Annotated in this window: 577 protein-coding genes, 4 tRNA genes, 1 other RNA gene and 2 pseudogenes; 278 read left to right on the top strand and 306 right to left on the bottom strand. The window is 34.8% G+C overall.

Going from position 1 to position 671,654, the window contains the following annotated elements; all coding sequences use genetic code 11:
* Both Q4500_RS02920 and Q4500_RS02915 read right to left on the bottom strand, forming a co-directional pair.
* A partial coding sequence (locus tag Q4500_RS02920; RefSeq protein ID WP_303598255.1) for a type IX secretion system membrane protein PorP/SprF occupies positions 1 to 152 on the bottom strand: 152 nt, incomplete at its 3' end.
* 25 nt (positions 153 to 177) lie between these two features.
* Positions 178 to 13,446, bottom strand: a complete 13,269-nt coding sequence (locus Q4500_RS02915; RefSeq protein ID WP_303598243.1) for a gliding motility-associated C-terminal domain-containing protein — start codon at positions 13,444 to 13,446, stop codon at positions 178 to 180.
* An 804-nt stretch (positions 13,447 to 14,250) separates the two neighbouring features.
* On the opposite strand from Q4500_RS02915, the gene Q4500_RS02910 reads away from it, so the two are divergent.
* From Q4500_RS02910 to Q4500_RS02820, 19 genes and pseudogenes are all read left to right on the top strand, one after another.
* A complete protein-coding gene (locus tag Q4500_RS02910; RefSeq protein WP_303598242.1) occupies positions 14,251 to 14,412 on the top strand; it encodes a hypothetical protein in 162 nt (53 codons plus the stop codon).
* 112 nt (positions 14,413 to 14,524) lie between these two features.
* A complete protein-coding gene (locus Q4500_RS02905) occupies positions 14,525 to 14,896 on the top strand; it encodes a hypothetical protein (RefSeq protein ID WP_303598241.1) in 372 nt (123 codons plus the stop codon).
* Between the two features lie 74 nt (positions 14,897 to 14,970).
* A complete protein-coding gene (locus Q4500_RS02900) occupies positions 14,971 to 16,215 on the top strand; it encodes a mechanosensitive ion channel family protein (protein ID WP_303598240.1) in 1,245 nt (414 codons plus the stop codon).
* A 411-nt stretch (positions 16,216 to 16,626) separates the two neighbouring features.
* A complete protein-coding gene (locus tag Q4500_RS02895; protein ID WP_303598239.1) occupies positions 16,627 to 16,962 on the top strand; it encodes a hypothetical protein in 336 nt (111 codons plus the stop codon).
* A 152-nt stretch (positions 16,963 to 17,114) separates the two neighbouring features.
* Positions 17,115 to 17,846, top strand: coding sequence for a M949_RS01915 family surface polysaccharide biosynthesis protein (locus tag Q4500_RS02890; protein ID WP_303598238.1), 732 nt, complete (start codon positions 17,115 to 17,117; stop codon positions 17,844 to 17,846).
* Positions 17,847 to 18,010: 164 nt separating this feature from the next.
* Positions 18,011 to 18,211, top strand: a complete 201-nt coding sequence (locus Q4500_RS02885) for a hypothetical protein (protein WP_303598237.1) — start codon at positions 18,011 to 18,013, stop codon at positions 18,209 to 18,211.
* Positions 18,211 to 19,068, top strand: a complete 858-nt coding sequence (locus Q4500_RS02880) for a hypothetical protein (RefSeq protein ID WP_303598236.1) — start codon at positions 18,211 to 18,213, stop codon at positions 19,066 to 19,068. Before Q4500_RS02885 ends, Q4500_RS02880 begins: the two co-directional genes overlap by 1 nt.
* Before the next feature lie 13 nt (positions 19,069 to 19,081).
* Positions 19,082 to 19,636: a DUF6620 family protein gene (locus tag Q4500_RS02875; protein WP_303598235.1), complete on the top strand. Its 555-nt coding sequence runs from the start codon at positions 19,082 to 19,084 to the stop codon at positions 19,634 to 19,636.
* Between the two features lie 131 nt (positions 19,637 to 19,767).
* Positions 19,768 to 20,598, top strand: a complete 831-nt coding sequence (locus tag Q4500_RS02870; protein ID WP_303598234.1) for a hypothetical protein — start codon at positions 19,768 to 19,770, stop codon at positions 20,596 to 20,598.
* A 42-nt stretch (positions 20,599 to 20,640) separates the two neighbouring features.
* Positions 20,641 to 21,495, top strand: coding sequence for a hypothetical protein (locus Q4500_RS02865; RefSeq protein WP_303598233.1), 855 nt, complete (start codon positions 20,641 to 20,643; stop codon positions 21,493 to 21,495).
* A 101-nt stretch (positions 21,496 to 21,596) separates the two neighbouring features.
* Positions 21,597 to 22,670: a hypothetical protein gene (locus Q4500_RS02860; protein ID WP_303598232.1), complete on the top strand. Its 1,074-nt coding sequence runs from the start codon at positions 21,597 to 21,599 to the stop codon at positions 22,668 to 22,670.
* Between the two features lie 274 nt (positions 22,671 to 22,944).
* A complete protein-coding gene (locus Q4500_RS02855) occupies positions 22,945 to 23,364 on the top strand; it encodes a DUF2147 domain-containing protein (protein WP_299319885.1) in 420 nt (139 codons plus the stop codon).
* Between the two features lie 8 nt (positions 23,365 to 23,372).
* Positions 23,373 to 24,296: pseudogene (locus Q4500_RS02850) on the top strand (NAD-dependent epimerase/dehydratase family protein).
* Between the two features lie 118 nt (positions 24,297 to 24,414).
* Positions 24,415 to 24,993, top strand: coding sequence for a Crp/Fnr family transcriptional regulator (locus Q4500_RS02845; RefSeq protein ID WP_303598231.1), 579 nt, complete (start codon positions 24,415 to 24,417; stop codon positions 24,991 to 24,993).
* 101 nt (positions 24,994 to 25,094) lie between these two features.
* Positions 25,095 to 25,538: a DUF1569 domain-containing protein gene (locus Q4500_RS02840; protein WP_303598230.1), complete on the top strand. Its 444-nt coding sequence runs from the start codon at positions 25,095 to 25,097 to the stop codon at positions 25,536 to 25,538.
* A 54-nt stretch (positions 25,539 to 25,592) separates the two neighbouring features.
* Positions 25,593 to 26,183 carry a hypothetical protein gene (locus Q4500_RS02835; RefSeq protein ID WP_303598229.1) on the top strand — a complete coding sequence of 197 codons (591 nt, stop codon included), beginning with the start codon at positions 25,593 to 25,595 and terminating at the stop codon, positions 26,181 to 26,183.
* Between the two features lie 85 nt (positions 26,184 to 26,268).
* On the top strand, positions 26,269 to 27,120 hold the full coding sequence (locus Q4500_RS02830; RefSeq protein ID WP_303598228.1) for a hypothetical protein: 852 nt from the start codon (positions 26,269 to 26,271) through the stop codon (positions 27,118 to 27,120).
* A gap of 114 nt (positions 27,121 to 27,234) precedes the next feature.
* Positions 27,235 to 27,813: a Crp/Fnr family transcriptional regulator gene (locus Q4500_RS02825; protein WP_303598227.1), complete on the top strand. Its 579-nt coding sequence runs from the start codon at positions 27,235 to 27,237 to the stop codon at positions 27,811 to 27,813.
* Between the two features lie 58 nt (positions 27,814 to 27,871).
* Positions 27,872 to 28,948, top strand: coding sequence for a dienelactone hydrolase family protein (locus Q4500_RS02820; protein ID WP_303598226.1), 1,077 nt, complete (start codon positions 27,872 to 27,874; stop codon positions 28,946 to 28,948).
* Between the two features lie 92 nt (positions 28,949 to 29,040).
* Here the strand turns inward: Q4500_RS02820 and Q4500_RS02815 are convergent, their stop codons facing one another.
* Entirely contained in the window at positions 29,041 to 31,266 is a 2,226-nt protein-coding gene (locus Q4500_RS02815) for an FUSC family membrane protein (RefSeq protein WP_303598225.1), read from the bottom strand.
* A gap of 137 nt (positions 31,267 to 31,403) precedes the next feature.
* Positions 31,404 to 32,570, bottom strand: coding sequence for a glycosyltransferase (locus Q4500_RS02810; RefSeq protein WP_303598224.1), 1,167 nt, complete (start codon positions 32,568 to 32,570; stop codon positions 31,404 to 31,406).
* A gap of 287 nt (positions 32,571 to 32,857) precedes the next feature.
* On the opposite strand from Q4500_RS02810, the gene Q4500_RS02805 reads away from it, so the two are divergent.
* The 3 genes from Q4500_RS02805 to Q4500_RS02795 are packed head-to-tail and all read left to right on the top strand — an operon-like array spanning position 32,858 to position 38,715.
* A complete protein-coding gene (locus Q4500_RS02805) occupies positions 32,858 to 35,947 on the top strand; it encodes a hypothetical protein (RefSeq protein WP_303598223.1) in 3,090 nt (1,029 codons plus the stop codon).
* Between the two features lies 1 nt (position 35,948).
* Positions 35,949 to 37,196: a hypothetical protein gene (locus Q4500_RS02800; protein WP_303598222.1), complete on the top strand. Its 1,248-nt coding sequence runs from the start codon at positions 35,949 to 35,951 to the stop codon at positions 37,194 to 37,196.
* Entirely contained in the window at positions 37,177 to 38,715 is a 1,539-nt protein-coding gene (locus tag Q4500_RS02795; protein WP_303598221.1) for a glycoside hydrolase family 2 TIM barrel-domain containing protein, read from the top strand. The genes Q4500_RS02800 and Q4500_RS02795 overlap by 20 nt, the downstream gene beginning before the upstream one ends.
* 106 nt (positions 38,716 to 38,821) lie before the next feature.
* Here Q4500_RS02795 and Q4500_RS02790 read toward each other — a convergent pair whose 3' ends face one another.
* The 5 genes from Q4500_RS02790 to Q4500_RS02770 all read right to left on the bottom strand — a co-directional run bounded on the left by Q4500_RS02790 (position 38,822) and on the right by Q4500_RS02770 (position 45,556).
* Positions 38,822 to 40,051 (bottom strand): glycosyltransferase, encoded by a 1,230-nt coding sequence (locus Q4500_RS02790; protein WP_299795912.1) that lies wholly within the window; start codon positions 40,049 to 40,051, stop codon positions 38,822 to 38,824.
* A gap of 48 nt (positions 40,052 to 40,099) precedes the next feature.
* The gene (locus Q4500_RS02785; protein WP_303598220.1) at positions 40,100 to 41,371 is read right to left on the bottom strand and encodes a sugar isomerase; all 1,272 of its coding nucleotides are present in this window, start codon (positions 41,369 to 41,371) and stop codon (positions 40,100 to 40,102) included.
* A 39-nt stretch (positions 41,372 to 41,410) separates the two neighbouring features.
* Complete coding sequence (locus Q4500_RS02780; RefSeq protein ID WP_303598219.1) at positions 41,411 to 42,550, bottom strand: response regulator; 1,140 nt, start codon at positions 42,548 to 42,550, stop codon at positions 41,411 to 41,413.
* A gap of 272 nt (positions 42,551 to 42,822) precedes the next feature.
* Positions 42,823 to 44,052: a glycosyltransferase gene (locus tag Q4500_RS02775; RefSeq protein WP_303598218.1), complete on the bottom strand. Its 1,230-nt coding sequence runs from the start codon at positions 44,050 to 44,052 to the stop codon at positions 42,823 to 42,825.
* Positions 44,053 to 44,308: 256 nt separating this feature from the next.
* Complete coding sequence (locus Q4500_RS02770; protein ID WP_303598217.1) at positions 44,309 to 45,556, bottom strand: oligosaccharide flippase family protein; 1,248 nt, start codon at positions 45,554 to 45,556, stop codon at positions 44,309 to 44,311.
* Positions 45,557 to 45,782: 226 nt separating this feature from the next.
* On the opposite strand from Q4500_RS02770, the gene Q4500_RS02765 reads away from it, so the two are divergent.
* The 3 genes from Q4500_RS02765 (at position 45,783) to Q4500_RS02755 (ending at position 50,289) form a co-directional block, all read left to right on the top strand.
* Entirely contained in the window at positions 45,783 to 47,846 is a 2,064-nt protein-coding gene (locus Q4500_RS02765; RefSeq protein WP_303598216.1) for a lipopolysaccharide assembly protein LapB, read from the top strand.
* 239 nt (positions 47,847 to 48,085) lie between these two features.
* Complete coding sequence (locus Q4500_RS02760) at positions 48,086 to 49,873, top strand: sensor histidine kinase (protein WP_303598215.1); 1,788 nt, start codon at positions 48,086 to 48,088, stop codon at positions 49,871 to 49,873.
* A gap of 2 nt (positions 49,874 to 49,875) precedes the next feature.
* Positions 49,876 to 50,289 (top strand): response regulator, encoded by a 414-nt coding sequence (locus Q4500_RS02755; RefSeq protein WP_303598214.1) that lies wholly within the window; start codon positions 49,876 to 49,878, stop codon positions 50,287 to 50,289.
* A 19-nt stretch (positions 50,290 to 50,308) separates the two neighbouring features.
* Here the strand turns inward: Q4500_RS02755 and Q4500_RS02750 are convergent, their stop codons facing one another.
* The 11 genes from Q4500_RS02750 to Q4500_RS02700 form a co-directional block, all read right to left on the bottom strand.
* Positions 50,309 to 51,019, bottom strand: coding sequence for a LytTR family DNA-binding domain-containing protein (locus Q4500_RS02750; protein WP_303598213.1), 711 nt, complete (start codon positions 51,017 to 51,019; stop codon positions 50,309 to 50,311).
* Positions 51,020 to 51,340 (bottom strand): Hpt domain-containing protein, encoded by a 321-nt coding sequence (locus Q4500_RS02745; protein WP_303598212.1) that lies wholly within the window; start codon positions 51,338 to 51,340, stop codon positions 51,020 to 51,022.
* On the bottom strand, positions 51,337 to 52,335 hold the full coding sequence (locus Q4500_RS02740) for an ATP-binding protein (protein WP_303598211.1): 999 nt from the start codon (positions 52,333 to 52,335) through the stop codon (positions 51,337 to 51,339). Before Q4500_RS02740 ends, Q4500_RS02745 begins: the two co-directional genes overlap by 4 nt.
* A 65-nt stretch (positions 52,336 to 52,400) precedes the next feature.
* On the bottom strand, positions 52,401 to 53,531 hold the full coding sequence (locus tag Q4500_RS02735) for an FIST signal transduction protein (RefSeq protein ID WP_303598210.1): 1,131 nt from the start codon (positions 53,529 to 53,531) through the stop codon (positions 52,401 to 52,403).
* An 11-nt stretch (positions 53,532 to 53,542) separates the two neighbouring features.
* A complete protein-coding gene (locus Q4500_RS02730; RefSeq protein WP_303598209.1) occupies positions 53,543 to 55,906 on the bottom strand; it encodes a PAS domain S-box protein in 2,364 nt (787 codons plus the stop codon).
* Entirely contained in the window at positions 55,899 to 56,441 is a 543-nt protein-coding gene (locus Q4500_RS02725) for a heme NO-binding domain-containing protein (RefSeq protein ID WP_303598208.1), read from the bottom strand. The genes Q4500_RS02730 and Q4500_RS02725 overlap by 8 nt, the downstream gene beginning before the upstream one ends.
* Before the next feature lie 78 nt (positions 56,442 to 56,519).
* The gene (locus Q4500_RS02720; protein WP_303598207.1) at positions 56,520 to 56,921 is read right to left on the bottom strand and encodes a response regulator; all 402 of its coding nucleotides are present in this window, start codon (positions 56,919 to 56,921) and stop codon (positions 56,520 to 56,522) included.
* A gap of 125 nt (positions 56,922 to 57,046) precedes the next feature.
* The gene (locus Q4500_RS02715) at positions 57,047 to 58,294 is read right to left on the bottom strand and encodes an FAD-binding oxidoreductase (protein WP_303598206.1); all 1,248 of its coding nucleotides are present in this window, start codon (positions 58,292 to 58,294) and stop codon (positions 57,047 to 57,049) included.
* A gap of 16 nt (positions 58,295 to 58,310) precedes the next feature.
* Complete coding sequence (locus Q4500_RS02710; protein WP_303598205.1) at positions 58,311 to 59,318, bottom strand: 4-hydroxyproline epimerase; 1,008 nt, start codon at positions 59,316 to 59,318, stop codon at positions 58,311 to 58,313.
* A 21-nt stretch (positions 59,319 to 59,339) separates the two neighbouring features.
* The gene (locus Q4500_RS02705) at positions 59,340 to 60,917 is read right to left on the bottom strand and encodes an aldehyde dehydrogenase (NADP(+)) (protein WP_303598204.1); all 1,578 of its coding nucleotides are present in this window, start codon (positions 60,915 to 60,917) and stop codon (positions 59,340 to 59,342) included.
* Between the two features lie 117 nt (positions 60,918 to 61,034).
* Positions 61,035 to 61,952 carry a dihydrodipicolinate synthase family protein gene (locus tag Q4500_RS02700; RefSeq protein ID WP_303598203.1) on the bottom strand — a complete coding sequence of 306 codons (918 nt, stop codon included), beginning with the start codon at positions 61,950 to 61,952 and terminating at the stop codon, positions 61,035 to 61,037.
* A gap of 133 nt (positions 61,953 to 62,085) precedes the next feature.
* Between Q4500_RS02700 and Q4500_RS02695 the strand changes: the two genes are divergently transcribed.
* The 6 genes from Q4500_RS02695 (at position 62,086) to Q4500_RS02670 (ending at position 66,874) form a co-directional block, all read left to right on the top strand.
* Entirely contained in the window at positions 62,086 to 62,931 is an 846-nt protein-coding gene (locus tag Q4500_RS02695; RefSeq protein WP_303598202.1) for an AraC family transcriptional regulator, read from the top strand.
* Positions 62,932 to 63,015: 84 nt separating this feature from the next.
* A tRNA-Leu gene (locus Q4500_RS02690) sits at positions 63,016 to 63,099 on the top strand.
* Positions 63,100 to 63,209: 110 nt separating this feature from the next.
* Positions 63,210 to 64,109 carry a MerR family transcriptional regulator gene (locus Q4500_RS02685; protein WP_299319982.1) on the top strand — a complete coding sequence of 300 codons (900 nt, stop codon included), beginning with the start codon at positions 63,210 to 63,212 and terminating at the stop codon, positions 64,107 to 64,109.
* Between the two features lie 14 nt (positions 64,110 to 64,123).
* Entirely contained in the window at positions 64,124 to 65,581 is a 1,458-nt protein-coding gene (locus tag Q4500_RS02680) for an NAD(P)/FAD-dependent oxidoreductase (protein WP_303598201.1), read from the top strand.
* A gap of 7 nt (positions 65,582 to 65,588) precedes the next feature.
* Complete coding sequence (locus Q4500_RS02675) at positions 65,589 to 66,428, top strand: phytoene/squalene synthase family protein (RefSeq protein ID WP_303598200.1); 840 nt, start codon at positions 65,589 to 65,591, stop codon at positions 66,426 to 66,428.
* Positions 66,428 to 66,874: a sterol desaturase family protein gene (locus Q4500_RS02670; RefSeq protein WP_303598199.1), complete on the top strand. Its 447-nt coding sequence runs from the start codon at positions 66,428 to 66,430 to the stop codon at positions 66,872 to 66,874. Before Q4500_RS02675 ends, Q4500_RS02670 begins: the two co-directional genes overlap by 1 nt.
* A gap of 23 nt (positions 66,875 to 66,897) precedes the next feature.
* On the opposite strand, the gene Q4500_RS02665 is transcribed toward Q4500_RS02670, so the two are convergent.
* From Q4500_RS02665 to Q4500_RS02655, 3 genes are all read right to left on the bottom strand, one after another.
* Positions 66,898 to 67,452, bottom strand: a complete 555-nt coding sequence (locus Q4500_RS02665; RefSeq protein ID WP_303598198.1) for a TlpA disulfide reductase family protein — start codon at positions 67,450 to 67,452, stop codon at positions 66,898 to 66,900.
* Positions 67,453 to 67,530: 78 nt separating this feature from the next.
* Complete coding sequence (locus tag Q4500_RS02660) at positions 67,531 to 69,804, bottom strand: aconitate hydratase (protein WP_303598197.1); 2,274 nt, start codon at positions 69,802 to 69,804, stop codon at positions 67,531 to 67,533.
* A gap of 203 nt (positions 69,805 to 70,007) precedes the next feature.
* Positions 70,008 to 70,154, bottom strand: a complete 147-nt coding sequence (locus Q4500_RS02655; protein WP_303598196.1) for a hypothetical protein — start codon at positions 70,152 to 70,154, stop codon at positions 70,008 to 70,010.
* Here Q4500_RS02655 and Q4500_RS02650 point away from each other — a divergent pair.
* Positions 70,153 to 71,595, top strand: coding sequence for an aminotransferase class V-fold PLP-dependent enzyme (locus Q4500_RS02650; protein ID WP_303598195.1), 1,443 nt, complete (start codon positions 70,153 to 70,155; stop codon positions 71,593 to 71,595). The two genes, Q4500_RS02655 and Q4500_RS02650, sit on opposite strands and share 2 nt — an antisense overlap.
* A gap of 123 nt (positions 71,596 to 71,718) precedes the next feature.
* Here Q4500_RS02650 and Q4500_RS02645 read toward each other — a convergent pair whose 3' ends face one another.
* The 4 genes from Q4500_RS02645 to Q4500_RS02630 all read right to left on the bottom strand — a co-directional run bounded on the left by Q4500_RS02645 (position 71,719) and on the right by Q4500_RS02630 (position 78,155).
* Positions 71,719 to 74,496, bottom strand: a complete 2,778-nt coding sequence (locus Q4500_RS02645) for a bifunctional aconitate hydratase 2/2-methylisocitrate dehydratase (RefSeq protein ID WP_303598194.1) — start codon at positions 74,494 to 74,496, stop codon at positions 71,719 to 71,721.
* Positions 74,497 to 74,865: 369 nt separating this feature from the next.
* A complete protein-coding gene (locus Q4500_RS02640) occupies positions 74,866 to 75,819 on the bottom strand; it encodes a MoxR family ATPase (RefSeq protein WP_303598193.1) in 954 nt (317 codons plus the stop codon).
* A gap of 4 nt (positions 75,820 to 75,823) precedes the next feature.
* On the bottom strand, positions 75,824 to 77,287 hold the full coding sequence (locus Q4500_RS02635) for a peptidylprolyl isomerase (protein ID WP_303598192.1): 1,464 nt from the start codon (positions 77,285 to 77,287) through the stop codon (positions 75,824 to 75,826).
* Positions 77,256 to 78,155, bottom strand: coding sequence for a peptidyl-prolyl cis-trans isomerase (locus Q4500_RS02630; protein WP_303598191.1), 900 nt, complete (start codon positions 78,153 to 78,155; stop codon positions 77,256 to 77,258). Before Q4500_RS02630 ends, Q4500_RS02635 begins: the two co-directional genes overlap by 32 nt.
* Positions 78,156 to 78,362: 207 nt before the next feature.
* Here Q4500_RS02630 and Q4500_RS02625 point away from each other — a divergent pair, with 207 nt between their 5' ends.
* The 4 genes from Q4500_RS02625 to Q4500_RS02610 all read left to right on the top strand — a co-directional run bounded on the left by Q4500_RS02625 (position 78,363) and on the right by Q4500_RS02610 (position 81,922).
* Positions 78,363 to 78,602, top strand: coding sequence for a hypothetical protein (locus Q4500_RS02625; protein WP_282049708.1), 240 nt, complete (start codon positions 78,363 to 78,365; stop codon positions 78,600 to 78,602).
* Positions 78,603 to 78,617: 15 nt separating this feature from the next.
* Positions 78,618 to 79,745 carry a serine hydrolase gene (locus tag Q4500_RS02620; RefSeq protein WP_303598190.1) on the top strand — a complete coding sequence of 376 codons (1,128 nt, stop codon included), beginning with the start codon at positions 78,618 to 78,620 and terminating at the stop codon, positions 79,743 to 79,745.
* Between the two features lie 22 nt (positions 79,746 to 79,767).
* Positions 79,768 to 80,511, top strand: coding sequence for a 23S rRNA pseudouridine(2604) synthase RluF (rluF, locus tag Q4500_RS02615; RefSeq protein ID WP_303598189.1), 744 nt, complete (start codon positions 79,768 to 79,770; stop codon positions 80,509 to 80,511).
* A 97-nt stretch (positions 80,512 to 80,608) separates the two neighbouring features.
* Positions 80,609 to 81,922: a carboxypeptidase-like regulatory domain-containing protein gene (locus Q4500_RS02610; RefSeq protein ID WP_303598188.1), complete on the top strand. Its 1,314-nt coding sequence runs from the start codon at positions 80,609 to 80,611 to the stop codon at positions 81,920 to 81,922.
* Between the two features lie 96 nt (positions 81,923 to 82,018).
* On the opposite strand, the gene recQ is transcribed toward Q4500_RS02610, so the two are convergent.
* Positions 82,019 to 84,229, bottom strand: coding sequence for a DNA helicase RecQ (recQ, locus tag Q4500_RS02605; RefSeq protein ID WP_303598187.1), 2,211 nt, complete (start codon positions 84,227 to 84,229; stop codon positions 82,019 to 82,021).
* 173 nt (positions 84,230 to 84,402) lie between these two features.
* Here recQ and Q4500_RS02600 point away from each other — a divergent pair, with 173 nt between their 5' ends.
* Genes Q4500_RS02600 through lptB form a run of 4 tightly spaced genes read left to right on the top strand, consistent with a single transcriptional unit; the run spans position 84,403 to position 87,387 of the window.
* Positions 84,403 to 85,380, top strand: coding sequence for an SIS domain-containing protein (locus tag Q4500_RS02600; protein WP_303598186.1), 978 nt, complete (start codon positions 84,403 to 84,405; stop codon positions 85,378 to 85,380).
* Positions 85,380 to 86,261, top strand: a complete 882-nt coding sequence (gene tatC / locus Q4500_RS02595) for a twin-arginine translocase subunit TatC (protein WP_073243475.1) — start codon at positions 85,380 to 85,382, stop codon at positions 86,259 to 86,261. Before Q4500_RS02600 ends, tatC begins: the two co-directional genes overlap by 1 nt.
* A complete protein-coding gene (locus Q4500_RS02590) occupies positions 86,245 to 86,595 on the top strand; it encodes a carboxymuconolactone decarboxylase family protein (protein WP_299320044.1) in 351 nt (116 codons plus the stop codon). The genes tatC and Q4500_RS02590 overlap by 17 nt, the downstream gene beginning before the upstream one ends.
* Positions 86,596 to 86,646: 51 nt before the next feature.
* A complete protein-coding gene (lptB, locus tag Q4500_RS02585; protein ID WP_027064458.1) occupies positions 86,647 to 87,387 on the top strand; it encodes an LPS export ABC transporter ATP-binding protein in 741 nt (246 codons plus the stop codon).
* A gap of 12 nt (positions 87,388 to 87,399) precedes the next feature.
* On the opposite strand, the gene Q4500_RS02580 is transcribed toward lptB, so the two are convergent.
* Genes Q4500_RS02580 through Q4500_RS02570 form a run of 3 tightly spaced genes read right to left on the bottom strand, consistent with a single transcriptional unit; the run spans position 87,400 to position 89,523 of the window.
* Positions 87,400 to 87,786: a DUF4345 domain-containing protein gene (locus tag Q4500_RS02580; RefSeq protein ID WP_303598185.1), complete on the bottom strand. Its 387-nt coding sequence runs from the start codon at positions 87,784 to 87,786 to the stop codon at positions 87,400 to 87,402.
* Entirely contained in the window at positions 87,773 to 89,047 is a 1,275-nt protein-coding gene (locus Q4500_RS02575) for a nitrate/nitrite transporter (RefSeq protein WP_303598184.1), read from the bottom strand. The genes Q4500_RS02580 and Q4500_RS02575 overlap by 14 nt, the downstream gene beginning before the upstream one ends.
* On the bottom strand, positions 89,044 to 89,523 hold the full coding sequence (locus tag Q4500_RS02570) for a GyrI-like domain-containing protein (protein WP_303598183.1): 480 nt from the start codon (positions 89,521 to 89,523) through the stop codon (positions 89,044 to 89,046). Before Q4500_RS02570 ends, Q4500_RS02575 begins: the two co-directional genes overlap by 4 nt.
* A 155-nt stretch (positions 89,524 to 89,678) precedes the next feature.
* Between Q4500_RS02570 and Q4500_RS02565 the strand changes: the two genes are divergently transcribed.
* The gene (locus Q4500_RS02565; protein ID WP_303598182.1) at positions 89,679 to 91,376 is read left to right on the top strand and encodes an alkaline phosphatase; all 1,698 of its coding nucleotides are present in this window, start codon (positions 89,679 to 89,681) and stop codon (positions 91,374 to 91,376) included.
* Between the two features lie 55 nt (positions 91,377 to 91,431).
* Here the strand turns inward: Q4500_RS02565 and Q4500_RS02560 are convergent, their stop codons facing one another.
* From Q4500_RS02560 to Q4500_RS02540, 5 genes are read right to left on the bottom strand one after another with little or no spacing between them, the layout of a single operon-like run.
* On the bottom strand, positions 91,432 to 93,612 hold the full coding sequence (locus Q4500_RS02560; RefSeq protein WP_303598181.1) for a radical SAM protein: 2,181 nt from the start codon (positions 93,610 to 93,612) through the stop codon (positions 91,432 to 91,434).
* A 40-nt stretch (positions 93,613 to 93,652) separates the two neighbouring features.
* Positions 93,653 to 94,597 carry a tRNA-dihydrouridine synthase gene (locus tag Q4500_RS02555; RefSeq protein WP_303598180.1) on the bottom strand — a complete coding sequence of 315 codons (945 nt, stop codon included), beginning with the start codon at positions 94,595 to 94,597 and terminating at the stop codon, positions 93,653 to 93,655.
* Between the two features lie 7 nt (positions 94,598 to 94,604).
* Complete coding sequence (locus tag Q4500_RS02550; protein WP_303598179.1) at positions 94,605 to 95,669, bottom strand: FAD-dependent oxidoreductase; 1,065 nt, start codon at positions 95,667 to 95,669, stop codon at positions 94,605 to 94,607.
* Positions 95,670 to 95,699: 30 nt separating this feature from the next.
* Entirely contained in the window at positions 95,700 to 96,215 is a 516-nt protein-coding gene (locus Q4500_RS02545; protein ID WP_303598178.1) for a DinB family protein, read from the bottom strand.
* A 27-nt stretch (positions 96,216 to 96,242) separates the two neighbouring features.
* Positions 96,243 to 96,980 (bottom strand): phosphatidylcholine/phosphatidylserine synthase, encoded by a 738-nt coding sequence (locus Q4500_RS02540; protein ID WP_299320085.1) that lies wholly within the window; start codon positions 96,978 to 96,980, stop codon positions 96,243 to 96,245.
* Between the two features lie 393 nt (positions 96,981 to 97,373).
* Here Q4500_RS02540 and Q4500_RS02535 point away from each other — a divergent pair, with 393 nt between their 5' ends.
* The 13 genes from Q4500_RS02535 to Q4500_RS02475 all read left to right on the top strand — a co-directional run bounded on the left by Q4500_RS02535 (position 97,374) and on the right by Q4500_RS02475 (position 116,297).
* The gene (locus tag Q4500_RS02535) at positions 97,374 to 100,826 is read left to right on the top strand and encodes a pyruvate carboxylase (protein ID WP_303598177.1); all 3,453 of its coding nucleotides are present in this window, start codon (positions 97,374 to 97,376) and stop codon (positions 100,824 to 100,826) included.
* Positions 100,827 to 100,998: 172 nt separating this feature from the next.
* Positions 100,999 to 102,180 carry a DUF4105 domain-containing protein gene (locus Q4500_RS02530; protein ID WP_303598176.1) on the top strand — a complete coding sequence of 394 codons (1,182 nt, stop codon included), beginning with the start codon at positions 100,999 to 101,001 and terminating at the stop codon, positions 102,178 to 102,180.
* Between the two features lie 16 nt (positions 102,181 to 102,196).
* Entirely contained in the window at positions 102,197 to 104,068 is a 1,872-nt protein-coding gene (locus tag Q4500_RS02525; RefSeq protein WP_303598175.1) for an ABC-F family ATP-binding cassette domain-containing protein, read from the top strand.
* A gap of 155 nt (positions 104,069 to 104,223) precedes the next feature.
* Positions 104,224 to 104,484 carry a hypothetical protein gene (locus tag Q4500_RS02520; protein WP_303598174.1) on the top strand — a complete coding sequence of 87 codons (261 nt, stop codon included), beginning with the start codon at positions 104,224 to 104,226 and terminating at the stop codon, positions 104,482 to 104,484.
* Between the two features lie 360 nt (positions 104,485 to 104,844).
* Complete coding sequence (locus tag Q4500_RS02515) at positions 104,845 to 105,105, top strand: hypothetical protein (RefSeq protein ID WP_303598173.1); 261 nt, start codon at positions 104,845 to 104,847, stop codon at positions 105,103 to 105,105.
* Between the two features lie 132 nt (positions 105,106 to 105,237).
* The gene (locus tag Q4500_RS02510) at positions 105,238 to 105,732 is read left to right on the top strand and encodes a hypothetical protein (RefSeq protein ID WP_303598172.1); all 495 of its coding nucleotides are present in this window, start codon (positions 105,238 to 105,240) and stop codon (positions 105,730 to 105,732) included.
* 31 nt (positions 105,733 to 105,763) lie between these two features.
* Positions 105,764 to 105,910, top strand: coding sequence for a hypothetical protein (locus Q4500_RS02505; protein WP_166638546.1), 147 nt, complete (start codon positions 105,764 to 105,766; stop codon positions 105,908 to 105,910).
* Positions 105,911 to 105,989: 79 nt separating this feature from the next.
* Positions 105,990 to 106,565, top strand: a complete 576-nt coding sequence (locus Q4500_RS02500) for a cob(I)yrinic acid a,c-diamide adenosyltransferase (protein ID WP_303598171.1) — start codon at positions 105,990 to 105,992, stop codon at positions 106,563 to 106,565.
* 134 nt (positions 106,566 to 106,699) lie between these two features.
* The gene (locus Q4500_RS02495; RefSeq protein WP_027064442.1) at positions 106,700 to 106,924 is read left to right on the top strand and encodes a DUF2795 domain-containing protein; all 225 of its coding nucleotides are present in this window, start codon (positions 106,700 to 106,702) and stop codon (positions 106,922 to 106,924) included.
* Between the two features lie 216 nt (positions 106,925 to 107,140).
* The gene (gene secA, locus Q4500_RS02490) at positions 107,141 to 110,500 is read left to right on the top strand and encodes a preprotein translocase subunit SecA (RefSeq protein ID WP_303598170.1); all 3,360 of its coding nucleotides are present in this window, start codon (positions 107,141 to 107,143) and stop codon (positions 110,498 to 110,500) included.
* Between the two features lie 316 nt (positions 110,501 to 110,816).
* Complete coding sequence (locus tag Q4500_RS02485; RefSeq protein WP_303598169.1) at positions 110,817 to 112,037, top strand: sensor histidine kinase; 1,221 nt, start codon at positions 110,817 to 110,819, stop codon at positions 112,035 to 112,037.
* Between the two features lie 113 nt (positions 112,038 to 112,150).
* A complete protein-coding gene (locus tag Q4500_RS02480; RefSeq protein ID WP_303598168.1) occupies positions 112,151 to 114,670 on the top strand; it encodes a M14 metallopeptidase family protein in 2,520 nt (839 codons plus the stop codon).
* Between the two features lie 79 nt (positions 114,671 to 114,749).
* The gene (locus tag Q4500_RS02475; protein WP_303598254.1) at positions 114,750 to 116,297 is read left to right on the top strand and encodes an amidohydrolase family protein; all 1,548 of its coding nucleotides are present in this window, start codon (positions 114,750 to 114,752) and stop codon (positions 116,295 to 116,297) included.
* Positions 116,298 to 116,464: 167 nt separating this feature from the next.
* Here the strand turns inward: Q4500_RS02475 and Q4500_RS02470 are convergent, their stop codons facing one another.
* From Q4500_RS02470 to Q4500_RS02450, 5 genes are all read right to left on the bottom strand, one after another.
* Entirely contained in the window at positions 116,465 to 116,719 is a 255-nt protein-coding gene (locus Q4500_RS02470) for a hypothetical protein (RefSeq protein WP_303598167.1), read from the bottom strand.
* A 274-nt stretch (positions 116,720 to 116,993) separates the two neighbouring features.
* Complete coding sequence (locus tag Q4500_RS02465) at positions 116,994 to 118,349, bottom strand: DEAD/DEAH box helicase (protein WP_303598166.1); 1,356 nt, start codon at positions 118,347 to 118,349, stop codon at positions 116,994 to 116,996.
* 110 nt (positions 118,350 to 118,459) lie between these two features.
* Positions 118,460 to 120,103 carry an amidohydrolase gene (locus Q4500_RS02460; RefSeq protein ID WP_303598165.1) on the bottom strand — a complete coding sequence of 548 codons (1,644 nt, stop codon included), beginning with the start codon at positions 120,101 to 120,103 and terminating at the stop codon, positions 118,460 to 118,462.
* A gap of 59 nt (positions 120,104 to 120,162) precedes the next feature.
* The gene (locus Q4500_RS02455) at positions 120,163 to 122,664 is read right to left on the bottom strand and encodes an ABC transporter permease (RefSeq protein ID WP_303598253.1); all 2,502 of its coding nucleotides are present in this window, start codon (positions 122,662 to 122,664) and stop codon (positions 120,163 to 120,165) included.
* Between the two features lie 47 nt (positions 122,665 to 122,711).
* Positions 122,712 to 123,401 carry an ABC transporter ATP-binding protein gene (locus tag Q4500_RS02450; protein ID WP_303598164.1) on the bottom strand — a complete coding sequence of 230 codons (690 nt, stop codon included), beginning with the start codon at positions 123,399 to 123,401 and terminating at the stop codon, positions 122,712 to 122,714.
* 62 nt (positions 123,402 to 123,463) lie between these two features.
* On the opposite strand from Q4500_RS02450, the gene Q4500_RS02445 reads away from it, so the two are divergent.
* A complete protein-coding gene (locus tag Q4500_RS02445; RefSeq protein WP_303598163.1) occupies positions 123,464 to 124,201 on the top strand; it encodes an arylesterase in 738 nt (245 codons plus the stop codon).
* Here the strand turns inward: Q4500_RS02445 and Q4500_RS02440 are convergent.
* The 3 genes from Q4500_RS02440 to Q4500_RS02430 form a co-directional block, all read right to left on the bottom strand.
* The gene (locus Q4500_RS02440; RefSeq protein ID WP_303598162.1) at positions 124,198 to 124,437 is read right to left on the bottom strand and encodes a hypothetical protein; all 240 of its coding nucleotides are present in this window, start codon (positions 124,435 to 124,437) and stop codon (positions 124,198 to 124,200) included. The genes Q4500_RS02445 and Q4500_RS02440 overlap by 4 nt on opposite strands.
* A 440-nt stretch (positions 124,438 to 124,877) precedes the next feature.
* Positions 124,878 to 125,114, bottom strand: a complete 237-nt coding sequence (locus Q4500_RS02435) for a hypothetical protein (protein WP_303598161.1) — start codon at positions 125,112 to 125,114, stop codon at positions 124,878 to 124,880.
* A 371-nt stretch (positions 125,115 to 125,485) separates the two neighbouring features.
* Positions 125,486 to 126,175, bottom strand: a complete 690-nt coding sequence (locus Q4500_RS02430; RefSeq protein WP_303598160.1) for a peptidoglycan DD-metalloendopeptidase family protein — start codon at positions 126,173 to 126,175, stop codon at positions 125,486 to 125,488.
* A gap of 101 nt (positions 126,176 to 126,276) precedes the next feature.
* Here Q4500_RS02430 and msrA point away from each other — a divergent pair, with 101 nt between their 5' ends.
* Positions 126,277 to 126,984, top strand: a complete 708-nt coding sequence (msrA, locus tag Q4500_RS02425; protein WP_133686908.1) for a peptide-methionine (S)-S-oxide reductase MsrA — start codon at positions 126,277 to 126,279, stop codon at positions 126,982 to 126,984.
* 215 nt (positions 126,985 to 127,199) lie between these two features.
* Entirely contained in the window at positions 127,200 to 127,934 is a 735-nt protein-coding gene (locus Q4500_RS02420) for a sugar-binding protein (protein WP_303598159.1), read from the top strand.
* Here the strand turns inward: Q4500_RS02420 and Q4500_RS02415 are convergent, their stop codons facing one another.
* The 3 genes from Q4500_RS02415 to Q4500_RS02405 are packed head-to-tail and all read right to left on the bottom strand — an operon-like array spanning position 127,935 to position 130,438.
* Positions 127,935 to 129,353, bottom strand: coding sequence for a hypothetical protein (locus tag Q4500_RS02415; RefSeq protein WP_303598158.1), 1,419 nt, complete (start codon positions 129,351 to 129,353; stop codon positions 127,935 to 127,937).
* A complete protein-coding gene (locus tag Q4500_RS02410) occupies positions 129,325 to 129,909 on the bottom strand; it encodes a hypothetical protein (RefSeq protein ID WP_303598157.1) in 585 nt (194 codons plus the stop codon). Before Q4500_RS02410 ends, Q4500_RS02415 begins: the two co-directional genes overlap by 29 nt.
* Positions 129,893 to 130,438 carry an RNA polymerase sigma factor gene (locus Q4500_RS02405; RefSeq protein WP_303598156.1) on the bottom strand — a complete coding sequence of 182 codons (546 nt, stop codon included), beginning with the start codon at positions 130,436 to 130,438 and terminating at the stop codon, positions 129,893 to 129,895. Before Q4500_RS02405 ends, Q4500_RS02410 begins: the two co-directional genes overlap by 17 nt.
* Positions 130,439 to 130,542: 104 nt before the next feature.
* Here Q4500_RS02405 and Q4500_RS02400 point away from each other — a divergent pair, with 104 nt between their 5' ends.
* The 4 genes from Q4500_RS02400 (at position 130,543) to Q4500_RS02385 (ending at position 134,447) form a co-directional block, all read left to right on the top strand.
* Positions 130,543 to 131,457 (top strand): aldose epimerase family protein, encoded by a 915-nt coding sequence (locus Q4500_RS02400; protein WP_303598155.1) that lies wholly within the window; start codon positions 130,543 to 130,545, stop codon positions 131,455 to 131,457.
* A gap of 80 nt (positions 131,458 to 131,537) precedes the next feature.
* Positions 131,538 to 132,527, top strand: coding sequence for a methylmalonyl Co-A mutase-associated GTPase MeaB (gene meaB / locus Q4500_RS02395; protein WP_303598154.1), 990 nt, complete (start codon positions 131,538 to 131,540; stop codon positions 132,525 to 132,527).
* 83 nt (positions 132,528 to 132,610) lie between these two features.
* The gene (locus Q4500_RS02390) at positions 132,611 to 133,570 is read left to right on the top strand and encodes a glycosyltransferase family 2 protein (protein WP_303598153.1); all 960 of its coding nucleotides are present in this window, start codon (positions 132,611 to 132,613) and stop codon (positions 133,568 to 133,570) included.
* Complete coding sequence (locus tag Q4500_RS02385; protein ID WP_303598152.1) at positions 133,554 to 134,447, top strand: lysylphosphatidylglycerol synthase transmembrane domain-containing protein; 894 nt, start codon at positions 133,554 to 133,556, stop codon at positions 134,445 to 134,447. The genes Q4500_RS02390 and Q4500_RS02385 overlap by 17 nt, the downstream gene beginning before the upstream one ends.
* Positions 134,448 to 134,450: 3 nt before the next feature.
* Here the strand turns inward: Q4500_RS02385 and Q4500_RS02380 are convergent, their stop codons facing one another.
* The 4 genes from Q4500_RS02380 to Q4500_RS02365 are packed head-to-tail and all read right to left on the bottom strand — an operon-like array spanning position 134,451 to position 138,333.
* Complete coding sequence (locus Q4500_RS02380; RefSeq protein ID WP_303598151.1) at positions 134,451 to 136,109, bottom strand: glycosyltransferase family 39 protein; 1,659 nt, start codon at positions 136,107 to 136,109, stop codon at positions 134,451 to 134,453.
* A complete protein-coding gene (locus Q4500_RS02375) occupies positions 136,106 to 136,675 on the bottom strand; it encodes a phosphatase PAP2 family protein (protein ID WP_303598150.1) in 570 nt (189 codons plus the stop codon). The genes Q4500_RS02380 and Q4500_RS02375 overlap by 4 nt, the downstream gene beginning before the upstream one ends.
* Positions 136,676 to 136,680: 5 nt before the next feature.
* Positions 136,681 to 136,908 (bottom strand): hypothetical protein, encoded by a 228-nt coding sequence (locus Q4500_RS02370; protein ID WP_073243390.1) that lies wholly within the window; start codon positions 136,906 to 136,908, stop codon positions 136,681 to 136,683.
* A 57-nt stretch (positions 136,909 to 136,965) separates the two neighbouring features.
* Positions 136,966 to 138,333 (bottom strand): MATE family efflux transporter, encoded by a 1,368-nt coding sequence (locus Q4500_RS02365; protein WP_303598149.1) that lies wholly within the window; start codon positions 138,331 to 138,333, stop codon positions 136,966 to 136,968.
* Between the two features lie 356 nt (positions 138,334 to 138,689).
* Between Q4500_RS02365 and Q4500_RS02360 the strand changes: the two genes are divergently transcribed.
* Positions 138,690 to 139,094, top strand: a complete 405-nt coding sequence (locus tag Q4500_RS02360; protein WP_303598148.1) for a response regulator — start codon at positions 138,690 to 138,692, stop codon at positions 139,092 to 139,094.
* Positions 139,095 to 139,096: 2 nt separating this feature from the next.
* On the opposite strand, the gene mazG is transcribed toward Q4500_RS02360, so the two are convergent.
* Positions 139,097 to 139,873 (bottom strand): nucleoside triphosphate pyrophosphohydrolase, encoded by a 777-nt coding sequence (mazG, locus tag Q4500_RS02355; RefSeq protein ID WP_303598147.1) that lies wholly within the window; start codon positions 139,871 to 139,873, stop codon positions 139,097 to 139,099.
* A 156-nt stretch (positions 139,874 to 140,029) separates the two neighbouring features.
* Here mazG and Q4500_RS02350 point away from each other — a divergent pair, with 156 nt between their 5' ends.
* Positions 140,030 to 140,863: a sugar phosphate isomerase/epimerase gene (locus Q4500_RS02350; protein WP_303598146.1), complete on the top strand. Its 834-nt coding sequence runs from the start codon at positions 140,030 to 140,032 to the stop codon at positions 140,861 to 140,863.
* Positions 140,864 to 140,871: 8 nt separating this feature from the next.
* Complete coding sequence (locus Q4500_RS02345) at positions 140,872 to 141,774, top strand: SMP-30/gluconolactonase/LRE family protein (protein WP_303598145.1); 903 nt, start codon at positions 140,872 to 140,874, stop codon at positions 141,772 to 141,774.
* Between the two features lie 2 nt (positions 141,775 to 141,776).
* Here the strand turns inward: Q4500_RS02345 and Q4500_RS02340 are convergent, their stop codons facing one another.
* Positions 141,777 to 142,241: a hypothetical protein gene (locus tag Q4500_RS02340; RefSeq protein ID WP_303598144.1), complete on the bottom strand. Its 465-nt coding sequence runs from the start codon at positions 142,239 to 142,241 to the stop codon at positions 141,777 to 141,779.
* Between the two features lie 230 nt (positions 142,242 to 142,471).
* On the opposite strand from Q4500_RS02340, the gene Q4500_RS02335 reads away from it, so the two are divergent.
* The 4 genes from Q4500_RS02335 to Q4500_RS02320 are packed head-to-tail and all read left to right on the top strand — an operon-like array spanning position 142,472 to position 146,438.
* Complete coding sequence (locus Q4500_RS02335) at positions 142,472 to 143,233, top strand: MIP/aquaporin family protein (RefSeq protein WP_303598252.1); 762 nt, start codon at positions 142,472 to 142,474, stop codon at positions 143,231 to 143,233.
* An 11-nt stretch (positions 143,234 to 143,244) separates the two neighbouring features.
* The gene (locus Q4500_RS02330; protein WP_303598143.1) at positions 143,245 to 144,120 is read left to right on the top strand and encodes an alpha/beta hydrolase; all 876 of its coding nucleotides are present in this window, start codon (positions 143,245 to 143,247) and stop codon (positions 144,118 to 144,120) included.
* Between the two features lie 26 nt (positions 144,121 to 144,146).
* Positions 144,147 to 144,815 (top strand): GDSL-type esterase/lipase family protein, encoded by a 669-nt coding sequence (locus Q4500_RS02325; RefSeq protein ID WP_303598142.1) that lies wholly within the window; start codon positions 144,147 to 144,149, stop codon positions 144,813 to 144,815.
* A gap of 12 nt (positions 144,816 to 144,827) precedes the next feature.
* Positions 144,828 to 146,438 (top strand): family 20 glycosylhydrolase, encoded by a 1,611-nt coding sequence (locus Q4500_RS02320; RefSeq protein WP_303598141.1) that lies wholly within the window; start codon positions 144,828 to 144,830, stop codon positions 146,436 to 146,438.
* Between the two features lie 55 nt (positions 146,439 to 146,493).
* On the opposite strand, the gene Q4500_RS02315 is transcribed toward Q4500_RS02320, so the two are convergent.
* From Q4500_RS02315 to ruvX, 5 genes are all read right to left on the bottom strand, one after another.
* Positions 146,494 to 146,880 (bottom strand): response regulator, encoded by a 387-nt coding sequence (locus Q4500_RS02315; protein WP_303598140.1) that lies wholly within the window; start codon positions 146,878 to 146,880, stop codon positions 146,494 to 146,496.
* A 36-nt stretch (positions 146,881 to 146,916) separates the two neighbouring features.
* On the bottom strand, positions 146,917 to 148,005 hold the full coding sequence (locus tag Q4500_RS02310) for an ATP-binding protein (RefSeq protein WP_303598139.1): 1,089 nt from the start codon (positions 148,003 to 148,005) through the stop codon (positions 146,917 to 146,919).
* Positions 148,006 to 148,213: 208 nt separating this feature from the next.
* Complete coding sequence (locus Q4500_RS02305) at positions 148,214 to 148,642, bottom strand: DUF5606 domain-containing protein (RefSeq protein ID WP_303598138.1); 429 nt, start codon at positions 148,640 to 148,642, stop codon at positions 148,214 to 148,216.
* A gap of 61 nt (positions 148,643 to 148,703) precedes the next feature.
* The gene (def, locus tag Q4500_RS02300) at positions 148,704 to 149,294 is read right to left on the bottom strand and encodes a peptide deformylase (protein ID WP_303598137.1); all 591 of its coding nucleotides are present in this window, start codon (positions 149,292 to 149,294) and stop codon (positions 148,704 to 148,706) included.
* Complete coding sequence (gene ruvX / locus Q4500_RS02295; RefSeq protein ID WP_303598136.1) at positions 149,295 to 149,705, bottom strand: Holliday junction resolvase RuvX; 411 nt, start codon at positions 149,703 to 149,705, stop codon at positions 149,295 to 149,297.
* Between the two features lie 99 nt (positions 149,706 to 149,804).
* Here ruvX and Q4500_RS02290 point away from each other — a divergent pair, with 99 nt between their 5' ends.
* Complete coding sequence (locus tag Q4500_RS02290; RefSeq protein WP_303598135.1) at positions 149,805 to 150,620, top strand: 2,3,4,5-tetrahydropyridine-2,6-dicarboxylate N-succinyltransferase; 816 nt, start codon at positions 149,805 to 149,807, stop codon at positions 150,618 to 150,620.
* A gap of 3 nt (positions 150,621 to 150,623) precedes the next feature.
* On the opposite strand, the gene Q4500_RS02285 is transcribed toward Q4500_RS02290, so the two are convergent.
* Positions 150,624 to 151,586: a beta-1,6-galactofuranosyltransferase gene (locus Q4500_RS02285; RefSeq protein WP_303598134.1), complete on the bottom strand. Its 963-nt coding sequence runs from the start codon at positions 151,584 to 151,586 to the stop codon at positions 150,624 to 150,626.
* Between the two features lie 214 nt (positions 151,587 to 151,800).
* Here Q4500_RS02285 and glf point away from each other — a divergent pair, with 214 nt between their 5' ends.
* Together glf and Q4500_RS02275 are read left to right on the top strand one after the other, a co-directional pair.
* Entirely contained in the window at positions 151,801 to 152,913 is a 1,113-nt protein-coding gene (gene glf, locus Q4500_RS02280) for a UDP-galactopyranose mutase (protein ID WP_303598133.1), read from the top strand.
* 159 nt (positions 152,914 to 153,072) lie between these two features.
* The gene (locus Q4500_RS02275) at positions 153,073 to 153,867 is read left to right on the top strand and encodes a glycosyltransferase family 2 protein (protein ID WP_303598132.1); all 795 of its coding nucleotides are present in this window, start codon (positions 153,073 to 153,075) and stop codon (positions 153,865 to 153,867) included.
* Here the strand turns inward: Q4500_RS02275 and Q4500_RS02270 are convergent.
* Positions 153,849 to 154,667, bottom strand: a complete 819-nt coding sequence (locus Q4500_RS02270) for a glycosyltransferase family 2 protein (RefSeq protein ID WP_303598131.1) — start codon at positions 154,665 to 154,667, stop codon at positions 153,849 to 153,851. The two genes, Q4500_RS02275 and Q4500_RS02270, sit on opposite strands and share 19 nt — an antisense overlap.
* Before the next feature lie 70 nt (positions 154,668 to 154,737).
* Here Q4500_RS02270 and Q4500_RS02265 point away from each other — a divergent pair, with 70 nt between their 5' ends.
* From Q4500_RS02265 to Q4500_RS02235, 7 genes are all read left to right on the top strand, one after another.
* The gene (locus tag Q4500_RS02265; RefSeq protein ID WP_303598130.1) at positions 154,738 to 155,643 is read left to right on the top strand and encodes an ATP-grasp fold amidoligase family protein; all 906 of its coding nucleotides are present in this window, start codon (positions 154,738 to 154,740) and stop codon (positions 155,641 to 155,643) included.
* Entirely contained in the window at positions 155,640 to 156,476 is an 837-nt protein-coding gene (locus tag Q4500_RS02260; protein ID WP_303598129.1) for a glycosyltransferase, read from the top strand. Before Q4500_RS02265 ends, Q4500_RS02260 begins: the two co-directional genes overlap by 4 nt.
* Positions 156,473 to 157,033 carry an L-threonylcarbamoyladenylate synthase gene (locus Q4500_RS02255; protein WP_303598128.1) on the top strand — a complete coding sequence of 187 codons (561 nt, stop codon included), beginning with the start codon at positions 156,473 to 156,475 and terminating at the stop codon, positions 157,031 to 157,033. Before Q4500_RS02260 ends, Q4500_RS02255 begins: the two co-directional genes overlap by 4 nt.
* 4 nt (positions 157,034 to 157,037) lie before the next feature.
* Positions 157,038 to 158,462 carry a CCA tRNA nucleotidyltransferase gene (locus Q4500_RS02250; RefSeq protein WP_303598127.1) on the top strand — a complete coding sequence of 475 codons (1,425 nt, stop codon included), beginning with the start codon at positions 157,038 to 157,040 and terminating at the stop codon, positions 158,460 to 158,462.
* 1 nt (position 158,463) lies between these two features.
* Entirely contained in the window at positions 158,464 to 159,498 is a 1,035-nt protein-coding gene (locus tag Q4500_RS02245; RefSeq protein WP_303598126.1) for a heme A synthase, read from the top strand.
* 26 nt (positions 159,499 to 159,524) lie between these two features.
* Entirely contained in the window at positions 159,525 to 160,022 is a 498-nt protein-coding gene (locus tag Q4500_RS02240; protein ID WP_303598125.1) for a hypothetical protein, read from the top strand.
* Between the two features lie 148 nt (positions 160,023 to 160,170).
* Positions 160,171 to 161,229: a nucleoid-associated protein gene (locus Q4500_RS02235; protein ID WP_303598124.1), complete on the top strand. Its 1,059-nt coding sequence runs from the start codon at positions 160,171 to 160,173 to the stop codon at positions 161,227 to 161,229.
* 97 nt (positions 161,230 to 161,326) lie between these two features.
* Here the strand turns inward: Q4500_RS02235 and Q4500_RS02230 are convergent, their stop codons facing one another.
* The gene (locus Q4500_RS02230; RefSeq protein ID WP_303598123.1) at positions 161,327 to 162,415 is read right to left on the bottom strand and encodes a hypothetical protein; all 1,089 of its coding nucleotides are present in this window, start codon (positions 162,413 to 162,415) and stop codon (positions 161,327 to 161,329) included.
* 161 nt (positions 162,416 to 162,576) lie between these two features.
* Here Q4500_RS02230 and Q4500_RS02225 point away from each other — a divergent pair, with 161 nt between their 5' ends.
* The 8 genes from Q4500_RS02225 to Q4500_RS02190 all read left to right on the top strand — a co-directional run bounded on the left by Q4500_RS02225 (position 162,577) and on the right by Q4500_RS02190 (position 186,029).
* A complete protein-coding gene (locus Q4500_RS02225; protein WP_303598122.1) occupies positions 162,577 to 174,969 on the top strand; it encodes a T9SS type B sorting domain-containing protein in 12,393 nt (4,130 codons plus the stop codon).
* A gap of 140 nt (positions 174,970 to 175,109) precedes the next feature.
* Positions 175,110 to 177,158 carry a DUF11 domain-containing protein gene (locus Q4500_RS02220; protein ID WP_303598121.1) on the top strand — a complete coding sequence of 683 codons (2,049 nt, stop codon included), beginning with the start codon at positions 175,110 to 175,112 and terminating at the stop codon, positions 177,156 to 177,158.
* A gap of 65 nt (positions 177,159 to 177,223) precedes the next feature.
* The gene (locus Q4500_RS02215; protein ID WP_303598120.1) at positions 177,224 to 178,126 is read left to right on the top strand and encodes an ABC transporter ATP-binding protein; all 903 of its coding nucleotides are present in this window, start codon (positions 177,224 to 177,226) and stop codon (positions 178,124 to 178,126) included.
* 12 nt (positions 178,127 to 178,138) lie between these two features.
* Positions 178,139 to 178,972, top strand: a complete 834-nt coding sequence (locus Q4500_RS02210) for an ABC transporter permease (RefSeq protein WP_303598119.1) — start codon at positions 178,139 to 178,141, stop codon at positions 178,970 to 178,972.
* Positions 178,973 to 179,067: 95 nt separating this feature from the next.
* On the top strand, positions 179,068 to 180,837 hold the full coding sequence (locus tag Q4500_RS02205; protein WP_303598118.1) for a T9SS type B sorting domain-containing protein: 1,770 nt from the start codon (positions 179,068 to 179,070) through the stop codon (positions 180,835 to 180,837).
* A gap of 15 nt (positions 180,838 to 180,852) precedes the next feature.
* On the top strand, positions 180,853 to 182,319 hold the full coding sequence (locus Q4500_RS02200) for a T9SS type B sorting domain-containing protein (protein ID WP_303598117.1): 1,467 nt from the start codon (positions 180,853 to 180,855) through the stop codon (positions 182,317 to 182,319).
* A gap of 59 nt (positions 182,320 to 182,378) precedes the next feature.
* On the top strand, positions 182,379 to 184,367 hold the full coding sequence (uvrB, locus tag Q4500_RS02195) for an excinuclease ABC subunit UvrB (protein ID WP_303598116.1): 1,989 nt from the start codon (positions 182,379 to 182,381) through the stop codon (positions 184,365 to 184,367).
* A gap of 231 nt (positions 184,368 to 184,598) precedes the next feature.
* Positions 184,599 to 186,029, top strand: a complete 1,431-nt coding sequence (locus tag Q4500_RS02190; protein WP_303598115.1) for a M20/M25/M40 family metallo-hydrolase — start codon at positions 184,599 to 184,601, stop codon at positions 186,027 to 186,029.
* A gap of 74 nt (positions 186,030 to 186,103) precedes the next feature.
* Here the strand turns inward: Q4500_RS02190 and Q4500_RS02185 are convergent, their stop codons facing one another.
* Positions 186,104 to 186,529: an Hsp20/alpha crystallin family protein gene (locus tag Q4500_RS02185; protein WP_303598114.1), complete on the bottom strand. Its 426-nt coding sequence runs from the start codon at positions 186,527 to 186,529 to the stop codon at positions 186,104 to 186,106.
* A 187-nt stretch (positions 186,530 to 186,716) separates the two neighbouring features.
* On the opposite strand from Q4500_RS02185, the gene Q4500_RS02180 reads away from it, so the two are divergent.
* Positions 186,717 to 188,009: a DUF2254 domain-containing protein gene (locus Q4500_RS02180; protein ID WP_303598113.1), complete on the top strand. Its 1,293-nt coding sequence runs from the start codon at positions 186,717 to 186,719 to the stop codon at positions 188,007 to 188,009.
* On the opposite strand, the gene Q4500_RS02175 is transcribed toward Q4500_RS02180, so the two are convergent.
* Positions 188,006 to 188,407 (bottom strand): TerB family tellurite resistance protein, encoded by a 402-nt coding sequence (locus Q4500_RS02175; RefSeq protein WP_303598112.1) that lies wholly within the window; start codon positions 188,405 to 188,407, stop codon positions 188,006 to 188,008. The two genes, Q4500_RS02180 and Q4500_RS02175, sit on opposite strands and share 4 nt — an antisense overlap.
* 341 nt (positions 188,408 to 188,748) lie before the next feature.
* Here Q4500_RS02175 and Q4500_RS02170 point away from each other — a divergent pair, with 341 nt between their 5' ends.
* On the top strand, positions 188,749 to 189,126 hold the full coding sequence (locus tag Q4500_RS02170; protein ID WP_303598111.1) for a DUF1456 family protein: 378 nt from the start codon (positions 188,749 to 188,751) through the stop codon (positions 189,124 to 189,126).
* Positions 189,127 to 189,168: 42 nt separating this feature from the next.
* On the opposite strand, the gene Q4500_RS02165 is transcribed toward Q4500_RS02170, so the two are convergent.
* The 4 genes from Q4500_RS02165 to Q4500_RS02150 form a co-directional block, all read right to left on the bottom strand.
* Complete coding sequence (locus Q4500_RS02165) at positions 189,169 to 189,504, bottom strand: hypothetical protein (RefSeq protein ID WP_303598110.1); 336 nt, start codon at positions 189,502 to 189,504, stop codon at positions 189,169 to 189,171.
* A gap of 364 nt (positions 189,505 to 189,868) precedes the next feature.
* On the bottom strand, positions 189,869 to 190,204 hold the full coding sequence (locus tag Q4500_RS02160) for a hypothetical protein (RefSeq protein WP_303598109.1): 336 nt from the start codon (positions 190,202 to 190,204) through the stop codon (positions 189,869 to 189,871).
* Between the two features lie 229 nt (positions 190,205 to 190,433).
* A complete protein-coding gene (gene sucC, locus Q4500_RS02155) occupies positions 190,434 to 191,627 on the bottom strand; it encodes an ADP-forming succinate--CoA ligase subunit beta (RefSeq protein WP_133686854.1) in 1,194 nt (397 codons plus the stop codon).
* Positions 191,628 to 191,778: 151 nt separating this feature from the next.
* On the bottom strand, positions 191,779 to 192,417 hold the full coding sequence (locus Q4500_RS02150; protein WP_303598108.1) for an LON peptidase substrate-binding domain-containing protein: 639 nt from the start codon (positions 192,415 to 192,417) through the stop codon (positions 191,779 to 191,781).
* Positions 192,418 to 192,568: 151 nt separating this feature from the next.
* On the opposite strand from Q4500_RS02150, the gene lysA reads away from it, so the two are divergent.
* From lysA to Q4500_RS02135, 3 genes are all read left to right on the top strand, one after another.
* The gene (lysA, locus tag Q4500_RS02145; protein WP_303598107.1) at positions 192,569 to 193,807 is read left to right on the top strand and encodes a diaminopimelate decarboxylase; all 1,239 of its coding nucleotides are present in this window, start codon (positions 192,569 to 192,571) and stop codon (positions 193,805 to 193,807) included.
* Positions 193,808 to 193,867: 60 nt separating this feature from the next.
* A complete protein-coding gene (locus Q4500_RS02140; protein ID WP_303598106.1) occupies positions 193,868 to 194,404 on the top strand; it encodes a DUF255 domain-containing protein in 537 nt (178 codons plus the stop codon).
* Between the two features lie 143 nt (positions 194,405 to 194,547).
* Positions 194,548 to 197,130, top strand: a complete 2,583-nt coding sequence (locus tag Q4500_RS02135; RefSeq protein WP_303598105.1) for a M1 family aminopeptidase — start codon at positions 194,548 to 194,550, stop codon at positions 197,128 to 197,130.
* A 59-nt stretch (positions 197,131 to 197,189) separates the two neighbouring features.
* On the opposite strand, the gene guaB is transcribed toward Q4500_RS02135, so the two are convergent.
* From guaB to Q4500_RS02100, 7 genes are all read right to left on the bottom strand, one after another.
* Entirely contained in the window at positions 197,190 to 198,662 is a 1,473-nt protein-coding gene (guaB, locus tag Q4500_RS02130; protein WP_303598104.1) for an IMP dehydrogenase, read from the bottom strand.
* A gap of 258 nt (positions 198,663 to 198,920) precedes the next feature.
* Positions 198,921 to 201,392 (bottom strand): TonB-dependent receptor, encoded by a 2,472-nt coding sequence (locus Q4500_RS02125; RefSeq protein WP_303598103.1) that lies wholly within the window; start codon positions 201,390 to 201,392, stop codon positions 198,921 to 198,923.
* On the bottom strand, positions 201,373 to 202,740 hold the full coding sequence (locus Q4500_RS02120; protein WP_303598102.1) for an HTTM domain-containing protein: 1,368 nt from the start codon (positions 202,738 to 202,740) through the stop codon (positions 201,373 to 201,375). Before Q4500_RS02120 ends, Q4500_RS02125 begins: the two co-directional genes overlap by 20 nt.
* Positions 202,740 to 203,870, bottom strand: a complete 1,131-nt coding sequence (locus Q4500_RS02115) for an imelysin family protein (RefSeq protein WP_303598101.1) — start codon at positions 203,868 to 203,870, stop codon at positions 202,740 to 202,742. Before Q4500_RS02115 ends, Q4500_RS02120 begins: the two co-directional genes overlap by 1 nt.
* Positions 203,871 to 203,956: 86 nt before the next feature.
* Positions 203,957 to 205,192 (bottom strand): DUF4856 domain-containing protein, encoded by a 1,236-nt coding sequence (locus Q4500_RS02110; RefSeq protein WP_303598100.1) that lies wholly within the window; start codon positions 205,190 to 205,192, stop codon positions 203,957 to 203,959.
* A 141-nt stretch (positions 205,193 to 205,333) separates the two neighbouring features.
* Entirely contained in the window at positions 205,334 to 206,203 is an 870-nt protein-coding gene (locus Q4500_RS02105) for a hydroxymethylglutaryl-CoA lyase (RefSeq protein WP_303598099.1), read from the bottom strand.
* A gap of 53 nt (positions 206,204 to 206,256) precedes the next feature.
* Positions 206,257 to 206,877 carry a LysE family translocator gene (locus Q4500_RS02100; RefSeq protein ID WP_303598098.1) on the bottom strand — a complete coding sequence of 207 codons (621 nt, stop codon included), beginning with the start codon at positions 206,875 to 206,877 and terminating at the stop codon, positions 206,257 to 206,259.
* 85 nt (positions 206,878 to 206,962) lie between these two features.
* Between Q4500_RS02100 and Q4500_RS02095 the strand changes: the two genes are divergently transcribed.
* Positions 206,963 to 207,373 (top strand): Dabb family protein, encoded by a 411-nt coding sequence (locus tag Q4500_RS02095; RefSeq protein ID WP_303598097.1) that lies wholly within the window; start codon positions 206,963 to 206,965, stop codon positions 207,371 to 207,373.
* Between the two features lie 69 nt (positions 207,374 to 207,442).
* On the opposite strand, the gene Q4500_RS02090 is transcribed toward Q4500_RS02095, so the two are convergent.
* Together Q4500_RS02090 and Q4500_RS02085 are read right to left on the bottom strand one after the other, a co-directional pair.
* Positions 207,443 to 208,489, bottom strand: a complete 1,047-nt coding sequence (locus Q4500_RS02090) for a quinone-dependent dihydroorotate dehydrogenase (RefSeq protein WP_303598096.1) — start codon at positions 208,487 to 208,489, stop codon at positions 207,443 to 207,445.
* A gap of 58 nt (positions 208,490 to 208,547) precedes the next feature.
* Complete coding sequence (locus Q4500_RS02085; protein WP_303598095.1) at positions 208,548 to 208,994, bottom strand: hypothetical protein; 447 nt, start codon at positions 208,992 to 208,994, stop codon at positions 208,548 to 208,550.
* Between the two features lie 75 nt (positions 208,995 to 209,069).
* Here Q4500_RS02085 and pepT point away from each other — a divergent pair, with 75 nt between their 5' ends.
* Together pepT and Q4500_RS02075 are read left to right on the top strand one after the other, a co-directional pair.
* On the top strand, positions 209,070 to 210,293 hold the full coding sequence (gene pepT / locus Q4500_RS02080) for a peptidase T (protein ID WP_303598094.1): 1,224 nt from the start codon (positions 209,070 to 209,072) through the stop codon (positions 210,291 to 210,293).
* Positions 210,294 to 210,297: 4 nt separating this feature from the next.
* Positions 210,298 to 210,897: a YdeI family protein gene (locus Q4500_RS02075; RefSeq protein WP_303598093.1), complete on the top strand. Its 600-nt coding sequence runs from the start codon at positions 210,298 to 210,300 to the stop codon at positions 210,895 to 210,897.
* Between the two features lie 75 nt (positions 210,898 to 210,972).
* Here the strand turns inward: Q4500_RS02075 and yajC are convergent, their stop codons facing one another.
* From yajC to nusB, 3 genes are read right to left on the bottom strand one after another with little or no spacing between them, the layout of a single operon-like run.
* Entirely contained in the window at positions 210,973 to 211,260 is a 288-nt protein-coding gene (gene yajC / locus Q4500_RS02070; protein ID WP_073243291.1) for a preprotein translocase subunit YajC, read from the bottom strand.
* Between the two features lie 24 nt (positions 211,261 to 211,284).
* The gene (locus Q4500_RS02065; protein WP_303598092.1) at positions 211,285 to 211,755 is read right to left on the bottom strand and encodes a DUF1573 domain-containing protein; all 471 of its coding nucleotides are present in this window, start codon (positions 211,753 to 211,755) and stop codon (positions 211,285 to 211,287) included.
* Positions 211,756 to 211,797: 42 nt separating this feature from the next.
* Positions 211,798 to 212,745 carry a transcription antitermination factor NusB gene (nusB, locus tag Q4500_RS02060; protein WP_303598091.1) on the bottom strand — a complete coding sequence of 316 codons (948 nt, stop codon included), beginning with the start codon at positions 212,743 to 212,745 and terminating at the stop codon, positions 211,798 to 211,800.
* A 169-nt stretch (positions 212,746 to 212,914) separates the two neighbouring features.
* On the opposite strand from nusB, the gene Q4500_RS02055 reads away from it, so the two are divergent.
* Together Q4500_RS02055 and Q4500_RS02050 are read left to right on the top strand one after the other, a co-directional pair.
* Positions 212,915 to 214,666, top strand: a complete 1,752-nt coding sequence (locus tag Q4500_RS02055; protein ID WP_303598090.1) for an ABC transporter ATP-binding protein — start codon at positions 212,915 to 212,917, stop codon at positions 214,664 to 214,666.
* A 65-nt stretch (positions 214,667 to 214,731) separates the two neighbouring features.
* Positions 214,732 to 215,121, top strand: coding sequence for a PUR family DNA/RNA-binding protein (locus tag Q4500_RS02050; RefSeq protein ID WP_303598089.1), 390 nt, complete (start codon positions 214,732 to 214,734; stop codon positions 215,119 to 215,121).
* Between the two features lie 73 nt (positions 215,122 to 215,194).
* Here Q4500_RS02050 and Q4500_RS02045 read toward each other — a convergent pair whose 3' ends face one another.
* The 4 genes from Q4500_RS02045 to Q4500_RS02030 are packed head-to-tail and all read right to left on the bottom strand — an operon-like array spanning position 215,195 to position 217,809.
* Positions 215,195 to 216,247 (bottom strand): lysophospholipid acyltransferase family protein, encoded by a 1,053-nt coding sequence (locus tag Q4500_RS02045; RefSeq protein WP_303598088.1) that lies wholly within the window; start codon positions 216,245 to 216,247, stop codon positions 215,195 to 215,197.
* Entirely contained in the window at positions 216,244 to 217,164 is a 921-nt protein-coding gene (locus Q4500_RS02040; protein WP_303598087.1) for a bile acid:sodium symporter family protein, read from the bottom strand. Before Q4500_RS02040 ends, Q4500_RS02045 begins: the two co-directional genes overlap by 4 nt.
* Positions 217,165 to 217,168: 4 nt before the next feature.
* Complete coding sequence (locus Q4500_RS02035) at positions 217,169 to 217,507, bottom strand: tRNA-binding protein (RefSeq protein ID WP_303598086.1); 339 nt, start codon at positions 217,505 to 217,507, stop codon at positions 217,169 to 217,171.
* Positions 217,507 to 217,809, bottom strand: a complete 303-nt coding sequence (locus Q4500_RS02030; RefSeq protein WP_303598085.1) for a phosphoribosylpyrophosphate synthetase — start codon at positions 217,807 to 217,809, stop codon at positions 217,507 to 217,509. The genes Q4500_RS02035 and Q4500_RS02030 overlap by 1 nt, the downstream gene beginning before the upstream one ends.
* A gap of 89 nt (positions 217,810 to 217,898) precedes the next feature.
* Here Q4500_RS02030 and Q4500_RS02025 point away from each other — a divergent pair, with 89 nt between their 5' ends.
* Together Q4500_RS02025 and Q4500_RS02020 are read left to right on the top strand one after the other, a co-directional pair.
* Positions 217,899 to 218,462, top strand: coding sequence for a thioredoxin family protein (locus Q4500_RS02025; protein WP_303598084.1), 564 nt, complete (start codon positions 217,899 to 217,901; stop codon positions 218,460 to 218,462).
* 24 nt (positions 218,463 to 218,486) lie between these two features.
* Positions 218,487 to 219,014: a GNAT family N-acetyltransferase gene (locus tag Q4500_RS02020; RefSeq protein ID WP_303598083.1), complete on the top strand. Its 528-nt coding sequence runs from the start codon at positions 218,487 to 218,489 to the stop codon at positions 219,012 to 219,014.
* Between the two features lie 4 nt (positions 219,015 to 219,018).
* Here Q4500_RS02020 and Q4500_RS02015 read toward each other — a convergent pair whose 3' ends face one another.
* On the bottom strand, positions 219,019 to 219,555 hold the full coding sequence (locus Q4500_RS02015) for a YfiT family bacillithiol transferase (RefSeq protein WP_303598082.1): 537 nt from the start codon (positions 219,553 to 219,555) through the stop codon (positions 219,019 to 219,021).
* 110 nt (positions 219,556 to 219,665) lie between these two features.
* Here Q4500_RS02015 and Q4500_RS02010 point away from each other — a divergent pair, with 110 nt between their 5' ends.
* Complete coding sequence (locus Q4500_RS02010) at positions 219,666 to 220,304, top strand: peroxiredoxin (RefSeq protein ID WP_303598081.1); 639 nt, start codon at positions 219,666 to 219,668, stop codon at positions 220,302 to 220,304.
* Positions 220,305 to 220,433: 129 nt separating this feature from the next.
* A complete protein-coding gene (locus Q4500_RS02005) occupies positions 220,434 to 220,628 on the top strand; it encodes a cold-shock protein (RefSeq protein ID WP_068486174.1) in 195 nt (64 codons plus the stop codon).
* Positions 220,629 to 220,949: 321 nt separating this feature from the next.
* On the opposite strand, the gene Q4500_RS02000 is transcribed toward Q4500_RS02005, so the two are convergent.
* From Q4500_RS02000 to Q4500_RS01990, 3 genes are all read right to left on the bottom strand, one after another.
* The gene (locus Q4500_RS02000; RefSeq protein WP_303598080.1) at positions 220,950 to 221,882 is read right to left on the bottom strand and encodes a peptidylprolyl isomerase; all 933 of its coding nucleotides are present in this window, start codon (positions 221,880 to 221,882) and stop codon (positions 220,950 to 220,952) included.
* Between the two features lie 111 nt (positions 221,883 to 221,993).
* A complete protein-coding gene (locus Q4500_RS01995; protein ID WP_303598079.1) occupies positions 221,994 to 223,388 on the bottom strand; it encodes a M20/M25/M40 family metallo-hydrolase in 1,395 nt (464 codons plus the stop codon).
* Positions 223,363 to 224,241, bottom strand: a complete 879-nt coding sequence (locus tag Q4500_RS01990) for a PPK2 family polyphosphate kinase (RefSeq protein WP_303598078.1) — start codon at positions 224,239 to 224,241, stop codon at positions 223,363 to 223,365. Before Q4500_RS01990 ends, Q4500_RS01995 begins: the two co-directional genes overlap by 26 nt.
* 184 nt (positions 224,242 to 224,425) lie before the next feature.
* Between Q4500_RS01990 and Q4500_RS01985 the strand changes: the two genes are divergently transcribed.
* Positions 224,426 to 225,121, top strand: a complete 696-nt coding sequence (locus Q4500_RS01985; protein WP_303598077.1) for a hypothetical protein — start codon at positions 224,426 to 224,428, stop codon at positions 225,119 to 225,121.
* 10 nt (positions 225,122 to 225,131) lie between these two features.
* Here Q4500_RS01985 and Q4500_RS01980 read toward each other — a convergent pair whose 3' ends face one another.
* From Q4500_RS01980 to Q4500_RS01935, 10 genes are all read right to left on the bottom strand, one after another.
* The gene (locus Q4500_RS01980) at positions 225,132 to 226,295 is read right to left on the bottom strand and encodes a sigma-54 dependent transcriptional regulator (RefSeq protein ID WP_303598076.1); all 1,164 of its coding nucleotides are present in this window, start codon (positions 226,293 to 226,295) and stop codon (positions 225,132 to 225,134) included.
* A gap of 11 nt (positions 226,296 to 226,306) precedes the next feature.
* Positions 226,307 to 227,188 carry a DUF6268 family outer membrane beta-barrel protein gene (locus Q4500_RS01975; protein ID WP_303598075.1) on the bottom strand — a complete coding sequence of 294 codons (882 nt, stop codon included), beginning with the start codon at positions 227,186 to 227,188 and terminating at the stop codon, positions 226,307 to 226,309.
* A complete protein-coding gene (locus tag Q4500_RS01970; protein WP_368389712.1) occupies positions 227,175 to 228,113 on the bottom strand; it encodes a mechanosensitive ion channel family protein in 939 nt (312 codons plus the stop codon). The genes Q4500_RS01975 and Q4500_RS01970 overlap by 14 nt, the downstream gene beginning before the upstream one ends.
* A complete protein-coding gene (locus tag Q4500_RS01965; protein WP_303598074.1) occupies positions 228,110 to 229,453 on the bottom strand; it encodes an ABC transporter permease in 1,344 nt (447 codons plus the stop codon). Before Q4500_RS01965 ends, Q4500_RS01970 begins: the two co-directional genes overlap by 4 nt.
* A complete protein-coding gene (locus tag Q4500_RS01960) occupies positions 229,446 to 230,384 on the bottom strand; it encodes an ABC transporter ATP-binding protein (protein ID WP_299320490.1) in 939 nt (312 codons plus the stop codon). The genes Q4500_RS01965 and Q4500_RS01960 overlap by 8 nt, the downstream gene beginning before the upstream one ends.
* A 237-nt stretch (positions 230,385 to 230,621) precedes the next feature.
* Positions 230,622 to 231,743, bottom strand: a complete 1,122-nt coding sequence (dnaJ, locus tag Q4500_RS01955) for a molecular chaperone DnaJ (protein ID WP_303598073.1) — start codon at positions 231,741 to 231,743, stop codon at positions 230,622 to 230,624.
* A gap of 9 nt (positions 231,744 to 231,752) precedes the next feature.
* Positions 231,753 to 232,310: a nucleotide exchange factor GrpE gene (locus Q4500_RS01950; RefSeq protein WP_299796395.1), complete on the bottom strand. Its 558-nt coding sequence runs from the start codon at positions 232,308 to 232,310 to the stop codon at positions 231,753 to 231,755.
* Between the two features lie 138 nt (positions 232,311 to 232,448).
* Positions 232,449 to 233,411, bottom strand: coding sequence for a TIGR01777 family oxidoreductase (locus tag Q4500_RS01945; protein ID WP_303598072.1), 963 nt, complete (start codon positions 233,409 to 233,411; stop codon positions 232,449 to 232,451).
* A gap of 113 nt (positions 233,412 to 233,524) precedes the next feature.
* Entirely contained in the window at positions 233,525 to 234,187 is a 663-nt protein-coding gene (gene mnmD, locus Q4500_RS01940) for a tRNA (5-methylaminomethyl-2-thiouridine)(34)-methyltransferase MnmD (RefSeq protein WP_303598071.1), read from the bottom strand.
* A 1-nt stretch (position 234,188) separates the two neighbouring features.
* The gene (locus Q4500_RS01935; RefSeq protein WP_303598070.1) at positions 234,189 to 234,668 is read right to left on the bottom strand and encodes a DUF4920 domain-containing protein; all 480 of its coding nucleotides are present in this window, start codon (positions 234,666 to 234,668) and stop codon (positions 234,189 to 234,191) included.
* Between the two features lie 108 nt (positions 234,669 to 234,776).
* Here Q4500_RS01935 and Q4500_RS01930 point away from each other — a divergent pair, with 108 nt between their 5' ends.
* Positions 234,777 to 235,847, top strand: a complete 1,071-nt coding sequence (locus Q4500_RS01930; RefSeq protein WP_303598069.1) for a branched-chain amino acid aminotransferase — start codon at positions 234,777 to 234,779, stop codon at positions 235,845 to 235,847.
* 27 nt (positions 235,848 to 235,874) lie between these two features.
* Here Q4500_RS01930 and Q4500_RS01925 read toward each other — a convergent pair whose 3' ends face one another.
* Complete coding sequence (locus Q4500_RS01925; RefSeq protein WP_303598068.1) at positions 235,875 to 236,261, bottom strand: nucleoside triphosphate pyrophosphohydrolase family protein; 387 nt, start codon at positions 236,259 to 236,261, stop codon at positions 235,875 to 235,877.
* Between the two features lie 549 nt (positions 236,262 to 236,810).
* Between Q4500_RS01925 and crcB the strand changes: the two genes are divergently transcribed.
* The 4 genes from crcB (at position 236,811) to Q4500_RS01900 (ending at position 240,258) form a co-directional block, all read left to right on the top strand.
* The gene (gene crcB / locus Q4500_RS01915) at positions 236,811 to 237,182 is read left to right on the top strand and encodes a fluoride efflux transporter CrcB (RefSeq protein WP_303598066.1); all 372 of its coding nucleotides are present in this window, start codon (positions 236,811 to 236,813) and stop codon (positions 237,180 to 237,182) included.
* Positions 237,183 to 237,473: 291 nt separating this feature from the next.
* Entirely contained in the window at positions 237,474 to 237,812 is a 339-nt protein-coding gene (locus Q4500_RS01910; protein WP_303598065.1) for a P-II family nitrogen regulator, read from the top strand.
* A 32-nt stretch (positions 237,813 to 237,844) separates the two neighbouring features.
* Positions 237,845 to 239,089: an ammonium transporter gene (locus Q4500_RS01905; protein ID WP_303598064.1), complete on the top strand. Its 1,245-nt coding sequence runs from the start codon at positions 237,845 to 237,847 to the stop codon at positions 239,087 to 239,089.
* Positions 239,090 to 239,184: 95 nt separating this feature from the next.
* Positions 239,185 to 240,258: a porin gene (locus Q4500_RS01900; RefSeq protein ID WP_303598063.1), complete on the top strand. Its 1,074-nt coding sequence runs from the start codon at positions 239,185 to 239,187 to the stop codon at positions 240,256 to 240,258.
* Between the two features lie 84 nt (positions 240,259 to 240,342).
* Here the strand turns inward: Q4500_RS01900 and Q4500_RS01895 are convergent, their stop codons facing one another.
* Positions 240,343 to 240,987, bottom strand: a complete 645-nt coding sequence (locus Q4500_RS01895; protein WP_303598062.1) for a DUF1684 domain-containing protein — start codon at positions 240,985 to 240,987, stop codon at positions 240,343 to 240,345.
* 89 nt (positions 240,988 to 241,076) lie between these two features.
* Between Q4500_RS01895 and Q4500_RS01890 the strand changes: the two genes are divergently transcribed.
* Positions 241,077 to 241,820: a DJ-1/PfpI family protein gene (locus Q4500_RS01890; RefSeq protein WP_303598061.1), complete on the top strand. Its 744-nt coding sequence runs from the start codon at positions 241,077 to 241,079 to the stop codon at positions 241,818 to 241,820.
* On the opposite strand, the gene Q4500_RS01885 is transcribed toward Q4500_RS01890, so the two are convergent.
* Positions 241,807 to 243,222 carry an alpha/beta hydrolase gene (locus Q4500_RS01885; protein WP_303598060.1) on the bottom strand — a complete coding sequence of 472 codons (1,416 nt, stop codon included), beginning with the start codon at positions 243,220 to 243,222 and terminating at the stop codon, positions 241,807 to 241,809. The two genes, Q4500_RS01890 and Q4500_RS01885, sit on opposite strands and share 14 nt — an antisense overlap.
* A gap of 103 nt (positions 243,223 to 243,325) precedes the next feature.
* Positions 243,326 to 243,775, bottom strand: a complete 450-nt coding sequence (locus Q4500_RS01880) for an Lrp/AsnC family transcriptional regulator (RefSeq protein WP_073243226.1) — start codon at positions 243,773 to 243,775, stop codon at positions 243,326 to 243,328.
* Positions 243,776 to 243,953: 178 nt separating this feature from the next.
* On the opposite strand from Q4500_RS01880, the gene Q4500_RS01875 reads away from it, so the two are divergent.
* From Q4500_RS01875 to Q4500_RS01865, 3 genes are all read left to right on the top strand, one after another.
* Positions 243,954 to 244,283: a hypothetical protein gene (locus Q4500_RS01875; protein ID WP_244534027.1), complete on the top strand. Its 330-nt coding sequence runs from the start codon at positions 243,954 to 243,956 to the stop codon at positions 244,281 to 244,283.
* Positions 244,284 to 244,368: 85 nt separating this feature from the next.
* Positions 244,369 to 245,220: a formyltetrahydrofolate deformylase gene (purU, locus tag Q4500_RS01870; RefSeq protein ID WP_303598059.1), complete on the top strand. Its 852-nt coding sequence runs from the start codon at positions 244,369 to 244,371 to the stop codon at positions 245,218 to 245,220.
* Positions 245,221 to 245,251: 31 nt separating this feature from the next.
* Positions 245,252 to 245,968 carry a DUF4197 domain-containing protein gene (locus tag Q4500_RS01865; protein WP_303598058.1) on the top strand — a complete coding sequence of 239 codons (717 nt, stop codon included), beginning with the start codon at positions 245,252 to 245,254 and terminating at the stop codon, positions 245,966 to 245,968.
* Positions 245,969 to 246,165: 197 nt separating this feature from the next.
* On the opposite strand, the gene Q4500_RS01860 is transcribed toward Q4500_RS01865, so the two are convergent.
* Positions 246,166 to 246,948, bottom strand: coding sequence for an alpha/beta fold hydrolase (locus Q4500_RS01860; protein WP_299320552.1), 783 nt, complete (start codon positions 246,946 to 246,948; stop codon positions 246,166 to 246,168).
* Between the two features lie 225 nt (positions 246,949 to 247,173).
* Here Q4500_RS01860 and Q4500_RS01855 point away from each other — a divergent pair, with 225 nt between their 5' ends.
* Positions 247,174 to 247,365, top strand: a complete 192-nt coding sequence (locus tag Q4500_RS01855) for a hypothetical protein (RefSeq protein ID WP_303598057.1) — start codon at positions 247,174 to 247,176, stop codon at positions 247,363 to 247,365.
* On the opposite strand, the gene pyrF is transcribed toward Q4500_RS01855, so the two are convergent.
* From pyrF to Q4500_RS01825, 6 genes are all read right to left on the bottom strand, one after another.
* On the bottom strand, positions 247,357 to 248,178 hold the full coding sequence (pyrF, locus tag Q4500_RS01850) for an orotidine-5'-phosphate decarboxylase (RefSeq protein ID WP_303598056.1): 822 nt from the start codon (positions 248,176 to 248,178) through the stop codon (positions 247,357 to 247,359). The two genes, Q4500_RS01855 and pyrF, sit on opposite strands and share 9 nt — an antisense overlap.
* A 3-nt stretch (positions 248,179 to 248,181) precedes the next feature.
* Positions 248,182 to 249,258, bottom strand: coding sequence for a peptide chain release factor 1 (prfA, locus tag Q4500_RS01845; protein ID WP_303598055.1), 1,077 nt, complete (start codon positions 249,256 to 249,258; stop codon positions 248,182 to 248,184).
* 108 nt (positions 249,259 to 249,366) lie between these two features.
* A complete protein-coding gene (locus tag Q4500_RS01840) occupies positions 249,367 to 250,320 on the bottom strand; it encodes an FAD:protein FMN transferase (RefSeq protein WP_303598054.1) in 954 nt (317 codons plus the stop codon).
* A 123-nt stretch (positions 250,321 to 250,443) separates the two neighbouring features.
* Positions 250,444 to 250,887 carry a ubiquinol-cytochrome c reductase iron-sulfur subunit gene (locus Q4500_RS01835; RefSeq protein ID WP_303598053.1) on the bottom strand — a complete coding sequence of 148 codons (444 nt, stop codon included), beginning with the start codon at positions 250,885 to 250,887 and terminating at the stop codon, positions 250,444 to 250,446.
* 52 nt (positions 250,888 to 250,939) lie between these two features.
* Positions 250,940 to 252,118, bottom strand: a complete 1,179-nt coding sequence (locus Q4500_RS01830; protein ID WP_303598052.1) for an AIR synthase related protein — start codon at positions 252,116 to 252,118, stop codon at positions 250,940 to 250,942.
* Between the two features lie 93 nt (positions 252,119 to 252,211).
* Positions 252,212 to 254,398 carry a glutamine synthetase III gene (locus Q4500_RS01825; protein WP_303598051.1) on the bottom strand — a complete coding sequence of 729 codons (2,187 nt, stop codon included), beginning with the start codon at positions 254,396 to 254,398 and terminating at the stop codon, positions 252,212 to 252,214.
* 187 nt (positions 254,399 to 254,585) lie between these two features.
* Between Q4500_RS01825 and Q4500_RS01820 the strand changes: the two genes are divergently transcribed.
* Positions 254,586 to 255,608: a glutamine synthetase beta-grasp domain-containing protein gene (locus tag Q4500_RS01820; RefSeq protein ID WP_303598050.1), complete on the top strand. Its 1,023-nt coding sequence runs from the start codon at positions 254,586 to 254,588 to the stop codon at positions 255,606 to 255,608.
* Positions 255,609 to 255,695: 87 nt separating this feature from the next.
* Here Q4500_RS01820 and Q4500_RS01815 read toward each other — a convergent pair whose 3' ends face one another.
* Positions 255,696 to 256,634, bottom strand: a complete 939-nt coding sequence (locus Q4500_RS01815) for a calcium/sodium antiporter (protein WP_299796469.1) — start codon at positions 256,632 to 256,634, stop codon at positions 255,696 to 255,698.
* A gap of 578 nt (positions 256,635 to 257,212) precedes the next feature.
* Between Q4500_RS01815 and Q4500_RS01810 the strand changes: the two genes are divergently transcribed.
* A complete protein-coding gene (locus tag Q4500_RS01810) occupies positions 257,213 to 257,365 on the top strand; it encodes an SsrA-binding protein (protein WP_299796472.1) in 153 nt (50 codons plus the stop codon).
* Here Q4500_RS01810 and Q4500_RS01805 read toward each other — a convergent pair.
* Positions 257,362 to 257,874 (bottom strand): adenine phosphoribosyltransferase, encoded by a 513-nt coding sequence (locus Q4500_RS01805; protein ID WP_303598049.1) that lies wholly within the window; start codon positions 257,872 to 257,874, stop codon positions 257,362 to 257,364. The two genes, Q4500_RS01810 and Q4500_RS01805, sit on opposite strands and share 4 nt — an antisense overlap.
* A gap of 76 nt (positions 257,875 to 257,950) precedes the next feature.
* Between Q4500_RS01805 and Q4500_RS01800 the strand changes: the two genes are divergently transcribed.
* Positions 257,951 to 258,024: transfer RNA gene (locus tag Q4500_RS01800), tRNA-Arg, on the top strand.
* Between the two features lie 54 nt (positions 258,025 to 258,078).
* Here the strand turns inward: Q4500_RS01800 and Q4500_RS01795 are convergent.
* On the bottom strand, positions 258,079 to 259,263 hold the full coding sequence (locus Q4500_RS01795; RefSeq protein WP_303598048.1) for a glycoside hydrolase family 88 protein: 1,185 nt from the start codon (positions 259,261 to 259,263) through the stop codon (positions 258,079 to 258,081).
* 349 nt (positions 259,264 to 259,612) lie between these two features.
* On the opposite strand from Q4500_RS01795, the gene Q4500_RS01790 reads away from it, so the two are divergent.
* Complete coding sequence (locus Q4500_RS01790) at positions 259,613 to 260,662, top strand: beta-agarase (RefSeq protein WP_303598047.1); 1,050 nt, start codon at positions 259,613 to 259,615, stop codon at positions 260,660 to 260,662.
* Positions 260,663 to 260,785: 123 nt separating this feature from the next.
* Here Q4500_RS01790 and Q4500_RS01785 read toward each other — a convergent pair whose 3' ends face one another.
* The 4 genes from Q4500_RS01785 to Q4500_RS01770 form a co-directional block, all read right to left on the bottom strand.
* Positions 260,786 to 261,742 carry a 2-dehydro-3-deoxygalactonokinase gene (locus Q4500_RS01785; protein WP_303598046.1) on the bottom strand — a complete coding sequence of 319 codons (957 nt, stop codon included), beginning with the start codon at positions 261,740 to 261,742 and terminating at the stop codon, positions 260,786 to 260,788.
* A gap of 8 nt (positions 261,743 to 261,750) precedes the next feature.
* Positions 261,751 to 262,914, bottom strand: coding sequence for a mandelate racemase/muconate lactonizing enzyme family protein (locus Q4500_RS01780; RefSeq protein WP_303598045.1), 1,164 nt, complete (start codon positions 262,912 to 262,914; stop codon positions 261,751 to 261,753).
* A gap of 14 nt (positions 262,915 to 262,928) precedes the next feature.
* Positions 262,929 to 264,221 carry an MFS transporter gene (locus Q4500_RS01775; protein WP_368389715.1) on the bottom strand — a complete coding sequence of 431 codons (1,293 nt, stop codon included), beginning with the start codon at positions 264,219 to 264,221 and terminating at the stop codon, positions 262,929 to 262,931.
* Positions 264,222 to 264,718: 497 nt separating this feature from the next.
* Positions 264,719 to 268,060: a VCBS repeat-containing protein gene (locus tag Q4500_RS01770; protein WP_303598043.1), complete on the bottom strand. Its 3,342-nt coding sequence runs from the start codon at positions 268,058 to 268,060 to the stop codon at positions 264,719 to 264,721.
* 472 nt (positions 268,061 to 268,532) lie between these two features.
* On the opposite strand from Q4500_RS01770, the gene Q4500_RS01765 reads away from it, so the two are divergent.
* The 7 genes from Q4500_RS01765 (at position 268,533) to Q4500_RS01735 (ending at position 282,584) form a co-directional block, all read left to right on the top strand.
* A complete protein-coding gene (locus Q4500_RS01765; protein WP_303598042.1) occupies positions 268,533 to 271,607 on the top strand; it encodes a TonB-dependent receptor in 3,075 nt (1,024 codons plus the stop codon).
* 28 nt (positions 271,608 to 271,635) lie between these two features.
* Positions 271,636 to 273,384 carry a RagB/SusD family nutrient uptake outer membrane protein gene (locus Q4500_RS01760; protein ID WP_303598041.1) on the top strand — a complete coding sequence of 583 codons (1,749 nt, stop codon included), beginning with the start codon at positions 271,636 to 271,638 and terminating at the stop codon, positions 273,382 to 273,384.
* A 316-nt stretch (positions 273,385 to 273,700) separates the two neighbouring features.
* Positions 273,701 to 277,939, top strand: a complete 4,239-nt coding sequence (locus tag Q4500_RS01755; RefSeq protein ID WP_368389711.1) for a two-component regulator propeller domain-containing protein — start codon at positions 273,701 to 273,703, stop codon at positions 277,937 to 277,939.
* Between the two features lie 37 nt (positions 277,940 to 277,976).
* Complete coding sequence (locus Q4500_RS01750; protein WP_303598039.1) at positions 277,977 to 279,506, top strand: sulfatase; 1,530 nt, start codon at positions 277,977 to 277,979, stop codon at positions 279,504 to 279,506.
* 67 nt (positions 279,507 to 279,573) lie between these two features.
* A complete protein-coding gene (locus tag Q4500_RS01745; protein WP_303598038.1) occupies positions 279,574 to 280,809 on the top strand; it encodes a DUF6786 family protein in 1,236 nt (411 codons plus the stop codon).
* A 129-nt stretch (positions 280,810 to 280,938) separates the two neighbouring features.
* Positions 280,939 to 281,955, top strand: a complete 1,017-nt coding sequence (locus Q4500_RS01740) for an SMP-30/gluconolactonase/LRE family protein (protein ID WP_303598037.1) — start codon at positions 280,939 to 280,941, stop codon at positions 281,953 to 281,955.
* A 2-nt stretch (positions 281,956 to 281,957) separates the two neighbouring features.
* The gene (locus Q4500_RS01735; protein WP_303598036.1) at positions 281,958 to 282,584 is read left to right on the top strand and encodes a bifunctional 4-hydroxy-2-oxoglutarate aldolase/2-dehydro-3-deoxy-phosphogluconate aldolase; all 627 of its coding nucleotides are present in this window, start codon (positions 281,958 to 281,960) and stop codon (positions 282,582 to 282,584) included.
* A 195-nt stretch (positions 282,585 to 282,779) separates the two neighbouring features.
* Here the strand turns inward: Q4500_RS01735 and Q4500_RS01730 are convergent, their stop codons facing one another.
* The 5 genes from Q4500_RS01730 to Q4500_RS01710 all read right to left on the bottom strand — a co-directional run bounded on the left by Q4500_RS01730 (position 282,780) and on the right by Q4500_RS01710 (position 294,214).
* A complete protein-coding gene (locus tag Q4500_RS01730; RefSeq protein WP_303598035.1) occupies positions 282,780 to 286,115 on the bottom strand; it encodes a VCBS repeat-containing protein in 3,336 nt (1,111 codons plus the stop codon).
* 155 nt (positions 286,116 to 286,270) lie between these two features.
* The gene (locus Q4500_RS01725; RefSeq protein WP_303598034.1) at positions 286,271 to 287,788 is read right to left on the bottom strand and encodes a RagB/SusD family nutrient uptake outer membrane protein; all 1,518 of its coding nucleotides are present in this window, start codon (positions 287,786 to 287,788) and stop codon (positions 286,271 to 286,273) included.
* Positions 287,789 to 287,799: 11 nt separating this feature from the next.
* Positions 287,800 to 290,808 carry a TonB-dependent receptor gene (locus tag Q4500_RS01720; protein WP_303598033.1) on the bottom strand — a complete coding sequence of 1,003 codons (3,009 nt, stop codon included), beginning with the start codon at positions 290,806 to 290,808 and terminating at the stop codon, positions 287,800 to 287,802.
* Positions 290,809 to 291,571: 763 nt separating this feature from the next.
* Positions 291,572 to 293,206, bottom strand: a complete 1,635-nt coding sequence (locus Q4500_RS01715; protein WP_303598032.1) for a hypothetical protein — start codon at positions 293,204 to 293,206, stop codon at positions 291,572 to 291,574.
* 150 nt (positions 293,207 to 293,356) lie between these two features.
* Positions 293,357 to 294,214, bottom strand: coding sequence for an AraC family transcriptional regulator (locus tag Q4500_RS01710; protein ID WP_303598031.1), 858 nt, complete (start codon positions 294,212 to 294,214; stop codon positions 293,357 to 293,359).
* A gap of 158 nt (positions 294,215 to 294,372) precedes the next feature.
* Here Q4500_RS01710 and Q4500_RS01705 point away from each other — a divergent pair, with 158 nt between their 5' ends.
* The 16 genes from Q4500_RS01705 to Q4500_RS01630 all read left to right on the top strand — a co-directional run bounded on the left by Q4500_RS01705 (position 294,373) and on the right by Q4500_RS01630 (position 311,741).
* Positions 294,373 to 295,527 carry a cytochrome P450 gene (locus Q4500_RS01705; RefSeq protein ID WP_303598030.1) on the top strand — a complete coding sequence of 385 codons (1,155 nt, stop codon included), beginning with the start codon at positions 294,373 to 294,375 and terminating at the stop codon, positions 295,525 to 295,527.
* 20 nt (positions 295,528 to 295,547) lie between these two features.
* Positions 295,548 to 295,856: a 2Fe-2S iron-sulfur cluster-binding protein gene (locus Q4500_RS01700; RefSeq protein WP_303598029.1), complete on the top strand. Its 309-nt coding sequence runs from the start codon at positions 295,548 to 295,550 to the stop codon at positions 295,854 to 295,856.
* On the top strand, positions 295,856 to 297,100 hold the full coding sequence (locus Q4500_RS01695; protein WP_303598028.1) for an NAD(P)/FAD-dependent oxidoreductase: 1,245 nt from the start codon (positions 295,856 to 295,858) through the stop codon (positions 297,098 to 297,100). Before Q4500_RS01700 ends, Q4500_RS01695 begins: the two co-directional genes overlap by 1 nt.
* 23 nt (positions 297,101 to 297,123) lie before the next feature.
* Positions 297,124 to 298,239, top strand: a complete 1,116-nt coding sequence (locus Q4500_RS01690) for a Zn-dependent alcohol dehydrogenase (protein ID WP_303598027.1) — start codon at positions 297,124 to 297,126, stop codon at positions 298,237 to 298,239.
* Between the two features lie 6 nt (positions 298,240 to 298,245).
* Positions 298,246 to 299,043 (top strand): alpha/beta hydrolase family protein, encoded by a 798-nt coding sequence (locus tag Q4500_RS01685; RefSeq protein WP_303598026.1) that lies wholly within the window; start codon positions 298,246 to 298,248, stop codon positions 299,041 to 299,043.
* Positions 299,044 to 299,215: 172 nt separating this feature from the next.
* Positions 299,216 to 300,232 (top strand): UDP-glucose--hexose-1-phosphate uridylyltransferase, encoded by a 1,017-nt coding sequence (locus Q4500_RS01680; protein WP_303598025.1) that lies wholly within the window; start codon positions 299,216 to 299,218, stop codon positions 300,230 to 300,232.
* A complete protein-coding gene (gene galK, locus Q4500_RS01675; protein ID WP_303598024.1) occupies positions 300,233 to 301,378 on the top strand; it encodes a galactokinase in 1,146 nt (381 codons plus the stop codon).
* 113 nt (positions 301,379 to 301,491) lie between these two features.
* On the top strand, positions 301,492 to 302,718 hold the full coding sequence (locus Q4500_RS01670; RefSeq protein WP_303598023.1) for a family 43 glycosylhydrolase: 1,227 nt from the start codon (positions 301,492 to 301,494) through the stop codon (positions 302,716 to 302,718).
* Between the two features lie 107 nt (positions 302,719 to 302,825).
* Positions 302,826 to 303,617 (top strand): IclR family transcriptional regulator, encoded by a 792-nt coding sequence (locus Q4500_RS01665; protein WP_303598022.1) that lies wholly within the window; start codon positions 302,826 to 302,828, stop codon positions 303,615 to 303,617.
* Between the two features lie 197 nt (positions 303,618 to 303,814).
* The gene (locus Q4500_RS01660) at positions 303,815 to 304,831 is read left to right on the top strand and encodes a zinc-binding dehydrogenase (protein WP_303598021.1); all 1,017 of its coding nucleotides are present in this window, start codon (positions 303,815 to 303,817) and stop codon (positions 304,829 to 304,831) included.
* A gap of 18 nt (positions 304,832 to 304,849) precedes the next feature.
* Positions 304,850 to 305,614 (top strand): SDR family NAD(P)-dependent oxidoreductase, encoded by a 765-nt coding sequence (locus Q4500_RS01655; protein WP_303598250.1) that lies wholly within the window; start codon positions 304,850 to 304,852, stop codon positions 305,612 to 305,614.
* 39 nt (positions 305,615 to 305,653) lie between these two features.
* Positions 305,654 to 307,042 carry a sulfatase gene (locus tag Q4500_RS01650; RefSeq protein ID WP_303598020.1) on the top strand — a complete coding sequence of 463 codons (1,389 nt, stop codon included), beginning with the start codon at positions 305,654 to 305,656 and terminating at the stop codon, positions 307,040 to 307,042.
* Positions 307,043 to 307,053: 11 nt separating this feature from the next.
* Positions 307,054 to 308,508, top strand: a complete 1,455-nt coding sequence (gene aldA, locus Q4500_RS01645; protein WP_303598019.1) for an aldehyde dehydrogenase — start codon at positions 307,054 to 307,056, stop codon at positions 308,506 to 308,508.
* A 42-nt stretch (positions 308,509 to 308,550) separates the two neighbouring features.
* Positions 308,551 to 309,642, top strand: a complete 1,092-nt coding sequence (locus tag Q4500_RS01640; RefSeq protein WP_303598018.1) for a mandelate racemase/muconate lactonizing enzyme family protein — start codon at positions 308,551 to 308,553, stop codon at positions 309,640 to 309,642.
* Positions 309,643 to 309,651: 9 nt separating this feature from the next.
* Positions 309,652 to 310,695, top strand: a complete 1,044-nt coding sequence (locus tag Q4500_RS01635) for an aldose epimerase family protein (protein ID WP_303598017.1) — start codon at positions 309,652 to 309,654, stop codon at positions 310,693 to 310,695.
* A gap of 32 nt (positions 310,696 to 310,727) precedes the next feature.
* Positions 310,728 to 311,741 carry an L-rhamnose/proton symporter RhaT gene (locus Q4500_RS01630; RefSeq protein WP_303598016.1) on the top strand — a complete coding sequence of 338 codons (1,014 nt, stop codon included), beginning with the start codon at positions 310,728 to 310,730 and terminating at the stop codon, positions 311,739 to 311,741.
* Positions 311,742 to 311,805: 64 nt separating this feature from the next.
* Here Q4500_RS01630 and Q4500_RS01625 read toward each other — a convergent pair whose 3' ends face one another.
* The 5 genes from Q4500_RS01625 to Q4500_RS01605 all read right to left on the bottom strand — a co-directional run bounded on the left by Q4500_RS01625 (position 311,806) and on the right by Q4500_RS01605 (position 321,409).
* Positions 311,806 to 312,750 carry a family 16 glycosylhydrolase gene (locus Q4500_RS01625; protein WP_303598015.1) on the bottom strand — a complete coding sequence of 315 codons (945 nt, stop codon included), beginning with the start codon at positions 312,748 to 312,750 and terminating at the stop codon, positions 311,806 to 311,808.
* 272 nt (positions 312,751 to 313,022) lie between these two features.
* Complete coding sequence (locus Q4500_RS01620; protein WP_303598014.1) at positions 313,023 to 314,585, bottom strand: hypothetical protein; 1,563 nt, start codon at positions 314,583 to 314,585, stop codon at positions 313,023 to 313,025.
* Positions 314,586 to 314,595: 10 nt separating this feature from the next.
* Positions 314,596 to 316,335: a RagB/SusD family nutrient uptake outer membrane protein gene (locus tag Q4500_RS01615; protein WP_303598013.1), complete on the bottom strand. Its 1,740-nt coding sequence runs from the start codon at positions 316,333 to 316,335 to the stop codon at positions 314,596 to 314,598.
* 18 nt (positions 316,336 to 316,353) lie between these two features.
* The gene (locus Q4500_RS01610) at positions 316,354 to 319,449 is read right to left on the bottom strand and encodes a TonB-dependent receptor (protein WP_303598012.1); all 3,096 of its coding nucleotides are present in this window, start codon (positions 319,447 to 319,449) and stop codon (positions 316,354 to 316,356) included.
* A gap of 328 nt (positions 319,450 to 319,777) precedes the next feature.
* Positions 319,778 to 321,409, bottom strand: coding sequence for a tetratricopeptide repeat protein (locus tag Q4500_RS01605; protein WP_303598011.1), 1,632 nt, complete (start codon positions 321,407 to 321,409; stop codon positions 319,778 to 319,780).
* A 419-nt stretch (positions 321,410 to 321,828) separates the two neighbouring features.
* Here Q4500_RS01605 and Q4500_RS01600 point away from each other — a divergent pair, with 419 nt between their 5' ends.
* On the top strand, positions 321,829 to 324,357 hold the full coding sequence (locus tag Q4500_RS01600; protein ID WP_303598010.1) for a glycoside hydrolase family 2 TIM barrel-domain containing protein: 2,529 nt from the start codon (positions 321,829 to 321,831) through the stop codon (positions 324,355 to 324,357).
* A 333-nt stretch (positions 324,358 to 324,690) separates the two neighbouring features.
* Here the strand turns inward: Q4500_RS01600 and Q4500_RS01595 are convergent, their stop codons facing one another.
* From Q4500_RS01595 to Q4500_RS01565, 7 genes are all read right to left on the bottom strand, one after another.
* Complete coding sequence (locus tag Q4500_RS01595) at positions 324,691 to 325,029, bottom strand: L-rhamnose mutarotase (protein WP_303598009.1); 339 nt, start codon at positions 325,027 to 325,029, stop codon at positions 324,691 to 324,693.
* An 18-nt stretch (positions 325,030 to 325,047) separates the two neighbouring features.
* Positions 325,048 to 326,367, bottom strand: a complete 1,320-nt coding sequence (gene fucP / locus Q4500_RS01590) for an L-fucose:H+ symporter permease (protein WP_303598008.1) — start codon at positions 326,365 to 326,367, stop codon at positions 325,048 to 325,050.
* Between the two features lie 87 nt (positions 326,368 to 326,454).
* Positions 326,455 to 327,246 carry an SDR family oxidoreductase gene (locus tag Q4500_RS01585; RefSeq protein WP_303598007.1) on the bottom strand — a complete coding sequence of 264 codons (792 nt, stop codon included), beginning with the start codon at positions 327,244 to 327,246 and terminating at the stop codon, positions 326,455 to 326,457.
* Positions 327,247 to 327,256: 10 nt separating this feature from the next.
* Positions 327,257 to 328,084: an amidohydrolase gene (locus Q4500_RS01580; protein WP_303598006.1), complete on the bottom strand. Its 828-nt coding sequence runs from the start codon at positions 328,082 to 328,084 to the stop codon at positions 327,257 to 327,259.
* An 8-nt stretch (positions 328,085 to 328,092) separates the two neighbouring features.
* Entirely contained in the window at positions 328,093 to 329,571 is a 1,479-nt protein-coding gene (locus Q4500_RS01575; RefSeq protein ID WP_303598005.1) for a tagaturonate reductase, read from the bottom strand.
* 30 nt (positions 329,572 to 329,601) lie between these two features.
* Positions 329,602 to 331,248: a UxaA family hydrolase gene (locus tag Q4500_RS01570; protein WP_303598004.1), complete on the bottom strand. Its 1,647-nt coding sequence runs from the start codon at positions 331,246 to 331,248 to the stop codon at positions 329,602 to 329,604.
* Between the two features lie 4 nt (positions 331,249 to 331,252).
* A complete protein-coding gene (locus tag Q4500_RS01565; RefSeq protein WP_303598003.1) occupies positions 331,253 to 332,263 on the bottom strand; it encodes a zinc-binding alcohol dehydrogenase family protein in 1,011 nt (336 codons plus the stop codon).
* 327 nt (positions 332,264 to 332,590) lie between these two features.
* On the opposite strand from Q4500_RS01565, the gene Q4500_RS01560 reads away from it, so the two are divergent.
* The 15 genes from Q4500_RS01560 (at position 332,591) to Q4500_RS01490 (ending at position 356,672) form a co-directional block, all read left to right on the top strand.
* Complete coding sequence (locus Q4500_RS01560) at positions 332,591 to 336,823, top strand: hybrid sensor histidine kinase/response regulator transcription factor (protein WP_303598002.1); 4,233 nt, start codon at positions 332,591 to 332,593, stop codon at positions 336,821 to 336,823.
* 153 nt (positions 336,824 to 336,976) lie between these two features.
* Complete coding sequence (locus Q4500_RS01555) at positions 336,977 to 338,497, top strand: sulfatase-like hydrolase/transferase (RefSeq protein ID WP_303598000.1); 1,521 nt, start codon at positions 336,977 to 336,979, stop codon at positions 338,495 to 338,497.
* Between the two features lie 17 nt (positions 338,498 to 338,514).
* Positions 338,515 to 341,013 (top strand): glycoside hydrolase family 2 TIM barrel-domain containing protein, encoded by a 2,499-nt coding sequence (locus Q4500_RS01550; protein ID WP_303597998.1) that lies wholly within the window; start codon positions 338,515 to 338,517, stop codon positions 341,011 to 341,013.
* A complete protein-coding gene (locus tag Q4500_RS01545) occupies positions 341,013 to 342,401 on the top strand; it encodes a sulfatase-like hydrolase/transferase (RefSeq protein WP_303597997.1) in 1,389 nt (462 codons plus the stop codon). The genes Q4500_RS01550 and Q4500_RS01545 overlap by 1 nt, the downstream gene beginning before the upstream one ends.
* A 12-nt stretch (positions 342,402 to 342,413) precedes the next feature.
* Positions 342,414 to 344,003, top strand: coding sequence for an arylsulfatase (locus Q4500_RS01540; RefSeq protein ID WP_303597996.1), 1,590 nt, complete (start codon positions 342,414 to 342,416; stop codon positions 344,001 to 344,003).
* A gap of 228 nt (positions 344,004 to 344,231) precedes the next feature.
* Complete coding sequence (locus tag Q4500_RS01535) at positions 344,232 to 347,105, top strand: glycoside hydrolase family 2 protein (RefSeq protein ID WP_303597995.1); 2,874 nt, start codon at positions 344,232 to 344,234, stop codon at positions 347,103 to 347,105.
* Between the two features lie 18 nt (positions 347,106 to 347,123).
* A complete protein-coding gene (locus Q4500_RS01530; protein ID WP_368389710.1) occupies positions 347,124 to 348,956 on the top strand; it encodes an arylsulfatase in 1,833 nt (610 codons plus the stop codon).
* 108 nt (positions 348,957 to 349,064) lie between these two features.
* On the top strand, positions 349,065 to 349,646 hold the full coding sequence (locus Q4500_RS01525; RefSeq protein ID WP_303597994.1) for a Crp/Fnr family transcriptional regulator: 582 nt from the start codon (positions 349,065 to 349,067) through the stop codon (positions 349,644 to 349,646).
* A 79-nt stretch (positions 349,647 to 349,725) separates the two neighbouring features.
* Positions 349,726 to 350,214 carry a heme-binding protein gene (locus Q4500_RS01520; RefSeq protein WP_303597993.1) on the top strand — a complete coding sequence of 163 codons (489 nt, stop codon included), beginning with the start codon at positions 349,726 to 349,728 and terminating at the stop codon, positions 350,212 to 350,214.
* Positions 350,215 to 350,236: 22 nt separating this feature from the next.
* Positions 350,237 to 351,760 carry a Dabb family protein gene (locus tag Q4500_RS01515; RefSeq protein WP_303597992.1) on the top strand — a complete coding sequence of 508 codons (1,524 nt, stop codon included), beginning with the start codon at positions 350,237 to 350,239 and terminating at the stop codon, positions 351,758 to 351,760.
* 1 nt (position 351,761) lies between these two features.
* Complete coding sequence (locus tag Q4500_RS01510; RefSeq protein WP_303597991.1) at positions 351,762 to 352,925, top strand: carbohydrate porin; 1,164 nt, start codon at positions 351,762 to 351,764, stop codon at positions 352,923 to 352,925.
* Between the two features lie 78 nt (positions 352,926 to 353,003).
* Entirely contained in the window at positions 353,004 to 353,723 is a 720-nt protein-coding gene (locus Q4500_RS01505) for a 3-ketoacyl-ACP reductase (protein ID WP_303597990.1), read from the top strand.
* Between the two features lie 83 nt (positions 353,724 to 353,806).
* Positions 353,807 to 354,895, top strand: coding sequence for a sulfatase-like hydrolase/transferase (locus Q4500_RS01500; RefSeq protein ID WP_303597989.1), 1,089 nt, complete (start codon positions 353,807 to 353,809; stop codon positions 354,893 to 354,895).
* Positions 354,858 to 355,433 carry a sulfatase/phosphatase domain-containing protein gene (locus tag Q4500_RS01495; protein WP_303597988.1) on the top strand — a complete coding sequence of 192 codons (576 nt, stop codon included), beginning with the start codon at positions 354,858 to 354,860 and terminating at the stop codon, positions 355,431 to 355,433. The genes Q4500_RS01500 and Q4500_RS01495 overlap by 38 nt, the downstream gene beginning before the upstream one ends.
* 183 nt (positions 355,434 to 355,616) lie before the next feature.
* Complete coding sequence (locus Q4500_RS01490; protein WP_303597987.1) at positions 355,617 to 356,672, top strand: family 16 glycosylhydrolase; 1,056 nt, start codon at positions 355,617 to 355,619, stop codon at positions 356,670 to 356,672.
* Positions 356,673 to 356,804: 132 nt separating this feature from the next.
* Here the strand turns inward: Q4500_RS01490 and Q4500_RS01485 are convergent, their stop codons facing one another.
* From Q4500_RS01485 to Q4500_RS01460, 6 genes are read right to left on the bottom strand one after another with little or no spacing between them, the layout of a single operon-like run.
* Positions 356,805 to 358,112 carry a family 43 glycosylhydrolase gene (locus Q4500_RS01485; RefSeq protein ID WP_303597986.1) on the bottom strand — a complete coding sequence of 436 codons (1,308 nt, stop codon included), beginning with the start codon at positions 358,110 to 358,112 and terminating at the stop codon, positions 356,805 to 356,807.
* Between the two features lie 39 nt (positions 358,113 to 358,151).
* On the bottom strand, positions 358,152 to 359,888 hold the full coding sequence (locus Q4500_RS01480; RefSeq protein ID WP_303597985.1) for a glycoside hydrolase family 2 protein: 1,737 nt from the start codon (positions 359,886 to 359,888) through the stop codon (positions 358,152 to 358,154).
* Between the two features lie 3 nt (positions 359,889 to 359,891).
* Entirely contained in the window at positions 359,892 to 361,004 is a 1,113-nt protein-coding gene (locus Q4500_RS01475) for a glycoside hydrolase family protein (RefSeq protein WP_303597984.1), read from the bottom strand.
* Between the two features lie 7 nt (positions 361,005 to 361,011).
* Positions 361,012 to 364,011 (bottom strand): glycoside hydrolase family 2 TIM barrel-domain containing protein, encoded by a 3,000-nt coding sequence (locus Q4500_RS01470; protein ID WP_303597983.1) that lies wholly within the window; start codon positions 364,009 to 364,011, stop codon positions 361,012 to 361,014.
* A 2-nt stretch (positions 364,012 to 364,013) separates the two neighbouring features.
* Positions 364,014 to 366,293 carry an FAD-dependent oxidoreductase gene (locus Q4500_RS01465; protein WP_303597982.1) on the bottom strand — a complete coding sequence of 760 codons (2,280 nt, stop codon included), beginning with the start codon at positions 366,291 to 366,293 and terminating at the stop codon, positions 364,014 to 364,016.
* A gap of 3 nt (positions 366,294 to 366,296) precedes the next feature.
* On the bottom strand, positions 366,297 to 367,862 hold the full coding sequence (locus tag Q4500_RS01460) for a sodium:solute symporter family protein (RefSeq protein WP_303597981.1): 1,566 nt from the start codon (positions 367,860 to 367,862) through the stop codon (positions 366,297 to 366,299).
* Positions 367,863 to 368,105: 243 nt separating this feature from the next.
* Between Q4500_RS01460 and Q4500_RS01455 the strand changes: the two genes are divergently transcribed.
* The 5 genes from Q4500_RS01455 to Q4500_RS01435 all read left to right on the top strand — a co-directional run bounded on the left by Q4500_RS01455 (position 368,106) and on the right by Q4500_RS01435 (position 374,893).
* A complete protein-coding gene (locus tag Q4500_RS01455) occupies positions 368,106 to 369,116 on the top strand; it encodes a LacI family DNA-binding transcriptional regulator (RefSeq protein ID WP_303597978.1) in 1,011 nt (336 codons plus the stop codon).
* Positions 369,117 to 369,329: 213 nt separating this feature from the next.
* Positions 369,330 to 370,637, top strand: coding sequence for a sulfatase-like hydrolase/transferase (locus Q4500_RS01450; protein WP_303597977.1), 1,308 nt, complete (start codon positions 369,330 to 369,332; stop codon positions 370,635 to 370,637).
* Between the two features lie 78 nt (positions 370,638 to 370,715).
* Entirely contained in the window at positions 370,716 to 372,554 is a 1,839-nt protein-coding gene (locus tag Q4500_RS01445; protein WP_303597976.1) for a sulfatase, read from the top strand.
* Between the two features lie 22 nt (positions 372,555 to 372,576).
* On the top strand, positions 372,577 to 373,467 hold the full coding sequence (locus Q4500_RS01440; RefSeq protein WP_303597975.1) for a family 16 glycosylhydrolase: 891 nt from the start codon (positions 372,577 to 372,579) through the stop codon (positions 373,465 to 373,467).
* Positions 373,468 to 373,648: 181 nt separating this feature from the next.
* Positions 373,649 to 374,893 (top strand): family 43 glycosylhydrolase, encoded by a 1,245-nt coding sequence (locus tag Q4500_RS01435; protein ID WP_303597974.1) that lies wholly within the window; start codon positions 373,649 to 373,651, stop codon positions 374,891 to 374,893.
* Between the two features lie 85 nt (positions 374,894 to 374,978).
* On the opposite strand, the gene Q4500_RS01430 is transcribed toward Q4500_RS01435, so the two are convergent.
* The 6 genes from Q4500_RS01430 to Q4500_RS01405 form a co-directional block, all read right to left on the bottom strand.
* Positions 374,979 to 376,547: an alpha-L-fucosidase gene (locus Q4500_RS01430; RefSeq protein ID WP_303597973.1), complete on the bottom strand. Its 1,569-nt coding sequence runs from the start codon at positions 376,545 to 376,547 to the stop codon at positions 374,979 to 374,981.
* A gap of 83 nt (positions 376,548 to 376,630) precedes the next feature.
* Positions 376,631 to 378,139 (bottom strand): arylsulfatase, encoded by a 1,509-nt coding sequence (locus Q4500_RS01425; protein WP_303597972.1) that lies wholly within the window; start codon positions 378,137 to 378,139, stop codon positions 376,631 to 376,633.
* 112 nt (positions 378,140 to 378,251) lie between these two features.
* Entirely contained in the window at positions 378,252 to 379,175 is a 924-nt protein-coding gene (locus tag Q4500_RS01420; protein ID WP_303597971.1) for a DUF1080 domain-containing protein, read from the bottom strand.
* A 78-nt stretch (positions 379,176 to 379,253) separates the two neighbouring features.
* Positions 379,254 to 380,801 carry an alpha-L-fucosidase gene (locus tag Q4500_RS01415; protein WP_303597970.1) on the bottom strand — a complete coding sequence of 516 codons (1,548 nt, stop codon included), beginning with the start codon at positions 380,799 to 380,801 and terminating at the stop codon, positions 379,254 to 379,256.
* A 117-nt stretch (positions 380,802 to 380,918) separates the two neighbouring features.
* The gene (locus Q4500_RS01410) at positions 380,919 to 382,541 is read right to left on the bottom strand and encodes a DUF5060 domain-containing protein (RefSeq protein ID WP_303597969.1); all 1,623 of its coding nucleotides are present in this window, start codon (positions 382,539 to 382,541) and stop codon (positions 380,919 to 380,921) included.
* Positions 382,542 to 382,579: 38 nt separating this feature from the next.
* Positions 382,580 to 384,241 (bottom strand): sulfatase, encoded by a 1,662-nt coding sequence (locus tag Q4500_RS01405; RefSeq protein WP_303597968.1) that lies wholly within the window; start codon positions 384,239 to 384,241, stop codon positions 382,580 to 382,582.
* 584 nt (positions 384,242 to 384,825) lie between these two features.
* Between Q4500_RS01405 and Q4500_RS01400 the strand changes: the two genes are divergently transcribed.
* The 4 genes from Q4500_RS01400 (at position 384,826) to Q4500_RS01385 (ending at position 394,604) form a co-directional block, all read left to right on the top strand.
* The gene (locus Q4500_RS01400) at positions 384,826 to 388,125 is read left to right on the top strand and encodes a TonB-dependent receptor (protein ID WP_303597967.1); all 3,300 of its coding nucleotides are present in this window, start codon (positions 384,826 to 384,828) and stop codon (positions 388,123 to 388,125) included.
* Positions 388,126 to 388,137: 12 nt separating this feature from the next.
* A complete protein-coding gene (locus tag Q4500_RS01395; RefSeq protein ID WP_303597966.1) occupies positions 388,138 to 389,685 on the top strand; it encodes a RagB/SusD family nutrient uptake outer membrane protein in 1,548 nt (515 codons plus the stop codon).
* A 17-nt stretch (positions 389,686 to 389,702) separates the two neighbouring features.
* On the top strand, positions 389,703 to 391,187 hold the full coding sequence (locus tag Q4500_RS01390) for a PKD domain-containing protein (protein WP_303597965.1): 1,485 nt from the start codon (positions 389,703 to 389,705) through the stop codon (positions 391,185 to 391,187).
* A gap of 102 nt (positions 391,188 to 391,289) precedes the next feature.
* Positions 391,290 to 394,604 carry a VCBS repeat-containing protein gene (locus Q4500_RS01385; protein WP_303597964.1) on the top strand — a complete coding sequence of 1,105 codons (3,315 nt, stop codon included), beginning with the start codon at positions 391,290 to 391,292 and terminating at the stop codon, positions 394,602 to 394,604.
* 120 nt (positions 394,605 to 394,724) lie between these two features.
* On the opposite strand, the gene Q4500_RS01380 is transcribed toward Q4500_RS01385, so the two are convergent.
* The 6 genes from Q4500_RS01380 to Q4500_RS01355 form a co-directional block, all read right to left on the bottom strand.
* Positions 394,725 to 395,915, bottom strand: coding sequence for an HYR domain-containing protein (locus Q4500_RS01380; protein ID WP_303597963.1), 1,191 nt, complete (start codon positions 395,913 to 395,915; stop codon positions 394,725 to 394,727).
* Between the two features lie 163 nt (positions 395,916 to 396,078).
* A complete protein-coding gene (locus Q4500_RS01375) occupies positions 396,079 to 397,572 on the bottom strand; it encodes an alpha-L-fucosidase (protein WP_303597962.1) in 1,494 nt (497 codons plus the stop codon).
* Positions 397,573 to 397,597: 25 nt separating this feature from the next.
* Positions 397,598 to 398,989: a DUF2231 domain-containing protein gene (locus tag Q4500_RS01370; protein WP_303597961.1), complete on the bottom strand. Its 1,392-nt coding sequence runs from the start codon at positions 398,987 to 398,989 to the stop codon at positions 397,598 to 397,600.
* A 21-nt stretch (positions 398,990 to 399,010) separates the two neighbouring features.
* Entirely contained in the window at positions 399,011 to 400,117 is a 1,107-nt protein-coding gene (locus Q4500_RS01365; RefSeq protein WP_303597960.1) for a twin-arginine translocation signal domain-containing protein, read from the bottom strand.
* Between the two features lie 18 nt (positions 400,118 to 400,135).
* On the bottom strand, positions 400,136 to 401,650 hold the full coding sequence (locus Q4500_RS01360) for a DUF1501 domain-containing protein (RefSeq protein WP_303597959.1): 1,515 nt from the start codon (positions 401,648 to 401,650) through the stop codon (positions 400,136 to 400,138).
* A 26-nt stretch (positions 401,651 to 401,676) separates the two neighbouring features.
* Positions 401,677 to 404,931 (bottom strand): DUF1553 domain-containing protein, encoded by a 3,255-nt coding sequence (locus Q4500_RS01355; RefSeq protein WP_303597958.1) that lies wholly within the window; start codon positions 404,929 to 404,931, stop codon positions 401,677 to 401,679.
* Between the two features lie 237 nt (positions 404,932 to 405,168).
* Here Q4500_RS01355 and Q4500_RS01350 point away from each other — a divergent pair, with 237 nt between their 5' ends.
* The gene (locus Q4500_RS01350; RefSeq protein WP_303597957.1) at positions 405,169 to 406,038 is read left to right on the top strand and encodes an AraC family transcriptional regulator; all 870 of its coding nucleotides are present in this window, start codon (positions 405,169 to 405,171) and stop codon (positions 406,036 to 406,038) included.
* A gap of 9 nt (positions 406,039 to 406,047) precedes the next feature.
* On the opposite strand, the gene Q4500_RS01345 is transcribed toward Q4500_RS01350, so the two are convergent.
* Positions 406,048 to 407,367, bottom strand: a complete 1,320-nt coding sequence (locus tag Q4500_RS01345) for a Gfo/Idh/MocA family protein (protein ID WP_303597956.1) — start codon at positions 407,365 to 407,367, stop codon at positions 406,048 to 406,050.
* A 379-nt stretch (positions 407,368 to 407,746) separates the two neighbouring features.
* On the opposite strand from Q4500_RS01345, the gene Q4500_RS01340 reads away from it, so the two are divergent.
* Genes Q4500_RS01340 through uxuA form a run of 3 tightly spaced genes read left to right on the top strand, consistent with a single transcriptional unit; the run spans position 407,747 to position 411,695 of the window.
* A complete protein-coding gene (locus tag Q4500_RS01340; protein WP_303597955.1) occupies positions 407,747 to 409,126 on the top strand; it encodes a DUF1080 domain-containing protein in 1,380 nt (459 codons plus the stop codon).
* Positions 409,127 to 409,131: 5 nt separating this feature from the next.
* Positions 409,132 to 410,487 (top strand): Gfo/Idh/MocA family protein, encoded by a 1,356-nt coding sequence (locus Q4500_RS01335; protein ID WP_303597954.1) that lies wholly within the window; start codon positions 409,132 to 409,134, stop codon positions 410,485 to 410,487.
* 32 nt (positions 410,488 to 410,519) lie between these two features.
* Positions 410,520 to 411,695, top strand: a complete 1,176-nt coding sequence (gene uxuA / locus Q4500_RS01330; RefSeq protein WP_303597953.1) for a mannonate dehydratase — start codon at positions 410,520 to 410,522, stop codon at positions 411,693 to 411,695.
* A gap of 9 nt (positions 411,696 to 411,704) precedes the next feature.
* Here uxuA and Q4500_RS01325 read toward each other — a convergent pair whose 3' ends face one another.
* Together Q4500_RS01325 and Q4500_RS01320 are read right to left on the bottom strand one after the other, a co-directional pair.
* Positions 411,705 to 413,945 (bottom strand): c-type cytochrome, encoded by a 2,241-nt coding sequence (locus tag Q4500_RS01325; protein ID WP_303597951.1) that lies wholly within the window; start codon positions 413,943 to 413,945, stop codon positions 411,705 to 411,707.
* Positions 413,946 to 413,990: 45 nt separating this feature from the next.
* Complete coding sequence (locus Q4500_RS01320; protein ID WP_303597950.1) at positions 413,991 to 414,809, bottom strand: SDR family oxidoreductase; 819 nt, start codon at positions 414,807 to 414,809, stop codon at positions 413,991 to 413,993.
* A gap of 392 nt (positions 414,810 to 415,201) precedes the next feature.
* Here Q4500_RS01320 and Q4500_RS01315 point away from each other — a divergent pair, with 392 nt between their 5' ends.
* On the top strand, positions 415,202 to 416,041 hold the full coding sequence (locus Q4500_RS01315) for a DMT family transporter (RefSeq protein ID WP_303597949.1): 840 nt from the start codon (positions 415,202 to 415,204) through the stop codon (positions 416,039 to 416,041).
* Positions 416,042 to 416,111: 70 nt separating this feature from the next.
* Here the strand turns inward: Q4500_RS01315 and Q4500_RS01310 are convergent, their stop codons facing one another.
* Positions 416,112 to 416,306: a hypothetical protein gene (locus Q4500_RS01310; RefSeq protein ID WP_303597948.1), complete on the bottom strand. Its 195-nt coding sequence runs from the start codon at positions 416,304 to 416,306 to the stop codon at positions 416,112 to 416,114.
* Positions 416,307 to 416,574: 268 nt separating this feature from the next.
* On the opposite strand from Q4500_RS01310, the gene Q4500_RS01305 reads away from it, so the two are divergent.
* Positions 416,575 to 417,111, top strand: coding sequence for a lipid-binding SYLF domain-containing protein (locus Q4500_RS01305; protein WP_303597947.1), 537 nt, complete (start codon positions 416,575 to 416,577; stop codon positions 417,109 to 417,111).
* A 61-nt stretch (positions 417,112 to 417,172) separates the two neighbouring features.
* On the opposite strand, the gene Q4500_RS01300 is transcribed toward Q4500_RS01305, so the two are convergent.
* Both Q4500_RS01300 and Q4500_RS01295 read right to left on the bottom strand, forming a co-directional pair.
* The gene (locus Q4500_RS01300) at positions 417,173 to 417,991 is read right to left on the bottom strand and encodes an SDR family oxidoreductase (RefSeq protein ID WP_303597946.1); all 819 of its coding nucleotides are present in this window, start codon (positions 417,989 to 417,991) and stop codon (positions 417,173 to 417,175) included.
* Between the two features lie 216 nt (positions 417,992 to 418,207).
* A complete protein-coding gene (locus tag Q4500_RS01295) occupies positions 418,208 to 419,383 on the bottom strand; it encodes an aldose epimerase family protein (protein ID WP_303597945.1) in 1,176 nt (391 codons plus the stop codon).
* A gap of 380 nt (positions 419,384 to 419,763) precedes the next feature.
* Between Q4500_RS01295 and Q4500_RS01290 the strand changes: the two genes are divergently transcribed.
* Both Q4500_RS01290 and Q4500_RS01285 read left to right on the top strand, forming a co-directional pair.
* Positions 419,764 to 420,456 (top strand): NUDIX domain-containing protein, encoded by a 693-nt coding sequence (locus Q4500_RS01290; RefSeq protein WP_303597944.1) that lies wholly within the window; start codon positions 419,764 to 419,766, stop codon positions 420,454 to 420,456.
* 72 nt (positions 420,457 to 420,528) lie between these two features.
* Positions 420,529 to 421,551: a LacI family DNA-binding transcriptional regulator gene (locus Q4500_RS01285; protein WP_303597943.1), complete on the top strand. Its 1,023-nt coding sequence runs from the start codon at positions 420,529 to 420,531 to the stop codon at positions 421,549 to 421,551.
* 57 nt (positions 421,552 to 421,608) lie between these two features.
* On the opposite strand, the gene Q4500_RS01280 is transcribed toward Q4500_RS01285, so the two are convergent.
* The 4 genes from Q4500_RS01280 to uxaC form a co-directional block, all read right to left on the bottom strand.
* Positions 421,609 to 422,904 carry a TRAP transporter large permease gene (locus Q4500_RS01280; RefSeq protein ID WP_303598248.1) on the bottom strand — a complete coding sequence of 432 codons (1,296 nt, stop codon included), beginning with the start codon at positions 422,902 to 422,904 and terminating at the stop codon, positions 421,609 to 421,611.
* Positions 422,904 to 423,362: a TRAP transporter small permease gene (locus Q4500_RS01275; RefSeq protein WP_303597942.1), complete on the bottom strand. Its 459-nt coding sequence runs from the start codon at positions 423,360 to 423,362 to the stop codon at positions 422,904 to 422,906. Before Q4500_RS01275 ends, Q4500_RS01280 begins: the two co-directional genes overlap by 1 nt.
* A gap of 5 nt (positions 423,363 to 423,367) precedes the next feature.
* Positions 423,368 to 424,345 (bottom strand): TRAP transporter substrate-binding protein, encoded by a 978-nt coding sequence (locus Q4500_RS01270; RefSeq protein ID WP_303597941.1) that lies wholly within the window; start codon positions 424,343 to 424,345, stop codon positions 423,368 to 423,370.
* Between the two features lie 71 nt (positions 424,346 to 424,416).
* A complete protein-coding gene (gene uxaC, locus Q4500_RS01265; protein WP_303597940.1) occupies positions 424,417 to 425,823 on the bottom strand; it encodes a glucuronate isomerase in 1,407 nt (468 codons plus the stop codon).
* A gap of 555 nt (positions 425,824 to 426,378) precedes the next feature.
* On the opposite strand from uxaC, the gene Q4500_RS01260 reads away from it, so the two are divergent.
* Positions 426,379 to 426,600: a hypothetical protein gene (locus Q4500_RS01260; RefSeq protein WP_036157855.1), complete on the top strand. Its 222-nt coding sequence runs from the start codon at positions 426,379 to 426,381 to the stop codon at positions 426,598 to 426,600.
* A 133-nt stretch (positions 426,601 to 426,733) separates the two neighbouring features.
* On the opposite strand, the gene Q4500_RS01255 is transcribed toward Q4500_RS01260, so the two are convergent.
* The 5 genes from Q4500_RS01255 to Q4500_RS01235 are packed head-to-tail and all read right to left on the bottom strand — an operon-like array spanning position 426,734 to position 430,322.
* On the bottom strand, positions 426,734 to 427,009 hold the full coding sequence (locus tag Q4500_RS01255; RefSeq protein ID WP_303598247.1) for an ATP-dependent Clp protease adaptor ClpS: 276 nt from the start codon (positions 427,007 to 427,009) through the stop codon (positions 426,734 to 426,736).
* A gap of 20 nt (positions 427,010 to 427,029) precedes the next feature.
* A complete protein-coding gene (gene prmA, locus Q4500_RS01250; protein WP_303597939.1) occupies positions 427,030 to 427,866 on the bottom strand; it encodes a 50S ribosomal protein L11 methyltransferase in 837 nt (278 codons plus the stop codon).
* Positions 427,867 to 427,881: 15 nt separating this feature from the next.
* Positions 427,882 to 428,631, bottom strand: a complete 750-nt coding sequence (gene tpiA, locus Q4500_RS01245; RefSeq protein WP_303597938.1) for a triose-phosphate isomerase — start codon at positions 428,629 to 428,631, stop codon at positions 427,882 to 427,884.
* Positions 428,632 to 428,670: 39 nt separating this feature from the next.
* Positions 428,671 to 429,768 carry a BT_3928 family protein gene (locus Q4500_RS01240; protein ID WP_303597937.1) on the bottom strand — a complete coding sequence of 366 codons (1,098 nt, stop codon included), beginning with the start codon at positions 429,766 to 429,768 and terminating at the stop codon, positions 428,671 to 428,673.
* An 8-nt stretch (positions 429,769 to 429,776) separates the two neighbouring features.
* Positions 429,777 to 430,322, bottom strand: a complete 546-nt coding sequence (locus Q4500_RS01235; protein ID WP_303597936.1) for a DUF1599 domain-containing protein — start codon at positions 430,320 to 430,322, stop codon at positions 429,777 to 429,779.
* A gap of 103 nt (positions 430,323 to 430,425) precedes the next feature.
* On the opposite strand from Q4500_RS01235, the gene folP reads away from it, so the two are divergent.
* The 3 genes from folP to Q4500_RS01220 are packed head-to-tail and all read left to right on the top strand — an operon-like array spanning position 430,426 to position 432,404.
* The gene (gene folP, locus Q4500_RS01230) at positions 430,426 to 431,250 is read left to right on the top strand and encodes a dihydropteroate synthase (RefSeq protein ID WP_303597935.1); all 825 of its coding nucleotides are present in this window, start codon (positions 430,426 to 430,428) and stop codon (positions 431,248 to 431,250) included.
* Positions 431,251 to 431,304: 54 nt separating this feature from the next.
* Entirely contained in the window at positions 431,305 to 432,090 is a 786-nt protein-coding gene (locus tag Q4500_RS01225) for a diadenylate cyclase (protein ID WP_133686639.1), read from the top strand.
* Positions 432,090 to 432,404 (top strand): DUF3667 domain-containing protein, encoded by a 315-nt coding sequence (locus tag Q4500_RS01220; protein ID WP_303597934.1) that lies wholly within the window; start codon positions 432,090 to 432,092, stop codon positions 432,402 to 432,404. Before Q4500_RS01225 ends, Q4500_RS01220 begins: the two co-directional genes overlap by 1 nt.
* 485 nt (positions 432,405 to 432,889) lie before the next feature.
* On the opposite strand, the gene Q4500_RS01215 is transcribed toward Q4500_RS01220, so the two are convergent.
* Positions 432,890 to 434,656 carry an ABC transporter ATP-binding protein gene (locus Q4500_RS01215; protein ID WP_303597933.1) on the bottom strand — a complete coding sequence of 589 codons (1,767 nt, stop codon included), beginning with the start codon at positions 434,654 to 434,656 and terminating at the stop codon, positions 432,890 to 432,892.
* Positions 434,649 to 435,398: a tRNA pseudouridine(38-40) synthase TruA gene (gene truA, locus Q4500_RS01210; RefSeq protein WP_303597932.1), complete on the bottom strand. Its 750-nt coding sequence runs from the start codon at positions 435,396 to 435,398 to the stop codon at positions 434,649 to 434,651. Before truA ends, Q4500_RS01215 begins: the two co-directional genes overlap by 8 nt.
* Before the next feature lie 136 nt (positions 435,399 to 435,534).
* Here truA and Q4500_RS01205 point away from each other — a divergent pair, with 136 nt between their 5' ends.
* Positions 435,535 to 436,029 (top strand): metallophosphoesterase, encoded by a 495-nt coding sequence (locus Q4500_RS01205; protein ID WP_303597931.1) that lies wholly within the window; start codon positions 435,535 to 435,537, stop codon positions 436,027 to 436,029.
* Positions 436,030 to 436,073: 44 nt separating this feature from the next.
* On the opposite strand, the gene Q4500_RS01200 is transcribed toward Q4500_RS01205, so the two are convergent.
* The 3 genes from Q4500_RS01200 to Q4500_RS01190 all read right to left on the bottom strand — a co-directional run bounded on the left by Q4500_RS01200 (position 436,074) and on the right by Q4500_RS01190 (position 438,228).
* Positions 436,074 to 436,934, bottom strand: a complete 861-nt coding sequence (locus Q4500_RS01200; protein WP_303597930.1) for a hypothetical protein — start codon at positions 436,932 to 436,934, stop codon at positions 436,074 to 436,076.
* 119 nt (positions 436,935 to 437,053) lie between these two features.
* Positions 437,054 to 437,551: a hypothetical protein gene (locus tag Q4500_RS01195; RefSeq protein WP_303597929.1), complete on the bottom strand. Its 498-nt coding sequence runs from the start codon at positions 437,549 to 437,551 to the stop codon at positions 437,054 to 437,056.
* Between the two features lie 266 nt (positions 437,552 to 437,817).
* Positions 437,818 to 438,228, bottom strand: a complete 411-nt coding sequence (locus Q4500_RS01190; RefSeq protein ID WP_303597928.1) for a DUF4293 domain-containing protein — start codon at positions 438,226 to 438,228, stop codon at positions 437,818 to 437,820.
* Between the two features lie 195 nt (positions 438,229 to 438,423).
* On the opposite strand from Q4500_RS01190, the gene rho reads away from it, so the two are divergent.
* Positions 438,424 to 440,070: a transcription termination factor Rho gene (gene rho / locus Q4500_RS01185; protein ID WP_303597927.1), complete on the top strand. Its 1,647-nt coding sequence runs from the start codon at positions 438,424 to 438,426 to the stop codon at positions 440,068 to 440,070.
* A 186-nt stretch (positions 440,071 to 440,256) separates the two neighbouring features.
* The gene (locus Q4500_RS01180; RefSeq protein ID WP_303597926.1) at positions 440,257 to 440,934 is read left to right on the top strand and encodes a hypothetical protein; all 678 of its coding nucleotides are present in this window, start codon (positions 440,257 to 440,259) and stop codon (positions 440,932 to 440,934) included.
* A 928-nt stretch (positions 440,935 to 441,862) separates the two neighbouring features.
* Here the strand turns inward: Q4500_RS01180 and rpsT are convergent.
* From rpsT to proS, 4 genes are all read right to left on the bottom strand, one after another.
* Positions 441,863 to 442,114: a 30S ribosomal protein S20 gene (gene rpsT / locus Q4500_RS01175; protein WP_073242858.1), complete on the bottom strand. Its 252-nt coding sequence runs from the start codon at positions 442,112 to 442,114 to the stop codon at positions 441,863 to 441,865.
* 48 nt (positions 442,115 to 442,162) lie between these two features.
* Positions 442,163 to 442,234 (bottom strand) — tRNA-Glu (locus Q4500_RS01170).
* Between the two features lie 41 nt (positions 442,235 to 442,275).
* A tRNA-Glu gene (locus Q4500_RS01165) sits at positions 442,276 to 442,347 on the bottom strand.
* A 78-nt stretch (positions 442,348 to 442,425) separates the two neighbouring features.
* Positions 442,426 to 443,901, bottom strand: a complete 1,476-nt coding sequence (gene proS / locus Q4500_RS01160; protein WP_303597925.1) for a proline--tRNA ligase — start codon at positions 443,899 to 443,901, stop codon at positions 442,426 to 442,428.
* A gap of 138 nt (positions 443,902 to 444,039) precedes the next feature.
* On the opposite strand from proS, the gene Q4500_RS01155 reads away from it, so the two are divergent.
* The gene (locus Q4500_RS01155) at positions 444,040 to 445,260 is read left to right on the top strand and encodes a hypothetical protein (protein WP_303597924.1); all 1,221 of its coding nucleotides are present in this window, start codon (positions 444,040 to 444,042) and stop codon (positions 445,258 to 445,260) included.
* A 31-nt stretch (positions 445,261 to 445,291) separates the two neighbouring features.
* Entirely contained in the window at positions 445,292 to 446,797 is a 1,506-nt protein-coding gene (locus Q4500_RS01150; RefSeq protein ID WP_303597923.1) for an OmpP1/FadL family transporter, read from the top strand.
* A gap of 47 nt (positions 446,798 to 446,844) precedes the next feature.
* Here Q4500_RS01150 and Q4500_RS01145 read toward each other — a convergent pair whose 3' ends face one another.
* Together Q4500_RS01145 and Q4500_RS01140 are read right to left on the bottom strand one after the other, a co-directional pair.
* Entirely contained in the window at positions 446,845 to 448,281 is a 1,437-nt protein-coding gene (locus Q4500_RS01145; RefSeq protein WP_303597922.1) for a T9SS type B sorting domain-containing protein, read from the bottom strand.
* Between the two features lie 124 nt (positions 448,282 to 448,405).
* The gene (locus tag Q4500_RS01140) at positions 448,406 to 450,208 is read right to left on the bottom strand and encodes a T9SS type B sorting domain-containing protein (protein ID WP_303597921.1); all 1,803 of its coding nucleotides are present in this window, start codon (positions 450,206 to 450,208) and stop codon (positions 448,406 to 448,408) included.
* A 134-nt stretch (positions 450,209 to 450,342) separates the two neighbouring features.
* Between Q4500_RS01140 and folE the strand changes: the two genes are divergently transcribed.
* Both folE and cysS read left to right on the top strand, forming a co-directional pair.
* On the top strand, positions 450,343 to 451,023 hold the full coding sequence (folE, locus tag Q4500_RS01135; RefSeq protein WP_299320715.1) for a GTP cyclohydrolase I FolE: 681 nt from the start codon (positions 450,343 to 450,345) through the stop codon (positions 451,021 to 451,023).
* 14 nt (positions 451,024 to 451,037) lie between these two features.
* Positions 451,038 to 452,516 (top strand): cysteine--tRNA ligase, encoded by a 1,479-nt coding sequence (cysS, locus tag Q4500_RS01130; protein WP_303597919.1) that lies wholly within the window; start codon positions 451,038 to 451,040, stop codon positions 452,514 to 452,516.
* A 2-nt stretch (positions 452,517 to 452,518) separates the two neighbouring features.
* On the opposite strand, the gene Q4500_RS01125 is transcribed toward cysS, so the two are convergent.
* On the bottom strand, positions 452,519 to 453,442 hold the full coding sequence (locus Q4500_RS01125; RefSeq protein ID WP_303597918.1) for an AraC family transcriptional regulator: 924 nt from the start codon (positions 453,440 to 453,442) through the stop codon (positions 452,519 to 452,521).
* 195 nt (positions 453,443 to 453,637) lie between these two features.
* Here Q4500_RS01125 and Q4500_RS01120 point away from each other — a divergent pair, with 195 nt between their 5' ends.
* The 7 genes from Q4500_RS01120 to Q4500_RS01090 all read left to right on the top strand — a co-directional run bounded on the left by Q4500_RS01120 (position 453,638) and on the right by Q4500_RS01090 (position 459,424).
* On the top strand, positions 453,638 to 455,161 hold the full coding sequence (locus Q4500_RS01120) for an aldehyde dehydrogenase family protein (protein ID WP_303597917.1): 1,524 nt from the start codon (positions 453,638 to 453,640) through the stop codon (positions 455,159 to 455,161).
* Positions 455,162 to 455,173: 12 nt separating this feature from the next.
* Entirely contained in the window at positions 455,174 to 455,548 is a 375-nt protein-coding gene (locus Q4500_RS01115; RefSeq protein ID WP_303597916.1) for a DUF779 domain-containing protein, read from the top strand.
* A 102-nt stretch (positions 455,549 to 455,650) separates the two neighbouring features.
* Positions 455,651 to 455,884 carry a membrane protein insertion efficiency factor YidD gene (yidD, locus tag Q4500_RS01110; protein WP_303597915.1) on the top strand — a complete coding sequence of 78 codons (234 nt, stop codon included), beginning with the start codon at positions 455,651 to 455,653 and terminating at the stop codon, positions 455,882 to 455,884.
* A gap of 302 nt (positions 455,885 to 456,186) precedes the next feature.
* Entirely contained in the window at positions 456,187 to 457,149 is a 963-nt protein-coding gene (gene lgt / locus Q4500_RS01105) for a prolipoprotein diacylglyceryl transferase (RefSeq protein ID WP_303597914.1), read from the top strand.
* A 2-nt stretch (positions 457,150 to 457,151) separates the two neighbouring features.
* Complete coding sequence (locus Q4500_RS01100; RefSeq protein WP_303597913.1) at positions 457,152 to 457,643, top strand: DUF192 domain-containing protein; 492 nt, start codon at positions 457,152 to 457,154, stop codon at positions 457,641 to 457,643.
* A gap of 33 nt (positions 457,644 to 457,676) precedes the next feature.
* Entirely contained in the window at positions 457,677 to 458,201 is a 525-nt protein-coding gene (locus tag Q4500_RS01095) for a GNAT family N-acetyltransferase (protein WP_303597912.1), read from the top strand.
* Entirely contained in the window at positions 458,198 to 459,424 is a 1,227-nt protein-coding gene (locus tag Q4500_RS01090; RefSeq protein WP_303597911.1) for an ATP-binding cassette domain-containing protein, read from the top strand. Before Q4500_RS01095 ends, Q4500_RS01090 begins: the two co-directional genes overlap by 4 nt.
* 72 nt (positions 459,425 to 459,496) lie before the next feature.
* On the opposite strand, the gene secDF is transcribed toward Q4500_RS01090, so the two are convergent.
* The 3 genes from secDF to Q4500_RS01075 all read right to left on the bottom strand — a co-directional run bounded on the left by secDF (position 459,497) and on the right by Q4500_RS01075 (position 464,273).
* Positions 459,497 to 462,481, bottom strand: coding sequence for a protein translocase subunit SecDF (secDF, locus tag Q4500_RS01085; protein ID WP_303597910.1), 2,985 nt, complete (start codon positions 462,479 to 462,481; stop codon positions 459,497 to 459,499).
* A gap of 109 nt (positions 462,482 to 462,590) precedes the next feature.
* A complete protein-coding gene (locus Q4500_RS01080; protein ID WP_303597909.1) occupies positions 462,591 to 463,208 on the bottom strand; it encodes a hypothetical protein in 618 nt (205 codons plus the stop codon).
* A 138-nt stretch (positions 463,209 to 463,346) separates the two neighbouring features.
* On the bottom strand, positions 463,347 to 464,273 hold the full coding sequence (locus tag Q4500_RS01075; RefSeq protein ID WP_303597908.1) for a malate dehydrogenase: 927 nt from the start codon (positions 464,271 to 464,273) through the stop codon (positions 463,347 to 463,349).
* A 290-nt stretch (positions 464,274 to 464,563) separates the two neighbouring features.
* Between Q4500_RS01075 and Q4500_RS01070 the strand changes: the two genes are divergently transcribed.
* A complete protein-coding gene (locus Q4500_RS01070; RefSeq protein WP_303597907.1) occupies positions 464,564 to 464,941 on the top strand; it encodes a hypothetical protein in 378 nt (125 codons plus the stop codon).
* Between the two features lie 183 nt (positions 464,942 to 465,124).
* Here the strand turns inward: Q4500_RS01070 and Q4500_RS01065 are convergent, their stop codons facing one another.
* Together Q4500_RS01065 and gyrB are read right to left on the bottom strand one after the other, a co-directional pair.
* Complete coding sequence (locus Q4500_RS01065; protein ID WP_303597906.1) at positions 465,125 to 466,141, bottom strand: DUF6588 family protein; 1,017 nt, start codon at positions 466,139 to 466,141, stop codon at positions 465,125 to 465,127.
* Positions 466,142 to 466,212: 71 nt separating this feature from the next.
* Positions 466,213 to 468,153 carry a DNA topoisomerase (ATP-hydrolyzing) subunit B gene (gene gyrB / locus Q4500_RS01060; protein WP_303597905.1) on the bottom strand — a complete coding sequence of 647 codons (1,941 nt, stop codon included), beginning with the start codon at positions 468,151 to 468,153 and terminating at the stop codon, positions 466,213 to 466,215.
* 395 nt (positions 468,154 to 468,548) lie between these two features.
* Between gyrB and Q4500_RS01055 the strand changes: the two genes are divergently transcribed.
* A complete protein-coding gene (locus tag Q4500_RS01055) occupies positions 468,549 to 468,734 on the top strand; it encodes a CsbD family protein (RefSeq protein ID WP_303597904.1) in 186 nt (61 codons plus the stop codon).
* 84 nt (positions 468,735 to 468,818) lie between these two features.
* Here the strand turns inward: Q4500_RS01055 and asnB are convergent, their stop codons facing one another.
* On the bottom strand, positions 468,819 to 470,492 hold the full coding sequence (gene asnB, locus Q4500_RS01050; RefSeq protein WP_303597903.1) for an asparagine synthase B: 1,674 nt from the start codon (positions 470,490 to 470,492) through the stop codon (positions 468,819 to 468,821).
* 246 nt (positions 470,493 to 470,738) lie between these two features.
* Between asnB and Q4500_RS01045 the strand changes: the two genes are divergently transcribed.
* Positions 470,739 to 471,278 (top strand): DUF2911 domain-containing protein, encoded by a 540-nt coding sequence (locus Q4500_RS01045; protein WP_303597902.1) that lies wholly within the window; start codon positions 470,739 to 470,741, stop codon positions 471,276 to 471,278.
* A 67-nt stretch (positions 471,279 to 471,345) separates the two neighbouring features.
* Here Q4500_RS01045 and Q4500_RS01040 read toward each other — a convergent pair whose 3' ends face one another.
* The 4 genes from Q4500_RS01040 to Q4500_RS01025 all read right to left on the bottom strand — a co-directional run bounded on the left by Q4500_RS01040 (position 471,346) and on the right by Q4500_RS01025 (position 476,231).
* Positions 471,346 to 472,920 (bottom strand): amidohydrolase, encoded by a 1,575-nt coding sequence (locus Q4500_RS01040; protein ID WP_303598246.1) that lies wholly within the window; start codon positions 472,918 to 472,920, stop codon positions 471,346 to 471,348.
* Between the two features lie 151 nt (positions 472,921 to 473,071).
* The gene (locus Q4500_RS01035; RefSeq protein WP_303597901.1) at positions 473,072 to 473,449 is read right to left on the bottom strand and encodes a hypothetical protein; all 378 of its coding nucleotides are present in this window, start codon (positions 473,447 to 473,449) and stop codon (positions 473,072 to 473,074) included.
* A 131-nt stretch (positions 473,450 to 473,580) separates the two neighbouring features.
* A complete protein-coding gene (locus Q4500_RS01030) occupies positions 473,581 to 475,401 on the bottom strand; it encodes a DUF885 family protein (protein WP_303597900.1) in 1,821 nt (606 codons plus the stop codon).
* Positions 475,402 to 475,469: 68 nt separating this feature from the next.
* Entirely contained in the window at positions 475,470 to 476,231 is a 762-nt protein-coding gene (locus Q4500_RS01025; protein WP_303597899.1) for an NYN domain-containing protein, read from the bottom strand.
* A 270-nt stretch (positions 476,232 to 476,501) separates the two neighbouring features.
* Here Q4500_RS01025 and Q4500_RS01020 point away from each other — a divergent pair, with 270 nt between their 5' ends.
* Complete coding sequence (locus tag Q4500_RS01020; RefSeq protein WP_303597898.1) at positions 476,502 to 477,284, top strand: NIPSNAP family protein; 783 nt, start codon at positions 476,502 to 476,504, stop codon at positions 477,282 to 477,284.
* Here Q4500_RS01020 and Q4500_RS01015 read toward each other — a convergent pair.
* The 3 genes from Q4500_RS01015 to Q4500_RS01005 form a co-directional block, all read right to left on the bottom strand.
* Positions 477,281 to 478,387, bottom strand: a complete 1,107-nt coding sequence (locus Q4500_RS01015; RefSeq protein ID WP_303597897.1) for an OmpA family protein — start codon at positions 478,385 to 478,387, stop codon at positions 477,281 to 477,283. The genes Q4500_RS01020 and Q4500_RS01015 overlap by 4 nt on opposite strands.
* Before the next feature lie 122 nt (positions 478,388 to 478,509).
* Positions 478,510 to 480,264: a TonB-dependent receptor gene (locus Q4500_RS01010; RefSeq protein WP_303597896.1), complete on the bottom strand. Its 1,755-nt coding sequence runs from the start codon at positions 480,262 to 480,264 to the stop codon at positions 478,510 to 478,512.
* 29 nt (positions 480,265 to 480,293) lie between these two features.
* The gene (locus Q4500_RS01005; protein ID WP_303597895.1) at positions 480,294 to 483,311 is read right to left on the bottom strand and encodes a tetratricopeptide repeat protein; all 3,018 of its coding nucleotides are present in this window, start codon (positions 483,309 to 483,311) and stop codon (positions 480,294 to 480,296) included.
* A gap of 155 nt (positions 483,312 to 483,466) precedes the next feature.
* Here Q4500_RS01005 and Q4500_RS01000 point away from each other — a divergent pair, with 155 nt between their 5' ends.
* The 4 genes from Q4500_RS01000 to Q4500_RS00985 are packed head-to-tail and all read left to right on the top strand — an operon-like array spanning position 483,467 to position 487,608.
* Positions 483,467 to 484,150: a cell division ATP-binding protein FtsE gene (locus tag Q4500_RS01000; RefSeq protein WP_303597894.1), complete on the top strand. Its 684-nt coding sequence runs from the start codon at positions 483,467 to 483,469 to the stop codon at positions 484,148 to 484,150.
* A 12-nt stretch (positions 484,151 to 484,162) separates the two neighbouring features.
* Entirely contained in the window at positions 484,163 to 484,654 is a 492-nt protein-coding gene (locus tag Q4500_RS00995) for an SRPBCC family protein (RefSeq protein ID WP_303597893.1), read from the top strand.
* Positions 484,651 to 484,953: an antibiotic biosynthesis monooxygenase gene (locus Q4500_RS00990; RefSeq protein WP_303597892.1), complete on the top strand. Its 303-nt coding sequence runs from the start codon at positions 484,651 to 484,653 to the stop codon at positions 484,951 to 484,953. The genes Q4500_RS00995 and Q4500_RS00990 overlap by 4 nt, the downstream gene beginning before the upstream one ends.
* A 21-nt stretch (positions 484,954 to 484,974) precedes the next feature.
* Positions 484,975 to 487,608, top strand: coding sequence for a glucosidase (locus tag Q4500_RS00985; RefSeq protein ID WP_303597891.1), 2,634 nt, complete (start codon positions 484,975 to 484,977; stop codon positions 487,606 to 487,608).
* 176 nt (positions 487,609 to 487,784) lie between these two features.
* Here the strand turns inward: Q4500_RS00985 and Q4500_RS00980 are convergent, their stop codons facing one another.
* The 6 genes from Q4500_RS00980 to Q4500_RS00955 all read right to left on the bottom strand — a co-directional run bounded on the left by Q4500_RS00980 (position 487,785) and on the right by Q4500_RS00955 (position 496,732).
* Entirely contained in the window at positions 487,785 to 490,412 is a 2,628-nt protein-coding gene (locus Q4500_RS00980) for a glucosidase (protein WP_303597890.1), read from the bottom strand.
* A gap of 312 nt (positions 490,413 to 490,724) precedes the next feature.
* On the bottom strand, positions 490,725 to 491,033 hold the full coding sequence (locus tag Q4500_RS00975) for a hypothetical protein (RefSeq protein WP_303597889.1): 309 nt from the start codon (positions 491,031 to 491,033) through the stop codon (positions 490,725 to 490,727).
* Positions 491,034 to 491,111: 78 nt separating this feature from the next.
* Positions 491,112 to 492,398 (bottom strand): APC family permease, encoded by a 1,287-nt coding sequence (locus Q4500_RS00970; protein WP_303597888.1) that lies wholly within the window; start codon positions 492,396 to 492,398, stop codon positions 491,112 to 491,114.
* A gap of 24 nt (positions 492,399 to 492,422) precedes the next feature.
* Positions 492,423 to 492,971 (bottom strand): GNAT family N-acetyltransferase, encoded by a 549-nt coding sequence (locus tag Q4500_RS00965; RefSeq protein WP_303597887.1) that lies wholly within the window; start codon positions 492,969 to 492,971, stop codon positions 492,423 to 492,425.
* 59 nt (positions 492,972 to 493,030) lie between these two features.
* Positions 493,031 to 495,301, bottom strand: coding sequence for an ATP-binding protein (locus tag Q4500_RS00960; protein ID WP_303597886.1), 2,271 nt, complete (start codon positions 495,299 to 495,301; stop codon positions 493,031 to 493,033).
* A gap of 288 nt (positions 495,302 to 495,589) precedes the next feature.
* Positions 495,590 to 496,732: a histidine decarboxylase gene (locus tag Q4500_RS00955; protein ID WP_303597885.1), complete on the bottom strand. Its 1,143-nt coding sequence runs from the start codon at positions 496,730 to 496,732 to the stop codon at positions 495,590 to 495,592.
* Between the two features lie 169 nt (positions 496,733 to 496,901).
* Between Q4500_RS00955 and Q4500_RS00950 the strand changes: the two genes are divergently transcribed.
* Entirely contained in the window at positions 496,902 to 497,354 is a 453-nt protein-coding gene (locus tag Q4500_RS00950; RefSeq protein WP_303597884.1) for an Lrp/AsnC family transcriptional regulator, read from the top strand.
* Between the two features lie 58 nt (positions 497,355 to 497,412).
* On the opposite strand, the gene Q4500_RS00945 is transcribed toward Q4500_RS00950, so the two are convergent.
* The 23 genes from Q4500_RS00945 to aceB all read right to left on the bottom strand — a co-directional run bounded on the left by Q4500_RS00945 (position 497,413) and on the right by aceB (position 519,628).
* On the bottom strand, positions 497,413 to 498,057 hold the full coding sequence (locus tag Q4500_RS00945; RefSeq protein WP_303597883.1) for a hypothetical protein: 645 nt from the start codon (positions 498,055 to 498,057) through the stop codon (positions 497,413 to 497,415).
* A gap of 421 nt (positions 498,058 to 498,478) precedes the next feature.
* Positions 498,479 to 499,324 carry a hypothetical protein gene (locus Q4500_RS00940; RefSeq protein WP_303597881.1) on the bottom strand — a complete coding sequence of 282 codons (846 nt, stop codon included), beginning with the start codon at positions 499,322 to 499,324 and terminating at the stop codon, positions 498,479 to 498,481.
* Between the two features lie 139 nt (positions 499,325 to 499,463).
* A complete protein-coding gene (locus Q4500_RS00935; protein WP_303597880.1) occupies positions 499,464 to 500,141 on the bottom strand; it encodes a hypothetical protein in 678 nt (225 codons plus the stop codon).
* A gap of 206 nt (positions 500,142 to 500,347) precedes the next feature.
* Positions 500,348 to 501,673: a serine hydrolase gene (locus Q4500_RS00930; protein WP_303597879.1), complete on the bottom strand. Its 1,326-nt coding sequence runs from the start codon at positions 501,671 to 501,673 to the stop codon at positions 500,348 to 500,350.
* A 119-nt stretch (positions 501,674 to 501,792) separates the two neighbouring features.
* Complete coding sequence (locus tag Q4500_RS00925; RefSeq protein ID WP_303597878.1) at positions 501,793 to 502,710, bottom strand: hypothetical protein; 918 nt, start codon at positions 502,708 to 502,710, stop codon at positions 501,793 to 501,795.
* Between the two features lie 162 nt (positions 502,711 to 502,872).
* Complete coding sequence (locus tag Q4500_RS00920; RefSeq protein ID WP_303597877.1) at positions 502,873 to 503,421, bottom strand: HdeD family acid-resistance protein; 549 nt, start codon at positions 503,419 to 503,421, stop codon at positions 502,873 to 502,875.
* A gap of 78 nt (positions 503,422 to 503,499) precedes the next feature.
* Complete coding sequence (locus Q4500_RS00915; RefSeq protein WP_303597876.1) at positions 503,500 to 504,753, bottom strand: DcaP family trimeric outer membrane transporter; 1,254 nt, start codon at positions 504,751 to 504,753, stop codon at positions 503,500 to 503,502.
* A gap of 49 nt (positions 504,754 to 504,802) precedes the next feature.
* Positions 504,803 to 506,137 carry an amidohydrolase family protein gene (locus tag Q4500_RS00910; protein WP_303597875.1) on the bottom strand — a complete coding sequence of 445 codons (1,335 nt, stop codon included), beginning with the start codon at positions 506,135 to 506,137 and terminating at the stop codon, positions 504,803 to 504,805.
* A gap of 35 nt (positions 506,138 to 506,172) precedes the next feature.
* Positions 506,173 to 506,481: a DUF5335 family protein gene (locus Q4500_RS00905; RefSeq protein ID WP_303597874.1), complete on the bottom strand. Its 309-nt coding sequence runs from the start codon at positions 506,479 to 506,481 to the stop codon at positions 506,173 to 506,175.
* A 38-nt stretch (positions 506,482 to 506,519) separates the two neighbouring features.
* Positions 506,520 to 506,921, bottom strand: coding sequence for a hypothetical protein (locus tag Q4500_RS00900; RefSeq protein WP_303597873.1), 402 nt, complete (start codon positions 506,919 to 506,921; stop codon positions 506,520 to 506,522).
* A gap of 23 nt (positions 506,922 to 506,944) precedes the next feature.
* The gene (locus tag Q4500_RS00895) at positions 506,945 to 508,297 is read right to left on the bottom strand and encodes an amidohydrolase family protein (RefSeq protein ID WP_303597872.1); all 1,353 of its coding nucleotides are present in this window, start codon (positions 508,295 to 508,297) and stop codon (positions 506,945 to 506,947) included.
* A 23-nt stretch (positions 508,298 to 508,320) separates the two neighbouring features.
* A complete protein-coding gene (locus Q4500_RS00890; protein WP_303597871.1) occupies positions 508,321 to 509,649 on the bottom strand; it encodes an amidohydrolase family protein in 1,329 nt (442 codons plus the stop codon).
* Between the two features lie 669 nt (positions 509,650 to 510,318).
* Complete coding sequence (locus Q4500_RS00885) at positions 510,319 to 510,972, bottom strand: hypothetical protein (RefSeq protein WP_303597870.1); 654 nt, start codon at positions 510,970 to 510,972, stop codon at positions 510,319 to 510,321.
* An 82-nt stretch (positions 510,973 to 511,054) separates the two neighbouring features.
* The gene (locus Q4500_RS00880) at positions 511,055 to 511,768 is read right to left on the bottom strand and encodes a haloacid dehalogenase type II (RefSeq protein ID WP_303597869.1); all 714 of its coding nucleotides are present in this window, start codon (positions 511,766 to 511,768) and stop codon (positions 511,055 to 511,057) included.
* 14 nt (positions 511,769 to 511,782) lie between these two features.
* A complete protein-coding gene (locus Q4500_RS00875) occupies positions 511,783 to 512,142 on the bottom strand; it encodes a DoxX family protein (protein WP_303597868.1) in 360 nt (119 codons plus the stop codon).
* 29 nt (positions 512,143 to 512,171) lie between these two features.
* A complete protein-coding gene (locus tag Q4500_RS00870; protein ID WP_303597867.1) occupies positions 512,172 to 512,834 on the bottom strand; it encodes a peroxiredoxin-like family protein in 663 nt (220 codons plus the stop codon).
* 22 nt (positions 512,835 to 512,856) lie between these two features.
* The gene (locus Q4500_RS00865; protein WP_303597866.1) at positions 512,857 to 513,501 is read right to left on the bottom strand and encodes a DsbA family oxidoreductase; all 645 of its coding nucleotides are present in this window, start codon (positions 513,499 to 513,501) and stop codon (positions 512,857 to 512,859) included.
* 3 nt (positions 513,502 to 513,504) lie between these two features.
* Positions 513,505 to 513,819: an EthD family reductase gene (locus tag Q4500_RS00860; protein WP_299796755.1), complete on the bottom strand. Its 315-nt coding sequence runs from the start codon at positions 513,817 to 513,819 to the stop codon at positions 513,505 to 513,507.
* A 67-nt stretch (positions 513,820 to 513,886) separates the two neighbouring features.
* Complete coding sequence (gap, locus tag Q4500_RS00855) at positions 513,887 to 514,879, bottom strand: type I glyceraldehyde-3-phosphate dehydrogenase (protein WP_303597865.1); 993 nt, start codon at positions 514,877 to 514,879, stop codon at positions 513,887 to 513,889.
* A 107-nt stretch (positions 514,880 to 514,986) separates the two neighbouring features.
* Positions 514,987 to 515,535, bottom strand: a complete 549-nt coding sequence (locus Q4500_RS00850) for a carboxymuconolactone decarboxylase family protein (RefSeq protein WP_303597864.1) — start codon at positions 515,533 to 515,535, stop codon at positions 514,987 to 514,989.
* Between the two features lie 75 nt (positions 515,536 to 515,610).
* A complete protein-coding gene (locus Q4500_RS00845) occupies positions 515,611 to 516,174 on the bottom strand; it encodes a TetR/AcrR family transcriptional regulator (protein ID WP_303597863.1) in 564 nt (187 codons plus the stop codon).
* A gap of 149 nt (positions 516,175 to 516,323) precedes the next feature.
* The gene (locus Q4500_RS00840) at positions 516,324 to 517,955 is read right to left on the bottom strand and encodes an isocitrate lyase (RefSeq protein ID WP_299796766.1); all 1,632 of its coding nucleotides are present in this window, start codon (positions 517,953 to 517,955) and stop codon (positions 516,324 to 516,326) included.
* Between the two features lie 74 nt (positions 517,956 to 518,029).
* Positions 518,030 to 519,628, bottom strand: a complete 1,599-nt coding sequence (gene aceB, locus Q4500_RS00835) for a malate synthase A (protein ID WP_303597862.1) — start codon at positions 519,626 to 519,628, stop codon at positions 518,030 to 518,032.
* Between the two features lie 127 nt (positions 519,629 to 519,755).
* On the opposite strand from aceB, the gene Q4500_RS00830 reads away from it, so the two are divergent.
* From Q4500_RS00830 to Q4500_RS00815, 4 genes are all read left to right on the top strand, one after another.
* On the top strand, positions 519,756 to 521,234 hold the full coding sequence (locus tag Q4500_RS00830; RefSeq protein ID WP_303597861.1) for a helix-turn-helix domain-containing protein: 1,479 nt from the start codon (positions 519,756 to 519,758) through the stop codon (positions 521,232 to 521,234).
* 282 nt (positions 521,235 to 521,516) lie between these two features.
* On the top strand, positions 521,517 to 521,822 hold the full coding sequence (locus Q4500_RS00825) for a hypothetical protein (RefSeq protein WP_303597860.1): 306 nt from the start codon (positions 521,517 to 521,519) through the stop codon (positions 521,820 to 521,822).
* A gap of 139 nt (positions 521,823 to 521,961) precedes the next feature.
* Positions 521,962 to 522,696 (top strand): polyphosphate--glucose phosphotransferase, encoded by a 735-nt coding sequence (gene ppgK / locus Q4500_RS00820; RefSeq protein ID WP_303597859.1) that lies wholly within the window; start codon positions 521,962 to 521,964, stop codon positions 522,694 to 522,696.
* Between the two features lie 115 nt (positions 522,697 to 522,811).
* On the top strand, positions 522,812 to 524,362 hold the full coding sequence (locus tag Q4500_RS00815) for a hypothetical protein (protein ID WP_303597858.1): 1,551 nt from the start codon (positions 522,812 to 522,814) through the stop codon (positions 524,360 to 524,362).
* Positions 524,363 to 524,460: 98 nt separating this feature from the next.
* Here the strand turns inward: Q4500_RS00815 and Q4500_RS00810 are convergent, their stop codons facing one another.
* The 6 genes from Q4500_RS00810 to Q4500_RS00785 all read right to left on the bottom strand — a co-directional run bounded on the left by Q4500_RS00810 (position 524,461) and on the right by Q4500_RS00785 (position 530,224).
* Complete coding sequence (locus tag Q4500_RS00810) at positions 524,461 to 525,360, bottom strand: DUF6503 family protein (protein WP_303597857.1); 900 nt, start codon at positions 525,358 to 525,360, stop codon at positions 524,461 to 524,463.
* 34 nt (positions 525,361 to 525,394) lie between these two features.
* Positions 525,395 to 526,183 carry an SDR family oxidoreductase gene (locus Q4500_RS00805; RefSeq protein WP_303597856.1) on the bottom strand — a complete coding sequence of 263 codons (789 nt, stop codon included), beginning with the start codon at positions 526,181 to 526,183 and terminating at the stop codon, positions 525,395 to 525,397.
* A 294-nt stretch (positions 526,184 to 526,477) separates the two neighbouring features.
* The gene (gene typA, locus Q4500_RS00800; protein ID WP_299320866.1) at positions 526,478 to 528,280 is read right to left on the bottom strand and encodes a translational GTPase TypA; all 1,803 of its coding nucleotides are present in this window, start codon (positions 528,278 to 528,280) and stop codon (positions 526,478 to 526,480) included.
* Between the two features lie 105 nt (positions 528,281 to 528,385).
* On the bottom strand, positions 528,386 to 528,931 hold the full coding sequence (locus Q4500_RS00795; protein ID WP_303597854.1) for a hypothetical protein: 546 nt from the start codon (positions 528,929 to 528,931) through the stop codon (positions 528,386 to 528,388).
* Positions 528,932 to 528,983: 52 nt separating this feature from the next.
* Positions 528,984 to 529,568 (bottom strand): hypothetical protein, encoded by a 585-nt coding sequence (locus tag Q4500_RS00790; RefSeq protein ID WP_303597853.1) that lies wholly within the window; start codon positions 529,566 to 529,568, stop codon positions 528,984 to 528,986.
* Between the two features lie 89 nt (positions 529,569 to 529,657).
* Positions 529,658 to 530,224 carry a hypothetical protein gene (locus Q4500_RS00785; RefSeq protein ID WP_303597852.1) on the bottom strand — a complete coding sequence of 189 codons (567 nt, stop codon included), beginning with the start codon at positions 530,222 to 530,224 and terminating at the stop codon, positions 529,658 to 529,660.
* An 83-nt stretch (positions 530,225 to 530,307) separates the two neighbouring features.
* Here Q4500_RS00785 and kdsA point away from each other — a divergent pair, with 83 nt between their 5' ends.
* Both kdsA and Q4500_RS00775 read left to right on the top strand, forming a co-directional pair.
* Positions 530,308 to 531,126: a 3-deoxy-8-phosphooctulonate synthase gene (gene kdsA, locus Q4500_RS00780; protein ID WP_303597851.1), complete on the top strand. Its 819-nt coding sequence runs from the start codon at positions 530,308 to 530,310 to the stop codon at positions 531,124 to 531,126.
* 28 nt (positions 531,127 to 531,154) lie between these two features.
* Positions 531,155 to 531,925 carry a hypothetical protein gene (locus Q4500_RS00775; RefSeq protein ID WP_303597850.1) on the top strand — a complete coding sequence of 257 codons (771 nt, stop codon included), beginning with the start codon at positions 531,155 to 531,157 and terminating at the stop codon, positions 531,923 to 531,925.
* A gap of 67 nt (positions 531,926 to 531,992) precedes the next feature.
* Here Q4500_RS00775 and Q4500_RS00770 read toward each other — a convergent pair whose 3' ends face one another.
* Positions 531,993 to 532,367, bottom strand: a complete 375-nt coding sequence (locus tag Q4500_RS00770; RefSeq protein ID WP_303597849.1) for a DUF1801 domain-containing protein — start codon at positions 532,365 to 532,367, stop codon at positions 531,993 to 531,995.
* A gap of 88 nt (positions 532,368 to 532,455) precedes the next feature.
* Here Q4500_RS00770 and Q4500_RS00765 point away from each other — a divergent pair, with 88 nt between their 5' ends.
* From Q4500_RS00765 to Q4500_RS00740, 6 genes are all read left to right on the top strand, one after another.
* On the top strand, positions 532,456 to 533,361 hold the full coding sequence (locus Q4500_RS00765) for a phospholipase A (protein WP_303597848.1): 906 nt from the start codon (positions 532,456 to 532,458) through the stop codon (positions 533,359 to 533,361).
* Positions 533,362 to 533,711: 350 nt separating this feature from the next.
* On the top strand, positions 533,712 to 534,347 hold the full coding sequence (locus Q4500_RS00760) for a hypothetical protein (protein ID WP_303597847.1): 636 nt from the start codon (positions 533,712 to 533,714) through the stop codon (positions 534,345 to 534,347).
* A gap of 21 nt (positions 534,348 to 534,368) precedes the next feature.
* A complete protein-coding gene (locus Q4500_RS00755; protein WP_027064736.1) occupies positions 534,369 to 534,659 on the top strand; it encodes a transcriptional regulator in 291 nt (96 codons plus the stop codon).
* A 55-nt stretch (positions 534,660 to 534,714) separates the two neighbouring features.
* A complete protein-coding gene (locus tag Q4500_RS00750; protein WP_303597846.1) occupies positions 534,715 to 535,167 on the top strand; it encodes a Coq4 family protein in 453 nt (150 codons plus the stop codon).
* A 127-nt stretch (positions 535,168 to 535,294) separates the two neighbouring features.
* Positions 535,295 to 536,695, top strand: coding sequence for a DUF4153 domain-containing protein (locus Q4500_RS00745; RefSeq protein WP_303597845.1), 1,401 nt, complete (start codon positions 535,295 to 535,297; stop codon positions 536,693 to 536,695).
* 304 nt (positions 536,696 to 536,999) lie between these two features.
* Positions 537,000 to 537,392: a DUF2809 domain-containing protein gene (locus Q4500_RS00740; protein WP_303597843.1), complete on the top strand. Its 393-nt coding sequence runs from the start codon at positions 537,000 to 537,002 to the stop codon at positions 537,390 to 537,392.
* Positions 537,393 to 537,406: 14 nt separating this feature from the next.
* Here Q4500_RS00740 and Q4500_RS00735 read toward each other — a convergent pair whose 3' ends face one another.
* On the bottom strand, positions 537,407 to 538,612 hold the full coding sequence (locus Q4500_RS00735) for an NAD(P)-dependent oxidoreductase (RefSeq protein ID WP_303597842.1): 1,206 nt from the start codon (positions 538,610 to 538,612) through the stop codon (positions 537,407 to 537,409).
* A gap of 176 nt (positions 538,613 to 538,788) precedes the next feature.
* Between Q4500_RS00735 and ssrA the strand changes: the two genes are divergently transcribed.
* The 12 genes from ssrA to Q4500_RS00675 all read left to right on the top strand — a co-directional run bounded on the left by ssrA (position 538,789) and on the right by Q4500_RS00675 (position 547,113).
* Positions 538,789 to 539,189: a transfer-messenger RNA gene (ssrA, locus tag Q4500_RS00730) on the top strand.
* Between the two features lie 416 nt (positions 539,190 to 539,605).
* The gene (locus tag Q4500_RS00725; protein WP_303597841.1) at positions 539,606 to 540,244 is read left to right on the top strand and encodes a hypothetical protein; all 639 of its coding nucleotides are present in this window, start codon (positions 539,606 to 539,608) and stop codon (positions 540,242 to 540,244) included.
* 68 nt (positions 540,245 to 540,312) lie between these two features.
* Entirely contained in the window at positions 540,313 to 540,603 is a 291-nt protein-coding gene (locus Q4500_RS00720) for a hypothetical protein (RefSeq protein WP_210706541.1), read from the top strand.
* Positions 540,604 to 540,698: 95 nt separating this feature from the next.
* A complete protein-coding gene (locus Q4500_RS00715; protein ID WP_303597840.1) occupies positions 540,699 to 541,910 on the top strand; it encodes a primase-helicase family protein in 1,212 nt (403 codons plus the stop codon).
* Positions 541,911 to 542,113: 203 nt separating this feature from the next.
* Positions 542,114 to 542,956 (top strand): toprim domain-containing protein, encoded by an 843-nt coding sequence (locus Q4500_RS00710; RefSeq protein ID WP_210706539.1) that lies wholly within the window; start codon positions 542,114 to 542,116, stop codon positions 542,954 to 542,956.
* A gap of 84 nt (positions 542,957 to 543,040) precedes the next feature.
* Entirely contained in the window at positions 543,041 to 543,346 is a 306-nt protein-coding gene (mbpA, locus tag Q4500_RS00705) for a mobilization protein MbpA (protein WP_303597839.1), read from the top strand.
* The gene (locus Q4500_RS00700; RefSeq protein ID WP_303597838.1) at positions 543,343 to 544,206 is read left to right on the top strand and encodes a relaxase/mobilization nuclease domain-containing protein; all 864 of its coding nucleotides are present in this window, start codon (positions 543,343 to 543,345) and stop codon (positions 544,204 to 544,206) included. The genes mbpA and Q4500_RS00700 overlap by 4 nt, the downstream gene beginning before the upstream one ends.
* A gap of 2 nt (positions 544,207 to 544,208) precedes the next feature.
* A complete protein-coding gene (locus Q4500_RS00695; RefSeq protein ID WP_303597837.1) occupies positions 544,209 to 544,658 on the top strand; it encodes a DUF6730 family protein in 450 nt (149 codons plus the stop codon).
* Between the two features lie 4 nt (positions 544,659 to 544,662).
* Entirely contained in the window at positions 544,663 to 545,247 is a 585-nt protein-coding gene (locus tag Q4500_RS00690) for a ParA family protein (protein WP_303597836.1), read from the top strand.
* A gap of 41 nt (positions 545,248 to 545,288) precedes the next feature.
* The gene (locus tag Q4500_RS00685; RefSeq protein ID WP_303597835.1) at positions 545,289 to 545,516 is read left to right on the top strand and encodes a hypothetical protein; all 228 of its coding nucleotides are present in this window, start codon (positions 545,289 to 545,291) and stop codon (positions 545,514 to 545,516) included.
* A 177-nt stretch (positions 545,517 to 545,693) separates the two neighbouring features.
* A complete protein-coding gene (locus Q4500_RS00680; RefSeq protein ID WP_303597834.1) occupies positions 545,694 to 545,879 on the top strand; it encodes a hypothetical protein in 186 nt (61 codons plus the stop codon).
* Positions 545,880 to 546,144: 265 nt separating this feature from the next.
* On the top strand, positions 546,145 to 547,113 hold the full coding sequence (locus tag Q4500_RS00675) for a hypothetical protein (protein ID WP_303597833.1): 969 nt from the start codon (positions 546,145 to 546,147) through the stop codon (positions 547,111 to 547,113).
* 314 nt (positions 547,114 to 547,427) lie between these two features.
* On the opposite strand, the gene Q4500_RS00670 is transcribed toward Q4500_RS00675, so the two are convergent.
* A complete protein-coding gene (locus Q4500_RS00670) occupies positions 547,428 to 547,805 on the bottom strand; it encodes a hypothetical protein (protein WP_303597832.1) in 378 nt (125 codons plus the stop codon).
* 387 nt (positions 547,806 to 548,192) lie between these two features.
* Between Q4500_RS00670 and hsdR the strand changes: the two genes are divergently transcribed.
* The 8 genes from hsdR to Q4500_RS00630 are packed head-to-tail and all read left to right on the top strand — an operon-like array spanning position 548,193 to position 558,847.
* Positions 548,193 to 551,405: a type I restriction-modification system endonuclease gene (gene hsdR / locus Q4500_RS00665; RefSeq protein ID WP_303597831.1), complete on the top strand. Its 3,213-nt coding sequence runs from the start codon at positions 548,193 to 548,195 to the stop codon at positions 551,403 to 551,405.
* Positions 551,406 to 551,425: 20 nt separating this feature from the next.
* Complete coding sequence (locus Q4500_RS00660) at positions 551,426 to 552,886, top strand: N-6 DNA methylase (RefSeq protein ID WP_303597830.1); 1,461 nt, start codon at positions 551,426 to 551,428, stop codon at positions 552,884 to 552,886.
* Entirely contained in the window at positions 552,886 to 554,172 is a 1,287-nt protein-coding gene (locus Q4500_RS00655) for a restriction endonuclease subunit S (RefSeq protein WP_303597829.1), read from the top strand. The genes Q4500_RS00660 and Q4500_RS00655 overlap by 1 nt, the downstream gene beginning before the upstream one ends.
* 11 nt (positions 554,173 to 554,183) lie before the next feature.
* Positions 554,184 to 556,124, top strand: coding sequence for an AAA family ATPase (locus Q4500_RS00650; protein WP_303597828.1), 1,941 nt, complete (start codon positions 554,184 to 554,186; stop codon positions 556,122 to 556,124).
* The gene (locus Q4500_RS00645; RefSeq protein ID WP_303597827.1) at positions 556,121 to 557,119 is read left to right on the top strand and encodes a hypothetical protein; all 999 of its coding nucleotides are present in this window, start codon (positions 556,121 to 556,123) and stop codon (positions 557,117 to 557,119) included. The genes Q4500_RS00650 and Q4500_RS00645 overlap by 4 nt, the downstream gene beginning before the upstream one ends.
* Before the next feature lie 11 nt (positions 557,120 to 557,130).
* A complete protein-coding gene (locus Q4500_RS00640) occupies positions 557,131 to 557,601 on the top strand; it encodes a hypothetical protein (protein WP_303597826.1) in 471 nt (156 codons plus the stop codon).
* Positions 557,588 to 558,217 carry a hypothetical protein gene (locus Q4500_RS00635; RefSeq protein ID WP_303597825.1) on the top strand — a complete coding sequence of 210 codons (630 nt, stop codon included), beginning with the start codon at positions 557,588 to 557,590 and terminating at the stop codon, positions 558,215 to 558,217. Before Q4500_RS00640 ends, Q4500_RS00635 begins: the two co-directional genes overlap by 14 nt.
* Positions 558,218 to 558,247: 30 nt before the next feature.
* Positions 558,248 to 558,847 (top strand): uracil-DNA glycosylase, encoded by a 600-nt coding sequence (locus Q4500_RS00630; RefSeq protein ID WP_303597824.1) that lies wholly within the window; start codon positions 558,248 to 558,250, stop codon positions 558,845 to 558,847.
* 65 nt (positions 558,848 to 558,912) lie between these two features.
* On the opposite strand, the gene Q4500_RS00625 is transcribed toward Q4500_RS00630, so the two are convergent.
* A complete protein-coding gene (locus Q4500_RS00625) occupies positions 558,913 to 559,134 on the bottom strand; it encodes a helix-turn-helix domain-containing protein (protein ID WP_303597823.1) in 222 nt (73 codons plus the stop codon).
* A gap of 61 nt (positions 559,135 to 559,195) precedes the next feature.
* A pseudogene (locus Q4500_RS18635) lies at positions 559,196 to 559,384 on the bottom strand (tyrosine-type recombinase/integrase); the annotation flags it as partial.
* A gap of 838 nt (positions 559,385 to 560,222) precedes the next feature.
* Here Q4500_RS18635 and Q4500_RS00620 point away from each other — a divergent pair.
* Both Q4500_RS00620 and Q4500_RS00615 read left to right on the top strand, forming a co-directional pair.
* Positions 560,223 to 560,645, top strand: coding sequence for a hypothetical protein (locus tag Q4500_RS00620; RefSeq protein WP_303597822.1), 423 nt, complete (start codon positions 560,223 to 560,225; stop codon positions 560,643 to 560,645).
* Between the two features lie 24 nt (positions 560,646 to 560,669).
* Positions 560,670 to 560,870 carry an MbcA/ParS/Xre antitoxin family protein gene (locus tag Q4500_RS00615; RefSeq protein ID WP_303597821.1) on the top strand — a complete coding sequence of 67 codons (201 nt, stop codon included), beginning with the start codon at positions 560,670 to 560,672 and terminating at the stop codon, positions 560,868 to 560,870.
* A gap of 24 nt (positions 560,871 to 560,894) precedes the next feature.
* Here the strand turns inward: Q4500_RS00615 and Q4500_RS00610 are convergent, their stop codons facing one another.
* The 4 genes from Q4500_RS00610 to Q4500_RS00595 are packed head-to-tail and all read right to left on the bottom strand — an operon-like array spanning position 560,895 to position 562,540.
* Entirely contained in the window at positions 560,895 to 561,029 is a 135-nt protein-coding gene (locus Q4500_RS00610; RefSeq protein ID WP_303597820.1) for a hypothetical protein, read from the bottom strand.
* Positions 561,030 to 561,074: 45 nt separating this feature from the next.
* On the bottom strand, positions 561,075 to 562,007 hold the full coding sequence (locus Q4500_RS00605; protein ID WP_303597819.1) for a HipA domain-containing protein: 933 nt from the start codon (positions 562,005 to 562,007) through the stop codon (positions 561,075 to 561,077).
* Positions 562,000 to 562,332, bottom strand: coding sequence for a HipA N-terminal domain-containing protein (locus tag Q4500_RS00600; protein ID WP_303597818.1), 333 nt, complete (start codon positions 562,330 to 562,332; stop codon positions 562,000 to 562,002). Before Q4500_RS00600 ends, Q4500_RS00605 begins: the two co-directional genes overlap by 8 nt.
* Entirely contained in the window at positions 562,319 to 562,540 is a 222-nt protein-coding gene (locus tag Q4500_RS00595; protein WP_210706529.1) for a helix-turn-helix domain-containing protein, read from the bottom strand. Before Q4500_RS00595 ends, Q4500_RS00600 begins: the two co-directional genes overlap by 14 nt.
* Positions 562,541 to 562,767: 227 nt before the next feature.
* Between Q4500_RS00595 and Q4500_RS00590 the strand changes: the two genes are divergently transcribed.
* Positions 562,768 to 564,255: a YfaP family protein gene (locus Q4500_RS00590; RefSeq protein ID WP_303597817.1), complete on the top strand. Its 1,488-nt coding sequence runs from the start codon at positions 562,768 to 562,770 to the stop codon at positions 564,253 to 564,255.
* 131 nt (positions 564,256 to 564,386) lie between these two features.
* Here the strand turns inward: Q4500_RS00590 and Q4500_RS00585 are convergent, their stop codons facing one another.
* Positions 564,387 to 565,622, bottom strand: a complete 1,236-nt coding sequence (locus tag Q4500_RS00585; protein WP_303597816.1) for a tyrosine-type recombinase/integrase — start codon at positions 565,620 to 565,622, stop codon at positions 564,387 to 564,389.
* Positions 565,623 to 566,147: 525 nt separating this feature from the next.
* Complete coding sequence (locus Q4500_RS00580; protein WP_303597815.1) at positions 566,148 to 566,552, bottom strand: two-component system response regulator; 405 nt, start codon at positions 566,550 to 566,552, stop codon at positions 566,148 to 566,150.
* Between the two features lie 721 nt (positions 566,553 to 567,273).
* On the opposite strand from Q4500_RS00580, the gene Q4500_RS00575 reads away from it, so the two are divergent.
* From Q4500_RS00575 to Q4500_RS00565, 3 genes are all read left to right on the top strand, one after another.
* Positions 567,274 to 567,504 carry a hypothetical protein gene (locus tag Q4500_RS00575; RefSeq protein WP_303597814.1) on the top strand — a complete coding sequence of 77 codons (231 nt, stop codon included), beginning with the start codon at positions 567,274 to 567,276 and terminating at the stop codon, positions 567,502 to 567,504.
* Between the two features lie 578 nt (positions 567,505 to 568,082).
* Complete coding sequence (locus tag Q4500_RS00570; RefSeq protein ID WP_303597813.1) at positions 568,083 to 568,286, top strand: hypothetical protein; 204 nt, start codon at positions 568,083 to 568,085, stop codon at positions 568,284 to 568,286.
* Between the two features lie 306 nt (positions 568,287 to 568,592).
* The gene (locus Q4500_RS00565; protein WP_303597812.1) at positions 568,593 to 569,957 is read left to right on the top strand and encodes an exonuclease domain-containing protein; all 1,365 of its coding nucleotides are present in this window, start codon (positions 568,593 to 568,595) and stop codon (positions 569,955 to 569,957) included.
* Between the two features lie 17 nt (positions 569,958 to 569,974).
* Here Q4500_RS00565 and Q4500_RS00560 read toward each other — a convergent pair whose 3' ends face one another.
* Genes Q4500_RS00560 through Q4500_RS00535 form a run of 6 tightly spaced genes read right to left on the bottom strand, consistent with a single transcriptional unit; the run spans position 569,975 to position 576,464 of the window.
* Positions 569,975 to 571,384, bottom strand: coding sequence for a rhodanese-like domain-containing protein (locus tag Q4500_RS00560; protein ID WP_303597811.1), 1,410 nt, complete (start codon positions 571,382 to 571,384; stop codon positions 569,975 to 569,977).
* A 53-nt stretch (positions 571,385 to 571,437) separates the two neighbouring features.
* Positions 571,438 to 573,186 carry a SulP family inorganic anion transporter gene (locus tag Q4500_RS00555; RefSeq protein ID WP_303597810.1) on the bottom strand — a complete coding sequence of 583 codons (1,749 nt, stop codon included), beginning with the start codon at positions 573,184 to 573,186 and terminating at the stop codon, positions 571,438 to 571,440.
* Between the two features lie 54 nt (positions 573,187 to 573,240).
* A complete protein-coding gene (locus Q4500_RS00550; protein WP_303597809.1) occupies positions 573,241 to 573,585 on the bottom strand; it encodes a TfoX/Sxy family protein in 345 nt (114 codons plus the stop codon).
* Between the two features lie 3 nt (positions 573,586 to 573,588).
* On the bottom strand, positions 573,589 to 574,362 hold the full coding sequence (locus Q4500_RS00545) for an SOS response-associated peptidase (RefSeq protein WP_303597808.1): 774 nt from the start codon (positions 574,360 to 574,362) through the stop codon (positions 573,589 to 573,591).
* A 28-nt stretch (positions 574,363 to 574,390) separates the two neighbouring features.
* A complete protein-coding gene (locus Q4500_RS00540; protein ID WP_368389709.1) occupies positions 574,391 to 575,176 on the bottom strand; it encodes an aldose 1-epimerase in 786 nt (261 codons plus the stop codon).
* Complete coding sequence (locus Q4500_RS00535; RefSeq protein WP_303597807.1) at positions 575,169 to 576,464, bottom strand: M20/M25/M40 family metallo-hydrolase; 1,296 nt, start codon at positions 576,462 to 576,464, stop codon at positions 575,169 to 575,171. Before Q4500_RS00535 ends, Q4500_RS00540 begins: the two co-directional genes overlap by 8 nt.
* Positions 576,465 to 576,596: 132 nt before the next feature.
* Here Q4500_RS00535 and Q4500_RS00530 point away from each other — a divergent pair, with 132 nt between their 5' ends.
* Positions 576,597 to 576,839, top strand: a complete 243-nt coding sequence (locus Q4500_RS00530) for a type II toxin-antitoxin system ParD family antitoxin (RefSeq protein WP_303597806.1) — start codon at positions 576,597 to 576,599, stop codon at positions 576,837 to 576,839.
* On the top strand, positions 576,826 to 577,119 hold the full coding sequence (locus Q4500_RS00525) for a type II toxin-antitoxin system RelE/ParE family toxin (protein ID WP_299320950.1): 294 nt from the start codon (positions 576,826 to 576,828) through the stop codon (positions 577,117 to 577,119). Before Q4500_RS00530 ends, Q4500_RS00525 begins: the two co-directional genes overlap by 14 nt.
* A gap of 17 nt (positions 577,120 to 577,136) precedes the next feature.
* Here the strand turns inward: Q4500_RS00525 and Q4500_RS00520 are convergent, their stop codons facing one another.
* Positions 577,137 to 578,378: an ABC transporter permease gene (locus Q4500_RS00520; protein ID WP_303597805.1), complete on the bottom strand. Its 1,242-nt coding sequence runs from the start codon at positions 578,376 to 578,378 to the stop codon at positions 577,137 to 577,139.
* A 3-nt stretch (positions 578,379 to 578,381) separates the two neighbouring features.
* Here Q4500_RS00520 and Q4500_RS00515 point away from each other — a divergent pair, with 3 nt between their 5' ends.
* Positions 578,382 to 579,617, top strand: coding sequence for a DUF1343 domain-containing protein (locus tag Q4500_RS00515; protein ID WP_303598244.1), 1,236 nt, complete (start codon positions 578,382 to 578,384; stop codon positions 579,615 to 579,617).
* Here the strand turns inward: Q4500_RS00515 and Q4500_RS00510 are convergent.
* The 4 genes from Q4500_RS00510 to Q4500_RS00495 all read right to left on the bottom strand — a co-directional run bounded on the left by Q4500_RS00510 (position 579,606) and on the right by Q4500_RS00495 (position 582,599).
* Positions 579,606 to 580,460, bottom strand: coding sequence for a sterol desaturase family protein (locus Q4500_RS00510; RefSeq protein ID WP_303597804.1), 855 nt, complete (start codon positions 580,458 to 580,460; stop codon positions 579,606 to 579,608). The genes Q4500_RS00515 and Q4500_RS00510 overlap by 12 nt on opposite strands.
* Positions 580,461 to 580,766: 306 nt before the next feature.
* Positions 580,767 to 581,318 (bottom strand): ASCH domain-containing protein, encoded by a 552-nt coding sequence (locus tag Q4500_RS00505; RefSeq protein ID WP_303597803.1) that lies wholly within the window; start codon positions 581,316 to 581,318, stop codon positions 580,767 to 580,769.
* Positions 581,319 to 581,356: 38 nt separating this feature from the next.
* On the bottom strand, positions 581,357 to 582,082 hold the full coding sequence (locus tag Q4500_RS00500) for a tRNA-uridine aminocarboxypropyltransferase (protein ID WP_303597802.1): 726 nt from the start codon (positions 582,080 to 582,082) through the stop codon (positions 581,357 to 581,359).
* A 25-nt stretch (positions 582,083 to 582,107) separates the two neighbouring features.
* Complete coding sequence (locus tag Q4500_RS00495) at positions 582,108 to 582,599, bottom strand: YkgJ family cysteine cluster protein (protein ID WP_303597801.1); 492 nt, start codon at positions 582,597 to 582,599, stop codon at positions 582,108 to 582,110.
* A 75-nt stretch (positions 582,600 to 582,674) separates the two neighbouring features.
* Here Q4500_RS00495 and Q4500_RS00490 point away from each other — a divergent pair, with 75 nt between their 5' ends.
* Positions 582,675 to 583,388: a bifunctional 2-polyprenyl-6-hydroxyphenol methylase/3-demethylubiquinol 3-O-methyltransferase UbiG gene (locus Q4500_RS00490; RefSeq protein WP_303597800.1), complete on the top strand. Its 714-nt coding sequence runs from the start codon at positions 582,675 to 582,677 to the stop codon at positions 583,386 to 583,388.
* A gap of 45 nt (positions 583,389 to 583,433) precedes the next feature.
* The gene (locus Q4500_RS00485; protein WP_303597799.1) at positions 583,434 to 584,342 is read left to right on the top strand and encodes a hypothetical protein; all 909 of its coding nucleotides are present in this window, start codon (positions 583,434 to 583,436) and stop codon (positions 584,340 to 584,342) included.
* A 16-nt stretch (positions 584,343 to 584,358) separates the two neighbouring features.
* Here Q4500_RS00485 and Q4500_RS00480 read toward each other — a convergent pair whose 3' ends face one another.
* Positions 584,359 to 584,991, bottom strand: coding sequence for a 7-carboxy-7-deazaguanine synthase QueE (locus Q4500_RS00480; RefSeq protein WP_303597798.1), 633 nt, complete (start codon positions 584,989 to 584,991; stop codon positions 584,359 to 584,361).
* Between the two features lie 171 nt (positions 584,992 to 585,162).
* Here Q4500_RS00480 and Q4500_RS00475 point away from each other — a divergent pair, with 171 nt between their 5' ends.
* From Q4500_RS00475 to Q4500_RS00450, 6 genes are all read left to right on the top strand, one after another.
* Positions 585,163 to 586,668, top strand: coding sequence for a helicase HerA-like domain-containing protein (locus tag Q4500_RS00475; protein WP_303597797.1), 1,506 nt, complete (start codon positions 585,163 to 585,165; stop codon positions 586,666 to 586,668).
* Between the two features lie 3 nt (positions 586,669 to 586,671).
* On the top strand, positions 586,672 to 587,226 hold the full coding sequence (locus Q4500_RS00470; protein ID WP_299796911.1) for a hypothetical protein: 555 nt from the start codon (positions 586,672 to 586,674) through the stop codon (positions 587,224 to 587,226).
* 65 nt (positions 587,227 to 587,291) lie between these two features.
* Positions 587,292 to 588,131, top strand: a complete 840-nt coding sequence (locus Q4500_RS00465; protein ID WP_303597796.1) for an alpha/beta fold hydrolase — start codon at positions 587,292 to 587,294, stop codon at positions 588,129 to 588,131.
* 57 nt (positions 588,132 to 588,188) lie between these two features.
* A complete protein-coding gene (locus tag Q4500_RS00460) occupies positions 588,189 to 588,440 on the top strand; it encodes a Rho termination factor N-terminal domain-containing protein (RefSeq protein ID WP_299796917.1) in 252 nt (83 codons plus the stop codon).
* Between the two features lie 2 nt (positions 588,441 to 588,442).
* The gene (locus Q4500_RS00455) at positions 588,443 to 588,868 is read left to right on the top strand and encodes a VOC family protein (RefSeq protein ID WP_299320990.1); all 426 of its coding nucleotides are present in this window, start codon (positions 588,443 to 588,445) and stop codon (positions 588,866 to 588,868) included.
* A gap of 9 nt (positions 588,869 to 588,877) precedes the next feature.
* Entirely contained in the window at positions 588,878 to 589,708 is an 831-nt protein-coding gene (locus Q4500_RS00450) for a transporter substrate-binding domain-containing protein (protein WP_303597795.1), read from the top strand.
* Between the two features lie 4 nt (positions 589,709 to 589,712).
* Here Q4500_RS00450 and Q4500_RS00445 read toward each other — a convergent pair whose 3' ends face one another.
* Both Q4500_RS00445 and Q4500_RS00440 read right to left on the bottom strand, forming a co-directional pair.
* Positions 589,713 to 590,684: an aldo/keto reductase gene (locus tag Q4500_RS00445; RefSeq protein WP_303597794.1), complete on the bottom strand. Its 972-nt coding sequence runs from the start codon at positions 590,682 to 590,684 to the stop codon at positions 589,713 to 589,715.
* 148 nt (positions 590,685 to 590,832) lie between these two features.
* Positions 590,833 to 592,566: an alpha/beta hydrolase-fold protein gene (locus tag Q4500_RS00440; protein WP_303597793.1), complete on the bottom strand. Its 1,734-nt coding sequence runs from the start codon at positions 592,564 to 592,566 to the stop codon at positions 590,833 to 590,835.
* A 115-nt stretch (positions 592,567 to 592,681) separates the two neighbouring features.
* On the opposite strand from Q4500_RS00440, the gene Q4500_RS00435 reads away from it, so the two are divergent.
* Complete coding sequence (locus Q4500_RS00435; protein WP_303597792.1) at positions 592,682 to 592,828, top strand: hypothetical protein; 147 nt, start codon at positions 592,682 to 592,684, stop codon at positions 592,826 to 592,828.
* A gap of 52 nt (positions 592,829 to 592,880) precedes the next feature.
* On the opposite strand, the gene Q4500_RS00430 is transcribed toward Q4500_RS00435, so the two are convergent.
* The 3 genes from Q4500_RS00430 to Q4500_RS00420 all read right to left on the bottom strand — a co-directional run bounded on the left by Q4500_RS00430 (position 592,881) and on the right by Q4500_RS00420 (position 597,142).
* A complete protein-coding gene (locus Q4500_RS00430; protein WP_303597791.1) occupies positions 592,881 to 593,765 on the bottom strand; it encodes a bifunctional 5,10-methylenetetrahydrofolate dehydrogenase/5,10-methenyltetrahydrofolate cyclohydrolase in 885 nt (294 codons plus the stop codon).
* A 33-nt stretch (positions 593,766 to 593,798) separates the two neighbouring features.
* Positions 593,799 to 595,136 carry a signal recognition particle protein gene (gene ffh, locus Q4500_RS00425; protein WP_303597790.1) on the bottom strand — a complete coding sequence of 446 codons (1,338 nt, stop codon included), beginning with the start codon at positions 595,134 to 595,136 and terminating at the stop codon, positions 593,799 to 593,801.
* Positions 595,137 to 595,372: 236 nt separating this feature from the next.
* The gene (locus Q4500_RS00420; protein ID WP_303597789.1) at positions 595,373 to 597,142 is read right to left on the bottom strand and encodes a hypothetical protein; all 1,770 of its coding nucleotides are present in this window, start codon (positions 597,140 to 597,142) and stop codon (positions 595,373 to 595,375) included.
* 105 nt (positions 597,143 to 597,247) lie between these two features.
* On the opposite strand from Q4500_RS00420, the gene Q4500_RS00415 reads away from it, so the two are divergent.
* The 3 genes from Q4500_RS00415 (at position 597,248) to Q4500_RS00405 (ending at position 601,320) form a co-directional block, all read left to right on the top strand.
* Complete coding sequence (locus tag Q4500_RS00415) at positions 597,248 to 597,760, top strand: RNA polymerase sigma factor (RefSeq protein WP_303597788.1); 513 nt, start codon at positions 597,248 to 597,250, stop codon at positions 597,758 to 597,760.
* A gap of 148 nt (positions 597,761 to 597,908) precedes the next feature.
* Positions 597,909 to 598,820 carry a FecR family protein gene (locus tag Q4500_RS00410; protein WP_303597787.1) on the top strand — a complete coding sequence of 304 codons (912 nt, stop codon included), beginning with the start codon at positions 597,909 to 597,911 and terminating at the stop codon, positions 598,818 to 598,820.
* A complete protein-coding gene (locus Q4500_RS00405; protein ID WP_303597786.1) occupies positions 598,801 to 601,320 on the top strand; it encodes a TonB-dependent receptor plug domain-containing protein in 2,520 nt (839 codons plus the stop codon). The genes Q4500_RS00410 and Q4500_RS00405 overlap by 20 nt, the downstream gene beginning before the upstream one ends.
* Before the next feature lie 2 nt (positions 601,321 to 601,322).
* Here the strand turns inward: Q4500_RS00405 and argS are convergent, their stop codons facing one another.
* Entirely contained in the window at positions 601,323 to 603,104 is a 1,782-nt protein-coding gene (gene argS, locus Q4500_RS00400) for an arginine--tRNA ligase (protein ID WP_303597785.1), read from the bottom strand.
* Positions 603,105 to 603,220: 116 nt separating this feature from the next.
* On the opposite strand from argS, the gene Q4500_RS00395 reads away from it, so the two are divergent.
* Both Q4500_RS00395 and Q4500_RS00390 read left to right on the top strand, forming a co-directional pair.
* The gene (locus tag Q4500_RS00395) at positions 603,221 to 603,646 is read left to right on the top strand and encodes a hypothetical protein (RefSeq protein WP_303597784.1); all 426 of its coding nucleotides are present in this window, start codon (positions 603,221 to 603,223) and stop codon (positions 603,644 to 603,646) included.
* Positions 603,643 to 605,082, top strand: coding sequence for an SDR family oxidoreductase (locus Q4500_RS00390; protein WP_303597783.1), 1,440 nt, complete (start codon positions 603,643 to 603,645; stop codon positions 605,080 to 605,082). The genes Q4500_RS00395 and Q4500_RS00390 overlap by 4 nt, the downstream gene beginning before the upstream one ends.
* A gap of 12 nt (positions 605,083 to 605,094) precedes the next feature.
* Here the strand turns inward: Q4500_RS00390 and Q4500_RS00385 are convergent, their stop codons facing one another.
* The 41 genes from Q4500_RS00385 to rpsL form a co-directional block, all read right to left on the bottom strand.
* Complete coding sequence (locus Q4500_RS00385) at positions 605,095 to 607,269, bottom strand: molybdopterin cofactor-binding domain-containing protein (RefSeq protein WP_303597782.1); 2,175 nt, start codon at positions 607,267 to 607,269, stop codon at positions 605,095 to 605,097.
* Between the two features lie 3 nt (positions 607,270 to 607,272).
* Entirely contained in the window at positions 607,273 to 607,764 is a 492-nt protein-coding gene (locus Q4500_RS00380; protein WP_299796962.1) for a (2Fe-2S)-binding protein, read from the bottom strand.
* A 9-nt stretch (positions 607,765 to 607,773) separates the two neighbouring features.
* The gene (locus Q4500_RS00375) at positions 607,774 to 608,385 is read right to left on the bottom strand and encodes a hypothetical protein (RefSeq protein ID WP_303597781.1); all 612 of its coding nucleotides are present in this window, start codon (positions 608,383 to 608,385) and stop codon (positions 607,774 to 607,776) included.
* Between the two features lie 90 nt (positions 608,386 to 608,475).
* The gene (gene ctlX / locus Q4500_RS00370; protein ID WP_303597780.1) at positions 608,476 to 609,405 is read right to left on the bottom strand and encodes a citrulline utilization hydrolase CtlX; all 930 of its coding nucleotides are present in this window, start codon (positions 609,403 to 609,405) and stop codon (positions 608,476 to 608,478) included.
* A 42-nt stretch (positions 609,406 to 609,447) separates the two neighbouring features.
* Complete coding sequence (locus Q4500_RS00365) at positions 609,448 to 610,362, bottom strand: dimethylarginine dimethylaminohydrolase family protein (RefSeq protein WP_303597779.1); 915 nt, start codon at positions 610,360 to 610,362, stop codon at positions 609,448 to 609,450.
* 94 nt (positions 610,363 to 610,456) lie between these two features.
* The gene (locus Q4500_RS00360) at positions 610,457 to 611,743 is read right to left on the bottom strand and encodes a citrate synthase (protein WP_303597778.1); all 1,287 of its coding nucleotides are present in this window, start codon (positions 611,741 to 611,743) and stop codon (positions 610,457 to 610,459) included.
* A 114-nt stretch (positions 611,744 to 611,857) separates the two neighbouring features.
* Positions 611,858 to 613,393: a glycogen synthase gene (locus Q4500_RS00355; protein ID WP_303597777.1), complete on the bottom strand. Its 1,536-nt coding sequence runs from the start codon at positions 613,391 to 613,393 to the stop codon at positions 611,858 to 611,860.
* 119 nt (positions 613,394 to 613,512) lie between these two features.
* Positions 613,513 to 614,805 carry a phosphopyruvate hydratase gene (gene eno / locus Q4500_RS00350; RefSeq protein WP_073242629.1) on the bottom strand — a complete coding sequence of 431 codons (1,293 nt, stop codon included), beginning with the start codon at positions 614,803 to 614,805 and terminating at the stop codon, positions 613,513 to 613,515.
* Positions 614,806 to 614,909: 104 nt separating this feature from the next.
* Positions 614,910 to 616,037, bottom strand: a complete 1,128-nt coding sequence (carA, locus tag Q4500_RS00345; protein ID WP_303597776.1) for a glutamine-hydrolyzing carbamoyl-phosphate synthase small subunit — start codon at positions 616,035 to 616,037, stop codon at positions 614,910 to 614,912.
* Positions 616,038 to 616,131: 94 nt separating this feature from the next.
* Positions 616,132 to 616,665 carry a 50S ribosomal protein L17 gene (gene rplQ, locus Q4500_RS00340; RefSeq protein WP_299321046.1) on the bottom strand — a complete coding sequence of 178 codons (534 nt, stop codon included), beginning with the start codon at positions 616,663 to 616,665 and terminating at the stop codon, positions 616,132 to 616,134.
* 59 nt (positions 616,666 to 616,724) lie between these two features.
* Positions 616,725 to 617,717, bottom strand: coding sequence for a DNA-directed RNA polymerase subunit alpha (locus tag Q4500_RS00335; RefSeq protein WP_073242624.1), 993 nt, complete (start codon positions 617,715 to 617,717; stop codon positions 616,725 to 616,727).
* A gap of 17 nt (positions 617,718 to 617,734) precedes the next feature.
* Positions 617,735 to 618,340, bottom strand: coding sequence for a 30S ribosomal protein S4 (gene rpsD / locus Q4500_RS00330; RefSeq protein WP_073242622.1), 606 nt, complete (start codon positions 618,338 to 618,340; stop codon positions 617,735 to 617,737).
* Between the two features lie 89 nt (positions 618,341 to 618,429).
* On the bottom strand, positions 618,430 to 618,822 hold the full coding sequence (gene rpsK / locus Q4500_RS00325; RefSeq protein WP_027064807.1) for a 30S ribosomal protein S11: 393 nt from the start codon (positions 618,820 to 618,822) through the stop codon (positions 618,430 to 618,432).
* A gap of 9 nt (positions 618,823 to 618,831) precedes the next feature.
* Positions 618,832 to 619,206 (bottom strand): 30S ribosomal protein S13, encoded by a 375-nt coding sequence (gene rpsM, locus Q4500_RS00320; RefSeq protein ID WP_073242620.1) that lies wholly within the window; start codon positions 619,204 to 619,206, stop codon positions 618,832 to 618,834.
* Between the two features lie 2 nt (positions 619,207 to 619,208).
* Complete coding sequence (gene ykgO, locus Q4500_RS00315) at positions 619,209 to 619,325, bottom strand: type B 50S ribosomal protein L36 (protein ID WP_013305171.1); 117 nt, start codon at positions 619,323 to 619,325, stop codon at positions 619,209 to 619,211.
* An 8-nt stretch (positions 619,326 to 619,333) separates the two neighbouring features.
* On the bottom strand, positions 619,334 to 619,549 hold the full coding sequence (gene infA, locus Q4500_RS00310) for a translation initiation factor IF-1 (RefSeq protein WP_013305172.1): 216 nt from the start codon (positions 619,547 to 619,549) through the stop codon (positions 619,334 to 619,336).
* A 3-nt stretch (positions 619,550 to 619,552) separates the two neighbouring features.
* Positions 619,553 to 620,896, bottom strand: coding sequence for a preprotein translocase subunit SecY (secY, locus tag Q4500_RS00305; protein WP_073242618.1), 1,344 nt, complete (start codon positions 620,894 to 620,896; stop codon positions 619,553 to 619,555).
* Positions 620,897 to 620,910: 14 nt separating this feature from the next.
* Complete coding sequence (rplO, locus tag Q4500_RS00300; RefSeq protein WP_299796990.1) at positions 620,911 to 621,363, bottom strand: 50S ribosomal protein L15; 453 nt, start codon at positions 621,361 to 621,363, stop codon at positions 620,911 to 620,913.
* 12 nt (positions 621,364 to 621,375) lie between these two features.
* Complete coding sequence (rpmD, locus tag Q4500_RS00295; protein ID WP_073242614.1) at positions 621,376 to 621,555, bottom strand: 50S ribosomal protein L30; 180 nt, start codon at positions 621,553 to 621,555, stop codon at positions 621,376 to 621,378.
* A gap of 10 nt (positions 621,556 to 621,565) precedes the next feature.
* Positions 621,566 to 622,090 carry a 30S ribosomal protein S5 gene (gene rpsE, locus Q4500_RS00290; protein WP_058103817.1) on the bottom strand — a complete coding sequence of 175 codons (525 nt, stop codon included), beginning with the start codon at positions 622,088 to 622,090 and terminating at the stop codon, positions 621,566 to 621,568.
* Positions 622,091 to 622,099: 9 nt separating this feature from the next.
* Entirely contained in the window at positions 622,100 to 622,456 is a 357-nt protein-coding gene (gene rplR, locus Q4500_RS00285; protein WP_303597775.1) for a 50S ribosomal protein L18, read from the bottom strand.
* Between the two features lie 11 nt (positions 622,457 to 622,467).
* Positions 622,468 to 623,010, bottom strand: a complete 543-nt coding sequence (gene rplF / locus Q4500_RS00280) for a 50S ribosomal protein L6 (RefSeq protein WP_073242610.1) — start codon at positions 623,008 to 623,010, stop codon at positions 622,468 to 622,470.
* A gap of 19 nt (positions 623,011 to 623,029) precedes the next feature.
* On the bottom strand, positions 623,030 to 623,428 hold the full coding sequence (gene rpsH, locus Q4500_RS00275) for a 30S ribosomal protein S8 (protein WP_073242608.1): 399 nt from the start codon (positions 623,426 to 623,428) through the stop codon (positions 623,030 to 623,032).
* 66 nt (positions 623,429 to 623,494) lie between these two features.
* Positions 623,495 to 623,764 (bottom strand): 30S ribosomal protein S14, encoded by a 270-nt coding sequence (rpsN, locus tag Q4500_RS00270; RefSeq protein ID WP_027064816.1) that lies wholly within the window; start codon positions 623,762 to 623,764, stop codon positions 623,495 to 623,497.
* Position 623,765: 1 nt separating this feature from the next.
* Positions 623,766 to 624,317, bottom strand: a complete 552-nt coding sequence (rplE, locus tag Q4500_RS00265; protein ID WP_036152150.1) for a 50S ribosomal protein L5 — start codon at positions 624,315 to 624,317, stop codon at positions 623,766 to 623,768.
* A gap of 2 nt (positions 624,318 to 624,319) precedes the next feature.
* Complete coding sequence (gene rplX, locus Q4500_RS00260) at positions 624,320 to 624,634, bottom strand: 50S ribosomal protein L24 (RefSeq protein WP_073242606.1); 315 nt, start codon at positions 624,632 to 624,634, stop codon at positions 624,320 to 624,322.
* Positions 624,635 to 624,647: 13 nt separating this feature from the next.
* Positions 624,648 to 625,016, bottom strand: a complete 369-nt coding sequence (gene rplN / locus Q4500_RS00255; protein ID WP_027064819.1) for a 50S ribosomal protein L14 — start codon at positions 625,014 to 625,016, stop codon at positions 624,648 to 624,650.
* 3 nt (positions 625,017 to 625,019) lie between these two features.
* Positions 625,020 to 625,277 (bottom strand): 30S ribosomal protein S17, encoded by a 258-nt coding sequence (rpsQ, locus tag Q4500_RS00250; protein ID WP_027064820.1) that lies wholly within the window; start codon positions 625,275 to 625,277, stop codon positions 625,020 to 625,022.
* A 12-nt stretch (positions 625,278 to 625,289) separates the two neighbouring features.
* On the bottom strand, positions 625,290 to 625,481 hold the full coding sequence (rpmC, locus tag Q4500_RS00245) for a 50S ribosomal protein L29 (protein ID WP_303597774.1): 192 nt from the start codon (positions 625,479 to 625,481) through the stop codon (positions 625,290 to 625,292).
* A 12-nt stretch (positions 625,482 to 625,493) separates the two neighbouring features.
* A complete protein-coding gene (gene rplP, locus Q4500_RS00240) occupies positions 625,494 to 625,922 on the bottom strand; it encodes a 50S ribosomal protein L16 (protein ID WP_073242604.1) in 429 nt (142 codons plus the stop codon).
* 19 nt (positions 625,923 to 625,941) lie between these two features.
* Positions 625,942 to 626,658, bottom strand: a complete 717-nt coding sequence (rpsC, locus tag Q4500_RS00235) for a 30S ribosomal protein S3 (protein WP_073242602.1) — start codon at positions 626,656 to 626,658, stop codon at positions 625,942 to 625,944.
* 1 nt (position 626,659) lies between these two features.
* Positions 626,660 to 627,067: a 50S ribosomal protein L22 gene (gene rplV / locus Q4500_RS00230; RefSeq protein WP_073242600.1), complete on the bottom strand. Its 408-nt coding sequence runs from the start codon at positions 627,065 to 627,067 to the stop codon at positions 626,660 to 626,662.
* Between the two features lie 3 nt (positions 627,068 to 627,070).
* A complete protein-coding gene (rpsS, locus tag Q4500_RS00225; RefSeq protein WP_027064825.1) occupies positions 627,071 to 627,349 on the bottom strand; it encodes a 30S ribosomal protein S19 in 279 nt (92 codons plus the stop codon).
* 13 nt (positions 627,350 to 627,362) lie between these two features.
* Positions 627,363 to 628,187 (bottom strand): 50S ribosomal protein L2, encoded by an 825-nt coding sequence (gene rplB / locus Q4500_RS00220; protein WP_073242598.1) that lies wholly within the window; start codon positions 628,185 to 628,187, stop codon positions 627,363 to 627,365.
* Positions 628,188 to 628,196: 9 nt separating this feature from the next.
* Entirely contained in the window at positions 628,197 to 628,487 is a 291-nt protein-coding gene (gene rplW / locus Q4500_RS00215; RefSeq protein ID WP_073242596.1) for a 50S ribosomal protein L23, read from the bottom strand.
* Between the two features lie 4 nt (positions 628,488 to 628,491).
* Positions 628,492 to 629,124 (bottom strand): 50S ribosomal protein L4, encoded by a 633-nt coding sequence (rplD, locus tag Q4500_RS00210; RefSeq protein WP_073242594.1) that lies wholly within the window; start codon positions 629,122 to 629,124, stop codon positions 628,492 to 628,494.
* A gap of 5 nt (positions 629,125 to 629,129) precedes the next feature.
* Positions 629,130 to 629,747: a 50S ribosomal protein L3 gene (gene rplC, locus Q4500_RS00205; RefSeq protein ID WP_073242586.1), complete on the bottom strand. Its 618-nt coding sequence runs from the start codon at positions 629,745 to 629,747 to the stop codon at positions 629,130 to 629,132.
* Positions 629,748 to 629,888: 141 nt separating this feature from the next.
* A complete protein-coding gene (gene rpsJ / locus Q4500_RS00200; protein WP_007094989.1) occupies positions 629,889 to 630,194 on the bottom strand; it encodes a 30S ribosomal protein S10 in 306 nt (101 codons plus the stop codon).
* Positions 630,195 to 630,203: 9 nt separating this feature from the next.
* The gene (gene fusA / locus Q4500_RS00195) at positions 630,204 to 632,336 is read right to left on the bottom strand and encodes an elongation factor G (RefSeq protein WP_303597773.1); all 2,133 of its coding nucleotides are present in this window, start codon (positions 632,334 to 632,336) and stop codon (positions 630,204 to 630,206) included.
* A gap of 6 nt (positions 632,337 to 632,342) precedes the next feature.
* Positions 632,343 to 632,819 carry a 30S ribosomal protein S7 gene (gene rpsG, locus Q4500_RS00190; RefSeq protein WP_282049290.1) on the bottom strand — a complete coding sequence of 159 codons (477 nt, stop codon included), beginning with the start codon at positions 632,817 to 632,819 and terminating at the stop codon, positions 632,343 to 632,345.
* Positions 632,820 to 632,842: 23 nt separating this feature from the next.
* On the bottom strand, positions 632,843 to 633,217 hold the full coding sequence (gene rpsL / locus Q4500_RS00185; RefSeq protein ID WP_027064832.1) for a 30S ribosomal protein S12: 375 nt from the start codon (positions 633,215 to 633,217) through the stop codon (positions 632,843 to 632,845).
* A gap of 400 nt (positions 633,218 to 633,617) precedes the next feature.
* On the opposite strand from rpsL, the gene Q4500_RS00180 reads away from it, so the two are divergent.
* The 7 genes from Q4500_RS00180 (at position 633,618) to rlmB (ending at position 643,955) form a co-directional block, all read left to right on the top strand.
* Positions 633,618 to 636,851: a SusC/RagA family TonB-linked outer membrane protein gene (locus Q4500_RS00180; protein ID WP_303597772.1), complete on the top strand. Its 3,234-nt coding sequence runs from the start codon at positions 633,618 to 633,620 to the stop codon at positions 636,849 to 636,851.
* A 15-nt stretch (positions 636,852 to 636,866) separates the two neighbouring features.
* Positions 636,867 to 638,510 (top strand): SusD/RagB family nutrient-binding outer membrane lipoprotein, encoded by a 1,644-nt coding sequence (locus Q4500_RS00175; RefSeq protein ID WP_303597771.1) that lies wholly within the window; start codon positions 636,867 to 636,869, stop codon positions 638,508 to 638,510.
* Positions 638,511 to 638,525: 15 nt separating this feature from the next.
* On the top strand, positions 638,526 to 639,389 hold the full coding sequence (locus tag Q4500_RS00170) for a hypothetical protein (protein ID WP_303597770.1): 864 nt from the start codon (positions 638,526 to 638,528) through the stop codon (positions 639,387 to 639,389).
* Positions 639,390 to 639,721: 332 nt separating this feature from the next.
* Complete coding sequence (locus Q4500_RS00165) at positions 639,722 to 640,471, top strand: hypothetical protein (RefSeq protein WP_303597769.1); 750 nt, start codon at positions 639,722 to 639,724, stop codon at positions 640,469 to 640,471.
* Between the two features lie 11 nt (positions 640,472 to 640,482).
* Positions 640,483 to 641,268, top strand: a complete 786-nt coding sequence (locus tag Q4500_RS00160; protein WP_303597768.1) for a hypothetical protein — start codon at positions 640,483 to 640,485, stop codon at positions 641,266 to 641,268.
* Between the two features lie 526 nt (positions 641,269 to 641,794).
* Positions 641,795 to 643,144 (top strand): aryl-sulfate sulfotransferase, encoded by a 1,350-nt coding sequence (locus Q4500_RS00155; protein WP_303597767.1) that lies wholly within the window; start codon positions 641,795 to 641,797, stop codon positions 643,142 to 643,144.
* Positions 643,145 to 643,220: 76 nt separating this feature from the next.
* Positions 643,221 to 643,955 carry a 23S rRNA (guanosine(2251)-2'-O)-methyltransferase RlmB gene (rlmB, locus tag Q4500_RS00150; RefSeq protein WP_303597766.1) on the top strand — a complete coding sequence of 245 codons (735 nt, stop codon included), beginning with the start codon at positions 643,221 to 643,223 and terminating at the stop codon, positions 643,953 to 643,955.
* A gap of 7 nt (positions 643,956 to 643,962) precedes the next feature.
* Here the strand turns inward: rlmB and Q4500_RS00145 are convergent, their stop codons facing one another.
* On the bottom strand, positions 643,963 to 644,709 hold the full coding sequence (locus Q4500_RS00145) for a rhomboid family intramembrane serine protease (protein ID WP_303597765.1): 747 nt from the start codon (positions 644,707 to 644,709) through the stop codon (positions 643,963 to 643,965).
* A gap of 138 nt (positions 644,710 to 644,847) precedes the next feature.
* Here Q4500_RS00145 and Q4500_RS00140 point away from each other — a divergent pair, with 138 nt between their 5' ends.
* Positions 644,848 to 646,125, top strand: coding sequence for a replication-associated recombination protein A (locus Q4500_RS00140; RefSeq protein WP_303597764.1), 1,278 nt, complete (start codon positions 644,848 to 644,850; stop codon positions 646,123 to 646,125).
* Here Q4500_RS00140 and Q4500_RS00135 read toward each other — a convergent pair.
* From Q4500_RS00135 to radC, 6 genes are all read right to left on the bottom strand, one after another.
* On the bottom strand, positions 646,122 to 647,024 hold the full coding sequence (locus tag Q4500_RS00135) for a hypothetical protein (protein ID WP_303597763.1): 903 nt from the start codon (positions 647,022 to 647,024) through the stop codon (positions 646,122 to 646,124). The two genes, Q4500_RS00140 and Q4500_RS00135, sit on opposite strands and share 4 nt — an antisense overlap.
* A 77-nt stretch (positions 647,025 to 647,101) precedes the next feature.
* A complete protein-coding gene (locus Q4500_RS00130; RefSeq protein WP_303597762.1) occupies positions 647,102 to 648,544 on the bottom strand; it encodes a DUF5723 family protein in 1,443 nt (480 codons plus the stop codon).
* The gene (locus Q4500_RS00125; protein ID WP_303597761.1) at positions 648,541 to 649,086 is read right to left on the bottom strand and encodes a hypothetical protein; all 546 of its coding nucleotides are present in this window, start codon (positions 649,084 to 649,086) and stop codon (positions 648,541 to 648,543) included. The genes Q4500_RS00130 and Q4500_RS00125 overlap by 4 nt, the downstream gene beginning before the upstream one ends.
* A gap of 52 nt (positions 649,087 to 649,138) precedes the next feature.
* A complete protein-coding gene (locus tag Q4500_RS00120) occupies positions 649,139 to 649,828 on the bottom strand; it encodes a YjjG family noncanonical pyrimidine nucleotidase (RefSeq protein ID WP_303597760.1) in 690 nt (229 codons plus the stop codon).
* Positions 649,821 to 651,116 (bottom strand): polysaccharide deacetylase family protein, encoded by a 1,296-nt coding sequence (locus tag Q4500_RS00115; RefSeq protein WP_303597759.1) that lies wholly within the window; start codon positions 651,114 to 651,116, stop codon positions 649,821 to 649,823. Before Q4500_RS00115 ends, Q4500_RS00120 begins: the two co-directional genes overlap by 8 nt.
* On the bottom strand, positions 651,117 to 651,815 hold the full coding sequence (radC, locus tag Q4500_RS00110; RefSeq protein WP_303597758.1) for a DNA repair protein RadC: 699 nt from the start codon (positions 651,813 to 651,815) through the stop codon (positions 651,117 to 651,119).
* 63 nt (positions 651,816 to 651,878) lie between these two features.
* On the opposite strand from radC, the gene Q4500_RS00105 reads away from it, so the two are divergent.
* Positions 651,879 to 652,322, top strand: coding sequence for a DUF1569 domain-containing protein (locus tag Q4500_RS00105; protein WP_303597757.1), 444 nt, complete (start codon positions 651,879 to 651,881; stop codon positions 652,320 to 652,322).
* Positions 652,323 to 652,414: 92 nt separating this feature from the next.
* Here the strand turns inward: Q4500_RS00105 and Q4500_RS00100 are convergent, their stop codons facing one another.
* From Q4500_RS00100 to Q4500_RS00090, 3 genes are all read right to left on the bottom strand, one after another.
* Positions 652,415 to 653,206: a hypothetical protein gene (locus Q4500_RS00100; RefSeq protein ID WP_303597756.1), complete on the bottom strand. Its 792-nt coding sequence runs from the start codon at positions 653,204 to 653,206 to the stop codon at positions 652,415 to 652,417.
* A 9-nt stretch (positions 653,207 to 653,215) separates the two neighbouring features.
* A complete protein-coding gene (locus Q4500_RS00095) occupies positions 653,216 to 653,419 on the bottom strand; it encodes a hypothetical protein (protein WP_303597755.1) in 204 nt (67 codons plus the stop codon).
* A 61-nt stretch (positions 653,420 to 653,480) separates the two neighbouring features.
* Positions 653,481 to 654,842 (bottom strand): UDP-N-acetylmuramate--L-alanine ligase, encoded by a 1,362-nt coding sequence (locus Q4500_RS00090; RefSeq protein WP_303597754.1) that lies wholly within the window; start codon positions 654,840 to 654,842, stop codon positions 653,481 to 653,483.
* 251 nt (positions 654,843 to 655,093) lie between these two features.
* Between Q4500_RS00090 and Q4500_RS00085 the strand changes: the two genes are divergently transcribed.
* The 5 genes from Q4500_RS00085 to Q4500_RS00065 all read left to right on the top strand — a co-directional run bounded on the left by Q4500_RS00085 (position 655,094) and on the right by Q4500_RS00065 (position 662,315).
* Positions 655,094 to 657,946, top strand: a complete 2,853-nt coding sequence (locus tag Q4500_RS00085) for a gliding motility-associated C-terminal domain-containing protein (protein WP_303597753.1) — start codon at positions 655,094 to 655,096, stop codon at positions 657,944 to 657,946.
* Positions 657,947 to 657,949: 3 nt separating this feature from the next.
* Positions 657,950 to 658,903, top strand: a complete 954-nt coding sequence (locus tag Q4500_RS00080) for a type IX secretion system membrane protein PorP/SprF (protein ID WP_303597752.1) — start codon at positions 657,950 to 657,952, stop codon at positions 658,901 to 658,903.
* A 1-nt stretch (position 658,904) separates the two neighbouring features.
* On the top strand, positions 658,905 to 661,076 hold the full coding sequence (locus Q4500_RS00075) for an OmpA family protein (RefSeq protein WP_303597751.1): 2,172 nt from the start codon (positions 658,905 to 658,907) through the stop codon (positions 661,074 to 661,076).
* A gap of 81 nt (positions 661,077 to 661,157) precedes the next feature.
* Positions 661,158 to 661,475 (top strand): cupin domain-containing protein, encoded by a 318-nt coding sequence (locus Q4500_RS00070; protein WP_303597750.1) that lies wholly within the window; start codon positions 661,158 to 661,160, stop codon positions 661,473 to 661,475.
* Positions 661,476 to 661,529: 54 nt separating this feature from the next.
* Complete coding sequence (locus Q4500_RS00065; protein WP_303597749.1) at positions 661,530 to 662,315, top strand: SDR family oxidoreductase; 786 nt, start codon at positions 661,530 to 661,532, stop codon at positions 662,313 to 662,315.
* A 176-nt stretch (positions 662,316 to 662,491) separates the two neighbouring features.
* Here the strand turns inward: Q4500_RS00065 and Q4500_RS00060 are convergent, their stop codons facing one another.
* The gene (locus tag Q4500_RS00060; protein ID WP_303597748.1) at positions 662,492 to 662,863 is read right to left on the bottom strand and encodes a hypothetical protein; all 372 of its coding nucleotides are present in this window, start codon (positions 662,861 to 662,863) and stop codon (positions 662,492 to 662,494) included.
* Between the two features lie 70 nt (positions 662,864 to 662,933).
* Here Q4500_RS00060 and xerA point away from each other — a divergent pair, with 70 nt between their 5' ends.
* The 11 genes from xerA to Q4500_RS00005 all read left to right on the top strand — a co-directional run bounded on the left by xerA (position 662,934) and on the right by Q4500_RS00005 (position 671,532).
* Positions 662,934 to 664,061 carry a site-specific tyrosine recombinase/integron integrase gene (gene xerA / locus Q4500_RS00055; protein ID WP_303597747.1) on the top strand — a complete coding sequence of 376 codons (1,128 nt, stop codon included), beginning with the start codon at positions 662,934 to 662,936 and terminating at the stop codon, positions 664,059 to 664,061.
* 119 nt (positions 664,062 to 664,180) lie between these two features.
* Entirely contained in the window at positions 664,181 to 664,744 is a 564-nt protein-coding gene (locus Q4500_RS00050) for a hypothetical protein (RefSeq protein ID WP_303597746.1), read from the top strand.
* A 230-nt stretch (positions 664,745 to 664,974) separates the two neighbouring features.
* Positions 664,975 to 665,733, top strand: coding sequence for a DUF3667 domain-containing protein (locus Q4500_RS00045; RefSeq protein WP_303597745.1), 759 nt, complete (start codon positions 664,975 to 664,977; stop codon positions 665,731 to 665,733).
* Positions 665,734 to 666,093: 360 nt separating this feature from the next.
* Positions 666,094 to 666,654: a hypothetical protein gene (locus Q4500_RS00040; RefSeq protein ID WP_303597744.1), complete on the top strand. Its 561-nt coding sequence runs from the start codon at positions 666,094 to 666,096 to the stop codon at positions 666,652 to 666,654.
* 329 nt (positions 666,655 to 666,983) lie between these two features.
* The gene (locus Q4500_RS00035) at positions 666,984 to 667,472 is read left to right on the top strand and encodes a GNAT family N-acetyltransferase (RefSeq protein ID WP_303597743.1); all 489 of its coding nucleotides are present in this window, start codon (positions 666,984 to 666,986) and stop codon (positions 667,470 to 667,472) included.
* Positions 667,473 to 667,629: 157 nt separating this feature from the next.
* Complete coding sequence (locus Q4500_RS00030) at positions 667,630 to 668,448, top strand: hypothetical protein (RefSeq protein ID WP_303597742.1); 819 nt, start codon at positions 667,630 to 667,632, stop codon at positions 668,446 to 668,448.
* A gap of 150 nt (positions 668,449 to 668,598) precedes the next feature.
* Positions 668,599 to 669,540: a hypothetical protein gene (locus tag Q4500_RS00025; protein WP_303597741.1), complete on the top strand. Its 942-nt coding sequence runs from the start codon at positions 668,599 to 668,601 to the stop codon at positions 669,538 to 669,540.
* A 2-nt stretch (positions 669,541 to 669,542) separates the two neighbouring features.
* Positions 669,543 to 670,070: a hypothetical protein gene (locus Q4500_RS00020; RefSeq protein WP_303597740.1), complete on the top strand. Its 528-nt coding sequence runs from the start codon at positions 669,543 to 669,545 to the stop codon at positions 670,068 to 670,070.
* Positions 670,071 to 670,299: 229 nt separating this feature from the next.
* Complete coding sequence (locus Q4500_RS00015) at positions 670,300 to 670,815, top strand: hypothetical protein (protein WP_303597739.1); 516 nt, start codon at positions 670,300 to 670,302, stop codon at positions 670,813 to 670,815.
* A gap of 29 nt (positions 670,816 to 670,844) precedes the next feature.
* Positions 670,845 to 670,997, top strand: coding sequence for a hypothetical protein (locus Q4500_RS00010; protein WP_303597738.1), 153 nt, complete (start codon positions 670,845 to 670,847; stop codon positions 670,995 to 670,997).
* A gap of 58 nt (positions 670,998 to 671,055) precedes the next feature.
* A complete protein-coding gene (locus tag Q4500_RS00005; RefSeq protein WP_303597737.1) occupies positions 671,056 to 671,532 on the top strand; it encodes a cupin domain-containing protein in 477 nt (158 codons plus the stop codon).
* Positions 671,533 to 671,654 lie beyond the last annotated feature (122 nt).

Genomic DNA, 671,654 nt, shown 5'->3' with positions numbered 1-671,654 from the left:
GCCGCTATGCTCAACACTCCCCGTGAACCTGCATACGCAGGGTTCACCGATATCGTATTGTACATGTACTGCGTGTATTGCGCGTCTTGTTGGGCATGGCCCATAAAGAGTCCCGCAACGGTAATTATAATGGTTAGAAAATATTTGTTCATCGTATCTATTTTAAGGGGAATTTTTTTATCTGTTTATGTATAGGTAACCCGACTTGTTCAGGTTGTCTCCATTGTTATCGTACTTGATGATATAGAAATAGACGCCGACCGGTAACTCCGAATCTTGGCTGATCGTAACCCTGCCGTTAGAAACTCCTTTAAAAGTGTTCGTAACATTGTCATAACCAATCATCTCGTATACTATGATACCCCAACGGTTGTAAATTTGAACCGTGTTATTAGGATAAGACTCGATATTATCGACCAAGAACTCATCATTGATACCATCGCCATCTGGAGTTATAATTTCATTGATAACAGAAATACCTGTCGCGACCAATTCTGGATCACAACCAGCTTCAAGTGTTGGAACTCCATTTAAAGAGTCACATGGATTTAAAGGGTCTGTACCATCCATTATCTCTTGACCGTCTACGATAGTATCTCCATCGGTATCTGCAACATCTGGATCCGTACCGATCGCCAATTCTTGAGAAGTGGTCAAACCATCTTCATCACAATCGGAAATCAAATAATCACCACCTTGTTCCAAGGTTATGCTACCTTCATCATAATCGCAAGGATCTTCCGGGTTGGTATCATCTTCAAGCTCTTGGCCATTGATTACTCCGTCACCATCACAATCGGCAACTAAGTAATCACCTGAGAAATCAAGCGTAATATTTTCTATTACGTAATCACAAGGGTCATTCTTATCTGTACCATCTGCTTCTTCTTGCGTATCAAGAACACCATCACCATCACTATCACCTATTTCTCTAAAGTTTACTTCTGGTGTAGTAGCGTCGTCATCATTATCAGTACCATCGGCACCCGTATCCAAATCATTGTTTACATCGTTACCAGGAGTCCTGTCAAAGCCGTCATCCAATCCATCATTATCAGAATCAACACCTGTAAAAGTACCCTCATCTGTTTCATCAATATCTAGCACACCGTCATCTTCAGAATCAAGGTCCAAATAATCTGGAGTTCCGTCTCCGTCCGTATCTTCTGGAACCAATCCACCTGGATAGTTGATATCCAACCCTACTTCATTAAAAGCATCGGCAGGAACAACATACGCCAAGGTAGGCTGTGCTTCTACGTTATCTGGAATACCGTCATCATCGGCATCGATATCCAAGAAGTTAGCTTCACCTGTACCATCGGTATTTGGTGGAGTCGTTCCTTCTGAACTATCTGCTTGACCATCAGTATTTGCATCAGCAAAACCAGAATCGTCAGCATCTATAACACCGTCATTGTTTGTATCAAGTGCACCGTTACCTGATTCCACTACATCTGTAATACCATCATTATCGGCATCAATATCAAAGTGGTTAGGAATTCCGTCACCATCAAAATCAAACGCTGGTTCTGTTGTTCCATTTACATCGCCAATTAATGGATCGTTAGGATCATCATCGGAATGGTTTGGAACACCATCATTATCATCATCTGCACTTGGATCGATTCCGTTGGTCTCCACTAAATCAGCTATACCATCGTTATCGTCATCCAAATCAATTGTATCAGGAATACCATCTTGATCGAAATCTAAGATATCTCTAAAATCTACCTGAGTTAAATCGGCATCATCCTCGTTATCCGTTGCGATTGCTCCAGTATCCAGATCATTGTTGACATCATTACCAACAGTATCATCATAGGCATCGTTTAGACCATCTCCGTCAGCATCGGCTAAAGGATCAGTTAACGTTCCTTGTCCCGCTTCAAGAGCATCAGAAACACCATCGGCATCTGAGTCGTCATCCAAATAATCAGGAATACCATCCATATCTGTATCTTCCGGCTCAATTCCACCTGGGTAATTGGTATCTAATCCGGTTGCATCAAAAGCATCTGCTGGTACGATATACGCATCAGTAGGTTGTGCTTCTACGTTATCTGGAATACCATCATCATCAGCATCGATATCCAAGAAGTTAGCTTCACCTGTACCATCGGTATTTGGTGGAGTCGTTCCTTCTGAATCATCAGCCTGACCGTTATCATCAGTATCAGCGAAACCAGTATCAAGACCATCAATAACACCATCATTATTTGTATCAAGGTCACCGTTACCAGCTTCCACAACATCTACGATACCATCATTATCAGCATCAATATCAAAGTGGTTAGGAATACCATCACCATCAAAATCGAACGCTGGTTCCGTTGTTCCGTTTACATCACCAACCAATGGATCGTTAGGATCGTCATCAGAATGGTTTGGAACACCATCATTATCATCATCTGCACTTGGGTCGATTCCGTTAGCCTCATCTAAATCTGAGATACTATCGTTATCATCATCAAGGTCAACCGTATCTGGTATACCATCTTGATCAGTATCTAGCATTGACCTAAAGTCTACCTCAACTACATCTGCATCATCTACGTTATCCGTTGCTATTGCTCCTGTATCCAAATCATTGTTTACATCATTACCCGGTGTATCATCAAAGGCATCATTTAATCCGTCATTATCAGCATCTGCCAAAGGATCTACAAGAGTTCCTTGTCCAGCTTCTAATGCATCACTAATACCATCGTTATCAGAATCATCATCCAAATAATCAGGAGTTAAATCTGTATCCGTATCCTCAGGTCTTAATCCGTTCGGGTAGTTTGTATCTACACCATTTAGACTAAAAGTATCGGCAGGAACAACATAACCTGTTGTAGGTTGTGCTTCTACGTTATCTGGAATACCATCGTCATCAGCATCGATATCCAAGAAATCTGCATTTCCGGTTGTATCGGTATTCAGTGGTGTTGTACCTTCTGAACTATCTGCCTGACCATCATTATTGTTGTCTTCAAAACCAGTATCAACACCATCAATAACTCCGTCATTGTTCGTATCTAAAGCATCATTACCCGCTTCATATACATCAAATATTCCGTCATTATCTGCATCGATATCAAAGTGATTAGGAATACCATCACCGTCAAAATCAAACGCTGGTTCCGTTGTTCCGTTTACATCACCTACTAATGGATCGTTAGGATCGTCATCAGAATGATTTGGAACACCATCATTATCATCATCTGCACTTGGATCGATTCCGTTAGCTTCATCTAAATCTGAGATACCATCGTTATCGTCATCAAGGTCTACCGTATCTGGAATACCATCTTGATCGAAATCCAATACCGATCTAAAATCAACTTCTGTCAAATCTGTATCATCTTCGTTATCCGTTGCTATTGCACCAGTATCCAAATCATTATTTACATCATTACCAGGGGTATCATCAAAAGCATCGTTCAATCCGTCACCATCAGCATCTGCTAAAGGATCTGTTAACGTACCTTGACCCGCTTCTAATACATCACTAATTCCGTCGTTTTCAGAATCCAAGTCTAAATAATCTGGAGTTAAATCTGTATCTGTATCCTCTGGTCTTAGACCATTAGGATAATTTGTATCAACACCATCTCTGTTGAATGCATCTGCAGGAACAATATAACCTGTTGTAGGTTGTGCCTCTACGTTATCTGGAATACCATCATCATCTGCATCGATATCCAAGAAATCTGCATTTCCGGTTGTATCGGTATTCAGTGGTGTTGTACCTTCTGAACTATCTGCCTGACCATCATTATTGTTGTCTTCAAAACCAGTATCAACACCATCAATAACTCCGTCATTGTTCGTATCTAAAGCATCATTACCAGCTTCATATACATCAAAGATTCCGTCATTATCTGCATCGATATCAAAATGGTTAGGAATACCGTCACCATCAAAATCGAATGCCGGCTCTACAGTTCCGTTCACATCACCAACTAATGGGTCTGCAGGATCGTCATCTAAATAATTTACGATGCCATCATTATCATCATCTGCACTTGGGTCAACCCCGTTAGACTCATCTAAGTCTGAGATACCATCATTGTCATCATCTAGATCAACAATATCCATAATACCATCTTGGTCACGATCTAATATAGATCTGAAATCCACCTCAGCGGTATCTAAATCATCTTCGTTATCCGTTGCTATTGCACCAGTATCCAAATCATTGTTTACATCATTACCAGGAGTATCATCATAAGCATCATTCAATCCGTCACCGTCGGCATCAGCCAATGGGTCTGTAATTGCACCTTGACCAGCTTCTATGACATCTGGCGTACCATCAGCATCAGAATCTGCATCTATATAATCAGGCGTTAAATCTGTATCTGTATCCTCTGGTCTTAGACCATTAGGATAATTTGTATCAACACCATCTCTGTTGAATGCATCTGCAGGAACAATATAACCTGTTGTAGGTTGTGCCTCTACGTTATCTGGAATACCATCATCATCGGCATCGATATCTAAGAAATCTGCATTCCCTGTAGTATCGGTATTCAGTGGCGTTGTACCTTCTGAACTATCTGCTTGACCATCATTATTATTGTCTTCAAAATTGTCATCAACACCATCAATAACTCCGTCATTGTTGGTATCTAATACATCATTACCAGCTTCATATACATCAAAGATTCCGTCATTATCCGCATCGATATCAAAGTGATTAGGTATACCGTCACCGTCAAAATCGAATGCCGGCTCTACAGTTCCGTTCACATCCCCAACTAGTTGATCAGCAGGATCGTCATCTAAATAATTTACGATACCATCATTATCATCATCTGCACTTGGGTCAACCCCGTTCGACTCATCTAAATCCGAGATACCATCATTGTCATCATCCAAATCAACGATATCCATAATACCATCTTGGTCGCGATCCAATATAGATCTGAAATCTACCTCGTCTGTATCCAAATCATCTTCGTTATCCGTAGTGATTGCACCTGTATCTAAATCATTGTTTACATCTGTACCCGGTGTATCATCAAAGGAATCGTTCAATCCGTCATTATCTGCATCGGCTAAAGGATCAGTCATAGTTCCTTGTCCGGCTTCAATAATATCTGGCGTACCATCATCGTCAGAATCAGGATCCAAGTAATCTGGAATTAAATCATTGTCCGTATCTTCTGGTGTTATACCACCTGCATATTGGGTATCTAAACCTTCAGCGTCAAAAGTATCATCTGGCTCAACATAAGCTGCCGTTGGTTGTGCTTCAACATTATCCGGAATACCATCATCATCTGCATCTATATCAATATAGTTTGCACCACCTGTTGTATCTGTATTTAATGGGGCTGTACCTTCTGTAGCATCAGCTTGACCATTATCATTTGCATCTAAAAATACATCATCAGTACTGTCAATAGCTCCATCATTATTGGTGTCTAAAGCACCTGTACCATTTTCAACTACATCTAGAATACCATCATTATCAGCATCTATATCTAAGTGGTTAGGATTAGCATCACCATCAAAATTATCTATTGGTAAAGCTGTACCTGGACCATCTGTAGTTGCAGGAGTTGTATTATCATCTGTATCCACGATATCTGAAAGTCCGTCACCATCTGCATCAGCAATAGTTCCTGTTCCGATAACACCATCGTTATCTGGATCTGAACCACCTGCTTCTGTTACATCTGGAATACCATCGTTATCAGAGTCTGTATCAATTCTATCATCAAATCCGTCACCATCAGTATCAGGATTCTCTAAAGGCGTACCAGGAGTTGTAGCATCTGCAGGATCTACACTATCGGCAAGTCCGTCATTATCCGTGTCGGTCATGAACGTGTCAATGATACCATCACCGTCACCATCCATACCACCAGCTTCTGTTACATCTGGAATACCATCGTTATCAGAATCTAAATCTATTCTATCCTCGATACCATCACCATCAGAATCCTCATCTGGTAAAGGAGTTGTTGCAATTTCATCTGCTAGACCATCATTATTGGTATCTGTCATAGATGTTGGGTCACCAGCTATTGGGTAGTCTATATGACCGTCACCATCATCATCAGTACCACCAGCTTCTATTGAATCTGGAATACCATCATTATCTGAATCTAAGTCAATACTATCTGGAATACCGTCTCCGTCTGTATCCTTTTCTACACAATATAAGAGTTCATATAATTGCATGGTTACGTTTCCAATATCTACAGTATTATTTTTAGCACAGGTGATTGTTAATTCAGTTATTGGACCATCTATGGTTATTGCTACGCTATTGTTTGGAGCATTTGATCCACTTGCCGAACTAATAGCAGTTTGCCCGCTAATGGTTAAATTAGTTCCTAGATTGATGTCATTAATTGTAACCGGTACATTGATTCCTTCATTCTTCGCTGAAAAATCGGCTCTATCATCGTTATCTAGGCCTCCCCATTTAAATTGTAAATTGTGTACGGGACCGTTAAGAAAAGTTATTGTATATACTGCAACATCTCCATTTGGAAAATCTGTATTGTTAGGTTGTACATTAATATATGCGCCAGAAATAGCACCATTACTTTGATTCCTTACTCCAGAATTCCAAGTTGTTGTACCTAAAAGGTCAAAGCCAAAATTAGTTGTAGCTCCACCATAACTATATACAGTATTGATTGCTCCAGGATCATCTGTACTCGCAAATGTCTGACCTAAATCTATGAATCCAGAAGCACAATTAAGTTCATCAACATCTAAGATTCCGTCATTATCATCATCAATATCAACAGTATCCATAATACCATCGTTATCAGAATCTAATATCGATCTAAAATCAACCTCTGCAGTATCTAAATCATCTACATTATCTGTTGCAATTGCACCAGTGTCTAAATCATTATTTACATCGTTACCTGGAGTATCATCAAAAGCATCGTTCAAGCCATCTGCATCAGCATCAGCTAAAGGATCTATGATTGTTCCTTGACCAGCTTCCTCTACATCACTAACACCATCATTATCAGAATCACTATCTAAATAATCTGGAATTAAATCACCATCTGTACTTACAGGAGTTAAACCAGTCGGGTAGTTGGTATCTAATCCGTTAGCAGCTTCAGCAGCTGCAGGGGCAATATACCCGGCAGTTGTCTGTGCTTCTACGTTATCTGGAATACCATCATCATCAGCATCGATATCTAAGTAGTTTACACCACCTGTACCATCTGTATTTGGTATTGGAAGTGGAGATAAAGCCGTAGCATCATCCCAACCATCTGTTGTAGCGGTATCATCGAAACCATCTACTAGACCATCACCATTAACATCAAGACCACCAGCTTCTGTAGTATCTGTAATACCATCATTATCTGAATCTATATCTAAATGATTTGGAACACTATCTCCATCAAAATTATCGATTGGTAAAGGTGTACCTGGACCATCTCCTAAGGCAGGATCTGTATTGTCATCTGGATCTACAATATCTGAAAGTCCGTCACCATCTGTATCTGTAATTGGACCTGTTCCAATTCTACCATCATTGTCTGGATCTTCACCCCCAGCTTCAATTACATCTGGAATACCATCGTTTTCTGAATCTAAATCTATCCTATCATCCAAGCCATCATTATCTGTATCTGGATTTGGAATTGGTGTACCAGGAGTCGTAGGACCAACTGGATCTACACTATCGGCAAGTCCGTCATTATCCGTATCGGTCATGAAAGTGTCAATAATACCATCACCGTCACCATCCATACCACCAGCTTCTATAGTATCTGTAATTCCGTCATTATCAGAATCTAAATCTAATCGGTCTAGAATTCCGTCATTATCAGAATCTTCATCTGGTAAAGGCGTAGCATCAACACTGTCGGCAACACCGTTACCATCTGCATCAATAAAACTATCTACAGCTCCATCGCCATCAGCATCTTCGCCGCCAGCTTCTAAAGTATCTGTAATACCATCGTTATCTGCATCTAAATCTAAGTAATCTGGATAACCGTCACCATCTGTATCAATTGGATCAATCCCATCTGTATCTGTACCAACAACAGGAATACCTGTTAATGGGTCTATAGCACCCGGGGTATTAAAGCCACTTGTAGTTTGTGCTTCTACCATATCTAAAATACCGTCATTATCACTATCTAAATCGTAAGCATTAAGTATACCGTCACCATCAAAATCTCCACTATGATCAGTAGTACCATCACCATCTGTATCAAAAACATTTGAAGTTGAATTTACTTGTACACAACCATTTTGTGGTGTACAAGGTGCACTACCTTCTGGACCATCTGTAGTATCATTATCCACTACATCTGCAAGTCCGTCATTATCTATATCCGTAATATTATCAAGAACACCATCACCGTCTGCATCTATATTACCAGAACCACTCTCAACAATATCAGTAATACCGTCATTGTCAGAATCTAGGTCTAATTGATTTGGAACACCATCGCCATCTGTATCAAAATTGATACATATACCATTTGCATTTAATCCGCCGCAAGTTGGAAAATCTGTGTCATAGTAGTTTGGAGTACCATCGCCATCTAAATCATCATCTGGATCAGGTAAGCCCATTGTTGCACAATCCCATCCGTTAACACCATCAAAAGTAGCGGCACAGAAATCTGGATCTTCATAATCTAAAGTTCCGTCACCATCAGCATCGCCATTATAAACCTCAATAACATCAGGTATACCATCATTATCATCATCTAAATCTAATGGAGCTCCTGAAGCTACAGAAACGGGAATCAAAATAGCCTCGCACTGACAATTGGTACTAGAAGGTAAAAACTCTACTATAAAGTTCGTACCTGAACAAGCGGCACCAACAGTAGTAAATATAATTTCATCTGTAATTGTAGACGAATTAGGGATAGCATCAGCTATTGTACCTGTTGAGATAGCAACACCATCAATATCTCCATTTACATCTGCACAGTATACACTATAAGCATAACCGGCATCTGCATCTACAAGCGCAGTATTTTCAATATCTAACGATAAATGATATTCGTAATTATTACTGGTATCAACAGAAAAGAAGCTATCATTTGCCGTACCAACCAAAATTGGTTTTTCTAAAGGCATTATTTCATATGAGAAACCTGTTGCTACTTGAAAATCTGCACAATTAGTTGTTGAACAAGTAATACCACCTACAGTTACATAATTTACTATCTGCACTTCTGCCGTATCATCACATATACCTTCATCGGTAGTTATAAAATCAAAGTCAAAAGCTATAGAATTTCCATCAACGACACCCGCCGGATATTCCAATATAAATTCTTGATGATCACCTACTGTAGCAATACTAACAAACGTTGCTCCATCTGCACTGGTGAAAGAACCGGCAACATATTCTATACCTGAACGTAAGGTTATCCTTCCGAAATCAGATATTCCTGTTGTGCCACCACTTATAGTAGTATTTACAGATATATTGTCTGTAACTCCACAACCTTGTATTGGCGCTCCAAAACCTGGAAGGTTTATTACACTAAAAGTTGTGTAAGGAGCGACTGCACCTAAAGCTTGTATAGAATTAGAAACTATTCTAGAACCGTTACCAGCAGCAATATCACCACATGGTTCTTCTCCATAAACTTTAAAGGTAAATTCAGAATTTGATATAAAATCGCACTCTAATTGAATTTCAAGATCAACATCTGCAGTTCTTTCATCTATAGAGTTGACTGCAGGGTTACCCGCTATACCATTCAACGCTAGTATATTGGTATGCTCTAATAAATTTACTTTAGCAATACCATTCTCTATAGTAACAGTTACCGGTTGAGTATCAAGTGGATCAGTAGAACCTTTAGGATAAGTAACATTAGTACTTACAATAGAAATACCACCATCACCACCAGGAATAGCAAACTGTAATGACGGAAAAACTAAATCTGCCAATTGCGCACTAATTACATCTACATTAATATGAAACGGCGTACACAAATCTTGTGGTGTATTTGGTTGATTTGTAATAGCTACCTGAACTTGTGAACCTTTAGGCTCTAAAGTTATAGAGGTAGAATTTTGATAACACGTTGCCCCTACCGATTGATAATCTGTTATATCTACATTGGTATCTGGATAGCCAGGATAACCTGAACAATCCCAACCATGCTCTACAAGTACTGTTAAATCCGTACAATCTTCAAAGTCTGCTTTAAATCGTAAAGATTTTGTAGCACCCGATGCAACAGTACCAGCTTCAATCCAAGTTTTATCTCCTGATTGGTAATAGTTAACTGGTGTTTCAACACCTGCAGCAACAGAAAATGCGCCTGTAATATTAATACCTACTGGTGAAGTAACCTGTAACCAATTATAGTCTACATCTTCTGGGCTAGTATTACTTATGTTAGTATCAAAATCTACCGTATACGCATCCCCGTTAACCGTTGGTGCCGGTGATTGTACAATAAAAGTTGGTTGAGTATAAGTAAAAGTATTAGTACCCGAAATGCTTGCCGCTTCTGGAGCATCGGTATACGCGAAATTTTCAAAATTTATCGTGTATTGATATTGAACTGAAGCAGGAGATTCACATGTACCCATAAACTCCACGAAAAATCTAGGTTGAATCAAAGAAGTCTGATCCAGATTAACAAAACCTGGTCCTGGGGTAATTATTATTTGTCCATTACTTTCGGTAGCTATGAACTCGCCTGTTGCTGTTGAATAAGTACTACTTTCAAACTGTACAGAAGTTATATTCCCTGTAAATCTTGCTCCTTCCGGAATATCAACTACGGTATTTGTCCAGATAGTTGTTGGTCTATATTCATCTGGGTGCATATCATCTGGTCCCATATTATGTGTCCAGTATAGCACACCGTTAGATGGGGTACAACCATTAGTTGATCTAGATTGATTACTATGGTTTATACGTGGTCTAGAATAAAATGCCCTATCTCCCCAAGTATCACAACCCACTCTATTTGCGGCTGTATTTGCAGGATGATCTGTGAATCCAAAGAACTCTCCCCTTAAATTAGTTAGTTCATAATAATCAATATCATCAAAATCTTTGCTGAACTCAAAGGTTAATACCAACTCAACTATATCTTGTTCACTTGCATCTCCTTCATAATTATATGCTCCTCCTATTAAAGTTCTATCATCTGAAAGATCAAAACTCAACATATGTTCCGTAGTACCATTAGTTGTTAAAACAGGAGCATTGGTAATAGTACCAGATTGTGATGAAGTTGGTGTATCGTTTATGGTTATCTGAGCATCTATAAGGGTAATAATGTCTGCCCCACCAGCAGCCAAACTTTGTGTATTATAGGTTAAATCAAAATATAAATTGTCTAAGGAAATATTATTAATAGAGGCTGTAGTAGTAATCTGCATTTGATCACCTGCCATATATTTGTTAAGACCGCCTGTGTTGTCATCTAAAACTACTTTTGTAGACATGGTTTCATCCGTCCATCCGGCTGTAATTCTTTTAGCATCAAAACCTTCAATTGCAGGACCAACACATGGACCTGGGCAATGGGTATATATATTAATTACGCCACAATGAATATCTTGATCCCAACATGTTCCACTAGAGCCGGTTGCTTTAAAATTTGTTGTGTAAGGTATTGCTTGTATACCGTTAGGACCACACGAAAAAGTTAATGGGAATTCTACCCAATCCTTAAATTCAACACTAACGTTATTGATGGTAGTAGTTGTATAGGTAATAGTATTACCTGTTTGTGTAAATTCTGAAGAAGCAGAAGGTTGCAATGACATACCCGTTGGCACTTCTATGGTAATACTCCATTCCGTATTACCATTATCTGCAAATATAGCATCTCCGTCGATCGTTGGTGTTCCCGTTCCATTAGCCTGCATTGATGGAGCAATTGCTATTGTAAAATCTTCATTATTTACAATATCTGTTGGCGCATCAATTTCTGTTACACTTCTATAATCCCTAATGATATTGAAGTAATTTAAGTCTATTCGTTCTGGAATTCGATCACTTTTACATTGGTCTTTAAAAAACACATCAAAATAGGTATGCTCCCATTCCAGATAATCAAACCTGCCGGTACCACAATTATCCTTAGGTGTCAATTCAAAATCAAAAGAAAGTTCTGTTGATTCACCAGGAGGTAAATCATCATAATACCCGTCATTATCTAAATCGTCAAAGCCACCGGCCCCATCAGGATCCGATGTGAAAAAGTTTGGAGGTATTACGTTCGTTGTAGTAGTTGCGTAAGAATCACTCGTGACATTATTAGGTGTGAAAGTAGGGTTTGTTCCAAATCTAAAATTTGAAAATTGTCGAGTTTCAAAGCGCTCATAGCCCCATAAAGGATTAGAATCCGCTGTTGAAACCGGACTTCCATTTGCACCTCTACCCAAATTAATACCAACATCCAAAGCCATTGAACCAGCAGTGGCATTTGTATTTTCGATTCTCACGGTATATGTAACCGCTTCGCATAAGTCAGGATTTGTAGACCCAACTTTGGTTACTTCAATATCCGGTACATTTGCACCAAAATTCAATGACCCGGTCTGTGGAGCTGCAGCCTGGCAAGTTTCGCCAGCATTACAACCCCAATAGGTATTATGGACTATAGCAGTATCTACACAATCATCTACTCTAAACTCTTCTTGAAATACAATAACCTCACCATTATCAAAGCAATTATCATTATTGCCGACAACTCCTGCAAAAGGAGCTGCGTTTAAATCAATTTCATAAGTCAATACTTGACCAACCGTTGAAACAGGAGTTAAAGGTGTTCCTCCATATGACAATTCATATATATCATCTACATCTTCACCTACATCTACATTATATGTAAATGTTTCTGTACAACCATTACCACCTTGCGCAATTGTAATATCTCTAGTATACGTTTCGCCAACATTTGCATTGACAGTAGCTATAGCTGAAATATTTAAAGAAGCAGCTAATAATGGATATGACGAAACAGTAATATCTGAATCTGAATCTGAATTTGCACCACCTTGATCTATAAAGTTAATGGTGTGGGCATCTTTAAATAAACCGCCCGAGTTTAAAAATTGAACAGCGTCGCAACTTGCGCTTCTATTGAACCTAAATACCACTTCATCACTAACCTGCCAAAAAGCATCTCCAGGCCGTAAAATTGTAAAAACAGGATCAGTGGGTGTGCCACCAACTGTAAGAACATAATCACCAGAACCTGATTGCGAAGTAATACTCGCCGAATTGGCAACGTACTCCACACCATCTGGTAAATCAAAAGTAATACTGAAATCTCTACAAGTTGGATTCTTACCGCTAACTGTCACCTCTTCAAAAGAAGCGCCATCTCCACAAGTTGGCAAATTATCTGGGGAGAGAAGTACGGTATATCGATTACTATCTATCTGCGCCTGTATATCATTAGAATATAACAGCATTAATAGCATGGACAAAAAGAAAATTTTAATGGAAAACTTCATACTCGGGGTTAGTGTTTACATTTTAAAGACTACCACCTAAGTAGGTATTAGACTACAAAACATTTGTTATAGAGACAAATGTAATTACGAATTTAGCCGTACTATATTTTTTGTTGTGAAATGAACTTTGTTGTATGAGAATCGACGAATTTTGTTGGTGAGATTATAGATTTTTATTGCTTTTTATCGATGAAGTCAACTACACCAGTCTTTTCGAGAGCACACTTTAAATAGGAAGACTCCTCTAAAAAGTGATTTTTAAGCAAAACCCAATATTTACGGGTATTACAAGCCTAAATATTCAAATTCTAATTTTACCTAAATCTTTGTTAACAAGTGTAAAAATCAGGCGCACCTTAAATTGGTTAACCAAAAAATTCCTACAAAACAAATCTTAAGAATATCTTAAAATTAAGATCAATTATAAATTCTCTTCTTACAGGTTAATAAATTATTAATACCTGTTCTATTTCCATATATGATTATTCGCTTTTAATGCTCTGTATTCGTTTTATATCAAGATGCATTTTATGAAAAAAAATGAATATTCACTATTTCCGTTCTTGCTAAATATTGTAGACCTTTATATATCGCAATTGAAATATAATAGATATGACATCAACAGAGGATAAACTAAAGGAACGTGTAAAAGAACTTACCTGTCTTTATGAGGTTACTTCTATTATAGTCAACTCTGATTATGATTAATTAGATGCCTCTCTTGAAGCTATCGTTTATTGTCTTAAAAGAGCGTGGCAGTTTGAAAATGTTACTGAAGTTTTTTTAAAAACAGGCGAATACCAAGTGCAGACAGATGATTTTATTCCTGATATGGTCACTTTAGTTTCTAAAATTAAAGTCTTTAATAAGATAGAAGGTGAAGTATTGGTCGGTTATCCTTCCGGTACTTATACCAAGCAAGATTTTTTAATTGAAGAACAGACCTTATTGAATAAATTTGTATGAGAAATACAAACTAAAAAGGAAAGTAGTACGATTGATAAACTCTTGATATTTAAAAAAATGTCCAATTCTGTTCCTTCCAACAAGGGTAGATTTTAATTACCTAAAAGAAATTGTGTTAAGTACTAATTTCAATACCAAAATTAAAGCGTCTGAAATAAAGTACCTGGTAGATATTGCCAAATTAAGTAATGCCAGCATACAAGTACTAAGTCTAACAGCTTCCCATAAATTAACCTTTAATCAAAAAAGAAATAAAGTTTTTATTCGCAATCAGCTTAAAGATGTAGCGCATAAGTTTAATTCGCTACGAAATGTAAATATGGCTATTGCCCTAAGCTGTTACGTAGAGATTAGGGAATCTAACATGATTAGTTATATAGATAAAAAACCTTCATTTTGGGAGCGACTTGGTTTTGGTAAACTATCGCTGAGCAAAATGGGTTACTATGCCCACCTACCAGTATTGGCACTAAACGCCAAATAAGCCATTTAAGTTTATATTCGTCGTTTCTAGCTGTTGTATATCGTACCTTTGTACCGCAAAAATGATCAAGGACTATGAACGACGATTTTCACAGATTATTATATAACTACCTTGTAGAAAGCGGCCTAAATGAAACCGCGGCATCGTATTTGAACCTTGCCATTTTATTAGTTATCGCCCTAGTAGTTGCTTATTTTTTAGATCTTATAATTTGGAAAATACTGCGGTCAGTATCGCTTAAACTAGCTCGAAAATCTAAAACTAATTTTGATAATTTTCTAGTAGCTAATAGAGTGCCAAGGTATGTTGCCCATATTATACCCTTAAGCATATTAGTAGAACTTGTGCCCTTTGGTTTTATTGGTTTTGATTATGCCGCACAAATGGTCTTAAAATTTTTAAATGTACTATTTGTAATTCTTGCCCTTTACCTAGTAAAAAATATATTTCGAAGTATAAATGATTTTTTAAAGACCAAATCAAGGTTTAGAGATAAACCTATGGATAGTTACATACAGGTATTCATGATTTTTGCATGGGTCGTAGGTATTTTTACCATATTCGCAATAATAACAGAAATACAGGTTTGGAAGTTTTTTACTGCTCTAGGAGCCGGATCTGCAGTGATATTGTTAATTTTTAAAGATTCTATTCTTGGTCTTGTGGCAAGTATACAAGTGAGCATCAATGATATGGTTCGTATTGGTGATTGGATCAGTTTTGACAAATTCGGTGCCGATGGTAATGTGGTCGAAATAACTCTTGCAACTGTAAAAGTCCAAAATTTTGATAATACGATTACCACAATACCAACCTATGCGTTGATATCAGATTCTTTTAAAAATTGGCGCGGAATGCAAGAATCTGGCGGAAGGCGTATAAAACGTGCCCTGATCATTAGTCAAAAGAGCATTCGATTTCTGTCGGATGCCGATATTGAAGAGTTTCAAAAGATTCAATTAATTCAGCCATATTTAAATACACGAGCAGAACAGATCAACACCTATAACACAGCAAATAACATTGACAAAGAGCTAGCTATAAACGGTAGAAATTTGACGAATATTGGCGTGTTCAGAAAATATGTAAACGACTATCTACAAAGTCATTCTGCTGTAAATAAAGGTATGACTTTAATGGTGCGTCAATTAGCACCAACACCTCAAGGTATTCCGTTAGAAGTATATGCCTTTAGCTCAGATAAACGTTGGGAGAACTACGAGTATGTAATGGCAGATATCTTTGATCATCTACTAGCTGCCCTACCCTATTTTCAATTGCAGGTTTATGAAATACCTGTACCTATTGCGACTTCATAACTAGTTGCCATTTGTTTTCTTCGATTGATTTTTAATCTACTAGCTATGTTGGCTTTAGATGAAAATTGTATCTTTCTTGGGTATATATGCTACTGTGCATGATTTTGTGCTGGGTGTTATTAAAGGACTCTAATGCTAAAAGAAACATTTATAGAACTTCTAAAAAATTATACAGACGATAAAAGTTTGATAAATGTACTATGGACAGAAATAGAGAAAAACTACTCTGGCAAAAAAAAACATTATCATACATTACAACATCTTGACAATTTATAATCTCAGCTAACTATTGTAAAGGGAGAGATAAAGAACTGGGAAACCACCTTATTTACACTCTATTACCACGACATAATTTACAATTCTACAAAGTCGGACAACGAAGAAAAAAGTGCTGAACTCGCCGAAAAACGTATGAAGGAAGTTTCTGTTTCTAGCAACCTTATTGAACAATGCAAAGAGCAAATTTTAGCTACCAAATCGCACCATAAATCAATCGACAGCGACACTAACTATTTTACAGATGCCGACCTTTCCGTATTAGGTCAAAGTTGGGAAACATACACTCTATACTACAAAAATGTTAAAAAGGAATATGCTATCTATCCCGCATTCATTTATAATCCTGGGCGTAAAAAAGTTCTCAATCATTTTTTGTCGATGGACAGAATTTTTAAAACCGACTTTTTTTACAATAAGTTTGAAACACAAGCTAAACAGAACTTACAACGAGAACTTAAATCACTTTAAAAGAATAAACAGATAAAATGGATACAATTTTTAAGTTTATCATTACCCAAAAGGATGAAAAAAGTAAAATATTTAAATTAATTTTTCCATTTAACATCCAAGTCAATTGAGCTACTCAACCAACAAAATACAATCTCCTTTTAACAGAAAAAATGAAAACCTTTACAGCCCTCTTATTCCTAATAGTAACCAGCTTCTCCTTTGCACAAAATAAAGAAAACAAAGAAAAATTTAGAACATTAGAACCAGATATTTGGTTGGGCATTTGGGATAAGGAGAACTCAAGCCAAAAAATAAAAATTGATAGCCTTAATTATAATGAAATTCCAAAATCATTAGATTTTAAAGGCACCGTTGTGGAAGCGTTAAAATGGAAAGATGCCAATGGTCAAAATATTCTAATACAAACGGTAACGGGCAATTTCACTTGGATGGACTATGAAAAGGATAGTACAGATTACATGCTTCAAGACAAAGCTGAATTATATGCTTATTTATTTGTGAAAAGCAAAACTCAACAAGAGTACAAGAGGCAATGGCGGGTATATGATTATATAGAATGTTTTGGGGTAGATTGGTTTATAGGCTTTGCACCAAAAGCAACCACCATTACAGATTTGGACCATGACGGCATTACTGAAATAGCTATGCCTTACGTATCTATGTGCCGTGGAGGAATGGATCCTGGTATCATGAAAATAATCATGTTCGAAGAAAATACAAAATATGCCTTTAGAGGCGAAACCATGCTTATGTGCGGTAATGAAAATGCCTATGGCGGCGAACTTGAAACCAGTTCAAATTTAGAACAAAAGCCAAGTTTTAATGCTTTTCTAAAACAACATTGGGATAGAAATAAATGTGAAGAAGGAAAATACTACTAGAGTTAAAGTATTATAATAACCAACTACAATACCAGTATAAATATCGGCAACACTCTTCTATTGCTCAACTTATAGCAATCAAAAGTATCGAATACAAACTAAACTACCACGTTTGTCAACTCGGTACAATCTTGGACATTACAATACGATATATTTATACAAATATGTCAAATCCTTTTAAAAAGATTGTAAAAAATGCTAACGAAACCCAAAAAGATTGGGGAACGAATGCTACTTCAGAAACCAGTTCTCGTAAATGCGAAAATTGTGGCGCTGCAAGACCTAAAGACACCAATTTAACTACTTGCGATTATTGTGACTTTAAGTTCATGGATTTAGACAACGAGATTAAAACCGATATATAATGTTTGGATTTTCTAAGAAAGATAGTAAAGAAGAAAGAAAAAACCAGCCAGAATACCTTGCCTTGGTTGAGAAGTGGGATGCATTTCTAGCAAAAATGGAAACACGTTTCAACGAGTCTTTAGTACATGCAGAAGAAGCTGTAATAGACAATTTAGAAGCAAATAACTATGACATGTCTGCAAATATGACTGCTTGGAGCGGAATTAAATCTCAGCTAGAAGGTTTAGGCGATAAAATAGAGAAAACGTTCGATGATAAAGTACAACCCCAAATTTTAGATTATGTTGAACGATGGGATATTATTGATCAAGACCAAAAAGGCTCAGAATTATCATATTCTTTTAGCAGACGAATAGAACGTTTTGAAATTGAACTAGAAGGTAAAATTGCGCAAGAATTTTACAACCATGCTATTCAATTATTAAATGAAGATTTTCATTGCTCGCAATGCAGTGGTAAGCTAGAAGTGAAGAAAGATATTTTTAGATCACATTATGTAAGCTGTGGCTATTGTAATACAGTAAACACTTTTGTACCAAGTGATAAGATTACAGAGATACGTTGGGTTGTCGATAATATAGCGAAACACAAAGTGTTGCAAGAGTGGGATGAAAAAAATACAGCCAAAGCGCATTGTCAAAGCTTTCGCGGTTTAAATAAAGGGGATGATAAAGCCCCATTGGCAAAAGCCTATGATAACTGGGAAATTAAAGAAAATGCATTCTGGACAAATTATTTTACAGAAAGAGCCACCTTTTTGCCAGAATACCAAGAAACGATTGAACACGATGTAAGCGTAAAAATGAACCTCTTTTTCTATGATAATAAAAAAAGGAGCGATTTAAATAACAATTAAAACTAACCAAATAATGGAAATTAACGGAGTAACTTTTAGAGACTATGCCTGTGCATCAGCAAATATGGCAGCAGGTATGCCTACAGAAAAAATTTGTGAAATTCTAGGTATAGAATTGCCAGTTTGGGAAGACACTAAAAACCAATGGAATGGTAAAATGGCAGAATTAAGCCATGACGATATGAAGTTTTTTGGTGAAGTCTTTATGAATCCGAAACAAGGTAAGTTTGCCAATGCTGAAGGCGGTGCCGAAGGTCCGGAAGTAGCACTTGCAAAATATCCAAAATGGAGCGACCACATTAAAATGGAAAGACATTTTGCTATTGCTCAAGATGTAGGTATCGATATTGATTTTCAAGAAGAGTACGGTATTTCTATTACAGAGTTTTCTCAACTAGGTATGCATTGGGGAGGGCGAATTCAAAAAGTCATGCAAGAAGATCTTAATTCTGGTAAAATTCAGAAACTTATGAAAAAACAAGGAAGATTAACTGAAAAGTGGGAGGCACACTTTAATGAAATGTACCAAGGTCAGAGCGCAAACTTAAGTGATGACATTGATTTTTAAGAAAATACATACTAACCATTTACTATAAGTAAGAATAAGGCTGAATAATTTTATTCAGCTTTATTTGTTATTGGTACATACCATTTTCAACACTATCAAGTTACAAACGCAAATTCAATTATTACATATACATGAATTACGTACTAGTTATATACTTCTTAAGTCTACAAATTATGGCTGGGCAACAGCTACAGGAAAAGGCTACCAATAACAACAAAACTTTAGAAGGTTTTTATGACTTATCTGAAATGGAAATGCCTACTAAACTATACCTGTTAGACAATAATCTATTTCATTACTACGCCATTTTTGGTAGCGTAGATTTAGAAGTTTATGGTACTTATAGCATTAATGGGAATGAACTAAAATTAATGCCCAGCAAAGAATTAGTGCAACCTTATGTTATATATGCAAGGCACAATGACCAATTAAAAGACACCATTTCATTTAATTACATTAGCCCAGAGCATCACAGAGAAAAAGTGTTTTTTAAGGTTGATGAAGAATGGGTTACAAACCCTCAAAGTACAGGTAGTTTTGACGAAATTTTACTTAAGTACAACATAGCAACCGTAAAAAATATAAAAGTAAATCTTACTGCCAGTCAAATACGTGAAACTCCTACTTATAATACAGTAGAACTATACTCAGGACCAGTCACAAAAGGGTATAATGAATTTTTAATGGATAATAATCGTTTTTATTATATGAGACAGCGTTTAGCTAAAGAACCATTAGTAGTCGAAGGAGATAAAATAATTAGTGAAGGAAAAGAAAGAATACGAGAACCTTTACATGAATCCGATAAAAAAGCAATAACCAGATACATTAGTACAGGTGGTTTTTTTAGGGATACGACAATTAATCGTGATAAAGAATTTTACAAAATCGATCTTATAAAAGAAAATGCTAAACCACTGCTACATATATTGAAAAATGGTAAAATAAAGGAAGAAAATTAAAAATCACTTTTTCAAAAAAGCCATTCTTAAGACCAAATAGTAATGAAATTATCCAAACTACTTTTTTTCTCGATATACTTTATCGTTCAAATATCAGTGTTTACTCAAGAGTCACCTACTCTTGAGCCTAAAATAGAAGCAGAATATAATTTTGAAGAGAAAAAAGAATTATGGTCTACATGTGAAGCATTATTCATAGATATTACCGTTTGGAACAATTATGATGAAGACGAAAGAAATAAATTGACAAGCAAATGTGAAGCCTTAGGTTACAGTGAAGCATGTGAAGACATGTGGAGTATTGTTTGCGGTGATAATTGGACGGATGAAGGTTATAACATTCACAAGCTAGATAAACAAATTCCATTCTGTAGTGTTTCTTCTGCCCTAAGTCCACAAGAAAATAACAACTACAATCATACCAGTATAAGCGACTTAAGTTATGCTACTGCTTGGGTAGAAGGTGTAAAAGGAGATGGCATTGGTGAATCTGTTGAATTTAACTTCCCTGCGCAGCATCCACGTATTACAACTATTAAGATTGCAAATGGATATATCAAAGACAAGACTACTTGGAAAAATAACTCTCGTGTAAGGCAATTAAAAGTATGTGTAAACAATACAGAGTTTGCCATTTTAAATCTTAAAGATGTGTATGCAGAGCAGGTTTTTGAAATACCAACAATAGGTTTTGAAATAACATACCGCGGCTCTAATGACGATGGAACAAGTTCGTATAAATACAAAGATGAGAATGGTAACACATTCAAATCTTATAATAAAGAAATAGAATCAGGAGATACAATAAGGTTTGAAATCATAAGTGTTTACAAAGGTGATAAATACGATGATACCGCTATAACAGAAATATATTTTTCGGGATTAGATGTGTATTAATATATGAGATTAATTAGTAGCTTATGAATAAGGAATTAGAGAACATACTAGGTAAGTTAGATAACTAAGATGCTAATCAGCAAGAACTAGGTTTTGAGGCTTTGGCAATTATAAAAGAAATATTAAAACAAAACCCTTTTGATATTGATATGCTAACGCTGCGTATGCGTTTAAATACTGATATTTTTGAAAACACATCTCAAATTTTAGAAGACGCAACTTTTATAATAGAAAACGACCAATTTAAACAAGATAAAATGGTTGGTTATGATTGGCTTTTCTGGGTATATAATGATTCACTTTCAATGCCAGATAAAGCTGCCGAAGTTATTGAGGAGCAATTGGTAGAAATCCAAACTCTTTATAAGAAACCTTATATAAAGGATGAAAAAGAAAGTGAGTTACTAGATAAATTAGCCCTTTTAAAGCATAATAATAATAATAATAATAATAAGCAAACAGTTGTTGCCTTAGACCTATGGTATAAAGCTTATAAAAAATATCCATTTTTTTATAACAATGGCTTTGTGGGCTTAAAACATTTAGAAAAAGAAAATTATAAGATTGCAGAAGAAATTCTACTAACACATTACACTTGGTCTTTTGATAGCGAAGATGGTTATCGATTGCAATACGGCATCAAACTAAAAGAAATGTATGATGCTAAAAAGCTAGATAAAAACCCACAATTACTAGGGCTGCTATTTAATATTATTAGAAATGAAAAAAATCATTTTAAAATAACGGATAAACTAGATTTTTACGAAAAGTATTACCCTGAAGTAGAAAAGTGGTTAGAAATTTATCCAAACAATGCTTTATTAGTAACGGCTATTGCCAATACACATTACTTTGATACAAAAAATTATGTAAAGGCATATGAAGCTTTTAGACTTCTTTTTAATTGCGAAAACCATACTGCTTATACCGATTTAGATAGAGTTAAAAAAGCGGCAAAAGAAAATCTATATGCTGACTTTAATTTTTCTAAGGAAGAGCTTGCAGAAATCAGAGCACAAGTAGCCGAAAAGAAAGAAGTTGATGTTATTAAAACCACGCAGCTCACCAATAAAGAGAAAACCCAAGTGTTTTGTGAGGTTAGAAAAACAATTTACATAGCTAACAAAGCGTATTTTAAAGAGAAGCGTAAGAAAAAACAAGTGGTTAGTGCTTAGTTGTTGGTTGTTGGTTGTTGGTTGTTGGTTGTTGGTTGTTGGTTAAGAAATTAAAAAAAATGAACGTACTCTTTACTTAGTATAATCAACTGAAATCGTGTTGCATAAATCTTATAAACTCTTGAAATTCTAGTTGAATTTTTAATGCAATACATATTCAAGCTCTATGAGTATTTGTAGAAATAGTATCTTTATTTTTTACTCCCTTTTATTCAGCAGTTCGATAACAAAAGTGGGTAATAAATCGATTAACAATATAAAATAGCGTACAAACATGAAAAATTTATTCTTCATATTACTAATGACAGTAAGCTTTATTAGCTACGGACAAACAATTACAGGTCAATGGGAAACCTTCGATGAGGAAACAAACGAGAAAAAAGCACTCATTGAAATCTATAAAACCAACGACACGTATTTCGCCAAAATAGTTAATAGCTATAAAAGTGATGCAGACAAAGTTTGCGATAATTGTAAAGGCTCTAAAAAAGGACAAAAGATAAGAGGTCTAGTTATCATCGAAGATATTAAGAAAGATGGTGATGAATATAACGACGGTACAATTCTAGATCCAGAAAATGGTAAAGAATATAAGTGTTATTTAGAGCTGGAAGAACCTAACAAATTGAAAGTGAGAGGTTATTTAGGTTTTTCGCTTTTAGGAAGAACCCAGTACTGGATCAGAAAGCAATAAATAGTTAGATGCAAACTATACTTGGTGCTAACGGTCAAATCGCAATTGAACTAGCGAAAGAATTAAAAAAAAATTATACTTCTAACATAAGGCTCGTTAGTCGAAATCCGAAGAAAGTAAACGATACCGACACGCTTTTTTCTGCCAATTTATTAGACAAGTAAAAAACCGAAGAAGCTGTAAAAGGAAGTGAAATTGCCTACCTAACTGTTGGTCTACCGATGAACTCTAAAATGTGGGTAGACCAATTCCCTATAATGATGCGTAATGTTATCGATGCTTGCAAAAAGCACCATACGAAATTGGTGTTCTTTGACAACACCTATATGTATGCGCAAAATGAAACTCCATTAACCGAAGAGAGCGAATTTGCACCTGTGGGACAAAAAGGAAAAGTAAGGGCTGAAATTACTACCATGCTTTTAGATGAAATGGCTGCAAATAATTTAGAAGCAGTCATTTGCAGAGCCCCAGAATTTTATGGTCCTGGAAAAACGCAGAGTATCACCAACGCCATCATTTTTGATAATATAAAGCAAGGCAAAAAATTAAAAGTATTTATTAGTGATGCGACTTTAAGAACATTAATATGGACACCAGATGCCAGCAAGGCAATGGCTCTAATAGGCAACACGCCAAATGCCTTTAATCAAACCTGGCACCTACCCTGCGATGATAACCGATTAACCTATGAGCAGCTTATAGCGTTGAGCTCTAAGATTTACGGCAAACAATTTTCATATACCGTTGTACCTAAAATTACTTTTAAAATAGGTGGTGTTTTCAAAACACAAATGAAAGAATTACAAGAATTGCTACCAAGGTATAAGAGCGATAACATTTTCGTTTCTACCAAGTTTAAAAATAGATTCCCAGATTTTTCGGTTACCACGTATCAAGAAGGTATTGAGCGAATTAAGAATGGGCAATAGCATTTTAAACTGAAAGCCAACAAAATAATATGAGGTAAGTAATTAGTCAGAAGCAAATTATAAGTAGTTTAGAAATAAATTAGTCAGCATTAATTTATTTTAAAAACCACCATTTATAATGCAAACCGAGCACTTCCTAAAAAATATATTCTCCCCTACTACTTTTTCAGAAAGCGAACTGAAAATCATTATTCCAAAATTCAAAAAGGTAAGCTTTCGTAAAAATGACTTTCTCTTAAAAGAAGGTAAAACTGAAAACCACTACTGGTTTATAGAAAGCGGTTTTGCGCGTTCCTTTGTCAATGACACCAAAGGCAACGATATTACTACAGATTTTTATGGGCAAGGCGAAATCGCAATAGACTGGTCTTCCTTTTTTCTTCGTAATCCTACGAGAGAAAATATTCAGGCCTTGACTGACGTTGTTTGCTGGCAATTAGACTTTGATACATTTCAACAACTATTTCATAGCATTGAACCTTTTAGGGAGCAAGGGCGTAAAAAATTGGTGGGTAGTTATTTTGCACTTAAAAATCAGCGGGTATCGTTCATTGCAGATGAAGCAAAAGAACGCTATTTACGATTGGTTCAAGAGAAACCTCATATAATAAAAAACGTTTCACTACAACATATTGCTACATATTTAGGCATTACCAAGTATTCATTAAGCCGCATTCGTAAAGAAATAGCATCATAAAGTCTGTTTTTGTCATAGGGCAACTTTTTAGTGGAAAGTGCCACATATATTTGTCTTTATAACCACAGCTATTCTATAGGCAAATACTATAAAACCACTTTATGAAAACAATATTTGATAAGAACACTAACAGCGAATTAATTCAGCGCGTTCAAACTTTGAAAGAATCTGACAATGCTCAATGGGGCAAAATGGACCCATATCAAATGCTAAAACATTGTACGCTGGGCGAAGAATTATTTCAAGGCAAAAAAGAGTATAAAAGGCTATTTATTGGCAGATTATTTGGTGGAATGGCATTGAAGGGAATTATGAAGAACGAACTTCCAATGAAAAAAAATCAGCCTACGCATCCGGAATTAAAAATATCTGGAACCGGAAATTTTAATAATGAGAAAGAAAAATGGATTGGTTTATTAAATGATTACAACGGTTATTCAAGCTCTAATTTTATTCATCCGTTCTTCGGAAAAATGACCAATGACGAAATTGGCATATTTGTTTACAAGCATACCGATCACCATTTAAAGCAATTTGGTAGATAATAGTATATGATGTTACGAGCAATATTCTTACTCATTACCCTTTTGACCTTATTCTTGTTTTATACCGGAACAGGAAAAAACTTAAGGGTAGTGACTATTTTTATTGCTTGGCAGATTGTAATAGGGCTTTTGTCATATTTTGAAGTCTTTAAAGAAAATCCACTATTATTCCCAGTAGCAATCATTGCCACTACCCTACTATCCATTTTGGGGTTCAAGATGGTTTCAATTAAAAATCTAAACACAAACTACTTGCTAGGAATACATATTGTAAGAATACCAGTAGAATTATGCCTGTATCAACTTTTTCTTAAAGGTCAAATTCCCGAAATAATGACTTTTACCGGTTGGAATTTTGATATTTTAATCGGGCTTTCTGCCGTTGTTATTTTAATTTATCAATCCGTAAAAAACAAGAATTTAGCAAAATCATATTTTTTATTTTGGAATGTAATTGGGCTATTGTTTCTTTCAGTCATAGTTATAATTGCCATATTATCTTCTCCGCTACCAATTCAGCAATTTGCGTTTTACCAACCAAATGTGGCACTTTTTCAATTTCCATATTGTTTTTTACCAATCTGTATTGTGCCCATCGTGTTTATTTCTCATTTCCTGCTTATTAAACACCTTAAGCAATTCTAAAATATTAATAATCAGTATTCCTGTTTTAACTTAATCTTTTCATTTTTTAAATAAAGGCGTAGTATTTTTAGCACAAACACAACCATTGCCTAAGCATTTAATATTCTTACTTGTAGCAGTACTAGCTTCCTTTTTAGGGTTTGGTCAAGACAATTCTACTCTAATAAAGGGTAAGGTTTCAAGTACTAAAAATGATGTCTCTAACGTATTAATCGTTAATCTCAATTCTAAAAGATCTACCATAACAGACTCCCTAGGTTTATTTTCTATTGAGGTGAAGTTAAAAGACACGGTACGTATTACTGCGGTGCAATACCTACCAAAAGAAATAGTAATTAGCGAATCTCACATGAATAGTAACTTAATTACCATACAACTCATTGATAATATTATTGATTTAAATGAAGTTACAGTTACCCCCTATAATTTAACCGGTGAGATTGACAGAGATATAGATAGGTTACAAATAGAACCCACGGTAACATCGTATTCCTTAGGGCTACAAAATGCAGATGTCACCAAAATGACCCAAAGTGAAAGGCTGTTACAAGAGGCTGATAGAGGAAAATATGTAAGTCTACGAACTATGGATGAGTTCGGTAAGCTAAATGAAATATTGAGTTACGTTGGTTTAAGTGTCAAGGTAAATACCCATAAAATCATGAATAAAGTTTCTGGCAGAACCAAATCATTAGAAGAAATGGTGAAGCGCGATGAAAACATGAATTTAGAAAAAGAAATCATTTATAAGTTTTCAAAACGAACAATAGCAGAAAATTTTGACATACCAGAATCGAACGTCAATGGTTTTCTTACCTATTGCCTTTCTCAATCTGATTTTAATGCATTATCTGACTCAGGAAATATGACAGAAATTTGGGTATATCTAGAAACTAAAAGTGTAGAATTTAAGAGTTCAGATGTTACTAAGGATTAGCATAGAATGCTTATCACCTTACAGACTTCTAAAATCAAATATTTAAAGGATAACATTTATTAACTTACAAATGTGATTAAAGATGGAAATCCAAATACCTACAAAATACATTTAATGACAGACTATTTAAAAAGATATTTTGAAGAAAAAACAACATTATCTAATGAACACTTATACGCTGTAGTAAATTGTTTTAGTTCTTTTGAAGCAAAAAAAAATGAAATAGTAATTCCGCAAAATAAAATTAGTAAAAATTTATTTTTTGTTAAAAAAGGATGTCTTCGTGTAGTGTGCACAAGGGATAATGGTCAAGAATGGACAAGACAAATTGCAATTGAAAATGATTTTATCACCATATTTCCAAGTTTTATAGAACAAAATATCAGTGCCTCTTATCTACAGGCGATTGAGCCTAGCTCATTATATTATATTTCACATACCGACTTTATAAAATTAAATGCTACCATACCTACTTGGAGAATGTTCTATTTAAATATTTTAGAAGCTACTTATGTGAACAGTATTAAGCGAATAGAACAACTCATAACAATGAGCGGCAAACATTTATACGACGATTTTAAAAACAACCAAACCGAACTTATAGAAAGATTGCCTAATAAAGTTTTAGCCAGTTATCTGGGGCTAACTCAAGAAACATTAAGTAGGTTAAAGGCTAAAAATCAAGAAAATTGACTTTTATCAATTTTTTCCTAATTGGTTGACATTAGTTTTGTTCTAAATAAAATTATAGATGTGCAACAAAGTAATACAGAACGTAGTTATAATCATTTTTTGTTCAATTCTTTTTTCTTGCAAAAATGACCATTACCTACAACCAACTTTCAAAACATATTTAAAAACACATACCTATGCCATAGGTCAATCAAAGTTGGTAATTACAGACGTAACCAGAAATAGACCTTTAAATACCGAATTTTGGTATCCTACTAATGATACTACCAAGGTAAATGTAACTGTAAATTATCGTTTTAAATTACCGCCTACGTCAAAAGATGCCACATTTATAGCTAAGAAATATCCACTTATACTTATTTCTCATGGTACGGGTGGTAATCGAATAAACCATTCGTGGTTAGCTAGCGAGTTGGCATCGAACGGATTTATTGTTGCGGCAGTTGATCATTACGGAAATACATTTGACAATAAAATTCCTGAAAATTTTGTAAAAGCGTGGGACAGACCTCTTGATATCAGTTTTATTTTAGATCATATTTTAAAACACTCCAAATTCAAAAATATCATCGAACCTTCAAAAATTGGTGTAGCAGGTTTTTCATTAGGTGGCTATACTACCATTGCTCTAGCTGGAGGAGAAATTGACTATATTGCATTATCTGATTTTTCAAAAACAGACGATGGCAAAAAGGAATTTAACACACCTGAATTTGGAGATGTATCTAAATATATGACCCCTAAAATTATTGATGAAGGTAATACTACATATAAACAGTTAAAAGATAATAGAATTACCGCTTTCGTAGCAATGGCACCTGCCATAGGTCAAGGCTTTGTCCATAAAAATCAGCTTGCAAAAATTAACGATTCCATTTTAATTGTTAGTGCAGAAAATGATTCCAGAGCCCCTGTCAAAACTAATGCGGTCCATTATCATAAAATGATCAAAAAGTCTCGGCAAATAATGTTAACAGGGGAAATTGACCATTATGTATTTATGAACGAAGCTAAATTGGAATTAGAAAAAGAAGCTCCTACCCTATTTAAAGATGATGCATCAATAAATCGTAGAAAAATACACAACAAGGTCTCAAAAAGCGTTCTAACATTTTTTAAAAATCAATTTGACTAATTTTAAAATTTCGATGTAAAAAGTAACGCTTTATTTTTATAACAGATGAAACTTAAGTAAAACAATAACAGTTGCTAAATATTATAATTAGGTCACAAACTTGAAGTCAACTTCATCATAGTAGAACTTAAGGAATATAACCAACGTAACTGTTCCCAAATAAGCTGTTCTTCTTGATGATTTCGTTTTAACGCACTGTTATCTTCTGCATTCAAATTCACATTTTCAGAATCGAACTTTGGCAATTGTTTTTCAAATGTAACTACCTCTTCAAAATTCGGCTCATCGCCAGTAGCAATGCTATTAGAAAGCGTTTGCATTACCAAACTAAGGTTTTCATCTATCTTAAAAACAATGCTATTAAAACGTTCTGAAGCTTCTGTGGTGGTATGATGCTGAATATAAATACTTAATGATGCCAGAGATGATAAAAAGTTGTGGTTCAACTCAACCAGCTCATATATTTTATTTAGATTTTTTTGTTTTGAATGTGGATCTTGCGTCATGCGCTGAAATGCCGAGCTTAGGTTCGAAGTTTCTAGAAAAGCACTTTTACGCGCCAATCTATAGCTGGTAGGTACGTTACCCTTGTGTCTATAAAAATCTGCAATTTCAGTTAGGTACATTCGGTTTGCCTCAACACTTTTGGTAACATCTTTTTGTATTTCTTGAAAGCTCCAGCTGGGCCATAAAAAAAGAAATCCTAAATATGATAATCCTGCACCAACAAGCGTATCTAAAATTCGGTATTGAATTACGGTCATTACATCGGGCTGTAAAATTCCGTAGATAAATACAATACTAAGGGTGACATAGATTGCCGACAATTTGTAATTTTTCTGTAGCATAGACAGCGCAACAACAAACGAAATCAATGCTAATACTGCATATACATACACATCTTGAACTAAATATACGATACCAGTAGCAATAACTCCACCGATAATAGTACCTATAGTCCGATCTTTAGATCGTGTTTTTGTAAGACCATAATTAGGTCTCATAATTAATATGATGGTTAAAAGTATCCAATACGGATTCTGGAATGCGAATACATTACCAACCACAAATCCGATCATTAAGGTAACCGCTAAACGTAAGGAGTGTCGAAATATGGTAGACCTAAAACTGAGGTTTCCTAATAATATACGCGGACTATAATCTTGAGATATCAAGAAACGTTTTAGAATTTCTTTATCAATAAATTCTTCTGATGCTACATCGTGATCACTAAGCAGCCACTTCATTCGTTTAAGTTTGTCGAATTGCTTTTCTTGATATTCCAACAAATTCTGAAACATAATAAAAGCTTCGTACGCCTTTGCGTCTTTTACCGTACCAAGCTCAGAAATCTTAATTCGTAATTCTTCAAAATGATTCGTTAGCGCATCATGCTTTGGCATTTGACTAGGCTTGTTACCAATTACAGAAATTAATTGCAATTGATTAGCCATCTCAAAAGTCAGATTTTGAAACAACTTGGTAAATTCTGGATATAATTTAAACTGCTCATCCATCTTCGTATAGTTTACCGGATTCGCACCTGCCGTTTCCAGCATTTCTATCAATTGCACCAATACCAAAACACGCTTACCATTATAGGTCGATCTACCCGAGTTTTTACGAGATAGAATAAGAATTTCACGCAGTGTATCATGTTGTTCTGTAAGTTCACTTTGCAGTAGGAACAACCGCTGCTGTAATTTCTTTCTATTAGATTGTTCATCTATTAGCTGCGCACGTTTCTTTAAAAGTTTACCGGTACGACCTATGGTATCATATAAAATTTCTTCCGTTTGCCCCTTCGGGTTTATTTTATGCCATAATAAAGACAATGCCAAATACCAGAGTCCGCCAAGCCCTACCAACAAAGCATATTCATAAATCTCCAATTTATTTGGAGTATGGGCAAAGCTTAGGATCAAAGCTAAAAGTCCTGAAAAACTAATTAGTGAAGCCCTAAATCCATAAGATGAAATCAAAGAAATTGCAAAACTTGCAACCCCTAAAATAATTAGGGCAAGCCAAGTAGCATAGTGTAAATACCCACCAATAAAGCTAACGACCATTACTAAAGCAGCCGAAAAAAGTATACCGTAAACTTTGTGTTTTTGACTACCGTTGACATCACTTGGGTTACACCAAAAAGCACCTAAACATATGGCAACGCCTATTTCTGTATGACCTGTAGAAATACCAATAGACAAGGGTGTTATAACCGCAACTACGGTAAGTACCGACTTTGAAAAATTAGTACTACCCAAATATTGTAGCAATTCTTTAAAAGAAACAGAAATAAAATTTTGAATTTTGCTCAACACCTATAGAATCAGTTACAAAGATACACTTTGGTAGTAAGACGCATTAACTACATAAAAGTAAAAGGTGCTGAGATAGTGAAATCTCAACACCTTTTACAAATCTTAAAAATTGTGAACCTAAATTTTAAATGTAATTATCTGTAGTGGACAGCAATTTTAGCTAGTTGACCTACAATTTTAACCGAGTCTTTCATAGACAGTTTAGAACCATCGGCATGTATCCATCTTTTTAAAGGTTGCTCGCAAATCATGCTTTTCACCTCACTTTTACCATAGTACTTTTTCATTCGCATGAATAGCTCTACATCGAACAGCCATTTAGTAACGAATTTCTTGTTGAACATTTTAGAGGCAATCTCACGATCCATCACTTTTGCACCACATTGGGTATCTTTAAAAGGCATACCTAAAATAGTTTGAATGATCAGATTAATTGTCATACTAATAATCTTACGAGCAGATTCTTTTGTAATGTTAGCGCCCATTCTTGCAATGCGAGAACCACTTACTATTTTAAAATCTGAGCTTTCAATTGTTTTCACCAAATCATCAAAATCTCTAAAATCTGTCGATAGATCGGCATCTAAAAATCCTATATAATCTAACTGTTGATCTTTTACAAGATGCAGAATCCCTTGCCTTACAGCTTCGGCTTTACCACCATTTTGCCTACAATTATAAATACTTATGTTATCGGGATTATCTTTTTTTAATTTCTGAAGAACAGCTAATGTATTATCTGTACTACCATCATTTACAAAGCACAAATGATACCCAAGATTTTTATGAGCAAACTCTTTAAATTGTTCACTTAAAAGTCGTTCCTCTTCATTATAACAAGGTATAACGACACCAACACAATTCTTCTGTAGAATACGTGTATCAGATTTTTTAGCAGTAACTACTCCCTTATTTTCAGGCGCACCGATTATTCTTTTTACTCTGGCAGCCATTTCATCTAGACTTACCGGTTTCTTCAAATAATCGTTCACCCCTAAAGCAAAATTTTCCATTATTAATTGCTCATCAGTGTTACCTGACATTACCAAGATAGGTGTATCTTTTTTCATAAATACACGAATATATTTTACCACTTCGGTACCCGTACACGAAACCAATTCAGCCCCAGACATTTCTGGCATATTCATATCAAGTAAAACCAGATCGGGTTTAAATGAGTTAAATAACTGAATCCCCGATTCAATTGATTTGGCAGTTTGCATTTCGTAACCTAATTCTGACAATCGTTTTTCAACAGAAAGTAAGATAAGTTTTTGGTCATCTATGGCTAGAATTTTCATGCGGTTGGTTTCCTTTAAGTATCGTTTGCATTGACAAATTTACTTACCAAGCCCTAAGATTTTAAATCAAACAAGGTGGGTAACAGTTTATTGTAGATGAGTGGTTAATAACATTCGATAATAACTCTTTTTTTAAACGTATGGTCTTTCGATTTTCACTATTTGATAATTAAAGAACAGCATATTGTAGGTATTCTATTATTAAAATTTCAACTATTCCCCTTTTATTGTATTGATCATCTCATATATTTAATACCTTTATATAGAATTTGATTCTAATCTAACCTTTGGAAAAAAAAACCAATACTCTCTTAATATTAGCTTTAATCGTAGGGCTTGCTTTTCACGGTTCTGCTATTTTCTTTACGTTAGAATCAACCTACGACGCACTAATTCATTTATTTTTCGCCGATCATTACGCCAATAGTTGGTTTGACCCGTGGGAATATCGCTGGTATACGGGCTTTACAGTACAATCCTATCCACCATTAGTACATCAACTCATTGGTATTCTCTCTTACATTGGTGGTTTAAAATTCGGCATGTACACCGTGGCATTAATTGCAATTGTCTTATTTATTACCGGTGCATATAGGTTTACACTTTTAATGACAGGCAGCCGGCGAATAGCTGGTTATGGTGCTGTAATGGCGGTTTTCTCATCCACTTTTATAGAGACTCTTCATATCTTCGGGCAATTACCAAGCATCTCGGCATTATCGATATTACTACATTCTTTGACCGAAATATACTTGTATATCAAAACAGGTAAAACACGGTATTTTATTACATCGGCGACTATGCTTGCGGTAACCGTTACTTCGCATCATGTAACTCCGCTTTTTGGTATGGTCTTTTTCATCGCACCTTTAATGGGCATGGCGGTTATGGATGCTGCTAGAGAAAAAGTAGCATCTTACAAAGCCCTTACTTTTAAGGTGTTTTGGGCTACTACTTTACAGCACTTTTGGCGTATAGCAAAGTTTGGCGGTACCGCAATATTTTTACTCATATTCTGTATTTTTCCTTATTGGTATAATTCTAAAAGAAACCCTATTACCCAGGTAGCAATACCGCATGGGTCAAGAGATAATTTCTTGGAAATAACTTCATCAGGACTCGTATTCTTTATAATTCCGTGGGGAGTATTTCTATTTATTCTACCCTATTTCTTTTACAGATATTTTAGTAAAAGGTATGTGTTCTTCGGATTGTCCTTTGCACTATTAACCATATTAGGAACCGGTGGTACTACGCCTATTCCGCGTATGATGTTGGGCGAAATGGCCTTTAATATTCTTACGTTAGACAGGTTTACGTTATGGGCAACCATTATGGCACTCCCCATATTCGCAGAGTTTGCCTACCGGATGGTCGAAGGAGATTTAAAAGTGCTAATTCAAGAAAGATTTGGCGGAGTGTATCATAGGGTCTTAGGCGGATTGATTGCTGGCGGAATGTTATTTATGGTGCTGTTTACCATGACCTTGGGCTATTTTAGACCCTCGCAACCGGCAAAAATAAAGATGCTACCCATTGTCAACTTTTTAGGGGCAGATTCACATGATTCTTGGCGCTATTTACCACTTGGTTTCGGAGATCAAATGGCTTGGCTTTCAGCACAAACGGGCGCAATGACCGTAGATGGTAATTACCACTCTGCAAGGCGATTGCCCGAATTGACCACCAGAGCGATCGAACGTATAGAAAACTCCAAATTTAGGGGTGTAGAGGGTATAGGATCACTACAGCAATTCTTGACTGTACCCGAAAAATATAATTTAAAGTACATTTTCTCGAACGATAAATTCTATGACCCTATTCTCTACTATTGTGGCTGGCAAAGGCTGCAGCAATTAGAAAACGGAATTATGGTTTGGGAGAAGCTGAATGTGGCACCCATACCGCAAATAATGCCGAAGCAAGATGTACCTACCATAATGAAAATTATGTGGGGTATCATTCCGCTATCGACAGTACTCATTGCCATTTTTGTAAATATTCAGATGATTTGGGTGCGGCTTTTAAAGTCTAAAAAAGTTCCGGTGCATTCATTTATGAAATTAGAACTTCCGTACAATAAATTCCCGTCAAAACTTTTGACCTTCTCACACTGGTGGGCATTGTTAATATTGATTTGTATGGGCTATGGCATGTATATATTCTACGTTAAAAATGTCACACAATTATCACCCAACAATGTCGTAGAATCTTATTATGACGCCTTAGATTTTAAAGAATTCTCTAGAGCACATTCATATATAGATCCAGAGCAAAATATTGACATCGCTCAGTATATGCTAGAAGTATCAGTGACCGACGGAATCTTAAGTTCATATGCAAAACTAGATTCTTTGGGTATTGAAATTTACGATGAAACCGAAAATGGCGCAAAAGCGAAGGTATCAACAAGGTGGATCACTCCATTAGAAAATGTATTCAACAACGACCACCACGAACTGGTAAAACGAAAAAATAAGTGGTACGTAAAATCATCAAAAGTAGATAATGACATTCCGCCAGATCAACTCTTTACAGCAAACGGCACCACCTATTACAACCACGGTAGACGAAAAATTACGACTCAAGAAACCTATCATGAAGATGTATTAAAACAACCCGTTCTAGAAATTTTATCGGCTAAACTGGTAAAATATAAAGGGCAATATAGCATTATAGGCGAGTTACAAAATGTCGACAATACCCCTGCAGATATTGTCATAAAAGCAACTTTGTATAATGATAATAACAAAGAGTTAGCGAATTACAATGCCAAGCATCAAATTAAACACAAGTTGATGCCGAAAGAAACGACCACGTTCAAAATTAACTTTGAAGGTATAGCATGGTCTTCTACCAAAGACACATTACCACCAACTTTTAATCCAGACGAGTTTACTCCTGTTAGTTTCGAAGAACAACCTACAAAATTCAACTTGCAATCTGCAGGTAACACAGCCAATACCGATTTGTATAAGCATGTCGCTTTACAAGATTTGGTATACACAGAGCAAGGTTTTAATGGTGTATTATTTAATTCGGGCGTGCAAGAAGTAACTATACCACAACTTATAATCTCGTATTACGATGCAGAGGGCAAGTTACTTTGGGTAGATCATAAGTTTGTAACCGAAGGGGTGCGAATACAGCGTAAACAGTTCTTTAATTACAAACCTTTAGATTTGGATAGTTTAGACGTTGTAAACAGTAGTTTAGAAAATTGCTTTGTAAACGGTTCGCCTAATAAAGCCATAGCCGATAAATTATTCCCCAATAGAAAATTGGAACATGGTATGCAGCAGGCACAACCTTTTATAGGAAAAGGATATGAGTACATAAAGTTTGAGATTAACAGTTATATCGGTAATCCTAAATAGTATGCGCATTAAAATTTTAATGATTTTAAGTATTGTACTACTTGGCTGTTCTAGCAAAAAGAAAGAACAACCAAAGGAAACGAACATCCCAAATGCAACCTTTATTACAGCAACAAATACCAGTGTAGCAGGAGAGGCTATTACCCTAGCTTTTAAAACAGATATGCCAACTTCAAACTATAAACTACATTTAAAAAATGCTTACGGTAATGTTTTATTGAATCCTGATAATTCAACTGCTGAAAACATCACTTTCAACATCCCTACAAACTTTACAAGAATTGCTGGTCCGTTTCGGTGGAAGTTATTATTAAATGGTGAAACTTTACGCATTGGCACCCATGAAATTGCAACGAATGCACCTAAAGCCACCTATGTAGAATCGTATTTTGGACCGCGTAGCATAACTGCTGGCAAAAACGATTTCTCTATGCTCACCATATCGCCTACAGATGCTTATGACAACCCCTTAGATGATGGCACTGAGGTAACGGTTAAATATCAATTTCTAGAGAATATTGACGAGCTAAAAATAACGACGGAAAGCTTTATAGCCTGGTACAATGTGGCATCTACTTTAAAATCAGGGAGAATATTAGTAACATCAGAATGTAACGGTACTACTTCAAAAGAACTGGCAACAATTGTTTATCCTTCGAATGCAGTTAACTTTAACATCAGTAGTTCTAGTGCGCATAACTTTGCAGATGGCAACCAAATTGTAACATTTAAATCTGATATTATAAAAGATGAATTTGGGAATATGGTCACCAATGGCACCTTGGTAACCTTTGTTATTAAAAATGAAAACGATTCTTACTTATACACTATTGGTACCACTATAAACGGTATTGCAGAGGCGAAAACATTACATCCAGATAAAGCCTCTTCATGGGAAATTCAGGCATTTGTAACTGGTGCCGCAGAGAGTAATACCGCAGAATTTGAGTTTAAAGCTGCCATAAAAGACTATCCCGTTCATTTCTCAAAAGGAAACAGAAATATAGACATCGGTCCTTTCGAGAGCTTCATGAAACAGCTTATTCCCGACGGGCTCCTATTACAACTAGAGATTTATGATACTGAAGGTAATTTTATAGAATCTAAAATAACAACTACTAAAAGTGGGGTTTGTAATATCTTCTTAGGCGAGTATTTTTTGCCTGATGGGGAGTATGTATTTAAAATAACGGCTGCAGGTATCACAAAAGAATTTACAAAAAGTATACATGGCGATACAGTTAAATAAAACATTATACAGAACCGTATTGATAGTCACCTTTTTGGCTATAAACGGACTTATTCTATACGGAATAGGGGCTGCATGGGCATTTATGAACACCGGTGCAGATAAAACTTCTATGCTGCATTTAGAAGTACCGATGGATGATGTGTATAAGCCAAATCTAGAATGGTCAAACTTAGATAACCCAGGGCGCCCAATGGAAGAGCAAGCTTTGGGCGAAATCACCAACGACTATATGAATGCATGGCACGTTCGTAATATCGCATTTAAGAAAAATGACCGTTACGGTATTGAAGATTTTTACACTGATAGCGCAAGAGCCAGACTTTACGATAACATTGACCTCAACAAAAAGAATAATCACTGGTACAAGCGAACAACCTTAAACCATAAATCTGCTTTAGATTTTTATACCGCAGATGGTACTATGGTCGTCTTTAAAGATTATAATGTTGAAGAGTATCAAGAAACGTACGAAGGCGAAACACTTATTCTCAAAGAAAAAGATACCACTAGCTACCAAGTCATGATGCTTTTAGAAGACGGATTTTGGCGTATTAGACACTTAAAAGAAATACCGACACCTGTAGATACTTCTGAAGTTGTAGAACGAAACATAGCGCCAAAACTTGAAAAAATAAAGAACCAGAAAGGGATTAATTACTACCCTAAAGATTCTCCTTGGGATACTTTTGGTAAAAGGTTCAATGACACTATTATCGATCAAGATTTTCAGATCATTCAAGATATGGGTTTAAATACGATTCGTGTATTTCTACAATATGAAGATTTTGGAAAAAACAGGGTCGATGCCAAAAAACTTGCACTTTTAAATACACTTTTAGATAAGGCACAAGACCATGAATTAGATGTTCTAATCACTTTATTTGATTTCTATGGGGATTATGATATTTCTAATTGGACATTAACCCACAGACATGCAGAAGCCATAGTTAATTCTGTTAAAGACCACCCTGCCCTTTTGGGTTGGGATATAAAAAATGAACCCGACTTAGATTTTGATTCTCGTGGAGAGAACACTGTCATTCAATGGTTGAATCAAATGATATTGGAAATTAGAAAATGGGATAAAAAAAATCCAATAACCATTGGTTGGTCTACACCAGAAGCGGCATTGAACTTATCAAAAGAAGTAGATTTTATTTCTTTTCATTATTATAAAAAACCTCAATATTTTATAGAATCATATAAGATTCTGCGGTACTTAACACCCAATAAACCTATTGTTTTACAGGAATATGGCGACTCTTCATATGATGGTATGTGGAGCTTATTCTCAGGCTCTGACGAAAAACAAGCAGCATATTATAAAGAAATGCAAGGCTATTTAGAAAAGGAGAACATTCCCTATTTATTTTGGACACTTTATGACTTTGAAAAAGTACCAAGTTCAGTTGCAGGTAGCTTACCCTGGAAAACTAAAAAACAACATTTCTTTGGTTGTATAGATTCTTTAGGAAATAAAAAACCATCATATTTTGAACTGGCTATAAAAAAATAAATAACCATTTTTTACTCTAGATACTTCAATAATAGGTTTCGAAAAAAATAGGCATAAAAAAAGGCTGGTAACCACACCAGCCCTCAAATACTAACCATATCGATTCTTAATGAACCAATTTCTTCTCCACAGTTGATATATCAATATTGAAACCGCTTTCTTTCGATTTCTGGATTGCCTTAAAGTAATCTATATACATTTGGGTAATAGTAGACATTGGTAATGAACATGCCGCTTTATAATTTTGTTTAGCCAATTGAACTCTATAAGCATCATCGGTAATAATTTTCTCTATAGCATTTGCAAGAGATGACGTATTGTGTGCATCAAAAAACTCGCCTACATACCCTTCTTCCTTTACCAAAACACTTAAGTCACCTAAATCTGGCAGGGCAACAGCGTTACCATAACTACCTGCTTGGTGCAATACACCAGAACTACCCGTTGTAGAAGTGTATGGAAAAACAGTTACAGCACTATCGCCGAATATTTTCGCCACATCTTCCTCTGCTACGTAACCCGTATACCTAATTTGAGGTACGTGGCTATATTTTTGTTTCATTTCTTCTAAATAACCAGGTGTATTTGGGCTATCTGTACCTGCAATAACTATTTCTATATCTTCATTGGTTCTTGCTCTAATTTCTTCTACGGCTTCAATAAGTATTTCTACTTTTTTGTACGTACCGAACTTACCGAATGCCATTACCTGTTTTGGACCAGCCGGAAGTTTAAAATCTGGCTCTGGCGGAGTTTCAAAAGCGCCATGCGGAATTAAAGCTACATTCTTAACCTTGTATTTATCTTCTAACGTAGTTACATATTTACTAATAGTAACGGCAAGTATATCTGACGCTAAAACAAACTTTGTCAATGTCGTACCTATAAAATTATAGATACTTTGTAACAGCTTGTTTTTAGTAAAACCTGCATTTTCTAAATCAACTTGTTCCAAAATATTATGCAAAAGTGATATCGTTGGTATCCCCTTAGACTTGCAAATAAATGGAAGCATTAGCCCAAGTGCAGCCGGTATTTTCTTATCTCCGAATTTCAAAAACTGAAGATTGAACAATACGGCATCTGGCTTTGTTTGAGAAATAGTCTTGCTAATACTAAAGATATTGCTGTAACTATTAAAACTCCAACATTCCTTCACCGTAATCTTACAGCCATTCTCTTCAAAGTTTAAATCTTTAGGTTCATCGGTTCGGTCGGTGATCAAAATTAATTCGGTCACTTCTTCTTGAAGTCTAAAGTGTTTTACCAAGTAATAACCGTACTCTGTTAAAGTTACTTTACTAGGCGGATAGGCGGTTACGATTGCTAATTTCATTTGAGGTAATTTTAATATACAGGGTTATTTTGTGTTGGCATAGTCGTGCTAAACCAAATTATTTTGTTTTTTTAAGGCTATTGAATCCTTTTTATTCTTGATGATGAAAAATAATAATTGTGCTATCAATAGTATGACCATGGCAATGATTTGCATGTGAACTACAGTTTCAAGATTATCATGATAAAGCATGATGAGTGCCACTTGAGAAAAGCCCAAAAGACCTGATAGAATTACAGGTGAATATTGATTTAATGACAGAAAGTAATATGCAAAAATATTAGACACTGCGAATAGTGATGTTGCCAAAGCATACTTCCAAAGTAAATGCGCAATAGATAAATATGCATCACCGAACATTAACGTAATAATCAAATTCGGAAACAGAAAGCATACAAAAACTATAAAGGTGGATAAGCCACCAATAAAGAATACATACTTAAAAAGTACCGGAGCCGTTGGCTCGCCATCTTTTTGTTTTTGAATGACTGTTGGCATTAATAACATTACGAACATCCAAGCAACAAAGTACACTACCCTACCGATCAATGCCAATGATGAATACAAGCCTGCTTGCTTATCGTCGAAATAATGCTTGACCAATAGAATATCACTATTGTTTATAATAATCTGGGTAAGTTCATAACCAGCCGTAAGACCAATAAAAATCCAGACTTGTTTTAAATCTACTGCAGCTAATTTATCTTTAGAAAAAACCTGAACACCTTTAAAATCTGAAGGAAAAAGTCCGAACACAAATGAAAGTGCAATACCTGCCGCAATTAACATTCCTGGTTCAAACGGTAACAATAATAGCAATGCAAAAGTGATCAATAACCTACTCCACATTTCTGTTTGGTAGGTACCTGCCAATTTACCAAAGTCATGCTTACCCTGAAACCTACCCCTATTAACACTCATAATAAAGTATAAAGGTATGGCAACAGCGAAAATCATGAACATGTAATGGTTTTGCGTATTAAAGAGTGCTTGTAAATTTTTAGAAAAAATGAGTACAAAAATACCGGTAAACACACCAAATACCAATGCATATCTATACATGGTATTTTTAAAAGTAATCCATGTATAATCTGAAAATAACACAGCAAATTTTGTAGTTGCCAATTGAAAAGTCATACCTACAAAAGACAACACTAAAAGTAATGTCACTAAAAGCGCGGCATCGGCAAAAGCCTCAGGACCAAGCAATCTACCTAAAAGTAAATTGTATAAATAGTTGCCACCATTTACCAGAACAGCACTACCCATAAACAAATGTTTAGGGGAAATCCGCTTTAAAGCCAATTTAATTGCTGTCATGATTTTGATAGGGTTTTTGGGGGTTCGGTAGTACTTATTTTATCTATATACAAAAGCGATTTTTGCCAACTGACCAACGATCTTGACAGAATCCTTCATTGATAGTTTAGAACCATCGGCATGTATCCATCTTTTTAATGGTTGCTCACAAATAAGTTTTTTCGCTTCAGTTTTACCAAAGTATTTTCTCATTCGTATAAACATTTCAACATCAAACAACCACTTCGTAATAAAAGGTTTACTAAAAAGTAAGGGAACTACTGAGCGATCCATCACTTTTGCTCCACATTGGGTATCATTGAACGGCATTCTTAAAATGGTTCTAATGATAAGATTAATGGTCATACTAATTATCTTACGAGCAGATTCTTTAGTAATATCTGCCCCCATTCTACTCATTCTAGAACCACTAACAATCTTAAATTCAGATTGATCTAAGGTTTCTACTAAATCGTCAAAATCTCTAAAATCGGTACTCAAATCGGCATCTAAAAATCCAATATAATCTAATTGAAGGTCTTTTGCCAAGTGTAGCATACCCAAGCGAACCGCTTCGGCCTTACCGCCATTTTTCTCACAATCGTATATACTAATATTACTTTCGTTGCCTTTCTTTAATTCTTCTAAAACTTCGAGTGTTTTATCTGTACTACCATCGTTTACAAAACAAAGATGGTACCCAAGGTTACTATGCGCAAAGTCTCTGAATTCTTTTCCTAAAAGGCGTTCTTCTTCATTATAACAGGGTATAACAACACCAACACAGTTTTTTTGAAGCATTCTTGCACTACTAGACTCTTGAGGGTTCAGTTCTATAACTGGCGCACCGATCAACCTTTTAATACGAGCCGCCATTTCAGACAAACTCACGGGTTTTTTCATATAATCGTCGATGCCTAAAGTAAAGCCATCGGTAATAATGGTTTCATCGGTATTACCCGACATTACTAATACCGGCGTAGTATTACGTTTGCCTTCTTTAATGTGTTTAACAACATCTAAACCAGACATATCTGGCATATTTATATCTACAAGAACCAAATCTGGTTCAAATGAATTATATACTTCTATTCCTTTTTTACCAGAATCAGCTGTTTTTACATCATAACCTAATTCAGTAAGTCTTTTCTCAACAGATAATAAAATAAGCTGTTGATCATCTATGGTTAGTATTTTCATGGTTTTAATAAGTAAGATTTAACTTACATATAACGCCAAATTTTGTAAAAATTGTAGTTTTAAAGTAAAAAACTATAATTTAATTTCCAAAAATAACCAAGCTAAACCCCTGACAGATACCTAATAAACAGGGCTATCGTTGAAATACACCCTTGTAATAATTTCAAAAAAAATATTAAAATGTGTTCTTTATAATAAAAATGTACAAATTGAAATAAAAAGGGAGTAGCTAACCATACTACCCCCTTTTACACAAAACCTAACCAAAAAATTTAAACCATTAATTCTTTTTCTAATATCGGAACGTCTAACGTGAAACCTTTAGATTTAGCCAATTCTAAAAATTTAAAGTACTCTATATATACTTGTGTAATATCTGACATAGGTATTGAACATGCAGCTCTATAATTTGCTTTTGCCAAATATGTTCTAAAGGAATCATGTACCAAAATATTTTCGATAGCATCTGCTAATGAGGCTGCACTTTCAGGTTCAAAAAACTCTCCTTTATAACCTTCTTCCTTTACCAATACACTAAGGTCTCCTAAATCTGGTAATGCAACCGCTTTTCCATAACTACCTGCTTGGTGAAGTACACCCGAACTACCCGTGGTAGATGTATAAGGAAAAACAACAACCGCGCTTTCACCAAATAATACCGGTACATCTTCTTCTTCAACATAACCTGTAAAAACTAATTGCTTTACATGAGTATATTTCTTTTTCATACTTTCTAAGTACCCAGGTGTATTTGGACTATCTGTACCAGCAACTACTATTTCGATATCTTCATTGGTACGTTTTCTAATTAACTCGATTGCCTCAATTAAAATTTCAACTTTTTTGTAGGTGCCGAATTTTCCAAAAGCCAATACTTTTTTTGGTCCTTCAGGTAAGTTATAATTAGGTTCTGGAGGCGTTTCAAAAGAACCATGCGGAATTAAAGCTACATTTCTAGATTGATATTTTCCTTCTAATATGGTTTGGTATTTGCTAATGGTTACCGCAACAATATCTGAAGCCAAAACAAATCTTGTTAATACATTGCCGATACCATTATAAACCTTCTGCAAGAGCTTATTAGAAGTGATACCCGCATTCTCCAAATCTACCTGCTCTAAAATATTATGCAATAATGATATAGTAGGTATTCCTTTTAACTTGCACACCATTGGTAACATTAAACCCAGTGCAGCAGGTATTTTTTTATCTCCGAATTTTAAAAACTGTAGATTGAAAAGAACGGCATCGGGTTTTGTTTCTTTAATAACACGATTAATCTTGAATATGTTTTTGTAATCATTAAAATTCCAACATTCTTTAACGGTAATCTTACACCCTTCTTCATTAAAATCAAGATCCTTAGCAGCTTCAGTCTTGTCTGTAATTAAAACAATTTCTGTTACTTCTTTTTGAAGTCTAAAATGCTTTACTAGATGATAACCGTATTCGGTCAATGTTACTTTACTTGGGGGATACGCGGTTACAATTGCAAGTCTCATAGGTTAAGGTTTAAAATACTATTGGGTTAATTCTTCTACAAATATCTAACTATGATGAAGTATTTTGAGGTGATTTTAGGTGGATGAAAGCTTACTGTAGACGAATGGAAGAAATTATTAGTTAAGCTTTATTTAATTTTCATACATCTTTAAATCAATCACTTACAAAAAAAATATGCACTTTTTACAATATGATAAATAAAAAAGCCCGAAGATGGGGGATTTCCTCGGGCTAGACTCACCTAATATTAAAGTATTACGAGGTCTTGTTCAGTATATTATTATGAGCAAAATAAAGTAGTTGCGCTACCAGCAAAGCAACCATGGCTATTATTTGAACTTGTACCACCATATATAAGGTACTATGAAAGAACATGATCATGACAATTTGCGATATACCCAACACACCAGACAGTATTACAGGTAGATATTTATCTAGTGACAAAAAGTAATAGGCAAATATATTTGAGATTGCGAATAAAGAAGTTGCCAAAGCATATTGCCATAATAACGGCGCCATCGAAACATAAGCTTCGCCAAACATTAATTGTATTATTAATTCAGGGAAAACAGCGCAGCAGAAAATTATAATGATAGCCAATACCCCCACATAACTTACATACTTTATTAATATAGGTGCAGTTGCCTCGCCATCTTTTTGTTTTTGAACAACAGTAGGTAGTAGCAACATTACAAACATCCAAGCGATAAAATATACAACTCGCCCAATCATGGCCAAAGAAGAATAGAGTCCGGCATTTAAGGTATCGAAATAGTGTTTTACTAAAAGAATATCACTATTATTTATGATAATCTGGGTTAGTTCATAACTGGCGGTCAGTGCTATAAAACTGATTACTTTTCTTTTATTTTCTTTGGATAAAGTAACTTTCTGGGTGATGCTCTTTAGATTAAAATTTGTGGGAATTAATCCGAATACGAAAGACAATCCAATACCTAATGCTACTAAAAAAGCAGGTTTAGAAGGCACCAACCAAAGTAACCAAAAGGTTATCAATAACCTACTCCACATTTCTGATTGGTACGTCAATGATAGTTTCTGATAATCTTGCTTGCCTTGATGCCTTCCCCTATTAACAGACATAAAAAAATACAAAGGCACCGATACGGCAAAGGTTTTAAATAGCAGTGAAGATTCTGTATGAAATAGTTCTTGTAAGCTACCGGCAAAAGCAAATAGCAGAATACCTATTAGCGTACCAAAACCAACAGCATACTTATATAGCAATTGTTTTAAAGCAACCCAATCATCATTGTTGAACAATATAGCAAATTTGGCTGTCGCCAATTGAAAGGTCATTCCTAAAAAAGAGAGCACGAGTAGTAATGTTATTAGTAAGGCAGCCTCACTATATGCTGCGGGACCAAGCAATCTACCCAGTATAAGATTATAAAGATAATTACCCCCATTTACTACAAGAACACTTCCCATAAATAATCTTTCTGCAGAAATTTTGTGAAGTACTAGTCTAATTGCTATCATAATCATGTTTTTTTTAAAGTCTCAACATTGACTTGGTTCTACATCAAATATCATTAAGGCTACCCTTATATTTTAAGAGGTTTAGGTCGTTAACCATTTACTGTAGATGAATGGCAATTATCGTACTTCCGTAGCGGTGAAGTCAATTTTATCTTTACAATATTGAAAAAGACAAATAAATCGCAATAATTACCGTTAGGTATTTGTAGTATTAATCTCACTTTAAATGATTCGTAAAGTAGTCTTCCTTATTCTGTTAACCTCATCCTTCTTAAAAGCTCAATCTGATATGACCAAAGGCTTTGGTTTATTGGAGAAAGGTGATTTTCAAGAAGCAGAACTTTTTTTTGGTGAATACCTTAAAACAGATCCCAATAATAAAACGGCACTACTCTGTTATGGGCGAGCGGTTGGGTTAAGTGGCCAACCACAAAAATCAACTGGTTTGTTCGCTGATCTTTTAGAAGATTACCCTGGTGATTTTGAAATTTTAATTAATTATAATGAATCGTTTCTATGGGCAAAAGAGTACGAACAAGCAAAACCTTTATATGCTGACTTAGTAGATAAGTTTCCAACAAAATTTGGTGCAGTATTAGGGTATGCCAATACCTTAAGTAATTTAAAAGAATATAAACTGGCCTTAAGTTGGGTAGAAAAAGCAATTGAGTTAGATCCGGACAATGCAAGTGCTAAGATTTCTAGAAAGTTTATGCGTTTAGGTTATGCCAACGAGTTTGTAAATAATCAGCAATACGGTAAAGGAGAGCAAACATTAAAGAAAATTTTTGAAGACTTCCCCGAAGACAAAGATGTTCTTATAAACTTGGCGAACTTATATCTCATTATCAAAGAGGCAGACAAGGCAAAGGATATTTATTTAAGATATGCAACTACCCCAAAAGATTCTATTACTGCATTAAACGGTATTGCATTAGCAGAACATATCGATGAAAATGATAAAGAAGCACTTATTATCGCCAAAGGAGCAACGGTTAAGGTTGATAAAATTGATGATGTAAAACTTACCGAAAGTACTTACGATCGGTATGTACAAGCCTTAATATGGAACAGAAAGTTCATTTCAGCTAAGAATAAGATTGATAGTTTAGAAGTTCATTACCCGAATAAGAATTGGATATTAGCCTTAAAAGCTACATTAGGTCTATATACCGGTGATGCTAAATCTAGTGTTGAAAGCTATGATAGAATTTTGGTTAATGACAGTTCCTCATTTGATGGTAATTTAGGTAAGGCAAATGCTTTATTTGCTTCTGACAAGATTATACCGGCATACAATATGGCCAACCAAACATTAAAATTCTATAAGAATCAAAAAGATGCCAAAGGTTTTATTGAGAAGCTGAACTTAATGCATACGCCTACAATTGAAGAGCATGCTGCTTATACTTTTGATAATGGTAACAATACAGCCTTTTTTACAAATACCACTGTAGACGTACCTTTCTCTACTAAATTTAGAACTACAATTTCATATTTCTTTCGATCTACAGAAAATACGGTAACCGATAATAAAGCAACTTCGCATGTAGCATTGGTTGGTTTGCAGTATAAATTATTTCCGAAAACGGTTTTAAAATCGGTATTCGGTATAAACAATTCTAGATTTTTAGACGAAGCATATACCCAGCCTGTTATTGACTTAAAACTAGATTTACAACCATTTAAATTACAGAATCTAACACTAGGTTACCAAAGAGAGGTTCAGAGTTTTAATGCCGAATTAATTGAAAGAGAAATTGTTCAAAATCATTACGGGTTAAATTATAATTTAGGTACGAATGTCAATTTTGGTTGGTATACACAATTAATGCGCACCCAACAGAGCGATGATAACGTTAGAAATTTATTGTTCACATCACTGTATTACAATGTACTACGAAAACCTGCTTTAAAAATGGGCGTCAATTACCAGTACATTACATTTAAAGACCAAGTGCCTACCATATATTTTAGTCCTGAGAAGTACCAGGCATTTGAACTGTTCGCCGATATACGTGGCAAAATTTCTGAAAAGAATACCTACATGACCAGTGCCGCAACAGGTATTCAAAAAGTCGAAGACGACCCTAATACCAATATTTTTAGAGCAGAAGCCTCAGTACAACATCATTTTTCTAAACGATTTAGTTTAAATGTGTATGGCAAGTATAGTAATATTGCCTCTGCCACTGCAGCTGGTTTTGAATTTACCGAAATTGGGTTAAAAGCAAAATGGTTGTTTTTAAAGAAACCATTATTCCACAAGGAATTGAACTTAGAGCAATAAGTTAAATCGAACATTTTAAACCTTTTTACACGCTATTATTTATCTAAAAAGTCATAGAAAGAACCTTACGGGTAATTTCTTGCAGTCCGCTGGGTTTTAGTAGGTAATAACACCATATTTCTTAGAAAAAAATATGAACATAATTTAAAAAATGTAAGAATTTTACTTATTTTATCGTAAGTAAAATATTTTCCTAATTGAGCACAAGTTTATGAAAATGAGATTCTAACTGAACTTATATGTGGAAAAGAGTTTTAAGAATGTTTATTGGCCTTTATGTACCACTTTTTGTGCTTACCCTTTTTTTATATTACTCCCAAAAGGCTAAACAAATTGAAAATATTACAGAGCGTCAGATTCGTGCAAACACGTTGAAAAAAATTTCCTTTGAAGAAAAATGCCATTCTTTTTTGCGTAATACCCATTATTGGGCAAGTTTAAAATATCCAAAGAATTTTGATCCTTTAGTAGAGCATTCCTCATTCTTAAGGTCTTATCTAGAATTTATTGAGGATGTTACTTTTTATGATCAATTTCGCTTCATAGATTTAGAAGGAAAAGAATTTTTTAGAGCCGAACGGGTTGGAACCGATTCTATTGTAATTAGCGCTTTACAAAATAAAAATTACCATCCTTATGTAAAATCAGGATTACAATTAAAAAAAAATCAAATATATCTTTCTCAAATAAGCTTAAATAAAGAAAATGGAAAAATTGAAAAACCTCATAAACCAGTAATTAGAACTGTGGCTCCTATTTTTGATGCTGAGCAAAATCAAATAGGTTTATTGGTCATCAATTTTAAAATGAAAAAAATTCTGGACCAAATAAAATCAAAAGTTGAGGACAAAAATGTTTATTTGTTAGATGAGGATTTCAGAGTTATAAGTTCAAGTACTATAAAAGAAGATTTGCCCTATGAATCTGGAAATGAAAATAGCACTATAGCCGGTATTTTACAAACAAAATTAATAAGCCATAATCGAGACAGTACTTTTGTTGAAAATGGTCATATATGGTCGCAGCAATCTATTAATTTAAATAGAGCAACATTTACGTTTGGTTCTAAATCAAACTTACCAACAGAAATAGTTACCCCATCTAATTGGCTTCTGGCCTTGGAAATACCACAAAAATTAGTAAAAGCCGAATTACAGCCTGTCTTTGAAAGCCTGTTAACCTTTAATATAATTTCAATTATTAGTCTATTAACGCTATGCTATATTTTTCAAAAAAATAGAATTGAAAAAGAACTATTCTATAAAGAACTAGAAAGTAAAAATATACTATTGACTAGAAGCAAAGACCAGCTAGAAGAGAATAATGTAATGGTCAATGAAATGAACAATAGCTTAGAAATTCGAAATAAGCAGTTAAGTGACTTCAACTATTTAATTTCTCATAACCTACGCTCACCAGTTACAAGTATGTCTGTAATTGTTGAGATGATACAGAAAGAAAAAAATCCTGAAGCATTACATCAGTTACTACCTAAACTAGATCAAGTAGCTAAAAGCATAACTAACCTAACCGAAGACATAAATGACTATGTAGCTATACTTGATACTAAAGAAATAAAAATAGTTGATATCGATTTAAAAGAATTGATACTTGAAGTTAAAAATGAATTTACAGAAACACTTTTAGATAATACTGGCTTTGAAGTTCAATTAAATTTAGAAGCTTGGGACCATATTTCATATTCTAAATTCTATTTACAAAGCATCGTTCACAATATTATTTCTAATGCGATTAAATACAAAAGAGATAATGTCTCTTCTTACATACAATTTGAGTCTGTCATAGAAAATATGCAAAGGGTGTTGTATGTACGAGATAATGGAATAGGATTAAATCTAGAAAGACACGGAGAAAATGTCTTTAAACTTTATAAAAGATTTCATAGAAATATATCAGGCAAGGGTATGGGATTATTCTTGGTAAAATCTCAACTAGAAGCACTTAACGCAACCATAACAATAGATAGTAAAATAGGAGTAGGCACAACGTTTAAATTAATATTCTAAAAATGAACACAAAACCAAACATATTGCTAGTCGATGACGATGAACTGTATTTGTATTTAATGCAAAAGACAATTCATCAAATTTCAAAAGAATTGGTAGTTTCAACATTTACCGATGGGGAACAAGCTGTTGAATATATTACAAAATGTACTGAGGAGAAAGTAGAACTACCCGAGGTTATATTTTTAGATATAAATATGCCATTTTTAGATGGCTGGGGCTTTTTAAACGAATTCAAAAAACTAAAACCTAAAATTATTAATAACATTAATATTTACATGGTCAGCTCATCTATGCGCGATAGCGATGTTAAAAGAGCTTCTAATTTTGAAGAGCTTACTGGGTACGTAGTAAAGCCGGTAAACAAAGTTCAGCTAGCAGAAATATTTAAAAAAATTTACCACGAAAATTGGTGATTATTACTTTAGAAAAAGCTTAAAGTAAATTCAAACGTCTCATTAATTCTGGGCGGTTAGAGCGGCTAATAGGCACCACATTTTTAGCAATAAGCACGCTATTATCTTCTATATCAATAATTTTGGTAAAGTTGATAATGTACGATCTGTGTATTTGCAGAAACAACTTTTCAGGTAATTTTTCTTTTATTTTTTTCAAGGTAGTATGTACCCTATGATCTTCTTTTTCTGTTTTAACGTCAATGTAATCGCCTTTGGCTTCGATAACCAAAATTTCATTGAGTTTCAACTTAATCAATCTTCGGTCAATATTGATATACAAATCTTCACCTTCAGATGAATTTTGTTGTGTTTCTACGTGTGTTTGTGGCTTTTTAGAAGAACTACTTTTAATTTTTTCAATACTTTTTTCAAAACGTTCTAGTGTAATCGGTTTCACCAAATAATCAACGATACATTCATATTCATAAGCGGCTATTGCGAAATCTGTATCAGAAGTAGTCATAACTACTTTTGGTGGATTTTTAAGTGTTTGTATAAAATCGACACCACTAAAACCAGGCATGTGAATATCTAGAAAAATAACATCAATATTCTGTTGATTTAAAAACTTGATTGCCGAAATGGCGTTGTCAAATTCTTCAATAACATCAAGCTCAGGTATCTTTGAACAAAGTTGCCTAACAACTAGTCTTGCCGTGGCTTCATCATCGATTATAATACAGTTCATTTAAATTGTTTTAATGTATTCTTCAATAGTTTCTAATACTTCAACGAATTTAGATTGACTATCGTGCTTTCCATCCAATAATTCCATTTCATAAGCTACTGCTAACTTATAAGAATTTTCCATTCCTAAGATATTAAACTTATGTTTTAGTTTATGAACAATTTCGGCAGTTTCTTTTACTCTTGTATTTTTTACATGACCAAAATATTCTTCTTTTTCTAACGGAAACTCGTTTTTAATAATATCAAGAAACTGATTTCTAAAAGAAATATCGTCACCAGCAAGCTCGTCTACGTAATTAAGATTAGGTTGTTCTATCATGAATTCTTTTTTAATGTGATATAAAACGTAGTACCAACGTTTTCTTCTGATTCTAACCGAACATCGCCTTCATAAAGTACCGCAATTTTCTTAACAATTGCAAGTCCGATGCCAGTGGCATTGTTAGCTGTCTCCAGCTTTTTAAACATTTCAAAAATTCCTTTTTGATGTTTCTCTGGTATTCCCTTGCCATTATCTGAAACACTAAATTTCCAGTAGGCGTCATCTGGCTCGTAACCAACTTTTATAATTCCTTTTTCAACATTTTCTGTTGCCGTAACCGCATTGGTAAATAAATTCATAAACAATTGCTCTAGTCGTGCTCTTTCAAAGAACAATTCTGGCAATTCTTCATCATACTCAAAAGTTATATTTTCAGGAACAAAAATAGTTTGTTCAATATCTTTTAGGCTCTCTTCTAAACTAAATGTAACCCTATGCTCTTCAGTTTCGCCCATGGTAGCATGGTTAAGAATACCTGAAATGAGCTTATCCATCTTAGTCAAGTTCTGCGACACCATTGAGAAATTGTCTTTACTGGCAGCAGAAAACTTTTCTTTCTCATCTTCCATTATCCAACTCATCAACGCATTGATGTTTCGGATGGGCGATTTTAAATCATGCGATACCATTTGCGCATAATTGTTTAAAGATTGATTTTGGCTTTCTAAACTCTTTAAAAGTCTGTCTTTTTCAACAGTCATTTCAGAAACCTTCGCTGCCAAATTACTTATGTATGCGGCTAAATCTTCTGCATTGAAGTCATCTTTGACATTCTCACCAAAAAGTTGTTCTTCATTTAAATTCTCTGTAAGACTACGGATGGTATTTTCTAGGGATACTAGAATCTTTTTTTGCTGTTTTGCTTCTTTCTGTAAACTCTTATTGGCTTCAAATAGTTCATCTGAACTTATCGTTGAAGCTCTATGAAGCATAGAAAATTTATCATCAAAATTCTCATAAGATTTTTCTACTGCTTCTAAAAAACTTTCCATTTCTGGGTTCGCCTTTAGATCTTCTGGTAAATATTTTCGGATTTGTCTTTTTAACAGGGAATGCATTATTCGCTAAATAAGGTTAATGTCATGGTCTGATTGTGCAATTTACAACTATCTTGACCGCTAAAAGGTGCCATTTCGCCATAGGAGTAAAATCCGCTTATTACCGTATTACCACCAATTACGGCTTTAACTTCTTCGATTTCTTCTTCAGTACGTTGATCCATTACCAACTTTCTACCAATACAACTAATCAATAACGCCAACTCAGGAGATTTCTTTCTGCCACCCATAGCGAGTTCTGCTGCATGAAAAGCTCCGTTTGCTATATCATCTACAGAAGACATCATTAACTGCACCCTTGCCCCTTCTGGAATGTCACCTGCAAGTGTCATTGTATTTTTTTTCTCATCTATATTAAGAATCGTTCTCACCAAAGGTTCAGCATCTTCGGTCACCTTAACACTTAACGGGTATAGCAATGCCGACTTCGGCAATTCATTTGCTTTTTCACCTAAATAGGTTTTGTAAAGATCCAATGCAGGTTTACCATCTAATTCAAAAAGTAGATTACCTTCAGATTTTGTAATAATACGTTCTGGCCCAAAAGTGGTCCAACCACCGTAATTAGAACTAGTAATTTCTAAGGTATCACCATAAAAACCTATAGCTATTATTTCACCTTCCTTGGGGTTTTCATTATAAGATGCCAATGTTCGTTCAAAACGATCATCATCACCACATAATCCACCAGAGAGTCCGAAATGTGTATTGCCTAAATGTTCTAAACCTTCTATAAGTGCACTGCCGTTTACGGTACTACCTTCAGATATTACAAATAGATGTTTTAAATTTTCTTTCGGAAACTCAGCTATTAAAACCTCTCCTAATTTTTTATCATCATTTTGAAAATCTGCAACATTGCTTCTTTTCACTAAAATTGAACTCTTTTCAAATTCTATAGCAGTTAAAACAATGCATCCGTCCAAAACATTATCATCTATAATTTCACCCGAAGTGGTGCCAAAAACGATATGCCCGTTCGGAAACAACTGTTTAACCTCATCATATATATGTTCACTTTCTAACATATATCGATTACCAAAAACCAATACTAACGGTTCTTTAAGTAGCGTAGAATCTTTAAGTACAAAAGATTCATTTGATTTTTTTATTCCTTGAACTATTTTCATTTAATGAATCTTTAGTTATGGTTTTTCTTTATTGTAAAATGAAATTGAGTTCCTTCCCCAACAACACTATCTACCCAAACGCTACCTTGGTAGCGATCAACTATTTTCTTAACTATTGAAAGCCCTATACCAGTAGACCTTTCATTATTACCTATAGATTGAAAAATGTCAAAAATCTTTTTATGATACTCTTCTGGTATACCTACTCCATTATCGCTAACGGTAAACTGCCAGAATTCGCCATCGTCTTTATAGAGAACTTCAACAAGCCCTACTTCTCTTTCAATATGTACAACCGCATTACCAATTATATTTTGAAAAACTTGATGCACTTTAATTCTATCTGCCATGATAATTGGCAACGTTTCAGGAATGACCAATTTTACATGTTCTGGAATAAAGATAGTCTCACCTATATCATTTATTACTTCATTTAGGTCTACTTTAGAATCATCTAAGGCTGAACTATTAGCTGTCGAATACTCAAGGATACCATGGATCAACTTATCCATAGAGGCTACTTTCTCTTGCATAAGCTCAAGATTCTGTCGACCACCTTCATCTAAAACATCTTTATAATCATCACTCAGCCAAGTTGCCAAAGCACTTATACTTCTAAGTGGCGATTTAAGGTCATGAGAGACAATATGGGCATACTCTTGTAACCCTTGGTTACTATTTTCTAATTCGCTAAGTAATTTTTCTTTCTGGATTTCTAATTGCTTTTGATCTGTAATATCTAAATGAATACCTATAGAACCTATAATAGCACCGGTATCATTATACCTAGGTGCACCACTAATAAGCCAGTGTTTTATATTCTTATTTTTATCGATTACTTCAACCTCGTAAGATTCAGACTTACCATTTAATCTATTCTGATTTTTCGTTTCAATAATATCTCCATCTTTGAACTTTACAACGTTAGAGGCTACTTTACCAATAAGTTCTTCTTTTTCAAAACCACTCATTGTACAAAAGCTTTGGTTGACCATTTGTATGACATCTTTATTATCGACCTCAACCAAGCCTAAATTCATATTTGCAATGATGCTACTATACTTTTCTCGTTGGTTTTCTAAGTTCTTTCTGTAATTCTTAGAGATGGTAATATCTTGATAAGCCCATAAGTGCCCCTTGTAATCACCATCATTATCTATAGGTATAAAATCTCTTGCTAAAATTCTACCGTCAATCATTTCAAGTTCATCTGCCAAAACAGTTTCTTTTTTAGCTAAAATTTCTTCTATTCTACTAACAAAGCTTTTTGGGTTTTTAAAATACTTTTTATATTCTTCTTCTGATTCTGCACAATCAACGCCAATTATTTTCTTAGGAGATTCTTTAATATGAAATAAATCACAGAATTTTTGATTGGTCAATGCAATTTTACCTTCCTCATCTTCTAAAAGAACACCAGACTGTAAATTAGAAATAAGAGCAGTCAATCTATTTTGAGATGCCTCTAGTTTTCTATCTGCCTCTAATTGGTGCGAAATATCTTCTACAATAGCCACCTGATAATCTTTTTTTCTATGATCATCATGTATCGCTGAAATTCTAGTTTTACCCATTATGGTAGAACCATCTTTTCTGGTGAACTTCCATATTTCAGTAAACTTTTCAAGTTTACCAGCACACATCTCATCAAGTTGATTTAGTGTATCTGCTGCATTTTCTGGTTCTGAGATTGATTTAAAAGAAATGTTTTTGAGTCCGCCTTCTTGATAACCAAGCATATCTACAAAAGTATTATTGGTCTTCAGAATTACACCGTCAACTGCTAAAACAATACCTAAAGGAGAATTCTCTACTATAATATCTAATTGCGCTTTTTGTTCGGCAACAAGTCTTTTTACTTCGGTTTCTTGGGTAATATCTCTGATAATACCCTGAGCAGCAATAGGTCTTTGATTTTTATCGTACACCAGACTTGCGTTAATCTGAATCCATTTTTCAGAACCGTCTTCAAGAATAATTTTTGCACGATAATTTTTTAAGCTACCTACCTCGATCATCGACCGCATCGATTCTTGGGTATATTCTAAAAAATCTGGATGTATAAATTGTGAAAGGTTTACTAGCTTATCATTATGATCAAACTGCAAAAATTCTTTGGCAGACCTATTCATATTAATAACATTGAATTGTAGATCCATTACCACGTAAGGATCGATAATATTTATAAAAATACCATCTAATTCAGATGTTTTTTCGCTTAGTAAATTTTCGAGTTTACTGTTAGATTCTCTTAAATGACTGGTGACATCATAGAGCTCCTTAGATTTTTTTTCTAAGATATTCTCTGCTTGTTTACGAGCCTTTTTCTGCCGTTCGAGCGCTTTTTTTAAGAGAAGAACTTCTTTGTTATCCATGTTGTACTACATCAAATTTCACTTCAGTACCATCTTCTTTAAGAAGTTCATAGGTAATATCCGCTTTACCGTTAAAGTGTTCAAATGCTTTTTCAATTAAACCATGAGCCAATCTATATAAACCTCTAGATGAAGAATATATCATAGAAATAGAATTATCGGTCTTGTCTAGTATTTTAAATGTAGGCAGTTCTGCTTCAGGATACAGCTTTTTTACATGAACATGTATATGATCCTCTATAGAATATAGCAACCCTATTGGGTTTCTGTAACTTTGAATAACTTCTGGATGTGCATTCTTTAAACTTGAGAACAAGTAGAGTCCGAATGCATAAATTAAATCTCCAGCCGGTAAATCTACCTCTTTACTTAGCTGGGTGATCAACGCTACCATTTCATTAAATTCGTAAGTAGCTACAGAGGTATAAATACCCTCTGATGGTAAATTTGATTTTTCAATAATATTATCAACAGTCTCTAAACCGAACTCAGATTCGACCATTTCTAAAAACTCGGTAAATACGATTCCTTTCATTTGATTTTTTTAAATACACTCAAACGTAGGAAAATTAATACGTAAATAGGAAAAAATGTTGTGAAATGAGCTTTTTTGTTAGCCTTTCACTAGTTGATTAACATTCCAGTACTCTAAAACAGCGTTTAGTTTGTACTCGTAATCTTCATATTTTAGTGGCTTAATTACATAACCTGCTATACCAGCTTGGTAACATTTCAACAAATCTGCTCTATTTTCTGAGGTTGTTAAAATAACTGTAGGTAAGTATTGAAGTAATTCATCTGCCTTTAAAATAGCTAGAAATTCAATACCGTTCATTCTTGGCATGTTCAAGTCTAGTAGAATAATATCAGGTAATTTTTCGCCAGACCTTAAATAGGTTAAAGCTTCTTCACCATTTTTTGCTTCTGTAATTGAATGCTTTAAGTTAAGTTTAGAAACTGTACGTTTCAACTTCATAACTTCTATTAAATCGTCTTCTATAAGTAATATGTCCATTGCTCATTTTTATTGATACGACAAATATTAAAGATTTATCATTCTTAAAATGACAGCTATAGGTGAATAACAGTTTACTGTCGGTGAATGGTAATTCTCTACCGACGAGTATTTTTCAACATTCGTTAAAATCTTCGATCAGGGCTAAATGCTGCGATGTTCATAGCCGTCTTAGTACCAGACAATAACTCTGAAACTAGTTTACCTGTGGCAGGTCCTAAACTCCAACCCATCATTGCATGCCCAGTGGCAATAGTCAAATTAATTATGTTAGACGATTTACCAATGTAAGGCAGCCCATCTGGTGAAACTGGTCGCAATCCGGTTTTTACATTTTTTATTTCAGTGTCATTAATTTTTATATTAGGGTAAAAGGCTTGAGCACCATTAGCTATTGCCGTTACTCTTTCTTTTCTTATAATGTCATTTAAACCAGAAAACTCCATCGTACCCGCGAATCTTGTAAATCCGTTCATTGGGGTAACCGCTATTTTAGATTCCATTAATATAGCCGGAATCGTAATACCCGTATCACGTTCTATATTTATTCTATACCCCTTACCACCTTGTAGTGGTAACTTCAACTGTAATTTTTTCGCCAGTTCACCGCTCCATGAGCCTGCAGCCAAAACAACTTCTTCTGGTTTATAAGAACCCTTATCGGTAACTACCTCTCTTATACTGTTACCAGAACTCTTAATATCTAAAACTTCTTCATTTGTTCTAATAGTAACACCTTGCCGCTTTAAATAAGCCACTAACTTGGGCATTATTTCTGTCGGAGTTGTATGCCCGTCACATTCATAATGTATAGCACCTTCTGCATCAATATTCACATTAGGTTCTAATTGCTGTAATTCTGCCTTGTTTAAATCAGATACCTCTAGCCCTTCAAAAGCTACTCTTTCAGCAACCTGTTTTTCATGTAAGTAACTTGCTTCGGTCTTATACAACATCAATAAACCTTTTCGTTCTAGTTGAAAATCTCCTAAATCGCCCGAATTTTTAATATCGGCAAATAGTTCTCTACTAATAAGGTTAATGTCCTTAATTAAAGGAATAGCCTTTTCTACCTTAGCTGATGTTGATGATTTATGAAAATACCATGACCATTTTAAAAAATCGGCGTCTAACCTAGGTTTCATATAAAACGGACTAGCAGAATTAAACATCATTTTTATTCCTTTCGCTATCATACCAGGCGATGCTAACGGAATTATATGACTTGGTGTTATATAACCTGCATTTACAAAAGATGCACCAGAGGTAATATCACCTTTATCAATAACGGTAACGGAAAAATCTTTCTTATTTAAGAAATATGCAGTGCTTAAACCTACAATACCACCGCCAATTATTAGTACATTCTTCATTTATAATTAATAGAATTTAAATTACTTGAAACCCGTATGCATACGGATCATCGTCATCTATAGTAATGGTGTTTTGACCATATACTTTTGCCCAACCTTTAATACTCGGTATTATCGCAGGTCTGTCAACTAAAACGGTTTCTTCTTCTACCCTACCCACAAATTGAGATCCTATATAGCTTTCATGAATAAAGTCTTCACCAGCATTTAACTTACCTTTTGCAAACCATTGTGCCATTCGTGCAGAAGTACCTGTACCACACGGCGAACGGTCAATGGCTTTATCACCATAAAACACGGCATTTCTTGCGGTAGCAGTATCAGAAATAGTGTTGCCTGTCCATAACATATGACTCACACTTCTAATTGTAGCATCTTCTGGATGGATAAATAAATTGGGATATTTCAGATTGATTCTCTCTCGTAGTTCTTGACTATACTGAATAAGCTGACTTGCAGAGAAATCTTGAATTCCGCTAAAATTCTTTTGGGGATCTACAATAGCATAAAAATTACCACCATAGGATACATCAAAAACAACCTCACCCAAATAAGATGATTCTATGGTTAAATCTGTCGCAGCCAAATAAGACTTTACATTGGTCAATTTTACCCAATCTACTTTATTGCCCGTTTGTTTATACGATATAAGTACTAAACCTGCCGGAGTTTCCATACGAACTTTCCCCAGTGTTTTAGGTATAATCAAACCTTTTTCAATACCAATGGTAATAGCACCAATGGTACCATGACCGCACATAGGTAGGCATCCGCTGGTTTCAATAAATAAAATTCCAAAATCATTATTAGGGTCGCTCGGTGCATAAAAAATACTACCACTCATCATATCATGACCACGAGGCTCGAACATGAGTCCTTTACGGATCCAGTCATATTCCTTTAAAAAATGCAGGCGTTTTTCACTCATGGTTGCGCCGACCAAATCAGGACCACCTTGTTTTACTACCCTCACAGGATTACCACAAGTATGCGCATCGATACAAACAAATGTGCTGCTGGCCATATTAATAGTTTGTTATTTGTTTCAGTTTTTAGTGTATTCGCCTTCAACAAGTCTTGTAATTTTCAGCGGATTATCGTTTTGCAATGCCGCTGGCAACAATTTATTAGGCCAATCTTGAAAAGAAACGGGACGTACCCATCTTTTTATAGCCGAGGTACCAACAGAAGTAAAACGAGCATCTGTAGAGGCAGGAAACGGACCACCATGAACCATAGAAGAATTTACTTCTACACCCGTTGGTACGCCATTGAACAATATACGCCCTACTCTACCTTTCAATGCATCTACTATAGCCGTATTTGAAGCCAAGTCTTCTTCAGAACCCAAAATAGTACCTGTCAACTGACCTTCTAAATAATTTAAAATAGCTTCTAATTCAGTAGTATTTTCACATTCAACTACTACAGAAAAAGGACCAAAAACCTCTTTGTGCAATTTTGTGTTCGCCAAGAAATCGGCACCGCTAACTTTTAAAATAGAAGGTTGTGCTGTATTCGGATTTGTAGCTTTTTTATAATCTGCCGTAATAGTTATTCCTTTTTGGGCAGATAGTTCTTTTTTACCTTCGTTGTATTTTGCATATATATTCGGGTGCAACATACATGTAGGCTCCAATTTTAGAATTTCTTCGGATAAGGTGTTGATGAAACTATCCAATTTAGCTCCCTTCAGCCCTAATACCAAACCCGGATTGGTACAAAATTGCCCTGCACCCATAGTTATTGAAGCAGCATATTTAGTTGCCCAAGCATCACCATCATTCTCTAAGGCAGAAGGAAGTAATACTACAGGATTAATACTGCCCATCTCTGCAAATACAGGTATAGGCTCATCTCTTTCGTTAGCTAATTTATAAAGCGCAGTACCACCATTTATACTACCTGTAAACCCAACAGCTTTTACTTTTGGATGCTTCACCAACTGCTGACCCACTTCTATACCGCTACTATTCAAATTTGAAAATACCCCATTAGGCATTCCTGTTTTTTCTACCGCTTTTATAATTGCCGATGAAACCAGTTCACCTGTCGCTGCATGCATTGGGTGACTCTTAACGATTACTGGGCAACCTGCTGCCAGTGCACTTGCCGTATCACCACCTGCTGTTGAAAATGCTAAAGGAAAGTTGCTTGCGCCAAATACTACTATAGGACCTAACGGAAATAACATTTTTCGAATATCTGACTTAGGCATTGGCTCTCTATTAGGCTGGGCTTTTTCAATTACCGCTTCTACCCAAGAACCCTCTTTCAATAAATTAGCAAAAGCTCGTAATTGGCCCATAGTACGACCACGTTCACCTCTTGCTCTACCTTCTGGCAAACCAGATTCTTTGCAATAGGTCTCAATAAGTTCATCACCAATAGCTTCAATTTCATCAGCAATCGTTTCCAGAAATACAGCCTTTTTAGCTCCTGAAAAATCTTTATAAACTTTAAAAGCATCAGTAGCTAAGGCTACAGCTTCATCAATTTCATTTGAAGATGCTTCGTAAAAAGTCCATTCTGTTTCTTTATTTTCTTTAGGATTAAAAGTCTTAAAAGTTTTATTTCCTTGCTTAGAAGATTTACTCCCGATTGCATTTGTACCGCTTATCATTTTTTATTTTTCTGATGTTACTCAAAAGTAAAGAAAGAAGCCGAAACAAATTTCGATTATTTCTTTACATTTCTGTATATACCCAGTAAACGTGTGGGGCATATAATAATGGTTCAATTAGTTAATACCTTTATAATCTGGCAATGTTGGCCTTGTAGCCATACCTTGTTTTATAACCGCTGCTACTCTTTCGCGTTCAGCACCAATTAACGGTAACCTTGGCGCACGAACATTCTCGGTACCAATACCAGTTGCAACTTCTGCCATTTTAATATTCTGTACTAATTGCGGACTAATATCAAGCTCCAATAATGGTAAAAACCATCTGTATATTTCTAATGCTTCTTTAATTCTACCGGCTCTTGCCAATTCGAAAACAGCACAAGTTTCAGCAGGGAAAGCACATACCAAACCAGCTACCCATCCATCAGCACCCATTAATGTGCTTTCTAAGCCTAAAGTATCTACACCAGTTAAAACATTTAGTCTATCTCCGAATCTTGTTTTTATACGCGTAATATTAGATATGTCTCTCGTCGATTCTTTTACCGCCTGTATATTATCGCAAACCATAAGTTCCTCTAACATATCTAGAGTCACCAAAATTCCGTAATCAATAGGGTTATTATAAATCATGATAGGCAAATCGGTACTATTCGCCGTTTCTTTAAAATACGTAACCGTTTCATGATCATTCGCTTTATAACGCATTGGTGGTAGCATCATTAACCCTGTTGCACCACATTCTTCGGCAACTTCAGCTGCATGAATAGCACCTTTCGTTGTTTGTTCAGCAATATTAATAATGACCGGCACCTTCCCTTTAACCAACTTTACGGTTTCTTTCATGAGAACCTTTTTCTCTTCATCGGTCAATGTACTCGCCTCCCCTAAGGTTCCGCCAAGTATAATTCCGCTTACTCCCGCATCTAATTGAACCCTTATATTGATAGAGAACATATCTAAATCAAGTTCGTCTTTATCTGTAAATTTTGTGGTAACCGCTGGCATAACGCCTGTCCATGAAATACTCATTATATATTGTTTTTGATGATACCCAAATCTACAGGTAGTATTAGAAATAAATTGTTTTCATATTACCTACACATGGTACTATTTTACCACCTTAATCATATAATTACAATATATACCGCTAAATTAGATGCATATGAAAGTATTTCCGTTTAAAATACCAAAACCAATAGATGAGCATTTAATTGTTCAAATAGATAAAGAACCTATCTTTTATAACAAGCTTCATCAACATGAAGAAATACAGATAAGCTACATTATAAACGGTAATGGCAAATTATTGGTGGGTGATAGTATACATCATTTTTCAACAGGAGATATTTATGTGATTGGTAGTAATTTACCTCACGTTTTTAAAAGTATTGCAAGTAATAAAGATGCCCATATGCTAACCGTTTTCTTTACCGATAGCACCTTTGGTGCGCACTTCTTTCAGCTACCCTATTTTAAAGATTTACAATCTTTCTTTACAAATGCCGCTTCTGGGTTTAAAGTAATGTCAAACAAAAAGCAACTAACACAGCAAATCCTAGCACTACAATCTCTACAAAAACTACAACGCTTTACATCGTTTTTAGAGCTATTAGAATTATTAAGCAAAGTAGCTACAGAGCCTTTAAGCAAGTTTATTTATGCTAAAATCTTAAGTTCTAATGAGGGGGAACGCTTGCAAGAAATATTTGATTTTGTTTTTAAGAACTTTCAGCAGCCTATATTATTAGATGACATTTCTAAAATGGCATACATGACCCCAAATGCCTTTTGTCGTTTTTTTAAACAACGTACCAATAAAACATTTTTTCAATTCTTAATAGAGCTTCGTGTAGAACATGCGTGCCAGCTATTAAATTCTAAAAAAGAACTAAATATTAATATGATTTCTGACCTATCTGGTTTCAACTCCATTTCTAATTTTAATAAGAAATTTAAAAAGATAAAAGGCTTAACACCAACCCAGTATCAAAAATCCCTAGTATTATAGAAAAGTTACCTTATTAATAATCATTAATATATTTTAAATTGAATGAGAGGTTTCTATATTTGCGCTTCATAATACTTCAAGTATGCCCACGTGGTGAAATTGGTAGACATGCTACCTTGAGGGGGTAGTGTTCGTAAGGACGTGCTGGTTCGAATCCAGTCGTGGGCACAAAAGGTTAGATTTAGGTCTAACCTTTTTTTATTTTGATAATTTTAACTATCAAGTACCCTAATACATTCTAATAAATTGTAGATTTGTTTAATTCTTTTTCAGAAAACATGAACAATGTAAAAAAACAGTTTAGTATTAGAGACCTTGAAAACCTCTCTGGCATTAAAGCACATACTATCAGAATTTGGGAAAAAAGATACAATCTTTTATCTCCTGAACGTACCGACACAAACATTAGAACCTATAGCCTTTCGAGCCTACAAAAGTTACTTAATGTTACATTGTTGTATAACAACGGACACAAAATATCTAAAATCGCCAAGATATCTGATAAAGACATTCCATATGTAGTTCGCGAAATAGTAGCAAAACACAGTCATAAGAGTCAAGCTATCAATGCTTTTAAATTAGCAATGGTCAATTTTGACCAAACTATGTTTTTTAATACATATAATGCGCTTTTGAGTGAAAACTCATTCCGAGAAATTTTCAAAGAAACATTTGTACCACTGTTGAACGAATTAGGCCTTTTATGGCAAACGGACACTATAAGTCCCGCTCATGAACATTTTATGAGTAGTTTGATTAAACAAAAAATTCTTCTTAACACCGAAAAGCTTCAACATTTAGAGCCTACCAAAAAAGACAAAGTTTTTGTTGCATTTTTACCTGAAAATGAAATACACGATATAGGATTATTGTATATTAATTACGAGATTATCTTAAAAGGCTATAAGTGTATTTATTTAGGTCCAACAATACCTATGGAGAACTTAGAAGATGTATTAAAATATTTCGATGACATCTATTTTGTTTCCTACTTCACTGTTTTCCCAGAAAAAGATAAGATTAACAAGTACTTAGAAGATTTCTCTAAACTTGTTGCCGAATATAACGACCCTAATTTTTGGATTTTAGGACGACAAACAAATTTTATTGAAGAGGCTACAAAACCTAAATTTTGTAGAACATTTACTTCCATCGATAACCTGGTTAACAATTTATAATCTCTTTGATACAAATGAATAAAAGTTGCATAGTAATTGGTTCTGGTTTTTCTTCACTATCAGCGGCATGTTACTTGGCAAAAGCTGGCTGGGATGTTTCTATATATGAGAAAAATGACACTGTAGGTGGTAGAGCTTCTCAATTCATAAAAGACGGCTTTACGTTTGATATGGGCCCGAGTTGGTATTGGATGCCAGATATTTTTGATAAATTTTTTGCCGATTTCAATAAACAAACATCAGACTATTACCAACTAGATAAGCTGAGTCCTGCTTATAAAATCTTCTTTAGTGACGATATTATCACCATAGGTGATAGTATGGATAAAATTTGTGAGGAGTTTGAAAGAATAGAACCTGGTAGTTCAAAAGCATTAAGAAAGTTTATCGATAAAGCTCAAGAGAATTATGATATTGCTATCAACAAAGTAGTTCTAAGACCGGGGCTTTCCCCTTTAGAATTAGTAACTAAAGAAACCATTTTAAAAGTTGACCAATTTTTTAAAACTATTAGTTCACAAGTACGTAAGTCTTTTAAAAATCCGAAATTGGTATCAACGTTAGAATTTCCTGTACTGTTTCTTGGCGCTAAGCCTAGCAATACTCCATCGTTCTATAATTTCATGAATTTTGCAGATTTTGGCTTAGGTACATGGCATCCAAAGGGTGGTATGTATGAAGTAATTAAGGCTATGGAGAGTCTAGCAAAAGAACTTGGCGTTAAAGTACATACGAATTCGCCTATAGATAAAATCCAAGTGACCAATGGTAAAGCAATAGGAGTTTCGTGCAATGGAGAAACTCATCTCGCAGATGTAGTTTTAAGTGGAGCAGATTACCACCACTCAGAAAGCTTATTAGATGAACAATACCAGCAATATTCTCAAAATTATTGGGATAAAAAGGTATTTGCCCCATCTTCATTATTATTTTACTTAGGGCTTGATACTAAACTAAAAAACGTTGAGCATCACAACCTATTTTTTGATACAGATTTTGAGCTACACGCAAAAGAAATTTACGACAGTCCGAAATGGCCAACAAACCCGCTGTTCTATGCTAATTTTCCATCTCTAACAGATGAAAGTATGGCACCCGATGGTTGCGAAACAGCATTTTTTCTAGTACCAATTGCTACTGCTCTTGAAGATACCGAAGCATTGAGAAGTCAATATTTTGATTTAATAATGGATCGTTTTGAAAAAAGAACAGGACAAGACATTAGAAAAAATATTATATTCAAAGAAACATTCTGTGTAAACGATTTTGTAGAACGATATAATTCATACAAAGGTAATGCCTACGGTATGGCAAATACTTTAACACAAACTGCATTTTTGAGACCGAATTTAAGAAGTAAAAAAGTAGTTGATTTATATTTTACAGGACAACTGACTGTACCTGGTCCCGGTGTGCCACCCGCATTGATTTCCGGTAAGTTAGTGTCAGAATTAATTATAAAAGATAATTAGTTAACCTATGAAAGATACTTTTGATCAAGTTTCATATCAATGCAGTAAGATTGTTACCAAACGATACAGTACTTCCTTCGCATTAGCCACAAAAATGTTGCACTCTTCTATACGTGGTCATATTTATAATATTTACGGTTTTGTTCGTTTTGCAGATGAAATCGTAGACACCTTTCATGATTATGACAAAGAAATTCTTTTCGATAAATTCGAAGAAGAACTTGAAGCTACTGTACGAGATAAAATAAGTCTTAATCCTATTTTAAACTCTTTTCAACATACCTATCATACCTACAATATACCTAAGCATTTGGTAGATTCATTTATGAAAAGTATGCGAATGGATTTGGTGAAGAATATTTACCGAACCGATGCAGAATATAAAGAGTACATATATGGTTCTGCAGATGTTGTTGGTTTAATGTGTCTTCAGGTTTTTGTAAAGGGTGATGTTAAAGAGTATAACCGATTAAAAGAATCGGCAATGGCATTAGGCTCCGCTTTTCAAAAAGTAAATTTCTTACGAGATGTAAAAGCTGATTTTGAGGAACTGAATAGATCATATTTTCCAAACACGAACTTGAAGGAATTAGACGAAGCCTCTAAAAAACGTATCGTTGAAGAAATAAAGGCAGATTTCAAAAAAGGATATGAAGGAATTGTAAATTTGCCTACAGATGCAAAATTCGGAGTATATACAGCTTATAAATATTATTATAAACTGTTGAAAAAATTACAAAGTACACCATCTTTAGAAATAAAGAATGCACGAATTAGAGTGCCAAATTATCAGAAATTCGGACTACTTGCGCGTTCTTATGTTAAATTTAAAATGAACTTAGTATAATGAATATAGTTATTGGAATATTGATTTTTCTAGGAACATTCTTGTTCATGGAATTCATGGCGTGGTTTACGCATAAATATGTAATGCATGGTTTTCTTTGGAGTCTACATAGCGACCATCATAAAAAGGACCACGACTCGTGGTTTGAAAGAAATGACCTGTTCTTCATCTTTTACGCAATTGTAAGTATGTCTTTATTCTACTCAGGCACCACTGGTTTTTGGTACGGCTACCCGTTAGGATTTGGAATTTTAGCTTACGGTATAGCTTATTTCTTGGTACATGATATCTTTATACACCAACGCTTTAAACTATTCAGAAATGCAAATAACTGGTATAGTAGAGGTGTTAGAAGAGCACATAAAATGCATCACAAACATATTGGCAAAGGCGATGGCGAATGCTTCGGTATGCTGTTTGTACCTTTTAAGTATTTTAAGAAATAGTAATTAGTAAAACTACAAGTAGTTTATTCTGCTATAAGTTGATTTATAAGTTTATCAACTTTTTCATTATCCCAATCAGCAATAGCATTTTGGTGAATTACTATAGAACCCTTTTTATCAATTAGATAAGACCCTGGTGGCTTTAATAATGAAATCGGACTTGGCTCACCAATTATTTGATAGGTTACAGGGAAAGTATACCCTTGCTCATCCATAAAAAGTTCTACAGGAGCTCGTTCTTCGTTCGTAATTACGTAAAACTTCATCTTGTCACCATAAGTATCATAAAGGTATTGTACGTCTTTTAACTGCGCCTGAGAAGGCATATGCCATGAAGTCCAAAAAGTAATGAATACAACCATACCCTTTGCCTCATCAAAATTAAAAAACTTCCAATTCTGATCTTTTAACTTCCAATCATAATCTGCAATCTTACCTCGATTCTCAGATTTTATAATTGTCGGGGAAGTGGCAAAAACCCTGTTAAGAAAAATCTTGCTATAATCACCCAAAGGGGTAACAAAAAAAGAAATTACAAAAGCAATAATCAATAAGGTAAAAACCGTTTGTTTGGTCATAAAAGTTAAATAGGGGTCAAAACTAAAAAACTCCTGATTAATATCAGGAGTTTTCCTTACAAATTTTGAATTGTTGAATTATGAGGCGTTTTCTCTCTTAATAACGTTTAAAGCTGAACCTTCTCTATACCACCCAATTTGTGCGGCATTATAAGTATGGTTTACTTTGATTACATCTTTACTACCGTCTGCATGAACAACCTCAACGGTTAACTGCTTATCTGGTGCAAACTCTGCTATATCTATAAAATTAAATGTATCATCTTCTTGAATAAGGTCATAATCACTTTCGTTCGCAAAAGTCAAGCCTAACATACCTTGCTTTTTAAGGTTTGTTTCGTGTATACGTGCAAATGACTTTACAATTACTGCAGCAACACCTAAATGACGTGGCTCCATTGCAGCATGCTCACGTGAAGAACCTTCACCGTAATTATGATCACCAACAACGATAGTTCTAATACCTGCTGCTTTGTAAGCTCTTGCGGTATCTGGCACACCACCAAATTCACCGTTTAATTGATTTTTAACTAAGTTGGTCTTATGACCAAATGCATTAACAGCACCAATTAAACAGTTATTAGAAATATTATCTAAATGCCCACGGAAACGTAACCATGGTCCTGCCATAGAAATATGATCCGTTGTACACTTACCAAATGCCTTAATCAACAATTTAGCATCCATTAAACTTTCGTCTTTTATAGGAGTAAATGGCTCTAGCAATTGTAAACGTTCAGAATCTGAAGCCACTTTAACTTCTACACCAGATCCATCTTCATCGGGTGCAAGAAAACCAGCATCTTTAACTGCGAAACCTTTAGGAGGCAATTCCCATCCTGTAGGCTCATCGAACTTTACTTCTTCTCCCTTTTGGTTGATTAGTGTATCCGTCATCGGGTTAAAATCTAATCTACCTGCAATAGCAATTGCTGCTGTAATTTCTGGCGAAGCTACAAATGCGTGCGTATTAGGGTTACCATCTGCACGTTTTGCAAAGTTTCTATTGAAAGAGTGAACAATACTATTCTTTGGTGCATTTTTAGGATCGCTGTAACGCGCCCATTGACCAATACATGGTCCACATGCGTTTGTAAAAATCTTAGCATCCAATTTCTCAAATATTCCAAGAATACCATCACGGGCTGCTGTATACCGTACTTGTTCAGAACCAGGATTAATTCCTAATTCAGATTTCATTTTAATTCCTTTATCAATAGCTTGTTGTGCAATTGAAGAAGCTCTAGATAAATCTTCATAAGAAGAGTTGGTACAAGAACCAATTAATCCCCATTCAACAGCTAAGGGCCATTCGTGAGCAGTAGCCTTTTCAGTCATGTCTTTACCAACTTTCGTCGATAAATCTGGCGTAAAAGGACCATTCAACAATGGTGTTAATTCAGTCAAGTTAATTTCAATAACCTCATCAAAATATTGCTCAGGGTTTGCATAAACTTCATCATCTGCAGTTAAATACTCTTTTACCTTATTTGCAGCATCAGCAATATCAGCTCTATCGGTAGCTCTTAAATAACGCTCCATAGATTCATCGTAGCCAAAAGTAGAAGTTGTTGCCCCTATCTCTGCCCCCATGTTACAAATTGTACCCTTACCTGTACATGATAAAGATTTTGCACCTGAACCAAAGTATTCAACGATTGCTCCTGTTCCACCTTTAACGGTAAGAATTTCAGCAACTTTTAATATTACATCTTTTGGTGCTGTCCATCCAGAAATAGTTCCGGTTAACTTCACACCTATTAGTTTAGGGAATTTAAGTTCCCAAGCCATACCTGCCATAACATCAACAGCATCTGCACCACCAACGCCAATAGCAACCATACCTAGACCACCTGCATTAACAGTATGCGAATCGGTACCGATCATCATTCCACCAGGAAAAGCATAATTCTCCAATACAACTTGATGAATAATACCAGCACCTGGTTTCCAAAAACCAATTCCGTATTTATTAGAAACAGATTCTAAGAAATCAAAAACTTCTGCACTTGTAGTGTTCGCTGATTTTAAATCTGCAGTAGCACCATTTTTAGCCTGAATTAAGTGATCACAGTGTACTGTAGTTGGCACAGCAACCTTAGGCTTGCCTGCTTGCATAAATTGCAATAAAGCCATTTGAGCCGTAGCATCTTGGCAAGCGATACGATCCGGAGCAAAATCAACATAATCTTTACCTCTTGTAAATGGTTTATTAGGAATGCCATCCCATAAGTGAGAATATAAAATCTTTTCTGAAAGGGTAAGAGGCTTACCTACAATCTTTCTTGCCTTGTCTACACGTTCCGACATGGAAGCGTAAACTTTTTTAATCATATCTATGTCAAAAGCCATAAAATTTGTTTATAAAAATTGTTAATCTATCTTATCTGTACAAGATACGAAATGTACGATGATTTTAAAACCACATTTGAAATAAAGAATGACTATAAAAAATTGAGCCAAAGAAGTCTGATTATGAGCACTCAAGCTATTTAAACTGTATGAATATCCCTGAATTCACCTCAATAAGTGCTACATACTATACGTATACCTAATCAAAACAATACCTCAAGTGCAACTTCATATTCTGCCATAATACATGTTCTACCGAATATTGCAAATAAATTCACCTTACATTTTAGTGCTTTTTTTAAAACCAATTGGGTTACTTCATGTATTTTACACAAAATTAAAAACTTCATGAAATCACCTTTTCACTTATCAAAAGAAGAAATGCAATCTTATGGTTATAAAATTGTAGACTTAATTGTTGAGCATTATACAGAAATTGAGAATAAAAACCCTGTTAGTATTGCTTCTAGAAAAGAAATGGACACTATTTTTTTACAAGAAGCACCAGATAAAGGAATGCCTGCAGATAAAGTGTTAGACTTTGTTATGGATAATGTAATACCCAACTCTAATATTTCTGGTCATCCAAAATCATTTTCTTTTGTACCCGGGCCAAGTAATTTTATAAGTGCAATTTCAGATTCTTTAGCAACAGGTTTTAATATTTTTTCGGGAGGATGGATTGTTGCTCCTGCAGCTGCAGAATTAGAAATCGTCACTTTAAACTGGTTGTTGAAAATGTTTGATTTCCCCATAAAAAAAGGTGGCGGAATTTTCACAAGTGGTGGTTCTATGGCAAATTTAACGGCTTTAGTAACTGCAAGAAGAGTAAAATGTGGCGACGATTTTTCTAATGCCATCATTTATTTATCAGACCAAGCACATTCTTCAAACATTAAAGCAATTAGGGTCTTAGGTTTTAAGAAAGAACAGATTAAAATAATACCTACAGATTTAGAATTTAAAATAAGCATCAATAAACTCAAGAATGAAATTGCAAAAGATAAAATAGAAGGTAGAAAACCTTTTTGCATTATAGCATCTGCCGGAACCACAAATACGGGAACTGTAGACCCATTAGACACCTTAGCAGATATTTGTGAAAAAGAAAATCTTTGGTTTCATATTGATGGAGCATATGGCGCAGCTGCTATTTTATCAGATAAGGGCAGTAAAGCCTTACGAGGTATTGAGCGTGCAGATTCTTTAACGGTAGATCCTCATAAATGGTTTTTTCAACCTTATGAAATTGGATGTCTTTTGATAAAAGATGCATCTTGGCTAAGTAATACTTTTAGCGAAAAACCAGAATATTTACGAGATATTGAAGGTAACGAATCAGAAATTAACTTTTATGATTACGGTATTCAATTAACAAGAAGGTTTAGAGCTTTAAAGTTTTACATGTCTATAAAAACGTATGGCTTAGATGCCTTTAAACAAGCTATTACTTATAATATTGACTTAGCCGATAAAACAGAGGACCTGTTAAGAGAAAGCGGTAATTGGGAAATTGTTTCGTTAGCAACTTTAGCAATTATTAATTTCAGATACAATCCGTTAGAATCAAAATTATCTGAAAAACAATTAGATAAATTAAATCAACAAATTTCAGCGAGAGTTGTGGCATCAAAAGAAGCACTTTTAGTAACTACTATTTTACAAAACCAAGTGGTAATTAGAATGTGCTTAATTAACCCAGATACTACATTAGATCATATAAAAGACACTTTAAATCAATGCGAAACATTTGCTAAACAAATTCTTTTAAACTGGCAGAAGTCTGTTTAAAATAAGCTGTTAATCTGAACATACTATTGAAATCTATTTATTAGTATTAATAAATGAATTGTAACAAAAAATGCCTAAGTTAAAACTCAGGCATTTTGAATATAAAAAAATTATTTCTTTTAATTATACAACCAATAATTTACTCGAAGGCTTGAACTTAGTAAGTACAATACCATCAACTGCAGCTTGGTATTCTTCTAAAGTAGGAGTTCTACCTAAAATAGTAGACAATACTACTACTGGAGTAGATGACAATAAAGATTCTCCCTTTTTCTCACCTGTATCTTTTACAACTCTTCCTTGGAATAAACGTGTAGAAGTAGCCATTACCGTATCTCCTGGCTCAGCTTTTTCTTGGTTACCCATACATAAGTTACAACCTGGACGCTCTAAGTATAGCATGTTCTCATACTTCAAACGAGCTGCTCCTTTAGGTGCATCGTCATTAAATTCGAAACCAGCGTATTTTTCTAAAACTGCCCAGTCACCTTCTGCCTTTAACTCATCAACAATATTATATGTAGGAGGCGCAACAACTAAAGGAGCTTTAAACTCAACTTTTCCTTGTTGTTTCTCAATGTTCTTTAACATTTGAGCTAAAATCTGCATGTCTCCTTTATGAATCATACATGATCCAATAAATCCTAAATCCACTTGTTTAGTTCCTCCGTAATAAGATAAAGGTTTAATGTTATCGTGTGTATAACGTTTAGATACATCTTCGTTATTTACATCTGGATCAGCAATCATTGGCTCAACAATCATATCCAAATCGATAACTACTTTCGCAGAATATTTAGCGTCTGCGTCTGGTCTTAATGCTGATTTAATTCCCGTTTTAATTTCTGTGATACGGTTATTTGCCTTATCTACTAATCCTTTAAGATCTTGTTTAGGATTATCCATCCCTTTATCAATCATAATTTGAATACGATCTCTTGAGATTTCTAATGATTCAATCAAAGTATCGTCTTCCGAAATACAAATAGATGCTTTTGCTTTCATTTCAGCAGTCCAGTCTGTAAACGTAAACGCTTGATCTGAAGTTAAGGTACCAATATGAACTTCAATTATTTTCCCTTGAAAAACATTCTCTCCGTCAAATTGGGTTAGCATTTGTTGCTGTGTGGCGTGAACCACATCACGGAAATCCATATAAGCTTTCATTTCACCTTTAAAGGTAACTTTTACCGATTCTGGAATAGGCATTGTAGCCTCACCTGTAGCTAATGCTAAAGCAACTGTTCCTGAATCTGCACCAAAGGCAACACCTTTAGCCATACGTGTATGTGAATCTCCACCTATGATTACATCCCAATCATCAACAGCAAGGTCATTCAATACTTTATGAATAACGTCAGTCATTGCATGGTACTTCCCTTTAGGGTCACGTGCCGTAACTAACCCGAAGTCATTCATAAACCTCATTAATCTTGGAATATTAGCCTTTGACTTATCATCCCAAACGGAAGCTGTATGACACCCTGATTGGTAACCACAATCAACAATAGGAGAAATAACCGTTGCAGCCATCATCTCTAATTCTTGAGAGGTCATTAAACCTGTAGTATCTTGAGAACCTACAATGTTTACTTCAACTCTTACGTTTGAACCTGCATGTAATGTTTTACCCGGAGTAGAACCTACTGCATTTCTGTTAAATATTTTTTCGACAGCAGTTAAACCTTGTCCGTCAATAGAAACTTCTTTTGCTTCTGCATACACTTGAGGAACATCTATTCCTAAAACTTTACAAGCAAAAGTTTGTAATTTTTTACCGAAAACAACGGCATAAGATCCTCCTGCTTTTATAAATTCTTTTTTTGGTGGAGTTAAAGCCGTTGAGATATCTTTTACTGCTTTACCGTCTTTAAATAATTCTTTTGTTTTAGTGTTTATTGTAAACACTGTTCCTGTAGCTACAGAATATTCTTCTTTTAAGATGGCATCTCCTTCTTCATCTACAATAGTATTTCCGTCTGCATCTTGTTGCTTTACCCAGTTTTTCAAATCAATTCCAATACCACCCGTTACACCAACAGTCGTTAAGAAAATTGGAGCGATACCGTTAGTACCTGCAATTACTGGAGCATAATTAATAAATGGTACATATTTACTAAAAGGAATCCCTGTCCATAGCGCAACGTTATTTACACCTGACATTCTTGAAGACCCTACTCCCATAGTTCCTTTATCGGCAATTAACATCACTCTTTTATTAGGATGTTTCTTTTTTAATGCCAATAATTCGTTTTGCTGATCCTTATTATGCTCAAACATACATTGACCATGTAATTCACGATCTGATCTTGAATGTGCATCTGCGCCTGGAGATAATAAATCTGTAGAGATATCACCGATACCTGCAACAAAAGTTACGATTTCTATTTCTTCATCAATCTCTGGTAATTTTGTAAAGAATTCTGCTTGAGCATAACTCTCTATCAATTCTTTAGCGATTACATTTCCTTCTTTATATGCTTTTTCTAATTGCTCTGTATCTGCTTCGTACAAGAAAACTTGCGTTTTCAATACTTTTAAAGCCTCAGTAGCTATAGCTGTATCATTTCCCAACGCCAAATCTAACAACACTTCTACCGAAGGTCCGCCCTTCATATGAGATAATTGTTCGAATGCGAAAGTCGGAGTAATTCCTTTAACTAACTCTTCTCCTAAAATAATTTCTTTTAAAAACTTAGCTTTAACACCGGCAGCACTAGTGGTACCAGGTAATACGTTATAGATAAAAAAGTCAAGAGAATCTTCTCCATACTCATCATCTACATCTTTAATTTGCTCAATAATTTTGCTAAGTAATTCAGCACCATCAATTGGCTTTGGGTGAAGACCTTGACTTTTACGTTCTTCAATCTCCTTAAGGTAATCTTTATAAATGCTCATTAAAAAGTAATTTGTTTGTTAATTTGGATGTAGACAAGTAGTTCAATTTCTTATTTCTTTCTGAAGATTTGTCGATGAAATGAGAATCATTATAACCACAAATTAACAGATTGAATTGATTTTAAGAATATATTCTATTGAATAAGAACATTATATATTCTTCTAAACTTACCAATGTCAAATGTCATCTGTTAATTAATATTAAGTTAACGCAATTCGGTAAAATTACGTAATATAGAACGCATTTAAAATTAAATAAGTATGATTAGCTTCTTTTTCTCAAATGAGGCAAAAAGAGCATAGATATCAAACAATAATGATAGCCATTTCGTTTAATTCTTCAGAAAAATGTAGAAAAGTGGTTGATTTTTAGAGTAACCTATCAATAATATCCTCTTCACTGATACCTTCTGCCTCTGCTTTGTAGTTTTTAATGATACGATGACGTAGTATACCTTTAACAACGGCATGTACATCTTCTATGTCTGGAGAGAACTTACCATGAATAGCAGCATTTGCCTTTGCCCCTAAAATTAGATTTTGAGATGCTCTTGGTCCTGCTCCCCAATCTAAATATTGCTTTACGAAATCTGAAGCCGAGTCTAAGTTAGGTCTTGTACTATTTACCAATTTTACCGCATACTCTACAACATTATCTGCAACTGGTATTCTACGTACCAAGTCTTGAATAGCAATAATATCTTGAGAATTGAATAACGGATTAACCACTTGCTTTCTATCTGCAGTAGTATTTTTAACCACTTGAATTTCTTCGGCTATAGATGGGTATTTCAACTCTATAGCAAACATAAAACGGTCTAATTGTGCTTCAGGCAAAGGGTAGGTTCCCTCCTGCTCAATTGGGTTTTGTGTCGCCAATACAAAATATGGTAAATCTAATTTATGCTGATGACCGGCAATGGTTACCGCACGCTCTTGCATAGCTTCTAAAAGTGCTGCTTGAGTTTTTGGCGGAGTTCTATTAATCTCATCTGCCAAAACAATATTAGAAAATATCGGACCTTTTATAAACTTAAAGTTTCTGTTCTGATCTAAAACTTCGCTACCAAGAATATCACTTGGCATTAAATCTGGTGTAAATTGTATTCTTTTAAAGTCAAGACCTATTGCCTGAGCAATGGTATTTACCATTAAAGTTTTCGCCAAGCCCGGCACACCAATCAGCAATGAGTGACCACCTGTATAAATGGAAAGTAGTATCTGTTCAATAACCTCATCTTGACCTACAATGATCTTGGCTATTTCCTTTTTAAGCTCAGCATGTTTTACTACTAGGCGTTCTATTGCTGCAACGTCTGACATATATTTATTCTTTTACCCACTTATTAGCGAACTCACAATCTTTGTTCTCATCGTTTACACTAACATAGGTATCTTCAATATGCTTATCCATCCATTTCTTAATGGCGTTGTATTTCTTTTCGGTAAGCGCCAATTCTTGAATCTTCGTGTAATCCTTTGAAAAATCAGCAACATGCTCATCATACCTATTGGTAATTTTTAAAATTTTATATTTTGGTGCACCACCTCTTGGGTCCTCTTCTAATACAGGATAAGTAATTTCATTATCCTTTAAATTCTGAACTTGGTTGTACAAAGTAGGATCCATTTTTGTCAACTCAAACTTAGAATCAAAATTTATTGGGTTACGTAGCAATCCGCCATCAAACTTAGTTTCCTTCTCATCAGAGAAATTTAAAGCAGCCTCTGCAAAAGTAAATTCACCATCAATAATTTTCTTACGAATACTATCTAACTCGGCTTTAGCTTCATCCATTACATTTTGCGATATTTCTGGTATAACCAAAATGTGTCTTAAATCTAACTCTTGACCTCTAATCTTTTCGATAAAAATAATATGGTAACCAAAAGCGGTTTCAAAAGGTTCGGAAACTTCACCTTCTCTTAAACTAAATGCTACATCTTTAAATTTCTTATCAAAACCAGTCTCTTTAGTAATACTGTAGAAACCACCTTTTGATTTTGAACCAGGATCTTGAGAATATAAAATTGCTTTTACACTAAAACTAGCATCGTTGTCATCAACATCTGCCTTAATTTGATTAAGCTTATCAATTACCTTCTGCTTTTCTTCATCAGATGGTTTTGGCTCTTTAGTAATCTGAGCAATTTCTAACTCAGCACCAAATACCGGGCGCTCATCTTCAGGAATCCTATTAAAAAACTGACGAACCTCTTCAGGTGTAATTTCAATTTCTTTGATAATATCTTGTTGCATACGCTCAGATAGCATACGTAACTTATTGATCTTATAAAGTTCTTCTCTAAAACTAGTTTCGTCGGTTTTCTTATAGTACTTCAAAACCTTGTCCATAGAACCAATTTGTTGGACCAAAGATTGTAATTGACGATCACCAGTGGCATTTACCTCATCATCTGAAACCAAGATACTATCTTGAACCGCCTGGTTAGCATACAAACGATCTTCCATCAACTTACCTAAAAGTCCGCAATGGGTAATATCTTCTGTCGATGCACCTTGACTTTTAAGATCAATAAGTGTTTTTTCAATATCAGAATCTAAGATTACGTAATCACCAACAACTGCGGCAATACCATCTAGTTTAATTCTATTAAAATTGATTGAAGAGTCTTTCTTTACCGGCTCAGCTTCTGCAATAGCTTCCATTGGTTCAGCCACATCTACCGAAACACTTGGTATAGAATCTTGTGCTGTTGCAATACCTGAGAACAGTAAAACTGCGCCTATGTAAATACTATTTTTTGTTTTCGAAAACTTCAAATTCATTATCCTTGATTGCTTCATCTAATAATTCAGTTTCTAATTTGCGTAGGTAGTCCATCTTTCTACGACTTAATAATACTTGTTCAATTGTAGGCTTAATAAAGGACAAAGGTGCAATGTCGTTAACATCTTTAGTTTCCTCTATTTTTCCCAAATATACCCCGATTGAATCCTCCAATTCAAAAAATTGTGAATTTTTTAAGTACTTATTGGCATTGTCTGCCGTTATCGGCGGTATTTCTTCGAATATTCTATTATAACGCACCCAAATAGAATCATTAAAATTCAATTTAGTAAACTGAACACCAATAGAATCTAAATATCGAATGTCATCTTTTTTAAAACTTTTTAATCGTCTACCTACCTCATCTTGATCTAAAAATCCCTTCGGCAAAGCGACAAAACGTATTCTTGCAATTTTTTCTTTCAGTTTAAAATTCTCTTTGGCATTATTATAGAACGTATTTAATTGTTCATCTGTAATAACTGAATCAGTTGCCTGTGCTACCAATGCCTCTTTATAAACTCCGGTATACAATTCTGTTCGGTAGTCATCTACAAGTGCATTATATTCAGCTAATTTTTCTTCAGATAAGTTAATCTTAGCCTTAGACAACAACAATTGCTTAGATGCCCAATTATTTATATAATTGATAGCAAAAGAAGCACTATCGCCTTTAGTCATATTTTCAGTTAATAGCGGAGCTAAATCATCTTGATACAAAAAAGACTCACCCACTCTAGCAATGACCTTTTTCTCATCATCTTTCTTAAAGAGACCGTCGCATGAAACAAAGACAATAGAAAAAAGCCCTATCGTTACAATAGGATAAAATTTGCGGAGTAAAAACATTGATTTCTTAAAAAACATCGAGCAAAAATAGTAATAACCAAATCGTGTGCAAATACTTAACGATTTACTTAACACGTTTTTAGGGCTTACAAGATATAACAAATAGCCAATAATCAATTAAAAATAGCGATTCACAAAATAGTAATGTCATTAGAAACTGGTTATAAGCTGCCATTTTTTAGGTAAATTTGCCTACTTATTTTTATAATCTAATACTACATATTCTTGAACCGACAGATAAAATTAATATGGGATTTTAGAGGTCCTGCAGCATTAAAAACGGCAGAACATCATGTTAAGCACCTAAATGAATTCATTGCTTCTGAGAAAACTGCTTTGAATATTACAGGTTTTAAAGAACTAAATGATATGTACAGCATTGCATTCATGGTTGTTGAAGAAAAAGAGATGATTACAGTCAGAGATTTATTGAAACCTCATCGTGGCGAAGTCTACACTCCATAAAACAAAAATAGTAACATGAAGCATTCTCTTCTTTACATATGTTGTGTTCTATTATTTTCTTGCACTCAAGAAAAACAGAATTTAAATTTTCTTGAGGTTGCACTATCTTCTGATGACCCAAAAATAAAAAGGGTAATGGATAGCGTTGAAAACTATCAAGTACAAATTAGATACACACAAATTGATAGAAGAAATGATAGCGTCATTTTTACCGACTATGATTTTCAGGTAAACGGCAGCATGTATTTTTATCCTGCAAGTACGGTTAAATTCCCAACTGCCGTTTTAGCTTTAGACAAGCTCAATCAAATAGACAGCTTAACTATAAACACCAAATATTACATAGAAGGTGATACTATTGAAAGTACTGTAGCAAATGACATCTCTGAAATTTTTGCGGTTAGCGATAATTTAGCAAATAATAGATTGGTGGAGTTTTTAGGATTCGAAGCCATCAACGAGAGTTTAAATAATAAAGGAATAGCACCTGTTAGACTTAGTCATCGATTAGGATATCATTCAGATGACTTAAGAACCAAACCCTTAATCATTTATTTAAACGATTCAACAACGGGCATCACTAAATCTTTACTCAACAAAACACCTAAGAAGCTAGAACTACTAGACACTAAAAAGGGCATAGGTTATTATGAAGATGAAGAATTAATTGAAGACCCCTTTGATTTTAGCCTAAAAAACTATTATCCTATTCAATCGCAACACAACTTATTAAAACGAGTACTATTTCCAGAGAACTTTAAGGCATCAGAACGTTTTGATATTAGTACCGAACAAAGAGCACATTTGTTAAAAGCGATGCATACCGTACCGCAAAAAGTCGGTTATGACCCAACAACATATTACGATGGCTATTGTAAGTTTTTCATATATGGCGACACTAGGAAAGACATACCCGAGCATATTGAAATTTATAATAAAGTAGGATTTGCCTACGGTACGCTAACCGATTGCGCATATATAAAAGATACAGAAAAGAATATCGACTTTCTTTTAACTGCAACAATATTAGTAAACAAAGATGGTATCTTTAATGACGACGCTTATGAGTATGACGAAATAGGAATTCCTTTTTTAGCGCAATTAGGACGAGAGATATACCTACAAGAAGTGAATCGAAAATAACATTAGAAACAGCAAGCTGACTATGCAAGACAATGCCAATAAAACTAGAATAAACAAATACCTCAGTGAAGCAGGTTATTGCTCACGTAGGGCTGCAGATAAACTTATTGACCAAGGTAGAGTAACTATTAATGGAGAAGTTCCAGAAATGGGTACTAAAATTTCAGCTGGCGATGTGGTTAAAGTTGATGGCGAATTAATAAAAGAATCAAAAGGAAAATCTACCTATTTGGCATTCAACAAACCAGTAGGCATTGTTTGTACTACAGACACCGGAGTTGAAAAAGATAACATTATAGATTACATTAATTACCCGAAGCGTATTTTCCCTATTGGCAGATTAGATAAGCCTAGCGAAGGACTCATTTTCTTAACCGATGATGGAGATATTGTAAACAAGATACTTCGCGCTCGCAACAACCACGAAAAAGAATATCTGGTAACTGTGGATAAACCTATTACCATAGATTTTTTAAATAGGATGCGAAGAGGAATACCTGTGCTAGACCAAGTAACCAGAGAATGTGAAGTTTTTGAGGTGAGTACGTATCAATTCCGTATCATTCTTACGCAAGGTCTTAACCGACAAATTCGTAGAATGTGCGAATATTTAGATTATAGGGTTAAGAAATTGAAACGTATTAGAATAATGAACGTTAAGCTAGATGTACCCGTTGGTAAATGGAGAGATTTAACCGAAGAAGAATTAAAAGAAATAAATAGATTAGTGAGTACGTCATCAAAAACATTTGATAGTAATAAATAATCCATCTAAATTCCTTCATTCACAGCTGTAACGATTTAACACAAATTATCGCTGTAATTCTTTATAAATCACTATCTTAAAAAGAAAAGCTAACATCATGATACAAAAGAACATTTTTTCAACAAAATATTATGCTGTCAAGTATGTATTCGTATTTCTACTTTTTATAGGAATCGGAGTCAACACTATGTTTGCACAAACTACTAATTACACCGAATATGCTGGTGAAGTATTAGACGCTGACAGTAAGAGACCATTAATTTTCGCAACACTCACCGTAGACAATACCAATGTAACCACCATCACCAACTCTGAAGGTCAATTTTCTTTGAAAGTCCCCAATGAGTATACAGACAACAAACTAACAATTGCTTTTCTAGGTTATAAAACAAAACAGATTGTTATTACCGAATTGGACCTTGAGAAGAATAGAATCTTTATGAAGGAATTTGTCATGGCATTACCAGAAGCTCGTATCGATGCTCCCAATGATGCAGAAGCCCTCGTGAAAGAAACTCTAAACAGAAAAGGTGATAACTACCTAAATGAAAGTACCGTAATGACGGCATTTTACAGGGAAACCATTAAAAAAAGAAGAACTAATGTAAGCTTGTCTGAAGCGGTAGTAAATATTTACAAAACTCCCTATTCCTCTAAAAAGACAGATGCACTAGAACTTTACAAGGCACGTAAAAGCACAGACTACACTAAATTGGACACTGTAGCTTTAAAACTTCAAGGAGGTCCGTTTAACACTTTATTTGTGGATATGGTGAAATACCCTAATTACATTTTCACTGCGGAGACTTTGGCTTATTACGACTTTTCGTTTGATACTTCTACACGGGTAAATGACCAATTGATTTATGTTATCGATTTTAAGCAAAAGCCTGAAATAATCGACCCTCTATATAATGGTAAATTATATATTGATGCTGAAAACAAGATTTTAACCAGTGCTATTTACTCTCTTAACATTACAGATAAAAGATTGGCGTCTCAAATGTTTGTGAGAAGAAAGCCTAAGAATGCAGAAGTGTGGCCAACAGAAGTATCGTATCGCGTAGATTATAGAGAAAAAGATGGCAAATGGTATTATGGGTACAGCAATGTGCTATTAGAATTCAAAATCAATTGGGATAAGCGTTTGTTCAATTCAGTTTACAGCATGAACTGTGAAATGGCAATTACCGATTGGGAAAAGAATACAGACAATACCTTTCCAAAATATAAAGATAGAATGAAGTCTTCTATTATATTAAGTGATGAAGCTATCGGTTTTGCAGATCCAGATTTCTGGGGAGAGTATAATATTATAGAACCAGAAAAATCTATAGAATCTGCTATCAAAAAAATACAAAGACAATTACGAAAAGATAAATCTGTTATTGGCGGCACAGCTGCACGTTAGAAAATTTTCAAAGCTTTAAGTAGTGTTTAGAAAAAATCCCTTTGCTATTCTAGTATTAGAATTACAAAGGGATTTTTATATTATAACAACTACTACTTAGTTCGCCACCTCACTTATGAATTTTAAGCGGTATAATCTCAATTCTTCTTCTTCATATTCACCATCAAATTCAGACATCGCTTCTTCTAAATCATCAGTATCAGATTCTAAAAAGTAATCATGAATTTCTTCTTGCTGATCTTCATCTAAGATATCATCAATCCAATAATTAAGATTCAATTTAGTACCACTGTATACAATCTGCTCCATCTCTTTGATTAAATCCGGAATTTCTAATCCTTTAGAGGATGCAATATCAGACAATGGCAATTTTCTATCTACATTTTGTATCACATACAATTTCAAGGCAGAATTAGCTCCTGTACTTTTGACCACAAGGTCATCTGGTCTAATTATTTCATTTTCCTCTACATATGCATTAATATAGGCTAGAAAAGGTTTACCGTATTTCTTTGCCTTACCCTCACCTACACCATGTACATTTAATAATTCTTCATGCGATATAGGGTATTTCAATGCCATATCTTCTAAAGAAGGATCTTGAAAGACTACGAACGGAGGTACGCCTAATTTCTTAGCCTGCGCTTTTCGTAAATCTTTTAATTGCTTTAATAATTTCTCATCGGCAATACCACCAGACTTAGCGGCACCTACAATGGCATTATCATTTTCTGCATTATACACATGATCTTTCGTCATCATAAAAGATGATGGCTTACTTAAAAATTCCTTACCATTATCAGTTACGTGTAATACACCGTATTGCTCTATCTCTTTTCTAAGAAATCCTGCAACCAATGTCTGGCGAATCAACGCCATCCAATAACTTTTATCTTTATCAGAACCAATTCCGAAAAATTCTTTTTCGTTGGTTTTATGCGAAGATATGATAGCATTTGTTTTTCCACGCAAAGCATTTACAATCTCTTTAGATTTAAATTTCTCACTAGTACCCGTTACTACTTTAAGCAGCTTTTCAACATTATCTTGAGCTTCTTCTTTCTCTTTAGGGTTTCTGGTATTATCATCCATTTCGGCACCTTCGCCGTTAATGTCATCAAATTCTTCACCAAAATAGTGAAGCATAAACTTTCGTCTAGACATAGAAGTTTCTGCATATGCTACAACTTCTTGTAACAGCGCATTCCCTATTTCTTGTTCAGCAACCGGTTTGCCCGACATAAATTTTTCTAACTTCTCAATATCTTTATAAGAGTAATATGCCAAACAATGTCCTTCGCCACCATCACGACCAGCTCTACCTGTTTCTTGATAGTAACTTTCAATACTTTTAGGAATATCGTGGTGAATTACAAAACGTACATCTGGTTTATCGATACCCATACCAAAGGCAATGGTAGCAACTACAACATCTACGTCTTCCATCAAGAACATATCTTGATATTTTGATCTTGTTTTCGCATCAAATCCTGCATGATATGGCACGGCACTTACGCCGTTTACCTGTAAAACTTGCGCTAATTCCTCTACCTTTTTACGGCTTAGGCAATATATAATCCCTGATTTACCCGAATTTTGTTTTACAAAGCGAATAATATCAGCTTCAATATTTTCTGTCTTGGTACGTACTTCGTAAAATAGGTTTGGTCTGTTGAACGAAGCTTTAAATAACTTCGCACCACCAATACCAAGATTCTTAATAATATCTTCTTGTACCTTAGGCGTAGCAGTAGCTGTAAGACCAATAATCGGAATATTATCTCCTAATCGCTCTACTATCGATTTAAGGTTTCTGTATTCAGGTCTAAAATCATGACCCCATTCAGAAATACAATGCGCTTCATCTACCGCTACAAAAGAAACCGTAACTGAGCGTAAGAATTCTACATTCTCTTCTTTTGTCAGCGATTCTGGTGCAACGTATAACAATTTGGTTATACCATCGGTTATATCTTGTTTTACCTGTTTTATCTCCCCTTTATTCAAAGAGGAATTTAGTACATGTGCAACTCCTATTTCAGCAGACACACCACGAATGGCATCTACCTGGTTCTTCATTAGAGCAATCAATGGCGAAACTATAATTGCCGTACCCTCTTGCATAAGGGCAGGTAATTGATAGCACATTGATTTACCACCACCTGTAGGCATAATAACAAAAGTATTATTCTGCCGAAGAACATTCTTGATTACTTCCTCTTGAAGTCCTTTAAACTTAGAAAAACCAAAATATTTTTTTAATGAGGAATGTAAATCGATATTGTCAAATTCTTTACTGTCAGTCACATTTTACATTTAAGGGGACACTACTTACTTTAAAAATTTATAAGCGAGCAAAATTACAATTTGCCTAGCTAGGCGTTTCTAAATTATTATGCGATAATCGGCATTTAAAATTAAGTTTGTTTAATTTTGTCATCTTAAAGATAATACATTCTTTTAGGAATACAATCCATAATTTGAATAATAGATTGATATCAACGGACACCATTATTGGCTTAGCGAAAAAAACCATTGAAACTGAGCGTGATGCTATAGCACAACTTTCCTCTCTTTTAACTGATGATTTTGCTAGTATCGTAAACTGCATTATTGAAGCAAAAGGGCGCGTTATCATTTCAGGTATTGGAAAGAGTGCTATCATTGCCACAAAAATTGTAGCTACTATGAATTCTACGGGTACTCCCGCAATTTTCATGCATGCTGGCGATGCTATACACGGAGACCTAGGAACAGTACAAGATAATGATGTAGTTATCTGCATTTCTAACAGTGGTAATACACCCGAAATTAAGATGTTGGTTCCACTAATAAAGAGAGGTACGAACAAGTTAATTGCCATGACCGGTAACACCGATTCTTTTTTGGCAAAACAAGCAGATTTTATTTTAAATACACACGTTGATAAGGAAGCTTGCCCGAACGGATTGGCACCTACAACAAGTACAACGGCACAATTAGTTATGGGTGATGCCCTTGCAATTGTGCTTTTAGAAATCAAAGGATTTAGCAGTTCAGATTTTGCAAAATACCACCCAGGTGGATCTTTAGGCAAGAGATTATATTTAAGAGTTGCAGACTTGGTCAGCAAAAATCAAGTACCTCAAGTTCAAAAAGATGAAGAGGTAAAAAAAGTAATTGTAGAAATCTCTAAAAAAATGTTAGGGGTAACTGCTGTACTTGATGGCGAAAAAGTTGTTGGTATCGTAACGGATGGCGATATTAGACGCATGCTAAACAAGCATGATAATATTAAAGGCTTAACTGCCGAAGACATTATGACCAAAAACCCTAAAACCATACCTTCAAACACTTTGGCTATTAAAGCTTTAGAGCACATGCAGAAAAAGGGAATATCACAATTGTTGGCCATGGATGAGGATAACTATGTTGGGGTTATCCATTTACATAATTTAATAAACGAAGGTATTTTATAATGAGTTCCAAAACTACCACGCCACCAAACGAGATGTCATTTCTTGATCATTTAGAAGAATTAAGATGGCACTTAATTAGATCCGTTTTAGCTGTTGTCATCATTGGAAGTGTTGCATTTTTGATGAAAGGTTTCATTTTCGACACCATTATTTTCGGACCTAAGAATATGGATTTTCCGACGTATCGCTTTTTTTGTGATATCGCTACGTGGTTAAATAAAGTTCAATCTTTTACAGTAATAGATTCCTCTTTTTGTGGTGATGAATTTCCATTCTCTATACAGAGTCGTGAAATGGGCGGACAGTTTTCAGCTCACATCTGGACCTCTATTTGGGCAGGTGTTATTCTTGGCTTTCCATACATTTTATATGAAATGTGGAAGTTTATTAGTCCTGGTCTTCATGCGAACGAACGCAAGAATTCACGAGGATTTATTCTAATTGCCTCCATCTTATTCTTTATCGGTGTATTATTCGGTTACTATATCGTAGCACCACTTTCTATTAACTTCTTAGGATCTTACGTTGTAAGTGACTCCGTTTTAAACGAGTTCGATTTAGATTCGTACATAGGTACATTAAAAATATCTGTGCTTGCTTGTGGTATTTTATTTGAACTACCAATTATCATTTTCTTTTTGACCAAAGTAGGTTTGGTTACGCCAGAATTAATGAAAAAGTATCGAAAAATTGCATTGGTGGTTGTTTTGATACTCTCTGCGGTAATTACCCCACCAGACGTTACAAGTCAAATTATAGTTGCTATACCAGTAATATTTTTATACCAAATAAGTATTTATATTTCTGGAATGGTATTGAGAAAAGAAAGAAAAAAAGCTGAAAAAGAAAAAAAGAAAAATAGAAATGTCAAACCAAATTGAAGAATTTAATGCCTACCGTTCTAAGATGAACGATAAGTTATTGGCTGATAATAATAAAGTTGTAAAACGCATATTTAACTTAGACACCAATGCCTTTGCTGCAGGTACTTTAGACGTAAAAACTAAAGAGTTATTAGGTCTTGTAGCATCTACTGTACTTCGTTGCGACGATTGTGTAAAATATCATTTAGAGAGTTCTTATAACGAAGGGGTTTCTAAAGAAGAGATTATGGAAACGTTAAGTATTGCAACTTTGGTTGGCGGTACTATTGTTATACCACATTTAAGAAGAGCTTACGAGTATTGGGAAGAATTAGAAAACCAACAAGGTTAAATAATCCCTAATTACTTTTCTAACAGACCAATAACCAATAGATTTGAAAACATGAAGTTACGTGCCGACAATATAATGAAGTCCTACAGAGGTCGTAGGGTGGTTAAAGGAATTTCTCTTGAAGTTAATCAAGGTGAAATTGTAGGATTGCTAGGACCAAACGGTGCAGGTAAAACAACTTCCTTTTACATGATTGTTGGGCTTATAAAACCAAATGGCGGTAGCATCTATTTAGATGACATGGAGATTACAAAATTTCCTATGTATAAAAGAGCTCAAAATGGTATTGGGTACTTGGCTCAAGAAGCTTCGGTCTTTAGAAAGCTAAGTATTGAAAAAAATATTTTAAGCGTACTTCAATTGACAAAATTGAGCAAAAAAGAGCAACACATGAAAATGGAGTCGCTTATTGAAGAGTTCGGTTTAGGTCATATTCGTAAGAGTCGTGGTGATTTATTATCTGGTGGTGAGCGAAGAAGAACTGAAATCGCTAGGGCTTTGGCAACCGATCCAAAGTTTATTTTACTAGATGAACCTTTCGCAGGGGTTGATCCCGTGGCTGTAGAGGATATTCAACGTATTGTAGCGCAGTTAAAAGACAAAAACATTGGTATACTTATTACCGACCACAACGTTCAAGAAACGCTTGCTATTACAGAGCGTTCTTACCTAATGTTTGAGGGTGGTATTCTAAAATCGGGAGAACCCGAAGAATTAGCTGCAGATGAAATGGTACGTAAAGTTTATCTGGGTCAGAACTTTGAACTTCGTAAGAAAAAGTTAGATTTCTAAAGAACACTACACCTACTCTATATCCTTATACTTTTTAAGATTATATATTCCCCATCCGAAGAATAACAATTCTAAAAATAAGGCGGGAGTGAATAATGGCGATACTCCATCAAAGAGCGTACTTACTATTCTACCAAAAGAAATTCCACCCATAAAGAGCACATTACATAAAGTTGCAGCGTACCAAAGTTTTGGTTTAAGAGACCCCAATACCCAAAATAGTCCAACACCTACATAAATACCCATTACCGCACGTAGCATATTTTTTAACTCCAAATCAACCACTTCAAAACCCAAGAGTTCGGGCATAATATACGTTGGGTGACCACCATAGACTATACCGGCTATAATAACAATAACTCCTGATAATAATAAGTTAAGATTTTTATGATTCGTCATTGAATGGTTTTCCATAAAGTTGAAAATATCTAAATGCTGCTATTCCACCAATAAATGAAAATACGGCTAGCATCCAGAATACATGTTGATGTCCTTCTAAGCCAGGTGATGCATCTAATAAATAGCCCATTGCCGGACCAGCAAAAATATCGGGAGTATACCCTATCAACGAAATCAACCCAACCGCAGTACCAGTAAGCACCAACGGAATTTTACCACTCTGCATTACAGCAAAATATAAAGATCGAATTGCATACACCCCTAGTGCCACGATCATGATAGAAAATAAGAACATTAAATAAGAAACATCGGCAACCATGCCAGATGCAAATACTAAAGAACCGATCAGCGCAACTACAAAACCTATTAATAAAAATAAACTAGGCCTAGAACGGTCTGCTACCACACCTATTAAAACACCTACTACCGGTCTTGCGAATAATAAAAATGTACCTACTTCTGCAGATTCCACCTCATTGTACAACATTACATCTTGCGCATAAAGCGAAAAAATATCGGTGATTTTATAACCCACGTAAGCACATAGAATTATAATCATTAGTAGTAAAACCGAAGGTAAACGTAGTACTTCTTTAATTTGAGAAACGGTGATTCTTTCTACGACAATCTCATTTTCAAGGCTCTCAGGTAATCTCATAAAAAACCAGACAAGAACACCTACAATAGATACTATTGCTGAAGAGGTCAATATTACATAGCGAAAAGCAAACCTGCTTTCTTCTAAAGTGGCAACTTCTAGATCTGCCGACATAAAGTGAGAAAAAACAAGCACTCCCAGTGTTCCAAATAGTGCACCTACCAATCCCCTACCGCCATCTAAAAATCCAAAAGCTTTGCCTTGTGAACTTTGACCTCCCCACACTCGGGTAGCTTTGATCATAGGCGACCAAAACAAGAAAATTGTGGTAAAACCCCAAAAGCCGTAAAGTACTTGCAAGGTTAAATAGTCTGGGAATGTAGCAAAAACCAATCCGCCAAGAGCGGTCATCCAAAGCGCAATGGCTATTAATTTTCTTGGCTGAAATTTATCGGCTAAAGGTCCTCCTAATAAATAAGAAATCAATGCAACAAAGCCATACACGGAAAAACACAAACCCAACGAAACATTATCTAGTTCAAATACTTTTAAAACGGTAGGTCTAAAAACACGTTGCAATACAAAAGGCAAAATAAAGACACTTTCCCCTGCTAAAATCAATAACAACAGATAATACCAAGGCGCTTTTTCGGGGTCTTTCATTTTTCTCTTATCGGAATCCAAACCTCTTCTTCTGAGTTTGGATCATTGTTTTTGTATTTAGCTCCCAGTACTTCAAAATGAGGACGGTCATTTAAGATATAATCAGATTTGGGAATCCATTCCCCATAAATCAATTGAAAAAAAGCCTGTGCATTTTGTGCAGTTCCTTTGTAATTGAACACCGCAAACAAGCCAGTTTCTAAAATTAAACTATTCATTTTCTCTGGAATGAACTCTAAATTTTCAACCTCAACGCATGCCCATTTTACAAATCTATTTGCAGGAGAAAACTCTTTAAAATAATCTACTGGATATTCTTGTAGAGAGATAAAATCATCAGACGACCTATTTAGCACTTCCTTACTTCGCCCTCTGAAATTCTTCCACAGATCAAAAGTTTTATTATCTATCAAACTCATTTCCTGAGAAAGCCCAATCAATTTTCGTTCTTTACTTTTTACAATTCTAGCTTCCATCTACCCTAGTATAATAATCAAACATAACCAATTCATTTAAATTCTCGAAAAATAGCAGACTTGTAATCGCCTATAGTTTCAATAACCTAAACATAAAGTTCAACTAACATGCTTTAGTAAGAATTAGAACAATTTTGAGGAAACTAAATTACCAGATGAAAACGAAGAAAAACACAAGAAGAAATTTTATTCAAAAAGCATTAATGGCTTCGGGCGGACTTATTCTAGCTCCGAATTTTATTAGTTGTAGCGATGATGATGATTTACAGGTGTCCTATGATGAAGCTTTACTTACCGTTCAAAATTTCAATTACGGTGTAGCCAGTTTTGACCCAAGTAGCACAAGCGTAATAATTTGGACACGATTTATTAATAATGACGTTGAAATTATCTGGGAAGTTTCTACAGACAATAACTTCAACAGCATATTACGCACAGGAAAAATAACAACTGAGAGCTCAAGAGATAACACGTTAGCCATAGAGTTGACAGAATTAGAAGCTGATCTAAAGTTGTACTATAGATTTATAAGCACAACCGATAATTCCGTTTCCGTAATTGGTGAAACTATCACATTACCAACAGATGCCACACAAGCAAAATTAGCAGTTTGTTCTTGCTCCAATTACCAAGCTGGTTTATTCAATGTTTACGATGCCATGGCAAATTCCGATGCTGATATCATTGTACATTTAGGGGATTATTTCTACGAATATGGCGCTGGCGGATACGGATCTACAGCAGAAAACGCTTTCTTGAACCGTTTTCATGAACCTGCAGGAGAAATTATTTCTTTAGATGATTATAGAACAAGATACAAGCAATATAGATCAGATGCTTCTTTACAATTAGCCCACCAAAAGAAACCGTTCATTTGTGTTTGGGACGATCATGAAATTGCCAATGACACTTATAAAGAAGGAGCAGAAAACCATGATGAAGCCACAGAAGGTAGTTTTGAAGTAAGAAAACAAAATGCATTACAGGCATATAGCGAGTTTTTACCTTTCTCAAGAATATCAGCAGATGATAATAGCATTATTTATCGTTCAGTAAATATTGGAAACTTGGTCAACCTAATCTTAATGGACACCCGTTTAATTGGCAGAGACAAACAATTAAACATTACAGATTATGTAACGGCTACAGGTTTTGATGCAGTAGCATTTCAAACAGCATTGACCGACCCTTCACGCTCTATTTTAGGAGTAACACAAAGAGACTGGGTACTATCTGAATTAAATAGTAGTGCGGCAAAATGGCAAGTATTAGGTCAACAGGTATTAATGGGTCAAATGTATATACCTATAGAATTTTTAACCTCATTTGGCTTACCTGAATTCGGTACTATATTGACAGAGTTGGTGACCATAAAACTAAGATTGCTTAATAACGACCCAACACTGACCAACGAAGAAATAGCAAGGGTAACTACCGCTATACCTTACAATCTTGATGCTTGGGACGGATACCCTATAGACCGTGAGATTATTTACGCAGGATTAAACGGTAAAAAAATAGTCACTTTCGCAGGTGATACACATAATGCTTGGCAGAACACCTTAAAGGCACAAAACGGAACAGAAGTAGGTATTGAACTAGCCACATCTTCTATTAGTTCACCAGGCTTTGAAACCTATCTTGGCGCTAACTCTTCGCCAGAATTAATCGCCGGTTTTCAAGAAGCGTTGATAGCTTTAATAGATGGATTAAATTATTTTGATGCCTCAAAAAGAGGATATATGATGACAACATTCACGACTAGTGATGTTACATCTGAATGGATATTCGTTGACACACTTTTATCGGAATCGTATACTACAGAAACAGGGTATACGCTTACATACTCTTAAACCTCACCAATCATTAATATATTAAAGTCGTATTGCATTTGCAATGCGGCTTTTTTTATAGCACTAAAAGACCATGTTCACGAAGCCCAATAATTTGCTTTGAATACCAAAACAACTCAAAATCTTCTAATTGATATTCGTAATCTTTTTTCAACTGACCATAACTTAAAGGCTTATTCTCAGGTTTCAATTGTTCTAAAGTAGCAAGCAACCATTCTCCTTTATCCTTATCTACTATTATTTCATACATATCTGTCTTTGTATGAAAACCCAATTCTAACTGCTGCCAAGTCATGCCTTTTTTCTTCTTCACACGTTCATTGGCAATAGGCATTGGTCCTATCCATGCTATTTTAGCCGTAGATTTTGTATTCAGAACAAGTTCTTGTTGCAAGCAATTATAGATATAGTCTGCGGAAATCGTTGAAGGTGGAATCTTAAAATCGAACCATTCTTGCAAACTCATGTCGAAACCGATACCATGCATAAAATTGAACAGTGATTTTTTTAATCCGAAGCTGAACTTACTGTGGTCAACTCCCGTTTTATCTTTAAAATCTATATCGTTGTTAGCAAAAGTGATGGACTTCAAATCTGGCATTACTCCGTATTCCTCAGGATGCAAACCAACGGGACTATGAGCAGTTAATGCAAACTGGTGCCAAAAACCAGATTGTATGATTCCCAATTCAAACAACTGACGCACCATTTCTAAACTATCTACCGTTTCTTGAATGGTCTGTGTTGGGTAGCCGTACATTAAATACGAATGCACCATAATATTTGATTCGGTCAAATTTCGTGTCACTTGGGCCACTTGTTCTACCGTTACGCCTTTATCAATAAGTTTCAACAAACGATCAGATGCCACTTCCAATCCGCCTGACACCGCAATACAGCCCGATGCTTTTAGTAAAAAACACAAATCTTGGGTAAAGTTCTTTTCAAAACGAATATTCGTCCACCAGGTGATGGTCAAATTTCTTTTCAATATCTCCAATGCAAAAGCTTTCATTAATGATGGCGGTGCAGCTTCATCCACAAAATGAAATCCCGATTCTCCTGTTTGGGTCATTAATGTCTCTACGCGGTCAACCAATAGACTTGCCGCAACAGGTTCATATATTTTTATATAATCTAAAGAGATATCGCAAAAAGTACATTTACCCCAATAGCAGCCATGAGCCATGGTCAATTTGTTCCAACGACCATCACTCCATAAACTATGCATGGGGTTAGCAATTTCAATGACCGAAATGTAATTGCTTAATTGTAGGTCACCATAATCTGGTGTGCCAACATCTATTTGTTTATAATCTTGTCTTAGACTATCATTCTTGTAAACAACTTTATCATCTTCTAAAATGAATGCTCTTTTTAATTCCCCTATTCCGTTTACAACATATTTATGCACTAATTCTAACGGAAGCTCCCCGTCATCTAAGGTTATAAAATCAAAAAACTCAAACACACGGACATCGGTAAGGCTACGCAGTTCTGTATTTGGGAATCCGCCACCCATAGCAATTTTTACATCAGGATAATTAGCTTTTATAAATTGAGCACAACGAAAAGCACTATATAAATTACCAGGAAAAGGAACCGAAAAACATACCAATTTAGGTTGTATAGTTTTCAATTGTTCCGCTAACAACTCAAGCGTTAATTCATCAATAAAAGTGGGTTCTTCGTTAAGATGATTATAAAGCTCATCGAATGAATTGGCACTTCGCCCCAATCTTTCTGCATACCTACTGAACCCAAAATTTGGGTCAATACATTCTACAATAAAATCTGATAAATCTTCAAGATATAAGGTTGCCAGATGTTTGGCTTTATCTTGCATACCCATATTACCAAAAGCCCATTCTAAATCATCTAACTGTTCAAAACGAGAAGCTTGCGGCAAAAAATTATCGGTACATAATTGTCTAGCCAAGGTGTCATTTTTACCTTGTAAAAAAAGAATAACGGCATCTAGCGTTTTCAAATAATCATTTCGCAGCGCATATATTCTTTGGCAATTTTCAGACACAATAGCATCCGAAGAAATAGCCATGTCAAAAAGTTGCTGAAATGTATTTTTATTGAAAAGTGATAAAATAACCTCAATCCCTAAATCGGACTGAAAAGAAGAAATATGTTTCGTATTCAAAAACCCTTTAATGTAAGCCGTTGCCGGATACGGAGTATTTAATTGGGTAAAAGGAGGAGTTATTAAAAGAAGGTCTTTCACAAAGTTATTTTAGAACAATGCTGCAAAGATAATGGTTACTCTACTCATTATTCAATATCTCACGCACCGCCTGCTGATATGCTTTGGGATTATTAGCCTTTTTTATCTTTTTGAATGCCTTATGCGGATTGGAAGTTGAAAGTGCAAAGTATTCCCAGAAACCACGCATTTTCATTTTTATAGGTGTTGGCCCTGATAATGCTTCATCATATTGCTGATAAATGGTGTCGTGAAATTCGGAAAAAATCTTCCAGCGGTCTTTTGGATATTCCGTCGTATTGTTTTTAATCATACTTGGCAGAAATGGGTCGGCAATTAAACCTCTTCCCATCATAAAGTTTTCAATTGTAGGGAAGCGCTCTTTCATTTCTTGAAACTTCGCTACTGTAGTAATATCGCCGTTATAATATAATGTATGTTTGGTACTTTCAACACACTTCTGAAAAGCATCAAGATCTACTCCGCCCTTATACAATTGTTTTCCAATACGTGCGTGAATAGCAATATTCTTTAACGGATAGGTATCCAAAACAGGAAAAACATCTAATATCTCTTCTGCATTTTCATACCCCATTCTCATTTTCATAGAAACCACCACATCGGTTTCTTCATGAGCTCGTTTTAAAATATGATCTATTTTTTCGGGGTTACAAATGAGTCCGCTACCCATACCTTGTTTTGTTACCATTGGGTAAGGGCAACCTAAATTCCAGTTCAATTCTTTATATCCTAAACTTTGAATATACTTTACAACGAAAAGAAATTCATCAGCATCGCCCGTCATTACTTGTGGAATAACTTCTAGGGTGGTATTATTTTCTGGCTGTAAATCTTTCTGATACGAGTTTTTAATCACCATTTTACCATTCAAACGAATGTATGGCGCGTAGAACGTATCGATGCCTCCAAAATATTTATGGAATGCATTACGGAATCTAAAATCGGTAAAGCCCTGTAATGGGGATGATAATAAGGTAACTGACATGTATGTATTACTGCGTTAGGTGCAAATTCTTCAATTTTACAACAACAGATTCAGCTGCAAAAATAGCGCCTTCCATGTAACCAGAGTGATGTTTTGATGTTTCTGTACCAGAAATAAATAATTTATTATCGAATAAGGGTGCTTGATATAGTGCATGACCGCCATTTTGATGTGGAAATAAGTTATCTTCTTGCCTATTCGATTTGGTAAACTCTTCATTGTACCAAGTCGTCTCGTGATACGATTCGTATTGCAAAGCCTCATCACCAAAAACCATTTTCAATTGTGCTTCAATTTTCTCAATGCGTTGCTCTTTAGTAAAACGCGCACAGCTACCAGAAGCGAAACCAACAAGGGCATATGACTCCTTCTCTACATTCGACTGATCATAAAATTCGCTAAGCGGACCAACATTGCTAAATATAGTACCCGATTTACCTTCTTCTCGCCAAAATGGTTTTTTATAAGTCAATGCAACTTTAATAGAATCTTGCATCCAAGTGTGGGTTTGTTCTGCTAAAGAAACCAATTCATTTGGTAACTGAGGCGTAAATGTTATTTGATCTATTAATGTTGCTGGTGGCAACGTAGTAATAACAATACCAGCATTTAATGTGCGAGAATTGGTTTTCACTTCAACATCATCATCAATAACATTTACCTCATTAACCTCTTCATTTAAAAAGATAGTATTTGGTTTCAGTTTAGCAGCTATTGAATTGAGCAAATCAACAGTCCCGTTTTTAAATCGGTAACTCGGACTATCATTTGGAACTGCAATTTCTTGGGGTGGTACATTTGAAAATGTTTGAAAATAAGATGTACCGGTCATAAATTGTTCGAAATAAGGAACTTTAAATTCCTCTATAACATCTAATAAATGGTAGTGACTTTCATTAAACCAAGTAGCACCCATTTCAACTTTTGCCTTCCCAGATACTAAAGTGTTAATTCTACCTCCAATTCTTTCTCGTGCTTCTAAAACCTTGACATCAAAACCTAGTTCTTGTAAACGATTTGCAGTTAACAAACCCGTTAATCCTGCGCCGATAATTACTACCGATGTATTCATGCTATAAAGTTATTCTGATTAAATGACGGACTAAGATATTTTAGATTGCAGTACACTGGCAGTTACTAATAATTGCCCAATATGCCTTTGACTATGCTCTGCAGTATGAAATAAAAGTCCGATTACGGTAGATGGCAACTTCTTTCTACCTACAGTTCTTTTTTCTGTAAGTGAAGATTCTGGTATCGTTTTGAAATATGCTAGCGCTTCAGAAACTTTAGTTGAAAATTGCTCTTGTAAGTCGCCAACTTCAGTAGTTAAATTAAAGGCACCTTCTTTTTTTAGAAATTGAAATTGCGCATCAGATAGCGATTCACCTTTGGCATAAGTCATCATTCTATCTAACACTCCCGTAATATGGTTCATATGAAAACCAATAGAAGCTCTACCTGATGTTTTAGCCCAAAGTAATTCTTTAGGAAAATCTTGAGTATACTTTTTAAGCTCTCTTTCTGACTGTAATAAGGCATGCACTGCTGGTTGCAGCAAATCTGGCACACCTTGAATAGGTCCGCTTAACCAAAACTCATATTCTTCATTTTCCATAATCATTCTTCCTAAATAATTCTAAATTTAAAGTCTCTCTTGTATGACAGAACTTACTACATAAAACAGAATAATTAAGGGAATAGCCATGAACTTCATGGTAACGATTAGCACAAGACTAATGATAAGAAAGATATAACGCATGGCATTATCCTTGAAGCTTGTATTCTTGAATTTTAAAGCAAAGAGCGGCAAATTAGCATTTAATAAATATGCACTCACCAATGTTAAGATGATCAAGAACCATTGATTAAGAATGATACTATTTAAAAAATCATTGTTCTGATATAAAAGGATAAGTGGTAATGAAAGTATTAAAAGTGCATTAGCGGGTGTTGGCAAACCAATAAACGAAGACGTCTGATTTTCATCTATATTGAATTTCGCCAATCGATAACCCGATGCCATGGTGATGATAAAGCCTAAAAAAGGTATTAAGTGTATGTATTGAAATTTACCGGCTTCCATAAAAAAGTGAGCACCATCTCCCCATCCACTGGTTTGAGACATTGCCAATAATTGAAACATTACAATACCAGGTACTAGTCCGCTAGTAATCATATCTGCCAAAGAATCTAACTGTAGGCCTAATTCGCTTTTTACATCTAAAACACGAGCCGCTAATCCGTCAAAAAAATCAAAGAAAATACCTAGTGCAACAAATATTGCGGCAAACTCTAATCTATTCATGACAGCAAACATAGTAGCCACACAGCCACAGAAAACATTTAATAGAGTAATAAAATTAGGAATGTGCTTTTTCATGATAGTCGGTGTAATGTCAATATGTTCAGCGGGGCAAAATGCCCTGCTCAATTATTGCTCTAAATTAATATAATTATATGGTGGTAGTGGTATTCCGTTATAAAAAGCTCCAAGCTCATCTATATTTTGCAAGGCATCAAAAACTATTCTAACAAATTAAAGGTGGACAACCATCAAATTCACAACCACTTAGGCTTATCGTATTAAAATATAAACTACCTTCTCTGAGATGATATCACAAATTAGTTCCTAAATGAAAAATACTATGCATGCATAGTATTGTTTAGTTGATATTTTAGAATTAAATTATAGCCTTTGTAACAATTTCAGATAAAAAATGAAGTTTTATAACAAATACAGATAAACACTAACCATTAAATACAGTACCAAAAAATGAAAATTAAAAAGGTTTTAGTAGCCAATCGAAGTGAAATTGCAATTCGTATATTGCGCGCCTGTTCTGAACTGAACATTAAAACAGTTGCCATTTACACCTATGAAGACCGCTATTCACAACACCGAAATAAAGCAGATGAATCTTATCAAATTGGTGAAGACAATCAGCCTTTAAAACCTTATTTAGACATTCCGCAGATTATAGCTTTGGCAAAGGCTAAAAACGTAGATGCCATTCACCCAGGTTATGGTTTCTTATCTGAAAATTCTGAATTCGCAAGACAGTGTGCCGCCAATGATATTATTTTCATTGGTCCTGACCCAAAAGTAATGGATGCTCTGGGCGATAAAATTACCGCTAAGAAAGTTGCCGTAAAATGTAATGTTCCAATCATTGAGAGTAATAAAAAGAAATTAACTTCTTTAAAAGTTGCATTGACCCAAGCCGCAACTATAGGTTATCCCATAATGTTGAAAGCTGCTTCTGGTGGTGGTGGGCGTGGAATGCGTATCATTAGAAAAGATGAGGATCTAGAAATGAATTTCGATTCTGCTAGAAACGAAGCATTAAACGCATTTGGCGATGACACCATGTTTCTAGAAAAGTATGTCGAAAATCCTAAACATATAGAAGTACAAATTGTTGCCGATAACCACGGAAATATCCGCCATTTACATGAGCGCGATTGTTCAGTTCAACGTCGTCACCAAAAAGTGGTAGAGATAGCACCGTCACACAATGTTAGTGAAGATGTAAAACAGAATCTTTACAAATATGCCGTTGACATTGCCCAAGAAGTCAACTATAACAATATTGGTACGGTAGAGTTTTTAGTAGACCCAGATGATAACATATATTTCATTGAGGTAAACCCAAGAATACAAGTGGAACATACGGTTACAGAAATGGTTACTGGAATCGACTTGGTAAAAACTCAAATTTTCATTGCCGGAAATTATAAACTAGATAGTCAACAGATTAAAATATATGGTCAAGAAACCATTGCTACCTATGGTTTTGCATTACAATGTCGTTTAACCACAGAAGATCCAGGAAATAATTTCACTCCAGATTACGGTACGGTAACTACATATAGAAGTGCCTCTGGTATGGGAATTCGCTTAGATGCCGGTAGTATCTACCAAGGGTATCAAGTGAGTCCGTTTTTTGATTCGATGTTGGTAAAGGTCTCATCTCACGGTAGAACTCTAGATGGCGCTACACGTAAAATGGTACGAGCTTTAAAAGAATTTAGAATTAGAGGAGTTAAAACCAATATTCATTTTCTTCAAAATGTTATACAACACCCTACTTTTAAAGATGGTAAGGTTACTGTCAATTTTATACAGAACACCCCTGCCCTATTCAAGATAAAACTACCACAAGATAGAACATCCAAAGTTGTCAACTTCCTTGCCGAAGTTATTGTCAATGGTAATTCTGATGTTAAGTATATCGACGAAAACAAGGTCTTTAGAAATGCAAAGGTTCCAAAATTCAATCCGCTAGAAGCACATCCGAAAGGAACAAAAGATATGCTAACAGAAATGGGTCCCGAGAAATTTTGTGCTTGGTTAATGGATGAAAAGAAGATTCATTATACAGATACCACAATGCGCGATGCGCACCAATCGCTATTAGCAACAAGAATGCGAACGTATGATATGTTGCGAGTTGCAGAGAGTTATGCAAAGAATCACCCAAATACCTTTAGTATGGAAGTTTGGGGTGGTGCAACCTTCGATGTAAGTATGCGCTTTTTACACGAAAGTCCGTGGACACGTTTACGCGAATTACGTAAAGCAGTACCGAATATATTATTTCAAATGCTACTTCGTGGATCTAACGGAGTTGGGTACAAAGCATATCCTGATAATTTAATTGAAAAATTCGTTGAGAAATCTTGGGAAAACGGCGTGGATATTTTTAGAATTTTCGATTCATTGAACTGGGTAAAGGCGATGGAACCAAGTATTAATTATGTTCGTAATAAAACTGGTGGTATCGCAGAAGCTGCTATAAGTTATACTGGTGATATTTTAGATATCAACGAAACCAAGTATACTTTAAAATATTACACACAGCTGGCAAAAGATCTAGAAAATGCCGGTGCACATATGATTGCTATAAAAGATATGGCAGGTCTACTGAAGCCTTATGCTGCTACTGAATTGGTTTTAGCATTAAAAGACACGGTTAAGCTGCCGATACATTTACATACGCACGATACCTCTTCTTTACAGACGACAACGTATCTAAAAGCTATTGAGGCTGGTGTTGATGTGGTCGATGTAGCATTAGGCGGATTATCTGGATTAACATCTCAGCCAAACTTTAACTCTGTAGTTGAGATGATGAAGGGTCAGCCAAGAGCGCATGAGTTTGATATGCCGAAACTAAATCAGTTCTCTAATTTCTGGGAAGATACAAGAGAGCTTTATTATCCTTTTGAGTCTGGATTAAAAGCGGGTACTGCAGAGGTGTATTCACATGAAATACCTGGCGGACAGTATTCTAATTTGCGTCCGCAAGCAACTGCTTTAGGTTTAGGTGACCGATTTGAAGAAGTAAAAACAATGTATGCCGAGGTAAATAAACTATTTGGCAACCTTATTAAGGTAACACCCAGTTCAAAAGTGGTTGGTGACATGGCAATTTTCATGGTGACTAATAATCTTACTACAGAAGATGTTATGACACGTGGTGAGGAAATATCTTTCCCAGATTCTGTAATTAGTTTCTTTATGGGAGACTTAGGTCAGCCCGTTGGCGGATTCCCTAAGAAGCTTCAGAAAATCATTCTTAAAAACAAAAAACCATATACGAACAGACCAAATGCACATTTAGCACCAACTGATTTTGACAAGGAATTTAAAGCCTTTAAAAAGAAGTTTCAAAAAGGGTTTACACGTGGTATTGAAATGGAAGATTTTCTTTCGTACACCTTATACCCAAAAGTGTTTGAAAAAGCACATGAAAACTATAAGCTGTATGGCAATTTAGCGCTGGTACAAACAAAGCATTTCTTCTACGGTATGAAACTTCGTGAAGAAACCTTAATAGAGTTAGAACCGGGTAAAACGGTAATCGTAAGGTTACTCTCTGTCGGCATACCTAACGAACTAGGCTTGCGAACTGTATTCTTTCAAGTAAACGGAGAAAACAGATTTGTTGATGTTTTAGATACTTCTTTAAATCTTAAGATCGAATCGAATGAAAAGATAGATTTAGAAAACCCGAACCAAATTGGTGCTCCTCTACAAGGTTCTTTATACAAGGTATTGGTCAAAAAAGGTCAAACCATAAAAGAGAACGATCCTTTATTTGTAATTGAAGCCATGAAAATGGAGACTACCGTAACTTCTTTTAAAGCAGGTACGGTTACATCGGTTAGTCTAAAAGAAGGTAGCATGGTAAAACAAGACGATTTAATTGTATCTATTGAATAGCCATTAAAATCTAAATAATGTATTTAAAAAAGCCACCTCTAGAGGTGGCTTTTAGATTTGTATAAAACAGCACTTTACGGAAATAGTTAATTGACATAAAATTATAAAAAACCAATATCTATGAAGTCTGTTATTATTCGCATCTTTGCACCTGCTATGAGCTAGTAAAAGTATGTTCAGAAAAATCACGTTTTTAATTCTACTTTTTACTGCATTTTGGGGACATTCTCAAAATGCACAACTATCTCCATTATCAAAAATCAGTTTATTGACCGTAGGCACAGGTGAAGACTTAGCTGCCAAATTCGGGCATAGTGCCATACGACTACAAGACCCAACTTTAGGTATAGATGAAGTTTACGGTTACGGTACGTATGATTTTGAGGACCCTAATTTCTATTTAAATTTTACTAGAGGTAAGTTATCATACACCATTTCTAGAATTCCGTTTAAGTACTTCGATTATTCTTACCAACAAGAAAAACGTTGGATAAAAGAGCAAGTTTTAGATGTCAATTTAGAACAACGCAACCAGATTGTCACTTTTCTAGAGCACAACTTACTGCCAGAAAACAAGAAATATAAGTACGACTTTTTGTTTGATAACTGTGCCACTAGAATACCTATGGTATTTGAAAAAACTTTAGGGAGCACATTTAATTTTGATTATAATTATTTAGAAGATCAACTGACATTTCGCGAGTTAATCCGTTTGAAGTTAAATCCGAACTCGTGGTCTAATTTCGGTATTGACCTTGCATTAGGTTCTGTAATTGACAGAGAAGCAACGCCATACGAACATTTGTTCTTACCAATTTATGTGTACGAGCAAATGAAACATACCACGCTAAATGGCAAGCCGATAGTTAAAAGTGAGTCTGTTATTTTAGATATTCCTGAACAAGAATACCGCTCTCTTATATTTTTAACTCCTTTATTCTGGCTAAGTATTCTGCTTTTTTTAGTATGCTATATCACCTATACCGATTTTAAAAACTTACGAAGAAACAAATGGTTAGACTTCGGGCTGCTCGCAGTTACGGGGTTAGCAGGTGTTCTAATTTTATTCCTTTGGTTTGGTACAGACCATTTGGCTACCAAGGCAAATTTTAATTCGCTGTGGGCATTTGCCCCAAATATCATAATCGCATTTATGATGATAAAAAAGCAGATTCCGTCATGGATGATCACTTACATCATATTTTTAACCATATTACTAGGCATTACTTGTATGCTGTGGCTGTTTAAAATTCAAGTGTTTTCCATATTACTAATTATCGTTTTACTAGCATTGGCTATTCGTTATTTATATCTCATCTATTACTTTAAGAGTAAACAACTAGCTAAAAAATAAAATTAAGTTACCCTACATGAATCTACTTACCGTTGAAAATATTTCGAAATCCTATGGCGAAAATGTTCTTTTTGAGAACCTATCTTTTGGGATCAACAAAGACCAAAAAATTGCTTTAATCGCTAAAAACGGTACAGGAAAAACTTCTATACTAAATATATTGTCAGGGGCTGACTCCCCCGATTCAGGTCAGGTGAACTACCGTAAATCTACACGTGTTTCCTTTTTGGCTCAAGAGCCGGTAATGGATCCAAACTTAACTGTAGAAGAAACTATTTTCGCTTCAGATAATGAGGTACTGACAGTATTGGCTAATTACGAAAAGGCATTACTAAACCCCGAAGATGCAGACGCCTACCAAAAAGCCTTTGATGCGATGGATCGTTTTGAAGCTTGGGATTTTGAAACCCAATACAAACAGATTCTTTCTAAGTTAAAACTTGACGATTTAGATGCCAAAGTAGGCAAGCTCTCTGGTGGACAAAAGAAACGTTTGGCACTTGCCAATGCTCTAATCAATAAACCAGATCTTTTAGTATTAGATGAACCTACCAACCATTTAGATTTAGAAATGATAGAATGGTTAGAAGAGTTTTTTGCGAAAGAAAACATGACCTTGTTTATGGTAACACACGACCGTTATTTTTTGGAACGTGTTTGTAATGAAATCATTGAACTAGAAAACGGAAAACTATATCCATATAAAGGGAATTATAGTTACTATTTAGAAAAGAAAGAAGCCCGTATTGAGCAAGAAGCTGTAGAGCAGCATAAAACAGAGCTTCTTTTCAAAAAGGAATTGGATTGGATGCGCAGGCAACCTAAAGCCCGTACTACCAAGTCTAAATCTAGAATAGATGATTTTGCAGTTATTAAAGATAAAGCAAGTCAACGCAGAAAAGACCATCAAGTTCAGTTAGAATTGAATATGGAACGTGTTGGTAGCAAAATTCTTGAACTTCATAAGATTTCTAAATCCTTCCCTGGTAAGCCAATTCTAGATAAGTTTGAATATGTTTTTCAAAAAGGAGAACGTATTGGTATCATTGGTAAGAATGGTACCGGTAAATCTACCTTCTTAAATATTTTAAGTGGACGCGACCAACCGGACAGCGGAAAAGTAATTGTAGGTGAAACAATCAAGTTCGGTTACTACACTCAAAAAGGTATTGAAATAAAAGAAGGTCAGAAAGTAATCGATGTTATTCGCGAATTCGGAGATTACATTCCTTTAATGAAAGGGAGACAGATTTCTGCTCAGCAGCTATTAGAACGTTTTCTTTTCGACAGAAAAAAGCAATATGATTTCGTTGATAAACTAAGTGGTGGTGAGCGAAAGCGACTATACCTATGTACTATATTAATTCAGAATCCGAACTTCTTAATATTAGATGAGCCAACAAACGATTTAGATATTGTAACGCTAAATGTTTTGGAAAGCTTCTTAATGGATTTCCAAGGGTGCTTAATGGTGGTATCTCACGATCGTTATTTTATGGATAAAATTGTAGACCACCTATTTGTGTTTAGAGGCGATGCAGTTGTAGAAGATTTCCCAGGTAACTATTCTGACTACAGAGCATACGAAGACAGTCAGGTATTAGAGAAACGCGAACAGAAAGAAGTTCAAAGCGCTCCTAAAACTAGTTGGAAAGAACCAGATACTTCACCTAAAATATCTTACGCAGACCAACAGGAGTTCAAAAAACTAGAACGCGAAATTCAAAAATTAGAAAAAAAGAAGGTTACGCTACAAGAGAAGTTTACCGATGGCTCATTAAGTGGTGATGAAATTAAAGACCTAGGTATAGAACTAAAAGAAGTAACCGATACTATTGAGAGTAAGACCGAGCGTTGGTTTGAGCTTTCAGCAATAATAGAAGGTTAGACCTCATTAACACGTTAATTTCCGAATACATTTTAAAACTACAATAACTGTAGACGAATGATTTTTACCATTCGTCTACAGTTAAATGCTGCCCAACTATGAGCGGTAAAATATGTTTGTTCATCCCTGTACTTTAGCAGTGTAAAACAAATAGTATGAAATCAATTATTCTTTTAACCGCTCTTTTCTTCTCTACTTTCTTAGTACAAGCGCAAGCTAACAACGAGAATGTTTCTTTAGAGATCGAAACTGTACAAGTAGAGATGGTTCAAACAATTGAAAGTAATGATATTACTGTTCCAACAATCGAAACTGAAAACACAATAGAAGTTGCAAGATTGTACAAGAATAAAAACAACAGGGTAATCAAGGCTTTAAAATTCTCAACAAAATTAAATAGAGCTAAACTTTCTTAATACAATTTTAAATATCCTTTTCGCCCCAAATCTAGACCTACCCCATTTCTTACCAAAACCTACTATTAAGTTCAATCTCATAAATCAAGTTCAAAATTCATTCTCAAGTCAAAATGACCATTCAACCTTATTTCATATATTTCTGTAATAGTTAGTTTCGGTATAATTTAAAAGCAGATAACATCAAAACTTACACTTATTGAGCGCACTATTAAATTCTCGGTCCGCCTCCTATTTTACCTCCTTTGAATTTAATAACCGAATCTAAATTACCATTCGTCTATAGATAAATGACGCCCAACGACGAGCGGTAAAATATGTTTGTTCATCCCTGTACTTTAGCAGTGTAAAACAAATATTATGAAATCAATTATTCTTTTAACCGCTCTTTTCTTCTCTACTTTCTTAGTACAAGCGCAAGCTAACAACGAGAATGTTTCTTTAGAAATCGAAACTTTACAAGTAGAGATGGTTCAAACAATTCAAAGTAATTATATTACTGTTCCAACAATAGAAACTGAAAACATAATGGAAGTTGCAAGATTATACAAGAATAAAAACAACAGAGTAATAAAGGCTTTAGAATTCACAACAAAAGTGAACAACGCTAAACTTTCTTAATACAATTTTAAATATCCTTTTCGCCCCAAATCTATACCTACCCCATTTCTTTCCAAAACCTACTTTTTAATTCATTACAATTCTAAGTTCAACCACTATCTTTACTTTTTAAATCCATTGAAAAAGTAAATCGTGTTCCGTTTTATATCCTTCATTAAATTTATACTTACTTCTACCAATCAACATGGGGTTCATTCACCTTTTGTTTATGATTACATTACCAAATGCCTTTACAAGAAAAAGCAACTTAAGCTTCCGACAACCCTAAAGGTGCTTGTTAAAAGTATTACCTATTTTAAATACGATTCTATATGTTTAATAGGAGATTATAAAACATCCGAAGAAAAAATAAAACAACATTTCCCAACTATTTCAATTACAGAAAATAATGCCGACATTATCGTTTACAACATATCTGACCTTAGCGACACCAATTTAGATATCAACAATTTATCTAATGATTGCATGCTATTCTTAGATGGTATACACACCAGTAAAAAAAACTTTAAAACCTGGAAACATCTTACAGAATTAAAGCACGTTCGTGTTTCTATAGATATGTTTTATTGCGGAGCCCTATTTTTTAGGAAAGAACAAGTAAAGGAACATTTTAAAATACGGATATAAACCAGTAATTTTAGACTAAAGCAAATTTTTAATGAGCAGTAATACTATTTATATTACCCTGGGTGTTGTTTTCGCTATTTACTTAGCCATTCGCATTACTAGTAAAGGTAAATCTAGCGAGCGAAAATCAAGAAAGTTCATGGGAGATTATGAACGTAAAGACAAGAAAGAGAATTAATTGTTCAAAGTTTTCACTGTAATAATTCTCACTATTTATTATTAAATAACCTACATCATTACTTTCTACAATTTATAAAATGAAAATATATACCAAAACAGGAGATGACGGCACTACCGGACTTTTTGGAGGAACACGTGTACCTAAACATCATATTCGTATTGATAGCTATGGTACGGTCGATGAATTGAATTCGTGGCTAGGTCTTATTAGAGATCAAGACATCTCCCCTATTTACAAGCAACAACTTACATCCATTCAAGAGCATTTATTTGCTGTAGGCGCTATTTTAGCTACAGATCCAGAAAAAGAAATACTCAAAAATGGTCAAGAGCGATTAAAAATAACAAAGGTAGGTACTACTGAAATTAATTTTTTAGAACAGGTTATAGATGAAATGGATAGCGAATTACCGCCTATGACCCATTTTATTCTTCCAGGTGGTCATGCAACAGTGTCATACTGTCATATTGCCCGTACTGTTTGTAGAAGAGCCGAACGAATTTCAACTTTATTATTTCAAACTGAGCCATTTGACAAAAATGTGTTATCTTTTATAAATAGGCTTTCAGATTATCTTTTTGTATTGGCACGAAAATTGTCTTATGATTTACAGGCGGATGAAATAAAATGGATTCCTAAAAAAAAGGACTAATAATTCTGTAATTTATTCGTTATCAATAAACAAATGCAAAAAAAGTACGAGATAAATATGAAATTTATTATTAATTTCTTTGCTGTCTCAATTTAAAAATTACTTTTGCAAAAAATTAAAATTAAATAATTACTATGTATTGGACATTAGAATTAGCATCTTATTTAAGTGATGCACCTTGGCCGGCAAGTAAAGATGAGTTAATAGATTACTCCATCAGAACTGGAGCCCCTCTTGAAGTCGTAGAAAATTTACAATCTATGGAAGAAGAAGGTGGCGAAATATATGAATCTATCGAAGAGATCTGGCCTGACTATCCAACGGAAGAAGACTACCTCTGGAACGAGGACGAATATTAATATTCGATATCATAATAACTACAAAAAAGTCTCTTCGGAGGCTTTTTTTTTATGTAATTTTGGCAGGTTATTAGGTTAAACTGTCCAAATATCAAGACTGGAATACCTTTTGCTCTTAAATAGCATCGATTATAATTGTCGAATATAAAATATTTTGAAAGCTATTCTTACTAGAATAATAGTCAGAAAAGCTTCAATTCTAATAGTTTAAAATATATGAGTTTCATTAATTCCATCCTAAAGGCATTCGTTGGTGACAAATCACAGAAAGATGTAAAGGAATTACAGCCTTTAGTAGACCAAATAAAGTCATTCGAATCGAAGTTAGAATCCCTTAGTCATGATAAACTTAGGCAGAAAACAATAGAGTTCAAGAAGGCTATTCAAGAATCTATCAAAGAGAAAACAGATCAAATAAGTGCTTTAGAAGAAGAGGTTAAAAACTCTACCGATATTGACAAAAACGAAGATCTTTACACAGAAATAGATAGATTAAAAGAAGAATCTTATACCATTTCTGAAGAGACCTTAAATAACATACTTCCTGAAGCTTTTGCTGTTGTGAAGGAAACTGCAAAGCGTTTTGCAAATAATGAAACTTTAGAAGTGACAGCTTCTGAATATGACAGAACCTTGTCAGGTTCTAAAGAATATGTCACTCTTGAAGGTGCCAATGCTATTTGGAAAAACTCTTGGGATGCCGCAGGTAAAGAGGTTACTTGGGATATGGTACATTATGATGTACAACTTATTGGTGGTATTGCCATGCACCAAGGTAAAATTGCAGAGATGCATACTGGTGAAGGTAAAACCCTTGTTGCTACCCTACCTTTATATTTAAATGCTTTAAGCGGTAATGGTGCACATTTAGTAACCGTTAATGATTATTTAGCAAAAAGGGATAGTGCTTGGATGGCACCTATATTTCAATTTCATGGGCTATCTGTAGATTGTATCGATTACCACAGACCAAATTCTGATGGTAGACGTGCTGCCTACAATGCCGATATCACCTACGGAACCAATAATGAATTCGGATTCGACTACCTGAGAGATAATATGGCGCATACACCAAAAGATTTGGTACAACGCCCACATAATTATGCCATGGTAGATGAGGTTGATTCAGTTTTGGTCGATGATGCTCGTACACCATTGATTATATCTGGTCCAGTACCTGAAGGTGATCGTCATGAATTTAATGAACTAAAACCAAAGGTTGACGAAATTGTAAGAAAGCAACGTCAACATTTAACTGGTGTTTTGGCAGAAGCCAAAAAATTAATCGTAGAAGGTGATACAAAAGAAGGTGGTTTCCTTTTACTTCGCGTATACCGTGGGTTACCTAAAAATAAAGCATTAATAAAATTCTTAAGTGAAGAGGGAGTAAAACAATTGCTTCAAAAAACAGAGAATTATTACATGCAAGACAACAACAGGGAAATGCCAGTTGTTGATGAAGATTTGTTGTTTGTAATCGACGAAAAGAACAACCAAATAGAATTGACCGACAAAGGAGTTAATTATATTTCTGGAGAAAACGATAAAGATTTCTTCGTGATGCCAGATATTGGTGGAGAGATTGCCAAAATTGAAAATCAAAATCTTGAAATTGAAAAAGAAGCTGAACTTAAAGAAGAGCTTTTTAAAGATTTCACTATTAAAAGTGAACGTATACATACCATGAGCCAATTATTAAAGGCTTATACCCTATTCGAAAAGGATACGGAATATGTGGTAATGGAAAACAAGGTTATGATTGTTGATGAGCAGACCGGTCGTATTATGGACGGTCGTAGATACTCTGACGGTTTACACCAAGCAATTGAAGCAAAAGAGAATGTAAAGATCGAAGCATTAACACAAACTTTTGCAACGGTTACATTACAGAACTACTTTAGAATGTACAGCAAACTTGCTGGTATGACAGGTACTGCTGTTACCGAAGCTGGCGAATTCTGGGAAATCTACAAGTTAGATGTAATGGAAATTCCGACCAACAGACCTATTGCTAGAGCAGATAAAAATGATCTTATCTACAAAACGAAAAGAGAAAAATACAATGCAATTATTGAGGAAGTAACCAAAATAAGTCAATCAGGTAGACCTGTATTGATTGGTACAACCTCGGTAGAAATATCAGAATTGCTATCTAAATTATTGAGTGTTCGTAAAGTACCTCATAATGTACTGAACGCGAAACTTCACAAGAAAGAAGCAGATGTAGTTGCTGAAGCTGGTAACGCAGGTATTGTAACTATTGCAACTAACATGGCTGGTCGTGGTACCGATATTAAGTTGTCTGATGCTGTTAAGAAAGCAGGCGGACTAGCAATTATAGGTACAGAAAGACATGATTCTCGTCGTGTAGATAGACAGTTAAGAGGTCGTTCTGGTCGTCAAGGAGATCCAGGAAGCTCTCAATTCTATGTTTCGTTAGAAGATAACCTAATGCGTTTATTCGGTTCTGATAGGGTTGCTAAGATGATGGATAAAATGGGCTTAGAAGATGGTGAAGTCATTCAGCATAGCATGATGACCAAATCTATTGAGCGTGCTCAGAAAAAAGTGGAAGAAAACAACTTCGGTGTACGTAAACGTCTTTTAGAATATGATGATGTAATGAACGCGCAACGTGAAGTTGTGTATAAAAGAAGACGTCATGCATTACAAGGCGAGCGTTTAAAGCTTGATATTGCCAATATGGTCTATGATACCTGTGAGGTCATCGTAGAAAGCAATAAAGCTGCAAGTGATTTTAAGAATTTAGAATTTGAATTGATCAAATACTTCTCAATTACATCACCTGTAGATGAAGCTGAGTTTGGTAAAATGACAGCTCAAGAAATTACCGGTAAAATTTATAAGGCTGCATACGAGTATTATAATAATAAAATGGAGCGTAATGCTGCAGCGGCTTTCCCAGTAATAAAAAAGGTACATGAAGATAATGCCAATAACTTTGAGCGTATCGTAGTTCCTTTTACTGACGGAATTAAAAGCTTAAATGTAGTAACTAACCTTCAAGAAGCATATGACAGTAACGGTAAGCAATTGGTTACCGACTTTGAAAAAAATATCTCATTGGCTATTATAGATGATTCGTGGAAAACACATCTTCGTAAAATGGATGAGTTGAAGCAATCGGTACAATTAGCTGTTCACGAACAAAAAGATCCTCTATTAATTTATAAGTTCGAAGCATTTGAACTTTTTAAGTCGATGATCGAACAAGTTAATAAAGATGTTGTCTCTTTCTTATTTAAAGGTGAATTACCTTCTGAAAACCCTAATGCTATTCAAGAGGAAAGAAACGTTCAACGTAAAGAGAATTTACAAACGTCAAAAGAGGAAATTCCTAATAGTGATGAATTAGCGGCACGAAGTAGAGCGGTTAGTCAAAATCAGGCAGAACGACCTGCGGTTACCGAAACCATTACTAGAGAACAACCAAAAATTGGTCGAAACGAACGCGTAACCATTAAAAATGTAATGAGCGGTGAGAGTAAGACGGTAAAGTTCAAACAAGCTGAGCCACTTTTACAAAATGGTTCGTGGGTGTTGACTCAAGATTAAGTTATATAGAAATTATAAGTTTTAAAAAGGCATCCAATCGGGTGCCTTTTTTGTTTTCTGATGCTAACCAGCTATAAATAAACCTTATAGAAAACTATTAATAATTGAATCCTATTTACAAGATTATTTACTGAATTACCTAATTAACAATTGATTTAATATTTTTAACCATTATTTAGGTAAAAAAAAATATGTAATTCAGAAAAATAATAATTGCTTTTATCATACTAAAGCAGAAAATACTAGTATAATGATAAAAACATAATTAGATTTACATTACGTAATTCGTATATTTTATAGTACCTAAATAATATCTATGCCCGGATTTACCATTGACAAAGAACGTCTTCAGGATAAAACCAAACTTTTCTTAAGGGTAAATTATACCACTAGCATTATCTCCATCTTTTTTGGAGCTTTATGCTATTTCATATTGAACATAACCCAAGTAATACCTTTTTTACTTGTTGGCTTTGCTGTTTTGAATATTATAAATCTTTTATATTTCAAAGTTCATAAAAACATAGTTCCAACTTTTAATTTTTCATCTATCATAGGTTTAATTACCGCTGTAATAGTAACCGTTTATAGTGGCGGAATTAATAGTCCGTTTATATTCATGATTCCGTTAATCGCCTTTGGCGGATTCATAAATAGCACTAAGTACGGCAGGGTATATTTTAATATAATAACTGTACTAATCCTTTTAGTTTTTACACAGTCCATACCTGAATTACGTATTACAGAAAATTTAGTTCCAAAAGAATCAAGTTCAGTATTTAGTCTTGTATCGATACTGTTTGCTGTATTCATATTAGGAAACATCTTAGGTAAAACACTTCTAAAAACCTATAATGCCATGTACAGTTCAAAAAAAGAATTGTCAAATCAAGTGCATGAAAAAGAAAATCTATTAAAAGAAGTACATCATAGGGTAAAAAACAATCTACAAACCGTTTCTAGCTTATTAAGCCTACAATCTAGAAATATAGAGACAGGACCAATGAAAGGGCTTTTAAAGAGTACTCAAAATAGAGTAATCGCCATGGCTATGGTACATGAAATGCTATATATGCGTAATGATATAAGCCACATTGAATACAAATCTTACGTACAAGATTTAGGCGAATATTTAATTCGTTCCATAAAAGGGAATGATAATAACGTAGATTTAATAATTGATATTCCTGATATAAAATTAGGCATAGATACCGCAATCCCATTAGGTCTCTTAATTAATGAAACTTTGACCAATGCCTTAAAATATGGCATTGAAAGTGATAAAGAAGGAGCAATCAGTATTAAGTTACAAAAAGATCTGGAGCAAGAAAATTGCTATATTTTAGAGATTGGCGATAATGGAATCGGCTTTCCAGAAACCACTAATTACAAAAACACTAAATCTTTAGGTTTAAAATTAATACATAATCTTACCAGACAATTAAGAGGAACAATACAACGTGATGATGCTAAAAAAGGAACTAACTACATTATACAGTTTCAAGAAATAAAGCAACAATTATCTCCGACAGTTTAAATTAATTAATCAATTTTTATCACTATCATAATAATAAAAGCGAAGCATAGTAATGCTAGCTAATCTTTATAGTAATACCTATATTTAAGCGACTAACATTCAAACCACGCTTAATGATCAAAAAATTACTACTATTGGTATTCCTTTATGGCAGTACCATTTCAGCACAAGATTATTTCTACCAAAAGTTTCAACCTTTCAATTCCGAAATACCAACTCCCGAGGCATTCTTAGGTTACGGTATAGGTGAACACCATACAAGACATGACCTTATTGTTGCATACCTTGAAAAAATAGCAGAAGTTTCAGACAGAGCATCTATAGCAGAGTACGGTAGAACGCATGAGGGACGCAAACTGGTTATGTTAACCCTAACTACGCCAGAAAATCTAAGCAACTTGGATCAACTACAAGAAGATCATTTAGCTTTTACAAATCCTACAAAGTCAGTGACCAATTATAATGAAGTTCCCATCTTCATTAATCTAGCATACAACGTGCATGGTAATGAACCTTCTAGTTCAGAAGCCGCATTGCTTACAGCATATACATTTGCCGCTTCAGAAAATCCTGAAATATTAAATTATTTAAAAAACGCTGTAATCTTTATTGACCCAACCATTAATCCTGATGGTCGGGACAGGCACACACAATGGGCTAACACATACCAAGGAAGTCCTGAAGTTGCGGATCCACAAGATGTTGAACATAATGAGTACTGGCCAATGGGAAGAACAAACCACTATTGGTTTGACTTAAACCGAGATTGGTTATTAGCAATAAATCCAGAGAGTAGAGGAAAATTAAACTGGTACCATAACTGGTATCCAAACGTAATTACAGATTTTCATGAAATGGGTACGCGAAGCACCTATTTTTTTGAACCTATGAAAACAAATGCCTCGTATGACCCTATAATGCCAAAAGAGAATTACGAAGATTTGAATACGCTATTTGGAAACGAATTTTCTAAAAGTTTAGATAGTATTGGATCACTATATTTTACAAAAGAAGTATTTGACGGTACCTATCCAGGGTATGGATCTTCATATCCAGACCTTCAAGGTGGTCTTGGATTGTTATTTGAACAAGCCAGTTCTAGAGGACATAAACAAACTACAGCATTTGGAGAAATTACATTTGCTTTTACCATTAGAAACCAATATGTCTCTGGTATTACAACTGTAAAAACAGCAGTGAACAATAAAGAATATATGCGCAAGTATCAGCAGAGATTCTTTAAGAGTGCCTTAACCAATGCTGCTAAAAGTAAAGTTAAGGGCTATACTTTTGGAGATGTTCATGACAAAAACAGAACAAGGGCATTCATAGATAAGTTATTGCTACATAAGATAGATGTTTATCGTTCTGGAGATGTATTTACAGTACCTACACAACAGCCGCAATACAGAATGGTACAGACTATGTTTGAAACGTATGAAAAATATAGAGATAGTGTTTATTATGATGCTTCGGCATGGTCGGTAGCCAACTTTTATAATATGAAGTACAAGTCGACAAACACACTTAACCTTGGCGATAAAATTACTGAAACAGAAAATTTGATTTCAATAAGTCCCGTTCAAAAATCTGAGTATGCCTATGTAATGGATTGGGATGATTACAATGCACCTGCCGCACTTGTCTATTTACAGAAAAAAGGTATCGTTGCATCTTCTGCTGCAAAGCTGTTTAGTATAAAAACTAAAAAGGATACCAAAAAGTTCAATTATGGTGCAGTATTAGTTCCTGTAAGCCTCCAAAAAGAAGATGCTGCTGCAGTTTATAAAAGCATTAAAGAAGCGCAAGAAAAATTTGATGTACCCATTTACGCTGTAGATTCTGGACTTAGTTTAGAAGGAGTCGATTTAGGAAGTGGCAATATTTCGCCAATCAAAAAAACAAAGGCCGTAATGCTGATTGGAGATGGTGTAAGTTCTTATGAAGCAGGAGAGGTTTGGCATTTGCTAGATACTCGTGTTCATATGCCTATCACTAAAATACCAATGCGCAATTTTAACAAGGTAAGTTTAGACAAGTACAACACCTTGGTTATGGTTTCTGGAAAATATAACCTTACTGAAAAGCAAATGTCCAAAATTAAAGATTGGACTAATAAGGGTAATACCCTTATAACCATAGGTACAGCAAGTAAATGGGCAATTGAGAAAAAGTTAGTAAAGGAAAAACTCATCAAAACTGAAAAAGATTCAACCGAACTTGCTGTAAGAAAACCATACGGAGATGCTCGCGAAAATATTGGTAAAGGAAGTCTTGGCGGGGTCATTTTAAAAGTTGATTTAGATATTACCCACCCACTAGCTTATGGATATAGAGATAGCAACATACCTGTTTATAAAAATAATTCGGTATGGCTGGCACCAAGTAAAAATTCATATGCCACAATAGCAAAATATGCCAAAAAACCGCATATAGATGGATTTATAACCGAGAAGAATATGCAAGAAAACATATTAAATTCAGCATCTCTTATCGTCAGTAAATTAGGTAGTGGAAGAGTAGTTCTTTTTGCAGACAATCCCAATTTTAGAGGATCATGGTATGGTACCAATAGATTGTTTTTAAATGCACTTTTTCTTGGAGACAAGATAAAAGTACCTTCTGAAGATTAACATCAATTCACTAATAATTAATTCATACGGCAAAATGATAAAAATAAAAACAGTATTAATATTAGGGATTGCCTTTTTAATGACAACCCCTTTATTATCTCAATCACTACAAGGCGATGGTCCACATTTACAATTAATAATTAGGGGCGTTATGCTCATTAACGGTAATGGAGCACCACCACAAGGGCCCATTGATATTGTAGTTGAGAATAATATTATTAAAGAAATTTCAGTTGTGGGTTATCCTGGGGTTGCCATTGATGACTCAAAAAGACCGCAATTAAAGGCGGGTGGTAAAGAATTAGACTGCACTGGTATGTATTTAATGCCGGGCTTTATAGATATGCACACGCATATTGGTGGAGATGCCCAAGGCGCAGATCCAGATTATGTATTTAAACTTTGGATGGCACATGGTGTTACCACTGTTCGCGAAGTTGCAGGTAGGGGTATTGATTTTACGTTAGATCTAAAGCACAAGAGTGAAAAAAACGAGATCATAGCACCACGAATTATCTCCTACACTGCATTTGGGCAAACAAGTAAATCATTCAATCCGCTAAACGATATTCCGATTTCTACTCCCGAGCAAGCAAGAGAATGGGTTCGTGCCAATGCAAAAAAGGGAGCAGATGGTATTAAGTTCTTCGGAGCCGAACCGTCGATTATGGCCGCAGCACTTAATGAAAATAAAAAATTAGGTCTAGGCTCTGCCTGCCACCATGCACAAATGAGCGTTGCCCGTTGGAATGTTCTGCATTCAGCCAGAGCAGGTCTAACCTCAATGGAACACTGGTATGGTTTACCTGAAGCTTTGTTTGATGATAGAACAGTTCAAGATTTTCCGTTGGACTACAACTACCAAAACGAACAACACCGTTTTGAGAATGCCGGTAAATTATGGGCACAAGCCGCAGAGCCCTATTCTGAACATTGGAATAATGTTATGAATGAATTATTAGCATTGGATTTTACGATGGATCCAACTTTCAATATTTATGAAGCTAGTAGAGATTTACAGCGTGCTAGACGAGCTGAATGGCATGAAGATTATACATTGCCTTCTTTATGGGAGTTCTATCAACCTAGTAAAGTTTCACACGGTTCTTACTGGCATGATTGGGGTACTGAGCAAGAAGTTGCTTGGAGAAACAATTATAAACTTTGGATGACCTTTATCAATGAATATAAAAATAGAGGTGGTAGAGTAACAACGGGATCAGATTCTGGATTCATTTTCCAACTGTACGGCTTTGCTTATATACGAGAATTAGAACTTATGCGTGAAGCAGGATTTCATCCTTTAGAAATTATACAATCAGCAACCTTAAATGGAGCTGAAGCATTAGGAATGGATGACAAATTAGGTTCGGTAACAATAGGCAAATTGGCAGACTTCGTCATTGTTGAGGAAAATCCGCTTCAAAATTTCAAAGTACTTTATGGTACGGGAGCTATAAAACTGACCGATGATAATGAGGTGGTTCGTGTTGGTGGCGTAAAATATACCGTCAAAGATGGAATCGTTTATGATTCCAAAGCATTATTGGCAGATGTTAAAAGACAAGTAGATGAAGCTAAAGCTAAAAGTAACTATACTATTAAGCAACCTGGAATAAAGAATTAAAACTTACGTTTGTTTACCGGCACTTTAATTGGACGTACTTTTTTTTCGTTTTTTGAAGTAAAAGCTATAGTTGCAATAACAATAAGTGCTGGTATTATAATAGAAAGTAACATCATAATTAAAAATTTATAAAGTGCTTAATTGCACCGTACTATATAAAGCAAAGATTATGCCAACTTACCGTATGACTTCTTGGTAGCAAATGCTAATTCTTTGTTAACCCTAGCATTTTTGTATCTGTACAAACGTGCTATTGACGTTTCATCAGTAATTGTAATCGTTTTCTCGTTGCTAATATCGTCATGGCTATCAACCAAAACAATACCCACTTCAGTAGCGTTAACTTTATCATCTGTTTGGGGTGTTTGTGCCAATGCAAATGCGCCAGCGAATATTATTAGTAAGGTTACAAGTGCTTTCATATCGTAATGTTGAACAATGTAAAAGTACTTTGAGGTATACGATTAAGCATCTTGACCTCGCTAAACTGCTATAATTTTCGGCTAGTGTAAAAATCTGAGATGAATCGACAAAAAGTGTCGACGAACGGTTTTCGGTCTAAAAACACCACACCGATTCGGTATGCATTTAATCGATGATTTAAATATGTGAAGTTTAAAATACCTCTGAAATTGGGGTCCAAGAGACTAACCTATATGTAGGAAATAGAATGAATTAAAATGAAGTAAATGAAACTTACTTTTTGTGTCTTCCGCGTTTACCGTAGTTCTTATCGCCGCGTGTTTTCGATTTTGTGTATTTCTTTTTAATGATACGCTTATACGAACCTCCTTGATTTTCCTTTTTATTCTTATCAGACTTTTCGTGAAAACTAGCTCCACGTTCATCTTCATTAATATTTAAAGGATTCTCGTGCTCTCTATGTTTAGGCTGCTCGTCGAAAGTAAGTTGCGTTGCAATTTTCACATCATTAGGTAATGGCAATAAATTGACTTTATGCGACATTAAATCTTCTATGGCATCTTTAGCCTCTTCTTCTTTCTCTGTAAATAAAAGAATAGAAGTCCCCTCTTTCTCTGCCCTACCCGTTCTACCTATTCGGTGCATGTAGTTTTCAGGGTATGTCGGAGTATCAAAATTTATAACATGAGATATCTCTTGTAAATCTAATCCACGAGCCATAACGTCGGTAGTTACCAAAATACGATTCTTACCCTCGTCAAATTGATTAATGGAACGTAGTCTATAATTCTGTGTTTTGTTGGAGTGTATAATACAGATTTCTTCACTGAAAAATTCTGCCAATTCTTTAAAGAGTAAATCGGCACTACGCTTGCTTGAAACAAATACTAGTACCTTGTGGTACGTTTCTTCGTTTTGCAATAAATTGACCAACAAATTTACTTTGGTATAAAAGTTAGGTGTAGCATACCCGTATTGGGTAATATTCTCTAGCGGAGTTCCACTAACTGCGATCGCAATTTTCTGAACACCGGTAAAAAAATCGGTAATAAACAATTCAATATCATCGGTCATCGTAGCCGAAAACATAATATTTTGTCTCTTCTGTGGTAAAAGCTCAAAAATATTTACCAGCTGAAACCGGAAGCCTAAGTCCAGCATTACATCGACCTCATCAATAACAAGTTTCTTTACTTGTTTTAACTGAACGGCTTTTGTTAAGATCAAATCATACAATCTCGCTGGCGTTGCGACTAGAACATCCGTACCTAATGCCAAAGCCTCTTTTTGACGCAACATACTTTTACCACCAAATACACCCAGCACACGAATGCCTGCATATTTAGCTAGTTTTTCTGCCTCTTCCACTACTTGCACAACTAGTTCACGCGTAGGTACTAGAATAATAACCTTTGGATGAATTTCTTTAGAAAACTTCATCGTATTTAAAATAGGAAGCAGATAAGCAAATGTTTTACCGGTGCCTGTTTGAGCAATACCAACAACATCGCTACCACTCATTACAATAGGGAAAGCTTTCTCTTGAATTGGGGTTGTATTTTCGAAACCTAAATCAGTCAAGGCTTTCTCTAAATTTCTAGAAATCTTCAAATCGGTAAACAACGCCATAACAATTACTTTTGTAATTAAAGCGCAAAGCTATGTCGATTAGTTGACAAATCACGATAAGTGAGGTATTTATCAGTAATTAAGTCAAAAATGACTTAATTACTAGCATCTTAATTAGATAAGAACATACTTTTACCTCCAACATAGGTCTCCAAGACTTTCACATCTTTTAATGTTTTTGGTTCAACTTGAAGTACATTTTCGCTCAAAATAACAAAATCAGCCAACTTGCCTGGTTCTAATGTTCCTTTTACATCTTCGTCAAAAGAACTATAAGCAGCATCTTTTGTATACGCAATTAATGCTTGTTCGACATTAATTTTCTGCTCAGGAACCCAACCATCAGGATTGTTATCATCTAAGGTTCTTCTAGTAACCGCTGCGTACATACCATATAATGCAGATGCAGGTGCCACAGGCCAATCACTACTAAACACTAAAGTCGTATTTGCATCTAATAGAGACTTAAAAGCATAGGTAGTTTTAATTCGCTGATGTCCGATAAGCTCTTCTGCCCATCTACCATCATCAATAGCATGATATGGCTGCATGCTGGTAATAACATCTAGTTTAGAAAATCTATTGATATCTTCTACATTCAAATGTTGCGCATGTTCTATTCTTAATCGTCGCTCATTTTTACCATTATTTTGAACTACACTATCATATATGTTTAGAATAGTACTGTTTGCTCGATCACCAATAGCATGAACGGTAATTTGCAATTGCTTTTTATCGGCATTAGAAATCCAGCTACCTAAACTATCTAAATCGACAATAAATAGACCCTTATCATCTTGTTTATCTGAATACTGTTCATCAAAAGCTGCCGTATGCGAACCTAGAGACCCATCTACAAAACCTTTAATGAGACCATTTTTCAACCATTTTGAATCTTTTGTATCCTTAGTAACTGCTTTCCAATACTTCAACGGATCGGCAGCATACACTCTCACCTTCAGTTGTTTATTAGAATTCATCTTATCTAAAATCTCGTAACCACCTAAACTATCTACATCATGTACGGTGGTTACGCCCTGAGAAACTAAATAATCTTGGGCTGCACTTAGGGCTTCTTCTTTTTCCGAATCAGTAAGCTTTGGTATTTCATTTAAAACTAAATACATAGCTTCACTTTTAAGAATACCGGTTGGAGTACCAACAGGATTTTTAACAATTTCTCCGTTTTCTACATCGGGACTATTTTCATCTATACCTGCAATTTTGAGTGCTGCTGAATTGGCTAAAATCATATGACCGTCCATTCTATAAATAGCCACAGGGTTATCACCCGTATATTCATCTATCCAATCTTTATTGGGTAATTCACCTCCCCACAAGGTATGATCCCAATTACCCTCAACTATCCATTGACCCGGTTCTATTTCTTTAGTAAAGGCGGAAATTCTATCAATAAATTCTTGCTTTGTACTGGCGTCTCTTAATTGCACACTTAAAAGGCTATTACCTCCCATTAACAGGTGCACATGAGTATCAATAAACCCTGGTGTAATAAATTTTCCTCCTACATCTTTAATCTCAGTACTTAATCCTTTAAACTTTTGAATATCAACTAAAGAGCCAATAGCCAAAATGGTATCTGCCTTTATTGCCATAGCCTCGGCTTTTGGAGAATTAGTATTACCTGTCCAAATATTGGCATTAGTAATTATCAAATCTGCCTTTACACTATCAGTACCACAAGAGCATACCAATAATGTAGTCACCAATAAAAAGAATAGTTGCTTTTTCATAATATTAAAGGTAGAAAAGTAAAAATGCAATTGTTCGCATTTCCGCTAAAAACACTATATTAATTACCCTCTTTCCGTAACACCTGCAATGGCGGACTATTTAATACTCCTCTACTATTCATTAATCCGATAGCTAAAACCAATAACGTAATACCTGGCAATACCACCAAAAATGGAACCCATGAAGGCACAAATGGCGTATCGAAAATAAAATATGCGAGTAGAAAGCTACTCATTAACGAAAGCATCACTCCTACTCCGCTTCCTAAAACACCAAGAAATAAATACTCTAAGGCATTAATTTTTAATATTTGTTTACTTTGAGCACCAAGTGTTCTTAGTAAAACACTTTCACGAATACGCTGGTATTTACTGTTACGAACAGATCCTATCAACACAATGATACCGGTAAGAATACTAAAGAAAGCCATAAAAGATATGACCCATGAAATCTTATCTAAAATGTCTTCAACTAAGGTTACTACCTGTCGTAAATCAATTATAGATACATTGGGGAATTTCTTAACCAACTCTCGCTGCAGATCAGCTGAAGACTTTTTATCTGGTGCATTGGTGGTTATCACATGAAACTGAGGTGCATTTTCCAATACTCCTTTAGGGAATACAACAGAGAAATTGAGTTGCATACGTGCCCAATCTACTTGGCGAATATTACCGACTACCGTAGTCATAAGTTTCCCTTGAACATTGAACACCAATGTATCACCGATAGTTACTAATGCATCATTTGCCACATTATCTGACAATGAAATAGGTATTACTTTGGCATTAGGATCAACAGAAGGTATCCATGCCCCTTCCAACAACTTTTCAGAACCAATCATTGAATCTCTATACGTTGTTCTAAACTCGTGGTTTAGAATCCATTTGTTCATCCGGGTGGTAGTATCTAATCGAATATCATTAACATCTCGATCTTTTATACGCTCTAAACGCATGGTTACAATCGGAATATTATCTATAACAGGAAGTCTCTTTGGCGTAATTGTATTTGCTACAGCATCCCGTTGATCCGTCTGAACATCGAATAAGATCAAATTCGGACTCTCAGCACTCGCTTCGAACGAGGTTTTGGCAAGTAGAAAATCTTTTGTAAAATATAATGTACTGATTAAAAATGTACCTATCCCAATAGCTAAAATCAATACTAAGGTCTGGTTATTCGGTCGGAATAAATTCAACAAACTTTGTCTGGCAGCAAAACTCCATGATTTTGGGAAGTATCTTTTTATCAATCGCATAAATAGAACTGATACTCCCGCTAAAATGGAAAATGTCACTAAAATTCCTGCTACGAAACTCAATGCGAACTCCCATCTGCCCAATAACCAAAAAGCGAATAACAATACAAAAAGAACAATGGCAACCACAACCCATATTTGATAAGGTCTAGCCTTTTTACTCGTATCTTCTTGCACGCGTAATACCTGTAAAGGAGAAACAAACCATGTATTTACTAATGGCGATAATGCAAATAAAACCGACATACAAACTCCCAGTAATAAGCCGACAAATATTGCTTGAAAAGAAGTAGATATTTCTACCTGAAAAGGTAAAAACTCTTGTAGTATAAGCGGAAATGTCTGTTGTAACAACAAGCCTATCACTGTGCCAATGAGTCCGCCCAACAAGCCCATTCCTGCAATTTGAATCAGATATATTAAAAAGGTTTGTTTACGTGTGGCACCCAAACATTTAAGAACCGCTACCGCTTTTAGTTTCTCTTTTATATAAATATGAACAGAGCTAGCAATACCAACGCACCCCAAAAGAAGTGCAATAAATGCCACCAAATTTAAAAATCGACCTACATTTTCATACCTACGACCTAACCGCTCACTAGTATCGGTATGGGTATCCATATCTGCATTTTCGGCATCTAATAATGGATCTACATTTTTACTCAGTGCTTCTAAATCTGCCTTATCATTATTGAAATAGTAATTGTACCCCAAACGGCTACCACGTTGCAATAGTCCGCTTTGTTCCATAAAACGAAATGGCACAACAATAGGTGGTGCAGCTGTCGCACCAATACCTGTACTACCCGGTGCCGTGATCAAAGATCCAATAATGACAAAGGTGGTTGTCCCCAACTTTACACTATCACCTGGTTTTAAATTATATTGAAGCATTGCGGTGGCATCAACCAATGCACCGCCTTTCTCTAAATATTCTTTTGCTGCTGAGGCAGGTTCAGTTTCCAGCTCACCATAAAAAGGAAAATTACCTTCAATAGCACGTACCTGTACCAATTTTGTAGCTAGACTTTTTGGGAATGCTGCCATTGAAGCAAAATTGACCTCTCTAGCATCATAACCACCTAAAGAATCCATTAATTCAGTTACACGTTCATTTGCAGGCTGATTGCTATCAATAAGAAAATCTGCCCCCATAAGGGCTTTTGATTGCAAACCAATATTATCTTTAAGATTATCGCTAAAAGATTGAATAGATACCACTGCTGCGATACCTAAAACAATAGATGATATGAACAATGACAGGCGTTTACCACTATCTTTGCCATCTCGCCAAGCCATTTTCAATAACCAATTAAATGATGCTTTTGATGTTCTTTGTGTTTGATTCAAGATATAGAAGTGGTTTCGTTGATTACTATTTTACCACCCTTAAGTCGTAATACATGTTTATTTAGATTAGCCAATTCTAGATCATGGGTAACAATTACCAAGGTAGTGCCCATTTCTTTATTTAGATCAAATAATAATTTGATGACTTTTTCGCCAGTTTCCTCATCTAAATTACCGGTTGGCTCATCGGCAAAAAGTATGGAAGGCTTATTAGAAAACGCTCTTGCCAAAGCAACTCGTTGCTGTTCACCGCCAGATAATTGAGATGGATAATGATCATGACGATCACCCAAACCAACTTTATTTAAAAGTTCCATAGCATCTTTAGAAGCATTGGCAGTACCCTGTAATTCTAGTGGTACACTTACATTTTCTAAAGCCGTTAAAGTGGGTAGCAATTGAAAGTCTTGAAAAATGAATCCTACCTTTTCATTTCTTAAGAGTGCACGTTGATCTTCATTTAATACACTTAAATCTTCCCCACATAGTTCTATGGTTCCTTCGTTTATTTCATCTAATCCGGCACATAGTCCTAATAGAGTGGTTTTTCCACTACCAGACGGACCAACTATTGCAAAAGTGTCACCTTCTTCAATTGAAAAAGAAATATCATCAATAACTGTCAAATTCTTAGATCCGCTGGTATACGTTTTCTTTAGATTACGTACGTTTAATATCTTTGTCATAAATCATTTTAGTACAAGACAACAAAATAAACAAATGATTTGGAATCTAATAAGTTAAGACTATGTTGAAAGTATTAAATTTTCGTTATTTTTTATTAGTGTTGTTGTTCATTGGATGTGGAGAAACACCAGAAAAAAAGCAAACTGACACCCAAACCGAAGAAGTTAGTAGCCCGGAAAAAGAAGCTATTTCTGCCGATGACAAAGTGATTTTGTTCTACGGAAACAGTCTTACCGCTGCCTATGGCTTAGATACCAAGGAAGGGTTCCCAAATAGAATTCAATTAAAGTTAGACTCTTTGGGACTAGATTATAAAGTTATCAACTCCGGATTAAGCGGAGAAACCACCTCTGGAGGATTAAACCGTTTGGATTGGGTACTAAATCAGCCCGTAGATATTTTTGTATTGGAGTTAGGCGCAAATGACGGATTGCGAGGTATACCGATTACAGAATCGATGAATAATTTACAATCGATGATCGATATGGTCAAAGAAAAAAATCCTGAAACACAAATTATATTGGCAGGTATGCAAATACCACCAAATATGGGTGCAGATTATGCATCTCAATTTAAGATGATGTATCCTGCCTTGGCAAAATCCAATGATATACTATTGATTCCGTTTTTATTGGAAGGTGTTGCTGGTATTCCGAAATTGAATTTAGAAGATGGGATTCACCCAACTGCAGAAGGACAGCGAATAGTAACCGAAAATGTTTGGGAAATTTTAAAAACTATCGTGTTACCTAAAGGGGGAACAGAGGTAACCGAAGAACTTATAGAAGAATTAAACTAGGCGAAATAAACTGTTCGTACTCTTGCTTTAAAAAGTAAGGCTTGTTTAACTCGTGCATTTTTGACTTTGTAAAACCTTGCAGCTGTTTGAAAACCCTGAGCGTTTACGTCAGACTTTATTGCTACATCAGCCATGGGCATAACAATAGTCTGTACTTTCGTATCTGGTGACTTCGATTGTGCTTGGGACTTGGTTCCCAAACAGATAACAAGGAATAAAAAAATAATTGTACGCATAATAAAGTAGGTAAATTTGGTTTATAGATAACCATTTACTTGTAAGTAAACGTATTTCGAATTCGACAAGAGGTACGGTTTTTACGATGAAAAGTTTACTTTTCGATGTATCACTTCTTTTTGTAGTCCTTTTTCCTACAAAATAATCTTCCGCTAGACCCCTAATTTGTGCAGTTCATCGAATTATTATGTTTTTTCCTACAAAATATAATTTTATGGGCTGGAGAGACTACAGTAAGGAGTTTAAAAATGAGAAGTGTGCATATAGAATTGAGAGAATAGATTAGGGCTGATGGTTGTTAGAAATAAAATCAAATTAGCTTTGCTAAATCTATTCTTGAAAAAACTTGTCATCAAGTCAATTCTCTAACCTCTGTTTTCTAATAACTGATATGGACCATTTTCTTAATACTCTATACCTAATACTTATGTCAAAAAAACTAAGCCATTTTAGGCTTATTCGCTTTAGTTAAAAAGTTTAAATCTCTTTTGATTCTAGAGTTTTTGAATTTGTATAATCTAGCTACTTCTGTAGTAGTGTTAGCTTCTACTTCATATGTTGTTTCAGTAACGATGCTCATCTCAATAGTTTCAACCCTTACTTCTTCAGTAGAGTTCTGTGCTTGAGCAGTGAAGCTTAAAAAGATGATGAAGATTGTTGCTATTATTGTTTTCATGACTTGCGTTTGTTACAATAATAGAACGCAGCAGACCTTGTTTTACTAGGTGATGAATCGCTGAAAAACCCCTAATTCTCGTTACTTGACACAACTTCAGATGAAGTGTGAAATCGCATCGACAAACGACAACACCTCTAAAAACACCTTACCGATAATTGATGTATTTAAACGATACCAGAAGAGAAAGTACAAGCTCAAATAATCAAGTTCAAGTTCAAAAAACAGAAAAGAGAGTAAAGAATATAGATTTCAATGGTTGGTTGATGTTTCCAACAATGGTACCGTTAAAAGTCTATACTCTAATTTCAATATTTCCAATTTCAGAATAATTACTTAATACTCTTTACTCAGTACTTTACCTCATCTCATCAAACTACTCCTAACTTTAATAGCACATTCGGATCAGGGCAGTTCTCTTTATAAAAGGATAGTTGCCCTTCAGCACATACACCTGGGTAATCACCTTCGTTACCTTCTAAATCGTATATAATTTGAAAATGAAGGTGTGGCGCGTAGTTTACATTAATATCGGGTGTACCTAAAGTTGCGAGAACATCTCCTACTTTAAAGATCTTACCTATATAGAGACCTGATAATGAATCTATAGCTAAGTGACCATATAAAGTATAGAAGGTAATATCATTTAAAACGTGTTCAAGAATTATGGTTGGTCCGTAATCACCAATAGTATTATTGTTTTTAAAACTATGAACCTTTCCGTCTAACGGAACAATTACTTTAGTACCGGCATCACACCAAAAGTCAATTCCTAAATGAATATTTCGAACAGGTTTACTGGTAGAGGTAAAACCTTCCTTATCATTATATAAGTTTCTTTGTTCTAAATATCCGCCGTACGCGATAACACCTTGTTTAGTTTTTAGCACACTATCGATATAAGTTTGACAAACGGCATGATCGGTAATGTCTAAATCAATCAAATCATCATTATGTTTAGAGAGATCTAAAGGCACATATGCCTCTGAAGAAATAGTGGAGTCTAATATATAGATAGGTTCTGTCGAGTAAGATTTAAGGGCTAGAGCTAGTGTATTCATTTCTCAAAAATATAGCATCCATTAATGTCCTTAACATTTTTTAACCCTTTTCCTCGTAAGGTCTTTGTAAATTACCTACAAATTGCTAAAAGAAAATTGTTATGAAATTATTACAAATCACTTTATTGGCCTGCGCGACCTTGATTGCGACCAGTTGCCAATCTAAAGTCAAGAAAAATACCATTTCTGAAAACACAGAAATGGCAGAAACGGATCACGAAGATATTGAGGAAGAAGTAAAATTGAGTCCGCAACAATTAAGTAAATACGAAACCGCCTATTTTGCCAGCGGATGCTTTTGGTGTGTAGAGGCTATTTTTGAGAGTGTAAAAGGTGTAAAAGAAGTAGTTTCTGGCTATGCAGGCGGGGAACAAAAGAACCCAACATACGAAGAAGTAGGTTACGGTAAAACCGATCATGCAGAGGCTGTTGAAGTATATTATGACCCGAATGAAATATCATTCACCCAATTGGTTCAAGTGTTCTTTGGTTCTCATGACCCGACTCAATTAAATAGACAGGGTCCGGATCGTGGTAGACAATATCGCTCCATCGCTTTTTATAAGAACGATGAGCAAAAGAATATCATTGAAAGTTATATTCAGGCACTTACAGATAAAAAAGTGTATGATAATGATCCAATTACCACAGAAGTCGTACCTTATACTATATTTTACAAGGCAGAGTCATATCATCAAGATTATGAAAAGAATAATCCTAACAACTCATATATAAGAAACGTTTCTATACCGAGATTAAATAGATTTAAAGAGAACTTTGGAGATTATCTGAAGAAGAGTGCCCATTAAAAGATCTCCCAAAAATTTTTATATAAAAGCATTCCATTCGGGATGCTTTTTTTTGTGCAACAGACTGTACAATAATTACAAAGCACATCAGTTAACCTAAGAATAAGTAGGTTCTTTTTATTTTATTATATCTTGTCGCCACTTAAATAAGTACTATTAATCTTACATACCCTAAGAAAATAGTATTTTTGAACCATAGATTCCAAAGCAGTATTATGAAATGGACTATTTACCTGTTACTTCTTTTAGGCTTATTTTCATGTGCAGAAGTTAAGAACAAGAAAAATTCTCAAGCTACCCCAGTTTCTTATATTAAAGATGCCCCTACCCTAGATGGCAGAGCTATAGAAAACTATTGGAATTTATTAGATTGGAAACCTATTGATCAAAATTGGATCGGTGGTCCTTTTGATCACGATGATTATAATGGTAGATATAAAATTGCTTGGAACGAAGACGGACTCTATCTTCTACTAGAAATAGTTGATAATACTATTCTAGACAAAACCGAAGACCCCTTAAAACTTTGGTGGAACGATGATTGTGTTATTGTTTATGTAGATGAAGACAATTCTGGCGGGCAGCACCGCTTTAATCACAATGCTTTTACCTATCATGTAGCTTTAGACGGTAATGTAGTTGACTTAGGTGTTGATGAAAAACCGACAATATACAACGATCATATTACATCTAAACATCAAACAGAAGGTAATACGACTTATTGGGAAATGTTTGTAAAAGTGTACCCTGGTATATATAATGATGACCCGAATATAAAGCCTGTTGTGCTTACCGAAAATAAGAAAATTGGTTTTGCTTTAGCTTATGCAGATAATGATAGTAGCGAGGAACGAGAGAACTTAATAGGTTCTGTATTTGTAGCAGGTGAGAATAAAAACAAGGGATGGATAGATGCCAATGTGTTTGGAACCTTACAATTGGTAAAATAACTATTGCAGTACCACCTCACTATAATCTGATGTAATTATAATAGATCGATTACTATTATTTTTTAAGTGATGCCCTTTATGAATAGTTGTAGTTCCGTTTTTAGTTTCCACAATCTGTAAACCTGTTGGTAATTTCAATGTCGATGAATTGCCTTTTACATAAACATTGGTAGCCACCTTTGGCATTGTTACCGTTAACTCTCCATTTCTTACGCTTATATCCAATTCTTCAAAATCATTACCCATTTCAAGAATGTGCACTGCGCCAAAATCATTCTTTACAAAGGCATTTTTAAATAACTTATCGATAGTTACCTCTGACGAGGTTGCTTGTAATTGCAATTGAACCACCTCTGACAATGATATTTCTTCTGAATATGATGTACTTAATTGTCCGTAATTCCATTTCTGAACAGTAACCGGAGAATATGAGGCAGAAACAGTAGTTTCTTCTCCATCTATAGTAACTGCCCAAAGGCTTGAATGCGAAAGCTTCGCATTTAAGTTTTTGGTATTCTCAGCTAGTTTAACCTCCCCATGGCGTACATCCATTTTTATTCTGGTTGACTTTGGTAAGCTAATTTTTATGGTCTTTTTTATTTTAAAATTCTTTTGTTCTCCTTCATTGGAGTAATAAAATATATTCGGCGAATTTTCATTAGATTGAATATAGATTCTACGCTCTTCTCTTTCTTCTTGATTTTTTTCTTGTCTTTCTTGCAACTCCTCTTGTCTTTGCTCCATTTTTTCATGACGCTGCTCCATTAATTCAGCTCGTTTCTCATTATGTGCCTCCATTCTTTGTTCCATAGCCTTAGCTTTTTCTTCCATACGCTCAGCCCATTCTTCTAATCGCTTTTGATGTTTTTTATCAAAACTCTTTTCAAAATTCTTTTGCCATTTCTTCATATACTTATCACCATTTTCTTGATATTCCTCATAATCAAATGTATAAGCTTCGGTTAATGGTAGTGGCGGCATTTCTGGAAAAGGAGCTATCTGAGGTACACTTACTACGAAAGATGCAATCTCTGGCACCTCTATTCGCATACCACCATGATTAAAGATATTTTCAGAATTAAAACTTGAGAAGAAATCATTATTCTTAGATTTTGAATATACTTTAATCTCTTTACTATTACCCAATATTTCAATAGGGCTATTCTTAAAGTAGTTCTCAGCTTCCTCTTTTGTAGCTCCTTCTAGGGTGATGGTGGCTGTAATAGCCACCTCATTCTTATCCCAAGTTTCAAATTCAATATCGGCATAACTGGTATTGATATTTACCACTGCATCTCCTGCCACAATAAATCTTTCTTGAAATGTTTTACTCTCTTCTTGCGCCAAAAGCGTTGAAGAAGCTAAAAGCCCTAATACAATGATGAGTTGCTTAGATACTGTTGTCAATAATCTGTTCATTTTTTGATAATTTTAATTCGTTTAACTTTCTTTTTAATTTCTGTAATAATTGTAATCGTAACTGTAAATTCTCTATCAGTGCTGTTATCGTTTGGTCATTAGGTCCTAATTCTTTTAACTCTATGTTTAACGTCTTGTATTCAATATTTAAATTATTGAGCTGTTCCATAAAACTGTCGATCAACTCTTTAGTATCTGGCGACACCTCTAGTTTTGCCAGTTCCATATTAATATTGGCAACATAATAGCTTTCTACCTTCTTTAAGTCTGGCGAAAGATCTCCGAAAGTAAATTCAGATTTCTGTTCCCCTATACTATCATTATCAACCACAGTTGTCGTGTTATCCACATTTTCATTGAAATACAAGAAACCCAAACCGATGCTTACAATTACCGCAACAGATGCCGCTATTTTCAACCAACTCTTATCAGTATTCTTTTGTGCCGGTATTGATTCTTCTAACTTCTTTAAAAAGCGCTCTTCATGACCATGTGTAATAGTATGCTTTTGCTCTTCTCGATCCTTTTTGAACATTTCTCTAAGATCCTGTTCCATATTTTTTTCCTTTTAATAGTTCTTTCAAATGGCCTTTACCACGTGATAATCTTGTTCTGCAGGCAGATTCTGAAATATTCAACACTTCTGCTATTTCTTGATGGTCATAACCTTCAACCAAAAACATAAGCATTACGTATTTGTATTTATCCTGCAACTTATCAATGGCACTTTTAACTTGTTCAATACTAATCGCTGCAGGTACATTCCAATTATCATCTTCTGCAACAACTTGCATATAACCTTCGTCTAGCGAAACCTCTTTATCCTTTTTTGATTTGAGAAAATCGATACTCTTATTTACCACTATGCGTTTTAACCATGCTCCAAAAGTTACATCGCCACTAAACTGATGTATTTTTTGAAAAGCCTTAATAAACGACTCCTGTAAAACATCTTCTGCATCGTCTCCATTTTTAACAAAACGCATTGCTACAATGTACATGCCGTCACAATACTTCCTGTACAGCTGTATTTGTGCCGCACGGTCATTTGCCTTACATTTCTCTACAATACTGCTTTGAAACATGAATTAATTAGATTGGTTTTAGTTTGTTGCTATAATAAGGACGATATAAAAAATAGAATGTTGCAAAAATTTTTATTTTTACAACACACTATTAAATATTTCCTTTGAAACAAGTTACAATTTCCAATGCCTATTTAACACTCATGGTGCTTGATTATGGCGCTACCATTCAAAAGTTACTTGTAAAAGTTGCAGATGGCGAGTACACAAATGTAGTAGTTGGGTACAACCACCCAAGTAGATATCGTTTAGATGATAATGTTTTAGGTGCCAGTGTAGGTCGATATGCAGGAAGAATTTCTAATGGCGGATTTGTAATCGATAGAGCTCGTTACGATGTGTTTCAAGAAGATGGTGTACACCTACATGGCGGCAAAGAAGGTTTTCATCAAAAATATTGGACGATAGATGAAGTAGATCAAAGCGATAAACCTTTCGTAAAACTTAGCTATATCAGTAAACATTTAGAAGAAGGCTACCCCGGAAATTTATCTGTTAGCGTTACCTATAAATTAATGGATAACGCATTACAAATTATTTATGAAGGAATAACTGATAGAAGTACGGTTATTAATCTTACCAATCATTCTTATTTTAAACTAGATGATAACCCGTATATAGATGATTATGAATTACAATTGAATTGCCCTTACAAATTAGAAACCAAAGAAAACTTATTGCCAACTGGCGATATAATACCTGTGCGTAAAACGGAATACGATTTTCTTTTACCTAGAAAAATAGGTGTACAAAGGTTAGACTCTATTTTTGTTAAGGATATTGGTAATGAGAAAGTTGTAGAAATACAATCAAAGACTTCTGGTATTAATATGAAAGTATATACCAACCAACCAGCTTTGGTAGTGTATACTCCACCAGATTTTCCCGGAATTTGTTTTGAGGCACAGAACTACCCAGATGCACCTAATCAACCAGATTTTCCTAAAAGCCTCTTAAGACCTGGCGATATCTACAATAACATATCTATCTTTAAATTTGATATTATAACTCCAAGCTAAATATAACATGGAACGCTTCTAATATTATATTCCCCAATTACAAATAGCACCTTTTACTTTCAATGAAATAAGTAGTTACAATGAATTTAGCCAATATTACTATATCAGAATTTCTTGAAGGTATCTATGCCAATAATGTTGCCATAGTAAGCAAGGCTATTACCATAGTTGAAAGTACTAAACCAGAGCATCGCATAATCGCTAATGAAATTATTGCTGGTTGTATTTCAAAAAAGCATGATTCTATAAGAATTGGTATTACTGGTGTACCAGGTGCCGGAAAAAGCACCTTTATAGAACAATTTGGTGGCATACTAACCAGTTTAGGCAAAAAGGTGGCCGTGCTTACCGTAGACCCTTCTAGTAGTAGAACAAAAGGTAGCATACTTGGCGATAAAACTCGTATGGAAGAATTGGTTAAAAACCCCAATGCCTACATAAGACCTTCAGCTTCGGGTTCTTCATTAGGTGGTGTAACCCGTAAAACAAGAGAAAGCATTCATATTTTAGAAGCGGCAGGTTTCAATTGTATTCTAATAGAAACTATTGGTGTTGGGCAAAGCGAAACAGCTGTTCATGATATGGTAGATTTCTTTTTATTATTAAAATTGGCTGGTGCTGGTGATGAGTTACAGGGGATAAAAAGAGGAATTATTGAAATGGCAGATGCTATTGTTATTACAAAAGCAGACGGAGATAATATAAAACGAACAGATTTTGCGAGGATGGAATTTACCCGAGCATTACATATGTTTCCGCCCAAAGAAAATGGTTGGACTCCGGAAGTGCTGACCTGTTCTGCAATTGAAAATAGAGGCCTAGACGAAATTTGGCAGTTAATAGATACCTATTGTACAAGCATGAAGGCATCCGGATATTTTAATGCTAATAGACAACAACAAAATGAAAATTGGTTGATTCAATACCTAGAGCAAGAACTATTAACTGAATTCTACCATCATCCGAAAACCAAAGAAATGCTACCAAAATTAAAAAAAGAAGTTATTAGCGGTAATATCTCTCCTTTTTTAGCTGCAGAAAAGCTCTTAAAGGCTATAAAACAGCACTAAATCCTTTATAATGTAACTACCGTTCCTGTACATTATCTTAAGGATAAAAAACATAACTTTGCACCTATTCAAAAAACAACCCAATGCAACCTGTTACCACTTCCCTACTTTCGGTAGTTGTTCCTTTATATAACGAACAAGACAATGCGGCTCTTTTAACACAAAAGATACACGAAAGCTTGGTTGGCTACGATTATCAAATTATTTACATAGATGATTTTTCAACCGACAAAACCAAAAAAGTAGTCAAAGGTCTTAAAGATGAAAAGGTTCATTTAATTGAGTTGAAGAAAAATTACGGTCAGAGTTTAGCCTTGGCGGCAGGTCTTGACTATGCAGAAGGAGAGTATATTATTACCATGGACGGCGATTTACAAAATGACCCGTCTGATATTCCACAAATGCTAACCTATGCCGTTAGTGGAGAATATGATGTTGTCACTGGTATTCGTCAAAAACGAAAAGATTCTCTTGTTAAAAAAATACCTTCTAAAATTGCTAATTTTCTGGTACGCCGAGTTACCAAATTAGATATTAAAGATAATGGTTGTGCCTTAAAAGTTTTTACAAAAGATATAGCCAAAGACTTAAATCTATATGGTGAAATGCACAGGTTTATTACCCTTCTCGCATTTCTTGAAGGCGGACAAATAAAGCAAGTTCCTGTAAAACACCATGCTCGTCATGCAGGGGTTTCTAAATACGGATTAGAGCGCGTGTTTAAAGTAGTTGCAGACATGATGCTATTACTTTTTATTCGTAAATACTTTCAACGCCCAATTCACCTATTCGGTATCTCTGGTTTTTTAATGATTTCGGCAGGTGTTCTTATCAATCTTTATTTATTGATTGTAAAGCTCGGTTTTGGTGAAGATATTGGAACAAGACCTTTATTGACATTTGGTATGATGTTGATATTTGCAGGTATTCAACTATTCACAATAGGTATTGTAATGGAATTATTAATACGTACTTATTATGAATCTCAGAACAAAAGACCATATCGCATTAAAAAAGTTAGTGTAGGTGGCGAAGTTAAATAAGAAAGTAACCACCGGATTAAAAGTACTGATCAGTGCCGTTTTAATTTATTTCATTTTCACTAAAATAAATGTAAGTGAGATAAAAGACATACTGATGAAGAGTAATCCGCTTTACTTAGTCTTAGCTGCCATATTCTTTATACTTTCTAAATTCATTGGGGCAATACGTTTAAATCTATATTTTCATAGGCTTAACATCATGCTTACAAATGCAAGCAATTTTAAGTTGTATCTGTTAGGTATGTTCTACAATTTATTCTTGCCTGGTGGTATTGGCGGCGATGCATACAAAGGCTATATTCTTAAGAAAACCTTTGATGTCAAAACCAAAAAAATGGTGAGTGTGCTAGTCTTAGATCGTCTGGGCGGACTATTATTATTGTTTATTTACGCCTGCGGATTATTGGCTTTTCATAATGCTGAAATTTTAGATGGATATCGTTGGATATTACTTTCTGCAATACCAATATCAGTTATTGTATTTTGGTTATTGAATAAGAAATTTTTCAATTATGTATTAACTATATTCTGGAAAACCACAGCATTATCTGCTTTGGTACAATTGGCACAATTAATTTGTATTTGGTTTATTCTACTTGCCCTGAATATTGAAATGAATCAAATTTCATACCTCATCATTTTCTTAATTTCATCTATAGTAGCGGTAGTACCGTTAACATTAGGAGGCATAGGAAGCCGCGAAGTAACCTTCTTCTACGGCGCAAAACTATTGGGACTAGACCAAAATATATCTGTTGGCGTAAGTGTGCTATTCTTCTTAATAACAGCTATAGTTTCATTTATTGGCGTATGGTATCACTTTAAGAAAATTAAATTGGAATTGGCGCATACTTCAAATCAATCAGCCAACGAGTAGTGTTCAATAAATATGTAACAAGTGCATTTTACGAGTTACTTTCTTACGTGTATTCGGGTTTAAGAATTTGGCTTGCAATCGTGTTATTCTAAATTGATCTACCGAGAGTTGAGAGTCCCAATCAAAGCCTTTTTCTTCAAGTATAGCCATCTCATCATCATTGACATATACCCAAATATCTTTTTTGTCTTTTAAATCCTCTGCGGTCGTAATTTGAACAGGAAATTGATTGTAAAAATCTAAAGACCACGTATAGTCTTTACCAACTTTATAAACTCGATCTACCGGAATATTTTTTTCTGCAATGACTTTAGACATTGAAGACCCACCTTGGTAGTCTAATAAATTAGGATAAAAATGTAAGTTTAAAACAGCATTTAAAAGTAGTGATGCACAAACTGAAATCGTAACCAATTTCATATATACCCCTTCCCTTTTTAAAGCATAATAGATGATTAGTATTGCCGCTCCAATTAAAAACACATATGCCACTACACTTCTTAATTTGAAGACGTAAAAACATATTAAAGCAGAAGCGATGAATACTATGCTAAGCACAAAGTATTGCCCTATCATTAAATACTTCAACGTTTTTTCTTTATTTGCCGTATATAAATTATAGATATAAGCAGCGGTTATAACTGCAAATAATGGAATAGTAATGTTCAAATAATGTGGCAATTTGAACTGGGCAAAACTGATGATGATAAATATTAATGCGATACCACCAACAGTTAAAAATTCAGAATCTTGAACGTTCTTAAATTTATGCTTTATAAATGCCTGTATTTTAGTGTAAAATGCCGTAATCCCTAAAATAGTCCAAGGAAGAAAAACCCATAAGAATGTATGAAAGAAGAAAAAGTAATCGCTACTATTCTTACCGATACCTTCACCGCTTAAACGTTCAAAGCTTTGTTCCCAAAAAATGAAAAATATACCACTACGGTGGTCTTTACCACGAATCACCTTTTCTGGATGCAGATCAAATTGTAAATAATAAGCATATAACATTGGTGTTATTGTCACTGCAAATACTAATAATGCCAATAGCACTTTCCAGCTTAAAAAAGCTTTCCATTTACCGGTATAAAATAAATGACAAAGTATGGGCAATCCTATTACCAAAAGAGCAATTTGCCCTTTGGTAGAGAATGCAATACCTGCTGCAAAAGCACCAATTGCAATTGCAGACAAACTGCCTTTCTCTATATATTTTGCCAGTTGCCAAATCGCTAAAATACTGAAGCCTGTTAACACAGCATCTGTACGAACATCAATAGCACCCAAAACAATAGTCTGCGCAGTCATAAAAACCAATGCAGCTAGTTTACCAACATGTTTATTATAAAGTAGACTACCCAGACCATAACAACTATAAGCAGCCAATAAGGTGGCTAATATACCTGGAATACGATAAGACCAATCATGAATACCAAAAATTTTATACGATAGGGCTGCCAGCCAGTAATGCATGTGCGGCTTATCTAAATACTCTTCAGGACCTTTAAAGAGGCTGAAAAAATCATTCTCTTGCACCATTCTCATGGCCATCACAGAAAACTGTGCAGAATCATTTTCAAACAACGTTACAAACATACCTGCAACGTATACCAAGAAAATTAAAAGAATTAAAAACCAGTACCTTAGATTAGATATCATAGGGAGAATTTGCGAAGTGCAAATATAAATAACTTTACAAACAACCAGCCGAATAGCGAGCCTATTACAGCACCGGTAATAATATCAAGTGGAAAATGAACTCCAATATACACGCGACTAAATGCTACCAAGGCTGCCCACAGTACTAAGAATACCCCTAAATACTTAATGCTAGATTTTAAAATACTGCCAAAAAACACTGCTATTGCAAATGAGTTTGACGCATGGGCCGAAAAATAACCGAATTTACCGCCGCAGTAACTTTTTACTAAACGCATGTATGGTTCAACCTCTAGGTCATGGCAAGGTCGTAATCGAGCAACACCGTACTTAAAAAAATTACCTAATTGATCTGTAACTGTTATTAAAAGAGCAATAGAAACTAAGAGTACCATGGTTTTCTTACCTCCATATTTCTGAAACGAAAGTATCAGCAAGAATATATATAGAGGTACGGCACTCAGTTTGTTGGTGATGAACTGAAAAAAAGTATCCCATTTTGGTGTACCCAATCCGTTGAGGTATAAAAAAAACTCTTTATCTAACTGTAAAAGCGCTTCAAGCATAATCGTTAATCTTCGTATCTAGACACTTCTCGATCGTAAAATGCAGTTGCGTCTTTAATTAAGTTTTCGGCTTCTTCTTCCAATTCCTTTTCATCTTCCTTAGAGAATTCTTCAAGCCATTCTACCTCATCATCTTCTAGGTTGATTATAAACCTTGGAAACTCGGTGTGTACTACAAATATTGCTGTAGGGTAATCTGTATTATCACCCAATAAAAATTTCGGAAATTCCATAAAAATTATAATCTATAAGTTGAAATATAATTGTTGTTAACGACCATAAATAGATCGTTATGCGGCAATTAATTTTTTAGTTAAATAATTAAATCGAAGATACAACATAATAGCCGATGCCGTTAGTCCGGTCAGTAAGCCAATCCAAATTCCGGTACTCTTTAAATCTGTATGAAGACATAAATAATAACTGACAGGGAAACCGATTAACCAATACGAAATAAACGTTATTAGGGTAGGTATTTTTACATCTTGCAACCCACGTAGAGCGCCCAAAACAACTACCTGAACTCCGTCTGATATTTGAAAGAAAGCTGCAACCAATAATAGTTCTGCGGCGATGACCAATACCTCTGTATTATCGGCAAAATTAGTAATGTCTTCTATATCTAAATATAACGACGGAAACCAATGCCTACCGATTAAGAAAAGCGCGGCAAAAACAATTTCGAGTAAGAAAGTTAATAGGAATATGGACTGTGCTATTCGTCTTAACTCTTTAAAGTTTGATAAACCCTTTTGATTACCTACCCTTATCATTGCCGTAACACCAAGACCCATACCGAACATAAAGGTCATACTACTTAAATTAAGTGCTATTTGGTTTGCGGCTTGGGCATTTTTACCAAGAACACCACTTAACCATACTGCCGATGTAAAAATACCAACCTCAAAAAACATCTGTAAAGCAGAAGGAAACCCTAACTCTACAATCTTTTTCATCACCGTTTTTTCAATTTTAGAAAAATTGAATCCGGTTACGTAGTACTTAAACTTTTCTTTCGTTTTTAAAATAAACCAAAGATAAAGTACCATGAAAACTCTTGATACCAAGGTACCAATAGCAGCACCAACTATACCCATTTCGGGAAATCCGAAATTACCAAAAATCAAAAGGTAGTTTAAAACAATATTAATGACGTTAGCAACGATAGTTGCATACATGGGGTATTTGGTCTGAGACAAGCCTTCGGAAAACTGCTTAAATGCTTGAAAAATTATTAAAGGTACCAATGAGAAAGCTACCAAATCTAAATATGGCAATGCTAATTCAACTACCTCAATAGGTTGTTTCATTGCATACATGATAGGTTTCGCCAATAAAATGAGTGCAAATAATGTTAAACCTAAAACAGTACATAATAGCAGACCATGCTTTAAGGCGCTTTTAGCATTTTCTTTGGCACCAGCTCCATCTGCCTCGGCAACCAATGGTGTAATTGCTGTAGAAAAACCGATACCTAAAGACATAGCAATAAAAACAAAACTATTACCTAGAGATACCGCAGCTAGTTCTGCAGTACCTAATTGACCGACCATAATATTATCAGCCAATTGTACAAAGGTGTGACCCAACATTCCTAAAATAACAGGAACAGAAAGCTTAATATTATAACGAAATTCTTTGGTGTAATTCTGTAACAAAACCTAAACTAAATTTTTGGCAAAGGTACCGTTAATTGAACAATTAACATTCGCTAAATTGTGGTTAAATAAGTGATTATGTTATAGTATAAAAATGGATTCACCTAAGGTATTTTGAGCAAAACTCAACTATTAAGCACATAGTTACCAAAAAGATATTGAGCAAATAAACAAGGCAAACAAAAATATAAAACACTGTAAATCAATTTGATATTAAATAAAAAAGAATAATTACACACATAAATACCAACTATTTATACTTGTAAATTGCTCATCTATACATTTTACGAATACTATTATATTACAACTGGCCGTTATTAATACAAAGACACCAAGTACCATTAATTACAATTATTATGAACCAAGAACCATTGGTTTGGGTTATCGACGATGACGATATCTCCAAATATGTAATGAAACGATATCTTAAACAATTGTCGATTTCTAGAATTATCGATTTTCCAGATTCGGTACAACCATTAAAACTGATTCAAGATAAGTATGCTTCTTTAGACGAATTACCAGATATTATTTTCCTTGATTTAAATATGCCCATTTTAAACGGCTTTGATTTTGTTAAAGATTTTCAAACAGTGGCAACAAAGATTGAGAAGAAAATAAAAATTATTATGCTAACCTCTTCTATAAATGGCGAAGATGTTGATCACGCCAAAACCTATCCAGAAATAACAGATTATTTTATAAAACCAATTAAGTATAGAGATTTGGAGAGAATTATGAATGTTGAACTTAAGAAATAAAATTACTCTTTAGTTTTTGCCTCATTCCAATACACATCCATTTCTTCTAAAGACATATCATTCATTTCTTTACCGATTTCTTTTGCCTTGACTTCAAGGTATTGAAAACGTTTTATAAATTTTTTATTGGTTCGTTCTAGAGCATTTTCAGGGTTGACACCTAGAAATCTAGCATAATTAATCATTGAGAAAAGTACATCGCCGAATTCCGCCTCAATTTTCTCTATATCACCCGCCACTACTTCTACTTGTAGTTCACCAAGCTCTTCTTGCACTTTCTCAAAAACTTGCTGTGGCTCTTCCCAATCAAAACCGACACCAGAAACTTTATCTTGAATTCGATTAGCTTTCACCAATGCAGGCAAACTTTTTGGTACGCCTTCGAGAACACTCTTCTTACCTTCTTTTAATTTAATCTGTTCCCAATTTCTTTTTACGTCTTCAGCATCTATAACCTTTACATCACCATAAATATGCGGATGTCTATTTATGAGCTTGTCACAAATAGCATTTGCTACATCGGCAATATCAAAATCATTGGTTTCTGATCCTATTTTTGAATAGAAAAGAATATGTAGAAGCACATCACCCAATTCCATCTTAACCTCATTAAGGTCATTATCTAAAATAGCATCACCTAACTCGTAGGTTTCTTCTATAGTTAAATGTCTTAACGATTGCATGGTTTGTTTTTTATCCCACGGGCACTGCTCACGCAACTCGTCCATAATGGTCAATAGCCTATCTAACGCCTCCAATTGTTCTTTTCTACTATTCATGCCTAATCTTTTTACAAAAATACACAACCACTAACTGCCGTACTAAAAATGCTGTTTAGTTTTCGTACATTTAAAATCACAATCTTATTTAAGACTATCAGCATTACTCAAGCTAATTTCAGGTAGCTTAAAAATTCAAAAAACAACATTATACCAATGAACGCAAGACGAGAATTCATAAAAAATACCGGTCTATTAAGTGCAGCCACAGTTTTACTGCCGCAAATAACAATGGCGACTACTAGAAATTCAAGCTATGGCGTTCAATTATATTCTTTTAGAGATGACATGCTTGCAGACCCAATGAAAACTTTAGAAAAAATTGCAAGCCTAGGTTTTAAAGAAATTGAAAGTGCCGGATCGTCAAAAGGGTCTTACTACGGGTTGACTCCCGCTCAAATGGGTGAAACCTGTAAAGCACTAGGTATGTCACTCACTAGTGGTCATGTACATTTAGATGATAAATTTGAGCAAACCATGGCAGATGCCGTTGCTTCTGGTCAAGAATATTTAATATGTTCTTCATTACCATCTGACGGACAAACGGTAGATAATTACAAGAAAGTAGCAGAGCAGTTTAATAGAGCTGGCGAAGCTTGTAGAAAGCATGGTTTAAAATTTGGCTACCACAACCATGAGTACGAATTTGAGTCTGAAAACGGAGAAGTACTTTATGATGTGCTTATGGACAATACCCAAAAAAAATTAGTGCATATGGAACTAGATTTAGGCTGGGTAGTAGTTGCTGGAAAAGACCCGTTGCATTACTTTAAAAAATACCCAGGCAGATTTCCGCTTTGGCATTTAAAAGATATGGATATAAATGAAAAAGTAAGTACAGAATTTGGTAAGGGTATACTTGATGTTCCGTTAATGCTTGAAATGAAAGAACTATCTGGTGTTCAACATATTTATATAGAACAAGAAGAATACGCAAGTACCCCTTTTGATAGCATGATGCATAACATGAACTACTTAAAGAACTTATAGTCGAATATATGAAATTTTATAACCGATTAATTTTTACTTCTATACTGTTTGCAGCAATAGTTTCTTGTAAATCTCAACAGAAGACACTGGTTACCGATGGCTCTGAACTAGAGCAAGTTGCTAATAATTTCAGTTTTACCGAAGGTCCGGCATCAGACAAAAATGGTAATGTATATTTTACCGATCAGCCGAATAATAAGATTCTAAAATGGAACCACGCCGACAATTCTATAAGTACTTTTATGGAATCATCAGGTAGGGCAAATGGTTTGTATTTCGACAATGATGAAAATTTATTGGCAGCTGCCGATAATGAAAATGAATTATGGAGAATTCATAAAAATGATAAAATTGATACGCTGATTACCGATTTTAAAGGCAAAAAATTAAACGGACCTAATGATATTTGGGTCGATATAAAAGGCGGAATCTATTTTACAGACCCTTATTACCAAAGAGAATACTGGACAAGAACTGAAGCTGATATAAAAGAAAAAAATGTCTATTATATTTCACCAGATTTAAAAAACATCTCTATAGTAGCGAAAGGATTAGCTCAACCTAATGGAATAATTGGCACACCAAATGGAAAAACACTCTACGTTGCAGATATAGGTGATAAAAAAACATACTCCTACTCCATTCAAGAAGATGGTACTTTAAGTGACCGTAAACTTTTTACAAACATGGGCTCAGATGGCATGACGATTGACAACCTAGGTAATATCTATTTAACAGGCGAAGGTGTTACTATTTTCAATTCAAAAGGTGAACAGCTAAAGAATATACCAATCAATGAGAATTGGACAGCCAACGTTACCTTTGGCGGTAAAAATCAAGATGTACTATTCATTACTGCAATGGGCTCGGTGTATACCTTGCAAATGAATGTACATGGTGTTAGATATTAGATTTATTGCATTGTAAATTTTCTATTTAAAACTCCTGGCAAATCTTCATTTACACCTTCAGTTAAAACAGATGAATTTAAAACCATAGTACTAAAATTAGTTGCGTTTAAATCAAGCACACTACTTTGAAAAGTCCACTTACCGGTGAAGTTATCAGTTCTACCACAGCGAATAGCATAAAAATCACCGGTAACGCTGGTAATATCTAGTGCTACCAAATCAAGATCCCATGTACCGTCGGCATTAATTTCTAATCTGCCGCTTAAGCAGTCGAGTTCATCTAACATATTATTTGAAGCAGTACCGTCTTCATCAACATCTTGGGCGATATTCACATTTATTTCGGTCAAACTATAGGTACCTATAACCAAGGCACTATCGTCAGTTGTAGAAGTATCATCATCAGATGAGCAACTTACAAAAAGTAGCACTAGACAAGTAAAAAGAGAATAAGTATATTTTTTCATGAGCATAATAAAATGGGTTAGATCTACATTGAAGGTAGGCAAAACAATTTATAATATGTCGTTTGCATCACGCATCTGATTTTTAAAAACCTCTCCAAATCTCGATTCTTATGGAAGTTTCCGAATATAATTCTTAAAGACATTATATTGAAATTCACACAATTACATAGCAAAAATTATCAATTACTCAACAAAGGGTTTTATTTCTTATTAATTCCTTGATTTTAATTATCTTAAACGACTTAAAATCCAACCAAACTATGATTACATACATTTTTGAATTTATCGGTACTGCAATGTTAATTCTTATAGGGAACGGCATTGTAGCCAACATTGTATTAAAAGGAACAAAAGGAGCCGATGCCGGGTGGACGGGCATTTCTCTTTCATGGGGTATTGCCGTATTTATCGGTGTGTACATTTCAGCCGACGGTAGTGGTGCTCACCTTAACCCTGCAGTAACCGTAGCGCTTGCCGTTGCCGGAAAATTTTCTTGGGCAGCAGTACCAGGTTATATAGTCGCACAAATTTTAGGTGCCATGATGGGTAATCTTTTAGTATGGCTGAATTATAAAAAACAATACGAAGCCACAGAAGATACCGATTCAATTTTAGCCACCTTCTCCACTTCACCAGCTATTAAGAGTCCGTTTTGGAATTTGATGACCGAAATTATTGGAGCCTTCGCCCTTGTATTCGGCATATTCTATATTGCCGGCGGCACCATGGGTGACAGTCCAGTTTCACTAGGGTCCTTAGACGCGCTACCAGTTGCACTATTGGTAATGGGTATAGGTTTTGGCTTAGGCGGCCCAACTGGTTACGCCATTAACCCAGCACGTGATTTTGGTCCGCGTTTATTACATTCAATTCTTCCTATAAAAAATAAAGGAAATAGTAATTGGGGTTACGCATGGGTACCAATAGTAGGCCCAATAATTGGCGGAGTTTTAGCTGCCTTAGTATTTATGCTCATTGAAACAATTCAATAAAATTTACAACTATGAAAAGTCTTATTTTACTTACCTGCATCTTTACTTCTATGACTGTACTTGCCCAAAAAAAGGTAGACTTACCATACGAAACAAATTCCAATGTAAATTGGTCGACAGCTGAAAAAGAATATTACTCAGATATATGGGAAACAAATGTGGTAACCAACGTGGCTATACCTCGATTAGAAGTTTTTGAGGCAGATCAGCCAAATGGCACCAGTGTTATTGTTGCCCCTGGTGGCGGACTTTACGGTTTAAGTATTAATAGTGAAGGTAGAGATGTTGCGAAATGGTTGAATAATCATGGTATTACAGCCTTTGTTCTTAAATATAGGTTAGTGCCCACCCTTGAAGATGGTATTAAAGAAATTACAGAAGAGGGCACTAACAACCCGGCGAAAATTGGAGAAAGAGTTGCTCCCGTTTTACCACTTTCAATTGCAGATGGTCTTGCTGCTATTACTTACATAAGAACTAATGCTAAGGCTATGAAATTAGACCCAAACAAAATTGGATTCATGGGCTTTTCTGCGGGCGGCGCTGTAACCATGGGCGTAACGTTCAACTATACCAAGGCTACTAGACCAGATTTCATAGTACCTGTTTACCCTTGGATGAACGTTATTGGTGAATATAAAATTCCTGAAGATGCACCGCCAATGTTAGTAATATGTGCTTCAGATGATCCACTTGGGCTAGCCAGACCAAGTACTATATTGTATACCGATTGGGTAACTAGTGGTAAAAATGCAGGTATACATATGTATTCTAAAGGAGGACATGGGTTTGGAATGAAAAAACAACAATTAGCTTCTGATAACTGGATCGAACAATTTTATGCTTGGGCACTTACAGAAGGTTTAACAAAACCAACACTTAATTAGTAAGCTAATCTATCATATTCACATTTATGAGTAATTTCAAGATTTCATTTTTAATAACAGTTTTTCTACTTTCAACAAGTAATTATTGTATTTCTCAAACAGAGAATATCTTCACCGAAGATGTAAAGAATATTACTCAGAAATACGACAGCATTTGGGACTCAAGCATAGAGACTATTGTCTTCACTGGCAGTTCTAGTGTTCGATTATGGAAAAAGCTAGAGCAAGAATTTCCGAACCATCAAATTGTAAATAGTGGTTTTGGAGGATCACAAGCATCAGACTTATTATTATTTACCGAGGAATTGATCTTATCCTACAACCCTAAAAAAGTATTTATTTACGAGGGTGATAATGACTTATGGGCAGATAAAAGACCTGCAGATGTTCTTGATACGACTGCAGAGATCATCCGTCGAATAAAATCTAAAAATCCTGCAACTGAGGTTATCTTAATAGCGGCAAAACCAAGTATCAGCAGATGGAAGATTCGAGGAAAATATAAGCGGTTAAATCGAAAAATGGAACGTTTTACTAAAAACGACCCACAATTGTATTACGTAGATGTTTGGAAACCTATGCTGAACAAGCGAAAGTTAAAAACCGATATATTTATTGAAGACGGCCTGCACATGAACCAAAAAGGTTACGATATTTGGTATGAAGCCATGAAAGATTTAGTAAACCAACCCTAATTACACTACACAATGAAGATCTTTTGTATTCGAAGTCTATTTTTTGCAAGCTTAACACTCTTATTAATCGCTTGTAGTGAAGAGAAGAAAGAGCGTATTGCAATGCCAACGACAGATTTATCTAAGGCTAGCTTAATACCTAAGCCTTTAAAGACCATACCCACAAACTCCGCTTTTGCTTTAGATCAGTTTACAGCAATTTACACTTCTAAAGATGCTACAGGTTTTGAAGAAGTAGGTACTTTTTTAGCAGATAAACTAAAAGATAAAATTAACCTGACCATACCTGTAAATACTGAAGGCGCGAATACTGTAGAACGAGTTATTTATATTAACCAAAGCGATAGTACAGATTTGGCAGCGCCAGAGGCTTATCAGTTGTATATTAATCAAGATTCTATCATTATAAACTCAAACACAGCAGAAGGTGCTTTTAGAGGTATACAAACCTTAAGACAATTAGTACCGTTAGAAAGCAATGATACTTTGGCATTGCAGAAAATATGGGCTGTACCATCTGGGAAAATTATCGACAACCCTAATTTTGCATATAGAGGTTCTATGTTAGATGTTGCACGACACTTTTTTAGTGTTGACGATGTTAAAAAATATATTGACCTACTATCTTACTACAAAATAAATGTGCTGCATTTGCACCTTAGTGATGACCAAGGTTGGAGAATTGAAATAAAATCGTGGCCTAAACTTACAGAGGTTGGCGGCAGTACCGAAGTTGGCGGCGAATCTGGCGGGTTCTACACACAAGAAGATTACAAAGAAATTGTACGTTATGCCGCTGAAAAATATATGACCATTATACCAGAAATTGATATGCCCGGCCATACCAATGCGGCATCTGTATCATATCCGTTCTTGAACGGTAATGGTAAAACGCCTAAACTATATGAAGGTATGCGTGTTGGTTTTAGCACCTTTGATACTCATAAGGATACTGTTTATTCTTTTATAGATGATGTGGTTAGAGAGATTTCTGCTATCACTCCGGGTCCATATTTTCATGTTGGTGGCGATGAAAGTCACGTTACTAAAAAGAAAGATTACATCTACTTCATTAATAAGGTAGAGAAAATAGTACAGAAGCACGGTAAGCGTATGATCGGTTGGGATGAAGTTGCCATTGCCGATGTAGATTCCACTTCAATTTCTCAATGGTGGGCAAGCGAAGAGAATGCTAAAAAAGCAGTTGATAAGGGAATGCAAATTATCGTCTCTCCGGCTAAGAAGGCATATTTAGATATGGAATATGACACCCTATCTAAATTCGGATTACACTGGGCGGCTTACATACCTGTAGATACTGCATACATTTGGACTCCTGAAGAATACGGGATTCCTATGGAAAATATCTTAGGCGTAGAAGCACCACTTTGGTCAGAAACCATAAGTAATATAGATGAGCTTGAATACTTAGCTTTTCCAAGAATTATAGGGTATTCTGAATTAAGCTGGAGTATTAAAGAAAATAGAGATTGGGAAAACTACAAAGTACGATTAGCAGACCAAGCACCATTTCTTGACAGGATGGATGTGAAGTACTACCCTTCTAAATTAATAGATTGGAAGAAGAGCGACTACACTTACGAGGTCATAAAAAAAGACTAACAACATCATACACTGGAGAATAAAAAGCCTTGATTTAAAAATCAAGGCTTTTTAATTACAACTCAACTTTTTTCGATTTTAACTTAGCTAGAACAGTATTTAAATGCTGAAAATTTATAGGTTTTTCTAAATAATCTATAATATTATGATAACCATCTGCTTTTAATTTATCATCATTTCTAAACGACGATGTAGTTATAACAACAGGTATATCTGAACATAGGTTCAATTCGTTTAGCTTATCAAGAAAATCCCATCCGTCTAAAACAGGCATATTGATGTCTAGTAAAATTATGTCAGGACAGGCATTTGTTTTTAAATGATCAAGCCCTAGTTGACCGTTTAAGGCTATAGTAATATTTTTATATCCAAATTTCTCGAGATTTGTTTTAGCTATAAAATTCGTTACCTCATCGTCTTCAATTATTAATATTCGTATCATTTTGTAGGGTTTTAATTATGGTTTTGATTATATATTTTAAAAAATTACTATAAACTCTGTCCCTTTATTTACTTGACTTTTTACATCAATTGCGCCATCGTTTTCACTAATAATAATTTTCATGATGTACAGCGCAACACCCAAACCATCAACATGGGTATGTAGACGTTTAAACAAGGCAAATATTTTATCAGAAAACTCCTGGTCAAAGCCTAGTCCATTATCCTTAAACGATAATTGAACTTTACCATTGACTTCTTTTGTTTCAATTTTTATACTAAGTTTTCTTTTAGGGTGCCTATACTTAAGAGAATTCGACATAAGAGTTTGAAGAATAGTCTCTAATTGTAACTTGTTATAATTGATTGAAGGGCATGCTGAATAATCTTCTTTTATGATTGTTCTACCTTCTATAATTTCTTTAGAATAACTAGCTTTTAATTTACTTACAACCTCAGAAAACTCTAATTCTAATTTAGGTGTTCCAAAATTAGACTTTGTATCAATCACCATATTTAATGCGGTAATTTTATCGCACATTACTTTGGTAACCACATTCATTTTTTCAACGATTGGCATAACTTCATTAGGGCTAATATTAGTCTCTAAAGCCATTCGCAATAGACTCTTTAAATTGGTAAGCGGGGCTCTTAAATCATGTGCTGCTACATATGAAAAATCTTCTAACTCTTGATTTTTCTTTTTCAAATTTTCATTGACTTCAATTAATGAAGTTTTGGTACTTTTTAATTTCTGAACTGTATCAATAACATTAGTTACATCTAGGGTGGTAATACCTAGGTAATCTCCAATTTTAAATGCCCTAGACATAAATGTCATTTCAGTAAATTCACCTTTGAACAACAGCTCATCAAAACCTATTGGCACACCTGTTTCTATTACATTCTTATAAGCATTATACCGTTCTGTCCCCTCTAAATAAGGAAATATATCTAGCATGTTTTTACCTACGAAATTTTCTTTCTCAATACCAATGGTATCTACACTAGCTTGATTTACATCGACAAAATTCATATCTCTATCTAAAATCACAAAAGGCGAATATGCATTTTCAAAAAAAGCACTTTTTAATTCACAATTAATTTCAAAATCATTTACAATCATATCACTCAAATTTTGTTAAAGCTATTTAGCTACACCACAAATTTGCAGCATTTAATTTCTTAACTCATTTGATATATGATGGATAAAAGAAAGGTATAGATGAATAGTAAAGATCAATAGATGAACAGTTTAATAACACACATAACCTTAAGTATAAAACAAAAAAAAGCCCCATAGGGCTTTTTTTATTCAAATTATGTAAGAAAGACTACTCCTCTTCAGAAGCTTCTTCACTTGCTACTTCTTCACTAGAAAAGTCTGTAATCTTGTTTTCTGTTAAAATGTTATACCATTGAATAACCTTTTTAATATCACTAACATACACACGGTCTTCATCATAATCAGGTAGTACTTCAAAAAAGTATTCTTCTAATTTAATTTTCTCCTCTTTATGACCTATAGATGTTTTACCTCCATTTTCCTTCTCTTGTATTTTCTTGAACACATCTCTTAAAGGCACTTCTTCCTCAAGCGTATAAATAGCTATTTCAGACAATACACTAACGCTACTGCGTAAGCTTACTGTTATTCTTTTTCCATCTAACAAAGACTCAGCCACAAAACCTGTTCTGGTTTGTGTAATCAATTTATATAAACCTGGTTTTCCTGCAACTGATAAAATTTTCTCTAACCTCATAAACTATTTTAAAATTTTAAGTGGACAAATATTACACTTTTCTATTAATAATAAAGGCATTTTAACGTCCTTTTTTCATCGCAGGAAATTTCATACGATAATCAACATTAATCTTTCCTTTAGAAATATTGGTTAATCTTCCTTTTAACATTCTCTTTTTTAGTGCAGATAATTTATCGGTAAACAACACCCCTTCAATATGGTCATATTCATGCTGAATTACACGAGCCAACAAACCATCAAAGGTTTTTTCATGCTCTTTAAAGTTCTCATCTAAATAGGTGATTTTAATGGTACCCTTTCTGCTTACATCTTCACGAACATCTGGTATACTAAGGCAACCTTCATTGAAAGCCCATTCATCACCAGTTTCTTCTTCGATAGTTGCATTGATAAATACTTGTTTGAAACCGTCTAACTGTTTTTGTTCCTCTTCAGTTAAATCTTCATCCCCTGAAAAAGGAGTGGTATCAACCAAAAATATACGAATTGGCAATCCTATTTGTGGTGCTGCAAGACCTACACCACTAGCGTTATACATGGTCTCCCACATGTTAGCCAACAAATCATTCAGTTTTGGATGGTCTTTATCAATATCATCCGCTACTTTTCTTAATACGGGATCACCGTATGCAATAATGGGTAAAATCATTTATAATGTCTTTAAAAAATCTTGTAATATAATAGTTGCACTAATCTCATCGATTAGTGCTTTGTTTTTTCTTTGCTTCTTCTTTAACCCGCTATCTATCATGGTCTGGAAAGCCATTTTAGATGTAAAGCGTTCATCATGTCTTTTAATAGGAACAGTTGGAAATTTCTCTGCCAACTTTACCAAAAATGGAGCAATATGCACTTCAGATTCAGATGCAGTATTGTCCATTTGTTTTGGCTCACCTACCACAATGGTCTCTACGTTTTCTTTGGAAATATAATCAGATAAATATTCAAATATTTCGGCAGTAGCAATAGTCGTTAATCCGAATGCTATCATTTTCATATCATCGGTAACAGCTAAGCCAATACGTTTTTCTCCGTAATCAATTGCAAGAATCTTTCCCAAACTTAATTTTTGGCAAAAATAAAGGATAATTTGTTATATGTGCCCTTGTGCATGGGGAATTACTGTACTTCAACTTATATTTGAGAAAATTTTATGAAAATGACAGAATTAAGAGCACAAATAGAAAAAGCATGGGACAATAGAGACCTTTTAAAGGAATCTGCAACCCAAGATAGCATTAGAGAGGTTATTAACCTTTTAGATTTAGGAAAATTAAGATGTGCCGAGCCAACAGCAGACGGATGGCAGATCAATGAATGGGTAAAGAAAGCAGTAGTTATGTATTTCCCTATTCAGAAAATGGAAACTTTAGAAGCAGGTATTTTTGAGTACCACGATAAAATGCCTTTAAAAAGAGGATACAAAGAAAAAGGAATTCGTGTTGTACCAAATGCGGTAGCAAGACATGGTGCTTATATTTCTGCAGGAACCATTTTAATGCCTAGTTATGTAAACATAGGTGCTTATGTTGATGAAGGTACTATGGTAGATACTTGGGCTACTGTTGGTAGTTGTGCACAGATCGGTAAAAATGTACATTTAAGTGGTGGTGTTGGTATTGGTGGCGTTCTTGAACCTTTACAAGCTTCACCGGTTATTATAGAAGACGGTGCCTTTATTGGTTCTCGTTGTATTGTAGTTGAAGGTGTTAGAGTTGAAAAAGAAGCAGTACTTGGAGCGAATGTTGTTTTAACAATGAGTACCAAAATTATTGATGTTACCGGTGAAACTCCTGTAGAAACAAAAGGTGTTGTACCTGCTCGTTCAGTAGTGATACCTGGTAGTTATACCAAAAAATTTCCGGCAGGCGAATTTCAAGTACCGTGTGCATTAATTATTGGAAAAAGAAAAGAAAGCACAAACAAAAAGACATCATTGAACGATGCACTTAGAGAGTATGATGTAGCGGTTTAATTTTTAAACCAATTCAACTACTTTAGTAATAGCTTGAGAAAGGTAATGACCAGAGGCAACTTTGGTTTTTACCTTTTCTACATTAGAAACCATAGTTGCATAATCTTTTGGGTCAAGGTTTGCCAAAATAGCATCAAGTTCATCTAAAGAATTTAAGGTGATACCAATTTGTTCTTTTTCAATGAATTTGGCAATAGCTGCTTTTTTCCAGACAATAACCGGTAGACCACACAAGAGATATAAAGATGTTTTATGCGGAGTATTATATAATAGATACTTTCCGAAATCTCCTAAACATTCATTTAGTGCGTTGCCATTCCAAATTAATCCAAACGAACCCTGTATTACATCAATTACCTCGTCTGGTGAAAAAACACCTTGGTAGTCTAAAATAGAATTATCCCTTTCAGCATCAGCCGCATTAAAACCGTTACCATATAACTTGAGTTTATAATTAGACGGATTTAGACTGTCCATACTATATAAAAATTCGCTTTTCTCTTTCCCCAATCCGCCGGCAAAAACTACATCATATGGATTGTTAAGTGTTGCATGTTTATTACTTGCATGTATATAATCGAACAATTCTAAACTTACCAATTGTGCTGTACACCCATTTTCTTGAAACCACTTTTCCATAGATTCGTTATGAACGATGATAAAATCGGCTTTATTGAATTTTGCCATCTCACCTTTCAAATCAGTTGATTTTCCCATTAAAAACTTTACATCATGTATAATAATGATAAGGGTACATTTCTTTAAAGAAACAATACTGGTAATATATCCGAAAAATTTACTCAACGGATATTGCATAAAGAAAACAGATTTTCTTGGTAGTAGAAATAACCCTTTTGTTATTCCAAAAAAACTGATAACAGCGCCTATTGCCGAACTGGGGTGATTACTTTGTTTAAACCCTAAGTTTTTAAATCCATTCTTTTCTAGAACCGTCTCGCAGTCCATTTTTGGTTTGGAAGCTGCGTTCTTTGAAAATTTATAATTCCTAGAAATAAAATAGAGATTATCAGAATTCATTCAATTATTATTTGGGGTTTAAGAATTGCAATTTTAACGATATAAAACTACATATGAAATATTAAATTTCAATTATAGTAACCCTTTTCGTGTTAACCAATTTCCATCACAAACTGTATCTTTGGTCTTTTAATATTGAAAAATGGTATCAACTAAAAAGTATGATTTTCTTATTGTAGGCGCCGGTTTATACGGAGCAGTTTTTGCCAATGAGGCAAAAAAAAGAGGAAAAACCTGTTTAGTAGTAGACAAAAGAGAACATATTGGTGGAAATACCTTTTGTAAAAAAATAGAAGATATTAATGTGCACGCCTACGGAGCGCATATTTTTCATACCAATGACAAGAAAATTTGGGACTATGTAAATGACTTTGTTCCGTTTAATAGATACACCAATTCACCGGTTGCCAATCACAAAGGTTCATTGTACAATTTACCTTTTAACATGAATACCTTCTATCAATTATGGGGTATTAAAACTCCCGAAGAGGCTAAATCTATCATTGACGAACAAAGTAAGAAGTATCAAAAAAAACAACCACAAAATCTCGAAGAGCAAGCACTTTCGCTTGTTGGCGAGGATATTTATTTCAAGCTGATCAAAGGATACACCGAAAAACAGTGGGGAAGAAAAGCTACAGAATTACCTGCATTCATAATTAAACGCCTACCCTTAAGATACACCTTCGACAATAATTATTTCAATGATAGCTACCAAGGCATACCTATTGGAGGCTATAACGAATTAAGTGGTGGACTTTTAGAAGGTATCGACGTACAACTTGGCGTCAACTATTTTAAAGATAAAATAGCTCTTGACAACATGGCTCATAAAACTGTTTTTACAGGTAAAATTGACGAATATTACAACTACGAATTTGGTAAATTAGAATATCGAGGCTTGCGTTTTGACCATGAAATTTTAGACATTGAAAATTACCAAGGTAATGCGGTAATAAATTATACCGAGGCAGAAATACCATATACAAGAATTTTAGAGCACAAGCATTTTGAATTCGGGCAACAAAAGAAAACAGTTATCACCAAAGAATATCCGTTAGAAGCTTCAACCGATTCTGAACCGTATTACCCAATCAACGATGACAAGAATAATAATAGGTATTTACAGTATAAGAACAAGGCTTCCAAAGACTTAGTGATATTTGGTGGTAGGCTAGCAGAATACAAGTATTACGATATGCACCAGGTTATTGGCGCAGCGTTAGCAAAAACTAAAAAACTTTTTGACAATTGAACGCAACCATTCTAAAATACGCCCTCTTATAAACTGAACCATGCTATAACATTGGATTTCAATTGTGTAAGAATTTTACTGCTTAACACAATTTTTTAATACTTTTTTTGTTATAACTTTGTTCGCTCCGATTAGAGCAAACCTATCAAATTGGAAAGTATGATTACCAAAAAAGAACAACTTACCGCATTAATAATTACGTATAACGAAATTGGGTACATTGAAAAGTGTATCGAATCAGTTTCTTTTGCCGATGAAATTATTGTAGTAGATTCTTTTAGTACCGACGGAACCTATGAATATTTAAAGGATAACCCGAAAGTAAAAGTCATTCAAAAACCGTTTGAGAATTTTACCGCTCAAAAATCATTTGCCTTAAAACAAGCCACTAATGACTGGGTTTTATTTTTAGATGCTGACGAAATTGTTTCTGATGCCTTACAAAATGAAATTTCAGAAACAGTTTCTAGTGATACTGAAATCGCAGCTTTTTGGTTTTATCGCCAATTTATGTTCAAGAATGAAGAATTGAATTTCAGCGGATGGCAAACTGATAAAAACTACAGACTTTTTAGAAAAAGTAAAGCTGTATTTTCTGACTGCAAAATCGTACACGAAACATTAGATGTTGATGGTACTTCTGGCATTTTGAAAGAAAAACTGACCCATTACTGTTACAAGAATTACGAAGATTACAAAGGTAAAATGCTGAAATATGGTCGTTTAAAGGCTATTGAATCGTTTTACAAAGAAAAGAATTTTAGCTATGTAATTATGGTTTTAAAAACTGGCTGGAAATTTTTCAACCATTATATCTTACGTCTTGGTATACTAGATGGAAAAAAAGGTTTTATTATTTGCTACCTTAATTCATTAGGTGTTTTAGAACGTTATAATGAACTTAAAAGACTGGAACAAAAAAATGAGCTTGCGTATTACTTAGTAATGCCGTAAAAAGTCCACACGCTTTTTTCCTTTTTAGTAGCATTTCTTATCCCCACATTCTTAGCAATAGATTCCGGTATCTTATACCCTCTTTTATGGTCTAAATGAACACAAACTGCACTATAGCGTAGTTGCTTAGACTTTAATCCGAAATTGAATAAACGCTCACCTAGCTCTCTATCTTGACCGCCATATTGCATGCGCTCATCGAATCCGTTTACATTCTCAATATCTTTTTTCCAACCAGAAGAGTTATGTCCGTTCCAACTTGCATTGGTCGGTGTTACCCAATTTAAAATTTTAGAAATAAATCCTTTAGCAGTAAGCTTGTTATTTTTAAAAGTTTGCGGTATTCCTTTATCCTTCAACCATTGAATATTGAAGCATCGTTGATTTTCAATATCGTCAAGAGTAATTAGTTTAGAAATATTCATGGGTAACATATAATATCCGCCAGAAATAAAATAACCTGATTCTTTATTGATGTAATGCACCTGAACAAAATCTTCTCGAGGTATACAATCACCATCGGTCATGATAATATAATCTGCAGAACAGGCAGTTACTGCTTTATTTAATATTCTAGATTTTTGAAAGCCATCATCTTCTTGCCATACATGCACAATTGGGTAATGCACCTTCTCTGCGATCTCTGCCAATAGTTCTTTAGTAGGTGCCTTTGATCCATCATCAGCAATAACAACTTCAAAATCTTTAAAGATTTGTTGCTCAAAACCCCAAAGTACCTTCTTTAGCCACTCTTCGGCATTATATGTACTAACGATGATACTTATTTTAGGAATCTCCATACTACGTTTCAAATTACTGCAAAAATATAAAACTCTTATCTATCTTTGTTTAGATTATTAAAATTTCATAATGGTAAAAAAATTAGCTTATGGTATTCTTAAAAAACTTAAGTTTTTACCGCAAGAATTTTACGTAAAAATCTATTACGAATATTACTCAGGCAACAAACTTGACTACAATAACCTAAAAGATTTCAATGAAAAAATCTCATGGTATAAAGTATTTTACAGACCAAAGATATTAAATCAATTAGTAGATAAATACAATGTCAAAAAGTATGTTGAAAATAAGGTAGGTAAGCATATTCTCAATGAAACAATTGGTGTTTTTGATAAAGTTTCTAAAATTGATTTTGACTCACTTCCAAAACAATTTGTTATAAAAGGTGTGCACGGTTTTCACTTTAATTTAATCGTGAAAGATAAAACTAAGCTTAACCTTGCTAAATCGAAGTATTTACTTCATAAGTGGATGAGCAAAAATCAGTATTATCGTGGAGGTATGGAATGGGCTTATAAAGATGTAAAACCATTACTACTTGTCGAAAAATACTTAGAAGAAATGGGACAAGAAATTATAAATGATTATAAATTTTTTTGTTTTAATGGTGTTCCAAAATTTGTTCAAATTGATTTAGATCATGGAAAAAATTCTTACCGTTGTTTTTACGATATGGAGTGGAGAAAACAAGATTTCTCTAAAGGAAATATAAAACATTACAAAGGTGAGATTGAAAAACCATCTAACTTTAATGAAATGAAGGAGGTTGCCTTAAAATTAGCAAATAATTTACCTTTTGTTAGAATAGATTTATATGCAATAGAAGGTAGAACAATATTTGGCGAAATGACTTTTTATCCCTCGGATGCTAGAAGCAGATTTGTACCCGAAGAATACAATAAAATAATTGGAGATTATTTTATATTACCAAAAATACCTAAAGGTCAAAAATATATTACAGACATTATTCAATGAAAGTCATTAAAGAATTACCGTTATCGCTTTTTTATAGTTTGAAATACAGCATAACACCTGCTAGTTTTTTTCTAAAAAACTCTAAACCTTCAGTACCTATTATTATTTCATTAACCTCAATTCCTTCAAGGTTTAGCACTCTCAATTTTGTAATAAAGAGTATACTTAACCAAAATACTTTACCAAAAAAAATCGTTTTATGGATTAATGAAGACATGAAAAATAAATTACCAATGAAGGTTAAAAAAATGGAATCAGATATTTTTGAAATCCGTTTTTCACCTTTACATTGTTCTCATAAAAAGTTGATTCATACCTTAGAAACTTTTTCTAAAGATTGTATTGTTACTTGCGACGATGATTTAATGTATAGAAAAGAATGGCTATCAAAAATTTATAACCAACATTTACTAGATCCTAAATCCATAATAGGAGTAAAAACTTCTCATATTAATTTTGATGACAAAAACAATTCTCTTCCCTTTAAAAAATGGAGAAGTCAATACATCACCAATAAAAACCCTAAAGCATTTGTACCTATAGGTGCGTGGGGAATATTATACCCTCCTAGATCACTACATAAAGAGGTTTTAAATGTCCAAAAATTATTAGAATTAGCTCCTAAAGCTGATGATTTATGGTTCAAGGCTATGTCACTATTAAATAAAACAATATCTATACAGGCAAAAGACACCCCAAAAGAACCTATTCCTATTATAGGGACTCAAAAATTTGCCTTAAAAAAGGATAATTTGGCAAAAGACAAAAATACCGAGCAATGGTTGTCCTTAGACAAAGAATATAATTTAAATGAAATTGTTTTATCAAAATGACAGAGGAAATCAACAAATGCATAGAAGTTCTAGAAAATGGCGGACTCATACTCTACCCTACCGATACGGTTTGGGGTATTGGTTGTGATGCTACAAATGAAAAAGCTGTAGAAAAAATATATAAATTAAAACAGCGCGATGATAGTAAGGCAATGATATGTTTGGTTGCCAATGATGCTATGCTTGAAAAGCATGTTGAGAAAGTATCTGATCTTGCTTATGATATTATTGACCTTTCTACAAAGCCAACGACGATAATATTCGACAAACCCCGTGGTGTGGCTAAAAACTTAATAGCAGAAGACAATACTTTAGCCGTAAGAGTAGCATCAGATAAATTCTGCCAATACCTGATCGGTAAGTTTAAAAAGCCAATTGTATCCACATCTGCCAACGTATCTGGACAACCTACTCCAAAATCTTTCCAAAATATAGATTCAGCCATTTTAAAAGGTGTAGACTATGTGGTAAATTTGCATCGTGAGAAACAGAATAGCTCTGCCTCGTCAATTATTAGATTAGCTAATGATGGTACGGTGAAGATTATTCGAGATTAAGAACATGCAAGAGAGCTATACAGACGCTTTAAACAACCCAATTTTCAAAATTATTTCAGATGCCGCAGAAGAACTTTCTGTAGATTGTTATGTTATTGGAGGTTTTGTAAGAGATTATTTTTTAAAACGTAATATACCTAAAGATATAGATGTCGTTGTCATTGGCAGCGGTATCAAACTTGCCGAAAAAGTTGCTTCTAAATTAGAAGGCAAACCCCAAGTATCTGTTTTTAAGAATTTTGGAACTGCCATGATCAAAAGTGATGGCATAGAACTTGAATTTGTTGGTGCTCGTAAAGAAAGTTATCAACGCGATAGTCGCAAACCTATAGTAGAAGATGGCACTTTAGAAGATGACCAAAAAAGACGCGATTTCACCATAAATGCTTTGGCGCTTTCGCTGAACAAATCGAATTACGGAGCCCTTCTTGACCCTTTTGGCGGTATTGCTGACTTAGAGAGCAAGATTATAAAAACTCCGCTAGAACCAGGCATTACCTATTCAGACGACCCTTTACGTATGATGCGGGCCATTCGTTTTGCTACACAATTAGATTTTCAAATAGCACTACCCTCTTTACAGGCGATTACCGAAAATAAAGACCGCCTAAAAATTGTTTCTAATGAGCGAATTTTAGATGAGCTTCATAAAATTATGTTATGCAAAAAACCTTCTTTGGGCTTTTCGTTACTACATAAAACAGAATTACTAGAGCTAATTTTACCTGAGCTTACCGCATTACAAGGTATAGAAGAAATTGAAGGTCAAAAACATAAGGACAACTTTTGGCATACTTTAGAGGTAGTCGATAATATATCTGAAGCTACAGATGACCTTTGGTTACGTTGGGCTGCTTTGTTACACGATATAGGTAAAGCACCTACCAAAAGATTCCATAAAAAAATTGGTTGGACATTTCACGGGCATGAATTTGTAGGATCAAAGATGGTCTATAAATTATTCAAACGTTTACGTATGCCATTGAACGAGAAAATGAAATTCGTTCAGAAGATGGTTTTAATGAGTTCAAGACCTATTATACTATCTGAAGATTATGTAACAGATTCAGCTGTTCGTAGGTTGGTTTTTGATGCCGGTGATAATGTAGAAGACTTAATGACTTTATGCGAAGCAGATATCACTACTAAAAATCCGAAGAAGCAACGTAAATACCATCAAAACTTTAAAATTGTCCGCCAAAAGATTGAAGAAGTAGAAGCTCGTGATCATGTTAGAAATTTTCAACCACCTATTAGTGGAGAAGAAATAATGGAAACTTTTTCATTAAAACCTTCGAAAGAAATCGGAATTATAAAAGAAGCGATTAAAGAAGCGATTTTAGAGGGAGAAATTCCAAATGAATATAAAGCAGCACAAGATTTTATGTATCTTAAGGGTGCTGAATTAGGTCTACAGAGTACAAAATAGAATGGATATTACATTTAGAAAAATTGCCAAAACATCATTGGTATTAGTTTATTTAGTGATTGTCGCTGGTGCCGTAGTTAGAATGACAGGTAGCGGAATGGGTTGCCCAGATTGGCCCAAATGTTTTGGTTACTATATACCACCAACAGAGGTAACCGAAATACAATGGCAACCAGATAGATTATTTGAAAAGGGTCAAGTAATTATTTATCGTGAAACCTTACAGGTTTCTAAAGAGTCATTTACTACAAAAGATTGGTTCAATTCTGCAAATTGGGAAGCGTATACCAAACATGACTACGCAGAGTTTAACCCATGGCATACGTGGATCGAATATATAAATAGGCTTTTTGGTGCCTTAGCGGGTCTTGCCACCCTTTTACTGGCAATAATGTCTATTAAATTTTGGAAGAAGAAAAAGCGTATACCTATACTATCATGGTTAGTGGTTGTAGGCATGGTTTTTCAAGCTTGGTTAGGCGCAACGGTTGTATACTCAGTTTTAGAGCCTGCAAAAATTACTGTTCACATGCTTATGGCATTAGTAATCGTAGCGATATTACTTTATGTTATCTATTTAGCAAATGAAGAGAACAAACGTATTAAGTACGATAAACTAGTATTGAATATCAGTATTGTAGCAATAGTATTGACACTTGTTCAAATTGCTATGGGCACCCAAGTACGACAATTTATAGACGAGCAAATAGACATTTTCGGTTACGATGCTAGAGATCATTGGTTGAGAAACCCTGAACTACTATTTTATATACACCGTTCATTTTCTATTATTGTCATATTAGTAAACGCTTTCTTAGCATATAGAATTACAAAGTTAGATTTAGGGCACTTTAAAATTTACTGGGTCTTGTTTTTACTGGTAGTTGAAGTATTTACGGGTATTGCCATGAACTATTTAGATTTTCCGTTTGCTAGTCAGCCGTTACATCTTGTTTTAGCTTCTATCTTATTCGGAGTTCAATTCTACATACTTTTAGATGCATTAATGCCTAGAAAAGATTCCAAAACTTCGTAACTTTGCCGACCCACAAAAATTAAGGTATGATTTATAAAATTCGTATAATTCTAGACGCTGAAGAAGATATTTTCAGAGATTTAGAGATTGAGTCCCACAATTCATTAGAAGAATTTCATAATGCCATTACTCAAGCATTTGGTTTTTTAGGTAATGAAATGGCGTCTTTTTACACCTGTGATGAAGAGTGGAAACAAGACGAGGAGATTGCACTTTTTGATATGAGCGAATCTGGTTCTGATGTACGGTTAATGAATGAAACCTTTTTAGAGGATATCATGACCGAGAACAACCCTAAACTGATTTATGTTTATGATTTCATGAACATGTGGACGTTTTTCGTTGAGCTTGCAGATATTCAAGAAAATGAAGATGGCCGCTCTTACCCTAATGTACTTTTTACATTTGGTGAATTACCAGAAACTCCACCAGAAAAGAATTTTGAAGCAGAGAAAAACAATTTCGATTTCGATGATACTTTTGAAAATTACGACGATTTAGATTTCGATGAAAATTGGAACTAAATTTCAGTAAATGACCTCAGGGCAAACCCGTGAGGTATCGAATTGAAAACATAAATTATACTTCGACACAAGAGTCGGAGGATTCATATATCAATTATCGAGTTAAAAATACATTTCCGCTTACTAACCATTTAATTTAGAACATTTTATGATTAATCTTTATGCTACCCAAATTGAAAGTATTTCTATACATAGAGTTGGTAACAAAAATAAGAATGAAGGTGTTTTTCTTTCAGAAGAACCATTTAGACTTAACGATGAAACAACTGGTTTACTAAAAGAATACTTTTTTAAACCTTTTAGAGAAAAAGAAGAGAACTATTATAAACTAGCTAATGAAGTTGATGTTGAATTCAACGAATTATACAAAATAGTAAGTGAAGTTTTTGAAGACCCTTCAAAAGCTCATTTGAATTCTAAAAAAGTAGCTTCTTTATTATTCGAGCAATCTAACCACCCACATATTAAAAGTGGTGAAGTATATGTTGCTTTCCTTTCTGGGTTACTTTTAGACAACAAAAAAGTAGATGCCATTGGTATTTTTAAGAGTGAGTTAAAACACGATTTTATTCAGTTCGAAGAAAAGAACAGCAATTTAGATATCGTAATTCAACAAGGTATCAATATCAATAAATTAGATAAAGGGTGTTTAATCTTCAACGTTGAAAAAGAAGAGGGTTACAAAGTACTTTCTGTAGATAGTAATAAGTACGACACCAAGTATTGGATAGAAAATTTTTTAGGTGTTGAACCACTTTCAGATGATAACTTTAAGACAAAAAACTACTTGAAATTTTGTCAAGACTTTGCCAAAGAGGTTGTTTTACCAGCAGAAGACAAGCAACAAGAGGTTTTATTCATGAACCGTGCTGTAAACCACTTTGCAAAAAATGATGCTTTTGAAGAGACTACTTTCTTAAACGAGGTAATGGAAAATCCAGAGTTGATTCCTGAATTTAAACATTACAAAGCAGAGAAAGGTCCGAAATTCAGTATTGAAGATGTTTCTACGTTCGACATTGCCAACAAGGCGGTATCAGATGCTCGTAAAAAGATTAAGAATGTTATTAATTTGGATACCAATATTCAAATTAAAATGGACTTCATAAACCCAGAATCTGCAGAGAAATTTGTTGAAAAAGGCTGGGATGAAGAAAGACAGATGTATTACTACTTAGTATACTTTAACAAAGAACAAAAGAGCTAGTTTTCTTTAAGATTACTGAGCTTAAAACAGTTAAAAAGCCCATTATTTTCTTAAGAAAATAATGGGCTTTTTAAATAATTAACTAGTAAATTATACTTTAGTTATTGATTTTAATATTGTGTTCTATAATTTGTTTTACACTTACATCTTCATAATTTCTACGAACAAAATTCAATGCTAAATCTAGTACTTCGCCCATAGTTTTACAGGTCTGAAAATCCATATCCATCGTAAGAACTTCTATTTGTTCTCTTAACATCGCTATATTTTCTGGAGTAGAAATTTCATCGGTTTTACATATCGCTCGTAATTTTTTAATTCTATTTCCAGAGCTCAAAATTCTCTTGGCGACCATTGAACGTTCTTCTAATTTATATTGATCTACAGAATCATGAGTCAACTTATTACGCACCAACTCAACCATTTTATAGTTCTCTTTAAAAAATTGAGGCCTATATACCTTCAATTTCCCTTCAAAACACTGCTGATCAAAATCGATGGCACGTATTTTATAAACCACGTGGTCAAAATCATGCGTAGGTACAATTACATAGTTATATGAACGCATATCGCCAAGTAATCGAATCATACAACGTTCATTGAATTTTACGAATTCTTTTGCCAGTTGCGCTTTTTCTCTAGGGGTACATTTAGGCAAATTATGCTTTATAAACTCATCGCCAGGTATACCTGCAATATGCTCTTCAATTAAAGTGTCTTTATACACCAAAAAATTTAGGTTGTATGGCGAAAGCATATGTTCTAATTCTAAGCCATAAATACGAGATGCATCCGTCTTTTTAATGTAGAAATAGGTGAAATTATCATTCAATATATTTCTTACTTTAATTCTAAAAGGTTTAGAGTTACCAAACGTGCAAAAATCAACGGCATCTACATTTAAATATTGATGAATATTATCACTACCATCAGAATGTAAAATAGAATAAACTTTCTTTAAACTATCATCAATTTCCTTCCTATCAAATTCGGAATAATACGCACGTACCCAAAGGGTGTCCTCGTCATTTTTATCATAGACGACCACCGACCCTGAAAATCGTAACAAATCGTCGTAAAAAATAGGTATTTCAATCTTTCTGCTATAATGTTCCAAATAGCCATCCAAGGCCTCACTTACAGGGTAAGCGGGTTTTTTCTTCGACATCAATCTTTCTTCTGACATGCTACAAATTTACTTCCAAAATAAACAATTAAGCCCAATATAATTCAACAAGCATATAGAATTTGTGCCTACAGTAACATAAATCCCACTTATACAACATTTTTTTAGCCAAGAGCTAAAAGGGTGCTTTATTTGTTTTAGTACTACTTGAAACCATACCGATGATTACTAAGAATAACACGAACATTAAATTCTTACTGTTTCTTCTAATTGCATTAAGCTCCTTTTTAGGAACTGCACAATTGAGCGACCTTCATTATTTACCCCCAATGAAGCAAGGTCAAAATAATGCAGCTATACAGAACCAAGCCATTCATTTATCTACTCCAGAAACAACACCTTTCAACGTTTACGCGTATCAAGGTACTTCTAACACAATTGTACAAACATTTACCATTGACAGGCTTAACCCTGCTTTATGGACTTTACCAAACGGTGATAACAATATTACCCTTGTAACCAATGCAAATACCGGAACGGTACTTTCTAATAGTGGTTTACGTTTTATTTCTGCAGGTGGAGAAAAATTTTATGTCAATTACAGAGGTAATTCTAGTGCACAAGCTGCATCACTGACAGCAAAGGGTAGACAAGCAATGGGTACTAATTTCAAATGGGGCGGTGTGCCTAACAAAGGTGCTCAAGTATCTAAATCTAATACATTGGGTATTATGGCAACCGAAGACAACACTACCGTTGTCTTATCTGGTTATGACCCTGGTTGCGAATTTAGAGTAGGTAATGACAGAGCGGGTATCACCGCCAACTCTCATACGATAACATTAAACGCCAATGAATCTTTTGTATATGAAACCTATATAGGTACTTCACCAACACAAGCTCATGAAGATGGTTGGATCGGTGCTTCTATTGTAGCTACAAAAGATATAGTAATTAGTAATGGATCAATGAACTTTGGTAGTCAAGATGGTCAAAGTCATAGAGATGCCGGTATAGATCAGCCAGTACCTATCAATAAATTAGGAAAAGATTACGTATTTATTAGAGGTAATGGTTCTAGTAGCGGACTAACAGAATTCCCTTTAGTAATTGCTACGGCAGACAACACACAAGTATTTGTAAATGGTAATGCAACAGCGATTGCAACCATTGACAATGGCGAATACTTCAAAATACCAAGTACTTATTACTCCAGTAATTCGGCAGGTGCGAATATGTTCGTACAGACCTCTAAAGATGTTTATGCCTATCAAAGTTTAGCGGGTGCAACTGCAAATTACACACAAGGTCTAAACTTTGTAGCACCGGTAAACTGTTTATTACCAGATGTAATGGACAATATACCAGATATTAGAAACATGGCAGGTACAACTGTTACCGGTGGCCTAACTATTATTGCTTCTGTTAATACCCCAGATGCCAATGTAAAGGTATTTGAAAATGGTGTAGAGATTTCTAAACCAGCTTCTGACGCTGTTGCAGGATCAGATGATTGGAAAACGTTCTACATTCCAAACTTAGATGGTGATATTAACGTGACATCAACCGGACCAATGGCTATTGGTTTTTTCGGGTTTAATGGCGCTCGTGGTGTTGCAGGATATTTTTCTGGGTTTGATACTGTACCAGAAGTAGTACTAAAAATTAATGGTGGTACCGCGGGAGATTGTTTTGCAGGCTCAAGTATTTTTGAAGCATCAGATGACAATTTTGATGCCTACCAATGGTTTTTTGATGGAGTAGCGATTCCTGGAGCAAATGCATATGATTATGCAGCTACTGTTGCTGGTGATTACTACGTAAGAGGAACAAAAGGACCATGTACATACGATTCTCAAACTCTTAAAATTTTCTATTGTGAGCCAGATCTTCAAGTTGAAAAAACAGTTGATCAATCTGAAATAACAGAAGGCGAAACCGCCACTTTTACCATTAGAGCAGAAAACTTATGGTATTTACCCATTACTAATATTCAAATCACAGATAATATTCCAGCAGGGTTGACCTTGAAAGAGGCTTCTACTATTACAGGATCTTGGAGCGGTAGCATTTGGAACATCGGCACTTTAGAACCTGGTGAAGTTGCCTTTTTAACATTAGAAGTAACTGCAGACGAAATCAACACATTGCCTTTACTTAGCTTGACGAATACAGCAACTAACACTCAAGATCAAATAGATGCAAATATCACAGAAGACAGTCAATCTGCACATATTCTAGTTCATAATGATTTTGACAATGATGGTGTAATTGATATCGTTGATTTAGATGATGACAATGACGGTATTTATGACCAAGTTGAGTGCGATATGCTATCGGTAAATATTAGTAACGGAGATTCGGTTACAAGCGATTTAATGAGTGTCAATAATTATCTTATTCTTGATATTTACGAATTAGACAATTCGTTCACATTAGATATTAATGGTAACGATGTAGCTGGTGAGGTACAGTTTGAAAATGGCGTTACCGGCAATTCAGCACGCTACCTTGATGGCTCTATGCACGGTACAAATGGTAACCCAAGCGTTTGGACCATTAGCGGATCGATTAGTGATCCTGTATTAAGAATCATAATAAATCAAAATGGAGATTTCGAATTGTTCGGTAAAAGAACTACTGGTAGTCCTTTAGAAGCCATGGTTCTAGACACCCCAGCGAACACAACTTCTTGGAATACATCTGGTGCTAATACCGTTACTATTGGTCAAGTACTTAAGGGTCCGACAATATTACGAGGTACATTATTAACTGCAGGTTGTGATAGCGATAGCGATGGCTACCCCGATTCTTTAGACTTAGATAGCGATGATGACGGGTGTAGTGATGCCAACGAATATTATAAAGATGATGCAACTGATGGTGGTGATGGTGGTGAATATGGAACAGGAGTTCCTGCAGTTAATCCAATCGATGGTACCGTAAATGCAGCATCTTATACACAAGTATTTGCACCGGTAATTGTTTTAGGTAACACCTCTGAATTATTAGGTGGTACAGATATTAATGGAGATGATGTAGATTTAGGTGACACTTACAATTATGTATTAAGACTTCAAAATATAGGCGATGATCATGCAACCGGTTTTACTATCAAAAATGTATTACCAGACAATATAAGCTTAGATGATATAAATATTGACGATGCCCCTGGTGTAACCAGTAGTTATGTAGAAAATACTAGAACCATAACATTTACTATACCAGATGCTTTGGTTGAAATCGATGATCCTGAGTATAAGATAAAAATAACGGTTTCCATTGCCGGCGACTGTTCTGAATTTGTATCGGCATGTGCATCTCAATTAGAGAATCATGCGTATGCAAATTATTCGGGTACTTTAAATACCAACACTTTTTCTGATGAAGATGGTAGTAACCCTGCAGGTGCTTGTACTACTACTTTAGAGGTAGCGACCAACAATGTTTCTGATGCTTTGGCAAATTGTAGCGTTGCACGTACGGTAGAACTTTGCGGTGCTAGCGGTACACTTTCTGCTGGTATAGGTTTTGATACCTACACTTGGGCAATTGACACAAATAATAATGGTGCTATAGATGCTGGAGATACAATTTTAGATGACGGCACTTCAAATACATTAACAGTAACAACTATAGGAAACTACATTGTTGAGAAAACATCAACTTCTGGCTGTGCCAACCATACTGAACTAATTACTGTTGAGCGTTATGGTGAAACACAGACCAATCCTATCATTAGTTATTTAAACCAAGTGAATAGTGACAGTAATCCTGATAATGATATTCAGGGAGAGACCGTTACCTGTTCCAATGATAACAACTCAATGCCACATATTTTCCTTTGTGGTGAAACCGATAGTGCATTTATTCAATTAGGTATAACCGATGCTTTAACCATAAAGTGGGAGAAACTTGATGAAAATAGTTGTACCACTGAAACATGCGGTGATATAAGCGATAATTGTGCGAATACAGCTAGTGGATGGACATGGAACGAAGAAACAGATACCGATAATTTTACAGTTACCGAAAGTGGTAAATATAGAGTTGTTATAGGTTATGAAGGCGGATGTTTCAGTAGATTCTATTTCAACGCATACCAAAACACATTAGATATTCCTGAACCAGCTTCTTCTGATATCATTTGTGATACCGAAGGTTCTATAAGAGTAATAGATTTAGGTAGCGGTTACGGTTATCAGTTATATGATGTTGAGAATAATTCAATCGCAGTACCATTTAGTGCTGGTCAAGGTCCAAATTTTGCTATAGCAACTAGCGGAACCTACATAGTACAAATTACACAATTGAATCCTTCAACGGGTGCACCAATTGAGAACAGTTGTGTATTTGAAACCGAAGAAATAGGTATTGCAGAAAGAATTTTTGAAACAACAATAGCTTCAACTCCATTTGATTGTACAGATGCAGGAACAATTTCTATACAGGCATTGAACGTTTCACCAGAATATAGCTATGAGCTTTACTTCGATAACGGTAGCGGTGGTAAAGGAGCCTTGGTAGCTAATAATTTACTTTCTTCTGACAACACACATACATTTACAGGGCTTTCAGCAGATGATTATGTTATTGTAACAACCACTACAGATGGTTGTAGCGATGAACGTACTATTACGGTAGACGAAATTCCCGAGCTAAGATTAACAGCAACGAATCAAGATAATATAACATGTACTTCCGGCGTAATTAATTTAACGGCAACAGGTGGTACATCAGGTTATGAATATGCTATCTATAGTAAAGATGGTGTTGCTCCATATACTGACGAAACTACAATTCCTGATTCTGATTTTACATCAAATTCAACATTTTTATTCGGATATGAAGGTACTCCTGCAACATACATCCCGAATGAAGATGGAGAGTATGTATTCGTAATCAGAGATGATAATGGATGCTACGGATTCTCGAATGTAGTAACGATGGAAGATTTGGGCACTATCACTATAGGTGCAACAAATACAGATATTACATGTGCAGATTCTTCTACATCTGTATTGACGATTACCGCTTCTGGTGGTAATGCACCATATCAATATAGTCTTGATGATGGAACAACTTACCAAACAGAAAATTTCTTTAATAATATTTCGGCTGGTAATTATACGATTACTGTTATGGATTCTAGTGGTACTGCCGGTAATGGTTGTACAGAGACTTACGAATATGAAGTTACCCAACCATTCACGTTAACGGCATCACCTTCTATTATAGAAGATGCTTCTTGCGATACATCTGGTGCAACAATACCAACAGCCTTGGTTAAAATATTAAATGGTAGTGGTGGTCAAGCTCCGTATCAATATAGTTTTGATGGTGGAAACACTTTCTCTTCAATTGATGAAAGACGTTTAACACCTGGCAACTATCAATTAGCGATAACAGATGCTTTGGGTTGTGAGACACCTTTAGAAATCACGGTACCTACAGCAGCTATAGACCCTACTTTTACGAATGATATTACTTATGAGTGCGATGGGGACGGCGCAGTAACAATTACCCCTTCTAACACTACAGACTTTACATATACCTATAAATTAAACGGTACCGACAACACACCATTAGATAGTAATATTTTCAATAATGTCGCATCTGGTACACAGACTATTACTGTTGGCTATACAAGTTTAATAGCTGCTGATCAAAGTACACTTTTCCTTGAAGATTTTGGAGCCGGTGTAACTACGCAGATTGCTGAAATAGGTACAGGATATTGCTACGAACCACAAGATGGTACAGATACCGATTGTAATTTAGGTCCTGCAGGGATTCTTGTAAATGCAGAATATGCAGTAACGAACAGAATAACCAACCCAAATGCATCTTGGAGAAGTCCTAACGATCATTCTGGATTAACAGATGGTAGGTTTATGGCAATTGGGGTAAGTACCTCAGCCGGAGATAATAATATTTTATGGTCAAGAACAGGGTTAGAAGCTTTACCAAATCAAGAAATAACGATATCATTCTACGCTTACAACATATTAATTGACAATGCTTCGGGTAACGATCCAGAGATATTGGTAGAATTAGTTGACGGTTCAGGCACTGTAATCAGTAGTCAGGCAACAGCAGCTATTCCTCAAAACAACAATGCAGACGACTGGCACCTAAGAACGGTTACTTTTAACCCAGGTGCAAACACGGCAGTTGGTGTTGTATTACGTACCAACCTTAATAGTGATAATGGTAACTTCTTGGTATTAGATGATATTCAAGCTTCACAGACTCCTGAGCTATGTGAGCAAACAGAAGATATTACAGTTGTTGTAGAAACAGGAAAAACTTTTGAAGTAGCTATTTTAAGTAGTACTGACCCAACTTGTAATGGAAGTGACAATGGTAGTATCCGTTTTGAAGTTTCTAATTTTGATCCTATCGCAGGTTATCAATATTCAATTGATAATGGAGCAACTTGGGTTACGGAAACAACATCTCCGATTACTACACCAACAACTCTTGCCGATGGCACGTATAGTGTTATGGTCGAAAAAATAAACGATAATACATGTACGGCAACCTCAGCGACTTCGGTTACGTTGACATCACCAAATGCATTAACTGCAAATCTTGAACAAAAAGCAGAATTCACATGTTTTAATACAGGTGCTACTTTGCAAGCATCTGCAGATGAAGGCACACCTGGTTATGAATATCAATTAGAATTAACGGATAATACTGTTATACGAGTCTTTAGTACATCAGCACAATTCTTGAATGTACCTGCAGGCGATTATCATGTTAGAGTAAGAGATCAAAATAATTGTGAAGTAATCTCAACAACAACTGTAACTGTGGTTCAGCCAGATACAATTGCTTTTGACTTAACCGCAACGCAATGTTATGACGGTCAAAACAATGGTACTGTTACAGCAACAGTAACCGATGGTAATGGTAATTACTCTTTTAGAATTAACGGTGGAGCTTGGCAAACGCCTTCAACAATTACAGACGTAACATATACATTCAGTAATTTAACTGAAGGTACATATGATGTTGAGGTCAATGATGAGTTTGGTTGTGCTTCAGCGATACAATCAATAACAATAGCTCCGACTATTTCATTAAGCGTAGTACCTGTAAATGCAAGTTTATGTGGCGATGGTAGTTTAACGGCAACTGCATCAGGTGGTGACAATAATTTCATGTATGCCTTTGTTCCTACTGGAAATACAGTAACTGACGCTGATTTCTCAATTAGTAATTCAACAACAGTTGCACTAGCTAATATTGGAGATTATGATATTTACGTAAGAGACAAAGCTAATGGTACCGATGCTTGCCAAACTATGGTAACCGAAACCATTGCTACCAACCCAGTATTGGATATATCAGCTGTGGCAACAGACCCAGATTGTCATGATGGCACTGGTAATATTGAAGTTACTATTAACGACGGACTATCTCCTTACGATTACCGATTGGTAGATATTACTAACGGTACACCAGATCAAGTACAAAATAATGTTGTAGGAACTACTAAAACATACTATAACCTGGCTCCAGGTGATTACGATGTAATTATTACCGATGAAGGCGGATGTTCTGAAACGGAATCTGTGACGATAACCGCACCTGATGAACTTACTGCAGATATTGTATTGGCTTATGCAAGTGATTGTAGCGGATTGGATACCGATTTTGGTTTCGACTTTACAAACGTAACTACAGGTTTAACCGGTACTATAGAATATAGTCAAGATGGTGGTAGTACATGGCAAACAGGAACTAGTTTTAGAACCGGATTGTCTTCTGGAGATGAAGTGTTCCCATCAATTAGAACAATTGACGGTAGCGGCAATTTAATTTGTCAAACAGATTTACCAAGAGAAATCATTCCTTATCCATTAGATGATTTAGATATTACGACTTCATCCGTAGTTGAAAATTGCGATGAATTAAAAGTAAAAGTACAAGGTGGTGAAGGAGTACCAGGATACGAATATACTTTTTCAAGTGACCCTTCAAATTTCGATGAAAGTACCGCTACATGGTACGCCGGTGGATCTATTGCTTTAGATGGCAGTACAGTAACCGCAGGCCATGGTATGTATGAATTTACCAATTTAATACCTGGTAGAACCTATGTTTTCTATGTTAGAGATAACAATACACCAGTAACTTGTATTAGGCAAAGTACGGTTAACGTAAATGATATTGCAGGTGGTTTACCGATGACCATTACTCCAGAAATAAACCCTTCTTGTAGTTCTGCAAACAATGGTGAAATCACTTATACAATAGTTGATGAAGATGGACTGACCGAACCTAGCATGCAATGGACTTTATTTGATACCGATGATAATATAGTTGATCAAAGTACAGGGGTAATAGCCTACAGCAACACCATTACCGTAACAGGACTTTCTCCAAATGAATACTATATTCAAGTAACACAAATAGACAGCGGTGGTGCACAACAATGTATTAGTGCAAGTGAAAATGCTATTTTAGATGAGTTAGAAATAATTACAGGAGTCGCAAAATCCGAACAAGATATTTCTTGTGAAAACCCTGGATTAATATTAATAGAAAATGTGCAAGGCGGTGGAGGTGATTACTTCTATACCATTACGGGTCCTGCAACTTTTACTACTATTACAGCAACAGGTGATAACCCTATAGAAATACCAGCAGGTTCTCCTGCAGGAACATATACCGTAAACGTCGAAGATCAATATGGTTGTTCGTATCCGCTTAATGCTGTTACCATGAGTTTTACGGCTGCACCGGTTATTGATGACGTAGTAATTTCAAATTGCGATACCAATGCATCGGTTACCATAAATGCTACAGGAACAGGCACTATTCTTTATTCTATTGATGGTGGTAGTACGTATCAAAACAACGGCGGCATATACAATACCGTAGCTGCTGGCAGCTATACTGTATTTATAAAAGATGCTACAGGTTGTACAGAAGATACCAATATAGTGGTACACCCTACCCTACAAGCATCGGCTACCTTAGATAAACAATTAGGTTGTGGTGCTGGTTTTGAGGCTGAAATAGCTATTGAAGGTATTTCAGGTTCTGGAAATTATGAGTTTGAAATTCTTGACAGCTCATCAGCAGATGTTGAAACAAGACAGACACTTACTGGTGGGGCCATGAACGTAGCAGTTAGCGTACCTGACAACACTGTAGATACCATTTACACAATTAATGTTTATGATATTGGTACCGCATCACCAAATTGTTTTAGAACTATTGATGTAACCATACCTGCGGCCATTCTTCCAGATTTCACGGCAACTCCTATTGAGGTTAGCTGTTCAGGTGCTGATGACGGTAGCATAGAGTTGGTTCAAGTAAATAACGGTAACAATCCGTTGACCTATGTATTAGATCCAATGCCTGCTAGCGCATCTTGGGATGCTGGGACACAATCTTTCACCGGGCTTCCAGGTGGATCATATGATGTAACCGCAAGAGGTCCGAATAACTGTCCGACATTAAAAACTGTGGTTGTAGCTGAAAATACAGCCGTAACATTTACAGCTCCTGTTCCTGATCAATTTGGTTGTGCTAACGGAAATGATGGTGATAATGCCACAATAACAATAGACGCAAGTTTAATTAATGGTGGAAGCGGAACATATGATCGTTTTGAATTCATTGATGATGCCACTTCAACTGTGCTACAAAACAGTATTGCATTAACCTATACGCACACAAATGCGGCTGGTGGTGATATTATTGTTCGTGTATATGATGACGAAGGTTGTTCTGCAGAACATATTGTTACCATAGACCCTTATGATACATTTATTGATGCAACTGTAAATGTAGATAGAGATTTAGATTGTGTAAACAGTGGTGAAAACATTACTATTAATGTAAATAGTACAGTTACCAATACCACGGCAAATCTTGCTAACTATGAGTTTAGAATATTACCATCTGCAACATACCAAACAGGTGATAATGTATTTACGAATTTGGCAATTGGCACGTACACGATTGGTATTAAAAATGTAACTACAGGTTGTGAAATAACACGAACTCATATCGTAGAAAACCCTAATACATTTAGTATTGAGGTTAATAAGCTTTCTGATGTAGTATGTTTTGGAACCGATGGTGCTATAGAGGTAACGTTTACCGACGCTACCTATACGGGTGATTTCAACTGGGAAGTTGTAAATGCAGATGGCACAGCTACAACACGTACAGATGATGCCGCTACTTTTGCAGGAACAGGAACAACAGCTTCTATTCCGGTAGCAGCAGGTAGCTATGTTTTAAGAGCTTCACAAGTTGGAACTCCGGAATGTGTACAAGAAAGATCATTTACGATAACATCACCTAGTGCCGCAATAACTTTAGCGACCATTGCAACTACAGATGTAGGTTGTAATAATGACATGGGTACTGCAAATATTACACCTAATGGTGGTGAAGCGCCCTTCGATATTGTTTTAACACATGTTAGTTCAACAACAACTTATACGGCAAATCAAGTAAACGGTAATTTATTTACAGGTTTAAGTGACGGTCAATATACCGTAGAAGTAACCGATAGTTTAGGTTGTACAGAAACCTTTACCAATGCATTTACGTTGACGCCTCCAGAACCAATTGCTGCTAATATTCAAACAGTTGTAGGTTTAGAATGCGAAGGTGATACGGACGGAATAATTACAGCGGCGTTTACACCAAGAACAGTATCCACAAATTACAGATACATTCTTAACACCTATGATGGTGACGGAGCTGGAGCTAACCTTTTACAGACATCTAGTTCTCAGACTACAGCAACATTTATGAATTTAAGATCAGGCTATTACAGTGTTACTGTTCTAGATGACTTAAATTGTTCTGATGAAACGAATATTGTTGAAATTGCTGAACCAGTAGAAGTTAGAGGCCAATTAGTTACTGAGCAAAGAGCAACTTGCCTAGATGATGCACAACTTTTATTAACCGCTTCTGGTGGTACAGGTCCATATATGTGGAGTATAGATGGTACGTCTGCATTCAATGCCATGAACGAAACCAATGGTCCTAACTCCCATTTATTCACAGGTGTTCAACCAAATTCATATCAGTACTATATTCAAGATAGTTTTGGTTGTGTATCGGTTATAAGTAATAGCGTTACTATAAACCCGATTGTTCCTTTAACTGTTACCTTAGATAACGACAACCCTACCATTAGCTGTAACGGTGATGATAGCGGGGTTATCAATGCAGAAGCACAAGGTGGATTAGGTAATTATCAATATGCATTATTTTCTGATGCAGGTTTTACCAATGAGGTTAGTCCAAATCAAGCAACTGGTTTGTTCACCGATTTATTGGCAGGACCATATTATGTAAGGGTTCAAAGTGATGATTGTGAAGAGTCATCTGCATTGATCAATATCACAGAACCTGAAGCATTGGTTATCGACACGGCCAATACGACTATCAACGATGTTACCTGTAATGGACAAGAAGATGGTAGCATTACGGTTAATATGCTTGGTGGATCAGGAATATATCAATATGCAATCTCGCCAAACTTAGATCGTTTTAGCGATGACAATACATTCGACGAATTAGCACCAGGCGATTATATTATTATCGCTCAAGATTCTAACGGTTGTTTTGAGCTAATTGAAGCTACCATTGTAGAACCAGAAGTGTTAGAAATAACAACAGAAAGCACTCCTGAAATTTGTGTAGATGAAGAAGACGGAACTATTGATTTAACCATAATAGGTGGTACCGCTCCATATAGCACTCGTTTAGAGAGTGAAACAGATTTTGTTCTAGACAGAATGAGTTTTACAAACTTAGCTGCTGGTGATTACATCATTTACATAGAAGATGCTCAAGGTTGTGAAGAAACAATAATCGTTACTATAGATGCCGGTGTTGATTTAGGTGCCGTTGTTGAACCAGTCTATGAATGTGATGGTAATAATAGTCCTACTAATTATGTGAGCATTACTTTGAACGATCCAAGTATTGAAAATGATATTCTATTTGGTTTGGACACCGTAGATCCATTAGAAATGCAATTAAATGGTAGTTTCAGTAATTTAACTCCTGGTAATCATTATATCAGTATTTCTCATGCAAATGGATGTATTGCTACTTATGATGTCGTTATAGAAGCTTTTGATCCGTTAGAGCTTACGGTTGTAGAAAGTAATATTAACCAAATTACTGCTACTGCTGTAGGAGGAAAAGAAAACTATACGTTCTATATAGGTGGTGTTGAACAAGGTTCAGAAAATATATTCTATATAACCGAAACAGACACCTATGACATTACTGTTATTGATGAAAATGGATGTGAGGTTACAGAAAGTATTTTCATTGAATTCATTGATATAGAAATTCCGAATTTCTTTACTCCGAATGGCGATGGTCAAAACGATTTTTGGATGCCAGAAAACATAGAGGTTTATCCAGAAATATTCATCAGCATCTATGACAGATACGGTCGTTCAGTCTTCACCTTCAAGGATAATGAAGATGGATGGGACGGATTCTATCAGGAAAATGAGCTACCGACAGGAGATTACTGGTACGTCATTAAATTAAATGGTGCTGCCGACACTAGGGAGTTTGTAGGTAATTTCACATTATATAGATAAAAAAATAATAAGAGGTGGAATTATAGCCACCTCTTATTTCTCACAGATAACAACTTAAAACTAGGGTTTTACAACTAAATATTGTGGTTTTATCACTATTTAAGTTTATTTGAAATGTAGAATCCCCCTACAAGCTGATAATGAAGCAAAAAACAGTCTTATTTATTTTATTTATGATGGTTACCATAACTGGCTTTTCCCAGTTGAGTGACCTTCATTATTTACCACCATTAAAACAAGGAGGAAATAATCAGGCTGTAACACAACAGAGTATTTATTTATCTACCCCAGAAACTACCGCATTTTCGGTAAATGTTTACCAAGGTACATCTACTACCGTATATAGTACTGCGTCTATTTCCAAAACTACACCGCAAGAAATTACACTATCAAATGGCGACAATAATATAACCATGATGACCAACGCCAATACCGGTATTGTTCTTACCAGTGGAGGTTTAAGATTAGAAGCTCCGGGGGGAGAAAAATTCTATGCGAATTATAGAGGTAGATCTGGCGCACAAGCAACTTCCCTGACCAGTAAAGGAAGGCAAGCAATGGGAACACATTTTAAATGGGGAGGAACACCAAACAAGGGAACTCAAACCAGTTTAACGAATTCCTTAGGTATAATGGCAACAGAAGACGGTACTACGGTAACGCTTTCAGGTTATGACCCAGATTGTGAATTTAGATTAGGAGCCGACCGAGATGGAATTCTAGACGATAGCTATACTATAAATTTAGATGCAAATGAATCTTTTGTATTTGAAGCATATGTTGCTGAAACGCCTGCAAATGCAGATGGTTGGTTAGGAGCCGATGTCATTTCCAACAACCCAATCGTTATTAGTAATGGTGGTCTAAATACAGGTGCAAGGGTAGGTTACTCTGGTAGAGATGCTGCTATTGATCAACCTGTACCCCAAAACAAACTTGGTAAAGAATACGTTTTTATAAGAGGAAACGGAACAAGTGAAACAGAAATACCAATTATTATAGGTACACAAAACGGAACAGCAATTTATGTCAATGGTTCTACCACGCCAATAGCAACGATTAACGATGGTGATTATTTTGAGATACCTGAGAGTAATTACTCTGTTTCCTCAGCTGGCGGAAATATGTATGTTACCACCTCTAAAGATGCGTATGCCTATCAATTAATGGCAGGTGCAAGTGCTATTTATACACAAGGACTAAACTTTATTGCTCCCGTAAACTGCTTGTTACCAGATACGGTAGATAATATTACACATATAGAAGATGCAGCCGGGATTACAATGACAGGCGGCGTAACTTTAATTGCCTCGACCTCAACACCAGATGCAAATATTACAGTTGAGGATGGCAGCGGTCCCGTAACCCTCCCCGCCTCTTCTGCAGTAGCAGGTACCACTTTATGGAAAACATACTATGTCCCAAATTTAACAGGAGATGTTACGGTAGAATCAACAGGTCCTATAGCCGTAGGCTTCATAGGCTTTAGTGGCGCAAGAGGTATTGCCGGTTATTTTTCAGGTTTTGATACCGTACCAGAAGTTGATCTTCAGGTTACTGGCGGTGGATGTCTACCAACCGCTGAAGTCGAAGTAATTAATCCAAATTTTGATGATTACCAATGGTTTGAAAATGGATTGTTAATTGCTGGAGCAAATAGTGCAACATATACACCAACACAAGCTGGCGATTATTATGTAAGAGTTACAAAAGGTGGTTGTACTTATGATTCTCAACCCTTGACCGCTTATTATTGTGACCCAGATGTGGTCATCAAAAAAGTGGCTGACCAGAATACCGTTAGCGATGGCGAAACGGTAACCTTTACCATTACGGTAGAAAGTTATGGGATAAATTCAGTTTCTAATCTTGTAATCACAGATGTTTTACCTGACGGTATTTCATTGATATCATCATCAGTTTCAAAAGGGAGTTTTTCTTATCCAGACTGGTCTGTAGGTGGTATGGACAGCGGAGATTTAGAAACTTTGACTTTAGTAACAAGGGTTACTTTACCAGATGTTAATACGCAAACTGCAACATACACCAATAATATTAGTAATTCTCAAGATCAAACCGATACTAATATTACTACAGATGACCCGTCAGAGACGGTTACTGTAAATTTTAATACCCCAACAACAGTAATCACTAACAGACGAATTACCTTCAGGGCAACAAGAAATTAATTTCTTTTGTAACATTCCGTCAAGTTTATCGTCAAGTATACGTAACCAATCAAAAAACACTTGACGTGAGTACTATTCTAACAGTCAATCATCTTACCAAAAAATTCGGGCACCTTACCGCTGTAAAAGATTTATCGTTTACTATAGAAAAAGGTAATGTTTACGGAATTCTAGGTCCTAACGGTAGCGGCAAATCAACTACCCTTGGCATTGTATTAAACGTCGTCAATAAAACCAGCGGAGACTTCGCTTGGTTTGGCGGTGAATCTTCAACGCACGAAGCACTAAAAAAAGTGGGCGCCATTATCGAACGCCCAAACTTCTACCCATACATGACGGCTTTACAAAACTTAAAACTAGTTTGTAAAATCAAAGATGTATCAGAAGATAAAATTGAAGAAAAGCTAGATTTAGTCGGACTCCTAGATAGAAAAAATAGCAAATTCCGGACTTTTTCCCTTGGGATGAAGCAGCGCCTAGCTATTGCCTCTGCCCTATTAAACGATCCAGAAATATTAATTCTTGATGAACCAACTAACGGATTAGATCCTCAAGGTATTCATCAGATTCGAGAAATCATAAAGACAATTGCTGCAAAAGGAACTACGATTCTTCTAGCATCGCATTTATTGGATGAGGTTGAGAAAGTATGTTCTCATGTTGTTATTTTAAGAAAAGGAGAAAAATTGTACGCTGGCAGAGTAGATAGCTTGCAAGCTAGTTTTGGCTTTTTTGAATTAAAATCTGATGACTTAGAAAAACTAACATCGTACTTGAGCACAAATGAACATTTTGGAAGCATAAAACAAGAAAATGGTTTGGTCACAGCAATCTTAACTTTAGAACTAGATGCACAAGCACTGAACAAACTACTTTTTGACAAAGGCATTATCGTATCTCATTTAGTAAAACGAAAAGAAAGTTTAGAAGAGCAGTTTCTTGCCTTAACTAAAAATGCTAACGCCTAACACACCACCAACATGATACGATTACTTCAAATAGAATTCATAAAACTTTGGAACAACAGAGCTAGCAAAGTGCTAATTATTTCATACTTCGCACTTTTAACCTCTATCGCATTGGTAGCGGCTATAAAATTCGATATAGGCCCCATAAAGTTTCATTTAGCAGATCAGGGTATTTTTAACTTTCCTTATATCTGGCATTTCAACACATTTATCACCGCGTTCTTCAAACTATTCTTAGCTATTGTTATTGTTTCAATGATGTCTAATGAATACAGTAACAAGACGATAAAACAGAATCTAATTGACGGACTCTCAAAGAAGGAATTTATCCTTTCAAAATTCCTGACCGTCATTACTTTTTCACTAGTTTCTACCATATTCGTTTTTATAGTTTCTTTAATTTTGGGGCTTGTTTACTCCGATTTTAATGAATTATCTATCATTTTTACCGATTTAGAGTTCCTTTTAGCCTTTTTCATAAAACTAACAGGTTTCTTTTCTTTCTGTCTTTTCTTAGGTGTTTTAGTAAAAAGGTCAGCCTTTGCACTTGGTTTTCTAATTCTATGGCAAGTATTCGAAGGTATTTTCAGAGGTATCATTCGATGGAAGTTTTTTGATGGTGAAACTACAGATGTTATCATGGGCTTTTTTCCATTACAGGCAATGTTCAATCTTATAAAAGAACCATTCTCTAGATTAGGTGCCGTACAATCTGTTGCCAATCAAATGGGCGAAAAGCTTGCGTTAGACTATTACATACATTGGTATGAAATTGTGATTGTTATGGCATGGATAGTCATTTTCATTTATGGATCTTATGCAATTCTTAAAAAACGCGACCTTTAATTCATCGCGCGTATCAGACAATTAATCCTATTTAACAGGGTTCTGAAAGTGTAGATTTTCAATTTGTAGTATATTGTATTGTTTACCAATATGCTATGAAAAAGAAATGGGACATAAGAATACCCCAAATATTGGCTGTGCCAATATTTTTCATAGTCCTGTTATTTGCTGTTTTTAAAACCTCGGCACAAGAATGTCCCGCTTTAGTTAGTCCTGTTGATGGCACCACCTTGGTTCCCGCAGATACTTCAATTAGTTGGGAAGCTGTAACAGGGGTGCCTGGTTATATTATTTCTCTAGGAACAACTACTGGAGGCAATGATATTTTAAACGAAAGAAATGTTGGTACAGCCACCACTTTTACCCTAGAGACAGGTTTACCAGAGAGCACAGAAATATTTATAACCATAACTTTATTCTTTTTCAATCAGCCCAATATTGTATGTGACAGTCAAAGTTTTACGACAGCTGCTTTGAGCGAAGTACCCCAATGTGTACTATCTACTTTTCCGGCAAATGATGCTTTAGACGTCAATTCAACCACAAATATTTCTTGGAGTGCCGCACCAAGTGCAACCGGGTATTTTTTATCCCTTGGAACAACATTAAACGGAAGTGAAATTCTTACGAGTACAGATGTTGGAAACTCCCTTAACTACAATCCACCAATAGATCTACCGTCAGAAGCAGAAATTTACGTTACTATAATTCCATATAACAGAATAGGCGTAGCTTCTAATTGTAGCACATTTATGTTCACCACGGCACCAGAAGCTGTTCTACCAATATGTACCACTATGATTTCTCCTGTAGACGGAGAAACAAACGTACAGCTGAGTCCAACACTTGATTGGAACCCAGTTCCCAATGCAACAGGTTATAGAGTATCGATAGGCACTTCTCCGTTTGAGACAAATATTTTAGAGGACGCCATCTTTTTTAAAACATCTACGGTAATTATAGATTTTGAACCCAACCGAACCTTCTTTATCTCCATATTCCCGTTTAATGACGCGGGTGAAGCAATCGGCTGTGCACAAGAAACTTTTTCTACAGCATTAGGTTGCGGACCATATTTTGACCCTTTAAGTGGCGAATTGTTGGTTTTAAATCCTATTTTGACCTTTCCAGATTCCGTATCAATTTGTATCGGCAATGAATTCGATGTTATTACGGCAACCGATGAAGCAGATGGCTACAGGTGGTTTCAATTAGATGAAAGAGGCAATGAAACTTTAATTTCTACATCCTCAGAAGTATCTATTAATGAAGAAGGTGAATATATTTATGAAGCCTATTTAAACATAGAAGATTCGGAGCAAACATTCGAATGTGCCAGTTCAAAAACATTTCAAGTAGAAATATCACAAGCACCAGAAATAGAAGATGTAAAAGTTCAAATTAGTGCCAACTCACTCAACTATGAAGTAATTACAACTACAAATGGCAATTATGAATATGCTTTAGATAATGAAAACGGACCGTTTCAAAATTCTAATCGTTTCAACAACATATCCTTACAAAATCACACCGTATATGTTCGCGATAAAGCAGGCTGCGGCATTGCCGAACGTTTGATCGAACAAGATTTGACAGTGAACGGATTCCCAAATTTCTTCACACCCAATGGTGACGGTATAAATGATTTTTGGCAATTTATACCACCTGTTGAAACGGGTGAAAACAATGTATCGGTAATCTTTATATTTGATAAATTCGGATCACTTTTAGCACAAATAGCACCAAATACAACTGGTTGGAACGGAAACTTAAATGGCAAAGCACTTCCGGAATCTAATTATTGGTTCAAAGCAATTGCTACCAATAATAAAATTATCAAAGGTCATTTTAATTTGAAACGATAAATTAATTTATACAACATGAATATTAAAAAAATGTCTTTCTTCTTGAGGTTGTTATGCCTCTTTTTGACAAGTGCATTTTTACATGGTCAAGATTGTACAGAATTTACTTTCCCAAACAACGGTGCAGATAACATTGAAGTAAACACAACACTAACCTGGACCGAAGTATTAGGTTATAACGGATATATACTTTCTATTGGCACCACTCCGCAAGGCACTGACATTTTAGATAGAAAACCTATTGGCACTAACCCTTATTATACTCTGCCGTTAGGTTTACCAGACGGCACCACAATGTACGCGACATTAAGTTTAGTTCCGTATGACGGTCCGCCAATCAGCTGCGACGAACTAGTGTTTACAACAGCTGAAGTCACCACAGCCCCTACTTGCTCTGTATTGATTACACCAGATAATAATGCGGGAAGTGTAACTATTATCACAGATATTGAATGGGAATATAGCCCTACAGCAACGGGTTACTATTTATCTATTGGCACGACACCGAATGGTCATGAAATAGTAAATAATTTGGATATCAAAAACGAACTGAGTTACGACCCCCCTGAAGATTTACCACAAAACGCAAATATTTATGTAAAAATAGAACCCTATAATGATATCGGTATTGCAACATCTTGTACCGAAGAAATATTCACTACTAGTTTTGCCGTTTATGTTTGTGACCCCTATGTTTCTGAAACTACCGGGGAATTAATATATAGGGCTCCAATTATCAATTTACCTAACATAGTAGGTATATGCAGTGACGAACTACCCTACACTATTTCATCGAACGATGTTGCCGATGGTTTTAGGTGGTTTTTAACAAATAGTGGTAGCGAAGAAACGTTACTATCAGAAACACAAAGTGTTGCTATTTCTGCACCAGGTAAATATCGGTTTGAAGCATATAATAATATTACTACCGACACGGGCGATATTGAATGCATAAGTTCTAAACTTATAGACGTAGTAGCATCGGAAGAAGCTACAATTACAGCAATAAATGTCACCAACTTACCTTTAGGAAAAACAATATTAATTTCCGTAACCGGTGGCGGACAATATGAGTATTCATTAACCGGTCGAGATGGTCCTTTTCAAGATTCTTCAATGTTCGTAGAAATGCCAACTCGTAATTACACTGCTTATGTTCGAGATAAAAACGGTTGCGGAACAACAGAAAGATTGGTAGATAGAGATATTTCCAAAAAAGATTTTCCGTCATTTTTTTCGCCTAACGGAGATGGAGTTAACGACTATTGGCAGTATGTGCCGCCCATTGAAAACTTTGAAGCTGTCATAGACGTAATACATATTTATAATCAATTTGGCAGTTTAATACAACAAATCAACCCAAATAGCATTGGATGGGACGGTACTTTTAATACTAAACAAATGCCACAATCTGACTATTGGTATAAAGCTAGCTTTCTTAATCAGCAACCAATAATGGGTCATTTTTCACTAATTCGATAGACTTAATGATTATTGTTATTGAACTCTTTTAAATGGTCCTTCTTTCGTAATTTTATAGCATGAAATTCAAAGTAGTATCAGACTTCAAACCCACTGGGGATCAACCAAATGCCATTAAAGAATTGGTAAAAGGTATAAATGATAAGGAAAAGTTTCAGACATTATTGGGTGTAACCGGTTCAGGTAAAACGTTTACAGTAGCCAATGTCATCGAAGAAGTACAAAAACCGACATTATTATTGGCGCACAACAAAACCTTGGCTGCCCAGTTATATTCAGAGTTCAAGCAGTTTTTTCCAGATAATGCGGTAGAGTATTTTGTATCCTACTACGACTACTACCAACCCGAGGCATTTATACCAACAAGTGGTGTGTACATTGAAAAAGATCTTTCGATTAATGAAGATATTGAGAAATTACGTCTAAGTACTACCTCTTCGCTACTTTCAGGAAGGCGAGATGTAATTGTTATTGCATCAGTTTCTTGTTTATATGGTATTGGTAACCCCGTTGAATTTCAGAAAAATGTCATTTCCATAAAAAAAGATCAAGTTATTGCTAGAACCAAGCTAATGCACCTATTAGTGCAATCGCTATATTCTAGAACTATGGCGGATTTTAAAAACGGTAATTTTAGGGTAAAAGGTGACGTTGTAGATGTATTTCCTAGTTATGCTGACCATGCCTATAGAATTCATTTTTTCGGGGATGAAATTGAAGAAATAGAAGCTTTTGACCCGTTCAATAATAATATTATAGAAGTATACGAGACACTTACTATTTACCCAGCAAATATGTTCGTTACCTCTAAAGATGTTTTACAAAATGCCATTCATAGTATACAAGATGATTTGGTTAAACAGATAGATTACTTTAAAGAAATTGGAAAGCCACTAGAAGCAAAAAGATTAGAAGAGCGTACCAATTTCGATTTAGAAATGATACGTGAACTTGGATATTGCTCAGGTATAGAAAACTATTCTAGATATTTAGATGGTCGAAAACCGGGCACCAGACCTTTCTGTTTGTTAGATTACTTTCCTGATGATTATTTAATGGTGATTGATGAAAGTCACGTGACCATACCTCAGGTACATGCCATGTATGGCGGTGACCGTTCTAGAAAAGTAAACTTGGTAGATTATGGTTTTCGATTACCTGCCGCAATGGACAATAGACCATTAAAGTTTGAAGAGTTCGAAGCGTTACAAAATCAAGTTTTATATGTAAGTGCTACGCCCGCAGATTACGAAATGCAATTGAGTCAAGGTGTGTATGTTGAGCAGGTGATTAGACCAACCGGACTTCTAGATCCCATAATTGAGGTAAGACCAAGCTTAAACCAAATTGATGATTTAGTAGAAGAAATTCAAATTCGTGTTGAGAAAGATGAGCGGACTTTAGTTACAACTTTGACAAAAAGGATGGCAGAAGAGTTAGCTAAATATATGGACAGAATCAATATTAGATGTAGATATATTCATAGTGATGTTGACACTTTAGAGCGTGTAGAAATCATGCAAGATTTACGAAAGGGAATTTTTGATGTGCTTATAGGAGTCAATTTATTACGAGAAGGATTAGATTTACCAGAGGTTTCTTTAGTGGTAATTTTAGATGCCGATAAAGAAGGTTTTTTACGTAGTAATAGATCATTAACACAGACCGTTGGTAGAGCTGCAAGAAACCTAAATGGACTTGCAATTATGTACGCAGATAAGATAACTGCAAGCATGCAAAAAACGATTGACGAAACAAATTACAGAAGGCAAAAACAGATACAATATAATACGGATAATAACGTAACGCCAACTGCCTTGAACAAAAGTTTGGACAGTGTGCTTTCTAAAAATTCCGTCTCCACATATCACTTCATAAAAGAGGAGTTGAGAGCTGCCGAACCAGACATGGATTACCTTACAAAAGAACAAATAGAAAAGCTCATAAAAGACAAAAGAAAAGCGATGGAAAAAGCTGCAAAAGAATTAGATTTTATGCAAGCAGCGAAATTACGAGACGAAATAAAGTCATTACAAGAGCAAGAATAGGTAACGTTTAGGCAGAATTAACCAAAATAGAAGTTGTATATATTTAAACTTTACTTAACATTACATAAAAAACTGGTTACTAATTATTTAATTAAAATTTTTAGACAAGACTAAATCTTATAATTTCTATACAAAATGAAAAATTTGTTGAATTTATTGCTTATTGCAATATGTATAAGCAGTAGCTTAAATAGCTTTTCACAGAAGTTAAAAAGCGAAGACATTAAATTAATGGTCGATGAAAATTTCATGACCGCTTCTACGAATTTACATCATTTTTTAAGATTACCAAATGACGGTAATTTTCCCGAACAAATTGAAAATAATAAAGCATGGTGCGATAGTGTTTTTAAGAGTTTAAAATTCAAAACACAGACCATAATTACCGAAGGTGCACCCCTACTCTTTGCCGAGAAAATTTTTCATAAAAACAGAAAAAGTATTTTATTTTATTTACAAATTGACGGGCAACCTGTCGACCGTTCTGAGTGGTCTCAAAACAATCCTTTTGAACCAGTTTTCAAGACCTTAAAAAATGGATTATGGACAACGGAAGAATTTAATTCTAATCAAAAAAATATACCGGATGATATTAGAATTTTTGCAAGATCCGCATCTGATTCTAAGGGTCCGGCGATGTCATTAATTTCAGCGCTGAATATTTTAGAAGAACAACGTATCACTCCAGAATACAACATAAAAGTAATCATGGATTTTCAAGAAGAACTTGGCTCACCAGATTTACCAAAAGCTGTTCTTAAAAACAAAAGCCTCTTACAATCGGAAATGCTTTTGATAATGGACGGTACTAGACATCTTTCTAATTTACCAACTTTGACATATGGCGCTAGAGGTATTACTACAGCAACAATTACAGTTTTTGGTTCGACCGATGCATTGCATAGCGGTCAGTATGGAAATTATGCACCAAACCCAGTTTTTAAGGCAGCACAATTAATAAGTAGTTTTAAAGATGAAAAAGGCATAGTTCAAATTCCTGGGTTTTATGATGGTGTTCATTTATCTGAACGCGATAAAGAACTACTTAATTCTGTACCAGAAAATATGGACAGTCTAAATTTGAGACTAGGCATTGCCAACTCTGAAGAAGTTGCAGACACGTATCAAGAAGCGTTACAGTTTCCTTCTTTAAATATTAGAGGCTTAAAAGCAGGATGGACAGGTAAGGAAGTCCGCACATTAATACCTGAAGAAGTAATCATTGAAATAGATATGCGATTAGTACCTGAAACGCCCGGGGATAGACAAATAGAATTACTACGGGCACATATAAAAGAAGAGGGGTTTTACATCGTGGACTCTATACCAACCAAAGAAGAAAGAGCAACTTACCCTAAACTCGTGTCTCTCGATTACAGAATTGGCTCAAAACCATTTAGAACAGAAATGGATAGTTCAATCGGTAAGTTTTTAAATTCGGCTTTAACTAAAGTGTTTGGTAATACAATAATAAATATGAGAACTACCGGTGGATCCCAACCCATGGCTCCATTTTTAGAAGCATTGAATATACCCGCAGTATCTATTCGAATTCCTAACCCAGATAATAACATACATGCCCCTAATGAAAATCTAAGAATGGGGAATTATAAGGAGGGTATAATTTCATGCATTGCGGTATTGACCGAAAAACTACCATAAAAAAAGTGCTTTGATTTCTCAAAGCACTTAACTAAACAACTCAAACCAACCTAAAAAAACTTACTAACCAAAACTTACTTTAACTCAATCAATCTTTTTGGCTTTGGCAAAGCCTCTTCTTTTTTCGGAATATTAAATTTTAAAATTCCGCCTTCATACGTTGCTTCTATTTTATCTGTTGCAACTGTATCAGGTAATGTAAATGCTCTTTTAAAAGATGAAATACTGAACTCTTTTCGAGTAAAGTTTTCTTTCACCTCTTCACTCTCCTGTTTAATTTCTGCTGAAATGGATAATACCGTATCGTCAATTTCAATCTTAAAATCATCCTTCACCCTACCCGGCACAAAAAGCTCTAATTCAAAATTTGAATCGCTTTCTTTAATATTCACAGCCGGTACTGCAGCACGTGCATTTTCTGTTCCACCAAACCAATCTGGTTTAAAAATTTCATTCATAAAAGCCGGGAACAATACTTCATTTTTCTTTGTTAAACTCATAATCTTATTTTTTAAATAAATTAATTTTATAGTCGATATGAATAGAACAAATCATGTACCACTCAAATAAATACGCCATAATGACATATTTACTACTTATAATAATGTCATTTTGTCACTTTTAATCTATACGAGCCTGTAATTTTAGCATATCAGCCGTTTTTCCATAACCACAATCACTAGATTTATGGATAGAATTTTTAAAATGGACAGATTAACCAACTTTATAGACCACATTCAATCTAGAATTGCTTTTTTTCCCACAGTAATCTCCTTAGGCGGATTGCTAACGGCTTTTTTAATGATTTATCTGGAACAAAAAGACATTTCCGCACATATCATGGAAATTACTCCAGCTTTGGTTATTGATGACACAGATACGGCTAAGACAATTCTAAGCACTCTTATAGGTGGTTTAATTTCATTGACCGTATTTAGTTTTTCAATGGTAATGGTATTACTAAATCAAGCATCAAGTAATTTTTCACCAAGAGTGTTACCTGGTATTGTATCAGACCAAAAACATCAAATTGTATTAGGTCTCTATATCGGCACAATTCTATATAATATTTTCATATTTATCTCCATAGAACCTACCAAAAACAACTATCAAACACCAGGTTTCTCGGTACTGGCAGGAATTATTTTAGTAGTAGGCTGTTTAGCAGCATTTATCTATTTTATTCATCATATCTCTCAAGCGATACAAGTAGGCAATATTTTGACCGCAATTCATTCTAGAACAAAATCTGAAATAAGATCAATTGTAAAAGACGAAGAAAAAAAATCCTTAGAATTTCCTAATCAAGAACATTGGGAAGCATATGAAATTACCGAAACCGGATATTTCTACGGAATTTTAAACGATAATTTACTCGAGATATGTAAAGAGAACTCGATGAAAATAAAAATTCAATTACATAAGGGACAATTTATTTTAGATGGCACTATTGGATTTAAAACTGAAAAACCTTTAGATAATGATTTAAAAGAAAAAATAATAAGCAACTTACTTTTTAGTCACGAAGAGCTCATTGGAGAAAATTACATCTATGGTTTTAGACAAATTTCAGAAATTGGGGTGAAAGCTATGTCTCCGGGAATAAACGACCCTGGAACAGCTTTAAACACTATTGACTACCTAACTTCGCTTTTTATGGATTTAATGCATAAGGCGGACTTTGAATACCTTGCCAATGATGACGGAAATGGAGAAAATTGGGTACTTATTAGAAGTTCTAAATTTTCAGAATTGCTATTCAATGTAATGGCAACATACAGACTTTATTGCAAGCATGATATTACGGTTATGAGAAAACTTATGCACATGCTAAAGACACTTACAAACCACGTAATAAATTCTAATCAACTTGAAATAATAGAAGCGGAAATCAATGAATTAAAAACAGATGCTGATAACAACATCGAAAATAAAAGAGATCGTAGTATATTAAATTCTGATTTTATCTCTTGGTCTTAATTGTAGTGTGATTTAAAAATTGAGATTAATACCTCTGGAGGCACAACTTTATTAGGGTATTTATGCATTATAGCAAGTACCTGTTGTATTGCACCTGGTGGCAAACCCATCTTTAATCCGATATCGTAAATTCTTTTGACCTCAATTATATCTTGTTTATCATCTACGTTCATTAATAACACCAATCTGTGAAATTGCAAAAGTCGTTCTGATTGAGATTTGGGTATTACATGCTCAACATTAGCAGTAAATAGACTATCAAAGGTTTTTTTGCTTACTTCTAATTGCTGGGCAACCGAAAATAGAAAGTCATATTCTGATTCTTTTACCTCGTTATTGACTTTGGCAAAAGAAATCATTTCTGATAAAATACTCAATTTTTCTTTAGTAGTAGGCATATTCTTACGTAACAAATTGATATTCAGCTGCTACATATTTTTAACGTAAAAGTCAGCTGTTTTATTTCATATAAGTCAATTTAACTATAGTAAAAAGTTACACCCGTTAAAAAAATCAATATAAATGTTAACTATTAGTATAAGTTTAGTTTTTACTATGGTGTCACGTAGAATTAGTCTGCTAAAATTTTTACCTCATAAACTATACTAGTAAGATGCATATATTCTGCATCGAAATTGGAATTTAATAACTTAGATTCAGATAAAACCAACCTATTAACAAGGTATATCAACCAACAGGTCATATTTTTATAATAACTTGCAGTCCTTAAATTTGTGGTATGACAAATAATGATATATTTAAAAAACTAAGAGTAGCCTTAAAATTCCGTGATGACCAAATCGTTGATATTTTACAGCTTGTAGATTTTAAAATTTCTAAAAGTGAATTAGGTGCATTCTTTAGAAATGAAGACCACCCTAACTATATGGAATGTGGTGATCAAGTGTTGCGTAACTTTTTAAATGGATTGGTTCTTCATCTGCGTGGCACAAAAGATGCCCCTAAAATACCAGGAGAAGTTCTATTAGCTATGTCTACCAGCACCAAAAGACCTACTCAACAAAACAATGAAAGAAAAGATTTTAAAACAAAACAGATGAATAAGGTAGATAATGCCGTTAGCTCTGTGAAGTATAAAAACAAGAAAAAATCTTAATACACTTCTGTGTATTAAGATTTTAATGGCATAATTCAATAATTAAGCCTCTATTCGTACAGGAATGGTATACACTTTACCTTCCTCTACGTTTGTCAAATTAACTTTTTGATAGTTTAATTTGGCTTTGACAAAACTTTCCATTTTATCAAATTCAGAATTCACAGATAACACTACGATTTCCCCATCTGCATTCAAAGTAAATCGAACCTGGGCTGTTAAATCATCATGTTCTTCAGAGAAATTATTCTCCGTTAACATTTGTGAAATCTGTGTTGAAAGATTTTTAGAAGGGTTTTCACCTTTAACATCGTTCGCTAATACATTACCTGTTGCAAGTAGCATTGCAGCTACGACTACTAAACTTAATTTTCTCATGACTTTTTGTTTTTACTCCAGTTTTTCTGAAGTATGATTAATAATTGATTGATGATGAATTACTAAAAAGACGATTGTAAAATAAGAATGTTACAATTTAATCTCATTTTAACATCTCTTTAATACTAATTCCTCAATTATACATCCCAAATTTAGAAATAGAAGTCATGCGAAAAACATGATTACAGAGTCTTAACCATTATTTCATTTCGGTAACATAAAATATAGATTTGCTCCTTTTATAATTACGATTGCTTAAAACAAAAAACACAATAAATACCTAATAACCTGATATTTCAATATTAATTCACAAAAAAAAGAACGCTAAATAAGCGTTCTTTAAAAATGGTAAGTAGTAATTCTACTAGTCTGCTATTTCTATTGGAATAACGTAAACTAAATCTGTATTGCCTGGTTCAAGATTTTTAAAATCGATACCGTTCTTCAAAAATTCTTTTAATTGACTATTGGTAGATTTAATTGATAATAACCTGTACATGCCATCTTCTGCAAAGGCAATTTTAATTTTGGCTTTAGCACCTCTTATTTGATCAGGTATATCCTCATCGGCTAACATGTCATGAATTTGAGCAGTTATCCACTTTGTTCCTTTATCATCTTTAGACTCGGTATCATGAGCCGTAACAGTTCCAATCCCAAATGCTAACATTGCGATTAAAATAATTTTGACTTTTTTCATACTATATATTTTAAAGGTCCGAAATTACACGCCCATATTACGTATACCACAAAATAACGGATTTAAAATATTAATATGATAATTTTAACATCTATTTAATATTATATTGACAAAATATGCAGATTTTCATACTATAAACTACATTTTCAATAATACCAAAATGTGAAAGGGTAAAAAAAAAGACCATTCTATATGAATGGTCTTTATATACTATCAAAAGCAAACTTGTTTAAGCCAATACAGCTTTTACTTTATCTGCAGCCTCTTGGAACTGTACAGCAGATTGTACTGCTAGTCCTGAGTTATCTATAATCTCTTTTGCTAATTCAGCATTAGTACCTTGTAATCTTACAATAATCGGCACTTTCATTGAATCGCCCATATTCTTGTATGCGTCAACAACACCCTGTGCAACACGATCACAACGAACGATACCACCGAATATGTTAATTAGAATTGCCTTAACGTTAGGATCCTTTAATATAATTCTAAACGCCTCTTCAACTCTTTTAGCATCTGCAGTACCACCAACATCTAAGAAGTTAGCTGGCTCACCACCTGCCATTTTAATCAAATCCATAGTTGCCATTGCAAGACCTGCACCATTAACCATACACCCAACGTTACCATCAAGATCAACATAGTTAAGACCAACTTCTCTTGCTTCTACTTCAATAGCATTCTCTTCTCTAAGATCACGCATATCAGCATATTGCTTTCTACGGTATAGTGCATTGTCATCAATAGAAACCTTTGCATCAACAGCCATGATCAAATCATCAGATGTTTTTAATACAGGGTTAATTTCGAACATATTAGAATCACTTTCTACATATGCTTTATATAATGATGCAACGAATTTTGTCATCTCTTTGAACGCAGTACCAGAAAGACCTAAGTTAAAAGCAATTTTCCGTGCTTGAAAACCTAACAATCCTGTAGCTGGGTCAATTTCTTCTGTAAAGATTAAATGCGGAGTACTTTCAGCAACCTCTTCAATGTCCATACCACCTTCTGTAGAATACATAATCATATTCTTACCAGTAGCTCTGTTTAACACAACAGACATATAGAATTCACTAGTTTCGCTTTCGCCTGGGTAGTAAACATCTTCGGCAACCAATACTTGGTGTACTTTTTTACCTTCCGCAGAAGTTTGCGGTGTAATTAAGTTCATACCAATAATCTGGTTTGCTATCTCTTCTACTTCTTTAAGGTTTTTGGCTAATTTTACACCACCACCTTTACCACGACCACCTGCGTGTACTTGCGCTTTAATAACGTGCCATCCAGTTCCGGTTTCAGCAGTTAATTGCTTTGCAGCCTCAACAGCCTCTTTTGCATTTTGGGCAACTATTCCTCTTTGGATGCGCACCCCAAAACTTGCTAATATCTCTTTTCCTTGATATTCGTGAAGGTTCATATATATGGTGAATTTAATTGTTAAGCAAAAATAGGAAACAGGAAGTAATAATCTAAAAATACTGGTGATTAATTAGAATAACTAGTAGAATTAACCTGATAAAAACACAAATTCCTTATTATGTGATTGAATTTTGTAGCTAAAAAACGACCTAAATCTCTAAATCTTTAAAATCTAACGGATCAAAATTTTTGAAATGTCCGTTAAGTTCAATTGTTTTCTTGGTTCTATTTACCTCTGACAATACAGTTATTGTAGAAGTTAGATGCAGACTTATAAAGTTAAGTCGATCATTTTCTGTAGGTATCTGTAATAGTTGATACTCTTGCTCAAAAGACAATCCTATTTTGTGAGCTAGCGTAAAACTATTGAATTCTTTTACATTGAGTTTGGTATATGGCACATCCATGATAGCATATAATTGTTCTATACCATTAATAATAGTTTGTTTTTTTTCATCGGATGCTTCATAATCATACTCCAACAACTTTACAATACCACCAGCATAAAGCTTATTATCCATAATATTATCAAAAGCGAGTAATTTAAAGACTTGCCTAGCTACGCAGACCACATCCATTTCTCCGGTTTCATACGTTGTTACCACTTCTACCAATTGTACCTCAACACCATATTCCATCTTATTATTTATGAAAACAGGTATACCAAAAGTGATGGCTTCTTCTCTACAATCTTGAATTAATTGTTTGTAGCGATCTTCAAAAACATGAAGTGGAACCGTCTCCCCCGGAAAGAATATGGACTGTAATGGAAATAAAGGTAATTTCATTTGCTAAATGTACAAAGGAGTTTATTTAGCGCCAAAATAAATAGAATTCTCAAGTGTTACAAATATCACAATTTGTTATTTTTAGCGATTTTATGTTATTATTTTTGTTCTTAATAAATTAGAAAAGTAAATTCGCTTAAAATTAGATAGTATGAGAAATGAGGATTTATTGCAAATCGCAAAAACCTATGGTGATCCGGTGTACGTTTATGACTCGGAAAAAATAGTTTCACAGTTCAATAGATTAACCAAAGCTTTTGGTTCTGTAAAAAAATTGAAACTTAACTATGCAGCCAAGGCACTTTCTAATATTACTATTTTAAGATTGATGAATAGTCTTGGTAGCGGTCTTGATACCGTTTCTATACAAGAAGTTCAACTAGGTTTATTAGCAGGTTTTAAACCAGAATCAATCATTTTCACCCCTAACGGAGTTTCTTTAGAAGAAATTGAACAAGCTGCCAAATTGGGAGTACGCATTAACATAGACAACCTTTCTATATTAGAACAATTCGGTAGTAAGCATCCAAATATTCCGGTATGTATTCGTATTAATCCTCATGTAATGGCAGGTGGAAATTCTAATATATCTGTTGGTCATATAGATTCTAAATTCGGAATCAGTATTCATCAAATTCCGCATTTACTTCGTATTGTAGAATTGACTAAAATGAATATCAACGGTATACATATGCATACCGGTAGTGATATTTTAGATATCGACGTATTCTTATATGCTTCTGAAATTCTTTTTGATACTGCTCGAAATTTTAAAAATCTAGATTTTATCGATTTTGGTAGCGGCTTCAAAGTACCTTATAAAGAAGGTGATATTGAAACTAATGTTGAAGAACTAGGTAAAAAACTAAGTACTCGTTTTAATGAGTTCTGTAAAGAATATGGTAAAGATTTGACATTGGCTTTTGAGCCTGGTAAGTTTTTAGTGAGTGAAGCAGGTGTTTTTCTTGCAAAAGTAAATGTGGTTAAACAAACTACATCAACAGTATTTGCAAGCGTAGATTCTGGTTTCAATCACTTAATTAGACCAATGCTTTATGGCGCTACTCATACAATAAACAACATTTCTAACCCAACTGGTAGAGAGCGTTATTACTCTGTAGTAGGGTATATCTGTGAGACCGATACTTTTGCCAGCAATAAAAGAATAAACGAGATTACCGAAGGTGATATTCTTTGCTTTAAAAATGCAGGCGCGTATTGCTTTACTATGGCAAGTAACTACAACTCAAGATTTAGACCACCAGAAGTTCTTTGGCATAAAGGGAAAGCAATTCTTATACGCGAAAGAGAAACTTTTGAAGATTTAATTCGTAACCAAGTAGATGTAAAAGATTTGTTCGCTGTTAAAGAAACGGCAAAAGTGAAATAAAGCGTTTAAAAATACGTTAGTTTTGGTATAATAGTTGGACTAAACACTCAAATAAAACTCATGAAGACGTATTCTTTATCTTATTCCAAATCATTTTTATTTTTAGCCGTACTTTTTGTTTCGGCTGCTAGTTATGCACAAGAGGTAAATTGGATTTCTTGGGAAGAGGCTGCTGAATTAACGGCAACCGATACAAACCCAAAGAAAGTCTTTATTGATGTGTACACCGATTGGTGTGGATGGTGCAAGAAAATGGATAAGGACACTTTTCAAAATCCAGAAGTAGCTGCTTATATGGCAGAGAACTACTATATGGTGAAGTTTGATGGCGAAGGTAAAGACCCAATCGAATATAAAGGAAAGACTTACAAATTTGTTCCTTCTGGCAGAAAGGGTTATCATGAATTTGCAGCCGCTTTAATGCAAGGCCGTTTAAGCTACCCAACTACTATTTTCTTAGACGAAGAATTAAACATGCTTTCTCCAATACCTGGTTATCAGAAGCCAGAGCCATTCTTAGAAATTGCCCGCTATTTTGGTAGTGACATTTACAAAGAAAAAGACTGGAAAGCTTATACTGGTGAAGCTGGTAAATAAGAATTTACACTTACCTTCTATAGTCATTACAAATATGCAATGGCTCATTTATAAATTTACTTTTCTTTAGAGTTATACGTTGTTGAAAAATTGGAAAGCAATTTCCATTAAAGTACTTTCACAACAACGTATAACTCTAACTTATGAAGAACCTATTTTACGCTAGTTTTTTAGTCATATTTTTAATATCGTGTGCTAACGAAAATGACAATTCTAAACAAGTTGAATCTGGAGTGTCAGAAGCTATGGCAACCCAAAGAGCTTCTCTAATCTCAAATGTACATTATAACTTAAGTTTTGATATTCCCAAAGAACAAGAAGCCCCTATAGCATCTAAGCTATTATTAGAATTCAACTTAACCCAACTTCAAGAACCAGTCTACTTAGATTTTAAAGAGGAAACTTCAAAAATAAAATCGGTATCCATTAACGAAACTGATGTAGCTATTCTTCATAAAAATGAACATATAGTTCTACATGAAGACTACTTGGTTAAAGGAAATAACACCATTATAATTGAGTTTGATGCTGGTGAGCTTTCTCTTAATAGAAATGAAGATTACTTGTATACTTTATTAGTACCTGATCGTGCAAGAACACTATTCCCTTGTTTTGATCAACCTAATATAAAAGGTATTTATACGCTGAATATTACAGCACCAAATGATTGGAAAGTTTTATGCGGTTCCAAAGAAGTAAAGCAAACTCAGAAAGGGGAATACACACAGCATATTTTTAGTGCTTCTAACCAAATGAGTACCTATCTATTTTCATTTGTAGCCGGTAAATTTGAATCAGTAACTCAAAAACCAGCGAATATGGATATGACCATGTTATACCGAGAAACAGATACCACTAAAATTAAGTATAGCTTAGATTCCATTTTTATTCTACATCAGCAATCCTTATCATTTTTAGAGAAGTATACCGCATATCCTTTTCCTTTTCAAAAAATGGATTTCGCTGCAATACCCGGATTTCAATACGGCGGAATGGAGCATGTCGGCGCAATTCAGTACCGAGAGAGTTCGTTGTTTTTAGATGAAAGTGCTACAGCGAACAGAAAATTAAGTCGTGCAAAACTAATTGCCCACGAAACATCACATATGTGGTTCGGCGATTTAGTAACTATGAATTGGTTTAATGATGTTTGGATGAAAGAGGTATTTGCCAATTTCATGGCAGATAAAATTATGAATCCTGCCTTTCCAGATATAGACCATCAATTGGCTTTTATGATTACCCACTACCCTAATGCTTACGGAGAGGATAGAACATTGGGTACGAACCCTATTCGGCAAGATTTAGAAAACCTCAACAACGCAGGTTCACTTTACGGTAGTATTATTTACAATAAAGCCCCAATAATGATGCGTCAATTAGAAACCGTTTTAGGTAAAGAGGCATTTCAAACAGGTATTCAAGAATACATTAAAGCCTTTGCATTCAAAAATGCTGTTTGGGGTGAGCTAATTGATATTCTTGATAAAAAATCTACTACAGATATGGTTGGTTGGAGCGATGTTTGGATCAATAATTCTAGTAGACCCATTTTTAGTGATGCTACCGAATATGATAGTGACGACAACATCACATCTTTTAAACTATCTCAAAAAGCAGAAGACAAATCAAATCATTCGTGGCCTCAGACATTTGAAGTACTGTTTCTTTATCCTGATAAAACAAAAACGTTAACCATCAATATGATTGATAGCGAATTGGTTTTAGAGGGGGCTATTGGTTTACCTAGACCAACTTCAATACTTTATAATTCAAATGCTGAAGGTTACGGAGTATTTCCTATTCAAGAAAAAGATCTAAATATCATACCGACGATAGAGGATCAAGTGGCTCGTGGTTACGCCTATATTAATGTGTATGAGAATATGCTCAACGGAAGCATTGCTCCCGCTGCTGTCATAAAACTATACTCAAAAGGGTTAATTAATGAAAAGAATGAATTATTAATTAATCTCAACTCTAGATACACTACTTCTGTATTTTGGAAATATCTAACCGCAGAACAACGCCTATTTTATCAGAAAGAAATTAGCGAGCAAGTATGGTCTAAATTACAAGAAGAATTACCTGCTAGTATTAAAAAGACGCTATACTCCGCCTACACATCAATTGGATACACTGGTATTTCGTTAGACCATTTATACAAAATTTGGAACAAAGAATTAGTGATTAACAATCTAAAACTCAACGATGACAACTTTACTGAATTGGCGATGGATTTAGCCTTGTACGGACATGCTGAAAGTGAGAGCATCCTTAAAACAGCTGAACAAGCAATAAGCAATAATGACAAATTAAATCGCTTTACCTTTTTACTACCCTCTTTATCAAAAGATCAGCAGACTAGAAATGACTTTTTTGAATCACTTCAACAAGAAGAAAACCGTGCTAAAGAATCATGGGTGGCTAATGCAATGAATAATTTAAATCACCCTTTACATCAAAAAGAATCTATTACCTATCTAAGAGCAAGTTTAGACTTAGTTAATCAAATACAAAAAACAGGTGATATTTTTTTTCCAAAAAGATGGTTAAGTAGTACTATAGGCAACTACACTTCACCGGAAGCTTATGAAATTTTACAGCGTTTTCTTGAAGAAAATCCTGATTTAAATTCTTCACTAAAATCAAAAGTATTACAAGCTTCAGATAATTTGAGAAGGGTTCAACTTCTGCAGAAACAGATTGATACCTCATTAGATTAATATTAAGACATAAAAAAAGAGGTCTAAAAGACCTCTTTTTTTATACACTTCTATATTTTCTATCTACTATAATTAGGACTCTCTTTTGTAATGGTTACATCATGTGGGTGACTTTCATTAATACCACTAGCTGTAATTTTAACAAATCTTCCATTGTCCTGTAAAGTAGCAATATCTTTTGCTCCACAGTATCCCATACCAGCTTTTAAACCACCTATAAACTGGTGAATGCTTTCGTATAATTCACCTTTATAAGGCACACGACCTACAATACCTTCAGGCACTAATTTCTTGATATCATCTTCAACATCTTGAAAGTAACGATCCTTACTACCTTGCTTCATTGCCTCTACAGACCCCATACCTCGGTAAGATTTAAACTTTCTACCTTCATAGATAATCGTTTCTCCTGGAGATTCCTTGGTTCCTGCCAAAAGTGATCCTAACATAACTGTATCTGCACCTGCAGCAATAGCTTTAGGAATATCACCCGTGTACCGAATACCACCATCTGCGATAACCGGAACACCAGAACCTTTTATAGCTGCTGCAACTTCTAATACCGCAGAAAATTGAGGGAAACCAACACCAGCAACAACTCTTGTTGTACAAATTGAACCGGGACCAATACCAACTTTAACTGCATCTGCACCCGCATCTACTAAATATTTTGCAGCCGCACCTGTAGCAATGTTACCAACAATAACATCTAGGTTTGGAAACTTCTTTTTTACAGCTTGTAACACCTCTACCACACCTTTGGTATGACCATGAGCTGTATCAATCACTACTGCATCTACTCCTGCATTAACTAATGCTTCTGCTCTTTCTACAGCATCGGCTGTAACACCTAAAGCAGCTGCAACACGAAGTCTACCGAACTGATCTTTATTGGCACTAGGTTTTTGGGTAAGTTTTGTAATATCACGAAATGTAATTAAACCTACCAACTTATAATTTTTATCTACAACAGGTAGTTTTTCAATTTTATGTTGCTGCAAAATATCTTCTGCTTCTGAAAGTGAAGTACCTTCAGCAGCTGTTACTAAATTTTCAGAAGTCATTACCTCAGAAATAGGTCTTTCGTTATTTTTTTCGAAACGTAAATCTCTATTGGTTACGATACCTAAAAGTTTACCATCGGCGTCAACAATAGGAATACCACCAATGCTATACTCTTTCATATTAGCCTTGGCGTCTTTTACTTTTGAATCAAGTGGTTGGGTAACCGGATCTAAAATCATTCCGCTTTCAGCCCTTTTTACCTTTCGCACCTTCATGGCTTGCTGCTCAATGGTCATGTTTTTGTGCAGTACACCAATGCCACCTTCTTGAGCCATGGCAATTGCCATTCTAGACTCTGTAACCGTATCCATCGCTGCCGATATGATAGGTACGTTGATTGTAATATTTCTTGTGAATTTTGTCTGAATACTAACTTCTCTTGGAAGCACTTCAGAATATGCAGGTACTAATAATACGTCGTCGTATGTTAGACCTTCTCCTAGAATTTTATTTTGGTGGGCTTGCATAGCAATTAAGGATTTAATTGCGTGCAAATATAGTGAATATAGTTGGTTTATTTATTCTTCACCAAACCTTAGCAAAAGCTTCACATTAATTAAAGATTAGTAATTAAAAAACACCACTATTCTAGACATGCAATTTATGTATTAAACAACGCTATTGAACAACTTCGGGGCAAACACTCTAGGTATTCTAAGAGGCCTAACTTAAAAATTATAAGCTAGCCTCTCGAAGTATTAAAGTCTCGATTATCGAATAAAATTCTAAAGTTTAAATTGTAATGTTGTGTAGAACGTTCTAGGTTCTGAAGGAATAATACCCGGCCCTGGGTAGCCAGTTGCTCTACGTGTAAAATAACTATTGTTAAGGACATTGTTTATACCTGCTTCAAGCTTCCAGTTCTTGTATGTATATGCTAATGAAAAATCAAGAATATCATACGCTGGTATTTCACCCTCTATACCTCTTTGGTTATCATTTACATCTTGCGGAGCATTGGTAGCATCAGTAAACTGTTTTGATAAATATGTGTACTGTAAACTTCCCAATAAGTTATCATAGCCAAAATTTAATCCTGTTTTTAAATTTACAGCCGGTATAAACTCAACATTATTACCTTCTACATTTGTCTCTTCCGAAGACAAATATTCAGATTCTGTAAGGGCAAGGTTTAAAAAATAGTTCAATTTTAATTTATCATTTCCACTAAAAAAAGTTTCCTTGATACTCCAGTTTCCAAAGCTTTCTAACCCATACATAAAAGCGGTACCTATATTCCCACGAAAGCGTATAATACTCCCTGTTTCTACTTCTTCGCCAGCTGCATTTATCTGCGTTTCACTTTTAAGAATTTCTCCAAGTCTATTATCATACAACAGACCAAAAGCACTAACATCATAAGAGAAAACATTTTTATGCCTTCCACGCAACCCTACATCCGCAGTAAAACCATCTTCATCACTAATGTTTTCATCTACTTGAAATGAAGGATTAACAACCCTTATATCACTAAAAGTCACCGATCTGTAGTTTTGAGAAAAATTTCCATAAAATTCCACACTTGGGTTTAGCTTATAAGTTGCACCTAGACCTAGCAACAAAAATGTTCTATCAAAAGCCCTATTATCCGTAACATCTTCATTTAACAATGAGTTACCCGCCAAATCCAGAACGATATTTTTGTAACTACCTATACTTTCTGTATTAATATGTTCTAACCTAAAACCGGGTGTTAATGTCAATTTAGAATTTATATTAAAAATATTCTCCCCAAAAAAAGCAAGATTGGAGTTAGGAAAATTAAACTCTGATTGCCTTTCATAATTAGGAAACTCATCATCGGCAAAATTAAAGTCTGCATTTGCAGCTGTTGTACCAGGGCCTTGCCGTTGATTATTATCTGTTCTGTAAATTTTAGACCCAATCAATAATGCTGATTCGGTATCACCTAGTTTATATCTGGTAAGCAATCTTGCCTCTGCACCCCAATTTTGAAAGTTATCTATTAACAATTCTCTTGGTTCTTCTAAATCATCGGGCTGTGACACTCTATTAGTTCTAAACCCAAGTGCACTTCTTGATGCATCTAAGCCAAAAACATTCAAACTAAAATCCATTTTTGAAGAGAATTTATGATCTAATCTAAGAGAGTATAGTTTCCAATCTACATCAAACCAATTTCTCTCTCTATTACTAAATGTTGGGTCCTCAATAAATTGGGCATCTGTTAGACCACCTGGTTGTTGAGCCAAATAATTAAGAAACGTAGTCTCAAGCGTAAGTTTAGTTTTATCAGAAACTTGATATCCAATATGAGCAAAATAATTTCTACTGTTATAATCCGAATTTGGTCTAAAACCACTTCCCTCTTTATAATTAAAATAGGTATAATAACTTATTTTTCCAACGGTACCACTTAGACTATTAAAAGAAGTTTTTAAATTATAAGATCCTAAAGTTTGTCTAGAAATCAGTTCTATTTTTTTATTTGAATTTGGTTGTTTGAATTTAAAATTGACCAAACCACCAAATTGGGTACCATATTGCAAAGATGCAGCACCTCTAACTACTTGAATTTCTTCTAAAGCTTCAGCTGGAGGAGTGTAATAGCTCTCTGGATAGCCTAAAACATCTGCACTAATGTCATACCCATTCTGTCTGGTATTAAAATTTGCCGTTCTATTGGGATCCAAACCTCTACCGCCAATATTAAGTTGCAAACCAGCATCTCCATTATCATAAATATTTAGCCCTACGACTTGACTATAGATCTGTCGCGGATTGTTAGCTGCCAAATTACCCGTAATATTTTCCAGTAAAACAACCTCACTTTTTTTACCCGCATAAATAGCGGTTCCGTCGACTTTCTTTAGTTGCTTTAAGGCAAAGACTTCTTCTCGCTTTTGCGTTATAACCACTTCTGACAAATTGTTGACTTTTAGATGCTGCAGTGTTACGTTATAAGTAACGTTGTCATTTAGTACCACATCTTGTTCTTCAATTTCAAACTCATAAGCAAATACAACAATAGTATAAGTACCTGACGCTAAAATTTCTACTGAATAATAACCTTCTGAATTTGTCGTTTCTAAAAGTTCCAATTCTTTAATGTACAATTCTGCATCAGAAACGGGTACACCATCTTCATCGGTTATTTGTCCTGAAATACTTAGTTGCCCAAATAATGGAAATGATACTAATAATAACAGTATATAACTAAATTCCTTTAATCTCATCTTTAAATGGTATTATCCAATTCTTATGTAAAAAAGACTCTCTTTGTTTTCCAAGATCAATAGTAGGATCTATATATGTTGTACTTAACCTACCATTTAAACTAACTTGGCAATCTACGAATACCTGCACATTTTTATGACCATCTTTTTCAAAATGATTTTTTAAAAAATGAGCATATTCCAATATAAAATCTGGCTGAAAAGCCATTTGTTTTTCTTGAATAGGAGTTAAAAAATCTGAATTATTTACATAAAACCATCGCCCCGTATCTCCATTTACTATTTTGAATTGCGCATAACCTGATTTTTCCATTAGCATAACACGCCATGAAAAACGATATCCCTCTTCTGTCCAAAACAACTCGCCCGGATACAATAAGTACCTAAATGGCAACAATAGTTGTAAACAAAAGAAAAGTGCTAGTACCCCATATTTAATTTTGGTTTTAAAAGTCGGTATTTGCTTAAAAACTTTCCCTGTATTGAAACTATTAAGATTAATCTTAAAAAAATTAGAGAAGAAACCTATTATTTTTAAATGAACATTGGCATTAAAAAATATTAAGGCAGAGATAATCATTACAAAAGGGAAAACTCCAATTGGGAACAACACCCTGGTTAGCACATGAAATATAACGACCATAACAAATGCAAAAGTTCTTGTCTTTTTATTGAAAAGTAAAAAAGGAATACAGAGATCAAACAAAGCACCTGACCAACTAAAGGCATAGTGCACCCACTCTTCGCCCAGAAAACTACCAATTAACGGGGTATCAAACTTAGATGGTAACCATATTTTTAAAGGCATGGCTTTTAGCAACCAATCAGAATTTAATTTCGCCAAACCGGCATAAAAATATACGATACCCAATAACAACTTTATGCTGTTTATTGTCCAAGCAGGTATATACTGAAAAGCCCTTTTAGGATTATTATAGGCATCTAAAGAATAGTAAGCATTTGCAGGAAGAAAAATCATTAGAAAGCTTAAGAGACTAATAAAGTAGTAATGATTTAAATACGTGGACTTATCCATTAGCTCTATATAGGTAAAGCTTAAAAAGAATACTATAATAGCTAGCTTATAACGGTAACCAAGTACTACTAAAATGGCAGAAATAGCACAAATTACAAAGATTAAATAGGTAAGCTCGCCTACTGGTTTCACCCATTCAAAACCAAAATAGGAGAAAAAGAACTTGGGTTGCAGATAAAATTTATCAATCCATCCGTAAGACCAAAATCTAATAATGCTAAAAAGCATCATTAAACCAAATAAAATACGAAAGACCGCCAATGTGGCGGCCTCTACTGGAGCTTTTATATATGTATCTATTATCAATTTCATTAATCACCATCGGCATCAACAAAATCAATACTGATACTCATGGCAGAAACCATGTCTACCTTTAACATTGGTACTGCTTTTTGTACTTCGTCATATGCCAAAAACATAGCAGTTGGCGTATTATTATTCTCAATTTCTTCTCTAAAGGATGACAAATCTTGAATCAAATCTCTAGCCGTATTAAATTGGGCATTGATCAAGGCAGATAAATCTTCACCATCTTTTACTGTATTCAACGCATCTAAATAAGAAGCAAGGCTTTCCCCTTCAGTTTCGGAATTAAAATGTTTACCGTTGAAAAAATCCTGAACCGCATTTAAACCTTCTAAAAACAAATCGGCAGAAATAGTACCCTTATAATAGGCTTCAACGTTTTCAGGTAACGGAGCTCCAGAAAAAACACCTAAAGGGATACCCATTTTACCCGCTCTCAAATACTTTTCATAATAAAAGATATAATCGTTTACCATACGATCTACAGAGGCTGTAGAGGAAGCCCCATCATTGGCAACAAATGTATCTCTATATCCTTCTGTCCAGTCAGACAAGACAGTATCGGTCAACGATTTCATATCTAACAAAACATCTTCTGTATACATAAACAGTGCATCTTTATCACCTGCGCTATAGAAAGCTAAAATTGATGCATCATCCTCCCCTAAACCATTCAACAAATAATCTAATGCTGGGAAACCTTTAGAGCTTCTATTTGAAGAAAGCGATAAATCGTAAGTGCCAGTAGTAATAAAACCATCTATATTATCGGTATTAGTTGGATAAATATTCATATTCAACTGAAAACCAACCGTCTCTGCAGGACCAATTTCAAACATAGCAACACGTTGCCAAGAGATATATGCATTCATCCAAGATGAACGAAACTTAATCAAGTTATCTTCATTAGAATCTTCTTTAAATGTATCGAATGAATCTATTAGCAAATCTAAATCAGTAGAAAATGCTTCATAAGATGGTATAATAATATTATCTGCCCAATTTATTAGCATAGTGCTACGCTCAAAAGAAACCTTATCTACTGGATCAACAATCACCGTATCATCACTACCACTATCACTGGAACATGCCCAAACCAAGGTCAAAACAAGGAAAAATCCAATAATTCTATTCATTTCTTATTTTTATTTATTCTAATTAAATGCAAAAATAAAAAAAGCAATTCAATCTTATTAGAATGAATTGCTTTTTTTAAGTACTATTATTCAGCCGCTTGTGCTACCGTGAAATCAAATCTTGCTGCTATATCTTCTGAAATAGAATCTAATGTCGTTGATTCTACATTCCAAAGACCATTATCACCATCATCTAATAAATCTATTAAGAATGCATCAACCTCTTCTTTTGTAAAATAAGGGTCAGCAGAGTTTGGTTTTCTAGTAAATTGTAAACTATAGATAAAACCGTACGCCTCTGACATTGCATGGAACGCACCACCAATATTAGGAGATTCCCCTTCTAATTTTGTTTTACCATTTTGCAAGTAATAAACAGCTCTAATAGCGATTACTTTAGAAATGTTAGCCTTGATTATTTCTGCTTGTAAATCTCTAATATCATAATCTTTGGCAACAATTGCCGCACGACCTAATTTATAGGCGTCAAATATATCATCTGCTATACCTTCAAAATCTGAATCTCCATTGGCTCGTTCTATATATTCGTTCAAGAAACTATCTGCCCCTAAATCAGCATTAGGGTTTGCTTGATCGGCATTTAAACCATAGGCATAACCATAAGCTTCGTCCCATTTGTGTTCCATCGTAGTATAGTCCTTACCTTCTTCTACTACATCTGCATCATTATTAGCAACATTGTCTACCTCATCTAATACAGCAGTACTTAAGTAGTTGTTAAGTATCTGATCTGTCATTAAACTACCAATTAATGATTTTGCGAACATTTGATTATATTCCAAACCATTGGCATTTACATAACGTGTACTTTCACCATCAGCTAATTGCCCTGCAGTACCGGCGGTAGCGGCAACATCCCAATTAGGATAAACGTCTGTAATCTGAGCACTGATAAACCCATCAAGATCACCACGAATTATGGCTTGATCTGTTGCATTTGTAGAAAAATAATCTGCAGAAGCTGCAACCTTACTACGAAGACTTTTATCTGACTCATTTAATGCTGCTTCTTCAAAATCGATATCTCCTTCTACATGAGCGAACATTCCATTTAAATCATCAAGTGTATTTGTTGGGATGTTAAAATTTGACAGAAGCTCTTGCCCCATCTTTATTCTTGTGGTTTGCCCATCAAAGCTAACCGTGGAAACCCCGTTTCTAGTAAATACGTAAGAATCTGGCACTTCAAATTCAACAAAACAGTTGTCACATGGTGAAAGCTCTAAACTATCATCATCAGAACTACAAGAAGTTAACGATAAACCTGCAATGGCAGTAAATGCCAAAAAATATTTATTCATTTTATTATCCGTTTTTATTTAGACTTGTTTAAAATAACGATGCAAACGTATAACATGTTTTAATGCAAAACAAGCTTATCTATAATAAATCTAAATAAAATTAACGTTTAAATAATATGAGGTTGAAATATAATAAGTTACCTAATGATAGGCTGTAAATAACTCAGTAGCTTTATTGTAAGAAGCTTCAAAAGCCATCCAATTAACACCTGAGTCTACTTTTTCTGCAGTAAAATAGGAAAGCATTTTCTCTGTAGGCATATTACCAGTTAAATCATCTTTAGCCATTGGGCAACCACCGAAACCTTGTATGGCGCCATCAAAACGTCTACAACCGGATTCGTAAGCAGCAGATACTTTCTCGTGCCACGTAGTTGGTGTCGTATGCAAATGTGCTCCAAATTCGATGTTTGGATATTTAGGAATTAGATTGGAGAACAGGTATGAAATAGTTTCGGGATCAGAAGAACCAACGGTATCTGAAAGAGATAATATTTTAGCTCCCATTTTTGCTAACTTCTCTGTCCACTCCCCTACAATATCAACATCCCAAGGATCACCATAAGGATTACCGAATCCCATTGAAATATAAGTCACCACCTCTTTGTTTGCGGCATCGGCTAAATTGAAAATTTCTTGTAAAGTCTCTACAGATTGTGCTATTGTTTTATGTGTATTACGCATTTGAAAGTTCTCTGAAATAGAAAAAGGGAAACCTAAATAATCAATTTCAGGGTGTGAAACAGCATCTTCTGCACCACGAACATTCGCTACAATAGAAAGTAGCTTAGTATTTGTTTTTGACAAGTCTAATTTTGCCAGAACCTCAGCAGTATCTACCATTTGCGGTATCGCTTTAGGCGAAACAAAGCTTCCAAAATCTAAGGTATCAAATCCGCAGCCTAACAAAGATTGTATATACCTGACTTTTTCATCTGTAGGTATAAACTGCTTTATGCCTTGCATAGCATCTCTAGGACACTCAACTATTTTGATCTTTGAATTAGACATTTCGTAAAAATACGAACTCTAAACAAGTATCTCATATTAATATTTCAAATAAACTACCCTATAAGTAAATAAATCGCAATTCCGATGAAGACAATAACTTGAATCCACTTTAAAACACACCCGGTCCTCTTATTAGCTGTCAGAAAATTGGAGATTTGACCAGATAAAACTGCGATAGCGCCAAAAACCAGTGAAGAAACCACTATAAATAAAAAGCCAAGGGTATAGAATTGAATAACATTGCTTAAAGAATCTGAAAATAGAAATCCCGGAAAAAAAGCTAGAAAGAATATGGTCACCTTAGGGTTCAACACATTCATTATAAAACCTTGTTTGTATAATGAACCTAATTTGTTTTTGTTCTTTGTTTCGCCGGCAATAGAAATGGCATCACCACCTCTATACACCATTACAGCTAAATATAATAAATAGGCAGCCCCAAACATTTTAATAAAAGTAAATATGGAAGGGTTATTCTTAATAATTGCAGAAACCCCAAATGCCAATAATGTAGTATGTACTAAACAACCGGTCATAAGACCTGCAACGACTGCTAAACCATATTTTTTGCCATTACTAATGCTTTGTATGAGCACGAATATATTATCAGGACCGGGTGAAAGTGCCAGAACAAAGGTCGCCATTGAAAATGCCAATAAAATCTCGTAATTCAAACTTAAAAATATTAGTTCTACCCGAAAAGTACGAATTACCGCCAATTACACCTATTTTTAATATCTTGTTTAAAAATCAAACACTATGAAAATCAAATTACTTCTGTTACTAATTAGTATTTCATTTGCTTCAAACGCTTTTGCCAAGACAAATGAAAACATGAACTCAACAACAATGATCCAAAGCGATAGCTTATTAAGGCACACCGTATTTTTTAAGTTTAAGGAAGGAACAACCCCTGCACAGATTAAAAAAGTTGAAGATGCTTTTAGTGCGCTACCTTCAAAAATTGAGCAAATAAAAGGATATGAATGGGGACTGAACAATAGTCCGGAAGGTTTGGATAAAGGGTTTACCCATGCCTTTTTTCTCACTTTTGAAAGTGAAGAGGATCGGGCAATTTATTTACCGCACCCAGACCACAAAGCTTTTGGAGCTGTATTAACTCCGCATTTAGAAGATGTATTCGTGGTAGATTATTGGACCAAAAAATAGAACCGATTATAATTAAAAAAGCCCTTGCACAAATTGTACAAGGGCTTTTTCTATATTAAAAAGTTTCTGCTATGCAGTAGCTGTTTTCTCCAAAAGAGCTTTGTTAATTTGTTTCACCAAAGCCGGTCCTTCATACACAAAGCCCGTCCATAATTGAATTAAATCGGCACCAGCTTCTAATTTCTCGATAGCATCTTCCGCAGAGTTTATACCGCCTACACCAATAATAGGGAATGCTTTATTACTCTTTTCCGCTAAAAATCGAATTACCTCAGTACTTCTATCTTTCAATGGAGCACCACTAAGTCCGCCAGCTTCTTCTGTTACCAAAGCATGAGATTTTAAATTCTCTCTAGAAATGGTCGTGTTAGTAGCTATAATACCATCAATAGTTGTTGTTTTTACAATATCAATGATATCTAATAATTGACTATCGGTAAGGTCTGGCGCAATTTTCAATAAAATAGGTTTACGCACAGTCGACTTACGTTCGCTTTGTTTCGAGTTCTCTAATTGAAGCTCATTTAACAGAGCCGTTAATGGCTCTTTATCTTGCAACTCTCTTAACCCAGGTGTGTTTGGTGAACTTACATTCACAACAAAGTAATCTACGTGATCGAACAAGGCATCAAAACAGATTAAGTAATCTTTAATTGCCTCATTATTTGGTGTCACTTTGTTCTTACCAATATTACCACCAATTAGAACCTTATGCTTTTTCTTTAAATTCTCGACAGCTTCAAAAACCCCGTGGTTATTGAATCCCATTCGGTTTATGATAGCTTTATCTTCTTTTAAACGAAATAATCTTTTTTTCGGATTGCCATCTTGTGGCTTTGGGGTAAGTGTTCCTATTTCTACGAATCCGAATCCAAAATCTGATAATTCGTTATATAGAACCGCATTTTTATCGAAACCAGCAGCTAAACCAACAGGATTCTTAAATTTCAATCCGAATAGTTCACGTTCCAAACATTTATCTTCAACTACGAACATAGATTTAATAAGACCAGATAGTCCTATTTTGGAGAAAAACTTAATGCTTGAAAAACTAATATGGTGAACTTTCTCTGGATCAAAAAGAAATAAAAGAGGTCTGATAAAAAGCCTATACATGTATATATTTTAGAAGCCACAAAAATACAAACTGTAAATGAGAAAGTTAAGCAATACTCTATCTGTTTTCATTAGATATACTATCTGTATAGACAGCAGGTACTACAATGTATGCTGACCGCGAAGCATCTTTGCATAAAGACAGATATAGTTCATATTGATTAGAATTAAATAGCGCTAACATTTTTTTATCCATCACTTCTTGAACTGTCGCCATACTGTCCATTACAACTTTGTACTTATCTGCTAATTGTCGAAGCTCGGTAACACTACTTTGAGGGTGTCTATTCTTTACATTCTCTAATTCATTACTTAAAACATCATTCCGAAATTTAACTTCTCCACTAAAACTTTCTAATTTCTCTTTTTGCATTTCGTTCAATTGAAAAATATCAGAAATAATAGAATCGTTTGTAACACCAACACCAAGAATACAATCTGCCTGTGCATTTATATTTGTAAAAAGTAAAAGAAAAGCCATTGCCACTATAAATCTAATTTTCATCATCATTTAATTTATCGAATCTTACGTTTACTAATTTACAATTTATAACCTTATTTTTGATAAAACACATTTTACATGCAGCATATCATTGATCGTTTCATAAGTTATATTACTATTGATACGCAAAGCGACTCATCTTCAGACACCACGCCAAGTACCGAAAAACAGTGGAATTTAGCTAACAAATTAGTTGACGAATTACAGGCCATAGGTCTGTCTGACGTTACTATAGACGACAATGCTTACATAATGGCCACCTTACCATCAAATGTAGACCATGAGGTACCTACCATTGGTTTTATATCTCATTTTGATACGTCTCCTGATTTTTCAGGTACCAATGTAAATCCGCAAATCATAAGAGATTACGATGGTAAAGATATTGTTCTGAATAAGGAAAAAGACATCATTCTATCATCATCTTATTTTGATGATTTACTGCAGTATATTGGTCAGACACTAATTACTACAGATGGCACAACATTGTTAGGTGCCGATGATAAAGCTGGTATTGCCGAGATTGTAACAGCCATGGAGTATTTGATCAATAATCCTAAAATAAAGCATGGCAATATAAGAATTGGGTTTACACCAGATGAAGAAATTGGTCGTGGAGCACATAAATTTGATGTAGAAAAATTTGGCGCAGAATGGGCATATACTATGGATGGTAGCCAGATTGGTGAATTGGAATATGAAAATTTCAATGCAGCAGGTGCCAAAATAACTATAAAAGGCAAAAGTGTACACCCAGGTTATGCAAAAGGCAAAATGGTGAATGCACTTTTAATAGCCAATAAGATTATAAGCGATTTACCCAAGCACGAAGTACCTGAAGAAACATCTGGGAGAGAAGGCTTTTTTCATGTGCATCACTTTGACGGAGAAATTGAAAATACAACTGTAGAACTTATTATTAGAGATCACGATTTAAAACGTTTTGAGCAACGTAAAAAATTAGTAGAAGACATCGTACAAAAATTTAATAACGAATATGACAATTGTATTGAGCTAGAATTAAAAGATCAATACTTTAATATGAAAGAGAAGGTAAAGCCTGTTTTTCACATTGTAGAAACCGCTAAAAAGGCAATGGAAGATATAGGTATAAAACCTATTATTAAACCAATACGCGGTGGTACAGATGGGTCGCAATTAAGTTACATGGGGCTACCATGCCCAAACATATTTGCTGGTGGACATAATTTTCATGGTAAATATGAATATGTACCCGTAGAAAGCATGCAAAAAGCGGTTGAAGTTATTGTACGTATTTGTGAGCTGACAGCAAACCAATAATACGATGGAAAAGCAAGAGAAATTGGATAAATTCTATAATGAGCCACATCGTTTTAAAAATGAAGTAGCTGAATTACGAACTCTTGCCTTAGCGTGTAGAATGACAGAAACTTACAAATGGAATTTCCCTACCTACATGATCAATAATAAAAATGTCATCGCTATAAACAAATTCAAAAATCACTTCGGAATCTGGTTTTTTAACGGTGTCTTTTTAAGTGATCCTAAAAAGGTTTTAGAAAATGCACAAGATGGAAAAACCATGGCGATGCGCCACTGGAAATTTACTACACTTGAAGGCATTGATAAAAAAGAAGTTACAGCGTACATAAACGAAGCTATTGAGAATCAAAAAAAGGGGCTACAATTAAAGGTTGAGAAAAAACCTAAGACCAAAATTATAATTCCCGTTCACTTATCCATTGCGTTAGAAAACAACGACGACATAAAAGCTGCTTTTAGCAAATTAACTTATTCTAAACAGAAAGATTACGCTGAGTATATAACAACTGCCAAACAAGAAAAAACAAAACTGTCGCGTTTAGAAAAGATAGTTCCGTTGATATTAGCAGGCAGGGGAATTCATGACCAATACAAGAAGTAAGTTATTATCTAAAAAATTAAAGCAAAAAAAACACCGATGTTTCCATCGGTGTTTTTTATATGAATTCAGAAAGAATTACTTTTTCTCTGGAGCGTTTAATTTAGCGCTCATTTCCATGGATATGGCAGATCGATCAAACTTTAATTTTCCCGCCATTGTTTCCAATACACAAGAAGAATCTTTATCATTTAAATCTACTACCTTACCGTGCAGACCACTTTTGGTGATAACACGATCACCACGTTTTAATTCTGCTGAAAATTTCTTTTCATCCTTTTGTCTTTTCATTTGAGGTCTGATCATAAAAAAATATGCGACCACAAAAATCAAAATCATCGGAAGAAACTGCCCTATATCACCCATCTTTGGTATATCTGTAATTTATAATTATTTAACAGGTCCTAATGGAGCTGCTCCTTTTGGGTTAACGAAAGCTTTAATTCTCAAAAGCTCAGAACCTTTTTCAGTATTTGCTGTAACAGTAATTGTTTTAGTTACCTGATTTTGACCTGATCCATTGAAATTAACTTTCAACTCACCTGTTGCACCCGGTGCAATAGGCTCTTTTGGAGGATTAGGAACTGTACAACCACAGCTACTTTTAGCGTCAGTAATGATTAACGGAGCATTACCAGTATTGGTAAAAGTAAATACGGTTTCTTGTGGAGTACCTTGCTCAATTGTACCAAAATCATGTTCTGCTTTCTCGAAAGACATTACAGGTACTGCTTTAGCAGCCTCATCTCTTACCGCAGCTTCTGCTACATTATCTGTTTTAATCTTACTTGATGCGTTGTCTTTACAAGAAGTAAAAGCTACCATTGATACAAGACCAACAATTAGAACTATTTTTTTCATACTATTTAGATTTATAAATTAATTGCAAAATTATAAAAATTTTTATAATAGACCTCTTCCCATTTTGTTAAGCTTTCCTTCTGACTTGTATTCTTTAGTAAGCTTATCAAGAATTCCGTTTATAAATATGCTACTTTTTGGTGTCGAGTATTCTTTAGCGATTTCTAAATACTCATTTATAGTTACTCTTTCTGGTATAGAAGGGAAATGTAATAACTCGCAAATAGCCATTTTTAATAAGATGCTATCAATACCGGCAATACGATCTTTATCCCAATTTGGTGTTTTACCCTCTATTTCTTTTTCTAAAGCATCGTTCTTTAATAATGTTCTAGATAGCAATTGCATGGCAAAAGTCATATCCTCATCATCTTTCAACAGACTTGGTAAAAAGTAAGATTCTGGGTGTACCTGCTTTACTTTCTTAAAATGCTTTAAAATAAAGGTATTAACAATAGGTATATCATCTACCCAGGTTAACTTATCATCTTCGAAGTAATCGTAAATTTTCTCGTTAGGTGCAATAATGTTCTTGAACAAAGTTATTATCAAGTCCTTATCAGCAGCATAGTCACTTTCTGGTTTAGACATGTATTCTTTGTAGGTATCGCTCTCTAAAATTTCTTTATAGATAAGCTTTACATACTCTTCTTCTAAATACCAGTTATCTAGCTTTCTATGACTAAGCTCTTCTTCTAAAGTCTTATTCTCAACAATTTGTAATAAAAATCTGTTTTGAATAAACTTATTAGGATTAGGAAATGCTGTCTTTTTGTCGTCAATGTATTTGTTAGCAGAAAGAGATATTTGATCTGCTGCTCTTTTCTGTATTTCTACAAAAAGACTTAGCCATAATAAATATAGCGTATAGGTATTCTCTATGCTTACCTTTAAAAACTTCTCTTGTTTCTGTAACGAATCGTCCTTAGACTGAATTAGAGCGTAAATACTCTGCATTACCTTAACCCTAATGTGCCTTCTTGTAAGCATTTGAAAGAACTTATTTAATATATTAGTAAATAAAGCCGCAAAGGTAAGTATCTATTTATAGGGTCACAATAGCAATCGTATTTATCTTAGCTTATTTATAACATATCCTTTTAGGTCAAAAAACTATCTTTGCCTTTAGAATTTTACACTATTATCTTTTCTACAACTTATGAAAGAACTTAAGCATCTAAACAAATACTTTAAAAAATACTGGCTTAAGCTTTTTTTCGGGATCATTATAACCATAGTAGCAAGGCTATTTCAGTTGATTATGCCGTCTTACGTGAACAACTCTATAACGGTAGTTGAGCAGTACATAAAGGCAGAAATAGAAAAATCGACAGCCCAAGAATTGTTATTAGAATACATTCTTATCATTATAGGTGCCGCTTTTCTATCTGGATTCTTCACTTTTCTAATGCGTCAATTAATCATCAATATTTCAAGATATATAGAATTCGACCTTAAAAACGAAATATTCGACCACTATCAAAAACTAAGCCTGAACTTCTATAAGAAAAATAGAACTGGCGATTTAATGAACAGAATAAGTGAAGATGTAAATGAAGTACGTATGTATGCGGGTCCGGCTATTATGTACGGTATACAAACACTAACTTTATTTGCCTGTCTAATACCTCTAATGTTCATAAAAGCACCAACCCTGGCAGCTTACACCTTATTACCTTTACCTTTTCTATCAGTTTTAATATATCAAATAAGTAAGGTAATACATAAGCGAAGCACCATAGTACAGCAGTATTTATCTACGCTATCAACTTTTACTCAAGAAATATTTTCAGGTGTCTCGGTTATAAAAGCATATGCGCTGGAGCCACAAACTAATGAAGATTTAGAAAAACTTGCCATTGAAGGAAAAGAGAAAAGTGTTAGTCTGGCTAAGGTAAACGCTTGGTTCTTCCCTTTAATGATTCTTTTAATTGGTATCAGTAATATTTTGGTGATATACATAGGAGGAAAACAATACTTAGCCGGTGAAATTGAAGTTGGATTGATTGCAGAGTTTATATTATATGTGAACATGTTAACATGGCCTGTTGCAATTGTAGGATGGCTTACATCTATAGTTCAAAGAGCTGCTGCCAGTCAAGAACGTATCAACGAATTTCTAAATCAGGAATCGGAAATTAAAAACACACCCACTCACGAGCATACGGTAAAAGGTAAAATTGAATTTAGAGATGTTGATTTTACATATCAAGATACCAACATTAATGCTTTAAAACATTTATCATTTACCATAAACGAAGGAGAGACCACAGCTATTATTGGCAAAACGGGATCCGGTAAATCTACTATACTAGATTTAGTAGCTAGATTATACGATACTACTTCGGGTGAGATTCTAATAGATGACGAGCCTATTAAAAACATTGACCTTACCAGTTTAAGAGAATCAATTGGCGCCGTACCACAAGATGCTTTTCTGTTTTCTGATAGTATAAAAAACAATATCAAATTCGGAAAAGAAGACGCTACTGATCAAGAAATCATGGATATTGCTAAAGATGCCGTGGTTCACGAAAACATAATGGGCTTCTCAAAAAAATATGATACGGTTTTAGGTGAAAGAGGTATAACATTAAGTGGCGGACAAAAGCAACGCGTGTCAATCGCAAGAGCGTTAATTAAGAAACCACAAATTTATTTATTTGATGATTGCCTTTCTGCGGTTGATACAGAAACGGAAGAAGAAATTTTAAATAATCTTAAAAAAGCTTCTAAGAATATAACTACATTAATTGTAAGTCATAGAGTTTCTTCAGCTAAAAATGCCGATAAAATACTGGTTTTAGATGACGGCAGACTCATTCAAGAGGGTACCCACGACGAATTAAATACTCGAGAAGGGTATTATAAAGACCTCTATAGCAAACAGCTCTCAGAGAAAGAAAGTTAGAAAATTGTTGTCGGATAACGATTTTTTTTTCATTTTTGATAGCATAACGACACTAAACATTAGAAATGAGCGAAAGAGATTTATCAGATCAAGAAGAAATTCACTCCAAAGTTTTACGCGCAGGTAGAAGAACGTACTTTTTCGATGTAAGAAGTACAAAGGCTGGGGACTATTATTTAACGATTACAGAAAGTAAGAAATTTACACATGACGATGGGTCCTTCCATTACAAGAAGCATAAAATTTATTTATACAAAGAAGACTTCGACGCCTTTAAAGAGAATGTTGAAGAAATGATGGATTTCATCATTAACGAAAAAGGTTCTGAAGTAATTTCAGAAAGACACCAAAAAGACTTTAAAAAAGAAGAAGTTCAAGTTGAAGCTGAAGTACCTGTAGAAGATACGACTACAAATACCTCTAGCTTTACAGATGTAAGCTTTGAAGATATCTAGTCTTGAAAATTTTCTTTAAAAAACTAACGACCTTTAAATAAGGGTCGTTTTTTATTTTGTGTATATTTGATTATTAACGCAAACCATTCTTCACCAACCCAACATTCAGTAAAGTGAAAATGCCGATACTCATTACTGCGATATATGGCGTAAATACAAAAGCAATAACTGTAAACAATAATAGTATATAAATAGGATAAGATATCATTGCAAATGCAAACCTAAACGTACCCATAAACTCATCTTCGGGTACTTTTGACTTCAACCATAATTTCCAAATTAATACTATAGGGAAATTTAGCAATGTGAATATCCATTTGAACATATTGAAACCTTGCTTTTCTGAAGCAGGATCAATTATACTATCTACACCTTGCTGGGTCAACATATTTATTTTTTCATTGACTGCGGTAGGATTAAGAAAATCGAGCTTTTCTGACTTCAACCTATTTAAAATAGCATCATAATCAACATTACTTGAAATATGAGTAGTTAGATGTTCTAGACTTGTAGCAACCTCATTTTTTATAGTAATGACAGATGTATTTAAATCATTCTCATCGAATAAACTTCTTGCCGAAATTGGCTTTCCATAACAAATAGCCACCTCATCTGGAAAATGAGCTGCATGCTTATAATTAAACCCCACGGGGATCAACTGAACATCTAACTCTGGGTACATTTCAAAAGTTCTAAAGAGTATTCTTGTAAAGCCCTTGCTCAATGGTCTAACCCTGCGTTTAAGGCTATGATTTGCTTCGGGAAACAAAAGCAAGGCTTCTCCCATATTTAAAATTTCTGCACATGAATTAAAAATTGCGTCATTGTTAGAAAGTGCATCTCTACCATCTCGCATTCTATAAATTGGTAACATTTGAAAATAAGAGAATATACGTTTTAGCAGTTTGCCCTTAAAAACATCTGAACGCGTTAGAAAGTAGGGTTTTCTATTACAATCTGTAGCAATTAACAATACATCAATCAATGCACTTTGATGATTAGGCAGAAACATTACCGGTTTATCTTTGGGTATATGGTCTAGCCCAGAAATAACTATCTTTTTATGATAACCGTAGAGTCCGGTTTTCACTGAAGATTTTACTAATGAATATATGACTGCACTCACGCTATAGTCTCTTTAGCAACTGATTTTCTATTCCAAAAAGCAGCCAAAATTAAACCAGACACAATATGCCAAACACCCCAAAAGGCAACAATAAGTGCCATACCCCCTAATCCGTCGAAAAAAGTAAAAATCAATAGCAATCCTAATCCAGAATTCTGTATACCTGTTTCTATGGTTATCGACCGAACGCTATCCTCTGGTAATTTAAAAATTCGTCCGAGGCTATATCCTGTAGAAAATGCAACTAGATTATGAATTAAAACAATCCAAAAGACATAAAAAATATAATCCATAAAGATGACGCGGTTGTTATATAACGCAATAAAAACCAGACAGATAAAAAACACTAATGATACTACTTTAAGCTTTTTTGCTATTTTCAAAGCTATTTTTGGTTTTCTATAATTGACATACATACCCAACATCAAAGGCAGACCCAATAATAGAAAAACCAATTTTATCATTTCTAGAGGTGATATAGAAATGTCTTGAATAAGATTAGAGCTAGGTTCATATAACATTGAATAAAATTGAAAATTTAATGGTGTCATTACAACCGCTAACATAGTAGCAATAGCAGTAAGACTAACAGATAATGCCGTATTCGCTTTAGATAAATAAGATATAAAATTAGAAATATTACCGCCTGGGCAAGCAGCCACCATAAACATACCCAAAGCAATGCTAGGCAACGGTTCAATTACAAACACCAACAAAAAAGTGAATGCTGGCAATAAAACAAACTGACTACATAAACCTACTAATAATGCCTTAGGTTTTAACCATAAAGGCTTAAAATCTGATATTGATATTTCTAACGCTACGCCAAACATCACCAAACTTAAGACAAGGTTCATTATCCATAATGAACCTGTATCAAAATTAATATGAATGTTATCTAAGATATTATCAGTCAAAAAATTAGGAAATTTTTAAGCCGTTAGGAACTTTCATTTGAGGTTGAAGAAGCACCACTGAACTATTGTCTACAGCACCTAATATAAGACATTCGCTCATAAAATTGGCAATTTGTTTTTTAGGGAAATTAACAACAGCTGTGACTTGAAGTCCGATGAGATCCTCCCTACTATACTTTTCTGTTATCTGAGCAGATGTCTTTCTAATCCCTATTTCATTACCAAAATCAATATGTAACTTGTATGATGGGTTTCGAGCCTCTGGGAAGTCTAAAGCAGTTACTATTGTACCGACTCTCATATCAATTTTACTAAAATCTTGCCATGTAATCGTTTCTTTCATTAGCTAAATTTAAGCTTTTCTATTAAATCTTTAGGTACATTTCCAGCATACATACCGTATCCATCTACTAATAAGCCCTTTTCACCGGTACTTGTTTCAATGACATATAAAATGGTATTATCATCGGGATTACTCATACCCTCAAAACGATAAAATTTTACAACTTCTAATTGGGTAGCATTATGAGTATTTTTCTTGCTTTTGTTTTCTACGCCAGCGTCACATAAATTAAAATCTTCTGGGTAAGCTTCTTCTTGTAATGCTTTAATTGCGATGAATAAAGAAATATATGAATTTTCCATAATAGTAATTTTTATAGATTTATGAATACTATAAAGAAAAAACAAGCTTAATATAATCCTTAACTTAGTAGCATAAATTATTAGTTGATATGGCAAGAACAGAAAGCAAAATGTTAGCATTGGGTACCGTTGCTCCAGAATTTAGTCTGTTAGATACGGTTAGCAAAAAAACCATGAACCTTCACTCTTTAAATGGTAGTAAAGGAACGGTAATTATGTTCATTTGCAATCATTGTCCATTTGTTATTCACGTCAATCCAGAAATTACTAATATGGCTTTAGAATACCAAAAACAGGGTATTCATTTTATCGCTATATCTAGTAATGATGTGGAGAAGTATCCAGAAGATAATCCTCAGTTCATGAGAATAAAAGCAAAAGCAGAAAATTATACTTTCCCCTATTTATATGATGAAGACCAATCGGTAGCCAAAAAATATGATGCCGCCTGTACACCTGATTTCTATCTTTTTGACAAAGGCTTGAAATTAGTATACAGAGGTCAATTAGACGATTCTAGACCAGGAAACGGATTGCCGTTGACAGGTAAAAATCTTAGAGACGCTATTGAAAATCTTTTAAAAGGAGAAGAAATTAATCCTATTCAAAAACCTAGTATAGGCTGCAATATTAAATGGAAATCTAACGGTTAATTATAGTGGTTTTTAAAAAAAATTATGGAGAATAATATTCAGTTTATACTACTGAAGCCAGAACTTTACAACACTTATATTGAAATAGGCACAAAAGCCTATGACCAACATTACAAACATCTTTGGCCTAATGGCGACACAACTACCTATATTAAAAACAGTTTTACCAAAAAAGTACTCTTAAAAGAAGAGAAAGACGAAGACACCTTTTTATATCTTATAAAGTTAAATTTCGAGAACGTAGGTATCTTAAAAATCACATTACACAAACAATTACAAGATTATAACAAAACTGATGCTTTATATCTTGATAAAATTTATATTCTTAACGAATTTTCAGGCAAAGGCATAGGTTCCAAAACCCTAAGATTTGTTGAGCAAATTGCTACTGACCATTTTAAAAAGGCAATTTTTCTAGAGTCTATGCAAAAAGGATTGGCACTACCCTTTTACTTATCACATTCTTTCTCAATTGTTGCGAACACGCAAGTACCGTTCAACAATGTTATTGAAGAAGAAAAACCAATGTATTTACTTAGAAAAGATTTATAAAATTTTACCAACCTTTACTTAAAGCCAAATTTTCTATATGCGCAAAATGGTGATTACTATGCCATGCATATTTACCAATATTTTCTGCCACAGAAACATTAACACTCCCCTCTGGGTGAATATAACTTTTTTCAAAATCTACCGAATCAAGGTGATTTAATAAATAGACCAGTTTAGCATGCAATGCCGTTAAATAAGAAAGTGATAAAGAAATTGGTGCTGTTTTAGCATCTATAAGTTCGCTCCACAATTTTTCTTCATAAACTTTAATGAGCGGTCTATTCTCTGTCAATGCCCATTTAAAACGAGTATAACTATGGTGATGACTATCTGCCATGTGGTGTATTACTTGCCTAACGGTCCATCCGCCATCGCGGTAAGGAGTATTTAGCTGTTCTTCTGAAAAACTATTTACGAGATTTGACAAACGTTCAGGTAACACATCCAACACTTGAATCCACTTTTCAATATCCTCATTTGATATATTCTCGGGACAATTAAAATGCCCAATCGGGTATTTTAGTTTTTCTAAATCTTCCATAGTTTAAAAGTAAAAATTTTAATAGACTTTTAACCAAAAACCTTTAGCCAAGATTATATAATCTACTAATTTTATAGGATATTAAATAAAACACACAAATTCATATAATTATGGCAACAATACGTTTAGGTGATAAAGCACCAGATTTTACAGCAGATAGCTCAATGGGCACCATTAATTTGTACAATTACCTAGGTGATAGTTGGGGAATATTATTTTCTCACCCTGCAGATTTCACCCCTGTTTGTACTACTGAACTAGGTACGGCGGCTAAATTTAAAGATGAGTTCGACAAGCGAAATGTTAAGATGTTAGCATTAAGTGTTGATGGTGCGGCTTCACATGCCGAGTGGATAAAGGATATTAACGAAGTACAAAATACAGTCGTAAACTTTCCGATTATTGCTGATGAAGACAAAAAAGTTTCTGATTTGTATGACATGATTCATCCAAATGCAGATAATAATCTTACGGTTCGTTCTGTATTTATTATTGCACCAGATAAATCTGTTAAACTTACTTTAACCTACCCAGCATCTACGGGAAGAAATTTTTATGAGCTATTAAGAGTAGTAGATTCCCTACAATTAACTGCAAACCATAAAGTTGCAACACCAGCAAATTGGGAACATGGCAAAGATGTAGTAGTGAGTCCGGCTATATCTACCGCTGACGCAAAAAATATTTTTTCTAAGGGAGTTACAGAGGTTAAACCATATTTGAGAATGACACCAGACCCTACTGCATAGGTCTAAAAACAAGTTCATTCTCAATACATTAGATGAAAATTGTTAACCTTAAGATAACGTACAAGAATTTTAGTTTTTAAACAAAAAAAAACTATCTTCGTGCTTTAATTAATATTTAATTTTTCTATTATGAGTAAAGGAACAGTAAAATTCTTCAATGATTCTAAAGGTTACGGATTTATCACTGAAGATGGTTCAAACGAAGATCATTTTGTACACATTTCTGGCTTAATCGATGAAGTTCGTGAAGGTGATGTTGTAGAATTTGAACTACAACAAGGTAAAAAAGGATTAAACGCCGTTAATGTGAAGGTACTTGACTAGGTAACGACTTAACTTTTTTATAGTATAAAACCCGAACCAATTGGTTCGGGTTTTTTTGTGCCTTATACTTTTATAAAAAAATGTTCAACTTAAACGCAACCTTTTATATAAATACTTATCTATTGATTAAACAAGAACGGTTCCCCAACCTTATACCATGTATTTATGACCACATTTTTGACCGTATTTTTAGTTTTAATGATAGTAAATATCATTTTACTTTTGGGCAGTTTTATTACTCGCAAAAAGTAATCATCAAAAAAAACACCCATATCTTATGATACAGGTGTTTCATTATTATCTTAAAGTCTCTAGGTTGTTTTAACCTACCTTCATTAATTCTACATCAAATATTAGTGTAGCATCTGGTGGTATAACACCGCCTGCTCCCGCAGATCCATATGCTAAATCAGAAGGAATTACAAAACGTGCCTTATCACCAACCTGAAGTAAAGCAATACCTTCATCCCAACCAGGTATAACCTGACCGATACCTAATTGAAAATCAATAGGAGAATTACGCTTGTAAGACGAGTCAAAAACCTGACCATCTAAAAGAGAACCTTCATAGTGTACAGAAACTTTTTCACCTTTTACAGCTTTAGCTCCATCACCTTTCTGAATCATTTTATAACGAAGTCCTGATGGTGTAGCATCAAATCCTGCTGCTATTTTATCAAGTTCAGCATCTTGTTTCGCTTTTGCATCAGCTAATCTTGCTTCACCAGAAGCATTGAAATCTTTATAAGCTTTTAGTGCATCCCATTTCTTAGCCGCATCACCAACTCTTACAATTTCTAAAGATTCTATAACATCATCTTGTGCAATAGCATCTACGACATCTTGACCAGACTCAACTTTACCAAAAATAGTATGCTTATTATCTAACCAAGGTGTTGGTACGTGCGTAATAAAAAACTGACTACCATTAGTACCGGGACCAGAATTAGCCATTGAAAGTACACCAGGTGCATCATGCTTTAATTCTGGGTGAAATTCATCATCAAATTTATAACCGGCGTCACCAGTACCTCTACCTTGAGGACAACCACCTTGAATCATAAAATCTGGAATAACCCTATGAAATTTTAAACCATTATAATATGGCTCACCTTTACCTTTAGCGCTATTTTCTTTATCACCCTCTGCTAAGGCTACAAAGTTACCTACTGTACCAGGAGTTTTATCGTGAGTTAATTTTACTAGTATTTCGCCTTTATTTGTATTGAACTTGGCGTAAATTCCGTCTTCCATTATTGTTTTTTTTATATCTGACAAAGGTAAAGAAATTTAACGATTTGAACATTTCGTTGCCTTCAAAACCGGAAATTGATTGCTTTACTATTGTTGATGCAGTGACAGAGGTTAAAATCCGTATTTATCTACCAAGTAAATTAAACTAGCCATCGATGCAGCGCCTAATTGTAGTTCACGCCTATTTACATGTTCAAATGTATCGTTCTCTGCATGGTGATGATCAAAATAACGTTGAGAATCTGGTCGCAAACCTGCCAATACCAATCCTTCTTTTTTTAACGGGCCAATATCTGCCCCACTATGTCCTTTTTCAAAATAGTGCACCAAGTAGGGTTCAAAAAGAGGTTTCCATTCTAGCACTTTCACAAAATCTTTATCAGAGCTATCAAAAGTAAATCCGCGAGGAGAAAATCCGCCAGAATCACTTTCTAGTGCGAATATGTGCTTTTCATTTTTGGTATTTGCAATTTCAGCATATTTATTACCACCTCTTAGACCATTCTCTTCGTTCATAAATAGAACAACCCTCACGGTACGTTTTGGCTTATAACCCGTTTTCTTAAATAGATTTAAAACCTCCATACTTTGAACACAACCAGCGCCGTCGTCATGAGAACCATCGCCTAAATCCCAAGAATCTAAGTGTCCACCAACAACAATTACTTCTTCAGGTTTTGTTGTTCCTCTAATTTCTCCGATAACATTATATGATTCAACATCATTGAACTGCTTACAACTCTGTTTAAAATAAAAGTTGATATCAGGATTCAATTTCAAAGAAGTGCTTAATAATTCAGCAGCATTTGTACTAATTGCCGCAGCAGGAATTCTTTCAGATTCTGCTTGTTCGCCATAACTCATGGACCCTGTATGGGGGTAATCGTCTAAACGAAGATTCATTGAACGCACAATAACACCTACAGCCCCATACTCAGAAGCTTCTAAAGCACCGGCATAGCGCTGGTCTACACAGTTAGAATAGGCAGTAAAGGTATTTATCTGAGTAGCGTCCATAGGTTTGTTATAGAACACTATTTTTCCCTGAATTTTGTCCATACCCAAAGAAGCTAATTGTTCAATACCTTCAACCTCTATAATGTTTGCCTTTATACCTCTGGGAGGTGTTGGCACAGAACCACCTATTGCGCAAATGGCAACATTAGTAGTGGTACCAGGGTTTGTTTCAAAATAAGCAAATTCTGGTGTTCCCCTTACCCATTTAGGGACCATTACAGGTTGCAACCAGACTTTATCAATACCTAGAGAATCTAATTGAGCCTTTGTATAATCTACAGCTTGCTGCGCCTGAATCGATCCAGAAAGTCGCCCACCAATTTGATTGGACAAATAGTTCAACCATTCATAACCAGTACCTTCGGTCAGCGCTGTATCATAAAGTTTCTTTATCTGTTCTTCGTCTGTATTTTGTGAAAGCCCCACATACGCGAAAGCAATTACAAAAAATAAAGCAAGTTTACTATTCACCTTGTAGTTGTTCTTCATAGCTGTCTAAATTAGCCATTATTTTATCGCTCAACATAGGCTCTTTGATATCTTTGTATTTTTTTAACGATTCCAATAGAATAGATGCTATAATTATACGCGTTGCCTTTTTATTATCTGCAGGTACCGCAAACCATGGCGCATGATTGTGAGTGGTTTTAGATATCGCTTCTTCGTAGCAGTGTTGATATTCGTCCCACAATTTACGCTCCTTTAAATCGCTAGGTGAAAATTTCCAATGTTTCTCTTTTAACGCAAGTCTTCTTAACAAACGTTGACGTTGTTCTTCTTTTGAAAGATTAAGAAAAAATTTGAAAATTAAGGTTCCATTCTCAGCAAGATGGCGCTCAAAGTCATTGATTTGATCAAATCTTTTATCCCAGAATTTTTGATCGATATCTTCTACCGTATGTATACCAGGTATATGTTCGTTCAATATATATTCTGGGTGCACTCTAGTAACCAATACATTTTCATAATGTGTTCTATTAAAAACACCAAATTTACCCTTCGCCGGCAATACCAAATAATGACGCCACAGGTAATTATGACTCAGCTCTAATTCTGTAGGCACTTTAAAACTATGGACCTCAACACCACTAACATTGAAATCTTTAAACACCTCGCGTATTAAACTATCCTTACCAGCGGTATCCATACCCTGTAGACATACCAGTATACTATATTTACCATGGGCATAAATAGTATCTTGAAACTCCCCTAACTCTCTTCTGATTTTTGATAATTCTTTTTTAAGTTCTTTATCTGACTTACCAAAATCTTCAAAAGTCTCATAATCAGTGATTTTAAAGTTTTTATTGGTGCTATAATTGTCTACTTTTATTTTATCCATTCTGAAATATAAAATTTAAAATTAATGAATACTAATTCGGTACTAAAAGATAAGTAATACAATTCTCACAAATTCCGTTTATCGTGATTGAAGTGTATTGTATCGAAAATAATATTTTCAACAAGGTAAAGCATCTAAATTTATCCGTGTAAGATCCCAAATCTTGCACCTAAATTACCTACTTATGAAGAAAAATATCTTTTTTTTCTGTGCAATTGCACTACTAACCTTATCCGCATTCGGTATGAATGTAGAGTGTGAATATGCTAATTCCAATATGGGTTATGCAAAATCTCAAATAAACGCTGCTTTACGTACTCAAGATATTAATAAGGCACGATTTTATGCTTACAAAGCACTAAGTGCTTTAGAAAAATCTAAAAAACAATTAAATGTTTGCGGTTGTAAATATGCAAAAGAAAGCATGTTAGAAAATATGGGGGTGTTATCACTTGCAACAAAATCTACGACTTTAGAGAGTACAATTAGTTATTTACATGCATCTATAGAGCTAACAAATAAAACTATTCTAGTATTAGAGTCACACGATACTCACGAAAGTCCATATGCTGACGATGAGCTTTCTATAAACACCAATGCTTCGGTAAACAAAACATTTGTAACAAAGAAAAGTAACAAAAAAGACTTATTTGAAACCATTGACACTTCACTAGAAAAATATCGTATTTCTTTAGACAAGGTTGTTCAAAGCGTAAATTGTAAGGACGCTACTAAATTTGCAAGTAGAATTTTTGAAGAATGTGAAGCTCAGCTGCTGAAACCAGATATTTCTGAGGGTAGTAAATATTACAATCTGCGCACTAAAGAAATTACCGCAGAAGCACTAACCAAAATTGGAGATTGCTCTGCGGCTAAATAAGTTTAATTAATTATTTACTGGCAAACAATTTTACATCATCTTCTGACACTTCTTGACCACCAAGTATAATTAAACGCTCGACAACGTTTCTTAGTTCACGAATATTGCCTGTCCAATCATATGCTTTCAATAGTTTAATAGCTTTATCAGAAAAAGTTTTACCAGCCATACCTTGCTCAGTGGCAATTTTTTTAGAAAAATGCTCAATTAATAACGGTATATCGTCACGTCGGTCATTTAAACTAGGTACTTGAATAAGTATAACCGCAAGTCTGTGGTATAAATCTTCCCTAAAATTACCTTCTTCTATTTCTTTCTTTAAATCTTTGTTCGTAGCAGCAAGAACACGAACATCAACTTTTATGTCTTTATCTGTACCTACACGCGATATTTTACTTTCTTGAAGTGCCCTTAACACTTTCGCCTGTGCAGAAAGACTCATATCACCAATTTCATCTAAGAATATGGTTCCTTTATTGGCCGCTTCAAATTTACCAGCTCTATCTTTAACTGCTGAAGTAAAAGCACCTTTAACGTGACCAAATAATTCACTTTCAATTAATTCTGAGGGTATAGCTGCACAGTTCACTTCAATAAATGAACCTGAGCTTCTAGCACTTTTTTCATGCAACCAATGTGCAACAAGCTCTTTACCTGTACCATTAGAACCCGTAATTAAAACACGAGCATCTGTAGGCGCAACTTTTTCGATCATATCTTTGATCGTATCTATTTCGCTACTCTCACCAATCATTTCATAATTCTTACTCACCTTTTTCTTCAAGTTTTTGTTCTCAACGACCAATACTTTTCTATCTAAGGCATTTCTAACAGTAGTAAGTAATCTATTTAAATCTGGTGGTTTTGAGATATAATCAAAAGCACCTAATCTCATCGTATTTACAGCAGTATCTAAATCACCGTGACCAGATATCATAATAAACGGAATTTCAGGTTTAATTTTTCTAGCGGCCTCAAGTACCTCTACGCCATCCATTTTTGGCATTTTTATGTCGCAAAGCACCAAGTCATAATCATTGTTTTTAATAGTCTCAATACCCTTTAATCCGTCTTCGGCTTCTTCTACAGTGTATGTATCATTTTCTTCGGATAAAATTTTGACCAATACCCTTCTAATTGCTGCTTCATCTTCTATTACTAATATTTTTGGCATAATTTTTTTTATTAAAGTCCTATTCTAAATCCACCCCTAATATAAAGGCTTGGATCATCATTCAATGTAAAAATATCATTTCTATCTTCATCTCTCAAAACTCCCAGTTGAAAAAGAGTATGACCTACAAACCCATAAAAAGACATTGCTTTAGTAATATTATAAGAATACCCAAAAGTAACAACAGCCGCTGAAGATGAAATGGATGATGCAAAAGTAGCATCGGGTAAAGCAGTACTGTTTTGAAGATTGATAAAATAACCATCCAATATAAACTCGGTCTGTAAAACATGTTTTTGTTTGAAATGATATTTCATTCCCATTTTTGGTACACCAATAACATATGACCAACTTGGATCAAACCTTTTTTCAAAATAAATAACCGGCATAGGAATTCTTAGAGCAACAGTTGAATTATAGGCAATACCAAAAACTAAGCGTGTTGGTTTATCTAAATACTGTCTATCTCTAAAAACGCCTATAGTTGCATTAATAGAGAAATCACCTTTCTCTAAAGGATTGGTTAATGTAGAAGCCAAACGAGGTGTAAACACCCCTATAAACCTCCAATCATTCTCATATGTTTTTACATAACCAAAATTTAAGTCAACAACGTGAAAATAATTTAAGGTTTCTCTATTAATTGGCAAATCATCTCTTTCTAAATCATATACTAATCGATTATATTCACTTCCAATTACAATTGTATTGGAATCTCCTGCTTTAATTGGAACATTTGCCACCAACTTTATACGACCTAACTTTGCCCCTGAATCATTTCTTGGCATTAACATGTATTCTAACCTAAAGACATCTGGTGTTTGTGCTATGATTGAATTAATAGCAAAAAACAAAAAGCACACGGAAAGAACAACCCAGCTATGCTTTCTCATTATTCTCTGTATTTGATACATTGCTATGTTGAAATGGACCCTGTTGAAATAGATGAACATCTCTTTGTGGGAAAGGAATGGAAATTTTATGCTTTCTAAATTCGGTATCAATCTTATATCGTACTTCACTTTTTACACGCGGATCCGTAAAACTATCTGTAATATAAAAATTGATTGAAAATACAAGGGCAGAATCACCAAAATCTTCGAATATTACAAATGGTTTTGGGCTCTTTAAAATAGTTCTTTGCGACTTAACTACATCTAAAAGTATTTGAGTTACCAATTCAACATCACTACCATAAGCCACACCTATACGTACCAACTCTCTTGTAGTCTTATGATTTTGGGTATAGTTGTAAACGATATCACTAATAAATTTATGATTTGGTATTATAATTACCTTATCATCTCTTGTTATCGCTCTTGTGGTTCGTAGTTTAATTTCAAAGACCTTCCCAACTTTATTATCTATTTCAATAATATCGCCTACTCTTAAAGATTTATCTACAATAATAAAAATACCACCAATGATATCTTGAAAAATCTCTTGTAATGCCAATCCAAGTCCGACAAATAAGGCAGCCGATGCGGTGATTAATATAGTAATATTTATACCTGCCGCACTCATGGTAAAAAGAATGACTATAACATATACCAAGTATTTAATAAACTTAAAAATGCTGATAAACTTCAGCTTATCATCAGCTTCCATTTTTCTTGTAAAAAATCTACGTATAGCTTGTAGAACAGTACTAGTCAATAAAAATGCTACGGTAAGCAATAATAGCAAACCTATGGTTATGTTAATAGATTTATCACCTTCCCCGAAATGATAACCTAGGTCTAAAAATTTCTTTATAGTACCCCAAATATCATCTTCGATTATTTCCTTTATCGTTTCTGTACTTTCTTGAATCATCATGAGTATTTAAGCCACTTATACAATTCTTTATAGCTTGGTTTTTTACCGTACATAAGTATACCTACTCGATATATTTTTGCAGCTACCCATACAATACCAATAAAAGTACCTATTAATATTACAATTGATGTTATCAATTGCCATACAGGCACGCCACCTTCACCAATACCCCAAGGCAAACGCATTAACATTACAATAGGTGATGTCAACGGAAAAAGGGAAAATGCAACAGCTATTGGTCCGTTAGGATTGCTGAACACAGAAAAGAACCCTACATAAATAGCCAACATTAATGGTAAAATCACTGGAAAAATAAATTGTTGTGTATCTGTCTCATTATCTACAGCTGCCCCAATAGCGGCGTAAATAGAACTATAAATCAAATACCCTAAAACGAAATAAACAATGAAAAAAAACAGCATAGCAAAAATGGGCAACTCAAATATTTCTTGAGCATATAGTTGAATATTTTGAGTAAGAGCATCTACATCTACATTTGCAGTATTAGCCATACCAGGAGCAACACCACCGCCCTTTGTTAAACTGGCAGGATCTATATCAAAAATAGCTAGACCGATAAATAGCAAAATAGCTCCAGATACAATCCAAATTGCGAATTGGGTTATACCAGCAAGTGAAGTACCGATAATCTTGCCCATCATCAAATGAAAAGGTTTTACAGATGAGATAATGACTTCAATAATTCGGCTTGTTTTCTCTTCGATAACACTACGCATTACAAAGCCACCATAAATAATAATAAACATCATAATAAGGTAGCCAAATGCACCCCCAATAATTGCTTTTATCTCATTAATGCCTTTTACGTTCTGTAAACCATCAAAAGTTTCAATATTTATGTTGTAGCCACGGTCCATTTCAGCATATTCTTTTGGTGACATGCCTAGCTCACGTAGTCTTTCTTGTCGCAATCTACCGGTAATGGAACTTTCTAATTTATCTAAAACGGTAGCACTAGGCGCATCTTTACTATAAAAGAAAGCTCTTTGCGCTACTTGTTCTAAATTAGATTCGTTAGGTAGATAAATTAGACCATAAAAACCTAAACTAACTGTTGAGTCTTTTGCCTGTTCTAATGAAATATCTTTAAAATTGATATAAGAAGTAACTTCTGAGGTTACAAACTCATTCGCGAAATAGCCGCTTTCATTTAATACACCTATGACCTTTTTTTCGTTGTCATTTAACTGAGTTAAGTATGCTATCAATAATATCATACCTACCATTAAAAAAGGACTTAAAAAAGTCATAACAACGAACGACTTATTACGCACCTTAGCTATGTATTCCCTTTTAATTATAAGTGGTAATTTATTCATGGTCGATATTTTTATTTTGAATGGTCTTTATAAAAATATCACTTGCAGACGGAATCGTTTCTTTAAAACCATTTACGTTTGCTCGTGAACCTAAAAAGGCTAAAATATCTCTAGATTCATTTGATGGCAATTGCACCCTAAGGTTTAACTGTTTTTCAATACTATCATAATCTTGGGAAAGCACTTGAAATTTATCTTGCATTTCATTTAGCAGCAACTGCTCATTATCTATTTCCAAACCTATTTCAAAAATGTTGTTTTTGTATTCTTTCTTGATGTCAGTTAATTTGCCGTCTAATATTTTCTCTGATTTATGGATAAGAGCAATATATTCACACAATTCTTCTACAGACTCCATTCTATGTGTTGAGAATATAATAGAAGTACCATTCTCTTTTAAGCTTAAAATCTGTTCTTTAATAATATTGGCATTGATAGGATCAAAACCACTAAAAGGCTCATCAAAAATCAGCAACTTAGGCTCATGTAGTACAGTTACAACAAACTGTATTTTTTGCGCCATACCTTTAGAAAGCTCTTGTATTTTCTTATTCCACCAATCGCCAATCTCCAATCTTTCAAACCAATATTTTAGGCGTTTTTTGGCTTCAGCTTTAGACAACCCTTTTAGTTGCGCTAAATAAAGTGCTTGCTCGCCTACCTTCATACTTTTATAAAGACCACGCTCTTCTGGCAGATACCCGATTTGAGCAATATGCTCTGGCTTAAGTAGCTCACCGTCAAAATAAACGGAACCTTGATCTGGATATGTAATTTGATTTATGATACGAATTAGCGTAGTCTTACCTGCCCCATTGGGTCCAAGTAATCCGTAGATGCTATTCTTAGGAATTTCAAGGGAAACGTTCTTCAATGCCGTATGGCTCCCAAACTGTTTGGTGACATCATTAGCAACCAAAATATGACTCATGTACTCAATTTCTACAAAGATATTGAATTGTTTTGACTAGCTATACTCTTTATGATTCCTTTATAGGATACCAGTTATAAAGCTTATAAAGTAAAAACTATTTTGCCCTAAAAAGCAAAACCCACCCTTGATAAATCAAGGATGGGAAAAAAATTGCTATGAAAAAGAAAATTAATATTGGTTGCCCAATATTATCTCAAATATACGTTTTTTATTTAAAAACGAGTTATTTAGAACTTACGAGAACATATCTTTTACTTTTTCAAAAAATGACTTATCAGATTTCTCTGGTTTAGGCTCAAAATTGTCATTGCCCTGCATTTTCTCAAAGAATTCTCTCTGTTCTTTATTCAACTCTTTAGGTGTCCAAACGTTTACGTGTACCAATATATCTCCAGCACCATAACCATTTAAACTCGTAATACCTTTACCTCTAAGTCTGAGTATTTTACCAGATTGAATACCTGCCTCTAACTTAATACGAACTTTACCACCAACGGCATCGATTTCTTTTGAAGTTCCTAAAACAGCTTCAGAAATACTTACATAAAGATCATAATGAAGATTATCACCTTCTCTCTTTAATGTACTGTGTTCTTGTGTTTCTATGGCAACTAACAAATCTCCTGGCACTCCGTTTCCTGGAGCATCATTCCCTTTATTTGGTACTTTCAATTGCATGCCTTCTTCTACACCTGCAGGTATATTAATAGACACGGTTTCTTCAGCAACTTTAAGTCCTTGTGCATCTGCATCACCAGGTTTTCCATCCAAAATTTGACCACTACCTCCACAAGTACTACAAACAGCTGCTGTTTGCATTCTACCAAGTATCGTGTTCTGAATTTTTGTCACCTGTCCTCTACCATTACAAGTAGTACATGTTTTATAGGTAACCCCTTCTGCTTGAACTTTTCGTTTTACCTTAACTTTTTTCTCTACACCATTTGCAATCTCTTCTAATGTCAATGTAACCCTAATTCGCAGATTACTCCCTTTTACTCTTCGTTGACCACCGCCACCGCCGAAGCCACCAAAGCCGCCGCCGCCGAAGCCGCCGCCGAAAATATCACCAAATTGGCTAAAGATATCATCCATATTCATACCGCCGCCGCCAAAACCGCCGCCGCCACCACCTTCAAAGGCAGAATGACCAAACTGATCGTAACGAGCTTTCTTATCGGCATCACTTAATATTTCATAAGCTTCAGCAGATTTCTTGAATTTCTCTTCGGCAGAACTATCTCCTGGGTTTTTATCAGGGTGATACTGCAATGCCTTTTTACGGTATGCTTTTTTTATTTCTGCAGCAGTTGCACTCTTACTGATGCCTAATACTTCATAATAATCTTCCTTCATTCCAATTTTTTAATTTCCTACTACTACTTTTGGATGCCTGATAATACGGTCGCCCAACTTAAATCCTTTTTCGATAACGTCGATAATTTTACCCTTCATCTTCTTATCAGGAGCTGGTATTTGAGTTATTGCTTCATGTATTTCTGCATCAAAAACATCACCTGCATTAGCTTCAACCATTTCTAAACCTTTGCCCTTAAGAGTTTCTCTTAGCTTAACATTAATTAGCTCGATACCGGTAAAAGTTTCTTTATCTTCTGATTTTGCCAATTCTTTCATAGCTCTATCAAAATCATCTAAAACTGGTAATAATGAAACAATTACTTCTTGCCCAGCAGTCTTAAACAACTCCATACGTTCTTTAGAAGTACGTCTTTTATAATTCTCGAATTCTGCAAACAATCTTAAAAACTTATCTTTTTCTTTCGCTAGTTCATCGCTAAGCGTTTCTTCTACCGACTTTTCTTCTTCTTCCTCTTCATTCTCTAGCTTTTGTTCTTGCTCTTGACCTTCCAATAGCTCATCATCCAAGAATTCATCATCCAAAGTGTTTTCTTTATCACTCATAATATATTGTAATTTAAATCGCTGATTAAAAGCAGGCAAAAGTACTGCCAATTCTTTAAAAATGTCAAAATGTCACAAAAGTTTAAAAAAAAATCCGCCAAAAGCGGATTTCATTATATCTGACAAATAGTTTGAACTTTAAGACACAAATTGTTTTGTTACTTTATTTTTAGAATCAACACATTCAGCATTGGTATCATAAATTGACCCGAGTGCTTGACAAATATTCGCATATTTAAAAATAAAACCTTCTTCTTCTATTTTTTTACTGCTAACACGTTGACTTGCAAATAAGATATATGCCATTTTACCAAGTACAGTATACATGACAAATTTTGGGATATTTGGCAATATAAGTGGCTGATCTAATGCTTTTGCAATTTCTTTTACGAGCTTAACATTAGTTACAGGGTTTGGCGCAACACCATTAAATGTACCTTTTAATTCGTACTTAATTATGTGTAGAAAAATAGCTGCCAAATCTGTTATATGAATCCAAGATTGCCATTGCTGACCCGAACCAAAAGCTGCCCCTACGTAATACTTAACCGGTTTTACCATTTCTGGTAACGCACCGCCATCTTTAGACATTACAAGCCCAATACGGACTTTAGCAACTTTTAATCCTAAAGATTTAAATTCATTAATTTTCTTCTCCCAAATAGCTACTACCTCTCCTAAAAAACTATCATCAACAGCAGCTTCGTCTTCAGTGTAATAGTTACTTACGGAATCGGGATAAATACCAATTGCAGATGCAGAAATAAGTGATTTTACGGTATGATTTTCATTCGCTAAAAGTATACTCTTTAGCAACTCTAACGTATTAACCCTGCTATTTATAATTTCTTTCTTATAACTACTCGTCCAACGTTTAGAAATACTTGAACCTGCCAAATTGATTATGACAGAAACACCATCTAAACACCCGGCATCTATTTCACTAGATTTAGGATCCCAGAAGAAACCTTGGTAGTTATTTTCTGAAACAATTTTGTTTTTACGTGTGGTTAGGTAATTAACGGTATAACCTTTTTTATGGCATTGAGATACCAACTCGCTACCTACCAAACCTGTCGCACCTGTTATCAATAGTTTCATGGAATAAAGGTATCATTTTTGAAGTATGTTGATACACAATTTAATTCCGATTTAACATTGTTGCCGAACCTATTGATGTGCAGCGCGTTAAAGTTATATTAACACGGAAAAAATCATTGTTTTCTTACTCGTAGCATTTCTCTTTTACCAGGAGGTCCAGGAAGTCGTTCTACAAGAAACCCAACTTCTAACATAGCCCGCCTAACACTCCCTTTAGCTGCATACGTAACTAAGCACCCACCAATCTTCATAGCATTGAACATGATTTGAAAAATTTCGACTGTCCATAATTCTGGCTGTACACGAGCCCCAAAAGCATCAAAATAAATAAGATCATAAGTATTGAGAGCATCAATCTCTTTAAAGAATTTCTGTTGCTTGTTTAGACTAAAATTTTTAGAAATTTCTATTTCTTGCCCCCAAGGTGCCGAATGCATTAAATCAAAATCATCTTTTCTAGAAAGCGATTTTAATTCTTCTATATAATTTAATTGTTCGAGCTCTTCATTTGAAACCGGATAAGCCTCTACACCTGTATATTTTATTTGCAGATTGCGTTTTTCAAATTCAATAAGAGTGATAAACGCATTTAGTCCAGTGCCAAAACCAATTTCTAGAATTTGAATTTTTTGGTCATTAAATAAATCTAAACCCGATTTAATAAATACATGATAAGCTTCTTGAATAGCACCATGTTTTGAGTGGTACTGCTCTTGCCAGTCCATAATCTGGATGGTTTTAGAACCATCGCCTGTAGTAATAATTTCTCTTTTCAAATTAATTTGGAACTAACACACCCGATGCTTCGAAACTATATGTTCTTTTCGGTGTTGTAATTTTTGCTATTTCTTCTTCTGTTTTACCACCATCTTTTGCATAATGCTGTTGATCACCAACACTCATTTCTTCCACAAATGCCAATCCGTTTAAAACAACTTCTTTCTCTAAAATATCTGCAGGCATAAAGAATCCGTAATCTTTAAATCGCACCATTGCTTGCTCACCTTTTGGTAGCTCAACAATCATCCAACAACCTTTTACTTTGCAAACCTCTTTTACCTTAGTTTTAAATTGAAGGTTCAAAGAGTCAGCTACAGCCATTGATGCAAATTGCTTCATGACATCATCTTTATGACTTAATTCGGTAATTTTAAATTCATCACCATAAAATTTTGATGAACTATTAGCTACATCTTGCTGTGCAAGACAAGTGAAAAACCCAAATAAAAACACAAGTAATATGTTAAATCCTTTCATAAATCCTAAAAATGTTGATATACCTGCAAAACTCATCAATTTAAAACTAAAAAAGAAGTGCTAGTAGGGATATTTGTTTAATTTTAATCAACTAAAGTTACGTATTTCATGAGTATTGCAACGAAAGATATCACAATAGAAAAGGTAAAAACCTCTAAAATTGACCAAGTAGATTTTAACAATCTTGCTTTTGGTTCTGTATTTTCAGACCATATGATGGTCTGTACCTACAAAAATGGTGCTTGGGAAATGCCAACAATTACGCCTTACCAACCAATTACGCTAGATCCATCTTCGAAGATTTTCCATTACGGACAATCTATTTTTGAAGGTATGAAAGCCTATAAGGATGAAAATAATGATGTCTACCTATTTAGACCATTAGAAAACCACAAGCGTTTTAATATTTCTGCGGAACGAATGTGTATACCTCAAATTCCTGAAGATTACTTTATGGAGGGTCTAACTACGTTACTTAACCTAGACAAAGATTTTATACCTACCCAAGAAGGTAGTTCATTATATATAAGACCTTTTATGTTCGCTTCTGGAAATGGCTTTCATGCTTCACCGGCCGATGAATATAAATTCATTATCGCTTGTGCACCTTCTGGGGCATATTTTTCTGGTAAAGTAAAAGTACTTATTGAAGAGAAATATTCTAGATCAGCAAACGGTGGTGTTGGTTTCGCAAAAGCGGGAGGTAATTATGCAGGTCAATTCTACCCTACCCAATTAGCGGTAGCAAAAGGATACAACCAAGTAATTTGGACAGATGACACTACCCACGAATATATTGAAGAAGCTGGTGCAATGAACATCTTCATTAGAATTAATGATACCTTATTAACAGGCCCAACTAGTGATCGTATTCTTGATGGTATCACCAGAAAAAGTATTTTAGATATCGCTAAAGACCAAGGTATAAAAACCGAGGTTAGAAAAATTACGGTTAAAGAAGTTGTTGATGCAGCTAAAGATGGTTCTTTAAAAGAAATGTTCGGTGCTGGTACAGCAGCCGTTATTTCACCAATTGCCGGTTTCGGTTTTAGAGATACAGATTATGAGTTGCCAGAGCTAGAAAATAGCTACGCACAAAAATTAAAGAAAATTATAACAGATATACAGTACAATAAGTCTGAAGATAAATTCGGATGGCGTTTTAAAGTAGAAGCATAAAAAAAAGGGGGCGGATCGCCCCCTTTTTTATTTATCTAATATTACACCAATATTCGGTTTCGAATAATTAGGTCCTTTTAACACCTTACCGTCTTCACGATAAATAGGTTTACCATCTTCACCAAGTTTACTCATATTACTTCTTTGTATTTCATTGAACACCTCTTCAATTTTATACTGCATACCGTGCTCTAAAATAGTACCACATAATATGTATAACATATCACCTAAGGCATCAGCAACCTCTACCAGGTCATTATTCTGGGCTGCTTCTAAATACTCTTTATTCTCCTCATCCATTAAATTGAAACGCAAAGAATTTTTAGCTTCTCCTAAATCTGCAATCATATCTTCTGAAACACCTAGACCAAAAGAATTATGAAACTCTTCTACTGCTTTGATTTTGTTTTTCATCTTTATTATACGGTTTTCCGTTAACTTTGCGTAAAAATATGAAATATGTTTAGCACCGGACAAATCATTTTTGCAATCGCTTTTGCAGTGGTTTTCGCCATTATTATTGTCATCACTTATAAAAAAGACTTCAAATTGCACCAAAAGAATTATAAAGGTGTTAAATGGATTGGTGTTTTCTTTACACTATTCGTAGCATTCCTACTATTTATAAAGTTTTTCCTAAAAGAATAGTTAATTTTTTTCCTACACCACAAAAATTAACATTTTCACAACAAAACACCGATTATCGACGTTTAATATACCAAATACCGTAATTTTGCGTTATTCATCTATAAGGTGTAATATATTATGACGACATTTCTTACAATTTTTTTAGTATTAGTAGGCATTAACATTGCGTTAGTTGCAATTAGCTTAATTAGTGTTTCACAAAAAGCGAAAACACCATCTCAAAAATCAGCTAAACAACCAACTTCTGTAATCTATCCGTTAGATTTACTTACTACAAGCTACAAGAAAGCAGTTTAGTTTTTACCTTTATAAGGTATGAAACAATTTTTACTGGTTTTTTTAGGCGGCGGTTTTGGTAGTATTTTAAGATACTATATATCAAAAAATCTGAACGCCTATTATTCAAATTTCTATCTAGGCACATTTCTAGTCAATATTATTGGTTGCCTTCTTATAGGTATACTAATAGGTCTCTCTCTCAAGAACAATTACATTTCAGAAAATCAAACTTTATTATTAGCCACCGGTTTCTGCGGAGGCTTTACTACTTTCTCTACATTCGCATTAGAAAGCAACATTATCCTTAAAGAATCTTCATTACTTCAAACATCCTTATATATGGGCTTAAGTGTAGCGATTGGCATACTAGCTATATCTCTAGGACTATGGATTTGCAAAATGTTATAGATTTAACATTCACCATCCACTATTTTATTTTTATACATTTTTTTAAGTATTTGCGATTTTATTAAACAATCGTCAGATAAATAGTTGTTTTTCTGACAATAATTCTATGATTGTCTACAAATCACATATCTCTATTCTAAGTATCTTCAATAATACATCCCATTATTAGCAATACCCTAAAATTTTAGGGGTATATATTATGATACTGATAAAAATCTGCATTGACACCCTAATATTTTTAGGGTGAGAAAGTTTTTAACATATATTTGGCAGTATCAAAAACTTATTCAAATGAAAAAAATCGAGGCAATTATCAGAAAATCAAAGTTTGACGATGTCAAAGAGGCGTTGCACAACATTGAAGTAAACTTCTTCAGTTACTGGGATGTAACAGGGGTCGGCAATGAAAAAGAAGGTCATGTATACCGAGGTATCTCTTATAGTACTACCGATATACAACGTAGGTACCTAACAATCGTAGTATCAGACGACTTTCTTGAAAAAACAGTAAACGCAATTCTTACAGCTGCATACTCAGGAAATGTTGGAGATGGTAAAATTTTCGTTTCTGAGGTAATTGAAGCGTATAGAATAAGAACCAAAGAAGACGGATTAGCAGGTATCAACTAAACCAAAAACTAAATAACTAAAAACTAAACGAAATGGACGCAGGATTATTTACAGCAAATAACGTATGGATGATGTTGGCTACCGCATTGGTATTCTTCATGCATACAGGCTTTGCCTTTTTAGAAATTGGCTTAACCAGACAAAAGAACACAATAAACATATTATTTAAGAACATCTTCATTATTACAGGTGGTCTATTACTTTATTACGCATGGGGTTTCAATTTAATGTACCCAGGTTTCGAAGATGGAGATATGGGAATTATCAAATTCAGCATGGATAGCTTTGGTATTGCTGCCCCAGAAGGCGGAATGACTGCTGAATACGCAGACGGAGGTTACACATGGTGGACAGATTTTCTTTTTCAAGGAATGTTCGCAGCAACAGCAGCTACAATTGTATCTGGTGCTGTGGCTGAACGTATGAAAATTGGTGCTTTCATGATATTCACCGTTATATACGTAGGTTTAGTATACCCAATAGTAGGCGCTTGGAAATGGGGTGGAGGATTCTTGGATTCATGGGGATTCTACGATTTCGCAGGTTCAACATTAGTACACTCAGTAGGTGGATGGGCTGCTTTAGTAGCAATTTTCTTATTAGGTTCTAGAATTGGAAAATTCGGTAAAGACGGTAAGCCAAACGCAATACCAGGTCATAGTATACCAATGGCAACTGCCGGTGTATTAATACTATGGTTAGGTTGGTTCGGTTTCAACGGTGGTTCAGTATTATCAGCAGATCCAGAATTAACTTCTCTTGTATTGGTTACAACAAGTTTAGCAGCAGCAGCTGGTGGTTTTGGAGCAATGATTACGTCAACAATACTTTATAAAAATTTAGATTTAACTATGTTCTTAAATGGTATTCTAGGTGGACTAGTAGGTATTACAGCCGGTGCAGATTTAATGTCACCTAATGAAGCTGTCGTTATTGGTTTCATCGCTGGTATCATCATCGTTGGTGGTGTAGCATTAGTAGATAAAATTAAATTAGATGATCCTGTAGGTGCTGTAGCAGTTCACTTAATCTGTGGTATTTGGGGAACATTGGCTGTAGGTATCTTCGGAAACCTAGCAAGCGGAGCTCAATTCATGACGCAACTATACGGTGTATTAATCGTAGGTGGGTTTTGTATTGTAACCTCTGGCATCATCTTAGGTGTACTTAAAGCAACTATCGGTCTTAGAGTTTCTAAAGAAGAAGAAGTTGAAGGCTTAGATATTCATGAGCACGGTATGGATGCTTATGCCGATTTTAGAATGAATCAACACTAAAAAAATACGGAGCGTTTTGCAGAACGCTCCGTTACATAACCTATCAATAAATTACTCAAATTAATTCATCCCCTACGGGGTAAAAATCAAAATTTATGAAAACGATTATTAATACAAAGTACGTAAAAAATATTTTCGCAACAGGTCTTATGCTTTTTGCAGCTGCTGGCGTAGTAGCTCAAGAAGAGGAAGAAACAACTCCTAGTTTTACTTTAAGCGGATCAATAGATGCATATTATAGAGCAAATCTAAATGGTGACAACTCTGCTCCAGGCGGTGTACCAAATGCAGCACCAGGTTCATCTTTTGCTAATTTACCAGGCTTTGCCCTTGGTATGGCGAATGTTGTTGCTGGTTACGAAGGAGAAAAAGTAGGTTTTGTTGCTGATTTAGTTTTTGGTCCTAGAGGAACAGATGCTATTTTTGCTTCTCCTATTTATTCTGCAACCGGTAACATTGTTAACCAACTTTATGCTTACTGGAATGTTAGTGATGATGTAACATTAACCTTCGGTAATTTTAATACCTTTTTAGGTTACGAAGTAATTTCTCCAACAGCTAATTTTAACTATAGTACTTCTTATTTATTTTCTTACGGACCTTTTTCTCATACAGGTTTAAAAGCTGATTTCGCTTTATCTGATGATTTTAGCTTAATGTTAGCTGTTATGAATCGTACAGATATTACTGAGCTAAATTTGGATGGAAAATATGCATATGGAGCACAATTAGGCTATAGTGGACAATACCTTAACTTCTTAGCTGATAATGGTGCTTTTGAAATTGACTATACAGGTGGATTTGACCTATCTGATGACTTCTTCTTAGGATTGAATGCTGCATATTTTGATGGTGGTGATGATGCAGCAGGGTTTGCAGGTGTCGCTTTATACCCTCAATTAGCTACTTCTGAAGACTTTACAATTGGTCTTAGAGGGGAATACTTTACTGAATTAGATGGCGAATTTGGAGCTATAGGAACTGGTGTTGAAGAATCAAGTGTATTTGCAGTTACATTAACTGGTAGCTATTCAGTTGATAATTTAACTATTAAGCCAGAATTAAGATTAGATTCTGCTTCTGATGATTCTTTTTATTTTGCTGACAGCGATTTAAACCCACAAAAAAGTTTATCCTCTTTTGTACTTGCAGCTATCTACTCTTTCTAAGTAGTTGACAAAATTAATGGTTGATTTATAGTTTAAGTTTTAAAACCTCGGCAATACCTGCCGAGGTTTTTATTTTTAAACAGATTAATGTTCAAATGCCTTTACCCCAACCTTAATTTCAGTATCTAAATTATTTACGGCAGGTACAAGAGGGCAACTAAATTTCTTGTTATAAGCACAATAAGGGTTATAGGCCTTATTAAAATCTAAAATAATTGTATTACCATCTGGTATTCTTAAATCTAAATAACGACCACCACCATAAGTTTCTTCGCCATTCGTATTATCTGTAAAAGGCAAAAACAAATAATCTTCATATTTCTCTTGAGTAATTAAATCTGGAGATTGGTAAATTTCCAATTCATAAGCTTTTCCATTAATAGAAAACTTAGCAACACCATAAACAACCTCTGTAGATTCTCTACCTGTAGTAGTCGGCATTGAAAACGGCAATGCTTCGGGTGTTCTTACCAACTGTGCTTCAATTACATAATTAGTATCTGGCGCAAAGAAATCTAAAGTTTCAAATTTTATTCGAAAACGATCTGCTAATGGAGAAGTCTCAGGATCCTTAAATTCAGCATTTAATTCCTCTTGAAATAATAAAATATCGGCTAATTTATCTGATGTTACCGTAGCTGCTATATCGTTCTTTACATCATGATATTTCTTTTCTTGTCCGCATGAAACAAACATTCCTAAAACTAAAACCGCAATACATAATCTCATATCTCTAACTTTACACTTCAAAAATACAATTTATTCATTGTACCTTTTTTTACATATAATCGTACTTTAGAACCTTATACTTCTTGAATATGAAATTTACCTATATTTTACCACTATTTCTAATCATCTTCATTAGCTGCCAAGAGAAAAAATCTACAGTTGAAAAAGAAATAATCACTGAAGATATTAGAATAATGCCCGAGCTAAACCCTGAAAGTTACAATGTTGCTTTCCTTATTATGGATGGTACTTTCAATACTGAATTTACAGCACCTTTCGATATTTTTCAGCACACTAAATATAGAGAAGGTATAAAGGCTATGAATACTTTCATCGTTGCAAACACCTTAGAGCCTATAACCACTTTTGAAGGGGTGCGTATTTTGCCAGATTATGATTACACGAAAGACGATCTACCTCAAATAGACATATTGGTAGTGCCCAGCGCAGAGCATTCAATGGATAGTGATTTGAAAGACACCGTTATGTTAGATTTCATCAGAAAGGTTGATAAGAGCACCCTCTATATGACTAGTCATTGCGATGGAGCATTCCCTCTGGCAAAAGCGGGAATTTTAGATTCGGTTGCATCGACGACTTTCCCCAGTGATGTAGAGAATTACAGAGAAATGTTTCCTAATCTGAATATAAAAGATAATGTATTATTCGTTCATGACGGAAAATATATAACCTCAGCTGGTGGAGCAAAAAGCTTTGAAGCTGCACTATATTTATGCGAAGTGCTATATGGAAAAGAGATTGCCAAATCTCTAGCTAAAGGATTAGTCATTGATTGGGATGTAGAAAAAGTACCACACCTTACTGTTCAATAACATCATACCTAGCACCTTTTAAGTACTTTTCTACAACCTCGTTAAACTCTGGCATAATTTTAAATAAAGATGTATGCTCTAATGAATACAACTCTTCTTTATTTGTATATCCAATTTTTAAAAGTTCTTCTAAATAGAATAAGGCCGTAACGTAATCTTCCATTTTAGAGCTCATGGATATGACCTTTAAATAACCATCATGCTCTGCAGGTACAGTTATGGTTTTTATCATGTACAATAAATTTAAAGCTTCAAAATCTACTTTCTCATCGGCTGCTATATAATCTATATTATCAGAAACTAAGGCATTTATATACCCTCTTAATCTACTTGACATTTGGCGCTCGAACAAATTAGAACTCTTATCTAATTTATTTAATTCTTCCATCTGAAAATTCCACCATCCTAAGTTAGCATAGTTGTACGAAATAATATCTTCCTCTAAATAATATCCGTAATCTTCTTTCGTGAATGACTCTTTTAGAAAATAACTATTTTGACTTCTATTAGCCTGCCTAAAAGAAGTACTGCGTTTTAGAACTTTTTGAGAAGCCTTTAAAGAATCTAATTTCATTAAAGGATTGAAGATTTTCTCCATATCAAACATTTGATATGTAGCCAAAAGTGGTTTCTGGTTTGATACATTCTTATTTACATCGACCAAAAACTCATCGTATGAACTTTTTATTAATCTATCGTTACGCTGTATATGACCTTTAGCCATACTGGTCAATGTCAACATTCTAAATGCCTTCGCAATAGTCTCTTTCTCTGGTAAATTTCGAGCACCATCAAACACCAACAATTCATTTGGAAATTTTAATTTATTCAGCACCTGCTTGGTATTATACATAGCGGTAAAATTATAATCTGACCTATTAACCAAACCAATAAACTGAAAAGGTTGTTTTGTATTTAATATTTCAACATTACCAACCGATGCACCAATAGAAATAACACCCTTTATTTCTCGAACAAACGTAGGTAAAATAGATGCGAACATTGCACCACTATCAAACCCTGCAGTATAAGTTCGATTTTTTGCAGTAGGTATCGTATTAAAAACAGCATTAAACATTCTATTCGCAATGAGCACGTTTTCAGATATAGCGAGTGTATCATTAAGGTTATTAGAACTTGCCAAAACATAGCCTTCTTGCTCTGCAGCATTAATTAAAATTGAAACCGCTGCCTTACCCTTCCCTTTTAAGTCCATCACAAAAGCAACAGGCCAAGGTCTATTCACCTCAAAATTAGTAGGTAAATAAAGTGAGTACGTTTCATTTACAGTATCATTTACAACTAAATTCTCTGTAATGGCACCCCTCAAAAGTCTAAGCTCTTGAGAATACACAACCGAAGAAATTAAAACGAAGGCAAGGAGTAGTATTTTTTTCATCATTTATTTTACATCAAAAATCTAGCCAAAATAATTATCAATCAACAGTCTTTTTAAATTGAATTACAAATTACCTAAAGCTAGTTAAAACAATTAAATAAAAATTCTATTTTATCTTGTGCATTGGGGCATTCGAAATAACCTGTGATAAAACAATATGCGTTCTGGTTTCGCCATATTGAATTAGTTGATCAATAAACTTTTCTAAATGGAACTGATCTTTCAATACAACCTCCATAACAATATTCTCATTACCGGTAATTCGATAACAGTTTATAACCTCTTCTAAAGTAAGAACTACAGACAAAAACGGTTTTAATTTTCCCATAAAAGCTCGCAATGTTATAATGGCTTTTAGTTGATGACCTGTCAGCGCATGAGACACTGTAGCCTTATAACCTTGTATAATACCAAGGTCTTCCATTTTCTTAACACGTTCGGCAACTGCAGGTGCCGTTAGCCCTACGGTTCTACCAATATTTGCAAAAGATTCTCTAGCATTATTTTGCAATTGTTTTAGTATTTTCCAATTAAGCTCATCTATCTTTGGATTCAAAAGTATTTCAGTTTAATTTTTTATTATCTAAGGTAAAAATACAAATTACGTTTGTATTCGATAGAAAATTTACAAATAACTAACGTAATTTTATATGACGCTAATTACACCCCACATAATGGCATATCGAAGTTTAAAACATTTACCTATTTATAGGAAAGCATTGGAACTCTGTACCATGAGCAGAGAAATTGCGTCATATGTATCTTTCAATAAAGATTTAATGCGTCTTTGCGAATCAAAGAGTCTTAGAGATATAATGGCCAATTCTATTTTAACTGATTCTATTCTTATTCCTCAAAAAATAGCACAAGTAGAATATTCTAATTGTAGCAATGAACGTTTAGAAACAATTTCTTACATAAATATTATCATCAGAAATATCAACTCGTATTGCATGGGTCTAGAGAAGCATGGTGTTAAAGAAACAGAGTATATTAATCTACTTCGGAAAGAAATTAAGAGTTTTAGAAAGTCTTATAAAGTTTGGAAATCTGAACACTCTTAATCAATCTAAATTCTTCCCAAATTACAAGTTATAGCAGGCATTTTAAGAATTATGGTCTATTTTTGACGCTATAATAAGAATTCTATTGAAAACAACAATTTTAATCCATTGTCCGGATCAAGCAGGTATTATATGTACCGTAACCGGATTCATTAGCAGAAACAAAGGTAACATCGTTTACCTTGATCAGCATGTAGACAAACCAGCTAACGTATTTTTTATGCGTACCGTTGTTGAATTTGAAGAAGATTTTTCCGACTTGGATCACTTTAAAGCTCTTTTTCAAAAAGAGTTAGCTTCCACGTATAACATGCAATGGAGTATTCACACAGACGATAAATTACCCAAAATGGCTATTTTCGTTTCTAAGTACAAGCATTGTCTTTACGACCTATTAAGTAGATACCGTTCTGGTGAATTAGAGGTTGAAATACCTTTTATATTAAGTAACCATAATGACTTAAGACATATAGCTGATCAATTTAATATTCCTTTCTTTCATGTTCCGTTCACAAAAAAGAACAGAGTTGAAGCAGAAAAAGAACAGTTGGCTCTATTAGAAAAGCATGATATCAACTTCATCGTATTGGCTAGATATATGCAAATCGTTAGTGGAACACTTATAAATAAGTTCCCTAATAAGATTATAAATATTCACCATTCATTTTTACCAGCATTTGCAGGAGCAAAACCTTATCACGCAGCTTTTAAAAGAGGTGTGAAAATTATCGGTGCAACGAGTCATTATGTAACAGAAGAGCTAGATGCAGGTCCGATTATTGAGCAAGATGTAACCACGGTAACCCACTCCCACTCCATTAAAGATTTCATTGCCAAAGGTAGAGATTTAGAAAAAATTGTACTTTCAAGAGGTGTAAAACTTCATATTGCACGTAAAACAATGGTCTACAACAATAAAACCGTAATATTCTCGTAAGTACAATAGACCCTAAATAAATTTCATTAAGATGATAAAAAAAGTAAGTTTAGCCATATGCATGTTACTAGCTGTTTCTTGTGCAGAATTACAACAGGTAGTAAATCAATTACCAACTTCTACAGAAGGCGTTTTAAGTAACGATGCCATTGCAAACGGATTAAAAGAAGCATTAGACCTAGGTATTGAAAAACAGGTTAGCAAATTAACTGCAACTGACGGTTTCTACAAAAATGAGTTAGTAAAAATACTTTTACCTGAAGATTTACAAAAGGTAGATAAGACTTTACGCGATATAGGTTTAGGTAGCTTAGCAGATGAAGGACTAAAAGTTTTAAATCGTGCAGCTGAAGATGCTGTTTCTGAAGCAACTCCAATTTTCGTGAATGCTGTAAAGGATATGTCTTTCGTAGATGCCAAGAATATACTTTTGGGAAGCAATGACGCTGCAACTTCTTATTTGGAAACAAAGACGAATACAGAATTGTATGCAAAATTCAATCCGGTAATAAACGAGTCTTTTAAAAAGGTAGGTGCAGATAAAATTTGGAGCTCGATTATTACGAAATATAATGCTATACCACTTACAAACAATGTAAATCCTGATTTAACAGATTACGTTACCGAAGAAGCCCTTGCTGGTGTATATAAAATGATAGCTGTAGAAGAAGAAGAAATTAGAACAAAGTATTCATCTAGAACAACAGATGTACTGAAAAAAGTATTCGCACTACAAGATAAAAAGTAGATTTTTAACAACCTTTACAATAACTTAAAAAGTTATGCGTTAAAAACTAAAGAACAGTATTAAAACATTCATTTTCAATTTTTTGAGTTAGTTATTTTTTGAGTTAGTTAGTTAAAAACCGGTGGGAGCATCGGTTTTTTTTGTTTTAGACTTTTTCAAAGAGCGAAAAAGATAATATCAATTTATTAAAGATTCAATTAGCCTTGTTGTGCTAAATATGCTACAACCTTTTCATTAAAAAAATTGGGTTGCTCTACATTTACTACGTGACCACAGTCTTCAACTACTATGAGCTCAGAATTCTGATGAGATTTTGCTATTTTACGAATACTAGGCAAAAACAGATAATCCTCTTCACCCATTACATAAAGCGTTGGTATTTTAATATCTGCAGATCTAAAAAATTGTAGTAGCGGATTAATCTCTGAAGTAAGTTTAAACCAACGAATAAATTCTTTTTGATACAACTTCTTAGCTTCTCGTACAAAGAGCAATCTAGACTCCCGGTGGTTCTTATTCGGCATTATAATAATGGCAAAGAATTTATATAGCCATAAGTAAGGTATCACCGTTTTAAAAACAACACCAAGTTTTATAAGTATTTGAGAACGTAAATTTAGTTTCATTATAGCACCGCCCATAACCATACTCTCTACTCGCTCAGGGTGATTTTCTGCTAAATTTCTAATAAGTATTGTACCTAACGAAATACCAACAAAGTGCGATTTCTCAATTTTTTCATGATCAATAACCTCAACGATATCATTGGTGATTACATCAAAAGTATACTTTTCATCAAAAACATTCTTAAGGCTAGGCTTAGAATTACCGTGCCCTCTCAAATCTAAAAGCAACACATTAAAATGCTTTTTAAACTCTCGAATTTGCTTATACCAAATAGAAGAACTACCACCTGCACCATGCACAAAGGTGACCCATGTAGTAGAAGTTTTATGTGGATATGTTATATAATGAAGCAAATTGAATGTTTAATTGAAATTTAGTTAATCTACAATGTATTAATTCTTTTTGACATAACATTTAGTAAAATCAAAATTCAAGTAAAACAACCTCTCTTTTATGTTTTAATCTGCATAGTTGTTAAAAAAAAGACATATTACCTATTAATTAGATGTATAGCTCAACATACCCACGTCCAAAACTTGATTCTGAACGTATATTTGTAAGAACATAAAATTAGTATAATGAACAAGCAGTATTGTAAGGTAGGATCGGTAACACCAATGGAAGCAAATAATGATATCATCAGCTTATTGGAGTATCAATATCAAACTTTTTTGAAAAAAGCTTCAAACATACAGTCAAATACTCAATTGGGAGAGTTTTTTGAATCAAAAGCGCAGAAAATTAAAAGAACTCTAGAAGAGTTAGTTTAACCTTTCTAGCTCAATTTTCATAGCTTCTTGCAATTCTTTAGCCTTAGTTTTGGCTGAATCTGCAAAATTTTCTTGATCAGAAGCATATATTATTCCGCGTGAAGAATTAATTAGTAGACCAATATCTTTGGTCATACCATACTTACATACATCTTTTAAGTTGCCGCCCTGTGCGCCTACGCCAGGCACCAATAAAAAACTATTAGGCACTATCTCGCGAATTTCTTTTAGATATTCAGCCTTTGTAGCCCCTACCACATACATTAAGTTCTCAGCACCTTCATATGTTGTAGAAACAGATAGAACCTCTTTATAAAGTTCTACTCCATCTATTTTTTTTGTCTGAAAATCAAAAGCACCTTCATTTGAAGTTAGTGCAAGTAAAATGGTATGCTTATCCTTAAAGGCTAAAAATGGCTCAACAGAATCGCGCCCCATGTAAGGAGCTATAGTTATAGAATCAAAATTTAAATCTTCAAAAAATGCCTTCGCATACCTTGTAGAAGTATTTCCAATATCTCCTCTTTTAGCATCTGCTATGGTAAAAATATCAGGATGATTAGTATTCAAATATTTAATCGTTTTACGTAATGCCGACCAGCCTTGAACTCCGTAAGCTTCATAAAAAGCAATATTGGGCTTATACGCCACACACAAATCATGAGTAGCATCTATAATAGCTTTATTAAAAGAGAAAATAGGATCTTCTTCTTCCAATAAAAATGCAGGAATTTTTTCTAAATCGGTGTCTAAACCAATACACAAAAAAGATTTTTTTTTATGTATTTGATTTACTAACTCTTGAGTAGTCATAAATTAAAATATCTCAGAGGCTTCCCTCAATTTCTCGGTATTCTCTACAAAACTTAATTCGTCTATTATTTTTTGAATGTCACCATCAATAATATTCGACAAATCATATAAAGTAAGACCTATTCGGTGATCGGTAACTCTACCTTGTGGATAATTGTATGTTCTAATCTTTGCAGAACGATCACCACTACTTACTTGAGAATTTCGTTTAGCAGCATCTTCTTCTTGCTTCTTTGCCAATTCTAAATCGTACAATCTAGAACGAAGTACCCTAAAAGCCTTGTCCTTATTTTTATGTTGCGATTTTTGATCTTGACATTGCGCAATCAATCCGGTTGGTATGTGCGTTAAACGAACAGCAGAATATGTTGTATTTACAGACTGACCACCAGGACCAGAAGAACAGAAAAAATCAATTCTTACATCTTTAGGATCTATTTGCACATCAAATTCTTCAGCTTCAGGCAAAACCATAACCGTAGCTGCACTGGTATGAACTCGACCCTGTGTTTCTGTTTGAGGTACACGTTGAACACGGTGTACACCAGCTTCAAATTTTAAAGTCCCATAAACATTCGTGCCAGAAACTTCGAACTGAATTTCTTTATAACCACCACTAGTACCTTCACTAAGGTCAATTACGTTAGTTTTCCATCCTTTGCCCTCACAATACTTCGTATACATTCTAAAAAGGTCTCCGGCAAAAATACTAGCTTCATCCCCACCCGTTCCGGCTCTGATTTCTACTACTACATCTTTTGCATCTTCTGGATCTTTCGGAATCAACATTAATTTAATATCCTCTTCAAGCTTTGGCAATCCGCCTTTAGCCTCATCCATTTGCATTTTTGCCATTTCAATCATTTCAGCATCACTTCCATCAGCAATAATCTCTTCGGCTTCGGTAATATTATTGGTAAGCTCAAGATATTCATCTCGCTTATCCATTAAATCTCTAAGATCTTTATATTCTTTTGTGAGTTTTACATATTTCTCTTGGTCAGATATAATATCTGGCTGAATTATAAGGTCTGAAACCTCATCAAAACGTTGTTTTACTATGTTTAACTTGTCTATCATATGCTTACTTCACTTGTACGGCAAATTTACAATAAAATTACAGACACACTAAAGCGATTATTACGGTAAGAATTAAAAAATAAGAAAGTGATTCTATATAAATGACATCTAATTAAGCAATATACCATTGCTTTTATGCATTTTATTGTTGCTATCCACAATAATTACCTCTGTATCGCCCAACTGATTAATTAGTGCGAGCCCTGCATCGAGACCCATTACAAATATTGAAGTAGCTAATGCATCTGATGTTTCGGCACTTTTGGCAAAAACCGAAACACTATTAATACCCGTCGCCGGATACCCTGTTTTCGGATTTATAATATGAGTATATTTTTCATTACCTGATAGTATAAAATTACCATCGCCACCAGTGGTTGCCACAGAAGACTCTAAAATAGGAATCCAAGAAGATATACCGCCTTTTCGATCGGGATTCACAACCCCTATAAGCCATTTATCTCCCGTTACTTTTGTACCCCAAGTAGTGATATCGCCATCTATATTGATAATACCTGCTTTTACGTCATTAGAAACCAATAATGCTTTTACCTTATCTGCAGCAAAACCTTTACCAATACCACCAAAAGAAATACGCATTCCTTTTTTATTAAGATAAACGGTTTGTTCTTTACTATTTAGTATAATGTTCTTATACCCAATTTTACTCTTTACCTCATTTATCTCACTTGAAGTCGGCATGACATTCATAGAACCATCGAGTTTCCAAATATCATTTAATGCTGTAAATGTAATATCAAAAGCACCATTAGTAATTTCAGATAATAGAATGGATCGCTCTATAAGTTTATACAACTCCCAGCTAACGGTTACAGGTTTAATACCTGCATTTTTATTCACCAAGCTTGTTTCAGATTCCTCGCTCCAAGAAGATATAAGTTTTTCTATTCTTTGTACTTCTGCCAATGCCTCTTGTATATAAATATACCCAAGCTCTTCATCTTCAGAAATTACGGTAATATCAAATTCACCGCCCATTACCTCGTAAGACTTCTTAACTGTTACGTACTGTTTCTCTTGACCATACGCGAAGCAGGTCATTAGACATAAAATTAAGACATAAAATTTCTTCACTTACTTTCTCTATTTGGTGGTAAATATTGACATAAAGAATTAATAAGTTAGGTTGGTATAGTTATGGTTTACGAATTAGTAGCTTGATGTTTATTCAAAGACACGCAATATAGATCCCTCTAAGCTAGTATTATAAATTTTCAATGACTTAGAAGTACTATTCGGAATTTCATTTAAAGGTGAACCAGTTTGCGAAAATTTAGACCCGTGTACATCGCAATAGAATATACCACCATCTTGATTAACAAATCGCACTTGATCGTATTGTTCGTGGCTACAAATTTGAGTTGCAGCAACAAATTCACCTTCAAGGTTCTTAACTACAACTACTAAGTTTTTAAGAATAAAACCTCCATTATTAGTCAGCTTTGCAGCTTCAGAAGACTCTAGATCTATTGTAAAATCGATATCAGTTGGCTGGGCGACAATATCACCTTCTACATCACTATCTTTTGAACAGCTTCCTAAACAAGGAAAAGTAATTGCAAATGCCGCACCGGCACCAAGTGTTCGTAAAAATTTTTTTCTTTCCATAGCAAGATAGGTTTATACAAAAAGAACGATTTATTTACCCTAATCGTATATGTTAATACACAAAGGTGCCATACTTACTTGAAATTGTGAGTTTTTTCGAATCTGACGCCTCTACCCTACCGATAATTTGAGCATTTACGCCAAAACTTTTTGAAATTTCAATGATGTCATTTGCTACATCTTCAGGAAGATAAAACTCTAATCTATGACCGCAATTGAACACTTTATACATCTCTTTCCAATCCGTACCAGACTGTTCTTGAATGAGTTTAAAAAGTGGTGGCACATCAAATAAATTATCTTTTACCACATGTAATTCATCAATAAAATGAAGAATTTTCGTTTGCGCTCCGCCACTACAATGAATCATTCCGTGAATTTCGTTTGAGCTATATTTTGAAAGTATTTTTTTAACGATTGGTGCATAAGTTCTCGTTGGCGACAATACTAATTTACCAGCATCGATAGGCGAATTCTCAACTGTATCAGTCAACTTCACATTACCAGAATAAACAAGCTCTTCAGGCACTTCGGCATCAAAACTTTCAGGAAATTTCTCCGCTAAGTAATTCGAAAAAACATCATGGCGTGCAGAAGTAAGTCCGTTACTTCCCATTCCTCCATTATACTCCTTCTCATAATTGGCTTGACCAAAAGACTCTAGACCAACAATGACATCACCTGCTTTAATATTGGCGTTATCAATAACATCAGTTCTTTTTAATCTAGCAGTAACGGTAGAATCTACAATAATGGTTCTCACCAAATCACCGACATCTGCGGTTTCACCACCAGTAGAGTGTATGGTTATACCAAACTCACCTAAATCATTGATCAATTCTTCGGTACCATTAATAATTGCCGAAAGAACCTCTCCCGGAATTTTATTTTTGTTTCTACCTATAGTAGAAGAAAGCATAATATTATCAGTTGCCCCAACACAAATAAGATCGTCGATATTCATAATCAATGCATCTTGAGCTATACCTTTCCATACAGAGATATCTCCGGTTTCTTTCCAGTACATATATGCTAAAGAAGATTTGGTACCCGCACCGTCTGCATGCATTACCAAGCAATATTCTTCATCTCCCGTTAAGTAATCAGGAACAATTTTACAAAACGCCTTCGGAAAAAGACCTTTGTCAATATTTTTTATCGCATTGTGTACATCTTCTTTTGAAGCTGACACGCCGCGTTGCTGATATCTTTCACTGCTTGATGTGGACATAATTTAGATTTGTGACAAAAATAAGGGAATCATTAAAACTGATACTGCTGTTCAGCTTAATATTCCCTCAATTTTTTCAATTATGAATTTAACTTATTGAATAAATAATAATTCTCTATACTTGGTTAACGGCCATAAGTTGTTATCCATCAGCTTTTCTAGTTTATCACTATGCAATCTAATCTCAACAAAATATGGTTTAACATTATGGCAATAGGCTTCGGCTTTCTTCTTCGTGTCTTTTAAAGAATTTGCTTTTTTACGTGCATCTGCCATAGCATCTACCATTTTTTTAATACTTACCACATGCTCCGCTATCTCTTCTATCATAGTCAATTGTCCTTCAGAGAATTTTTTATGCGCAGCCCCATAAATTTCTTTTAGTCCGGATACATTTTTAATCAACTCGTTTTGATATTTTAATGCTGCAGGCATAATATATCCATAGACTAATTCATTATATACCCTACCTTCTATCTGTAGATGCATAATATAATTCTCTAAATCTACCTCTTGACGAGCACTAACTTCAACCTCGCTCATTACTTTCATTGACTCAAATAAGGCAAGACTATTTTTTGATGTCAATACCTCTAGAGCTTCTGGTGTATTTCTATTATTACTTAATTTTCTTCTTTTGGCCTCGTTCTCCCAGTCAGAGCTATAACCATCACCATCAAAACGAATTCTTTTAGATGTTTTAATATATTCACGAAGCACATTAAAAACAGCTTCGTCTTTTTTCAAGCTCTTCTTATCGATCAATACATCGACCTCCTTTTTAAAATCTTTCAATTGCTTCGCAACTATAGTATTTAAAATAGTCATTGGCTTGGCACAGTTCATTTTTGCACCCACACCACGCATCTCAAATTTATTACCTGTAAAAGCAAAAGGCGAAGTTCTATTGCGATCAGTATTATCCATCAATATTTCAGGAATTTTACCTACAACGTTCAACTTCAGCTCTGTCTTTTCTTCAGGTGACAACTTCCCTTTAGAAACACCTTCAAGTTCATCTAAAACATTACTTAACTGTGAACCAACAAAAATTGAAAATATAGCCGGCGGTGCCTCATTAGCCCCTAAACGATGGTCATTACCTGCCGATGCAATTGAAGAACGCAAAAGTTCTTCATACGAATCAACTGCTTTAATTGTATTTATAAAAAAGGTCAAGAATTGAAGGTTTTTCATTGGCGTAGAACCCGGACTCAATAAATTGACTCCAGTATCTGTTGCTAACGACCAGTTATTATGTTTACCAGAACCATTAATACCAGCAAAAGGTTTTTCATGAAAAAGAACCTTAAGCTGATGCTTATCCGCAATCTTATCCATCACATCCATCAATAACAGATTATGATCAATGGCTAGGTTAGCCTCTTCAAAAACAGGAGCTAATTCGAACTGATTCGGTGCAACTTCATTATGCCTCGTTTTAACAGGAATACCCAATTTGGTACATTCCTTTTCCAAATCACTCATGAAACTTAACACGCGACTCGGTATTACCCCAAAATAATGATCATCTAACTGTTGCCCTTTTGCGGGAGTTTCACCAACCAAAGTACGACCCGTCATCATAATATCTGGCCTAGAATGCGCAAGAGCCTTGTCAATTAAAAAGTATTCTTGCTCCCAACCCAGGGTAGCATTAACTTTTGATACGGTTTTGTCAAAATATTTAGCAACAGCTGTAGCCGCATCATCAACCGCACCTAATGCCCTTAACAAAGGCGCTTTATTATCTAAAGCTTCACCTGTATAAGAAACAAAAATAGTTGGTATACATAAAGTAGTACCATATATAAATGCCGGTGAAGATGGATCCCAAGCGGTATACCCCCTTGCCTCAAACGTATTTCTAATTCCGCCACTTGGAAAACTAGAAGCATCTGGTTCTTGCTGAACCAATTGTCCACCTCCAAATTTTTCTAACGCCGTACCATCTGGTAAAAGGTCAAAAAATGCATCGTGCTTTTCAGCTGTAGAACCTGTTAATGGTTGAAACCAATGTGTATAATGTGTAGCACCCATGGTAATTGCCCAACCTTTAATAGCCTCGGCCACTTGATCAGCTATCTTTCTATCAATTTTAGAGCCTGAAACCATAGCGCCCTTCAAACTACCTAAGGCATCTTTAGTAAGATATTGCAACATCTTTTTTTCATTGAAAACGTTGACACCGAACAACTCAGAACGTCGACCTTTCTCCTCAATTGCTATACTTTTTCTCTTCTGACTTTCGGCTATGGCAGTAAATCTTGGTGATTTCATATATAAATACATTATTAATTTGACAAAATTACGTTCAATAAATATAAATATGATAAAATACCCGATAAAAAATAGGGGTAGATAACAATAAATTTAATTTTTCAACATTAACCCCCTAAAAAAACGTAAGCAAATCATAAAAAACATATTTTTGTTTGTCTTTTATTAAAAATTAACGAACATTATTATGGCTAAAATTAAATTAGAATACATCTGGTTAGATGGATACTTTCCAACTCAAAACATGCGAAGCAAAACAAAAGTTGAAGAGCATGAAGATTTTAAAGGAACTCTTGAAGAATTAGGCAACTGGTCTTTTGACGGGTCGTCTACTAGACAAGCTGAAGGTGGATCTTCTGATTGTTTGTTAGTACCCGTAGCAATATACCCTGACCCCGCTAGAACCAACGGTTATTTAGTTATGACAGAAGTTATGAATGCAGACGGTACTCCGCATGTATCTAATGGAAGAGCTACGATTGATGATGAAGATGATGATTTCTGGTTCGGTTTTGAGCAAGAGTATTTCATTATGGATACCAAAACACAATTACCTTTAGGTTTCCCAATTGGTGGTTACCCTGCACCACAAGGTATGTACTACTGCTCTGTAGGTGGTAAAAATACACATGGTAGAGGTTTAGTTGAAGAACATGCTGATCTTTGTATCGATGCAGGTTTAAATTTTGAAGGAATTAACCAAGAGGTTGCTTCTGGACAATGGGAATATCAATTATTTGCAAAAGGCGCTAAAAAAGCTGGTGATGAAATCTGGATTTCTAGATACCTTTTAGACAGATTAACTGAAAAATATGGTTACTATATCGATTACCATCCAAAACCATTAGGAAAAGACATGGATTGGAATGGATCTGGTATGCATGCAAACTTCTCTAACACGACATTAAGAACTTGTGGTTCTAAAGAAACTTACGCAGCAATCTGCGAATCTTTCCGTCCGTTTGTTAAAGAGCATATTGAAGTATATGGTGAATTTAACGACCAGCGTTTAACTGGTTTACACGAAACTGCAGCTATTACAGATTTCTCTTGGGGAGTTTCAGATAGGGGTGCATCTATTCGTATTCCATTAATTGCTGTTGAAAAAGGATACAAAGGATGGTTAGAAGACAGAAGACCAGCTTCTAACGGTGATCCATATAAAATTGCAGCTAGAATTATTAAGACAGTTAAAACTGCAAAAGTTTAATACCAAATTAATTGTTGATTATACTAAAAACGCCTTGGAAATTTTTCCAGGGCGTTTTTTATTTATTTAATATTTGAAAGAGATTATCTATTGAATTGTGATATATATAAATGCTAGATAAACACTAATAAGTATTAAACCATCTCTCCACCCCAATCGCAATCCTTTTGGTATAAATACTAGAGGAAGAATAAGGAAAGAGATACCTAGCATCCAAAAGATATCGTTCGTCAAAAGACCTTGGTCCATAACGGTAATAGGTGTAATTATAGACGTGATACCTAAAACTGCAAGTAGATTAAATATATTGGAACCAATTAGGTTTCCTAAAGAGATTGCTTTTTCTTTCTTTATCACAGCAATTATAGATGCTGCCAGTTCAGGAATACTTGTCCCTACAGAAACTATCGTTATAGCTATTACACGTTCACTTACACCAAATACGGTTGCCATACCTACAGCACCAGTAATTAATAGCTCAGAACCTCCCCAAAGGGCACCGCCGCCTAAACCTAAAAATAAAGCGGTCTTATACGTAGGCATCATCACATCTGGTTCATCTTCTTCGTCTATAACCGCAGGCTTTTGAAATCTCAGCAGATACACTAAGAATAGAAAAAGAAATACCACCATTATTATACCTTCATATTGCACGAGTACTCCGTCAAAATATATAAAGAAGAAAAACAATAAAGAAGCAAGCATCATTACAGGCCAGTCAGTAGTATAGAAACTCTTACTTACATCTATTGGGCTCAACAAAATAGTAATAGCAAGTACGAGACCTAGGTTAGCTATATTAGACCCTACTACGTTACCAAGTGCCAAATCTGGAAATCCGTCGAGAGCTGCATTAATACTTACTATAAGTTCTGGTGCTGATGTTGCAAATGACACCACGGTCATACCTATTACTATTTTCGGAATCCTAAGTTTTAATGATAAATCTACAGCAGCTTTCAACAACCAGTTTCCACCTGCTATTAATAATACGAGTCCGCCAACGATGAATAAGAAATCTTGCATGAAAAGAATTTTGGCAAATATAAATAGAAGATATCTCTTGGCATATGACAAATGATTTGATCTGAAAACTAAATCGCTTCATTCTATTATCTCATCTAGATACATCTAAAACTTCGAGCATTTTTTTATCTAGGAATGAAACAGGTCTTTTTCGACAATTTTAATCCATTTCAAGCCTACGATTTCTAAAAAACATCATAAACCTCTCTACAATTTTTCTCAAATAGAACTAAATTAAACAATATAGCATCATATTGAAACTTGTTTGTAGAAATGAAGTTATGAATGATAATTAAATTCATTTTTTTACTTACATATTAAGATCCAAATACATTATTTTAACAAATTTCATTTGTAGAAATACTACTACAATTATATCTTTCAACAACAACCAAACAAAATTATCAACCACTAAAACTTTACGATATGATTGCTTTAATAAAACTTCTTGTAATGCTAATATTAAGTATAATAGTCACGCTAGTATATCATTAAAGAATTTACACCCTCTGAAACATAGAAACCTAGCGACTTGATCAATCGTTATGTTATTTATGTATTTTTGTTAAAATTTTAAATTGAAAAAGAAACTCTACAAACTAATTGCAAAGCTCAATAAAGCTCTTCTACCTTCTTACAGTAAACAACGGTTAGATTTATCTAAGGCAAGTAAGCTGCAAATGGCTATTGTCGGTTGGCGCTATTTGATTACCACAAAAGCATTAGATTAATATTTCATTAAAGATTTTACAGGGTAAGAATTTATTTTAGTACCACCTTCTAGAAAAGTTAATTCAATAAGAAAATTACATTGTATAATTTCTCCACCTAATTTTTCTATTAATTTACAAGTAGCATTCGCTGTACCACCTGTCGCTAACACATCATCATGTATTAAGACTCTATCGCCTTTCTCTATTCCATCAATATGAATCTCTAAGGTATCGGTACCATATTCTAAATCGTAAGTTTCCCTTAGGGTCGCAGATGGCAACTTACCTGGTTTACGAACAGGCACGAATCCGGCATTAAGCTTATCGGCTAGCAAGGGTCCGAATATGAATCCTCTACTTTCCATACCTACAACTTTGTCTATGTTTTGACCCTCTAGCAGCTCATAAAGTGCATTAGTCGTTTCTTTAAGAGCTTTAGGGTTTTGCAGTAACAAAGTTATATCCTTAAAAACCACTCCTTCTTTAGGAAAATCGGGCACATCTCGAATTAAACTTTTAAAATCCATTTAATATTGTGTTCTTAATTTTGTGGTAAAAGTAAAAAGAAATATATTTGCACCCCGCTAAGGGAAAATTAAAAATGGCCTCGTGGCGCAACTGAATAGCGCACTTGATTACGGCTCAAGAGGTTACAGGTTTGAATCCTGTCGAGGTCACAAAAAACCCCATAAAATATGGGGTTTTTTTATTCTCAATAATGACGTTTAGCATTATATTTTTTTATTTCGAAGCATTAATTCTAAAAAATAGTAATCTCCGTATACAATTGGCTCATCCATCTCATCTTTTTTAGGCCAATTACCAGTGCTATGACCCAAGATAAAAGGAGCTTCTATTTCTGCGGATAGAATATACGCTTCACTTTTTAAAGTATTCAATACTTTATCTGCATAATCAAGATAGCTAGTATCATTGGTGTATGAAGATAATTCTACTAATCCAGATGCAGTTATTGTAGCCGCAGAAACGTCTTTAACCACATTAGGTATATTTGGGTCATTAAAATCCCAATAAGGGATTCCGTCTTCAGGTAAGTTATCATGACTTAAATAGAACACAGCCGATTTTTCTGCTTGTTCTAAATACAACACATTCTTTGTATATCTATAACACATGGTAAATCCGTAAATACCCCATGCCTGACCCCTAGCCCAAGCTGAATTATCATTAAAACCTTGATGGGTAACTTTATCTTTAACCTCGCCAGAAATAGTATCATAGACAACAACATGAACACTACTGTTGTCTTGCCTAAAATGATTTTTTAGAGTCGTATTTGCATGTTGTATTGCAATATTATGGAATGTACTATCGCCAGAAATCTTTGTGGCTTCAAACAAAAGCTCAAGATTCATCATATTGTCTATAATTACAGGAAACTCCCAGATATCACTGTTAAAATCCCATGATCTTAAACTGCCTACTTTTTCATTATATCGGGTTGCTAGTGTAGTAGCACTTTCTATAATTACTTCTTTGTACTTCTCTTCCTCAGTAATTTCATACCCTTCCCCAAAACTACAGAACATTTTAAAACCCATATCATGCGTACCGCCGTTGGTTTTCTCTTTTTCCATAAATGCTGTCCATGCTATTGCTTTTGTTTTAAAAGCATCGTCACCGGTTATCCTATACAATTGCCAAAGATTACCTGGGTAAAATCCGCTTGTCCAGTCATTAGAAGCAACTTTAAAAACTTCTTGGGTTTTGGTATTATAATTTCTTGGAAATTCTAATGAATCTATAGGATAATCTAACAATTTCTGATAGCGAATTTGCAAAAGAGAATCTGCCGAAACGATATATGTTTCAGAAGATTTATCAGGCACATCTTTGCAAGAAATTGTGGCAAAAGAAATTAGAATAACGAACACCTTAATTACTTTACTTACCATAGAGCACAGTTTTAATTAGTACCGAGTAGCACATATATTACAATTGTAATTATACAAAATAATATTTGCGGTTCTTTCAGAGTAATTCCAGTTTTCTAATATTTTGATATAAAATGATTTAATATGTAAAACAGCTATTCCTATTAAATCTGTAACAGATATTCGCATCTGAGATAACAAATGGCATCGAGCAATAAGCCGCAGGGATTAATAACTATAGACATTAAAACAGCTGCATCTCAAAAATTAAAATTGTTAATTCAATCGGTTGTTCAGTTTTAGTACAGTTGAATATTAAAGAAAAAACTACTTGTTTTTTATCTTTCATAAAAATGTAAAATTTCTTGAAATGAAAAAAATAGTTTTGTTATTAATGCTTACAAGTTCTGTTCTAATCAGTTGCTCAAAATCTACTTCAGATAAACCTACAGCAAAACAAAATGACGTAGATGAAGAAGTTATAGAAGAAGAAGTTATCGAAGAAACATGGATTACAATACCCGTACCCGCAGATGCAGGTTCTGGTATGACTTGGGAGTTTCAAGAAACCGTTTCAGATGATTTTGAATATGAAGCACAGGCCTCGAACAAAGGTGCTATATTTTTAGATAAATGGGATGATTGGTATCATAATGCGTGGTCAGGACCGGCATCTACCACTTGGTCTAGAGAACATTCATCTGTAGAAAATGGAACCTTAAAGTTAATTGCTTCACGTTTTGAAACCGAAAGGGTCAATGCAGGTGTCATACATTCTAAACAAACTGTTCAATACCCGGTATACATAGAAGCTAATATCAAAATAATGAATTCGGTATTGGCAAATGGCGCTTGGTTACTAAGCCCAGACGATACTCAAGAAATTGATTTTATGGAAGGCTACGGTGCAGATTTTTCAGAGAGTGCAAATGATGATCTTTCATGGTACGCACAAAGAATGCATGTTAGCCATCATGTTTTTATTAGAGATCCTTTTCAAGATTGGCAACCAAGCGAGCTAGTGAACGGTAATGGTAATCCTTCACCGAACCCCACGTGGATAACTCGAAATGACGGTGCCGGTAATATTCTTTGGAAAGATTCTTTTCATAGATACGGAGTCTATTGGAAAGACCCATTCAATTTATACTACTATGTTGATGGTGTACTAGTAACTAAAAGAGAAGGAAAAGATGAAATTGACCCTTTATATCTGACGAATTCAACTAACCCAGGTGATACTACTAATGATACCAGAACTGGCTTATCTAAAGAAATGGATATTATTTTCAGTGTTGAAGAACAAGGGTGGAGAACAATAAATGGTAAGGTTGTTATACCTACCGATACCGAATTATCAAATACCGATAATGCATTTACTATTGATTGGATAAGAATTTTCAAACCAGTTGAAAACTAGTTTAAATTGATTTTAAAACTAAGTCTCTTTTCAATAAAATTATTGAAAAGAGACTTAGTTTTTTTGTTTAAAAAAATATTCCAAAAGACTAGATATAAACTAGCACACTAATGTTGTTTTTTCTTAATTGAGTTTACTTACCATTTTTAACAATGAAAAATGTCCCTTAACGACTGCATTAGTTTCAATTGCATCATCTAAAATTTGATGTTTTTGATTTGGAAACAACTCGGCTAAAGCTATCTCGTATAATTTTAAAAGTGGAGAACAAGTAAATAAAATAAATTGTTCATTGTCATTTTCTATATATGACAACTCATCTCCAATTAACAAACCACTTAAAAAATAGAACCCTTCATTTTTAGATGTGCCATTTAAAATATCATTGGCACGTATAGTAAATAAATGAGCAGTTAACTCTTTTCTGAAACCTGAATGCAACCCTTTTAAAAATGCTTTTTCTGATACAGTTGACCACTGTTGTTCATTTACACTATTAGAGAGAATGCTATTTTTAGATAATAGCTCAAAAAGCTCACCCGTCATATAGGTTTTAAACCCTACTATTTCATTAGTATCGAAATAAACATGTTTACTATGCGTACCAGGTAAAATCAAAATACCTTTTTCATATTTAGTAATTGTGGTATTTAATCCAATAACTTGGGCTTCTTCACCACGCATAACATCAACAACATCCCTGACTCCAGATATTAAAAGTACATCTGAAGATGTTAAATTATTGAACAACTTCCAATGCAAACCCTTCCCAGTAATTGAAAAAGGAATGTCGGCATAGTCCATTTCAAACATACCAATACTAGAAGAAGCCATACCCGAAATCACAATTAAATTGTTTTGATATGCTACAGGTAAATTATCAATTAAGCCTATTAATGTATTATAAAAATAATCGAATTGCTCTATTTGAGTCTCTTTCAAATACTCTTGATAAACAGTCTTTACACCTGCATTAGATGCAAAATTCGCAAGCACATTCAGTGTTTCGGTTTCAATGACTTTTAATCGAATATTTGTTGTTCCCCAATCACAACTTATAAAGGTTAATGGTATTTTCATATTCTAATTTACCAATTTGTAAAAGAGCCATCATTTCTGTACAATCTTGGCACTTCTGTCATTTTAAACTTTTGTTTTACTGCTAAGTCTTCATTAAACTCAACACCTAAACCAGGAGTATTGGGAACGCGGTATCTCGCGCCATCTAATTGATGCTGCACTGGATAAAACTCTGGTGCATTTGTACCCATATATTGCGCGGGAGTATTTACTTCTTCTAAATAACCAAAATTAGGACATGCCGCTGCCAAATGAATAGAAGCAGCCGTACAAATTGGACCTAAAGGATTGTGCGGCATTAAGTCTACATAATGCGTTTCGGCCATTGAAGCTACTTTCATCGCTTCTGTCAATCCACCAACATTACAAACATCTATACGCGCGTATTGTGCAATATTATTTTCTAAATACGGCATAAACTGCCATTTGCTTGAAAACTCTTCTCCTATAGCAAAAGGCACATCGATCATACGCCTTAGTTCTTGATAAGCCCCTGGGTTTTGATCACGAATGGGTTCTTCAAGAAAATCAATAGTACCGCCTGGCATTTTTTTCATGAACGAATAAGTCTCTGCAATGTTCAGTCGTGTATGGTAATCTACGCCAATGGTAATTTCAGGACCAACTTCTTTTCGTAATTCGGTAATCCAATTTGCAAGTGTTACTATAGATTCTCTAGGTTCAAAGCTACTTTTATCTTCTTTAGATTCAAATTCAGCTGGTGCAAGTCTTAATACTTTCCAGCCTTCTTTTACACATTTTTTAGAATACTCTAAAAGTTCTTCTTTGGTAGTAAACCTAACCGAGGCAAAACATTCTACATAATCTCGTTGCTTTCCTCCTAAGAGTTCATATACTGGAACTCCTAAATCTTTCCCTTTAATATCATATAATGCAATATCTATTGCTGAAATAGCAGCCAACAAAACCCTGCCACCTTCAAAATATTGACCTCTATACATTTCTTGCCAAAGGGCACCAATTTGTCGAGGATCTTTGCCAATTAAAAAGCCTTTAAAATGTTCAATTGCCCCAACTACGGCAAGTTCTCTGCCTGACAAACCAGAACATCCCAAGCCGTACAAGGCATTATCGGTTTCTACTTTTACGACCAATTGTACTCCTCCGCCTTCAATATTTATAGGATACGACTTGATATCGGTTATTTTCATAAGTGTGCGTTATTTTATTTCTCAGGAATTATTCGTTCTACCTTGCCAACAATAAACGTATAGGAAATTAACCCCAATAAGGCCAATGCCCCTATGAAAAATAGAGCAGGGCTAAAATCACCATCTTGTACTAGATAGCCTATTACAATAGGAACTATAACAGCAGACAAACCGCCTATAAAATTAAAAGTCCCTCCTATTAAACCTATATTATTTTTCGGTGCAATTAATGACACAAAAATCCATGCAATACTAGCTAGTCCATTTCCAAAAAAAGCTATGGATAAAAACACAATTATAAACGTAGTATTCTCTGTATAATTTGCGCCAATAATTGCAATGGACAATAACATTCCAGTAATAATAGGCGCCTTTCTAGCCACCTCGCGTGTATATCCTCTTTTTATTAAATAATCAGAAGTGAAACCAGCTAGAAGCACACCAAAAAATGCAGCCAAATAAGGAATTGATGCATAGAACCCAGATTTAATAAAATCTAATCCTCTAAATTCAACCAAATAAGTGGGAAACCAAGTCAGAAAGAAAATAGTCGTCGACCCCAAACAAAACTGCCCAATATATAAGCCCCAAAGTTTACGATATTTGAAAGCATTCGCTAAATCTGACCAATCAAACTTTTGAGTTTCGGTCTTATCTCTGCTAACGACCAAACCACCACCATCTTTGATGTGCGCTAATTCAGCATCACCAAGTTTTTTATGGTTTTGCGGATCTCGGTAGAAAAAGTACCAAACTGCCGCCCAAATTAGACCTATTACCCCAGATACGATAAACAACCCTCTCCACCCCAAGGCATCTTGAATTAATGTGAGCACCGGTAATAAAAAAGCCATACCTAAAAATTGCCCTGATGTATAAGTTGCAATAGCGGATGCTCTTTCGTTTTCGGGAAACCATCGTGTTACTATTAAATTATTGATAGGATAGGATGGTGCCTCAAACATACCAATACTTGTTCTAAGCCCAAGAAGCGCAGTAAAAGAATTTACCAGACCTTGAACCAATGTTGCAATAGACCATAACACCATAATAAGTGGATATAGTATTCTTGACTTTACCTTGTCGGCAACAATACCCCCAGGTATTTGTAATAGAGAATACGTCCACCCAAATGCTGAGAAAATATACCCCATTTGAATAGCCGTAATACCCAATTCCTCTTTTATAGCTCCTGCTGCTATTGATATATTTGTACGGTCTAGATAATTTATAACTACGGTAACAAATATCATTGTCAATATCTGATATCGTTTTTTACCAACACGTTCTTTTGAGCTTAGCTCTATTTTACTCATATTTATTCGTTTAAGTATACTTATTACCTGTTTGCTTGTTGTAATTTCTTAACTCGAATTGACAATTCTCCTTAATGTTCTAATTGTATTACGACAATAAATTATTATGATATCGGTTCAATAATTTCATCATAATCTTTGAAATTTAGCTCAGTACTTTTCGTAACCTTGAACCACTCATCAAATTATCGCTCTAAAACTTATTCATATTCTGTAAAACTGTAAACTTGAGTATAGTTTTAGCTTAAAGTTTATAGCATAACTTGCATATAAATTAAGATGTGTTATTATGAATAACAAACATTCTAGAACATCATCTTCGCTTGCTTCAAAACTAGTTCTAAACATTAAATAGATTAGGTAATATTGATTCAAATACTATAACAAATAACTTAAAAACACTATTAAGAAAGCACTCGGCAAATCTCACAATCAAATAAACTATTTGTTTGTTAAAGCTTTTATTATAGTCTTAGCACTTACGGTATTTAAGGTAAAATAGAAATAAGCTGAATGAAATTATTGTTATTGGCTACCAATACAGCTTCGGTTTTCCCATGCTTAATACGCTTCATATCTTTTGCGTCATGGGGAGCAAAAAAGCCACTTTCCAATACCGTTATCGCATTGAAGTTTCCTTTTCCATTTCCTTTTAAAAACAATCCTACACCTGCATCATTTCTAGGTGTTTCTATTTCAGAGGCATATAGATTACCTGAAATTAAAATATCTTGTTTTCCATCGTTATCAAAATCATCAGCTATAATATTGTTTATACTTGAAACCTGTGCCAATTGAGGTAATAGGTGTTTTTTAAACGATTTTCCTTCAATATTTTCTAGATAATAAGATGCAAAAGTATTTGCCTTTAAATGAAGTGACCGTTCAAGATCTGCTCCATAAATTGTAGTTAAATCAGCCTCGCCAAACGACTTAAAAGTGGGGAATTTTTTTTCTAATGATGGCATTTGTTGAATAGAACATGATCTTCCCCTTATGGGAAACAATTTACCATGCTCATAATAACTAAGCACGATATCAGTAGAACCATTTTTGTCAAAATCATAACTATATACTTCAAAAGGGGTTGCTTTAGTTGCTTTGTATTTATAGTTTAGCCCAAGGTTGCCCACAATAAGATCCTCATCTCCGTCTCCATCCATGTCCTTATGCACAACCTTGTAATACCAACCCTCACTATCTTCAAGACCCTTAATATTTTTTATAGAAAATGCACCATCTTCTTTCTGAATAAAGGTTGTTACCGGCATCCACTCACCTACTACAACAATATCTAACTTATTATCATTATTAATATCAACCCATGTTGCCGAAGTAACCATCCCTAAAGATTTAAAATCGGGAGCTACTTTATCAGTTACATCTACCAAAAATCCGTTTCTATTCTCTAATAACCTACTATTTGCTGGCTGTGGATAGTTGCCCGGTACAAGTCTACCTCCAATAAATATATCTAGGTCGCCATCATTATCAAAATCGGCTTTTTCAACAACTGAACCACTACTGCTATCTTTTGGTATTCGGTTCTTTGTTTTTTTGAAATTCCCTGCGCCATCATTAATATATAATCTATCATGCAGATTTTTACTACCAGGTATAAATTCATTACCTCCACTGACTACTAAAAGATCTTGATCACCGTCATTATCAACATCGAAAAATGTGCTTCCCATATCTTCAGAAGCCTTGTCCATAGACCATTCTCCATCTGTAATCTCCTTAAAACCTGAACTTTCTTGCAAAAATAACGCACCGGAAAAACCCGCCGCGCCACCAACATAAAAATCATCTAGCCCGTCAGCATTTACATCTCCTACAGCTATTGAAGGTCCAAAAGTTGACATTTTATGAGGTAATAAAACTTCTCTTTTAAAATCATCATAAGTATTCTCTTGATGTTTATAGCTCAATTTAGCGGCTTTGGTACTATTAGTAAAAAGCTTGCGGTTTTTTTTAAGAGTCAGTATTGAACTACCTTTCCCAGAGGTTCCTTTAGTCAAGTCCAAAAGTTGATTGGCATTTACATCTCGTAATTCTTCAACAGTACCATCTGGCCATTTAATTTCTATTTTTTCTATGGACTCTACTTCTCCCAGACCAAAATGAGCTATATCTTCACTTTTAGACATATAGCCTCTAGTGTTCGTAATTTCAATCATTTGCCAGAGTTCAGCGTCTTTAAACAAAGTAACTCTTGTACCATAAATCGATTTATTTTTATTTGCATTTAGGGCTACTCTTAAGTAATTACCCTGACTACGTTCAATAGTATTGTTTCGGTAAAGAAATGCCTTCTCATTAATATTGTTTACTACTATATCTAAATCACCATCAAGATCCAAGTCTGCATAAGCTGCTCCATTGGACAATGAAGGTAAATCAAAGCCCCAATCTTGTATAGCATTTATAAAGGTGAGATCGCCATTGTTCTTATACATATAGTTGGTAAGCTTATCTTCAGGAGCCATTTTTGCCAAAGCTAAAATATCTACTATATCTTGAAATTTTTCATTGGTTTCATGTGCAACCTGCTCTAAACTGTCTAAAATTATTTCGTAAGTGGTATTGACATCACTATAGCGCATATTCCTTTTAATACCATTGGTTACAAAAATGTCTTTAAGACCGTCGTTATCAAAATCTGCTATTAATGGTCCCCAGCTCCAATCTGTATTAGATACCCCTCCCAATTGTGCCAAATCGCTAAATGTGCCATTACCATTATTTCGCTGAAGCGTATTGAACATGTATTGGTAATGACCCCCGTTTTTAACGATAGCCCAGAAATCTTCTGGATTCATACCTCCCATATTGGTTTTAATGCGCTTATGATCCTCGGCCACCATGTCAACAACCATAATATCTAGGTTACCATCATTGTCGTAATCGGCTATATCACTACCCATACTAAAATTAGAGGTGTGTTTGAAGCTTTGCTTTAGAACATCTTTAAACTTACCATTGGCCGTATTCAAATACATAAAATCAGGTTTGTCATAATCATTGGTTACATAGATATCTGTCCATAAATCATTATTGATATCGCCAATTGCAGCCGAAAGTCCATGTGCCAAATTCTGAATACCAGAAAAAGCTGATATTTCTACAAAGCCCTTTTCATTTCCTAAATTTCTATAGAGTTTATCGCTATAAAGCGGATTAGCATTTTTTAATGGAGTTTCACCTCCTTTTCTATTGCCATAACTTGGTGGCTGGTTAACCAAGTACATATCTAAATATCCATCTTTGTCAAAATCAAAAAAATTGGCCTGAACGGCAAAACCGAGATCTGCTACATTATATTGCTTTGCAGCCTCGGTAAATGTCAAATCACCATTATTCAAATACAAAAGATTTGGACTTTCTTCAAAATCACCTTTTGCACTTTTGCATATATAAATATCTTGATATCCATCGGCATTAACATCTGCAAATGTTATTCCTGTAGACCATGTTTTAACATTATGTATACCGCTACTTTCTGTTATATCTTGAAACTGAAGATTTCCTTTGTTTAAAAATATTTGATCATGTACTTGATTTCCTGTAAAAAAAATATCGGGGAAACCATCATTATTTATATCTGCAATAGCAACACCAGCACCGTTTACAAACTTTTCGTTTAACAGATGATTATCTTCTTGGGTCTCTACTAAGCTATTTTCAAAATCGATACCTGAATATGTATAATCAATCAACGTAAATCGTTTATCGGTATCACTAACAGGCAATTTTTTTTTCTTAGTACATGAACTTATTAGTACTAAAAAAATTAGTAACACCTTATAAATAGCTTCTTTCTTACTCATTATTTTATATGGTTTTGTTATTAAAAATAACCGTGTCTAAAAACAACATACAATCATATATACGTACACAATTTTTACTAGTTGTTCTGTACCATCAACCATTCAACAGGTTCAATGAGTGACAATATAAAGCAACTTACTCTCATAAAATTAACGAAATAGTGAATTTAAACAGGGTTGATTAGATATTCCTTAATAATGCACATCATTTACCATTAATACTTCAAATATTACATTTCTTTTGGAGTGTGGTTAATGTGGCAATATCAATCACCACTCAAAAATCTATTTTTTTCTTTTAGCATAAGCATAATAACCACTAACGAGAAATGAATATTTAATTAACTTAAAAACTCATAAAACGATGCCTAAACACTATGTAATTAAAAAAATAAAAAAGAACAAGAAGTGGTTTGTACCACTATTCTTTTATCTATGTTTCACTTCACTGACATTTGCCCAAACTATAAACGTGAGCGGAACAGTAACCGATGAAATGAACGAACCTTTAATAGGGGCGAATATCTTGGTTAAAGGAACCACTAATGGGGTTGTTGCAGACTTTGATGGCAACTTTTCTATAGAAACATCAAATACTGCTATTTTAGTTATATCCTATACAGGTTATTCCAAACAAGAAGTATCAGTAAATAATCAAACCACTATTATGGTACAGTTAATGCCAGATGCTGCAGCTCTTGATGAGGTTGTAGTAATTGGTTATGGCTCACGAAAACGAAGTGATGTTACTGGAGCTGTTAGTACTGTAAAAACTTCGTACATTGAACAACAATCTGCTGGTGATGCAACCCGTGCTTTACAAGGTAGTGCTTCTGGTGTAACTGTTGTTTCTTCTGCTAGACCTGGTCAACAAGCACAGGTAAGAATTCGTGGGTTGGGTACAATTAATGGTAATGGACCATTGTATGTTGTTGATGGCGTTTTCGGCGCACAGCTACCACCTACCAATCAAATAGAATCAATGCAAGTTCTTAAAGATGCTTCATCTACCGCAATATATGGTGCTAGAGGAGCAAATGGTGTTGTTTTGATTACTACCAAAACAGGAAGAAAAGGTCAACCAGCCAAATTAGAACTAAACGTTAGAACAGGTATTGGTACGGCGAGCTCAAAGTATGATTTTGTAACAGACCCTCTACTTGTAGGACAACAAATTTGGTTAGAACAAACCAATGACGGTATTATACCTAGTAATGCACATTTTAATTTCGATCCAAATAATATTCAAAATACGACCGTGAATGATTATTTGTTTCCAAATGGTGCATCAATTGGCGATCCATCTACCAATGCTGCCTTATATGCAGAACGAGATTATCCAATTACCTTAACTAACCAAAATGGAACTGATTGGTTAAAAGAACTATATCAACCTGCACCAATAACAGATATTACACTTTCTGTATCTGGAGGGTCTGAAAATACTACATACGCCATAAGCGGTAATTATTTTAAAGAAGACGGTGTATTACGATACAATTCTTTTGATAGATATGCCTTTAGAGCCAATGCAGATTCGCAGATAAAAGATTGGTTAAAAATTGGTCAAAGACTAGGTGTAACCTTAACAGAGTCTAAAGGTAACACAGTAGGTTTTAACGCTATAGTAGAAACAAGTCCTTTAATACCTGTACGCGATATAGCCGGCAACTTTGCAGGTGGCATAGTTGGCGGAGGTTTAAACGATGGGCCAAACCCATTGGGAAATAACTTTCGTGAAAGAAAAGATACAAGAACTACTATTAATGCTACAGGTAACTTCTACGTAGAGTTAATTCCATTTAAGAACGTTACCGTTAAGACGCTCTTTGGTTACAATACAAGTTGGTATGATAATTATGACCCACGCTTTGCTGATCCTGAAAATACAAATGGAACAACTGGTAGTACTTTAAGTGAAACCAGAGGAAAGAACCTTACTTGGAACTGGACAAATACCATAAACTACTCCAAAACATTTAATGAGCTTCATAATTTTGAATTTTTACTTGGTACTGAAGCTACTCGTTTTGAATATGATCAGATTAGTGCAGGTAGAGAAGGTTTTATCTCAACCGATGATGACTTTTTTATATTGAGTTCTGGTTCTGACAACCAGACAAACGATGCAGAAGCTGCAGCTTGGGCATTAAATTCTTATTTCGCTAGAGCATATTATTCATATAATGAAAAATACATGCTTGAAGCAACAGTTAGGCGCGATGGGTCTTCAAGATTTGGTGCGAATAACAGATGGGGTAATTTCCCTGCAGTATCAGGTGGTTGGATTCTTTCAAAGGAAAATTTTCTTAGTGAGAGCAATGCTCTATCTTATTTAAAATTCAGAGCCGGTTGGGGTCAATCTGGTAATGATCAAATTGGTAACTATAACGGCTTTTCAACTTTCGGTTCTGGTCTTGGGGCTTCTTTCTATGGTCTTGGAGGTGCAGATGGTACTATCGTTCAAGGATTTCAATCTACTGCTGTGGGTAATCCTAATGCAAAATGGGAAACGACCACTTCTACCAACTTTGCTATAGATGCTACGCTGTACAACCGTATGAATTTGAGCTTAGATTTTTGGAGTAAAAATACTTCTGATATGTTATTCCCTGTCGCTATACCTGCTGTAGAAGGTATAGCGAACGCACCTTCTGTTAATATAGGTGATATGGAAAATAAGGGTATTGACTTAGAACTTAGCTATAGTGGTGGCGGAAAAGAAGAAGGTGATTTTAAATACAACGTAGGCCTTGTATTCTCTAAATACAAAAATGAAATTACTAAACTTTCTGATAATGAAGACGAGTTTATTGTAGGTAGTCAACAACGTGCACAACGTTATACAAGAGCCGAAACTGGCACATCATTTCCTGAATTCTTCGGATATGTTGTGGATGGAATATTCCAGACGCAAGCAGAGGCAGATGGTCACGCTCCTAATGGTGACTACAATCAGCCTGGAAACCTAAAAATTCGTGATGTAGATGGTGATGGTGAAATAACAGCCGATGACAGAACTTATATAGGTAATCCAAATCCAGACTTCACCGCTGGTCTAAATTTGAGACTAGAGTATAAAGACTTTGATTTCACAGCTAGCTTGTACACTAGTCAAGGTAATGATGCCATCAATTATTATAACCGATTTACACGCTATGGTCTTTTTCAAGGGCCTAAGAGTTCTGATAGACTATATCGTTCTTGGGGCAGCCCTTATTTAGACGATAATGCAAACGCTGTCTTACCAAAAGCCTCTTCGCAAACGAGCTTTGAACAGAATACACATTCTGATCTTGTTGAAGATGCATCATTCATACGTTTGCAAAATGCTCAAATTGGCTTTAACGTACCAGAAAGAATATTAAATGATCTTGATATTTCTTCTATGCGCCTTTATGTTATGGGCACCAATCTTTTTACTATTAGTGATTATTCGGGCTTAGATGCAGAAGTATTTGTAAATAACGAAATAGACAGAGGTCTTGATCGTGGTTCATGGCCAACTCCACGACAAATCATTATTGGTTTAGATATTAAATTATAAATTTTTGGAAAAAATAAAATTGAGAAAGATGAAAAATATAAATATTAAAATCGGGATACTAACTGCGCTTGGGCTTCTACTGGGAGCTTGTAGCGAAGATTTTTTAGAAGAGAAACCAAAGGGAGCGGTAAGTGAAGATGTCTTATCTGACGAAAGCGGTGTTAACTTACTTCTTGTAGGTGCTTACTCTAGAATAGATGGTTATGCGAGTGGTGAAGCTGGTGGTACCGGTGGTGCGTCTGCAACAAACTGGGTATGGGGAGATGTAACTTCTGACGATATGCACCGTGGAGACCAAACAGGCGGCTGGGCACCTATTAACCTTATTGAGAGGTTTGAAGTAGATGCATCCAACCCCTGGGTAGATGAACTATGGGTAGCTAACTTTGATGGCATAGCAAGAGCAAACGATGCATTAAGAATATTGCGCCAAGCGAGCGAAAATATTTCAGATGCTAATGCTGCACAGTTAGAAGCCGAAGCAAGGTGGCTTAGAGCATGGTACTATTTTCAGTTACGTTCTAAAATTGAAAAAGTCCCATTTATCACCGAAGATATGGTAGCTAGTGAAGTTTCTAATGATCAAGAAATCTGGGACGATATAGAAGCAGATCTTCAATGGGGCATAGATAATAATATGGACGAGAACCCTGAAATTGGTCGCGCATCTCGTTGGGCGGCAAAAGCTTTAAAAGCTAGAGTGCATCTATTTCAGCAAGAATTTTCTGAAGCCAAACCGTTATTAGACGATATTATAAATAATGGTCCTTTTATGTTAATGGATCATTTCTATGATAATTTTGACGAAGAAAAACAAAACAATATAGAAAGTATTTTCGAGGTTCAATATACTGTAAATGACGGTGCTGGTGATGCCAACTCTGGTATTGACCATAGAACACTTTTCCCAAGAGGATCTGACATAGGTTTGTGTTGTGCATATAGCGCACCTTCTTTTGATTTGTTCAATGCTTTCAAAGTAGATGCCGATGGTTTACCGTTATTGGACAGTTTTCAAGATGAATTGCTACTAGAAGATTATGGACTTTTAGATACAGATGTATTTGCGCCTACCGATGTAGCTTTAGATCCTCGTGTAGACTGGACTATTGGTAGAAGAGGTATTCCTTTCTTAGATTGGGGCCCAATGTCAGGAGGAGACTGGATGTTGGATCAAGCAGGTATGGGACCATTTTTGAATAAGAAAATTATGTTCTATAAAAGAAATTTTAAAACAATTTCTATCTCAAGTCCAACATGGTCTGCCGGTCTTAATGGTAATAACTGGCGCCTTTTTAGATTAAGTCATATTATTTTATGGAGAGCAGAGGTTGCTGCTGCTGAAAATGACTTAGAGACTGCTAAAAACATGGTTAACATGATACGCGAAAGAGCTCAAGATGATATGGTAATGGGTAAAGTAAACAATACTACTTTTGAAAGTGGCTATGTTCCAGATATAGATGAAGATCAACCTTCAGCTAATTACAACCTTGGTCTATATACTACTTTTCCTAATGTTGAATATGCCAAAAAAGCCATATATCATGAAATGCGATTAGAATTCGCTTTGGAAGGAATGCGTTTTCAAGATCTTGTACGCTGGGGTATAGAAGAAGAAACAATGAATGGTTATTTTCAATCTGAATTATCTGGCGGAAAATTACCTTGGTTACAAGGAGCATCGTTCACTGCTGGAAAAAATGACCATTTTCCAATACCACAGGCACAAATAGATTTACAACCGGGAGTATTGACTCAAGATCCTGCGTATTAGTTTTAAAAAATCGAGTAATTATTTATTGAGTTAGTTTGTTTAAAGGCGACCCTTTCGGTTTGGGGTCGCTTTTTTACTATTAATAACTATACCATTTTTTGAAAATTGTAATCACAACTACATACCCCCTTAAATAGATCATAACTTACTAATAATAAGCAATTAAACTCTTAGTCGTTTAAGCTTAAAATAGGTTGGTCTAAATTTTCCACAGACCTACGTTTCCATAACATTGAAGAGAATTTACCCAATAAAATAAAAATAATGCAAAAATAGAATGGTATTTTTAGATGTTGCCTAAAGGTGAGAAAACTACATGAATAAACTAATCAAATTTTATATATGTCAATTATATGTTGGTATAATGTTGTTGTGCAACACTTTGGTTTTTGCTCAAAGTACTGATTTAAAATTTGAACATTTTATAGACGATAAGGGGCTTTCACAAAATTCGATAATGAAAATTCTTCAAGATAAGGAAGGCTTTTTGTGGATGGCAACACCTAACGGTTTGTACAAATACGACGGTAAAAGTTTTACAATCTATAGACATGAGTACAACAACCCTAATAGCTTAATCAACAACTCGGTTTATGAACTCGAATTAGATGTATCTGGCAACATACTTATAGGTACAGGTAGAGGGCTTAGTAGGTTCAATAAGGTAACTGAGACTTTTTCAACATTTCCTGCCATATTAAAAGATAAACGAATTAGTGCTATTTATCCAGATGAAGATGGTTCTCTTTGGGTTGGCACCTTATATTCTGGAGTTTATCATTTTGAAAACACAGATGAACTGGGTACTATGCCCGAGCGTTACTTTTTTCAATCTGATGCTAATGTTACAATTAAGCCTAATAAGGTTCACTCTATTACAAAAGATATTTCTGGTAATGTTTGGGTAGGCACCAATAACAGTTTGTACAAATTAAAAAAAGAAGCTAATAATAATTATGTTCAATTTAAGGTATTAAATGAAGGCGTTAATTCACTTTTTTTAGATAAAAACGGAAAACTATGGGTGGGCGTTAAAGGTCATTTTCTCTTAGGTATTGAAAACGCAGAAAATCTGAATGCACCAGAAGAATTAAAATTTAAGCGATATAGTTTTCATCCTGAATTTACAGATACTACTGAATATGGAGGCTTAATTGCAATCAGCCAAGCAGATGATTCTAATTTGTGGTTAGGCATACATGGCTTTGGTCTGTATTGGTTTAACCCAGACACAGGTGATTTTAGACTATACGCACCAAATCAATTAGACTCTAAAAGTTTAAGCAGTGCAAATGTAGAAACTATACTTGTAGATTGTTTTAATGTGATGTGGGTAGGCACAGAAGAAGGCGGGTTGAACAAATGTGACTTAAGTCATAAGGATATTAATTTTTTAAAGAAAAATGAACTCAACAAAAACTCTTTAAGTAACCCTTCGGTCAACGCAATAATTACAGGAGAAGAAAACTCTATTTGGGTAGGTACAGAAAATGGTCTCAATAACATTAAGTTTAAAGATGAAACCTTTGAACAACCAATTTTTAAACATTATTATTTAAATGACAAACTAACCAAATCAAAACATCCCGTTCCGCAACCAATATGGTCAATTTTAAAAGATAAAGACAATGATTATTGGCTAGGTAGTACAGAAGGAATCTTGCATATGACGGTTGATTCGAATAAAGAAAAAATATCATTGAATCCCACTGAAATGAACGATATCGTTGAGGTATTTTCTTCACTAGAAGATAAAAAGGGAGTTTTATGGTTTGGTTCGTTCATTGATGGTTTAATAAAATGGAAAAAGAAAAGAAAACCCAATAGTAAACAATTTGATTTTTCGAATGCAGTTCATTACTTGCCCAATTCAAATGACCCTAGTAGTATTAGTGGTAAAGAAATTAGCTGTATTTATGAAGATAGTAAAGGTCAACTTTGGATAGGTACCTTACAAGGTGGATTAAATTTGATGATACCAGGAAAAAATGGGCAACCTGACACTTTTGTCTCCTACAAACATGATCCTAAAGACCTAAATAGTTTAAGCCATAACTCAGTTTTTTCAATTTTAGAAGATAAAGATGGAAATTATTGGATCGGCACTTTTGGAGGGGGATTAAATAAGATGACCATTTCTAAATACCCAAATCAAAAACCAATTTTTAAACATTATCGAGAAGAAGATGGACTAGCAAACAACGCCGTATACGGTATTCTTGAAGGCGATAATGGAAAAATATGGATAAGCACAGATAAAGGTATTTCATTTTTTGACCCGACAAAAGAGGTCTTTAAAAATTTAAATAAAAAAGATGGATTACAGAGCAATAATTTTAGAAAAAATGCCTATTTCAAAAATGAAAACGGATATTTATTCTTTGGAGGACTCAAAGGACTGAATGTTTTTCATCCTGATAATCTAAAAGACAATACCATACCGGCCATACCAAAGATTACAGCCTTTAAAATAAAAAATGCAGCCGTAAAAGTTGGTCAAGAGTTTAATGATCGTGTAATTCTAGATAAATCTATATCTTCATTAGAGGACAAAAAAATAGCACTCAATTACGATGAGAGCGTACTCACCTTTGAATTTGCCGCACTACATTATGCTGCTCCCGAAAAGAACAACTTTTTATATAAACTTGAAGGGTTTGATGACGAGTGGCACAAATCTAAAACAACGGCATTTGCACATTACACCAATCTACCACCAGGTGAATATACCTTTAAGGTTAAAGCTTCAAATAATGATGGTATTTGGAGCGAGTTTCCTGCAACAATGGGTTTTAAAATATCACCTCCTTTCTGGCTTACTTCGTGGGCATATATTGTATATGCATGTATTCTAACTCTAATTCTTCTTGGTCTAAGATCATACTTTCAACTTAAGTCTAACCAAACAACTGCTATAAGGGTTCAACAAGAAATAGAAAAGGCCAATAAATTGAAGCTTCAGTTTTTTACAAATATTTCGCACGACTTTAAAACACCCATTACCCTTATAATGAATCCGTTAGAAGAAATCTTAGAAGATTCCAACATTAGTATTTCATTACGTAAAAGGCTTGGTGTTATTCAACGTAATGCCGATTATTTGTTGAGACTTGTTAATCAGTTAATGGAGTTCAGAAAAATAGAAGTTGGCGAAACTAAATTGGTAGCCACCAAATCTAACATTGTAAATTTCGTTAGAGAAATTACATTTTCATTTAAAGCATTGGCCTTAAAAAAGAATATCAGTTTATCGTTTGAAAGCCAATCATATGCTTCAGAGGTTTGGTTCGATTGGGATAAGCTTGAAAAAATTCTAAATAACCTTATCTCTAACGCGATCAAGTTCACTGAGAATGATGGAAGTATAATTGTACGTTTACAAAACCCTAAAGATAAATCTACTTTAGAGATTAGAGGGGTAGAAATAGAATCTGAATATGTAAGTATTGAAATTGAAGATAACGGACCAGGAATACCTCATGACCAGCTTCCTCATATTTTTGAACGTTTTTACCAAGTAAACAAAACCAATGATAATTCTTCAAATTCAGGTTCTGGAATTGGACTGGCCATTACCAAAGACTTAATTGATTTACATTATGGTACAATTGAAGTAGATTCCAAAATAGATATTGGAACCCGGTTTATTCTAAAACTCCCTATAGGCAACGAACATTTACTGCCCGAAGAAATAGCCCAATATTCAGAACCTCAAAAGAAAGTAGAAGAGATTGAAGAAAATATACAGGTTACCAATATTGAAACTCCAAAGAAAAAAGTTGCGAATAAAAAGAAAACGGTATTAGTGGTAGATGATAACCAAGATATTAGGTCATTGGTTAAGAATGGATTGCAAAAAAAATACAATGTATTGCAGGCTGATACTGGTAAAAGTGCTTTAAAAATTGTCTTACATGAATTACCCGACCTTATAGTAAGCGATGTACTCATGCCAGAAATGGATGGAATTCAGTTATGCCATGAACTGAAATCAAATATTCGTACTAAGCATATTCCCATAATTTTACTTACCGCCTTAAATTCAGTGGAACATAGAATTAAAGGCATACAATCTGGGGCAGACGCTTATATCCCCAAGCCATTTAAAATGAAACTGTTATCTATTACGGCAGATAAGCTCATAGAATCTAGAGAATATATGCGTGTTCGTTTTAAGACAGAAGAACAATTAACACCTAAAAAAATAATTCTTGATTCTGAGGATAAGAAATTTCTAGATAAAATCATGCTGCTCATGGAAGAACACATGAGCAATGAAAACTATTGGATCGAGCAATTGGTTCACGATATGAATACTAGTAGGTCAACTTTTTTCAGAAGGTTAAAAAAATTAACAGGCCAACCCCCTAACGATTTTATTAGGCTAATCAGACTCAAAAGAGCTGCGCAACTATTGCAACAGGGAGAACTAAGTATTGCCGAAGTAAGTTATAATGTAGGTTTTAACGACCCCAATTACTTTGGAAAGTGTTTTCGTAAAGCCTTTGGTAAAGCACCTTCTAAATATGTATCGGAAAACGAAGTATGGAATTAAAATACAGCAAATATTGACAATTAATAATAACTAAAAAATGAACAATAACATTTCTAACAAACCAATCTATTTTAAGACCGCTCTTTTCTGTATTTCAATCATTTTTATGTTATCCTGTGAAGAAAAAAAATCAACGGTAACGACCAAAAGACCTAATATCGTATTTATCATTGCAGATGATGTTAATTGGAACGATTTAGGAGCGTATGGCAATAATACTGTTAGAACCCCAAACATTGACCAATTAGCAAAAGACGGAATGCTATTTACACAAGCTTTTTTGACCACAAGTTCATGTAGCCCTAGTAGAACAAGTATTATTAGTGGATTGTACCCGCATAACACAGATGCCGAACAGCTGTCTTGGCCATTGCCCGAAGATAAAAATACATTTGTAAAACAGCTTCAAAATTCAGGGTACTGGACAGGCCTGGCCGGAAAATATCATCTTGGAGAATCGGTAAATGATGATTTCGACACCATTTATGAAATGCAGTGGAAAGATGCACCCCTTGGTCTAGACCGCAGACTGGTAGGTGACGGCAGTGGTTGCGATGAATGGATCAAACTACTTCGAAGTAGGGAAAAAGATAAACCATTTTTTACATGGTTGGCTTCCTTTGATGCTCATAGACCTTTTTCTGAAGGTATTATCGATAATCCACATAAACCAGAAAACGTAATTTTACCTCCTTATCACCCTGATACCAAAAAAGTACGTAAAGATTACGCCCTTTATTATGACGAAATCTCACGAATGGATGACTATGTAGGTAAGGTAATTACTGAATTAGAAAGCCAAGGTGTAGCAGACAATACTATCATCCTTTTTATAACAGATAACGGAAGGGCTTTTCCTAGAGATAAAACTACTCTTTATGAAGGGGGAATCAAAACTCCATGGATTGTAAAATGGCCTTCAAAAATTAAACCAGGTAGTACAAGTAACAATCTTGTAAGCTCAATCGATATTGCGCCTACATTCATGAAAATTGCCGGTTTAGAACCATTAAATGATTTTGAAGGCATTGACTTTACTCCGCTTTTGAGTGAAGATGCAAAACCTGTTAGAAATGAAATCTATGCCGAAGATCATTTTCATGATTTTGAAGATTACACAAGAGCTATTAGAACTACCAGTTATAAATACATTAAAAATTTCTATCCTGACCTTCCTAATACTCCGTCTGCAGATGTCATTAGAGATTTGACCTGGAAAAGCATGTTGAGCGAAAAAGAAAATGGCACATTGAACGAAGCTCAAATGAGATGCTTTATTATACCTAGATCGACCGAAGAACTTTATGACATTGTAAAAGACCCGAATGAGCTCTACAATCTTGCACAGAACGAATCTCATACAAATATCTTAAACGATATGCGTTTGCGATTAAAACAAATGCGTAAAAGAACAAATGATTCATTACCTATCGCTAGAACGAATGATGATTTTTTTAGAGATACAGGACTCCCTACCAAATACAGGTTAAGACCAAGGCCATCTAAAGAAGTAATGATGAAAGCTATGTTGGCAGGTGAGGTACTTATTAATCCAGACTTTGAGTAAGTATAAAAACAACATTATCAAATTTTATGATTCCGAAATCAATATTAACCAATCTACAAGTAATTAAATGAGAAATCAGCTGGTATTAAAAATCAAGGCTGTAGTTTCTATAATTACTTATTTGTTAAGCTATAAAGCATTGGTATTACTAATAACTATGATATCCTTATTAGGATGTAATTCTACATTTACGCATAATACTTTTGGTAGTGACCTTAAGGTATTAAATAACATTGAAGACCTTCATGTACTCAAATCAGAAAACTCCATGATAGCCGTTTCTGGAAGCTTACAAGGACGCGTTTTTACCAGTAGTTCAAATGGTCTAAAAGGTAAAAGCTATGGTTGGTTCAAAAGAGAAGCTGTATTAAACAGAAGCTTTAAGAAAAAGTTTAGTAATCTAGGTGGTGAAGACAGAATGTGGTTTGGACCACAATATGGTAAGTACAATCTATTTTTTGAATCAGGTGATACATTCGAAGATGCAAACTCACGCATTGCACCAGATTTGGATACCCTACAATTCAAAATTAAATTAAAAACAGATAAAGAAGTTGTAAGTACCGGTCGTATGCACATCAAGAATTATCAAAATTATATATTCAATATTGACGTAGAAAGAAAAATCTCTATTCTAGGAAAAAATAAAATCGAGAAAAATCTTAACGTTTATGTAGATGACAAGGTGTCTTACGTAGGTTTTGAAACCGTTACAAAAATGGTGAATATTGGTGCGAATAAATGGTCAAAAGAAACCGGACTTATTTCAATTTGGATTCTTGGCTGTATTATTCCTACCGACAATACAGTTGCAATTATCCCCACTACTGGTCATATAGATGAAGTAACAAACTATTTCACCCCCTTAGACGATTCACGAATGCAAATTAAAGACGGCTTTGTCTATTATAAAGCTGATGCTAATTACTTGAATAAAATTGGCATTCTTCCCCAAAACACTGTTCCGGTTTTTGGCAGCTATTCTCCTGAACTGAATCTGCTAACAATAGTAGAATTTAGCTTTGAAAATAGTCCCTATTACGTGAATTCAAAAAAAGAAAATAACAGTGATCCTTACGGTGGTGATGTAATCAACATTTTTAACGATGGTGTTACCCCAACGGCAGGTCCCTTTGGTCCTTTTTACGAAGTTGAGAGCTCTTCAGCTGCTAAAGAACTTGAAGTGGGAGAAGAAATCATACATACCAGTAGAACCTATCACTTTAAAGGCGACGAAGAGTATTTAGATCAAATCTCACTAAACGTTTTGGGTGTAAAGTTATCAGACAGGGTTAAGCTATAATTTTATAAAATAATCAGCTTGTCATCATATTTAAGAACAGTCCTAAATCTAAGTTATACTAATAACATTAACTCAATTAAATTATTTGTTCTAAATAGATAAATAAGAACACACATCAATCAAAAATAAATGAAATCTATTTTTAAGCTCATTATCGTAATTACATTTTTTGTTGGATGTAAAAATAACAATCACAAAAAACCATCCACCATAATAATAGAAACTACATCATACCCTACTATTGGATATTTAGAAAAAAAAGATAACTCTTTTTACAATCATGTACCACAATCGACTAAAATTGAAGTTATTGCAGATGGTTATGTATGGACAGAAGGTCCGGTTTGGATTACTGATGAACAATGTTTATTATTTTCTGACGTACCACAGAATATCAACTATAAGTGGACAGAAGAAAAAGGAGCAGTTCAATTTTTAAATCCAAGTGGCTATACTGGTAAAGACAAAAAACTTCAAGGCTCTAATGGTATGTTTTTAGACCAAGAAAACAATCTAATTCTTTGTCAAACCGGAGATAGGGTGGTTGCACGTTATCTAGGAGATTATAAAAACCCTGTTTCTGAATTTGAGGTAATTGCCAGCGAATTTGAAGGTAAAAAGTTCAACGCTCCAAACGATTTAGTAATCGATAAAAAAGGTAATATTTATTTTACAGACCCCAATTTTGGGCTAGAAGAAGGTTCTAAAGAATTAGAATTTGAAGGAGTCTATATGATCGGTACGAATAGAGAAGTTAAACTACTAACATCTAAATGGCCAACACCCAATGGAATAGGCTTATCTCCAGATGGTTCAAAATTATATATTGCGAATTCAAACCCTCCGTTATTCGTTAGTTATGATATTTCTGAAGGAGGTCATTTAACTAATGAAAAGATTGTTTTAGACCTTCAAGAAGCATTAGACAAGAGTATTTCTAAACAAAAACCAGATGGTATGGCCATTAAAAAAGACGGTACCATATTTCTAACAGGCCCAGACGGTGTTTTTGTAATAAACAAAAACGGCAATCATTTAGGCACGATCAAAACAGACAAGCTAACATCTAATTGTGTATTCAACGAAGATGAGTCAGTATTGTATGTTTCATGCCATGAACTCATCTTAAGAATAAAATTAAATTAAATATGAAAGAATTTTCAGAAGTGCTTTTTACAGAAACTCCTATTGTTGGTATTTTAAGGGGCTATGACCAAGAGACAGTATTAAATATTGCCAGAACCTTCGTAAGCGAAGGTTTTACAAATTTAGAGATCACAAGAAATAGTCCAGATGTTTACCAGATCATTGAGGCTTTAGTAAATGAATTTGAAGGTAAATTAAATATTGGTTGTGGTACCGTACTCACCAAAAAAGATGCTAAAAAGGCATTGAAAGCGGGTGCTTCTTTTATAGTAACCCCAATTGTAAATAAAAACGTAATTCGTTTTTGTGTTAAAAAAGATGTTCCTGTTTTTCCTGGGGCGTTCTCACCAACAGAAATCTATACCGCATGGAAATTAGGTGCAAAAATGGTTAAAGTTTTTCCTTCAGCAAACCTTGGTCCTAGCTATATAGCTAATGTAGCAGCCCCATTAGACTTTATAGATTATATGCCGACAGGTGGAGTTTCGCTAGAAAACATAGAAGAGTTTAAAAAAGCTGGTGCAAAAGCATTTGGTATGGGCGGTTTACTTTTTGACCCAGAAATGATAAAAAAGAATGATTGGGAAGCGTTAGCCAAGCATTTTAGAAAATTTAAAGAAGCAGTATAAATTATATTCTTACGACCATTAATTTAAAAAGCCTTAATGTTTAATTATTAAGGCTTTTACTTCCTTATAATCATCATGTACTATTATACCTGATTGTTATAGGCGTATTTTGGTTCAAAATAGTTTAGTTGTATTATTATTTAAATATAATTTCAGTTGTATATAGCAATTAAGTTCGCGTGAAGTGCTAATTATTTAGTTACTTTTAAATTGTAGCTTAAAAAAATCATGTACCCCATTATTATTGGCAACCACTACTCTAGCCTGCTTTCTAGATTTTAAAAAACTCATATTTCTTACGTCTTTATCTACAAAAAAACCAGAATCTAAATGTGATACTAGGCTAAACTCCCCTTTTTCACCACCTTTTAAAAAAGAGCCTATACCTGAATCGCCACGAGTAGTTTCTACCTCTGTTTGGTAATTGTTTCCTGCAAGTAGCAGATCTTGTATACCATCACCATCAAAATCTTCAAATAAAATACTGTTTATTACAGATTGTTGAATTCGATCTTCAAAAGGCTGAAAGGTAAAAGAATTATTGTCCGCATTAATAAATATACCAGACCTAAATTCTGTTGCGGCATACAAAGGTTCTCCTACTTTTCCTCCTAAAATCTCATCTAAATTTAAATTGGCAAATTGTTCATGCGTATCTATACGGTTTACCAAATAAGGCATTTGTTTCGCTAAATCTACTTTTCCTCTAATCGGCATGTTCTTACCTTCAATTTCCTTTGCAATAACTATATCAACAGAACCATTTCGATCATAGTCATTAGCAAATATTAATAATGGATCTTCATAACTTGCCTTTAGTTTATGGTTTAAACCTACGTTACCAGCTATGATATCTAAATCACCATCAGCATCAATATCTTTTACTTCAATTTTATTCCACCACCCTATCGATTTAGATAAGGTTCTATATGCATCACTCTTTTTAAACGCACCCGATTCATTGACGAATATCTCAATACCCATCCACTCTCCGGTAACGACCAAATCTAAAAACTGATCATTATTTATATCTACCCATTGGGCATCGGTTACCATACCTATTTTTTCTAATTCAGGAGCTAATTTATGTTCTACACGAGAAAATTCACCTTCATTGTTTTGTAAAATATAACTTGATGGCATAAACGGATACTGCCCTGGTATTACCCTACCGCCAACAAAGAGATCTAAATCTCCGTCGTTATCAAAGTCACCAGAAACAACCACAGAACCAGATGACGTTATTTCTGGCAATGCCGTTAGGGACTTTGTAAATCTACCCTCTCCATTATTTAAGTATAATCGGTCTTGAGCGAATCTTGTATTTCTATAATTCTCATAACTCCCGCTAACTACATAAAGATCTAAATCACCATCACCATCGGCATCAAAAAAACTAGCACTTTGATCTTCGTACATCTTATCATTTTCGAACGTTTGTATTGATAACAGACTTTCTTTAGATTCCCCAAATGCAATTAACTGACCTGCTTGGTTTTTTCCTCCACCAATATATACCTCTTCATTTCCATCTCCATTAATATCGCCTACAGCTAAACCAGGGCCATTTTGTGATAATTTATGTGGTAATAGCTTCTGTAAATCATAGTCGTTGAAATATTCTTCTTTATGTTCAAAAGCATACGATTGCTTTTCAAATATTGGCTTCTTTAAATCTTTGTTAATGGTACTAGCAACACCTTCTAAGTAGTTTAATTTATTTGTTTGATTAATATTGAATTTTTGATACTCTTTAATACTATTGTCAGCCCATTGCACTATTATTTTATTTGGTTTTTTATTTTTTGGCAGTCCAAAATGAAGCGTGTTCGAAACCGAAGACAAAAAACCTCTTGTATTTGTCAATTCTTTCGATTGTATTGAATGATTATCAAAAACTAAGGTGACTTTTGAACCAACCCCATAGGTATTCTGATCTTTCCCTTCTAAATTTATTTTTATAAAATCACCATATTTTTGTTCTATCGAATTATTTTTTAAAATTGTCGCTTTCTGGTTAATATTATTTACAATAATTTCAAGATCACCGTCATTGTCTAAATCGGCATAAGTTGCCCCATTAGATAGCGATGGTGAAATAGTAGCCCAATCATTGGTAGAATTTGAAAATGTATGATTTCCATTATTTTTAAAAAAATAGTTTTTTAATTTTTGTTGTGGCAACATGTTGGTATACTCTAAAAAATCTTGCTCTGTAGGTTTTCTGCCCCTTGAACGAAGTATATCCATAGTTTTCTCTATAACATCACGATTCATTACATCTCTGTAAATACCATTAGTTATAAAAATATCATTAAGGCCATCTAAATTAAAATCGGCTGCTAAAACTGCCCAAGACCAGTCGGTATCGGCAACACCTGCCATTTTAGATATTTCACTAAAAGAACCGTTACCATTATTCATTTGCAGCATATTATGAACATACTGATGATGGTACCCTTGATCTACCATCATTTCAAATTGACTAATTGGCATCATACCCATATTCAATTTAGCCCTTTTGTAGTCTTCGGGGTTCATATCTAACGTAAGTAAATCTAATTGCCCGTCATTATCAATATCTACAAAATCACTTCCCATGCTATTAAAAGACATATGTTTAAACATGGTTTTACTAGACTCTTTAAATGTGCCATCAGCATTATTTATATAAGCCAAATCAGGATAATTAAAATCATTACAAACATAGATATCTAACCAACCATCATTGTTAAGATCACCAACTTGTGGATTTAAGCCAAAACCGATGTCATAATATAATCCTGCTTTTAAAGAAATATCCGTAAAATGTCCATTACCATCATTTTCATAAAGCCGATCACTACCTTTTAGCTCCATAGTTTTTGGGTTACTATGCACTTTACTTAAATCTACTATTTTAGTTCTGCTCGTTATATCTGGTGTATTAGAAATATAGACATCTAGGTCATTATCCCTATCAAAATCAAAGAAAGTAGCCTGTATTGTTCTGTTACCATCTGCTAGACCTATTTCTTTAGCTTTTTCTTCAAAAGTTAAATCTCCATTATTTAGGTATACTAAGTTATCGAATTGACCATTTTGATCCAACCAACCACCACGAGCTACATGAATATCTAATAAACCATCGCCATTGATATCAGCCATAGTTACACCTGTATTAAAACCGGGAAGATTTAAAATACCAGCTTCTTCAGTGATATCTCTAAATTTTAAATCACCTAAATTTAGATAGAGCTTATCTGGTGATGAATTTGCCGTAAAATAAAGATCAACTAAGCCGTCGTTATTTATATCACCAGCTGCTACCCCTGCACCTATATAGGTGTACATATATTGATAGTAATTAGATTCTATCGTTTCTTCAAGTGTATTGTTAAAATGTATGCCAGAACTGGCAGAGGTAATTTCAGTGAATAATTTAGGAGAATTTACTTCTGTATTTTCTTTTTTATCATCTGAAACAGAATTACATGAAAAAGAAAAAAATGCTAACACATAAAAACAAGGTTTTATAAATGAATTATTCATCTTTAAGTATTTGACTTGCATAGCTTATAATAAAGTCTTTAAAATAAGTGTATATAATAACTATTCCTATTTTCGAGAGAATGCATTAGGTATTAAAAAATAACGGTGAACAATTTAAAGTTCACCGTTATTAAACTAAAACTAACTCAACTATTTTAATTACCCAAGTTTGGGTTTAAATCAATTATTGCTTGTGGTACCGGTGAGAAATAATTATTGGTACCTAGGCTACCTTGTATTTCATTATGTTCTTGAATTGTACCTGGTGAATCTCTCGCTATTAATGCTTCTTCTACTTTTTCCATTCTAACAAGATCAAACCATCTAAGATATTCACCTGCGAACTCCCATTTTCTTTCAGTGAAAGCAAATTCTGCTAAATCACCACTAGTTACATCGATGCTAGCATCTGCAATTGCATATGGTAAACCTTCTGCTCTTCTTCTAATCATATTCAATGCTTCCCAAGCATCTGCACTTGATGCACCTGATCTACCTGAAGCTTCGGCATATATCAATAATACCTCAGCGTAACGCATATAAAAATCATTTCTATCGGTAATGAATGCAGCTGCAGGTAAATCATTTACAGGTCCGGCTATTTTTTTGAAAATTGGACTTTTTTGATCACTAAAAGTGGTGTAATCCAAATCAGTTCTATAGGTAGCTTCTTTACGTGCTCCTTCAGGGAAATCTTCGAAATATTTGATTTCAGCAAAAGTCTCTTGCCAACCTCCAAAATCACTAGGTAGACCTAATATACCGTCTTTTAAATTTGCCGTATTAAAACCACATGCCCCACAATATGTAATCGTAAATACACTTTCGCTATTAAATCGGTTAGCTACCTTCCATAAATCTTCTAAATTATCTGATAGTTCAAATTGATAAAGTGCAGCATTATCAATAACCTCTTTAGCTTTTGTTGCTGCGCTAGTATATTTACTAGCATCTTTTACAGGAAAACCTGCCCAATCTAAATACAGTCTTGCCAATAATGATTTTGCAGAACCCTTATTAGGTCTAGGAGCGCCAGCTTCTTGCCCTGGATAAATATCTGGCAATCTCATCTCAGCTTCCATAAAATCAGATTCGATCTGAAGATAAACATCTGTCTGCTCAGATAAACCAATATTAGGATCTGGTATAGCTGTTAACGGTATAGGAATTTTACCATGAACCCGTGTTGCATGAAAAAGTGCCATACCTCTTAGAAAATAAACCTCACCGATCAATATATTTAAACGATCTTGATCAACATCTAAATTCTCCATTCCCTGTGATCTTTCTAATAGAGAATTCGCAGTATTTACTATATTATAAATCGCATTCCAATTGTTTAATAAACGTCCGTTTGTAGATTGTACCACACGCTGGTCGAACTGTCTAAAATCTGCTTTATTACTGGCAAAATGAGTCGTGATATCATCTCCTGCCCAAGAAGCAGCATAAAAGGTTGTCCATTGGGCCGCACTTAACAACGTACTGTAAATACCCGTAATACCCTTGTCGAAATCGGTTAAACTTGCAAAAGATTCTGGTGGCAGATTAAACTCTACCGGGTCTGGATCTAAATTTGCACAACCTTGTAAAACGGTTGCAGAAATAGCTACGAACAAACTTGCATAACCAAGTCTTTTCACTATACTTTTTTTATTCTTATAATTTTTCATATTCTTTTTTTTTAAAACTGAAGTTTAAGACCTAATGTCAATGTTCTTGGGTTAGGGTAAGCCCCTATATCAATACCGGCTCCAGCATCTGTATTATTTAAATCTTGATTAACAGGTGTAGAAGATACCTCTGGGTCATAACCACTATAATCGGTAAGTAGCAGTAAGTTTTGCCCACTGACATAAACTTGAAGACTTTCAACATTTTTAATGATATCTTCAAATGTGTAACCTAATTTTAGATTACTTAATCGAATAAAACTACCATCTTCAACATATCGAGAAGAATTCAAAACATTTAGTGAACCTCTACGTGGTAAATCTGTTTCATTTTGCGGAGTCCATTTATTTACACTTAACGGAGAAAGGTCATCTCTAAAATCACCGGCACCACCATTAATAGCCGCTGCAACTTGATTATAAACATCAAAATTATGCGCAGCGTTTACGAAGACGTTCAGGCTCAAATTTTTATAGTTAAATGTGTTATTAAAACCCCATGTTAAGGTTGGCAACCCATTACCAATGGTAGAGAAAACAGAATTACCCTCGTCATCAGTCAAATATCTTGCATCACCTGCTTGTATACCTTCTGGTAAATCATCGGTTGATTTCCAAGTACCTAAAAATGTAAGACCGTAAAATTGACCTAGCGGTTGACCAAGCTCTATTACATTTATAGAATTTTCAGTACCATCTACCGGTCTAATATTTCCTAATATTTGATCAACATCGTTTACCAATTCAGTTACTTCGTTCGTTACGTGAGAAAGGTTAAAAGATGAATCCCAAGTGAAATTATCATTTTGAACAATTGTGCCGGACAATGTCAAATCTATACCTTGATTTTCAACTACCCCTGCATTTTCAAATTTTGCAAAAGATGTACCCGGAATTATTGTTCTTAATAATAGGTCTTCAGTTGTCTTACTAAAATAATCTACCGAAGCATTAAGTCTACCACTAAAGAACCCCATATCAACACCAATATTTGTTTGTGAAGTTGTTTCCCATGTTAAATTTGGATTCCCAACTTGTGTAAGTGTTGAACCAGATACCAAGGTAGAACCGTCAAAAGGATAATTACCGGCATCGTTAGTCAATGAAAAACGTGCTGTAGAGTTTATATTCTGATTACCTACCTGACCCCAGCCAGCTCTTAACTTTAAACTACTTAGTGTTTTACCATTTTCAATAAATGGCATGTTATTAAAACTATAAGCAATTGCCCCAGAAGGAAAATACCCAGTTCTATTACCTTTTGCAAACCTTGACGATTCATCGATACGCATAGAACCTGTTAAGTAAAGCGCACTGTTATAATTGTATTGAACACGACCTAAATATGATTGTATTGAATTTTGATTACCATCATTATAGAAATTTTCTCTCGCTTGATCTTCATTATCAGCTAAATATATACCGCCAGTAGCTATAGCAAATGTGTTGTAACCATTAAAAGTATTACGGTCTCCTTGAAATTCATATACACCTGTAACGTCAAGATTATGCTTATTAAAACTATTATTATAATTAAGAATATTACTTACTTGATGACTTGTGTTTCTGAAATTATCGTAGGAAACACGGGTATGATTAGGATTAGCATCGGTAGGGTTATCGTCTCGTATAAAAGATTCAACATTTTGATTAATTGTTGACGCACCGACAACAAGACTATATTTAAAATGATCCGTGAATTTATAGCCAACATTAATATTCGTATTTAAACGATCTGCAGCACGATCTCTGTTACTTCTTAAAAGTGTACCAATGGGGTTAAAACCATTGTTTGCAAAATTTGAACTTGTAATAAAATTACCATCACTGTCTTGTACAGGTAATGTAGGATCCCATGTAAGCGTCTTTAAGATACTACTTCCTTTAAAACGGTTAAAATCATCTGGATTATTTACTTCTGATTCTCTACTACCGTATAAATTTATACCTACCGATAATTTATCTGTTACATTTAAACTAATATTAGAACGTAAAGAGAATCGCTCATATTCATTAGTTATAACCGTACCAGTTTGGTTTACATAGTTACCAGAAACAAAGTATCTTAAATCATCTTTGCCCCCACTTACTGCCAACTGCGTATTTGTACCTATACCTGTTTGAAACAATTGATCTTCGTAATTGATTGGGTTCGCGTCAAGAGCAGATATTTGTTGTTCTGTATATGCTGGGTCTGCTCCGTTTGCAATTAACCCTGCATTTTTTTGTCTAGCAAAATCACCAGAACCCAACGTTTCTATACTTCTTGCTTGACTACTTATAGATACGAAGTGATCAAAACTTATTTTGGCCTTTCCTGCTCCTTTCTTAGTGGTCACCAAAATCACCCCATTCGAAGCCCTAGAACCGTAAATTGCTAGTGAAGAAGCATCTTTTAGCACCTCTATAGAGGCAATATCATTTGGGTTGATCGTTCTTAAATCACCACCAAAAACACCATCTACTACTACAAGAGGGTCATTATTACCTGTTATAGAATTTACCCCTCTAACCCTTACTTTAATACCTGCGCCTGGTGCTCCAGATCCAGAAACCGACACCCCTGCCGCTCTACCTTGCAATGCATCTTCTACACGAGTTAATGGTTGGTTTTCAAATGATTTTGCTGTTACTTGAGAAACGGCACCGGTAAGATCGCTCTTTTTAGAAGTACCATAACCTATTACTACTACCTCGTCTAATAAACTTGCATCTTCAGCTAATACAACATTTATTGTTTTTTGATTTCCGACCTTAATAGACTGAGAGGCATATCCTATATATGATATTACCAAAACATCATCTGGAGATGCTTGAATAGAAAAATTACCATCGAAATCGGTCTGTGAACCATTAGTAGATCCCTTTACCAAAACATTAGCCCCAACTACAGGTCCTAAGTTATCTGTTACTGTTCCCGAAATGGTCTCTTGACCAATTGCGCTGTTCATGCTTAGTAGGGCAAAGAACAGTCCCGACAGAAAGCATTTCTTTAAAAATTCAAAAAATTGTTTTTTCATAATCATTGGTTTAAATAAAATTTGCTTGAGTTATTAGACTTACAGTTGAATTAAGATTATTGTTAATATTTTAATGTATCCATAATTTTTAAGCCTGTGATTGAACAAAACTAATTATAACTCTATTTTTTTTACCATTTTAAAACTGTACAAGAACTTGACTCAAGCGCTAAAATGTCGGTTTTTCAACGCTTTCAAATGTTTTTTGTCTTGAAGTTGAAATATTTATCAAAAAAAAGACTGTCTTTACAGACTATCTTTTTTTACTTATAAATCCAGATTATTTTACTTAAATCTACTCTGCATTATTAATTATAATACCTTCATTTATATCATAATCTAGAACTGAATTTGGGTATTTTCTAAAGCAATTTTATCAACTGTACTTTTCTACGCTTATCAGCTCAAATTTATTTTTATGCTCAAAGAATTAATTTTTCGTAATAAATAATTATTCCGGTAACGGGATAATTAGGTGCTACTGGGTTAAAATTTTTATCAAAAGAAAATTTTATAGCGCACTCATTTATGATTAAACAATAAACAATCAATATGATGCCGTAACTCAAAGCAGCTCTATAAGTGCAGCTAATTTTTAAATATCTATTTGATTGTAATTTGAGAAGTGTGAATGCAGTTATGTTCCATTAATTTTAAAAAATCATCAAGAAAATAACCCAATATCAAAGAATCATTAAGTTTATCGACTTGATATAAAGTTTACCAGTCGACAAATTTGCACTTAATTATAAGCTATATGTGTTTAAATAGAATTAATGTAATCTTCTAAATTTACATTTCTTGGTAGTTCCATTTTTTTGCGAATACGATGTCTTGAAGTATGTACAGACTCTACAGATATACCTAATAACCTCGCCATATCTTTACTAGACATGTTCAATTTTATCAATGCACAAATCTTTTGATCACTTTGACTTAAGCTAGGAAATTTCTCAAAAATTTTATTGTAAAAGTCCTTGTTTACTGAGATAAATCGATGCTTAAACTCATCCCAATTATTATTATTATTAGTCGATATTGACCTTAGCACCTTATTTATTTCGTGAATTTTATTCTTATCTGTACCAACACTAACCTTAGATTTTATCTCTTTCAAAAATTCATCTTTTTCTATCAACTGTAATGCCGACGATGCTAATTCTTTATTCTTTATATCAATAAGAGCTTGTTGCTTTTTTATTTCCAATTCCTTATTTTTTTCTATGAATATTTTTTCATTTGTATGTTTTGTTCTTAAATAATTTAAATAACCATAACCTATAATTAGTAAAAAGATAATAGACCCTATCAGAATAATCAATTGAAGTTTACTAATCTCTTCTTCTTGCTCAAGTTGCTTTAAATATTGTTCTTGAATTTGTTTTTCTTGTCGATCTTTTTCTATTCGATAGTTATCTTTTATTTCTAATAAAGATTGGTTTATAGAACTTCTACCATCAAAAAATTTAGCATCTAGCTCTTTGGCCTTCTTTAAACTTTTAAAGGCATTCTTATATTCATTTTTTCTAAGGTATAATTCAGTGAGATTTTCATAGACCAATGGTGTAAAGTCCAGATGACTTTTATAATTTTCTGAAATATCTAAAGATTTTCTATATAGTTCTTCACTCTTTTTTAAATTAGAAATATTAAGATACATGTCGCCCAAATACTTATAAATTAATACGAGATAAGTTGGCTCATTTTTTTGAAAATAAGGTATTACACCCTCCATTATTGCTATTGCCTCTTGATTATTATCTTCTCTTTCCAACAAAACAGCCTTCTCAAAGTCAAGATATTCTTTGCCCCTATACTCCAAATGAGCTAATGGCTGAATATCAACCTCATCAGAAAAATATAAATAACAACTGTCTAAATAAATACGAGCAACGTTATTTTCTTGCAACTCTCTACTCGTCTTTGCCAAAGAGTAATAATAGGGTACTAATACAGACTTTTTTAGGTTTAATTTCTCAACTCTTCTTTTCTGTAGTTCTAAAGAAGATTTTAAATACTTATAAGACTCTTCAACCCTTTTATTATAACTGTATATTCTGCCCAGTCTAACGAAAATGATAGATTTCAATTTATCATCGTCTCTTTTATCATTTAAAATTAACGCTGTCCATAAAGCATCATATGAGTTTGCGTATCGCGCAGTATTTTCGAACACATAAGCTTTCTCTAACAAACTATATGTGGTACCAACCGTATCATTTAATTGTAAATAATTATTACTACTATAATCCAATAAAGCCACAGCACTATCAGGGTTTTGGAATCTCAATTCTAATGCTCTTTCAAAGGCTTGTTTAGCACTAATATCTTTTAAATTATTTTGAGCATAACCTATGGTAATGGTAAGCAAGCATAATACAGACAGTATTCTTTTCATAAGTATATTCTCAAAGAAAAAATTTAATTAATAATTCAATTACACTCTGGCTAAAATATATGTTTCTCTATAAAATAAATCAAGAAATATTCTGCCAATACTAATTTTAATCTTGAAACCTAATAGAATTAAAAGTACAAATCAAATAAATTATGAATTCATTTTCAAATATTGATTTTTAAAAACCTTTGGTGAACAATTCATATATTTTTGAAATTGTCTGTAAAAAAAAGGCAGACTTTCATACCCACAATCGTAAGCAATTTGGCTTACTTGTTTGTTTGTTTCAATTAGCATTTTACTGGCAAGGTTAATACGGTATTCATTTATAAAGGTAAAAAATGACTTATTAAGCGATTTTTTAAAAAAACGGCAAAACGCTTCATTACTCATAGATACCAAAGTAGATACATCATCTAATTTAATTTTGGAATTATAGTTCTTCTCCACATAATCGTACACTACATCAATTCTATTGTTCGCTTTTAAATTAAGATTTGGCGAGAAACTGGTAGTCGTTAATAACTCGAATGAATTTACCAATGCCAATTCTTCTAGTAATTCTAAAAAACTCAATAATCTGTCTAAGGGTTTTTTCTCTATAATAGCCATCAATCTCTTTGCTGATTTTTTTGAGGAATACGAATGAAACAATATTCCTTTCGCAGCTTTTTTTAACAATAAATTAATTTGATAAAACTCTTCTTTTTGAAACCAGTTCTCCCCTAAAAACAAATCGTTCCATTGAAAAACAACCGACTTCACATTCCCAATATGTAAATCTGTGTTTTTCCAGCAATGCGGCAAATTTGCACCTATTAAAACAAAATCACCTTCTTCGAACTTTTGAATGCTATTACCTACGTACCTCATCCCTTTCCCTTTAACAATATAAGTTAGTTCATATTCTGGGTGAAAATGCCAAGGCGCATCAAACTCAACATCCTCATAAACAAACGCATATAATGCACTTTGCTTAGAATTTATCTTTTCAAATTGTGCTTTCATATAATAGCAATTATAATCTATTATGATATATAAAACATCAATATACCTATCAAAATGTCAAAATAAGCACTATATAGGCTAATAAAGATTAATTAACGCACCAATAGTTTATTCATATTTGCGAGTATACTTTTTAAAAATAAATAATAGTCAACACCATGGATAAGAGCAAGTTTCTAGACCCTTTTGAAAAGGAAAGAATTGAAAAAGGATTTGGCAAGATGGACGATCAGGGTGAAGAAGTCACCATGGTTTTAGGTCATAAAGATGTTAGAAAGTGTGCGCATAATGCAAAAACCTATCAATCTGGAGCTGCACCTGGGCGAATCGTTATTCCATCCGAAGAAAATATAAGAGATATACGTCAGATCCCGTTTGAAGTAGACCCACCATTACATAAAGGTTTTAGAGATATTTTAGACCCGTGGTTCAAACGACCTCTAGAGGAAGAATATACAGCAAAGCTTAAGAATCAAATTCAATCTTTAGTCAAAGAGGTTTTAAAAAGGAACTCTTTAGATATTGTTAGTGAATTTGCTTTACCATTACAATCACGAGCATTAACCCTTTTATTAAACACGCCATACGCGCAAGCTGAAACATGGATTTCATGGGGTACACATGTTTTTAGAAGTGAAGGCTCTGCTTTAGATGTTGACAAGGCTAATGTTTTGTATGATTATATTGACAAGGAAATTGAAAGAGCAAGTGCCGCCCCAACAGACGATTTGTATTCTGTGTTACTTGCATCTGAGGCTAATGGTAAAAAGCTGACCAAAGAAGAAGTTAAGGGTGTTATTATTCTAACTTTTGCTGGCGGTAGAGATACTGTTATAAATGCCGTTACAAATTCCATTTCTTATTTTTCTGAACATCCAGAATCATTAGAAAGGTTGCGCAATGAGCCTGAAATATTGAATAACACTATAGAAGAATTAATTAGATATTTTTCGCCGCTAACACAAATGGGAAGAATTACAACCGAAGATACTACCGTTTGTGAACATGCACTTAAAGCAGATAGTAAAATATCACTTTGTTGGGCTTCTGCCAATCGTGATGCCAATGTATTCGAGAATGCAAATGAAATTGTTATCGACAGAAAAATAAATCCGCATGTAGCATTTGGCTTTGGCACACATAACTGCTTAGGAGCAACACATGCTAGACAAATACTAAAGATTTTGATTTCAACTTTATTAGATGAAGTCAAATCAATAGACATCATAGATTACAAAGAAAATATTGAAGATTTAGGTCACTTTAAACGTAAAGTAGGCTTCGACAGTTTACACGTTAAATTCAACTCTTAATAAAAACTAATACATTAAATATGGCAAAAATAACATTTGTAACAAGCGATAACGACACCATTATAACGGAGGCTACTACAGGTAGTGTAATGGAACTTGCGGTACAGAATAAGGTTAAAGGAATTGATGGTGATTGTGGAGGAGTTTGCTCTTGTGCAACTTGCCATGTTCATGTTGAGCCTGCGTTTTGGGACAAAGTTGGAGCACCTAGTCAATTAGAAAGTGACATGCTAGAATTTGATGATAATGTTAGCGAATACAGTCGCCTTTGTTGCCAAATAGATGTTTCAGATGCTATTGATGGGGTGGTTTTAAATGTTGCCAAATAATGTCTACCGAAACATCAAATAAAATTTGCGTCGTAATCGGTGCAAGTCACGCTGGAGTAAATTTTGCTTTCGCCTTACGAAAAGAAGGTTGGGAAGGTGATATTATTTTATTTGATCGCGACCCAGAATTTCCATATCACAGACCGCCTTTATCTAAAGCATACTTAACAAGTGAAGAAGGAACTCAGCAAGATTTACTGTTTCCGAAACAAAATTATGAGACTGATAAGATTACCCTTAAATTAGGTAAAATCATCAGCTCAATTAACCGTAAAGAAAAAAGCGTCACTGTTTCTGATGGTTCGGTTCAGAAGTATGACAAATTAGTTCTCACTACAGGAGCACGCCCCTTTATTCCACCAATAAAAGGATTGAATAGCGCAAAAAATGTTTTTGCGATGCGAACGGCAGAAGATGCTCTTAATATTAGAAAATCTCTTAACAAAGACCACAACAAGGTAATTATTATAGGTGGTGGGTACATTGGTCTAGAAACTGCTGCTTCTTTAAGTAAACTAGGTGCTTCGGTAACCGTATTGGAACGCGAAGAACGAGTTCTTTCTCGTGTTACCGCTCCAGAAATGTCTACCTATTTTAAAGAGTTACATCATAAACATGGCGTATCGGTTTTATCAAATAAAAATGTGACATCTATTAATTTTGATAATAATATCAATGAAGTTCAATGCGATGATAACTCTAGCTATAAAGCAGATATCATTATTGTTGGCGTAGGCATTAAAGTAAATACTGAATTAGCCGAAGAAGCTGGTTTAGAAATTGAAAACGGAATTAAAGTTGATGCCAACTGCAAAACCAATGACCCAAACATATATGCTTTAGGCGATTGTACGTTTCATTTTAATCCACATTACAAAAAATATATTAGATTAGAATCTGTACAAAACGCTGTAGACCAAGCAAAAATTGCTGCAAAATCTATTTGTGGCAAAGCTGTAGCATATGACTCCATACCTTGGTTTTGGTCTGATCAATATGATGTAAAACTACAAATGGTGGGTTTATCGCAGGGTTATAATCAAACTATTAAGAGAATAGAAACAGATAGAGACAACTGCCAATCGGTTTGGTATTTTAAGGATGATGAATTACTTGCTGTTGATGCCATAAACAATGCAAAAGCCTATATGCTAGGTATTAGATTTATTCAAAAAAATCAAAAAATTGACAAGCTTAAACTTTCAGATGTTTCAATAGCCATAACCCCTACTAGTTATATATAAAATCAGTACAAAAAAGAAAAAAAATGTCAATACAGTCAAAATGCGCAATAGCAACAGGTGATGGTAAATTTATCATAGATACAGTTACTATAGCAGAACCTAAAGCAGATGAAATAATCGTTAAAATAAAAGCTGCCGGACTTTGCCATACCGATCACGATTCTCTAACATGGGGCAAACCAATTGTTATAGGTCATGAAGGCGCAGGTATTGTAGAACAAATTGGCAGCGCTATTACAGATTTTAAGGTCGGCGATAAGGTGATTTTAAATTGGGCTACTCCTTGTATGAAATGTTTTCAGTGTCAAGAAGGCAATCAGCATATTTGTGAAAACAATTCGCCTGTAACCGCTGGCGGAAATGGCTTCACTCCTGGTCACGCTCATTTAGAAGGAACAAAATGGAATGATAAACCTATTGAGCGTTCTTTTAATATTGGTACTATTTCTGAGTTTACTTTGGTGAAAGAATCGGCATGCGTCAAATTTAATGGTAATCTACCTATGCCCTCTGCAAGTATTATTAGTTGTGGAGTTATGACGGGTTATGGTTCTGCTGTGAATACGGCAAAAGTAACCGCAGGAAGTTCTGCCGTAATTATTGGTACTGGAGGAGTTGGCTTAAATGTTATACAAGGTGCTAGAATTTCTGGAGCATCAAAAATTATAGCTATTGACATTAATGAAGAGCGTCTTGAAATGGCAAAACAGTTTGGGGCAACCCATACAATTCTAGCAGATAGAAATGATAAAGGTTTACTACAGGCATCAGAGAAAGTAAAAACAGAAACCGAAGGTAGAGGTGCCGATTTTGCTTTTGAGTGTACAGCCGTGCCGGCATTAGGTGCAGCACCGTTAGCAATGATTAGAAATGCAGGCACAGCTGTTCAAGTTAGTGGTATAGAAGAAACCATTTCTATAGATATGAACTTATTTGAATGGGATAAAATTTACATTAATCCGCTTTACGGTAAATGTCGTCCACAAATAGATTTTCCAAAATTAGTAAGCTTGTATGATAAAGGAGATTTGATGTTAGATGAAATGATTACCAGAACATACCCTATTGAAAATCTACAACAAGCTTTTGATGATATGCTGGCAGGTAAAAATGCTAAAGGTGTAATCGTTTTCGAATAAACAAATATGTCAAAATTTAGAACAACAGAAATATCAAATCCTGAATTTGAAAATAATCATCTTAGATTTATTACTGTAAAGACTCCTAATCTTAAAGGTCGTGGAGACATTTGTGTATTTGTCCCCCCAGATGAAAATCTAAAAGACTTACCTATAGTTACGCTTCTTCACGGCGTGTACGGTAGTGCTTGGATTTGGGCACACAAAGCAGGTGTACACTTTACCGTTTTACGAATGATGACTGAAGGGCTTATACAACCAATGGTTATTGCAATGCCTTCTGACGGATTATGGGGAGATGGCTCTGCATATCTACCTCATAATAATCTTGATTTTGAAAAATGGATTGTTGAAGATGTAATCAATGCAGTTATTGAAAATATTAATGCTACAAGTTCATCATCAAATTTATTTATCTCTGGTCTATCAATGGGTGGCTATGGTGCTTTGCGTCTTGCTGCTAAATATCCTAAAAAATATAAAGGATTTTCAGGTCATTCTTCTATTACCAACACCAATCAAATGCATTTATTTGTAGAAGAAAAGGAAATTAATTATAGTCAAACCGAAGCGTTAAACGAAGATGTTTTTAAGTTGATGCAACAAAATAAGAAAGAGCTACCTCCATTTCGTTTTGATTGTGGTAAAGATGATTTACTAATTGAGTACAATAGAGCACTTCATACAAAACTGAACAACTCAGATATTAATCATACCTACCAAGAATTCGAAGGCAAACACGAATGGTCTTATTGGCAAAAACATATTGAGAAAACATTGATTTTCTTTAACGAAATAAAGTAAGCCCGTTTATTACTGATTTAGAGTCAATTATACCGAAAATTTATTTTGTTCAGTTTTTGTCAAGTCTAAATATCTACGTTTCCTACTCAATACCTGTACATTAGGTTTCAAGAAAAAGAATAAAAATCAGAGGCTTTATAATTAATTAAAACCTCAAACTTTTAGCTCATAAATGAAATCTGAATTAGCGAACGCTCCACATAGAAGACTTAATATACTTACTGGTGAGTGGATCTTGGTATCACCACATAGAACCAAAAGACCTTGGCAAGGCAAAACAGAATCTTTTGAAAAAAGAGAAAAAATCAATTATGACTCTGAATGTTTTCTGTGTCCTACTAATGCCCGAATGAATGGTGAACCTAACCCCGATTACAAGAATACATTAGTTTTTAAAAATGATTTTGGTGCTCTTTTAAACGATACGCCATTGTTCGATTATACTGATGGTTTACTACACGCTGAAGGTGAAAGCGGCATTTGTAAGGTTATTTGCTTCTCGCCCAACCATTCTTTAACAATTCCTGATATGGAGGTTAATGCTATTATTAAAGTAGTAGAGGCATGGCAAAATGAATTTACAGAACTAGGCAATTTAAAACATATCAATTATGTACAGATTTTTGAAAATAAAGGGGCTATAATGGGATGTAGTAACCCCCACCCTCACGGTCAAATTTGGGCTCAACATTCGATACCCACAGAAATTGAAAAAAAGACAATAGCACAAAAAAACTTCTATAAAAAAGAAAGTACCAGCTTACTAAGTAAATACATAGATCAAGAACTAAGTATCGGTACTCGTATTATCTCAGAAAATAAAAGCTTTGTCACGCTTGTACCCTTTTGGGCAGTTTGGCCCTATGAGGCGATGATTGTTCCAAAAAGGAAAATGGCTAATATAGCAAGTTTAAATACTACAGAAAGAGAAGACTTTGCCCAACAATTAAAAACATTGACTCAAAAATACGACGCATTGTTCAACTGCTCTTTTCCTTATTCATCAGGCATACACCAAGCGCCAACCAGTGGTGATAACTACGAAGAATGGCATTGGCATATGAGCTTTTACCCTCCATTACTACGATCTGCAACGGTCAAAAAATTTATGGTAGGTTATGAAATGTTTGCCATGGCACAGCGTGATATTACACCAGAAATGGCCGCAGAAAAACTAAAATCCCTATAAATGAAAGAAATAGAATTTAATTCGAAAAATTGGGATTTAATTATCGACTCTCCCGGTAGAATAAATATAATCGGCGAGCACACCGATTACAATAATGGCTTTGTACTACCTACAGCTATTGATAAAAAAATTCAACTCAAATTCAACAAAAATAATAGTGCTACTACGTGCAATATTCATAGCCGCAATTTTAATGCAAATCTAACTTTTGAACTTGATAATATTAGCGTAAGCGAAAACCAATGGGAAAACTATGCCTTGGGGGTTATATACGAACTACAGCAGTTGACCAATAAGTTGAAAGGGTTCGATTGTATTTTAGATAGTGACATACCGGTAGGGTCTGGAATAAGCTCTTCGGCCGCTTTAGAATGTGGAATTGCATACGGACTCAACGAACTCTTCGAATTGAAACTCTCCAAACAAGAAATCGTAGCATTATCTCAACGCGCAGAACATAATTATGTGGGTACAAAGTGCGGTATCATGGATCAATTCAGCTCAGTAATGAGCAAAGCAGGGCATGTAATCTTGTTAGATTGTAAATCTCTTGATTATGAATACGTTCCCATAACTATCGCTCCTTATAGAATTCTTTTATTGAATACCAATGTTTCGCATAATTTAGCTTCTAGCGAGTATAATGTTCGTCGAAGTCAATGCGAAGAAGCGGTAGCAATTATTCGCGAAAAATATAATAACGTAAGCTCTTTACGTGATGTTTCATTAAGCATGTTAGCTGAATTTGAAAATGAACTTTCTGAAGATGTTTTTAATCGCTGTACCTATATCATTGAAGAAAAAGAACGAGTTTTAAAATCAGTTGAAGCCTTAAAAGAATCATCTCTACACCAATTAGGAAAATTCATGTTTGAGACTCACCAAGGTTTACAACACCTTTATGACGTAAGCTGCCCAGAACTTGACTATTTAGTAGATTTCTCTAAATGTTATGATACTGTAATTGGATCTAGAATGATGGGTGGTGGTTTTGGTGGTTGCACCATAAATCTAATACATGAAGATGCGGTAGAACATTTCATTGAAGAAGCCACCAACGCATATTATAATAAATTCAATATTAAATTGACCGCTTTCGAAGCAATGCCTAGTGAAGGTACTAGTATCAAAACCAACAATTTATAATAACATGGACTAATCAATCAATTAAAAGGAAATTTAGCTCAATATGATAAATTTTCAACACACTTAACTTTAATTTGTAAACCAATTATTCTAATACCAAACAACAAATAAAAATGAAAAAAAATATCATAAAATTATTATCAATAGCGTGTTTGTTCATCTTTACGGCATGTTCCGAAACTAAAAAAACCGAAAAAGAAACAGACAAGGTTGAAGAAAAAATAGTAGTTACCGACGAGCTGATAGATGAATTAGGTATTACCAACCGAGACTCATTAAGTGCCGCATCTAAAAGAGCATTACAATGGTCACAAGATTTAGGAAACGAATGGTTTATTCAATTTTCTGATCTAAAACCTTTAAAGGGTGACCTTACTTACGAAGAAGGCGTTGTACGTAGAGACCCTAGTGCCGTTATTAAAGAAAATGGCAAATATTACGTTTGGTATAGCAAAAGTTTGGGACCGTCACAGGGTTTTGGAGGTGACGTTGCAAATGAAAAAGTTTTCCCATGGGATCGCTGCGATATTTGGTATGCAACATCTGAAGATGGAGAAACCTGGAAAGAAGAAGGGTTAGCGGTAGCACGAGGCGAAAAAGGAACTTATGATGACCGCTCAGTATTTACGGTAGAAATCATGAAGTTTGAAGACAAATATTATTTATGCTACCAAACGGTAAAATCACCTTATAATGTACGCGTCAAAAATCAAGTAGGATTGGCGTGGTCAGATTCACCTAACGGACCATGGACCAAAAGCGAAGAACCTATTCTAAGTCCGGCAGACAATGGTGTTTGGAAAGGAGAAGAACAAAACAGATTTTTAGTCGAGAAAAAAGGAGACTTTGATAGTCATAAAGTACATGACCCATGCATAATACCTTACAAAGGCAAATTCTACTTGTATTACAAAGGAGAACAAATGGGTGAAAAAATTACCTTTGGTGGTAGACAAATTCGTCACGGAGTTGCCATTGCAGATAACCCATTGGGTCCATATGTAAAATCGCCTTACAACCCCATTAGTAATAGCGGCCACGAAATTTGTGTATGGCCTTATAATGATGGTATTGCTGCTTTAATTACTACTGACGGTCCTGAAAAAAACACCATTCAATGGGCACCAGATGGTATTAATTTTGAGATAATGTCTGTAATTCCAGGGGTTTCTGCACATGCTATTGGCTTAGATAGATCAGCCGATAATGAAAAAGAGCCAACTGAAATTTTGCGTTGGGGCCTTTCACATATTTACAATAATAGCGATTACCAAAGTATAATGAGTTTTACATCTGAAAGAAAAACTACGCATGCCGCAAAAGGAGAAAAAGCAAAATAAATAGACTACATATTAATAAAAAGAGGAGCATCAGAAAGTGCTCCTCTTTTTTTATTCGCATCGTGGTAAGTTAAATAATAGTAATTTTACGGTACAATGTTTTTTCAATGAACAAAACTAAGCCAAATTTAAAATCAGAGTATAATGTACCAAATCTTGAAAGAGGTCTATTGGTTATTGAGTTATTGGCTACAAAAAAAAGCGGACTCACTTTAGCTGAAATTACCGAAACATTATCTCTAACAAAAACTTCGGCATTTAGGGTCGTCAGCACGTTAATTTTCAAGAACTATTTACAAAAAAACGAAACTACCAAAAAGATAACACTCTCTAGAAAAATGCTTTCTTTAGGCATATCTTCCATGACCGAGCAGAGCATCGTAGAAATGTCCATAGATGTTATGCGTGCCTTAAGAGATGAGTTAAAAGAATCTGTTATGTTAGGTATTTTATTAGGAGACAAAGGCACTATTTTAGAACAAGTATCTTCATCTTATCCAGTAAAATTATTTGTAGAACAGGGTACCCAATTCAGTTTACATAGCTCTGTAGGTGGTAAATGCATACTATCATATTTACCAAAAGAAGAGTCTGATGAAATTTTAAAAAAAATTACTCTTACTAAATTCACAAAAAACACCATTACTTCTAAAAAAGATTTTAGAAACACCCTTAAAGAAGTTAAAAAAAATGGCTTTGCCATTGATAACGGCGAAGACATACAAGGTATTCATTGTATAGGTGCACCTATTTTTAATGAATCAGGATATCCGGTGGCAGCCCTTTGGATCACGGCACCCCATGGTAGATTACCTCATGATCAATTTGATATCAAAGGAAAAATCATAGCACAATATGCACTAGACATTTCAATAAAACTAGGTTATATCTCACAATAGATTTTTCAGTAATCACTTCGACTTCATAAATACTTTAAGCTCTTTTTTAAGAGCTTTTTTTTACACCTAAATATGTCTTTGTCTATAATTTAACAATTAAACTTTAGGATATGATTATTTATTAGTTGTCGGTTTTATAAATAATTGTATATTTATTTCAAATATGAAACTAGTTTACTATTTGAAACTAATATAAAATGAAAGCAACCATATACGAAGGCAATAAAACCTTCACTGTTATAGACAAAGAAATTGATCAACCCAAAACAGGTGAAGTCCGAATTAAAGTAGCTTATTCAGGTGTTTGTGGCACCGATGTTCACATCTATCATGGTATGATGGACAAGCGTGTGGCTATGCCACAAACCATTGGGCATGAAATGTCTGGTACCATTGACGCCGTTGGCGAAGGTGTTGAAGGTTATGTTGTGGGAGAAAAAGTAGTTGTTCGACCATTAGACGACAGAAAAGTGAAAGCTTCTGACAAAGGCTTTAACCACATTTGTGAGGAGTTGAAATTTATAGGAATTGACAGTCCAGGTTCTATGCAACAATATTGGAACGTACCAGCATTTGTACTTCACAAATTAAAACCAGAAACAGATTTAAAATTGGCTGCCTTAATAGAACCATTATCAGTTGCAACTCATGATGTACGTAGAAGTGGTTTGGTAAAAGGTGAAACTGCGGTTGTTCTAGGGGGTGGACCAATTGGGTTATTAGTAGCAATGGTAGCTAAAGAAGTAGGTGCTCATGTAATTATCTCAGAAGTAAACCCAAAACGTATTGCAAAGGCAAAAGAATTAGGCTTTGACGCAGTTAATCCTATCGAATTAGACTTAGTAGAATACGTAAAAAGCAAAACCGAGAATCGCCGTGCAGATGTTGTTTTTGAAGTAGCTGGCGTACAACCTGCACTAGATGTAATGTGCGAAGTAGCAGGCATTAGAGGGAGAATATTAATGGTAGCAATTCACGGTGAGAAAAAACCGGTTGATTTGTTCAAATTTTTCTGGAAAGAGTTAAGCCTAATTGGCGCACGAGTTTATGAAAAAGAAGATTACGAAAAAGCAATTGAACTGATCACTCGTAATGAATTACCTTTTTCACAAATGATTACAGATGTTCAACCTTTAACGAATATTCAACAAGTATTTGAAAACATAGATAATAACCCTGACGGACTAAAAGTCTTGATGGATTGTCAATTATAATATAAAACAAGTATGAGCATATTAGATAGTTTTAGCCTAAACGGTAAAGTAGCACTTGTAACGGGTTGCAAAAGAGGAATTGGAAAAGGTATGGCTTTAGCATTAGCAGAAGCCGGTGCAGATATTATAGGTGTATCGGCATCTTTAGAAGCAACAGGTAGTGCTGTAGAAAAAGAAGTCACTGCACTGGGTAGAAAATTCACTGCATACCAATGTAATTTTTCAGATAGAAAAGCACTTTACAAATTTATTAAAGAGGTAAAAGCCAATCACCCAACTATAGATATTTTGGTAAACAATGCAGGTACAATTTTAAGAACACCGGCAGCAGAGCACCCAGATGAAATGTGGGATAAAGTAATAGAAGTAAACCAGAATGCCCAATTTATTCTAACACGTGAGATTGGAAAAGACATGATTGCACGTGGTTCAGGAAAAATAGTATTTACTGCATCTTTATTAACATACCAAGGCGGTATTACAGTACCGGGTTATGCAGCAAGTAAAGGTGCAATTGGTCAAATGATAATGGCTTTCGCTAACGAATGGGCTAGTAAAGGTGTTAATGTTAATGGTATTGCTCCAGGGTATATTGCTACTGATAATACTGAAGCATTACGTAATGATCCAGATAGAGCAACTTCTATTTTATCTCGAATACCGGCAGGTAGATGGGGTGAGCCTAAAGATTTTGCTGGTCCAATTGTATTCCTATGCTCAAAAGCATCAGACTACATGCATGGATCAATTACCCTTGTTGACGGCGGATGGATGGGTAGATAATAATAATTCAAAAAAAGGTATACAATGCATCATCGGTACATGAAAATAATATTAATTCTGTTAGGCTTTTTTAAGGTGAGTTTTTTAATTGCTCAACAGCAACCAAATATTGTTTTTATTTTATCCGATGATGCAGGCTATGCCGATTTTGGGTTTCAAGGAAGTAAAGAATTTAAAACCCCAGAGTTAGATAAGCTTGCGAATAAAAGTATAAAATTTACGCAAGCCTATGTAAGTGCTGCAGTATGCGGACCATCAAGAGCAGGGATGTTAACCGGAAAATACCAGCAAAAGTTTGGCTTTGAAGAAAATAATGTACCTGGGTATATGAGTATATCTTGTTTGGCGGATGATGAAATGGGTTTGCCATTAGGTCAAAAAACAATAGCTGATCATTTAAAAAAACAAGGATACAAAACTGCACTTTTTGGAAAATGGCACCTAGGCAATGCCGACCGCTTTCACCCAACTAAACGTGGATTTGATGAATTTTATGGTTTTAGAGGCGGTGCCCGTAGTTATTTGCCTTTTGATAAAAACAATCTACTCACTAGAAACGAGGACAAATTAGAACAAGGCTTTGGTAATTTCTCAGAACACAAAGGCTATCTCACCGATGAACTAGCCAACGAAGCAATTTCTTTTATTGACAGAAATAAAGAAAATTCGTTTTTCATCTACCTGTCTTTCAATGCAGTACATACACCTATGGAAGCCACAGCTGAAGATTTAGCTAAATTTCCAAATCTCAAAGGAAAAAGAAAAACATTGGCAGCGATGACCTTAGCCATGGATAGAGCAATCGGAAAGGTATTAAAAGAACTTAAAAAAAGAGGGTTAACAGATAATACTTTAATTGTTTTTACCAATGATAACGGTGGACCATCAGACGCTAATGAATCTGACAATAGTCCGTTAAGCGGTACAAAAGCAAATCATTTAGAAGGCGGTATTAGAGTACCCTTTCTATTGTCTTGGGCTAACCAATTTAACGATTACAAGACCTACAATTATCCAATTAGCACCTTAGACTTATTCCCTACCTTTTTATCGGCGGCAGGCGGAAATAGTTCTGAAATTGAAGGATTAGACGGCGTAAACCTTCTACCCTATTTAAAAGGTGAAAAAACAGAAGCACCTCATGAGTTTCTATACTGGAAAAAAGAAAACAGAGGCGCCATTAGAAATCAAGATTGGAAACTAATTCGTTTTCCTGATCGCCCGGCCGCATTATACAATATTAAGGAAGATGAATCTGAAACCAATGATTTAGCTGCACAACATCCTGAAAAAGTAAAAGATCTCTACAAGAAATTATTCAAATGGGAACTTACAATGGAAAGACCACTTTGGCAATTAAGACGAGAATTTGAAGGTAAAGCAGCCGATAGAATGGATGCTTATAGAAAAACGAATACGAAACAATAATACAATATACTATGTCATCAATTAAGGAATACAAGCTTTTTATAAACGGAGAATGGAGAACATCAACATCAGGTGAAACAATTGATATCATTAGTCCTTCTAATGGAGAAGTTGTAGCACGTGTACAAAACGGTACTGCTGAAGAAGCCATAGAAACTCTTGAGTTTGCCGATAAAGCGCAAAAAGAATGGAAAAAACTACCTGCCAGAACAAGAGCAGATCTATTGTATAAGTTGGCAGATGAGATTGATGCCAATACAGAATATTTAGCTGAATTATTGACCAAAGAACAAGGTAAACTTTTAAAGGTTGCTCGTTTTGAGGTTGCTGTTACTGCATCATTCATTAGATATGCTTGCGAAGGTGCACGAAGAATAGAGGGTGATATTATTCCTTCAGACAATCCAAACGAACAAATTTGGATTCAAAAAGTACCTCGTGGCGTCGTTGTTGCCATTACAGCATGGAATTTCCCGTTGGCATTAGCGGGTCGTAAATTAGGACCGGCTCTAGTTGCAGGTAATTCTATTGTAATTAAGCCTACTTCTGAAACACCTTTAGCAACTTTAGAACTTGGTAATTTAGCAAACAAAGTAGGTATTCCTGCAGGGGTAATCAATATTTTAACTGGTCCAGGTAGAGCAATGGGTAATGCACTAGTTGAAAGTCCTATTTGCAAAATGGTGACTATGACAGGTTCTACGCCTGTTGGTCAGCAAATAGCAAGAAATGCAGCTCAAAATCTAACACACGTTCAATTAGAATTAGGTGGTAAAGCCCCATTTATTGTATTTGAAGATGCAGATATTGATGCTGCAGTAGATGCCGCTTTACATTCTCGTTTTGATAATTGTGGTCAGGTATGTACCTGTAACGAAAGAATGTATTTACACGAAGGTATTTATGATACGTTTATGGAAAAATTCATTGCTAAAACCAAGGCAATAAAAGTTGGGGATCCTATGCTAGAAGATACGGATATGGGCCCTAAAGTAAATGCATCAGAATTAAAGCATATGGAGCATTTAGTAGCTGTCAGTATTGAAGAAGGAGCAACTGTTGCTACCGGAGGAAAAAGACCTACAGGTGCAGAATTTGAAAAAGGTTTTTGGTTTGAACCTACTGTTTTAACCAATGTAACGCAAGATATGACTATTGTTCATGAAGAATCGTTCGGTCCAATTTTACCCGTTTTAAAATTTAAAACTTTTGATGAAGTAATTGGCTATGCAAATGACTGTGAATATGGATTAGCTGCTATGGTTTTTACCAATGACATGAACACTATCATGAAATGTAATGATGAATTGGAATACGGCGAAATATATGTAAACCGTGGTCATGGTGAACAACACCAAGGTTTCCATAATGGTTACAAATTATCTGGTTCTGGTGGTGAAGATGGCAAGTATGGTTTTGAACAATACATGGAAAAGAAAACCTTTTATATTAGACATAAAGCATAAGTAGTAATAAGTGTAATTAATAGCACCTTTTATTTAATTAAGATGAGTACAAAAATTAAGAGCGTAATCGCCAAACTTTTTAAAGTTCCTTTACCTGAAGTAATGAACGATGCAAAACATGGAGATCACACACATTTCGAATTAGTAACCACTACCATAACTTTAGAAGACGGTAGTGAAGGTACCGGGTATACATATACAGGCGGAAAAGGAGGTTTTTCAATAAAAGCCATGATTGATCATGATTTTGCCAACGTTCTCGTGGGTAAAGACGGTACAGATATAGATGGTATTTACGATTTTATGGAGTGGCATATACATTATGTAGGTCGTGGTGGTATAGCATCATTTGCGATTTCGACCATCGATATTGCCCTATGGGATATAAAATGTAAAAAAGCCGGTCAACCTTTATGGAAAATGGCAGGTGGTGAGGGCAATACCTGTAAAGCATATTGTGGCGGTATAGATTTACAGTTCCCTATAGAAAAGCTTTTAAACAATATGAAAACCTATTTAGATAACGGATTCAATGCCGTGAAAATCAAAATAGGAAGAGAAAACTTAGAAGAAGATTTAGAACGAATTAAAGCTGTCAGGGAATTTATTGGTCCAGATGTAACCTTTATGGTAGATGCCAATTATTCTATGTCCATAGAAAAAGCAATTAAAGCAATTGAAGGATTTAAAAAGTATGACATCACTTGGTTTGAAGAACCCATAATACCAGATGATTATAAAGGTTTTGCTGAAATTGTAGAAAAAACAGGATTCCCTTTAGCTATGGGAGAAAATTTACATACCATTCATGAATTTGAATATGCTTTTGACCAAGCTAAACTATCCTTTATACAACCAGATGCCTCTAACTGTGGTGGTGTAACCGGTTGGCTTAAAGCTGCCCGTTTAGCAGACAAGCACGGTATACCTGCTTGCTCTCACGGTATGCAAGAATTACATGTTAGTTTAGTTTCTGCCCAACCTAATTCCGGATGGTTAGAAGTTCACAGTTTCCCTATTGATGAATATACTACAAGACCTTTAGTTGTTGAAAATTGCAGAGCTGTAGCTTCTGATGAACCAGGAACAGGTGTAGTATTCGATTGGAACAAATTAGCCCCTTATCAACAATAAAAAAAACGTATGAAACCCATAAAAAGTGATTTCGGAAATTTAGCAGGAGAAAAAGTAGATTTATATACCTTGAAAAACGCCAACGGTATGGTAGTAAAAATTACTAACTACGGTGCTACCATTACATCGATACAGATTCCTGATGTCAATGGAAAATTGAAAGAAATTGCTTGTGGTTTTGATACGATAGAAGGTTATTTTTCTGAAGATTATAAAGCAAATTCACCTTATTTCGGTTCAACAGTGGGTAGATATTGTTCTCAAATTAAAGATGCTAAATTCAGCCTAAATGGTAAAACATATGATTTGTCAGGTAATTGCGGAACAAATAATTTACATGGTGGCGTTGTTGGTTTTGACAAGAGAATATGGGATTCCACTTTTGAAAACAATGATCAGTCAACCATTAAAATGTCTTTATTAAGTAAAGATATGGAAGAGGGATTTCCTGGTAATGTACAGGTTGATGTTTCCTTTACTTTGACAGATGATAATGAGTTGAAGATTGATTATAATGCAACCACTGATGCAGATACTCCCCTTTCCATTACCAACCATACTTATTTTAATTTAGAGGGATTTTCTGAAACTATAGAAAACCATAACGCTCAAGTACATACCAATAAACGTTTGGAGCTTGATGATACTGGAGCTGCTACTGGAAAAATCGTCAATGTTGAAAATCAGGCTGACGATTTAAGAGTTTCAAAACGAATTGGAGATGTTCATGAAGCCATAAATGACGGGTTTGAACATTTTTATGTTTTCGATAATGAAAAAGCAGATTTAAATCAAGTTGCTTCTATTTCTAGTGAAAAAGAACAAATACGTTTAGATGTCTTTTCTACAGAACCTTGTATGTTACTTTATACAGGCAAATACACCTCAGATGATTTAAAAAGGGAAAATGGAATTCAATACGGAAAATATAAAGGGTTTTGCTGTGAAACACATAGATACCCTAATGGTCCAAACATTGAAGGTTCACCCAAATCAATTACAAAAGCAGGTGAAAATTTTAAAAGCACAACTGTTTTTAAATTTTCATTTTAACAACAACTAATCAACTCACTAAATAACCAATTATGACAGAAGGAGTTTTACTGGCCATTTTTGCCGGACTAATGTTGGGGCTTTATGCCCTACCCGAAAAATTTACGAAAGATTTTAAGTACGAAAATACTTGGAGTTTGTTCTTTTTATTAACCATGTTCGTTGTACCCATTATAGCATCGGTTACCCTAATCAATGGATTTGGAGATATTTTCGGCAATATGCCAACAGATATTTGGGTAAAAATGGGCTTAACCAGTTTTCTATGGGGCGTTGGGGTTATGATGTGGAGTAAGGCGATAAACCATATTGGTCTATCATTAGGTTTTTCACTTTTTATAGGTACAATTATTTTAGTGGGATCGGTATTACCATTTATTGAAGATGGTTTACCACCTACAAACAAATTAACAACTATTCTATTAGGCTTATTCGTTGTATTAATAGGAATTTTTGCGAACGGTAAAGCTGGTTTTATTCGTGAAAAAGTTGAAAAGGCAAATGATGAGAACAGCGAACAAAAAGGCTCGATGGCCACAGGTATTCTAATTGCTGTTATTGGCGGCTTACTTGCAACTGGCTTTAGTTATGCAAATGCAGCTGGTAGACCATATTTACATGAAGCTAGCCAGGCTGCAGGTAATGCAGAGTGGATTACCGCCGTGGCTGTAATGTTTCCTATTTTTATAAGTGGTGGTATTGTTATGACCGCTTATTTTCTTTGGCAATTAAGCACTAAAAAGGCATGGGGAGATTTTAAGACACCTGCATTCGGCAAAAACTTTATACTAATATTAGTCATGGCATTCTTTCATTATGCTGCGTCTGCACTATTTGCTTTTGCAGCATACAAATTGGGTGCATCAGGTAATACGGTAGGGTATGCCATATTCAATACAGCTTGTGTGGTTACGGCTATTATAAGTGGTATTATCACTAAAGAATGGGTCAACGCTTCACCAAAGGCTCGTAAGTTCTTATATATGGGTTTAAGCTGTATGGTTATAGGGATTATCATTGTTGCCTATAGCAATAGTCTTTCTTAGGTTACTAAAAAGTAAAGTATAAAAAACAGAAGCCAGATCTTATGATCTGGCTTCTGTTTTTTATTTATTCTGGTTTATACACCCGTATCCAATCCACATGCATCATTGTGTTTTCTTCGTTTGTTACCGTTGGGTCATTTAAAAAATCTATGTCCTGAGTTGTTCTCCAAGATTGCGCAGCAGCACTAATAATTAGGTGCATTGGCTTTGTTAAACCATTACCGCTTGTATAATTTTCAGGATCTATTTCGTCAACCGGAGTTCTGCGAACTAAAACACCATCTACATAATAGGACAAACTCCAAGGATCTAGCCAAAGAACACCGTAGGTATGATAATCTTCTGACCATATTGTTCCATTACCATCAGCATACCAAGTTTCTTGACCTTCTGGTTGATAATCTTGAAATGGCTTTCTTATAAAAACATGATGACTTAAATGTAATCGTTTAGAAAAATAGTCGTTACTTTTTGCACCGAATGCCTCTAAATTATCAATCTCTTCGGTAGAATCATCACTTAGCATCCATACTGCAGAGGAGAGCACAGATTCACTGAGCTTTACCCTAGCCTCCATATACATAGGATATGATGTTTTTGCCTTAGAAGTTATACAACCAGTTAATATTTTACCATCGACAATTGTAGCTTTGAAAACTAGCTCACCAGCATCTATAGAAGATTGTTCTGGGGTGTATCTAGTTATTCCTGGACCAGTCCATCCGTTGAAAAAACTATCGTTCCAATCGTTTGAAAATTCAGTCGAATATTTCCCATTTTCGTAATTAAATTCACTGGAAACATCAAATTGAATAGTCCATACCGTACCTTCCTCCTTCGGACTAGGCAAAAAGGATACATCATTCTCACCTTCTTCTTTATCAACGATTTCTTCATCTATAATTTCCTTCGAAATGGGCTCCTCTTTTGTAGGCTCACTGTTTTGACTAGAACAACTACCTAGAAATAAGCTTTCAAGTAACACTATTAAGACAAGGGCTTTATTCATAATTTTAATTTTGTAAATAATTATTTAAGATTTTTAAAAATTTACAACGCTATCAAAGACATCATCAATATCATCTTGCATTTAATTTAATTGATACACAATAGTCTTCGTTACGTAAAATGTTGGTAAAATTTTTGTGGCATTTTAATATGAGACCCAAATGTTGCTATTTGATAAAAATTAAAAGAGGGAAAACAGTGCTATGCTTCCCCTCTTTTCTAACAAATTACTAACTCAACAACTTTTCTTTATTTACCTTTCATTAAGCACGGTTAAGGTTTATTTACAACTTCAGTAATTGTAATATCATCAATAGTAAATAGTAACTCTGCACCATTATTTTGATTATTACCTCTAATTAAGATTTCACTGGTTGTATCACTTAAGAAATTAAATTCATCAGAACTAATGTAAACCCATTTATCAAGAGGTGTTGATGCATTAAGTTCTGCTATAAAAACTTCTTTAAAAGGAGGAACTACATAAAATCTAAGATCTGCTGTACCTGTCACGGGAGTTGTAATATAAACCCAAGCCCCTAATTTATAATTCTTACCTGCTTCAAAAGTAAATTTGGCATTATCAATAGCTTCTGGCTTATAAGCGTATATCATACCACCATTTGCTTCTATGTTAGCTTGAGTAGCCATCGTACCCGTTTTAGCTCTTGCGTCGTTAACGACTGCTGTGAACTGACCCCAAACGCCACCCCATCCAACATCTCTCCAATCAGCACCACCAGTCTCCATACTATAATCGTAGCTAGTTCCAATTAAAAGGTTTTGTTCGATTAGTACTGCTTCTTGATCAGTAAAAGAATCGGCTATAACCCCATCTAAAGTTGACAAACTTCCTTTTGTGTAAGAAAGACTTATCATATCATCAGAATAAAACTGAGGTATATCTAGTTTTAACTCTACAAAGTTTGCCGTATTAGGATTTACCGTAATCGAAGTGATTGCTGGATTAGATATTCCGCCATTATCTATTGATACCACAAAATCTGAAGGAATACCTGTAGTTTCATCCATATCTCTACTAAAATTCAAGAATATACTAGTCCCTACTGCCTCTATTCCATCTAACTGTACTGGTTCAGTAGAAGGTATTACATTAATTAAACTTGTTAGCGTAATGATTTCTTCTCCAACTGGTCTTGCCAATGAAGATATAAGCTCTAAGCCAAAAGAACCCGTTTTTTTATAACGCACATCGTAAATTCTCTTATCTTCAGATAGGCTAAGTCTAGTACCGCCTTCTGCAGTCCACACAAAACTATCAGGACTACCTTGAGTTGACTCATCTACTATAAAACGAACCGCCTTACCTGCAGTAACTTCATTATTTGCTCCACTTGTAAGACTTAATTCATCTCCTTGTGATCCATCTTCGTCTAGTCTATATGCTTTAAGAACAGTTTTTATTTCAGGTAGTACTGTAACAACAATGGTAGTATCTATTTCTTTACCAATGATATTTCCTGCTAGATCGTATGCTTCACCCTTAAAAACTTGAGATAAAACTACATCGTGCTCACCTTCAGCATTAAAAATTGCCTTGACATTTTGCTCTGTTGATGTTTCATCATTATCAGACCCAACAATATCTGCGACACCAATTGGTAAAGTCCATAATCGTGACGCTACTCCAGAAGATAAATCTCCTAAAGTAATGCTATTACCAATTCTTATTGTATTGGTAAAATTCATTTGAGATGTAGCAATAATTCTACTATTAGCTTCATTTAGTTCTATATCATCGTAAATATCTTCACAAGAATACAGACCTATTAGAACCGCTACAAACGCTGTTAATATTTTAAATTTTGTTTTCATATCTTAAATATTATAAATCATTATTACTTTGTACTTCTCCTGCAGGAATAGGGAGATAATCATGTTGACTTGAACTATATCTATCTATACCGCCTAACGAAAGCAAATTGATTGATCCTTCGATAAAAAGAGGTGCTTGTCCTGTGATAGACTCTAAATTATCATTTCTCCAGTTCAGATTGTCACCCATGGTTGTAAATACATCATCAACGATACCCCAACGAACTAAATCAGCCCATCTTTGCCCTTCAAAACAAAGTTCAAGTGGTCTTTCTACCATCTGAAGGTGTGTCATTAAATTATCGGCTGTTGCACTAACAAATGGCTGGTTACCATACCTTTGCTTACTGATGTGTAATTGCGGAAAAGTATTTCCGTTATCGGCCAGGTACTGTTGTATTGTTATAACACCAGCTCTTGAACGAACCATGTCAATGTACTCAATAGCTTCATTAACATCTCCGCTTGCATTTAAAACCGCCTCTGCATACATTAAATAAACATCAGCCAAACGAATATGTCTGAAATTAATTCCACTTCTATTTAAAGCTATTTCAGCTGTACCTTGAAACCAATTTGTATGCTTTTTTACCAAAGCCGTCAATCCTAGTCCTCTATAAGAATGTACATTTGCATCTGTATTATCTACACCATAATAGGTACCTTCAAAATCTTTTGGACAAATAGAAGCAGTTAAACGTTGAGAATGCAAATTACCGCCTGCATTCACTGAATTACTCGGATCTATTTCATCGTTCGTAAATAATTCATGTAAATATAAATTTGCTACTACGGTATTAAATCCGCCAAAGCCACCAATAGAAGCATAATTACTAGACACGCCACTAGCTTCAGCACCTGAATTACCAGGAGTATCATCTACGTTATTTCCATTTGCGCCAGGATTAGCTGTAGAACTGTACGCTACTTCTAAAATTGATTCAGAATTAAATTCGTTTTGATCGGTGAAATTGTCTAAAGAATTTGGAACCAACGCATATACACCAGAATCTATAACTTCTTTAAAATCATCGGCAGCCAGTTGCCAGTTTTCAGCAAACAAATAAACTTTACCTCTTAAAGATGTTGCTGTACCAGATGTTACTCTGCCTAAATCTGAACTATCGTCCCAAACTAATGGTAGGTTATCTTTTGCATAATTTAAATCTGGAAGTATTACTTGCTGCGTAACTTCTTCAATTGAACTAAGTGCTTTACTTAATTCTGTCGTAGAAACCTCGGTACGTATTACTGCTTTACCATAAGTATGAACCAATTGAAAATAGAAGAAAGCTCTTAATAATCTTGCTTGCCCTAAAATAGCTTCTTTTTCGCCTGTAGCAAAAACTGTTTCATCGGCAAGTTCAATGTTATTTATTATCTGATTAGCTCTAAAAATACCTATATATAATTGATTCCACTTATTAACTATTTGCTCACTATTATCTGTATAGCTCAGTTGTCTGAAAATGTTCCATCTTCCAAAAAAAGAATAGGTATCTGCAATGTCTGCTCTAATTATTTCTTGTGACAATCCACTACCGCTTACTGCCTGAAACTGCATTGCGCCATATACTGTCGTTAAGGCAGTATTGAACTGAGTTGGTGTATTCCAAAACGTTGCATCTGTAATCGAATTCGGATTATCTACTGTTAAAAATTCATCCTCTGAACAACTAGCTAGAGATAATATACAGCAGGCTACTATTGCAATAGACCACACTTTGTGTTTTAATATAACTTGTATCATTTTTTTCTTAATTAGTTATTAAAATTTAACTTTAACCCCTAGAACAAATCTTCTGGTTACAGGATAATTACCTCTATCAACACCTCTTGTGCTTATACCATTACCACCAACTTCTGGATCATAACCTGTATAATTAGTAAATGTAAAAGGGTTAAATCCTGTTAGATATAATCGTATGCTACCAATTTTGGTTTTATCTAGTAATTCTTTAGGTAATGAATAACCCAAAGTAATATTTCGAATTCTTAAATATGTACCATCTTCTATCCAATAATCTGATCTTGCTCTAATGCTTTCTGTAGCCTCACTATTTCTATAACTAGGAATATCAGAAGTAGGGTTTTGTGGAGACCATTGATAATATTGATCTAAGTGTCTACCTTGAGTATAGGCGAAAAATCGTGCACCGTTAAATAACTCAGCGCCGTAAGACATATAAGTCTGAACCGACAGATCAAAGTTTTTATAGTTTAAATCAACATTTAAACCAGCTTCCCATTCTGCTTGACCAGAACCGGCATATACACGATCATTATCATCAATTGCATTATCACCATTTACATCGGCATAACGAATATCGCCTTTTGCTGCAGATGGATTGATTTGCTGGTATTCTGCTAATTCGGCATCAGTTTTAATTACGCCTTCATTTTTCAATAAAAAGAATGATCCTGCTTCATGACCTACCGCAAAAAATGTAGTTTCATCTATACTGTTACCTAAAGAAAATGTTGGTCTACCATTAGAGTACCCACGTTCTATTCCGTTTAAATCTATAATCTCATTGGTATTTTTCGTAAACGTAGAAGAGATATTATATTTTAGTCCACTTTTAAAATCACCTTTATATCCTAAAGCTATTTCTACACCTTCGTTGGTCATTTTACCCGCATTAATAAATATAGGGTTATACACGGTTTCTGCACCCGGCGCAGATGTACCTAAAGAAGGCGGTGTTTGAAATGGCAACAACATATCTTGCTTATCATTGCTATAAAAATCAGCAGTCAATGTCAATCTATTTTGAAACATAGCTAAATCAAATCCGATGTTTTTCGAAACACTCGTTTCCCATTTCAAATCAGGATTTGCATTTCTCCTTTGTATCAATCCTGAAGCAATAGCTTCATTAGGTCCGAATAAATAATTTACACCAGTTTCTATTTGAGTAGATGCAGCATAAGGCTGAACATCTTGGTTACCCAATTCTGCATAACTAGCTCTAAACTTTAAGCTATTGACCGCATCACCCAAAAATGAATTTTTAAAGAAATTTTCTTCGGCAATATTCCATCCAACAGAAATACCTCCAAAAGTACCATATCTATTATCTGGTCCGAATTTAGAAGAACCATCTCTACGAATACTTGCAGACAATAAGTATCGCTCATCATAACTATATTGAACTCTACCTAGCAAGCCAGATAGTGCATAATTATTTACAAAACTAGTTGGTGTAGTTGCAGAAAAAGCTTGCCCTATTTCTTGTGTGCTATTTGTAGGAAAACCGATACCCCCTATAGTAAGTTGTTCTGATGTATAATCTTCAAATGAAGACACCAATGTTGTGTTTACTTTATGAGAGCCGAATTTCACATCATAGTTTATCATATTCTCAAGGACCCTTCTAGTAGACATAGTAAAATCTTTTTGAAGTTGTGCCTCAAGCGTAGAAGCCGTTGCATTTAACACCCCATCTCTACCATAAATTAAAAATGTAGGTCTAAAGAATTTTCGGTTATAGTCAAATTTATTATTACTTAAACTTAACTTATAAGTCAATCCTTTTGCTAATTCATACTGCATATTGAAAGCAACATTGGTCGAAGTTGTTTTTCTATCATCAATGTTTAATAATTGTTTTGCTAAAAAGCCAAAATAAATAGTATTATCTACTGGTATTGTTACCACATTATCTTCACTAATATTTAAATCCCCTAGAGGTAGCTGCCAAGGGTTTTGACCTATACTATATTCATAATAAGCGAAAGGTTCTTGCTCTCTATTTTCTTCGGTATAGGCGACTGTAGCAAATGCTTTAAATTTTCCTTTTGTAAAATTGGCTGTCAATCTAGAACTCAATCTATCAAAACCAGATTTGATTAGAACACCCTCTTGGTCGATATAACTAGTACTAAAACCTAAATTCAAATCTTTAGAACCACCACTAATACCCAACTCATAGTTTCTAAATAGTGCGTTGTTATTTTGTACATCCCCTACAAAGTCACTATCATAATCCAATAATTCTGGAGAAGTAATAAAGTATCCTGGCAGATTACCACCGTTTAAAACATTATCTACAGAAAAATCTGCAAATAGTTGTTGTTGTGTATTCATCAAAGGTGTTCCTGAAGTTATATTCTGAATACCTGTGTATGTAGAAAAGTTAACATCTAACTTCCCTTCTTTACCTGATTTGGTCGTAATTAAAATAACCCCGTTTGAAGCTCTTACACCATAAATAGAAGCTGCAGCACCATCTTTTAATATGTCTATAGTCTCTACTTGATCCGGAGCGATGTTAGGGTTAGATTCATACGGAACCCCATCTACAACATACAATGGTTCTAAACTCCCGAGCAAAGATCCAACACCCCTAATTTGAATGTTAGCAGCTTCTCCCGGACGCCCACTTGCAGCTTGCACATTTACACCTGCTACACGACCTTGAATTGCCTCGCTAATATCAGTCACAGGAGCTATACTAATAACATCAGACTTTACTTGTACTACGGCACCTGTTACCTCTTTTTTCTTCTGTGTACCATAACCGACTACAACAACTTCATCTAACAAAGCAAGGTCTTCGATAAGAACAACTTTTAAATTCTCATTTGCACCTACACTTACTTTTTTAGTTTTAAAACCAATTGATGAAATCACTAAAACATCGCCAGATGCTGAATTAATCGAAAAAACTCCATCAAAATCAGCAACAGCTCCTTTAGTTGTTCCTTCAATAAGAATGGTTGCACCTGGTATCGGCGTACCTTGTTCATCACTAACGGATCCATTAATTACATCTTGCGCATGGCCTTGTTGCATTGCCAAGATTACAAATAGAGAAAACACTGAAAGCATCCTCTTCCATAATTTGTCCTTTTCCTTCATAAATAAAATTGAGTTAATTAATAATTAAGTTTTGGTGAGTTATTTTTAACAAATTCTTATTTTGATTCTAAAATATTAATCAAACAATAAATTTATCGGATCTAAATTATCAATTTCATATTATAGTTTTAGGAAATTTGACTCAACTAAAACTGAACAATTCATAAAAAAAAGGCTTATTTATCAGTGTTTTAAGCAATACTAAACACAACTAGACAGTAATTTTGATGGTACTATTAGAAACAGTTGATTAATATTCAACTAAAGGAATGGAAATAATGCTATGAAATTAAAACTACTGAGCTTTAGGAAGTTTAAAAATTCTAAATCAGTGGTTTGCTATAAATTCGGTGAGATTATCATTACGTTTAAGTTTCAATTTTTTTCTTAAACGATAACGAGATGTGTGCATACTTTCAATTGAAATACCTAAAAGTGATGCCATTTCTTTACTAGAAAAATTAAGCTTTACTAATGCACAAAGTTTTAAGTCTGTTTGACTCAAAGAAGGGTAAGCATCTTTTAAATTTTTATAAAAACTTTGATTTACAGCCGTAAACCTAGCTTCAAATTCTTTCCAATTACCACTTGGACTACCTTGTGCTGAACTAATAATTCTATTGAGAGCAGAAACGTCTAAATTTTCTTTACTCTTACCAATAGTATCTTTCATTTTTCTAATAAACTCTTCTTTCTCTATCAGTTGCAATGCAGAAGACGTTAGTTCATTATTTTTCAATTCTAATATTTCATTAGTTTTCTGCAATTCAACAACTCTCTTTTCTTCAAGTGATTTTTTCTCTAACTTATGTTTACGTCTAATATTACGAATGAATAAAAATCCAAGAATAAGTAAGGAAGCTACAACAACAAACATCAATAAAAATTTCAAAACCCATAATTTTTCTTCATTTTCTAAATTAGCCAAGCGCTGTTCTTTTATTAATTCCTTTTCTTTTTCTTTCTGCAGGCGATATTTATCATTAATCTCAAATAAATGTTGATTATTCTTACTTTTTCTACCAAAAATTAATTCATTCAATTCATTTGCAGTCTCTAAATGAAAAAAAGCACTTTCAAAATCTTTAACCTGTTTATCTAAAAGCGCCAAGGCTTCTTGTACCATTAACTTATAATTTGAATGATTGCTATACACTGTAGTATAAGCTAACGATTGCTCAAAAAACTTTCTACTCTCCTCTAAATCACCCTTCATAAAATAAACCTGACCAATTAAATAGTCTATAATAATGAGGTATGAGGGGTTTTCAATCTCGAACTCATTTCTAGATTTATTTAACTTAAGCAAGCCCATTTCAAAATCACCGTCCCTTGCGTCTTGATAGCCCTCTTCTGCATCTAAATAGTTAGATTTTATCTTATATTGATTTCGAATAATATTACTACTGTCTAAATATTTACGAACCATCTTATCATTCCCATTGGTTCTAAACATAGTAGTTAACGCATAATAATCAGTTAATAAATAACTAGAATTCATAACCTTTTCATCAATCATTTTATCCTTTAATCTCAGCGAAAGGTTGAAGTAATTATTAGCTTCGTTATCACGTCTATAAAATAAATAAAGCCAACCCAAAGCTTGATATAACTTTGTTCTTGCTACATCGTTTTTTGAACTATCAGCAAGAAACAAGGCCTCCCAGTAACCATCGTATGAATTTCCATAATCTAAATTATGGGCATATAAATTTGAAAGCTCATATAAACTATTTACCAAGTTAGCGGTATCTTTTTGCTCTTTATGTAAGTGAATACTTTTCTTGTAGAAACTAATGGCACTATCAATATTCGTAGCTTTTAGTGACTCTGCTTTTTGAAAATATTGATCGGTTTTATTAATATTTTGCGCAGACAAGATACCACTTAGGCATATGAGCAAAACTAAGGTTGAAAAGATAACCATATACCCTCGAAAAGTCTGTATTGTATAATTCATATCAAAAAAAATTCTCCTCGTTCTTTTAAAGTTTAATTGAGAAATCAATATATACAATGTCTAGTTCATTTTCTTTAAAAACCACTACTAATTGGGTTATGTTGAGTTTTTGTCTAGTTTATCAATAACATTAAATCCTTTAATAAGCACATATTTGTAAAGCTAAGAATACTGCAATTATTAATATATAATATTGCAATATTTTGAATTAATTGAAAACTAAACGCGATATCAATATTCACTAACGGTTTAACTCTAAAAACTTGTCACCGACAAACGCCGTTTCTATATCGCAAAAAGTTCAATTATAGTTTATTAGAAATAATAGTTGGTTAAAATTAATTCAATAAGATGTTTAGTTTTTTCTAGTACAGTATAGCATCAAAACACACCGTGAAAAGTATTTTTAAACGAACAGCATGAAATATAAAATCTTCCTTATTCACCTAATTGCAATCACACTTTTTAGTTGTTCTACCAAAGAATATTTGACTACTAATACCGATTTTAATTTTAATTGGGAATTTAAGTTAGAAGACTCCACATCTAATCGGTTCGATACTACTTGGAAAAAAATAAACCTACCGCATGATTGGAGCATTGGCACTCCATTCGACTCAATAAACGGTGAAGGAGCTACAGGATATTTATTAGGAGGTACTGGATTTTATAAAAAAAAATTTACACTAAACTTGAACGACAATCAAGTTGCATATTTGGTTTTTGATGGTGTATATAATAATGCTAGTATAAGCTTAAATAATCAAGAATTAGGCGAACACCCTTATGGCTATGCACCTTTCTTTCATGACATAACCGAAAAATTGCACCCAAACACAAATACTATAAATGTAACTGTAGATAGAACAAGATATGCCGACAGCAGATGGTATACCGGTTCTGGCATCTATAGAAATGTAACCTTAATTACAAAAAACAAACTACACATTCCGGTATGGGGAACATTCATAACCACACCTCAGGTAAATGAGGATAAAGCCACGGTTAAAATAGAAACTCAACTTAAAAACGGGTATTCAGAAGATAAAAGAGTGAAAATCACTACAGAAATTTTCAATAATGAGAATTTAAAGGTTGGTTCAACAAGTAAAAAACTAACGATTTACACAGGGGCTACAGAAAATCATACAACTACCGTAGCTATTAAAAATCCTGATTTATGGGATGTAGACAAACCTACTCTTTATAAAGCCATTACTCAAATTATTGAAAATGATCAAGTTGTAGATACTGAAGAAACTATTTTCGGAATTCGCAGTATTAAGTTCGATGCCAATACAGGATTCTATCTTAATGGGAAAAACCGTAAAATAAAAGGTGTTTGTTTACACCATGACGCTGGCTTAGTTGGTGCAGCCGTACCTAAAAGTGTTTGGAGAAGACGTTTAGAAAAACTAAAAGATGCGGGTTGTAATGCTATACGAATATCGCACAACCCTGCTTCTAATGAATTTTTAGATTTATGCGATGAAATGGGCTTTTTAGTTCAAGATGAATTCTTTGATGAATGGGACAACCCTAAAGACAAAAGAAAAAACATGAACGAAAAAAGTGTGGACTACATTACCAGAGGTTATGTTGAACATTTTCAAGAATGGGCAGAAAGAGACTTGAAAAACACCATTTTATCACATAGAAATCACCCATCTATTTTTCAATGGAGTATTGGTAATGAAATTGAATGGACATACCCTCGTAATGCTGAAGCTACCGGTTTCTTTAATAATATGGACTGGAGTGGTAATTACTTTTGGTCTACACCACCAAATAGCATAGAACAGATTAAAGAGAAGCTAGACACGTTGCCAAAAGCAGCGTATGATATTGGTAAAACTGCTCAGAAATTGGCTAAATGGACCAAAGAATTAGACACAACAAGGTATGTAATAGCCAATTGCATTCTACCTTCTTCTAGTTATGAATCTGGTTATGCAGAAGCTCTAGACATAATTGGTTTTAGCTATAGACGAGTTCTTTACGATTATGGTCATGAAAACTACCCAAATAAGCCACTTATGGGTACCGAAAATTTAGGACAATGGCATGAATGGAAGGCTGTCATTGAAAGACCTTTCATTTCAGGAACATTCTTATGGACCGGCATTGACTACTTGGGAGAATCTAACGGAGGATGGCCTAAAAAAGGAACCCCAAGCGGATTATTAGATTTGGCTGGATTTGAAAAGCCGTCGTTCTACATGTTTAAATCTTTATGGAGCGAGACACCTAGTATATACATTGCTACACAGACTATTGAAAAATCAAAATATGTGCTTAATGACCATGGTAAAGTTGTTGAGAAAAAAGAAGGCGCTTGGCAAAAAGCGCTTTGGGTTTGGCAAGATGTTAATGAACATTGGAACTATGATAGTGATCAAACCACAATAGTAGAAGTATATTCAAATTCTGATGCAGTAGAACTTTTCTTGAACGAAAAATCATTAGGCATAAAAAAACTAGCAGATTTTGAGGATCATATTTACAAATGGGCAGTTCCATTTGAAGCCGGCACTTTAAAAGCTGTCGGATATAATAACGGAGAAAACTTTGAATCATTTATAAAAACGAGCACTCAACCAAAAGCCTTAGCAATATCTACTGATACTAAAAGCGTAGTAGCAGATGGTTATGACACTGCTCATATTATACTTCAAATAATAGATAAAGATGGTAATCCTGTTAAATTAGAAAATCAAAAAGTAAAATTTACAGTGACCGGAGATGCAAAAGTGCTTGGCGTAGATAATGGCAGTATCACTAACACGCAAAACTTTAATTCACAAGAATTAATGACAGATAAAGGGCGTGCTTTACTTATTGTTCAATCAATAAAAGGTAGCTCAAAACCAATACGTATCAAAGCCAGCTCTAATACATTAACGAGCAATGAAATTGAAATCACGATAAAACCAAATAAACAAGAATAACATTACAATTTTGTACTAGTTTGTTCAAATCTATTAAGAGCATGTTTATAAGCCCAAAAAACAAAAAAGATATAAATTACCTTATAAAATAAAACAGAAGCTGCAGAGGAGCTTGCAGATGCATTAGCTAGTATAAATAGTAACTAATTAAGCAAGGTATCAAAGAATGAATCATAACGGTTACAAGACTTTGAAAATGAAGGTTTTTTAATAATTTTATCATTGTTAACGATAGCCATAGTGTAGCTTTAATGAAGTAAGCTTATGTATTATTTAAAACACAGAAGCCAGATTTAAAAATCTGGCTTCTGTGTTTCTATTAGTTTAGTTGTGTTACAACTGAAAAATCTGTTCTAATTCAATCCACTTCTCACCATCTTTGGTCCATGGCAATTCTTGTTGGTAATTCCACATTAAATTCTCCCATTCTTGAACTCTAGTATTATCGGCATCCATTTTTGCTTTTTTCTCAGCATCGAATGTTTCATCAACTTCCATAATCATGAACATGCGGTTACCAGTGAGGTAAATTTGCATATCAACAATACCGGCATCTTTAATACTTTTAGTGATTTCTGGCCATGCCTTGCCTTCGGCATGATATGCTTTGTATTCTGCAATAAGTTTAGCGTCCTCTTTTAAATCGCAGGCGTAACAATATCTTTTAGTCATCGTTCAAGTTTTAAATAATTAAGCTTTTTGTTGTTTAGCAGCATATAAGCCATATAAACCGACAACAGCGATACATATCATTGGCATTATAAAAGAAAATTTAACTTCTGGAACTCCTAAAATAAGCGTGTCCGCAAGGTTATCACCTCCTATGTCGATAATGGCACCTTGCATTAACGGAAAGATAGCGCCTCCAACAATTGCCATCACCAGAAAAGCAGACCCCAACTTTGCTTCGTCACCCATATCTTTTAAAGCTATACCATAAATAGTAGGGAACATAATTGACATGAATAAAGAAATACTAACTAAAGAAATTAACCCGGGCATACCAGGTATAACAATAGCACCCGCACAACATAAAACGGCACAGCCGGCAAAGGTGTATAGTAATTTTGGCGCCGAGAATACACTTAACAAAGCAGTACCCAGAAAACGACCGCCAAGAAAAATTCCCATAGCAATCATATTCATATACGTGGCATTTATATCACTATTTGTAGATTCATTTAAATATTGCACGTATTGAAAGATAGCTGTCCAACACATTATTTGTGCACCTACATAAAACATTTGAGCTATAACACCAGGTAAAAAAGTCTTCTTCGAAAAGATTTTATTTAACGATTCTTTAAAGCTTAAACTAGTATGTTCTTGAACCGTCGGAATTTTGGTAAATACTATTAATATTAAAATAACCAAAACAACAACTCCTATGCCTAAATAAGGGTAACTAATAATATTCAAATCTTCGGTTTTAATTGAAGCTTTACTTGCCGCATCTAAAGCCGCGTAGGTATCATCATTGTAAGTTGACGATTTTATTTGACTAAGGACAACAAACTGAGCTATCAACATACCTGATATTGACCCAATAGGATTAAATGACTGTGCCAAATTCAATCGTTGTGTAGCGGTTTCTTTTGCCCCTAGCGATAAAATCAATGGGTTTGAAGTTGTTTCCAATAAGGCTAAGCCACAAGTGATAACATATAATGAAATTAAAAAATACGAATACTCTTCATAGACAGATGCCGGATAGAATAAAAATGCTCCTACAGCATAAAGCGACAGCCCAAGAATGATACCTTTTTTATAAGTATATTTTTTAATAAAAAGTGCAGCTGGTATGGCCATACAACCATAGCCGAAATAAAATGCAAATTGTACTAAATATGCTTGTGTCCAACTTAATTCTGGCATTACTTTTTTAAATGCAGTCACCATAGGGTTAGTAACATCATTGGCGAAGCCCCATAAAGCAAAAAGTATAGTGATTATTATAAACGGAACTAATAACTCTTTACTGACTACGGGTATTTTTTTTGGTTGATTCATATTTAGCTGGATAACTTTCATGATTAAAATAAAAATGCTAATCTGGTACTAATTAGACTTTGGTTATTCTGATAGGAAAAGCGGGAATTATTCCGTCAATAAAGATCTATCAAGATGCACATACCCGCCGTCTACGGTAATAAACTGACCGGTTGTATGAGATGATTTTTCTGAAATGGTAAATAGACATTGATCTGCTATTTCTGCCGGCATTGTCATTCTATTTTCTAAAGGAATCTTTTTAACGATAGCCTCAAGTTTTTCTTCTCCGTTATCTAAAGTTTTAATCCAAGCATCATAAGCGGGAGTCCAACTTTCTGCTATAACAATAGCATTAGAACGGATACCGAATTGTATTAAATCAACCGCCCATTCTCTGGTTAAACCGAAGACACCACCTTTTGACGCTGCATACCCAGAAGTACCACCTTGACCTGTAAGTGCTACTTTCGAGCCTATATTCAAAATATTTCCTTTTGACTTTTTAAGCATTGGCAAACAGTATTTAGTCATTGCAAAATAGCTTACCATATTTAGTTTTAAGGAATACATAAAATCATCTATTGAAGCATCTAAACCTGCACCATCGTTAACCCCTACATTATTTATTAATGCATGTATTTCACCGTATTTCTCTTCTATTTTACGAACAGCCTTTTCAATTTGAACATGATCAGATAAATCTGTCTTTACAAACAAGGCGTCAATACCTTTTTCTCGTAATTCTTTCTCATAACCTATACCTCTATCATTTCTACAAACGATTACAGGTATTGCGCCTTCGGCTGCCAAATGCTGAACTATGGTTTCACCAATACTTCCCTTTAATCCTGCAGCACCCGTTACGACAACTACTTTATCTTTTAGTTTTAAATCCATACTGTTCCTATTATAAATTATAAAATTTCATTGCATTCAAACCCATTATTTTAGCCTGCTCTTCTTCACTTAATTGCGAAATGAAATCTGTAACTATTTTTTTTACGGTTTTGTAATTTCCTGCCACTAAACACACTGGCCAATCAGAACCGAACATAATTCTATCTGCGCCAAAAGCATTTAATACCAAGGTCATATAGGGTGTTATTTGCTCAACTGTCCATTTTTTATAATCGGCTTCGGTAATCATCCCCGACAACTTGCAATACACATTTTTTTGCTTACCTATTTCGGTCATTAAAACAGCCCAACCCTCATAAAAACTATCTTTTATATAAGGCTTAGCTATGTGATCAATTACAAATTTGTGATTCGGGAATTTTTTCACAAATTCTAGAACTGCTCCCAATTGATGCGGAAACACCAATATATCATAGGTGAAATTATAGCGAGCTAATTTTGAGATACCTGCAAGAAAATCTGGTCGCAATAAAAAATTGTGATCAGCCTCACCTTGTACGACGTGCCTAAAACCTTTTACAACTTTAAACTTATTGTAATGCTCCAAAACCTCATCAATATCGTTACCTCTTAGGTCTACCCATCCTACAATTCCTTTTATAAAATTATTTTCTGAAGCCAGTTCAATTAAAAAATCCGTTTCAGCAGTTGTTTGATCTGCCTGTACTGCAACGCAGCCATCAATATCATTTTCAAGGTATACTTGCTTTAGATCAGCTGGCATAAAATCTTTTCTGATTACTGCCATTTCATCATCTATCCAGCTATGTTTTACCGGTTCATATTTCCAAAAATGTTGATGCGAATCTATTTTCATATATTTTATTATAGTGCCTTTAAACACTCTTTTACACCTACTTCATTTATGCTATTGATACTCTTAGTAACAAATTGAACCAGACCATTATATGTGGTTAAATTTTCGCCAACTATATCACTATTAGACAGTACGTTTGTAACCAAGTTTTCTATAGTTTGGTGTTGCTCTGTTACTTTTCGCCATTCTTCATTAAAGTAGCCCAACACATTAGCATCATCATTTACTGGAATATGCTCTCCATCGAATTCGCCTTTATAAAAACGAATTAAACATGCTAATGAAAATGCTATTCTCTTTGGAAAATGACCGTTAATTTGAGTGTATTCTTTAAATGCCGGTAATAAGCGAGCCTGAAATTTAGATGTACTATTTAATGATATGGCTATTAAAAAATGTTTAAGAGTCGGATTCTTAAATCGATCAATAACTGCATTTATAAATGCGTCAATCTCCTTTTCTGAGAAATTGGTTAGCGTAGGTTTTATTTCTTCAGACAGTACTTGCAATACATGGTTTCTAACCAAATCATCGTTCATACTTTCTAATACAGTTCTTAGACCTGCCAAATACCCTACAGGCACCAAAGAAGTATGGGCCCCATTTAGAATACGAACCTTCATTTCTCTATACTCTTTAAGATCATCAACGAACAAAACATTTAAGTCCGTTTTAGAAAAAGGCAATTCTTTTTGAACAATTGGTGCTGCTTTTATAACCCAACTATGGTACACCTCACCAGCGACCAACAAATCATCTTTATAACCCGTTTGCTGTTCAATGGCAACTTTTCTATCCGTAGGAAAACCAGACACAATACGATCAACTAGTGTGCTACAGAAATAATTACAGTTATTGATCCAAGTGATAAATGCTGTTTCTAAACCCCAGTGTTCAGCATATTGAATAATGGTTTTCTGTAAAGCATCGCCATTATCTTCAATTAATTCGCATGGTAATAAAATGCAACCTTTATCAGCTGCACCTTTAAAATAATTAAACCGGTGATATAACCATAAGGTCAATTTAGCCGGAAATTCATGAGGTGGGTTGTCTGTCTTTTGATCCTTTTCCGAAAATTTAATTCCTGCTTCTGTAGTATTAGAAACAATAAATCTCAGTTCAGGTACCTCTGCCAAAGCCAAATATGCATTCCAATCTTTATACGGTTGAATAATAGTACTAACAGATTCTACCAATGTTACCTCTGAGACTAAATTACCGTCTTTCAATCCATCTAAAACTACATGAAACAAGCCGTCTTGATTTAAGAGTTCTGAATACTCCCCTCTTTCGGTTGGTTTAACGACAGCCACACTACCATTGAAATCTGTTGTTTTATTTAAAACATCGAACATCCAATCGCAAAATGCCCTTAAAAAATTACCTCCACCAAACTGTAGTACACGAACAGGGTATTCTACAGGCTTACCTGTAGTTTTTCTGTTCAATATTTGTAGTTCTGTTATTTCCTTATGTATCGTCATGCTACTCTTACTTGTATTAAATTGAAAAGTTTATAAAGAAACTCCTCTTTTCCACGGAATAAAGTCATTATTACCATGTGCGACCGCTTTTGAAGCAAGCGTACCACTGGCTACTTGAATAATATGTTCCAGTATTTTTTCGCCCATAGTTTCTATAGAATCTTCACCACTGATAACCGTACCGGCATTAATATCAATAATATCATTCATACGCTCATATAAAGCAGTATTACTCGACATTTTTAAAACTGGGGCTACAGGGTTACCTGTTGGTGTGCCTAAACCAGTGGTAAACACAACCACATTGCAGCCCGAACCAACAAGACCCGTAGTAGATTCTACATCGTTACCAGGGGTACATAATAAATTCAATCCTGGTTTGGTCACCTGTTCCGTATAATCTAAAACCTCTACTATGGGTGAAGTACCACCTTTTTTAGCTGCACCGGCAGATTTCATGGCATCGGTAATTAAACCGTCTTTTATATTACCAGGAGACGGATTATTTTCAAAACCAGAACCCACGGCAACTGCAGCAGCGGAATATGCACGCATTAGGTCATAAAACTTTTTAGAGTCTTCATCAGTAATACATCTATTAATGATTTCTTGTTCTACCCCATTCAACTCCGGAAATTCTGATAATACAGGACTACCCCCTAAAGCAACCAATAGATCAGATGCATACCCTAAGGCAGGATTGGCAGAAATACCTGAAAAACCATCTGACCCGCCACATTCCAAACCTAGAACCAATTTACTAAGTGGTGCCGGTTTTCTAAAGATTTCATTAGCATCGATTAACCCCAAGAAAGTTACTTTAACAGCTTCTTCAATAAAATGACGTTCGCTTAAACTTCGCTGTTGTTCTAAATAATGCACGGGCTTATTACTATCGATTGCGTTCAATGCATTTTGAAGCATTGAAATCTGTGCATTTTGGCAACCCAAACTCAGTATGGTTGCACCAGCCACATTTGGGTTGGCGATGTAACCAGCTAGCAACTTGCATAAGGTTTCAGAATCTTGCCGAATGCCTCCACAACCACCATCATGCTTTAAAAATTTAATTCCGTCTACATTCGGGAACACCCTATTTTTCGCCATTTCTTCATGAGTAGCAATTATAGGTGTGTTTAATATTTTATCTCTTGAACTACCTAATTTATATTGTTGAATTAAAGCATCTGTATCTACAGAAAAGTCTTTCGTGGTTTGGTATCCTAATTTTTCTGATAGTGCAGCTTCAATTACATCTAAGTTTCTGTTTTCGCAAAATGTCAGCGGTATAACCAACCAATAATTGGCTGTACCTACTTTACCATCTTCTCTATGGTAGCCGTTAAAAGTTCTATTCTCAAATTTAGAAACATCAGGTGCCTGCCAATTAAATGCTACTTTAGTTTCGCTAAATTCTGCAGAGGCATGTTTTACGTTTTCTATGGTAATAGCACAACCTGCAGCAATTTTAGTCATTGCTTTACCAATTAAAACACCGTACATAAAAATGTCATCACCCAAATTAAAATCGACCAAGGCAAACTTATGTTTTTGCTTAATATGCTCGATTAAAGTAACCTCTAGATCTGCAATAGTAACAACCGTACCCTTCTCTAAATTAGTGATGGCAACGATTATATTATCTTTCGGATCTATTTGAACGTAACTTTTTTGCATTATATCAATTAAAATTAACTGTTGCTTTTATTACCCCTGTTTCTGGTTTTAACCAACTATCAAAATTTTCGATCATTTCTGTAAAGGGGACCGAATGTGTAATAAATGATGCCGTTGGAAATTGATCTAAAACATTAATAACATGTTCAAAATCTTCAGTAGTAGCATTTCTACTGCACATTAAAGTCATTTCTTTTGCATGTATTGCCGGGTGCGTATAGGTAAGTTCTCCTTTTGAAAGTCCTACTAAAACAAACCTACCTCCGTGCGACATGTACGAAGGACACATTTCTAATGCCCCCTTGTGTCCGGAAGCATCGAATACGGCCGTACATAATTCTCCATTTGTAATTTCAGAAATTTGTTTTACGGGATCTTCGCTTACATTAACAATATAATCTACCCCTATTTTATCTTTTGCATATTGCAAACGTTGCTCGTTCATATCTAAAGCGATAACTTTTGCACCTGCAATCTGAGCTAATTTCATAATTCCTATCCCGATTGGTCCACAACCAACAACGGCAACTGTTTCGCCAGGTACAATATTGGTTCTTCTAACAGCATGTGCCCCAATTGCCAGTGGTTCTACAATAGCCATTTCATCATCGGTCAAATTATTGGCTAACAACAGAATATTGGTGGGTACGGTAATGAACTCTTGCATTCCACCATCGGTATGTACGCCCAAAACTCTGATATTAGTACAACAATTTGTTTTTCCGTTTCTACAAGCGATACATTTTCCACAGCTTATGTACGGCATTACTACCACCTTATCTCCTGCTTTAATTCCACGTTCATTTGCTCCAATCTCAACTACCTCAGAAGCCAACTCATGACCTAATATTCGCGGATATGTAAAAAAAGCTTGATTGCCTCCATAGGCATGTAGATCCGTACCACAAATACCTACTTTTTTAATTCTCAACAAGGCTTCATCTTTCTTTCTTACAGGTGCTTCTTTTTCTTTTAAAATAAATTCACCCGGTTTTTCACAAACTATATATTTCATTAATGCGGAATTAGTAGCGTTTAAATTTAATTGAATTTAGAATTCAACTTTCACTTTATAGACCGTAAAGTTCGTGTATAAAGCGATTTTGAATTATAGCAAATGATTTAAAAGCTAGAACATATGATGTTTAATAGGCAGTACTACTTTTAAGAATTAACAAATAACTACTGAAAATCAAACGCTTACAATAAAACACGATATAACTTATGTCTACCGTTAAAAAAATCAATCATAAAATTTCATAGCTTAATTGATATATTTGTTAGTATGACCAATCTCCCCTATAAATTGAGCTCGACTAGGAGTTCGCTATATTTAATCTTTATGCTGCTCTTCGGATTAGCACATACCTCTTACGCTCAAAATTCTTTAAAATTTGAGCATTTAAATACAGAGAACGGATTATCGCAAAGCGATGTAAATACAATTATTCAAGATGATAACGGTTTTATGTGGTTTGGAACACATGATGGGTTAAACAGATATGATGGTTATAATTTTACTGTTTTTAAACCAAACCCTGAAAAGCCGCACAGCATAAGTAGCAACTTAATTTGGAAAATAATTGATGATAAATCAGGTAATTTATGGATAGGAACTACTGGTGGGGGTTTAAATTACTTCGATCAAAAAACTGAAAAATTCAAACATTTTAAAAGTGACCCTAATAATGAATTTTCCATAAAAAGTAATTACATCACCTTACTATTTAATGATAGTGATAACAGACTTTGGGTAGGTACCACGAAAGGAATTGATATGGCCGATCTATCAAAGCCAACAGATTCATTAAAATTTGAACATTTCAACTTATATCAAAACAGCAATTCACCTACTAGAAACAGTAATAATGTAAACACTTTTTTCGAAGACAGTATGCACCAAATCTGGATCGGTGGCATAAATGGTCTTTCTAAGTTATCTAGAGATAATAATGGAGACATGTATTTTCAAGAAGTAAACGAAAAAATCAACTTACCAAACACGCAAGTAAAATCTATAGTTGAAGACACTTATGGCCATTTAATTTTAGGTACTAGTAATGGTCTTTATCGATATTCTCCAAATAAAAAAGAGAATCAGTTACAGTTTTTCTATAGTGGCAATTTTAACACCATTTCAATAAATAACAATCATATTTGGGCAGGTACCGACTATGGTCTTTTAGAGTTTTCTAACCTATCTGAAACAAAATTACCCGAGTTGGTAGGCGAATACAAGTACGACCCTGAAAACCCTACGAACAGTTTAAGCAAAAATGCGGTTAAATCATTATATATTGATCATACTGGTATCATATGGGTGGGTGTCAATGGTGGCGGAGTCAATAAATTTGACCCTCAAAGAAAACAATTTTTACATATTAAAAAGAATCTCGAAGTAGGTAGTTTAAGTAACGATAAGGTTAGGGCCATTCATGAAGATAAAAATAAAAACCTATGGATCGGTACCGAAGGTGGTGGTTTAAACTTGTTAGGGAAAACAGATAAAGAAAGTGATTTTAATCAATTTCAACACTTTACAAAAATCAACAAGGTATTTGCCATTGAAGAAATACAATTAAAATCTAGCACCAAATTATTAGTTGGAGGAGAGAATTCACCAGGTTTATTCGAAATAGACCTTGGCAATAATAAAAAAATAACAGAAGAAGACTTAAAGGCAATATCCGAAGTACCAAGTAGTGTTTTTTCTATTTTACAAGATAAAGAGCATAATATATGGTTAGGTTTTTATAATGGGGGCATACAACGTTGGCTCATAAAAGAAGATGGTGATACCTTCGTTAAAGATAATTTTAAGCATAATACAAACAATGAAACTGGCATACCCAATAATATTATTAGAGATATTTTTCAAGACTCAAAGGGTGATATTTGGTTTGCTACCGGTAATGGTCTAGCAAAATTACCTTACAATCAAATTGATTCTAAGAATCCAAAATTTGTTAATTATAAGAATACGCCTGATGATGAAACTACCATTAGCCATAACTACATTTTATCCGTTTTCGAAAGTAAGTCTAAAGACATATGGGTAGGTACTTTTGGTGGTGGTTTAAATAAGCTTATACCTAGAAAAGATGATGAACCAGAACATTTTAAAACCTATAGTGAAAAAGAGGGTTTACCTAACAATGTTATAAAAGGAATTTTAGATGATAATCAGGGCAATCTATGGCTATCAACCAATAAAGGAATATCAAAATTTAGTATTGACAAAGAGAAATTTCAAAATTATGATGTAAATGATGGCTTACAAAGCAACGAATTTAGCGAGCTAGCCGCTTATAAAACCGAAGAAGGATTGATGCTTTTTGGAGGTGTTAACGGTCTTACCGCTTTCTACCCCGAAGATATTATAAGTAATAAAATAAAACCAGAAACGGTTTTAACCAACTTTTCCATCTTTAATAAACCTGTGGCTATTGACACCAAAATAAATGGTCGCGTTATTCTTGATCAATCTATAAATTCTATAGGCGAAATTGAATTAAAACATAATGAAAACAGCTTCTCTTTCGAGTTTGCCGCCTTGCATTATGCCGCTTCCAGTAAAAACAAATTTGCTTATAAGTTAGATGGGTTTGATAAAGATTGGATCTACACATCTGCCGATAATAGGTTTGCCACATATACCAATCTTGAGCCAGGTTCTTATATCTTACGTGTAAAAGCTTCAAACAACGATAATATTTGGGACGAAACTCCTGTTGAAATTAAAATAAAAGTTACACCGCCATGGTGGCAAACAAACCTTGCCAAATTTGCTTATTTATTATTGGCAATAGCATTGTTATATGCTTTTAGAAGATTTACTATGATTAGATCTGCAGAGAAGCATCAATTAGAACTTCGAAATTTAGAAAAAGATAAGAACGAAGAAATTCACCGACTTAAACTTGAATTCTTTACCAATATATCTCATGAGTTTAGAACCCCGCTTACACTTATAAAAGGTCCGTTAGACTATTTAATTAAAAAGGGAGAAAAAATTAGCCCGAAAGAAACCAAAGATCAATATGGGTTGATGCGAAAAAATACCGATTACCTATTACGCTTGGTAAATCAATTATTAGATTTTAGAAAAATGGATCATGGTAAAATGAACCTTAATCTAAGTAAAAGTAATATTACCGAGTTTTTAAAAGAAGTAGGTGAACCATTTCAGTTTCTGAGCAGAAAAAAGAATATTGAATTCGAAATAAAATCTTCGAAAGATTCAATTTTATCATGGTTCGATCCAGATGCCGTTGAGAAAGTTTGCAATAATCTACTTTCGAATGCCTTTAAATTTACACCTGAAGACGGTAGCATTCTTCTTGAAATTTTCGATGGTAATGATTTTAATAAACCAAAAGACATTGAGCTTACAGTAGACCAATCTAAATACATTGTTATTCAAGTTAAAGATTCTGGTCCCGGTATTCCGGCCCATAGATTACAACATATATTCGAACGCTTTTACACTGAAATAGGACTTACAACCCATGTAGATACCAAAGGAACGGGTATCGGACTCTCCTTTACCAAAAATCTTGTCGAATTACATCAGGGTATTATAAAAGTTAAGAGTGATTCTGAAAGCGGCACTACGTTTTATGTTTGGTTACCCAAAGAAAAAGAAACCTTTGAAAAAACAAAAGAACTCAACTTTCATGAAGTTTTTGAAGCAAACACCTTTATCAGTAAAGATGATGCCGACTCGCATGCCATCAGTTTTATGGATGATATCATTGACCAAAACATGACACGGTCTAGATCTAAACTTCCCTTACTACTAATCGTAGACGATAACTCAGATATAAGATCTTTTATTAAAAAGGGACTAGGAGAAAGCTATTATATCTACGAAGCTGAAAACGGAGAAAAAGGTTTAGAGTTGGCAAATAAGTTTATGCCAAATATTGTAATTACAGATCTAATGATGCCAGTTATGGATGGTATTGAACTTTGTAATAAATTAAAAACCACACAAGAAACAAGTCATATTCCGGTGGTGATGCTTACTGCTAAAACATCTCAAGAAAAAGAAATCGAAGGACTAAAAACTGGTGCAGACGCCTATATTAGAAAACCTTTTGATTTAGAACTTTTAGAATTGAAACTTGCTAATATTTTAAAAGATCGTGAAGAACTACGTAAAAGATTCAATAGAGAAATAACATTACAACCAAATGAAGTTACGGTAACCTCATCAGATGAAATATTTTTACAAAATGCAATTGAAATTGTAGAAAAACACATGATGAATTCTGAATTTAGTGTTGAAATGTTAGTTAAAGAAATGAATATGAGTAGAAGTAACTTGTATTTGAAAATAAAAGAATTGACCGGTCTTTCATCAAGTGAATTTATTAGAAATATTCGATTAAAACGTGCTGTTCAACTATTTGAAAAAAGTGATTTATCAGTAAAAGAGATCATGTACATGACCGGTTTTAATACCGCTTCGTACTTTTCGAAATGTTTCAAAAAACAGTTTGGCGTAATACCTAGCAAGTACATTAGACTTAAAAAGACCGATGATATTTCAAATGAAGAAATAGAAGGATAAAACATATGTTGTTTTATAAAAACCATCTGTGACCGCTAAATAAAACTATAAAAGCCACATTTGTAGTGAGTGTTAGCTAAAAATTATTTGAGTTATTTATAATGCTCACTTCTACCGAAGTGGGCATTATTTATTTTAAAACCATCCATTGCAATGAAAATTACGCTATACCTTTTTCTATTCTCAGTATTCATCTCTTGTGAAAGCGAGCCTAAAAATTCTAGCCAAAATTCTAAGCCTAACATTGTTTTTATTTTTACCGATGACCAAACCTATTCATCTATACATGCTTTAGGTAATTCAGAAATCATTACTCCGAATATGGATGCCATGGTACATGACGGCACCACATTTACAAATGCTTACAATATGGGCTCATGGAGCGGTGCTGTCTGCGCGGCATCGAGAGCAATGATAATTTCTGGGCGCTCTGTTTGGAGGGCAAATACATTTAGACAAAATTGGATTGCAAATGATTCTATCGATAAGACTTGGGGCAAGCTTTTGGAAAGTAATGGTTATGAAACCTATATGACCGGAAAATGGCATGTAGATGCTCCTGCCCAAAAAGTTTTTATGCATACAGCACATATTCGCCCTGGTATGCCTAAAGATGCATGGCACCATGATACCATGGTCGCTAAGTTCGATTCGCTTTCAAAAATTTCGAATGCAAAATCAGCGCATATTATGCCTAATGGCTATAATCGCCCACTTTCTATCAACGATACTACTTGGTCACCTACAGATACCGCTCATGGCGGGTATTGGCAAGGCGGAAAACATTGGAGCGAAGTTTTAAAAGATGATGCCATTGGGTTTATAAATAAAGCAAAAGAAAGTGAAAAACCTTTTTTTATGTACTTGGCTTTTAATGCGCCACATGACCCCAGGCAGGCACCGCAAGAATACCAAGACATGTATGCAATAGATGATATAACATTACCTAAAAGCTACATGCCCGAATATACGTTTAGACATGATATTGCCAACGGAGATAACCTAAGAGATGAAGCTCTAGCACCATTCCCTAGAACAGAACTTGCCATTAAAACCCATACAAAAGAATATTACGCAAGCATTACCCATGTAGATGCTCAAATCGGTAAAATTATATCAGCTCTTAAAGATTCTGGCAAAATGAACAATACGTACATCATCTTTACGGCAGACCATGGCTTGGCTATGGGTAGACATGGCTTACTGGGCAAGCAAAGTTTATTTGACCATAGCATTAGGCCACCCATGATTATTTTAGGGCCAGATATACCTAAAAACAAGAAAAGTGATACAGATGTATATTTACAAGATGCCATGGCAACTTCATTGGATATTGCCGGCGTAGAAAAGCCAACTTATATTGATTTCCATAGTTTTTTAGATATCGCAAAAGGAAAAGAAACCAAAAGTAAATATGATGCTATTTACGGTGGCTATTTAGATGTTCAAAGAATGATTCGTAAAGATGGTTACAAACTAATGGTGTTTCCTAAAATCAAAAAAATACTCCTTTTCGATTTAAATGTTGATCCTAAAGAAATGAACGATATTTCTAATCTACCTGAACAACAAGAAAGAATTAAATCGCTATTTCTAGACTTACAACAATTACAGCAAGAAATGGATGACCCACTTGACATCACCGATTGCTTTTCAGAAAACCAAACCGATTAATCATAGATACCAAAGAAATGAAGCTATTTAAAATTGTAGTATTTCAAATCATCTTATTAGCACTTGTAGTAACCTCTTGCCAACCCAAAGAAGATAAGGTAATTGCCGACATAGACTTTAATAAAGATTGGTTATTTGTTAAGGATACTATTGAAAATGGAGAAAGTGCAACCTTAAAAGATAACAATTGGAAAAAAGTGAACGTACCACATGATTGGGCTATAGAAATGCCTTTTGACAGTTCTAACAATGCTCGAAATGGCGGATTAACAATAGACGGAATTGCCTGGTACAGAAAACATTTTACCATAGAAAAAGAAAACGCGGACAAACAAATTTCAATTGAATTTGACGGAGTAATGGATAATTCCAAAGTATATATCAACGGTAATTTTGTTGGTAAAAGACACTACGGGTATAGCGGTTTCGAATACTATCTAACACCTTATATTAAGTTTGGCGAAGACAATGTTATTGCTGTAGAATTAGCACCAGAAGTATTATCTGAACGCTGGTATCCTGGTGCAGGAATTTATAGGAATGTACGCTTAAAAATAAATAATGCCATACATATTCCGCAATGGGGAACTTACATCACTACCCCAATTGCCACTTCAGAGAAAGCATTGATTAAGGTTGAAACCAAAATTAAAAATGCTTCAGAGAATGCTAAAGAAGTAACTTTAGAAACTACCATTTTAGACACTGAAAATAATAGTGTTGCCTTAAGTACAACGGCTGTCTCTCTTTTAAAAAAATCTGAAAGCAAACAAATTCAAGAGATTGAGGTCAGTAACCCAAAACTATGGAATATCGGTGTTCCAAATTTGTACAAAGCGGTAAGCCGGGTCAAAATAGACGGTCAACTTGTAGATGAATATGAAACCGAGTTTGGTATACGACAAATTGAATTTAAAAAAGAAGGTTTTTATTTAAACGGTAATACCGTAGAACTAAATGGCGTTTGTATGCACCATGATTTAGGACCGTTAGGTGCTGCCGTTAATTACAGAGCGACAGAACGCCAAATGCAAATTATGCAAGAAATGGGCGCTAATGCCTTACGAACAAGTCATAACCCGCCATCGCCAGAAATGCTTCAAGTATGCGATAGATTAGGTATTGTTGTCATTGACGAAGCTTTTGACGAGTGGAAAATACCGAAAGTGCCTAACGGATATAGCAATTATTTTGATGAATGGGCAGAAACAGATTTACGCGACATGATAAAAAGAGACCGTAATCACCCCTCGGTAATTATGTGGAGTATCGGTAACGAAATTTTAGAACAAGGTCAACCTGACGGATGGAAAACAGCAAAAATGCTAAATGATATTTGCCATGATGAAGATAACACAAGACCGACAACTGCCGGTTTTAATAACTATCCTGCTTCATTCACTAATAAATTGGCTTCACAGATTGACGTGGTAGGGGTTAATTACAAACCTTCCTACTATGGCGAAATACGAAAACAGAATCCTGAAATGATTTTCTATGGATCCGAAACTTCATCCCAAACAAGCACTAGAGGATTTTATGAAATTCCGCAGGCTTACAATGTAAACAAAGAGACCAACCAAGTTTCTAGTTACGATGTTACTGTTGGTCCTAATTGGGCGTATGCACCAGATATCGAATTTGCTGCACAAGAGGCAAACCCCCACTCTTTAGGCGAGTTTATTTGGACAGGTTTTGATTATTTAGGTGAACCGACGCCTTATGGTGGCAGAGATAATTCTACCAATGGCTATTGGAACGACGATTGGCCATCTCACGCTTCTTATTTTGCACCGGTAGATTTATGCGGATTTCCAAAAGATAGATTCTATTTATACCAAAGTCAATGGACAACAGAACCTATGGTACATGTTTTGCCACATTGGAATTGGGAAGGAAGAGAAGGACAGACCATACCGGTTTATGCTTACACCAATGCAGATGAAGTGGAGTTATTTGTAAACGGAAAGTCATTTGGCAAAAAAGTAAAAGGCAAAGATTTAACCGATATCTTTACCGAATACAGAGGTTTCTTAGATTCGGGATATGGATTTAAACGCGGAATTTACAAATCTAAATACCGACTGTCTTGGAACGTACCGTACCAACCTGGCAGTATAAAAGTAGTTGCTTATAAAGACAATAAAGAAGTGGCAACCAAAGAAATAAAAACGGCAGGCAAAGCTGCTAAAATAACTTTGGTGGCTGATAGAAGCAGTATTGATGCTAATGGAAAGGACCTATCTTTTATAACGGTTAGGGTTGAAGATAAAGATGGCAATTTATGTGCTAATGCAGATAACTTAGTAAATTTCGAAGTAACCGGCAATGGTGTTCTAGAAGCGGTCGGTAATGGAAATTCTGCCTCTTTAGAATCATTTAAAGAACACCATATTAAATCTTTTTATGGCAAAAGCTTGGCAATATTAAAATCTACCGAAGCCTCTGGAGAAATTAATATTACGGCAAGTTCACAAAATTTAAGTTCATCTACTATTACCATTAAATCGAAATAATGAACAAGAATTTTACCGCACTCTTTATTCTATTCTTAGCAATATTAAGTTTTAATACAGCAATTAGCCAAGAACAACCAAATGTTCTCGTAATTCTTACAGATGATCAAGGTTGGGCCGATGTTGGTTTTAATGGTGCTACCGATATACCCACCCCAAATTTAGATAGGCTTGCTAGAGAAGGAGTTATTTTTTCAAATGGTTATGTTTCTCATCCGTACTGCAGTCCGTCGAGAGCTGGTTTACTAACGGGTCGTTACCAAGCCCGTTTCGGCCATGATTGCAATATGCCCTATGACGGAGAAAACGATGCCAGTATTGGTACACCTTTATCTGAAAAAATGATTTCTGAGGCTTTAAAGAACCAAGGCTATAGAACTAGTGCAGTAGGAAAATGGCATATAGGAGATCACCCAGATTTGTACCCGCCAGCGCAAGGTTTTGACCATTGGTTCGGATTTCCTGGTGGAGGAATGAACTATTGGGGAGAATCTAAAAATGAAATTCAGACTATTTATAGAAATAGAAAAGCAGTACCCGAAAATGAATTATCGTACTTAACAGATGACTTCACTGACGAAACAATTGCTTTTATTAATAAAAAAGATGACAAACCCTTTTTTATTTATTTGGCATATAATGCACCACACGCACCTGATCACGCTACAAAAGAATATTTAGAAAAAACGAAACATATAGAATATGCCGGTAGAAGTATTTATGCCGCTATGGTAAATGCGGTAGATACCAACGTTGGTAGAATTGATTCAACCCTCGTTGTCAACCATATGAAAGAAAATACAATTTTGGTATTTTTAAGCGATAATGGCGGTAGAATTGAACATGCCGACAATAGACCTAATCGAGGGCATAAAGGCATGTTGTTCGAGGGCGGAATAAAAGTGCCTTTCTTTATTACATGGCCGAAAAAAATAGAGGGAAAACAAACTTATGACAAACCTATTTCCTCTTTAGACCTATATCCTACTATTTTAAATGCGGCGGGCGGTAATGCGACTAAGGAAAAACAGTTGGATGGTGTAGATCTGCTTCCTTACGTTCTTAATAAAAGTAATGAAACCCCGCATAAAACTTTGTTTTGGAGGTCATCGGGTAACTTTGAATATGCCGTTAGAAAAGGAAAATACAAGTTGTACAAAAGTGCTTATAAAAACAGCACATTACTTTTCGATCTAGAAAATGACCAACTTGAGCGAAATGACATCGCATCGAAACATCCAGAGATTTGCTTAGTTTTAGAACAAGAATACAAAAAATGGGATGCAAAGAATATGGCGCCAGGTTGGCTCGACCCTCATGCCAAAAACGTCATCAAAGAGGAAAAAAAATGGGAGCAAGACAGAAATAAATCACTAAAACAGAATTAAAACAATAAATCAATGAATAATATTTTAAAACCAAAAAGTAGTCTTTACAAAATTTGCCTATCTCTTTTAGTCTTAATTGCATTTAGTTGCAAAGAGTCGAATAAAAAAGTAGTAACAGATGGTTCTAAAGAAGTGGAAACTTCTACCCAACCAAATATTGTGGTTATTTACCTCGATGATTTAGGTTATGGTGATATAAGTGCCAATGGCGCTACTGAAATAAACACTCCTAATATTGATAATTTAGCCAATGGTGGTGTACGCTTTACAAATGGCTATGCAACATCTGCCACGTGTACACCAAGCCGTTATGGTCTTTTAACAGGAGTATACCCTTGGAGAAATAAAGACGCTCAAATATTACCCGGTACTGCACCATTAATTATTAGCACCGAACAGCAAACCGTACCAAAGATGCTAAAGAAACAAGGCTATGCTACCGGTATCGTAGGTAAATGGCACTTAGGTTTAGGTACGGGTAATGTAAACTGGAACGAAAGAGTATCTCCTGGTCCAAATGAAGTTGGTTTTGACTATTCTTATATCATGGCAGCTACGCAAGATCGCGTACCTACAGTCTATATAAAAGATGGTCATGTAGATGGTTTAGACCCTAATGACCCAATAGAGGTAGATTATGCGAACAATTATAGCAACCAACCAACGGGTAAGGATGATCCGGAATTAACAAGTATGAAGTGGCACCATGGTCATAATAACAGCATTGTAAACGGTATACCAAGAATCGGCTTTATGAAAGGTGGAGAAGATGCAAAATGGACTGATGTAGATATGGCTGATCACTTTTTAGAAAAAGCACAAGCCTATGTAAAGAACCATAAAAAAGAACCTTTCTTTTTATACTATGCACTGCAACAACCGCATGTACCAAGAACACCTCATCCTCGTTTTGAAGGTAAATCTGGTATGGGACCACGTGGCGATGTCATTCTTGAAGCTGATTGGGTTATAGGTGAATTCATGAAAACATTGGAAGATGAGGGAATTTTAGAAAACACCTTAATTATTTTCACAAGTGATAACGGACCTGTTTTAAATGATGGTTATTATGATGACGCAGTAGAAAAATTAGGCAAACATAACCCTGCAGGTGGTCTAAGAGGTGGAAAGTATAGTTTATTTGATGCCGGAACCCATGTACCATTTATTACATACTGGAAAGGAACTATTGAGCCTTCTGTTTCAGACGCGTTAGTTTGTCAAGTAGATTTTCTTAGTTCGCTTGCAAGCTTAACGGGCAGTACCGAAAAAACAGATGATAGTGACCAAATAATTGACGCGCTATTAGGAAAAACGAAAACAGGTAGAACCGATTTAATTTTAGAAGCAAGTCAAAAAACAGCATTAAGAAGCGGCGATTGGATTATGATTCCGCCTTACAAAGGCAGCGCTTTTAATGCTCAAGTTAAAATTGAATTGGGTGTTTCAGAATCATATCAACTTTACAATATAAAAGAAGACAGGGCACAAGAGCATAACGTTGCAGAATCTAATCCTGAAAAATTGAAGGAAATGATGGCAAACTACGAAAAATTAAGAGGCACCGATAAAGTAGAAATTAAAGAATTAGAATTGAAGTAACCTTTATATTTTACCGCAGAATAGACGAAAGACTTTGAATATAAATTCAAAGTCTTTTTTTTATAAATAACTAACATAAATCTAAAACACTATAAACTGGCATTACCGCCCCGTTTAATTGGCATAAAGCGAACAATTAACCATATGTGGTATCATTACAAACATCTCTATTGAGATACCTGATCAAGAATAAATAATTTTATTTTAAGAAAAATCACACACCTGAAAATGAAACTAAACTATGTATTCTTTTGTCTTTTAATTTACAAATTAACCCTTGCTCAAACTTCACCATTACCACAAGGTTTTGAAACTGGCGACAGAACAAAAACCAATTTAAATATCGGATGGAAATTCCATTTAGGCGATTTAACAAACTCACCTACAGCAATAGATTTTGATGATAGTAGCTGGGAAAATGTTTCTGTACCACATACACCACAGCTGGTTTCTTATGAATTGGATAGTATTAAAGAAACTTGGGTACAAGAGAAATACCTTCGAGATATCAGCTGGTACCGCAAAAAGATAACTATCGAAGCAAAAAGTACCGCTAAGGTGTTTTTAGAATTCGAAGCAGTTCATAATGCCACAGAATTATGGGTAAACGGCATAAAAGTTGGCGAATACGCAGTCAATGGTTATGTACCTTTTCACTTTGATATTACTGAATATGTGAAATTTGGAAAAGAAAATACCATTGCCGTTAAAGCAGACAATTCATATAGCCAGGTTATTGCACCTGATCCAGATAGAACCGATTATGTAAAATTCGGTGGTCTGTACCGAGATGTATATTTAGTAACCACCAATAATTTGCATGTAAACTATAATTGGGAAGATTTTGATGCCGGTGTGCATATAACTACACCTACAGTGAACAAGCATAATGGTACGGTAACGATTAAAACGACGGTAAAAAATGAAAATTCTACCGCCAAGAATACTAAAATTATAACCAACATCATCGATAAAGATGGCTATGTTATAAAAAAAATAATTACTGAAATCGATATTGCAGCTAATGCAACACATACATTTAGGCAATCTGCAACCATTGAAGATGATTACCATTTATGGTCGCCCGACTCCCCTTACCTATACCGGGTAAATTCAATAATTTATGATGGCGATAGCCCTGTTGATTTTGTTGAGAATACATTCGGATTTAGAAAGTTTTCATTAGAAAAGGGAAAAGGTTTCGTTTTAAATGGAGAGCCATTATTTTTGGTTGGTGCCAACCGTCATCAGAACTATCCTAATATCGGTGATGCAATACCAAACTCGTTTCATTATAACGAGGCACTACAGTACAAAAAGGCTGGTATGAATATCATTAGGCTTTCTCATTATACCCAAGATGATGCTTTTATTAAAGCCTGTGATGAATTAGGCATCCTCATTTATGAAGAACCCTCTACATGGATCGAATGGGGAGGCGATACTTGGTTCGATAATTTAGAAAAAGCTACCAGAACTATGATCCGTAATCATAGAAATCACCCATCTATTATTGTTTGGGGTGCTGGTATAAACCATAGAGGTCCCGTACCAAGAATGCAGACCGTGGCTAAAGAAGAAGATCCGTTTAGATTGACCGCCTCTGCTTCTGCCCCATGGGACGGACCTAAAAATGAAGGCATTACTGATGTGCATGCAACTATGGATTATAGAAGAACCGAATTCCCAGAAAGTGCTTTTACCATGGTAATGGAGCATGGTAGTTCTCCGAATTCAGAAGTAAATCAATTTCATATATCAAGATATAAAGGCAATAAGAATAATTTTGCGGCAATTACATGGTTGGGTGCAGACTACAATCACTTACAGCCCGATATTGTAGATGCACAATGGTCGCGAGATTTTGTGACTACCTACGGTGTATTATCAGCTTATCGAGTACCTAAACCTGTTTACTATTGGTATCAATCTGAGTTAGTGGCAAAACCTATTGTTCATATTGCCGATGAAACAGCCTCTAGAGATGGGAAAGTTCGTGTATTCAGTAATTGTCAAGAAGTTGCATTATACCACAATGGAGAATTAATTGGAAAACAGGTGCCGGATAATGATCTTACCAAAATTAACCTTGATCATCCATCATTTACATTTAAATACAATTGGAAAGAAGGCAGCCTAAAAGCCGTTGGCTATACAAATGGTGAAAAAGTAATGGAATACACCAGACATAAAGAAAGTAAACCACATCATATTAAAGTAGCATATAATATTACCGATAAGCCATTTTATGCAGAAGGTTCAGACATTCGACTGGTTTATGCCTCTATATTAGATGAAAATAATAACGTAGTAACCAGCGCTGATTATGATGTTCAATTTTCGATTTCGGGAGCTGGAGAATTGATAGATAACGGAAAAATTTATGCCAATCCGGCACCAGCATATAACGGCGTTGCAGCTATCTATGTAAGAGGAACCGATGATTTCGGATCAATTACAGTTACGGCAAAGGCAACGGGTCTAAAATCTGGTAAAGCAACGATTAACACCGTTAAATTTAACACCAACGAAATTGCCAATAATGCCAAACCAATATATGATTTCCCCATTAGCAGGGTCGATATTGGTGGAGAAAAACAATTGGTACAATTTGAATGGAATGAATGGACAGGAAATACTGATAATGATTTAAACTACACCATTAAAGAAAACGCGCAAATACAAATAAGCGCAGATGAAAAGATAAATTGGTTAGGTAATGGCACTAGTATGCTGGGTGATTTGAGTTTTGTCGGCACAGACGGTCTATATGTAGAAAAAGGAGAAATGCAATTAAAACTGACCAATTTAAAAGCTGGTACATATGCTTTAGAAACATTTCATCATGCGAGAAAAACGGATATTAAATTAACCAATGAAATAGAAGTTACTGTAAATGATGCAGATGGTAGTTTCACTAGAACTTCAGATGACCACACTGTAAATTATTTTGATAATAGCAATACTGGTGAACGTCAACCAATTTCCATTAATTCAATCTTAGAATCAGACGGCTCTAAGCCTGTTATTCTAAAATTTAAAAGTAAAAATGAAAAAGGAAGCCTTTGGTTAAATGGTTTTGTTTTAAAACAAATAAAATAAATCAACCTAACTTTATAGATGATGTATACTAAAATAAAACTCTTTTTAATAGTAAGCTTCATCATAGTAACAAGCTGTACTACTAAGAAACAGAAAAAAGGAAATTCAAAAGAAATCTCAAAGCCTAATGTCATCTTAGTTATTACAGATGATCAAGGTTATGGAGATTTAGGCGTTCACGGTAATAAGATTATTAAAACGCCTAATATAGATTCCTTTTATACAGAAAGTACCCATTTAACCAATTTTCATGTGGGTCCCACCTGTGCTCCTACCCGTTCAGGATTAATGACAGGCAGATATGCAAATAGCACAGGTGTTTGGCATACCGTTGGCGGTTGGTCGTTATTGCGTGAAAATGAAAAAACCTTAGCCGATATGTTTACCGAAGCAGGTTATAAAACTGGTGGTTTCGGTAAATGGCATTTAGGTGATAATTATCCTTTTAGACCAGAAGACCGTGGATTTCAAGAAACGGTAATGCATGGTGGTGGCGGTGTACAACAAACACCCGACTACTGGAATAACACGTATTTCAACGACACCTATTTTCATAACGGAACACCTGAGAAATACGAGGGATATTGTACTGATGTCTTTTTTGATGAAGCTATAAAATTCATACAGACTAATAAAGACAAGCCGTTCTTTTGCTATTTAGCGCCCAATGCACCTCATGGTCCTTACAATGTACCTACGGCGTATTATGATTTATATAAAGATTTAGATGATAGTATTTTAGCAGATACCCAAAAACGCTTTTATGGAATGATCACGAATATCGATGATAATTTCGGAAAACTTAGAGCTACATTGAGTGAACTGAAAATAGCCGATAATACCATATTGATTTTCATGACCGACAATGGCACCTCTGCAGGCTACTATAACAGGAAAGGGAAAATCACAGGCTTTAATAGCGGTATGAGAGGTACAAAAGGAAGCGAGTATGATGGCGGACACCGAGTACCTTTTTTTATTTATTGGAAAGACGGGGAAATAACTACGGCAAAAGATATAAATACGCTTACCGCACAAATAGACATCTTACCCACCCTGGCAGAACTTTGTGGAATCGCATTACCGAAAGATCATTTGACATTGAACGGAAAAAGCATAGTGCCCATTTTAAAAGGAAAAGACACGCTACAAAATAGAATGTTAGTAACCGATTCTCAAAGAATTCAAAATCCTGAAAAATGGAAAAATTCGGCAGTCATGCAAGCTAATTGGCGTTTAATAAATGGGAAAGAACTTTACAATATTGAAAATGATCAAGGACAAGAAAACGATATTGCAACTGAAAACCCACAAAAGGTCGAGGCAATGAAAGCTTTCTATGAACAATGGTGGACAGAAGTTTCTAAATACTTTAACAAGGAAATCTATTTTCAAATAGGGTCTGAAAAAGAAAATCCTATTACACTAACAGCACATGATATTCACGGCGCTGCAACCATGCAACCTTGGAACCAGATTCAAATTAGAGAAGGTAAATCTGGTGCCGGCTATTGGAGTGTAAATATCGTTGAAGATGGAAATTACAAAGTATCTCTTAGAAGATATCCTATAGAATCTAATTTAGCGATAAACGCTACTACCCCACAAATTTCAATTGCTGAAGTACCTAGTTTGGAAAAAGAAATTCCTGCAGGAAAAAATTTAGAATATATCAAAGCCAACATCACATTTGAAAATCAGATTACAACTGAAACTTCAATCGAAAAAGGCGCCACCTCAGCTGTGTTCAACGTATCATTGAAAGCAGGGAAAACAAAATTATCAGCAAACTTTATTGATGTACAGAACCAAACAAATGTTGCTTATTATGTATATATCAAAAAAATATAAACTGAGAATAATAAATGCTACTGCGCCCATTATTTTGCACGCACAATGCTTATAATGGTACAATTACATTCGATAAATATTGTACGACATGTGTAATTTGAATAAAATATGATTTACGATTTATTAATAGAAAATATTACTAAAAACAGAGAAGTGTCGATTGCCGAAGCTGAAAAGTTTTGTAGTTTTTTTAATGATAAAACTATTTCAAAAAAAGAATTTTTACTCAAGCAAGGCGAGTTTTGCAAATTTGAAGCGTTTGTAACCGAAGGGTGTTTTAGAGTTTTTTCACTAGACAAAAAAGGGAACGAAAACACATTATACTTTGCCGCCAAAGACTGGTGGCTGATGGATATAGATAGTTTTATGAACCACAAACCATCAGATTTAAATATTCAAGCTTTAGAAGATAGCAAGATTTTGATCATCTCTCAAGAAGACAAATCTAATCTCTATAATGAATTACCTATGGCTGAGAAATTTTTTCGCATCATGTTCCAAAAATCAATTGTGGCTTGGCAGCGAAGAGTGGTTAGAAACAACAGTTTAACAGCAAAAGAGCGGTACAATTATTTTACGACACATTATCCTGAAATTGTTTTGAAACTGACAGATAGACAAATGGCGAGTTATTTAGGTATTACGCATGAGTTCTTAAGTAAAATAAAAAAACGAGATAAAAAGCAATAATCATGATCGAGTTGAACTTGTTCAACTATTTTTTAGAAGTGATTTCCAATATTTGTAAGCTTAACTGATAAACGTAATTATGAACTTATTTAAGCAAATTAAAGTTTGGGTTGTCGCACTGACATTAGTAACTATGTCAACTACAACTTATGCTCAAATTACAAATGACATTTCGCATGAAGAAGCCTTTGAAATTCTTTTAGCCGCGAAGAAAAACGCTGAAGATTCAAACGTGCTAGTAAACATTGCAGTGGTCGATGCAGGTGCAAATTTAAAAGCATTTATTCGAATGGATGATTCATTTTTAGGAAGTATAGACGTAGCTATAAAAAAAGCTAAGACGGCAAGATATTTTGATATTGACACAGGTGAATTAGGCGAATTAACCCAACCAGGTGGTATTATTTACAATATTGAGCATTCTAATGGTGGTCTAATGACTTTTCCCGGCGGCTTACCTATTAAAAATAAAGACGGTAAAATTATTGGAGCCATCGGTGTAAGCGGTGGAACAATAGATCAAGATAGAGCAATAGCAACAGCAGGAGCCAAATCAATAGTAGACTAATTATTTACAAAGAACCTTAATCATGAAAATCATAAAATATTTTGCACTAATAATCATCGTCGCATTATCTCAATTTAGCCTTGCTCAAAATTCAGATGATTCGATGCTGTACAGAAAAGACTTCAAAAGCATCACAGGAAAAAACACAGTTTCGGTAACTAGCTACGAAAAAAACGGAATTCATCTTGTTTATGCTGGTGGCGTAGGTAATGTAGATGTATATAGTTTAAATAAAGACGGTATACTTACTCCAATTAGCAACCACGAACTTCATAAGGGAACAGGACCTTCGAGAGGTATGGTAGCCGATAATATTAATGGCACCGACTTCCTTTTTGTGGCCAATAAACATGGCAATGTTATTGAAACCTTTAAAATTTTAGACAACGGATCTTTAGATCGTGTTTCTCTAGTTGAAGATACGAATGAGACCCATTTGGGTACGGCAATTACATTGCAAGTAATACATATGAAAAATGCATCATATCTTTTCATTGGTGGCCTAGAAGAAACACCTGGCTTGAGTAGTTTCAAAATACAGAACGATGGAAAGCTAACACACGTGCAATCTATGAAAGATGATGAAACCATACACACTGATGGAATTATTGGCATGTTCATTCACAAAATAAAGGGTAAAACTTTTTTATACACAGGAGGTTTTCAAGACAATGGTGTTAGTAGTTTCAGAGTCTATGATGACGGAACTTTCAAGAACATAAATAATATTGATGATAATAATACAGATAGCTATTTAACAGGAGCTTACCCAGTAACAGGGGTAACTTTAGGCGATAATAAATATGTAATTGTAGGTCATAGACATCACAAATACTACGAAAGAAATGGCTTTATTAAAAAAACAGATTTTGTTTATCATGGTGATGGTGTAAGCGTATTTAAAGTAAATAAAAAGGGAGCTTTAGTACCACATTTCGTTCTCAAAGATGATGAAACCACAAAACTACAAGGACAAACACGAATTGAAATTGTTTCAACCGATAATAACGAAGCTATTTTAGCAGTTGGCACAAGAGATGATGCGAGTATTCAATTATTAAAATTAAACGAAGCTGGAGTTCTTAGTCCTATCAATTATTTAGAAACAGGATTTTCCATCTATTACGGTTTAAGATCTCATAAAATTGGAGATGACAACTTCTTAATTGCTGGCTCTTTTCGCTTTGATTTAGGAAAAATAGTCTCTTATAAAATATCACCGAAAATTAATAGAGAAGGCAAAGTTTTAAGACACATAGTAAATCTTAAATATAAAGAAGAAGCTACCGAAGCTCAAATAAATGAAGCTGTTGAAACTTTTGTAAATCTTAAAAATGAAATTCCGGAAATCGCCAACATTGAATGGGGAGAGAACGATAGTAGCGAAGGCGCCAGTAAAGGTTTTACGCATACGTTTACAATTACATTTAATGACGAGCATGCCAGAGAAATTTATCTTTTTCATAAAGCACATTTAGATTTGGTAAGTAAAGTTGGTCCAATAATAGGTGATGCTTTTATTATGGATTACTGGACAGAAGAGTAAAATGAAAAAATTAATTTCACTATTCTTTGTTCTTACTTCCTATATTCTAATGGGGCAAGTACAAAAAACGGATAGCACCCAAAGTGGAATTAGGCTAAAAAATGGCATCGTCCCCTTTGTCTCTTACGCTTCTATTGCAGCGGCTAATGTTTCGGGGGGGCTAAACCAAACTAGTAAGTACGCTGGTCAACTTTATACAGGACTCAAATTTGATTTTGAAAAAATATTAGGATGGAAAGGTACTCGCGCAAAAATCTCCATTATAAACCGTCATGGTAGCGGGCTAGAGAAAGAGGTCGGTTCTGTTTTTGAGCCTTTGAATCTTGTTGGCGGACAAAACATCTTTTTATATGATTTAAACGTTGAAAAAGATTTTGGAGATAAGTTTTCTTTAAAAGCAGGTCGCACAACCTCGGTTGATGATTTTTCCGTCTCAAAATTATATTATTATTCACTCAATAACACAGTAAATGGCGTTATTAGAGCATTGCTGTTAGATGGCCTAACAACTACTTTCCCTTTTGCAACATGGGGAACAAGGTTGAAATACAAGCCAAATGCCAAGCATCAATTTCAATTAGGTGTTTATCAATTAGGTAAAAACGTATTTGATGACAAACAAAATGGGTTAGACTTTTCGTTAAGGAATTCAGACGATTTATCAGTCTTTTTTCAATATGATTGGTTTGGAAAAGTTGCAGATCGTAACGCTAGAATTTATTTAGGATCAAACCAAGTTTTCGGTAGTTTAGCTAATTTTAATTCAGATAATATATCTGATTACTTTATACGCCTTTATGGGCATATAGATGTAGAACTTGTAAAAGGTTTAAGCTCTTTTCTAACTATGGCATATTCACCCCACGGCGAGATCGTAAAATTACCTTTTCAAAGTAGCATAGGTCTCAACTGGAAGGGCATGGTTAAATCTAGACCTAATGACAGAATACTATTCTTTACTACCGTAGGTAGTTTTAGTAGTGAATGGGCTTCTTTACAACAAAATCAGTTGTCACCCGAAGTAGTAATGGAGATAGGGTATCGTTTTCAGGTAACAAACTATTTTGTGCTGCAACCTGCAGTGCAATATAATATCAGACCAGGCGGATCTGGTATAATCGCTAATGCTGTTATTCCAGGTATTTGGATTGAAGCTAACTTTTAAAAAAGCCGACCTAAAACTTAAGTAAATGAAGGATGTTTGTTAACACTTTTAAAAATTTGAACATACTAAAAAATAAAAATGAGCAATTTAAAAAATAAAAAAGCCATCATCACAGGTGGTGGTAGAGGTCTTGGGAAAGCGACGGCAATCGCTTTTGCCAAAGAAGGTATTGATGTAGCCATTACTGGTAGAACTGAAAGTACATTAAAAGAAACCGTTTCAGAAATTGAAGCACTGGGCGTAAACGCCACTTATGCGGTATTCGATGTGGGCAATTATGAGGACGTCAAAACAAATATTAAAAACATCATAGACACATTAGGCGGTGTAGATATTTTGGTTAATAACGCGGGTATAGGGGGCTTTGGTTCATTTAATGACATGCCGGTTGAACAATGGACTCAAATTATACAAACCAATCTTATGGGCATGTATTATGTGACTAAAGAAGTTTTGCCGTCTTTAATAGCTAAAAATGAAGGCGATATTATTAATGTGTCTTCTACAGCAGGAGTAAATGGAAATGCAACTACATCAGCATATTCAGCATCAAAATTTGCTGTAATAGGCATGTCTGAATCCTTGATGAAGGAAGTACGTAAAAATAATATCAGGGTTGTTACATTGACCCCAAGCACCATAGAATCTGATATGTCGATTGAAGCCGGTATTGCAGAAAAGGGTTCAGAAGATAGCGTGTTACAACCAGAAGATTTTGCTGAATTGATTCTTGCCGGTTTAAAACTTCCAAGAAGAGCTATGCTTAAAGGGGCTTCTTTGTGGTCTACGAATCCTTAAAATAATTGCAACATGATATTGGTTAAGTAATTCTCCAAATTCCTTAACCAATTTTCATGCAATAAACATCAAAAAAATGAAACATGAAAAAAACGCTTTTATTCCTTTTCCTATTAGCCACTATAGATAAGGCACAAGACCAACCCAATATTGTTTTCATTTTAACCGATGACCAATCGTATGACTTATTAGGTTGCACAGGTAACCCAATTGTTCAAACCCCTAATATTGATAACATTGCACAAGAAGGCATACTTTTTACGAACGCACATGTTACCAGTGCCATTTGTACACCTAGTAGAATATCTATTTTATTAAGTCAATACGAACGAAAGCACGGCGTAAATTTTAATTCTGGCACAAGTGTTTCAGATACTGCATGGGCAAACTCTTATCCTGTTGTAATGCGCAATAATGGGTATTATACCGGCTGGGTAGGTAAAAATCATGCGCCCATTGGTAATGGCGGTTATGATAGCGGGCTCATGGAAAAGAGTTTTGATTATTGGTACGCTGGGCACGGCCATCTAGGTTTTTATCCGAAAGACAATCATAGCATTTTTAATGACGCTATTGCTTTTACACAACCCGAAATCATTAATGAAGGTGTAAATGATTTTTTGGATCCAAATGCCAGAAAATTAAAAGGTGCCGTTCACTTTTTAGAAAACAGACCAAAGAACAAACCATTTATGCTTTCTATCAATTTTAATTTACCACATGGCGCCGGTACCCGTTCTATGAAATTAAAAGAAACCGATGATGCCATTTACAAAACAATGTATCGTGATATTGACCTTCCTCTTCCTGAAAATTACATTGCTAAGGCAGATATAAAAACACCTAAACTGCCTGCAGATCTCCTTAAAACTGAAGACAGACAAGAAGGATATAATTATGTAGATAATCCTGAGGACAAGAAGGAACGTTATATAAGAGAATTAGAGGCCATGACTGGCATAGATAGATTGGTGGGCAATCTTATAGATAAACTTAAAGATCTAAAACTAGATACAAATACCATTATCATTTTCACTTCTGACCATGGCTTATTTGGTGGCGAACTAGGTTTAGGTGGTAAGGCGCTATGTTATGAGCAAACTACCCATGTACCTATAATTGTTTTTGATCCTAATGCAACTAAAAAGCGATGCCTTGGTACAAACTATTGATATAGCGCCAACAATGCTTGCCTATGCAGGTATTAAAGCTCCAGAAACCTTTCAAGGTGCAGATATCTCCAATTTAATAAAAGGTTCAAAAATTGAAGTTCGAGATTATGTATATACCGAAAACTTATGGTCTACACATTTCGGCAATCCTAGGTGCGAATCGGTTCAGAATAAAGAATGGAAATACATTCGATATTACAAGAACAATAATTTCTCTGCCTCAAAAGAAATTAAGTACGCCAAAGAAATAGGTATACCAGTCAATGAAATACTGTATACAATGCACGACCCGCAAATAGCCATTTATCGAGATTACATTGATGCTCCTTTACATGGAGAACAACCTGTTTATGAAGAATTATATAACCTAAAAGAAGATTCTAACGAGCTTCATAACTTAGCCGACAGACCTGAACATTCTAAAATTTTAGAAAATCTTAGAGCGCAATGGAAAACAAAAATTACTACAGCTAGAGGTAGCGGAAAACCAATGGTTTTGAGATACACCAATGATGCTTTTCCAAATGCGAAACATTAAAGCTAACACCGAACAATAACTATAAACTAATCCTTTACTCAAAAGTCGTTGAAGTTATTTTACTTCAAAGAAAGTACTTTATAAAATTATAACGAATATTTTAAAAACCATATGTGTTATACTTCTGAACATTTAAAGGTTGAACTGAAATCTTTTCAGAATAGTTTTATAAAAAATTAAATAATGTCCGAAACTATTAAAGTCCTATCTCTCCTTTTATTAATTTCCATTTTTGCCTGCAGTAATTCTGATACAAATGATATAGAAGTTATTGAAGACATTGAAGTAAGCCAAGAGGAAGAAATTGAGACTCCGATTGAAGAAATCGAGCCAGATACATCTCTGAAACCAACTTTTATAGAAAATCAAGACCCCAAATCAGAAGATAAAAAATGGGTCAAGGTTGATGGACTTTCTGATGAATTTGATGGTAATGAATTAGACACCGATAAATGGAATCCGACTCCAGAATTTATTTGGAACGGTCAAGATCGAGGTTGGTACGGATCAGGAAGATCTCTTTTTGAAGCCGATAATGTTAGCACGGGCGATGGTTATTTAAGAATAGAAGGAGAGAAATTTGATAGCCCTAAATATTCACCTAAAGACAATACCAACGAACCCTCAGAACGCAGGTATGGCGGAGCATATATTTATGGAAAAACCTTAGCAGAGCCGGGCTATTATATTGAAGCACGTATGAAAGCTAGCAAAACGGCTATGTCTGCTGCATTTTGGTTAAAATCTGAAACCAAACCATGTACAGAAAACTTTAATGATGGTGAGAATCTTGAAATAGACATTCAAGAATGCGTAGGTGTTTTTACTGGTGAATTAGGTGATGATTGGACAAATGATGATTGGGCAGTAACTTCTGATTGGGATAAAATATTTCATTACAATACCCATAGACATAATAGCCCTTGTAACAATATCGGAGCAAGACAGACAAAAGGAGGTAAAAGTAATTTTGAAAAAAATAATTCTGAAGAGTTTCATATTTACGCCGCCTATTGGTACGCAGATGGCAGTAAAGTTGATTTTTATATTGATGGAGCCTTAGAAGAATCTGTTACGCCTGTTATTCCTTTTAATGGAGCACTACGGTTGATTATGTCAAGTAATTTCTATGATTGGATCGAAGAAACTACGGCGCAAGAAATGGGGTTTGAACAACCATTAGAAAATCGTTACACTAAAATTGATTGGATAAGAGTTTGGAAGCTTGAAGACCAATAGTAAACTCAAATACATATTTCATCTAATCACTTCTAGTAGTTGCATTGGTCGTCGCTCTTTTAATCCATGTACTAATGCATTTAGTAAATGAAGTAATTGCCTTCCAAATTCATTTTAAAATCCCTTCTAAAATCAATCTTTATTTTTCTTTATCGCTCTACCCTCTGGGTGTTGATTAATAGAACCCATACCTTGTGCAAAATAAACTTCGGGCTTATGCCAAACACCGGTATTCTTAAAAGCTGGCTCATCATAATCCAAACTCAAATCGCAATCAAATCTCCCTAAAATTGAATATCCTTTTCCTGGTGTACCCGCATTTATGAAATGAGATAGACCCCAAGTAAAACCTCTACCATCTTTAGTATCTGTAAATGCATCTGCAACAAAAGGTGCGGCCGCTGATGGAGTTAAAGAAACACTCGATGCAATTTTAAAATTTACTCCGTCTTCAGCATATTGTATGGTTTCACGTTCGTTTCCATCTTTGATAGCCAAGGTGGCAACACCTCCTTTATAAGGCCAATATGTGGTCTCATGACCTGATTGCATAACCGGATTTAAATAGTGTTTTTTATAAGGCCCTAAAGGATCTTCTGCTATTGCCAAACCGTGCCCTACTGCATAGTTAGTTCTATTATCTGGCCATTTATTATAGGCTGCTTTGTAGTATACATAAATTTTTCCATCATGAACTATAGGTTGCGGGTCATGTGTAGCTTTGTGGTCCCACTCTCCCTCTTTACCAAACGGAATTACTTTATCGCCACCATGAATCCAAGGACCATCAGGCGAGTCGGCATATGAAATAGAGACAGGGCATAAATCGCCTTTTAACCCACTAGGTTCATCAAAAGCTTGGTAGTACAGATAGTATTTATTCTTCCAAACAAGAATATCGGGCGTAGCCACAGAACGCCATCCTGACTTTGGCTTTTCAGGACGTGAAATAGCCACCCCTTTTTCTTCCCAAGTAACTCCGTCTTTACTAGTAGCATACCAAATATCACATAAATCCCAATCGGTAGAAGGTATTACATCGGTAGCCTCTGCCGCACGATTCCAACCAATAGGAGGTACTACTGTATGCCTTTTAGTGTACCAAACATAATAAGTATCATTTACCAAGATTGGTCTAGAAGGATCTCTTCTAGAAATAGTACCATCACCATTATTATAATCAAAACCATTTAAACGCGTATACTTAAATTGCGAGAAAAGTTCGTTGTCTTGAACTCTTGGTGTTGGGTAATTAAACATTCGTTCTGAAGAAGCACTAAGCGGAATATTTGGCTTTTCAATAGGCATTTTAAAAGGAAAAACCTGTAAAGTATCGATTATGACATTGTCTACAACCTTAGCTTCTTTCTGTGTACAAGATATTGCCGAGAGCACTACCAGTAAAAAAGTACTTATCTTCAAATTATGTGAAAACTTCATAGTTTATATGTTGTTTAATGTGAATTTTACTATTTAAAATTATTCCCACTCTTTGTAAATTTCTTTTAATTGATGGTAGGCTTTCTTTTTATTTCGATGTTCATCAACTATGCCCCATTCTCTAAAACCCGAAGCGGGTGTACCTTTATAATTACTTCTGTAATCATTATAGCTCCAAATAGAAACGCCTGTTACCCAAGGGTACTTTTTCAATTCATTTAAATAGCCTACCAATTCATCGCTCAAAGCACCTTCTGGTGCAGGACCTATTTGACCTATTCCTATTTCAGAAATAAAAATGGGTTTTCCTGGGAATTTCTCATGTGTTTTTTCTGCCAATACAGGTGCATTTCCGTAGCTATTCATTGATATAAAATCTACTTTATCGTAAGGTTCCGTTCCTATTTCCCCTTTTCTATAAGCAGTAATACTAACATAAGTTTTTAACCGTGTACTATCTAATGTTGCTACATAATCTAACATAGAATCTACGTAACCATATTGCTCTTTAGTTAGCGCCTTATCCTCCCAATCACCATCAGGATTTCTTAATTCATTACCTACACTCCAGGCTACTACAGAAGGATGATTAAAATCTCTTTCAATCATGGTATTTAACCATTGTTTTGTTAGTGGATTATTTGGAAAAGAATTAGGGTCTTCATCTCCCCAAACCGGAATTTCTTCCACTAATAAGAATCCGTTCTTGTCACAAAAATCTAACAGATTTTTAGATAAAGGGGCATGCATTAGTCTTGAAAAATTACACCCCAAAGACTTTATATCCAAGATATCTTGTTCTATTAACTGATCTGGTTCTGTATTACCGTAGTTAGGATGATCGTGTACACGATTGACACCGTTCATTCGTACAGCACTATTATTTAAATAAAACTGTTCTCCTCTAACCTCAAATTTTCTAATCCCAAAATTATCAACTGTTTGATCCTGCAACTTGCCATCTACTTCTACATCTGTAGCTAATTGATATAAATTAGGCGAATTAAAATGCCATAAATCAAAGTCAGATAACTTTCTCTTAAATGTTACGATTACTTCTTCTACTTCACCGGCATCTAAGGTTAATAAAGTTTCAGGCAGCTTTTCTTTTTCTTTAATTGTTGAATTAATGGTAACATTTACAGAAGATTCTTCACTGTTTTCTATTCTGTACTTGATGCTGAAATTCACCAAATTATTCTCAAAATCGGGTACCGAACTAATATGCTGGTATACCAAACGCACAGGTTCATTAGCTTCTAAAACCACTGCTCTACTTATACCGCCCCAAGCCCACCATGCACCTCGTTTAATGGTGTTATCTGCCATTACTACCACATCATTTGTTCCAGTTTTATGTATAAATGGGGTTATTTCAAAATCAAAAGGTAAATAGCCTCCAACGTTGATTCCTAATAAATTTCCATTTAACCAAACCTTTGCCGTTTGATATACCGCCCCAAATTTTAATCTAATGTGCTTGTCTTCCCAATTTTCAGGAAGTGTGAAGCTTTTTTTATAATACCCTTTGCCCACATAAGTGCCGTATTTTTCTCTAGTATCCCAATTGCCAGGCACAGTAATGGTATCCCATTGCTGGTCTGTTTGCGACAACACTGCTGTTTCTGCTATAGTATTTGATGCTAAAAATTGCCAAGTACCATCTAAAGATTTATTCTTCTCATAGGTATTAAAATCGTTTAGGGGGCTTACTTTTTTACAGGAAACACCCCATAAAACAATAATAGATAACAGTAAAAAGAGCTTCTTATTCATACTTTATTTTTCTTTAGTGATCTGTAATGGAATTTGAATATTGAAGGAATGCCTGACATTATTCACATCAATAGTATCTGCTGCACATAACAAAGCAACAGGAGCTCCATTTTCCATAAAAACTTGCGGACGCTCTAAATGATTAAACTTGGTACGGGTACCATCTTCCCAAGTAACCGTTCTATCTGAAACTTCAAAATATTTTGCTTTGTCCCATTTAATTCCATCTTCAGATTCATAATGGACTAATGAGAATAAACGCTTATTTCCTTCATGCTTCATTCGTTTTACTATAGCATGATATTTACCATCTTGGTACCAGATGTAAGGGTCTTCGGCAGGAAATGTTTCTCCTTCAAACACAAATATTGGATCAGGATACTTTTTAAAAGGTCCGGTTGGCGAATCTGCAATAGCCACCATATGTACTACAGGACCACCAGCTGGTAATTTAAATGCTTTCCCTACCGCTTTGTATACCATTAGTATTTTACCATCTGGCATTTCGCATACAGATGGGTTCGAAGTCATCAAGGCGTCATGTGCCTTATCATCTCCATGAGCAATATCTAAAACAGGCGTATCAAATCTTTTCCACGGTCCGTTAGGACCATCGGCAACGGCAACTCCTATTCTTTGGTTGTTTCTATGCTCCCAATTTAATTTAGGGTTTCCGGGAATACTTACAATTTCTTTATTTCCGGTATTGCCCATATAATATAAGTAGTACTTTCCTTTAATTTTAAGGATGGTAGGGTTATGCGTAGTCGCTCCGTCCCAGAATTTTTCACCCCTATCACCCAAAGCCACATCTTGAAAAGAAAACGGTCCAAATGGACTAGTAGCCGTGGCATGCGCTATTTCAGAATAATTAACCCATTCCCAACCAATCTCTTTTGGCCATCTAGAGTAAAACATATGGTATAAGCCATCTTCACCTTTGGTTAATGTACCTCCCCAAACACTTTTGCCCTCTTCTTTGAATACAGAAGATTTAGATACTTTCCCTAATACTATCTTATAATTTTCTACCTTTTCTGATGCTTTTTGTTTTGGTTTTTGAGCACAAGCTCCAAACAAGGCAATGAATAATACTATGGAAATTATATTTTTCATTTAAGGATTAATTTATTTTTTTAACTGGAGACCAATTGCTCAATCCGTAACTATCCTTTTTTTGTATTTGCAGGTAGTATATTTCACTTTCTTTAATGGGGATGGTCATCATACCTTTAGTGTACGTTGTAATTTCTTGATTTAAGTTTAATGGCGAAGTTCCGTAACGTACGGTATACGCTTCATCATTTAATTCTCCAGAATATCCAACCACAATACGATTATCTCGTATAAAAGCATCCCAAATAACAGGTGGTAATTCTTGCTCACTCCTTGTTAAGTTGACCATGACAGACTCAGATCCCTTACCATTTACTGCTATTAGTTCTGCTTTTACAGAAGAGTTGGGTAGACTATCAACAGTAATATAATTGGATATCGTTTTAGCAGTTGTAACCGTTTCGCCTTTTAAGTTTTGGAATTGTATAAAATATTCCTTTGCCCCTGCCACTTCCTCAAAATATACCCTGGCTGAATTTTTACCCCCAACTATTGCTGTAACTTTAGGAGCTACAGGTTTTTTTAGGTCAATATTTTTTTTAAACCGTGTGTACCCATTCGGACTTAATAAAGCAATATGCATGGCTACCGATTTTTTGTTTTTTACAGATATAGGAATTTCTCCTGTCCACACACCATTCTCAGGATGTAATACTGGTAAATCTTGAGTTTGTCTTACACTTATTTCTCCTTCATCATTTATAAATTCCCAAACCAATTGATAGTCTTTCATGGTAAAACTAGGAAAGTCATTTCTTGCTCTTATGGGAATCGTTATTGTCGCTTTCCTTTTATGAAAGACAACATCAATATCTTTTACAGGACTGGTTTCTTTTTGTAATCGAGAATAAAACTTTCGTTTTTGCCTCCATGCATTTACAATTCCCCACGTTCTATTTTCTTCTATATTTGTTCCTATGTATCCACTTCGGTAATCATTATACGTCCATAATGAAGTACCAATAACAAAATCATTCTGTCCCCTAAAATTATCGTTCCAGGTCGAATTTTCTTCACGATCTTCATCTAATGTAATCCCATTTAGCTTTACTCCATATTCTGAAATAAAAACAGGTTTGTTAGGCCATTTACTTCTAATACTAGAAATTACTTCTTGCGGTGTTCCTTGAAACGGATACAAATTATGCATAATGATATCTACATTAGAATTTGGATCTGTAGTTCTTGTTGCATCTTCACGCCCACCAGTATTGCTTACACAAGTCACTAATCTATACGGATCTAGTGCTCTCACATAATCCATCATCATCGTAGCATAATCATAATGATCAGACAATTCATTACCAACACTCCAACCTATAATACTAGGACTGTTGCTATCTCTTTCTATCATACCTTTAATCCATGATTTTATCAAAGGATATTCTGGAGCTGTAAATTCTGCATTATCCAAATCGCGAACATTGACTTCTTCAAACAGTAAAATTCCCTTTTCGTCGCAACGTTCAATCAATTTTTTATTCTGAGTTCCATGCATGATACGCATAAAGTTTGCTCCTGCATTTTTCATTAAATCTACATCTTGATCAATAAGCTCTTGTGGCTCTGAAGACCCCCAATAGCGGTGATCACTAACTCTATTATAGCCTGACAACCGAACGGGCTCACCATTTAATATCAAATTATCTTTGGTCAATGTAACTTTCCTAATTCCGAATCTATCCTTTAACTCATGTACTACTTTCTCGTTTTCTGAAATAGTACTTGCTATTTGGTATAAGTGCGGATTATCAAAATGCCAAAGCTCAACATCAGCTGAAGACAACTCACCAGTGAAAACAACTTCACTCATAGAATTTGCTGGTACTGTTACTTTTTTAGTAAACTGTATTACTTTTTTTTCATTTAAAATTTGACTATTCACCGTTAGTGTTCTAGCCGTAGTACCACTATTCTCTATCTTAATTTTTAAATGCAACTCTGCTGTACCCGTTTTTAAATCTGGCTCTGCATGTATGTATTGATGCTTTATGCGCACCTCATCATTTCTAACCAAAGTTACATCTCTGATAATACCACCCCAATTCCAAGTAGCACCTACCAAGGCATTATTATCGGTTTCAACAGCCAATACGTTATGGTTGTCTAAACTTATATTTTCAGTAACATCTATTTCGAAAGGCGTAAAACCACCTTGATGTGTGCCGACAAACGCTCCATTTAAATACACTTTAGCTATATGGTAAACGCCATCAAATTTTAATCGAATTCTTTTTTGAGGAGAAGTTTGCCAAGCTGCAGGAGTTTCAAATGTTCTTCTATACCATGCCTTACCAGTGTAATTAGAAAATTCATTAATCATTCCGTAATGCCCAGGAACTTTCAAGTTATCCCATCGGGAATCATCAAAATCACTTAAAAAAATAGTCTTTTTCTCCAAATTAGCTTGCGCTATCTTTTGGTTTGATACAGGTCTAAAAAATACAGCATCTGCGGATACACCCACAACCGCTATATCTGAAGTAATTTCTATAGCAGTGCGTTTATCTTTTTCAAAGGTGAAAATTCCTAAACTCAACCATTCGTCGCAACGTGTACGCTGATTAAAGAACTGTACATCTATTCCTTTAGAGTGATGTATATTTATCTTTGTATTTAAATTTATAGCAAAAGGAAACCGCACAAAAGCTTCATAATATCCAGATGCAGGTAACTTAGGAATATATGTTACACTAGCATCATCTTGCAAACTACTAAAGTGATGTTTTAAATATGATGCGCCATAAAAACGAGATTCCCTTTCTCCTTTTGTAGCAACGATCCAATCTCCTTTAATTTCAATTTGATGTTCATCTGTATTATCAATAACTAAGTCTTCTTTCTGAGCCTTTATGTTATTATAGTTTGATCCTTCGCCATAAATAGCATTAAATCGCCAATTACCATTTAAATCCAGCCTTTCTTCAGCAGCTTTCAAGCCTGTATTGTTCTGTGCATAGCCCAATACACCGACAAGAAAAAACAATAATAGATAGCAATTTTTCATAATTACATACATAAGATTTCAAAAATTGAAGCAGGTACATTTTCAGAAGGATGTTCCATTTCTATTACCAGTCCCGATATTTTTATAGAAGATTCAAAAGTGACAGTATTTATAGTTTGATAGTTCCCTTCCTTTTTAAATAACACATTCCCTATATTATCTTTTATAGTATAATTGCGAACACAAAACGGAGTTACATCTTCTGGATGACCCATTAAAGTAGATTCCATGGGGTGATCATAATCTGTATCAAAGAAAATTTTAATTTCTTGTAGTGCTATTTCCTCTTTCCAAGATATGGTAAGCTTCGGATTTTCATCTTCCAAATCTGCAACCCAAGCATTTGTTGCACCCCAAGGTCGTACATACCCATTACCAATATTGGCAGCGTCAAATGCTGCTATTGCAGGGGAAATTTCCATAGCAATATTATGCCCTTCTGGTCTACGCTGTGGTATCCAAAATTCAAAAGTATCGACTCCCAAACCTTCAGGCGGAGTTTGTTTTCCGTTATTAGAAACTGCCTTATTCACCCCATTAAAAACGGATAGCACTCCGGAATAGCGCTTGGTAGAGTTCTTTAAATTTATCTTTTCATTTTTCAAAAAGGTTACGAAAGCATATTGCATTTCATTCACACTTTCATTAAATAAAAAAGAAACACGTTGTTCTCCTTTTTTTAATTTAATCGTCGAAGTTTCTAAAAGTACATCTGGTGTATAACTTTTAGCATTTGCTGAGCTACGTAGCTGCACAATTAAAGTGGTATCTTCATCTGCATTGACACATAAGGTAAATTCATATTTTGTATGAGCAGTTAACGGGAGAAATTGAGCAGCGGCAGTACCTAAATTTGTCCACCCACCGTCAAACGGAATTTTACTTAAATTCAACTCTGTAGATGCAGAAACGGCACCAGAAGTAATCAAATTTGATGATGATTTAATGGGAATATCTGGAATGCTCTGTCCGTTAATATTCAATTTGTTCTGTAATATTTCTAAATACTTTTGATCAAGAACCTCTTTTGGTAGTATATTGTTTTTAGAACATACAACTGCTGCCATACCTACTGCCTGCGCACAAAAACCTGTTGTAGCCATTACTCTGGTAGAGCCAAATGCTACATGTGTTGCGCTAATAATTCTACCTGCATAAAAAAGATTATCAATATCCTTACTTACAAAAGAGCGATACGGAATTTGGTAAATGCCTTTAGAGTGCCATTGCGTGCACCCAGAAAGCTTACTATAAACACCATCTGCAGGGTGTAAATCTATTGCCCAGCCCCCAAAAGCAATGGCATCATAAAACGTTTTTTGTTCAATTACATCTTGTTGCTTTATCATATACAACCCATTAAAACGTCTACTTTCTCGTTTGCCCGGTACTGTACCTACCCATTCAAGTGTATGGTTATCTACATCTTCAAATTCACCAGAATTTTTAATATAATCCCATACACCATATATGACTTTCCACAGTTCATATTTTATTTCTTCGGTATCGTGAATGGTATCTTTTCTGCCTCCATATTCAAACCACCAAAACCGACACCCCTTATCATCTTTACCAATTGATTTATACCTTGGTATTTCGGTAATATCTTTAAGTGCAAAAGCAGGAGGTCTATAGGTTACAGGATGATTCTCTCGTTTGCTATAAAAATACATAGAGTGCCCAAGTAACTCACCATATGCTGTATCTGGAGCAAATAACTCGCCAAACTCTTCTTTAGTTTCAGCACCCATTCTAAAAGAAGCACCTACTTTAAAAGCAACAATACCATCGCCAGAAGCATCACAAAACAAGGGTGCATTAACAATATAGGTAGTTGAATTTTGAGAATTAAATGCTGTTACTGATTTGATGCTGCTATCACTAGATTTCTCAACATCATAGACACTATTGTTAAGTAATAATGTGATGTTGGTTTCGTTCAAAATTTTTTCTAATAAAACCGTATCAAAAATTACCGCATTACCTTCTTTATTACGATACATATTCTCAACAAGAATTTCATCAATAACACCTCCTTCACGAGCCCAACGATTATTATTCCCCATATGCGATGTAGCGCCTAAAATCCATAGTCTAACTTCAGAAGAAGCATTACCCCCCAATACTGGTCGATCTTGAATAAGTACCGTTTTTATTCCTTCTCTTGCAGCAGTTATTGCCGCACATACTCCCGCTATTCCACCACCAATGATGACAAAATCAGTAGCTATTTCAAGGGTATTATTACTTCTTTCTTTAGCGCTGTATTTTTCTACTAACATTTACTACCGATTATTTAAGTTTTTATAAATAATAAAACAACCAAGAATACTTACAAGTAAACCCATTGCACCTACCAATACCGCACCAGTTTCTGCAATGAACGAAAGCACCAATATTATTAATCCTGTAGCTGCTACTCCAATGCCAATAACACGGGCACCTTTTTTATTGTCTTTACTAGTATCGTCAATAACGACACCAGACTTATGCTTCATTTTCTCTAAGTAAACAGTATATTGATTATTGCCTTTTTGTTGATAAGTAAAATAGAGTTCAAACATGACCAGCAAAACTATAGGTACACCAATCCCAAGACCCATTTCAGTAGCTCTATCTAATTTTAAATTAAATACCGCCGGACTTAAAAATTTAAAAAACGCATTAATAGAAAGAGAAATTAGGGTAACAGAAAGTATGCTTGCACCAGTTTGTTTTTGAGAGAACAATGCCCAAATTGGCGGCAAGAACATAGCACCACCAGTAAGTCCGGCCAATGTCATTACTACCTCTACTATCCCCCCAAAATAAGGCACCATTAAAGCGATGAAAATGGTAATTACACCTAGTATAATAGTTGCCAGTTTACCTACCTTCACCAAACTTTCATCACTTGTTCCAGGTCTAAAATGCTTGTAAACATCATTAGCCAAAACACCTGCAGAAATATTCAAAGTAGTATTTACAGAACTTGATGTTGCAAAAATCATTCCCCCAAGCATTAAGCCTAACATACCAACAGGCAATACCTCTTTACACATTAATAGATAAGCACCCTCATTGGCTAAGCCACTTAACTCCGGATTTAGAATGCGATATATCATTGGTGGCAACATCCAAACCAAAGGGCTAACCGCATACAGGGCAGCAAAAAGCCATCCTACTTTTTTGGCATCTTTTGGTGTAGCTACACTAGTGTAACGTTGTACATAAGCCCAATTACCTGCTATGAAAAATAAATTATACAAGCCGAAAGCAACTAAAAACAGAGGCGAATACTCTTCATTTACGAACTGAAAAAAATTATCTGGAGCTTTGTCAATGAAATTATCTATACCTCCAATTTTATCAAAAGAAAGGGGTACTACAATTAATACCACAGCGGTTAAAACAACAAATTGAAGCACATCTGTAACGATAACAGCCCATAAACCGCCTACAGAAGTATAGATAAGAATTAAAATACCCAAACCAATTATACTTGTGGTAATAGGTATTGAGGTAGAAACCTCTACAATTTTTGCCACAGGATATAAAAATGCTCCCATGGTGAAAATAGAAATCAACAAAAATAGGTAGGTATAGATTCTTTGTGTTTTATACCCAAGCCGATCTGTAATAAACTCAGCTGCCGTCATGGCTTTTGTTTTTTGCCATTTTGGTGCAATAACAAAACCAATAATAATTCCAGATATGCACATTGTCCATTGAATGGATATTGCTACCCACCCACTTTGGTAGGCAATTGCTCCCCAGACCACGAAAGTACCGGCAGAGAAGAAACTCATAAATAATGAGAGTCCGCTCATCCACCAAGGCAATGCACCCCCAGCAGAAAAATAAGACTTCATATCCTTACCTGATTTGGAAAAACTTATTCCGCATACAAAAATAAGAGCAACAAAAATTAATATTACCGAAATATCGATATTACCCATAACTAGAAATAGATTGATTGTTAAAGTAGAGTAAAACTTTTTATTTTTTAATCCATCATGAGAAATAAGCCTTCGGAAACGTTTCCGAAACACATTTTATTTCCGGAAACGTTTCCGAAATTTGCCGAAACATTAATATTTTGGTATCATTACCACATGAAACACGTTACCATAAAAGACGTCGCAAAAAAATTAAACGTTTCTATTTCAACAGTATCCAGAGCTTTCAACGATAAGTACGATATTAATGAAGAAACAAAAAAATTAATTCTCAAAACCGCAAAAGAGTTGGGCTACAGACCAAACCCAATTGCGAGAAAATTAAGCCAGCAGCGTTCTTTTAATATTGGTATTGTAGTACCTGAATTCAGTACCAATTTTTTTCCTGAAGTAATGCTCGGAGCCCAACAAATATTGCACGAAAAAGGGTATCAAGTGCTAATAATGCAGTCTAACTATTCATGGGAAATCGAGAGAAAAAATGTTGAAACCTTGGTGGATAACATGGTCGATGGACTAATTGTTTCGTTAACATCGGAAATAGATAATAATGAATACTACACAAGTTTATTAAAATCTGATATACCTATTGTTTTCTTTAATAGAGCTGTAGACGAAATCAAGGCATCAAAAGTACTTTTTGATGATTATAAATGGGCACTTTTTGCTACCGAACATTTAATTGTACAAGGGTACAATGATATTGTTCACTTAACGGGCACCACAAATTTGACCCTAACAAAAAACAGACAAAGAGGTTTTGAAGATGCCCATAAAAAACACAAACGCCCAGTAGGTAAAATAATTTCATGTGGTTTTAAAATGGAAGATGGTGAACGAATTGCTCAAGAAATGATTGATAATAACACCATACCTAGGGCTATTTTTGCAGCAAATGATTCTTGTGCTATTGGCGCCATGACAGTTTTTAAAAAGCATGGTTATCAAATTCCCAATGATATTGCCATTGTTGGTTTTACAGAATCATCTCTTGCAAAGCATACAGCACCTTCATTAACATCTGTTGAGCAGCCTACACATGATATTGGGCAAACAGCAGCTAAATTATTATTAGATCAAATTAATAATAAAGGAATATTTGTACCACAAACTATTATACTTAATGGACGATTGAATATTAGAGAATCTTCAGTTATCATAAAATAGAAAAATCATAATACTCCTATTTACACTCTGATTTTCAATTTCTTACATCCAAACCAAATTCCCCTGAATTTAAAAATAAATCATATATGGTAGTTTTCTACTTATCCATTATCCTCTTCCCATTTATCAATTGATATATTTATTTTTTTAAAGAATAGCCAATTACATGTTTTGAGAACTATATGTTTTTGGTCGGTTAAAAGAATACGATAAATGAAAAAAACATTTCTTCTTACTATACTTTTTTTTGGTTTTGCAATAAGCTCCTATGCGCAAATGAATATTCTGTTCATAGAATCTGATGACCAGAGCAATCAGACCGTGGCAGCTTATGGTAACTCAACAATGATCACGCCTTATATTGATGAACTTGCAAAAGAAGGCACATCATTTACGGCTGCATATAACATGGGGTGCTGGTCTCCTGCAGTTTGTATCCCAAGCAGAACAATGCTTATCTACGGCAAATATCTATGGGAATCTCAAGAAATAAATAAACAAAATGCCCCAAAGTCATTGCCAGAGAGATTACATGATAGTGGCTATTATACTTTTATGACAGGTAAGTGGCATGCCATGGGAAAAAATGTAAAAGAAATTTTCGATGAAACCGGAAGCATACAGCCAGGTCAGTTAAAAACCTATAATTCGCCTGCAGGTCACATTACCGATATTACGGCAAATGAAGCAGTTTACTTTGTGAAGACTTACAATAACGACAGGCCATTTTTTGCTTATGTAGCTTTTAATGCACCACATGTTCCAAGACAGACCAAGCAAAAATATTATGACTTGTATCCTGCGGATAACATAAAATTACCAGCTAGTTTTTCTGATAAAATGCCTCTGAACAAAAATGTAAAATACCAATATGCACCAGACCCGTTAAGAATTAAAACGATGCAGCAACGTGTACAGCAAAACAATGCAATGGTAACACATATGGATGCACGCATTGGTGACATTATACAGGCCCTAAAAGATAAAAATATCTATGACAATACGATTATTGTTTTTACTTCTGACCACGGTATTAATTTTGGCGAAAACGGAGTTGCAGGTAAGGTTTGTCTTTATGAACCCAGTGTTACCGCTCCATTAATTATTAAAGCTCCCTCGGCGAAGCCAAACACCAAAATTACATCTCGTGTGTATTTACAAGATGTAGTACCTACTCTATTTGATTTAATCGATTTAGAAACAACCGATACTATAGATTTTAAAAGCTTAGTTCCACTCTTAGCTGAAGATAAAGAAACAAGACCATCTATTTATTTGGCGATGTTCGATGATCAACGAGGCATCATTTCAAAAAATAAGAAACTGATTGTTTATCCTAAAACAGGAAATCTAGAATTATACAATTTGACCGATGACCCTTGGGAAACAACGAACTTAAGTACTAAAAAGATATCAAAATCTACCATAACCCATCTTTTGACTCAACTTAAAGAATGGCAATTGAAAACTTTAGACAAAACAGATTTAAGCGACATCTATTCAAAATATAACCTGAAATAAATATGGCTACGGTTTCTTTTAAACTCAACCGTAATTTTAAAAACTATAAATACACATTAAATAAAAACAGGATTACCAATGAATTTTAAGTCTATTATATTCAGCGTTATTATTGGACTTTCAACTTTTCTCAGAGCTCAAGAAAAACCCAATGTAGTTTGGATTGTATCAGAAGATAATTCAAAGCACTACATGAAACTTTTTGATAAAAACGGTGTAGCAACACCCAACATTGAAAAGCTAGCAAAAAAAGTAGTTCAATTCAACAGGGCTTTTTCAAATGCTGCTGTATGCAGTGCTGCAAGGTCTAGTATTATTACAGGTGTTTTTGGTCCGAAACTAGCAACACATTACCATAGATCAGAACAAAAAGTAACACTACCCGAAAACATAAAGATGTTTCCTGAATATCTGCGAGATGCCGGGTATTATACGAGCAATAATGCAAAGGAAGATTATAATATTTTAAAAAATGACGATGTTTGGGACGATTCTTCAAAGAAAGCAAGTTGGAGAAACAGAAAAAAAGGACAACCCTTTTTTCATGTGTTTAATATTGGAACTACTCATGAAGGGCAACTACATTTTTCTGAAAAAGATGTTGAGTCTATAAAAACGAAAACAAATATTGAAACCGTCTTCGTACAACCTAATCATCCTCAAACCGAAACATTTAAACACACCAATGCTATTTATCGCGATTTAATCGTAAAAATGGACGGACAAATAGGAGAAGTCATCGACCAATTACAAGATGATAATCTACTCGAAAATACTATTGTGTTTTATTATGGCGACCACGGCGGCGTTTTACCTAACAGTAAAGGCTATTTAAAAGAAACCGGTTTACATGTTCCGCTAGTGATCTATATTCCAGAAAAGTTCAAAAATTTATCTCCTTTTACTGCCGGTACCTCAACGAACACCTTTGTTAGCTTCATTGATTTTAGTGCAACGGTATTAAACTTAGCTGGTATTGCAATACCAGAAACTATAGACGGTAGCCCTTTTTTAGGCGCAAACGTCTCTAAAACCACCCTAAAGAATAACGAGACTTACGGTTATGCAGATCGGTTTGACGAAAAGTATGACATGGTCAGAAGCTTACGCAAGGGGAACTTAAAATACATACGAAATTTTCAACCATTTACTGTTGATGCTTTAATGAACCAATATAGATATAAACAATTGGCGTATAGAGAATGGAAAACACTTTTTGATAATGGAAAACTAAACGAAATACAGTCACAATTTTTTAAACCAAAAGCCCCTGAAGAATTATATGATGTAGAAAATGACCCTTATGAAACCATCAACCTTGCGAACAATCCTGCATATCAAAAAAGCTTAAAACAGCTTAGAAAAAACCTAAATGGTTGGATGAGTTCAATGCCAGACCTGTCATTATTTCCTGAAAATTATATTATTGACGAGGCTTTTAATGATCCTATTGCGTTTGGACAAGCACATAAAACAGAAATTTCAAAATACCTGAAAATTGCTAATCTACAGGTAATACCTTTTCACAAGGCGCAACACAAATTGAAAAAGTATTTAAAATCTACCGATGAATTGGAACGCTATTGGGCGTTGATATCGTGCTCTAGTTTTGGAGCACAAGCAGGTGCATTTACCAATCAAATTAAACAAATAATGAAGTCTGATCCATTGTTGATAAATAAAATGCGCGCTGCAGAGTTTTTAGGTATTATCGGAATATTGGATAGCTCTAAGTATTTAACAGAAATATTATATGAATCTACCAATGAAAAAGAAGCGCTGTTAATACTCAATACTATCGCTTTACTACAAGACTATTATCAGAAATACCAATTTAATATAGACATCAAAAAATTAGACAAGGCTGTTTTCAAAAACAAACTTATTCAAGAAAGAGTTACCTATTTAAATAATTAAAATCTTACAAAAACCTATACAAATGAAATCAAACTATATCACTTTAAAGCAACTACTATTTACGAGCTTGATATTAACTGTTGGAACCATGGTTGCTCAGAAATCTCCACACTTTAATGATGGTGAAGATCCAAAACCAACTACTCAAAAATGGAAATTGGTAAAAAATATGTCCGATGAATTTGAGGGCAAAAAAGTAGACGAGAAAAAATGGCAAATTTCAGGGCAAGGTTGGATCGGTAGAGCACCAGGATTATTTCAGGCAGAAAATATAAAAGTTGAAGATGGCGGTTTAAAGATTACTACAAAACTGCTACCGCAACCAGTAACAAAACAAAGTAAAGAATACACCCATGGTGGCGGTTATGTTGGCTCTAGAAACGCCATGACCTATGGGTATTACGAATGCGAAATGAAAGCCAATAAAACCTTTATGTCCTCTACTTTTTGGCTGATTAACGAATCTAGTGAATTAGAAGGATGCGACAAAAGAACAACAGAATTAGATATTCAAGAAAGCGTTGGTCAAATTACAAATGATGCCGAATGGATGAAGAATTTTGACCAATCTATGAACTCGAACACACACAGCAGAAATATTCCTGATGGGTGTGACTATGAAAAAGGTTCTAATAAATCTGGCGCTTTAGTTGGAGGAAAAGTATATGATGATTTTCATGTGTATGGCGTATGGTGGAAATCTAAAGATGAAGTACTATTCTTTTTAGACGGTAAATTTCTAGCTCAAGTTACCCCTCCTGCAGATTATGATATAGAAATGTACTTGAGAATGGTAGTTGAAACCTACAACTGGAATCCGGTTCCAGCAGATGGCGGAATGAATGGCACTGAAGCCGAAAGAACGACCACTTACAATTGGGTACGGTCTTGGGAATTAGTAGAAAGCAAGTAAACCGCATCCCCAAATTACCTATTAAATTATAGTACTATTTTTTTGGAGAAATATTACCATCTATTAACTGAAAATGTAGGATAACATTATTCAGACTAACACTAGAATTATAAATACAAGAAATGTCTTTACAAGACAAATTTAAACAAAAGAACAAAACACTAATTATAGAATAACAAACATGAAAAATCAATCATCATTATTGCCTATAGTTACATTATTGCTTTTACTATCATGCAAAGCTACCTCACAATCATTCCCTTTTAAATTACCAAAAGAGAAACCAGATATACCATTAAGTGCATCCATGCAACGTAATTACGACGGCTATATGGCGCCAAGACCTGAAGACAACGAGCTCTATACTCAATTTAAATACACCGAACTAAAAGGCTTAGATTATAATAATCATGACGGTACGATAAGTAGAAGAGATCCATCAAAAGTGATTTTTGAAAACGGAAAATATTATGTTTGGTACACTTACAGAAATACTGTAACCTCACCTAAAGGAGCAAAATTAGCAACAGAAACTATTCCTTCTGCAGATTGGGATTTGGCTGAAATATGGTATGCCACAAGTACAGATGGTTTTACTTGGGAAGAGCAAGGTGTTGCCATACCACGCCCATCAAAACCTAATTTAGGACACCGTTCCATATCAACAGCAGATATTTTAAAATGGAAAGGAAAGTATTATATGTATTACCAAGGTTTTAGTGAGCCCAGTGGAACAAGAGGCGATGATTGCCCAGTTCTAATGTCTTTCGCAGATTCACCAGACGGACCATGGACGGCAACGAACAAAATTGTTATCCCAAATGGCACAAAAAACGCTTGGGATCAATTCTCTATACACGATCCATATCCATTAGTATATAAAGGCAAAATTTACCTGTACTACAAATCTGATTTTGATGGGCAACCAAATTTGGTAAGAATGCAAGGTTTAGCGACTGCCGATGATCCATACGGACCATTTACTAAAAACCCTTTGAACCCAGTTTTAACCTCTGGGCACGAGACTACCCTTTTTCCTTTTAAAACGGGTATAGCTGCCCTAAGTATTAGAGATGGAAATGAACACAATACCATACAATATTCAGAGGACGGTATCAATTTTAATATTGCTGCTATTACAGAATTAATGCCAGATGCGGCAGGTCCTTTTATTCCAGATGCATTTACAGACACCAAAGATGGTAGAGGCATTACTTGGGGAATATCACATTTTACTAGCGTAAATGGTTGGAGTACAAATCACGCCATTTTAACACGATTTGATTGTGATCTAAGTTTAGATATCGATGACCAAGACATGAAAAAAGCCCATGTATACCATAAGCCCGAATTTTATTATAAGCAGGGATTAAATAAAGAGCAACAAGAACGCATTCGTTTACAGAATGAAACACTAATAGAATAAGTAACAAAAAAGAAAAATATGATTTTTTGGGATTTTTATTAATCCAAAAAATCATATTTATTCTTATCAGTTTAGTTTTTAATAACTAATCTACATGAGCATCAATATTACCTCCAATATTATTTTCTTTATAGCCTTCTAGCAACACTTTAAAAGCGTGAGCATAATCAGAAGGTAATTTTGATGGAGCTTGTATAACTAAACCTCTTTCGTCTTTAACCCAGTTGATTTCTTCTTTGCTTCCTAAAAGCGATATACTTTCTATTTTAGAATTTAAAACTCCAATATCAGTAGATAATGATTTCACCACAATTTCAGTATCAGGGGTGTCCATTACGATAATGTAAAATTCCTTATCCGATTTTTTAGTAAATCTGATATCCGTATTCTTATATTCTATTTTGAATTTCTCTACTTTATGTCCGCCTTCCGGTAAACGGGTAGGTCCTTCTCCGAATATCGTCCAAGGTCTAGTGCCGTAAATAGCATCTCCATTAATAGCCAACCAAGCTCCCATATCAATTAATAGGTCTTGCATCTCTTGAGGAATAGAACCATCTGGATTTGGAGGAACGTTTAAAAGCATCAATCCATTTTTAGAAACAATATCCACCAAGATATCAACAAGTTCATTTGGAGTTTTAAATTTCGCATTTGGTCTATAAAACCAGGCACCAGGGGAAGTATCTGTTAACCACGAAGGAGACTTTGGCTGATTTGGTCTGCCACGTTCATAATCTTTAACAGCAACCGTTTCAGGAAAAGTAGTTTCTTTATAAGATACCACAACCTCTTTATTCCATTCTATACCTTTGTTATAATAATAAGCTAAGAACTCTAGTCGAGACTCTTCGGTCATATTTTCTAGCCACCAATCAAACCAAATTAATTCTGGCTGATATACATCTATGTACTCCTTCATTTTTGCCCACCAATCTTTATAAAATTGTTCATCTGGAGTATCAGATTCTAACGAGTGTGGGTTGGTATACAAGTCATAATCTTCAGCGTTCACACCACCGTACTTATGGGCTGGAGCAAAATATTTCCATGTAAATGCATGATGAAAAGAAGCCATAAATTTTAAGCCTTTAGCTTCAATTTCTTTCTTTAACTCTGCCGAAGGGTCTATTCCCCCATAATTCATAGAATTCCATCTTGTAGTTTTGCTATCCCACATGGCAAAATTATCATGGTGCATAGCCACAGGTCCTGCAAATTTAGCTCCCGATTTTACAAACAGCTCTGCCCATTGTTTCGCATCAAATGCTGATGGATCAAATTGTTCTATGATATGTTTATATCCATATTTTTTAGGATTTCCATATTTTTTAGAATGATGTTCAAAATTAGAGGTAGGGTTGCCGTTTTTAGTTGGTACTCTTTTACCATCTTCATACATTTTCATGCCGTGCCAACCTGAGTAGAATTTATCGGGTTCTGTACCTTCAAAAGCTGAAGAAACGGGTCCCCAATGAGCATAGATACCAAATTTTGCATCTTGAAACCAATCAGGGCTAGCATTCACTTTTTCTAGGGATTCCCAATTTTCTTCAAATTTAGGGCTCTTGCTTTTATCTACCGTATTACTATCTTGACCATAAGCAAGAGAAAACAACACGGACAGGCATAGCGTAAATTTTATTTTTTTCATTTTAAATTGAATTATGTTTAGCCCATTATCTTAACTGATTATTCTATCAGAAAAAGCGACGTAGCCTAAAGTGTATCTATTAATTATATTTTTGTTCCTTCACCACTAGATCGAAGTGTATTGTAGGCATTAAAAAGTTCTTCTATCTTTTCTTTGTATTTAGGCTTATTTACCAAATTGAATTTTTCATTCTCTTCGCTATTATTTTTTAAATTGAATAATGCCAACGGCTTTCTTGTATTGTCGGTTTTATCTTTTTTATCGAAAGCAATTATCAATTTATAACCGTCTTTAACAATCATAGCTTCTCGACTAGTACCCGATTGATTTATTAAGTATGGATGTACCTCTCTAGAAGTTTGCCCTAAAAGCGTTGGTAATAAATTAGCCGAATCGTTGGCTTGGTTTTCTTCAATTTCTTGGTTTGTAATTGCAGCAAGCGTGCCTAATACATCGAGACCTAAAACAGGCGTGTTAGAAATAGAACCCGGTTCAATTTTACCCGCCCAAGAGGCAATAAATGGAACTCGTTGACCACCTTCATAAGGTTGGTTTTTACCGCCACGATAAATATCATTAGATCGGTGACCAGAGGCCATAGTTTCCTTTCTTTGCAGACCACCATTATCAGAAGTAAAAATGATTAATGTATTCTCGTATATACCTTTCTTTTTAAGCGTTTCTATTAGCATCGCCATTTGTATATCTAATTCTTTCACCAAATCTAAATGGTGCGATGGTGTCGTTTCCACTATTTTTATATCATTAAGCTCTTTGGTAGGTGTATGTGGCAAATGCACCGCAAGAGAACAGTAATACATAAAGAAGGGTTTATCTTTATTGGTAGTTTCAATAAAATCTATGGCTTTATTTACTAATAGAGGCCCCATATTATGAGGATCCCAAGCGGTGTCACCTAAACCTTCATCTTTATCTAGCTTAACACCAAGTTTGGTCATGTTCTCTTGAGAAATATAACCTATTTCAGAATTCTCACTCAAAGGCATCCATTTTTGGTTCTCATAGACTACGTAAGGTACATTCTGGATTCCGGCAGGGAAAGTTAGGCTATAATCAAATCCGTTTTGTATTGGTCCTTTACCTGCTATTTGCCGAACATCAACATCAAGTTCTACATGTTTGCGTGGGCCTTCATGTATTTGAGTAGAATCTCCTTTTTTATAGAAGTCCATTCCAAAACCCCATTTACCTAAAAAAGCAGTTTGGTAGCCTGCATTTTTCATCAACTTACCCAAGGTCAATTGATCTGGTTCAATTGGTGAAGGTTGGTAGGCACCCCAAACACCCCACGGCGCATAACTGCGGTAACAATTATTACCTGTCATAATTGCATATCTTGAAGGAGCACAAAGGGCAGCAGGTGAATGTGCATCTGTAAAAACCATACCTTCTTTAGCAAGTTGATCTAAAGCAGGTGTTTCTACCACAATATTTTCAGAGTGCATTTTTCTATAATAAGAAACATCGCCTACACCTATATCATCAGCTAAAATCACAATAACATTTGGCTTTTCTTGAGCCGATAAAATTGCTGTTATTACAAAAAGGCAAGCAGTAGCAAAATTTTTCATTCAATTATTTTATAATGGGATTACTAGAATAGTAATACACTCAAAAATAATTTAATAGCACACTATAGCTAATAACGTATGATTCTGAAACTAGAACGGATGATTAAACAGATTAAAAATCAGCGTATTTTGAAGGAAAGCTGCTTATCGGAGTAAGTGTAAGGTTCTTATAGTAAACCTCAGCAGCTTCTGATTGTAATTGAATCTTACCTTTAACAACTGGTATCGTTGAACCATCTATGTCATACCTAGCATTTTTTACCCTGTTTACCACAATACCATTTACAAGATGAATACTCTCACTGCCCAAACAATAGATTTCTAATGTATTCCACTGACCATGTGGCTTTTCATGAAGCTCAGATTTACTTGATTGACTAGCCTCAAATTCTGGTCCGTATTTTAAAGGAGTAACAGTACCCTTTGGATTATACATAAAAAATGGCTTATCACCATCCTTTATTTTTCTCTCTACCGGTCCATCACCATATACATTACCTAAAGCAATAAAATCACCACAATCACCTTCTTGAACTTGAAATTCTAAACTAGCCATCCATACGTTCCAAAATGCACCGTGCGGACCTTGAGCATGGTAAAGTATTCCACTATCTCTTTTTGTATTCAGCCTTGGTTCCCATTTCTTATCTCCCCATTTAAAATGTACCGAAAGGTGATAATTACCATATTCATTTTTGGTGGTTAAACCTCCATAAATTTCTCCTGTAATTTTTAATATAGTTTCTCCATTTTCTTTTTGTACAGAAAATACATTCTTAGGATCTTTATTTAATCCTAAAGGTTTTCCGGTTTGCACATTATCAAACTTTTCTACATCTAAATCAACTGAGGTATGCACAGCGCCCATCCAAACTTCCCATTTAGACAACGTAGAATCTAGCATATGTATAGAATCATTATCTAGGCTGTTTTTTGCATCTATATCTATTGTCGATTTGCATCCGAAAAGCAAAGCGAAAAATAAGATTGAACAAATTAATAGTTGGTAAGACAAACACTGCTTATGTAATTTCATAATAATCGATTTTAATAAAAAAAAACCAAGACCTCTAACAACAAAAGTCTTGGCGAACAATTAAATTAAACTAACAAACTATCGTAAATCGAACTGAATAACATACGCGAAATCTCCTGGTTTTTCTTTAGGCATAGTAACCTTTAAACCGTCAGTCTCTTGACTCCACTTAATTTTATCTGTACTACCCAATACTTTTGCATTGGTAATTTCTAAATCTTTTACATATTCAGAATCTTTAGCTAAAGACTCAATATTTACCATACCGTCTTCTGGCCAATCCAAAACAATGGCGAACAACTTATTATCTTTTATGGTAAACCTGATGTCTTTTGATGATAAACCTTCATTATTACCCTCAGAATGATGTCCTTTTTTTACCTCTGTCGGACCCTCTCCAAATGTTTTCCAGTATGTAGTATCATAAATAGCATCGCCATTAATCTTTAGCCAATCTCCGATTTGAAATAATATAGCCTGCTGATCTTCTGGGATCGTACCGTCAGATTTAGGACCCACATTTAACAATAGATTTCCGTTTTTACTTACAATATCTACTAAATCATCTACAATTTCATTGGCTGTTTTAGACTCCCAATTGGTAACATGGCTCCAAGAATTTTTACCGATTGAAGTATCTGTCTGCCATGGTAATTTGCGAATACCAGGCAGCTTACCTCTTTCTAGATCGTAAACAACCGTACCTTCAGGAAAAGCCTCATGAGAGAAGTTCTTATCTTGTAACACCACCTCTTTATTCCATTCTATACCTTTATTATAGTAGTATGCCGCTAACTTTGGCCTTTGATCTGCAAAGTCAGGAATGTCAAGGTAAAAATCGAACCACAAGATATCTGGTTGGTAATTATCGATAATATCTTTAGTTCGTGCCCACCATAACTCTTTGAACTCTTCAGAAACCGGTTCATTTAAGTCTTTACCTTTTGTAGAGTATAAATCGGCGTTTGCAGGATCAGTAGTATCAAATTTATCTTTCTTATTATAAAAAGACCAGTTGAAGGCGAAATGCGAAGAAGCCCCCATAATCATGCCTTTTTCACGACCAGCTTTAAATAATTCTCCTAAAATATCTTTTTTAGGTCCCATGTCAACAGAATTCCAACGGGTTACGTTAGACTTGTACATTGCAAAACCATCATGATGTTCTGCAACTGGTATTACATACTTAGCCCCAGCTTTCTCAAAAATATCGATCCATTGGTTGGCATCGAAATTTTCTCCTTTAAACATTGGTATGAAATCTTTATAACCGAATTCTTTCTGATCACCCCATTTTTCTTTGTGATGTAAATACACATCTGATGGTCCTTTTTGTCCAAGTTCTAATTGTGCAGAAAAGGTAGCAGAATCCATATACATTTTTCGAGGGTACCATTCAGAGCTATAAGCTGGTACAGTGTAAGCACCCCAGTGAATAAAAATTCCGAATTTTTGTTTATTAAACCATGCAGGATCTTTATAGTTAGCTTTTATAGATTCCCAGTTTGCTTCGTAAACTGGTTTCGCTTGTACTACCGTTTCTTTCTTTTCTTTTTTATCAGCACAAGAAAAGAATGTTGCTGTACAGACCATAAAAGCGAATAACTTATATCTTTTTAAATTCATGGTAAATATCTCTTATTAGTTTTTTTTAATTCCCTTGAAGCGAAATTCGAATTATCTTGGAGAAAGCATTAAAACGTATGTCTTTTATAATAGATCAAATGATTTATATGCTGCTTTTTAAAGTGAATTAAGCCTAGAAATCAATACTGCATCGGCTTTTCCTTGCCATGGCGATATTAATTTCCCTGTTTTTGGAAGTCCGATAGTTTGACTAAACTCACCTGTTAATGTATTGAACCATTGTAATGATCTTTTTGAGCTTTCCCTTTTTAGAAAAGCCGCATCTATGCCATAATTTTCTTTGTGCATATACAATAGAACAGTTTCATTGTCATCAGTTAAATTGTATGCGCTGCCATTATGCCAAGGAGTGGGTTTTAACTTGGTAAAGTCAAATTCTGCAAATAACTTTTGCATATGCTCAAAATATTCAAATTTTGGTTTTATGAAATCTTCTGGCTGTTCAAAAGGGTTATAAATGATAACATTCCATGAAGCGCCTTGCCAATAATAAGTAGTATAAACACCTGCAAACAAGCACATATAATTTCTTCGCAAGCAAGTTTCAGCATTTACATAATCTCCAGTAAACACAGTATATGGGGACTCTTCATAACCTCCATGTTCAATATTAAAAATCGGTTTGTCTTTAAACTTAATCTTGGCATCTAGCATTTTATCATAGATATTATGCGACCAATTTTGAGTAGAAATAAAATCTACTTTATCAGGAAAGTTAGAGCAGTATTTAAAGTCGTGTACCGAGACCAATCTATTAAAGTGGTCATTTTCTCGTATTCTATCAATTCTACCATGTATATAATCTTCATCTGCCCTACCATAATAAAGCGCTTCTTTAGAAATGTCCCAAATCATATTCGGGAAAGCCTGATACCGTTTTACCACATAATCGAAATACATATTATCGGCCTCACTGTTCATATCTGGCCAAGCAACCAATTTATTCCATACATAGATCATAAGATGTGATGCTATACGCTTGTCATGCATCATACTAATAGTACGATCTAATCTTTGAAAGAAAATAGGGTTTAAAGCAGAGTAATCTGGATTCTCGTTGTTCCCCAAGAAAGGAAAAATATCATCTGCCCCTCCAAATTCATGTTCAGGGTGATTTTTAAGCTTTTCATCTTTATCCCAACTTACATCATAAGAAAAGACGTTCATTACAATCTGGTTGAAGCCATTTTCTGAAATAAGGTTTAACAAATGTTCGGTTTTAGGTAATTCTTTTTTATTATGATAATCGAGCGCATACAACCAATCGCATTCAAATGCCAATAAAAAATATGGTGTACCATCTTCATAATAAAAATGTTGAGAATCATCATCGTTAACTACAATACCACCGTGATTATTGGTCTGGGCTGTTGTTACCGTTATCTTACCCTTTTTATTATTTAATGCCTTTATTTCTGAAGAAGTTACATATGTATAATTACCTTCTGCAGCACTTGAGAACCTAAGAATCCATTCATTTTTTCCATTAAAAAAACCAGGCACCTTCTGTTGCATACCATTTTCATGAGTGAAAACGGCCGAAAATTCAGCCGTAAAAGGAGATGAATCTTTTGAGTTAGCTTGAAAGTTAATATCAAGAACTTCCCATTTTTGCACAGCGATAGCTTTTGTGCTATAGTTCTGCTTTTTTAATTGGGCAAAGCCATTAGTTGATACGATAATACATAAAAACACTACTGTTCTAAAAATGGCTTTCATACAAAATTGAATTATAATTAGTTTAAAAGAAGTACCGTTTAATCATTCCAGTGTTCATCTATTACCTTCTGAATATGTGGATACTTATCGCCATCCTCTTCATTTAAACTCTTTCGCTTTTGTAAAAGTTGATTTTTTAAATCTGCAATTACATCTTTGTAAACAGGGTTATCATATGCATTGTTCATTTCTTCAGGATCCTTACCTAAATCATAAAACTCCCACGCGACAGGTGTATCTATCTCAAACCTATTACCCCAACTTTTTTTATTCCACGTTGCCTTCAGATCTTTTGTATCTACCCAATACTTACCATAGAAAAAGATAAGTTTATATTGTTTTGTACGAATACCAAAATGCGCTGGGTTAGCATGCGCATGCGCCATATGCATCCAATATCTATAGTAGGTAGATTGTTGCCAGCCCTCTGGCTCTTTTCCCGTTTCTAGAATAGTTTTAAAACTATGTCCCTGCATTTGTTCAGGTGCTGTACCACCAGCCATATCAATTAAAGTAGGTGCAAAATCGGCATTATTGATAATGGCATCAGTTCTAGTACCTGCTTTTATTTTTTCAGGATAACGTACAAAGAATGGCATACGCATAGATTCTTCATACATCCATCTTTTATCAATATAATCATGTTCCCCTAGCATAAACCCTTGATCACCCGTATACACAATTATAGTATTATCATAAAGCCCCTCTTCTTTTAAAAATTTGATTAATCGCGCCACATTATCATCTACACCTTTCACACAACGTAAGTATCTTTTTAAATATTCTTGATAAGTGGCATGCGTATATTCTCTATCACTTAAGTTTAGTTTCTTTTGAAAAGAAGCATTAAACTCAGGATTAGAGATTTTCGTGAACTCATCGCTCCATAATCGCATACCCATACTTCTAATGGTATTTCGTTTAGAAACAGACGAGCCTATAACAGTTAACAACGAATCATTATTTCCTCTAGTTGCAACAGAACCATTATTACCATTTACATACAAGCTGGCCGGCTCTGGTATATATGCATCTTCTAAATAATCTTTATATCTAGGCGCATACTCAAAATCATCATGCGGCGCTTTATAGTGGTGCATTAAGAAAAATGGCTTGTCTTTATTTCTTTTATCCTTTAACCATTCAATAGTTAAATCGGTGATATTATCACTGGAGTGCCCCGTAGTTTCAATTCTATTTTTAGGCCATTCTTCCTCACCTTGTACAATAAACTCGGGATCATGGTATTTACCTTGCCCAGGTAAAACCGCATAATAATCAAATGATGCAGGTTCTTCTTCTAAGTGCCATTTACCCACAATAGCAGACTCATAACCTAACTTGCCCATTTCTTGAGGCAAATATTGCCTATCTGGTGGTATATGACCTTCTAGATCTAACACACCGTTTGCTTGGCTATATTGACCTGTTATTATTGTAGCTCTACTTGGCGTACAAATCGCATTTGTAACAAAACAATTATCAAAGACCATTCCCTCATTCGCTAACTGATCTAAAGCCGGTGTCGGGTTTAAGGTCGCCAATCTACTACCATAAATACCAAAGGCCTGAGTCGTATGATCATCGGCCATTATATAAATGATGTTTGGTTTTTTAGCCTCAACAGTTTCTTTAGGAGCTTCTTCACAAGCAGAAAAAAATACACCTATCAGAAAAATAAAAAAGAGTTTTTTGAACATTTTTAAGAGAGTTTTTAAGGTCAGAATTTGCAATACATGATACGCATTACACGCTTTACAAAAGTTACCTATTTTTTAGAACTATGGAATAACAAATGATTTTATGAACAAAACATATGAGCTATATGCAATAAGATAATCACTTTATAAAGACATAATTCTCTATTTTAAAAGTGATGTTTTCTTCATTCTATTACCCAAGAGTATACTTATTAAAGGTAGCTTTTTACATATATCGATTACCAAATAGATGTAGCATAACAATTTCACAAATAAACTTACACGTAACCTATTTACATAAAAATGCTCCTTGCATTTGAGATTGTTTATACCACTACCAATAATGAATTACACGCTAAATTATTTAATCCTGCAGTTGCTATCAAAAAAAACAAATTTCATAATAATTAAGCATGATAATTGTGAAAATGGAATTAAAAAGCCCTAAAAATAAAAAGTAGCAACCACTTTAACATTTTTTTTTAGACAAACACATTTGTTACCCTTTAAAAAACATTTGTTATCCTGGACCCGGTGGAATAATTAAATATTTGCTGAACTAAACTTAATTACATTCACAACTTATGAAAATGAAAATCTATTTTAAACGGAAATCCGGAACCCTACTGATAGCAATTCTGGTGCTATTGGGTATGGGTTCGATGAACGCTCAAACGAGCAGCATTCGAGGAACGGTAACATCAGATGATGGTCCTTTACCTGGTGTTAGTGTAGTAGTAAAAGGTACTACAAACGGTACTGTTACTGATTTTGACGGGCTGTATAGCATTAATGTAAATAGCGATGATGTTTTGGTCTTTACCTATATCGGTTATACTAAAAAGGAAATCGCCGTTAATGGAAAAACAACCATCAACACAAACTTAGCTGAAGATGTTTCTGCTCTTGACGAGGTAGTTGTTATAGGGTATGGTTCTGCAAGACGAAAAGATCTTACAGGATCCATAGTATCTATTAAGGCTGAAGAGTTAAATAGGATAAAACCCATTTCATTCGAAGCTGGTATTGCAGGTAAGGCAGCAGGTGTTCAGGTAGTTGCCTCAGAAGGTGGTCCCGATGCAGGTTTAAAAGTACGTGTACGTGGTGGGACATCAATTAATGCAAGCAGCGACCCTTTATATGTAATTGATGGGTTTGCGTTACAAGGCGACAACCAAAGTACAGGTGTTGGACTTGGAAATTCGACTACGAGCCCTTTATCTACAATTGATCCTAGTACAATTGAATCAATAGAAGTATTAAAAGATGCTTCTGCTACCGCAATTTATGGTTCTAGAGGTGCAAATGGTGTTATCATAATAACTACTAAAGGCGGTAAAAAAGGAAGGTCGACCTTAAACTTTGAAACCTATACATCTGTTGGAACACTAGCAAGAAAAATTGACCTATTAAAAGGGCAAGAATATGTAGATTGGTGGAATGAATATTTTCCATGGGATCCATATAGTACAGAACCACAAGTTTCAGCTTATAGAGATGAATTCGGCAACGATATTAATTTAAATGACCCTAGAATTATTCTTACAGATTGGCAAGACGAAATTTCTAGAACTGCCATTACAAGTAACTATAACCTTTCTATGACTGGTGGATCTGATACCAACTCTTACGCTGCATCTTTTTCATACTTAAATAGTGAAGGTGTTATTAAGACCACAGATTTTGAACGATATAATGCTAGCTTAAGATTGAATCAGAATATTTCAAAAAAATTAAAGGCAGGTGTAAATTTAAATATGGGTTTCACACAATCTAAAGGTGTGGTAACCGCTGCGAGTTCAAATGCTAACGGTCAATCTGGTATTGTTACTAGTGCTATTCTTTTTAGCCCAGTACAAGGTTTAACACGTTATGATGATGCAGAATATGATGAAGATGGTAGAATTGTATCATTACGTTCGGGCGATGTTGTTAACCCAAATAGAATATTAGAAGGAAACACCAACCGTTCATTACGTTTCAATTCTTTCGGAAACGTTTACTTAGAATATCAACTAGCAGACGGTTTAAAATTCACATCATCACTTAGAGGTAATTTTGGTTCTAGTAAAGGTCAGGCATATTTCTCAGAGAAATTTGGTTATGGCCAATCTGTTGGCGGAAGAGCTTTTACCAATAACAGTATGAATGTTGGTCTTACAACAGAGCAAAACTTATCGTTCAATAAAACGTACGGTAAGCATAGGTTAAATGCGACTGCAGTATACGAACAACAAGAGTCTTCTTTTGAATTTACCAATTCTAGATCTACAGGTTTTGATTTACCAGGCGTTAACTTGAATAACTTGGGTACGGCACAAGAAACCCTTGCTACATTATCAACTTTTAATAAAAACTCTTTAAGATCGGTTTTAGGTCGTGTACAATATGATTTTGACGATCGCTATGTTTTAAACCTAAGTGCACGATATGATGGCTCATCTAGATTTGCCGAAGGTTACAAATGGGGTTTCTTTCCTTCAGCTGGTGTAGCATGGAAAGTATCAAACGAAAAATTCTTAAAGGATAACCAAACAATAAGTAACTTAAAATTAAAAGCAAGTTATGGTAAAACTGGTAATACAGCTATAGGATCTTATAGATCATTACCACAAACAGCTACATCTTCAGCCATTTTCAATGGTAATCAATTAGCCATTGGTGTTGCAATTGGAAATCTTGTTGTTGATGGGTTAACATGGGAAACTACTTCTCAATTTGATGGTGGTATCTCGTTAGGTCTTTTCAAAAATAGAATTTCTATAGATGCCGAATACTATAACAAAGAAACAACAAACTTATTACTAGACAAACCTATACCAGGTACTACAGGTTTTGAAACCGTATTTACGAATGTTGGAAGTTTAGTAAACGAAGGATTGGAATTCGTTGTTAATACAGTAAACGTCGATAATGAAAACTTTTCATGGAACTCTAGTTTCAATATTAGTTTCAACGACAATGAGGTTACAGATTTAGGAGGCGCAACAGAATTCTTTACAAGAGCTATTGGTGACAATCAAATTCCTATCGACTATGTTACTCGTGTTGGTGAACCTGTTGGTTCTATTTACGGTATCCAAAACGATGGTATATACCAATATTCTGATTTTGTTGATTTTGACGGATTAACCGACGCTGAAGCTGCTCAAAAAATGGCGCAAGATGCATCTGATACCGGGTTACCTCTTTATGCACTCAATTACCAACTAAAAGATGGTGTAGTCGTATCTTCTGGTAGAACCGATACTGCAACATATAGACCGGGTTTACCTAAGCTTAAAGATCAAATAACAGTAGATAGCGATGGTGATGGTATACTAGATAGTGGTGATGGTATTATAAATTCAGATGATAGAACGATTATTGGACGTACCGTACCAAAGCATTTTGGAGGATTCACCAATAATTTTACGTATAAAAACTTCGACTTATCTGTGTTAACATCATGGTCTTATGGAAATGACGTTTACAATAAAAACCTTGTAAGGGGTACTGGTCAAAACATTCCGTTCTTTAATAAATACGGTTCTATAAGAGATAGGTGGACACCTGTAAACACTGACACCAATGTGCCTATTATAAATGGTTTGGGTGATGCAGGTGTAAGTGGTAATGCATACTCAGATTATGTAGAAGATGGCTCTTTCTTTAGGCTGAGCAATGTTACAATTGGTTATAAATTACCTAATAAAGTAACACAAAGCTTAGGTGTTAAAAGCTTTAGACTTTATGCTGCCGCAGATAACTTATATGTGTGGACCAATTATTCAGGATACGATCCTGAGGTAAGTGTTGGCAATAACCAACTAACACCTGGTTTAGACTCAGACTCTTATCCAAGAGCCAGAACTTTTAGAGTTGGACTTAATATTGGATTTTAAAAAAAAATGATTATGAAAAAATATAAAACAAATTACCTAAAACCATTTATTCTACTCGGAGCTATTATTACCCTTAGCTCATGTAGTGATACATTTTTATCAGAAGACCCAGATACCTTTGTATCTCCACCTTTACTTTTGGTAAATGAAGAAGGTGCACAAACATATTTAAACGGTGCGTATGATGCCGTACAGCAATCTATTGCACCAACCGGTGGCAGTAACCCTGCACCTTGGTCTATTTTTTGGGGTACAACCGCTGCAGACGAAGTGGTTTTTCCTAACTGGGGCGGTGAGCGTAAATTGATTTACTTACATCAAGTAACCCCAACAACTGGTGCAATTAACTCAGCATGGGTAAAATATTATGAGTCTTTAAATAGAATAAACAGTGTTGTAGATAGAATTGATGCTATGTCACCAGATCAAATAGAAAGTGATCTAAAAAACCAATACGTGGCCGAAGCAAAATTTCTTAGAACAACTTTAAATTTCGCTTTGGTAAGTTCATGGGAAAATGTTCCTTTACTCAAAAATGAAGTTATTTCATTAGATGACATCAATGTAACGCAAGCTGCACCTTCAGAAGTGTATGACTTTATGGTATCAGATTTAATTTCTGCTTTACCATACTTACCCACAGAGCAAGGTGGCGGTCGTGTAACGGCAGGTGCTGCAAATGCATTATTAGGGAAAATTTACCTACAAATGACTGGTTTTCCATTAAACCAGACCGATAAGTTTCCTTTAGCTGAACAAGCATTAAAAAATGTTATGGACAGTGGCGTTTATGAGCTTTTACCAGTATATCGAGATGTTTTTACATTAGATAATGAACAAAGTACAGAGATGGTATTTGCTGTAGGAATTGATGGCCCTGCCCTAGGTGAGGGCGGTCTATTAAGTACATTTTTTGGTCCTCAAGGAAGCGTTCAGAATGGTGGAGGCTGGGGAACTTGCCATATAAACCATAGTTTTGCAGATAGTTACGATATTGACAATGATGTGCGTATGATCAACAACATAGCGCGACATAATGCAAATAATACCGACCCTGAAACAGCTGTAACAGACCCAGCTTCATGGACGGTAGGTAAAAATACTTGGAGGGGTTGGAAATGGCATGCTGAAAGCCCAAATGGTTATGCCAATGATACTCCTTTTGACTACCCATACATAAGATATGCAGATGTTTTATTGCTTTACGCAGAATCTTTAAATGGTCAAAACAAATTAACACAGGGTGTTATTGACAATACGGTTAATCGTTTAAGAACAAGAGCCGGTCTATCAACAGCAGATATGATGACTTTAGGTTCACAAGAAGATAATGCTACAGAATTGTTATCTGAAAGAAGAAAAGAATTGTGTTTTGAAGGTTGGAGACGTAATGATTTAATCAGATTTGGAAAATATAAAGAGTCTATCTCAGGCATTACCCAAGGTGGACCGAATGCAGGTGACCCTATTACTCAATATGAAGATTTCGAAATCAGATGGCCTATACCAGATGCTCAAATGCAATTAAACCCTAACCTAGTTCAAAACCCAGGTTACTAAACAAAAACATAATAAAAATGAAAAATAAAAAATATTATAGCCTGTGGGTTTTAACACTAGCACTTTTAGCAACATTTATAAGTTGTGAAGAAGATGGTAATGTTAGAGACGGCATAAGAGATGTAAGCTTTAAAGCAACAGCAAAAAACAGAAATATAACCGAAGGAGGTACCGTGACTTATATTGATTCATCAACAAATGTTACCAGTAGATTATGGACATTTGAAGAAGGTAGCATTCCTACCTCAGATCAAGCAACGGTAGATGTTGATTACCTAACTGGGCAATCTTTAAATGCAGAGGGTGTTCTACCAGGTTATCTTACATCATTATCAGTAACACATGATGATGGTACGGTTGAAGAAGGTGAATTTTTAGTTCGTGTTTATAATAAAGTAAAAGTTGATTTTGAAGCTGAAGATACTGAAGTTATTATCGGTGCTAGTACTACTTTTACACCTGTAGTTGAGAATTTACGATCGTTATTTGAAGAAGCAAGAGAAGAAGATTTTTTAGAATGGACATTTGAAGGTGGTACGCCCGCTACTTCTAACACTGAAAATCCAACCGTAACCTACAACACATTAGGTACATACAGGGTAACATTAACTGCACATAGAGAGTCTCCGCTAAGTGAGGCTACTAAAAGTGTTGAAGGATTTATTACTGTTACAGAGCCTGTACCTTTAGTACCAGATGCTGCTGTGGAATTAGAAGACGAAACAATAAGCATTTCTTTTAATGGAGATTTTGAACCTGTTACAGGTCAAGAAGCTTTCATTGAGGTTAAAGTGAATGGTGTTAATTTTATTGTAGAAAGTTTATCTGTTGATGACACTGATGCAGGTTTTTTAAACATTAAGTTACAAGATGCAATTTATCAAGATGATGATGTTACTGTATCATTATTGCCAGGAAGTAATATTGTGGCTATGGATACAAGGGCTCCAGAAACTTTTACAGACTTACCTGTAGCGTCTTTTAAAGAACAGTTTTTAATTTCTGAAGGTCAATTTGAAGAAGCATTAGATACTGATTGGATTAAATTACCTCAAAATGCTACAATTGATGGAATTACAGAGGTACTATTAGTAGATCCTCCAACAGGTGAACCAACAGGTGTAGTCCCCTCAGGTAAGGTAATCAACTTAGCTTTAAATAGAAATGGTGGTGCCACACTAGGTAATGCTAATTCTGAAACTGCTTCTGCTGAGGTTAATTTAGTAGAAGGCAGAAATTATGTTATAAAGTTTAAACGCTATATGACAACAAATTCTCCTAATATTTTATTCCGCTTTAATAATCAAGGTGGTGCCAATCAGCTTTCTTTTAACGCTATGGCAGGAGATCCAAACTTAGTTGACAGATGGCTAGAATCTGAATTTAAATTTACTGCATTAGCAACCCATGCTGGCAAATTTAATATAGTATCAGCTTGGGCTGCCTATGCTGATTTCTATATTGACGATATAGTAATTGAATCTGATGAAGCACGACCATAATAAAATTTTTATATAAGAATAGATAAAAAACTGTCTGGAAAATTAATATTTCAGGCAGTTTTTTTTATTTTCCTTTCCTCTAAATAAAACACCAATTAAATTATGAAATACAAGTTTGTAGCTTTAATATTTGCTTGTCTCTCATTCTTTACATGCAAAAAAGATGTTACTAAAGAAGATATACTAAAAGAAGAAAATGACTCACCATTGTTTGAGTTAGTAGCTTCACAAAATAGCGGAATAACTTTTAGTAATGACATTGAAGAGAATTTTGAACACTTTTATGAATTCTTCAACTATGTATACAATGGTGCAGGGGTTGCCGTTGGCGATATTAATAATGATGGCTTATCAGATATTTATTTTGTAGGGAACGAAGTTGAAAACAAACTTTACCTGAACAAAGGTAATTTTGAATTTGAAGACATCACTGCAAAAGCGAATATTGATAAAAATAAAGGATGGCATAACGGTGTTGTCATGGTCGATATTAATGGAGATAATCTACTTGATATTTATGTATGCCGAGGTGGGTTTCGAAACAAAAAGGAAGACAGAGAAAATTTACTTTTTATAAATCAAGGCGATTTGACCTTCAAAGAAGACGCGGCATCTTTTGGTTTAAATGATGCTGGCTATTCGATAATGGCTTCATTCTTTGATGCCGATAATGATAATGATTTAGACATGTACCTTACTAACAGACCTGAAAAATTCTTTCAAAACTACACTCAAGTTCTAGAAGGTAAAGCAAACGAAGATAATATCTATAGAGATAAATTATACATTAATGATAATGGTAATTATGAAGAAATTGGGCTAAAGGCCGGTATAAATAATAATTACGGTTATGGATTAGGTTTGGTTACATCTGACATAAATAGCGACGGTAAAATAGATATCTATGTTTCAAATGATTATTTAGAAAGAGATTATGCGTACATCAATAAAGGCAACAATACTTTTAACGATGAACTTACCAAGCGTTTTAACCACGTTCCGTTTTACGCAATGGGTGTAGATATTGTGGACTTTAACAACGATGGTTTTGAAGATATCATTCAATTAGAAATGTTACCAGAAGATTACGAGCGCTCTAAAACTACAATGGCTTCGATGAATACAAAATTATTCAGCGATATGACCACGAGCGGTTTTCATTACCAATACATGCATAACATGTTGCACTTGAACAGGGGTAACGGTATGTATAGTGAAATCAGTGCATACTCAGGCGTAGGAAAAACCGATTGGAGCTGGTCTTGTTTAGGTAGTGATTTTGATAATGATGGCTTCAATGATCTCTTTATCACTAACGGATTTAAAAGAGATATTTGGGACAAAGACACGAATGCTAAAATAGGGCAATACATGCAAAGTATGGAAGCTCGTAAAAAGACCACTCAAGAAAATGTGGCTTACATTGTAAATCAATTCAAAGAAAATAAAAAACCAAATTATATTTTTAAAAATAATGGCGACCTAACATTTACCAAAAAAACCAAAGAATGGGGTCTAGATAAAGAAAGTTTATCTAACGGTGCATCTTTAGGTGATTTAGACAATGATGGTGATCTCGATATCATTGTTAATAATATAGATGGTACCGCATTTATCTATAAAAATACTTCTGAAAAATTAGAAAATAATTATCTAAAAATAAAATTGAACGGTCCTAAGAACAACCCAACGGGTTTAGGTGCCAAAATAACTTTAAAGTACAACAACGAAATACAACATCATGAGTTTAAAACTGTAAGAGGCTATTTATCATCTGTTGAACCAATCAATCATTTTGGATTGGGAAAAATAGATACTATAGATGTATTAGATATTATATGGACAGATGGTAAAGAATACAGGCTACAGCATGTACAGGCTAACCAAATGCTAGAAATTAATTATGATGCCGCAAAAAATAAAACAGCCCCTAAAACCCTTAATAAAACTATTTTTACAGAAGTTACCGATTCAAAGTTCAGTTCACCCTTTGTTCATCATGAAAACGATTATGATGATTTTAAAAAGCAGATTCTATTACCACATAAATTATCTCAAAATGGTCCATGTATAACTGTTGGTGATGTTAATAACGATGGCTTAGAAGATTTTTACGTAGGTGGCGCGGCAAATCAGAAAGCTTCGATATATGTACAAGATATAAAAGGCAAGTTTATACCATTAGAACAATCTGCTTTTGAAACAAACGCCCAAAACGAAGATGTTGGTGCAGTGTTCTTTGATGCAGATGGGGATCTTGATTTAGATTTGTATGTTGTAAGTGGCGGTAATGAATTTTCACAAAACTCCCCCACCCTACAAGATCGATTATACTTAAATAACGGTGTAGGTAATTTTGAGTTATCAGACAATTTACCAAAGCTAACACAGAGTGGTTCATGCGTTATTCCTTTAGATTTTGATAAGGATGGTGATTTAGATTTGTTCGTTGGCGGTAGACTGATTCCTAATTCTTACCCTAACGCACCAAACAGCTTTTTACTCGAAAATGATAAGGGTATTTTTACAGATGTAACGGAAAAAATTGCCCCTGAACTATCAAAGATCGGCATGGTTACTTCGGCTACTTGGAACGATATTGATGGTGATTCTACAGAAGAGCTTATCGTCGTTGGTGAATGGATGCCTATTACCATTTTCAAAAAACAAGGTCAAGAATTCATCAATGCAACAACATCCTTTAATTTAACGAAAACAAGTGGTTGGTGGAACAAAATTGTTGCCACGGATATCGACAAAGACGGAGATACTGATTTTATAATAGGAAACCTTGGACTTAACTACAAATTTACGGCTAGCGTTGAAAAACCATTTACTATTTATGCAAATGATTTTGATCGCAATGGCACCAATGATATTTTTCTGACTAAGCACTACAAAGATAGGCTTGTACCTGTGCGTGGTAAAGAATGTTCTTCTCAACAATTACCAGAGATAAGCCGAAAATTCAGAACCTATCAACAGTTTGCAAAAGCAGATATTGACGATATTTTACCTGATATTAAAAATGCATTGAAATATGAAACTCAAATTTTTGAAAGCATCATATTAGAAAACAACAATGGAGAATTACGGATCAAAGCCTTACCAAAAGAAGCTCAGTTTTCGGTCATTAACGGCATTATTATAGATGACTTTAATAACGATGATATTCTTGATATTTTAATAGCGGGAAACAAGTTTGAAGTTGAAGTTGAAACTACAAGAGCAGATGCATCAATAGGTCAACTATTTATTGGTACGGACAATGGAAGTTTTAACGCTTTAAATTACTTGGAAAGTGGAATTTTACTTCCATACAATGTTAAAGGAATTGAAAAAATAACTATTGGTGACAAAACTGGAATTCTAAGTGCTATTAATGATGATAAGCTTCGCCTATTTACAGAACAATAAATAACAATCGCATCTAAATAATAGTTCAAAACATGCAATAAAAAAAGACGAAGTTGTTTTACCAACTCCGTCTTTTTTATTGTAATTATCCTTTGAAATAAAAATGTAATAGGGCTTTACTTATTCATCCTCTAATTTCCAAGACCTAATCCAATCATATTTTGTGGTTAAATCATCAAAAGAACCTGTTTCAAAGATGGTTTCAGAATCTATCGGGTTCCAGTCATAGGTTTCTATTGCCATGGTTAAATGACCCTCTAAATCAAAATCAGCAGGAGGATTTGTAATGGTATGTGCTAATTGTCCATCCAAGTAAAATAATATCTCAGTTGGCGATTTCCACCAGCATCCGTATACAAAGTATCTAGAATTATTTTTTTCTTCTAAAACTGTTTTGGCGGGACTTTGTAATGACCCGGTAACTTCGGTATCACATTCCCTTTCATGTCTCCAAGTATTAGAAGCATATATATGATCAAAATCTGCAGCCCAAGCCGCGGTCGTTGTAAGTCTACCCACACATTCCTGTATATCTAATTCGAGTTTTCTTAGAGGACCAGTATTACAATTCTGTTGAAAAGAAATCCAAAAAGTAGAAGACATAATTGTTTTATTCGCTTGCATTCTACATTCATAATAATGCCCATGTTTTGCATTTAACTTAGAACGTACTATTGCACCACCATGAGTAAACTCTATACCATTAACTGTTTTTGGAATTTCAAATTCTTCGGTAGTAACATTCATGTTACCTTCATTAACAGAAACATTATCAGACTCAAATAAGCCCGGTGGGCGACCGATCCAATTAAAGCCATCGGTCGATGGGCTTCTATGCCACTTGTCATCATCGAAAGTGGTTCCATTAAATTCATCTGACATATTCTCGACTTTTGTCCATTTTTTGCCTTCAGGTGTAGGGTTTGCATTGATAAAATAAGGCAGGTTTACAGATGGATCATTCTGTACAACGGTAATTTCAAAACTACATGTCGTTTTATTTCCTGCTGCATCTCTAGCCTCAAAAGTATTGATTGTTGTACCTATCGGAAATTTTGCTCCTGTTGCCAAACCCTCAATTTGAGATGTAATTGCGCTTACGTTATCGCTGCCTTTGGGAGTTTCATAAGTAACCTCAGCACCATCTACGAAAGACTCAACGTTTATAGTTATAGATTCTTGACAATTTATTGTAGGGGCTACAGTATCTAGCTCAACCTTATTAGCGGAGTCATCGCCACTACTGCAAGAGGTAAATACAAATACAGCTAGTGCATAAAATATCGTATAATTCAACATATAAAACTTCATTCTTTTTGTTTTATATAAAGTTAATCGACCACTAAAGAAATATCTTTTCAAATGTTTTTTACACTATAACATATGATCTTTCATCATAAAACTTAAAAAGCTTTATTCCCGATTAACCAATTGCTATCTATAAATATAGCTTTCTAGTGTTTTATGAAATACATTATTTCACAAACTCAATCTTATAAGCAAATGCATAATCCCCATTTTTATTTTTAGAAGCTTGAATAATTAGTTCAGTCTCATTTTGTGCCCAAGAGATTTTCTCAGGATTCCCTAAAAGTTGAATACTTCTTATTTTTCGTTCCTGTTTACCTAGAGCCCTTATATGTATTTCTTTTTGTGGGCAATCTAGAACTATGGCATAAAGCGTGTCATCTTTAGTAGTGAATCTAATATCCTCTGCTGTATTATCGGCATTTTTATGCTCACTCAAATGACCTTCAATTACTTCTGCTGGTCCTTCTCCATAAATTTTCCAAGGTCTAGTTCCATAAATAGCTTCTCCATTTATAGCCAGCCACTCCCCCATTTGCAACAAACGTTCTTCAACCTCCGTGGGTATTTTACCTTCAGCGGTCGGCGTAATATTTAAAAGTACCGCACCATTTTTACTAACCACATCAACTAAAAAATCTATTAGTCTATTGGTAGATTTATATTCAGGATTTTCAATGTTGCTCCATGCTTTCCAATCTATAGAATCGTCAGTTAACCAAGTAAACTCTTTTTTCTCGCTCATTCTAGAGCGCTCTAAATCTAAAACTGCAGAGCCCACCGCTAAATCGGTAAACTTATAGGTGACGACTACATCTTTCCCTTTTTCAAGGCCTCTATTATAAAAACCTGCTAAGAATTGCTTTCTATAATCTTCACCTATAATATCCATTTTGTTATCAAACCAAACAATATCAGGATCATACTTAGTGGTTAATTCCGTAAGCCGATCTAACCAATCTTGATTAAACTTTTCATCAGGTAAGGGGTTTGTAGGTTTATTTGCCATAACAAATGTACCCTCGAGAACTTTCGGACCATAAAGCCCTTCAAACAGTGGATTTGAAGCATCTGTATTGTCATTCCAAGTTGGGTACCATGCATACAACCAATGACGATGAAAGGTGGTAATAAATTTAAGTCCCCGAGATTTTACGGCTTTTTCCATAGCACCGACTACATCAATTTTTGGTCCCATATCCTTCGCATCCCATTGTGTCAGTTTGCTATCCCACATCGCAAAACCATCAGCGTGTTCGGCAATAGGACCTGCAAATTGTGCACCAGCTTTTACGAATAAATCTGCCCAAACATCGGCATCAAACTCTTCAGCCTTAAACATGGGTACAAAATCTTTGTAACCGAATGTATCTAATGAACCGTATGTTTCTTTATGGTAGGTATTTATTGGGTGCCCTTCAACATACATCCACCGAGAATACCATTCATTTTCATAAGCAGGCACAGAATACGGTCCCCAGTGAAAATAGATTCCGAATTTTAAATCTTTGTACCATTCAGGCACCTCATATTGCTGCAACGACTCCCAATCGGCTGTATAATGTTGTTTATTAATTTCAGTATCGGTAACAACTTTTTGTGCAGAACAACCTTTCAACATTAAAACAGCAATGCAACTAAAAAATATACCTTTCTTCATGTGCGTATGTACTCTTAATTGAGCTTTAATCAATTATAATTTTAGGATAATCATTGACCCCCTTCTTCTCTAAATCTTCTTTTTTGATATTCGTTTTCCAAACATAGGCATATTTAAGCTGCTTCATTTCAGAAAAAGAAGGGATACTTTTAGCCGTTATTTCAGTACCTAATAAATTTACACTCGTTAAATTCTCTAGCTGCGTTAATTGAGCAACTGCTGCATCTGACAACGGATTATCGTTCAACTTCAATTTTTGAACATTTATAAACTGAGCAATCAATTTTATATGGTCATCTTTAATATGATTATTCTCTAATGATAACCAAAGAATATTCTCTTTTATAGAAAGTAATTTTTCTAGTTTTTTAGACAAGGCATCCGTTGTACCATTTTCATTTGAATTTGGCGCTAATACAGCTTCATACAATCCAGATTCAAATGCTAGTTCACGTAATCTAAAGCCTTCTACCTGTAGTTCAGTTATTTTATCGTCAGCAACTAAACTCACACTCGGAATCGGTATCTCTGAACCATCAGAAGAACCTGCTGACAAGCCAAGCATAGTGCTAGCTATACCCATAATATTCTCATCTGTTTCAACCGACGCTACTTTAGTTTTGAAATTCGCCTGCGCATTATCAATCCAATACGTCAAAATAGCTATCTCTTCTTCGGTTAAGGGTGTTTTACCTTCGGGCGGCATAAAATCATCGTGATGCGGATCTAACAATACTCTTTTCAGCATTTCAGAATTCGATGCATCACCAGGAATTAATATGTCACCGTTTTTTCCGCCATCAAGAATAGCAAGACTATCTGCAATTGAAAGTCCGCCTTTCTTTTTACTTGAATTATGGCAACTTGCGCATTTATTCTGCAAAATAGGATTTACCAGATGACCAAACACCTCAGCATCTTCAACTTTAGTGACCGCAACCAATTCTTGTTTTTCTGCACCACCAAAAGGCATATATTTCACCAAATAATCACTACCATGTGTAAGGTTACCACCGTAATGACCCGTAACACTTAATAGAATTACCAATAGGGTTAAAAATGAAATATTTGTCTGTAACTTTTTTAAACTTGGTACTTTAATTTTTTCGATTCGTATACCCCATGCTAAAAATGCAATAGCAGTGGTTGCAATACCAAACCAAAAATGAGTATCTAAAGCAGCCTCTTCATAATCGCCACTTAATGATAACATATACCCTAAAATACACGCAACGGCACCACTAAGTCCACCTAAAAATAAAGCCAACGGAGTACCTGAGGTCAGCACAGGGTTCTTTTTCCACCTACTAAAAACTTCCAATACAAACGCAAAGAATAAAAACCCAATAGGTAAATGCACCACAAGCGGATGAAATCTACCTAAGAACAATACAAAATCTGGAACACTATTCTCCATAACTATTTCTTCAAAATCACTTTAAACACGTTCTAATTTAATGGGTGCCGTTTTATTGGCATTCCATTGGCAGATGTATAAATTTTTATCTTCATCTACACATACATCATGACCATGTAGAATAGGCTTATTCTCTAACTGATATGATTTTTGCAGTTCACCATTTTTATATTCGGGCGAAGTACCACCTGGGTTAGAAACTACTTTATCACCTTGTAAAATGGTAACAAAGCCAGTATGATCTTTCCAATTTGTTTTTCCAATTTTAGGTTGAGACCAACATACGCCGGCGTACAAATTAGTATCATCAAAAACAGGTCTACATACCTGCATATTAGGGAGTTTAAGTGTTTTAACATAGGTACCCTCTAGGGTAAACCACTTAAACGATTGTTCGTTTCTAGAAGTACAGACCACCATAGGGTTATTTTTATCTCTATAATCTATTGCTATACCATGTGCATTTTGAAGATTATAATTTGAATCTTCATTTTCGTGACCGCCCCATTTGCGAATAAACTCGCCCTTATAATTATACTGTAAAATAAAATCTTGCCCATAACCGTCTGCAACGTAGATATCACCATTAGGACCCACAGCAACTTCTGTAGGGCAATAATTTAGTCCCGGTTCATAAACACCAATAGTTTGTGGATGCCCAATATCAAAAAGCACTTTACCGTCTATCGTAGTCTTTGAAACTCTACCGTTATGCTTTATCAATTTTCCTGTTTTATTTAGGTACCACCCAGAATCTGCCAAGAATAGAAAATCTTCGCCACCTTCATTTGAAATAGTCAACCCATGACCACCTGGGTAGGCGGTTCCCCAATAGTCCAATAATTTCCCAGATTTATCAAAGATCAATACATTGTTCTGTGGGTGATCACCGATCATAATTAAACGACCTTTACTATCCATTTCCATTTCATGGCAGTTCAACAAGGGTGTTCTAACCGAACTTATTTGCGCCCAATCGTTATGCACCTTGTATTGATAATCGCCATGGCCTAATATGGTATCAGTCGGTTTATTCTTTTTCAGTATATTGAATCCGAATGTCGGTACAGAGGTTATAGCTGCACCTGCAATAGTGGTTCTTTTTATGAAATTTCTTCTGGTTGGCATAAGGGTATTGGTTGATTATTAGGTTAATAAATCTTTAACTACGTTACCATGAACATCGGTTAAACGGTATCGTCTACCCTGATGTTTAAAAGTTAATCGTTCATGGTCAACACCGAATAGATATAAAAGCGTTGCATGAAAATCGTGCACATGTACAGGGTCTTTAACCACATTATAGCTAAAATCATCAGTTTCACCATAGCTAAAACCTGGCTTTACACCTGCACCTGCCATCCACATGGTAAATGCTTTTGGGTGATGATCTCGACCATAGTTTTCTTTTGTAAGTTGACCTTGAGAATAGACCGTTCTACCAAATTCACCACCCCAAACTACCAAGGTATCATCTAGCATACCACGTTGTTTTAAATCTTTAACCAATGCAGCAGTAGCTTGGTCTGTTTTCTGTGATTGACTTTTAACCCCACCCGGACAGTAGTTGTGCTGATCCCAACCTTGGTGATACAGCTGCACAAATTTTACGCCCTTTTCTAATAGTTTTCTTGCCATTAGACAGTTTGCGGCATAGGTACCTGGATCCCTACTATCTTTACCATACATCTCAAAAGTGCTGTCTGATTCGTCTGAAAGATCTGAAACCTCAGGTACAGAAGTTTGCATTTTAAAAGCCATTTCGTACTGCGACATTCTAGCCTGAATTTCTGGATCACCATAAGCATCGTGTTGAAGGTTATTAAGATCACCCAAATAATCTAACATATGCCTACGATCATTACCATCGTAATTCTCTGGATCACTTAGGTACAACACTGGGTCTTTACCCGAGCGAAATTGCACGCCTTGGTGTTCGGTAGGTAAAAATCCGTTACCCCATAAACTAGCTTTTAATGGTTGTCCTTTTCCATTTTTAGAAACCAGCGTAATAAACGTAGGTAGGTTTTCATTATCAGAACCAAGACCATAACTCAACCAAGAACCAATAGACGGTCTGCCCGGTAACTGATTACCCGTTTGCATAAAAGTAATTGCCGGTGTATGATTAATTTGATCAGTTTGCATACCTTTTATAAAACACAAATCGTCTACCACCTCAGATAAATATGGCATAGCATCACTTACCCAAGCTCTTGACTCTCCATATTGTTTAAAATTAAAAGTTGATGGTGCAATAGGTAAGGTACTTTGATTACCGCTCATACCTGTTAAGCGTTGACCGCTCATTACAGAATCAGGTAGTTCTTTACCGAACATATCTGAAAGTTTTGGCTTGTAATCGAAGAGATCCATTTGTGATGGTCCGCCACTTTGAAAAAGGTAGATGATTCTTTTCGCCTTTGGCAAATGATGTGGCAATCCTAATCTATTCTTATTGTATGCCTTTAAAATATCTTCGGGAGCACTGTGCTTTCCAATACCGGCAAATAATTTTTCGGTACCCAAAAGACTACCTAAAGCTAGAGCTCCAATACCCAAAGAAGTTCTCTTTAAGAAATGCCTTCTATCTAGCTGGCTTTCTAGTTTTTGTAAATCTTTATTATTAGACCTTAATTTATGTTGATGATCGTTACACATAGCTTTATACTTATAAAGTTACCAATTTATCTTTTTGTGATGGTGGCATCTGCATTCATAATTGTACTTGCCACTACTGCATTTGCAGCAATAAGGGCTTTGTCATCTGCTTCGCTTAATTTAAAAACTCCTGTATTTATCCAGCCCTTTGTTTTATCAATGTTCTTCTGAAATTTCGAATACTCTTCTTTCTGAAGATTCATCAATAATGACAATTCTTTCTGATTAGGTGCTCTACCCGTCAATTTTTTGAACGCTGAGCGAATACCCTTTTCAATAGAAGTAGCTTCAGAAATTCGTTTCCCTAGAACTCTTGAAGCCTCTATGTATGTAGGATCGTTAAGTATAACTAGGGCTTGTAATGGCGTATTTGTTTTCTGTCGTCGAGAAGAACATAAATCTCTTGTGGGTGCATCAAATGTTGCTATAGTTGGGTTTGGAACCGTTCTCTTCCAAATAGTATACATGCTTCTTCTGTAAAGCCCTTCTTCACTATCTTGAACATAGGTATCACCGTTCACTTCCCATAATCCCTCGGGTTGATAAGGTTTTACGCTTTCCCCTCCAATTTTTTCATTTAATAACCCTGATGCATATAGCGCATTATCTCGAAGCATCTCACCTGATAATCGTGTAGAAGGTCCTCGAGACAACCATTTGTTTTCCCCATCGACTGCAAGAAGTTCTTCGCTTATAACCGAACTCTGTTGGTATGTTCTTGACATCATCATGGTTTTCAATAACGCCTTTACATCCCAGCCTGAGTCTACAAAACGAATAGCCAACCAATCTAGCAACTTAGGGTGAGTAGGTAAATCGCCTTGATTACCAAAATCTTCTGAGCTTAATACCAACCCTCTACCGAATAAATTTTGCCAGTACCTGTTCACCGTTACTCTAGCCGTCAACGGATTTTTCTCATCTGTTATCCATTTAGCTAAACCCAGCCTGTTTTTTGGCCATTCTTTTTTCCATGATAAAATATCTTCAGGCACATTCGGAAAAACCGAATCGGTAGGTGAATCGTAATTTCCACGATCTAAAATATAAGCTTGACGAGGCGTTTTACGCTCTTTCATTACCATTATTTGTTTGACCCTTTCTGTACTATCTACTAAAGTTCTTCTTTTAAGCTCTACCTCTTTAAGAACAGTTGCATATGCTTTAGATTTTGTATTTAAAAAGTATTCTGATAATAGTTTTTTTTCAGTTTCGCTTAAGTTTGAAAATTGCTTTTGTTGCAGCTCTTTTAACTTATCAGAATTCTTTATTTGCAGCACCTCAATAGCCGAAATTTCTCTATCGAACACCAATAAATTATCAACTACAGCCCCTCTAATACCCTTATCTCGCCAAATAGCCCCTACTCTTAAACCAGGTTCTAATTTTGGACTCTTTGCCCCGTATAATTGTAAGCCATTGAATACAATATCTTTATAAAGATTATCGAACGTAGTTTTGGTTTTCAGCTTTTCGCCGTCTTGATAAATTGAAATTCCTTCAGCTTTACTAGAACCATCATAAGTCATCGTTAACTGAACCCATTTCTCTTTAGGCACATCGTTTAAAGACTCAATAACTATCGCATTATCTGGATACACATGTGCTAATAATGCTTCTATTTTATTCTCTTTTATTTTTAGATGATACCCTCTAAACGAGTGAAGTTCTGAGCTATTCATTTTATGGAATATAACCCCGTCGTCTAAGTCTGTCGGTATAAATACTTCAATAGAAACACTAAACGGTTCATTTCTTTTATAAATTCCAATTTTATCCAAATCTAGCCACGTATCACCATCCATCGCTAAACCTTTGCCCGAAGAACCCTGTTTAAAAACCGCTTTTTCATTTTGTACAAACTGCTGACGCATTTGAATTTTATTACGACCATTACCACCAGTGGTATTGATAAGCTTTTGTTCATCAAAATTAAATGAAGCAACCAAACCATTTGGTTTAGAATTCACCGGAATATTACTATACTCGTTATTGGCCAACCATACATCTGCTTTCTTAACTTCGGTTGTTTCTATTTCCGCCAGTCTTTTCTCACTGGTTTTTACAATTTCATCTAAATAAGCTAAAACACCTTCTTGCTCTTCAGTTGGTAATAACATCGCCGGTACGGGTGTTGCCAAATCCCAAGGAATCAATCCTGTTTCATCTATGTTATTGAAAAAGCTATACATCTCGTAATAGTTTTTCTGAGAGATGGGATCGTATTTATGATCATGGCATTTTGCACAGGCATAAGATAAGCCTAAAATACCTTGACTTACTGTAGCTGTTCTATCGGCAACATATTCTGACCTAAATTCTTCGTCAATAATACCACCCTCTAAATTCTGCGGATGCAATCTATTAAATGTAGTTGCTAGTTTTTGTTCTATTGTAGGATTCTCAAACAAATCGCCCGCCAATTGCCAAGTCAGAAATTCATCATATGGCATATTTTCATTGAATGATTTAATGACCCAATCGCGCCAGGGTGAAGTGTCTCTATATCTATCATTACTATACCCATGGGTATCTGCATAGCGCGAAACATCCATCCAATCGAGGGTCATTTGTTCCCCGAAGTGCGTTGAAGCTAGCAATCTATCTATTTGTTTTTCAAATGCATTCGAAGAAGTATCTTTTAAAAACAATTCTATTTCTTCAGGTGTTGGTGGCAAACCTATTAAATCAAAAGAAGCTCTACGCAACAATACCTCTTTCGAAGCCATTTCAGATGGCTTAAGATTGACTTCACCTAACTTTGCCAATACAAAATTGTCAATTTCATTATTAACGAATTGTTTCTGGTCTACCTTAGGAATATCATACTTTTCTGGTTGCAAAAATGCCCAGTGATCTTTGTATTCGGCACCATCTTCTATCCACTTGACTAACACCGCTTTTTCATAAGCGGTAAGGGTTAAATGAGAACTTGGTGCAGGCATGATTAAGTCTTGATCATCTGTTATAATACGATGAAAAAATTCGCTCTTCTTTAAATTACCAGGTGTAATCGCAAACTTACCAGGCGTTTCACTTAGTTCGCCGTATGCGAATTCTGCATCATGAAGTTGTAGACCTCCTTTAATGTTTCCTTTATCTGGACCATGGCATAAATAGCATTTATCAGATAATATAGGTTTTACATGTTGATTAAAATCTACTTCTTCCGGCAGTTTATCATAAGCTACCGCAACCAATTCAGGAAGCTCGGTACCACCACAAGATGATAATACGACAATAGAAAATCCTAAAATTATAAGTTTGCTAAAATTTGTCATAATAATTTATAAAATAAGTAACCTTTCAAAAATAAATTATCATAACCCCAAAGCCTGTAACAAATCAGTTTATAAAATGTACATTTCCGATATGTTCATATTATATCGAGTTGATGTTATGGGTAAATTCTTTATTTTTAAACTCTTTCAGCTGATGGTTGAAAGAATATTATAATTTCACTAATACGATAATCAGTATTATAAAATTCCTTTAAACAAAAAATTAAGCAAAAAATAATGATCCAAGTTCTTCAATCTTTACGCTTAACTCTTTTGAATGTTGGCTATGCCAAGCTTAACACATCATGGAATTTTGAAAATGTGATCAGTCCGTTCACCCGAATGTATTACATCACCAAGGGGAGTGCTAAAGTGTACCATAACAATCAGATATTTACTTTAAAGCCGGGCTACATGTACTTGATACCAAGTTATTGTTATGCCAAATTCTCTTGTGACAACTACCATGAGCAATTTTACATTAGTTTTTTAGAAGAAGTAAATAATGGAATTTCTATCTACGGCATAAAAGATTTTAATTATGAAATTGAAGCAGATAAAAACGACAAAAAGTATTTTGAACGTTTACTTTCCTTAAACAGCAATAGAGAAATAATGAATAGTGATCCAAAAACATATGACAATAAACCTACATTGCAAGATTTTATTAAGCAGAATGAGGTGTTGAGCACAAAAGATTTTCTTGAAACCCAAGGTTTACTTACCGTACTCTTCTCAAAATTTATTACCAGTTTTAATGTTCAAAATAAAATACAGGTTGCTAATTATGGAATGCAAAACATATTGAATTATATCAACAATAATTTACAATCACCCATTACAGTAGTTGAGTTAGCTGAAATTTGTAATTATAGTCCTGATCATTTTTCAAAGCTTTTTAAACAGGCATATAAGTCTAACCCCAATAAATTCATTCAAGAAAAAAGAATAGAGCGATCACAATTGCTACTTCTTACCACTAATGATTCTTTAAACGAAATTGCTGAAAAAGTGGGTTTAAATAACATTTCTTATTTCTCAAGGTTATTTAAAAAGCATACAGGAAAAACACCTGCTTTTTTCAGAAAAGAGCAGGTGAATATCTAAATAATTTGTTTAAAACTTGCGTGCTTTTCTACCACGCATTTTGTTGGCTTCAGCATCTTTTAAAAACTTCTCTTTTGTTGGGTTCCATTCTAACGGTCTACCTAAATTATATGCAATGTTGGCAATGTTGCATACTGTAGCAGATCTATGCCCAGTTTCTACATCGCAAATTGGCTGCGTTCTATTCTTCATCGCATCTAACCAATCTTGAAGATGATTACCCTCAGTATTGTATAGTTTTACTTTGGCATTAGATAAATCTGTAGTTAAAATATTTTCTGGAGTAGTTTCTAAATACGATCTACTTACGTCCATAGTGCCTTCAGAACCAATAAAACGCACACCCCATCCTCTACCAAAATCTTCATGTATCATTTCTATTCCGTTTTCATAATACATTTTCAATCCGCGTACTGCATTTTTATCAGTTGGCGGAACGTATTTTACAGGTCCTGATCGATCCATATCTAAAGCCCATTGAACAATATCGAACATATGCGCACCCCAATCACAAAGAATACCACCGCCAACTTCTTCAAAAAGTCGCCAATCTGGCCAAAAATCAACATCATTACGAGAAGGTGCCAAACGATGATTATAAGCCAACAAAGGAGCTGGACCACACCAATTGTTCCAGTTAACTTCAGACGGCATTGTTTCTGCTTTTAAATTATATGGAATAGCTGGGTCACCAACATTTACAAGCACTTGTTTAATATCGCCCAAGTAACCATTACGAATTAGTTCACATGCTTTTCTAAAAGAACTCCATGATCTTTGCATACTGCCCGTTTGCAAAATTTGACCTGTCTTTTTGGTTGTCTTGACAAGTGCTATACCTTCTTCAATATTATGCGTTAAAGGCTTTTCACAATACACATCTTTACCAGCTTTCATAGCATCGATTGCCTGTATGGCATGCCAATGATCAGGCGTCGCGATGACCACGCCATCAATATCACTGCGCTCTAAAAGCTCTTTATAATTTAAATATGTTTTTACAGAGTTATAGTTTTTTTGATTTCGTTTTTCTGCGTAATTACTTTCTACATGACCTTTAAACCAGTCATTTTTAGTAGACCAAACATCGCTGGCGGCAATAATTTGAGCACTAGTATTACCTATAAAATTCTTAGCTAACCCATTACATTGTTTACCTAAGCCTATAAAACCCAAATTAATTCGATCGCTAGGTGCAGTAAAACCCCTGCCGAAAACATGCCTTGGCAGAATGGTAATTGCCCCAGCAGCCAGGGTTGTTTTAGTCAAAAAACCTCTTCGAGAAAGGGTTTGACCAGAAATTTTCTTAGATTTTTTAGCATTCTTCATTCTTTTAAGTTCTGTATGAATTAAGCTCTCTTAAAGAGCTGTAAAATTTGTTGTGATTAAAACTAGATAATTCAAAATCGTACAGGTGATAGATATGATTAAAAAGATGCCATATATGATCTTTATATAACTTTTTAATATAAAAAAACAAATCGAAAAATCACAACTGTTAACATCTTGTTAATACATCGAAAAAAGAACTCAGCTACAAAAAATAATATATTTTTAGGTTATCAAATTTTCAATATTTTAAACAAAAATTAAAGATATTCACAGAAGTTATCGATTACACATTATACATATCGTATTAAACTGAATTACTTGCGACATTAAATCTGAATAATACAATTTAACCATATCTAAATTTAAAACGAACAAGATGCGAACAACAGCAAACACAATTGCTATCCTAATTCTTTTGATTTTTTCGAGCTGTAAAGAAAATTCAAAAGATGACACGCCATGGGTAGACCTTTTTGACGGCGAAACTTTAAATGGTTGGCAAAAGCTCGGCGGGGAAGCCACTTATACTATAAAAGATGGTACAATAATAGGCACTACCACTCACGGCACACCGAACACATTTCTATCTACCGAAAAATTATATGATGATTTTATTTTAGAATTGGATTACAAGGTTGATTCTACCATGAATTCAGGTATTCAGATTAGAAGTAACAGCAGCCCTAATTATCAGAATGGTAGAGTGCATGGCTATCAAATTGAAATAGACCCTTCTGAAAGAGCATGGAGTGGCGGAATATATGATGAGGGCAGACGAGGATGGTTAAATCCTATGACAGATAACCCTGCTGCACAAAAAGCTTTTAAACAAAATGAGTGGAATCACTACCGAATCGAAGCTATTGGTGATTCTTTAAAAACATGGGTTAACGATGTACCAGCTGCGTATCTTATTGATGACAAAACAGCTAAGGGATTTATTAGTTTACAAGTCCATAGTATTTCTAAAGATCAAAAAGCCGGAACAGATATTATTTGGAAAAATGTAAAAATAGTAACCGATAGTGTGTCCAAATATTCAAAAGCCTCTCCTTTAACCCCTATCACCACCAAAAATCAATTAACTATCGATGAAAAGAAAGATGGATGGAAATTACTTTGGGATGGAAAAACAACTAATGGATGGAAAGGTGCCAAGTTAGAAGAATTTCCTGATAAAGGATGGATAGTTGAAGACGGCGTTTTAAGTGTATTGGCTTCTGGAGGTGCAGAATCTACTGCTGGTGGCGATATTGTTACTGAAGAATTGTATGGAGATTTTGAATTAAAAGTTGACTTCAAATTAACACCAGGTGCCAATAGTGGTATTAAATATTATGTGGACACCAATATTAACAAAGGCGAAGGCTCTTCTATAGGTTTAGAATATCAAATTTTAGACGACAACCTTCACCCCGATGCAAAACTGGGTAACCATGAAGGTAGCAGAACTGTTAGTTCTCTGTATGATTTAATACAGGCAGATGTCAATAAACCAATTCAGCCAATTGGAGAGTGGAACACTGCGCACATTGTTTCTAAAAACAATCACGTTGAGCATTGGCTAAACGGCACAAAAGTTCTTGAATACGAAAGAAAGAGCGATGCATACAGAAAGCTAGTAGCTGAAAGTAAATATGCGAAATGGCCAAATTTCGGAGAGTTAGAAAAGGGTCAAATTTTACTTCAAGACCACGGCAATCTTGTATCCTTCAAAAATGTAAAAATTCGTTCTATCAACAACACTAAAGAATAACTACCATGAGTTCAAACAGAAGAAATTTTATTAAGAAAACTGCTCTTGGCGCCGTAGGTGCTACAATCGCTAGTACTAGCGCAAATGCAATGACAGCTAAAAGTTATTCTAAAATAATTGGTGCTAATGATCGTATTAATGTTGCAATACAAGGTTTAGGAAGAAGATATTCGGCATATATACCAGCAATAGCGCATAAGAAAAACAATGTAGAGCTTACCTATCTATGCGATGTTATGAAAAGTCAACGTGATAAAGCTTTGACTGAAGTAAGTGACAGATTAAGTAACAAGCCAAAATTAGAGAATGACATACGTAAAATTTTAGATGATAAAGAGGTAGATGCCATTTTCATGGCTACCCCAGATCATTGGCATGCACCAGGTGCATGTATGGCAATGCAAGCTGGCAAGCATGTGTATCTAGAAAAACCATGCAGCCATAATCCGCGTGAAGGTGAATTGGTAGTTGCCTATCAAAAGAAATTTAATAAAGTGGTTCAGATGGGTAATCAACAACGCTCAGCATTAGAATCACAAGAAATTATAAAAGAAATTCACGATGGTATTATTGGCGATGTGTATAAAGCAACTGCATTTTACATAAGTGGAAGAGGTCGTGTACCTCACCAAACAAAAACCAACCCACCAGAGGGATTAGATTGGGAACTTTTTCAAGGTCCGGCTCCAAGGCGCGAGTACACAGATAACACTTGGGATTATAACTGGCATTGGTACGGATGGGATTATGGTACCGCAGAAATGGGGAATAATGCTACCCATGAACTCGACATTGCCCGTTGGGCATTGGGTGTAACCTACCCTGAACATGTATCTGTTGACGCGGGAAAATATCACTACAAAGATGATGGCTGGGAAATGTATGATACCATGGAGGCTACTTTTAAATTTGCCGGAAACAAAACTATAAAATGGGATGGAAATAGTAGAACCGGCTATCATAAATATGGAAACAAACATGGTAGAGGAACTATAGTTTCGGGATCTGAGGGTACGGCTTACATAGATCGTGGTGGTTATAAATTATTTGATCAAAAAGGAGGCTTAATCAAAGAAAACCTATCATCTGGCGAAGAAGCTGGCACTGCACTCGGCGGTGGTGGCGATATGTCTACATTGCATACTGTAAACTTTTTTGATGCCATAAGAGGAAAAGCTGAATTAACTTCACCAATTGACGAAGGTGCTATAAGCCAAATGTTAACCCATTATGCTAATATTGCATATAGAATAGATGACTCTTTTGAAATTGATGAAACTACAGGTCGTATATTTAATAGGGAAGCGATGAAGTTATGGTCAAGGTCATATGAACCAGGATGGGAAATTAAAGATATTTAATTCCCTAACACATCATAGTAAAATATAAATTAATGGAACAAACATGGCGTTGGTACGGTCCGAATGACCCAGTATCGTTAGCAGATATAAAACAAGCAGGTGCAACAGGTGTCGTTAGTGCATTACACAGCATACCCAATGGTGTCGTGTGGCCTGTAAACGATATTATGCAACGCAAGAATATTATTGAAGCAGCAGGCTTAACTTGGTCTGTCGTAGAAAGCGTACCTATTCACGAGCAAATTAAGACGCAGAAAGGCGATTATAAAACGTACTACGAAAATTATAAGCAAACACTAACCAACTTAGGTGAATGCGGCATAGACACAGTCTGCTATAACTTTATGCCTGTGCTAGATTGGACCAGAACCAATTTAGATTACGAAGTTGAAGATGGTTCTAAAGCCCTTCGTTTTGAAGCTGCTGCTTTCGCAGCGTTTGAGTTATTCCTTTTAAAAAGACCTGGTGCCGAAGAAACCTATTCAACATCTCAAAAATCTGCCGCTAAAACATACCATGATAATCTTTCTGAAGAAGGTAAAACGAAGTTAATAAACAATATTATAGCTGGATTACCAGGTGCTGAAGAAGGCTATTCGTTAGAAGAGTTCAATGCTATTTTAGCAACCTATAGTGCAATTGGAGCAAAAGAATTAAAAGCACATTTATTTGCGTTTTTATCTGAAATTATACCTGTTGCTGAAAAGGCTGGTATACGCATGTGTATACACCCAGATGACCCACCGTTCCCGATTTTAGGCCTACCACGCGTGGTAAGTACTGAGCAAGATATAGCTGATCTGTATCAAGCAGTTGACAGCCCTAACAACGGATTAACATTTTGTACTGGATCATTCGGGGTAAGACCAGATAATGATTTACCGGGAATGGTAGAACGTTTGGGCAACCGTATTCATTTTATTCATCTACGTAGCACACAACGTGATGCCGACGACAATTTTCATGAAGCAAATCATTTAGAAGGAAATGTAGATATGTTTTCCGTAATGAAAGCATTGGTAAAAGAACAATATAAAAGAAAAGCCGCTGGTAGAAAAGATACAAGAATGCCTTTGCGACCAGACCACGGCCATAAAATGTTAGATGACCTGAGAAAGAAAACAAATCCCGGGTATTCAGGAATTGGCAGACTTAGAGGTTTAGCTGAATTAAGAGGACTAGAAATGGGTATTAGAAAAAGTTTGTAATCAGTTTTATTAATTATCAAGTGCTTGAAGTTCTTTTTCCGTGAATTCCATACCGGTTGAAGACTTCACACTTCTCAGTTCTTGTATTCGTTTTGTACTTAGCCTTTTCGGTTCATCTGAAAAAGCATTCGTTACATATGATATAATATTGGCAATGTCGGTATCGCTTATATTTTCATTTCTTATGAGCCCGGGCATTGCCAAGTTTATATTGTACTCTTCGCCATTAACATGAACCGGACCTTCTAGACCATGTAAAATAATCAATGCCAAACGTTCTGTATTTTTCACGTGTTCAGAGCTCATAAGCGGAGGCGCCAAACCATCTATACCCTTACCATTTGCTCCGTGGCATGAAGCACAGATTTGAAAGAACATTTTAGCTCCGCTAGTACGTGTATCTTCATGGGTAACTTTTCTTGTGAAAATAGCATTCATGTTTCCTGCTTTTTTATTTGAAATAGTTCTTACCAACTTATTTACAAAAGGAGTATGTTTTAGACTATCCATTACAACGGTATTGGCATAAATATCTGAATCAACGGCACTCAATCCAGCAATTACTGCTTCTATAATGGTAATATTGTTTTCTCTTCTATTTAAAATTTCTATCATAAAAGGTAAAAATCGTTCTTCATCAATCTTAATATAACTACCTAACAAATTACCTAGATAAAGATCTAAACCAACAGTATCACGGTCCAAAACAATTTTGAAAATCGATGCTGCTTTTTCTATATTTTCTTCGGATGCAAATCCTTTTTGAAGCACAAGAGCATGAGCCGTAACATTATCATTGCTATTAATAATCACATTGGTTAAAAAATCAAATGACAATTCATTCCAACCTTCCAACACATACAAAGCATGAATTTGACTCCATTGATTACCTGTATAGAGTCCAACTTCTTTTACCTCTTCAATAGGTTTCTTAAGCTCTTTGAAAATCAAAAAATGTTGGGCACGATCACGAATCCAACCATTATCATTCTTTAGTAACGAAACCAATTCACTTCCACTTAAAGCATCAAAATCTGGCATAACCTCAACTTTTGCATCTTCATGAGAAACTTTTAAAATCCTTCCAAAATTTACGATTGTATCTAATTCCTTCGCTTTTGCCTTATCTCTTAGATACGGACTCATATACGCATGATGACCTATCATACCTCTATGCATGTCTACCACATACATATTACCTTCTGGACCGTTTTTTAAACTTACAGGTCTAAAACCTTCGTCTGTAGAGGTAATGAACTCTTTATCTTGCCAAGCTTGTTTTGCAATAGTAGAATCTCCGGTAAAAGATAAAAGGGTACGTTTAACTAAATTTCCTTCAGGAATACAGACAAAAACATTCTCATCGTAAGATTGGGTAAATTCGCCACCACGATATACTAAGGGACTACAGGCAGCGGTTGCATTTACTAAAATACTATCTGCATTCAAAATTCCTTTTGCATACCCTCTATTTACCGACCCGGCAAATGCAGGGTAAACCCTTTGATCAATAGTCAATAATTTATCTACACTAGATTTAGGAGTAAAATATTCATTACTGATTAAGGTATTCGGTAGCACATAATCACCTAATAGAATTCTAGAATTATCATTGTAATATAGCCTCCCAAAATTATCATGAGTAATTCCCCATTGACCTCTAAACGTTGTAGCTTCCTTTTTCCAAACTCCCGCTTCTCTTCGATATCTAAAATTAGATTTCGCGTTGTAGATCCAATTATCAATATTTAATTCTAATCCGTTAGGTTGATGTTCAGGATTGCCCTCTACCGCATAAATAGAATCGACCATAACCTTGTTCACTGGTTTATCATCTTCAATATCAACGAACCATAAATAAGGAGGTTCAGCATATAGCAAACCGCCATACACATGCGCCAATGCTCTTGGCATGACCAAGCTATCCATAAAAACTTTAGAATGGTCTGCGATACCATCATTATCCAAATCTTCAAGAATGACAATACTACCAGAAGGGTCTTTTTCACCTGAGCCTTGTAAGTCATCCATATAACCGGGCATCTGAGCCACCCAAATTCTACCTTTTGCATCAAAATCGATAGCAACGGGGGCTTTTAACAGCGGTTCAGCTGCAATTAACTCTAAATTAAATCCGGCTTCTATGGTATACTCATCTAATAAATTTATCGATTCATTAGATGTATTCTCACAAGAGCATAAAATGCAACCAACGATTAATACGATAAAAAGCCTGGTATATAAGAGCAACTTAGAGTTTTTATTAGGTGTAATATGGATAAATAGAAATATCAATTATACTCCAGAAAATGAAGTGAATCCGCCATCGACATCAAAAATACTTCCAGTAACAAAACTTGATGCATCACTTAAAAGGTAATGAACCATACCATTTAGCTCAGAAGCATCGCCAAAACGACCCATTGGGGTATTCTTTATGATACTATTTCCTCTCTCTGTAAAAGACCCATCTTCATTAGTCAATAAACGTTTATTCTGATTACCTATAAAGAAACCAGGCGCCACGGCATTCACCCTTATTTTATCACCATGTTTAGAAGCTAATTCATTGGCCATCCATTTCGTAAAAATATCAACAGCACTTTTAGCCATTGAATACCCAAGTACTCTCGAAATAGTTTGTTTTGCAGCCATAGAAGAAATATTTACAATAGAACCATAACCTTGTTCCACCATTAACTCACTTAAAATAACTGTAGGTATTACGGTACCGAATAAATTTATATCGACAACTTTTCTAGTATCGTCCATAGCAATATCTCTAACCGTCTGATCTGGTTGTACAGTAGCACCAGGTATATTACCACCCGCTAAATTTACTAGTCCGTCTAAATGGTTAAAATCCTTTTTTATGGTGTTTCTTAAATTGGTTAGTTCAGCTTCATCCATAACATCTACCTTGAAAATAAATGTACTATTAGGAACTAGTGTATTTAACTCATTTTGTTTATTCTTCAATTTATCTTCAGACCTGCCCAAAAGTAGCACTGTCGCACCATTCTCAACTAAATATTGAGCAATTGAACCACCTAAGGTTCCTGTGCCACCAGAGAGGGCATAATTTTTATTTTTCAGCGAAAGTAACTCGTTCATTTTTATTTTTTTTAAACAATCTCAATGTGATTCAGGTCACTTAAAAAAGAGCTGAAATTCACCTATATATTTTGTTACGGCAAGTTAATAGATTTCTTAAAAATGACCTTTACTGTTTATTTTTTATAACAAATACTTATGTGTTTAGTTCTAAAGCCCATCTTTGACAAGAATATTGATCTTTATTATTTTTTTGCCAAAATGATGATCATAAAAATTAGGCTCTAAAATTTTCAAATTCATTTATAAACTCACATTATCTAATTGACCAGCTACATATAAATCCATTTAATTAAGAGAATGACAAAACTTTTGATGGAAACACAATTATCACGAATAGATTAAGAAATTTCTAATTCTGCCAAGTAACTTTGTAAAGATAATTTTGGATAATGAAGAAGGCAGTTTTATTTATGATTATAAGCACGTTTTCATTTAGTTTAATGAACTCGTTCGTAAAATATCTAGATCATTTTCCCACATTCGAAATTGTATTCTTTAGAACAATTGGTTCGCTAATACTAGGCACATCATACATCTTACTAAAGGGTATTCCCATTTTAGGAAACAATCGAAAGTTTATGATATTTAGAGCCCTTGCTGGTTTAACCGCAATGAGTTTATTCTTTATGTCGTTGAAATATTTACCCGTGGGTACCGCTGTTTCCTTAAGATACCTTGCCCCTATCTATGCCGCAATTTTTGCTGTTTTTTTACTCAAAGAAAGATTAAAACCAATTCAATGGTTTCTATTTTTATTAGCCTTTGCTGGCGTTTTAGTCTTAAAAGGGTTTGATAATAATATAAATACCACTGGTTTACTATTAGTATTGGTTGCATCTGTTTTCAGCGGATTAGTATATGTGCTAATTCGAAAAATCGGGAATAGTGATCACCCTCTGGTAATCGTTAATTACTTTATGTTTACAGGTACTGTTATTGGCGGAATATTAAGTATTAATAATTGGGTCAACCCAGCGGGTGTAGATTGGTTATTATTATCAAGCTTAGGTATATTCGGTTTTTTCGGTCAGGTATTTATGACTAAGGCTTTTCAGATTGCGAAGACAAATTTGGTGGCTCCTCTAAAATATATTGAAGTCATATTCACCATATCGGTGGGTGTTTTTTGGTTCGGAGATATTTACTCTCCATGGAGTTTATTGGGTATAGTAATGATTGTTGCAGCTTTAATAGCAAATGTCATTATCGGTAAGAAACAAACGAATTAAATAGTATGTATAAAAAAAAGCTGCCAATTGCAATGAATTGACAGCCTATAGTTATGGTCAGAAATTTCAATTATTTGCGAGCGGTATCTTGCTCAGCCAAGCTATTATTTACATCTTTCAATGAATTTACAATAACAGAATTAACCTCTCCTTCAATTTCATCAGAATAGTTAAAGTAATAGATGGCAGTAATCATCAATGCAAATGCTATTAAAAAGTTTGCAATCATCTTAGAATCTAAAAAGTTCTCGTTATTCTCCATCATCTTGAGTTTTAATATTTCATGAATATAAAACTTATACAATTAATTAACAAATTTTTAAGAAATCGATTTGTAAGATAATCTCCATTCAATGAAACAGTTATGACATCGTTGAAATTCGAATTTTCTAAATTTAACTTACAATTAACTGATTCACATATATTTAACACTTTTTTGAATCAAAATATATAGGTTTTAAGACAAACTAGACCCTTGCTTAAATCTACCTTTGTTGTAAGAAAACAATAATTAAATATAAAATCTAGAACAAATGAAAATTTTAAAATCAATAACATTCGTAACCTTATTATTCTTAGCTGTTGGAGTAAACGCTCAAAGCACTAAAGACAAGAAAATCATTAAAGATTCAGAAAATGCAAAAGAAAAATTAATGACTATGGAAGTTGGTTTAGACCAGTTCTTCACCAATTCTGCCGGGTATGTAATATTCCCAAATGTTGGTAAAGGCGGATTCATCATAGGCGGAGCATCAGGTAATGGTGTTGTATACGAAAACGGAACTATGGTAGGTATGGCTGATTTAAAAAAATTAAGTGTAGGTCTACAAGCAGGAGGACAAGCGATTACGGAAGTAATATTTTTTGAAACAGCAGATGATTTAGCTGAGTTTAAAGATGGAGATTTTGAATTCTCTGCTGAAGCTTCAGCAGTTGCTTTAAAATCTGGAGTTGCAGTAAATGCTAAATATAGAGACGGAGTTGCCGTTTTCGCTTTACCAAAAGCAGGATTAATGGCAGATGCATCTGTTGGCGGACAAAAATTTGATTACAAGCCAATGATGAAATAATTCATTTCACTTTTTGATATAAAAAAAGCCACCCAATTGGGTGGCTTTTTTAGTTTTCATTTTACCCATTCGCAGTAAACCCGGGGTAACACGTCATACCACCATCTACGAAAATGGTTGTTCCGTTGATGTATTCAGATTCATCTGATGCTAACCAACTAGCCACACTACCAATATCGTCTGGCACTCCTATTTGTTTATAGGGTATTAATTTTAACATGCCATCTCTACCTTCTTGTGTGCTCCACACATCTTTATTGATATCTGTTTTTATAGCACCTGGTGCGATAGAGTTACATCGAATTCTATCTGGACCATATTCTTGACAAATGGTTTGCATTAACATGACCAATCCGCCTTTTGAGGCAGTATAGTTTGCATGACCTGCCCACGGGATAACTTCATGAACAGAACTCATATGAATTATTTTTCCTAAAGATTTAGAAACCTCTGGCCGCATTCCTCTTCTTTTAAATTCAATAATCGCTTCTTTAGCACAAAGAAACTGTCCGGTAAGGTTTACATCAATCACTCTTTGCCAATCTTTCAATGGCATTTCATGCAGTGGGTGATCCAACTGTAAGCCTGCATTGGCAACACAAACATCTACAGTGCCAAATTCAGTTACCGTTTTCTTGAACATGTTTTTAACCTCATCTTCTTTACTAACATCACATTTAACTACAATGGCATTGCCAGCATCAGAGTTTTTACTGATCCAGTCTGCAACCTCTTCAGCCTCTTCTTTACTACTATGGTAATTAATTACAATATTGGCACCTTCCATTGCCATTGCTTTTGCAACGGCTTCGCCGATACCATCGCTAGAGCCAGTGACTATGCACGTTTGCCCTTCTAATCTTTTATTTGGTTTTTGCATGATGTTTCTTATTAGATAAATATATCTTGTAATCATGGTTTTAATTTTCTCAAAAACCAAAATTACTAGCACAACGAATCCATGTAAAAATTACAACTTACAAAAGGAAATTATGGCAGGAATAGAAAATTTTCTCCATTTAGCTATTTCATAATACTCACTAAAATAATCGTAGTACTATAAACTACAGCAATTATCATATTTCAAGTGCGCTACTTATTTTGTAGAGAATTTAAAAGTTGTTTTAGTGACATACTTTTCACCTGGTTTTAGAGTAGTACTTGGAAATTGCGGTTGATTTGGAGAATCGGGATAATGCTGTGTTTCAAAACATAATCCGCTTCTTTTTACATAAGCACCACCACCTGGCACAGGTAAAGTTCCGTCTAAAAAGTTACCGGTATATAATTGCATACCAGGTTGATCGGTCAACACTTCCATTAAGCGCCCAGACTCAGCGTGATATGCTTTTGCAACAGAACGGTATCCTTTTTCTTGACTATTAAGCACCCAACAATGATCGTAACCTACCCCTAATTTAATCTGTTCATTATCTGCATTAATTGCATCACCAATAAATCGCATCTTTCTAAAATCAAATGGAGAATTTTCTACAGAAGCCAAATCACCTATTGGTATTAATGTTGGGTCAACAGGCACAAATTTATCTGCATCAATTTCTACTTCATGATCTAAAATTAATTCAGAGAAATTTCCTGATAAATTAAAATAAGAATGTTGCGTTAAATTGACAATTGTAGTTTTATCTGTAGTCGCTTCATACAAAACATCTAAACTATTGTCTTTGTTTAATGTATAGGTTACTGTTGTTTTTAAATTTCCAGGAAAACCCTCTTCCATATCTTTACTTAGGTAGCTTAATTTTAAAGAGACAGACGAATCTGATTCTTTTTCCTCTTCTACTTTCCAAACAACCTTATCAAACCCCATTAATCCACCATGTAAAGAATTTTCTCCGTTATTCTTTGCCAAAGTATAATCTACATCTTCTAAACTAAATTTTCCTTTTGCAATTCTATTTCCATAACGACCAACAAGAGCTCCGAAAAAAGGGTTCTCTTTTTCATATTGCTGAAGGCTGTCAAAACCAAGAGTTACATTTTTCATATTACCTTCAGAATCGTGAGTAATAATTTCTGTAATTATACCTCCGTAAGTAATAATAGTGACATCAATACCTTCTATATTTCGCAGTTTAAACTGTGTTACTTTTTCATTATTGGTGGTAGTCCCATAACTACTTTTCTCGATTTGCATGACACTTTCTTTTTTCGCGACTACGTTATTCTTCCCTTTCTCGTTACAAGACAAATACGCTATCAAAATAATTAAACTTACTATTGAAAGTATGGTATGTTTTACTAATCTCATACTATTTTGGCTTGGTGGAATTTTAAATATATCGATAAACTTTATTTTGACCTAACTACATTTAATACTTCAAGATAGTTTATAACAAGATTGTTTTAAAAAATTATAAATTAATTTGAGTTCATTATAAAATATTTGAAATAAGTTAAATTAGTGCTATGGACAGTATTACTTAAAATTTGATGCGCGCTGTATTTTACACTTACTGACGTAATATTGCAGCAGCGTTTCGTTTAGATTAAATTCCGCAATACACATCAAAAAATTCATTAACACATTTAATAATAGGCAACTATATAAGAAAATGCGCAAACCTTTTCGTATTTAAAGCAGTTTTATTTGATTCAATCTTATTAAATTAGGCAAGCAAAAATTAAAAAATGGTTTTGAATAATTATCGCAAAGAAGACAAAGTCTTACTTGCTGTAGATTGTATTATATTCGGATTTTATCAAGAAGAATTAAAAATTTTACTCGTTCAAAGGGACTTTGAACCAGCAAAGGGAGAATGGTCCCTTATAGGTGGTTTTCTTAAAAAAGAGGAAGATTTAGATGCAGCAGCTACAAGAATTCTTAACCATTTAACGGGTTTGAATAATATTTACATGGATCAGGTTCACTCGTATTCTAAATTAGACCGTGATCCCGAAGAAAGAACTATATCTGTATCTTATTTTGCGTTAATTGATATCGCACATCATTGTAAAGATCTTTTAAAGCAAAACCCTATTAAATGGTTTGATCTTAAAGATTGTCCTGAATTAATTTTTGACCATAATGGCATGGTAAAAGATGCTCTCAAATTACTTCAAAATAAAATTAGCAATAAACCCATCGGATTCGAACTTTTACCCGAAAAGTTTACCATGCGCCAACTTCAAAAAATGTATGAGGCCATTTTAGATACTGAATTGGATAAAAGAAATTTCATCAATAAATTTAATTCTTTCGATCTTTTAAAGAAAACGAACGAAAAAGATATGAGCTCTTCTAAAAAAGGAGCTTTTCTATTTGAAGTAGATGAAGATAAATATCAAAAGAAAATTGAAGAAGGTTGTAGTTTTAAAATTTAATAAAGCTATAATTTTTAAGCCGTTTAAATATCCCTTATAATTCAATAATCGTAAATTAGCCTACACTTATCTATGAGCAAGAAAGCTACCATTTACGATATTGCAAAAGAGCTGAATATTACCGCAGCTACTGTTTCTAGGGCTTTAAACAATAATCCTAAAATAAGCGAGAAAACTCGTGATCTTGTTCTTGCCGCAGCAACAAAATTAAATTACAAACAAAATAGGCTCGCGGTGGCACTTAAAAGTGGTAAGAGTAACAACGTAGGTGTTGTTGTACCTTTCATTAATAAAAACTTTTTTGCCTCGGTTATTCGCGGTATTGAAGAAGAGCTCTACCCTAAAGGATTTCACGTTATCATTTCTCAAACTCATGAGGAAAATGATCGTGAAAAGAAAATTATTCAAAATTTGATAAATGCTCAAGTCGATGGCATTCTAGTGTCTACCTCTTTTACAAATGAGAATAAAAATCAATTACATCAGGTTTTAAAAAAATCTTCTCCCTTTATATTTTTTGATCGTGTTTTACATTTTGATGATATTAGTACGGTAACCATAGATGATTATCAAGGTGGCTTTAATGCAACCGAACATTTAATAAGCCAAGGCTGCAAAAGAATAGCCCATTTTAATGTAAACCAAAATATTGAACTGTATAACAACAGATTTAAAGGCTATAAAGATGCACTTGCAAAACATGGTGTAGCCTACAATAGCGATTACGTAATTACCTTAAAAAGTGATATAGAAGCAGGTAAAGAAGCTGCTGAAAAACTCATGAACTTAGCAGTACCACCCGATGCTATTTTCTCTTCTACAGATAATGGATTGTTGGGAGCTGTAAAATACCTACAAAGTATAGCTGTAAAAATACCAGAAGATTTTTGTGTAGTAGGATTTAGTAATGAACCCTTTACTCAATTTTTAGAACCCTCTATTAGCTCTGTAGATCAGTCACCCGTTGAAATGGGAAAAATGGCTGCAAAAGTATTCTTAGAGCAGATAGAAAGTAATCAAGATGTGAAAACTCATAAAGACGTTGTGCTACCTGCTAAATTGATTATTAGAAAATCATCTAGCAAACACAAGTAAATTATAATTACATCTACCTTCAATCTCAATTCAGCTTTTAATTATAATTGCGCAATGCTACAAATCAAATAAACTAGGCAACCATAAGCTTAATTGCGGAATATAAGTAACTAAAAATAGCGCAACAATCATTGCTATAAATAACGGCAACAAGGGTTTAAAGACCTTTTCTATAGTAGTTTTAGCCACACCTACTCCAACAAACAATACCGAACCAACAGGTGGTGTACATAAGCCAATACATAGATTCAATACCATGATGATTCCGAAATGTACAGGGTCTAGCCCTAATTTGGTCACTACCGGTAAGAATATCGGAGTAAAAATGAGCACTGCAGGAGTCATATCCATAAAAATACCTACAAACAATAAAAGCAAATTAATGATCAAAAGAATGACAATCTTGTTATCACTTAAACTTAAAAGTCCTGTGCTGATATCTTGCGGAATATTTTCATAAGACAAAGCCCAAGACATACACATAGATGACCCTATCAGCAACATTACAATTGCTGTAGTAGCTGAAGAATCTAATAATATTTGTGGCAATTTCGGCAAGGTAATCTCCTTATAAATAAAGCCAAGAATTAAACTATATAATACCGCAATAGCAGATGCCTCAGTAGCTGTAAATATTCCGGTAACAATACCTCCAATTACCACAACCAGCATAAATAGACTAGGTAAGGCATCAATAAATGTTTTACCCACCTTTTTTAAACTGCTGCGTTTCCCAACTTTATATTTCTTCTTTTTTGCCCAAAAAGATGCGACAATCATAAGAAATAATCCTGTCATTATTCCGGGAATGTATCCTGCCAAGAACAATGCTGCAATAGATGCACCACCACTTGCCAATGAATAAACGATTAATACATTACTTGGCGGAATAATTAAGCCTGTAGTTGCAGAAGTAATATTTACAGCAGCACCGAATTCTTTAGAATAACCTTCTTTTTCCATCTCAGGGCCTAAGATGCTTCCCATTGCAGATGCAGACGCCATTGCAGAACCCGCAATCGCTCCCATTAACATGGCTGCTATGACATTTATTAAAGCCAATCCGCCAGGGAAAGATCCAACCAAGGTCTTGGCAAAGGCAATAAGTCTATGAGCTATACCGCCTTTGTTCATGAGTTCTCCCGATAATACAAAAAACGGAATTGCCAACAACGCAAAACTATCTAAACCGGTCGCCATACGCTGCGATACTGTAGTGAATGCCGGCATTGCAGGTATACTCACCAACATGGTCAATAAAGACGAAATTGCTATACTCCAAGCTACAGGTGTACCTATAGATAACAAACAAATAAAGCTTAGTACTAAAACAATAATTGGTAGTTGCTCCATCATGAGCTGATATTTTTTAGGTCTGACATTTTGTAATACATAATCAACAAGCCGCTAATAGGGATTATAAGATAAACTAGTGCTAATGGTAATTGTAATGCCGGTGATTGTTGCCCTAGAACATAAGAGATATAAACCAACCTTGACCCGCCGATTACAAAAGCAAAGAAGACAAATAGTATAATTAAAATGGTTACTATTATCTTCAATTTCTTCTGTGTTTTCTTACTCTGTCGCAACGGTAAAATATCTATAGCCACATGCAAGTTTCGCCCCGATACATATGCAGCGCCAAGAACCCCGATCCAAATCATAAGATAACGAGCTAACTCATCTGTAAATGAACTTGGGTTACCCGTTACATATCTTGTAAATACTTGCCATAATACATTTATGACCATAACCGACATGATCAGTACCAATGTCTTGCCCAAAACGGAATCTATTTTGTTTCGCATAGTAATTAGTTGGTTTCTTGAATTTGTTTGATAAGCGAATACATTTCCTTATCCTCTTTATATCCTTCAAAAATGCTTTTTACTTTTTCCGCAAAAATTGTTTTATCCGGCCTTATAATTTGTACACCTGCTTTCTGAACTTCTCGCAAAGCTTCCTCTTCTGCTTCTGCCCAAAGAATACGCTGATATTTAACCGATTCTTTCACCGATTCATTTAGCCACTTCTTTTCTTGTTCGTTGAGCTTATCATATACATAAGTCCCGATTAATAAAACATCTGGTAGTACAGTATGTTCATCTAACGAATAATATTTACAAACTTCGTAATGTCTGGACAGGTAAAAACTTGGTGGATTGTTCTCTGCCCCATCAACAACACCTTGCTGTAAAGATGTATACAATTCTCCCCATGAAATAGGTGTAGGAGAACCACCTAGCGCTTTCACCATATTTACGGCAGTTGCACTTTCCATCACTCTTATTTTTTCACCGATAAGATCATCTGGTTTTTCAATGGGTTTATTCATGGTATAAAAACTACGGCTACCGGCATCATAATACCCTAAGCCTTTTAACCAATATTTCTCGCCTTCGTTTAAAAGCATTTCACCAATTGGTCCGTCAAGAACATCAAAAGAGTGTTGACGGTCTCTAAAAAGAAATGGTAACCCTAGCACCTTTATTTTTGGCGCAAAGTTCTCTAAAACTCCCACTGAAACTTTGGTCATATCTAAGCTACCGATCTGTAAAAGTTCAAGACATTCTCTTTCGGTACCCAATTGTTGACTTGGGTAAATTTCAAGTTTCAATTTACCACCAGACCGCTCCAACAAATCTTCACCCATTTTCACCATCGCCTTGTGTACCGAATGGCTAACATCTAGACCATGACCTAAACGCAATGTCTTTACTTCAGTCTGTATTTCACAACATAAAAAGGTTAAGACCATAATAAAGAGCAATAGTATTTTTATACTTTTCATAGTGTTGGATTAAACGGCTAATGATTTCCGCAATTTTTAACTGAACAATTTCTCTCTTAGGAAACGAGGAATTAAAATTTGAAATACTCCTTTGCGTTATTATAACTAATATCTTGTATAATTTGCCCCACCAATTCAAAATCTTGAGGTAATTCTCCACGTTGCATTTCTTGACCAAAAAGGTTACAAACAATTCGTCTAAAATATTCATGCCTAGGGTATGAAAGAAAAGATCTTGAATCTGTCAACATCCCTATAAAACAGCTAATTAACCCCATATTAGATAATGCATTAAGCTGCCTAGTCATACCGTCTTTTTGATCCATAAACCACCAACCAGAACCAAACTGCATTTTACCTTTAACCTTACCATCATTGTAATTACCAATCATTGTCGCTAGAACTTCATTATCTGACGGATTTAGATTGTATAATATAGTTTTAGTAAGCTTGTCTTTAGAATCTAAAGCATTTAAAAAGCTGGAAAGGGTTCTTGCCTGAGAATAATCTCCGATAGAATCCCAACCTGTATCGGGACCTAAAATACGGGTCATTCTTGCATTATTATTTCGTAATGCGCCTAGGTGAAATTGCTGTATCCATCCTCGAGAATGGTATTGCTCACAAAGAAATAATAAGATTGCTGTTTGAAATTTTTCGTCTTCCTCTAAAGACAATTGCTTTTTCTCTTTTCTTTTTTGAAAAATGTTTTCAATTTCGGCATCTGTAAATGCACTAAACGGAACATAGCTAAGACCATGATCCGATAATGTACATCCATTTTCAGCAAAATAATCTAATCGTACAGAAAGCGCATCGCACAAAGATCTATAAGAATCGATGTTTACGTTACTAACAGCAGAAAGTTTTTCTAAATAATCAAGGTATGTATCATTAGAAATCACAATAGCTTTATCTGGTCTAAATGCCGTACTCACTGTTGTATTTAAATTACTATTCTTTATTTTAACGTGATGATCTAAACTATCAACAGGATCTTCAGTAGTACAAATAACCTCTATATCCATCTTTTTAATTAAACTTTGACAGCTATATTCTGAAGTTTGAAGTTTTGCTGTTGCCTCTTCATATATGTCACTAGCAGTGTCAGCATTTAATAGCAAATCAATATCAAAATAGCGTTTAAGTTCTAAATGCGTCCAATGATACAAGGGGTTTCTTAATGTATAGGGCACTGCTTTACCCCATTCAAGAAATTTCTCTTTATCTGGAGCGTTACCGGTAATATATTTTTCATCAATACCAAAAGTTCGCATCGCACGCCATTTATAATGATCGCCATCATTCCAAATTTTGGTTAGATTTTCGAACTGACGATTATTTGCGATTTCATCTGGTGGCAAATGACAATGGTAATCTATAATTGGCATTTGCGAAGCATAATCATGATAGAGCCTTTGCGCAAATTTATTTTCTAATAGAAAATCATCAGTTATAAAGGTTTTGTTTTTTATCATATTATAATTCTTAAATTGTAGTTTTAAATTTTTCTATTAAGTACAATTTACCATGTATTTAAAAACATCATTAACATAAAACTAGGAAGCAATTAGTTTCGATTTCGAAAAACTAATTCAATTCAGCACAAAAAGTAAACCTACATTCAAAACTCACAGTATAACAACATAGAGTGCTTAAAAGTTGCTTTACAAGTCATCCTTAATTTTATGCAATCGATTACACAAATATATCTAATTTTAGATATTTTGCAAGTAATTACACCTAAAATTACACTTATAAAAAATTTTAGTTCTTTAAAATGAGTATATCACAATCAACTACTTAAATACACTGAATTAAACGTAATTTTTCTCATACTTTGTCAAAAAAGATTGAAAAAACACCAATCGGACAATAAAAATTAACATTCAAATTGAAAAAAAGCGCTCAAAACACCCCTATTTCGTTAAATTGTTCATAAATACTATTATCTAATAGCCTCATAACTATATACAATTGACAAAGAATTGCGTAATTTGAATATTATGTTAACTTTGAAAAAAAAGAAGCAAATGGAGTTACTTGAAAAAGCTCAGGAATTTATAGGTCGAAAAATGAGTAATATGTCTACTAGTGACCGAGTAGAGGCGTCGAGAGAGGCAAAAGCACTTATTTTAAGCATTAATGAAATATATAAGGAAACTAAAGATTCTAATTTAATGGATGTAATGAAAGAAGTTACAGTCAAAAAGAAGAAAATCGAGAAACGATTGAACGGAGTACCTTTAGTATAAGCTTAATAGATTTAAAGACTTATTGAAATTTCTTTTAAGAGTTTAATTGAAATAAAAAAATCCCTTGAACTTGGTTCAAGGGATTTTTTTATTTCAATACTATTTTACACTTCTATAATTTATGAAGCCTGATTTAAACAATTTCTGCACTCAGTCCTGCTTGTAGTAATTTAGAACATTGTGGTTTCAATTCTTCATACTCACCAGTCTTAACCGTACACTTACCTTTGTAATGCACTATTAAAGAACATTGTTCAGCCTGTTCTGGTGAATGCTCACAAACAGACATTAAAGTATTTATAACATGATCAAAAGTATTGACCTCGTCATTAAAAAGAACGATTTCATTTTGTTGAACCGTTTCTTCTTCTAAAAGTAATTCTTCGGAAACTTCTTCTCTTGTACTCATCATATTCCAATTAATACCTTCTAATTTACATATTTTGCGGCAACCCAATTATTACGTTCAAGGTTTTTTTCAAACTTTAACGCTAACTCCGTACACTTTTGCGTGATCATATCTAAGTCTTCAGTATAAAAACCACTTAATAACAAAGTACCACCTGCATTTAAAGATTTCGCATAGCTCGGTAAATCTGCCAACAAAATATTTCTATTAATATTTGCGATGATCAAATCATACTTCTTACCCGCTAGTAACGCCACATCACCTTCATATACAGAAATGAAGTCCATTTTATTACGCTCAACATTCTCCTTCGCGTTTAAATAACACCAATTATCAATATCGATGGCATCTATAGTAGTAGCACCACGCATACCCGAAAGAATCGCTAAAACCCCTGTACCACTACCCATATCTAACACAGTTTCACCTTTTACATCTAACTGTAAAATATGCTGTAACATCATATGGGTTGTTTCGTGATGACCTGTACCAAAACTCATTTTTGGTTCAATAACAATGTCATAATCCACATTAATAGCCTCATGAAAAGGGGCTCTTATCATACAAATATCATCAACGATAATAGGCTGAAAATTTTGCTCCCAAGTGGCGTTCCAGTTCTCTTGCTCTATTTCTTTATAATCGAAAGTAAATGCATATCGCGGATTCTGTAGTATCGGAAGATCCGCTAACATACCTTCAGACCAATCAGTTTTTTGAATGTATGCCAACACATCATCTTCTTCTTCAACAAAACTTTCAAAACCGACTTCACCCAATTCTGCAATGAGAAGGTCTGAAGCCGGATCTTTAGGTTTTACCGTAAAACGGTATTCAATATATACTGTATCGCTCATTTTTAAATACTTCGCTTAAAAAGCTTTAATGATAGCAATAAAATCGTCAGCAACTAATGAAGCTCCACCTATTAAACCACCGTCAACATCTGGTTTAGAAAAAATCTCTTCTGCATTACCTGGCTTAACACTACCACCGTAAAGAATAGTTACATTATTAGCTATAGTAGCATCAAATGCTTCTGAAATAGTTTTACGAATAAATGCGTGCATTTCTTGCGCTTGTTCAGGAGAAGCTGTCTCACCAGTACCAATTGCCCAAACTGGTTCATATGCCAACACGATATTAGTCCACGCAGATGGTTCTAAACTAAATAGTACATTCTTTAACTGACTTTCAACTAAATTGAAATGGTTACCAGATTTACGATCTTCTAATTCCTCACCAAAACAAAACATTACACGAATACCTTTATTTAAAGCCGTAATTACTTTCTTTGAAAGTATCTCATCGCCTTCACCAAAATACGCTCTTCTTTCAGAGTGACCGATAATTGCGGTATCAACACCAATGTTCAATAACATATCTGCAGAAATTTCACCAGTAAAAGCACCACTTTCAGCATAATGCATGTTTTGTGCAATAACTTCAATTTTAGAACTTTCTAAAGCATGTACTGCACTAGCCAAGTTTACATATGTTGGCGCTACCATAACTTCTGCATTTGTATCTGGCAATTTTGCCGACAGCTCTGCTAAAAGTGTTTCAGTCTCTGCCAAATTCTTATTCATCTTCCAGTTACCTGCTACTATCTTTGCTCTCATGTTGTTATATTTCTAATTATACTATTTCAGTTAAATATCTTAATTGAAGATTAAATCTTCTAAGTCGTTGTAATGTACTTTCTGTTTTATGGTTCCTTTTTCTATAACCAAAATCCCAGGGTTTGATCTCACAATAGTCTTAAGTGTAGTTTCATCGGTAAAGTAAAAATCAAAACCTAGGTTATTCTCTTTTACCAAAGCATCAGTTTGATCTGGTCCAGAGGCTGACATACCTATTACTTTATATCCAGCTTTTATAGCTTTGTCAGCTACTGTTTTAATATTCTTGAATTTTACTACGTTTGATTTTCTTAAATCGTAGGCTATAACCATAACCAATTTAGGTTCTTGTAATAAAGAAGCGGCGAAGTCCTCCCCTTCTTGCTCTATGGTAAAATCATGAACAGGTGGTTCATAACCAGCCTGAATCTCTTCTGTTTCAACATCGATAAATTCCCCATCTACTGTTGGGTAATCTCCATTACTAATATGAATTTCTTCAGTACCATTTACATCGAACTTCCATCTGTATTCGAAAATAGCTTTAGGCGCATCATCTGGCGTACTCATACCCTCTTCAATGTTCTTGCCAATTTCATAGGGTCTAAAATCTATTACTGGCAAGTGATTTAGAACATGGTATACGTACCCAATACAAGCTAATAATGATAATATTAAAAGAGGTATTAAGGTTTTAGGTTTTACTAACGGAGTTATATATTTTCTACCTGCGTATATGATTAAAATCAATACCAAAAGCGCCACATCTTTCGTAAAAGACTCCCAAGGGGTCAGCTTTATAGCATCACCAAAACAACCACAATCAGTTACTTTATTAAAGTAAGCAGAATAAAAGGTTAGAAAAGTGAAGAAAACAATCATGGCAATCAGCGTCCATATGGTGATTTTACGTTTGTAGCCAAGTATAAGCATAACACCAACCATGACCTCAACAATCACCACAAGAATTGAAATTGCCAAAGCAAAAGGAGTTAGAAAAGGTAGATCTAACACACCTTGACTAAAATATTCTTCTAACTTAAAAGAAAAACCAACAGGATCGTTCAGCTTTATAAATCCGCTAATAATAAAAAGTATACCTACAAAAATTCTTACGACACCTACTAAATACTTCATTCTTCTTATTATTTTGATTCTGAACCTAAATGTATCAATGCAAAAACGGCATAATTAATCATGTCTTGGTAATTGGCATCTATACCTTCGCTTACCAAAGTTTTACCTTTATTATCTTCTATTTGCTTTACTCGAAGTAATTTTTGCAAAATTAAATCTGTAAGAGAACTCACTCTCATATCTCGCCAAGCCTCACCATAATCATGGTTCTTGTTCAACATCAATTCTTTGGTAATTTTAATATGCTTTGCATATAACTCTACCGCTTTTTCAGTATTTAAATCGGGTTGATCTGCTACACCAAGTTCTAATTGAATTAATGCCATTACCGAATAATTGATGATTCCCATAAACTCTGAACGTTCACCTTCATCAACCTTACGAATATCGTTCTCTTGAAGACTACGTATACGTTGTGCCTTAATAAATATTTGATCTGTTAGCGATGGTAATCTTAAAATTCGCCATGCACTGCCATAATCTGTCATCTTTTTCTCGTACAGATTTAAACAAACCTCAATAACCTCATCGTATTCCTTTGCCGTATCTAGCATGTAATTCTATCTAATTTATGTAAATTTCGCTTAAATAATTGTAACCATCAAGATTGACGGTTTAAACTTGGAAAATGCCACAAATTCCTATTAAAAATTGATAATGACCATAAATTGCAACGGTAAGCTTTTATCATTAGATCAGCCCAAGGTAATGGGTATTTTGAACATTACTCCCGATTCTTTTTTTGATGGCGGAAAATACAAAGATGAAAAGAGTATACTAAATCAAGTTAAAAAAATGCTGAACGAAGGCGCCACTTTTATTGATATTGGGGCTTATAGTTCAAGACCCGGCGCTTTAGAAGTTGATGAAGCTACCGAGTTAAAGCGGATAGAACCCATTATCAACTTAATTCTAAAGAATTTTCCAAACACCATACTCTCTATTGATACGTTTAGAAGTAATGTTGCCGAAGCATGTATTGAAAATGGCGCTGCCATAATTAATGATATTTCTGCGGGATTGCAGGATGATAAAATGCTAAGTACTGTTGCAAAATTACATGTGCCGTACATTATGATGCATATGCGTGGCACACCACAAAACATGCAGCAAAAAACAGATTATGAAGATGTTGTAAAAGAAGTTCTTTCATTTTTTTCTGAAAGATTGGTGGCTGCTAAAGCATTAGGAATAAAAGATATTATCATCGACCCAGGTTTTGGTTTTGCGAAGAATTTAGAACAGAACTATGAGCTATTAAATAATATAGAAGTCATGAATATCATTGAACACCCAATATTAGCTGGCATTAGCAGAAAATCAATGATTTACAAAACATTAGGCACCACTGCCGACCAAGCATTAAATGGCACAACGGCATTACATATGGTCTGCTTACAAAAGGGAACAAAAATATTACGAGTTCATGATGTTGAAGAAGCTGTGGAATGCGTAAAATTATATGAACAATTAAATGCCTAAGTTTATATCAATTTGTTGTCATCAATTTTCTTAATTTTACTAAAACGGTACCGATTGGATTTTTTAAATTTTATTGACTTTAAGATTACAGATGTTTTAGACATCATATTTGTTGCTGTACTGCTATACTACATCTACAAACTAGTTAGAGGATCGGTTGCTATCAATATTTTTATCGGTATTGTTATCGTATGGGCTTTTTGGAAACTGACCGAATTGCTAGACATGCAAATGATCAGTAGTATGGTCGGTGCATTTATGCAAGTCGGACTTATTGCACTGATTATAGTTTTTCAGCAAGAGATTAGAAAGTTCCTTTTAATGATTGGCTCTACCAATTTCGCGAACAAGAGAAATTTTGTAAAGCATTTTAAATTCTTAAAGCAAGAAGGCTTATCGACAGACACAGATGTTGATGCCATATTAAAAGCATGCGAGAAAATGGCCAGTACCAAAACAGGTGCTATTTTGGTTATAGAACGTAGCAACTCCTTAGATTTTATAAAGAGTACTGGTGATCGCATGAATATTGAAATTAACCAACCTATTCTTGAAAGTATCTTTTACAAGAACAGTACACTACATGATGGAGCGGCTGTTATTGTTGGTAATTATATAGTTGCTACGAGAGTAATTTTACCAGTTTCTAACGAGCGTAATATTCCGCTGCGTTTCGGGTTACGACATAGAGCTGCTGTAGGAATAAGTGAAAAGACCGATGCTTTAAGTATTGTAGTAAGTGAAGAAACAGGATTAATCTCTTATATAAAAAACGGAGAATTTGTACTGTACGACTCCATCACTCAATTAGGGAATATGCTTAAACAAGATTTGATATAGTGGAATGCAAAAACTGCCATACAAACCTAAGAACCGATTTCAGTTATTGCCCCGATTGTGGTGCTAAGGTAATTCGCAATAGACTTACGGTAAAGAATCTTTGGTATGATGCCACCGAGCGATTTTTCAATATAGACAACACCTTTCTTATCACCTTTAAACATCTGTTTACAAAACCAGATGAAGTAATTGGTGGTTATATAAATGGTGTTAGAAAGAAGTATTTAAATCCCACTAGCTATTTTACTATAGCCATTACCCTTGGGGGGGGTTATTTGCTTATGTATATTCTGAGTTTTTCCCAAATGCTCTAAATTTTGATTTTCTATATAAATCTGGAGATTCAATTACCGAAGCAGAAAAATTAGGACAGGACTTTCAAAAACAATGGAATGCTTACCTAATAAAATATCAAAGTCTCTTTTACATGGCTATGCTGCCATTTTTGGTATTAATTTCTAGACGTGTATTTATCAATAAAAAGCAATTTAGTTTAAGTGAGCATTTTGTAATTAACATTTATGCTTACTCACATTTATCTATAATTATAAATATTGCCTACTTACTGACCATTTGGAACTCTAAAATTATTTATTATGTTTCTATGGGTAATATGATATTCCAAATAGGATTCTTTACTTGGGTATTTTACAAACCATTTAATCTGACCATAAAGCAAACAGTATTAAAACTGCTACTATTTCTTGTTTTATTCGCTGCGATATTTTTTATTATTATAATAATTACCACAGTGTACATAGCTCTATTTACAGACTCATTTTAAAAAATAGCACCGTAATTAAGCTACCTCTTCAGCTAAGAACTGAGCTTCATATAAATTACTGTAGTAACCACCTTTTTTAAGCAGTTGTTTGTGTGTACCTGTTTCTACAATATTACCGGCATCCATCACAATAATTTTATCCGCTTTTTTTATAGTAGCTAAACGGTGGGCAATAACTATAGAAGTTCTCCCATGCGTAATTTTATCTGTAGCCGACTGTATTAACTGCTCAGAATAGGTATCTACAGATGACGTAGCCTCATCTAAAATCAGAATACTAGGGTTACTCACATAAGCCCGTAAAAAAGCAATTAACTGTCGTTGACCGCTAGAAAGCATAGAACCTCTCTCTTTTACATTATAATGATAACCACCTGGCAAACTCGTTATAAACTCATCTACACCAATAGCTTTGGCAGCATTCTCAATATCAGAAACACTTATTGCTGGGTTTTTCAAAGAAATATTATTCGCAATCGTATCGGCAAACAAAAAAACATCTTGTAATACCACGGCTATGTGCGTGCGTAGTGATGACAAATTGTACTCTTTAATATCTACACCATCAACTAAAATAGAACCGGAGTTAATCTCGTAAAACCTATTCAATAAGTTAATTATCGTACTCTTACCAGCACCCGTAGCGCCTACAATAGCAACTGTTTCTCCTGCTTTTACATCAAATGAAATTCCGTGTAACACCTCTTCATCTTCTAAGTACCCAAAATGAACATCGTCAAATTTTATATCGCCATTTACTACATCTTTCTCAAAAGAACCTACATTTTGTATTTGGCTATCGGTATCTAAAATTTTAAAAACTCTATTAGCGGCAACCATCCCCATTTGTAGGGTATTGAATTTATCTGCAATTTGACGAAGTGGTCTAAAAAGCAAATCGATCAACATAATAAAAGCGAAAATTGTACCTGCTATATCCGTAGATATATTTGCAACATTCTGCAATCCGCCATACCAAACAATTAATCCTACGGTAAGTGAAGAAACAATTTCAGCAATTGGGAAGAAAATGGAGTTATACCAAACTGTTTTCAACCAAGCTTTCTTATGCTTTTCGTTAATTTCTCTAAACTTATCGCTTTCTATTTTTTCTCGGGTAAATAGCTGTACTATTTTCATACCCGTAATACGTTCTTGCACAAAAGAATTCAAGTTAGAAACCTCTGCCCTAACTTCTGTAAAAGCTACTTTCATAGCCTTTTGAAACCACCTGGTAGCATACATTATTATAGGTAACAGCGCAAAAACTATTAAAGCGAGTTTCCAATTTATGAATAGCATAACAATGGCGGCAACTACCATTTTTAGCAAATCTGCCACTATCACGAAAAAACCTTGACTAAATATCTCACCTATTCGTTGCATATCTGCAACAGCTCTTGTTACCAATACTCCCAATGAAGAATTATCAAAGTACTTCATTTTAAAAGAAAGCATTTTCTTGAAGAGACTTATACGAACATCTTTAATAACAGATTCGCCTAACCAGTTTGCATAATAATTAAAAGCCAATTGACAAATTACCTGACCAAGCAGCACCACTAACATAGCAATGGTTAAGTAAAGCAACATCTCTGCATTACTTTCTTTTATGGCATCATCAATAATTTTCTTGACAATTAAGGGTGTAAGAATCGCAAAACAAGACAGTAATATGGCAGCCAATGCAACGCCATAAAAAGTAATTTTGTACGGTTTTGTGTAGGCGAGTAAGCGTTTAAAAAGACGAGTGTCAAATGCTTTGCCAGAATCCTTATCCATTCTTTAAAATAGTATTGGGGTAAACAATAGAGGTCAAATATAATCCTTTTGCAGGAACAGAAACGCCTGCTTTTGTTCTATCCTTGCTTTTTAATATGGTATTAACATAGTCCGCCGGGTATTTACCCAATCCCACATTAATTAATGTTCCAACAATAGCTCTAACCATATTGCGCAGAAATCGGTCTGCTGTGATTGTAAAAACTAGTCGATCATTTTTTAGTTCCCATTTTGCCTCTCTTAGGTCGCAAATATTAGTGTACACATCTGTATTCGACTTTGAAAAACATTCAAAATCCTTTTTACCCAACAACAACGTTGCAGCACTATTCATTTGAGCTATGTTTAAGTCCTTCTTTACAAAATGAGTTAAATCTGTAGAAAAAGGATCTTTCTTTTTATCGATATGATATTCATAAGTTCTTGCTGTGGCATGAAAACGAGCATGCGCATCATCTTCTACTTCAAAAATTCGATCAACCGCAATATCGTTTGGCAAGAAAGAATTTAATCTAAAAATATATTCAGGAATATTCTCAAGAACATCAACATCAAAATGGGCGTACATTTCTTTTGCATGAACACCGGTATCTGTACGACCTGCACCCATTAGCGAAACAGCCGAATTTAAAAGCTTAGACATGCCTTTTTCTAGCACTTCTTGAACGGTTATAGCGTTTGGCTGATTTTGCCAGCCATGATAAGCTTTACCGAAGTATGAAAATTGAATGAAGAATCTCAAAAGTATGTGCTAGTTTTGTACTTCACAAAGGTATTAAAAAGGATACGTTTTAACATTCGTTCCAGTAAAGTCAAATTAAGAATAGTAGTTGCTCGATAAAACAAATCTATTTTCCCAATCAAATTGAACCCTAAAAATGACCAAAATTCTCTTACTTTCTGATACGCATTCGCATATAGACGATGCCATATTAAAGCATGTAAAATGGGCAGATGAAGTATGGCATGCTGGCGATATTGGCTCTTTAGAAGTTACCGATGCCATTGTAAAATTAAAGCCGTTAAAAGGAGTGCATGGTAACATTGACGACCATATTATTCAAAAAGAATTCCCAGAAAACAAAAGATTTTTTTGTGAAGGTGTTGATGTTTTTATAACTCATATAGGAGGATACCCACCTAAATATAATCTGAGAACACGAGATATGATTAGAGAAAATCCGCCAAAATTATTCATATCCGGACATTCGCATATTCTAAAAGTGATGATAGATAAAAAATTAGGCGTTTTACATATGAATCCTGGAGCATGTGGAAAACATGGTTTTCATCAAGTACGTACCATGTTACGTTTTGTTATAGAAGGAGATAATATCAAAGACCTTGAAGTAATCGAGTTAGGCAAAAGATAAAGCACAGGGCATTTTCACATATCTACACCCTGTATTTCAGCTAATTAATATTCGAACGAAACGCCTAAAGAAAATGTACCGCCATCGTAAATATTCTTGCGCTCAACTAAAAAACCGGCATAATCAGAATATTGGGCGACCACATTAAAATGATCCGTTACCTTATACATAGAAGTGATACCATAGTTAGTAAAAATTGTACCCTCGCCGAATAGGAAAGATCCACTTTGCACATTATTTTCTGAAGATAATCTTTCTTGAATTTTAAGTTTACCGATTAGATACAGTTTGTCAAAAAACAAATGACCTAGCTCTACGCCTGCCTGAAATTGATTACTAAAATCTTCTGTTCTAAAATTAACACTTGAGAAAGCAGAAGCATAGGTTTTACCATTCTTAAAGCCATGTGAAGCCGCAAGGGTTGTCCACACATTAAACTCGCCATCAGAAACCGGTAGATTTATTTCATCAAATTCACCAAAAGCATTAGCGTTATTCGATTGTGCAAAATTACTACCATCATTAGTAGGTATATCTAATGCTACTTGCAATGATAATGGGAAGCTTTTTAAAAGATTATACTTTACCGCTAATTGAATATTACCTACACCGCCAACAGTTTCGGTTGTACTAAAACTGTTTAAACGGACTAATGGCAAATCTACAATCGCCGTAAATCTATCAGAAATACCATATTCACCATAAATTAATAGAGCACTCGTGTTAAAAGTACTTCCTTGATCAGCCAATATACCTTCTGTAGTATAATAATTATTTGAAAAGAAATGTGCCGCCGATGCTTGCAGATAAAATCCTTTAGCCTCTCTAGTCCATCCACTTTGTGCCTGAGCATAAAAAGTGAAAAAGCAACAACATACAAATATGATGCGTTTTAATTTTTTCATAATTCTGTCTTATTAAGTTATAGGAAAAGAGAAGAATCAGTTTCCAATAAAAAAGCCTTTGGGAGACATAGAAAAACAGAATCATGTGTCTCTATTCCCAAAGGCAGTAAAAAATTATATTAGTTCAACGCAACATTACCAAACGGTATATTAGCAGTTGCACACCAAAGAATAATATGTGTGTATTTAGCATCTGGTGTAGCACTTAGTTTTATCAACATCTCACCATTATCAACTACATTACCTATCAACATTAAATCTGGATTTTCATTAGCAGGATCCGGGGTAAAAATTTCTGATGTAGATAAAAAGATACCTACTGTACCTGTACCTAATTCAGTAGTAAAATCATCTGCGAAACGAACAAAATTAGCCTCATCGGCATCGACACCTACTTCAACTAAACCTTGTGTTGGTGTACCGCTCTCAGCAACTAGATTACCACTTAAGGTTACCATCAAATCACCTACTGGCAAAGAAGAATCTACTTCAACAGTCTCTGTTTCCACTACCGTTTCAGTTACTGTTACTACTTCTGCATCATCATCTGAGCAACTAATAAAAAAAGTTGTCATGGCACTAGCTAATAATACAAGAGTAAATTTTCTGTTTTTCATAATCGTAAATTTTTAAAATTGTTTTTGTTTAAAACAGGATAATCAACGACTATCGTTAACCTTTCTGTTTCTTGGGACAAACATAGAAACCTGGTATCACGAAGAATTCAAGAAAACATAAACAGTTTATCATAACAGTTAGAAAAACTGCGATGTTTCTGTGATATTTAAAGAAAGGAGTTCTTTATATTTAGAAAAGTAAATACATAAAAAAACCCGGAAACTACCCCGGGTTTTAACGCACTAATACTACTAAGATTATAGGTTTAACGCAAGCGATCAACAGATTTTACAAGATCTTCATCCTTTTTTATAGCCTTGTTAGCAAGAACCAAAAAAATGATAGAAAATACTGGAATCAGCATCCCAATACCCTTCTCTGAGACCAAAGTCTCTCCGGATAAGTTTAGTGATCGGTAAACGAAAAATCCTAATAAAAAAACATTCAATATCAAGTTCAGCCTGTTAATAACAAACTGAGATTTTCTATTTTTAAATTGTACCATAGCCCATATTGCCAGAACGGTACTTGCATAAAAGGCAATAGAAATAAGCATTTCATTATTTGCAAATACTTCAGTACCATCAATATGTATCCATAGGTTAAAGAAGAACGGTAGAATACCCGTAAGTATTGCTACAACTATCAAATAAAGGCTTTGTATTCTTTGAATCATAAATCAATTACCACTTTACACTGCAAAAATACATGTCTTTTCAAAAAATATAACCCTTTTATTCAAAATAATTTGTAATATTGCTACGTTATCACGTCATAACACCTACCAGTAAGGAAATTATCTCCTTTAGATTATCCAAATAAAATATTTACTTCTTACAATACAAACTCTTATAATTTATTCTACTACTTAATGTTTGAGATTTCAGATTTAAAATCAAAAAAGCTACCTGAATTACAGGAAATTGCGAAAGGACTTAAGGTTCCTAAATTCAAGACCTTAAAAAAACTAGATTTAGTTTATCAGATTTTGGACTTACAAGCCGCTAATCCAAAGGTTGCCGCAGCAATAGCTCCTGCCGCAACTGAAGAAGTTAGCAAGCCGGCAGAAGTAAAACCAAAACCGAAGCCAAAGCCAAGACCTAGACCTCGTGTTGAAAAAAATACGAACAAAGAAACTAATGCTCCTGAAAAAGTGGCAGAAGAAAAGGTTGCACCAGCTAAGGTTAATGTAACTAAAACAGAAAACACTCAAGAAAGTGACTCTAAGACACCTGTTGAGCAAAAAAGACCAAGACCTAGACCAAAAGCTGCAAACCAGCCTAATAAAAAGAATTCGCCTCAGAATAACAATCATAAAAATAAGCCTAATCCGAGACCGACTCACGACAAAAGTAATTTTGACAAGGATCTAAAGAATAGGTACAAAGAACCTGAGTATGAGTTTGACTCTATCATAGATAGTGAAGGAGTTTTAGACATCATGCAAGATGGATACGGGTTTTTACGTTCTTCTGATTACAACTACTTATCATCACCTGATGATATTTATGTTTCTCAATCGCAAATACGTCTTTTCGGGTTAAAAACTGGAGATACCGTATTAGGTAACGTAAGACCACCTAAAGAAGGAGAAAAGTATTTTCCTCTTATAAAGGTGAATAAAATTAACGGTATAGACCCACAAATAGTTCGAGACCGTGTGTCATTCGAGCATTTGACTCCGTTATTCCCACAAGAAAAATTTAATTTGGCAGAACGCCAAAGCACAATATCTACTCGTATTATTGATTTGTTCTCTCCTATCGGAAAGGGACAAAGAGGTATGATTGTATCTCAACCAAAGTCTGGTAAAACCATGCTTTTAAAAGATATCGCTAATGGTATTGCTGCAAATCACCCAGAGGTTTATCAAATTATATTATTAATTGATGAACGACCAGAAGAGGTTACCGATATGCAACGTAATGTTCGTGGCGAGGTTGTAGCTTCAACTTTTGACAAAGAACCAACAGAGCACGTACGTGTAGCCAATATCGTTTTAGAAAAAGCTAAGCGTTTGGTAGAATGTGGTCATGATGTTGTAATTCTTTTAGATTCAATTACACGTTTGGCAAGAGCATACAACACTGTGCAACCAGCATCTGGTAAAGTTTTAAGTGGTGGTGTTGACGCCAACGCATTACATAAGCCTAAAAGATTCTTTGGTGCTGCAAGAAATATTGAAAATGGTGGATCTCTTACCATAATTGCTACTGCATTAACAGAAACTGGTTCTAAAATGGACGAGGTTATCTTTGAAGAATTCAAAGGTACCGGTAACATGGAACTTCAATTGGATCGCAAGATTGCAAACAGAAGAATCTTCCCTGCTATTGACCTTACATCTTCTAGTACACGAAGAGATGACATGTTATTAGATGAAGCGACACTACAACGTATGTGGATCATGCGTAAGTATCTTGCAGACATGAACCCAGTAGAAGCGATGGAATTTATTGAACAACGCTTTAAACAAACTAAAAACAACGAAGAGTTCTTAATGACTATGAATCAGTAGAACAATTCTAACATATATTTTAAAATCCCGATTTCATATAGAAATCGGGATTTTTTTATTCCATAAGCTCTGGCATTTCATAAAACTAGACCACTGTTATTCTTTTTAATATCTTTAGCATATAACAAAAGAACTCTCCCCCCAGTCTTTTACCAATTATCGTATTACTAATTTAATTCTTAGAAAATGAAAAGACCGACTACTATCATCAGTAAAATTTTATGCCTAATTCTGATTTCATCTATAATTGGCTGTAATCAACAGCAGAAAAAAAAGAAAGATGAAATTATTGAGTCAAAAATAGTCAAAGCTCCAGACCACATCATTTCATTAAAACAGGCAGATGCTATTTATGACAACTACTCGCAAAATAGGGTACAAATTATTGAAGATTACGAAAACCAAAAAAGACCGTCAGAAGAAAAATTCGAAGCTTCTCGTTTCGTAGATTTTGATTATGAAACACTCAAACAATATATGGCTTATTTGGATCAAGAGGCAGCTGCAGCTGGTGTTAAAAAGATCACCAAGCTAAGATTGTATTTTGCCAACTACCCCAACGAAGAAAATTTTTCAAACGGAAAGCCGGTTATACACAAACGACAGAACAGCATATTCATGGTACCTACACTAGATGATGGCGGTATTAATTATGGCTTTTTCATTGGTGAAAATGGTAAAGCTGAACTAATAAAGGATCGGAAAGCCAATACGAAAGACGGTTTAGGAAATCACCTAAATAAAAAAGAAAACGCCCATGCAAGTTTCGCTCCTACTTTCACTTTAAACTCTAGCTTACAAGGCAGTAAAAGTCTTGCTTTTAATTTCGGTCAAGGTGGTCCGCCTCCAAAAACTGATTTTTAATCCATAATTCATGAAAATTTGGACTTTTGTTCAGGAGAACTATTTTATGCTAGTATATGCGTTGACCCTGTTTGTCTCGCTAGCGACTTACCGTAAATATTACGACACAGCGCTAAAGTACTTTCCTATGATAATCACCTACACCCTACTCAATGAAATACTGGGTTATCTGGTTAGAACTTATGATGAAATATCGTTCTTCAACGAAATGAAATTTAGCAATTATAATGATGTTATTTACAATATATACGCTATTATCTTCTTTTGCTTTTTTTATTACGTTTACCGGAAGCTCATATCAAATGTTAAGTATAAAAAGTGGATAACATACGGAACTTTTATAATGCTAACCGGCTACGTTATTAGCGCACAATTTCAAAACCCTTTAGACACAAATCTTTATTATGCGCTAGGTATTGGATCTTACATTTTGGTGTTTTGTGTTGCTCTGTACTTTAAAGACAAAAAAGAAAAGAGCCATAATTTAATACAACCGCACAATTTAATGTTTTGGGTAAGCATTTCATTAGTGACATTTTACTCCATATTCCCCATCATATACATTATAGGTTACACTGACTACCAAATTTGGGAAGCATACGGCTTGCGCTCCTTTTTAAGAGCACTTATAGTTATCATGTACGCTTTATTAATCCTAGGATTTTTAAAAGGTAGAAGACTTGCTTTTAGATAAAAATTCAGAAATGCTAACTAATCATTCTTTACACGAAGATTTTGCTTGTTTTTGAGAATACAAAACAGCCAAATACTCAATTCAGTAAAGTAGTTTTGTAAATCTGCATAATTACTAGTGACCCTTACCTAGCACGATTTCGAATCTCTATTCTTTGTCATTATTAAAAAATTGGCAAACAAAAAAAGCCTTCCTAATTAAAGGAAGGCTCTAAATTTTTACTTTAAAGCTAAATTATAGTGCAGCTACATGCTTAGCTAACTTACTCTTTAAGTTGGCAGCTTTATTATCATGTATAATATTACGTTTTGCTAAACGATCGATCATACTAACAACACTTGGGAAAAGAGCCTCTGCATCTTTCTTAGTTTCTTCTGAACGCAATCTTTTTATAGCGTTACGCGTAGTTTTATGCTGATATCTGTTTCGTAAACGAACTGCTTCGTTTCTTCTGATTCTCTTTAATGCCGACTTGTGATTTGCCATTTTATAATTTATTATAATTTCTTCGGATTCTCATCCATTCAATTTTTGTAGTCCGTAGGGGAATCGAACCCCTGTTACCAGGATGAAAACCTGGCGTCCTAACCCCTAGACGAACGGACCATTATATCAATACTTGGAAATACATCCAACGGTTTAATTAGTAGTCCGTAGGGGAATCGAACCCCTGTTACCAGGATGAAAACCTGGCGTCCTAACCCCTAGACGAACGGACCATACTTTGCGCAATTGCGGATGCAAAAATACAAATATTTTTTACTATCACAACACCTGCTTATTATTTTTTGAAAAAATTAATAAGCTTTCGCAAATAACACCCTTTTATTAGACGGTTTACCCGTTACCATACAAGTACCTTCCTCTTCTTTTGCATCTATGGGAATGCAACGTATAGTTGCCTTCGTCTCGTTTTTAACACGTTCTTCAGTTTCTTTACTACCGTCCCAATGAGCAGAAATAAATCCACCTTTTTCTTTTAAAACTTTTTTAAATTCATCATAAGAATTTACCTCTGTAATGTGATTAGTTCTATAATCAAGTGCTTTTTGGTACATATTCTTCTGAATATCTTCCATCAAAAACTCAATTTTAGCCACAACATCTGTTGCCAAAACAGTTTCTTTTTTCAATGTATCTCTTCTAGCCAACTCATAAGTGCCATTTTCAAGGTCTCTTGGACCTATTGCCAACCTTACCGGTACTCCGCGTAACTCATACTCATTGAATTTAAAGCCAGGCTTATGAGTATCTCTATTATCGAATTTTACAGAAATACCTTTTGCTCTTAATTCTTTTACCAAAGGATTAACGGTCTCAGAAATTTGATCTAACTGATCTAATCCTTTATAAATTGGTACAATAACAACTTGTATAGGTGCTAATTTCGGAGGGATTACCAATCCGTTATCATCACTATGCGTCATGATCAACGCCCCCATTAATCGTGTTGAAACTCCCCAAGAGGTAGCCCAAACATATTCTTTACTACCTTCTTTAGTTGCAAATTTAACATCGAAAGCTTTTGCGAAATTCTGACCTAAAAAGTGAGAAGTACCCGCTTGTAATGCCTTACCATCTTGCATTAATGCTTCTATGCAATACGTCTCAATAGCACCCGCAAAACGTTCGCTTTCAGTTTTAGTACCTTTTATAACAGGTACCGCCATAAAGTTTTCTGCAAAATCGGCATAAACATTCATCATTTGCTCTGCCTCTTCAATTGCTTCTTTTTCAGTAGCATGCGCCGTATGCCCTTCTTGCCATAAAAACTCTGCCGTTCTTAAGAACAATCTCGTACGCATTTCCCAACGAACAACATTCGCCCATTGATTAATAAGTAATGGTAAATCTCTATAAGATTGTATCCATCTTTTATAAGTGTCCCAAATTATGGTTTCAGAAGTAGGTCTAACTATAAGCTCCTCCTCTAGTTTAGCATCTGGATCAACGATTATTCCGCTTCCATCTTCTGCATTTTTCAACCTATAATGTGTTACTACAGCACATTCTTTCGCAAAACCTTCAACATGACTAGCCTCTTTACTTAAATATGATTTCGGTATAAACAACGGAAAATAGGCATTCTCATGACCTGTTTCCTTAAACATCTTATCTAAAGCGGCTTGCATTTTCTCCCAAATACCGTAACCATAAGGCTTTATAACCATGCAACCTCTTACACCAGAGTTTTCGGCTAAATCAGCCTTAACCACTAATTCGTTATACCATTTGGAATAATCCTCGCTTCTCTTCGTTAAATTTTTACTCATTATCTGGACTTTGGCACAAATTTTGTGAATATTACAATATAATAATTGAGTAAAACTAGTTATTTTTAATATGTTCAACAATATAATTTTGACCAGATGATATATTCTATACCCCACAACAAACTTCGAAACATAACAATGTTGGTTACCTTAGCTGTTTTTGCGACTTCATGCGGTTCATACCAACAATCATCTTACTATGATAATGATGGTATTTATTCCGATGATACTTCGACAACGGTTGAACGAAGGCCTGAGCAAAGAAGCTACACGCAGAATAATCCTGAAACGAATACTTATTCGAACTATTTTGGCGAAAAAGCAAACCAATATGAAGAAATATTAGATGAAGAAATTTTTACAGATGTAGATTCTTACTCTAGTAATGATTTAAATCAAGAAGTTACAGAAGATCAATTAACAGATTATTACGCCACTGCAAATGATTACGAAGGTTATGGTAGCTGGGGAAACAATAATGCTGATGTAAGTATTTATGTGCACAATAACGGATGGAATAACTGGGGCTATGGAGGTTTTTACGGATGGAACAACTGGGGCTACGGAGGTTATTATGGATGGAACCGTTGGGGGTACCCAGGTTACGGATTTGGATACGTTGGCTTTGTAGGTATTGGATTCGGATGGCAGTACCCTCGTTATGGCTACGGTTATGGTTATGGTTATGGTTATGGAAAACACTACTACCCAAACCGAAGATATTCTTTAAATAATTCAAGAAGAGGAAATTACACCAGAACAAATTCGAATAACAATGGTCTTTCTTCAACAGCAGCAAGAGGTCGTTCAAATGTGAATACTAGAGGTAATTCTTCTAGATATAGAACTACTACCGGCAGAGCAACTACAGCTAGAAGTTCTGCAAACACCCGTAGTTCAAGAACCTATTCAGGTAATACATCGGCAAGAAGATCGGTTGGCGTTGATCAGAATAGAGCTTATAGAACAAGTAGAAGCACTAGAGCAACACCAAGGTATAGCAGCAGTTCTTCTAGAAACTACAGCAGCAGATATAGTAACAGCCCTAGAAGTTCTAGTACCGCTAGGTCTAGCAGCAGGGTTGCCGTGCCAAGAACTTCTACCTATAGAAATTCTGGCAGCAGTTCAAGAAGTTACTCTTCAGGCAGAAGCTCAAGTGGATCTAATAGCAGATCTTACCGTAGTTCTGGCAACAGCTCTAGAAGAAGTAGTTCTAGTGGCAGTAACTATAATTCTGGAAGAAGTAGTTCTAGTGGCAGTTCTTACAGAAGCTCTGGCGGTAGCTCTAGAAGTTCGAGTAGCGGATCATCATCAAGATCATCCGGTTCATCGAGAAGTAGCGGCGGTAGAAGAAACTAAATCAAACATTTTTTATAATTGAAATATTGCTATGAAAAAATATCTAACTTTTGTAATACTTATGGCTTGTGCCACTGGCAGCGCACAAAACATAACCGATGCATTACGGTATGGCACTGAAAATCTACAAGGAACCGCTCGTTTTCAAGCCATGGGAGGTGCATTTGGAGCCTTAGGCGGTGATTTGTCATCTTTAAATGTAAATCCCGCAGGTTCTGCAGTTTTTAATAATAGTCTGTTTACCTTTTCTGGATCTAATTATCACACTTATAATGATGCTAGCTACTTTGGAGATGCATTAATTACCAAAAACGATAATATCAAATTAAATCAATTTGGGGGTGCATTTGTTTTCAAAAATTCAAATTCTAATTCTGATTGGAAAAAATTTACTTTGGCTTTCAATTATGATATTGTAGATAATTTCGATAACGAATATTTTGTTTCAGGAAATAGTAACCAAGGTATCGACACCTATTTTTTGGAATATGCGCAAGGCACTCCTTTTGGCTCGATACTTTTACAAGATGACGAGTTTCTTGAGGATGCTTATTTAGATATAGGTGCAGCACAAGGTTTCAGGGATCAACAGACGTTTTTAGGATATTACGGTGGTATTCTTGATCCAGAAACTGAAGATGATAATAACACAAATTATATCAAAAACGGTATTTATAACAGAGTACAACAAAATTTCTTAAGAAAAACTACAGGCTACAATAGCAAGTTCTCCCTCAATATGGCTTCTCAATATAAAGAAAACTTTTACATAGGGACCTCTTTAAACTTCCACGACATACGATATACACAGTATGATGAGTTTGATGAAAACGGTTATGACCCTAATTCTCCTATACAAAGAACAACGTTTGATAATTATTTACAAACAAAAGGTCATGGCTTTTCATTTAGCCTTGGAGCTATAGCCAAACTAAACGATAACATAAGGTTAGGTAGTAGTTACCAATCACCAACGTGGTATCATTTAGAAGATGCTTTATCTCAACGAATTGATTCTGACTTGGCAGATGAAGATATTAATTTTATCAATTTCAATATTGTTAATTTATTTGAAAGATACACTGTTAGAACTCCAGGAAAACTAACCGGTAGTTTAGCTGTAATTTTCGCTAAAGATGGATTATTAAGTTTTGATTATGGGTATCAAGATTTTTCAAGAACAGAATTACGACCAACCTTCGACCAAAGTTTTCGAACTGTAAATACACAAATTGCCAACGAATTGGGCTCAGTTTCCACTTTTAAATTAGGTAGCGAATACAGAATTCAACAGGTGAGCCTTAGAGCCGGGTATCGCTTTGAACAGAGTCCATATAAAAATGGGAATACAATAGGAGATTTAAATGCTATTTCTGGCGGTATTGGATATAGTTTTGGAGGAAGCAGATTAGATTTCGCCCTTAGTCGCTCTCAACAAGACGTTAGCGAAAGATTATTTGATGCTGGTATTACAACTTCTGCATTAATAAACCGAAGTATTACGAATGCAACTTTGAGCTATACGATTAATTTTTAATCAACAATATAAATGCAAAAAAAAGGGAGCAAATTGCTCCCTTTTTTTTATCTCTTTAATGAAAAATGTGTCTTTCGGGTTTTTGCTACTAGTAGATTATCTTGCATGTCACCATATTCAAAACGGAACCAATAATCTGTAGAAGTCATTTGCTGTCCGTTGTAATTTCCGTCCCAGCTATCATTTGCGCCAAGCTGCTTCAACAACTTACCATATCGATCAAAAATAAATACAACAGGATTATCTAATGTTTCAATTCCCTCCACATTCCAATCATCATTTATTCCATCTCCATTTGGAGTAAAAAATTTAGGATATCCTACTACCAAGAACTCTATAGGATCAGTAATTCCGCATCCATTCTTATCATTAATAACAACCGTATTAATTCCTGGAGGAACATTCATAAATACAGCATCATCTTGAAAAGCTCCGTCGTTAATGGCATATTCATAATCTCCATCACCTTCAACAAAAAATTCAATATTATTTTGATCAGGATCAATAGATAGGTTAGTATCCAATGTTTCTACACGGTCTAAAATAGGTGTTCCAAAAAAGGTAACTAAAACTCCACTATCGTCAGCCACTGTTGGAGGTGTGCCGGTTATGGTAGTTATTGTAGCAAAATATCGACCAGAATTAGGACTAATAATAACCAACTCTGCTCCAAAATCACCAGAACCGGTAAGCGTATCGTCTACTATACCATCATCTTCATAATCTACCGTCCACTCTACATTGGCAATATCTGCACCTGCAGGTGAATTCAATGCACTAATAGTTATCGGGTCATCACCCTCACAAGCAATGATATCCAATCCCAAAAACTCATCTCTTAAAGCACAATCTAACGCAGTATCTTGACTATCACTTACAGAACTACCCGTAAAAGTCAGCATAAAAGGTTCGGGATCTCCAGTAAAATTATCGGCAAAATTATTTATCAATATGTAATAAATCTCACCAGGTACGACATCTAAATACTCATCATAAGTATTCTGACTACCCGTTAAAGATGCACGACCTTCTTCACCGCTTTCAGGGTTAACCCCTAGTCCTGTAAAATTCGTGTCATTTACTTCGTAATTACAGCGAATTGGTTGCGCTGTACCATTACTTATATCGGCACAATCTACATCTGGACCATAAACAGCAAAATCCCACTCGGCAGTTGGTGTAGAGCCCGAAGTTGCCAATGCCTCAATATCAAAACCAACCTGACCACCTGTACCTGCTCTAAAAACAAACCAAGAAGTATTGAATTCAATATTTGCGGAAGAAAGACTACCTTTTTCTAAGCACCCAGTTTGTAGTATTACATCTGGATCAAAATCATCAACATCACCTGTTCCACCGGCAATACCCATAATAGGCTGATCGGCACAAACAGGAATAGCTGTTCTACAATCGGCTGAATTCTGTGCAGTTACGTTCCAATAGAAAAGAAACAAACAACATATAGAACAAAGAAGTGTTCTCATAAAAGTGTAGCTTATTAGTATACGTGATGTATATTATAACTACACATGACCTGCTTTAGTATCTTACATCGAAGATTCTTGCGTTTAATCGATAAAATGCACTAATTAAGCCTAAACACCAGAGTTAACGCTTTAATGTAAAATGATTGTTGATGTAAGATGCCTTTGTATTTTCCCCTAAAGAATTAGTGTAGGTAAGCTTAAACCAGTAGTCTGATTCAGGTAAAAGAGCTCCATTAAATGAACCGTTCCAGCCAGTTGAATTTTCAACTATTTGATAGAGTAATTTACCATATCTATCATAAATAGTAATCACCGGATTATCTAAGGCTGACAACCCGTCAACTTTCCAAGTATCGTTTACGTTATCTCCATTAGGTGTAAAAAACTTTGGAAAACCTACCACTACGATATCTCTAGAATCAGAGCCACATCCATTTACATCACGAACTGTGATAGTATGCTCACCAGGGAATAAATTATTAAATACCCCGCTATCTTGAGGTGTTTCATTATCAACTTGAAATTCAAAATCTCCATTCTCTTCTAAGAAAACATTGACCTCATTCGAAGCGTCGTCTTCATATTCTACAGTAACATCAGAAATTACTGGCGGACTAGAAAAAACAACAGTCACAGAACGTACGGTAATACATTGTATTAATCCTGCTCTATTAGTTACGGATAAAGTATAAATACCCGGCTCTGCCACAGTAATAAGAGAAGAGGTTTGCCCAGAGCTCCATTCATATGTAAAATTAGCATCGGGTATACGTTGCCCTATAGTTACAATAGGTTCATCCCCACATATAAAAACCTCTGTCTCAAAATCTAAAACAGGTAAATCGATTCCGTTTACATCAAAAGTTTCAGAAGCATCAAAACACATTGAGTTTTCTATAGATGTAGTTCTTACATATATGGTCTGTAAAACCTGTGTTGGGATAAATTCTTTTGAAAGCGCGTTGGCACCATCAAAAGCATCTTCAAAACTTTCATGATAAGAGACCCTAAAATCTAGCGGACTCTGAGTACCTAATACCTCGGCATCCTTTGCATTAAAATCGATAGCCGTACCATCTAAACATGCAGTTTCATCTTCTAAAGAAAAGGTTTCAGGAGAAGGAGCATAAGCCACTTGGGTCTCACTGATTAAATTATTACCTAAAGGTCTTACTACCAACACACGATACATACCAGAAACGGCAATAGAAAGTTCTGAATCACTTTCACCAGGTATGCGTTGATAACCTGTACCAGCATCTAAGTACCACTCATAATCTAAAGCATCTACGGTAGTTGCTTCTAAAACCACAGTATCGTTATCGCATGCTATTACTGGCGGACCTAATAAGTTATCTATGATATCACAATCTAAAGCAGAGTTTGGAAACTCGACAAATATGTTACCTGAAAATTGAATAGAGAATCCTGAATTGTTGTTACTAAAATTGTTGATCATGAGTAGATATTCCTCTCCCGGTTCAACATCTAACCAATCATCATATTGTATATTGTCTATACCTGTAGGATCCTCCCCCACTCCTATAAAACTACTATCATCAGAATTATCGAAATAATTACAGCGAACAGGCTCACCCAGTGTGCTACAATCGTTTGTTCTATACAAAGCAAAATCCCAATCTTCGCTTGTATCAAATCCGATATTAAAACCTAACTGACCTATTTCACCAGTCTTAAATTTATACCAAGCAGAATTTGTTTCGATAGTACCACTACCCTGCGTTATACACCCAGAAATAGAAGCTCCGTTGAAATCGTCAATACCATAACCATTAGTACCACCATTTACAGGAGTATTATAGCAAATAGGAACCGCATTGGCGCAATCTGCCGACACCTGTGCAAAACAGGTAAAGATGCTAAAAAAGCAAATTAATAAAATAGATACACCATACTTGGTCATAGAGGCCTTCTCATTTGAAAAATTAAAATTAACTAGACCTTAACGTTATGGCTAATTTATGTTGTGTAATGCCCGCAATTAGTTATAAAGTGGCACATATTGTATATCTTTGCAGCTTCTAAAAGATAGATAAAATGAAAATTGAGGATACACTGGAAGATCAATTTGATGAATTAGGAAATGATCACATTTCTACATCAGAAGATACTCCTTTACGTTCAGATGCCTTTGATTTGGATGATGCCGAAAAGATTGAACGCATTCGTGAAAATGTTCGCGAAATTATGCTAACCTTAGGTTTAGACTTAACCGACGATAGCCTAAAAGGAACTCCTAACAGAGTTGCTAAAATGTATGTAAACGAAATATTCGGTGGCTTAAGCCCTGCTAAAAAACCTAAAGCTTCTACTTTTGATAATAAGTACAAGTACGGTGAAATGTTGGTTGAAAAGAATATCACTCTTTACTCTACCTGCGAACATCACTTTCTACCAATAGTTGGTCGTGCACACGTTGCTTACATTTCTAATGGTACCGTGGTCGGTCTTTCTAAGATGAATCGTATTGTAGACTATTATGCTAAACGTCCACAAGTTCAAGAGCGTTTAAACATTCAAATCGTTAGAGAATTACAAAAAGCTTTAGGTACTGAAGATGTTGCTTGTGTTATTGATGCAAAACACCTTTGTGTAAATTCTAGAGGAATTCGCGATATTGATAGTAGTACCGTAACAGCAGAATATGGCGGTAAATTTAAAGAAGAATTAGTACGCCGCGAGTTCTTAAATTACCTAAACTTAGATACCCATTTTTAATAGCATATAGCTTCATGCAATTGTACGAAAACCAGGAAATTAAAGTATACAATTCCTTATCAGGAAAAAAAGAAGTTTTCAAACCCATAAATGAAGGCCACATAGGCATGTATGTTTGTGGACCAACAGTGTATAGCAATGTACATTTAGGAAACTGTAGAACTTTCATGTCTTTTGATATGATTTTCAGATACTTTAAACACCTAGGTTATAAAGTGCGTTATGTTCGTAATATTACAGATGCCGGTCACTTAGTTGATGATGCGGAAGATGGCGAAGATAAAATTGCTAAAAAAGCACGATTAGAAAAGCTAGAACCGATGGAGGTTGTTCAGCGATATACTGTAGATTTTCATAATATTTTAGAGAAATTCAATTTTCTACCTCCAAGTATAGAGCCCACAGCTACCGGACATATTATAGAACAGATTGAAATTATTAAGGATATTCTTGAAAAAGGATTTGCCTATGAAACCAATGGTTCTGTATATTTTGACGTCGCTAAGTTCAACGAAGAGCATGAGTACGGTAAACTAAGTGGCCGTAAGCTTGAAGATATGATCGCAAACACTCGTGATCTTGCCGCTCAAGACGATAAGCATAATCCGCAAGATTTCGCTTTATGGAAAAAAGCTGAACCACAACATATTATGCGTTGGCCTTCGCCATGGGGCGACGGATTCCCAGGGTGGCATTTAGAATGTACTGCGATGAGCACAAAGTATTTAGGCGAGACATTTGATATTCACGGAGGCGGAATGGATCTTAAATTCCCACACCATGAATGTGAAATAGCTCAGGCTGAAGCTTGCAATGGTCAAAGTCCTGTAAATTATTGGTTACATGCCAATATGCTGACCTTGAATGGAAGAAAAATGGCTAAATCTACTGGTAATAGTATTCTGCCTGGTGAGATATTTTCAGGTGAAAACGAGATTCTTAGCAAACCCTTCTCCCCTTCTATGGTACGTTTCTTTATGATGCAGGCACATTACACCAGTATTTTAGATATAAGTAATGATGCTTTACTAGCATCTGAAAAAGGATTCAATAAATTGATGGAGGCAATCAATTCAATTCAATCTTTAAATACCGGTAAGACTACCGATTTTGATGTTGCAGCTTGGAAAACATCTTGCTATGCAGCCATGAATGATGATTTTAATTCGCCTATCTTAATTGCAAAACTGTTTGATGCCGTTAAGCACATCAACCTTATTAAAGAAGGTACTGAATCTATTACTGAAGAAGATAAACTTGAATTGGAGAACACCATACACGGTTTCGTTTTTGATGTTATAGGCTTAGAGAACAAAAGTAGTTCTGATGCCGATACCGAAAAACTAGGTGGTGTTGTAGAATTATTGATTGAATTACGTAAATCAGCGAGAGAGAATAAAGATTTTGCCACATCTGATCAAATACGTGATCAATTAGCAGTATTAGGTATTCAATTAAAAGACGGTAAAGAAGGTACTACATATAGCCTGTAATCTTAATCTAAAAATCTAGATTTCTGTATTTTAGACTGGTATTCTCCAGGAGCTACTTGTTGCCTTGTTTTGAAAACTCTATTAAAATAAGATCTACTTTCAAACCCGCAATCGAGATATACATCTTTTATGCTTCGCTTAGGATCTTGTAGTAAGCCAACGGCTAATTTTATACGTTCGTTATTGATAAACTCGACAGGAGAAATACCCAACTCTAGTTTAAAGGTTCTATAAAAATGAGACGGACTCATACAAGCTATCTTGCTAAGACTATCTACGCTTAAAGATTTATGCACATTATCTCTAATGTAACGTATAACTTCTGTCAGTCTACTTTCTTTTTTAACTGATAAAGTAGCATTACTATAAATTTTTCGCTCATTAGTCTGTAGAATTCTAATGATCAATTCACGCAACATATTATCTACAAACAAATCTTTAGAAGGATGTTCTTCAGAAAACAGAAATAAAAGTCGCTGTATAATTTGAAATATGCCTCTGTCATTTACAAAATGAAAATTGTAATCCATTAATCCCCATGCATCCTTATTACTTTTAGGCATGTTCTCATTCATGAATTGCAATACCTTATTTATTTTATCCTCAGAAATAGCCATTGCCAAACATCTAGTTGGGTTCTTTGCCATGGCTTCGGGAAAATCAATACACATACCTTCATTCGCTGGTAAAACCAAAGATTCACCTGGCAAAAAATCAAAAGACTCATAATCGCGCAAGTGCATAATCTTCTTTCCTTGAATCATACTCGCCAAAACAGGCTGTTCAAATTTCAAAAGAACACTTGCAGCTTGCTCATGAGTTTCAAAAACATGCATAGCCGCATTATTCATCGTATAAGAGGTTTGGTTCTCTACCATAGTCTCTAAACGTCTTCCTTTTAAGAAATTCTCAGCTAAACGAATCACACTTATATTGATTTAATTTTAAGGAATTTACAAAAAAATATACTTAAAAAAATCATAATATCATTAAATGATAGAATAGTTCACACTATTCGTAGAATGCGTCAGATAATATCAAAAACTGAGAAGTACATTTAGAATATCGTATCGGTAGTACCTATATGAGCTTACTTCTATTATTAACTTAAATCATATATTATGAGCACAACAGCAACTGTAGAAAAAGATGTACTTCAAAAACCGAAGTTTAAAAACCAATATGAAAATTTTATTGGAGGCAAATGGTTAGCACCAAGCAAGGGAGAATATTTTGACAATATTTCACCTGTAGACGGTAAGTCTTTTACAAAAATACCTAGATCAACAGCGGAGGATATTGAAAAGGCTATAGATGCATCGTGGGTAGCCGCTAAATCATGGAATGCATCTTCAGCAACCGAAAGAAGTAATATGCTTTTAAAAATTGCCGATAGAATAGAACAAAACATTGAGGTATTGGCGAGAGCTGAAACGTGGGACAATGGCAAAGCCATTCGTGAAACTATGGCTGCAGATCTACCATTAGCAGTAGATCACTTTAGATATTTTGCAGGTGTCATTAGAGCAGAAGAAGGATCGGTCAGTGAGTTAGATTCTAATACAGTTGCATTGAACGTTACAGAACCATTAGGTGTCGTCGGTCAAATAATACCTTGGAACTTTCCATTATTAATGGCTACGTGGAAATTGGCACCAGCATTGGCAGCAGGTAACTGTGTTGTTCTAAAACCGGCAGAACAAACCCCAGTAGCAATTTTAATATTAATGGAAATTATTGAAGGTATTTTACCTGACGGAGTACTTAACGTGGTTAACGGTTTTGGTGCAGAAGCAGGTAAACCATTAGCGTCTAGCCCAAGAATAGACAAAATTGCATTTACAGGGGAAACTACCACCGGGCAATTAATTATGCAGTACGCATCTAAAAATATTACTCCCGTTACATTAGAACTTGGTGGTAAATCTCCTAATGTATTCTTTGAGAGTATTATGGATGCCGATGATGATTTTTTCGACAAGTGTTTGGAGGGTGCGAATATGTTTGCATTAAACCAAGGCGAAGTTTGTACTTGTCCGTCACGTATGCTAGTTCAAGAAAGTATTTATGACAAGTTTATAGAACGCGTAATCGAACGTACCAAGGCAATTAAAATGGGACACCCATTAGACCCAAATACGATGATGGGTGCACAAGCTTCTAATGATCAGTTTGAAAAAATTCTTAACTATATACAAATAGGTAAAGAAGAAGGTTGTGAAGTTCTAACTGGTGGTGATCAAGCTTATAATGAAGGTCTAGAAGGCGGCTATTACGTTCAACCAACCATCTTAAAAGGAAATAACAAAATGCGTGTTTTCCAAGAAGAAATATTTGGACCTGTACTTTGTGTTACTACTTTTAAAGATGAGGCTGAAGCTATAGAAATTGCAAATGATACTTTATATGGATTAGGTGCCGGAGTTTGGACACGTGATACACACCAAGCATATCAAATTTCAAGAGCTATTAAAGCAGGTAGAGTTTGGGTAAACTGCTATCACTTATACCCTGCCCATGCTCCTTTCGGTGGATATAAAAAATCTGGTATCGGTAGAGAAAACCATAAAATGATGTTAGCTCATTATCGTCAAACGAAAAATATGCTAATCTCTTATGACAAGAAGAAAATGGGATTCTTTTAATAGCCAAAAAACATGAAAACTAAACGAGTATTAGTTACCGAAAAAGCAGCTGCTGTAATCGCTGAACTTAAACAAAAGCATGGCGAACTCATGTTTCACCAAAGTGGTGGTTGTTGCGATGGCTCTGCGCCTATGTGCTTTGAAAAAGGTGAATTAATGCTCGATGACAATGATGTTTGCCTAGGCAGTATTGAGGGTTGTGACTTTCATATGTCGCGAGACCAATTTGAATATTGGAAACACACTCAACTCACTCTTGATGTTACGCCAGGCATAGGTTCAAGTTTTTCATTAGAAATACCCATGGGTATTCGATTCTTAATCAAATCTAGATTGTATTCTGAAGAAGAAGCTCAACATTTAGAACCGATTAGAATTGGTGCCTAGAAGTAATGAGCAATAGATCCAAGTCCTGATGTTTTTCATCGGGACTTGTTATTTACAAAGGTTACATGTTTTGTAGTAAATTTGTGTTATCAATTTGTCATCGTGAAAATTTCATTAAAAAAAATTCTGATTACCCCTTTTGTATTTCTAGTTCGTTTTTACCAACTGGCGATATCACCATATACACCTGCAACCTGCAGGTACTCCCCAACGTGTTCTCAATACACCTTAGAAGCATTAAAAAAGCACGGCTTATTTAAAGGAGGCTGGATGGCGACTAAACGTATTTTCAGTTGCAACCCTTGGGGTGGAAAAGGATATGATCCCGTTCACTAAATAAAGTTCAAGTTCAAGACGCAAGTTCAAGTTCAAGTTCAAGTTCAAATACGAAGATTTTTTTGAATAAGAATTTATGATATAGTAACTCAAGACCTTTGATTATTTTAAACTTCACATTTCTATTCCCATACATTTTTTCTCTTTTCTCAATTTTAATCTCTCTTTTCTATCTTCTCATTTCTATCTTCCCTTTTCTCTATAATCTTAACCCTCTTTTAACTAAATGCAAAACCGATTTTCCAATTCTAAAGCCTAGGGAGATTTCTATTTTATTATCTTAGCCTTTCAAAATTCAACACATGCATTTCTTAGGAATTACTTGGAATCCGAATGAGACTCTTTTCAACATCGGCTTCATACAAATAAAGTACTACAATCTTCTTTGGATAACCGCCTTTGCTTTAGGTTGGTTTATCATGAAAAAGATATTCTTTAACGAGAAAAAATCTGTCGAGCAACTAGACTCCCTTTTCATATACACGGTTTTAAGCACCATGTTAGGTGCAAGATTAGGTCATGTTTTCTTTTATGATTGGGCTTACTATTCTAATCACCTTATAGAAATATTAATTCCTGTTCGCGAAAGTGCTTCTGGTAGTCTATTATTTGGTTTAATAGACGGTTATGAATTTACAGGATTTGCCGGTTTAGCGAGTCACGGTGCTACAATTGGTATTATCATAGGCACCTATTTATACACTAGAAAATTCCCTGAATTTAAAATGCTCTGGATATTTGACAGAATGGTCATACCTGTTGCTATTGGTTGTTTTTGTGTACGTTTAGGAAACTTTTTCAATTCTGAAATCAATGGTAAAATTGTTGATGAGAATTTCATCTTCGCTACTAAATTCATTCGCGATTCAGACGACTTGCACCCATCAAAAGCATTAGGCATTACCCAAGAAAAAACTTTAAATGCCGCTTACGCTGCAATTGAGAATAATCCACAATTTTCGCAATACTTAGCTGAAATACCATATCGTCATCCAGCACAATTATACGAAGGTATAGGCTACCTTTTAATATTTGTTCTACTATATTTTCTGTACTGGAAAACTGATAAAAAGAACAAAACAGGGTATTTATTCGGACTGTTTTTTGTTTTATTATGGACCGTTCGTTTCTTAGTTGAATTCGTAAAGAAAAGTCAGGGCGGATTCGAAGAATCTTTAGGGCTACTATCCACCGGTCAATGGTTAAGTATTCCTTTTATCCTTGTTGGATTATACTTTATGTTCAAAAAAACTAAAACTGCATAATATTGAAAACGATACATAAAAGTTCGGTTATATTAATAGTTGTAGCTTTCTTACTTTTTTCTTGTAAAGAAGCGTCAAAAAAAACTATAGCTACACAAAGCATAGATTTCACTCATGAAGGAGACTTATCTATCTTTTTAAATTCAAGTGACACGTTAAAAACCAAATTCAATATTGAGTTTGCAGAAACCGATTACGAGACCCAAACCGGACTCATGTACCGAAAAGGAATGGATAGTAATCAAGGTATGTTATTTATTTTCCCTGATGAGCGAGTACATTCTTTTTACATGAAAAATACAGAGTTTCCTTTAGACATTATTTACATAAAAGAAGATTTAAGAATTGCTAGTTTTCAAGAAAATGCGCAGCCACTTAATGAGTCTGGGCTAACATCTCAAGTACCTATCAAATATGTTCTTGAAATCAACGGAGGTTTAGCTCAAGAATTGGGGTTATCTATAGGCGACAGCATTAGCTTCAGCAGAAAATAGAGCAATTGCCCTTTTATATTTTATAGTAATACAATGCCAGTACACGTACTATTTAACGAAGAATCTGAACGGTTACTTTTTAAAGAAGTACAGCCTTCAGATTTTCAGAGCTGGCTACCTTTTCATGAAGAACCTTTAAGTAGTCAATTCTGGACCGGGTTACCACCTGACCCAAAAGAAGCCTGCCAACAACAATTCGACAGAATTTTCGAGCGCTATAATGAAAGCCTGGGTGGCATGAATGCACTATACCTAAAAAGCACCAATACTTTAGTAGGTCTTTGTGGTTTGTTGATACAAGAAGTAGCTGGTAAAAAAGAATTGGAAATAGGGTATTCTATATTACCAAAGTACTGGCGACAAGGTTTTGCGTTTGAAGCAGTCCAAAAATGTAAGCAATTAGCTTTTGCAAAAGAATGGGCAACCAGTTTAATATCAATCATTCAAGTAGACAATATTCCGTCGCAGAAAACGGCATTAAAAAACGGCATGTTTTTAGATTTTACGACTACCTACCACAACAATACAGTTCATATTTTTAGAATAAATGCATCATGAATCATTGGGTAATTTACTTAGATAACAATTCTGATAAAAAAGGCTTTTTAAAAGATTTTCAAAAAGAAAGCATACCACAAGAACTTCAAGAGTTTGAAAATAAAATCGGCAGCTTATTTTCCCCTTTCACCTTAGAAAAATTAATTGATAAAGAAGATAAGCACGATAAAAAAATTATCAGTACTGAGCATCAAGCACTAGAAACTATGTCTAGTGGTGAACAAAAAAGGGCCTTACTACATTACCTTCTAAACGAAAAACCAGATTATATTATTCTAGATAATCCTTTTGATAGTTTAGATATCGCCTTTCAAGAAGCATTAAAAACGATACTTAAAGATCACTCTAAACACATTTCATTTATTCAGTTAGCAAGTCGAAAGTCAGACACGCTATCGTTCATAAATTGTTTTGGTAAGTTGAATAAGAATATGTTCTCTATCACAGAGATCACACCGCCAAATAATAACGAAATCGCTAGTACTTTCAATGCCGTTCGTATTCCGAAATCTATCACGACATACGCAAATATTGAATCTCCATTAATAGATTTCAAAGATGTCAGCATATCCTACGGAAATAAAAAAATATTGAACGCTATTAACTGGACCGTAGATAAGGATGATTTCTGGCAATTATCAGGCACCAACGGAAGTGGAAAATCAACTATACTCTCCATGATATTCGGAGACAACCCTAAAGCATTTGGTCAGGAAATCTATCTATTCGGAAATAAAAAAGGAAGTGGCGAGAGCGTTTGGGATATAAAACAAAAAATAGGCTATTACGCCCCTGCAATGACACTTAAGTTCAATGGCAGACATTCTATAGAGCACATGCTCATTTCTGGTTTAAATGATTCCGTAGGGCTTTATACCATCCCGACCGAGCTACAAAAGAGAATCATTAAACAATGGCTACTCTTATTAAATCTCTATCCTATAAAGAATAAATATTTCAATACTCTGTCAACAGGTCAGCAACGATTGGTAATGACGGCACGTGCCATGGTCAAAAGACCACCAATTCTAATTTTAGATGAGCCTACGACAGACATGGACGATGAATCTGCTAGCTTATTGGTTTCTTTAGTTAATAAATTTGCAGAAGAAACCGATACCGCAATAATCTTCGTTTCACATAGAAAAGAAAAAGGTCTAAAACCCAAACGGACTTTAGACCTTATACCCAGTGAAAATGGCTCATCGGGAATCATTAAATAATTACAAACTTTTATAAAGCAAAAAAGCCGTTCATTTCTGAACGGCTTTTTCTATTTGAGTTAGTTGTATTATCTACTCTTCAATTTTTACTTCAGCTTCACCAGAAGTAACTTTCTTGCTCAATGCATCGAACATTACAGGAGTTGCAATAAATACAGATGAGTATGTACCCACAACAACACCAACAATCATTGCGAACATGAATCCTCTTAACGACTCACCTCCAAAAATGAAGATTGCCAATAACACTACCAAAGTAGTTAATGAAGTATTTAATGTTCTACTTAACGTACTATTGATAGCATAGTTAATGTTAGAACCGCCATTCCAGCCGCGTTCTGCCAAAGTCTCACGAATACGGTCAAATACAACCACGGTATCATTCAACGAGTAACCAATAACTGTCAAAATCGCTGCAATAAATGCTTGATCAATTTCCATGCTAAAAGGCATTAGTTTACCAAATATTGAGAATACACCAAGTACAATCAATACATCATGGAATACTGCAGTTACAGCACCCAATGAGAATTGCCATCGTCTAAATCTAATTAAGATATAAAGGAAAACTACAAGCAATGATCCTAAAATTGCCAAGAATGCATTTTTCTGAATATCATCTGCAATCGTTGGTCCAACCTTTACAGATGCTAAAATACCAACAGCCTCTTCATCTACACCACCTAATACAAAAGCTTCTTTGCTGAAACCATCTGGCAAGTATTTTTGAAGCGAAGAATATAGTTTATCTTGAATTTCAGTATCTACTTCGATACCTTCTACATCTACTTTATAAGGAGTTGTAATTTTTACTTGGTTAGATTCACCATATGTTTTCACATTTGTTCCGCTACCGAATACAGTATTCAATTCTGATGTTATTTCTGAAGGATTTACAGGGTGCTCGAAACGTACCGTATACGAACGTCCACCAATGAAATCTACACCTTTCTGTAATCCTGGACCTGCTAACAATGAGAATAAACCAACTGCTATTAAAATTCCAGATATTACATAAGCAATCTTTCTTTTCGCCAAGAAATCAACATTGATTCCCTTGAAAAGATTTTTCGTGATACCAGTAGAGAAATCTAAGCTTCTACCTTTTCCACTAATATACCAATCGATTAACAAACGTGTAATGAATATTGCAGTAAATAAAGATGTTACAATACCTATAATTAATGTAGTTGCGAAACCTTTAATTGGACCAGAACCAAATATGAATAAGATAATTGCAGTTAAACCAGTAGTAATGTTAGCATCTAAAATAGAAGACAGCGCATTACCAAAACCGTCCGCTACAGCTTGACTCTTGCCTTTACCTTTCGCTAATTCTTCTTTAATACGTTCAAAGATCAGTACGTTGGCATCAACCGACATACCAAGTGTTAAAACTATACCAGCAATACCAGGTAATGTTAACACCGCATTTAAACTAGTTAAGACACCGAATATCAATAAGATATTCAACATTAAAGCAATATCAGCAAATACACCTGCTTTACCGTAATAAGCAACCATCCATAAAAGAACAATTACAAAAGCAATTAAGAACGACATAAAACCACTGTCAATAGCTTCTTGACCCAATGAAGGACCAACAATTTCAGATGCAATAATTTCTGCAGAAGCAGGAAGCTTACCAGCTCTAAGTACGTTAGATATATCTTTAGTTTCGTTTACCGTAAAGTCACCTGTTATTTCTGAACGACCACCTGAGATAGGACCAGAAGAAACACCAGGAGCAGTATATACCTTATTATCTAAAACAATAGCAATACCGGTTTGATTTGTATAAGCATCACCAGTTAATTTTTCCCATTCCTTGGCACCTTTTGTGTTCATGGTCATAGAAACAGCAGGCTTGCTAAACTGATCAAAATCTGCTCTTGCATCACTTACTACATCACCACTAATTCTAGGCGTACCGTCGCGGTTAGATTTTAAAGCATATAAATCGATAACTTCAGTTTCTTCAGCTGATGGTCTTTCCCATACAAATTTTGTAAACTGAATATCAGCAGGTAATAATCTTCTGATTTCTGGCATTCTTAAGTAAGCACCAATAGTAGCGGTATCTTTAATAGCTGCACGAAACATTGCATTTGATCCTGGATTAGCAGGAATCAACAATTCGTATAAAGGATTTACCTGTGTAGCTAAATCTAAAGAATCAGCAGACACATCAGATAATAAAGAATCTAATTCAGACTCTTCTTTAATTTGTTCTGGTTGCTTAACCTCAACAATAGTTTTTAATTTCTCGTTCGCTTGAATAAGGAATGTGCTAAAGCTTGTATTGCTTTGCTTGTACGTTTCCCAAAATTCTAATTGAGCAGTACTTGATAATAAATCTTGTGCACGAGCGATATCTCTAGCACCTGGTAATTCTACCAAAATACGACCTGAATTACCTACTCTTTGTATGTTTGGTTGTGTAACACCAAAACCATCGATACGTTCTCTTAATACCTCAAAAGCAGAAACAATAGACTCATCTATTTTTCTAATGATGATAGGCTTAACCTCATCATCAGACATTTGAAAATTGATTTCATCACTAAGTCCTTTATTCGCGAAGATATCTGGTGAAGCCAATTTAGTTTCTCCTTTTATCTTATCGAAAGCTTCAAAGAACAAATCGATATATGTATCATCACTATTTCTAGAAGCTACATCTGCATCAGCTAAAGCCTTGTTGAAAACTGGGCTTTTTGTGTTGTTTGCCAATCCTTTAAGGATATCCTTAATTGAGATTTGCAAAGTAACGTTGATACCACCTTTAAGGTCAAGACCTTTATTAAGTTCTTTCTTTTTAGCCTCATCGTAATTGGTATATCCAAAAACAGGATCACTACCAATAGAATCAAGATAGCTTGCTGCTGCAACTTCTCTTTTTGCTACATAACCCTCTTCTGATTCAGAAATACGGCTAACCGCGAATTTATTCGCTTCTTTTTCTACTTTACTAGTTACGAAAGTATAGGATAGCTGGTAAATACTAACTAACCCAAATAATAAAGCAAAAAGCTTTATAAGTCCCTTGTTTTGCATTTGTAATAATTTAATTTATGTTGATTATTATTTTGAATATTTTAAAAATCTAAGGCAAATCACTTTTTCGTAAAGTAATTACGTCGCTTAGAAATATTTTTGAATGGAATTAACTATTCCCATCAACGTAAGGACCTGCCCTTACTTCCGGAATTGTTCGTGAAGAGTTTTCTATTGCTATTGCAATAGTTCTATTTATTTTAAATGCTGTATCTACAATTGCGTCTTGCTCGAAAACTATGCTTTCACTAAACGGCAAAACTACCGGATAAGAAAACGTTTTATCATCGTGCTTTTGAGGTACAACCAGGGTTGCGTTCAAAGTAACACCATCATCAGCTTGCTGATGAAGATCAGAAACTACTAAATTATAGGTCTCAGGAAGTTCTTTTTTTGGAGAATCGGAAGGAGATTCTTCTTCATTTGATATTGACTGATGATTTTCTTGGGAAAGAAACTCTTTAACACTAAGGGCATCAACATCGCTATAATAACGAATACTTAATTGTGCACCGTCATTTTCTACTATTTCTATAGCATCAACACCTAAGACTTCTAACTTCTTGGTGATAACTGCCAAAGCATCATCATGAGCAGTACCTGAAGCCAATTCTACATCTGCAAATTGTAATAAAATTTGCTGATTAGAAGCTTTCTTTTGCTCTTGACTTAACCCGAATAAGGCTAGAATAATAAATAAAGTACATACGCACCATTTTGCATTCATGCGGCAAATATAAAAAGAAAGATTATTCTAGGTAGTATATTTTTTACAATATATATTTCTAAAGCACACCTTATCAAACTAACAAAGCCTTTATAGTTAGACTATAAAGGCTTTGTTTTATGTTTAAGAGTTTATAAACTACAACTCTAAAAGACCATTAGTTTTAGTTACACCAGCGGCACTTTCTTTCATTTTTGCTTTTTCAGCATCACTTAAAGGAATATCAATAACCTTTTCGATACCGTCTTTTCCTAATATTACCGGTACACCGATACAAATATCATTCAATCCGTATTCACCATCTAACATGGTCGAACATGGAAACATTTTCTTTTGATCACAAGCAATTGCCTGTACCATAGAAGATACTGCAGCACCTGGAGCGTACCATGCGCTTGTACCTAATAATTTAGTTAATGTCGCACCACCAACTTTAGTATCATCAGCAACTTGCTGTAATCTCTCTGCAGATAAAAATTCTGATACACGAATACTGTTTCTAGTTGCGTGAGATGTTAATGGCACCATACCAGTATCACTATGACCACCGATTACCATACCGTCAATATCAGAAATAGGAGCTTCCATTGCTTCTGCTAAACGATACTTGAAACGAGCGCTATCTAAAGCACCACCCATACCAATAATTCTATTTTTTGGAATGCCAGTAGTTTTGTGCACCAAGTACGTCATCGTATCCATAGGGTTACTAACAACTATAATGATAACATTTGGAGAATTCTTTAAAAGGTTGCTTGAAACTGTTTTTACAATACCAGCGTTAATACCTATTAATTCTTCTCTCGTCATTCCTGGTTTTCTTGGAATACCAGAAGTAATTACAGCGATATGGCTATCAGCAGTTTTAGCATAATCATTTGTACTACCTGAAATCTTAGTATCAAAACCCATCAATGATGCAGTTTGCATCAAATCCATAGCCTTACCTTCTGCATAACCTTCTTTAATATCCAAAATAACCACTTCTGAAGCAAAATCTTTAATGGCAATGTATTCTGCACAACTAGCACCTACTGCACCAGCACCTACAACTGTAACTTTCATTTATTTCTATTTTATGAATTATTATATATAAAATGGTACGTCCACTTTATGTTTATTGAATTTTCACTCCAAAAATAGGAATTTATTGACGAAATATGCTATTGAACTATTGATTTAATTAGCTCTCAAAGCCTTTAAAAACATCGATAAAATGCAGGTTTTGTTAAAAAAAATTGCGCTTTAACGAAGATATCGTGAATTAGTTACCATACATCGAATTAAAGTAATAACCCAAAATTAGTCACGTTAATTACTGTGGATCCCAAATCCAAAATTAAATTAACCTACTTATGACTAAGAAGTTCCTCTCTTTGTTGGCGATATGCGCCATAGTGTTTCTTGCGAACTGTTCTAGGATCGAACAAAACAACGATCCTATTATAGGAATATGGTCGCAATCGGAATTAATAGTAACCGAAAATTCTTCGAAACAAACTGTTCGAAAAGAATGGATTTTTAATGATGTTTTCTTAGGAAGATATCATGAAATCGACGGTTCTACAACTACCCTGAAAACAGATTTCAATTGGTCCAAACAAGGCGATATTTATACAGTTGAGTATAAAGGTCTTGACGGCAAACCCAACAATATAATCACTATTAAATCTACTGATGATGGCTTTTACCTTCAGAAGAAAGATGGTGCTACATTGGCAATAAGGGAATAAACGATTTTAACAGGGCCATGGGAAAAAGGCTGTCCGGAGGGATCTGGGCAGTCTTTTTTATACCCATTGTTGTTCTAAAACAGCTTTTAACAAGTATTACCTACGCTTATTTAAAGCACAAAAAAAGGTCCGACGGAATTAGAGATAATTCCTATCGGACCTTTTTAAATTTAAAATTTGTCTTTATCGAATACCGAAGTTGATACCAACAGTAGCAGTATTGAATTCTCCTAAGTTATATTCCGCATGTAGTCTAAAGAAGCCTAATTTAAGTTTCGTACCTAAAGTACCTGTAACTCCGTTTACTTTTTCAGTTATTGAAAAAGGATCTACATATGTTTCAGAAGCAAAAGGTCCACTCGTTACTCTGTACGTACCTAAAACATCTGTTACCGATTTACCAGTAATGTAATTGACACCACCATAAAAATTAATAATCGGTAATTTTGTAGATACTACAGCACCGAATGCCCAACTACCGATCTCTGCCTCCATACGCTGATTTTCACCATCAGTCAATTCAGCATCTGCCAAATCATAATCGCCCTTAATTTTAGTATAACCCACAACTGCTGAAATAGCTACCGGTAAAATTCTATTCGCAGGTAATAATTTAGTAAAATCATGCTGTATTCCAAATCCATACAAACCAATAGAGGTATTCTCATAATCTATTTTAGGAAGAAATCTAGCCTTAAGCTCCGTACCTTTGATTAGACCTATACTTGCTTGCACATAACCTAATGGAGTAAAATTAATATCTTCTCCAGCAAGTCCAGATGGTAATTCAAATGTTTCACGGGCAACTACACCCAATACTTGACTTTCAACAAAAACTTCTATTCCAGAAATATCTCCAAGAGCAGTCGATACTTCTCTTGCAACTCCAGGGTTTTCAACAAAATCAAGGTTTTCATAGTCGTTTGGGTCTAAAAGAAAAGTTTTCTTATCTTTTTTATTTTTAAAACTAGTGATATTACCAATAATTGATATTTCAAATCCACCCAAGGGTTTTGCATCTGCAGTATTATACCACCCTGTAGAAATATTATAAACCACACTCTCAGAAAGCGGCTTCATATAATCTGTTGTAAACGTTTCTGCATCTTCAACACCAGCTGAAAGCACATTATTAAAATCTGATTGAGCAGAAGCAGTTAAGCACGTACAAACAAAAATGGAAGTAAGTAGATTTTTCATATTTCTAATTTTACCTAAAACTAAAAAACCTGCGCTGTAGGCGCAGGTTTTTGTTGTGTAAGTGGTATTTTCTATGTGTCAATGTTTGCATAAACAGCATTTTTCTCAATAAATTCTCTTCTTGGTGGCACTTCGTCACCCATAAGCATTGAGAAAACACGATCCGATTCTGTCGGATTATCAATTTGTATTTGACGTAATGTTCTAAAGTCAGGGTTCATTGTAGTATCCCATAATTGAGATGCATTCATCTCCCCAAGACCTTTGTATCGTTGAATACTAACACCACCACTGTAGCTATCAGCAATTTCATCACGCTCTTTATCACTCCAAGCGTATTGTTTTTTCTGTCCTTTTTTCACTAAATATAAAGGCGGGGTAGCGATATAAATATGCCCTTGCTCTACCAACTCTTTCATGTAACGGAAGAAAAAGGTTAAAATAAGTGTTTCAATATGACTACCATCGACATCGGCATCACACATGATGACTACCTTGTGATATCTTAATTTCGAAAGGTTCAATGCCTTACTATCTTCTTCGGTACCAATAGTTACACCTAAAGCAGTGTACATATTCTTAATTTCTTCGTTTTCAAAAACCTTGTGTTGCATGGCTTTTTCAACGTTCAAAATCTTACCTCTTAAAGGCAGAATCGCTTGAAAGTTACGATCACGACCCATTTTTGCAGTTCCACCCGCCGAATCTCCCTCGACAAGGAATATTTCACATTTTTCAGGATCTTGTTCTGAACAATCTGATAATTTACCAGGTAAACCACCACCGCTCATTACATTCTTACGCTGAACCATTTCACGAGCTTTAGAAGCTGCATGTCTAGCCTGCGCTGCAAGAATTACTTTCTGAACAATAGTTTTAGCATCGTCTGGATGCTCTTCTAAATAATTGGTCAGCATTTCAGACACTGCCTGACTTACCGCTGCAGAAACCTCACGGTTACCTAATTTTGTTTTCGTCTGACCTTCGAATTGAGGTTCAGCAACTTTCACAGATACTATTGCAGTTAGACCTTCACGAAAATCATCTCCTTGAATTTCAAACTTCAATTTATCTAACATTCCAGAAGCATCTGCATACTTCTTTAATGTAGAAGTCAAACCTCTTCTAAATCCAGATAAATGCGTACCACCTTCGTGTGTATTAATATTATTTACGTAAGAATGAAGATTCTCAGTATAACTAGTGTTATAAATCATAGCCACTTCTACAGGGATGTCATTTTTCTCCCCTTCCATAGAAATAACGTCTTTAATTAAAGACTCGCGGTTACTATCTAAAAATCTAACAAACTCTTTAAGGCCTTCAGTAGAAACGAATGTTTCACTAACAAACTCCCCTTTTTCATCTTTCTGGCGTTTATCTGTAATACTGATAGTAACACCTTTATTCAAGAAAGAAAGCTCACGCATTCTGTTCGCTAAAGTCTCGTAACTATATTCTATAGTTTGAGTGAATATGGTATCATCTGGGTGAAAAGTCACCTCAGTACCTCTTTCTGTAGTCTCTCCTATTCTTTTAACAGGATACAATGCTTTACCTCTAGAGTATTCTTGTTGCCAAATAACCCCCTCTTTAAATACCTTAGCAGACAAATGATCTGAAAGTGCATTAACACAGGAAACACCCACACCGTGAAGACCACCAGAAACTTTGTAAGAATCTTTATCGAACTTACCACCGGCACCAATTTTGGTCATTACAACCTGTAATGCAGATACACCTTCTTTTTTGTGAAGATCAACAGGTATACCCCTACCGTTATCTTTAGTGGTTATTGAATTATCTTCGTTTATGATTACACTAATGGTGTCGCAATGACCACCCATAGCCTCATCAATAGAGTTATCAACTACTTCATATACCAAATGGTGCAAACCACGGACCCCAACATCACCAATATACATGGATGGACGCATACGTACGTGCTCCATACCTTCTAAGGCCTGAATACTATCTGCCGAATAATTTTTCTTATTTGCTTCTTCGCTCATAAAATTATGGTTGTTTTACTTCAAATTTTGCAATCTTACAAATATACGCAATACCCCGTGAAATATGGTCTTTCTAGCTATTACGCAAAAGCAAGTTATCAACAATAATTGTGGAAAATTAGCCCTCAACCCCTAAAAAGCAGCATATTTTAGAATACACCCCTAAATTGAAGCGCGAAAGCGGAATAAGTAATAAAATGCATGCCTTGTAAAATGGAAATAAACTTAGTACCTACACTAGAAATTGCATTATTCTCAGCACAATGTTAACATTTTAAAGCCAAAATTAACCGGATTAAAACCGATGTGTGCGCTATCGATCAAAACAAGAAAATATTAAGATTTCCTTTACATATGGCTTTTAACTTAGCTATATAATCTTAAAACAATATATCATGAACGAGGAGCAATTTAAAGGAAAATTGAATATAGCAAAAGGGAAGCTTAAGCAACAATATGCTGACTTAACAGATGATGACTTGAAGTATGCTGAAGGTAAATCTGATGAGCTATTAGGAAGAATTCAAGAAAAAACCGGAGAGTCTAAAGAGAAATTGAAGAAAATGATAAACGACTTATAGCCTACTTTCATTTTTATAAAAAAGCAAACCCCGTCTACAAAGTAGACGGGGTTTTGACAATAGATATAATGACTAATTCAAACCCTATTGTTTAACGTATGCTTCACTATGTACGTTAGCTATTGCTCTACCAGAAGGGTCATTCATATTTTTAAATGCCTCATCCCATTCTAAAGCTGTCGCTGTACTACAAGCTACACTTGCCTCTTGCGGTACACTTAAAGCTGCAGCATCACTAGGAAAATGTCCTTCAAAAATCGTTCTATAGTAATACTCTTCTTTATTCAATGGTGTATTAATAGGAAAACGGAATGCCGCATTCTCTATTTGCTCATCAGTTACCTCTTTGTCGACCAATTCTTTTAGGGTATCGATCCAACTGTAACCAACGCCATCACTAAACTGTTCTTTTTGTCTCCATGCAACACTTTCAGGAATCATATCTTCAAATGCCTTACGAACTACCCATTTCTCCATGCGCTCACCGTTGATCATTTTATCTTGTGGGTTGATGCGCATAGCAACATCCATAAATTCTTTATCCAAAAATGGTACACGTCCTTCAATTCCCCAAGCAGCTAAACTCTTATTAGCTCTTAAACAATCGTACATATGTAACTTATCTAATTTACGTACCGTCTCTTCATGAAACTCTTGTGCATTTGGTGCTTTATGAAAGTATAAGTAACCTCCAAATAACTCATCTGCACCTTCACCAGATAATACCATTTTTATACCCATAGACTTAATAACACGAGCCATTAAGTACATTGGCGTAGAAGAACGAATGGTAGTAATATCATACGTTTCTATGTTATAGATAACATCTTTTATAGCATCTAAACCTTCTTGTATGGTAAATTTAATTTCGTGGTGTACGGTACCAATATGATCAGCAACTTTTTTAGCTGCAGCCAAATCTGGTGACCCCTCTAAACCTACAGAGAAAGAATGTAATTGTGGGTACCAAGCATCAACCGTATCGCCACTTTCAATTCTTTTCTGAGCGTATTTTTTAGCAATAGCAGAAGTTACTGATGAATCTAAACCACCTGACAACAAAACTCCGTAAGGCACATCAGACATCAACTGCCTGTGAACTGCAGCCTCTAAAGCTTCTTTAACTTCTTGTATGCTTGTTTCATTATCTTTAACTGCATCATAATCCATCCAATCTCTAGTGTACCATTTTTTTAATTGACCGTCAGAACTATGTAAATAATGTCCTGGAGGAAATAATTCTATTTTAGTACACGTACCTTCTAATGCTTTCAATTCTGATGCTACGTAGAACGTTCCGTTTTTATCCCACCCCATATATAAAGGAATAATACCCATGTGGTCACGAGCAACAAAATATTCATCTTTCTCAGCATCATAAATAGTAAACCCAAAAATACCATTCAATTCATCTAAAAAATCAACACCTTTTTCTTGATACAAAGCCAATATTACTTCACAGTCAGACTCTGTTTGAAAATCGTATTTACCTTCAAATTGCTTACGTAACTCTCTATGATTATATATTTCACCATTTGCGGCTAATATCAATTTACCATTCGGACTCAATAATGGTTGTTTTCCAGAAGCTGGATCTACAATAGCCAAACGCTCATGCGCTAAGATTGCTTTATCATCTGCATAGATACCACTCCAATCTGGCCCTCTATGTCTAATTTTCTTCGACATTTCCAAAAGTTGAGGTCTAAGTACTTCAGTACTTTCCTTAACATCAAATGCACATACTATTCCACACATAATTTAATAATTATATCATTTCGAATACAAATATCAATTTATTGTTTCAATTAACAAACACATATCTAATTTATGATTACATATTGTAACTATAAAATACATTTTAAGTTATATTTGATATATACAGCCTTTAAATCATGTTTAAAACGTGATGAAATGTAACAATCAAAAATTTAACTTCTTTTTATTAACACTACTGTAAGGAACTGCTTAGTTTTATGACCTAGAAAACCAAAACAAATGATTATGAAAAAAGTATTTACACTAGCTACATTAATGTTAGCCTTAGTTTTAACCTCAACAGTATCTGCCCAAGAATTTTCTGGAATAGACAAAAGCCCAATGGATATGGCTGCCTACCCTACAGATTATAAAGTTTCTGAAAAGGCAGTACGCGTTATTTACGGAAGACCACAATTGAAAGGTCGTTCTATGGAAGAATTAGCTCCAACAGGAAAAGTATGGAGAACAGGTGCGAACGAAGCTCCTGAAATTACATTTTATAAAGATGTAAAATTCGGCGGTAAAGATATTAAAGCTGGAACGTATTCTTTATTCACTATACCTGGTGCAGATGAGTGGACAGTTATATTGAATACAAACTTAAATCAATGGGGTTCTTATTTCTATGATGAAGCTTCTGATGTTGCTCGTATAACAGTACCTAACGGTTCTGATGCTTCGTCACTTGAAGAATTTTCAATCGCTTTCAAAGAAGCTAACGACGGTGCTCATTTAGTAATGGGTTGGGACAAAACAAGAGTTGCTGTTCCAATTACTATGTAATTAGAAACACGATATATTAAAAAAAGCTCGGTCATTGACCGAGCTTTTTTTTTTGACCTTTTTGCTTTTACCGAACTATACCGTTTACAAAAGTCTGCTCGGCACGAATAGTAGGAATCTCTGATACCGGTACCGTCATCATATCTTTATCATAAATAACAAAATCTGCGACCTTACCTGGTTCTATACTACCTTTCTCGTCTTCTTCAAAATTAGAGTACGCTGCCCAAATAGTCATTCCCTTCAAGGTTTCTTCTCTAGATAACGCTTCTTCCATTTGAAAACCTCCTTTAGGGTACCCGCTTGTATCTTGTCTTGCTACTGCAGCATAAAATGTCAAAAACGGACTTACATCTTCTACAGGAAAATCGGTTCCTAGCGCAATTGTACCTGCTTTATTTAATAACGTTTTATACGCATAAGCGCCTTTTACTCTCTCCCCTAAACGATCTTCTGCCCAATACATATCGCTAGTTGCGTGTGTTGGTTGTACCGACGGAATAATACCATCTTCAAAGTAATCGAAATCACCTTCTGTTAATACTTGGGCATGTTCAATTTTCCATCGTCTATCAGATTTACCCTGTAGCACGTTTTTATAAGCTCTTAATACCGCAATATTTGCAGAGTCGCCAATGGCATGGGTATTCATTTGATATTCTGAATTTGCCAGTTTTTGAGCCAAAGCCTCTATATCTGCAACGGGAGTAATCATAGCCCCAAAGTGCTCAGGTAGATCACTATATTCTTTTTTTAAAGCAGCACCTCTAGAACCTAATGCTCCGTCGCCATACACTTTAATAGATCGTACGTTCAATCGATCTGTTTTAATTGGACCTTTATTTATATAGTAATCTACATCTTCTTTATTGTTGCTTACCATGGCATATATTCTAATCGATAATTCACCTGCCTGTTGCAAGCTATCGATAAGCTCAATAGTACTTCTATCTAATCCCGCATCGTTTACAGTTGTAAGTCCGTGGTTCAAGCTTATTCTTTCTGCATCTTTTAATGCTTTAATTTTGTCTTCCAATGTTGGCGATGGCATAATACTATCTACAAGCGTCATTGGGTTATCGACCAAAATTCCAGTAATACCAGAATAGCCATTTTCCCATTTTTTTACAATTTCACCACCTTCAACTTTAGTACTCCAGTCAATACCAGCCATATCCAAAGCTTTCTGATTCACCAAATATGCATGACCGTCTACACGTTCCAATGCTACGGGTATATCAGGAAAAATAGTATCTAATTGCACTTTTGTCGGAAATTCTTTTACTTCCCAATCATTCTGATCCCAACCTCTACCTCTAACAAAAGACTTTGGGTTGGCTGTATGAAAAGCTCTTACGCGCTCCAATACTTCATCAAAACTTGTAGTCCCTACTAAATCTACTATTTGCTGGGTAAGTCCTAATCCGTAAAAATGGCAATGCGCATCTATTAAACCGGGAGTAATAGCTCTACCATCGGCATCGATTAATTGGTCTGAAGTATAAACATCACGAATTTCATCTGTAGTACCTACAGCAATAAATTTACCATCTTGCACGGCAAAAGCCTGAGCTTCAGAAAAGGAATCATCTACAGTATAGACTTTAGCATTTACGATTACAAGATCGACTTTCTCTTTCATGAGTTCGCAACCAGATAATAATACGAGTAAAATTGGAAGTAGTTTTTTCAAAACAAAAAATAGTTAGTTAGTAAAATTGTCAAACAAGGCTATAAGCGCCTTTTTAAATAATTACTGAAAACTAAGTATTTTTTCGGAAAGATTTAAATCTTTATTCTACAGGAGTTTGTCGCTTAGCTAAAACTTCGTTTGAGCCACTTTCAGAATAAGATTCTCCAATCATCTTATCTCCTTCTACTTCAAGAACAAAAGAGATACGATCTATACCTTCTTTATTAATATTAAAATTGATGCGATTATTATCAACCTTTATATCTTGACCATTTAATGACCCCGTTTTTAAGCTAATTACAACTTGGTAGTCGTCATTTGGTTTTGAAATAAATATTCGCCCCTTTCTATAAGGTGCATCAGCCTCAGGCATTAAAAACTCCCAAACACCCAAAACAGGATTTTTATCAATAATTTGCTCATGTTCTACTACATCATATGATGAATTTATCGAACGATTTTCGATAAACGAATTCATAAATAGAACATTTGTAAATAAGACAATTTTTATTAAAACATGGTTAGTGCTCATTTTATAAAGTATTGTTTTATATGCATTAGTAACGATACTAAGATAAAATTATTTTACAAATTGTAAGGTTTTTACTACTACAATTTCCTTTTCGCTACAATCCAACTCGTTATTTTTTCTTCTAATAGTACCAAAGGTAAACTACCTGAGTCTAAAATTTGACTATGAAATTCTCTAATATCAAATTTATCACCTAAGGCTTTTTCTGCCTTTGTTCTTAGTTCTCGAATTTTTAACTGACCAATTTTATACGATAGCGCTTGACCTGGGGTTGCCATATAACGCTCTATTTCAGCAATAATACTTTCTTCAGATTCTGCCTCGTTATCTAAAGAGTATTGAATCGCTTTTTCTCTGCTCCATCCTTTTGCATGAATACCTGTGTCAACGACTAGGCGAATTGCTCTATGCATCTCCATACTCAACATTCCAAAATATTGGTATGGATCTGTATAAATTCCCAATTCTTTTCCTAAAGATTCTGCATATAACGCCCAACCTTCTACAAAAACACCCATACTTTCAGGATGTAAAAACTCAGGAAGATTCTTATTCTCTTGCTGTAGACTTAATTGAAAGTGATGCCCAGGTATAGCTTCATGCAAAAACAAAGCTTCATCATGCACCATGTTATAACTCGTCACATCAGGTATAGGAACATAGAAAATTCCCGCTCTAGATCCATCTTTCGACCCTGGTACATATTCTGCACTTGCCGATGCTTCTCTAAATGCTTCGGTTCTACGCACATTAAAACCTGCTTTGGGTGTTAACGCAAATAAAGAATCTATTCGTAAAGCAATACGTTCATTAATAACATTAAAACTTTCAATTACTTCTTCTGGTTTTGAAAAAGGCATCAGTTCTTTTTTATTACGTAGAGAATTAAAGAATGATTTTAAGTCTCCTTTAAACCCTATTTCATTTTTAACCGCTTGCATTTCTTTAGAAATACGAGCCACTTCAGACAAGCCCAATTCATGAATTTCACTTGCTGTCATGTTTGTGGTCGTATGCAATTTTATTAAATACTGATACGTTTCTTTTCCATTTGCCAGCTCTAATAATCCATCTGTATCTCTACAAGCAGGTAAATATACCTCAGTTAAAAACTGATTTAATTCTACATATTTAGGAGTTAGTTTTTCTTGAATGAAATCTTCATAATTACTATGTAATATGTCCATATCAACATCAGACAGTCCGTCAGGGAAATTCATTATCGGCTGATAGAACAGATTTTCTTCAAGCGGAACATCAATAAACGACTGTATCTGAGGTAGCATTTTCAAGGTCAGCACTTTTGGCAGCACGACACCTCTATCCATACCGACCTTCATCTTTTCGATAGACGTATCTAAAAACACCAAGTAATCTTCTAACCTACTTAACCAATTATTATAATCTTCAATATTCTTAAAAGGTTGAACACTGGCACCACCTGCCAATTGAGCAACATACAAATGCAAAGACTGTATTTGAAAAAGTGGCATTAACTCAAAATTCGGCAAATCGTAGATTGGGGAAGCAACCGTTACTAAGGGGTTCATTACCCCTTCTAACTTTACAGTACAATCCCACTGCATAACGCGCATGCTCATATAATCGGCAGCACTAATATTCATGGAATCGTATTTACTTAATTCATCTAAAAAATAAGAGTATCGATCTTTTAAATATAAAATATAATCATCAGAAATATAGTTGGCTATGGTATCATTATATGCCGAAAAGCCAGCTTTGGTAGCCTCTATTGGGTTGATGCTTTTCTTAAACTCATAAAACTCGATAAAAACCTCAGCAATAGGTTTCGTTGTGGCGGTCTGTTCCTCTTTTGGAACTTCTTTACATGAAGTAATAACTGCAACGAATAATAAAAGCCAAAGTGTACGAATCATAGTATTAGTATTTGCACTGAAAAATACAAAAACTAATACTATAGAATGAAGTCTATTTTAGAAACTGTTTACTTTTTGGATTTAGAATTCGCCTTCTCTTTAATTTTTACGTAAATCAACTTTTTACGACCCTTAGAATCTTCTCTTCTTTCTATCTCGAAATGAGGAATGGAATTGATTAACGGAGTCAATTTTTGGAATCCGTAATTACGAGAATCGAAATTAGGTTGTTTCTTTTGTAATAAGCTACCAACATCGCCCAAAAAAGCCCAACCATCATCATCGGCAACATCATCGACAGTCGTTGAAATAAAACGTAATGCTTTAGGCGTAATCTTATCGACCGTATTCTTTTCTGCCGGAGTTTTGTCTGTAGCATCTGAAGTTTCTTCTTCTGATCTACCCTTAAGAATTTCTATATAAATGAATTTATCACAAGCTACAATAAACGGATTAGGAGTTTTACGTTCACCAATACCAAATACCTGCATACCTGCTTCTCTTAATCTTGTAGCTAAACGTGTGAAATCGCTATCACTACTAACAATACAGAATCCGTTAACCTTGCCAGCATACAAAACATCCATAGCATCGATAATCATGGCAGAATCGGTTGCATTTTTACCTTGTGTATACCCGTATTGCTGAATAGGTGTAATGGCATTTTCAAGCAGTACATTTTTCCATTTCCCTAAACGCGGGTTGGTCCAATCTCCATAAATACGTTTTATGGTAGGGTTACCATATTTAGCAATCTCCTCCATCATTTCCTTTACATAGGCAGATGGTATATTATCGCCATCTATTAATACTGCTAAATTCAAATCCATTTTGTAGTGTTTTATGTAAAGGTAATTTGATTTCTACTTGAATAGCAAGATGTTAACCGATAAAGTTAAAAATGATTTTTTAACTGCAGATTATCAGCTTTTAAGAATCTATAACTACAATTACATATCCATAAAAAATTCTATTTTTTATATATCAATTAATGATTTTTGAAAGAAGTTAAGTATAGAAAAATTACTACTACAGAAATACATCATAGCCCTCAGTCTTTTTATCGCTAACTTGTTATTCTAAAAACTAATTCAAAAGGCATGAAAAATAAATCCCCTATTTCCTTACTACCACTTTTACTTGTTTTAATCACTTGTTTTTCAAGCTTTGCTCAAGAAAAAGAATATTATGAACTAAAAACCTACACCATAAAAAATGACATCCAAGAAAAAATGGTCGATGACTATTTGAAGGATGCTTACCTGCCCGCTTTAAAAAGAATGGGTATTGAAAATATAGGGGTATTTAAAGTGCGTAGTGATAAATATAAAATGAGCAATAAAATCTATGTACTTATACCGTATACATCACTTACTCAATTCGAAAGTGTCGAAAAAATATTAGTACTTGATAAGGTACATGTAACCGATGGCGCAGATTATATAAATGCAAAGTTTGAAAATCCACCTTACGAACGCATCAAATCAGTCTTACTGCGTGCCTTCCCAGATATGCCTAAAATGAAACCAACTACTGTCGAAGGCGTTAGAAAAGATAGAGTTTATGAATTGAGAAGTTATGAATCACCAACAGAGGCACTTTATAAAAACAAAGTAGATATGTTCAATGAAGGTGGCGAAGTTACATTATTCAAAAATTTAGGCTTTAATGCTGTATTTTATGCTGAAGTTATTTCTGGAGACCGTATGCCGAATTTAATGTACATGACCACATTCTCAAATTTAAAGGTACGTGATTCTTTATGGGAACAATTTGGTTCATCACCTAAATGGAAAGAAATTTCTTCAATGGAAAAATATCAAAACAACATGAATAAATTGGATCGCCATTTATTGTACCCAACCGAGTACTCCGATTACTAATTTATCTTACTTAAAATAAATTCTACACGCCGGTTGAGAAATCTACCGGCTTCTGTTTCGTTAGTTGTAATGGGTTTTGAACTGCCAAATCCTTCAGCTTTGATTCTATTTGTTTGAATTCCGTTTTTAGTTAAATAAGCAACCACTTCTAAAGCTCGCCGTACAGACAATCGTTTATTAAAAGAGTCTGACCCAACACTATCGGTATTCCCAAAAATTTTAATATTGATGTTTGTATTTGTTTTTAAATAAGCAAGCAGCGATTCCATTTCTTGCTGATGGTCTCCTCTTATTTTAGACTTGTTAGAATTAAAATAGACGTCTTTAAATATGTGCACACTATCCAATTCATATTCTTTTAGTTCTGTAACCTGTGAGTTTTGAGATTTTGATTTCACGTTCAATACCGAAACCATATCCAAATAGTAATAAGAGCCTTTTGTAATTTTTCTTTTTGTTTGATATTTCTGTGTGCGTTTGTTGTTCTTAAAATTACCGATAGTCAAATAATTCTCGGTTCCAGAAGCTTCAAACTCCGTGGTCAGTTTCACCCATTTAATTTCATCGGAATAATATTTAGAATAGGATATTTCCAATTCTTCAGATACTTCACCCTTCATCTTAGACAAGTGTAAACCTGATAGTACTTTGCTAGTCTCAACCTCAACAGGAAACTCGGTAAACCGTATACCAAATTCCTTCACAGCAAAATCTGATCTTTCTGCCAAACTCACGTAAAATGAAATCTTATATCGCTCTCCTTTCGTTAAGGTGTTACTCAATTTTGCCTGAATATATTCTCTATAATCATTAGGTGCATACATATAGAAACCCACATACCCTACTCCAAAATCAGCGGGTTGCTTTCCATTGAAATTTTCTGGAGTTCCCATGGCAATACTGCAACCATTAAAATAATCTGTTGAACCCAAGGTGGGCATATTCCAATCTATTACATCTTTTTCAAGATTACCCAATTTAACGGGACAGTCTCTATACAATTCAAAACTAGGGTTCACCACAAAATTTTGACCAAATCCGTAAAAATGCATGCAAAGTATTAGCATACTTATAATTCCAAAATGTGGTATTCTAGTGAACATGTGATTTGTACAGAATCTCTAAAATACAGAAATCTCACAAAATGGAGTAATTGACTTAAATAGAAAAGCCCTTCTCATTTTTGAGAAGGGCTTTTTAATTCTTTTAAATTTTATTATAAATTCTAGAAATCGAACTTATACGTTGCGCCTCCCAATATCTGAATTCCTTGAACTTGAAAATTAGCCCATCGTTCGTAAGCGTTGTTAGAAAGGTTTGCTCCTTTTATAAAGAACGACCATTGATCTGTATAACGATACCCAACATGTGCGTTAGCATCAAAATAACCATCTAAAGTTATTAAGACTGCTGGAAAATCGCTTGATGGCACATTTTCTAATGCAGTTGACGAAAAATCATCTCGCTCGCCTACATAAAATAAGTTAGCACCTGCGTACCACTTCTCCCCTATTTGATAATCCATAAACAGGGATGCTTTAAAATTCGGCAAGTTCCAAGCTGGGTTACCTGTTTCCGTACTATAATCATACACGGCTACATTTACACCTAAGGTAAAATTACGGTTTACATCAACATTCAATTCTGCAAAAATTCCCAAGGTTTTGATATCATCATAAAAAACATCAAATGAATTACCATAATAGTACCCTTTATCATCTGACCTGAAATCATTTCTAGGGTTCAATGTATACAATGGTCTGTTATTCTCTGCCGAGTATGACCCTTTTACATTATAACTCAAATTAGGCAACAACTGACCTTTAAAACCTACATAAGCATTATACTGACTATCTGTAGGCGCAATATTTAATGTTGGAGATACATATGGATTACCCTCTACTAAATCATAATAAGAGTTCTGCTTTAATTCACCCGTTACTCCGCCATAAGCGATTACCGTTTCATCTAACAATCTGTATGAAGCTGTCACAGCAGGGTAGATATAGAAGTTACTTTCGCTATTCTCCAAATCCATTCCATATACCAAATTCACTCCTAAATTCAACGAAAGATCATCTCGTAGCATTTTTAAAGACGGATTAATACCTACTTGTAAATTACTATAAGATATTCCATTATCATTGGTAGTACTGCTTACAGAAGCATTTTCAAAAGTACCGCCAACATAATCAACATTTACTTTTGCATTTAAAGTCTCTGCGTTAACCGGAAACTCAAATCCGGTATTGAATATCGCTCTGTTTTCACCTGAACTTACTGCGTCAAAAAATCGTCGGTATTTTAAATCTGCTCTTTTAAAATAAGCGTCTTCAACATTAATATGACCACTAGCTTCGCCCATGTAATAGTTTTGGCGTTCATCAATACTATTCAGTACCGTTTCACTTAATACACCTGGCTCAATACCGTACCAATTGTACAATTGATGTTGTAAACCAATCGCCGCTCCCCAATCTAAATCGCGATCACGCTTTGCGTATGATGCGTCTAATTTGGTATCATAGAACGTATCGCTCAATTCTACACCATCAATACCGCCACGAGACGATAAGTGATTGAAGCCAATATCGAAATTCTCATCTCTATTAATGGTTCTACTGGTATAAAATTCACCCAACACATTACCATACAATCCCGCACCTAAAGAGGCATACGAATTATACAATACTGGTGGCGGTAATCTTTCAACTTTCGATGCCGTACCTTTATTAGGTGTAAACGTCGATGCTACGGGAACGGAAAAAATACTATAATTGATAGGCTTTTTCTGTAACACGATAGAGTCGTTCATATTCGGTACCGACTTAATCTTAAAAGCATCTGAAACGGTTGGCGTATATGCTTTAGTTACCGTTACGGTCTCCGTACCCAAATCTTTTTCCTCTTCTTCTTGAGCAAAAACATCTTGAAAGCCAAGCGTTAAAAATATAAGCGTAAATATATGTTTGTTGTACATAGATGTTCTTTTACTGGTGTACGTAATTTTTAGTTAGGATCAACCGATGAGTTACTTTTCGCCTCTTTCGATTTAATGATAGCAAGCTCTGCTCTTGCCTCTGAAACAATTTCTGGATATTGACTAAAGTTTGTTATGACACTTTCTAAAATGTATGTCGCTTGGTAAGCATCATTTAATGCATAATAGTTTTTAGCCATTAACACTAAACCTTTACCTCCCCATTCTTTATACGCTGCATAATCTTTAGCTAATTTTTGAACTGCAATATTAGAGTTCTCATAAGCTCCATCTTTATGCTCAAAATAGGCGTTATAATACAATGCTTCTGCAGCTGTTTCACCCGATGCTATTTGAAAGACCTCAGCATATGCCGATTCCGCTTTTACCTCATCATTTGTTGCAATGGCAGATCTTGCGATCATAATTTGCGCATCACTCTTAATTCTATTATCAATATTCGAAGTTGCCAATACCTTATCGGCATATGCTATGGTCTTCGGATAATTCTTTTGCTTGTAATACCCTTTCATTAGGTTAGATCGTGCAAATGTTCTGTTCTGTGAAATGTTCGCCTGACTCTCTAATTTCAATAAATATGGCAATGCAATTTGATAATCATTTTTAGAAATATAAACTTCACATACACGAGTTAATGCCTGCTCGGCATATTCGCTAGTGCTTCTATCGGCAACATACTTATAATATGGCAAAGCCGATTCTTTTTCCCCTTTTCCGAAATACAATTGCGCTAAACTAAAGTTAGCATCTACAGCATGTAAACCAGTTGAGAACTGTTGAATGTAATTTTTATATCCTTTAATAGCTGCATCAACATTACCTTCTAAATTCTGCTTTTGTGCAGCATCGAAAGTGGCGTTATCCAATTCAGCATCGGTAACCTGTACAAAATCGAGCGTGCGAACCCACTCTGCATATTCGTTTACACGACCCATATCTACATAAACCAATTTTGCCGTTGCCACAGCTTGTATTGCTTCTTGTGTTCTTGGAAAATCGCGAACAACTGTTTTAAACTTCGCCAAAGCAGCTTCGTTTCTTGCGGCATTGTAATTTACAAGCCCCTGTCTCATTAATGCTTGAGGCACTAAGGAACTACCTCTGTATTCACTGATCAAACGATCGTAAGCAGCAAGACCTTTGTTCTCTTGACCTTGAGAAACATAGGTGTTTCCTAATTCAAACAAGGCATCATCTTTAAAACTAGATCTTGGGTATTGGCTTACAAATTCTTCTAAGTTTTCAATTTTGCTATCACCTCTATCCACATAACCGTAGCTCATCGCTTTTTGGTAAAAGGCATAATCTTTCTCTGGTCCCGTTAAAGCCAATGCTTTATTATAAGTTTCTATAGCTGGCCAATATTTACTTGTAGCGTAGTAACTGTCACCCAATCTCAAATAGCCATCGTGTAATTTCTCTACTTCTGTATTTCCGTTTGCTGTAAACGAATTGAAATAGGTAATGGCATTGGTATAATCTTTTTGTTTAAAATAGCCATATGCCAGGTTGTAATCTACATCGGCATACATTTCTGTGTTTTTTGCGGACGGATTATTCTTGAACGAGGTATATCCTTTCACCGCATCATCAAAACGATTAGATAAGTAGTCAGATTCAGCCTTCCAGTAATTCGCTCTTGCTTTAAACAGCATATCTTCTGCATTGCTTAGAGATTTATTGAAGTTTTCAGCTGCAGCATTATAATCCCCTTCCATAAAAAGTTCAATACCTCTGTAATAGGCAACTTTTTGATAGACAGCTTTACTAGCATAGTTCTTATTCTCTTCTAGCAACGTCATTGCGCCTGCGAAGTTCTTAGAAGTAATGTATGAATCTACCAACAAGGTCTGCATCTCATCTTGGTGTTCATCTTTCGGGTAGGTTTTTAAATAATTTGTAATTACCTGAGGAACCGGCTCATAGGCATTACCCACCTCATAACTTAAACGTGCATAATTTAAAAATGCATCTTTTTGAATCTCGGCACTATAATCCATTTCAGAAGCATTACGGAAAGCATTTAAAGCTTCCTGTTTTTTATCCAACTTCAAATAACATTCTGCCAAATGATAATATGCATTTTGCGCAACGCTGTTAGTACCGCCAATAATTTTATTGAATTGAGCGATGGCATTACTATAATCGCCTCCTTTATAATAAGCGTAACCTAAGTAGTAATAATCGGTATTGCTCCATTTACCACCTTTACCATTGTATTCCGTTAAGTACGGAATCGCATTTTCGTATTGCTTCAAGTTAAAGTAACTCTCCCCAATAATCTTATTTAATTCAGATACTTCTCGTCTGTCAGCTTTTGTTAGTTGTTTTTTCGCCAAAGCAATCGCCTCATCGAACTTACCGAGCTTAAAATTCATATCCGCCTGATAATAGCTCAGCTTCTCCTCCAATACATCTTGATCGGTAATTTGATCAAAACGCTGATTTGCCGTTTCGTAATCATCTTCTTGATATGAAATATAACCCAAGTAGTATTTTGCTTGAGAACCGTACACTTGAGAAGTAGTTACTTTTTCAAGATACTTTTCGGCTTGTTTTGTTTTACGAGATGAGAATAAAGAGTAGCCATAATTGAAGTTGAACTTATCCATCTCGCCACGAGAAAGTGAGTTCTGATCTACCTTGTCATACCATTTCAATGCATACGGGTATTTACCTGTTTGAAAGTAGTACTCTGCCACATCGGCAAAGGCAGAATTACGTTTGGTAGAAGTCGGGTATTTTTCCACGAAATCTTCCATCAATCGGTCTGCACCCATCTGATTTAAGCGCACTGCCGCATTTGCTGCGTAGTAAGCACTATTGGCAGCGGTCTCCTCGTCTTTTGTAGACACTTTGACCTTTTCGAAAATGGTCTGTGCCGCTTGGTATTGTTCGTTGTTGTATAGCGCTAGCGCGTCTTGAAAAGCCTTTTGCTCATGAGTATAAATCTTAGTTTCTTGGGCACTTGTCAAAGCGACCAAACCGAATACCAATGGAATAAAAGCGGTGATTTTTTTAAGCATAGTGTTCTGTACCTATTTAGAATTACCAGTATCACATGTGATAACGGCAAAAATTGTACCTAAGTATGTGTAATACGCACTCAAAATAAAAGATTTTAAAAAAGGGTTCTCTAATATCAAATGGAACTTATTACTTTTATAACAACATTTGCGTTATGGAAGAGATTGTTTTAGAACTTAAGGATGCCTCTATTTTTCAAAAAGAGAGTTTGGTGTTGAGTGAAGTAACTATAAAAATTGCAAAAGGGGAGTTTGTATACCTTATTGGTAAGACCGGTAGCGGTAAAAGTAGCTTCATGAAAACGCTATATGGCGATTTACCTTTACAAAAAGGTGAAGGTCATGTAGTTGACTTCGACCTTAAAACATTGAAGGAAAAAGATATTCCGTTTTTACGTAGAAAACTAGGTATTGTTTTTCAAGATTTCAAACTACTACCAGACCGAAATATCAACCAAAATATGGCTTTTGTTTTGAAGGCAACTGGCTGGACAGATAAGGTTAAAATGGATACCCAAGTATCAAACGTGCTTGAAAAAGTGGGTATGAAAACCAAGGGATTTAAGTTTCCGCACGAACTTTCTGGTGGGGAACAACAACGTATTGCCATTGCACGTGCATTATTAAATGACCCAGAACTGATTATTGCCGATGAGCCAACCGGAAACCTTGATCCACAAACCAGTGTAGAGGTTATGAAGGTATTACAGGAAATCAATAAATCTGGAAGAACTATTTTGATGGCAACCCATGATTACGCATTAATACTAAAATTCCCATCTAAAACAATTAAGTGCGACGCTAACAAAGTATTTGAGGTGGTGCAGAGAGCGGTTTAGACACTTAAATATATGCCAAAGATTGTACTTAAAACTCTGATAAATGCAAAGAAAGAAATTGTCTTTGATTTATCGAGGAGTATCGATCTTCATAAAATTTCTACAGAGCATACAGACGAAGAAGCTATTGCCGGAGTTACAAGCGGGTTAATTGGATTAAACGAATGGATTACTTGGCGCGCTAGACATTTTGGCATTAATCAAAATTTAACTACTAAAATAACCGAATTCGAATACCCTAATTTCTTTTCTGATGAAATGGTAAAAGGTATTTTCAAAAGCTTTAAACACGAGCATCATTTTGAAAATCATAAAAATGGGACATTGATGATTGATTATTTTGACTACCAATCACCATTGGGATTTTTAGGAAAAATTGCAGATAACTTATTCCTGAAGAAATATATGACAGATTTGTTGGCGAAACGAAACACTACCATTAAACAATTTGCCGAATCTGATAAATGGAAACAGATAACAACGTTTAAAACAACGAAAGCATGATTGCACGAATTTGGGAAGGTAAAACCAAAATAGAACATCTTGTTGAATATGAAGATTTTATGAAGAGTCGTGCTATTCCTGATTATAGCAAAACCTCAGGATTCATTAAATTAATGTTTTTAAAAAATTCTGACCATCAATACGCATACTTTAAACTCATAACTGTCTGGGAGAACTTAGAAGTCATTAAAAATTTTGCAGGTCAAGATTATGAAATAGCAAAATATTATCCAGAAGACAAAAAATATCTTATCGATTTTCCAGAACAAGTTACTCACTTTGAAATCTTTGCAGATTAATTAAACACAATACATTGCCATATGAAAAACCCTGAAAAAAAACGTTTGGATCAACAACATACCGAAAAAAAAGATTGGTTAAAATGGGGTCCTTATTTAAGTGAACGCCAATGGGGAACGGTACGTGAAGATTATAGTGCAGGTGGCGATGCTTGGAACTACCTACCACATGACCATGCAAGAAGTCGCGCTTTTCGTTGGGGTGAAGATGGTATAGCTGGCATAAGCGACCGTTATTGCAATATGTGTTTTAGTATTGGTTTATGGAATGGTAAAGATCCTATTTTAAAAGAACGCCTTTTCGGTTTAACAGGTCCCCAAGGTAATCATGGAGAAGATGTAAAAGAGCTGTATTATTATCTAGAGAATACACCGTCGCACTCATATATGAAGTATTTGTACAAGTATTCTCAAAAAGAATATCCGTACAATCAATTAATCGACGAAAACCAAAAACGTAATCGAAAAGAGCTAGAATTCGAGTTATTGGATACCGGTATTTTCGATGACAACACCTATTTTGATGTTAGCACAGAATATGCAAAAGGCGATGAAACTGATATTCTTATTCAAATTACCATAACCAATAGAAACTCAAAACCTGCACCTATTACCTTATTGCCGCAAATGGTGATGCGTAACCATTGGTCATTTAAAGAAATGCCCAAAAAACCGACCATCACTCAACAAGGGACAAAAACTAACCCATCTGTTCACATAGACCACCCTTACGTGGGTAAATACAACCTCTATTTTCAAAAAGCAGCGCAGTTATTCTTTACGGAGAATGAAACCAATAGAGAAAAGGTTTATGAGGATAAGAATGATCATCCGTTTAAGAAAGATTTGTTCCATACCGCTGTATGTAATAATGATTTTGACCTGGCAACAAAAAACAATTCAGGTACCAAATTTGCGCCGTTATATCAAGTTATTTTAGATGGTGGCGAATCAAAAATATTCCAACTTCGTTTAACCGAAGAAACACTTGACACACCTTTTTCAGACTTTGATTCCATATTTAAAAAGAGACAAAAAGAGTGTGCTCAATTCTATGATGAAATAGCCCCAAAAGCAACGGAGGATAGGAAGGCTATTCTAAAACAAGCATTTGCAGGTTTACTTTGGACGAAGCAATACTATAACTACGAAGTTGAAAAATGGCTAGATGGTGACTACAAAACTACTCCGCCGCCAAAAGAAAGATTAGAAGGTCGTAATAGCCATTGGAAAACACTGCGTAATCACGATATACTTTCTATGCCAGATGCTTGGGAATACCCTTGGTATGCTGCGTGGGATTCTGCTTTTCACTGTGCATCGTTCGCATCTATAGATCCAGAATTTGCGAAAGACCAACTACTATTGTTCACCAAAGAATGGTACATGTCGCCTAACGGACAAATACCTGCTTACGAATGGAATTTTAGTGATGTGAATCCGCCAGTACAGGCATGGGCAACTTTGCAAATTTACGGCACCGATAAATCTATTACCGGCGTGCCCGATATCAAGTTCTTAAAACGAATGTTCAATAAACTCAATTTGAACTTTAACTGGTGGGTGAACCGTTTAGATAGAAATGACAACAATGTTTTTCAAGGCGGATTCTTAGGTTTGGATAATATCGGAGTATTTGATCGTAGCCATGGTGTACCCGGTGGCGGATCACTAGACCAAGTAGATGGTACTGCTTGGATGGCAATGTACAGTCTAAACATGTTAGAAATCAGTTTACGTATTGCAGAACATGACGATTCGTATGAAGATATGGCGACGAAGTATTTCGGACATTTTATATTCATAGCAGAAGCATTGAACAAAATGGATACCGACAAAGCCAATACTTGGGACGATGTTGAAGGGTTCTTCTATGACCGCTTAACGTTACCGGACGGACAATCAACCACCATAAAAGTTCGATCTATTGCCGGTATGTTGTCATTGGCTGCGGTACTTACAATCAAGAAAAGTGTCTTAGATAAATTCCCGAAATTTAAGGCAAGTGTTCTTTGGTTTAAAAAGTACCGTGCAGAGAATTTAAAATATGAAGTGATACAACAGTATGAAGAAAATGGTGATTTACTTCTATCGTTAGTACCAAAAGACAGAATGCAAAAATTAGTTGCTGCACTCTTAGATGAGAAAGAATTTTTGAGTGAATATGGCATTCGATCATTATCTAAAATACATGAGAAAGCGTATCAAATTCATATCGATGGCATAGATTATTCTATTGATTATGAACCTGCGGAATCTACCGTTTCGTTATTTGGTGGTAATTCTAACTGGCGTGGACCTATTTGGATGCCGATGAATTACTTATTCATTCAGGCATTACGTGAATACCAATGGTATGATGGCAATGATTTCTTGTTCGAATACCCAACGGGAAGCTCAAAATTACTCAATCTAAAACAGGTTAGTGATGAATTGAGCAAACGTCTTATTAAGATGTTCGAGAAAGATGAAACTGGAAACCGAGCCATCAATAAGAACTACGAGAAATACTACCAAGACCCTAATTTTAAGGACTTGGTATTATTCTACGAGTATTTCCATGGAGAAAACGGTCGTGGTTTAGGAGCATCACATCAGACAGGTTGGACAGCTTTAGTAGCCAACCTTATTGAGCAGTTAGAAGATGAAAGCTAATATTTTATAAGACAATATGTCAATTAAAAAACAGCTAATTAAGTGTAATAATTAATCAGTTAATCTGAATTGATGCAAAGAATTAAAATAAGTTAACGACGGCATAAACGTATTTAAAATAAAAAGCGAGGTGTAAAAAAACCTCGCTTTTTGTTAGTTTCTATACTAGTTTATGTTTAACTATTTTCATCTAGCTCCATAACCAAATTCGCAATTAAGGCAGTCCAACCTGTCTGATGAGATGCGCCTAACCCTTTACCGGAATCACCATCAAAAAATTCATAAAAGAAATGCTCTTTTTTAAAGTGCTTATTTTTAGTAAATACATGATTAGTATCTTCTGAGTGGTACACAAACTTACCATCTTCATTAGGCTCAAACAGTTTGATCAATCTTTTAGATATCTCATTTGCAATTTCGTTCAAGTTCAATTTTACCCCAGAACCTGTTGGAAATTCATATACATATTGTTTACCGTAGTATGAGTAGTATTTACGAAGTGATTGAACGATCATGTAATTTAAAGGCAACCAAATTGGTCCACGCCAGTTAGAGTTACCTCCAAACATGTTAGATTGACTTTCCCCAGATTCATACGAAATTTGATGATGCCCGTTATGTTGAAAAACATACGGATGTTCTTCATGATATTTTGAAAGTGAGCGAATACCATAATCGGACAAGAACTCTTTTTCATCCAATAAACGAAACAACAATTTCTCTAATCGGAATCCGCGCATAATCGAGAACAGATAATTACCATCTGAATTAAATTCTTCGATATTAGAAATCAAAGAAGCCAAATCTGGTCTAGTTCTTACAATTTCTGCAGCTCTAACTTTAAAGTGCTTTAGCTCATCGAACAAATCTTTATGAATGATCTCTACAGCGAACATTGGTATAATACCAACCAATGACCTCACTTTTAATCGGTCTGTATTACCATTCGACATTTCTACAACATCATAATAGAAATTATCTTCATCATCCCAAAGTGAAATATCCTTTTGACCGATGTGATGCATTGCCCATGCGATATTCAAGAAATGTCTAAAGAATTTAGCCACACTATCCTCATAATTCGGATTCTCTTTTGCTAACTCAAGAGACATTCGAAGCATATTCAAGGTAAACATCGCCATCCAACTAGTAGCATCTGCCTGTTGCATACGTGTTATACCCTCTGGCATATGGTTACGATCAAAAACTCCAATATTATCTAATCCTAAGAATCCGCCTTCAAAAAGGTTGGTTCCACTTTTATCTTTTTGGTTGACCCACCAAGTAAAGTTTACCAATAACTTCTGATACGCTTTTTCTAAAAAGTTTGTATCGCCTTTACCTGTTCGTTTTTTATCTTTCTCATAAACTGTCCACACTGCCCATGAATGCACAGGTGGGTTTACGTCACTAAAATTCCATTCATATGCCGGTATTTGCCCGTTAGGGTGCATATAGCTTTCCTTAAGCACCAACAGTAATTGTTCTTTAGCAAAATAAGGATCTATTTCTACAAAAGAAGCCATGTGAAAAGCAAGATCCCAAGCGGCATACCAAGGGTATTCCCATTTATCCGGCATTGAGATTACATGCCTATTGGTCAAGTGTTCCCAATGCTTATTCCTAGAATCTGTTCTATAGGGTTTTGCTTCACCAGGTCCACCAAATAACCATTTATATACATCATAGTAGTAGAACTGCTTCGTCCAAAGTAAACCAGAAAAAGCTTTCCTAGCAATCTCTTGTTGCTGAACCGGAAGTTCTTTTTTTAAGATATTACCATAAAACTCCTCACACTCTTTAATTCTCTTTTCAAAAATAGCATCATAATCATCCCACGGATCGGCAAGTTTCTTTTTACTAAGACGGACTTTTATTGATTTTTCTTCTCCAGATTTTAAACGAAGTTTATGCCATACGGCAAATTTGGAACCTTTTTTATCTGGATTAACCGTAGGTTGCCCATCAACAACATGGTCATTGATACCATCTTTTACGTATTCGACCTCATTAGGTACACCATAAATACGTTGGTTGTTAGTTTCGTTCTCACAGAAAAGCTGATCTCCATTCTCATGATAAAAATAATAACGACCATTTCGCGTACTACGAGACTGTACAGAACAATCTGAAATAGATTTCATCTCAGGTCGTTCAAACCTGTTGTTATGCTTCCAAAAATTACGAAACCACAAATGCGGAAGTACGTGAATATTAGCAGCTCTTGGACCTCTATTAACTACAGTAACCTTCATTAAAATATCACCAACATCTTCCTTGGCATATTCTATAAAGCAATCGAAATAAGTATTATTGGCAAAAGCCTTAGTATCTAAAATTTCGAATTCAGCTTCCTCACGACTTCTGCTTTTATTCTTTCGAACCAGCTCGGCATATGGAAACTTCTTATGCGGATACTTATATAAATACTTGGCGTACGAATGCGTAGGCGTTGATACCTGATGAAAATAGAGTTCTTTTACATCTTCACCATGGTTACCTTCATCATTGGTTAAACCAAAAAGGCGTTCTTTTAAAATGGAATCTTTTCCGTTCCAGAAAGCAGGCGCTAGACATAGAATTTCTCTAGAATCGCAAAAACCGCCAATGCCTTCTTCTCCCCATCTATAGGCATTACTTCTGGCTTTGTCATGACCAACAAAACTCCAAGCATGCCCTTCGGGACTATAATCTTCCCTTACAGTACCCCATTGGCGCTCTGCCAAATAAGGACCCCATCTTTTCCAGTTTTTATAATTATCCTCAACGGCTAATCTTTCTTCCTCAGCATTTTTATGGACCATAAAGTCTTTTTCAATTATAATAATCTTCTATCAACTTCATCTGCGCAAAAGCAGTATAAAAAGTTGAATAAATTTAATGTCCAAATTAAAGACATAAGGGCAAAAATACTATATGTTATAGTATAAGATTGATTAACGCATTCATGAAGTGATTAGTATTACTTAATCGCAACTATTCAACCAATTACATTGTTAACTTGTTAAAGTTAATACTGTTATACTGTGAACCTCATAAACTTAAATAATTCTGTTTTGGAAAATTTTATAACAGATTGTTAAAATATACAGTTTCAAAACTATTTTACAATTGCACTATCCACCTTGTCCGTTTTCTAATTTCATTGAAAAATAACAAAAGATAACGGAAAATATTATTAACGTAAGCACATAAAAAACAATGCCATGTCTTGCTTTTTTCTTAACAAAAAACAAGGTAGCAAACACTATTATAAATATAACATTAACAGCTATAAAAACTGGAAATAGCACCTCTTTACAAAACTCATCAAATTCGGTAAGGTGACCATCTGGAAAACCGATATTAGAACTTGTATAATATACAATCATCAATACGAATACACTAATAAGGACACCTATACCGGCAAATTTACGCTCTGTCATTTTTTGTACATCTTTCTCTGCTTGCTAAATATATCATTTTACTAATTATTATATATTGCCTTAGAAATAGCTAATCAACTACACTACTTTTGACTTTGTTGCTTTGTATACAGTTTCAAGAATAAAACAGAAAACAATAATACCCAATGCGGTTAAAACCCCTACTCTATTCTCAGAAAACTGCTGAATAATTAATGTCGAAAAAGCCAAAAAACAAAGTATACTTGCCAGTAAATGAATATAACTTCTAGATTCTAGTTCTTTGTGTTTTTTGTAACCGATGTAATTTACGATGCAAAAAATCAACAAAAATCCTGCACTGCCGGCTGTTGATATACTTTTAAGATTAAACAGATTAACCAATGCAATTGACAGCAATGCAGTTATTAAAAACCCTACGGGTTTACCCCAAAACATATGGCAAAAATACTTAGGCAACTCGTTATCTTTAGCGATGTCATAATTGACCCTACCACTACCTAACACGGTAGCGTTAATAGCTGAAAAAGTGGAAATCAATGCCGTAACGGTCATTACAGTAAAACCAATTTGACCTAATGTTGGCTCTGCGGCTTTTGCCAATACATAATCTTGGGCATCTGCTATCTGATCAAATGGTAAGACACCAACAGTTACGATAGCAATAAGAATATATAATATGATTACAAAACCAACAGCACCAAAATAAGCCTTGGCTGTATTCTTCTCTCTATCTTTTAAATCGGATACCGAATTGGCAATTAATTCAAAACCTTCATATGCAACAAAAATGACCATACCACCAGAAAGTATGAGCATGGGGCTTTCCCAATTTTCGGGTGACAATTGGTGTAAATTTTCTGGATGAGCAGATAAGCCATAAAAGCCTACGCCAATAAATGCAACTAGAATACATAGTTTTATAATCACTGCCATAGACTCAATCTCACCAACCAGCTTAACACTTAAATAGTTAATGAGTAATGCAAATAGCAATATGGATGTTTGAAATATACGTGCATCGATTTCTTTTGAACCTGAAAGCGATAGTAATTCGGTCGCATACGATCCAAATGCCGATGCGTATAGCGCAAGCATAACAATGTAACTGATCCATAAAAGATTATTGATACCGCCAGCGAAAATTCCGTTTCCAAAATGTTGATGCACAAACTTAACCGTACCGCCATTTTCTGGATACTTCTTTGAAAGTTTAGCATACGAATAAGCGGTTAGCAATGCTATAATACCGGCCCAAAGAAATGCTATTGGTGTTGCACCTTTTGCCAAAGCAACTGCCAGCCCAAGAACGGCAAAAATTCCACCACCGACCATACCGCCTATACCTATAGAGATAGCATCTTTAAGTCCGATTTTCTTATCCATTTCCCTGTACTTTAGTTCATAATATTAATTACGCACATCAGTTTCTAGAATGGCGTACTCAAAACTATCTGACCATCCGGATTGCAAGGGGAGAATTTTTCTCTTTCTTCCTTCTTTCATCATTCCTACTTTTTCCATCACTTTTGCAGAACCTATGTTGTCTACAGCACAGCCTGCTTCTATTCGATGTAGTTTAAGCACAGGAAATCCGTAGTTCAATACCGCTTTTAAAGATTCTGTCGCATAGCCTTTGTTCCAATAATCGAGATGTAATTTATACCAGACCTCAGCTCTGTTATATTTTTTGGGACCTAATCGTAGTCCGAATAAACCTATAAATTCATCATTCGTTTTATGCTGAATAGCAAAGGTGTGATTTCTGATTTCTGTAGCGTTATTATCCTCTATCCAAGGAGTTATTACCTTATGGGTTTCTTCTAAATTTTCAGGAATACCAAGAGTATTAAACTCGTCTGTTTCTGGTATGGAATGTAAGCAATGAATAACTTCTGCATCTGCCACATAAATTAGCCTTAATATTAATCGATCTGTTTGTATTTCGAGTTTGTTCATGGCTGATGTGATACGTATTGAAACTATAAATATACCTTCAAATATAGGTGTTGAAGATTTTAATTAACAGGTAAATAAATTACGAAATTAGAACCTTTGTCTTTCTTGCCAATAGCATGAATATAACCATTATGTTTTTCAACTATCTTTTTACAAATGGAGAGTCCGATACCTGTACCTGAATATTCGGTTTTGGAATGTAGCCTTTGAAACACCTCAAATATATTACTACCAAATTCGGGTTCAAAGCCAATACCGTTATCTGCAAATGAGATTTTATAATAGTATTCTGTAGTCTTACTAAAGTTTTCTACAATTTCTGAATTTCGTACCTTTTTAGAGCTAATGACTATTTTGGGAGCTACATCTTTTTTGCTATACTTTATAGAATTACTAATAAGGTTCGTACAAAGTTGTTCTATTTTAAAAGGTATACCCTGAATAACAGGCAAATTCTCGTAAGAAATAGAAGTACCGGTATCTTTAATGAGTTGCGATAATTCATCTTCAATTTTCCCTATAATTTCACCCAAAGAAATATTTTCGAATTTTGAATTAACCTTATCTATTCTTGAATAGGAAAGTAAATTCTGTATCAATTCTCGCATTCTAAACGTACCATCTTTAATCTTTCCAAAATAATTTTGAATACTGGCAGGCATGTTCTTTTCATCATCGTCTTCTATTCGAGAAATAAACATTTGAATTTTGCGTAAAGGCTCTTGCAAATCATGACTAGCTACTCTATTAAAAGATTCTAGCTCTTCATTACTAAGCTTCAATTTCTCATAACTATCAATAAGTGCTCTATCTTTTTCTACACGGCTAGTAATATCTTGCACAATACCCACCGATACAGGTCTATTGTCTATTTCAACATATTTTCCTTTTAAATCTAAATGCCTTACGCCTTTCGTCTTGGTAAAAACACGGTATGCAAAAACGGTAGATGTACCTTTCTCTTCTACATTGGCACCTATTGACTCAAATATGGCAATATCATCTGGATGCACAAATTCTTTGTAAGAGCTAAAAGTAACCTCAAAGCTATTGGGCTCAACCCCAAGAATTCTATAAAAGTTATCAGAAACCGTTGCTGTACCATCATCTAAATACCAAATAAAACTACCTACACCCGCTACATTTTCAGCCTCTTTAAAAATGGTGTTTTGAAGGCTTAAGTCTTCATTCAGTTTTTTGAGCTCTTCTTCAGCTTTTTTAATTTTTGAAGTATCCCAAGCGGTATTTGTAATTCCGTTAGCAGATTTTACAATCGTATTAAAAATGTATTTTTTTTCACCTTCAAACGTATATACACTCTCATGCTCTTGGGTATTGCCACTAACATAACACTCTTTCATTAATGCAAAAAGTCCGTTTTCCAAAACCATTGGGTACATCTCTAAAAGTGAGCCACCTATAATATCATCTTGTTCTGACCCTGTTACTTTTTCTATGGCATTAGAGGTATACCTAAATTGAAAATCGATTATATTATTCTCTTTATCAAAAATGGGCTCAAAATGGCTAATAACATTGTTAGAGCTTTTATAAACTCCCTTTAAAAACTCTTCTGTTTCTTGTAATTTTTTATTCTGAACAAAAACCTGGCTGTTTACTTCTTGAATTTCACCTTTCTGTTTGTAAATACTTATAAAGCCTATTAAAAAAATACCCAAAGCCGTTAGAGCAACCAACAAAGATGACATGGGTGTTAAGAACGATTGCGATGTGTATTCTTCTTTACGAGCAACCATTAAGTAGTTCTCTTCAGATAACATTCTATCTTTTATGACCTGAGACTCCGCCACAATTTTAGATATTCGTTCATTGCGTTTATAGCGTAAACCAGCAAGATGAATTAATATACTATCTTTTACTTCCAAACTATCTTGTGAACCAATAGCATCAACGATGGTAGTAGTGTCTATTTCAACCTTAATTCTGTCTCGTAAAAGTTGTAATGCTTTAACGCGCTCTTGTTGGGCATCATTATCTGCCGTAAGTGTATTCAGCCTATCTAAAGACTGACCCATTTCTGTAAACACAATTGCAGAAAGATTACTCTCTTCGGCTTTAAAAAGTTTTTTAAGTTGAATAGCTTCTACCTCTAAAAATTTAGAAGAAAGCTCTACAATAGTACGCTGTACCTCTAGCGTGTGCGAAACTAAATCTCCCGTTTTATGAAGTCTATTAACTTGCTTATACCCCACACTAACAGTGTACAATAACAAGGCAATAGCCAAAACCAGTAAGATAATATAGGTTTTTGCCGAACCGATAAGCGACTTTAGCTTCATCATAATCTTACTAGAAAAAAGGCTTTTCATTTTTAGTAACTAGTTAAAAGGGGGGTATTACCAATTATTAAAATTTCAATAAATGAATATACCTCATTTTGGTATGATCAGATTCAAATTTTTAAATAAATATGAAAAATGAATTTCTTGAAATAAAAAAAACATACTGTAATACCTAATACGAACATCTAAAAATTTCTCTTAGAGTCAGCTAGTATTTGGCAACATAGTTCAGCACGAGTATTTAGTGTCACAAAAAATAAAGCCCGATTTCGTAAACTATGGAAATCGGGCTTTTATAAAATTAATACTTTCTAATTAATCTTGAAATGCCAATGTATCGGTTTCTTTTTGAGCACTTTTCTTTTGCTCTTCTACTATATCTTGAATAAACTCGTCTATTTGATCCTTAGTAACATTAGGCATACAAATTACGTGTGTAATGTCATCGGTGGCTAATTGCCATTTCTTTTTAATAGCATCGGCAACTTTAGGTAGTACAACGGTAATCGCCCCTTCGTTCTTCCATGCGTTGATGCCTATTTTTAAAAGTTCTTGTTTACAATACTCGGCAGTTTCTAAACTATGACGATACCGTTCTTCTAAACCTTTTACACCCATTTTCTTTATCGCGTACCACAGAAACAACGGACTATGACCATTTCTTGAACCTGTAATAGTAGTGTCTAATGAACCTATATATGATATGCCCCTTGCTATTCTATCTCTCAATGAACGTTTTGCGATTATAACACCAGAAGGAAATGGAGACCCTATAAACTTATGCCCACTGATAGAAATACTATCTGCACCATCTTGAAAATCAAAAGGAATTCGTGGTTCTATAAAAGGACCGTAAGAACCCGCCAAAGCAGCATCGCAATGTATATAGTGATTTTGAATAGCCAATTTCTTCAAAATTCTTTTCACCTTAGAAACATCATCTTTCGCCTCGGTCATTGTCGTACCAAATGTGGTTAGAATAATAGCCGGCTTATCTCTGTTCAATTGCAAGGTATTCTCTAAATCATCATAATCTAGCTCCCCATTCTCTTGTGCTCTAATGGTAATACTCGGCAGGTTCAATAAATGAATATTTTTCTTCACACTGTAATGTGTAGATTCAGAAAAATATACCATTGCCTTTGGGTGAGATTCTCTTGCCAGGTACAAGCCGTACAGGTTACTTTCTGATCCACCATTGGTTACATACCCCCAAAAATCATTAGGATCTGCTCTGTATAATTTTGCAAAAAAATCGACCACTTCACGCTCCATTTCATGTGTTTGAACCTTATACGTATTATCTTCATAAGGATCACCGACATTATTAATGGGATGCTTTAAAAACTCGTATAATCTTGAATAATCAAAATCCTTTGCGACTGGGTAACCTATAACTCTATCTTTCTCTTGAATTAGTTTGGTTAACAGCTCATCTATCTGTTGCTCGTTATTCATATTCATTGTGGTTTGCTATACATATTACAATACTGTAAAATTACTATTACTGATAATAAATTACTTTATATAAAGTATATATAGAATATTGAACTGATATACTTAATTTAACAGTTCCAAAAAACTGCTTAAAGGCGCGTTGAGTTGGATAACAGAAAAATAAACTGGTATGGATACGATTGATAGCAAAATATTGATGCAACTACAAGAAAATGCTAAGCAAAATACTAAAGAAATTGCGGCTAAAGTAGGGTTGAGCGTTACCCCTACCTACGAAAGAATTAGAAAGCTAGAACAGCAGAAAATTATTAAAGCCTATGTCGCCTTACTAGATAGAACGAAAATTGAAAAAAAATTAATCGCTTATTGTCAAGTGACCTTATCGAAGCAACAAAAGAAATTGGCAGACAGTTTTAAAGAGCAAATATTGCTTCTACCCGATATTATGGAATGTCATCAAGTATCTGGTAATTTCGATTATTTATTGAAAATCGCTTTAGATGATATAGCGGAATTTCATGAATTCATGAATGAAAAACTATCTGTTATTGACGGAATTTCTACCATACACAGCTCGTTTGTATTGAATTCTGTTAAAGATAGCACTGCTTATAATTTGTAAAATAAAAGGGGTAAAGAAAAGAGATTAAGAGTTATAATGACTGATTTGATAACTTATTTTAATCTTCCATTTCGGAAAAATATACTTCTTTAAATTCGTAAATATAATCAACATCAAATGGTATAGGTTCAAGATGCGCATGAAAATCATCATATATTTTACCAGTGCCTTTTTTAATTTTATAGCTAGACTCTTGAGATTCAGACACTACTTCAATATCGTAAAAATCTTCATTCTCTCGTATAACTATGTCTTCTTCAAAACCCTCTAAATTACCAATCGCTTGTTTTACAAAATCGATATCCTTTTTGATATCTTCTGTTAAGTTAAAATAGGGAATCGTTCGTTCAATGGGATAATTGTAAGGATTTGCTACGGAGTTTTTATACGTAGTTTGCGTAGTAATATTCACCCCAACATCAAAATAGTAGATTGTATTCATAGGAAGATATTTATATTGATTTCTAAAAGAAACATATACTTCTTCGCCATTTGATAATACCGTGGCCGACGTGAAATTTTCGAGACTTATAGTACCCCCAATTGACTTTAAAGCTAGTGTTAAAATAGCATCTTTACCCATTTTTATTACCTCCAATACCTCTTTTGACATTTTAGGATTTTTTTCTTCCGTTTGCTGCGCATAACAAACTGAAGCAGTTTGCATGAATAAAATAAATATTAGGCTTGTGATGATTTTCATTGATTGTAAATATTTTACCAATAAATCTAATTAACTATTAGATATTCATTTATCCATCTGATGTTTTTATTTTACCATTATCGGTAAGGTTAACAATATACCTTTGCATCTCAGAAGCGTCTAAAATCATATCCAATAGGTCGTAAACACTCCCTCTAATTAAAGAATATGAGTTATTGAATAACAAGGATAGTGGAATATCTGAATTCCTTACTTTAATTTTAAATTGTTAAAATTATCAATCATATTTCCTTTATATGAGCTTAGTATTATCAACAGCTTCTATAACGCTATCTGCAGGTTGATCACACGAATACTGTAGTAGCAATTATTGCTGATATCAAAAATAGTAAAGTCTCAAAATCCCTATAATAAAAAGGGTTTTAGATTATTCTTTCATTATCAAGCATTGGCACTATACTTATACTTTGATTAAATCTAATAATAATATAGAACCTACAAGGTATACGTCATTACTTAATGGATTAACATAAATAGATGCTTTGAAAGGGATTGAAATATTTTTGGTGTCAATAATAGTTTTATAAAAAGACACGCCTAAATCATTAAACCCTGGTTTATTTCCGTAAAATGAAGGACCACCAATATCGTTCCAACTGAATGAATACCCGGCATGTGCTTGAATTTTGGTGTTCTTTAATTTCCAAGTGTATTGCAAATTAATATACTGAGAATAGCGTTGTTCTCCTCTTCTTAATAATATATCATTAGCATCATCTTCAGCTAATGAAGGTCTATCCCTACCAAATATAAATGTAGAAGAGGTTAAATCAAGATGTTTTGTAAGTTGTACATTTACCATGAAATCTAATATACCTCTGGTAATTTCAGGGTTAAGATCAAAAAAACCTGAAGGTGTGGGAATGTTTGTAATACCTTGGGTATAGTTATAATACCAATCTAGTCTGATGTTATACTTTGGCTTATAGTACATTAATATTAAATCGGTCTCACTATAGCCACCATTAAATGAGGCGCCGCCGTAAAAACCAAGTACAAACTCTCCATATTTTACCCCAGCTAGAGTAGAAAAAACAGGTGCTTTTGAAGGCAATAAACCACGAAACACATTCATGGTTTTCAAGGAAAAAGACATATCCCAAACAACTTTATCATTTGTATCCATGCGGATAATACTGTCTTGTAATAAGCTATTTTCGTTCTGTGCTTTAATTTTAGGAATAAATAATACAATAAAGCAAAACAACAATAGCTTTAGAGGCTTCTTTTTTAGAATAGTATTCATAGAAATAGTTTTTTAAAATTGAGTTCTTATTTAGGAAAAACAAAATTAATTTGAGCTCTAATACCAAAGTTTGCTTTTGCACCTTCTGGAGCAATTAAATTAAATCTTGGACCTACCTGCAATTGGACTTTTTGTTTTCCTAGGCTTGTAATTCCTGAAATAGAAGGGGAAACCATAAAGTACTTTGACTAGCTTCCCAGTTTTGAGTGTACTCTGCTATAAAAGAAACACCAGCGCCAGAGGCCCAGTTATGAGCAATAAACGGCTGTATAAAAAACTGATTTACATCTGGTCTATCACTACTACCTGCAACACTCCATAATTGATTTACTAATACACCATAAGTATTTGCACCACTTTGTACTAAGGCCACGGCAGATGGTCCTATACCAAATTTCTTAGTTGTTAGAAAATCATCTGTACCTGTAGGTATTAATAATGCTGGTCCAACACCCCAAGTGATTTTTGATTTTGTTGGACTTAAAAATGCCGTTACTACGGCGTCAGATAAACCTGTTTCAGATTCTCCAACACCTGTAATATTGTATTGTGAAACTACAGGCAATACCACACGGGTAATAAGGATTACATTTTCTGAGAGTTGAAATGGAAGTACAGGTTGAATATTAACCGTATATCTTGACCCGTTGAGATCACCAATACCAAAATCCATATTTTGTTGGAATGGCACACTAATTAAACTTGCTATTGGATTGGCTAGTTTTTGTGCTAATGCCTCTGCATTATTATTTTTTTCGTCTTGTGAAAAGGATACGCTCCAAATTAAAAGAAGTACGATGAGGAATAAATTTTTCATAACTTGCATTTTAATTTTTTTTAAAAAATCAAACTTTTGATAAAATTCTAATGTTTATTCTTTTCCTTGTTAAAGCATAAGGCATGGTAGATTCTGGTACATCTTATTAGCCTTATGCCTAATTTAAATTTTAATACAGTTCTTTATTCTTAGCTAGGAACAACTAGAAATAATATTTTTATTTAGCATTATAATTTTTCTAAATCCTATTCATCAAAGAGCCCAGATGTCGCGATAGGCCTTAAGAAGCGGTGTATAGAATCATCTGGCGCGTTGGTTGAGAATGCGGCGATTACGAGGTCACGATCTGGTGATACATAAATGGCTTGAGACTGAAGACCCGATTTCCAGATATCTCCATCCTCCCATACACCATCCCATTGCCTGCTATTACTGATGACATCATCATTATTAAGTCGACTCACGAAGACTGGCCCATCAAAGCCATTGCGAAAGAAATCACGTCCGCGAACTCCGTTTCGTATGCGTTCTATAATATCCGTGGTTACAATCTGTTCTGTAGAAATCTTTTTCCAACTTGGAGTATATAGCATACCGAACCGTGCAAAATCTCTGAGCCTGCTGGATACCACACCATGAGTTGCCGCAACTCCCCCAGGGGAAAGGTGAAGGTTCAGAGGTGCATCAGCTCCTACTTTCGACCATATTTTCTGGCTAACGAGTTGAGCGAAAGGGTCGCCTGTAACAGCTTCACATAGTAGCACAAGCATCTCTGTTGTAGGAGAACCGTATTCTAATTTAGTCCCAGGAGGGCCAACAGGTTTTGCATCTTTCAGCACATCTACAACAGCCTCATGTTTCCCATTATATTCGATGCCAAACTCGGCAAGAAAAAGTCGTGATGCAATAGAGTTCGGATCGGCGCGCGTCTCGTCATTTTCTTCTGAATTGAGACCAGGAGTCATATCCAGTACATCAATCACCTTGATATCAGCCCAACCTGTATCACGGAATTCTGGCATATGGTCTCCCATTGTTTTCTCTTGATCAATTTTCCCTTCTTCGATAAGCAGATCTACCACAAGACTCGCTATAGGTTTAGCTGAGGACATCCACACATGAGAATCCCATGGATTCATGCCCGGATAAGTTTCATAAACCACTTGTCCTTTGTGTATAACAATGAATGCTGCTGCGTAACTTTCAGGGTGCACCATAAATTCATCTAGCGATAAGGTACCGAAGTGCTTGGTATTTGCCTTGATCTTTCCAACCTCGGAATTGAGGTTCTCTTCAAGAGGCATGTTAGGCTGACGCACAGGTAAAATAGCGGTTTGCATCACCTCAGAAGTTCTCATGGACCACCAAACGGATGCATCTCCTCCTGACAAAAGATACGGAAGGGTATAGTTAGCCCTGAATTCTTTCAATTGTTGTGCTGTGAATCCCTTTTTAAAAGCTTCAATAGGTGTGCGCTCTTGCTTTGCTTTGATTTTATTTTTAGTTTCAGTCATAGGTGTAACCGCTTTTCCTGATTTATCTTCTTTAGCCTCCTTGCTGTTGCATGCCAAAATGAATAGACCTAATATGAAAATATAAATTATTTTTTTTAATATTTCATTTTCTAATTTTATAATTAAGCTTCATATTGTACAACATCTTTTTGTCTTAACATGCATTTCTCCAAAAATTACCAAGGTAATGGCACAACCGGTGAAATCTGTAGACGTATTTGATGCTGAGGTCCAAAAGTATCAGGAGAGGCTACATAGTACCAATATTGTAAGCTTATTTTAACGGGGAGTTTGCCAAACCTAGTTACTTTATTCAACCCAGTGGCGATAGGTAATGCTAACCTTTCCCCTTTAGGTGCATTGTGATTGTAAGACCAAGTGGGCTGTCCTGTAATTTGCCATGCATTTTTTAAGTTAACAACATAAAAATATTGTCCTGCGGTTATACTGGCAGATTGTATTCCTGTCGATGCGGCCCACATATCGTCTCCTAATATGGTAAAACTATCAACATCTGCATCACCAACCTTGTTAACACTCCATGAGTGACTAAACATGGCACCAACAACTCCCCATTTAAGTATTTGAGCTACCATGATTTCAGGTCCTAACATGGTGTAATTGGAACGTAAAGCTTTATCTGACGCAGTACGAAAACTACCAAAAACACCTACAATACCAATGGTTTTGGAGGGAAATGTTTTTCCTATAGCGATATCAGCACTAATATTACCAAGACTAGCGCCTTTATTCTCGAATCCATTGGCGCCAAATACCGGTTGGGATAAATAAATGGGGATATTAGGTCTTACAAAAAGATTTACTCCTTTACCTAAAGGTACAGGAAGACTAGGTTGAAAATTCATTACATAACCATTTTGACTTCCAGAATCTGGGAGGTTCCCTTGATAATTTACATAATCCCACTGTAATGCCATTTGACCTAAGGTGTTGTTAGGGTTTGCTAATTCTTTCGCTATTGCTGCAGCATCTGCTGGATCTTTTTGATCGTCGTCTTGTGCCCGCAATAGACCCGCGCCTAATACTAAAATTAAAAAAAGTAATGAGGACTTCATTGTTGTAAAATTTTTCATAGTTTTTTTTGTTTTAAACTGTTAAAAGAATGAAATCTGCCTGCATTTTTGGGTTTTTAAAAATTTGAGTAAAAAGTGTTTACTTTAAATGATGAGTGTGCCATCTTCTTGTTGTAGCTTTCTCATAATTTTTGAATTATACGTAACACTTTACCTAGACTGTTAGTTATCTATCTTACTTATTAGAGATTTCAACCCAATGGCCAAACCGATATTTACTATACCTGCTAGCATTAAGCCAAACCCTATCCAATAGGTAATTGCTAGGGTGCCAGCCAATAAATTATTGGTAAGAACAAAACCTACAAGAATAGTAAATATGCCTCCTACTAATCCTAGCCACCAATGTGCTGCACCTTCCTTTTTGTCTTTGAATGCATTAACAGCATTCATAACACCTGCAACAATTAACCAAAAACCAACCACAAATGGGAGTGTTGCAGCAGTAACTGCTGGATTAGACAATAAGATAAAGGCAACAAAAACATCAATAAGACCAATTGTTAATGTCCATCCCCAATTTTCTTGGGTGTCTTTTGCTGCAATTGACATAAAGATTTGAGTGATCCCTATAAATAACAAACTTACGCTCAGATAAATGGCAAGACCAACTATTGATCCTACAGGGTGCCTAAATACCATGATGGCTAAAAGGATTAAAACAATACCTCTTATTAAAGTTAGCCACCAATATTTGTTCAGTGTTTTCATAAATTTTATCTTTAATAATTATACTTTGATTAATTCTTTATGTTGAATTTAATTCCCTAAGACCATTTAATGTGCTGCTTAAAAATCAAATTTTGCCATGGTCTGAATTCTACTCGCGTCTCCAAAAGCGTTGTTGTTGGTTCTTTGAGCTCCCCACATATATTCAGCACCTATAGAAAAGTTTTTATCTAATTTGTAAATTAGATTGAGATGCCCTACGCCACCTCTTTTTAAAGCAAAAGGTGCTCTGGAATCTGGGGCATCTAACCAACCGTAGGCATAATTAAAATTAGATTCTAGTTTAGGATGCCATCTGTGCATAAACCCAGCCATTATAGCTCCCGCTTGCATTGGGTCTAGTTTGCCTTCCGCGTTTAAAACGGCATTGGAATTACTACTAGAAAAGGCGATTATATTGTTTCCATACGCTTCACCATAGCTTAAATTATAGGTAAAATAATTGTTGTCACCAATGTATTGCCTTCCCGCAATTACAAAATCATACTGTAGCGTTTGGTCTTTAGGGCCGGTTGAGCCACCATCCCAACGCAATTGAGCAACACTAGATCCTAAAAACATTACGCCAGACTTCCACCTATAATCTAATCGTATAGCCAACAAGGGGAGTTGCTGAGAAGCCTGACCTGCCAAATCGTTAGGATTTTCAATTCCTAGAGTAGCTAAATTTTCAAGGGCAATAGCAAGTTTTAATTTATCATTTAATTGTTTTTGATATCTAATTTGTGTGGATCGTCCTCCAAAGAGGGCGTCTCCTGCTGCAAAATCCATCATAAAAGCCATAGATTCAAGCAACGACAGTGTTGTCCAGGTTTGGCCTATGATAAAATCGCCTGCAGTAATATAAGCATGCCTTAATCTAAATTGATTTCCAGCCGTGTAAAAATCACCTTCAATAAATAACTCTAAGGGCAACTGGTTTTCTCCAGAACGTCTTACATCTATATTAACTCGAGTTTCTTTGGCAAAAAAAGAAATATAGCCTTCGTTGTCATACTCTGGCTGCCCTTCAACAGGAATGGTGGACATCAAAAATTGGTTTTTATCTAACGTTCCATCAAAATCATAAATAAAATCTGCTTTTAAATAGCCTCCAATTTTCATTCTAAAATCCGTACCGAACATTGGCCAAGAACCCGAAAAAGAAGGATCAATTAAACGTTCTTTGGCGGTTTTTATGAGCTGCTCTTTAAGGTCTTTATTAGGTGTTACTAATTGCCCCTTAACAGAATCTTTTGATGTTTCCTCCTGAGCATACATCCCTAAAGGTATTTGTAGACCGAGCAAAAGAATTAATAAACTAAAGTTTCTCAATGTTTCAATTTTAAAATGTTATTAATGTCATTTTTGATATAAAGACCATTTAATTGATGATGTTCTTATAAACTTTGCCATCTTTCATAATGAGCGCAATATTATCAGTGGCATTTGTTAGAATGGTGATATCCTCTAATGGGTTTCCATTGATAAGCAATAAATCAGCGTAAGCTCCAACTTCAATAACCCCTAGTTTTTTTGGATAAGGATTTTTAGGTCCTGACATAGCTAGCAATTCTCCTCCTTTGGAAGTTGCCTGACGTAGTATTTCTACTGGAGAAAACCACTTACTTCTGTGTTTAAATTCTTCATTCATACGAACAATCATTGAAGGGTCGGTTATAATATCTGATCCAAATACGATGTTATCAAAACCAATCTTTTTGGCTATGGTAAACATGTTATCAATACCAGCATAGGCCTGTCTGTGCTTATTGGCTTGATCTTCCGTATAGCCTTTTGGGATAAAAGTGAATACGATCACTTGTGGTGATAACCATATGTCTTTATCTTTCATTAATTGAAGCGTTTCTTCATTCATAAGTTGACCATGTTCAACGCACCTTACTCCGTTATCAATGGCTCTTTTTACGCCTTGGTTGTTATAACAATGTACAGTTACGTAAGTTCCGAAGTCTTCGGCGGCTTGTACCGCAGCTTTTACCTCTTCTGGTAAAAATTCAACAACTTCAAGAGGATCCGAATAAGAACCAGTGCCTCCTCCTAATGCCAATTTAATTTGCGATGCACCCTGTCTTAGGTTTTCACGAACAGCTTTAAGCATTTCAGGTACACCATCTACCACTGCCATATCTCCGTAACGCGTAAGCGGATCCCAAATACCACCAACCAACTGCGACGACATACTTGGCATTCTATGGTCGGAGTGACCTCCCGATTGCGAAATCATTGGCCCAGAAGGATAAATACGAGGCCCTAAAATATGCCCTTGATCTATAGCCTTTTTTAAACCAAAGGTGTTGCCAGATACGTCTCTTGTTGTAGTATAACCATTCATCAAATACGTATGCACCGTTTCTGTTGCACGGTACGCATAGTATCGCGTGTCGCTAGTGAGAAGCTCAGGTGCTGACATTTGCAGCATAAGGTGCTCATGCATGGCTATAAAACCAGGAGTCATTACCCTACCTGCAGCATCAATTAATTTAGCTCCTTTAGGGGCTTTAATCTTCTCGCCAATTTGCTCAATAATATTGTTCTTAATAAGTATATCTTGTCCTGTTACTAAGTCTTCTGATATACCGTCAAAAATTGAGGCATTTGTTATTAGAGTTACAGTTTCGGTCTCCTGCGCATACGTATTTGAACACAATAGTAGCAACACACAAATGCTCGTAATTAGATTTTTAATTGTTTTCATGGATAATGTATTTTTATTCGTAATAAGGCTAGTTCCTAAATTAATTTTAATAAGGTTAATGTATCAGTTTCATCTATAATCTCTAATCTCGCCAAAACTCCGTTATCTCGTTCTTCCATATAGAGTTCTATGGGATTGTTTATGGTGTGTGTAAAACCATTTAGCATTATCATGATGTTATTTCCTTTTCCTAAAGGATCATAATTAATAGACTGAAAGGCTTTTTGCTCTACTAAAGTGCTGCCGTCTATTTCTATATCAGTAAGTCGCCCAAGGTTACCTGATGTTAGTGCTTGAAAACGATCTTGACAATTATTTAATTCAATCTTTTTTCTAATACTCATATTGCAATTTTTTATCTAATAAAAGTTAAATTCCGTCTTTAATTAGGGTTCTTCGTGTTAAAAGTAAATAGGCCCAGTACGGCGATGATATTGAGCACTGTTCCATATCCATTAATAGCCACAGCGGTAACGTAAGCAGTAAAACTTGCATAGTGCTCTAGACCAGAGTCCATATATCTCATAATATTACCAACTACACCACCCCCACCAAAGGCCAAAATAGCAAGCCCCATAGCTATTCGGTACATTAGTTTTCTTGGTAATTTTGCCAAGTATAGACCGAATCCATAGAGCGCAAATAAGGCTAATGAAGGAACCATAGGAGCGGCGCTTAAGGGTTCGCCAGTTTTATGCTCTATCCATGCGCTAATCAATAAATAGGACACAGAGGCCACGGCAAAAATTACCTGAAGAAGAACCAGTTTCTTAAGTTTTATCATTATTTCTAGCTTTTAGACACCCATTAATCTGATAACGTGTTTTTATAAACTTTCCCATCCTTCATGATTAAATCTAAATTTTCATGAGGTTTTGCCAATATGGAGATGTCATCTAATGGATTTCCATTAATTAACAATATATCTGCAAAAGCACCTTCTTCAATTTTACCAACAATTCCAGGATACGGACTTCGGTCTCCTGATAATTGTAATAATTCACCAGAATTAGCTGTGGCTTGAGTTAAGATTTCAGCTGGGGTAAACCATTTGGCTCGCTCAACAAATTCTCTATTTTGATCAGCAGAAGCTTTCGAATTTACCACTACATCTGTTCCAAATACCATTCTCAACTTATGTTTTTTGGCTAGTTTGAACATGTTGTCAAGACCATCTGTTACCATTTTTCCTTTAGCTAATCGTACGGGGCCAAGATCAGGTGAAAAGGTAAGGTATACTACTACTTGAGGACTCAGCCATACATCATTTTCAGCCATCAATTTAGCAATTTCATCATTTATTAAATTCCCGTGTTCTATACATTTAACACCACCCTCAATAGCTTGTTTTACACCATCAATAGTATAAACATGTGCTAGCACGTATGTTCCAAATCCTTCAGCAACTTCAACAGCTGCTTTAATCTCGTCAAGAGTAAATTGCCTTCCATCTATTGGGTCAAATTCGGTCCCAACACCTCCAGCAAGATGCATTTTAATTTGAGAAGCACCTTTCTTTAGATTTTCTCTAGCTGCAACAAGTACATCATCTCTCCCATTAACAATTCTACTATATCCAAGGCGCTCAAGATTATTTTCGGGTCCGCCAAATTCTCGTGGCTCCATATGCCTTGGATTGGCATCTCCATGACCTCCAAATTGAGAAATAGCTCTTAAACTAGGCCATACCCTTGGCCCAGCAATTTCCCCGCGATCTGCGGCTAGTTTTGCACCCCAAGAAGCACCACCTACATCTCTAATACTGGTAAATCCGCGCATTAAAAGTCTTTCGGCTTCTAATCCTGCTTGAATACCTATATAATCTAAATCTGGAGCATAAGAACCCGCCATATCCATAACTGGAACACTGGCAAGACTTAAATGGTAGTGCATGTCAATAAAGCCAGGCGTTAGCGTTCTTCCTCCTGCATCTATAATTTTTGAATTTGCATCTTGGGTTATTACAATACCCTTAGCAATTTGTTCAATTTTATTACCTCTAACGAGCACATCTTTACCTTCGACAAGTTTATCGGAGCCATCAAATATTCTGGCATTAGTAATAAGGGTTACAGATTCAGTCTCTTGTCCACTAACAGAAAAACTAAATGCTGCTAAGGCAATAGCAACGACGAAAAATTTATTGATTATTTTATTCATTATTCTAAATGATTAGTTAATATTTATTTCAAAGTATTCTTATACACTTTACCGTCTTTCATGATAACCACAAAGTTCTTATCAGGGTTGATTACTAAATCTATATCTTTTAAGGGATTTCCATCAACTAGCAACATATCAGCATAATTCCCTTCCTTGATGGAACCAATTCCTCCTTCGCGGTAAGGATTACGTGGGCCACACAACATTAATAATTCTGCATTGGTTGATGTTGCCATTTTTAAAACTTCATAAGGCGTATACCAACGCTTCAATTTTGCTAACATTTTCCCTTGGGCTGCTGCTGCTTTAGGGTCAAAAAGGGCATCGGTTCCAAAGGCTACTTTAACACCTAACTCTTTAGCTCTTTTATATACGTGATCTGTACCTGAAGTTACTTTAGAAAATTTTTCTTGACTGTAAGGGTTATCAAATTGCAAAGCATCTTCATCATCTAATAAAGGCTGAAGGCTTAGCCATACATCATTATCTTTCATCATTTGTAAAGTTTCATCACTCATTAAAAAACCATGTTCAATAGATTTTACACCGGCTTTAATAGCTGTTTGCACAGCTTCATCTGTAAAGATATGTGCAGCTACATAGGTGTTCCACGTTTTGGCAACATCTACGGCTGCTTTCATTTCTTCAAAGGTGTATTGTTGTACATCTAAATCATCATAGCTAGATGATACACCACCACCACCAGAAATCTTAATTTGTGTAGCACCCATTCTAAGATTTTCTCTAGTTCTTCGAATCACTTCATCTACACCATCTGCAACCATAATAAGACCAACCCGCTCCCAATATGGCATTGGATCTGTTAAATTTCTTGGGACATCGTTTTTTCCTCTAAAATCAAAATGACCCGAAGTTTGACTAATAGGAGGTCCAGAAATAAATAAACGTGGCCCTGGGTATTCACCTGAATCCGTTTTTTTTGCAACAGAAAATGGATTTCCTCCAACATCTCTACAAGAAGTAAAACCTCGCATTAAGGTTTGTTCAGCACCTATAAACCCTGTGATAGCTACATCGCCTGCGTCACCAGTTGCAAGAATACTTTGTGGTGCATTAGAGTAATATGTATGCCAGTGGGCATCAATTAAGCCAGGGATTAAGGTTTTACCTCCGGCATCAATAACTGTAGCGCCCTCTGCAGAAAGGTTTTTACCTATTTTTTTTATGAGTTTACCTTCTACAAGCACATCAGAACCTGTTATCAGTTTTTCATTGACACCATCAAAAATATTGGCGTTTTCAATAATAATTGAAGTTTGCACCTTGCCTTGCGAAAAAAGGGTTATGCTAAATAGAAATAGCATGCATAATGTTGTAATTTTTTTCATTTTTTTTGTCTTTAGTGTTAAAAGGGGTTTGTTAGGAGTATATTTTTTTTTAAAAATCTATGCATACTTTACAATTTGTTTAAAGATTGAATATGGATATTTTTGGTTAGTCATAATGTCTCGTGCTAAAATATGGCTACAGCTTAAAAACAATCTGATAATCAGTATTATAAATAGTTAAAAATAACCAAAAAAAGAATGTATCGTGAAAGTTAACTACATTTTTTTTGTAGCTTTTTTCGCGTGAGCTGCACTAAATAAAAAGGTTTAATCTAGATAAAATTCATCTCTTAAGATTCCGTTTATCCTTTCTGCCATAGCATTTTCATAATAATATTTATAATTTTCTTCTCTAGAGTTAAACGTTTATCAGCTCTTTTTTTAAGCTTAAAATAAGCATTTCGGTTAAGGCCAAAACAATTAGATATGGTAGTTGAAGAAGCAAACCCTATAGTTTTTCTTTGGCTTCAATTAAGGGTTTATATTTAACTTTTTTTAATTCACCAATAAATTTACAACCTAGATTTTCCGCAGCTGCTTTCAAAAAGGGTATTCTACCATCATATCAACACTTCTACATTACAAATAATGCTTAAGCCTTAAAAATAGCTCATAAAAAAAGCCAGCATTTTAGGATGCTGGCTGTAATTGATTCTAAAGAAAATGGAACTACTCCTCTCCCAACTCGGTGATTTTCTTCTCGTATAATTTCTTACTCTCTACAACGGCAACGTTCAATTCTTGCATGATACCGTCTACACGACCTTCAATGCTTTTCATTTGATCATTGATATTATCGAAAGAATTAAGGGCTGCAGCAACTTCTAATGCTTTTACCACCTCAACGGCATCGCCATGTAACAACCTTAATTTTTCTATAGCCGTAGAAGTATTCGCTAATGTTGCGTTGTATTTGGTACGCGCCTTTTCTATAGCGCCCAAGAGTGTTTTTTTACTCTTTTCATCACTTAGGCTATTGGTCTGTGTCTCCATTGCCGTGAACAGATTGGAAGCTTTCTCTTTTAAGTCTTCGTACTCCTTATTCAAGTTATTAACTCTACGATCTACTTTTTCCCAATCTCCATATACCTTGGCAAATTCCTTATCTTCATTCTTGGTATCTTCTAAAGCGCTTTTTAAAGCGTTTAGAGATTCTAGACCTTTATTTACATTTTTGTTCGCGGTCTCTTTCTTATTCTCAAAATCGTCTACTTGAGACTTGAATTTATCTTTTAAACGAATAAGATCTTCCGGACTTTTATCTTTCCAACAAGAAGTTAGGGTAAGTGCAATTAGGGCAACGAATAGTGTTCTTTTAAACATGTAATACTTTCTTTAGTTAATGGTATAGCAAAGATACATATTCTTAGATGCTTTTAATTTGAAAATGAAATGGCAATAGTTTTTACTTGTAAGTAATTAAAATGTCCGCTGCTTTTTTTAAATCAGACACCACTATTTCTGTTTTGGGCGCTAACGGATATTCTTGTTGCCCTGGTCTACTTATAAACGCTGCTCGCCACCCTGCCCAAAGTGCTCCAGCAACATCCCAGCCATGGGCTGCAATGAGCATACACTCTTCTAGCTCCAAACCCATTTGTTTTGCTCCCCATGCGTACGTATCCGTAAAGGGTTTGAATTTCCCTGTTGGTTCTACGCTTAGCATTTCATCAAAATACTCGGTCAATTCGGCATTTTCAAATTGCTTTTTTAATCCGTCTTTAGATGAATTGGTGAATGCGACTAATTTGTATCCCGCGTTTTTTAATTGTGCCAGCGCTTCCTTAACCTCAGGATGCGCTGGTAAATTACCCATAGACTCAGAAATGGTTTTACGCGCATCTTCTTCCGTCAGGTTTATATTATGATTTGCAGCTACCATTTGCAATGCAGCAGCACCAATATGACCAAATGGCTTGTATTGACCACTAGCCGAAGTCACTAATGAATACTGCAACATTGTTGTAAACCAAAGAGAGAGTAAATCTTCTCTTCCGCCTAATGCTTTGCCTACTTCTTTTTTAACTTTAGTAAGATCTAAAAGCGTTTCGTTGACATCAAAGAACAACACTTTAGGACGAATAGTTTTTGAACTTTTATGTTTCGTAGTATTATCCATAACCCTAGTTGTCTTTAATAATATTTATATTTTTTACTAAAGATATAAGAAACTACCAATGCCACCCAAGCAATTACAGCTGCCATTTGTTCTCCATCACCTACCATAATGTGTGCAAAAAATGCTAAGGTAACCGCAAAGAAAAATGCGGAGTATGCCCATTCTTTAATAATATGAAACTTAGGATTCCATATAGCAAATAACCCGATCAACTTTGCAGTAGCGTACGGATAAATTAAATATGTAGGGTAACCCAAACTCGTAAAGGCGCTTTTAATATATTCATGATTAAAAAAATACATGCCTGCAGAAAACAGTATGACCAAGGTAAAAATACCTGTAGCAACGTAATAGATTATTTTGTTCGCATTCATAATTATTGGTAATTAACTAGTTGCTTATTCTATTTCAACTTTTCTAAAGCCGTTAATATTTCTGACACTTCTGCTCTTTCGGTATAATCTGCATCTAAAAATGCATATTGTATAATGGCATCGGTATCGATCACATAAGTTGCAGCCAATGGTAATTCATTACTATCATCTCCATTTACCTTACTTAAACCAAAACCTGCTTCATACATTGCAGCAACCTCATTGGTCAAGGAATATACTACACCATATTCTTTTCCAACAACATTACCCACATCGCTCAAAACAGAAAACTTTAAAGAATTCTTTTCCGCTGTACTTAGTGAGTTATCTGGCAATTCTGGTGTAAGTGCGATCAAGGTAGCACCTGCTTTTTGAAATTTAGGAAGCTTCTCTTGTAAATAATGTAGTGTGATGTTACAATACGGACACCACCCACCTCTATACCAAGTAACAACTACAGGTCCGTTTTTTAGTTCTTCATACAAAGAAACCGATTTGCCCGATGCATTTTTCAAGGTGAAGTTAGGTGCTTTACTATTGACATTCAATGCATTTTCCAATACACCAGATGCCGCAACACTACTAATACCCTCAGCATAGGTTTGCTTTTTCTCATCAGTAAATTTCACAGCTGCTTCTTGGCGCTTTACCGCTAATAATGCATCTAGTTCTCCTTTATTAGTTGTGCTCATGATAGACGGATTTATATTTTTATTAATCGGCAATTAGTTCGCCTAGTATTTGTTTAAAAGTAGAAACGGGTTGCGCACCTGTTACTGCACTTTTCATATTAAAAACAATAGTCGGTACTGAGTTTACACCCATATTCTTCCATTCGCCTTGTTTGTTTCTTACCTCAAATCTCGCTTCTTCACTGTCTAACCTAGCCAGTGCCTCGTCTGCATTTAAACCGACCGCTATTAAAGCTTCTTTCAAAACAGCTCTATCAGAAACATCTTTTCTTTCGGTAAAGAAAGAAGTAATCAATCGCATTTTCAGCTCGGTCTGTTTTCCAAAATCCTTAGCATATTCTAACAAAACATGAGCTTCAAAGGTGTTTGACATACGCATCTCATCAAAATAATCGAATTTGAAACCTAACTCTTCACCAACATCTGTCATGTTTTGGCGCGATTCAATTTGTTGTTCTATTGTAGAACCGTATTTTTCGGTAATATGCTCTGTTATATTTTGCCCTTCTGGTGGCATACCAGGGTTTAGCTCAAACGGTTGCCATTCAATCTCCACCCGATCTTCAATACCTAGTTCTGAAATGGCTTTTTCTAAACGCTTATACCCAATTATGCACCAGGGACATACTACATCAGAAACGATATCTATTTTTAATTTCTCTTTCATCTCTTAAAATGTTACCAATTCACTGATCTGAATCTCACCTTGTACATTGCTATAATTTTTAACATCTGCCGCAAATGTCGCTGCATGAGGACCAAATGCCGCTTGAAAAGAAGCTACATCCTCAAACTTTAAATGAGCAATGGCTACATAGGGTGCAGCGTCGCCTGCCGCTCTGCCACCAACACCTAGATCCAATTCCAATCCTTTCAATGCATTACCCACTAGTTTTTGAACCATTGGCAAGTGCGTATTTTTATAATAATCAGTATCGAACTTTACGTCTTTACTATTCGGATACATTACAGATACCTTTATCATTTTTTGAGTTTTTAAAGTTGAAAAAAGTAGCGGTTCTATTCAATCAAGAAACGCTACCTAGTATATTCTAGTTTTCTGATAAAATTTGACGAATCATTTGATTGGTGAATCCCCATTCGTTATCATACCAGGTCATCACTTTTAACAAATCGCCATCTACGACTCTAGTCATACCTAAATCAACAGTTGACGCATGCGGATTTTTCACAATATCAGAAGATACCAAAGGCTGATCTGTTGTAGCAAGAACGTTCTGATATCTTTTAGTAGCCGCTTCTTCCCTAAAAATAGCATTAATAGCTTCTGGTGTAATATCATGTTCCATTACAAATGTTAGATCGGACATTGAACCTACCGGAATAGGAACACGTAAAGCAACACCATCAAATTTACCGGCTAAACCTGGCAAAGCTTTAGTGGTTGCAATTGCTGCACCAGTAGATGTTGGTACTATATTCGCCGCACCGGCACGCCCCATTCTTAAGTTCTTCTGTGATGGAGAATCTACAATACCTTGAGATGCAGTATAGGCGTGTACCGTAGTCATGATAGCTTTCTTAATACCAATTCTACGACTTAAAATCTCAACAACAGGACTTATGTTATTTGTTGTACAACTAGCACATGAAAATATGTTAGTTTCTCCAGCTTCCGTATTTACACCATGAACTACCGTTGGTATGTCCTCACTTTTTGTTGGTGCTGAAATAATAACAGATTTAGTACCTGCTTTAATGTGTTTTTTAGCGTCTTCGCTTTTGGTAAAGAAACCAGTACTTTCAATAACTACATCAATATGATGTTCTTCCCAAGGTAAATCTTCAGGATTACGTTGCGAGTTGTATTGAATTTTTTGACCATCTATGATCAAGTTGTTATCATCATGAGAAACCTCTTTTTCATAAATTCCATAAACTGAATCATACTTAAGTAAATAAGCTATATTCTCTATAGATACGATATCGTTTACCGCTACTAACTCTAATTCTGGAGTATCCAAAATCACCTTTAAAGAAGCGCGACCTATACGCCCCATTCCGTTTATTGCTATTTTTTTCATTTCGATGTATTTAGTTTATTAAAATTAAATAACCTTCCGCCTAAAGACGGAAGGCTACTAAAATCACTCAATCAACATATGGTTTCGGGGGAAAACTGAAACCTCAATTATTTAGACCATGCAAAACCTTGAAAAGGTGCATCTACTGGTGTATGTGCAATATGGTTTGTATAGTTACTGATAACTTTTTGAGATAAGCCTAAGATAATTTCCAATACTTGTTGCTCACCATAACCAGCTGCATAAAAAGCATCTAAATCATCTTGAGTTACATTACCACGGTTACGAACTATAGTCAATGTCATAGTTCTTAGTGCTTCTAATTTTGCATCTGCTAACGGAGTTTCGTTACGTAACGCTTCTGTAATAGCATCATCAACCTTCATCATTTTAGCTATACCTGTGTGTGCTGGTACACAGTAATGACAAGCATGCTCAACATTGATAGCCTGCCATACTACTGTCAACTCATCGTTGTTGAAAGAAGTTTCAGTAAATAGTTTATGTAATGTTTGATACGCTTCTAAAATTTTAGGTGAAGCAGCCAATACACCGTGCAAACCAGGGATCATACCAAATGATTTTTGAGAATTCTCTAATAATCCTTTGCTACCTTCTGGTGCAGACTCAATATCGTGTACTTTTAAAGTTGTCATAATCTTATTGTTTTTATTAATTATTATATTTATGTTAAATCTAAGCAAACGCTTAGTTATTGATTAAAAAAAATGCTACAAGTGTAAAAATGTAATCTTAATAATGCCTTTTAGCTGTTCCTCTTTAAACACCTTCGATGAAATAGACAGACCTAAAAGAGCGTTCATTAAATAGTCAGCTTGTGCTTCTATTTCTTTTACATCCCTTGAGTCGTCTTGTTTTAGGTTCCTTACAAAAAGTTCTCTAATATTTGCAGAAAAACGTTTTAAAGCAGCCATAATTACAGGACTGGAATCTTCTTTAATTTCATTTACAGTATTGGTAACCAGGCAACCTTTAAAAATTGCACCTTCTCTAGAAAAATCAAGAAAATCAAGAAAATATTCTTTAATACCTTCTACTCCATTATTAGATTTCTCTAAGGTATTGGTGATGGCTTTTATTTGGGTATTATAAAGTTTAATACTTTCTAGAAATACACCCTCTTTGTTTTTAAAGCTGGCATAAATAGAGAACTGGTTAATACCCATTTCTTTCTCTAACATACGAACCGATGTGCTTTCATAGCCATTACGCCAGAACAAGCGCATTGCCTTATCTATAACCTCAGTCTCGTTATATTGTTTTTTACGTGCCATTATTTCTAATTACACTACAAAACTAAGCAAGTGCTTTGATACAAAAAAAAATTTAACTTTGATTTAGTACTTGATAGCTATATTAAATAAAAAAATGAGCCAACCCGGAGGCTGACCCATTTCAGGAAAAGTAAGCGAACAGTTTGTTTTTAGGATAACACTCCTACTTCTTTTTCAACCTTTTTGCTTTTGGATCCGGCATCAAATTGGTTAGACGTATTCTTCTCGCCACCTGCTTTTAAAGCCTTATCTCCTGCAAAGAAAGATTTATGATCATCACCTAGATCAGAACCTGCCATTCTCTGGTGTTTTACACAAGAAACACCTTTACGAATTTCTTGTCTTTGTACACCTTTTACATACGCTAGCATACTTTCTTCTCCAAAATAACCCTTGGTAAGATCGCTCATATGTAATGCTGTGGTATGATATGTTGGTAAGGTAATTAAGTGATGAAAAATACCAGCATCCCTAGCTCCATCTACCTGAAAGCTTCTTATTTTCATATCTGCACGGAAAGATAATTCAGTATCATCATAATCTTCTGACATTAAATTATTTCTATCGTACTCCGTCATATTCTCCCCTTCTGCAAGCATTTCATCATACGCCTGCCCACGAAAGTTCAATGTCCAGTTAAACGATGGTGAATTGTTATACACCAATTTTGCATTAGGCACCACGGCTCTTATTCTATTTACCATATGTGCAATTTGCTTTACATTAGGTGTTGGTGTTTCAATCCACAGTAAATCCGCCCCATTTTGCAAACTGGTAATACAATCTAGCACTACTCTATCTATATTAGTGCCGCTTCTAAATTTATATAATCCGTTTGGCAAACGAATTGGACGTACCAATTTACCGTCTCTTTTTAAAAGTACATCATCTTCTCGCGCCTCTGAAATCACAATTTCCTCTGCCTCCACAAAAGCCAAGTACTGTGATGCCAAATCACCAGGTTCTTGACTTACTGGCAACTTCTGTGTAAGTCCCGCACCTTCAGAATCTGTTCTTGCTACAATTACCCCATCGTCAATTCCCAATTCAATAAACGCATATCGTACTGCATTTAGTTTGGCAATGAAATCTTCATGAGGTACGGTTACCTTACCATCTTGGTGCCCGCATTGCTTTGCATCTGATACCTGATTTTCTATCTGTATGGCACAAGCACCCGCTTGGATCATTTTCTTGGCCAATAAATAAGTAGCCTCCTCATTACCAAAACCAGCATCTATATCAGCAATGATCGGTACGATATGAGTTTCATAATTATCGATTTCATCTTGAACATCTTCTCCATTTTCCAATCTTCTGAACAGATCGTTCAATTCAATAGCATCCGCCTGGCGTAAAAAATCATAGATTTCTGCAATTAAACTTGATACCGCAGTTTTTTCATGCATAGATTGATCTGGTAACGGTCCGAATTCTGAACGTAGCGCTGCCACCATCCATCCAGAAAGGTATAAGTATTTTTTACTGGTAGTTTTATGGTGCTTTTTAACAGCAATCATTTTTTGCTGCGCAACAAAACCATGCCAACAACCTAAAGATTGTGTATAGTTAGACGGGTCTGCATCATACTCCGCCATATCTTTTCTCATAATGCCCGCTGTGTATTTAGCAATATCCAATCCGGTTTTAAAACGATTTTGAGCGACCATTCTAGCAGCATTTTCTGGGTTGATATCGTTCCAAGATGCCCCGTATTTTTGCTTTAGGTTTCTTACAGTCTCTAATGCCGAACTGTACTTGCTTTGTTCTAAATTTTTCATAATTTTGAAATACGTTATTTAATATTGATAATGAGATCCTGTTCATTGTTGCCGCAATGGCAGGATCGTTTTATTTAAATGAATTTATAGGCAGGTAATGTTAAGAACTCCTCAAATTTATCTGTAACCACCAACTGATCGAACAGTTGTATCGCCAATTCAAATTTGGTGTTCTTCATATTATCTTCACCAACTTCGGTAATTAGTTTTTCTACTTCATCATCGAATATTTCCATATACAGACCTTTATTCAATTGGCGCCCATCTGCAAGGATAACTTCATTCTTCAACCACTGCCATACCTGGGTCCTAGAAATTTCTGCCGTAGCGGCATCTTCCATTAAGTTGTAAAGTGCTACTGCTCCATGCCCTCGCAACCAAGCCTCTGTATATAAAATACCCACATTGATATTTTTCCTAATTCCGGCCTCGGTAATTGTACCTCTTGGGATTTCTACCAAATCTTCTTCTGTTACCTGTACATCTTCACACAATACGTGCATTTGATTAGGTGTTGGCATGTGCTTGTTAAATTCGTTCATAGCTACCTCAACCAAGGCAGGGTGTGCCACCCATGTACCATCATGGCCATTTTGTACTTCGCGTTCTTTGTCTTTCCTAACTTTTTCCAACGCTTCGGCATTTGCTTTGTCATCGTTCTTAATCGGTATTTGCGCTGCCATACCACCAATAGCAAGTATACCTCGCTTATGGCATTTTTGAACCACAAGTTTTGCATAGGCATCCATAAACGGAGTCGTCATGGTTACCTGATCCCTGTTAGGTACGACGAACCCAGGGTGGTTTCTAAACTTTTTGATGTATGAGAAAATATAATCCCAACGACCACAGTTTAGCCCAACGATATGATTTTTTAGTTCAAAAATGATTTCGTCTAATTGAAAACTCGCTGTAATTGTTTCAACCAATACCGTCGCTTTAAACGTACCAATAGGTACCTGCAAATAGTCTTGTGCAAATTCAAAAACTTCGTTCCACCAACGTGCTTCCGTATAATGTTCCAATTTGGGCAGATAGAAATAAGGTGCCGTACCGTTCTCCATCATAGTTTTTGTATTATGGAAAACATATAGTCCAAAATCTACCAAACTACCCGAAGCCTCTTCTTCATTTATCAATAAATGTCTTTCATTTAAGTGCAAGCCTCTTGGCCTTACCAAAAGCACTGCCGTTTCCTCCTTTAATTGGTATGATTTTCCCCTCTTTGTATCTGTTAAACTAATAGTCTTTGTATTAGCGTCCATTAAATTTTGTTGCCCTTCAATACTATTTTTCCAACTAGGAGAATTGCTATCCTCTAAATCCGCCATAAATGTTTTAGCACCAGAGTTCAATGCATTTATAATCATTTTACGATTTACAGGTCCGGTAATTTCTACCCTTCTATCCTGTAAATCTTCAGGTATATTTCCTGCGGTCCAAACTCCTTCCCGTATCGTTTTGGTCTCTTTAGGAAAATGAGGAAACTGACCACTATCAAAGACTTCTTGCTGGACTTCACGGTTTTTAAGTAGCTCTAATCTTTTGGTGTTAAATTTCTCATGTAGTGCTGTAAGAAACTCTAAAGCACTGTCTGTTAAAATCTCAGGATAGTAATGATCTACCTGATTAGCGAACTGAATTTTCGGATGTTTTAAAATCGTGTTTTCCATTATTAAAAGTTTTTGTTGACACAATGATAGAATAAAATACTTTACAAAACAAGCGAACGTTCGCTAAATATATAAAATTCACTTTTTTTATGATGTCCGCAAAATATAGTATCTTTAAATTCTCAATATGGAACAAGAATATATAAAACTCATTTTCGGCTTAAAACTCAAGCAAATACGGACAGATAAGAGTCTGTCTTTATTTGGATTATCTAAAATTTGCGGACTTTCAAAATCTTATCTAAATGAGATTGAGAAAGGAAAAAAATATCCGAAGCCAGATAAAATCATTTTACTGTCAGAAAAACTAGATGTGCCATACGACCAAATGGTCTCTTTAAAGCTTGATAAGAACTTGGCTCCTATTGGAGATTTGCTACGTTCAAAAATTCTAAAAGAGATTCCGTTAGAGCTGTTCGGTATTAAAGAGAGTGACTTAATAGATATTGTTGCTACAGCACCCGCAAAGGTCAATGCCTTTATAAGTACCATAATAGAAATAGCACAGCATTATAGCTTTAGTAGGGAAAGCTTTTACCTTGCCTCTTTACGCTCTTACCAAGAAGCCAACCATAACTACTTTGATGATATAGAGCAACAAGTTTTAAAATTTGCAAAAGCTTATCATATCGATTTATCCAAAACGCTATCTTCAAAAGATTTAGAGGAGATTTTAATAGAAGAATATGGATACATTATTAACAACGGAGAAATAGAAAAATACGAAGCTCTAGAAAACTTGAGATCTCTTTTTGTTCCGGAAACTAAAACCTTATTGCTATCTGCGGACATTAACGAAGCTCAGCGCGCTTTTATTTACGCCAAGGAAATTGCTTATAACTTTCTTGCATACGCAGATAGACTATATTCTTTTCCATGGATAAAATTTGAAAATTTTGACCAGGTCCTTAATAATTTCTATGCCTCATATTTTGCCGGCGCACTAGTAATTCCTAAAACCCTACTTGTACCAAAAATAGAAGAGGTATTTTCAAAAGAGACTTTTGATGCTAAGAAATTCCTATCCCTTATTAATGGCTTTAATGCCTCGCCTGAATCAGTATATCAGCGCCTTACCAACATTCTACCTAATTCCTTCAATATTCAAAACCTCTTTTTCTTAAGGTTTACACACAGGTTAGGCAGTAAAAAATATCATCTAAAAAAAGAGCTACACCTATCTCATCAACATTCGCCAAGAGCTAATGAAACTAACGAACACTATTGCCGACGCTGGGTATCGCTAAAAGTATTGAATGATATTAAGATGAGCCAAAAAGATCATGAATTTGATTGTCAAGTTTCTGAATATGAAGGCGAAGACAATAGCTACATTGTGTTCTCTTCTGCAACAAAAGATCCGTTCAAGGATGATCAGTACAGAAGTATCAGTATTGGTCTGCTGATGAACAAACAGCTTGCACGCAAAATTAAATTTTTAGATGATCCAAAATTTAAGTCTCAGAAAGTAGGGGTTACCTGCGAGCGTTGCGCTATTAAGAACTGCAAGGAACGTCAAAACACTGCTCTTGTTCTAGATAGAATCGATAAAAACAAAAAGGTGCAATCTATTGTAGAAGAGTTGCAGACCAAGTTTAAATCTTAGCAGCTATATCAACTTGGTTTTTTCACAGAAAACACCATGAGTTACAAAACTAGTAAGCATTAAATAACCAGAGTATACTTTAATCGCTAAATATTCTAATACCAATATCAAAATAGCTAACTGACTTACAGTTCTTTACGATTAAAAAAAACTATCATAATAAAATGATAAAATTAATCGTTATTCAACTAATTAGATTTCATTTGTATCAACTTTTTAGGTCCATAAAAAGAACTTAAAAAACGGACAAAAAAATCTATAATTAACTAAACAATTAAAAAAATGAAATCACTTTTAATAGTATTGTTCGTAGCAGTTTCTTCGTTGACCTCTTATGGTCAAGATACCAGCACTATAAACGGAACGTATGAAGGCTATATTGATGGCGTATACGCTTTTTCTGATGGTGAAGGTTACACTACAGAGTTCACTAACATTACAGATGATGTTGCGAATGAATTTGATTTAACCAGCGAAAAATTTGTTGGTAAACAATTTATAATCACTTTCACTGTAGATTCTGAGTTAGATGAAGATGATGAAGAAATTCAAGTTAGCACTATAGTTAAATTGCTAATGCCAATCTAAACACATATTAAGGACCTAAAAAAGGTCCTTTTTTTATGCCGTAAATCGTGGCAAAAAAGATGCGTGTATTAACAAAAATATTCTCCCTTCAAAGACCCGATTCTTTTTCGTTTCTTTGTAATTCATAACAAAATATAAAATGACTTTACTAGGTATTGATGTAGGTGGCTCAGGAATTAAAGGAGCATTAGTTAATTCGGAAACAGGAGAAATGATCTCTGAACGCCATAGAATACCTACCCCCATACCTAGAACACCAGAAGCAATGACCGATGTAATTGCTCAAATTGTGAAGCATTTTGATTACAAAGGCAAAGTTGGCTGTGGTTTTCCAACCATTATTAAAAACGGAGTCTGTAAAGCTACCGGCAATCTTGACAAAAGCTGGTTGGGTGTAAATGTAGAAGAGTTATTAGAAAAGAAAACCGGATTAGATTTTACCGTAATCAATGATGCAGATGCTGCAGGTTATGCTACCATGAACTATGGCACTGGTAAAGGTAAAAAAGGATTCGTTGTAATGATTACCATTGGCACTGGTTTAGGTAGTGGTGCTTTTTTAGATGGTAGATTGATCCCTAATTTCGAGTTAGGACAAATTCCGTATAAAGGATATTCTAAAATTGAAAAATGGGCAGCTGGATCGGCAAAAGACCGCGAAGGACTATCCTATAAAAAATGGGGAAAAAGATTCAATACCTTTTTAGAGTATGTTGAATTGATCGTATCACCAGATTTAATTATTCTTGGTGGTGGAGCCTCAAAAGATTTTGATGAGTTTAAATCTAAGATTAAAATTGATACAAAAGTAATACCCGCAGCGCTTCAAAATCACGCAGGTATTATTGGTGCAGCAGTAGCTACACTTCATTAATCTTTATTCAAATACAACATATTATCAATGTACCTTTAACCTAGCTATTACACTTTAAAACAAAGTGTAATAGCTCATGCTCAATACTTTCATATAACCAACCAAAATAACCTAAATGAAAAAAATACTAAGTTTATTAGTAATTATCAGTTGCCTTACTGCCACAAAACTATTAAGTCAAAGGGCAAATTTAGATCGAGAATACTTTCAAGTCTCTTATGTTGATTTGCCAATAATACCAATTCTAGATGACTCAAAAAGAACCTTTACCTCTAGTAGTCGTAATATTTTTTTAGAAGGATTCTCTAGAGTAGCACAAAACGGAACCCTTGATTTTAGATTTACTTTTCATGGTACCGAAATTGGTGATGTAGATATCAAAAAAAGAACCCACGAAGAAAAAGACAAAGATGGAAACGTAACCAAAACGACGTATACATATGACGTAATTTGTAGTTATTCTTCTTCAGCTACAATATCAATTAATAATGCCGATTCTGGTGAAAACTCTTCTTTTTCACTATCTGAGAATGACAACTACTCCAGTACAGGGTTCAAGACTTATTCTAAGGCTAGTTCTTACTACAACAATAATCGCTATAGCATAAGAGATAAATACCGTACTAAGCATCGCAATAGTATGATTAGTCAGACGAACAGTAAAATCAATTATAAATACGGATATGTACCAAAAACATTAAACCAATCACAACATTTTTGGATCATTGCTACCAAGAAGCATCCAGAATTTGCCAATCACCAAGAAGCATCTGAAGCTTTGAAGGCAATATTTTCAAAGATGCAGCACGACCAACCAGTTGCCAATTTATTAATAGAGGCACAACCATGGATCGATTATTTTAATGACGTTGTAACAAGATATAATGAAGATGACAAGCAGCATAAAAAAGTGCGTTATGCGAGTTATTACAATATTGCAAAAATCTATTTGAACTTAGATTTACCCGAAAGAATTAAGGAATACTCTGATTTACTTATCGCAAATGAGTACGATAAAAAAGACGGAAAGAGACTTAATAATAGTGCAGAAGATTTAATTAATGATTTTACCGTAAATGAAATCTCAACAAGACACTTTGAAGTTATTACCGAAGACCTTTCAAATGAACCAGATGTAGCTATTGTATATGCAGAAGACCCAGCTGAAGAATCAGAAAAAGCAGTTGCGTTTTTAATAACAGCTGCTAACGATACTTTACAAACAACCGTTGCTATAGACGAATTAACAAAAGCGAGCGTAGCAATACAAATGTTAGATGAAAACAATAAAGCCAAAGAAGTTGCTGCTATAGATAGTAAACAAATTGTTTTAACTACAGGTGATATTTACGAAGTTGCCACTTTTACTTCATCAGTTTCAAGTGACAAAACTAATGCTCCGAAATTCGCAAAAGCTATTTACCAAGGAAACAAAGTATCATTATACGAGCATATGGGCAAAGAATATGTTTTGAAGTATACCAATACTGAAGACGGTATATCAACAATGAGCAAAGATTTTGTTTTTGGATTCAATAAAAAATTAGCAGCCCTAAGTACTGAATGTGAAGGGGTAAAATCAAAAATTATGGCTAGTGAATACAAAAATACTAAAGAAGGTCTTTTAGCTTATAGTCAAGCGTATGATGCTTGCGCAACTGAATAGAATTTAAACATTGATTAAAACAAAAAACGTGTATCTAAAAGAACTTTTAGATACACGTTTTTTTATAGTATAGATATACCTTAAAATTTAAAAAGGTATTATTCTAAAACTTTTGCGCCCTCTGGAGCATCAAAAAAGTCTTTAGATAATTCTTTCTCAAAAGAAACATCTGTAAAATCAATTTTAGTGATATAGTCGCCAGGTTGATTATTTTTAACTGTCCAGTACGTTTTAAATCCGCCTGGCATGATAATACCGTCTACCGTTTGCTCACCTATAAACTCTGTAAATTTTTCTGGAGCATGACCCCCATTTTTAAAATACTCTGGGTATGAAACGATATATCTCATAACCGCTAATTTACTGGTTTCCTTATTTACATAAAGAATATAGTAATCATCGGGTGCATCACCAGTTTCAGCATCAAAGGTTACTTTGACAACATTATAATCTTTCTCTTTAAAAGTAGTCGGTTCTAAAAGCTCTAGGTTCACCCCTTCACCACTTAAAACAAACGGATGCCCAACAAACCATAATGGTGTTAGCGCCCAGAACTTAGTGTCATAAGCAAATGCTATACTGTCTTTAGCCATCATCCAAGCTTGTTCACCTGTCCAACCAAATTTAGCAGCACTATCGGTAGCACTTGTATGTACAGATCTGTTGCTCCACGTATCTACTGTTTGGTAACTATCTCTAGCAGTTTTACCATCTAGAGGCTGATAATTAAAACGAAAAGTAATTGGTCCGTTTGCATACCAAGTATCTAGTCCGCCATGAGCTTCCATTGCATTCCAAATTACTTTTCCTGCATCGGTAGTGTTTAATCTTTCTTTTGTTTTTACAACTCTAGAAGACACCCAAGAATCTGGATAAGCAATTACATTAGTTTCAGCCACCACTTCTTTAGCAGTTTCGGTTGTGTTTTTAGGAGTTTCTTTACAGGATACAATAACTGCAAGTACTAATAATAGTGATAGTTTGTAAAGTAATTTCATAGTTGTTCTCTGTTTGTTGATTTCCCAGTTAAGATTATACGGCTTTGTGATTTAAACTGGCTATTTTACGTTCCTCGTAATTCTCTGCGACCACCTTATCTAACTCTGCTGGCGCTTCAAAATTTAAGGTATTTTCTTTCAGTCGTTCTTCACCACCAAAAATAACTTGAATCTCTTTTTTAAATAATCCTTCTAATGAACGCTCTGCAACATACTCTGGCGCATCCATCTTTCTACCTTTAAATTTTTGCATCATCTCAGTATCTGTAGCAGTGGGGAAAGCACAGGTTACCGACACTTTAAAAGGCGCCAATTCTCTACGCATAGAATCTGAAAACTGACGAATAGCAGCTTTGGTACTACCATAAACTGCATAGAATGGCATTCCGATCAATCCCAATCCCGATGAAATATTTAAGATATAGGCATCTTCAGAAAACCTTAAAAGTGGAATGCAGTATTTTGTCAATAACATTACAGCGGTAAGGTTCACAGCAACCTGATCGTAAAGATCTTCATCTTGTATATCTTCTAAAGGACCTGCAGCGACTATACCGGCATTGTTTATCAATATATCTAAATGACCCCATTTATCTTCTATACGTGCCGCAGCATCGCGTAAAACCTGAATGTTGGCAATATCACCAGCAATTCTGATAAAGCTTACCTCAGGATATTCTAATGATAAATCTTTAAGATTCTTTTTATCGCGTGCAATGACCGCAATATTGGTGACCCCTTCTTTAATTAGGTTTTGAACCATGCATTTTCCAATACCCCGAGTACCCCCAGTAATGAGTACATTTTTTCCTTTTAGTTGCATAATAGTGTTCGTTTGAGTTGTGATTAAATTCCACTTTAAATTAGCTAAAATTCTATGCAGAAACGAAGAAAAATACAGGATAAATGCATTATTAAGAATGTAGGAAAATCTAACCTATTTTTTTGCGTTTTTCTGAACACACAGACACTAATTAACATTATATCAGCGTGGTAATCACAAAATACACTTTACCATTAACCTTCAATAAATCACTAAAACTAAAAAAACCACCCGATTGGGTGGTTTCTATATTTAAAAGCAAAAAAAAACTCCTTAAAAAAGGAGCTTTTTTACTTATGCTATTTTATTTCTCTTACGTTCATTTTCTGTCAAATAGATTTTACGTAAACGTAAATGCTTAGGCGTAACCTCAACATACTCATCTTTTTGAATGTATTCTAATGCTTCTTCAAGAGAAAACTTAATTGCAGGAACAATTTTAGCTTTATCATCTGCACCAGAAGAACGAACGTTAGATAATTTTTTAGTTTTTGTAATGTTAACGGTCATATCATCTCCACGAGAGTTTTCACCGATAACTTGACCTTCGTAAATATCTTCACCCGGATCAACGAAAAACTTACCACGGTCTTGTAATTTATCGATAGAATAAGGAATTGCTTTTCCTCTTTCCATAGAAACTAAAGAACCATTCTGTCTCTGTGGAATATCACCTTTCATTGGTTGATACTCTAAGAAACGGTGAGCCATAATAGCCTCACCAGCAGTAGCAGTTAATAATTGGTTACGAAGACCGATGATACCACGTGATGGAATTTGAAATTCACATAACATACGGTCACCTTTAGCCTCCATACTAGTCATCTCACCTTTACGGATAGATACCATTTCAACAGCTCTACCAGAAACTTCTTCAGGTAAATCGATAGTCAAATGCTCGATAGGCTCACATTTAACACCGTCAATCTCTTTTATAATTACTTGTGGTTGCCCAATTTGTAATTCATAACCTTCGCGACGCATAGTTTCAATTAAAACTGAAAGGTGTAATACACCACGACCGAATACTAAAAATTTATCTGCACTATCAGTTTCGTTTACACGTAACGCCAAGTTTTTCTCTAATTCTTTTGCTAAACGATCTTTAATATGTCTAGAAGTAACAAACTTACCATCTTGACCAAAGAAAGGGCTATCGTTAATAGTGAACAACATACTCATTGTAGGCTCATCAATTGCGATAGTTTTTAATGCTTCAGGATTTTCGATATCGGCAACTGTATCACCAATTTCAAAACCTTCAACACCAACTAATGCACAAATATCACCAGTTTCAACTTCTTGTACTTTCTTACGACCAAGACCTTCAAATACATATAGTTCTTTAATTTTAGATTTCACGATAGAACCATCGCGTTTTACCAAAGAAATTTGTTGATTCTCTTTCAAAGAACCTCTTTGTAATCTACCGATAGCAATTCTACCAGTAAATGAAGAGAAATCTAAAGAAGTAATCAACATTTGAGTGTTTCCTTCTTTTGGTTCAAAAAGAGGAATATGCTCAATAACCATATCTAACAATGGCTCAATATTCGTTGTTTCGTTTTTCCAATCTTCACTCATCCAGTTGTTCTTTGCAGAACCGTATACTGTAGGGAAATCTAATTGCCATTCTTCAGCACCTAGTTCGAACATAAGATCGAAAACTTTTTCATGTACTTCGTCTGGAGTACAGTTTTCTTTGTCAACTTTATTGATTACCAAACAAGGCTTTAAACCAAGGTCAATAGCTTTTTGAAGTACAAAACGTGTTTGTGGCATAGGACCTTCAAAGGCATCTACCAATAACAAAACACCATCTGCCATATTCAATACACGCTCAACTTCACCACCGAAATCGGCGTGACCAGGAGTATCAATAATATTTATTTTAGTATCCTTATATATAACGGAAACGTTTTTAGAAGTAATGGTAATACCACGTTCTCTTTCCAAATCGTTATTATCCAAAATTAAATCACCTGTATTCTCGTTTTCACGAAACAAGCTACAGTGGTACATTATTTTGTCTACCAAGGTTGTTTTACCGTGGTCAACGTGCGCAATGATCGCAATATTTTTTGTAGTAGTGGACATAATGTCTTATTTAAGCGTGCAAAGATACTTTAAATAATGATAGTTGCACTTAAACTTATGTTATTTTTATCTTATTGATTTTGAGATAGTTCGCTAAAGCAATGCTTACTTTTTTCTGCCACCAATAACCCAACCTAGTCTAGCGTCGATTAAAATACCCACATCTGTATTAAATTCATCTACAAATATGCCAGGGCCGAAAGCCAAACCAAAATAGAATCCTTTTTTATAAGTACGCTGTAAACCATACACTAACGCAGTATTATAGAAATAATCTGATGCATATTCAAGATTACCAATAACGGGTGTGCCAAATTGTAATTGATTCAAAAAACTAATGTAGTTACCCGTATTTCCAGATATATTTTTCCCTTTAGAAAGTCTTCTATCAAAGTTAATGTATTGCCTAACATCTGCTTCTAAACCAGGATAGAGTCCAAAATTAGTTTCTCTATCTGACCCTCCGTTAAGTGCAAAACCTAAAAAAGCCTCTAAATTCAACGTAGTTTTAGAACCAATACCCAGTTCGTATGATACCCCTGGTGCCAATAAATTAGCTTTAAAGAGTCCGTCTTCTACTAGTTTGTCAGATTGGGCGTTAGCATAAAAAACTGACATAAGAATAATTGAAAGAAAGGTGATTTTTTTCATGATTGTTTATGGTTAGAATTTATTCGGATTATATATCAAATATCAGACCACATTAATCGAACGTAGGTTTTCTAGATTTTCGTTTTGTCGCTACCCAACCAAAATTAACATTCAGCAAAAAACCATGCCCATTATCTACGCCGTTTCCATCAAAATAGCCATACCCTACTTCTGCATTTATATTAAAACCTTTTCTATTGGTACGCTGAATACCGTATACTCCGCCATAGAAAGCAAAGTTATAATCACTACTTCCGTCAGTGATATTATCAACAAACTGAACGGGTTCCCAAAATATACTACGCGCAGGGCCAATATAATTTGCAGAGTTACCAACTACATTTTTATTAATATCTAAGCGTTCTTGAAAGTTATGGTAATACCTAATTCTGGTATGCCACGCATAGCCCAAAGCATAGCCCTCTTGGTAGCGAGCAAAAGCTGGAGTAAAACTAGTTGATGCGCTTACATTTTTAAAAAGACCTAATTCATATCGAATACCGGGTCCCAGAAGATTAATCGTAAATTGATGTCGTTCTAGATTGACGAGTCCCTTGCCTTTTTCAGAAAAATCCCTAATCTGAGCTTGCGTTGCCGTGACCGTTAATAACAGAAGAATTACCGTAATTTTTTTCATGTAGTTTGATTGATGTTGCAACTAAAACTACATGTTTCTAAAAACGTAATCACTAGATTTAATGAAATATTAAGAAAATACTTACGTAATTAACGACCTACACACCATCGTTTTTCACTTATGATAAACCCGATGCTCAAATTAGCCACCGGATAGATTCCGCCTTCAAATTGTCCTTCATAATAAGCTGCACCTACATCTACAGAAAAGTTGAATCCAGAATCAAAACTACGTTGTATACCAATCACCAAACCGGCATAACCGAAAGCCCTTTCTACATTTTCATTGGCAATGGTTCGTGAACCCGGAAAAAATACCGCTACAGCAGGTGCCACATAATTAGCAGAATTGCCATAAATCTGTTTTCTTTTACGCTGACGTTTTTCAAAATTATAGTAGTACCGATATTGACCAGCTATTGCAGGAAAAACCCCGAATTCGCTATACACATCTGGTAAAAGAGGATCTAAAGCCACTTGAATTCCCGCTTTAATATCTAGAGTGGTATTCGTACCTAAAGCCATTTCATACTCAAGACCCGGATTAATTAGATTAATCTTCACCTGCCTCAGCTCACAATTTTTACCAAATTGGGCATGGGCATTACCGGCAAAAACTACCAGCAATAGAAAAATTAGAAACGGTTTGATTTTCATTTCAATTTGGGGTTTCGACAATCTTATCTTAATAGAACAGTAAGCTTCTTAAAATAGTATCTTTGATTAAAAATATTCGACGAATGAACCTATCCCTAATACCCCAAATAAAACATACAGACAGTAATAACTTCTTTCTACTTTCAGGACCATGCGCCATTGAAGGTGAAGACATGGCAATGCGCATTGCAGAGCATATTATTACCATAACCGATGAGCTTAAAATACCTTATGTATTTAAAGGAAGTTTCAAGAAAGCAAATCGTAGTCGTTTAGATTCATTTACAGGTATTGGAGATGAGAAGGCATTAAAGATTCTACGTAAAGTTTCTGAGACATTCAAAGTACCAACGGTTACCGATATACATACAGAACAAGATGCTGTTATGGCGGCAGAATATGTAGATGTTCTTCAGATACCAGCATTTTTAGCGCGTCAAACAGATTTAGTTGTTGCCGCTGCACAAACTGGAAAAACGGTAAACATTAAGAAAGGACAATTTATGAGTCCTGAGAGTATGAAGCATGCCGTTAATAAAGTTACCGAAACGGGTAACGAGCAAGCTATTATTACCGATCGTGGTACCATGTTTGGTTACCAAGATATGATTGTAGATTTTAGAGGTGTACCCACCATGAAACAATTTGCACCTGTAGTTTTAGATGTTACACATTCGTTACAACAGCCAAATCAAACTTCTGGTGTTACGGGTGGTAGACCAGCTTTAATAGGCACAATGGCACGTGCAGGTGTTGCCGCAGGTGTTGACGGACTCTTCATAGAAACTCATTTTGATTGTGCCAATGCAAAAAGTGATGGAGCCAACATGCTGGATTTAGGATTAATGAAAAAACTATTGACAGACTTAGTGGCGTTGAGAGCAGTTGTTAATCAGTTATAATCGAATTATTCTTTCAGCAAATATTATAATGACCGAAGAAGAAATAGTCAGAGGGTTTTGGCATTTTAATCAAAAAAATGAATGGCCTCCTCAAAAAATAACTAAACTAGAAGAATATAATGGCGGTGTTAGACTAAACTTAGATATTACACAACAGTCAAATCTAAGCACTTACCAACAAACAAAGTTAGTTAACAAATGGTGTGATACCCTACCTGAATTATCAAAAGTAAAATACATTTGGTTTATCTCTAAAGTAAACCAAAAAACTTTTGACGCAGTTTGTGAAATGCCAAATATTGAGGGCATTTGGATTAAATGGAGCGGCATAAAAAACATCGATAAAATTGTAAAAATAAAATCATTAAAGCATTTTCATCTTGGTAGTTCTTCACAAATTGAAAGTATATCGTGTTTAGCAGAAATGAATTCTTTGATAACACTAGAACTTGAGCAAATTAAAAAAATCAATGAATTTGAACCGATTTCTAAATGCTTGAAACTAGAAGGGCTTGCCATAGAAGGTAGTATGTGGACAACTCAAGAAATAAAGAATTTAAAACCAATCGAAAAGCTTAAAAAACTTAAATATTTATCTTTAATGAACACTAAAGTTCTGGATGCTTCATTAAAACCCATATTAAAATTAAAAGAACTCAAAAGATTTGATTCATCTTTAAACTTACCTTCTCAGGAGATTACCAATTTAAAAAAGATAAAAACATTAGAATTCGGCAATGTCCCTGCAGAATATTTGGATATAAAAACACAAGTCAGAAATAAATTAAAATGGTTGTAAAAGGAATAATAAACTTAGCGGATGTTTTTGAACAAGACATCTATCAAGCTAAAATTATACTACTATTTTATTCTTTCCGTTTATAAAACCCATTTTTACGAACTGAGTAAGCATCATTTAAAACATCAACTAAAATATCGTTATCGATATCTTCAAGGGTACTATAACGCAATGAACGTACTACTTTTCTATTTTCAGTAATTAGTACGTTCAAATGTTTTGTAAGGTGGGCAGAGTTCCAAAAAGCAATATCAACAAACTGCTTTTTGTGCGAGGCATTCAAATAACAAATGGGCGATTTACCAATATAAAAGCAAGGAATATTCCATTTGAATTTCAGTTCAACCTCAGGCAAAGTCGTTTCAATCATCATTTGCAAATGCATTAATATACCTCTGTACGGTTCGGGCTGATTGAAAATATAATCCTCTGCTGGTTTCATAATTAAATCGATTGTATTAATTTAAAATACGAATTCATTTACTAATACGCATTCAAAAATATAATTTTGATACTCTTAAAATTCATCGATGCTTAAAAACACAACTATAGTTTTAATAATTGCTTTTATAACAGGTACATATTATATCGGTGTTGCTCAAGAAGACCATGATCACAATTGGTATTTCAACAATAGTAAAAGTTTAAGTGAATTATGGGAGCTAGATGATGAGCACCAACGTGGCACGTTTATCCTTACTTCTTATAAACCTATATACATAACTGCTGCAAAATATTCTACCAACCCAAATGAATTTCCACAAGCAGAAAATTCAGATAAAGTTTTAGATGAGCCGACCAGCTTAAATGCTGTAGAGTCAAAATTTCAGATCAGCCTAAAAACCAAAATTTTTCATGGCATGTTCGATGGTAGAATGGATTTATGGATGGGCTATTCGCAGACCGCCTATTGGCAAATTTATAATACAGAGCGTTCAAGACCATTTCGCGAATTGAATTATCAGCCTGAAATTATTGCCAACATCCCTATTCAATTTAAAATACTCGGTTTCGACGCTAAAATGATTGGAGCTGCAGTCATACATGAATCTAACGGACAGTCAGACCCCATTTCTAGAAGCTGGAACCGTATTGCTTTTCATGCTGCATTAGAACGAGGGAACTGGCAGGTAATGCTTAAACCTTGGATTAGGATTGGAAGTAAGATTGATGACAACGAAAATATATCTGATTATATAGGCCGTGGCGAAGCCGATATTACCTATGACTGGGGCAGACAGCGCTTTAGAGCTATTGCCCGACACTCTTTAAACCTAGGAGACAAAAGACGTGGTAGTTTACAGCTCAACTGGTCTTTCCCTATTTTTGAAAATTTCAATGGTCATGTACAGTTCTTTGATGGTTACGGCGAAACTCTAATAGACTATAACCATAGACAGACCACTTTAGGTATTGGAGTTTCTTTAATTAACTAAACGCTTTTAAAAGACTATACACCTACTCTATTATTTGACTTAAAGTCCATTTTTATGCATTCAGATATAAATTTCTGATAGAAAATCAACGCATATTTCTGGTTGCATTAGTCTTTTTGTAGTTGTTTATGCAAATAAGTATTCTCCATAGAACTTTGATTAAAATAGCACTGTCAAAAAGAAGGGAAGCATTTTAAAACAGTACATTCACGCAAATTTTACAAACTATATAATTTGGTAAAACCTCTCTTTTTAAGCTACCATTAAATCATCTTCTTTAACTTTTTTTACCTCAGATTTATTGAAGTTTCAGATATTTAATTTAACTTTGTATTTCAAAGTACTTTAATATGGAGACAAATAAGTATCTAAACGATATTACCGAAATCAAGAATATAATGAATCGTTCTTCACGGTTTATTTCCTTAAGCGGACTCTCAGGTGTACTTGCAGGTATATATGCTTTGATCGGAGCTGGCTTTGCTTATATTAAGCTAAAAGATACCTCAGCTGCCAATTATGAAAACTACTCTGGTAGGTCTTCATCACTTTGGGGTTCAGATACGGTTAGCGACCTAACGTTAATTGCTATTGCAGTTTTGGTGGCAGCAGTTATTACCGGTTTTATTATGACCTTGAAAAAGTCTAAAAAAAGTGGAGAGAAAATTTGGGACAGCACTAGCAAGCGGTTAGTATTCAATTTTGCTATTCCGTTAGTAGTAGGCGGACTTTTTTGCTTGGTACTTATGCAACAAGGTATTGCTGGTCTTGTTGCTCCTGCAACGCTTATATTTTATGGTCTGGCTTGTGTTAACGCAAGCAAGTACACCATGGGCGATGTTAGATATATGGGTTTGGTTTTTATAGGAATAGGATTAGTTAGTACTCAATTTATAGGATATGGATTGTATTTTTGGGCTCTAGGGTTTGGCGTTTGCCACATTCTTTATGGTGCATTAATGTATTATAAATACGATAGAAATTAAGATTAGCCTAGCTATTAATATATGAGTTTAATTGACAACATAAACAAAGCTTTTGACCACCGAATAAGACTGGGTATTATGTCTATTCTAATGGTGAACGATTATGCTGACTTTAAAATGCTAAAAGAGCTTTTAGGTGCTACCGATGGCAATTTAGCCAGTCACACCAAAGCACTTGAAAAGGAAGAATATATAAAAGTGGAAAAGCAATTTATTGGTCGTAAACCAAATACTCGCTACTCTGCAACCCCACTTGGTAAAGCACAGTTTAAGAAGCATATTAATGCTTTAGAAAAACTAATAGGTAAGTAGTATATTTTTTTATCATTTTACTTTGAATTTCAAAGTACTTTTAAAATAACAAATAATGAGAGCAGCCATATTAGAAAAATTATATAATTGGAGTGTGGTACCCTATCAATACTTCAAAAAAAATGAAGCTTGGCAATTTAATGCTGAAGAGTTAAAAAAATATCCAAGCGACTCTTTAGGCTATCATATGGGCAAATTTCTTGTTGCCAACAGCTTTCAGTTACAAGAAAAACTAGAGAGTCATGATGTATTTCATGTACTCACCGGAACCGGAATTACCGTTCCTGAAGAAATAAGCATGCAGTTTTATTTAATGGGAAATGGAAAAAGAAGTCTTTATTTATTCACGGTCATATGTATTGGCTCTATGCTGTATCCGGAGTATTGGAGGCAATTTTTATCTAAATATAACTGTGGAAAATCTGCACTACCCTTTCATCAATTAGATTTTCAAAAGCTGCTAAACCAACCCATCCAACGGATAAAGTCCACATTTTTAATTTCTTAAAACCATGATATTAAAACTATCTAAAAACTCAAAAACCCGTAAGACAGTACACCTGATTCTTGGTTACTATCTCTTATTAATAATCGCAAAAATCAAATCATTAATAACCTTTTAAATACATCATATTATGAACGTTCATATAAAATCACTGTTATCTGCATTAGCCTTCAGTTTATTATTCTACAGCAAAAGCTTTGGTCTAAATTTATTTCTTATATCCATTTTAGTAGTGGTACTTGTTTCTACCTTAAAAGAAACTAGAACCATGTCTTGGGGCTATGCACTTACCTATATTATTACTTCAATCTTAGTATTCATTAACCCAACGGGGTTTAGCATATTTGTTCATTTCATGGCATTAATGGTATTTGTTGGCAAGTCCATTTCAAACAAAACATCTTTATACCTCTCTTGGTTGCTTGGCTTTACAAATTTATTGGTTGCAGCTATTGCTAATTTCATTCAAAGACAAAATTCGGCAGAAGAAAAAGATGTAAAGAAAGTGACTTCACCAAAGCTAATAAACCGTTTAAAAGGCGGCTTCTTCGCTGGTGTTCTACTCATTTTATTTGCGATGCTGTACAAAAATGCAAATCCTGTTTTTGGGAACCTTGTAAATCAAATCAATTTTGATTTTATAAGCATCCCGTGGGTATTCTTTACATTTCTGGGGTATGTTATATTTCTAAACATTTTACGCCCATTAGATGCACAAGAATTAATAACAGTTGATGCGTCTCAGAAAAACGAATTGGAGACTCCGACCGAAATAGAAATAATAGGACAAAAAAAGCAACTTGAAAGTGAGCATACCTTAGGCTCATTTATATTTATCGCCCTTAATTTTTTACTGGTATTCTTTTTAGTAACCGACGGAATTTACCTGTTCCAAAAAGGCGACATTTCTAATGCAGAATATTCGGCATCTGTACATCAAGGTGTGTATGCACTTATGTTTTCGATAGTGCTAGCAATTATCTTAATTCTTTATTTCTTTAGAGGAAACCTCAATTTTTATAAAGAGAATACGCAAATAAAAACGCTTACATATGTTTGGATCTCTCTAAATATTATACTAATTGTCTTTACATCTTACAAGAACTTCACGTATGTTGAAGCCTTGGGTCTTACCTACAAACGTATTGGTGTATTCGTATACTTACTACTTACCCTTACCGGATTAATTACAGCCTATATTAAAGTAGCGGAAGTAAAAAGCTTTGTTTATTTAGTACGCACCAATATCGCCACAGTGTTTACTTTCTTAGTACTAAGCGCTGCAGTGCCATGGGATAAAACTATTACGTATTTCAATTTAAGTACGCTTGAAAATCCTGATATTCATTACCTCATCGATTTAGGGGATACCAATAGCATTCAGCTATACAACTATGCTAAAAAGAAAGAAGTCAATTATGAATTGAACATTAGTATTCGAGAAAAACATGAAGAATACGTCACTTTACAATCAGAAAAAACATGGCAAGAATATACGTTTGCCCAACTCGTTAAAAACGATACAAAATGATGGTTTTATTTAAACATAAATGGAACCGTAGAATTTTGAGGGTAGTTTCATTGTATTTTCTACTCTCAACTTTACTACTGTGTATTGCCTTAATACCAAAAACTGAGTTTACTATCATTGTTGGTATTATACTATATCTCAGCTATATCATCGTTACTTGTATAGCGTTGATTATAATTTTGGTAAATGTTTTAAGGTATTCGAAAGATATACCAGAGCATACCATGGCGCTTATCTTACTGATTATAAATTACCCAATAAGTATGCTTTATATCTATTTAACAAACGCCTAAAATTTCAAAACATGAAATTCAAATTCAACCGTATCTATTTTATATATTTTCTTGCACTACTAGGAATTGAAATCTTAATTGCCATATTTTTAAAATCCGGCTTTATTCGACACACATTCGGAGATTACCTGGTAGTCATTCTCATGTTTTTCTTTTTTAAATCTTTTTGGAAGGCAAATGATATTACCATCGGTATTGTCACCATACTAATTGCTTATGCCATCGAATTTTTACAACTCACCAATATGTTAAGCTACTTTGGGCTGGAGCATTCTAAATGGGCAAATTTAATCTTCGGAAACTATTTCAGCATTCAAGATTTATTGGCATACACCCTAGGTATACTAACCGTAACAAGTTTAGAAATCAAAAAACGATTTTTACTAAAACAACCTATAAATTAAAGTGAGACCTGTATTTATTCTTTACCATCAACATAATCTTGTAGATATGCATAACGTTCAGTAAGCTTTCCATTTTGGGTCATTCTAGCTCTTTCAAGAACGCCATCTTTATCGTTGTTAAAAAATGCAGGAATCACATTTTTAATAAAAGCCTCACCGAAACCTTCACTTGCGTCTCTAGGTAATTCACACGGTAAATTATCTACCGCCATAACTGCAATTGCGTCAGCATTCTTAAAATCTATTTCAGACTCAGAACCAGGGTGATACCCGTAAATTGGGTCTGCAATAGTTGATGGTTTAACAGTAGAAGCAACCGGACCGTCAATATCACAACTTATATCAGCAACAACTTGAATTTTAAAATCTTCATGTTTGGCATCTTCCTTAGTAAACAAATAAGGAGCGCCTTGACCATAAAAATGACCGGCAATATAGAAATCAGTCACCTTGGCAAATCTGAAAAAGTTAGATTTATATTCTTCTGGGTTCGCAAAAAAGTCGGCTTTATTACCACGAACTCCGTCTTTTCGTTTGTTGTATTCACCAGCATCTATTTGGCAATATACAGGCTCATTGAATGTCTCTTCTAAGTATTCGGTAACATTCACCCTTCTCATTCCCATACCGTCTAGCATTTCTCTAGCGCCATTCCCTACCCTACCTCTACCGGTAAGCAGTACTTTGATTGCAGGTAATCTTAATTTCTTTAGTTCATTTATTAAAGCCTCTTGATCTTCTAAATCGTTGGCTTTTGGTAATTGAAACAAACCAAATTTGAGTCCGTATGCTCGAAATCCGTTATAGGCACCCACAATACCGGCATATCTACCAAAGGCAACAACACGTTGTTCTTGCTTATTGGTAATAACCTCATGGTCGTACATTTCAATATTCTTCGCTAATATAGCTTGAAGCAAATCTCTATTATAAGGTTGCTTTTTAATGGTATGTGAAAAGAAAAAGTACTTTTTATTCGGAATTAGCGCATCAATCGGCACCTCTTTAACACCTAATAGTACTTCGCAATCATTCATTTCATCGGCTACGGATACGCCCAAAGCTTTATAGGCATCATCGGCATACGCTCTAATAGGCGAAGATTCTACAATAATTTCAGCCTTAGGAAATGTATTTAGGACTTTTTGACATGCTTTTGGAGATAGAACAACACGCTTATCTGGCGGATTCTTACGTTCTTTGATGATTCCGAACTTCATATGGGTTTGGTATAAATATTGCACTAAATTATGCAATTAGAAACACTTGGCTTAGGTCAAAATAAAAATTATATGGGATCGTAAAGTTTTGTTAGCTTTGCTGCCCGCTATTTAATAGTTGAAGTCGATTGAATTGATGCAGCTATTATTTAGACTAGGAAGTTCTTTTACATATTGGGGCCGACCGGTTTTGACAGCGAGACCAGTTGGAATGTAAGCATGTCGAGCGCTGAGAAACAGCTCGTTAATCTCATTTTTCACACTTTTAATTGGCGAAAATAATTACGCTCTTGCCGCTTAATCCGAATTATAGTAGGATTTAGCCTCGTCCCTACCAGGTAGGGAAGCGAGATGTTCCTGAATAGCCCTTGTTGATGGCGATTCTTATAGGAGCACCAGAAAAGTCAACATAAGGGTGTCCGCTCGCTTTGGCGACACCACCAAAATCTTAAGAAGATAAGTGTGTATTGGGCGGCTTCTGGTCAGGTACGCATCGAAAATTAATCAGATTCTAAACATGTAGAAAGCATTTTAATTGCTTGTTTGGACGAGGGTTCGAATCCCTCCGGCTCCACTAATAGACCCTGTAAACCCTTTGTTTACAGGGTTTTTTATTTTGCGCTGACAGAATCGTTGACAATCTGTTTTGATATGTTGTGTTTCTTACAACGATGTTAATTTAGTAATTTTGGTTTATTAGCACTAATTAATATTAAAATAATGAACTATCTATCCGTTTTAATCTATTTACTCTTATTTCTAACAATTACACATTCCTATATATTTTCCGTTAGACTTTCAAAATTCATAGTTGAACCATTTATTAAAAACCCATATAAATTTCATTCTGTAGATTATATTGAAATTATAAGTTTAATACGTAATAACGGTATCAAGTTATTGTTTGCATTTATATTCTTGTTAAGTCCCTTATATATTTATAGGTCAATATTTAGCTTTAACATCGAAAGCCATAACATTTTAAGTATTTTAATGATTGTTATAATACTTACCTCTATGGTTTTACTTTGGTTGAATATTTGTAAAATTGGAAATTCAAATTTCGGTCATAAAATTATCCATCCAAAAACGGAAAAAACAACCAAAAAACAACAACACTTAAATATAAATTCTGAATTTTCCGAAGCTAACACAATATCTCAAAAGAAAAATAAAATAACTTCAGCTAATTTTAGAAAGGAAACGTCTAAAACAAGAAATTCCTATAGGAAAGGTTTGTTAAAAATACAGAATCTTGAATTGCTTGAAAAATTTCTCGAACAGTTAAAAAACTTCAAACACTTCAATAAAGATATTAATCAATTTGAAAATTTAAATATTAATATTGGACCAAATCAGAATAAAAATCTTAGTCAAGAAAATATTTGTTTTGCAATCCTTTCCTTTTTCCTTTATGAAGTTTGTACAAATAGGGACTTCATTGATACTACGCCGCAAATATTCTATAAACCATTCAATCAAATTATTTTCAATAATAATGAAAGGTTAAAGCGTTTCAATTATCCTAAATTTAAACAGAAGTATATTAATGATACCGGAGTAGAACATTTTAGAAACTCTGAATTTTATAAGGAATTACTAGTACACTACAAAAATAGTCCGAAAATGTAGAAAATGTAGAGAATGTTTCAGTGCTAAAATTAGATTTTTGAAATATCTAATAATAACATTCTATATACATGAGCACGTACACGGACCCCTTTTTAAGCATTCACAATAAGTTAACAAAACTTACAGAATTAGTTCTTGAAATAAAGAACGCACCTAAAGAAGATTACTCCTTAAAATACTACACAAGACAAGAAGCTGCTGATTTATGCAGAAGCTCTGTACAGTCTATAGATAATTACATCAAATATGGCTGGATAAAGGTTGAAGACTTTGGTCCAAAGAAAAAGTTGATTCAACATTATCAAATTTTCAATGAAGATCAAACATTGAAAGAGTTCCGATATAAAAGAAAAGCATAAAATGCTCTAACATTTTATGCTTTTTAGTTTTTAAACAATTTAATACTTCACCTTAAATCGTATAAGACAAATATACGGTTTCTAAACCATTATATATGAACGAGACACCATATATTAGGGTAGGCACATCCTATTTTAAGACAGTAAAAGCGCCCACTATAGCAGGTCATTACAATGAAATACTCATTTATTGGAACGCCGAAACAATAAGACAAGATCATGGTAAAGACTACTTTGCAAAAATTGAAAAATATGACGGCTTTACTTGTATTCCTAGTCATACAGATTTTAAAAAACAATATTTAACTTTTTACAATACCTATAATCCACTAAGCAACAATCCAATTCCAGGAGATTGCGAACTATCAAAAAAGTTTGTGAAACATATTTTCGGGAACCATTACGAATTGGGGCTTGATTACTTAGCTCTCTTATTTTTAAAACCTACACAGACACTTCCAATCCTTTGTTTGGTTTCTACTCAAAGAAGTACTGGAAAAAGCTCTTTTCTTAAATGGTTAAAAATGATATTCGAGAATAATGCCACCTATTTAACCAATGATAGCTTTGGAAGCCAGTTCAATGCCGATTGGGCTAATATGCTTCTAATAATGATTGATGAAGTGCTATTCAACAAAGAGGAATTAACAGAAAGAATTAAATACCTAAGCACAACCAACATCAATAAAGTCGAAGCGAAGGGAAAGGATAAACGTGAAATAGAGTTTTTTGGAAAGTTCATTTTATGTAGCAATAACGAAGATAGCTTCATAAAAATCGACAATAACGAAACTCGATTTTGGGTACTTAAAGTTCCTATTATAAAAACCGAAGAGATAGACATGCTGGTCAAATTAAAAAAAGAGATTCCAGCTTTTCTCTACTTTTTAGAAAACAGAAAACTAAGTACAAATAATACTACCAGAATGTGGTTTACTCCGGCTCAAATAAAAACGGCTGCATTAAACAAATTAGTACAAAATAACCGTAATCGAGTAGAGAAGGAAATTGCCAGTATTTGTCTTATGGTAATGGAGAAATTTGATTTAGAAGAAGTCAACTTATGTTCAGGTGATATCCTACCAGCCTTAAGTAAATCAAGAGTTAATACAGACCAAACACATATTAGAAAAATACTAAAGAAAGAGTGGAAATTAAAGAATCAAGAAAACAGTAAATCTTATGAAAAGTTCTGCTTTCTTTCAGATGGTGAAATTTTATTAAATACTACTAAAGGAAGGTACTATACCGTAAAAAAGGATTTTTTACTTGAAAATTTTGATGATTTGATGACAGAATACGAATAGCCCAATGAGAATGGATGATTAGAGTGTCATCACTTAGTCATCATTTTGTCATCAAAAATAAAAACGATGACAGATGAGTATAAAAATAAATCAAGTTTGATGAAACGATGACAAAACGATGACAGGGAAACCCCTAATATCATTGAGTTAGCAGAGATTATCATCGTTTCATCAAAAATATCACCAATTTAACACCACAAGAAATGAATTGTATAGAAGCAAAAAAAATAGACATAATTATTACACTTAGAAATCTAGGTCATAACCCCATACGAGAAACGGAAAAAGAAGCCTGGTTTCTATCTCCATTTAGAACCGAATCTGACCCATCTTTTAAGGTCAATAAACAAAAAAATGTATTCTATGATTTTGGAATAGGTTTAGGGGGTAATTTAATAGACCTATTAGCAAAAATGTTAGGCTCGGTAAAAAATGCACTTGATTATTTAAACGAAAACAAAACTAATTTTTCTTTTCATCAGCAAGTTTTTGAATCTACAGAAGTAAACTCTTCCATAAAGATAGACCGCGTAAAAACAATTCAACATTTTGGATTAATCGACTATTTGAAAACTAGACAAATTTCAATTTCAACAGCACGTTCAATTTGTAAAGAGGTGCACTTTCATATGTATGACAAAAAATATTTTTCAATAGGATTGAAAAATATATCTAAGGGTTGGGAATTGAGAAACAAATATTTTAAATCTGGATCTTCCCCAAAAGACATTTCGCTGATTAAAAACAACTCTACTACACTTATAGTAACTGAAGGAATGTTTGATATGTTATCCCTATTAGAATTTGATAATTCTTTAATAAAAAAGGCAGATTTAATGATTCTAAATTCTTGTTCTTTTCATGAAAAGTTAATGAATTATAAAATTGAATATGATAAAATTCACCTCTATTTAGACCATGATGACACAGGTCGTAATATCACAGATAAATACATCAATGAGCAAATGAATTTTCAAGACTGTTCAAAATTATACATAGGTTACAATGATGTAAATGAATGGTGGGTTAACAAAAATGAAATATAGAGTTTGAGTAAGAATTCAAGATGTGTGTGCTGGGCCCACAATCTTGATTTTTCTCCCGATGGTCGCAAAATAAAATAGAAACAAATGAGAAAAAAAGCGAGAGTAATAACCAAATTCAGATGTACTATTTACGAGAAAAAACTTTTGAAAATTAAAGCCAAAAAATCGGGTCTATCCTTGAGTGAATTTTGTTTTAGGGCTGCATTCAATAAAGAGATAACCGCAAGATTGACCGAAGAGGAAATCGAAGCATACAAAACCATTTCAACCTTTAGCAGAAATTTCACTTTGATAGGTAATATGTTTCGAAAAAGAAACCCTCAATTAAGCCATGAAGTATACGCCCTATCCAAAGAGCTTAAAGAACATCTAAACAAATTCAAAAAATGATTGGAAAAGGTAAGTCCATATCACATACAAATGCGTCAATGGCATACGGCTGGAATCAGGAAAAAGATGCATCTGTGGTAATAAAAGAATATTTAGCAGGAGAAACTCCACAGGAAATTACCAAAGAATTTGAAATCATACAGAGTATGAACGAGAACTGCAATAGAAATACCTTGAGTTTTGTCTTAAGCCCAACCATTGAGGATGGTAAAAAATTATCCAAAAAGGGATTAGGAGATATTTCAAAGACATTCTTGAAACAAATGAAATTAACAAACCGTCAAGCAATAGCTTTTGTTCACAGGGATAAAGAACATACACATATTCACTTATATGTCAACAGAATAGACTTCAAAGGTAAAGCCTACAATGATAGTTTTATTGGTAAACGTAGTAATGAAGCAGCAAGACAAGTAGCAATGGAAATGAATTTAAAAACCGTTCAAGAAGTGCAAGTCGAAAAACTTAAACCATTACAGAAGACAAGAAGCGAAATACGCTCTATTCATATACAAGTTCTAAAGAAGGAACGACCTAAAACTTTTGACGATTATATCAAAAAAATGGCTGCCAATAATGTAAAAGTAATTCCGAGTATCAACAAAGGAGGTACACTTCAAGGATTTAGGTTCGAGTATAAGGGCATAAACATGAAAGGTAGTGAGGTACAACGCTCTATGAGTGGTGGTAAGATTGCAAATGAAATTGCAGCTAATAGTAATGGAGAAATACTTAAACATTCAGCTCAGGCTGTGAACATTGCTGGAAAAACCCTAGAATTAAGTACAAATATGATAACCGGCTTAGCAAAAAAGGCAATAAAACAAACTATAACCAAGGGTATTGAAATAGGAATATAACTATGGCAAAAATTGATGATTTAGCAGATCTATTAGTAGAGGAATTAAGCGACTTTAAGGAACAGTTAAAAAGAATGGAAGAATTATCCGCCCAATTAAAACTGATTAAAATACGACCGGATATTACTTTACTACAATCCGCGATAAGCGCTCCACTAGTAGAACAAGAGCTAATTCTAAAAAATCAAAATAAAGAATTAAGTAAAATCACCAAGAAACTTACAAAATCGAACTACTATCCTAATTGGCTACTTATTCTATCTGGCTCAATAATTCTAAGTTGTTTTCTCTTCATCGGTATCTCAATCTTTCAAATAAAGCAAGTTGAAGAAAGTAATCAGGCTTATTATAAAAAAGGTCAAAAAGAAGTGATTAATCACTTCAACAAGTTTATAGAGGATAATCCGGAAGCTGCAGAAATGTATCAAAAATGGGAAACCAACTTAAAATAAAATTATGGCAAAAATCATATTGATTACGCACCAAAAAGGCGGAGTAGGAAAAAGTACTTTAACTTTCAACCTTGCACAGAATCTTAGTGAACATTCAAAGGTTGCCATACTTGACATAGATGCTCAAGGCAGTCTATCACAGCTTTCAAAAATTGTTGATTCGTTCCAAATTACAACAGATGAAAATATCTTAACGACCAATGACCATTTGGATTTTATTTTTATTGACACACCTCCTTACCTATCGTCAAAGCTGAAAGAGCTTATCAAAATTGCAGATTTAATATTAGTACCGACAAAAGCCGGAATTCTAGATTTGTTAGCTATTGACAACACTATTGGTTTGATTAAAGATGAACTGAAAGAAGAGAATACCATGATTATCTTGAACATGGTGAAAGCTAATACAACCATAACTGAGGACATCCTAAAAAACCTCGATTCACATAAAATTAAAGTTGCTAAAACCATGATAAGCGATTTGGTAGCATTCACTAGGTCTCCTTTGCTTAAAGGTGTTACAGCCGATAGAAATGCGCAAAGGCAAATTGATAGTTTAACAAAAGAAGTCTTAACAGCTCTTATATAAATACATATTTATATAAATAATCAAATATATAAATCTACATTATGTCAAAAACAGAATTCAACAATTTAATAGCCCAAGCAAGAGCTTCAAAACTGGACAAATCGATTCAAAAGGTGGTACCAGAAACATCTATTGACAAAAATGAAAAGCAATTTTCATTTTATATAGATAAAGTTCTATTGAGAAAATTGAAATCAAAAGCTTTGGAGGAAGATAGAAGTGTGAAGTCAATTATCAATGAAAGTATTCTTAGTTATCTTAGCCAATAAGGATTAAAAGCTAATCTATTCAGTAATCAAGAATTATCAATTACATCGAATAAACTTATAAATATTAAGACCTTTAAAGCAACTGAGGAAGAGTGTGGTTGTAAAATATGTAAAATCTATTATAAAAAAGGAAATCATGTAAGTCCCTTCCCCAAGTGCGATTGTGGCAATATTGCCATGTTCGATATAACGGAAGATTACGTTCGTTTTACTACCTCCTGGCCATACGTTGGTCACACGACTACAAATAACTGGGAAGAAGTAATATGGAATCAGATCAAGACCTCTGGTAGTCCTATTCATATTTTAAAAAATCCAAATCGAAATAAAGATGAGGATTTTATAATTAGCTTCGAATATTAATGAATAAAAGTCATGTACTTCTAAATTTGAAGTCCTGTGATTTTAACTAAATTTGAACAATAATAAATCAAAAAATATAAGGAACAACAAAGAATTTTAAGATATAAAAGCATTTTGCTTTTGATTTAGTACTGATAAAATCGCCAGTTTTAATGAACACTACAATCAAGACAAATGCCCACGCTCTGGCGTGGGCTGTTCTTGTGTGGTGTTCGGGTGTCTGGCGATACCTTCAGTGCTAACGGGTTCAGTTCCACGCTTTTTTATGGACAATACACAAGAAATTAATTACTCAGTAATCATCAAGAACAACCCAGATAAAGAAACCCTATATCTAGTTAATTCATATTGGAGCTATAAAAAAGGAGAGTTTGAAAATAAACCAAAGCAGTTATCTAATAATTACAATATTAGTCTTCACGATTTATTTCTAACTATTAAAGAATATTCTGATGTATGTCTAGAATGCAATTGCGGCGCTTGTAATGAAATCTTAAAACAAGAAGTTACTTCACAAACACATTTTCTAAGTACTCTTAGAAATTTACCATTATGTGAAGAATGCATTGATAAACAAAGATTAAAACAAGATGAGGAAAACAAAAGATTAATCGAAATTCGTAGAAAAGAACATGAGTTAGCAGAAATAAAATACCAACAGCAAACAGCATTCAATTCCGCAATTGAAAGATATAAAGAAACAAGAATACATGAAGATGAAGCAAGGTTTATGATTCATTTTATCAATACCTGCCCAAATAGAATATCTTTATCTTATTACAACGAAAATTATCTAAATTTTTATAAACTCAAATTACTAGAACTTATACATATAGAAGAAAATTTTGCAAATGAATATGTTGTGATTTCCTATCCTGAAGAACTTAAAGATTTATTACTTTGTGAAATTAAACAGGAATCATTAGCATCCAAACCTACAAATGCGAATACCTGGTCTAGATTAAGCTTCTTATTAGAAAAAAATAAAACTTACCGAAATATCCACACACCACGTTTTAGCGGGACACTTTTAATTAAAGAAGATGTCTATTTAGAAAAAGGCACAAAATGCCTATACGGAGTCTGGGATAGGGATCATGATGATGCCTGGCTTACATTAACTCCAACATCTGATATAATTGTTGCTAAAAATAAACCTATACATAAAGAACCGGAGCATATAGCAAATATCCTCAACAGGTTTTTGGATAATCCTGAGAACCGAGATTATTAAGCCTATTTAAATAGAACAACTGTTAACATTACAGAAGCTATTGTTCCAAATAAAATTACTCCCGATATAACTAGATTTAATTTATTTTCTACTTTCTTGATCATAGTTGAATTTTCCATAGACACAAAAAGTTTAAATTTCACCTGTCCTAAATTAATAATTATTGAAATAAAAACCCTCGCACTTCATAGTATTAGTTTTGGTAAGATTTGGGTTTTGATTCTGACTTAAGACGAGATTCTTCCATAATTATGGATTTATATAAATAAACTTCAAACAATCCTTGCCATGGTAATTTTAATCTAGTTTAATTATTAATCCCTAATTAAATTATAACCATCAAATCGTTCATCTATTATCATTTGTACAATTTGAGCTTCCTTATATCCAACAATATAAAAACGTTCATTTCCTGTTTCATCAATATTCTTAAATTTTCTTGCCACTTTGTTAGCTTCTTCAAAAGTGTCAAATAATTCTGCATTATTAAGACTCATATCAAAATATTTTCGCTTTCCATTCTTAGTAACAAAACTTACTTTGGTCAAATATTCGAATGGCACCAATACATTGCGCCCTCCCTTCAATAATATAACATATGGTGATTGATAATCTTCTAGAATTGAATGTATTTCTAATTCATCAATCTCATATATTGTCGCCACATATTCTTTAACTACCTTAATTTCCATAAATAATAAGTTTTAGGACATCATATTTTCACTCGTTGGTTACTCAACATTAATATCTTATACGCTATTTTAAAAATACTCTAAAGTTTATTGATATTTACTGATAAAAAAATAACGAAATTTTTAATCTCCTTTACGGTTTCCCGTAATTATAGATTTATATAAATATATAACTTGTGAGCAATCTGAAAATTTCACCTATTATGTATCAATATAAAAAGGGTCAATATTTAATCAAATCGAAAAGCCAATTCGAACTAGTTAAACAAAAGGCATGAATTTATATAATTGTATAATTCTAGAATTGTATATTTATTCTCACAAAAACGAAGTTCCCCTAATAAGTACCATAATGGAGTTTTAGTAATATTACGGTAGACCATCTCAATGAATACGAATTTCAGTTTTTTAGAACAGCAATATCCTAGCCTTTTCGCCATAAGCGAACTTTCAGAAAAATTAATTTATATAGACCCTAGTTCATCTCTTTCTAAGTCTAGGTTGTTTTCTGAGAAACTTAGTCAACTAGTTTGGGAATTTGAAGAATTAGGCGACTTTATGGGGACTCAGAATGACCGTATTTATAGGTTGTCTTCGCTAAATATTGCACCAGATATTATTACAAGCATTCTACATACGGTACGTAAATCTGGAAATCAAGCCAGCCACGATGGTACCGGCACTTTTCCGCAAGCTCATTTCATTCTAAAAAAGTGCTTTCAATTAGCAAAATGGTTTTATGAAACCTATGAGCAAGATTATATAGAAATAAATACTTATACCCTACCTGAGAAGGAAGATACCGCATCTGATGAACTCAGTGAGAAATTAGAAAAGCTTTCTAAAGAGTTTACCGATTATAAAAATAAAATAGCTGAGCTTAATAAAAATAAAGAAGAAGTTACGGCTCGTAAACAACGAAGTGATGCCCGAGCCAAGAATCTTGACTTAAGCGAGGAAGATACAAGACTAACGCTTATAGACCCAAAGTTAATTGAAGCTGGTTGGGAATGTGACACCCTTGAACTTAATTATAAGAAAAATAAAACCCTTCCTCAAAAAGGTAGAAATATCGCAATTGCCGAATGGCCTTGTGATGGCAAATGGGCGGACTATGCTTTATTTGTGGGAACAAAACTATACGGTATTGTAGAAGCTAAGAAATACGCCAGTGATATTTCAACTGACTTAAGACAGTCCGATATTTATGCAAAACGTATTTCTGTAGATGACAATTTTGAAATCTTAGGAGAATGGCAAGATTATAAAGCACCTTTTTTATTTTCAACAAATGGGCGTGAATTTCTAGAGCAAATAAAAACAAAAAGCGGTATTTGGTTTTTAGATATACGTAAAGAAAGAAATAGAGCTTATCCAATACGAGGTTGGTTTTCACCTACTGGCTTGGTTGAACTTTACGAACGTGATATAGAAGCAGAGAATCAAAAGTTAGAACAAAGCGATTACGATTATTTACAAGATAAAAACGGTTTAAGCCTTCGAGATTATCAAATAGATGCGATACAAAGTGTTGAAAAGAACATTCGAACAAACTTTGATGAAAATCGTTCTCTTTTGGTCATGGCAACGGGTACCGGAAAAACCAGAACCGTTATTGGACTTTCTTACCGATTGATTAAAGCCAATCGTTTTAAGCGAATATTATTTTTAACGGATAGAAAACTTTTAGCACAACAGGCTTTTGGAAGCTATCAAGATGTTAAGATAGAACGCATTAACACCTTTGCAGATGTCTATAAAATGGAATACGTGAAAACGCTGATTCCTGATTCGGAAACACGTTTGCACTTTGCTACAGTACAAAGTATGGTAAAACGGCTATTTTATGGTGATAACGAGCTGCCTATTGACACTTATGATTGCATTATCATTGATGAAGCCCACCGTGGTTACAATCTAGATAAAGAGCTCGATGAAGAAGATTTGGAGTTCAAAAATCAAGATGATTATGTTAGCCAGTACAAGAAAGTTATAGAATATTTCAATGCCTATATAATAGGTTTAACTGCAACACCTGCATTACATACCACTGAAATTTTTGGCAAACCGGTTTATTCGTATTCGTATCGCCAGGCTGTAATTGATGGGTATTTGTCGGACCATGAACCTCCGTATCGTATAAAAACACGATTGAGCGAAGAAGGCATACTTTGGAAAAAGGGTGAACGCCCTAAAGTATTTAATCCAGAGACGAATAGTATTGAAGAACTTGCAGAATTGGAAGATGACCTATTGGTAGAAATTGAGCAGTTCAACAAGCTGGTCATCACTCCTGATTTTAATAGGGTCGTTTTAAAAGAACTGGTGCAACATCTAGATCCGGATAGCGATGAAAAAACCTTGATTTTTTCCGTTCGTGATTCACATGCAGATATGATCGTGGAGATGCTTTATGAAGAGTTCGAAAAAATAGGACTTGAAGTGCCCCAAAATGCTATCAGGAAAATAACAGGGGCAGCGTATGACCCTGAGCAACTGACCAAGGAATTTAAGAACGAGAAATTTCCGAACATTGCGGTAACGGTAGACTTATTGACCACGGGCATAGATGTTCCTAAAATTTGCAACTTGGTATTTATGCGCCGGGTAGGTTCTAGAATTTTGTATGAACAGATGATAGGTCGTGCTACCCGTCTATGTGAAGAAATAGGTAAAGAAGATTTCAAAATATTCGATGCTGTAAGAGTGCATGAAGCCTTACAGGATTACACGCAAATGAAACCGGTTTCTAATCCATCTACAACATTTACGCAATTGGTGAATGAATTAGATGCTATCGAGTCCGATGAGCGCGCCAAATCTCAAGGAGAACAGCTTATTGCAAAATTACAACGCAAACGCCGTAAGATTGAAGAAAATAGCTTAGAAGAGTTTATTTATATGGCTGGCGGTAAAGAACCTAAAGAAGTCATACAAGCAATTAAAGAAGCTAGTGCACAAGAAGTAAAAGCGATTATTAAAGAATTTAAAGGGCTGTGGAATTATCTTGACACTAAAGTCTACAAACCAAAGCATCAATTATTATCAGACCATAAAGATGAATACTTAGGTACAGAACGCGATTATGGGAAAGCCAAAAAGCCAGAAGACTACATAGAAAATTTTAAAAAATTCTTATTAGAGAATCAGAATAAAATAGCCGCTTTAAAAGTGATTGTGTCTAAACCTAGTACCCTTGATAGAAAGTCACTTAAAGAGCTCCGCCTTCTGTTAGACCAAGAAGGGTTCAATGCAAAAACCTTGAATGCCGCTTGGCACGATGCTAAAAACGAAGATATTGCTGCAGACATTATTGCCTATATTCGTACACTTACCTTAGATGTAGATTTGGTAGGGCATGAAGAACGTGTTCATAGAGCTTTTGAAAAAGTAAAAGGTATGAAACCCTGGAACAAGATTCAGCAAAAATGGCTAGACCGTTTTCAAAAGCAGCTATTGGCAGAAACAGTTCTTAGCAAAGAAGATTTGGACAAAGAGCCATTTAAGGGCGAAGGCGGTTATAACCGCATTAACAAACAATTTGAGCAACAATTAGATGATGTGTTAGAGACCATTAATGCTAATCTTTACGTTGCCTAATCATAAAATACAACAATTACATGAGTGCAGATGAAATAGCCAATAAGCTTTGGAACCTTTGTAACGTATTACGGGATGATGGGGTTACCTATCACCAATATTTAAATGAGCTTACGTACATTCTATTCTTGAAGCTGAGTGAAGTAAAGGGTTTTGAAGAACATATTCCTGAGCAATACCGTTGGCGTTCTTTTGTGGAGGAGACCGATAATGCAGAATCTTTTCAGCGTTACCGTAGTTTCTTGGCAGAAGTGAGTAATGAGACTACCAGTGCAGGTATTAAGGAGATTTATGCTAATGCCTCTACAAGTCTTAGAAAACCGGTAAACTTTAATACGTTGGTGCAAGCCATAGATGACTTGGATTGGTATGAGGAAACCGACCGTGATGTCATGGGCGATATTTATGAAAGCCTATTGGAAAAAAATGCAGGTGAAAAGAAAAGTGGTGCTGGGCAGTATTTTACACCAAGACCATTGATTAATGTGATGGTGGAATTGATGGCACCCAAATTGGGAGAACGTTGGAACGACCCTGCAGCAGGAACTTTTGGATTTATGATTTCTGCGGATGAATACTTACGCACCAAACATGATAACTATTTTGAACTGGACGAAAAAGACCGAAAGTTTCAAGTAGAAAAAGCATTTAGTGGTGTTGAGCTGGTGGGTGATGCCCACCGTTTGGCTTTAATGAATGCGAGATTGCACGGTATGGAAAGCCAAATTATTTTAGGTGATACCCTAACGGAAATGGGAAAAGAACTTAAAGGCTATGATGGCGTATTGGCTAACCCACCGTTTGGGACTAAAAAGGGAGGTGAGCGCCCAACCCGTGATGATTTTACCTACCCAACCAGTAACAAGCAGCTTAACTTTTTACAGCATATTTATAGAAGTTTAAAAAAAGATGGTAAAGCACGTGCAGCTGTAGTATTGCCCGATAATGTCTTGTTTGAGGATGGTGATGGGCAAAAGATTAGGCGTGATTTAATGGATAAATGCAATCTGCATACCATCTTACGCTTACCAACAGGTATTTTCTATGCTGCAGGAGTAAAAACCAATGTACTTTTCTTTACCAGGGGCACTACCGAAACTGAAAATACAAAAGGTGTCTGGTATTTTGATATGCGAACCAACGTACCTAATTATGGTAAACGCACCCCATTTACTAGAGCGGCATTTAATGAATTTATAGAAGCCTATACCGGTGGTGTGGAACCTGAGAAGTTAGCGAACGATTTTGATAGCGTTATTGATGAAACCGCTAGAAAAAAGATAAAAAATGAACGTTGGCAATATATAGATCGAGAAACCATAACCAAGAAAAACGACTCCTTGGATTTAGGTTTAATTGCTGATGATAGTGTTAGTAATGGCGAGGATTTAGGAGAACCTATTGATATAGCCAAAGAGGCTTTGACAGAATTGGAAACCATTACCCAGCAGTTGCAGGCGATGATAAAAGAACTAGGTTAATGGCAAGTAGAGGCGATATTGATTTTATTAAAGTACAACCAACTTTATATCATAACTGGATTAAAATTGGGTTTGAGGAAGCCTTGAAAAAAGCACCCAAGTACGTTAAACACAAAACTAAGGGATTGGCATTGCAAGGGAAATATCCAGTAGTTGATCAAGGTGACACCTTAATTGCTGGATATATTGATGATGAAAAGTCCATTTATAAAGGAGATACTCCAGTAATTATTTTTGGGGATCACACTAGACATATTAAATACATAGATTTCACTTTTGCAGTTGGTGCAGATGGTACGAAAATTTTAAAGCCTTCGTCAATTCTTAATGAGAAATTCTATTATTATTACTTAAAATCATTAAAAATACCAGATTTAGGCTATAGTAGGCATTTTAAAATTCTTAAAGAAGTTCAAGTTCCTTTACCACCCCGCCCCGAACAGGACCGTATTGTTGCTAAAGTAGATATTTTAATGGCTCAGGTGTCAACCATGCAAAAAAGTTTGGAGCGGATACCCCAACTCTTAAAAGATTTTCGACAGCAGGTGCTCACCCAAGCGGTTACCGGTAAGTTGACGGAGGAGTGGCGTGAGGGGAAGGAGTTGGAAAAATGGAATTTGGTATTTCTAAAAGATATCACCAATAAAATAGGTAGTGGTTCGACTCCAAAAGGTGGTTCTAAAAATTATAAGAAGACAGGTATTCCCCTAGTTCGTTCTATGAATATTCATTTTAATGGAATTAAATCGGATGGACTAGCTTTTCTAGATAAAAAACAAGCTGAAAAGCTTAAAAATGTTGAAATACATAAAAATGATATTTTATTAAATATCACTGGGGCTTCAATCGGTAGAGTTTGTATAGCAGAGGATTATATTGTTGGAGGAAGAGTTAATCAACATGTAAATATAATTAGATTGAATGAAGGTATTTCACCAAAATATGTAAATATGTACTTATCCTCTTCACAAATTCAAAACTACATATTTAATGAAAATTACGGTGTCACAAGGCAAGCTTTAACAAAAACACAAACTCAAAATTTACAAATAAATCTTCCCCAAAAAGCGGAACAATTAGAAATTGTACAACGTGTTGATTTTCTTTTGGCAACTGCAAATGAGATAAACAAAAAATATAAAATTTTAAAAAATAAAATTGATTCGCTACCCCAAGCCATTTTACATAAAGCTTTTAAAGGGGAGCTAGTAGAGCAATTACCTACAGATGGTGATGCCAAAGATTTGTTGAGGGAGATAGAGGAGTTGCGAAAAGAAAAAATCTGAATTCAATTAACATGACTCTAGCCGCTATTTACATATTTGACTATCATTTATTTGAAACACCTTTTACATTAAATTTTGGTGGAAAATATATATACAAATTAGAAGAAGATCCAAAGACTATAAATATAACCCGAGAGCGAAACCCTAAATATTTAGAAAGTTTTTTTGATGAATCAAAAACATTACTTAATGTTTCAGCTATAGTTGGGTCTAATGGTGCAGGAAAAACTTCTTTGATGTATGAAATAGTTGAAGCTATTGATAGAAACAGTGGTAATCAAGTTATAATTTTTGAAGATGGAGAAACAGCCATCTTTCATAACTTTATGAGAATAAATAAAAAGCTTGCTATCCCTTTTTCCTTCAAAAATATCGAAGTTGATATCAATACGATTTATTATAGTCCTTTTCTTGATTTTAAACCAGCTTTAAGCGGAGTTGATTTAAGTTTTGATAATATTTTAAGTAAGGATTTAGAATCTTTATCCTATTTATCGCCGCCATCTGGATTCGTATTACCGAAAGAGGTAATCAAGCGAGCGAATTACCGAAGGATAAGGAATTTAAAAGTTTCGGAATTAGCTAAGCCAATTAAGGAAATATTTGATTTTCCCGATGATAATTTGCACCGTATCACATTTACCAGATATAGAATCGATGCTGACGAATACGAAGTTTTTTTTGATAATACGCCCAATGATTTTCGACCATTTTTAAAAGGTTTATATAAAAAAATAAAAACAGAGTCCTATCAAATTAGAAATTCCAAAAGGGATACCGATAAAGATCAATTCATCCTTCAGAAAAATTTAATGAAGAATTACATTTTGATGGATATTTTCTGTCTTCTCATAAAGTTAATGGAAATGGAAAACTCGTATCTTAAAGAGGGGCATTTTGATAAAATTGATGTGTATGATGAAAAACTTATAGAAGCCAACAATCCATTTAAATTATATAAAATTTGGTTTGAAGACTATTATTACTCCAAAGGAGGACAAAAGAATTTACCGGATAAGGAAATTTTAAGTTTATTGGATTTTCTTTTTAATTATATTGATAATATTGAATTTGATAGTAATCAAAGAGGGTCGATTTACTTTGATTGGAGTTTAAAGTCAATATTTCTGGAGACCGAAAAAGTAGACGAATTGTATGAGTTAGAACGCAAATTAATTAGCAGTTTAAGTAAATATTATGCGGTAAGTGATTCAAATGATAACATTGAATATAGGACGGTAAACGAAATTCCAAACTATATCAATTTGGAACCGTCATCCAGAAATTTAAGTTCAGGAGAAACTGCCATGTTGAACCTGTTCAGTAGAATCCATGAGTATTTTGATACCAATGTAATTTCAGAAATGCCAACAGAAAGAAAGTACAAGCACTATCTTTTATTGTTGGATGAGGCGGATTTGGGTTTTCATCCTATTTGGAAAAGATATTTTGTGAAAACGTTAATTGAGTTTTCTACAAAACTATTCAAAAAAATAGATGCGAAAGTACAAATCATTTTTACCACACATGATCCATTGTCACTGAGTGACTTACCTTCGAACAATATAGTTTATGTGAATAAGTCTCAAGATAATTCTTCTAGTTACATAATATCTGATTCAGACCTTCATAAACCGAGGCACTCCTTTGGAGCCAATCTCACTGATTTATTAGCGGATTCTTTCTTTTTACAAGATTCTCTAATGGGAGATTTTGCAAAAGATAAAATTCAAGAAACAATCAATTGGCTAAGGAATGAAAATCGAAATTTAGATGAGAAAGAATATCATAAAGATTTAATCAGGATTGTAGATGAACCCATTCTGAGTACTAAGTTGGAAGACATGTACTATGAAGTCTTCAGGGATGAAACGGATAAAGAAAGTAAAAAACAGCATTTAATGGAAATGGCACAACGATATGGTCTTGATATAAATTTTGGCGAGCAATGATTTACCTAGGAGAGCAAAAAGAAGCGCTACAAAATTACAGTAATGAAATTACATGCTGGTTAAAAATTAAACTTTGGGGAAAACATTCTGTCGCTAATCCTCACGGTCATAATTGTGGTAATGAATTGTGTAAAACATGTTCGAAACCATTAAAGATTAAATCGGATCTAAATCCCGATTTTGTCGGCTGCTTTACCCAGCGTAATATAGAATATATTATAGCCTCAAAACCTGACGAACTGCTTCTGATTGAAGAGGTAATTAAGAGAATGTTCACAGGAAGAGGATATGATGAAAATGATTTTAAAGAAGAGTGTAAAAAGCTTTTTGTCAAAGCCGGGTATGAAAACTACTTCTATAAAAATCTCAATTATCAATTAGCCCAATGGTTAGACATTCATACCTGCACTTACTGTAACAGACAATATATTTTGGTCATGAGGAAAACTAATGGTGAAAAGGGAATGGTACCTCAGTTTGATCATTGGTTTACAAAGAGCAAACATCCTTTGCTTGCACTGTCATTTTATAATTTAATTCCTTCATGCAGCATATGTAACAGCTCTATAAAATCTACGGCAACCTTAAACTTAGAAGACCATTTACATCCTTATATTGATACTGGAATTTCAAAATCGTTTCGATTTAGTTACCTCGCGAAATCTCCTTCTGAATATGAAGTAATATGTAAAAAATATGACCCTTCTGGTTTAAAAGCCCAAAACACTATTGATATTTTAGAAACAAAATTATTATATAAGGGACACTCAAAGAAAGAACTTCAAGATTTAATTGACTTACGTTATAAATATTCCGATAACTATCTAGATACTCTTTTAAATAAGACTTTTGAGAATTTGGAAGTTTCCAAATCAGATAAATACCGCCTTATTTTCGGTATCGAAATAGATGAATCCAACTATCATAAAAGACCCTTCAGTAAGTTCAAGAAAGATATAGTTGATGAACTCATAAGAACTTCAAAAAGGGTTTAACTTTATTTTAAATGAAAGAAATCCAACAATTATTAGACATTACCGCTTCATTAAAGAAGCAATTTGAAGGAAAGCTAGATTTTTCTTTAGACGGTAGATTGGTAGGTGACATAGGTGAAGCTTTGGTTAGCGAAATGTTTGACATTGAACTTTATGGTAAAAATGCACCTGTATATGATGGTATTCATAGACAGAGTAAAATAGAAGTTCAAATAAAAGCAAGCATGGGTTATTACTTCAGTTACCCTTATAATATAGATTTAGAACACTATATAGCTGTTCATATAGAGCCAAATGGTACGTTGGAGGTTATTTATAACGGACCAGGGAAGTATATCAACCAATTTTTGAAAGAAGGTAACAGGAAGTTTTATCGAAATATATCTACCACAGTTACCGCTGTAAATTTAGGAATCTTGAATAATAAATTAAAAAAATCGGAACAATTGCCACAAGCCAACTTAACCAATGAGACTCTTTAGTTATTGTCTTCCAGTAGACGACGGAGCAGCCCCCAATCCCTATTGGGGTACTTGTACTCTTGCTATTTGTAAACCTAAAATAAGAAGCGTAGCAAAAATTGGTGATTGGATTGCTGGTGTTGGTTCTGTAAATGTTAGAGGAAAGAGCTATCGAAATAAATTGGTCTATGCTATGAAGGTTACCAATAAAATGACCATGAAAGAATATGATGATTATTGTTTAAAGTATTTACCTAAAAAAGTTCCAGACATTAATAACAACGATTATCGATTAAATGTGGGCGATTCAATTTATGATTACTCGCAAAGTGAACCAAAATTAAGAGATAGCGTTCATAATTGTCTTAATAGAGAAAGGGATCTTAACGGTAAAAATGTATTACTATCTAATCACTTTTATTATTTCGGAGATAATGCGATAGATTTACCCAAAAGATTATGGCCTATTATTAAACAAGGTCAGGCACATAAATCCGATGCAAATGAACTTTATAAACTTGATTTTGTTGACTGGTTAGAAAAAACACCATATGACCCAAATCAACTACATGGAAAACCACAAATTGTATTAGATTTTAAACATCGTCATCTACAGAACTGTTCTTCTAAATGCTAAAATCATAATTATTAAATACTCCAAAATTTTATGAAATTCCATCCTTATATAGGTGAAACCTACTCAAATTCACCTATAAAATTACTTGTTTTAGGTGAAAGTCATTATTGTAAGAAGCCAGCATGTTGCTTTAATGAACCTTCTCAATTGAAATGTATTTCCAAAACGGCGCAAGTGCTTCAGGAGTATTTAAATTATAAAAGAGGTTCAGGATATTATGGCAGATGGATGAATACTTTTACAAAATTTTCCAATGTGCTAAACGGCACTAAACAATCAAATAAAGATTCAATCAAATTTTGGGAAAGTGTGTCATTCTATAATTTTGTACAAGTCCCAATGAAAAAACCGCGCCAATCACCTTCACATCAGGATTTTGATTTGAGCTATCCTGATTTTAAAAAAGCTGTAAAAACTGTTGACCCAGACTTAATTTTTCTTTGGGGTGATAGATTGTGGTGTAATATTCGAAAGGAGGATATATCAGGCAAACGTAACCCAGCGTCTAATACCTTCGCATATTTCAAGTTTGAAAAAGACTATCCACTACTCGTTCTTCCACATCCCTCATCATCAAAATTCTCGTACAATCTTAGGGGGGCAATCGATTCTTTTATCGCGAAGAGATAAGAATACTGAATATTTAACTATCTAATCTAATTTGCTAAAACATTAATAATTAAATCATGAAATATTTAGCTTGTCTCATCTCTTTCCAAATCTTTTAAACTTACCGGAATAAGGGTATGTCCAAACATTTCTAAAACATGATTAACCCTTGCAAGGTTAAGGTTTGTCTTACCTTGTTCAATTTTACGAACAACAGTTAATGCTACTCCTGCCCTTTCAGCAAATTCCTCCTGAGTAAGATTCACTCGTTTTCTTCTTTCTTTTACGAATTCAGCTAATTCTTTCATTATATGCAATTAGATATAATTTCACTATAACATATAAAATTATATGTTATTACGTATAGTTTTAAAAACCATCAAAAACCGTATTAGCAGCATTTATTCGAGCTGTATCATCCACCTGATGATATTGGTTAAATGATTTTATATCGGTGTGTCCTGTAATACTCATAATAACTTTATCAGGTACACCTTTATTTCTCATAATCGTAATAAAACTTCTTCTAGAGGTAGGTGCCGAAATTTTGTTATTTAACTGTTTTACGAATCTTTTTTGAACTACACCTTTTACCCAAGAATACTAAACATAATAAATAAGTCCATTTTTTCCAATGTCTAGAAATTAGCACGCATTATAGCATAATACGAAACAGTTTTAAAATACGTTAGTTTATATCTACCGAAGCGTCTGTATAAGTTTGTAACAATTAAATTATGTAGTTAATGAATGTAATTAAAAAAGTTATTTTTTTCCTATTGAGTCTGGTTTCTTTATTTGTATTCTTTTATCTACTTGGCTTCCTCTTTGTATTATTTGAAAAGCTATCTAATCTTTCGATAATTTTGATAACCCTTTTAGGTGGAGGCTTTATCGGTATCATAACATTTGGTTATATATCTATTTTGGACATATTAATCCCAAAGAACAAGATTGCAAACGCTATATTTATACTAATCGCTATTGTAATTGGAATTATGAATATAACAGTCCATTGGCAAATAGATATAAGTTTAATCCCGAGACTATGTTATATTTTTATTTGCACAGGTTCTTGTCTTTTGATTATTAAGTCAAGGCTTATTCCATCCGATTCATAAGTCTTTTGATAACGCCTGAATGATTCATTTAAATCTAAAGGATTAATACTATAAACTAAATAGTGAACTTCAAATTTGGAATTTTAATACTGGTTTTTGCCTTTGCCTCTTGCAGTACCTACAGATGTTATCGTGGAATTTATGCTACAGAAAAACTTTTGTTACTTGATAGCGCATCAAAAGACAAAATCATAACGAACGATACCCTATATCTCAACAATAATATATATTTAAATAAAGCTATATTTAATTGCTCTGACAGTCGTACTAGAGAGATGCGCATACTTGGAAACTTAAAGGATTCGACTGTTTTACTAGTTCCTTTCGAATCTGATCTCATCAACGATTCTATTTTATTCGTGAATACGCAGTTTTTTATATCTCCTTTGAATCGTGGAATAATAGTTGCTACTAGTAAAAAAGGAAACGAAACGCACTATAAATACCCGGAACAAGCCAAATTAAATTCCCTGATTAAGAAATTAGACAAAGAAGGTCTGTACAAATTGGAAAATGAAAAGTTTGTTTTTGTAACATCATCTATATCACAAGATGCATTTAAGAAGTATTGTATAAATGCAACGTGTTATGTTCCAAGTCCAGGACTATTATATGACCAAAAAATCAACTTAAATAAATTAAAATCAGTAGATTCTCTTGATTACAAAATTGAATCATGGCTAGATAATCTTCATTGAAACATTTAATTAATTACTCCTATAATGAATAAAGAAAACGAAATACGCAAGTTAATGAGTCATGGAGAAAAAGTTTTCGGAGATAAATCAAACTTCCAAATATGGCTTAACTTAGAAAGTAAAGCCTTAGGAAACATTACCCCAAAATCTCTATTAGAAACTGAAGAGGGAATACAACTAGTTAATGATGAATTGGGCAGAATTGAGCATGGCATTTTTTCTTAATACCGGTAGTAAATAAAATATATCCTAACCTTTGTAAGCAAGTATAATTAGGAAAACTAAAACCAATGCCAAAGCCACACTTACCACCCATTGAAGGATTTTAAATTTAGTGATTAGGTTTGTTTCAAAACTATCTAACTTTTGTATTATTCTTTCCATAACAATCTATTTTTTTTAAAATATAACTCATTAAATATAAGCCTTTTATTTAGTAATTTTCTTTATTCTATCAATGAAAATTTCAAGATAAAACCCTTGCATTTCCTCAGACAAGAATGACGATTTAATTAAATTCTTAATGTCATCTATAGAACCATTAAAACGATTAAGGACACCAGCAATTTGCATCTTATTCAAGCCAAGGTTTATTGCAAATTCTATAAAATGGTCCTTTTTAAGTTTCCTTTTTTTTCCACCTATACTCAATGCCATCTCTTCAGCATCATCCGGGTTCAAAATAGCAACATTCAATAAATCATATGCAGGTGATAAAGCCCAACCATATGAAGTTTTTATCATTGAAAAATTTTTCAAATGCATATCGTTGTTACCGGTTAAATAACTAAATATTGTCAGTTCAAAAAATCGTAGCTTATCCAATAACGTGTTTTCAGCATAGGAAGTAATAGCCTTCCCAATACGTTCCATTGAACCTTTGTATTTATCAAAAGCTTCAGTAATCTGAAACATATCCAGCATATGAATCTTGGTACCATCCTCTTCTCTATCTATACGCTTAGTAATATACGAGAGCTCTCCTGAGGACAATCGTATTAACGATTGTGGTACCACTTCTATTTCTAATAATTTAGCGATCTTCATTGTCAAATGTTCGTTCGCCGGCATTTCTTGAAAATCTTTAGATGGTGGTTTAAATATATAATTACCACCTAAGGCGCCAACAACGGTTAACCTACTTTCTTTACCTGTTTCATCTAAAACGGACATAGAAAGCTTTGGCTGCACCCCTGGTACCGCAATACTACGTTCTACCACTTGTTCGGCCAGCTCACTCATTTGATTTAATGAATATTCTATTTTTGGTGGCGTTTCGGCACCAAAAAATTCAAGACTACATGATTTATGAAAATCACCTTCTCCATCGATTTCTTTATAGCAGTATAGGCACCTATTCATTTTCTTGTATTACAGGTTCAACACTTACCGCTCCTATACAATTTTGGCAACATGCCATTAATAGTCCCATGCGATCATTTCTATTAATTTTCCAACTATTGGAAGCAATGTTTAATAACCAACCTTCGGGTATCAATCCTTCAAAAAATGGAAATAACCTATTATCCGTATATAATTCATTACTAACCGGCATTTTAAAGGTAATAAATTGATTAGGGTAATCGTTTACATAAACTTCGTCATAAGCAAATGTATATTCCCCGTCATCAGTTTCTATTAATAGACCACAATAAATAGCATCATAAAATATTTTAGCTTGTCTCATCTCTTTCCAAATCTTTTAAACTTACCGGAATTAATTTGTGTCCAAACATTTTCAGTACTTGGTCTACCTTTTCAAGATTAAGATTAGTCTTGCCTTGTTCTATTTTACGTACTACTGTTAATGCCACCCCTGCCCTTTCAGCAAACTCTTCTTGGGTTAGATTAACTTCTTTTCTTCGTTCTTTTACAAATTCGGATAACTCCTTCATTATATGCAATTAAATATAATTTTATTCTAAAATACAATATTATATGCTTAAACGTATAAAAATATATTTTATTATTATTCTATATGTAAAAGCATATAAAATTATAATGAGAAAAGTCAATCTTAATCCGTAAACAACTAATTTATAGACATATATACCCAGTAATAGGTATTGTTTAAATATGGTCAAATCATTTCTTTTACTATCATAACCAAAAACTATTTAAAATGAAAAAAAATATAGTATTACTAAGTTTTCTTGCTATCATTCTTTCTTGTAATAAGACAAATGATACTACAGAAATTGATGAGACATCTACTGTTGAAACTCCAACTGATGAAGTTCCAATTGATAACGGAACTAATTTTGACAACATTAACGTAAGTTTTAATGAAGTTAACAGTCAAGAAGGAATTAACTATTCAAATCTTCTTCAATCTACCATAACCATTTCCAATGATATACAGATTTCAACATTTGGTCAAATAGGTGTTGATGGTTTTGCAACAGGAATCGAAAAAATTTACACTTACAACGCAACCGAAGGCATTGAATCTATAATGCTTTTGGATGACAATAATGAACCATCTTTCATTTACGGTGTAGATATTGCTACTGGTGAAAAATCAAGCGGTGTTACTGAATTTGAGAGGATTGATATCAATAGTTTTTATGTCCGCTTATATGATTATGACTGGACAAATCGATTAGGCACACTACTTTTTGAAACTATAATAACAAAAAATGGTGACACTTTCACTAGCTCCCCAGTGTTTGAAACCACGACAAACACAACTTCTAAATCAAATAAGTCCGGAACATCTTTTAAAATCCCAATATTTAGACTTGATAATTTTGAAAGTGGCAAATCACATTCCCAAACCTTGAGGTCAAGTGATTTAATAAATGATTGGGTCAATGACTTAACAGATTTTAGAAACAATCAAATTCCAGAGTTTTTAGGAGTTCTCAAAGATGTTGGAATTGTAGCAACATTAGGTGCTGGAGCAGCTGTTTTGGTTGGATCAGCAGGAGCAGCACCACTATTCATAGGAGCCGCGGCCTTAACAGCTACAGCGACGGCATTAGAATTCTTCATTTCAGATGATTTTTCAGATTTCATCGAAGAAGTTCAAAGTGACTTTAGCGACATAGGAAATGATGTTAACTCTAATATTTCAAGCTTGGTTGAAATTATTGAAGGTTATAGCGATAATACTTCTACATTTTTGAATGATAATCTAAATCAATTATCAACTTCTGAAATTCTTGATGACATAGAAGACTTTGAACTTTTAGTAAATAATGAAAATCTAAATGATTTACCTGACAGTAATGGTGTACTTCAAATTGGATTATCGTGGAATACTAATAATACCGATATTGATTTGCATGTAGTAGACCCTTTGGGTACGACTATTTTTTGGGAAAATCCTACATCGTCATCAGGTGGCTTTTTAGATAGAGATGACATAGATGGTTTTGGACCTGAAAATATCTTTTGGAATGGAAATTATCCTGACGGTATATATAGCGTATCTGTTGTTTATTTCGGTTGTGAGTTAGATATTTGTCCTTCTACTAGTTACACAATCAAAATTAGTGATGGACTTGGGTTCCAGCAATCATTTTCAGGTAGTTTGAGTTCCGAAAATGATTCTAATTTGGTCTCAAGTTTCGAAGTAGTAAATGGACAAATTATAATATCTATGTAGACAATTTACTAAGCTCAAAGAATTATTTTCTTTGAGCTTATATTTTTAACTATTTCATTACATGGTCTAATAAATTCTAAATGGACTTATACTCCTTTTAATATAATAGAACATAAGTTTGTATATAAATTTTAAAATTCATCAAAGACCGAATTAACTGCACTAATCCTAGCAGAATTATCAACTTGATGGTATTGATTAAACGATTTTATATCCGTGTGTCCTGATATACTCATAATCGTCTTATCTGCAATACCCTTATTACGCATTATGGTGATGAAGCTTCTTCTAGCGGTATGCGTTCCTATCCTTTTATTAAAAGGCTTAATGAATCTTTGCTGAACGACACCTTTTAACCTAGAATATTCCACATCATGCGTCAATCCGACTTTTGCAATAACTTCCTTTATTGCATCATTCTGTTTTTGGTTAGATATTACCGGTAATTGATAATCGTATTTTTTAAGAATTGACAATGCCAATTTAGACAGTGGTATTAACCTAGGTATTTTATTACTGTTTTTTTCTTCTTTTAGTAGTATGCAATTACTTGGTGTAATCAATCTCTTGTTTATCAACTTAAGCTCACCATATCTCATTCCGGTTAAACATTGAAAAACAAAGGTATCAGCAACCTTTTGTAAATGCTCTGTTTCAAAATCCGTATTGTAAATCTCAACCAAATGCTCTAAACTAAGCACTTCTTCCCGGGTTAAAACCCGTTGTGGTTTTTTAAAAGTTGTAAATGTATCATTATAAGCATAACCGTTTTTCAACGACCAAAACATAAAGGTCTTAAATAGACCAACATTTCTACTAAACGTATTGGTATAATGATTCTTATATTCATAGCAGAAATCCGTAAACTCGGTAAAGAACTTTTTATTGATTTTTCCGAAAGTGAGTTTGTAATTATAAACGCGTTCAAATTCAATCAATAAATTTTTAATGTTTTTGTAACGCTTTATAGTAGATTTTTTCCACTCTTTTAATTTAATCTTTTCTTGAGTAAACTTGTCGAAAACTTCAAAGAATGAACTAGCCATACTAACTCTCTCAAAAACCTTATCAAAGTGTTCTTTTAACGTACTACTATCAAACTCCAATTCCCCAAGTTCTGACCTAGATTTAATTAGCTGAAAAGCATCTTCAAAATCTCTTATTCTTTTAGATATAGCTAGTTGGTTTTTAGAAACCAATTTCCCTACTTTATTTGGTCTTTTATTTATAAAATCCCAATGTATTGGAAGAATTGATTTTTGGGTAGAATAAACAAACTTCTTTTTTTCTTGATTGAAATAGCAAGAAAAAAGAATTAGCGTTTCAGTTTCGGATTTGGAATTTCTGAGATAAAAAGAATATTTCATAATTTTAAAAAAATGCAGTTTATAGATGCGTTGACAAAATCGTTGACAAAAATGTTATAACTCTTTATTAAAAAAAGTTATAAACAGATATAAAAAACAGACATAAACATCTGTTTTTTAGAAACATACACATTAAAACTGATTATCTAAAACTATAAAGGGGAATAGCCTCCGGCTCCACGATTAAGCGCAATTGGTTTGCGCTTTAGAACAAAAAAAGTCCGACAAGTTTACTTGATCGGACTTTGTTGTTTTAAAGAGTCTGGCCATTTTTTTGGACAGCCAATTGCATTTACAGAACGTGAGCTAGTTGGGAACACCGTAAGGTAATCCTCCGGCTCCACTAATAAAAACCACCTTCTGGGTGGTTTTTTTCGTTACACCTGCGGGATTCGAAAGCCAGCACATCAGCTCGCACCGTGCTAAATAGGTCTACTAGACCTTTTATTAACGTAAGGTCGTCTCCGGCTCCACAAAATAAAACCACATTCTAGGTTATTATATCTATGAATGAATTTGAAATTTTTATACCGCAATTTTACTCATCGCAATAATATCATTCAAATTTTTAGCAATTAAAGGTTTTGAGATAAAATCACGAACCAACTCATAACTTCTTCCTTTTTTGATTTCAGATTGATCAAAATGAGAACTCACAATAAATACTTGCGGTTTATTACTGAAAGTTAATTTTTGGAATTTATCTAAAAACTGCCAACCGTTCATAACTGGCATATTTAAATCTAATAAGATAATATCAGGCAATCTCTCCCCACTTTTTAAAAGAGAAGTTAAATTGTTCAAAGCCTCATAACCATCTTCATAAACTAGAATATTAGCACTCACAAAGTTATTGTGATTCAAAAGAATCTTGGTGCCATAAACACAAATGGGATCGTCGTCTATAATACAAACTGTGTCAACTTTCATATCAATTCATTTTTTGGGAAAACTTTATATAATAAATATACGTTATAATAATTTTAACAAGATAAAACTTACAAATTAATTTTACTAAAAACTAATATTTATCATATAAAGGTCAATTTTGAGTATTTAAATTTTCATTTAAAAAGCATGAAATCAACTCAACATCAGCCATTTACTACTGATAATTTACGAAAATCAAAAAAAAATACGAAAGAATTTCACAAAAAGAATACTTAGTATCTTAATACAGTAAGAAAATATTCTTCATAAAAAAATACATTTGTTTTTATGTATTGAAAGAAAATATTAAAGAGTTCTAACTTTTAACACTTTCAAATAAAATAGTCAAAAATTACAAGCACTAAAGATTATGATGGAAGCTGCTAGTATATAAATGACAATCTTTTTAATCACACCAAATAAGAACTACCTAGCATTTATATTCTATATAAATCATCTAATCCGTTTTAATAAAATTTCTTCTCAACGATTAGCATTAAGTGTCAAAAAAATGTGGACTCCAATAATTAATTAACTACAGCTAAAACTATATATAACTCATTATCTGTAAAACCATTAAATGCATATTTAAAAATCAACCAAAAACCTAGGTTACGAACAAATGTGAATTACATTGTTATCAACATGCTTATATCTATTTCATTTAATTACGCAGTTGAAACGCTTTTTTATTTATTTTTGGATTCTACCAAAACCAACCATGACTGAAAATATTAGACAAATGTTCAGTAAAATGAACGACGAAACTCGCAATGAAGCGCTGCTACTTTTGAAGTCAGAGTTTAATTTGGAAAGCACCAAATACGTTAAAAAAAACTGGATTATTGGTGGTCGTATTCCTGAAAAGAATCAAGAGAAAATTGTTCTGATTTTTCAGAATCTTCTAAGGACTCAAGTTTTTAGAATCAATGAGATTAAAGTTCAACTTTAATTTAAACTTAACTTCCTACTATATTTAACCTGTAATATAGAGCATAAAAAAACCGATACACTTTGAGGATGTACCGGTTGTTCAACTAACTCAAACTTATTCTAAACTCGATGCAAAGATGCATTCAATTATTAATTTCAAGTTTATCTAAACATCAAGGTAACTTTAAATTCTTTGTCTTTTGAAGTTTATTTAGCAGATACATAGGACACCTCAACAATAAAAAGAATTTAAAATCACCTTTCAATATACGCCAACTTGAACATACAAATTACGCTATGGTCATAAAAAATTCTACTCATAATTTTAACCATCAATGATATAGTCAATCAAGAAACCTAAGTCGAGTAAAAAAAAGGTATGACTTTCAATTTTATATTAAAAAATCAAAATAATTCTACATACAATATAAGTCAATACACTTATATTATACACCATTTTTGTTATCAACAACCGGTGTTAATAACATTTATGTGCATTTCATCGAATAAAACCAACTTTTCGTCGTTAATGAATAAAGTTTAAATATTTTCGAAATGCGCTAATAAAATAGCGAGATAATTTTTACCACCAATTACATGAAATTATACCCTACCAAAACCTTTTTCGTCCCTGTAGCAGCCATTATTTTCCTTTTAAGTTTATCTTCTTGCGGCAAGGATTATGACCTAGTTTCAGAATACGTAGTACGAGATAACGCTGAAAAAGTAATATCAAACAATACCACCGACAGCAACAATTTTGGAGTAGCGGTTATTGATAATGTAAGTTCTATAAAGTAGCATCAAGAAATATAAACAATCCTTTTTAAAACTGGTTTGTTTACCTTCTACAAGCACCAACTTATTTTAAATTGTATTAAAAGCTAGAAATCTTATCTGGCTGTTTTTGAAGACCACAATCTTTACGCTGTAGTAACCACTATATTTTACTTGGTATTAAAAGTGCATAACCTCAACATTTATTCGCAAATACGCTCAAGCACCTTATACATACCTACATTTTAGTTAAATGCCAAACATATAAGCGAAGCACCTGTATTAATGCATTTTCTGCTAACTTTGCAGTACTAAATCATTCTTCTCTTTTTGTATACGATAATTGACATAGAAACTACCGGAAACGGCATAAAGGGTAATCGAATTACCGAAATTTCCATTTTTAAATATGATGGTCACGAGGTCATTGATGAGTTTACTTCTTTGGTAAATCCAGAATGCCCGATACCCGCCTTTATAACCGGACTTACAGGTATTGACGATGACATGGTACGGAATGCTCCGTTGTTAGAAGAACTAATTCCGCAGATCGTAGAAATCACCAAAGACACCATTTTTGTAGCCCATAGTGTCAATTTCGATTACAATGTCATCAAAAACGAGTTTAAATTACTTGGTCATGATTTCTCTAGAAAGAAACTATGTACGGTTCGTTTATCAAGAAAATTGCTACCTGGCTACAACTCCTACAGTTTAGGAAAGTTAACTGCTGCATTAGGTATACCATTAACAGATCGACACCGAGCCCGAGGCGATGCACATGCTACGGTACTTTTATTCCATAAATTACTGAGAGCCGAAAATGCAGATACCGTTTTTAAACAATTTTTGAATTCAAAATCTCAAGAAGCTACTTTACCTCCTGGGTTGCCAAAAGAGGAATATCTAAAACTACCAACCACTGCTGGTGTGTATTATTTTAAAGACAGTAAGGGGAAAATCATATATGTAGGTAAAGCCAAAAACATTAAGAAAAGAGTGCTTGGTCATTTTTATGATAAAAAGACAAAAGAAATTACCCTCTGTGCAGAAACTACTTCATTAGATTTTGAGGAGACAGGTAATGAACTAATTGCCTTACTAAAAGAATCTGCCGAAATTAAACACCACTACCCTAAATACAATAGTGCACAAAAAAGGTCTATTCAACAATACGGCATTTTCACTTACGAAGACCGAAACGGCATTATACACCTTGCGTTCAATAAAATAAAGATGACTCCGAATCCGGTTGCTATTTGTTATAGTCCAACCGAAGCTAGGCAGTATTTAGAAACCCTGTGCAGCACTTTTGAGCTTTGCCCTAAGTATTGCCATCTACAAGAAAATGTGGCTGTTTGCTCTCATTATAAAATTAAACAATGCATAGGTATTTGTTCTGATTTAGATATTGTAGAAGAATACAACCAACGCGTACAAGATGCCTTACAAAGTATTAAAGAAGTAGAAGCTACGCTGGTCATCAAAACCAACGGCAGAACTATGGATGAAAACGGATTTGTTGTCATCAGAGAAAACAATTATTCCGGTTACGGGTTCGCCCCTACCGATGTTGCCATAAAGCAAATTGAAGATCTTGAGATGTTCATTACGCCACAAAAAAATACGCTGGAAACCCAGCGTATTGTTGAAAGCTATGTAAGAAATAATCCTACTGCCGTATTTGCTTTATAAGTTCAGTACTACAATACCTATAAGGTGGTTGGACAAACATAGTCTGTCTTCTCTAAATCTTCATTTTTAAGTGCTCCGTACCCACCTTTTACATCAATAAGATTGTGGATTCCGCGACTCTTTAAAATAGACGATGCTATAACAGAACGATATCCGCCAGCACAATGCACTAAAAATTCTCCTTTCTCAGGAAATTCAGATAAATGCTTGTTCAATTCACTCAACGGCGTATGAACTGCACCTACTAAGTGCTCACTTTGATATTCTCCATCTTTACGAACATCAAAAATACCAACATTACCTTTATCAATAAGGTTTTTAGCTTCTGATGCTGTTATAGATGTTATTTGGTCAATTTCTTTACCAGCAGCTTTCCAAGCTTCAATTCCGCCTTTTAAATATCCTATGGCAGAATCAAAACCAACACGCGATAATCTAGTAATTGCTTCTTCTTCCTTTCCTTCAGGTATAACCAATAATAAAGGCTGTTTGGTATCAGCAATTAAATCGCCTACCCACGGAGCAAAATCACCGTTAAGTCCTATAAAAATAGATCTCGGTATATGACCTTTCACAAATTCATCTTGATGTCTTACATCTAATACCAAAGCTTCAGTATCGTTCGCTGCTTTTTCAAACTCATCGGGCGACAATTCAACATTACCACGATCAAGTACATCTCCAATATCTTCATACCCTTCCTTATTCATCTTTACGTTCAAAGGAAAATATTTAGGCGGTGGCAACAGACCATCGGTTACTTCTTTCACAAATTCTTCTTTGGTCATATCTGCCCTAAGGGCATAATTCATTTTTTTCTGATTCCCCAAGGTATCGACCGTTTCCTTCATCATATTCTTACCACATGCAGAGCCTGCACCATGAGCAGGGTACACAATAACATCATCTGCCAACGGCATAATTTTAGTACGTAAACTATCGAACAACGTACCAGCCAGTTGCTCTTGGGTCATATCCGCAGATTTCTGAGCTAAATCCGGTCTACCTACATCACCTAAAAACAAAGTGTCTCCTGAGAAAATTGCATGGTCTTTACCATTTTCATCTCTTAACAAATAGGTCGTACTTTCCATGGTATGCCCTGGTGTATGTAACACCTTAAAGGTAATCTTACCCAATTTAAACTCTTGTCCGTCTTCGGCAATGATAGCATCAAAAGAAGGGTTTGCTGTAGGACCATAAATTATTGGCGCACCAGTTTCTTTCGATAAGGTTACGTGTCCACTTACAAAATCTGCGTGGAAATGGGTTTCAAATATATACTTGATTTTTGCATTGTCGTTCTCAGCCCTTTTAATATAAGGACTCACCTCTCTTAATGGGTCAATTATTGCTACCTCTCCATCACTCTCAATATAATATGCTCCTTGAGCCAAACAACCTGTATATATCTGTTCTATATTCATTCTATACTTTTTTATTTTAAAATATCCCTTCCCCTTTAAGGTACGAGATTTATTTAATTTAGACTTCTTTTAGCTTTAGCCATTCTACTATTTTCATAAGCTACTTTTGCGGCCAATAATGAAATTTCATTTGGATCATCAAAGAAATCCACTGCTTCCTTCGTTTTTACAAATAAAAACTCCCGTTGCAATTCTTTAATGATTCCTGTATTAAAAATGATATCACGCGTTGGTCCAATTGCTCCTGCAATAAAAAATTGTAGTCCTCTTTCACGAATATCGTGTATTAACTTTGATAGCATATCTGCTGCAGTAGCATCTATATAATTTATAGATTCAGCATTTAGAATTATCCCTTTTAATTGGGGTCCTTTTGCTCTCATATGTTTTAATAACTGCTTTTTAAAATAGGCAGAATTACCAAAATATAATTGCGAATCAAATCGAACAATTAAAAGATCATTACGCACCACCACCTCATCTGCAAAACGAATAACATTCTTGTAGTAGTCAGAATTACCAATGTTACCTATCTCCACAAAATGCGGTTTAGACGTTCTATATACCATTAACAATAAAGAGCATAACACACCAATTAGAATACCTTCCGTTATACCTATAAATAGTGTGATTATAAAGGTAAGCAACATTATAAAAAACTCATCTTTTCTATTGAGCCATAAATGTTTGAAGTAAGCAATATCAATAAGTTTTACTACAGATACCATAATAATACTTGCCAAGATTGCATTGGGCAAATATTGAAATAACGGCGTTAAAAACAATAAGGTCAGTACCACCAATATAACACTGAATATTGCTGAAAGATTCGTTTTTGTACCAGCATCGTAACTAATTGCAGATCTAGAAAAACTTGCGGTAACTGGGTAACCTTGAAAGAAAGACCCAACAATATTTGACGAACCAATAGCTATTAATTCTTGATTAGCATCTATAGTATCTTCACCTGTTTTATCTTCTATGGCCTTACCAATAGAAATAGCTTCTAGATACCCAACCAACGCCAAAGCAATTGCAATAGGTGCTAATTTTTCCATGTCTACAATATCTAATGTTGGCATTACAAAAGTTGGAAATCCGCTAGTGACTTCACCTACTAATTTAACTCCATAGACATCAAGCTGAAACTGATAGACAGCCAATATACCTAGCACTACTATTATTAATATTCCTGGGATGTTTTTATTCCATTTTTTAAAGCCCAGCAATAATGCTATACCAACAATACCAATACTAAAATCTACCCAATTGATTTCACCTAGTTTGTAAAAGATATTAAAAACGGTTTCATAGATTTTATTACTGCCTGGTATAGAAACACCCAATAAATGTTTCAGCTGACTTAATACAATGATAATCGCTGCCGCGGATGTAAAGCCACTAATAACGGGTTTAGAAAGAAAATTGACCAAAAACCCCATTCGTAGAACACCTAATAAAAACTGTATGCAACCCACCATTAAGGTAAGCAACACGACCATTATAATGTAGTTTTCTACACCGGTAATTGCCAATGTCCCCAAACCTACGGCAACCAATAACGAATCCATCGCTACAGGACCTACGGCTATTTTTCGTGATGTTCCTAAAAGTGCATAGGTTAGTATAGGAAATAATGAAGCGTATAGACCATGAACTGGCGGTAATCCTGCAATCATTGCATACGCCATACCTTGCGGCACTAATACGATACCCACAGTAAGACCAGCCAACAAATCTTTAATGAAGTAAGCTTTTTTATAGGTTGAAACCCATTCCAAAAAAGGGAAAATGTTTTTCACAGGTCAAATTTAATCATTTCAAAGGGCATAAAATCAGATTTTAAAACCATTACTTTATTGATTCAGAAGTCTGTTAAACTCCAGAGCATTTTCTACCCAGAAATCAAGATCATCTTCGGAGTCGAATCCATCGGGACCTACAAATAAAAAACCTCGAATTGGCTTGCCAGTAAAGTCCATTGGTCTGCTACCCGGTTTGTTTAGTAGTTCTTCATAATTCAATTTACCAACACGCACCATTAACTTATCTTCTTCGCTTTTTTTGTCGAACATAATACCAATGCACATTTTACCATTGACCATAAAGGTGAGTCCGCCCATCATTTTCTTCTCCTCCAGATGACCTTTGCCTTTTAAACGAGGTCTAACCCTATCTGCTAAATACTCACTATATGCCATTGCTTAGAAATTAAGTTCTTCTGGTTCTAGTTCTTTATACACTACTTCTTCGGCAATTGATTCTATATTTCCCGCATAGCTTTTACCACGGAGTTTGCCCACGGTGTGTGCTTGCAGTGCCACATTATTATTTGAGCTCAGCAGCCCTTCTAATTCTTTTTCAAAATCTGCAGATGATGTTAACCACTGCTCTTCCATATCTTCCCCCAACATTAATGGCATACGTGGTTCTTTCAGTTTCGGGTTATTATGAATTTTAGCCATCATACCATTTCCGACTGTAGTTACAATTGAAAATGAATTGATAGTACCGTTATGTTCAGGGTGTATCCACTCAGACCACAATGCAGCTAACGCTAAAGGTTCATTATTTTTTCGGTGGATAAAAAACGGATAGGTATTATCGTTATAATGGTGATGCTCGTAAAAGCCGTCAACATAAAGTATGCAGCGTTTTTCGTTGGCAGCATCTCTAAAAGCGGGTTTCTCGAAAATGGTTTCTACCCGAGCGTTCAAGGTACTATTCCAAATTTTCTTTTGTTGTTCAACACTATTCACCCAATGCGGAATCAATCCCCAAATTGCTACAATAGGATAAAACGGATCATCATTGGTATAAATTAAAACCTCAGGATGCGAAAACCCTGATGCATGGTGAAGCGGCAAATCGGTCAACGGTGCAAGTTTCTCAACAATCTCTTCAATCGCCTTTAAATCTTGACTTCTCTTTGCTCTTTTTAACTGCGCCTCTAAGCTGGTTTTTACATCATAACACATACACTATTCTTTAGTGATGAATTTTAAACTATACAGGTTTTAACGTAACTGTAAAAATAGCCGGCTCTTTCTTTAATACCATAAAACCTTCTGCTAAATCATCTTGTTCTACCGCATACGGATAAAAGGTAATTGGCTCTATACAGACCATATTAGGTACCTCCGTCCAAAGCATAAAATGACTAAAACCTTCAGACGTTATTTGTAGCGATTTCTCATCTTTTAAAGTAATTACATCTGTATTTGGCACTTGTAATGCTCTACTGCCAACTTCCAAAACCTCGGGTATGGTAATATTTTGTTCTCCGGCAGAAATGATCGCATTTTCAGAATGTAGCATAAACGCAGGGTGATAGCCCAACATAAAAGGCATGCCTTCTTCGCCAGAAATTGAAAACGTAACCACCAACGAATTGTCTATTAATTCAAGTGACTTTACAAATTCAAAATCGTAAGGCCAGCTTAATTTCTCTGCTGTAGATTTTTTAGGATATTTTGAATTTAAAACCTCAGTATTTGCTGTATATTTTTTAGAGAACACAGCTTTACTTGCTGAGCTTTCTACCAACTTATATTTCATTTCCCGCAGCAGACCGTGCTGATCTTGAGTAGCAAAACCCTTGGGAGTTTTCACTTTAAAATCTACCTCATTTGTTGGTCCGATCAACGGAAACATTTCAGTGTCTACACTGCGCCATCCAGGGTTTCCCTTTTGGTGCATAAATTCATAACCAGAAACTTGGTAGCCTACCAATTCTCCTGCTTCAATTGTCACTTGCTGGTCACTTACTCTTAATGTTGTTATATTACTCATTTATCAATCTATAAATTAATAATGCTGTTCTTTTCGTTAATGCTTCAATAGTATTCAAATTCACCGTTTCTTCGGGAGTGTGGGCTGCATTACCCATAGTACCCAGTCCGTCTAAACAATCTACATACTCCGCTACAAAAGAAGTATCTGCCGCACCTCTTTTACCCGGATCGTATGCTAAAACCTCACCTTGTTTTAAATCTAAACTCACATTGTTCAGTTTTGTCAATAACGCCTTATTACCTTCAGTAGGTTGCATTGCTGGGTAACTATCTTTGAAAGTTACTGTTGCAGATGTATGTGGTAAATTATTCGCCACTACGGTTCGCATATTATCACGAGCACGTTCTTTTTGTTCTTCAGATATAAAACGTAGTCCGCCACGGACTTCTGCTTTTTGAGCCACTACATTGGTCTTACCAAAAACAGTTCCCTTACTGGTCATTTCATCAAATTCTACAAAAGTACCACCAACTAAAGTCCCAGGATTAAAAGTCAATAAATCTTCTCCTCTAACATCGGTATAAAATCCGTTTAAGATTCTCGACATTTCAAAAATAGCTCCTGCACCTGTATCTTCACTAAAGATACCAGATGAGTGCGCTCTCTTACCCTCTACCTCAACTTTCCACCCTGAAGAACCTCTTCTGGCAACAGTTGCATAATTGAATCCGGTGGAGTTTTCAAAACCTAAACCTATGTCACTTCTTTTAGCAGCTTCAATTAAATCATGTCTACTTTTCTCTAGCGGACTACCTGTACTTTCTTCATCACCTGTAAAGGCAACAATAATTTGAGCATCATTTAGCAATCCGTTTTGTTGTAGCGCTTTTAAAGCATACAGCACTATAACATCGCCACCTTTCATATCATTACCACCTGGTGCATGAGCAATAGAGTCGTTCACCATCTCAAAAGTTTGAAACGGACTGTCTTCTTCAAACACCGTATCTAGATGACCAATAAGTAATAACTTCTTTCCTTTTGTCCCTTTAATTTCAGCAAATAAATGTCCCGCTCTATTCATTTCTTCAGGCATAGGTATCCAGGTACTTTCAAAACCGATATCGGTGAAAGCAGAAGCAAATTCTTGACCTACCATTTCAACACCTTTTAGATTTAAGGTACCGCTATTAATGTTTACGACTTTTTCTAAAAATGAAATTGCCTCGGCATTATTTTGCTCAATAGATTTTACAACCTTCTTCTCGTTCTTTGAAAGTTTCTGTGCATTGACGCCTGTCAATAAAAACACAGCAATTAGGGTAAGTAGTAGTTTTTGATGCATGTGGTCTGTTTTACATCAAATTTACCAAAAACACTTAATTTATAACGAGAATAAACCACTTACTATGTTAAGCTCTAGAGTAAAATAAAATGTGGTGCGAATAATTACTATATTGCACCATAATCATTTTTTATGGCAACGATACGAAAATCTATAACCTTTACCGATCAGCAAGACAATTGGATAAAGCTAAAAGTTGAAAATGGCGATTATACGAATGACAGCGAATATATTCGTGATTTAGTCAGAAAAGACCAGCAAGAAAATATGAAATTGGCAGAACTAAAAAATGCCATTGATGAAGGTTTACAAAACGGAAGAAGCTCATTAAAAATCAGTGATATTATTGAGCAAGTAGATAATGGCAAACTATAATTTATCTGCAAAAGCGCAACGAGATTTAATTGCTATTTACAAATATGGAATTAAATTTTTTGGACAATCGCCCGCAACCACTTACTTGCAAGAGTTAGAAAACTTTTTAATTGAATTATCCGACAGACCTACATTGGCAAAAGATGCTTCAACCATAGCCAACGGATTGAAATTCTATAATTATAAAGCCCACGTCATTTTCTATCAATTCGAAAATGAGAACGAAATTTATATAGTAAGAGTTCTTGGAAAACGAATGAACTTTATTGAACATCTATAGTTCAAACCCTCCCAACACTACTCAAACCGAATAGCTTTCACCGGTGTAATTCTAGTAATAATGTATGACGGGATCAAAAGCATCAATAAACAAAGTAACAACACTCCCGCATTTAAAAGAAGAACAGTCCAAAGATCTATACTTACAGGTATGTACTCAATGTAATATTCTTTCGGGTTCGGGAATTTGAAAATTCGAAACTTCTCTTGAATAAATATAATACCAAGCCCAATAAGATTGCCCCAAAATAAACCAACAACAATAAGATAGGCTGCATTATACAAAAAGACCTTTCTAATACTCCAGTTGTTAGTACCCAATGCTTTTAAAATACCAATCATTGGCGTACGCTCTAATATTAAAACGAGTAATGCAGTAATCATATTTATACCACCAACAATGATCATGATGCCAATGATAAGGGCTATATTAAAATCGAACAAGCCTATCCATTCAAAGATTTTATAGTATTTATTTTTTATAGTTTTAGTATCTAAACTTGCTACCGTTTCACCGTAAATCTCATTCGCTTTTTGATCTATATCATCAAAACTATTCAAGAAAATTTCAAAATTACCAACTTCGTTATCTTCCCATTTATTCATGCGCTGTATATGGCGTATGTCTGTAAAAATATAGAGTCCGTCAATTTCTTCAAATCCGCTATCGTAAATTCCGGTAATAGTAAATTTTCTTTGATTGGGTATTTTATCAGCAGCATCATCTCGCAAAAAAAAGGTAAAGAAAGAATCTCCCACTTTTAAGTTCAAACGATTTGACATGATTCTCGAAATAAGAACATCAGAATTTAACTCTCCGGAATAATCAGGTAAAACGCCGTCAATTAAAAACTCATCGAACGGCTCCCAATTATATTCCTTTCCTACACCCTTGGCGATAATACCCTCAAAGGTTTCTTCAGTACGGATAATACCCGCCTTGGTCGCCACAGCTTGTATATGTACAATGCCATCGACCATATTGAAGTCCGGATAAAACTCTTGCTCCGTACTCACGGGCACCACAGAAACTTCAGAATTATTATTGTCGTAATTATAGATTTGAACGTGACCGTTGAAAGCAGTTATTTTTTCACGTATTTTCTCTTTTAAACCACCTCCTGTAGCAATGGCGACCAACATCATGATAACCCCTATTGCAATTGCTGCAATGGCTATTTTTATTATTGGTGCAGATATGCTAATTTTATGCTCCTTACCCTTTATAAGCCGTTTGGCGATAAAATATTCTAGATTCAAATGATGTTATTTTTATCCAATTTCAAAAGTACAGTTTTATTATGGTTTTTGGTATTGGCTACCTGCGGAAACGAAACCAAAGAGCAAGCCATTACCACATCACCAACCAATGAACCCCTAATAGAACAAGAAGCAAAAGAAATTGTTGTCGCCGCCAACCGTACAGAGGTATATGTACCGCTTTTAAAAGGAAAAAAAATAGCTATTGTCGCTAACCAGACCAGTGTTATTTTTAAATCTGACGGGCATACACATTTGGTAGATAGTCTGCTTTCTTTAAATATAGATATTAAACACGTATTTGCCCCAGAACACGGATTTAGAGGGAATTTTGATGCAGGTGAACACGTAAACAATAGTAAAGACATTAAAACAGGACTAGATTTAATATCATTACACGGTAAAAACAGAAAGCCAAGTCAAGAGCAATTAGAAGGTGTAGATTTAGTTGTATTCGATATACAAGATGTGGGCGTTCGTTTTTATACCTATATCTCGACTATGCAATTGGTGATGGAAGCTTGTGCCGAAAAAGGAATTCCTATTTTAGTTTTGGACCGCCCTAACCCGAACGGTCATTATGTAGACGGACCAACCATGGAAGCTGCAAACACCTCTTTTCTAGGGATGACTGAAATTCCGTTAGTGTACGGAATGACCATCGGTGAATATGCTAATATGATCAATAATGAAAAGTGGTTGGAAGGTGATAAAAAAGCTGAATTAACCGTAATCCCTTTAGAAAACTGGACACATGATATGTTTTACAGTTTACCAATTCGACCTTCTCCAAATTTACCAAATGACACTTCTATTACGCTATACCCTAGTTTAGGAATGTTTGAAGGTACCAACATTAATGCCGGTCGCGGAACAGAGTTTCAGTTTCAACGCTACGGCGCTTCATTTTTAGATTCAAAAATATACGATTTCACCTATACTCCTGAGCCAAATTTCGGCTCTAAATACCCAAAAGAAGAAGGAAAATTATGCTACGGTAAAGACTTATCTAAATCTGAGCGTATGAATGAGGTAACGATGGATTACATTATTGATGCCTATACTAATACGGTCGACAAGAGTAAATTCTTTATCACTAGCGGATTCACCAAACACGCAGGTAACAACAGACTACAAAAGCAAATTGAAGCTGGTGCTACCAATGCCGAAATAAAAGCAACTTGGCAAGATGACATTGAAAAGTTCAAAAAAATTAGAGCAAAGTATCTACTTTACTAAAGGTTGTTCGCCAGCAATATCAGTCGTTGGTTTTCTATACCCTACAAAAGGATATTTCAGCAAAGAGCTAATTTGACCATTAGCCACCTCATCAGGAAAAGTGTCTACACCGTAGATAATTTTCTCTCTGTCTAAATGCATATACGTACCAAATAAGCGATCCCACCAAGAGAAGATGTTCCCATAATTACTATCTGTATATGGTAGTACATAATGATGATGCACTTTATGCATATCTGGTGAAATAATTATATAACTAATCGCTTTATCAACTCCTTTTGGCAACTTTATATTTGCATGGTTAAATTGAGATAAGACTACCGATAAACTTTGATACAACATAATAATACCTACCGGTGCACCAACTACAAAAACACCAACTAAAGTAAATATATAGCGAATGATACTTTCTAAAGGATGGTGTCTGTTCGCAGTAGTCGTATCTACATTATGATCCGTATGATGCACCAAATGCACCATCCACAATGGTTTTACTTTATGCTCTACTAAATGAGCCATGTAAGCTCCAATTAAATCTAACAACGCCACACCTAAAAACACATATGCCCATAATGGCATTTCTGGCAACCAATTAATGATACCGAAATCATTTGCAACTGCCCAATCAGAAGTTTTTAATAATAAAAATGCTAGTGGAAAATTGATAACTATAGTGGTCAATGTAAAAAAGAAATTAGGCAGCGAATGTTTCCACTTGTTATAGCTTCCATTAAATAAGGGTACAATACCTTCTAGTATCCAAAAAAATGTAATCCCGCCAACTAAAATAAGTGATCTATGAGCTGCCGGGATCGATTCGAAATATGTTATAAGTTGTTCCATTAAATGAGGGAGTCGTTTAAGTTATGAGCCGCAAATAAACATTCTAATACTTAATTATTGTATCATCAATAAAAAATATGAATTATGATAAATTCGCAACTAATCACCCAATATAATAAACTTTTGTTGATTTCATAACTGAGAATTGTACTTTTTAAAAATCTTGTTTCAAAAATACAAGGCTTGAAGATTTGCTAAAACTCACATATTATGGGTAGATGGTCACTGATTTTCAGCCAGTAGGATACTGGTCCTATTTCGAGTGTTTTAATATTCTTCAAGAATTCTTGACTTCCGAAAATATAATTACTTCTTCCAAACTGTTTTAAATGTCTCAAAAACGATCAGCATTTCTTCGGTTGGTTCTTCTCCGTTTTCAACCATTACACTTTGAAAGAAATCCCAATGCGCTTTTCTCCATTTTTGAAGAGGCTCTATATCAGTCCCTATATCTAAAGCCGCTAAAGATTCTGAAAGTTGATTGAAAGGTATCGTGTCAACCTTTGTTATTTCAACAATAGCTTGTGCTTTACCATCAAAATCTGTAATAATATGATTTGTGCCAATTTGCGGCAAGTCAGCTTCTGCTTCAACATACCATTTATACAATCCTGAAGTAGTAGCGGTCTTTTTTCCGTTTACTGTCAACGCTGCCAATCTATCGGCATCTTCTTTATTATCATGAAAAAACCAAGATTCTGGTAATTCTTCTTTGTTAGCTTGAGGGGTAGATACGATATAGTCATTCCACATTTCATAGACAGATGCGTCAATACCATTTTCTGTTAGTATTTCTTTCTTAGCGTCGTTCTTGCAGCTAATGAATATTAAAACCAGGAAAATGGATAGATGTTTCATAATATTTTAGGAATAATAAATTCAGATTGTAATATCACCTATTCCAACTCAAAAACAACATTTCTCTCCTTATTATTCTTATACATTGTCTTCGGACCAATATCTCTGTTCGCAGTTGAGCTATAGTTTTTATTATTTGGGTTTAGAATATAGTCGAGTTGATGTTCGATCATCTTTTCAAACGGAACTAGGAAGTCCGTCGTATAACATTGTTCCACTCCACCTTTGTTAAGCAAGTTTAAAACTGTATAAACCGATTCAATCGTACTAAGACAAAGCGCCTCTGGCTGCTGCTTGATTATAAACTTTGATTCTATACTATTATCAAAACTCACTCTTTTCAATTTTTGCAAGTTGGTACTTAGCTTGAGCATTTTACGGGCGCAGGGCCATGTGCCATCTAGAATGAAGAGGTGAGGATTTTTACCCATAAAAGAATTCATTTCTGAACCTTTTCTTTTAGATAGATTAAAACTCTCTTTACCAGGATAGAGTAAGAAAGAACCAATTTCTTCATTAGTCAAAATTTCATTTACACGATCATTCTTACTAAAATCTACACCAACTATAATTTCTGAATTTGCGAGCTGAAGATTCGTCATATACCCTGTTCCATTCTTTTCTTTCTTGTACTCCTTAGGGTGCATCAAAATTATGAAACGTGTTTTAGTCTCGACAGTTCTAATGTGATTACAAATACAGGTGCTCGAAGGCCGCATGCATTTGTAACATTTTACTCTTGGATTATTATTTTGGACTTGCAATATAAATTACTTTTGTTTTTCCTTCTTACTTTATCAACTTCTTCATTTCCTCAACAATATTAAAAGCAGCAGGGCAAATAGCTACATTTTTAAGGGTAAGGTTACTTATTTGCTGAAACTTCTTTCTATCTGTATGCGGAAATTCACGACATGCTTTTGGGCGAACATCGTAAATAGAACAGTAATTATCGGATCCTAAAAAAGTACAGGGCGTTTCTTGCAGTACAAAATCATTTTCTTCATCGACCCGTAAATAGGTTTCAATGAATTTTTGGGGTTTCATTCGAAACGACTTTGAAATACGCTCCACATCTGCATTGGTAAATAACGGTCCTGTGGTTTTGCAACAATTGGCACAGGTTAAACAATCTGTACGTTCAAATTCCGCCTCATGAAGTTCTTGCATGATATAGTCCAGATTCTTTGGCGGCTTCTTCCGTAGCTTGACAAAGAACTTTTTATTCTCGTTATGTTTTTCTTTTGCCTTTTGCGGCAGTTCACGTAAAACCTCTTCCATGTGCGAAATTAATTCTTCAAAACTAGGAAAGTAGTACCAAAAAGCGAGACTTTTGTAGCTAGAAATACAAGAATTTTGAACAAAGACATATTAGGTACTGCACTTTTAGATTTTCAGAACGGAAACTATTCTGAAGATATCATTACGTATTCATCACTACTTGAAGATGATGTTTTACCCTTACCCTATATGTTCAGAGGTTTTAAAGAAATGCCAGAGCTAGAGCAAAAAGCTTTACAATTATGTAAAGGCAACGTGCTAGATGTTGGTTGTGGCGCCGGTAGCCATGGGCTGTATTTACAAGAAAAAGAGTTTCAGGTTATAGGGCTAGATGCATCTAAAGGCGCAATTGAAGTCAGTACACTTCGCGGACTCAAAAAAACTGTACACTCCGAACTCTTAAAATACGAAGATGAGAAATTCGATACGATTCTAATTTTAATGAACGGCGTGGGTTTGGCAGGTACGTTAGACGGACTAGAACCTTTCTTCTCTAAATTAAAATCGCTTTTAAAAGAAGACGGGCAAATTCTGCTAGACTCCAGCGACATTATTTACATGTTCGAAGATGACGAAGATGGCGGGTACTGGATTCCGGATAACGTTAATTACTACGGTGAAGTAAGCTTTAAAATGGAATATAAAAAGGAAAGGAGTGCATCTTTCCCGTGGTTATATGTAGACTATAACACCTTACAAAGAGCAGCAAATTATAGTAATTTAACATGTGACCTTGTAATGGAAGGCGAACATTACGACTATTTAGCAAGATTGACGCATATGAAGTAATAGCGACTCTTTTTTTTCGTTATGCTATTTGTACAAAACAATTTTATGAATAAGTTCAAAAGTTTATTGCTAATTGGTATTATGGCATTTGCCGTTTCTTGCTCTAAAAGTTCTTCAGATTCTGATGGTGACAATTCAGAAGCCAAAGTTGACAAGGCTGCTAATTTACTGGCAACAGGTGATTCTGCTAAAGACATTCTCTCTAACGATACCTACGATAAACTTCTAATTGAAATAGCATATGTAACCGGTTTTAAACCGACCGAAGCTGCAATGACAGATTTTACAGCGTATCTAAAAGAGCACACCTTCAAAGAAGATATTGAGTTAGTATATAAAGAATTATCTAGCCCGTCAGAAGATGAACTTACACTACAAGAAATTGCAGATTTAGAAACCTCGAACAGAACAGCCTTTAATACAGGTAGCACATTGGCTATCTATATTTACTTTGCAGATACGCCAGCAGAAGGTGATGATTTAGAAGGCGGTCTTGTAACGTTAGGTTCTGTTTACCGCAACACTTCTATGGTTATACATGAAGCTACCGTAAGAGATTTAGCTAGTTTGAGTTCTTCTATTAGCGAAGCGGATGTAGAAACCACCACTTTAAATCACGAGTTCGGACACCTTTTCGGTTTGGTCAATTTAGGTTCTGATATGGTAAATGACCATGAGTCTGAATCTGAAAACGAAGATGGTCAGCTAGTAGCTGATAACCATTGCAACCAAGCTGTTTGCCTTATGCGTGCAGAATTACAATTCGGTGGTTCTTCTGGTAAATCTTTACAATCTAATACCCTTGCCCAATATGAAGACGGCGTAAAATCTGGCTGTAGATTATCTGGCACAACCGTCTTAAGCTTGTTACAACAGCACACTGCTAAAACTACAAACACGGTACCTTTAGATGCCGAATGTGTATTAGATATTCAAGCTAACGGAGGGCGTTAAACAATATCCATATATTTTAAGGGATATTCAAATACTTGTGTGTTTGCAATGACACTTTCCATTTTGGGTTGTTCATTACATAGTCAACAATCATGGGTACCACTTTATCTCGAACACTCCATTCTGGCTGCAAGTATAAAATGCAATTAGTATTAGTTTTCGCAGCTTGTTCTTCAGCAAAAATTAAATCGTGCTTATTATAAACAATCACCTTTAGCTCATGGGCATCGTCATAAATACGACCTTCAGGTAATTTATTCTTTTTTGGAGAAAGACAGATCCAATCCCAATCCCCAGAAAGCGTGTAGGCACCAGAAGTTTCAATATGTGTTTTTAGACCTTTATTCTTTAATGCTTTTGTAATAGGGTTCATATCCCACATTAATGGTTCTCCTCCTGTAATAACAATAGTATCAGAATACTTAGCGGCATTATCAACAATTTGTTCGATGGCAGTAGGCGGATGCGTTTCTGCATTCCAGCTTTCTTTTACATCACACCAATGGCAACCAACATCACACCCGCCAACACGAATAAAGTAAGCTGCAGTTCCTTTATGAAAGCCTTCACCCTGTATGGTGTAAAACTCTTCCATTAAGGGTAAATACACCCCTTTATTCACTTTCTCAAGTACCTCCTCATTTTTCATTCGGCAAAGATACGTTTTAGTTGACAAATTCTGTTAGAAGTAGACATCGGTAAATTCTGTACTCAGGCACGTACTGTTCGCACATTAAATGTTAAAAAGTCGTGACATTTAAGGCTGCACATGTCTTTAGGTTTGGTTAAAAATCCCCTATTTTTATCGAAAATATATAAAATGGCCGGTACCGAAGATTTTTTTGACCATATAGAAAAGGGATATACTACGAAAGGCGATTACATTAATATGGGCGCAGCTATGCTTAATGGTGAAGCTGTTACTAATGCATTCGTAAAAATTCCGTTAAAAACTTTAAACAGGCACGGGCTTATTGCAGGTGCTACGGGTACTGGTAAAACAAAAACATTGCAAGTGCTTGCAGAGAATTTATCTGAAAAAGGTATCCCTGTAATGTTGATGGATTTAAAAGGAGATTTAAGCGGATTGGCACAACCTAGTCCCGGTCACGCAAAAATAGACGAACGCCATGCTAAAATCGGTTTTCCTTTTGAAGCAAGTAGCTTTCCTGTTGAGATACTTTCGTTATCTGAGCAAGACGGTGTTAAGTTGAGAGCCACGGTTTCTGAATTTGGCCCTGTATTATTATCACGTATACTTGACCTCTCTGAAACGCAATCAGGTATTGTTGCCGTTGTATTTAAATACTGTGATGACCAAAAAATGCCGTTGCTAGATTTAAAAGATTTCAAAAAAGTATTGCAATATGCAACAGGAGCCGGTAAGGCAGAATTTACAAAAGAATATGGTCGTATTTCTACAAGTTCTACCGGTACCATTCTTAGAAAAATCATAGAGTTAGAGCAACAAGGTGCAGAATTGTTCTTTGGCGAAAAGTCTTTTGATGTAAATGACCTAACCCGTATTGATGAGAAAGGTAGAGGCTATATCAACATTTTACGCCTAACTGATATTCAAGACAGACCAAAGTTATTCTCTACGTTTATGTTAAGTTTATTAGCAGAAATATATGACACGTTTCCAGAACAGGGCGATAGCGACAGACCAGAATTAATATTGTTTATAGATGAAGCACATCTTATTTTCAAAGAAGCTTCAAAAGCATTGCTGGATCAAATAGAAAGTATTGTTAAACTGATACGTTCAAAAGGAATTGGCTTGTATTTTGTAACCCAAAACCCAACAGATGTACCAAATGATGTATTGTCTCAATTAGGGTTAAAAGTGCAACATGCATTAAGGGCATTTACCGCTAGAGATAGAAAAGCAATTAAATTGACGGCAGAAAACTACCCTGAATCTGAGTTTTACGATACCAAAGAAGTACTTACCTCATTGGGTATTGGTGAAGCTTTGATATCTGCATTAGATGAAAAAGGCAGACCTACGCCACTTGCAGCCACATTACTGCGTGCACCTATGAGCCGTATGGATGTCTTGACAGATAAAGAATTAAAAGAAGTAAATAACAGTTCTTCATTGGTTAAAAAATATGGTGAAATCATCGATAGAGAAAGTGCTTATGAAATTCTAAATGAAAAGATAGAAACTGCAGAAAAATTAGCTGAAAAAGAAAAGAGTAAGCCTGCTGCAAGAAAAAAAACAAGCCGAGCGAGTACTAGACAAAACCCGGTTATTAAGGTATTAACAAGCGCTACTTTTATTAGAGGCGTACTTGGAGTATTAAAAAAAGTGATGAGATAGCATATGAAGTTTAGATATACCCTTTTATTAATTTTCTGTTGTGGTTTACTAATAAATTGCACTGAAGAAAAAAATACAGATTTTCAAATATCTGGTGATCAAGTTGGTAGATTATCAAAGGAAAGCTTAGCACGCGATATTGAATTAATTTTCGAAAAAGACTCGGTAATACAAGATACTGTCAAGCTAAATTTCGGTAATGGTGCAAGTAAAATAAAAATCTTTGAAAAAGGTGGTGCTTTACTATTGACGTTAACACCGAATAACGATAGCATTGCTACTATACAGAATGTAATGGTCAATGATGAACGATTTGTTACAGATAAGGGCATTTCTAAACTGAGTACTTTTAAAGAAATACGAGAAAACTATCCTATTAAAAAAATCATAAGCGCTATTAATAATGTAGTGGTTCTATTGAAGGATAGTGATTTATATTTCACTATTGATAAAAAAGAATTACCGGAAAGCCTACGATACAATACCAATAGTACAATTGAAGAGGTACAAATACCAGATACTGCAAAAGTAAAATACATGATGGTAGGATGGGATTGATATTCTTAATACCCTAAAATTTGATTTCCTTCGGATAACTTCTATACATTTCAAAATTTTATCAGGTGCCAGTATTCCTTCAAAAGCTTATACCTAAATTAATAGGTTTCTACCTTAATATCCTTGTTTGGTTTTCTCCAAAGAAAGCCGCTTACAAGGCTTTTTTAGTATTCACAAAGGTTAGAAAAGGTCGTGTACTACCAAATCAAAAAGCATTTTTAGACCAAGCCAAATTAGAGGTATTATCATTAGATGAAAATGAAATTCAAGTATACAACTGGTCAGGAAACAAAGAAACAGTTGTACTTGTTCACGGTTGGGAAAGCAATACCTGGCGCTGGCATAAACTCATAGAAACATTACAGGAAGCAGATTACAATATCATTGCTTTTGATGCTCCTGCACATGGGTATTCTTCAGGCGACATGTTACATGTGCCACTTTATGCAGAAACCATACAGCAGGTATTAAATAAATACAAACCAACAATAGTCATAGGACATTCTATGGGAGGTATGACTGTTTTATATAATGAATCTTTACACCCAAACAAAACTTTAGAAAAAATAGTTACGATAGGCTCACCATCAGAATTTCATGAAATACTTACGCACTACAAAAACTTGTTAGGATTTAATAGTAAAGTTTTAAAAGCACTAAAAAACTTAGTGTACAACAAATTTAAATTTACGGCAGAAGAATTTTCTAGTTCCAAATTTGTTAAAACTAACCAGAAAAAAGGATTACTTTTTCATGACAGGTTTGATATGATAGCTCCGTACCACGCCTCTGTTGATGTACATAAACATTGGAAAGGAAGTGAATTTGTAAGCACTGAAGGTTTAGGTCATTCTATGCACCAAGATGGGGTAAATGAAAAGATTGTTTCTTTTTTAGAAGGATAATTTCCGATTGTATACAGCACACCCAAAAGTCACTTTTTATTTAAATTTAAAATAAAAATGGCAAAATCAAACAACATACCACAAATACAGAACGAAGAGCAGTACGAAGCTTTAGTAGACAAAGGATACAGTAAAGAAAAAGCTGCAAGAATAGCAAACACTAAAGATGCGGGAAAGAAAGGCGGTAAAGCTTCTACCTATGAAGAAAGAACTAAAAAAGAGCTTTATGACCAAGCTAAAGAAATTGGTATTGACGGACGTTCCAAAATGAGCAAAAAAGAGTTAATTTCAGCCTTAAGAAATAACTGATTATGCAAAACGTAACACCTTTCCATATTGCCATTCCCGTTCATAACTTAGCGGAATGCAGAACCTTTTATAGAGACATCTTAAATTGCGAAGAAGGTCGTAGTAGTGACCACTGGGTAGATTTCAATTTATTCGGACATCAATTAGTAATCCATTATAAACCTAAATCTGAGACAGAAAGTGTGCACCATAATCCTGTAGATGGTCATGATGTTCCCGTACCACATTACGGAGTAGTTTTACCTTGGGATGTATTTCAAAGCTTTTCAGAGGAGCTGAAATCAAAAGGTGTAAAGTTCGTCATTGAACCATATGTTCGTTTTGCAGGTAAAGTTGGCGAACAAGCTACCATGTTTTTCTATGACCCAGCAGGTAATGCTTTAGAGTTTAAAGCTTTCAAAGATATGGGGCAGTTGTTTGCGAAATAGACTTTACAAATGTTAAAGACCTATAATTACTTATTAAATAGTTTTCTTTTATTGATTACAACTTCGTTAACCATAAGTTGTGGACCAAAGATTGTAAAACATTCTGATTCATTCACTGATAGTAAAACCTCTACATTAAAAACTATTAAGGATAGAGACACTCTTAGAGTTGGTACTACGGGAGATTTTATGCCTTTTTCTTATAAAATCGATTCCAATAAAATCTATGCAGGCTTAGACATAGAAATGGCTAAGACTTTAGCTAAATCTCTTGACGTAGAAGTAGCATTTATTGAGACTAGCTGGCCAACATTAATGGAAGATTTAAGGAATGGTAAATTTGATATTGGAATGAGTGGTATAACCATTACTCCAGAACGACAGACAAAGGCATTTTTTAGTATACCCGTTTTATCTAGTGGAAAGGCAGCTATTACAAGAGATGAAAACTCACTTAATTATAATAGCATTGAAAAAATCAATAAACAAAACGTAAGAGTTATTTTTAATCCTGGCGGCACCAATGAAGCTTTTGCTAGAGCAAATTTCCCAAAGGCTAGGCTCATACTCAACGATAACAATTTAGATATTTTTCAAAAATTAGTGGACGGTGAAGCTGATGTTATGGTAACCGATGCAGTAGAAACGCTTATGCAAGAACAAATTCACAAAGAACTGGAGGCAGTTAACCCCAACCAACCTTTCAATTTTTTCGATTTTGGATATTTGATTGAAAAAGATGCTGTTTTTAAGACCGTAATTGATAATTGGCTATTATCTCAACAAAAGGATAGCGTTGTTTTTAAATTGTTAAAGAAAGAAATTATCAACTTAAATTAACTATCTACTGTGACCAAGAAGTCGGTACTCTATCCCAACGATGCTTTTTTAATTCTTCATACAGTTCATTAGACAATAATTTACCATCACTGGTGGCAGTATTTGCCAATACATTGCGTTGTTTACGCATACCAGGTATGGTTGTACCAACATTATCATTCATTAGAATAAAACGCAATGCCATTTCTGCCATGGTCATACCTTCAGGTATCAAAGGCCGTAAAGCATCTGCATGCTCAACAGAAGAAATTAAATTCTCGGGAACAAAATATGTTCCGCGCCAATCGCCTTCAGGGAAAGTGGTTTCTTTGGTCATCGTACCCGTTAATGTTCCTTCATCAAAAGGTACACGTGCAATGGTTGCTATGTCTAGCTCTTTACAGAGCGGAAACAAGTTATCTATTGGTGCTTGATCGAATATGTTGTAAATGACCTGTACAGCATCTAGCAATCCTGTTTTTAAGGCTTTTATTCCATTTTCAGGCTCCCAACGATTCATACTAATACCCATTGCAGCTACTTTACCTGAAGTTTTTAAATCTTCAATAGCGCGCTGCCATTCCTCCCTATCACTCCAACCGTCATCCCAAGTATGAAATTGCATGAGGTCTAGTTGCTCCAAACCTAAATTCTTCAAAGTTTTATGAGTGTATTCCATAATATGTTCTGTTAGATAAGAATCCTCAAAAGCATATTCAGGTTTTGCTGGCCATTGAAAGTTTTTTGGCGGAATTTTACTTGCTGTATATATTTTCTTAGAAGGATGTCTCTTTACCAACTCCCCAAGCAACTCCTCACTATGGCCTTCTCCGTAACCCCAAGCGGTATCAAAGAAATTAACTCCGTTTTCAACTGCCAGATCTAATGATTTCGCAGATTGGGCATCATCACTAGCCGTCCAACCAGCCATTCCCCACATTCCGTATCCTACTTCACTTACTTGCCAATCTGTACGCCCGAATCTTCTGTATTTCATTCTTTAGAATCTTATCCTTTTATTATTAAATCTTGATTTACCTAATAGACCGTTTTCGCCAACCTAAAATCAAAGATTCTCGATATTAATTTTTTGCACCTCAAAATTCATTAGAAGTGACACTTATATTTTAACTGAACTATTATTTTTACTTATACCTCCAACTTGTCAAATCTGCCCCTTTGGGTGCACTTTTTTCTATACGTTCCATAATCTTTGGTACATACATAGTATTATATCTTAAGCGAGTAATTGCATTTGGTTGGTCTGGATCTCCGTTCCAACAATGTTCGTCTCTATCTCCATATTTTACTTCTCCCTCATAATAAGGATCTGTAGTACTTTCCAAGAAATCTTCCATTAGGTATACAGCATTGTTGAGGTAGTAGTTATCCATATCTCCACAATAGATATGAATTTTACCTTTTAGATTATCACCTAATTTATCCCAGTCTCGTTCTAGAATATGTCTTAAATCGAAATTCTCTTTCCAGTATTCAGCAACCTCATGGTCGATATCGCCTGTCTTTTTATCCCAAATTCTCTCTGGGTACCCATCTTCCCCTTGTGGTGAATAGGTAGCCTCCCAAATATCCCATTGTTGACCTGATCTTGACTTATCACCCAATACTAATTCTAAGTGATTTCCTTGTTTTAAGGTAGATTGAATTTGACCTAAGTAATTTCTATGCGATGGTACTTCTAAAGTTTTATGTGCACTCTTATAGAAGTAGGCATTTTCATCATCGTATATATTCGTTAAGGTATACGCTCTAAAATCTATCGGATCTGGGCATGCCGCAAAACAACCGTTATATTCATCTGGGTATTTCACCTGAACCGCCAAAGCTTCCCAACCACCGGTTGAACCGCCATATAGAAAACGAGACCACCCCTCTCCCATTCCTCTAAATTGTTTTTCTATTTCAGGAATAAGTTCATAGGTAATGGCGTCGCCATACGGACCTTGATTAGCGGAGTTTACTGCATATGAATCATCGTAATATGGTGTAGGATGCTGAATCTCGATTATAATAAAACGAGGGAAATCTGGCTCGTTCCAACGTTTATAAAAATCGTAAGCTTCTTGTTGTTGAATAACATTATAGCCTTCTAAACTAAATCGTTCAGAATATTCTGGTTTCATTTTAGGATCTGGAGGCGTAGTTCTGAATCCGCCAAAATCTGAAGGAAAATGTCCGTGAAAAACCATCAGTGGATACTTAGCTTCTGGATGTTCTTCAAATCCTTTTGGCAGCAATACATGCGCTCCTAAGAAAATATCACGTCCCCAAAACTCAGAAAGCTTTTCTGACTTCACTTTTACATGCTTAATCCACTTAGTATCTTCTGGTTCTTCAATTGGTGCAATCACCTGATCTAAATCGACCGACACATTTTCAAATCCGTTACCAGCAACTCTAATTTTAAATGGTTTGCTATATAAGTTACCAGGAGATTTATTCCATTGTTGTCCCTCGCCATTATCCATAGGCAACTTTACGGTATGACCGGTAGAAAGATTAAAAGTTTCATATACGTTCAAAAGCGCCTGTACATTATACTCACCCGGCGGAACATCTTTTAAGCTTTCGTACGGATACCCAAAAACATTCTCATCAAAAGTTATAACTGAATCCTTAGCCCAATTCTCCACATTCACACCGAATATCAGTTGTGTATTGAGTCCGTCATTGATTTGAAACCGAGGTTCATTACTATCATCTGTAGAAAGCATGAGCAGCAAACGACCATCTTTAACCAAAGAATCTACCTCAGCAGAATAACTAACCTTTATTGAAAATTTATGCTCTAATTTAGGAGGTTCCGTACATCCAATTACAAAAGCAACGACCACTAGTACCAAAAGAATTTTTCTCATAAGGATAAATGTTTCACAAAAGGTACAGCATTCTAAATTCACATCAAATACCAAGACTAATATTTCACCGTTTTATATACATGTCCTATTTATTTGACAGCATAAATCCTTTATTATGAAAAAACTACTATACACTTTATTAATAGGAATTTCAATAACCGGACTAGCAAGTTGTGATTATGATGACAGTAATGACATTGATATCTTAACTCCAAATGACACTACAGAAACAGGAGTAGAAATCAAGAAATTACCGGCATAAAAAAAGCCTCACAATTATATTGCAAGGCTCATTTTATAAATTTCTACGGAAATTAGTTTCTACTTCTATGTCTCTCACGAGCTAACAATGTATTTTTCAATAGCATTGCAATCGTCATAGGACCAACGCCTCCAGGTACGGGAGTTATGAATGATGCTTTTTTACTTACATTTTCAAAGTCAACATCACCCGTAATATAATATCCTTTTTCTTTAGTTTCGTCTGGTACTCTAGTAATACCCACATCAATTACAACAGCATCATCTTTCACCATTTCTGCTTTTAAGAATTTAGGTACCCCTAATGCAGAAATAACAATATCTGCCTGCGAAATAATTTGTGTAATGTTTTTTGTATGACTATGAGTAAGGGTTACGGTCGAATTACCTGGCCATCCTTTTCTACCCATTAAAATACTCATTGGTCTACCTACAATATGACTACGACCAATAACTACGGTATGTTTACCTTTTGTATCTACCTTGTAGCGTTCTAATAATTCAAGAATACCGAACGGAGTAGCAGGTATGAACGTACTCATATCCAAAGCCATTTTACCGAAATTGGTAGGATGAAATCCGTCAACATCCTTATCTGGATCTACGGCCATAATTACCTTTTGGGTATCTATTTGTTCTGGTAACGGTAGTTGAACAATAAAACCATCGATGTCATCATTAACGTTCAATTCTTTAATCTTGTTCAATAACTCTTGTTCAGAGGTAGTACTCGGCATTTGAATTAAAGTAGATTCAAAACCTATACGCTCGCAAGAACGAACTTTACTACCTACATAGGTTAAACTAGCGCCATCACTACCAACAATAATTGCTGCCAAGTGTGGTACTTTTTCACCACGTTCTTTCATCTTGGCAACCTCGGCCTTGATCTCCTCTTTTATTTCGTTGGATACTTTTTTACCATCCAATAATTCCATATCCGCTTCTTTTTAAGTTGTGTTGTTTGGTTGTTATTTCATTCCTTTCATGGCGCCCATCATCTGCATCATCTTCTTACCGCCGCCGCCTTGCATCATTTTCATCATCTTGCTCATTTGATCAAATTGCTTTAAAAGCTGATTGATTTCTTGAACTTCTCTACCTGCACCCTTTGCAATACGTTTTTTTCTACTAGCATTTAATTTAGAAGGTGTAGAACGTTCTTCTGGTGTCATTGAATAAATAATAGCTTCAATATGCTTAAAGGCATCATCATCAATATCTAAACCTTTTAAGGCTTTTCCTGCACCAGGAATCATCCCCATAAGGTCTTTCATATTACCCATTTTCTTAATTTGCTGAATTTGGCTCAGGAAATCATCGAATCCGAATTTATTCTTGGCAATCTTCTTTTGAATCTTTCTAGCTTCCTCTTCATCAAACTGTTCTTGCGCTCTTTCTACAAGTGAAATAACATCACCCATACCCAAGATACGATCTGCCATACGTGATGGATAGAAAACATCAATAGCTTCCATCTTTTCACCAGTACCTATAAATTTAATTGGCTTATCAACAACCGACTTAATAGATATAGCGGCACCACCACGGGTATCACCATCTAATTTGGTTAAGATAACACCGTCAAAATTTAAGATATCGTTAAAGGCTTTTGCCGTATTCACAGCATCTTGACCCGTCATAGAATCTACAACGAACAATGTTTCTTGAGGCTGTATTGCTTTATGAATATCAGATATCTCTGCCATCATTTTCTCATCTACAGCTAAACGACCAGCGGTATCAATTATAACAACATTAAAACCTTCTGCCTTTGCCTTAGCAATACCTGCTTGAGCAATAGAAACCGGATCTGTATTTTCTCTATCTGAATATACAGGAACATCAATTTGCTCACCTACTACGTGCAATTGATCTATTGCCGCCGGACGATAAACATCACAAGCAACCAATAATGGTTTTTTAGATTTTTTTGTTTTTAGGAAATTTGCAAGCTTACCAGAAAAGGTAGTCTTACCAGAACCCTGCAAACCGGACATTAAAATAATAGACGGATTGCCAGATAGATTAATACCTTCAGATTCACCACCCATTAATTGAGTTAATTCATCTTTTACAATCTTGACCATTAGCTGACCAGGTTGTAAGGTGGTCAATACATCTTGCCCCAATGCCTTTTCTTTTACCTTATTGGTAAATTCTTTGGCTATTTTAAAGTTAACATCCGCATCCAATAAGGCTCGGCGTACTTCTTTGGTAGTCTCTGCAACATTAATTTCTGTAATCTGACCATGTCCTTTTAGTACATGTAAAGCCTTATCTAGCTTATCGCTTAAATTATCGAACATTCTTTTCTTTTTTAAGGGGTTACAAATTTAATAATATCAGCGTAAATTCAGTAGCAAGTACCATAAAATAAACAAAACAAAAGAGCACCCATTATAAAATGGATGCTCTAAACTTAGTTGTGGGGCAAAAAAGGTATTACATTTTCATAAGCTGCAAGTTCAAAACCTCCATCAATACCGCCAACGAGGCCCAACTCTTTACTGTTGACGGTATATTTCTGGATGTTCTAATCTTACTATCTTTCTAAAACTAAATGGTCATATAAACCAGTATCATTTTCATGTTTAAGCTCTATTCTTGTTTCATCTATCTCTAGAATTTGATAATCGTTTGCCAAAGGCTCGTAATTACTACCTGTTTCAAAAGAAATAATCATTTCTAACTTACCGCTAAATGCATTTCTATATACAAACCACGTGCCATTGCTATAGACTTCTCCTTCTAAATTTCTAACTTCTAAAGTGCCGTCATTTTCCAAGTACAATTTTACATCTGCAAAAAGTACTGTAGACTCATCATCATTTTCAGAGAAGTAAGCCACATCCCATTCCATATTGTTGAATATGCTTTTTATGAAAGTGATATCTTCTTCTTCATCGTTATCCACGATACAATTTTTAACGATCACCAATTCATAGAATTCCTCTTCTACATTGAATTTTACCATTCCTTCTTCAAGATCCGTCAACAACCAATCGAAACTTACCGCTGGTTCATCATCCATGTTAATAGCAACTACCAATCTACCTTGTGTATTTGTGGTAACAACCCAAGTACCTTCAGAAACAGTTGCATCATTAGTTAGAGTTACAATACCATCTGCTTGAAATTCAAATTCGCTACCTAATAATCTATTGATCTGGTCTCCGTTATTTTTCACTCTTTTAACAATCCAAGAGCAATCACTTAAGGTTTCAGTGATACTTTCAATAGTCACTTCTTCTAAGTCTTCATCGCAGAATTGCTTCATAACAACTCGATTACTATCGCCACTGTACAATTTAATTTTATCATCTCCTAAGTCGTAGACATCCCACTCTAGGTTAAAATCGGTAGAATTCTCGAATTCCATCGTAAGTTTTGCACCATCATCTCCAACGGTTGTTGTCCAAGTACCTTCAACTACAGTTGCACCGTTAAACCCAGTACTTACCGTACCATCTTCTTTAAAGTTTAAAATGTAATTTACGTATTGCGGCGTCTGGTCAATATCGTTTCTTTTAAACTCTGTTACGAACCACACACACTCTATTAATTCTTCATTTAACTCATCTTGGTCAAAATCATCATCGTTGTAATCATCGTCATCATCTTCATCGCAATCGTCTTTTGCATTTTCAATCGCAATTGCTAATTCTTCATTACTCTCTACTACAATGGTAGTTTCATCTGATAATTTTAAAGTCACAGGAAAATCAAAACTTATTAAATTATCACCCCCTAAATCTTTAAAGAACAAACGCAACTCGCGATCACTTGTAACCTCAACAGTACTAGTCTGCTCTAGATTTACATTGAATGTAAATAGAGTCATTGGGTAAACAAAATCTATACATTCTATATCATCATCTTCACCGCCTTCTTTACAATCTGCTGCTAATGAACGTAACTCGTCAAAACCATTAATTGTAATTTCAGAGAAATCACCTGCAGTTATGGTAATAGGGAAAATGATATCTAGAAGATTTTCATCATCCTCAACACTATCAAAAATGGCTTCTATTTGTTCAATATCTTCTTCAGAATCGATAGTAAGTGTTATTCCATTTACTTCTACCGTGTATGGAAAATTGATTTCATAACAACTTGTACCATCAACGATATTATCGCAAGAACCGTCGTTAGAACTGGTACGTTGAATTAAATCGGCGGTAGAAGAATTTGCTGTAATTGCAGTTGGTTCTTCACCGTTATTAATTTCTTCTATCTCATCTTGACAAGCAGTAAAGCTCAGTGCAATTGTTAGTAGGCTAACGTACATTGCATATTTGAAATATTTTTTCATAATGACTTGGTATTGTTTGTTATTATGCTTCTAAAACAACTGACTTTAAAAATACCCTACCTTCTTTTTAATATTTTTCAAATATCTTTGATAAAAAGCAATCTATTGAAAGCAGACCAACAATTAAATGTGTGCGAAGAGCAGGTTTACAAAAGGGTTTTTAACGAAACGTCTAAAACCATCTTCAATTATATTTATTACAAATTTGGCAATGAAGCGAAAGCGAATGATGCCGTACAAGAAGCATTTGTAAAGCTGTGGGAGAATTGCGCCAAGGTTGCACCAGAAAAAGCAAAATCATATTTGTACACGGTAGCGAACAATCTTTATCTTAATGTTATTAAGGCAGAAAAAGTACGGTTAAAATATGCCGATGCTACCATAAAGACCACCAATGAATCTCCAGAGTTTATTATGGAGGAAAATCAATTCAAAGAAAAATTGGATAATGCATTAAACGGTCTTCCAGAAAATCAACGCACTACTTTTTTATTAAATAGGATAGACGGAAAAAAATATGCCGAGATAGCCGAAATGGAAGGTGTAAGTGTCAAAGCAATCGAAAAAAGGATGCATTTAGCATTAAAAAGTTTACGAGAACAAATTGATGGAATTTAATTGGTTGTTGGTTGTTGGTTGTTGGTTGTTGGTTGTTGGAAATAAAATAATACTTTTTACTTAATACTTAATACTTAATACTTAATAAAAAAATAAAAAAGTAGGGTATTCATCTACTTAGTTGTTATACTAATACAAAGCTAAAAACATGCAAGACAATTACTTAGCAAAATGGCTTAATGATGAATTGACCGAAGCCGAGTTGGCGGAGTTCAAGAAGTCGGAAGCTTATGAAACATATCAAAAAATTAAGGATTCTTCCGCTCGGTTAGAATCTCCTGAATTTGATATGGATAAAGCATGGCAATCTATTGATCAAACAAAGACTGTAGAAGAAACCAAAGTATTTATATTATCTCCATTTAAAAAGTTTCTTCGCGTGGCCGCAGTAATTGCTGTATTGCTTGCCAGTTCATTCTTTTACTTAAGTACACTAAACGAATCTTTTACGACAGAATATGCTGAGAACAAATCAATTACTTTACCAGATGCCTCTGAAGTTATTTTGAATGCTGAATCTGAATTAGCTTTCAGTGAGAAAAAATGGGATGCTAATAGAAATGTAGACCTTAAAGGTGAAGCGTATTTTAAAGTAGCCAAAGGAAAAAAATTCACCGTTGAAACTTCTGAAGGGCTAGTTACTGTATTAGGAACTCAATTCAATGTAGAAACCAGAGATGATTATTTTGAAGTTACCTGTTTTGAAGGCTTGGTAAGTGTCACTATCAACGGGAAAGAAACTAAATTACCTGCCGGAAACTCCTTATTGTCCATTAACGGAAATACAACTATGCTAAAAACTACCCTTAACGGCACACCTTCATGGTTATCTCAAGAGAGTTCTTTTAAAAGTATTCCGCTACACTATGTTTTAGATGAGTTACAACGACAATTTAATGTTGAAGTCAGCGCTAAAGATATTGATACTGCTCAACTTTTTACGGGATCCTTTAGTAATAAAAACCTAGACCTTGCCTTAAAGAGCATTAGCGTTCCTTTACAAATTAAGTTTAACTTAGATGGGAATAAAGTGCTGTTCTATGCTGAAGAAGCACCTTAATACGCTTATCACCTTAATTTTCTTACTGATTTTCAGTGGGACTAGTTATGCCCAAACCGCAAAGAAAGATAGTGTCGCTTTACGCAACTATCTGTCTGAATTAGAAACTTCGTTCGATGTAAAATTCTCATATGCAGATACCGATGTGAAATCGGTTTACATTACAAAACCAACATCCAGTTTTCTTGACGATATTATAAATGGCCTACAAGATGAAACCGGAATTACCATCAACAAATTAAGCGATCGCTACTACACCTTAGCCAAAACATCGACCATTTCTATCTGTGGATTTGTGCTAGACAATTTTGAAGAAAACAATATACCAGGTGCCACAATTGAAATCTATGAATCTAACTTATCTGGCATTACAGATGATTATGGTTCTTTCAGCTTTGAAAACGTACCCGTTAATTCATTGGTGCATATAAAACACCTTGGTTACAAACCCATTTTCATTGAGGCAAAAGAGCTTATAAAAACTACCGAATGTAAAGCGATTGCCATGGCGCTCAGCTATCAAGAATTAGAAGAAGTCGTTGTTACCCAATTTCTAACTACGGGACTAAAGAAACTTAATAACGCTAGTATCGAATTGAATCCCTCAGAATTCGGAATCTTGCCTGGAGTTAGCGAACCAGATATTCTACAGACTGTACAGGCCTTACCTGGTATAAAAAGTGTTGATGAAACCGTTTCGGATATTAATATTAGAGGTGGTACAAATGATCAAAATCTCATTCTTTGGGACGGAATAAAAATGTACCAAACCGGTCATTTTTTCGGATTGATATCAGCATTCAACCCCTATGTCACCGAAAAAGTAGCAATCATAAAAAACGGTACTTCTGCCCTCTATAGTGGTGGCGTTAGTGGGACTTTGAGTATGCGAACTACGGAAGAATTACCTTTAAATTTTAGCGGCGGAGCTGGATTCAATTTAATTTCAGGAGATGTTTACGGAGTAATTCCTATTCAAGATAACATGGCATTACAAGTTTCTGCCCGCCGATCATATACCGATTTCTTAAACACACCAACATACACTAAATTTTCAGAAAAAGCATTTCAAGATACAGAAGTAAATAGCGAAAGTGATTTCTATTTCTATGATTTCACTGCTAAGTTTATTTACGAAATTAAACCCCATCAGAGAGTAAGCGTGAGTTTAATTAACATGAGCAATAACCTAAATTATATTGAAACAGCTAATGACACCATTGCCCCAAACAGGAGTAATCTGAATCAGGATAATTTTTCTGTTGGGGGTGAATTACAGAGCGAATGGACAGATGATTTATCGTCTCAGCTAAGTTTCTATTACACACAGTATGATTTAGATGCCTTATCCATATCAAACAATCAGACGCAGCAATTAAAGCAGAATAATTTAGTAAAGGAATCTAACATAAAACTCACTACCAATTACAATTTAAAAGAGAACTTAGTCTGGATTAACGGCTATGAGTTTACAGAAACAGGAATTGAAAATACCACCAACGTTAACCAGCCGCCATTTGCCAGCAATATAAAAGGCGTAATTCGCAAACACGGGGTATTCAGCGAAATCTCCTATAGCTCAGAAGATGAGAAATTAACGGGTTTCATTGGAGGAAGATTAAACTATTTTGAAAATCTTAATACGTTTCAAGAATACATTTTTGAGCCTCGTATTAATATTAGTTATGAGCTGTTACCAAATTTTAAAACCGAAGTATTAGGTGAATTTAAAAGTCAGGTCACCAATCAGATAATCGATTTAGAACAGAACTTTCTAGGTATAGAAAAAAGAAGATGGATTCTTTCTGACGGTGATGCCTTGCCCATTACAAAAAGTAAACAAGGCTCTATTGGTTTTAATTATGATACCAACAACTTATATGTGGGTATAGATACTTTTTACAAAGAAGTAAATGGTATTAATGTTTATACTCAAGGTTTCCAAAATCAGAATCAATTTAATGGTGAGATTGGATCATACGCAGTTAAAGGAGCAGAGTTTTTAATCAATACAAAGAATAACGACTATAGCGCATGGCTTAGCTACACCTTCAATAAAAACGATTATACATTTGATGTCTTAAATCCAGCTACTTTTCCTAATAATTTAGATGTTAGACATGCTATCACCCTAGCAGGCAACTATACAATCCGTGATCTTAAATTAGGTGTTGGCTTAAATTACAAATCAGGAAAACCCTTTACACAACCAGATGAAAATGAACCCATAAATGCTAATGTTTTCCCAACCGAAATAAATTACGAAGAACCTAATAGCAGCAGACTACCCGAATACTTTAGGGCAGACGCATCTGCAAATTACACCTTAAAAATGAGCGATAAAATGAATGCTATTTTTGGCGTATCCGTATTAAATTTTACGAACAGGCAAAATACCCTAAACACCTATTACAGGCTGCAAGATGATAATACCATTGAAACTATTGAGCGCTTATCATTAGGTATTACGCCCAATGCCAGCATACGAATCAGTTTTTAGAATTACATGCGCTCAGGCACTTCAACACCCAATAATTTGAATGCATCTTGTATAACCTCAGCTACTTTCTTAGATAACTGAACACGTAATACTTTCTTCTCATCGTCAGACTCGCCAAGTATCGAAACTTGCTGATAGAACGAATTAAATTCCTTCACCAAATCATACGTATAATTGGCAATCAATGCCGGACTATAATTCTCCGCAGCTAATTGAATGATATCTGGGAAGATTTGAAGTTGTTTAATCAGCTCCTTTTCTTTTGCGTGTAATTCCGTAACCTTGGCATCCTTAGAAATATCAATACCCATGCTTTCTGCCTTTCTTAAGATAGACTGAATACGTGCATAAGTATACTGTATAAACGGACCTGTGTTCCCTTGAAAATCAACCGACTCTTCAGGGTCAAATAAGATTCGTTTTTTAGGATCTACTTTTAATATGTAGTATTTTAAAGCACCTAAGCCAATCATCTTATACAACGATTGCTTTTCTTCCTCATTATAATCTTCAAGCTTACCTAATTCTTCAGAAATTGTAGCGGCAGTTCGTGTCATATCTGCCATTAAATCATCAGCATCAACAACAGTACCTTCTCTACTCTTCATTTTTCCACTAGGTAAATCGACCATACCATAACTTAGGTGGTGTAATTTATTCGACCAAGAGAATCCGAGTTTTTGTAGTATTAAGAATAATACTTTAAAGTGATAATCTTGTTCGTTACCAACAGTGTACACCATACCATTTACATCTGGGTGGTCTTTTACACGTTGTATAGCAGTACCAATATCTTGGGTCATGTAAACCGCAGTACCATCTGAACGAAGAACAATTTTCTCATCTAATCCGTCTTCGGTCAAATCGATCCAAACACTTCCATCTTCTTTTTTAAAGAAAACTCCTTTTTTTAATCCCTCTGCAACAACATCTTTACCTAAAAGATAGGTATCACTTTCATAGTATAGGTTATCAAAATCGACTCCTAAATTCTTGTAAGTAACCTCAAAACCTTTGTACACCCATCCGTTCATGGTTTTCCAAAGTGCTACTGTTTCGGCATCACCAGCTTCCCATTTTAAAAGCATATCTTTTGCTTCTAATAAAATCGGCGCTTCTTTTTCAGCAACTTTTAGGTCAGTACCTTCAGCTACTAATTTTGCTATTTGTTCTTTATATGCTTTATCAAAAGCAACGTAATAATTACCAACTAGTTTATCACCCTTAAGACCTGTAGAAGCAGGCGTCTCTCCGTTTCCGAATTTCTGCCAAGCCACCATACTCTTGCAAATATGGATTCCGCGGTCATTAATAATCTGGGTCTTGTACACTTTTTTACCTGATGCCTTTAAAATTTCAGCAACGGAATATCCTAATAAGTTATTACGAATATGACCTAAGTGCAATGGCTTATTGGTATTAGGAGAAGAATATTCTACCATTACGGCATCATCAGACTCCTTTACAAATCCGAAATTCTCCACTGAAGAAATTGAATTGAAAAAATCTAAATAGAAACCATCATTGATAACAATATTTAAAAAGCCTTTAATCACATTAAAGCCTGCAACGGCGTCTACATGTTCTTCTAAATACCCGCCAATTTGTTCACCAATCTGAACTGGATTGCCCTTTACCACGCGCAACATCGGAAAAACCACAATCGTGATATCGCCTTCAAAATCTTTACGGGTAGGTTGAAATTCTACATTTGGCAATTCTTTGTCAAAAATAGATTTAACCGCTTCTTTTACTTTATCTGATAGTACCTCTTGAATATTCACCAAAACGTTTAATTAAGGCTGCAAAACTAATCATTTTTTAGGCTTTTAAGGTAAACAGATGCTGTATTCATTTGGCATTTCGCTAACTTTAATAAAAACAATGTAATTGAATTCGTATGCTTGTAAATGTATCTTACAACAATAAAGAGGCTACTCGAAAAATAGATGATGCGGTCGGCAAGCCTTTTACCTTAAAACAACGATGGGCAATGGGCGGTATTGGCTCTCCTAAATTGATTATTACAGAAACAAGTGTTGAGATAAGAAACCTGCTAATTCTAGATAATAATAGAGATATCTGTAATATAGAAATGAGACCTGATGGAATCATAGTTGGGTTTAGGTCATTATTAGAATCTTATGCTTTGGTGATACCATACTACAAACTCTCTATGTATAAAGGTGAAGCATCTGTATATTCAATTTACCGCGACCATCATTTTATAAAATTGGAGTCTGACACCAAAGCAGTACAGAAATTCTTTAAAAAAATATTAGGCTACAAAGCCGATAACGCACCAACCTCTATAGAAGATTTATGAAAATACTACTTACAGGAGCCAATGGTTATATAGGTATGCGCATACTACCGCAGCTTTTAGAAATGGGGCATGAGATAGTTTGTGCTGTACGAGATGAAACCAGACTTTCTGTAGATAAAGAGACTAGGCAACAAATAGATGTCATTGAAATTGACTTTCTAGAAGAACCTAAAGAAAATGCAGTACCAAAAGACATTGATGCTGCCTATTTTCTAATTCACTCTATGAGTTCGTCAACACAAGACTTTGATGAAATGGAGGCTAATACTGCTGAAAACTTCAACAAATATGTCGCTGAAACTCAAATTAAACAAGTAATTTATTTGAGCGGAATTGTGAATGACAACAACCTTTCTAAACACCTACAATCTAGAAAAAATGTAGAAGATATTTTATATCAAGGTAACTTCAAATTAACGGTATTAAGAGCAGGTATCATTGTAGGATCTGGAAGTTCTTCTTTTGAAATCATTCGCGATTTGTGTGAAAAATTACCGGTTATGATTACGCCGAAATGGGTATTAACAAAAACGCAACCTATTGCCATACGTGATGTCATTACATTTCTAACAGGTGTATTAGGAAATGAAAAAACATATAATGATTCCTTCGATATTGCCGGACCCAATGTAATGACCTATAAAGAAATGTTGCATAAATATGCCGAAGTTAGAGGATTCAAAAACTGGATATGGACCGTACCAGTTATGACCCCTAAACTATCTTCCTACTGGTTATATTTTGTAACCTCAACCTCATACAAACTAGCATTGAATCTGGTAGATAGCATGAAGATCGAAGTAGTGGCAAAAGACACACGATTACAAGATATTCTCGGCATTACTCCACACACCTACAAAGAAGCAATTAATTTAGCCTTTAAAAAAATTGAGCAAAACTTAGTAATAAGTAGTTGGAAGGATAGTATGATCAGCGGACGATTTGTAGATAATCTTGAAAAGCATATACAAGTCCCTAAATTTGGAGTACTAAAGGATTATAAACAAGTAAAAATTTCAAATCCTGAGGAAGTTTTAGAACGTATTTGGAGCATTGGCGGTGAAACCGGATGGTATTACGGAAATTGGCTTTGGAAAATACGCGGATTTATGGACAAGCTTTCTGGAGGTGTCGGTTTAAGACGTGGTAGAACGCACGCCCATAAAATATTTGCTGGTGATTCTTTAGATTTTTGGCGAGTGCTCTTAGCAGATAAAAAAGCGAAACGACTACTGCTATTTGCCGAAATGAAATTACCGGGCGAAGCTTGGTTAGAGTTTAAAATAGATGAGAACAATGTGCTACATCAAACCGCGACTTTTAGACCACGTGGATTAAGAGGTAGATTATACTGGTACAGCATAGTACCGTTCCACTACTTCATTTTTGGCGGAATGATTAAAAACATCGCTGATCAGAAAAATGCTAATCAATAACCAGAACTTCTGTTAAGCCTTCTTTGAAAGCTTTAAAGGCAACTCAGTTAAGCGTTCTCCCGTTAAGCGTCTAACGGCATTTGCGATTGCAGCTCCAATTGGTCCTAGAGGCGGCTCCCCTACCGCACCTGGTGTGTCTTTACCTTGCAATAAAACTACATCAATTTCTTTTGGAGCATTTTTCATTAAAGCCATTTGATAAGGTCCGTAGATTGTCGGAGTTAATTCTCCATCCTCCACAAACATTTGCTCGTAAAGCACAGCACTCATCCCCATAATTACACAACCTTCACATTGCGCACGAATCTGATCAGGATTAACCGCTAAACCTGGATCCATGGCAACGATTACCTTATGCACTATAATTTCATTATCTACAATAGAAACTTCAGCTACTTGCGCACATGGCGTATTTGCATCTATTGAGGCAGCAAAGCCCATAGCACGACCATCTTTTACCTCTTCGTTATAATTAGATTTTTCAGCAGCGGCTTTAATTACATTTTTTAAACGAATATCAATAGGTTCATCTGCTATTTGATGCAATCTAAAATCGACCGCATTCTTATTCGCTTTTAGCGCCATTTCGTCCATAAAACTTTCCATGGCGAACGTATTAGCCAACAACCCTAGACTACGCCACCAACTCGTAGCAAAAGGCAACTCAACATGCCAGCACTCCGCTTTAAAATTAGGTATTGCTGTATATTGAATGAATCCGCCACGAATGGCACCAACATCGACACCTAAAAAGTTAGTAAGTGCATTAGGTATTAAGGCAGAATCTGTAGCAACATCACCACTCACGAATTGGTGTTCCAGTCCTTCTAGATAACCTTCCGCATTTAATTTTCCTTTTATAACATGATGTGTTGGCGGTCGAAACATATCATGCTGAAACTCTTCTTTTCTACTAAAAAAGTATTTAACAGGTTTACCGACAGCTTTAGACATAATAGCAGCCTGCACAGCATGTGGTGTATGTAATCTTCTGCCAAAACCACCACCCAAATAAGTAGGTACTACATTAACCTTTTCCGCATCTAAATCTAATCGTTTTGCAACCTCTTTTCTTGTAAGACCAACAACTTGAGTTGATATTTTTATAGTAGCACTATCGCCATCAACAAATGCAACAACCCCATTTGGTTCAATTTGAGCATGCGCCCCAATCGGACTTCTGAATTCTAAAGTGACTATTTCATCTTGATCATCAAAAGAATCTCCGTTCTTTTGAATCACAGAAGAATTTCCGTTTCCCACGGTCATCATTTTGACAATTGCGTCGGTATTTAAATTATCATAGCTATCCCATGTAACGATAATGGCATCTTTTGCTTTCTCCGCTTCTAGCATAGAGTTTGCCACTACACCTACAAAATCATCTTCAACAACAATCTTAACTACACCAGGCATATGCTCTGCTGCTTTAGTATCTGCACTGACGAAAATTGAACCTATTTTCGTAGGTCTAACCACGGCACCATAAAGCATATCTGGCATTTCCGCATCCATACCGAATATCGGATCTCCGTATACTTTCTCATCCAAATCAACCCTAGCAATTGGTTGACCTATGTATTTATAATCTTTAGCATCTTTTAATACAGGAACATCTGGCACCTCCCAATTCTCAACTCCCTCTGCCGCTTGCGAATAAGTCAATGTTTTTCCGTTGCCGGATATAACGCCATCTACAACAGAAATCTGATCGACATCTACATTCATCTTAAGAGCAGCTTCTTTTAAAAGCATTACCCGAAGCATGGCAGAAAGTTCTCTAAGCGGTTTCCACAGTCCAGATATAGAAGTACTACCACCAGTGGCAAAACTATCTACATTTCCAGTTGATGAAGCTGCATGTACTACTTGAATTTGATTCATAGATACAGACAATTCTTCGGCAGCCATTTGGGCAATACCTGTAAATGTGCCCTGCCCCATTTCCATTTTCGGAGAATGTAATAGGATGTTATTATCAGAAGTTACCTCAAACCAAATCATTGGTTGGTCAATATTATCTAGATAAGGCGCTTCAAGTGAATTTACCACGCCTAAAATTTGACGTCGAATAGGACTTCTAAATAAGTAGGCACCAATAGCTACCACACCTATGGTTCCTAATCCGCCTTTGACCAAAAATTTTCTTCTAGACACTTTCTTTGAATCTTTTTCTTTATCAGCCATCAATTATAACTCTTTAGATTCACTAATTACCTTCTCTGCTTGCAACTCCGCCGCCTTATGAATGGCTTTTCGCATTCGGTAGTAGGTACCACAACGACATACATTTATAATGTTCTTATCAATATCTTCATCTGTTGGTTTAGGTACCTTATTTAGTAAAGCAGCCGTCGCCATCATAAATCCTGGTTGACAATAACCACATTGCGGTACAATCTCTTCGATCCAAGCCTGTTGAACAGGGTGCGGATTTTCTCTATCTCCCAACCCTTCTATCGTAGTCACTTTTTTTCCTTCTGCAAACTTTACGGGGTATGAACAAGACCTGACCGCTTCACCATCTACATGCAAAGTACAGGCACCACAAGCCGCTTTTCCACAACCGAACTTTGTACCCTTTAAATCTAAAGTATCTCTAACGACCCAAAGTAAAGGTGTGTTTTCATCTGCTATATCTACGGTTTTTAAAACACCGTTTACAGTCAAGGAAATTTCCATAAAATTTTATTATTTAGAAGGTATTACTGCTCCGTCAGCAAACCAGTTTTCAACAGCTTTCTTAAATTCTTCTTTTGAAACTGGTGGTATCGTTCTTGGCTCACCATCTGCATCAACGCCAGGTTCCCATGCCCAAAGCACCAAATCATCTTCGGTCATATGCTTAATAAGCTCTTGATGACTTCGATTACCATTCGTATTCTTATCAAGTAAGCGTTCTGCAATTTGCGCGCGAGTAAGTCCTTCCCAAGCCATAGAAGCTGGTGCTAATGCCCAATGCGGAGCACCAGGCACACCAGAATTTAGATTATTTTCAGATTGATGACAAGTGTTACAGCTAGTCGCTTCAAAACCATGATTATCTTCACCCCTTGCCATTCCAAAATAATGAGGATGGCTTTCATCGCCCTGTTTTGGTATGTGATCACTAGGATGACAATTCATACAACGTTGATGGGTAAGTACATCCATCATCTTATTATAAGAATCGTCAGATTTTGTCTCATTCACTACCTCATTTTCTACATGTGAATAACCAGATATTTTCGGAGTATTTGCAAATACAAGTATAGCACCAACAACAAAAAGTGACACAAAAGTGTAAAATGGTTTCAGCTTCATAATTAAAATCTGATTTCTATGAAGATAACGAAAGGCTTTGACTTTTTTTGACCCATTAAAACAAATAATTAAATAGGCAAACCAAAGGATTTATCTCTTAGGAAGAAAAACCTCTGCCATCATACAACGCGCACTACCACCACCACAAGTTTCAATAGTATGTAATGTGCTATGTAGAATAGCGCAATGATTTTCTATTTGAGCTATCTGCTCTGATCGCAAGCTATTATATGCCGCAGAGCTCATAACCATATATTTTTTGTCATTACCACCTAAAACCTGAAGCATATTACCAGCAAAATGATGCATTTGCTGTTCGGTAATAATAATGACTTCTTTTCCATCTTTTTTGAGATGGTCCAACACATTTTTTCTTTCCTTTTTATCATCAATAGAATCTGTACAAATGACAACAAAATTTTCGGCCAAAGCCATCATCACATTTGTATGATAAATAGGTAATCGCTTACCATCAACATACTGATTTGCTGTAAAAATAACTGGGAAGAAATCAAAATCTTCACAAAACTCAATAAACAAATCTTCATCTGCACGTTCAGATAATGCGCAATATGCTTTTTTATTTACTCTATCTATTAATATACTACCCGTACCCTCAAGAAATAATTCTTCTTCTTCAGCAGAAGTATAATCAACGACATCATTGATTTTAAAACCGTTCTGTTCTAATATCTCAAAAATATCTTCTCTACGTTCATTTCTTCTATTCTCAGCAAACATTGGGTAAACACCGACTGTACCATTTGCATGAAAAGAGATCCAGTTATTAGGAAAAATACTATCTGGAGTGTCTGGCTCTTTAGTGTCCTGAACAACGATAATATTAACTCCCTTATCCTTTAATGCGGATACAAAGGCATCAAACTCTTCTTGAGCTTTCTGATTTATCTTTTGATTCTTCAAGTCAATATCTTCCATGAAATAGTTATTGACAGCGGTCTGCTCGTTCATTCTAAACGACACCGGGCGAATCATGAGTATGGTATTTGTTATTTGCATAGGGGTACTAATTAAAATTTTCTTTTTTATAAATCTTTAAAATTAAGCTCTTATTAAAGGCAGAGTACTACAACGTAACAGCCCTTCTTGTTTTGAAATTTCGGCATACGCAATTTCTTCTACAGTAAAACCTTGTTGACGTAACCAATTATTAAGACGTGTAAAATTACGTTCAGATACTACAACATCTGGTGAAATAGAAAATACGTTACTATACATATGGTACATTTCATTGGCATCTATTTCAAAAATATTTTCTTTGCCAAAGAAGTCTACCAACCACTGATATTCCTCTTCTACAAGAAATCCATTTTTGTGTAAAATTGCTTTCCCTTTCCCTAAAGGTTGAAAACAGCAATCTAAATGCAATGCATTCTCTTGCGCGATAGTATTAGACTTTCTTAATTCAAAAGACTTAATAGTTTTGTTCGGAAATTGTTTCGTTAAATATGCAACAGCAGCTTTATTTGTTCTCGCAGTTATATATGTAGAATAATCTGGTGCTGTATAGGTACCTACAAAAATATAATCGTCCCAAGGCATAACATCACCACCTTCAACATGAACGTCTTCTGGAGGAGTTAAAATATTATCATCATCAATTTTATCTAAAACATGTAAAATCGCTTCTACTTCTTGTTCTCTATCAGGTAGTATATTTGCTTTGATAAGTTTGTCTTCAATAACAAAAGCAATATCTCTAGTAAATATTTGATTACAGTTTTCAAGAACTTCGGGTCTAAAGACCTTAACATCATATTTCTCGAACACTTTTCTAAAACCTTCCATTTCGGCAACCATATCTGCTTCAATAGGGTATGTACCAGCCTTAATATGTTCTACCGATTTTGGATCATAAGCTTCTTCAATAGTTGGTGTAGGTCCAGAACTCTTAGCTATCCCTAATACAACTGCTTTTAACTGTGAAACTTCATCTTTGATATGTAACTGTAACATAAGTTTTGTTTTAAATATGATTTAAAAAATTGCATAAAAAAAAGCCCCTTTAAAAATTAAAAGAGCTTTTTGTTTTTTTGATAACGGTAGCAATCTACCTTTTGTCCAGTTCGACAAAAGATCTTAAATTTTCTCCAGTATATACTTGTCTTGGTCTACCAATTGGTTCACCATTTAATCTCATTTCTCTCCATTGAGCAATCCACCCAGGTAATCTACCTAAAGCAAACATTACTGTAAACATTTCTGTTGGTATACCTAATGCTCTATAAATAATACCTGAATAGAAATCTACGTTAGGATATAATTTTCTATCAACAAAGTACGGATCTTCAAGTGCTTCTTTCTCTAAACCCTTTGCAATTTCAAGAATTGGATCATCTATACCTAGATCTGCCAATACTTCATCAGCAGCTACTTTAATAATCTTTGCACGAGGATCGAAGTTTTTATACACTCTATGACCAAAGCCCATTAATCTAAAAGGATCAGACTTATCTTTAGCCTTAGCCATGTATTTTTTAGTATCGCCACCATCTGCTTCAATAGCTTCTAGCATTTCTAATACCGCTTGGTTTGCACCACCATGTAATGGACCCCAAAGCGCAGAAATACCTGCAGATAAAGATGCAAATAAACCAGCATGAGAAGAACCTACAATACGAACAGTACTCGTAGAACAGTTTTGCTCATGGTCAGCATGTAAAATCAATAACTTGTCTAACGCCTCTATAACAACTTTATTCTGCTTATAATCTTGATTAGGACGCTTAAACATCATTTTATGAATATTCTCAACATACCCTAAACTATCATCACCATAATCTAATGGAAGACCTTTCTTTTTACGTAAAGTCCAAGCTACAAGAACTGGAAATTTAGCAAGAATACGCACAATCGCGTGGTACATATCTTCATCAGAACTCACATCAACCGTTGATGGGTTAAATGCAATCAATGCACTTGTCAAAGAAGATAAAACTCCCATTGGGTGTGCAGATTTTGGAAAACCGTCCAAAATCTTTTTCATCTCTTCATCTACATGAGATTCATCTTTAATGTCTTTATGAAATTTTGCTAGTTCTTCTGTATTTGGCAATTCACCAAATATCAAAGCATAAGCTACTTCTAAGAAATCAGCTTTCTCAGCTAACTCTTCAATTGAGTATCCTCTGTAACGTAAAATTCCTTTTTCACCATCTAAAAAAGTAATAGCACTTTCACAAGATCCTGTATTTTTAAAACCTGGATCAATAGTTATAATTCCATTGGTAGCCGAACGCAAAGTTTTAATATCGATTGCAAGTTCGTTTTCGGTTCCCTTAATTACAGGAAACTCATATTTTTCACCATTATATTCTAAAATAGCTTTGTCTGACATTTTTATTTTTACGTTTTATATACTTCTTGTAAAGTTAACAAAACAAGACTGGTTTACCAATTTCAAAAATCTGTTTTGGGTAAAATTAACAATAAGTACTATGAATAGCTTTCATTACAACAAGTATAGTGACTCGTAATATGCATCTAAAGATTTTTCCCAAGTAAAACGAGCCTTTTTTGCATTCGCTTTTATCTTTATCCAAGCAGGTTTATCGTTCTCCCATAAGGTCAATGCCTCATCAAAACTCTTCACCATATTACTAATTTGTTCATCGTAGGTATCACCACCAAAAACAAATCCCGTCTTCAAGTGATGAACAGTATCTTTTAGTCCACCAGTGTGATGCACCAAACATGGGTTACCATTTCTCATAGCCAACATTTGACTAATACCACATGGTTCAAATAAACTAGGCATAAAGTACAAGTCTGTTTCTAGGTACATTGAATCAATCAGATCTTCTGATTGACCGTTGGTGAATACAAAATTTTTATGCTGATAACTCATATAACGAAAGAACTCTTCATAATCTGGATCACCAGTACCTAACAAAATAAATATACCATCAATTTCATTTAACCTAGCCAACATTTTCTCGAATGCTTCTGGTGATCGTTTTAGAAAATAGAACTTTTGTTCCGTTAATCTTGCCACACTAGACACTATGAATTTTGGCTTATTACCAACAAACTGCATAATTTTTTCTCCTGTATGGGCAAGAAAATCTGCTTTATACTTTTTCGAATTTTCTTGGAGCCATCTAAAAATAGCTTTTACAGTATTTCTATATAACAATCCTTTTTCTGCTTCTCTTATATTACCATAGTTGCTGGCATTTAAAATACCGAAAAGCCTACCTTCATTATCTGCCTTTATTAAATCTTCTTCTAAACTTTCACCTCCAATAAACTCAGGTCTTCTACTTGGCAAAAGCACATCTTCTTTGTAAGATGGAGAAACCGTATGAACTGCATCTGCAAAGCGAATACCGACTGCCATTAAATTTATACAATCTTGGTAATGCGGATCCATCAAAGCTTTATGATCTAACTGAATCTCAGGAAACCAATGATTGACCGATGCATAATTATTGTAAAAAGGACGAATACCCTGTATAGCAAGATTATGAATAGTATACACATATCTCATCTTTTTCAAATCTTGATATTGAGGATGATATGTTTTTATAAACAAGAGCGCTGCAGAATGCCAGTCATGCATATGAACGATATCTAAATCACCAAAGGCTCCAATCTTAATTGCTTCTGCTGTAGCAGTACAAAAAATAATGAACTTTATAAAATCATTAAAAAAAGGTTCGGTAGGATCATCATGATAAATATGAGCTATACCACCTTCCGATATCTCAGGATGGTGAATAACATAATGGGTGATATTTTTATCTACTCTCTTAGGAATCACCTCATACAATTCTGCCATGTATGGCATACCCCTAAGACTAAATTCAAGTTTAGTTTTAAAGATTCCATTTTTATGCAATCTAGAATATGAGGGTACGACTACGTGAACTTTATCTCCTCGTTTCGATATCTCTCTAGGCACGTCTCTAACCACGTCACCCATTCCACCAGCTTTACAATCAGGAATGGCATCATTCTCTGCGGAAACAAAAAGAAAGTTATTCATACGCTAACAAAGAGGGGTTATTATTGGTTTATTCTCAAAAGGTAGTTAAAGTTTTGAAGTACGCCAAAAAAAAAAGCCTTTCTCGAGAGAAAGGCTTGATTATATATTTCACATAAGAATTAACCCAACTTAAAGGCTTTTTCTTGTGGATAATAAGCTGTACTTCCTAATTCTTCTTCAATACGAAGTAATTGGTTGTATTTAGCCATACGATCAGATCTTGATGCTGAACCAGTTTTAATTTGACCAGTATTTAATGCTACTGCCAAATCAGCAATAGTATTATCTTCTGTTTCACCAGAACGGTGCGACATTACTGAAGTATACCCAGCATTTTTAGCCATATTAACAGCAGCAATTGTTTCTGTCAATGTACCAATCTGATTTACTTTGATCAAAATTGAATTTGCAATACCTCTTTCAATACCAGTAGAAAGACGCTCAACATTTGTAACAAATAAATCATCACCAACTAATTGAACTTTATCTCCGATTTTATCAGTCAAAGATTTCCAACCATCCCAATCGTTTTCATCCATACCATCTTCAATAGAGATAATTGGATATTTAGCACTTAAATCAGCTAAGTACTGAGCCTGCTCTTCAGAAGTTCTTATAACACCAGATTCACCTTCAAATTTAGTATAGTCATATTTTCCATCAACAAAAAATTCTGCCGCAGCACAATCCAAAGCAATCATTACATCATCACCTAAAGTATAACCTGCATTTTTTACTGCTTTCGCAATAGTATCTAAAGCATCTTCAGTACCACCAGCAAGGTTCGGCGCAAAACCACCTTCATCACCTACTGCAGTACTAAGACCACGGTCATGTAACACCTTTTTAAGATTATGAAAAATCTCAGTACCCATTTGCATTGCATGACTAAAGTTTTTGGCTTTAACAGGCATTACCATGAACTCTTGAAAAGCGATAGGCGCATCCGAATGCGAACCACCGTTAATAATGTTCATCATTGGTACAGGAAGCGTATTAGCGCTAACACCACCAATATATCTAAAAAGAGAAAGACCTAATTCATTTGCTGCAGCCTTCGCAGCAGCTAATGAAACACCTAAAATAGCGTTAGCCCCTAACTTCGATTTATTTGGTGTACCATCTAAATCGATCATAGTTTGATCTAAAAGATTCTGATCAAAAACACTCATTCCTAATATCTCTTCTGCAATAATACTGTTTACGTTATCAACAGCTTTAGTTACGCCTTTACCCATGAAAGCTTTACCTCCATCACGTAATTCAACAGCCTCATGTTCACCAGTAGAAGCTCCAGAAGGAACAGCTGCTCTTCCCATTACTCCGTTTTCGGTAACTACATCTACTTCAACTGTTGGATTCCCTCTAGAATCTAATATTTGTCTTGCGTGAACATTTAATATAATACTCATTTATAATCTTTTTATTAGTTGTTTGTTTAAAGAAGTAAAGATACAAAAGCATGTTTTCAACTTGCTGGTTCAACCCCTACATTTGCCAATTAATTAATGTTTATTTAAACTATTTCGTTATGTTTTGAACAATTCTCAATTAATTTAAAAAAATTATCGAAAAGGTAATCTGCATCATGAGGACCTGGGCTTGCTTCTGGGTGGTATTGCACAGAAAAAACATTTTTATCTTTCATTCGAATACCGGCAACTGTCTTATCATTAAGATGAGTATGTGTAATCTCTAAATTCACATTAGCCTCAGTTTCTTCTCTATTAATAGCAAATCCATGATTTTGTGAAGTGATCTCACCTTTACCTGTAATAAGGTTTAATATTGGATGGTTAATACCTCTATGACCATTGTGCATCTTGTAAGTAGAAACTCCGTTTGCTAATGCCAATACTTGATGCCCTAAACAAATACCAAATAAAGGTTTATCTGTTTGTATCATTTTCTTCACTGCTGCAATAGCATCCACTAAAGGCTCAGGATCACCAGGCCCATTAGAAATAAAGAAAGCATCAGGACTCCAAGAAGACATTTCTTCAAAACTACTGTTGTAAGGAAAAACCTTAACATATGCCCCACGCTTAACTAGATTACGTAAAATATTTTTCTTAATACCTATATCAAGTACTGCTATTTTAAAGTTTGCATTTTCATCACCGACGAAATATGGTTCTTTCGTAGAAACTTTTGAAGCAAGTTCTAAGCCTTTCATACTTGGAACTTTACTCAATCGATTTTTTAACTCCTCAATATTTTCAACATCTGTAGAAATAACAGCATTCATTGCACCGTTATCTCTTATATAACTAACCAAAGCACGCGTATCTACATCAGAAATAGCAAACAACTCATTCTTATCTAAAAAACCTTGTAGACTATCGTCTGCTAAAGGTCTTGAATACTCATAGCTGAAATTTCTACAAACTAAACCAGAAATCTTAATAGATTCAGATTCTATTTCACCGTCATTTACACCGTAATTACCAATATGAGCATTGGTTGTAACCATTATTTGTCCAAAATAAGATGGATCTGTAAATATCTCTTGGTACCCTGTCATTCCTGTATTGAAACATACTTCACCGAAAGCAGTACCTTCTTTGTCTCCAACAGATTTTCCAAAAAAGATAGTACCATCTGCAAGTAATATTATAGCTTTTCTCTTTGCCTGATATTTCATTTTAGTCTTATAATTTATTCGTTCACAAAAAAACATAAAAAAAGGATAAGCTAGAAAGCTTATCCTTTTTCATTATTAATATTTATTGACAATTTTATTCCTTAGAATCATCTGTCTTAGCTTCTGTTTCAGTTTGAGCTTCTTCAACCTTAGTTTCTTTCTCTGCAGAAACAACTTCAGCATCACTACCACCTGATCTTCTACTTCTTCTAGTAGATTTCTTTTTAGGCTTACCAGCATTATACAATTCGTTGAAATCAACCAATTCTATCATTGCCATATCGGCGTTATCACCTAAACGATTACCCAATTTAATAATTCTAGTATAACCACCTGGTCTATCAGCAACCTTTTCAGATACAACACTGAATAACTCAGTAACTGCATACTTATCACGTAGATTCTTGAAAACGATACGTCTGTTATGAGTACCTTTTTCAGCACTTACATTATTTTCTGCTTTTGATTTAGTAATCAAAGGCTCAATAAATTGTTTTAAAGCTTTTGCTTTAGCAACTGTAGTGTTGATTCTTTTGTGTTCGATCAAAGAACAAGCCATGTTAGCTAACATCGCTTTTCTGTGGGCAGTTTTTCTACCTAAGTGATTAATTTTTTTACCGTGTCTCATGTTACAATTTTATCATCTTGCTACCAAACTCGATAGAACGAGGAGCAAAATATGATTATTTAATCTTTATCTAATTTGTATTTTGATAAATCCATTCCAAAACTTAATCCCTTGTTAATAACAAGTTCTTCAAGCTCTGTTAAAGATTTTTTACCGAAGTTTCTAAACTTCATTAAGTCATTCTTATTAAAAGAAACTAAATCTCCTAAAGTATCAACTTCAGCAGCTTTCAAACAGTTTAGTGCACGAACAGAAAGGTCCATATCCACTAATTTAGTTTTCAATAATTGTCTCATGTGTAAAGACTCTTCATCATAAGTCTCTGTCTGAGCAATTTCGTCAGCTTCTAATGTAATACGCTCATCAGAGAATAACATGAAGTGATGAATAAGAACTTTTGCTGCTTCAGTTAAAGCGTCTTTAGGATGAATTGATCCATCTGAAGATATTTCAAAAACTAATTTTTCATAATCAGTTTTTTGCTCTACACGAAAGTTTTCAATACTATACTTTACATTCTTAATAGGTGTAAAAATAGAATCGACAGCTATAGTACCTAATGGTGCACCAGATTTTTTATTTTCCTCTGCAGGAACATAACCTCTGCCTTTTTCAATAGATATTTCCATATTGATACTAACTTTAGCATCCATATTACAAATAACTAAATCTGGGTTTAACACTTGGTATCCAGAAATAAACTTTTGAAAATCACCAGCTGTTAATTGGTTTTTACCACTTACTGAAATTGAAACAACTTCAGCTTCAGAATCTTCTATTTGTTTCTTGAAACGAACTTGTTTCAAGTTTAATATAATCTCTGTTACATCTTCAACAACGCCAGGTATAGTAGAAAATTCATGTTCTACTTTATCAATTCTAACCGAAGTTATTGCATGACCTTCTAAAGAAGACAACAATACTCGTCTTAATGCATTCCCAACAGTTAATCCATAACCAGGTTCCAAAGGGCGAAATTCGAACTTCCCTTCGAAATCAGAGGAATCGATCATTATTACTTTATCGGGTTTCTGAAAATTAAATAATGCCATAATTGGATAGGTATTGTTTATTTAGAGTATAACTCCACGATTAATTGTTCTTTGATATTTTCTGGAATCTGTAATCTTTCAGGAATTGTAACATAAGTACCTTCCTTCTTCTCACTGTTCCAAGAAATCCACTCGTAAACTGCACTACTAGCAGCTAATGAATCTTGAATACTTTGTAATGATTTAGATTTCTCTCTAACACCAACAACATCTCCTGCTTTCAATGAATAAGAAGGTATGTTTACCAACTCGCCATTTACCGTAATGTGTCTATGAGATACTAATTGTCTTGCTCCACTTCTAGTTGGAGAAATACCCATTCTATAAACAACGTTATCTAAACGAGATTCACATAATTGAAGTAAAATTTCACCAGCAACACCTTCTTTTCTTTTCGCAGTTTGGAATAAGTTTCTAAATTGCTTTTCTAAAATACCGTAGGTATATTTAGCTTTTTGCTTCTCCATCAATTGAACAGAGTACTCAGATTTTTTACCTCTTCTTCTGTTATTACCGTGTTGTCCTGGAGGGTAATTCTTTTTCTCGAAAGATTTATCATCTCCGAAAATTGCTTCGCCGAATTTACGGGCGATTTTTGATTTTGGTCCTGTATATCTTGCCATTTTCTTTTGATTTGAAAGTGAGATTATGAATTAAGGCTTATCCTTCGATAATCGTAACTACACTTTCGGTGAAATATAATAGTAATTAATTAAACTCTTCTTCTTTTAGGAGGTCTACATCCGTTATGAGGCATTGGAGTAACATCGATAATCTCTGTCACTTCGATACCAGCATTATGTAAAGATCTGATTGCAGATTCTCTTCCGTTACCTGGACCTTTTACATAAACCTTAACTTTTCTTAAACCTGCCTCGTGAGCAACCTTAGAACAATCTTCTGCAGCAACTTGTGCAGCATAAGGTGTATTTTTCTTAGACCCTCTAAAACCTAATTTACCGGCAGATGACCAAGAAATAACATCTCCTTTTTTATTTGTCAAAGAGATAATGATGTTGTTGAAAGATGCACTTATGTGCGCCTCACCAACAGAATCAACTATAACTTTACGTTTCTTGGTAACTTTAGTACTTGCCTTTGCCATACCTAATTATTATTTAGTTGCTTTCTTCTTGTTAGCAACTGTTTTACGCTTTCCTTTTCTAGTTCTAGAGTTGTTCTTAGTACGTTGACCTCTTAAAGGCAAACCTGATCTATGACGAATACCTCTATAACAGCCTATATCCATTAAACGCTTAATGTTCAACTGAGTTTCTGAACGTAATTCACCTTCAATTACAAACTCAGAAGCAGCTTCCCTGATACGACCTATTTCATCATCATTCCAATCAGAAACCTTAGTATCTTCGCTAACTTGGGCTTTACTCAATATTTCTTGTGACCTACTTCTTCCGATTCCGAAAATATAGGTTAAGGCGATTACGCCTCTCTTTTGTTTTGGTATATCTATACCTGCGATTCTTGCCATAATTACCCTTGTCTTTGTTTAAATCTAGGATTCTTTTTGTTGATTACGTACAACCTGCCTTTTCTGCGAACAATCTTGCAGTCGGCACTTCTCTTCTTAACTGATGCTCTTACTTTCATCTTGTATCTTAGTATCTATATGTAATTCTTGCTTTAGTAAGGTCATAGGGACTCATCTCTAATTTAACCTTATCTCCAGGTAATAGTTTAATATAGTGCATACGCATCTTACCTGATATATGCGCTGTTACCACATGTCCATTCTCCAATTCTACTCGAAACATTGCATTAGATAATGCTTCGATGATAGATCCATCTTGTTCTATTGCTGCCTGCTTAGCCATAAATTATGCTACTTTTCTATTTTTACCCGTTTTCATTAAGCCATCATAATGTCTATTCAACAAATATGAATTAACCTGTTGTACTGTATCTATTGCTACACCAACCATAATTAAAAGTGAGGTGCCGCCGTAAAATAAAGCCCATCCAGCTTGAACATCCATCAACTTTACCACTATTGCCGGTAAAATAGCCAGCAAAGCTAAGAAAATAGATCCAGGTAACGTTATTAAAGACATAATCTTATCTAAATAATCTCCAGTTTCTTTTCCTGGACGAATGCCAGGGATAAAACCACCACTTCTTTTAAGGTCATCTGCCATCTTATTGGTAGGAACCGTAATAGCAGTATAGAAATATGTAAAGATTATAATCAATATTGCGAATAGTAAATTATATGCCCATCCAAAAATATCACTGAATTGCACTTGCATCCATTGCCCGAATGCGGTATCATCAAAAGCACCACCTATCATACCCGGTACAAACATAATTGCTTGTGCAAAGATAATTGGCATTACTCCAGATGCATTCAATTTTAAAGGGATATATTGTCTAGAACCCATGATATTCTTCTCATATCCGCCAGAAGCTGTTCTTCTAGCGTATTGAACAGGAATCTGTCTTGTAGCCATAACTAAAAGGATACAAGCCAAAATAACCAAGAACCAAACTATCACTTCAATTAAAATGAACATTAATCCCCCATTATTATCAGTAGTTCTTGATATAAATTCTTGCACAAAAGACTGAGGCATTGTAGCGATTATACCAATCATAATCAAAAGGGAAATACCATTACCAATACCTTTATCAGTAATTTTTTCACCCAACCACATTGCAAACACAGTACCTGTTACCAATATGATAACTGCAGGCACCATAAAATCTAAGCCTTTACCTAATAAGAAAGCACTATCTCTAACACCAAAAGCTTCTAAGCCATATAGGTATGCAGGAGCTTGAACAATACAAATACCGATGGTTAACCATCTAGTAATTTGATTTATAGTCTTACGACCACTTTCTCCCTCTTTTTGTAATTTTTGAAGATAAGGAATTGCAATACCCATCAACTGAACTACAATAGACGCAGATATATAAGGCATAATACCTAACGCAAAAACAGAAGCATTAGCGAAGGCTCCTCCTGTAAATGCATTTAAAAGACCAAAAATACCTTGATCAGTACTATCCGTTAAACCACCTAATTGTGTTGAATCTATACCTGGAAGTACGATTTGACAACCAAAACGATAAACCAACAAAAGACCTAATGTAATAAGAATTCTATTTCTTAGCTCTTCTATCTTCCAAATATTGGATATTGTATCAATAAAATTCTTCATGCTCTCGTTTATGCTTACAAGCTTATTGCTTCACCACCTGCTGCTTCAATAGCCGCTTTAGCAGTTGCTGTAAATTTATGTACTGAAATTTTAAGAGAAGCTTTCAACTCTCCATTTCCTAAAATTTTCACTAAATCATTTTTACCAACCAAACCATTCTCGATCAAAAGATCTAAAGTAACTTCATTAGTTAAAACCTTATTATCAACAAGCTCTTGTAATTTCTCTAAATTGATACCTTGGTAGTTTTTACGATTAATGTTCGTAAAACCAAACTTAGGTACACGACGTTGCAATGGCATTTGACCACCTTCGAAACCAATTTTCTTAGAATAACCAGATCTTGACTTTGCTCCTTTATGACCTCTTGCAGCTGTTCCGCCTTTTCCAGAACCCTGACCTCTTCCAAGGCGTTTTCCGTCTCTATTTACCGAACCTTCTGCAGGCTGTAGATTATTTAAACCCATTTTATTCTAAATTTAAGCCTCCTCAGTGGAAACTAAATGTTTAACTTTATTTATCATTCCAAGAATGTTAGGTGTATCGTTATGCTCTACAACCTGACCAATTCTTTTTAAACCAAGAGCCTCTAAAGTTCTTTTTTGATTTTGAGGTTTCTTAATTCCACTTTTTACCTGTGTAACTTTAATCTTTGCCATAATTTTCCTCTTAACCTTTAAATACTTTTTCTAAAGAAACACCTCTTTGTGTAGCAATAGTTTTTGCATCTCTAAGTTGTAATAAAGCATCGAAAGTAGCTTTTACAACATTATGTGGATTTGAAGATCCCTGAGACTTTGATAATACATCATGCACACCAACAGATTCTAATACTGATCTTACAGCACCACCAGCAATTACACCGGTACCATGAGATGCAGGCTGAATATACACTCTTGCACCACCAAATTTACCTTTTTGCTCGTGAGGTAAAGTTCCTTTGTTTAAAGGAATACGAACTAAGTTCTTTTTACCATCTTCGATTGCTTTTGCAATAGCTGTAGCAACCTCTTTTGATTTACCTAAACCGTGACCTACAACACCATTTTCATCACCTACAACAACAATTGCAGAAAAACCGAATGCTCTACCACCTTTTGTTACCTTGGTTACACGTTGAATACCAACTAATTTATCTTTTAAGTCTAAACCACCTGGCTTAACAGTTTCTACGTTTTTATATTTTTGGAACATACTAGTATATTAGAATTTTAGTCCTGCTTCTCTTGCACCATCAGCTAAAGATTTTACTCTTCCATGATACAAATTACCTCCTCTATCAAAAGCGACTTTATCTAAGCCAACTTTTACAGATTTCTCAGCGATTGTTTTACCAACCAAAGCAGCAATCTCGGTTTTATTTCCTTTTGCTTTCGCGATATCCTTATCTCTTGAAGAAGCGGATACTAAAGTGACTCCTTTAACGTCGTCTATAACTTGAGCGTAAATTTCGCTGTTACTTCTAAACACAGACAACCTTGGTTTAACTGCAGTTCCAGAAGAAACCTTACGTATTCTACGTCGGATTCTTAATTTTCTTTGTGTTTTTGATAATCCCATAATATCCTTTATTAAGCTGATTTACCAGCTTTTCTTCTTAATATTTCACCTACAAACTTAATTCCTTTCCCTTTGTACGGCTCCGGACTACGGAAAGATCTAATCTTTGCTGCTATATGACCCACTAATTGTTTGTCATGAGAAGTAAGCTTTACGATCGGGTTTTTACCTTTTTCAGAAATTGTTTCAACTTTTACCTCAGAGGCTATATTAAATACAATGTTGTGAGAAAAACCTAAAGCTAAATCAAGTTTTTGACCTTGATTACTAGCTCTATACCCTACACCTACTAATTCTAATTCTTTGGTCCAACCTTTAGAAACACCATCAACCATATTAGTGATAAGTGATCTATATAAACCGTGCTTTGCTTTATGCTCCTTAGAATCAGATGGCCTTGTTACGAAAGCCTGTCCGTCTTCTACTTTAACCGATACTCCTGAGAACTCTTGAGTCAACTCACCTAACTTTCCTTTAACAGAAATGATATTGTCGTTGATTTCAACTGTAACTCCTTCAGGAATTGCGACTGGATTATTACCTATTCTAGACATTTTCTAAATCTTTAATCAATTAATAAACGTAGCACAAAACTTCACCACCAACTTTTTCTGCCTTTGCCTGCTTGCTTGTCATTACTCCATGAGATGTAGAAACGATAGCAACACCTAAACCATTCAATACACGAGGCAAATCTTCATTACCTGCATATTTTCTAAGACCAGGCTTACTTATACGCTGTATTTTCTTGATAACAGGTTCTTTTGTAAGCTTATCATACTTCAAGGCTATTTTAATAGTTCCCTGAACTTTGCTCTCTTCGAACTTGTAGCTTAAAATATATCCTTGATCGAATAATATTTTAGTAATTTCTTTTTTTAGATTCGACGCAGGTATTTCAACAACCCTATGTCCCGCTCTACTTGCGTTTCTAACTCTCGTTAGGTAATCTGCAATAGTATCTGTTACCATATGTATATAATTCGGAAACGGTTTTCAGCACTTACGCTAAACCTGGATCCATTAATAATTCTTTTCTTACCAGCTAGCTTTCTTAACACCTGGTATTAAACCGGCATTAGCCATCTCTCTGAATTTTACCCTTGAAATACCAAAAGTTCTCATGTAACCTTTAGGTCTTCCAGTTAATTTACATCTGTTATGTAAACGTACCGGAGAGGCATTTTTAGGTAGTCTCTGTAACGCTTCGTAATCGCCAGCTTCTTTCAAAGCTTTACGTTTTTCAGCATAAACTGCTACAGTTCTTTCCCTTTTTCTCTCACGGGCTTTCATTGATTCCTTAGCCATACTAATTCTTTTTAAAAGGTAAACCTAATTCTGTTAATAATGATTTTGCTTCCTTGTCTGTGTCTGCAGAAGTTACAAATGTAATATCCATACCGTTAATTCTATTGATTTTATCAATATTAACTTCAGGAAAAATAATTTGCTCTGTTACACCAAGGTTATAATTTCCACGTCCATCAAAACCTGTAGCTTTGATACCTTGAAAATCTCTAACTCGTGGTAATGCAGAAGTAACCAAACGGTCTAAAAATTCGTACATACGCTCACCTCTTAAGGTAACTTTAGCACCAATTGGCATACCTTTTCTTAACTTAAAGGCAGCAACATCTTTCTTAGACATGGTAGCAACGGCTTTTTGACCCGTTATCATAGTCATTTCATCTATTGCATGGTCAATAAGTTTCTTGTCAGCAACAGCAGCTCCTACACCTCTACTCATTACTATCTTCTCTAACTTAGGAACCTGCATTACATTACTGTAACCAAACTCTTCGGTAAGGGCAGCTACTATTCGCTCCTTATACTCTTTCTTTAATCTTGCAACGTATGCCATAACTAAATTACTTCATTGGATTTTTTGGAAACCCTAACTTTTTTACCATCCTTCATTTCGTAACCTACTCTTGTTACATCTCCAGATTTACTGTCGATCAAGGCTAAATTAGAAATATGGATTAAAGCTTCTTTTTTTACAATACCACCTTGAGGGTTTTTAGCGCTAGGCTTCTCATGTTTAGATACCATATTGGCACCTTCAACAATGGCTTTATTTTTTTCAAGATTTACACGCATAACTTTACCTTCGGTCCCTTTATGGTCACCAGCAGTAATTCTTACTGTATCTCCTGTTTTGATTTTTAACTTTTTCATCTTGTCCGTTATATTATAATACCTCTGGGGCCAATGATACAATCTTCATGAACTGCTTATCCCTAAGCTCTCTTGCTACAGGTCCAAAAACACGAGTACCTCTCATTTCTCCGGCAGGATTCAATAACACACAAGCGTTATCATCAAATCTTATATAAGATCCATCAGGTCTTCTAACCTCTTTCTTTGTACGAACTACAACAGCAGTTGAAACCGCACCTTTCTTGATACCTCCGTTTGGAGTAGCTTCTTTAACAGTAACAACTATTTTGTCTCCTATTGAAGCATACCTTCTTTTGGTACCACCAAGAACACGGATAGTTAAAACTTCCTTTGCTCCTGTGTTATCCGCTACTTTTAATCTAGATTCTTGCTGTAACATAACTTATTTAGCTCTTTCTAAGATTTCTACTAATCTCCAACATTTGGTTTTACTCATAGGTCTTGTTTCCATGATCTTTACAGTATCACCAATGTTACAATCGTTCTTTTCGTCGTGTGCAACATATTTCTTTGTCTTCAAAACGAACTTACCGTACATAGGATGTTTAACTCTTTTCACTTCTGCAATAACAATAGATTTCTCCATTTTATTACTAGTGACAACTCCCACTCTCTCTTTTCTTAAATTTCTTTTCTCCATAAAGCCCACCACTTATTGGTTCTCCCTATTAGTTAATTCAGTAGCTAATTTCGCTACCGTTCTCCTTACTTTTCTAATCTGAAGCGGATTTTCTAACGGAGTTACAAAATGTGCCATTTTCAAATCTGCATGCTGCTTCTTGTACTCGGCCAATTTCTCCGTAAGTCCTTCCACAGACATTTCTTTAATCTCTTGTTTTTTCATTATTCCTTACGTTTAATTTACAGCCTCGTAATCACGAGCTACAATGAATTTTGTCTTAACAGGAAGTTTCTGAGCCGCTAATCTTAAAGCTTCTTTTGCTACTTCCAAAGGAACTCCGGCTACTTCGAACATAATTCTACCTGGTTTAACCACGGCAACGAAATATTCTGGTGCACCCTTACCTTTACCCATACGTACTTCTAATGGTTTTTTGGTAATCGGCTTGTCTGGAAATATTTTAATCCACAATTGACCCTCTCTCTTCATAAATCTAGTAGCAGCAATACGAGCAGCTTCTATCTGGCGTGAAGTCAAAAATGCAGCATCATCAACATTCTTTATACCGAACATACCATTTGAAAGTTGGTGCCCTCTTCCAGCAAGACCTTTCATACGGCCTTTCTGCATCTTACGGAACTTTGTTCTTTTCGGTTGTAACATTACTTTAGTTCTTTAAAAATTACTTTCTACGACGTTGTTTTCTTCCACCTTCTTGCTTACCACCTTTAGAAGAATCTTTTTGCATTCCTACTAATGGAGATAAATCTCTTTTACCGTATACCTCACCCTTCATAATCCAAACTTTAATTCCAAGTTTACCATATGTAGTTTGAGCTTCATGTAAAGCATAATCGATATCTGCTCTAAAGGTAGATAATGGAATTCTACCATCCTTATAAGACTCAGAACGTGCCATTTCAGCCCCATTCAATCTACCAGAGATTTGAATCTTTATTCCTTCAGCATTCATACGCATTGCTGCAGCGATTGCCATCTTTATTGCTCTTCTAAAAGAAATTCTACTTTCAATTTGACGAGCTACACTTGCTGCTACTAAATTCGCATCAAGCTCAGGTCTTTTTATTTCAAAGATGTTGATTTGAACCTCCTTATTGGTGATTTTTTTCAACTCCTCTTTTAACTTATCAACTTCCTGACCACCTTTACCGATAATAATACCAGGTCTAGCAGTTGTTACAGTTACAGTGATTAATTTTAGAGTACGTTCAATTATAACTCTTGAGACACTAGCTTTAGAAAGTCTTGCATGAATATACTTACGTATTTTATCATCCTCAGCCAATTTATCTCCGTAATCGTTACCACCATACCAGTTAGATTCCCAACCTCTAATGATTCCTAGACGATTTCCTATTGGATTTGTTTTCTGTCCCATCCTAGTTTTCTGTTATATTTTTTGACCCCAAAACCAATGTAACATGGTTTGAACGTTTTCTAATTCTATGTGCTCTACCTTGTGGAGCAGGACGCAATCTTTTCAACATTGCACCACTATCAACTCTAATCTCAGCTACAATTAAATCAGCATCTTCTAAACTTGCCTCTTCATTTTTTGCTTGCCAATTAGCCAAAGCTGAAAGTAATAATTTCTCTAACTTTCTAGAAGCCTCTTTAGGGTTGAACCTCAAAATAGCTAAGGCTTGCTCTACCTTTACACCACGAATTAAATCTGCAACTAAACGCATTTTTCTAGGTGAAGTAGGACAGTTATTCAACTTAGCAAAAGCTACCATCTTCTTCTCAGCCTTTATTCTTTCGGCCATCTGTTTTTTACGAACTCCCATAGCTTACTTTTTTCCTTTGTTTTTCGCACCTGCATGACCTCTAAAAGATCTTGTTGGTGAAAATTCCCCAAGTTTATGTCCTACCATGTTTTCTGTTACAAAAACAGGTACAAATTGTTTTCCGTTATGAACCGCTATTGTCATCCCAACGAAATCAGGAGTGATCATAGATGCTCTAGACCAAGTTTTGATTACCGCTTTTTTACCGGATGAAACACTTTGTTGGATTTTCTTTTCCAAACTATAGTGAACGTAAGGTCCTTTTTTTAGTGAACGTGCCATTTCTTTCTAGTTTTTATTTCTTTCTACGTTCTATTATATACTTGTTGGTACTCTTGGTCTTAGAACGAGTTCTGAATCCTTTAGCAGGTATTCCGTTTCTCGATCTTGGATGACCACCTGAAGCTCTACCTTCACCACCACCCATTGGGTGATCGACAGGGTTCATAGCTACCGGTCTAGTTCTTGGTCTTCTACCCAACCATCTACTTCTACCAGCTTTACCTGATACCAGCAATTGATGATCCGAATTAGATATAGCCCCAATCGTTGCCATACAACCAGAAAGAATTAATCTAGTTTCACCAGATGGCATCTTAACAGTAACAAACTTACCGTCTTTTGCCATAAGCTGAGCAAATGTACCAGCACTACGAGCCATAACAGCCCCTTGACCAGGTCTTAACTCAATACATGAAATTATAGTACCTAAAGGAATTTCACTTAATGGTAATGCATTACCGATCTCAGGAGCCACAGTAGACCCTGCAGAAACCTGCTGATCAACTTGCAAACCATTTTGAGCGATCACATAACGTTTCTCACCATCTGCATATTCCAAAAGAGCAATAAATGCAGTTCTATTTGGATCGTACTCAATAGTTTTAACAGTAGCAAGCACATCTTGCTTATCTCTCTTAAAATCTATTACACGATACCTTCTTTTATGACCTCCACCTTTTTGGCGTATGGTCATTTTTCCTTGACTGTTTCTACCTCCGGACTTTTTTAACGGAGCAAGCAAGCTCTTCTCCGGCTTATCAGCAGTAATGGCGTCAAATCCATTTACTACTCTAAAACGCTGTCCTGGAGTGATTGGTTTTAATTTTCTAACTGACATTTCTTGTCTTTATAGATTACTGTAAAAATCGATAATATCACCTTCTACAACATCAACAATTGCTTTTTTAATAGCATTTGTTTTTCCATGTTGCACACCAGTTTTTGTATATCTGGATTTTCTTGTAGGACCGTAATTCATTGTACGAACCTTCTTCACAGAAACACCATAAGTAGCCTCAACTGCATCTTTTATTTGCAATTTGTTAGCCTTAGGGTCAACTACGAATCCATAACGGTTATTCAACTCGCTATCAGCAGTCATTTTTTCCGTTATAATTGGTTTTATCAACACACTCATGATATTATTGTTTATTTAAATTCGATTCAATTCCCTCTAAAGAGCTCTCTAACAATACCACGCTATTAGCATGAAGAATTTTGTAAGTACTTAATTCTGAGTTAGTTATAACTTCTGAGCCTTTAAAATTACGCGAAGACAAATATACACCTTTATTTGAATCACCCAACACTATTAAAGATTTTTTATTCTCAAGACCTAATGTCTTCAAAACATCAATAAAATCCTTAGTCCTTGGAGTATCAAAATCAAAGTCTTCAACTACTAAAATCGCATTCTCTTTAGACTTTAAAGTCAATGCTGATTTTCTTGCCAAACGCTTTAAATTTTTGTTTAACTTTTGAGTATAATCTTTAGGTCTAGGGCCGAATATTCTACCACCACCTCTAAAAATCGGAGATTTAATACTACCTGCTCTCGCAGTACCAGTACCTTTTTGCTTCTTAATCTTTCTAGTACTACCAGCGATCTCAGCTCTTTCCTTAGATTTGTGCGTACCTTGTCTCTGATGAGCCAAATACTGCTTAACATCTAGGTATACTGCGTGATCATTAGGCTCTATAGCGAAAACATCATCAGAAAGGTTTGCCTTTCTACCTGTGTCTTTTCCTTTAATATCTAAAACTGCTATCTTCATTACATCTACCTTTGTATGGTTACATAAGCATTCTTATGGCCCGGAACACAACCTTTTACTACTAAAAGATTCTTTTCTGGAACTACTTTTAAAACTCTTAGATTCTGAACCGTTACACGATCAGTACCCATTCTACCGGCCATTTTCATACCCTTAAAAACTCTAGCTGGATATGACGCAGCACCAATAGAACCAGGAGCTCTAAGTCTGTTATGCTGACCATGAGTTGCTTGACCAACCCCAGCGAAACCGTGACGTTTTACTACACCTTGAAAACCTTTACCCTTAGACGTTCCAATAACATCTACAAATTGTCCTTCAACGAAAACATCAACACCTACAGTGTCACCTAATTTAAATTCACCTTCAAAATCTCGGAATTCAACGACTTTTTTCTTAGGAGAAGCACCTGCTTTTTTAAAATGGCCTAATTCAGCCTTAATAGCACGACTTTCTGCCTTGTCATCGAAACCAAGTTGAAGGGCACTATACCCGTCGACCTCTTCGGTTCTGACTTGGGTAACTACACATGGTCCAGCTTGAATAACGGTACATGGAATGTTTTTCCCATTCTCGTCAAAAATACTGGTCATGCCTACTTTCTTTCCTATTAACCCAGACATACTTATTTATATTAATTATTATTAAATTTTTCTCAAAAAAATAGGGTCAAAATAATTTAACCCTAAATTATTTTTTCCGTTTTTCCCTCGCACGCAGCTTAGGACATGTAGTCTAACCTATTCATAAGTCAGACGGCAAATTTACACCTTAATTTCCACTTCAACACCACTTGGAAGCTCTAACTTCATAAGTGCATCAATAGTTTTAGATGAAGAGCTATAAATATCTAACAATCTCTTGTAAGAACTTAATTGAAACTGCTCTCTAGATTTTTTATTCACGTGAGGTGAACGTAAAACCGTAAATATCTTTTTATGTGTTGGCAAAGGAATTGGTCCTGTTACAACAGCACCGGTTGTCTTTACCGTTTTTACAATCTTCTCAGCAGACTTGTCCACTAAATTGTGATCGTAAGATTTTAGTTTTATTCTAATTTTCTGACTCATGTCCTAAATTTATGCTGTTATACCTTTTGCTGCTTTGATAACTTCTTCTGAAATATTAGAAGGAGTTTCTGCATAGTGTGAAAATTCCATTGTTGAAGTTGCACGACCTGAAGATAAAGTTCTAAGAGATGTTACGTATCCAAACATTTCAGATAATGGAACAGTACCCTTAACAACTTTGGCACCAGCTCTATCACTCATATCACCAATAGTTCCTCTACGTCTGTTTAAATCTCCAACGATATCACCCATGTTTTCTTCCGGAGTAATAACTTCTAACTTCATAATTGGCTCCATGATTACGGCACCAGCAGCTTTACCAGCAGCTTTGTAACCCATCTTAGCAGCTAATTCGAAAGAAAGTGCATCAGAATCCACAGGGTGGAAAGATCCATCTTTCAATACAACCTTCATAGAATCCATCTCAAATCCAGCTAAAGGTCCATTTTGCATTGCTGCAGCAAAACCTTTCTCAACAGATGGTATAAATTCTTTAGGAATACGGCCACCTTTAATTTGATCAACAAACTGAAGCCCTTCTCCTTCGAAATCCTCATCAGCAGGACTCATTTCGAAAGATATATCACCAAATTTACCACGACCACCAGATTGCTTCTTATAAGTCTCTCTATGTGTAGCAGTTTTTGTTAACGCCTCTTTGTATTCAACCTGAGGCTCACCTTGGTTCACCTCTACTTTAAACTCACGTCTTAAACGATCCACAATAATATCTAAGTGAAGCTCACCCATACCAGATATAATTGTTTGACCAGAAGCTTCGTCAGTTTTCACTTGAAAAGTAGGATCCTCTTCAGCTAATTTAGCCAAAGCCATACCCAACTTATCTACATCCGCTTTAGTTTTAGGCTCAACAGCAATACCAATTACAGGTTCTGGAAAATCCATACTTTCCAAAACAATTGGGTGCTTTTCATCAGACATAGTATCACCAGTCTTAATATCCTTAAAACCTACAGCTGCTCCAATATCACCTGCTTCAATAAAATCGATAGCATTTTGCTTATTAGAGTGCATTTGATAAATACGAGAAATACGCTCCTTTTTACCTGAACGGTTGTTCAATATATAAGAACCAGCATCTAAACGACCAGAATATGTTCTAAAGAATGCCAATCTACCTACGAAAGGATCTGTTGCAATCTTAAATGCTAACGCCGAAAACGGCTCTTTAACACTAGGCTTACGTTTTTCAACAACGCCAGTATCAGGGTTAGTACCTTGAATATCCTCCTTATCTACAGGAGAAGGCAAATACCTACAAACAGCATCCAATAAAAACTGAACACCTTTATTTTTAAATGAAGATCCACAAATCATAGGTATGATTGCACGATCCATAACAGCAGCCCTTAAAGCAGCATGCACTTCTTCTTCCGTAATAGAGTCTTCATCTTCGAAGAATTTCTCCATTAAATCCTCATCATACTCAGCAACAGCTTCTATCAAAGCAGCTCTATACTCCTTAACTTCAGCTTTCATATCTTCAGGAATGTCAATTACATCAAAAGTAGCACCGAAACCCTCTTCGTGCCATGTAATCGCCCTATTCTTAGCTAAATCAACAATACCTCTAAAATCAGCTTCATCACCGATTGGAAGTACTATTGGCACAGCGTTAGAACCTAACATCTCCTTAACTTGCTTACAAACCATAAGAAAATTAGAACCTTGACGGTCCATTTTGTTCACGAAACCAATTCTCGGAACCTTATAATTATCAGCTAATCTCCAGTTAGTTTCAGACTGAGGCTCAACACCATCAACTGCACTAAACAAAAAGACTAAACCATCTAATACACGTAAGGAACGGTTTACCTCTACGGTAAAATCAACGTGACCTGGAGTATCAATAATGTTAAAGTGATAAGGCTTTGTTTCATCAGTTAACTCACCATTTTTCATTGGAAAGTTCCACTCACATGTAGTAGCAGCAGAAGTAATAGTAATACCTCTTTCTTGCTCCTGCTCCATCCAGTCCATAGTAGCAGCACCATCATGAACTTCACCTATCTTATGACTTACACCCGTATAAAAAAGTATACGCTCAGTTGTAGTGGTTTTACCAGCATCAATATGCGCAGCAATACCTATATTTCTTGTGAATTTTAAATCTCTTGCCATGTCTTTCTAGAATCTAAAGTGCGAAAATGCTTTGTTTGCCTCAGCCATCTTGTGCGTATCAACTCTTTTCTTAACAGCAGCACCTTCTTCTTTTGCAGCAGCTAAAATTTCTCCAGCTAGTTTTTGAGCCATACCTTTTTCATTACGCTTTCTAGCATAACTAATCAACCACTTCATCGCTGTTGATATTTTACGGTCTGGTCTAATTTGCATTGGAATTTGAAATGTTGCACCACCAACTCTTCTACTTCTAACCTCTACGTGAGGCATAACATTACTTAATGCATCTTTCCAAAGCTCCAAAGCTGTCTTTTCCTCATCAGTCTTCTTTGCATCTACGATGTCAATTGCATCATAAAATACACCAAAAGCTACTGATTTTTTACCATCCCACATCATCATGTTGACGAAACGTGTCACCAACTGATCATTAAATCTTGGATCTGGTAAAAGTGGTCTTTTCTTTGCCTGTTTTTTTCTCATTACTTCCTTTTAAACAAGTTTAATTAATTTTTAGGGCGTTTCGCACCATATTTAGATCTACGTTGTGTTCTACCGGCCACACCTGCTGTGTCCAATGCACCACGTACAATATGATACCTTACTCCTGGTAAATCTTTAACTCTTCCGCCTCTTACTAATACTATCGAGTGCTCTTGAAGATTGTGACCCTCTCCCGGAATGTAAGCATTCACTTCCTTACCGTTCGTTAACCTTACCCTTGCTACTTTTCTCATAGCTGAATTTGGTTTCTTTGGCGTGGTAGTATAAACACGTGTACAAACACCCCTTCTTTGAGGACACGAATCCAAAGCAGCCGATTTACTCTTCTTAGTAATCGTCTCTCTTCCTATTCGTACTAATTGTGATATTGTTGGCATACTATAATATATATAAATAATTACCCCTACTTTAAGGGTCGGCAAATGTAGTAATATTTCAGTATAATTCAAACCCTTACGCATTTATTTTAATATTTTTATAATTCCTTAATTTTTGAACCCAACAAACAACTGTCAAAATCATCACATTAATAGAACCATCTAAAAGAAATTCCATACAATATTCATCTTGAATAAAATGCAAGTTTTTCTGAGTTTTTCTGAAGAATTGCGAATATCACAAAAAAAAGACTGAAGAATTATATAACTTTAAATATGCATCGTGTTTAATCTGTAACTTCTGATTTTATAACAACTTCATAAAGTTTTATTAAATTTATCTTGCATTATTAACACATTATTATGAAGTTTGTCGCTAGCTAATTCAAATAATTTAAAAATGAGAACAAAACTAAATGGATTGTTAACGCTATTATTGGCGTTAGTTGTGCATATTTCTTTTGCACAACAAAAAACAGTTTCCGGTACGGTTACTGATGAAGCAGGGCTTCCTTTGCCCGGAGTAAACATTGTAGTCGAGGGTACTACTACTGGTACTCAAACTGACTTTGATGGTAACTACTCCATAACTGCTTCAGAAGGTCAGTCAATTCTTTTTACCTACATTGGTCAAAAAGCTAAAAAGGTGACAATTGGCGCAAGTAACACCCTTAACGTCGTTATGACAGAAGATGCACAAGCACTTGACGAGGTTGTTGTTACGGCACAAGGTATTAAAAAAGAAAAGCAAGCTTTAGGTTATGCCGTAGCCGAAGTAAGCAAAGAACAACTGGAGCAAAGAGCAGAAGGTGATGTAGGTAGAATACTTACCGGTAAGGCTTCTGGTGTAAACATCACTGCTCAAAGTGGTCTTTCTGGATCAGGTACCAGTATTGTAATACGTGGGCTAAGTAGTTTTAGCGGAAGTAACCAACCACTATTTATTGTAGATGGTGTTCCTTTTGACAGTGGCACAAATGGTCAAAGTCAAAATGGAGATAGTGACAGTTTCGTTGATGGCAATAATGGTTCTAGTAGATTTTTGGACCTTGACCCAAACAACATTGCAAACGTCAATGTACTTAAAGGTTTAGCTGCTGCAACTTTATACGGTACAGCGGGTAGAAATGGTGTAATATTAATAACTACCAAAAACGGTGCTACAGGTACCGGAGGCGCTAAGAAAAACGAAATTACAGTTAGCAGTTCCTTATTCTTTAATCAAATTGCGTCATTACCAGATTACCAAGATGAGTATGGTAATGGTTTTGACCAAGCATTTGGGTGGTTCTTCAGTAACTGGGGACCAAGCTTTAAAGAAGGTGGTGTTGCAGGATGGGGTTCGCAAGCTTCCATTGATGAAAATGGAACGTTAGCGCATCCATACTCTACCTCAACTTCAGCTATTCAAGCAGCTTTTCCAGAACTACAAGATGCCCGTTATGACTATAAGCCTTATGATAGTGTCGAAAAGTTCTTTAGAACAGGTGTTGTTAAAAGTAACTCGGTAAATTTTAACGGTGGTTCAGAAGATGGTAAAGTAAGTTACAATGCAAACTTTGGCCATTTGAACGATGAAGGTTTTACACCAGGTAACGAATTGAACAGATACACTATAGGTTTAGGTGGTAGAGCTATTTTATCAAACAAATTTACTGTATCCGGTACCATGAACTTTTCAAATACCGATTTTGTTTCACCTCCAATTGCAGCTAGTACAGGTAACAGTGTTTTTGGTACAGGATCATCATTGTTCGCCAACCTTTTTTATACTCCTCGCAGTATAGATATACAAGGGCTTCCTTTTGAAAATCCTGTTGATGGCTCTAGTGTTTACTACAGACAGAACAACAGTATCCAACATCCCCTATGGACTGTTAAAAATGCGCAAAATAGACAAGTTACCAATCGTGTATTCGGTAATGCAGCTTTAGCATATGAAATTAATGATAATTTAAACCTAACATACCGTTTTGGTCTTGATGTATATTCTGAAAACAACACCAACTCTCAAAACAAAGGTGGTGTAGGTGGTAGTGTTGCCACACAAAGTGGTATTTTACAAACTTGGAACAACACAAATACCATATTTGACCATAACCTAATTTTAACTGGACAGTATGAGCTTTCTGAGAAAGTTGGTTTCAGCTTTAATACTGGCGCAACTACTAGAAGAGAAGTATTTGATCAAAATGGTGTTGCAAGTACAGGACAACAAGCCTTTGGAGTATTAAGACATTTCAACTTTCAGTTACAAGATGAAATTCAATATTTCTCTGAAAGAAACATTATTGGTCTTTATGGTCAGTTAGATTTTGACTATGACAGGATGGCTTACTTAACACTTAGTGGTCGTAAGGATTATGTATCTAACTTGGCAACGGAAAATAATTCAATCTTTTACCCTAGTGCAAGTGTCTCTTTGATTCCTACTAAAATAATATCTGGCTTACAAAGCCAAAACGGAATCAACTACTTGAAACTAAGAGCTGGTTACGGAACATCCGCTAATTTTCCGACAGGTTATCCTGTAGCCTCTACATTAAATTTGGATACACAGTTTTTTCAAGAAGGAGGTACCAATATTACAGCCAATACAAGTGCTGATCAATTAGGAAACCCTAATTTAAAACCAGAACTTCTAACAGAATTAGAATTTGGTTTGGAAACTAGATTATTCAATAATAGGTTAACCCTAGATGCTTCTTACTATCGAAGAACCACTAATGACCTGATTATTGAAAGACCTTTAGATCCTTCAACTGGATTTACAGAAACACAAACAAACGTAGGTGAGATTAAGGCAGATGGTATTGAACTAGATGCAACTTTAAACCTGTTTAGAAGTGCGGAAGATGGAGGTTTTAATTGGAGTATAAACTCTAATTGGACAACAAACGAAACAGAAGTGACAGATTTAGGTTTAGATACTGATTTAGTAGTCTATGCTGGATTTACAAACCTAGGTAATGCAGCAATCGTTGGAGAGCCACTAGGTGTAATTGTTGGGAGTAGAATATTAAGAGACGACAACGGCGAATTCGTTGTTAACAGCACGGGTAGTTATGCAGAAGAAGAAGGTACATTTGTAATTGGTGATCCAAACCCAGACTGGACTTTAAATGTTGGCAACTCTATTAGTTATAAAAATTTAAGTTTTAACTTTTTAATGAACTATACACATGGAGGGGATATTTATAGTAGAACTACTGCTGTATTGCTAGGTAGAGGTTTGACCACAGATACTTCTGATCGTTTAAACAGTTTCATTTTACCAGGCGTACAAGCCGATGGAACCGAAAATGCGGTAGCTATAAACAATTCAACGTTTTATTTCAGTAATGTACTATTTGGTCCTGACGAACTAGGTATCTATGACGCGTCAGTTATAAGATTACAAGAAATCTCTTTAGGATATAGCATGCCATCAAAATGGTTAGACAAAACTCCTTTTGGTTCTTTAAGTTTTACACTTTCTGGTTTCAACTTATACTATGAAGCTATAAATATTCCAAAAGGGACTAACTTTGATCCAAACGTTGCCGGTGTAGGAGTTGGTAACGGTAGAGGTTTTGATTACCTGAACGGTCCAAGTTCAAAAAGATATGGATTGAGTGTTAAAGCTTCATTTTAATTTTAAAAAATATTGATGATGAAAAAAATAATTAAATACGTTGTTGTTTTGACTTTATCAGGAGTACTATTTAACTCTTGTGAAACAACAGAGTTGGGATTAACAGACGATCCTAACGCATTAACCCCGGCACAAGCCGACCCAGATTTCTATTTGAATGCTATTCAAGTTGATTTTGCTAAATTTACTGAAAGAGTTGGGGAAACTATGGCCGAAACAGTCCGTACGGAAAATTTAAATAACAGAAACTATCAGCAAGCATATTCACCAACTAGTTTTGACACAGCTTGGGAAGAAGCATATCAAGAAGTTCTTCAGAATATTCAAGATATGACTGTATTAACAACAGAATCCGGGTTTGACAATCATACAGCAATTGGTCAATTCATTGAAGCGTATACTATTACGGAATTAGTGGATATGTTTGGTGACATACCTTATAGTGAAGCACTTTTAGCCGCTGATAACCTAAATCCTGCATTGGATTCAGGTGCGGATGTATATGCCGCAGCTCTTACTTTATTGGACAATGCAATTGCAAACTTTAATGCAGAAAGTCCTGTTGACCCTGCTTACGATTTTTTCTACGGAGGAGATTATGACAAGTGGATTATGGCTTGTAACACTTTAAAGTTAAGATTGTACAAAAACATGGGTAACACCTCTGCCTTTAATTCTATAATTTCAAGTGGAAATTATATTCAAGATTCTGCGGATGATTTTCAATTTACATGGGGAACTAATGCAGTACAACCAGATGTAAGACACCCAGACTATGCGGATAATTACACAGCTACTGGAGGTAGTGATTATCAGTCAATTTGGTTGATGAACCTAATGGATACAACAAGCGACCCAAGACTTAGATACTTTTTCTATAGACAGAGTGCTACAGTTCCAGGTTCTGATGGTGTTGCACCAAATGAAGAAACGTTAGATTGTTCGTTACAGACTCCACCGGCACATTATGTTTCTGGAGGATACGTTTTCTGTACACTTCCAAATGGTTATTGGGGAAGAAACCATGGTAATGACGCCGGTATTCCGCCAGATGGTCTTTTAAGAACAGTACAAGGTGTATATCCTATTGCAGGTCTTTTCGATGACAGCAGTTTTGGTGAAATTGGTCTTGGAGCAGGTGGTGGAGGTAATGGTGTAACACCTCTTTTACTAGCATCTACAGTTGAATTCTGGAGAGCTGAAGTAGCTGCCACAAGCAGTGTTGCAAGTGCAAAACCATTCTTATTATCAGCAGTAGAAATGTCTATTTCTAAAGTAATATCTTTTGGAACTAAAGATCCAGATTATGATGATTCATTCGAACCAACTGATGCAGAAATTGCAGCTTTTGTAACTTCAATAGACGATGCATTTGAAGCTGCAGCTGACGATGAAGCTAAATTGAATATTTGGGGAGAACAGTTTTTGATTTCACTAAAAGGAAACGGTCATGATGGTTTTAATATGTACAGAAGAACGGGTTACCCAACCGATATTGAACCTAACTTAGAACCAGACCCAGGAGCATTTATTAGATCCTTTTTGTATCCTGCAACCGCAGCCAATACAAATTCTTCTATAGCTCAAAAGTCAACCGTGACAGAACAAGTATTTTGGGATACAAACCCGGCTTCACCGGCTTTCCCTATAGGAAACTAATTTAAAAGTAAAAAGATGAAAAAAATAAGTTTATATTTTCTTGCATTCACAGCAGCTATATTTACAAGCTGTGAAAGTGATGACAAAATAGTTGACGAAGTACTGGAAGGTATTACAAGCAGTGCTATTCTAAGAACTAGAACTTTAGAAGGAGCCCCTTACAATGCATTTGTACCAGAATCGGCATTAACGATTGTTGTTGAAGCTCAAAATGGCAGACCAGACTCAGAAATAACATCTGTTGATCTATATTTATCGTTTGCAGATAATCAAGGGGATGACACAGATAATAGTGTTGCAGAGCAATTAGTAAGAACTTTTGAACCTAGTGAATTTGTTACTGGTTCAAGAGATTTACCGGAAATAACGTTTAACACTACTTTAGAAGAATCTGCTACCGCTTTAGGTTTATCAGAATCTGACTATACCGGTGGAGATGTTTTTACGTATCGTTATGAGGTAAATTTGTCAGATGGTACATCTTGGACAAATGTTAACGGTAATGCAAACATTACAGGTGGATCATACTTTGCTTCTCCTTATGCTTACAATGTTAGTGTTAGTTGTATTCCTATCGACCCAGTACCTGGTGAGTATACTTTAGACATGGAAGATTCTTATGGAGATGGATGGAACGGTGCATCTGTAAGAGTTACTGTAGATGGTGTAGCTACAGATTACACTATAACTTCAGGATCAGCCGGGAGCGAAACTATTATTATTCCAGAAACAGCTACTACCTGGTTTTGGGAATATGTTTCAGGTGATTGGGATTCCGAGGTTACATTTAGTATAACAGCCCCAAATGGAGAAGTTGCATTTTCTGATGGACCTTCACCAAGTATAGGGGAAATAATTCTTAACATTTGTCCTGATTAATTAAAGGAATTTAAAAACAATTAATTATTAAATTAAACCTGGAAAATTATTTCCAGGTTTTTTTTATGCCAAAATTTTTAATTATCCATACATGACATTAACCGATAAACGTAATAATTTCAAATAATATGCAACGCTAATAACAAGCCATTGAATACCAAAAACAGCATTTACCCTATTAAGAGTTATATTATTAATAATGTAAATATTAATGTTTATAACAATGTATTTAGCAAAAATATTATATTATATTTTAACATTAATATTAATAATAAGCTTCATATATTTATTAAAATGAAATAATTATATTGTACCTAAACCAAACATATCCTATGAAAAATTTAACGTTAATTTTATTAGTATTTAGTATAATGAAATTTAGTTATTCTCAAAATCTAAGTGGTGCTCCAACTGGTGAAGCAGGTTTATTTGACAATGCCGCAGGTGGAAACCCAATGATGAACCTTGTAATGATGGATTTAAGAAATCAACCATCATCTACCGCCAATATCAAAGAAGAAATTATGGGTTCTCCATACTTAACTGATAAGTTTATAAAAAGTCAGGTTTTTTATGAAGATGAATTACAGGGTACCTATTTTGTAAGATACAATGCTATGAACAGTATTATAGAAATTAAAGACACTAACCTTGAAGAGGAAATAGCAAAAAAATTATATCCTGATAAAAATATAAGTGTAAAATATTTAAACAAAACTTTACGATTCATAACCTATATCAATAAGAAAAAAGAAACCAAAAATGGCTATTTATCTTTAATCTTGGATAAGGAACGATTTAAACTTTACCATAGATTGGCGGTTAAATATGCCGAAGGCAAAGCTGCTGCCAATTCCATGGTTAATGCAATACCAAGTAGGTTTGCTCAATTTGAAGAGTTCTATTATAAAAAACAAGACATAGAAAGAATTGATTATCTTCCTACCTCCAAAAATGGAATATTAAGAATAATAGACAAAGACAAAAAGGAGCAAGTTAAAACCTATCTTAAAGAAAATTCTTTCAATTATTCCAACGAAGAAGATCTAATTACTATATTTGAGTATATTAACTCTCTATAAACAAATATGTTATGAAAAAATCCTCTACTATACTCTTGTCTCTTTTAATCGGTTCAATAAATTTCTCCATTGTAAACGCACAGGTAATTAGTGGTAGTGCTCCCGGAGCAGGAGTACCTTCAGAAAATGACCCTTATGCAAATTTTTTCCAAAAATGGACACCAATGATGCAGAAATTATTTCAAGAGGTAAAAAACAACCAAGATTATATTGAATATAATATAGGACCGGACGTTGGCTCTGCATATGTAACCGATAGTTTTATTCCTGGCAAAGTATATTATGATGATGAGCATCTAGGAGATGTATACTATAGATATAATGCTTACAACAACGAAATAGAACTAAAAAAAACCAACTTACCTGAAGAAAAAGAAATAGCACTGATTAAAGATGAAAAAATTACTTTAAAAGCAAAAGACGTTCAATTAAAGTTTAGTAATTTTTACACGTCAAAGAATTCATATGAAAGTGGATATTTAAATTTAATCTATACAGGAAACAATTATACTGTCTACGAAAGAATATACATAACTTATAGTGAAGGTAAACCTGCCCAAAATTCTATGGTAAACCCCATTCCAAGTAAATTTACAAATTATGTAAATTACTTTATACAAACAGATAGTGAGGATCGTATTAAGGAAATACCAACTAAAAAAAATAAATTCATTAGTATGTTTGATGAATCAAATTCATTTCAAATTGAAGAATATATTAAAAATGAGAATTTGAATTTAAAAAATAAAATTGACATTATAAAAATTATAAACAAAATCGAGTTTTACAATTCGTAGTGACACCTATTTTAAAAAGTACCTGTTTCATAGATATAAAAAACTCAAAGATTCTGTTATCATAATCTGCAATTCCTTATTTTGATTTTTTAAAATTTAATAGAATAAGTTAGTAAAAAAGTATAATCAAAATTATTCCTTGTCTAACTTTAATAATTTACCCTCCTATGAGGCTATTATTAGAACTGAAGAATGTACCCCTACTAATGAAAAATAACACCAAAGAAATATACACCGCAGTAAATGTAGTGTTAAATTAAACCTGCTAGTTTATGGCGGAATATTATTTTTATTCTTAGACCACTTAAAACCATTACAATTAATAAATGATAAGGATTATAGATTTTGAGTTAGTTGAAGTTTTAATAACGAGTATTACCAATAAAGAAATAATTTATCTAAAAGTTCAACAATAAAAGATTATGCAAACAAATAGTCCATATAATTAAAATCAGTTATGTTTTGAAAACCGCACTCATTTATAAACAAAAAAAGATTTAATATTTTAACAAAACATAAATAAATCATGGCTAAGTTGAACTTTATAAACTTAAAAACTGGTATCTTTTGCTTATTTTATACCTTTTTAACTTCTTGTTCTAGTGATAACAACACCACCTTTCAAAGCTCAGAAGAAAACATTGAAATTACAGATACTACCGAAGAGGAAATTGAAGAATCCGCTTATGATACAACTAAAAAACTAGTTGGCGAATTAGGCAATGTCACCATTTATAACCAAGAACTTATAACAGACCATTATATTTTAGTAAATGATGCCGCTGCAAATAGTGTTTATTTAATGGATAAAAATGCAGACTTAATTTATCAATGGCCATTAGGTGAACGTATAATAGGCAATGATGTTTTATTATTAGATGACGGTACTCTTTTAGCGTCTCTTGAATCTGACAACACAGAATTTGCATTTGGAGGTCAAGGAGGTATTATTCAGATAATAAACAAAAGCGGAGATGCTTTATGGAATTTTGAATATTCCAATACCGAACATAGATTCCACCATGACGTAGAACTATTGCCTAATGGAAACATTTTAGCAATTGCATGGGAAAAAATGACAGCCGAAGAGGCAATTTCAAATGGTTATCAGCTAAACAATGACATTTATCCTGAATCAATTATAGAAATAAACCCAACGACTAATGAAATTGTTTGGGAATGGCATTCCAAAAATCACTTAATTCAAAACCTTGACGACACTAAACTCAATTTCGGTAATATTGAGGACAACCCTCAATTAATTAACCTAAATTATGTGGAAGCAGCAAATGGTAATATTATGCACGCTAATGGCATAAGCTATGACGACGTGAATGATTTAATTTTTCTAAGTGTCAATTATTATAGCGAAGTATGGGTAATAGATCATTCTACAAATGCTGAAGAGACTACATCTCATTCTGGCGGAAATTTTAATAGGGGCGGTGATTTGGTATACAGATTTGGAAACCCTACTGTCCAAAATGATAACATTACAGAACGTTTGTTCGTCAACAATCATTACCCTAATCTCTTTGAACAGGGTAAAATACTTGTTTATACCAATGGTGGCGATTTAGAACAATCTACAGTTTATGAATTTCAATTACCAACTGAACTTTCTCAAAATAGCATACCTACTATTACCACACCAGAAATTCTTTGGAGTTTTACTAATTCTGAATTATATTCACCAAAAGTATCGGGGGCAGTTCGTTTACCGAATGGTAACACATTAATTACAGAAGGTGATTTCGGAATTTGGGAAGTTACCCAACAAAATGAAGTTGTTTGGAAATTTTCTGCACAAGGTTTTTTTTGGAGAGCATATCACTATGCTAAAGACGACCCTGCAATAATAGCACTTGACCTATAAATTTCTTAAAATATTTTAACCTAATAATTTAAAACCGCCCAACAAATGTTGGGCGGTTTTTATTTACCTTTGCCCCATGCAAAAAACCACTCAAATTTATGGCTTAAGAGCCATTATAGAAGCTGTCAATTCAAATGAAGAGATAGACAAGGTATTTCTACAAAAAGGTCTTAAGGGGGACCTTATGAAAGAACTAGAAGGTTTATTGCGTCGTAATGAAATTAATATGGTCTATGTACCTATTGAAAAATTAAACAGGCTTACCAAAAGTAACCACCAAGGTGCTGTTGCTAACATCTCGCCTATTGCATTTCATACTCTTGAAGATTTAGTGGAAAAGGCGAACGAGAAAGAAGGTCCCGCTTTATTTTTATTATTGGACCAGCTTTCAGATGTACGTAATTTTGGAGCAATAATTAGAACTGCGGAATGTACCGGAGTTGACGGAATCATTGTTCAAAAGAAAGGTGCCGCTCCTGTAACTGCAGATACAATTAAAACCTCTGCCGGTGCTGCATATAGAGTACCTATTGCTAAGGTTGACCATTTAAAAGATGCCGTTTTCTATTTACAGGCTTCGGATATTAAAATAGTATCGGCTACCGAAAAAACAGATGATTCTGTCTACGATGTTCCTTTTACAGGTTCTATCGCTATTGTTATGGGTGCTGAAGATCGTGGTATTACACCTTCTATTTTAAAAGCATCTGATTACAGGGCAAAGTTGCCATTACTTGGTGAAATAGAATCATTGAATGTTTCTGTTGCATGTGCTGTATTCTTATATGAAGCAGTTCGCCAACGTTTGTAATTCAACATTATATTTTCGATTCATTTTCAGAATTTTCTTTAAAGATGTAGTTAATTTTTAAATTACTTTCTTCATCGATGTCTTCCTCTGTGGGTAATTCTCTAAAGTTTCCGTTTTCATCAAAGTGTTGTAAGAATAGGTCGTCTTCCTCTTTAAAATCTTTCTTTTCCCATTCATATTTTTTGGTTGGTGGTATGCGTGCTTTCACGACTTTAGCTAAAAACAATCCGGTCAAGAAACCTCCTAAATGTCCTTCCCACGACATTCCTTCTTTTACTGGGAATATGTACCAGAGCATGCTTCCGTAAATAAAAACAACTATTAACGAGAGGGCTACCAATCTAAAGTAAGAGCTAAATATCCCCTTAAAAAAAATAAAACTTGCTAGAACATAAATGAGTCCGCTTACACCAATGTGGTACGATGTACGCCCAATCATCCATGTTAAAAATCCTGATAACAGTATTCCGTACAACACTACTTTCCAAGCGACATCTCTATAAAAATACCATAAGGCTGACAATAGAATTGCTAAAGAAATAGTATTGTTATATAAGTGCTCTAGAGAACCATGAATAAACGGACTCAACACAACACCGCGTATACCGAGAAGCGTTCTGGGCATAACCCCGAATTCATTAAAATTCACCCCTAAAGTCAATTCTAACCAATATACGCCCCATATCAAAATCATTGCTAATAGCGGAATAGCAATTACTTTGTTCGAAAATTTATAATGTCCCATTTCAGACATGAGCTAGATTTTGTATTTGAATAACAATTATACTACCAACGTTTACAAATTGGTCATATTGTCATCCTAATCCTTACTTAACAATCAATTGGCACGTTACTTTTTTATTCTCATTTAAGTTTAGTATACTTTTGTATTATGAATGAACCTTTAGCAGAACGCGTACGGCCTAAAACATTAGACGAATATATTAGTCAACACCATTTGGTGGGTGAAAAGGGTTCACTAACGAACCAAATTAAAAAAGGCATTATTCCGTCATTAATACTCTGGGGACCTCCCGGTACTGGTAAAACAACTTTAGCTAACATTATTGCCGAACAAAGCAAACGACCTTTCTATATTTTAAGTGCTATCAATAGTGGTGTAAAAGACATTCGAGAAGTAATCGATAAAGCGAAACAATCTGGCGGATTATTCACTGCTAAAAACCCTATTTTATTTATTGATGAGATACACCGTTTCAGCAAATCTCAACAAGACTCTCTTTTAGCTGCTGTTGAAAAAGGATGGGTAACGTTAATTGGTGCTACCACAGAAAACCCCAGTTTTGAAGTTATACCTGCACTACTCTCTCGCTGCCAGGTCTATATTTTAAATGCCTTCGGAAAAGATGATTTAGAAAATCTGATAAAAAGGGCAATGGAGAAAGACACATTGCTAAAGTCTAAAAAAATCGAACTTAAAGAAACGGAAGCTTTGTTACGTTTGTCTGGAGGTGACGGCAGAAAATTATTGAATATTTTTGAACTTGTAGTCAATTCTGAAGCTGACGACGACATCGTCATCACCAACGAATTGGTGTTATCTAAAGTGCAGAAGAATACTGTGCTGTACGATAAAACAGGTGAGCAACATTATGATATTATCTCGTCTTTTATAAAATCTATTAGAGGGAGCGACCCTAACGGAGCCGTATATTGGTTGGCAAGAATGATCGAAGGTGGTGAAGATGTAAAATTCATTGCCCGTAGAATGCTTATTTCAGCATCAGAAGATATTGGTTTGGCAAACCCAACTGCTTTAGTGATGGCAAATACCACCTTTCAGGCAGTTACCGCTATTGGTTACCCCGAAGCCCGTATAGTATTAAGTCAATGTGCAATTTACCTTGCTACCTCAGCAAAAAGTAACGCTAGTTATATGGCGATCGGTAAAGCGCAGCAAGTTGTAAAACAAACTGGGAATTTGACAGTACCATTGCCTCTAAGAAATGCACCAACTAAATTAATGAAGGATTTGGGTTACGGACAAGAATATAAATATGCCCACGATTACCAGAACAACTTTGTTGATGCAGAATTTTTACCCGATGAAATTAAAGGTACTACCTTCTATAAACCTGGAAATAATGCCCGAGAAAAAGCCCTTAGCGATTTTCTAAAAAATAGATGGAAAGCGAAATATGACTTTTAGAATTTGATATTCAGTTCTTCTTGAATTAGTTTATCATTTTCATAATATTCAAAAATCCAGTTACCCTCTTTTTGGTATACCATACCATTTTTGTTATCGGTTTTTGCCATAAAGACATTATCAGCTGAGCTTTTTAATAAATTCATTCTAACCTTAGGCGAACTATCTACCAACTGATATCCATTATCGGTTTTCTGCGCATACCAAATACTTGTCTCACTTGGCTTTTTAATGACCAAACTCTTAAAGGCTGGTTTCTCGATTTCTGTTTTTTTAATATTCGACTCAACGGGTGTAATATCTTTATAATACTGCGTTTTCTCCGTTTCTTCAGAAATTACCGTAGGCGCTCTTTTTATGTTTACTTCTTCTGCTGCCTTTTCTGCTTGTAACACTTTATGAGCCTTAGACTCATCTAATTTTTTAACGTCATTTTTAAAACTAACGGTCACCGGCTCCTCTTTTTCTTTTTTATTACTATAAGTATAGTTGATGCCATTAAAAGAACGCATAGATTCTCTAATTGCTTCATTATATGCTTCTTTATACTGCTTTATCTTACTTATACCCTGCATGGTGCTAAAAACAATCTTGTCATTACAGTCTATTAAATTAATGATGGTCTTGGTAGAAAACAAACTACTATCATCTTGTAAATCTGCGACAACCCCCAAACATCTATTAAATTTTAAGTCATCAGGTAATTGATCGTCATATACCGCAACAAAACCTTTACCAGTAAAAAGATGTTTTACCAACGTGCTGGTTTGGTGTTCGTTCATATTTTTAAAAGCATCAAACTTTTTAGGTACGATGATATATTTATAATCATCTAAATTAGATTGAGCGAATGAAGAAAATCCAATAAAGGTGAATACTAAGGCGATAATTATTTTCAAAACGTTGTAAATTTTAAATTCACCGTAATATATGAAAAAAGCATGCCAAAAAAATAAAATTCAACTAAGAAGATATGCTACTTACTACGACCCCATGATATAATATTCAACCCGAATTGAAACGAAGCATAATTAGTAGCCGCTATATTATTATACGATAATAAGTTATCTGCCATAACATAAAGGTTGACAGGTCCGGCTTGCAGATTCATTCCTAAACCTACATTGGTTTGACTGAATTTATCTACAGTATATGTTCCTTTAAATGCCAAAACATTTCCGATTCTGCGGGTGTAAAAACCGGTCAATGCCATTTGCGGACCTCTCGGTCTATTGATCATATATAGTTGACCGCCAAATGAATTCCTGTACTTAGTTCTCAATTCGCCACCTGCCGATGATCCGGCTGTACAATCACAACTTTGCGAACTTCCATTACCTACAGGCTCTCCGAAATCATTTCTTATAGAAGCATATAACTTTGTAGGTCGAAATGAAACATAACTTTTAGTATCAGTTTCAAAAGGAACCTCAGCTTCAATTTCATCAACTAAATCTTGCCAAAAATCCCTGTCCAAGCTTGCAAAATTTTCTAAGACATCTATTTCAATACCTTCAACCGTAGTGTTTCCATTTAAGCTATAACTTTTGGGGTCACTTGAATGATATATAAATCCGACATCTAATAAACTACCAGTAACTGTGGTACGTTCAGACAAGTGATATGTAAAACCAAGATCAAAACCTAAACCAAGATCACCACCAAAAAGGGCTCGACTAATTATTTCATTACCTAAAGTTTCAGAATCATTCGCTTCATCTAAAGCTTGAAGACCTGAGGTTCGCAATAGTAAATCTGCATTCAAATTGGTAGAGATTCTATTATTTTGACCCTCCGTATTTCTTAAAGTTCCTTGATTAGATGTTGAACTATAATCGGTGATTCCTGAATAAATCTTGCCCCTAGCCCCTATAGTCAAATTTCGATCAACTTTTTTATTTACTCCAAAATGCAGAACATTCATCAAAGACCCCCGTGTCTTTAAATCACCTAGGTCATAACTTCTACCCAATTGACCCGCATTACCATCAAATACTAAGTAAGCATAGTCTTTTGGCCAGTAAGAAATATTATCGAATTCTAAATACCCTCCAAAAGAATAAAACACATTCGGGTTTTCACTTCTAAATCCGCCACTTAAATATTCCATTTGTACCGTAGTACTTAACTCATCTTTAGGCGTAAGGACATCTAAAGCCCGTTCCCTAAATTTTAAATTAATATCCACCCCATCACTGGCAAAAATATCATTGACGGAAATAGCATTAGAACCCCCATAAGCAGAAATACCAGACAACAAAGGCACACCTGCGAACCATTTAAAATCGGTTTCGACACCAGGGTTTACAGAAAGGGATTGCGGTATTTCATTAAAATCATATAGAATTTGCTTATTCTGAGCTTTTACACCCAAAGTAAGCAATATGCAAACCATAAAAAGGAAATAGCATAATCTCATTGCAATTCTAAAGTAAATTGCGCGCTAGAACGAAGCACTATTGCAGGATCTTGTAAAGCAGACTCACTACTGTTATCGCCTAAGTTAATGGCTGTCAATCTTATTTCAGAAGTGGCTCTAATAATATCGAGACTTTTACCGGTTGCTCCGTATGCCACATCTCGTTGTAAAATAGCTGTTGGTGCTGGATCCATACTAAAAACTTCAGTGTCTAATACATTCTCGGCTTCGTCTAAAAATTCAAGTCTAATTTCTATCGGTTTACTTGTAGTATTCTCTAATTCATACGTTAACACTCCCGCTAACACCTTTTTCGTAAAAAAAGGTTCTTCGAACGCATCAAAGTTAAAATCTTGGGTAAAAAAATTGAGTCCCGCTACCCTATTGATAAGCGTTTCTTGAGCCTTTACATAGAAGATACTAGCTTCATAACTTGGGGCAACAGTTAAATCATCTAGCTGATCAAAATCTTGCTCTTCAGAACAAGACGCAACCAGTAGCAGACCTACCAAAACTGTAAATAGAATACGTACCTCTTTCATTGCCTCTTTAAAGTTTAATACATATAGACAGGCGTCTATAGTAATAGTAACTCTATAAAAAGGATTTTATTTCTTGCAAATCGTATATTATTGGAGCCAGATCATGAGTTTCTTCTCTGTGCGCATTAAAGTGTATGGTATGAAAACCTAAAGATTTTGCACCCAAAATATCTGCCTCTAAGCTATCACCGATCATTATTGACTTTTCTGGTACTACACCAGCTCTATTTAAAGCCATATTGAAGATCACCGGATTCGGCTTTTTAGCTCCTGCCATTTCAGAATCAATAATCTGATCAAAATAACTATGAATACCCGAGTTTCTAAGCTTTTTATCTTGAACTTCTTGAAAACCGTTAGTAATAATGTGCAATTTATATTTGGGTTGTAAATAATCTAACACACTAATTGCATTAGGAAAAAGGGCATTAAATGAGGATAAATGATTAATATATTCTTCGGATAATAAATGAATTAAATCATCAGTAGCAGGATGCCCCATAGTATCAAAAACCGATTTAAGACGCTGATACCGTAATTCTGATTTTGTTATTTTATCTTCCCTAAACAATCTCCAAAACTTCAAATTTGCGGGTACATAGACCTCTAGAAAATCTTGTAGTTCTACACCGACTTTATGGTCATTAAATATTTTTTCAAAAGTCAGTGCCGAATTTTTATCAAAATCCCACAGGGTATGATCTAAATCAAAAAATACATCTGTTACTTTATTTTCAAACATGTTGTTGTTTTATTACTTCAGTGTACACATTCATCCAATCTCTATCTTCTTTATTACCTAAGACTTCATTAGAGAACATCGTTATAAGCGTACCATTAACTTTTCTAACCTCATTAGTGATTAATTGCACCTGACGCAATACTTCTTGATTTTTCTTTATTTTTGAAAGCGATATATCATGAATAGCAAACGGATGCACTTTTATAGGTTGCTTTACTTCTAAAGGAATATCATAAAATTGAAATGGTGTACAGGTGCCTGCCCTAAAACCAAGTTCAAAGGTATACCCCATGGTGTAGTCATTGGTAAATTCTGCCGCAACAAGATTACGATAAGTCTGAGGTACATCGACCCTATTATATCGCATTTTACAATTGTTTACTGGTCTATTGATGACCACTTCTAAATTGGATTTTTCTTTCTTTAATAGTTCTAGGTCAGAAAATGAACTATAGCTAGCTGCTAATGATACTGGTACATAATCAGCTACATATTTTATAAGTGACTTAAATTTAATACTGTTGATAGATACGTTTTTGTCATACTTTGAGTAATCTGCATACTGGAAAAAGAAATTACACTTTACATTATATTCCTTGTGCAAGGCAATTAATTCAGCATAATTATCATAAGGATCTTTCTGTCTATTTAAACCCACTGCTATACGGTCATAAACTCTTTTAAGCTTAAATGTCCCTATATCCATAAGCATGCCTACCAAGCCACGAACTACTCCTCTATTCGCATAGCAGTGTGAAGTTGCTACATCAATAACCGATACAAAATCATACGTTTTACCCTTATGTTCCAAATCTGGAAAACGTTCTTTAAGTGCATCTAATAATTTAAGAGCCCAAATATCTACCACGGGTTTTTGAAGGAATCCGTTTTGGAAGGCGATACTATCTTTCGGAGAAAATCTACCATGAATATCTTTTACATGCGGCAAGTACTCTTCATACCTTGAAAGTAGAAAGAAACTAGCGGCAAAAACATCAAACGGTAGGTTACTACGCTCCCCTGCTTGAAAAAAGCAAGGTACATCTTCCCAAACTGCAATATTTAATTCAATATCATTAATACCTTGTTCAAAAAGCAACTCGTTACTACGAATAAAAAATTCGTTTTGAAGTGGTTGTTTTGTATACGTTATTTTTGGACCGGTATGCTTTATAAAATCCTCTACCTTAGTGGTAAAGTCAAGATCAACACCTAATATATTCACGAAGATATGCCTCATGATATAGGTAAGACGTGGTGTTATTTTATGCGTATAAATCAATAACATCTATAGAATTTTTTCATCAGCAAAGCTATAGTAACTTTTTTGGGTAATGATCAAATGATCTAACACTTTAATATCTAAAGTTTCACTAGCAATTTTTATTTTTTGGGTAATCTGTTTGTCTGCAGCACTAGGTCTTAGTGTACCAGAAGGGTGATTATGAGCCAGAATAATTGCTACTGCGCCTAATTCTAACGCCTGTTTCATTACTATACGCACATCTACTAAAGTACCAGTGATACCGCCTTTACTCAACTGTGCTTTATGCAATACTTTATTGGAGTTATTAAGAAAGAGAATCCAGAATTCTTCATGTTCTAAATCACCCAACAGCGGTTGCAAAATCTCGTATACATCTTTACTACTTCCTATTTTTTCTATTTTGGCGGCATCTTCTCCCCTACGTCTTCTACCTACTTCTAATGCAGCCGCTATGCTTACCGCTTTTGCTTCTCCAATACCTTTAAAGGTCATTAATTGCTTAACGGAAAGCCTACCTAATTCATTTAGGTTATTATCTACAGATGCCAAAATACGTTTCGATAGTTCAACCGCACTTTCTGATCTACTGCCCGAACCTATTAAAATAGCAATCAATTCAGCATCAGACAATACCGAACGACCCTTCTGAACTAGTTTTTCTCTTGGCTTATCATCATCTGACCAATTTTTGATGGAAAACGAAGTTGGTTTATCGTGCATTGGCCTAAAGATACAGAACTAATTATTTTATGGTAAATTTATGCATCAATTAAAAAATCAACCATGAAATCGATTTTAAACGAAGAGGCATACCAAGAAATTAAAGGAAGAATAGAGCAACTCTCAGAAACCTCTGAGAAAGGTTGGGGAAAAATGACCGTTGGGCAAATGGTTTGGCATTGCCAGTACCCGTTGAAATTAGCTATTAAGAATACACCCAATACTTCTAAGGGCAATTGGTTCGTAAAAACATTCTTTAAAAAATCTTTATATAATGATAAACCGTGGCGTAAAAATTTACCGACGGCACCTCAACTAAAAACAAAAGAAGCCAAAGACTTCGCTGCTGAACATCAAATACTAAAGACTTTAGTGAACGATTTTTATGCCGTGCGTGATCGAGAAGAATGGTATCCACACCCTGCTTTTGGACCTTTTACAAAAGAACAATGGGGACAAATGCAATACAAACATTTAGATCATCATTTGAAGCAATTTGGAGTTTAGTGAAGCTTTTTTATTTAATTCTAAACTAAAGCCACAGAAAAAGCCCCTGCAAAAGATGCAGGGGCTTTTAATTTAATATTCTTCAGAAAAAGTTATTGAACAGGCTCGGAAACTTTTTTAATTTCCTCTGCTTTTTGTTTTACTTTTTCTTTGTTGCGTTTAATTACCTCTTCTAACTCGTTAAGCTTTTTCTCTGCATTAGAAATTTTTTCTTCCTTTTGCTTAATAATTTCCTCGTCAGCACCTTTAACTTCTCTTTCTTTCGCTACTTTTTCTTTAGCATTTTTTACCTTTTCTCTACCTTTTTTAAGAACTTCTTCTTTCTCAGTAAGTTCCTTTTCGGTTTCCTCTACCTGCTCTTTGGCAATTGAAGCTCGGTATTTACCAAATTCTTCACCACTCATATCGCCTTTATTTCTACCGTAAGCTTTGCCGTTGTTAGATTTTTCTTTTTTAACCTTTTTTACCTTCTTTTCAGATTCATCGTCCATTTCATCTTCTACATCAAAATCATCATCATTTTTCATGTAGTCATCATCATCTTCAAGACCTTTTTCTTTTTTAGCCTTTTTGACCTTATCCTGACCTTTCTGTTTCATTTCCTCAGCTTTGCCTTCTTGGCGTTCTGCTTCGTTTTCAACAGATTCGTTAACATCTTCCTTTTTACCTTTTGCCTTATCCTTTATTTTATCTTGCCCCTTCTGCTTCATTTCCTTCGCTTTGCCTTTTTGGAACTCCGCTTCATCTTCAACAGACTTTTGAATTTTTTCTTTTTTCTCCTTACCCTTTGCTTTTCCTTCAGAATTTCCCTGAGAATAACCTGTAGCAGTTGTTAGTGTAAAAAAGAATAACACTAACCTTATATTTTTTATAATAACTTTCATATCCTTTTTTTAAATGCTATCTAATTCCATTAGAGCAGATTCGACTTCGTTTGCTTTACTTTCTACTTCTTTGGAAGTTTTCTCTAAATCTTGTTCAACAGCCTCAATTTTATCAAGGGTTGCGTCTAATTGTTCTTGCTCTTTTTCGGTATCTCTACACGAAACAGCACCTAAAAAAATGAAGGATAATACTAAAATATTTAATTTTTTCACAATTCAAAACTATTGGTTAGTGTAGACCAAACGAAAACTAGATTATTAAATTGCTTGATTTTTAATTATTTACGATTACATTTCTCAACTGTTCCAAATTTAGTCCTCCATAGTTACCAGAGCTCATTAATAATAAAGTAGAATTTTTATACGCTTTGTTTTCTATAAACTCATGAAAAGATTTTGCATCGGTAAATATGTTTAAATCGTCTCTTTGAAAAGCTTCTGAAATTTGTTCGGGGGTTACCGCTTCTAACTTCTTAATGGCTACAGATTCGGGTAAGAAAAAGATAACCGCTTCATCGGCAGAATCTAAAGCACCTTTATATTCCTTTAAAAATTCAGGGTTAAAACTGCTGTATGTATGCAGCTCTAAACAGGCTATTAGCTTTCTATTTGGGTATTGCTCTTTTACCGCTTTTGTAGTAGCTGCAACTTTACTTGGTGAGTGTGCAAAATCTTTATAGGCGATACTTGAATTACCTTCCGCTATTTTTTCCAATCGCTTAGATGCCCCTTTGAATGTGGCAATGGCTTCATAAAAATCATCCTCGTCAACTCCCATATTTTGGCAAATCCACTTTGCACCTGCCAAATTGCTTAGGTTATGTTTACCAAAAACTTCAATAGGCATTGGCCCCTCATTTGTTTCCAAAAGTGTTTCTCCGTCTTCAACACTATATTCAGGTGTGGTATACGGTAATTTTCTAATGGCATTTTCAGAGGCTTCAACAATTTCCTTTACTGTTTCGTCTTCTGTGTTATATGTAATAGAACCACCGTTAACAATGCTATCAACAAATATTTTAAACTGCTCTACGTAATTTTCAAAAGTGGGAAACACATTGATATGATCCCAAGCTATACCACTTAACAAAGCAATATTAGGTTTGTATAAATGAAATTTAGGTCTGTGGTCTATTGGCGACGATAAGTACTCATCACCTTCTAGCACTATAAAATCATTATCTTCTGTCAAATGCACCATTCTATCAAAACCGTCTAATTGTGCCCCTACCATATAATCAACCTCTATATCATTAAAGTTGAGGACATGAAGAATCATTGAGGTAATGGTTGTTTTACCATGGCTACCACCAATAACTACTCGGGTTTTATTTTTAGATTGCTCGTATAAAAATTCTGGGTAAGAGTAAATAGTGATTCCCAATTCTTGGGCTTTTAACAATTCTGGGTTGTCTGCCTTGGCATGCATACCCAAAACTATAGCGTCTAAATTACTTGTTACTTTTTCAGGAAACCAGCCAAATTCTTCGGGCAACAATCCTTTTGCCGATAATCTAGATTTAGAAGGTTCAAAAATGACATCATCACTACCTGTAATAACATATCCTTTATGTTCTAAAGCCAACGCTAAATTGTGCATGGCACTTCCTCCTATCGCAATAAAATGTATTTGCATTCCTAAAATTTAGGTTCCAAAGATACGTATTGTGCAATTAAAATTAAGCGATTCTTACAAAACCAAGAAGACGCCAACATGTAGGTAAATCAATATATTATCGATGAATTACAATAAATTTTAACACTATATATCATTATTAATAGTATTCACCCTACATTTCTAACTTTTCACAACATATAATTTCTTACAAAGAATTAGGCAAATACTTTTAACATTCAATATTGCATTCAACAACCACCCCCCTATTAATGAATAAATTAAAAATTAGGTTCTTAGCCATTGCGTGTTTTTCGCTTGGTTTCTCAAACTTGGTCAAAGCACAATGCGCAGGAAATGATGCTAGCGTTGTAGTTTGTGAAAAAGATGCAGATGACACCAACCGTAACTTTGCCTTATTTCCAAGACTAGGTGGCTCACCTACCGCTGGCGGAACATGGTCAACCACAAATCCAGAAAATTTCTATGCTTTAAATCAAAGTACGGGTATTGTAGATTTATGGCGTATTAACAATTACGGTACACACTCATTCGTATACACAAATACCGATTGTAATGAAACTGCTACCATAAACATAACATTAGGGGGTTACCCTGGCGAAGATAATGTTGATGGTAGTGCCAATGCTTGTGGTGATGACCCTAATGTAAACTTACACGGATTTTTAGGGAGCAATGTAGATGGAAAAGTACAGGATTTTAATGGGCTTTGGGAAGAAGACCCAAGTACCTTTACCGGTCAATTAAATGATAATTTTTTTAATGCCCTACAAGCAGGACCCGGTATATATACTTTTACGTACACCGTACCTGATGTAGATACTTGTTCAGGTAGAACTTCTACAGTAATTTTAGAGGTGCACCCACCGCCAAACGCAGGTAGGGCTCCCGTATTAACTTTTTGTGCAGGCGATGATCTTTCGGGCTATACCGCATTTGATCTCAATGAACAATTGCTAGGTGAAGACCCTAATGGAACCTGGACAGAAGATGGAACCAATCAATTAAGTGACCTCAACGATTCGGTCATCAACATTCAAGAAATGTACGACAATTTCGGGTATGCAGATTTTACCTTCAATTATACCGTTTTCCCTAGTCACCCAGTGTGCGAAAAAAGAATTTCTGAAGTAAGCATTAGAATATTACCCATACTAAATGGCACAATTGAAACCGTTGATATCTGTGTAGGATCAGCATATGTCGTTGACCTTGTTTATGATGACACACTCTTACATAATGGTGATTTTTTAATACAATATCTCGTTAATAATATTTTAGGCGAATCGCAAACAACATTAGCTGACGGAAATGGCCAATTTGTAGTTGACCAGGGTTTGGTACCTTTAAATGAACAGGTAACTCTAGAGGTTATTGGAATAAGAAGTGACACGCCCCTACGAGATGTTTGCCCTAGAGTTGTTGTACCGCCTACCACCTTTTTGGTAACCAGTTCAGATATTACTGCGCAAGATATATGCATACAGACCGACAATACTATTCAAATTATTGAAATTCTTGATGTAGATGGAAATTTCGCCACTGGCAATTTTTCAACAACCTATACCATAACAAACCCAGATGGAAGTACTGTAAATTCTGATCCTTTCGAGCTTGAATTTACCAATGGTAATGCCTCGTTTATACTACCTTCAAGTAATTTTAACTTAGCTGGCGAATACAGCATTACACCAACAATAACAGGCACTTATGCAACAAGTTGCCCATTAGTAGATACCATTACGGTAACTCCATTACCAGATGCTATTCAGTTAGATTTGATTATAGACAACAATTGCGATGCTATACAGATAGATGTGCTTGTCGATGCACCGATACTACCAGATGGTACGTACACTATTACTTATGATGTTACCGAATTAGGTTCTAATACAGTACTAACCACCAACACCATTAATTTTACAGGGGGTACGGCAGCATACCAAATAGATGTAGATGCATTGCCAATTGGTAATTATACAGCCAGTGTGCGCAGCGTTCAAAACGATACTACTCCCTGTAGGCTAGATTTTGAGTTTGAGGAGAATGACAATTTCTCAAGGGGCGGAATGCCTGAAGCTCCCACAGCCGATGCCAATCAGACTTTTTGTCTCAGTGATTTTGATGATACCCCAACATTAATGGATATTAATGTTACCGCAGCTGGCGATATCTTATTTTACAATACTGATACAGATACCAATATTCTACCTATCTCTACTGAGCTTATTGATGGTGAAGATTATTTTGTAACCAATAGCGACCCACTTACCAATTGCGAAGGCACCGAACGTGTTCAGGTAACTGTCAATTTCAGCAATCCTGATGCGCCAACTACCGCAGTTAGTAACCCATTGTTCTGCGCAGAAAGGAATCCGACTTTGGCAAATATCGAATTATCCGTCGTTTCTGGTAACTCTGTAACTTGGTTTGACGCTCTCTCAGGCGGTACTGCACTAGACAATACTACAATTCTTGTTGATGGTCAAACATATTTTGCATCTACCAACAGCGGTGGTTGTACGAGCACAGAGCGATTAGAAATTACCCCGACCGTAATAACCGTGGCACCAACAGCTATTTCTTCAGATGTACTATCTGTTTGTGGTTTAGATGACCCTACGGTTATAGCCTTAAGAGCATTAGAAAACGAAACAGAAAATGAAGTATTTTGGTTTATAACCGAAACTGGTGGTACGGCACTTACAGATGATATTCCTTTAGTACCAGATACTACGTACTACGCCGAAAATTATAATTCCGTTACCGGATGTTCTTCTGCAACACGTGTTCCTATTACTATAGATTTCAGTGATTGCGATCCCGAAAATTATGACTTTTTTATACCAGACGGATTTTCACCGAATGCCGATGGCAGAAACGACACTTTTTTCATTCCTAATATAGAAATGATATTCCCCAATTTCACTTTAGAGATTTTAAACAGATATGGAACCACCTTATTCAAAGGTGATATAACCAACCCAGCGTGGAATGGAAGAAACGGTTCTTCAACAGCACCCAACGGAGTCTATTTCTATATCATTAATTATAACAAAGGCAATTCAGAACCTATTCAAGGTCGCTTATACTTAAACAGATAACCCATGCACAAGAAATTAACAAACACACCTTGGGGTATTTGCATCCTTATGCTTTTGTTCCTTTTAAAAACGCAGGCACAGCAAGACCCGCAGTATACACAATATATGTATAACATGAATGTGGTCAATCCTGCTTACACGACCAATGAACCTGGCATGCTTAATTTTGGTACGCTATACAGAACCCAATGGGAAAATGCTATTGGCGCACCAAAAACGCTGACCTTTTTCGCCCACACGCCGTTATCGGAAAAAATTGAAATGGGCGCATCCATTATATCAGATGATATTGGCGACGGTTCGTTGAAAGAAAATAATATCTATGTTGATTTTGCTTATATACTTAAGCTAGATGAGCAAAGTAATTTAAGTTTAGGATTAAAAGGTGGTATCACTACCTTCGAAACTAATTTTAACGGATTCAGGCTACCAGAGGTTCAAGATGACCCTGCCTTTAGTGAAAATATGAACAACACCTTCCCAAATTTGGGTATCGGTGCATTTTATAACAGAGATAAGTTTTACGCAGGTCTGTCTATTCCAAATTTATTGACCTCTAAACATTTAGAAAATAGAGATGGGCTTAACCGCATTGGCTCAGAAGCCATTCACCTTTTTGGTATGGCAGGTTATGTATTTGACATTAATTCTAACTTAAAACTAAAGCCATCTGTATTGACCAAAATGGTATCGGGCGCACCTATTACCGCAGATGTATCTTTCAACGCATTATTCAACAATCGCTTTGAAGGTGGTGTCTCATACAGGTTAGATGACTCTGTCAATGCCATGTTCAATATTGCGGTCATACCCTCTGTTCGCATAGGCTATGCTTATGATTACACCTTGTCTAATTTAGGCGCATTCAATAATGGATCACACGAAATTTTCGTGCTGTTCGACCTAGACCTTTGGGGACTCAAAAAAGGCTATGATAAATCTCCTAGATTCTACTAAAATGAAAAACTTACATATTTATATCATCCTATTTTTAGGAGTATTTCAAACGACATGGTCACAAGACTTAAAACGTGCCAACGACCTATTTGAAAAGAAATACTATGCAGATGCCATTGCCTTGTACGAAGCAGCATTACCTAGCAATAAAAGCAGTTTGGTCGTAAAAAACTTGGCAGATAGCTATTACCATACTTTTGATCTAAAAGCATCGGCACGTTGGTACCGCTACCTTATTTCCAATTATGGAGATACGGTAGATGCCCAGTATTATTTTAAGCTGAACCAGTCTTTGAAAGCTATTGGCGAATATGACGAAGCCGGGCAGGTATTTTTTGATTATTACACCAAAGAAGGTAGTACGGAAAAGTTGCAACAACTAAAAGAAGAGAATATATACTTAGAAAATGTAAAAGCGATCGGTAATCGTTTCGCTATTGCAAACAGCAATCTGAATACAACAACATCAGAATTTGGGGCAATGCAGGTAGGTGATGCTATTTGGTACACCGCAGCACATAAAAAATCAGCTTTAAAAACATACCGGTGGAACAATCAGCAGTATCTAGATATCTATACACACCCAATAGAGCAAGAACAACTGGGCGATAGTATTAGTACAAGCCTATCAAATACGATCAATACAAAATTACACGAAGGTTCTTTTACAATTTCACCTGACGGAAACACGATGTATTTTACCCGTAACAACTATAACCATGGTAAGCGTAAAACCGATGACAAAAAGGTATCCAATTTAAAAATATATAGGGCTAATCTAGTTGAAGGCGAATGGAAAAATATTACCGAACTGTCATTTAATAGCGACGATTATTCTAATGAGCACCCAGCTTTAAATGCAGATGCCACGAAATTATATTTTTCTTCGGATAGACCAGGCGGATTCGGTTCTTTCGATATTTATGAAACAAGCCTACAAGCCGACAATTCGTTTAGCACTCCCGTAAATTTAGGTAGTGTAATTAATACGGATAAGAAGGAACAATTTCCATTTATAGCTTCGGATAATTCACTTTACTTTTCATCTAACGGTCACCCAGGTTTCGGACTTCTAGATGTCTTTGTTTCTAAAAATGAAAAGGGATTATTTCAGCATCCGGATAATTTAGGATTACCAGTAAACAGTGGTTATGATGATTTCTCATATGTATTGAATACAGATAATGCATCAGGTTATTTTGCATCGAACAGACCATCTGGTAAGGGTAGCGATGACATCTACAGTTTTAGCATCACCAAAGAATTATCAATTGAAGATTGTGAACAATTTATTGCCGGTATTATTACGGATCGCACCACTACCCTACCGTTAGCCAATGCAACGGTAACTTTAACAAATGCAGAAAACGAGGTCATAGCCACATGCATTACCAAAGAAAATGGTGCGTTCGATTTTAATATTGTCTGTAAAGCATCCTACGAAGTAAAAGCAGAAAAAAGTGGGTATGAGGGTAATGCCAAAAACATCCGCAGTACAAAAGAAAGAAATGCCGAACATGATGCTTCCATGCCTTTATATTCCATCCTAGAAAAGCAAAAAACAGAAGCACTGGCATTACAAGAAAAGCAAGAAGCTGAAAAACTACGCACCGAACAAATGGCTGCTAAAAAGTTAGAGGCAGATAAAAAAGCCGATCTATTAGCAGAAAAACAACGTATTGAAGAAGCTGAACGTTTAACGCAACAGCGCATTGCCGAGAAAGCAAAAACGGAGAAGGCACTGGCAAAGAAAATAGCCGATGCCATAGCTACAGAAGAAGCTTTAGTAAAAGAGAGCGACCGTACCGTTATACAGACCGAAGAAATACATTTCGATTATAGTTTATGGTATCTAAGAAGAGAGTCTCGCGAACGTTTACAGACCGTTATCGATATCATGAAGAAAAACCCAGGTATGGTCATTGAAATTGGCACCCATACAGATATTCGTGGCAATAAAAGCTATAACAAAGACCTATCTCAAAAACGTGCCGATTCTGCCAAAGATTTCTTGGTTAAAAACGGAATTGAATCTGGCAGAGTGGTTTCAAAAGGATACGGAGAATCAAAACCTATTGTAGTTTGTGCAACTGAAGAAGCCTGTTCTGAAGAAGATCATGAGTGGAACAGACGCTGCGAATTTGTAGTACTTGATTGGGAATACGGCAACTAACCGAAAACAACATTTCTAGACGAACATCTATTATAAAATTGCGACAGATTCTAGTATCTTTAGTTCTTAAACTAAAGAATAATGAACTATAACCTTTCTACAATTCCGTCAAAAGAGATTATGCCTGGTTTACATGGCAAATTGGTACATTCTGAAAACATGAGTATGGCATTTTGGGATGTAGAAAAAGGCGCCACAGTACCTGAACATGCTCACATGAACGAGCAGATCATGCATGTTATGGAAGGTGATTTTGAATTCACTTTAGATGGAACTACAAAGGTGTACCGCCCAGGTGACATCGTAGTAATTGCCCCGCATAAAAAGCATAGTGGCATTGCCTTGACCCCATGTAAATTGTTAGATGTTTTTAGCCCAACTAGAGAAGAATACAGATAGAATTTAGTAATTAACTTCGGCTACGCTCAGTTACCTAATTTAAAAATTTTAAAAATGAATATATCTTTAAAAAAGAGAAAAGCATTAGTTGGTGGTAGTAGCGGTGGTATTGGTAAAGCAATTGCGCAACAGTTAGCAGAAAGTGGTGCCAGTGTAACCTTAATGTCTCATAGCGAAGAAAAATTAAACCATATAGTAAATGACTTACCTACAGACCAAGGTCAGCAACACCAATACCTAGCCGTAGATTTCAATAATTTCAAAGATTACAAACAGGTAATAAGCACCTACTTTGAAAACAACACGGTAGATATATTGGTTAATAATACCCAAGGTCCGGCTGCAGGTAGCGCTTTAGAGAAAAAAGTTGATGACTATCAAACCGCATTTGATTTGCTATTTAAAACCGTGGTCTTTACAACTGAATTGGCTTTGCAGTCCATGACAGAAAATAATTGGGGACGTATTATCAATGTAGCTTCGGTCTCTGTAAAAGAACCATTATCATACTTGGCACTATCTAACTCCATTAGAGCTGCCGTGGTCACTTGGGCAAAATCTTTAGCTACCGATGTTGGCAAACATAATATTACAGTAAATAACGTACTCACCGGTTATTTTGACACGGACCGTATTGCGCAGCTTAATGCCAAAAAAGCGGAACAATTAGGTATTGAACAAAGCCAAGTAAGAAAAGAAATGGAATCTAGAGTAGCAGTGCAGCGAATTGGCGACCCAAAAGAATATGGGTATTTAGCAGCTTTCTTGGCATCTGATAACGCCGCTTATATTACAGGAACGAATATTCCTATTGATGGCGGATTATTGAAGTCGCTCTAAATAAACTACGGTTTACGTTAATAGCACTTAACAGATTTAATAAAAATACCATGTACTATGCAGCTGCGCTATTTTAAATAGTTCATGGCGTTTGAGTCCGTATTGTTTTATTCTATACAGTTAAGATATATTTTAAGAAAAAAGGATGGTCATTGACCATCCTTTTTTATGTTGTTCTAATTATACATATAATCTTGCCACTGTACTATTAAGTATTTCTGTACTCCATTCTTATTCATGCTCAAAAATCCAAAATCGTAACAAAACAAATAGAGCTCACCTTTCTTTGTTTTCCAATAATGCGTGAAATATTTGGGATTGAATCCGTCATTTAAAAGTTCTTTACTTCTTACCGTGGTGTAGCCAGATTTATTATACTTTTTTAAAAGTCTTCTATTTTTTTTCAATTGTTTGTCGACCATTAAATAGAAAACCTCTTGTTTTTGTACGTTTTCATATTGATGTATAGACTTACATTTTGCCGAACAAAATTTCTTATCGGATCTACCTTTCACTTCAATATTACATTCTGGACATCTTTTTTTCATAAACGACATTAAACGCATATTAGTTGGTTAATATACGGCTAATATTTTTAATTTAGATTATTCTTACAAAATGAATCCGTTAAGATCAATAACCTTATATCATTTAATGATTAAAGATCAGAAAATGATCGGCATTAAATTTTCGCCAGACAAGTTGATACAGAACTTGATCAAGGGGTTACCCGACCCTAAATGGAGCCAACAGTATAATATGGCCTATATACCCAACACTAAAGAAAATATGGGTATACTCTTCAATACTTTTAAAGGTATTATATGGATCAATTACAATAAATTCTACAGCAACAAACCTATTAGTACCAACAATGAAAAAGTAGATGTACAATGGTTTAGAAATAGAAAAACAGTTGCTGAATACCGTTTGTGCCCAGAGGAATATTTACTGAAGCTAGAACTAAAAAAGTATGCCAACAGCACCGTTAAAACATATGTAACCTTTTTTGAAATGTTTATTAACCATTATAAGGAAAGTAAACTAGAAACACTTGATGAAAGCGACATACGTGCCTTTTTACAGATTCTAATACATAAAAACGTATCTAACTCGTACTTAAATCAAGTAATTAATTCGATTAAGTTTTACTACGAAACCGTATTGGGAATGCCCAATAGATTATATGAAATAGAACGTCCAAGAAAAGAATATAAACTACCCAAAGTCATTTCAAAAGAGGAAGTAATAGCTATTATTGAACATACCAACAACTTAAAGCACAGATGTATTGTACAACTTCTGTATGGTTCTGGTTTGCGCCGTAGCGAGCTTTTGAACCTAAAACTAAATGATATTGATAGCAAACGAATGCTTATAAGAGTTGAAGGAGCTAAAGGCAATAAAGACCGACTTACTCTTTTATCGAAGAATACACTCAAAGATTTGAGGATGTATTTTAAGGAATGGAAGCCTAAAGAATTTCTTTTCGAAGGGCGCAAAGGAGGAAAATATAGCCCAGAAAGCGTAGTACAAATCGTTAAACAAGCGGCTAATAAAGCAGGTATAAAACAAAATGTGTCACCACATACACTTCGTCATAGTTTTGCTACACATCTTTTAGAATCTAATGTTGACCTTAGGCAGATTCAAGTACTTTTAGGGCATGGCTCAAGTAAAACAACAGAAATTTACACTCATGTTGCTACAAATACTTTTAAAGAAATTAAAAATCCATTAGATTAGTGATTCTAAAATAGATATAAAGTAACTTGTTACCTTATACAATTGTTAGCAGCAATTACTCACTCAACTCCTGAAAATATGAAATTTAAAAAGCTATCTACAAAAAACTTGAATAACGAATGAAAACTAAAAGTGATTTTTTGTGTTTATTAGTTTCTGTTTTTTTATTCTCTTGTAACAATGAAGAAGAAATTAATCTTGGAAACAATTTCTATTATATTCCATTTCAAGAAATAATTTTCGATGTAACAACTTTCGGCGGAAATGGAATTTATCGACTTGAGAATAATGAAAAATTTCCTGTTATCTTATCTGATATTGATAACTATGAATATAATTCTGATTTCATTATTGTAAAACAGAACTTCGACATCGAACAGAATTCTCGTTTAATTCAAAATATGATATTTATGCCTGAAACATACTTCACGTATGACAAAAAATATCTTGACCTAAATGAGAACTATTTAGCGAAATTAGACGAATCGGAAAATAATAGCATTTATTCTGAAAAATACACAAGCGAACTTATAGAAAAAACTTCATCGATTCAAAAAATGAAAGCGAATAAGGAAAATTATTATATCATTGAGAAAAAAGAATTGAAAATTAATGGACCATTAAGCAAAAGTGAATTTAAAGAAATGAAAAAAAACCTTGATATAAATTTAAGGTTTGAATAAAAAACAGCTGCTAACACCGCATAAGTTTAATGTGGGATTTTATTTTTCCTCCAAAGGTTTGTCTTTTTTTATTGTGTCGCTTATACTTATTTGAGTATTTTTAAATCGACAAAGAAAAAACATAAAATAAGTATAAGCTTGTGGCTCGGCTGACAATAAAATCATTGTCTACCTCCCACACTAATCTTATACAAAACCGTTGTGCTCAATTACTCTATAAATTATAATAAATGACATGTAAAAATTGCAAACAAAACTTTGAGGGGAATTTTTGCAATCATTGTGGTCAAAATTCAAATGTTCAAAAAATAAATTTCACTTATCTAGCTGACGAGATTTCGAACAGCGTTTTACAAGTGAATCGCGGTATACTATTTACAATTAAGGAGCTTTTCATAAGACCTGGACATAGCATAAGAGAATTTTTAGAGGGGAAACGAAAACAACATTTTAAACCTTTAGCATTCGTTCTTTTAGTATCAACAATTTATGTATTGTTAACTTATTTTACCGAAACAAAAACCTTTCTAGGAAGTGCTATTAATGGCGCATCAGATGCTCTTAATACTAGAAATCAAAAATTATCGACATCAATTAAAATTCTTAACTGGTTGGCAAATAACTATGCATATTCCACTTTGCTTCTGTTGCCAATTTTTTCCTTAGCATCTTACTTGTCTTTTAAAAAAGCTAAGTATAATTATTTCGAACATTTAATACTCAACTTTTATATTACAGGTCAACAAATAGTAATTTATATAATTTTTACTTTTTTATACTTTGCATTTAATAGTGACAGCTACTTTTTACAAGGCTTGCCATTTATTCTTTCCATCCTATTTACATTTTTGACTTTCATTCAATTTTTTCAATCCAAAAAATTTGTTACGAAAATATTTCTTTCGCTTTTAGCATATCTGTTATATTTCATTTTTATAGGAGTATTCATGAGCTTGATTGGTTATCTAGCAGAAAGCGGAATTTTCTAAAGGTATTACGGATGGACTTTACTCGGATGGAATGAAACTTAAACGGAGGTATAACGTGCTTACTCTTATGTATCGTAACTGAGCACAACAAAACCTAAACGTAATGCGGACTTTAGGGCTAAAACCAATGGTCTGTGTATATTTATAAAGTCGCTAAATCTTATGGATTTAGCTTTGAACAAAAAAAATAAAACTAAACAATAAGCTTTAGCTTCGTGCGCTGACGGAAACGAAAAGTTTCCTTGCCTCCGCACTACGCTTAGCTTAACCGTTACCCAACATTTTGAAAAAATAAAAATTAGGCAAGTCTGTAATAAGAAACTTACAATTCTTCCGTTCTAAATTTGAAGAACACGCCTAATGAAACTACAATATAAATTACTATTAATCTCTCTTATACTTTTTTTAAACTGTACTTATTCTCAAGAAGTCGAAAAATCCATTTTCAATATTCAAACTGGGGTTTTAGGTTTTTGGGCAAACAATGAATTACGATTAGCAAATCATTGGACCTTACACTCCGAAATAGGTCTAGATGGGTCAATAACAACTAAAGAAATTAGTGGTGGAGAATTCCCTGTTTTCCTTCCCGTAATTTCGGTTGAACCTCGATATTTTTATAATCTTCCCAAAAGACAATCAAACAATAAAGACATATATCATAATAGTGGAAATTTCTTTTCCTTAAGCATGAAATGGTATCCTAATTGGTTTTCATTATCTCAAAAAGAAAATACCAGAATTGGAGATGATATTTTTGTGATACCCACTTGGGGCATAAAACGAAATATAAACTGGAATTTTAATTATGAACTTGGCGGTGGTGTAGGTATTGGTATTCCTGCAAGTACAAAGCAGGCAGGTGCAATCATTAGACCTGTTTACAATATTTTGCTAAGGGTTGGCTACAAATTTTATTAAACCATTCAATTCGCACGCAATCAGAACGTAGATGGACTTCACTCAGACGCAACTGTTGTGTTGATGGACTTGCCAATCTGACAAAAAAACTAACTCGGACGGAAAAAACGTTGGGTAACAATGCCTAAACGTAATGCGGACTTTTGGGCTAGACCGAAAGGTCTGTGTATATTTATAATGTCGCTAAATCTTTGGGATTTAGCTTTGGACAATAAAAAAATAAAACTAAACCAAAAGCTTTAGCTTCGTGCGCAGACGGAAACGAAAAGTTTACTAATTACCGCACTACGCTTAGCCGAGACGTTGTAGGTAATTTAAAACGACATTAATTGAATATCAGAAAAGCAACAGAGGCTGACTATAATAAAGTTTGGGAAATATTCTCAAAAGTGATTGAAACAGGAGACACTTATGTGTTTAATCCGAATACACCAAAATCGGACTTAAAAAAACATTGGTTTGCAGATTATATGAAAACTTATGTGATTGAAGAAAATGGAGAAATACTCGGAACGTATATCATTAAACCGAATCAAATTGATTTAGGAAGTCACATTGCGAATTGTAGTTATATGGTAAACCCAAATTCACAAGGAAAGGGAATTGGAAAAAAACTTTGTGAGCATTCTCTCAAAATAGCGAGAGAAAATAATTTTGAGGGAATTCAATTCAATATTGTGGTTAGTACGAATAAAGGAGCAGTTGAATTATGGAGAAAATACGGATTTGAAATAATTGGAACTACACCGAAAGGATTTAAACACTCTGAATTAGGTTTAGTTGACACGTATATAATGTATAAAAATTTGAATAAATAAAAACTACCTACAACAATGGCTATAAGTAATTGCTTGTTCTCGCCTACTTCTGAAAATCCGCGAGGATTTTCAGTTTGGTGTGTACTTGCAAAGTTAAGTACTAAACCACGCAACTACTCATAGCCGAGACCGTTAGCCTTAATAAAGAACAAAGAATATGATTGAACTTAGTAAAATTTTAGGAAAGCCAATACAAAGCGAAAATACAAAGATTTTTTTTGAAAAGTATGGTTTAAAATATCCTAAGCGAGATAGTATTTCCTCACAATCTGGAGACGATAGTTTCTTTGTAGTACAAAGAAAAATGAGCGTAGAATTAAATTTCGCCCTTAATATTTGGAATCCAAAATACCCACCTGTTCCTGACACTAACAAGAGAAAAGGAATGTATGTACCATTGCTTTCATATGCTATTATTTATAACAAGAAAAATATTGATTTGCCCTATGAGTTAAATTCCCAAATATCTCTAGAAGACTTAGAAAAGCGCTTTGGCAAATTCGATTACAATAGTAAGTGGGATAGACTTTACAAAACGATTTTGATAGATAAAGAAAAAGATATAAGCTTCTCTGTAAATAGTAAAGATAAAAGCAACGTCCATTCAATGAGCTTTAGTATCGAAACTCCAGTGTTTCCACTGTTTTCAATTTATGAAAGTTTTGAAAAAAGGATTTCAATTAATGAACAAATAAGAAAAGAGGCTTTGAAAAGTCTTGAGTGGATTATTAAAAATGAATACTTTAAAAATCATAATGATATAGTTAATGAAGGAATAGATGGGGTGAAAAAAGACAAGATTGATGTTACAGAATTTTGCAAAAATTATTTAAAAAGAGGCTATGTGTTAGAGAGTGACCTGGTCATTGGACAAGAAACAATTGATACATATAATAAGGATGATGACTATAGATTTGGAAAAGCTTGCCATAATATTGACCGAGTAAAAGAAATTTTCAATAGTAATAAATACTAAGGCTAACAAGGTGTATAAGTAATAGCGGATTAAGTGATAAAACGAAAGTATGAACATAAAACAAAGGTCGGTGCAAAACCGAAAGGTTCGTGAATAGAAATCCGCTACTACTCATACACAACACGTTAGGCACAATACGAGAAAAACATTATGGATAGAATTTTACTTTCAACATATATTCTTAAGATAAGAGATAGACAGAAAAACGACCAAATTTTAAGTCGTTTTAACGGAGAAAACGATTTCTTAAGAATAATGGAAAATTATCTTAATTCTATTTTTGAAACAATTTTAGCTACTACTGATGCTAGAGAAACTACTGCAATTCATTTGACTTTAGACGCACCACCAAATGTGAATATTGAAAATCGGAGTATTCACGGGTTTTTCTCAACTGGAATAAGCGGAGAACAATATGACATTAAAGATGTTGAATCAAGAGAAACTATTGTAGAAGTACAAAGGAATCACGCTGCATTCCGCAACATTTTTTTCTATCTTAAAATACCAACAGAAAGAGACAACGGAGCTTTGATTTTACAGAGAAAAGCAAAATTTGGAATAAAAACAATTTTAAAGCAAACTCTAAATCGTTACGTTAAAGGACAAGGCTATCAAAATTATACCGTCTTTATAAATAATGTAGTTCACGGTAGAGTTTATAGAACTATGATAACTCACGGAAATCTAAAAAAGGTAGATTTTATAAAAAGAAGAATACCAAATTCTATTGAAGAATATTATAGTAATGATATGCGTGAAGACCAAATACCTGGCACTCTCAAAACATCAATGCTTTCGCCTACTAGTTTACCTCAAAACTATAAAAATTTCGTAAATGATTTGTTTACAAATCCGGATAGGGAAAGAATTGAGATTGATGGAATTGATGAAGATTTTGATGAAGTAGAATTTGAACTTGAACTAAATGGTAAAAGAAAAACTTTTTACGTAAAGCATAAGAATAAAATTCAGCCAGATATTGATGTAACTGCTGATGTCGAATTAAGTGAACAAGGTCAACCAACAAGAGAATCTCTAATAAGGATAAGTGAAGAATTAATTGTTGATATAATTCAATTGAGAATGTAACTATGCTAAATAGAATTAACATACTCAAAATCATAAAAGACCATTTAGGTACTATGAGAAGTCTTAACCAAAGTTCTAATAGAATTTATTGGAAAGATTTTTTATTGTTTTTTATTTTCCCAATCATCGTGTCGACATTACTTGTTTGGAAAGGGTATTCATTTGAGGAACAACTAGGTAATTTAATCGCAGCAATTTCAATATTTGGAGGCTTTTTATTTAATCTTTTAGCTATAATTTATAGCCAAATGGAAAATATAAAAAAAGATGCTGAATCAGAAGATAACAATCTAAAAAAGAGATTTATAAATGAAATACATATAAATATTTCATTTTGTATAGTTCTATCTATTTTCATTGTTTTATCACTACTGTTAACCACAATTGATATTCCTGAATTTGAATATTTGGGAATATTGGAAAAAGTAATAAACGGACTGAATTATTTTCTTATGATATTATTCCTATTGACTTTGACAATGATTTTGAATAGAGTTTATATACTTCTGAAAAAAGGAGTTGCGGAATAGTACTGTGCCTAACAGTGTATATAAAAAATAGCGCAAGTCGTTGCTAAATCGAAGGCTTGGGCATTTTTGGAAAGTCGCCAAATTTTTAAATTTGACAAATTCCCAAAAATAAAATAATTAGTAAAATTTAAAAATTCGGCTTGTGTATAATCCGAAAATTATCGCTTATTTTCAGCGCTACTTTTCATATACTGAGACGTTCTACGCAATTTGAAACAACCAAAACCACTTGGAAAAGGATAAAATAATATATCAGACCAAAACAAAAATTTTCAATCCGACTGGAATCCTGATTATGGGACTTATCGGATTTTTTTTCATTTTTATGTCGGACTCTTGGCAAATCCAGCTCTTTATGGGAGGAATTTTTCTGGTAGCTATTGTTGGCGGGACAATTCGTAATTACTACACAAATGGACTTCGGATTACGGAAAAGCAAATGGAATTGACAAAAAAGAATCTTAACAGCAGAAACGAATCTCAAATACTGGAATTTGGACAAATAAAAAATGTAAAATATAATGTTGGAGGCTATCGACAAGACAGCGCAATTTATTTAGAGGTTGAGGGAAAAGAAAAAATAAAGATTCCAATTGCAGAGAACTCATTTGAATTTGGACCCGTGCTAAAATTTCTGAATGATAAGGGAATCAAAATTAACTTGGTACATTCAGACCAAGAATTGCGTATGTTTATTGACGGAAAAATTACGGAATTCCCAATGACGAATGAAAAAACTGCGTAGAACAATGGCTATAGCAAATAGGGCGATAAGTGCTGAATTTAAAGGCTTGGGCGTGTTTGCAAAGTCCGCCAAATCTTTTGGATTTGGCAATTAAAAAAGAAAAAATAATTACAAAACAAAAAGCTTTGGCTCGCAGACCAGACGGAAACGAAAAGTTTCCTTGCCTGCCCTACTTGCCATAGCCGCACCGTTGTACGCAAGCAATGAAGACGAAACATCAACTAATTAAAAATGTATAAAATGAGAATTTCAATTTCAATCCTATTTTTTTTAGCCTCACTATCTGCATTTTCCCAAGACTCTGAATATGAAGTTTCTTCGTATCTGACAGAAGGAGCCAAAGCACCAAATACTCATTACATTGGAGAAGCTTGGCTGAATGGAATTATTCACGATGATACTGAATTAGGTTATAATATCACAAAAGCAACCTTTAAAGCGAACTCAACCTTGGATTGGCACAAACACGGTTCTGCACAAGTTTTAATTATTGTTGATGGAGAAGCATATTATCAGGAAAGGGGAAAAGAACCTGTGATTCTGAAAACAGGAGATGTAATCAAATGTGAGAAAGATACAGAACATTGGCATTCTTCAACCAAGTTTAATGATGTAACTTATTTAGCTTTATATGGCGGTGGACAACCAACTACTTGGTCTGAAGTAATAACACAAGAATACTATGATGAAGTAGCCGAAAAACTAAAAAACAATTAACCTTCTAAAACTAATCAAGAGAATAGGAGAAAATAGCCAGCGTACAATCGAGTAGACGGCTCCGCCCCTAATTAGGAACGGAGTGCGCCTCTCACACCACCGTACATACGGGTCTCGTATAC

The sequence above is a fragment of the Maribacter sp. 1_MG-2023 genome (assembly GCF_030547005.1).
Lineage (GTDB): Bacteria > Bacteroidota > Bacteroidia > Flavobacteriales > Flavobacteriaceae > Maribacter.
Note: the sequence above shows the minus strand (reverse complement) of the source record. Positions and strands in the feature narration are given on the sequence as shown.

Bases quoted from the DNA above. Each gene is read 5' to 3' on its own strand.
- Q4500_RS02915 (WP_303598243.1), bottom strand. From the start codon at position 13,446: ATGAAGTTTTCCATTAAAATTTTCTTTTTGTCCATGCTATTAATGCTG.
- Q4500_RS02900 (WP_303598240.1), top strand. From the start codon at position 14,971: ATGAACGACGATTTTCACAGATTATTATATAACTACCTTGTAGAAAGC.
- Q4500_RS02895 (WP_303598239.1), top strand. From the start codon at position 16,627: ATGAAGGAAGTTTCTGTTTCTAGCAACCTTATTGAACAATGCAAAGAG.
- Q4500_RS02890 (WP_303598238.1), top strand. From the start codon at position 17,115: ATGAAAACCTTTACAGCCCTCTTATTCCTAATAGTAACCAGCTTCTCC.
- Q4500_RS02885 (WP_303598237.1), top strand. From the start codon at position 18,011: ATGTCAAATCCTTTTAAAAAGATTGTAAAAAATGCTAACGAAACCCAA.
- Q4500_RS02880 (WP_303598236.1), top strand. From the start codon at position 18,211: ATGTTTGGATTTTCTAAGAAAGATAGTAAAGAAGAAAGAAAAAACCAG.
- Q4500_RS02875 (WP_303598235.1), top strand. From the start codon at position 19,082: ATGGAAATTAACGGAGTAACTTTTAGAGACTATGCCTGTGCATCAGCA.
- Q4500_RS02870 (WP_303598234.1), top strand. From the start codon at position 19,768: ATGAATTACGTACTAGTTATATACTTCTTAAGTCTACAAATTATGGCT.
- Q4500_RS02865 (WP_303598233.1), top strand. From the start codon at position 20,641: ATGAAATTATCCAAACTACTTTTTTTCTCGATATACTTTATCGTTCAA.
- Q4500_RS02855 (WP_299319885.1), top strand. From the start codon at position 22,945: ATGAAAAATTTATTCTTCATATTACTAATGACAGTAAGCTTTATTAGC.
- Q4500_RS02845 (WP_303598231.1), top strand. From the start codon at position 24,415: ATGCAAACCGAGCACTTCCTAAAAAATATATTCTCCCCTACTACTTTT.
- Q4500_RS02840 (WP_303598230.1), top strand. From the start codon at position 25,095: ATGAAAACAATATTTGATAAGAACACTAACAGCGAATTAATTCAGCGC.
- Q4500_RS02825 (WP_303598227.1), top strand. From the start codon at position 27,235: ATGACAGACTATTTAAAAAGATATTTTGAAGAAAAAACAACATTATCT.
- Q4500_RS02820 (WP_303598226.1), top strand. From the start codon at position 27,872: ATGTGCAACAAAGTAATACAGAACGTAGTTATAATCATTTTTTGTTCA.
- Q4500_RS02810 (WP_303598224.1), bottom strand. From the start codon at position 32,570: ATGAAAATTCTAGCCATAGATGACCAAAAACTTATCTTACTTTCTGTT.
- Q4500_RS02800 (WP_303598222.1), top strand. From the start codon at position 35,949: ATGCGCATTAAAATTTTAATGATTTTAAGTATTGTACTACTTGGCTGT.
- Q4500_RS02795 (WP_303598221.1), top strand. From the start codon at position 37,177: ATGGCGATACAGTTAAATAAAACATTATACAGAACCGTATTGATAGTC.
- Q4500_RS02790 (WP_299795912.1), bottom strand. From the start codon at position 40,051: ATGAAATTAGCAATCGTAACCGCCTATCCGCCTAGTAAAGTAACTTTA.
- Q4500_RS02785 (WP_303598220.1), bottom strand. From the start codon at position 41,371: ATGACAGCAATTAAATTGGCTTTAAAGCGGATTTCCCCTAAACATTTG.
- Q4500_RS02780 (WP_303598219.1), bottom strand. From the start codon at position 42,550: ATGAAAATACTAACCATAGATGATCAACAGCTTATTTTATTATCTGTT.
- Q4500_RS02775 (WP_303598218.1), bottom strand. From the start codon at position 44,052: ATGAGACTTGCAATTGTAACCGCGTATCCCCCAAGTAAAGTAACATTG.
- Q4500_RS02770 (WP_303598217.1), bottom strand. From the start codon at position 45,556: ATGATAGCAATTAGACTAGTACTTCACAAAATTTCTGCAGAAAGATTA.
- Q4500_RS02765 (WP_303598216.1), top strand. From the start codon at position 45,783: ATGATTCGTAAAGTAGTCTTCCTTATTCTGTTAACCTCATCCTTCTTA.
- Q4500_RS02760 (WP_303598215.1), top strand. From the start codon at position 48,086: ATGTGGAAAAGAGTTTTAAGAATGTTTATTGGCCTTTATGTACCACTT.
- Q4500_RS02755 (WP_303598214.1), top strand. From the start codon at position 49,876: ATGAACACAAAACCAAACATATTGCTAGTCGATGACGATGAACTGTAT.
- Q4500_RS02750 (WP_303598213.1), bottom strand. From the start codon at position 51,019: ATGAACTGTATTATAATCGATGATGAAGCCACGGCAAGACTAGTTGTT.
- Q4500_RS02745 (WP_303598212.1), bottom strand. From the start codon at position 51,340: ATGATAGAACAACCTAATCTTAATTACGTAGACGAGCTTGCTGGTGAC.
- Q4500_RS02740 (WP_303598211.1), bottom strand. From the start codon at position 52,335: ATGGAAAGTTTTTTAGAAGCAGTAGAAAAATCTTATGAGAATTTTGAT.
- Q4500_RS02735 (WP_303598210.1), bottom strand. From the start codon at position 53,531: ATGAAAATAGTTCAAGGAATAAAAAAATCAAATGAATCTTTTGTACTT.
- Q4500_RS02730 (WP_303598209.1), bottom strand. From the start codon at position 55,906: ATGGATAACAAAGAAGTTCTTCTCTTAAAAAAAGCGCTCGAACGGCAG.
- Q4500_RS02725 (WP_303598208.1), bottom strand. From the start codon at position 56,441: ATGAAAGGAATCGTATTTACCGAGTTTTTAGAAATGGTCGAATCTGAG.
- Q4500_RS02720 (WP_303598207.1), bottom strand. From the start codon at position 56,921: ATGGACATATTACTTATAGAAGACGATTTAATAGAAGTTATGAAGTTG.
- Q4500_RS02715 (WP_303598206.1), bottom strand. From the start codon at position 58,294: ATGAAGAATGTACTAATAATTGGCGGTGGTATTGTAGGTTTAAGCACT.
- Q4500_RS02710 (WP_303598205.1), bottom strand. From the start codon at position 59,318: ATGGCCAGCAGCACATTTGTTTGTATCGATGCGCATACTTGTGGTAAT.
- Q4500_RS02705 (WP_303598204.1), bottom strand. From the start codon at position 60,917: ATGATAAGCGGTACAAATGCAATCGGGAGTAAATCTTCTAAGCAAGGA.
- Q4500_RS02700 (WP_303598203.1), bottom strand. From the start codon at position 61,952: ATGAGTATTTCATGGACAGGCGTTATGCCAGCGGTTACCACAAAATTT.
- Q4500_RS02695 (WP_303598202.1), top strand. From the start codon at position 62,086: ATGAAAGTATTTCCGTTTAAAATACCAAAACCAATAGATGAGCATTTA.
- Q4500_RS02685 (WP_299319982.1), top strand. From the start codon at position 63,210: ATGAACAATGTAAAAAAACAGTTTAGTATTAGAGACCTTGAAAACCTC.
- Q4500_RS02680 (WP_303598201.1), top strand. From the start codon at position 64,124: ATGAATAAAAGTTGCATAGTAATTGGTTCTGGTTTTTCTTCACTATCA.
- Q4500_RS02675 (WP_303598200.1), top strand. From the start codon at position 65,589: ATGAAAGATACTTTTGATCAAGTTTCATATCAATGCAGTAAGATTGTT.
- Q4500_RS02670 (WP_303598199.1), top strand. From the start codon at position 66,428: ATGAATATAGTTATTGGAATATTGATTTTTCTAGGAACATTCTTGTTC.
- Q4500_RS02665 (WP_303598198.1), bottom strand. From the start codon at position 67,452: ATGACCAAACAAACGGTTTTTACCTTATTGATTATTGCTTTTGTAATT.
- Q4500_RS02660 (WP_303598197.1), bottom strand. From the start codon at position 69,804: ATGGCTTTTGACATAGATATGATTAAAAAAGTTTACGCTTCCATGTCG.
- Q4500_RS02650 (WP_303598195.1), top strand. From the start codon at position 70,153: ATGAAATCACCTTTTCACTTATCAAAAGAAGAAATGCAATCTTATGGT.
- Q4500_RS02655 (WP_303598196.1), bottom strand. From the start codon at position 70,154: ATGAAGTTTTTAATTTTGTGTAAAATACATGAAGTAACCCAATTGGTT.
- Q4500_RS02645 (WP_303598194.1), bottom strand. From the start codon at position 74,496: ATGAGCATTTATAAAGATTACCTTAAGGAGATTGAAGAACGTAAAAGT.
- Q4500_RS02640 (WP_303598193.1), bottom strand. From the start codon at position 75,819: ATGTCAGACGTTGCAGCAATAGAACGCCTAGTAGTAAAACATGCTGAG.
- Q4500_RS02635 (WP_303598192.1), bottom strand. From the start codon at position 77,287: ATGAATTTGAAGTTTTCGAAAACAAAAAATAGTATTTACATAGGCGCA.
- Q4500_RS02630 (WP_303598191.1), bottom strand. From the start codon at position 78,155: ATGTTTTTTAAGAAATCAATGTTTTTACTCCGCAAATTTTATCCTATT.
- Q4500_RS02620 (WP_303598190.1), top strand. From the start codon at position 78,618: ATGAAGCATTCTCTTCTTTACATATGTTGTGTTCTATTATTTTCTTGC.
- rluF (WP_303598189.1), top strand. From the start codon at position 79,768: ATGCAAGACAATGCCAATAAAACTAGAATAAACAAATACCTCAGTGAA.
- Q4500_RS02610 (WP_303598188.1), top strand. From the start codon at position 80,609: ATGATACAAAAGAACATTTTTTCAACAAAATATTATGCTGTCAAGTAT.
- tatC (WP_073243475.1), top strand. From the start codon at position 85,380: ATGAGTTCCAAAACTACCACGCCACCAAACGAGATGTCATTTCTTGAT.
- Q4500_RS02590 (WP_299320044.1), top strand. From the start codon at position 86,245: ATGTCAAACCAAATTGAAGAATTTAATGCCTACCGTTCTAAGATGAAC.
- lptB (WP_027064458.1), top strand. From the start codon at position 86,647: ATGAAGTTACGTGCCGACAATATAATGAAGTCCTACAGAGGTCGTAGG.
- Q4500_RS02580 (WP_303598185.1), bottom strand. From the start codon at position 87,786: ATGACGAATCATAAAAATCTTAACTTATTATTATCAGGAGTTATTGTT.
- Q4500_RS02575 (WP_303598184.1), bottom strand. From the start codon at position 89,047: ATGAAAGACCCCGAAAAAGCGCCTTGGTATTATCTGTTGTTATTGATT.
- Q4500_RS02570 (WP_303598183.1), bottom strand. From the start codon at position 89,523: ATGGAAGCTAGAATTGTAAAAAGTAAAGAACGAAAATTGATTGGGCTT.
- Q4500_RS02565 (WP_303598182.1), top strand. From the start codon at position 89,679: ATGAAAACGAAGAAAAACACAAGAAGAAATTTTATTCAAAAAGCATTA.
- Q4500_RS02555 (WP_303598180.1), bottom strand. From the start codon at position 94,597: ATGTCAGTTACCTTATTATCATCCCCATTACAGGGCTTTACCGATTTT.
- Q4500_RS02550 (WP_303598179.1), bottom strand. From the start codon at position 95,669: ATGAATACATCGGTAGTAATTATCGGCGCAGGATTAACGGGTTTGTTA.
- Q4500_RS02545 (WP_303598178.1), bottom strand. From the start codon at position 96,215: ATGGAAAATGAAGAATATGAGTTTTGGTTAAGCGGACCTATTCAAGGT.
- Q4500_RS02540 (WP_299320085.1), bottom strand. From the start codon at position 96,980: ATGAAAAAGCACATTCCTAATTTTATTACTCTATTAAATGTTTTCTGT.
- Q4500_RS02535 (WP_303598177.1), top strand. From the start codon at position 97,374: ATGAAAATTAAAAAGGTTTTAGTAGCCAATCGAAGTGAAATTGCAATT.
- Q4500_RS02530 (WP_303598176.1), top strand. From the start codon at position 100,999: ATGTTCAGAAAAATCACGTTTTTAATTCTACTTTTTACTGCATTTTGG.
- Q4500_RS02525 (WP_303598175.1), top strand. From the start codon at position 102,197: ATGAATCTACTTACCGTTGAAAATATTTCGAAATCCTATGGCGAAAAT.
- Q4500_RS02520 (WP_303598174.1), top strand. From the start codon at position 104,224: ATGAAATCAATTATTCTTTTAACCGCTCTTTTCTTCTCTACTTTCTTA.
- Q4500_RS02515 (WP_303598173.1), top strand. From the start codon at position 104,845: ATGAAATCAATTATTCTTTTAACCGCTCTTTTCTTCTCTACTTTCTTA.
- Q4500_RS02505 (WP_166638546.1), top strand. From the start codon at position 105,764: ATGAGCAGTAATACTATTTATATTACCCTGGGTGTTGTTTTCGCTATT.
- Q4500_RS02500 (WP_303598171.1), top strand. From the start codon at position 105,990: ATGAAAATATATACCAAAACAGGAGATGACGGCACTACCGGACTTTTT.
- Q4500_RS02495 (WP_027064442.1), top strand. From the start codon at position 106,700: ATGTATTGGACATTAGAATTAGCATCTTATTTAAGTGATGCACCTTGG.
- secA (WP_303598170.1), top strand. From the start codon at position 107,141: ATGAGTTTCATTAATTCCATCCTAAAGGCATTCGTTGGTGACAAATCA.
- Q4500_RS02485 (WP_303598169.1), top strand. From the start codon at position 110,817: ATGCCCGGATTTACCATTGACAAAGAACGTCTTCAGGATAAAACCAAA.
- Q4500_RS02480 (WP_303598168.1), top strand. From the start codon at position 112,151: ATGATCAAAAAATTACTACTATTGGTATTCCTTTATGGCAGTACCATT.
- Q4500_RS02475 (WP_303598254.1), top strand. From the start codon at position 114,750: ATGACAACCCCTTTATTATCTCAATCACTACAAGGCGATGGTCCACAT.
- Q4500_RS02470 (WP_303598167.1), bottom strand. From the start codon at position 116,719: ATGAAAGCACTTGTAACCTTACTAATAATATTCGCTGGCGCATTTGCA.
- Q4500_RS02465 (WP_303598166.1), bottom strand. From the start codon at position 118,349: ATGGCGTTGTTTACCGATTTGAAGATTTCTAGAAATTTAGAGAAAGCC.
- Q4500_RS02460 (WP_303598165.1), bottom strand. From the start codon at position 120,103: ATGAAAAAGCAACTATTCTTTTTATTGGTGACTACATTATTGGTATGC.
- Q4500_RS02455 (WP_303598253.1), bottom strand. From the start codon at position 122,664: ATGGCTTGGCGAGATGGCAAAGATAGTGGTAAACGCCTGTCATTGTTC.
- Q4500_RS02450 (WP_303598164.1), bottom strand. From the start codon at position 123,401: ATGACAAAGATATTAAACGTACGTAATCTAAAGAAAACGTATACCAGC.
- Q4500_RS02445 (WP_303598163.1), top strand. From the start codon at position 123,464: ATGTTGAAAGTATTAAATTTTCGTTATTTTTTATTAGTGTTGTTGTTC.
- Q4500_RS02440 (WP_303598162.1), bottom strand. From the start codon at position 124,437: ATGCGTACAATTATTTTTTTATTCCTTGTTATCTGTTTGGGAACCAAG.
- Q4500_RS02435 (WP_303598161.1), bottom strand. From the start codon at position 125,114: ATGAAAACAATAATAGCAACAATCTTCATCATCTTTTTAAGCTTCACT.
- Q4500_RS02430 (WP_303598160.1), bottom strand. From the start codon at position 126,175: ATGAATACACTAGCTCTAGCCCTTAAATCTTACTCGACAGAACCTATC.
- msrA (WP_133686908.1), top strand. From the start codon at position 126,277: ATGAAATTATTACAAATCACTTTATTGGCCTGCGCGACCTTGATTGCG.
- Q4500_RS02420 (WP_303598159.1), top strand. From the start codon at position 127,200: ATGAAATGGACTATTTACCTGTTACTTCTTTTAGGCTTATTTTCATGT.
- Q4500_RS02415 (WP_303598158.1), bottom strand. From the start codon at position 129,353: ATGAACAGATTATTGACAACAGTATCTAAGCAACTCATCATTGTATTA.
- Q4500_RS02410 (WP_303598157.1), bottom strand. From the start codon at position 129,909: ATGGAACAGGATCTTAGAGAAATGTTCAAAAAGGATCGAGAAGAGCAA.
- Q4500_RS02405 (WP_303598156.1), bottom strand. From the start codon at position 130,438: ATGTTTCAAAGCAGTATTGTAGAGAAATGTAAGGCAAATGACCGTGCG.
- meaB (WP_303598154.1), top strand. From the start codon at position 131,538: ATGAATTTAGCCAATATTACTATATCAGAATTTCTTGAAGGTATCTAT.
- Q4500_RS02390 (WP_303598153.1), top strand. From the start codon at position 132,611: ATGCAACCTGTTACCACTTCCCTACTTTCGGTAGTTGTTCCTTTATAT.
- Q4500_RS02380 (WP_303598151.1), bottom strand. From the start codon at position 136,109: ATGATATCTAATCTAAGGTACTGGTTTTTAATTCTTTTAATTTTCTTG.
- Q4500_RS02375 (WP_303598150.1), bottom strand. From the start codon at position 136,675: ATGCTTGAAGCGCTTTTACAGTTAGATAAAGAGTTTTTTTTATACCTC.
- Q4500_RS02370 (WP_073243390.1), bottom strand. From the start codon at position 136,908: ATGGAATTTCCGAAATTTTTATTGGGTGATAATACAGATTACCCTACA.
- Q4500_RS02360 (WP_303598148.1), top strand. From the start codon at position 138,690: ATGAACCAAGAACCATTGGTTTGGGTTATCGACGATGACGATATCTCC.
- mazG (WP_303598147.1), bottom strand. From the start codon at position 139,873: ATGAATAGTAGAAAAGAACAATTGGAGGCGTTAGATAGGCTATTGACC.
- Q4500_RS02350 (WP_303598146.1), top strand. From the start codon at position 140,030: ATGAACGCAAGACGAGAATTCATAAAAAATACCGGTCTATTAAGTGCA.
- Q4500_RS02345 (WP_303598145.1), top strand. From the start codon at position 140,872: ATGAAATTTTATAACCGATTAATTTTTACTTCTATACTGTTTGCAGCA.
- Q4500_RS02340 (WP_303598144.1), bottom strand. From the start codon at position 142,241: ATGAAAAAATATACTTATTCTCTTTTTACTTGTCTAGTGCTACTTTTT.
- Q4500_RS02330 (WP_303598143.1), top strand. From the start codon at position 143,245: ATGAAAAGTCTTATTTTACTTACCTGCATCTTTACTTCTATGACTGTA.
- Q4500_RS02325 (WP_303598142.1), top strand. From the start codon at position 144,147: ATGAGTAATTTCAAGATTTCATTTTTAATAACAGTTTTTCTACTTTCA.
- Q4500_RS02320 (WP_303598141.1), top strand. From the start codon at position 144,828: ATGAAGATCTTTTGTATTCGAAGTCTATTTTTTGCAAGCTTAACACTC.
- Q4500_RS02315 (WP_303598140.1), bottom strand. From the start codon at position 146,880: ATGATACGAATATTAATAATTGAAGACGATGAGGTAACGAATTTTATA.
- Q4500_RS02310 (WP_303598139.1), bottom strand. From the start codon at position 148,005: ATGATTGTAAATGATTTTGAAATTAATTGTGAATTAAAAAGTGCTTTT.
- Q4500_RS02305 (WP_303598138.1), bottom strand. From the start codon at position 148,642: ATGAGGTTAGAGAAAATTTTATCAGTTGCAGGAAAACCAGGTTTATAT.
- def (WP_303598137.1), bottom strand. From the start codon at position 149,294: ATGATTTTACCCATTATTGCATACGGTGATCCCGTATTAAGAAAAGTA.
- Q4500_RS02290 (WP_303598135.1), top strand. From the start codon at position 149,805: ATGACAGAATTAAGAGCACAAATAGAAAAAGCATGGGACAATAGAGAC.
- Q4500_RS02285 (WP_303598134.1), bottom strand. From the start codon at position 151,586: ATGGACTGCGAGACGGTTCTAGAAAAGAATGGATTTAAAAACTTAGGG.
- glf (WP_303598133.1), top strand. From the start codon at position 151,801: ATGGTATCAACTAAAAAGTATGATTTTCTTATTGTAGGCGCCGGTTTA.
- Q4500_RS02275 (WP_303598132.1), top strand. From the start codon at position 153,073: ATGATTACCAAAAAAGAACAACTTACCGCATTAATAATTACGTATAAC.
- Q4500_RS02270 (WP_303598131.1), bottom strand. From the start codon at position 154,667: ATGGAGATTCCTAAAATAAGTATCATCGTTAGTACATATAATGCCGAA.
- Q4500_RS02265 (WP_303598130.1), top strand. From the start codon at position 154,738: ATGGTAAAAAAATTAGCTTATGGTATTCTTAAAAAACTTAAGTTTTTA.
- Q4500_RS02260 (WP_303598129.1), top strand. From the start codon at position 155,640: ATGAAAGTCATTAAAGAATTACCGTTATCGCTTTTTTATAGTTTGAAA.
- Q4500_RS02255 (WP_303598128.1), top strand. From the start codon at position 156,473: ATGACAGAGGAAATCAACAAATGCATAGAAGTTCTAGAAAATGGCGGA.
- Q4500_RS02250 (WP_303598127.1), top strand. From the start codon at position 157,038: ATGCAAGAGAGCTATACAGACGCTTTAAACAACCCAATTTTCAAAATT.
- Q4500_RS02245 (WP_303598126.1), top strand. From the start codon at position 158,464: ATGGATATTACATTTAGAAAAATTGCCAAAACATCATTGGTATTAGTT.
- Q4500_RS02240 (WP_303598125.1), top strand. From the start codon at position 159,525: ATGATTTATAAAATTCGTATAATTCTAGACGCTGAAGAAGATATTTTC.
- Q4500_RS02235 (WP_303598124.1), top strand. From the start codon at position 160,171: ATGATTAATCTTTATGCTACCCAAATTGAAAGTATTTCTATACATAGA.
- Q4500_RS02230 (WP_303598123.1), bottom strand. From the start codon at position 162,415: ATGTCAGAAGAAAGATTGATGTCGAAGAAAAAACCCGCTTACCCTGTA.
- Q4500_RS02225 (WP_303598122.1), top strand. From the start codon at position 162,577: ATGATTACTAAGAATAACACGAACATTAAATTCTTACTGTTTCTTCTA.
- Q4500_RS02220 (WP_303598121.1), top strand. From the start codon at position 175,110: ATGAAGCAAAAAACAGTCTTATTTATTTTATTTATGATGGTTACCATA.
- Q4500_RS02210 (WP_303598119.1), top strand. From the start codon at position 178,139: ATGATACGATTACTTCAAATAGAATTCATAAAACTTTGGAACAACAGA.
- Q4500_RS02205 (WP_303598118.1), top strand. From the start codon at position 179,068: ATGAAAAAGAAATGGGACATAAGAATACCCCAAATATTGGCTGTGCCA.
- Q4500_RS02200 (WP_303598117.1), top strand. From the start codon at position 180,853: ATGAATATTAAAAAAATGTCTTTCTTCTTGAGGTTGTTATGCCTCTTT.
- uvrB (WP_303598116.1), top strand. From the start codon at position 182,379: ATGAAATTCAAAGTAGTATCAGACTTCAAACCCACTGGGGATCAACCA.
- Q4500_RS02190 (WP_303598115.1), top strand. From the start codon at position 184,599: ATGGTCGATGAAAATTTCATGACCGCTTCTACGAATTTACATCATTTT.
- Q4500_RS02185 (WP_303598114.1), bottom strand. From the start codon at position 186,529: ATGAGTTTAACAAAGAAAAATGAAGTATTGTTCCCGGCTTTTATGAAT.
- Q4500_RS02180 (WP_303598113.1), top strand. From the start codon at position 186,717: ATGGATAGAATTTTTAAAATGGACAGATTAACCAACTTTATAGACCAC.
- Q4500_RS02175 (WP_303598112.1), bottom strand. From the start codon at position 188,407: ATGCCTACTACTAAAGAAAAATTGAGTATTTTATCAGAAATGATTTCT.
- Q4500_RS02170 (WP_303598111.1), top strand. From the start codon at position 188,749: ATGACAAATAATGATATATTTAAAAAACTAAGAGTAGCCTTAAAATTC.
- Q4500_RS02165 (WP_303598110.1), bottom strand. From the start codon at position 189,504: ATGAGAAAATTAAGTTTAGTAGTCGTAGCTGCAATGCTACTTGCAACA.
- Q4500_RS02160 (WP_303598109.1), bottom strand. From the start codon at position 190,204: ATGAAAAAAGTCAAAATTATTTTAATCGCAATGTTAGCATTTGGGATT.
- sucC (WP_133686854.1), bottom strand. From the start codon at position 191,627: ATGAACCTTCACGAATATCAAGGAAAAGAGATATTAGCAAGTTTTGGG.
- Q4500_RS02150 (WP_303598108.1), bottom strand. From the start codon at position 192,417: ATGAAATTACCTTTATTTCCATTACAGTCCATATTCTTTCCGGGGGAG.
- lysA (WP_303598107.1), top strand. From the start codon at position 192,569: ATGAGAAATGAGGATTTATTGCAAATCGCAAAAACCTATGGTGATCCG.
- Q4500_RS02140 (WP_303598106.1), top strand. From the start codon at position 193,868: ATGAAGACGTATTCTTTATCTTATTCCAAATCATTTTTATTTTTAGCC.
- Q4500_RS02135 (WP_303598105.1), top strand. From the start codon at position 194,548: ATGAAGAACCTATTTTACGCTAGTTTTTTAGTCATATTTTTAATATCG.
- guaB (WP_303598104.1), bottom strand. From the start codon at position 198,662: ATGCAAGCCCACCAAAATAAAATTCTAGGAGAAGGTCTAACATACGAC.
- Q4500_RS02125 (WP_303598103.1), bottom strand. From the start codon at position 201,392: ATGAGATTAAAGGAATTTAGTTATATACTGTTATTATTAGTATCATTT.
- Q4500_RS02120 (WP_303598102.1), bottom strand. From the start codon at position 202,740: ATGAAATTGATAATAGATACATATATAAAAGCTCCAGTAGAGGCCGCC.
- Q4500_RS02115 (WP_303598101.1), bottom strand. From the start codon at position 203,870: ATGAATAGAATTATTGGATTTTTCCTTGTTTTGACCTTGGTTTGGGCA.
- Q4500_RS02110 (WP_303598100.1), bottom strand. From the start codon at position 205,192: ATGAATAAATATTTTTTGGCATTTACTGCCATTGCAGGTTTATCGTTA.
- Q4500_RS02105 (WP_303598099.1), bottom strand. From the start codon at position 206,203: ATGTCTAATTCAAAGATCAAAATAGTTGAGTGTCCTAGAGATGCTATG.
- Q4500_RS02095 (WP_303598097.1), top strand. From the start codon at position 206,963: ATGAAAATCAAATTACTTCTGTTACTAATTAGTATTTCATTTGCTTCA.
- Q4500_RS02090 (WP_303598096.1), bottom strand. From the start codon at position 208,489: ATGTATAGGCTTTTTATCAGACCTCTTTTATTTCTTTTTGATCCAGAG.
- Q4500_RS02085 (WP_303598095.1), bottom strand. From the start codon at position 208,994: ATGAAAATTAGATTTATAGTGGCAATGGCTTTTCTTTTACTTTTTACA.
- pepT (WP_303598094.1), top strand. From the start codon at position 209,070: ATGCAGCATATCATTGATCGTTTCATAAGTTATATTACTATTGATACG.
- Q4500_RS02075 (WP_303598093.1), top strand. From the start codon at position 210,298: ATGGAAAAGCAAGAGAAATTGGATAAATTCTATAATGAGCCACATCGT.
- yajC (WP_073243291.1), bottom strand. From the start codon at position 211,260: ATGGGTGATATAGGGCAGTTTCTTCCGATGATTTTGATTTTTGTGGTC.
- Q4500_RS02065 (WP_303598092.1), bottom strand. From the start codon at position 211,755: ATGAAAAAAATAGTTCTAATTGTTGGTCTTGTATCAATGGTAGCTTTT.
- nusB (WP_303598091.1), bottom strand. From the start codon at position 212,745: ATGCTTACAAGAAGGCACATTAGGGTTAAGGTAATGCAGAGTATTTAC.
- Q4500_RS02055 (WP_303598090.1), top strand. From the start codon at position 212,915: ATGAAAGAACTTAAGCATCTAAACAAATACTTTAAAAAATACTGGCTT.
- Q4500_RS02050 (WP_303598089.1), top strand. From the start codon at position 214,732: ATGAGCGAAAGAGATTTATCAGATCAAGAAGAAATTCACTCCAAAGTT.
- Q4500_RS02035 (WP_303598086.1), bottom strand. From the start codon at position 217,507: ATGAAAGAAACGATTACATGGCAAGATTTTAGTAAAATTGATATGAGA.
- Q4500_RS02030 (WP_303598085.1), bottom strand. From the start codon at position 217,809: ATGGAAAATTCATATATTTCTTTATTCATCGCAATTAAAGCATTACAA.
- Q4500_RS02025 (WP_303598084.1), top strand. From the start codon at position 217,899: ATGGCAAGAACAGAAAGCAAAATGTTAGCATTGGGTACCGTTGCTCCA.
- Q4500_RS02020 (WP_303598083.1), top strand. From the start codon at position 218,487: ATGGAGAATAATATTCAGTTTATACTACTGAAGCCAGAACTTTACAAC.
- Q4500_RS02015 (WP_303598082.1), bottom strand. From the start codon at position 219,555: ATGGAAGATTTAGAAAAACTAAAATACCCGATTGGGCATTTTAATTGT.
- Q4500_RS02010 (WP_303598081.1), top strand. From the start codon at position 219,666: ATGGCAACAATACGTTTAGGTGATAAAGCACCAGATTTTACAGCAGAT.
- Q4500_RS02005 (WP_068486174.1), top strand. From the start codon at position 220,434: ATGAGTAAAGGAACAGTAAAATTCTTCAATGATTCTAAAGGTTACGGA.
- Q4500_RS02000 (WP_303598080.1), bottom strand. From the start codon at position 221,882: ATGGAAGACGGAATTTACGCCAAGTTCAATACAAATAAAGGCGAAATA.
- Q4500_RS01995 (WP_303598079.1), bottom strand. From the start codon at position 223,388: ATGAAGAACAACTACAAGGTGAATAGTAAACTTGCTTTATTTTTTGTA.
- Q4500_RS01990 (WP_303598078.1), bottom strand. From the start codon at position 224,241: ATGGATAAAATAAAAGTAGACAATTATAGCACCAATAAAAACTTTAAA.
- Q4500_RS01985 (WP_303598077.1), top strand. From the start codon at position 224,426: ATGAAGAAAAATATCTTTTTTTTCTGTGCAATTGCACTACTAACCTTA.
- Q4500_RS01980 (WP_303598076.1), bottom strand. From the start codon at position 226,295: ATGCCAAAAATATTAGTAATAGAAGATGAAGCAGCAATTAGAAGGGTA.
- Q4500_RS01975 (WP_303598075.1), bottom strand. From the start codon at position 227,188: ATGAGAAAGCATAGCTGGGTTGTTCTTTCCGTGTGCTTTTTGTTTTTT.
- Q4500_RS01970 (WP_368389712.1), bottom strand. From the start codon at position 228,113: ATGATGATTCAAGAAAGTACAGAAACGATAAAGGAAATAATCGAAGAT.
- Q4500_RS01965 (WP_303598074.1), bottom strand. From the start codon at position 229,453: ATGAATAAATTACCACTTATAATTAAAAGGGAATACATAGCTAAGGTG.
- Q4500_RS01960 (WP_299320490.1), bottom strand. From the start codon at position 230,384: ATGAGTCATATTTTGGTTGCTAATGATGTCACCAAACAGTTTGGGAGC.
- dnaJ (WP_303598073.1), bottom strand. From the start codon at position 231,743: ATGAAGGAAGATTATTATGAAGTATTAGGCATCAGTAAGAGTGCAACT.
- Q4500_RS01950 (WP_299796395.1), bottom strand. From the start codon at position 232,310: ATGAGTGATAAAGAAAACACTTTGGATGATGAATTCTTGGATGATGAG.
- Q4500_RS01945 (WP_303598072.1), bottom strand. From the start codon at position 233,411: ATGAAACTATTGATAACAGGTGCGACAGGTTTGGTAGGTAGCGAGTTG.
- Q4500_RS01935 (WP_303598070.1), bottom strand. From the start codon at position 234,668: ATGAAAGGATTTAACATATTACTTGTGTTTTTATTTGGGTTTTTCACT.
- Q4500_RS01930 (WP_303598069.1), top strand. From the start codon at position 234,777: ATGAGTATTGCAACGAAAGATATCACAATAGAAAAGGTAAAAACCTCT.
- Q4500_RS01925 (WP_303598068.1), bottom strand. From the start codon at position 236,261: ATGAAAAACAAAATCAAAGCAGTAGAAGAGTTTCATAATTCTTTTGGT.
- crcB (WP_303598066.1), top strand. From the start codon at position 236,811: ATGAAACAATTTTTACTGGTTTTTTTAGGCGGCGGTTTTGGTAGTATT.
- Q4500_RS01910 (WP_303598065.1), top strand. From the start codon at position 237,474: ATGAAAAAAATCGAGGCAATTATCAGAAAATCAAAGTTTGACGATGTC.
- Q4500_RS01905 (WP_303598064.1), top strand. From the start codon at position 237,845: ATGGACGCAGGATTATTTACAGCAAATAACGTATGGATGATGTTGGCT.
- Q4500_RS01900 (WP_303598063.1), top strand. From the start codon at position 239,185: ATGAAAACGATTATTAATACAAAGTACGTAAAAAATATTTTCGCAACA.
- Q4500_RS01895 (WP_303598062.1), bottom strand. From the start codon at position 240,987: ATGAGATTATGTATTGCGGTTTTAGTTTTAGGAATGTTTGTTTCATGC.
- Q4500_RS01890 (WP_303598061.1), top strand. From the start codon at position 241,077: ATGAAATTTACCTATATTTTACCACTATTTCTAATCATCTTCATTAGC.
- Q4500_RS01885 (WP_303598060.1), bottom strand. From the start codon at position 243,222: ATGATGAAAAAAATACTACTCCTTGCCTTCGTTTTAATTTCTTCGGTT.
- Q4500_RS01875 (WP_244534027.1), top strand. From the start codon at position 243,954: ATGAGCAGAGAAATTGCGTCATATGTATCTTTCAATAAAGATTTAATG.
- Q4500_RS01865 (WP_303598058.1), top strand. From the start codon at position 245,252: ATGATAAAAAAAGTAAGTTTAGCCATATGCATGTTACTAGCTGTTTCT.
- Q4500_RS01855 (WP_303598057.1), top strand. From the start codon at position 247,174: ATGAACAAGCAGTATTGTAAGGTAGGATCGGTAACACCAATGGAAGCA.
- pyrF (WP_303598056.1), bottom strand. From the start codon at position 248,178: ATGACTACTCAAGAGTTAGTAAATCAAATACATAAAAAAAAATCTTTT.
- prfA (WP_303598055.1), bottom strand. From the start codon at position 249,258: ATGATAGACAAGTTAAACATAGTAAAACAACGTTTTGATGAGGTTTCA.
- Q4500_RS01840 (WP_303598054.1), bottom strand. From the start codon at position 250,320: ATGACCTGCTTCGCGTATGGTCAAGAGAAACAGTACGTAACAGTTAAG.
- Q4500_RS01835 (WP_303598053.1), bottom strand. From the start codon at position 250,887: ATGGAAAGAAAAAAATTTTTACGAACACTTGGTGCCGGTGCGGCATTT.
- Q4500_RS01830 (WP_303598052.1), bottom strand. From the start codon at position 252,118: ATGTCCACATCAAGCAGTGAAAGATATCAGCAACGCGGCGTGTCAGCT.
- Q4500_RS01825 (WP_303598051.1), bottom strand. From the start codon at position 254,398: ATGAAATCACCAAGATTTACTGCCATAGCCGAAAGTCAGAAGAGAAAA.
- Q4500_RS01820 (WP_303598050.1), top strand. From the start codon at position 254,586: ATGGCTAAAATTAAATTAGAATACATCTGGTTAGATGGATACTTTCCA.
- Q4500_RS01815 (WP_299796469.1), bottom strand. From the start codon at position 256,634: ATGCAAGATTTCTTATTCATCGTTGGCGGACTCGTATTATTAATAGCA.
- Q4500_RS01805 (WP_303598049.1), bottom strand. From the start codon at position 257,874: ATGGATTTTAAAAGTTTAATTCGAGATGTGCCCGATTTTCCTAAAGAA.
- Q4500_RS01795 (WP_303598048.1), bottom strand. From the start codon at position 259,263: ATGGTAAGTAAAGTAATTAAGGTGTTCGTTATTCTAATTTCTTTTGCC.
- Q4500_RS01790 (WP_303598047.1), top strand. From the start codon at position 259,613: ATGAAAAAAATAGTTTTGTTATTAATGCTTACAAGTTCTGTTCTAATC.
- Q4500_RS01785 (WP_303598046.1), bottom strand. From the start codon at position 261,742: ATGAAAATACCATTAACCTTTATAAGTTGTGATTGGGGAACAACAAAT.
- Q4500_RS01780 (WP_303598045.1), bottom strand. From the start codon at position 262,914: ATGAAAATAACCGATATCAAGTCGTATCCTATAAATATTGAAGGCGGA.
- Q4500_RS01770 (WP_303598043.1), bottom strand. From the start codon at position 268,060: ATGAGTAAGAAAGAAGCTATTTATAAGGTGTTACTAATTTTTTTAGTA.
- Q4500_RS01760 (WP_303598041.1), top strand. From the start codon at position 271,636: ATGAAAAATATAAATATTAAAATCGGGATACTAACTGCGCTTGGGCTT.
- Q4500_RS01755 (WP_368389711.1), top strand. From the start codon at position 273,701: ATGAATAAACTAATCAAATTTTATATATGTCAATTATATGTTGGTATA.
- Q4500_RS01750 (WP_303598039.1), top strand. From the start codon at position 277,977: ATGAACAATAACATTTCTAACAAACCAATCTATTTTAAGACCGCTCTT.
- Q4500_RS01745 (WP_303598038.1), top strand. From the start codon at position 279,574: ATGAGAAATCAGCTGGTATTAAAAATCAAGGCTGTAGTTTCTATAATT.
- Q4500_RS01740 (WP_303598037.1), top strand. From the start codon at position 280,939: ATGAAATCTATTTTTAAGCTCATTATCGTAATTACATTTTTTGTTGGA.
- Q4500_RS01735 (WP_303598036.1), top strand. From the start codon at position 281,958: ATGAAAGAATTTTCAGAAGTGCTTTTTACAGAAACTCCTATTGTTGGT.
- Q4500_RS01730 (WP_303598035.1), bottom strand. From the start codon at position 286,115: ATGAATAATTCATTTATAAAACCTTGTTTTTATGTGTTAGCATTTTTT.
- Q4500_RS01725 (WP_303598034.1), bottom strand. From the start codon at position 287,788: ATGAAAAATTATAAGAATAAAAAAAGTATAGTGAAAAGACTTGGTTAT.
- Q4500_RS01720 (WP_303598033.1), bottom strand. From the start codon at position 290,808: ATGAAAAAACAATTTTTTGAATTTTTAAAGAAATGCTTTCTGTCGGGA.
- Q4500_RS01715 (WP_303598032.1), bottom strand. From the start codon at position 293,206: ATGAAAAGAATACTGTCTGTATTATGCTTGCTTACCATTACCATAGGT.
- Q4500_RS01710 (WP_303598031.1), bottom strand. From the start codon at position 294,214: ATGAAAGCACAATTTGAAAAGATAAATTCTAAGCAAAGTGCATTATAT.
- Q4500_RS01705 (WP_303598030.1), top strand. From the start codon at position 294,373: ATGGATAAGAGCAAGTTTCTAGACCCTTTTGAAAAGGAAAGAATTGAA.
- Q4500_RS01700 (WP_303598029.1), top strand. From the start codon at position 295,548: ATGGCAAAAATAACATTTGTAACAAGCGATAACGACACCATTATAACG.
- Q4500_RS01695 (WP_303598028.1), top strand. From the start codon at position 295,856: ATGTCTACCGAAACATCAAATAAAATTTGCGTCGTAATCGGTGCAAGT.
- Q4500_RS01690 (WP_303598027.1), top strand. From the start codon at position 297,124: ATGTCAATACAGTCAAAATGCGCAATAGCAACAGGTGATGGTAAATTT.
- Q4500_RS01685 (WP_303598026.1), top strand. From the start codon at position 298,246: ATGTCAAAATTTAGAACAACAGAAATATCAAATCCTGAATTTGAAAAT.
- Q4500_RS01680 (WP_303598025.1), top strand. From the start codon at position 299,216: ATGAAATCTGAATTAGCGAACGCTCCACATAGAAGACTTAATATACTT.
- galK (WP_303598024.1), top strand. From the start codon at position 300,233: ATGAAAGAAATAGAATTTAATTCGAAAAATTGGGATTTAATTATCGAC.
- Q4500_RS01670 (WP_303598023.1), top strand. From the start codon at position 301,492: ATGAAAAAAAATATCATAAAATTATTATCAATAGCGTGTTTGTTCATC.
- Q4500_RS01665 (WP_303598022.1), top strand. From the start codon at position 302,826: ATGAACAAAACTAAGCCAAATTTAAAATCAGAGTATAATGTACCAAAT.
- Q4500_RS01660 (WP_303598021.1), top strand. From the start codon at position 303,815: ATGAAAGCAACCATATACGAAGGCAATAAAACCTTCACTGTTATAGAC.
- Q4500_RS01650 (WP_303598020.1), top strand. From the start codon at position 305,654: ATGAAAATAATATTAATTCTGTTAGGCTTTTTTAAGGTGAGTTTTTTA.
- aldA (WP_303598019.1), top strand. From the start codon at position 307,054: ATGTCATCAATTAAGGAATACAAGCTTTTTATAAACGGAGAATGGAGA.
- Q4500_RS01640 (WP_303598018.1), top strand. From the start codon at position 308,551: ATGAGTACAAAAATTAAGAGCGTAATCGCCAAACTTTTTAAAGTTCCT.
- Q4500_RS01635 (WP_303598017.1), top strand. From the start codon at position 309,652: ATGAAACCCATAAAAAGTGATTTCGGAAATTTAGCAGGAGAAAAAGTA.
- Q4500_RS01630 (WP_303598016.1), top strand. From the start codon at position 310,728: ATGACAGAAGGAGTTTTACTGGCCATTTTTGCCGGACTAATGTTGGGG.
- Q4500_RS01625 (WP_303598015.1), bottom strand. From the start codon at position 312,750: ATGAATAAAGCCCTTGTCTTAATAGTGTTACTTGAAAGCTTATTTCTA.
- Q4500_RS01620 (WP_303598014.1), bottom strand. From the start codon at position 314,585: ATGAAAACAAAATTTAAAATATTAACAGCGTTTGTAGCGGTTCTAATA.
- Q4500_RS01615 (WP_303598013.1), bottom strand. From the start codon at position 316,335: ATGATACAAGTTATATTAAAACACAAAGTGTGGTCTATTGCAATAGTA.
- Q4500_RS01610 (WP_303598012.1), bottom strand. From the start codon at position 319,449: ATGAAGGAAAAGGACAAATTATGGAAGAGGATGCTTTCAGTGTTTTCT.
- Q4500_RS01605 (WP_303598011.1), bottom strand. From the start codon at position 321,409: ATGAATTATACAATACAGACTTTTCGAGGGTATATGGTTATCTTTTCA.
- Q4500_RS01600 (WP_303598010.1), top strand. From the start codon at position 321,829: ATGAAATATAAAATCTTCCTTATTCACCTAATTGCAATCACACTTTTT.
- Q4500_RS01595 (WP_303598009.1), bottom strand. From the start codon at position 325,029: ATGACTAAAAGATATTGTTACGCCTGCGATTTAAAAGAGGACGCTAAA.
- fucP (WP_303598008.1), bottom strand. From the start codon at position 326,367: ATGAATCAACCAAAAAAAATACCCGTAGTCAGTAAAGAGTTATTAGTT.
- Q4500_RS01585 (WP_303598007.1), bottom strand. From the start codon at position 327,246: ATGGATTTAAAACTAAAAGATAAAGTAGTTGTCGTAACGGGTGCTGCA.
- Q4500_RS01580 (WP_303598006.1), bottom strand. From the start codon at position 328,084: ATGAAAATAGATTCGCATCAACATTTTTGGAAATATGAACCGGTAAAA.
- Q4500_RS01575 (WP_303598005.1), bottom strand. From the start codon at position 329,571: ATGACGATACATAAGGAAATAACAGAACTACAAATATTGAACAGAAAA.
- Q4500_RS01570 (WP_303598004.1), bottom strand. From the start codon at position 331,248: ATGCAAAAAAGTTACGTTCAAATAGATCCGAAAGATAATATAATCGTT.
- Q4500_RS01565 (WP_303598003.1), bottom strand. From the start codon at position 332,263: ATGAAATATATAGTTTGTGAAAAACCGGGTGAATTTATTTTAAAAGAA.
- Q4500_RS01560 (WP_303598002.1), top strand. From the start codon at position 332,591: ATGCTGCTCTTCGGATTAGCACATACCTCTTACGCTCAAAATTCTTTA.
- Q4500_RS01555 (WP_303598000.1), top strand. From the start codon at position 336,977: ATGAAAATTACGCTATACCTTTTTCTATTCTCAGTATTCATCTCTTGT.
- Q4500_RS01550 (WP_303597998.1), top strand. From the start codon at position 338,515: ATGAAGCTATTTAAAATTGTAGTATTTCAAATCATCTTATTAGCACTT.
- Q4500_RS01545 (WP_303597997.1), top strand. From the start codon at position 341,013: ATGAACAAGAATTTTACCGCACTCTTTATTCTATTCTTAGCAATATTA.
- Q4500_RS01540 (WP_303597996.1), top strand. From the start codon at position 342,414: ATGAATAATATTTTAAAACCAAAAAGTAGTCTTTACAAAATTTGCCTA.
- Q4500_RS01535 (WP_303597995.1), top strand. From the start codon at position 344,232: ATGAAACTAAACTATGTATTCTTTTGTCTTTTAATTTACAAATTAACC.
- Q4500_RS01530 (WP_368389710.1), top strand. From the start codon at position 347,124: ATGATGTATACTAAAATAAAACTCTTTTTAATAGTAAGCTTCATCATA.
- Q4500_RS01525 (WP_303597994.1), top strand. From the start codon at position 349,065: ATGATTTACGATTTATTAATAGAAAATATTACTAAAAACAGAGAAGTG.
- Q4500_RS01520 (WP_303597993.1), top strand. From the start codon at position 349,726: ATGAACTTATTTAAGCAAATTAAAGTTTGGGTTGTCGCACTGACATTA.
- Q4500_RS01515 (WP_303597992.1), top strand. From the start codon at position 350,237: ATGAAAATCATAAAATATTTTGCACTAATAATCATCGTCGCATTATCT.
- Q4500_RS01510 (WP_303597991.1), top strand. From the start codon at position 351,762: ATGAAAAAATTAATTTCACTATTCTTTGTTCTTACTTCCTATATTCTA.
- Q4500_RS01505 (WP_303597990.1), top strand. From the start codon at position 353,004: ATGAGCAATTTAAAAAATAAAAAAGCCATCATCACAGGTGGTGGTAGA.
- Q4500_RS01500 (WP_303597989.1), top strand. From the start codon at position 353,807: ATGAAAAAAACGCTTTTATTCCTTTTCCTATTAGCCACTATAGATAAG.
- Q4500_RS01495 (WP_303597988.1), top strand. From the start codon at position 354,858: ATGCAACTAAAAAGCGATGCCTTGGTACAAACTATTGATATAGCGCCA.
- Q4500_RS01490 (WP_303597987.1), top strand. From the start codon at position 355,617: ATGTCCGAAACTATTAAAGTCCTATCTCTCCTTTTATTAATTTCCATT.
- Q4500_RS01485 (WP_303597986.1), bottom strand. From the start codon at position 358,112: ATGAAGTTTTCACATAATTTGAAGATAAGTACTTTTTTACTGGTAGTG.
- Q4500_RS01480 (WP_303597985.1), bottom strand. From the start codon at position 359,888: ATGAATAAGAAGCTCTTTTTACTGTTATCTATTATTGTTTTATGGGGT.
- Q4500_RS01475 (WP_303597984.1), bottom strand. From the start codon at position 361,004: ATGAAAAATATAATTTCCATAGTATTATTCATTGCCTTGTTTGGAGCT.
- Q4500_RS01470 (WP_303597983.1), bottom strand. From the start codon at position 364,011: ATGAAAAATTGCTATCTATTATTGTTTTTTCTTGTCGGTGTATTGGGC.
- Q4500_RS01465 (WP_303597982.1), bottom strand. From the start codon at position 366,293: ATGTTAGTAGAAAAATACAGCGCTAAAGAAAGAAGTAATAATACCCTT.
- Q4500_RS01460 (WP_303597981.1), bottom strand. From the start codon at position 367,862: ATGAAGTCTTATTTTTCTGCTGGGGGTGCATTGCCTTGGTGGATGAGC.
- Q4500_RS01455 (WP_303597978.1), top strand. From the start codon at position 368,106: ATGAAACACGTTACCATAAAAGACGTCGCAAAAAAATTAAACGTTTCT.
- Q4500_RS01450 (WP_303597977.1), top strand. From the start codon at position 369,330: ATGAAAAAAACATTTCTTCTTACTATACTTTTTTTTGGTTTTGCAATA.
- Q4500_RS01445 (WP_303597976.1), top strand. From the start codon at position 370,716: ATGAATTTTAAGTCTATTATATTCAGCGTTATTATTGGACTTTCAACT.
- Q4500_RS01440 (WP_303597975.1), top strand. From the start codon at position 372,577: ATGAAATCAAACTATATCACTTTAAAGCAACTACTATTTACGAGCTTG.
- Q4500_RS01435 (WP_303597974.1), top strand. From the start codon at position 373,649: ATGAAAAATCAATCATCATTATTGCCTATAGTTACATTATTGCTTTTA.
- Q4500_RS01430 (WP_303597973.1), bottom strand. From the start codon at position 376,547: ATGAAAAAAATAAAATTTACGCTATGCCTGTCCGTGTTGTTTTCTCTT.
- Q4500_RS01425 (WP_303597972.1), bottom strand. From the start codon at position 378,139: ATGAAAAATTTTGCTACTGCTTGCCTTTTTGTAATAACAGCAATTTTA.
- Q4500_RS01420 (WP_303597971.1), bottom strand. From the start codon at position 379,175: ATGAAATTACATAAGCAGTGTTTGTCTTACCAACTATTAATTTGTTCA.
- Q4500_RS01415 (WP_303597970.1), bottom strand. From the start codon at position 380,801: ATGAATTTAAAAAGATATAAGTTATTCGCTTTTATGGTCTGTACAGCA.
- Q4500_RS01410 (WP_303597969.1), bottom strand. From the start codon at position 382,541: ATGAAAGCCATTTTTAGAACAGTAGTGTTTTTATGTATTATCGTATCA.
- Q4500_RS01405 (WP_303597968.1), bottom strand. From the start codon at position 384,241: ATGTTCAAAAAACTCTTTTTTATTTTTCTGATAGGTGTATTTTTTTCT.
- Q4500_RS01400 (WP_303597967.1), top strand. From the start codon at position 384,826: ATGAAAATGAAAATCTATTTTAAACGGAAATCCGGAACCCTACTGATA.
- Q4500_RS01395 (WP_303597966.1), top strand. From the start codon at position 388,138: ATGAAAAAATATAAAACAAATTACCTAAAACCATTTATTCTACTCGGA.
- Q4500_RS01390 (WP_303597965.1), top strand. From the start codon at position 389,703: ATGAAAAATAAAAAATATTATAGCCTGTGGGTTTTAACACTAGCACTT.
- Q4500_RS01385 (WP_303597964.1), top strand. From the start codon at position 391,290: ATGAAATACAAGTTTGTAGCTTTAATATTTGCTTGTCTCTCATTCTTT.
- Q4500_RS01380 (WP_303597963.1), bottom strand. From the start codon at position 395,915: ATGAAGTTTTATATGTTGAATTATACGATATTTTATGCACTAGCTGTA.
- Q4500_RS01375 (WP_303597962.1), bottom strand. From the start codon at position 397,572: ATGAAGAAAGGTATATTTTTTAGTTGCATTGCTGTTTTAATGTTGAAA.
- Q4500_RS01370 (WP_303597961.1), bottom strand. From the start codon at position 398,989: ATGGAGAATAGTGTTCCAGATTTTGTATTGTTCTTAGGTAGATTTCAT.
- Q4500_RS01365 (WP_303597960.1), bottom strand. From the start codon at position 400,117: ATGCCAACCAGAAGAAATTTCATAAAAAGAACCACTATTGCAGGTGCA.
- Q4500_RS01360 (WP_303597959.1), bottom strand. From the start codon at position 401,650: ATGTGTAACGATCATCAACATAAATTAAGGTCTAATAATAAAGATTTA.
- Q4500_RS01355 (WP_303597958.1), bottom strand. From the start codon at position 404,931: ATGACAAATTTTAGCAAACTTATAATTTTAGGATTTTCTATTGTCGTA.
- Q4500_RS01350 (WP_303597957.1), top strand. From the start codon at position 405,169: ATGATCCAAGTTCTTCAATCTTTACGCTTAACTCTTTTGAATGTTGGC.
- Q4500_RS01345 (WP_303597956.1), bottom strand. From the start codon at position 407,367: ATGAAGAATGCTAAAAAATCTAAGAAAATTTCTGGTCAAACCCTTTCT.
- Q4500_RS01340 (WP_303597955.1), top strand. From the start codon at position 407,747: ATGCGAACAACAGCAAACACAATTGCTATCCTAATTCTTTTGATTTTT.
- Q4500_RS01335 (WP_303597954.1), top strand. From the start codon at position 409,132: ATGAGTTCAAACAGAAGAAATTTTATTAAGAAAACTGCTCTTGGCGCC.
- uxuA (WP_303597953.1), top strand. From the start codon at position 410,520: ATGGAACAAACATGGCGTTGGTACGGTCCGAATGACCCAGTATCGTTA.
- Q4500_RS01320 (WP_303597950.1), bottom strand. From the start codon at position 414,809: ATGAACGAGTTACTTTCGCTGAAAAATAAAAATTATGCCCTCTCTGGT.
- Q4500_RS01315 (WP_303597949.1), top strand. From the start codon at position 415,202: ATGAAGAAGGCAGTTTTATTTATGATTATAAGCACGTTTTCATTTAGT.
- Q4500_RS01310 (WP_303597948.1), bottom strand. From the start codon at position 416,306: ATGATGGAGAATAACGAGAACTTTTTAGATTCTAAGATGATTGCAAAC.
- Q4500_RS01305 (WP_303597947.1), top strand. From the start codon at position 416,575: ATGAAAATTTTAAAATCAATAACATTCGTAACCTTATTATTCTTAGCT.
- Q4500_RS01300 (WP_303597946.1), bottom strand. From the start codon at position 417,991: ATGCAAAAACCAAATAAAAGATTAGAAGGGCAAACGTGCATAGTCACT.
- Q4500_RS01295 (WP_303597945.1), bottom strand. From the start codon at position 419,383: ATGAGATTAGTAAAACATACCATACTTTCAATAGTAAGTTTAATTATT.
- Q4500_RS01290 (WP_303597944.1), top strand. From the start codon at position 419,764: ATGGTTTTGAATAATTATCGCAAAGAAGACAAAGTCTTACTTGCTGTA.
- Q4500_RS01285 (WP_303597943.1), top strand. From the start codon at position 420,529: ATGAGCAAGAAAGCTACCATTTACGATATTGCAAAAGAGCTGAATATT.
- Q4500_RS01280 (WP_303598248.1), bottom strand. From the start codon at position 422,904: ATGGAGCAACTACCAATTATTGTTTTAGTACTAAGCTTTATTTGTTTG.
- Q4500_RS01275 (WP_303597942.1), bottom strand. From the start codon at position 423,362: ATGCGAAACAAAATAGATTCCGTTTTGGGCAAGACATTGGTACTGATC.
- Q4500_RS01270 (WP_303597941.1), bottom strand. From the start codon at position 424,345: ATGAAAAGTATAAAAATACTATTGCTCTTTATTATGGTCTTAACCTTT.
- uxaC (WP_303597940.1), bottom strand. From the start codon at position 425,823: ATGATAAAAAACAAAACCTTTATAACTGATGATTTTCTATTAGAAAAT.
- Q4500_RS01260 (WP_036157855.1), top strand. From the start codon at position 426,379: ATGGAGTTACTTGAAAAAGCTCAGGAATTTATAGGTCGAAAAATGAGT.
- Q4500_RS01255 (WP_303598247.1), bottom strand. From the start codon at position 427,009: ATGAGTACAAGAGAAGAAGTTTCCGAAGAATTACTTTTAGAAGAAGAA.
- prmA (WP_303597939.1), bottom strand. From the start codon at position 427,866: ATGAGCGATACAGTATATATTGAATACCGTTTTACGGTAAAACCTAAA.
- tpiA (WP_303597938.1), bottom strand. From the start codon at position 428,631: ATGAGAGCAAAGATAGTAGCAGGTAACTGGAAGATGAATAAGAATTTG.
- Q4500_RS01240 (WP_303597937.1), bottom strand. From the start codon at position 429,768: ATGAAGTATTTAGTAGGTGTCGTAAGAATTTTTGTAGGTATACTTTTT.
- Q4500_RS01235 (WP_303597936.1), bottom strand. From the start codon at position 430,322: ATGCTAGATACGGCAAAGGAATACGATGAGGTTATTGAGGTTTGTTTA.
- folP (WP_303597935.1), top strand. From the start codon at position 430,426: ATGACCATAAATTGCAACGGTAAGCTTTTATCATTAGATCAGCCCAAG.
- Q4500_RS01215 (WP_303597933.1), bottom strand. From the start codon at position 434,656: ATGGATAAGGATTCTGGCAAAGCATTTGACACTCGTCTTTTTAAACGC.
- Q4500_RS01205 (WP_303597931.1), top strand. From the start codon at position 435,535: ATGACCAAAATTCTCTTACTTTCTGATACGCATTCGCATATAGACGAT.
- Q4500_RS01200 (WP_303597930.1), bottom strand. From the start codon at position 436,934: ATGAAAAAATTAAAACGCATCATATTTGTATGTTGTTGCTTTTTCACT.
- Q4500_RS01195 (WP_303597929.1), bottom strand. From the start codon at position 437,551: ATGAAAAACAGAAAATTTACTCTTGTATTATTAGCTAGTGCCATGACA.
- Q4500_RS01190 (WP_303597928.1), bottom strand. From the start codon at position 438,228: ATGATTCAAAGAATACAAAGCCTTTATTTGATAGTTGTAGCAATACTT.
- rho (WP_303597927.1), top strand. From the start codon at position 438,424: ATGTTTGAGATTTCAGATTTAAAATCAAAAAAGCTACCTGAATTACAG.
- Q4500_RS01180 (WP_303597926.1), top strand. From the start codon at position 440,257: ATGAAAAGACCGACTACTATCATCAGTAAAATTTTATGCCTAATTCTG.
- rpsT (WP_073242858.1), bottom strand. From the start codon at position 442,114: ATGGCAAATCACAAGTCGGCATTAAAGAGAATCAGAAGAAACGAAGCA.
- proS (WP_303597925.1), bottom strand. From the start codon at position 443,901: ATGAGTAAAAATTTAACGAAGAGAAGCGAGGATTATTCCAAATGGTAT.
- Q4500_RS01155 (WP_303597924.1), top strand. From the start codon at position 444,040: ATGTTGGTTACCTTAGCTGTTTTTGCGACTTCATGCGGTTCATACCAA.
- Q4500_RS01150 (WP_303597923.1), top strand. From the start codon at position 445,292: ATGAAAAAATATCTAACTTTTGTAATACTTATGGCTTGTGCCACTGGC.
- Q4500_RS01145 (WP_303597922.1), bottom strand. From the start codon at position 448,281: ATGAGAACACTTCTTTGTTCTATATGTTGTTTGTTTCTTTTCTATTGG.
- Q4500_RS01140 (WP_303597921.1), bottom strand. From the start codon at position 450,208: ATGACCAAGTATGGTGTATCTATTTTATTAATTTGCTTTTTTAGCATC.
- folE (WP_299320715.1), top strand. From the start codon at position 450,343: ATGAAAATTGAGGATACACTGGAAGATCAATTTGATGAATTAGGAAAT.
- cysS (WP_303597919.1), top strand. From the start codon at position 451,038: ATGCAATTGTACGAAAACCAGGAAATTAAAGTATACAATTCCTTATCA.
- Q4500_RS01120 (WP_303597917.1), top strand. From the start codon at position 453,638: ATGAGCACAACAGCAACTGTAGAAAAAGATGTACTTCAAAAACCGAAG.
- Q4500_RS01115 (WP_303597916.1), top strand. From the start codon at position 455,174: ATGAAAACTAAACGAGTATTAGTTACCGAAAAAGCAGCTGCTGTAATC.
- lgt (WP_303597914.1), top strand. From the start codon at position 456,187: ATGCATTTCTTAGGAATTACTTGGAATCCGAATGAGACTCTTTTCAAC.
- Q4500_RS01095 (WP_303597912.1), top strand. From the start codon at position 457,677: ATGCCAGTACACGTACTATTTAACGAAGAATCTGAACGGTTACTTTTT.
- Q4500_RS01090 (WP_303597911.1), top strand. From the start codon at position 458,198: ATGAATCATTGGGTAATTTACTTAGATAACAATTCTGATAAAAAAGGC.
- secDF (WP_303597910.1), bottom strand. From the start codon at position 462,481: ATGCAAAACAAGGGACTTATAAAGCTTTTTGCTTTATTATTTGGGTTA.
- Q4500_RS01080 (WP_303597909.1), bottom strand. From the start codon at position 463,208: ATGAATGCAAAATGGTGCGTATGTACTTTATTTATTATTCTAGCCTTA.
- Q4500_RS01075 (WP_303597908.1), bottom strand. From the start codon at position 464,273: ATGAAAGTTACAGTTGTAGGTGCTGGTGCAGTAGGTGCTAGTTGTGCA.
- Q4500_RS01070 (WP_303597907.1), top strand. From the start codon at position 464,564: ATGACTAAGAAGTTCCTCTCTTTGTTGGCGATATGCGCCATAGTGTTT.
- Q4500_RS01065 (WP_303597906.1), bottom strand. From the start codon at position 466,141: ATGAAAAATCTACTTACTTCCATTTTTGTTTGTACGTGCTTAACTGCT.
- gyrB (WP_303597905.1), bottom strand. From the start codon at position 468,153: ATGAGCGAAGAAGCAAATAAGAAAAATTATTCGGCAGATAGTATTCAG.
- Q4500_RS01055 (WP_303597904.1), top strand. From the start codon at position 468,549: ATGAACGAGGAGCAATTTAAAGGAAAATTGAATATAGCAAAAGGGAAG.
- asnB (WP_303597903.1), bottom strand. From the start codon at position 470,492: ATGTGTGGAATAGTATGTGCATTTGATGTTAAGGAAAGTACTGAAGTA.
- Q4500_RS01045 (WP_303597902.1), top strand. From the start codon at position 470,739: ATGAAAAAAGTATTTACACTAGCTACATTAATGTTAGCCTTAGTTTTA.
- Q4500_RS01040 (WP_303598246.1), bottom strand. From the start codon at position 472,920: ATGAAAGAGAAAGTCGATCTTGTAATCGTAAATGCTAAAGTCTATACT.
- Q4500_RS01035 (WP_303597901.1), bottom strand. From the start codon at position 473,449: ATGAATTCGTTTATCGAAAATCGTTCGATAAATTCATCATATGATGTA.
- Q4500_RS01030 (WP_303597900.1), bottom strand. From the start codon at position 475,401: ATGATTCGTACACTTTGGCTTTTATTATTCGTTGCAGTTATTACTTCA.
- Q4500_RS01025 (WP_303597899.1), bottom strand. From the start codon at position 476,231: ATGGATTTGAATTTAGCAGTATTAATAGATGGCGATAATATACCATCT.
- Q4500_RS01020 (WP_303597898.1), top strand. From the start codon at position 476,502: ATGAAAAATAAATCCCCTATTTCCTTACTACCACTTTTACTTGTTTTA.
- Q4500_RS01015 (WP_303597897.1), bottom strand. From the start codon at position 478,387: ATGTTCACTAGAATACCACATTTTGGAATTATAAGTATGCTAATACTT.
- Q4500_RS01010 (WP_303597896.1), bottom strand. From the start codon at position 480,264: ATGTACAACAAACATATATTTACGCTTATATTTTTAACGCTTGGCTTT.
- Q4500_RS01005 (WP_303597895.1), bottom strand. From the start codon at position 483,311: ATGCTTAAAAAAATCACCGCTTTTATTCCATTGGTATTCGGTTTGGTC.
- Q4500_RS01000 (WP_303597894.1), top strand. From the start codon at position 483,467: ATGGAAGAGATTGTTTTAGAACTTAAGGATGCCTCTATTTTTCAAAAA.
- Q4500_RS00995 (WP_303597893.1), top strand. From the start codon at position 484,163: ATGCCAAAGATTGTACTTAAAACTCTGATAAATGCAAAGAAAGAAATT.
- Q4500_RS00990 (WP_303597892.1), top strand. From the start codon at position 484,651: ATGATTGCACGAATTTGGGAAGGTAAAACCAAAATAGAACATCTTGTT.
- Q4500_RS00985 (WP_303597891.1), top strand. From the start codon at position 484,975: ATGAAAAACCCTGAAAAAAAACGTTTGGATCAACAACATACCGAAAAA.
- Q4500_RS00980 (WP_303597890.1), bottom strand. From the start codon at position 490,412: ATGGTCCATAAAAATGCTGAGGAAGAAAGATTAGCCGTTGAGGATAAT.
- Q4500_RS00975 (WP_303597889.1), bottom strand. From the start codon at position 491,033: ATGACAGAGCGTAAATTTGCCGGTATAGGTGTCCTTATTAGTGTATTC.
- Q4500_RS00970 (WP_303597888.1), bottom strand. From the start codon at position 492,398: ATGGATAAGAAAATCGGACTTAAAGATGCTATCTCTATAGGTATAGGC.
- Q4500_RS00965 (WP_303597887.1), bottom strand. From the start codon at position 492,971: ATGAACAAACTCGAAATACAAACAGATCGATTAATATTAAGGCTAATT.
- Q4500_RS00960 (WP_303597886.1), bottom strand. From the start codon at position 495,301: ATGAAAAGCCTTTTTTCTAGTAAGATTATGATGAAGCTAAAGTCGCTT.
- Q4500_RS00955 (WP_303597885.1), bottom strand. From the start codon at position 496,732: ATGAATAACGAGCAACAGATAGATGAGCTGTTAACCAAACTAATTCAA.
- Q4500_RS00950 (WP_303597884.1), top strand. From the start codon at position 496,902: ATGGATACGATTGATAGCAAAATATTGATGCAACTACAAGAAAATGCT.
- Q4500_RS00945 (WP_303597883.1), bottom strand. From the start codon at position 498,057: ATGAAAATCATCACAAGCCTAATATTTATTTTATTCATGCAAACTGCT.
- Q4500_RS00940 (WP_303597881.1), bottom strand. From the start codon at position 499,324: ATGAATACTATTCTAAAAAAGAAGCCTCTAAAGCTATTGTTGTTTTGC.
- Q4500_RS00935 (WP_303597880.1), bottom strand. From the start codon at position 500,141: ATGAAAAATTTATTCCTCATCGTACTTCTTTTAATTTGGAGCGTATCC.
- Q4500_RS00925 (WP_303597878.1), bottom strand. From the start codon at position 502,710: ATGAAAAATTTTACAACAATGAAGTCCTCATTACTTTTTTTAATTTTA.
- Q4500_RS00920 (WP_303597877.1), bottom strand. From the start codon at position 503,421: ATGAAAACACTGAACAAATATTGGTGGCTAACTTTAATAAGAGGTATT.
- Q4500_RS00910 (WP_303597875.1), bottom strand. From the start codon at position 506,137: ATGAAAACAATTAAAAATCTAATTACGAGCATTTGTGTGTTGCTACTA.
- Q4500_RS00905 (WP_303597874.1), bottom strand. From the start codon at position 506,481: ATGAGTATTAGAAAAAAGATTGAATTAAATAATTGTCAAGATCGTTTT.
- Q4500_RS00900 (WP_303597873.1), bottom strand. From the start codon at position 506,921: ATGATAAAACTTAAGAAACTGGTTCTTCTTCAGGTAATTTTTGCCGTG.
- Q4500_RS00895 (WP_303597872.1), bottom strand. From the start codon at position 508,297: ATGAATAAAATAATCAATAAATTTTTCGTCGTTGCTATTGCCTTAGCA.
- Q4500_RS00890 (WP_303597871.1), bottom strand. From the start codon at position 509,649: ATGAAAAAAATTACAACATTATGCATGCTATTTCTATTTAGCATAACC.
- Q4500_RS00885 (WP_303597870.1), bottom strand. From the start codon at position 510,972: ATGTTTAAAAGAACACTATTCGTTGCCCTAATTGCACTTACCCTAACT.
- Q4500_RS00880 (WP_303597869.1), bottom strand. From the start codon at position 511,768: ATGGATAATACTACGAAACATAAAAGTTCAAAAACTATTCGTCCTAAA.
- Q4500_RS00875 (WP_303597868.1), bottom strand. From the start codon at position 512,142: ATGAATGCGAACAAAATAATCTATTACGTTGCTACAGGTATTTTTACC.
- Q4500_RS00870 (WP_303597867.1), bottom strand. From the start codon at position 512,834: ATGAGCACAACTAATAAAGGAGAACTAGATGCATTATTAGCGGTAAAG.
- Q4500_RS00865 (WP_303597866.1), bottom strand. From the start codon at position 513,501: ATGAAAGAGAAATTAAAAATAGATATCGTTTCTGATGTAGTATGTCCC.
- Q4500_RS00860 (WP_299796755.1), bottom strand. From the start codon at position 513,819: ATGATAAAGGTATCTGTAATGTATCCGAATAGTAAAGACGTAAAGTTC.
- gap (WP_303597865.1), bottom strand. From the start codon at position 514,879: ATGAAAAAAATAGCAATAAACGGAATGGGGCGTATAGGTCGCGCTTCT.
- Q4500_RS00850 (WP_303597864.1), bottom strand. From the start codon at position 515,535: ATGACAACTTTAAAAGTACACGATATTGAGTCTGCACCAGAAGGTAGC.
- Q4500_RS00845 (WP_303597863.1), bottom strand. From the start codon at position 516,174: ATGGCACGTAAAAAACAATATAACGAGACTGAGGTTATAGATAAGGCA.
- Q4500_RS00840 (WP_299796766.1), bottom strand. From the start codon at position 517,955: ATGAAAAATTTAGAACAAAGCAAGTACAGTTCGGCATTAGAGACTGTA.
- aceB (WP_303597862.1), bottom strand. From the start codon at position 519,628: ATGGAAAACACGATTTTAAAACATCCGAAAATTCAGTTCGCTAATCAG.
- Q4500_RS00830 (WP_303597861.1), top strand. From the start codon at position 519,756: ATGGAACAAGAATATATAAAACTCATTTTCGGCTTAAAACTCAAGCAA.
- Q4500_RS00825 (WP_303597860.1), top strand. From the start codon at position 521,517: ATGAAATCACTTTTAATAGTATTGTTCGTAGCAGTTTCTTCGTTGACC.
- ppgK (WP_303597859.1), top strand. From the start codon at position 521,962: ATGACTTTACTAGGTATTGATGTAGGTGGCTCAGGAATTAAAGGAGCA.
- Q4500_RS00815 (WP_303597858.1), top strand. From the start codon at position 522,812: ATGAAAAAAATACTAAGTTTATTAGTAATTATCAGTTGCCTTACTGCC.
- Q4500_RS00810 (WP_303597857.1), bottom strand. From the start codon at position 525,360: ATGAAATTACTTTACAAACTATCACTATTATTAGTACTTGCAGTTATT.
- Q4500_RS00805 (WP_303597856.1), bottom strand. From the start codon at position 526,183: ATGCAACTAAAAGGAAAAAATGTACTCATTACTGGGGGTACTCGGGGT.
- typA (WP_299320866.1), bottom strand. From the start codon at position 528,280: ATGTCCACTACTACAAAAAATATTGCGATCATTGCGCACGTTGACCAC.
- Q4500_RS00795 (WP_303597854.1), bottom strand. From the start codon at position 528,931: ATGAAAAAAATCACCTTTCTTTCAATTATTCTTATGTCAGTTTTTTAT.
- Q4500_RS00790 (WP_303597853.1), bottom strand. From the start codon at position 529,568: ATGAAAAAAATTACGGTAATTCTTCTGTTATTAACGGTCACGGCAACG.
- Q4500_RS00785 (WP_303597852.1), bottom strand. From the start codon at position 530,224: ATGAAAATCAAACCGTTTCTAATTTTTCTATTGCTGGTAGTTTTTGCC.
- kdsA (WP_303597851.1), top strand. From the start codon at position 530,308: ATGAACCTATCCCTAATACCCCAAATAAAACATACAGACAGTAATAAC.
- Q4500_RS00775 (WP_303597850.1), top strand. From the start codon at position 531,155: ATGACCGAAGAAGAAATAGTCAGAGGGTTTTGGCATTTTAATCAAAAA.
- Q4500_RS00770 (WP_303597849.1), bottom strand. From the start codon at position 532,367: ATGAAACCAGCAGAGGATTATATTTTCAATCAGCCCGAACCGTACAGA.
- Q4500_RS00765 (WP_303597848.1), top strand. From the start codon at position 532,456: ATGCTTAAAAACACAACTATAGTTTTAATAATTGCTTTTATAACAGGT.
- Q4500_RS00760 (WP_303597847.1), top strand. From the start codon at position 533,712: ATGGAGACAAATAAGTATCTAAACGATATTACCGAAATCAAGAATATA.
- Q4500_RS00755 (WP_027064736.1), top strand. From the start codon at position 534,369: ATGAGTTTAATTGACAACATAAACAAAGCTTTTGACCACCGAATAAGA.
- Q4500_RS00750 (WP_303597846.1), top strand. From the start codon at position 534,715: ATGAGAGCAGCCATATTAGAAAAATTATATAATTGGAGTGTGGTACCC.
- Q4500_RS00745 (WP_303597845.1), top strand. From the start codon at position 535,295: ATGAACGTTCATATAAAATCACTGTTATCTGCATTAGCCTTCAGTTTA.
- Q4500_RS00740 (WP_303597843.1), top strand. From the start codon at position 537,000: ATGAAATTCAAATTCAACCGTATCTATTTTATATATTTTCTTGCACTA.
- Q4500_RS00735 (WP_303597842.1), bottom strand. From the start codon at position 538,612: ATGAAGTTCGGAATCATCAAAGAACGTAAGAATCCGCCAGATAAGCGT.
- Q4500_RS00725 (WP_303597841.1), top strand. From the start codon at position 539,606: ATGATTGTTATAATACTTACCTCTATGGTTTTACTTTGGTTGAATATT.
- Q4500_RS00720 (WP_210706541.1), top strand. From the start codon at position 540,313: ATGAGCACGTACACGGACCCCTTTTTAAGCATTCACAATAAGTTAACA.
- Q4500_RS00715 (WP_303597840.1), top strand. From the start codon at position 540,699: ATGAACGAGACACCATATATTAGGGTAGGCACATCCTATTTTAAGACA.
- Q4500_RS00710 (WP_210706539.1), top strand. From the start codon at position 542,114: ATGAATTGTATAGAAGCAAAAAAAATAGACATAATTATTACACTTAGA.
- mbpA (WP_303597839.1), top strand. From the start codon at position 543,041: ATGAGAAAAAAAGCGAGAGTAATAACCAAATTCAGATGTACTATTTAC.
- Q4500_RS00700 (WP_303597838.1), top strand. From the start codon at position 543,343: ATGATTGGAAAAGGTAAGTCCATATCACATACAAATGCGTCAATGGCA.
- Q4500_RS00695 (WP_303597837.1), top strand. From the start codon at position 544,209: ATGGCAAAAATTGATGATTTAGCAGATCTATTAGTAGAGGAATTAAGC.
- Q4500_RS00690 (WP_303597836.1), top strand. From the start codon at position 544,663: ATGGCAAAAATCATATTGATTACGCACCAAAAAGGCGGAGTAGGAAAA.
- Q4500_RS00685 (WP_303597835.1), top strand. From the start codon at position 545,289: ATGTCAAAAACAGAATTCAACAATTTAATAGCCCAAGCAAGAGCTTCA.
- Q4500_RS00680 (WP_303597834.1), top strand. From the start codon at position 545,694: ATGTTCGATATAACGGAAGATTACGTTCGTTTTACTACCTCCTGGCCA.
- Q4500_RS00675 (WP_303597833.1), top strand. From the start codon at position 546,145: ATGGACAATACACAAGAAATTAATTACTCAGTAATCATCAAGAACAAC.
- Q4500_RS00670 (WP_303597832.1), bottom strand. From the start codon at position 547,805: ATGGAAATTAAGGTAGTTAAAGAATATGTGGCGACAATATATGAGATT.
- hsdR (WP_303597831.1), top strand. From the start codon at position 548,193: ATGAATACGAATTTCAGTTTTTTAGAACAGCAATATCCTAGCCTTTTC.
- Q4500_RS00660 (WP_303597830.1), top strand. From the start codon at position 551,426: ATGAGTGCAGATGAAATAGCCAATAAGCTTTGGAACCTTTGTAACGTA.
- Q4500_RS00655 (WP_303597829.1), top strand. From the start codon at position 552,886: ATGGCAAGTAGAGGCGATATTGATTTTATTAAAGTACAACCAACTTTA.
- Q4500_RS00650 (WP_303597828.1), top strand. From the start codon at position 554,184: ATGACTCTAGCCGCTATTTACATATTTGACTATCATTTATTTGAAACA.
- Q4500_RS00645 (WP_303597827.1), top strand. From the start codon at position 556,121: ATGATTTACCTAGGAGAGCAAAAAGAAGCGCTACAAAATTACAGTAAT.
- Q4500_RS00640 (WP_303597826.1), top strand. From the start codon at position 557,131: ATGAAAGAAATCCAACAATTATTAGACATTACCGCTTCATTAAAGAAG.
- Q4500_RS00635 (WP_303597825.1), top strand. From the start codon at position 557,588: ATGAGACTCTTTAGTTATTGTCTTCCAGTAGACGACGGAGCAGCCCCC.
- Q4500_RS00630 (WP_303597824.1), top strand. From the start codon at position 558,248: ATGAAATTCCATCCTTATATAGGTGAAACCTACTCAAATTCACCTATA.
- Q4500_RS00625 (WP_303597823.1), bottom strand. From the start codon at position 559,134: ATGAAAGAATTAGCTGAATTCGTAAAAGAAAGAAGAAAACGAGTGAAT.
- Q4500_RS00620 (WP_303597822.1), top strand. From the start codon at position 560,223: ATGCGCATACTTGGAAACTTAAAGGATTCGACTGTTTTACTAGTTCCT.
- Q4500_RS00615 (WP_303597821.1), top strand. From the start codon at position 560,670: ATGAATAAAGAAAACGAAATACGCAAGTTAATGAGTCATGGAGAAAAA.
- Q4500_RS00610 (WP_303597820.1), bottom strand. From the start codon at position 561,029: ATGGAAAGAATAATACAAAAGTTAGATAGTTTTGAAACAAACCTAATC.
- Q4500_RS00605 (WP_303597819.1), bottom strand. From the start codon at position 562,007: ATGAATAGGTGCCTATACTGCTATAAAGAAATCGATGGAGAAGGTGAT.
- Q4500_RS00600 (WP_303597818.1), bottom strand. From the start codon at position 562,332: ATGAGACAAGCTAAAATATTTTATGATGCTATTTATTGTGGTCTATTA.
- Q4500_RS00595 (WP_210706529.1), bottom strand. From the start codon at position 562,540: ATGAAGGAGTTATCCGAATTTGTAAAAGAACGAAGAAAAGAAGTTAAT.
- Q4500_RS00590 (WP_303597817.1), top strand. From the start codon at position 562,768: ATGAAAAAAAATATAGTATTACTAAGTTTTCTTGCTATCATTCTTTCT.
- Q4500_RS00585 (WP_303597816.1), bottom strand. From the start codon at position 565,622: ATGAAATATTCTTTTTATCTCAGAAATTCCAAATCCGAAACTGAAACG.
- Q4500_RS00580 (WP_303597815.1), bottom strand. From the start codon at position 566,552: ATGAAAGTTGACACAGTTTGTATTATAGACGACGATCCCATTTGTGTT.
- Q4500_RS00575 (WP_303597814.1), top strand. From the start codon at position 567,274: ATGACTGAAAATATTAGACAAATGTTCAGTAAAATGAACGACGAAACT.
- Q4500_RS00570 (WP_303597813.1), top strand. From the start codon at position 568,083: ATGAAATTATACCCTACCAAAACCTTTTTCGTCCCTGTAGCAGCCATT.
- Q4500_RS00560 (WP_303597811.1), bottom strand. From the start codon at position 571,384: ATGAATATAGAACAGATATATACAGGTTGTTTGGCTCAAGGAGCATAT.
- Q4500_RS00550 (WP_303597809.1), bottom strand. From the start codon at position 573,585: ATGGCATATAGTGAGTATTTAGCAGATAGGGTTAGACCTCGTTTAAAA.
- Q4500_RS00545 (WP_303597808.1), bottom strand. From the start codon at position 574,362: ATGTGTTATGATGTAAAAACCAGCTTAGAGGCGCAGTTAAAAAGAGCA.
- Q4500_RS00540 (WP_368389709.1), bottom strand. From the start codon at position 575,176: ATGAGTAATATAACAACATTAAGAGTAAGTGACCAGCAAGTGACAATT.
- Q4500_RS00535 (WP_303597807.1), bottom strand. From the start codon at position 576,464: ATGCATCAAAAACTACTACTTACCCTAATTGCTGTGTTTTTATTGACA.
- Q4500_RS00530 (WP_303597806.1), top strand. From the start codon at position 576,597: ATGGCAACGATACGAAAATCTATAACCTTTACCGATCAGCAAGACAAT.
- Q4500_RS00525 (WP_299320950.1), top strand. From the start codon at position 576,826: ATGGCAAACTATAATTTATCTGCAAAAGCGCAACGAGATTTAATTGCT.
- Q4500_RS00515 (WP_303598244.1), top strand. From the start codon at position 578,382: ATGTTATTTTTATCCAATTTCAAAAGTACAGTTTTATTATGGTTTTTG.
- Q4500_RS00510 (WP_303597804.1), bottom strand. From the start codon at position 580,460: ATGGAACAACTTATAACATATTTCGAATCGATCCCGGCAGCTCATAGA.
- Q4500_RS00505 (WP_303597803.1), bottom strand. From the start codon at position 581,318: ATGAAACATCTATCCATTTTCCTGGTTTTAATATTCATTAGCTGCAAG.
- Q4500_RS00495 (WP_303597801.1), bottom strand. From the start codon at position 582,599: ATGGAAGAGGTTTTACGTGAACTGCCGCAAAAGGCAAAAGAAAAACAT.
- Q4500_RS00485 (WP_303597799.1), top strand. From the start codon at position 583,434: ATGAATAAGTTCAAAAGTTTATTGCTAATTGGTATTATGGCATTTGCC.
- Q4500_RS00480 (WP_303597798.1), bottom strand. From the start codon at position 584,991: ATGAAAAATGAGGAGGTACTTGAGAAAGTGAATAAAGGGGTGTATTTA.
- Q4500_RS00475 (WP_303597797.1), top strand. From the start codon at position 585,163: ATGGCCGGTACCGAAGATTTTTTTGACCATATAGAAAAGGGATATACT.
- Q4500_RS00470 (WP_299796911.1), top strand. From the start codon at position 586,672: ATGAAGTTTAGATATACCCTTTTATTAATTTTCTGTTGTGGTTTACTA.
- Q4500_RS00460 (WP_299796917.1), top strand. From the start codon at position 588,189: ATGGCAAAATCAAACAACATACCACAAATACAGAACGAAGAGCAGTAC.
- Q4500_RS00455 (WP_299320990.1), top strand. From the start codon at position 588,443: ATGCAAAACGTAACACCTTTCCATATTGCCATTCCCGTTCATAACTTA.
- Q4500_RS00450 (WP_303597795.1), top strand. From the start codon at position 588,878: ATGTTAAAGACCTATAATTACTTATTAAATAGTTTTCTTTTATTGATT.
- Q4500_RS00445 (WP_303597794.1), bottom strand. From the start codon at position 590,684: ATGAAATACAGAAGATTCGGGCGTACAGATTGGCAAGTAAGTGAAGTA.
- Q4500_RS00440 (WP_303597793.1), bottom strand. From the start codon at position 592,566: ATGAGAAAAATTCTTTTGGTACTAGTGGTCGTTGCTTTTGTAATTGGA.
- Q4500_RS00435 (WP_303597792.1), top strand. From the start codon at position 592,682: ATGAAAAAACTACTATACACTTTATTAATAGGAATTTCAATAACCGGA.
- Q4500_RS00430 (WP_303597791.1), bottom strand. From the start codon at position 593,765: ATGGAATTATTGGATGGTAAAAAAGTATCCAACGAAATAAAAGAGGAG.
- ffh (WP_303597790.1), bottom strand. From the start codon at position 595,136: ATGTTCGATAATTTAAGCGATAAGCTAGATAAGGCTTTACATGTACTA.
- Q4500_RS00420 (WP_303597789.1), bottom strand. From the start codon at position 597,142: ATGAAAAAATATTTCAAATATGCAATGTACGTTAGCCTACTAACAATT.
- Q4500_RS00410 (WP_303597787.1), top strand. From the start codon at position 597,909: ATGCAAGACAATTACTTAGCAAAATGGCTTAATGATGAATTGACCGAA.
- Q4500_RS00405 (WP_303597786.1), top strand. From the start codon at position 598,801: ATGCTGAAGAAGCACCTTAATACGCTTATCACCTTAATTTTCTTACTG.
- Q4500_RS00395 (WP_303597784.1), top strand. From the start codon at position 603,221: ATGCTTGTAAATGTATCTTACAACAATAAAGAGGCTACTCGAAAAATA.
- Q4500_RS00390 (WP_303597783.1), top strand. From the start codon at position 603,643: ATGAAAATACTACTTACAGGAGCCAATGGTTATATAGGTATGCGCATA.
- Q4500_RS00385 (WP_303597782.1), bottom strand. From the start codon at position 607,269: ATGGCTGATAAAGAAAAAGATTCAAAGAAAGTGTCTAGAAGAAAATTT.
- Q4500_RS00380 (WP_299796962.1), bottom strand. From the start codon at position 607,764: ATGGAAATTTCCTTGACTGTAAACGGTGTTTTAAAAACCGTAGATATA.
- Q4500_RS00375 (WP_303597781.1), bottom strand. From the start codon at position 608,385: ATGAAGCTGAAACCATTTTACACTTTTGTGTCACTTTTTGTTGTTGGT.
- ctlX (WP_303597780.1), bottom strand. From the start codon at position 609,405: ATGCAAATAACAAATACCATACTCATGATTCGCCCGGTGTCGTTTAGA.
- Q4500_RS00365 (WP_303597779.1), bottom strand. From the start codon at position 610,362: ATGTTACAGTTACATATCAAAGATGAAGTTTCACAGTTAAAAGCAGTT.
- Q4500_RS00360 (WP_303597778.1), bottom strand. From the start codon at position 611,743: ATGTCAGACAAAGCTATTTTAGAATATAATGGTGAAAAATATGAGTTT.
- Q4500_RS00355 (WP_303597777.1), bottom strand. From the start codon at position 613,393: ATGAATAACTTTCTTTTTGTTTCCGCAGAGAATGATGCCATTCCTGAT.
- eno (WP_073242629.1), bottom strand. From the start codon at position 614,805: ATGAGTATTATATTAAATGTTCACGCAAGACAAATATTAGATTCTAGA.
- carA (WP_303597776.1), bottom strand. From the start codon at position 616,037: ATGAAATATCAGGCAAAGAGAAAAGCTATAATATTACTTGCAGATGGT.
- rplQ (WP_299321046.1), bottom strand. From the start codon at position 616,665: ATGAGACACGGTAAAAAAATTAATCACTTAGGTAGAAAAACTGCCCAC.
- Q4500_RS00335 (WP_073242624.1), bottom strand. From the start codon at position 617,717: ATGGCATTATTTAATTTTCAGAAACCCGATAAAGTAATAATGATCGAT.
- rpsD (WP_073242622.1), bottom strand. From the start codon at position 618,340: ATGGCAAGATATACAGGACCAAAATCAAAAATCGCCCGTAAATTCGGC.
- rpsK (WP_027064807.1), bottom strand. From the start codon at position 618,822: ATGGCAAAGGCAAGTACTAAAGTTACCAAGAAACGTAAAGTTATAGTT.
- rpsM (WP_073242620.1), bottom strand. From the start codon at position 619,206: ATGGCAAGAATCGCAGGTATAGATATACCAAAACAAAAGAGAGGCGTA.
- ykgO (WP_013305171.1), bottom strand. From the start codon at position 619,325: ATGAAAGTAAGAGCATCAGTTAAGAAGAGAAGTGCCGACTGCAAGATT.
- infA (WP_013305172.1), bottom strand. From the start codon at position 619,549: ATGGCTAAGCAGGCAGCAATAGAACAAGATGGATCTATCATCGAAGCA.
- secY (WP_073242618.1), bottom strand. From the start codon at position 620,896: ATGAAGAATTTTATTGATACAATATCCAATATTTGGAAGATAGAAGAG.
- rplO (WP_299796990.1), bottom strand. From the start codon at position 621,363: ATGGGTTTAAATAATCTACAGCCTGCAGAAGGTTCGGTAAATAGAGAC.
- rpmD (WP_073242614.1), bottom strand. From the start codon at position 621,555: ATGGCAAAGATTAAAGTTACACAGGTAAAAAGTGGAATTAAGAAACCT.
- rpsE (WP_058103817.1), bottom strand. From the start codon at position 622,090: ATGTTCCAAAAATATAAAAACGTAGAAACTGTTAAGCCAGGTGGTTTA.
- rplR (WP_303597775.1), bottom strand. From the start codon at position 622,456: ATGGGATTATCAAAAACACAAAGAAAATTAAGAATCCGACGTAGAATA.
- rplF (WP_073242610.1), bottom strand. From the start codon at position 623,010: ATGTCTAGAATAGGTAATAATCCAGTCGCAATTCCTGAAGGAGTTACA.
- rpsH (WP_073242608.1), bottom strand. From the start codon at position 623,428: ATGGTAACAGATACTATTGCAGATTACCTAACGAGAGTTAGAAACGCA.
- rpsN (WP_027064816.1), bottom strand. From the start codon at position 623,764: ATGGCTAAGGAATCAATGAAAGCCCGTGAGAGAAAAAGGGAAAGAACT.
- rplE (WP_036152150.1), bottom strand. From the start codon at position 624,317: ATGGCATACGTTGCAAGATTAAAGAAAGAGTATAAGGAGCGAATAGTA.
- rplX (WP_073242606.1), bottom strand. From the start codon at position 624,634: ATGAAAAAGTTAAAAATCAAAACAGGAGATACAGTAAGAATTACTGCT.
- rplN (WP_027064819.1), bottom strand. From the start codon at position 625,016: ATGTTACAGCAAGAATCTAGATTAAAAGTAGCGGATAACACAGGAGCA.
- rpsQ (WP_027064820.1), bottom strand. From the start codon at position 625,277: ATGGAGAAAAGAAATTTAAGAAAAGAGAGAGTGGGAGTTGTCACTAGT.
- rpmC (WP_303597774.1), bottom strand. From the start codon at position 625,481: ATGAAAAAACAAGAGATTAAAGAAATGTCTGTGGAAGGACTTACGGAG.
- rplP (WP_073242604.1), bottom strand. From the start codon at position 625,922: ATGTTACAACCGAAAAGAACAAAGTTCCGTAAGATGCAGAAAGGCCGT.
- rpsC (WP_073242602.1), bottom strand. From the start codon at position 626,658: ATGGGACAGAAAACAAATCCAATAGGAAATCGTCTAGGAATCATTAGA.
- rplV (WP_073242600.1), bottom strand. From the start codon at position 627,067: ATGGGAGTTCGTAAAAAACAGATGGCCGAAAGAATAAAGGCTGAGAAG.
- rpsS (WP_027064825.1), bottom strand. From the start codon at position 627,349: ATGGCACGTTCACTAAAAAAAGGACCTTACGTTCACTATAGTTTGGAA.
- rplB (WP_073242598.1), bottom strand. From the start codon at position 628,187: ATGTCAGTTAGAAAATTAAAACCAATCACTCCAGGACAGCGTTTTAGA.
- rplW (WP_073242596.1), bottom strand. From the start codon at position 628,487: ATGAGTGTGTTGATAAAACCAATTATAACGGAAAAAATGACTGCTGAT.
- rplD (WP_073242594.1), bottom strand. From the start codon at position 629,124: ATGAAGATAGCAGTTTTAGATATTAAAGGAAAAGACACAGGTAGAAAG.
- rplC (WP_073242586.1), bottom strand. From the start codon at position 629,747: ATGTCTGGGTTAATAGGAAAGAAAGTAGGCATGACCAGTATTTTTGAC.
- rpsJ (WP_007094989.1), bottom strand. From the start codon at position 630,194: ATGAGTCAGAAAATTAGAATAAAACTAAAATCTTACGATCACAATTTA.
- fusA (WP_303597773.1), bottom strand. From the start codon at position 632,336: ATGGCAAGAGATTTAAAATTCACAAGAAATATAGGTATTGCTGCGCAT.
- rpsG (WP_282049290.1), bottom strand. From the start codon at position 632,819: ATGAGAAAAAAACAGGCAAAGAAAAGACCACTTTTACCAGATCCAAGA.
- rpsL (WP_027064832.1), bottom strand. From the start codon at position 633,217: ATGCCAACAATATCACAATTAGTACGAATAGGAAGAGAGACGATTACT.
- Q4500_RS00180 (WP_303597772.1), top strand. From the start codon at position 633,618: ATGAGAACAAAACTAAATGGATTGTTAACGCTATTATTGGCGTTAGTT.
- Q4500_RS00175 (WP_303597771.1), top strand. From the start codon at position 636,867: ATGATGAAAAAAATAATTAAATACGTTGTTGTTTTGACTTTATCAGGA.
- Q4500_RS00170 (WP_303597770.1), top strand. From the start codon at position 638,526: ATGAAAAAAATAAGTTTATATTTTCTTGCATTCACAGCAGCTATATTT.
- Q4500_RS00165 (WP_303597769.1), top strand. From the start codon at position 639,722: ATGAAAAATTTAACGTTAATTTTATTAGTATTTAGTATAATGAAATTT.
- Q4500_RS00160 (WP_303597768.1), top strand. From the start codon at position 640,483: ATGAAAAAATCCTCTACTATACTCTTGTCTCTTTTAATCGGTTCAATA.
- Q4500_RS00155 (WP_303597767.1), top strand. From the start codon at position 641,795: ATGGCTAAGTTGAACTTTATAAACTTAAAAACTGGTATCTTTTGCTTA.
- rlmB (WP_303597766.1), top strand. From the start codon at position 643,221: ATGCAAAAAACCACTCAAATTTATGGCTTAAGAGCCATTATAGAAGCT.
- Q4500_RS00145 (WP_303597765.1), bottom strand. From the start codon at position 644,709: ATGTCTGAAATGGGACATTATAAATTTTCGAACAAAGTAATTGCTATT.
- Q4500_RS00140 (WP_303597764.1), top strand. From the start codon at position 644,848: ATGAATGAACCTTTAGCAGAACGCGTACGGCCTAAAACATTAGACGAA.
- Q4500_RS00130 (WP_303597762.1), bottom strand. From the start codon at position 648,544: ATGAGATTATGCTATTTCCTTTTTATGGTTTGCATATTGCTTACTTTG.
- Q4500_RS00125 (WP_303597761.1), bottom strand. From the start codon at position 649,086: ATGAAAGAGGTACGTATTCTATTTACAGTTTTGGTAGGTCTGCTACTG.
- Q4500_RS00120 (WP_303597760.1), bottom strand. From the start codon at position 649,828: ATGTTTGAAAATAAAGTAACAGATGTATTTTTTGATTTAGATCATACC.
- Q4500_RS00115 (WP_303597759.1), bottom strand. From the start codon at position 651,116: ATGTTATTGATTTATACGCATAAAATAACACCACGTCTTACCTATATC.
- radC (WP_303597758.1), bottom strand. From the start codon at position 651,815: ATGCACGATAAACCAACTTCGTTTTCCATCAAAAATTGGTCAGATGAT.
- Q4500_RS00105 (WP_303597757.1), top strand. From the start codon at position 651,879: ATGAAATCGATTTTAAACGAAGAGGCATACCAAGAAATTAAAGGAAGA.
- Q4500_RS00100 (WP_303597756.1), bottom strand. From the start codon at position 653,206: ATGAAAGTTATTATAAAAAATATAAGGTTAGTGTTATTCTTTTTTACA.
- Q4500_RS00090 (WP_303597754.1), bottom strand. From the start codon at position 654,842: ATGCAAATACATTTTATTGCGATAGGAGGAAGTGCCATGCACAATTTA.
- Q4500_RS00085 (WP_303597753.1), top strand. From the start codon at position 655,094: ATGAATAAATTAAAAATTAGGTTCTTAGCCATTGCGTGTTTTTCGCTT.
- Q4500_RS00080 (WP_303597752.1), top strand. From the start codon at position 657,950: ATGCACAAGAAATTAACAAACACACCTTGGGGTATTTGCATCCTTATG.
- Q4500_RS00075 (WP_303597751.1), top strand. From the start codon at position 658,905: ATGAAAAACTTACATATTTATATCATCCTATTTTTAGGAGTATTTCAA.
- Q4500_RS00070 (WP_303597750.1), top strand. From the start codon at position 661,158: ATGAACTATAACCTTTCTACAATTCCGTCAAAAGAGATTATGCCTGGT.
- Q4500_RS00065 (WP_303597749.1), top strand. From the start codon at position 661,530: ATGAATATATCTTTAAAAAAGAGAAAAGCATTAGTTGGTGGTAGTAGC.
- Q4500_RS00060 (WP_303597748.1), bottom strand. From the start codon at position 662,863: ATGAAAAAAAGATGTCCAGAATGTAATATTGAAGTGAAAGGTAGATCC.
- xerA (WP_303597747.1), top strand. From the start codon at position 662,934: ATGAATCCGTTAAGATCAATAACCTTATATCATTTAATGATTAAAGAT.
- Q4500_RS00050 (WP_303597746.1), top strand. From the start codon at position 664,181: ATGAAAACTAAAAGTGATTTTTTGTGTTTATTAGTTTCTGTTTTTTTA.
- Q4500_RS00045 (WP_303597745.1), top strand. From the start codon at position 664,975: ATGACATGTAAAAATTGCAAACAAAACTTTGAGGGGAATTTTTGCAAT.
- Q4500_RS00040 (WP_303597744.1), top strand. From the start codon at position 666,094: ATGAAACTACAATATAAATTACTATTAATCTCTCTTATACTTTTTTTA.
- Q4500_RS00030 (WP_303597742.1), top strand. From the start codon at position 667,630: ATGATTGAACTTAGTAAAATTTTAGGAAAGCCAATACAAAGCGAAAAT.
- Q4500_RS00025 (WP_303597741.1), top strand. From the start codon at position 668,599: ATGGATAGAATTTTACTTTCAACATATATTCTTAAGATAAGAGATAGA.
- Q4500_RS00020 (WP_303597740.1), top strand. From the start codon at position 669,543: ATGCTAAATAGAATTAACATACTCAAAATCATAAAAGACCATTTAGGT.
- Q4500_RS00005 (WP_303597737.1), top strand. From the start codon at position 671,056: ATGAGAATTTCAATTTCAATCCTATTTTTTTTAGCCTCACTATCTGCA.